General features: G+C 71.3%; 801 protein-coding genes, 13 tRNA genes, 3 rRNA genes, 20 pseudogenes and 5 riboswitches (2 of these 842 cut by a window edge). Of the genes and pseudogenes, 454 read left to right on the top strand and 383 right to left on the bottom strand.

Going from position 1 to position 922,746, the window contains the following annotated elements:
- From EV371_RS08435 to hemL, 4 genes are all read right to left on the bottom strand, one after another.
- A protein-coding gene (locus EV371_RS08435; protein WP_130461553.1) for a sulfite exporter TauE/SafE family protein crosses the window boundary here: on the bottom strand, window positions 1-659 show its 5' portion. Its footprint begins 199 nt before the window's first position; the window shows 659 of its 858 coding nt (coding positions 1-659); its start codon is at window positions 657-659; its stop codon lies off the left edge, out of view.
- A gap of 67 nt (window positions 660-726) precedes the next feature.
- Window positions 727-1,323: a redoxin domain-containing protein gene (locus EV371_RS08430; protein ID WP_130461552.1), complete on the bottom strand. Its 597-nt coding sequence runs from the start codon at window positions 1,321-1,323 to the stop codon at window positions 727-729.
- Window position 1,324: 1 nt separating this feature from the next.
- A complete protein-coding gene (locus tag EV371_RS08425) occupies window positions 1,325-1,975 on the bottom strand; it encodes a histidine phosphatase family protein (protein ID WP_130461551.1) in 651 nt (216 codons plus the stop codon).
- 5 nt (window positions 1,976-1,980) lie between these two features.
- Window positions 1,981-3,318 (bottom strand): glutamate-1-semialdehyde 2,1-aminomutase, encoded by a 1,338-nt coding sequence (gene hemL / locus EV371_RS08420; RefSeq protein ID WP_130461550.1) that lies wholly within the window; start codon window positions 3,316-3,318, stop codon window positions 1,981-1,983.
- 167 nt (window positions 3,319-3,485) lie between these two features.
- Between hemL and EV371_RS08415 the strand changes: the two genes are divergently transcribed.
- The gene (locus EV371_RS08415) at window positions 3,486-3,821 is read left to right on the top strand and encodes an anti-sigma factor antagonist (protein ID WP_130461549.1); all 336 of its coding nucleotides are present in this window, start codon (window positions 3,486-3,488) and stop codon (window positions 3,819-3,821) included.
- A 67-nt stretch (window positions 3,822-3,888) separates the two neighbouring features.
- Here the strand turns inward: EV371_RS08415 and EV371_RS08410 are convergent, their stop codons facing one another.
- Both EV371_RS08410 and EV371_RS08405 read right to left on the bottom strand, forming a co-directional pair.
- Window positions 3,889-4,443, bottom strand: a complete 555-nt coding sequence (locus EV371_RS08410) for a response regulator (protein WP_130461548.1) — start codon at window positions 4,441-4,443, stop codon at window positions 3,889-3,891.
- 43 nt (window positions 4,444-4,486) lie between these two features.
- Window positions 4,487-8,854, bottom strand: coding sequence for a HAMP domain-containing protein (locus tag EV371_RS08405; protein WP_130461547.1), 4,368 nt, complete (start codon window positions 8,852-8,854; stop codon window positions 4,487-4,489).
- Between the two features lie 330 nt (window positions 8,855-9,184).
- Between EV371_RS08405 and EV371_RS08400 the strand changes: the two genes are divergently transcribed.
- Window positions 9,185-11,299: a SpoIIE family protein phosphatase gene (locus EV371_RS08400; RefSeq protein ID WP_349340116.1), complete on the top strand. Its 2,115-nt coding sequence runs from the start codon at window positions 9,185-9,187 to the stop codon at window positions 11,297-11,299.
- Window positions 11,300-11,565: 266 nt separating this feature from the next.
- Here the strand turns inward: EV371_RS08400 and EV371_RS08390 are convergent, their stop codons facing one another.
- Window positions 11,566-12,741, bottom strand: a complete 1,176-nt coding sequence (locus EV371_RS08390) for an IS701 family transposase (RefSeq protein ID WP_130461034.1) — start codon at window positions 12,739-12,741, stop codon at window positions 11,566-11,568.
- A 145-nt stretch (window positions 12,742-12,886) separates the two neighbouring features.
- On the opposite strand from EV371_RS08390, the pseudogene EV371_RS08385 reads away from it, so the two are divergent.
- Window positions 12,887-13,390 (top strand): annotated as a pseudogene (locus tag EV371_RS08385) (M23 family metallopeptidase); the annotation flags it as partial.
- 278 nt (window positions 13,391-13,668) lie between these two features.
- Here EV371_RS08385 and EV371_RS34195 read toward each other — a convergent pair.
- Entirely contained in the window at window positions 13,669-15,198 is a 1,530-nt protein-coding gene (locus EV371_RS34195; protein ID WP_349340136.1) for an FAD-binding oxidoreductase, read from the bottom strand.
- 80 nt (window positions 15,199-15,278) lie between these two features.
- On the opposite strand from EV371_RS34195, the gene EV371_RS08375 reads away from it, so the two are divergent.
- The 4 genes from EV371_RS08375 to EV371_RS08360 all read left to right on the top strand — a co-directional run bounded on the left by EV371_RS08375 (window position 15,279) and on the right by EV371_RS08360 (window position 19,520).
- Window positions 15,279-17,390 carry a prolyl oligopeptidase family serine peptidase gene (locus EV371_RS08375; protein ID WP_130461544.1) on the top strand — a complete coding sequence of 704 codons (2,112 nt, stop codon included), beginning with the start codon at window positions 15,279-15,281 and terminating at the stop codon, window positions 17,388-17,390.
- Window positions 17,391-17,465: 75 nt separating this feature from the next.
- Complete coding sequence (locus EV371_RS08370) at window positions 17,466-18,683, top strand: family 16 glycosylhydrolase (RefSeq protein WP_130461543.1); 1,218 nt, start codon at window positions 17,466-17,468, stop codon at window positions 18,681-18,683.
- 205 nt (window positions 18,684-18,888) lie between these two features.
- On the top strand, window positions 18,889-19,113 hold the full coding sequence (gene vapB / locus EV371_RS08365) for a type II toxin-antitoxin system VapB family antitoxin (RefSeq protein ID WP_130461542.1): 225 nt from the start codon (window positions 18,889-18,891) through the stop codon (window positions 19,111-19,113).
- Window positions 19,104-19,520: a PIN domain-containing protein gene (locus EV371_RS08360; RefSeq protein WP_130461541.1), complete on the top strand. Its 417-nt coding sequence runs from the start codon at window positions 19,104-19,106 to the stop codon at window positions 19,518-19,520. The genes vapB and EV371_RS08360 overlap by 10 nt, the downstream gene beginning before the upstream one ends.
- 277 nt (window positions 19,521-19,797) lie before the next feature.
- On the opposite strand, the gene EV371_RS08355 is transcribed toward EV371_RS08360, so the two are convergent.
- The gene (locus tag EV371_RS08355) at window positions 19,798-20,754 is read right to left on the bottom strand and encodes a pyridoxal-phosphate dependent enzyme (RefSeq protein ID WP_130461540.1); all 957 of its coding nucleotides are present in this window, start codon (window positions 20,752-20,754) and stop codon (window positions 19,798-19,800) included.
- A gap of 156 nt (window positions 20,755-20,910) precedes the next feature.
- Between EV371_RS08355 and EV371_RS08350 the strand changes: the two genes are divergently transcribed.
- Window positions 20,911-21,933: a DUF4352 domain-containing protein gene (locus EV371_RS08350; RefSeq protein ID WP_165436635.1), complete on the top strand. Its 1,023-nt coding sequence runs from the start codon at window positions 20,911-20,913 to the stop codon at window positions 21,931-21,933.
- A 64-nt stretch (window positions 21,934-21,997) separates the two neighbouring features.
- On the opposite strand, the gene EV371_RS08345 is transcribed toward EV371_RS08350, so the two are convergent.
- On the bottom strand, window positions 21,998-22,990 hold the full coding sequence (locus EV371_RS08345; RefSeq protein ID WP_130461538.1) for an NAD-dependent epimerase/dehydratase family protein: 993 nt from the start codon (window positions 22,988-22,990) through the stop codon (window positions 21,998-22,000).
- Window positions 22,991-23,158: 168 nt separating this feature from the next.
- On the opposite strand from EV371_RS08345, the gene EV371_RS08340 reads away from it, so the two are divergent.
- The 3 genes from EV371_RS08340 (at window position 23,159) to EV371_RS08330 (ending at window position 24,446) form a co-directional block, all read left to right on the top strand.
- Entirely contained in the window at window positions 23,159-23,512 is a 354-nt protein-coding gene (locus EV371_RS08340; protein ID WP_130461537.1) for an anti-sigma factor antagonist, read from the top strand.
- Between the two features lie 157 nt (window positions 23,513-23,669).
- Complete coding sequence (gene mscL / locus EV371_RS08335; RefSeq protein ID WP_130461536.1) at window positions 23,670-24,131, top strand: large conductance mechanosensitive channel protein MscL; 462 nt, start codon at window positions 23,670-23,672, stop codon at window positions 24,129-24,131.
- A 78-nt stretch (window positions 24,132-24,209) separates the two neighbouring features.
- Window positions 24,210-24,446, top strand: a complete 237-nt coding sequence (locus EV371_RS08330) for a hypothetical protein (RefSeq protein ID WP_130461535.1) — start codon at window positions 24,210-24,212, stop codon at window positions 24,444-24,446.
- A 29-nt stretch (window positions 24,447-24,475) separates the two neighbouring features.
- Here the strand turns inward: EV371_RS08330 and EV371_RS08325 are convergent, their stop codons facing one another.
- On the bottom strand, window positions 24,476-25,408 hold the full coding sequence (locus EV371_RS08325) for an SCO2521 family protein (RefSeq protein ID WP_130461534.1): 933 nt from the start codon (window positions 25,406-25,408) through the stop codon (window positions 24,476-24,478).
- 239 nt (window positions 25,409-25,647) lie between these two features.
- On the opposite strand from EV371_RS08325, the gene EV371_RS08320 reads away from it, so the two are divergent.
- Window positions 25,648-30,006 (top strand): HEAT repeat domain-containing protein, encoded by a 4,359-nt coding sequence (locus EV371_RS08320; RefSeq protein WP_165436634.1) that lies wholly within the window; start codon window positions 25,648-25,650, stop codon window positions 30,004-30,006.
- A gap of 11 nt (window positions 30,007-30,017) precedes the next feature.
- Here the strand turns inward: EV371_RS08320 and EV371_RS08315 are convergent, their stop codons facing one another.
- From EV371_RS08315 to EV371_RS08300, 4 genes are all read right to left on the bottom strand, one after another.
- Complete coding sequence (locus EV371_RS08315; protein WP_130461532.1) at window positions 30,018-30,977, bottom strand: SCO2522 family protein; 960 nt, start codon at window positions 30,975-30,977, stop codon at window positions 30,018-30,020.
- The gene (locus EV371_RS08310) at window positions 30,977-31,894 is read right to left on the bottom strand and encodes an SCO2523 family variant P-loop protein (protein WP_130461531.1); all 918 of its coding nucleotides are present in this window, start codon (window positions 31,892-31,894) and stop codon (window positions 30,977-30,979) included. Before EV371_RS08310 ends, EV371_RS08315 begins: the two co-directional genes overlap by 1 nt.
- 1 nt (window position 31,895) lies before the next feature.
- On the bottom strand, window positions 31,896-33,728 hold the full coding sequence (locus EV371_RS08305) for an SCO2524 family protein (protein ID WP_130461530.1): 1,833 nt from the start codon (window positions 33,726-33,728) through the stop codon (window positions 31,896-31,898).
- 336 nt (window positions 33,729-34,064) lie between these two features.
- Window positions 34,065-35,084 carry a LuxR family transcriptional regulator gene (locus tag EV371_RS08300; RefSeq protein ID WP_130461529.1) on the bottom strand — a complete coding sequence of 340 codons (1,020 nt, stop codon included), beginning with the start codon at window positions 35,082-35,084 and terminating at the stop codon, window positions 34,065-34,067.
- A gap of 63 nt (window positions 35,085-35,147) precedes the next feature.
- Here EV371_RS08300 and EV371_RS08295 point away from each other — a divergent pair, with 63 nt between their 5' ends.
- The 3 genes from EV371_RS08295 to EV371_RS08285 all read left to right on the top strand — a co-directional run bounded on the left by EV371_RS08295 (window position 35,148) and on the right by EV371_RS08285 (window position 37,572).
- A complete protein-coding gene (locus tag EV371_RS08295; RefSeq protein WP_130461528.1) occupies window positions 35,148-35,906 on the top strand; it encodes a protein phosphatase 2C domain-containing protein in 759 nt (252 codons plus the stop codon).
- Window positions 35,907-36,024: 118 nt separating this feature from the next.
- On the top strand, window positions 36,025-37,395 hold the full coding sequence (locus tag EV371_RS08290) for an outer membrane protein assembly factor BamB family protein (RefSeq protein WP_165436633.1): 1,371 nt from the start codon (window positions 36,025-36,027) through the stop codon (window positions 37,393-37,395).
- A gap of 104 nt (window positions 37,396-37,499) precedes the next feature.
- Window positions 37,500-37,572 (top strand) — tRNA-Lys (locus tag EV371_RS08285).
- Here the strand turns inward: EV371_RS08285 and EV371_RS08280 are convergent.
- Entirely contained in the window at window positions 37,541-39,178 is a 1,638-nt protein-coding gene (locus tag EV371_RS08280; protein WP_130461526.1) for a recombinase family protein, read from the bottom strand. The two genes, EV371_RS08285 and EV371_RS08280, sit on opposite strands and share 32 nt — an antisense overlap.
- A 729-nt stretch (window positions 39,179-39,907) precedes the next feature.
- Window positions 39,908-40,783 carry a replication-relaxation family protein gene (locus EV371_RS08270; protein WP_130461524.1) on the bottom strand — a complete coding sequence of 292 codons (876 nt, stop codon included), beginning with the start codon at window positions 40,781-40,783 and terminating at the stop codon, window positions 39,908-39,910.
- Window positions 40,784-41,742: 959 nt separating this feature from the next.
- Between EV371_RS08270 and EV371_RS08265 the strand changes: the two genes are divergently transcribed.
- From EV371_RS08265 to EV371_RS08250, 4 genes are all read left to right on the top strand, one after another.
- Window positions 41,743-43,332 (top strand): hypothetical protein, encoded by a 1,590-nt coding sequence (locus EV371_RS08265; protein WP_130461523.1) that lies wholly within the window; start codon window positions 41,743-41,745, stop codon window positions 43,330-43,332.
- 134 nt (window positions 43,333-43,466) lie between these two features.
- The gene (gene gltX, locus EV371_RS08260) at window positions 43,467-44,870 is read left to right on the top strand and encodes a glutamate--tRNA ligase (RefSeq protein WP_130461522.1); all 1,404 of its coding nucleotides are present in this window, start codon (window positions 43,467-43,469) and stop codon (window positions 44,868-44,870) included.
- Window positions 44,871-45,177: 307 nt separating this feature from the next.
- Window positions 45,178-46,326, top strand: a complete 1,149-nt coding sequence (locus tag EV371_RS08255) for a TRAFAC clade GTPase domain-containing protein (protein ID WP_130461521.1) — start codon at window positions 45,178-45,180, stop codon at window positions 46,324-46,326.
- The gene (locus EV371_RS08250) at window positions 46,323-46,682 is read left to right on the top strand and encodes a hypothetical protein (RefSeq protein WP_130461520.1); all 360 of its coding nucleotides are present in this window, start codon (window positions 46,323-46,325) and stop codon (window positions 46,680-46,682) included. Before EV371_RS08255 ends, EV371_RS08250 begins: the two co-directional genes overlap by 4 nt.
- Window positions 46,683-46,795: 113 nt before the next feature.
- On the opposite strand, the pseudogene EV371_RS34190 reads toward EV371_RS08250, so the two are convergent.
- From EV371_RS34190 to EV371_RS08210, 8 genes and pseudogenes are all read right to left on the bottom strand, one after another.
- Window positions 46,796-46,879 (bottom strand): annotated as a pseudogene (locus EV371_RS34190) (helix-turn-helix domain-containing protein); the annotation flags it as partial.
- A 196-nt stretch (window positions 46,880-47,075) separates the two neighbouring features.
- The gene (locus tag EV371_RS08240) at window positions 47,076-48,425 is read right to left on the bottom strand and encodes a hypothetical protein (RefSeq protein WP_486484538.1); all 1,350 of its coding nucleotides are present in this window, start codon (window positions 48,423-48,425) and stop codon (window positions 47,076-47,078) included.
- Complete coding sequence (locus EV371_RS08235; RefSeq protein ID WP_130461519.1) at window positions 48,422-49,045, bottom strand: FkbM family methyltransferase; 624 nt, start codon at window positions 49,043-49,045, stop codon at window positions 48,422-48,424. Before EV371_RS08235 ends, EV371_RS08240 begins: the two co-directional genes overlap by 4 nt.
- Before the next feature lie 4 nt (window positions 49,046-49,049).
- Window positions 49,050-50,021, bottom strand: a complete 972-nt coding sequence (locus EV371_RS08230; protein WP_130465748.1) for an NAD-dependent epimerase/dehydratase family protein — start codon at window positions 50,019-50,021, stop codon at window positions 49,050-49,052.
- Window positions 50,022-50,029: 8 nt separating this feature from the next.
- The gene (locus tag EV371_RS08225; RefSeq protein ID WP_130461518.1) at window positions 50,030-50,788 is read right to left on the bottom strand and encodes a phytanoyl-CoA dioxygenase family protein; all 759 of its coding nucleotides are present in this window, start codon (window positions 50,786-50,788) and stop codon (window positions 50,030-50,032) included.
- The gene (locus tag EV371_RS08220; protein WP_130461517.1) at window positions 50,788-51,444 is read right to left on the bottom strand and encodes a class I SAM-dependent methyltransferase; all 657 of its coding nucleotides are present in this window, start codon (window positions 51,442-51,444) and stop codon (window positions 50,788-50,790) included. Before EV371_RS08220 ends, EV371_RS08225 begins: the two co-directional genes overlap by 1 nt.
- Window positions 51,441-52,691 (bottom strand): methionine adenosyltransferase, encoded by a 1,251-nt coding sequence (locus tag EV371_RS08215; protein ID WP_130461516.1) that lies wholly within the window; start codon window positions 52,689-52,691, stop codon window positions 51,441-51,443. Before EV371_RS08215 ends, EV371_RS08220 begins: the two co-directional genes overlap by 4 nt.
- A gap of 20 nt (window positions 52,692-52,711) precedes the next feature.
- Window positions 52,712-53,611: a radical SAM protein gene (locus tag EV371_RS08210; RefSeq protein ID WP_130465747.1), complete on the bottom strand. Its 900-nt coding sequence runs from the start codon at window positions 53,609-53,611 to the stop codon at window positions 52,712-52,714.
- Window positions 53,612-53,830: 219 nt separating this feature from the next.
- Between EV371_RS08210 and EV371_RS08205 the strand changes: the two genes are divergently transcribed.
- Window positions 53,831-55,255, top strand: coding sequence for an NsdA family TPR-like regulatory protein (locus EV371_RS08205; RefSeq protein WP_130461515.1), 1,425 nt, complete (start codon window positions 53,831-53,833; stop codon window positions 55,253-55,255).
- 15 nt (window positions 55,256-55,270) lie between these two features.
- Complete coding sequence (locus tag EV371_RS08200; RefSeq protein WP_130461514.1) at window positions 55,271-56,224, top strand: FAD-dependent oxidoreductase; 954 nt, start codon at window positions 55,271-55,273, stop codon at window positions 56,222-56,224.
- A gap of 111 nt (window positions 56,225-56,335) precedes the next feature.
- Here EV371_RS08200 and EV371_RS08195 read toward each other — a convergent pair whose 3' ends face one another.
- Genes EV371_RS08195 through EV371_RS08180 form a run of 4 tightly spaced genes read right to left on the bottom strand, consistent with a single transcriptional unit; the run spans window position 56,336 to window position 72,352 of the window.
- Window positions 56,336-58,471 (bottom strand): UvrD-helicase domain-containing protein, encoded by a 2,136-nt coding sequence (locus EV371_RS08195; RefSeq protein WP_130461513.1) that lies wholly within the window; start codon window positions 58,469-58,471, stop codon window positions 56,336-56,338.
- Entirely contained in the window at window positions 58,471-64,803 is a 6,333-nt protein-coding gene (locus tag EV371_RS08190) for a DEAD/DEAH box helicase (protein ID WP_130461512.1), read from the bottom strand. Before EV371_RS08190 ends, EV371_RS08195 begins: the two co-directional genes overlap by 1 nt.
- Window positions 64,800-69,509 (bottom strand): Eco57I restriction-modification methylase domain-containing protein, encoded by a 4,710-nt coding sequence (locus EV371_RS08185; protein ID WP_130461511.1) that lies wholly within the window; start codon window positions 69,507-69,509, stop codon window positions 64,800-64,802. Before EV371_RS08185 ends, EV371_RS08190 begins: the two co-directional genes overlap by 4 nt.
- Window positions 69,506-72,352, bottom strand: a complete 2,847-nt coding sequence (locus EV371_RS08180) for a DEAD/DEAH box helicase (protein ID WP_130465746.1) — start codon at window positions 72,350-72,352, stop codon at window positions 69,506-69,508. Before EV371_RS08180 ends, EV371_RS08185 begins: the two co-directional genes overlap by 4 nt.
- A 162-nt stretch (window positions 72,353-72,514) precedes the next feature.
- On the opposite strand from EV371_RS08180, the gene EV371_RS08175 reads away from it, so the two are divergent.
- Window positions 72,515-72,994: a very short patch repair endonuclease gene (locus tag EV371_RS08175; protein ID WP_130461510.1), complete on the top strand. Its 480-nt coding sequence runs from the start codon at window positions 72,515-72,517 to the stop codon at window positions 72,992-72,994.
- Here EV371_RS08175 and EV371_RS08170 read toward each other — a convergent pair.
- The 3 genes from EV371_RS08170 to EV371_RS08160 are packed head-to-tail and all read right to left on the bottom strand — an operon-like array spanning window position 72,930 to window position 79,356.
- A complete protein-coding gene (locus EV371_RS08170) occupies window positions 72,930-74,666 on the bottom strand; it encodes a hypothetical protein (RefSeq protein WP_130461509.1) in 1,737 nt (578 codons plus the stop codon). The genes EV371_RS08175 and EV371_RS08170 overlap by 65 nt on opposite strands.
- Before the next feature lie 11 nt (window positions 74,667-74,677).
- Window positions 74,678-77,737, bottom strand: coding sequence for a helicase C-terminal domain-containing protein (locus tag EV371_RS08165; protein ID WP_130461508.1), 3,060 nt, complete (start codon window positions 77,735-77,737; stop codon window positions 74,678-74,680).
- Window positions 77,734-79,356, bottom strand: coding sequence for a sigma-70 family RNA polymerase sigma factor (locus tag EV371_RS08160; RefSeq protein ID WP_130461507.1), 1,623 nt, complete (start codon window positions 79,354-79,356; stop codon window positions 77,734-77,736). Before EV371_RS08160 ends, EV371_RS08165 begins: the two co-directional genes overlap by 4 nt.
- A 303-nt stretch (window positions 79,357-79,659) precedes the next feature.
- Between EV371_RS08160 and EV371_RS08155 the strand changes: the two genes are divergently transcribed.
- A complete protein-coding gene (locus EV371_RS08155; RefSeq protein ID WP_130461506.1) occupies window positions 79,660-80,802 on the top strand; it encodes a DNA cytosine methyltransferase in 1,143 nt (380 codons plus the stop codon).
- A gap of 206 nt (window positions 80,803-81,008) precedes the next feature.
- On the opposite strand, the gene EV371_RS08150 is transcribed toward EV371_RS08155, so the two are convergent.
- The 5 genes from EV371_RS08150 to EV371_RS08130 are packed head-to-tail and all read right to left on the bottom strand — an operon-like array spanning window position 81,009 to window position 83,335.
- Entirely contained in the window at window positions 81,009-81,518 is a 510-nt protein-coding gene (locus EV371_RS08150) for a hypothetical protein (RefSeq protein ID WP_130461505.1), read from the bottom strand.
- A gap of 33 nt (window positions 81,519-81,551) precedes the next feature.
- Window positions 81,552-82,157: a transposase gene (locus EV371_RS08145; protein ID WP_486484501.1), complete on the bottom strand. Its 606-nt coding sequence runs from the start codon at window positions 82,155-82,157 to the stop codon at window positions 81,552-81,554.
- Window positions 82,136-82,600 carry a winged helix-turn-helix domain-containing protein gene (locus tag EV371_RS08140; protein WP_486484500.1) on the bottom strand — a complete coding sequence of 155 codons (465 nt, stop codon included), beginning with the start codon at window positions 82,598-82,600 and terminating at the stop codon, window positions 82,136-82,138. The genes EV371_RS08145 and EV371_RS08140 overlap by 22 nt, the downstream gene beginning before the upstream one ends.
- Before the next feature lie 55 nt (window positions 82,601-82,655).
- Window positions 82,656-82,946, bottom strand: coding sequence for a DUF2637 domain-containing protein (locus EV371_RS08135; RefSeq protein WP_486484537.1), 291 nt, complete (start codon window positions 82,944-82,946; stop codon window positions 82,656-82,658).
- The gene (locus EV371_RS08130; RefSeq protein WP_130461504.1) at window positions 82,943-83,335 is read right to left on the bottom strand and encodes a hypothetical protein; all 393 of its coding nucleotides are present in this window, start codon (window positions 83,333-83,335) and stop codon (window positions 82,943-82,945) included. The genes EV371_RS08135 and EV371_RS08130 overlap by 4 nt, the downstream gene beginning before the upstream one ends.
- Window positions 83,336-83,564: 229 nt before the next feature.
- Between EV371_RS08130 and EV371_RS08120 the strand changes: the two genes are divergently transcribed.
- Window positions 83,565-83,957 (top strand): type II toxin-antitoxin system RelE/ParE family toxin, encoded by a 393-nt coding sequence (locus EV371_RS08120; RefSeq protein ID WP_130461502.1) that lies wholly within the window; start codon window positions 83,565-83,567, stop codon window positions 83,955-83,957.
- Complete coding sequence (locus EV371_RS08115) at window positions 83,957-84,271, top strand: transcriptional regulator (RefSeq protein ID WP_088642010.1); 315 nt, start codon at window positions 83,957-83,959, stop codon at window positions 84,269-84,271. The genes EV371_RS08120 and EV371_RS08115 overlap by 1 nt, the downstream gene beginning before the upstream one ends.
- A gap of 345 nt (window positions 84,272-84,616) precedes the next feature.
- On the opposite strand, the gene EV371_RS08110 is transcribed toward EV371_RS08115, so the two are convergent.
- The 3 genes from EV371_RS08110 to EV371_RS08095 form a co-directional block, all read right to left on the bottom strand.
- Window positions 84,617-85,033, bottom strand: coding sequence for a PIN domain-containing protein (locus EV371_RS08110; protein WP_130461501.1), 417 nt, complete (start codon window positions 85,031-85,033; stop codon window positions 84,617-84,619).
- Window positions 85,015-85,269: a FitA-like ribbon-helix-helix domain-containing protein gene (locus tag EV371_RS08105; protein ID WP_130461500.1), complete on the bottom strand. Its 255-nt coding sequence runs from the start codon at window positions 85,267-85,269 to the stop codon at window positions 85,015-85,017. The genes EV371_RS08110 and EV371_RS08105 overlap by 19 nt, the downstream gene beginning before the upstream one ends.
- Before the next feature lie 478 nt (window positions 85,270-85,747).
- Entirely contained in the window at window positions 85,748-87,235 is a 1,488-nt protein-coding gene (locus EV371_RS08095) for a DUF1349 domain-containing protein (protein ID WP_130461499.1), read from the bottom strand.
- Window positions 87,236-87,322: 87 nt separating this feature from the next.
- Between EV371_RS08095 and EV371_RS08090 the strand changes: the two genes are divergently transcribed.
- Both EV371_RS08090 and EV371_RS08085 read left to right on the top strand, forming a co-directional pair.
- The gene (locus EV371_RS08090) at window positions 87,323-88,468 is read left to right on the top strand and encodes an ATP-binding protein (protein WP_130461498.1); all 1,146 of its coding nucleotides are present in this window, start codon (window positions 87,323-87,325) and stop codon (window positions 88,466-88,468) included.
- A complete protein-coding gene (locus tag EV371_RS08085) occupies window positions 88,465-89,121 on the top strand; it encodes a response regulator (RefSeq protein ID WP_130461497.1) in 657 nt (218 codons plus the stop codon). Before EV371_RS08090 ends, EV371_RS08085 begins: the two co-directional genes overlap by 4 nt.
- 89 nt (window positions 89,122-89,210) lie before the next feature.
- Here EV371_RS08085 and EV371_RS08080 read toward each other — a convergent pair whose 3' ends face one another.
- Entirely contained in the window at window positions 89,211-90,017 is an 807-nt protein-coding gene (locus EV371_RS08080; RefSeq protein WP_130461496.1) for an RNA polymerase sigma factor SigF, read from the bottom strand.
- A 201-nt stretch (window positions 90,018-90,218) separates the two neighbouring features.
- Here EV371_RS08080 and EV371_RS08075 point away from each other — a divergent pair, with 201 nt between their 5' ends.
- Complete coding sequence (locus EV371_RS08075; protein ID WP_130461495.1) at window positions 90,219-91,460, top strand: low temperature requirement protein A; 1,242 nt, start codon at window positions 90,219-90,221, stop codon at window positions 91,458-91,460.
- Window positions 91,461-91,505: 45 nt separating this feature from the next.
- Here the strand turns inward: EV371_RS08075 and EV371_RS08070 are convergent, their stop codons facing one another.
- The 7 genes from EV371_RS08070 to EV371_RS08040 all read right to left on the bottom strand — a co-directional run bounded on the left by EV371_RS08070 (window position 91,506) and on the right by EV371_RS08040 (window position 99,978).
- Window positions 91,506-91,901 (bottom strand): hypothetical protein, encoded by a 396-nt coding sequence (locus EV371_RS08070; protein WP_130461494.1) that lies wholly within the window; start codon window positions 91,899-91,901, stop codon window positions 91,506-91,508.
- Complete coding sequence (locus EV371_RS08065) at window positions 91,898-94,210, bottom strand: excinuclease ABC subunit UvrA (RefSeq protein ID WP_130461493.1); 2,313 nt, start codon at window positions 94,208-94,210, stop codon at window positions 91,898-91,900. The genes EV371_RS08070 and EV371_RS08065 overlap by 4 nt, the downstream gene beginning before the upstream one ends.
- Before the next feature lie 117 nt (window positions 94,211-94,327).
- Window positions 94,328-95,185 (bottom strand): SMP-30/gluconolactonase/LRE family protein, encoded by an 858-nt coding sequence (locus EV371_RS08060; protein ID WP_130461492.1) that lies wholly within the window; start codon window positions 95,183-95,185, stop codon window positions 94,328-94,330.
- 60 nt (window positions 95,186-95,245) lie between these two features.
- The gene (gene pdxR / locus EV371_RS08055; protein ID WP_130461491.1) at window positions 95,246-96,826 is read right to left on the bottom strand and encodes a MocR-like pyridoxine biosynthesis transcription factor PdxR; all 1,581 of its coding nucleotides are present in this window, start codon (window positions 96,824-96,826) and stop codon (window positions 95,246-95,248) included.
- Between the two features lie 176 nt (window positions 96,827-97,002).
- Window positions 97,003-97,707: a C39 family peptidase gene (locus EV371_RS08050; protein ID WP_130460946.1), complete on the bottom strand. Its 705-nt coding sequence runs from the start codon at window positions 97,705-97,707 to the stop codon at window positions 97,003-97,005.
- Window positions 97,708-98,227: 520 nt separating this feature from the next.
- Window positions 98,228-99,397, bottom strand: a complete 1,170-nt coding sequence (locus tag EV371_RS08045; protein WP_349337837.1) for a MalY/PatB family protein — start codon at window positions 99,395-99,397, stop codon at window positions 98,228-98,230.
- A 53-nt stretch (window positions 99,398-99,450) separates the two neighbouring features.
- On the bottom strand, window positions 99,451-99,978 hold the full coding sequence (locus tag EV371_RS08040; protein ID WP_130461489.1) for a hypothetical protein: 528 nt from the start codon (window positions 99,976-99,978) through the stop codon (window positions 99,451-99,453).
- A 62-nt stretch (window positions 99,979-100,040) separates the two neighbouring features.
- Between EV371_RS08040 and EV371_RS33330 the strand changes: the two genes are divergently transcribed.
- Window positions 100,041-100,190, top strand: a complete 150-nt coding sequence (locus EV371_RS33330) for a hypothetical protein (RefSeq protein WP_165436632.1) — start codon at window positions 100,041-100,043, stop codon at window positions 100,188-100,190.
- Here EV371_RS33330 and EV371_RS08035 read toward each other — a convergent pair.
- The 6 genes from EV371_RS08035 to EV371_RS08010 form a co-directional block, all read right to left on the bottom strand.
- Complete coding sequence (locus EV371_RS08035) at window positions 100,167-100,688, bottom strand: hypothetical protein (RefSeq protein WP_130461488.1); 522 nt, start codon at window positions 100,686-100,688, stop codon at window positions 100,167-100,169. The genes EV371_RS33330 and EV371_RS08035 overlap by 24 nt on opposite strands.
- 86 nt (window positions 100,689-100,774) lie before the next feature.
- Window positions 100,775-102,676 carry an ABC transporter transmembrane domain-containing protein gene (locus tag EV371_RS08030; RefSeq protein WP_130461487.1) on the bottom strand — a complete coding sequence of 634 codons (1,902 nt, stop codon included), beginning with the start codon at window positions 102,674-102,676 and terminating at the stop codon, window positions 100,775-100,777.
- Window positions 102,677-102,873: 197 nt separating this feature from the next.
- On the bottom strand, window positions 102,874-105,216 hold the full coding sequence (gene lon / locus EV371_RS08025) for an endopeptidase La (RefSeq protein ID WP_130461486.1): 2,343 nt from the start codon (window positions 105,214-105,216) through the stop codon (window positions 102,874-102,876).
- A gap of 154 nt (window positions 105,217-105,370) precedes the next feature.
- Window positions 105,371-106,411 carry a hypothetical protein gene (locus EV371_RS08020; RefSeq protein ID WP_130461485.1) on the bottom strand — a complete coding sequence of 347 codons (1,041 nt, stop codon included), beginning with the start codon at window positions 106,409-106,411 and terminating at the stop codon, window positions 105,371-105,373.
- A 47-nt stretch (window positions 106,412-106,458) separates the two neighbouring features.
- Window positions 106,459-107,490: a LuxR C-terminal-related transcriptional regulator gene (locus EV371_RS08015; protein WP_130461484.1), complete on the bottom strand. Its 1,032-nt coding sequence runs from the start codon at window positions 107,488-107,490 to the stop codon at window positions 106,459-106,461.
- 527 nt (window positions 107,491-108,017) lie between these two features.
- Window positions 108,018-109,025, bottom strand: a complete 1,008-nt coding sequence (locus tag EV371_RS08010; protein WP_165436631.1) for a cellulose binding domain-containing protein — start codon at window positions 109,023-109,025, stop codon at window positions 108,018-108,020.
- A 222-nt stretch (window positions 109,026-109,247) separates the two neighbouring features.
- Between EV371_RS08010 and EV371_RS08005 the strand changes: the two genes are divergently transcribed.
- From EV371_RS08005 to EV371_RS07995, 3 genes are all read left to right on the top strand, one after another.
- Window positions 109,248-110,510 carry an ABC transporter substrate-binding protein gene (locus EV371_RS08005; RefSeq protein ID WP_130461482.1) on the top strand — a complete coding sequence of 421 codons (1,263 nt, stop codon included), beginning with the start codon at window positions 109,248-109,250 and terminating at the stop codon, window positions 110,508-110,510.
- Window positions 110,511-110,572: 62 nt separating this feature from the next.
- Window positions 110,573-111,535, top strand: a complete 963-nt coding sequence (locus EV371_RS08000; protein WP_165436630.1) for a carbohydrate ABC transporter permease — start codon at window positions 110,573-110,575, stop codon at window positions 111,533-111,535.
- Window positions 111,532-112,425: a carbohydrate ABC transporter permease gene (locus tag EV371_RS07995; RefSeq protein ID WP_130461481.1), complete on the top strand. Its 894-nt coding sequence runs from the start codon at window positions 111,532-111,534 to the stop codon at window positions 112,423-112,425. Before EV371_RS08000 ends, EV371_RS07995 begins: the two co-directional genes overlap by 4 nt.
- Window positions 112,426-112,925: 500 nt before the next feature.
- On the opposite strand, the gene EV371_RS07990 is transcribed toward EV371_RS07995, so the two are convergent.
- The 3 genes from EV371_RS07990 to EV371_RS07980 form a co-directional block, all read right to left on the bottom strand.
- Window positions 112,926-113,528, bottom strand: a complete 603-nt coding sequence (locus tag EV371_RS07990) for a hypothetical protein (protein WP_130461480.1) — start codon at window positions 113,526-113,528, stop codon at window positions 112,926-112,928.
- Window positions 113,528-114,403: an ATP-binding cassette domain-containing protein gene (locus tag EV371_RS07985; protein WP_130461479.1), complete on the bottom strand. Its 876-nt coding sequence runs from the start codon at window positions 114,401-114,403 to the stop codon at window positions 113,528-113,530. Before EV371_RS07985 ends, EV371_RS07990 begins: the two co-directional genes overlap by 1 nt.
- An 82-nt stretch (window positions 114,404-114,485) precedes the next feature.
- Window positions 114,486-114,788, bottom strand: a complete 303-nt coding sequence (locus tag EV371_RS07980) for a hypothetical protein (RefSeq protein WP_130461478.1) — start codon at window positions 114,786-114,788, stop codon at window positions 114,486-114,488.
- A 250-nt stretch (window positions 114,789-115,038) separates the two neighbouring features.
- Between EV371_RS07980 and recD2 the strand changes: the two genes are divergently transcribed.
- Together recD2 and EV371_RS07970 are read left to right on the top strand one after the other, a co-directional pair.
- Window positions 115,039-117,237 carry an SF1B family DNA helicase RecD2 gene (gene recD2 / locus EV371_RS07975; RefSeq protein WP_130465744.1) on the top strand — a complete coding sequence of 733 codons (2,199 nt, stop codon included), beginning with the start codon at window positions 115,039-115,041 and terminating at the stop codon, window positions 117,235-117,237.
- A 59-nt stretch (window positions 117,238-117,296) separates the two neighbouring features.
- Window positions 117,297-117,869 (top strand): CGNR zinc finger domain-containing protein, encoded by a 573-nt coding sequence (locus EV371_RS07970; protein WP_130461477.1) that lies wholly within the window; start codon window positions 117,297-117,299, stop codon window positions 117,867-117,869.
- Window positions 117,870-117,920: 51 nt separating this feature from the next.
- Here the strand turns inward: EV371_RS07970 and EV371_RS07965 are convergent, their stop codons facing one another.
- Window positions 117,921-118,616 (bottom strand): prepilin peptidase, encoded by a 696-nt coding sequence (locus tag EV371_RS07965; RefSeq protein WP_349337858.1) that lies wholly within the window; start codon window positions 118,614-118,616, stop codon window positions 117,921-117,923.
- A gap of 735 nt (window positions 118,617-119,351) precedes the next feature.
- On the opposite strand from EV371_RS07965, the gene EV371_RS07960 reads away from it, so the two are divergent.
- The 10 genes from EV371_RS07960 to EV371_RS07915 all read left to right on the top strand — a co-directional run bounded on the left by EV371_RS07960 (window position 119,352) and on the right by EV371_RS07915 (window position 127,273).
- Complete coding sequence (locus EV371_RS07960) at window positions 119,352-119,912, top strand: hypothetical protein (RefSeq protein WP_130461475.1); 561 nt, start codon at window positions 119,352-119,354, stop codon at window positions 119,910-119,912.
- Window positions 119,913-119,983: 71 nt separating this feature from the next.
- Window positions 119,984-120,898, top strand: a complete 915-nt coding sequence (locus EV371_RS07955; RefSeq protein ID WP_486484536.1) for a hypothetical protein — start codon at window positions 119,984-119,986, stop codon at window positions 120,896-120,898.
- The gene (locus EV371_RS07950) at window positions 120,895-121,554 is read left to right on the top strand and encodes an SAF domain-containing protein (protein WP_130461474.1); all 660 of its coding nucleotides are present in this window, start codon (window positions 120,895-120,897) and stop codon (window positions 121,552-121,554) included. Before EV371_RS07955 ends, EV371_RS07950 begins: the two co-directional genes overlap by 4 nt.
- 2 nt (window positions 121,555-121,556) lie before the next feature.
- Window positions 121,557-122,360 carry a P-loop NTPase family protein gene (locus EV371_RS07945; RefSeq protein WP_130461473.1) on the top strand — a complete coding sequence of 268 codons (804 nt, stop codon included), beginning with the start codon at window positions 121,557-121,559 and terminating at the stop codon, window positions 122,358-122,360.
- Window positions 122,350-124,005: a CpaF/VirB11 family protein gene (locus tag EV371_RS07940; RefSeq protein ID WP_486484535.1), complete on the top strand. Its 1,656-nt coding sequence runs from the start codon at window positions 122,350-122,352 to the stop codon at window positions 124,003-124,005. Before EV371_RS07945 ends, EV371_RS07940 begins: the two co-directional genes overlap by 11 nt.
- 121 nt (window positions 124,006-124,126) lie before the next feature.
- A complete protein-coding gene (locus EV371_RS07935; RefSeq protein WP_486484534.1) occupies window positions 124,127-125,029 on the top strand; it encodes a type II secretion system F family protein in 903 nt (300 codons plus the stop codon).
- 121 nt (window positions 125,030-125,150) lie between these two features.
- Complete coding sequence (locus EV371_RS07930) at window positions 125,151-126,023, top strand: type II secretion system F family protein (protein WP_130465741.1); 873 nt, start codon at window positions 125,151-125,153, stop codon at window positions 126,021-126,023.
- A gap of 36 nt (window positions 126,024-126,059) precedes the next feature.
- On the top strand, window positions 126,060-126,308 hold the full coding sequence (locus EV371_RS07925) for a hypothetical protein (RefSeq protein ID WP_130461472.1): 249 nt from the start codon (window positions 126,060-126,062) through the stop codon (window positions 126,306-126,308).
- A gap of 3 nt (window positions 126,309-126,311) precedes the next feature.
- Complete coding sequence (locus EV371_RS07920) at window positions 126,312-126,728, top strand: TadE family protein (protein WP_349337822.1); 417 nt, start codon at window positions 126,312-126,314, stop codon at window positions 126,726-126,728.
- On the top strand, window positions 126,725-127,273 hold the full coding sequence (locus EV371_RS07915; protein WP_130461471.1) for a TadE/TadG family type IV pilus assembly protein: 549 nt from the start codon (window positions 126,725-126,727) through the stop codon (window positions 127,271-127,273). Before EV371_RS07920 ends, EV371_RS07915 begins: the two co-directional genes overlap by 4 nt.
- An 83-nt stretch (window positions 127,274-127,356) precedes the next feature.
- On the opposite strand, the gene EV371_RS07910 is transcribed toward EV371_RS07915, so the two are convergent.
- Complete coding sequence (locus EV371_RS07910) at window positions 127,357-128,148, bottom strand: methyltransferase domain-containing protein (RefSeq protein WP_130461470.1); 792 nt, start codon at window positions 128,146-128,148, stop codon at window positions 127,357-127,359.
- A 51-nt stretch (window positions 128,149-128,199) separates the two neighbouring features.
- Between EV371_RS07910 and EV371_RS07905 the strand changes: the two genes are divergently transcribed.
- Window positions 128,200-128,652 carry a hypothetical protein gene (locus EV371_RS07905; RefSeq protein WP_486484533.1) on the top strand — a complete coding sequence of 151 codons (453 nt, stop codon included), beginning with the start codon at window positions 128,200-128,202 and terminating at the stop codon, window positions 128,650-128,652.
- A 15-nt stretch (window positions 128,653-128,667) separates the two neighbouring features.
- On the top strand, window positions 128,668-129,867 hold the full coding sequence (locus EV371_RS07900; protein ID WP_130461468.1) for a LysM peptidoglycan-binding domain-containing protein: 1,200 nt from the start codon (window positions 128,668-128,670) through the stop codon (window positions 129,865-129,867).
- Between the two features lie 24 nt (window positions 129,868-129,891).
- On the opposite strand, the gene EV371_RS07895 is transcribed toward EV371_RS07900, so the two are convergent.
- Window positions 129,892-130,740 carry a Rieske (2Fe-2S) protein gene (locus EV371_RS07895; protein ID WP_130461467.1) on the bottom strand — a complete coding sequence of 283 codons (849 nt, stop codon included), beginning with the start codon at window positions 130,738-130,740 and terminating at the stop codon, window positions 129,892-129,894.
- Window positions 130,741-130,847: 107 nt separating this feature from the next.
- Between EV371_RS07895 and EV371_RS07890 the strand changes: the two genes are divergently transcribed.
- The 4 genes from EV371_RS07890 (at window position 130,848) to EV371_RS07875 (ending at window position 133,672) form a co-directional block, all read left to right on the top strand.
- Complete coding sequence (locus EV371_RS07890; protein WP_130461466.1) at window positions 130,848-131,816, top strand: NAD-dependent epimerase/dehydratase family protein; 969 nt, start codon at window positions 130,848-130,850, stop codon at window positions 131,814-131,816.
- A gap of 25 nt (window positions 131,817-131,841) precedes the next feature.
- Complete coding sequence (locus tag EV371_RS07885) at window positions 131,842-132,219, top strand: nuclear transport factor 2 family protein (RefSeq protein WP_349337816.1); 378 nt, start codon at window positions 131,842-131,844, stop codon at window positions 132,217-132,219.
- Between the two features lie 76 nt (window positions 132,220-132,295).
- Window positions 132,296-132,835: a DUF402 domain-containing protein gene (locus tag EV371_RS07880; RefSeq protein ID WP_130461465.1), complete on the top strand. Its 540-nt coding sequence runs from the start codon at window positions 132,296-132,298 to the stop codon at window positions 132,833-132,835.
- A 69-nt stretch (window positions 132,836-132,904) separates the two neighbouring features.
- Window positions 132,905-133,672 carry a crotonase/enoyl-CoA hydratase family protein gene (locus EV371_RS07875; RefSeq protein WP_130461464.1) on the top strand — a complete coding sequence of 256 codons (768 nt, stop codon included), beginning with the start codon at window positions 132,905-132,907 and terminating at the stop codon, window positions 133,670-133,672.
- 91 nt (window positions 133,673-133,763) lie between these two features.
- On the opposite strand, the gene EV371_RS07870 is transcribed toward EV371_RS07875, so the two are convergent.
- From EV371_RS07870 to tnpA (EV371_RS07850), 5 genes and pseudogenes are all read right to left on the bottom strand, one after another.
- Entirely contained in the window at window positions 133,764-134,348 is a 585-nt protein-coding gene (locus EV371_RS07870) for a pyridoxamine 5'-phosphate oxidase family protein (protein WP_130461463.1), read from the bottom strand.
- A gap of 97 nt (window positions 134,349-134,445) precedes the next feature.
- On the bottom strand, window positions 134,446-136,080 hold the full coding sequence (locus EV371_RS07865; RefSeq protein ID WP_130461462.1) for an alpha-amylase family glycosyl hydrolase: 1,635 nt from the start codon (window positions 136,078-136,080) through the stop codon (window positions 134,446-134,448).
- A gap of 130 nt (window positions 136,081-136,210) precedes the next feature.
- On the bottom strand, window positions 136,211-137,212 hold the full coding sequence (locus EV371_RS07860; RefSeq protein ID WP_130461461.1) for a substrate-binding domain-containing protein: 1,002 nt from the start codon (window positions 137,210-137,212) through the stop codon (window positions 136,211-136,213).
- Window positions 137,213-137,264: 52 nt separating this feature from the next.
- Window positions 137,265-138,707 carry a dihydrolipoyl dehydrogenase family protein gene (locus tag EV371_RS07855; RefSeq protein ID WP_486484532.1) on the bottom strand — a complete coding sequence of 481 codons (1,443 nt, stop codon included), beginning with the start codon at window positions 138,705-138,707 and terminating at the stop codon, window positions 137,265-137,267.
- Window positions 138,708-138,866: 159 nt separating this feature from the next.
- A pseudogene (tnpA, locus tag EV371_RS07850) lies at window positions 138,867-139,121 on the bottom strand (IS200/IS605 family transposase); the annotation flags it as partial.
- 23 nt (window positions 139,122-139,144) lie between these two features.
- Between tnpA (EV371_RS07850) and EV371_RS07845 the strand changes: the two are divergent.
- Window positions 139,145-139,408, top strand: coding sequence for a hypothetical protein (locus EV371_RS07845; protein ID WP_486484531.1), 264 nt, complete (start codon window positions 139,145-139,147; stop codon window positions 139,406-139,408).
- A gap of 13 nt (window positions 139,409-139,421) precedes the next feature.
- A complete protein-coding gene (locus EV371_RS07840; protein ID WP_130461460.1) occupies window positions 139,422-140,309 on the top strand; it encodes an ABC transporter permease subunit in 888 nt (295 codons plus the stop codon).
- Here EV371_RS07840 and EV371_RS07835 read toward each other — a convergent pair.
- Window positions 140,299-141,273 (bottom strand): phytoene/squalene synthase family protein, encoded by a 975-nt coding sequence (locus EV371_RS07835; protein ID WP_486484530.1) that lies wholly within the window; start codon window positions 141,271-141,273, stop codon window positions 140,299-140,301. The two genes, EV371_RS07840 and EV371_RS07835, sit on opposite strands and share 11 nt — an antisense overlap.
- A 167-nt stretch (window positions 141,274-141,440) precedes the next feature.
- On the opposite strand from EV371_RS07835, the gene crtI reads away from it, so the two are divergent.
- From crtI to EV371_RS07800, 7 genes are all read left to right on the top strand, one after another.
- Entirely contained in the window at window positions 141,441-142,928 is a 1,488-nt protein-coding gene (gene crtI / locus EV371_RS07830; protein WP_130461459.1) for a phytoene desaturase family protein, read from the top strand.
- Window positions 142,925-143,668 (top strand): isopentenyl-diphosphate Delta-isomerase, encoded by a 744-nt coding sequence (gene idi / locus EV371_RS07825; RefSeq protein ID WP_130461458.1) that lies wholly within the window; start codon window positions 142,925-142,927, stop codon window positions 143,666-143,668. The genes crtI and idi overlap by 4 nt, the downstream gene beginning before the upstream one ends.
- Window positions 143,658-144,581, top strand: coding sequence for a MerR family transcriptional regulator (locus EV371_RS07820; RefSeq protein ID WP_130461457.1), 924 nt, complete (start codon window positions 143,658-143,660; stop codon window positions 144,579-144,581). The genes idi and EV371_RS07820 overlap by 11 nt, the downstream gene beginning before the upstream one ends.
- A 90-nt stretch (window positions 144,582-144,671) precedes the next feature.
- Entirely contained in the window at window positions 144,672-145,475 is an 804-nt protein-coding gene (locus EV371_RS07815) for a polysaccharide deacetylase family protein (RefSeq protein ID WP_130461456.1), read from the top strand.
- A 138-nt stretch (window positions 145,476-145,613) separates the two neighbouring features.
- Window positions 145,614-145,686, top strand: a tRNA-Glu gene (locus tag EV371_RS07810).
- A 36-nt stretch (window positions 145,687-145,722) separates the two neighbouring features.
- Window positions 145,723-145,799, top strand: a tRNA-Asp gene (locus tag EV371_RS07805).
- Between the two features lie 106 nt (window positions 145,800-145,905).
- Window positions 145,906-145,979, top strand: a tRNA-Phe gene (locus tag EV371_RS07800).
- Window positions 145,980-146,130: 151 nt separating this feature from the next.
- Here EV371_RS07800 and EV371_RS07795 read toward each other — a convergent pair.
- Both EV371_RS07795 and EV371_RS07790 read right to left on the bottom strand, forming a co-directional pair.
- Window positions 146,131-146,547 carry a GNAT family N-acetyltransferase gene (locus tag EV371_RS07795; protein WP_207230438.1) on the bottom strand — a complete coding sequence of 139 codons (417 nt, stop codon included), beginning with the start codon at window positions 146,545-146,547 and terminating at the stop codon, window positions 146,131-146,133.
- Window positions 146,548-146,663: 116 nt separating this feature from the next.
- A complete protein-coding gene (locus EV371_RS07790) occupies window positions 146,664-147,158 on the bottom strand; it encodes a hypothetical protein (RefSeq protein WP_130461455.1) in 495 nt (164 codons plus the stop codon).
- A gap of 190 nt (window positions 147,159-147,348) precedes the next feature.
- Between EV371_RS07790 and EV371_RS07785 the strand changes: the two genes are divergently transcribed.
- Window positions 147,349-147,870 (top strand): SRPBCC domain-containing protein, encoded by a 522-nt coding sequence (locus EV371_RS07785; protein ID WP_130461454.1) that lies wholly within the window; start codon window positions 147,349-147,351, stop codon window positions 147,868-147,870.
- Window positions 147,871-147,934: 64 nt separating this feature from the next.
- Here EV371_RS07785 and EV371_RS07780 read toward each other — a convergent pair whose 3' ends face one another.
- Both EV371_RS07780 and EV371_RS07775 read right to left on the bottom strand, forming a co-directional pair.
- Complete coding sequence (locus EV371_RS07780) at window positions 147,935-148,645, bottom strand: DUF2786 domain-containing protein (RefSeq protein ID WP_130461453.1); 711 nt, start codon at window positions 148,643-148,645, stop codon at window positions 147,935-147,937.
- Window positions 148,646-148,730: 85 nt separating this feature from the next.
- Window positions 148,731-149,120, bottom strand: coding sequence for a hypothetical protein (locus EV371_RS07775; protein ID WP_130461452.1), 390 nt, complete (start codon window positions 149,118-149,120; stop codon window positions 148,731-148,733).
- Window positions 149,121-149,290: 170 nt separating this feature from the next.
- Between EV371_RS07775 and EV371_RS07770 the strand changes: the two genes are divergently transcribed.
- The 7 genes from EV371_RS07770 to EV371_RS07740 all read left to right on the top strand — a co-directional run bounded on the left by EV371_RS07770 (window position 149,291) and on the right by EV371_RS07740 (window position 159,996).
- Entirely contained in the window at window positions 149,291-150,667 is a 1,377-nt protein-coding gene (locus tag EV371_RS07770; RefSeq protein WP_130461451.1) for an ABC transporter substrate-binding protein, read from the top strand.
- 155 nt (window positions 150,668-150,822) lie between these two features.
- Window positions 150,823-151,458 carry a hypothetical protein gene (locus EV371_RS07765; protein ID WP_130461450.1) on the top strand — a complete coding sequence of 212 codons (636 nt, stop codon included), beginning with the start codon at window positions 150,823-150,825 and terminating at the stop codon, window positions 151,456-151,458.
- Window positions 151,459-151,629: 171 nt separating this feature from the next.
- Window positions 151,630-151,878: a hypothetical protein gene (locus EV371_RS07760; RefSeq protein WP_207230437.1), complete on the top strand. Its 249-nt coding sequence runs from the start codon at window positions 151,630-151,632 to the stop codon at window positions 151,876-151,878.
- 274 nt (window positions 151,879-152,152) lie between these two features.
- Window positions 152,153-155,362 (top strand): ABC transporter permease, encoded by a 3,210-nt coding sequence (locus tag EV371_RS07755; RefSeq protein ID WP_130461449.1) that lies wholly within the window; start codon window positions 152,153-152,155, stop codon window positions 155,360-155,362.
- 101 nt (window positions 155,363-155,463) lie between these two features.
- Window positions 155,464-158,223, top strand: coding sequence for an FtsX-like permease family protein (locus EV371_RS07750; RefSeq protein ID WP_130461448.1), 2,760 nt, complete (start codon window positions 155,464-155,466; stop codon window positions 158,221-158,223).
- A gap of 25 nt (window positions 158,224-158,248) precedes the next feature.
- Window positions 158,249-159,229 (top strand): ATP-binding cassette domain-containing protein, encoded by a 981-nt coding sequence (locus EV371_RS07745; RefSeq protein WP_130461447.1) that lies wholly within the window; start codon window positions 158,249-158,251, stop codon window positions 159,227-159,229.
- A gap of 53 nt (window positions 159,230-159,282) precedes the next feature.
- Window positions 159,283-159,996, top strand: a complete 714-nt coding sequence (locus tag EV371_RS07740) for an ABC transporter ATP-binding protein (RefSeq protein ID WP_130465735.1) — start codon at window positions 159,283-159,285, stop codon at window positions 159,994-159,996.
- Window positions 159,997-160,076: 80 nt separating this feature from the next.
- Here the strand turns inward: EV371_RS07740 and EV371_RS07735 are convergent, their stop codons facing one another.
- Window positions 160,077-160,286, bottom strand: a complete 210-nt coding sequence (locus EV371_RS07735) for a BldC family transcriptional regulator (protein WP_007073996.1) — start codon at window positions 160,284-160,286, stop codon at window positions 160,077-160,079.
- Between the two features lie 265 nt (window positions 160,287-160,551).
- Complete coding sequence (locus EV371_RS07730) at window positions 160,552-161,391, bottom strand: DUF8083 family protein (protein ID WP_130461446.1); 840 nt, start codon at window positions 161,389-161,391, stop codon at window positions 160,552-160,554.
- A gap of 197 nt (window positions 161,392-161,588) precedes the next feature.
- Here EV371_RS07730 and EV371_RS07725 point away from each other — a divergent pair, with 197 nt between their 5' ends.
- Together EV371_RS07725 and EV371_RS07720 are read left to right on the top strand one after the other, a co-directional pair.
- Window positions 161,589-162,671 carry a Glu/Leu/Phe/Val dehydrogenase dimerization domain-containing protein gene (locus tag EV371_RS07725; RefSeq protein ID WP_130461445.1) on the top strand — a complete coding sequence of 361 codons (1,083 nt, stop codon included), beginning with the start codon at window positions 161,589-161,591 and terminating at the stop codon, window positions 162,669-162,671.
- Between the two features lie 344 nt (window positions 162,672-163,015).
- On the top strand, window positions 163,016-163,231 hold the full coding sequence (locus EV371_RS07720; protein ID WP_130461444.1) for a DUF3073 family protein: 216 nt from the start codon (window positions 163,016-163,018) through the stop codon (window positions 163,229-163,231).
- A gap of 289 nt (window positions 163,232-163,520) precedes the next feature.
- Here the strand turns inward: EV371_RS07720 and amcA are convergent, their stop codons facing one another.
- The 5 genes from amcA to EV371_RS07695 all read right to left on the bottom strand — a co-directional run bounded on the left by amcA (window position 163,521) and on the right by EV371_RS07695 (window position 168,399).
- Complete coding sequence (amcA, locus tag EV371_RS07715) at window positions 163,521-163,760, bottom strand: multiple cyclophane-containing RiPP AmcA (RefSeq protein ID WP_130461443.1); 240 nt, start codon at window positions 163,758-163,760, stop codon at window positions 163,521-163,523.
- Window positions 163,729-164,832: a cyclophane-forming radical SAM peptide maturase AmcB gene (gene amcB / locus EV371_RS07710; protein WP_486484920.1), complete on the bottom strand. Its 1,104-nt coding sequence runs from the start codon at window positions 164,830-164,832 to the stop codon at window positions 163,729-163,731. The genes amcA and amcB overlap by 32 nt, the downstream gene beginning before the upstream one ends.
- 202 nt (window positions 164,833-165,034) lie before the next feature.
- The gene (purM, locus tag EV371_RS07705) at window positions 165,035-166,180 is read right to left on the bottom strand and encodes a phosphoribosylformylglycinamidine cyclo-ligase (RefSeq protein WP_130461441.1); all 1,146 of its coding nucleotides are present in this window, start codon (window positions 166,178-166,180) and stop codon (window positions 165,035-165,037) included.
- A 148-nt stretch (window positions 166,181-166,328) separates the two neighbouring features.
- Complete coding sequence (gene purF / locus EV371_RS07700) at window positions 166,329-167,894, bottom strand: amidophosphoribosyltransferase (protein ID WP_130461440.1); 1,566 nt, start codon at window positions 167,892-167,894, stop codon at window positions 166,329-166,331.
- Between the two features lie 151 nt (window positions 167,895-168,045).
- Complete coding sequence (locus EV371_RS07695; RefSeq protein ID WP_130461439.1) at window positions 168,046-168,399, bottom strand: sterol carrier family protein; 354 nt, start codon at window positions 168,397-168,399, stop codon at window positions 168,046-168,048.
- 246 nt (window positions 168,400-168,645) lie between these two features.
- Here EV371_RS07695 and EV371_RS07690 point away from each other — a divergent pair, with 246 nt between their 5' ends.
- Window positions 168,646-170,517: a carboxypeptidase regulatory-like domain-containing protein gene (locus EV371_RS07690; RefSeq protein WP_165436629.1), complete on the top strand. Its 1,872-nt coding sequence runs from the start codon at window positions 168,646-168,648 to the stop codon at window positions 170,515-170,517.
- A 207-nt stretch (window positions 170,518-170,724) separates the two neighbouring features.
- Here EV371_RS07690 and EV371_RS07685 read toward each other — a convergent pair whose 3' ends face one another.
- The 4 genes and pseudogenes from EV371_RS07685 to purS form a co-directional block, all read right to left on the bottom strand.
- Window positions 170,725-171,501 carry a 2-phosphosulfolactate phosphatase gene (locus tag EV371_RS07685; RefSeq protein ID WP_130465734.1) on the bottom strand — a complete coding sequence of 259 codons (777 nt, stop codon included), beginning with the start codon at window positions 171,499-171,501 and terminating at the stop codon, window positions 170,725-170,727.
- 482 nt (window positions 171,502-171,983) lie between these two features.
- Window positions 171,984-174,395, bottom strand: a pseudogene (gene purL, locus EV371_RS07680) (phosphoribosylformylglycinamidine synthase subunit PurL); the annotation flags it as partial.
- A gap of 143 nt (window positions 174,396-174,538) precedes the next feature.
- Window positions 174,539-175,222: a phosphoribosylformylglycinamidine synthase subunit PurQ gene (gene purQ / locus EV371_RS07675; protein WP_130461437.1), complete on the bottom strand. Its 684-nt coding sequence runs from the start codon at window positions 175,220-175,222 to the stop codon at window positions 174,539-174,541.
- On the bottom strand, window positions 175,219-175,482 hold the full coding sequence (gene purS / locus EV371_RS07670; protein ID WP_130461436.1) for a phosphoribosylformylglycinamidine synthase subunit PurS: 264 nt from the start codon (window positions 175,480-175,482) through the stop codon (window positions 175,219-175,221). The genes purQ and purS overlap by 4 nt, the downstream gene beginning before the upstream one ends.
- A gap of 378 nt (window positions 175,483-175,860) precedes the next feature.
- On the opposite strand from purS, the gene EV371_RS07665 reads away from it, so the two are divergent.
- Window positions 175,861-176,517: a S1 family peptidase gene (locus EV371_RS07665; RefSeq protein WP_486484919.1), complete on the top strand. Its 657-nt coding sequence runs from the start codon at window positions 175,861-175,863 to the stop codon at window positions 176,515-176,517.
- Window positions 176,518-176,733: 216 nt separating this feature from the next.
- On the top strand, window positions 176,734-177,192 hold the full coding sequence (locus tag EV371_RS07660) for a heavy metal-binding domain-containing protein (RefSeq protein WP_130461434.1): 459 nt from the start codon (window positions 176,734-176,736) through the stop codon (window positions 177,190-177,192).
- 109 nt (window positions 177,193-177,301) lie between these two features.
- Here the strand turns inward: EV371_RS07660 and purB are convergent, their stop codons facing one another.
- Complete coding sequence (gene purB, locus EV371_RS07655; RefSeq protein ID WP_130461433.1) at window positions 177,302-178,726, bottom strand: adenylosuccinate lyase; 1,425 nt, start codon at window positions 178,724-178,726, stop codon at window positions 177,302-177,304.
- Window positions 178,727-178,842: 116 nt separating this feature from the next.
- Here purB and EV371_RS07650 point away from each other — a divergent pair, with 116 nt between their 5' ends.
- The gene (locus EV371_RS07650) at window positions 178,843-179,274 is read left to right on the top strand and encodes a 50S ribosomal protein L11 (protein ID WP_130461432.1); all 432 of its coding nucleotides are present in this window, start codon (window positions 178,843-178,845) and stop codon (window positions 179,272-179,274) included.
- A 108-nt stretch (window positions 179,275-179,382) separates the two neighbouring features.
- On the opposite strand, the gene EV371_RS07645 is transcribed toward EV371_RS07650, so the two are convergent.
- The 7 genes from EV371_RS07645 to EV371_RS07615 all read right to left on the bottom strand — a co-directional run bounded on the left by EV371_RS07645 (window position 179,383) and on the right by EV371_RS07615 (window position 185,537).
- A complete protein-coding gene (locus tag EV371_RS07645) occupies window positions 179,383-181,086 on the bottom strand; it encodes an ABC transporter permease (RefSeq protein WP_130461431.1) in 1,704 nt (567 codons plus the stop codon).
- 128 nt (window positions 181,087-181,214) lie between these two features.
- Window positions 181,215-182,522: an MFS transporter gene (locus EV371_RS07640; RefSeq protein ID WP_349337797.1), complete on the bottom strand. Its 1,308-nt coding sequence runs from the start codon at window positions 182,520-182,522 to the stop codon at window positions 181,215-181,217.
- Window positions 182,523-182,524: 2 nt separating this feature from the next.
- Complete coding sequence (locus tag EV371_RS07635; protein WP_130461430.1) at window positions 182,525-183,133, bottom strand: winged helix-turn-helix domain-containing protein; 609 nt, start codon at window positions 183,131-183,133, stop codon at window positions 182,525-182,527.
- A gap of 116 nt (window positions 183,134-183,249) precedes the next feature.
- Window positions 183,250-183,606: a hypothetical protein gene (locus EV371_RS07630; RefSeq protein ID WP_130461429.1), complete on the bottom strand. Its 357-nt coding sequence runs from the start codon at window positions 183,604-183,606 to the stop codon at window positions 183,250-183,252.
- Window positions 183,603-184,079 carry a hypothetical protein gene (locus EV371_RS07625; RefSeq protein ID WP_130461428.1) on the bottom strand — a complete coding sequence of 159 codons (477 nt, stop codon included), beginning with the start codon at window positions 184,077-184,079 and terminating at the stop codon, window positions 183,603-183,605. The genes EV371_RS07630 and EV371_RS07625 overlap by 4 nt, the downstream gene beginning before the upstream one ends.
- Window positions 184,080-184,252: 173 nt before the next feature.
- A complete protein-coding gene (locus tag EV371_RS07620; protein ID WP_130461427.1) occupies window positions 184,253-184,975 on the bottom strand; it encodes a GntR family transcriptional regulator in 723 nt (240 codons plus the stop codon).
- Window positions 184,976-184,988: 13 nt separating this feature from the next.
- Window positions 184,989-185,537 carry a UTRA domain-containing protein gene (locus EV371_RS07615; RefSeq protein ID WP_130461426.1) on the bottom strand — a complete coding sequence of 183 codons (549 nt, stop codon included), beginning with the start codon at window positions 185,535-185,537 and terminating at the stop codon, window positions 184,989-184,991.
- A 321-nt stretch (window positions 185,538-185,858) separates the two neighbouring features.
- Here EV371_RS07615 and EV371_RS07610 point away from each other — a divergent pair, with 321 nt between their 5' ends.
- From EV371_RS07610 to EV371_RS07595, 4 genes are all read left to right on the top strand, one after another.
- Window positions 185,859-186,191, top strand: a complete 333-nt coding sequence (locus tag EV371_RS07610) for a hypothetical protein (protein WP_130461425.1) — start codon at window positions 185,859-185,861, stop codon at window positions 186,189-186,191.
- Window positions 186,188-186,730 (top strand): hypothetical protein, encoded by a 543-nt coding sequence (locus tag EV371_RS07605; protein WP_486484529.1) that lies wholly within the window; start codon window positions 186,188-186,190, stop codon window positions 186,728-186,730. The genes EV371_RS07610 and EV371_RS07605 overlap by 4 nt, the downstream gene beginning before the upstream one ends.
- Before the next feature lie 152 nt (window positions 186,731-186,882).
- Window positions 186,883-187,626, top strand: coding sequence for a DUF433 domain-containing protein (locus EV371_RS07600; RefSeq protein WP_165436628.1), 744 nt, complete (start codon window positions 186,883-186,885; stop codon window positions 187,624-187,626).
- Complete coding sequence (locus EV371_RS07595; protein WP_130461423.1) at window positions 187,623-188,039, top strand: PIN-like domain-containing protein; 417 nt, start codon at window positions 187,623-187,625, stop codon at window positions 188,037-188,039. Before EV371_RS07600 ends, EV371_RS07595 begins: the two co-directional genes overlap by 4 nt.
- 86 nt (window positions 188,040-188,125) lie before the next feature.
- Here the strand turns inward: EV371_RS07595 and EV371_RS07590 are convergent, their stop codons facing one another.
- The gene (locus tag EV371_RS07590; protein ID WP_130461422.1) at window positions 188,126-189,418 is read right to left on the bottom strand and encodes an acetyl-CoA C-acetyltransferase; all 1,293 of its coding nucleotides are present in this window, start codon (window positions 189,416-189,418) and stop codon (window positions 188,126-188,128) included.
- A 57-nt stretch (window positions 189,419-189,475) separates the two neighbouring features.
- On the opposite strand from EV371_RS07590, the gene EV371_RS07585 reads away from it, so the two are divergent.
- The 3 genes from EV371_RS07585 to EV371_RS07575 all read left to right on the top strand — a co-directional run bounded on the left by EV371_RS07585 (window position 189,476) and on the right by EV371_RS07575 (window position 193,032).
- Window positions 189,476-190,912, top strand: coding sequence for a 3-oxoacyl-ACP reductase (locus EV371_RS07585; RefSeq protein ID WP_130461421.1), 1,437 nt, complete (start codon window positions 189,476-189,478; stop codon window positions 190,910-190,912).
- Entirely contained in the window at window positions 190,912-191,808 is an 897-nt protein-coding gene (locus tag EV371_RS07580) for a MaoC/PaaZ C-terminal domain-containing protein (RefSeq protein WP_130461420.1), read from the top strand. The genes EV371_RS07585 and EV371_RS07580 overlap by 1 nt, the downstream gene beginning before the upstream one ends.
- Before the next feature lie 351 nt (window positions 191,809-192,159).
- Window positions 192,160-193,032 carry a pectate lyase family protein gene (locus tag EV371_RS07575; RefSeq protein ID WP_130465731.1) on the top strand — a complete coding sequence of 291 codons (873 nt, stop codon included), beginning with the start codon at window positions 192,160-192,162 and terminating at the stop codon, window positions 193,030-193,032.
- A gap of 181 nt (window positions 193,033-193,213) precedes the next feature.
- Here EV371_RS07575 and EV371_RS07570 read toward each other — a convergent pair whose 3' ends face one another.
- The 4 genes from EV371_RS07570 to EV371_RS07555 form a co-directional block, all read right to left on the bottom strand.
- Window positions 193,214-194,767: a serine hydrolase domain-containing protein gene (locus tag EV371_RS07570; RefSeq protein ID WP_130461419.1), complete on the bottom strand. Its 1,554-nt coding sequence runs from the start codon at window positions 194,765-194,767 to the stop codon at window positions 193,214-193,216.
- Between the two features lie 36 nt (window positions 194,768-194,803).
- Window positions 194,804-195,127 (bottom strand): hypothetical protein, encoded by a 324-nt coding sequence (locus EV371_RS07565; RefSeq protein ID WP_130461418.1) that lies wholly within the window; start codon window positions 195,125-195,127, stop codon window positions 194,804-194,806.
- On the bottom strand, window positions 195,124-195,507 hold the full coding sequence (locus tag EV371_RS07560; protein ID WP_130461417.1) for an ArsR family transcriptional regulator: 384 nt from the start codon (window positions 195,505-195,507) through the stop codon (window positions 195,124-195,126). The genes EV371_RS07565 and EV371_RS07560 overlap by 4 nt, the downstream gene beginning before the upstream one ends.
- 121 nt (window positions 195,508-195,628) lie before the next feature.
- Window positions 195,629-196,225, bottom strand: a complete 597-nt coding sequence (locus tag EV371_RS07555; RefSeq protein WP_130465730.1) for a TetR/AcrR family transcriptional regulator — start codon at window positions 196,223-196,225, stop codon at window positions 195,629-195,631.
- Window positions 196,226-196,376: 151 nt separating this feature from the next.
- Between EV371_RS07555 and EV371_RS07550 the strand changes: the two genes are divergently transcribed.
- The 3 genes from EV371_RS07550 to EV371_RS07540 all read left to right on the top strand — a co-directional run bounded on the left by EV371_RS07550 (window position 196,377) and on the right by EV371_RS07540 (window position 199,741).
- Window positions 196,377-196,829, top strand: coding sequence for an SCP2 sterol-binding domain-containing protein (locus EV371_RS07550; protein ID WP_130465729.1), 453 nt, complete (start codon window positions 196,377-196,379; stop codon window positions 196,827-196,829).
- A gap of 67 nt (window positions 196,830-196,896) precedes the next feature.
- Window positions 196,897-198,111 (top strand): acyl-CoA dehydrogenase family protein, encoded by a 1,215-nt coding sequence (locus tag EV371_RS07545; protein ID WP_130461416.1) that lies wholly within the window; start codon window positions 196,897-196,899, stop codon window positions 198,109-198,111.
- A 13-nt stretch (window positions 198,112-198,124) separates the two neighbouring features.
- Window positions 198,125-199,741, top strand: coding sequence for an AMP-binding protein (locus tag EV371_RS07540; RefSeq protein ID WP_130461415.1), 1,617 nt, complete (start codon window positions 198,125-198,127; stop codon window positions 199,739-199,741).
- Window positions 199,742-199,794: 53 nt separating this feature from the next.
- On the opposite strand, the gene EV371_RS07535 is transcribed toward EV371_RS07540, so the two are convergent.
- The 4 genes from EV371_RS07535 to EV371_RS07520 form a co-directional block, all read right to left on the bottom strand.
- Window positions 199,795-200,373 (bottom strand): endonuclease/exonuclease/phosphatase family protein, encoded by a 579-nt coding sequence (locus EV371_RS07535; protein WP_130461414.1) that lies wholly within the window; start codon window positions 200,371-200,373, stop codon window positions 199,795-199,797.
- A gap of 41 nt (window positions 200,374-200,414) precedes the next feature.
- Entirely contained in the window at window positions 200,415-201,026 is a 612-nt protein-coding gene (locus tag EV371_RS07530; protein WP_130461413.1) for a hypothetical protein, read from the bottom strand.
- A gap of 161 nt (window positions 201,027-201,187) precedes the next feature.
- Window positions 201,188-202,477, bottom strand: a complete 1,290-nt coding sequence (gene purD / locus EV371_RS07525; protein WP_130461412.1) for a phosphoribosylamine--glycine ligase — start codon at window positions 202,475-202,477, stop codon at window positions 201,188-201,190.
- Window positions 202,478-202,565: 88 nt separating this feature from the next.
- On the bottom strand, window positions 202,566-203,861 hold the full coding sequence (locus tag EV371_RS07520) for an adenylosuccinate synthase (protein WP_130461411.1): 1,296 nt from the start codon (window positions 203,859-203,861) through the stop codon (window positions 202,566-202,568).
- Between the two features lie 128 nt (window positions 203,862-203,989).
- Here EV371_RS07520 and EV371_RS07515 point away from each other — a divergent pair, with 128 nt between their 5' ends.
- Both EV371_RS07515 and EV371_RS34185 read left to right on the top strand, forming a co-directional pair.
- Window positions 203,990-204,985 (top strand): diacylglycerol kinase family protein, encoded by a 996-nt coding sequence (locus EV371_RS07515; RefSeq protein WP_130461410.1) that lies wholly within the window; start codon window positions 203,990-203,992, stop codon window positions 204,983-204,985.
- Between the two features lie 1,174 nt (window positions 204,986-206,159).
- A pseudogene (locus EV371_RS34185) lies at window positions 206,160-207,878 on the top strand (MinD/ParA family ATP-binding protein); the annotation flags it as partial.
- A gap of 27 nt (window positions 207,879-207,905) precedes the next feature.
- On the opposite strand, the gene EV371_RS07505 reads toward EV371_RS34185, so the two are convergent.
- Complete coding sequence (locus tag EV371_RS07505) at window positions 207,906-208,334, bottom strand: DUF3151 family protein (protein ID WP_130461408.1); 429 nt, start codon at window positions 208,332-208,334, stop codon at window positions 207,906-207,908.
- A gap of 283 nt (window positions 208,335-208,617) precedes the next feature.
- On the opposite strand from EV371_RS07505, the gene EV371_RS07500 reads away from it, so the two are divergent.
- Window positions 208,618-209,883, top strand: coding sequence for an SLOG cluster 4 domain-containing protein (locus EV371_RS07500; protein ID WP_165436627.1), 1,266 nt, complete (start codon window positions 208,618-208,620; stop codon window positions 209,881-209,883).
- A 125-nt stretch (window positions 209,884-210,008) separates the two neighbouring features.
- Here EV371_RS07500 and fbaA read toward each other — a convergent pair whose 3' ends face one another.
- Both fbaA and EV371_RS07490 read right to left on the bottom strand, forming a co-directional pair.
- Window positions 210,009-211,037, bottom strand: a complete 1,029-nt coding sequence (gene fbaA, locus EV371_RS07495) for a class II fructose-bisphosphate aldolase (protein WP_130461407.1) — start codon at window positions 211,035-211,037, stop codon at window positions 210,009-210,011.
- A 222-nt stretch (window positions 211,038-211,259) separates the two neighbouring features.
- On the bottom strand, window positions 211,260-211,640 hold the full coding sequence (locus EV371_RS07490) for a phage holin family protein (protein ID WP_130461406.1): 381 nt from the start codon (window positions 211,638-211,640) through the stop codon (window positions 211,260-211,262).
- A gap of 135 nt (window positions 211,641-211,775) precedes the next feature.
- Between EV371_RS07490 and EV371_RS07485 the strand changes: the two genes are divergently transcribed.
- Complete coding sequence (locus EV371_RS07485; RefSeq protein ID WP_130461405.1) at window positions 211,776-211,991, top strand: hypothetical protein; 216 nt, start codon at window positions 211,776-211,778, stop codon at window positions 211,989-211,991.
- Between the two features lie 21 nt (window positions 211,992-212,012).
- Here EV371_RS07485 and EV371_RS07480 read toward each other — a convergent pair whose 3' ends face one another.
- The gene (locus EV371_RS07480; protein ID WP_130461404.1) at window positions 212,013-213,164 is read right to left on the bottom strand and encodes an LCP family glycopolymer transferase; all 1,152 of its coding nucleotides are present in this window, start codon (window positions 213,162-213,164) and stop codon (window positions 212,013-212,015) included.
- On the bottom strand, window positions 213,161-213,646 hold the full coding sequence (locus tag EV371_RS07475; RefSeq protein WP_130461403.1) for a SigE family RNA polymerase sigma factor: 486 nt from the start codon (window positions 213,644-213,646) through the stop codon (window positions 213,161-213,163). The genes EV371_RS07480 and EV371_RS07475 overlap by 4 nt, the downstream gene beginning before the upstream one ends.
- A 123-nt stretch (window positions 213,647-213,769) precedes the next feature.
- Between EV371_RS07475 and EV371_RS07470 the strand changes: the two genes are divergently transcribed.
- The 3 genes from EV371_RS07470 (at window position 213,770) to EV371_RS07460 (ending at window position 218,918) form a co-directional block, all read left to right on the top strand.
- The gene (locus EV371_RS07470) at window positions 213,770-215,368 is read left to right on the top strand and encodes a 3' terminal RNA ribose 2'-O-methyltransferase Hen1 (protein WP_130465727.1); all 1,599 of its coding nucleotides are present in this window, start codon (window positions 213,770-213,772) and stop codon (window positions 215,366-215,368) included.
- The gene (locus EV371_RS07465) at window positions 215,365-217,956 is read left to right on the top strand and encodes a polynucleotide kinase-phosphatase (protein ID WP_130461402.1); all 2,592 of its coding nucleotides are present in this window, start codon (window positions 215,365-215,367) and stop codon (window positions 217,954-217,956) included. The genes EV371_RS07470 and EV371_RS07465 overlap by 4 nt, the downstream gene beginning before the upstream one ends.
- A gap of 248 nt (window positions 217,957-218,204) precedes the next feature.
- The gene (locus tag EV371_RS07460) at window positions 218,205-218,918 is read left to right on the top strand and encodes a VTT domain-containing protein (protein WP_130461401.1); all 714 of its coding nucleotides are present in this window, start codon (window positions 218,205-218,207) and stop codon (window positions 218,916-218,918) included.
- A gap of 177 nt (window positions 218,919-219,095) precedes the next feature.
- Here EV371_RS07460 and EV371_RS07455 read toward each other — a convergent pair whose 3' ends face one another.
- The 8 genes from EV371_RS07455 to EV371_RS07420 form a co-directional block, all read right to left on the bottom strand.
- Window positions 219,096-219,806, bottom strand: coding sequence for a class II aldolase/adducin family protein (locus EV371_RS07455; protein WP_130461400.1), 711 nt, complete (start codon window positions 219,804-219,806; stop codon window positions 219,096-219,098).
- A gap of 94 nt (window positions 219,807-219,900) precedes the next feature.
- A complete protein-coding gene (locus EV371_RS07450; protein ID WP_007073957.1) occupies window positions 219,901-220,278 on the bottom strand; it encodes an ArsR/SmtB family transcription factor in 378 nt (125 codons plus the stop codon).
- 57 nt (window positions 220,279-220,335) lie between these two features.
- A complete protein-coding gene (gene pyrE / locus EV371_RS07445) occupies window positions 220,336-220,875 on the bottom strand; it encodes an orotate phosphoribosyltransferase (protein WP_130461399.1) in 540 nt (179 codons plus the stop codon).
- Window positions 220,876-221,058: 183 nt separating this feature from the next.
- Window positions 221,059-221,862, bottom strand: coding sequence for an SDR family NAD(P)-dependent oxidoreductase (locus tag EV371_RS07440; RefSeq protein ID WP_130465726.1), 804 nt, complete (start codon window positions 221,860-221,862; stop codon window positions 221,059-221,061).
- A 404-nt stretch (window positions 221,863-222,266) separates the two neighbouring features.
- A complete protein-coding gene (locus tag EV371_RS07435; RefSeq protein ID WP_207230435.1) occupies window positions 222,267-222,989 on the bottom strand; it encodes a hypothetical protein in 723 nt (240 codons plus the stop codon).
- A gap of 189 nt (window positions 222,990-223,178) precedes the next feature.
- Window positions 223,179-223,556, bottom strand: a complete 378-nt coding sequence (locus EV371_RS07430; protein ID WP_130461398.1) for a hypothetical protein — start codon at window positions 223,554-223,556, stop codon at window positions 223,179-223,181.
- 74 nt (window positions 223,557-223,630) lie between these two features.
- The gene (gene clpB, locus EV371_RS07425) at window positions 223,631-226,222 is read right to left on the bottom strand and encodes an ATP-dependent chaperone ClpB (RefSeq protein ID WP_130461397.1); all 2,592 of its coding nucleotides are present in this window, start codon (window positions 226,220-226,222) and stop codon (window positions 223,631-223,633) included.
- 214 nt (window positions 226,223-226,436) lie between these two features.
- Window positions 226,437-227,564: a hypothetical protein gene (locus EV371_RS07420; protein ID WP_130461396.1), complete on the bottom strand. Its 1,128-nt coding sequence runs from the start codon at window positions 227,562-227,564 to the stop codon at window positions 226,437-226,439.
- 97 nt (window positions 227,565-227,661) lie between these two features.
- Here EV371_RS07420 and EV371_RS07415 point away from each other — a divergent pair, with 97 nt between their 5' ends.
- The 3 genes from EV371_RS07415 (at window position 227,662) to EV371_RS07405 (ending at window position 229,998) form a co-directional block, all read left to right on the top strand.
- Window positions 227,662-228,162: a cation:proton antiporter regulatory subunit gene (locus EV371_RS07415; protein WP_130461395.1), complete on the top strand. Its 501-nt coding sequence runs from the start codon at window positions 227,662-227,664 to the stop codon at window positions 228,160-228,162.
- Window positions 228,163-228,166: 4 nt separating this feature from the next.
- On the top strand, window positions 228,167-229,369 hold the full coding sequence (locus EV371_RS07410; RefSeq protein ID WP_130461394.1) for a cation:proton antiporter domain-containing protein: 1,203 nt from the start codon (window positions 228,167-228,169) through the stop codon (window positions 229,367-229,369).
- A gap of 197 nt (window positions 229,370-229,566) precedes the next feature.
- Entirely contained in the window at window positions 229,567-229,998 is a 432-nt protein-coding gene (locus EV371_RS07405; RefSeq protein ID WP_130461393.1) for a hypothetical protein, read from the top strand.
- Between the two features lie 430 nt (window positions 229,999-230,428).
- On the opposite strand, the gene EV371_RS07400 is transcribed toward EV371_RS07405, so the two are convergent.
- From EV371_RS07400 to dnaK, 7 genes are all read right to left on the bottom strand, one after another.
- Complete coding sequence (locus EV371_RS07400; RefSeq protein WP_130461392.1) at window positions 230,429-231,067, bottom strand: DUF4360 domain-containing protein; 639 nt, start codon at window positions 231,065-231,067, stop codon at window positions 230,429-230,431.
- 191 nt (window positions 231,068-231,258) lie between these two features.
- Window positions 231,259-231,906, bottom strand: a complete 648-nt coding sequence (locus tag EV371_RS07395) for a DUF4360 domain-containing protein (RefSeq protein ID WP_130461391.1) — start codon at window positions 231,904-231,906, stop codon at window positions 231,259-231,261.
- A 248-nt stretch (window positions 231,907-232,154) separates the two neighbouring features.
- Entirely contained in the window at window positions 232,155-232,772 is a 618-nt protein-coding gene (locus tag EV371_RS07390) for a DUF4360 domain-containing protein (RefSeq protein WP_130461390.1), read from the bottom strand.
- 534 nt (window positions 232,773-233,306) lie between these two features.
- Entirely contained in the window at window positions 233,307-233,699 is a 393-nt protein-coding gene (locus EV371_RS07385; RefSeq protein ID WP_207230714.1) for a heat shock protein transcriptional repressor HspR, read from the bottom strand.
- A gap of 84 nt (window positions 233,700-233,783) precedes the next feature.
- A complete protein-coding gene (gene dnaJ, locus EV371_RS07380; protein WP_130461388.1) occupies window positions 233,784-234,971 on the bottom strand; it encodes a molecular chaperone DnaJ in 1,188 nt (395 codons plus the stop codon).
- 140 nt (window positions 234,972-235,111) lie between these two features.
- Window positions 235,112-236,098 (bottom strand): nucleotide exchange factor GrpE, encoded by a 987-nt coding sequence (grpE, locus tag EV371_RS07375; RefSeq protein WP_130461387.1) that lies wholly within the window; start codon window positions 236,096-236,098, stop codon window positions 235,112-235,114.
- A gap of 57 nt (window positions 236,099-236,155) precedes the next feature.
- Window positions 236,156-238,033, bottom strand: a complete 1,878-nt coding sequence (gene dnaK / locus EV371_RS07370) for a molecular chaperone DnaK (protein ID WP_130461386.1) — start codon at window positions 238,031-238,033, stop codon at window positions 236,156-236,158.
- Between the two features lie 303 nt (window positions 238,034-238,336).
- Here dnaK and EV371_RS07365 point away from each other — a divergent pair, with 303 nt between their 5' ends.
- From EV371_RS07365 to EV371_RS07350, 4 genes are read left to right on the top strand one after another with little or no spacing between them, the layout of a single operon-like run.
- Window positions 238,337-240,217: an ABC transporter gene (locus EV371_RS07365; RefSeq protein WP_130461385.1), complete on the top strand. Its 1,881-nt coding sequence runs from the start codon at window positions 238,337-238,339 to the stop codon at window positions 240,215-240,217.
- Entirely contained in the window at window positions 240,214-241,929 is a 1,716-nt protein-coding gene (locus tag EV371_RS07360; RefSeq protein ID WP_130461384.1) for a GTPase, read from the top strand. Before EV371_RS07365 ends, EV371_RS07360 begins: the two co-directional genes overlap by 4 nt.
- Window positions 241,926-242,387, top strand: coding sequence for a hypothetical protein (locus tag EV371_RS07355; RefSeq protein WP_130461383.1), 462 nt, complete (start codon window positions 241,926-241,928; stop codon window positions 242,385-242,387). Before EV371_RS07360 ends, EV371_RS07355 begins: the two co-directional genes overlap by 4 nt.
- Window positions 242,388-242,396: 9 nt before the next feature.
- Window positions 242,397-243,626: a glycoside hydrolase family 12 protein gene (locus EV371_RS07350; protein ID WP_130461382.1), complete on the top strand. Its 1,230-nt coding sequence runs from the start codon at window positions 242,397-242,399 to the stop codon at window positions 243,624-243,626.
- A gap of 7 nt (window positions 243,627-243,633) precedes the next feature.
- Here EV371_RS07350 and EV371_RS07345 read toward each other — a convergent pair whose 3' ends face one another.
- Together EV371_RS07345 and EV371_RS07340 are read right to left on the bottom strand one after the other, a co-directional pair.
- Entirely contained in the window at window positions 243,634-244,248 is a 615-nt protein-coding gene (locus EV371_RS07345) for a Uma2 family endonuclease (RefSeq protein WP_130461381.1), read from the bottom strand.
- Between the two features lie 155 nt (window positions 244,249-244,403).
- A complete protein-coding gene (locus EV371_RS07340) occupies window positions 244,404-245,936 on the bottom strand; it encodes a M28 family metallopeptidase (protein WP_165436626.1) in 1,533 nt (510 codons plus the stop codon).
- A gap of 392 nt (window positions 245,937-246,328) precedes the next feature.
- Here EV371_RS07340 and EV371_RS07335 point away from each other — a divergent pair, with 392 nt between their 5' ends.
- From EV371_RS07335 to EV371_RS07310, 7 genes are all read left to right on the top strand, one after another.
- Window positions 246,329-247,024: an NUDIX domain-containing protein gene (locus EV371_RS07335; RefSeq protein ID WP_130461379.1), complete on the top strand. Its 696-nt coding sequence runs from the start codon at window positions 246,329-246,331 to the stop codon at window positions 247,022-247,024.
- 131 nt (window positions 247,025-247,155) lie between these two features.
- Window positions 247,156-247,743, top strand: coding sequence for a hypothetical protein (locus EV371_RS07330; protein WP_130461378.1), 588 nt, complete (start codon window positions 247,156-247,158; stop codon window positions 247,741-247,743).
- A 776-nt stretch (window positions 247,744-248,519) separates the two neighbouring features.
- Window positions 248,520-249,704, top strand: a complete 1,185-nt coding sequence (pdhA, locus tag EV371_RS07325; protein WP_130461377.1) for a pyruvate dehydrogenase (acetyl-transferring) E1 component subunit alpha — start codon at window positions 248,520-248,522, stop codon at window positions 249,702-249,704.
- Window positions 249,704-250,693: a transketolase C-terminal domain-containing protein gene (locus tag EV371_RS07320; protein WP_130461376.1), complete on the top strand. Its 990-nt coding sequence runs from the start codon at window positions 249,704-249,706 to the stop codon at window positions 250,691-250,693. The genes pdhA and EV371_RS07320 overlap by 1 nt, the downstream gene beginning before the upstream one ends.
- Window positions 250,694-250,698: 5 nt before the next feature.
- On the top strand, window positions 250,699-252,159 hold the full coding sequence (locus EV371_RS07315; protein WP_130461375.1) for a dihydrolipoamide acetyltransferase family protein: 1,461 nt from the start codon (window positions 250,699-250,701) through the stop codon (window positions 252,157-252,159).
- Between the two features lie 235 nt (window positions 252,160-252,394).
- Window positions 252,395-252,532 carry a hypothetical protein gene (locus EV371_RS33325; protein ID WP_165436625.1) on the top strand — a complete coding sequence of 46 codons (138 nt, stop codon included), beginning with the start codon at window positions 252,395-252,397 and terminating at the stop codon, window positions 252,530-252,532.
- A 381-nt stretch (window positions 252,533-252,913) separates the two neighbouring features.
- Window positions 252,914-255,667 carry a hypothetical protein gene (locus EV371_RS07310; RefSeq protein ID WP_130461374.1) on the top strand — a complete coding sequence of 918 codons (2,754 nt, stop codon included), beginning with the start codon at window positions 252,914-252,916 and terminating at the stop codon, window positions 255,665-255,667.
- A gap of 117 nt (window positions 255,668-255,784) precedes the next feature.
- On the opposite strand, the gene EV371_RS07305 is transcribed toward EV371_RS07310, so the two are convergent.
- Window positions 255,785-255,979, bottom strand: coding sequence for a winged helix-turn-helix domain-containing protein (locus EV371_RS07305; RefSeq protein WP_349337765.1), 195 nt, complete (start codon window positions 255,977-255,979; stop codon window positions 255,785-255,787).
- 354 nt (window positions 255,980-256,333) lie between these two features.
- On the opposite strand from EV371_RS07305, the gene EV371_RS07300 reads away from it, so the two are divergent.
- The 6 genes from EV371_RS07300 to trhA all read left to right on the top strand — a co-directional run bounded on the left by EV371_RS07300 (window position 256,334) and on the right by trhA (window position 262,246).
- Window positions 256,334-257,359: an ABC transporter substrate-binding protein gene (locus tag EV371_RS07300; RefSeq protein WP_130461372.1), complete on the top strand. Its 1,026-nt coding sequence runs from the start codon at window positions 256,334-256,336 to the stop codon at window positions 257,357-257,359.
- A gap of 11 nt (window positions 257,360-257,370) precedes the next feature.
- Window positions 257,371-258,162 carry an ABC transporter permease subunit gene (locus EV371_RS07295; RefSeq protein ID WP_130461371.1) on the top strand — a complete coding sequence of 264 codons (792 nt, stop codon included), beginning with the start codon at window positions 257,371-257,373 and terminating at the stop codon, window positions 258,160-258,162.
- A 20-nt stretch (window positions 258,163-258,182) separates the two neighbouring features.
- Window positions 258,183-258,968 (top strand): methyltransferase domain-containing protein, encoded by a 786-nt coding sequence (locus tag EV371_RS07290; protein ID WP_130461370.1) that lies wholly within the window; start codon window positions 258,183-258,185, stop codon window positions 258,966-258,968.
- Window positions 258,969-259,231: 263 nt separating this feature from the next.
- On the top strand, window positions 259,232-259,573 hold the full coding sequence (locus EV371_RS07285) for a hypothetical protein (protein WP_130461369.1): 342 nt from the start codon (window positions 259,232-259,234) through the stop codon (window positions 259,571-259,573).
- A gap of 76 nt (window positions 259,574-259,649) precedes the next feature.
- Window positions 259,650-261,488: an NHL domain-containing thioredoxin family protein gene (locus EV371_RS07280; protein ID WP_130461368.1), complete on the top strand. Its 1,839-nt coding sequence runs from the start codon at window positions 259,650-259,652 to the stop codon at window positions 261,486-261,488.
- An 80-nt stretch (window positions 261,489-261,568) separates the two neighbouring features.
- Window positions 261,569-262,246 (top strand): PAQR family membrane homeostasis protein TrhA, encoded by a 678-nt coding sequence (trhA, locus tag EV371_RS07275; RefSeq protein WP_130461367.1) that lies wholly within the window; start codon window positions 261,569-261,571, stop codon window positions 262,244-262,246.
- Between the two features lie 110 nt (window positions 262,247-262,356).
- On the opposite strand, the gene EV371_RS07270 is transcribed toward trhA, so the two are convergent.
- On the bottom strand, window positions 262,357-262,623 hold the full coding sequence (locus EV371_RS07270; RefSeq protein ID WP_130461366.1) for a DUF6458 family protein: 267 nt from the start codon (window positions 262,621-262,623) through the stop codon (window positions 262,357-262,359).
- A 298-nt stretch (window positions 262,624-262,921) separates the two neighbouring features.
- On the opposite strand from EV371_RS07270, the gene EV371_RS07265 reads away from it, so the two are divergent.
- Window positions 262,922-263,506: a histidine phosphatase family protein gene (locus tag EV371_RS07265; protein ID WP_130465725.1), complete on the top strand. Its 585-nt coding sequence runs from the start codon at window positions 262,922-262,924 to the stop codon at window positions 263,504-263,506.
- Between the two features lie 92 nt (window positions 263,507-263,598).
- On the opposite strand, the gene EV371_RS07260 is transcribed toward EV371_RS07265, so the two are convergent.
- From EV371_RS07260 to EV371_RS07245, 4 genes are all read right to left on the bottom strand, one after another.
- Window positions 263,599-263,868, bottom strand: a complete 270-nt coding sequence (locus tag EV371_RS07260) for a DUF6458 family protein (protein WP_130461365.1) — start codon at window positions 263,866-263,868, stop codon at window positions 263,599-263,601.
- 145 nt (window positions 263,869-264,013) lie between these two features.
- Entirely contained in the window at window positions 264,014-265,900 is a 1,887-nt protein-coding gene (locus EV371_RS07255) for an acyl-CoA dehydrogenase C-terminal domain-containing protein (protein ID WP_130461364.1), read from the bottom strand.
- Between the two features lie 167 nt (window positions 265,901-266,067).
- Complete coding sequence (locus EV371_RS07250) at window positions 266,068-267,195, bottom strand: SpoIIE family protein phosphatase (protein ID WP_130461363.1); 1,128 nt, start codon at window positions 267,193-267,195, stop codon at window positions 266,068-266,070.
- Between the two features lie 257 nt (window positions 267,196-267,452).
- Window positions 267,453-268,091, bottom strand: coding sequence for a septal ring lytic transglycosylase RlpA family protein (locus EV371_RS07245; RefSeq protein ID WP_130461362.1), 639 nt, complete (start codon window positions 268,089-268,091; stop codon window positions 267,453-267,455).
- A 187-nt stretch (window positions 268,092-268,278) separates the two neighbouring features.
- Here EV371_RS07245 and EV371_RS07240 point away from each other — a divergent pair, with 187 nt between their 5' ends.
- From EV371_RS07240 to EV371_RS07215, 6 genes are all read left to right on the top strand, one after another.
- Window positions 268,279-268,830, top strand: a complete 552-nt coding sequence (locus EV371_RS07240) for a phosphoribosyltransferase family protein (RefSeq protein WP_165436624.1) — start codon at window positions 268,279-268,281, stop codon at window positions 268,828-268,830.
- Between the two features lie 108 nt (window positions 268,831-268,938).
- A complete protein-coding gene (locus EV371_RS07235; RefSeq protein WP_130461360.1) occupies window positions 268,939-269,625 on the top strand; it encodes a response regulator in 687 nt (228 codons plus the stop codon).
- Window positions 269,622-270,743 carry an ATP-binding protein gene (locus EV371_RS07230; RefSeq protein ID WP_165436623.1) on the top strand — a complete coding sequence of 374 codons (1,122 nt, stop codon included), beginning with the start codon at window positions 269,622-269,624 and terminating at the stop codon, window positions 270,741-270,743. The genes EV371_RS07235 and EV371_RS07230 overlap by 4 nt, the downstream gene beginning before the upstream one ends.
- A gap of 227 nt (window positions 270,744-270,970) precedes the next feature.
- Window positions 270,971-272,584, top strand: a complete 1,614-nt coding sequence (locus tag EV371_RS07225) for a DUF4153 domain-containing protein (protein WP_486484528.1) — start codon at window positions 270,971-270,973, stop codon at window positions 272,582-272,584.
- A gap of 35 nt (window positions 272,585-272,619) precedes the next feature.
- Window positions 272,620-273,033 (top strand): hypothetical protein, encoded by a 414-nt coding sequence (locus EV371_RS07220; RefSeq protein ID WP_207230434.1) that lies wholly within the window; start codon window positions 272,620-272,622, stop codon window positions 273,031-273,033.
- A gap of 1 nt (window position 273,034) precedes the next feature.
- Window positions 273,035-274,678: a sodium:solute symporter family transporter gene (locus EV371_RS07215; RefSeq protein ID WP_130461359.1), complete on the top strand. Its 1,644-nt coding sequence runs from the start codon at window positions 273,035-273,037 to the stop codon at window positions 274,676-274,678.
- Here the strand turns inward: EV371_RS07215 and EV371_RS07210 are convergent.
- Window positions 274,575-274,919, bottom strand: a complete 345-nt coding sequence (locus EV371_RS07210) for a sigma factor (protein ID WP_130461358.1) — start codon at window positions 274,917-274,919, stop codon at window positions 274,575-274,577. The two genes, EV371_RS07215 and EV371_RS07210, sit on opposite strands and share 104 nt — an antisense overlap.
- 176 nt (window positions 274,920-275,095) lie before the next feature.
- On the opposite strand from EV371_RS07210, the pseudogene EV371_RS07205 reads away from it, so the two are divergent.
- From EV371_RS07205 to EV371_RS07150, 12 genes and pseudogenes are all read left to right on the top strand, one after another.
- Window positions 275,096-275,629: pseudogene (locus EV371_RS07205) on the top strand (flavin reductase family protein); the annotation flags it as partial.
- 261 nt (window positions 275,630-275,890) lie between these two features.
- Window positions 275,891-276,259 (top strand): DUF485 domain-containing protein, encoded by a 369-nt coding sequence (locus tag EV371_RS07200; RefSeq protein WP_130461356.1) that lies wholly within the window; start codon window positions 275,891-275,893, stop codon window positions 276,257-276,259.
- Window positions 276,256-277,947, top strand: a complete 1,692-nt coding sequence (locus EV371_RS07195) for a sodium:solute symporter family transporter (RefSeq protein WP_130461355.1) — start codon at window positions 276,256-276,258, stop codon at window positions 277,945-277,947. Before EV371_RS07200 ends, EV371_RS07195 begins: the two co-directional genes overlap by 4 nt.
- Window positions 277,948-278,127: 180 nt before the next feature.
- Window positions 278,128-279,108, top strand: coding sequence for a GDP-mannose 4,6-dehydratase (locus tag EV371_RS07190; protein ID WP_130461354.1), 981 nt, complete (start codon window positions 278,128-278,130; stop codon window positions 279,106-279,108).
- Between the two features lie 75 nt (window positions 279,109-279,183).
- Entirely contained in the window at window positions 279,184-280,443 is a 1,260-nt protein-coding gene (locus EV371_RS07185) for an LCP family glycopolymer transferase (RefSeq protein WP_130461353.1), read from the top strand.
- A gap of 122 nt (window positions 280,444-280,565) precedes the next feature.
- Entirely contained in the window at window positions 280,566-281,873 is a 1,308-nt protein-coding gene (locus EV371_RS07180) for an LCP family glycopolymer transferase (protein WP_130461352.1), read from the top strand.
- Window positions 281,874-282,199: 326 nt separating this feature from the next.
- Window positions 282,200-283,084 (top strand): LCP family protein, encoded by an 885-nt coding sequence (locus EV371_RS07175; RefSeq protein ID WP_130461351.1) that lies wholly within the window; start codon window positions 282,200-282,202, stop codon window positions 283,082-283,084.
- 40 nt (window positions 283,085-283,124) lie between these two features.
- The gene (locus tag EV371_RS07170) at window positions 283,125-283,460 is read left to right on the top strand and encodes a rhodanese-like domain-containing protein (RefSeq protein ID WP_130461350.1); all 336 of its coding nucleotides are present in this window, start codon (window positions 283,125-283,127) and stop codon (window positions 283,458-283,460) included.
- A gap of 137 nt (window positions 283,461-283,597) precedes the next feature.
- Window positions 283,598-284,398: a glycerophosphodiester phosphodiesterase gene (locus EV371_RS07165; protein ID WP_486484527.1), complete on the top strand. Its 801-nt coding sequence runs from the start codon at window positions 283,598-283,600 to the stop codon at window positions 284,396-284,398.
- Window positions 284,399-284,480: 82 nt separating this feature from the next.
- Window positions 284,481-285,941, top strand: coding sequence for a PAS domain-containing sensor histidine kinase (locus tag EV371_RS07160; RefSeq protein WP_130461349.1), 1,461 nt, complete (start codon window positions 284,481-284,483; stop codon window positions 285,939-285,941).
- Between the two features lie 94 nt (window positions 285,942-286,035).
- Window positions 286,036-286,437 (top strand): ATP-binding protein, encoded by a 402-nt coding sequence (locus tag EV371_RS07155; RefSeq protein ID WP_486484526.1) that lies wholly within the window; start codon window positions 286,036-286,038, stop codon window positions 286,435-286,437.
- A gap of 102 nt (window positions 286,438-286,539) precedes the next feature.
- Window positions 286,540-287,457, top strand: coding sequence for a DUF5926 family protein (locus EV371_RS07150; RefSeq protein ID WP_486484525.1), 918 nt, complete (start codon window positions 286,540-286,542; stop codon window positions 287,455-287,457).
- 48 nt (window positions 287,458-287,505) lie between these two features.
- Here the strand turns inward: EV371_RS07150 and EV371_RS07145 are convergent, their stop codons facing one another.
- Window positions 287,506-288,471, bottom strand: coding sequence for a GNAT family N-acetyltransferase (locus tag EV371_RS07145; RefSeq protein WP_130461346.1), 966 nt, complete (start codon window positions 288,469-288,471; stop codon window positions 287,506-287,508).
- 311 nt (window positions 288,472-288,782) lie between these two features.
- On the opposite strand from EV371_RS07145, the gene EV371_RS07140 reads away from it, so the two are divergent.
- Both EV371_RS07140 and EV371_RS07135 read left to right on the top strand, forming a co-directional pair.
- The gene (locus EV371_RS07140) at window positions 288,783-289,064 is read left to right on the top strand and encodes a hypothetical protein (protein WP_130461345.1); all 282 of its coding nucleotides are present in this window, start codon (window positions 288,783-288,785) and stop codon (window positions 289,062-289,064) included.
- Complete coding sequence (locus tag EV371_RS07135) at window positions 289,061-289,417, top strand: ribbon-helix-helix protein, CopG family (RefSeq protein WP_130461344.1); 357 nt, start codon at window positions 289,061-289,063, stop codon at window positions 289,415-289,417. The genes EV371_RS07140 and EV371_RS07135 overlap by 4 nt, the downstream gene beginning before the upstream one ends.
- A 182-nt stretch (window positions 289,418-289,599) precedes the next feature.
- Here EV371_RS07135 and EV371_RS07130 read toward each other — a convergent pair whose 3' ends face one another.
- Both EV371_RS07130 and EV371_RS07125 read right to left on the bottom strand, forming a co-directional pair.
- Entirely contained in the window at window positions 289,600-289,803 is a 204-nt protein-coding gene (locus EV371_RS07130; RefSeq protein WP_130461343.1) for a DUF397 domain-containing protein, read from the bottom strand.
- Window positions 289,793-290,569 (bottom strand): helix-turn-helix domain-containing protein, encoded by a 777-nt coding sequence (locus tag EV371_RS07125; protein ID WP_486484524.1) that lies wholly within the window; start codon window positions 290,567-290,569, stop codon window positions 289,793-289,795. The genes EV371_RS07130 and EV371_RS07125 overlap by 11 nt, the downstream gene beginning before the upstream one ends.
- 211 nt (window positions 290,570-290,780) lie before the next feature.
- Between EV371_RS07125 and EV371_RS07120 the strand changes: the two genes are divergently transcribed.
- Both EV371_RS07120 and EV371_RS07115 read left to right on the top strand, forming a co-directional pair.
- Window positions 290,781-291,113 (top strand): hypothetical protein, encoded by a 333-nt coding sequence (locus EV371_RS07120; RefSeq protein ID WP_130461341.1) that lies wholly within the window; start codon window positions 290,781-290,783, stop codon window positions 291,111-291,113.
- A gap of 3 nt (window positions 291,114-291,116) precedes the next feature.
- Window positions 291,117-291,404, top strand: a complete 288-nt coding sequence (locus EV371_RS07115) for a flavin reductase (RefSeq protein WP_130461340.1) — start codon at window positions 291,117-291,119, stop codon at window positions 291,402-291,404.
- A gap of 73 nt (window positions 291,405-291,477) precedes the next feature.
- Here EV371_RS07115 and EV371_RS07110 read toward each other — a convergent pair whose 3' ends face one another.
- On the bottom strand, window positions 291,478-292,701 hold the full coding sequence (locus EV371_RS07110) for an arginine deiminase (protein ID WP_130461339.1): 1,224 nt from the start codon (window positions 292,699-292,701) through the stop codon (window positions 291,478-291,480).
- Window positions 292,702-292,865: 164 nt separating this feature from the next.
- Here EV371_RS07110 and EV371_RS07105 point away from each other — a divergent pair, with 164 nt between their 5' ends.
- From EV371_RS07105 to pheA, 5 genes are all read left to right on the top strand, one after another.
- Window positions 292,866-293,603, top strand: coding sequence for a hypothetical protein (locus EV371_RS07105; protein ID WP_130461338.1), 738 nt, complete (start codon window positions 292,866-292,868; stop codon window positions 293,601-293,603).
- Between the two features lie 175 nt (window positions 293,604-293,778).
- On the top strand, window positions 293,779-294,276 hold the full coding sequence (locus EV371_RS07100) for a hypothetical protein (RefSeq protein WP_130461337.1): 498 nt from the start codon (window positions 293,779-293,781) through the stop codon (window positions 294,274-294,276).
- Window positions 294,277-294,448: 172 nt separating this feature from the next.
- Complete coding sequence (locus EV371_RS07095; protein ID WP_130461336.1) at window positions 294,449-294,838, top strand: ACT domain-containing protein; 390 nt, start codon at window positions 294,449-294,451, stop codon at window positions 294,836-294,838.
- Between the two features lie 88 nt (window positions 294,839-294,926).
- Complete coding sequence (locus EV371_RS07090; RefSeq protein WP_486484523.1) at window positions 294,927-295,475, top strand: hypothetical protein; 549 nt, start codon at window positions 294,927-294,929, stop codon at window positions 295,473-295,475.
- 10 nt (window positions 295,476-295,485) lie between these two features.
- Complete coding sequence (pheA, locus tag EV371_RS07085) at window positions 295,486-296,442, top strand: prephenate dehydratase (RefSeq protein WP_130461335.1); 957 nt, start codon at window positions 295,486-295,488, stop codon at window positions 296,440-296,442.
- A gap of 43 nt (window positions 296,443-296,485) precedes the next feature.
- Here the strand turns inward: pheA and EV371_RS07080 are convergent, their stop codons facing one another.
- The 3 genes from EV371_RS07080 to EV371_RS07070 all read right to left on the bottom strand — a co-directional run bounded on the left by EV371_RS07080 (window position 296,486) and on the right by EV371_RS07070 (window position 298,275).
- A complete protein-coding gene (locus tag EV371_RS07080; protein ID WP_130461334.1) occupies window positions 296,486-297,217 on the bottom strand; it encodes an AIM24 family protein in 732 nt (243 codons plus the stop codon).
- Between the two features lie 93 nt (window positions 297,218-297,310).
- Complete coding sequence (locus EV371_RS07075; RefSeq protein ID WP_130461333.1) at window positions 297,311-297,652, bottom strand: metallopeptidase family protein; 342 nt, start codon at window positions 297,650-297,652, stop codon at window positions 297,311-297,313.
- 191 nt (window positions 297,653-297,843) lie between these two features.
- On the bottom strand, window positions 297,844-298,275 hold the full coding sequence (locus tag EV371_RS07070; protein ID WP_130461332.1) for an OsmC family peroxiredoxin: 432 nt from the start codon (window positions 298,273-298,275) through the stop codon (window positions 297,844-297,846).
- A gap of 192 nt (window positions 298,276-298,467) precedes the next feature.
- Between EV371_RS07070 and EV371_RS07065 the strand changes: the two genes are divergently transcribed.
- The 4 genes from EV371_RS07065 (at window position 298,468) to EV371_RS07050 (ending at window position 302,539) form a co-directional block, all read left to right on the top strand.
- Window positions 298,468-299,271: a hypothetical protein gene (locus EV371_RS07065; protein WP_130461331.1), complete on the top strand. Its 804-nt coding sequence runs from the start codon at window positions 298,468-298,470 to the stop codon at window positions 299,269-299,271.
- Window positions 299,272-299,403: 132 nt separating this feature from the next.
- On the top strand, window positions 299,404-300,660 hold the full coding sequence (serS, locus tag EV371_RS07060; RefSeq protein ID WP_130461330.1) for a serine--tRNA ligase: 1,257 nt from the start codon (window positions 299,404-299,406) through the stop codon (window positions 300,658-300,660).
- A 152-nt stretch (window positions 300,661-300,812) separates the two neighbouring features.
- Window positions 300,813-301,634: a Cof-type HAD-IIB family hydrolase gene (locus EV371_RS07055; RefSeq protein WP_130461329.1), complete on the top strand. Its 822-nt coding sequence runs from the start codon at window positions 300,813-300,815 to the stop codon at window positions 301,632-301,634.
- On the top strand, window positions 301,634-302,539 hold the full coding sequence (locus EV371_RS07050; protein ID WP_130461328.1) for an HAD family hydrolase: 906 nt from the start codon (window positions 301,634-301,636) through the stop codon (window positions 302,537-302,539). Before EV371_RS07055 ends, EV371_RS07050 begins: the two co-directional genes overlap by 1 nt.
- An 88-nt stretch (window positions 302,540-302,627) precedes the next feature.
- Here EV371_RS07050 and EV371_RS07045 read toward each other — a convergent pair whose 3' ends face one another.
- Window positions 302,628-303,242, bottom strand: a complete 615-nt coding sequence (locus tag EV371_RS07045) for a bacterial proteasome activator family protein (protein WP_486484522.1) — start codon at window positions 303,240-303,242, stop codon at window positions 302,628-302,630.
- An 81-nt stretch (window positions 303,243-303,323) separates the two neighbouring features.
- Here EV371_RS07045 and EV371_RS07040 point away from each other — a divergent pair, with 81 nt between their 5' ends.
- Together EV371_RS07040 and EV371_RS07035 are read left to right on the top strand one after the other, a co-directional pair.
- A complete protein-coding gene (locus EV371_RS07040; protein WP_130461326.1) occupies window positions 303,324-304,172 on the top strand; it encodes an alpha/beta hydrolase in 849 nt (282 codons plus the stop codon).
- A 47-nt stretch (window positions 304,173-304,219) separates the two neighbouring features.
- The gene (locus tag EV371_RS07035; RefSeq protein WP_130461325.1) at window positions 304,220-305,431 is read left to right on the top strand and encodes an ABC transporter substrate-binding protein; all 1,212 of its coding nucleotides are present in this window, start codon (window positions 304,220-304,222) and stop codon (window positions 305,429-305,431) included.
- A 21-nt stretch (window positions 305,432-305,452) separates the two neighbouring features.
- On the opposite strand, the gene ddaH is transcribed toward EV371_RS07035, so the two are convergent.
- Complete coding sequence (gene ddaH / locus EV371_RS07030) at window positions 305,453-306,277, bottom strand: amidinotransferase domain-containing protein (protein ID WP_486484521.1); 825 nt, start codon at window positions 306,275-306,277, stop codon at window positions 305,453-305,455.
- Between the two features lie 67 nt (window positions 306,278-306,344).
- Here ddaH and EV371_RS07025 point away from each other — a divergent pair, with 67 nt between their 5' ends.
- Window positions 306,345-306,803: an Lrp/AsnC ligand binding domain-containing protein gene (locus tag EV371_RS07025; RefSeq protein WP_130461324.1), complete on the top strand. Its 459-nt coding sequence runs from the start codon at window positions 306,345-306,347 to the stop codon at window positions 306,801-306,803.
- Window positions 306,804-306,897: 94 nt separating this feature from the next.
- The gene (locus EV371_RS07020) at window positions 306,898-308,934 is read left to right on the top strand and encodes a beta-propeller domain-containing protein (RefSeq protein WP_130461323.1); all 2,037 of its coding nucleotides are present in this window, start codon (window positions 306,898-306,900) and stop codon (window positions 308,932-308,934) included.
- A 60-nt stretch (window positions 308,935-308,994) separates the two neighbouring features.
- Here EV371_RS07020 and EV371_RS07015 read toward each other — a convergent pair whose 3' ends face one another.
- Both EV371_RS07015 and EV371_RS07010 read right to left on the bottom strand, forming a co-directional pair.
- Window positions 308,995-310,107: a T3SS (YopN, CesT) and YbjN peptide-binding chaperone 1 gene (locus EV371_RS07015; protein WP_130461322.1), complete on the bottom strand. Its 1,113-nt coding sequence runs from the start codon at window positions 310,105-310,107 to the stop codon at window positions 308,995-308,997.
- An 88-nt stretch (window positions 310,108-310,195) separates the two neighbouring features.
- The gene (locus EV371_RS07010) at window positions 310,196-311,092 is read right to left on the bottom strand and encodes an extracellular catalytic domain type 1 short-chain-length polyhydroxyalkanoate depolymerase (protein ID WP_130461321.1); all 897 of its coding nucleotides are present in this window, start codon (window positions 311,090-311,092) and stop codon (window positions 310,196-310,198) included.
- A gap of 82 nt (window positions 311,093-311,174) precedes the next feature.
- On the opposite strand from EV371_RS07010, the gene EV371_RS07005 reads away from it, so the two are divergent.
- The 4 genes from EV371_RS07005 (at window position 311,175) to EV371_RS06990 (ending at window position 314,557) form a co-directional block, all read left to right on the top strand.
- Window positions 311,175-311,777, top strand: a complete 603-nt coding sequence (locus tag EV371_RS07005) for a PadR family transcriptional regulator (RefSeq protein ID WP_130461320.1) — start codon at window positions 311,175-311,177, stop codon at window positions 311,775-311,777.
- A 136-nt stretch (window positions 311,778-311,913) separates the two neighbouring features.
- A complete protein-coding gene (locus tag EV371_RS07000) occupies window positions 311,914-312,747 on the top strand; it encodes a CPBP family glutamic-type intramembrane protease (protein ID WP_130461319.1) in 834 nt (277 codons plus the stop codon).
- Window positions 312,747-313,901: a histidine kinase gene (locus EV371_RS06995; protein WP_130461318.1), complete on the top strand. Its 1,155-nt coding sequence runs from the start codon at window positions 312,747-312,749 to the stop codon at window positions 313,899-313,901. The genes EV371_RS07000 and EV371_RS06995 overlap by 1 nt, the downstream gene beginning before the upstream one ends.
- Window positions 313,898-314,557: a response regulator gene (locus tag EV371_RS06990; protein WP_130461317.1), complete on the top strand. Its 660-nt coding sequence runs from the start codon at window positions 313,898-313,900 to the stop codon at window positions 314,555-314,557. The genes EV371_RS06995 and EV371_RS06990 overlap by 4 nt, the downstream gene beginning before the upstream one ends.
- 64 nt (window positions 314,558-314,621) lie before the next feature.
- Here the strand turns inward: EV371_RS06990 and EV371_RS33750 are convergent, their stop codons facing one another.
- Both EV371_RS33750 and mobA read right to left on the bottom strand, forming a co-directional pair.
- A complete protein-coding gene (locus tag EV371_RS33750) occupies window positions 314,622-314,879 on the bottom strand; it encodes a DUF6457 domain-containing protein (RefSeq protein WP_486484918.1) in 258 nt (85 codons plus the stop codon).
- A gap of 5 nt (window positions 314,880-314,884) precedes the next feature.
- Window positions 314,885-315,586 carry an NTP transferase domain-containing protein gene (gene mobA, locus EV371_RS06985; RefSeq protein WP_207230432.1) on the bottom strand — a complete coding sequence of 234 codons (702 nt, stop codon included), beginning with the start codon at window positions 315,584-315,586 and terminating at the stop codon, window positions 314,885-314,887.
- A gap of 60 nt (window positions 315,587-315,646) precedes the next feature.
- Here mobA and fdhD point away from each other — a divergent pair, with 60 nt between their 5' ends.
- Complete coding sequence (fdhD, locus tag EV371_RS06980) at window positions 315,647-316,504, top strand: formate dehydrogenase accessory sulfurtransferase FdhD (protein ID WP_130461316.1); 858 nt, start codon at window positions 315,647-315,649, stop codon at window positions 316,502-316,504.
- Between the two features lie 209 nt (window positions 316,505-316,713).
- Here fdhD and EV371_RS06975 read toward each other — a convergent pair whose 3' ends face one another.
- From EV371_RS06975 to EV371_RS06960, 4 genes are all read right to left on the bottom strand, one after another.
- On the bottom strand, window positions 316,714-318,966 hold the full coding sequence (locus EV371_RS06975) for a GDSL-type esterase/lipase family protein (RefSeq protein WP_130461315.1): 2,253 nt from the start codon (window positions 318,964-318,966) through the stop codon (window positions 316,714-316,716).
- Between the two features lie 174 nt (window positions 318,967-319,140).
- Entirely contained in the window at window positions 319,141-320,214 is a 1,074-nt protein-coding gene (locus EV371_RS06970) for a DUF4192 domain-containing protein (RefSeq protein ID WP_130461314.1), read from the bottom strand.
- 272 nt (window positions 320,215-320,486) lie between these two features.
- Complete coding sequence (locus tag EV371_RS06965) at window positions 320,487-321,371, bottom strand: fructosamine kinase family protein (RefSeq protein ID WP_130461313.1); 885 nt, start codon at window positions 321,369-321,371, stop codon at window positions 320,487-320,489.
- 113 nt (window positions 321,372-321,484) lie between these two features.
- Window positions 321,485-321,994 (bottom strand): GNAT family N-acetyltransferase, encoded by a 510-nt coding sequence (locus EV371_RS06960; protein ID WP_349337732.1) that lies wholly within the window; start codon window positions 321,992-321,994, stop codon window positions 321,485-321,487.
- Between the two features lie 79 nt (window positions 321,995-322,073).
- Here EV371_RS06960 and EV371_RS06955 point away from each other — a divergent pair, with 79 nt between their 5' ends.
- From EV371_RS06955 to EV371_RS06920, 8 genes are all read left to right on the top strand, one after another.
- Window positions 322,074-322,964 carry a fructosamine kinase family protein gene (locus tag EV371_RS06955; protein ID WP_130461312.1) on the top strand — a complete coding sequence of 297 codons (891 nt, stop codon included), beginning with the start codon at window positions 322,074-322,076 and terminating at the stop codon, window positions 322,962-322,964.
- A gap of 17 nt (window positions 322,965-322,981) precedes the next feature.
- Window positions 322,982-324,067 carry a GTP 3',8-cyclase MoaA gene (moaA, locus tag EV371_RS06950; protein ID WP_130461311.1) on the top strand — a complete coding sequence of 362 codons (1,086 nt, stop codon included), beginning with the start codon at window positions 322,982-322,984 and terminating at the stop codon, window positions 324,065-324,067.
- 2 nt (window positions 324,068-324,069) lie between these two features.
- A complete protein-coding gene (locus EV371_RS06945) occupies window positions 324,070-324,327 on the top strand; it encodes a MoaD/ThiS family protein (RefSeq protein ID WP_130461310.1) in 258 nt (85 codons plus the stop codon).
- A 9-nt stretch (window positions 324,328-324,336) separates the two neighbouring features.
- Complete coding sequence (locus EV371_RS06940) at window positions 324,337-325,704, top strand: metallophosphoesterase (protein WP_130461309.1); 1,368 nt, start codon at window positions 324,337-324,339, stop codon at window positions 325,702-325,704.
- Between the two features lie 100 nt (window positions 325,705-325,804).
- Window positions 325,805-327,670 (top strand): Hsp70 family protein, encoded by a 1,866-nt coding sequence (locus tag EV371_RS06935; RefSeq protein WP_165436622.1) that lies wholly within the window; start codon window positions 325,805-325,807, stop codon window positions 327,668-327,670.
- Between the two features lie 127 nt (window positions 327,671-327,797).
- Complete coding sequence (locus EV371_RS06930) at window positions 327,798-328,418, top strand: hypothetical protein (protein WP_130461307.1); 621 nt, start codon at window positions 327,798-327,800, stop codon at window positions 328,416-328,418.
- Between the two features lie 4 nt (window positions 328,419-328,422).
- The gene (locus EV371_RS06925; protein WP_130461306.1) at window positions 328,423-330,564 is read left to right on the top strand and encodes a peptidase M16 family protein; all 2,142 of its coding nucleotides are present in this window, start codon (window positions 328,423-328,425) and stop codon (window positions 330,562-330,564) included.
- A gap of 115 nt (window positions 330,565-330,679) precedes the next feature.
- Complete coding sequence (locus EV371_RS06920) at window positions 330,680-333,943, top strand: UvrD-helicase domain-containing protein (protein WP_207230431.1); 3,264 nt, start codon at window positions 330,680-330,682, stop codon at window positions 333,941-333,943.
- A 42-nt stretch (window positions 333,944-333,985) separates the two neighbouring features.
- Here the strand turns inward: EV371_RS06920 and EV371_RS06915 are convergent, their stop codons facing one another.
- Together EV371_RS06915 and EV371_RS33320 are read right to left on the bottom strand one after the other, a co-directional pair.
- Window positions 333,986-334,732, bottom strand: a complete 747-nt coding sequence (locus EV371_RS06915; RefSeq protein ID WP_165436621.1) for a prepilin peptidase — start codon at window positions 334,730-334,732, stop codon at window positions 333,986-333,988.
- Entirely contained in the window at window positions 334,729-334,905 is a 177-nt protein-coding gene (locus EV371_RS33320) for a hypothetical protein (protein ID WP_165436620.1), read from the bottom strand. Before EV371_RS33320 ends, EV371_RS06915 begins: the two co-directional genes overlap by 4 nt.
- 60 nt (window positions 334,906-334,965) lie before the next feature.
- Here EV371_RS33320 and EV371_RS06910 point away from each other — a divergent pair, with 60 nt between their 5' ends.
- The 3 genes from EV371_RS06910 (at window position 334,966) to EV371_RS06900 (ending at window position 338,418) form a co-directional block, all read left to right on the top strand.
- Complete coding sequence (locus tag EV371_RS06910; protein ID WP_130461303.1) at window positions 334,966-335,880, top strand: LppU/SCO3897 family protein; 915 nt, start codon at window positions 334,966-334,968, stop codon at window positions 335,878-335,880.
- Between the two features lie 148 nt (window positions 335,881-336,028).
- Window positions 336,029-336,928, top strand: a complete 900-nt coding sequence (locus EV371_RS34180; protein ID WP_486484520.1) for an LppU/SCO3897 family protein — start codon at window positions 336,029-336,031, stop codon at window positions 336,926-336,928.
- Between the two features lie 227 nt (window positions 336,929-337,155).
- Window positions 337,156-338,418 carry an AAA family ATPase gene (locus tag EV371_RS06900; protein WP_130461302.1) on the top strand — a complete coding sequence of 421 codons (1,263 nt, stop codon included), beginning with the start codon at window positions 337,156-337,158 and terminating at the stop codon, window positions 338,416-338,418.
- 176 nt (window positions 338,419-338,594) lie between these two features.
- Here EV371_RS06900 and EV371_RS06895 read toward each other — a convergent pair whose 3' ends face one another.
- Entirely contained in the window at window positions 338,595-339,134 is a 540-nt protein-coding gene (locus EV371_RS06895; RefSeq protein WP_130461301.1) for a GNAT family N-acetyltransferase, read from the bottom strand.
- 82 nt (window positions 339,135-339,216) lie between these two features.
- Between EV371_RS06895 and EV371_RS06890 the strand changes: the two genes are divergently transcribed.
- Together EV371_RS06890 and EV371_RS06885 are read left to right on the top strand one after the other, a co-directional pair.
- The gene (locus tag EV371_RS06890) at window positions 339,217-339,762 is read left to right on the top strand and encodes a DoxX family membrane protein (protein WP_130461300.1); all 546 of its coding nucleotides are present in this window, start codon (window positions 339,217-339,219) and stop codon (window positions 339,760-339,762) included.
- Window positions 339,763-340,104: 342 nt separating this feature from the next.
- Window positions 340,105-341,562 (top strand): glycosyltransferase 87 family protein, encoded by a 1,458-nt coding sequence (locus tag EV371_RS06885; RefSeq protein WP_130461299.1) that lies wholly within the window; start codon window positions 340,105-340,107, stop codon window positions 341,560-341,562.
- A gap of 13 nt (window positions 341,563-341,575) precedes the next feature.
- Here EV371_RS06885 and EV371_RS06880 read toward each other — a convergent pair whose 3' ends face one another.
- From EV371_RS06880 to EV371_RS06855, 6 genes are all read right to left on the bottom strand, one after another.
- Entirely contained in the window at window positions 341,576-342,043 is a 468-nt protein-coding gene (locus EV371_RS06880) for a molybdopterin synthase catalytic subunit (RefSeq protein WP_130461298.1), read from the bottom strand.
- 1 nt (window position 342,044) lies between these two features.
- Window positions 342,045-343,313 (bottom strand): molybdopterin molybdotransferase MoeA, encoded by a 1,269-nt coding sequence (locus EV371_RS06875; protein ID WP_130461297.1) that lies wholly within the window; start codon window positions 343,311-343,313, stop codon window positions 342,045-342,047.
- Window positions 343,314-343,408: 95 nt separating this feature from the next.
- The gene (locus EV371_RS06870; protein WP_130461296.1) at window positions 343,409-343,891 is read right to left on the bottom strand and encodes a molybdenum cofactor synthesis domain-containing protein; all 483 of its coding nucleotides are present in this window, start codon (window positions 343,889-343,891) and stop codon (window positions 343,409-343,411) included.
- Entirely contained in the window at window positions 343,888-344,379 is a 492-nt protein-coding gene (gene moaC / locus EV371_RS06865; RefSeq protein ID WP_130461295.1) for a cyclic pyranopterin monophosphate synthase MoaC, read from the bottom strand. The genes EV371_RS06870 and moaC overlap by 4 nt, the downstream gene beginning before the upstream one ends.
- A 93-nt stretch (window positions 344,380-344,472) precedes the next feature.
- A complete protein-coding gene (locus EV371_RS06860) occupies window positions 344,473-344,775 on the bottom strand; it encodes a winged helix-turn-helix domain-containing protein (RefSeq protein WP_349337723.1) in 303 nt (100 codons plus the stop codon).
- Window positions 344,772-345,248 (bottom strand): hypothetical protein, encoded by a 477-nt coding sequence (locus EV371_RS06855; RefSeq protein ID WP_130461294.1) that lies wholly within the window; start codon window positions 345,246-345,248, stop codon window positions 344,772-344,774. The genes EV371_RS06860 and EV371_RS06855 overlap by 4 nt, the downstream gene beginning before the upstream one ends.
- A gap of 900 nt (window positions 345,249-346,148) precedes the next feature.
- Between EV371_RS06855 and EV371_RS06850 the strand changes: the two genes are divergently transcribed.
- The 7 genes from EV371_RS06850 (at window position 346,149) to EV371_RS06820 (ending at window position 352,636) form a co-directional block, all read left to right on the top strand.
- On the top strand, window positions 346,149-348,671 hold the full coding sequence (locus tag EV371_RS06850) for a bifunctional diguanylate cyclase/phosphodiesterase (protein ID WP_130461293.1): 2,523 nt from the start codon (window positions 346,149-346,151) through the stop codon (window positions 348,669-348,671).
- Window positions 348,672-348,783: 112 nt separating this feature from the next.
- Window positions 348,784-350,205 (top strand): glycosyltransferase 87 family protein, encoded by a 1,422-nt coding sequence (locus tag EV371_RS06845; protein ID WP_130465715.1) that lies wholly within the window; start codon window positions 348,784-348,786, stop codon window positions 350,203-350,205.
- Entirely contained in the window at window positions 350,202-350,675 is a 474-nt protein-coding gene (crcB, locus tag EV371_RS06840) for a fluoride efflux transporter CrcB (protein ID WP_130461292.1), read from the top strand. The genes EV371_RS06845 and crcB overlap by 4 nt, the downstream gene beginning before the upstream one ends.
- A complete protein-coding gene (locus tag EV371_RS34175) occupies window positions 350,654-350,863 on the top strand; it encodes a hypothetical protein (protein WP_130461291.1) in 210 nt (69 codons plus the stop codon). The genes crcB and EV371_RS34175 overlap by 22 nt, the downstream gene beginning before the upstream one ends.
- Window positions 350,857-351,225: a fluoride efflux transporter FluC gene (locus EV371_RS06830; RefSeq protein ID WP_349337720.1), complete on the top strand. Its 369-nt coding sequence runs from the start codon at window positions 350,857-350,859 to the stop codon at window positions 351,223-351,225. The genes EV371_RS34175 and EV371_RS06830 overlap by 7 nt, the downstream gene beginning before the upstream one ends.
- A 360-nt stretch (window positions 351,226-351,585) precedes the next feature.
- A complete protein-coding gene (locus EV371_RS06825) occupies window positions 351,586-352,221 on the top strand; it encodes a phosphoribosyltransferase family protein (RefSeq protein WP_130461290.1) in 636 nt (211 codons plus the stop codon).
- A gap of 19 nt (window positions 352,222-352,240) precedes the next feature.
- On the top strand, window positions 352,241-352,636 hold the full coding sequence (locus EV371_RS06820; protein ID WP_130461289.1) for a zf-TFIIB domain-containing protein: 396 nt from the start codon (window positions 352,241-352,243) through the stop codon (window positions 352,634-352,636).
- Window positions 352,637-352,972: 336 nt separating this feature from the next.
- Here the strand turns inward: EV371_RS06820 and EV371_RS06815 are convergent, their stop codons facing one another.
- The gene (locus EV371_RS06815) at window positions 352,973-356,515 is read right to left on the bottom strand and encodes a replicative DNA helicase (protein ID WP_486484917.1); all 3,543 of its coding nucleotides are present in this window, start codon (window positions 356,513-356,515) and stop codon (window positions 352,973-352,975) included.
- A 620-nt stretch (window positions 356,516-357,135) separates the two neighbouring features.
- Between EV371_RS06815 and EV371_RS06810 the strand changes: the two genes are divergently transcribed.
- Entirely contained in the window at window positions 357,136-359,739 is a 2,604-nt protein-coding gene (locus EV371_RS06810) for a hypothetical protein (protein ID WP_130461287.1), read from the top strand.
- A gap of 214 nt (window positions 359,740-359,953) precedes the next feature.
- Here the strand turns inward: EV371_RS06810 and rplI are convergent, their stop codons facing one another.
- The 5 genes from rplI to EV371_RS06785 all read right to left on the bottom strand — a co-directional run bounded on the left by rplI (window position 359,954) and on the right by EV371_RS06785 (window position 362,420).
- Complete coding sequence (gene rplI, locus EV371_RS06805; protein WP_130461286.1) at window positions 359,954-360,403, bottom strand: 50S ribosomal protein L9; 450 nt, start codon at window positions 360,401-360,403, stop codon at window positions 359,954-359,956.
- 14 nt (window positions 360,404-360,417) lie between these two features.
- Window positions 360,418-360,657, bottom strand: coding sequence for a 30S ribosomal protein S18 (rpsR, locus tag EV371_RS06800; RefSeq protein WP_007073789.1), 240 nt, complete (start codon window positions 360,655-360,657; stop codon window positions 360,418-360,420).
- Window positions 360,658-360,701: 44 nt separating this feature from the next.
- Window positions 360,702-361,241 (bottom strand): single-stranded DNA-binding protein, encoded by a 540-nt coding sequence (locus tag EV371_RS06795; protein WP_130461285.1) that lies wholly within the window; start codon window positions 361,239-361,241, stop codon window positions 360,702-360,704.
- A gap of 74 nt (window positions 361,242-361,315) precedes the next feature.
- Window positions 361,316-361,606 (bottom strand): 30S ribosomal protein S6, encoded by a 291-nt coding sequence (gene rpsF, locus EV371_RS06790; protein ID WP_101368798.1) that lies wholly within the window; start codon window positions 361,604-361,606, stop codon window positions 361,316-361,318.
- Between the two features lie 382 nt (window positions 361,607-361,988).
- Window positions 361,989-362,420 (bottom strand): hypothetical protein, encoded by a 432-nt coding sequence (locus EV371_RS06785; RefSeq protein ID WP_130461284.1) that lies wholly within the window; start codon window positions 362,418-362,420, stop codon window positions 361,989-361,991.
- Window positions 362,421-362,614: 194 nt separating this feature from the next.
- Between EV371_RS06785 and EV371_RS06780 the strand changes: the two genes are divergently transcribed.
- Both EV371_RS06780 and EV371_RS06775 read left to right on the top strand, forming a co-directional pair.
- On the top strand, window positions 362,615-363,394 hold the full coding sequence (locus tag EV371_RS06780) for a deoxyribonuclease IV (protein ID WP_130461283.1): 780 nt from the start codon (window positions 362,615-362,617) through the stop codon (window positions 363,392-363,394).
- A gap of 13 nt (window positions 363,395-363,407) precedes the next feature.
- Window positions 363,408-365,702, top strand: coding sequence for a hypothetical protein (locus tag EV371_RS06775; protein ID WP_130461282.1), 2,295 nt, complete (start codon window positions 363,408-363,410; stop codon window positions 365,700-365,702).
- Window positions 365,703-365,764: 62 nt separating this feature from the next.
- Here EV371_RS06775 and EV371_RS06770 read toward each other — a convergent pair whose 3' ends face one another.
- From EV371_RS06770 to EV371_RS34170, 4 genes are all read right to left on the bottom strand, one after another.
- On the bottom strand, window positions 365,765-367,285 hold the full coding sequence (locus EV371_RS06770) for a glycosyltransferase 87 family protein (protein WP_130461281.1): 1,521 nt from the start codon (window positions 367,283-367,285) through the stop codon (window positions 365,765-365,767).
- An 81-nt stretch (window positions 367,286-367,366) separates the two neighbouring features.
- On the bottom strand, window positions 367,367-367,888 hold the full coding sequence (locus tag EV371_RS06765) for a hypothetical protein (RefSeq protein WP_130461280.1): 522 nt from the start codon (window positions 367,886-367,888) through the stop codon (window positions 367,367-367,369).
- A gap of 76 nt (window positions 367,889-367,964) precedes the next feature.
- Window positions 367,965-371,813, bottom strand: coding sequence for an SGNH/GDSL hydrolase family protein (locus EV371_RS06760; protein ID WP_130461279.1), 3,849 nt, complete (start codon window positions 371,811-371,813; stop codon window positions 367,965-367,967).
- A gap of 484 nt (window positions 371,814-372,297) precedes the next feature.
- The gene (locus EV371_RS34170) at window positions 372,298-372,789 is read right to left on the bottom strand and encodes a transposase (RefSeq protein WP_486484519.1); all 492 of its coding nucleotides are present in this window, start codon (window positions 372,787-372,789) and stop codon (window positions 372,298-372,300) included.
- 84 nt (window positions 372,790-372,873) lie between these two features.
- Here EV371_RS34170 and EV371_RS34165 point away from each other — a divergent pair, with 84 nt between their 5' ends.
- Window positions 372,874-373,038, top strand: a complete 165-nt coding sequence (locus EV371_RS34165; protein ID WP_486484518.1) for a hypothetical protein — start codon at window positions 372,874-372,876, stop codon at window positions 373,036-373,038.
- 258 nt (window positions 373,039-373,296) lie between these two features.
- On the opposite strand, the gene EV371_RS33310 is transcribed toward EV371_RS34165, so the two are convergent.
- On the bottom strand, window positions 373,297-373,641 hold the full coding sequence (locus tag EV371_RS33310; protein ID WP_165436557.1) for a hypothetical protein: 345 nt from the start codon (window positions 373,639-373,641) through the stop codon (window positions 373,297-373,299).
- Window positions 373,642-373,796: 155 nt separating this feature from the next.
- Here EV371_RS33310 and EV371_RS34160 point away from each other — a divergent pair, with 155 nt between their 5' ends.
- On the top strand, window positions 373,797-373,925 hold the full coding sequence (locus tag EV371_RS34160) for a hypothetical protein (RefSeq protein ID WP_486484517.1): 129 nt from the start codon (window positions 373,797-373,799) through the stop codon (window positions 373,923-373,925).
- Between the two features lie 150 nt (window positions 373,926-374,075).
- Here EV371_RS34160 and EV371_RS06745 read toward each other — a convergent pair whose 3' ends face one another.
- A complete protein-coding gene (locus tag EV371_RS06745) occupies window positions 374,076-374,600 on the bottom strand; it encodes a DUF2690 domain-containing protein (protein WP_207230430.1) in 525 nt (174 codons plus the stop codon).
- A 271-nt stretch (window positions 374,601-374,871) separates the two neighbouring features.
- On the opposite strand from EV371_RS06745, the gene EV371_RS06740 reads away from it, so the two are divergent.
- The 6 genes and pseudogenes from EV371_RS06740 (at window position 374,872) to EV371_RS06725 (ending at window position 379,315) form a co-directional block, all read left to right on the top strand.
- Window positions 374,872-375,309 carry a transposase gene (locus EV371_RS06740; RefSeq protein ID WP_486484516.1) on the top strand — a complete coding sequence of 146 codons (438 nt, stop codon included), beginning with the start codon at window positions 374,872-374,874 and terminating at the stop codon, window positions 375,307-375,309.
- Window positions 375,240-375,455 (top strand): transposase, encoded by a 216-nt coding sequence (locus EV371_RS34155; protein WP_486484515.1) that lies wholly within the window; start codon window positions 375,240-375,242, stop codon window positions 375,453-375,455. Before EV371_RS06740 ends, EV371_RS34155 begins: the two co-directional genes overlap by 70 nt.
- A 216-nt stretch (window positions 375,456-375,671) precedes the next feature.
- Entirely contained in the window at window positions 375,672-375,977 is a 306-nt protein-coding gene (locus EV371_RS33745) for a transposase domain-containing protein (protein WP_486484514.1), read from the top strand.
- Window positions 375,978-375,990: 13 nt separating this feature from the next.
- A complete protein-coding gene (locus EV371_RS33740; protein WP_486484513.1) occupies window positions 375,991-376,314 on the top strand; it encodes a hypothetical protein in 324 nt (107 codons plus the stop codon).
- A 349-nt stretch (window positions 376,315-376,663) separates the two neighbouring features.
- A pseudogene (locus EV371_RS06730) lies at window positions 376,664-377,979 on the top strand (IS1380 family transposase).
- A gap of 376 nt (window positions 377,980-378,355) precedes the next feature.
- Window positions 378,356-379,315, top strand: coding sequence for an AfsR/SARP family transcriptional regulator (locus EV371_RS06725; protein WP_165436618.1), 960 nt, complete (start codon window positions 378,356-378,358; stop codon window positions 379,313-379,315).
- A gap of 106 nt (window positions 379,316-379,421) precedes the next feature.
- Here the strand turns inward: EV371_RS06725 and EV371_RS06715 are convergent, their stop codons facing one another.
- The 4 genes from EV371_RS06715 to EV371_RS06700 form a co-directional block, all read right to left on the bottom strand.
- Entirely contained in the window at window positions 379,422-379,643 is a 222-nt protein-coding gene (locus EV371_RS06715; RefSeq protein WP_207230862.1) for a hypothetical protein, read from the bottom strand.
- A gap of 45 nt (window positions 379,644-379,688) precedes the next feature.
- A complete protein-coding gene (locus EV371_RS33735; protein WP_486484916.1) occupies window positions 379,689-380,174 on the bottom strand; it encodes a transposase domain-containing protein in 486 nt (161 codons plus the stop codon).
- A gap of 372 nt (window positions 380,175-380,546) precedes the next feature.
- Complete coding sequence (locus EV371_RS06705) at window positions 380,547-383,426, bottom strand: transglycosylase domain-containing protein (RefSeq protein ID WP_130461277.1); 2,880 nt, start codon at window positions 383,424-383,426, stop codon at window positions 380,547-380,549.
- Between the two features lie 200 nt (window positions 383,427-383,626).
- Window positions 383,627-384,094 (bottom strand): DUF5318 family protein, encoded by a 468-nt coding sequence (locus EV371_RS06700; protein ID WP_130461276.1) that lies wholly within the window; start codon window positions 384,092-384,094, stop codon window positions 383,627-383,629.
- Between the two features lie 190 nt (window positions 384,095-384,284).
- Here EV371_RS06700 and EV371_RS06695 point away from each other — a divergent pair, with 190 nt between their 5' ends.
- From EV371_RS06695 to EV371_RS06685, 3 genes are all read left to right on the top strand, one after another.
- Window positions 384,285-384,902 (top strand): helix-turn-helix transcriptional regulator, encoded by a 618-nt coding sequence (locus EV371_RS06695; protein WP_130465712.1) that lies wholly within the window; start codon window positions 384,285-384,287, stop codon window positions 384,900-384,902.
- 50 nt (window positions 384,903-384,952) lie between these two features.
- Window positions 384,953-386,032 carry an inositol-3-phosphate synthase gene (locus EV371_RS06690; RefSeq protein WP_130461275.1) on the top strand — a complete coding sequence of 360 codons (1,080 nt, stop codon included), beginning with the start codon at window positions 384,953-384,955 and terminating at the stop codon, window positions 386,030-386,032.
- A gap of 92 nt (window positions 386,033-386,124) precedes the next feature.
- Entirely contained in the window at window positions 386,125-388,269 is a 2,145-nt protein-coding gene (locus EV371_RS06685; protein WP_130461274.1) for a heavy metal translocating P-type ATPase, read from the top strand.
- 1 nt (window position 388,270) lies between these two features.
- Here EV371_RS06685 and EV371_RS06680 read toward each other — a convergent pair whose 3' ends face one another.
- Complete coding sequence (locus EV371_RS06680; RefSeq protein WP_130461273.1) at window positions 388,271-388,774, bottom strand: methylated-DNA--[protein]-cysteine S-methyltransferase; 504 nt, start codon at window positions 388,772-388,774, stop codon at window positions 388,271-388,273.
- A 288-nt stretch (window positions 388,775-389,062) separates the two neighbouring features.
- On the opposite strand from EV371_RS06680, the gene EV371_RS06675 reads away from it, so the two are divergent.
- Both EV371_RS06675 and EV371_RS06670 read left to right on the top strand, forming a co-directional pair.
- Complete coding sequence (locus EV371_RS06675; RefSeq protein ID WP_130461272.1) at window positions 389,063-389,626, top strand: TetR/AcrR family transcriptional regulator; 564 nt, start codon at window positions 389,063-389,065, stop codon at window positions 389,624-389,626.
- 83 nt (window positions 389,627-389,709) lie between these two features.
- The gene (locus tag EV371_RS06670) at window positions 389,710-391,995 is read left to right on the top strand and encodes an MMPL family transporter (RefSeq protein WP_130461271.1); all 2,286 of its coding nucleotides are present in this window, start codon (window positions 389,710-389,712) and stop codon (window positions 391,993-391,995) included.
- 77 nt (window positions 391,996-392,072) lie between these two features.
- Here EV371_RS06670 and EV371_RS06665 read toward each other — a convergent pair whose 3' ends face one another.
- Entirely contained in the window at window positions 392,073-393,077 is a 1,005-nt protein-coding gene (locus EV371_RS06665; RefSeq protein WP_130461270.1) for an aminoglycoside phosphotransferase family protein, read from the bottom strand.
- 243 nt (window positions 393,078-393,320) lie between these two features.
- On the opposite strand from EV371_RS06665, the gene EV371_RS06660 reads away from it, so the two are divergent.
- The 5 genes from EV371_RS06660 (at window position 393,321) to EV371_RS06640 (ending at window position 398,594) form a co-directional block, all read left to right on the top strand.
- On the top strand, window positions 393,321-393,845 hold the full coding sequence (locus EV371_RS06660; RefSeq protein ID WP_130461269.1) for a SigE family RNA polymerase sigma factor: 525 nt from the start codon (window positions 393,321-393,323) through the stop codon (window positions 393,843-393,845).
- A gap of 22 nt (window positions 393,846-393,867) precedes the next feature.
- Complete coding sequence (locus EV371_RS06655) at window positions 393,868-395,112, top strand: hypothetical protein (RefSeq protein WP_130461268.1); 1,245 nt, start codon at window positions 393,868-393,870, stop codon at window positions 395,110-395,112.
- Between the two features lie 254 nt (window positions 395,113-395,366).
- A complete protein-coding gene (locus tag EV371_RS06650) occupies window positions 395,367-396,359 on the top strand; it encodes a DUF6528 family protein (RefSeq protein ID WP_130461267.1) in 993 nt (330 codons plus the stop codon).
- Between the two features lie 57 nt (window positions 396,360-396,416).
- Window positions 396,417-396,929 carry a hypothetical protein gene (locus EV371_RS06645; RefSeq protein WP_349337706.1) on the top strand — a complete coding sequence of 171 codons (513 nt, stop codon included), beginning with the start codon at window positions 396,417-396,419 and terminating at the stop codon, window positions 396,927-396,929.
- Window positions 396,930-397,064: 135 nt separating this feature from the next.
- The gene (locus EV371_RS06640; protein WP_130461265.1) at window positions 397,065-398,594 is read left to right on the top strand and encodes an SPFH domain-containing protein; all 1,530 of its coding nucleotides are present in this window, start codon (window positions 397,065-397,067) and stop codon (window positions 398,592-398,594) included.
- 95 nt (window positions 398,595-398,689) lie between these two features.
- Here the strand turns inward: EV371_RS06640 and EV371_RS06635 are convergent, their stop codons facing one another.
- Together EV371_RS06635 and EV371_RS06630 are read right to left on the bottom strand one after the other, a co-directional pair.
- On the bottom strand, window positions 398,690-398,986 hold the full coding sequence (locus EV371_RS06635) for a hypothetical protein (RefSeq protein WP_130461264.1): 297 nt from the start codon (window positions 398,984-398,986) through the stop codon (window positions 398,690-398,692).
- Between the two features lie 55 nt (window positions 398,987-399,041).
- Window positions 399,042-399,668 (bottom strand): hypothetical protein, encoded by a 627-nt coding sequence (locus EV371_RS06630; protein WP_130461263.1) that lies wholly within the window; start codon window positions 399,666-399,668, stop codon window positions 399,042-399,044.
- A gap of 136 nt (window positions 399,669-399,804) precedes the next feature.
- Between EV371_RS06630 and EV371_RS06625 the strand changes: the two genes are divergently transcribed.
- Window positions 399,805-400,266, top strand: coding sequence for an Rrf2 family transcriptional regulator (locus EV371_RS06625; protein WP_130461262.1), 462 nt, complete (start codon window positions 399,805-399,807; stop codon window positions 400,264-400,266).
- On the top strand, window positions 400,263-400,814 hold the full coding sequence (locus EV371_RS06620) for an NIPSNAP family protein (protein WP_130461261.1): 552 nt from the start codon (window positions 400,263-400,265) through the stop codon (window positions 400,812-400,814). The genes EV371_RS06625 and EV371_RS06620 overlap by 4 nt, the downstream gene beginning before the upstream one ends.
- Before the next feature lie 20 nt (window positions 400,815-400,834).
- Here the strand turns inward: EV371_RS06620 and EV371_RS06615 are convergent, their stop codons facing one another.
- Window positions 400,835-402,313, bottom strand: a complete 1,479-nt coding sequence (locus EV371_RS06615; protein WP_130461260.1) for a CCA tRNA nucleotidyltransferase — start codon at window positions 402,311-402,313, stop codon at window positions 400,835-400,837.
- A gap of 153 nt (window positions 402,314-402,466) precedes the next feature.
- On the opposite strand from EV371_RS06615, the gene murJ reads away from it, so the two are divergent.
- The 7 genes from murJ to EV371_RS06580 all read left to right on the top strand — a co-directional run bounded on the left by murJ (window position 402,467) and on the right by EV371_RS06580 (window position 411,598).
- On the top strand, window positions 402,467-404,185 hold the full coding sequence (gene murJ / locus EV371_RS06610; protein WP_130461259.1) for a murein biosynthesis integral membrane protein MurJ: 1,719 nt from the start codon (window positions 402,467-402,469) through the stop codon (window positions 404,183-404,185).
- 502 nt (window positions 404,186-404,687) lie between these two features.
- Window positions 404,688-406,313, top strand: coding sequence for a protein kinase domain-containing protein (locus tag EV371_RS06605; RefSeq protein WP_130461258.1), 1,626 nt, complete (start codon window positions 404,688-404,690; stop codon window positions 406,311-406,313).
- Window positions 406,314-406,359: 46 nt separating this feature from the next.
- The gene (gene sigM / locus EV371_RS06600; protein ID WP_349337702.1) at window positions 406,360-407,277 is read left to right on the top strand and encodes an RNA polymerase sigma factor SigM; all 918 of its coding nucleotides are present in this window, start codon (window positions 406,360-406,362) and stop codon (window positions 407,275-407,277) included.
- Entirely contained in the window at window positions 407,274-408,422 is a 1,149-nt protein-coding gene (locus EV371_RS06595; RefSeq protein ID WP_130461257.1) for a hypothetical protein, read from the top strand. The genes sigM and EV371_RS06595 overlap by 4 nt, the downstream gene beginning before the upstream one ends.
- Before the next feature lie 183 nt (window positions 408,423-408,605).
- Window positions 408,606-409,562 carry a thioredoxin-disulfide reductase gene (gene trxB / locus EV371_RS06590; protein ID WP_130465710.1) on the top strand — a complete coding sequence of 319 codons (957 nt, stop codon included), beginning with the start codon at window positions 408,606-408,608 and terminating at the stop codon, window positions 409,560-409,562.
- 35 nt (window positions 409,563-409,597) lie between these two features.
- Window positions 409,598-409,921 carry a thioredoxin gene (gene trxA, locus EV371_RS06585; protein WP_130461256.1) on the top strand — a complete coding sequence of 108 codons (324 nt, stop codon included), beginning with the start codon at window positions 409,598-409,600 and terminating at the stop codon, window positions 409,919-409,921.
- Between the two features lie 507 nt (window positions 409,922-410,428).
- Window positions 410,429-411,598, top strand: coding sequence for an N-acetylmuramoyl-L-alanine amidase (locus tag EV371_RS06580; protein ID WP_130461255.1), 1,170 nt, complete (start codon window positions 410,429-410,431; stop codon window positions 411,596-411,598).
- An 80-nt stretch (window positions 411,599-411,678) separates the two neighbouring features.
- Here the strand turns inward: EV371_RS06580 and EV371_RS06575 are convergent, their stop codons facing one another.
- Window positions 411,679-412,338, bottom strand: coding sequence for a GNAT family N-acetyltransferase (locus tag EV371_RS06575; RefSeq protein WP_130461254.1), 660 nt, complete (start codon window positions 412,336-412,338; stop codon window positions 411,679-411,681).
- A gap of 489 nt (window positions 412,339-412,827) precedes the next feature.
- Between EV371_RS06575 and EV371_RS06570 the strand changes: the two genes are divergently transcribed.
- Complete coding sequence (locus EV371_RS06570; protein WP_130461253.1) at window positions 412,828-414,144, top strand: aminotransferase class I/II-fold pyridoxal phosphate-dependent enzyme; 1,317 nt, start codon at window positions 412,828-412,830, stop codon at window positions 414,142-414,144.
- A gap of 8 nt (window positions 414,145-414,152) precedes the next feature.
- Window positions 414,153-415,184: a D-alanine--D-alanine ligase gene (locus EV371_RS06565; protein WP_130461252.1), complete on the top strand. Its 1,032-nt coding sequence runs from the start codon at window positions 414,153-414,155 to the stop codon at window positions 415,182-415,184.
- Between the two features lie 140 nt (window positions 415,185-415,324).
- Here EV371_RS06565 and EV371_RS34150 read toward each other — a convergent pair whose 3' ends face one another.
- The 10 genes from EV371_RS34150 to rpmH all read right to left on the bottom strand — a co-directional run bounded on the left by EV371_RS34150 (window position 415,325) and on the right by rpmH (window position 425,164).
- A complete protein-coding gene (locus tag EV371_RS34150; RefSeq protein ID WP_486484512.1) occupies window positions 415,325-416,290 on the bottom strand; it encodes a hypothetical protein in 966 nt (321 codons plus the stop codon).
- Between the two features lie 849 nt (window positions 416,291-417,139).
- Window positions 417,140-418,171, bottom strand: a complete 1,032-nt coding sequence (locus EV371_RS06555; RefSeq protein ID WP_130461251.1) for a ParB/RepB/Spo0J family partition protein — start codon at window positions 418,169-418,171, stop codon at window positions 417,140-417,142.
- 27 nt (window positions 418,172-418,198) lie between these two features.
- On the bottom strand, window positions 418,199-419,215 hold the full coding sequence (locus tag EV371_RS06550) for a ParA family protein (RefSeq protein WP_486484915.1): 1,017 nt from the start codon (window positions 419,213-419,215) through the stop codon (window positions 418,199-418,201).
- 1,001 nt (window positions 419,216-420,216) lie between these two features.
- Entirely contained in the window at window positions 420,217-421,170 is a 954-nt protein-coding gene (locus EV371_RS06545; RefSeq protein ID WP_207230426.1) for a glycoside hydrolase family 5 protein, read from the bottom strand.
- A 178-nt stretch (window positions 421,171-421,348) separates the two neighbouring features.
- Window positions 421,349-422,305, bottom strand: a complete 957-nt coding sequence (locus EV371_RS06540) for a 16S rRNA (guanine(527)-N(7))-methyltransferase RsmG (RefSeq protein WP_130461250.1) — start codon at window positions 422,303-422,305, stop codon at window positions 421,349-421,351.
- Window positions 422,306-422,312: 7 nt separating this feature from the next.
- Window positions 422,313-422,999, bottom strand: coding sequence for a R3H domain-containing nucleic acid-binding protein (locus EV371_RS06535; RefSeq protein ID WP_130461249.1), 687 nt, complete (start codon window positions 422,997-422,999; stop codon window positions 422,313-422,315).
- Between the two features lie 218 nt (window positions 423,000-423,217).
- Window positions 423,218-424,270, bottom strand: a complete 1,053-nt coding sequence (yidC, locus tag EV371_RS06530) for a membrane protein insertase YidC (protein WP_130461248.1) — start codon at window positions 424,268-424,270, stop codon at window positions 423,218-423,220.
- The gene (gene yidD / locus EV371_RS06525; protein ID WP_486484511.1) at window positions 424,267-424,560 is read right to left on the bottom strand and encodes a membrane protein insertion efficiency factor YidD; all 294 of its coding nucleotides are present in this window, start codon (window positions 424,558-424,560) and stop codon (window positions 424,267-424,269) included. Before yidD ends, yidC begins: the two co-directional genes overlap by 4 nt.
- Window positions 424,557-424,991, bottom strand: coding sequence for a ribonuclease P protein component (gene rnpA / locus EV371_RS06520; protein WP_130461247.1), 435 nt, complete (start codon window positions 424,989-424,991; stop codon window positions 424,557-424,559). Before rnpA ends, yidD begins: the two co-directional genes overlap by 4 nt.
- Window positions 424,992-425,026: 35 nt before the next feature.
- Window positions 425,027-425,164 (bottom strand): 50S ribosomal protein L34, encoded by a 138-nt coding sequence (gene rpmH / locus EV371_RS06515; protein WP_101368834.1) that lies wholly within the window; start codon window positions 425,162-425,164, stop codon window positions 425,027-425,029.
- Between the two features lie 622 nt (window positions 425,165-425,786).
- On the opposite strand from rpmH, the gene dnaA reads away from it, so the two are divergent.
- The 5 genes from dnaA (at window position 425,787) to EV371_RS06490 (ending at window position 432,597) form a co-directional block, all read left to right on the top strand.
- On the top strand, window positions 425,787-427,829 hold the full coding sequence (dnaA, locus tag EV371_RS06510; RefSeq protein ID WP_130461246.1) for a chromosomal replication initiator protein DnaA: 2,043 nt from the start codon (window positions 425,787-425,789) through the stop codon (window positions 427,827-427,829).
- A gap of 829 nt (window positions 427,830-428,658) precedes the next feature.
- Window positions 428,659-429,792 carry a DNA polymerase III subunit beta gene (dnaN, locus tag EV371_RS06505; RefSeq protein WP_130461245.1) on the top strand — a complete coding sequence of 378 codons (1,134 nt, stop codon included), beginning with the start codon at window positions 428,659-428,661 and terminating at the stop codon, window positions 429,790-429,792.
- A gap of 26 nt (window positions 429,793-429,818) precedes the next feature.
- Window positions 429,819-430,691 carry a phosphogluconate dehydrogenase (NAD(+)-dependent, decarboxylating) gene (gene gnd / locus EV371_RS06500; RefSeq protein WP_130461244.1) on the top strand — a complete coding sequence of 291 codons (873 nt, stop codon included), beginning with the start codon at window positions 429,819-429,821 and terminating at the stop codon, window positions 430,689-430,691.
- Between the two features lie 3 nt (window positions 430,692-430,694).
- Window positions 430,695-431,870: a DNA replication/repair protein RecF gene (gene recF / locus EV371_RS06495; protein WP_130461243.1), complete on the top strand. Its 1,176-nt coding sequence runs from the start codon at window positions 430,695-430,697 to the stop codon at window positions 431,868-431,870.
- Window positions 431,871-431,889: 19 nt separating this feature from the next.
- Window positions 431,890-432,597, top strand: coding sequence for a DciA family protein (locus tag EV371_RS06490; protein ID WP_130465706.1), 708 nt, complete (start codon window positions 431,890-431,892; stop codon window positions 432,595-432,597).
- 22 nt (window positions 432,598-432,619) lie between these two features.
- On the opposite strand, the gene EV371_RS06485 is transcribed toward EV371_RS06490, so the two are convergent.
- Window positions 432,620-433,174, bottom strand: coding sequence for a hypothetical protein (locus tag EV371_RS06485; RefSeq protein WP_130461242.1), 555 nt, complete (start codon window positions 433,172-433,174; stop codon window positions 432,620-432,622).
- Window positions 433,175-433,753: 579 nt separating this feature from the next.
- On the opposite strand from EV371_RS06485, the gene gyrB reads away from it, so the two are divergent.
- From gyrB to EV371_RS06460, 6 genes are all read left to right on the top strand, one after another.
- Window positions 433,754-435,697 carry a DNA topoisomerase (ATP-hydrolyzing) subunit B gene (gene gyrB, locus EV371_RS06480; RefSeq protein WP_130461241.1) on the top strand — a complete coding sequence of 648 codons (1,944 nt, stop codon included), beginning with the start codon at window positions 433,754-433,756 and terminating at the stop codon, window positions 435,695-435,697.
- A gap of 136 nt (window positions 435,698-435,833) precedes the next feature.
- Window positions 435,834-439,616, top strand: a complete 3,783-nt coding sequence (gene gyrA, locus EV371_RS06475) for an intein-containing DNA gyrase subunit A (protein WP_130461240.1) — start codon at window positions 435,834-435,836, stop codon at window positions 439,614-439,616.
- A gap of 3 nt (window positions 439,617-439,619) precedes the next feature.
- The gene (locus EV371_RS06470) at window positions 439,620-440,684 is read left to right on the top strand and encodes a DUF3566 domain-containing protein (RefSeq protein WP_130461239.1); all 1,065 of its coding nucleotides are present in this window, start codon (window positions 439,620-439,622) and stop codon (window positions 440,682-440,684) included.
- A 171-nt stretch (window positions 440,685-440,855) separates the two neighbouring features.
- Window positions 440,856-440,929: transfer RNA gene (locus EV371_RS06465), tRNA-Ile, on the top strand.
- A 43-nt stretch (window positions 440,930-440,972) separates the two neighbouring features.
- Window positions 440,973-441,101, top strand: a complete 129-nt coding sequence (locus tag EV371_RS34145) for a DLW-39 family protein (protein WP_225945452.1) — start codon at window positions 440,973-440,975, stop codon at window positions 441,099-441,101.
- Window positions 441,102-441,149: 48 nt separating this feature from the next.
- Window positions 441,150-441,225, top strand: a tRNA-Ala gene (locus tag EV371_RS06460).
- A gap of 326 nt (window positions 441,226-441,551) precedes the next feature.
- On the opposite strand, the gene EV371_RS06455 is transcribed toward EV371_RS06460, so the two are convergent.
- The 12 genes and pseudogenes from EV371_RS06455 to soxR (EV371_RS06400) all read right to left on the bottom strand — a co-directional run.
- Complete coding sequence (locus tag EV371_RS06455) at window positions 441,552-442,061, bottom strand: RDD family protein (protein ID WP_130461238.1); 510 nt, start codon at window positions 442,059-442,061, stop codon at window positions 441,552-441,554.
- A gap of 593 nt (window positions 442,062-442,654) precedes the next feature.
- Window positions 442,655-443,095, bottom strand: coding sequence for a pyridoxamine 5'-phosphate oxidase family protein (locus EV371_RS06450; protein WP_130461237.1), 441 nt, complete (start codon window positions 443,093-443,095; stop codon window positions 442,655-442,657).
- Window positions 443,096-443,211: 116 nt separating this feature from the next.
- Window positions 443,212-443,787, bottom strand: coding sequence for a DoxX family protein (locus EV371_RS06445; RefSeq protein WP_130461236.1), 576 nt, complete (start codon window positions 443,785-443,787; stop codon window positions 443,212-443,214).
- A 334-nt stretch (window positions 443,788-444,121) separates the two neighbouring features.
- Window positions 444,122-446,896 carry an FtsX-like permease family protein gene (locus EV371_RS06440; RefSeq protein ID WP_130461235.1) on the bottom strand — a complete coding sequence of 925 codons (2,775 nt, stop codon included), beginning with the start codon at window positions 446,894-446,896 and terminating at the stop codon, window positions 444,122-444,124.
- Window positions 446,896-447,609: an ABC transporter ATP-binding protein gene (locus EV371_RS06435; protein WP_130461234.1), complete on the bottom strand. Its 714-nt coding sequence runs from the start codon at window positions 447,607-447,609 to the stop codon at window positions 446,896-446,898. The genes EV371_RS06440 and EV371_RS06435 overlap by 1 nt, the downstream gene beginning before the upstream one ends.
- Complete coding sequence (locus EV371_RS06430) at window positions 447,606-448,196, bottom strand: PadR family transcriptional regulator (protein WP_130461233.1); 591 nt, start codon at window positions 448,194-448,196, stop codon at window positions 447,606-447,608. Before EV371_RS06430 ends, EV371_RS06435 begins: the two co-directional genes overlap by 4 nt.
- A 110-nt stretch (window positions 448,197-448,306) precedes the next feature.
- Entirely contained in the window at window positions 448,307-449,284 is a 978-nt protein-coding gene (locus EV371_RS06425) for an aldo/keto reductase (RefSeq protein WP_130461232.1), read from the bottom strand.
- A gap of 2 nt (window positions 449,285-449,286) precedes the next feature.
- Complete coding sequence (locus EV371_RS06420; RefSeq protein WP_130461231.1) at window positions 449,287-450,387, bottom strand: DJ-1/PfpI family protein; 1,101 nt, start codon at window positions 450,385-450,387, stop codon at window positions 449,287-449,289.
- Window positions 450,384-451,022: an isochorismatase family protein gene (locus tag EV371_RS06415; protein ID WP_130461230.1), complete on the bottom strand. Its 639-nt coding sequence runs from the start codon at window positions 451,020-451,022 to the stop codon at window positions 450,384-450,386. The genes EV371_RS06420 and EV371_RS06415 overlap by 4 nt, the downstream gene beginning before the upstream one ends.
- Before the next feature lie 180 nt (window positions 451,023-451,202).
- A complete protein-coding gene (locus EV371_RS06410) occupies window positions 451,203-453,116 on the bottom strand; it encodes a PPC domain-containing protein (RefSeq protein WP_130461229.1) in 1,914 nt (637 codons plus the stop codon).
- Between the two features lie 235 nt (window positions 453,117-453,351).
- Complete coding sequence (locus EV371_RS06405; protein ID WP_486484914.1) at window positions 453,352-457,941, bottom strand: HAD-IC family P-type ATPase; 4,590 nt, start codon at window positions 457,939-457,941, stop codon at window positions 453,352-453,354.
- A gap of 408 nt (window positions 457,942-458,349) precedes the next feature.
- Window positions 458,350-458,781: pseudogene (gene soxR, locus EV371_RS06400) on the bottom strand (redox-sensitive transcriptional activator SoxR); the annotation flags it as partial.
- A 131-nt stretch (window positions 458,782-458,912) separates the two neighbouring features.
- On the opposite strand from soxR (EV371_RS06400), the gene EV371_RS06395 reads away from it, so the two are divergent.
- From EV371_RS06395 to EV371_RS06380, 4 genes are all read left to right on the top strand, one after another.
- Window positions 458,913-459,488 carry a 3'-5' exonuclease family protein gene (locus tag EV371_RS06395; RefSeq protein WP_130461227.1) on the top strand — a complete coding sequence of 192 codons (576 nt, stop codon included), beginning with the start codon at window positions 458,913-458,915 and terminating at the stop codon, window positions 459,486-459,488.
- A gap of 76 nt (window positions 459,489-459,564) precedes the next feature.
- Entirely contained in the window at window positions 459,565-459,759 is a 195-nt protein-coding gene (locus EV371_RS06390) for a hypothetical protein (protein WP_130461226.1), read from the top strand.
- A gap of 182 nt (window positions 459,760-459,941) precedes the next feature.
- Window positions 459,942-460,493: a YbaK/EbsC family protein gene (locus tag EV371_RS06385; RefSeq protein WP_130465704.1), complete on the top strand. Its 552-nt coding sequence runs from the start codon at window positions 459,942-459,944 to the stop codon at window positions 460,491-460,493.
- Between the two features lie 932 nt (window positions 460,494-461,425).
- Window positions 461,426-462,508, top strand: a complete 1,083-nt coding sequence (locus tag EV371_RS06380; RefSeq protein ID WP_130461225.1) for a helix-turn-helix domain-containing protein — start codon at window positions 461,426-461,428, stop codon at window positions 462,506-462,508.
- A 119-nt stretch (window positions 462,509-462,627) separates the two neighbouring features.
- Here the strand turns inward: EV371_RS06380 and EV371_RS06375 are convergent, their stop codons facing one another.
- Window positions 462,628-463,059, bottom strand: a complete 432-nt coding sequence (locus tag EV371_RS06375; RefSeq protein WP_130461224.1) for a SufE family protein — start codon at window positions 463,057-463,059, stop codon at window positions 462,628-462,630.
- A 23-nt stretch (window positions 463,060-463,082) separates the two neighbouring features.
- Entirely contained in the window at window positions 463,083-463,508 is a 426-nt protein-coding gene (locus EV371_RS06370; protein ID WP_130461223.1) for a CBS domain-containing protein, read from the bottom strand.
- Between the two features lie 161 nt (window positions 463,509-463,669).
- On the opposite strand from EV371_RS06370, the gene EV371_RS06365 reads away from it, so the two are divergent.
- Entirely contained in the window at window positions 463,670-464,293 is a 624-nt protein-coding gene (locus EV371_RS06365; protein WP_130461222.1) for a dTDP-4-dehydrorhamnose 3,5-epimerase, read from the top strand.
- 21 nt (window positions 464,294-464,314) lie between these two features.
- On the opposite strand, the gene sigJ is transcribed toward EV371_RS06365, so the two are convergent.
- The 3 genes from sigJ to EV371_RS06350 form a co-directional block, all read right to left on the bottom strand.
- Window positions 464,315-465,256, bottom strand: coding sequence for an RNA polymerase sigma factor SigJ (gene sigJ, locus EV371_RS06360; RefSeq protein WP_130461221.1), 942 nt, complete (start codon window positions 465,254-465,256; stop codon window positions 464,315-464,317).
- A gap of 3 nt (window positions 465,257-465,259) precedes the next feature.
- On the bottom strand, window positions 465,260-466,204 hold the full coding sequence (locus tag EV371_RS06355; RefSeq protein ID WP_130461220.1) for an NAD-dependent epimerase/dehydratase family protein: 945 nt from the start codon (window positions 466,202-466,204) through the stop codon (window positions 465,260-465,262).
- Between the two features lie 174 nt (window positions 466,205-466,378).
- Complete coding sequence (locus tag EV371_RS06350; RefSeq protein WP_130461219.1) at window positions 466,379-468,151, bottom strand: proline--tRNA ligase; 1,773 nt, start codon at window positions 468,149-468,151, stop codon at window positions 466,379-466,381.
- 181 nt (window positions 468,152-468,332) lie between these two features.
- Between EV371_RS06350 and EV371_RS06345 the strand changes: the two genes are divergently transcribed.
- Window positions 468,333-469,118 (top strand): SGNH/GDSL hydrolase family protein, encoded by a 786-nt coding sequence (locus tag EV371_RS06345; protein ID WP_130465703.1) that lies wholly within the window; start codon window positions 468,333-468,335, stop codon window positions 469,116-469,118.
- 18 nt (window positions 469,119-469,136) lie between these two features.
- Here the strand turns inward: EV371_RS06345 and EV371_RS06340 are convergent, their stop codons facing one another.
- Complete coding sequence (locus EV371_RS06340; protein ID WP_130461218.1) at window positions 469,137-469,748, bottom strand: pentapeptide repeat-containing protein; 612 nt, start codon at window positions 469,746-469,748, stop codon at window positions 469,137-469,139.
- Between the two features lie 63 nt (window positions 469,749-469,811).
- On the opposite strand from EV371_RS06340, the gene EV371_RS06335 reads away from it, so the two are divergent.
- Together EV371_RS06335 and EV371_RS06330 are read left to right on the top strand one after the other, a co-directional pair.
- Window positions 469,812-470,714, top strand: coding sequence for a sulfurtransferase (locus tag EV371_RS06335; protein WP_130461217.1), 903 nt, complete (start codon window positions 469,812-469,814; stop codon window positions 470,712-470,714).
- Window positions 470,715-470,843: 129 nt separating this feature from the next.
- The gene (locus EV371_RS06330) at window positions 470,844-471,260 is read left to right on the top strand and encodes an NUDIX hydrolase (protein WP_130461216.1); all 417 of its coding nucleotides are present in this window, start codon (window positions 470,844-470,846) and stop codon (window positions 471,258-471,260) included.
- Here the strand turns inward: EV371_RS06330 and EV371_RS06325 are convergent.
- Both EV371_RS06325 and EV371_RS06320 read right to left on the bottom strand, forming a co-directional pair.
- Entirely contained in the window at window positions 471,257-472,630 is a 1,374-nt protein-coding gene (locus EV371_RS06325; protein WP_130461215.1) for a hypothetical protein, read from the bottom strand. The genes EV371_RS06330 and EV371_RS06325 overlap by 4 nt on opposite strands.
- 133 nt (window positions 472,631-472,763) lie before the next feature.
- On the bottom strand, window positions 472,764-473,945 hold the full coding sequence (locus EV371_RS06320; RefSeq protein WP_130461214.1) for an aminotransferase class I/II-fold pyridoxal phosphate-dependent enzyme: 1,182 nt from the start codon (window positions 473,943-473,945) through the stop codon (window positions 472,764-472,766).
- Window positions 473,946-474,015: 70 nt separating this feature from the next.
- On the opposite strand from EV371_RS06320, the gene EV371_RS06315 reads away from it, so the two are divergent.
- Window positions 474,016-474,483, top strand: a complete 468-nt coding sequence (locus EV371_RS06315) for an AsnC family transcriptional regulator (protein WP_207230424.1) — start codon at window positions 474,016-474,018, stop codon at window positions 474,481-474,483.
- Here EV371_RS06315 and EV371_RS06310 read toward each other — a convergent pair.
- Window positions 474,450-475,715, bottom strand: coding sequence for an MFS transporter (locus EV371_RS06310; protein WP_486484510.1), 1,266 nt, complete (start codon window positions 475,713-475,715; stop codon window positions 474,450-474,452). The genes EV371_RS06315 and EV371_RS06310 overlap by 34 nt on opposite strands.
- 177 nt (window positions 475,716-475,892) lie before the next feature.
- Here EV371_RS06310 and EV371_RS06305 point away from each other — a divergent pair, with 177 nt between their 5' ends.
- From EV371_RS06305 to EV371_RS06280, 6 genes are all read left to right on the top strand, one after another.
- Window positions 475,893-477,716 carry an HSP90 family protein gene (locus EV371_RS06305; protein ID WP_130465700.1) on the top strand — a complete coding sequence of 608 codons (1,824 nt, stop codon included), beginning with the start codon at window positions 475,893-475,895 and terminating at the stop codon, window positions 477,714-477,716.
- 2 nt (window positions 477,717-477,718) lie between these two features.
- Window positions 477,719-480,691 (top strand): hypothetical protein, encoded by a 2,973-nt coding sequence (locus EV371_RS06300; RefSeq protein ID WP_130461213.1) that lies wholly within the window; start codon window positions 477,719-477,721, stop codon window positions 480,689-480,691.
- 110 nt (window positions 480,692-480,801) lie between these two features.
- Window positions 480,802-481,410, top strand: coding sequence for a TetR/AcrR family transcriptional regulator (locus EV371_RS06295; protein ID WP_130465699.1), 609 nt, complete (start codon window positions 480,802-480,804; stop codon window positions 481,408-481,410).
- Window positions 481,411-481,491: 81 nt separating this feature from the next.
- Window positions 481,492-482,868, top strand: a complete 1,377-nt coding sequence (locus EV371_RS06290; RefSeq protein ID WP_130461212.1) for an ATP-binding protein — start codon at window positions 481,492-481,494, stop codon at window positions 482,866-482,868.
- Window positions 482,869-482,980: 112 nt separating this feature from the next.
- Window positions 482,981-483,886, top strand: a complete 906-nt coding sequence (locus EV371_RS06285) for a hydroxymethylglutaryl-CoA lyase (RefSeq protein ID WP_207230709.1) — start codon at window positions 482,981-482,983, stop codon at window positions 483,884-483,886.
- A 38-nt stretch (window positions 483,887-483,924) separates the two neighbouring features.
- Window positions 483,925-484,572 carry an MBL fold metallo-hydrolase gene (locus EV371_RS06280; RefSeq protein WP_130461210.1) on the top strand — a complete coding sequence of 216 codons (648 nt, stop codon included), beginning with the start codon at window positions 483,925-483,927 and terminating at the stop codon, window positions 484,570-484,572.
- Window positions 484,573-484,648: 76 nt separating this feature from the next.
- On the opposite strand, the gene EV371_RS06275 is transcribed toward EV371_RS06280, so the two are convergent.
- Window positions 484,649-485,224, bottom strand: a complete 576-nt coding sequence (locus EV371_RS06275; protein ID WP_130461209.1) for a snapalysin family zinc-dependent metalloprotease — start codon at window positions 485,222-485,224, stop codon at window positions 484,649-484,651.
- A gap of 245 nt (window positions 485,225-485,469) precedes the next feature.
- Here EV371_RS06275 and EV371_RS06270 point away from each other — a divergent pair, with 245 nt between their 5' ends.
- Both EV371_RS06270 and EV371_RS06265 read left to right on the top strand, forming a co-directional pair.
- Entirely contained in the window at window positions 485,470-487,002 is a 1,533-nt protein-coding gene (locus tag EV371_RS06270) for an acyl-CoA carboxylase subunit beta (RefSeq protein WP_130461208.1), read from the top strand.
- Between the two features lie 78 nt (window positions 487,003-487,080).
- Window positions 487,081-488,229 carry an acyl-CoA dehydrogenase family protein gene (locus EV371_RS06265; protein WP_130465698.1) on the top strand — a complete coding sequence of 383 codons (1,149 nt, stop codon included), beginning with the start codon at window positions 487,081-487,083 and terminating at the stop codon, window positions 488,227-488,229.
- A gap of 25 nt (window positions 488,230-488,254) precedes the next feature.
- Here EV371_RS06265 and EV371_RS06260 read toward each other — a convergent pair whose 3' ends face one another.
- Window positions 488,255-488,803, bottom strand: coding sequence for a DUF1697 domain-containing protein (locus EV371_RS06260; RefSeq protein WP_130461207.1), 549 nt, complete (start codon window positions 488,801-488,803; stop codon window positions 488,255-488,257).
- A gap of 119 nt (window positions 488,804-488,922) precedes the next feature.
- On the opposite strand from EV371_RS06260, the gene EV371_RS06255 reads away from it, so the two are divergent.
- Window positions 488,923-489,297 carry a hypothetical protein gene (locus EV371_RS06255; protein ID WP_207230423.1) on the top strand — a complete coding sequence of 125 codons (375 nt, stop codon included), beginning with the start codon at window positions 488,923-488,925 and terminating at the stop codon, window positions 489,295-489,297.
- A gap of 11 nt (window positions 489,298-489,308) precedes the next feature.
- Here EV371_RS06255 and EV371_RS06250 read toward each other — a convergent pair whose 3' ends face one another.
- Entirely contained in the window at window positions 489,309-490,553 is a 1,245-nt protein-coding gene (locus EV371_RS06250; protein WP_130461206.1) for a serine hydrolase, read from the bottom strand.
- A 212-nt stretch (window positions 490,554-490,765) separates the two neighbouring features.
- Between EV371_RS06250 and EV371_RS06245 the strand changes: the two genes are divergently transcribed.
- Window positions 490,766-491,755: a DUF4331 family protein gene (locus EV371_RS06245; RefSeq protein WP_130461205.1), complete on the top strand. Its 990-nt coding sequence runs from the start codon at window positions 490,766-490,768 to the stop codon at window positions 491,753-491,755.
- Window positions 491,756-491,768: 13 nt separating this feature from the next.
- Here EV371_RS06245 and EV371_RS06240 read toward each other — a convergent pair whose 3' ends face one another.
- The gene (locus EV371_RS06240; protein ID WP_207230422.1) at window positions 491,769-493,106 is read right to left on the bottom strand and encodes a Bcr/CflA family efflux MFS transporter; all 1,338 of its coding nucleotides are present in this window, start codon (window positions 493,104-493,106) and stop codon (window positions 491,769-491,771) included.
- A gap of 51 nt (window positions 493,107-493,157) precedes the next feature.
- Between EV371_RS06240 and EV371_RS06235 the strand changes: the two genes are divergently transcribed.
- From EV371_RS06235 to EV371_RS34140, 3 genes and pseudogenes are all read left to right on the top strand, one after another.
- Window positions 493,158-493,643: a MarR family transcriptional regulator gene (locus tag EV371_RS06235; RefSeq protein ID WP_207230421.1), complete on the top strand. Its 486-nt coding sequence runs from the start codon at window positions 493,158-493,160 to the stop codon at window positions 493,641-493,643.
- A gap of 178 nt (window positions 493,644-493,821) precedes the next feature.
- Complete coding sequence (locus EV371_RS06230) at window positions 493,822-496,155, top strand: MMPL family transporter (RefSeq protein ID WP_130461204.1); 2,334 nt, start codon at window positions 493,822-493,824, stop codon at window positions 496,153-496,155.
- A 119-nt stretch (window positions 496,156-496,274) separates the two neighbouring features.
- Window positions 496,275-499,019: pseudogene (locus EV371_RS34140) on the top strand (ATP-binding protein); the annotation flags it as partial.
- A 397-nt stretch (window positions 499,020-499,416) separates the two neighbouring features.
- Here the strand turns inward: EV371_RS34140 and EV371_RS06220 are convergent.
- Complete coding sequence (locus EV371_RS06220; protein ID WP_130461203.1) at window positions 499,417-499,917, bottom strand: MarR family transcriptional regulator; 501 nt, start codon at window positions 499,915-499,917, stop codon at window positions 499,417-499,419.
- Window positions 499,918-500,017: 100 nt separating this feature from the next.
- Here EV371_RS06220 and EV371_RS06215 point away from each other — a divergent pair, with 100 nt between their 5' ends.
- Together EV371_RS06215 and EV371_RS06210 are read left to right on the top strand one after the other, a co-directional pair.
- The gene (locus EV371_RS06215) at window positions 500,018-500,602 is read left to right on the top strand and encodes a YceI family protein (RefSeq protein ID WP_130461202.1); all 585 of its coding nucleotides are present in this window, start codon (window positions 500,018-500,020) and stop codon (window positions 500,600-500,602) included.
- A 182-nt stretch (window positions 500,603-500,784) separates the two neighbouring features.
- Window positions 500,785-502,263: a glutamate-cysteine ligase family protein gene (locus EV371_RS06210; protein ID WP_130461201.1), complete on the top strand. Its 1,479-nt coding sequence runs from the start codon at window positions 500,785-500,787 to the stop codon at window positions 502,261-502,263.
- A 6-nt stretch (window positions 502,264-502,269) separates the two neighbouring features.
- Here the strand turns inward: EV371_RS06210 and EV371_RS06205 are convergent, their stop codons facing one another.
- On the bottom strand, window positions 502,270-503,628 hold the full coding sequence (locus tag EV371_RS06205) for a hypothetical protein (RefSeq protein WP_207230420.1): 1,359 nt from the start codon (window positions 503,626-503,628) through the stop codon (window positions 502,270-502,272).
- Between the two features lie 262 nt (window positions 503,629-503,890).
- Here EV371_RS06205 and EV371_RS06200 point away from each other — a divergent pair, with 262 nt between their 5' ends.
- Both EV371_RS06200 and EV371_RS06195 read left to right on the top strand, forming a co-directional pair.
- Window positions 503,891-504,562 (top strand): PASTA domain-containing protein, encoded by a 672-nt coding sequence (locus tag EV371_RS06200; protein WP_165436617.1) that lies wholly within the window; start codon window positions 503,891-503,893, stop codon window positions 504,560-504,562.
- A 118-nt stretch (window positions 504,563-504,680) separates the two neighbouring features.
- Complete coding sequence (locus EV371_RS06195) at window positions 504,681-505,556, top strand: PASTA domain-containing protein (RefSeq protein ID WP_130461199.1); 876 nt, start codon at window positions 504,681-504,683, stop codon at window positions 505,554-505,556.
- A gap of 15 nt (window positions 505,557-505,571) precedes the next feature.
- Here EV371_RS06195 and EV371_RS06190 read toward each other — a convergent pair whose 3' ends face one another.
- Window positions 505,572-506,141 (bottom strand): hypothetical protein, encoded by a 570-nt coding sequence (locus EV371_RS06190; protein ID WP_130461198.1) that lies wholly within the window; start codon window positions 506,139-506,141, stop codon window positions 505,572-505,574.
- 116 nt (window positions 506,142-506,257) lie between these two features.
- Window positions 506,258-506,560: a hypothetical protein gene (locus EV371_RS06185; RefSeq protein ID WP_349337635.1), complete on the bottom strand. Its 303-nt coding sequence runs from the start codon at window positions 506,558-506,560 to the stop codon at window positions 506,258-506,260.
- A gap of 587 nt (window positions 506,561-507,147) precedes the next feature.
- On the opposite strand from EV371_RS06185, the gene EV371_RS06180 reads away from it, so the two are divergent.
- From EV371_RS06180 to EV371_RS06170, 3 genes are all read left to right on the top strand, one after another.
- Window positions 507,148-508,029, top strand: coding sequence for a Scr1 family TA system antitoxin-like transcriptional regulator (locus tag EV371_RS06180; protein WP_130461197.1), 882 nt, complete (start codon window positions 507,148-507,150; stop codon window positions 508,027-508,029).
- Entirely contained in the window at window positions 507,999-508,220 is a 222-nt protein-coding gene (locus EV371_RS06175) for a DUF397 domain-containing protein (RefSeq protein WP_130465694.1), read from the top strand. The genes EV371_RS06180 and EV371_RS06175 overlap by 31 nt, the downstream gene beginning before the upstream one ends.
- A gap of 242 nt (window positions 508,221-508,462) precedes the next feature.
- On the top strand, window positions 508,463-508,906 hold the full coding sequence (locus tag EV371_RS06170) for a hypothetical protein (RefSeq protein WP_130461196.1): 444 nt from the start codon (window positions 508,463-508,465) through the stop codon (window positions 508,904-508,906).
- On the opposite strand, the gene EV371_RS06165 is transcribed toward EV371_RS06170, so the two are convergent.
- A complete protein-coding gene (locus EV371_RS06165) occupies window positions 508,874-509,473 on the bottom strand; it encodes a hypothetical protein (RefSeq protein ID WP_130461195.1) in 600 nt (199 codons plus the stop codon). The two genes, EV371_RS06170 and EV371_RS06165, sit on opposite strands and share 33 nt — an antisense overlap.
- 249 nt (window positions 509,474-509,722) lie before the next feature.
- Here EV371_RS06165 and EV371_RS06160 point away from each other — a divergent pair, with 249 nt between their 5' ends.
- Window positions 509,723-511,591, top strand: coding sequence for a S8 family serine peptidase (locus tag EV371_RS06160; RefSeq protein WP_130461194.1), 1,869 nt, complete (start codon window positions 509,723-509,725; stop codon window positions 511,589-511,591).
- Between the two features lie 84 nt (window positions 511,592-511,675).
- On the opposite strand, the gene EV371_RS06155 is transcribed toward EV371_RS06160, so the two are convergent.
- The 8 genes from EV371_RS06155 to EV371_RS06120 all read right to left on the bottom strand — a co-directional run bounded on the left by EV371_RS06155 (window position 511,676) and on the right by EV371_RS06120 (window position 520,495).
- Window positions 511,676-512,455 (bottom strand): 3-ketoacyl-ACP reductase, encoded by a 780-nt coding sequence (locus EV371_RS06155; protein ID WP_130461193.1) that lies wholly within the window; start codon window positions 512,453-512,455, stop codon window positions 511,676-511,678.
- On the bottom strand, window positions 512,452-513,846 hold the full coding sequence (locus tag EV371_RS06150; protein ID WP_207230419.1) for a hypothetical protein: 1,395 nt from the start codon (window positions 513,844-513,846) through the stop codon (window positions 512,452-512,454). Before EV371_RS06150 ends, EV371_RS06155 begins: the two co-directional genes overlap by 4 nt.
- A gap of 125 nt (window positions 513,847-513,971) precedes the next feature.
- The gene (locus EV371_RS06145) at window positions 513,972-514,856 is read right to left on the bottom strand and encodes a sulfotransferase domain-containing protein (RefSeq protein ID WP_130461192.1); all 885 of its coding nucleotides are present in this window, start codon (window positions 514,854-514,856) and stop codon (window positions 513,972-513,974) included.
- 135 nt (window positions 514,857-514,991) lie between these two features.
- Complete coding sequence (locus EV371_RS06140) at window positions 514,992-517,469, bottom strand: FtsX family ABC transporter permease (protein ID WP_130461191.1); 2,478 nt, start codon at window positions 517,467-517,469, stop codon at window positions 514,992-514,994.
- Complete coding sequence (locus tag EV371_RS06135) at window positions 517,463-518,296, bottom strand: ATP-binding cassette domain-containing protein (RefSeq protein ID WP_130461190.1); 834 nt, start codon at window positions 518,294-518,296, stop codon at window positions 517,463-517,465. The genes EV371_RS06140 and EV371_RS06135 overlap by 7 nt, the downstream gene beginning before the upstream one ends.
- 94 nt (window positions 518,297-518,390) lie before the next feature.
- On the bottom strand, window positions 518,391-519,197 hold the full coding sequence (locus EV371_RS06130) for a WecB/TagA/CpsF family glycosyltransferase (RefSeq protein ID WP_130461189.1): 807 nt from the start codon (window positions 519,195-519,197) through the stop codon (window positions 518,391-518,393).
- A gap of 31 nt (window positions 519,198-519,228) precedes the next feature.
- Window positions 519,229-520,302, bottom strand: coding sequence for an NAD-dependent epimerase/dehydratase family protein (locus EV371_RS06125; protein WP_130461188.1), 1,074 nt, complete (start codon window positions 520,300-520,302; stop codon window positions 519,229-519,231).
- 107 nt (window positions 520,303-520,409) lie between these two features.
- A tRNA-Leu gene (locus EV371_RS06120) sits at window positions 520,410-520,495 on the bottom strand.
- 277 nt (window positions 520,496-520,772) lie between these two features.
- On the opposite strand from EV371_RS06120, the gene EV371_RS06115 reads away from it, so the two are divergent.
- From EV371_RS06115 to pknB, 7 genes are all read left to right on the top strand, one after another.
- A complete protein-coding gene (locus EV371_RS06115; protein WP_130461187.1) occupies window positions 520,773-521,564 on the top strand; it encodes an FhaA domain-containing protein in 792 nt (263 codons plus the stop codon).
- 5 nt (window positions 521,565-521,569) lie between these two features.
- The gene (locus tag EV371_RS06110) at window positions 521,570-522,052 is read left to right on the top strand and encodes an FHA domain-containing protein FhaB/FipA (RefSeq protein ID WP_130461186.1); all 483 of its coding nucleotides are present in this window, start codon (window positions 521,570-521,572) and stop codon (window positions 522,050-522,052) included.
- Entirely contained in the window at window positions 522,049-523,461 is a 1,413-nt protein-coding gene (locus EV371_RS06105; protein WP_130461185.1) for a BofC C-terminal domain-containing protein, read from the top strand. Before EV371_RS06110 ends, EV371_RS06105 begins: the two co-directional genes overlap by 4 nt.
- A gap of 145 nt (window positions 523,462-523,606) precedes the next feature.
- Window positions 523,607-524,998 carry an FtsW/RodA/SpoVE family cell cycle protein gene (locus tag EV371_RS06100; RefSeq protein WP_130465692.1) on the top strand — a complete coding sequence of 464 codons (1,392 nt, stop codon included), beginning with the start codon at window positions 523,607-523,609 and terminating at the stop codon, window positions 524,996-524,998.
- Window positions 524,995-526,500 carry a peptidoglycan D,D-transpeptidase FtsI family protein gene (locus tag EV371_RS06095; protein ID WP_130461184.1) on the top strand — a complete coding sequence of 502 codons (1,506 nt, stop codon included), beginning with the start codon at window positions 524,995-524,997 and terminating at the stop codon, window positions 526,498-526,500. The genes EV371_RS06100 and EV371_RS06095 overlap by 4 nt, the downstream gene beginning before the upstream one ends.
- 1 nt (window position 526,501) lies before the next feature.
- On the top strand, window positions 526,502-527,875 hold the full coding sequence (locus EV371_RS06090) for a protein kinase domain-containing protein (protein ID WP_130461183.1): 1,374 nt from the start codon (window positions 526,502-526,504) through the stop codon (window positions 527,873-527,875).
- A gap of 19 nt (window positions 527,876-527,894) precedes the next feature.
- Complete coding sequence (gene pknB, locus EV371_RS06085; RefSeq protein WP_130461182.1) at window positions 527,895-529,700, top strand: Stk1 family PASTA domain-containing Ser/Thr kinase; 1,806 nt, start codon at window positions 527,895-527,897, stop codon at window positions 529,698-529,700.
- A 93-nt stretch (window positions 529,701-529,793) separates the two neighbouring features.
- Here the strand turns inward: pknB and EV371_RS06080 are convergent, their stop codons facing one another.
- From EV371_RS06080 to EV371_RS06065, 4 genes are read right to left on the bottom strand one after another with little or no spacing between them, the layout of a single operon-like run.
- Window positions 529,794-530,444, bottom strand: coding sequence for an aminodeoxychorismate/anthranilate synthase component II (locus EV371_RS06080; protein ID WP_130461181.1), 651 nt, complete (start codon window positions 530,442-530,444; stop codon window positions 529,794-529,796).
- A gap of 5 nt (window positions 530,445-530,449) precedes the next feature.
- Window positions 530,450-530,752 (bottom strand): hypothetical protein, encoded by a 303-nt coding sequence (locus EV371_RS06075; RefSeq protein WP_130461180.1) that lies wholly within the window; start codon window positions 530,750-530,752, stop codon window positions 530,450-530,452.
- 6 nt (window positions 530,753-530,758) lie between these two features.
- Complete coding sequence (locus tag EV371_RS34135) at window positions 530,759-533,053, bottom strand: class E sortase (RefSeq protein WP_486484509.1); 2,295 nt, start codon at window positions 533,051-533,053, stop codon at window positions 530,759-530,761.
- Complete coding sequence (locus tag EV371_RS06065; RefSeq protein ID WP_130461179.1) at window positions 533,050-533,859, bottom strand: DUF881 domain-containing protein; 810 nt, start codon at window positions 533,857-533,859, stop codon at window positions 533,050-533,052. Before EV371_RS06065 ends, EV371_RS34135 begins: the two co-directional genes overlap by 4 nt.
- A 225-nt stretch (window positions 533,860-534,084) precedes the next feature.
- Between EV371_RS06065 and EV371_RS06060 the strand changes: the two genes are divergently transcribed.
- The 4 genes from EV371_RS06060 to EV371_RS06045 all read left to right on the top strand — a co-directional run bounded on the left by EV371_RS06060 (window position 534,085) and on the right by EV371_RS06045 (window position 538,736).
- On the top strand, window positions 534,085-534,348 hold the full coding sequence (locus tag EV371_RS06060) for a cell division protein CrgA (RefSeq protein ID WP_130461178.1): 264 nt from the start codon (window positions 534,085-534,087) through the stop codon (window positions 534,346-534,348).
- A gap of 233 nt (window positions 534,349-534,581) precedes the next feature.
- On the top strand, window positions 534,582-536,774 hold the full coding sequence (locus EV371_RS06055) for a heterodisulfide reductase-related iron-sulfur binding cluster (protein ID WP_130461177.1): 2,193 nt from the start codon (window positions 534,582-534,584) through the stop codon (window positions 536,772-536,774).
- 109 nt (window positions 536,775-536,883) lie between these two features.
- Entirely contained in the window at window positions 536,884-538,101 is a 1,218-nt protein-coding gene (locus tag EV371_RS06050; RefSeq protein WP_486484508.1) for a sensor histidine kinase, read from the top strand.
- The gene (locus tag EV371_RS06045) at window positions 538,092-538,736 is read left to right on the top strand and encodes a response regulator (protein ID WP_130461176.1); all 645 of its coding nucleotides are present in this window, start codon (window positions 538,092-538,094) and stop codon (window positions 538,734-538,736) included. The genes EV371_RS06050 and EV371_RS06045 overlap by 10 nt, the downstream gene beginning before the upstream one ends.
- Before the next feature lie 62 nt (window positions 538,737-538,798).
- On the opposite strand, the gene EV371_RS06040 is transcribed toward EV371_RS06045, so the two are convergent.
- Window positions 538,799-539,467, bottom strand: a complete 669-nt coding sequence (locus EV371_RS06040) for a DedA family protein (RefSeq protein WP_130461175.1) — start codon at window positions 539,465-539,467, stop codon at window positions 538,799-538,801.
- 249 nt (window positions 539,468-539,716) lie between these two features.
- Here EV371_RS06040 and EV371_RS06035 point away from each other — a divergent pair, with 249 nt between their 5' ends.
- The 3 genes from EV371_RS06035 to EV371_RS06020 all read left to right on the top strand — a co-directional run bounded on the left by EV371_RS06035 (window position 539,717) and on the right by EV371_RS06020 (window position 543,112).
- A complete protein-coding gene (locus EV371_RS06035) occupies window positions 539,717-540,454 on the top strand; it encodes a hypothetical protein (RefSeq protein WP_130461174.1) in 738 nt (245 codons plus the stop codon).
- A 181-nt stretch (window positions 540,455-540,635) separates the two neighbouring features.
- Window positions 540,636-542,066 carry a hemolysin family protein gene (locus tag EV371_RS06030; RefSeq protein ID WP_486484507.1) on the top strand — a complete coding sequence of 477 codons (1,431 nt, stop codon included), beginning with the start codon at window positions 540,636-540,638 and terminating at the stop codon, window positions 542,064-542,066.
- Window positions 542,063-543,112, top strand: coding sequence for a hemolysin family protein (locus tag EV371_RS06020; RefSeq protein ID WP_130461173.1), 1,050 nt, complete (start codon window positions 542,063-542,065; stop codon window positions 543,110-543,112). The genes EV371_RS06030 and EV371_RS06020 overlap by 4 nt, the downstream gene beginning before the upstream one ends.
- A 22-nt stretch (window positions 543,113-543,134) precedes the next feature.
- On the opposite strand, the gene EV371_RS06015 is transcribed toward EV371_RS06020, so the two are convergent.
- Window positions 543,135-545,126 carry an N-acetylmuramoyl-L-alanine amidase gene (locus EV371_RS06015; RefSeq protein WP_130461172.1) on the bottom strand — a complete coding sequence of 664 codons (1,992 nt, stop codon included), beginning with the start codon at window positions 545,124-545,126 and terminating at the stop codon, window positions 543,135-543,137.
- Between the two features lie 290 nt (window positions 545,127-545,416).
- Window positions 545,417-545,557, top strand: a riboswitch (cyclic di-AMP (ydaO/yuaA leader).
- A gap of 12 nt (window positions 545,558-545,569) precedes the next feature.
- On the opposite strand from EV371_RS06015, the gene EV371_RS06010 reads away from it, so the two are divergent.
- Window positions 545,570-546,607 carry an NlpC/P60 family protein gene (locus EV371_RS06010; RefSeq protein ID WP_130461171.1) on the top strand — a complete coding sequence of 346 codons (1,038 nt, stop codon included), beginning with the start codon at window positions 545,570-545,572 and terminating at the stop codon, window positions 546,605-546,607.
- 101 nt (window positions 546,608-546,708) lie between these two features.
- Here EV371_RS06010 and dcd read toward each other — a convergent pair whose 3' ends face one another.
- Complete coding sequence (gene dcd / locus EV371_RS06005) at window positions 546,709-547,287, bottom strand: dCTP deaminase (RefSeq protein ID WP_130461170.1); 579 nt, start codon at window positions 547,285-547,287, stop codon at window positions 546,709-546,711.
- 110 nt (window positions 547,288-547,397) lie between these two features.
- Here dcd and EV371_RS06000 point away from each other — a divergent pair, with 110 nt between their 5' ends.
- The gene (locus EV371_RS06000) at window positions 547,398-547,967 is read left to right on the top strand and encodes a pyridoxamine 5'-phosphate oxidase family protein (protein WP_130461169.1); all 570 of its coding nucleotides are present in this window, start codon (window positions 547,398-547,400) and stop codon (window positions 547,965-547,967) included.
- Window position 547,968: 1 nt separating this feature from the next.
- Here the strand turns inward: EV371_RS06000 and EV371_RS05995 are convergent, their stop codons facing one another.
- Window positions 547,969-548,967, bottom strand: a complete 999-nt coding sequence (locus EV371_RS05995) for a zinc metalloprotease (protein ID WP_130461168.1) — start codon at window positions 548,965-548,967, stop codon at window positions 547,969-547,971.
- A gap of 212 nt (window positions 548,968-549,179) precedes the next feature.
- Here EV371_RS05995 and EV371_RS05990 point away from each other — a divergent pair.
- Window positions 549,180-549,253: transfer RNA gene (locus tag EV371_RS05990), tRNA-Gly, on the top strand.
- Between the two features lie 142 nt (window positions 549,254-549,395).
- On the opposite strand, the gene EV371_RS05985 is transcribed toward EV371_RS05990, so the two are convergent.
- From EV371_RS05985 to EV371_RS05970, 4 genes are all read right to left on the bottom strand, one after another.
- Window positions 549,396-550,445 (bottom strand): hypothetical protein, encoded by a 1,050-nt coding sequence (locus EV371_RS05985; RefSeq protein ID WP_130461167.1) that lies wholly within the window; start codon window positions 550,443-550,445, stop codon window positions 549,396-549,398.
- Window positions 550,446-551,030: 585 nt separating this feature from the next.
- Window positions 551,031-551,822: a glycosyltransferase family 2 protein gene (locus tag EV371_RS05980; protein ID WP_486484506.1), complete on the bottom strand. Its 792-nt coding sequence runs from the start codon at window positions 551,820-551,822 to the stop codon at window positions 551,031-551,033.
- Window positions 551,810-552,622 (bottom strand): GntR family transcriptional regulator, encoded by an 813-nt coding sequence (locus tag EV371_RS05975; RefSeq protein ID WP_486484505.1) that lies wholly within the window; start codon window positions 552,620-552,622, stop codon window positions 551,810-551,812. Before EV371_RS05975 ends, EV371_RS05980 begins: the two co-directional genes overlap by 13 nt.
- A 166-nt stretch (window positions 552,623-552,788) precedes the next feature.
- Window positions 552,789-552,995: a helix-turn-helix transcriptional regulator gene (locus tag EV371_RS05970; RefSeq protein WP_486484504.1), complete on the bottom strand. Its 207-nt coding sequence runs from the start codon at window positions 552,993-552,995 to the stop codon at window positions 552,789-552,791.
- A gap of 453 nt (window positions 552,996-553,448) precedes the next feature.
- On the opposite strand from EV371_RS05970, the gene EV371_RS05965 reads away from it, so the two are divergent.
- The gene (locus EV371_RS05965) at window positions 553,449-553,709 is read left to right on the top strand and encodes a hypothetical protein (RefSeq protein WP_130461165.1); all 261 of its coding nucleotides are present in this window, start codon (window positions 553,449-553,451) and stop codon (window positions 553,707-553,709) included.
- A 39-nt stretch (window positions 553,710-553,748) separates the two neighbouring features.
- On the opposite strand, the gene EV371_RS05960 is transcribed toward EV371_RS05965, so the two are convergent.
- Window positions 553,749-554,267, bottom strand: coding sequence for an AAA family ATPase (locus EV371_RS05960; RefSeq protein WP_130461164.1), 519 nt, complete (start codon window positions 554,265-554,267; stop codon window positions 553,749-553,751).
- A gap of 88 nt (window positions 554,268-554,355) precedes the next feature.
- Between EV371_RS05960 and EV371_RS05955 the strand changes: the two genes are divergently transcribed.
- Together EV371_RS05955 and EV371_RS05950 are read left to right on the top strand one after the other, a co-directional pair.
- The gene (locus tag EV371_RS05955) at window positions 554,356-554,748 is read left to right on the top strand and encodes a helix-turn-helix domain-containing protein (protein ID WP_207230418.1); all 393 of its coding nucleotides are present in this window, start codon (window positions 554,356-554,358) and stop codon (window positions 554,746-554,748) included.
- Between the two features lie 82 nt (window positions 554,749-554,830).
- Window positions 554,831-555,238, top strand: coding sequence for a VOC family protein (locus EV371_RS05950; RefSeq protein ID WP_130461163.1), 408 nt, complete (start codon window positions 554,831-554,833; stop codon window positions 555,236-555,238).
- Window positions 555,239-555,259: 21 nt separating this feature from the next.
- Here EV371_RS05950 and EV371_RS05945 read toward each other — a convergent pair whose 3' ends face one another.
- The 4 genes from EV371_RS05945 to EV371_RS05930 all read right to left on the bottom strand — a co-directional run bounded on the left by EV371_RS05945 (window position 555,260) and on the right by EV371_RS05930 (window position 560,151).
- A complete protein-coding gene (locus EV371_RS05945; protein WP_130461162.1) occupies window positions 555,260-556,015 on the bottom strand; it encodes a response regulator in 756 nt (251 codons plus the stop codon).
- 52 nt (window positions 556,016-556,067) lie between these two features.
- The gene (locus EV371_RS05940) at window positions 556,068-557,237 is read right to left on the bottom strand and encodes a sensor histidine kinase (protein ID WP_486484913.1); all 1,170 of its coding nucleotides are present in this window, start codon (window positions 557,235-557,237) and stop codon (window positions 556,068-556,070) included.
- 123 nt (window positions 557,238-557,360) lie between these two features.
- A complete protein-coding gene (locus tag EV371_RS05935) occupies window positions 557,361-558,929 on the bottom strand; it encodes a sugar transferase (RefSeq protein WP_486484912.1) in 1,569 nt (522 codons plus the stop codon).
- A gap of 349 nt (window positions 558,930-559,278) precedes the next feature.
- On the bottom strand, window positions 559,279-560,151 hold the full coding sequence (locus tag EV371_RS05930) for a DNA-formamidopyrimidine glycosylase family protein (RefSeq protein WP_130461159.1): 873 nt from the start codon (window positions 560,149-560,151) through the stop codon (window positions 559,279-559,281).
- Window positions 560,152-560,235: 84 nt separating this feature from the next.
- Between EV371_RS05930 and EV371_RS05925 the strand changes: the two genes are divergently transcribed.
- Window positions 560,236-561,399: a glycosyltransferase family 4 protein gene (locus EV371_RS05925; RefSeq protein ID WP_130461158.1), complete on the top strand. Its 1,164-nt coding sequence runs from the start codon at window positions 560,236-560,238 to the stop codon at window positions 561,397-561,399.
- Window positions 561,400-561,441: 42 nt separating this feature from the next.
- Here the strand turns inward: EV371_RS05925 and EV371_RS05920 are convergent, their stop codons facing one another.
- The 5 genes from EV371_RS05920 to EV371_RS05900 all read right to left on the bottom strand — a co-directional run bounded on the left by EV371_RS05920 (window position 561,442) and on the right by EV371_RS05900 (window position 565,318).
- Entirely contained in the window at window positions 561,442-562,170 is a 729-nt protein-coding gene (locus EV371_RS05920) for a CDP-alcohol phosphatidyltransferase family protein (protein ID WP_130461157.1), read from the bottom strand.
- Window positions 562,145-563,212, bottom strand: a complete 1,068-nt coding sequence (locus EV371_RS05915; RefSeq protein WP_130461156.1) for an iron-containing alcohol dehydrogenase — start codon at window positions 563,210-563,212, stop codon at window positions 562,145-562,147. Before EV371_RS05915 ends, EV371_RS05920 begins: the two co-directional genes overlap by 26 nt.
- On the bottom strand, window positions 563,200-563,931 hold the full coding sequence (locus EV371_RS05910; protein WP_130461155.1) for a sugar phosphate nucleotidyltransferase: 732 nt from the start codon (window positions 563,929-563,931) through the stop codon (window positions 563,200-563,202). The genes EV371_RS05915 and EV371_RS05910 overlap by 13 nt, the downstream gene beginning before the upstream one ends.
- A 101-nt stretch (window positions 563,932-564,032) precedes the next feature.
- On the bottom strand, window positions 564,033-564,872 hold the full coding sequence (locus tag EV371_RS05905) for a hypothetical protein (RefSeq protein WP_130461154.1): 840 nt from the start codon (window positions 564,870-564,872) through the stop codon (window positions 564,033-564,035).
- Entirely contained in the window at window positions 564,869-565,318 is a 450-nt protein-coding gene (locus EV371_RS05900; protein WP_130461153.1) for an NUDIX domain-containing protein, read from the bottom strand. Before EV371_RS05900 ends, EV371_RS05905 begins: the two co-directional genes overlap by 4 nt.
- A 113-nt stretch (window positions 565,319-565,431) precedes the next feature.
- On the opposite strand from EV371_RS05900, the gene EV371_RS05895 reads away from it, so the two are divergent.
- The 3 genes from EV371_RS05895 to corA all read left to right on the top strand — a co-directional run bounded on the left by EV371_RS05895 (window position 565,432) and on the right by corA (window position 568,780).
- Window positions 565,432-565,824 (top strand): CBS domain-containing protein, encoded by a 393-nt coding sequence (locus EV371_RS05895; RefSeq protein WP_130461152.1) that lies wholly within the window; start codon window positions 565,432-565,434, stop codon window positions 565,822-565,824.
- A gap of 139 nt (window positions 565,825-565,963) precedes the next feature.
- Entirely contained in the window at window positions 565,964-567,058 is a 1,095-nt protein-coding gene (locus EV371_RS05890; RefSeq protein WP_130461151.1) for an aminotransferase class I/II-fold pyridoxal phosphate-dependent enzyme, read from the top strand.
- Window positions 567,059-567,718: 660 nt separating this feature from the next.
- On the top strand, window positions 567,719-568,780 hold the full coding sequence (gene corA / locus EV371_RS05885) for a magnesium/cobalt transporter CorA (protein WP_207230417.1): 1,062 nt from the start codon (window positions 567,719-567,721) through the stop codon (window positions 568,778-568,780).
- A 164-nt stretch (window positions 568,781-568,944) separates the two neighbouring features.
- Here the strand turns inward: corA and EV371_RS05880 are convergent, their stop codons facing one another.
- Complete coding sequence (locus EV371_RS05880; protein ID WP_130461149.1) at window positions 568,945-569,628, bottom strand: hypothetical protein; 684 nt, start codon at window positions 569,626-569,628, stop codon at window positions 568,945-568,947.
- Window positions 569,629-569,817: 189 nt separating this feature from the next.
- Here EV371_RS05880 and EV371_RS05875 point away from each other — a divergent pair, with 189 nt between their 5' ends.
- Complete coding sequence (locus EV371_RS05875; protein WP_130461148.1) at window positions 569,818-570,348, top strand: peptidylprolyl isomerase; 531 nt, start codon at window positions 569,818-569,820, stop codon at window positions 570,346-570,348.
- Window positions 570,349-570,418: 70 nt separating this feature from the next.
- Complete coding sequence (locus tag EV371_RS05870; RefSeq protein ID WP_130461147.1) at window positions 570,419-571,330, top strand: rhomboid family intramembrane serine protease; 912 nt, start codon at window positions 570,419-570,421, stop codon at window positions 571,328-571,330.
- 138 nt (window positions 571,331-571,468) lie between these two features.
- On the opposite strand, the gene EV371_RS05865 is transcribed toward EV371_RS05870, so the two are convergent.
- Entirely contained in the window at window positions 571,469-571,912 is a 444-nt protein-coding gene (locus tag EV371_RS05865) for a PH domain-containing protein (RefSeq protein WP_130461146.1), read from the bottom strand.
- Between the two features lie 137 nt (window positions 571,913-572,049).
- On the opposite strand from EV371_RS05865, the gene EV371_RS05860 reads away from it, so the two are divergent.
- From EV371_RS05860 to EV371_RS05850, 3 genes are all read left to right on the top strand, one after another.
- Complete coding sequence (locus tag EV371_RS05860; protein ID WP_130461145.1) at window positions 572,050-573,243, top strand: acetyl-CoA C-acyltransferase; 1,194 nt, start codon at window positions 572,050-572,052, stop codon at window positions 573,241-573,243.
- A gap of 59 nt (window positions 573,244-573,302) precedes the next feature.
- Entirely contained in the window at window positions 573,303-573,878 is a 576-nt protein-coding gene (locus EV371_RS05855; RefSeq protein WP_486484503.1) for a hypothetical protein, read from the top strand.
- A gap of 206 nt (window positions 573,879-574,084) precedes the next feature.
- Window positions 574,085-574,789, top strand: coding sequence for a glycosyltransferase (locus tag EV371_RS05850; protein WP_130461144.1), 705 nt, complete (start codon window positions 574,085-574,087; stop codon window positions 574,787-574,789).
- 35 nt (window positions 574,790-574,824) lie between these two features.
- Here EV371_RS05850 and EV371_RS05845 read toward each other — a convergent pair whose 3' ends face one another.
- The 3 genes from EV371_RS05845 to EV371_RS05835 form a co-directional block, all read right to left on the bottom strand.
- Window positions 574,825-576,441, bottom strand: a complete 1,617-nt coding sequence (locus EV371_RS05845; protein ID WP_130461143.1) for a hypothetical protein — start codon at window positions 576,439-576,441, stop codon at window positions 574,825-574,827.
- A 344-nt stretch (window positions 576,442-576,785) separates the two neighbouring features.
- Window positions 576,786-577,688: a transketolase family protein gene (locus tag EV371_RS05840; protein WP_130461142.1), complete on the bottom strand. Its 903-nt coding sequence runs from the start codon at window positions 577,686-577,688 to the stop codon at window positions 576,786-576,788.
- Window positions 577,689-577,694: 6 nt separating this feature from the next.
- Entirely contained in the window at window positions 577,695-578,435 is a 741-nt protein-coding gene (locus tag EV371_RS05835; protein ID WP_130461141.1) for a transketolase, read from the bottom strand.
- Between the two features lie 74 nt (window positions 578,436-578,509).
- Here EV371_RS05835 and soxR (EV371_RS05830) point away from each other — a divergent pair, with 74 nt between their 5' ends.
- A complete protein-coding gene (gene soxR / locus EV371_RS05830) occupies window positions 578,510-578,986 on the top strand; it encodes a redox-sensitive transcriptional activator SoxR (RefSeq protein WP_130461140.1) in 477 nt (158 codons plus the stop codon).
- Here the strand turns inward: soxR (EV371_RS05830) and EV371_RS05825 are convergent.
- The gene (locus tag EV371_RS05825) at window positions 578,969-579,946 is read right to left on the bottom strand and encodes a zinc-binding dehydrogenase (RefSeq protein ID WP_130461139.1); all 978 of its coding nucleotides are present in this window, start codon (window positions 579,944-579,946) and stop codon (window positions 578,969-578,971) included. The genes soxR (EV371_RS05830) and EV371_RS05825 overlap by 18 nt on opposite strands.
- 208 nt (window positions 579,947-580,154) lie before the next feature.
- Between EV371_RS05825 and EV371_RS05820 the strand changes: the two genes are divergently transcribed.
- The 3 genes from EV371_RS05820 (at window position 580,155) to EV371_RS05810 (ending at window position 581,476) form a co-directional block, all read left to right on the top strand.
- A tRNA-Ser gene (locus EV371_RS05820) sits at window positions 580,155-580,241 on the top strand.
- Window positions 580,242-580,510: 269 nt separating this feature from the next.
- Complete coding sequence (locus tag EV371_RS05815) at window positions 580,511-580,876, top strand: hypothetical protein (protein ID WP_130461138.1); 366 nt, start codon at window positions 580,511-580,513, stop codon at window positions 580,874-580,876.
- A 57-nt stretch (window positions 580,877-580,933) separates the two neighbouring features.
- Window positions 580,934-581,476 carry a YbhB/YbcL family Raf kinase inhibitor-like protein gene (locus tag EV371_RS05810; protein WP_130461137.1) on the top strand — a complete coding sequence of 181 codons (543 nt, stop codon included), beginning with the start codon at window positions 580,934-580,936 and terminating at the stop codon, window positions 581,474-581,476.
- 62 nt (window positions 581,477-581,538) lie between these two features.
- Here EV371_RS05810 and EV371_RS05805 read toward each other — a convergent pair whose 3' ends face one another.
- Complete coding sequence (locus EV371_RS05805; protein WP_130461136.1) at window positions 581,539-582,249, bottom strand: class I SAM-dependent methyltransferase; 711 nt, start codon at window positions 582,247-582,249, stop codon at window positions 581,539-581,541.
- A gap of 293 nt (window positions 582,250-582,542) precedes the next feature.
- Window positions 582,543-583,322: an IucA/IucC family C-terminal-domain containing protein gene (locus EV371_RS05800; protein ID WP_130465686.1), complete on the bottom strand. Its 780-nt coding sequence runs from the start codon at window positions 583,320-583,322 to the stop codon at window positions 582,543-582,545.
- Between the two features lie 351 nt (window positions 583,323-583,673).
- Here EV371_RS05800 and EV371_RS05795 point away from each other — a divergent pair, with 351 nt between their 5' ends.
- Window positions 583,674-585,200 carry a peptide deformylase gene (locus tag EV371_RS05795; RefSeq protein ID WP_130465685.1) on the top strand — a complete coding sequence of 509 codons (1,527 nt, stop codon included), beginning with the start codon at window positions 583,674-583,676 and terminating at the stop codon, window positions 585,198-585,200.
- A gap of 163 nt (window positions 585,201-585,363) precedes the next feature.
- Here the strand turns inward: EV371_RS05795 and EV371_RS05790 are convergent, their stop codons facing one another.
- The gene (locus EV371_RS05790; protein WP_130461135.1) at window positions 585,364-586,479 is read right to left on the bottom strand and encodes a globin domain-containing protein; all 1,116 of its coding nucleotides are present in this window, start codon (window positions 586,477-586,479) and stop codon (window positions 585,364-585,366) included.
- Between the two features lie 288 nt (window positions 586,480-586,767).
- Between EV371_RS05790 and EV371_RS05785 the strand changes: the two genes are divergently transcribed.
- Window positions 586,768-587,601 (top strand): CPBP family glutamic-type intramembrane protease, encoded by an 834-nt coding sequence (locus EV371_RS05785; RefSeq protein ID WP_130461134.1) that lies wholly within the window; start codon window positions 586,768-586,770, stop codon window positions 587,599-587,601.
- A 22-nt stretch (window positions 587,602-587,623) separates the two neighbouring features.
- On the opposite strand, the gene EV371_RS05780 is transcribed toward EV371_RS05785, so the two are convergent.
- Entirely contained in the window at window positions 587,624-588,631 is a 1,008-nt protein-coding gene (locus EV371_RS05780) for a hypothetical protein (RefSeq protein ID WP_130461133.1), read from the bottom strand.
- A gap of 19 nt (window positions 588,632-588,650) precedes the next feature.
- Between EV371_RS05780 and EV371_RS33300 the strand changes: the two genes are divergently transcribed.
- The 3 genes from EV371_RS33300 (at window position 588,651) to EV371_RS05765 (ending at window position 589,877) form a co-directional block, all read left to right on the top strand.
- The gene (locus tag EV371_RS33300) at window positions 588,651-589,256 is read left to right on the top strand and encodes a hypothetical protein (protein WP_165436616.1); all 606 of its coding nucleotides are present in this window, start codon (window positions 588,651-588,653) and stop codon (window positions 589,254-589,256) included.
- A gap of 420 nt (window positions 589,257-589,676) precedes the next feature.
- A tRNA-Ser gene (locus tag EV371_RS05770) sits at window positions 589,677-589,767 on the top strand.
- 34 nt (window positions 589,768-589,801) lie between these two features.
- Window positions 589,802-589,877: transfer RNA gene (locus EV371_RS05765), tRNA-Arg, on the top strand.
- A gap of 255 nt (window positions 589,878-590,132) precedes the next feature.
- Here the strand turns inward: EV371_RS05765 and EV371_RS05760 are convergent.
- Together EV371_RS05760 and EV371_RS05755 are read right to left on the bottom strand one after the other, a co-directional pair.
- Window positions 590,133-591,962, bottom strand: a complete 1,830-nt coding sequence (locus EV371_RS05760) for a site-specific integrase (RefSeq protein ID WP_486484502.1) — start codon at window positions 591,960-591,962, stop codon at window positions 590,133-590,135.
- Window positions 591,963-592,445: 483 nt separating this feature from the next.
- Window positions 592,446-592,766 (bottom strand): hypothetical protein, encoded by a 321-nt coding sequence (locus EV371_RS05755; protein ID WP_130461132.1) that lies wholly within the window; start codon window positions 592,764-592,766, stop codon window positions 592,446-592,448.
- A gap of 418 nt (window positions 592,767-593,184) precedes the next feature.
- On the opposite strand from EV371_RS05755, the gene EV371_RS05750 reads away from it, so the two are divergent.
- Window positions 593,185-593,481: a hypothetical protein gene (locus EV371_RS05750; protein WP_130461131.1), complete on the top strand. Its 297-nt coding sequence runs from the start codon at window positions 593,185-593,187 to the stop codon at window positions 593,479-593,481.
- On the opposite strand, the gene EV371_RS05745 is transcribed toward EV371_RS05750, so the two are convergent.
- The 4 genes and pseudogenes from EV371_RS05745 to EV371_RS05730 form a co-directional block, all read right to left on the bottom strand.
- Entirely contained in the window at window positions 593,473-594,078 is a 606-nt protein-coding gene (locus EV371_RS05745) for a transposase (protein WP_486484501.1), read from the bottom strand. The genes EV371_RS05750 and EV371_RS05745 overlap by 9 nt on opposite strands.
- Complete coding sequence (locus EV371_RS05740; protein WP_486484500.1) at window positions 594,057-594,521, bottom strand: winged helix-turn-helix domain-containing protein; 465 nt, start codon at window positions 594,519-594,521, stop codon at window positions 594,057-594,059. Before EV371_RS05740 ends, EV371_RS05745 begins: the two co-directional genes overlap by 22 nt.
- 282 nt (window positions 594,522-594,803) lie before the next feature.
- Window positions 594,804-595,643 (bottom strand): phosphoadenosine phosphosulfate reductase family protein, encoded by an 840-nt coding sequence (locus tag EV371_RS05735; RefSeq protein WP_130461129.1) that lies wholly within the window; start codon window positions 595,641-595,643, stop codon window positions 594,804-594,806.
- Window positions 595,644-596,524: 881 nt separating this feature from the next.
- Window positions 596,525-597,702: pseudogene (locus EV371_RS05730) on the bottom strand (IS3 family transposase); the annotation flags it as partial.
- A 485-nt stretch (window positions 597,703-598,187) separates the two neighbouring features.
- On the opposite strand from EV371_RS05730, the gene EV371_RS05725 reads away from it, so the two are divergent.
- From EV371_RS05725 to EV371_RS34130, 3 genes are all read left to right on the top strand, one after another.
- Window positions 598,188-598,646, top strand: coding sequence for a hypothetical protein (locus EV371_RS05725; protein WP_130461128.1), 459 nt, complete (start codon window positions 598,188-598,190; stop codon window positions 598,644-598,646).
- A 685-nt stretch (window positions 598,647-599,331) separates the two neighbouring features.
- Window positions 599,332-599,661: a hypothetical protein gene (locus EV371_RS05720; RefSeq protein WP_207230415.1), complete on the top strand. Its 330-nt coding sequence runs from the start codon at window positions 599,332-599,334 to the stop codon at window positions 599,659-599,661.
- Window positions 599,662-600,011: 350 nt separating this feature from the next.
- Window positions 600,012-600,659, top strand: a complete 648-nt coding sequence (locus EV371_RS34130; protein ID WP_486484499.1) for a polymorphic toxin-type HINT domain-containing protein — start codon at window positions 600,012-600,014, stop codon at window positions 600,657-600,659.
- 662 nt (window positions 600,660-601,321) lie between these two features.
- On the opposite strand, the gene EV371_RS05710 is transcribed toward EV371_RS34130, so the two are convergent.
- On the bottom strand, window positions 601,322-601,804 hold the full coding sequence (locus EV371_RS05710; RefSeq protein WP_130461126.1) for a hypothetical protein: 483 nt from the start codon (window positions 601,802-601,804) through the stop codon (window positions 601,322-601,324).
- Window positions 601,752-603,155, bottom strand: a complete 1,404-nt coding sequence (locus tag EV371_RS05705; protein WP_130461125.1) for an FtsX-like permease family protein — start codon at window positions 603,153-603,155, stop codon at window positions 601,752-601,754. The genes EV371_RS05710 and EV371_RS05705 overlap by 53 nt, the downstream gene beginning before the upstream one ends.
- A gap of 384 nt (window positions 603,156-603,539) precedes the next feature.
- Here EV371_RS05705 and EV371_RS05700 point away from each other — a divergent pair, with 384 nt between their 5' ends.
- On the top strand, window positions 603,540-604,172 hold the full coding sequence (locus EV371_RS05700; RefSeq protein ID WP_130461124.1) for a TetR/AcrR family transcriptional regulator C-terminal domain-containing protein: 633 nt from the start codon (window positions 603,540-603,542) through the stop codon (window positions 604,170-604,172).
- A gap of 129 nt (window positions 604,173-604,301) precedes the next feature.
- Here EV371_RS05700 and EV371_RS05695 read toward each other — a convergent pair.
- A pseudogene (locus EV371_RS05695) lies at window positions 604,302-605,856 on the bottom strand (ISL3 family transposase).
- Between the two features lie 75 nt (window positions 605,857-605,931).
- The gene (locus EV371_RS05690) at window positions 605,932-606,270 is read right to left on the bottom strand and encodes an ArsR/SmtB family transcription factor (RefSeq protein WP_207230414.1); all 339 of its coding nucleotides are present in this window, start codon (window positions 606,268-606,270) and stop codon (window positions 605,932-605,934) included.
- A 60-nt stretch (window positions 606,271-606,330) separates the two neighbouring features.
- Here EV371_RS05690 and EV371_RS05685 point away from each other — a divergent pair, with 60 nt between their 5' ends.
- Window positions 606,331-607,368 (top strand): flavin-containing monooxygenase, encoded by a 1,038-nt coding sequence (locus EV371_RS05685; RefSeq protein WP_130461123.1) that lies wholly within the window; start codon window positions 606,331-606,333, stop codon window positions 607,366-607,368.
- Window positions 607,369-607,517: 149 nt separating this feature from the next.
- Here EV371_RS05685 and EV371_RS05680 read toward each other — a convergent pair whose 3' ends face one another.
- The 8 genes and pseudogenes from EV371_RS05680 to EV371_RS34120 all read right to left on the bottom strand — a co-directional run bounded on the left by EV371_RS05680 (window position 607,518) and on the right by EV371_RS34120 (window position 612,497).
- A complete protein-coding gene (locus EV371_RS05680; RefSeq protein WP_130461122.1) occupies window positions 607,518-607,946 on the bottom strand; it encodes a hypothetical protein in 429 nt (142 codons plus the stop codon).
- 447 nt (window positions 607,947-608,393) lie between these two features.
- Complete coding sequence (locus tag EV371_RS33730) at window positions 608,394-608,849, bottom strand: hypothetical protein (protein WP_486484498.1); 456 nt, start codon at window positions 608,847-608,849, stop codon at window positions 608,394-608,396.
- The gene (locus EV371_RS33725) at window positions 608,774-609,331 is read right to left on the bottom strand and encodes an MFS transporter (protein WP_207230412.1); all 558 of its coding nucleotides are present in this window, start codon (window positions 609,329-609,331) and stop codon (window positions 608,774-608,776) included. The genes EV371_RS33730 and EV371_RS33725 overlap by 76 nt, the downstream gene beginning before the upstream one ends.
- A 55-nt stretch (window positions 609,332-609,386) precedes the next feature.
- Window positions 609,387-610,820: an FAD-dependent oxidoreductase gene (locus EV371_RS05670; protein ID WP_130461121.1), complete on the bottom strand. Its 1,434-nt coding sequence runs from the start codon at window positions 610,818-610,820 to the stop codon at window positions 609,387-609,389.
- 79 nt (window positions 610,821-610,899) lie between these two features.
- Window positions 610,900-611,339, bottom strand: a pseudogene (locus EV371_RS05665) (GNAT family N-acetyltransferase).
- A gap of 33 nt (window positions 611,340-611,372) precedes the next feature.
- The gene (locus EV371_RS05660; protein ID WP_130461120.1) at window positions 611,373-611,699 is read right to left on the bottom strand and encodes a metalloregulator ArsR/SmtB family transcription factor; all 327 of its coding nucleotides are present in this window, start codon (window positions 611,697-611,699) and stop codon (window positions 611,373-611,375) included.
- A gap of 31 nt (window positions 611,700-611,730) precedes the next feature.
- The gene (locus tag EV371_RS34125) at window positions 611,731-612,189 is read right to left on the bottom strand and encodes a M28 family peptidase (protein WP_486484911.1); all 459 of its coding nucleotides are present in this window, start codon (window positions 612,187-612,189) and stop codon (window positions 611,731-611,733) included.
- Between the two features lie 161 nt (window positions 612,190-612,350).
- Window positions 612,351-612,497 carry a hypothetical protein gene (locus EV371_RS34120; RefSeq protein WP_486484497.1) on the bottom strand — a complete coding sequence of 49 codons (147 nt, stop codon included), beginning with the start codon at window positions 612,495-612,497 and terminating at the stop codon, window positions 612,351-612,353.
- 84 nt (window positions 612,498-612,581) lie between these two features.
- Between EV371_RS34120 and EV371_RS05650 the strand changes: the two genes are divergently transcribed.
- The gene (locus EV371_RS05650; RefSeq protein ID WP_130461119.1) at window positions 612,582-612,959 is read left to right on the top strand and encodes a metalloregulator ArsR/SmtB family transcription factor; all 378 of its coding nucleotides are present in this window, start codon (window positions 612,582-612,584) and stop codon (window positions 612,957-612,959) included.
- Window positions 612,960-613,206: 247 nt separating this feature from the next.
- Complete coding sequence (locus EV371_RS33295; protein ID WP_207230411.1) at window positions 613,207-613,356, top strand: cation transporter; 150 nt, start codon at window positions 613,207-613,209, stop codon at window positions 613,354-613,356.
- Between the two features lie 87 nt (window positions 613,357-613,443).
- Here the strand turns inward: EV371_RS33295 and EV371_RS05640 are convergent, their stop codons facing one another.
- A complete protein-coding gene (locus EV371_RS05640; RefSeq protein WP_130461117.1) occupies window positions 613,444-614,412 on the bottom strand; it encodes a fibronectin type III domain-containing protein in 969 nt (322 codons plus the stop codon).
- A gap of 127 nt (window positions 614,413-614,539) precedes the next feature.
- Here EV371_RS05640 and EV371_RS05635 point away from each other — a divergent pair, with 127 nt between their 5' ends.
- Window positions 614,540-614,986: an AAA family ATPase gene (locus EV371_RS05635; protein ID WP_130461116.1), complete on the top strand. Its 447-nt coding sequence runs from the start codon at window positions 614,540-614,542 to the stop codon at window positions 614,984-614,986.
- Between the two features lie 101 nt (window positions 614,987-615,087).
- On the opposite strand, the gene EV371_RS05630 is transcribed toward EV371_RS05635, so the two are convergent.
- Entirely contained in the window at window positions 615,088-615,576 is a 489-nt protein-coding gene (locus EV371_RS05630; RefSeq protein WP_486484496.1) for a MarR family winged helix-turn-helix transcriptional regulator, read from the bottom strand.
- An 8-nt stretch (window positions 615,577-615,584) separates the two neighbouring features.
- The gene (locus EV371_RS05625; RefSeq protein WP_130461114.1) at window positions 615,585-616,835 is read right to left on the bottom strand and encodes an FAD-dependent monooxygenase; all 1,251 of its coding nucleotides are present in this window, start codon (window positions 616,833-616,835) and stop codon (window positions 615,585-615,587) included.
- A 235-nt stretch (window positions 616,836-617,070) separates the two neighbouring features.
- Between EV371_RS05625 and EV371_RS05620 the strand changes: the two genes are divergently transcribed.
- The 4 genes from EV371_RS05620 to EV371_RS05605 all read left to right on the top strand — a co-directional run bounded on the left by EV371_RS05620 (window position 617,071) and on the right by EV371_RS05605 (window position 619,864).
- Window positions 617,071-617,676, top strand: a complete 606-nt coding sequence (locus EV371_RS05620) for a YdeI/OmpD-associated family protein (RefSeq protein WP_130461113.1) — start codon at window positions 617,071-617,073, stop codon at window positions 617,674-617,676.
- A gap of 265 nt (window positions 617,677-617,941) precedes the next feature.
- Entirely contained in the window at window positions 617,942-618,247 is a 306-nt protein-coding gene (locus EV371_RS34115; protein ID WP_486484495.1) for an ArsR/SmtB family transcription factor, read from the top strand.
- Window positions 618,247-619,344 carry an ACR3 family arsenite efflux transporter gene (gene arsB / locus EV371_RS05610; RefSeq protein WP_130461111.1) on the top strand — a complete coding sequence of 366 codons (1,098 nt, stop codon included), beginning with the start codon at window positions 618,247-618,249 and terminating at the stop codon, window positions 619,342-619,344. Before EV371_RS34115 ends, arsB begins: the two co-directional genes overlap by 1 nt.
- A 103-nt stretch (window positions 619,345-619,447) precedes the next feature.
- Window positions 619,448-619,864: an arsenate reductase ArsC gene (locus EV371_RS05605; RefSeq protein WP_130461110.1), complete on the top strand. Its 417-nt coding sequence runs from the start codon at window positions 619,448-619,450 to the stop codon at window positions 619,862-619,864.
- A gap of 103 nt (window positions 619,865-619,967) precedes the next feature.
- Here the strand turns inward: EV371_RS05605 and EV371_RS34110 are convergent, their stop codons facing one another.
- The 4 genes from EV371_RS34110 to EV371_RS05580 form a co-directional block, all read right to left on the bottom strand.
- Window positions 619,968-620,483: an aromatic-ring hydroxylase C-terminal domain-containing protein gene (locus tag EV371_RS34110; RefSeq protein WP_486484494.1), complete on the bottom strand. Its 516-nt coding sequence runs from the start codon at window positions 620,481-620,483 to the stop codon at window positions 619,968-619,970.
- Between the two features lie 21 nt (window positions 620,484-620,504).
- Window positions 620,505-621,928, bottom strand: a protein-coding gene (locus EV371_RS05595; protein ID WP_486484910.1) for an IS3 family transposase whose coding sequence is annotated in 2 segments (ribosomal slippage) — window positions 620,505-621,577 and window positions 621,577-621,928 — 1,425 coding nt in all. Because the reading frame shifts where the segments join, the coding sequence is not laid out codon by codon here.
- A gap of 75 nt (window positions 621,929-622,003) precedes the next feature.
- Window positions 622,004-623,170 (bottom strand): FAD-dependent monooxygenase, encoded by a 1,167-nt coding sequence (locus tag EV371_RS05585; RefSeq protein WP_207230409.1) that lies wholly within the window; start codon window positions 623,168-623,170, stop codon window positions 622,004-622,006.
- 248 nt (window positions 623,171-623,418) lie between these two features.
- Window positions 623,419-624,096 carry a CBS domain-containing protein gene (locus EV371_RS05580; RefSeq protein ID WP_130461107.1) on the bottom strand — a complete coding sequence of 226 codons (678 nt, stop codon included), beginning with the start codon at window positions 624,094-624,096 and terminating at the stop codon, window positions 623,419-623,421.
- 222 nt (window positions 624,097-624,318) lie between these two features.
- On the opposite strand from EV371_RS05580, the gene EV371_RS05575 reads away from it, so the two are divergent.
- The 3 genes from EV371_RS05575 (at window position 624,319) to EV371_RS05565 (ending at window position 626,454) form a co-directional block, all read left to right on the top strand.
- Window positions 624,319-624,810: a universal stress protein gene (locus EV371_RS05575; protein WP_165436615.1), complete on the top strand. Its 492-nt coding sequence runs from the start codon at window positions 624,319-624,321 to the stop codon at window positions 624,808-624,810.
- Window positions 624,811-624,870: 60 nt separating this feature from the next.
- Window positions 624,871-625,872 carry an RNA polymerase subunit sigma-70 gene (locus EV371_RS05570; RefSeq protein WP_486484493.1) on the top strand — a complete coding sequence of 334 codons (1,002 nt, stop codon included), beginning with the start codon at window positions 624,871-624,873 and terminating at the stop codon, window positions 625,870-625,872.
- Window positions 625,873-625,998: 126 nt separating this feature from the next.
- Window positions 625,999-626,454, top strand: coding sequence for a DUF6069 family protein (locus EV371_RS05565; RefSeq protein WP_130461104.1), 456 nt, complete (start codon window positions 625,999-626,001; stop codon window positions 626,452-626,454).
- A gap of 113 nt (window positions 626,455-626,567) precedes the next feature.
- Here EV371_RS05565 and EV371_RS05560 read toward each other — a convergent pair whose 3' ends face one another.
- The 4 genes from EV371_RS05560 to EV371_RS05545 all read right to left on the bottom strand — a co-directional run bounded on the left by EV371_RS05560 (window position 626,568) and on the right by EV371_RS05545 (window position 629,177).
- Window positions 626,568-627,758: a sigma-70 family RNA polymerase sigma factor gene (locus EV371_RS05560; protein ID WP_130461103.1), complete on the bottom strand. Its 1,191-nt coding sequence runs from the start codon at window positions 627,756-627,758 to the stop codon at window positions 626,568-626,570.
- The gene (locus EV371_RS05555) at window positions 627,758-628,096 is read right to left on the bottom strand and encodes a YciI family protein (protein WP_130461102.1); all 339 of its coding nucleotides are present in this window, start codon (window positions 628,094-628,096) and stop codon (window positions 627,758-627,760) included. Before EV371_RS05555 ends, EV371_RS05560 begins: the two co-directional genes overlap by 1 nt.
- A 15-nt stretch (window positions 628,097-628,111) precedes the next feature.
- A complete protein-coding gene (locus EV371_RS05550; RefSeq protein ID WP_130461101.1) occupies window positions 628,112-628,588 on the bottom strand; it encodes a VOC family protein in 477 nt (158 codons plus the stop codon).
- A gap of 94 nt (window positions 628,589-628,682) precedes the next feature.
- Window positions 628,683-629,177, bottom strand: coding sequence for a MarR family transcriptional regulator (locus EV371_RS05545; RefSeq protein ID WP_130461100.1), 495 nt, complete (start codon window positions 629,175-629,177; stop codon window positions 628,683-628,685).
- Between the two features lie 77 nt (window positions 629,178-629,254).
- Here EV371_RS05545 and EV371_RS05540 point away from each other — a divergent pair, with 77 nt between their 5' ends.
- The gene (locus EV371_RS05540; RefSeq protein ID WP_130461099.1) at window positions 629,255-629,908 is read left to right on the top strand and encodes a class I SAM-dependent methyltransferase; all 654 of its coding nucleotides are present in this window, start codon (window positions 629,255-629,257) and stop codon (window positions 629,906-629,908) included.
- Between the two features lie 150 nt (window positions 629,909-630,058).
- On the opposite strand, the gene metE is transcribed toward EV371_RS05540, so the two are convergent.
- Complete coding sequence (gene metE / locus EV371_RS05535; RefSeq protein ID WP_130461098.1) at window positions 630,059-632,296, bottom strand: 5-methyltetrahydropteroyltriglutamate--homocysteine S-methyltransferase; 2,238 nt, start codon at window positions 632,294-632,296, stop codon at window positions 630,059-630,061.
- Window positions 632,297-632,409: 113 nt separating this feature from the next.
- Window positions 632,410-632,625: riboswitch (cobalamin riboswitch) on the bottom strand.
- Window positions 632,626-632,937: 312 nt separating this feature from the next.
- Here metE and rph point away from each other — a divergent pair.
- Window positions 632,938-635,574, top strand: coding sequence for a rifamycin-inactivating phosphotransferase (rph, locus tag EV371_RS05530; RefSeq protein ID WP_130461097.1), 2,637 nt, complete (start codon window positions 632,938-632,940; stop codon window positions 635,572-635,574).
- 24 nt (window positions 635,575-635,598) lie between these two features.
- On the opposite strand, the gene EV371_RS05525 is transcribed toward rph, so the two are convergent.
- From EV371_RS05525 to EV371_RS05510, 4 genes are read right to left on the bottom strand one after another with little or no spacing between them, the layout of a single operon-like run.
- Window positions 635,599-636,192 (bottom strand): DUF6346 domain-containing protein, encoded by a 594-nt coding sequence (locus EV371_RS05525; protein ID WP_130461096.1) that lies wholly within the window; start codon window positions 636,190-636,192, stop codon window positions 635,599-635,601.
- 12 nt (window positions 636,193-636,204) lie between these two features.
- Entirely contained in the window at window positions 636,205-637,209 is a 1,005-nt protein-coding gene (locus EV371_RS05520) for a hypothetical protein (RefSeq protein WP_130461095.1), read from the bottom strand.
- Window positions 637,206-637,517, bottom strand: a complete 312-nt coding sequence (locus EV371_RS05515; protein ID WP_130461094.1) for a hypothetical protein — start codon at window positions 637,515-637,517, stop codon at window positions 637,206-637,208. The genes EV371_RS05520 and EV371_RS05515 overlap by 4 nt, the downstream gene beginning before the upstream one ends.
- Window positions 637,514-637,900 carry a YbaB/EbfC family nucleoid-associated protein gene (locus EV371_RS05510; RefSeq protein WP_165436614.1) on the bottom strand — a complete coding sequence of 129 codons (387 nt, stop codon included), beginning with the start codon at window positions 637,898-637,900 and terminating at the stop codon, window positions 637,514-637,516. Before EV371_RS05510 ends, EV371_RS05515 begins: the two co-directional genes overlap by 4 nt.
- Before the next feature lie 241 nt (window positions 637,901-638,141).
- Between EV371_RS05510 and EV371_RS05505 the strand changes: the two genes are divergently transcribed.
- Window positions 638,142-639,374 carry a cytochrome P450 gene (locus EV371_RS05505; RefSeq protein WP_130461092.1) on the top strand — a complete coding sequence of 411 codons (1,233 nt, stop codon included), beginning with the start codon at window positions 638,142-638,144 and terminating at the stop codon, window positions 639,372-639,374.
- A 386-nt stretch (window positions 639,375-639,760) separates the two neighbouring features.
- Here the strand turns inward: EV371_RS05505 and EV371_RS05500 are convergent, their stop codons facing one another.
- On the bottom strand, window positions 639,761-640,996 hold the full coding sequence (locus EV371_RS05500; protein WP_486484492.1) for a sodium:proton exchanger: 1,236 nt from the start codon (window positions 640,994-640,996) through the stop codon (window positions 639,761-639,763).
- A gap of 350 nt (window positions 640,997-641,346) precedes the next feature.
- Here EV371_RS05500 and EV371_RS05495 point away from each other — a divergent pair, with 350 nt between their 5' ends.
- Window positions 641,347-642,132 carry a putative protein N(5)-glutamine methyltransferase gene (locus EV371_RS05495; protein WP_130461090.1) on the top strand — a complete coding sequence of 262 codons (786 nt, stop codon included), beginning with the start codon at window positions 641,347-641,349 and terminating at the stop codon, window positions 642,130-642,132.
- Window positions 642,133-642,163: 31 nt separating this feature from the next.
- Here EV371_RS05495 and ligA read toward each other — a convergent pair whose 3' ends face one another.
- Entirely contained in the window at window positions 642,164-644,626 is a 2,463-nt protein-coding gene (gene ligA, locus EV371_RS05490; RefSeq protein ID WP_486484491.1) for an NAD-dependent DNA ligase LigA, read from the bottom strand.
- A 268-nt stretch (window positions 644,627-644,894) separates the two neighbouring features.
- Between ligA and EV371_RS05485 the strand changes: the two genes are divergently transcribed.
- From EV371_RS05485 to rrf, 7 genes are all read left to right on the top strand, one after another.
- Window positions 644,895-645,782 (top strand): DUF1996 domain-containing protein, encoded by an 888-nt coding sequence (locus EV371_RS05485; protein WP_130461089.1) that lies wholly within the window; start codon window positions 644,895-644,897, stop codon window positions 645,780-645,782.
- A 76-nt stretch (window positions 645,783-645,858) separates the two neighbouring features.
- Window positions 645,859-646,497, top strand: a complete 639-nt coding sequence (locus tag EV371_RS05480; protein WP_130461088.1) for a DUF305 domain-containing protein — start codon at window positions 645,859-645,861, stop codon at window positions 646,495-646,497.
- A 199-nt stretch (window positions 646,498-646,696) separates the two neighbouring features.
- Window positions 646,697-647,182 carry a hypothetical protein gene (locus EV371_RS05475; RefSeq protein WP_130461087.1) on the top strand — a complete coding sequence of 162 codons (486 nt, stop codon included), beginning with the start codon at window positions 646,697-646,699 and terminating at the stop codon, window positions 647,180-647,182.
- The gene (locus EV371_RS05470) at window positions 647,125-647,739 is read left to right on the top strand and encodes a TetR/AcrR family transcriptional regulator C-terminal domain-containing protein (RefSeq protein ID WP_130461086.1); all 615 of its coding nucleotides are present in this window, start codon (window positions 647,125-647,127) and stop codon (window positions 647,737-647,739) included. The genes EV371_RS05475 and EV371_RS05470 overlap by 58 nt, the downstream gene beginning before the upstream one ends.
- 564 nt (window positions 647,740-648,303) lie before the next feature.
- Window positions 648,304-649,819: ribosomal RNA gene (locus EV371_RS05465) — 16S ribosomal RNA — on the top strand.
- Window positions 649,820-650,176: 357 nt separating this feature from the next.
- Window positions 650,177-653,292, top strand: a 23S ribosomal RNA gene (locus tag EV371_RS05460).
- 104 nt (window positions 653,293-653,396) lie between these two features.
- Window positions 653,397-653,513: ribosomal RNA gene (rrf, locus tag EV371_RS05455) — 5S ribosomal RNA — on the top strand.
- Together the 16S, 23S and 5S rRNA genes form the textbook arrangement of a ribosomal RNA operon.
- A 134-nt stretch (window positions 653,514-653,647) precedes the next feature.
- On the opposite strand, the gene EV371_RS05450 is transcribed toward rrf, so the two are convergent.
- Window positions 653,648-654,520, bottom strand: a complete 873-nt coding sequence (locus EV371_RS05450) for a hypothetical protein (protein WP_130461085.1) — start codon at window positions 654,518-654,520, stop codon at window positions 653,648-653,650.
- Window positions 654,521-654,589: 69 nt separating this feature from the next.
- Here EV371_RS05450 and EV371_RS05445 point away from each other — a divergent pair, with 69 nt between their 5' ends.
- The 3 genes from EV371_RS05445 (at window position 654,590) to EV371_RS05435 (ending at window position 659,071) form a co-directional block, all read left to right on the top strand.
- Window positions 654,590-657,232: a valine--tRNA ligase gene (locus EV371_RS05445; RefSeq protein ID WP_130461084.1), complete on the top strand. Its 2,643-nt coding sequence runs from the start codon at window positions 654,590-654,592 to the stop codon at window positions 657,230-657,232.
- Window positions 657,233-657,350: 118 nt separating this feature from the next.
- Window positions 657,351-658,622, top strand: coding sequence for a glutamate ligase domain-containing protein (locus EV371_RS05440; RefSeq protein ID WP_130465681.1), 1,272 nt, complete (start codon window positions 657,351-657,353; stop codon window positions 658,620-658,622).
- Window positions 658,619-659,071, top strand: coding sequence for a DUF4233 domain-containing protein (locus tag EV371_RS05435; protein ID WP_130461083.1), 453 nt, complete (start codon window positions 658,619-658,621; stop codon window positions 659,069-659,071). The genes EV371_RS05440 and EV371_RS05435 overlap by 4 nt, the downstream gene beginning before the upstream one ends.
- Before the next feature lie 28 nt (window positions 659,072-659,099).
- Here the strand turns inward: EV371_RS05435 and EV371_RS05430 are convergent, their stop codons facing one another.
- Entirely contained in the window at window positions 659,100-660,806 is a 1,707-nt protein-coding gene (locus EV371_RS05430; protein ID WP_486484490.1) for a VOC family protein, read from the bottom strand.
- A 192-nt stretch (window positions 660,807-660,998) separates the two neighbouring features.
- Here EV371_RS05430 and ndk point away from each other — a divergent pair, with 192 nt between their 5' ends.
- The 3 genes from ndk (at window position 660,999) to EV371_RS05415 (ending at window position 665,824) form a co-directional block, all read left to right on the top strand.
- Window positions 660,999-661,424 (top strand): nucleoside-diphosphate kinase, encoded by a 426-nt coding sequence (gene ndk / locus EV371_RS05425; protein WP_130461082.1) that lies wholly within the window; start codon window positions 660,999-661,001, stop codon window positions 661,422-661,424.
- A 300-nt stretch (window positions 661,425-661,724) separates the two neighbouring features.
- On the top strand, window positions 661,725-664,970 hold the full coding sequence (ileS, locus tag EV371_RS05420; protein ID WP_130461081.1) for an isoleucine--tRNA ligase: 3,246 nt from the start codon (window positions 661,725-661,727) through the stop codon (window positions 664,968-664,970).
- A gap of 167 nt (window positions 664,971-665,137) precedes the next feature.
- Complete coding sequence (locus tag EV371_RS05415; RefSeq protein WP_130461080.1) at window positions 665,138-665,824, top strand: lysophospholipid acyltransferase family protein; 687 nt, start codon at window positions 665,138-665,140, stop codon at window positions 665,822-665,824.
- A gap of 63 nt (window positions 665,825-665,887) precedes the next feature.
- On the opposite strand, the gene EV371_RS34105 is transcribed toward EV371_RS05415, so the two are convergent.
- On the bottom strand, window positions 665,888-667,690 hold the full coding sequence (locus EV371_RS34105) for a hypothetical protein (protein WP_486484489.1): 1,803 nt from the start codon (window positions 667,688-667,690) through the stop codon (window positions 665,888-665,890).
- A 233-nt stretch (window positions 667,691-667,923) separates the two neighbouring features.
- Between EV371_RS34105 and EV371_RS05405 the strand changes: the two genes are divergently transcribed.
- The 8 genes and pseudogenes from EV371_RS05405 to EV371_RS05370 all read left to right on the top strand — a co-directional run.
- Window positions 667,924-669,912, top strand: coding sequence for a TIGR03960 family B12-binding radical SAM protein (locus tag EV371_RS05405; RefSeq protein ID WP_130461079.1), 1,989 nt, complete (start codon window positions 667,924-667,926; stop codon window positions 669,910-669,912).
- A 131-nt stretch (window positions 669,913-670,043) separates the two neighbouring features.
- Window positions 670,044-670,790, top strand: a complete 747-nt coding sequence (locus tag EV371_RS05400) for a TIGR03936 family radical SAM-associated protein (protein WP_130465678.1) — start codon at window positions 670,044-670,046, stop codon at window positions 670,788-670,790.
- A 109-nt stretch (window positions 670,791-670,899) separates the two neighbouring features.
- Window positions 670,900-673,965 carry an Rne/Rng family ribonuclease gene (locus EV371_RS05395; protein ID WP_130461078.1) on the top strand — a complete coding sequence of 1,022 codons (3,066 nt, stop codon included), beginning with the start codon at window positions 670,900-670,902 and terminating at the stop codon, window positions 673,963-673,965.
- A 199-nt stretch (window positions 673,966-674,164) separates the two neighbouring features.
- Window positions 674,165-674,695, top strand: coding sequence for a hypothetical protein (locus tag EV371_RS05390; protein ID WP_130461077.1), 531 nt, complete (start codon window positions 674,165-674,167; stop codon window positions 674,693-674,695).
- Window positions 674,696-674,988: 293 nt separating this feature from the next.
- A complete protein-coding gene (gene rplU, locus EV371_RS05385; RefSeq protein WP_130461076.1) occupies window positions 674,989-675,303 on the top strand; it encodes a 50S ribosomal protein L21 in 315 nt (104 codons plus the stop codon).
- A 29-nt stretch (window positions 675,304-675,332) separates the two neighbouring features.
- Window positions 675,333-675,590: a 50S ribosomal protein L27 gene (rpmA, locus tag EV371_RS05380; protein WP_130461075.1), complete on the top strand. Its 258-nt coding sequence runs from the start codon at window positions 675,333-675,335 to the stop codon at window positions 675,588-675,590.
- A 177-nt stretch (window positions 675,591-675,767) separates the two neighbouring features.
- On the top strand, window positions 675,768-677,252 hold the full coding sequence (gene obgE / locus EV371_RS05375) for a GTPase ObgE (protein ID WP_130461074.1): 1,485 nt from the start codon (window positions 675,768-675,770) through the stop codon (window positions 677,250-677,252).
- 160 nt (window positions 677,253-677,412) lie between these two features.
- A pseudogene (locus EV371_RS05370) lies at window positions 677,413-677,856 on the top strand (GNAT family N-acetyltransferase); the annotation flags it as partial.
- Between the two features lie 73 nt (window positions 677,857-677,929).
- Here the strand turns inward: EV371_RS05370 and trpS are convergent.
- The 3 genes from trpS to EV371_RS05355 all read right to left on the bottom strand — a co-directional run bounded on the left by trpS (window position 677,930) and on the right by EV371_RS05355 (window position 682,563).
- Entirely contained in the window at window positions 677,930-678,964 is a 1,035-nt protein-coding gene (trpS, locus tag EV371_RS05365; protein WP_130461072.1) for a tryptophan--tRNA ligase, read from the bottom strand.
- Window positions 678,965-679,322: 358 nt separating this feature from the next.
- Complete coding sequence (locus EV371_RS05360; protein WP_486484488.1) at window positions 679,323-681,992, bottom strand: PQQ-dependent sugar dehydrogenase; 2,670 nt, start codon at window positions 681,990-681,992, stop codon at window positions 679,323-679,325.
- Window positions 681,993-682,344: 352 nt separating this feature from the next.
- Window positions 682,345-682,563 carry a DUF397 domain-containing protein gene (locus EV371_RS05355; protein ID WP_101371446.1) on the bottom strand — a complete coding sequence of 73 codons (219 nt, stop codon included), beginning with the start codon at window positions 682,561-682,563 and terminating at the stop codon, window positions 682,345-682,347.
- 72 nt (window positions 682,564-682,635) lie between these two features.
- Between EV371_RS05355 and pepN the strand changes: the two genes are divergently transcribed.
- The 9 genes and pseudogenes from pepN to EV371_RS05310 form a co-directional block, all read left to right on the top strand.
- Complete coding sequence (gene pepN / locus EV371_RS05350; RefSeq protein ID WP_130461070.1) at window positions 682,636-685,158, top strand: aminopeptidase N; 2,523 nt, start codon at window positions 682,636-682,638, stop codon at window positions 685,156-685,158.
- Window positions 685,159-685,292: 134 nt separating this feature from the next.
- Window positions 685,293-685,889, top strand: coding sequence for a nicotinate-nucleotide adenylyltransferase (gene nadD, locus EV371_RS05345; RefSeq protein ID WP_130461069.1), 597 nt, complete (start codon window positions 685,293-685,295; stop codon window positions 685,887-685,889).
- A gap of 99 nt (window positions 685,890-685,988) precedes the next feature.
- On the top strand, window positions 685,989-686,387 hold the full coding sequence (gene rsfS / locus EV371_RS05340) for a ribosome silencing factor (protein WP_130461068.1): 399 nt from the start codon (window positions 685,989-685,991) through the stop codon (window positions 686,385-686,387).
- Window positions 686,384-687,013 (top strand): histidine phosphatase family protein, encoded by a 630-nt coding sequence (locus EV371_RS05335; protein ID WP_130461067.1) that lies wholly within the window; start codon window positions 686,384-686,386, stop codon window positions 687,011-687,013. Before rsfS ends, EV371_RS05335 begins: the two co-directional genes overlap by 4 nt.
- Before the next feature lie 79 nt (window positions 687,014-687,092).
- Entirely contained in the window at window positions 687,093-687,938 is an 846-nt protein-coding gene (locus EV371_RS05330) for a DegV family protein (RefSeq protein WP_130461066.1), read from the top strand.
- 217 nt (window positions 687,939-688,155) lie between these two features.
- Window positions 688,156-689,088, top strand: coding sequence for a ComEA family DNA-binding protein (locus EV371_RS05325; protein WP_486484487.1), 933 nt, complete (start codon window positions 688,156-688,158; stop codon window positions 689,086-689,088).
- Window positions 689,089-689,369: 281 nt separating this feature from the next.
- A complete protein-coding gene (locus EV371_RS05320; protein WP_130461065.1) occupies window positions 689,370-691,901 on the top strand; it encodes a ComEC/Rec2 family competence protein in 2,532 nt (843 codons plus the stop codon).
- Window positions 691,902-692,233: 332 nt separating this feature from the next.
- Window positions 692,234-693,208 (top strand): DNA polymerase III subunit delta, encoded by a 975-nt coding sequence (gene holA, locus EV371_RS05315; protein ID WP_130461064.1) that lies wholly within the window; start codon window positions 692,234-692,236, stop codon window positions 693,206-693,208.
- Window positions 693,205-693,528 (top strand): annotated as a pseudogene (locus EV371_RS05310) (hypothetical protein); the annotation flags it as partial. The gene holA and the pseudogene EV371_RS05310, both read left to right, overlap by 4 nt.
- Before the next feature lie 819 nt (window positions 693,529-694,347).
- On the opposite strand, the gene rpsT reads toward EV371_RS05310, so the two are convergent.
- Entirely contained in the window at window positions 694,348-694,614 is a 267-nt protein-coding gene (gene rpsT / locus EV371_RS05305) for a 30S ribosomal protein S20 (protein ID WP_107269985.1), read from the bottom strand.
- A 182-nt stretch (window positions 694,615-694,796) separates the two neighbouring features.
- On the bottom strand, window positions 694,797-695,777 hold the full coding sequence (locus EV371_RS05300) for a phosphotransferase (protein ID WP_130461063.1): 981 nt from the start codon (window positions 695,775-695,777) through the stop codon (window positions 694,797-694,799).
- 330 nt (window positions 695,778-696,107) lie between these two features.
- Between EV371_RS05300 and lepA the strand changes: the two genes are divergently transcribed.
- The 4 genes from lepA to EV371_RS05280 all read left to right on the top strand — a co-directional run bounded on the left by lepA (window position 696,108) and on the right by EV371_RS05280 (window position 700,066).
- Complete coding sequence (gene lepA / locus EV371_RS05295) at window positions 696,108-697,985, top strand: translation elongation factor 4 (protein WP_130461062.1); 1,878 nt, start codon at window positions 696,108-696,110, stop codon at window positions 697,983-697,985.
- The gene (locus tag EV371_RS05290) at window positions 697,982-698,611 is read left to right on the top strand and encodes an NUDIX domain-containing protein (protein WP_130461061.1); all 630 of its coding nucleotides are present in this window, start codon (window positions 697,982-697,984) and stop codon (window positions 698,609-698,611) included. Before lepA ends, EV371_RS05290 begins: the two co-directional genes overlap by 4 nt.
- Window positions 698,612-698,688: 77 nt before the next feature.
- On the top strand, window positions 698,689-698,976 hold the full coding sequence (locus EV371_RS05285) for a GlsB/YeaQ/YmgE family stress response membrane protein (protein ID WP_130461060.1): 288 nt from the start codon (window positions 698,689-698,691) through the stop codon (window positions 698,974-698,976).
- Between the two features lie 286 nt (window positions 698,977-699,262).
- The gene (locus EV371_RS05280; RefSeq protein WP_130461059.1) at window positions 699,263-700,066 is read left to right on the top strand and encodes a hypothetical protein; all 804 of its coding nucleotides are present in this window, start codon (window positions 699,263-699,265) and stop codon (window positions 700,064-700,066) included.
- 423 nt (window positions 700,067-700,489) lie between these two features.
- On the opposite strand, the gene EV371_RS05275 is transcribed toward EV371_RS05280, so the two are convergent.
- The 3 genes from EV371_RS05275 to EV371_RS05265 all read right to left on the bottom strand — a co-directional run bounded on the left by EV371_RS05275 (window position 700,490) and on the right by EV371_RS05265 (window position 703,479).
- Window positions 700,490-701,392, bottom strand: coding sequence for a phytanoyl-CoA dioxygenase family protein (locus tag EV371_RS05275; protein ID WP_130461058.1), 903 nt, complete (start codon window positions 701,390-701,392; stop codon window positions 700,490-700,492).
- Window positions 701,393-701,678: 286 nt separating this feature from the next.
- Window positions 701,679-702,539, bottom strand: coding sequence for a hypothetical protein (locus EV371_RS05270; RefSeq protein WP_165436613.1), 861 nt, complete (start codon window positions 702,537-702,539; stop codon window positions 701,679-701,681).
- A gap of 154 nt (window positions 702,540-702,693) precedes the next feature.
- On the bottom strand, window positions 702,694-703,479 hold the full coding sequence (locus tag EV371_RS05265; protein ID WP_130461057.1) for an enoyl-CoA hydratase family protein: 786 nt from the start codon (window positions 703,477-703,479) through the stop codon (window positions 702,694-702,696).
- A gap of 18 nt (window positions 703,480-703,497) precedes the next feature.
- On the opposite strand from EV371_RS05265, the gene hemW reads away from it, so the two are divergent.
- The gene (gene hemW, locus EV371_RS05260) at window positions 703,498-704,721 is read left to right on the top strand and encodes a radical SAM family heme chaperone HemW (protein WP_130461056.1); all 1,224 of its coding nucleotides are present in this window, start codon (window positions 703,498-703,500) and stop codon (window positions 704,719-704,721) included.
- Between the two features lie 103 nt (window positions 704,722-704,824).
- Here the strand turns inward: hemW and EV371_RS05255 are convergent, their stop codons facing one another.
- Entirely contained in the window at window positions 704,825-705,541 is a 717-nt protein-coding gene (locus EV371_RS05255) for a DUF4870 domain-containing protein (protein WP_486484486.1), read from the bottom strand.
- Between the two features lie 281 nt (window positions 705,542-705,822).
- Here EV371_RS05255 and hrcA point away from each other — a divergent pair, with 281 nt between their 5' ends.
- The 3 genes from hrcA to EV371_RS05240 all read left to right on the top strand — a co-directional run bounded on the left by hrcA (window position 705,823) and on the right by EV371_RS05240 (window position 708,843).
- Complete coding sequence (gene hrcA / locus EV371_RS05250) at window positions 705,823-706,845, top strand: heat-inducible transcriptional repressor HrcA (RefSeq protein ID WP_130461055.1); 1,023 nt, start codon at window positions 705,823-705,825, stop codon at window positions 706,843-706,845.
- Window positions 706,846-706,911: 66 nt separating this feature from the next.
- Window positions 706,912-708,048, top strand: coding sequence for a molecular chaperone DnaJ (gene dnaJ / locus EV371_RS05245; protein WP_207230702.1), 1,137 nt, complete (start codon window positions 706,912-706,914; stop codon window positions 708,046-708,048).
- Between the two features lie 51 nt (window positions 708,049-708,099).
- Entirely contained in the window at window positions 708,100-708,843 is a 744-nt protein-coding gene (locus EV371_RS05240; RefSeq protein WP_130461053.1) for a 16S rRNA (uracil(1498)-N(3))-methyltransferase, read from the top strand.
- Window positions 708,844-708,877: 34 nt separating this feature from the next.
- Here the strand turns inward: EV371_RS05240 and EV371_RS05235 are convergent, their stop codons facing one another.
- A complete protein-coding gene (locus EV371_RS05235; RefSeq protein WP_130461052.1) occupies window positions 708,878-711,355 on the bottom strand; it encodes a glycoside hydrolase family 3 C-terminal domain-containing protein in 2,478 nt (825 codons plus the stop codon).
- A gap of 160 nt (window positions 711,356-711,515) precedes the next feature.
- Window positions 711,516-712,277, bottom strand: a complete 762-nt coding sequence (locus EV371_RS05230) for an SDR family oxidoreductase (protein ID WP_130461051.1) — start codon at window positions 712,275-712,277, stop codon at window positions 711,516-711,518.
- Between the two features lie 75 nt (window positions 712,278-712,352).
- Between EV371_RS05230 and EV371_RS05225 the strand changes: the two genes are divergently transcribed.
- The 11 genes and pseudogenes from EV371_RS05225 to EV371_RS05185 all read left to right on the top strand — a co-directional run bounded on the left by EV371_RS05225 (window position 712,353) and on the right by EV371_RS05185 (window position 722,022).
- Complete coding sequence (locus tag EV371_RS05225) at window positions 712,353-712,706, top strand: HIT domain-containing protein (protein ID WP_130461050.1); 354 nt, start codon at window positions 712,353-712,355, stop codon at window positions 712,704-712,706.
- Between the two features lie 60 nt (window positions 712,707-712,766).
- Window positions 712,767-714,158, top strand: coding sequence for a serine hydrolase (locus EV371_RS05220; protein ID WP_130461049.1), 1,392 nt, complete (start codon window positions 712,767-712,769; stop codon window positions 714,156-714,158).
- Window positions 714,159-714,383: 225 nt separating this feature from the next.
- Window positions 714,384-715,130, top strand: a pseudogene (locus EV371_RS34100) (PhoH family protein); the annotation flags it as partial.
- Window positions 715,131-715,337: 207 nt separating this feature from the next.
- Window positions 715,338-715,883: pseudogene (locus tag EV371_RS34095) on the top strand (LAGLIDADG family homing endonuclease); the annotation flags it as partial.
- A gap of 90 nt (window positions 715,884-715,973) precedes the next feature.
- Window positions 715,974-716,516, top strand: a pseudogene (locus tag EV371_RS34090) (PhoH family protein); the annotation flags it as partial.
- Window positions 716,517-716,569: 53 nt separating this feature from the next.
- Window positions 716,570-717,037: an rRNA maturation RNase YbeY gene (ybeY, locus tag EV371_RS05210; protein ID WP_130461047.1), complete on the top strand. Its 468-nt coding sequence runs from the start codon at window positions 716,570-716,572 to the stop codon at window positions 717,035-717,037.
- Window positions 717,037-718,470 carry a CNNM domain-containing protein gene (locus EV371_RS05205; protein WP_130461046.1) on the top strand — a complete coding sequence of 478 codons (1,434 nt, stop codon included), beginning with the start codon at window positions 717,037-717,039 and terminating at the stop codon, window positions 718,468-718,470. The genes ybeY and EV371_RS05205 overlap by 1 nt, the downstream gene beginning before the upstream one ends.
- Entirely contained in the window at window positions 718,463-718,858 is a 396-nt protein-coding gene (locus EV371_RS05200) for a cytidine deaminase (RefSeq protein WP_130461045.1), read from the top strand. The genes EV371_RS05205 and EV371_RS05200 overlap by 8 nt, the downstream gene beginning before the upstream one ends.
- Window positions 718,855-719,910 carry a GTPase Era gene (gene era, locus EV371_RS05195; RefSeq protein WP_486484485.1) on the top strand — a complete coding sequence of 352 codons (1,056 nt, stop codon included), beginning with the start codon at window positions 718,855-718,857 and terminating at the stop codon, window positions 719,908-719,910. Before EV371_RS05200 ends, era begins: the two co-directional genes overlap by 4 nt.
- A 34-nt stretch (window positions 719,911-719,944) precedes the next feature.
- Entirely contained in the window at window positions 719,945-720,784 is an 840-nt protein-coding gene (locus EV371_RS05190) for an NAD-dependent epimerase/dehydratase family protein (protein WP_130461044.1), read from the top strand.
- A 95-nt stretch (window positions 720,785-720,879) separates the two neighbouring features.
- Entirely contained in the window at window positions 720,880-722,022 is a 1,143-nt protein-coding gene (locus tag EV371_RS05185; protein WP_130461043.1) for an acyltransferase family protein, read from the top strand.
- Here EV371_RS05185 and EV371_RS05180 read toward each other — a convergent pair.
- Window positions 722,003-722,788 carry a DUF4097 family beta strand repeat-containing protein gene (locus EV371_RS05180; RefSeq protein ID WP_130461042.1) on the bottom strand — a complete coding sequence of 262 codons (786 nt, stop codon included), beginning with the start codon at window positions 722,786-722,788 and terminating at the stop codon, window positions 722,003-722,005. The genes EV371_RS05185 and EV371_RS05180 overlap by 20 nt on opposite strands.
- Window positions 722,789-722,975: 187 nt before the next feature.
- Here EV371_RS05180 and recO point away from each other — a divergent pair, with 187 nt between their 5' ends.
- The 3 genes from recO to EV371_RS05165 all read left to right on the top strand — a co-directional run bounded on the left by recO (window position 722,976) and on the right by EV371_RS05165 (window position 725,284).
- A complete protein-coding gene (recO, locus tag EV371_RS05175; RefSeq protein ID WP_130461041.1) occupies window positions 722,976-723,815 on the top strand; it encodes a DNA repair protein RecO in 840 nt (279 codons plus the stop codon).
- Between the two features lie 8 nt (window positions 723,816-723,823).
- Complete coding sequence (locus EV371_RS05170) at window positions 723,824-724,636, top strand: isoprenyl transferase (protein WP_207230701.1); 813 nt, start codon at window positions 723,824-723,826, stop codon at window positions 724,634-724,636.
- Window positions 724,637-724,981: 345 nt separating this feature from the next.
- Window positions 724,982-725,284: a hypothetical protein gene (locus tag EV371_RS05165; protein WP_130461039.1), complete on the top strand. Its 303-nt coding sequence runs from the start codon at window positions 724,982-724,984 to the stop codon at window positions 725,282-725,284.
- A 44-nt stretch (window positions 725,285-725,328) separates the two neighbouring features.
- Here the strand turns inward: EV371_RS05165 and EV371_RS05160 are convergent, their stop codons facing one another.
- Window positions 725,329-726,177 (bottom strand): hypothetical protein, encoded by an 849-nt coding sequence (locus EV371_RS05160; RefSeq protein ID WP_130461038.1) that lies wholly within the window; start codon window positions 726,175-726,177, stop codon window positions 725,329-725,331.
- Window positions 726,178-726,451: 274 nt separating this feature from the next.
- Window positions 726,452-726,712, bottom strand: a complete 261-nt coding sequence (locus EV371_RS05155; protein WP_130461037.1) for a GntR family transcriptional regulator — start codon at window positions 726,710-726,712, stop codon at window positions 726,452-726,454.
- Between the two features lie 173 nt (window positions 726,713-726,885).
- Between EV371_RS05155 and EV371_RS05150 the strand changes: the two genes are divergently transcribed.
- Together EV371_RS05150 and EV371_RS05145 are read left to right on the top strand one after the other, a co-directional pair.
- Window positions 726,886-727,134, top strand: coding sequence for a hypothetical protein (locus tag EV371_RS05150; RefSeq protein WP_130461036.1), 249 nt, complete (start codon window positions 726,886-726,888; stop codon window positions 727,132-727,134).
- Entirely contained in the window at window positions 727,131-727,322 is a 192-nt protein-coding gene (locus EV371_RS05145; protein ID WP_130461035.1) for a hypothetical protein, read from the top strand. Before EV371_RS05150 ends, EV371_RS05145 begins: the two co-directional genes overlap by 4 nt.
- A gap of 246 nt (window positions 727,323-727,568) precedes the next feature.
- Here EV371_RS05145 and EV371_RS05135 read toward each other — a convergent pair whose 3' ends face one another.
- The 4 genes from EV371_RS05135 to EV371_RS05120 form a co-directional block, all read right to left on the bottom strand.
- Window positions 727,569-728,744, bottom strand: a complete 1,176-nt coding sequence (locus EV371_RS05135; RefSeq protein ID WP_130461034.1) for an IS701 family transposase — start codon at window positions 728,742-728,744, stop codon at window positions 727,569-727,571.
- A 135-nt stretch (window positions 728,745-728,879) separates the two neighbouring features.
- Complete coding sequence (locus tag EV371_RS05130) at window positions 728,880-729,680, bottom strand: CbiQ family ECF transporter T component (protein ID WP_130461033.1); 801 nt, start codon at window positions 729,678-729,680, stop codon at window positions 728,880-728,882.
- Entirely contained in the window at window positions 729,677-731,212 is a 1,536-nt protein-coding gene (locus EV371_RS05125; protein ID WP_130461032.1) for an ABC transporter ATP-binding protein, read from the bottom strand. The genes EV371_RS05130 and EV371_RS05125 overlap by 4 nt, the downstream gene beginning before the upstream one ends.
- A gap of 25 nt (window positions 731,213-731,237) precedes the next feature.
- Window positions 731,238-731,828 carry an ECF transporter S component gene (locus tag EV371_RS05120; protein WP_130461031.1) on the bottom strand — a complete coding sequence of 197 codons (591 nt, stop codon included), beginning with the start codon at window positions 731,826-731,828 and terminating at the stop codon, window positions 731,238-731,240.
- A gap of 76 nt (window positions 731,829-731,904) precedes the next feature.
- A riboswitch (TPP riboswitch) is annotated at window positions 731,905-732,012 on the bottom strand.
- Window positions 732,013-732,143: 131 nt separating this feature from the next.
- On the opposite strand from EV371_RS05120, the gene EV371_RS05115 reads away from it, so the two are divergent.
- The 7 genes from EV371_RS05115 (at window position 732,144) to EV371_RS05090 (ending at window position 738,108) form a co-directional block, all read left to right on the top strand.
- Complete coding sequence (locus tag EV371_RS05115) at window positions 732,144-732,893, top strand: SIS domain-containing protein (protein ID WP_130461030.1); 750 nt, start codon at window positions 732,144-732,146, stop codon at window positions 732,891-732,893.
- A 139-nt stretch (window positions 732,894-733,032) separates the two neighbouring features.
- Complete coding sequence (locus tag EV371_RS05110; protein ID WP_130461029.1) at window positions 733,033-733,539, top strand: DUF6328 family protein; 507 nt, start codon at window positions 733,033-733,035, stop codon at window positions 733,537-733,539.
- A 224-nt stretch (window positions 733,540-733,763) separates the two neighbouring features.
- Window positions 733,764-733,940 (top strand): hypothetical protein, encoded by a 177-nt coding sequence (locus tag EV371_RS33290; protein WP_165436612.1) that lies wholly within the window; start codon window positions 733,764-733,766, stop codon window positions 733,938-733,940.
- Entirely contained in the window at window positions 733,937-734,518 is a 582-nt protein-coding gene (locus tag EV371_RS05105) for a sigma-70 family RNA polymerase sigma factor (RefSeq protein ID WP_165436611.1), read from the top strand. Before EV371_RS33290 ends, EV371_RS05105 begins: the two co-directional genes overlap by 4 nt.
- The gene (locus EV371_RS05100; protein ID WP_130461027.1) at window positions 734,515-736,473 is read left to right on the top strand and encodes a bifunctional diguanylate cyclase/phosphodiesterase; all 1,959 of its coding nucleotides are present in this window, start codon (window positions 734,515-734,517) and stop codon (window positions 736,471-736,473) included. Before EV371_RS05105 ends, EV371_RS05100 begins: the two co-directional genes overlap by 4 nt.
- A gap of 44 nt (window positions 736,474-736,517) precedes the next feature.
- Window positions 736,518-737,186, top strand: coding sequence for a hypothetical protein (locus tag EV371_RS05095; protein ID WP_130461026.1), 669 nt, complete (start codon window positions 736,518-736,520; stop codon window positions 737,184-737,186).
- Window positions 737,179-738,108: a serine hydrolase gene (locus EV371_RS05090; protein ID WP_130461025.1), complete on the top strand. Its 930-nt coding sequence runs from the start codon at window positions 737,179-737,181 to the stop codon at window positions 738,106-738,108. Before EV371_RS05095 ends, EV371_RS05090 begins: the two co-directional genes overlap by 8 nt.
- Here the strand turns inward: EV371_RS05090 and EV371_RS05085 are convergent.
- Window positions 738,105-738,638 (bottom strand): COG4315 family predicted lipoprotein, encoded by a 534-nt coding sequence (locus EV371_RS05085; RefSeq protein ID WP_130461024.1) that lies wholly within the window; start codon window positions 738,636-738,638, stop codon window positions 738,105-738,107. The two genes, EV371_RS05090 and EV371_RS05085, sit on opposite strands and share 4 nt — an antisense overlap.
- Before the next feature lie 323 nt (window positions 738,639-738,961).
- Between EV371_RS05085 and EV371_RS05080 the strand changes: the two genes are divergently transcribed.
- The 3 genes from EV371_RS05080 (at window position 738,962) to EV371_RS05070 (ending at window position 741,768) form a co-directional block, all read left to right on the top strand.
- The gene (locus EV371_RS05080; RefSeq protein WP_130461023.1) at window positions 738,962-740,947 is read left to right on the top strand and encodes an acyl-CoA dehydrogenase family protein; all 1,986 of its coding nucleotides are present in this window, start codon (window positions 738,962-738,964) and stop codon (window positions 740,945-740,947) included.
- A gap of 92 nt (window positions 740,948-741,039) precedes the next feature.
- Window positions 741,040-741,219: a hypothetical protein gene (locus EV371_RS33285; RefSeq protein ID WP_165436610.1), complete on the top strand. Its 180-nt coding sequence runs from the start codon at window positions 741,040-741,042 to the stop codon at window positions 741,217-741,219.
- A gap of 162 nt (window positions 741,220-741,381) precedes the next feature.
- Window positions 741,382-741,768, top strand: a complete 387-nt coding sequence (locus EV371_RS05070) for a DoxX family protein (protein ID WP_130461022.1) — start codon at window positions 741,382-741,384, stop codon at window positions 741,766-741,768.
- Window positions 741,769-741,849: 81 nt separating this feature from the next.
- On the opposite strand, the gene EV371_RS05065 is transcribed toward EV371_RS05070, so the two are convergent.
- The 5 genes from EV371_RS05065 to EV371_RS05045 form a co-directional block, all read right to left on the bottom strand.
- A complete protein-coding gene (locus tag EV371_RS05065; RefSeq protein WP_130461021.1) occupies window positions 741,850-742,464 on the bottom strand; it encodes a hypothetical protein in 615 nt (204 codons plus the stop codon).
- A gap of 98 nt (window positions 742,465-742,562) precedes the next feature.
- On the bottom strand, window positions 742,563-743,600 hold the full coding sequence (locus EV371_RS05060) for a hypothetical protein (RefSeq protein ID WP_130461020.1): 1,038 nt from the start codon (window positions 743,598-743,600) through the stop codon (window positions 742,563-742,565).
- A 353-nt stretch (window positions 743,601-743,953) separates the two neighbouring features.
- Entirely contained in the window at window positions 743,954-744,418 is a 465-nt protein-coding gene (locus EV371_RS05055; protein WP_130461019.1) for a hypothetical protein, read from the bottom strand.
- Window positions 744,393-745,088 carry an RNA polymerase sigma factor gene (locus tag EV371_RS05050; protein ID WP_349339397.1) on the bottom strand — a complete coding sequence of 232 codons (696 nt, stop codon included), beginning with the start codon at window positions 745,086-745,088 and terminating at the stop codon, window positions 744,393-744,395. Before EV371_RS05050 ends, EV371_RS05055 begins: the two co-directional genes overlap by 26 nt.
- Window positions 745,081-746,328 (bottom strand): S8 family serine peptidase, encoded by a 1,248-nt coding sequence (locus EV371_RS05045; RefSeq protein ID WP_130461018.1) that lies wholly within the window; start codon window positions 746,326-746,328, stop codon window positions 745,081-745,083. The genes EV371_RS05050 and EV371_RS05045 overlap by 8 nt, the downstream gene beginning before the upstream one ends.
- Before the next feature lie 252 nt (window positions 746,329-746,580).
- On the opposite strand from EV371_RS05045, the gene EV371_RS05040 reads away from it, so the two are divergent.
- The gene (locus tag EV371_RS05040; protein WP_130461017.1) at window positions 746,581-749,193 is read left to right on the top strand and encodes a CHAT domain-containing protein; all 2,613 of its coding nucleotides are present in this window, start codon (window positions 746,581-746,583) and stop codon (window positions 749,191-749,193) included.
- Window positions 749,194-749,293: 100 nt separating this feature from the next.
- Here the strand turns inward: EV371_RS05040 and EV371_RS05035 are convergent, their stop codons facing one another.
- From EV371_RS05035 to EV371_RS05010, 6 genes and pseudogenes are all read right to left on the bottom strand, one after another.
- A complete protein-coding gene (locus tag EV371_RS05035; RefSeq protein WP_130461016.1) occupies window positions 749,294-749,701 on the bottom strand; it encodes a transcriptional repressor in 408 nt (135 codons plus the stop codon).
- A gap of 47 nt (window positions 749,702-749,748) precedes the next feature.
- Complete coding sequence (locus tag EV371_RS05030) at window positions 749,749-750,048, bottom strand: metalloregulator ArsR/SmtB family transcription factor (protein ID WP_130461015.1); 300 nt, start codon at window positions 750,046-750,048, stop codon at window positions 749,749-749,751.
- A 115-nt stretch (window positions 750,049-750,163) separates the two neighbouring features.
- Window positions 750,164-751,030, bottom strand: a pseudogene (locus EV371_RS05025) (metal ABC transporter permease); the annotation flags it as partial.
- A gap of 76 nt (window positions 751,031-751,106) precedes the next feature.
- Complete coding sequence (locus EV371_RS05020; RefSeq protein WP_130461013.1) at window positions 751,107-751,874, bottom strand: metal ABC transporter ATP-binding protein; 768 nt, start codon at window positions 751,872-751,874, stop codon at window positions 751,107-751,109.
- Window positions 751,871-752,845 carry a metal ABC transporter substrate-binding protein gene (locus tag EV371_RS05015; protein WP_130461012.1) on the bottom strand — a complete coding sequence of 325 codons (975 nt, stop codon included), beginning with the start codon at window positions 752,843-752,845 and terminating at the stop codon, window positions 751,871-751,873. The genes EV371_RS05020 and EV371_RS05015 overlap by 4 nt, the downstream gene beginning before the upstream one ends.
- A gap of 110 nt (window positions 752,846-752,955) precedes the next feature.
- Window positions 752,956-753,213 (bottom strand): hypothetical protein, encoded by a 258-nt coding sequence (locus EV371_RS05010; protein WP_130461011.1) that lies wholly within the window; start codon window positions 753,211-753,213, stop codon window positions 752,956-752,958.
- A 97-nt stretch (window positions 753,214-753,310) separates the two neighbouring features.
- Here EV371_RS05010 and EV371_RS05005 point away from each other — a divergent pair, with 97 nt between their 5' ends.
- The 5 genes from EV371_RS05005 to dusB all read left to right on the top strand — a co-directional run bounded on the left by EV371_RS05005 (window position 753,311) and on the right by dusB (window position 758,041).
- Window positions 753,311-753,652 carry an antibiotic biosynthesis monooxygenase gene (locus tag EV371_RS05005; protein ID WP_130461010.1) on the top strand — a complete coding sequence of 114 codons (342 nt, stop codon included), beginning with the start codon at window positions 753,311-753,313 and terminating at the stop codon, window positions 753,650-753,652.
- A gap of 271 nt (window positions 753,653-753,923) precedes the next feature.
- Window positions 753,924-754,400, top strand: a complete 477-nt coding sequence (locus EV371_RS05000) for an Rv0361 family membrane protein (protein WP_130465672.1) — start codon at window positions 753,924-753,926, stop codon at window positions 754,398-754,400.
- A gap of 191 nt (window positions 754,401-754,591) precedes the next feature.
- Entirely contained in the window at window positions 754,592-755,971 is a 1,380-nt protein-coding gene (locus tag EV371_RS04995) for a glycine--tRNA ligase (protein ID WP_130461009.1), read from the top strand.
- An 85-nt stretch (window positions 755,972-756,056) separates the two neighbouring features.
- Window positions 756,057-756,170: riboswitch (SAM riboswitch) on the top strand.
- Between the two features lie 15 nt (window positions 756,171-756,185).
- Window positions 756,186-756,791 carry a GNAT family N-acetyltransferase gene (locus EV371_RS04990; protein WP_207230408.1) on the top strand — a complete coding sequence of 202 codons (606 nt, stop codon included), beginning with the start codon at window positions 756,186-756,188 and terminating at the stop codon, window positions 756,789-756,791.
- Window positions 756,792-756,829: 38 nt separating this feature from the next.
- Window positions 756,830-758,041 (top strand): tRNA dihydrouridine synthase DusB, encoded by a 1,212-nt coding sequence (dusB, locus tag EV371_RS04985; protein ID WP_130461008.1) that lies wholly within the window; start codon window positions 756,830-756,832, stop codon window positions 758,039-758,041.
- Window positions 758,042-758,137: 96 nt separating this feature from the next.
- Here dusB and EV371_RS04980 read toward each other — a convergent pair whose 3' ends face one another.
- Window positions 758,138-759,838, bottom strand: coding sequence for a beta-N-acetylhexosaminidase (locus tag EV371_RS04980; protein ID WP_349339403.1), 1,701 nt, complete (start codon window positions 759,836-759,838; stop codon window positions 758,138-758,140).
- 384 nt (window positions 759,839-760,222) lie between these two features.
- Here EV371_RS04980 and ppdK point away from each other — a divergent pair, with 384 nt between their 5' ends.
- Window positions 760,223-762,931, top strand: coding sequence for a pyruvate, phosphate dikinase (gene ppdK, locus EV371_RS04975; protein WP_130461006.1), 2,709 nt, complete (start codon window positions 760,223-760,225; stop codon window positions 762,929-762,931).
- Between the two features lie 43 nt (window positions 762,932-762,974).
- Here the strand turns inward: ppdK and EV371_RS04970 are convergent, their stop codons facing one another.
- Window positions 762,975-763,481 carry a roadblock/LC7 domain-containing protein gene (locus tag EV371_RS04970; protein WP_130461005.1) on the bottom strand — a complete coding sequence of 169 codons (507 nt, stop codon included), beginning with the start codon at window positions 763,479-763,481 and terminating at the stop codon, window positions 762,975-762,977.
- Window positions 763,482-763,806: 325 nt separating this feature from the next.
- On the opposite strand from EV371_RS04970, the gene EV371_RS04965 reads away from it, so the two are divergent.
- Both EV371_RS04965 and EV371_RS04960 read left to right on the top strand, forming a co-directional pair.
- Window positions 763,807-764,160: a VOC family protein gene (locus EV371_RS04965; RefSeq protein WP_130461004.1), complete on the top strand. Its 354-nt coding sequence runs from the start codon at window positions 763,807-763,809 to the stop codon at window positions 764,158-764,160.
- Between the two features lie 34 nt (window positions 764,161-764,194).
- Window positions 764,195-765,433: a deoxyguanosinetriphosphate triphosphohydrolase gene (locus EV371_RS04960; RefSeq protein WP_130461003.1), complete on the top strand. Its 1,239-nt coding sequence runs from the start codon at window positions 764,195-764,197 to the stop codon at window positions 765,431-765,433.
- 45 nt (window positions 765,434-765,478) lie between these two features.
- On the opposite strand, the gene EV371_RS04955 is transcribed toward EV371_RS04960, so the two are convergent.
- From EV371_RS04955 to EV371_RS33280, 3 genes are all read right to left on the bottom strand, one after another.
- A complete protein-coding gene (locus EV371_RS04955; RefSeq protein WP_130461002.1) occupies window positions 765,479-766,675 on the bottom strand; it encodes a hypothetical protein in 1,197 nt (398 codons plus the stop codon).
- Window positions 766,672-767,850, bottom strand: a complete 1,179-nt coding sequence (locus tag EV371_RS04950) for a VWA domain-containing protein (RefSeq protein ID WP_165436609.1) — start codon at window positions 767,848-767,850, stop codon at window positions 766,672-766,674. Before EV371_RS04950 ends, EV371_RS04955 begins: the two co-directional genes overlap by 4 nt.
- A 106-nt stretch (window positions 767,851-767,956) precedes the next feature.
- Window positions 767,957-768,349: a hypothetical protein gene (locus EV371_RS33280; protein WP_165436608.1), complete on the bottom strand. Its 393-nt coding sequence runs from the start codon at window positions 768,347-768,349 to the stop codon at window positions 767,957-767,959.
- 714 nt (window positions 768,350-769,063) lie between these two features.
- On the opposite strand from EV371_RS33280, the gene EV371_RS33275 reads away from it, so the two are divergent.
- The 23 genes from EV371_RS33275 to EV371_RS04825 all read left to right on the top strand — a co-directional run bounded on the left by EV371_RS33275 (window position 769,064) and on the right by EV371_RS04825 (window position 797,100).
- Window positions 769,064-769,759, top strand: coding sequence for an SDR family NAD(P)-dependent oxidoreductase (locus tag EV371_RS33275; protein WP_165436607.1), 696 nt, complete (start codon window positions 769,064-769,066; stop codon window positions 769,757-769,759).
- Between the two features lie 9 nt (window positions 769,760-769,768).
- A complete protein-coding gene (locus tag EV371_RS04930) occupies window positions 769,769-771,376 on the top strand; it encodes an MFS transporter (RefSeq protein ID WP_130460997.1) in 1,608 nt (535 codons plus the stop codon).
- Window positions 771,377-771,465: 89 nt separating this feature from the next.
- Window positions 771,466-772,305 (top strand): siderophore-interacting protein, encoded by an 840-nt coding sequence (locus tag EV371_RS04925; RefSeq protein ID WP_130460996.1) that lies wholly within the window; start codon window positions 771,466-771,468, stop codon window positions 772,303-772,305.
- Window positions 772,306-772,384: 79 nt separating this feature from the next.
- Complete coding sequence (gene dnaG, locus EV371_RS34085) at window positions 772,385-775,246, top strand: DNA primase (protein ID WP_130460995.1); 2,862 nt, start codon at window positions 772,385-772,387, stop codon at window positions 775,244-775,246.
- Window positions 775,247-775,249: 3 nt separating this feature from the next.
- On the top strand, window positions 775,250-775,786 hold the full coding sequence (locus EV371_RS04915; protein WP_130460994.1) for a hypothetical protein: 537 nt from the start codon (window positions 775,250-775,252) through the stop codon (window positions 775,784-775,786).
- A 120-nt stretch (window positions 775,787-775,906) separates the two neighbouring features.
- Entirely contained in the window at window positions 775,907-776,839 is a 933-nt protein-coding gene (locus EV371_RS04910) for an ABC transporter ATP-binding protein (RefSeq protein WP_130460993.1), read from the top strand.
- A gap of 10 nt (window positions 776,840-776,849) precedes the next feature.
- Window positions 776,850-777,653 carry an ABC transporter permease gene (locus EV371_RS04905; protein ID WP_486484909.1) on the top strand — a complete coding sequence of 268 codons (804 nt, stop codon included), beginning with the start codon at window positions 776,850-776,852 and terminating at the stop codon, window positions 777,651-777,653.
- Window positions 777,654-777,714: 61 nt separating this feature from the next.
- On the top strand, window positions 777,715-778,524 hold the full coding sequence (locus EV371_RS04900; RefSeq protein ID WP_130460991.1) for an ABC transporter permease: 810 nt from the start codon (window positions 777,715-777,717) through the stop codon (window positions 778,522-778,524).
- A gap of 148 nt (window positions 778,525-778,672) precedes the next feature.
- Window positions 778,673-779,623, top strand: coding sequence for a YihY/virulence factor BrkB family protein (locus tag EV371_RS04895; RefSeq protein WP_130460990.1), 951 nt, complete (start codon window positions 778,673-778,675; stop codon window positions 779,621-779,623).
- A gap of 191 nt (window positions 779,624-779,814) precedes the next feature.
- Entirely contained in the window at window positions 779,815-780,993 is a 1,179-nt protein-coding gene (locus tag EV371_RS04890; protein WP_130460989.1) for an ROK family protein, read from the top strand.
- Window positions 780,990-782,537, top strand: coding sequence for a sugar ABC transporter ATP-binding protein (locus EV371_RS04885; protein ID WP_130460988.1), 1,548 nt, complete (start codon window positions 780,990-780,992; stop codon window positions 782,535-782,537). Before EV371_RS04890 ends, EV371_RS04885 begins: the two co-directional genes overlap by 4 nt.
- Window positions 782,534-783,664 (top strand): ABC transporter permease subunit, encoded by a 1,131-nt coding sequence (locus EV371_RS04880; protein ID WP_130460987.1) that lies wholly within the window; start codon window positions 782,534-782,536, stop codon window positions 783,662-783,664. Before EV371_RS04885 ends, EV371_RS04880 begins: the two co-directional genes overlap by 4 nt.
- A gap of 100 nt (window positions 783,665-783,764) precedes the next feature.
- The gene (locus EV371_RS04875) at window positions 783,765-784,847 is read left to right on the top strand and encodes a substrate-binding domain-containing protein (protein WP_130460986.1); all 1,083 of its coding nucleotides are present in this window, start codon (window positions 783,765-783,767) and stop codon (window positions 784,845-784,847) included.
- A 54-nt stretch (window positions 784,848-784,901) separates the two neighbouring features.
- Window positions 784,902-786,077, top strand: a complete 1,176-nt coding sequence (locus tag EV371_RS04870) for a Gfo/Idh/MocA family protein (RefSeq protein ID WP_207230700.1) — start codon at window positions 784,902-784,904, stop codon at window positions 786,075-786,077.
- 634 nt (window positions 786,078-786,711) lie between these two features.
- Complete coding sequence (locus tag EV371_RS04865) at window positions 786,712-787,881, top strand: inositol-3-phosphate synthase (protein ID WP_130460984.1); 1,170 nt, start codon at window positions 786,712-786,714, stop codon at window positions 787,879-787,881.
- Window positions 787,865-788,752: an SCO3242 family prenyltransferase gene (locus EV371_RS04860; protein WP_130460983.1), complete on the top strand. Its 888-nt coding sequence runs from the start codon at window positions 787,865-787,867 to the stop codon at window positions 788,750-788,752. The genes EV371_RS04865 and EV371_RS04860 overlap by 17 nt, the downstream gene beginning before the upstream one ends.
- Window positions 788,749-789,789, top strand: a complete 1,041-nt coding sequence (locus tag EV371_RS04855) for a sugar phosphate isomerase/epimerase family protein (RefSeq protein WP_486484484.1) — start codon at window positions 788,749-788,751, stop codon at window positions 789,787-789,789. The genes EV371_RS04860 and EV371_RS04855 overlap by 4 nt, the downstream gene beginning before the upstream one ends.
- A 53-nt stretch (window positions 789,790-789,842) precedes the next feature.
- On the top strand, window positions 789,843-790,508 hold the full coding sequence (locus EV371_RS04850; protein WP_130460982.1) for an EboA domain-containing protein: 666 nt from the start codon (window positions 789,843-789,845) through the stop codon (window positions 790,506-790,508).
- Window positions 790,508-791,434 (top strand): TatD family hydrolase, encoded by a 927-nt coding sequence (locus EV371_RS04845; RefSeq protein ID WP_130460981.1) that lies wholly within the window; start codon window positions 790,508-790,510, stop codon window positions 791,432-791,434. Before EV371_RS04850 ends, EV371_RS04845 begins: the two co-directional genes overlap by 1 nt.
- On the top strand, window positions 791,434-792,699 hold the full coding sequence (gene eboE / locus EV371_RS04840) for a metabolite traffic protein EboE (RefSeq protein ID WP_130460980.1): 1,266 nt from the start codon (window positions 791,434-791,436) through the stop codon (window positions 792,697-792,699). Before EV371_RS04845 ends, eboE begins: the two co-directional genes overlap by 1 nt.
- Window positions 792,692-794,152 (top strand): alkaline phosphatase family protein, encoded by a 1,461-nt coding sequence (locus EV371_RS04835; protein WP_130460979.1) that lies wholly within the window; start codon window positions 792,692-792,694, stop codon window positions 794,150-794,152. The genes eboE and EV371_RS04835 overlap by 8 nt, the downstream gene beginning before the upstream one ends.
- Window positions 794,149-795,216, top strand: a complete 1,068-nt coding sequence (locus EV371_RS04830; protein ID WP_130460978.1) for a polyprenyl synthetase family protein — start codon at window positions 794,149-794,151, stop codon at window positions 795,214-795,216. Before EV371_RS04835 ends, EV371_RS04830 begins: the two co-directional genes overlap by 4 nt.
- Window positions 795,217-795,501: 285 nt before the next feature.
- A complete protein-coding gene (locus EV371_RS04825) occupies window positions 795,502-797,100 on the top strand; it encodes an ISL3 family transposase (RefSeq protein WP_486484483.1) in 1,599 nt (532 codons plus the stop codon).
- A gap of 99 nt (window positions 797,101-797,199) precedes the next feature.
- On the opposite strand, the gene EV371_RS04820 is transcribed toward EV371_RS04825, so the two are convergent.
- A complete protein-coding gene (locus tag EV371_RS04820) occupies window positions 797,200-797,697 on the bottom strand; it encodes a hypothetical protein (protein ID WP_130460977.1) in 498 nt (165 codons plus the stop codon).
- 334 nt (window positions 797,698-798,031) lie between these two features.
- Between EV371_RS04820 and EV371_RS04815 the strand changes: the two genes are divergently transcribed.
- The 4 genes from EV371_RS04815 (at window position 798,032) to EV371_RS04800 (ending at window position 804,250) form a co-directional block, all read left to right on the top strand.
- A complete protein-coding gene (locus EV371_RS04815; protein ID WP_130460976.1) occupies window positions 798,032-802,312 on the top strand; it encodes a golvesin C-terminal-like domain-containing protein in 4,281 nt (1,426 codons plus the stop codon).
- Between the two features lie 373 nt (window positions 802,313-802,685).
- Window positions 802,686-802,985 (top strand): winged helix-turn-helix domain-containing protein, encoded by a 300-nt coding sequence (locus tag EV371_RS04810; RefSeq protein ID WP_130460975.1) that lies wholly within the window; start codon window positions 802,686-802,688, stop codon window positions 802,983-802,985.
- A complete protein-coding gene (locus EV371_RS04805) occupies window positions 802,985-803,569 on the top strand; it encodes an AfsR/SARP family transcriptional regulator (RefSeq protein ID WP_486484908.1) in 585 nt (194 codons plus the stop codon). The genes EV371_RS04810 and EV371_RS04805 overlap by 1 nt, the downstream gene beginning before the upstream one ends.
- A gap of 219 nt (window positions 803,570-803,788) precedes the next feature.
- Window positions 803,789-804,250 (top strand): polyprenyl synthetase family protein, encoded by a 462-nt coding sequence (locus tag EV371_RS04800; RefSeq protein WP_486484482.1) that lies wholly within the window; start codon window positions 803,789-803,791, stop codon window positions 804,248-804,250.
- On the opposite strand, the gene EV371_RS04795 is transcribed toward EV371_RS04800, so the two are convergent.
- Window positions 804,146-804,928 (bottom strand): transposase family protein, encoded by a 783-nt coding sequence (locus tag EV371_RS04795; protein ID WP_130460973.1) that lies wholly within the window; start codon window positions 804,926-804,928, stop codon window positions 804,146-804,148. The genes EV371_RS04800 and EV371_RS04795 overlap by 105 nt on opposite strands.
- 123 nt (window positions 804,929-805,051) lie before the next feature.
- On the opposite strand from EV371_RS04795, the pseudogene EV371_RS04790 reads away from it, so the two are divergent.
- The 4 genes and pseudogenes from EV371_RS04790 to EV371_RS04775 all read left to right on the top strand — a co-directional run.
- A pseudogene (locus EV371_RS04790) lies at window positions 805,052-805,567 on the top strand (transposase family protein); the annotation flags it as partial.
- 425 nt (window positions 805,568-805,992) lie between these two features.
- On the top strand, window positions 805,993-808,893 hold the full coding sequence (locus EV371_RS04785; RefSeq protein WP_130460972.1) for a PQQ-dependent sugar dehydrogenase: 2,901 nt from the start codon (window positions 805,993-805,995) through the stop codon (window positions 808,891-808,893).
- 79 nt (window positions 808,894-808,972) lie between these two features.
- The gene (locus tag EV371_RS04780; RefSeq protein ID WP_130460971.1) at window positions 808,973-811,120 is read left to right on the top strand and encodes a ThuA domain-containing protein; all 2,148 of its coding nucleotides are present in this window, start codon (window positions 808,973-808,975) and stop codon (window positions 811,118-811,120) included.
- 315 nt (window positions 811,121-811,435) lie between these two features.
- Window positions 811,436-812,443 carry a sugar phosphate isomerase/epimerase family protein gene (locus EV371_RS04775; protein WP_130460970.1) on the top strand — a complete coding sequence of 336 codons (1,008 nt, stop codon included), beginning with the start codon at window positions 811,436-811,438 and terminating at the stop codon, window positions 812,441-812,443.
- 140 nt (window positions 812,444-812,583) lie between these two features.
- Here the strand turns inward: EV371_RS04775 and EV371_RS04770 are convergent, their stop codons facing one another.
- The gene (locus EV371_RS04770) at window positions 812,584-813,066 is read right to left on the bottom strand and encodes a hypothetical protein (protein WP_130460969.1); all 483 of its coding nucleotides are present in this window, start codon (window positions 813,064-813,066) and stop codon (window positions 812,584-812,586) included.
- Between the two features lie 261 nt (window positions 813,067-813,327).
- Between EV371_RS04770 and EV371_RS04765 the strand changes: the two genes are divergently transcribed.
- The 10 genes from EV371_RS04765 to EV371_RS04720 all read left to right on the top strand — a co-directional run bounded on the left by EV371_RS04765 (window position 813,328) and on the right by EV371_RS04720 (window position 821,867).
- Window positions 813,328-813,400 (top strand) — tRNA-Asn (locus tag EV371_RS04765).
- Between the two features lie 166 nt (window positions 813,401-813,566).
- The gene (locus tag EV371_RS04760; RefSeq protein WP_130460968.1) at window positions 813,567-815,696 is read left to right on the top strand and encodes an MMPL family transporter; all 2,130 of its coding nucleotides are present in this window, start codon (window positions 813,567-813,569) and stop codon (window positions 815,694-815,696) included.
- Window positions 815,693-817,036 (top strand): FAD-dependent oxidoreductase, encoded by a 1,344-nt coding sequence (locus tag EV371_RS04755; protein WP_130460967.1) that lies wholly within the window; start codon window positions 815,693-815,695, stop codon window positions 817,034-817,036. The genes EV371_RS04760 and EV371_RS04755 overlap by 4 nt, the downstream gene beginning before the upstream one ends.
- A gap of 214 nt (window positions 817,037-817,250) precedes the next feature.
- Window positions 817,251-817,327: transfer RNA gene (locus tag EV371_RS04750), tRNA-Ile, on the top strand.
- A gap of 364 nt (window positions 817,328-817,691) precedes the next feature.
- Entirely contained in the window at window positions 817,692-818,039 is a 348-nt protein-coding gene (locus EV371_RS04745) for a helix-turn-helix transcriptional regulator (protein ID WP_130460966.1), read from the top strand.
- A 2-nt stretch (window positions 818,040-818,041) separates the two neighbouring features.
- Window positions 818,042-818,422: a DUF1048 domain-containing protein gene (locus EV371_RS04740; RefSeq protein ID WP_130460965.1), complete on the top strand. Its 381-nt coding sequence runs from the start codon at window positions 818,042-818,044 to the stop codon at window positions 818,420-818,422.
- Window positions 818,419-819,231, top strand: coding sequence for an ATP-binding cassette domain-containing protein (locus EV371_RS04735; protein ID WP_130460964.1), 813 nt, complete (start codon window positions 818,419-818,421; stop codon window positions 819,229-819,231). Before EV371_RS04740 ends, EV371_RS04735 begins: the two co-directional genes overlap by 4 nt.
- Complete coding sequence (locus EV371_RS04730) at window positions 819,228-819,992, top strand: ABC transporter permease (RefSeq protein WP_130460963.1); 765 nt, start codon at window positions 819,228-819,230, stop codon at window positions 819,990-819,992. Before EV371_RS04735 ends, EV371_RS04730 begins: the two co-directional genes overlap by 4 nt.
- A gap of 133 nt (window positions 819,993-820,125) precedes the next feature.
- The gene (locus EV371_RS04725; protein WP_130460962.1) at window positions 820,126-820,503 is read left to right on the top strand and encodes a metalloregulator ArsR/SmtB family transcription factor; all 378 of its coding nucleotides are present in this window, start codon (window positions 820,126-820,128) and stop codon (window positions 820,501-820,503) included.
- Window positions 820,500-821,867 (top strand): carboxylesterase family protein, encoded by a 1,368-nt coding sequence (locus EV371_RS04720; protein ID WP_207230407.1) that lies wholly within the window; start codon window positions 820,500-820,502, stop codon window positions 821,865-821,867. Before EV371_RS04725 ends, EV371_RS04720 begins: the two co-directional genes overlap by 4 nt.
- Window positions 821,868-821,890: 23 nt before the next feature.
- Here the strand turns inward: EV371_RS04720 and EV371_RS04715 are convergent, their stop codons facing one another.
- Together EV371_RS04715 and EV371_RS04710 are read right to left on the bottom strand one after the other, a co-directional pair.
- The gene (locus EV371_RS04715; RefSeq protein WP_130460961.1) at window positions 821,891-825,949 is read right to left on the bottom strand and encodes an AAA family ATPase; all 4,059 of its coding nucleotides are present in this window, start codon (window positions 825,947-825,949) and stop codon (window positions 821,891-821,893) included.
- A gap of 15 nt (window positions 825,950-825,964) precedes the next feature.
- Complete coding sequence (locus tag EV371_RS04710) at window positions 825,965-826,294, bottom strand: CU044_2847 family protein (protein ID WP_130460960.1); 330 nt, start codon at window positions 826,292-826,294, stop codon at window positions 825,965-825,967.
- Window positions 826,295-826,677: 383 nt separating this feature from the next.
- On the opposite strand from EV371_RS04710, the gene EV371_RS04705 reads away from it, so the two are divergent.
- Genes EV371_RS04705 through katG form a run of 4 tightly spaced genes read left to right on the top strand, consistent with a single transcriptional unit; the run spans window position 826,678 to window position 833,575 of the window.
- Complete coding sequence (locus tag EV371_RS04705) at window positions 826,678-827,355, top strand: hypothetical protein (RefSeq protein WP_130460959.1); 678 nt, start codon at window positions 826,678-826,680, stop codon at window positions 827,353-827,355.
- On the top strand, window positions 827,352-830,825 hold the full coding sequence (locus EV371_RS34080; protein ID WP_130460958.1) for a helicase HerA domain-containing protein: 3,474 nt from the start codon (window positions 827,352-827,354) through the stop codon (window positions 830,823-830,825). The genes EV371_RS04705 and EV371_RS34080 overlap by 4 nt, the downstream gene beginning before the upstream one ends.
- Window positions 830,826-830,880: 55 nt before the next feature.
- Window positions 830,881-831,318 carry a Fur family transcriptional regulator gene (locus EV371_RS04695; protein ID WP_130465667.1) on the top strand — a complete coding sequence of 146 codons (438 nt, stop codon included), beginning with the start codon at window positions 830,881-830,883 and terminating at the stop codon, window positions 831,316-831,318.
- Between the two features lie 25 nt (window positions 831,319-831,343).
- Entirely contained in the window at window positions 831,344-833,575 is a 2,232-nt protein-coding gene (gene katG, locus EV371_RS04690) for a catalase/peroxidase HPI (protein WP_130460957.1), read from the top strand.
- Between the two features lie 112 nt (window positions 833,576-833,687).
- Here the strand turns inward: katG and EV371_RS04685 are convergent, their stop codons facing one another.
- On the bottom strand, window positions 833,688-835,121 hold the full coding sequence (locus EV371_RS04685; RefSeq protein ID WP_130460956.1) for an LPXTG cell wall anchor domain-containing protein: 1,434 nt from the start codon (window positions 835,119-835,121) through the stop codon (window positions 833,688-833,690).
- A 255-nt stretch (window positions 835,122-835,376) separates the two neighbouring features.
- On the opposite strand from EV371_RS04685, the gene EV371_RS04680 reads away from it, so the two are divergent.
- The gene (locus EV371_RS04680; protein WP_165436606.1) at window positions 835,377-836,060 is read left to right on the top strand and encodes a DUF305 domain-containing protein; all 684 of its coding nucleotides are present in this window, start codon (window positions 835,377-835,379) and stop codon (window positions 836,058-836,060) included.
- A 100-nt stretch (window positions 836,061-836,160) separates the two neighbouring features.
- On the opposite strand, the gene EV371_RS04675 is transcribed toward EV371_RS04680, so the two are convergent.
- The 4 genes from EV371_RS04675 to EV371_RS04660 all read right to left on the bottom strand — a co-directional run bounded on the left by EV371_RS04675 (window position 836,161) and on the right by EV371_RS04660 (window position 840,189).
- The gene (locus EV371_RS04675) at window positions 836,161-838,176 is read right to left on the bottom strand and encodes an LVIVD repeat-containing protein (RefSeq protein WP_165436605.1); all 2,016 of its coding nucleotides are present in this window, start codon (window positions 838,174-838,176) and stop codon (window positions 836,161-836,163) included.
- A 144-nt stretch (window positions 838,177-838,320) separates the two neighbouring features.
- Window positions 838,321-839,250: a hypothetical protein gene (locus tag EV371_RS04670; RefSeq protein WP_130460953.1), complete on the bottom strand. Its 930-nt coding sequence runs from the start codon at window positions 839,248-839,250 to the stop codon at window positions 838,321-838,323.
- Between the two features lie 169 nt (window positions 839,251-839,419).
- Complete coding sequence (locus tag EV371_RS04665) at window positions 839,420-839,821, bottom strand: VOC family protein (protein ID WP_130465666.1); 402 nt, start codon at window positions 839,819-839,821, stop codon at window positions 839,420-839,422.
- Between the two features lie 5 nt (window positions 839,822-839,826).
- Entirely contained in the window at window positions 839,827-840,189 is a 363-nt protein-coding gene (locus EV371_RS04660) for a DUF1801 domain-containing protein (protein ID WP_130460952.1), read from the bottom strand.
- 159 nt (window positions 840,190-840,348) lie between these two features.
- Between EV371_RS04660 and EV371_RS04655 the strand changes: the two genes are divergently transcribed.
- Window positions 840,349-841,314: a LysR family transcriptional regulator gene (locus EV371_RS04655; protein WP_130465665.1), complete on the top strand. Its 966-nt coding sequence runs from the start codon at window positions 840,349-840,351 to the stop codon at window positions 841,312-841,314.
- 64 nt (window positions 841,315-841,378) lie between these two features.
- Here EV371_RS04655 and EV371_RS04650 read toward each other — a convergent pair whose 3' ends face one another.
- Window positions 841,379-842,761 (bottom strand): YibE/F family protein, encoded by a 1,383-nt coding sequence (locus EV371_RS04650; RefSeq protein ID WP_130460951.1) that lies wholly within the window; start codon window positions 842,759-842,761, stop codon window positions 841,379-841,381.
- A 281-nt stretch (window positions 842,762-843,042) separates the two neighbouring features.
- Window positions 843,043-843,474, bottom strand: coding sequence for an IS200/IS605 family transposase (gene tnpA / locus EV371_RS04645; RefSeq protein ID WP_130460950.1), 432 nt, complete (start codon window positions 843,472-843,474; stop codon window positions 843,043-843,045).
- Window positions 843,475-843,497: 23 nt separating this feature from the next.
- Here tnpA (EV371_RS04645) and EV371_RS04640 point away from each other — a divergent pair, with 23 nt between their 5' ends.
- A complete protein-coding gene (locus tag EV371_RS04640) occupies window positions 843,498-844,649 on the top strand; it encodes an RNA-guided endonuclease InsQ/TnpB family protein (RefSeq protein WP_130460949.1) in 1,152 nt (383 codons plus the stop codon).
- Window positions 844,650-844,866: 217 nt separating this feature from the next.
- Here EV371_RS04640 and EV371_RS34075 read toward each other — a convergent pair.
- Window positions 844,867-845,013, bottom strand: a pseudogene (locus tag EV371_RS34075) (TetR/AcrR family transcriptional regulator C-terminal ligand-binding domain-containing protein); the annotation flags it as partial.
- A gap of 74 nt (window positions 845,014-845,087) precedes the next feature.
- Between EV371_RS34075 and EV371_RS04630 the strand changes: the two are divergent.
- From EV371_RS04630 to EV371_RS04620, 3 genes are all read left to right on the top strand, one after another.
- Window positions 845,088-846,017, top strand: a complete 930-nt coding sequence (locus EV371_RS04630) for a DUF72 domain-containing protein (RefSeq protein ID WP_130460948.1) — start codon at window positions 845,088-845,090, stop codon at window positions 846,015-846,017.
- On the top strand, window positions 846,014-846,829 hold the full coding sequence (locus EV371_RS04625; RefSeq protein WP_486484481.1) for an MBL fold metallo-hydrolase: 816 nt from the start codon (window positions 846,014-846,016) through the stop codon (window positions 846,827-846,829). The genes EV371_RS04630 and EV371_RS04625 overlap by 4 nt, the downstream gene beginning before the upstream one ends.
- A gap of 194 nt (window positions 846,830-847,023) precedes the next feature.
- Window positions 847,024-847,503 (top strand): tetratricopeptide repeat protein, encoded by a 480-nt coding sequence (locus tag EV371_RS04620; RefSeq protein ID WP_130460947.1) that lies wholly within the window; start codon window positions 847,024-847,026, stop codon window positions 847,501-847,503.
- A 78-nt stretch (window positions 847,504-847,581) separates the two neighbouring features.
- On the opposite strand, the gene EV371_RS04615 is transcribed toward EV371_RS04620, so the two are convergent.
- Window positions 847,582-848,286, bottom strand: a complete 705-nt coding sequence (locus EV371_RS04615) for a C39 family peptidase (protein ID WP_130460946.1) — start codon at window positions 848,284-848,286, stop codon at window positions 847,582-847,584.
- Window positions 848,287-848,707: 421 nt separating this feature from the next.
- Here EV371_RS04615 and EV371_RS04610 point away from each other — a divergent pair, with 421 nt between their 5' ends.
- Both EV371_RS04610 and EV371_RS04605 read left to right on the top strand, forming a co-directional pair.
- On the top strand, window positions 848,708-849,796 hold the full coding sequence (locus EV371_RS04610) for an S-(hydroxymethyl)mycothiol dehydrogenase (protein WP_130460945.1): 1,089 nt from the start codon (window positions 848,708-848,710) through the stop codon (window positions 849,794-849,796).
- A complete protein-coding gene (locus EV371_RS04605; RefSeq protein ID WP_130460944.1) occupies window positions 849,796-850,425 on the top strand; it encodes an MBL fold metallo-hydrolase in 630 nt (209 codons plus the stop codon). The genes EV371_RS04610 and EV371_RS04605 overlap by 1 nt, the downstream gene beginning before the upstream one ends.
- Before the next feature lie 51 nt (window positions 850,426-850,476).
- Here EV371_RS04605 and EV371_RS04600 read toward each other — a convergent pair whose 3' ends face one another.
- The 3 genes from EV371_RS04600 to EV371_RS04590 all read right to left on the bottom strand — a co-directional run bounded on the left by EV371_RS04600 (window position 850,477) and on the right by EV371_RS04590 (window position 852,760).
- On the bottom strand, window positions 850,477-851,763 hold the full coding sequence (locus EV371_RS04600; RefSeq protein ID WP_130460943.1) for an ArsB/NhaD family transporter: 1,287 nt from the start codon (window positions 851,761-851,763) through the stop codon (window positions 850,477-850,479).
- 91 nt (window positions 851,764-851,854) lie between these two features.
- Window positions 851,855-852,313: a CBS domain-containing protein gene (locus EV371_RS04595; protein ID WP_130460942.1), complete on the bottom strand. Its 459-nt coding sequence runs from the start codon at window positions 852,311-852,313 to the stop codon at window positions 851,855-851,857.
- 174 nt (window positions 852,314-852,487) lie between these two features.
- Window positions 852,488-852,760, bottom strand: coding sequence for a cation:proton antiporter regulatory subunit (locus EV371_RS04590; protein WP_130460941.1), 273 nt, complete (start codon window positions 852,758-852,760; stop codon window positions 852,488-852,490).
- A gap of 291 nt (window positions 852,761-853,051) precedes the next feature.
- On the opposite strand from EV371_RS04590, the gene EV371_RS04585 reads away from it, so the two are divergent.
- A complete protein-coding gene (locus EV371_RS04585; RefSeq protein WP_130460940.1) occupies window positions 853,052-854,095 on the top strand; it encodes a sensor histidine kinase in 1,044 nt (347 codons plus the stop codon).
- Window positions 854,092-854,754: a response regulator gene (locus EV371_RS04580; RefSeq protein WP_207230406.1), complete on the top strand. Its 663-nt coding sequence runs from the start codon at window positions 854,092-854,094 to the stop codon at window positions 854,752-854,754. Before EV371_RS04585 ends, EV371_RS04580 begins: the two co-directional genes overlap by 4 nt.
- 76 nt (window positions 854,755-854,830) lie before the next feature.
- Here EV371_RS04580 and EV371_RS04575 read toward each other — a convergent pair whose 3' ends face one another.
- Window positions 854,831-856,504: a copper resistance CopC/CopD family protein gene (locus tag EV371_RS04575; RefSeq protein ID WP_486484480.1), complete on the bottom strand. Its 1,674-nt coding sequence runs from the start codon at window positions 856,502-856,504 to the stop codon at window positions 854,831-854,833.
- 90 nt (window positions 856,505-856,594) lie between these two features.
- Here EV371_RS04575 and EV371_RS04570 point away from each other — a divergent pair, with 90 nt between their 5' ends.
- On the top strand, window positions 856,595-858,691 hold the full coding sequence (locus tag EV371_RS04570; RefSeq protein WP_130460939.1) for a prolyl oligopeptidase family serine peptidase: 2,097 nt from the start codon (window positions 856,595-856,597) through the stop codon (window positions 858,689-858,691).
- On the opposite strand, the gene EV371_RS33690 is transcribed toward EV371_RS04570, so the two are convergent.
- From EV371_RS33690 to EV371_RS04550, 4 genes are all read right to left on the bottom strand, one after another.
- Window positions 858,644-861,037 carry a hypothetical protein gene (locus EV371_RS33690; protein WP_207230405.1) on the bottom strand — a complete coding sequence of 798 codons (2,394 nt, stop codon included), beginning with the start codon at window positions 861,035-861,037 and terminating at the stop codon, window positions 858,644-858,646. The two genes, EV371_RS04570 and EV371_RS33690, sit on opposite strands and share 48 nt — an antisense overlap.
- Window positions 861,038-861,161: 124 nt before the next feature.
- Window positions 861,162-861,494: a helix-turn-helix transcriptional regulator gene (locus tag EV371_RS04560; RefSeq protein ID WP_207230404.1), complete on the bottom strand. Its 333-nt coding sequence runs from the start codon at window positions 861,492-861,494 to the stop codon at window positions 861,162-861,164.
- Between the two features lie 67 nt (window positions 861,495-861,561).
- A complete protein-coding gene (locus tag EV371_RS04555) occupies window positions 861,562-862,278 on the bottom strand; it encodes a LysE family translocator (protein ID WP_130460938.1) in 717 nt (238 codons plus the stop codon).
- Window positions 862,279-862,281: 3 nt separating this feature from the next.
- Window positions 862,282-863,028, bottom strand: a complete 747-nt coding sequence (locus EV371_RS04550) for a metallophosphoesterase (protein ID WP_130460937.1) — start codon at window positions 863,026-863,028, stop codon at window positions 862,282-862,284.
- A 93-nt stretch (window positions 863,029-863,121) separates the two neighbouring features.
- Between EV371_RS04550 and EV371_RS04545 the strand changes: the two genes are divergently transcribed.
- On the top strand, window positions 863,122-863,733 hold the full coding sequence (locus EV371_RS04545; RefSeq protein WP_130460936.1) for an ABATE domain-containing protein: 612 nt from the start codon (window positions 863,122-863,124) through the stop codon (window positions 863,731-863,733).
- A 118-nt stretch (window positions 863,734-863,851) separates the two neighbouring features.
- On the opposite strand, the gene EV371_RS04540 is transcribed toward EV371_RS04545, so the two are convergent.
- On the bottom strand, window positions 863,852-864,271 hold the full coding sequence (locus tag EV371_RS04540) for a PIN domain-containing protein (protein WP_130460935.1): 420 nt from the start codon (window positions 864,269-864,271) through the stop codon (window positions 863,852-863,854).
- The gene (locus EV371_RS04535) at window positions 864,268-864,507 is read right to left on the bottom strand and encodes a type II toxin-antitoxin system VapB family antitoxin (protein WP_486484479.1); all 240 of its coding nucleotides are present in this window, start codon (window positions 864,505-864,507) and stop codon (window positions 864,268-864,270) included. Before EV371_RS04535 ends, EV371_RS04540 begins: the two co-directional genes overlap by 4 nt.
- Between EV371_RS04535 and EV371_RS34070 the strand changes: the two genes are divergently transcribed.
- Together EV371_RS34070 and EV371_RS04525 are read left to right on the top strand one after the other, a co-directional pair.
- Window positions 864,481-864,789, top strand: a complete 309-nt coding sequence (locus EV371_RS34070; RefSeq protein WP_349338677.1) for an isochorismatase family protein — start codon at window positions 864,481-864,483, stop codon at window positions 864,787-864,789. The genes EV371_RS04535 and EV371_RS34070 overlap by 27 nt on opposite strands.
- 470 nt (window positions 864,790-865,259) lie before the next feature.
- Entirely contained in the window at window positions 865,260-866,495 is a 1,236-nt protein-coding gene (locus EV371_RS04525; protein WP_130460934.1) for an MFS transporter, read from the top strand.
- Between the two features lie 172 nt (window positions 866,496-866,667).
- On the opposite strand, the gene EV371_RS04520 is transcribed toward EV371_RS04525, so the two are convergent.
- Together EV371_RS04520 and EV371_RS04515 are read right to left on the bottom strand one after the other, a co-directional pair.
- Window positions 866,668-866,892: a DUF397 domain-containing protein gene (locus EV371_RS04520; protein ID WP_130460933.1), complete on the bottom strand. Its 225-nt coding sequence runs from the start codon at window positions 866,890-866,892 to the stop codon at window positions 866,668-866,670.
- Entirely contained in the window at window positions 866,889-867,761 is an 873-nt protein-coding gene (locus EV371_RS04515; RefSeq protein WP_130460932.1) for a Scr1 family TA system antitoxin-like transcriptional regulator, read from the bottom strand. The genes EV371_RS04520 and EV371_RS04515 overlap by 4 nt, the downstream gene beginning before the upstream one ends.
- A gap of 459 nt (window positions 867,762-868,220) precedes the next feature.
- Here EV371_RS04515 and EV371_RS04510 point away from each other — a divergent pair, with 459 nt between their 5' ends.
- The 4 genes from EV371_RS04510 (at window position 868,221) to EV371_RS04495 (ending at window position 870,722) form a co-directional block, all read left to right on the top strand.
- Window positions 868,221-868,469 carry a hypothetical protein gene (locus tag EV371_RS04510; RefSeq protein ID WP_130460931.1) on the top strand — a complete coding sequence of 83 codons (249 nt, stop codon included), beginning with the start codon at window positions 868,221-868,223 and terminating at the stop codon, window positions 868,467-868,469.
- 3 nt (window positions 868,470-868,472) lie between these two features.
- Complete coding sequence (locus EV371_RS04505) at window positions 868,473-869,339, top strand: hypothetical protein (RefSeq protein WP_165436603.1); 867 nt, start codon at window positions 868,473-868,475, stop codon at window positions 869,337-869,339.
- A 79-nt stretch (window positions 869,340-869,418) separates the two neighbouring features.
- Window positions 869,419-870,216 carry a hypothetical protein gene (locus EV371_RS04500; RefSeq protein ID WP_130460929.1) on the top strand — a complete coding sequence of 266 codons (798 nt, stop codon included), beginning with the start codon at window positions 869,419-869,421 and terminating at the stop codon, window positions 870,214-870,216.
- A complete protein-coding gene (locus tag EV371_RS04495) occupies window positions 870,216-870,722 on the top strand; it encodes a GNAT family N-acetyltransferase (RefSeq protein ID WP_130460928.1) in 507 nt (168 codons plus the stop codon). Before EV371_RS04500 ends, EV371_RS04495 begins: the two co-directional genes overlap by 1 nt.
- A 131-nt stretch (window positions 870,723-870,853) precedes the next feature.
- On the opposite strand, the gene EV371_RS04490 is transcribed toward EV371_RS04495, so the two are convergent.
- A complete protein-coding gene (locus EV371_RS04490; protein WP_130460927.1) occupies window positions 870,854-871,660 on the bottom strand; it encodes a hypothetical protein in 807 nt (268 codons plus the stop codon).
- A gap of 118 nt (window positions 871,661-871,778) precedes the next feature.
- Window positions 871,779-872,732: a L,D-transpeptidase gene (locus EV371_RS04485; RefSeq protein WP_486484478.1), complete on the bottom strand. Its 954-nt coding sequence runs from the start codon at window positions 872,730-872,732 to the stop codon at window positions 871,779-871,781.
- A 90-nt stretch (window positions 872,733-872,822) separates the two neighbouring features.
- Between EV371_RS04485 and EV371_RS04480 the strand changes: the two genes are divergently transcribed.
- Window positions 872,823-873,251 (top strand): VOC family protein, encoded by a 429-nt coding sequence (locus EV371_RS04480; protein ID WP_130460926.1) that lies wholly within the window; start codon window positions 872,823-872,825, stop codon window positions 873,249-873,251.
- Between the two features lie 78 nt (window positions 873,252-873,329).
- Here the strand turns inward: EV371_RS04480 and EV371_RS04475 are convergent, their stop codons facing one another.
- The gene (locus EV371_RS04475) at window positions 873,330-874,424 is read right to left on the bottom strand and encodes a DNA polymerase III subunit beta family protein (protein WP_130465657.1); all 1,095 of its coding nucleotides are present in this window, start codon (window positions 874,422-874,424) and stop codon (window positions 873,330-873,332) included.
- A gap of 590 nt (window positions 874,425-875,014) precedes the next feature.
- Here EV371_RS04475 and EV371_RS33270 point away from each other — a divergent pair.
- Window positions 875,015-875,326: a peptidase inhibitor family I36 protein gene (locus EV371_RS33270; protein WP_165436602.1), complete on the top strand. Its 312-nt coding sequence runs from the start codon at window positions 875,015-875,017 to the stop codon at window positions 875,324-875,326.
- Between the two features lie 157 nt (window positions 875,327-875,483).
- Here EV371_RS33270 and EV371_RS04465 read toward each other — a convergent pair whose 3' ends face one another.
- Window positions 875,484-875,798, bottom strand: a complete 315-nt coding sequence (locus tag EV371_RS04465; RefSeq protein WP_349338670.1) for a hypothetical protein — start codon at window positions 875,796-875,798, stop codon at window positions 875,484-875,486.
- A 369-nt stretch (window positions 875,799-876,167) separates the two neighbouring features.
- Between EV371_RS04465 and EV371_RS04460 the strand changes: the two genes are divergently transcribed.
- Window positions 876,168-879,398 (top strand): winged helix-turn-helix domain-containing protein, encoded by a 3,231-nt coding sequence (locus tag EV371_RS04460; RefSeq protein WP_130460924.1) that lies wholly within the window; start codon window positions 876,168-876,170, stop codon window positions 879,396-879,398.
- 12 nt (window positions 879,399-879,410) lie between these two features.
- On the opposite strand, the gene EV371_RS04455 is transcribed toward EV371_RS04460, so the two are convergent.
- Window positions 879,411-880,091, bottom strand: coding sequence for a BON domain-containing protein (locus EV371_RS04455; protein ID WP_130460923.1), 681 nt, complete (start codon window positions 880,089-880,091; stop codon window positions 879,411-879,413).
- A 238-nt stretch (window positions 880,092-880,329) separates the two neighbouring features.
- Here EV371_RS04455 and EV371_RS33685 point away from each other — a divergent pair, with 238 nt between their 5' ends.
- The gene (locus tag EV371_RS33685) at window positions 880,330-882,567 is read left to right on the top strand and encodes a hypothetical protein (RefSeq protein ID WP_207230403.1); all 2,238 of its coding nucleotides are present in this window, start codon (window positions 880,330-880,332) and stop codon (window positions 882,565-882,567) included.
- Window positions 882,568-882,862: 295 nt separating this feature from the next.
- The gene (locus tag EV371_RS04445) at window positions 882,863-885,604 is read left to right on the top strand and encodes a cellulose binding domain-containing protein (RefSeq protein ID WP_130460922.1); all 2,742 of its coding nucleotides are present in this window, start codon (window positions 882,863-882,865) and stop codon (window positions 885,602-885,604) included.
- A 97-nt stretch (window positions 885,605-885,701) separates the two neighbouring features.
- On the opposite strand, the gene EV371_RS04440 is transcribed toward EV371_RS04445, so the two are convergent.
- Window positions 885,702-886,124 carry a hypothetical protein gene (locus tag EV371_RS04440; protein ID WP_130460921.1) on the bottom strand — a complete coding sequence of 141 codons (423 nt, stop codon included), beginning with the start codon at window positions 886,122-886,124 and terminating at the stop codon, window positions 885,702-885,704.
- A 184-nt stretch (window positions 886,125-886,308) separates the two neighbouring features.
- Complete coding sequence (locus EV371_RS33265; RefSeq protein WP_165436601.1) at window positions 886,309-886,452, bottom strand: hypothetical protein; 144 nt, start codon at window positions 886,450-886,452, stop codon at window positions 886,309-886,311.
- Between the two features lie 498 nt (window positions 886,453-886,950).
- Between EV371_RS33265 and EV371_RS04435 the strand changes: the two genes are divergently transcribed.
- A complete protein-coding gene (locus EV371_RS04435; RefSeq protein ID WP_130460920.1) occupies window positions 886,951-887,322 on the top strand; it encodes an anti-sigma factor antagonist in 372 nt (123 codons plus the stop codon).
- A gap of 48 nt (window positions 887,323-887,370) precedes the next feature.
- Here EV371_RS04435 and surE read toward each other — a convergent pair whose 3' ends face one another.
- The 5 genes from surE to EV371_RS04410 form a co-directional block, all read right to left on the bottom strand.
- Window positions 887,371-888,198, bottom strand: coding sequence for a 5'/3'-nucleotidase SurE (gene surE, locus EV371_RS04430; protein ID WP_130460919.1), 828 nt, complete (start codon window positions 888,196-888,198; stop codon window positions 887,371-887,373).
- Window positions 888,199-888,220: 22 nt separating this feature from the next.
- A complete protein-coding gene (locus tag EV371_RS04425; protein ID WP_486484477.1) occupies window positions 888,221-889,198 on the bottom strand; it encodes a 1-phosphofructokinase family hexose kinase in 978 nt (325 codons plus the stop codon).
- 28 nt (window positions 889,199-889,226) lie between these two features.
- Window positions 889,227-889,820, bottom strand: a complete 594-nt coding sequence (locus EV371_RS04420) for a DUF2269 domain-containing protein (RefSeq protein ID WP_130460918.1) — start codon at window positions 889,818-889,820, stop codon at window positions 889,227-889,229.
- Window positions 889,821-889,888: 68 nt separating this feature from the next.
- The gene (locus EV371_RS04415; RefSeq protein WP_130460917.1) at window positions 889,889-891,715 is read right to left on the bottom strand and encodes a carbohydrate-binding module family 20 domain-containing protein; all 1,827 of its coding nucleotides are present in this window, start codon (window positions 891,713-891,715) and stop codon (window positions 889,889-889,891) included.
- Between the two features lie 419 nt (window positions 891,716-892,134).
- Window positions 892,135-892,467, bottom strand: coding sequence for a YnfA family protein (locus tag EV371_RS04410; protein ID WP_130460916.1), 333 nt, complete (start codon window positions 892,465-892,467; stop codon window positions 892,135-892,137).
- A gap of 289 nt (window positions 892,468-892,756) precedes the next feature.
- Here EV371_RS04410 and EV371_RS04405 point away from each other — a divergent pair, with 289 nt between their 5' ends.
- A complete protein-coding gene (locus EV371_RS04405) occupies window positions 892,757-894,007 on the top strand; it encodes a cellulose binding domain-containing protein (RefSeq protein WP_130460915.1) in 1,251 nt (416 codons plus the stop codon).
- A gap of 135 nt (window positions 894,008-894,142) precedes the next feature.
- Here the strand turns inward: EV371_RS04405 and EV371_RS04400 are convergent, their stop codons facing one another.
- On the bottom strand, window positions 894,143-895,147 hold the full coding sequence (locus EV371_RS04400) for a coiled-coil domain-containing protein (protein ID WP_486484476.1): 1,005 nt from the start codon (window positions 895,145-895,147) through the stop codon (window positions 894,143-894,145).
- Window positions 895,148-895,252: 105 nt separating this feature from the next.
- Window positions 895,253-895,380, bottom strand: a riboswitch (cyclic di-AMP (ydaO/yuaA leader).
- A 250-nt stretch (window positions 895,381-895,630) separates the two neighbouring features.
- Window positions 895,631-896,545, bottom strand: coding sequence for a cation diffusion facilitator family transporter (locus EV371_RS04395; protein ID WP_130460913.1), 915 nt, complete (start codon window positions 896,543-896,545; stop codon window positions 895,631-895,633).
- 249 nt (window positions 896,546-896,794) lie between these two features.
- Between EV371_RS04395 and EV371_RS04390 the strand changes: the two genes are divergently transcribed.
- From EV371_RS04390 to EV371_RS04380, 3 genes are read left to right on the top strand one after another with little or no spacing between them, the layout of a single operon-like run.
- Window positions 896,795-897,136 carry a metalloregulator ArsR/SmtB family transcription factor gene (locus tag EV371_RS04390; protein WP_130460912.1) on the top strand — a complete coding sequence of 114 codons (342 nt, stop codon included), beginning with the start codon at window positions 896,795-896,797 and terminating at the stop codon, window positions 897,134-897,136.
- A 3-nt stretch (window positions 897,137-897,139) separates the two neighbouring features.
- Window positions 897,140-897,646: an SRPBCC family protein gene (locus EV371_RS04385; RefSeq protein WP_130460911.1), complete on the top strand. Its 507-nt coding sequence runs from the start codon at window positions 897,140-897,142 to the stop codon at window positions 897,644-897,646.
- Window positions 897,646-898,272, top strand: coding sequence for a dihydrofolate reductase family protein (locus EV371_RS04380; RefSeq protein WP_130460910.1), 627 nt, complete (start codon window positions 897,646-897,648; stop codon window positions 898,270-898,272). Before EV371_RS04385 ends, EV371_RS04380 begins: the two co-directional genes overlap by 1 nt.
- Window positions 898,273-898,332: 60 nt before the next feature.
- Here the strand turns inward: EV371_RS04380 and EV371_RS04375 are convergent, their stop codons facing one another.
- Window positions 898,333-898,962 carry a hypothetical protein gene (locus EV371_RS04375; RefSeq protein WP_130460909.1) on the bottom strand — a complete coding sequence of 210 codons (630 nt, stop codon included), beginning with the start codon at window positions 898,960-898,962 and terminating at the stop codon, window positions 898,333-898,335.
- Between the two features lie 89 nt (window positions 898,963-899,051).
- Here EV371_RS04375 and EV371_RS04370 point away from each other — a divergent pair, with 89 nt between their 5' ends.
- Window positions 899,052-902,348 (top strand): CHAT domain-containing protein, encoded by a 3,297-nt coding sequence (locus EV371_RS04370; protein WP_165436600.1) that lies wholly within the window; start codon window positions 899,052-899,054, stop codon window positions 902,346-902,348.
- Between the two features lie 4 nt (window positions 902,349-902,352).
- Here EV371_RS04370 and EV371_RS04365 read toward each other — a convergent pair whose 3' ends face one another.
- From EV371_RS04365 to EV371_RS04345, 4 genes are all read right to left on the bottom strand, one after another.
- Window positions 902,353-903,414, bottom strand: coding sequence for a tetratricopeptide repeat protein (locus EV371_RS04365; protein WP_130460907.1), 1,062 nt, complete (start codon window positions 903,412-903,414; stop codon window positions 902,353-902,355).
- 177 nt (window positions 903,415-903,591) lie between these two features.
- A complete protein-coding gene (locus tag EV371_RS04360) occupies window positions 903,592-905,715 on the bottom strand; it encodes an AAA family ATPase (RefSeq protein WP_130460906.1) in 2,124 nt (707 codons plus the stop codon).
- A 360-nt stretch (window positions 905,716-906,075) separates the two neighbouring features.
- Entirely contained in the window at window positions 906,076-907,080 is a 1,005-nt protein-coding gene (locus EV371_RS04350; RefSeq protein ID WP_130460905.1) for an alpha/beta fold hydrolase, read from the bottom strand.
- A gap of 227 nt (window positions 907,081-907,307) precedes the next feature.
- Window positions 907,308-907,637 carry a hypothetical protein gene (locus EV371_RS04345; RefSeq protein WP_130460904.1) on the bottom strand — a complete coding sequence of 110 codons (330 nt, stop codon included), beginning with the start codon at window positions 907,635-907,637 and terminating at the stop codon, window positions 907,308-907,310.
- Window positions 907,638-908,019: 382 nt separating this feature from the next.
- Here EV371_RS04345 and EV371_RS04340 point away from each other — a divergent pair, with 382 nt between their 5' ends.
- The 4 genes from EV371_RS04340 (at window position 908,020) to EV371_RS04325 (ending at window position 913,745) form a co-directional block, all read left to right on the top strand.
- Entirely contained in the window at window positions 908,020-908,511 is a 492-nt protein-coding gene (locus EV371_RS04340; RefSeq protein ID WP_107261790.1) for a DUF3145 domain-containing protein, read from the top strand.
- A 58-nt stretch (window positions 908,512-908,569) separates the two neighbouring features.
- Complete coding sequence (locus tag EV371_RS04335; protein WP_130460903.1) at window positions 908,570-910,285, top strand: glycoside hydrolase family 3 protein; 1,716 nt, start codon at window positions 908,570-908,572, stop codon at window positions 910,283-910,285.
- A 122-nt stretch (window positions 910,286-910,407) separates the two neighbouring features.
- Window positions 910,408-911,469, top strand: coding sequence for a glycosyltransferase family 2 protein (locus tag EV371_RS04330; RefSeq protein ID WP_349338652.1), 1,062 nt, complete (start codon window positions 910,408-910,410; stop codon window positions 911,467-911,469).
- On the top strand, window positions 911,466-913,745 hold the full coding sequence (locus EV371_RS04325) for a hypothetical protein (protein WP_130460902.1): 2,280 nt from the start codon (window positions 911,466-911,468) through the stop codon (window positions 913,743-913,745). The genes EV371_RS04330 and EV371_RS04325 overlap by 4 nt, the downstream gene beginning before the upstream one ends.
- A gap of 41 nt (window positions 913,746-913,786) precedes the next feature.
- Here the strand turns inward: EV371_RS04325 and EV371_RS04320 are convergent, their stop codons facing one another.
- From EV371_RS04320 to EV371_RS04300, 5 genes are all read right to left on the bottom strand, one after another.
- The gene (locus EV371_RS04320) at window positions 913,787-913,981 is read right to left on the bottom strand and encodes a DUF397 domain-containing protein (protein ID WP_130460901.1); all 195 of its coding nucleotides are present in this window, start codon (window positions 913,979-913,981) and stop codon (window positions 913,787-913,789) included.
- A gap of 553 nt (window positions 913,982-914,534) precedes the next feature.
- Window positions 914,535-914,924, bottom strand: coding sequence for a hypothetical protein (locus EV371_RS04315; protein WP_130460900.1), 390 nt, complete (start codon window positions 914,922-914,924; stop codon window positions 914,535-914,537).
- Between the two features lie 161 nt (window positions 914,925-915,085).
- Complete coding sequence (locus tag EV371_RS04310; protein ID WP_165436599.1) at window positions 915,086-915,940, bottom strand: Scr1 family TA system antitoxin-like transcriptional regulator; 855 nt, start codon at window positions 915,938-915,940, stop codon at window positions 915,086-915,088.
- A 527-nt stretch (window positions 915,941-916,467) separates the two neighbouring features.
- Window positions 916,468-917,523 carry a tetratricopeptide repeat protein gene (locus EV371_RS04305; protein WP_130460898.1) on the bottom strand — a complete coding sequence of 352 codons (1,056 nt, stop codon included), beginning with the start codon at window positions 917,521-917,523 and terminating at the stop codon, window positions 916,468-916,470.
- A gap of 2 nt (window positions 917,524-917,525) precedes the next feature.
- Complete coding sequence (locus tag EV371_RS04300; RefSeq protein WP_130460897.1) at window positions 917,526-919,055, bottom strand: hypothetical protein; 1,530 nt, start codon at window positions 919,053-919,055, stop codon at window positions 917,526-917,528.
- 362 nt (window positions 919,056-919,417) lie between these two features.
- Between EV371_RS04300 and EV371_RS04295 the strand changes: the two genes are divergently transcribed.
- Window positions 919,418-920,125: a hypothetical protein gene (locus EV371_RS04295; RefSeq protein ID WP_130460896.1), complete on the top strand. Its 708-nt coding sequence runs from the start codon at window positions 919,418-919,420 to the stop codon at window positions 920,123-920,125.
- A 14-nt stretch (window positions 920,126-920,139) separates the two neighbouring features.
- On the opposite strand, the gene EV371_RS04290 is transcribed toward EV371_RS04295, so the two are convergent.
- From EV371_RS04290 to fabF, 3 genes are all read right to left on the bottom strand, one after another.
- The gene (locus EV371_RS04290) at window positions 920,140-921,417 is read right to left on the bottom strand and encodes a D-arabinono-1,4-lactone oxidase (RefSeq protein ID WP_130460895.1); all 1,278 of its coding nucleotides are present in this window, start codon (window positions 921,415-921,417) and stop codon (window positions 920,140-920,142) included.
- Between the two features lie 9 nt (window positions 921,418-921,426).
- Window positions 921,427-922,059, bottom strand: a complete 633-nt coding sequence (locus EV371_RS04285; RefSeq protein ID WP_130460894.1) for a methyltransferase domain-containing protein — start codon at window positions 922,057-922,059, stop codon at window positions 921,427-921,429.
- 220 nt (window positions 922,060-922,279) lie between these two features.
- Window positions 922,280-922,746: the final stretch of a beta-ketoacyl-ACP synthase II gene (gene fabF / locus EV371_RS04280; protein WP_130460893.1), read on the bottom strand. The gene runs 760 nt beyond the window's last position; the window shows 467 of its 1,227 coding nt (coding positions 761-1,227); its start codon lies off the right edge, out of view — the gene reads right to left on this strand; it ends in the stop codon at window positions 922,280-922,282.

Genomic DNA, 922,746 nt, shown 5'->3' with positions numbered 1-922,746 from the left:
CCCAACCCCAGGCAGTACGCGACGGCGAGCAGCGCGGCCCGGTCGGCCTGACCGCTCGCCGTGCCCATTCCGATCACCGCGCCGAGGGTCGGGCCGACGCAGGGTACCCAGGAGAGCGCGAAGACCGCGCCGAAGACCGGGGCGCCGAGCAGGCCGGCGGCGGGGAGCCGGCGGATCCGGAACTCCCGCTGCATCCCGGGTACCAGCCCGAGGTAGGAGACCCCCAACACGATGATCACGATGCCGATGCCGATCTCCAGGGGGCGCTTCTGCGCGAAGAGCGCCTGCCCGGCGGCGGTGACCAGCACGGCGGTCAGGGTGAAGACGACGGTGAAGCCGGCGACGAACAGCAGCGTGCCGGCGAGCACCCGACCCCGGACAGCCCGGGGCGTCCGGACCGCCACCGCCACCGCGGCACCTGCCGGCTCGTCCGCCGGCGTCGGCGAGCCGGGGACCGCCGGCTCGCCGGTGGCGCCGTCGGTCCCGGCGCGGCGCTGCTCCAGGTCGCTGCCGGCGAGCCCGGTGACGTACGACAGGTAGCCCGGCACCAGCGGCAGCACGCACGGCGAGAGAAAGCTGACCAGGCCGGCCAGCGCGGCCGCGCCGAAGGCCAGCAGCACCGGTCCGCTCACGGCCAGTTCGGCGAAGGTCTCGCCCATCAGCCCAGCCCGCCCGTCAGCGTCGAGCCCTCGCCCGTCCGCAGGCCGCCCATCCGCAGGCCGCCCATCAGTTCGGCCCGCTCGGTGGCTGCTCGTCGGCGACCCGGGCGACGATCGGCTCCAGCCGGTCCCGGGTCACCCCGGCCCGGATCACCACCGCGATCCGGTTCTCGCGGTCGAGGACGACGGTGGCCGGGATCGAGTTGGGCGGGATGTCGAAGGCCAGCGCCAGCCGGCTCGGCGGGTCGAAGAGGCTCGGATAGCTCACCTGGTAGGCGGCCTCGAAGGCCTTCGCCTTGTCCCGCCCGTCCTGGATGTTGATGCCGAGGAAGTGCACCCCCCGGTCCCTGGTCGCCCGGTAGGTCGCTTCCAGGTCGTCGGCCTCGGCCCGGCACGGCGCGCACCAGGAACCCCAGAAGTTGACCACCACCACCCGGCCGCGTCCCTGCGCCGGGTCGTACGCCCCACCGGCCAGCAGTTCACCGGCGAGCGCCGGAGCCGCCGGGCGGTGCTCCGGCGCGCACTCGACGATGCCGTCCGTGGTCGCGCATTCGCCCTTCCAGTCACTTCCGCCCCCGCCGCCGCCCGAGCAGCCAGCCAGGGCCAGCGTCACGGCGACGGCGATCAGCGCGCCGAGGCCGGCGGCTCGCCGGGGGCGGTTCACGTCAAGCCCCCTTGGCCGTCCGCGCGGTCGGCGACATGGCGACCAGGTGCGCGGCCGGCTCGGTGTAGCCGATACCCACGATCTTGGCGCCGTCGAAGTGGAACGAGGTCAGGCTCGCCAACCCGCACTGCCGCCTGCGCGGGTCGTGCCAGAGCCGCTTGTGCTCGACGTACCGGCGCAGGGTCCAGATCGGAAGCTGGTGGGAGACGCAGACCGCCTCCCGCCCCTCGGCGGCGATCCGGGCCGCATGCAGGGCCGCGAACATCCGCTCGGCGATCAGCCTGTACGCCTCGCCCCAGGACGGCGTGACCGGGTCGCGCAGCACCCACCAGTTGCGCGGGTCGCGGAACGAGCCGTCGCCGGGCGAGACCCGCTTTCCCTCGAACCAGTTGGCGCTCTCGATCAGCCGCTCGTCCACCCCGACCGGCAGCCCGAACTGCGCCGCGATCGGCTCCGCCGTCTGCTGGGCCCGCTCCAGCGGGCTCGCCACCACGTGCGTGATGTCCCGCTCGGCGAGCGCCTGGGCGGCCGCCTTCGCCATCTGCACGCCCAGCTCGGATAGGCGGAAGCCGGGCAGCCGGCCGTAGAGGATCTTCTCCGGGTTGTACACCTCACCGTGCCGGAGTACGTGCACGACCGTTGTGCTGCCCACGTTCCCTACCCCCCGTGACCGGCCGCCGCCGCAGCCTCCGCCGCGACCGGCAACGCCGCCGCGATCTGCCCCAGCGCGGCGTCGTCCAGCGCCGTCGAGACGAACCACGATTCGAAGGAGCTGGGCGGCAGGTAGACCCCGCCGGCCAGCATCGCGTGGAAGAACGCCCGGAACGCCGCGACGTCCTGGGTCCGGGCGGTGTCGTAGTCGTGGACGTCCGCGCCGGTGAAGAAGATCGAGAACATGTTCCCGGCGTACGACAGCCGGTGCGGCACCCCGGCGGCGGCCAGCGCGTCGCTCGCCAGCTTGCCGACGGTGCCGGCCAGCTCGTCGAGCCGCTGGTACGTCGCGCGGTCGGCCAGCCGCAGCGAGGCCAGCCCGGCCGCGGTGGCCAGCGGGTTACCGGAGAGCGTGCCGGCCTGGTAGACCGGACCGGCCGGGGCGAGTCTTCCCATCACCTCGGCCCGGCCGCCGAACGCCGCCGCCGGCAGCCCGCCGCCCATCACCTTGCCGAAGGTGTAGAGGTCGGCGTCGACCGGTTCGAGGCCGGCCCAGCCGCCCGCCGAGACCCGGAACCCGGTCATCACCTCGTCGAGGATCAGCAGCGCGCCGTGCGCGTGGGCGATCCGGGCCAGCGCCTGGTTGAAGCCGTCCCGGGGCGCCAGCACACCCATGTTGCCCGGCGCCGCCTCCGTGATGATCGCGGCGATCTCGGACCCCTGGGCGGCGAAGGCCGCCTCGACCGCCGCCACGTCGTTGTACGGCAGCACGACCGTCTCGCTCGCCGCCGCACCGGTGACCCCGGGCGAGTCGGGCAGCCCGAGGGTGGCGACCCCCGAGCCGGCCGAGGCGAGCAGGGCGTCGACGTGCCCGTGGTAGCAGCCGGCGAACTTGACGATCCGGCCCCGTCCGGTGAAGCCCCGGGCAAGCCGGATCGCCGACATCGTCGCCTCGGTCCCCGAGTTGACCAGCCGGACCTGCTCGACCGGGGTGCGCGCGACGATCTCGGCGGCCAGCTCGACCTCTGCCTCGGTCGGGGCGCCGAAGCTGGTCCCGTTGGCGGCGGCGGCCTGCACCGCGGCGACCACCTCGGGATGGGCGTGGCCGTGGATCAGCGGCCCCCACGAGCAGACGAGATCGACGTAGCGTCGGCCGTCCGCGTCGAAGAGCCACGGCCCGGTACCGCGGGCCATGAACCGGGGCGTGCCGCCGACGGCCTGGAACGCGCGCACGGGAGAATTCACCCCGCCCGGCACGAGGGCGCGGGCGCGGTCGAACAGGGCCTGGGAGGCCGGTGCCGCGGCCGGATAGCGACCGGGGCCGGCGGGGTACGTCTCAGTCACGGTGTCGCCATTCTGTCAGCGCTGTCTGTGCGCCCGGCACCCACCCCTCGGGCCGTCGCCCACGTCACGCCCGGGGCGGGCCGTCCGGCGCGCCCGGTGCGGTGCGCTGCCGGCGGGGCGAAGCGCCAGCAGAGGCCGGTTGGGGTAGGTCGCGATAGGCTAATCGGGTGAACCGGGCGGACCTGACCATCGGCGTGCGGCGCGGCACCGACGAGGTGACACTCATCCTCGCCGGCGAGATCGACATGCTCACCGCCGCCAGGCTGTCCAGCGTCGTCAACGAGGTGCTCGCCGATGCACCGTCCCGGATCGTGTTGGATCTGACCGATGTCACCTTCTGCGACTCGCAGGGCCTAGGCACCCTGGTCGTCCTCAGCCGCAAGGCCAGCCACTCGCAGAGCCTGCTGATGTTGACCAACGTCGGCGACTTCCTGCTCCGGGTGCTGGACATCACCGGCCTGCGTTCCGCCCTGATGATCCGGAACGGGCAGTCCACCGGCTGACCCGGCGGAGGTCAGACCACACCGCAGGACGTCGGACCAACACAGAGCGTCAGGCCACTGCGGAACGTCAGGCCGCCGCACCCCACCGCGCCTGTTCCAACACCTCCACGGCCCGGTCCCGGCTCTCCGGGGTGTCCGACCGGAGCAGCGCCACCGCGTCGTCCACCGCCTCGGTCATGGTCCGCCACTGGTTGTCCCGCTCCCGGACCAGCTCGGACTGTGCGGCGAGTTGTCGCGACTTCACCCACAGTTCGACGAAGACCGAGACCTTGGCCCGGAGGACCCACGGGTCGAACGGCTTGGTCAGGTAGTCGACCGCACCGACGGCGTACCCGCGCAGGGCGAGCTGGGCGTCCCGGTCAGCGGCGGTGAGGAAGATGATCGGCACGTGCCGGGTACGCTCCCGCCGCTTGATGTGGCTGGCCGTCTCGAAACCGTCCATCTCCGGCATCTGGGCGTCCAGCAGGATCACCGCGAAGTCCTCCACCAGGAGCTGCTTCAGCGCCGCCTCGCCGCTCTCCACCGCGACCGACTGGACGGGCAGGCCCTGGAGGATCGCCTCGAGCGCCATCAGGTTCTCCCGCCGGTCGTCGACCAGCAGGGCTTTGGCCAGCTCGCTCACTCGATCGTCCCCTCGCCCCGGATCGTGCCCGTGTCATCCGCGCTCACCCCTCGACCTCCCGTCCGCCGGTGACCCAGGAGGCCATCAGCTCGATCAACTCGTCCAGGTCCACCGGCTTGGTGATGTAGTCGCTCGCACCGGCGCCGAGCGCCGACTCGCGGTCCCCCGGCATCGCCTTGGCGGTCAGGAACACCACCGGCAGGTCGGTGAAGCGGTGGTTGCGGCGGATCGCCCGGGTGGTCTCGTAACCGTCCTGGTCCGGCATCATCGCGTCCATCAGGACGATGTCCACCTCCGGATGCTCGGCGAGCAGGCGTACCCCGTCCACCCCGTTGTCCGAGTAGAGCACGGTCATGCCGTGCAGCTCCAACGCGCTGGTCAGGGCGAAGACGTTGCGGACGTCGTCGTCGATGATCAGCACCGTGGCGCCGTCGAGCTGCCGGGCAGCCGGGGTGATCGGCCGGTCCGGCTCGCTCTGGGTACGCAGCATGGCGGGCAGCCCGCCCCGAGGCGTCTGCATCGGCGGTACCGGCACCGGGGCGACCACCGCGTCCGGCGCCAGTACGTCCGGCACGAAGAGGGTGAAGGTCGAGCCCTGCCCCGGTGCCGACGAGACCGTGATGGTGCCGCCGATCAGCCGGGCCAGGTCCCGGCTGATCGACAGCCCGAGCCCGGTGCCGCCGTACCGCCGGCTGGTGGTCCCGTCGGCCTGCTGGAACGCCTCGAAGATCAGCCCGAGCTTGTCGTCCGAGATGCCGATGCCGGTGTCGATGACGGTGAACGCCACCACCTGGTGCGCGGTCGCCAGCGCCGGTACGTCGAAGAACGCCCCCTCCGGCGCCGGCCCGATCCGCAACGTCACCGCCCCGTTGTCGGTGAACTTGACCGCGTTGGAGAGCAGGTTGCGGAGGATCTGCTGCAACCGCTGGGCGTCGGTGACCAGCATCGGCGGCAGCTCCTTGGAGATGCGTACCTGGAAGTCCAGGCCCTGCTCCTCGGCCTGTGGCGCGAACGCCTGCTCGACGTAGCTGCGGATCTCGGAGAACCGCACCTCGGTCGGCTCCACGTCCATCCGACCCGCCTCGATCTTGGACAGGTCGAGGATGTCGTCGATCAGCGAGAGCAGGTCGGAACCGGCACTGTGGATGGTCCGGGCGAACTCGATCTGCTTCTCGGTCAGGTTGTTCTCGGAGTTGTCCGCCAGCAGCCGGGCCAGCAGCAGCAACGAGTTGAGCGGCGTACGAAGCTCGTGGCTCATGTTCGCCAGGAACTCCGACTTGTACGCCGAGGCCCGGGCCAACTGCTGCGCCTTGTCCTCCAGACCGATCCGGGCCAGCTCGATCTCCCGGTTCTTGGTCTCGATGTTCCCCTTCTGCTCGGAGAGCAGCTGCGCCTTGTCCTCCAGCTCGGCGTTGGTGCGCTGGAGTTCGGCGGACTGTTCCTGAAGTTCGTGGGCGAGCCGCTGGGACTGCGAGAGCAGTTCCTCGGTACGCCGGTTGGCCTGAATGGTGTTCACCGCGATGCCGATGGTGAGCACCAGCCGCTCCAGGAACGCCAGGTGCAGGTCGGAGAAGGGCGAGACGCCGGCGAACTCGATGACGCCGAGCAGTTCGCCCTCGAAGAGCACCGGCAGCACCACCAGGTCGGCCGGGGGCGTGGCGGCGAGTCCGGAGCGGACCGTGAGGCTGCCGTTCGGCGGTGCACCGACCCGGATCGTCCGCCGGGAGAGCGCGGCCTGCCCGACCAGCCCCTCGCCGGGGCCGAACGTGACGTCGTGGTGCCGGGCCACGTAGCCGTACGAGGCGGTGAGTCGCAGCCGCATCACCGCCTCGTCGGTGTCGGCCAGGAAGAACGCGCCGAGCTGCGCGTCGACCAGCGGCGTCACCTCGGTCATGATCATGCGGCAGACCTCGCCGAGGTCGCGCTGCCCCTGGAGCAGGCCACCGATCCGGGCCAGGTTGGAGTCGAGCCAGCCCTGCTCGGCGTTCTTCTTGGTGGTCTCCCGGAGCGTGACGATCATCTGGTTGATGTTGTCCTTCAGCTCGGCGACCTCGCCCTGGGCCTGTACGGCGATCCGCTGGGTCAGGTCGCCGGTGGTGACCGCCGTGGAGACCTGGGCGATCGCCCGGAGCTGGGTGGTCAGCGTGGAGGCGAGCTGGTTGACGTTCTCGGTGATGTCCCGCCAGGTGCCGGAGACCCCCTTCACCTGGGCCTGACCGCCGAGCTTGCCCTCGACGCCGACCTCCCGGCCGACCCGGGTCAGCTCCTGGGCGAACGAGGAGAGCTGGTCCACCATCGTGTTGACGGTGTCCTTCAGCTCCAGGATCTCGCCCTGCGCGTCCACGGTGATCTTCTGCGACAGGTCGCCCCGGGCCACCGCCGTGGTGACCGAGGCGATGTTCCGGACCTGGGCGGTCAGGTTCGAGCCCATCGAGTTCACGTTGTCGGTCAGGTCCCGCCAGGTGCCGGAGACCCCCTTCACCTGGGCCTGACCGCCGAGCTTGCCCTCGGTGCCGACCTCCCGGGCCACCCGGGTCACCTCGTCGGCGAAGGACGAGAGCTGGTCGACCATCGTGTTCACCGTCTGCTTGAGCTCCAGGATCTCGCCCTGCGCGTCGACGGTGATCTTCTGGCTGAGGTCACCCCGGGCCACCGCCGTCGACACCTGGGCGATGTTCCGCACCTGCGCGGTCAGGTTCGACGCCATCGAGTTCACGTTGTCGGTCAGGTCCCGCCAGGTGCCGGCCACGCCGCGTACCTGGGCCTGACCGCCGAGCTTGCCCTCGGTGCCCACCTCCCGGGCCACCCGGGTCACCTCGTCGGCGAACGACGAGAGCTGGTCCACCATCGTGTTCACCGTCGACTTCAACTCCAGGATCTCGCCCCGGGCGTCGACGGTGATCTTCTGCGACAGGTCACCCTTGGCCACCGCCGTGGTGACCGAGGCGATGTTCCGGACCTGGGCGGTCAGGTTCGACGCCATCGAGTTCACGTTGTCGGTGAGATCGCGCCAGGTGCCGGAGACCCCCTTCACCTCGGCCTGACCGCCGAGCTTGCCCTCGGTGCCCACCTCCCGGGCCACCCGGGTCACCTCGTCGGCAAACGACGAGAGCTGGTCCACCATCGTGTTCACCGTCGACTTCAGCTCCAGGATCTCGCCCTGCGCGGCAACGGTGATCTTCTGCGACAGGTCACCCTTGGCCACCGCGGTGGAGACCTGGGAGATGTTCCGGACCTGCGAGGTGAGGTTGCCGGCGAGCTGGTTGACGTTCTCCGTCAGTGCCCGCCAGGTGCCGGAGACGCCGCGTACCTGGGCCTGGCCGCCGAGCTTGCCCTCGATGCCGACCTCCCGGGCCACCCGGGTCACCTCGTCGGCGAACGACGAGAGCTGGTCCACCATCGTGTTGACGGTGTCCTTCAGCTCCAGGATCTCGCCCTGCGCGGCCACCGTGATCTTCTGGCTGAGGTCACCCCGGGCCACCGCCGTCGACACCTGGGCGATGTTCCGCACCTGCGCGGTCAGGTTCGACGCCATCGAGTTGACGCTGTCGGTGAGGTCCTTCCAGGTGCCGGCCACGTTCGGCACGTCCGCCTGGCCGCCGAGCTTGCCCTCGGTGCCGACCTCCCGGGCGACCCGGGTCACCTGCTCGGCGAAGAGCCGCAGTGTGTCGGTCAGCCCGTTGATGGTGTGCGCCAGCTCGGCGACCTCGCCCTTGGCCGAGACGGTGATCTTCTGCGACAGGTCTCCCCGGGCCATCGCCGTGGTCACCTGCGAGATCGACCGCACCTGGTACGTCAGGTTCGACGCCATGGTGTTCACCGAGTCGGTGAGGTCCTTCCAGGTGCCGGCGGCCCCGCGTACGTCGGCCTGGCCGCCGAGCTCACCCTCCGTGCCGACCTCCCGGGCCACCCGGGTCACCTCGTTGGAGAAGGACGAGAGCTGGTCGACCATCGTGTTGACCGTGCGGCCGATCCGCAGGTACTCGCCGCGCAGCGGCCGGCCGTCGATCTCCAGCGCCATGTGCTGGGAGAGATCGCCGTCGGCGACCGCCGCGATGACCCGGGCTATCTCGGTGGTCGGCCGGCCGAGATCGTCGATGAGCTGGTTGATCGCCCGCTGTCCCTCGGCCCAGGAGCCGTCCAGCCCCTCCTCGTCCAGCCGCTCGGTGAGCCGGCCGTCCCGACCGACGGTCCGGCTGATCCGGCGCAGGTCGAGGTGCTGCCGCTCCTGGACCGAAACCACCTCGTTGAAGGCGTCCGCCACCTCGCCCGCGACACCGGCCCGGCGCGGTAGCCGGGCCTTCAGATCGCCGCGACGGACCCGCCGCAGCGCGTCGACGAGCTCGCTGAGCAGCACCGCGTCCTCGGCGGCGGACCGCTCCTCGGCAGAGATCTGTTTCGCCGTGGTCATCGTTCCTCGCTCAGGTTTCGAAGGAGGTGGGCCAGCCCGGCCGGCCCGCGCCGCCAGGTGGTCGGCGAATCCGCTCCGCCGGTCCGGATGGTTCCGCTCGGGCGGCGGCCACACCCATCATTGTGCCTTTCGTCCATCCGATGCCACCCTCGACGCACACCAGCGGCCGCCGGTGGGACAGGCCACGAGGTAAAGCGGGCAGAACGGTCAACTTGGGCAGGGCCCAGCCTAGCGCGGCCCCGCTCGGACCGCCCTGAGCCGCGACCGGGCACGGGCGTGACCGGCCCGGATAGGGTGGCCTGGATCTCGGATCGGCGGAGGATACGAAGGGTGTCAGCGGAGGCGGGCGGCACGGGCACCGGCGGAGCGTCCACCGGGGGCACGGGCGATCAGCTGCGCCGGGTTCGGCTACCCGCCGACCGGCGTACCCCGGCGGCTGCCCGCGCCCTGGTCCGGTCGGTGCTGGACGAGGCCGGCCTTGAGGAACTGCTCAACGAGGCGCTGCTGCTCACCACCGAACTCTCCACCAACGCGGTGGAACACGCCCGCACCGAACTGGACATCGAGGTCGTGGCGGACGCCTCGGGCCTGACGGTGACGGTCTCCGACTTCGCGGCCGGACCGATCGAGGACGTGACGGCCCGGCCCAGAAACGACCTGACGGACATCTCGCAGGTGTCCGAGCGGGGCCGCGGACTGCTCCTGGTCGACCACTTCGCCAGCCGGTGGGGCACCACACACCAGGCCACCGGCAAGGGTGTCTGGTTCCGGCTCGACCGCAAGGGCCGGGCCGGCCCGGTGCAGTACCCGCTGGAGGCGGCGCAGGCCGTCGCCATCAGCGGCGTCACCGGCGCCATCAGCGGCATCACCGGCCCACCCGGCCCGTCCGCGCCGAGCGCCGGGGCGATGAGCGCGTTGATGCAGACCGTCCCGGACCCGTACGCCGACGACCCGCTGCCCAACTTCGCCGCCGACCTGCTGGTCCGGCTCGGCGACATGGTCGGCGCGGCCGGCGGGGCGGTACGTCTGGACCGGGGCGACGGCGCGGGCTGGCAACTGCTGGCCCGGTACGGCCGGCAGCCCCGCGCCGGCGACGAGCTGATCCGGGTGCCGTTGACCGTGCACCGGCCGTACGCCGGGGAGCTGGAGCTCGACGCGGCCCCCTCCGGGTACGCCCGCCCACTCGCCGCGCTGGTCGCCGAGCGGCTCTCCCTGCACCTGGAGAACGACCGGCTGCGTCGGGCCGACGTGCGCCGGCAGACCTGGCTGACCTTCCTCGCCGAGGCGAGCGAACTGCTCGCCCAGTCGCTCGACGTCGAGCTGACGATGGCGCTGATTCCGCAGCTCGTGGTGCCCCGGCTGGGGCAGTGGTGCGCGGTGCACGTCACCGACGAGTGGGGACGGTTGAAACTGGCCTCGGCCACCCACGCCGACGAGGCGGTGCTGCCACAGCTGCACAAGATGCTCTCCGAGGAGGGCCCGGAGTCGGTGCAGTCCCGGCTGCGCGAGGCGTCCCGCAGCCAGGGACAGGTGCCGATCGGCGCCCCGATGGACGGCTTCGCCATCCCGCTGGTCGCCCGGGGACAGCGGCTCGGCACCCTCGCGGTCGGTCGGCACCAGCGGCACCGGCACGATCCGGACGAGATCGCCGTACTGGAGGACGTGGCCCGGCGGGCGGGGCTGGCCATCGAGAACGCCCGGATCCACGACGAGCGGCGGAAGGTGGCACACACCCTCCAGCAGTCGCTGCTGCCGCCGGTGCTGCCGGTGGTGGACGGCATCGGGTTCGCCGCCGAGTACGTGCCGACCGGGGACGCGGCGGAGGTCGGCGGTGACTTCTACGACGTCGTACCGCTGGCCGAGGATCGCTGGCTGGTGGTGGTCGGGGACGTCTCCGGCAAGGGCGTTCAGGCGGCGACGGTGACCGGCCTGGTCCGGGACGTGATCCGGGTCCTGGTCGGCGACGGCAAGCCCCTGCCGGAGGCGCTGGCCCGACTCAACGGCACGCTGGTGGAACGGGGTGGCGGCCGGTACTGCACGCTGGCGCTGGCCGCCGTGGACCGGGACCCGACCGGCCGGCTCACCGTCTCGCTCTATCTGGCCGGCCACGACCGGCCGGTGCTGGTCCGAGCCGACGGGCGGACGTCGTTCGTGGGTTCCGGAGGTACCGCGCTCGGCCTGCTCGACTCGATCACCTCGCCGGTCACGGAGGTGCGGCTCGGCCCCGGTGACGCACTGGTCTTCTACACCGACGGGGTGACCGAACGGCGGCGCGGCCGGGAACTCTTCGGCGTCGAGCGGTTGCGGGACGCGGCGGCGCCGCTGGCCGGTTACTCGGCGGAGGTGCTGGCCGCCCGGTTGCGCGCCGCGGCGATCAACTTCTCGGTCGAGTCGCCCCGGGACGACATCGCCATCCTGGTGCTGCGCAACGACGCGACCGGCTGACCACACCCGCCCCGCACCAGAGTGCTTGGAGAAAACCTTCACGACTGAACATTCGTTAAGTTAAGTATTTACATGCGTCGAGTGCGTGGATAGCATTCCCTTGCGTACGCGAAGGCCGGCCGTTCCCTAATACTGCAACGGCACTTATGGGGGCTGTCGTCGCCGGTAGTGGCTTTGTTGGGCTTGCCATTGTCGGCGACGGCGTAGTCGTGACCAGGCGACGGTGTGGTCGTTGTTGGGGTAGCGGGTGTGAAGCAGTTTGGTGATCAGCTTGCGGGCTTCGGGAACGGTGATGGGGATGAGCTGCTCATCATAGAGCGATTTGCCCCCTTTAGTTCCTCGGCGCGGATGACCGCCAACCAGGCCAGGGCCAGCATCGACAAGGTGATGTGGGCGTACCAGCCCCGCCAGGTACGCACCTGGTAGTGGTCCAGGCCCGCCTCCTGCTTGGCCTGCTTGAAGCACTCCTCGACCGGCCACCGTCGCCCCGCGACCCAGACCAGCGTCGCGAGGGTGGTACGCCTCGGCGCGTAGCAGATGTAGTAGGCGATCTCGGTCGGGTCGCTGACGCTGCGTCGGGCCAGGAGCCAGTGTCCACGCCCGGGCGCCCACCACGACCGGATCGGCACCCTGGCCCAGTCGTAGACCCGCGGCCCGTGCGCGCCGTCTCCACAGGACAGACGACGCCAGGCCCTGTCCGGTAGCTGCGCGACGATGCTGTCGACCCGGCCGTGCCCGATCCCTCGCGCTGACACGTCGTCGTTGCATCGGGTCGCCACCACATGGAACACGTCCCGCTCCTCCAGCCACACCCGCAGGTACTTGGCCTGCCCGAACGCCTCGTCGGCGGTAAACCAGGTGAACGGCACCTCCGCCTCGATCGCACGTTGCAGCATGTCGATGGCGACGCGTGGCTTGGTCTGCAACTCGACATCGCCGGGCACCCCCGCAGCACGGCACCGGTCCCGATCGGTGGTCCACGACTCCGGCAGGTACAGATGCCGGTCGATCAACGCGTGCCCGGTCGGAGCGACGTAGGCCAGGAACGTGCCGATCTGGCAGTTGTCCTTCTTCCCACTCGTCCCGGTGTACTGCCGCTGCACCCCCGCCGACCGGGTCCCCTTCTTGACGAACCCCGTGTCGTCAGCGACCAGCACCGCCCCGGTATGACCCAACCGCTCGACCACGTAGTCGCGGATGTCGTCGCGTACCCCGTCGACGTCCCAGTCCGCGCGACGCAGCAGACGCTGCATGCCGTCCGGGCTGCTCTCGCCGGCATGCTCGGCCAACGTCCAGCCGTTCTTACGTTCCAGGCCGGCGACGAGCCCGCCAACGTACCGGCCAACCCGCTCACGCGGCTCCGACCTGGAAAAACGCCTGCCTACCTGATCCAGCAACCCATCAAGCTCGTCCTGCCACGACACGACATCAACGTACGTCACACAAAATCAACGCGCGGGCAGCGGAAACGCAACTGCAAGTGCCGTTGCAGTACTAACCCCCGCCCAGGGAAGGACGGAACCCTTGCGATCGATCCGATTACTCCTCGCCCTCACGGCAACCGTCTGCACCACGCTCGCCGCGACGCTGGTGGCGGCCACCCCGGCGCACGCCGCCCCGGTCTTCAAGGCGCCGTTCCCCTGTGGACAGCGCTGGACCTACAGCCACCACAGCGCCGAGGTACGCCTCGCGCTCGACTTCGTCCGCTCCGACGGCGGCGCCACCGCCGGCACCCCGGTGCTCGCCTCCGCGGCCGGCACCGCCCGGCGCTACTACCAGGCGGGCGGCGCCGGCAACTACATCGTGATCAACCATGGTGGCGGCTGGACGACGTACTACTTCCACCTCGCCGCGTTCTCGGTGCCCGACGGCGCCACCGTCGGCCAGGGCCAGCAGATCGGCACCACCGGCAGCACCGGTAACTCGACCGGGGCGCACATCCACTACGAGCAGCTCTACAACGGGGTCGGGCAGACCATCGTGATCAACGGCGGATCGCTGGCACCCTATCCCGGTTCGTACCACCAACGGCACCTGACCAGTGACAACGGCTGTGGCGGCGGCGCCGCCTTCTGGACCTGGGGCAGCGGAGTACGGGTACGCGCCGACGCCCGGCTCAGCGCGCCCACGGTGACCGCCCTGGCCGGCCCCACGCTGGTCTACGTGCTCTGCCAGAAGCAGGGCGACACGGTGGTCGCCGAGGGCTACACCAACAACTGGTGGTCCCGGTTGCGGGACCAGAACGGCTTCATCACCAACATCTACATCGACCATCCCGCCGCACAGTTGCCCGGGGTGCCGAACTGCTGAGCCCAGGCCCGGCCCGGTCGGTACCCACCGACCGGGCCGGGCGCACCCCCGCCCAGGGGTCAGATGCCGCCCGGGTAGCGTCCGGGGGCGAGTCGTCGGGCCGGATCGAACCGCTCCTTGACCCGGCGCAGCATCGGCAGGTCGGGCAGTTCGCCCCAGAGGTCCACCGCCTCGCGGATCCGGGCCGGAGCGGCGACCACCACGCAGCGGCCGGAGCGGGCCCGCAGCACCGCACGTACGCCGTCCAGGATGGCGCCGACCCGCTCCGGTGCCGAGTCGGCCGGCAGCGCGGCGTGCACGACACCGAGCCCGGCCGAGCCGCGAACCGGCACGGGTGCCCCGGCGGCGTCCCGCAGCGCGTAGACGGCGGCGTGCAGGTCGCCGATCGGCACCTCGATGCGCAGCGCCACCTGGTCGGGCCGGAACGGGTAGCGGCGCCACCAGCCAGGCGCCGTGCCGACCGCCCGGGCGTCACCGCCGAGCAGCGTGGTCAACCGGGCCGTCCGCTCGGCCACCTCCGCCGGTCCGCCCTCGATCAGCACGCCGAGGGTGCCGGCGCCGGGCTCACCGCTCCCGCCGCGCCCCCCGGTGCCGCGACCGGGCCCGGCCCGGCCCCGCTCACCGGACCAGCCCGTGCCGGACCCGCCGGCGCCGGAGGGACGGCCGGGCACGCCGGACCGGCCGGGAGTCTCGAACCAGCCTCGCGGACCGGGTGCCCCCGTGACACCCGGCCCGTCCGGCGGAAGGTGCCCGGCGGAGCCGAGGCTCCGGACGGCCCGGCCGGCCGCCGGTGCCCGACCGCCGGGCAGGTCCACCTCGATCGCGGTCGGCCGCAGGTCCGCGCCGAGGACGGCCCGGACCAGGTCGTGCACCTCCAGCGGGGTCCAGACCGACCGGAGCACCCACGCCCGGCTCGCCGGGATCGGCTGCACCCGCAGGGTCGCCGAGACCAGCACGCCGAGCGCGCCCTGCGACCCGCAGAGCAGCCGGGTGACGTCCGGATCCGCCGGCACGGCCCGCTCACCGGGACGGCCGGACGACCCGGCCCGGGCGTGCGCGAGCACCCCGAAGGCGTCGACGTAGCTCACCCCGACGAGCTGGTCGCAGGGCCGGCCGTGCAGGTGCCGGAGCGGGCCGCTCTCGTCGGTCGCGACCACGCCACCGACGGTGGCGCCGACCGAGGGCACGTCGATCGGCAGCCGACGCCCGGTCCGCTCCAGGATCGCCTCGGCGGCCCGGAGCGGTGTGCCGGCCCCGATCTCGGCCACCAGTTCGTCCTCCGGCTGCTGCCAGACCCCGGCGAGCCGCCCGGTATCCAGCACGATGTCGACCTGCGACGGAGGCATGCCCCAGTCCAGTTTGGTGCCGGCACCCCGGGCGACCACCGAGAGGTCGTGCGCGGCGGCCAGCCGGACCACCTCGGTCACCGCCTCCGGATTGCCCGGGGCCGCGACCCAGCGGGCCGCCGCGCCGGCCACTCCGTCGGCCGCCCCCGCCGGCCGCGCGAAGTGGGCACCGCAGATGTCGGCCAGTCGCCGCGCGATGTCAGCGCCCCTGCGTTCTATTGAGATCTCCCCCACCTTTGTCATCGTACACATGTGCTAATTTTCGGCAACGCCGGGTCGCACCGGGCCGCCCTCCGGCAGGTGCTGCCGGGTAACGTGACCGGGTGACCTCTGAGACGACCGCCCCCGTCGCCAAGCGGCTGCCGACCGAGCGCACCCACCACGGCGACACGGTGATCGACGAGTACGCCTGGCTCGCCGACAGGGACGACCCGGACACGATCGGTTACCTCACCGCGGAGAACGCCCACACCGAGCGGACCACAGCCCGACTCGGTCTGTTGCGGGAGGCGCTGTTCAACGAGACGAAGCGGCGGACCAAAGAAACCGATCTATCGGTACCGACCCGCAAGAACGGCCACTGGTACTACACCCGGACGGTCGAAGGCGAGCAGTACGGCATCCACTGCCGCCGGGCGGTCCGGGACGGCGAGACGGCACCGCCGATGCCGTCCGACGGCGCACCGCTGCCCGGCGAGGAGATCCTGCTCGACGGCAACGCGCTGGCGCGGGGGCACGACTTCTTCGCGCTCGGCACCTTCGACATCAGCCCGGACGGGCGCTGGCTCGCCTACTCCACCGACTTCGCCGGCGACGAGCGGTTCACCCTGCGGGTCAAGGACCTGGCCACCGGTGAGGTGCTCGCCGACGAGGTGCCGAACACGTTCTACGGCAGCGCCTGGTCGGCCGACGGCTCCACACTGTTCTATCTGACCGTGGACGAGGTCTGGCGGCCCTACCGGGTGTGGCGGCACACCGTCGGCACGGCGGCGGACGCCGACGAGATCGTCTACCAGGAGGACGACGAGCGGTTCTGGGTCGGTGTCGGGCTGACCCGCTCGGAGAACTTCATCGTCATCGACTCGCACAGCAAGATCACCAGCGAGGTACGGGTCATCCCGGCCGGCAACCCGACCGGCGAGCCGGCGGTGATCGCGCCCCGCCGGCAGGGTGTCGAATACTCGATCGAGCACCACGGTCACCGCGCCGGCTCCGCCGGCCAGGGGCGTTTTCTGATCCTGCACAACGACGGCGCGGAGGACTTCGCGCTGGCGTACACCTCGGCGGACGCGCCCGGGGACTGGGTGCCGATGATCGAACACGAACCGGGCACCCGGCTGGAGGCGGTCGACGCCTTCGCCAACCACATCGTGGTGTCGCTGCGCACGGCCGGGCTGACCGGGATCCGGGTGCTGCCGGTGGGCAGCACCGAGTCGTACGACATCGACTTCCCGGAGCCGCTCTACAACGTCGGGCTGGACAGCAACCCCGAGTACCAGACCACCACCGTCCGGCTGCACTACGCCTCGCTGACCACTCCCGACTCGGTCTACGACTACGACCTGGTCACCAGGGAGATGGTGCTGCGCAAGCGGAAGCCGGTGCTCGGCGACTTCGACCCGGCCGACTACGAGCAGCACCGGGACTGGGCGCTCGCCGACGACGGGACCCGGGTGCCGATCTCGCTGGTCTGCCGGGTCGGCACGCCCCGGGACGGCTCGGCACCGTGCGTCCTCTACGGCTACGGCTCCTACGAGGCCAGCATGGACCCCTGGTTCTCCATCCCCCGGCTCTCCCTGCTGGACCGGGGCGTCGTCTTCGCCATCGCGCACGTGCGTGGCGGCGGCGAGCTGGGTCGTCGCTGGTACGAGACCGGCAAACTGCTGGCCAAGAAGAACACCTTCACCGACTTCGTGGCCAGCGCCCGGCACCTGGTCAAGGCCGGTTGGACCTCGGCGGACCGGCTGGTCGCCCGGGGCGGCTCGGCCGGCGGGCTGCTGATGGGCGCGGTGGCCAACATCGCCCCCGACGCCTTCGCCGGGATCGTCGCGCAGGTGCCGTTCGTCGACCCGCTCACCTCGATCCTCGACCCGTCGCTGCCGCTGACCGTCACCGAGTGGGAGGAGTGGGGCAACCCGCTGGCCGACCCCGAGGTGTACGCGTACATGAGGTCGTACTCGCCGTACGAGAACGTCACCGCGCAGGACTACCCGCCGATCCTCGCCGTCACCAGCCTGAACGACACCCGGGTGCTCTACCACGAGCCGGCGAAGTGGATCGCCCGGCTCCGGGCCGTCGCGCCACAGGGGTCGTACCTGCTCAAGACGGAGATGGGTGCCGGGCACGGCGGCCCGAGCGGGCGCTACGACTCCTGGCGGGAGGAGGCGTTCGTCGCGGCCTGGATCCTCGACCGGCTGGGCGTCGCCGGCCGGTAGCGCGGAGTCTGCCAATCACTCCCGATTTAGTTAACAACCTTGCAAGAAAGCGCTCTCTGGCGTAGAAACATTGACATGCGTACACGCCGAGCCACCCTCGTCCTGGCCCTGCTCGCCGCGACGCTGGTGGTCACCCCGCCCAGCCCGGCCGTCGCGGAGCCGGGCGCGCTCACCTGGAGCGACGAGTTCAACGCCGCAGCCGGCACCCCGCCCGACGGCAACAAGTGGAAGTACGACATCGGCGGTGGCGGCTGGGGCAACAACGAGCAGCAGTACTACACCAACAGCACCAGCAACGCCGCGCACGACGGCAACGGCAACCTGGTGATCACCGCCCGCCGGGAGAATCCGGCGAACTACCAGTGCCACTACGGCCGCTGCCAGTACACCTCGGCGCGGCTGCTCACCGCGGACCGCTTCACCCAGACGTACGGCCGGTTCGAGGCCCGGATGAAGCTGCCGCGCGGCCAGGGCATCTGGCCGGCGTTCTGGATGCTCGGCGGCATGCCCTGGCCGGACCAGGGTGAGATCGACATCATGGAGAACATCGGGCGCGAGCCCGGCAACGTGTACGGCACGCTGCACGGCCCCGGCTACGCCGGCGGCAGCGCGATCAGCTCCCGCTACACGCTCCCCGGCGGCCAGGCGTTCGCCGACGCCTTCCACACCTTCACGGTGGACTGGGCGCCGGACTCGATCACCTGGTACGTCGACGGCATCCAGTACGGCCGCAAGACCCCGGCCGACCTGAACGGCAACCGCTGGGTCTACGACCACCCGTTCTTCATGATCATGAACGTGGCGGTCGGCGGCCACTGGCCGGGCTACCCCGACGCCAGCACCACCTTCCCGCAGCAGATGCTGGTCGACTACGTCCGGGTCTGGGCCTGGAACACCGGCGGCGGCAATCCCGGCACCGGCAGCCAGATCGTCGGGCTCGCCGACAAGTGCATCGACATCCCCGGCGCCAACCCGGCCGACGGCACCCAGTTGCAGATCTGGGACTGCAACGGCACCGTCGCGCAGCGCTGGACGTTCACCGGCGGGACGGTCCGGGCGATGGGCAAGTGCATGGACGTGGCGAACGGCTCGACGGCGAACGGCGCCAACATCCAGATCGTCGGCTGCAACGGCAATCCGGCCCAGCAGTTCGTGCTGAGTTCGGCCGGTGACCTGGTGAACCCGCAGGCGAACAAGTGCGTCGACGTACGCGACTGGAGCACCGCCAACGGCGCCAAGCTCCAGCTCTGGGAGTGCACCGGCGGCGCCAACCAGAAGTGGCGACGCGCCTGAGGAACCAGACGCGCGGCGGTACGCCGACCCGCCGCGACGACCGGCCCCGCACCGGGCTCGGTGCGGGGCCGGTCGTCACTCCTCGGCCGCTGTATCGCCACCTTGCCGGAGCCCTGCTCGATAGGATGGACCTGGCATATCTGGGTCGATCCGGTCGGCGCGTGATATCGTGATATCATCGTCCGATCCTGGATCGGAGGTGCACATGCCCAACATCCTCATCCGTGACCTCAGCCAAGAAGCCGTCGACCGCATCGACGCTGCGGCCGCCAACCTCGGGCTGTCCCGCAACGAGTACCTGCGCCGGAAGTTCGAGGAGAACATCAGCCCTGCCGGCGAACGGACGGTCACCGTTGAAGACTGGCAACGGTCCGCGGAGGCTTTCGCGGACCTGGCCGATCCCGCGGTGATGGAGGCCGCGTGGCGGTGACGAGCTGGCTGATCGACAAGTCCGCGTACATTCGGCTCCAGCTCGGCCAGACGGCGAACCGCGACGAGTGGAGCGCACGCATCAGCCGCGGACTCGTCCGGCTCTCCTCAATCACGCGACTCGAACTCGGCTACTCAGTGCGTTCCGGAGAAACGGGACGTCGACAGTTCGCCGCCCCACCGCTGTCCCTGATGCCGGTCGAACACCTCACACCTGCTATCGAGGACCGGGCCCTGGAGGTCCAGATGCTGCTCGCCGACCGTGGTCAGCACCGCGCCCCGTCAATTCCCGACCTGCTGATCGCGGCGACCGCTGAGAAGACCGGGCTGACCGTCCTCGCCGTCGACAAGGACTTCGACCTCATCGCCGCAGTCACGGGCCAGCCGATTGAATCCCTGGCTGGCTAAGGATCGCCGTACGATCGGAAACTCCGGCCGTACATGCGCACTCGGTGGTCCCCGTCGCAGTCAGCGCGCGGGCAGCTCACGGAGGAACGCCCGCCCGCACTCCACCCCGAGGCAGCAACACCAGGTCGGCGATCTGGACGGCGCCGGCCGGACCGGCTCCGGGCGGCGGTGCCGGGTAGGTAACACCGCTGGTCGGCCCGGTCGGGCCGGCTCGTCACGCCGTCAACCGGCTGCCGGTTGGCGCTGATCGCGTTCGCCGCCGGCATCTGGCGCGCCGTCAGCCCGCGTCGGGACGGCCGGCGGCGGCCGCCAGTACCGCCGGGTCGACGTTGCCGCCGCTCACCACCGCCACCGTACGCCCAGCGGGCAGCTCGGCGGCGTGGAACATCCGGGCGGCGGTGGCCACCGCACCGCTCGGCTCCACCACCAGCCGGGCGGCCCGGACCAGCCGGGTCGTCGCGGCGGCGATCTCCTCCTCGCTGACCGTCACGATGCCGTCCAACCGGGCGCGCAGGTGTGCGAAGGTCAGCGCGGAGAGGTTGGTCCGCAGCCCGTCCGCGCTGGTGCGGTAGGTGCGGGCCGGTTCCCACTGCCGCAGCTCCCCGCCGCGCAACGACTCGGCGGCGTCGGCGGCGAGTTCCGGTTCGACCCCGATGACCCGGGTCTCCGGGCGCAACGCCTTGACCGCCGTGGCGACCCCGGAGGCGAGCCCGCCCCCGCCGACCGGCACCAGCACCACGTCCAGGTCCGGCATGTCCGTCAGCACCTCCAGCCCGATGGTGCCCTGACCGGCGATGACCCGCCGGTCGTCGAAGGGCGGGACCAGGGTCCGGCCCTGCTCGACGGCGATCGCCTCGGCGACCGGTAGCCGGTCGGCCGGGTCGACCACGCGTACCTCGGCGCCCAGGGCGCGCACCTGGTCGATCTTTGTCGCCGGAGCGCCCTCGGGGATCACCACCGTGCACGGCACGCGCCGGGCCCGGGCGGCGTAGGCGAGCGCCTGTCCGTGGTTGCCGGAGGAGTGCGTGACCACGCCCCGGGCCCGCTGGCCGGCGTCGAGCCGGGCCACCGCGTGCGTCGCGCCGCGCAGCTTGAACGAGCCGACCGGTTGCAGGCTCTCCGGCTTCAGCCAGAGCTGGTCGTCCCAACGGCAGGGCAGCAGCGGCGTACGCAGCACCAACCCGAAGAGGTGACCTGCCGCGGCCCGTACGTCATCGACGGTAAGGAGATCCACCCGATCATCCTGCCACCCCGGCTCAGCAGCCGGTCCGGAGCGGTTCGGCCGGCCGCTCCCGCCGGCCGCCGGGTACGAAGATGGCGATCCTGACCGGGATGAATGCGACTAAAGCCTACTATTTGGCCAGAGAACACGGATGATACGAGGATCACGATGACCAGCCCCGACCAGACCGGCGGGCAGCCGTACCGGCCCGGCGGCGGTTCCGGCGAGCCGCCAGTGGACGGTTCCGGCGAGCCGCCGACGGGCGATGCCGGTGAGCCGCCGACGGGCGGGGATCGGCCGGTCGAGCCGGTCCCCCAGGCGTGGGACTGGGCGATCGATCCACCGCCGCCGGAGGGGCCGAGCCGGGAGCCGAGCCCGGATCCGGCGGCCGGACCGAACATCGACGAGGTCCCGGATCCGATACCGCTGACCGGCCGCTTTCCGGACACGATCGCGCCCGGCGCGGGCCCGCCCTCCCCGCCGGACTGGTCCACGCCGCAGACCCGGGTCAGCACGCCGCCGCTGGGCGGTTACCCGCCGCCAGCGCCTCCGCCGCCGACCTGGGCCTCTGGACCGACCGGCCCGGAGGGCGGGGCAGGACCGGAGGCGGGACACGCACCGCCCGGCGGCACCGTCAAGGTTCCCGAGTTCGTACGGCCGACCGACCGGCGGTGGTGGTTCGTACTCGGCCTCGTCGCAGCGGTCCTCTCCTGCTGCTGCGTGGCCGCCGCCGTGGTCGCGCTGGTCTGGGGACCGGGCTTCTACAACGGGCTGCGCGACCGGGCTCCCCGAGTCGTCGGCCTCAACCAGCCGGCCCGGGACGGCGACCTCGAGTTCCAGGTGCAGCGGGTGCGCTGCGGTGTCACCGAGGTCGGCGACCCCCTGGTCAGCCAACTCGCGGTCGGGCAGTTCTGCCTGGTCGACCTGGCGGTACGGAACCTGGGCCGCCGACCGGTGACGTTCCAGGACGGCCTCCAGATCGCGTACGGGCCGGCGGGACAGCGGTTCGGGGTGGACAGCTCGGCCGGACTGCTGGCCAACGCCGACCAGCTCGGCTTCCTCGACGAGATCAACCCCGGCAACCGGGTCACCGGCGCGGTCGTCTACGACATCCCGCCCGACACCCGGATCGTCCGGCTCCGGCTACGCGCCTCCGCGACCTCGCCCGGAATCCAGGTCCGCACCGGATAGCCGGGCCGACCGGACCGACGGGACGGCAGAACCGGAGGGGACGGCAGAACCGGACGGGCGGCGGTCAGCGGGCGTGCCAGGCGGCGAGAAGTTCGGCCTCCTCGACCTCGGTGAGCCCGATCCGCTGGCCCGCCTCCGGGCCGGCCGTCGCCAACCAGCCCGCGGTGTCCCGGGCCGTCTCGGCAAGCGGCCGGGTCCGCAGCCCGGCCGCCAGGCTCGGGGTCACATCCCGGCTCAGGATGCCGGCGTACTCGGGCACCGGCAACCACAGCGGCAACGACCGGGGGCCGGCCCAGGGCTGAACCCCCCGCTCCGCCAGGAACTCCTGGGTCACCCAGCTCAGGGCGGCGCCGTCGGGGAGTACGTCGGCCAGGAATCGGGCCCGGGTCATCGGCGCACCGGCGCCGTCGTACGTCCCGATAAGTCCGCGCTCACCGGCGGCGACGATCCAGGCGGCCAGATCGCGTACGTCCACCAACTGCACCGCGTCGTCCGGTGAGCCGGGCGCGAGGACCTCGCCACCCCGGGCCGCCCGCCGGACCCAGTACTCGAAGCGCCCGCTCGGATCCTCCGGGCCGACGATCAGGCCGGCCCGGCAGACGAAGACCCGGTCGGCACCGAACGCCTCCGTCACGAGCTGCTCACAGCTCACCTTGCAGGCGCCGTACGACTCCGCGGAGAGCGCCGGGTCCTCCGCGTCCGGCGGCGCGGGGGCCAGCACCGGCGCGGTGTCGACCCGCTGGCCGACCGTGGTGGTGTCCGCGTACACCGAGACGGTCGAGACGAAGGTGAAGTGTCCCACTCGACCGGCGAGCGCGGCGGCCGCGTGCCGGACCTGGTCGGGGTGCCGGGTCACGTCGACGACCAGGTCGAACTCGCCGGTGAGCCCGGCCAGGCCGGCCGGGTCGGTGCGGTCCACCCGGACGAAGCGGACGCCGTCCACCGGGTCCCCGGACGAGCCCCGGGCGGCGCAGGTGACATCGTGGCCGGCGGTGAGGGCCTGCCGGGCGACGGCCCGGCCGAGGAACACGGTGCCGCCGAGGATGAGGGTTCGCATCCGGCGATGGTGCCCGGTGGGACGGCCTTCGGTAACCCCTGTTCGCGCAGGGCGGATCAGGTCCACCGGCGCCGGGGCACCGCCGGCCGAGGGCCGAGTTCCGCCGCCCGTCATGCGTACCGGCCCGGATGTAAAGTACGGTTCGACCGATATCCCAGGAGGTCGCGAATGTCCCTGACGGTGCACACCGAGGAACGGGCCGACGTCGTCGTCGTGTCGGTCGCGGGCGAACTCGACATGGCCACCGCGCCGCAACTGCAGGACCAGATCACGGACCTGCTGGAGAAGGGACACCACCGACTGGTCTTCGACCTGGCCGATCTCACGTTCTGCGACTCCACCGGGCTCTCCGTCTTCGTCCGTGCCCGCAACAGCGCCGACGAGGCCGGCGGCATCGTCCGGCTGGCGGCGCCGCGCCGGGGGGTGCTGCGCATCCTGGAGGTCAGCGGTCTGGTGGAGGTGCTCCAGACACACGCCACGGTGGACGAGGCGGTGGCCGGCGGCCGCACCGTCACCGACTGACGGATCCGGCCCACCACCGACCGGCGGCCGGGCAGGCCGCCACCGACCGGCGGCCCGGCCCGGCCGATCCGCCACCGGGCACCCTGCCGCTTTTCGTCCGCCACGCGCCAGGCACTAGGTTGTCGACCGACACGGATCCGGCAACCTGGAGACGCCAATGCTCAAGGGCTTCAAAGACTTCATCATGCGGGGCCACGTCGTCGACCTCGCCGTCGGCGTGGTCATCGGCGCGGCCTTCACCGGCCTGGTCACCCAGTTCACCAACTCGTTCCTGAAGCCGCTGATCACCATGTTCGGCGGCGAGAAGGACCTCGCGGCGGGCACCTGGACGCTGCCGAACGGGGCCGTGGCCGACTGGGCCGCCTTCGTCAACGCCACCATCACCTTCCTGATGACCGCCGCCGTGCTCTACTTCCTGGTGGTCCTTCCGCTGAACAAGCTCGCCGAGCGGCGCCGGCGGGGCGAGGAGCCGGCGCCGGCCGCGCCGAGCGAGGAGATCAAGCTGCTCACCGAGATCCGGGACGCGCTGGTTGCCGCCGGCCGGGCACCGAACCGGCAGCCCGAGGGGCCGGACGAGCACTTCGGCCAGCAGTACCCGCCGGCGCAACGCCACCCCTGAACCCCGAGCGTCACCTGCCCGGGTAACGGCCCGAGACCCGGCGATCTTCTCGAACGTACGTTCGATAAGGTCCCGGGCATGGAACAGCGAAAGCACTGGTGGAACGGCAAGTGGGGGCGCCTGGCACGGCGCGATGTCTACCTACGGGCGGATGCCGACCAGTGGCACGTGGAACAGCGGGCGGGCGGGGCCGAGGGGATCTCCCGGTTCTACGAGTTCGACAGCGAGGACGCGGCGTACGACGTGGTCCGGACCCTGCTGGCCGGGCCGGACAGCTGGCGGGAGCTCTCCGCCCGTCCGCCCGGGGTCGACTGACCGCGCGCGGACGACGGGGCGGGCGGCGGTCAGCGGGACGGCGCTTCCAGCAACGCGATGGTGCTGAGCGTGACCTGGTCGCGGATCCGGGTCACCGAGGTCTGCCACTGCCGGGTGAACCCGGGCCGGTGTTCGAGGTCCCGCCAGACCGGCAGCACCGACTCGTCGAGCCGGGCGGCCGGCATCCAGAGGTGCAGCAGGCAGTCTATTGCCGGACGGAGCCGGTCGATCTTCTGCGTCCGGGTGCCCGGCCCGGTGAGGCTGAACTCGATCAGCGACAGCAGCGTGGTGAGCAACCAGTCGTGCAGGGCGAGGTCCTCGCAGAACTCCACCAGCGCCGGTACGGTCTCCTGCGGCGCGGTCAACTCCAGGGTGCGCAGCGTGTCCGACTCGATCCGGAACTTCCCGTGCGCCTCGGTTGCCGGATCGGCGGCCGGCAGCACCGCCCAGCGCAGCCGGGTGCGCTTGGTCCGGAACGGCGGGCGGCGGTCCAGCCGGGGCGACCGCTGCACCGCGTCGATCAGCCGGGCGCTGATCGCACCGAGGTTCAGCGTCTGCGGCTGGTGGGTGGGCCCGAGGAAGCCCCGGGCCACGTCCCGGAGGTCGACCTTGCCGATCGTCTCCACCCAACCGGGCCGGGACAGGTAGTGCGACCAGATCAGCCGGCGGTTGCTGGCGGCCCGGTCCAGCCGGGTGTAGGTGGAGCCCTGCAACACGTGCCCCCCGGTCATCGCCGCGTGTGACACCACCGTCCCCACGCCCCGGATACGGCTGCCGGAGCGGGTCGGCAGCCGGCAGTCGACCCCGGTGAGCTGGTCCGGTGAGACCGCGTACGCGATCGGACGCTCGGACCGGCGGACCCGCTGGCCGACCAGGAGGTCGAGGAGTTGGGCGGTGTTCTCCAGCGAGAGCGAGCTGGAGTTCTGCAGAAGTCCGGTGTGGACCTCGCCCAGCGTCAGCATGCGCTCCTCCGCAACCTCGTGGCACCGTGACCGGGCGGCCGGAGCCGGGTCGCCGTGACAGCGTCACCGTAACCGATGTTCGCGGCGGGCACGGTGATCGGCCGGCGGCAATTCGCCGGCGCCGTCCCGCGCCCGTCCCAGCGGGGACGGACACCGGCTTCCACCTGCGAAAACGATGTTGTTGCGTCCTATTGGTACGGTTGCGTTACGTGCCGCTCACGCCGCCCCTAGGAGCCGCCGTGACCAAGGTCTACGTCTCGGCCACTTTCCGGGATCTACAGGAGTGCCGCGCCGCCGTGCAACTGGCGCTGCGCCGGCTGCGGGTCGAGGACATGGCCATGGAGTCGTACGTCGCCGAGGACCGGCGCCCCCTCGAACGCTGCCTGGCCGACGTCGCCGAGTGTGACGTCTACGTCGGCATCTTCGCCTGGCGGTACGGCTTCGTCCCGGCCGGCTACGACCGCTCGATCACCGAACTCGAATATCGGGAGGCGCTCACCGGCGGCAAACCGTGCCTGATCTTCCTGCTGGACGAGGAGGCGCCCTGGCCGCGCAGCTTCGTGGACCGGGGTCGGGACGCGGACAAGATCGAGGCGCTCCGGGCGGAGCTGGCCGACCGGCACATGTGCAGCACCTTCCGGGACCCGGCCGACCTGGCCGCGATGGTCACCGCGGCGGTGGCGAACTGCCTGACCGACGCCGGGGTGCCGACCGGCGGCATGCACACGCTGAGCCGGGACACGCTGAAGCAGTACCTGCTGCGGCTGCGGCAGCACTACGGGGTGCTGGACCTGGACGCGCTGACGCCGGAACAGACCGAGGACTACCTCCGGATCCAGTTGATGTCGGTCTTCGTCGAGCAGTGGGTACGCGAGGACCCGCCCCCGGCCGAGCTGCCCCGGGAGTGGCTGCGCCGGATGCAGTCGGAGGGGCGGATCGGCACCGAGGACGTGCCGGAGGAGGTCGATCCCCGGGAGCTGGTGCAGTTGCACGAGTCGTACCGGGCGAAGCCGTTGCAGCGGCTCTTCGACGTACTCGGCGCGCCGGACCAGCGGGCGATCGTGCTGCTCGGCGATCCCGGCTCGGGCAAGTCGACCGCGGCCCGGTACGTCGCGCTCAGCCTCACCGGCGGTCCGGTCGACGACCGGCTGGCCCCGCTCGCCGACCACCTGCCGCTGCTGATCGAGCTGCGCTCGTTCATCACCCTGGCCGCCGAGGGCAGGTGCGAGAACTTCGTCGACTACCTCGACCACCGGGCCGGCACCGACGGGCTCGGCATCGAGCGGGCCGCCCTGCTGCGGCATCTCGGGGTCGGCGGCCGGGCGGTGATGATCCTGGACGGGCTGGACGAGGTCTTCGACCGGCACCGCCGGGAGGAGGTGGCCCGGCAGATCGCCGGGTTCGCCGCCAACCACCCCCAGGTACGCATGATCGTCACCTCCCGGATCATCGGCTACTCCCGCCGGATCCTGACCAGTGTCGGGTTCGTGCACTACACCCTGCAGGACCTGGACGAGGAACAGACCGGCGACTTCCTGTCGAGCTGGTACCGGCTGGCGATCCGGGACCGACCGGAGGACGCGCAGGCCCAACGGGCCCGGCTGCTGGACGCGATGCGGCACTCGCACGCGATCCGGGAACTCGCCGGCAACCCGCTGCTGCTGACCATCCTGGCGATCATCGGCAAGCACCAGCCGCTGCCCCGGGAGCGCTGGAAGCTCTACGACCACGCCGCCACCGTGCTGGTGGCGCAGTGGGACACCGACCGGCACCTGCGCGAGGAGTCCCCGGTCGCCGGCTTCCTCGACCCGGAGGACAAGAAGGAGCTGCTGCGCCGGCTGGCGTACCGGATGCAGTCGGCCGACCGTGGGCTGACGGTCAACTACATCGACCGGGCGGAACTCAGCGACGTCTTCGAGCGGTACCTGGTCGAGCGCTACCGCCGGGACGCCGCCACCGCCCGGAGCATCGCGCTGGCGATGATCGAGCAGTTCCGGGAGCGGAACTTCATCCTCAGCCGGTACGGCCCGCAGGTCTACGGCTTCGTGCACCGCACCTTCCTGGAGTTCTTCTGCGCCGACGCCATCCTTGCCAAGTTCCAGCACGACCAGGTGCTCTCCTTCGAGCAGCTCAAGGAGCTCTTCCGGCGGCACTGGGCCGACCTGTCCTGGCGGGAGGTGCTCCGGCTGCTCGCCGGCGCGCTGCACCAGAACCACACCGCGCAGCTCATCCAACTGCTGACCACCGAGGTCAACCAGCCCTGGCCACCGGCCGACTTCGCCCCGCCGCCGTGGAACCTGGCCCTGGCCGTGCAGTGCCTGGCCGAGGTGCGCAACCTGCACAGTGCCGCCGCCAAACCGGCGGAGACGCTGCTGCGGCAGCTCATCCTGCTGCTGGAGCACTGCGTCTCGATCGACGACCGGGAGACCGCCCGGCTGATCGACGAGGAGATCCTGCCCGCCGCCAAGGTGATCGGCCCGAACTGGCCGGGCCGCAAGATCTACCTCTCCTGGTACCGCCGTCGGGGCGTCCGGGTGGTCTGGAACCCGGTCTCCACCCACGCCGCCCGGCTGGCCGCGATGCTCTCCACCCCGGCCGAGCGGATCGACGACCTCTTCGACGACGTGCTCGCCAGCATGGACGAGAGCCCCGCCTCGTACGCCTCGGTCGCCGGGCTGGCCGAGTTGGCCCAGCTCGCCACCACCGCCGTGGACAGCCCGGCCCACCAGGCCGCCGCCGCGCGCGCCCGGACCCGGCTGATCAAGCGCGCCCGGGCCGACAACCACGCCGGGGTACGGCTGGCCGCCGTGCAGGCCCTCGGGGAGCGGTTCGGTACCGACCCCGAGGCCCGCGACCTGCTCATCGAGCGGGTCCGGGCCGACGGGTACGCCGGGGTCCGGCTCGCCGCCGTGCAGGCGCTCGGGGAACGGTTCCGGGACGAGCCGAACGTCCGCAACCTGCTCCGGGAACGTGCGCACGCCGACGAGCACGCCAGCGTACGGCGGACCGCGATCCAGGCCCTCGGCGAGCGGTACGGCGGCGACGACGAACTCCGGGACGTGCTCGTCGAATGCCTGCGCACCGACACCGACGCCGAGGTGACCAGGACGGCCGCGCACGTCCTGGTCGAACGGTTCGCCGCCACCCGGCACGTCCGGAAGTTGCTGATCGAACGCGCCCGGGACGACACCGACCCGGTGACCCGGCGGACCAGCGTGCGGGTCCTCGGCGAGCGCCTGGCCGGCGACGCCAGGGTCCGGGCGCTGCTCGTCGACCGAGTCCGGGCCGACCGTGACCCGGGGGTGCTCCGGGTCGCCGCCCGCGCCCTGATCGACCAGTACGGCCCGGACACCGCCACCCGGGACCTGCTGTTCAGCCGCGCCGGTGGGGACACCGACGAGATGGTCCGGCTGGTCGCGCTGCGGTTGCTGGTCGAGCACTTCGAGCGGGACACCGCGCTGATCGAGCTGCTGGTCACCACCGCCCGACAGGACCGGGACGCCGACGTACGCCTGCTCGCCGCCCGGGCGCTGACCGACGAGATCGGCGCCGAGGCGTCGGTCGGGGCCGCGCTCGGCGAGCTGGCGCTGCGGGACCGGGACGCCCGGATCCGGCTGGTCGCGGCCCGGGCCCTGATCGAGCGGGTCGGAATGGACTCCGCCGTCTCCGAGGTGCTCGCCGGGCTCGCCCGGGACGACTCCGACGCGGCCGTACGCCTGGCCGCCGTCAATGCCCTCGCCGACACCGTACGCCGGGATCCGACGATCCGGGAGGTGGTGCTGGACCGGGCCCGCGCCGACTCTGACGCGGAGGTGCGGCTCGCCGCGCTCCGGGCGCTGACCCGGGAGCCGCACCACTCCGACCAGGTGCACCAGGTGCTGGTCGACCGGGCACACCACGACCCGGACGCCGCCGTATTCGCGCTCGCCGCCACCGCGGTGGTGGAGCGGGGCGGTCCCGGGGACGACGTGCACGGCCTGCTCGCCGGCCGGGTGCACGGGGACGGCAACGCCCGGGTCCGGCTCGCCGCCGTACGCCTGCTGGTGCAGCGGGTCGGCGTCGACGCCGACGTCCGGGAGACACTGCTGGAACGGATCCGGCACGACCCGGACGCCGAACTCGTGCACGAGGCCGCCGTCGAACTCGCCACCCGACTCGGCACCGACGTGGAGCAGTGCGAGGTGCTGATGGCCCGGGCCACCGGCGAGGACCCGCAGATCCGCACCGTGGCGGTACACATCCTCGGCGAGTACTACGGCACCGACCGGGCGGTACGCGAACTGCTCATCGAACGGGCCGGCAACGACAGCGACGTCCAGGTACGCCGGACGGTGCTCCGGGTCCTCGGTGAACGCCTCGCCGAGCACCCCGAGGTGCGTACCCTCTTCGTGGAGCGCCTGCGCGACCAGGACTGGTCGGTGCGGGCCGCCACCGTGCAGGCCCTCGGCACCCACTTCGGCGACGACCGCCAGACCCGGGAACTCCTCACCGAACTGGCCCGGGACGACCCGGATCCCGGCTTCCGGCGCCGGGCCGGTCAGGTGCTCACCTGGCTACCCGACGCGGACCCCGACCACCTGCCTGACGTACGGCGGTGAGCGGTGTGCGGTCAGTCGCCGGCGAAGACGTACTCGGTCCGCTCGACCAGGTCCTTGGGCAGGTCGATGTGCTCGTTGCGGCTGCGGGTCTGTATCTGGTCGAGCACCGCCGGGCTGATCGAGACCTGGCTCAGGATCGTCCGGACGGCGTGCTCGATCGGCAGGAAGCGCGAGCCGAGCACCGAGAAGGTCCGGTACGCGCTGAACGGCGGGGCGTGCGGGTTCAGCTTGACCACCGCCGGCATCTCGTCCCAGTCGTCCGGCCAGTCGTCGAGCTGGTAGGGGTTGGTCACGCCCTCCCCCTCGTGCCGGAGCAGCCCCAGCCGCATGAGCTGCCAGACGGCCGCCAGGAACGGGCAGGACCAACGCCGCTCGCCGTTCTCCTCGTAATCCCACAGCTCGACGTCCATGAAGATGGAGTGCCGGTTCGCCGCGTTCTGCATCGGCGGCTGCCAGGCCCGGCCGGCACTCATCGCCTGGCCGGGAACGGAGACCGGCGACCGCCTGCCGTTGCAGAGCCAGCCGGTCTCGGAGGTGGGCGGGCGGTCCCCGGTGGTCTCCGGGACCGGATCGGAGACGAGTTGGGTGAGCACCAGTTCGGCGAGCGGGATGTCGTCGGCCTGGGCGCAGCCGGCCTCCCGGGCGAAGTAGTCGATCACCAGACCGCTGTCCCGCGCCGCCTCGCGTACCTGCTCCATCACCACCCGGGGGGTGCTGAACCGCTGGAAGTAGTCGTCGATCAGGAAGCAGGTGCTGATTCGGGGCCGGCCGTTCGGCAACCGCTCCGCGCAGGCCTGCCGGGCCGCCGCCGCCCAGGGTGCGACCCGGGCGAAGTGCCGGCGGAGCTGGTCGATCCCACCGGCGAACTCCTCGATGTAGAGGTGTCCCAGCTCGATGGAGAGGTGCGAGAGCGGAACGGACTCGACGCTGCGTCTGGCCGCCGTCTCCTCGAAGGTCACATCCGGTCTCATCACAGCATCTCCCAGGCCGTGTCGTCCACGATGAGCTTTGCCAGCGCCGAGAAGGCCTCCACGGTCTCCAGGTTCGCAATCTTGCGCGCGTACACGTCGTTGTCGGAGATGAGCTGCTCGCGCCATTGCAGCACCGGGTCGAGCGGTACGGAGCCGAGCAGCATCGTCCGGCCCACCCGGTTGTTGCTGGCCAGCTCCAGCAGGTCCTGGTTGCACTCCCGGAGCCAGGCCACCTGTGCCGGCCGCAGCCCCTCCAGCTCCGGCGAGTCGGGGTCGACCACGGCGGTACGCACGAACCGCAGTCGGTTCACCAGGTCCTCGTGGTCGTGCCCGGCGAGGGTGCCGGCGTCCAGGATGCCCCGGGTGCCGTAGACCAGCCCCGAGGCGGCGAGGACGTGCTGCCGGGTCCAGCGGTGGAAGACCAGCCAGCGCGACCGTACCGACTTCAGCGCCGGCATGGCGGTGGCTGCCAGCACCATCTGGGTGGCGTACGACCGGCCGGCGCTCAGGTCGACGAGGCTGAGGTCGAACTCCTCCTCCAGCCGCAGGAAGAGCCGGGCACAGCGTTCGATCCGCTCCCGGGTGGCCGGGAACTCCCCGCCGCCACTGTCGCCGGGCAGCAGCACCAGCCGGCCGGCACCGGGCGGCCGGTTGCGCAGGCTGGGCCGGTCGGACTCGGTCCACACCTCGATCCGTTGCGGCTCGGCCAGGGCACCGTCCAGGTAGTCGTGCAGACCGCCCCGGGTGGTGCCGTGCACGGCGGAGTCGATGTGGAAGATCGCGCCAGCCGTCGGCGACCCGAAGTCGAAGTCCAGATAGCAGACGTCGCTGCCCTGCAGCGCGCTCCGGTAGAGCATGTTGCTGCTGGTGACCGAGCGCCCGGTGCCGCCCTTGTCGGAAGCCGCGAAGATCAACATTTCAGCCTGCCTCCGCGACGTCGCGGCGGGCCGCGTTCAACTCGTCCAGCCGGCGCAGCACCGAACTGGTCAGCGCGGCCGCCGTGCCGGGCCGCTCGTGCACGATGTCCCGGGCCCGCCGCAGATTGACCCGCACCACCTGGAGCGTCTGCTGCATCTTCGGGCCCGCCTCCGCCGCGCCGTCCAGCAGCTCCATGTCGTAGAGGTGCTCGGCCTCGTTGAGCAGGTCCAGCGCGTGCATGGTGAGCCGGTCGCTGCGCAACGGCGGACGGCGCAGGACGCGTACGGTGGTGACCAGCGACTGGACCACCCGCTCGGTGTAGTACCACGAGGGTGCGTCGTGGTAGTCGACGAACTGCCGGAACACCCGGGCCGGCTGGTCCCACAGGCTCCGGCCGGCGCCGCGTTCGAGCCGGCGGAGCACCAGATGGTCCCAGACCTGGTCGGCCAGGTCCAGCATCCTGGCCCGCTGCTCGGCGTCGCTCAGTAGCCCGGCGATGTACGCGGTGCGCTGCAACAGCAGGGCGGAGAACTCGGTCACCGCCCAGCGCAACGTCGGCCCGCCCAGCTTGTCGCTGTTCTGCAGGGTCAGCCGTACGCCGGGCGAGTGCAGCGTGAGCGCCTGGTCCTGGTCGAACGGCCGTCGGGTGATCCGCGCCCGGTTGGCCAGCTCCTCCAGCACCGCACCCACCCGGCCGAGTTCGGTGTCGGCGCCCCGCTCGACCACCAGGCCCTTGACCGCCAGCGAGGTCACCAGCAGGGTGTAGTAGTCGGTGGCGTCCCGGTCGGTGGTCCGCCAGGGGATGTCCTCCAGCGGCCAGCGGTGGCCGTCGCCGAAGGTGGCGACGGTGGCCCAGTAGCCCCGGGTCAGGTCCCACCGCAGTTGCAGCGCCCGGGAGAGCCGCTGCTGCTCCTCGTTGAGCAGACCGAGGATCCGGGTCCGCTCGGTGAAGAGTTCCTCGATCGCGTCGATCGCGATGACCGTGAAGTAGAGGTACGGCTCCTCGGGCGCCACGCCCGGCCGCTGCTGGCCGACCGCCTCGGTCGTCTCGATCTCCGGCGCCTCCCCGACGATGCCCCAGGACCAGCCGCACTCGAAGAGCCGGTTCGGACTGTCCAGGTCGGCCACCTGGCCAGAACCGATCATGACCTCACGGAAGCTGGCGATGGTCTGCCGCAGCCGACGGCGCAGCTGCGCGACGACCTGCCGCTGCGGCAGGTTGCTCTGGTTGAGGGTACGGACCAGCGCCTGGCCCTCCTCGGAGTCGACGTCGAAGACGTTCACCGCGAAACTGCGCAGCAGCCCGACCATCGCGGCGGTCAACCGCACGCTCGCCATGCTCTCCAGCTCGTCGACTTCCCGAATGATCTCCTCACGGCGTACCGCGGTGCGGAAGACCCGGGCGAAACCGATGGCGGCCAGGGAGAGTGTGATCGACATGGCGAACGAGTCGACGATGTCGAGTTCGAGCTGCTGCTCGGACGGCTCGCCGTCGTCGGTCTGGAAATATGTCCGGCCGGAGAAGACCGGCGTCCCGGATTTGTCGGTGTAGCGCTGGTAATACTCGGTGAGCACCTGGATCAGCACCCGGGGAATCTGGGTGGCGGTGCCGAGCGGGCGCAGCGCCCTGATCATTTCCTCGGCGGTCTCGTCCGGACGGTCCAGTGAGAAGTCCGCCTGGGTGGCCGGGAGCAGGATGCAGAGCAACTGCTCGGCGTCACTGATCGAATTCGGCCCGTCCCGCCCGCCCCACTGCCACTTCCCGTCCTGCCAGCTCGACCGGACGGTGGCCGCCCAGATCTCCAGTAGCTCCTGACGGGGCTGAATCCTCATCTATCGTGCACCACCATCCGCGAAAAACACCGGCTAGGTCGAGCGGCACTCACATTGTCCGTCGGGAAGACCTGGCGGCTCCCGTACGTGTCTCGATGATAGAGACGGATTCGACCGGCTGCGGTAGCCCGGCTCGGCGACCGGCGCGAATCAAAGGAAGACGCAGGTCATCGCCGCAGTACTCGGCCTCTCCACAGTGGTGCCACGTTTCATCGCGGCCACCCCCTTCGCATCTCGGGCCTATCCATCAATGATGGCGTACGCGTCAAGGCGCGGGAACACCTCGCCGGGGCGCCCACCAGGAACATCGCCCCGAACGGGGGACGCGGGACCGGCTCAGCCGTGTCGGGCCGGATCGGTGAGCTGCTGGCGTACCGCCCAGAGCGCCGCCTCGGTACGCGACGCCGAGCCGGTCTTGCGGAGCAGGTTGGACACGTGCACGGTGACCGTCCGTACCGAGATCCCGAGCGACCGGGCCACCTGCTTGTTGGACATCCCGGCGGCCAGACAGGACAGCACCTCGATCTCCCGGCCGGTCAGCTCGGCGGTGGGCGCCGGCGGCGGCTCGACGAGCAGCCGCAGGTCCACCGGCTCGGCCACGAGCTCCTCGGGCCGCCGGCCGCGCCCCGCGACCAGCAGCTCCACCAACCGGTAAGGGTTGCCGCCGGTACGCCGCCACACCGCATCGGCCACCGCCGACGGCACCGGCGGTCCGGGATAGACCTGGCCGAGCACGGCGGCCACGTCCGGCCGGCCCAGCGGGCCGAGATGCTGCCGGACCGCGCCCGGGGCACCGGTGAGCCGGGTCAGGGTGGCCGCGACCAGCCGGGGTGACACCGCCTCCTCCGGTGGCCGGCTGCCCACCAGCAGCAGGGCCGGCAGACCCGGTGCGGTGGCCAGCTCGCCGACCAGGTTGAGGCTGGCCGGGTCGAGTGCGTGCAGGTCCTCCACCACCAGGACCGCCGGCCCGGCACCGACCAGGGCCCGTACGGTGCGTACCGCCAGGCGCAGCAGCGCGTCCGGGGCGTACCGTTCCCGGGGTGCGTTCGGGTGCTGGGCGAGCCAGGCCAGCGCGTCGGGCGGCAGCGGCAGGTCGGCGGTGTCCCGACCGCTGAGTACGGCGGCGAGCCAGTCGTACGGGGCCGGGGTGTGCACCCGGGCGGTACCGCTGAGGATCGTCACCGGCCGGGGCGAGAGTCCGTCGAGCGCGGCGCTGATCAGCAGGCTCTTGCCCACCCCGGCGGCGCCGGTGACCACCACGCAGCCGGTCCGGGGGCACCCGCCGGCGACCCTGGCCCAGGCTGCGGCGAACTCGGCCAGCTCTCCGGCGCGCCCGACCATGGAGACCGGCATCATGGGTCAACCCTACGCAGTACTGCGTAGTGACTTCGCCGTGGATCTCGGGGCAAGCTGCACGGTATGACCTATGTCCTGCGCAGCCTGGCCGTCAGCGACCCTGGACTGGTCCGCCCCAACAACGAGGACGTGGCGTTCGCCGGCAACCGGCTGATCGCCGTCGCCGACGGCATGGGTGGCGCGCCGGCCGGCGAGGTGGCCAGCGAGATCGCGATCAGCAGTCTGGCCCCGGTGGAGCGGTCGGCGCCCGGCGCGGAGCCGGTGACCGCCCTGTTGGACGCGATCGGTGCGGCCAACACCCGGATCCGCGCGGTCACCGACGCGGACCAGGCCACCGAGGGGATGGGCACCACGGTCACCGCGATGCTGCTCGCCGGCCGCCGGCTCGCGGTGGCGCACGTCGGCGACTCCCGGGGCTACCTGCTGCGGTCCGGCAGCCTGTCGCAGCTCACCCGGGACGACACCTTTGTGCAGGCCCTCGTCGACCAGGGCGGGCTGACTCCGGAGGAGGCTCGACGGCATCCGCAGCGGTCGCTGGTCACCCGCGTACTGCAGGGCGGCCCGCTCGCCCCGGCCACGGTCGCGCTGATCGCCCAGCCCGGCGACCGGCTGCTGCTCTGCAGCGACGGCCTCTCCGACGTGGTGGACGACGACAGTATCGCGGCGACGCTGGTCGGCTTCCCCGACCGGGAGGAGTGCGCGCGACAGTTGGTCAAACTCGCCCACCAGGCGGGCGCCCCGGACAACGTGACGCTGGTGCTGGCGGACGTGGTGCCGGCCGTCGACCCGGAGACGTCGACCGCCGGCATCGAGCCGGCCTGACGGCGCCCCGGCGCGGCGGATCCGGGTCGGCGTACCGCATCATGGATGGCGTACCGGCCCCGGCCGATGGCTCGGATCACATGGCCGGCGCACCAACCCGGTGGGCGGGAGGGCCAGCGTGATCGTGATCGACCTCGGCGAGGAGCGGTACGACCCGCCGGTCGATCCCGACCCACCCCGCCGGCTCGTTCGGCGGCGACTGCGGACCACGGCCCTGGTGCTGACCGGGGCGCTGGTGCTCGGCGTGGGTGGCGGGGCCCCGCCCGCACCGGCGCAGCTGACCGAGGTCTACCGGGGACCGCTGGAGGCCCGTCCGACCTTCGCGCTGACCGGGGACCGGTTGTTCGTGACCGGACCGCTCGACCACGGTGGCGGACGTCGGGTCACCGCATACGAGTTGGACCACGGGCGGCGGCTCTGGGCCAGCCCGTACCGGATCGAGCGCCAGCCGGTGGGGCTCTACCACGTGGGCGGCCTGCTGATGGTGGTGGAGGAGTGGGGCGGATCCCAGCACCGTTGGTTCCGCACCACCGCACTGGACGCCGACACCGGTCAGCGGCGCTGGTCGGTGCCGAACCACCTGACCGTGCTGCCGGCCGAGCGGGTGGCGCTGACCGTCACGGAGGTGTTCCCGGAGGGTTCGCGGGTCGATCCGGGCGATCCACGGCCGTCGGGCAGCCGGGTCTACGTTTCGGGCGCCGGCGTGTACGACGCGCCGCCGATCGGAGAGGTCGTCCGGACGATCGACCTCGACACCGGCCGGGAGCTCTGGACCTCGGCGCTGGTGTCGGGCGTCCTGGCGATGACGCGCACCGCCGAGCGTCCCGCGGCGCTGCTGACCGGGCACCGCGACGGCGTACTCGAACTGCGCGACCCGCGGACCGGGGTGGTCCGGCAGCGGCTCGACCCGGCGGCCGGCCGACCGGAGTACGCGACGGTGGTCGGCGACTCGCTGGTGGTCAGGCACGAGCGGAAACTCGCCGCCTACTCGGCGGATCTCCGACAGCTCCGGTGGACGCGTCCGCTGCCCAGAGACGTCCCGTACGCCAGTGAGTGCGGGCCGATGGTGTGCCTGGACAACCCGAACGACGTCGAGGTGATCGATCCCGCGACCGGCTCGACCGCCTGGCGGGTGGCGGAGCCGTTACGGCTGAGACCGTACGGCGCGCACCTCGTCGAGGTCGATGGTCAGCCCGCGCTCCGCCGGGTGGTGGACCCGCACACCGGGCGTACCGTGGTGGACCTGGCCGGGTGGACCGAGGCGGTGCCGCCCGCGGAGGACGGTCCGCTGCTGCTGCTCCGCCGGGCCGCTGGTCCCCGGACCTGGGTGGGCCTGCTCCCACCGGGGGGTACGGCGGTCCGCCCGCTGGACTACCTGCCCTTCGTCGTCTCGGCCTGTCGGTCGACCGCCGGGGTGATCGCCTGCCTGGCGCAGCCCGACGAGCTCCGGGTCTGGCGGTACCGGCCGGCGGCGCTCCCGGCGGGTTGAGCGGGCGCGGAAGCACCTCGCGCGGCGTTGCCCGGCCGGGTCGACCAGACGGCCGTAGCCCTCGAGATCGGCGATCGCCTCTTCCGGTACGCTGGTCACCCATCGGGTCGCTAGCTCAATTGGCAGAGCTGAGGACTTTTAATCCTTAGGTTCGGGGTTCGAGTCCCCGGCGGCCCACCGACCGCACCATTGTGCGAACCGGTGGTTGTTCCTCGTGTGTGCCCCCGTCCGGGTCGGGCGGGGGCATCGTCGTGTCGGTGGGGATCTTGAACACGGGTACGACTCCCTGGTCGGTGAGTTGGACTTCGGCGATGAGGGTCTCTATGGCGGCTTTGCGCTCGGTGTCGCTGCCGCTGGCCATGATCGTGCTGAGATAGTCGCGGATCATGGTGATGGTGCCGGGTGCCGGTGGCGCGGGTTGGGCGGCGAGGCCGGCTTCGAGGTCGGCGTGCCGGGTGTGCAGTTGGGCCAGTCGTTGGCGGAGTTCGCGGATGCGCGGTCCGGCGGCGGCGTCGTCCATGGTGCCGTTCTCGAAGGCGGTGTGGTACCTGGAGATGCTGGCTTCAGCGGTAGCAATCTGGTTGGCGAGGGCGGTGAGTTCGGCGCCGCGGTCGTCGGCGGTGCTGTGGCGCTGGGCGTGGGCGCGTTCGATCATGGCGACCAGGAGGGGTTCGGCGGTGGTGTAGAAGTCGTATAGCGCTTGTAGGACGGCGTTGTCGAGTTCGTCGGCGGGTAGCCGGGGTGCGGTGCAGGTGGCGTGTTTGCCGTAGCGGGTGCGGGTGAAGCAGGTGTAGTAGCGGTAGCGGCGGGTCCGTCCCTTGGCGGACGTGCCGATGTACCGCTGTCCGCAGCGGGGACATGTCAGCAGGCCGGTGAGGTAGTAGTCCGAGTCGGACATCGCCCGCTGGGTCTGGACGTCACCGCGTGCTGCGGCGATGTCCTGGGCGCGTTGGAAGGTGTCCCGGTCGATGAGTGGGTCGTGGGCGTCGGGGACGTAGACGTCGCGGTAGGCGATGTCCCCGACGTAGGCGGGGTTGTCCAGAATCCGGTTGACGGTGTGTCCGGACCACTTCTTGCCAGTCCGGTTGGGGACTCCGCGTTCGTTGAGTTCGGTGGCGATGGCGCGGGTACCGACGCGGTCGCGGGTGTAGAGGCGGAAGATGTCGCGGAGGACGGGTGCCTCGTCGGGGTGCGGGACGAGGCGGTGGTCGGGGTTGACGAGGTAGCCGTAGGGGCGGGTGCCGCCGGCCCATTTTCCTTTGCTGGCTTTCGCGGTCATGCCACTTTTCACTCGGTCGATGATGATGTTGCGTTCGAATTCGGCGAATACGGCGAGGAGTTGGAGCATCATGCGGCCGAATGGGCCGCCGGTGTCGATGGGTTCGGTGGCGGAGGAGAAGCGGACGTTTGATGCTCCGAGGATGGTGACAAGGTCGAGGAGGTCGGTGACGCTGCGGCTGAATCGGTCGAGTCGGTAGACGAGTAGGACGTCGTAGAGGCCGGCTTTGGCGGCGTGGAGTGCTTTTTTGAGTCCGGGGCGTTCGGTGGTGGCGCCGGAGGCGTCGTCTTCGTATTCGGCGACGATGGTCCAGCCGGGCTGGGAGGCGACGTATTTTTCGAGGGCGGCGCGTTGGGCGTCGAGGGAGAAGGGTTGGTGTTCGTCGTCGGTGGAGCGGCGGATGTAGATGCTGACCCGGCTCGGGCCGGCGGGCCGCTCGGTTGAGTCGGCGTGGTGGGCGCGTCGGCCGCGCCGCTTGGGCGGGGCGAGGGGTGGGGCTGTCATCCGGTGGTGTCCTTCGAGGTCGCGGGGTGGTACCGGTGGCGGCCGAGGTGTCCGCCACCGGTCAAGTTGGCTACTGGAAGAGATCGGGGTGGTCGTCGATGAAGTGGTTGAGTAGGACGGCGAGTGCTTCGGCGGCGTTGTCGAGGTCGGCGGCGGTCATCGATACGGTGTCGATCCGCGCGATCCGCAGGGGAATGTTGGGTTCCTTTCTGCGAGTGCGGGATGTTTTCGCACCGCCATTGTTGACGGCGGTACCGGGATGCGGTTCGTCAGGATAGCTCCGGACGTCGTTTTCGTGGTGGGGCGCGTGGGCCACGGTCCTCCGAAAAGCGTGTGACGCTGCTGGGGTCGGAGTCCTTCGTTCATGGGTTTTCCTTTCTTGCGCGGATTTGTGCGATCGATTCGATTGATGCGGTAGAGCCGGTTGATGGCGGCTGGCTGGTTTCTGATTGCTGGGTCGCGGACGATACCTCCGTGATCTGTCAACGGAGGGTTTGGATCTGTCAGCGGTTCTGGGAAACTCACGGTGGGATGCCGAGAGGCTGACAGATCCGGGGGGCTTGCTGTCACCGTGATAGCGGAGGTACGGTCCGCGATTTCCAGCCGTCAAGGGCTGGTGCTGCCGCTGTTGGGGCTCCGGCGGGGATGTGGGGACGCAGCCTGGGTACGCGTCCGTGCACTGCGTACAGGGGGCGTGCCCGGTCTGCGGTTGGGCGGGGCTTTGCCGGTTCAGTTCGCCTCTCCCGAGCCGCTGTCGAGCGGTGCGAGGTCGGCCAGGCGCAGCGGGGGCACAGCGGCGCGGTGCAGCCACCACACCGCCTCCGCTGGGTTTTTGCCGGTGGCTTCGCGGTGCACTGCTGTGGCTACCGGGTAGCGGACCCCGGCGGCGGCGAGTTCCTGATGCAGGTGCCGCTCGCGCAGCGGCGACGGTAGCCAGAACAGCACCGGCCAGAACCGTCCGGTGATGTGGGCGAGGTCGTGGTAGCCGTGAATTTTGTCGACGAGGCGGGACAGGGGCCGTTCGGTGCCGAGATCGAACTCGAGGAAGAACGGAACTCGCTGGCCGTCTTCGGCCCATACGCCGTGCCCGTCGGGCCGCGACCTAGGGGTGTAGGCGAAGGCGGTGACGTCATCGCCAGGTTCGGCGAAGGCGCCGGTCTGCTGGCAGCGGGCGGCCGGCCACCACCGAACCAGTGCGTTACCGGGGTGGGTGCGGGCGTGTCCGGCGAGATCGGTGAAGAAGCCGTTCACGCCGAGCAGATGGGGCAGGTTCGCCCGCTGGGTGAGATGCCAGCGGCGTTTACGGGCCCGGTCCTTGCGGGGCAGTTCCTCGCCGCGTTGCGCAGCGACGACTTCCACGCCGAGCTGGGCCAGGACGTAGTGGTAGGGGTAGGAACCGCCGTCGGGTCTCTGCGGCCGGAACCGGTCCACCACCTCCAACTGTTGGGTGAGGGCGCGGAGGCGTTCCTGGGCGTAGTCGACCGACGGGAACAGGGCGTGGGCGATCTGGAAGGAGGTGAGGACCCCGTGGTCGGCGAGCCAGCCGAGCAGGACGAGGTCACGGGTGGTGAGTTGGGACTGAACCCGCAGCACCGGATCAGCCATCCGTCACCGCCTTCCCCTGGGGGAGAGACCCGTGGAGAGGGTCAGTCGCAGCAGGCCAGCGAGTCTGGACCGAGGCGCTGACCTGCGGTGTGAGATGACGATCGGGGTCCGTTGGGGGGTCCAGGTGAAGCGGGACGTCAAGCGGGAGACCCGGCGGGACCGGCAACAGGAGGTCAAGGCTGGGTCTGTCAGCCTGGGATGTCGAGGATGCGGTAGCCGCGAGCGGCGACGAGAGTGGATGCGTGGACAGGGTGTACTCCAAGGTGAGGATGGCTTCGTCTACGGAGTGGACGGGACAGCGTGGTAGGCGTCGTGACGGTGGGCAGGCGTATCCGCGCCGAGTGACGCCCGGCCGGGCGGATCTCGAGATGCGGAGGTCAGGTGTCACTGTGGAGGTGTCAACGAACAAGCCCGCCCCGCACGGGGCCGACCGGAATTCGGGCAGCAGAAGTCGCGCCGACCTGACAGGCAGGTCGTCGTCGATGCGAACAGGGGCGGCGGCGGAGTCGGGCACGACCTGAGCGGTGCCGACGGTCCTCACGGCAGTGTCAGCGCCGCGGTGCGCGTCGGCGGAACTCGCCACGACAGTCGCGAACAGCTCCTGCCGCGGGCGGGCGGCTAACTCGCCGGCGTAAAGTCCTTCATCAGCGGTCCTCCCATCGCTCCGCGCCCCTGAGCCGGCGGCAGCAGCATTGTCTGTGCCGCGAACGACGACAGGCGCCACCACATGGGGTGTCGCCCGCGACGTGACGCGACCGAGACAACCGGCCGCGCAGGGAACGCCTAATCAGTACGCCCCGGCAACCCACTCCAGGTCAATCCCTTGATAATAACAATACGGTAACGGCTCTTGACTGGAATCCTTTCATGTGCCAATGCATCCTCCCCGGTGTGCCTGAGTCCGCCTCCGTCCATATGAAGGCGGGTGTCGTTCCTTGCGGATCGGGTCGGAGCCGTCGATGGTCGATAGCGTGCAGAGATGGGATCCGCTGAAGGAACATCAACTGCTGTTGCTGCGGCGCATCGGCGACGGGGACGACCTCAGCAGCCCCGACGGGGTCGATCAGCGTCACTCGGCTCGGGCCTTGCAGACTCGTCGACTCGTCGACATCACACGCCGAGGTGGCGTGTGGCGGGCTCAAATCACCGACGTCGGCCGTTTCTACCTCGACAACGGCATCCACCCCGACCACCCCGACCGCCTCGTGGGCGGCACGACGGCGCCCCGACAGCGCGTCCGGACCACCGTCACCGCTAAGCAAGGCAAGTCGGCCCCGGCCCGGTCGCGAGCAGGCGAAGACACCACGGCGGCCGACTCGACGCGGTCCCCAACCACCGCGACGGTTGAGCGGGCCCGACAACTTGTCGAACGCCTGCAAGCCGAAGGAACCGTGCGAGTCGAGAGCCCCGACTCCGAGGAGCGCGCTCTCTATCGGCGGGTCATCCACGCGGCCAAGCAGCATGGCCTCGTACCCGCCGGGTTCCATCTCAAGCACACCGGCCGCGCCGCCGGGGATATGATCATCCGCCTGTCCAACGACGAAGCCCCGGACGAGACGGACTGGAACCGGATCCGACTCGACACCCGCCGCGTCACCACCGACCCCAACCTCGTGTTCGCCGCCTTGGAGAAGAACCCGGCTGGGCTGGAAGTCACGACGGCATCCGTTCCGAGGGCGCTGGACCTGATCCGTGGCCTCGCCGCCGAGGCCCGACGACGAGGGCATTGGCTCGGAATAAACACCAAGACCAAGAACCCTTCCGTCTACCTCCAAGTCGACAAGACCCGTCGAAGGGTCAGGCTGATTGAGGAGTACGACGAAGTCCCCCACGTCCCTACCGACGAGGAGGCCCGGAAACTGCGGCGCAACCGATGGCTGGTGCTTCCGAAGACCGACAGGGTCGCCTCCGGTCGCCTGCGGATGGAGATCGCCCGCGCCGGCTGGGACAAGAAGGACACCTGGACCGACGACAAGCGCACAACCCTGGAGAAACGCCTTCCCCGCATCATCCGGGACGTCGAGTCCGGCATCGCCGCCGACGAGGAAGCCAAGCTGGCTGCCCAGCGAGCCCACGACGAATACGTCGCTGAGATGAAGCGGCAGGAGGCCGAAGAGCGTCGCCGCTGGCAGGAGGCCCTCGACGAGGCCCGCCCCCAGGCCGCTGAACTCCTGCGCAAAAAAGCATTCCGGCGGGCCTACGACTCATGGGTCTCCGCCAACGAGATCCGCGCCTTCTGCGACGCCCTCGAACAAGCTGCGCCCGATGAACCAGTCGACGCGGAGAATCGCACCCGATGGATCGAGTGGGCGCGAGCTACCGCCGACCGCCTCGATCCCACCCGAGGAGACCGGGCACTCGCCGACATCGGCTTCGACATCGAGCCCAAGCCCGACGACCTACGGCCCTTCATCGGCGACTGGAACCCGCGCCAGCCACGCCGCGAGTACCGTTCCGAACGCGACCAACAGGCCATCGACAACACCCGACTCCAGGCCGATGCCTGGCACCACGGCATGCGCGGGCGGGCTACCTGGTGGCGCAAGTAGCCGCAACCGGGAGCGGCAGGTCGATCAGTTCAGCGCCGGACTTTTCACCGCGACGAGGGCGCCCGTCGCATCCTGGAAGCGACGAGCGGCATATCAGGCAGGCTGTACGCCGACGGTTCGGTAACCTGCTATCCGTGACCAGTTCCGATCTCCGCGTGCGCTTCGCGCCCTCCCCGACAGGCATGTTCCACGTCGGCAATGCCCGGTCCGTCCTGTTCAACTGGGTGCTGGCCCGACAGTCGGGCGGAACGATGGTGCTGCGGATCGAGGACACGGACGCGGCGCGTAACCGCCCGGAGTGGGTCCAGGGCATTCTCGACGCGATGGAGTGGCTCGGCATCGGCCCGAGTGAGTACGAGGGTCCGCTGTTCCAGTCCGACTACGCCCAGCACCACCGCGAGGCCATCGATCGGCTCCTCGCCGCCGGACTGGCCTACTACTGCGACTGCGCCCGGGATCAGGTCATCGCGCGTACGGGCAGCGAGCACAAGGGCTACGACGGCTTCTGCCGGGACCGTGGCCTGACCGCTGGGGAAGGCCGCGCGTTGCGGTTCCGTACGCCGGACAGCGGCTCGACCGTGATAGTTGACCTGGTGCGCGGCAAGCCGACCTTCGACAACGCGCTGATCGAGGACTTCGTCATCGCCCGCGGCGACGGGTCGCCGGTGTTCCTCCTGGCGAACGTGGTCGACGACATGGCTATGGGCATCACCCACGTAATCCGGGCTGAGGAGCACCTCCCGAACGCGCCGAAGCAGCAGTTGCTGTGGGAGGCGCTGGGTGCGGAGCCGCCGGTGTGGGTGCACGCGCCGATCCTGGTCAACGAGAAGCGGCAGAAGTTGTCCAAGCGCCGGGACCGGGTGGCCCTGGAGGACTTCCGCGCCGAGGGCTACCTCGCGGAGGCGATGCGCAACTACCTGATGCTGCTCGGCTGGGCGCCATCCGGTGATCGGGAGATTCTGCCCTGGGATGACATCGTGGCAGAGTTCCGGCTGGAGGACGTCAACCCCTCGCCGGCGTTCTTCGACGTGAAGAAGCTCCGCGCCTTCAACGGGGACTACATCCGGGCGTTGTCGGTAGAGGCGTTCGTCGAGGCGTGTCAGCCGTGGCTGCGCGGTGAGACCGTGCCGTGGCGGCCGGAGGCATACGACGCCGAGGCGTTCGCCGCGGTCGCCGAGCTGGCGCAGACCCGGATCGCGCTGCTCTCCGAGATCGTGCCAATGGTCGATTTTCTGTTCCTCGATGAGCCGATCGCCGATGAGGCGGCGTGGGCGAAGGCCATGAAGGCCGACGCACCGTTGTTGCTGGCTGCGGTGGTCGAGGCGTATGAGACGTGCGAGTGGCGGGCCGAGGTGCTCAAGTCGACGCTGGAGGCGATCGGTGCCGAGCGAGGCCTCAAGCTCGGCAAGGCCCAGGCGCCGGTACGGGTCGCGGTGACCGGCCGCACCGTCGGACTCCCACTGTTCGAGTCGATCGAGATCCTCGGACGTGACCGGACCCTGGTTCGCCTGCGAGCAGCACTCGACCGGCTGACCTGACTGCGTCTGGCGGATCGAGCTGCCGGTCAGTCCCGGTCGTCGATCGATCCGATCCCCGGATTTCTCCGGAAATCCACCCTTGGCTGTGACGGCGTCAGTCGGCCCCACACTGACGGGGCGGATTCTGGCGGTCGTCGCAACACTCCAGGTGAGCAACTACGGGGCTGAGCTTAGCGAGGCCGCCACAGCGCCTTCAGCGACGGACCACCCGCCGGCTCGCCCGACGCACGGATTGCGGCCAGAAGAGGAACCAAGCGGGGGTGGTGGCGGCACACTACGGAGGAACCTCCTTCCGTAAGATCCGTACATGCAACTGAGCAGAGTGCTAGAGCAGCACATTGCGGTGTTCGGCGAGAGCGGCAGCGGCAAGACTGTTCTTCTCTCCTCGTTCTATGGTGCCACGCATGAGCCTCAATTCCTGAACAAGAGCCTGTTCGACGTCATGGCGGACGACCGCAGCCAGCACACCCGGTTGCACAAGAACTACCTCGGCATGAGGGACTCGGCCCGGCTGCCCGGACAAAACCGATTCTCCGCCACGTCCTATGCTTTTTCCGTCAAGCTGCGAGATTCCTCCGACGCCGCAGTCAAAGCTGGGCCATTCGACGCGCTACGGCTGGTCTGGCATGACTATCCGGGCGAATGGTTCGAGCAGGACGTAGACGGGCCCGAAGAAGCTCAGCGCCGAATTGACACGTTTCGGTCCCTGCTGACCTCAGATGTCGCCCTTCTCCTGATCGACGCTCAGCGGTTGCTGGACAACGCCGGCGAGGAGGAGCGGTACCTCAAATCGCTGCTGACCAACTTCCGCACCGGGCTCTTGTCGGTCAAAGAAGAGCTACTCAAAGACGGCAAGCCGCTCGTCGAGTTCCCGCGGATATGGATGATGGCGCTGTCCAAGGCCGATCTCATGCCGAACATGGATGTGTACAAGTTCCGGGATCTGCTCACCGAAAAGGTCGGTGACGACGTCGACCAACTGCGCAAGGTGATCGCAGGTTTGGTAGAGGGGAGTGACGCGCTGTCCGTGGGCGAGGACTACGTACTGCTTTCCTCGGCGAAGTTCGAACCCGGCAGGATCAAGGTGGCCGAGCGCGTCGGTCTCGACCTGATCCTGCCGATGGCTGCTATCCTCCCGTTCGTACGACACGTACGGTGGTCTCAGACCCTGCAGCTCCCCGGAAAGGTGGCCGAGAATCTTCTAGCCAGTGCGGGAGTCTTTGCCTCCGTTTTGCTAGCCCGCAAGAGCTGGTTGCCGTCCCCGGTCGGCAAGGTGTTGAAATTCGTCAGTCCGGGCCTCGTTCACGAGGCGGCCAAATTGGCTGGAGATAAACTACGGAAGATCAACTCAGAGGCGCTGGCCCGACATGATCATCTCGCCGCCACGTTGTCCGGCTTCCGGATGGACCTCGACCGAGGTGAACGGGAGCAGATTCTCCTACGGAGCCGTCGATGAGCATCATCTGGGCTACTCGCGGCCGGAATTGGGGCTTCCGGTTCATCCTGAAGGGCGGGTTGAAGGATCCGCTTCTGGCGTACGAGGAGGCCTTCTCGGCTGCGGGAGATGATGCAGAGGTCTGCCACCGGACTGGTGAGAAGGTCGCGCTGCGTTTCCCAGACCCACTGGAGCGCAAAGACGGGGCTGGCCGCGTGATCCCTCACGAATTCGTCGTCTCTGGCCCTTTGGCTGCGGAGATCCAATCGGTCGAGGACGGCCTCCGAGTCCTCTGGAGCCGTCCCGGCGTGGCCGACGAGTTTGAACGGATCTGGGATACGCCCAGGCCGCCCACCTCACACACGAGCCGTGATTGATACCAACAAGCCGATCTTGCCCGCGCTCGCCGGCAGTTGAGCGCGATGCACTCCGCCCTGGCACCGATCATCGAGCCGATCGCCACGGCAAACAGGAAGCCGGTGGCGAGTGCCCGCTCCAGCAGTGCGGCGATTGCCCGGATCGATCTGCCGGCCCGGTGCGTATCGGCGATGGTGATGCGCTCCTTCTCGGACAGGTAGCGGGCCGAGACGGCCTGCTACGGCGCAGCGAGCGGCCGGTAGACCTGCTGGCTTACCCGGACGACGTGGTTTGGGCACGGCAACTCCTGAACAGGTCAGGTGTTGCGACGACCGTTAGAACTAAGCCGTCAGGGTGGGGCCAGAGAAAGCCGCTAGAACCACGCCTTCCTCACGAGGCGGACAGTGGAGTGGTCACGGAGCTGAACCGGGGTCAGACAGGGGCTTCGTTTCGAATGGTGGGGCGAGGTTGCCGAAGTTGGTGCCGAGTACCTCGTCGCTGAGCCGGAAGACCTCGGGCGCCCAGGGTCCGAGTCCACCACCACCAGGTAGGCGGTCGGTGATGAGGGTCGCGGTCAGCAGCCAACCCCGTGGCGACGGGGTGATGGTGAGGCTTCCGTCCGCGGCGCTACTCGGGGCAAGGGTCAGTGTGTCGCCGCTCCAGCGCACTGCTGCCTGTCGGGGACTCGTCTCGTCGGCGTGCGTGGCGGCGCCGAAGATCGTGCAGGTGGCGCCGATGGCAAAGGTTGCCTCCACCAGGGGGTCGACAGTGCTGGTCTCGGGCTCGATTCCGTCCCGCGCGAGCAGGTTGACCGCGTGCAGTAGGACTCGATGTTCAGGGGGCGACGCCTCCATGGCGGAGGTGAGCCGGGCGTTGAGATCGGTGGGCAGGAACCCGGTGGCGGTGAGGATGCCGTCAACGGAGAAGCCGCCGCGGTAGCCGAGGCGATCTCGCAGTCGAGCGCCGACGCGCTCGGTCTGGGTAATGAGGTTGGTGGCGTCGTCGCGGATGGGAACAGCCCCAGCGCAGAGGAAAGTACCTTGTTCGGGCCGGGAAAGCGTCACGAGTTCCATGGGCGGAAACGAAATGATCCTGGTGGCGAGGGCCAGCCCGTGCAGGCGTACCGGGACTCCTTCGAGGAGCGGCATCAGCCGAACTCGCCAGGTTCCGGGCTCGGCGGTGGGAATGGTTGTCGGTGGTGGACCGTTGTGCCACCACCAGATGCCATCGCCACCAGCAGACGGTCCGGCACCGACAAGCTGGCAGGAGCAGACGACGCCGGTGCCCTGGTCGACGGTCGCTCCCAGCATGGCGAGGTCGGCGGTGCCGTCGCTGACGATGGACCGTGCTCGGGGCACACCAGCGGCGTCCCAGAGCGTGTCGACCACGGTCTTGTCCTCGAAGAGCCGCCACGCGGGCTTTCTGACACCGATCCGTCTCCGGACGCCGGCATGCGGCGGATCGAGCGGGTCGGGCAGAACGAGCGTCGCGGTGTTGTCGGGGTCGAAGGCGTCCGCCTGCCCGGCGAGCCAGCCGGAGCCGTCGAGCCCGGCGATGGCGTGGTGTTGCCACGCGAGGTGGTCGGACGCGCCGTGCAGCGTCCGGCGCCGGGTCTCGGGCGGTGCGTCGTCCAAGGCGAGGGCAAGGCAACGGGCCGGGCCGAGCAGGTCTTGCCAGGCTGCCGCGTCGGCGGCGCGACCACAGACAACGATCACCTTGCCGTCGGGTAGTAGCTGCTCGATCGGCAGACCGGGCCTGTTCATCGGTGTCGCCGCCATGGCCGGTCTGTTCGGAGCAGGATGAGGTTCGCTGGTGTCTCGTGAACCAGCTCGTAGGTGTCCGGGCCGAGGTGGCGCTGGATGGTGCGGCGCTGCCGGTCGGGGTGGTCGTCGTCGAATTCGACGATGACGACGGCGGGTCGGTGCTGGGTGTGGTCGAAGGAGTCCCAGACGTCGAGTTCGGTGCCTTCGACGTCGATGCTGAGCAGGTCGATCTGGTCGATGCACCACTGGCCGAGGAGGTCTTCCAGGGGGCGGCAGGCCACGAGGATCTCTTGGTAGTCCGTACCGCGACGCTGTAGGCCGGACCAGGAGGGCTTGTGGGCATACATGCCGAATGGCCAGAGCCCGGGGGTGGCGGATACGGCGCAGGTGTCAACGGCGCAGCAGCGGTCCCGGAGTCGTTGGTGGTTGCGGGGGTCGGCGTCCACGCAGAGTCCCCGCCAGCTGCGGTTTTCGAAGTACAGGCTGTTGCTGCCACGTACGCCGTCGCCCGCGCCGATGTCGACGAAGACTCCGTGCGCCGGGAGGTGGTAGTGCTCGGCGAGCCAGCGGTCCTCGCCCCATTGTGAGTGGTACGGCGCGGGTTGGGTGTAGGGCAGCACGCCGTCACCCCCTCCACCGCTGGATCAGGTTCCGCTCACGGGCGTGATCGAGCCAGCGCTGTGACCAGCCGCGTCGTAGCGCCTGCCAGCCGAGCGCATCGATGATGCTGTCGGGCAGGGGTCGGAGGGTGAGGCCGGCGCTGGTGGCGCGGCTGCTGTCGACCGACATGAGCGCCAGTTCGGGGCTGCTGGCGGGCAACCACAGCGGGATCTCGGTCCATGGGCGTACGCGGTGGGTGAGGGCGAAGGCTTCGCCCACCCGGCAAGCCGTGACAGCTCGGCCAGCACGGGTCAGGACCGTGTCCACCAGGGTTCGGGCATTGGTTCGGACACCGGCGACGTTGACGACGCCGGTGAGTTGCTGGGTCGCGGCGTTGCGCAGGAAGTGGGCGACGTCGGCGGCGTCGATGAGTTGGATGGCCTGGCGGTCGTCCATCGGGACCAGCACGTCACCGCCGCGCAGCGCGCGTTCCAGCCAGTAGGCGAGGCGTTCGCTGTCGTCGTATCGGCCGATGACCAGGCCGAGGCGGGCAATGAGTAGAGGTACGTTGATTCGGTCGAGGCGACGTCGGAGGTATCGCTCACAGCGAAGCTTGCGGGTCGCGGAGGCGCGTACCGGATGGGAGACGTCAGCCTCGATCGTGGGAGCCCGTTCGGTCAGGCCGTGTCGGCTGAGCGTTCTGCGGTACACCCCGCAGGTGGAGACCAGAATGTATTGTCCGACGTCGCCGATCAGGGGCAGGACTTGGCGCAGGTCATCGACGTCGCGGGCGCTGGTGTCGATGACCGCGTCCCACGGTTCGGCGAGGACGGCGGCGGCCTCGAGGGTTGGTGCGCGTCGGTCGGTCAGGACGTGGTGGGCGATTCCGGCGAAGGGCGATGGTGAGCGGCCCCGGTAGAGCACGGTGACGTCGTCTCCGCGTCGGAGGCATTCCTCCACGATGTGCCGGCCTACGAATCGGGTGCCGCCGAGCATGAGGATCTTCATCGCGGTTTCCCGTCGTCCGGGCGGGCGGGGCTGTAGCCGAGCACGAGCAGCCGACGCGGGTGGCCCGAGGTGTTCGGTCCGCTGGCGTGGACCAGGGCGGCGTCCCAGACCAGGACCGCACCGGGCTCGGCTATCAGGGTCACGGCCGCGGTGTCGGGCGCGGCGGTGTCGGGTACGACGGGTCCCTGGTTGTCGGTCGGGATCATCTCGATGGTGTGGCGGTGGCTGCCGGGCCAGACTCGCAGCGCGCCGGCCGTTTCGGTGCAGGGGTCGAGGCAGACGGCGACGGTGAGCACCCGGGGGTAGCCGCGTGTCGCGTAGTAGGCGGCGTCGGTGTGTTTGCGGACCTCTTCGCCGAGCACCGGTAGCGCCGCCCATCCGGCGGTGATGTCGACGCTCTGCTTGTACATGAGCTTGTTGTCCATCAGTGTCGGGGGGGCGCCGAGCAGGTCGGCGACGACGGCGCGCAGTTCGGGGCTGTCGGCAACCGCCGTGGCGGCCGGGGACAGGTCGACCACAGGTTTGACCTTGAGAACGTACGGGTCGCCGCTGGCGAGGCGCCACCAGGTGACGCGTGGGTCGAGCGTTCTGGTGGCGACCATCCGGGCGAGCCGGTGGCCGAGGAGTGTGTCGGCCTCGACCCGGAGGTCCTGGATGGTGGCGGGTGGAATCAGATCCGGCAGGACGAGGTACCCGTGTGCGGCGAACCGGTCGATCTGCTGCGCGGAGACCGCCGGCGCGATCGGTGAGGTCATCAGGCGCCGCCTTTCGTGGCGATCGGGATCAGGAAGTCGCGGCTGGGTTTGGTCCAGTGCGGTGGGGTCTGCTCGGCCGGCATGGTGTGCGGGCTGGCGGTCCATGCCGCGAAGTGCCGGTCGAGGACCGCGCGGCGGGCCGGGCCGATCGAGGTGCCGCTGTGGAAGAAGCTGAACCGGCCACCCGGACGGAGGCAGCGCAACGCGACGTCGGCGACGAACTCGGCGAAGTCGGAGTCAGCGTGTCCGTCCGGCGGCCAGGTGTCGTACATGATCGCGTCGAAGACGCCGGTCGGCAGCGTCACGAGCTGCCACGGGTCGGCGTAGACCCGTGCCGGTGCGTCGAGGGTTTCGAGCACCCGCGTGCGAGCCATCAGCGCCACGCCGGGGTGCGGTTCGATCGCCGTGTACGAGCCGATTACACGCTTCGATAGCTGGGCGGCGAACACACCGAGACCCAGCCCGACCTCCAACACATTGGGGCGGGTGAAACCCTCGGTGAGGCGGCTGGCGTGCTCGCGCATCAGGTCGGCCTCGGCGAAGAACATCACGTACTGCGAGCCGATGCGTAGACCTTCCGCGTCGATGACCGCGGGTTGGTCGCGGAGGGCGGCGATGTGTCGTTGGTGCACCTCGGACAGGGTCTTCGTTGTCATAGCGGGACTCCGTCCCGGAATCGTGCCAGCGGTTCGGCTGCGAGGAAGCGTGCGGCGAAGGTCGAGGCCCCGGCGACGACGCGCCGCACCACCTCTTCGATCTCGGCCAGGGCGATGGCGTCGACCTCACGGTCCACCGAGACCAGGACGTGTGCCGGAGCGTCGAGCTGGCCACCGTTGCGGGCGGCGATCGTGACCTCGGCGTACACCGAGGTTTCGGCCAGCACCCGCTCGGCCGCTTCGGCGGCGATGGCGGTGTAGATCTTGCCGGCGTGGTGGACCGGGTTCTTGCCGGCGGGCGCCTCGCCGCTCGCTGGGCGCAGCGGCTCGATGACGCCGCTGTACCGGTTGCCGCGCCCGACCGCGCCGCAGTCGCCCTTGCCGAGCGAGGTGCCGAACGGTGCCAGGTAGCCGCGACCCGGCACATCTTTCGTGTTGAGGTGCAGCGACAGGCCGGTCACGTCCCGGGATCGGGGATCCTGGTCGAGCAGTGACTTCAGCTCGGCGGAGACGATGCTCTGCACCTCGCCGAGTGCTTCTCGGTACGCCTGCCACGAGGCGACCAGTTCGGGATGGAACGGCACGGCGGCCGTAACCTCCAGCGCGGAGCCGATTCGAACCACCATGACCTTCACGTCGGTCCCGGCAGTAGCCATGACCTGCCGGAACCCTTTGCTGGTGAGGCGCCGTTCGAGCCGTATCGCGAGATCGGCGGCGAGGCCGCGCCGGCTGGTGCCGACGCAGACGACGGTGTCGTTGGCGACGGACTCCGTTGCGAGCACGGCGTTGATGTCCAGCGCCGCTTCGGGGCGGTAGAACCTCGGGTCGTGGTCGACGGCGGTGCCGCGAGTGTTGTTGATGTGCAGGCGCAGGTGTTCGAGGATGCGGCGGTCACCGAGCGCGGCCGGCAGGACGTCGAGGACGACGGCCCGGAAGATCTCCTCGATCGGCACCTGCGTGTCACCGACCTGGTCGGTGATCTTCCCGAAGAGGTAGCAGTCGGCCGGCTTGAGGATGTCGAAGCCACCGAAGCGGACGTCGGCGGCGGCGCCGACGAGGTTCACCTTGTCGACCCAGTGGTTGGGGATGGCACCGAACTCGCTCAGGCACCAGGACGAGTAGCGCTGGGAGAAGGCGTCGGCGACCAGGTCGGCGAGGCTGTCCGGATGGCCGATGCCCTTGCGTTCGGCGACATCGAACGGCTGGTCGTCCGGGTCGACGCAGGCATGACGGATCGAGATCTGCATGGGGGAATGCCCTTCGAAAGTCAGAGGTCTTCCGGGTCGACGCCCGGTTCAGGGCGGACTGGAGGGTCGACGAGGTAGGACAGGCACTGTGACAGGACCAGCACCCGCTTGGCGGGGCACGGCTCGTTGACGTCGGCGGGCCGGAAGGTGCCGTCGTAGAGGTTTCCGTAGCCGGCGGGCACGGAAGCGCATCGGCGTACGTCACCGGTGACGGTGACCTTGAACGAGGTGACACCGGCGGTGCACGCCTGGCCCCGGAAGGAGAGCATCCCGTCGAGGTAGGGCCGGTTGAAGACGTACTCGCCGGAGTTGGCCAACACGAGTGCCTTCTGCTCGTCGGTGTAGCCCTCCGGGTAGCGGACACCCTCGTACACGCCCTTGAACACCTTGGCCCGTACATGGTCCACACCCAGCTCGCGCAGCCGGTCCAGGTCGGCGGCGAACCGGCCGAGCAGCGGCGGGTACAGCACGTACAGGGCGGTCACGTCGAACCCGCGACGCCGCAGAATCAGGTAGTTGCTGGCGTAGGCGTCGAGTTCCAGCCCGCGCAGCTCGCGCTCGGGCTGGTGGATCGCGGCGACGATCTTCGCCACCCGGCCGGCCGGGACACGCTCGGCGAACTCCGCCACCTCGTCGCAGGCGAGGTTGGTGTTGATGCTGATGAAGTGGTTACCGGCCAGACCCCGGCACAGCTCGACGAAGCCGGGGAACATGAACGGCTCGCCACCGGACATGTGCACCAGGCAGACCTTGCCCAGCTCGTCGAAGCGCCGGACCACCAGCTCCGGGGCCGGCTCGTCGAGGTGCTTACGGTTGAGCACGTAGCGGATCTGTGGGTGGCAGTACTCGCAGAAGAAGTTGCAGCGGTTCGTGAGGTGCCAGTCGAACTCCCAGTCCCATGGCGGCTTGGTCTGGGTCATCGCCGAAGTACGCATCAGGTCCTCCGCTCGCCCGTCGAGGATTCACCCGCCGGCGCAGCCCTGATGGCGGTGCGCCGGCGGGGACGCATTCAGCAGACCCCGAACCGGCACCGCTCGGGCAGGGGATAGAACCGTCAAGAGCGTCAATTCCATGGGCCGCAGCGGCCAACACGATCCGGTACCTTCGCGGTACTGTCGGTTGACCCTGCGGAGGAGTCGATGGGATCACCACCCGACCGCACCAACCAGACCCTCGCCGCGCACATGGCCGAAGCTGGCCTCACCCCACGCACCCTCGCGCGAGAAATCAACCGACTCTTCGGACCCGGCACACTCGCCGAAACCGCGCCCTACCACTGGCGCGACGCCGGCGGCATCCCCCGCCCGCCACTGCCAGCCCTCACCGCGTACGTCATCTCCCGCCGCCTCGGCCGCATCGTGACCGCAGGGGACCTATGGCACGGGCAACCGGATACCGCGGATGGCACGCTGGTAATGGCGGCCAGCGCCGGCATGGACGGGCCGTGGACACTCGCGAGCACCATGCTGGTCGCCGAGGACTGGCTGTTGGGAGGACTGGTGGACAGGAGGATGTTCCTCTCCGTCTCCGGGGCAGCCCTCACCCAGGCCGTCAACATCTACCTCGGCTCGCACCTTCCGGCGAACGGGACCGCCCTCCCGACCGCGACACCGGACGACCCGCTTGTCGACCAGATCGAAGCTAGCGTGCCGCGCCTGCAACTGCTCGACGACGAGCGCGGCGGCGCGGCCGGCCTCGGCTACGTCGGAGCCCAGGTCCGCGCGGTCCTGCTCGTACTCCGCGACGGCGGCCACACGGACGCCACGACCCGCCGGCTCCTGGTCGCCCTCGCCGACCTCGCCCAACTCGCCGGCTGGAAGGCATTCGACGCCGGACAACAAGGACTGGCCCAGCGGTACTTCTTCACCGGCCTCCGGGCCGCGCATGACGCTGCCTACCGGTCGATGGAGGCACACATCCTCGCCGACCTGTCCTTCCAGGCTGCTTCGGTCGGCGACGCCGACGACGGCCTACGCCTCGGCGACGCCGCCCGCCGGGTCGTCGACCGGTCGCCCGCGAGCGTTCAAGCCTCCGTGCTGTCCCGCCTCGCGTTCGCCCACGCTGCCGCCGGCCAGGTCGACCAGTGCGAGTATGCCTGGACGGAAGCCCGTGACCAGCTCGCGAAACGGCATCCCGACCGCGACCCGGAGTGGATGTACTACCTGACTCCCAACCACCTGGACTGCCAGGCCGGCTACGCGATGATCCTCGCCGGACGGCAGGTCGTGGCGAACGGGCGAGCAAGCGACGGGAAAGCCCTGCTCCGCAAGGGCGAGGCACTGCTGCGGACCGGCGCGTACGCCCGTCGATCGGACGTGCCCTACCAGCGGCGAGCCCTCTACGAAGGCGCCTGGCTCGCTCTCGGCTACACCGCCCACGGCAAACTCGACGATGCCTGTGCCGTAACCCGGATGGCCCTGCCCCGGCTCGAGCAGGTCCGCTCACCCCGTAGCACCGCCCTGCTCGGCACGCTCGCGCAGGAACTCCGCCGACGGAAGCGGAACCAGGGCGTCTCTGACCTGCTACCCGAACTTGAGAACGCGCTCGCGCGCCAACCGGCCTGACACTACGGTCAATCGATGAGCCGCACCGATCTCGACGCCCTGGTCATCGGCGCCGGCGTATCCGGCCTCACCACCGCCATCTGCCTCGCCGAAGCCGGGATGCGAGTCAGGATCTGGGCAGCCGAGCCACCCGAGAAGACCACCTCGTACGCCGCCGGCGCGATGTGGGGCCCGTACCTCGTCGAGCCCGTTGACAGGGTTCGGGTGTGGAGCGCCCAGACGCTCGACGTGCTGTGGCAACTCGCCATCGACCCGGCGACCGGGGTCCGGCTCGTCTCCGGAATCGAGGCGTCCCGCAAGCCCGTCGAGCCGCCGGAGTGGGGCGACCAGCTTGACGGGTTCCGGATGTGCGAGCCGAGCGAACTGCCGGACGGCTTTGCCACCGGGTGGCGGTACACCGCTCCGCTGGTCGACATGCTGATCTACCTCGGATACCTGCGCGGGCGGCTGGAGACAGCCGGCGGTGAGATCGTGATCCGCCGGATCGACTCATTCGACGAGACCATTGGTGTTGCGCCCCTCATCGTCAACTGCGCCGGGATGGGCGCCCGGGACCTCGTGCCCGACGCCGACCTGACCTCGATCCGCGGACAGCTCGTCGTGGTCGAGAACCCCGGCATCACCGAATTCTTCTCCGAAGACACCGGGCTATCCCCGGACCTGCTGCACTTCTACCCCCAGGGCGAGACGCTGGTCCTCGGCGGCACCGCCCAACCCTGTCAGTGGAGCCGAGAACCAGATCCGGACATCGCTGCCGCGATCATCGCTCGTTGCGCCGAGATCGAGCCGAACCTCCGCGATGTCCAGGTCATCGAGCACCGAGTCGGTTTACGCCCCACTCGCCCCTATCTGCGGGTCGACAAGCAGCAGTTCAACGGGGCTCAGGTGATTCACAATTATGGTCACGGCGGGGCCGGGGTGACCTTGTCTTGGGGCTGCGCCCTTGAAATTGCCCAGGACACCTACTGATGATCAGTTGACTGGTTGACGCGGGCTGGTCGACCTATAACGGACAGATGTCAGATGAAGACCGAGGTTAGCTCGGGGCGGGATGCGGTCGCGGGGGTCGCAGCGAGGCCGTCAGTTGCGTTGCACCACGACAAGCTGGTCGCGTGCTCGGGTGGCTGCGACGTATCTCAGTGAACGGCCCCGAAGCTCGGCGTCTGCTCGTTCGGCGGGATCCAGCCCGGCGAGGCGTTCGAGTTCGGCCAGTGCCGGCTTGCCGGCGGCCAGTACGACCTTGGAGAACTCGGTGCCCTTGGCCCGGTGCATCGTCAGGACCGGCACCCGGCCGATCGGTGGGCGGTCGCGGTCGACGGCGCGGGCGTCCACTCCCTGCTCGGTGAGGGCGGTGACGACGCGGTCGCGGTGGAACCGGTCCTGTACCAGGACCGCCACGGTCTCCGGGGCGTCTCCGGCGTCGAGCCACGAGCGGACGTGGCGAACGATGGCGTGGAGTTCGTCCGTAAGCGAGTTGACGACCACTTCGATGGGTGCGGGACCGCTTCGGGCGGATCGATAGCCCGTGCTTTCAGGCTCGTCCTGCAGGTCGACGTACTGGCCGCCGTCCAGGATGGCCATGGCGTAGCGCAGGTTCTGTGCGGTGGTGCGGTAGTTGAGCGTCAACCGCTGGGAGCGGCCGACGATGGCGATGCCGTAGCGCCCGAGGACGACGCGGCTGCTGTAGATGCGCTGGTGTGAGTCCTCGGCGATGAACAGGTCGTCGGGGCGTTCCTCGACGGCGGCCCGCAGCAGGAGCCAGTGGGTGGGGGAGAGGTCTTGCCCTTCGTCGACCAGCACGTGATCGGCCGGGCGGTCCCCGCCTGCCCTGAGGTGTGCCGCGGCGACCGCGGCGGCCTCGGTGAAGTCGAGGCTGCCGTCGATCCGGCAGCGTTCCCGGTAGGAGTCGACCAGTGCCCAAACGGCTCGGCGTCTGGCGCGGTCCAGGGCGACGCCTCGTCCTGGCCGGCGCACCCGCAGGTAGCCGGTCTCGTCGTACACCTTGTTAGGGAGGACGACATGCGCGTACTCGGTGGCCAGGAACGTCTCGTTGGCGATCTCTGGCGGGAGCGACGTGCCGGTCGATTCGACAACCTCGCGCCACAGGTTCGGTGCGGTGCGCGACATCGGTGCCGCGCGCTCCTCGCCGAGGACGTCGCGCATGGCCGGCGAGAGACCGTTTCCTGCGGTCCGCAACACGGCCGCGGCGAGCGCGTCCACACCGATCACGTACACGCCCGGTTGTCCGAGCGTCTTGGTCTGGGGCACTCGTGGGTCGAGCTGAGTGAGGCTGTCGCCGAGTGCGTCGGCGAGGTTGGTGGTGAAGGTGGTGAGGACGATGCGGGCCTCTGGGTCGCGTTGGGCGAGGGCGCGCGCTCGGTGGACGAGGACGACGGTCTTGCCGGTGCCGGCGCCGCCAGCGAGACGGAACGGCCCGTTGTACGGCCGGTCGATGTACCGGCGCTGCTCGGGGTGCAGGAAGATGCGCCAGGCGCCGAAGTCTCCGCCTTCGATGACGCGGCGGAGTTCTTCCTGGCCGTCGATGAACGCGAATTGCAGCGCAGCCGCCGGTCGTTTGAGGGACTGCAGCACGTCGGCGTCGTCGTCGGACGAGGAGGTCTTCTCCAGCTGCATCCGCTGGACGATCGCGTCGATGTCGTCGCCGGCTGCCAAGTCGACCAGGATGGTGCCGATCCAACCGTCGTGACGTTCGGCGAGCGTGAGGATGGCATCCTCGTCTGCGGCTGCCGCTGCCTGAGTGGCGACGTCCTCGGGAAGTCCGAGCTTGTCGACGAGGTCGGCGGGTTCGTGGCCGAGGCGAGCGAACAACGCCTTCGCCGAGTCCGGGTCGGTGGTTGCGGGGGGCGGCGTCATGGGGACGAACGCCGGCTCGATCTCCTCCACCTGGGGCAGACCGTTGATCGGATTGACCTTCAGGCGTACGCGTTGCGCTGTGGTGATTGCGTCGTCGTGTGGCCAGATGCCGTGAATGACGTAGTGGGTGTCGCCGTCCCCGTCGAGGCGGAACATGACGGCCCGCCAGAACTCGTCGACCCGTCCGGTGCGAACCCGCGGGTCGGCGCTGTGCTGAATGGGTTCGATGTGCAGGCCGGGGGTGGTGTCGTCGGCCCCGAGTTTCTGCAGGAAGCTCATCGCCTTGCCGCGGACCGATCCATCGATCTTGCTGGCGAGTTTTCCCATTATGATGGTCGGCATCAGTCTCCTTCGTCCGTCTCGGTGGCAGCGCGAGTCAGAGCGGTGACGACCTTGGCAGGGTCGGGTTCCACCAGGTGCCATCCGTGCTGGGCCAGGTCGCTTCGGTCCTGTTGCGACATGTGCGCGAAGGCGACCGCCACCCGAAGAGCGGGCCAGCAGACGTCGAGCGGAATGCCATCGGGCCCTTCCGCACCGATGGTGGGCGGTGCGACGTTCTCGCCGGCGAGCGCGCCGATCAGTTCCTTCTCGTTTTCGGTCAACGCCGCGTCGTAGGCGTCGGCCCAGGCTCCGACCGGTCGGCCTGGTCCGGCCTGGTCCGGCTGCGCGGTCACCGGCTCGACCAGACTGGTCGTCGTCACAGTCGTCGGCCAGTCGCGCAGGCCGAGCGCGTTGGCGAGCCGCAGCCAGGCCCGCCAGGAGTCGGCGTGGTTGTCGCCGAGCATCTCGCTGCGATCGTCGAGCACGACGGCGACCTCGACACCGCTGCCCGTCATCTCGATGACCGCCGCGAGGGATCCGAAGCGGCGCAGGTGGACCCGCCGTTCACCAGCGGGTAGGTCCTCCCCGAGCAGCGCTGCTCGACCAATCTGGGGAAGGGCGACCGTGGTGGAGGTCTGGATCGGCTGGGCGCCGGCCGACAGGAACATGGGCACGGCTCGGGCGGCGGCCTGAACCGCTGCTGGGTTGGGATCGCGAACCCAGCCGACGAGCCAGTCGACCATGCCGTGTCCCAGGGCCTTGTAGGTCTCCGGCGGGGCCTGGAAGCCGGGGACGTTCATCAGGCTGCCGGCCAGGGCCGGATTCCACCATGGTGGTGCGACGTTCGTGGCGGTCTCGGCGGCAGCGATGTCGGCGCTGGTCAAAGCGATGACCAGGATGCCCAGCTCGCGTAGATGGGCCCGCTTGACGGCGTCATCGGCGAGGCGGTTGACTGCGGCGGTCGCGTGGTAGGCCCGCCCGTCCGTGAAGATCGCGATGTCGGGCACGTTCATGTCGCCGGTCTTCAACAGGTAGTCCGGCCGGGAGTCCGCGACGTTGACCTGCGGGCTGAGGGTCCAGTGGCGGTGCGTGCCGGGCAGGGTGAACCGGGCTGTGTTGCCGACCGGCGACGGGGTCTCGGTGACGGCGGCGCCGATGCGGCGTAGCCGACCGAGGAACACCCGATGGAAGGAGCGTTCCAGATGTGACTCGGGTTCTTCGCGCGGAGCCAGCTTGGTCACCGTCCAGGTCGTGTCCTCGGCCGTCTGAACGTCGGCAGGCAACCCGAGCAGGGTACGGAGGTGACGCTCGGCCGATGTCCGCGAAACTCGCCGGGTCACTCCCGGTGCGGTGAAAGGTAGCAGGCAGCGATGGCAGGCGAGACGCTCCTCATGGCGGCAGGGGCAGTCCCGTACCCGGTCCCAGGCAAGGATCAGCAGCTCGCGCAGGTGGTCCGGCTCGGCGATGCCGGCCAGGTAACCGGTGCCACCCGGCACGGTGTCGTGCAACAGGATCGCTTCGTGATTGTCGTTGCCGTCGGACAGCGTCGGGTCAACGACCTGCTCGACCCGGATGTGGTCGGGATGACCGCCCATCTGCTCCCGCAGTCCGAGCAGCAGCGCCGCGGACAGGCTCGGCACCGCGAAGTCGTCGCCGAGGCTGACCGTGTGCGGCAGCCGGATCAACAACCCTTGGGTACGCAGTGTCCGGGACAACGCGACGGTGCTGGTCACCTCGTTCGGAGCGGTCCGGTGCGGACACCAGGGACGGTGCTCGTGGGCACGATTGCGGCCGCTCTCGGTGTCGCGCTTTCCACAGCCGGAACAAACGCGGAACAGTGTTCCCTGTCGCTCGGCACCGGCGATGGTTCGGGTCGTGCCGTGACCGGCCGGCCCGAGGTTGAGCCATCGAATGTCGACCGACCGCAGATGGACCCAGCCCAGCCCGGTTCCTTCGACGAACCTCCGGTCGTCCATGTGTTCTGGGGAGACATCCGCAGCGGTCACGATCTGAAACGCGACGCGACCACGTTCGTCGTGCCGGTCGGAGATGGCGACCTCGTCCCGGCGTACCTCCGCCGAGACTCGGGTGAGTTCGACGACATCGAGGCGCTGCCCGGTGTCGTGAATGCCCCGGCTGCCGCAGCGCGGGCAGGCGACGGGAACACTCTCGCGGCCGGTCGCGGCGATGTCGCACGCGTGACCGCAGGCCGGACAGAGCGCCCAGGTGCGGATCGACGCACCGTCCAGGCCGAGATCCACCGCATCGATCTCGATTTCCCAACCACGGGCGTAGAAGGTTGCCCCGGGGGCGAACTCACGCAGTGCTTGGGCCGAACCTCGTTGGAACTGTGCGCTGTCGTAGCGGTACTTGCCGTCGTCGGGGTCGATCCAGGACAGGCCGACGTCCAGGGTGACGCTGTCGTCGAGCAGGGTGTAGTTGGGCAGCAGCCCGTACTCTTCCAGGACTCCGATCCAGTAGCTGCTCCGCAGATGAGCGAGCTGTCCTCTGGTCAACTGTCGGGTCGCCTGTGCCGACCGCAGTGCCTGCTTGTCGTCGTCGGTCACCGCCGGCGACTGCACCCGGGCCTCCAACTCGGGTAGCAGCTCGGTGATCGCCGCTTGCCGCTCTTCGAGCAGTGCCACGGTCTGCCGCCAGCGGTCACTGGCGTCGCGAACGCGGTGGGCGAAGCCACTGCTGCGTGGACCCGCGACCTGTTTCAGCCAGTCGCGAAGCCCGTCCACCACCTCGACGGGTAGCTCGTCGAACATGGCGGCGAACCGGTCCAGATCCGTTTCCCACGACTGCTCGGCGTGCGACACCAGGTCGCCGAGGAAGGTTCCCGGCGCGTACGAACCGATGGCCCCGCTGGCCTTGCGTGGACGACGACGCCCGGGTTCCCGCGCGAACGCGTCGATTAGGTACGCCGTGTACTGCCGGCGCAGGATCTCCTCGGCGGCGAGGTAGGTGGCCGGCGGCCGCACCTCGCCGTCGATCACCGACAACGGGTCGCCGATCTTCGGCAGGTGTTCGCCACGACCGGTGACGAAGGCCAGATCGAAGGCGTTGCCGGTGAGCCGGCCCGCCCGTCCGACCCGCTGCAGGTAGGAGGCGACCGTACGGGGCAGCGAGGCGAGGATGACCGCCGACAGGTCGCCGATGTCGATGCCCATCTCCAGGGTGGGCGTGGCGACCAGGACGTTCGGCGACTGAGGGCTCGTCGCCGCGTCCCGGAAACCGTCCTCGTACGCCAGTCGGGTCGCGTCGTCGAGCAGGCTGGTGTGTTCCCGAGCGACGACCCGGCGCATGTCCGGCGAGGCGTACAGACGTCGGTAGAAGTTGTCCGGTAGCGGTTGCGGGCGCAGCCGTCCGCGACAGCGCACGTTCAGGCAGGGCGCGTCCGTCAGCTGGTCGACGGTGGCGAGGCTGCCCGGGGTGCTGCCGCGGCAGGTGTCGCAGACCAGCAGGTGCCGGCCAGCGGCGAGGTCGCTCTCCTGGGTGGGGGCCACCACCACCGCGGAGACCGGCAGGGCGTAGACGGTCGCGCCGGACTGGCTGGTCGTCGTGGTCAGCACACCGTCGCGGGCGAGCCGGTCGAACAACACCCGGGCGAGCCGGCCACCGTCGAGCGGGGAGACGTCGAGCACCCGCGAGGTCCAGCGGGCATACCAGGATTGTGCCGAGGTGACCGGGTCGAGGTGGGAGTAGTTGGTCGGCCCCGGCGAGCCACCCACCTTCGGGTACGCCGGGCGCGGCCGGTCCCGAGGGAACGCCGGCATCCCGCCGCTGCGGGGCCGGCCACCCCAGATCGACCAGTCACGGCCGTCCTCCGCTCGATAGTGCTCGAACCATGGGTGGTCGATCGCACCCTGGGCCCGCATCCGGTCCAGGACACCCCGTACCCACTGCACGAGCACGGCGTCGTCAACGCTTGCCTCGCCCAGACGTTCCTGCCAGGACGTGCCGTTCAGCGCGGCCCGGGCCAGGCCGGCGACGCGTGCCGGTAGCCCGGCCTCGACCTCGACGGTGACGGATCCGGTCAGTTCCAGGGTGCGGCCGGTACGCGAGTTCAAGCCGAACTCGAGAGCCGCGTCGAGGGCCAACCGTTTACGCACTCGCGACTGCACCGACGGCTTGACGGCCCGCTGCCTCGGCTCCTGCCAGAACGGGGTGAAGGACTCCCGGTCGGCGCACTCCGGCGCCAGCAGCCGGTAGCGTCGAATCGGATCGTCGCCGGCCTGGGCCAGCACCTCCTCGACCAGCCGGTCGAGAGTCAGCGCACCGTCCACGACCGCTTCGCGCAGCACCGAACGCAGCGTCAAGATGTGCGACCGAGCCTGCACGAACCCGGCCCGGTGTGCCGCGTCCTGCACCGAGTCGGTGAAGACCAGGGCCTTCTTCTCCTCGGACGCCAGCTTCGGCGCGCCGAACAGGGTCGACAGCGACACCGACAGCAGCGTGGCGATGGCGCTGCCGAGGAAGCGGATGCCGTCCTCCTGCCCGCACGACGGGCAGGTGTCCTTGCGGCTGAGCTCGTCGGCGGCGGCACCCACGTTGGTGAGCACCGGCAGAACCCAGCCGTCGCGAAGATCGGGATCGTCCTCGGCGACCCGGTGCAGCAACTCCCGGCTGCGGATCGCGAACCACACCAGTCCGTCAGGCGGCTTCTCGCCGTCGGACCGGACGATCGCCTCGGCGGGCGCGTACAGCAGGGGCCGGAACCGTCCCTCCCGGGTGGCGTGCTGCCGGCGAATGCCTTCGTCGTCCGGGGCGAGGCTGTCGCCCACCGGTGCGAGACCAACCCCCCAGCCGGAGCGCCCGCAATGCCGACAGTAGATCGCCGGGAAGGACGGCCGGGTCTCCTCGGCCTCGTCCGCGGCGACCGGCGGACCGTCGTCGCTCCACCGGAACGCAGCCGTCGCGGCCGCGGACCGGTCGATGCGGGTCAGCTCCCGCACCCACAGGTGCGCCTCGACCGAGAGCGCATCCCGGCCGACGACCTTGCGTACGTGCCCCAGCATCGCCAACACCTGCGACAGCAGCGCCTCGGCCGGCTCCGGCTCGTCCTGCGGTCCGAACACCCGCAGGGCCAGGTCGCTGAGGGCGACGGCCTGACCGGCCGTGCGGGCCAGTTCGACCACGAGCGGATGTGCCCGGCACAATGCCGACAGCAGCTCCGGCGTCGCACCGGCCAGCTTGTCGGCGGTCACCCCATAGAGCAGCCCGAGTACGGCGTACGCGGCCTCTTCGCCGGAGGAGTCCGGGCTCACCTCCGGCAGCGGGCGGAGCCCGGCCGCGCGTAGTTCACCCACGGCGACCGGGGCGAACCCGGCTGCTGCCGCCGCCTGGGCTGCGCCTTCGGTCCACTCCGTCAGGCTGAGTCGGGTCTCGGTGACCACCGACGTCGAGTCGAACCGTTCGCCGAAGACGGTGGCGGCGAACCCACGCATCACCGACGGGTCGCCCTTGTCGCCGAGCGTCGCGGACGTGGCGACCGGCGTCATCAAACCCAGCGGACGGCTACGGGCAGCCTCGTCGATCAACGGGTCGTCGTCGCGCCAGTGGCTCCGCAGGGCTAGGCCGAGCCGGCGCAGCAGCATCGCCACGTCGGTGCCCTGCGCACCGTCGTAGGTGTGGAACTCGTCCAGCACCAGGTAACGCAGACTGGTCGCGGACTGCCGCCACAACTCCTGATCCTCAGCACGCAACAACAACTGGTCGAGCATCTTGTAGTTGGTGAGCAGCAAGTCCGGAGCGGTCTCCCGGATGACCGCACGATCGTTGATGAGCCCGTCGGGGGTAACCGCCATGCGGGTGGCGGTCACCTGCCCGGTGTAGAGCGCCGCCGTCACCCCGGCCAGCGCCGGCTCGGTGGTGAGCAGCTTGGTCAGCCGCGCCGCCTGGTCGTTGGCGAGCGCGTTCATCGGATACAGGATCAGTGCCTTGGTGCCGGCCACCCCGGCACGCCGGGCCCGCAGCACATGGTCGAGGATCGGATGCAGGAACGCCTCGGTCTTACCGGACCCAGTGCCGGTGGTCACCAGAGTCGGCAACGGCCGGCGCGGCTGACCGTCCACCGCCGACGCCGACCGGGCGAACGCCGCAGCCTGATGCCCGTACGGCGGAAACCCCTCGTACCACTCCAGGCTGGCCCGCCACCCCTCGTCGGCCGGGCGGAACGGCAGCCGCAACCGCACGTAAGGGCCCTTGAACATCCCGGTGTCCGGGTCGGAGAGGAAACGGTCCAGCCCGTCCCGCGCATCCCCGTCGGTCAGCCCGAACGTCGTCGTCAGATAGTCGACCAGCGCATGCTGAATCCGAGTCGCCTGGAAGGTGGGTAGTAGCTCGCTCACTGCCGCTCCCGCAGCCGCTGCTCGAAGACCGCGTACGCCTGCCGCATGTCCGCATCCCGATCCAGGGTGACGAACGGCAGTTCATAGGTGTAGGTGTAGCCGGCCTGGTTCGTCGCGGTCCGCTCCTCCGCCGTGATCCGATCGCCCTTCTTCCGCCACACGGTGAGCACCGAGTTCGGCACCAGCCGCCCGTTGACGTCGTAGTAGTAGACGTTGCGGTCGTAGCCGCGCAGCACGGCGAACTGGGTGCGGTAGATCGAACAGAGCTCGTCGGCGGTCAACCCGAGCATCAACGCCACCAACGCGTCGATCTCGACCAGTGCCTGCCGCCGGTCGGTCGCAATCCGCAACGGTGTCTCCGGTGTCCACTCCGGCCCCACGCTCCCAAGCGGGCTTCGCCGTTGATGCTTAAACCCATCCGCCCATCCGTCCCCGGCGAACTCACTCAGGTGACAGTCCTTCCAAAGTTTGGCATAGGCTGCAGTCACCGCGTTGAGGCGCAGGCACCGTAGGAGCAAGAATGGGTCGAGTGGGTGCGACTTTCCACCAGCGAGCCGGGAGACAGCACCGGCGCGAATTGTGGACTTGGGGGCCACTCGAATAGAGAAATCGGTGATCAAAGACGAAAGATAGCCACTCACGATCACCAGATGTCGTAGGCCACTGGCCGGCATTCCCATCGAGAAGACGCCATCAACGTGACTGGCTCCAGGCGGGATCATCCCCGGCATGAAGGTACGTTCGCCCTGGTTGGCAGCCATCGTTCGCCAGGCGATGCGGTAATGGTCGCGGGCAGGGTCGGGGTGCTCGTCGTCGCCCCAGTCCGTGTACGCGCAGTCGTAGTCATAGCGGTCGCCGATGGGCTGGTATGCGGTGGCCGGAATGGCATCGGCCGGCAACTGCTCGAAGTCCGTCGTTGACCAGTCCTGATTGTTGCGCATCGTCGGGTTCGGGGTCTTGTAGAGCGGGGTAGCGACAAAGAGGTGTGGCCCTTGGAGGATCACGTCGTCCCAGGACGCCGGCACCGCCCACTCCGATTCGAAGTAGCCCTTTGTGCGATCGTTCTTCTCGTGCCATCCGGCGGAGAATCGAAGTCCGAGGCCCCCGATACGCGATGCCCGAGAGAGTTTCTCGAGCACTGCCGCGCTGGACCGGTTCACCGCGTACACCATCCGGGTTTGCCGGAGCGGTACGTCGTCGGTCTCCATGGTGGTGTGCCAAGCGCGCAGAGTTTGATCGGTGACCCTCGTAATCCGTGAAGCGTGTGGGCGGACGTCCCACCGACCGTCGTCATCCTTGAGCCCAGGCTCGGGGCCCGAGCCGTCGTGAACGAGCGAGCGCACGGCTGTGTCTGGGTGGTAAAGCCAACTCGCCTGCGTGAACGCCGGTTCCGCTTGCCGAGATCCGTGAACGGTCACCCCGAAGAACTTGCTGTCCTTGATTTCGAAGAGAATTAGGGCGTTGACGAAATGCCAGTGGCGGCGCAGGCGGAGGTACAGCTCAGACCGGAGCGGACCTGCTCCTTCATCGGTGAAGTGCGAGTTCAGGTGGATCATGCCGATAGTGCCGCGTGTCGATCCGTGCCGCCACATCACCTCCATGAAGCAGCGGTACAGGTCAGGTTGTAGGCCCACGAGGTGTGGGTACTGCGCGGGAGCGCCTACAAAGGCGGCCGTCGACAACACGTCCGTGGTGCCGTCGACCACGAGTTCCGTCATGCCGGGCAGGGCGAGGGTCGTAGCTCGTTTGGCGGCGACCTGCGCCTGTGTGGGCTTATTGGTTAGCTGCCACCACGGGTCGCCCTCGGCGAGCAACGCGTCGACGTCGGAGCGAGGCCGGACCCAGGGCGGGTTACCGACTTGTAGGTCGAAGCCGCCTCGGGCGAAGACCGTGACGAAGTCCAGGTTCCAGTGGAAGAAGCCCTGCTGCGCGGCCACTCGCTCACAGACCGCCATCCACGGGTGGTTACGTAGCACATCGGAGACGAGCCCTGCGTGGGCGAATCCCAGGTCGATCTGTTCCGCCTGGTTCAGCTCTTCCCAGTCGGTCGTGGAACTGAGTTGCGCTGTTGACGCCTTGACTCTCGTCTTCTCCGGGCGAAGGTCATGGGCACGCCCGAGAAGAGCCTGGAGTCCGGCGATCCAGTCGGAGAGAGAGGGCGGTTGGACGCGCACCCCGTCGACTGTGGTGAGTTCGGCAGTGAGCGGCCAGAACCAGAGTGCGGTCCAGGCGTCCATGACTCGGCGCAGCCGCCGGTAGGCACCATTGGGATCGGCGAGTGCCTGCTCGATTTGCTCCCGTTGCACAGCGCCGCCGGCGGAAATGTCTTTCGTGCCCCACACGGGGATAGCGCGGCGGATTTCTCGCTCGGCGATGGTGAGGCGGCGGTGGGCGATCTGCCACAGCGTCTCGACCCGATGAGCCAGCTCGACTAGGGCGTCGACCTGCTGCTTGGTTGGTTTGGCCTTCACCGCGCGGCGCCAGTCCTTGAGGCGCTTTCCTGCCTCGGGTGCCAGGGCGGCGGCCTCTTTCGCGTCGGCGGCCGAACCCCAGCCGTCGGCGGGCAGCAGGAAGTGGTGGACGCCGCCGGTGGCGACCCGCCCGGCCTCGATGTCCTCCACCAGCCGGGTCAGGGGCACTTCTTGCGGCACCGCGCCCAGCCACGACTTGTCTACGACCTGGCTGCGGCGGTAGACGGCGTGGCGGGCGCCGATCAGTGAGTTGCCGCGCCGCAGATGCAGGCCGAACCATGGCGCGGACAGGCCCTCGACCATGGTGTCCAGCCAGAGAGAGATTTCGGCGAGTTCGACGGCGGTTTCGTTGAGGTCGACGCCGTAGACGTTGTGCAGGGCCAGGTACGCCTTGACCTCCTGCAACCGCTTCGGGTATTCGTCCGGGTCAATGCGTCGGCTAAGCTCCTTCTGGCGGCGCTTGAGGTATTCGTCGGCGAGTTGTCGGACCGCTTCGATGGCGAATGCTCCCGATCCGAGTGCCGGCTCGCAGATCGTCATCGTGAGGATCTGTTCGGCGGAGGTGTCGTCGGTGAGCAGTTCCTCCAGGGCTTGTCCGACGGTGAAGCGGGTCAGCATCTCGGGGGTGTAGTAGGAGGCCGACTGCTGGCGTTCCCGGCCGGCCAGGCGGAACACGAACGAACCCTGCTCGTGCACCACGGGACGGGACTCGCCGGTCACCGGGTCGATGCTTTTGACGAAGTCGGTGGCGGCGATGCCATCGGCTCGATCGACCGGCACCACCCAGGAGCCCTTCGACCCATCCCCGTTTTTCGCGACCTCGTAGAGGTCGGTCTCGGCGAAGAAGCCGGTGTAGGACATCAGCCCCTCGTAGACCGCGCCGAGCTGGTTGATGCCCAGTTCGGCGTACGAGATGAAGCCTCGATCCTTGCCGCGTTGTTCCTTGGTGAGCAGCAGGTGCGCCAGCACCTGCTGGACGGCGACGTTGCCCAGGCCCACCTCGTCGATGTGAGCGGTGGCCTCGGGTCGGAACAGGTCGGCGCGCAACGGGTTGAAGACCAGCCCGGCAGCGGACGTGTCGCTTTCCTCGGCGAGGGCCGGGGAGTGGCCCTTGTCGACCAGGCGGAACAGTACGCCGAGCGATTCGTAGAGGTGGGTGCCGGCGCGGGCCCGGGGGGTGGCCAGCTCGACCTGCACCAGCTCACGCAGCCGGTCGAGGCTGTATCCCTGGTCGTATTCGGGTGCGCCGACCGGGAGGACGCCCAGCTCCGGCGATGCTTCGGCGTAGAGCAGGAACAGGATCCGGTAGAGGAAGCGCAGCGACTGCCGGGCCAGTGGTTGTGCCTCGGATTTCGGCAGCGGTGGCAACCCTTGGGCGCGGCGACGGGCGACGACCTCGTTGGCGACGATCTCGATGGAGAGGCGTACGCCGTCGCGCAGGTCCTGGGAGACGCCGACGGTGTGCTTGACCGACGCCTCCAGTACGCCGTGCCACCACAGCTTGCCGTCCGCGTCCGGGGCGATCGACTCGGCGCAGAGGCAGGCCAGCGCCCGGTCGATCTCACCGCCCTTTCTGGTGTCGTTGCGTTCGCAGACGGACTGCAGGTCGACGGCGAGGTAGCGGCCTTCGGCCCAGCGTTCGCGTTCGGCGAGCAGCGCCCACCGGCCGGCCAGCACCAGCGCCAGCTCGGGTGCGTCGTCGGCGACGAAGAGCGCGGAGAGCAGCCGGGCAGCGCTTTTGATCTCCTCGCCGTCTTCGGTGAGCTGAACCGCCTCCCCGAGCGTGACCGCGTCCCGGGCGAGCAGTTCCTCGATCGCGGCAACCGGACGGGCGGCGAGCACGACCAGTGGTGCCGGGCCCGACGCGCCGGCTGAGGAAACCCGGCTGAGCGGCCCGGATTCGGAGACGATCAGGCCCGGCGCGTCGAGACCGAGGATGTCGCGTACCGCGCGGAGCACCTGTCCCGGCACCTCGTGTGCGGTTCGGCTTCCGGCCTGCTCGGTGGCCGACGCCGGGTCGAACAGTTCGGAGAGGGTGGCCAGGTCGATTTCCAACTTTCGGCGGGCCGCCAGGAATCGGGATCGCGGTGTCGACCGTCCGGCGTTCTCCTCGGCATCCCATCCGGCGCGGCGTTCCAGGATCTTCGCCCGGAACGACTCCTTGGTGGCGTCGGTGGTGAAGTAGTGCTCGGAGATCCAGCCTTCGCCGACGAGGATCGCGTCCGACCTGCTCACTGGAGTTCCCCCTCGGTGTCGGGCACGACCACCAGTAGCGGGCGCACCAGTTGCCGGGCCGGTGCCATCGACTCGGTCAGTTTCCGTTCCTCGGCGATGCGTTCCCGACTTGCTGCGGCGTCGCTGCGCCGGATCAGGACCGCCGTCTCTCCGTCCCATGCGTCGAGCTTGCGGCGCCACGCGTCGACGCGTTGCTGGGCATCCCGGCTGGCCGCCTCGAAGACGGTCTTCTCCAGGTAGGCGGCAGCCTCATGGACCGCCGGCCGGATCAGGGGCTGAAGGTGATCGGTCGTGGCGAGGGCACCCGGGTTGGCCCGGGGCGTGGTCCAGCCGAGCACCTGCAGCGCGTCGCGGATGGAGTCGTGCGGGGTCACCAGCGCGAACGACGGGTCGTCGGGAATGGGGAACTGAGCGGTCAGCCATGCGGTGGAGACCACCTGCCCGCGCTTGTTGGTCAGGGTGCCGAGCAGCAGCACCGTCGGCGCGTCCACCTCGCCGCGGACCGCGAACACCTCGTTGCGGCCGAGCGCCGCCAACGCCCGGTCGGCGGCCCAGTCGAGCACCGGGTGAAGCGGGCTCAGGTAGTGCGCGTCTGGCCAGCTCGTGCCCTTGTCGTCGCGCAGCGCGGCGGCCAACCTGTCCTTGCCCCGGGCGGTGGTGGTGGCGAGCACCAGACGCTCGGTCACCTTGCGGTCGGCGAGATAGCTCTGCGGCAGCACCTCCAACCGTTGCACCAGATCGGGCGGCGGGGTCAGCTCGACGGTGCCGAACGCCTCGTCCCGGCGCCACCCGACTCCGCCGCGAGCCGGTGTCGCCGTCGGGTCGATGAGCGCTTCCCGCAGCGCCTCCTCGAGGTAGGAGGCTTCGTCGTCGTAAAGGCCGGCTCCGTCGTCCGGTACGACGTCCGGGGCCGCAGCCGGCTCGTCGACCTGCCCTGGCGTGTCGAAGAGTTGTGCGAAGATCGCGGCGACGTCGTTGCCGGCGGCGACCTCGGTGACCGGCCGCAAGACGTCGTCGAGCTGTTTGGCGCCGGCGAGCACCGCCCGGATCTCCTCCTCTTCGCCCTTGACGTCGTAGCGGCCCATCAGCGACGCGACGTCGCCGAGGGCGGCATGGGCCTCGTCCTCTTTCTCGATCAGCTTGGCCAGCACCCGGACGTCGCCGGCGAATCGTTCGCTGGCCGGGTCGAGCAGCAGGGCGGTGATCTGCGGCGGGTGTTTCTGGCCGTACCGGTCGATGCGGCCGTTGCGTTGTTCGATGCGGATCAGGCTCCACGGGATGTCGTAGTGGATCAGCTCGTGGCACTGGGCGTGCAGGTTGACGCCCTCGGAGGCCACGTCACCGGTGACCAGCACGCGCACCGCCGACTGCTCCTGCTTGAAGCGCTCGACGAGTTCCTGCTGTTCCGGGTCGGTGAGGCCGCCGTGCATCAGCTCGACCGCGTCGTTCGGCAGGCCGAGGTCGCCCGGCAGGTTGCGGTGCAGCCAGTACAGCGTTTCCAGGCGCTCGGCGAAGATCACTGCCCGGGTGGCGGAGCCCGCCACGACGCCAATCTCCTTCAGGTACGCCACCAGCCGGGTGTACTTGGCCGACGGCGTACGCATGGAGCGCTCGTTGAGGTCGGCGAGGTGGCGCAGTGCCCTCAGCTCCGCCTCGGCCCGATCGGAGGGAAGCTTGGTGTCCTTGGTGACGCGCTCGATGCGTCCGTCGATCGTCTCCTGCAACGCCGCCGGTGACGACAGGAACGCCTTCGCCAAGGTCCAGGGGAAGAACGTCCCGCGTGCGCCCGAGTACGGGCTGCCGCCGGTGCCTGGCCACAGCCAGGTGTGTTCCAGTTCGCTGGCGACCGCGTTCTCTTCTGGGGTGGCCGGTATCAGGATGTTGTTCGGTTCGCGTCGTTCGGCCCAGTCGGCGCCGACGGCGCTCGCGACTTCCGGGCTGTGCCGGTGGCGTCGTACGACGAGCCGCCGGATCTCGTCCCGGTCCAGTTCACCGCTTGGCGGGACGGCGACCGGGTCGAGCATGCGGATCAGCTCGGCGAAGGAGTCGGCCTTGCCGTTGTGCGGGGTGGCGGAGGCCAGGATCAGCGCTTCCGTGGTGCGGGCCAGCAGCCGGGCGAGGCGGTTGTTGAGCGTCTCGGCGTTCGACAGGTTGTGCGACTCGTCGATGACAACCGCGTCCCAGCGCTGTTTGCGCAGGCTGGCCACGTAGCGATCCGATTTCAGGGTGTCGATCGAGATGATCGCCCGGCGGTAGTAGGTGAACGGGTTGCGGGTGGCAGGCAGTTTTTGCCGGACCCGCTGGATACCGGCGGTGTCCAGGCGTACGAACGGCAGGGCGAACCGCGTCCACAGCTCTTGCTGCATCTGCTCCAGTACGTGGCGTGGGGTCACCACGAGGATGCGGTCGCCTCGCCCGCGGCGAACCAGCTCGGACAGGATCATGCCGATTTCCAGGGTCTTACCGAGGCCGACCGCGTCGGCGAGCAGGATGCGCGGTCGCAGGCTCGCCGGATCCAAGGCCTTGCGGACCGCCGACTGCTGGTAGCCGAGCGCATCGGCGAGGCCGCGAGTGGCCACCGACAGCGACTGATCGGCGAGCGGAACGGCGGTCTTGCGCAGGGTGGACTCCAGCCAGAGCCGGGCGGTGCGGTATCGGGGACTGTCGTCCGCGACGACCCTGGCCTCGGCCGGGTCCAGCGGAGTGATGACATCGAGGGTGTCGTAGAACGTCGCAGTGGTGTCACGTACCAGCTCACCGAGACCTTGCACATGCACCGCGACACCATCGGTGGTGTCCTCGGTCGATCGGACCAGCCACTCCTCGTCGCGGATCACCACCATTGCACCGGGGGCGAGCCAACGGCGGACGTCAGGCTTGGATGTCGTCACAGACCTGATCTCCAATATTTCGACAAAAAGAACACCAAGCAATAAGTCGGTTGTTCTGTCCGGGCAGCCTAACCTCTGGACCGCGTCGCCCATCTCCCCGGATAGGTTGGAGAGATGGGCCGAAAGTCCACCCCACCGACACCGCTGGACACTGCCACCTCGGCCCGCCTCAGTCGACAGGCACGCGCCTCGACCAAACCGGAGCTGGCGTTGCGGCGAGAGTTGCATCGACGCGGGTTACGGTATCGGATCAACGATCCAGGGCTTCCTGGACGCCCGGACATCACGCTGACCAGGGCAAAGGTGGCGGTGTTCGTGGACGGCTGCTTCTGGCACCGCTGTCCTGAGCACGGCACGACGCCCCGCAACAACCGCGACTGGTGGGACGCCAAGCTCGATCGCAACGTCGTACGGGACCGCGCCAAGGACGCCGCGCTGGCCGAACTGGGGTGGATCGCCGTCCATGTGTGGGAACACGAGACGGTGACCGACGCTGCGGAACGCGTGGAGTCGATCTGGCGACAGCGGATCATGTCGAGATCCGCAGGTAGCCGTTCCGCCCGAACAACACGCCACGATCCAGGAACCGATTGAAGAATCGGCACGACGGCTCACCCAGGTGCACGCAGGCCGCACAAGCCCCACTGCCGATCCCGCAACCCGGATCCAAGGGACAACGGTGCTCCGCGTCGACGAACGCGGTCAACAGGTCGTCGAGGTTCGACTCGAAGACCGCCTGCATTCCGCCGAGCACGAAGTCACCCCGAGCGGCTGCGTACAGGAAGAAGCCGAGATGGTGGGGTACGAGGTACTCGCTGAGCGCGTCGCGTTCGATGCCGGAGAAGACGGCGGTCTGCCGGATCAGCCGGTGCGCGTAGGTGTGAATCAGCTTGAGCACGTCGGCGCCGACCGACTCCACCTGTGGGTCGTCGCGTTTGCCGGGAACCGGGGCCGACTCCAGGATGGCGACCCGCGCCACGACCGGGTCCGTGCACTCCGGCGTCCATCCCGGCAGCCGGTGACCACGACCGGCCAGCCACGTCGCGACGCGGATCGGGTCGAGCCGGATCAGGAACGCCTCGGTCTCGGCGAGGTTGCCGTAGAGCCGGTAGCCGCCCCGCTTGCGCCGGAACGGCACCAGCCGGCACTTCGACGGATCGTCCTCGCCCCGCGTGTAGCCGTACATGGCGTTGAGGATCGGAAACCTGTCGACCAGATCGAGCCCGTCGATGCCAGCGCGCCGCAGGGCCGGTGGGTACTTCTCCCGGTAGCGCTTCTCAAGCGGGTCGTCGGGATCCGGCAGGCGTAGCGCCGTCGTCGGTGTCCGACTCTCCGCCAGGGCCATCGCGATGTCGGCGGCCTCCCGTTCGGCCACCTCACGCCGGGCCGCAGGGAGCCGGTCGGCCGGATGATCGCCGGCCTTGGCCAATTGGCCGGCCTGCTCGGCGAGCGTCGCCATCTGCTCCGCAATGTCCGGCGCCATCTTGCTGGCGACCAGTTGATCGACCAGTTCCTTGCGGGTCTGCTTCGCCGTCACATCGGCGGGCCTGGCCACCGTCAAACCCTCGATCACCCAGATCAGTGCTTTGCGCGGGCCCCCGGCGAGTTTCAGATTCTCTCGATGCTCGGGCCGCGGCGGGTTGATCAGCACCATGCCGCGTGGCACATAGACCATGCGGGCCTTGTGAACGTTCCACCGCACGGCACCGTCACCGCACACGCACTTCTTGTTGAAACCCAGCCCCTGCATGGTCGGCGTGTCACAGATCGGGCAAATGAAGCTGATATCCGCGGCCTTGGCGCTCTTCGGCACGACCACCCGCACGTCGTCGTGCTGCGGGCAGCGCCGAATCCACGGCTCGGTGATCGCACCGCACTCGTGCACGCCGACGAAATGGAGCTGGCCCCAGGCACGTTTGCCACACTTGCAGCGTGCCTCCTCGGACTTGCCGATGCGCTTGCAGACCCGGCACAGCCAGACTCGGGGGTATCGCTCCACCGTCACCCCACGGCGGTCGTCGAGCTCGACGACCTCCACCGGCACCTTGCGCAGCAGATCGCCGGCCATCCCGCCATCCTTGTCGTTGGCGGTCCACGCACCGATCTCGGTCAACAGACTCCACCGCACCACGTCGGAGTCGATCTCGATCGGGCTCGGGGCCGACCACTCGTCGACCCGGTAGATGTCACCGCGCAGGTCGACCGTCTGCTCCGGCAGGAAGGTACGCAGGATCTGGCTGCCGCTGCGAGAACCCAACTTCGTCATCTCGTCTGCCTTCAGTCATGAATCGGAGCTTGGGCCTCGACATCGCGGAGGCTTCTCATGGGGGAGGGGTGGCCAATCTGGCTGATGAACTCGGCCTTGGTGGCCGGGTCTTCAAGGTCGGCGAACCAGTCGCGGACCCACTCGACGATCTGCTGCCGGTGCAGGGTGTCCTCCGGTCCGACGAGGCCGAGAATCTCAGCCACGGCCGACGCCTCGTCATCGGGCGTCAGTTTCGCGTCGCGGACATACTGGCGCAGCTTCGCCGGTGTGCTCAATCGCTGCTTGCTGGCCGGTTCGTGCACCATCAGAGTGCGGGCCGCGACCATCCCGGGCAGCGTGAGGGCCAGCACCCGCCGGCTGCGGCGCGTGATTGGGATGGCGTCAACGAACCGGTCGCCCTGGCTCACGTATTTGTCGAAGTGCCGGAAAGTCTGGGCGTCGCGTTCCCGGCCGATCTTGTGTAGGACGTACACCAGTCCCGGGTGCCGGCGGCCGACGCGGGCGGTGGTCTGGATGAACTCGGCCGTGGTCAACGGCAGACCCAGCATGACCATCGTGTTGAGCCGGTCGATGTCCACCCCGTGCGACAACATCGAGCTGGCCGCGATCACGTGGATGCGATCCTCGAACTTCGCCTCGGGCTTCTCCAGCCGTTCCAGGATGTCGCGCACCTCGTCGAAGTCGGTCTGCCCGGTGAGCTGCTCGACGTTGATGCCGTCGACGGTGTTGTTGCTGCCGAGGCTTCGACCGGCGGCCTCGACGTCGTACAGGGTGGAGCCGTACACCACGTTCGTGCCGTAGAGGCTGAGCAGCTCGTCGGCATGTTTCGGATCGATGCCGGCTTCCGTGCAGACGGCCGACGGCTCGTCGATCAGCCTGCGGACGCAGCGCTGCAAGGCATCCAGGGTCCGGTCGCTGACGTGCTCCAGCGTCACCCCGCGCGGCGCGACCGCGACGAAGCGCCGCAGCTTCTCTGCCTTCCGCACCGTCCAGAAGGACTCGCCGGAGCGGGGGCCTTGCTGTGGGAAGACCCGGCCTTCGCGCTGGTAGAGAACCTTGACCTGGTGGGAGTAGCCGGTGAGGGTCGCGCTGCTGGCGACAATCTTGGCGTGGCTACCGGTCAGCTCGTTCTGCAGGTAGTCGAGCAGGCTTTCATAGTGCGAGTCGACGGCACCCAGACTGTCGCGGAGCAGGTGCAACTCGTCCTGCAGCCGCAGCGACGGTGCGAACCGCTTCGCCGGCATCGGCAGAGGGTTGAGGGTGCCCTGGCAGTCGGGCACCAGGCAGCCGTTGGGCGTCTTCGACCTGGTCGCGTAGGTGAAACCGTGCCACTCGACCGAGCACAGCTTCTGCGGCGGCCCGACGAGACCGCGCATCGCTTGCTGCAGGCCGATCGACGCGGCCTTGTCCAGCGTCCCCACTACGACGGTCGGGAGGAAGCGGAAGATCTCCTGGTCGACGATGTACACCGGCAACGCACCCCGCTTCCAGGGGCATTGCTTGTTGGTGCAGCGATGCTCCAGCTTCCACCGCTGCCGGTCGAACTTCATCCGCAGGTTCTCGTCGCGGCAGAACGGGCAATGCAGCAGCACCCGGTACTTGTCAGGCATGCCCGGGCTGTCCGGGTCGATCTCGTTCTCTTCCGGCTTGGGCACGATCTTGTTGGGCGTACCAGCCTTGCCGACCAGGAAACCGAGGCTGAACGGAGCGCCCTTGACGTTCGCCTCCTGACGGACCAGCTCAGCGCCGGCGAGCGCATCGGCGAAACGCTGCGTCTGCTGCAAGCTCAGCAGCCGGAGGGGAAACCGGGACCAGGCCGTCACGCCGGTACGCTTGCCGGTCAGCCGATCGAAGAAGGCCGCCGTCAGCAACAGCCCCAGGTAGGTCTCGGTCTTGCCGCCACCGGTGGCGAACCAGACGGTGTCGACGGTCTTCGCGTCATCGGCGGGTTCGGCGAGGAAGCGGATGGCGGACAGCAGGAACCCGACCTGGAACGGCCGCCAGGAGTCGTAGCCGCGTCCCTTCGCGCTCAGCCCGATCGCCCGGTTCATCAGCTGGAACGACAGACGGATGTCCCGATTGGTCTTGAGAAGCTCCAGCCCGGTCCGCAGCCGGTCGAGTTCGGCGAACACCTCGGCTGCCGCCTTGTCCGCCTCGGCACGCATCCCCGATGTCCAGCCCTCGGCCACCTCCCTGGCCGCCAACGCCGGCTCCGACCAGTGGGTGTGGTCGTACTCTTCGAGCGCCTTGACCAGCGCGGTGAGTTCCGGAATCGGGTCGGCGGCGAGCCGCTCGAACGACAGCGTCGGCTCCGGCCGGCTGCTGTTCCAATATCCGGGGCGGACGGTCTGCACCGTGATGGTGTCGGAGCTGCGGAACACCCCGGGTGCTGGCACCTCGACACCGACGTTGATGCCGTACGCCGGCACGTCGCGGTCGTAGCGGAAGCTGTCCGGCAGCGCCTCCAACTGGAACGGGTCGGTGGCGAGCCCCGAGACCTCCAGCTGCGTTTCGTAGAGGTGCGAGTCGGTCAGTCCGCCGCGCGACTTCTCCGGGCTGGTGTTGACCAGCTGTACGACAAGCTCGGTGTCCCGGTGCCAATCCTCCACGTCGACCCGAACCTCAGCGGTCAGGCCCGGCGCACCTACCGCGGCGAAGGCATCTCGTAGCTGCTTCGCGCCGAAGATTCCACCATCGGCGCCGACCACGACGGAGATCTTCTCCTCGACGAGACCGGTACGCCACCAGCGCCGGTCCGGGTCCGGACCATCCTTGGGGTCCTTGACCCAGGCGCGGGCCCGCACCGTCACCGTCATCGACCACGGCGGGGCCTCGGCCGGACGGAACCGGATGCCGATCGCGCACGGGTCGAGCCGCTCCGCGCGGTCGTCGCTGGTGCCCTTCCGCACCTCGTCCTCGCAGGCGAGCCGCCCCAGCCAGAAGGTCCCCGACGGATCCACTTCCAGTCGATCCAGGCCATCGCCTCGACCTGCTGCGACCACCCGCCCATCGAGCCAGGTGACGAAGGCATCGCACGCCTCCTCCAGCGACTGGACCGCTTTGCCGCTCATCGAGTCTTCCCTTCCGCTGGACCGCCGCACCCCGGCTCGTTGATCAAGTACACGCGCAACGCCGACGTCTCGGGTGACAATTGAAGCTTGCTCATGGCTTTCCCCTGGATCTGGCGGATCCGTTCGCGGGTGATGCCGTAGTCCGCACCGATGTCGTCCAGAGTCTCCTGCTCACCGGTACCGAGACCGAATCTGCGTCGGATCACGTCGGCAGCTCGGTCCGGGAGCACCTCGCGAAGAACGTGATCGATGTCGTCGTGCAGCATCGCGTGTTCGACAATCGACGCCGGGTCGGTACGGCCATCGCGCTCCTCGTCATGGACTAGAACGTCCGAGAGGCGAAGGTCACCCTCCTCACCGAGAAGCATGTCGATGCTGCGCACCGGTTGGCCGAGTTCCAGCAGCGCCTGCACCTTGCCGGGCTCCATGCCGGTAGCGTCGGCCAGTTCGTCGAGCGTCGGCTCTCGGTCGAAACGGTCGGCGAGCTTCCGGGCCGTTTTCCGAATCTTCTGAACCTGCTCGTGCACATGGACCGGTATGCGGATCGTCCGGCCGCGATCGGCGATGCCCCGTTCGATGTGCTGCCTGATCCACCAGGTTGCGTAGGTGGAGAACTTGTAGCCCTTGGACCCGTCGAAGAGATGGGCAGCGTGCATGAGGCCCATGTTGCCGTCCTGGATGCGGTCGGCGAACTCGACGCCGGTCTGGTTGTAACGCCCGGCTTTGGCGATCGACACGACGAGCCGTAGATTCGCACAGACCAACGCGGCGTGCGCCTTGCGACCCTCCTCGACGCGGTCACGCAACGACCGTCGGTCCTTGCGTGAGAGTTCGCCCCACCCAGCGTCGAGAGCGCGCCTTGCCGCATCGCCCTCCCTCATCAGCGACCAGAGTTCCACCTCACGACCGGCACTGATCAGCGGGTGCCGGCTGATCTCCCGCAAGTACTGGCGGACCGTGTCCCCGTGCAGCTCATAGCCCTTGACGGCAGACCGCGACGGACGCGTGTCAACGGATGAGGGCAGGTCTACGCCAGCTTCCTCCAGCAGGCTCAGCAGCTCACCATGCTGCATGGCGGAAAGGCCCCGCCGCGTGACGAGAAGGGCGACCTCGGCGCGCGTCAGCCTCCCGCCCGTACGGGTCCAGTCACCGAGCAGATCCTCGAACGACTTCTCCACAGCTTCGTCTGACGCCAATGAGACGGGCTGCTCGGGGGCCTCGCCGAACATCCAGTCGGGGCCGTCGTCCGTGGTCTCCTCGTCCCGAGTTCCACCGGTGTCCATCCCGCCAGCGGTCGAGGCTTCGAGTGGATTGCTCTCCGCTACGCGACCTTCGGCTACCGCTGAACTGGCTGAACTGTCGGTCTCGAGCAGGGCTCGTGTCTGACTTGCGGAACGTTTGGGCGGAACCACCGGGCGGTTCGGGGCCCGCTGGCGAGTCAGCATCACCAGCAGGGCGTCGACGTCGTTGTGGGTAAGCTGGTGACGGAGAACGAAGTCTGCCACCAAGGACTGTGCCCGGCCCTGCTCGTGGCGATCGAGAATCGTCCGCAATTCGTTGACCAGAGCTGCAGAAACGCTTGCGGCTGGTAGTGCCGAAGACCTTGTGGCTGCGGTCATTGGTCCCTCCCCCTCCATGGCGATCCGAGCGTAGAGCTGGGGTACGACAAGAAGGGACATTTAGAACAAATGTTCTGGCCGTGGTGGTGGTGCGCCAACCTCCCCCGAAGTGGCACGCAACGCTCGAGCGCCAGGCCGAGAGTCACTGTGGGCACGCTAGCCTTCCTGCCGGCCATTGATCGAGCCGAGGCTGCGTCGCATAGCGGTCAAAGTTTCCGACCGTACGTCGCTGGCGCGGGGGCCGAAGGTGCGAGCGTCGACGCCGGTCGGCGTCGACGCCCGTCGACCAACTACAGTCCCAACATGGCCCCGCGAACCATCAAGATCTCGGCAGTCGACCTCTTCTGCGGGGTTGGGGGTCTCTCATACGGCCTGCAAGCGGCGGGTGTCGACGTCGTCGCAGGTGTCGACATCGATCCCGCGTGCGCATACCCCTACCAGGCCAATGTCCACGCCCCCTTCCGCAAGAAGGACGTATGCGAGCTGGACGCTGAGGAACTTGCCGCCATGTGGCCGAGGGGGTCAGTTCGCGTGCTGGCAGGCTGTGCCCCGTGTCAGCCGTTCTCCTCGTACCGCCGTGGCGCCGACACCTCCCAGGAAGCCCAGTGGCCACTGCTCGACGAGGTCAGTCGTCTGGTTGAGGGCACCATGCCCGAAATCGTCACCATGGAGAACGTTCCTCGCATCGGAAGCACTCCGATCTTCAAGACATTCGTCGCCAAGCTCAAAGCACTCGGCTACAGAGTGCAGCACGAATCCTGTCACTGCCCGGCGTACGGGGTCCCCCAACGTCGGCGGCGCTTGGTCCTCGTCGCCTCACTCCTCGGCGAGATCCGCGTCCCCAAAGGAACGGTTGCACCGACCGACTACGTCACCGTAGAGCAAGCCATTCGCGGGCTACCTGCACTCGGCCACGGAGAAGCCGACCCTGCCGATCGCCTCCACAAAAGCCGCACACTGACGCCAGTCAACCTGGCGAGGATCAGAAGCTCGAAACCGGGCGGTACCTGGGAGGACTGGCGTGAAGACCTTCGTGCTCCGTGCCACCGCAAGTCCTCCGGCTCCACCTTTCGCAACGTCTACGCCCGAATGGTCTGGGACGAACCATCACCCACCATCACGACGTTGGCCTACAACTACGGTGCCGGTCGTTTCGGCCATCCGGAACAGGACCGGGCAATCTCTCTGCGCGAAGCTGCGGTCCTCCAAAGCTTCCCGCGTGACTACGAGTTCGTCGCGCCCGAGGAACCGGTGCAGTTCGCGCCTCTCGGACGACTCATCGGCAACGCCGTGCCGCCGAAGCTCGCTCAAGCGGTGGGCGAAGCGATCGTTGAGCATGTAGCGACCGTCAAAGTACCAGTCAGTCGAGTCCGTCGGCGTGTGACGATCCCACCTTCATCTGCGAAGACGTCATACCCAGTTCCGTCGCCCACAGCGGTCGCATGAATTGTTGCCGGCCGGGCCACGCGAGGCACCTTCAGATCGTCAGTCCGGGTGGAAACCGGGACGGCGATCCTCCTGGGATCGAGCGCCACACCTCGTCCCCGTTAGCTGGTCCACGGCGCACCAATATGGCGTCCCTCGGGACTCCGTCCGCTGTCACGGCCTTCGGTTTGGCTGCAGTCGGCGTGCTGCTGACGCGGTTGCAACGCCTACTCCGTCGTGGGCGTTGACGCGAAGCTGTCGGATTCGGCGGCGAGGAGGCGCCGGACATGACGTTGTGAGACGCCAGCGGCTGCGGCCAACTCGGCCAGGCTGGCCTTCGGACGCTCGGCGCGCAGCTGGGCCACCACGTCGGCCGTTTGCTGCGCCCGCCCAGCAGTCTGCGGCCGAACCGTCGCTGGTCGTGCGCCATGCCGCGGCGGCGTTACTGGAATCCGTCTCGCCGTCGAGTCTTCAGCAACCATACTCAGCCTGGCTTCTACGGTCGGCTGAGACATCGGTGGGTCCGATTGCCGCGGTTCCACGGGCTCAGGTTCGGCGTCGGAGGCCACCGATTCGTGTTGCAGCCCAGGGGTTTCGCTGGTCAGGGCTTGGTTGCGGTATGGCACCGGGTGAGATCTGGTCAGCATCTCCACAACCAGCAGCAACGCCACCGCCGGCCACGCCGCTACGATCCGTGCCCCGAGGCTCGGCTGGGCGGCGGCGATGTTTGCGGCCACGCTACAGAGGTTGAAAGGCTGAAGTTCGGGTCGTCACGGTAGTTCGGGGTCGAGGGTCATGCCGGTGTTGGCGAAGAAGCCGGCGAGGAGGTCGGTCTGTTGCTGGCAGGCGCGTAGCCGTTGTCTGACCAGGTCGGCGAGGTGGTCGACGCCGTGGGCGGCGATGTTGGTGAGGCCGCGTTTCATCCACCGCCAGACGCCCTCGGTGGGATTGAGGTCGGGGGCGTAGGACGGCAGGCGGATCACGGTCAGCCACGAGCGGGCGGCGATCAGAGCGTGCATGCGGCGGCTGACGTGCACGTTGAGGTTGTCCCAGATCAGCACGATCGGCGTTCGCAGGCGCTGGTGGGCCTGATCGAGGAAGGCGATGTAGTCGTCCTCGCTGAAACTGCCGCGTTCGCCCGCACGGCCGCGGTGTAGCCGGGTCCGCCACATCAACCGGCCTCGTTGTCCGGGCTTGAGGCAGACCAGGCCGGCGATCGAGACCCGGGCGGAGCCCTTGCCCGAGACCTCGACCAAGGGCGTGTGTCCGCGCCGGGCCCAGGTCTTGCTCACCGGCGGCCGCAGGACCTGACCTGCCTCGTCCTGGAAGCAGATCCAGGCGTCCCGCGCCGCCGCTAACCTCTTACCGACGGCCACCGCCCGCGGTGCCAACTCGCGATCGCCTCGGGGTCACGCTCGACCGCCCGCCGGGTCGGGACCTGCTGGCTGTAGCCCAGGCGGTGCAGCAGATAGGACACCCCACGCAGCGTGTAGTTGACCGCGAAACGGCGTTCGATGACCTCGGCGACACGGGCCAGGGTCCAGCGGGCGTCCTCCCAGCCGTGGGCAAGAGGACCTTCATCGAGCATCTCCGCGAGTTCCTTCCGCTGGTCAGCGGAGAGCTTGCAGTCCGAGCCACCCGGCCCGGTCGACGCCAGGGCGTTCGTTCCGCCGGCTACCCATCTACGTCGCCACTCACGGACGGACTTCTCGGAAACCCGCAGCTCAGAAGCGATCTGAGCAGTCGGTTTGGACTCTTCGAACATGGTCGCGGCCAGGATCCGGACCTTCTCACGCCGGACCCGGGCTGCCGCGTTCATGCCACCACCAGCCGGATACCTCATCACCCCGACCTACCCAAACCATCGACGCAGATCACGCGGGCACGTCGAACGACGTCAGCCTTTCAACCTCTGTAGCGGCCACCCCCGCCCCGAAGGCGATCCGGGCGGACCAGCGCACCTTTCGTCCGGCGTGTTTGTCCTCCATCATCGCTGCCGAGGCGACGACAAGCATTCCGTCGACCGACAACGGCAATACGTAGGCAACTGCGGGACGCTCGCCGAACTCCAAGGCCACGGCGACCATGTGGCTCCAGGACGACCACGCCGCGATCCCAGCCACAGCCACCGTGCTCACGTCACGGGCAATCTGGGTTGGCGTCATCTGACCACGCCCAGACCGAGCCGATGTTCGATGGTTCGGACCTCGGCGGGGTCCACCGACGGACATCCACTGATGTCCAGCCGCGTCTCGACATCGGTCCACCGCCGCCACCGGCGGACGACCTCGTCGGCCTCCAAGCAAGTCGCATCGGCGATGTCCGCCGGGTCCGCCCCGGCCCGCAGAGCGGCGTGGATCATCAAGGGTTGCCAGCGTGTCCACCAGGACACCACCGCAGCGGACAACGCCAGCTCCGCCAAGAAGTCGTCACGGCCGGATCCCGCCGTCCGTGCGACATCATGGTCATGAAGATCGAGAAGGAGCTTGAACGGGTTGATCTCTTCGGCATCGACGAACCGTGTTGGTTGTTCGGCTGGGTGGGTCGGGTTCATCGGGCGCCGCCCGGTGCCCGTGAGCTGGGCAAAGTCAGCGGTAGCGGGTCACCGGCGATCGTGGCGGCGTGGTTCGCATGGTGGTACCTCCGCCCCACCTCATAACGTGATCTCGTTTTGACCTGCGCTCTCGCGGTTCGCACGTCCACGTGCGGCCTGGCAGGTAAGGGTTTCGCTGGCTCGGCCACAACCGGGATCGGCTGTGTATAGGTTGAGCTATAGTTGTTCCGTGACCAACGGGCCGGCCCACCGCTGGGCAGTCAGGACCACAGGCGAGGTCCGCAACTGGCTACGGGCCCTACGTCAGTCCGACCCGGCGGCGTACCGATCCGTCAACGTGGCCATCGACATGCTCGCCGAAACCGGTCCGGGCCTGGGGCGTCCGCTGGTCGACACTCTCCGGGGTTCGAGTATCAGCAACCTCAAGGAGCTACGGCCGAGGTCTGGGCGGAACGTCGCCATTCGGGTTCTGTTCGCCTTTGATCCCTGGTCGCAGGCGGTGCTGTTGGTCGCGGGCAACAAGGCGGGAGACTGGACGCGGTGGTACGAGAACGCGATCCCGATCGCCGAGGTCGCTTATGAGGGTTGGCTTGCCTTCGAGAGGAAACGAAGGGAGGGCTGATGGTCGACTTCCATGACTGGGACGACATCCGCGCCGAGTTGCACGATGGGGACGACGACGCGCTCGATGCGGAACGCGCCCGCACCGAGGCGTGGGTCGGCGCGTTCCACCTCGCCGAGGAGCGCAAGCGTCTCGGCCTTACCCAGCGGCAGGTGGCCGAGCTGATGGGGGTTACGCCCGGCCGGGTGAGTCAGATCGAGAACGGCGATCTGGACGCCAACGAGGTGGCGACCCTCAGCCGGTACGCACGAGCACTGGGTGCCCGGATGCGGATCATCTTCGACTACGGCAGCGACCTCCGGCAGATCGCCTGATCTCGTGTTCTGAGGTCGCCCATGGCCCGCTTCAGGTCAGCGATGTTGCCGACGTCGGCGAGTGGGTGATGTTCGCGCCACCTCGACGATCCCACCAAAGACAGCCTGGACTGCCGCGGTGTCGCCGGCCGCCAGAGCCTGCGGACCCAGTGCGGACTGAGAGCGTCGGCCCAGACCTTGACGCGGTCCGTCCGGGTCGTCGGCAGCATGCTTGAACAGGGACAACGGTCGGTGGGGCGGAGGTACCCCCATGCGAACCACCCCCGCGACGATCGCCGGTGATCCGCTTCCAGTCAGGTTGTCCGGCCCGAGGGCGTCAGGCCGATGATCCTCGGGCGGCCACCGTCAGGACACCGCGAGTAGTCGGAACTCGCAGCGGACGCCGCTGGCCTTGGCGAGCCGACCATCACCGGTCACGAGCGGGCAGGCCAACAACTCCGCCGCCGCGACGTAAGCCGCGTCGTACGCCGTGACATTGCCCCGCAACTGCCACATCCGGTCGAGCAGCATAGCGATGGCAACCTCATCGATGACCAACGAGGGCAGGGTGCCGATCGCCTCCTGAGCCCGGGCAAGGCCCAGCTTCCTACCGAGGACTTTGCCTCTGATCACCGAAATGACCTCGACCAGAAGATGGCTCGGTGCGGCCCAGTGCGGATCTCCGGTCAGCTCCGCCCGCGCCGCGTCGCCGACCGGCCCGTCGTCGACCAGGGCGTCGGCCAGAACCGACGCATCCACGACGATCATTCGGCGCTGTCCCACGGTCCGCGCTGCTCCCGCTGGTCATTCAACTCGGCCACGCTCTCCCCCGGCAGGGAGCGAGCACCGTCCGATCGGCCGGCGAAGCGATCAAGGGCCGCGGTGTTGCGCAGCCGCCGAGCCTGGGTCTCCACCAGATCCAACAGGTACGCCTGGAGTGACTGCCCGCGCGCCTTAGCCTGCGCTGCCAGGGCGTCTCGTACTTCTTCCGGCACGTCCCGAATCTGGAGAGCAACCATGCATTCATTATGCATGCAGCATCACTCGCTCGCCAGAAAGACTTGAGGCTTCGATCAATCGGTTCCGCATGACGACTGCGACACGGCCAAGAACCGCAGTTCAGAGAAGTCGGTGGGCCGGAGGTACCACCATGCGAACCACACCGCCACGATCGCCGGTGATCCGCTACCCGTAGGTTGCCCCGCTCGCGGGCTTCGGGCGGTGCTCGGTGATCTCGACTCGCCCTACCGGCACGGTTCGCCGGAACGACTGGCCTCGCCGTACGCGATGTCGCCTGGGGTTTGCGGAAAGGATCGCGCGCGTCGTCGCTATTGCTCTGACCTGCGACGCGATCGTCTTCACCAGCGATCCGGAAGGCATCGCCCAACTGTCTGCCGCCGCGGACGTCACGCGTAGTACTCCGTCTCTGTACGGTCACCGCTCTAGAACGGACGGACCCGAACCCGGAACGGCGCGGGGTCGTTCCGGCACGGCCTGCTATCGCCAGTCGGTGTCCACCGCCGGCTGCCGGCCGACGGCCATCCGCAGCACGATCAGGGTGTACGCGCAGAGCACCGCGAGCCCCGCCCACCAGGGCAGCGGGAAGTACCCGGCCGACGGTGCGTAGTGGGCGACGACCTGCGGATATTCCTGCGTCGTCTGCTTGACGGCGAAGCCGGCGGCCGGGGTGAGCCGCAGCAGCCACTCGGAGACCGGGTCGGGCAGTAGCGGGAGCGCGGTGACGGCGTAGGGCACCGCGACCAGCGACAGCCCGACGAGGATCGCCACCGGGCCGCGACGCAGCCACACACCGAGCCCGTGCCCGAGGACAGCGCAGAGGGCGAGCACCACCGAAATCCCGATGATCACCCGGGCGCCGGTCGGTACCGACATCGACTGCACCGGGTTTCCGTTGCTCTTCAGGATCGCCGCACCCACCGGAAGGACGACGCCGACGGCGACCAGACCGGTGACGAAGGTGGCCGCGCCGACGACCGCCGCCCGGGCGACGATCGCCCGCCGACCGATCGCCTGCCGAGTTGCGCGGGTGCCGTGACGGACCGCGACGACGAGCATGACGATCAGGGCAACCACCAGGCCGATCAGGGTGTTCTCGACGGTACGCGCGCCCTCCTCGTTGAGCGGCCCGATGTCGCCGGTACCGCTGACCGTGATGACACCGTCCCGCTCGGTGGCGCCCGACGGGTTGTGGTACCTCTCCCAGTCGGTGTGGTTCATCTCGCCGACCGGGTCGCTGTCCCATGCCTCGGCGGTGCCGCCGACGACGGCGACGTTGTCGAAGACACCGACGGCCTGGGTGAACCGGGACTCCTCGACGGCGCCGCCGAGGGCGACCTTCCGGAGGGTGAGGTCGCCGGGCGAGGTGGCGAAGAGGCCGACCTGCACGGTGTCCGGCAGCCCGTCGAGCCTCGCCGTCCCGACGGTGCGCCACTGCTCGCCGTCGACCGACTCGGAGCCGGTGATGGTGTCGCCCGAGCGGGTCAGCCGCAACCAGCGCGGGGACTGCTCGGAAACGTCGCCCGCGCTCCCGGCGACGTCGTGGGCGTAGTCGTGCTGGAAGCGTACGCCGTGGCCGCCGGTCATCATGAGTGCCGCGTACCGCGAGCCCGGCCGCACGCCGTCCTTGACGATGATCCCCGCCTTCGCCCATGGCACCAGCCCGGACACGATCTCGTCATGGTCCGGCGGAGGATAGGTGATCGTCCCGGACATCGAGGTCATCCGCACCGTGATGCTGCCCTCGCGGCCCAGGTCGCGGTGCAGGAACCAGAACCTGTCGCTGACGGTGGCGCCGTCGCTGGCCACGGGAACGCCCGGGCACGGCCCGGAGCAGGACGAGTGGCTGCCGAAGGCGTAGAGCAGACCCAGCGCGATGACGGTGACGGCGGCGGCGGCCAGGGCGGCCAGCCGGCCGGGGCGACGGAACGCGGTCCATTCCCGCCGGAGGAGGTCGGTGGTCGACATGCCTTCGGTTCTACGCATCGGCGGGTAACGGGGCCCGAACCGGCGCTGTCACGCCGTTGTTAGGTGGCCCCGGGCATCCTGGAAGGCATGCTCAGGCTGCTCAGCGGGACCGTGCGGGCGAGGTTCACCGCCCTCTACGCCCTGGTGTTCCTCGTCTCCGGTGTCGGGCTGTCGGCCCTGACCTTTCTGCTCTCCGGCGGCAGCATCAGCAGCGTCGTACCCGCCGGAGGTCCGCCGCCCGGCCAGGGCGGCCCGGCGCAGCAGCGGATCCGGCAGTTGGAGGAGCAACTGGCCGCCGTGCAGGCGGAGCAGGCCCGCCAACTGCTGGCCGGCTCGCTGATGGCGCTGATCGTGATGGCGGTCGTGTCACTGCTGCTCGGTCGGGTGCTGGCCGGGCGGGTACTCCGACCGCTGCGGCTCATCACCCGCGCCACCCGGCGCATCTCCGCCGACAGCCTGGACCGGCGGCTGGCGGTGGACGGCCCGGCCGACGAGGTGAAGGACCTCGCCGACACCATCGACGAACTGCTCGAACGGCTCGAAGCCTCGTTCACCGCACAGCGCCGCTTCGTCGCCAACGCGTCCCACGAGTTGCGTACGCCGCTGGCGACGATGCGGGCGTCGCTGGATGTCGCGGTCGCCAAGCCCGACCCGCCCCCCTCGACGGTGGCGCTGGCGGATCGGCTGCGCCGCCAGTTGGACCGGGTCGACCACCTGCTCGACGGGTTCCTCGTGCTGGCCCGGGCCCAGCACGGGGCACTGGCCGACGCCACCACCGTCGACCTCGGCGACCTCGTCGGCGCGGCCCTGCACGAGCGGACTGCCGACGTACGGGCGAAGCGGCTGAACGTGACGGTGGACGTACCACCGGGCACGGCGACCCACGGCAGCCCGGCGCTGCTGGCGCGGCTGGTGGACAACGTCGTCGACAACGCTGTGACCCACAACGAGCAGGGCGGATGGATCGGGATCACCGGATCGGCGGGCGAGGAGGAGACGGTACTCGTCGTCGAGACCGGTGGTCGCCTTCTCGACCAGCGGGAGGTCGACCGGCTGGCGCGGCCCTTCGAGCGGCTCGGCGGTGAGCGTCACGGCTCCTCAGGGCTCGGACTCTCCATCGTGGCCGCCGTCGCCGCCGCCCACGGCGGCCGGCTCGTCCTGCGCGCCCGGCCGGAGGGCGGTCTGGGAGTGTCGATCACGCTTCCGGCGGGGAAGGTGCCGGTGACAGCGTGAGAATCCTCGTCGTCGAAGACGATCACGCTCTCGCCGAGGTCGTCGCGGAAGGGCTGCGCGACCAGGGGATGGCCGTCGACATCGCGTACGACGGGCTGACCGCCGGCGCGAAGCTCGACCTCGGCACGCACGACGTGGTGGTCCTGGACCGGGACCTGCCCGGCCTGCACGGCGACACACTGTGTCAGATGATCAGCGAGCGGACCGGCCGGCCGATGGTGCTGATGCTGACCGCGGCGAGCGCGCCCGGTGACCGGGTCAGTGGGCTGACCCTCGGTGCGGACGACTATCTCGGCAAGCCCTTCCACTTCCCGGAGCTGATCCTGCGGATCCAGGCGCTGGCCCGGCGCAGGCCGGACGCGCGGCCCCGGACGCTGCACGCGGGCGGGATCACGTTGGATCCGGTACGCCGGACCGCCGTCCGGGACGGACGGCACCTCAACCTCTCGGTGAAGGAGTTCGCGGTGCTGGAGGCGCTGCTGCGGGCCAGTCCGGGCTTCCTGAGTACCGAGGCGCTGCTGGAGCAGGTCTGGGACGAGAACGCCGATCCGTTCACCAACACCGTCACGGTGACCGTTGGCCGGTTACGACGGAAGCTCGGCGACCCACCGGCCATCGCGACGACGCCGGGGGTCGGCTACCGGATCGCCTGATCCGACGCCCGCGGCGGCATCCGGGCGAACGATTCACGGTGCCGCCCCGCTTCCTGCGGTTCGGGTCCTGCGGGCTGCCCGCCGCGCCGTCAGTAGGTGTCGGCGAGTTGGGTGCGGAGTTTGGTGAGGGCGCGGGTGAGGAGGCGGCTGATGTGCATTTGGGAGACGCCGATGTGTTCGGCGATTTGGGATTGGGTGAGGTTGCCGTAGAAGCGGAGGGTGAGGATTTTTTGTTCGCGTTCGTCGAGGGTGGCGAGGGCGGGGCCGAGGGCGACGCGGAGTTCGGCGAGTTCGTATTGGTTGTCTTCGGTGCCGAGGAGGTCGCCGAGTTCGGTGGTGCGTTCGCCGTCGCCGGTGGGGGTGGAGAGGGAGACGGCGTTGTAGGCGCGGGCGCCTTCGAGGCCTTCGAGGATGTCTTCTTCGGTGAGGTTGAGGTGGGTGGCGATGTCGGTGATGGTGGGGGAGCGGCCGAGGGTTTGTAGGAGGGTGCTGTTGGCTTCGCTGATGGCGAGGCGGAGTTCTTGGAGGCGGCGGGGGACGCGGATGTCCCAGGTGCGGTCGCGGAAGTGTCGTTTGAGTTCGCCGATGATGGTGGGGATGGCGTAGCCGGCGAAGTCGACGCCGCGGGTGGGGTCCCATTTGTTGATGGCTTTGATGAGGCCGATGGCGGCGGTTTGGGTGAGGTCGTCGGTGGGTTCGCCGCGTCCGCTGTAGCGGTGGGCGAGGTGGTGGGCGAGGGGGAGCCAGGCTTCGATGGCTTTGTCGCGGAGGGTGGGTCGGGAGGGGTGGTGGGTGGGTAGGGCGGTCATGGCGTGGAGGAGGTCGGTGGCGGTGTCGGTGAGGGTGGGGTTGGTGGTGTGGGTGGTGGTGGTGGTTCTGGTGGTTGTGGTGCTCATGTGGTTCCTCCCTGCGCTGGCTGTTCAGGCATCACCTTAGCCCGTTGGTATTGGCTGAGGCTAGCCGAACGGCTGATATATAAAACGGGCATATGCGACTGAAAGCTGGCAGAACCGCCCTTGATCTAACCCCTACCCGACCCCGGATTCGCCCCCGAACGGGATTCGCCGATCCCGCCCGACCCGCCCGACCCAGACGGAATGATTACCGTCTGTGAGCTGGAGGCGGCACCGCGTACCGTGCCGGGGCGGCCGGACCGGCGACCGGAGCACGGGGTGATCCGGCCACGCCGGCTCGTCGAGCGCTGGGGCCTGGACCCGGATTCCCTGCCCGGCGAGGAGGAGCGGCACGCGTCCTGGCTCGAACTCTTCTTCGACCTGGTCTTCGTACTGGCCCTCGCGGCCGTGCAGAGCCGGCTCGCCGAGGTGGTCCCCGACACCGGCGAGATCCTCTGGACCGCCGGCCTCTTCGTGATCGTCTACTGGGCCTGGGTCGGGCAGGCCTTCTACGACACCCGTTTCGACCCCGACGACCTCGGCCACCGGCTGGTCGTCCTCGCCGGCATGATCGGCGCGGGCATCATGGCGATCGGCGCCGAGGATGCTCCGGAGACCCGGCTGCTACCCGTCGGCTACCTCGTGGTCCGCGGCACCCTGTTGGTGCTCTACCTCCGGGTACGCGGCGTCGGTACCACCGCACGCCGGCTGACCACCGTCTACCTCGTCGGGTTCGGCGCGGGCCTGCTCTTCTGGGTCGCCTCGCTCGCCGTACCGGCACACAACCGTCCGCTGCTCTGGCTGATCGGACTGGTCGTCGAGGTACTGACCCCGTGGCTCGGCCGCCGTTGGCTGGTGCAGCATCCGGTCCACCCGTCACACCTGCCGGAACGGATCGGGCAGTTCACCATCATCCTGCTCGGGATCAGCCTGACCGACCTGATCGACGCGGTGCCGACCCGCCCGTCGCCGGCCGCCGTCGTGGTGGCGCTCACCGGCTTCCTCATCCCCGCCTCGATATGGTGGGTCTACACCACCTTCGTGACCGTGGGGCTGACCACGTCGCGGTTGAGCGCCGGCATCGGCTACGCGACCGCGCACGGGGTGGTCGGCTCCGCGCTGCTGCTGCTCGGCTGGTGCCTGGGCCAGGCCGTCCGGGAGGCCGGGGCCGGCCGGGAGCACCTGCCGCAGATGCTGCGCCTGCTGCTGGCGGTCTCGCTCGCCAGTTGGATGGTCGGTGGCCTGGCGCTGCAACGGATCGCGCTGGGCAGGGTACCGGCGCTGCGGATCGGGATCGCGGCGGTCGGCGTCGGGCTGCTCGGCGCCGCCGCCCTGATACCGCCGCCGATCGTCCTGGTGCCCCTGCTCGCCCTGCTGATGATCTGCTACGCCGCCGTGGCCAGCCGGCTGATCGTCCGGGTCGGCGAGGAGCGGGTCGAGACGTAGCGCCGCCCGACGGGCGGGCTGACCTGCCGGCCCGTCGGGCGGCGGTCAGCCGGCCAGGCGGCGGGCCCGGTCGCGTACCCGTCGGGCGGCGAGGTGCGCGGCCGCGAAGCTCCGACCGGCGGTGATCCGCATCGACTCGGGGATGTCGTCCAGCCCGCGATAGAGCACCCCCAGCAGTTGCAGCCAGCTCATCAGGCCGGCGAGCTCCCCGCCCAGCGGGTCGGGTCGGCCGGCCGGGTCCACGGCCAGCGGGCCGGGATAGCCGTCGACCGCCTCCTGGAGGGCGCGGTGCCGCGCGGCCAGCGGCGGCAACAGTTCGGCGACCGGGACCGGCGTGCCGGCCCGCACCGGGTACGCGCCGAGCAGCTCGACCACCGCCCCGGCCGCCTCGGCGACGGCGGCCGCGAGGCGGCGGCGGTCGCCCTCGGTCACCGGCGTCATGCCGGCACCGCCGCGGCACCCAGGGCCCGGCGCAGGTGTACGCCGGTGGGCGAGGTGGCCAGCTCGACCAGGCCACCCGGCTCGCCCTGGTAGAGCACCCGGCCACCCCGGCTGCCGCCCTCCGGCCCGAGCTCCACCACCCAGTCGGCGTACGCGACGACGTCCAGGTTGTGCTCGATCACGAGTACGGTCGCCCCGTACTCGTCGACCAGCCGGTCCAGTACGCCCAGCAGCCGACCCACGTCCGCCATGTGCAGCCCGGTGGTCGGCTCGTCGAGCACGTACGCCGGGGCGCCGCCGCGCAGGTGCGTGGCGAGCTTGATCCGCTGGCACTCGCCACCGGAGAGGCTGGTCAGCGCCTGGCCGAGCCGCAGGTAGTCGAGCCCGACGTCGGCGATCGCCGCCAGCACCGGGGCGATCCGGCGGCTGCCGGCGAAGAACTCCCGCCCCTGCGCGACCGTCATCTCCAGCACGTCGCTGATGGTCCGTCCGCGCAGCCGGTAGCCCAGCACCTCGTCGGAGAAGCGGCGGCCGTCGCAGGTCTGGCAGACCAGCGAGATGCCCTCCAGCGCGCCGAAGTCCGTCTGCACCACGCCCAGGCCCGCACAGGTGGCGCAGGCCCCCGAGGAGTTCGCGCTGAACAGGGCCGGACTGACCCGGTTGGCCCGGGCGAACTCGGTCCGGATCTGGTCGGCGACCCCGGTGTAGGTGACGACGGTGGACCGGCGGTTGGCGTGCGGCATCGACTGGTCCACGATCACCGCCTCGGGATGCTGGGCCCGGAACGCGCCGTCCACCAGGCTCGACTTGCCCGCGCCGGCCACCCCGGCGATCACGGTGAGCACCCCGGACGGGATGTCGAGGCTGAGGTCGCGCAGGTTGTGCGTGCGGGCCTCGACGATCGGCAGGACGCCGGTCGGGGTGCGTACCGTCGCCTTCAGCCGGGTGCCCCGGGTCATCGCCCGGCCGGTCGCGGTGTCGGCGTCGACGAGCCCGTCGACCCCGCCGGCGTAGACCACCCGGCCGCCCGCCGTACCGGCGCCGGGGCCCAGGTCGAGCACGTGGTCGGCGGCCGCGATCACGTCACGGTCGTGCTCGACGACCAGCACGGTGTTGCCCTTGTCCCGCAACGTGCGCAGCAGGTTGGTGAGCCGGTGCACGTCCCGGGGATGCAGCCCGACGCTCGGCTCGTCGAAGATGTAGAGCAGGTCGTTCAGGCTGCTGGAGAGGTGTCGTACGATCTTGACCCGCTGGGCTTCGCCCCCGGAGAGCGTACTGGTGCGCCGGTCCAGGCTCAGGTAGCCGAGCCCGATCTCCACCAGGTGCCCGACCTGGCCGACCAGGGTGTCCAGCACCGGCTTGGCCGCCGGCACCTCCAGCCCGGCCAGTACGCCGAGCAGTTCCTCGGCCTCCATCGCGCAGAGTTCGGCGATGTCATGCCCGCCGATCCGGCTGGAGCGCGCCAGCGGCGACAGCCGGCTGCCGCCGCACCCCCGGCACCGCACCGAGGTGGTGTGCTCCCGCACCATCCGCCGGGTCCGCTCCCCCGGCTCCGTCTGCTGGTCGAGGTAGCGTCGGCGGAACTTCACCACCGCGCCCTCGTAGCTCAGGTGGATCGTCGACCCACCGACCTCCAGCGGCACCGTGCCGTCGGTCGCGTACAGCAGGTCGTCGAGTTCCCGGTCCGAGTACGCCGACACCGGCTTGTCCGGGTCGAGCCGGCCCGAGGTGGCGAGCAGGTGCCAGTCCCGGCTGCCCACCTTGAACGTCGGGGCGAGCAGGGCCCCCTCGTTGAGCGACCGGGTGGGGTCGAGGAAGGTGGCCAGGTCGACGTCGGTGACCTCGCCGAGCCCTTCGCACTCCGGGCACATCCCGGCGGGCATGTTGAACGAGAACGCGTCGGGGTAGCCGACGAACGGCTCGCCGACCCGGGCGAAGAGCAGCCGCAGCAGCGGGGCGATGTCGGTGATGGTGCCGACGGTCGACCTCGGCCCGCCGGTGAGCGGTCGCTGGTCGATCGCGACCGTCGCCGGCAAATGCTCGATCAGGTCGACGGCCGGTCTGGCGGTACTCGGCAGGAAGTTGCGGACGAACATCGGCAGCATCTCGGTCATCTGCCGCTGGCCCTCGACCGCGATCGTCTCGAAGACCAGCGACGACTTCCCCGATCCGGAGACGCCGGTGACGACGGTCAGCCTGCGCTTGGGGATCTCGACTTCGACGTCCGCGAGGTTGTGTTCGCGGGCGCCGGTGACCCGGATCCACTCGGTGACCGGCCCGTCCGGCCCGGAAAGTTCAACGACACTCATTCCCTCAACAATATCGTTGAACCGCCATGTTAAGAGTTCGGCAAGGTTGTCCGGGCGTCTCCGGCCAAAAGTCTCAACTCGCGTGTTGAGACGCCGGCACCGGGGCAGGTGACCGGTTCAGGCCCGGAACGGGGTGACCGGCAGCCCGGCGACCCCGGGCTCGGCCCGGAACAGCGCACCGGCGGCCGGCTCCGGGTCGTCCAGGCCGAGCCGGGAGGTGGTGATGTAGAGATCGCGCAGCTCCGGTCCGCCGAAGGTGCAGGCGGTGACCTGACGGGCCGGCACCGCCAGCCGTACGTCCAGCCGGCCGTCCGGTGCGTAGCGGCGTACCTCGCCACCGCCCCAGAGCGCGACCCACACCCCGCCCTCGGCGTCCACCGTCAGCCCGTCCGGCGAGCCGTCGGCGGGTTCGATCCGGGCGAACGGCCGCCGGCCGGTCAGCGCCGCCTCGTCAGCGGCGTAGTCGAAGACGTCGACGCGCTGGGTCGGGGTGTCGACGTAGTACGCCAGGGTGCCGTCGGGCGACCAGCCGATGCCGTTGGAGATGGTGACATCCGTGAGTACCCGCCGGGCCACCAGGTCGGCGTCCAGCCGGTAGAGCGCGGCCGCCCCCGGCCTGGTGTCGTACGCCATCGAGCCGCAGTAGAACCGGCCGGCCGGGTCGCAGCCGCCCTCGTTCATCCGCAGGTCCGGATCGGCCCAGACGTTGGGCAGCCGGCGTACCGGCCGGAGCTGCGCGTCGGTGAACAGGAACCCGCGCTCCACCGCGACCAGGTAGCCGTCCCCGGCCCGGGGTCGCACCACCGCCGCGACGCTGTCGACGTGGTGCCGATCCACCCGCCCGGCCCCCGGCGTCATCGTCAGTACGTCGCCGGCCAGCATGTCCACCCACAACAGCCGACCGGTCCGGGGGTCCCAGACCGGTCCCTCGGCATGCTGGCAGCACGGATCCGTCACCTGCGTCGCGTCCACCACGTCGCGCTCCTTTCGACAACCTCGATCATGTCAGCGGGCTGCGGCAGAACCCCGATAATGTCAGCGGGCTGCGGCACCGACGGCGGCGATGCCGTCGGAGATCTCGGCGGTGGTGCTGGCGGCGTAGCCGAGCACCAGGCCCGGCGGGCCGGGACGTTGCCGGTGCCAGGAGAGCGGCTGCACCTTGACACCCCGGGCGAGCGCCGCGGTAGCCAGCTCGACGTCGTCGACGCGATCGCCTCGGCCACCGACAAAGGTGATCATGAGGTGAAGGCCCGCCGCCGCGCCGTGCACGACCGCGTCCGGCAGGTGGGCCCGGATCGCGGCGATCATCGCGTCCCGGCGCCGGACGTGGCGACGGCGGAGGAGCCGCAGGTGGCGTTCCAGCCCTCCCGACTCCATCAACTCGGCCAGCACCAGTTGCGGCAGGGCGGCGTTGCCGAGATCCGCGGTCCGCTTCGCGTCGACCAGGGCGGCGCGGTACCGGCTCGGTGCGAGCAGCCAGCCGACCCGCAGGGCGGGGGCGAGCAGCTTGGAGACACTGCCGGCGTAGCAGACCTGTTCGGGCAGCATCGCCCGGAGCGCCGGTACGGGTGGTCGGTCGTACCGGTGTTCGGCGTCGTAGTCGTCCTCGATGATCAGCCCTCCGCCGGTCGCCCAACGCATCAGCTCGCGCCGCCGGGCACCGTCCAGCACCACCCCGGTCGGGAACTGGTGCGCCGGGGTCAGCATCACCGCCGGGGCATCGCTGGCCACGAGTTCGTCGACACACAGCCCGGCGGCGTCGACCGGGATCGGCGGCGTCGCCAGCCCCCAGTTGGACAGTTGCTGCCGGACCCCGAGGGAGCCCGGGTCCTCGACCGCCACCGTCCGCAGCCCGTCGCGGGGCAGCACCTGCCCGAGCAGGGTCAGCGCCTGCGCGACGCCGGCCACCACCAGCACCTCGTCCGGGTCCACGCCGATCCCCCGGTTGCGGGCCAGCCAGCGCGCGACCGCCTCCCGCAGCCTCGGGGCGCCCCTCGGGTCGCCGTAGCCGAAGTCGCCGGGCGTCAGAGCGTGCAGCACGGCGCGTTCGGCCCGCAGCCAGGCCGCGCGGGGAAAGGCGGCGAGATCGGGTACCCCCGGGGTCAGGTCGATCCGGGCCGGCGCGGCGCGGAGCGAGTCGAAGATGTCGGTGCGGGGGCCGGCGGCGAAGGGCCCGGCGGCCGGTGCCGGGATGCCGGTGGACCGGGCGGTCACGGCCGGGATGCCGGTGGACCGGGCGGTCACGGCCGGGATGCCGGTGGACCGGGACGGCGCGGCCGAGGTGCCGGTCGACCGGGCGGGGACGGCGGGTGCGCCGATCGGGGCGGAGACGACGATCGTCCCGCCCCGGCCCCGCCCGGCGACGTGACCGTCCTCGACCAGCCGCTGGTACGCCTCGGTGACCACCCCCCGGGAGACGCCCAGCTCGGCGGCGAGTACCCGGGTCGCCGGCAACCGCCCGCCCACCGGCACCCGGCCGTCGGAGATCGCCGACCGCAGTCGGCTGGCGAGCCAGTCGGCCCGGCCCCCGGCCGGCGCGTCACCGATGTCGAGCTGGAGGAAGTCGGAGCCGGAGGATATGGACCGGTCGGCTGCCTCCTGTTTGGCTCTGCTCATCAGGCCATTGTGCCGGGCAGAGTGGGCGGGCCGACACCGCTCGCGCTGGCGGACGAGTTGGCCGCGCTCTGGTCGGCACGGGGGCCGGCGGACTCCGGCTACGCCGGTGTTCCGCCGGACGGCGAAAGGGCCAGCCCCGGTCGGGGCTGGCCCTTTCGTGTGGTGTCCGGTTCTGGTTATGCGGAGTAGCCGCGTTCGGCGGCCCAGTTGGCCAGGGTGATGGTGCTCATCCAGTACTCGGCCTGGTTCGGGTTGGCCGGGTCGGCGATCCTGACCTTACGGCCGTGGTCGTCGTAGCCGACCACCGTCAGGTAGTGCCCACCCGGGTACGAGTGCGACACACCATCGACATCGGTGGCGGTGCCCTTGATGTTCATCACCACCGGACGGTTACCGTCGATCGCGTTGACCACGTCGACCTGGAGCCGGTCCATCTGCTCCGGCTTCGCCGTGGCGTCCGGGATCGCGACCGTGTGGTAGTCCTTACCACCGGCGGAGTTGAGCACCCGGGTGGTGTCCTCGGCCGAGTCCGTTCCCGCCTCGGTCGTGTGCAACTGCCGTGCCATCTCGTCCTGGCTCGGCGTCTGTCCCTGCGCGGTCAGGGCGATCCTGGTCGCGGCCGGCGCGCAGTAGTAGAAGTTCTCCTGCGCCTTGTACTGGTAGTCGAGGACCTTCGACGGTGCCCGCTTGTCGATCTGCCTGATGTCGGCGGTCACCGCCGCCGCGGTCGGCGAGCCGCCCGGGGTCGGGTTGTTGTCCATCGCGATCACGGGGCCGGCGAACGCGCCACCGACGACGGCGAGTCCGGCGACACCCAGCGCGGTCTTACGGATCGGAGTCTTCTCGGTGATGGCCGGGAGCCATCGGTTGACGAAAGTCATGATGGTCGCCTTCCATTCCGGGGGTACGACACCACCCGACAGACGGGCAGGTCGAAAGGAAAGAAACCCGAAGAAACTCGGGGGGAAAGAACACCTCAGGGCGCACGGGCGGCGGCGTGCCGACCGCTCGCTGCTCCGGGGTGCCGAGGGATGTAACCGGGGCCGGCGGCCCGTCATTCCCGGGGCCCGGCACCGACCCATCCACCCGCACAGCCGACCCGGCAGACCGGGGGCTGCTGCTGCGGACGTACGCCGGGTATAACCATGGCCGCCGGCCCGGTGTTCCGCGATCCGGGCCGACCCGCCAGACGATCATGCCAAAAAATCGGACATTCGGCTGACGACCGGACAGTCGTCATCCCGTCGAGCAGTGCCGGTACCTCGGCCGGGTCCTCGACCTGGGCGCCGTGCCCAGACCGGACAGGCTGGCCCTCTGAACGCCCGACCGGGCCAACTTCTGAGACCGGGCGGATCAGCGCAATCGAGGGTGGGCGGATCAGCGCAGCCGAGGGCGGGCGGATCAGCGCAGCGCGGCGGCCATCCGCCGGACCGCCTCGGTGATCAGTTCCGGAGAGGTCGCCAGGTTGAACCGGGCGTGTCCGGCACCGTTGGTCCCGAAGAGCGGCCCGGAGACCAGCGCGACCCGACCACGCTCCAGGAACACCTCGGCGGGATCGGCGGGTGCGCCCGAACTGTCAGCCGGCAGGGGCAGGTCCCGGCAGTCCAGCCAGGTGAGGTAGGTGCCCTCCGGCGGCCGGTACCGCACCTGCGGCAGGTGCTCGGCGAGCAGGTCGCCGAGGAGCCGGCGGTTCTGGTCGAGCCCGGCCAGCAGTTCGTCGAGCCACGGGCCGCCGTAGCGGAACGCGGCGGTGTGCGCGATCGCTCCGAGGTGGCTGGCGCCGTCGCCGGCCACCTTCGGCATCCGGGCCAGGTCGTCGACGGCCGCCGGGCCGGCAACCGCCAGCGCCGCCTTCAGCCCGGCCAGGTTCCACGCCTTCGACGCGGAATGCAGCGCGAGGCCGCGTTCACCGCCGGGCATCGAGAGGTACGGCCGGAATGTCACGCCCGGATAGACCAGCGGCGCGTGGATCTCGTCCACCACGACGCGTACGCCGTACCGGTCGGCGAGTTCGATCACCATCGCGAGTTCGTCGGCGGTGTGCACCGTGCCGGTCGGGTTGTGCGGGCTGCACAGCAGGTACGCGGCGGGACGGCCGCCCGAGACGGCCTCGGCGAAGGCCGCTGCCAGGGCGTCCGGGTCGAGCCGGTACTCCGCGTTCAGCGGTGCCTCGACGACCCGACGGTCCGCGCTCCGGAGGAAGTCGTAGAACGGCGGATAGACCGGCGGGTTGATCACTACGGCGTCGCCGTACCCGGTGACCAGCTTGACCATCTCGACGACGCCGAGCATCACGTCGGGGACCAGCCGGGTCTGCTCGACCTCCGGGGCCCAGCCCCAGCGTTCCCGGGCGAAACCGGCGAGCGCCGAGGCGTAGTCCGCGCCGCCCGGCGCGTAGCCGGTGTCGCCGAGCGCGACCGCGTCGGTCAGCGCCCGCGCGACCGGCTCGGCGAGCGGCACGTCCATCTCCGCGACCCAGAGCGGGAGTACGTCCGGCGGGTAGTGCCGCCACTTCTCGCTGGTACGACGTCGAAGGTCGGCCAGGGTCAGCGTCTGCAAGGGGTTGCCCACCAGGCCACGGTACTTGCTTCTCCCGCCGGTGCGACTCCGCTGCGGCGGCCCGGTTAGCCTGCGGCGGACGGGCCGAACACCCGGTGGTGGTCGAACGGGCAGGCCGTGACCTCGTCCCCGAACAGTTCGGCGACGAGGTCACGGGCGCTCGGCAGCACCGGGGGCGGCAGTTGCCTCCCGTGCCGCCACTCAGCCTCCCAACCGCCGTCGCTGTGGATCGCGAAGCCGTCCGGCAGCAGCCGGTGGCACCGGAGCAGGATGGTGGTGACGGCAAGGTCGTAGGGCTCGCGTCCGGTCTTGCAGAACCCGGTCAGCCGGCCATCGGCGCTCTGCTGCCGGTAGCCGGGCCAGCGGGGCGCCAGCACCAGCGGCTCACCGTACTCGTCGCGCTCCCCGTCACCGTTGACGGCGATGACCTCGTACTCCGCCGGCAGGTTCCCGTCGAACGGATCCCGGCACAGCCGCACGCCGGCCGCCTCCACCCGGTCGAGGATCAGCTGGGCATCCGCCCACATCCGCGGCCAGACCGCCCGGAACTCGGCACTCTGCGGAAAGTACGAGAAGTAGTGGGTGTAGCCCATCCGAGGATTGTCGGCGAATCGGGTCGATCACGCCATCCCGGACGGCGGAGTGGTATGCGGAAGTGCTTCAGGCGGCCATCGAGGACCTGCACCGGCTCAACCCGGACACGGCGCCGGACCCGGCCCGGACGTACGCTCGCTTCCTCGGCTGGGTCCGGCCGCGCCGGCTGATCGCCCGAGCCCGTCGGCTACGGCATCTGGACCGGGTATGACCCGGGCCCGTACGGCATCGAACTCGGCTGGACCGGATGGGTCTCCCGGCGTTCGGCCTGGGCGAAGCCGGCGGATCGGCTGTTCACCTGCGGCCAGCCGCCGGCCTCGTGGAAGAGCCGCAGCGCGGTCGCCACGACCTCGGCCAGCGACTCGTTCGCCTCGATCTCGATGGTGGCGCCGGGGGTGTCGATCCGGACCTTGGTCGGGCTGGCCGAACTCTCCCCCGACGACCTCGCACCCGGTTCGGCGGGTGCGGGGTCCGTCGAGGCCGGCGCCGGTGCCGACGACGCCGGGCTGGCCTGCGCCTCCGGCGAGGGATCGGGAACCGGTGACGGATCGGGCACCGGCGCGCTGTCGGGGGCCGGTGAGGTATCGGGGACCGGCGCGGTCTCCGGTACGACCGGCGGGGTGATCTCCGGTGGTGCCGGCTGGGCAGGTACCGAGCCGGTGGACGACGCGGGTCGGGGTGGCTCGGCGCGGGATGGTTCGGTTGTCACCCCGTCATTGTCGGGCCGCGCCGCACCGCCCTGCCATGCCGTCCCAGGCGGCGTCCGCCTCCCCGGCGATGAGGCCGCCACAGGCATCAGCCGGCGACCAGCTCCGCCTCCTCGGTCCGGGGCCGCTCGTCCTGCTCGAACTGGGTCCGGTACAGCTCCTCGTAGCGGCCACCGGCGGCGAGCAGCTCGTCGTGGGTACCGCGCTCCACGATCCGGCCCTCCTCGACCACCAGGATCTGGTCGGCGGCCCGTACGGTGGAGAGCCGGTGCGCGATCACCAGCGCCGTACGGTCGGCCAGTGCCTCGCCGAGCGCCGCCTGCACCGCCGCCTCGGAGGTGGAGTCGAGGTGCGCGGTCGCCTCGTCCAGGATCACCACCCGGGGCCGGGCCAGCAGCAGTCGGGCGATGGTCAACCGCTGCCGCTCACCGCCGGAGAGCCGGTAGCCGCGCTCGCCGACCACGGTGTCGAGCCCGTCGGGTAGTCCCTCGATCAGGTCGGCGAGCCGGGCCCGGCGCAACGCGTCCCACAGCTCCTCCTCGGCCGCGTCGGGTCGGGCCAGCAGCAGGTTGGCCCGAATGGTGTCGTGGAACAGGTGCCCGTCCTGGGTGACCAGGCCGAGGGTGTCCCGGATCGAGTCGGCGGTGAGGTCCCGGACGTCCTGGCCCGCCAGGCGTACGGCACCGGAGTCGGCGTCGTACAGCCGGGGTACGAGCTGGGCGATGGTGGACTTTCCGGCTCCCGAGGAGCCGACCAGGGCGACGAGCTGACCCGGCTCGACCCGGAACGACACGTCGTGCAGCACGTCGACCCCGCCCCGGGTGTCCAGGGTGGCCACCTCCTCCAGCGAGGCCAGCGAGACCTTCTCCGCCGACGGGTAGCCGAATGTCACCCCGTCCAGCTCGACCGAGACCGGTCCGTCCGGCACCCGGCGCGCGTCGGGCTTCTCGGTGATCAGCGGCTTGAGGTCGAGGATCTCGAAGACCCGCTCGAAGCTGACCAGCGCGCTCATCACCTCGACCCGGGCGCTGGCCAGCGCGGTCAGCGGGGCGTAGAGCCGGGTCAGCAGCAGGGCGAGCGCGACCACCGCGCCCGGCTCCAGTTGGCCGCGCAGCGCGTAGAGGCCGCCGAGGCCGTACACCAGGGAGAGTGCCAGCGCCGAGACCAGGGTGAGCGCGGTGATGAAGACCGACTGGACCATCGCGGTGCGTACCCCGATGTCGCGGACCCGGCGGGCCCGGAGCGCGAACTCGGCCGACTCCTGCGCGGGCCGGCCGAAGAGCTTGACCAGGGTGGCCCCGGGCGCGGAGAACCGCTCGGTCATCTGGGTGCCCATCGTGGCGTTGTGGTTGGCGGCCTCGCGTTCCAGCCGGGCCAGCCGGGTGCCCATCCGGCGGGCGGGCAGCACGAAGACCGGCAGCAGGACGAGCGCGAGCAGGGTGATCCGCCAGGAGATCCCGACCATCACGACCAGGGTGAGCAGCAGCGTGACGAGATTGCCGACCACCCCGGAGAGGGTGTCGGAGAACGCCCGCTGCGCGCCGATCACGTCGTTGTTGAGCCGGCTCACCAGGGCGCCGGTGCGGGTCCGGGTGAAGAAGGCGACCGGCATCTTCTGCACGTGGTCGAAGACCGCGGTACGCAGGTCGAGGATCAGCCCTTCGCCGATGCTCGCCGAGAGATAGCGGGTCAGCAGCGCGAGACCGGCCTCGGCCAGCGCGACGACCCCGATCAGTACGGCGAGCCCGACCACCAGGTCGGTGCTCTTCCCGCCGACGATGCCGTCGACCACCCGGCCCGCCAGCACCGGCGTGGCCACCGCGAGCACCGCCATCACCACGCTGAGCAGCAGATAGAGGGTCAGTCGCCGGCGGTGTGGCCGGGCGAAGCCGGTGATGCGGCGGAGTGTGGCCCTGGAGAACGGCCGCTTGTCCTGCTGGGCGTGCATCGCGTGATACAGCGAGTTCCACGCCGTGACTTCCATGTCCATCGCTGGTGACCCCCGTGAAGATTGAATCGCCGGGACCCTACCGGCGCCCACCGACAGTACGACCTCAAGCAATGTCGAGGTCAACGCCCGGCGGGCCGCCCGCGCGTCGCGGACGGCCCGCCGTCGGTCGGGTCGGTCGGTGGTCGGATCAATCGATGGTCGGGTCGGTCAGTGGTCGGGTCGGTCGGCGGTCGGGGTCAGGCGGCGGCGAGCGCCGGCCCCTCGGCGCCGTCGAGCAGGCCCGGCTCGTCCGCCGGCCGCAGGGCCAGCGCCAGTACGTCCGCCACGTCGGCCAGGGTGTGCACGGTCAGTGCCTCCCGCACCTCGGTGGGCAGGTCGTCCAGGTCCGGTTCGTTCCGGGCCGGGATGACCACCTCGGTCAGTCCCGCCCGGTGCGCGGCGAGCAGCTTCTGCTTCACCCCGCCGATCGGCAACACCCGACCGGAGAGGGTGACCTCACCGGTCATGCCGAACTCCGGGCGTACCGGCCGACCGCTGGCCAGCGAGGCCAGCGCGGTGACCATGGTGATGCCGGCACTCGGACCGTCCTTCGGCACCGCGCCCGCCGGTACGTGCAGGTGGATCCGCCGCCCGGCCAGCGTGTTCGGGTCCAGCCCCAACGCCCGGCCGTTCGACCGGAGGTACGAGAGCGCGATGTGCGCCGACTCCTTCATCACGTCGCCGAGTTGCCCGGTCAGGGTCAGCCCCGGCTCGCCCTCCATGCTGGTCGCCTCGATGAACAGCACGTCACCACCGGCACCGGTCACCGCCAGCCCGGTCGCCACCCCGGGCACCGCCGTCCGCTCCGCCGACTCCGGCGTGAACTTCGGCCGCCCCAGGTAACTGGTCAGGTTGTCGGTGTCGACCCGTACCGGGGCGTCGGTCGAGGCCAGCCCGACCGCGACCTTGCGGAGGATCTTCGCCAGCGCGCGTTCGAGCTGGCGGACTCCCGCCTCGCGGGTGTGCTCGGCGGCGATCCGGCCCAGCGCGGCGTCGGAGACGCTCACCTCGTCGGTGGTCAGCCCGGCCCGCTCGATCTGCCGGGGCAGCAGGTGGTCCCGGGCGATCGCGACCTTCTCGTCCTCGGTGTAGCCGTCCAGGCTCACCAGCTCCATCCGGTCCAGCAGCGGACCGGGGATCGCCTCCACCACGTTGGCGGTGGCCAGGAAGAGCACGTCAGACAGGTCGAGGTCGACCTCCAGGTAGTGGTCCCGGAAGGTGTGGTTCTGCGCCGGGTCCAACACCTCCAGCAGGGCGGCGGCCGGGTCACCGGCGTACCCCGCCGAGATCTTGTCGACCTCGTCGAGCAGTACGACCGGGTTCATCGAGCCCGCCTCGCGCAGCGCCCGGACGATCCGGCCGGGCAGCGCGCCGACGTACGTCCGGCGGTGGCCCCGGATCTCGGCCTCGTCCCGGATGCCGCCGAGGGAGACCCGGACGAACTTCCGGCCCAGGGCCCGGGCGACCGACTCGCCGAGGCTGGTCTTGCCGACTCCGGGCGGGCCGCCGAGCGCGAGCACCGCGCCCGAACCACGGCCGCCGACCACCTGGAGGTTGCGGGCCGCGCGCCGGTTGCGCACCGCCAGGTACTCCAGGATCCGGTCCTTCACGTCGGCCAGGCCGGCGTGGTCGGCGTCGAGTACCGCCCGGGCCTGCACAAGGTCGGTGTTGTCCTCGGTACGCGTGGACCACGGCATCTCCAGCACGGTGTCCAGCCAGGTGCGGATCCAGCCCGCCTCCGGGGAGGCGTCGCTGGCCCGCTCCAGCTTGCCGACCTCGCGCAGTGCCGCCTCGCGTACCTTCTCGGGCAGGTCGGCGCCCTCGACCCGGGAGCGGTAGTCGGCGGAGCCGTCCGGCTCGTCCTCGCCCAACTCCTTGCGGATCGCGGCGAGCTGCTGGCGGAGCAGGAACTCCCGCTGGGACTTCTCCAGCCCTTCCCGCACGTCGGTGTTGATCCGCTCGGCGACCTCCTGCTCGGCCAGGTACGCCTTCACCCAGCCGACCAGCAGTTCGAGCCGGGCCGTCACGTCCGGCGCGGCGAGCAGTTCGATCTTCTGTTCCAGAGTGAGCCACGGCGCGTAGCCGGCGGAGTCGGCCAGCTCTGCCAGGTCGGTCATCCGCTCGACCGCGTCGATCACCTGCCAGGCGCCGCGCTCCTGCAGCAGCGACGTCACCAGTGCCCGGTACTCCCGGGCGAGTTCCTTGGCCCGGCCGGCCGGCGCCGGCTCGGTGATTCCGACGGTCTCGACCCAGAGGGCCGCGCCGGGTCCGGGAACGCCGGAGCCGATCCGGGCCCGGGACTCACCGCGCACCACGGCGGCGGGTTCGCCGCTGGGCAGCCGGCCGACCTTCTCGATCGTGGCGATGACGCCGATGGATCCATACTCCCCGTCGACCCGGGGCACAGCCAGGAGCTTCTTGTCGCCCGTGGCCCGGGCCGCGTCCACCGCCGCCTGGGTGGTCGCGTCCAGGGTCACCGGGATGACCATGCCGGGCAGCAGGACAGCGTCGGTCAGAGGAAGAACCGGAAGAGTTGCCATCACACACCTGCCATCGTTAGTTGAGCTAATACGACTCAAGTAACAAACGGTGCTCCATGTTCCGGCTTGTGACCCAGACCACTGCGACGGGCCGGTCTCCTCGGCCGAACGACCCGGCCGGCCCGGGCGTGCCGGGCCACGTTGGTCCGACTGCTCAGCCCTGCGGAGGACGGCCGGGACGAGGCGGGATGAACCAGCCCTGACGGGCCGCCCGCAGCAGCGCGGTGTGCCGGTCCGGGGCGTCGAGCCCGACCACGACCCGCGCGATGGTCTCGGCGACGCTACCCAGCGGCAGGTCCAGGCCGACCGCGATGTGTTCGTCGGACCAGCCCTCCAACAACAGGCCGACCGTCACCAACTCGCGGCGGGTGAGCACCGACCGGCCGCCGGGCAGCGGAGACAGCACCAGGATCCCGACCACCGACGGCGGCGCGGTGGGGCAGCCCAGCACGGTGACCTGGAGCAACCCCGACCGGTCGTCGTGGTCCGGCCCGAGGTCCGTCGGCCAGAGGAACGAGGCGGAGCCACCGCAGTGGCTCGCCTGGTGCAGGGCGATCCCGGGCAGCGCCGAGTCCGGGGCCAGCAACCGGTGCCCGGGCAGGCCGGGCAGTGGGCGCGCCTCACCGGCACGGGTCAGCACCGCCGCCGCCCCGGCGTCCCGGACGACCTGGGCCAGTACCGCCAGCGACCGGATCGGGTCGACGGCGGCGGCGACCGGGCGGGAGATTGCCGCGACCAGGTCCCGTTCGGCCTCGGTCGGATGCTCGGGGTCGTCGGTACAGAGGACGAGCACCCCGACGTGCCGGCGGTCCGGGGTGAACAGCCCGACCGCCATCCCCGCCCGGAACCCGGCCGGAAAGTAGTAGTCGGCCCAGACCGGCAGCTCGTTCAGCGGTACCGGCGATTCCTGGGCCCGCTGCGGCAGGGCTGAGTTGGTCAGCCCGACCAGCTCGACCTGGTCCAGCATCGGGGTGGTACCGAAGTAGTCGAGGATCCGGCCGTCGTAGCCGAAACTGGCGAGCTCGGTGTAACGGCGGTGCCGGTCGTCGAGCAGGGCGAGCCAGGCGGCCTGGACCGGGACCACCCGGCGAACCCGGGCGAGCACCTCCGCCATCTGGCCGTGATGACCAGGAGTCTCGGCGATCTCGGCAACGTCCCGCAGGACGTTCGACGGGGGCGGTGGCGGAGCGGTCATCACGAAACCTTCGTCGACAGACAGGCGGGTATGACGATGCCGACGGGTCAGCGTCGGATCCGGGTGAGGGGCAGCGGAACGTACAGGCCCAGGCGCAGCGCGCGGACGGCGGCCAGGGTACGGGTCGGAGCATCCATCTTGTCCAGGATGTGTTCTATGTGCGCGGCAACGGTCCGTTGGGTGATCACCAACTGGCTGGCTATCCGCTGGTTGGACCAGCCGTCGACGAGCAGGCCGAGGATCTCCAACTCCCGTCGTGTCAACCTGCGCAGGTCCCCGGCAGGAGAGATCAGCACCACCGCGAGCAGGTGTGCCGGTGCCGAGACCGGGCAGGGCAGCACGGTCAGCCGGACGTGGCGGCCCTGATCGTCCGGTACCGGGTACGGGCACAGGAACGAGTTGTGCACGCGGCCCTCGCGCAGACCTGCCGCCGCCACCTCCAACACCGGCGCCTCGGCCCGGAGCAGCGGGTGGTCCGGCAGCCCGGGCAGCGGCAGCACGTTGCCGCCCCGGGTCAGTACCACGCCGTATTCGGCGTCGGCGACGATCGTCGACAGCGTGGCGATCGACCGCATCGGGTCGACGGCGTCGGCCATGACTGGGGTGAGCAGCCCGATGAAGTCCCTGGTCTCGTCGCTCGGCTGTGCCGGGTCGTCGGTGTGCAGGGTGATCAGTCCGAGGTGCCGTCCGTCCGGGCTGAACAGGGTGAGGCCGATCCCCTCCCGGTATCCCGCCGGCTCCAGGTGCTCCGCCCAGGACCGCAGCTCCCCCGGTGGCACGGGCGCGTCGCGTACGCGCATCGGTGGCCGATCCCGGTCCATGCCGAGCAACTCCATCTCCCGGTAATGCTCGGAACTGCCCATATAGGCCACGATCACCTCGCTGTAGCCGGACCCGCCCAGCCCCTGGAACTCCCGAAGCTCCGGGTTGAGCAGGTGCACCATCGATGCGCCGCTCGGCATCAGCCGGTGCAGCACCCGCAGCAGTTCCGGCACCCTGTCCCGCACATCTCCCGGCAGCGCCGCGATCCGCTCCACGTCGGCCACGATCTCGGCGGCACCGGGTGGCAGCTCAACCATCCCCCGTACCGGTAAACCGAGCCGTCGCCCGCATGATGATCCACTCCTCGCCGTCTCCGCAGCCCTGTCGATCCCCCACCCGCAATGCTGCGGTTTACCTGTGCGGTTACCTAGAAGAACGGCGAACGTCGCCGCCGGAAACGGCGACGTTCCGAGCAATGCTCAGCACGGCCCGGTCCGGCCGGCCGACCGGATCATCGCCGGCCGCAGCGCGGCAGCGTGCCGCCCGGTTGGGTCAGGTATCCGGATGCCGGGGCTGGCGGTCGAGGGGATCCTTCATACATCGGCAGTCCTGTCAATCGACAGCACCGGCACGGGTGCGATTACCTTGATAAAAGCTGGTAGACGCCACAGGACGCACGGCAGTCGGATCCGGGAGTCTGCCCGGAGCGGCGGCGGGCCCGCCGGCGAAGTGGTCGTGGAGGGCGCGCACGCTCCGGCGCGCCCTCCACCCGGCCGGCAGCCGGCAGCCGGGCACCTGCGGCCCGGGACGGCTTTCTTCGATCTCCTCGTCGCCGAGCAGCCTGCTATCCGGGTTGGCAGAGCTGGCCGTTCAGAGTGACATCGGCCGGCTGGAAGCTCCCGCTGGCGAGGTACCCGATGGTCACCGTGCCGCCCGGCGCGATCACCGCGTTCCAGCCGAGGTTCCGGGCGGTGACGACGCCTCCGGTGTGGCTGACCAGTGCGGCGTTCCAGATCGCGGCGATCCGCTGCGAGTCCGGCAGGGCCCAGGTCAGCGTCCACCCGTCGACCGGGGTCGGTCCGACGTTCCGGACCGAGATCCAGACCTCCGGCCCCCGGCGCGAGGACCGGGCCGTACAGGTGGGCGCCGGCCCGGTGGTCACCGTCACCACGTTGGACAGCGCCGAGTAGTTACCGGCCTCGTCCTCGGCCCGCACCGCAAACCGGTAGGTGGTCCTGGGCGTCAGCCTGGAGATCGTCGTGCCGGTGCTGGGATAGATGGGCGGCATCAGGTAGACCCGTCCGACCACGGTGTTGCCGGTCGGGGTGAGCGACAGCACCTCGTACTGGGCGAGCAGCACGTTGTCGGTAGACGGACCCCAGCTCAGCCCGACGGTGGTCTCCCCGATCGCCCCCACGGCGAGTCCGGTGGGTGCGGTCGGCGGCTGGCCGTCCCCGGGCGGCATGGTGTAGCGCAGCGACGGCGGCGCCGCCGAGCGGTTGCCTGCCGCGTCCACCGCCCAGACCGCGAAGGTGTACGTCCGGGACGGCAGCATCCCGGTGAGCACAATGCTGTTGGTGGTGGTCCGGTGCAGCATCGCGACGTCGGTGAAGATCTGTGAGACGTGGTATTCCAGCACCCCTACGTTGTCACTGGACGGCGTCCAGGTCAGCTCGACGGAGGTGCCGGTGGCGCTTACCACCGTGATCGCGCCGGGTGCGCTGGGCGGCTCGGTGTCCTCGGCCGCCGCCTGCGCGGCGGTGCCGCCGCCGGCCACCAGGGCGGCGACGAGGACGGGCAGGATCAGGGTACGGGCCAAGCGGCGGATCGGTCGGTACGGGCGACTGCGCACGGGAATCCTCGCTCTCGACTGATGGTGCCCGGGGCGTACCGGCACCGATACATTCATCGTGAACGATGGATGTCCACCGGCGGATCCACCGCCCGGCCAGTACCGCGTCGGAGGGGTCGTTGACGGGCTTCGTGACCATGAGTACCCTCACACGTCATACGAAAGACATTTACGTATGTCAACTCATAGATTCGAGCCGGACCGCGCACGACTGGAGGCCGCGTGAAGCGCGTCATCACCACCACCACCGCCGTCTTCGCCGCGGCCACGCTCCTGCTGTCCGGCGGCTGTTCGGAAGGGTCCGGAGGCGACGACAAGTCGTTCGAGTTCTGGTCGTTCACCGGGATCAACCAGAAGCTCGACGTCGAGAACTACAAGAAGAAGCAGCCGGACATCAACGTCAAGCTCACCGAGGTGGGCTCCACCACCGAGACGGCCCAGGCCCTCACCGCGGCACTGGCCGGCGGCAAGGTGCCCGACCTCGTGCTGATCCAGGGTGACGACCTGCCGAAGTTCATGCAGTCCCCGGAGAACTTCGTGGACCTGAGCACGCTCGGCGCCGACAAGATCAAGGGCGACTACCTCGACTGGGTGATGAAGCAGTCGACCACCGAGGACGGCAAGATCGTAGGAATACCGACCGATGTCGGCGGGATGGCGATCGCGTACCGTACGGACCTTTTCAAGGCCGCCGGTCTGCCCACCGACCGGGAGCAGGTCTCCAAGCTGTGGCCGACCTGGGACGCGTTCACGGAGGTCGGCAAGCAGTACGTCCGGGCCACCGGTAAGGTGTTCCTGGACAACACGCCGACGAGCATCTTCTTCCAGGCGGTCAACCAGGGCACGGAGCGCTACTACGACGCGAACCGCCAACTGTCGTACGACAAGAACCCACAGGTCAAGGCGGCGTTCGACCTGACGCTCAAGGTCTCCGCGGCGGGCATCTCCGCCAAGCAGTCCTCGTTCTCGACCGGCTGGACCGCGGGCATGGGCAAGGGTGACTTCGCGGTCGTGTCCGCGCCGGCCTGGATGCTCAACGCCATCCGTACCAACGCCCCCGACACCGCCGGCAAGTGGGACATCGCCACCGTCCCCGGCGGGTCGGGAAACTGGGGCGGAAGCTACCTGGCCATCCCCAAGCGGGCGAAGAACCCGAAGGCGGCCTGGAACTACATAGCCGAGATGCAGTCGCCGGCCGGTCAACTGGAGAACTTCCTGACGAAGGGGAACCTGCCGACGACACCGTCGGTCTACACGGATCCGCAGCTCGTCGGCCGGGCTGAGCCGTTCTTCTCCAACGCACCGATCGGCAAGATCTACACCCAGTCCGTCGTGAACATCAAGCCGTTCTACATCGGCCCCGACGACGCCACCATCGGTACCGAACTGCTGAACACCCTGACCAGCGTCGAGCAGGGCAAGGTCGCCCCCGCCGAGGCGTGGAACACCGCGCTGAACAACGTCAGGAACGCCCTGCGCGGCTGAACGGACGACTGATGTGCGGCGGCCGGCGCCGACCCGGCCGCCGCACGTCGGGAAGGTGACCTGTGACCACCACGCTCAGCCCGGCCCCGGTCCCGAAGACCACCGCCCGACCCAGCCGGTACCGGCACATCCAGCAGGGCCTACGCGAGCGGCTCGCGCCGTACGCCTTCGTGGCGCCGTTCTTCCTGCTCTTCCTCGTCTTCGGCCTCTTCCCGCTGCTGTTCACCTTCTATGTCGCGCTGTTCGACTGGGACCCGATCGGCGAGCGGCACTTCGTGGGGCTGACCAACTTCTCCCAGCTCGTGCAGGACCCGAGGTTCTGGGGCGCGCTGCGCAACACGTTCAGCATCTGGGTGCTGTCGACCGTCCCGCAGTTGCTGATCGCGCTCGGCCTGGCCCACCTGCTCAACCACGTACGGCTGCGCGCGGCGACGTTCTTCCGGATGGCGGTGCTCGTCCCGTACGTCACCTCGGTCGCGGCGACGACGATCGTCTTCGCCCAGCTCTTCGACCGCGACTACGGCATGCTCAACTGGTTCCTGGAGCTGCTGGGCTTCGCGCACGTCGACTTCACCGCCTCGGTGTGGGGCAGCCACTTCATGATCGCGGTCATGGTCGCCTGGCGGTGGACCGGCTACAACACGCTGCTCTACCTGGCCTCGCTCCAGGCGGTCCCCCGCGAGCTGTTCGAGGCCGCCGCCGCGGACGGCGCCACCGGCTGGCAGCAGTTCCGGCACATCACCATCCCGTCGCTGCGGCCGATCATCGTGTTCACCGTCGTCACGTCGACGATCGGCGGCTTGCAGATCTTCACCGAGCCGCTGCTTGTCAACCCGGTGGGTGGGCTCACCTGCGGGGCGGCCCGACAGTGCCAGACACTCACCCTGTTCCTCTACGAGCAGGCCTTCGGCCGGTTCCACTTCGGCTACGGCGCCGCCATCGCCGTGGCGCTCTTCGTGATGGTCGTGCTCTTCTCCACGATCAACTATCTGCTGGTCACCCGCGTCCGCCCGGAGCGCCCATGAACCCCACCTCTCCGACCAGCATCGGCTCCGCCCCGACCGGCACCAGGCCGGCACCCCGGCGGCAACGGGGTGCCACCCGGATCTCGTTCGGGGTGTACGCGCTGCTCGGCGCCATGGTGTTCGTCAGCCTCTTCCCGCTGTACTGGATGTTCGTGGTGGCCACGACGGACTCGGCCACCGCATACAGCCTGCCGCCACACGTCGTGCCCGGCGGGAACTTCTTCTATCTGGCGGACCTGGTCTTCGAGATCGTGCCGTTCGTGCAGGCGCTGGTGAACAGCGTCGTCGTCTCCACCTCGATCGGCGTGGGCCAGGCGGTGCTCTGCGCGCTCGCCGGCTTCGCCTTCGCCAAGCTGCGCTTCCGGGGCCGCGACACGCTGTTCCTGATAGTCGTGCTGACCATGACCGTGCCGGCCCAATTGTCCGTCATCCCGCAGTACCTGATCATGTCGAAGCTCAACTGGGTGGACACCCTGCAAGCCCTGATCGTCCCCGGGCTGGTGAGCGCGTTCGGCATCTTCTGGATGCGTCAGCACATGGTCGGCACCCTGGACGACGACTTGCTGCACGCCGCCCGGGTGGATGGCGCGACGACCTGGCAGATCTTCTGGCGGATCGCCTTCCCGCTGGTCCGCCCGGCAGCGCTGGTGCTCGGACTGTTCGGCTTCGTCTACTCCTGGAACGACTTCCTCTGGCCGTTCATCGTGCTGAAGTCGCCGGAGAACTACACCGTGCAGATCGCCATCAAGGCGCTACAGAGCAGCCGGGACATCGACCTCGGCCTGGCCATGTCGGGCTCGTTCCTGGCCACGCTGCCGCTGCTGGTGCTCTTCTTCTTCGTCGGGCGACGCCTCGTCCAGGGCATCATGGAAGGCGCTTTCAAGGGCTGAGCCACGACGGCGGCGTCCACAGTAGGCGCAGCGGGCGCCGAGGCGGGTTCAGCCGGCAGCCGCGATGGCGCCGCTCCAGCCGGACCCAGTCGATGACGGACGAGGCGACGTTCGCGGTGAAGCCGTCCCACCAGCCTGTCCGATGCCGACCCTGCGGCGGATCGCGTACGCCCTGCGCCAACGCCATCCCGCCGACGTCGACCGCTGCCCCTGCGGTGCCCGATCACCCTGGCCCACCGGCGGGCCGCCCTGCGCGCCCTCCTCGAAGCCTGCGGCGTACGCCTGCCGGTGCCGCGCGCCGACGTCTTCGACCGCTGGCACGGCATCCTGCTCGCCACCACCCCGGTCACGCAGCCAGCGCCGCGCACCGCACTCGCAGACCCGAGCGCCCCCGGCGCCCCCGGCATCCGGTCCCACTCACCTGGACACCAGAGGCGTCAACAGCACCGGATAACGCCTCTGGTGTCCAGGTCGACGGAACGAGAGCTGGGGAGCGGCGGTCAGTCGGTGGTTATGTCGCGGTGGACGGTGATGGCGGCGGCGAGCAGGGCGAGCAGGGTCCAGGCGGCGGCGATGAGCAGACCGGTGCGGTCGCCGCCGCCGGCGGCCAGGAAGGACGAGAACGGCAGCGGGGCGGTCAGCCGGCCGAGCAGCCCCTCGACGAAGACGAACCAGCCGGCGTACCCGAGCAAGAGCCAGGTGGGGCGGCGTACCACCACCGCGTTGGCGGCGCCGAAGACCGCCATCACCGGCACCAGGGTGAGGGTGTCGCGGTACTGCGTCAGGTCGCCCTTGGCCAGCACGGTCACCCCGCTGACGGCGGCGAAACCGACCGCCACGACCACACTGGCCACCAGTTGCCCGAGCAGGGTCAGCAGCCGGTTCGGGCGGGCCAGATAGAGCAGTACGGCGGTACGGTGCTGGAAGTGCTGGGTCACCCCCAGTACGGCGAGCCCGAACGCGCCCATCCCGGCCAGCAACGCCCAGGCGTCGACGTTCACCGTGCCGAAGAACACGCCCAGCCCGCTGAACACGGCGATCGAGATCCAGCTCGACCGGATGGTGGCCGTCCGGTACAGCTCGCTGCGGAGCAGTGCGATCATCAGGCGGCCGCCAGGTCGAGGAAGATCTGTTCGAGGTTCGGGGCGTCGCTGCTCAGCTCGTAGATCGGTACCCGCGCCTCGAAGGCGAGCTCCCCCACCTCCTCCGGGGAGAGGCCCACCACCTCCAGCGCGTACCCGTTCGAGCTGACCCGGCCGCCGGCCCGCTCGAACGCCCGCCACAGCCGGTGGGGATCACGGCCCCGGACCCGCAGCCGGTGGGTGCCGTCGCCGTACAGCTCGGCGAGCGGGGCCACACGCCTGACCCGGCCCTTGGCGATGATCACCACGTCGTCGATGAGCTGGGCCAGCTCGGCGAGCAGGTGACTGGAGATCAGCACCGTGCCGCCCGCCCGGGCGTGGTCGCGCAGCAGCCCGCGCAGCCAGGCGATCCCCTCCGGGTCGAGCCCGTTCGCCGGCTCGTCCAGGATCAGCACCGGCGGGCCGCCCAGCAACGCGGTCGCCACCGCGAGCCGCTGCCGCATCCCGAGCGAGTAGTCGCCGGTGCGCTGGTCGGCGGCGCGCGCCAGGCCGACGTACTCAAGCAGGTCGTCGACCCGGGACCGGCCGGCGCCGGCCAGGACGGCCTGGGTGACCAGGTGCGCCCGGCCGGTCTGGCCGGGATGACTGACGCCCTGTTCGAGGACGGCACCGACCTGCCGCGCCGGGTGGGCCAGGTCGCGGAACCGCCGCTTGTTGATCAGTGCTCGGCCGGCGGTCGGCCGGCTCAGTCCGAGCAGCATCCGCAGGGTGGTGGTCTTGCCCGAGCCGTTCAGCCCGAGGAATCCGGTCACCCGGCCCGGTACGGCGCGGAACGTCACATCGTCCACGGCCCGGACCCGCCCGTACTGCTTCGTCAGTTCGATGGCCTCGATCATCGCGGCCATTCTTACCCGGCCCGCCGCGACAACGGGAGCATCACCCGCCCCGCTACCCGGCGGTCGAGTTCACCGGAGGGCGCTAGATGCGGTGCAGTTCGCCGGTTTCGTCGAGTTCGCGCAGCCCGGCTGCGCCACCGAACTCACGGTCGACCATCTGCTGGAAGGCCGGTGGCACCGGCCGACCGGTTGCCGCGTAGAGACGTTTGATCGCCGCGCCGGGTCGGCGGATGTCGTCCAGCATCCCCGGGTTGATCCGGTCGAACTCCGCCTCGATCAGTCGGGCCGCCGTCTCGCCGACCGTCTCGTTGCGGCTGTTGGCGAGCATGACCAGCAGGTCGTGCAGTTCGCCGTCGATCACCAGCGCCCGCTCCCCGTCGTCCATGGCCTCACGCTAAGCCCGGCCGCCCCGCGAGGGGCACGGATCGACCGAGGCGGCGACCGTCGGGACCAGCGGGTCAGGGGTGGCGGTCGAGCACTGAGTACCCAGTGACGCAGGTGTGCGTCATGATGCTCGGGTGACCGGACAGCAGGTGACGACCGCCGAGCGGCAGGCGACCGCCACCGGACGGCAGGCGACGGCCGGACGGCAGGGGGCGACGGCCGGACGGCAGGCCGAGCAGCAGCCGGGCGGGGTGGTGCTGGAGGCGGTGCTGGAACGGATCACCTACGCCAACGAGGAGACCGGCTACACCATCGCCCGGTTCGCCACCGAGCGGACCGGACCAGACCTGCTCACCGTGGTCGGCTCGCTGCTCGGGGTGCAGCCCGGCGAGAGCGTACGGCTGGTCGGGCGGTGGAGCACCCACCCGAAGTACGGGCGGCAGTTCGAGGTGCGGTCGTACACCACCGTGCTGCCGGCCACGGTCCAGGGCATCGAGCGGTACCTCGGCTCCGGCCTGATCAAGGGGATCGGCCCGAAGATGGCCGAGCGGATCGTCGCGCACTTCGGCGTGGACACGCTGCGGGTCATCGAGGAGGAGGTCGGGCGGCTGGTCGAGGTCCCCGGGCTCGGCCCGAAGCGGACGAAGCTGATCGCCGCCGCCTGGGTGGAGCAGCAGTCCATCAAGGAGGTGATGGTCTTCCTCCAGGGCGTCGGCGTCTCCACCTCGCTGGCCGTGCGCATCTACAAGAAGTACGGCGACGGGTCCATCTCGGTCGTCCGCAACGAGCCGTACCGGCTGGCCGCCGACGTCTGGGGGATCGGCTTCAAGACCGCCGACACCATCGCCCAGGGTCTCGGGATCCCGCACGACAGTCCGCAGCGGGTCCGGGCCGGCATCCAGTACACCCTCTCCGAGGCGGCCGACGCCGGGCACTGCTACCTGCCCGAGCCGAACCTGGTGGCGGACGCGGCCGAGATCCTCGGCGTACCGGTGGAGCTGGTCCGGGACTGCCTGACCGACCTCGCCGCCGAGGAGGGCGTGATCCGGGAGGCGGTGCCCAATCCGAGCACCGGGGGCGGCACGATCCCGGCGGTCTACCTGGTGCCGTTCCACCGGGCCGAGTCGGCGCTCGCCGCAAGCCTGCTGCGGCTGCTGCGGCACCGGACCGACCGGATGCCGGCATTCGCCACTGTGGACTGGGCGAAGGCGCTGGCCTGGCTGCGTACCCGGACCGGTGCCGACCTTGCCCCGGAGCAGGAGGCCGCGGTCCGGCTCGCACTGACCTCCAGGGTCGCGGTGCTGACCGGCGGGCCCGGCTGCGGGAAGTCGTTCACCGTCTCCTCGGTGATCGCGCTCGCCGCGGCCAAGGGGGCGAAGATCGTGCTGGCCGCGCCGACCGGCCGGGCCGCGAAGCGGATGACGGAGCTGACCGGGCATCCGGCCGCGACCGTGCACCGGCTGCTGCAACTGCGCCCCGGCGGCGACCCGACGCACGACCGGGACAACCCGATCGACGCCGACCTGGTGGTGGTGGACGAGGCGTCGATGCTCGACCTGATCCTGGCGAACAAGCTCGTCAAGGCCGTCGCGCCCGGCGCGCACCTGCTGCTGGTCGGCGATGTCGATCAGCTGCCCTCGGTCGGGGCCGGGGAGGTGCTCCGGGACGTGCTCGGCGCCGAGCCGATCCCCCGGGTCCGGTTGACGAAGATCTTCCGGCAGGCGCAGAAGTCCGGGGTGGTGGTCAACGCGCACCGGATCAACGCCGGCCGGTTGCCGCTGCTCGGCGAGTACCCCGACTTCTTCCTCTTCCCGGTGGACGAGCCGGACGCCACCGCCGAGCTGGTGGTGGACATCGTCGCCCGCCGGGTGCCGCGCAGGTTCGGCCTGCGCCCCCGGGACATCCAGGTGCTCACCCCGATGCACCGGGGTCCGGCCGGTGCCGGCAGCCTGAACACCGCGCTGCAACAGGCGATCTCGCCGTATCGGGAGGGGCAGCCGGAGCGCCGGCACGGGGCCCGGGTCTTCCGGGTCGGCGACAAGGTCATCCAGATCAGGAACAACTACGACAAGGGCGCCGCCGGGGTCTTCAACGGCACCGTCGGGGTGGTCACCGAGCTGTCGGTGGAGGACCGCCGGCTCACCGTCCGCACCGACGAGGCCGAGGACATCGGGTACGACTTCGACGAACTCGACGAACTGCAACACGCGTACGCCATCACGGTGCACCGGTCGCAGGGCAGCGAGTATCCGGCGGTGGTGGTACCGGTGACAATGAGCTCGTACACGATGCTGCAACGGAACCTGCTCTACACGGCGGTGACCCGGGCCCGGAAGCTGGTGGTGCTGACCGGGTCGCGCAAGGCGCTGGCCATCGCGGTCCGCACCGCCGGCACCGGCCGCCGGCACACCGCACTCACCCACCGGCTGACCGGCCCGGCCTCGTCGTAATAGTCGAAACATATCGACAGACGTTTCCGTATCCGGCGCCGGTTGCGTACGGTGACGTCATGAGGCAGCCCGGTGACCGTGCCCCCGCACCCGGACCGCTGGCGCTGGTGCAGGATCTGTTGAACACCGTCGACATCGAGGCGGGCCGCGACCGGCTGCGCACGATCGCCGAACTCACCGCCTTCGCCGCCACGCACGACGCGGCCGGACTCAGTTTCACCGACTCCGACGTGACCGAGACGAGGCGGTTCCGGGAGGCGTTACGGGACGCCTGCCGGGGGCACGCCGGCAGCGAGGTGCCGGCGGCGTCCGCGGCCGCGCTGCGCTACACCCTCGCGACGTCCCCGCTGCTGCTCACCATCGACGCCACCGGTGCGGCCCGGGCGGTGCCGGCGACCGGGCTCGGCGGGTCGGCGGCGTTGATCGCCGAGGTGGCGGCGGCGATCCTGAACGCCGCCACCGCCGGAACCTGGCCCCGGCTGAAGGCCTGTGCGGCACACCGGTGCCAGTGGGTCTACTACGACCACAGCCCGGCCGGACGCGGTCGGTGGTGCACGATGAGCGTCTGCGGCAGCCGGGCGAAGATGCGCGTCTACCGGGCCGGCCGTTCGGTGGGCCCGTCGGCCGGCTGACCGCGCCGGCCAGCCGCACGGGTCGGCATCGCCGTCGTCCAGCCGCACGGGTCAGCTCAGTGCCAGGGTGCCCAGCGTGCCGAGGACGAGGAACGGGCCGAACGGCAGGTGGCCGCCCCAGCCGATCCGGCGGGTGGCGAGCAGGGCCAGCCCGCACAACGCCGAGGAGCCGAAGGTCAGCAGCGTGCCGAGGAGCACCGCCGGCCAGCCGAGCCAGCCGAGGACGGCGGCCGCGCTCAGCGCCAGCTTGGCGTCGCCGAGTCCGAAGCCCCGGCGGCCGAGCAGCAGGGTGGTGCCGGCGAGGAACAGGGCCGCACCGAGCCCGGCCAGTACGGCCCGCCACCAGGCCGTGGGGTCGCCGGCCACCAGCGCGGCCAGGCCGAGCAGGGCCAGGGTGCCGCCGGCCGCGGCATAGCTGAGCCGGTCAGGCAGCCGGTGTACGGCCAGATCGACGAAGAGCAACGGCACCGCGCACGCGGCCCACCAGCCGAATGCGATCGACTCGACCGGCGACCGTCCGGCCACGACCACCGCCGCCACCGCGAGGAGCAGGGCGAACTCGACGGCCAGCGGCGGGGCGCCGATCCGGCCGCCGCAGCCGGGGCAACGGGCCGACGGGGCGAGCGCGCGCAGTGAGCCTGCGGGGCCGATCGGGATGCCACAGTGGTCACAGCCAGAGCGGCGCGGCCGGCCGTACGGGACCGACTCGGCGGCGACGAGCCAGCGCAGTACCGGGGCGACGGTCATCAACGCGAGCCACCGGAGCGGCCGCCGCCCCGCCGCGCCGGCGGGCTTCACCGGGGTACGCGGTGTCGCGGTTCGCCACATCTCGACCTCCCGTTCGGCGGCGGGCCCGGTCCGCCCGGATCCGGAGCAACCCAGAACACGCAGAGTAACTTCATGATCGCTGTTTCCGGTTCTCCGCTGGCTCGGCGAGCCGACACCCATCCGCCAGACGACGACGGGGCGGCGCCGCGGCGAGGACCGCTCAACCCCGACCGGCACTGCGGGGAGCACCGGTACGGAAGCTGTCAGATCATCGTCATCCATGGCATTTCGCTCCCCAGAGCCGGCACAATCAGAGCGGAAGGGGCGGCAGATCTCCACCGTCCAACTGCTATTGATCATATAAGCACCATCGATCGACATCATATGATCACGGCGCTGATCGACAACAGAGATCGTAACCGTACGTATTCTCTTGAATAGCCCCTGTTGCATCGTCGGCGGTCAGCCTATGCTCGCCATCTGGACGACGCACAACCGCCGACCATCAGGAAACAAAAAGATCGATTGGTAATACCGGACCAAGAATCCAGATCGACTTACCCGAATGTGGATGCAGCGGCGCCGGGCCCGGTCAGGGGCCTTCGGGCCGGAGCGACCGTGCCCACGTTCTGGCCGACGGATCGGATCTGCGGGAAGAACCGGTCAACTCCGCCCAGGTGCGGGCGGGCGGCGACGGAGCAGGAGGAGGCACCGTTGCGAACGCGGCAGCCGGCGTACCTCGGTAGCGCCCTGCTCGCGGTGGCGCTGCTCCTGGGCGGCACCGGCTGCGGAAACCGGCCGGGCAGCGCGGCACCGCGCGACACGGGGCCCGGGCCGGCCGCCAGCGCCGACGCCCGGGTCGCCGAGGCGGAGAAATCCGCACTCGCCGCCTATGCCGGCTACCTGGCCGCCGTCCGGAAAGCGGAGCAGGCCGGCGATCCGCTCGACCCGCAACTGCGGAAATATCTCGCCGATCCACTACTGACCCGGGTCCGGCTCACCATTCGGGACGCGAAGGAGCATGGCGCGATGCGAACCGGGAAGCTCGTCTCCAATCCGACGGTCACCGCGATCGATCTTGACTCCGACCCGGCCACCGTCTCGATCCAGGACTGCATCGACGCCACCGGCTACCGGCTGGTCTACAAGAAGGACCGGAAGGTGGTCCCGGGCTCGGCCAGCGGCCGGCACCTCGCCACCGCGACCGCCACCCGCTATCCCGACGGCCGCTGGCTGATCAACATCGGCGCCTCGTACCAGGACCAGCCGTGCTGACCCGGCAGGGGCCGGCCTGGCGAACGTCGGCCGTGCGGGCCTGGCGAGGGCCGGCTGGGGAGGCCGTGGCCGTGTCGAGCCGGCGGGCACTCGCGGCCGGCGCCGTGGCCGTGCTGGCCCTGGCTGCCGCGCTGACGGTGTCCGGTACTCCGGCCGCCGCCGCGCCGGGTGCGGAGTGCCCGCCCGGGCAGGCCAACTGCGACGTCTGGGAGCACCTGCCCGGCGAGCCGGGCGGGGACGACGACGGCGGCGGCTCCGGTGACGGCGGCGGCTCCGGCCGCGGCAACCGGGTGTGCGAAAGGGACGACGGCACCAGGGTGCCCTGCTACGACGACGTGCTGGGCTGGTTCAACAGCGCCGACGACTGCTACTACAAGCGGGCCGAGCCGCAGCCGCCGGACGCCGAGCCGGGCACGACCGCGTACCTGAGGACGTGCAGCGCGGCGGGAAGTTCCGAGCTGGTCTACCTGACCGACCCGCCGGCTGGTTTCGCGCCGCCGGACCCCGAGCAGATGGCCCTGGACCTCTTCGCCAGGCTGACCCTGGACCCGCCGCGGATCCGTACCGCGCCGAGTGATGCGCCCGGCCTGGTCGGTGTGCCGGTCTGGCTGCACGACGCGTCGAGTTGGGAGACCGAGCGGGAGACCGCGACCGAGGGCGGCGTGACGGTCTGGATCGAGGCGATCCCGACGAAGATCGTCTGGCGGATGGGCAACGGCGAGTCGCTGGAGTGCAGCACGGCGGGCATCCCGTTCAAGGCCGGTGTCCACGACCCGCGCCGGCCACCCCGCCAGGCGTGCGCGTACGCCGGTTATCCGCGGGCGAGCAGCACCAGGCCGGGCGGGCGGTACGAGATCACGGCGGTCAAGCACTGGACCGTGCCCTGGGGCAGCAGCACCGGCGAGGGCGACGAGGACGCGCTCTCCACCGAACGCACCGACACGACTTCGATCCGAATCGACGAACTCCAGGTGGTGACGAGGTGACCGTGGCGACCAGTCCGAGCACAGGTGCGCCGATCGACGCGCCGATCACCCCGCCCCGGATCGTCCGGCAGCGCCGGATGCGACCCGGGCTGCTCGGCCTCGCCGTACTCCTGATCGCGCTCGGCGGTCTCGGGTCCGCGTTCGCGATCACCTCCGTACGCGCCACCGGCAGCTACCTCGCGGTCGCCCGGGCCGTACCCGTCGGCGCCGCACTCGCCGCCGACGACCTGGTGGCGGTGCAGGTTGCCGGCGGGCAGGGCCTCGAACCGGTCGCCGCCGACCGGCTCGGCGAGGTGGTCGGCAAGCGGGCCACCGTGACGCTGACCCCGGGCACCCTGCTGACCATGGCGCAGCTCACCGACAAGCCGCTGCTCGGCCCCGGCCAGCAGCAGATCTCGATCGGGCTGCGCCCCAGCGAGGTACCCGCGAAACGGCTCCGCCCCGGCGACCGGGTGCTGCTGTTCAGCACCGCCGGTGACGACGCGCGGGGCGCCGCCGCCCCGGCCACCCGGTTCCAGGCCACCGTCATCGACATGGCCGTCCCGGCCAGCAACTCGGTGGTCATCTACCTCGCGCTCGCCGCCAAGGACGTACCGGCCGTGGTGGCGCTGGCCACCAGCGACCGGATCGCGGTCGTACTGAACGCGGCAGCCTGACCGTGGCCATCGTCGCCCTCGTCTCGGCCAAGGGATCGCCCGGGGTCACCACGACCGCGCTCGCCTGCACGCTCAGCTGGCACCACCGGGTGGTGCTGGCCGAGTGCGACCCGTCCGGCGGCTCGGTACTGGCCGGCTACCTCGGCGGGGCGCTGCCCGGACCCCGCGGCATCGGCGAACTGGCCGTCGGCGAGCTGCGGGACGGCAACCTCGAAGAGGCGTTCTGGTCACAGCTCGTCGACCTCGACGCGCCCAGGCGGGAACGGCTGCTGCTGCCCGGCGTGGTCGACCCGGCGCAGGCCGGCAGCGTCGTACCGCTCTGGCAGCGGTTCGCCGACTTCTTCACCGGGCTGGCCAATGGCCGCCCGGCGTACGACGTGCTGGTCGACTGCGGCCGGCTCCAGGTGGTCGGTCCACCGTGGCCGCTGCTCCGGGCCGCCGACCTCGTACTGGTCGTCACCGCAGCCCGGCTGCCCCACCTGTCCAGCACCCAGGCCACCATCCGGGCGATCGAGCGGGACTTCGCCGAACACCGGGTACCGGCCGACACGCTCCGACTGCTGCTGATCGGCGGGGAGCACGGCCGCGGCGAGGTGGGCAAGGCGCTCCGGCTGCCGGTGATCGCGCAGTTGCCGGACGACCCGCGTACCGCCGAGGTGCTCAGCCACGGCGGGACCGTACGCGCCAGCCGACCGCTGATGCGTGCGGCCAGCGCCCTGGAGGTGCCGGTCCGGGCGGTCCTGGACCGGCGCCGGGCCCGGCTCGGCTGGCCGGCCGCGATCGAGGGGGTGCCTGGTGCGCTTTGAGCCGGTCTACTCGGATCCGCGCCCGCACGACCCCGACGCCGCCACCACCGCCCCGGTCTGGCAGGTCGTCCCGCACAACGGGCACCGGCCGGTACCGCTGCCGAGCGGCGACCCGATCCCCTCGTACAGCGACGGTGCGACCGCGTCGTACCACGGTGCGACGCCCTCGTACAACGGCGTGACGCCCTCGTACAACGGTGCGACGGCGTCGTACGCCCTGGTGCCGCAGCCGGTGACCCCGCCCTCCCCGCCGCCCCGGCCCCGGGTCGACTTCGCGGTGGTCCGGGAACTCCGGCGCGAACTCAGTGAACGGCTGACCCTCTGGCAGCGCGGCCGGGAGTTCAGCACCGCGGAGGAGGACGTCGGGCGGGCCCGGCTCGCCGTGGCGGTCGTCGCCGAGTACGCCGACTCCACCCGCCGGGCCGGTACCCCGATGTCGGCGACCGAGGAGCGGATGCTGCTCGACCAGGTCAACGCGGAACTGGTCGGGTTGGGTCGGTTGCAGACCCTGCTCGTCGACACCTCGATCGAAGAGGTGCACATCCTCGGCTGCGACTCGGTGCGGATCACCCGGCGCGGCGGCGGCGTGGACTGGGCCGAACCGATCGCGGACAGCGACGAGGAGATGGTGGAGATCCTCCAGGCGGCGGCGCGGCGGGCCGGCGCCACCGAACGCTCCCTCTCCACCTCGAAGCCGACCCTGGACCTGCAACTGCCGGACGGCAGCCGGCTCGCCGCCGTCTTCCTGGTCAGCCACCGCCCGTACGCGGTGATCCGGAAGCACAACACCATCGAGGTGACCCTCGACGAGATCTCCGGCGGCCGGGCCGACCTGGACGAGATGATCGACGTGCTGATCCGGGACTTCCTCCGGGCGGCGATGCGGGCCGGGCTGAACATCATGGTCGCCGGCCTGGCCGGAGCGGGCAAGACCACGGTGATCCGGGCACTGATGGACGAGATCCCGGCCGACGAGCCGTACGTGCTGCTGGAGGAGAGCCGCGAACTGCTGCCCGCCCGGCGGGGCCGCAAGCACCGGGCGGTGATGAGCTTCGAGTCCCGGGAGGGGCACGGCGACCGAGGGCCGGACGGACGGCCGGCCGGTGAGGTGACCATCGCCGACCTGATCCCGGTGGCGCTGCGGATGGGAGTACTCCGGATCATCGTCGGGGAGGTCCGGTCCCGGGAGATCGTGCCGATGCTCCAGGCGATGACCACCAGCCGGGGTTCGATGTGCACCATCCACGCCCGTACCCCGGCCGGGGTCAGCGAGCGGATCATCGAGTTGGCACTGTCGCACGGCCGGGAGATGACCGTCGAGCAGGCCCGGCGGATGGCCGGTAACGCGCTCGACCTGATCGTCTACGTAACCATCGAGGACGAGACCGCGATCGGTGGCCGCAAGCACCGGTTCGTCTCGCACGTCGAGGAGGTCGTCGGGGTCGGCGAGGGCAACCGGATCACCACGACCACCGTCTTCGGGCCGGGGCCGGACGGCCGGGCTGTCCCCCGCCATCTGCCGGAACGGGTCCGCGACCAGTTGCTCCGGGTCGGGTACGACGCGCGGCTGCTGACCCGCTACATCGAGGCGGGCACCGGTGCGTGGCGGCGGCCCCGGCACACTCGACTGGGGCGGCCGGCATGAGCCCCCTGGACCGTCCCGGCGTAGGTCCCGTCGGCTGTTCCGGCATGGGTTCCCCCGGCTGGCTCGGGCTGGGCCACCTCGGCTGGGTCGGCGTGGGTGCGCGGGGCGCGGGGGTGGCGTCGTGACGCTGCCGTCGAACGTCGAGCTGATCGCCGTACTCTCCGGGATCGCCTGCGCGACCGGGCTGGTGCTGGTGGTCGTCGCGCTGGTGGGTACGAAGCGGCCGGCGGGACCGCGCCGCGACCCGGTGCTGCGCAGGCTCTGGCTCGGCACCGGGACGAGTGCCCGGGAGCGGCGGACGCACCAGACGCTGCTGGTCGGGGCGACCGTGGCCGGGGCGTTGGCGTTCCTGCTCACCGGGTTGCCGGTGGTCGGGCTGCTGGTCGCCGTCGCGGTGCCGGGCGTGCCGTGGCTGCTCGGCACCGGTCGGGCCGAGCGGCGGGCGATCAACCGGATCGAGGCGATCGGGGAGTGGGCCCGCCGGCTGAAGGACGTCTCCGGCACCGGCCAGGGTCTCCAGCAGGCGATCATCGGTACGGTCTCGACCGCACCGGACCAGATCGACGAGGAGGTCCGCCTGCTCGCCGCCAGGCTGGCCGCCGGCTGGCAGGGCCGGGCCGCCCTGCTGGCGTTCGCCGAGGAGATCGGCGATCCGGTCTGCGACCAGGTGGTGGCGGCGCTGATCCTGCACCTGACCGACCGGGGCGAGCGGCTCGGTGACGTGCTCGGGGCGATCGCCTCGGCGGCGGCGGCCGAGGTGGTGACCCGGCGGGAGGTGGAGGCGAAGCGGGCGCAGCCCCGGTTCGCGGTGCGTTTCCTGACCGGGATGACCCTGCTGGTCCTGGCGTACGGGCTGCTGAACCGGGACTACATGGAGCCGTACGGCACGCCGGACGGGCAGTTGGTGATGGTGCTGCTCGGTGCCGCCTTCATCGCCCTGCTGGCCTGGGTGCGGGCAATGAGCCTGCCGCCCCGGCCGGCCCGGTTCCTCGCCCCGCCTGACCGGGAGGAGGCGCTCCGGTGAGCGCGAGGAGTGAGCCGGGGTTGCGAGCCCCGCAGTCGCGAACGGGCAGGGGGACAGTGAGCGCGAGGAGTGAGCCGGGGTTGCGAGCCCCGCAGTCGCGAACGGGCAGGGGGACAGCGTGATTCTGAACTGGCCCCTGACGTTCGGGGTGGTCGGCGGCGCCGCCGTCGGGCTGGGACTGTTCCTGCTGGTCCGGGAGGCGTTGCCGGCGACTCCGGCGCTCGGTCCGGCGCTGCGTCGGCTGCACCAGCCGGCCGGGCTGAGCCGGCCGGCCCGTCCTTCTTCCCGCCGCGACCTCGACTGGCTGGCCGGAGCGGCCCGCTGGCTGCGTCCACCGCACCGGCAGCTCGCGCTGATCGGGCAGTCGCCGGAGCAGTACACGCTCTCGCTGCTGCTCTCCGGGCTGATCGGGCTGGCCACCCCGGCGGTGTCGACCGCGATCCTCCTCCTCGCCGGGATCCGGCTGCCGTTCGTGGTGCCGACCGTCGGCGCGCTCGGCTTCGCGCTGCTCTGTGTGCTGATGGCGCACCGCAGCGTACTGGTGAAGGCAGAGCGGGCCCGGTGCGAGTTCCGGCAGGCCGTCTGCGCCTACCTGGACCTGGTCGCCCTGCAACTGTCTGCCGCGCACGGTCCGGTGCAGGCGCTGGAGCGGGCGGCCGAGGTCTGTGACGGCTGGGTCTTCGAGCGGATCCGGGAGGCGCTGCGGCTGGCCCAGCTCCAGATGCACTCGCCGTGGGACGAGTTGCGTGAACTGGCCGAGAAGATCGGCATCCCTGAACTCGGCGACGTGGGGGCGATCATGCAGTCCTCCGGCACCGAGGGCGCCCAGGTGCACGACTCGCTGCGGGGCCGGGCGGACTCGCTGCGCGACCAGATCCGGACCGACAACCTGGCGCGGGCCGAGGCGGTGACCAGCCGGCTGGACGTGCCGGGCGCGCTGCTGGTCTTCGTACTCGTCGGCTTCGTCCTCTATCCGTTCGTGGCGCGGATCTGACCGCTGCCCCACCGATGCACCGAAGGGAGACCCGCAATGTCGATCATCAACTACCTGCACATCGCGTTCGTCGTACGGATCGCCGAGCTGCGCCGTACCGGTGAAGGAGACCGGGGTGACAGCCCGGTCCCGACCGCGGTCATCATCTTCGGTCTGGTGGCCGCGGCCCTGGCGGTCACCGTCGCCGTGTCGCGCAGCGTCACCGACTGGATGGACGCGATTCCGGAGCCGGGCGGCGGTGGCGCGGACACCGGCCTCGATCCCGGCGGACTGCCGCAGGACTGATCCGTGCCACGCCCGCGCGCCCGCGTCGACCTGTGGCAGGACCGGGGCGCCAGCCCGGTCGAGCTGGCCGTGCTGATGCCGGCCATCCTGATCCTGCTGCTCGCCTCGATCCAGGCCGCCGCCTGGTTCATCGCCCGGGCCACCGCGCTGAACGCCGCCCAGTCGGCGGTGAGCGCACAACGCGCCTACCAGGCCGAGCCGGGCGTGGGGCAGCAGCGCGCCGAGGACTTCCTGGCGCGGGCCGGCGACTGGCTGGTCGACTGGGAGGTCACGGTCACCGTCCCGGAGCCCGGCGACACGCAGGTGAACGCCACCGTCACCGGCGAACCGCTCCGGGTGATGCCGCTGATCTCGCTGCCGCCGATCCGCGAGACGGCCTTCGGCACCGTGGAGCGGTTCACCGACGAGGACGCGCCGTGACCGGCCCGGGCGCGGGGCGGGGGGCACGCCGCCGGGACCGGGGTTCGGTGTCGGTGGAGACCGCGATCCTCACCCCGGCCTTCCTCGCCCTGGTCGCGCTGGCCGGGGTCGCCGGCCGGACCGCCGTCGCACACGAGGCGATCGAGGCCGCCGCGCACGACGCCGCCCGGGCCGCCTCGATCTCGCGTACGGCGGGTGACGGGCGGGACGCGGCCCGGGCGGCGGTGCGGAGCCGGCTCGACGCGGAAGGGCTCGCCTGCTCCGACGAGCCCGAGCTGGACTTCGCCGGCACGGTCGACGGCCAGCGGGCCGGCTTCGACGAGGTGTACGCCACCGGCCTCGGCACCGACGCCTCGGTGGTCGTCAGGGTCAGCTGCGACGTCTCGGTCCGGGACCTGCGGATGCCGCTGCTGTCGGGGGTACGGACCTACAGCACCGTCGAGGCGACGTTCGCGTCCCCGCTGGACCGCTACCGTGGCAGAGCTCTCGGGTTCGGGATTACTGAAGCTACTCCGATCACCAACCCGAGAGTGGGTGATCTCTGATGTGCGTCTGGGTGTGCTTCAGTCCCGGAACAGGCGATGGTGCAGACGTAAGCCAGGCTGGCTGGAACGGCGAATCCCGCCGTCTAGCCGCTTGTGGTGGGAACGCGGCCGATAGCGGTGAAGAATGTGAACGCAGCCAGGAACGGACCGTTGGTCAAGCTGGTGAGCCAGGTCCGGGCGGCGTTCTCGTCGAGGCCGCCGGACTGCCACGCGCGCTGGGCGACGGCGGGCATCCGCAGGATGGCGTCCGCAGCTTGATAATCGTGGAACATCGCGACGGTGGCCTCAATGGCGGTGACTTCGAACCCGACATCGTTGAGGAGCCGGCCGAGTTGCCGCCCAATGGCGGCGTTGCGAACCACCTTGCTGGTGACGTAGCGGGTGTAGGCCCGGCTCGTTGCGGTGTCGGTAGCGTCGATGGCGAGGGTGTCCCAGTCCGGTTCTGCCAGCGCGATCAGGCCGCCGGGACGTACGACTCGTCGCAGCTCGGCCACTGCCTGGCGGGGGTCGGCGAGGTGTTGCAGCACCCGATCGGTGCGTGCACGGTCGATGCTGGCGTCGTCGAGTGGCAGGGCGTGGGCATCGCCGGCTCGAACCGTGATGTGTGGGTGCGCTGCGGTTCGTTGCTGGGCTTGCGCCAGCATCGCTGGGTGGTGGTCGATACCGATGACGGCTCCCCTCTCTCCGACCGCCTTGGCCAGCGCGGGAAGGTCTGTTCCAGGTCCGCACCCGACATCGAGCACCACGTGGCCTGGGCGCAGGTCCAGCGCCGTGAGGAGTTGCTGCTTGTATCGGCGTCCAGGATCGCTGGCGGCGGCTTGGTCGAGGTAGGCGATCTGGTCGGCGGCGTGCAGGGTGCTGCTGGGCGGGGGCATGGCAGCAGGAAACCACAGTCGCCACCCGACGTGGGGGTGATGCTGTGGTGGTTGCGTGAAGATCACCCCGGTGCCGACCGGGTCGGCCCGGACGCGGGGCGGGTCAGCCTCTTCCTCGCGGTCGCGCTGATCGGCGTACTCGCGATCATCGGGCTGGCGTACGACGGTGCCGGTCAGCTCCGCACGATGCAGCGCGCCGACAACCTGGCGGCCGAGGCGGCCCGGGCCGGCGGGCAAGCGGTCGACCTGGGGCAACTGCTTCTGGACGGCACCACGCTGCTGGACCAGACCGCCGCCCGCACCGCGGTCGGCAACTACCTGGCGAGCGTGGACGGCGTCGAGCGCTGGGACGTCGACTTCGCCGTCGCCGGGGACAACTCGACGCTGACGGTCAACCTCGACCTCGACTACGACACCGTCTTCCTCGACCTGTTCGGTTTCGCCGACAACATCACGGTGCCCGGTACGGCCACCGCGACACTCCTCACCACGACGAACCGCTGAATAGGGGGCATAGCCATGCCTGCATCCCGGGCCACCCGCCGGGCCGGCCAGTTCTGCACCGGGCTCGGGGCGCTGGCCGTCCTGATCGGACTGCTCGTCGGCGCGCCCCTGGCGCTGCTGACCCTGGCCGGCAACCCGCTGCCGGACCACGTACCGGGGCTGGACGAGATCGGCACCGCGCTGACCAGCCGGGACGACGGTCAACTTTTCCTCCGGACACTCGCGGTGGTCGGTTGGGCCGGCTGGGCCACCTTCGCCATCTCGGTACTGGTCGAGGTACCGGCCCGGATCCTGCGCCGGCCGGCGATCCGGCTGCCCGGACTCGGCCGCCAGCAACGCTGGGCCGCCACCCTGGTCGGCTCGGTGGCGCTGGTCCTGGCGGTCAGCCCGGCCGCCACCGCCGCCGCGACGGTGCTGGGGTCCACCGCGGCGGTGGCGGCCCAGCCGGGCATGGTGGCAGGTCAGCCGGGCATGGCAGCGGCCAAGCCGGGTGTGGCGGGAGAGCCCCCCGTCGTGGGGCAGCCGGGGACGGCCGGCATCGGGCAGGCGGTGAACGGTGGGCGGCCGGTCAGTGGGGACGGCGGACCGGCGTCCGGGCCGGCGCCGCACTGGCTGGCCGGCGAGCCTGCCTCCGGGCCCGCGCCGCACTGGCTGGCCGGCGAGCCGGAGAAGCAGCCGGAGCCGGTGTACCGGGTGGAGCGCGGCGACTACCTGGGCCACATCGCCGGCCGCTACCTCGGCGACTTCGACCGCTATCCGGAACTGGCCCGGCTCAACGAGATCCGCGACCCGGACCGGATCCGGCCGGGCCAACTACTGCACCTGCCCCCGTCCGCCGAGGACCGGGGTGCCCGCCCGCATGCCACCGGGCTGGTCGCGATCCCGCCGCCGCCCGGCGGTTGGCAGCCGACCGTACCCGTCGATCCAACGTCGAAGTCCGGACAGCCGGACGTGCCGCAACCACCGGTCGGTCCGCAAGCACCGGCAGACCCGCCGTCGGCGCAGCCGTCCGGTGGTGATGGCGGCGGCACCGCCTACCGGGTCACCGCCTCGCGGGCCGGCGCGGCGGAGGAACTGAACCGGCCGCTCGCGGTCTCGGCGGTGATCGCGGTGGCCAGCATCGTCGGCGCGCAGGTGGGTGCGGTCTTCGGGCTGCGGAACCGCTCGGGCCGCCGGCCCAGCTTCGGCAACGGCCGGCACCGGTTACGTGGCTGAGCGAGCCGGGACAGGCACCGATCCTCAGGGCAGGCGGGTCTGTAGGACGCCGCCGACCACCCGGGTGGGCAGGATCTGCTGGTCGGTGCTGGCCGGGCCGTGCACCACCTCGCCGCCGTCCAGCTCGAACATGCTGCCGTGCCAGGGACACTTCACGCAGGTGCGCCCGTTCTCCCGGACGACCTCGCCGGCACCGAGCGGGCCGCTCTGGTGGGCGCACCGCTCCAGCATCACCGTGACGTCGTCGCCGTCCCGGTAGACGATGACCGCGACGTCGTCGATCCGGCGGGTCAGCAGCTCCTTCTGCGGCAGCGCGGACATGTCGGCCAGCGCGTGCCAGCCGTCCTCGATCCGGCGCAGGTCCGGCACCCCCTGGTTGACGTTGGCCGCCTGCTTGTAGGCGAGGTGCCCACCGATGAACCCGCCGCTGCCTGCGGCGGCCAGGCCCAGGTAGCCGAGGGCACGGCCGAGACCGTGCCGTCCGGAGAGTCGGGCGCCCAGCGAGCCGGCGTACATCGCGATGGCCACGCCGTTGGCGAGCGCGTGCACCAGACCCACCCGCTGCTGCTCCCGGGAGAGCGCCCCCCAGTCGTTCCAGCCCGAGATCGCGGTCGGCACCGCGACGGCCGTACCGACCGCCACCAGGGTGGTGGCGGCCCGCCGCTGGTCGGGCATCAGGTCCAGGACGGCCGTACTGATCCAGGCGCCGAGCGGCACCTGGACCAGCGCCGGGTGCAACGGGTGCCCGATCGGCACCCCGTGCAGGAGGTCGCGCAGCCACTGCGGGCGGATCGCCGCAGCGACCACCCGCTGCATGCGTTCCGCCGTCCGGTCCAGGCCGGTCGCCTGCTCAAGTTTCAGGATCGCTCGCACCGACCCGGACTACCCGGCGCGGCGGCGGACAAACCTCGCGTCCCCGTGGATCGGCCCGATACCACCCGGACGGGTTACCCCGACCCGCTCCGGGTAGACCGCCCGACATGCGGGTCGCGATCACCGGAGCCACCGGGAACGTCGGTACGGCGTTGCTGCGTCGGCTGGCCCGCGAGCCGGACGTCGAGGTGGTCGGCATCGCCCGGCGCTGCCCGCCGGCGGAGGCCGGGGCGCCGTACGACCGCGTGCGGTGGCACGCCGCCGACCTCGGGGACCCGGGCTGCCTGCACTCCCTGGCCGAACGCCTGGCCGGGGTGGATGCGGTGGTGCACCTGGCCTGGCAGGTCCAGCCCAGTGACCAGCGGGGACGGCTGCGCCAGACCAATATCAACGGCAGCCGACACGTCGTCAACGCGATGCTGGCGGCCGGGGTGCCGAAACTGGTGTACGCCTCCTCGATCGGGACGTACGCGCCCGGGCCGAAGGACCGGCGGGTCGACGAGAACTGGCCGGTCACCGGCGTCGGGCGCTCCGGCTACAGCGTCGACAAGGCGGCCGTGGAGGCGATGCTCGTCGACGCCGAACGCGACTATCCGGTACTCCGGGTCACCCGGCTGCGCACCGCGCTGGTACTCCAGCACAACGCCGGGGCCGAGGTCACCCGGTACGTTCTCGGCCGGTTCGCGCCGGTCGCGCTGCTCCGTCCGGGCCGGCTGGCGGTGGTACCGAGGCACCGCCGGCTACGGGTCCAGGTAGTGCACGCCGACGACGCCGCCGAGGCGTACCTGCGGGCGCTGCGCAGTGACCGGACCGGCGCGTTCAACATCGCCGCCGAGCCGGTGCTGGACGGACCGCTGGTCGCGGCGGTACTGGGCGGCTGGGCGGCCCCACTGCCGCTGGCCCTACTCCGGCTGCTGGCCCGGGCCGCCTGGTGGACCCGGATGGCGCCGGTGGACGAGGGCTGGCTGGAGCTGGGTGCGGCGGTCCCGCTGCTGGACTGCTCCCGGGCGGAGCGTGAGCTGGGCTGGCGACCTCGGCGGGACGCCCGGGACACGCTGCGGGAGCTGCTCGGGTGAATGGCCGGGTCAGCGGTGGTTTCAGGTGGCACAGTGGGACACCATGGACCGGACCCGGGTGCAGGACTGGATCGTCGACTACGAGCGTGCCTGGCGTACCCCGGGCACCGAACCACTCGCCGCGATCTTCACCTCCGACGCGAGCTATCTGCAGGGGCCGTACCGGGAGCCGGTGGTCGGGCTGCGGAACATCGCCGAGATGTGGGAGGCCGAGCGGGAGGGCCCGGCCGAGGAGTTCGAGATGACCAGCGAGATCGTCGCGGTCGACGGTGCCGTCGGGGTGGCCCGGATCGAGGTCCGGTACGGCAGGGGCGAGGAGTTCCGGGACCTCTGGATCATGACCTTCGCCGGGGACGGCCGGTGCGCGGCGTTCGAGGAGTGGCCCGTCTCGCCACCCTCCTGACCGGCCCCGGAGCCACCATCCAGGGGTCCGGTACCGTCGGCCGCGACGACACCAGCGGCGGGGGGGGTAGCACGGCATGACGGTCCGGGACGGCGACACCGGCGGCGGAGGCTCGACCGGGGACGAGATCCTCGCGGTCGGCCAGCCGGTGACGATCCACCTGGTCAAGGCCCCACGGCCCGACCTGCGCTATCCCGCGTCGGTGCTCTTCGACGACGGCGTCCACCTCGCGGTCCGGGCGCCCTGGGCCGGCGACCTGGTCCGGGACATGGGCTTCGTCCGGTTCGAGCCGGGTGACGTCTGGACCGAGCACTACTGGCGCGACCGGTGGTACTCGGTCAAGGAGGTCCGCGACGCCGCCGACACGCGCAAGGGCTGGTACTGCGACGTGACCCGGCCGGCGACCGTGCGGGACGGCGTGATCGTGGTGTCGGACCTGGACCTCGACCTGTGGGCGTCCGCCGACCTGAGCCAGGTGCTCCGGCTCGACGAGGACGAGTTCCTCGCCAGCGGACTGCCCGAGCGGGATCCGGCCACGGCGGCCCGGGCCCGGCAGGCCCTCGACGAGCTGGCCGAACTGGCTGTCGGCGGCTTCGACGCGCTCACCGGGCGGTAACCGGCCGGGCGGCCCGGATCGACGACCTAGGGGGTGTGGATTCGGGGGCCGGGGCGGCATCCTTGTCCGGTGGGCGTACGAGTCGAGGAGAACGGTCCGGTTCGGACGGTGGTGCTGTCCCGGCCGCAGACCAGGAACGCGGTGGACGGTCCGACCGCGCGGGAGCTGGCCGCAGCGTTCCGGAGTTTCGACGCCGACGAGCGGGCCTCGGTGGCGGTGCTCTGGGGTGAGGGCGGCACGTTCTGCTCCGGCGCCGACCTGAAGGCGATCACCACCTCCAGCGGCAACCGGGTCGAGCCGGAGGGCGACGGCCCGATGGGGCCGACCCGGATGCGCCTGGGCAAGCCGGTCATCGCCGCCGTCTCCGGGTACGCCGTCGCGGGCGGGCTGGAGCTGGCGCTCTGGTGCGACCTGCGGGTCGCCGAGTCCGACGCGGTCTTCGGGGTGTTCAGCCGCCGCTGGGGCGTACCGCTGATCGACGGCGGGACGGTGCGGCTGGCCCGGCTGATCGGGCAGAGCCGGGCGATGGATCTGATCCTGACCGGCCGGCCCGTGCCGGCTCCGGAGGCGTACCAGATGGGTCTGGTCAACCGGCTCGTCGAGCCGGGCGAGGCGCGGGCCGCCGCCGAGGCGCTGGCGGTCGAGATCGCCGGTTTCCCACAGACCTGCCTACGCAACGACCGACTCTCCACGCTGGCCGCCGCCGGCCGGCCGGAGGAGGAGGCGATGCGCACCGAGCTGGCGTACGGGATGAACTCGCTCGCCACCGACGCCACCGACGGGGTGGCCCGGTTCACCTCGGGTGAGGGCCGGCACGGGTCGTTCGGCCGGGCGTGAGCCCGGACGACGGGCGCGCACCGGCGCTACCGCCCGGACCCACCGGCGCTACGGCCTGGGCGGGCTCCGGCGCTCCGGCAGCCGGCGCGGGTCAGGCCGGCAGCGGCGGCAGCGGGAGCGGCAGCGCGGGCAGGCCGTCGAGGCTGCTGCCGACGTGCTCCTTCCGCTCGCAGTACGCGGCGAACTCGTCGTCGGTCTTCCGGCCGAAGTAGTCGGCGTGCAGCGTCCGCTCCGCCCGGTAGTCCATGAACGGGACCGCATAGCCGCAGGTGTCGCTGATCCGGCGCGCCTCGACCAGCACGATCGCCCGCAGTCCGGCCGCGTCGGCCTGTCCCGGGAAGTGGCGGACCAGCTCCGTCCACCGGGGATCGTCCCGGAACACCGCCTCGCCCCGGCCGTGCACCCGGACGACGTTCGGCGGGCCGTCGAAGGCGCACCACATCAGGGTTATCCGCCCGTTCTCCCGCAGGTGCGCGATGGTCTCCGCCCCGCTGCCGCCGAAGTCCAGGTATGCCACGGTCTGCTCGTCGAGCACCGCGAGCGTCCCGGCGCGGCCCTTGGGCGAGAGGTTGACGTGCCCGTCGGCGGCGAGCGGCGCGGTCGCCACGAAGAAGACCTTCTGCTCCTCGATGAAGCTCCGGAGCCTGCCGTCGATCCGGTCGTACGTCTTCCCCATCCGACATCCCCCTCGTCAGCTCGGGAACACCCTAGTAGCGGCGCGCAACCTACCGGTGGTGGTGGCGCGGTGGCGGGCACGACCGGCCGGCGCGCCGTCAACTCGGCTCGGCGGTACGCAGCCAGACGGCGGTGTCGGAGGGCAGCAGGTCCCCGTCCACCGGGCGGCTGGCCAGCAGGCGGCTCTGGTGCGGCGGAAGCGGTACGGCAGCCGGGGAGAGGTTCACCACGCAGGCGAACCCCGGATCGCGGGCGAAGGCCAGTACGCCGTCCGGCGCCGACAGCCAGCGCAGCGTGCCGTCGCCGAGCGCGGGCAGGCGGCGGCGAATTTGGATCGCCGCGCGGTACAGCTCCAGCATCGAGTGCGGGTCGTCGGTCTGGGCCTGCACGGTCTGGTCCTTCCAGGCGGCAGGCTGCGGCAGCCAGGGCGGGGTCGAGGCGCCCTCCGGGCTGAACCCGAACGGCGCCGTGTCACCGGACCACGGCAGTGGCACCCGGCAGCCGTCCCGACCCGGGTCGACGAATCCGGAGCGCGGATACATCGGGTCCTGACGCAGCGCGGGTGGGATGTCCTCGACCTCCCAGAGCCCCAGCTCCTCGCCCTGGTAGACGTAGGCGGCACCGGGCAGGGAGAGCGAGAGCAGCGCGGCGGCCCGGGCCCGCACCGTACCCAGTTCCAGATCGGTGTACGTCCCCTCGCGCTTGCTCGCGAAGCTGAACGTGGTGTCGGCCCGGCCGTACCGGGTGACCACCCGGGTCACGTCGTGGTTGGAGAGCACCCAGGTGGCCGGGGCACCGATCGGGGCGTGCTCGGCGAGCGTGCCGTCGATGCTCTCCCGCAGCTTCGCCGCGTCCCAGGCGCAGCTGAGGAAGTCGAAGTTGAACGCGGTGTGCAGCTCGTCCGGGCGCAGGTAGTTGGTGAACCGCTGCCGGTCCGGCAGCCACACCTCGCCGATCAGTGCGCGCGGCTCGGGGTAGCTGTCGGCGATCCGCCGCCAGCTCCGGTAGATGTCGTGCACTCCGTCCAGGTCGTGGAACGGATGCGGTGAGCCCGCCACCACCTCGGGCAGGGTGGCGTCCTTGAGCAGCAGCGCCGCCGAGTCGATCCGGATGCCGTCCACGCCACGGTCGAACCAGAACCGCAGGATCTCCTCGAACTCGGCGCGTACCCGCGGGTGGTCCCAGTTGAGGTCGGGCTGCTCGGCGGCGAACAGGTGCAGGTACCAGTCGCCCGGGGTGCCGTCCGGATTGGTGGTCCGGGTCCAGGTCTGGCCACCGAACTCGCCGACCCAGTCGGTCGGCGGCCGGTCGCCGTCCGGGCCGCGACCGGGGCGGAACCAGAACAGCTCCCGTTCCGGCGCTCCCGGGCCGCCGGCCAGCGCGGCCTGGAACCAGGGGTGCCGGTCCGAGCAGTGGTTCGGCACCAGGTCCGCGATGATCCGCAGGCCCTGACCGTGTGCCTCGGCGATCAACTCCTCCACCTCGCCGAGTGTCCCGAAGACCGGATCGACGGCCCGGAAGTCGGAGACGTCGTAGCCGGCGTCGGCCATCGGCGACGGATACCAGGGGCCGAACCAGATGGCGTCGACGCCCAACCCGGACAGGTAGCCCAGCCGTTTCCGGATGCCGGCGATGTCGCCGATGCCGTCACCGTTGTCGTCGGCGAAGCTGCGCGGGTAGACCTGGTAGATCACCGCGTCTCGCCACCACCGGCGGCGCTTCGATGTGGACACGAGTACCTGCTCCCTGCTCGGTGGCGGCGAGGCGTGCCGTCTTTCGTACCGATGACGATACAAACTCGATTCCCGCACCGCAATAACGCGACAGAACCCTGAAAGACGGCGACTGAAGTCCAGCTGCCGGTCAGTGCCGGGGAGCGGGCGCGGTCGATCCGCGTACCACCAGCTCGGGTTCGAAGAGCAGCTCGTCGGTGAGTACCCCGACCCCCTCGATCTGGTTCACCAGCAGGTCCACCGCGGCCTGCCCCATCGTCTCGATCGGCTGCCGGACCGTGGTCAGCGGCGGGTCGGTGCAGGTCATCAGAGCCGAGTCGTCGAAGCCGACCACCGAGATGTCGGCCGGGACCGACCGCCCCAGCCGGCGGGCGGCCCGGATGGTGCCGAGCGCCATCACGTCGCTGGCACAGATGATCCCGGTCACGCCCCGCTCGATCAGCTTGCTCGCCGCGACCCGGGCGCCCTCCATGGAGAAGCTGGACCGCTCCAGGCACTCCTCGCCGTCGGCCCAGCCGGCGACGTTCGCCATCGCCGCGAGCTTCCGGCGGGACGGCACGTGGTCGGCGGGCCCCAGGACCAGGCCGATCCGCTCGTGACCGAGCGACCGCAGGTGCCCGTACGCCTGCTCGACCGCCACCGCGTCGTCGGTCGACACACACGGAAAGCCCAACTCGTCGACACCGGCGTTGACCAGCACCACCGGCAGGCCCCGGTCGGTGAGCCGCCGGTAGTGGTCGTGTGGGGCGTCGGCCAGGGCGTACGAGCCACCGGCGAAGATCACCCCGGAGACCTGGTGGTCCAGCAGCATCTCCACGTAGTCCATCTCGGAGATCCCGCCGATGGTCCGGGCGCAGAGCGCCGGGGTCAGTCCGCGCTGGGCGAGCGATCCGGTGACCACCTCGGCCAGGGCCGGGAAGATCGGGTTCTGCAACTCCGGCAGAACGAGCCCGACCAGCCGGGCCCGTTCGCCGCGCAGCTTGCTGGGACGCTCGTAACCGAGCACGTCCAGCGCGGTGAGCACGGCGACCCGGGTGCTCTCGGAGACGCCTTCCCGTCCGTTGAGCACCCGGCTCACCGTGGCCTCGCTGACCCCGGCCTTTCGGGCCACCTCGGTGAGTCTTCTGGTCACGGCCGCGATGGTACGACAGGCGCTTGCAAAAACCGAACCGCAGTTCGTCGCGCTACGGCAGCAACTCGCGCACCGCTGTCTCGATCGCCCGGTGGAAGGTCGGGTAGGCGTAGATCATTCCAGCCAGGGTGCTCACCGGGACCTCGGCGTGCACCGCCACCGCCAGAGCGCTCAGCACCTCGCCACCGGCGGGACCGACCGAGGTCGCCCCGACCAGTACGCCCCGGTCGGCGTCGGCGACCAGCTTGAGGAAGCCCTCGTCGCCCACCTGGTGGATCCAGCCCCGACTCGACTCGGAGAGTGGGGTGAAGCCGATCCGGACGTTGCACCCCTGCTCCCGGGCCTGCTGCTCGGTCAGCCCGACCGCACCCACCTCCGGATCGGTGAAGGTCACCCGGGGCAGCGCCCGGTAGTCCGCCCGGCACCCGTCGCCGGCCGTGCCGTCGACCGCGCCGGCCCGGCGCAGGATGTCGTCGATCGCGATCCCGGCCTGGTACATCGCCACGTGGGTGAAGGCGCCGTGCCCGGTCAGGTCGCCGACCGCCCAGATCCCGTCGCCGGCCCGCATCCGGTCGTCCGTGGTCACGAACCGCTGCGTCGGGTCCAGCCCGACCGTCTCCAGGCCGAGCGTGTCGAGTACGGCCCGCCGGCCGGTGGCCACCAGCAGCCGTTCGCCCCGGAGCCGGTCCCCGTCGGCCAGGTGCACGGTGAAGCCGCTGTCGTCGTGCCCGACCCGCTCCGCCCGGGCCCCGGTGTGCACCGCCACCCCGTCGGCGCGCAGCGCCGCGGCGACCCGCTCGGACGACTCCGGTTCCTCCCGCGCGAGCACCCGCTCGCCGGCCTCCACCATGGCGACCCGGACACCGAACCGGGCGAGGACCTGGGCGACCTCGGCGCCGATCGCCCCACCGCCGAGGATCACCACCGACCCGGGCAGCTCGGCCAGCTCCATCGCCTCCCGGTTGGTCCAGTACGGCGTGCCGGCCAGCCCCGGCACCGGCGGGACGGCCGGGGTGGTGCCGGTACCCAGCACGACGCCGACCCGGGCCCGGAACGTCCGGTCGCCGACCCGGACCAGGCCGGGGCCGACCAGCCGGCCGGAGCCCCGGACGAACCGGCCGCCCGCCGAGGTGAACCGCTCGACCGCGGCGTCGTCGGTCCAGCCGGCGGTTGCCTCCTCGCGGATCCGCTTGGCCACGACGCTCCAGTCCGGCTCGACCCGGGCCCGCCCGGCAAGGTGGTCGACCCGGCGTGCCTCGGCGAGCGCGTTGGCGGCCCGAATCATGATCTTGCTCGGCACGCACCCCCAGTACGGGCACTCACCGCCGACGAGATCGCGCTCGATGCCGACGACCGAGAGGCCGGCGGCGGCGAGCCGGTTCGCCGTCTCCGCACCGCCCACGCCCAGCCCGACCACCACCACGTCGACCTCCGCCGGCGCCCCGCTGGGCGCGATCGCACCGGTCTCCATCTGGGTCCGCTCCTGTTCAGCCATACCGCCACCTTTCCCGATCCGCCGGCCCGTTGCTCGTCGGAGCCGCTCCGGCAACCGGCGCTCGGCAACGGTATCGCCGGCTACCGGAATGCGGGCCAGGGCTCCGGCCTTCAGGCCGGGGGTGAAGGCCCGCGCTGGGAGGGCCGCTAGGCCCGTGTCTTAACCGGGACGGTTCTGCTGCTCGATGTACTGCTTTACGACGGTTAGCGGTGCGCCGCCGACGGAGCCCGCGAAGTACGAGCCCGACCAGAGCTTGTTGACCCGGTAGTAATGACGTACGAGGTCCGGGAACTCCTGCCTCAGTCGCCGTGAGGAGACGCCCTTGAGGGAGTTGACCAGCCGGGCGACGGCCACCTTGGGTGGGAAGTTGACCAGGAGGTGTACGTGGTTGTTCTCGCCGTTGAACTCGACTAAGGATCTGGCGGCGGATCGTCAACGTGACCATCCCGCAGACCCGGCTGATCCTGCTGCTGCTGGCGATGCTCCAGGTCGTCGCGACGATGCAGCTCTTCGTCGAGCCGCTGATCCTCGCCAACGGTGCGGGCGCGAAGGACTCGGCGACCACGGTGGCGTACCTGATCTACCAGCACGGGTTCTTCCAGAACGACCTCAACGGTGCGGCGGCGCTCGGTGTGATCATGCTCATGGCGCTGGCCGGCTTCTCCGCCGGCTACGCGCGGCTGACCGCGAAACAGGACTAGGACGGGCGGGGACATGGCACAGGACTCCGGCACCCGGACCCTCATCTCCGCCGCCCAGCTTCGCCGGGGACCCGGCAGGGTCCTCTACTGGGCGCTGCTCACCGCCGTCGTCGTGGTGTTCACCCTGGTCTTTCTCGGTCCGCTCTACTGGATGGTGACCGGCGCGCTCAAGTCCGGCCAGGAGATCGCGCAGACCCCGCCGACGCTCTTTCCGCAGGATCCGCGGCTGCGCAACTACGTCGACGCGTGGCACCACCTGGACCTGGCGAAGTTGCTCTTCAACACGTTCTACTACGCGATCGGGGCGCTGCTGTTCCAGCTCGTCCTGGACACCGCGGCGGCGTACTCGCTGTCGAAGCTGCGGCCGGTCTTCGGCAACGCGATTCTCGGTCTGATGCTGGCGACGCTGATGATCCCGGCGATGGTCCTGATCGTGCCGCAGTACGTGACCGTGATCGACCTGCCGATCCTGCACGTCAACCTGCTCGACTCGCCGTTCGCGATCTGGCTGCCCCTGGTCGCGAACGCCTTCAACATCTTCCTGCTGAAGCGGTTCTTCGACTCGATCCCGGAGGATCTGATGGCGGCCGCCCAGATGGACGGGGCGACACCGCTGCGCACGCTCTGGTCGATCATCCTGCCGATGTCACGCCCCATCCTCGGGGTGGTCTCCATCTTCGCCGTCACGGCGGTCTGGAAGGACTTCCTCTGGCCGAAGCTGGTGATGCCGTCGCCGGAGACCCGCACGGTCAGCGTCGGCATCTACGCCTTCTCCGGCGGTACGCCGATGAACGTCGTGATCGCCGCGTCGGTGATCGCCGCGATCCCGACCGTGGTGATCTTCCTGATCTTCCAGCGAAACATCATGTCCGGCCTGACCACCGGCAGCATCAAGGGATAGCCACCGGCTCCGCGATCCCCCGCCCGGCCCGCAGCGGCGCGCCGGGCGCGACCACCGGGCTGCCGGCCGGGGTCAGCAGGGCCCGGGCGGCGACCGCCAGTCGACGACGGCCCGGCACGACGGCCCGGCCGGCGAAGACGTCGTACCCGGCGGCGACCACCTCGTCGAGGATGCCGCCGTACAGCAGGTAGGCGGTGCGGATGCAGGACTGCGAGGCGGGAGCGAGCAGCGGCACCCCGGGGGCCGCGGCGACGTAGTGCGCCCGGGCCCGGCCCACCTCGTACTCGATCAGTTGCCGGATCGGCGGCGTGGCCCGCCGCTCCCGCGCCGCGGTGACCAGGTCGGCCGGGCTGACCCCGAACCTCGCCAGGTCCTCGGCCGGCAGGTAGATCCGGCCCCGGTCGAGGTCCTCGGCGACGTCCCGGACGAAGTTGGTGAGCTGGAAGGCGAAGCCGAGCTGCCGGGCCGGCTCGCGGGCGGCGACCGGGTCGGTGCTGCCCAGGATCGGCAGCATCATGGTGCCGATCGCCGCCGCCGAGCCCGCCATGTAGTCGAGCAGGTCGTCGTAACGGGGATAACCGGTGACCGTCAGGTCCATCGCCATGCTGCGCAGGAACGCCGCGAAGTCGGCCCGGTCGAGATCGAAGACGGCGATGGTGTGCAACACCGCCGGCAGCAGCGGGTCGGTCACCGGCTCGCCGGCCAGCCCGGCCAGGAACCGCTCGGACCAGTCGGCGAGCCGGGCGGACCGGACCGGGGCCGAAAGTTCTTCGGTCCGGTCCACAATCTCGTCGGCGTACCGGGTGAAGCCGTAGAGCGCGTGCACGTGACGCCGTTTCCAGGCGGGCAGCAGCCGGGTCGCGAGATAGTAGGTCCGACCATGCCGTCTGTGCAGCTCACGACAGCGTTCGTAGGACTGGCCGAGACTGGTCTCCACCCGACCCTCCAGGGTTAATCGACGCATCAATCAACGCAACTTGTCGGCTCCAGGGTACGCTCGACCGGCTCTCTCGCGCGCGGTTCGCGGATTGCCCAGGTGTCAACAAGGGATCTTTCAGGTGCCAAATCGAGCGGAAAGCCGCCTTCGGCGAGCGTGGACACAGGATGATGGTCGGTTCAGGAGGTGATCGGGTGCGTACCGTGGATGGCCGAACCGACCGGGTGGTGGTGGTCGGCGCCGGCCTGGGTGGCCTCGCCTGCGCCCTGCACCTGGCCGGCGCCGGGCGCCAGGTCACGGTGCTGGAGCGGGAGTCCCTGCCGGGTGGGCGGGCCGGCCGGCTCACCCTCGACGGGTACGAGTTCGACACCGGACCGACCGTGCTCACCATGCCCGACCTGATCGCGGAGGCGCTCGGGGCGGTCGGCGAGGAACTGGACGACTGGCTCGACCTCGTCCCGCTCCACCCCGCGTACCGGGCGCACTACCCGGACGGATCCACCCTGGACGTCGTCACCGACACCGCGCGGATGGCCGGGGAGGTCGCCCGGGTCTGCGGCCCGCGCGAGGCCGACGGCTACCTGCGGTTCGTCGACTACGCCCGCCGGCTCTGGCAGCTCGAACGCGCCGACTTCATCGACCGCAACCTGGACCGCCCGAGCGACCTGCTCACGGCCAACCTGGTCCGGCTGGTCGCCGCCGGTGCCTTCCGGCGGCTGCAGACCAAGGTCGACCAGTTCTTCGCCGACCCCCGTACCCGCCGGATCTTCTCCTTCCAGGCCATGTACGCCGGCCTCGCCCCGCACGACGCGCTCGCCATCTACACGGTGATCTCCTACCTCGACTCGGTCGCCGGGGTCTACTTCCCGCGCGGCGGCATCCACGCGGTCTCCCGGGCACTGGCCGGTGCCGCCGAGAAGCACGGGGTACGGATCCGGTACGGCAGCACGGTCAGCCGGGTCGAGACCGCCGGCGGCCGGGCCACCGGAGTACGCACCGCCGACGGCTCCTTCGTCCCCGCCGACGTGGTGGTGCTGAACCCGGACCTTCCGGTGGCGTACCGTGACCTGCTCCCCGACGGGGCTCCGCCGCGCCGGCTGCGCTACTCCCCGTCCTGCGTCGTACTGCACGTCGGTGCCCGGCAGGGCTACCGGGACATCGCCCACCACAACATCCACTTCGGCCGGGCCTGGCGGCGCACCTTCGACGAGGTGATTCGGCGCGGCGAGCTGATGTCCGACCCGTCGCTGCTGGTCACCAACCCGAGCCGGACTGATCCGTCGGTGGCGCCGGCCGGCCGGCACGGCTACTACGTGCTCGCCCCGGTGCCGAACCTCGACCGTGGCGCCGGCCTGGACTGGCGCGGCGACCTGCCCCGGCGATACGCGGACGACCTGCTGGCCACCCTGGAACGCCGGGGTTACGTCGGGCTGGCCGACAGCGTCGAGGTACTCCGGGTGGTCACCCCGGCCGACTGGGCCGACGCGGGGATGGCCGCCGGTACGCCGTTCGCGGCCGCGCACAACCTGTGGCAGACCGGTCCGTTCCGCCCCGGCAACCTGCACCGCGGCCTGTCCAACGTCGTGTTCGTGGGTTCCGGCACGCAACCCGGGGTGGGCGTGCCTATGGTGATGATCTCCGGGAAGCTCGCCGCCGCCCGGGTGACTGGAGGTGGCCGATGACAGCCGACCGCGACACGCCGGACCGTCCGACCGACCGGGAGCGGCACCTGGTGGAGCTGGTCGACGATGCCGGCGTCCCGCTCGGTGCCCGTACCGTCGACGAGGCGCACCGGCCGCCCGGCCAGCTGCACCGGGCCTTCTCGGTCCTGCTGGTCGACCCGGCCGGGCGGATCCTGCTGCAGCGGCGGGCCGCCGCCAAGACCAGGTTTCCGCTGCGCTGGGCCAACACCTGCTGCGGGCATCCCGAGCCCGGCCAGTCGCCCGCCAGCGCCGCCGGTCGGCGGCTGCACGAGGAACTCGGCATCGAGGCGGTACCGCTGACCGAGGTCGGGGTCTATCTCTACCGGGCCGAGGACCCCGGCACCGGCCGGGTGGAGTACGAGTACGACCACGTGCTCCGGGGCGACTTCGACGCTGGCCAGGCAGTGCTGCCGGACCCGGACGAGGTGGCCGACCTGCGGTGGGTGCACCCCGACGAGCTGCGGGCCGGGCTCGACGCCGACCCGGAGGCGTACGCGCCGTGGCTGGGTGGGGTGCTCAGTCGGCTGACCGGACCGGCACGGTCGGCGCCCGCCGGTGCGCCTGCGGCGTCGGCACCGCACACGCCGGCAGCGCCGTCCGGATCACGGCGCCGGTCGGGCAACGGCGGCCGGTGGGGGCAGTCCCCGGCCGCTACCGGCCAGGAGGGCAAGCCGGCGGATCAGGAGGAGAACCCGGCGGAGCGGTCGGGTGGTCGGTGACGGGCTGAGCGCCGGGGCCGCCGCGCGGCGGCTCGGCATCGCCGTCACGACCCTGCGGAGCTGGCACCAGCGGTACGGGCTCGGTCCGAGCCGGCACGTGCCGGGTCGGCACCGGCGGTACAGCGTCGAGGACCTCGACCGGCTGGACGTGATGCGCCGGCTGACCGCCGAGGGAATCGCCCCGGCCGAGGCGGCACACTGGGCACGCCGGGGCACCGTACCCGGACAGGGGCCGGACCGGGACGGAGCGGTGGCGGCGCGGGCCGGCGGCGGCACGGTGATCGCGGTCGGCCGGGCCGGGGCGGAGGCCCGGGGCCTGGCCCGGGCGGCGATGCGGCTCGATCCGCTGGCCATGCGCGCCGGCATCGGGGCGGCGATCGACGCCCACGGGGTGGTCGCCACCTGGGAGCGGATGCTCCGGCCGGTACTGGTCGGCATCGGCGAGCGGCACGCCGCCAGCGCGGCGTTCATCGAGGTGGAGCATCTGCTGTCCCGGTGCGTGTCGGAGGCGCTGGCGGCGGTGCCCCGACCGCCGGTCGGCGGTTCGCCACCCCGGATCCTGCTCGCATGTGCCGACGAGGAGCAGCACAGCCTGCCGCTGGAGGCGCTCGCCGCCGCGCTCGCCGAGGTCGGCGTGCACTGCCGGCTGTTCGGCGCCCGGGTGCCGGTCAGGGCCCTGGTCGACGCGGTGGCCCGGACCGCCCCGCGGGCGGTGGTGATCTGGTCGCACCAGCCGGCGACCGGCGACCCGGCCCAGCTGGCCGCGGTACGGGGCGTCCAGTGGCCGCCGCCGCTGCTGGTCGCCGCGGGTCCGGGCTGGCCGGACCGGCTGCCGTCCGGGGTACGCACCCCGGCGACGCTGGCCGAGGCGCTGACCACGCTGCGGGACGTACCCGGATCTTCCGGGCGCTGACCCGACTACCGAGCATTCGAGACATCGCTTCCGAACCGACTGGGCTAACGTGGGGCAGCCGTAACCCGAAACCCCCTCGGGAGCCGCCTGATGACCCGACGTACGGCGCTCGCCGCCGGCCTCGTCCTGTTGGTGCTGCTCTCCGCCGCGTGCGCGAACGAGAAGCCCCAGTCGGCCAGGTCACCGCTACCCTATCCGCCGATTCCCGTGGTGACCGAGACAGCCGCACCCACCCCGACGCCGAGCCCGACGCCGACGCCGAAGGCCAAGCCGAGCCGGAAGCCGGCTCCCCGGGGCACCGTCGGCCCGCTGAACACCCAGCGGCTGACCGGGACCCGCGCGGTGGCGCTGACCTTCGACGACGGCCCGCATCCACAGTGGACGCCGAAGCTGCTCGACCAGCTCCGCGAGGCCGAGGTCCGGGCCACCTTCTGCGTGGTGGGGGTGAAGGTCCGCAAGTATCCGTCGCTGGTACGCCGGATCGTCCGCGAGGGCCACACGCTCTGCAATCACAGTTGGTCGCACGATCTCAAGCTCGGTACCCGGAAGGCGGCCCAGATCCGGGCCGACCTGAGCCGGACCGACCAGGCGATCCAGCAGGCGGTACCCGGCGCCAGCGTGCGCTACTACCGGCAGCCCGGCGGTAAGTGGACCCCGGCGGTCGTCGCGGTCGCCAAGTCTCTCGGCATGAAGCCGCTGCACTGGGACGTCGACCCGGCCGACTGGGACGACACCAGCACCCCGGAGATCAGCCGGCGGGTCGCCAAGCAGGCCCGACCCGGTTCGATCGTGCTGCTGCACGACGGTGGCGGTGACCGAAGTCGCACCCTCGGGGCCTGCCCGACGGTGATCAGCTCGCTGAAGCGGAAGTACGGAATAACCAGGCTCCGGTAAGATGGTTTAGGGTAGTTTGTCCGCTCGGCGATACCGGTTTGGTCGGGCGGCTGGCCATCACGTATGCTTTCGGAGCCTCCGGCGGGGCCGGATGGGAGCACAGCCGCTGAAGTTGTCATGTGCAATGATGGCGGGGCCGCCCTCATCGTCTAGCGGCCCAGGACGCCGCCCTTTCAAGGCGGTAGCACGGGTTCGAATCCCGTTGGGGGCACGACCCGGTCTGGCGACCGGGCAGCAGCAAGAGCAAGGTCCTGTGGAGCAGTTGGAGTGCTCGCCGCCCTGTCAAGGCGGAGGTCGCGGGTTCAAGTCCCGTCAGGACCGCCAGCGCCGCTCGCCGCGCGTCTGCAACGCGCGGCGTTCTGCGTTTCGGAGCAGGTTACCCAGGTCGGCAGCGCTGCCGCCGTCCGGGTAACATGAGCCGAGCAACCCGGGCCAGGTAGCTCAGTTGGTACGAGCGTCCGACTGAAAATCGGAAGGTCGGCGGTTCGACCCCGCCCCTGGCCACATAGCCTTTCGCCGGGCTACAGCAGTCCCCACCAGCGGAAACGCCGGTGGGGATCTTGCTTTCTGCGCGCTTGCCGGATGGGCGAGCGTTTTTCTCGACATCTCGCACACTCCCCTACTGTCGGTCGACCTCTTGCGGACATGCGGACCGCTAAGTCCGTGAGGTAGCTGAGTCGACACCGAACTGGGATAGGCAGGGCTCCAAGCCGCTGATCGTCACCTTGGGGCGTTCCCTCGACTCCCAGTCCTGCCGGGTGAGGCGAAGACGCTCGGACACGACGGCCTGGCCGTGCAGGACGTCGCGGGTGATGCCGTCGGGCTGATAGCCCAGCTTGCGGGAGATCGCCAGCGGGGCAGGATGGTTCACGAACGAAGCCGTCCTCGCTTGTTCGGCACCCAGACCGGCGAAGGCCAGGTGAAGCACGGCAGAGCGCATCTCGGTTCCGATGCCCTGCCCATGATGCTTCAGGCCCAGCCAGGATCCAGTCGCTACCTCGCGCAACGTTGGGAAGTTGTCAGCCCAAAGGTCCTGTACGCCGACGGGCTGGCCCTCCATGAATCGGTCCACGGCCTCAGGAAGGGGCTGGTGCCCGGCTCGTGAATTCCCTGCGCGGCCACGTCAGCCAACTCGGCCAGCTCGTCCTCGTTCGGAAGGCCAGGGTTCGGGGCGGAGCCCCGAGATCCTCACCTGACACCCCGGTCGGCCGCCGGGGTGACGTCGCGTCGGAGCCGGGTGAGGTCGTTGGCGAGTACCGCGAAGAGGGCGAGCAGCGCGGCTAGGCCGGTACTGGCCAGGACGGCGAAGCCGCGCTCGGCCCCGTCCGGCGCCAGCACCACTCCGAGCACCGCCGCGACGGCCGCGACCAGCACCATCCCGATCCGGCTGGCCCGGGCCAGCAGTACCGCCCGGGCCAGCCGGAAGGGGTCGGCGGGGCCGGCGCCGAGGCCAGGGCGGACGTACCAGGCAGCGGCGGCGAGGGTGCCCGCGCCCAGCACGCCGGCCAGGCCGACAACCGCCCAGGGCAGCCCGATCCGGTCGGCACCGGACCGGCCCGCAGCCAGGCCCGCACGGGCGACCAGGGCCGACACCAGCACCACCAACAGGTACGACAACACGATCACCAGCAGTCGGCGCCGGAGTCGACGCCCGTCGAGGTACGCGGCGAGATCGTCGGGCACGGTGGATCTCCTTCCCGCCCCCTCTCGCCCCGACCCAGGCCGGTCGACCCGCTCGGAGAGCATCTCGGTCGATGCTAGCCGCCGACTCCGGTCTGACCGTCCACTGATGATCTACCGCTCGGCGCAGGGATCGACCGTCCGCCGATGCAGAAGATGCACAGCTCACCAGCAGCCGGTATGGTCCCGGCGTATGGGACAGGAGACTACGAACGCCTCCGACATCCAGCAGGACACCGGCGCCTACTCCGTGCGCAGCAGTTTCCGTGTCCCGGGCCCGGCGGACCGGGCCTTCGCTGTTTTCACGGAGGGGCTCGGCGACTGGTGGGTCAAGGAATACACCTGGTCCGGCCCGCAGAAGCTCGCCAAGCTCGGCATCGAGCCTGGTAGCGGCGGGATGCTCTACGAGATCGGCCCGCACGGGTTCCGTGCCGACTGGGGCCGGGTACTGGACTGGCAGCCGCCCCGGCGCCTGGTCTTCAACTGGCAGATCGGCCCGGACCGGGCCCCGGTGCCGGACCCGGACCGGGCGAGTGCGGTGGAGGTGCGGTTCGCGCCGCAGGCCGACGGGTCCACGCTGGTAGAGGTGGAGCACCGGGACTTCGACCGGCACGGCGAGGCCGCCGAGGGCTACCGCGACGCCCTCACCGCCGGCTGGCACGAACTGCTCTCCCGCTACGCGACCGCCGTCGAGAACGCCAACCGCCGGGGCTGAGCTCCGGGCAGCCCGACCGGCCGGCATCCGGTCGGTCAGGCGGGGTCGGCCGGCATCCGGTCGGTCACGCCGGGGACAGCGGGGTGGACCGGCCGGGGCGCAGTTCGGTGCCGCCGAGATCCGCTCGCCGGCCCGCCGCCGCGCCCTGCTCCAGGCCCCCGCCGAGCAGCCGGCGGGGTGCGGCCGTACGCAGTCGTGGGTAGGCCTCGGCGAGGCGCCGGTCGACCCGGTCCGACCGGTCCGCGAGGACCAGGGCCATCGAGGGGGCACCGGGCGGAGCCGTCGCGGACGCCGCCGCCTCGGCCCGGCGCAGTCGCCCGGCGACCGCCGCGGCGAATCCGGCCAGCCAGGACCGGCGGAACGCGGCCGGATGGTCGCCCGCAGGCACCGGCGCGACCGAGATGCCGTGCGCGGCCTGGACCAGCAGCGAGGTGAAGAGCACCTCCACCCGTTCCAGGTCGCTGGCGAAGCCGAACAGGTGCATGACGAAGCCGCTTCCGCCGCGTCGGCGTACCGACCGGCACCGCAACGCGTCGGCGACCCCGGCCAGCAGGCCCGCCTTGTCCAGGGCGTACGGGGCGGGGATGTCGACGATCCGGTCACCGACCGGATCGGTGCCCGGGTCGCGGGCGGCGAGGAGGGCGCGGTCGACCCCGTACCGCGCGATCAGCTCGGTCGCCTTGGCGGTGAACGCCTCGGCCTCGGCCGGCGTACAGGCCGGATCCTCCGCCTTGGCCAGCAGTTTGCGGACCTTGCTGAGCATCGCGTCGGACATGCACCAGAGCTATCACACCGCCCCGGCGGGTGCCCCCGGGACAGCCGGCACGAGGAACATGCAAAGATGGACGTCGATGACAGAGTTATCCGGCGCGGTGCCGCAGCGTCGCGATGGCGGAGCCGGCGAGGGTGAGCAGGCATTCCGGCAACTGCCCGTCGGCGAGTGCGGCACCGAAGAGCGCCGCACCCGTGTCACCGTCGGCGTTCGCGTACGCGCTGACGAACCGGGCGACCCAGCGCGCGTCGTAACCCGCCTCTTCGATCCCGGGAAAGTCGAGGGTCCAGGTGCCCAGGGGCACACCGTCGCCGACCATCGTGGCGGCGAGGCACCAGGCCACCTCGTACGCCCCGGCGACGCCGGACCGGTCGACCACCGCGTCGAACGTGCCGACCACGCCGTCGCTGTCCCCGGCCAGCGCGGAATTCAACACCGCGGTGGCGTCATCCAGCGTCTCCTGCGGAACGTCCGTCACGTGCGGAAGGGTATGCCGCCAGGTCAAGCAGCGTCCGACAAACGGCATGAACGCCACCTATCCAGGATGATAGAGCCCTTCGGCCGGCAGTTCCCGGTCGACCGCGGACGCGCGCCGGAAGCAGGCGCGCTAATCTGCGCAACGGATCTCCGGGGAGGAAGGACGACCCCATGCTCGTATTCCGCGGCACCCGCCGCGCCGCTCTGTCCGCCGCGGCCTGTGCGGCGCTGCTGTTGGCTGGCGGCTGCGGTTCGGATGGCGACGGCGAGTCCGGGCGGGCCGAGCCGACCCGGCCCAGCCAGGTACGCCTGTACGGCACGGACGGCAACATGCAGAACTCCTTCAAAGCGGAGTTCGACCAGCAGACCGGCCTACTCAAGGGCATGAAGGGAACCACGCCACTCACCCCGCTCTCCGAGGATTTCAAGAACCGGCTGCTCAAGAATGATCCCAAGCTCTCCGACTTCCTCTACGCCGCCGAGTCGTACGACGCCGTCGCGATCAGCGCGATCGCGGCGCAGCTCGCCGGCTCGACCGAGCCGGCCCGGATCGCCGAGCAGATCGTCGGGGTCACCACCGGCGGGGAGCGCTGCGACTCGATCGAGGCCTGCCTGGGGCTCGCGCGGGACGGCACCGACGTCGCCTACCGGGGCGTCTCGCTGAGCCGGGGCGGCTTCACCGACATCGGCGAGCCCTCCACCGCCACCTACGCCACCCTGCACTTCGGCAGTGACGACCAGCTGGACAACGGCAAGACCGAGTTCCTGGGCGCCGGTGACGAGTCCAAGGCCAGCGTCAAGAAGCCGCCGGCCGGCAAGAAGCAGACGAAGGCCGTCGAGGAGCGCAGCGGCGCGCCGCTGAAGCTCGGTGGCCTGCTGCCGCGCACCGGTGACCTGGCGCTGGCCTACCCGCCGATGGCGGCGGCCGCGGCGCTGGCGGTCGACGAGATCAACGCCGCCGACGGGGTACTCGGCAAGCCGGTGGTCTGGGTCGACGGTGACGACGGCACCGACCCGAAGGTCGCGAAGGCGACGGTGGCGAAGCACGTCGAGGCCGGGGTGCACGTCATCATCGGGGCGGGTGGCTCGGGCATCTCCCGGGCGGTGCTGCCGGACGTCGTCGCCGCCGGGCTGGTGCTGTTCTCGCCGAGCAACACCGACGCCGGGCTGAGCACCGTGGACGACAAGGGGCTCTACTTCCGTACCGCCCCGTCGGACATCCTGCAGGGCCGGGCGCTCGCCGACGTGATCCTGCGGGACGGACCGAACCGGATCGCCCTGGTCGCCCGGCAGGACTCCTACGGTGAGGGCCTGCAGGGCAACGTGAAGGCCGAGCTGGAGCGGGCCGGGCACGGCTCGGGCCAGGTGCGGCTGTTCAACTACGAGGTGAAGCCCGGGCCGGACGCGCCGCCGGTGGATTTCAGCAAAGGCGCCCAGGAGATCAAACAGTTCGGCGCCGACGCCATCCTGGTGATCGGGTACGGCGAGTCGGCGAGGGTCATCGAGGCGCTCGCCGCCGCCGGGGTGAACATCCAGCCACAGCAGTAGCCGCCGGTGGGCGCGGCGGCGGGGTCGCCGTACCGCGCCGGTACACCGCCACCGGAGTGGCACACTTCCGGGAGTCGCCGGAAGACTCCTCGGCCTAGCGTTACCCCTGTGTCCGGCGGTCCCGCCGGACACAGGGCAGACCGGGAAGGTACGACATGAGCTACGACGGTGACCCCAGCATGCTGGACGACACCCTTCCGGAGCACGAACTGCCCGGCGAGGACGACCAGGGCTTCGGGCCGGCGGTGGACCTCACCTCGGACCCGCTCTCGTCGGACCCACTCGCGCTGGCGGTCGGCGACGAGTCTTCGCCGGTCACGTCCGTCGTGACGCACTACGCGAACGGCGTCACCGCGGTCGCCACCGACCTCGACGGCGACGGCTACGCGGAGCTGCTCGAGTTCGACGTGAACGGCGACCGGGTGGCCGACGTCCGCTACCAGGACACCGACTGGGACGGTCGGCTGGACACCGTCGAGCGGGACTCCGACCTGGACGGCCGGGTCGACCAGGTGCTGGAGGACAACAACGGGGACGGTCGGATCGACTCGGTGGTCACCGACACGAACCGGGACGGCGTGGTCGACCGGGTGGTCGCGGACGCCGACTTCGACGGCCAACCGGACACCTGGATGACCGACAGCGACTTCGACGGGCGGCCGGACGAGATCCGGATCGACTCCGACGAGGACGGCCAGGCCGACCGGCTGATGCTGGACACCGACCACGACGGCATCGTGGACCAGGTCAACTACCAGGACCGGCAGACCAACCCGTACGTCGCGAACTGATCGCGCGGCACGGCGGAGGCGTGCCCTGCCGGCATGGTCCGGGCCCCGCCGGGGTAGTGCGAGGTGACAGAGTGCGGTAGTCGTGTCGGGGAGTTCTCGTGGGTGTCCGGGCGGCACGCGGATCGAGGGTTCCGGCGTGGCCAGAACTTCAAGCTGACGGAAGGGCAACAGATGAGCGAGTCGCAGGAGACCGTCGACACCCGCGGTGACGAACGGATCGAACTGCTCCGGGCGGACGCCAACCAGGACGGCAAGACCGACGTCTGGGTGGTGGACACCGACGGCGACGGCAAGGCCGACCTCTTCCAGTTCGACACCGACGGCGACGGCAAGGTGGACATCACCATGGTGGACACCGACGAGGACGGAAAGCCGGACGAGGTGGTGGACGGGGACGGTGGCCTTCCCCCGCCCGCCTGAACGGCGGCGCCGGGGCGCCGAGCGCACCGAGGCCGTGGCGGCGGCTCGCCGGGTACGACGGATCCGGAGAGCCGTCGCCACGGTTGTGCGTACCGTCCGGACAAGTAGCGGGGCACAACGACTCGATCTCAGTTCCGTCATGATCGGATCACAAAGTCGCCTGTCGGCCAAATCACCGCCTTCATAGCCAACCTTTCACTCGTCCTCGGGCGCTTCGCTGCCATGAGGGGCGACGAGTCACGCCGCCCGCCTCGCCCATGGGAGAAGCAGAACGATGAGGCTGGTGTTTCGGCGTGCCAGGACGGCGAAGAGTCTGCTCCTCGCGGCGACCGGAGCGACCCTGATCGCCACCGCCATGCTCACCGCCCTCGCCGGCTACAGCCGGGAGGTGATCGACTCCGGTACCGAGCGCGCGGTCGCGTCGGCCACCCCGGAGGAGCGGTCGATCCTGGTACGTGGCACCGCCGGCAGCAGCCCGGCGAGCCTCGCCGAACGGGACGAGGCGGTACGGGCCCGGTTCGCCGACGGTGTCGCCGGAGTACCGGCCGAGATCGCCGGAGCGGGTTACGCCGCCGGGCGGCAGTTCGCCGGCCCTACCGGCAACGCCGTGCCGGACGCCAAGGGCCTGGTCTTCGCCCGGGTCGTCTTCCTCGACGACCTCCCCGGGCACGCCCGGCTGACCGAGGGCGCCTGGCCCAGCCCCGGCCGGCAACCGGTACAGACCGCGCTCGCCGAGCCGGTCGCGAAGATCCTCGGAGCCCGGGTCGGCGACCGGATCCCGATCACCGACCGGGTCACCGACCGGGTCACCGAGGTGACCGTCACCGGCGTCTGGCAGCCGCACGACGTCCGGGACCCGTACTGGCGGCTCGTGCCCGAGGTCACGGACGGGGTCGCGGCGGGGTCCGCCACCTACGGGCCGCTGGTCGTCGACCGGGCCGACTTCCTCGACCACTTCATCGCCAACGCCTCCGCCGGCTGGCTGGTCGAGCCCGACCTGGCCGGGGCCACCACGCACTCGCTGGGCCGGCTCGGCGAGGCCGCCGTGCAGACCGCCGCCAACCTGCCCGCGGAAACCGGGCTCGGCAGTTCGGGACTGGTCACCACGCAGCTCGACCAGCTCGCGCAGCGGCTGGAGCGGGCCGGACTGGTCGGCCGGTCGGCCCTGGTCACCCCGATGCTGCTGGTGGTGGTCCTCGGCGGGTACGCGCTGCTGCTGGTCGCACTCCTCCTCACCGAGCAGCGCCGGGGCGAGGCGGCACTGCTCCGGGCCCGGGGTGCCGGGCGGGGGCAGTTGGCCGGACTCGCCGCCCGGGAGGCGTTACTGGTCGTCCTGCCGGCCGCGGTGATCTCGCCGGTACTCGCCACCGAGCTGGTCCGGCTGGCCGACCGTACCCCGATGCTGGCCGCCGCCGCGCTGCGGCTGAGTCCCCGGCTCGACACCCGGGCCTGGCTGATCGCCGGGCTGGCCGCGCTCGGCTGCGCGCTGGCGATGCTCGGCCCGGCGCTGCGCCGCGCCGGCAGCTACGTCGGCGAGATGGCCAGCCGCTCCCGGCCGAGCCGGCGGACGATCGCGCAGCGGGCCGGGCTGGACGTCGCGCTGATCGCCCTGGCGGTGCTCGGCTGGCTGCAACTGCGGCAGTACTCCTCGCCGCTGGCCGGCGCCCGCCCGGACGGCACCCTCGGAATCGACCCGCTGCTGGCCGCGACCCCCACGATCGGGGTGCTGGCCGGCGCGGTACTCGCGCTGCGCGGCCTGCCACCGATGGCCAACCTCGCGCAGCGATGGGTCGACCGCGGGTCCTGGACCGGCACCATGCTCGGGATGTGGCAGGCCGGTCGGCGGCCGCACGCCGGCCCGGTGCTGCTGCTCGCCCTGGCGGTGGCGGTCGGCACCCTCGCCTGGTGCCTGGCCGCCACCTCGGAACGGTCCCTGACCGACCAGGCCGACCACCTGGTCGGCGCCGACCTGCGGCTCGTCGAGTCCAGCGGGGTCGCGCCACCGGCCCGTGCCGGGCAGCTCGCCGAGCTGCCCGGCACCGAACAGATCCTGCCGGCCTGGCGGGACAACCCCCGGCTCGGCGGCGACGCCGTACCGGCCGGGATGGTCGCGCTGGACGTCGCCAGCGCCGAACGGGTCGTCCGGGTCCGGGACGACCAGGTGGACGGCGACACCGCCGGACTCTTCGCCCGGATGGCCGACGCCCGGGTGACCGCCCCGGTCGTGCCGCTTCCGCCGGGCACCACCGCGCTGACCGGCCGGATCACCACCACCGGCACCGGCGGTTCGGCCCGCGTCCCGGTCCGCACCTCGGCGATCCTCACCGAGCCGCACGGCGGGCACCTGCGGATCCCGCTCGGCGCGAGTTACGACGACACCCCGCTGCGGTTCAGCGTGCCTCTGCCGGCGGGCGGCGACACGCCGCCGAAACTGGCCGGCTTCGTCGTGGACACCCTCGGACCTCCCGGGTACCTCGTCGACTGGCAACTCACCGACCTGCGTGCCGTCCCGGCCGGCGGAGCCGGGACCGGCGTACCGCTCACCGACGGCCGACAGTGGCAGGCGGTACACCGCTCCGGCAGTACCGGACCCGCGACGGCGGGACCAGCCGGGCTGACCGCCCAGTACCAGGCCTCCCGGTTCGGCGGCTGGGCGGGACTCAACTCGCTGGTCTCCTTCGCCGTGACCGTCGCGCCCGACCCGGGGCAGGTGCCCGTGGTGGCCACCCCGGAGGCGTTGGCGGCGCTGCGACTCGGGGTCGGCGAGCAGACGGCGCTGGTGCTGAACGGCGGAACCGTCGACGTCCGGATCACCGGTACGGTGACCGCGCTGCCCGGCGTACCGGAGTCGGCGGCGCTCCTGGTCGACCTGCCGTCGCTGAGTACCGCGCTCTACCACCGGCTGGGTGTGCTCTCGGCGACCGAGGAGTGGTGGCTGGCCACCCGCCCCGACCAGCACGCCGAGGCGGCTCGGACGGCGGCCGGACTCGGCGGGCTGCAGGTCGCCGACCGGGTGGAGGTGGCCAGCCGCTCGGCCGACGACCCGTACGGTGTCGGCGCCCGGGCCGCCCTGTTCGCCGCCGCGCTCGGCGCCATCCTGCTCGCGGCGGTCGGCATCACCGTGGACGTCCGGGCCACCGCCCGGCGCCGGGTCACCGAGCTGGCCGTGCTGCACACCCTGGGCGCCGGTCCCCGGCTGCTGGCCCGGTCGCTCCTGGTCGAGCAGGCGTTCCTCTCCGGCATCGGCGTGCTGGTCGGGCTCGGGGTGGGCATCGCCGTGGCGGCCACCATGGCCCCGCTGGTCATCCTCACCCCATCGGCGCAACGGCCGGTGCCGGCACCGCTGCTGGACGTCGCCTGGCTGCCGGTCGCCGGGACCGCCGCCCTGCTGCTGCTGCTCGCGCTCGGGCTGAGTGGGCTGACCGCCGCCACCATGCGGCAACGGCTGGCCGCGGCCCAACTGCGGATCGGGGAGGACCGGTGAACGCTCCGGATCGGGGAGGATCGGTGAACGCTCCGGATCATGGAGGACCGGTGAACGCGGGACCGGTGCAGGGACAGCACGCCGTGCGGGGTGGAGGAGCGGTGACGAGGCGGGTCGGGCCCCGACTGCCGGGGCCGTTGCGCCGGGCCCGGATCTTCGCCGGTTATCTGGGGCTGCTCGGCGTACTCGGGCTGGTGGCGGCGCTGCTGGTGACCGGTGCACCCCGGCTGGCGAACGAGTTCGCCGACGACGGGATGCGGCACGACGTACGCGAGCTGCCGTACCAGGTCCGGGACCTGACGTTCACGGCCTCGATGCGCGCCGTCCAGGGTCCGGACGCCGCCGTGGCGGCCGGGTGGCTCGACCGGCTCCGGGAGCAGCTACCCGGGCCGCTGCCGGGACTGGTCGGCCAGCAGTGGTTCGCCGGCCGGATCGGCCCGAAGGACCTGGCCGTGGCCGGTGACGCGCCGTCGCTGCGCGGAAGCTGCCGGCCGGAACTGCAACTGCGCGGCCAGGCAGGCATCGAACGGGAGCTCCGGGTCGTGCAGGGGCGCTGGCCGGCGTCCGGAGGCGGCGTCGAGGCGGCACTGTCCCGGGAGGCCGCCGGCATCCTCGGACTGGGGGTCGGCACCACCGTCGTGCTCGGCGACGCGGGTGTCGGCAAGGGCTCCGTCCGGGTCCGGATCGTCGGCCTGTACGACCCGATCGATCCGACCGCGCCGACCTGGGACGCGATCCGGATCGCCGAGGTGGCCTGCCCGAACCCGACCGAGGGCACCACGCACCGGGCGGCGCTGCTGACCGACCTGGCCGGGGTCACCACCGCCGCAGGGGTGTTGGGGATCGGATTCGAGTGGCGCTACCGGGTCGACGAGGAGCGGATGACCACCGCCGACATCCCGCAGGTGCTGACCGCGGTCGCGGCGACCCGGCGGACACCGCCGGGCGACCGCCTGGCGAGGTCGACCGGCCTGGACAGCGGCCTGGTACTGACAACCGGCCTGGACGGCGGCCTGACCAGGTTCGACGGTCAACTCCGCGCGGTGCAGGCGCTGCTCGCCGTGGTGCAGGCCGGCATCCTGGCCACCCTGCTCGGGCTGGTCGCCCTGGCCGCCGGCCTGGCGGTGCAGCGTCGCCGGGAGGAGTTCACCCTGCTCCGGGCCAGAGGAGCGACGGCCCTGGAGATCGGTGCCCGTACGCTGCGGGAGACCGTCGCGGTGCTGCCCGTCGCGGTACTCGCCGGCTGGCTGCTCGGCCGGCTCGCGCCGGGTCGCCCGGCCGGGGCCGAACCGCTCGGGGTCGCGCTGATCGCCGTCGGCACCACCCTGGCCATTCCCCTGCTGGCGGCGCTCGGCCAGCGCCGGGCGAGCTTCGTGGGCCGGCGACGGGACCTGGTGCGCCACCGCCCGTCGGTCCGCCGGCTGACCGCCGAACTCTTCGTCCTGCTGCTCGCGGTGCTCGGCGTGGTACTGCTGCAACGGCGCGGGCTGAGCCAGGAAAGGGTCGACCCGTACCTGGTGTCGGTGCCGGTACTGCTGGCCGTGGCCGCCGCCCTGCTGGCGCTGCGCCTGGTGCCGTGGCCGCTGCGCCAGGTGGGCCGGATCGCCGCCCGGGCCCGTACGGTGGTGCCGTTCGTCGGCCTGGCCCGGGCCGGAAGGGGTGCGCCGGTGACCGTCGGGCCGCTGGCGGTGCTCGTCGTCGCGATCGCCACCGGGGTCTTCACCAGCGTCGTGACGAGCACGGTCGCGCAGGCCCGGGACCGGGTGACCGACCAGGAGGTCGGCGCCGACGCCCGGATACTCGGCTCCTACTCCGACCAGGCCACCGCCGAGCGGCTCGACGCGCTGTCCGGAGTGGACGCGGTCAGCCCGGTGGCCGTCGAGGTGGGCCAGCCGCTGCGCTCACCCACCCCGGACCGGCTCGGCGGGCGTGACCTCGGCCAGACCCAGGTACTGGTGGTGGACGGTCCGTCGCTGGCCCGGGTACTGGCGGCCAGCGGTGTCGACGTCACCGTGCCGGCCGGGCTGGCCGCACCGGGGCGGATCGACGGCCCGGTGCCGGCGCTGGTCTCGCCGGAGGTGGCCGAGGCGGTCGGCGCCGGTGCGGTCACCGAGGTGCAGGGCCGGCGGTACGAGTTCCGGGTCGACCAGGTGGCGTCCGGCTTCCCGGGGCTGGCGGCCGAGGTCCGCCGGTTCGTCGTACTTCCCTGGCAGGCGATGCCGGTGCCGGAGTTCCAGCCGATCCGGCCCAACCAGTTCCTGGTGGCCGGGGACGACTTCGCCAGCGCCGAACTGATCGCGACGGTCGACGCCGCCCAGCGGGAGTACCTGGCGAAGGTGCTGGGCCAGCCGGTCGAGCAGGTACGACCGCAGACGTCGGTCAGCATCACCACCTGGCAGCAGCACCGGCAGGCGCTGGAGCGCAGCGGCGTGAACCGGCTGCTCAGCTTCACCTTCGGCACCGGGGTGGCCGGGGCGACCGCGTTGGCACTGCTGGCGGTCGGTTTCGCCGTACTCGCCGAGGCGCCCGGCCGGGGCCGGATGCTGTCCCGGCTGCGCACGATGGGGCTCTCCGGGCGGCAGGGCCGAGGGCTGCTCGTATACGAACTGGTGCCGCTGGTCGGCGTCGGGGTGCTGGCCGGGGGACTGGTCGGGGTGGCCCTGCCCCGGCTGCTCGGGCCGGCGCTGGGGCTGTCCGGGTTCACCGGCGGCCTGCCGGCTCGGATCCACCTGGATCCGCTGCTGATGGTCGGCGTACTGCTGCTGGTGGCGGTAGCGCTGGTCGTCGCCCTCGGCCTCGAAAATCTGATCAACCGGCGGATGCGCCTCGGCGAGGTGCTCCGGCTCGGAGAGGAGAACTGATGGCTCGGAGAGGGGACGAAAACTGATGGCGAGTCCGACGACTACCGCCGCGGTGCCCGATCTCGCCGTACTCCAGCGCAGGGCCGCGGAGCGGGCGGCGGCCCGGGCCGGCGGCGAGGACCGGCTGCGTGGGCACATCGTCTGCGACGGATTGGTCCGGATCTTCAAGACCGAGGGCGTGGAGGTGGTCGCGCTACAGGGGTTGGACCTGGTGGTCGACCGGGGTGAGTTGCTCGCCATCGTCGGCGCCTCCGGCTCGGGCAAGTCGACGGTGCTGAACATCCTCTCCGGACTGGACGTGCCGACCGCCGGGATCGCCCGGGTGGCCGACTTCGACCTGCTGGCGATGTCGCCGAAGCGCCGGCTGCGGTACCGCAGGCACACCGTCGGCTTCGTCTGGCAGCAGACCGCCCGCAACCTGCTGCCGTACCTGACCGCCCGGGAGAACGTGGAGCTGCCGATGCGGCTGGCCCGGGGCCTGCGCGGCCGGGCGGCCCGCAGGCGGGCGACCGAGCTGCTGGAGATGGTCGGGGTCGGCTACTGCGCCGACCGCCGCCCGGACCAGATGAGCGGCGGCGAGCAGCAGCGCTGTGCGGTGGCGGTCGCGGTGGCCAACGATCCGGAGGTGCTCTTCGCCGACGAGCCGACCGGCGAGCTGGACGAGGCGACCGCGGCCGAGGTCTTCGGCGCGCTGCGCACCATCAACGCCGAGCTGGGCGTCACCATCGTGGTGGTGACGCACGACCACGCGGTCTCGTCCCAGGTCCGCCGGACGGTCGCGATCCGCGACGGGCGGACCGCCTCCGAGGTACGCCGCTCCACGCGGCTGCGCGCGGACGGCGTCGAGGAGCTGGTCACCGAGGAGTACGCGCTGCTGGACCGGTCTGGCCGGATGCAGTTGCCGGCGGGCTTCGTCGACGCGTTGAGCCTGCGCGACCGGGTCCGGCTCAACCTGGAGCCGGATCACGTGCAGGTCCGGCCCGGCAACGACGGGGAGCGGCCATGACCGGCGGGGCGGGGCGACCGGAGACGGGCGGGTACGGCGAGAGAGGGCCGCTGATGGGCGAGGAACTGGTCCGGGTCGAGGGGGTCGGGCGGGACTACGCCGCCGGCGACCGGGTGGTGCACGCGGTCCGGGAGGTCTCGTTCACCGCCGCCCGGGGCGAGCTGGTGGCGATCCGGGGCCGGTCCGGTGCGGGCAAGACCACCCTGCTGAACCTGATCGGCGGTCTGGACCGGCCGAGCTACGGACGAATCCACGTCGCCGGGCACGAGATCACCGCTGCCGGCGGTGACGAGCTGCTGGAGCTGCGCCGCTCCACCATCGGCTTCGTCTTCCAGTCGTTCGGGCTGATCCCGATCCTCTCGGCGGCGGAGAACGTCGGGGTGCCGCTGCGGCTGGTGAAGCGGCGCCGGGTCGAGCGGGAGGAGCGGGTGACGATGCTGCTCGAACTTGTCGGGTTGGGTGCTCAGGCGGCGCAGCGCCCGTACGAGCTCTCCGGCGGCCAGCAGCAGCGGGTGGCGGTGGCCCGGGCGCTGGCGAACGATCCGGCGCTGCTGATCGCCGACGAGCCGACCGGGCAGCTCGACTCGGAGACCGGGCGTTCGATCATGGATCTGCTCCGCGCGCTGGTACACGCCCGGGGGATGACCGCGCTGGTGGCCACACACGACCCGACCCTGATCGACCTGGCGGACCGGGTCCTGACGCTGCGCGACGGCCGGCTGGTGGACGGGGCGGCTCTGGAAGACGTGGCACTGGCCGGGAGTTGACTCTCCGGACACGATTCAGGGACGGGGATTCGTACGCCCGTACGAGCCCTCGCCCCTGATCCGAGGTGCGGTTTCGAGTCTCAGTCGCCCTGCCGCTGCTGGGGGATCTGGCCCTGCAGCAGGGCACGAACCTCCGACTCGCGGTAACGGCGGTGCCCGCCCAGCGTTCTGATCGCGCTGAGCTTCCCCGCCTTGGCCCACCGGGTCACGGTCTTCGGGTCGACACGGAACATCGACGCGACCTCTGCCGGCGTGAGTAGCGGCTCAGGTTCATGCGTACGCGATGCCATCGGTCACTCCTCCACAGGTGCCTATAGACATCGGCCGGGGTCCCGCCGGCCGACGCGTCTCCCATGGTCCGGCTAGTCCCCGATGTCCGACATGGGCCGAACGGCCGAAGGTCCCTGGATGGACGGATGAACAATGACCGATATATGGTCCTTTTTTATGCCAGAAAAAGACTTAACCGGACGGCCGATTGCCCCTGGTGACGTCGATGTTACGAGGGGCATTCACCTGTGCGCGCTCCCATTCAGCCCTGACCCGCATCATTCGCTAATTGCAACGCTCCAGTAACTGGACTGCCCGCCAGCGTGCCACGAGCTTCTCGTACGCCTCGGTGGCCGCCTCCGCGTCCCCCTTCGACAGCCCGGCCAATCCGGCCGCGACCAGCTCCGGCGAGTCGTCTGCGGCCAGCGCCTCGTCCGGAAGCAGGTCGACCAGCCCACCGTAGTCCAGCTCCACGACCGACCGGGGATGGAACTCCTCCAGCCACCGGGCCCCCTCCTCGACGGCCTCGGTGATCGGCGCGTCCCCGACCGACTTGCGCAGCACCGACAGGCCCCGCGAGGCCCGCCGCCGGGCCTTGGAGATCTCGGTGCGGTAGCGCAGCACCCGCCGATCCGGCCGGGTGGTCAGCTCGCGCTCCTCCGGGTCGACGAAGACGAACCAGCGCAGCGGCACCCCCCAGGTGGCGATCTGCTCGTGCAGCCTCGGCACGCCGTGCTCCAGCACCCGGGCCCCGCTGCGCCAGTCCTCCACCACGGCCTTCGCCTGGCCGGCGAGCACCGGCGGGACGAACGCGTCGGCCAGCACCGGAGGTACGCCGTCCCGGGCGCTGAGCGCCGCCTCGGCCACCCGTACGCGCAGGTTCCAGGGGCAGACCAGCAGCGTGTCGTCGGCCTCCAGGACGTACGCCTCCTCGGGCAGGTCGGGCAGCCGGGTCCAGCCGGCACCGAGCGCCTCGATCACCGCCGTCCGCTGCCGTACCGGTCCCTCCAGCGGGGCCACCGCCCTGCCCTCCTTGACGTAGCGACGCCAGAAGATCTGCCGGTCCCGGTCGAAGGCGGTCAACGGCTCGTACACCCGCAGGTAGGAAGCGAAGAGCGACGGCACGGCGCGATCCTCCCACGAAACGGGAGCCGACTGTCCCCGGCGTCTCCAATCAATGTCGCGCGCGCCGGCCACGATCCACACCCGGGCCGATCACGATTAGGCTCGGAGCAGGCCGGCAACATCCCCCGCCGGCACATCGGGAACCCCCCTTCCCGCCGCATCCCACGAGGATGCCCATCGGAGATCAGGAGCGCGACATGGACGTATTCGCCAGTACCGACGGGCCGGATTCCGACGGCCACGAGCAGGTCGTGTTCTGCCAGGACAAGCAGACCGGGCTCAGGGCGATCATCGCCATCTACTCCACCGCACTCGGACCGGCGCTCGGCGGCACCCGGTTCTACCCGTACGCGACCGAGGCCGAGGCGCTGCACGACGTACTCGACCTGTCCCGGGGCATGGCGTACAAGAACGCACTCGCCGGGCTGGACCTCGGCGGCGGCAAGGCGGTCATCTGGGGCGACCCGGAGCGGATCAAGACCGAGCCGCTGCTGCGGGCGTACGGGCGCTTCGTCGAGTCGCTGGGCGGTCGCTACTACACCGCCTGCGACGTCGGCACCTACGTCACCGACATGGACGTGGTGGCCCGGGAGACCCGCTTCGTGACCGGCCGCAGCGTCGAGCACGGCGGCGCCGGGGACTCGTCGGTGCTGACCGCCTGGGGCGTCTTCCAGGGAATGCGGGCCGCTGCCGAGCACACCTGGGGGTCACCGACCCTGGCCGGGCGCCGGGTCGGGATCTCCGGGCTGGGCAAGGTCGGCAAGCACCTGACCGGCCACCTGGTCGACGACGGCGCCGCGGTGGTGGCGACGGACGTCAACCCCAGGGCGCTCTCCTGGGTCCGGCAGACCCACCCGCAGGTCGAGGTGGTCGCCGACACCCAGGCCCTGATCACCTCCGACATCGACGTGTACGCCCCCTGCGCCCTCGGTGGCGCTCTGGACGACACCACCGTGCCGGCGCTGCGCGCCTCGGTGGTGGTCGGCGCGGCCAACAACCAACTCGCGCACTCGGGCATCGAGAAACTGCTCGCCGACCGGGGCGTGCTGTACGCCCCCGACTACGTGGTGAACGCGGGCGGCGTGATCCAGGTCGCCGACGAGATCGAGGGCTTCAACTTCGAGCGCGCGAAGCTGCGGGCCACCCGGATCTACGACACCACCCGGGAGATCCTGCGGCTGGCCGACGCCGAGGGCGTGCCACCGGCGGTCGCCGCCGACCGGCTCGCCGAGCGCCGGATGGCCGACGTGGGTCGGCTGCGCACGATCCACCTGGGCTGAGCGTCGGCTCCGACGGCTTCGGGGCCGGAGTCGATGGGTACCGGCTTCGTGCCCCGGGCCGGACGGACGTCCAGTCGATTGCCGGGTAATCAGGTAGAAAGTACGTTGTACTGGACTGATGGGTCTGGAGACGACAAACGCGTCATGACTGGGCCGGGTCGGCGCTCCTTACTGAGTAGGATGGGACCGCCCGTCGATGTCGGTGCGACGCGCGGGCATGGGCGGTGGTAACCCGAGGTGCCGAACCGGGGCATCCCCATGTACCGTAAGAGCCACGAGAGATGCCTGACGTCATCGGGGCCCGCCTTCGGGCTGCCCCGAATTCTGTGCGAGGGGGTCGAGCCATGGGGCGCGGCCGTGCTAAGGCCAAGCAGACTAAGGTCGCCCGGGAGTTGAAGTACCACTCCCCGAACACCGACCTCGCCGCCTTGCAGCGAGAACTCGGCGGCAGCCGCAAGTCGGACCACGACTTCGACGACGACTACAAAGAGTATGTCGACGACGATGACGAGGATCACGACGCGGACGACGACCCGGGTAACTGGGTCTCAGCCCGCTGATCTCTGGTCACATCTGAGCACGCGGTAACACCGCGTGCTCACGCGTGTCCGAGTGCCTGCGGGCCGTACCGCCGGTCGGGGTGCCAATCGGTAAGGACCTGCCGGGCCGGAGTCTGTCTCCAGCCCACCAGCAGGTCCTTACCGCTGGCTGTGGCCCGTCGTCGCTCCGGCGTCGGGTAAGGCCCGCCCGTCCATCAGCGACACGGCGGGACGTCCGAGCACCAGGCGGACGGACGGGACGGCCCGCCCATCAGGTCGGTTTCCGCCCACCCGCCCGCCCGGGCGAGACTCATCGAGGGCGATTGTTCCAGTTGTAGAACGTCGGAATGTTTTCGAAGTGGTTCCAGGCGCAGACCGCGCTCGCCCCGTCCCCGCCGGCCGGCACCTCGGCCCGGAGCCGTCGCGCCTCCGCCGCCTCCCGCAGCAGGGTGGTGAGCCCGGCCCGAGCACCCAGGACCCGGGTGGCCACCGGATCGTGCACTCCGGCCTCGACCGGCTCAGGCGGCGGTTGGCTCGTGGTCTCGGGCATGATCCAACACTCCCTCTAGTAGACGGATCTTGCTGTTGCGGCAGTGGTCGGTCTCCGTACCATCGAAGCGCCCATGCTCGAAGTAGCGGTTGGCGGCGTGTCCGCCCCCGCAGAATCCGAAGTATGGGCAGCGGGCGCGGCAACTCTCCACGCCGGTCAGGAACTCCGTCACCCACGGCGTCTGTGCGGCGCTGCCGAGAATGTCCCCCAACGGGGTCTCCAGGACGTTCCCGCTGGTGAAGTCGCCGTAGTGCGGGTCGGAGAAGCCGGCCAGCTCCGGGGAGAGCAGGACCACCGAGCCGTCGTACCCGATGGTCGGGATGGGGTCGAGCTGGCGGGGCAGGACGTCGTCCTCGGCGCCGTCGAGGACCGCCGCGGCGTACCGAAGCGACCACTCGATCTCCCGGAGGTGGATCCGGGGATCCCGGCGCCAGGCGGTGACGAGCTCGGCCCAGAAGCCGCCGACCAGCTCCGCCGGATGGGCGTTGCGCCGGGTGTTGACCCCCTCCGTCTCCTCGATGTTGATTCCGAGCACGTCGCAGCCGAGCCCGAGGAAGTAGTCGTACAGCTCGGTGGCGAGACCGGGCTCCGGCCGGCTCACCACGCAGAGCGCCGAGTACCCGATCCCGTGCCGGCGTAGCGCCTCGACGCCGGCCATGATCCGGTCGTACGACGGCTGGCCGCCCCGGCCGACCCGCTCCCGGTTGCGGTCCCGGGGTCCGTCGACGCTGACGCTGACCCGGATCCGGTGTGCGGCGAAGAACTCGCACCAGGCGTCGTCGATCAACGTCGCGTTGGTTTGCACGTGGTGCTCGACCGCGGGGTCGAAGGGCGCCAGCAGCGCCGCGAGGTGCTCCCGTCCGGCGGCGAGTGGCTCGCCCCCGTGCCAGACCACCGAGAACCGCCCGTGTCGCGCCCAGCCGTTGACCGGGCCGGCTACCGCGGCCGCCACCGGTACCGTCATCCGACGGTCCGTCGCCCGCAGCGGAAGGTAGCAGTACGCGCAGTCGAGGTTGCACAGCGTGGTCGGCTGCATAACCACGTAGCTGGGGACCGCGGCGATCCCCCGCATGCCGGAAAACTCCTGTCCACGGACAGCCATGGCCCTCCTCCCCCGCCTGTGAGGTGCCCCTCAGGCTAGGTGGCGGTAGCCACCCCGGTGAAGTCCTGACCAGGTATGCCGAGAATCACGGGCAATATCGCGGATACGGGTTTTGACGCCTTTTCGTACTCGGCCCAGCGTCGCATGCCCGGCTTGCCGGGCCGCGTCCGGGTCAGCCCCGGGTGTGCTGGCCGATCATGTGCACCTCGCCGGTGCCCTCGATGATCTCACCCGCCTGCCAGGCCTCGACACCCCGGCCGGTCAGGCAGGCCAGCGCCCGGTCGGCGTCCTCGGCCGACACGATGGCGAACATGCCCACGCCCATGTTGAAGGTGGACTCCATGTCCTGGTCCTCGATCCGGCCCTTGGCCTGCACCAGGTCGAAGATCGGCTGCGGTCGCCAGGTGGCCCGGTTGACCACCGCGTCGACGTGGTCGGGGAGCACCCGGACCAGGTTGCCGGGAATTCCGCCGCCGGTGACGTGCGCCAGGGCGCGAACCTCGGCCTCGGTGATCAGCTTCAGGCAGTCCTGCGCGTAGATCTTGGTCGGGGTCAGCAGCTCCTCACCCAGGGTCCGCTGCCTGCCGAAGTCCTCGATCACGGTGTCCAGCCGCATCCGGCCGGCGCCGAGCAGTACGTGCCGGACCAGGGAGTAGCCGTTGGAGTGCAGGCCGGAGGAGCCCATCGCGATCACGACGTCGCCGACCTCGACCCGCTCCGGGCGGAGAATCTCGCTCTCCTCCACCACACCCACGCCGGTGGCCGAGACGTCGTACTCGTCCGGGCGGAGCACGCCGGGGTGCTCGGCGGTCTCGCCGCCGAGCAGCGCGCAGCCGGCGTACCGGCAGCCGTCGGCGATGCCGGCGCCGATCTCGGCGACCTTGTCCGGGACGACCTCGCCGCAGGCGATGTAGTCGAGCAGGAAGAGCGGCTCGGCGCCGCAGGCGACCAGGTCGTCCACGACCATCGCCACCAGGTCGATGCCGACGGTGTCGTGGATGTCCATCTGCTGCGCGATGACCAGCTTGGTGCCCACCCCGTCGGTCGACGAGGCGAGGATCGGGTTGCGGTACTTCTGGGTGTCCAGCCGGAACAGGCCGGCAAAGCCGCCGAGGTCGCCCATCACCTCGGGGCGCCGGGTGCCCTGTACCTTCGGCCGGAGCAGTTCGACCGCGCGCTCGCCGGCGTGGATCGAGACGCCGGCGTCCGCGTACGACACGGTGCGCTTGCGGCCGGACCGGCCCATCCCCGCCGTCCAGGGCTGATGGGTGCCGCTCGGGCCGCTTCCTGCACCACTGCGCTCGGTCACGTGCGTCACGGTTCTCCCCTTAGTGGTTCTCGCGGCTGGCCGCGTCGGTAGCGGTCGAGGATCGCTCGACTCCGTGCTGCCCGACCGGATGTAGCCACCCGGTCGGGCCGGTCCTGCCGCCGGGCGCCGTGCCCATCAGCCGTGCCCGGCGTGGTGCCTACGCGTGCGACGACACCTCGCCGCCGCTGGAATTGCTGACGAACGGTTGACCGCCCGGACCGCGGGTGGCCCCGGTCGAGACCACCTCCTCCGCCCCGGCGCCGGCGACCCGGCGGTCAACCCCTTCGAGTAGGTGCTTGCCAATCAGGTTCCCTGCCGGCAGCTCGATCGGGTACTCCCCGTCGAAACAGGCTCGGCAGAGCCGGGTCTTCGGCTGCTCGGTGGCGGCGATGAGTCCGGCGAGGGAGACGTAGCCGAGGCTGTCGGCCCCGATCGACCGCCGGATGCCCTCGTTGTCCAGCCCGTTGGCGAGCAGCTCCGCCCGGGTGGCGAAGTCGATTCCGTAGAAACAGGGCCAGCTGACCGGCGGTGAGGAGATCCTGACGTGCACCTCCAGGGCGCCGGCCTCGCGCAGCATCCGGACGATCGCCCGCTGGGTGTTGCCGCGCACGATCGAGTCGTCCACCACGATCACCCGCTTGCCCCGGACGTTCTCCCGCAGCGGGTTGAGCTTGAGTCGGATGCCGAGCTGGCGGAGCGTCTGCGACGGCTGGATGAAGGTGCGCCCGACGTACGGGTTCTTCATCAGGCCGGCGCCGTACGTGATGCCGGACTCCTCGGCGTAGCCGATCGCGGCCGGGGTGCCGGATTCCGGAACCGGGATCACCAGGTCGGCCTCGACCGGGTGCTCCCGGGCGAGCCTCCGGCCGATGCCGACCCGGGCCGCGTGGATGTTGCGCCCGGCGATCGTGGTGTCCGGCCGGGCGATGTAGACGTACTCGAAGAGGCAGCCCTTCGGCTCCGGCGCCGCGAACCGGGCGGACCGCAGGCCGTGCTCGTCGATGGCGATCAGCTCGCCGGGCTCGATCTCGCGGACCACGCTCGCCCCGACGATGTCCAGTGCGGCGGTCTCGCTCGCCACCACCCAGCCACGCTCCAGCCGGCCGAGCACCAGTGGACGGACCCCGTAGGCGTCGCGGGCGGCGTAGAGGGTGGTCTCGTCCATGAAGACGAGGCTGAACGCGCCGCGCAGTGTCGGCAGCACCTCCAGCGCGGCCGCCTCGACGGACAGGTCGGGGCGGCTGGCCAGCAGCGTCGTCACCAGGGCGGTGTCGGAGGTCGACCCGTCGGAGTCCATGCCGCGCTCGACGGCGTCCCGGGCCAGCTCGGCGGTGTTCACCAGGTTGCCGTTGTGTGCCAGCGCGATCGTGGTGCCCGCAGTGTTGGCCCGGATGGTCGGTTGGGCGTTCTCCCAGGTCGAGCCGCCGGTTGTGGAATATCGGGTGTGTCCGATCGCCAGGTGGCCGCGCAGGCTCGCCAACGTCGGCTCGTCGAAGACCTGGGCGACCAGGCCGAGATCCTTGTAGACCACCACGCCCGACCCGTCGCTCACCGCGATGCCGGCAGCCTCCTGACCACGGTGCTGCAGTGCGTAGAGACCGAAGTAGGTGAGCTTTGCCACCTCTTCGCCCGGGGCCCAGACTCCGAAAACGCCGCACGCGTCCTGCGGACCGGGTCGTTGGGGGTCGAGGTCATGGCTCAACCGGCCGTCGCCTCGGGGCACCTGCCGCTCCCTCTTGCTGATCTGCTCGGACTCGCCTGTCGCCCGGGTGATTTCGGGTTCCGTCGACTCAGACAGTGTACGCGAACCGGAGCCGATACAGAGAGCCACGTTATGGCCCCCATAAGTGACGGATGGTGATGGAAAAGTTCAGCTAAATCGGGAGATAAAGGGAGATATCAGAACGATTGCCGCTGGTGTGCACCAGCCCTTCGGCAACCGCCTCCGACCAGGACATCCGCCCGGTCGCCAGCCGGACCCAGGTCGCCGGCGCCATCTCCACCACGTTCGGCGGTGTACCACGGGTGTGTCGCGGGCCGGCACAACACTGCACCGCACCATAAGGTGGTACCCGGACCTCCACCGCCCGGCCGGGGGCAGCACGAGCCAGGTCACCCAGCAGGGCCCGAACGGCGTCCCGTAGGGTCGCCCGGTCAGGCGTACGGCCGGCGTCGAGATCGGCCAGCGCTGCAGCGACCGGTGCGGACTTATTGTGCGGAGAGGACACGTCGGGACGATACGACCTGGCTTCGTGGCATTTTTCGCCGCCCCTGGGTCGCGCTCATCCGGTCAGACAAGGCATAGTTGCCGACGGTGTAGTCGTATGGGTTGATCCCCGGCCGACGAGGGGTCGGCGGTGGAGCCCCGGAAGGCGGTGGACGTGACAGCACACCGACGAGCCTGGATCTACCGGGCCGGTGTGGTCGTGGCGCTGGCAGCCAGCGCTGTATTCGCTCTCCCCACCACACCAGCCTTGGCTGACGACCCAACCGTCACCATCACCGGGGTGAACGCCAGCCTCAACGCCGGGCAGACGACCCAGCTCACCTTCAGCATCAAGAACAACAACGGCGGTGTGCTGGGCGGCGACACCGCGTTCAACATCAACGTCCGGGGCTTCAACGAGGTGCGGTGCCAGGGTGAGCGGTGCGACTTCACCGACACCATCGACCTCGGCGCGACCAAGCCGTACACCGTCACGCTCCGTGCTGGGAACGTCCCGGCCGGGCAGAGCCGGTCCGGCAGCATCCAGATTACTGCCGAGGTCGGCGGCGACCGCGACACGGCTTCGCGGAACATCACCGTGCGCGGGCCCGAGCCGCCGCCGGAGGTGCAGACGGTCGCCGAGGTGTCGGGACGGGTCACCGACGAGAACACCGGCGACGGGATACCCGGCGTCAGCATGCGGCTCACCGACGGGCAGGGGCGTACCCACAGCGCCAGCACGAACAACAGCGGCAGCTACCGGTTCACCGGTTCGCAGGAGCGGCCGATCGCGCCGGGGCGGCTACAGATCCGGGCCACCAAGGACGGCATCACCGACACCAGGAACGTGAACGGTTCGGCCGGTGCCCGTCTGAACAACCAGGGCATCCAACTCGCCCTCGCCGCCCCGCCGACCGCGACCGCGGAGGCCACGGTGGAGCCGACCGAGGAGGCCGTCGAGGGGGAACCCACCGAGGAGGCCGGTGTCGAGGAGAGCCAGGATGCGGGCGCGCAGGACCAGAGCGCCAACGAATCCGGCGGCGGGCTCGGCTCGTGGGTGCTGATCCTGGCCGGCGGTCTGCTGGTCGCGCTCGGTGTCGGCGCCATCGTGCTGCTGCTGATGCGTCGTAAGGAAGACGACGAGGACGACGAGGACGGTCCCGGTGGACCGGGTGGACCGGGGCCGCGCTCCGGCATGGGCGCCGGTCGGGGTCGCTACCCGGACGACGACGCCACCCGGGTCACCACCCGGCCCGGCGTCGGAGCCGACCCGACGATGGTCAACCGGGGCGGCAACCTGGCCGACGCACCGACCATGATGCACAGTGCGCCACTGGTCGACGACGAGTTCCCCGACCCGTACGGTGCGCCGCTGCCCGGGCCGCAGACGCCGGGTTACGGCGGCGGGCAGCCGGGCTGGGGCGGCAACGCCAACGGCTACGGTGACCGCCCCGGCTCGGGTGCCGGTGCGTACGGCAACGCACCTGGCTCGGGCGCCGGCTACGGCGCACCCGCCTCCGGCGCCGGCTACGGCAACGCGCCCGGCTCGGGCGCGGGCTACGGTGCGCCCGTCTCCGGCGGCGGATACCCCGTGAACGGGGCTGGCGGTTACGACGAGGGATACGACGAGCCGACGGGGCGCTACACCGGCGCCCGGGACGCTGCCGACGAGTACGGCCCGGCGGCCGACCCGTACGACACCAACGCCTACCGCCCGTCCTCCGGCGCCGGCCAGGGTGGCTACGAGCCCACCCAGCAGTACGGTCGGGGCGACGACTACGACGCCGCGGGTTACGGCGCGGCCCGGGGCGGCTACGGTGACGAGCCGCGTACCGGTGCCGGATACGACCGCGTCGACGACGGGTACGACCAGCCGGGTTACGACAACCGGGCCGGCTACGACCCGCAGGGTTACGACGCCGACCGGAGCGGCTACGACCAGCCGACCACCGGCGGCGGCTACGACCATCCCCGTAGCGGCTACGACGACCAGAGCGGCTACGACGACCGCGGTGCTGGCTACGGCCAGCAGGGCGGCGGCTACTACGACGACGCGCCGCGGGCCGGGCACAGCCGGTCCGGTGCGCCGCCACAGCCGAGCCGCTCCGAGCGCCGGTCGCTCGACTGGTTGGACGACTGACGGCGGCCTGCAGGACGTAACGCCGGGGCCCGGTTCGCGACGGCGAGCCGGGCCCCGGCCGTTTCCCGCACACGATCTGGTTTCCCGCACCACGGCCCGCCCCGGCACCACGCACTGCTTTCCCGTTTCCGGGACCGGGGGCCCCGTTCCTCAACCGTGGGACGGCCCGCGAGGACCCGTTCAGGCTGGCGAGTAGACCCCGTTGGATCAGGCCGGCGAGTAGACCCCGTTGCGGAGTACCGGCACCACATCCGAGACACCGATCTGGGCCGCGATCTCGACGTCCCGATCGAACCCCCGGGTGACGAGTTCCCGCCCCGAGACGCTGCCCCGGACCGCCGCAGGTACGTCGGGGAGGCTGTTCAGCGCGGCCAGGGCCAGCGCCGCCTCGACGGAGAGCCCACCGGAAACCGTGGAGAGGGCGTCCAGCACGGCCGCCGCACCGAGCTGGTCCTCGACCGCGGGCCGGAGACTGTCGTCCGGCCAGCGTTCCCCGGCCGCCACGACACCGATCGGTGCCGTGGTCGAGCCGTACCCATGGGCGAGGAGCCAGCGCCCGACGGCGCTGGCGTTACGCAGGCAGGCTGCGACCACAGGCAGTCCGGTGGCGCTGGCGGCGGCGCTGATCGCCGAGCCGTTCGGGGACGGGAGCACCAGGTCCGGCACGACCGGAGCGGCGTGCAGGGCCGCCGGGGAGAGCGACCAGGGATGGTCCGGCGTCACCGCACGGCGGCCGACCGCGGCCACCGCGCCGACCCGGGTGGCGTACTCCGCCGCCTGGGCGCCCCACGGAAACGGGTGCACCCGCATCCCCCGCGCGACCGCCACCTCGACCGACGTGGTGAAGGAGAGCACGTCCACGACCACCAGCACCGCGCAGACCCGGCTCAGCTCGGTCGCGCCGGCCGACCCCCAGTCCAGTCTGGCGCCGGTGCCGGGTTGGGCGTGGACCGATTCCGTCGAGCCGTCCGATGGTCGGGTCAGTTCCGTCACACTGCGGTTCCTTCGCCACGGGAGAGCCCGACCGCCATGCGGCCGGGTCAGTCCGTCGGGCGCTCTCCGGCATCACTCGGGGCCGCGCCCTCCGCCTGTGCGGCGGGATCGGCCCCAGCGGCGGGCCCGGCGACGGCGTCGCCGGCCACGGTGCCGTTCGCGGCGGCGTCGCCAGGCACGGCATCGTCCGTCGCGCCGGCGTCGCCAGGTACGGCATCGCCCGTCGCACCGGCGTCGCCAGGAGCGACATCGCCCGTCGCAGCTACAGCATCACCAGAAACCGCATCGCCGGTCGCAGCGGAATCGTCGGCCGGAGTCGCCTCGGCCACCGTGGGCTCGGGCACCGTGGGCTCGGACACCGTGGGCTCGGGCAGGCTCGGCTCGGCCACCGTGGGCTCGGGCAGGGTGCTGGGCTCGGCCCGGTCGGTGTCGATGACCTGCGCGGTGCCACCGGGACCGGCCGCATCCCGATCCGGGCCGGCCGGCTCGACCTCCGGCGTGCCGGTCCCGGTCGCGATGGATTCGGCCAGCGTCGCCGCGCCCTCGCCGAACAGGCTCGGCAGGGTGGCGCTGTACGCCGCACGCAGTTCCGGCAGGCCGATCGTGAACTGGTCCCTGATCTCCAGCTCGTGCCCGGCGGTGTCGGTGACCCCGATCAGCGTCCACGGCACGCCCCGCTCGACGCAGAGGGCGGTGAACGCCTTCTCGTGCCCGCGCGGCACCGCCACCATCGCCCGGCCGGCCGACTCGCTGAACAGGAAGACGAACGGCATCGAGCCGGTGGTGAAGCCCTCCGGCAGGGCGACCCGGGCGCCGACGTCGTGCCGGAGGCATGACTCGACAAGCGCCTGGCCGAGACCGCCGTCGGAGAGGTCGTGGGCGGAGCGCAGATGACCGACCCGCGCCGCCTCGGCGATCAGCTCGGCGAGGGCGCGCTCGGCCGCCAGGTCGACCTTCGGCGGTACCCCGCCGAGATGCTCGTGGGTGACCCAGGCCCACTCGGAGCCGGAGAGCTCCACCCGGGTCTCGCCGAGCACGAAGATCAGGTCGTGGTCCGCCCCGGTGGTCCGGGCGAAGCCCATCGGCACCCGCTGCGCGACGTCGTCCAGCACGCCGAGCACCCCGACGACCGGGGTGGGGTGGATCGCCGCCGCACCCGTCTGGTTGTAGAAGCTGACGTTGCCACCGGTGACCGGAATGCCCAGCTCCGCACAGCCGTCGGCGAGCCCGCGTACGGCCTCGGCGAACTGCCACATCACGCCCGGGTCCTCCGGCGAGCCGAAGTTCAGGCAGTCGGTCACCGCGACCGGCTTGGCACCGGTCACCGCCACGTTCCGGTACGCCTCGGCGAGCGCCAGCTTCGCCCCGTGGTAGGGGTCGAGCCGGGCGTACCGGCCGTTGCCGTCGACCGAGATCGCCACGCCCAGCCCGGACCGCTCGTCGATCCGGATGACCCCGGCGTCCTCCGGCTGCGCCAGCACGGTGTTGCCGAGCACGTACCGGTCGTACTGCTCGGTGACCCAGGTCTTGTCGCAGAGGTTCGGCGAGGCGATCATCCGGAGCAGGGTCTCCCGGAGCGCGTCGGCGGTGGCCGGCCTGGGCAGCGTCTCGGCCCGGTCCGCCTGGAGCAGGATCAGGTCGGCCGGCTCGCGCATCGGGCGGGCGTAGACCGGCCCGTCGTCCACCAGCGAACCCGGCGGTACGTCGACGACGGTCTGCCCCTGCCAGGTAACCAGTAGCCGGCCCGGCCCGGAACCCGCCTGGGCGCCGGTCACCTCACCGATCGCGCTGGCCGGTACGCCCCACTTCTCGGCGATCTGGAGCACCGCGTTCAGCTTCTCCGGGGCGACGATCAGCAGCATCCGCTCCTGTGACTCGCTGGCCAGGATCTCGTGCGGCTGCATGGACGCCTCGCGCAGCGGTACCCGCTCCAGCCAGACCCGCATGCCGGTGCCGGCCGCGGCGGCGGTCTCGGTGAGCGCGCAGGTCAGCCCGGCGCCGCCGAGGTCCTGGATGCCGACGACGAGCCCGGCGTCGTACAGCTCCAGGCACGCCTCGATCAGCAGCTTCTCCATGAACGGGTCGCCGACCTGCACCGACGGGCGGCGCTGCGCGCTGCCCTCGTCGAAGGTGGCGCTGGCCAGCACGGAGACCCCGCCGATGCCGTCCCGCCCGGTCTTGGCGCCGAGCAGCACCACGACGTTGCCGGGGCCGGCGGCGGCCTTGTTCTGCAACCGGTGCACCGGAAGCACCCCGAGGCAGAGGGCGTTGACCAGCGGATTGCCCTGGTAGCAGGCGTCGAAGACGACCTCGCCGCCGATGTTGGGCAGGCCGAGGGAGTTGCCGTAGGTGCCGATTCCGGCGACTACGCCGGGCAGTACCCGGGCGGTGTCCGGGTGGTCGGCGGCGCCGAACCGCAGCGGGTCCATCACCGCGACCGGCCGGGCGCCCATCGCCAGAATGTCCCGGACGATGCCGCCGACGCCGGTCGCGGCGCCCTGGTGCGGCTCGACGAAGCTCGGGTGGTTGTGCGACTCGACCTTGAAGGTGACCGCGAGCTGGTCGGAGATCTGGATCACACCGGCGTTCTCGCCGATGCCGGCGAGCAGCCGGTCGCTCGGCGGGGCCTTCTCGGCGAACTGCCGCAGGTGCACCTTGCTCGACTTGTAGGAGCAGTGCTCGCTCCACATGATCGAGTACATCGCCAGCTCGGACTGGGTGGGGCGACGGCCGAGGATCTGCCGGATCCGGTCGTACTCGTCGTCGCGCAGGCCCAGCTCGGCGTAGGGCTGGAGGTCGTCGGGGGTGGCCGCGGCGTTCGCCACGGTGTCCAGGCCGCCCGGGTAGCCGTTCACCGGCAGTTCCGCGGCGACGTGCGCCGGCACCGGCTGGCCGGGTACGGGTGACTCCGCCGCAGCCGCCCTGCCCAACGCGTCGACGGCCGAGACGGGTACCGGGGAGGAGTCGGATGCCGAGGGGTGGTCGGCGAGGGCGGGCTCTGGCTGGCCCATGACCTCACTCCGTTCGATCATGCGGGTACTCCCGCGAGGTGCTTGAGGATCGACGTGAAGAAGCCGAGCCCGTCGAGGGATGGGCCGGTCAGCGCTTCCACGGCGTGCTCGGGATGCGGCATCAGCCCGACCACGTTGCCGGCCTCGTTGGTGATGCCGGCGATGTCCCGCAGCGAGCCGTTCGGGTTGCCGCCCAGGTAGCGGGCGACGACCCGGCCGTTCGCCTCCAACTCGTCGAGGGTGCGCTCGTCGGCGACGTAGCAGCCCTCGCCGTTCTTCACCGGGATCAGGATCTCCTGGCCGGGCTGGAACGCGTTGGTCCAGGCGGTACCGGTCGACTCGATCCGCAGCACCTGGTCGCGGTTGCGGAAGTGCAGGTGCTGGTTGCGGGTCAGCGCGCCCGGAAGCAGGTGTGCCTCGCAGAGGATCTGGAACCCGTTGCAGATGCCGAGCACCGGCAGGCCGTCCCGGGCCCCGGCCGCGATGGTCTCCATCACCGGGGCGAACCGGGCGATGGCCCCGCAGCGCAGGTAGTCGCCGTAGGAGAAGCCGCCGGGCAGCACCACGGCGTCGACGCCGTGCAGGTTGGGGTCGTCGTGCCAGAGCGACACCGCCTCGGCGCCGGCGATCCGGGCGGCCCGGGCCGCGTCGCGGTCGTCCAGCGAGCCGGGGAAGGTCACCACGCCGATCCGGGCGGTCATGGATTGCTCTCCTCAGCGTGACCGGCATCGGCCACCCGGACCGAGAAGTCCTCGATCACCGGGTTGGCCAGCAGCTTGTCCGCGATCTCCCGAGCCCGGTCCAGGTCCGGCTGGCCGGTGAACTCGATCTCGATGCGCCGACCGATGCGCACGGAGGACACGTCCGTGACTCCGAGCCTCGGCAGCGCATTCGCGACGGCCTGGCCCTGGGGATCGAGAATCTCCGGCTTGAGCATGACGTCGACGACGACGCGAGGCACTGGGCACTCCTGACTGTGTACGCAGTTGGGTGCCGGCCCACGAAAGGGGCGAGCGGAGCCAGCGTACCCGGCCGACCAGCGTGTTGACGCACGGGCCGGCGCGTCGATGCCTCGATGGACCCGGTCACCCGCCGACCACCTCCGGCGGACCGGTCACCCGCCGGAGACGGTCGGAAACCGACCGCAGAGGTTCACTCTTGTGAATAGGTGACGAACAGCCTAGCCTGTGGCGTCAAACGTCCGGTTGTCTCCACCGAACGTTGACTGTCCAGATCCGTATGGCGGACATCCTCCCGTCTACGGCGGCTCACCCGACCCGGTGACCCCGGGTAAACCCCCCGGAAGGAGCCCCCCGTGCGTCTTCGCCGAACCATGGTGATGCTCGCCACCACCCTCGCCGGTGCGCTCGTCGCGCCGTCCGTCGCCTCTGCCGCCCCGGTCACCCCGTTCATCATCGGTGGCGGCACCGTCTCCTCGGCCCCGTGGGCCGCGGCCGTGTTCAGCAACGGCTCGTTCACCTGCTCCGGCACCATCATCGCGGCCCGCTGGGTGCTCACCGCCCGGCACTGCGTCAGCGGCACGATGTCGGTGCGGGTCGGCAGCGTCAACCGGTCCTCCGGCGGCGTCACCAGCGGCGTGACCGCCGCCTACGGCCGGTACGACCTCGCGCTGCTCAACCTGTCCACGTCGATCAACACCAGCTACATGCCCCTGTCCAGCGCCTACCCGCCGGTCAACTCCACCAACTCGATCTACGGGTGGGGGATGACCTGCTACAGCGGCTGCTCGGCGTCCAGCACGCTGAAGACCGCCACGGTGCAGGTGACCAGCACCAACGTCACCGACGCGTACGGCGGGCGGGCGATCCGCAGCAGCCGGATCAACGGCAACGCCTGGCGGGGTGACTCGGGCGGCCCGCAGGTCTACAACGGCGCCCAGGTGGGCGTCGCCTCCACCGCCGACGGGCGGAGCATCCAGAACTACGGCAGTGTCGCCTACAACCGTTCCTGGATCACCTCCGTCTCCGGCGTCTAGGCACCACCCATACCCTCCTCAGGGGTAGGGCGCGGACGTTCCAACTGCGTTGGGACGTCCGCGCCGCGCCGTTTCCGGGCTCGCGCGCGGTTTGGCGCGGCGGGGCCGGTGTCGGGGTCCCGCTGCCCTTTCGCGGCAGCCGCGCCGTTTCGCAAACTGAAGCGATGTGAACAGCCTTCGCAAAGCGGCCGGCCCCAGCTCTGCCAGCATCAGGTTGTGCTGGTCGTGACGACGGATCACCTACCGGGGTACGAGATCCGCGCAGTACTCGGCGAGGTCGTATCTTCCCAGGCCCGAACCCGGAACCCGTACCGGGAAGGCGTGAAGAACCTCCGTGGCGGCGCCTACGACCCCAAGGCGCCCGAGAACCTGACCCGCTGGCGTACCGACGCCGTGCAGAAGTTGGGTGAGGAGGCGACCCGGCTCGGCGCGAACGCCGTGATCGGGATGCGGTTCGACCACCGTGAGGTCGGCGAGATGTGGATGGAGCTGTGCGCGTACGGCACGGCGGTGGTCGCGGTCCGCCAGCCACCGGAGAATCCCCCCGCCGACCAGCCGACGGTGGCGGCCGAGACGGCACACCTGGCGGAGCCGCTGGACTCCGGGGCGATCGCCGAGGCGCCCAGCGCCCCGGATCTCGGCAGCGCCGCCGGCACCCCGACCCCCCGCAGCTGACCCGCGGGGAAGGGCCCCTGCTTATCGTTTCCGGTAGATAAAGGGGCCCCTTCCCAACGCCCGACTGCACGGGTCGGGCGAGTCGAAGCAGTGGCGGAGCGGGTGCCGGTCAGAGGATCGGCGCCGGGTCGTACGCGGCGGCCTCGGGGTGTGCCTCCACCACCGCGGCGATCCGGTCGGCCACGGCACGGACCTGCGCGGACGCCGCTCCGGTGAAGCCGGCGCGGTCGGCGACCAGCTCGGCTATCTCGGTGCGGGTCAGCCCGAGCCGGTCGTCGGCGGCGAGCCGGTCGAAGAGGTCGTTCTCGGCGGCGCCCTTCTCCCGCATCGCCAGGGCCACCGCCACCGCGTGTTCCTTGATCACCTCGTGCGCGGTCTCCCGGCCGACCCCGCGCCGCACCGCCGCCACGAGGATCCTGGTGGTGGCCAGGAACGGCAGGTAGCGGTCGAGTTCCCGGGCGATCACCGCCGGGTACGCGCCGAACTCGTCCAGCACGGTCAGGAAGGTCTGGAACAGCCCGTCGGCGGCGAAGAAGGCGTCCGGCAGCGCGACCCGGCGCACCACCGAGCAGGAGACGTCACCCTCGTTCCACTGGTCACCGGCCAACTCGCCGACCATCGACAGGTAACCCCGGATGATCACCGCGAAGCCGTTGACCCGCTCGCTGGACCGGGTGTTCATCTTGTGCGGCATCGCGCTGGAGCCGACCTGGCCGGGGCGGAAGCCCTCGGTGGCCAACTCCTGGCCGACCATCAGCCGGATCGTGGTGGCCAGGCTGCTCGGGGCGGCGGCGGTCTGGGCCAGCGCGGAGATCACGTCGAAGTCCAGTGAGCGCGGATAGACCTGGCCGACGCTGTCCAGTACGCGGCGGAACCCGAGGTGCTCGGCGACCCGGCGTTCCAGCTCGGCCACCTTCGCCGCGTCCCCGTCGAAGAGGTCGAGCTGGTCGGCGGCGGTACCGACCGGCCCCTTCACGCCCCGCAACGGATAGCGCTCGATCAGGTCGGTCAGCCGCTCGTACCCGATCAGCAGCTCCTCGGCGGCGCTGGCGAACCGCTTGCCCAGGGTGGTCGCCTGGGCGGCGACGTTGTGCGAGCGGCCGGTCATCACCAGGTCGCCGTGCTCGACGGCGAGCCGGGCCAGCCGGGCCAGGGCGGCGACCACCCGGTCCCGGACAAGCTCCAGCGAGGCGCGGACCTGGAGCTGCTCGACGTTCTCGGTCAGGTCCCGGGAGGTCATCCCCTTGTGCACCTGCTCGTGCCCGGCCAGCGCGCTGAACTCCTCGATCCGCGCCTTCACGTCGTGCCGGGTCACCCGCTCCCGGGCCGCGATCGAGGCCAGGTCGACCCGGTCCAGCACCCGCTCGTACGCCTCGACCACCCCGTCCGGCACCGGCACGCCGAGATCACGCTGCGCCCGGAGTACGGCCAGCCAGAGTCGGCGCTCCATCCGGATCTTCTCCTCCGGGGACCAGAGGGCGGCCAGCTCGGCCGAGGCGTAGCGGTTGGCGAGCACGTTGGGGATGCTGGTCACCCCGCCATTCTCGACCATCCCGCCCCGCCGGCCCGCCCCGGGCCGGAGCCCTTACCGGGCCGGACCGGGATAATCGCGTTGACCCTCCAGCTGCTGGAATCTCTAGCTTCGCCGGCATGGCAGCGCAGAAGAAGGTATCCCGCCAGCTCACCCTGGAACTCGACGCCGGCAACGCGGCGATGGTCGACATCGGCAAGATGCTCGGCCCGACCGGTGTCAACACCCGGCAGCTGAAGCTCGACTACGACGCCGCCACCGCCGGCCAGCGCGGCGAGATCGTGCCCGTGGTGGTCACGGTCTTCGAGGATCGCTCGTACGCGCTGCGCTACAAGACGCCGCCGACGGCGTACCTGATCCGGAAGGTGCTCGGCCTGAGTGGCGGGTCGGCACGGCCCGGCAGCCAGACGGTGGCCAAGATCTCCCGCCAGCAGCTCCGGGAGATCGCCGAGCGTAAGTTGCCGGACCTCAACACCGACGACGTGGCGGCGGCGATGCGGCAGGTCGCCGGCACCGCCCGCTCGATGGGTGTGCTCGTCGCCGAGGAATGACGATCACGGATCCGGCGACGGGTCCGGGGCGAGGTGTCCGGCGATGGATCCGGGGCGAGTGGCGATGTCGGCTCGGTGCCGGTCGAGCCGTCCCCGGCGGCCGGAGGGCTACTCGCCCCGGTCCGGCTCTCCGGGTGGGCGACCGGTCCGGATGGCCAGCCGATCCAGGTAGCCGATCTGGAGCGCGACGAAGGCCAGCAGGAACACGACGAGTAGCGGAAGCGGGAGTACCAGACTGAGGATCTCCCCGCCGGAGGATCTGAACTGCTGCGTCCACATGTTCGCGAGCAGCGGGGCCGGCGCGTTCTCCACACGGTGCACGACCAGCAGGGGCCAGAGCAGTTGCTGGGCGTGGACCAACCAGGTCAGCAGCACGGCGGCGGCCAGCATCGGCAGTGCCGGCAACAGCAGGGTACGAGCGGGATCACCACCAGAGCGCCACTTCGGCGCTAACCCCCGGAACAGCAGGGTGAAGACGAAGAGCGCTGGCACGCTGAGCCAGACCGGCGGGATCAGGCCGAGGAACGTGTCGATCTGGTCGTTCTCGCTGGCCCTCTTGAAGCCCACGATGGCCAGCGGACCGATGCCGACGAAGAGCCACGGCGCGAACGGCAGCAGCAGTAGTTCGCTCCACCGGCCCAGCGGGCGCAGCGCGCCGATGCCGAAGCCGGCCACCGCGGCCAGGCCGACCGACACCACTGCCGACACGAGCGGCGGCAGCCAGGTATCGACGAGGACCTCGGGCAGGTTGGGACCGCTGGGCGTGTCCGGGCTGCTGAAGGCGTACCGCAGCCAGGGCGCGGAGGCCCAGGCGAAGACGGCGAGCAGGACGACCAGCGCCGCGACGACGATCCCGACGAGCAGGCCGGACGGGCCACCGGCCGCACCGGGTGATGCGGCGGGCCGGTCCCGCCAGCCGTCGAAATCGATCCGGGCGCGGCTGGCCAGCAGTAATCCGGTCGCGACGAGCCCGAGTACGCCGAGTATGACCAGTAGCAGCGTGGCACTGGCGGCCCCGACTCCCAGCCGGAAGGTGACGAAGCTGACCTGTACCAAGCCCAACACCGGCGTCGTGGTGGAGCGGGTCGGTCCACCGCCGGTGAGCAGCGCCGGGGCGGTGTAGATCTGCAGCGCTCCGGCGAGGACGGCCAGGCCGACCACGCCGCCGACCGTGAGCATGGCCTGGTACGGCCAACGCCCTGGTTCCCGCCGACGCAGTGCGCTCAGGTACGCCGTCGCGGCGACCGCGACCACCAACCCGAACGAGGTCGCCGCGACCGCCCAGGCCAGCTCCCACCGTGCGCCGTCGGTGGAGAACTCGGGATCGCGGCGGTGCAGCCGCCAGCCGAGGTACACCGCGACCGGGGCGTAGGCGGCGACAGGCAGGGCGAGTACGGCCCGGGCCAGCAGCCGGGCCAGCCGGCCGGCCCGGTCGGCGACGAAGGACAACAGCGGCGCGAGCACCAACGCGAGGGCGAGAGGCAGCAGGGCGAGGAGCAGGACCAGGCCGAATTGGCTGAGAAAGCCGTCCTCGAAAAGCGTCCGGTAGTTCTCGACCCCGGCCGGTCGCGGCGCCCGGAACAGATCCTCCTCGCGGAAACTGGTCAACACCGTGGAGAAGGTCGGTACGACGTACGACCAGATCAGCGCGATCAGGGCCGGCAGCAGCAGCGCCACGCCGAGCAGCGCCGGACCCGCCGAGCCGGCTCTGGCCTGGCCCGGTGGAGGTTGCCGGGGTGGGTACTGCTGGTGCGGATGCCCGCCGGTGGATGGAAAATGCCCTGTTCCGGTCGGCTGCTCTGGATAACCCACCCCCGTGCGCCCCCTCGCCTCGCCTCGCCGGTTCCGGTTCCGGTTCCGGTGACCGTATCGATCCCCGGTCCGACGCGCGAGGAGGCCCGCGCGAACGCTCAGCGGTTGCCGATTCCGGCAATCCCGGATCAGCCAGCGGGCACTTCCGACCCCACCGGCACCGAGGACCCATCGAACGACGACGATCCGGCGGACGACGGCTCGGGGGCGGCCGGGAACTGGGCGGAGAGCCGGCGTACGCCGGGATCGGCCAGCATGCCGAGCACCGCGACCAGCACGATTCCGGCGGCGACCAGCAGCGTCGGCTTGCTGCCGATCGCCTCCGCCACCGGCCCGATGGCCATCTGGCCGAGCGGGATCGCCAGGAACGAGCCGAGCGCGTCGTACGAGTAGACCCGGGCGAGCCTGTCGGCGGGGATGTTCTGCTGCATCGAGGTCTCCCAGGCGACCGAGAACTGCTCGATCGCCAGCCCGGCCACGAACGCGGCGGCGACCAGCACGGCGACGGAGGGCATCCAGGCCAGCCCGAGCAGCAGCAGTACCCCGGCGAACATGCAGAGCACGCCGAGCAGGAGTAGCCGGCGTACCCGGATGCGCAGCGCGATCATCGCCCCGGCCACCATCCCGGTGGTCTGGGCGGCGAGCACCACGCCCCAGGCGGGTCGGCCGATCGTCTCGTCCGCCACGGCGGGGCCGAGGACGTTGACGGAGCTGGCGTAGGCGAAGTTGATCAGCAGAAAGCCGAGTACCACCACCCAGACCCAGGAGCGGGCGACGAACTCGGTCCAGCCCTCCCGCAGGTCGCGGAGCGGGTTGACCCGCTCGGTGCGGGCGGCGGCGACCGTGTGGACGCGTACCCGGGAGAAGGCCAGCCCGGCCAGCGCGAAGGTCGCGGCGTCCACCAGCAGGCCCCAGCCCGGTCCGACGACGGCCACCAGCACGCCGCCGAGCGACGCACCGCCGATCATGGCCGCGTTGATGCCGAGCCGGTTGAGCGCGTTGGCCGGCTGGAGGAGTTCGGCCGGCACGGTCTGCGGGACCAGCGCGGCGGCGGCCGGCCAGGCGAAGGCGGCCACCACGCCGTTCACGGCGGCGAGCGCGACCAGGCCCGGGATCGTCGCGGTATCGGTCAGCACCAGCGCCGCGACCGCGCCCTGGGTGAGCGCGGCGAGCGCGCAGGAGACCACCATCACCGCTTGCCGGGGCAGCCGGTCGGCCAGCACGCCGCCGAAGAGCAGGAACAACACGTGGGTCAGCGACCGCGCGCCGACCACCAGGCCGAGGTCGCGCACGCTGCCGGTGAGATCGAGTACGGCGAACGCCAGCGCGATCGGCGCGACCGCGTTGCCGAGCATGGTGGCGGCGCGGCCGAGGGCCAGATAGCGGAACGGCCGGTGCCGCAGCGGCGCGAGGACCCTGTCCCGGGTATCCACCACGATCAGTCCTCCATCCGGAACAGCGCGACGGTGGTGCTCACCCGGTTGGTGCCGGGGGTGCGCGGAGGCTTGGCGGCGGCGTGTAGTCGGGCCGATGCCTCGGCGATGGTGGTCCGGATCTCGTTCCAGGTCTCACCGTCGACCCAGAACTCCGCGTCGGTGAGGAAGTTGCCCGGGCCGCGCCGGAGCTGGGTGGCGCGGCGGCGCAGTTCGGCGGCGAGCGCCGCGTAGACGAGTTGGTGGTCGGGCGTGGACTCGGCGTCGACGGTTTCGGCGCTGCCGGCCTCCCGCCCCGGCCTCCAGTCGAAGTCGCGGGCCGCGTCGTAGCGGTAGCGCTTGGCGGCGCCGCCTCGGATGCGCTCCTCGCCAGCCACCTCGATCATCTCGGCGGCGAGCAGGTGCCGGAGGTGGTAGCTGGCGTTGGCGTGGGTGAGGTCCAGCTCGCGGGCGATCTCGGCGGCGGTCAACGCCGCTGCGGTGAGCAGGGAGAGGATACGCAGCCGTACCGGATGGGCCAGCGCCCGGAGCCGGGCGGTCGGATCCGGTGCGCCCTCGGCGCTGGCTGCGCTGTCGCCCGGAGGTCCGTCCGGGCCACTAACTCCCAAAGACATGTTTGGGAGTTTACGAGACACCGTCCCGACCATCAAACATTTGTTTGATGGCCACCGAACCGAACCGGTTATCCCGCCTGCGGAGATCGCCGGCGCGGGGCAGTTCGCCGAGCGGGTCAGCCGTCAGTGATCTTCGGATGCGCCGTCCCGGCATGGACCAGCCACACCGTCCGAGCTGGGTCGTGGACCAGGTACCAGATCCGTCCGGCGCTGGTCACCTCGTACTGCCACTGTTCGAGGCGTTGCCCGTTGTGGCTGCCCCAGGCTAGGGCGTGCTTGAGCCGGTGCTGCCGGGATGTCGACGGATGCGGCCGAGGGACGCGACGAATCGCCTCGAAGGCGGTACGGACGTTGCCCGGCGCCTGGCGACACAGTTCGTCCCAGCCCTTGGCGGCATCGCTGTTGGCGAAACGTACGTCGAACTCGTCCTCGCGCGGCGGCGGTGCCGCCCGATCCCCCCGCTTGGGGCTCATGCCACCGTCCCGGGCGCCGGCACCTCACCATGGTCCCCGTGGTGCGCCTGGGTGAGCGCCGCGGACAACTCGGGATCGGCGTAGACCTCGGCGGTGTGCTGCCATTCGACGAGCATCTGCACGACCGGGGTCATGTTGTTGACGGCGGCAGCGGCCCCGACGGTCTCGACGAACTCGGCGGCCAGTTCGTCGACCGCGTCGGCCGGGAGAAACCGGACCCAGGGAAGCACCGACGGCAGCACCCGGCGGATGAACTCGGCACCGCCGTGCTCCTTCAGCATCCCCGCCAGCAATCGGGCCGCGAGGTCGACAACCTCGCCCTCCTGCTGGGCGCGTCGGGCGGACATCAGAACCAGGTCTTCGGCGTCCCGGCGTCGCAACCGCAGCGCCCGCCCGCCGACGAGCCGGCCGGTGGTCCTGGTGGGTTGCTGGATCAGCTCGGTGAACGGCACCTCGTCCGCTGGAATGGCCACACCTCAAAGGTACCCCAGAGGTAGTCGTGCCGGCAGCGTGAGTGCCGAGTCGGGTATAACGCCGATCCGGTTAACACCCGCCACTCAACAAGGCCGATGACCGCGACCTGGACGCCAGATGCGTTACGGCACCTCGGTAACGCCTCTGGCGTCCAGGTCACCGATCCAGGCGGTCAGTCTTCGGGCGGGATGTCCTGGCGGTACTGGAGTTCGTGCAGGTGACTGCCCTTGATCAGGATCGACACCTCGACCGGACGGCCGGACCCGTCACGGATAACGCGGAACTGACGGAGGACCGGCACGTACGGCGGCAGTGCCAGCGCTTCGACCTCTTCGGTGGTGGGCATCCTCGCCGAGATCCGGTCGTGCAGATTCCGCTGCCGGTGCCCGTTGTCCGCCAGCACCCGAGCGGCGCCACCAGCGATCTTCCGACGCCCGGCCAGCTCCGTGCCCGTGGCGATCGCAGTCGGGTAGTACGACCAGGAAAGCTCCACCGGCTCGTTGCCTTGCAAAAGCAGCCGGTGCCGCATGACGGCCACATCGTCGCCCGAGTCGAGTGCCTGCGCAACCTCGGCGGATGGCACAACCTCGGCAACGTCGATCAGCCGGTACTCGTAGCCAGCCTGGGTGGGCGTGATGTAGGCGGCGGCCGCAACCACGAGCGGCTGCCGATCCCGCACGTACACGCCCCTGCCCGTTTCGCTGTAGACGGAGCCCTCTGCCTTCAATGCTCCGAGAGCGCGCTGAACGGTCGCGGTCGCCGCCTGATATGTCACCACCAGCGTCGGGATGGACGGCAACTGCGTGCCGGGCGGAAACTCACCCGCCATGATCTGGGCACGGATGTCAGCCGCAATCTGCTCGTGACGAGGCCGTCCGTCACCCACGCTGGCCACGACGGCCCTCCGTTCATCTTCGGTCGATCGACAGCTCATAACGTAGCCTGCGGCCCCACGGAACCATCGTCATCACACTTACCTCGACTGGCCGCCCATCACCGGTTTTGGACACCCGGCTCAGTCCCAGCACCCACTCGTGCTCACTCAACCCGAGCGTCGCGCGTTCCGCCTCGCTCGGCTGCCGTGCGTACACGTCCTCGCGCACCTTCGCGGGAAGGTAGCCCAACTGGCCGAGGAGCGTGATCGCACCACCCTTGATCTTCCGAGGCTCGGCAAGCGCGGTTCCCTGGGCGACCCACAACGGGTAGTAGGAATCCGTCAGTTCGACCGGCTGGTCGTCGAACAACATCAAACGACGACGCACGACGGCCCGAGTTCCAAGATCGATCTCCAGGGCCTCCGCCACCTCTAGCCCAGGCACGATCTCACTCACTCCCAGAAGGTGCTGACTGCCGACGCCGCCCTTCGCTATGGCCTCCGCACTCCAGGCGTCCGAGTCCCCGCTCGATCGCGGCGTCAGGTACGGGGTCGAGACGCTGACCCACTCCGAACTTTCCATGATCGACTCCTGTGGTGGATTCCGCCGGGGCGACGAAAGCGGCCGACACCCGTCACAGCCTAGGCCCACCCCCAGCCTTCCCGATCAACAAGAAGAGTGATCCTTGCTACCTTATTCAAAAGGCAGTAAGGTTGCCGAAGTAGGTCGGCTCATGAACTGACCCGACAGCCAGGCCGGGCCTACCGAGTGGGCGTACGGCGCCCCCAACGGTGGGTCACCGCCGTACGGGGCCGTACGGCAATACGGTTCTTCGCGCCGTGAGTTCGGTCCGGCGCGGGTGGGTCGCCGTACGTCCACATCGAGGCGACGAGAGGCGAGCCGATGACCACCTACCTGTCCAGCAGCCTTGCCGAGCGGGACGCGGCCGATGCGCAGGCCGCGTACGACATGCTCGACGCGCACGTACTCGACCGGGAGACCGGGCTCTGCCTGGTCTGTCTGACGTCCGGACCGTGCCGACCCGCCAATGCGGCGGCAAACCGCCTCGTGGAGTTGGGCCGGCAGGTCCTCACCCCCGAACCCGCGAAATACCGATCGGGCGGCTGGCTCGGCTGGCTCGGCACACTCCGGCGATCCCTGCCGCGCACCGCGCCACTGCTGACCGCCGGCTGGCGGCGCCGCCTCGGTGCGACGGCTACCGCTGCGAAGACGTGAATGCCCGGCTGCCCGACATCCGGGTCGGCGACATCCTGGAGGTCGCCGAAGGCTACTACTGCTTCGGCCTCGGCAGACTGCGCCTGGAGGTCATCGAGGTGGGCCGCCGGGAACGGCACACCGACGGACTCTGGCTCCAGCTGCGCGGGATCGAACTACAGCATCCCGGCGGGACGCGACTGCGCCAGCGGCGCGTACTGGTCCGGCTGGACGCCGTGGCGATCCGGCCGGGTCCACTGTCGCGCCGACACCAACCCGAACCACGGGCCGGCCAGCGACACCCAGAGACCTTCGACGGGACGACCGGTCCTCGTCGGGCGCACCTACCGAGACGTCCCGACTGGACCTGCGCCGGCTGCGGCGAGGACTGGCCGTGCCCCCACCAACAGGCACGATTCCTGGTCCGCTACCAGCACAACCGGCTGGCACTGCTCAGCCACCTCGGCCGGTACGCGGCACTCGCGGCCACGAACCTGCCCGACCTGTCGCCTGAGGAGTTGAGTACCCGCTTCCTGGGCTGGCCCGGCGGATCGGCTTGACCTCGGCACCGGGGCCTCGCCAAAACGCTAAAACGCTCAACATTCCAGGATCGCCACCACGCCCGAGCGGTTCGGCCCCTGCCGGGGCCGGCCGCCGACCGGGCACGGGTGAGAGGATGACTCTGCCGAGATGCCGGAGGAGGTGCTGCGCGGTGAACGATGTCCGCTTCGACGTACCGCTGTACACCCAGGCCGAGACCGCGCGCTATGTGGACATGCCTGCCTCCACGCTGCGCACGTGGACACGGGGCTATTCTCGCCGCCCGGGGCAGCGTCGGCGCAGTGCGGAAGTGGCTACCCCCGAGGCGGGTACGGTCGTCAGGGCTCGGCCCGTCGTCACCTACCTCCCCCCACCCCGTCCATCGGATCCGTCGGTTCCCTTCATCGGACTCGCCGAGGCGATGTTCCTGTCCGCGCTGCGCAAAGCGGGAGTTCCACTGCAACAGATCAGACCTGCGCTGAGCCTCGTGCAGGAGCGTCTCGGGGTCGCGCACGCCCTGGCCTCACGACGCCTCTACGCCGCAGGCGCACAGCTGCTGTGGGAGGTGTCCGAGGAAGGGGAACTCGGGTCGGGAGCACGTCGGGCCCTGATCGTCCTCCGTGACGGTCAGTACGTCTTTCGAGAGGTTATCGAGCGGTACCTCAAACGCATCGAGTACGCCGACGACGGATACGCACACAGGGTCAGACTGCCAGCCTACGAGGTGGCGCAGATTGCCGCCGACCCGCAGATCAACTTTGGCCGTCCCTTCTTCGCCGTGACGGGAGCCCCCGTCACGGCCGTGCTGGGGCGAATCCGCGCGGGTGAGTCGTTGGCCGAGGTGGCAGACGACTTCGACCTTCCCGCCGACCAGGTAGCTGAGGTAGCGGATCGAGCGGACCTGCTCGCGGCATGAGCAAACTGCGTCTCTTCCTGGATCGCAGCATCGGCACCAAGAAGATCGCCCGAGCCCTTCGCGAGCTGGGCTTGGACGTCGAGACGATTCAGGACCGGTACGGTGAGGCGGCGAGCACGGTATCCGACGAGCACTGGATCCACGATGCCAGTCGCGACCAGCGAATTCTGGTAGGGGCAGATCAACGAATCAGGTACAACCGTCTCGAACGCCGCGCCTTGTGCCTCTCCTCGGCCCGCTGCTTCACCTTTCCGCGCGGGGACCTGAGCGCCGTGGAGATGATCGATCGCCTCACCCGGCACCTATCCGAGATCGAACGCATCTGGGCTGAGATCGAAGGTCCCTTCGTCTACCACCTGACCGCGGGCGGTGTCGTCAGCATGCGCCTCGACTGCGCGGACTGCCTACCGTAGATCTCCGTCACGATCCCGCTATATCGGCTGTTTGGTTCGCCTCGATGGACGGGACCTTCCGTGCCGGCCCGAACAACCCCGCCAATTCAGCGTTCCAGGATCGCCACCACGCCCTGACCGCCGGCCGCGCAGATCGAGATCAGCCCGCGTCCCGAACCGCGCTCGGCGAGCAGCTTGGCCAGGGTCGCCACGATCCGGCCGCCGGTCGCCGCGAACGGATGGCCGGCGGCCAGCGACGAGCCGTTGACATTCAGCTTCCCGGGGTCGATCGACCCCAGCGGGGCCTCCAGGCCCAGTCCGTCCCGGCAGAACTCCGGCGACTCCCAGGCGGCCAGGGTGGCCAGCACCTGCGAGGCGAACGCCTCGTGGATCTCGAAGTAGTCGAAGTCGGCCAGGGTCAGTCCGGTCCGGGCGAGCAGCCGGGGCACGGCGTACGCGGGGGCCATCAGCAGCCCTTCGTCGCCGTGCACGAAGTCGACGGCGGCGGTCGCCGACGCACCGAGCCAGGCCAGTACCGGCAGGTTGTGCGCCCTGGCCCACTCCTCGGAGGCGAGCAGCACCGTCGACGCCCCATCAGTGAGCGGTGACGAGTTGCCGGCGGTCATGCTGGCGTGCTCGGCGTCCGGCCCCCGGGTGCCGAAGACCGGCCTGAGTTTGCCGAGCTTCTCCACGCTGGTGTCGGGGCGGAGGTTCGCATCCCGGGTCAGCCCGAGGTACGGCGTGACCAGGTCGTCGAAGAACCCCCGGTCGTACGCGGCGGCGAGCCGCTGGTGCGACCGGACCGCGAGTTCGTCCTGGGCCTGCCGGTCGACGTTCCAGCGCCGGGCGGTGATCGCCGCGTGCTCACCCATCGACAGTCCGGTACGCGGCTCGGCGTTGCGCGGAACCTCCGGCCGGAACGGCTGGGCCGGGCGCAGCCGGGCGGCGGCACGCAGCCGCCCGCCGAGCGTCCGGGCGGCGTTGATCTCCAGCAGGGTGCGTCGCAGCTCCTCGTTGACCGCCAGCGGCGCGTCCGAGGTGGTGTCCACGCCACCGGCGATCCCGACCTCGATCTGGCCGAGCGCGATCTTGTTGGCGACCAGGATCGCCGCCTCCAGGCCGGTGCCGCAGGCCTGCTGGATGTCGTACGCGGGGGTGCGCGGGTCGAGCCGGGAGCCGAGTACCACCTCCCGGGTGAGGTTGAAGTCCTTCGAGTGCTTAAGCACCGCACCGGCGGCCACCTCGCCGAGCCGCTCGCCGGCCAGGCCGAACCGGGCGATCAACCCGTCCAGGGCGGCGGCCAACATGTCCTGGTTCGACGCCTTGGCGTACCGCCCGTTGGAGCGGGCGAAGGGGATCCGGTTGCCTCCGAGGACCGCGACGCGACGTACGGCTTCCATGGTGACGCCTCCAGAACGCAGGGTTGTCCCTACCTTACCCGCGAGTAGGCTACGGGCATGAGTGACAGGTACGCGAGCTTCGCCCACACCGGTCCCGGCCGGGCGCTGGTCAAGCGCCTCGGCCTGCCCGATCCGCCCAGGCTGCGCCGTCACCGCCCCGGCGACCCGCTCGTCCACGGCCCGGTCCGCCTGGACGCCGCCCCCGGTGGTCGCCTGGTCGAGCCGCTGGCCACGCTGCTCCGCTCGGCCGGCGTGGAGATCTCCGATCCGTCGGGGGCTCGAACCGCCTCGCCGAACGGCCGGGACGACTCGGCCAACGACCGGGACCACTCGTCGAACGGCCGGAGCACCGGGCCGGCCGACGGGAACGGGGACGGGCGAGTGCCCCGGCAGGCCGCCCTGCTCTACGACGCCACCGGCATCACCGACTCGGCCGGGCTGCGCGCACTCTTCGACTTCTTCCACCCGCTGGCCCGGGCGCTGCACCCGTCCGGCCGGGTGGTCGTCTTCGGCACCCCGCCGGAGTCCTGCGGCACGCCCCGGGAGGCGACCGCGCAACGCGCCCTGGAAGGGCTGACCCGGAGCATCGGCAAGGAGTTCGGCCGGGGTACGACCGCACAGCTCGTCTACGTCGCGCCGGGTGCCGAGCGGGCCGTCGAGTCGACCCTGCGCTTCCTGCTCTCCGGCCGCTCGGCGTACGTCTCCGGGCAGGTGATCCGGATCGGCCCCGCAGAGGTGCCGGAGGTCGACTGGGCCCGCCCGCTGGACGGCCGGATCGCGCTGGTCACCGGGGCCGCCCGGGGAATCGGGGCGAAGGTGGCCGAGGTGCTGGCGGCCGACGGCGCCCGGGTGGTGGCGCTGGACGTGCCGGCCGCCGGTGACGCGCTCGCCGAGGTCGCCAACGCCGTCGGCGGTACGGCGGTACAGCTCGACCTGACCGCGCCGGACGCGCCGCTGCGGCTCGCCGACCATCTGGCCGACCGGTACGGCCGGGTCGACGTGGTGGTGCACAACGCGGGGATCACCCGGGACAAGACGCTCGGCCGGATGACCCCGGACCGGTGGGACTCGGTGCTGGAGGTCAACCTCACCAGCCAGGAGCGGATCAACGACGTACTGCTGGACCGCGAGCTGATCCCGCGCGGCGGGCGGCTGGTCGGCGTCTCCTCGATTGCCGGGATCGCCGGCAACCGTGGTCAGACCAACTACGCCACCTCGAAGGCCGGGGTGATCGGCCTGGTGCACTCGATGGCTCCGCTGCTCGCCGAGCGCGGCATCACCGTCAACGCGGTCGCGCCGGGCTTCATCGAGACCCGGTTGACGGCCAGGATCCCGCTGGTGCTGCGCGAGGCCGGTCGGCGGATGAACAGCATGGCGCAGGGCGGCCTGCCGGTCGACGTCGCCCAGACGATCGCCTGGTTCGCCTCGCCCGGCTCGGCCGGCGTCACCGGCAACGTGGTCCGGGTCTGCGGCCAGAGCCTGCTGGGGGCCTGATGTCCGACCTGCCGAACCACACCGAAGGACCGTCCGGGGTCGAGTTGGCGGTGCTGCCGGCCGCCGGGCCGCTCTACCGTCGGGCGGTGATCGGGCTGGCCCCGAGGTTCGGGGCGGCCCGGCGTGCCGAGCGGCTTCCCGAGACCGAACTGCTGGTCCGGTCGGTGGCGGTGGACCGGGACCACCTGGCGGCGTACGACCGGGTGTGCGGGTTCCGGCTCACCGACACGCTGCCGCCGACCTATCCGCACGTGCTCGCCTTTCCGCTGGCCCTGCGTCTGATGAGCGCGCCGGAGTTCCCGCTCCCGCTGGTCGGGCTGGTGCACGTGGCGAACCGGATCACCACCTACCGTCCGGTGGACGCGGCGGAGCGGCTGGATCTCGCGGTACGCGCCGTCGACCTGCGCCCGCACGACCGGGGCCGACAGTTCGACATCGTCTGCACCGCCTCGGTCGCCGGGGAGGTGGTGTGGCGCGGCGTCTCGACGTACCTGCGACGGGAGCGTACGGCGGCCGACCGTGACCGGCGCGGCTCCGGGGATCGGGCGGCTCCCCCGGCACCGACCGCGCTGTGGCGGGTGGACACCCGGGTGGGCCGGGACTACGCCCGGGTCTCCGGCGATCACAACCCGATCCACACGTCGCGGATCGCCGCCCGGCTGTTCGGCTTCGCCAGGCCGATCGCACACGGCATGTGGAGCAAGGCCCGGTGCCTGGCCGCGCTGGAGGGGCGGCTGCCCGACGCGTACACGGCGGACGTCGTGTTCAAGCTGCCGGTGCCGCTGCCCGGCACGGTCGCGTTCTCCGCCGCCCGGGCCTGGAGTTTCGGGCTGCACGACCCGTCTCGCGGCCGCCCGTACCTGCTCGGCGAGGTGGCGGCCGCGAACGAGCGCTGATCCGGGTGATCCGGACTGATCACGCTCTCGGGCCAAGCCCGACAGGTCGCGACAAACATCGAGATTTGTCGTTGACACGACAGTAGGGCATCGATAGTCTTCGCTCTAAGCTGGAAAGCGCTTTCCAGCATCCCGTCCCCTGGTGCGGTCCGGACCCGCCGGCCGCACCGTCCACCCACCGCTGGCGGCGTCCGCGTCCCACCCGCGACCCGGCCGTCGGGGTGGACCACTTCCGCTCGGAGGTTCCCTGTGTCCAGCACCGAAACCACCACCCGTCCCTGGCGACTCGGCCGGGTCCCGCTGCTCGCCGCGGTCACCGCCGCCACGCTCGTGGCCAGCTCCCTGGTCGCCATGCCGAGTGCCTCGGCGGCCTCGTTCAACCTGGAGGGCTGGGCCACCCAGGGCGGCGGCACCACCGGCGGCGGCAACGCCTCGGCGGTGACCGTCACCGACTCCGCCGGCCTGATCAGCAACATGCAGGCCAGCGGTGCCCGGGTCATCCGCGTCTCCGGCACCATCTCGATCAGCGGCATGCAGAAGGTCGCCGCCAACAAGACCATCATCGGGGTCGGCGGCAACGCCACCATCACCGGCGGCGGACTCAACGTCGCCAGCGTCAGCAACGTCATCATCCGGAACATCAACTTCCGGAACTGGGGCGACGACGCGATCAACGTGCAGTACTCGACCCGGGTCTGGATCGACCACAACAGCTTCAGCAACGGCTCCGACGGCGCCGTCGACATCAAGCGCAGCTCGGACTACATCACCGTCTCCTGGAACCGGGTCTTCAGCCACGACAAGTCGTTCCTGCTCGGCCACTCCGACAACAACGCCGGCGAGGACGTCGGGCGGCTGCGGGTGTCGTACCACCACAACTGGTTCGACGGCTCGAACCAGCGACACCCCCGGGTCCGGTTCGGCAACCCGGTGCACGTATACAACAACTTCTACCGGGGCAACGGCGGCTACGGCGTCGCCTCCACCTGCAACGCGGGCGTACTCGTCGAGGGCAACTACTTCGAGAACGTCGACGACCCGTACCACCGGGGTGAGGGCAGCTCGCCGGTCGGCGGCCTGGTCGCCCGGAACAACCACTTCGTCAACTCCGGCTCCGGCCAGGCCGGCGGCAGCGTCAACGGCATCCCGTACGGGTACAGCCTCGACCCGGCCGCCAACGTAAAGTCCATCGTCACCGGCGGCGCCGGCACCGGCCGGATCTGACCCGCCGGCACGGCGTCGACCGACCCGGCCCCGCGCGCCACCGGCGGTGTCACGGGTGCTCCGGTCCCACCGGACCGGAGCACCCGTACCCCCGCTCCACGGGAGGATCCCGCTCCCGTCCCGACGCCCCTTGTCCCGATCTCCCGTCCCGACGCCCCCCGTCCCGACGGCGCTCGGACGGTCAGCGAACCACCTCGTAGCGCGGCTGTTCATCCGGCACCCCTCGCCGACCGGCCAGGGCAACCACCGCCACGCCGACCCGAGTCAGCGCCAGCAGGCCGGCCAGCACGGCCACCGCCACGATCGCGTCGCCGATGTCGGGCGCGAAGAGCCGCACCTGGGCCAGGCCGGCACCGTCCCAGGCCGCCGGAAGCAGCCACGTCGTCCCGGCGGCCAGGGCCGCGCAGCCGGCGACCCAGCCGGCGGCCCCGGCGACGGTCCGGCGGCGTGACCGCGCCGGCCCGGCCGGGCGGCGAACCACCCGGACCACCGACCAGACCAGCAGGGCGAGCAGGAGTACGGCGACCGCCAGCAGCCCGCCCAGCAGCCGGCCGAAGATGGGATTCTCCGCCGCACCGGCCTCCGCCTCGGCGCCGTGCAGGATCCGGGCCACGTTGAAGGCCGCCGAGACCAGTGGAGCGTCCATCGCCAGGCTGTAGATGTTGGCCAGGACCACCACGGCCAGGTCCGATCCGGGCGCCAGCACGACGTGGCCGAAGGAGTTCGCGGTCGCCCCGGCGTGCCAGACGATCCGCTCGGCCGGCTCGCCCAGGGTGCCGTCCCGCCACCCCATCGCGTACCGGCCACCGCCGCCGGTGGAGACCTGGCCGGCGTGCAGTAGGGCGATGCCCTGCGCCGACAGTACGGCGCGACCGGCGTACCGGCCGTCGTCCAGCTGGGCGACGGCGTAGTGGGTCATGTCGGTCAGGCTCGCCGCCAGGAAGCCGTACGACACGCCGGAGGTGTCGAAGGGCGGGGCGAAGCGCTGCGGCCGGCCGAAGTAGTAGCGGTGTCCGGGCGGCACACCAACCGCCTCCGCCTCCGCCTCGGTGGCGGCGGAGTCGACCATCCCGAGTGGGTCGAGCACCTGCCGGCGCAGGTATCCGCCGTAGGTGTCACCGGTCACCTCCTCCACCAGTGCGCCCAGGACCAGGTAGTTGGCGTCGCTGTACTGGTGCACGGTGCCCGGCTCGGCGGTCGGCTCGACCGCCGACAGGTCCCGTACCGCACGAGCCAGTGCGCCGGGCCTGTTGTCGTACCGGTCGGTCAGCCCCATCGCCGCCACCTGCGGCAACCCGGTGGTCTGGACCAGCAGTTGCCGTACGGTGATCCGGGCCGCGACCGACTCGTCGGCCAGCCGCAGCCATGGCACGTACCGGCGGACCGGTGCGTCCAGCTCGACCCGCCCGGCCTCGACGAGCTGCATCACCGCCAGCGCGGTGAACGACTTCGTCACCGAGCCGAGCACGAACGGCGTGCGCGGGGTGAGTGGCTTCCCGTTCCCGTCGACCCCCCAGGCGCCCTGCCCGACGACCCGGTCGCCGCGCACCACCGCGTACGCCAGCCCGGGAGTGCGGACCTCGGACATGTACCCCCGCAGGTAGCTCTCCACCCGGCTCAGGTCGTCCGGCGGTGGTGCTCCGGCGGTCGGGCCGATCCCGGCGGCGACCGCCACCGGCACGGCGACCACCGCCGCCAGAACCGTCCGGACGGCGTGCCGCAGACTGCGTCTCATTGCGTTCCTCCCCGTGGAAGTGCCGTCGACGTCGACTCAGCCGATCTGGCTGAGCAACCGCTCCAACTCGGCCAGCCGCTGCTTGACCTCGGCCATCTCGTCGCGGGTGCCGCGCAGTTCGGTGCGCAGCCCGCCGAGTTCCTCGGCGGTCGCGGCGGTCGCCTCCGCCGTGCGGCTCTCCGCCTCGACGACCCGTTCGACCAGGTCGCGGTATGCCGCCTCGCCGGCCGTGCTCCGCCGGGCCCGGTAGAAGCCCAGGCCGACGAATCCGACGACGGCGACGACCATGACCGCCAGTACGGCCGTCGCGATCGTGGCGGTGTGTGCGATGTCCAAATCGGCTGCCAACAGTGTGCTCACGTGCTCGTGTCCTCTCCCGATCCGCCCGCTGCCGGGCCGTTCTCTCCTGTTGCGGTCCCGGCCGGCTGCGCCGCCTCCAGCGTCGCCACGGCCTCGGCGACCAGCTCCGGGGTGAGGGCCAGTGCGAACGGCACCACCTCGAAGTACTTGACCGAGCTGCCGTCCCGGGCGGTCTCCAGCTCGCCGACGACCAGGCCGGCCGCCTCCAACCGCTGGAGGTGCATGTAGAGCAGCGGCCGGTTCATCCCCAGCTGGCGGGCCAGTTGGCTGACGTAGCTGCGGCCCTCGGCGAGCGCCGCGACGATCCGCAGCCGGTGCGGGCTGGCCAGCGCGGTGAGCGTGCGCAGCAACTGCTCGCCAGCGGGTGCGGCCTGGTCCATGCGTCCGGTTCCCTCCCGGGTGTCAGACTGATCTGACACCCCCTGTCAGGAAAGACTGACACCCCGAGCCGCACGCGTCAAGTCGCAGCTGCGTCAGGCCGGGTGGGCTGGGGAGGCGGAGTCAGACCGGGTCGGCGCCGGGCGGGGGACGCCAGAGGCGGCCGGCGAGGAGGTCGCCGGCACCGGTCCAGGCGAAATCCATCATCCGGCCGGCCATCGCGTCCGGGTCGGCCCCGGGGTGGTCGGCCAGCCAGTCGGCGACCGACTCCGCGGCACCGACCAGGGCGTACGCCATGACCTCCAGTTCGGCCGGGCGGACCTCGCGGCCCTCGGCGGCCAGGCCCCGGGCGAGCATCCCGGCGACCACCTCGATGATCCGGCTCCGCATCGCCGCCACCTCGCCGGCGAACGGCCGCTCACCCCGGGCCTGCCGGTAGAGGACCGCCCAGCCGTCCCGGTGCGCGCCGACGAACCGGAAGAACGCCCGCAGGCCCCGCCAGAGCCGCTCCTCGAACGGCAGGTCCGGTACGACCGCACCGACGATCGCCTCCACCAGCCGCACCCCCTCCCGGTGCAGGCAGGCGGTGAAAAGCTCCTCCTTTGACCCGAGATAGGCGTAAACCATGGGTTTGGAGATGCCCGCCTCGTCGGCGATCTCGTCCATGCTCGCCGCGTGGAAGCCGCGCCGGGAGAAGACCCGGACCGCGGCATCGAGCATCTGCTGCTCCCGTACGGCCCGGGGCAGCCGCCGGAAGGCGCGCGGAGTCGACACCTTGCGAGCTTACCTACTCGTGCGTAAGGTTACGCACGAGTAACCAATAACGTTGACCGGAACAGCGACCACCGACATCAGCCCGGAGGGCCTTGGCATGACCGACTTCGACCCGGCGAACTTCGCCTCGCTCGAGCCCAAGCAGTTCGCCCAGATCGTCAAGTCCACCCCGGACGACAAACTGGCCGAGGTGATGAGCGGCGACCTGCGCGGCAACGTCCTCGACGCGGTGTTCGGCCGGATGCCGACACTGTTCCGGGCCGACCGGGCCGGCAACACCAACACGGTCATCCACTGGACCATCACCGGCCGGCAGGACGGCGGCTCCGACACCTACGAGATCGTGATCGAGAACGCGACCTGCCAGATCTCGGAGACCCCGCAGCGGGATCCGAAGCTCACCCTCACGATGGGGCCGGTCGAGTTTCTCAAGATCGTCTCCGGTGGCGCCAACCCGGTGACGATGTTCATGACCGGCAAGCTCAAGGCAAAGGGCGACCTCGCGCTGGCGGCCAACATCGCCAACCTGTTCGACATCCCGAAGGCCTGAACCGACACCGGGCGCCGGCCCGGCCGGCGCCCGGGCCCGACCCGACGACCGACGACGAGGGGGCGGCGTGACCGAGTTCTCGCTCGACCTGAACGAGGAGCAACGGGACCTGCGCGACTGGGTGCACGGCTTCGCCGCCGAGATCGTGCGCCCGGCCGCCGCCGAGTGGGACGCCCGCGAGGAGACCCCCTGGCCGGTGCTCCAGGAGGCGGCGAAGGTCGGACTGTACGGCTTCGAGTTCATCGCGAACTGCTGGGCCGACCCGACCGGCCTGTCCCTGCCGCTCGCCAACGAGGAGCTCTTCTGGGGCGACGCCGGCATCGGCATGGCCCTCTTCGGCACCACCCTGGCGGTGGCCGCGATCTACGGCTCCGGCACCCCCGAGCAACTGGTCGAATGGGTGCCGCAGTGCTACGGCGACACCGACCGGCCGGCGGTGGCGGCGTTCTGCAGCACCGAGCCGGAGGCCGGCTCCGACGTGGCCGCCATGCGTACCCGGGCCCGCTACGACTCCGCGGCCGACGAGTGGGTACTGACCGGGCAGAAGGCGTACGCCACCAACGGCGGAATCGCCGCCGTGCACGTGGTGACCGCCTCGGTGGAGCCCGAACTCGGCTCCCGGGGCCAGGCCGCGTTCGTGGTGCCGACCGGCACCGAGGGGCTGACCGCGACGAAGAAGCTGAAGAAGCTGGGACTGCGCGCCTCGCACACCGCCGACGTCTTCCTGGACGAGGTACGGGTGCCCGGCCGCTGCCTGCTCGGCGGGCACGAGGCACTGCGCGAACGGCTCGACCGGGCCCGCTCCGGCCAGCGCGGCAAGAGCCAGGCGGCGATGCGTACCTTCGAACTCTCCCGACCCACCGTCGGCGCACAGGCGATCGGGGTGGCCCGGGCGGCGTACGAGTACGCCCTGGCGTACGCCGGGGAGCGGGTCCAGTTCGGTCGGCCGATCATCGAGAACCAGGCGGTCGCGTTCGCGCTCGCGGACATGCGTACGGAGATCGACGCCGCCCGGCTGCTGGTCTGGCGGGCCGCCTGGATGGGCCGCAACAACCGCCCGTTCAGCGCGGGCGAGGGTTCGATGTCCAAGCTCAAGGCCGGCGAGGTGGCGGTCTCGGTGACCGAGAAGGCGGTGCAGATCCTCGGCGGCGCCGGCTTCCTGCGCGAGCACCCGGTCGAGCGCTGGTACCGGGACGCGAAGATCTACACCATCTTCGAGGGGACCTCGGAGATCCAGCGGCTGGTCATCTCCCGGGCCATCTCCGGACGCCAGATCCGCTGACCGGAGCCCCTCCTTGCCTTCCGACCTCGCGTTTCTCGTCGCCACGCTGACCCGGCGCGGGCTGCTGCGGCCCGGCTCGCCCCGGCGGGTCGCCGCGCAGCTCGGCGCGCTGCGGAACTGGGGGTTCAGCCTGGCCGGCGAGCTACGCCAGGCGGCGGCCCGGGACCCGGACCGGGTCGCGCTGATCGACGAGGAGCACGGCGACATCAGCTACCGGGAACTGCTGGACCGGGCCGAACGGCTGGCTCGGTCGCTGCGGATCCGGTACGGCGTCACCGAGGGCTACCGGATCGGGCTGCTCTGCCGCAACCACTCCGGGCTGGTCGAGACCGCCCTGGCCGGCGGGCTGCTCGGCGCCGACATCGTGCTGGTCAACACCGGGCTCTCCGGGGCACAGCTCGCGGCCGTCGCCGCAGAGCAGCGGATCCGGCTGCTGGTGCACGACGCCGAGTTCCTCGACCGGGTGGTCGGGCTGCCCACGGAGGTGGAGCGGCTCGACGAGCGGGAGTACCCGGGACTGGTCGCCGGGGCGCCCCCGGGCGAACTGCGCCCACCAGCCCGGGACGGCCGGACCATCGTGCTCACCTCCGGCACCACAGGTACGCCGAAGGGTGCCCGCCGGCCCACCCCGAGCGGCCTCGGCCCGCTGGTCGCGATCATCGACCGGATCCCGCTGCACGCCGGAGTCCGGATGATGGTCGCCGCCCCGCTCTTCCATACCTGGGGGTACGCGGCGCTCCAGATGGCATTCGCCCTGCGCGGCACCGTCGTACTGCACCGCAGGTTCGAGCCGCTGGCCGCGCTGGAGGCGATGCGACGGCACTCCTGCACCGCACTGTTCGCCGTACCGGTGATGGTGCAGCGGCTGCTGGAGGTGCCGACCGCGACGCCCCGGCCGCCGCTGGAGGTGGTCGCGGTGAGCGGTTCGGCGCTCCCCGGCGGCCTGGCCACCCGGTTCATGGGCCGCTACGGCGACGTGCTCTACAACCTGTACGGCTCCACCGAGGTCTCCTGGGCCGCCATCGCCACCCCTGCCGAGCTGCGCCGGGCGCCGGCCACCGCCGGCCGGCCGCCGCACGGCACCCGGCTGGCGATCGTCGACCCGCACGGCGAGCCGACCCCGGCCGGCCGGGTCGGCCGGATCCTCGTCGGCAACGAGCTGCTCTTCGAGGGGTACACGGCGGGCGGCCGGGAGCCGGACAGTCGGGGCGGTCCGGAGCCGGACGCTCGGGGCGGTCCCGTCGGCGGGCGGCTGCTGGACACCGGCGACCTCGGCCACCTGGACGCCGACGGGCTGCTCTTCGTCGACGGCCGCGCCGACGACATGATCGTCTCCGGTGGCGAGAACGTCCATCCGTCCGAGGTGGAGAACGTCCTCGCCGAGCTGCCCCAGGTGCGCGAGGTGGCGGTGATCGGGGTGCCGGACCGGACGTACGGGCAGCGGCTGGCCGCGTACCTGGTGCTGCACCCGGGCGAGACGCTCGACCCGGACGCGGTACGCGAGTACGTCCGCCGCTACCGCGCCCGGTTCTCGGTGCCCCGGGACGTGATCTTCGTACCGGCCCTGCCGCGCAACGCGACCGGCAAGGTGCTGACCCGGGAACTGCGCCGCTACCACCGGGCGGCCTGACCCCGGGCCGCCCCTGCGCGGTCGACGGTCAGGCCCCGGGGCATGTCGACGGCTCAGGTGGTGACCCGGACGGTGACCGTGCCGATCAGGATCCGGTGGTCGGAGCAGGCGCCGCCGCAGGCGGTGGAGATGGAGAGCGAGTCGCCGGTGTACGTGCCGACGATCCGGTTCTCGCGTACGAAGATCATGTCGATCTTCTTGCCCTGGCCGCCCGGACCGCTGGTGTCGCCGGCGGCGACGGTCGTCTCGCCGTAACCGGGGCTGTCTGCGTGGGTGTCGTCCAACTCCCGGTAGTCCCCTCGGTTACCGCCGTTGAGCGGAACGTTCAGGTTCCTGGAGTACCAGGGGTTCATCCGGCCGTAGTCGGGCTGGGCGTTGAAGTCACCGGCGATGATCACGGTGTCCCCGGCGGCGTGGTAGTTCTCCAGCACCGTCAGCACCTCGCCGAGCTGCCGTTCGTTGATCTTGACGCCGCCGATCACATCGTTCGACGGTGTTATGTGGGTGGTGCAGAACCGCAGGTGCGGACGGGCCTCCAGCGGTGCGCAGAGCAGCTGGCGTCGCTCGGAACTGCCATCCGGCGCCAGCGGGAAACGGGGGTCGTCGCGGCTTGCGTCCGCAGCCGTGCACAAGGGACGTCCGAAGAGGACGGGACGGGCTGGCAGCCCTCGTTTCAGACCTGGGGGATCTCGTGTACCAGGGCCGAGGCGGTCAGCGTCTTGGAGCGCACCTCGCCACCGCCGACGGTACGCAGCTGGTAGGTGTGCTTGACGTACTCACCCGGACTGCCGCCGCACGCGAAGTTGATGGTCGCGGTGCCGACCGCCGGATAGGTGTCGTAGATTCCGGGGCCGTCGACGGAGAGGGTGACCTGGTCGGTGCCGGTCACCTTCCACTCCAGGATCACCGGAACCCCGGGGATGGGGTTCACGCTCGTGCCCTGTGCGCACTGCGGCTTCTGCTTGATCCGGTAGAAGACGATCGTCGGTCCGCTCGGCTTCTGCTGCGTCGTACCGTTCCCCGACGTACCGCCGTGGTCGCCGCCGCCGGTGTTGCCGCTCTGACCGCCGCCGGGCTGCCCGCCCTGGCCCGCCGGGCTGCCGGTCGGCGCCGGCGCGGCGGCCGTCTCGTCCGACGGGGCGCTGCCCAGGCCGGCGTCACCGGCGACCGGCGCCGAGCTGGCCGGCGCGGACCCGCCGCGCTCGATCGTCACGCAACCGGTCGCCACGACCGCGACCGCGCCGCCGAGGGCGACCAGGGCCGCCCGAGTCAGGTACCTGTGCATGGTCGCTCCTCCGCTGAGTTCTCCCCGAGGCCGACGGCCGGGGGTGAACTCACGGTAGGGACCGGGTGAGATCGGCGAATCACGGTTTCGTGCCAGCCGGGACGGCAACGCCCGGGCGATCGCGGTGACCCGGCGGTGCGGGCGTGCGGGCCGGCGGGGCTTCAGCAGGCCGGTGACGGCACGCGGTCGGGTGCGGCGAGCCGGCCCGCCGCGGCCAGCGCCGCGATGTCGGTCCGGTGGTGCGCTCCCGGCAGGCCGATCCCGGCGACCAGCGCGTAGGCGGCGGCCCGGGCCGCGTCGAGGTCGGCACCGAGCCCGGTGCCGGAGAGGACCCGGCCACCGGCGGAGACCAGCGCGCCGTCCGAGGCGCGGCGGGCCGTGCCGGCGTGCACTATCCCGGCCCGCTCCGCGCCGGTGATCACGTCACCGGTCCTCGGCGTACCCGGATAGCCCGCCGAGGCGAGCACGACGGTGACCGCCGCACCGGGCCGCCAGCGCAGCGGTGGATGCGCGGCCAGCGTGCCGGTCGCCGCCGCGTGCAGCAGGCCGGCCAGCGGCGTCTCCAGCAGCGGGAGCACGACCTGGGTCTCCGGATCGCCGAACCGCGCGTTGAACTCGATCACCCGGGGGCCGTGCCGGGTGATCGCCAGCCCCACGTAGAGCAGCCCGCTGAACGGGGTGCCCCGGCGCCGCATCTCGGCCAGGGTCGGCTCGACCACCGTGGTCAGCACCTCGTCCACGGTGTCCGCGGGCAACCACGGCAGCGGCGCGTACGCCCCCATGCCGCCGGTGTTCGGTCCGGTGTCGCCGTCGCCGACCCGTTTGAAGTCCTGGGCCGGCAGCAGCGGCAGCGCGGTCTCGCCGTCGGTGACCACGAAGATCGAGACCTCGGGCCCGGCCAGGTACTCCTCGACGACGACCCGGCCACACCCGGTGGCGTGGTCCAGCGCGGCCGACCGGTCCTCGGTGACCACCACGCCCTTGCCGGCGGCGAGTCCGTCGTTCTTGACCACGTACGGCGGGCCGAACTCGTCGAGCGCCTGCGCCACCAGCGCGGATCCGACCCCGCCACCGGCCCTGTCCACCGTCCGGCACCGGGCCGTCGGCACCCCGGCCGCCGCCATCAGCTCCTTGGCGAACGCCTTGGAGCCCTCGATCCGGGCCGCCGCGCCGGACGGGCCGAAGCAGGGGATGCCCTTGGCGCGTACCGCGTCGGCGACCCCGGCGACCAGCGGCGCCTCCGGACCGACGACGACCAGGTCGGCCTGGACCTCGACGGCGAGCGCCGCGACCGACGCCGGATCGGTGGCCTCCACCGGGCGCAGCTGCGCGACCGAGGCGATGCCCGGGTTGCCCGGTGCGGCGATCAACTGGTCGACGGCCGGGTCGGCGGCCAGGCCGAGCGCCAGAGCATGCTCCCGCCCGCCGCCACCGATGAGTAGTACGCGCACGACGCCCGATCCTACGGCCAGGCGGGTAAGGAAGGACTCCCGCCTATCGTTTTTTGTCGTACAGGGGGCCCTTCCTCACCGCATTTCCTCACCGCATCGGGATCAGTTCGTGCCGGACGATGTTCTCGTCCCGGCCGGGGCCGACACCGACCACGCTGACCCGGGCCCGGCACAGCTGTTCGATCCTGGCCACGTAGCGGCGGGCGTTCTCGGGCAGCTCCGCCTCGGACCGCGCCTTGGAGATGTCCTCCCACCAGCCGTCCAGCTCCTCGTAGATCGGCTTGGCGTGGTGGATCGCGGTCTGCGTCATCGGCATGTCGTCGTACCGCTTGCCGTCGATCTCGTAGCCGACGCAGATCGGCACCTTCTCCAGCCCGGAGAGGACGTCGAGCTTGGTGACGACCAGGTCGGTGATGCCGTTGAGCCGGACGGCGTACCGGCCGATCACCGCGTCGAACCAGCCGCACCGGCGCTCCCGACCGGTGGTGGTGCCGTACTCGGCGCCGACCTTGCGCAGGTGCGCGCCGTGGTCGTCGAAGAGCTCGGTCGGGAACGGCCCCGACCCGACCCGGGTGGTGTACGCCTTCGTCACCCCGATCACCTGGTTCACCGCCATCGGCGGGATGCCGGACCCGACGCAGGCACCGCCGACGGTCGGGTTGGACGAGGTGACGAAGGGGTACGTGCCGTGGTCCATGTCGAGCATGGTGGCCTGGGCGCCCTCCAGCAGCACCGTCTCGCCCCGGTCCAGCGCGTCCCAGAGGATCACCCGGGTCTCCGCGATGTACGGCCGCAGCCGCTCCGCGTAGCCGAGGTACTCCTCGGTCACCGCGTCGACGTCCAGCGCCTTGCGGTTGTAGACCTTGAACAGGATCTGGTTCTTCTCCCGCAGCGCGAGTTCCAGCTTCTTGCGCAGGATGCCCGGGTCGAGCAGGTCCTGCACCCGGATGCCCATCCGGGCCACCTTGTCGCCGTACGCCGGGCCGATGCCCCGTCCGGTGGTGCCGATCCGGGACGAACCCAGGTAACGCTCGACGACCCGGTCCAGCGCCCGGTGGTGCGGCATGATCAGGTGCGCGTCACCGGAGATCCGCAGCCGGGAGACGTCGACGCCCCGCTCGGCCAGCCCGTCGATCTCCGAGATCAGCACCTTCGGGTCGACCACCACGCCGTTGCCGATCACGATCACCGCGCTCGGCGAGAGCGCGCCCGACGGCATCAGGTGCAGCGCGTACTTCTGCCCGTCCGGGGTCACCACCGTGTGCCCGGCGTTGTTGCCGCCGGAGTAACGGACGACGTAGTCGACCCGGTCACCCAGCAGGTCGGTAACCTTGCCCTTGCCCTCGTCGCCCCACTGCGCCCCGATGAGCACGATCGCCGGCATCTCTAAACCCGCCTCCAGGGGGCTCGGGTGCCAGGTGGCGACCGCGTGGCGAGCCCGGGGTGTCAGGCTAACAAAAAGTGACGACCCGGCCGGCAGAGGCCGGGGCTGGCGGCAGGAGGCGACTCCCGGTGTACGACGTGGTACTGCTCACCCTCGCCCCGGGTGAAGTCGACCCGGCGGGCTGTGACGCGGGCGGCGGCTGCTGCTCGTCCGGCTCGGCACCCGACCGGGCAGGCTGCGCGGACAGCCCACGGGTACCGGTGCTGACCTGCGCGGACGCGCTCACCGAACGGGGCGCCCGGGTCGAGACGGTGACTGCCCGATCGGATCGGGAGATCGACGCGGCGCTGACTCGGCTGGACGGTCCGCCCCGGCCGGACGGGCTCGACTGGCCCGATCCGGACGGCAAGACCCGACTGGTCGTCGCTACGGCGAGTGACGCACAGTTACGCGCCGTCATACGCCGGTTGGTCCGCCGGTACGCCCCGCCGCCGAGCCGCCGTCCGGCCGATCTCGCCGGCAACCGGACCGTGCCCGACCTGCCGGCGATCGGCGTACTCCCGCTGGACCCGAGCCGGTCGACCGCGTCCGGGCCGCCCCGGGACCTCGCCGGGCAGCTCGGCCTGCCCCGCGAGCCGGCGGCGGTCGCCTCGGCCGTACTCGACGGTCGGGTGCGCCGGCTCGACCTGCTCCGCAACGACGGTGGTTCGGTCACCCTGGACGGCGCACTGCTCGGTGCCGCCAACGACGCCGGGACGCCGTTGGCCTGGCGTGGCCGGGTCGAGGTCGACGACAGCGTGCTGTCGGCCGGTGACGATCCGCTGGTCGCCTGCGCGATCGGCAACGGGGGCGGCTACGCCGAACTCGGCGAGGTACGCCTGTTGTCCACCGCCGACCCGGCCGACGGCACGCTCGAGGTCGCGGTGGCCGTACCGGTGGCGGCCCGGTCCCGCTGGGGCCGCCGGACGGTACGCCTCGAGGTGCGGCGGGCCCGTGGCCGGGCGGTCGCGGTCACGCCCCGGGACCCGGAGGTGCCGTTCCTGGACGACGGGGTGACGGGGACGCTCAACCGCAAGCGATCGTGGTGGATCGAGCCGGGGGCATGGGCGGTGTACGACCATTGATCTCTTGTGGAAGGCTGTGGGTGGGGACCTCTGTGCCCGGCCCGAGGCCGATCGGCGGGCATATCCTCGGGTGTGGGAGGGAGGTAGGTAGGCCGTGGTGAACAATCATGGAGACCGGGTGTACGTGCCGGGCCAGGTGCCGACAGCGCCACAGGAGGCCGAGCCGCTGTGGCCGCCGGACGAGATCGTCGCCGAGCCGCGCGACGAGTCCAACCCGATCAGTTGGGCGCCGACTCCACCACCGCCGCCGGACGCGACCCCGCCCGGCCCGATCGCCGGCGTTCCGCAGCCCGTCGCGCACCAGCCCTACCAGGGCACTCCGCCGCCCGGTGCGGCAACACCGCCCGCGATCCCGGTCCCGCCGGTCCCGTCCATCCCGTCCACGTTCAGCCCGGTGCCGGTTCAGCCCGGGCCGCAGCCGCCCGCCCCACAGCCGCCCGTTCCGCAGCGGCCGCCGGTCCCGCCGATGACCGCCGTGCCGGTGCCGCCGCCAGGACCGCCGAGCCACCCGGCAGCGGCACCGCCGACGCCGCCACCGGGACCGCCGACGCACCCGGCGGCACCGCTGTCGCAGCCGCCGCAGGCAGCGCCGCCCCCGCCGTCCGGTCCGGGTCCGGAGACCGGTGCGGCGGAGACCCCGCTGCACTCGCCGACCCGGGTCTGGCCCACGGTCGCTCCGAGCAACCAGGGCCGGGCCTCGGTGGGTGGCCGGGCCTCGGTGGGCGCCGGTGACGTCCACCGTCCCGACGCCCCCGGCCGGCCGCAGAGCACCGGTGGACCGGACGCGGTCGGCCGGGCCCGGCCGGGTTCCCCGGACCGGCCGGCGACCGGCGAGGAAGGCTCCGGCGGCGCAGGTACGGCCGGACCCCGGGCCGCCGGCAAGGCGAGCGTCAGCCCCGCCGCCGGCAAGGCGACGGTGAGCCCGGGCGCTGGCAAGGCGACCGTGGATCCGGCGGCCGGGGTGACCCCGTCCGCGCCGACCAGCGGCGCCGCTCCGCACGGCGGGGCGCCCCCCACGGGCGGCACAGCCCCCACGAGTGGCGGGGGTCCGACCACCGGCGTAGGGCTTACCGGTGGCGCGGCCCCCACCAGCGGGGCTGGCCCGGTCAGCGGGGCTGGCCCGGTCAGCGGGGCGGCGGGCGGGGGCGCCGGGCAGGGGCCCGAGACCGGGACCGCGCCCGGAGCGGCAGAGTCCTCGTCCGGTGCCGAGCAGAGCCGGCCGGCTGCCGCCGAGGACACGCCGGGCGGGACGGCCGAGGTCGGGGCGGCGAAGCCGAAGGCCGAGCCGGCCGAGCAGCGAGAATCCGCCCGACCCGCCGAACCGGCCCGTGGCCGGGCGACGCTGCCCGCCACCAGCCGGCCCCAGCCGGGCGGCGGACCGGCACGGCCGTCCGCCGAGTCACCCTGGGCACAGCCGCCGCAGCGGCCGGTCGGCCCGCAGCAGGTCGCCACGGCGCCGATGGCGGCGCAGCCGCTGCCGCCACCGCCGATGACTCCGCCGCCGGGCCCCCCGTCGCCGCCGGTCACCCCACAACCGGTCCCGCCGGAGCCCGTCTCCGGTCCAGGTGCCGATCCGGCGAGCGGATCTGCCCCGCCGGCCGGCCCGTACCCGCCCACGATCACCCCGGGCCCGTACTCGGCGGCGGCGCGCCCGGTGTCGGGCTACCCGCCGGTGCCACCGCCCCATCAGCCAGGCCCGCCGCCACCGCCGCCGGTCTCGGCGTACCCGCCGCCGGACCAGGCCGGCGCCCCGGGTTATCCGGGCCAGCCCGGCTATCCGAGCTATCCGCCGCCACCCCCGCCGGTGCCCGGCCAGCCCGGCTGGGCAGCACCGCCGGTCCCGCCGCATCCCGGCGTCACCGAGGTGCCGCCGCAGCCGTACGCCGAGTCGGCCGGCGTGCAGCAGATGCCGCCGCAATCCGGGAACGCCTATCCCGACCCGCTCTGGACGCCGGACGCCGGTACGCCCACCGCCGAGGACTTCGCCCGGCGTCGGGCGGTACGCCCCGCCGACCCGGTCGCCCAGATGGGGGTACGCGCAGCGGTCAACAAGACCACGCTGGGGCTGGTGAAGCTCGCTCCCGGGCGGCACGAGCAGGAGATCAAGCAGGACATCGAGATGATCCGCCGGAACTTCGGCGGGCTCCGGCAGGTGACCGTCGTCAACCCCAAGGGCGGTGCCGGCAAGACGGTGGCGATCCTGCTGCTGGCGATGACCTTCGGGCAGAAGCGCGGCGGATACGTGCTGGCCTGGGACAACAACGAGACCCAGGGCACCCTGGGGATGCGGGCCCAGCAGGACTTCCACTCCCGGACCGTGCGGGACATGCTGCGCGACCTCTACCAGTTCAAGGGCGCACACGGCCGGGTCGGCGACCTGTCCCAGTACGTACGCTCGCAGAGCGAGGGCATGTTCGACGTCCTCGCCTCGGACGAGTCGGCGACCGGTGGCGAGATGCTCACCGCCGCCGCCTTCGCGGAGATCCGCGAGGTGGTCAGCCGGTTCTACAAGTTGATCTTCGTGGACACCGGCAACAACGTCCGGGCACAGAACTGGCAGGCGGCGATCGACGCCACCGACCAGCTCGTGGTGACCATGTCGGCCCGGAACGACTCCGCCGAGACGGCCGCCCGGATGCTCGACCACCTGGAGCAGAGCGGCCGGCAGCGGCTGGTCCGGCAGGCGGTGACGGTGGTCTCCATGCCGCCGTCCCGCAAGGAGATCGACCTGCCGGCGATCGAGCGGCACTTCGCCGCCCGCACCCGTGCGGTGCTGCTGGCGCCTTACGAGCGGTTGATCGACACCGGTGAGCCGATCCGGTACGCCCAGCTCTCCTCCGCGACCCGGGACGCCTGGCTCAAGATCGCGGCGTCGGTGGCCGAAGGCCTCTGATCGCCGCGCCTCGACCCGGCGTCCGGGTCAGGTGCCGGAGAGGGCGTCGCCGGCCGCCGGGTCACAGTCGCGGAGGAACTGCGCGCAGCGGGCCGCCTCGTCGGACTCGCCGATTTCGCCGGCCGCCCGGGACAGCACGTGCAGGCAGCGCAGAAAGCCCCGGTTCGGCACGTGGCTCCACGGCACCGGCCCGTGCCCCTTCCAGCCGCTGCGGCGGAGCTGGTCCAGACCCCGGTGGTAGCCGGTGCGCGCGTACGCGTAGGCGGCCACGACCTGGCCGGAGCCGAGCGCCCGGGCTGCCAGGGCCGCCCAGGCCGCGCTGAACGTCGGATGCTGCGCGGCTGCCGAGGCGTACGCCTCGTCGGTGTCCGCCGACCGCGCGGCGGCGAGAGCCGCCTCGGCGTCGTCGTCGCGGGGCAGCAGGGTGGCCGGTGGTTCGGGCAAGAGGTTCTGCATCGAACCATTCAACCCGGCCGCAACGGGCTGTCGCGAGCGGGGTACGCCAGGTTCACTGACTGAAAGGCTGAGGGATCTGTCACGCGTGCGGCCGGTGCGGTCGGGGCGGCACTGGACTACAAATAGAGATCCGGAGCCTCCCCAGGACCCGGTAACTGAGAGCCCGGTGGCCTGGTGCCGCCGGGCTCTCGCCGGTCCGGCCCGGGCAGCCCCGCTCACCTGCTCCGTTCGGTCCGCCGCAGGGCTGGGCGGGCCGCTTGCCCGGCCGGGGCAGGATGGCGGGGTGCCTACCCCGCCCCCCGCCGACGTACTCGAACCGCATGACGACACCGCCGACGAGATCGAGTCACGCGCCGAACTGAATCTCCACCTCCGGACCGGCAGCCTCGCCGGGCTGACCGTGCAGGGACTCCGGCTGGATCTCGATCCGGTGCCGGACCTGACCACGGTCGACCTGACCGGCACCCTCTTCGTCGGGTGTCGATTCGCCTCCCGGGAGGTGGAGGCGGAGCTGGTCCGGCGCGGCGCGACCGTGGTACCCGACTTCGCGGCGCTGCCCTACCCGACGCATCCGTCCCGGCTCTACACCGCCGACGAGCTGGCTGCCGGCTTCGACACCGGCGGCTTCGCCGGGATGTACGACACGGTGGTCTACGAACACTTCCGGGTCCACGGTGGTGCGCTGCCGGAGCTGCGGGAGGCGCTGGCCCAGCGGCTGCACGACCACGCGATCGACAACGCACTGGCCGACGCCACCCGCTCCTGGCTGCGCCGGCACGGGCCGGGTTCCGTCGTCGGGGTGATGGGCGGGCACGCGGTACCGCGCGGGACCTCGGCGTACCGGCTGGCCGCGACGCTGGGCTGGGAACTCGCCCGGGCCGGCCGGCTGGTGGTGACCGGCGGCGGCCCGGGGGTGATGGAGGCGGCGAACCTGGGTGCCTACCTGTCCGATCGGTCGGCGGCCGACCTCGGCGCGGCGATCGACCTGCTGGCCGCCGCCCCGGATTTCACCGACCACGAGCCGTACACGGCGGCCGCGCTCCGGGTCCGGGCCCGGTTCGCACCGGCGGTACCGCAGCCGCGCGACGGCAACGGCAACCACAACGGCGGCGGCAACGGCAATGGCGGCGGTGGCCGCCGGGACACCGCCGATCCGGACGAGTGGGCCCGGCGCGGTGGGCTCGCCATCCCCACCTGGCTGTACGGGCACGAGCCGGCGAACCTCTTCGCCGGCCGGATCGCCAAGTACTTCTCCAACGCGATCCGGGAGGACACCATCCTCCGGCTGGCCCGGGGTGGGATCGTCTTCGCCGCCGGTCGCGCCGGCACGGTGCAGGAGGTGTTCCAGGCGGCCACCAAGACGTTCTACGGCACCGACGGTGACAGCGGGCCGTACGTCTTCCTGGACAGCGCGTTCTGGACCCAGACCCTGCCGATCGAGGCGCTGCTGCGCCCGCTGCTGGCCCTCGCGCCCACCGGTGACCTGGCCCGCTCGGTGCACGTCACCGACGACGTGCACGAGGCCGTCCGGCTGCTCACCAGGGGATGACCGGAGGCCCCGGTCCGGGTCGGGTGGGCCGGGGCGGGTGGGCCGGGTCGGGTGGGCCGGGTCGGGTTCCGGGCTCTCCCGGACCGGGACCGTGGCCCACCCTCCGCCGGAGTGGAGCGCCGGAGCTACTTGGCCAGCGTCGTACCGGTCGAGCGCAGGTGCTCGCACGCCTCGACGACCCGCTGCGCCATGCCCGCCTCGGCCTGCTTGCCCCAGACCCGGGGGTCGTACATCTTCTTGTTGCCGACCTCACCGTCGACCTTGAGTACGCCGTCGTAGTTGCGGAACATGTGGTCCGCCACCGGCCGGGTGAAGGTGTACTGCGTGTCGGTGTCGATGTTCATCTTCACCACGCCGTAGTCGAGCGCCTCGCGGATCTCGGACAGCAGCGAGCCGGAGCCACCGTGGAAGACCAGGCTGAGCGGCTTGTCGCCCTTGTTGTACTTCGCGCCGACCGCCTGCTGGATCTCGTTGAGGATCTCCGGGCGGAGCTTGACGTTGCCCGGCTTGTAGACGCCGTGCACGTTGCCGAAGGTCAGCGCCGCCATGTAGCGGCCCTTCTCGCCGAGGCCGAGCGCGTCGACCATGGCGATGCCGTCCTCGACGGTGGTGTAGAGCTTCTCGTTGATCGCGTTCTCGACGCCGTCCTCCTCGCCGCCGACCACGCCGACCTCGATCTCCAGCACGATGTGCCCGGCCGCCGCCTCGTCGAGCAGCTGCGCCGCGATCTCCAGGTTCTCCGCGACCGGCACGGCGGAGCCGTCCCACATGTGCGACTGGAACAGCGGCTCCTCGCCCCGGGCCACCCGCTCCTTCGAGATGGCCATCAGCGGGCGGACGAACTTGTCGAGCTTGTCCTTGGGGCAGTGGTCGGTGTGCAGCGCGATGTTCACCGGGTAGTTCTTGGCGACCTCGCGGGCGTACGCGGCGAACGCCACCGCGCCGGTCACCATGTCCTTGACCGTCGGGCCGGAGAGGTACTCCGCGCCGCCGGTCGAGACCTGGATGATGCCGTCGCTCTCCGCGTCGGCGAAGCCACGCAGCGCCGCGTTCAGGGTCTGCGAGGACGTCACGTTGATCGCCGGGTACGCGTACCGGCCCGCCTTGGCGCGGTCCAGCATCTCGGCGTAGACCTCGGGGGAAGCGATGGGCATGTGAAACGCTCCTTACTAACCGCTCTCGGCCTGCTCGGCCGCTGTCTGGATGACCTCTTCCCACCTCCCCTCACGGTCCGTGCTCCGCGGGTGAGGGTCGATGCGCGGGCGTCGCGCGGTTCAGGTGGGAAAAGACTCGGTGGGTACGCCTGGACCGCGCTGTCCTCCCGCCCCGAAGTATCCCGTAGTCCGCTCGCGCCAATTCACCCACCCGGCCCTGGCTCAGCGTTCGGACCGGCCCGGCCACACGACACCGAGCAACCAGCTCACCACCGCCATCACGATCGCACCGTAGAAGGCCGGCCAGAAGCCGTCGATGTCGAACGGCAGGTCGAACACCTGCGCGATCCAGTCCGTGAGCAGGAAGAGCAGCGCGTTCACGACCAGCGCGAACAACCCCAGGGTCAGCACGTAGAAGACGCAGCCGACGACGCGGATGATCGGCTTGAGCACCGCGTTGACCACACCGAAGATGAACGCCACGACGAGTACGGTCAGCGCGTTGTGCAGCGCCGACCGCCCGGTCAGCTCGATGCCGGGCACCACCAGGCTGGTGACCCAGAGCGCCAGCGCACCGATCACCAGCCTGACCAGGAAGCCCACCGACTCATCGTGGCACGTGATCCGGGACTGGACCGGCGGTTTAGCCCGCTCCGGGACCGGGCACGGTGCTCCGGGTACGGGGCACCCGATCAACCCGTACGGTGGAAGCAGCGGCACGACCGGCAGGAGTAGGACATGGGCCAGCCCGACGAGGACTTCGCTCCCGGCGACCACCTCGCCCCCGAGGAGCGCGACCCGGAGGCGCCGGCCGCGGACGCCGTGGAGCAGGCGACCGTCGCGGACCCGAACGTCGAGGACCAGCCGGACGTCCAGCGCGGGCTGGAGGTCGACGAGTGGGACGCCCTGGAGCAGGCCCGGGTCGTCGGCTCCCAGGACGACGACTACCGCTGAACCCCGGCGCCGGCTTCCGGTTCAGGGGGTGACCCGTTCCGGGTATCTGTCGACCCACTCGGCCAGGGCGTCCCGGTCGAACGCCTCGAAGAGGCTGCGGCTCTGGGCCGGGTCCAGGCTCTCGATTCCGCCGCCCGGCCCGCGCTCCGGGTGGTAGGTCCAGCCGATCCCCACCGCGTCCGCCGCGGCCACCGTCCGCAGCGTGTCGAGCAGCTCCAGCGGGGTCGTGCCGTGAAGGTTGAGGACGACGTTCCGGCCGACCGCCCGGAGGATCTCCGCGACCCGGACCGGGTTGAGCCCGTCGGCCGGGTCGGTGACCTCGTGCAGCAGCGCCTCGACGAACCGCTGCCCGTTGCGGTCCCGGTCGTGCGCCCCCTGCGTCAGGCTGTAACGCTGGCGGAGCAGGTCCTGCGCGGCGGCGCCGTCGATCCGCTGGCAGCCGGCCGGGAAGACCCGGGCGGTGTGGTACGACCGCACCTGCTGTGGCAGGCACACCCGGACCCCGCCGACGGCGTCGGTCAGCTGGCGCAGCCCGGTGTAGGTCAGGGTCGCGGTCCCGTCGAACCGGATGCCGGTCAACGCGGTGACGGTCCGCTCGGTCAGCACGGCGCCGGCCGCCAGGTCGGGCCGGCTCCCGGGACGGTGGCTGCCGAGGTAGAACGCGGCACTGAGCTTGCCGAAGCCGTGCCCGGGCACCTCGACCCCGAGATCACGGGGGAGCGAGACGAGATAGAGCCGGCTCCGGTCCGCCGGCACGTGCACCATCAGCACGGTGTCCGCGCGGTGGCCGTTGCTCCGGCCGCTCCCGCCGTCGACGCCGAGGACGAGGAAGTCCAGCGGCGCGGCCGGGGCGGCCGGCCGGGCCGCGAGCGGCGGCGCGGCGACCTCCGACCCCGGCGACGGCGGCGCCACGGTACGGCTGAACGTCGGCACCGCGAGCACGCCGAGCATGGCGAGGGCGGCCCCGGCGACCTGGGCGGCGCGCCGCCGTCGGCGTCGGCGTACCACCCGCTGGTCGATCGCCGCACGCACCGGTCCGGACTCCGGGGTCAGCGACTCGTACCGGGCGAACGCCGCCCGCAACTCGTCCTCGACCAGCCGCCGATCCCGGCCACCACCCGGCTCGCGGCACCCCGGCGAGTCGTCGAACACCCGAATGTCGTCGTCGCTCATGCTTCTGCCTCCACGAATTCGGCCCGTAGGGTGGCGAGGGCGCGCGAGATGGACGACCGCACGGTTCCGACCGCGCAGCCGAGCACCTCGGCGATCTCGGCGTCCGGCAGGTCCTCGTAGTACCGGAGCACCAGTGCGGCCCGCTGCCGGCGCGGCAGCCGGGACAGCCAGCTCCACACCTGGTCCCGGTCCACCGTGGTCTCGGCGTGGTCGGCGCGTACGGCCACCGCCTCGTCGGGCTCCGCGCGCAGCAGCACCCGCCGTACCCAGGAGCCGCGCTGCCAGTCGAGGTACTGGTTGGTCAGCATCCGGCGTACGTACCGGTCGGGCACGTCGGCCCGAGCCACCCGCCGCCAGTTGAGCTGGACCCGCACCATCGTCTCCTGCACGAGATCCTGGGCGAGATGGGGATCGCCGGTCAGCATCACCGCGTAGCGCAACAGCGCGGTGAGCCTGGAGTCGGCGAACTCCTCGTACGTCACGGGCACCTCCGGCCTCTTCCCTAGGAGGACGGTTCGGCCGGGCCGAAACGTTGCGGGCCGGACGGTCCCGACGACGGTTAACCGACGCGACGGGACGGTCGGCGAGCTGGCACCATGAGCGACGTGTTGATCACCGTGACCACCACCCACCGGCCCGCCACCGACCTGGGCTACCTGCTCGTGAAGCATCCCGACCGGGTGCACAGCTTCGAGATGCCCACCGGTACGGCGTACGTGGTGTATCCGGAGGCCGGCACCGACCGCTGCACCGCCGCCCTGCTGCTCGACATCGATCCGCTGGCACTTGCCGGCGGCCGGGGCCGGCGGGGCGGATCCAGGAAGGGCGGATCCGGGCGCGGCGGCAACCCGACGCCGGACGGCTTCACCCTCGGCCAGTACGTCAACGACCGCGCGTACGCCGCCTCCAGTCTGCTCTCGTCGGCGCTGTCCACGGTCTTCCGCTCGGCACTGCGCGGCAGCTCGAAGGACCGGCCCGAGCTGGCGGCCACCCCGATCCCGCTGGAGCTGCGGGTCCCGGCGCTGCGTTGCCGGGGCGGGGCCGAGCTGGCCGGCAGGCTCTTCGCTCCGCTGGGCTGGACGGTGACCGCCACCCCGATCCCGCTGGACCCCACCCACCCCGACTGGGGCGACAGCCGGTACGTGGACCTCACCCTCACCGGCACGCTCCGGCTCGCCGACGCGCTCAACCACCTGTACGTGCTGCTGCCGGTGCTGGACGACGCCAAGCACTACTGGGTCGCACCGGACGAGATCGACAAGCTCCTCCGGGCCGGCGCCGGCTGGCTGGCGGAGCATCCGGAACGAGGGCTGATCATCCGCCGCTACCTGGCCCACCGGCGGGCCCTGGCCGGCGCCGCGCTGGCCCGGCTCGCCGAGGAGCGGCTCGTCGACGAGCCCGGTGACCTGGACACCGTCGTGGAGAAGCCCGACGGCGGGGCCGACGAGGAGGCCGGGCTGCCGGCCACCGTCGACCGGCAGCCGCTCGCGGCGCTGCGCCGGGCCGCCGTACTGGATGCGCTGGACCGCTCCGGCGCCACCCGGGTGCTCGACCTCGGTTGCGGCGGCGGCGCGCTCCTGACCGAACTGGTCCGCAACCGCCGGTACACCGAGATCGTCGGCACCGACGTCTCGTCCCGGACGCTGGCGATCGCGGAACGCCGGCTGCGGCTGGACCGTCTGCCGCCCCGGCAGCGCGAGCGGATCAAGCTGTGGCAGTCCGCGCTGACCTATCGGGACGATCGGCTGCGCGGGTACGACGCCGCCGTGCTGATGGAGGTGGTCGAGCACCTCGACCCGCCGCGGCTGCCGGCACTGGAGGCGGCCGTCTTCGGCCACGCCCGGCCGGAGACGGTGGTCGTGACGACCCCGAACGTCGAGTACAACGTGCGGTATCCGGGGCTGGCCGCCGGTGCCCTCCGGCACTCCGACCACCGGTTCGAGTGGACCCGGGCCGAGTTCGCGGACTGGGCGGGTGCGGTCGGCGCGAGCTACGGCTACGCGGTCACGATCAGCGGCGTCGGCGCGGACGACCCCGAGGTCGGCAGCCCGACCCAGCTCGCGCTCTTCACCCGGACCGCGCCCGGCACGACACAGCAGCCGACCGGCGCCGGCCACACCCTTCCAGGGGCGGACACGGCAGCCCGCCGGGACGACACAACCGACGGCAGCGGCGCCGACGGCGACGAAGGAGGTACCCGATGAGCACGCTGGACATTCCCGAGCTGGCCCTGGTGGCCCTGGTCGGGGTCTCCGGTTCGGGCAAGTCGACCTTCGCCCGCCGGCACTTCGCGCCGACCCAGGTGCTCTCCTCGGACACCTTCCGGGCGATGGTGGCCGACGACGAGAACGACCAGTCCGCCTCCGCCGACGCCTTCGAGGTGCTGCACCACGTCGCCGGAAAGCGGCTGCGCGCCGGCCGGCTGACCGTGGTGGACGCCACCAACCTCCAGCAGCACGCCCGGGCCGGACTGGTCACCGTCGCCCGGGAACACGACGTACTCCCGGTGGCGATCGTGTTGGACGTGCCCGAACCGCTCTGCTGGGAGCGTACGCAGGCCCGGCCGGACCGGACGTTCGGCCGGCAGGTACTCGGCCGGATGCAGCGGGACCTGCGGCGCAGTGTCGGGCGGCTGGAGCGGGAGGGCTTCCGCAAGGTGCACGTACTGCGCGGCGTCGAGGAGATCGAGGCCGCCGAGATCCGCTACGAGAAGCTGTTCAACGACCGGAAGGACCTGACCGGGCCGTTCGACATCATCGGCGACGTGCACGGTTGCCGGGCCGAGCTGGAGGAGTTGCTGCGCCGGCTCGGCTGGACGCTGCACCGCGACGGAAACGGGCGGCCGGTGAACGCCACCCACCCGGCGGGACGTACCGCGATCTTCGTGGGCGACCTGGTCGACCGCGGGCCGGACTCGCCGGGCGTACTCCGGCTGGTGATGGGGATGGTCGGCGCCGGCACCGCGCTCTGCGTGCCCGGCAACCACGAACAGAAGCTGCTGCGCAAGCTGCGCGGCCGCAACGTCAGGGTGTCGCACGGCCTGGCCGAGACGCTGGCCCAGCTCGACGCCGAGGAGCCCGGCTTCGTCGCCGAGATCTCGGCGTTCGTCGACAGCCTGGTCAGCCACTACGTGTTGGACGGCGGCCGGCTGGTGGTCGCGCACGCCGGGCTCAAGGCCGAGTACCACGGTCGGGCGTCCGGCCGGGTCCGGGCGTTCGCGCTCTTCGGCGAGACCACCGGCGAGACCGACGAGTACGGCCTGCCGGTGCGCTACCCGTGGGCCCGGGACTACCGCGGCGCGGCGATGGTCGTCTACGGCCACACCCCCACCCCGGCTCCGGAGTGGGTCAACAACACCATCTGCATCGACACCGGCTGCGTCTTCGGCGGCACGCTGACCGCGCTGCGCTACCCGAGCCGGGAACTCGTCTCGGTGCCGGCGGCGAAGGAGTACTACCCGCCGGCCCGGCCGCTGGCCGTCGACCCGGCCGCGTCGGCACCGACCGGGGCGGCCGGCCGACCGGCCGCCGGTGTGCGGGACGACCTCGGGCTGGACCTGCGGGACGTCACCGGGCGCCGGCACCTCGACTACGGCTACGGCACGGTGACCGTACCGGCCGAGAACGCCGCCGCGGCGCTGGAGGTGATGAGCCGGTTCGCCGTCGACCCGCGCTGGCTGCCCTGGCTGCCGCCGACCATGGCGCCCTGCTCCACCTCCACCGTCGAGGGCTTCCTGGAGCATCCCGCGCAGGCGTTCGAGGACTACCGGCGGGCCGGGGTCGAGCGGGTGGTCTGCGAGGAGAAGCACATGGGCTCCCGGGCGGTGGTACTCGTCTGCCGTGACGAGGCCGACCCGGCGGCACCGGCCGCCACCGGCCGGTTCGGCCCGGGTGACGGGGTGGTCTACACCCGGACCGGCCGGCCGTTCTTCGGCGGCGGGCTGGACCGGGCGCTGCTGGCCCGGGTACGCACCGCCGTCGGCAGTGCCGGGCTGTGGGCCGAACTCGACACCGACTGGCTGCTGCTCGACTGCGAACTGCTGCCCTGGTCGGCCAAGGCCGGCGCGCTGATCCGGGAGCAGTACGCCCCGGTCGGTGCGGCGGGCCGGGCCGCGCTGCCGGCCGTGCGGGAGGTACTGGACCGGGCGGCCGGGCGGGACCTGCCGGTCGCCGACCTGCGGGCCCGGATGGCTCGCCGGGCGGCCGACCTGCACCACTACACCGAGGCGTACCGCAGCTACGTACGGCCGACCGACGGGCTGGTCGGGGTGACCCTGGCGCCGTTCGCGGTGCTCGCCACCGAGGGCGCCTCGCACGCCGGCCGGGACCACGGCTGGCACCTGGCAATGGCCGACCGGCTGCACGAGGCCGATCCGGAGCTGTTCACCCCGACCCGGCGCCAGGTGGTGGATCTCGCCGACGAGGCGGCGGTGTCGGCGGCGACGGACTGGTGGCTGGAGCTGACCGGGGCCGGCGGCGAGGGCATGGTGGTGAAGTCGTACGCCGGGCTCGCTGCCCGGGACGCCGACGGCCGGCTGCTCCAGCCGGGTGTGAAGTGCCGGGGCCGGGAGTACCTTCGGATCATCTACGGCCCGGAGTACGCCGAACCGGACCAGTTGGCCGTACTCCGGCACCGGTCGCTGGGGCGCAAGCGAGGGCTGGCCCTGCGCGAGCACGGGCTCGGCCTGGCCGCGCTGGACCGGCTGGCCGAGGGCGCCCCGCTGTGGCGGCGGCACGAGCTGGTCTTCGCGATCCTCGCCTGCGAGTCGGAACCGGTCGATCCCCGACTCTGAGCCCTCCGCCCTGGTCGAGGTCCGGTCGATCCCGACTCTGAGCCGCCTTGCCCCCTGGTCGGCGACCGGTCGATTCCGGCGTCGACCGGGGCGGTCGGGGGCGAAGCGGCCGGACGGACGGTGTCGGTTCCGGCGGCGGTGGCATCGCGCGGCGACTGACGGGAAGGTCCGCCTAGACTGCTGTGGTACCCGCCACCATGCTGGCGGACCCTTCACCGCGCCATGCCGAGAGTTCCGGAGGTCGCCTCGTGCCGACGCCCATCACCACGCTGGCCCTGGGTCCGGATTGGCTGGATCCGGAGTGGTTGATCTCCACCTTCGGGCTGCTCGGCATCCTGGCCATCGTCTTCGCCGAGTCCGGGCTGCTGATCGGCTTCTTCCTGCCCGGCGACTCGTTGCTGTTCACCGCTGGCCTGCTCACCGCCGACGGCCAGTACATCACCTACCCGTTGTGGCTGGTCTGCCTGCTGATCACGATCGCGGCGATCGCCGGTGACCAGGTCGGGTACGCGTTCGGCAAGAAGGTCGGTCCCGCGCTGTTCCGCCGCCCCAACTCGCGGCTGTTCAAGCAGGAGAACCTGCTCAAGGCGCACGACTTCTTCGAGAAGTACGGTGCCCGGTCGGTGGTTCTGGCCCGGTTCGTGCCGATCGTCCGTACTTTCACCCCGATCGTCGCCGGGGTCAGCGGGATGCGCTACCGCACCTTCGTGGTCTACAACGTGGTCGGTGGCATCCTCTGGGGCACCGGGGTCACCGTGCTCGGCTTCTTCCTCGGCCAGATCCCGTTCGTCAAGGCGAACATCGAGTTCATCCTGATCGCCATCGTCTTCGTCTCGGTGATCCCGATCATCATCGAGCTGCTCCGGGCCCGGATGGCCGCCCGTCGTGGCACCACCCCGGCCGAGCGGGCCGAGCTGGAGCACGCGGCCCAGGAGGTGCAGCGACACCGCCGCGGCTACTAGGTCGGCGACGGCGCGGCCACCGGATCGGCGCGGCCGGAGCGTGGCTGGCCCGCGCCGCGGCGTGGTTGGCCCGCTGGTCGCGTCGGAGGCAGCGTCGTTGGCCCGCTGGTCGCGTCGGACGCAGCGTGGTTGGCCCGCTGGTCTCGCCGCCATCGGCCCGAGCCGAGACGACCGGGCTCACACGTTGGTCGCGCCGTCGTCGATCCGGGCCAGGAACTCGGCGGGCAGCTCCGGCAGCTCGGACAGCCGGCCGGCGACGAGCGCCCGGTAGGTCAGCCGGGCCGCCTCCTCAAGGTTCGCGGCCCGCCTGTGCGCCAGCTCCACGCTGTCGGCCAGCACCGAGCAGCCGTGCCGGCTCAACACCAGGCAGTTGGTGCCGTCCCGGGTCGCGTCGGCCGCCAACTCGGCAAGTTCGGCGGTGCCGGGCAGCCGAAACGGCACCCGGGTGACCCGGCGCAGATAGAAGCCGTGGTCGGTGGTGACGAGCCGGATCCGCTCGCCGAGCGCGTCGAGCAACAGCACGGTCTGCGGGTGCAGGTGCACGATCGCGTTCACGTCCGGCCGGGCCCGGTAGGTGGCAAGGTGCAGTTCGACCTCGCTGGTCGGCAGGGCCCGCCGCCTCGACGAGACGTCCGGGCGCACCTCGCCGGCCACCGTGGGCACGGCGGGACGGTCCGTCGGGACGGAGCCGTCCGGTATGCGCACCCGGACGAACGAAGAACGGTCAAGCCGGTCCAGCCAGGTGCCGCCAGCGGTCACCCAGCAGGAATCGCCGTCGGGCGACCGGGCGGACAGATTGCCGCCGGAACCGACCACCAGGCCGGTCCGGACGACGTCCTGCCCCACGTACGCGAGCTGATCCCGCAGGTCTCCCCGGAGATAGTTCACGCCGGAAGCCCACCCCGCCCCACCACGTCAGCAGCGGTCGGACCGTCTGGCGCCGTCCTGGACAGGACGGACACCAGACGGACCAGGCGCTGATTCAGCGAGCCTTCTTCGTGGCTCGCTTACGCGGCGGGGTCAGCAGGTCGGCGATCGTGGCGATCGCCGTCGGCACCAGGCGGTAGTAAGCCCACACGCCCCGCTTCTCCCGCTCCAGCAAGCCGGCTTCGGTGAGGATACGGAGGTGGTGGCTGACCGTCGGCTGGGAGAGACCAAGCGGCGCGGTGAGGTCACACACGCACGCTTCGCCCTCCGGTGCCGACTGGATCAGGCTGAGCAGTCGAAGCCGAGCGGGGTCGGCAAGGGCCTTGAGGACCCCCGCCAGCCGCTCAGCATCGGCGCGCTCGATCGGCTCGCCGGCAAGCGGCGAGATCTGAGGCATAGTCATTTCGGCCAACGCAGTTCCCACGTATTCCATCCTTCCACCAGCAGCATCGACCCGCCTGCATATCAGCAGATCCGAATCGGCAAACTTTTAGGCCACTAGGCCGAGGTCAGCCAACGTATAGGCTGCCCGGTATGGCAATCCGGCGGCTCGTACGGCCTCGCCCGCCCCACGATCAACAATAACCGCCACGCCCACGACCTCGGCTCCGGCCTCCCGTAACGCCTCCACTGCGGTCAGCACGCTGCTTCCCGTGGTGGAGGTGTCCTCCACCGCCAACACCCGGCGACCACTCACCTCCGGCCCCTCGATCCTGCGCTGCAACCCGTGCGTCTTGCCGGCCTTGCGCACCACGAAAGCGTCGAGTCGACGTGACGTCGCCGAGGCGGCGTGCAGCATCGAGACGGCGATCGGGTCCGCACCCAACGTCAGGCCGCCAACCGCGTCGTAGTCCCAGCCCGCCGTGAGGTCGAGCATGGTCCGGCCGACCAACGGTGCCGCCGCGTGATGCAGGGTCACGCGCCGCAGATCGACGTACCAGTCCGCCTCACGACCAGAGGACAGCACCACCCGACCGTGCACGACGGCAAGGTCAGTGATGAATTTACGCAGGTCGTCGTGGTCCCCCATGGCCGGTAAGGGTACTGCGCCAAGGTGAGAGCCGGATGGTCGCCCCGGTGACAGGGCGGTGCGCGCCGCTACTGCGGTGGCCGACGGGACCGAAAATCGGCTACTCTCCGCACTGAATCTTGCCTGCGGTCGGGTGTCCTCACCGCCGCGTCCGGAGCGCCGGAACCACGTCGTACGGCCGGATCACAACTCCCCGCGGCCGGTCCGACCCCGGGCGTCCTTGGCTACCGCCCGCCAGATCCTGCCCGGCGCGTGCCGCAGGCCGAAGACCGCCACCTTGTACTTCCAGTCCGGGACGCTGACCATACGGTCCCGATCCAGGTCACGAAGGGCATCCCGCACCACGTCGTCGGCGCGCAGCCACATCCAGTCCGGGGTCTTCGACATGTTGATGCCGGCCCGGTCGTGGAACTCCGTACGGGTGTAGCCGGGGCAGAGCGCCATCACCCGTACGCCCATCGGCCGGACCGACTGGGCCACCGACTCACTGAAGTTGGTCACCCACGCCTTGCTGGCCGGGTACGTCGACCCGGGCATGACCGGCCCAAAGCCCGCGACGGAAGAGACATTTATCACTGCGCCGTGGCGCCGCCCGGTCATCCCGGGCAGGGCGGCGAGGGTCAGCCGGAGCACGGCGTGCACGTTCAGCCGGAGCAGCCGGGATTCGTCGGAGACGGTCGAGTGCAGGAAGGACCGGTTGAGACTGATCCCCGCGCTGTTGACGAGCATGTCGACCGGCGCCGACGCATCGGAGAGCCGCTCCTCGACCGAGCCGCACCCCTGATCGGTGGCGAGGTCGGCCGGGAGGACGTCGACCGTGTTGCCGTGCCGGGCGGTCAGCTCGGCGGCGGACTCCGCGAGCCGGTCGGCGTCGCGGGCCACCAGCAGCAGGTCGTAGCCGTCGGCGGCGAGCCGCCGGGCGAACGCGGCGCCGATCCCGGCCGTGGCGCCGGTGACCAGGGCGCGCCGGGCACCGCTCCGACCCATCCCCGGGCGCGCGCCGGCATCGGAGCCGGCGTCCGGCGGGGGAAGGGCTGCTGGCACTGGCTTCCTCACCTTGACGACTTCGCGGGCGTACGGGACGACTTCGCGGGCGTACCGCAGAATTCGTTCCGGCGCGGCATCGACGGAGGCGGAGCGCGACGCGAGCCGCACCCGGCGGTCGTACCTGCCGGGCCCACCGGTACCGCTCCCACAAGGTAGCGGAGGGTCCGGAATCGGAAAAGACCGGCACCGGGCGGAGCCCGACTCCGCCGGCACGCCCGGACATCGGCCTCGCCCGGCCGCCACCCGCCGGCCTCGCCCCCGCCGCCACCCGGCTGGTCGCCGGCCGCCGAACGTGCCGGATCCCCCGGCGGCCGGAGCCGACCGGGGGATCCGGGTGCGCAGGCTCAGCTGGACGGCGGGTTGGACGGCGGGTTGCCGGGCGGGTTGGACGGCGGCCCGGCCGGCGGGTACTGCGGGTACCCGGGATCGGCGCCGGGGGTCGACGGCTGGCCCGGGTAGGGCGGCTGCTCCGGGTACGCCGCACCTGGCACCGGCGGCTCCCAGCCGGGCGGCTGCTTGCGGAAGAACTCGTTCGAGGCGGGCAGTGCGAGCAGGACGATCGCACCGAGCAGCGCCAGCAGCGCGATGATCGAGAGAACCGTCGTGACCGGCTCGCTCCAGGACGGCACTTCCGCCTCGAGCCGGCGCTGGATCTCGGCCGTGTCCGGCAGGTCCTCCGCGCCCCCGGTGCTCATCCCCGAGGTCGCCGTGCCGGCGAGGCCGAGCCCGGTGCAGCAGACGCCGATGCCGCCCACCACCCAGGTGGCGATCCGGGCGGCGTTGCGGCCCTGGTTGTTCAGCACGCCGAGCACCACCAGGCCGATGGCGATCAGCAGTTGCAGTACGGCGCCGAATGCGGTGACGGCGACGGCGAACCCCTCGGCACCCTCGGCGGCGGTACCGGCGTACGCATCCCGGAAGGCCGTCGAGATGGCGCCGAGCGTGGCGAAGCCTACTGCCGCGGTGACGGCGAGCATGGCGGCCGTCAGGTAGAGCAGGTAGGTGGCGATGGTGACGGTGCCCGGGCGCGGCCTAGCGGTCGACGCGGGATTGGCTGGTTCCGACACGGCTCTCCTTTCCTGGCGCGGGTCCCCCGACTCGGGGGCCCCGGGATCGGCTTGGGCGGATCGGGTGTTCCCGGATCGGTTCTCCCAGATTCCGGACCACCGTATCGGTACCGGCGCGGTCGTTTCCTGGTAAACCGCCGCTGGGTGGTGCGGCGTGCACCGGTGCGGACCGCGGTCGGCGAACCTGCCTCAGCCTGGGGTGACCCGGGCGGCGGCGTACTCGCCCAGGGTGGTCCGGTCCATCAGGCAGCCGCTGAAGGTGGTCAGCTCGGCCGGATCTCCGAGCAGTCCCCGCCAGGCTTCCCGGCCGGCCGCCGGGTCCAGCCGGTCGAGCAGCGTCGCCGCGTACGCCCTGCCGGCGGCCGAGCCGTTCGCCAGCAACCACGACAGCCGGGGACGGACCTCCCCGGCCCGACCCGGCAGTGCCGCCTCGACGGCCCGGTACGCCTCGGTCGGCGGCAACACCTGGCCGGCGAGGCCCACCCCGCCGAACGCGACGACATCGGCGCCGGCCAGTTCGCGTACCGCCGCGGTCAGGTCGTCGACCTGTCCCGGAAACTCGGTCATGGCACCAATGGTGACCCACCCCGGCCCGGAGCGCTCGCCGAGCGGGCCGGGGCGGGGCGGGTCCGTCAGGTCCGTCAGATCCGGTCGACGGTCAGCGACTCCTTGGTCTCCGCCAGGTCGACCCGGACGGTGTCGCCGTCCCGCACCTCGCCGGCCAGCAACGCCTTCGCCAGCCGGTCGCCGATGGCCGACTGCACGAGCCGACGCAGCGGCCGGGCACCGTAGATCGGGTCGTACCCGTGATCGGCCAGCCAGGTCCGGGCCGCGTCGGTGACGTCCAGGCCGAGCCGCCGGTCGGCGAGCCGCCGCCGCAGCCGGTCGAGCTGGATGTCGACGATCCCACGCAGTTCCTGCCCGGTCAGCGAGGCGAAGACCACTATGTCGTCGAGCCGGTTGAGGAACTCCGGGCTGAAGTGCGAGCGGACCACCGCGAGCACCGCCTCCCGACGCTCCTCCTCGCTCAGCGTCAGGTCGGAGACGACCGCCGAGCCGAGGTTCGAGGTGAGGATCAGGATGGCGTTGCGGAAGTCGACCGTACGCCCCTGGCCGTCGGTGAGCCGGCCGTCGTCGAGCACCTGGAGCAGTACGTCGAAGACGTCCGGGTGGGCCTTCTCCACCTCGTCGAGCAGGATCACCGAGTACGGCCGGCGCCGCACCGCCTCGGTGAGCTGTCCACCCTCCTCGTACCCGACGTAGCCGGGCGGGGCACCGACGAGCCGGGCCACCGAGTGCTTCTCGGCGTACTCGCTCATGTCGATCCGGACCATGGCCCGCTCGTCGTCGAAGAGGAACTCGGCGAGCGCCTTGCCCAGCTCGGTCTTGCCGACGCCGGTGGGGCCGAGGAAGAGGAAGCTGCCGGTGGGCCGGTCCGGGTCGGCGACTCCGGCCCGGGCCCGACGCACCGCGTCGGAGACCGCGGCGACCGCCTCGGCCTGGCCGACCACGCGGGCGCCGAGCGAGGACTCCATCCGGAGCAGCTTGGCGGTCTCGCCCTCCATCAGCCGGCCGGCCGGGATGCCGGTCCAGGAGGCGACCACCGCGGCGATGTCGTCGGCGCCGACCTCCTCCTTGAGCATCGCCCCGTCGGCCTGCAGGCCGGCGAGTTCGCCCTCGGCCCGGGTCAGCGCGGCCTTCAGCTCGGGGATCCGGCCGTAGCGCAGCTCGGCGGCGCGTTCCAGCTCGCCGTCCCGCTCGGCCCGCTCCGCCTCGCCGCCGAGCCGCTCCAGCTCCTCCTTGGCGGTGGAGATCCGGGTGATGTGCTCCTTCTCCAGCTTCCACCGCTCGCTGAGCGCGGTGAGCTGCTCGCGCTTGTCGGCCAGTTCCTTGCGGAGCCGCGTCAGGCGCTCGGCCGAGGCCGGGTCGGGCTCCTTGGCCAGCGCCATCTCCTCGATCTCCAGCCGGCGTACCGCCCGCTCGATTTCGTCCACCTCGGTCGGCCGGGAGTCGATCTCCATCCGGAGCCGGGAGGCGGACTCGTCGACCAGGTCGATCGCCTTGTCCGGCAGGAACCGGTCGGTGATGTACCGGTCGGAGAGGCCGGCGGCGGCGACCAGGGCGGCGTCGGTGATGCGCACCCCGTGGTGCACCTCGTAGCGCTCCTTGAGCCCGCGCAGGATGCCGATGGTGTCCTCGATGGTGGGCTCGCCGACCAGCACCGGCTGGAAGCGCCGCTCCAGCGCCGGGTCCTTCTCGATGTGCTCCCGGTACTCGTCCAGGGTGGTGGCCCCGACCATCCGCAGCTCGCCCCGGGCCAGCATCGGCTTGAGCATGTTGCCGGCGTCCATCGAGCCCTCGCCCCGGCCGGCGCCGACCACGGTGTGCAGTTCGTCGAGGAAGGTGATGACCTGGCCGTCGGAGTTCTTGATCTCCTCCAGTACCGACTTCAGCCGCTCCTCGAACTGCCCCCGGTACTGCGCACCGGCGACCATCGCGCCGAGGTCGAGCGAGACCAGCAACTTGTCCCGCAGCGACTCGGGGACGTCACCGGCGACGATCCGCTGCGCCAGCCCCTCGACGATCGCGGTCTTGCCGACGCCGGGCTCGCCGATCAGCACCGGGTTGTTCTTGGTACGCCGGGAGAGCACCTGGATCACCCGGCGGATCTCGGCGTCCCGGCCGATCACCGGGTCGATCTTGCCCTCCCGGGCGCTCGCGGTCAGGTCGACGCCGTACTTCTCCAGCGCCCGGTAGGTCTGCTCGGGGTCGGCGGTGGTGACCCGGCGGTCGCCGCCGCGTACCGCCGGGAAGGCCGCCACCAGGTCCTCCTCGGTCGCACCGGCCTGCTTGAGGGTGCTGGCGACCGCGCCGCCGACCCGGGCCAGCCCGGCCAGCAGGTGCTCGGTCGAGGTGTACTCGTCGCCGAGCGGTCGGGCGATCTGCTCGGCCGCGCCGATCGCGTTGACGAACTCGCGGGAGAGGCTCGGCTCGGCGACACTGGATCCCCGGGCGGCCGGCTGGTTCTCCACGGCCCGGATGGCGGCCCGCCGGATGTCGGCCGGATTCGCCCCGACCGCGCGCAGCAGCCCGGCCGCGGTGGACCCGCCGGTGTCGAGCAGGGAGAGCAGCAGGTGCCACGGCTCGACGGTGGCGTGGCCGCGCTGGTTCGCCGTCGCGACGGCGCCGGTGATGACTTCGCGGCTCTTCGTGGTGAGACGTTCGGCGTTCATGGGCTCCCAATACGGTCCGCCGGCCGTGGCACGGTCCGGCATCGGCAGCGTGGCGGGCGGTGACGCCGCCACCCGGCGACACCACCTCCAATACGAACGACACAACCAGAGTTGAGTCTATTCCACTCAAGTCTGCCCGCGTGACATCAGTCACATTCGTCGCCCGGCGCCGCTCCCCGCGGCGGCCCGACCCGCCGCACCCGGCCCGCCCTCCTCAACCGGTCAACCGCAGGGCGACCCACCGCCGGTCCGTACCGGAGCCCAGACCGAGCCACACCTCGCCGCTGGGCGGGTGCGCGGCGAACAACGTACCGTCGTCCAGTACCCGCAGGTAGTGGCCCCCGACCGGCCAGGGCAGCTGCGCGTACCGGCCCCGTTCGATCAGTCCAACCCCCCGGGGCGAGGTCACCGCCAGCCGCCCGGCGCCGAGCGGCACCGCCGAGACAAAGCGCTCCGGCGGATTCACCGGGTCGGCCGGCACCCAGCCCGGCGGCTCTCCGGCACCGGCCTGGCGCCACAGTCGTGGGAAGCGGGTCCGGTCGTCGGCATGCCCCACCAGCCAGGCGTCGCCGTCGGCCGCCATCATCGGCAGCACGCCCGACAGGCCGCCGCCGAGCGCCGGCAACCCGGCGATCGGCCAGCTCCGACCGCCGTCCGGCGAGACGGCCGGGTACGCACGACCGTCCGCCAAGCCGGCGGCGAGCAGCCGGTCACCGGCGTACGCCACGCCGCGCAGACCCGGCACCGGCGGCTGGGCCGGCACGCTCCGGCGGCCCTCACCGGTCCACCGCACCACCGTCGGCGACTCGTCATCGTCACAGCAGACCTGGTAGACGCCCTGCGTCCGGTGGTACCCGGCCGGGGCCCGCTCACCCAGGTGCCGCTGGAAGGTCCGACCGGCATCGCTGGAGACGTACCACCGCGCCGGCTCGACCCAGAGCACCAGGTGGTCGTTGCCGGCGTACAACTGCTGGAAGCCGGCCGGGTGCGGGTGCCGCAGGCGCTGCCACGAGCGCCCGCCGTCGGCGGTACCGAAGAGCAGGTTGGTCGGGTTCGGCCCGGACGGGTCCGGTGCAGGCTCGTCGAGGGCCGTCCGCCCGCCGTTGTCGGCGACGAGCACGTAGCCGCGCGCCGCGTCCAGGAACTCGATCTGGTGCGGCACGGCGGCCGGCGGGAGGGGCAGCCGCGCGGGTCGCGACTCCACCGACGGGTCCGGCTCGACCGGCCGGCCGGGTGCGGTCCGCCGGACCTGGCCGACCGGGCCGCCGGTGCAGCCGGCGACGAGCGCGACGGCCAGGACCGGCGCGAGTACCCGTCGGGTGCGCTCCTCACGCAGACGCATCGGTCACCTCCACCGGACACGAGCCGTCACCCGATGGCGGGGTTCCGCCCCCGACGCCGTTATCGGCTCTCGATCGACAACGGGTACGGTAATTCGCGTGCGAGTACGTGTGGAGCAGACGGCGTTGCCCGGGATCGGCGTACGTCACGACGTAGTCACCGCCTCCGGACGCCGGCTAGGTGTAGTCACACACCGCAACGGTCGGCGGGATCTGGTGTTGTACGACCCGGACGATCCTGATTCCTGCACCGCCGACGTTCCGCTCACCGACGACGAGGCCGAGGCGCTGGCAGACATCCTCGGCGCCTCGCTGATGCTGGGACAGCTCTCCGGGCTGCGCCAGCAGGCCGCCGGGCTGCTCACCGAGCAGATCGCCATCCCGGCCGGTTCCCGGTACGTCGGCCGGCCGCTGGGCGACACCCAGACTCGCACCCGTACCGGCGCATCCATCGTCGCGGTCCTCCGGGAGCGCGAGGTGATCGCCTCACCCGACCCAACCTTCCGGTTCGAAGCCGGCGATGTGGTGGTCGTGGTCGGCACCCGTCAGGGACTCGACGGTGTCACCGCGATCCTCGCCGAGACCGACCCGGACGGCTGAGCGTATGCATCACACCACAATCCTGCTAATCGAAACAGGCGCGCTACTACTCGCTCTCGGACTGCTCAGCCGGCTCAGCCGGCGGATCGGGCTCTCGCCGATCCCGCTCTATCTGCTCGCCGGGCTCGCCTTCGGGCACGGCGGCCTGGTGCCGCTCTCGGCCAGCGAGGAGTTCTTCGAGATCGGCGCCGAGATCGGTGTGATCCTGCTGCTGGTCATGCTGGGCCTGGAGTACTCCGCCGACGAGTTGGTCGGCAACCTGCGCGCCGCGGCCCCGGCCGGGCTGGTCGACGGCCTGCTCAACGCGCTGCCCGGTGCGGCCTTCGGGTTGCTGCTCGGCTGGGGCTGGATCGGCGCGGTCGTACTGGCCGGGGTCACCTGGGTCTCCTCGTCCGGAGTCATCGCCAAGGTGCTGGCCGACCTCGGCCGGGTCGGTAACCGGGAGACTCCGGTCATCCTGTCGGTGCTGGTGATCGAGGACCTCGCGATGGCGCTCTACCTGCCGCTGGTCACCGCGATCCTCAGTGGGCAGAGCCTGCTCGGTGGCGGCATCGCACTGACCATCGCGGTCTTCACCGTGGTCCTGGTGCTGGTGGTGGCGATCCGGTACGGCAACCTCATCTCCCGGCTGCTCTCCGCCCGGGACCCGGAGGCACTGCTGCTCGGCGTGCTCGGCCTGACCCTCCTGGTCGCCGGCATCGCGGCCGGGCTCCAGGTGTCGGCGGCGGTCGGCGCGTTCCTGGTCGGCATCGCGCTCTCCGGGCCGGTGGCACACAACGCGACGGAGTTGCTCTCGCCGCTGCGCGACCTCTTCGCCGCCGTCTTCTTCGTGTTCTTCGGCCTGAACACCGATCCCCGGGCGATACCTCCGGTGCTGTTGCCGGCGCTGGCACTGGCCGTGGTCACCATGGCCACCAAGGTGTTGACCGGTTACCTGGCGGCGAAGCGGGTCGGCATCGGGCTGCCGGGTCGGTGGCGGGCCGGTGTGGCGCTGGCGCCGCGCGGCGAATTCTCCATCGTCATCGCCGGGCTGGCCGTCGCCACCAGCGTGGTCAATCCGCAACTCGGCCCGCTGGCCACCGCGTACGTGCTGATCACCGTGGTGACCGGGCCGATGTTGGCCCGGCTGCCCGATCTCGCCTGGTTCAAGCGGTGGCTACGCCGGGCCGCCGCCGGTGGCCCGGCACCGGCACCGGCTCCGGAGTGAACCGGGGCGCGGTGGGGTCCGCGACCCACATGGCGGGATCACCGATGCGCCGGTTCCACCACGGCGTAACGGGTTGATGAAATAGCACGTGACGGCCCTTTCGCAGGCTGGCAACAGCGCGTTACCGTGTCGCCGCAGTAGCCAAGGTCTTGCGGGGGCCGGGTGCCCGGCAGCCGCGCGAGCGGAAAGGCGGCCCGTTGAGCGTGCAGGACTCCGCGTTCCGGGGCTTTGCCAACCCGGTGGACCCGTCTCCCGCCGAGCTTCGAGCCTGGGCCTACGAGCCGGACTCGGTCCCGCTGCACACCATGCCGAAGGACTGGGACCTGCTGGTCTCCGGCGACCGACTGATCGGCACACTCTTCGATCTGGCGATGGACCAGTCGTGTCCGGCCCGCCGGTTCGCGCTGCACTGCCTCTACATCTATGCGGCGGACGGCATCCGGACCAAGTTCCGGGCCCATCCGAAGCGGCGGCTGCGGAAGCTGGTCGAGCAGGCGGAGCGGCTCGGCGACGAGCCGATGGCCATCTGGGCGCACAACACCCGGATGCTCCAGGCGAGGCCGCAGCTGTTCGACTACCGCGACTGGTGCGAGGGCGGCCTGGTCCGGCAGGCTCGCCGGCTGAGCTGACCCGGGCATCCGACCGTTGACGCTGCCCCGGGCACCCGACCGGTCGACGGCGATCGGTGGGCCGGGACCCCCCGTGGACCCCGGACCACCGGCCACCTGCGGTGCCGGCGCGGTGCACGGGACCTGACCTGCGTACCGGAGGACCGCGTCCGCGGGACTCGCACCATCAGTCAGGTTACTGATCTCACCGGCCCCGCGGGCCGGAAACCGGTGGTGGGCCGGGCGGACTCCCGCAGCGGTGATCCTCGGGCGGGCCAGGCGGGGCCGTCGACCGGGATCGACCAGGAAGAGCTGGCGCTCGAAGTACCTCTCCACGAGCGCCAGCCGGGTTCTTCGCTTGAATCGTCGCTACCCCGGACGACGGTCGTCGTACCGGTGTGCGTGGATGCCGACCTGTTTCGGGCGCGCCGGGACCCGGTCCCGGCGAGGCCTACTCGCACCGCATCCAGTTGAAGTGGTAGGTGGTACTGACACTGCCGTCGGTGGAGTCCATCATCATGAAGCTGGTCGTCTTCGGGTCCGACGTGCCCCGCATCACCCGCAGCTCCGTGTTGATGTTGAACAGCCGCACCTCACCACAGGGGGCGTAGACCAGCTCGGCCACGTCCGTGACGTCGGTCGTCTGCCAGCTGTCACTGATCGGACCGGCGATGTTGTGCGTCGCGCTCGCCGTCGCCGACGTGCCCTGGATGTAGTAGCTCGCCCGTTGCATGCCGCTGGCGCCGCGTTCGAGATGGGCGAAGCCGCGGTAGTCGGCCTGTCCGATCGCGTACGTGAAGCCACCCGGGACGTTCACCTGGAGGACCAGCTGGCAGTTCTTCCGGAAGTCGGTCGGCAGCGTGCCCGCGCCGGCCTGGGCGAGGTAGTCGCTGTACGTCACCGTGAACGCGGTGTTGTCCGGCGCCGTGGCGACCGCCGCCGTGCCGAGCCGGCAGCCCGACCCGTTGACCGTCTGGATCTCGACGGTGATGCGCTCGGCGGGTGGGTTGGTGGTCGGTACGGGGTCGTCGAGTACCGGCAAGCCCATTAACGACGCCGCCAGACTGCCGATGACTAACGTGTGCAACATTTTCCGGGGCTCCCTTCGGTCATCGTCGCGCGAGCCGTTGCCCGCGCGATGTATCGAACTTCATCCATTAACTTGGATGACCCTCTTCACCGGTTCCCGCACCGGCCCGACAGGCCGACCGGGCGGGCCCCCGCCCTCCAGGGCCGGGGTGCCGGAACAGGAATCCGGCACCCCAACCCGGAGGGCCCACGTCAGGCCTCTTCGCACTTCTTCCATGCAAAGTGGTAGATGGTGTTGATAGCGCCGTCCGTCGAGTCCATCGCCATGAAGCTGGTGGTGGTCGCCGGGTTGGACGTGCCGACGTTCACCCGCAGCTCGGTGTTGATGTTGAGGAAGCGCATCTCACCGCAGGGCGCGTAGCTCACCGAGGTCAGTTCCTCGGTGTCCGTCGTCTGCCAGCTGTCGTTCAGCGGGCCGCTGAACGAGTGGCTCCGGTACGTCGTCGGCGAGGAGCCCTGGAAGTAGTAGTTCGCCCGAGCCACCGCGGTCGCACCGTTCTCCAGGTAGGCGTAGCCGCGGTAGTCCGCCTGGAGGATTGCGTAGGTGAAGCCCTCCGGGACGTGCACCTGCAGGGCCAGCTGGCAGTTCTTCCGCGAGTCGGTCGGCCGCGCCCCCACGCCGACCTGGGCGAGATAGTCGCTGTAGGTCACCGTGAAGGCGGTGTTGTCGGGGGCGACCGCGACGGCCGCGGTCCCGGCCGGACAACCCGAACCATTGATGGTAATGACCTCGATGACAATCTTCTCTGCCGGAGGCTCCACGGGCGGATCCGTCGGGATGACAATCGCGCCGCCGAGCATCGAAGCAACGAGACTGCCAATGGCCAGCACACTGATCATGGGTTCCCTCCCGATCGTGCCGATAATGTCGCGCGCGTACTTGTACCCTAACTCTATTTATTGATGTTCGTCAATGTCTTATACCTGAATGCACAACGGCGGGAAGAGTGCTAGGACGAGGAGCGACACCGAAAAGCACAAGGGCCCCCGAATCAGCTCGATGGACATTCACCATTCCATCGGCCGACTCGGGGGCCCTTCGCGCTAACTTAGCGGACCGCCCCGGGGGACGCTGCTACGGCAGTGCGTCAGCACTCTCTCCAACTGAGGTGGTAGACGCTGCGCACACTGCCGCGGGTCGAGTCCATCGCCATGAAGCTCGTACCACTCTCCGAGTCCCCGACATCCACCCGCAGTTCGGTGTTCACGTTGAGATTGCGTTCCTGGCCGCAGGGCGCGTAGATCAGTGTCGAGGCCCGCTCGGACGTCCGCCACACGCCACTGTACGGCCCGGTGAATTCGTGGCTCTGCTGCGCGTTGGACGAACTTCCCATGAAGTAGTAGTTGGAGTGCTGCGAACCGCTGGCCCCGCGCTGGAGGTACGCGAAGCCCTGCAGGTCCACCTGGGACACCGCGAAGGTGAAGCCCTGTGGGATCTTCACTCGCAGGTTGAGCTGGCAGTTCTTCCTGAACTCGGTCGGCTTCGCCCCGGCGCCGGCCAGGACGAAGTAGTCGCTGTAGCTGACCGTGAAGGCCGTGTTGTCCGCGGCGGTGCTGACCTGGGCGGTCCCCGCCGGGCACCCCGAGCCGTTGACGGTCTCCACGCTGATGGTGATCCCCTCGGCGGGGGTCACCAAGGGCTCGGTAGCTACCGTCGAGGCAAACAATGCCGCGAGTACGCCGCCGACAGCCATCACGTTGGGCATGGTAGTTCCTTCCGGTCGTCGCGATGCGGTCGCGCCCGCAGCCCACCATAGCCAGGACATTGATGGTCGTCAATTAAACAATCTTGTAACCATACACATTTTAAGAAACGCTGATCAATTCTCATCGATCAAGCCGCAGGTATCCACGGGCCACGCCGTAGCATGGCACCCGGACACGACCCGGCGACCCGCCGCCCCTTACCCATGCCGGGCGGGAGCGACATGACGCTTCATGACCTTCACCAAGGCGTCCGACGGAAGATCCGAAGATCGGCGGATCCGCTGACTCCGACGTCACCCGCTTCGTACGGTGAAGCCTCCGGAGCCGGCCGGGGGTAATGGTTTCAGAGCCTGCGACTAACGGATTCCGAGATTCGGGCGTAATGTTCGCGAAACACCCGGGGTATTGGTTTCGGAGCGCCATCGGGTCGCCCGTGTCCCGACATGCGAGAACCGTCGGTCTCCGAAAGACCCGCCGCCGTCCCGGACCTCGCAGGAGATCCGGGACGGCCGGGGAGTATCAGGCGGGCGGCGTCAGGCCGACGGATCGGTGCCGCGGCGGGGACGCCAGACGACCAGCGCGGTCGAGGGCCGGCTGGTGGGCACCAGGTCCCGGCGGGGCAGCCCGCCCACCGCCTCCAGCTCCGCCACCCGGCGGTAGGCGGCCTCCAGCTCGGCCTGTAGACCGGCGACCCGCTGCTGGAGCTCGTCAACCATCTGCTCCAGCACGATGATCCGCTTGATGCCGGCCAGGTTGACACCGTCGTCCTGGCTGAGCCGCTGCACCTCACGCAGCAGCGCCACGTCGCGGGCGCTGTACCGGCGCCCACCCCCCGGGGCGCGACCGGGCTGCACCAGCCCCATCCGGTCGTACTGCCGCAGGGTCTGCGGGTGCATGCCGGCCATCCGGGCCGCGACCGAGATCATCAGGACCTTGGCGTCGGACGCCTGCTCGACCGAGACGACGACGTAATCCTCGGCCACCTTGATCACCTCCGCGTTGCCAACAGCTCAGTTGAAACGACGCACCCGGGCGTCGAGATGTTCCCGTGCCGCCGCCGGAGTTTGCGCGGCGAACTCCTCCAGCGCCTTCCTGGCCTCCGGCGAGAGCTGCTCGGGAACCATGATCTCCACGGTCACCAGCAGATCGCCGGCCTGGCCGTCCCGCCTCGACACACCCCTGCCCCGAGCCCGGAGCGTACGGCCGCTCGGCGTGCCCGGCGGCACCCGCAGGGTCACCGACGAGTCCAACGTCGGCACCCGCAGATCCGTCCCGAGCACCGCCTCGGCGATGGTGATCGGCACGGTCAGGGTCAGGTCGTCGCCGCTGCGCCCGAAGATGTCGTCGGAGCGGACCTTGACCAGGACGAACAGGTCGCCGGGCGGGCCGCCCCGATCGCCCGGCTCACCCCGGCCGGCAAGCCGGATCCGCTGACCGTCCGCCACCCCGGCCGGAAACCGCACGTTGAGCGTGCGGGACTTGGTGACCCCGCCGGTACCCCGGCACTCCGGGCACTTCTCGTCCACGATCGTGCCGACGCCCTGGCACTCGCGGCACGGCTCGGAGAAGCTGAACGAGCCCTGGTTGCGGGTGACGACCCCGGCACCCCGGCACTGCGGGCAGGTCCGGGGCAGCGTCCCCGGCTTGGCGCCGTCACCGTGGCAGGTGTCGCAGACGCCGGGAGCGCGCAGCGTCAGCGGCACCGTGACCCCGCGTACCGCGTCGCCGAAGTCGAGCATGACCTCGGCCTCGACGTCCCGGCCCCGGGCCGGGCCGCGGGTCCGGGTCGGACCACCGCCGGAAAAGATCGAACTGAACAGGTCGGAGAAACCCGCACCGCCGAACCGGCGGTCCTCGCCGGCCGCGCCGCCCGGCTGGCCGACCCCGCCGAAGAGGTCCGAGACGTCGAACGGGTAGCCGCCAGGACCGCCCGCCCGGGCGTTGCGCCGAAACGCGCCCGACCCGAAGAGCGAGCGCATCTCGTCGTACTCCTTGCGCTTGCGCGCGTCGGCGAGCACGTCGTACGCCTCGGAGACGGCCTTGAATCGCTCCTCGGCCTGGGTGTCACCCGGGTTGTGGTCCGGGTGGGATTCCCTGGCCAGCTTCCGGTAGGCCTTCTTGATCTCGTCAGGAGAGGCGGACCTGGCCACCCCCAGCACGGCGTAGAAGTCCTTCTCCAGCCAGTCTTTGGAACTCATCGGTCGTCCACCCCCTTCCCCTGTGGCGCGGTCGAGGTGCCGCCCGCACCCCATCCGACGGACGGCGTACGGGTGACACCTCGACCGCGACGCACCGGCTCAACCTCGCTTCGACCCGGTCTCCTCCGGCACCGGAGCACTCACTCCGGCTCCGGATCGGCCACCCCGACCAGCGCGGCCCGCAGCAGCGAATCGTTGACCTGGTAGCCCCGGCGCAGCACCTCGACGCAGGTGGACTCGGTGACGTCGGCTGAGGTCTGGTGCGCGACCGCCTCGTGCAGGTTCGGGTCGAACGGGTCGCCCTTCTCGCCGAACGGGGTCAGGCCGAACTTGCCCAGTGTCGTGATCAACTGTTCTGCCACCGTGCCGAACGGCCCGACCAGGTCGCCGTGCTCGCGGGCCCGGTCGAGGTCGTCGAGTACGGGCAGCAGCGCGGCCAGTACGACCCGGGTGGCCCGGTCCGCGTCCCTGGACCGCTCCCGGTCCATCCGCTTGCGGTAGTTGGCGAACTCCGCGGTCACCCGCTGGAGATCCTTGACCCGCTCGTCCAGCTCGGCCCGGAGCGCGGCCAGCTCGGCGCCGAGCGGGGCGGACCCGTCGGCGTCGGCGGCGGCCTCGGCGACCGGATTGACCGGTGCGTCCACCACCGGTCCGTCCGTGCCGGACGGTCGCTCCGCCGCCAGCACCTCGGCGAGTTCGGTGTCGTCGACCACCGGGGGGCCCGGCTCGGTGGTCTCGGCGCCGGAGTCGTCGGTGGTGGGGTCACCCGGATCGGTGGTCGAGTCGTCCACCTCCGGTCCGCTCTCGGCCGACTTCGCGTCGTCGACAGAGGCTGCGGCACCGGTCGACGCGGTGTCGTCGACCTCTCCGGCGGCCACGACCGGCTCGGCGTCGCCCGGCGGCTCGGGGTCCGGGTTCGGATCCTTCGCCGCCAGGGTGGAGCCGTCGGTCGTACCGTCCGGGTCGGCTGCTGCCGAACCCGGCTGGTCGTCGGTCAGGTTGATCTTCCGGTTGTTCCGGATGACGACGCCCTCGCCGGCCGTGTCCGTGACGGGGTCGGCGGGTGCGGAGCCACCCGGCACCGATCCGGTGGACTCCGGATCAGCGGCTCGTGGCTTGTCCGTCATTCGACTACCTCAATCCGTTGTGCTTGCGGCCAGGCCGGGTACGCAGGGAGCGGAACGTCACTTCTTGTCGTCCTCGTCGACGATCTCCGCGTCCACCACGTCGTCGGCGCCACCCTTGGCACCGGTCGGTCCGGCCTCGGGGCCGGCGCCGGCGGCACCCGGCTGCCCCTGCTCGGCCTGCTGCTGCGCGTAGAGCAGCGAGCCGGCCTCCTGGGAGATCTTGAGCAGCTTCTCGTGGGCCGACTTGACGCTCTCCAGGTCGGTCCCGCCGAGCGCGGAGCGCAGGTCGCCGAGGGCCTCGTTGATCTTGTCGCGCGGCTCGGCCGGCAGCTTGTCCCCGCTCTCGGCGAGGAACTTCTCGGTCTGCCACTGGAGCTGCTCGGCCTGGTTGCGGGTCTCCGCCTCGTCCCGGCGCCGCTTGTCCTCGTCGGCGTGGTCCTGGGCGTCCCGCATCATCCGCTCGATGTCGTCCTTCGGCAGCGCCGAGCCGCCGGTGATCGTCATCGACTGCTCCTTGCCGGTGCCGAGGTCCTTCGCGTTGACGTGCACGATGCCGTTCGCGTCGATGTCGAAGGTGACCTCGACCTGCGGCACACCGCGCGGCGCCGGCGGCAGGCCGGTCAGCTCGAAGGTGCCGAGCTTCTTGTTGTAGGCCGCGATGTCCCGCTCGCCCTGGAAGACCTGGATCAGCACCGACGGCTGGTTGTCGTCGGCCGTGGTGAAGACCTCGGAGCGCTTCGTCGGGATGGTCGTGTTGCGCTCGATGAGCTTGGTGAAGATGCCGCCCTTGGTCTCGATGCCCAGCGACAGCGGGGTGACGTCGAGCAGCAGGACGTCCTTGACCTCGCCCTTGAGCACGCCGGCCTGGAGCGCGGCACCGACCGCGACGACCTCGTCCGGGTTGACGCCCTTGTTGGGCTCCCGGCCGGTGAGCTGCTTGACCAGCTCGGAGACGGCCGGCATCCGGGTCGAGCCGCCGACCAGGATCACGTGGTCGACGTCGGAGACCTTCACCCCGGCGTCCTTGATGGCCTGGTCGAACGGGCCCTTGCAGCGGTCGAGCAGGTCCTGCGTCATCCGCTGGAACTCCGCCCGGGTCAGCGTCACGTCGAGGTGCAGCGGTGCCGACGGGGCACCGTCGCCGCCCGCCGGGCCGGCCGTGATGTACGGCAGGTTGATGCTGGTGGTGGTGGCGGCGGAAAGCTCGATCTTGGCCTTCTCGGCCGCCTCGCGCAGCCGCTGCATCGCCATCTTGTCCTGGGACAGGTCGACACCGTGCTGGCCACGGAAGGTCTTCACCAGGTGGTCGATGACCCGCTCGTCCCAGTCGTCGCCACCGAGGAGGTTGTCACCGCTGGTCGACTTGACCTCGATGACCCCCTCGGCCAGCTCCAGCAGCGACACGTCGAAGGTGCCGCCACCGAGGTCGAAGACCAGGACCGTCTGCTCCTTGGAGCCCTTGTCCAGCCCGTACGCCAGCGCCGCCGCGGTCGGCTCGTTCACGATCCGCAGGACGTTGAAGCCGGCGATCTCCCCGGCCTCCTTGGTGGCGGTCCGCTGCGCGTCGCTGAAGTACGCCGGAACGGTGATCACGGCGTCGGTGATCCGCTCGCCCAGGTACGCCTCGGCGTCCCGCTTGAGCTTCATCAGCGTCCGGGCGGAGATCTCCTGTGAGGTGTACTTCTTGCCGTCGATGTCGACGGACCAGTTGGTGCCCATCTCCCGCTTGACCGACCGGATGGTCCGGTCCGGGTTGGTCACCGCCTGACGCTTCGCGACCTCACCGACGAGCACCTCGCCGTTGCGGGCGAACGCGACGATCGAAGGAGTCGTCCGCGAGCCCTCGGCGTTCGCGATGACGGTGGGCTCACCGCCTTCGAGAACGCTGACGCAGGAATTCGTCGTGCCGAGGTCGATTCCGACCGCACGTGCCATCTTCGCTTCCTCGCTTCGTTACAAGGCAGGTGACGGGCACCGCCCGCAGCGCACCCACCACAAGTTGAGTGGACCGGACTCAATAGTGCCACGATCCGCCGTACGCGCAAAGTCGGACTTGAGTCACATCGACGCAACCCACCGCGCGGCTTCCACCACCGCGAATCCGTCCGCGCGGGAGGCCATCGACGGTGGTCGTGGGTATCCGGACAGCCGGCCAGGAAACCGGCGGCGCACCGCGCACCGATCCGTGGGCGAGCACGCCTGTTGTCTGTCTTGCAGGGATCGGGCAGTCTTTACCCCGTGACGACCCACGGCGAACCGGCCACCGGCCTCGGCACGCCCCTGGTCGGCCCGGAAACCCCCATCGCCGACGCGGATCGCGAGCAGGCCGAAAGCCCCCTCCGGCGCCCGCCGGCCGACGACCCCGCCGTCACCGCAGGGCCGGTGCCACCGGCCGGTGACGCGGGGACGGACCTGCGCTGGGCGCTGACCCGGCTGCGGGGCGCGATCGACGTCACCGCCTATCCACTGGCGCTGCCCGGGGCGGACGAAGCCCGTCAGCTCGGCTCCGCGCTGCGGGCCCAGCTCGCCGACTATCTACTGCCCCGACTCGCCCGGCTCGACGCGCCGCTGCTGGTGGTCGTCGGCGGCTCGACCGGTGCCGGCAAGTCGACCCTGGTCAACAGCCTGGTCCAGGCCCGAGTCAGCAGCGTCGGCGTCCTTCGGCCGACCACCCGCTCGCCGGTGCTGGTCTGCAGCCCACTCGACTCGGCGTGGTTCCGGCAGGGCGACCTGCTGCCCGGGCTGACCCGGACCACCAGCCCCGGAGATCAGCCGGACACCCTGCACCTGGTCACCGCACCGGCGCTCCCCGCCGGGCTGGCCTTCCTGGACGCGCCGGACATCGACTCGGTGGTGGACGCCAACCGGGCGCTCGCCGCCCAACTGCTCGCCGCCGCCGACCTGTGGCTCTTCGTCACCACCGCCGCCCGGTACGCCGACGCGGTGCCCTGGGAACTGCTGCGCACCGCCCGGCTTCGCGGCACGGCGATCGCGCTCGTCCTCGACCGGGTGCCGCCGGCAGCCGCCGACGAGGTGACCGCGCACCTGGCCGAGATGCTCGCCGAGCACCAACTCGACGCCGCGCCGCTGTTCGTACTCCCGGAGACGGTGGTCGACGGGCAGGGGCTGCTGCCCGGACGGCTGACCGAACCGCTGCGCTCCTGGTTCGGCCGGCTCGCCGCCGACTCGGAGGCCCGGGCGGCGGTGATCCGGCAGACCCTCGACGGCGCCGTCGCCGCGCTCGGCCCGGCCGTCGAGAGCCTGGCCACCGCCGCCGACCAGCAGGCGAACGCCGCACAGGCGCTGGACGAACGGGTCCGCAGCGCCTACCGGGGCGCCCGCCGCTGTGTCGAGGAGGCGCTGCGGGACGGCCGGCTGCTCCGGGGCGAGGTGCTGGCCCGATGGCAGGAGTTCGTCGGCACCGGCGAACTCTTCCGCACCCTGGAGGCCCGGGTCGGCCAGCTCCGTGACCGGCTCGTCGCGGCGGTGACCGGCCGTCCCGCCCCGAACGCCCAGCTCCGCAGCGCGATCGAGTCGCAGCTCGTCACCCTGCTGCGGGAGTCCGCCGCCACCGCCGCCGAGCAGACCGCCGCGGCCTGGCAGACCCATCCGGCCGGCGCCGCGCTGCTCACCAGCGAGCTGTCCCGGCCGGGCGAGGACCTGCCGGAGCGGGCCGAGCGGCTGGTCCGGGACTGGCAGCGCGGCGTACTCGAGCTGGTCCGCACCTCCGGCGGCGACAAGCGGTTCGTGGCCCGCAGCGCGGCGTACGCGGTGAACGCCACGGGCCTGGCGGTGATGATCGCCGTCTTCGCCTCCACCGCGTTCATCCCGACCGGGCTGGAGGTGGCGGCGGCCGGCGGCACCACCGTCGCCGCCCAGAAGGTACTGGAAGCAATCTTCGGCGACCAGGCCACCCGCAGCCTGGCCACCCGGGCCCGGGCGGAGCTGCTCGGTATGGTCGACCGACTCTTCGAGGAGGAGGCGGCCCGCTACCTGGCCCGCACCGCGACCGCCGGGGTCGACGCCGGCCACGGCGACCAGCTCCGCGAGGCCGCCCGGCTGGTCGACGCCGCGCGGGACGGGGCGGACCAGACAGCCGGAGCGGAGGCGGCCCGATGACGGACATCCTGGGCAGGGTCCGGGACACGTTCCGTTCCGACCAGCGGGCCGACCCGGACCGGCTGGTCGAGCGCCTGCACGCGATCAACCGGTTCCTCGGGGTCGTCGACGGCCACCTGCCCGACGAACGGCTGGTCGCGGCGCACACCCTGATCGAGCGCGCCGGCACCCGGCTGGCGCTCTCCCGCGACCACACGGTGGTGGCGCTGGCCGGTGCCACCGGCAGCGGCAAGTCCAGCCTGTTCAACTCGCTGGCCCGGTTCGAGATGTCACCGGTCGGGGTACGCCGGCCGACCACCGGGGTCACCCACGCCTGCGTCTGGGGGCCGCTGCACGACGCCACCCGGCTGCTCGACTGGGTCGGCGTACTGCCCCGGCACCGGTTCGTCCGGGAGAGCGCGCTGGACGGGGCGGACGAGGCGGCCCTGCACGGCCTGGTCCTGCTCGACCTGCCCGACTTCGACTCGGTCGAGTGGTCGCACCGCTCCGAGGTGGACCGGCTGCTCGGCCTGGTCGACCTCGTCGTCTGGGTGGTCGACCCGCAGAAGTACGCCGACAGGGTGCTGCACCGCAGCTACCTGCGCGAGTTCCACCGGCACCGGGACGTCACCGTGGTGGTGCTCAACCAGGCCGACCGGCTGGCACCGGACGACCTGCCCCGGGTCCTCACCGACCTGCGCCGGCTGGTCGACGCCGACCAGCTCAGCGGGGTGCCGGTACTCACCACCTCGGCGCTGACCGACGCCGGTACGGCACCGCTGCGGGCCCAGCTGGAGCAGGCGGTGGCACAGCGGCAGGCGGCACTGCGCCGGCTCTCCGGAGACGCGGACGCGGTCGTCGACGGGCTCGCCGGGCTGGTCGCCCCGGGGCGGGCCGACGACGACGTGGACCGGCCGACGATCCGCCGGCTGATCGACGCGCTGGCCGCCGCGGCCGGCGTACCGGCCGTGGCGGAGGCGACCGAGCAGGCGTACCGGCACCGGGCGGTGGCGGCGACCGGCTGGCCGCTGGCCCGGGGCCTGCGACGCCTACGCCCCGACCCGCTCCGCCGGCTGCACCTCGGCGAGGCGCCCGTCGCGCCGGAACGCGCACCGGAGCCGGGTGGGCTGCTCGGCATCGAGCGCGCGCCGGTGGCGGCGACCTCGGTGCCCGAGCCGACCGCGGCGCAGCGCTCCGCGGTCGGGCTGGCCGTCCGGGCGGTCGCCGACCGGGCCGGCGCGACGCTGCCGGATCCCTGGCCGGCGGCGGTGACGGCGGCGGCCCGCTCCCGGCTGGCCGACCTGCCCGACGCACTCGACCGGGCCGTCGCCACCACCGACCTCGGGGTGCAGCGCCGGCCGGTCTGGTGGCGGCTGGTCAACGCGGTGCAGTGGCTGGTCACCGTCGCCGCCGCGATCGGCCTGGGCTGGTTGGTCCTCGGCTACGCGGTACGCGCCCTCGGGCTGCCGGAACTGGAGTATCCGATGGTCGGGGTGGCGCCGCTGCCCACCGCCCTGCTGCTCGGCGGCCTGCTCTGCGGCGCACTACTCTCGCTGCTGGTCAAGCCGGTGATCAGGTGGGCGGCCCGCCGGGCCCGGTGGCGCGCCGAGGGCCGGATGCACGACGCCGTGGCCGAAGCCGCCCGGGGCTTGGTGGTGACCCCGGTCCGCGAGGTGCTGCGGGCCTACGCCGAGGCACGGTCCGCCCTGGGTGTGGCCTCGGCCCGCCGATGACCGGCCGCGCCCCGACGGCCGGCGGCGGGTCGTCGCCGATCGGCGGGTGGCGGCCGGTCCTGGTCCGGGGCGGGCTGGTGCTGCTCGGCGTACTGCACGTCTGCTGGGGGGTGCCGGCCGTTCTGGCGCCACGCTGGTTCTTCGACAACTTCCCCGGCTTCGGGCTCTCCTGGACGGCCGGCTACCCGCCGTACAACCCCCATTTGATGACCGACGTCGGGGCGGCGTTCCTGACCCTGGGCGTGATGTTGCTGGCGGCCGCCTGGTTCGACGACCGTCGGGTCACCGCCGTGGTGCTGACCGGGCTGCTGATCTTCGGCACCGTGCACCTGGTCTTCCACCTGGCGCACACCGGCACGCTGAGCAGTGCCGATCTGCTCGCCAGTCGGGGGGCGCTGCTGCTCGGCGTGCTCGGTCCCGGCGCGCTGCTCGTGCTGGACCGGCGCCAGCGGGCGTAGGGTCGGTGCATGGCCTCGCCTCGGACCCCTTTTGAAGCCGTGTTGCATGCCGCCCGCGACGTGACCAAGCTCGACTGCGCCCTGGACGCCGAGATGCTCGGCACCGCACTGCTGGGCAGCGTCTACGCGATCGCGGAGGAGGATCGCAACAATGCCGTTCGGGACTTCGTGGGCGACTTCCTCTCCGCGACGTCCCGTCGGCGTACCGCCGCCGCGACCACGATCCGGACCGTCTTCGCGGCCCTGGTGCCGGACGCCGCCGGCGCCGCCTCGGTCCGGCCGGGCGCGCAGGCGCCGTCCTGGTCCGACCAGCTCGGCAAGGTACGCCTGACCGGCAGCTACGCCTACGGCGACGTGTACGGCGACCAAACCTCCTACCTCGCCACCTTCGCCTATGACGACAGTGCGGCGGGTGGCCCGGAGCACGCGGTGGTGGCCCTGGTCGACCACAACATCGGCATCACCAAGGACGTCTTCGTCGGCGGTCCCGCCGAGCGGATCCTCGGCGAGATCCGGCAGATGTGTGCCGGTGACGCGCTGACCTGGTTCCGGGAGGAGGATCCGGCGCGGCTGCGCGGCGAGGTCGCCCGGCACCTGGACATCACCGACGAGTTGGGGGACCTGCCCGACCAGGGTTCGCTCGCCACCGACCGGACCCTGGTCGGTGCCCGGCTGGCGCTGCTGCCCCCGCCCGCGCCGACCGCCGTCATCGGCGACGCGGCCGAGCCGCTCTCCACGACCGAGCGGGACCGGTTGGTCCGGTCCTTCCTCGCCTCGCCCGAGGCCGCCCGGTTCGGCCTGTCCGAGGTACCCGAGGCCGATCTCGCCTCGCTGCACTTCTGCCTCAGCCTGGTACTCGACCACGCGGCGACCTTCGCCGAGCCGGACCCGCTGCGGTGGAGTCCGGCGGTGGCCGGCCTGTTGCTGCTCGACTGGGTGCACCGGCGGGCGGTACTCGACATGGACGACGCCGCGATGCTGCCGAGGGTGGTCCGGAGCTGGGCGGCGTACGCCGGCCGGTTGCGCGGGCTGCCGGCCGAGGCGGCGGCCCAGACCGACAGCTCGATCGAGGAGATGGTGCCGGAGTTCGTCCGGCTCTACACCACCGGGGAGCGACGCAGTCCGGCGACGGCGGCGGTGGCCCAGCTCATCGCCGACGGCGTCGACCCGAACGACCCGGCGGCGCTGGACGCCTGGATCGAGGCGAACCGGCAGCGCCTGGACGAGGACCCGGCATAGCCCCCGGTCAGCCTTCCTCGACCGGCTGGCCCATCAGCTTCGCCCGGCGGGCGGTCAGCGCGGGCAGGTCCACCCGGACCGGCCACGGCTGCCCGGTCGCGAACGGCTCGGTGGTGTAGTGGGTGACGTACCGGTATTTCCGGCTTCCCGGGTCGAGCACCAGTTCGGCGAGGGAGATGCTCGGCTTCTCCTCCTCGGGCACCACGATCCAGTACGCCGGAACCCCGGCCCGGGCGTAGAGCGCCCGTTTGGTCTCGGTGTCCCGCAGCGCCGAGGTCGGCGACACCACCTCGACCACCAGCAGCGCGTCGACGATCGGGAACGGCGTACGCCGCAGGTGCTCCGCCCGGGTCACCACCACGTCCGGCCGCGGCTCGTTGTACGCGTCGACCGTGGTCGACTGGTCGGTGCCGACAGCGTAATCATCAGAAGGACAGGAATCCTCCAGGATGTTTGCTATCCACCGGGCGATGGTGTTGTGGTCGATCGTGGCCGAGGGGGACACGATGATGCTCCCGTCAATCAGCTCGTAGCGCCGGCCGTCATCGGGCAGGGCGTGCAGGTCTGCCGTGGTGTAGCCGTGCGGGCCGGGCCGGTCGAGGGCGATCGGGGCGGCGCTCATCGGAGAACCTCCGGGATCGGTCGGGGAAGCCACGAGGTCAAGGCTACGGGTGGAACGTTCACGGGCGCCACGCTAACGGAGAGCACCGACAGTTTCACGTAACGACGCCGGGGCGGCGCGAGTGCGCCGCCCCGGCGTCTGGGTACTCCGGAGAATCAGATCGCGACCTCGTGGTCGTCGTGCAGGCCGCCACCGCCGCCGGCCGGCGCGGTGCTGCCGCTCGTCGGGCCGGTCAGCGCGGTGCCGAGGCTGCGGGTGTCGTAGGCGTACGTGATGATCGCGTGCGCGATCGCGTCGGACATCTCGTCGATCGCCTTCAGGCTGACGTTGTCGATGTCGTCGCAGGCCTGGTGGTAGCAGGGGTCGTAGGAGACACCGGCGGTGCCGCCGTAGACCCGGGCCTCCTCGGCCGTCTTGACCTGCTCTGCCCCGGTGAAGAGACCACCGGAGGGGATGTCCACCCCGGCCGCGATGAACGGACCGTAGTCACTGCGCCCGGAGAACGGCGTCTCGGCCGAGGCCAGCCGCTGTGACCGGAAGTAGTCGTGGAAGAGCTTCTCGATCGCGCCCGAGCCGGGCGGCCCGGCCGCCGACCCGGTGCCGGGCGGGAAGGCCGAGTTGTCGCCGTCGTAGACGAACCGGACGTAGTTCGGCGAGCCGACCATGTCGAAGTTCAGGTAGAGGGCGATCCTGTCCCGCTCCGCCTGCGGCAGGTTGGCGATGTAGTACGTCGAGCCGACCAGGTTGGCCTCCTCGGCGCCCCAGAGCGCGAACCGCACCTTGTTCCTGGTGGGGAACCAGCGCATCTGCTCGGCGATCTCCAGCAGCGCGGCACTGCCGCTGCCGTTGTCGTTGATGCCCGGGCCCTCCGCCACCGAGTCGAGGTGCGCACCGGCCATCACCACGTTGCCCGGGTCGCCCCAGCGGGACTCGGCGAAGATGTTCTCGGTGGTGGCCTGCCCCCGGAAGGTGTCGGTGAAGACCCGCAGGGTCAGGCCGCCGGCGACCTGGCCGACGAGTTCCTGGCCGAGCGCCTGCGAGATGCCGACGGCGGCGAAGTCCAGGGTGTACGCGTTGCCCAGCGTCCCGGAGAGGTCACCCGGGATGTTGTTGTAGATGACCACCGCCGCCGCGCCGGACGCCGCCGCCGTGCTGGCCTTCTGCCCGAACGGGCAGGTGCCCCGGCTGACCACGACGATCGTGCCGACGTTCGCCGGGCCGTAGTCGCCCGGTTCGCAGCCCTGGGAGTCGCCGGCCGGCACACTGGCCGGAGCGGTCACGTCGGCGCTGCCCGAGTAGCTCATGATCCGGTGTGGCAGGTCGCCGGCGGGCGCCGACACCCGCTCCAGTTCGGACGGAGTGTTGATCAGGAAGGTCTGGAAGTCGAACGCCTGCCGGGTGACCCGGTATCCCGCCTTACGGAACACCTTCTCCGCGTAGTCGACGGACCTGTCGTATCCGGGTGCGCCGGAAGCGCGGTTGCCGTTGTTGCGGTCCGCGATCTTCTGCAGCTCTTTGAGGTGTTTCTGGACGCCCTTGGCCGTGACTGCCTTCCGCAGCACCCAGGAGCCGAGGCTCCCGAGGCCGGAACTGGCCTGTGCCGGTGCCGGCGCGGCCACCACCGCGAGCGCTGTCACGAGCGTGGTGGCCAGTAGGCCACGGCTCCACCGATTGCTGGTCCGACCCACGCTGCCTCCCTGTCGGTCACCGGGGTTACCGGTCTTATCGAGGGAGGTCAGCATAGCCACGGGTAACTGGCCGGTGAATAGTCCAGCCGAGTCGGCTTACCGGCCGGTAGTGCGGGAGGGGCGGGAACGATCGGTCACGGAGGGCCGGCGGGCCACGCCCTGGGAGAGCAGGTCGGGCCCGCCGGCACCGCCGGTGACCGAACTGGCCCCCCGCCAGCCGATCGGGCCGGCGGCGCCGGCCCGGGGGCCGGCGCCGCCGAAGGCCGTCGTTGCCGGTCGACGACCTTGTCCCGGTAGGTCGGTCCGCCTCGGGCGGGAAGGGACCGAATCCTTTCTCGTCTCGCTGACGATAACCACTGTGGTAGCTTCTCGTCAAGGTGGTGATAATTCAGATGGCCGAATACCCGCCGTTCGCCGTCACCGTCGACCTGGTGGTCCTCACCGTGCGGGCGGACGAACTCTGCATTCTGCTGGTACGCCGGGGGGTGCCGCCGTACCAGGACCGCTGGGCGCTGCCCGGCGGGTTCGTCGGCTTCGACGAGGACCTGCCGGACGCGGCCGCCCGGGAGCTGACCGAGGAAACCGGAGTTCCCGAGCCGATCGGCCACCTCGAACAGTTGGGCACGTACGGGTCACCGAAACGGGACCCGCGGGGGCGGGTGGTCACCGTGGCGTACCTGGCGCTGCTGCCGGACCTGCCGACGCCGGTGGCCGGTACGGACGCGGCCGCGGCGGACTGGCTCCCGGTGTCCCGGGTCGCCGACGCCCAACTCGCCTTCGACCACGACGTCATCCTGGCCGACGGGCTCGAACGGGCCCGGGCCAAGCTCGAGTACACCCCGCTGGCCACCGCGTTCTGTCCCCCGGAGTTCACCATCGCCCGACTGCGGACGATCTACGAGACCGTCTGGAACAGCCGGTTGGACCCGCGCAACTTCCACCGCAAGGTCACCAGCACCCCGGGGTTCGTGGAGCCCGCCGGCCGGGTCACCGAGGGCGACCGGGGCCGGCCAGCCCAGCTCTTCCGGCGCGGCCCGGCCGAACTGCTGCACCCGCCGATGCTCCGCCCGTCGGTCACCCGAGGCTGAAGCCGAACCGGCCCCGAACCGCCCCGAGCGGCCCGAGCGGCCCGGAGCCGAACCGGCCCGAGCGGGCCGGCCCGAGCGAACCGGCCCGAGCGCGACCGGGAACCGATCGGCACGAAGCCGCGTCACGTCACGTGGCGCTGGTCGGGCTTCAGGCCGCCGTCGCGGCCGGCGGAGTGCCGCCGGGCGGAGTGCTGGGTACCGGTGCGGGAGTCGGCGCGGGAGTCGGCGCGGGGGCCGTCGGTCCGGGGGTGGCGGTCGGTGCCGCCGAGGCCGTCGCGCCCGGTGTCGGTGCGGGACCGGTCGGTGCCGGCGAGGAGGTCGGCTCGGCCGGGACGGACGGTGTGCCCGTCGGCGCGGGTGAACCGGTCGGCGCCGTGGACGGCGAGCCGGTCGGCGGCTCGGGCGCCGGCGACGGCGGCGGGGACGGCAACGGGGACGGCGACGGCAGCGGTGACGGCGGCGGGGACGACGGCGACGGGACCGGCGACGGCGGCGCGGGCGACTGGGTCGGCGGCCCGAGAACCGGCGGTACCGGCGCGCCCGGCTCGTTCCCGACGGGCGGGGCGATCGGCGGCAGCCGGCCGGGTTCGCTTCCGGAGGGGCCGGGTCGGACCGGCACGGCGCCGGGCGGGACGAGGAACGGCAGCCAGCCGGACCGCTCGGACCTGGCACCCGTACCGGCCGGTCCCGGTTCCGCCACCGGTGGCACGGTCGGATAGCTCGGCCGCACCTGCGGGAGCGCACCAGGCGGGGGCGGGACGAACGGAGTGGCGTCGGCCGGGCGCATCCCGTCGGAGACGGTCGCCGAGCCGCTGCCGATGGTCGCCATGATCGGCAACGAGGAGGTGCCGGCCAGGAGCGCGACCGTGAACAGGTACCGGCGGGCCGGGCGACCGAGCCCTTCCGCCCGGTGCACCCCGGTCACCCTCCGATATCCGACGTGTGCGCCGCCGGACCGGCGGTGCCGGGCCAGCAGCACCGGAGGCGGGGGCTGGAAACCGTGGTTGGGCACGGAAAACTCCTCGTCGTCGGCGGCGCGGGCCAGGCGGCGGCCGGGTGGTACACATCTGATCAGCAGTGACGCTGCCATTACCTACAGTGGCTGAGTAACCCTGTGTTGGCTAGCGTCGTACAGCGTGTCAGCGTCCGAGTTTTGATCGGCTCGACTTCCGTACCCGATCAAATCGGTTTATGTGGTGCGAAGCAGGCGGCGGCTTGGATCTGGCCGAGGCCGACCTGTGGCGGTACCGCGTTGCTCTGCGAATATGGAGCCGACGGCAACGCGGCCGCGACCTTCGCGCACCCCCGCGGCAGGCAGGACGCGGTGCCGGCGCTCGACGGACCAGGCTCGGCCAGAATCTGGTCCAGCCGCGTGGCTACCCCTACCGGGGAAAGGCGCGGCAGCCACCCCCGGTCCGGCACCAGCCGGACGGGCGCACCAGCTGCGCGGTCGGGACACCCCCGGTGCCGACGCACGAACGACAGGGAGATAGGGATGGCGAAGGGCGATCCCGCGGGTACGGCCCGCGGCAGACGAGCCACACCCCGGTCCGGACGATCTGGCGGGAAGTCCCCCGGCACCAGTGACCTGGTGCAACTACTCACGCCCGAGGGCGACCGGATCGACAAGGTGACCTGGTCCGACGGTACGGAGTACCGGGTCGACTTCACCGACGAGGAATATCGCGGTCTCTACCGGGACCTGGTGCTGGTTCGCCGGCTGGACGCCGAGGCGACCGCGTTGCAGCGGCAGGGTGAGCTGGGCATCTGGGCCAGCCTGCTCGGCCAGGAGGCGGCGCAGGTCGGCTCGGGTCGGGCGCTGCGGCCGCAGGACATGGCCTTCCCGACCTACCGGGAACACGGCGTGCTCTACTGCCGGGGCATCGACCCGATCATGCCGCTGGGCCTGTTCCGCGGCGTGGACCTGGGCGGCTGGGACCCGAACGAGTTCAAGTTCAACATGTACACGATCGTCATCGGTGCGCAGACCCTGCACGCCACCGGCTACGCCATGGGTGTGAACATGGACGGCCGGACCGGCACCGACGACGGCGAGGCGGTGATCGCCTACTTCGGCGACGGCGCCTCCGCCCAGGGCGACGTGAACGAGGCCTTCATCTGGTCGGCCGTCTTCAACGCCCCGATCGTCTTCTTCTGCCAGAACAACCAGTACGCCATCTCCGAGCCGTTGGAGCGGCAGACCCGGATCCCGCTCTACCAGCGGGCCGCCGGTTTCGGCTTCCCCGGGGTACGGGTGGACGGCAACGACGTGCTCGCGACGTACGCGGTGACCCGGGCGGCGCTGGACAACGCGCGTCACGGTCAGGGCCCCACCCTGATCGAGGCGTACACGTACCGGATGGGCGCGCACACCACCACGGACGACCCGACGCGCTACCGGATCGCCAGCGAGGTCGAGGCGTGGCAGGCGAAGGACCCGATCGCCCGGGTCAAGGCATTCCTCACCAGGCAGGGCATCGCGGACGACACGTTCCTGGCCGAGGTGGAGGAGCAGGCCAAGCAGGAGGCGCTGCGGCTGCGGGAGCGGGTGCTGGAGATGCCCGACCCCGAACCGCTGACCCTCTTCGACCACGTGTTCCCGAACGGTTCACCCGAGCTGGACGCGCAGCGTGAGTTCACCGCCCGTTACCTGGACTCGTTCGAGGGGAGCGTGCACTGATGGCCACCGAGACCCTCACCCTGGGCAAGGCGATCAACCGCGGCCTGCGCCGCGCACTGGAACACGACCCCAAGGTCGTGATCATGGGAGAGGACGTCGGCAAGCTCGGCGGCGTCTTCCGGATCACCGACGGGCTGCAGAAGGACTTCGGCGAGAACCGGGTGATCGACACCCCGCTCGCCGAGTCCGGCATCATCGGCACCGCGGTCGGGCTCTCCATCCGGGGGTACCGGCCGATCTGCGAGATCCAGTTCGACGGCTTCGTCTACCCGGCGTACGACCAGATCGTGTCGCAGGTGGCGAAGATGCACTACCGCTCGCAGGGCAAGGTCAGGGTGCCGATGGTCATCCGGATCCCGTTCGGGGGCGGCATCGGCGCGGTCGAGCACCACTCGGAGTCCCCGGAGGCGTACTTCGCGCACACCGCCGGGCTCAAGGTGGTCGCCTGCTCGTCGCCGCAGGACGCCTACACGATGATCCAGCAGGCGGTCGCCTCGGACGACCCGATCGTCTTCTTCGAGCCGAAGCGGCGCTACCACGAGAAGGGGCAGGTGGAGCTGGACGCCCCGCTCGGTGACGCCTACCCGCTGCACGCCTCCCGGGTGGTCCGGCCGGGCCGGGACGCCACGCTGCTGGCGTACGGCCCGATGGTGCGTACCGCGCTGGACGCGGCCACCGCGGCCGAGGAGGACGGCCGGGATCTGGAGGTCATCGACCTGCGCACCCTCTCCCCGCTGGACCTGGCTCCGGTGTACGAGTCGGTGAAGCGCACCGGGCGGTGCGTGGTGGTGCACGAGGCGCCCAGCAACCTCGGCCTCGGCGCCGAGATCGCGGCCCGGGTCACCGAGGAGTGCTTCTACTCCCTGGAGGCCCCCGTGCTGCGGGTGGCCGGCTTCGACACGCCCTATCCGGCCGCCCGGCTGGAGGAGGACTACCTGCCCAACCTCGACCGGGTGCTCGACGGTGTCGACCGCACCTTCGGGTGGTGAGCGGGATGTCGCGCGTGCGGGAGTTCCCCCTGCCCGATCTCGGCGAGGGGCTGACCGAGGGCGAGATCCTCAAGTGGCTGGTCGCGGTCGGCGACACCGTCGAGTTGAACCAGCCGGTCGTCGAGGTCGAGACGGCGAAGGCGGCCGTCGAGATCCCGGCGAAGTGGGGCGGCAGGATCACCGCGATCTTCCACGACGAGGGCACGGTGGTCGACGTCGGTACGCCGATCTTCGCCGTAGACACCGACCCGGGCGCCGGCGACCTGCCGGAGCCGTCGGCGGCGTCGCTGGCCGCCGTCGAGATCGCGCCCGCCGAGGGCGCCGTCGAGCCCGGCCTGATCGGTGGGCCCGCTCCGGGTGGCCGGACGGCGGTGCTGGTCGGGTACGGCCCGCGTACCGGTGCCGCGAAGCGCCGCCCGCGCAAGGGTGCCGGCGCACCCGCTCCGAACGGTATTCCAGCCCCGGTCGCCGCACCGGCTCCGGAACCGGTACGCGCGGCGGTCGAGCCGGTACGTCCGGCGGCTGTGACACCGGCACCGGCACCCCGGGCCGGCGGGGACGCCGCCGAGCCGGGTGCACTGGTGCTGGCGAAGCCGCCGGTGCGCAAACTCGCCAAGGATCTCGGGGTCGACCTGCGTACCCTGACCGGGTCGGGGCCGCTCGGCTCGATCACCCGGGACGACGTACACCGGGCGGCGGCGGGCACGGCGACGGCGGCCGAGCCGGCGCTGACCGGCGCGGGCACGGCGGCGCCGGCCTTCGGGCCGGACCGGGAGCAGCGGATCCCGGTCCGGGGCGTGCGCAAGCTGACCGCGCAGAACATGGCGGCGTCGGCGTTCACCGCGCCGCACGTCACCGAGTTCCTGACGGTCGACGTGACGCGCTCGATGAAGGCGCTCGACCGGTTGCGCAAGCGCCGGGAGTGGCAGGACGTCCGGATCTCACCGCTGTTGCTGGTCGCCAAGGCCGTGCTGCTGGCGGTCGGTCGGCACCCAATGGTCAACTCGACCTGGGCCGGCGACGAGATCGTCGTCAAGGAGTACGTCAACCTGGGCATCGCGGCAGCGACCGAGCGCGGCCTGATCGTGCCGAACATCAAGGACGCCGGCCGGCTCAGTCTACGCGAGCTGGCGGACGCGATGACGGCGCTGGTGCAGACCGCCAAGGCGGGGAAGACGGCTCCGGCGGACATGTCCGGCGGCACCCTGACCATCACCAACGTCGGCGTCTTCGGCGTCGACACCGGTACGCCGATCCTGCCGCCGGGCGAGTCGGCGATCCTGGCCTTCGGTGCGGTCCGGGAGATGCCCTGGGTGCACAAGGGCAAGGTCAAGGTCCGCCAGGTGACGACGCTCGGGCTCTCCTTCGACCACCGCATCATCGACGGTGAGCTGGGCTCGAAGTTCCTGCGTGACGTGGGTGACTTCCTGGCCGATCCGGAGGCGGCGCTGCTCGGCTGGACCTGACTCTCCGACACACGGCATCACCTGTGACGGCAGCCGGTGTGTCCCGGGTTACTCCCGGGCACACCGGCTGTGTCCGTTCGGTGACGAGGAATCATCGTTGTTTTGGCCGTCACACCTTTGATTCTTCGGCTCGTGGCTCAGCTCACCTAATAATCGGTGGCAGTCAAGGCGTCGGCGAGGTTCAATAGAGAGGACAAACGCGGTACACAACCGAATAGCCAGGGGGCGCAACACCATGAGCATGCTCAACCGAATTCGTCACCGCCGGGAGAGCGCGCGCCGCGCGCGGGCGATCCAGCGGGCACTGCGGGCGACGAGTTCGCCGGCTGTCCGCGACGAGATCCTCATCGCCGCGCAGCGTTACTACGGCTGACGCGGCGTTACTACGGCTGACCTCGCGACAGACTCCTCACCTCCTCCGCACCACATCGACGGCCCGTCCGGAGCGCTCCGGACGGGCCGTCGGTGTTTCCCAACCGCCCACGACCGGAGTACCGTCCCCGCGACGCCGCCCGGTACGGTGAAGCTCGGTCGCCGCCCCGACCAACCGGTAGGAAGTGCGCCGAGCAGATGCCAGTTCGGCTCGCCTGGACGACCGGCCCGGCGACCCGCGCTGCCCGGGCGGTGCCGGCCTGGACCGGTTACCGTGCGGGGAGCTTGCCCAGCCCGGTGTCACGCCGGAGTCGCCGGCAACCTGGCTGGTGACCGTCGCGTGAGACCGGCGCGGCCGACATGTGATGGAGGAGGCGCGCGCATGACGTCCGAGGATCCGCAGCACCCCGGCCGGTGGCCGGACGAGGCTGCGCCGGGCGCCGCAGGCCCAACCCCGTACGACAATTCCACACCACACCCCGACGACCGGTTCCCGTCCCAGGGTTCCCAAGGTTCCGCAGGTACACCACCGGCCGACTTCGGCTGGGCTCCGCCACCGCCCGCCGGGCGGGCCAGCGCGCCGGTGGCCTGGAACGAATCAGCGGGGGCCGCCCCGGCTCACCCCGGCCCGGCCGGCTGGGCAGCTCCCGGCGAAGCCCCGGGCGCGCCCGCCGCCCGCCCGGACGGCCCCTGGGGCCCACCCCCGGAGTCCGTCGGCACACCGCAGGCGCCGCCGGACGGCTCGGGCTTCCCACCGGAGTGGGGAAGCCCGCCGAACCAGTCCGGCCCGCCGCGCTGGACCGGTGCCGGTCAGCCCGGCGAGCCGCCCAGCTACCCGCCGATCAACCGTCCGGTGATCCCGGAGGGTGAGCCGTGGCCGGCGGCCGAGGTCTGGGGAAAGGCATCGTCCGGTTCGGACTCCGGGTCCCACCCGGACTCCGGCGGCCCGCCGGGCGGCTATGCACAGCGGTCCGCCGAGCCACAGCGGTCCGCCGAGCCGGACGCGCCGCACGGCGGCACACCGCAGCCGTCCGCCTGGGCCCCCCAGCCGCCGACCTGGTCGGCCGGACCGGGCGACAACAGGCCGGGGCCGTTCGAGCCGTCCCGACCGGAGTTCGACCGGCACGAAGCCGCCTTCGAGCAGCGCGAAGCCGCCTTTGACCGACCGGGGCCGCCCAACCTCGACCGACGCGAACCCGACCTGGCCCGGCGCGAGCCGGAGTTCGACGCGCGTGAGCCGGACGGGCCGGCGTACCAGCCGCGTCCGGCACCGGGGATCTCGCCCGGAAACGCCGTACCGCTGCCGCCGCAGGAGACCCGGATCCCCGGAGCCAGCCTGGCGGCGGCACCACCGGCCGACTATTCCCCGCCCGCCGGCCGCCAGACGCCGGACGAGTACGGCTCGGCCGCCCGGGACCAGGGTGGCTGGGCGCCCGGCGTGCCCGAGGCGGCACCACAGTCCCCGGCACCACAGTCCCCGGCGCCACAGTCCGCAGCACCACAGTTCCCGGCACCACAGTCCCCGGCGCCCACGCCCGGGGCCGCATCGGTCGCCGTACCGCAACCGCGGGTTCCGACCGACGCGGCGGTCGCCGGCCGGGTCTCGGTACCCGGGGTGACGGGACAGCCGGAGTCGGCCGGCGCACCCGACCGGCCAACCGGCCGGGCCGTCGCGGGCAGTGCCGCCGTACCGGCGGCGAGCCGGGTACTGCCGCCCGCCGACCTCGGCGCCGCAGCCTCGGTACCGGCACCCAAACCCCGGGTGTACGGCCGCCCGGCCGGCACCGAGGAACCGGACCAGCAGTCGGGTCCGGCGGGCGGGCCGGCCGGCTGGGACGCCGGTCAACCAGGGCCACCGGCCCGCCCCGCCGGCTGGGACAGCGACCGGTCGGGCAGCGCACCCGGTTGGGACAGCGACCGGTCGGCCCGCGCGCCGGGCGACGGCTGGGACGGCGGCCGGTCGGATGGTGTCGATGCGCGCCGGGCCGGCCCGGCTGTCTATGGTGCCCCGCCCGGCCAGCCGGGGCCGGGCGAGCACGGCGACGGCTTCCCCGGCGACCCGCCGGCCACCCGGGTAGCCGTTCCTGGCGCCCGGGCACCGCAGCCCGACGCCCCGAACCGGCCGTCGAGCGGGTCGCCCTTCGCCGACCTGACCGGTCCCGGTGGTGGCATGCCCGGGCAAAGTGGAGTCGCGGTGGACGGGCCCGGCACGAACGGGCCGGCCCCATTCGACGGAAACCGTTTCGGCGGACCCGGACAGGCCGAACAGGACCGCCTCGGCGGACCCGGACAGGCCGAACAGGACCGCTTCGGCGGGCCAGCGCCGTTCGATGGGGACCGCTTCGGCGGGCCCGGAGCGGGCGAGTCGGACCGGTTCGACGGCTCCGGGCCGGCCGGTGGTGGCCAGTTCGGCGCACCCGCCGGTAGCGGGCCCGCGCCCTTCGACGGGGACCGCTTCGGTGGTCCCGGCCCGGGCGGCCCGGGCCAGTTCGGCACGTCCGCCCCGCCCGGCACCGACCGGTTCGGCGTACCGCCCGGCCAGCCGGACTTCGGGCCACCGCCCGGGGCCCCGGGCTTCGGCCCGCCGGACGGGGACGGCCCCGGGTTTGGCCGGCCCGGTTCCGCAGGCGCGTACGGAGCGCCCGGGGCCGGACCCGGGACGTACGGGACGCCGCCTGGCGGCGCGCCTCCGTCCGGGGCACCCGCATCCGCCGGCCCGGGCTGGGGTGCCCCCGACGACAAGCCGGGCAGGTTCGACTCGTTCAAGCCCGAGGTGGCGGAGTCGGAGACGAAGACCGAGCCGCCGACGCCGCAGGTACGCAACGGCAAGGTGCTGGCCCTGGTGCTGATCGCGGCGGTACTGCTGCTGGCGATCCCGCTGGGCACGCTCTGGCTGCTTGGCAAGATAAACAGCGACGACCCGGCACCCCCGTTCAACCCGGCGGTGGGCGCCTGCGTGAAGGACTCCGGCGGTACCCCGGTGATCGCGGACTGCGCCGAGCAGGGCGTCTTCAAGGTGGGCTCGAAGGTGACCGACAAGAACGAGTGCCCACCGGACACTCCGCAGACGATCGTCATACCGGACCGCCAGGAGGTGCTCTGCCTGCAACCGGCGGCGGCACCGGCCGGCGGGTAGCGGTCCGCTACGGCCGAACCGGCTCGGCGCCCCGCCTGGGGTCCAACGTTCCGTCAGGCGGGGCGTCTGTCGTTTCCACGGGCGGGCCCCACTCCGGGCCCGCCCCAGCGCCGGGAGTCAGTCGGGAGCGGGCGTAACGTACACGCCCCTGCCCTGATGCCCCTGGAGCACGCCACGCTCCTGTAGTCGTGCCAGCGCCTGCTTGATGGTCGGCGCCGAGCACCTGTACTGCTCCCGGAGCTGGCTGATCGAGGGTAGCTGGTCGCCCGGTCGAAGCTCGCCACTCGCGATCTTGGCTTCCACGTCTCGCATGACGCGGCGGTACACCGGCTCGGCCGGCGAGGCAGGTGCAGGCATATGAGGTCCCCCTGTTTAGTCCTCCAAGATCGGACCATGCCGCCCCTGGCAATACAAGCAACCCAAGGCATCGACGTTGACTTGGCTTACCTGGCAATCTAAGTTGGCTGGGCAGGTCCGGGTGATCTCCGTGGCAGGCGGCTCCTCCGAGCCCGTCCGCACCCGCTCCTTCGTCGTGCCACGACAACGGCCCGACCACGACCCGCATCACATGACATCCGCGCCCAGCCCGTAGCGGGGGCGCCCCTCGGCCGGAGGATCCCGACCATCAACTTGGCTTACCAAGCTTTCCAAGTGTGAGGAGATCAGATGACGCTCGTACTGACCCGCCGCCGCCTACTGGCCGGTGCGGCGGCTACCGCCACCGCGACGCTAGCGGCCTGCGGTGACGGCGACGGCGAGAAGAGCGGCCAACAGCCGGTGGAGAAGGTTTCGATTCTGAGCGGGGCGGGCTTCCAGGGCCGCGAGGCTCCGATCTTCGTGGCCCGGGCCAAGGGTTGGTTCACCGAGGTCGGGCTGGAGGTGCAGGTCCTTCCGGGCAAGGGCACCACGAGCAACCTGAAGACCCTGGCCGGGGGTCAGGCCACCTTCGCGACGGTGGACGTGAACGGCGCGATGATCGAATTCACCCGTAACGGTGGCTTCAAGGACTTCAGGCTCACGTCCGTACTGCACCAGCGGAACCTGGCCTGCTTCGTCGCGCTCAAGTCGAGCGGGATCGCCACGCCACGCGACCTTGCCGGCCGGACTCTCTCCTACCTTCCCGGCGGCATCAACTACCTGCTCTTCAGCACCTATGCGCGACTGGCTGGCTTCGACCCTTCCAAGGTCAAGTGGGTGAGCAACCCGATCGCGACCCAGCACGCGGCGATGCTCGCCCAGAAGAAGGTGGACGCGATCAGCCAGTTCGTCCCGGCGGTCGAGTCGGTTCGTACGGTCGCCAAGCAGGATGTGGTGACGCTGCCCTTCACGGACTACATCGGCGACCTGCACGGTTCCGCCATCGGTGTCACCACTGAGACCGCGCGGAACAAGCCGGACCTGGTCCGCCGCTTCAACCGGGCGCTGCTTCGGGGACTGGAGTACGCGATCAACCACCCTGAGGAGGCGGGCCAGATCTACTCGTCGATGAAGGAGACGCAGGGACAGCCGCCGGCGGCGGCGGTCGCCGAGGTCAAGGCCCTGCGGGCGTACGTCGAGGGCATGTCGGACGGCCCGCTCGGCCAGTTCAACGAGTCGCGGATGGCCAAGAACATCGCGATCCTCCAGGCTGCCGGTACGATCCCGATGGGCCTCACCCCGAGCGCCATCCTCGCGCCCGACCTGGTCGGGTAGGCCACGTCGGCATGCCGCACCGCGCAGGCCCCGCACCTATCCCGCGTTGGCGGACCGCGCTGTCCACCGTCGGAACGCCGCTGCTGGGCATCGCCGGATTCGTCGCCACCTGGTGGCTGACGGTCGTCGCCCTGGACATCGCGCCCTACATCGTGCCGGGGCCACCGGCGGTGGCCGCGGCGATCTGGGACGAGCCGGGTTATCTGCTGCGGAACGCAGCCGTCACCCTCGGCGAGGCGATCGCGGGATTTGCTCTCGCGATCGCCTCCGCCGTGCTGCTCGGGACCGTCCTCGCAGCGTCCCACCGGCTCGAACGAGCCCTGTACCCGATGCTGTTGACCATCAGCAGCACACCCAAGCCGGTCTTCGCGCCGCTACTCGTCACCATCGGCGGGTTCGGAGCAGGGCCGAAGGTGGTCCTGGTCTGGCTGATGTGCTTCTTTCCGATCGCCCTGGCCACCAGTACCGGGCTCACCGCCACACCCGCCGAGCTCGTGGAGCTGGCCAGGTCCCTCAACGCTCCGCGCTGGGCCACCTTCCTGAAGTTCCGCGTGCCCGCCGCGCTCCCGCACGTCTTCGGCGGCCTCCGGATCGCCCTACCACTCGCGCTCATCGGCGCGACGGTCGCCGAGCTGTTCGGTGCGACCGACGGGCTCGGCGTCGTCATCCAGAACGCCGGGACCAACGCGGCCCTGGCCTGGGCGGCGATCGTCGTGCTCGCCGCGATGAGCATCAACCTCTTCTACGCCCTCACCGCCACCCTGCGGGCGCTCACCCCCTGGATCCACCACACCACCGCCTGACGCCTCACGAGGAGAAACCCGTGCCGAGCACGTACATCTTCCAGAACGCCGAAACCGACAACGACGTCATGCTCCGGGCACTGGCCGGCGTGTACGACCCGTTCAGCGAGCAGCGGCTCCGCGACGCGGGGATACCCCAGGACGCCCGGTGTCTGGTGGTCGCGGTGGGCGCGAGCGGCATCGCCGGCACGATCGCCGGGCTGGCCCCGCGCGGCGAGGTGATCGCCACCGATGTCGACCTGCGCCCCTGTCGGCGGGATCCCCGGGTGGACCTACGCGAGCACGACATCGTCACCGAGCCGCTGCCCGGCAGCTTCGACCTCATCCACGTCCGGCTCCTCCTCGGACACCTGCCGCAGCGGATCGATGTCCTCACGAAACTCGTCGACGCCCTCAACCCGGGCGGCGTCCTGGCGGTCGAGGAGTTCGAGCCGACCTGGCGTACCAGCGTGCTGGCAGCACCGGATCCCGACGAGGCCGACCGGTTGTTCGAGGCCTATCACGACGCGTTCCAGACCGCGTTGCAGGACGCCGGGAACCGCTCGAAGTGGGGCCGCCGGGTGCACGGGGCAATGCTCGACCTGGGGCTGACGGAGTGCGACACCGTCGGGCACACCGGGACCTGGGTCGGCGGCAGCCACGGATGCATGCTCCCGTGGGGAACCGCTGGTGCGATCCGGCAGAAGCTGATCGAGGCGGGTATGTCCCCGACCGACCTGGACGCCTTCCGACAACTGCTCCTCGTCCCCGAGTTGCGGGTCAAGAGCAATCTGGCGTTGTCCACCATCGGGCGCCGGCCGCGTTGACCACGGTCCGGTGACCGGCATGACGCGCGGCGCACTGACTACGGCCGACAATCTGCCAGACACCTGACCGAGTGGGACAACCACACATTGTGTAGGGTCTACCCGGCACTGCTGACCGAGGCCGTCAAGTCACGCAGCGTAACATTCATCCGGCGGCGGACCGCGATTACCGCGTCGCGGCCTCCGCCGCCTCCACGGGCGACCCAGCACCCCAGCCACGCACGTCCCAACCCGAGATCCTGACAGTTCGCAAGGAGCCGCCGATGGCCACCGATCCTCATCCGGGCTGGTGTGACCCGGGCGAATGTACCGCGACCTTTCGCGGCGTCCACCCGGATTCCTCACCGCCGACCCACGCCAGTCGGTGGTACGACTGCAACCCCCGCGACGAGCGGCAGGCGGTCGAGGTCATGGCTCAACTCGTGCAGTACGTCGACGACCCCGAGCCGCGCCCCTTCATCCGCCTCGCCCGGACGGACTTCGAGGATCGGCAGGTCTTTCACATCACCATCGAGCAGGGCGGCGCCCTGATGGAGGCGCTGGCCGACATGCGCCGCCGCACCGGCGCCACCGTGCCACGGCCACGGGTCAACTCCTCGCCGTAGGCCATCGGCCGGTTCGCCGCAGCACAATGACCGGGGCCCGGGGGCCTTCCCGGCATCGGCATGGCAGGGTGGCGGTATGGCTACTTCGCCCCGCGTCCGTGCACCCGAGCTGAAGGGCCGCCGGTGGCTCAACACCGGCGGAGCGGAGCTGACGTTGCGGGACCTCCGGGGTCGCTGCGTCCTGTTGGACTTCTGGACCTTCTGCTGCATCAACTGCCTGCACGTGCTGGACGAACTGCGTCCGCTGGAGGAGAAGTACGGCGACGCCCTGGTGGTGATCGGGGTGCACTCGCCGAAGTTCGAGCACGAGCGCGACCCCGACGCCCTGGCCGCCGCCGTCGAGCGGTACGGCGTCGCCCACCCGGTACTCGACGACGCGGACATGACGGTCTGGCAGCAGTACGCCGCGAAGGCCTGGCCGACTCTCAACGTGATCGATCCGGAGGGTTACGTCGTCGCCTCGATGGCCGGCGAGGGCCACGCCGAAGGCCTCTCCCGACTACTCGACGAGTTGATCGCCACGCACGAGGCGAAGGGCACGCTGCACCGGGGCGACGGCCCGTACGTGCCACCGGCCGAGCCGGAGACCGTGTTGCGGTTCCCCGGCAAGGCGATCGAGCTCGACGGTGGAAACCTGCTGGTCTCGGACTCGGCCCGGCACTCCCTGGTGGAGCTGGCACCGGACGGCGAGACGGTGCTGCGCCGGATCGGCTCCGCCGAGCGGGGGCGGTCGGACGGCCCGGCCGAGGTGGCCAGGTTCGCCGAGCCGCAGGGGGTGTGCCGGCTGCCCGAGCACACCGCCGAGATCGCCGGCTACGACATCGTGGTGGCGGACACCGTCAACCACCTGCTTCGGGGCGTACGGCTGGGGACCGGCGAGGTGACCACCGTGGCCGGTACCGGCCGGCAGTGGCGTTCGACGGTGGACGGTCACCCGCACGACGCGCTCGCCGCCGACCTCTCCTCCCCGTGGGACCTCGCCTGGTACGACGACCGCCTGATCGTGGCGATGGCCGGCATCCACCAGCTCTGGTGGTTCGACCCGGTCAAGCGGACCGTCGGCGTCTACGCCGGCACCACCGTGGAGGCGTTGCGGGACGGGCCGCTGCCGGACGTCTGGATGGCGCAGCCCTCCGGTCTTTCGACCTCCGCCGACGGCCGTCGGCTGTGGATCGCCGACAGTGAGACCAGCGCGCTGCGGTTCGTCTCCGACGGGGTACTGAGCACCGCCGTCGGGCAGGGGCTCTTCGACTTCGGCCACGTCGACGGCCCGGCCGAGCAGGCGCTGTTCCAGCATCCGCTGGGCGTCGGCGCGCTGCCGGACGGTTCGGTGCTGGTGGCCGACACCTACAACGGCGCGGTCCGGCGGTTCGACCCGGAGACCGCGACGGTCTCGACGGTCGCCTCCGGGCTCGCGGAGCCGAGCGACGTGGTGCTGACCGGGGACGGCGAGGTGCTGGTGGTCGAGTCGGCCGGGCACCGGCTGAGCCGGCTGGCGCCGGGCGCCCTCTCCGCGGCCGGGGCAAGCACGATCGCCGGGAGCCGGCACCGTGCGGAGCGTCCGCCGACGGATCTCGCCGCCGGTGAGCTGACCCTGGACGTCATCTTCGAGCCGCCGCCGGGGCAGAAGCTGGACTCCTCGCTCGGCCCCTCGACCCGGCTGGAGGTCTCCGCCTCCCCGCCCGAACTGCTGCTCGACGGTGCCGGGGCGGGGACCGAGCTGTCCCGCCGGCTGGTGCTGAACGACCGGGTCGACTCCGGGGTGCTGCAGGTCGTCGCGCAGGCCGCCACCTGCGACGCCGAGGCCGAGCACGCCGCCTGCCACCTGAGCCGCCAGGACTGGGGCGTGCCGGTGCGGGTCACCCCGGACGGGGCACGCCGGCTGCCGCTCGTGCTGCGTGGTCTGGACAGCTGACCGGTCGGGGGAGCGGCAGTGACCGGAAGCACTGCCGGGTCACTACCCCCGAGTAACCTACGGTGCCGTAACCTGTTCTGGTGAGTACCTCCGCCCCGCTCCGGCTGCGCCCCGTCGACCTGGGCAAACCGCGGATGCGAGGCTGGCTGCACGCGTACGCCTTCTTCGTGGCGGTGCTAGCCGGCGTCGTACTCTGCGCGATCGCCGCCACCCGTCCCGGTTGGACGCCCCTGATCAGCTGCGTCGTCTACAGCGTCACGGTCTGCGGCCTCTTCGGCACCAGCGCGCTCTACCACCGGCGGGTCTGGTCCGAGCGCGGCTACCGGGTGATGCGCCGGATGGACCATTCGATGATCTTCGTGTTCATCGCCGGAACGTACACCCCGTTCTGCCTGCTGGTCCTCTCGGCGACGAGCGCGGCCGTCCTGCTGTTGATCGTCTGGGGCGGCGCCGTGGCCGGGGTGGCGCTGAAGCTGGTCTGGCCGCACGCGCCCCGCTGGGTTTCCGCGCCGCTGTATCTCGCGCTGGGTTGGGTGGCCGTCGCGGTGCTGCCGGACATCCTGGACCGGGGCGGGGTCACCGTGCTCGCGCTGCTGGTGGCCGGAGGCGCGGCCTACAGCATCGGTGCCGTCTGCTACGCGCTACGCCGGCCGAACCCGTGGCCCACGGTCTTCGGGCACCACGAACTGTTCCACGCCTGCACCCTGGTCGCGGCGATCTGCCATCACGTCGCGATCTACTTCGCCCTGTTCGCCTGACCGCCCGCGGGCTGCCCGCGGAACGCCCCGGTGACCTGTCCGGCCGAACGCCGCGATGCCGTCTGCGGCGGAACACCCGGTGAGCCGGGTGGTCAGCCGCTACCTCGGGGTCAGAGCGGGGGGCCGGGACGTCGCACGTCGTGGTACTCCTCGACGATCTGCTCCTCCCGGCCCGGCACGCGCGGGTCGGCCACCGGCGTGACGACCGTGCGGCGACGGTTGCGCCACAGGTAACTGGTCATCACCAGTCCGACCAGACCGGCGAGCATCAGCACCCAGCCGACGACGTTCAGGTTGAGCCATCCCGTCTCGACGTCGACCGCGAAGGCGAGGATCGCGCCGAGCGCAATGAGAAAAATGCTGCCACCGATGCCCACTGTGTCGCCCTCCTAGGCTGTCGACTGGTGCCGCCGGGTCGATCGCCCGCCCGATGGGCCGCCGGCCGTGCCGTTTCCGGCTGTGGTCGCGGCATCCATCGACATACCCCGGCGTTTCACATCCGAATCCGGCAAGCTGGGTAGAGCGTCGTTGTCGGTGCCGAACCGGCAGGAGGGCGGCCGGACCGGACGGGCGGCACCAGCCGGACCGGGCGGACCGGACGTGCACGCCGGGCTATCCAGGGAGACCAACGTGACGGAGACCAGCGCGGCCGGTGGGACCGGCGGAAACGGTGACCTGGGTGGGGGGCGGCCGGACGTACCCGGGCGGACCCTGGTGCTGCTCCGGCACGCGAAGGCCGAACGGCCGACGACCGCACCGGACGCCGATCGCCCGCTCACCGCACGGGGGCACGCCGACGCCGCCGCCGCGGGTGCCTGGCTGGGGCACGGCGGCTACCTGCCGACGGTGGTCGTCTGCTCACCCGCCAAGCGCACCCGGCAGACCTGGCACGACGTCGCGTTGGGCATGGCCGCGCCGCCGATCCGTCCGCTCGGCGTCCCGGCCGGACAGACCGCTCCGGCGCCGGCCGGCCCGTCCGGTGGCGGAGTGCCGTCGGTCCGGTACGACCCGCGGATCTACCACGGGCACGCGGCGGACCTGCTCGAACTCGTCCGCGCCACGGATCCGGAGGCCGGCACCCTGCTGCTGATCGGGCACAACCCGGCTATTTCGGAACTGTCCACTCTGCTCGATCCGGTGCACGCCGACCCCGAAGGGCTGCGTACCGGCGGAATCGTGATCCACCGCATCGATGGTGAGTGGGCGGACGTGGCCGCCCAGGCGGGACCGATCGTGAAGTGGCACACCGCCCGGGGCTGACCGCGCGGCCGGCCACGTGCTGGACGGACCGGTGCCCGGACGGACCGGTGCCCGGACGGTGGCATATCCCACCGGGCCGGGCACCGGGGATGTCAGGTGGGTGGCGCGCTCGGCGGCGGCGGATCCGGCGGCGGCGGCATCATCGCCGTCGGATGCGACAGCCTGTTCTCCTCGACGATCAGGGTCCGCGCCCGCTTCTTGCGGTCCTGCCAGTACCACATCGTGGTGGCCAGCACCGCGACCCCGGCCAGGATGAGGACCCAGCCGACCGCCCGAAGGTCGAGCCACCATACGTTCGCCCTCACCGCGAACGTCAGGATGGCTCCCAGGGTGATGAGGAAAATTCCCGTACCGATGCCCATGTCCGCTGCACTCCCCCGTGCGATGGGTCGTGGGCTTTCATGACAAATCAGGTCAAACTGCTCCTAGCACCGCCTCAAGAATAGCGCGGCGGCCGGGGAGCAACAGCTCCACCGGCCGCCGAAAATCGCTCTCGGTCGCGTCCGACTAGAAGGCTTCCTCGGGCAGGTCCATCAGCTCCAGGTCGGCGCCCTGGACGATTCGCCGGTCCGCGCCGATCCGGGGCAGCACCTCCCGGGCGAAGAACCGAGCGGCGGCCAGCTTGCCGGTGTAGAACGCCTTGTCCGCCGGGCTCACATCGCCGCTCAGTGCCCGCAGCGCGACCTCGGCCTGCCGTTGCAGCAGCCAGCCGACCACCAGGTCACCGACGGCGAGCAGGAAGCGCCGGCTGCTGAGCCCGACCTTGTAGAGTGCCCGGGCCTCGCCACCCTGCGCGTCCCCGAGCCACCCGGTCATGGTGGCGACCATCGCCTGCACCTCGCCGAGCGCCCGGCCCAGCGCCGCCCGCTCCTCCTTCAGCCGCCCGTCGCCCGGCTCGGCCGAATCCTGGGTCGGCTCCCCGCCGCCGGACTCCACGAACGCCGTGATCTCGTCGGCCACCGCCATCAGGCTGGTACCGCGGTCCCGGACGATCTTCCGGAAGAACAGGTCGAGACTCTGGATCGCCGTCGTACCCTCGTAAAGGGTGTCGATCTTCGCATCCCGGATGTACTGCTCCAGCGGGTAGTCCTGGAGGAAACCGGAGCCGCCGAACGTCTGCAACGACTCGTGGCCGAGCAGCTCGTAGGCCCGTTCCGAGCCGACACCCTTGACCACCGGCAGCAACAGGTCGTTGACGCCCTTCGCCAGCTTCGCGGCCGCCTCGTCGCCGTTCGCCTCGGCGATGTTGATCCGGTCCTGCCAGGTCGCGGTGTAGCAGACCAGCGCCCGGAGGCCCTCGGCGTACGCCTTCTGGAGCATCAGCGAACGGCGCACGTCCGGATGGTGGGTGATGGTCACCCGCGGCGCGTTCCTGTCCGTCGACCGGACCAGGTCGGCGCCCTGTACCCGGCTCTTCGCGTACTCCAGGGCGTTGAGGTAGCCGGTGGAGAGCGTGCCGATCGCCTTGGTGCCGACCATCATCCGGGCGTACTCGATGATCAGGAACATCTGCCGGATGCCGTCGTGTACGTCGCCCAGCAGCCAGCCCTTGGCCGGTACGCCGTGCTCGCCGAAGGTCATCTCACAGGTGTTCGAGACCCGCAGCCCCATCTTGTGTTCGAGGTTGGTCGCGTAGACGCCGTTGCGCTCGCCCAGCTCGCCGGTTTCGGAGTCGAAGTGGAACTTGGGGACGATGAACAGCGAGAGCCCCTTGGTGCCCGGGCCGCCGGCCCCCTCCACCCCGACCGGCCGAGCCAGGACATAGTGGACGATGTTCTCGGTCAGGTCGTGCTCACCGCTGGTGATGAACCGCTTGACGCCCTCGATGTGCCACGAACCGTCCGGCTGCGGGATCGCCCGGGTCCGGCCGGCGCCCACGTCCGAACCGGCGTCCGGCTCGGTGAGCACCATGGTCGCGCCCCACTGCTTCTCGACGAAGAGCTTGGCCCACTTCTTCTGCTGCTCGGTGCCCTCCCGATAGAGGGTGTGCGCGAAGGAGGGCCCACCGGCGTACATCCACAGTGGTGCGTTCGCGCCGAGGATCAGCTCGGCGGCCGACCACCAGAGTGCGCGGGGCGCCATCGTGCCGTCCAGCTCGGTCGGCAGGTCCATCCGCCAGAACTCGGAGGCCATCAACGCCCGGTAGGACTTCTTGAACGGCTCGGGCAGCGGCGCGCTGTGCGTGGCCGGGTCGAAGACCGGCGGGTTGCGGTCGCTGGAGGCGTAGCTGGCGGCCAGATCCTCCCGGGCCAGCCGCTCCACCTCGACGAGCACGCTCCGCGCGGTGTCGGCGTCGAGTTCGGCGTACGGGCCGACGCCGAACGCCTGGTCCGCGCCGAAGACCTCGAAGAGGTTGAACTCGAGGTCTCGCCGATTGCTCCTGTAGTGGCTCATACGTCTCTGCCCCCCGGACTCACGAACACAGGTTACCCGGCAGTAACAGGAACTATATTACTCATGGGTAAGTGTCGGGTGGAGCACCAGCGCGAGTGACCCGCACCACAGCGACACCCCCGGAGCGGGGTTGATCTCATCCGCATGCGGTCGCACCGGCCCGGCGGTCAGCCGTCGGCGGCGCCGACCTCCCAGCTCGGCACCGTCGACGCGGTTGCCGAGTGCGGACCCGGGTACTCCATCAGCACCAGCGCGATGTCGTCGTCGAGTCGGCCGCGTACCCACTCGACCAGGGCCGTCTCCAGCGAGGCGAGCCCGTCGGCGACCGTACCGTGCCCGAGCAGCCGCCAGGCCCGGTCCACGGTCGGGAAGAACTCGCCGTCCCGGCGTGCCTCGCCGAGCCCATCGGTGAAGAGCAGCAGCCGGTCGCCCGGTTCGAGCCGTTCGACCCGGGGCCGGACCACCGGCATGAACCCGAGCGGCGGGGCTGGCGCCGGCGGCTCCATCGGGATCACCTCACCGCGACGGAGCAGCAGGGGAGCCGGATGACCGCAGTTGACGATGGTGAGCGTGCCGCCGCGCTCCTCGACCAGGGCGGCGGTGACGAAGTCCTCGTCGCCGACGTTGCGGGCCACCGCCCGGTCCAGGTCGGCCACGATGGCCCGCAGGTCGGCCCGCTCGTACGCCACGTGCCGGTACGAGCCGAGCACGATGCTGGCCAGCCGGACCGCGTCCAATCCCTTGCCCCGGACGTCGCCGATGATGATCCGCACCCCGTACGGGGTGTCGATCGCCTCGTAGAGGTCACCGCCGATGTCGGCGGCGGCGGTCGACGAGATGTAGTGCCCGGCCACCGCCAGACTGCCGACCTGCGGGCCGACCGGGCGCAGCACCGCCTGCTGTGCCACGGAGGCGAGCTTGGACAACTCGGCGATCCGCTCCGCCTGCCGCTGCCGGATCACCGCGAACAGTGCCGCGATCGCCGTCGCCAGTACCACGCCGACCAGGTTCACCGTGCTGGCCAGCGGCACGACCCGGCCACCCCAGGCCAGCGAGCCGGCCAGCACGGTGGCGATCACGCCGACCGCGAGTACCACCCGCCAGGAGGCGAACGCGGCGGCCAGGAACGGGGCAGCCGCGACCAGCCCGACATAGTTGACCTTGGAATCGTCCGCGAACTCGACCACCGAGACGAGCGCGAGCAGCCCGAGGGCCGCGCCGAGACCGGCGCGGGAACCTTGGCTCAGCGGGCGACGGCCCGGTGGCATCAGTCGCATGGGTACGCGGAACAGCATGCCTGATCGACGACCGCGATTGTACGAAGTTGGCTCCTCGTCCGATCGGGTTCTGGCCACCTGGCGCATTCCACCGCTCCGGATCCGCTGGATCTTGTCGGCGGGTCAGCCAGCCGTTGCACGTCGAACGAACATTCTCCGAACACCTTCCTCAGGTCACGCGCCGGCCCCGGTCGCCCGGCCGTCGCACCGCTGGTGCCGGCGGGACATCCGCCCCTCGCCCGGTCGGCTGGCCGCGCAGGTGAGGAGCCCCGGAATCAGCCGAGGACCTCGTACCGCACGTCCATGGCGCCGACGCTCAGCGAGGCGATCGCGGCGAACGCGGCCCGGGACAGGTCGATGCAACGCCCCTCGATGAACGGTCCCCGGTCGTTGATCCGGACCACCACCGATTTGTCGTTGCCCGGGTTCGTCACCCGGACCCGGGTGTTGAACGGCAGGGTCTTGTGCGCGGCGGTCAGCGCGTCCGGGTTGAAGGCCTCGCCGTTCGCGGTCACCTGCCCCTGGTCGTAGTAGGAGGCGCCGCACGAGCCGCTGCGCACCACCCGGCTCGTCGGGCTGGTCGCCGGCCGCTTGGTGGCGGGCTTCTCCGCGGCACCGGTCCGGGTCTGCCTCGGCGACGGGCGGGAGCTGGCCCGCGAGGCGCGCCCAGGCGACCGGGTCGGCGTGGGCGTGACCGCTTCCGGGGTGGGCGACGCCGTCACCGGCCCGCTCGGGGCGGCCGGGGTGGTCGACTCGACCAGCGCCGGCACCGAGCCGGAGTTGGCGGCGGGCTCCGCACCGAGCCTCACCACGCCGGCCGCGCCCGCGCCGACCAGCGCCACCGCGACCGCGCCGGCCGCGACCGCGCCGGTCCGCCAGCGCAGGATCCGAACTCTGGCATGCTTCCCCGCCACCGCCACGTCCTCTCCCAGGAACAACAGAGATCGGGTCGGACCGTAACGAGGGTGGTACTTCGGAAGTCAACGTGATCATCTGCTTTCGCCCGGTTATGTGGTGGAACGTGTAGCCGATCATCCGATCCCGACTGGGTCGGACGTGCCCGTACCCGGACGGGACGGGGCATGCCGCAAGATGGTCCACGTGCGGTCGGAGCTGAGCAGGCGGCTGGTCGAGGCGTTCCGGTGGACCGACCCGGGACCGGAGAGCACGCACCTGGTCAGCGACGTCTCCGGCTGGTGGCGGGACCCGGTCGTCCTCGCCGGGCTCGGCCCGGCCCTCGCCGAGCCGTACCGGGCGGACCAACCCACCGTCGTGGTCGCGCCCGAGGTCACCGGCCTGCTGCTCGGGCCGCTGGTCGCGACCGCGCTCGGCGCCGGCTTCGTCCCGGCGTACAAGAGCACCGGCGAGCGGCGGATCGCCGAGCCGACCACCTGGGCCTGGACCGCCACCGACTACCGGGGCCGCAGGTTCGCCCTCGGGGTACGGGACCGGCACCTGGGACCCGGCGACCGGGTGCTGGTGGTCGACGACTGGGTGGCCAGCGGCGCCCAGGCACGCGCCCTGCACGAGATCGCCGCCCTGCGCGGCGCCGCCGTCCTCGGTACGGCGTGCCTGGTCGCCTCGGTGGCACCGGAGGTGGCGGCGCTACTCCGGTTGAACAGCCTGCTGACCAGCGCCGATCTGGACCGCTGACACCCGACCCCCGCCGGTCCAACGGCCGCACCCCGAACGGCGCGGTTCTGCACAGGTTGTTCACAACGTGAACCAGGTTCGCGCACCCCGACTTCCTACAGTCATGGGATGACGCAACGCCGGATCCTGGTCGTGGAGGACGAGCGCACCATCGCCGAGTCGGTGGGCGCCCGACTGCGTGCCGAGGGCTTCGAGGTGGAGATCGCCCGGGACGGACCCGGTGCCGTCGACGCGTTCCGAAGCGGCCGACCCGAACTGGTCGTCCTCGACGTGATGCTGCCCGGCTTCGACGGCCTGGAGGTGTGCCGGCGGATCCAGGCCGACCGGCCGGTCCCGGTACTGATGCTGACGGCCCGGGACGACGAGACGGACCTGCTGGTCGGGCTCGCCGTCGGGGCCGACGACTACCTCACCAAGCCCTTCTCGCTACGCGAACTCGCCGCCCGGGTGCACGCCCTGCTGCGCCGGGTCGACCGGGCCGCGGCCGCGGCCCGCAACGGCGCCGGGATCCTCCGGATCGGGGACCTCGAAATCAACCAGGCCGAGCGGCGGGTGCGCCGCGACGGGGTCGAGGCGCACCTGACCCCGACCGAGTTCGACCTGCTGACGCACTTCGCCAGCCGGCCCCGGATGGTACTGCCCCGGGAACGGCTTCTCGCCGACGTCTGGGGCTGGGCCGACAGCTCGGGTACCCGCACCGTCGACAGCCACGTCAAGGCGCTGCGCCGGAAGCTCGGCGCCGATCTGATCCGCACCGTGCACGGAGTCGGCTACGCGTTGGAGGTGCGGCCATGACCAGGTTCTGGGCCACCGTGAACCGGACGATGGACGTACTGCCGCGACCGCTCGACCCGATCTGGTCGATCAAGTTGAAGCTCGGCATCCTGATCGTCGGTTCGGGTGCCGCCGGGATGACCGTCTTCATCATCGGCATCGGCTGGCTGCCGCCCTGGACCACCGGGACCGCCATCGGGCTGGCCCTGCTCACCTCACAGGTGCTGGCCCACGGCATGACCTCCCCGCTGCGGGAGATGACGGCGGCGGCCCGGGCAATGGCCCGGGGCGACTACACCCGGCAGGTCCGGGCCAGTTCCCGGGACGAGGTCGGCACGCTGGCCGCCGCCTTCAACCAGATGGCCGGAGACCTGGCCGAGGCCGACCGGCGCCGTCGGGAGCTGATCGCGAACGTGTCGCACGAGTTGCGTACCCCGATCACCGCACTACAGGGCGTACTGGAGAACATCGTGGACGGGGTGGCGGAGCCGGACCTGCCGACGCTGCGGGTCGCGCTGGCCCAGACCGAGCGGCTCGGTCACCTCGTCGCCGACCTGCTCGACCTGTCCCGGCTGGACGCCGGGGTGCTGCCGCTGCGCCGGGAGAACGTCGACGTGGCCGAGTTCCTGGACGAGGTGATCCAACAGGCCACCATCACCGCGGCCGGAGCCGGGCGCGACGTCCGGTTCGAGGTACGCCCGCAGTCCGGGGCGCTCACCGTGCAGGCGGATCCCCGACGGCTGCACCAGGTCTTCGCCAACCTGCTGGACAACGCCGCCCGACACAGTCCACCCGGCGGCACCGTGCTGGTCGCCGCGCAGCGGATCGGTGACGAACTGCGGTTCGAGGTGACCGACGAGGGCGAGGGCATTCCGGCTCGGCTCCGGCCGGAGGTGTTCGAACGCTTCACCCGGGGTGAACGGGCCAGCGACGGCGGCACCGGGCTCGGCCTCGCGATCGCGCACTGGGTGGTGGAGTTGCACGGCGGCACCATCGCCGTCGCCGACCGTCCCCTGGTCGGGCCCGGTCCCACCGGCCGGGCGAGCCACCCGGTCGGCTGTCGGATCGAGGTGAGTCTGCCGGTGGTGCCGCCGTCGTCCGCCGGGGACCACTCCGCCGTACTGGTGGAGCAGCGGTGAGCGAGGCGGCGGAACCGAGGAACGAGGCCGAACCGACGAACGAGGCGGAACCGACGATGGACGACCGGCCGAGCAAACCCGTTGACGCACCGGCACCACGGCACCCGAACGCCCCGGCACCAGGGCAGCGGTCGACAACCGGCGCCGGTACCCCACCCACACCGGCACCTACCCCAGCCCCGCCGTCGGGCGTATCCGCGCCCGCTGCCCCGGCAGCGCCACCCTGGGTGCCACCACCGCCCCCGCCGTCCTGGATCGCGACCCGCTGGCCCGGACCGGCCGGTGGTCCGACCCAGCCGGTACTGGTCGGGATCGGCACGGCGGCAGCGGTCGCCGCGGTGAGCCTTCCGCTGACCCGGCCCGGTCTCGGCTGGCTGCTCGCCGGAGTCGCCGGAGCGGCGGCGCTGGTCACCGCCGCCTGGCCCACCGCGCGTCCGGCGGGCACCTCCGGCAACGCACGCCCGACAACGACGGCGGACCGGCCAGCAACGCCAGCGGACCGGCCGACGACAACGGCGAGCCAGCCGGCAACGACGGCGGCGAGCCAGCCGGTCGGTGGATGGCGGCGGATCGGCGGGGTACGGCCGTTCTGGGCCGCCACGACCGTCGCGCTGCTCGGCGTCGGCACCATCCGGGCGGCGGGCTGGCTGTTCGTACTCTGCCTGCTCACCTCGGCGGTCACCGCGACGCTGACCCTCGCGGACGGCCGGTCGGTACGCGCGATGCTGCTCTCCGCCCTGGTGCCACCGGCGGCCGTGATCCGGTCGGTGCCGTGGCTGGTCAAGGGGACGGCCCGGTCCTCGCGGGCGGGCCGCAGACTCGCGGTCGGCCGTACGCTGGTCAGCGTCCTGGTCTCGGTCGGCCTGCTGGTCGTCTTCGGCCTGCTGTTCTCCTCCGCCGACGCGGCCTTCGCCAGTCTGCTGGACCAACTGCTTCCGGAATTGTCGGGTACCACCGTCCTCCGTTGGGTGTTCCTGTTCGCGGCGGTCGGTACGGCATTGCTCGGTGCGGCGTACGTGCTCGCGGCCCCGCCGGACCTGACCGGAATGGCGTCCGGCCCGAGCCGACGGCTGCGCCGGGTCGACTGGATACTCCCGGTCGGGCTGCTCGACGCACTCTTCGCCGGGTTCGTGGCGGTCCAGCTCACCACCCTCTTCGGCGGCTCGGACCACGTCCTGCGCACCGCCGGCCTCAGCTACGCCGAGTACGCCCGGCGCGGCTTCTGGCAACTCCTCGCCGTCTCCGTGCTCACCCTGCTGGTGATCGGTGCCGCCGCCCGCTGGGCGCCCCGGGAGAGCCGGCTCGACCGGGCCCTGGTCCGGATCCTGCTCGGCGGGCTGACCATGCTCAGCCTGGTGGTGGTGGCCTCGGCGCTGTTCCGGATGGACGTCTACGCCGACGCGTACGGCGCGACCCGGCTCCGACTGCTGGTCGCCGTCTGCGAGGCGTGGCTGGGACTGGTCTTCGTACTGGTCGCGGTAGCCGGGGTGCGGCTGGCCGCCCGCTGGCTCCCCACAGTGGCGATCGGTACCGCGGTGCTCGCGCTGCTCGCGCTGGCGGTGGCGAACCCGGACCGGTTGATCGCCGAGCACAACGTCGAGCGGTACCAGCGGACCGGCCGGATCGACGTGCTGTACCTCTCCGAGCTCTCCGCCGACGCCGTGCCGGCGCTCGACCGGCTGCCGGACCACCTGCGCGACTGCGCACTCCGCGAGTACGACGACGGCCTGCCGGCGGACGACTGGCGAGAGACGAACCTCGCCCGGATCGAGGCCCGGCGGATCATCGCCGAGCACCCGCCGGCCAAGCGGCCGATCTGTCCGCAGCGACCGCGATGGTGACTTGACATTCCCGGTCAGGCGGTGAGACTGCCGGGGTGGCCGTCCCCATCGATCGCCAGCCGGAGCCGGGGCCGCCCGGACCGCCGCGCCGGACCCGGGTGGTACTGGCCGAGGTGGTCCGCAGCGGCACCGGCGCCGAGCGCACCCGGGCCGAGCTGACCGAGCAGACCCAGGTCGGCGAGGCCCTGCTCCGGGGGTTGATCCGCGCCCAGCTCGCCCTCGCGCTGCGGCTGTCGCTGGTGGTCGGGATCGGGCTCGGCGGGCTGCCACTGCTCTTCGCGATCGCCCCGGAGGTCGGCGCGGCCAAGCTGTTCGGGGTCAACCTGCCCTGGCTGCTGCTCGGGGTGGCCGCCTTCCCGTTCCTGGTCGGGATCGGCTGGGCGTACGTGCAGCTGGCCGAGCGCAACGAGCAGGACTTCACCGACGTGGTGCAGCGACCGGAGCGGTGAGGTGGGCAACCCGTACACGGTGCCGGCGATCATCGGGGTCACCCTGCTCACGGTCGCGATCGGCTTCTACGGGCTGACCCTGGCCCGGACCACCTCGGACTTCCTGGTGGCGTCCCGGATGGTCAGCCCGACCTGGAACGCGGCGGCGATCGGCGGCGAGTACCTCTCCGCCGCCTCGTTCCTCGGCATCGCCGGCCTGATCCTCAAGTACGGCGTGGACGTGCTCTGGTATCCGGTCGGGTTCGCCGCCGGCTATCTGGCGCTGCTGCTCTTCGTGGCCGCGCCGCTGCGCCGCTCCGGCGCGTTCACCCTGCCCGACTTCTGCGAGCTCCGGCTCGGCTCGCAACGGCTGCGCAAACTGGCCACCGTCTTCGTGGTCTTCATCGGCTGGCTCTACCTCGTACCGCAGTTGCAGGGCGCCGGGCTGACCCTGACCACGGTCGCCGGTGGCCCGTACGAGTTGGGCGCTCTGCTGGTCGGCACGGTGGTCACCGCCAACGTCGCGCTGGGCGGGATGCGGGCGGTCACCTTCGTGCAGGCCTTCCAGTACTGGCTGAAGCTCACCGCGCTGGCCGTACCCGCGATCTTCCTGGTGTTGCAGTGGCAGGCGGACGCCCGACCGCCGGTGACCCCGGTCGGTGGTCCGGTCTTCCCGGCCGCGACCACCGTGGTGGTGGAGGAGCCGGCGAAGCTCACCCTGCCGGACGGCTCCTTCCGGGAGGTACGCCCCGGCGACGAGTTGTCGTTCGCCGCCGGTGACCCGGTGCCGGACGTCTCCAGCGTGAACGCCGCCCGAGGGGCGGACTGGCTGCTGCCGAGCACGGCCGGCAACGACGACCGGGGACTCTTCGCCACCTATTCGCTGATCCTGGCGACCTTCCTCGGCACGATGGGGCTGCCACACGTACTCGTGCGGTTCTACACCAATCCGGACGGCGCCGCGGCCCGGCGTACCACCCTGGTGGTGCTGGCCCTGGTCGGCGCCTTCTACCTGTTCCCCACCCTGTACGGCGTGCTCGGGCGGATCTACACCCCGCACCTGCTGCTGATCGGGCGGACCGACGCGGTGGTGGTGCTGCTGCCCGGCGCGGCGCTCGGCGACGGCCTGACCGGGCAGTTGCTGGCCGCGCTGGTCGCCGCCGGGGCGTTCGCCGCCTTTCTCTCCACCTCCTCCGGCCTGCTCACCAGCGTGGCCGGGGTGCTCTCCACGGACGTGCTCGGCCGCGGCTCGGTACGCGACTTCCGGCTGGCCACGATCGTCGGCGGGCTGGTGCCGATGGTGCTGGCGTTGAACGTCTCCGGGCTGGACGTCTCCCAGGTCGTCGGGCTGGCCTTCGCGGTCGCCGCGTCGAGCTTCTGCCCGCTGCTGGTGCTCGGCATCTGGTGGCGTGGCCTGACCGACGCCGGGGCGGCGGCCGGGATCCTGGCCGGCGGAGGCGCGGCGGTCGGCGCGGTGCTGTTCACCGTGGTCGGTCCGGAGTTGACCGGCTGGCCGGCCGTGCTGATCGCCCAGCCGGCCGCCTGGACCGTCCCGCTGGCCTTCACCGTGATGGCCACCGTCTCCTGGGCCACCCGGTGGCGGGCGCCGGCCGATGTCGCCGCGACGATGCTGCGGCTGCACGCCCCGGAGTCGCTGCGGCTCTGAGCCGGCGCGGCCCGGCGGCGCGGCGAGCGCGCCCTCGGCCCGTCAACAGCGCGACCGTGCGGACCCACGCCTCCGGGTCCTGGTACCCACCCACCCTGGACCACCGCTGCCAGGCCCGGACGTACGCCTCCTGGGTGGCGTCCTGGGCATCCGCCAGGTTGCCGCCGAGGGCGTAGAGCACTGTCACCACCCGTTGCCGGGTGCTCCGGTAGAACTCCTCGAAGTCGTTCTCCTGGGCCATTCGCCCCTCCCGTCGAGATCCCTACCGCTAACACCCTCCGGTCGCGGTCCGGGTTTCCCGGATGGCCGCCGACTTCGAGCGCACCGGGGCCGACGGAGCGGAGTGTCGACTGCGCCGGTGTGCCCACCGCCCCCCGGACCGGTCGGCACAATGGTGCGGTGAACCGAGCCGAGTCGCCGGGTGGGCAGATCCACCACACCGACCCGTTCGCCACCCCGGAGCGGGACCGCTCCCCGGTGCGCCGGCTGCGCGGCCGGCTGCCGGCGCCGGTGACGCTCTGGACGGCGTACGAATCGCCGGACGGTGACCCGGCCGGGCTGACCGTCTCGTCCACCCTGGTCGCCGACGGTGAGCCGGGGCGACTGCTCGGGCTGGTCGACGAGGAGTCGGAGCTGTGGGCGGCGGCGTCCGGCAGCGGTCGGTTCGCGGTGACGCTGCTCGGCCCGGCACATCGGCAGCTCGCCGACCGGTTCGCCGGGCTGTTCCCGGCCCCGGGCGGGCTCTTCGCCACCGGCGAGTGGACGCGGACCGGGTACGGGCCGGTGCCGGGCGGGCCTGGGATCGGCGGCTGGGCCGGTTGCCGGCTGGACGGTGCCCGGGAGTACGGCTGGGCGTTGCTGGTCGAGGCCACCATCGAGACGGTCGAGCTGGAGGGTGCGGCGGCACCGCTGCTGCACCACCGGGGCCGCTACCGCGAGCTGGCCGAGTAGCGACGCTCGGGGGTGGGCGTACCTGTCCGGCCGCTGGCTGACCGGGCCGGTCGTCCGGCCGCTGGTTGACCGGGCGGTCCTCCGGCCGCTGGCGGCTGACCGGGTCTGTCGCCGAGCGGCGTGACCCGGGTCACTCGGCGCAGCCACCGGCCCGTTCGGCGCAGCCGCTGACCAGGCTTCGGATCACTGCTTTCCGATCTCCGGGCGGCTCCATACGGTGCGCGGAAACTCCCCTGCCCCTGCGAAGGTGGTGAGACCAGCATGTCTACGGACACTCCCGCACCGGCCAGCGCACCCGCCGACCGGTACGTCGCTGTACAGCAGTCGGACGAGTTCGTCGGGTTGCGCAAGGCGCTGCGCGGCTTCGTCTTTCCGATGACCGTGGCGTTCTTCCTCTGGTACGCGCTCTACGTGATCCTCTCCGCGTACGCGCGCGGTTTCATGCGCCACGAGCTCGCCGACAACATCAACGTGGCTCTCGTCTTCGGCCTGTTGCAGTTCGTCTCCACCTTCCTGATCGCCTGGTTCTACTCCCGGTACGCCGGGCGGAAGCTGGATCCGATCGCGGACCGGATCCGTGCGGAACTCAACGGCGTCACGGACGAGCGAAAGGAGGAGGAGGCGTCATGAGTCGAGATGTCCTCGCCGGTTTCACCCTGGCCGCGGAGGCGGGCGACAACACCGCCCGCAACCTGACCATCACGCTCTTCCTGGTCTTCGTCGCGGTGACCCTGGCCATCACCGTCTGGGCCAGCCGACAGACCAGGACGGCGACCGACTACTACGCCGGCGGCCGCTCGTTCTCCGGCTTCCAGAACGGCATGGCGATCGGCGGCGACTACATGTCCGCCGCGTCGTTCCTCGGCATCGCCGGCATCATCGCGCTGTACGGCTACGACGGCTTCCTCTACTCGATCGGCTTCCTGGTCGCCTGGCTGGTCGCCCTGCTGCTGGTGGCGGAGCTGCTGCGGAACTCGGGCCGCTACACGATGGCGGACGTGCTGGCGTTCCGGATGCGGCAGCGGCCGGTCCGGACGGCGGCGGCGGTCTCCACGATCACCGTGTCGATCTTCTACCTGCTGGCCCAGATGGTCGGCGCGGGCGCGCTGGTGGCGCTGCTGCTGGGCATCCGGCCGGGCACCACGTTCCTCGGCATGGACGCGGACGCGGCGAAGATCGCCACCATCATCATGGTCGGCGCCCTCATGATCATCTACGTCACGGTGGGCGGCATGAAGGGCACCACCTACGTGCAGATCGTCAAGGCGTTCCTGCTGATGAGCGGCGCCCTGGTGATGACGATCCTGGTGCTGGCGCACTACAAGTTCAACCTCTCCGCTCTGCTCGGCGACGCCGCGAACGCCTCCGGCGAGGGTCCCAAGTTCCTCGAACCAGGACTGCGCTACGGCGTCGAGGTCGCCGGAAACGCGACACAGACCTTCTACAACAAGGTCGACCTGCTCTCCCTCGGCATAGCCCTGGTGCTCGGCACCGCCGGCCTGCCGCACATCCTGATCCGCTTCTACACCGTGCCGAGCGCGAAGGCGGCCCGGAAGAGCGTGCTCTGGGCGATCGGCATCATCGGCACCTTCTACCTGTTCACCCTGGCCCTCGGCTTCGGCGCGGCGGCCCTGGTGGGCCAGGAGGCGATCAGGGCACAGGACGGGGCCGGCAACACCGCGGCACCACAGCTCGCCCAGGCGCTCGGGGTCGACTTCCTCGGCGGCGAGGTCGGCGGGGCGGCCCTGCTGGCTGTCATCGCGGCGGTGGCCTTCGCCACCATCCTCGCGGTGGTCGCCGGGCTCACCCTCGCCTCCTCGTCCAGCCTGGCGCACGACTTCTACGCGAACGTGGTCAAGCGCGGCCAGGCGTCGGAGCGGCAGGAGGTCAACGTCGCCCGGATCGCGGCGCTGGTCATCGGCGCGATATCCATCGTGCTGTCGATCTTCGCGCAGAACCTGAACGTGGCGTTCCTGGTGGCCCTGGCCTTCGCGGTGGCGGCCTCCGGCAACCTGCCGGCGATCCTCTACAGCCTGTTCTGGAGGAGGTTCAACACCTCCGGCGCGGTCTGGGCGATCTACGGCGGTCTGATCAGCGCGGTCGGGTTGGTGTTCTTCTCTCCGGTCGTCTCCGGGGCGCCGACCGCGATGTTCCCGGACTACGACTGGCACTGGTTCCCGCTGTCGAACCCGGGCATCATCTCCATCCCGGTCGGCTTCCTCTGCGGCTGGATCGGCACGATCATCTCTAAGGAGTCCGACGAGGAGAAGTACGCCGAACTGGAGGTACGTTCCCTCACCGGCGCCGGCGCACACTGACCGGCAGTACCCCGGACGCACCGTCGACGCCGTCGGCGGACGCCGGTGGACAGGTGGGCAGGACGGGGTGGTGTCGGGCACGAAGTGGCCGGCACCACCCCGTCCACTCTTCCCGGCCGGCACGAGCCGACCGGTCCCTCGGGTCAGCCGGTGATCAGCTTTCTGGGTAGGCTGGGACTCATGGTGGTAGCCCAGCGTTTCGGAGCGGAACACCGGATCCTCGTCACCGGCGGCGCCGGATTCGTCCCATCCCACCTGGTCGATGCGCTCATCGCGCGCGGTTGCACGGTCGTCGCGGTGGACAACTTCGTCACCGGGTCGAAGGAGAACGTCGCCCATCTCGCCGACCATCCCCGGTTCACCCTGGTCGAGGCCGACGTCTCGGAGGGACTTCCCGGGCACCACCCGGCGATGACCGAGCGGTTCGACGCGATCATGCACCTGGCCTCACCGGCCAGCCCCACCGACTTCGCGACGCTGCCGATCGAGATCCTCCGGGTCGGCTCCCTGGCCACCCTGCACCTGCTCGACCGCGCCGTCGCCGACCGGGCCCGGTTCATCCTGGCCTCCACCTCCGAGGCGTACGGCGACCCGCAGGTGCACCCGCAGGTCGAGACCTACTGGGGCAACGTCAACCCGATCGGCGTACGCAGCGTCTACGACGAGGCCAAGCGGTTCGCCGAGGCCAGCACGATGGCCTACCACCGCTACCACGGGCTCGACGTCGGCATCGTCCGCATCTTCAACACGTACGGGCCGAGGATGAGGCCGGACGACGGGCGGGCCATCCCCACCTTCATCACCCAGGCGCTGCGCGGCGAACCGCTGACCGTGCACGGAACCGGCGCGCAGACCCGCTCCATCTGCTATGTCAGCGATCTGGTCCGTGGCATCCTGCTGCTGCTCGACTCCACCGAGACCGGCCCGATCAACTGTGGCACCGAGCACGAGGTCTCGATGCGCGAGCTGGCCGAGACGATCGCCGAGCTGACCGGAAGCCGATCCAAGGTGACCTATATCACTCGTACCGCCGACGACCCGGAGATGCGCCGGCCGGATCTCACGCTCGCCCGGGAGCGGCTCGGCTACGAGCCGGAGGTCACTCCCACCGAGGGGCTGCGCCGGACGATCGACCACTTCAGCCAGCGGTTGGCGGGGTAGCGGAGGATACCGGGTTCGTGCCAGCCGGGCCGTGGCACACAGCGATTTCTTGGTTTTGCTACGTACTCTGAGGGCATGTTCGAGAGCCCTCCCCCGAACGCGACCGGCGGTTCGTACCGGATGACGGCCGGCGGATCCGCCGGTCGGGCCCCGGTGCCAGGCGGCCCAGGTCAAGCGGCCGATCCGAGCCGGATCTCCGGCCGGGCGCAGGTTTCCGGCGTACCAGGTCAGGGCCGTTACTACGGTTCACCGACCGGTCCCGGCGGCGGTGGTCCCGGCGGGCCCGGTGGTCCGGCCCTGCCCGGCTCCCCCGGCCGGCGCGGCCCACGGCCCCGCTGGGGTCGGATCGCCCTGGTCGTCGGCGTCGCGGTGCTGATACTGGGCCTGCTCACCAGCGGTGGCCTCTGGCTCTACCTACGAGGGCTCGACAACGACCTGGCCCGGACCGACCCGTTCGCCGAGCTGGCCGGCGGCCGGCCGCAGTCGGTCAGCGGTGCGTTGAACATCCTGCTGGTCGGCAGCGACTCCCGGGATCCGGATGCCCCGATCGACCAGGCCAGCAAGTGGCGGGCCGACACCATCATCGTGATGCACATCCCGGCCAGCCACGACAAGGCGTACCTGGTCTCGATACCCCGTGACCTCTACGTGCCGATCCCGGAGAACGCCAAGGCGGAGTGCGGCAGCGGTGACCGGCGGAAGATCAACGCGGCGTTCGCGTTCGGCGGCCTGCCCCTGGCGGTACGCACCGTGGAGTGCTTCACCGACGTCCGGATCGACCATGTGATGGCGATCGACTTCGCCGGCTTCAAGGAGGTCACCGACGCGCTGGGCGGGGTCGACCTGAAGGTGGAGCGCGACATCACCTCGATCCACAAGCCGTACCGGAAGTTCAAGAAGGGCGTCAACCACATGAACGGGGCCGAGGCGCTGGACTGGATCCGGCAGCGCAAGCAGTTCCCGGACGGCGACTTCGCCCGGATGCGCCACCAGCAGGAGTTCCTACGGGCGTTGATGGATAAGGCGGTCAGTACCGGCACATTGACCAACCCACCCAAACTGAACGCCTTCCTCAAGTCGGTCACCAGCGCGGTCACCGTCGACAAGGGCTTCTCCCTGGTCGACATGGCGATCCAGTTCCGCAACCTGCGCGGCGAGAACCTCCGGTTCATCACCAGCCCGCACAACGGCAGCGAGACCATCAACGGCGAGTCGGTGGTGGTGTCGAACCGGGAGAAGGCGCTGGCCATGTACCGCGCGATGGCGGCGGACACAATGGACGAATGGGTCGCGGCGAACGTCGCCCCGACGCCCACACCGGCCGACGGCGGTTGAACCGATCCGCGCGCTCACCCGTAGATGAACAGGAGCAGGTAACGTAGTTGACTCGGGACGGCTGGCCGGTGTCCGCACCATGTCACAGCGTCCCGCCCCTCACCCCTGAACCTGGAGCAGGCATGCCGGTGCAATCCCGCCGACGTCCCCCACGGCCCGCCTCGGCGGTCGCGCCCTCCCGCGCGACCGCGTCGGTCGGGGCCGGTGCGCCGCTCGACGACTGGCCGGATCTGCCGACCGGCACCGCCGGCAGGGCCAGCAGCGGCACGGCCAGCAGTGGCAGGGCCAGCAGTGGCAGGGCCAGAAGCGGCACGGGCAAGGGTAAGGGTGGCAAGAGCGCCCGCCGGCGCAGGACACCGCTCTGGGCCCGCCTCACACTGGTCTTCGGCGCCGTGCTGATGCTCTCCAGCGGGGTCGCCATCGTCGGCATGCAGGTCGCGATCGACCAGGCCACCAGCAGCATCCAGCAGGACAACCTGCTCGGTGCCGCGAGCAAGTCCGACGCCGAGGGCGGCGAGGACCTCGAGGGCCCGATCGACCTGCTGCTGCTCGGCATCGACGCGCGGGCCCGGCTGGACGCCGACAACGTCCGGGCCGACACCATCATCGTGCTGCACATCCCGGCCACCCACGACCAGGCGTACCTGCTCTCCATCCCGCGCGACACCGAGGTGCAGGTGCCGGCGTTCAAGAAGAGCAGGTACGGCGGCGGCACCGCCAAGGCGACCGAGGCGTTCTACCACGGTGCGCAGAACGGCGCCGGACTCGCCGGCGGCGCCCAGCTGATGGCACTCACCGTGAACAAGCTGACCGGGATCAGCTTCGACGGCGCGGCGATCATCAACTTCAGCGGCTTCAAGAAGATCATCGACGCCCTCGGCACCATCCCGATGTGCGTTCGGCAGGAGGTCAAGTCGCACCACATGAAGCTGGTCGACGGCAAGCCGATGTGGAACCACGAGGCCGACAAGGCCAGCGGCGTGAAGAAGCCGGTGGTGCACAAGAAGGGCTGCCGGCAGATGGAGGGCTGGGAGGCGCTGGACTACTCGCGCCAGCGCTACGGCCTCACCCACGGCGACTACGACCGCCAGCAGAACCAGCAGCAACTGATCAAGGCGATGGCCAAGAAGGCCATGAGCAACGGCGTGATGACCGACATCGGCAAGCTCAACCGGTTGATGAAGGCGGCCGGCGAGGCGCTGATCCTGGACACCGGCGGTGTCCCGGTCGCCAACTTCATCTTCACGCTGCGCGGGGTGGCCGCCAACGACCTGGTGCTGCTGCGTACCAACGGGGGAAACTTCGCCGGCAACGGCAACGGTCGGGAGACCCTCAAGCCGATCAGCCGGGAGATGTTCACGGCGGTCAAGAACGACAGGCTGGACGAGTTCATCATCAACAATCCGAGCGTGCTGGCACCGAGCAAGTAGGCCGCGCGGGCAGGTAGCGCCAGCGAAAATCCCAAAAGCCACTAGACGCTCAAACCGGGCCCCTAGCCTGAGCTGAGGAAGCTTCACTCAGCCGGGTCCGGGGAGGGGTCACGTTCACACCCAAGCGGGCGGCTCCGGGTCAACCCGGGCAGCCAGGACGCGTCTACGGCTCCGGTCGTACCGGCGAGCCGGAGGGGTCGGCACGGCACCGGCGCAGCGCGCCGGTCTGGGCGAAGGTCGCGCTCGGGCTCGGCCTGGTCCTGCTGCTGATCTCCGGTGTCGGTGGTGCCGGCCTGCACCTCCTGACCAACCGCTACGACAACAGCGTGGTCAAGCAACTGCTCCTCGACCCGGCGGCCCGGGGCGAACGGGGCGACGTCGCCGGCCCGCTCAACTTCCTGCTGGTCGGCTCCGACGAGCGCCCCACCGCCAGCCCCGGCACCGGCCAGCGGTCGGACACCATCATGATCGCCCACCTGCCGGCCGGACTGGACCGGGCCTACCTGATCTCGGTACCTCGGGACCTGCTCGTCGAGATCCCGCCCGCGCCGGCCAGCGGCTGGCCGGGCGGCTCCGACAAAATCAACTCGGCGTTCCACTACGGCGGCGGTGGCCAGGGCGGCACCCGGCTGCTCTCCGCGACCCTGAGCCGGCTCACCGGAATCCGCTTCGACGGCGCCGCCCTGGTGAACTTCGCCGGCTTCCAGAGCGCCATCGACCTGCTGGGCGGGGTTCGGATGTGCGTCGACACCCCGGTCCGGTCGATACACACCCGGCACGTCTTCGAGGCCGGCTGCCACCAGATGAGCGGAGCGCGGGCACTCGACTACGCCCGCCAGCGGTACGACCTGCCGAACGGCGACTTCGACCGGCAGCGCCACCAGCAGCAACTGCTACGGGCGATGATGGACAAAGTCACCACCACGGACATGCTCCGCAACCCGCTCCGGCTGGACCAGGTGATCCGGGCCGTCGGCTCCTCGTTCACCGTCGACACCAACGGGATACCGCTGGAAGACCTGATCTTCGGCCTGCGCCGGATCCGTTCCAACGCGCTGCGCGGCATCCAGCTCCCGTCCCACGCCGAGACGATCGACGAGGTCTCGTACGTCCTGCTCGACGAGCCGGCGAACACCCTGTTCGACTCGATGCACGGCGAGGACCTGGACAACTGGGCACGGCAGCACCCGAAGTGGGTCAACCGGCTGTAGATTCCGGCGATGGCCCGGACAGGCTCTACCCTTGGTAACCGTGTTCGCAGCCAACGTTCCCTCCGTGACCGCCGCCGAGGTACCCGCCGACGCCTACCTGCTCGACGTACGGGAGCCGGACGAGTGGACGGCCGGCCACGCGCCCGGCGCCCACCATCTGCCGATGATGGAGGTGCCCGCGCGGTTGTCCGAGATCCCGACCGACGGCGACGTGGTGGTCGTCTGCCGCTCCGGCGGCCGCTCCGGCCAGGTGGTCGGCTATCTGATGAGCAACGGCTGGGACAACGTCCGCAACCTCGACGGCGGGATGCGGGAGTGGGCCGCCTCCGGCCGCCCGCTGGCCAGCGAGGACGGGCAACCGGCCCGGATCATCTGACCGCAAAGGCCACCAGCACCGTGAGCGCGAGGAGTGAGCCGGGCCTGCGAGCCCCGCAGCGCGAACAACCAACCAGCACCCCGAGCGCGAGGAGTGAGCCGGGCCTGCCAGCCCCGCAGCGGCCGGGAGGCGATGGGGTGCCGGAGCAGCGGACGCGTCCGCTGGTCTTCGCACACCGGGGCTCCTCGGCGATGATGCCGGAGCACACCCTGGCGGCGTACCTTCAGGCGTTGACCGAGGGCGCGGACGGGCTGGAGTGCGACGTACGGCTGAGCCGGGACGGGCACCTGGTCTGCGTACACGACCGGCGACTGGAACGGACCAGCAACGGTCGGGGGCCGGTCGGGGCGTACACGCTGGCCGAGCTGGAACGGCTCGACTACGGTTCGTGGCACAGCGGCGCCGCGCCCGACGGCGACCTGCCGCCGGCTCCGGAGCGGACCCGCCTGCTCACCCTCGACGCCCTGCTCCGGGCGGTCCGGGCCGCCGACCGCGAGGTCGAGCTGCTGATCGAGACGAAACACCCGACCCGGTACGGTTCCGGGGTCGAGCGCCGCCTGACCGCGCTGCTGGAACGGCACGGGCTGGCCGATCCCCGGCCGGACGATCCGGTCCGGGCGACCGTGATGTCCTTCTCCCCGCTGGCCGTCCGCCAGATCCGCCGGCTGGCGCCCCGACTGTCGACGGTACTGCTGCTGGATCTCGCGCCTCCCGGGCTGCGCCGGGGGCGGCTGCCGTTCGGCGCCCAGATCGCCGGCCCGAGCGTCAAGCTGCTCCGTACCCGTCCGCAGCTCGTCCCGGCCCTGCACCGGGCGGGCAACCGGGTCTACGTCTGGACCGTCAACGACGCCCCCGAACTGGACCTGGCCCTGGCCTGCGGCGTGGACGGGATCATCACCGACCGGCCCGCCATGGTCCTCGACCGGTTGGGCCGCTGAGCCGGACCGGACCGCTGCGCCGGACCGGGCTGGCCGGATGACGGTACTGCCGAAAGACCCGCCGAACGGGCAGACTCGGGGAATGCCGGAACGCCCCGATTACCCCTGCCTCATCGCCGGCCATGCCGAGGTGATGGAGATGCTGAACGCGGGCGAGGTGGGGCTTCCCGTGCTCAACCGGCTGTTGCAGGTCGCCGCGCGGGCGCTCCGCGCGCCCGGCGTCGCCTTCGTCGAGTTCGGCCCGAACGGCGGGCGGGTGGTCTCCGGCAACGGTGAGCTGGGTTGGGCGGTAGGCCGACCGGTCCCGACCATCGAGCAGCCGGCCGACGATCTGGTCTGCGGTCCGGGGGTACGCGCGGTGAGCGTGGATGTCCTTCCGGCGGACCTGGCCGAGGAGCTGGACGAGCGCGGCCTGCGCCACCTGCTCGCCGCCCGGGTCGAGATCGGCGGATTGACGATCGGCAACCTGTACGCGCTCTACCCGGAGGCCGAGCGCCCCGACGACCCCGAACACCGTTCCGTGCTCGGCTACCTGGCCGCCACGGTCGCGCACATGTACGGCGACCAGGCCGGCCTGCCGGTGCACGGCGACGGCGCGGTGGTGGCGGCCCTCGCCGACGGCCTGGCGATCGTCACCCGGGACGCCACCGTACAGCTCTGGAACCCGGCCGCCGAGAAGGTCACCGGGCTGTGCGCCGCCGAACTGCTCGGCCGGCCGCTGCCGTTTCCGGTGCCGCCGCCGGGGCAGGTACTCGACCATCGACTGCCAGACGGCCGCTGGCTGAAGATCACTTCTGGGGACCTGCCGGGCACCGCCGCCTCCCGGGTGGTCACCTTCCGGGACAGCAGCGACCAGCACATCCGGGACCACGACCGGGACCTCTTCGTGGCGGTGACCAGCCACGAGCTTCGTACCCCGGTCACGGTCATCAAGGGCTACGCCGACACGCTCGGCACGCACTGGGAGTCGCTCTCCGACTCTGACCGGCGGCAGGCGGCCGGGGTGATCGGCCAACGCGCCGGTGAGCTGGCCCGACTGGTGGATCGACTGCTCGCCACCACCAACGAGGCGAACCCGGTCGGCAGCTCCCCGCCGGTCCCGTTCGACCTGCTCGACACGCTCCGGACCGCCGCCGCCGACCTTCCCGCCGAGCTGCGTCACCGGCTGGTGATCCAGCTTCCGGAGAACCTGCCGAAGGCACTCGGCGACCGGGCCATCCTGGCGACGGTACTCACCGAACTCGTCACCAACGCCGGCAAGTACTCGCCGGACAGCGCGCCGGTGCTGCTGACCGCGGAGGCCGACCGGCGGACGGTGGCGTTCAGGGTGAGCGACCGGGGAATCGGGGTACGTCCGGAGCATGTCGAACGCGCATTCGAACGTTTTTGGCAGGGGGAGTCCGGCGACCGCCGCCGCTATCCCGGCGCCGGCCTGGGCCTCTACCTCGTGCGCCGGATCGTCGAGCGGCAGAATGGCTGGGTTTCCCTCCGCCCGCGCGACGGTGGCGGTACGGTCGCAGAGGTGCGGCTGCCCCGCGGCTGAACCAAGGTCGCCCGGTGGCGCCGTGCCCCGGTGGTCCGTCGAGGAGGCACCTACAGTGTCGAGCGTCTCGACCGAACGGTCGTGGTGCCTTTTGGTGCCGCAGCACGCCCAGGGCGCCCGTACCGCCCGGCACCGGCTCGGTGCGGAACTCGACGGCGCGGTGCCGGCGGACCTGCTCGGCGACGCCGAGATGGTGGCGGCCGAACTGCTCGGCAACGCCGTACGGCACGCCGCGCCGCTGCCCGGCGGGATGATCCGGCTGACCTGGCTGCTGCGTACCAGCCCGACCGCGAACACCCTGGAGATCCGGGTGACCGACGGCGGCTCCACCGGCCCGCCCCGGGTCCGCCAGGTCGGGCCGGAGGCAACGGACGGCCGAGGACTCCTCCTGGTCGCCACGCTCGCCGCCGACTGGGGAGTCGAGCGGGACGGGCTGGGGCAGAGCGTCTGGGCCCGGCTTGTACAACCGGTCCGGCATTCGGTCGCCGTCGGCTGAACGGCCGTCGCCGACGCCAGGGTGCCGCCGGGTGTCCGCGCCCGGCCGGTTGCGCCTAGCCGGGTGCCCGCGCCCGGCCGGTTGCGCCTAGGCTGTCTCGCCGTGGGCAAGCGTCGAAAGAGTTCCCGGTCCGCCGCAGCGGACGGCAGCAACTCCACCAGCGGGGAAAACCAGAACGGAAAGCGACAGAAGGTACGGGACGTCTTCGTGCCCCGTCCCTTCGAGGAGCTGACCGACGAGGTGGAGTGGATCGCGCTGCGTGAGCTGGTGCCGGCGGCCTCCGCTCCGCTGACCCTCGCGCCGCACCTGGTGGAGGAGTTCGGGGACCGGCCGGTCACCCTGGCCACCGTGCTGCCGATGGCCACGCCCGCGATCACCAAGCCGGACGGCCGGATCATGATCGGTCTCCAGCGGCACGTGCAGTCCGGCGACGTCTCCCGGGACCTTGCCGAGGCGCTGCTCTGCGCGCTGCGTACCGAGCCGGGTGGCACGGTCTCGGTGCCGGCGCTGCCCGGCGAGGGTCCCCGGCTGCCGGACGTGCTGGTCGACGGGCCGCTCGACATCACCATGCACGACGGGTTCGATTTCTGGCTCGACCCGGGGGCGGGCGACGACCCCAACGTCAAGGCGTCGCTGGAGCGGGCCAACGCCTCGATCTACCCGACGGTCCGGCTGGCCGCCGCGCCGGCCGCGTACTGGTGCCAGGTCACCGGCAAGAGCCATGTCCGCTGGGTGCTGCCCGACGACGAGGACGCGGCGCTGGACGCGCTCTCCCGGCTCTCCGCCGCCGGTGAGCTGCCGCTCGGCCCGCAGACCCGGTTCGCCGGCATGTTCCGGGCGCACGGCCGGCTGGTACCGGTCTGGGACATTCCCCGGGACGCCGCGCCGGAGTCCTGGGAAGGTCCGCTGGCGGACGTCGCGAAGCGGTACGCCGCCGCCCTGGCCGACCCGGGCCCGCTGGACGCCGCCGGCCGCCGCGCCAAGCAGGGCCTGCTCGGCCGCCAACTCACGCTGCGCTGACAGCGGCAAATCAAGATCCTCGGAGAGCTATCGTCGTTCCAGTAAGCGTTAGCTTCCTGCTGAACCGGCCACCATGACGAGAGACCTCGAAAAGGTAACGAACTGGGACACCGCGACGAACCCCGCCCGCTCGTAGATCCTGATCGCCCCGGTCGGGTTGGTCGCATCGACGTTCAACCGGGCCGTTGTCTTACCCGCCTTCGCGGCGGCGGCCAGTACCTCAGCGAGTAGGAGAGAGGCCATGCCTCGGCCGCGCCAAGCGGGCCGGGTGCCGACAACGCCGACATACACGTTCTCGGGCAGGGTCTCGTCGTCGAAGGACAGGACGTAGGCAACGATCTCGTCGCCGTACACGATCCGGGACAGGTCTGGCCGGAAGCCGATCGACGCTATGGTTTGGGCTGTCCACTCCTGCATGCCGCTGGGCTCGAACCCGAAGTGCCCGGCGAAGGCTTCCAGATGCGCCGCGTAGAGTGCCGCCGGGTCGACATCCGCAGCGCTCTGAACCCGCAGCCCGTCTGGCAGGGCGCCGTCAGCCGCCGCTGCAGGGGTCTGCGCCTCCATGCCGAACCAGTACCGAACCGGAGCGAAGCCCGCGTGCTCAAGCAGACGCTGCGCGGCGGCGTCTTGACGGTGCGCGCCTGCGCGAACGGTCCAGTCGGCTGCCGGAGCGATCTGATGATGAAGATCATCGAGGCGCCCGAGTTGCCAGGCCAGGAGGTCCCGACCGATGCCTCGACCACGCCATGCCGGATGAACGGCGCCCTTCAGGCTGGCCTGCTGACCTCCATCCGCTGGCACTGAGACCAGTCCGTACGCGACAGCCGTGCCATCCGGTGTGACCGCCAGCCGAGTATCCAGATCCACATCCCGTATCGCCCGCATCCAGCCGCCCACATCGTGAGGACCAAACAACGGCGGTCCACCAAAGTGAACCTCGACCTCGACCTCGTTCAGGAGCGCTGCGACTGCCGGAGCATCCAAATCGACATACGGCCGAACGATTACCGCCACGACCAGACTCTACGGTCCGTCCCCACCCGCGTCGGGCTCGCCCTGCAGGTCCGGGCCCCAACACCAGGCCGCGCCGCTGGGTGCCGGTGCCGCGCCGACCGCGTCACCCTGGCGCCGCTCGGCATCGACGTGGACGAGATCCTGTCCCGGCTGAGTCCGGCCGTACTCGACCGGGGGAACCGCAGCCGAGCCGCTGCTGCCGTTCGGAGCGGCCAAGGCACGACGGCAGTGCACTCGACGGAGCCCACCGCCTGAAGTCGCACGCTCGGGATAGCCAGGATAAACGTATTACGTCGTGTTACGCTCGGCGCGTGCCGGAGCGGGAGTACGTCTGGACTGATGGGGGCTTGTCCGACGCTCGACGCAACGGCGTGGACGTAAACGAGGCGACCCAGGCGCTGTACGCCCCGCCGGGACTGCGCCACGAGCGTCCCATCGGCGATCTGCTGCTCATCGTCATCGGCATGGCGGGCAGTGGTCGGGTCGTCGCCGTGCTCTGCGACCGCATCGGGGGCACCCAGACCTACAAGATCATGGGAGTTCGTGCCTTGCATGGCGCGGACCTCGACGAGTGGAGGAGGCGGGTCCTGTGACCGAGCCGGACTTCGACCGGATGACCAAGGACGAGGTCATCGCGTGGTTCCGCAGCAGCGACAGCCTGGCCCCGGTGATCCGATCCATGGAGGCGGCACCGGCGTCCGGCCCAGCGCCCGACGTGCCGATGACGTTGGTCAGCATCCGGCTGCCCGTCACACTCGTCGAACGACTCGATCATTTCGCCGAGGAAACCGCAGCCCGTCGGTCGGACGTGATCCGTAGTGCTCTGACCGGATATGTTGACGCCCGCACCGCACCCGTCAGCCGGGACGAGGCCGAACACGCCCTCGACGTGCTCCGTCGCATCGTCATGGCGCGCACGACCGAAGGACGCGCCGACGCGGCGTGAGCTGCGCCCCGACTGTGGATCAGTGGTGATCCAGGAGACTCGGCCAGCCCAACTCCGTCCAGCCTGGCCAGGAGCATCGCCTGGAACCGCACGCACGCCTGGTAGTCCCCGACCGGCGGGGCAGGAGACGAAGACGACCCCCGGGGCTGTGCCGACGGGGGTCGTCTGTCGTGAAGGGACGGTCAGCCGACCGGGCCGATCCGCTTCGCCAGGTCGACGAAGGCCTGCCAGCCCGCCGGCCCGAAGGCCAGCGTGCCACCGTCGCGGTCCTTGGTGTCCCGGACCAGCACCCGGCCGGGCAGGTTGTCGGCCACCTCGACGCAGGCACCCTGGTTGGAGCTGCTGCGGGTGCTCTTGCGCCACCGGGGCGCCACGTCACTCGTCATCGTCAACCGCTCTCTTGAGGAGGTCCCTTGACGGCTGCACCGGTAGGGCAAGCCCGCTGACAATCTCCCACGATACTTCCAACTGGTCGAGATCTCCGCCGTCGGTGATCACCCGACCCTGGAGCTGGTCATCCACGTAGCCGGCCCGCCGGTTCGCGGGAAGCGTCGCCAGCACGAACGCACCGGCCAGGCCGGCATGCAGGCCGGCGGTGCGCGGTACCACCAGAACCTGCACCTTCGGTCGCTGGCTGAGGTCGAGTAGGTGTTGCAGTTGCGCGCGGCGCAGTTCGGGCGGCCCGAAGGTCAGCGCGAACTCACTGATGATCGCCGACAGCGTCGGCGGCTTGGGGCGGTCGACGGTGGCGGCCAGCCGGTCCCGCCGGACGTCGATGGCTCGGTCGACCACCTCCTCCGACAACCATCCACCGTGCAGCACGGCACGGGCGTACTCCTCGATCTGGAGCAGGCCCGGCAGGAGCAGCGGCTCCCACCAGCGGAGCAGGGTGGCTCGTTCCTCGTGTTCGGTCCAGGGGCGCAGCCACGACGGCCGGGCATCCTGCCGGGCCAGGACTGCGGCCTGCTGGATCTCGTCCTCGCAGTCGAAGAACCGGTCCAACCGGGCGGCGGTCTCGGGTTGGGGAATGAGCCGGCCCTGTTCGATCGCGGCGATCAGTGACGCGCTCACCTTGACCGCCCGGCCGAGTTGCGCCTGTGTCATGCGGCGCCCGACTCGATGTCTTCTGAGGACTTCCCGGAGTTCGTTCACGTACTACTCCCGCATGCGGAGGGGAATGTTATAGATATCTATATTGCTGACTGCACATCTTCCACTACTACGTGTCAAGAGTCCAGGGTGGAGGGCAAGCGCTTTTGCCCGGCCCCCGTGACCTTCCATCCGGGCGAAGCGCCCACGGGGGCGGTGCCGGTGTCCGGGCCGGTGCCGCCCCTGTCCGCATCTCGCCGACGGGAGCAATCAGATGAGACACGCCCGCAGGGTCGAGCCCCGACACCGCCGCGCATGGTGGCGCCTCTGGCGGTACTGCCGATGCGGCCAGCGATGGCGCTGCCCGGAGCCGGCCGGGGTGCTGCCGGCACCCTACCGGCCACCGGCCCCACCTGTCCGGGCCCTGACCCTGGATGCGCCGCCCGCACCGACCCGGCCCCGGGCGACCAACCGTCGACCCGGCTGGGACACGCCCACCCATCGACCCGGCTGGGACGCGCCCACCCGCGCACACCTGGGCAACGGCCGCCCCGGAGCCCTCACCCCCGGGCAGGGGCACCGCGCCCGGCACGGTGTACGGGCGTGACCGGTGATCGGGCCACCGGCACGCTGGGAGCGGTTCGCCGCCCGACGCCGCAGACGCGAGCGGCAGGTCGACGGGCACTTCCCGACCGAGACCTACGACTGCCCCGAGTGTGAGCACCCCTGGCCGTGTCCGCAGGCACGCCTGTCCCTGCTGGTCGGCTTCGCGGGCGACCGGGTCGGGCTGCTGATGTACCTCGGCGCCCACCTCGCCCGCGCACTTGAGGTACTGCCCGACCGGCACCCCGCGCTGATCGTCTCCCAGATCCTCCACTGGGTACCGCGCCGCCGCTGACCCGCCTCATCACCCGAGGCGACTCGCCCCGGTCCGCCGCCCTCCCCTCGGCGACCGGGGCGAGTCCGCGTCCTCAACTGGGCGGCGCTCCCGGGCGCAGCGGCTCCCGGACCAGCGGGCAGGACATGCAGCGCGGGCCGCCCCGGCCCGAGCCGAGTTCGGAACTGGCGATCCGGATCACCTCGATGCCGGCCCGTTCCAGTTGGGCGTTGGTCTCCACGTTCCGCTCGTACGCGACGCAGAGCCGGGGGGCGAGCGCCAGGGTGTTGTTGCCGTCGTCCCACTGCTCGCGTTCCGCTGTCACCGGGTCCAGGCCGGTGTCGATCACCCGGAGCCTGTCCAGGTCCATCGCGTCGGCCGCCGCCCGCAGGAACGGCGCCGGCCCGTCGAGCTGGATGTCGCCGTCGGCGCCGGCCACCACCGTGTACGCCGAGAGCGTGTCCGCGATGTTCGGATACATGAGTACCGCGTCGACGTCGACCATCGTGCAGATGGTGTCCAGGTGCATGGTGGCGCGCTCCTGGGCGATCGGCACCACCAGGATGGTGTGCGCCAGGCGCGCCTCGAAGACCCGGCGGGCCAGCCGCTCCGCCCCGGCCGGGGTGGTGCGCTCGCCGACCCCGACCGCCAGCACCCCGGGGGCGAGCAGCAGGACGTCACCGCCCTCCAGGTGCTCCAGGCCGGGGTCGTACACGAATCGGGTACCGGCGAACCGGGGGTGGTGCCGGTAGATCGCGTCGGTCAGGCTGGTCTCCCGGCGCCGGGCCGGCATGGCCAGGCTGGTCACCGCGACGTGGTCGCCGATCCACGTGGACGAGTCCCGGGCGAAGAGCAGGTTCGGCAGCGGGTCGATCACGAAGTCCAGCCGGTCCATCAGCCGGTAGACCAGGCCGCCGCCCCGGTCGCCACCGAGTCGCAGCTCCTGGTGGGCGAGACCGGCGATCAGGACCCCGGCCAGCCCGGCCGGATCGAGGTACGAGAGATGCTCCGCCACCCGTCGGCGCAGCGTGTCACCCAGTCGGGCGTCGGCGAGCACCCGCTCGGTCAGCTCGGACCGCGCGTCCGGCAGGGCCAGTGTCTCGGCGAGTAGGGTTCCGATGTAGAGCACCTCGACGCCGCGCTCGCGCAGCGCGGCGGCGAAGGCGTCGTGCTCCTCCTGGGCCCGGCCGACCCAGGGGATCGCGTCGAAGAGCAGCGAGTCGTTGTTCCGGGGCGTGAGTCGGGCGAGTTCAGGTCCCGGACGGTGCAGAAGTACAGTGCCGAGACGCCCGCACTCGCTGTCCACGAAGTGGGTCATCCTCGCAGCGTAGGGCAGCGATTGGCACCATCTGGGAAAAAGGGCTTCGGATGAATGGGGCATTCATCCACACTCACTCCGGCGCTTCGACTTGCCGCTCCCTAGGTCTGGCCACGTACCGTAGTGAGGAGATAACTTCGAGGGACCTTTTGCCGGAGGTCACGATGACTGTCTTTTCTGCACGCTCAGCGGTTCCCGCCGCGCGGGCCCTCCCTCCCGCACCCGTCAACCAACTTCCCCCGCTGGAGGCCGTCCGGCCGACGCCGCTGGACTGGGCCCGTCGGCGCCGCGCGGAGCGGGACGCCCGCCGGATCGAGGCGGCCGGGGCCCGAGCACTGAGCCGGCTCGACCACCTCGGTCCATCGTGGCACGTGGTCGACTGGCCGCGGACCGAGTTGACCGAGACGAGCATGCTCGACCTGGACTACCGGTCCCGGGACGAGCGTGCGGGCTTCCTGGCGATCGGCCCCAGCGGGCTCTTCGCGGTCACCGTGGCCGACCACGGCCGGTCCCGAGTCCTGATCGCCGGGGACGTCGTGCAGATCAACGGCAAGCGGCCGGCGTACGTGTCGGAGGCGCGGCGGGACGCGAAGCGGGCCGCCAAGGCGCTCTCCAACGCGGTCGGCCTGACCATTCCGGTCACCCCGGTGCTGACCTTCGTCGGCTCCGGCGTGATCAGCGTGTACGGACTGCCCAACGAGTGCCTGGTGGCGACCCATCGGGAACTCGACCGGCTGCTCGTCGCGGGCGGCAACCGGATCAGCGCCGCCACCGCGGAGAAGTTGTCCCGGGTCGCCCAGTCCCCCTCCACCTGGTTGAACGCCCCGTACCGTTCGGCGGCCGACTACCGGTGGTACGAGGACGGCCGAACGGCGGCTGACAAGCACGCCGGTCGCCGGTAGCGTCACCGCCGACGCCACCCGCCGGGCGGCGCCCCGTCGCCGCCCCAGCGACGCGGGGCGTGTGCCGTACCGGGCGGGGGCTGCGGGATGGCCCAACCGGCCGGCGCATCGCGGGGGTCGCGGCCCCACTGGGCACCGGCTAGCGTGGGGCGTGGTGCGGCAAATAGGAGGCGCGGTGGCCCACGTCGAACTCTCGATCTCGGAGGCGTTCCCGACGCCGACGACCTCGTCGCTCGGACACGGGTCCACCGGCTTCGACGATGCCGACCGGGCAGGTCACCGCGACGGGCTCGCCCGGTGGTCCGAGTCGGTCTCGACGGCCGCCGAGCCCTGCCTGCTGATCGACCGGGAAACCACCATCGCCGCCGTCTCACCGTCCTGCTGTCACCTGCTCGGCCTCGGCACCCCGCTCGACGCGCTCGGCCTCCCACTGCTCGGCAGCGACCTGCGGCTGCTCGACTTCACCGCCGCCCGGGGCGAGCTGATCGAGCAGGAGGTCGAGAAGATCCCCCCGCTGCTCGCCCTGCACTCGGGCCGACTCGCCCGAGGGCTGCTCCGGGTCCGCACCCCCCAGGTCGAGGGGCCGGACGCCACCACCGTGGACGCGATCGCCACTCCGATCCTCACCGACGGCCGGGTCGCCGGCTCGCTCACCTTCTTCTCCGAGGTCTGAACACTCCTCCTCCGCCGAGGTCTGCACACGGCTCCGAGGTCTGGGCGCGTTCCCCAGGGTCGGGGGCGTACCGGAGATGCGAGCGCTTCGCGCACGTGACGTGCGTCGCGATCGGGCCATCCCGACGGACGGCGGTGTTGGGCCGCTGCCGTACCCCCCGTAAGGTCTCCTCATGCTGGACATCGCGCTGCTGCCGGAGGAGTACGCCGTGTGTCGGCTGCCCGCCGGCTCACCGGTGCCGGCCGGCCTGCTGAGCCCTCCGGCGGACTCCGGCGTGCTGTCGGTGACCCGCAGCGGCGCCGAACTGTCGATCATCTGTCGGGTCGACCGGGTCCCGGACGGCGCCACCGCCGAGACCCCGTGGCGCTGCCTCCAGGTGGCCGGTCCGCTCGACCTGGCCCTGACCGGGATCCTCGCCTCCCTGGTCGTCCCGCTGGCCGATGCCCGGGTCAATATAGTGGCGTTCTCGACGTTCGACACCGACTATCTGCTGGTCCCCTCGGTACGCCTCGTCGAGGCGCTCGCGGCGCTGCGGCAGTTCGGGCACCGGATCGCCACCTGACGGGTGGTCGATCATGACGACGCCCTACCATGGGCGGAACCATCCGCCACACCACCCACGGCAGCCACCTATGCCCGAGGACCCGGCCGTGCTCCGTCTCCCGTCGCCCGACCCCGCCGCGGGCCGGCTCCGCGCCGTCGGCGCCCTGCTCGGCTGCCTGACCCTGGCCGGTTGCCTCCTCGGCCTGGCCGGTTGTGGCGTGCCACCCGAACTCCAGGAGCCCGGGGCCACCCCCACCCGCGCGACCCCCACCCCGACGGTCGGTCCCACCGGTACCCCGACGTCCGGCCCGGGCCTGTCGCCGACGCCGACGCCCCGTCCCACCGCGCTGGTCGCCTGCCCGCCCGGGGCGCCGAGCCGCGACCAGGTGACCGCGCTACTGCGCCGCGCCGCGAACCTGCCCCGGTCCGGCCGGGTCACCTACCGGACGGGGCCGCTCTGCCTGGAGGACTGGCAGTACAGCATCGTGACCGTGGCCGACCGGGAGCCGTTGCAGGCGGTGACCCGGGGCCGCCCCGGGAAGTTGCGGCTGGTCACCGCCGGCACCGACGTCTGCACGATCACGGTCCGGGCCGAGGCGCCGCCGGCACTGCGGACGGCGGTGTGTGACGCACCCCCGCCGTTCGGTGGTTTGTAGGCTGGACGGCATGCCCGGAACACCGCCGACCCACTTCGTCTACCTGGGGCCCGAGGGGACCTTCGCCGAGCAGGCGCTGCGGACCATCCCGGCTGCCGAGCGCGGCACGCGTACGCCGGCGCGCAGCGTCCCGGAGGCGCTGGACGCGGTACGGGCCGGTGACGCCGACGCCGCGCTGGTGCCGCTGGAGAACTCCATCGGCGGCGCGGTGGCGGTGACCCTGGACGAGATGGTCGAGGGCGAACCGCTGGTGATCACCCGTGAGGTGGTGTTGCCGGTCGAGTTCGTGCTCGCCGCGCCGACGGGCCGGAGCCTCGCCGAGGTGCGCACCGTGGCAGCCCACCCGCAGGCGTCCACCCAGTGCCGCCGCTGGCTCCGGGAGCACCTGCCCGACGCGGTCGTGGTGGACGTGCTCTCCAACGCCGCCGCGGCGCTCGCCGCCACCGACGGCCAGCAGGACGCCGCGATCTGCGCGCCGATCGGCGCCGCCCGGCAGCGGCTCGCCGTACTCGCGGACAAGATCGCCGACCATGACGACGCGGTGACCCGGTTCGTGCTGCTCAGCCGGCCGGGACCGCCGCCGCCCCGGACCGGTGACGACCTGACCTCGCTCGCCGTCTACATCGCGCACGACCGGGTCGGCGCGCTGCTCGCCGTGCTGATGGAGCTGGCGGTGCGCGGGGTCAACCTGACCCGGATCGAGTCCCGGCCCACCGGCGAGGCGCTCGGGCGCTACGCGTTCTTCCTCGACTGCGCCGGGCACGTCGCCGACGACCGGGTCGGCGAGGCGCTCCAGGGGCTGCGCCGGATCTGCGCCGAGGTGCGCTTCCTGGGGTCGTACCCGAGGCATCGCGGGACCACGGCGGTGGCCGATCGGCCCGTCCCGGCGCCGGCCGGGCTCTCCGACGTCGACTATGCCGACGCGGCGGCCTGGCTCGCCCGGCTGCGTGCCGGCGAACTCTCCTGACCGGCGTCCCGGGGCGCCCGGCCCGGACGCCCCGGGACGCCGGTCAGTCCAGCAGTTGGTTGAGCAGCCCGCCGCCGCCACCGCCCTGTTCCTGGCGGCCCATGCCCTGGATCGGCGGTTCCTCGGAGGGTTGGACGATCACGAAGCCCTGGCCGGCGAAGCTCATCGTGAACGCCTCACCGGTACGCCGGCCGAGCAGCGTGCCGAGGCCGAGCTGCTCGGCCCGGTGGTAGCCGGTCTGCAGGCTCGCCGACCAGGCCACCGCGGCCTGCGGGTCGACGTACGTCGGCGCGTCGACGTTGAGCACCACCGGGGCGCCCTTGGTGGTGATCGCGATCCGGCCGTAGCCGCTGAAGACGCAGTTGAACAGCCCGGACGACGACATCATCCCGGCGCCGCCGACCATCTTGATGTCGTACTGGAGGGTGGAGTCGAAGGCGAGCACGCTGGAGCCGTTGATCGACAGCGAGTCGCCCGGCTCCAGGTCGATGATGTGCACGTCCGCCGCGTAATCGGCGAGGAAGACGTCGCCCCGACCGCTGATCTTCATCAGCGGTACGCCCTCGCCGGTCAGCTTCTGCTTGAGAAACTTGCCGAGCCCGCCCGAGCCCAGCGCCTGGAACTGCACCTGCCCCTGGTACGCGACCATGGAGCCGACCCGGGCCATCGCCTCACCGTTGAGCTCGATCTTCAGCATCTTGGCGTTCTGCAGCCGCATGCCGGGCTGGTGTGACTCCTTCTCCAGGTTCTCTGCCGAAAACAGGGCGCTGCGCATCACGTTCCTCCTGAGGGGTGGAGGACCGAGGGTAGGCAACCGCCGCAAGCAGGTAGGTCCCAAGGGCGGTCGGAATGGACGGCTCGCCGTCGGTCAGCCCCAGCCGAGGTCGTGCAGCCGGTCGTCGTCGATGCCGAAGTGGTGGGCGATCTCGTGCACGACGGTGATAGCGACCTCGTCGACGACGTCGTCCTCGCTGTCAGAGATCCGCAGGATCGGCCGCCGGTAGATGAGGATCCGGTCGGGCAGTACCCCGGCGTAGTCCCAGCCCCGGCTGGTCAGCGCGTGCCCCTCGTAGAGACCGAGGAGTTCGGGTCCGTCCTCCGGTGAGTCGTCCTCCACCAGGATGACGACGTTGCTCATCAGGTTGAGCAGCTCCTCCGGCACCTCGTCGAGGGCCTCGGCGACCAGTTCCTCGAAACGCTCGCGGCTCATCTCGACCGGCACCGCTCAATTGTGCCGCACCCGGCGGGTGGACCGGCGCCCGACGGGAGGTGCGGCGGGCGCCCGGACGCGGCGCCGACGTCGGCGATCGCGATGATCAGAGCGTACGGTGCTGCGCTCGGCGGGTACCGGGAGCTGCCCTGACCACCGCGATCGGTACGGATGGAGGGGTGCCGCCAGGATCAGGCGGTGAGGCGGGCCTTCAGCGAGATCTCGGCCCCGGGCGAGAGCAGCCGGGAGATCGGGCAACCTGCCTTGGCCGCCTCGGCGAGCTTGTTGAACTCAGTCTCGTCGATCCCCGGCACCTCACCGACGGTGTCGAGGTCGATCCGGGTGACGGTCATGCCCGCGTCGGTCTTGTCCAGGTGCACCTGCGCGGTGGTGTCGACCGAGGTCGGCGTGAACCCGGCGTCGGCGAGGGCCTTGGAGAACGCCATCGAGTAGCAGCCGGCGTGCGCCGCACCGATCAGCTCCTCCGGGTTGGTGCCCTCGCCCTCCTCGAAGCGGGACTTGAACGAGTAGTTCCCCTGGAACCCGCCCTTTCCGGTGCGGATCGTGCCGGAACCATCGGTGAGATTTCCCTGCCAGCGGGCGGATGCGGTACGGATAGGCATAATGCCGACGCTAGCCCATGGCGCCCGGCCGCGCGACGATCCGGGTCACAGTGTGCGTTGCGGCGATCCGAGCCAACGAGCACCCGCGACGGTCCGGGTCGGCAGACGGACCACCCCCGGCCCGCGTACGGCGCCGGCGGGCCACCGCTGTGCCATCATCGATCCAGGAGCCCGCCGTGGAAGGGATCGACCATGCCCGACGACGTCTCCATCCCCCGCCAGGACGGACCGGCCGGCTCCCGGGACTCCGTACGCCCGGGTGACGCGACGGATACCACGCGGGAGGGTGCCAGCGTCGTGTCGTGGGGCGACCCTCCGGCTACCGGTGGGCGGGCCGGGCTGGCCCTGCACCGGCTCGGCCGGGACAGTCGACTGGTGCCGGTGATCGGTGCCGCCGGGGCGGCTGCCGTCTTCGCCTCACTGATCGGCGACTGGGCGGTCACCAGCATGCCGGTCGAGGCCGCCGAGAACGCGATCACCCTCGGCAGCGGGGTGGCGGACATGAAGGCGTTCGGCACGGCGTACCTGGTCGGAGTGGTCGGGGTAAACGGTTGCCTGGCGCTGGTCCTCTTCGGCTCACCCGGGATACGCCACAACGCCCGGGTCGCCGGGCTGGCCGGGGTAGTGGCGCTGCTCGGGATACTGCTCGCCACCACCGGATCGCTGGAGACCGTCAGCTCCCGCTGGGAGCTGTACGGCCAGCTCGACGGGTTGGTCGTCGAGTACGGCCAGGGCCTCGTGCTGGCGTACGTCGGCACCTGCGGGCTCGGGCTGGCCCTGCTGCTCGCCGGGCGTTTCGTCAGGCGAGGCGCGGTCGATGCGGCACTCGCCGCCGATCCGGCCGCACCCGCCGGGCCCGTCCCGGCGGAGGAGTCCGACTGGCCGTGGCGCCGGCCCCGGGCGGCCGGCGCGGCGGAGGTCTCCGACGAGGACGACGACGACCGGCAGCCGCCGATCGACCTGACGGTCGCCCCGACCAAGCCGTTCGCGCACTGAGCCGCCGTTCACGCATCGACCCGCAGGTCGCGCATCGACCGGCAGGTCGCGCACTGAGCCGCCGGACCGCCCGGATTCGGCGGGCGTATCTCGATACACCGGCAACGCCGCGCACCGGTAGGCTCGGTTCCCGTGATTGACCTGCGTCTGCTCCGCGACGATCCGGATACCGTACGTGCCAGCCAGCGTGCCCGTGGCGAGTCCGAGTCCGCGGTGGACGACCTGCTCCGGGCCGACGAGCAGCGGCGGGCGGCGGTCGGGCGTTTCGAGGCGCTCCGGGCCGAGCAGAAGCAGCTCGGCAAGCGGATGCCGAAGGCCGACCCGGCGGAGAGGGCCGGGCTGCTCGCCCGGACCAAGGCACTCTCCACCGAGGTGAAGGCGGCCGAGGCGGCGGTCGGCGAGGCCGAGGCGGCGTTGCGCCAGGCGCAGTACGCGATCCCGAACGTGGTCGAGGAGGGGACCCCGGCCGGCGGCGAGGACGACTTCGTGGTACTCCGCGAGGTCGGCACCCGGCCCGAGATCGAGAACCCGCGCGACCATCTGGAGCTGGGGGAGGCGCTGCGGGCGATCGACGTCGAGCGCGGCGCGAAGACCTCGGGCAGCCGGTTCTACTACCTGACCGGGGTGGGCGCGCTGCTCCAGCTCGGCCTGCTGCAGCTCGCCGTCGCCCAGGCCGTGGAACACGGCTTCGTCCCGACCATCACTCCGTCGCTGGTCAAGCCGGAGGCGATGGAGGGGACCGGTTTCCTCGGCTCGCACGCCAGCGAGGTCTACCGGCTGGAGGCCGACGACCTGTTCCTGGTCGGCACCAGCGAGGTGCCGCTGGCGGCGTACCACTCGGGGGAGATCCTGGATCTCGCCGAGCCGCTCCGGTACGCCGGCTGGTCGTCCTGCTACCGCCGGGAGGCCGGCTCGTACGGCCGGGACACCCGGGGCATCATTCGGGTGCACCAGTTCGACAAGGTCGAGATGTTCTCCTACTGCCGCCCGGAGGAGGCGCACGCCGAGCACCTCCGGCTGCTGGCCTGGGAGGAGGAGATGCTGGCCAAGGTCGAGCTGCCGTACCGGGTGATCGACGTGGCAGCGGGCGACCTGGGCAGCAGTGCGGCCCGCAAGTACGACTGCGAGGCGTGGGTACCGTCACAGGGCCGCTACCGGGAGGTCACCTCGACCTCGAACTGCACCACCTTCCAGGCCCGCCGGCTGAACGTGCGGTACCGCGACGAACAGGGCCGGCCGCAGACGGCGGCGACCCTGAACGGCACCCTGGCCACCACCCGCTGGCTGGTGCCGATCCTGGAGAACCACCAGCAACCGGACGGCTCGGTACGGGTCCCCAAGGCTCTCCAGCCCTACCTCGGCGGCCGGGACGTACTCGAACCGAAGTGAACCCTCCAGTGAAGCGCACTTCACACAAATGTCATGGAGCCACCCCGGAAGGTGAGATACGGTTGCTGCCCCGTCACCGCCGGCTGATCCGGTAGCAGCAGGTCCGGCGAGTCCTCCCAGCCTGGCGCGTCGGCGGGGGTGGAGGAGGAGTTATGCCCCGACCCGGGTTGCCGAAGCTGATCGCCACCGACCTCGACGGCACGCTGGTACGCACCGACGAGACCGTCTCGGCGTACACCCACGAGGTGTTGGACCGGGTCCGGGCCGCCGGGATTCCGGTGGTGGGCGCCACCGGGCGCGGGCCCAGGCTGGCGGAACTCACCCGCAACGACATCCGGGCCGCCGACTTTCTGGTGATGGCCGGCGGCGGTCGGGTCGTCGACCAGACCGACCCGGCCGGGCCGGTGATCCTCCGCGACGAGCGGCTGCCCGGTCCGGCCCTGGCGGAGTTGCTCCGGGTGCTGGAGGCCGAGGTGGGTCCGCTGACCGTGATGGTCGAGGCGTTGGACGTCCCGGATGCTCCCCTCTGGGGGGATTTCGACGCGACCTGGCCGTACCAGGACCGGTTCGAGGCGCGGACCCGGGTCGACTGCCTGGCCAGGGACGTGATCAAGGCGTTCGCCCGGACGCCCGACCACGACGTCGACGCCCTGCTCGAAACGGCCCGCCGGCTCATCCCCGCGGAGCAGGCCTCGATCACCCAGGCAGGGCTCGGCTTCATCGAGATCTGCCCGCCCGGGGTGGACAAGGCGACCGGGCTGTCGGTGGTCGCCCAGACCCTCGGCGTCGACCCGGCCGAGGTGCTGGTCTTCGGGGACATGCCGAACGACCTGCCGATGTTCGAGTGGGCCGGCTGGGGCCGGGTGGCGGTCTCCAACGCCCACCCGACGGTACGCCGGGCCGCCGACGAGGTGACGCTGCGCAACGACGACGACGGGGTAGCGGTCTACCTCGATCGACTACTCTCGCGTTGATGGGACGACTACCCCGGCTGGTGGCCACGGATCTCGACGGCACGCTGCTGCGGGCGGACCACACGGTCAGCCCCCGTACCGTCGAGGCGATCTCGCGGATCTCCGCCGAGGGCACCGGAGTGGTGCTGGTGACCGGCCGCCCGATCCGCTGGCTCCCACACGTCTACGACCAGCTGGGGCAGCCGCTGCCGACGGTCTGCGCCAACGGCGCCGTGGTGTACGACCCGGTCGCCGACCGGGTGCTCCGGGCCGATCCGCTCGCTCCCGACCTGCTCGCCGAGGTGGTCCAGCGGCTCCGCGCCGAGGTGCCCGGGGTGAGCTTCGCGGTGGAGGTGACCGACGGCCGCGAGTTCCGGCACGAGATGGACTATCCGCCGAGATGGGAGCGGGGCCGCCCGAACATCCGGGCGATCGAGAATCCGGCCGACCTGCACGCCGTACCGGCGGTGAAGCTGCTGGCCCGGGCCGAGGCGCAGGACCCGGACGTCTTCGTGAAGGTGGTCGCCGGGGCGCTGGCCGGGCTCGCCGAGGCGACCCACTCGTCGTACAGCGGGCTGATCGAGATCTCGGCGGCCGGGGTGACCAAGGCGGCCGGGCTGGCCTGGTACTGCACCGGGCGGGGGGTGGACGCCGCCGACGTGGTCGCCTTCGGGGACATGCCGAACGACGTACCGATGCTCACCTGGGTCGGTCGGGCGGTGGCGGTGGCCAACGCGCATCCGGCCGTACTGGAGATCGCCGACGACGTGACGGCGCGCAACGAGGAGGACGGGGTGGCGGCGTACCTGGAGGCGCTGCTCGACTCCGACCCGACGGACGCCTCCGGCGACTCCGATCCGACTCACGTCCCCGACGCCGCCGAGCCGGGCCGCGACGCCACGGGCCGGAGCGGCGGCCCGGCCTGACCGACCACGCCCGACCCGACCGGGCTGGGGTTTCCCGCCCGGTCGGGAGCGGGTCGGTGGGTCCGAGGCCGCCCGAGCGGCTCCGGAGTTACAGGTACTGGCCGGGGCTGTGGCCCTCGCCGGGCTGCCCCGGGTGACCGCCCGGCATCCCCGGAAGCGAGCCGCCGGGACCGACCGGCAGCGCCGGGCGCCCACCGGAACGCATCTGCTCCAACTGCATCCGGGCCGCCATCTGCTGGGCGACCAGCGCCGCCTGGATGCCGTGGAACAGCCCCTCCAGCCAGCCGACCAGTTGGGCCTGGGCGATCCGCAGCTCCGCCTCGCTCGGCGCGGCCTCCTCGCCGAACGGCAGGGACAGCCGCTCCAGCTCCTCGCGCAGCTCCGGGGCGAGCCCGTCCTCCAGCTCGACGATCGACCGCTGGTGGATCTCGCGCAGCCGGTGCCGGCTGGCGTCGTCGAGCGGTGCGGCCTTGACCTCCTCCAGCAACTGCTTGATCATGCTGCCGATCCGCATCACCTTCGCCGGCTGCTCGATCAACCGCGACGGGTCCTCGCCGGGAGCGTCGCCGTCGGTCGGCACCGTGCCGACCGGGCGCCCGTCCGGGCCGACCACCAGTACGGCGCCGCCGCCGGGGCGCGAGCCCGCCGGAGCCGAGTCGTCGTTGTCTTCCTGGGAATGTGGCACGTCGGTCATGCCCCCCATCTTCCCGCAACGACCTTCCCCGACACGCGCCGGCCACCGGCCGGGGACGGTGTGCGGTGCCCGCACCGTACGGTCGGCACCATGGTCGAAGACGGTTCCGCCGAGTTACCCGCCGATCCGCGGGAGGTGCTCACCCGGCCGGCACCCCCGCCCGACCGCTGCCTGCGGTACGGCACCGGGCCGGAACAGGTCGCCGACCTGCGGCTGCCCGCCACCGGTCCGGCCCTGCCGTTGGTGGTGGTCGTGCACGGCGGCTTCTGGCGGGCCGAGTACGACCGCCGGCACACCGACCCGCTCGCGGCGGACCTGGCCGGCCGGGGCTACCCGGTGGCCCAGTTGGAATACCGCCGGACGGGGCAGCCGGGTGGGGGCTGGCCGGGCACCTTCGACGACGTCGCGGCCGGGATCATCGCGCTGACCGGACTGGTCGAGGCCGTGCTGCCGGCCGGGCGGATGGCCCCGGGCCCGCCGGTGCTGCTCGGGCACTCCGCCGGTGGGCATCTCGCGCTCTGGGCCGCACTGCGCGCCCCGGACCGGGTACGCGGGGTACTCGCCCTGGCGCCGGTCTCGGACCTGGCCGAGGCGTACCGGCTGGATCTGGACGGTGGGGCGGTGGCCGCGCTCCTCGGCGGCGGTCCCGAGGACGTGCCGGACCGGTACGCGGCGGCCGATCCCGCCCGCTCGGCGGCGCCCCCGGTCCGGACCTCGATCGTGCACGGCACCCTGGACCGGCAGGTGCCGGTGGCGGCCAGCCGCCGGTACGCCGCCGGGGCCGACGACACCGCTCTGCGCTTCGTTGAGCTGCCGGAATGCGAGCACTTCGGGGTGATCGACCCGCTGTCCCGCTGGTGGACAACCGTGCTGGCCGAGTTACATTGGCTGACTGGAGGATCGGACGACGGCATTGACGTAGCATCGCGTTCCCGGTAGAACCCCCGGGAGGGCTGCGTCCCACGGCGCCGCTCCGGGAGGGATCCGTGTCGGAGATGGACCGCAGACGAGCTCTCAAGCTGCTGGGCTCGCTCGGCGCGCTCGGTGCCACCGGGCTGGCCGCCGCGTGCGGTCGGGCGGACGGCCCGGAGACCGAGGAGCCGCTCAGCGACGAGCCGGTGCGGATCGGCATGATCGTCGCCCAGTCCGGCGTCTACAAGCCGATCGGCGACGAGATGCTGCGGGGCTTCCAGCTCTATCTCGACCTGAACGACCAGCGGCTGGGCGGGCATCCGGTCGACCTGATCGTCGCAGACGAGGGCGAGACCCCCGAATCCGGGCAGGCCGCCCTGAAGCAGCTCGTCGATCAGCGGGTGCTGGCGCTCGCCGGAGTGGTCAACTCGGCGGTCCTGCTCGGCCTGCGGGACGCCGTGGAAGAGGCCAAGATCCCGATGATCGCCTCCAACGCGTCCCCGTCGACGTTGCAGAGCGTCGTCTACATCTGGCGTACCTCGTACATCAACGACGAGCCGGGACGGGCGCTGGCACCGTACGTCAAGGAGCAGGTCGTGGCGGACGGCCGGGTGGCGATCATCGGCCCGAAGTACGACGTCGGCCTCGACGCGGTGCAGGGCTTCCGGCAGAGCTTCGGCGAGTCCGACGACCGGATCGCCGACCCGGTGATCTGGACCGACCACTTCCCCGGCAAGCCGGCCCGGAACGCGTTCGCCCCGCACATCGCCACGCTGGTCAACCGTGATCCAGACGCCATCTACTGCTTCTTCTCCGGCGACTCGGCGGTCGAGTTCCTCAAGAAGCTGCATCTGGCCGGCTACCGCAAGCCGATCTACGCGCCGGGCTTCCTCACCGAGGGGACGGTGCTCGACCAGCTCCGGCCGCGCGAGTCGGAGGGCATCGTCACCTCGCTCAACTACTCCGCCGACCTCAACAACGCGGCCAATCGCCGGTTCGCCTCCGCCTTCCGCAAGGCGCACGGCTCGACCCCGACCACGTACGCGATGGCCTCCTACGACGCCGCGCAGGTGCTCGGCAAGGCGATCCGGATCGCCCGGGAGGAGCTCACCCCGCTGCAGCTGAACCTGGCGCTCGGCCGGATCGGGCAGATCGACAGCCCGCGCGGCCCATGGCAGTTCAACCAGCCGCGTACCCCGCAACAGAAGTGGTATCTCCGCAAGGTGCAGCTGGACGGGCAGGTGCTGTCCAACGTCATGATCAGCGAACTGGCGACGCTCGGCTGACGGTGACCGCGCGGTGCCGGCTCAGTCGCGCAGTTCGGCGACGCAGCACTTGACGCTGCCGCCGCCCTTCTTGAGCTCGGAGAGGTCCACCGGGACCGGCAGGTAGCCGCCGGCGGCGACCTTGGCCGCCATGTCGCCGGCCTCGCTGTTGAGCACCACGTGCCGGCCGTCGCTGACCAGGTTCAGCCCGAACGCGAACGCGTCGACCTGGTCGGCCACGACCGCGCTCGGGAAGAGCTGGGCCAGTACCCGCTGGGCGGCGACCGAGAACGCCCCCGGGAAGTACGCGATGTTGCCGTCGTCGAGCGGGGCCAGGGCGGTGTCCAGGTGGTAGAAGCGCGGGTCCACCAGGCGGAGCGAGACGACGGGTCGGCCGAGCGCCTCCTGCGCCTCGGCGTGCGCGGCCGGCTCGGTCCGGAAGCCGTACCCGGCCAGGATGAGCCCGCCGTGTGCCTCCGGCACGTAGGTGAAATCGCCCTCACCTTCGTTGATCTCGGCGGGTGCGACGAACCGCGCACCCCGCGCCTCGTGGAAGGAGCGGTGCGCCGCCGCCTCGGGCACCCGCTGCGGGTGCCGGAACCGGGCGCCGTAGACGGTGCCGTCGACCACGAAGGCGCCGTTGGCCGCGTAGACCATGTCCGGCAGCCCGGGCTCCGGGTCGAGTTCGTGCACCGTGTGACCGAGGCCCAGCAGCGTCTCCCGCAACCCGTGCCACTGCTTGACCGCCAACTCCCGGTCGACCGGGGTGGTGGTGTCCATCCACGGGTTGATGGCGTACTCCACGGTGAAGTACTCCGGCGGACACAGGAGATATGTCCGCTTTCTTGGGATCCTCGGCTGGTTCACGGATCCAAGGGTAGGTACGGTACAGATTTACCAACAGCCAGAACTGTTGCCTGGGAGAGGCGGAACGTTGCAGATCGACGGCGTGGACCAGCGAATCATTGCGTCACTCGTTGCCGACGCCCGGGCCTCGTACGCGGAGATCGGCGCCCGGGTCTCGCTCTCCGCACCGGCGGTGAAGCGGCGGGTCGACCGGTTGCGGGCGGCCGGGGTGATCCGGGGATTCACCACCGTCATCGACCCGGCGGCGGTGGGCTGGAGCACCGAGGCCTTCGTGGAGCTCTACTGCACCGGGCGGACCACTCCGACCCAGATCACCGTGGCGGCCCGGCGGCACCCCGAGGTGGTCGCCGCGTACACCGTCTCCGGCGAGGCCGACGCGCTGGTCCACCTCCGGGCGGCGGACATCGCGCACCTGGAACAGGCCCTCGAACGGCTCCGCGCCGAGCCCTTCGTCACCTCGACCCGGAGCATGATCGTGCTGTCCCGGCTGGTCGACTCCCCAACCGTCGCGCCCGCCCCGTCGTGACCGGCCCCACCGCCAGACAGCCGGCGCCCGGGGCAACCGGGTCGCGGACTCGGGGCGGGGAACCGTGGGGGCGGGTCGGCGCGTCGAACGACGTATGACACGCGAACGGGGAACGCGATCCGGTGCCGCCGTCGGCACGGCGCTCGTCGCCGGCCTGGCGCTGGTCGGCACGCTGCTCAGCGGCTGCACCTCCGAACCCGAGCCCACCGTCCCGCCGCCGCCGCGCGACTCCGGGGTACCGGCCGACGGGCTGCGGCTGGTCGCCTTCGACTCCTGCGCGAGCGCGCTGGCCGGGCTCCGGTCCGCGGCCAAGGCGCACGTCGGGCCGTACGGTCTCCCCGGCGGCGCCCTCACCCCCGCATTTCAGGCCAACAGTGGAGCCGAGCGCGCCGCCGACGCCGACGCGGGGGTGGCGAAGCGGGACAACGCCGCCGCGCCGGGAGCCGGATCCGACTACTCGGGTACCAACACCCACGAGGCCGGGGTCGACGAGCCGGACCTGGTAAAGACCGACGGCCGGCGCATCGTCACGGTCGACAGGGGCATCCTGCGGGTGATCGATCCGGCGAGCCGGCGGCTGACCGGCACCCTGAAGGTCAGCTCCATCCCGGACTTCGGCTGGGCCGACAGCGATCTGCTGCTGCACGGCGACCGGGCGCTGGTACTCGTCCGGGAGCACGGCGTGGCCCGCCCCGGCGGGATCCGGCGGGGCGAGCCCGACGTGCCACCCGCCGACGACCAGCCGCAGGCCATCGTCGGTCCCCGGCTGATCCTGGTCGACCTGACCGGCGCCCCGAAGGTCATCGGCGACTACCGGATCGACGGCGGCCTGATCGACGCACGGCAGGTCGGCCCGACCGTCCGGGTGGTGGTCCGCTCCTGGCCACGGCTCGACTTTCCGCTGGAGAAGGGAGCGGGGCCGGTCAACGAGAAAAAGCGGCTCGCGGCCAACCGGAAGATCGTGGAGCAGGCACCGATCGACGCCTGGCTGCCCCGCTACCAGACCAGCACCGGCGGGCAGACCAGCACCGGGCGGGTCGGCTGCGACCGGCTGAGCCGACCGGCGGTCTACTCCGGCGCCTCACTGATCACCCTGCTCAGCTTCGACCTCGGCGCCGCCAGCCTCGGCGACGGTGACCCGGTGTCGGTCGCCGCGGACGGCGACACCGTCTACAGCAACGGGTCGCGGCTCTACCTCGCCAGCGACCAGCGCTGGCGGGTGCTGCCGGCGCTGACCGCCAGCGACCGGGCACCCGACCCGAAGGACGAGCAGACCCACATCTACCAGTTCGACATCTCCGGCCCGGACCGGCCCCGCTACGTCACCGCCGCCACCGTGCCCGGCTGGCTGATCAACCAGTACGCGATGTCGGAGTGGGACGGGCACCTGCGGGTGGCCACCACCAGCGGACGTACCTGGGGACCGAACCCCAGGTCCAGTTCGGCGGTGTACGTGCTGCGCGCCGACGGGCGGACCTTGACCGAGACCGGGCGGGTCACCGGGCTGGGCAAGGGTGAGCGCATCTACAGCGTGCGGTTCGCCCAGGGGATCGGCTACGTGGTGACCTTCCGGCAGACCGATCCGCTCTACACCGTGGACCTGCGCGACCCCCGCGCGCCGAAGGTCACCGGCGAGTTGAAGATCACCGGGTACTCGTCGTACCTGCACCCGCTCGGGGACGGGCGGCTGATCGGGATCGGCCAGGAGGCGGACCAACAGGGGCGGACCAAGGGGAGCCAGATCTCCCTCTTCGACGTCTCCGACCCGACCAGGCCGACCCGGATCGCCCAACACCACGTCCGGTACGGCCACTCCGAGGCCGAGTTCGACCCGCACGCCTTCCTCTACTGGCCGGCCACCAACACCCTGGTGGTGCCGGTGACCACGTACGAGCAGACCGGCCGCGGCGGCGGGCAGCTGCCCATCGGCCGCGCGCTTGTGCTGCGGGTGGCCGACGGCGGCTTCACCGAGACGGGAGTGGTGGAGCACCCCGCGGCCCGGTCCGTCGACTCCAGCGCGACGATCCGCCGCTCGCTGATGGTCGACGGGGTGCTCTGGACCGTGTCCGACGGCGCGATCAAGGCGACCGACCCGGGCACCCTCGGCACGCTGGCGGTGATCCGGATCTGACCTGGAGGGCGCTCCTCCTCCGGTCACCAAGTCGGGGACGGGCGAGCACCGCACCGAGGGTCAGAGGTACATCCCGGTGCGGTGCTCGCCCGCGTCCCGTTGCTGCGCCTTGTCGCCCTCGCCGAAGAACCGGCGGCCGCCGAACTCGCCGTGCAGCCGGTCGTCCAGCTCGTCGGCGAGCCCGGTCATCACCTGGATGGCGAGCATCAGGTGGGTCGCCTGGAAGTTGCGGCCGAAGACCGGGATCGACGCCCAGACGGTGTCGTTGGTGCAGTAGAGCCGACCGATCGGCATCCTGTTGGTCAACTCGGAGAGCTTGACGTAGAGCTGCTCGGTCGGCTCGACCTCGGTGAGCACCGGGGAGAAGACATCGACCAGTGGAGGGTTGTCCCGGACCCGGACGAAGACCATCGCCGAACCGGCCCGGATGCCGATGTCGCCGTCGGAGTCGACCTGGAGCTGGTCCGCCGACGACTTCAGCATCGCCGAGACCACGGTCCGGACCCGTTCCTGAAGCGGCATCGCGTCGCTGCCGCTCTGCGCGGTCCGGGCCGCCGCCAGCGCCTCGTCGAGATCGAGGTCGAGGTCGGCGGTCGGATCGGCCGCGATCTCGGGCCGGGCGGTGCCGAGCGGTTCGACCGCGAGTGGCTCGTCGGACTCGTCGTGCACCAGGAAGACGAGGAAGGCCGGGTGTGGTGCGCCGTACACGTCGCGCAGGGTCCGCGACACCGTGCTGGCGAGCCGGATCGCCTCGCTGGTGTCGGCCCGCATCCCGAAGTGTCCACCGGAGCCCTCGACCACGCCGGGCGGCGACCAGCCGAGCGCGATCATGTCCGCGACCGCGGCCCGGTCCAGCCGGTACCCCTGGGGGAGGGCGGCGTTGCCCACCGCCCGCAGGTCGACCTGGCCGTCCCCGCCGACCTCGATGCTCACCGAGTAGACCGCGTCCCCGGTGCCGGAGGCGGTGGGGTCGAGGGTGAGCGCGATCTGCGTACCGGTCGGCAGGCCGCGCAGTTGGCCGGCGAGCGCGCGGGCGAACTCCTGCCACGCCTCGGTCACCTTCACCCGGAGGTCTGCGGTGGTCGGCTCGTCGAGAAGGATCGATTCGTGATGCTCGGCCGGGTTCCCCTCGATCACTTGGTCCCTGGGCGCCTCAGGGTTGTCAGCCGCCATAACCGCCTCCGTCCGTCAGGGCACCGCACACCCTACCCAGCCGATTGGTTTGCCGGGACAGTGCGGACCCCGATCGGACAGAACCGCGCTACCGGCGGGGATTCGCGGCGAAGAACTCCCACATCGCGGCGGTGGCGTCGACAGCGGCCCGGTAGCCGCTCGCCGACGGCCAGGCGTGACCCATCCCGTTCACCGTGTAGTCGACGACCTGGCTGCCGTCCGGACAGCTGCTGACCGTACGGTTCACCGTTCTGGCCGTGTCGACCCAGACCGGCTCCCCGACGGTGCAGCCCAGGTTCTTCTGCCATCGGGACAGCCCGCTGTAGATCCGGGAGGAGATCCGGTCGTCGCGGCCGACGAAGGTGATCAGCGAAACCGGCCTGCTCGGCTTGTAGGTCGGGTCACTGGCGGCCGGACCACTGGCGAAGGCTCCGCTGACCGGCGCGATCGCCGCGAACACCTCGGCCGCCTCGACCCCGAGCGCGTACGTCAGTTCGGCGCCGGAGGAGAACCCGGTGGCGTAGACCCGGGCCGGGTCGATCGACCACTCCCTGACCATCCTGTCGACCAGCGCCCGGACGAAGTTGATGTCGTCACCCTGCTCGACCACCCGGCTGAACTGCCTGTTCAACGACTTCGGGTAGGCGACCAGGAAGCCTTCGGCGTCGGCGAGGGCGTCGAGCCCGCTGTTGTCCCGCAGTTGGTCGGGGCCCTGGTCGGTGCCGTGCAGGGCGACCACCAGCGGGGTCGGCGTGCCGGGACGGTAGCCGGGCGGGGCGTGCACCGCCCAGGTCCGTTCCTGACCGGCCCGGTCGATCGCCAGGGTGTGGTCGCCGGGTGCCGGGGAGACCGCCGGCCGGGCGGCCCGGGACGCGCTCGGGTCGGTCTCCGGTCCGGTGTCGTCCCGCGCACCACAGGCCGTGGTCGTGCCGATCACCGCCGTCAGCGCGATCGCTGCCAGGATGGATCGTCCAACGCTGCGCATCAGTCCCCCGTTCGATGTGCGGTTGCCAGTCGGGAGACTATGTCAAAGTTGACATAGTGATGTCGCTCCGGGAGATAACAGTTTGGCTACCGTCAGTGCGCTGGGTTACGCCCTGCTCTGCGTCCTCCACCGTGGCCCGCTCACCGGCTACGAGATGGTGCAGCGGATGCGCAAGCCGATCGGCTACTACTGGACCGCCCAGCAGAGCCAGATCTACCCCGAGCTGGCACGGCTGTCGGCGAGTGGGCTGATCGAGCACGACGCCGAGACCGGTCCGGGTCCACGGCAGCGCAAGACCCACCGACTCACCGCCGCCGGCCGGGAGGCGCTGGCCGCCTGGCTGGTCGAGCCGCCCGCACCCCGGGCCCCCCGGGACGAGGCGATCCTCAAGACGTACGCACTGGCCGCCGCCGATCCGGACCGGATGCGCGAGTTCTATCTCGCCGAGGCCGAGGCGTACCAGCGCCGGCTGGACGACTTCCGGGCACAGCACGCCGAGATGCTGTCCCGGCACGCGGACGATCCCCTCCACCCGCAGTTCGGTGCCTTCGCGACCCTGGAGCTGGCGCTGGCCGGCACACCGCCCCGGATCCACTGGTGCCGCTGGATGGCCGAGCGGATGACCGAACTCGCCCGGCGGCGACGCGAATCGCCCGGACCCCCACCCGGGGAGCCGTCCCAGTAGGCGTCGGCACCGGGCTTGTCCCCCGAGAGAGCTACCCGCAAGTGTCCACCGCACGGTGACGATTCCCGGCCGGCGAATCCATAGCGTTCGAGGTGACCGCGGCGCTCCGGCCGCCACACCTCTCGAAGGAACCATCATGCGTGCGTTGAAGCAGATCCTGGCCGTGGTGGCGGTAAGCCTCGTCGGCAACCGGGCCGTCATGGCGGTGCCGGGCAACCCCTGGCTCTCCCTTGCCCTCGGGGTGGCGACCGCCGTGGCCGCGCTCCTCGTGTACGGGTGGGTGGTGCGCCGTACCGAACGACGTGCGGTCACGGAGCTGGCCCGGGCCGGGGCCGGCGCCCGGATCGCCCGGGGGGCGCTGATCGGGTTCGCCATGTTCGCCGCCGTCATCGTCAACATCGCCATGCTCGGCGGCTACCACGTGCACGGAATGGGCTCGGTGTCCGGCCTGGTGGGGCTGTTCGGGTTCATGGCCGCCGCGGCCACGACCGAGGAGTTGATCTTCCGGGGCCTGCTGCTCCGCCTCGTCGAGGAACGCCTCGGGACCTGGCTCTCGCTGTTGCTGACCGGCGTGCTGTTCGGCCTGATCCACCTGGTCAACCCGGACGCCAGCCTCTGGGGCGCGACTGCCATCGCGATCGAGGCGGGCTTCATGCTCGCCGCCTGCTACGTCGCCACCCGCAACCTGTGGGTGCCGATCGGGCTGCACTTCGGCTGGAACTTCGCCGCCGGGGGCATCTTCAGCGTCGTGGTCTCCGGAAATGGCGAGTCGAAGGGGCTGCTGGACGCCACCACGTCGGGTCCGACGCTGCTCAGTGGCGGCGACTTCGGGCCGGAGGGCAGCCTGTACACGGTGATGGCGGGGCTGGTGCTGACCGTGGTGTTCATGTGGCTGGCCCACCGCCGCGGTCGCATCGTCCCGCGTCGCCGCGCGGTCGACGCCCCGGCGGCGAGCGTTACTGTCTCCTGATGGTCGACCTGCGGAGGCTCCCGGACTCGTGGCGGCGCTGGCCCGTCACGGTCCGGGATCTCCCGCTGGCGCTGCTGATCGCCCTCGCCTCCGCTGTCCCGGTGCTGCACGACCGCGGTACGCAGCTCGGCAACCTGCCCGGCCGTCCGTTCGACGAGCTGACCGTGGTGGCGATCGCCCTGGAGTGCCTCCCACTCGCGATCCGCCGGCGCTGGCCCGGGATCTCCCTCGCCCTGGTGTCGCTCGGCTTCACCATCGACCAGTTGCGCGCCTACCACACGGTCGCGGGCGCCGCGCTGGCCATCGCGTTGCTGAGCGCGGGGGCCCACCTGGAACGTCGTCGCCGCACCACCCTGGTTCTGGGCTCCGCAGCGTACGTCGCACTGGCCGTCGCCCTCCACCGGCAGGGATCGACCGAGGGCGTGAGCGGCTTCCTCACCTTCTACCTGGCCTTGGCCCTCGCCTGGGGTACCGGGGCCTGGCTGCGGCAGAGCCGGGCCGCCGAGGCCGAGCGCCGCCGTCACGTCGCCGCGACCGCCCGCGCCGCCGAACGCGCCCGCATCGCCGGTGAACTGCACGACGTCGTGACCCACCACGTGACGGCGATGGTCGTGCAGGCCGAGGCGGCGCGTTACCTGACGGCCGCCCCCGACAGCCTCGACACCACCCTCACCGCCATCACCGACACCGGCCGGCGGGCCATCGCCGACCTGCGGATCCTGCTCGACCTACTCAACCCCGACCACGGCGCCGACCCGCGCGTGCCGTCCGTCGGCGAGCTGCGCGCTCTGGTCGAGCAGACCCGGCAGGCCGGGCAGCCGGTGGAGTTCACCGAGGAGGGCAGCCCGGCGGCGACGACCGGCGGCGCGGAGGTCGCCGCCTACCGGGTCGTGCAGGAGGCGCTGACGAACGCCCTGAAGTACGCCCACGGCAGCCGCACCGCCGTGCACGTTCGGCACGGGGAAGGGGAGATCACGGTGGAGATCAGCACCGACGGCTCGGGCACGCACCCCGGAGACCCGGGTGGGAGCGGACGCGGCCTGGCCGGGCTGCGCGAACGCGTCACCGTGCTCGGCGGCGAGTTCAGCGCGGGAAGCCGGGAGGATGACGGCTTCGTCGTCCGGGCCCGCATCCCTATCGGTAGCACGTCGTGACCGCGCCGATCCGGGTGCTGGTCTGCGACGACCAGGCGCTGATCCGTACCGGCTTCGCGACGATCATCGACGCCCAGCCCGACCTGGAGGTGGTGGGCGAGTGCGGGGACGGGCGCGCGGCGGTCGACCTCGCCGGCCGGCTGCACCCGGACGTGGTGGTGATGGACGTACGGATGCCGGTACTCGACGGCATCGAGGCGACCCGCCTGCTGGCTGGCGTCGGAGTGGCCCACCCGGTCAAGGTGCTCGTCGTGACGACGTTCAACCTCGACGAGTACGTCTACCAGGCGCTGCGCGCCGGAGCGAGCGGCTTCCTGCTCAAGGACGCCCCACCGGCACAGCTGCTGCACGGCATCCGCACCGTCGCCAGCGGCGCCGCGCTGCTGGCGCCCGAGGTGACCCGGCAGCTCGTCGGCAGGTACGCGGCGCGCATCCGCCCCGCCGACGGCACGCCGGACGATGTGGGACTGACCCCGCGCGAGTTGGAGGTGCTGCGCCTGATCGCCGACGGCCTGTCCAACGGCGAGATCGCGGCCCGCCTGGTGATCAGTCAGGAGACCGTCAAGACGTACGTGTCGCGCATCCTCACCAAGCTCGACCTACGCGACCGCGTGCAGGCGGTGGTGTACGCGTACCGGTCCGGGCTGGTGACGTGAACGCCGGGGCGCGGACGATCCCCAGACGGCGATCGACTGTGGGCGACGTGCCGGAGCCGCTGAGCTACTCGGAATCGCCGTCGGGTGCGGCGGTCGCCCGGTCGGCCGGCCAGCCGGTCGCCAGGGCGGTGAGGGCGGTCGCCGCGACCGCCGGGTCCGCGCCGCGACCGACCGCGACCCCGAGCAGGTACGCGGTGACCGGTGCACCGGGCCGAAGTACGTTGTGCGCCACGTCGCGGGCCAGGTCGAGGACCCGGGGTACGTCGACCTGCGCGGGATCGAGGTCGAGTTCGGCACAGGCTGCCGCCACCCAGCGCTCCATCGCGTTCAACTGGTCCACTCCTCTGCCCGGCGTACGTCCTCCTCAGTGTCGCAGTCGAACCACGGTGGCGGTCCCGTGCCCCGCCACGCCGTCTCGGCCACGCTCAGCTCGGCGATCAGGGCGCGCATCGACGTACCGGTGAGGACGCTGTCGCGGGCGGCGGCGACTCGACCCAACGCGGCCCGCAGCGGGGTGACCCGCCAGACCCCGCAGAGAAACTGCGCCCGTCCGGCGTCGTCGACGTAGACCACGCCGTCGGCATCGGCAGCCCGGCACAGCGCGGTACGGAGTTGGCGTACCGCCTCGGTGGTCAGCAGCGGGAGGTCGGCGGCGAGCAGCGCGACGATTCCGGTGCCGGACGGTGCGGCACTCGAACTGCCCGTGTCGCAGGTGTGTGCCGGGACCGTGTCGGGAAACAGGGCCAGGCCGGCGGCGACCGCCGCGACCGGTCCGCCGCCGGGCGGCTGCTCCCGAGTCGCCCGCACCCCGGCCGGTAGGGCGCTGGCCGGGCCGACCACGACCCGGAGATCGGCGTCGGCGACCGCCGCGAGTACCCGGTCCAGCATCGAGCGACCGCCCACCGGCAGCGCCGGCTTGTCCGCACCACCCATCCGGCGGGCCGCCCCGCCGGCCAGCACCACAGCCGCGAACCCGGCCAGCTCCGGCTCGATCGGCGAGGGCTCGGTCGACGGTTCCGTTCCGGTCATCCGGTAACGGTAACCAAGGCTTCCGGTGGTGTACGGCCGGCAGCGAGGCAGGATTACGGCATGGGACGAGCCAGTGGCCGGCGCAGCGTACTGCGGATAGACCTGGACTCCGCCGAGGCGGGTGGCCGGGTCTCGGTGCGCCGCCGGGACAACCTCGCCGCCGAGGAGCCGTTGGAGATCCGGGTGGGTCCGGCCGGGACGAACCGGCGCGCCCCGCTGGCGGTCACCATGCGTACCCCCGGCGACGACATCGACCTGGCGATCGGGTTCCTGCTCACCGAGGGAATCATCCGGACCGCCGACGACGTACGCACCGCGCAGCTCTGCGCCGGCACCGACACCCCGAACACCTACAACGTGCTGGACATCGTGCTGGCCGACGGCGTACCGGCACCGGCCACCGATCCGACCCGGAACTTCCACACCACCAGTTCGTGCGGGGTGTGCGGGAAGGCAAGCATCGACGCCGTCCGGACCCGGTCCCGACACGACGTGTCGACGGACCCGGTCACCGTGCCGGCGCGTACCCTCGCCGGCCTGCCGGAGCAGCTCCGGGCCGCCCAGCGCGGCTTCGACCGTACCGGTGGACTGCACGCCGCCGGACTCTTCACCGCCGACGGGAAACTCGTCGTGCTGCGCGAGGACGTGGGCCGGCACAACGCGGTCGACAAGGTGATCGGCTGGGCGGTCCGGGAGCGGCGCCTGCCGTTGCGCGGACACCTGCTGCTGGTCTCCGGCCGGGCCAGCTTCGAACTCACCCAGAAGGCGTGGATGGCCGGCATCCCGCTGCTCGCCGCCGTCTCCGCGCCGAGCAGCCTCGCCGCCGAACTGGCGACCGAGGCCGGGATGACCCTGGTCGGCTTCCTCCGGGGCGGCACCATGAACGTGTACGCCGGAGATCCCCGGATCGCGACCTGACCGCGCACGGCCCTGCGTCCGCCCGCTTCACCGCCGGTCCGGTACCCGGCGTTGCCCGGCCCGGGTGGAACATGCCGCGGCTTCGCAGCGCCCGTCGCGCCCGGAGCGTGGATCTGGACATGGATGGACACCACTGGACACCCGAACGCATCGGGGAACTCCGCCCGCGACCCGACCTCCGGCAGGAGCAGGGCCGGCCAGTGCCGGAACTAGCCGACGGTGAGGGTTGGGCCGGGCGCGGGAAGTCCTTCCCCGGCCGCGTTCACCGAGCACACGGCCAGGACATAAGAATGACCGCTGACCAGGCCGGACAACCGGATGGAGCGGCCGGTGGTGGACTTCGTCGAGACAATGGCGCCCGGCTCGGAGTTGTCCAGGTAGTAGACGGTGTACCGGTGCACGGTGTCGCTGTACGGCCCGGTCGCGGCGTCCCAGCGCACGTCGATGTAGCCCGGCCCGGACGTCGCGGTGATGTTCGGTGGGCCGGCCGCGGTCTCCTGGTTGGCAACCGTGACGGAGGCGATCGGCGATGGCCCGTTGGCCTGCCAGTTCCCGCGGGTGGCCACCACGTAGAACTCGTAGCGGTGGCCGGGTATCACCCAGTTGACGCTCCACGAGTCGGCCGGGATCTGCAACGGCAGCCGCTGGAACCCCTCGCCGGCGGTTGCGTCGCGTTGGTAGAGCCAGTAGCCACCGGCGCCGAAGGAGTGCTGCCATTCCAGCTTGATCCCGGCGACGGTGGACGTGGCCCGCATCCACGCGGGCGACACGGACACCAGATGCGGGATGCTTCCGGACGGGTCGCTGTAGGGCGCGCCGACCTGGAACTGGCTCCACAGGACGTTGGCGAACGCCTTCGCGATCTTGTGTTCGCCGAACGGGTTCGGATGCAGGCCGTCGTAGGCGTCGGCGTACGGGTCGTAACCGGTGGTGATGTCCACCAGCCGTACCGGTGATGTCGTCGTGTTCAGCGCCTGCACGGCGGGCCCCAGTTTGGCGTTGTACGCGCTGATCCGGGCGCCCAGGTCCGGCTGCACGTCCAGTGGTGTGCGTTGGGGGACGGTGGCGACCAGAATTCGGATGTTGGACTTGGCGGACCGGGCGTTGGCGATGAGGGTGCGCATGTCGGCGACCAGCCCGTCCGGGTCGGACACGCCCCAGCCCAGGTCGTTGAAGCCGAGCTCGACCAGGAGGTAGGTCGGCTGGTACTGGCCCACGCGAGCGCGGATGTCGTCCTTCACCTGGTGCGCCTGGCGGCCCCATTGCGCGAAGTGGTCGCTGTCGAATGTGAGACCGTCGCGGTAGACACCGTTGAAGTAGGGCGGCGCCGACTCGTCGGGGAAGTTCGCCGGCAGGCTTCTCGGCAGCCGGGTGGTGCCGCGGTAGGGGCCGACGAAGGTGACGTCACGCCCGGCCGCCTTCAGGTGCTGGGCGAGCCGATAGCGCCAGGTGTAGTCGCCCTCGAGACCCTGGCTGATCGAGTCTCCGACCACCATGATCGAGTCCACCAGCGGCCCGATGCTCACCGGCACCGTCAGCTCGGCCCACAGTTGCTTGTGGTCGGAGTGCGGTGACGAGACGACGCTGGACGAGTGGACGACCGCCTCCGGCGGCTCGAACAGGTAGTCGAACTTGTTGATGCCGTGGGTGTCCGGTCCGCTCCGGCACCAGTTCTCCTCACCGCCGGGTCCCAGGTACCGAACCTTGATCTCGTTGCGGCAGGGGCTGAACGCCTCCTTGAAGACGCCGTGCGCCTCCTGGCCCGGAATGCCCTCGTAGCCGCTGTGGTAGAGATTGCTGGTCGCCTGGGAGATCGGGTCGTCGTTGAGGTCGCCACCGAGGATCACGGTGTAGCCGGCATAGTCGGTCGCGAGCACCCGCTTGACCTCTGCCGCCTCCCGCCGACGCTGCTCGACGTTCTCGCCCGAGGCGACGAGGTGCGCGGTGCAGATCACCAGCATCCTGGCGACGGATCGCAGGCACAGCATTTCGGGCTTCTCGGCGCCCTCCAGCGCACGCAGGTCATGCGCCACGGGCTGCGGGTCGGGTAGGACATCCTCGTTGTAGATGATGGCGTTGCCGAACGGCGACTCGTGCTTGCAGTTCGCCACCTGGCCGCTGCCGCCCCGGATCGGGTCGAAGCGCACCGTGTAGGGGTCCGGCAGTTGCGCCTCCACCCGCTCCAGCCAGTCCAGACAGCCCTCGTTGATGGTCAGGAACGCGAGCTGGGGAACCCGCCGGTTGATGTCCTGGGCCAGCGCGTCGGCGACCTCGTTGCCCTTGACGCCGTGCGTCGGGTGGCCACCGGCCATGTTGAACTGTCCGACGACCATGGCGAGCGTGTCGGCGGCGCTGGCGGACGGCTGCGGACCGGCGGGTGGTGCCGCGGCTGCCGCCGGCGTGCCGACCAGGCCGCCAGCCGCGGTGAGCAGTAGCGCGATAATCAACGGCTTGAGTCTCACCGGTCCCCCAACCTCGGCCCGGGACCCAAACCCGACGAGTGAGCCCCCGCACACCTCGTATCGTCGGTCATCTTTTCCTATGTCTCCCGCCCCGAGCAAGGGGCTGGTTGCGAGCGACCTCCGGTTTCGAGGTGCCGAGGCACCCGGCGGTGACGCCGGTGCCGCGAAGCCGCGTCACCCGTCCTCGTCTCCGGGCCGGGACGACGGCCGGGGCGACGGCCGGTCGGGGTCGGGGTCGGAGTCGAGCCAGTCGTCGAGGACGGAGGGTCCGATGCCGGCCTGCAACGCCTCGGCCAGGAGCTGGGCGAACGAGTACTCGGGCCGCGCCTGCAGCGCACGCTCCACCGCCACGCTGGCCAGGGCACCCTGCCCGGCCCGCCAGGCGGCGAAGCCGAGCAGGCTGGCGGGAGCGGGCACCAGATCGGGCTCGGCCCGACGGAGTACGTCCGTCCAGAGCGCCAGGTGCCACTCCTCGCCGCCGGTCCGCCGCCAGGCGTCGTCCCGGACCGGCAGGTGCACCAGGAGCAGGCTGAGCCAGGCCACCTCGTCGTCGGTGAGCTGACCGCCGGTCCGGTACCGGTGCATCGCCCGGCGTACCGCCGTACGTCCGGCCCGGCGCAGCGCCCGGCGACCCTGCGGATCCCCGGGCCGGGCCCGGTCCAGCAGTGTGTCGAGGCGGACCTCCGCCCTCCTGGCCGCCTCCCGCAGCGCGTCCCGAGCCGGCCCGTCGAGCGGGGTGATCCGCCGGACCAGGGCGTCCCGGTCGGGTAGCGCGACCTGGCCGGCGAAGGTGGCCGCCGCGGCGAGTTGGCTGGTCGAGGAGTCGAACCGCCGCCCGTCGGCCGGACAGCAGTCGACGTCTGCGCACTTGTACGACCAGTAGCGGTCCCCGGTCACCCGGAGCGCTTCGAGCACCGGCAGCCCGACCCGACCGAGGGCGGCGGTCACCGCGTCGACCGCCGGGGTGACCCGGGCCGGCTCGCCGTACCCGATGACGGTCGTGGTCTCGACCTGTTGCCGGGCGACGACCGCCGCGACCTGCGCGGCGGCCTCGCCGACCTCTCCGCCGGCCGCCGGCCCGGCCGGGACGCCGGGCAGGTCGCCACGGGCGACGAAGACGATCCGGTTGCCGCGCAGCGCCATCACCACCACGCTGTCGGCCGGGTGGAAGCCGAGCAGGTACGGCACGGCGGCGAGCAGGTCGGCGGTCGAACGGACGGCGAGGACGGCTCGGTCGATCGGGGTCATGGCGGGGAGCGTGCCGAAGCGACGAACATGATCGAGTACCCGGTCCACTGCCTGTGGACGACACGCCCGGGGCTATCCACAGCTACTCTTCGTAGTTCCGCTGCTCAGCCACCAACCGCGACCCGTAGTCATTCGCATCGGATTCTTCGACGCCTTCGGAAGCCAGCCCAGGACCGCGACGGCCACACTCTCGCCTTCACTCCCGCCGCCTGGTACGCCCTCGTCACCGAGATCGCCCGCCAGCCGTAGCGCCGCTGTGCCGCTGCCGCTGCTCAGGTGCGCTTCCGGAACGGGGCGAGGGTGGCCCGGACCTGGTCGCCCGCACCCCAGTCGTCGTCGAACTGGGCCAGCACGGCGAGGTGCTGCCGCAACTGGAGGATCGGCATGCGGGCCTGCCAGTCGGCGTCCAGGGAGGTCAGCTCCGCGTACACCTCGAAGAACCGGTGCGCCTCGGGCGGCGGGGAGGTGGACCACACGTGCGCGAGGTCGACCTCGGCCCACATGTAGGACACCGCCGGATCGATCAGCGCGGGCTGGCCGTCCGGGGTGGCCAGCACGTTCTGCGCCCACAGGTCCCCGTGCGTCAGGCATGCCGGCCGGTCCGGCAGCAGGTCGGGCAGTCGGTGACACAGCCGCTCCAGCGCCGTCCGGTCTCCCGGGTCGAGTGCCGCCTCGACCCGGGGCTGCCCCAGCCACCGGAGCAGCCGATGCTGTGCGAAGAACGCGAAGCCGTCGTCGTGCCAGGTGTTGATCTGCCGGCGGCGGCCCAGCCAGTTGTCGCGGTGCCATCCGAAGCGAGGATGGGCCGTGCCCGTGTGCAGGCGGGCGAGCGCGTGCGCGAACCGCTCCCAGAAGGCCTCGCTGCGCGGCCTCGGCCGCAGCACCGACAACACAAGCAGTTCCCGGTCCGCCAGGATCACCTCGGGCGTCGTCACGCCGCCGAGGTCGCGCAGTGCGGCCAGCCCCTCGGCCTCCGCGCCGAAGACGTCGTCGGCCGGCGCGTCGGCGAAGGCCTTGACGAACACCGACGGCGCATCCCGGCGAGTCGCTATGCCCGCGAGTGCCGCGAGCCCACCCGTCACCGGCTCCACCGCGACGACGTCGCGCACCCCGGCCCGGCGCAGGCACTCTGCCAGGAACGTCGCCGAGGGCGTCACGACGGGCTCCTCCCGTCCGGGGACCTGAACGCCACATCTTAGGTGAGCGGCAGTGGACCGGCTCCGGATGATCGACCTCCGGCCTCGGGTCGGAGACCGGACGACACGCGGGCTCAGGTGTGGAAGCTCTGCCCGTGCAACTCCACGGCGCTGCCCCGGGCCCCGGAGCGGGGGCGCAGCTCGACGGTCAGCTCGATCGCGGAGAGCAGGTCGTAGCCGGCGCCGCGCAGGCAGCGCAGCGCCGCCGCGTTGCGGGACTCCGGCTTCACCGTGAGCCGGGCCAGCCCGCGCCGCCGGGCCTCCTCGGCGACCTGGTCGAGCAGTGCCCGGCCGATCCCCTGGCCCCGCAGCCGGGCGGTCACCACCACCGGTTCGACCCGGCCGTCCCGGCCATCCATGATCAGACCGACCAGCCCGACGACCCCGGCATCGCCCCGCTCCGCCACCCACACCCCGGAGAGGTCCAGCCGGGTCAGGTACTCCTCGAACGCCGCGCCCGGGTCGGTCCCGCCGAAGGTCGGATCGTCGTACAGCTCGCGGTGCTGCTCGGCCAGCTCGACCCAGAGCCGCCGACCGGCCCGATGGTCGGCCGGCCGGTACGGTCGGATCGCGGTAGCGGCCACGTTCTCATATCTACTCCCGATCGCCGCGTCGCGACACCTGGTTGGCCAAGAGCGTCCGGCGAAGGGCTACCTTGCCCAGATGGACCTGGCGTACCTGCGGGAGCATCCCGGGCAGCTTCCGCTCTTCCTCACCCACCAGCGGATCCGGGAGACGCCGGTGCCCGGGGGCGACATCTGCGCCGCCACCCGGCTCACCCTGGACGACGGCAACTCCGTCTTCGCCAAGTCCTGGCCCGAGGGGGCCACTCAGCGCGTACCCGAGAACTTCTTCGCCACCGAGGCGGCCGGGCTGCGCTGGCTGCGCGCGGCCGGCGCGGTCCCGGTGCCGGAGGTGATCGCGGCGCTGCCGGAGTTGCTGGCGTTGGAGTGGGTGGAGCCGGGTGAGCCCAGCCCGGCGGCCGCCGGGCGGTTCGGCGCCGAGCTGGCCGCGCTGCACCGGGCCGGCGCGGACACCTTCGGCGCGGACCGGCCCGGCTTCGTCGGGGCACTGCCACAGGACAACACCCCGTCCGCCGGCCCGTGGCCGGTCTGGTTCGGCGAGCACCGGCTCGCGCCCTACCTGCGGCAGTCGGTCGACAACGGCGCGCTCGCCGCGGCCGAGATCACCCTGGTGGAGCGGGTGATCTCCCGGATCGAGGAGTACGGCGGCGCCGAGCCGCCCGCCCGGATCCACGGTGACCTGTGGCCGGGCAACCTGCTCTGGGGTGCCGACGGGCGGGTCTGGCTGGTCGACCCGGCGGCGCACGGCGGGCACCGGGAGACCGACCTGGCCCAGCTCGCCCTCTTCGGCGGCGCCCCGCACCTCGACACGATCATGGACGCCTACCGGGAGGTGTGGCCGCTGGCCGACGGCTGGCGGGAGCGGGTGCCGGTGCACCAGCTCCACCTGCTGCTGGTGCACACCGCGCTCTTCGGCGCGGCCTACCGGGATGCGGTAGGTAGGACGGCCCGCGCCGCGCTGTCGGTGTGACGCGCTACCGTCAAGCGATGACCATTCCCGTTCGATCCGGCTCCGGTCGATCCGGGGGAGCGCCGGACCGCACGTCGGCGGAGCGGCCGGACGTCGGGGGCCTCGTCGACCGGTACGGCCGGGCCGCGACCGACCTGCGGGTCTCGCTCACCGACCGGTGCAACCTGCGGTGCACGTACTGCATGCCGGCCGAGGGGTTGCCCTGGCTGCCGAAGTCGGAGGTGCTGACCGACGACGAGATCATCCGCCTGGTCGGCATCGCGGTACGCCTGCTCGGGGTGACCGAGGTCCGGTTCACCGGCGGCGAGCCGCTGATCCGCCCCGGCCTGCCGGAGGTCGTCGCCGCCGTCGCCGCGCTCTCCCCCCGGCCGGTGCTCTCGCTGACCACCAACGGGATCGGGCTCGACCGGCTCGCCGGGCCGCTGCGCGAGGCCGGACTCGACCGGGTCAACGTCTCGCTGGACAGCCTCGACCCGACCCGCTTCACCGAGCTGACCCGGCGGCCCCGGCTGGACGCCGTACTGGCCGGGCTGGCCGGGGCGGTCGCCGCCGGGCTGGCCCCGGTGAAAATCAACTCCGTGCTGATGCGCGGGGTCAACGACGAGGATGCGCCGGAGCTGCTCCGCTTCGCCCTCACCCACGGCTACCAGCTCCGCTTCATCGAGCAGATGCCGCTGGATGCCCAGCACGGCTGGGACCGGTCGACGATGGTCACCGCCGAGGAGATCCTCGCCGCGCTGCGGGCCGAGTTCACCCTGCTGCCCGATCCGGCCGAGCGCGGCGGGGCGCCGGCCGAGACCTGGCTGGTGCGGGGCTGGACGGACGCCGCCGGCCGACCGGCCCGGGTGGGGGTGATCGGCAGCGTCACCCGGCCGTTCTGCGGAGACTGCGACCGCACCCGGCTCACCGCCGACGGGCAGGTGCGGAACTGCCTCTTCGCCACCGAGGAGTCCGACCTGCGGGCCGCGCTGCGCGGCGGCGCCACCGACGACGAACTCGCCGACCGGTGGCGGGTGGCGATGTGGGGCAAGCGGGCCGGGCACGGGATCGACGATCCGTCTTTCCTTCAGCCGGCCCGCCCGATGTCGGCGATCGGAGGCTGACGATGACGTCCACATCCACCCTGGTCGTACGCTACTTCGCCGCCGCCCGGGCCGCTGCCGGCGTACCCGAGGAGACCGTTCCCGGCTGCGGCAGCCTCGACCAGCTCGCCGGTGAGCTGGTCGACCGGCACGGCGACCGGCTGGCGACCGTACTGGCGATGGCGAGCTTCCTGGTCGACGGCGTGACCTGGCACGACCGGCAGGCACCGCTGCCGCCCGGTGCGACGATCGACGTGCTGCCGCCGTTCGCGGGCGGCTGAGGAGCCACCTTGCTCGGAGTTCTGGGTTTCGTCGGCACGTTGGTGCTGGTCACCGGCCTGATCCACCTCTACCTGTGGAAGCGACTGGTCCGGGACACCACCCGGCCGGGGCGATGGCGCCGGGCCGGCGGGGTGACGGTACTGGTGCTGGCCCTGCTCACCCCGGCGACGCTGGTCGGCACCCAGCGGGGCCTCTACTGGCTGGCCTGGCCGGGCTACCTCTGGCTGGCCGTGATGTTCTACCTGCTGGTCCTGCTGGCCGTGCTGGAGATCCCGATGCTGGTGGCCCGGCTGGCCCTGCGCCGCCGCCGCGTCCGGGCGGCCGTACCGGCGGTCGCCCCGGTCGAGGCCGGGTCCGGCGCCGTCACCACGCTCGGTGCCGGCGACGCGGACGCCGCGGGCAGCGCCACCCCGGAGCCGTCGCTTGTCGATACGGACGGCACCACCAGCGGAGGACCGTCGCTCGGCGCGACGGACGCCGGAGGCACCGCCGTGCCACCGCCCGCACCGGCCGCACCCCCGGCACCCGATCACGACCCGGGCCGCCGGTTGCTGCTCGCCCGGGGTGCCGCCATCTTCGCCGGGCTCACCGCGACCGGGGTCGTCGGGTACGGCGTCCGCACCGCGCTCGGTCCGCCGCAGCTCGACCGGGTCGAGATCCCGCTGGCCAAGCTCCCCCGGAGCATGGACGGGCTGCGGATCGCCACCGTCTCCGACATCCACATCGGGCCGCTGTCGGGTCGGGCGCACACCGAGCGGATCGTGTCGATGATCAACCGGCTCGACGCCGACCTGGTGGCGGTGGTCGGTGACCTCGTCGACGGCACGGTCGGCGAGCTCGGCCCCGCCGCCGCGCCCCTGCGCGACCTACGGTCCCGGTACGGCAGCTTCTTCGTCACCGGCAACCACGAATACTATTCCGGGGTCGAGGAGTGGGTGGTCGAGCTGGACCGGATCGGGCTTCGGGTGCTGCAGAACCGGCGCGAGGAGATCCTGGCCCGGGGCGGCGCCCTCGACCTGGCCGGGGTCAACGACCCGACCGGCGAAGGACTGGGGCTCGGCCAGGGCCCCGACTTCGACGCGGCACTCGGCGGCCGGGACCCGAACCGACCGGTGGTGCTGCTCGCGCACCAGCCGATCAACGTGCACGAGGCGGCGAGGCACGGCGTCGACCTGCAACTGTCCGGGCACACCCACGGCGGCCAGATCGTGCCGTTCAACCTGCTGGTCCGGTCGCAGCAGCCGGTCGTCTCCGGGCACGCCACCATCGACGGCACCCAGCTCTATGTCACCAACGGCGCTGGCTTCTGGGGGCCGCCGGTCCGGGTCGGCGCGCCGCCGCAGGTGACCCTGGTCGAGCTGCGCTCGACGGCCTAGCCAGTACGCGCCCCGCAGCCCGGCCGCCTGAACGGCAGACCCGGTGAACGTCCGTGCCCAGCGCAGCCAGCTCGCCGCGACCCCGGGGCATAATGCGGCTGTGTTCAATGGCGGGCTGGGCGTTCCGAACGTCGACGGGTTCACGCTGGCGATCGACTTCGGTACGGCGCACACGGTCGCGGCCGTACGGTTGCCGGACGGTCAGGCGAGCCCGTTGCTGTTCGACGCCACGCCGCTGTTGCGTTCTGCGGTCCATGCCGGGCAGGGGCGGCGACTGCTGACGGGGCAGGACGCGGTGCGCGCCGCGCGGATCGACCCGGCCGGGTTCGAACCGTACCCGAAACGGCACGTGGACGAGCCGGCGGTTCTGCTGGGGACGGAGGAATACCCCGCGGCGGAGTTGATCGCCGCGGTGCTGCGTCGGGTCGCGGACGAGGCCCGCCGGGTGTCCGCGGCCTCGGTCGCGCGTACCCTGCTGACCCACCCCGCCAGTTGGGGCCCGCAGCGCCGGCGGGTGCTCCTTGATGCCGCCGACCGCGCCGGGCTCGGCACGGTGGCTCTCATGCCGGAACCGTTCGCCGCCGCGCGGTTCTTCGCCCGCTCCGTCGGCCGCCAGGTCCCGGCCGGCTCGGCGCTGGTGGTGTACGACCTGGGGGCCGGCACGTTCGACATCAGCGTGATCCGGCATCGTGGCGACGGGACCTGGGATCTGGTGGCCACCGACGGGCTGGACGACCTGGGCGGGCTGGACCTCGACGCCGTCGTCCTCGACCAGGTCGGCGGGGTGGCCGGCGGGCGGGATCCAGCGCGGTGGCAGCGGCTGCGTCACCCGACGACCGTCGAGGAGCGGCAGCAGCACCAACTGCTGTGGGACGAGGCGCGGGCCGCCAAGGAGCAGCTGTCCCGGGCGTCCGTGGCGACGCTCCGGTTGCCGTGGGACGGCGTGGAGGTGCACCAGACCCGGGAGGAGTTCGAGCAGGCGGCTCGGCCGCTGCTGGATCGGACGGTGGCGCTCACCGCCGCGACGCTGTTCCGCAGCGGGATCGCCGCGGATCGCGTCGCCGGGGTGCTCCTGGTCGGCGGCGCTACCCGGGTGCCACTGGTCGGCACGCTGCTGCACCAGCAGCTGGGCATCCCGCCTTCGGTCATGGATCAGCCCGAACAGGTCGTCGCGCTCGGCGGACTCGGCAGCGCGATCGGACGGGCCGAACCAACGGACCTGGTGCGCGGGGGCGCCGCCGTGCACGGTCGCCAGCCGTCGCCGCCGCCCGGCGGCGGTGCGCCGGCGCCGTCCGGACCGGGTGGAGCGGTGCCGCCCCGGCCGGGCGCACTGCCCCCGGTGGCGCGGCCGCGACGCCGCCGGCCCGGGTGGCGCGCCTGGACGTCGATGTCCGCCGTCGTGGTCGTGGCGGTCGCGGCGGTCCTCCTGGTCGACAACACACCGTGGTCCGGCCGGAATCCGACGGACGGCCGCAGCCCCACGACCGGCGTGACCGGAACCGACGCGGTGGCGGCGACGTTGGGCGAGCCGGTGCGGGTTACCGGGGCGACCTCCGGCGGCACCGGGTCCGCCACGGTCGAGGTGACCCTGTCCGGTCCGACGGTGAGCACCATGGTGGAGCTTCCCGGCGGCAAGGTGGGGGTGCCGAAACAGGGCAGATACCTGACGTTCGAGGTCATCATCGAGGTCATCGACGGCGTCTACCACTTCAACACCCTGCATTTCCACCTCGTACCGAGGGCCGAGGTGGCCGGCTGGCGGGAAGGCGGCGGCGGGTTCGAACCCGAGGTTGTCGCCGGTGGGTTCGAACCGATCGTGAAGAGCAGGAGGATGTCGGCGGGCGATCGGAACAGCGGCAACCTCGTCTTCGACGTGCCCCGGTCCGCGGTCGACGACGCGGCGGTCGTCATCGAGTCATGGCTGCTGACCGACGGTCCGGCCGCGGCGTTCTGGCCGGTGATCTGAGCCCGGCGCGGGTGGTCGCGGTGGTATACGTTTCCTGGCTATGGCATCACAGGTCGCTCAACCGACAGAATGCGTGAACCGTACCGGTAGGCGGCTGTTCCGCGTGGTCGTCGCCTCGGGTGCTCTGATGATCACCGTGTCGGTCGGCGGATGCGGCGCGGACGAGCCGCCGGTCGTTGCGGACCGGACCCAAACCCCCACCCCCAGCGCTCCTGCCGTCCGGACGAGTGCGCCCGGTCTGCCGGAGGTGGCGTCCAAGGCGCCGCAGCCCGATCCCGTGGCGGGCACACCGGGCAACACGGTGACGGTGAGCGGCAAGAACCTGTTCGGCAACAAGTCCGCCACCATCGAGGTGACGCTCTCCAGGCCGAAGGTGCACACCGAGGTGAAGAGCGCCAACGGGGTCCGGATCAAGCCCAAGCGGGGAGCCTTCGTGGTGTTCGACGTCGTCCTCGAAGGCGTCGAAGGCACCTACGAGTTCAACCCGCTGCATTTCCATCTCATCCGGGGCAGCGAGGTGCCGGCCTGGAGAAGCAAGGCGGACTTCAGTCTGAAGAAGACCCCGGACACCCCTACGCCGATAGACGAGTTCAACTCGATAAGTTTTGGCTCGATATCGGCGGGGGATCGGATCAGCGGCAGTCTCGTGTTCGACCAGCCGAGGACGGCGGTCGACGGCGGGGCGGTCGTGCTCAGGGCGCTGCTGCTGACCGACGGCCCGGCCTCCGCGTACTGGCTGCTGGACTGACGCGATGGTGGATGTGTCCTGGAAACGGGACGGTGGCACGCCATGGCTGTTGGCGCCGCGTGTCGACGGCCCGACCTTCGTGGGCGTCACGTTCGCCGTCGGCCTGGCGCACCAGCCGACCGAGCAACTCGGCGTCCTCGCGCTGCTCGGGGCGTGGCTGACGGGAACGCTGACCCGCCCGGCCGAGGCGGTCGACCGGGCCGGCCACGAGCCGCTCGATCAGGTGGAGTTCGTCGCCGGGCAGGCAGACAGCTCGCTGCTGCTGGTCGGTTCGGCGGCGGCCGTGGTCGACGGGCTGCACCGGGTCGAGCGACTCCTTGCCGCGCCACCGGAGATCCTGCTCGACGACGGGCTGCGGGAGCGGGCGTCGCTGTCACTGCCCGCCCTGGCGCCGTGGACTTCACATCTGGTCGCCCGGTGGCCCGGCTACCTGCCGCAGCTCGCCGCGCTCGGTCCGCTGGCGGTCGGCACCCTTGACGGAGCGGCGGTTGCCGACTTCGCGCGCACCCGGCTCGGCGTCGCGAACCGGGTGTACTGGACGAACGGCACCGATGTGCCGACGCTGGCCGGCAACGATCGGCCGGCGGCACCAGGGGCGCCGGCTCTGCCGCCGTTGCCCGTCGACGCGTTCGGGGCGCCGCGCTGCGTGCTACAGCGCAGCGGTGAGCTGTTCAGCATCGCGCCGCCCGCAACGCCCGCCGTCGAGGTGGCGCTCTCCATGCTGGCAGACCGGCTGCACCGCCGGCTGGTCGTGTTCGAGCCGCTCGCGACCGAGGCCAACCTCTCGACGTACCCGGTCGGTGACGACCGCGTGCTGGTCTGCGGCGCCGCCGCCCCGGTGACCGGCAAGGAGGTCGCGGCCGGCGAAGCCGCCCTGCAAACGGTGCTGGACCTGACCGAGGCCACCGTGAGCGACGCGGAGGTCGAACGGTTCCGCCGGGCGCTCGCCGACGCACCGCTGCCCGCCGCACCACATGAGCCGGCCGCGTTGCGTTGGCTCGCGCGGCGGCACCTGCACCGCGGTGACCACCCGACACCGCAACACGTCGCCGACGAGTACCGGAACCTTTCTGACGATGCCGTCCGGGACGCGCTGCGCGGGCTGCGGAACAGCCTGATCTACTCGGTGCCGGGCGCCGCGGTCGGCGAGCCGCCGTTCCCGCTGGCGGAGCGCACGGCCCCCGAGCCGGCGACCGGGCGCCGGTTCCGCGACCGGGTGGTGCCTCGGCGGGCGGTTGTCTGCTCTCCCACCCGGATCGGCGTGCTCGACACCGTCGTCGAGAAGCACTGGGCCGGTCCGCGCAGGCTGGTGGTCACCACGTCGAGCGTGGCGTTCGACCAGATCGTGCTGCTCGTCCACACGGGCGACCAGGCCACCTCCCTGGTCGACCGGCAGCTCTCCTCCGTGTCGTTGACCTGGGGCGCCTACCGGGCAGGGCAGCACCTCCGGCGGATGGTCGACGCGCGCACGGTCGGTGTGCCGGCGATCCGGCGACCACCGAACCCGGCCTGGGCGGCCCAGGTGGCCGGGGCGATACGCAAGCGGCGCCGCGACCTGGCCATCACGGCGACCTGCGGCGGCGTGATCGCGAGTGTGCTCGTGGGTGCGCTGGTCGCCTCCGGCGCCAACCGGCCGGAGCCGGCGCCGCGGGTGTCTCGGACCGTCGACCCGGGCACCGTCGTCTCGCTGCCCAACGGCACAATGGTGGCCGCCGACCAGCCGGAACTGATCGTCAACCTCAACCCGGAGACGCCGTACGCCTACGCGGTGCGGGTTCGCATGTGCGGCGGCTCCACCCAGGAACCCGCCGGCGGCGAGCACCTGCAACGCAACTACTTCGGCTTCGACCGTTTCGGATTGACGGTTGGCGAGGCGGCAGGAACCGGCTTCATCGGTCTGCCCGGTCGTCCCATCCCACACGCGACGAGCCTGGATCACCACCAGTGCGGCACCGCGTGGCTCGCCTACCGGGTGGGCCCCCCGGATCCGGCCCGGGAAACGACACTTCGCTACACCAACCTCGCCGGCGACCGAGTCACCTGGCGGATGCCCGCGACACCGCCCCGATCGACGCTGAGCCGGCCCTGCCCCACACCGGGCGGTCCGGCCGCCGGCCCGGCCACGCCGGTCCCCTGCCCGAGCTGAGCACCGCAGCGGCGCCCACGGGGCTCTACCGCCCACTCAGGACGCCTGATCGGCGAGAAATCACACTCGCGCGTGGCGACACGCGCTCGCGTACGGGTCCGTGACAGGATGCGGCGTGTCTCCGTTGCGCGCCGCACCCGCTGACGGCTCTCCCTCCGCCGCTACGCCCTTCGTCGCTGACCTGCACATCCACTCGAAATACTCGCGCGCGTGCAGCCGTGACCTGACCATGCCGAACCTGGCCTGGTGGGCCCGGCGCAAGGGAATCAGCCTGCTCGGCACCGGTGACTTCACCCACCCCGCCTGGTACGAGCACCTGCGCGAGACGCTGCACCCGGCCGAGCCGGGGCTCTACCGGCTCAGCCCGGAGGCGGAGCGGGATATCGCCCGCCGGCTCCCGCCCCGGCTGGCCAGCGCCGCCGAGTCGAGCCCGATGCGCTACATGCTCAGCGTCGAGATCTCCACCATCTACAAGCGGGACGACCGCACCCGCAAGGTGCACCACCTGATCTACCTGCCCGACCTGGACGCGGTGGCCCGGTTCAACACCACGCTCGGCCGGATCGGCAACATCGGCTCCGACGGGCGGCCGATTCTGGGCCTGGACTCCCGGGACCTGCTGGAGATCACCCTGGAGGCCAGCCCGGACGGCTACCTGGTGCCGGCGCACATCTGGACTCCGTGGTTCTCGGCGCTCGGCTCGAAGTCGGGCTTCGACGCGATCGCGGACTGCTACGCCGACCTCGCCGAGCACATCTTCGCGGTCGAGACCGGGCTCTCCTCCGATCCCGGGATGAACTGGCGGGTCTCCAGCCTGGACCGGTACCGGCTGGTCTCCAACTCGGACGCGCACTCCCCGCCGGCCCTGGCCCGGGAGGCCACCGTCTTCGCCACCGACCTCGACTACCACGCGGTGCGGGATGCGCTGCGTACCGGGAACGGGCTGCGGGGGACCATCGAGTTCTTCCCGGAGGAGGGGAAGTACCACGCGGACGGGCACCGGCTCTGCGGGATCAACTGGGAGCCGGAACGGACCAGAGCGGCGGGCGGGCGCTGCCCGGAGTGCGGCAAGCCGCTCACGGTCGGCGTACTGAGCCGGGTCGAGGACCTGGCCGACCGGCCGGATGGGTACCGGCCGGCGGCCGGACCGCAGGTCACCCATCTGATCCAGCTCGCCGAGATCCTCGGCGAGATCAACGGTGTCGGCCCGAAGTCGAAGACGGTGGAGGGGCAGCTCAACAACCTGGTCGCCGGCCTCGGTGCCGAGCTGGACATCCTCACCGTCACGCCGGTGGACGAGATCCGCCGGGTCGGCGGCGAACTCCTCGCCGAGGCGATCACCCGACTCCGGCGCGGCCAGGTACGCCGGATTCCCGGCTACGACGGCGAGTACGGCGTCATCACCCTCTTCGAACCCGGTGAACTCTCCGCAGGCTCCGGCGGCGGCCGGGGCGGGGCCGGGCAGACGGAGACGCTCTTCGCGGACGCGCTCTTCGACGTACCCGTGCCCCGGCAGCGACCGCCCACGGAGCCGAAGCCGCCGGCCCGGACCGGCCGATCGGCGTCTCCGGCGCCGGCCGACCCGCCGGAACCGCGCCGCCGGGTCCGGGCCGCCGCCCCACCGGCCGAACCCGCGCCACCGCTGGCCCCGTCGCCGTCGCCGCACGAGCCGTTCGAGCCGATGCTCGCCGGCATGGAGGAGGTCGGCACCGGGCTGCTGGACCGGCTCGACGCGATGCAGCGGGTCGCCGCCTCCGCACCGGGCGGGCCGCTGTTGATCGTCGCCGGCCCCGGCACCGGAAAGACCCGCACTCTCACCCACCGGATCGCGTACCTCTGCGCCGAGCTGCACGTCTATCCGGAGCACTGCCTGGCGATCACCTTCACCCGGCGGGCCGCCGAGGAGCTGCGGCACCGGCTCGACGGGCTGCTCGGGCCGGTCGCCGAGGACGTCACGGTCGGCACCTTCCACTCGCTCGGCCTGACCATCCTGCGGGAGAACGCCCGGGCCGCCGGGCTGCCGGACGACTTCCGGATCGCCGACGACACCGAGCGGGCGACCGCCCGGGCCGAGGCCGGCGACGACGACGCGACGTACCTGAAACTGCTGCGCGGCCAGGACCTGGTCGACCTGGACGAGCTGGTCGGCCTGCCGGTGACGCTGCTGCGGGAGAATCCGGAACTGGTGCGGCGGTACCGGGACCGGTGGCGGTGGATCTTCGTCGACGAGTACCAGGACGTCGACGCCACGCAGTACGAACTGCTCCGGCTGCTCAGCCCGGCCGACGGCAACCTCTGCGCGATCGGCGACCCGGACCAGGCGATCTACGCGTTCCGGGGCGCCGACGTGACGTACTTCCTGCGGTTCTCGCAGGACTTCGTGGACGCCCGGCTGGTGCGGCTGACCCGCAACTACCGCTCGTCGGCGCCGATCCTGGCCGCCGCCGTGCAGGCGATCGCGCCGTCCGCCCTGGTCCGGGGGCGCCGGCTGGACCCGGCCCGGCTCGACCCGGAGGCACCGCTGGTCGGCCGCTATCCGGCGGCCTCCGTCGCGGACGAGGCCGATTTCGTGGTACGCACCGTCGACGAACTCGTCGGCGGGCTGTCGCACCGCTCCCTCGACTCGGGCCGGATCGACGGGCGCACCTCGAACGTGTCGTTCTCCGACATCGCGGTGCTGTACCGGACCGACGCCCAGGCGGCACCGATCCTGGACGCGCTGGCCCGGGCCAACATCCCGGTGCAGAAGCGCTCGCACAACCGGCTGCGGGACCGACCCGGCGTCTCGGTGATCGCCCGTGAGCTGCGGCATGCCGACGGCCTCGGCGGCTCCGTCGCCGCCCGGGTACGCCTGGCCGGGCAGGTACTCGCCGAGCGGCACGCCACCCCCACCCTGGACGCCACCGGCGGGATCGGCCCGGACGACATCTGGACCGCCGCCGACCTGCTCATCCCGTTGGCCCGGCGCTGCGGCGACGACCTGGAGCTGTTCCTGGCCCAGCTGGGCACCGGCGCCGAGGTGGACGCGCTCGACCCGCGCGCCGAGGCGGTCACCCTGCTCACCCTGCACGCCGCCAAGGGGCTGGAGTTCCCGGTGGTCTTCCTGCCCGGGTGCGAGGACGGGCTGCTGCCGCTGCGCTTCCCGGGCTCCACTCCGTCGGAGGAGGAGGTGGCGGAGGAGCGGCGGCTCTTCTTCGTCGGGTTGACCAGGGCGCAGGACCGGCTCTACCTGAGCCACGTGGCCCGGCGACTGCGGCACGGTAAGGAGTGGGACTGCGTACCGTCGCCGTTCCTCGACGCGATCGACGCCGGGCTCTTCGAACGGCTCGGCGACAGCGCACCCCGCCGCCCGAGGGACCGCCAACTGCGGCTGCTCTGAGCCGTCGCCCGTCACCGCCGCTCGCGCCATGCGGCTCCTGGTTCAGGCGGCGAGGAGTACCGCGCCGAGCGCGCCGGTGAGCATCGCCGGGCCGTGTGGCAGGTGGTCGCGGCGGCCGATCCGGCGCAGCCGGAGCAGCACGGCGGCGTACCCGCTGGCCAGCAGCAGGCCGGCGAGCGCGCCGTAGAGTGTGCTGCTCCAGCCGTACCAGCCGGTGGCGAGCCCGAGCCCGATCGCGAGCTTGACGTCCCCCGGCCCCAGCCCGCCGGGCGAGAGCAGGACCAGCCCGAGGTACGCACCGGCCAGCGCCAGCGCAGAGGCCGCCGCCACCGCGTACCGGCCGACCTGGCCGGAGGTGAGCGCGGCGGCGCCGAGCAGTCCGGCGAGACCGGCCGCCGCCGGCAGGGTCAGCCGGTCGGGAAGCCGCCGTACCGCGACGTCGACGAAGCCGAGCACGATGCCGAAGCCGGCGATCCAGGCGTACGCCAGCAGCGGGAGTACGCCGTCGGTCCGGGCGGCGAGCGCGGCGAAGACGGCCGCGGCGACGACCTCGACCAGACCGGTGCGCGGACCGACGGCTTCCCGGCAGCGCGGACAACGCCCGGTCGGCGACGGCACGCCCAGCGGGTTCCACCGGGTCGGCACGCCGAGCAACGCCGCGCAGTGCGGACAGCTCCGTCCCCCGGGTAGGACGTACCGGAAGATCTGCCGGCGCAGCAGCGGTCCGAGCAGGATGCCGAGAAGTCCGGCCGCCGCCACCACGCCCGGTGTCACGACCCGCCCCGTCACGGGGTCACGCCCCGCCCCGCCACCGGGTCGAGGCGCGGGCAGGGCACCCGTCGGCCGAGCCGGCGCCGGGCCACGAGGTCGGCCCGCTTCGCCGCGAGGTTGACACGCTTCGCGGCGAGGTTGGCGCACTTCCGGGAGGTGGGCTCATTGGGGGGCCACGCTACGGTGACCACAGCAGGCTCGTCCCAGGCGGGTGGCGAGCCTCTCACCGATCCGTACCAGGAGGACAGTCGATGGCCAACTACGGACCGCCCGGCGGACCGTACCCCGGTCCGGCGCAATCGTGGAACGACCCGGACCGGCAGACCACCGACGAGTACGGCCAGCCGGTCGACCCCTGGGGCGATCAGGACCACGCGAGCGGTCCGGGGCACTGGGGTGGTGGACAGCCGTCCGCGCCACCGGGCGGTTTCGGTTCCCCGGTCAGCCATCCCGGATATCCGGCCGGATATCCGGAGCCGGCTGGTCCGGGCACGCCCCCGGGTTCGGGGACGCCCGGCGCCGACTATCCACCGACCCAGCGACACGACGTCGGGTACGCTCCGTCGCCGCACCACTCCGGCGGATCCGCGCCGTACGCTCCGGCGCCGGGCGGGTGGACCACGTCCGACGCCGATCCGGTGTGGGCGACGCCGGTCCCGGACCCGTCGTGGTCCACCTCGACAGCCGACCCGATGCCGAGGGGTGGCGGCAGCCGGGCGTTCGCCGCCGTCCTGGTCGGGCTGGCGGTGCTGGTTCTCGGCGGTGCGGCGATCGGCGTCTACCTGCTCGGCCGCGACGACACGCCGTCGGACGCCCTGCCACCGGCCAACGAGCAGACCGAGGAGCCGGCCGACCAGGCCAGCTATCCGGTCGAGCAGCCGGCACCCACGACCGCGCCGGCGGCACCGGATCCGCCCTCCACGGACGCGCGGTTCGTCAAGGCCGGACAGTGCGTCCGGAACGAGGGTACGGAGGCTGCGCCGAAGCTGGCGATCACGAAGTGCGCGCCACAGACCTACGAGGTGCTCGCCCGCTACAACGGCGTCACCACCGGCGCCTCGGACGCCAAGACCAAATGCTCCCAGGTGCAGAACTACACGAACTTCTACTTCTTCAACAGCGAGCTGGACGAACTGGACTTCGTGCTCTGCCTTCGGAAACGATAGTTTCCCGGTGTGCCGGCATCCGGCACGCCGACGCGACGAGCGGGGGTCCGAGCGACCTGCCGCGTATCCCTGCGCCCACCCCGACCCCCGCGCCTGCCACCCCGGTTTCCGTGACACGGTCGGGGCGTGCGCCCTATCCAGGAGAAGCATGTCGATTTACGGAACACCCGCCGGTGGGCAGCCCGACGATCCCAACCCGTATCCCTCGTCGGACCCGCCAGCCGGTGGCGGCCCGCCGCCACCAGCGGGGCCCTCGTCGCCCGGCCCTGGCTATCCGCCGGCTCCGGACGCCGGCTATCCGCCGCAACCACCATCGCCCGGCTACCCATCGCCCGGCTATCCGCCGCAACCACCGTCTCCGGGCTACCCGTCGCCCGGCTACCCATCGACTGGCCACCCGTCTCCCGGCAACCCGCAGCCGGTCGGCACCGGGCACGGGCAGCCGAGCGATGCCCCGAGCCCGGCCTGGGGGCAGCCGCCGACCATCGGTGGGGCGTACCCGTCCGGGTACCCAGGGGCGGCCGCCCAGCCGCAGCCCGGTCCGCCCGGGGCGCCGTACGGCGGCGCTCCCGGTGCGCCGGGTGTGCCGGGCGGTCCGCCCGGCGCCGGGCCGAAGTCCGGTGGCGGGCTGAAGATCGCCCTCATCGTCGGTGGCATCGTGTTGGTGCTGCTCTGTGCCTGTCTCGGCGGCGGCACCTGGTGGCTGGTCAATCAGTCCGGCGAGGATTCGGGCCCGGGCACCGGGGCTCCCGCTCCGAGCAGTTCGGGGTCGACTCCGAGCCGTCCCGCCAGCACCCCGTCAAATTCGTCCTACCGGTACGCGGTGGGCGACTGCCTGGTCAACGACGGTACCGACGACGAGCCGAAGCTCCGCAAGGTGCCGTGTGGACCGGACACCTACGAGGTGCTGTCCCGGATCCCGTTCACCACCGACCCGAAGCAGTGCAAGGACGACCCGATCTTCGGCTCGCCGGAGTCGGACGCGAACTACGTCTGGGACGATTCGCTGGACCTGGGCGACTTCGTGCTCTGCCTGAAGCGACGCTGAGCAGCACCCGATCCGATTCGGTAAGCAAAACTAGGGCTGTCTAGCGTCCACGCTAGACAGCCCTAGTTTCCGCTCGACGCCCGTACCGTCCGGCCGCGCCGGCCTTCGGGTCCGGGTCCTCCGGCTCCGAGGCCGTCGCCGCGACGTCCGATTCCCGGGCGCGACACGGGTACACCGATCTACGGATGTCTAGCGTCCCAGCTAGATGACCCGATAGCGTGCGATACGTGGATCCGGTCCGCAACCCGTACGCGCCGGGCGCCGGCCAGCGCCCGCCCGAACTCGCCGGGCGGGGGCGCGAGCTCGAGGTCTTCGACATCGTGCTGGAGCGGATCGCCCGGGGCCGCCCCGAGCGCAGCCTGGTCCTCACCGGCCTACGCGGAGTCGGCAAGACCGTGCTGCTCAACACGCTCCGCTCCCAGGCCATCAACCGACTGTGGGGAACCGGGAAGATCGAGGCCCGCCCGGACCAGTCGATCCGGCGTCCGGTGGCCGCCGCCCTGCACATGGCGATCCGGGAGCTGGCGCCCCGGCATCGGGCACCCGACCGGATCGACGACTTCCTCGGCGTACTCAAGGCGTTCGCGCTGCGCTCGGCTCCGGCCGCAGCGGGGCGGGGAGCCGGGGCGACCCGGCTGCGGGACCGTTGGCAACCCGGCATCGACGTACCGGCGGCGAGCGGCCGGGCCGACTCCGGCGACATCGAGATCGACCTGGTCGAACTCTTCACCGACGCGGCCGAGGTCGCCGCCGACGTGGGCACCGGGGTCGCGGTCTTCCTCGACGAGATGCAGGACCTCGGCCCGGAGGACGTCTCCGGGCTCTGCGCGGCGTGTCACGAGTTGTCCCAGCTCGGCGGGCCGCTGATCGTGGTCGGTGCCGGGCTGCCGCACCTACCGGCCGTACTCTCCGCCGCCAAGTCCTACTCGGAACGGCTCTTCCGCTACCAGCGCATCGACCGGCTGGACCGGATCGCCGCCGACCAGGCACTCTGCGCACCCGCCGCCCGAGAGCAGGTCGAGTACGAGCCGAAGGCCCTCGACCTGCTCTACGAGAAGTCCGGCGGCTATCCGTACTTCGTCCAGGCGTACGGGAAGGCCACCTGGGACTCCGCACCCCGGTCACCGGTGACCGCCGCCGACGTACGGGTCGCGGCGCCCGAGGCCGAGGCCGAGCTGGCGGTCGGGTTCTTCGGTTCCCGCTTCGAGCGGGCGACCCCGGCGGAGCGGGAGTACATGCGGGCAATGGCCGCGCTCTCGCTGGTGGCGGCGCCGGATGGTGACGACGGCACCGGCGGCGGTCACCGGGACGACATGGACGCCGCCGTCTCCACCGCCGAGATCGCCCGCTCGCTGGGACGCAAGCCAGCCAGCCTCTCGCCGGCCCGGGACGCACTGATCAAGAAGGGGCTGATCTACTCGGGTGAGCGCGGCACGGTGGCCTTCACGGTCCCGCACTTCGGCCGGTACCTGCGCACCCAGCCGGCCTGACCGGCGCGCCGCCCGGCGCGTCCCGCGACCGCCGCCACCCCGGCGGACCTGCCGGTCGACACCCGGGGCAGCGGGGCGGCCGGCGCCGCCGCGACCAGCCACCACCCCCGCGACCAGCCCCCCGCGAACCGGCGGCACCCGCGACCGACCACCACCTTCGCCGACCGGGCGGAGACTCACACCTGGGACCAGGGTGGCGGAAAGGTCACCTCGCCACTCGGCACCGGGTCGTCGGAGCCGTCCACTGACGGCAGCACCAGCGCCTGCCACGGATCACCAAGGCCCGACCAGGGGCTGGTCAGGCCGAACCGGGCGGCCGGGGAGAACCCGAACCGGCGGTAGTAGGCGGGGGTACCGAGCACCACGACCAGGCGCTCGTCGAGCTCGGCGGCGGCGTCGAGCGCGGCCCGGACGACATCCTGGCCGTACCCTCGGCGCTGCCGGGCCGGCCGCACCGCCACCGGGCCGAGCGCCAGCGCCGGCACGGCGCCCGGCCACACCTCGACCCGGCTCAGCAGGGCGTAACCGACCAGCTCACCGTCGACTTCGGCCACCATGGACAGCTCGGGCAGCCAGGCGCCGCTGCCCCGCAACGCCTCGACGAGCCGCGCCTCCGGGGGCAGCCGGACGTCCGGGCCGGCGAACGCCTCGGCGAGCAGTTGACGGATCGCCAGGGCGTCGGCTGGGCCCTCTGCGCGAAGCCGCACAATCGTCACAGTTCGCGACGGTACCGCGACCGCGCCGTCCAGTCTCCCACTTCGAGGGGTGAAGAACGGTGCGATCGGGTAAGACTTGGGCATGAAACCCGTACGCACGGTGGCTCGTACCCTGTTGAGCACGATCTTCGTGGTCAGCGGCGCCCGCGCCGTGGCCAATCCCGAACTGCACGTGGACCGGGCGAAGCGGGTGACGGGCAAGGTCGCCCCGCTGTTGCAGGGCATCCACGAGGGAATGCCGACCGACCCGGTCAGTCTGGTCCGGGCGAACGGTGTCGCCCAGCTCCTCGGTGGGCTGATGCTGGCCACCGGACACTTCACCCGGCCGGCCGCCGCACTGCTGGCCGGTACGCTGGTGCCGACCACCCTCGCCGGCCATCCGTTCTGGGAACATGACGACCCGGCGCAGCGGCAGACCCACCAGATCCACTTCATGAAGAATCTCGGACTGATGGGCGGGCTGCTGCTGGCGGCGGCGGACACCGAGGGCCGGCCCGGGCTGGGCTGGCGGGCCAGCCACGCGGTGGGCAGCGGTCGTCGACGGGTACGCCGGGTGGTACGCGGCGCCCGCCGTGACGCGCGAATCGCCGTACGCTCCGCAGCGGCTGGCCGGCGGCTGCCGGGCTGATCGCCGCACGTCCGGGGCCGGGCTGACCGCCGCAGGCCTGGTGGCGAGGGCCGGTTCCGGGGTTGCCGGATGGTTTCCCGGGCTGCCGATGTTCCCGGGGCGCCGGGGGTCGGGATCGCCGATCGGCGCATGGTCCATGCCGGACATATGCTAGTTTCACCTGACTGAGCGGCTGTGAAACACCTGAACCGCACTCCCTGCGTTAACGCGGTGGAAATGTCGCGAACCAGTGTGGGATCGGACACGGTCGCATAACGCGGGAGGCATTCCAGTGACCCACCGTTCTAGGCTCCCTGGAGGACCTGGGCGGAAGACCGACATCGGTACGGGGGTGGCCACGCCATGCCGGCGACCGTCGAAAGACGGCTAGGCCGCCTCGCCTCAGTCCGCCGCTTTGCTCGTGGAATCGACCGTCGAGCAGTCGTACGAATCGGCGTCGTCGCCGTCGTCTGCTACGCCGCGTGGCTCGCCATCGCCACGTTCGGACGGCCGTACAACTTCTTCGACATGAAGATCTACCACGGCGCGGTGGTCTGGTGGGCGGGCGGACACGAGCTCTACGACTTCATCGCACCCAGGACCACCCTCGGCTTCACCTACCCGCCCTTCGCCGGCCTGGTCATGCTGCCGATGGCGAGCATTCCGCTCGGCCTCGCCGGGTGGATCAACATCATCGCCAGTGTCGCGACCCTGGCGGTCGTGCTCGCCGCGCTACTCAAGCCGATCACCGACCGGCTCGGCTGGTCGCTCTGGTTCACTCTGGGCCTCGCCGTGCCGATGGCGGTCGCCATCGAACCGGCCCGGGAGACGCTCGGCTACGGCCAGGTCAACCTGCTGCTCTTCGGGCTGGTCATGGCCGACCTGGTGGCGCTGCGCTGGCGGGCCCGGCGTGGCAGCCGGATCACCGCCGGTGACGGACCGCTGCGCCGACTCTTCTTCAGCGGCGCCTGGGCGGGGATCGGGATCGGCCTGGCCACCTCGATCAAGCTCACTCCGGCGCTCTTCATCGTCTACCTGCTGATCACCCGGCAGTGGCGGGCCGCGATGACCGCGGTCGGCACCGCGGTCGCCGTCACCGTCGGCACCTTCGCGATCGCCGGCCGCGAGTCGACCGCCTACTTCACGTCGGTGCTCTGGCAGACCGAGCGGGTCGGCGCGGCGGACATGACGCCGAACCAGTCGCTGGCCGGGGTGCTCGCCCGGCTCTACGACTCGATCGAGACCCCGACCCTGCTCTGGCTCGCGTTCGCGATGCTGCTGCTGGCGCTCGGGCTGTCCCGCGCCTCGCACTCGCACGCCGACGGCGACGAACTGACCGCGTTCACCCTGGTCGGGCTCACCACCAACGTGATCAGCCCGATCTCCTGGTCGCACCACCTGGTCTGGGTCATCCCGGCGATCCTGATCCTCGCCGACGCCGCGAGCCGACGCCGGGCCGCCAGCCGGGGCCCCTGGCCGCGTCCTGCACTGCCGAACGCCGCCAACGGCCCGACCACGATGACCGGGCTGCGCACACCGATCTGGTTCCCCACCCTGACCGGCCTGCGGCACGGTGCGGCCGCGCTCGGGCTCTACCTGCTCTTCCTGATCTCACCGATCTGGCCGTACGAGCACCAACTGCCGGAGGTGTCGCACTATCAGGACGGCTTCTTCGGCGCCCTGATGGAGAACTCGCTCGCCCTGGCGATCATCCTGCTGGTCGCCGCGCTGCCGTGGCGGCCCGGCGCGGAGCCGGCGTTCTACGCCGAGCACGCCCGGTTCGACCGCCGGTTCGACCGCCGGTTCGCCAGCCAGCGATAGCTCCGGACGCCGGTCAGGGGCAGTTCACCCACTCCTCGGTGCCGTCGGCGAAGAGCTGCCGCTTCCACACCGGCAGCCGGGCCTTGACCTCGTCGACCAGTCGCGCGCAGGCCGCGAACGCCGCCGCCCGGTGCGCGGTGCTCACCGCCGCCACCAGGGCGACGTCGCCGATCTCCAGCGGGCCGAGCCGGTGCGAGACCGCCACCGCGTGTACGTCCGGATCGGCCGCGATCTCGGCGGCCACCTCCCGCAGCACGTCCGCCGCGCTCGGGTGGCCCTCGTATTCGAGCCGGAGCACCGAGCGGCCGTGGTCGTGGTCGCGTACCACTCCCTGGAAGGAGACCACCGCACCGGCGGACGCGTCGGCGACCACGGACTCGTGGAAGGCGACGTCCAGCGGGGCGGTGCCGACGGCGGCATGCGACCGGCCGGTCGACGGCACAGCTCCGGTGTCGACGGCCGGCTCGCTCCGTACGCTCATCTCACACTCCTTGCTGGGGGCGCTCTCCGGGCAGCAGCGGCAGGGGGACGACCGGCACCCGATCACCCGGTTCACCCTTGGCGCCCGGGGCGATCACGGCAAATCCGGCCGCCCCGGCGAGCCCGCGCAGCATCGCCGAACCGACGTGCCGGACCGGGGTGGCGGTGTTGTCGGCGGGGTCCACCCGGACCAGCGCCAGATGGGTGTAGTCACCCCGCCCGGCCACCGGCTCGGCCAGCGTCACCCGGGGCAGCTCCGGCATCGCGCGGCCGCAGAGCCCGGCCAGCAGCGGGGCGACCAGCGAGACGACCGCGACGATCGCCGACTGTGGGTTGCCCGGCAGCCCGGCGACGAACCGGGCCCGACCGTCCGGCCCGGTCACCCGGGCGAGCAGCATCGGGAAGCCCGGGCGTACGGCCACGGTGTTGACGACGTACTCCGCACCCAGGTCGCGTAGGGCCGGGTGCAGGTGATCGACCGGCCCGTGCATGGTGCCGCCGGTGGTGCAGACCAGGTCGGCGGTGGCGAGCCGCTGGCGGAGCGCCTCGACGTGCGCCTCCAGGGTGTCGGCCACCGGACCGACCACGTCGGCGGAGGTGACGGTGCAGCCGTACCGGCGCAGCCAGGCGGGGACGGCCGGGCCGAGCGAGTCGCGTACCCGGCCCGCACCGGGACGGCCGACGGTGAGCAGCTCGTCACCGAAGATGATCAGAGCGGCCCGGGGCGCCCGCCGGACCCGGAGGGTGTCGTAGCCGCACGAGGCCGCCAGCCCGATCACACCGGGGTCGACCGGGGTACCGGCCGGCAGCAGCTCCTCACCGGCATGCGCCTCCTCGCCGGGGGACCGCCACTCCGGCGCCGGCCGCAGCGCGCCGGCGACCAACCCGCCGGCGGTACGGGTCGACTCCTCGACCCGGAGCACTCCGGCCGCACCGTCCGGCAGCATCGCACCGGTGGCGATCTCGACGGCGGTGCCCTCCTCGACCAGCGGTGCCGGCGCACTGCCGGCGAGCACCCGGCCGACGACCCGCCACGGCCCGGTACCGCGTACGGCCCAACCGTCCACGCTCGACGTCGGAAAGGCGGGCAGGTCGGTGAGGGTGGTCAGCGGCTCGGCCAGGGTCTGGCCGTCGGCCTCGGCGACCGGCAACCCGACCGGTTCCGGTGCGGCGGCGCGGCCGGCGTCGTACACCCGGGACCGTGCCTCGGCCCAGTCCAGGGTCGGCGGATTGGCCGACGGGTCGGCGGCGACGGCCGCCTCGGTGCTCACGCCGCCCCACCCGCTCCGGGTAGGGCCCCCTGCCGCGTGCTTCTCACGTTCACCGTCCGAGCCTATCCTCGCGGTGCGACCGCCCGCCGACGAGTTCAGTCGGTACGCGGGTGGTCGCCGCCCCGGAGCTGGTCGACGGCGTGCTCCAGGATCGGCCCGAGTACGGCAAGCCCGTCCCGGGCGCCACCGGTGGAGCCGGGCAGGTTCACCACCAGCATCCGGCCGAGTACCCCGGCCAGGCCACGGGAGAGCGCGGCCGTCGGCACCCTGTCCCGGCTGTGCGCCCGGATCGCCTCGGCGATGCCCGGGATCTCGTAGTCGAGCAGTGCCCGGGTGACCTCGGGGGTCCGGTCGGTCGGGTTGATGCCGGTGCCGCCGCTGGTCAGCACCACGTCGACGCCCTCGGCCGCCGCGCGGCGCAACTCGACGCCGACCGGATCGCCGTCGCGCACCACCACCGGCTCGTCGACCAGGCAGCCGAGCTTCGTCAGGCCCTCGACCAGCAGCGGGCCGCTGGTGTCGGCGTAGACGCCGGTCGCCGCGCGGTTGGAGGCGACCACCACCCTCGCCCGGATCACGGCCGGTCCGCCGGTCGGATCCAGTCGCCGGTCTTGCCGCCCTCCTTGCGCAGCACCCGTACCCCCTCGATCGAGGCCGCCGGGTCGACGGCCTTGACCATGTCGACCAGCGCCAGCCCGGCGGTGGCCACCGCGGTCAGCGCCTCCATCTCGACGCCGGTCCGGTCGGCGGTCCGGACCGTCGCGATGATCTCGACCGTGTCGACGCCGGGCTCCAGGTCGACGGTCACCCCGTGCAGGGCGATCGGGTGGCAGAGCGGGATCAGGTCCGGGGTGCGTTTCGCGCCCATGATGCCGGCGAGCCGACCGACGGCCAGGGCATCGCCCTTGGGCAACCCGTCCCGGCGCAGCAACTCGACCACCTCGGCGGTGGTACGCAGCCGGCCGGCGGCGACGGCCCGGCGCACCGAGACCGGTTTGGCGGAGACGTCGACCATCCGGGCCGATCCGCTGGCGTCGACGTGGGTGAGGTGCGCGGACTCGGTCACGTCCGCGAGCCTACCGGCCAGGTCGTCGCAGCACGCCTGTGGCGGGCGGTGACCGCCGCGACGTCGGCCCGGGCTTCGATGCCTCGATACAGCTCAACCGCCCGCGAGGTCCACGATCCGACGCAGCGCCGCGATGTGCCTGCGTAGTGCCGTCCGTCCAGCAGGGGTGAGCGAGAGCCAGGTGCGGGGCCTGCGTCCCACATGTCCCTTGCGAATCGTCAGATAGCCAACGGCTTCGAGCGCGGCCGCCTGCTTCGAGACCACCGAGTCACTCAAGCCGGTGGCGTCGCGGACCGCGCCGAACTCGACTGCCTGCACCCCGGCGAGCACAGCCATCAACGACAGCCGGGTCGTGGTGCTGATGACCGGATCGGGCCTGATCGGATCGCCGCTCACCACTGGCCCCGGCTGACCCGTTGAAGATAGCTACCTCCCCAGCGTTGACCACTCCACTTCATCAGCATGAGTGCGCTAACCACCACGATGCTGCTCACCGTGATGGGCAGCGGAACCGCAAGACTCCGTAGCGTCAGGCCGCTGCCGAGTACGACGCCGCAGGACGTGATCGCGACGATCCAGATCAACACCCATGTACGCCAGCCGCTCTTCATCCGCAGCGGTCGGGCGCGCGCGTTCCGCCGCAGTCGCACCATGCCCACCACGAGTCCGGCGATAACTACGAGAAGTAGCAGCGCATACCAACGCCGAGCTGGCTCCGGGACATCCCACCTCGCCCACAGCAGCACGAAAAACAAGCCGCCTGCCGGCTGCCACCAGCGCGGGAGCAGCACTAGCGCCGCGCCTCGACGTAGCTGCTGGTCAGCCTTGGCAAGTTCTCGTGCAGCCCGCTCCGGGTCCATGCCAACCATCGACCAACTCCCCCTACGGATAATACTTTCCATATGGAAAGCTAGAACGACGGTACGCTTCGCGGACCATCAGAACAAGGCCGTACGGGCCGCTGCTTCGGCGCGCCGAGTGGCAGGACTTCCGGTCGGTCACGACCTGGAACGGTCCAAGCAGCCGGACTTCAATCATCTACTGCCCCAGAACGCCCAAAAGCGACGAGTTGTGCGTGACCCCATGCAGTCTATCGACCCACACACGGCCACATTCATCAGCGTCATTTTGGCCATTGTGCGCGAGACGGAGCAACTCGCCCCCGATGAGGCGAACATCAAGGATGGTAGATGCGCCATCATGAGGGGAAACCCAGGGTCAGCAGATGGACACGAAGCGAGTTCTACCAGGTCAGCCGATGGAGACTGCTGCTTGGTTCGCCGAGACTCGACGCCAATCACATAAGTGCGGTCGCACCAATCAACGACACCGCCAACTGGCGGCGCTGCGTGATCGTATCTTTGCGGTCAGCGAATCAGGCCTTCCCCCAGACCCCTCGGGAGCGGGCATCCGAAGGGAAGCCTGGCAGCCCCGCTTCCTAACGTTGGTACGCACCTGACCTAGCGCTCTCAGTCTCCAGATACGGACAGAGCGTAGCGAATGCTGAGCTAGTTGGCTAATACTGATTATACCGACATTTATTGTCGCTAACCAGCTGTTACTCGTCCTAAGCTTCGCTCATCGATCGGACGCGGCACCCGATAAGGGGCAATCCCCGAATTCCGGGCGTTACGTAGGTCCCGTACGGCGAAGGGAGTGGCGACGATGCGCGGCAGCGAGTGGTACTGAGAGAGATTCGACCAACACACTGACAGCGTTCGGTTGCTACGGTTACCAAGCAGTTCGTCTCGGTGACGTCAGGAACCGATGTGAGTCAGGTGCAGCGACGCGACAACGAGACTGATCAGCGGCTCCTGCCGCTCATCGGTCTCGTCGCTGTTTGCGCAGGCACCGCCACAGCCCTCGCCATCGTGGATGTCATCGCCGACCCGCCCCGGTCGGTCGCTGATCTCGCGACGGTGGCAACGCTGGTCTTCACGGTCGTGATCAGCGCCACCGTGAAGGCTCCCATCCGGATCCGCTCGGCCACCCAAGCCATCACCTGGAACGAGACCGCCATCGTCATCGGTATCGCTGTGGCACCTACCTCATGGATGGTGCTGTGCACCGGGATCGGCCTCGCCGTCGTGGTCCGTCTCCTGCACCTGCCGTTGATCAAGGCAGTCTTCACGATCAGCAAGAACACGCTGATGGCGACCGCCGCCGGCAGCACCTTGACGGTCCTCGGATGGGTCTGGCCACCCGGTGAAGTACAGCGCATGGTCCTACCACTCGCGGCGGCGTTCGCCATCTTGGTCGTTCTCGACGAAGCCATCGCCATTCCGGTTATCGCGCTTGCGAGCCGGACGAAGATCCGCAAACAGTTCAGCGCCAACTGGGACCTCAGACTCATCGGCTTCCTGATGCGATTCGTCGTCGCCGTCTCGACGCTGGTTCTCCTGACGATCGAGACCCGGCTGCTGATCGCCGTGCCGCCGCTGGCGCTCAGCCTGCACCTGGCGTACTCGACTCGGGTGCGTGCCCGGGCCGAGCGGCAGGCCTGGCAGGACCTGGCGCACACCACGGACGCGCTCAACGTGGTGGACATCAACGCTGTGCTGCACACGGCTGTCGCCCAAGCCGCCGTCCTCTTCTCCGCCGACGAGGTCGAGGTGGGGTTGCAGGCCAACGGACGCACCGTGCGGGGCAACAGCGAGGCCGTCACGTACGACGGGCTCACTGCGGCTCCCTCCACTATCAACGGGTCGGTCATCCCGATCGAGATGAAGGGGTACGACGGCAGCGACATCGGGATGCTGCGGTTGCGTTTCCGGGGGCCGGTCAAACTCTCCGAGCGGGAGCAGTACACCCTGCGTACCTTCGCCTCGGCGCTCTGCACGGCGGTCCGCAACGCCACCGCGTACGCCGAGTTGAACCGGGTGGCCGAGGAGCACGCGCACGCCGCCGCGCACGACGCGCTGACCGGCCTGGCCAACCGGCGCCACCTGCTCGACCGGGGTGCCGAGCGGCTCGGCCAGCGCCGTGCCGAGGGGGTCGTCGCGCTGCTGCTGATCGATCTCAACCACTTCAAGGAGGTCAACGACACCCTCGGGCACGCCGCCGGTGACCGGGTGCTGATCCAGGTGGCCGAGCGGCTGCGCGGCGCTGTCCAGGGCGAGGACCTGGTCGCCCGGCTCGGCGGCGACGAGTTCGCGGTGCTCTTCCACGGCCTGCCGGCGCCGGCGGTCGCCGCGCACCGGGCCGAGGCACTGCTCAGCGCGCTGCACGAGCCGATCGAGCTGGACGGGATGCGGATCAGTGTCGAGGCCAGCGGCGGCATCGCGGTCGCACCGAGCAGCGGCGGGATGACCGAACTGCTGCGCCGCGCAGACGTGGCGATGTACCAGGCCAAGCGGTCCGGACGGCGGATCGCCACGTACGCACCGGCCCGGGACACCGCCGACCTCGGCCGGCTCTCGCTCGGCGGCGACCTGCCCCGGGCCGTGGCCGACCACGAGTTCACCGTCAACTTCCAGCCGATCGTCGACCTCGGCAGCGGCGAGGTGGTGGCCGCCGAGGCGCTGGCCCGGTGGCGGCATCCGGCCCGGGGCACCATCGACCCCCTCCGGTTCCTGGAGACGGTGGAACGGTCCGGGCTGCTGCCGGCGTTCGCCGAGGCCGTACTCGACCAGTCGCTGATCGCCGTCAACTCCTGGCGGGAGGCCGGCTTCGACCTGCCGGTGGCGGTCAACGTCTCACCACGCAGCCTGCTGGACGCCCGGTTCCCCGGCGCCGTACTGGCCCGGTTGCGGGCGCACGACCTGCCGCCCGACCGGCTGGTGCTGGAGCTGACCGAGACGCTGACACTCAGCCAGCTCGAGGTGGTCGACCAGGTGCTCGGGCAGCTCCGGGACGCGGGCATCCGGCTCGCCCTGGACGACTTCGGCACCGGCTACTCGTCGCTGTCGGTGCTGTCCCGGATTCCCGTACACGAATTGAAGATCGACCGGGGCTTCGTGACCGCGATGGAAACCTCGGCGGAAGCCGCCGCGGTGATCCGGTCCACCGTCGACCTCGGCCGCAGCCTCGACCTGACCGTGGTGGCCGAGGGTGTGGAGAGCGAACCGCAGCGTCGCGCGCTCTGGGAGCTGGGTTGCGCCGCCGGGCAGGGCCATCTCTTCGCCCGACCGATGCCGGCGCCCCGGCTGCTCGCCGCCCTGCACCAGGGGGCGGGCGGTCGCCCCGGCACGCTCGCCCCGGCACTGCACGACGAAGGCGCCGTGGTCCGACTCTCCCCCGGCCGCCGCCCCGGCCCGCGCCGCCCTGAACGCCTGCCGCACCTGGGGGCCTAGCTGGCCCAGCGCCTGCCGCAGCCACCGGCGTCACCGCCACGGGTGCCGGCGTCACCGCCACGGGTGCCACCGGACGTCTGCCACACTTGCCCGCGTGAGTGCCACGGACGAACTGGACATCTCAGCGGATGATGGCCGCGGCTACTGGCGCCGGGCCGACCGGGCCGCCGGTGGTCTCGCCGCCGACCTGGTGCTCTACCTCCTCTCCACCGGCTTCGCCGCAATCACCGCGGCCACCTCCACCCTGCTGCCGCACCGGGCCTGGGGCAGCATCGCCGCCGCCGGCTACCTGCTCGGCACGCTGGCGGTACTCGGTCAGCTCCTGGTCCGGCGCCACCGGCCCGAGTCCAGGCTGGCCGGCACCGCCGCCCGGGGCGGGCTGACCGTCGCCGTCTGGGCCGCCACCGCACTGCTGCCGCTGGTCTGGCAGGCGGTCGAACGGGTCGGCGGCCGGCTGGACCGGGCCCAGGAGGAGGTGGTGGTGGTCGAGAACTCCGGCACCCGGCTGCTCGACCACGGAACGCCGTACCTGACCCGGGACGCCATCGCCGCACTGCCAGGCGGCGAGCAACTTCTCGGCTACACCCCGTACCAGCCGGGGATGGCGCTCTTCGGACTGCCCCGCGCCGTCGCCGGCACCGCGTGGTGGACGGACGCCCGGATCTGGTTCGCCCTCGCCACCGCCGTCGCGCTCGGCCTGGCCGTGCTGCTGCTCCGCCGCCCGGCGGCGACGATCGCCGACCGTACCCGGTCATCATCGCCGGGGTCCGTCCCACCGCCGGCGGGCACGATCGCCGGCGAACCCGCCACGCTGCCGGCGGAGCGGGCCGGTGCCCGGGACGCCGCGCTGGTCCGGGCGGTGCAGCTCGGGACGGTACTGCCGGTCTGCGCGCTGACCCTGGCGACCGGCGGTGACGACCTGCCGGTCCTCGCCCTCTGCCTGCTCGCCCTCGCCTACGCCGCCCGGGAGCGCTACCTCGGCGCCGGGCTCGCGGTCGGGCTGGCCGCGGCCCTGAAACTCTTCGCCTGGCCGGTCGCGCTGGTCCTGCTGGTGCACGCCGTCGTCCGGGGCGGCCCGCGGACCGGGCTGCGGCTGGCCGTCGGGGCGGTCGGCCTGCCAGTCGTCGCGCTCGTCCCGGCCCAGCTCGTCGACTCGGCCGCGCTGGTCGAGAACGTGCTGCGCTTTCCGCTCGGCCACGGCCTGGTCAGCAGCCCCGCCGCGTCGCCGTTCCCCGGGTACCTGATCGCGCAGGCGCTGCCGGCCGGCCGGGTGGTCGCCGCCGCGCTGCTGGTCGCGGCCGGACTGCTGATCGCCGTCCTGCTGCTGCGCCGCCCGCCCCGCACGGCCGCCTCGGCCGCGCTCTTCTGCGGGTACGGGCTGCTCGCCGCGAGCCTGCTGATGCCGTCGACCCGGTTCGGGTACCTGCTCTATCCGGTCGCCCTGCTCGGCTGGGTCCCCGCGCTCAGACTCGCCCGCACCCCGCAGGCCAGCCCGGACTCCGGCCGCACACCGGTGCCGACGGCCAACCCGTGAACCCGTCCCACCCCAACGAGCCCCACGAGCCGGACGAACCCGACCGGCCTGCGGCGTCGCCGTACCGGCCCGGCTGGGACGTCGTCGCCGTGGTCGCCCTCGGCGGGGCGCTCGGCTCGGCCGGCCGGTACGGGCTGGCGGTGCTCTGGCCGCACGCCGCGACCGGCGTACCCTGGGCGACCCTGGTCACCAACCTCTCCGGGTGTGCCCTGATCGGCCTGCTGATGCGACTGGTCACCACGGCCGCCACCCCGCACCGGCTGGTCCGGCCGTTCCTCGGTACCGGAATCCTGGGCGGCTTCACCACCTTCTCGACGTACGCGGTGGAGAGCCGGGGGCTTCTCGCCGCCGGCCGTCCCGGGGTCGCCGTCGGCTACCTGCTCGGCACGCTCGCCGGAGCGCTGGCCGCGGTCCGCCTCGGCATCTGGGCGGCGGACCGGGTGCGGTCGTGGCCGGGCAGGCCATCGTGACCGGGCAGGCCGTCACGACCGGGCCGGGCATCGTGACCGGGCCGGGCATCGTGACCGGGCCGGGCATCGTGACCGGGCAGGCCGTCGCGACCGGGCAGGCCGTCGCGACCGGGCAGGCCGTCGCGACCGGGCAGGCCGTCGCGACCGGGCCGGGCATCGTGACCGGGCGGGCGGGACCGCGATGCTGAGCTGGGCGGTGGTACTGCTCGGCGGTGCCCTCGGGGCGGTCTGCCGGTTCGCGGTCAACTGGCTGGTCGAGCGCGGCTCGCGGCCCGCGCCATGGGCCACGTTCACGGTCAACGTCGCCGGCTCGCTGGTGCTTGGCCTGGTCGCCGGGGCGGGCGGCGCCCTGCCGGGCTGGGTCGGCGCGCTGCTCGGCACCGGGTTCTGTGGTGCCCTGACCACGTACTCGACCTTTGGCTACGAGACCGTGCACCTGCTCGGGGCCGGGCCCGGGGGACGGGGCCGCGCGATACTGAACGTGCTGGGGACCCTCACCGTCGGACTCGGCGCCGCCGCCCTCGGCTGGCAGCTCGGCAACCTGCGGTGACCCGCCACCGGCTTCGACGGGTGGGGCCGGCAACGCGGCTTCGGCGCCGAGCCGGGAACTGCCCGAAGGCGGGCCACGCGCTCTCCCGACGGCTTTTCTGGGTGTCTGCCGAGCAGGGTCGGCCAACGGGGCGTAAACCTGAGGCTTGACGCTTCCCGTGGTGGGAAGCCGGGCCGTCTCCGACACTTGCGCCAACACAGCAGGCACAGCAGGCACAGCAGGACACTGCCGCATACAGCCGACACAGACCGACAGTCCCCGCCGACGCAGAGGAGTCGACGCGATGCCGAAAACCCACACCACACCTGACCGCTCCTTCCTCCCCATGGCGAAGGCCAGGGATTTCTCCGGCGGCTCCTGATGAACGCGACCTATCGGGACCGGGCGGAGGCCGGGGCGACACTCGCCGACCTGCTCCGGTCGATCGGCGGCGACCCCGACGTGGTCGTCCTGGGGCTGGTCCGGGGCGGCGTGCCTGTGGCGGCGGCGGTGGCGGATCGACTCGGTGTTCCGCTGGACGTACTGGTGGTCCGGAAACTGGGCCTGCCGGAGGCGCCCGAGGTGGCCTTCGGGGCCGTCGGACCGGGCGGCCTGCGGGTACTCAACGCGGAGATCGCCGACCGGCTGGCCCCGGAGGAGGTGGACGCGGTGGTCCGGGCCGAGACCGCCGAGTTGGAACGGCGGGAGCGGCTCTACCGCAGGGACCGGCCGCCGCTGCGGCTGGACGGCCGGACCGCGGTGATCGTCGACGACGGGTTGGCCACCGGCGCCACCGCGCGGGCGGCCGTGGGGGTGGCCCGGCAACTCGGGGCCCGACGGGTGGTGCTCGCCGTCCCGGTCGGCGCGCCGCAGGCGTACGAGATACTGCTTCGCGCCGCCGACGAGGTGGTCTGCCCGGAGCGCCCGGCCGACTTCAGCGCCGTCAGCCGCTACTACGACGACTTCCACGAGGTACCGGACTCGGAAGTGGTGGCCGCGCTGACGGGAAGTAGGTGATTCGACCGGGTACCGTCGGGTGATGCAGATGACCTGTCCCAAGTGTCGTGGCGACATGCGCCAGTACGAGCGCAGCGGCGTCACGGTTGACCAGTGCACCGAATGCCGTGGCATCTTCCTCGACCGGGGCGAGTTGGAGAAGCTGTTCGAGGCCGAGGCGAACTGGAGTCAGCAGCACTCGCCGACGCCGCAGCAGGCACCCGCCCCGGGGGGCGGATACCCGCCGCCTCCGCCGCCGGCCCCGCACCAGCCCGCCTACGGAGGCCCGAGCCACGTACCGCCGCCGCCACCGCCGCCGCCCGGCCACGGGTACCCGCCGGCACCGGCCCCGGCGTACGGACAGCCGCACTACGGCTATCACGGGCACTACCGGCACAAGAAGCGGAAGGGCTTCCTGAACGACTTCTTCGACTGACCGGCCCCGCCGGCAGGGCGGTTTCGGGCCCCAGCCGCTGGGCGGGTATGGGCCGCAGCCGCTGGGCGGCTCACCGGCTCGGCCGGCTGGTCGGGGTCTTCGCGGATCCCCGCACCGGCAACGAACCTCGCGCGTCGCCTCGACGGGCAGGCCCGCGTTGCCGGTGCGGGGATCTCGCCATTTCGCGGAGCTGGTTGGGGCTGGACGGCGTGACACGTCCCTCGCCACCCTGGTCACCGAGGCGGTGGGCACCATCCCACCCGCGACGGCGGCGGGCCGGTGAGGTGTGCTGCCCACAGAGCACCCTCGGGCCGGGCACCTTTGGGCCGGGCGGGCTCAGACGATGGCCATGTCGACGAACCGGGACAGGTGGAGTTGGGCGGCGACGGTGACGGTGTCCGTCGGTCCGTTGCGGTGCTTGGCGACGATGAAGTCCGCCTCGCCGGCCCGGGGCGATTCCTTGTCGTAGTAGTCGTCGCGGTGCAACAGGATGACGACGTCGGCATCCTGCTCGATCGAGTTGTGTACGGCGATCCCGTTCGCGATGAAGTTGTGTACGCCGAGCACCGTCGCGTCGTACACGTCGCGTTCGCCCAACGGCTCGATGGAACGCACCTCGTCCCAGCAGACGTCGTTGGTGGCGTGCAGCTCAAGGTCCGCAGAATCCAGCACCTGTGCGACCTTGGCAAGCCGGGCACGGCCCGGCGCCCGCTTCCGCCGCGCGCTCCCGCTGGCCTGGATCTCCAGGGAGGCGGCGAACTCGCGGTGCGACGTGCCGCGCTCGGTCAGCGCGAACTCGTGATGCGTCCCGCCGCGCTCGGTCAGCACCTCCCGCACCCGACCCCACACCTCGCGGGGCACGGTGTCGACATTGGCATTGTTGACCGTGGACTGGATGGCCGAGATCAGTCGAGCGCAGTCCCTGCCCCGTTCGCCGTACACCCCGATCTCCCGCAGGAACCGGAGCTGATCGTCCCGCCCGGAGATCTCCAGCGTGTACCGGGTCGGGTGCGTCCCGGTCGGAACCGCGCTCAGCCGCGTCGTGATGCCGTACCGGAGCAGCAGGCGGGAGATGTCTTCGAGCAGCCGGCGGCTGGTCGACCCGTAGTGGATCCGCCCGCCCCTGCCCGCCCGGTGCACGGTGACCGAACCGTCCGTCGCCCAGAGGTGCCGCAGGAAGAGTGTGATCTGTTCCTTGGGTAGCGAGAAAACGTCGGATGGTACGACCTTCTCGTGCGCGCGCAGCCCGTACAGCCCCAGGCCGTCCAGCCACTCGGCGATCGGGTTCCGCCGCCCCGGAGCCGGACGGTGGGGGGAGGGAAGACGGAGGGTGCTGACCCGGGCCGCCGTGCAGTCGTCGCGAATCGCGGTGATGCCGAAGTCTTCCGCCGCTGCCGTTACGGCGGCAAGATTCTCCTCGTCCTGGCTGGCGTACCGGACGGGCCGCCGCCGTTCGAAGGATCCGTCACCCAGCAGGTGCGCAAGCATGATCACGCGCGCATCTCGCCACGGTCGGATGGCCAGCGGCGGGGGAATGTGCCGAGGCGTCGCGACGGGGGCGCCGACCGTGAGTTCCCGCAGGGGAACCCAACCGCCGAACGTCAGGAACGGGTGATTGCCGGTGGCGTCGATCTGCTTGCCCGAGGCGAGAGTCAGCCGGAAGACCTGACGCGTCCCGCTGGGGAACGCGTGCGTGAGAGTCCGGGCGGTATACCTCAACTTCTCGTCCAGGGCCCAGACAGGAATCTCCCGCGCGCCGTGCGCCATCAGCTCGCCGAGCGTGACCTCGGCGTTCGTGTCGGCACGGATGAGCCGGGTCTCGGCCGTCAGACAACCAGATTCGCGCAGGTCGGACAATTGCGGGCGTTTGTCGGTACGCTGCTCCGGGCCACGGTTCAGCTGACTGACCGCGATCACCGGGCACTCGACCTCCTTGGCCAGCAGCTTCAACCCTCGGGACAGCTCGGCGACCTCCTGCTGGCGGCTCTCGGTGCGCTTCGGCGAACTCATCAGCTGGAGATAGTCCACCACGATCATCTTGAGGTCGTGCCGCTGCTTGAGCCGGCGGGCCTTGGCCCGGATCTCCATCAGGTTCATGTTGGGGGTGTCGTCGACGAAGAGCGGCGCTTCGCTGATCTCGCCCATCCGGCGGGCCAGCTTGGTCCAGTCGTCGTCGGAGAGTTGCCCGCTACGCAGCACGTGCAACGGCACCCGGGCCTCGGCCGACAGGAGTCGCATCACGATCTCGACCTTGCTCATTTCGAGCGAGAAGATGGCGCTCGCGCAGTTGTGGCGAATCGCGGCGTTCCTGGCGAAGTCCATCGAGGCCGTCGAGTTGTGTGTCGGGATCATCGACCGGCCGGCCAGGTAGAGGTGGTCGGCGTTGTCGACGGTCACGCAGCGCACCGGGACGCTCGGTACCGGGCGTACCGCGACGATGTGCCGCACCCGGGACCCCGTCGTGGTTGCCCGGCGACGGTCGCGGTGCACCTCCCGCTTCCGTTCGAGTCGGAAGATCTCATCCGGCGTGCGGAAGGTCAAGGTGTACGCCGTAGCCGGCCCCGCGCCCCGCACGCGCTCCTCGGTGATGCTGCACCGGTATCCGAGGCTGACCACGAGTTCGCGCACGTCGAGCGCCAGCCGGCGCGACGTCGAGGTGTATTGGAGATTGCCGGCCGGCGCGACGGTGCCGTCGGTGTCCATCAGCCCGGCGAGCAGAGCACGTCGCTGGGCCTCGGAGGCCCTCAGGTACTCGCCGGGAATGTGCGTGTTACCCAGAGCTTGGAGATCTCGCAACCGGCCGACCGGGGATCCGACTCTCCGGTGACCCGCCTCGCCCAGCCAGACCCCGAGAACGTACGGCGGGATCATCAGTTCGCGCTCGGGCAACTCCAGCGGGGCGCAGTTCTCGACGGCGTGGTTCGGCCGGCGGTCGGCGGTCTGCGTACGGAGTGTGTGCATTATCTGTCTGGTTGTCACCACGTCCGGCAGGGTTCGGACAGCCTGCGGAACGATCTGCGCGAACTCGCGACCGACCCGCTCCTGTAGCGTGGCGGAACTCCTACGGCTGGCGCGCGTCGTCGTCTTCCAGAGGTGCTCCGCGTCGGCGACGATCACCGACCCGTCGGAGAACTCCACCTCGTAGCACGGCCGGCCGTGCATCACCTCGAACGCGTGGGTCACCCGGGTGGGCCGACCGTCCGCGCCGAGCAGATAGTCGCCCTCTCGCACCCTGCCCATGGTGGTCCAACCATTGGGCGTGGGTAGGGGGGTGTCCAGGGAGAGCGCCTTTCCCAGACCGGGCCTGCCGGCCACGATCACCAGCTGCCCCGGGTGCAGCCCGTTGAGCAGCCGATCCAGGTCGGTGAAGCCGGTAGGCACGCCGGTCATCACCCCACCCTGCGCACCGACCGCCTCGATCTCGTCGAGCGTCGGCTGGAGCATGTCGGCGAGCACCGCGAAGTCCTCGCTGACCCGCCTCTCGGTGACGTCGTAGACCGCCTGCTGGGCCAGGTCCACCACGTCGTCGACATCCCGCCCGCCGCCGCCGGCCGAGCCGTAGCCGAGCTGCACGATCCGGGTGCCGGCCTCGACCAGGCGGCGCAGCACCGCGCGCTCGCCGACGATCCGCGCGTAGTAGGCGGCGTTGGCGGCCGTCGGCACGCTGGCGATCAGCGTGTGCAGGTAGGGCGCACCGCCGATCCGGGCCAGGTCGCCGGAGTCGGCAAGCGCGGCGGCGACGGTGATGGCGTCGGCCGGCTCGCCGCGACCGTAGAGGTCCAGGATCGCGTCGAAGACGGTCGAGTGCACCGGCCGGTAGAAATCGGTGGTCCGGAGGATCTCCACGACGTCCGCGATGGCGTCCTTGGAGAGCAGCATCCCGCCGAGCACGCACTGCTCGGCCGCGATGTCCTGCGGTGGGGTCTTGTCGAACTGGCCGTCGCGCGGCGCCGGGACGTCCGACGGCGGCGTCGGCGGTCGCGACTCTCCGCGTGACGGGCGCGACTCCCCTCGTACGTCGTCGGTGATCGACACGGCATCCCCCTCCGCCACACCGGCTGGCTCCCAGCGAACCGCCGAGGTACGACATTTCTCGACTGCCCCGCGACCCGGTCGGCGACGGACCGGACCCGGACCGGCCAGCCGCGTTGACCGGGGGAGATGTCGGCACGGTGGCAGGGTCAGGGGGCAACGATACGGACGTCGAGGTCAGGGACTCAAGCACGACGGTGGACGGAGTTCGGGACAACCTGTGGATGGTTGCCGGCGAGGTGTGCGCGGCCCTGTGCACAGGCTGTGGATACCGACTGGGGAAGGTAGCCTGTAACGGGCCTGACCTGCGCCGACTCGATCCCCACCATGTGGAGGAAAGAAACAGGTCAAATTCGGGCTACCGGGACGGCGTATCATCGGGCGACGGCAATCTTGCGTACGGCTACTCGCGAACGACCTAGCAGACTCCTCTCGATCGACTAAACCAGAAAGGTCACGCCTCGGCTGTGGACCATCGGGATCGGGGGCGGGGTGAGCTCGCCCGACATGAGTGGCAGGACGGCGGCGGCCGGAGCGACCCGGCGACGGCCTGGCCGGAGGACCCCTACTCGCGTCCCGACGTCGCCTATCGCACGCCGAGCCGGCGGCGAGCCCGGTACCGTGGCGCGCCGGACCCGGTCGACAGCTACACACCGTCCTGGGCCCGGGAGTCCATTGAGCCGCCCCAGCCCCGCTCCTCCCGGGCGTACGCCGACACCCCTGAGTGGACCTCGGAGTCCGAGCCGGATCGCGGCGACGCGGGCCGACACCATCACACCGGCCCGGCGGCCGAGCCGGCGACGGAGGGCGGCCGACGGTCCGGGCGTCGACGGGTCGCCCCGGAGGTGAGCTGGGACAGCAGCGGCGAATACTGGCGGGGTCCGAGCGGTCCGGCTGCGGAGACACCTGGCGGCGAAAGCACCGGAGACCGCTGGCACGATGGTGCCGGTCTGCGCGATGGAACGGGTTGGCGCGACGGTGCCGGTCGGCGCGACGGTGCGGAATGGCGCGACGGTGCCGGTCGGCGCGGTGCCTCGACCGAGCACACGCGGAGCGAGATCACCGACACCGGGGTGCCCGGCCGGCGCGGCAGGCGTCGCGCCGGGGCCGGCTGGCCCGGGGGCGAGGTCGACGACCTGGCCGCCGCCGCGCCAACCAGCGGTTGGGTCGAGGCTGCCCCCACCAGCGGGTGGGTCGGCGGACCCCCAGCCAGCGGCGCGGCACCGACCAGCGGCGCGGCACCGACCAGCGGCGGATGGATCGCCGACGCGCCCACCTCCGGCGGATGGGCCGCCGCGGCGCCCACCACCGGTGCCGGCGCGCACAGCGGACCGCTCGGCGACCGCCCCACGACATCCGGCCGGGGCCGACGACGCCGGGCCGAACCGGACGACGACCCGACCGGCGTACCCACCTCCGGCTGGGGTACCGGAGCCGCCGATCCGCCGTCGAGCGGTCGCCGCGGCCGGGCCGACACCCCACCCGGCTGGCGGGAGCCGGCCGACGATCCCACGCCCGGCCAGCGGAGCCGGGCCGACGATCCCACGCTGAGCCGATGGGGTCCGGCCGACGAGCGGGAGCCCGACCCGGCGTACGGCTCGGCGCAGCCCCCGCCTGGGCGTCGACGCCGTGCCGCGCCGGCCGCCGGATGGGAGCCCGACGATCCGAGCCGACCGCCACCCGCCGGACGGCGTTCCCGGCACCGCGCCGAGGAGCCGACCGAGGTGGCGGAGCGGCCGGACACCGCCACCGATGTCGAGCCGGGCTCGGAGGCCGAACAGGCGAGAGCGACCGCTCGCTGGGTGCGGTCACCCGGCGAAGGCGATTCGGGCGCCGGGACCGGCCGCCGGACGCGGAGCGGCGATCCGCCGCGGGGTCCGGCCGGTCCCGTTGCCCGCGAACGGCGACGCGCCCCGGACGCCGAGCCCGTCCGCCGGCACCGGGACGATGCCGGACCGGTACACCGGGGCGCTGACGAGCGGGGTGCCCCGGGCCGACACGCCGGTGCCCGGCCCGAATGGCGCGGGGAGGCCGTCGGCGAGGGCCGGCGTACCGACGCCGGAGCCGGCACGGGCTGGCGTACCGACGCCGGAGCCGGCACGGGCTGGCGTACCGACGCCGGACCGTGGGACCGGCTCACCGACACCGGAATGTTGGACCCGGTCACCGACTCCGAGTCGCCGAGGGCTGCCGTCGCCGGCCGCCGCCGGGACCGGAGCGCCGATGCAGGCCGGTGGGACGGGTTCACCGACACCGGCCAGTGGGACCGGTTCACCGACACCAGCGAGTGGCGGCACGGAGAACTCGCCGGGCTGGCCAGGGATGCCGGTGGTGGACGCGACATCCCTACCGACGGCGATTCCCGGCACGCGGCCGGTACCGAGCCGACCGGCGGTGACGGGTTCTGGTCCGGCACCCGGCTGGCCGGCGACGACCCACGCTGGATGGGCATCCCGGACTCGGCTCCGCGCTCTCCGGCGGTGGCGTACCCGCCCTCGGCCCGGCCGGTGTCGCCGGCGCGTCGGGCGAGCGAGCCCACCACGCCGGTCCGGCGACCGGCGCCGGGTCGTGGCCGTGCCGGTACGGTGGGTTCGGCCCGGGGTGTCGGCGGAACGGGTACGAGTCGTCGGCGCGCGCCGAGCGGCAGCCTGGTCCCCTCGGCGACCCGGACCGGCCGCCCCAGCCCACTGAGTCGACGCCTCGAAGACGATCTGCTCGATCCGCGCCCCAGCGGTCCACTGACCGCCGTTCTCTACACCGTCGCGTGGTACGCGGTCGCCGTACTGGCCGTCTTCGTCTGGGTACTCACGCTCGACGGGAGTGTGCCGGTGGACTGCGTACCCGGAGCCTCCGGCGCCTGCGAGTCGGAGCGCGGCCAGGCCATCGCCGCCCTGCTGGCCGGGGTGCCCCGGTTCCTCGCCGCGCTGGCCACCGGTCTGGTGGTCGCGGCCCTGATGCGCTGGTTCAACCGCACCTGGCGGGCGGTGACCGTCGGGCTCGCGGCCGCGGTCGTCGGCGGAGGGCTATCGACCGTCTTCTTCAGCGCCATCAGCGGTGAACCGATCGGCTGACGCGGTCCGCCGACCGCCACTGCAAGCCGGGACCGCCGGGCGTGCCCGGGATCCCGGCTGCCCGCCCACCGCCCCCGGACGCTGGCCCGGCTGACGGAGGGACTGCCCTACCCGTCGCCGAAGACCGGAAAGACGACTCGAAGACCGGAAAGACGACTCCGGGGTGCCGCCCGATCGGACGGCACCCCGGAACTGCTGTCTGTCGCCGGGCCGGCTACTTGCCCGGTACGACCTTCAGGTCGAACCGAGCGGTGACCTCCGGGTGCAGCTTGACCCGCACCTGGTGGCTGCCGACCGACTTGATGGCGCCGGGCAACTCCAGCCGACGCCGGTCGAGGGACGGCCCGCCGGCCGCCTTCACCGCGTCCACCACGTCGCCCGGGGTCACCGAGCCGAAGAGCCGCCCGCCGTTGCCGGCGCGCGCGGTCAGGTTGACCTTGAGACCCTCAAGTTGGGCCTTCACCTCGTTGGCGTGACCGAGGTCCCGGATCTCCCGGGCCGCGCGGGCCCGCTGGATGACCGTGACCTGCTTCTCCGCGCCCTTCGTCCAGGCGATCGCGAAGCCCTGCGGCAGCAGGTAGTTGCGGCCGTAACCGTCCTTGACCTCGACGATGTCGCCGGGGCCACCGAGGCCCGACACCTCCTGGGTCAGGATGATCTTCATGTCGGTGCCTCCCCTCAGCGCGCCGTGGCCGTGTACGGCAGAAGCGCCATCTCACGCGCGTTCTTGACCGCACGGGCAATCTGCCGCTGCTGCTGGGAGGTGACCCCGGTCACCCGCCGAGCGCGGATCTTGCCGCGGTCGGAGATGAATTTGCGCAGCAGCGCGGTGTCCTTGTAGTCGATGTAGGTGATCCCGTCCTTGTCGAGCGGGTTCACCTTCTTCTTCGGCTTGCGCAGTGCCGCAGCCTTTGCCATTGCTCTTGCTCCTGGTTTGCGATCCCGAGTGCTCCGCACGCGGGTCAGAACGGGGGCTCGTCGTCGAAGTTTCCGCCGCCCGAACCGGACGAACGCGAGGAGGCCGGAGCCGCCGTGGCCCACGGGTCGTCGAAGTTGCCTCCGCCGCCCTGGCCACCGCCCCCACCACCGCCGGAGGCGCCGAACCCGCCGCCGCCGGAGCGCGACATCTTCTGCACCTTCGCCGTGGCGTACCGCAGCGACGGGCCGATCTCGTCGACCTCCAGCTCGATGACGGTGCGCTTCTCACCCTCACGAGTCTCGTAGGACCGCTGCCGCAGCCGGCCCGACACGATCACGCGGGTGCCGCGCTGCAACGACTCGGCGACGTGCTCGGCGGCCTGCCGCCAGACGGTGCACGAGAGGAAGAGCGGCTCGCCGTCCTTCCACTCGTTCGTCGTCCGGTCCATGAACCGGGGCGTCGAGGCGACCCGGAACTTGGCGACCGCGGCGCCGGACGGGGTGAAACGCAACTCGGGGTCGTCGGTCAGGTTGCCGATGACCGTGATGGTGGTATCTCCTGCCATGACCATCTCCTCGCGCACTCATCAGTCCCTGAAAGGCTGCCAGAGCAGTACGACAGGACGGATGAGGCTGATCCGGGCGTGCCGGAAACGCGTCAGCGCGTCTCCGGCCGGATGACCTTGGTGCGCAGCACGGACTCGTTGAGTCGGAGCTGCCGGTCCAGCTCGGCCACCGCCGCAGGCGTCGCCTGCAGGTCGATGACGGCGTAGATTCCCTCGGCCTTCTTGTCGATCTCGAACGCGAGGCGCCGGCGGCCCCACACGTCGAGCTTCTCCACCGAGCCACCCGCGGTCCGGATCACGTTGAGGTACGTGTCGAGCGACGGGGCGACGGTGCGCTCCTCGAGGCTTGGATCGAGGATGACCATGATCTCGTAATGACGCAAGACGTGCTCACCTCCTCTGGGCTAGCGGCCACGGTCCTTCCGTGGCAGGAGGTCATGCGTCGTTGCCCGTACGGTCTCGGGAGGGATCCCGGCACGCCACGGACAACCTGAGCAGGATACCCGGTGCACCGGCAGAGGACGTCGGCGGACCCGGCGAGCCGGGCTGCCCCGGCGAGCCTGGCCGGTCCGGCGATGACCGGCGACGCCGCCGGACGCCGACCGACGACAGGAGCCTCCTCCGGTCGCGGTGACCGGAGGAGGCTGCTGAACGCAGAGCCGCGGGGCGCATCCCGTCCGCATTCTTTGGGTGGGACCTGGGGAGGAACGACCACACCGATGAGTTGGATGGAAGGCGCCCCGCGGAGCCTATTGTATTGTCAGCTTACGCGATAACCATCTGTCTTGTGCGTTGAGCGAGAATTGCCCGAATCGCTCCTGCCGAGACTCCGACCACACAAACGGCGGCCACCAGCGCCAGCAGCGTGACCTGTCCGGCGGGCCGGGCCGGATCGGCCGGATCCACCGGGACGGCGGCAGCCCCGCCGGGTCGGTCGAGCGGCGGAGGGTAGCTGCCCGGCGCCGCATCCTGCGGCGCCCCGGCGCTCCGGGGGTCGGCCACGTCGGGACCACGCGGCACCGACCCCACCTCGACTCGCCCGACCGACCCGGCGGGGAAGACCCCGGCCGGCACCATCCCGGCTCTGGACGGCGGCTCCGGCACGCCGGCCGCGAAGCCGAACAGCAGCGGTGGCGCGCCCGCGAAGAGCGCGGCGACCACCGCGGTGGCTCGGCGGCGTCGGAGTGACAGGACCACGTCTTCCTCTTCCGGCACAGTTCGTGGATCGACCCGGCCCGGCCCGTACGCCGGGCGAACGGATCTCACCTGGAGAAACGATCCACTCCCCGGGCGGTGACGCGTACCGCCCCGGGGCCGCGCCGCCGAGCTGCCGGGCCGGAGAGGTGCGCCCGTCCCCGCCCGGCCGGCCGGCGCGACGTAGGCTCGCCTCCATGCGTATCGGAGCCCATGTCGACGCCACGGATCCGTTGGACGAGGCTGCCCTCCGGAAGGCGGACGCGGTCCAGTTCTTCCTCGCCGATCCGCAGAAGGACTGGAAGACACCGCGGCCACGGGCCGACGCGGCCCGGCTGCGTGATTCCGAGGTGGACCTCTATGTCCACGCGCCGTACGTCGTCAACCTCGCCACCACCAACAACCGGATCCGCATCCCCAGCCGGAAGCTGCTGCTCGGCCATGCCACCGCCGCCGCGGCGATCGGCGCCAAGGGTCTGGTCGTGCACGGTGGGCACGTGAACGCGGGCGACGACCTCGCCAAGGGATTCGACAACTGGCGCAAGGCGTTCGCCCAGGCCGCCGAGTCCGGTGGGCACGACGTTCCGGTGCTCATCGAGAACACGGCCGGCGGCGACAACGCCTGTGCCCGCCGGTTCGACAACCTGGCCCGGCTCTGGGACGCGGTGGGCGAGTACGACGTGGGCTTCTGCCTGGACACCTGTCATGCGCACGCGGGCGGTGAGGAGCTACTGAACGTCGTCGACCGGGTGCTGGCGATCACCGGCCGGATCGACCTGATCCACGCCAACGGCTCCAAGGACGCCTTCGGCTCCGGCCGGGACCGCCACGAGAACCTGACCGGCGGCACCATCGATCCGGAGCTGGTGGTGGCGGTGGTCCGGGCGGCCGGTGCGCCGGTCATCGTCGAGACCCCCGGCGGGGTCGACGGCCAGGCCGCGGACATCGCCTATCTTCGTGACCGCGTGGGCCGATAGGGGCGGGGACCCGATGTCGACGGACCAGTCCAACGCCAACGAGACAACCGGATCCGGCACGCCGACCGGCACCGATCCGGCCCCGCCCCCGGACGAGGCGGCCACGACCGGGCCGGCGGAGACCCCGGCAGCATCCGATGCGCCCACCGCCCCGGACTCCGGGGTCAGCGGCGCGCGGGCGGCAGACGGCGGCACGCGGGCGGCGTCGACCGAACCCGGAACCACCGCGATCCTGCGGTCGGCCGTACCGGACGCGGGCGACGGCTCGCCCCCCACCGGCACCCCGCCCGGGGACCCGGCGCAGCCCGACAGCGGCGGGGACCAGACCAGCAAGGACGCCGTCGCCGGGGACGGCAACGGCAAGGACGCCGAGAACGGGAACAGCAAGAACGGCAACGGCAAGGACGCCGAGAACGGGAACAGCAAGAACGGCAAGGGCAAGGACGCCGAGGACGGGAAAAGCAAGGACGGGAAGGACGCCGGGGACGGGAAGGGCGAGGCGGCCGGCGAAGCCGAGCCGGCGAAGCCCGCCGATCCGTTCGCCGCGTTCGCGCCAGCTCCCGAGGTGGTACCCGGACGGGTCCGGCGGATCGGTCGGGCGGTCGGTCGTCGACTGGTACACGAGTGGACCCTGGCCGGGCTCGGCGCGCTGGCCCTGGCGGTCCTGATGACCTGGCCGACACTGCGCTATCCCCGGCACACCCTGCCGCAGGACTACTGGGACCCGGCGCTACAGGCCTGGCAGGTGGCCTGGTCCGGGCACATCCTGCTGACCAAGCCGGCCCAGCTCTGGCAGAGCAATGCCTTCTTCCCGGAGACCTGGACTTTCGCCTTCTCCGACACCCTGCTCGGGTACGCCCCGGCGGGCATGATCGGGCAGGGTCCGGAGGCGGCGATCCTCCGCTACAACATCCTCTTCGTACTGGCCCACGCGCTCGCCGTGCTCGGGGCGTACGCGCTGGTGCGGCAACTCGGGGCGGGGCGGATCGGCGCCGTCGTGGCGGGGATCAGCTTCGCGTACGCGCCGTGGCTGCTCGGTCAGGCCGGTCACCTGCACGTGCTCTCCAACGGCGGCATCCCGCTCGCCCTGGCCATGCTGGCCCGGGGACACGGCTGGTCGCTGCGGCACGGCTACCGGCCCGAACGTCGACGCTCCGGCTGGGCGTTCGCCGGCTGGCTGGTCGCTGCCTGGCAGCTCAGCCTCGGATTCGGCATCGGCCTCGCCTTCGCGTACGTGATGGGTCTGATCGTGGTCGTGGTGCTGCTGAGCTGGCTGGTCCGGCGGATCCTGCGTCGGCCACGGCGGCGGTGGTTCGGGTTCCGGCTGCTGCTGGCCGACTTCTGGGGCGGCGCGATCTTCGCGGCGACGGGCGGCCTGCTGGCGATCCCGTACTTCAAGGTCGCCGAGTTGCACCCCCACGCCCGGCGTACCGCCGAGGAGCTGCACAACTACTCCCCGCCGCCGGGTGGTTTCCTCACCGCCCCGCCGGAGTCGCTGATCTGGGGCGACCTGCACGAGCCGGTCCGGGCCGGGCTGCCCGGGCTACCGGAGACCACCCTGCTGCCGGGGTACGTCCTCTTCGCGCTCGCCCTCGCCGGCCTCTTCTTCTCGATCTGGACGGTACGCCAACGCCTGCTGCTGCTGGCGGCCGTACTCGCCGGCGGGGTGCTGGCGATGGGCACCCGGTTCTTCGGCGGCACCTACACCTACCAGCCGCTCTTCGAGCATCTGCCCGGCTGGGACGGTCTGCGTACCCCGGGGCGGCTGATGATCTGGGTCACCCTGCTGCTCGGCGTCCTCGCCGCCGGCTCGGTCGGCGCGTACGCGGCGCGGGCCCGGCAGATCTCGGCCGCCGAACGGGTGCCGCCCCGGCCGGGACCGTTCCTCCGGCTGGTCACGCTGCTGCCGATCGTGCTGGTGCTGGCCGAGGGGCTCAACACCACGCCGCACCCGGTGGTACCGGTACAGCCCGCGTCGATGCGGGTCGCCAACGGCCCGATCCTGGTGCTCCCCTCGGATCAGAAGACCGACCAGCACGTGATGCTCTGGTCGACCAGCCGGTTCCAGGACATCGTCAACGGGGGCAGCGGGTTCACCCCGGAGCGGCTCGCCGAGGTACGCCAGGTCACCGCGAACTTCCCCGACCAGCCGAGCATCGACTTCCTGCGCGGCATGGGCGTGCGTACGGTGATCGTGCTCCGGGAGCGGGTGGCCGGCACTCCGTTGCAGGCCACCGTCGACCTGCCGGTCGACAGCCTGGGGATCAGCCGGGAGGACGTCGGGGAGACGGTCGTCTACCGGCTCTGATCCCGGCCGTACCCGTCGATCCCGCCCCGATGGGGTCCTGCCCGGCTCCGCCCGGGCGGGACTCAGGTGGTGGCCGGTGCCGGTTCGGCCGGCGTCGGCCGGCCAGCTCGGAGTCGGGCCAGCCACGATGCGTCCGGTGCGCCGTCGTAGACCCCGCCGTCGGGGTCGTCGAGGTAGGTGTCGCGGACGGGGTCGCCCTCGGGCCGCAGGATGTCCCGGACGACCAGTACGCAGAGCACCACCACGGTGGTCAGCCGAAGGGTGGCGGCGAGTACGAAGACCCCCTCCGGGAAGACCTGCTTGCCGCCGGCCCCGAGCAACTCGCCGTAGAACGCGACGAAGTAGCCGATCTCGGCGAACTGCCAGGCGAGGAAGGCTCCCCAGCGCGGCCGGGCCAGCACCAGCAGGGGCAACAGCCAGAGGTTGAACTGCTGCGACCACACCTTGCTGAAGATCAGGAACGCCGCGACCATCAGGAAGACCAGCGCGGCCAGCCGGGGTCGACGCTTCGCGAAGAGCGCCAGCGCGCCGATGGCGAGGAAGGCGACGGTGATCAGGGCGTACGACAGGGTGTTCAGGGTTGGGATGTTGTTGCTGAGCCACTGGAACGGCCCCTGGTCGCCGGGGCTGCCGCTGTTCCACTTGCTGTCCAGGTAGCGGCCGATGTACCAGAGGGTGCCCCAGTCGACCGCCCGCTCGCTGTTCAGGTCGAAGAACCGTCGCCAGTTGTCGAAGTAGAGGAGTGCGATCGGCAGGTTCACCGCCACGATGGTGGCGACGGCCGAACCGATCGTCACCACCATCTCCTTCACCCGCGCGGTACGCAGCCCGAGCAGGAGAAGTGGCCAGAGCACGAAGAGCGGCCAGAGTTTCGCGGAGGCGGCCAGCCCGAGCAGGATGCCGGCGGCCAGGGGTTGTCGTTTCGCCCAGGCGTACATGCCGATCGCGGCCAACCCGATGGCGAGCAGGTCCCAGTTGACGGTGGCGGTGACCAGCAGCGCCGGGGAGAGCGCGAACATCGCGGCGTCCCACGGCCGGCGGCGGCGCAACGCGAGGATCATCGCCACGGTGGCCACCGCGAGCGCGCCGAGGACCAGCGCGTTGAGGTTGTAGAACCACTGTGCCTGGTTGATATCCGGCCGGTCGACCCCGACGCTGTGCACCGGAAGGCCGAGCGCCCCCATGAAGTAGCCGGTGACCACCGGGTACTCCACCGGATGGTCCCGGTAGGGGACCTTGCCCTCGTTGAGCCCTTCGGCGTAGTAGAGGGCGAGCACGTCGGTGTAGCAGAACCGGGTGTACTGGACGTTGTTCTGCCAGGCGCCGTCCTGGCAGGGCGACTTCTGCACCCAGTGCAGAGCCAGGGTGAGGCAGGTCAGCGCGAGCACGATCCGGGCGGCGGTCCAGAACCGGCCGCTGGCCTGGGTGCCCCGGCGTTCGCTGCCGCTTGCGTGTGCGCCGACCGGGCCGCCGATGGCCTCGGAGAGCCCGCGAACGAAGCCGTCGGACCGGGACGGATGGTCGGCCTTCGGGGGGTCGACATTCTCAGGCTCGTCGATGCCAGCCGGCGACTGCGCGCTCATGACTACGCATCCTGCCGTATCCGAGCGGCCGCCACGAGCATCAGGACCAGTCATAACCGACAAGGACTATTGAGCCCGTACTCAAAGAACGAGAAACAGCACCGCCGGGGCGACCAGCAGGGCGACCACGGCGCCCCGGACCGGCCGCGGCACCCTGGGCAGGCAGGCCAGCGCGACAGTGGCGTAGCTGGCCCCCCAGGACAGCGCGCAGAGCGCGACCGACGGTGCCGCCGATGTGCCGGTGATCGTCCGGTGCAGGCCCACAGTGTAGGTCCCGGCGGCCAGCCCCGCGATGGTCACCACAGACCCCACCCAGGCCGGGCCGGCCAGCACCAGCGCTGCCCAGCTCACCGCCACCAGCACCGGCAGCCCGAGCACCGCGGCCAGGAAGAGCAGACCGAGGGTGTCCTCGGCTGGCCGCCCCGGCTCCGTCAGCGCCCGCCATACCACACCGATCAGGGTGCCGAATGCCGCGCCGAGCAGCGCCGGGATCCCGACGGACCGGACCGGGGACCTGTGCCGGCCGGTACTGGCGGACGACGGATCCTGCCCCTCAAACGAGACGGGCGGCGTATCGGGTGGTCCCGAGGACGGCTCAGACATGGTGTTGTCCTTCCGGGCGGGCCCCGGCGTCCCCGCTCATGCGGATGGGACGCCGGGGTGGCGCCGAGCGGTGTCATCAGTTCCATCGGTAGCCGAGCGCGTCGAGTCGGTCGGAGACCGCCCCACCGTACGCCCGAAAACCGCTAACGTTCGGATGGAAGGAACCGGCGCCGAAGTACGAGTCGTTCGGTTCCCCGTCATCGTCGCCGATGCGGAACGCGTCGCCCAGTATGTAGCCGTTGAGCCAGTTCTCGGTGTTGTCTGCCGTGCCGAGTTCGTGCCCGGCGAAGTCGGCCCGCACGTCGACGCCATTGATCTTGTTGTCAATGTCCGTGTAGAGCAGTTCAGTGGTGGCCACCCGGGCCATGTCGTTGAGCCAGTCGACCTCCTCGCCGGTGATCCCAATGTCCACCCCGGGCAGCGGGTTGAGATCGTACGTGGTGCCCGACTTGAAGATCTGCGGATAGCCGGCTAGGACGATCCACGTGTTCGGTGACCGTTCCCGGATCTCGGCGACCACCCGGCGGACGTCCAGCTTGATCTTGTCGCGGAACCGGGCCGGGACCGCCACCGTCATCGGCTGACTGTCGCCGGGCAGTGTGAAGCCCGGCTCCATGCAGTTCTTCAGCGCGCACTCCTTGAACACGTCGGTCCAACCGGCGTCGTTGCCGCCGATGGTGAGCACCACCAGCGTGGTGTTCTCGTCCAGGAAGCCCTGATCGATCTGGGTCAGTTCCCCATTGCTGGTGTCCCCGGGGACCCGGCCCATGGCGTTGGCCGGCGCGGGCTGCCCCGTCGCCGTCCTAGTCGCCATCACGTGGTGCGTCTGCGCCCCGGCGCAGGCGATGTGGTGGAAGTCCACATTCGCGTCCAGGCTCTCGGAGAGGCTGCCCAGCGACCGCCCGCCCGGCGCCCCGCCCAGCACGATCTGCCGTGCCCAGCCGTGGGCATTGCGCCGGCAGGAGTTCTTGAAGCCAGGCTCGTCGCCGTACTGGTCGGATACGCGGGTGTACTCCCCGGCTCCCTCACCGGAGGAGAACGAGTCACCCATGCCGACCACGAAATGTCGGGGCTTGGCCGCCAGCGGCTGCACCGCGAGTGCGTCCCAAACAATCTTGTGGACGCCGGTGCCGTCTTGGGAGACCGTGGAGAGCTCCACCTTCGGGGTGCCGCTGCCCCGGAAGTCGAAGACCCCGAGGTCGAGCCACTTGTGCTCCTGCCACCGAGTGGGCACCGACCGGTGCCGGGTCGAGGTGGTCTGGCCGGGCAGGTAAATCTTGTAGTCCGCCTGACGGGTGTACGCCGCATGGTCCGGGATGTGTACCAGAACCCGAGTCCACGCGTTCGTGGGATTGATCGTCCAGGTACCGGTGACCTTCATCTCGTCGTTCTGGCCGCCCTCCTTTCGGGTGTAGCCCATGTAGAAGTGCCCACCGAACCCCCCGCCGAGCTGATGGAAGTCCACCTTGGACGGATAGTGGCCGGTGGAGTCGCTGGCGAAACGGAGCCCAAAACTGCCCGCGTTGCTCCAGGGCCGGCCGCAGCCGGAGCGGACCGCCGGCACCCCGTCCGGCACGTTGTCGATGACCCCGGCGCCGGCGGGTAGTCCGGACAGGTCACACCGGGGCGGGAAGCTCGTCCCGTCCGCCTGGTAGGCGTACCCCGGATCGAAACGCAGCACCTCGTTGCCGCAGTCACAGGCCAGACCCGGACCGCCCTTCCAGGCCACCGGCTGGTTGTACCAGCAACGCAGGTCGTAGTAGCCGGCCGCGTTGCGGTGCTTGCACGGCCCGGCCGGCTCGCCGATCACGTCCGGGTCGTCCGGCAGGTAGCTGCCGGCGGGGTCGCAATCGTTCGAGTCGTCACAGAAGAGCGTCCTCGGCGGCTTCACCGCAGCCCGCGAGGCCGCACTGGACCACCATGCGGCCCGGTAGCCGGCGACCAGGTCCGTCGGCGACTCGCTGATCTCCACCGGGTGCCCGGCCCAACCCATGATCTTCTCCGGATAGGGCCACTTCTGCGGTGTCCGCGCGTCGGCGTAGGTTTCCTCCAGGAACGGTGTGCGCACCGGGTCGTACCGGGGATTGATCGGATTGTTCAGCCAACCCACGCCCCACGGCGACCCGTCGCCCTTGTCTGGATAGAAGCCCGAGTTGTACGCCCAGACGGCGAAGAACCAGTTCTCCATGTACTCCGGAAAGCCGTTGTTGACGATCAGCCCCGCGGCCCGGGTCTGATTCCACTTCTCCTGCAGGATCTGCAGTCCGGCCGCGACATTGGTGGCGAAGTCCAGCGCGACCGCGCGCTGCGTCTGGTAGGAGAGCGCCACCTCGCCCGGCTTCTCCCGCCCAGCCAGCCGCATCCTGTCGGTCACCTGCGCCACGCCGTACCCGCAGTCCGCCTCCTCCCAGCGGATATCCCAGTCGTCGGCCTCGCTGGAGTTGTAGATGTCGCGGCCGTAGAAGTTTCCGATCAACGGGTTCCCGGTGACACCCGGCAGGGCGTACCGCGACGCCTGCCACATGTTCGACTCCTGGGCGATGATGCCGAGCATGATCTGGGCAGGCACCCGACCGCCGCCGAGCAGGTCCCGGCGCGGGAACAGACCCTGCGGGGTGTAAGCGGGCATCCCCAGGTTCTTCCAGTTCGCCTCTCGGGTCACGTGCAGGGAGTCTGTGATTGCCTGGTCGACCGCCCATTCGACCTGCCGAGGCTTCGGCTGCAGCACCTGGTTGCGGGGATCGTTGCGGGGTACCGAGCAGTACCGCTCGCTCTCCACCGGGTCGGTCGGCGAGCCGGCGACGGCAGCCCGGGCACCGGCGGCCGGTCCGTCCCCGGCCGACGAGCCGAGCTTCGGGTGGGCGGCCCGGCCGCTGGAGGCGGCGATCCCGCTCGCCACCGGCCGCACCTCGAACGCGACGTCGCCGCCGGTGCCGAGCGCCGTCGCGCTGATCCGGACCCGATCCGGCACCCCGGGCGTCCGGGCCGCCGCGCGCGGGTCGCCGCTGCCCAGGCCGGCGACCCGGGTCAGGGCGAGCTGCCCCAGCGAGGAGATCTCGCTGTCCGGCGGGGCATCGACCACGCGGATCCCCGCCGGCAGCGCGCCGACCAGGTCAGGCTGACCGGTGAGGAAGACCCGGCCACCGGCGCCGCGGGCGATGCTCAACTCACCCTCCGCCCCCTCGGCCAGGGTGCGCACGGTGGCGCCGACGCGCGGTTGGGTCCATTTGACGCGTACCCGCCGCTTCGCAAGATCCAGGAAGACCAGACCGTCGGCGCCGTCCGGGACCAGGCGGAACGGTACCCCGGAGGCAGCGGCCATCCGCCGCGTCGTACCGTCCGGCGCGACCTCGACCAGCGCGCCGTTCGTTGCCGCCACCACCATGCCGCCGACCGGCACCGCCGAAGTAACCTCGGTGGCCAACTTCACCGGCGCCGAGACGGTACCCGCAGCCGCGTTCACGGTGAGCAATCGGCTCTCTACCCGGGTTACCGACGGATCGTCCACGAGCTTGCCGCCGAACTGCGTCACCACGGCGGTCTCGCCGGCGCCGCAGCCCGGGTTGAAATACGCTAGCGAACTCTGCACCGGCAGCTTGCGGATCGCGCCGGTGCCCAGATCGACCACTGCGGTAAAGCCGCCCCGGTCGAACAGGTCCGCGTCGTTGGTGAAGGTGCGCGGCGCATAGACCACCACCAGCCGGCGACCGGAGCCGGTCAGGCAGGCGTTGCCAATCCACTGGTCGACATCGAGGCCCGGCTCGGCCAGGCTGATCACGGTTCGCCAGGTATAACCGGTGTGGGCGTCGGCGGCAAGCACGTGGAAGCCCTCGGCGTCGCCAAAGGTGGTCCATGCGAGGTCCTTTGACGAACGCCAACCCTCAGCCAGCAAGGTGTCGCGATGGTCGGGGTCGACCTTGTCCATCCGAGCCGGGGGTACCCCGGTATCCACTCCAGTCCTCGACGCGACACCGCCGCCGGTGTCCGGCGCGGCGCCCGCCGGACCGGCCGCAGCGCCGACGGTCAGCAGTGCAAGCGCGCAGGTCACCGCCGCTCGAATCCTGGGAACTCTCACAACCTGCCTCCCTGGGTCCACCCGGCACGAATGTCGTCTGGGCGCCGCCGGGGTCAGCGCGAGCCTCCCGGCGACTCCCACCGCCGCCCCACCATGGCGCCATCGCCGCCGCTCCGGCGCCGTTCGCCGTCCCGGGCGCGCGCCATCGGCTGCCAGGCCTGGCGCTGACTGGACGCCGAATACCGGGCAGCCCACCTGATCGACATCTCCCGCGCTCCGCCGCACGTCAACGACGCAGGCACCGCCGTCCACCTCGCGCCCGTCGAGGTCCGCTACCATCCCGCACTAGCATCAATGCCCGGGCATTGGCACTAGCATCGCGGTAGTTGTCAAGTCAAACTGAGACGGTCTGTTCCTGCTGGGTTGGCTGGTTGATCCAGGCTTGGGCGGGCAGTTTCGGTGCGCGCGGCCGGTGGTTGAACCGGTCTGGGTGGGCGGCGTGGGCGGCGTCGAGGGTCTTCTGGCGTTGCTCACGGATCTGCTCGGCGGTGCCGTAGTGCACGGACGCCGGGGTGTGCCAGCCGATCTCGGAATGTCGATGCTCGTGGTTGTAGGCGGTGAAGAAGCCGTCGCAGAAGGCTCTCGCGTCGGCGAGGGATCCGAACCGTTCCGGGAAGTCCGGCACGTATTTCATGGTCTTGAACTGGGCTTCGGAGTACGGGTTGTCATTCGAGGTCCGGGGGCGGGAATGTGAGCGGGTGACGCCGAGGTCGACGAGCATCTCCGATACCGGTTTCGACACCATGGCGCCACCGCGGTCGGCGTGGATGGTGTGCGGCTCGATTCCGTTACGGTTGATCGCAGCGGCGAGGAAGTCGCGGGCCACGACCGCGTCCTCGGCGGCGGCGGCGAGCCAGCCGGTGACCGCGAGTAGATGTCGATGACGACGTAACACCGATACCAGACGCCTTTGACGGGTCCTTTCAACGCGGTGATGTCCCAGGACCACACCTGCCCCGGCCCGGTCGCGACCAGCTCCGGCCGCACCCGGGGTGGGTGGGTCGCCAGCCGGCGTCGTTCCCGGCTCTGCCCGGCCGCGCGGGCGATGCGGTACATCGTGGACATCGAGCAGTGATAGTGGCCCGCGTCGAGTTCCCTCGCCAGACCTGCGGGATCGCCAGGTCGGCGTAGGCCGGCGAGTTCAACACCGCCAGCACCCGGTCGCGTTCGGCCGTGCTGAGCGCCTGCGGCGGCGGGGTCCGGGGCAGCCACGGCCCGTGCCGCGGTCCGACCGGCTTCGCCCGCCGGTAGTAGGTCGCCCGCGAGGTCCCGGTCAGTGCGCACGCCGCCTGCACCGAGATGTCCACGTCGCGTAACTCGCCGAACACGGCGGTCAGGATCTCCTCGGCGGGTTGTCGTTGTCCGCGCTCTCGGAGAGTTCTTCCAAGAGCGCGTGCGCTTTTCCCATGATGTCCAACGCCATACGGGTCTTCTTCAGATCCGCCTGCAGCTTCTCGTTCTGCCGACGCAGCCTCTCCAACTCGATCTGCTCCGCGGACTTCTTCACCCGCGCCCCAGCCGCCGCAGTACCGGAATCCGTGACCGGAGTCCCTACCTGGCCGAGCTGCCCGGCGTCGCGAGCCCGTGTCCACTCGATGATGTGCGACGAGTACAAGCCTTCCCGACGCAGGATCGCGCCCTTCTCCCCGTTCGGTGCGTTCTCGTACTCGGCGACCATCGCGAGTTTGTACTCAGGGCTGAAAACCCGCCGCGACGGCTTCGGCGCCGGATCAGCCCCGCCGCCAGAGGCCGACTGCTTGCTAGATGAAGTGGACACGTACACAAGGATCTCCGATCCCCGCCCTCAACAGGTCAGCACCCCACTCGCACGGGGTGTCTCACACCATCCTGACCAAGAGGGTCGCGCTCACCGCCGCACCGGTCTTGACCACGATGCGGCGGTTGCTGGTCCGCGCCGACGCCGAGACGTTGGCAGCGGTGCTGGCTGACCGACTGTGTTGAGATCACTTCAATGGCTCTGGATGACCCAGACCATCGCGTCCCGCCCTCAATCTGGAGGTATGGTCGGCGACTCGCTGGTTGGATGTGACGGCCAGTCCCTGTGGCGCCGGTCCACAGGCACCAGCCGTCATGTCGATCGCCACTTTCCACTCAGTACAGGTCCGTGGACCAGGTAGTCGGACCCGCCGTCGCCACCGCCCGAGCGAGCAGATTTGCGTCGTTCACCATAAGACTGTAGTAGGAACCAGCGAAACCACTGTACGAGGTGCGGGGGTTGCCGTTGAGGTAATAGCTCCGGATACCAGGGTAGTAGAAGTCCCAACCGACACGGGCCCAGGCCGTCCGACACCGGGGGCTGTACCTCAGTTCGAGGCCGACATCATCGTTCGACCTGGGGGTTGTCGCGTCATCCGCGCAAATGCGGTAACAGCCCGCGCAGTCATCAGTGTAGACACGGAACGTCGCGGGGTTCTTCCCGTCGCAAGCCGATCCGCAACCGTTGGCTAGCAACTCGGCCTCGCTGATCATCGTCGCCTCGGCCGGGTCGAGGTCGACCGTGCTTATCTCGTCTACCGAGGAGGGTGGCGCGGCGGTTGCCGGCTGCGGGAGGATCAGACCGGCGGCGAGGCAGAGAGTCAGCAGGCTGCCGATCCGGGCGAATCTACTTCCGAGCAAGGTGATACCTCCAAGCTTGCTTCAGAAAATCGGATGCCGCGAGGCTGCCAAACGTCACCATCGCCATGTCATCATCGAGCCATCGGCTGTACTAGTGGTGCTTTGTCATGATCTGATTGGGTAACGGGGTTTCCGTGTGGGGAACCGTGTTTTGCAGGTGGGGCAGGCGCCGGCCAGGCGGACGAGTAGGTGTTGCAGGTGCCGGAGTACGGCGTAGATGCTCAGGGCCGGGGGACTGCGTAGATTCCGTGTTTGACCTGGGTGTGGTCCGTTGGACAGGACGTTGATCCTGTCCGGGAAGGACCACGTCATGACAGACAAGAAGAACCCTGTTCAGCTTCCTGAGCGGACGGCGGCTGAGGTGGAGTTCGCGCAGGAGTTGGTCGAGCGGGCCAAGGCCGACGGAGTCTCGTTAATCGGGCCGGGTGGGCTGTTGGCGGGGATCACTCGTACGGTCCTTGAATCAGCGCTTGAGGCGGAGCTGGATGCGCATCTCGACGAGGTCGGTGTCGACGAGGTGACCGGTCGGCGGGCCAACATCCGGAACGGGCACGGGGCGAAGACGGTGCAGACCGAGGTCGGGTCGGTGCGGATTCAGGTTCCTCGGGACCGGGCGGGTTCGTTCGCTCCGCGAGGATTGTGCCGAAGCACGTCCGCCGGTTGGACGGGTTCAACGAGGCGATCCTGTCGCTGTATGCCAAAGGGCTGACGACCGGGGAGATCCCCGCGCATCTGGCGGATGTGTATGACGCTGACGTGTCTCGGGAGTTGATCAGCCGGGTCACCGACAGCGTCGTGGCCGACATGGAGGCCCAATGCCGCTTAGTGCCTCGTCATGCAGCCTCGAACGGGTAATCGGGGTGGCGGATCTTGGATCGGGTGGCGAATGCGGTTTTCGGTCGGGCGTGTTGGTTGCGCCAGCGGATGTAGGCGCCGATCGCGGCGTCCTGCTCGGCGTGGCTGCGGTCAATGCCGCTTAGCGTAAGTTGATCTTGGGGGCGGTTTCGGGTTTGTGACCCGCGCGGTGTGGCGACGTGGCCGCGTTGTCTCGATCTGGTGTGATCGCTGTTCGTGTCTGGTGTGGATGTTCGACCGGCTCAGGTGTCGGTCGGGGTGTTGGTGAGTTCGGTGCCGCGAGACGCGATTGATCACGCGGTGGCGCGGTGTGGGGTGGGCGCGAAACGCTCGGACGGCAAGCTGCCGCCGCATGTGACGGCCTACCTGACGATGGGGCTGTGGCTGTTTCCCGACGATGACTACACCGAGGTGGCGGCCAAGGTGACCGGGTCGTTGGACCCGGTTTGGCTGTTGGGACGCCTCGTGGAGCGTGCCGACCTCGGGCGGCATCAGTCAGGCTCGGCAACGGTTGGGGCGTGAGACGCTGGCCGAGGTGTTCGAACAGGTTGTCGAGCCGGTCGGGTCGATGCTCACGCGCGGGGCGATGCTGCGGTCGTGGCGGGTCCTGGCGATCGACGGGTTCGACGTGGACGTGCCCGACACCCCCGCCAACGCCGCGGAGTTCGGTTACGCCGGATCCGGCGACAACTGGTCGGCGTATCCGAAGGCGCGGGTGGTGGCGTTGAGCGAGTGCGGCACGCACGCGTTCCTCGCCGCCGAGGTCGGCGCGTGGGCCACCGGGGAGAAGCCCGCCAGCATCCGCCACACCGCCCCAGCCACGATCAGGTTCTATCCCGTCAAGCCCCGACCTACATGATCAACTTAAGCTAAGCGGCATTGCATGGAGGCCTGGCGGCAGCGGCCCCTGGACCGGGTGTATCCGGTGTACCGGGCAGCAAGATCCCCAACCCCTGGGCACCCAACCACACCTGACGGCAGGAATTGTGGAGGGCCCGCTGCCGGGAGACCGGCACGGCGGGTTCGGCGAGCGGCCTGGGGAAACGGACCGGGAGCATTCCCGACACCGCGCCCTAGCCCGGGTGATTCACGGTGGTCATCATGATGGGCGGTTCGTCGGCGTGTAGATAAGCGGAAGTGCCTCTCCAGCAAGGGAAACTGACGGTGTCGAATCGATCAGGATCTCTCGCGGAAGGGGCACTTCGCAGGTGCAGTCTACGGCGTGGGCGAAGGATCTGCGGGTCACCGCGGGCGGTACTGGTGTGGTGTCGCACGTCGGTACGGCGTTGCTGCGGATGCTGGCCGATCGGGCCGGACTGACCACGGCGCTGTCGGGCGCGGCGGCACAGCGTGGCCGGTGGCCGGTGCATGATCGGGGTCGGGTGCTGGTCGATCTGGCCGTGTTGATCGCCGACCGTGGGGAAGCGATCTGCGACATCGACGTGCTGCGTCACCAGCAGGAGGTGTTCGGACCGGTGGCATCGGACACCACGGTGTGGCGGGCCCTGGACGAGATCGACACCGCCCGGCTGCGGCGCATCGCGGCGGCGAGGGCGAAGGTCCGGGCCCGGATGTGGCGGCTGTTCGGCGGCCCGCCGCCGGCGCGGGCGGCCGGCCGGGACATCGGCGACGGCGTGGTCGTAAACGCAGCTTCGGTTTCCATCCCATGCTGGTGACCTGCGACAACACCGGCGAGCTCCTCGCGGTCAAGCTGCGGCCGGGTAACGCCGGGGCGAACACCGCCGCCGACCACCTCGACGTGCTGACCGAGGCGGTCGCGCAGGTGCCGGTGCCGCATCGCCGACAACTGCTCATCCGCGGCGATTCCGCGGCCGCGACGCATGCGGTGCTCGACTGGCTCACGCAGCAGAACACCGCCCGGCGGCGGGTGCAGTACTCGATCGGCTGGTCGATCGGCGAGCCGGAACGCGCCGCGATCAGCGCCCTGCCCGGTTCGGCCTGGACGCAGGCGTTGGCTGCCGACGGCGGCATACGCGACGGCGCCCAGGTCGCCGAACTCACCGGACTGCTCACCCTGACCGGCTGGCCGGCCGGGATGCGGGTCATCGTCCGCCGGGAACGCCCGCACCCCGGCGCCCAACTGAGCCTGTTCGAAGAACGCGACGGGTGGCGCTACACCGCCTTCGTCACCAACACCCAGGTTGGGGCTTTGCAGTGGCTGGAGGTCCGCCACCGCGCCCACGCCCGGGTCGAGGACCGGATCCGCTGCGCCAAGGACACCGGCCTGCGCCGGCTGCCGTCGCGCGAGTTCGCCATCAACCAAGCGTGGTGCACCGCCGTCGCTATCGCCGTCGACCTGCTCGTCTGGCTCCAACTGCTCGCCCTCGACGGCGACCTCGCCCGCGCCGAGCCGAAACGGCTGCGCTACCGCCTGCTGCACACCGCCGCCCGCCTGATCCGCGGACAACGCCGCCGCCGGCTACGCATCCCCGCCACGTGGCCCTGGGCCACCCAGCTCACCACCGCGTTCACCCGCATCGCGGCCATCCCCGCCCCCGGCTGACCCAGCCCAGCCGCCGACCCGACAACCGGAGGACCCAGGAGACCACGCCCACCGCCGCGACAGACGGCCCACCACCATGCCCGGAACCACGCCACATCGATCTACAGCGATCAACGACGCCGGGCCGGACGCACCGCCGTCAGGCGCGAATTATCGAGGCTAGGCCGACTCAACCAACCGAAGCCGCCCGCTGGGCCCGCCGCAACATGACCAAACCTTCAGCACCCTCGGCTCGCCCCATGATCTTGAAACGCCCGTGGGTCGTCCTCGCCAGGAGCAATCATCAAGCACATCTCCGATCATCTGTCAATCAGATGACTGCATTGAATTTGGGCTATGTTCGTGAAAGGCTAAGATGGAGAGCGGGGGAGGTTCCGTGGACTTTCGCATACTCGGCCCTCTGAGAGTTCGTTCGGGAAACAACTATCAGGCCATAAGCAGCCATCGCCAGCGGAAGATCTTGGCGGCCCTTCTGGTCGACGTCAACGAACCTGTTTCCATCGCTCGACTCATTGACGTGCTCTGGGGGGTCCATCCCCCGACCACAGCACGTCAGCAGGTGCAGAACTGCGTCGGATCGCTCAGGGCGACGTTACGGAGGGCGGGCCACGAGGTGGTCCTCGACCGGCGAGCTGAAAGCTACGTCCTGGAGATGGCTGACGACCTCGTTGACGGACTCAGGTTCCGTAGCATGCATCGCAGAGCTGGGGGCCACATCGCCCGACGTGAACTGATAGAGGCGTGCGGGCTGTTGCGCTCCGCGCTCAGCCTCTGGCGCGGCCAGGCCCTTGAGGACGTCGGGTCGGATACGCTCGTCGCGGATGCGACTCGGTTGGAGGAACTCCGGATCCGGGCGATAGAAGCACTGGTCGAACTTGAATTCTCCCGGGGAAGGCATGCCGAAATCATCGCCGATCTGTCTGTCTGGGTCTACCTCTATCCCTACCATGAAGGATTGCACTGCCGACTTGCGGAGGCACTGCATGAAGTGTCCCGCACAGCTGACGCACTGAACGTCCTTCGGTCGCTGAAGACCCGACTCAATGTCGAGTTGGGCATTCAGGCCGGACCATCGATCCGGCGTGTAGAACGGAAGTTGCTAGGATCGGTCGGTACTCCGTCCGGCAAGGCCGTTACCTCACTCGCGCCGATCGGCACCGGTAACAGCGCGGCCCGCGGATCGGACCGTACGCCCATTGGCGTAGGCCGGCTCGACGCAGAACTGTTCAGCACCATCACTTCTGCTTTGGAAGACCTGTCCACGGCAGTGCACCTTCTATTGCGCGACGGGCGGGTCGATCCCATCGCCGGCTCGGACCCTCCAAACGCCCGCTAGTGTCGCGTAATTGAGAACGGGCTGACCTGCTGCCGGCCCGAACAGCGGTCCCGGCTGATCTGCCGCACGCTGGTGCACCGGGGCCGCAAGAACGAGCGCCGCAGCTTCAGCGAACGCGACTACATCGCCCCAACAACTCGGCGGCCCGATCGTGCTGATCTGGGACAACCTGAACGTGCTTGGTCAGCTGCTGCAGCAGACCGCCCTCACCGGTCAGCTTCAACCCGTCACCACGAGCCCGATCGACCAGCATCGCGATCAACTGCTCGTCCGTGACCGCACCCACCGGCTCCACGGCCGGCTGTCCCACGGTGGTCTCGGTCGTCATCTGGCGTCTCTCCCTTGATCGGTCGATCAGCCGTTATTTCCAGTGTCACTCTTGATCAGTCCGACGGGCTCGCTCTGCCGTTAAATGCCTACGTGGCTGGTGTAAATATTGCGGCCCGCCGGACATCAAGGACCGGCCGGCATGGCTTGAGAGGAGCGTGCCAGCGCCCGACTGGGATATGCCCACCGACCGGTCCCGCGCCCCCTCGGTCAAGGAGACACGACTCTCATGGCGGTCATCGGCATCGACGCGCACAAGCGTACCCACACCGCCGTCATCATCGACGGCAACGGACGGAAACTCGCCACGAAGACGTGCGAAACGCTGCCGGGCCTGACTGATCCCGCCCGAGGTTGGCGCGCTCCACGAGGCATCCCAGCAGCCGAACCGGTCCAACGACCCGGTCACCTTCGCCGCGACCTCGGTGTAGTCATCATCGGGGAACAGCCACAACCCCATCGTCAGATACGCCGTCACATGCGGCGGCAACGTGCCACCCGAGCGTTTCGCGCCTACCCCGCACCGCGCCACCGCGTGATCGATCGCGTCTCGTGACACCGAGCTCAACAGCACCCCGACCGACACCTGATCCGGTCGAACATCCACACCAGACACAAGCAGCGATCACACCAGACCAATAGCGGCGGAGCCAACACCACCACACCGCCCGGGCAACAAACCCGACCCCACCAAGATCAACTTAAGCTAAGCGGCAGTGCCGCTAGGACTTTCGTCGGTTTGGCCAGCACAGCACGCCCGGCAAGGTTGTGCGGCGGGTCGAGGCGCGGCGATCCCGTTCCGGACTGGGTGACAGTATTGACACCCGGTCCTCCCGAGAGAATGAGCGGCGCCCCCGCACCAGAGCCGGTCGGGGGCGCCGCCACGTAGCACGCTTTCAGGATCTCAGTCCCGGGTGCCCGTTGTCGTGTTGGGCAGGGTCGCGTTTCCACCGCCACGACCGCCCCCACCGCCGTCCGGGTCGCCGCCCGGGTTGTCGGGGCCGCCCGGGCCACCGGGGAGGTCCGGGAAGCCGGGGAGATCGGGGTTGCCGGGACCACCGGGTCCGGGACCACCGGGGGTGTTCGGCGGACAAAGGCCGTTGACCGGGAACGGGCACTGCGGCGGGTCCGGCGGCTTCACGCCGTTGCCGGCGTCGCGGTCTCCGATGCCCCTGGAGTCCGGAAGCGCACTCTTCTTGACGCCGGAATGCGCGTCGTCCATGTACTGCTTCCAGATCTCGGCGGGCAGGCCGCCACCGCCGACGTTGTTGCCTCTCTTGTCCAGGATCTTCGGCTTCTTCCGGTCATCGCTGCCTATCCAGACCGCGGTGGCCAGCTCCGGGGTGTATCCGACCATCCAGGCGTCGGCGTTCTTGTCGGTGTTGCCGTACTGCCAGGTGCCGGTCTTACCGGCCGCCTGCCGCCCACCCGCCAGGTTGGCCCCGTTGGCGCCCGGGATCTTCTTCAGTACCGAGGTGACCTCGTCGGCCACCTCGGTGCTGATCCGCTGGGCCGGCTTGAGCTGCGCGCCGCCGATCTTCCGCCAGGCGCCGGTCTCCTTGTCCTGCTGCTCGATCGTCTTGATGAAGTGGGCCCTGTTGTACTTGCCCCGGTTGGCCAGCGTGGCGAGCCCGTTGGCGTGGTCGAGCACCGTGATCGGGTACTGCCCGTACGCCACGACGTGGAAGAACGGCGCCGGCGCGACCTCCTCGGGCTTCTTCTTGGTCAGGTCGACCGGCTGTGATCCCTTGGGCTCGGGGTCGGTGGTCCACATCGTCCTGATCCCGGCCTGCCGCGCCATGTTGACGACCTTGTCGGCGCCGATCTTCTCGCTGATGTGGTAGAAGGGCACGTTGTACGACTTGATAGTGGACTCGGTCAACTCGCAGTACTTCTTGCAGGCGGGTTTCCGGCCGGCGTTCACGATGTCACTATCAAAGCCTTCGGGCCTGAACGGCGTGGAATCCCAGTGCGACTCGATCGAGATGCCCTCCGCGATCGCGGCCGCCAGGGTGTAGACCTTGAACGAGGAGCCCGCCGGATGCCCGCCGGTCAGCTTGCCCTCGATGATGTTCTCCCCGGCGAAGTCGATCGTCACGCCGCTGTTGCCGCCGTAGTAGGCGCGAACCTCGCCGTTCTTCGGGTCGATCGAGACCAGCGCCGCCTGCAGGTTCTTCGGCTGGTCGTGCAGCGGGGAGGTCTTCTTCTCCTGCTGGGCCGCCTTCTCCGCGGCGGCCTGCAGCTTCGGGTCGATGGTGGTCGTGATCTTGTAACCGTCGGTGGCGAGCGTGACCTCACAGTTCGGCTTGGTGCTGCCTTCCGGCACCGCCCCGTTGTGGCACAGCCCCATCTCGTCCATCTCGGCCTTGACGTAGTTGACCACGTTACCGACCGGCGTCTTCACCCCGACCGAAGCGCTGGCGTCCTTCGGCTTCAACACCTTGGGGTACTCGGTGGGACGCTTGGCAGGGTCCAACCACTTCTTCTCGACCATGCCGTCGAGCACGTAGTTCCACCGGGCTTCGGCCGCCTCCCGGTTCTGCGCCGGGTCGAAGCCCTTCACCCCGGTCTGCGGGTCGTTGACCGGCTGCTTGATCATCCCGGCCAGCACCGCCGCCTCGCCGACGTCGAGCTTCTCGGCGGACTTGCCGAAGAACGTCACCGCCGCCATCTCGATGCCGTACGCGCCCCGGCCGAAGTAGATGGTGTTGAGGTAGTGCTGCATGATCTCGTCCTTGTCGAACTCGTCGTTCAACCGGGAGGCGAGGATCGCTTCCTTCAGCTTGCGCTGGTAGCTGTCGTCGGCCAGGTTCTGGTAGGCGTTCCGGGCGTACTGCTGGGTGATGGTGGACGCACCCTGCTTGGTGCCGCCGGTGAAGTTGTTCCACGCGGCACGGGCGATGCCGACGTAGTCCACCCCGTCGTGCTCGTAGAACTTCCGGTCCTCGGCCGCCGCCACCGCCCACTGCACGTGTTGCGGGATCTTCGCCAGCGGCACGATGGTCCTGGCCTGCTGCCCGAGGGTGACCAGCTTCTTACCGTCCTTGGAGAGGATCGTGGTGCCGACCGGCAGCGGGATCTGGTCCGGCATCACCACGTTTGTCGAGTAGTAGGTGATCCCCACCACCCCACCGCCGGTCAGCATGATGAACACGGCGAACGCCGCGATGACCAGGTTCATCCGCTTGCGCCTCTTGGCCCGCTTCAGCGCCGCCTCGTCGAGCTGGCCGCGCCGGCCGCGCCGGCCACCGGACCGACCGGAGTCGCTCGGCTCGTCGGGCCCGCCCGGACCGGCCGGAGAAACGGGCACGACGGCCCGACCGACCCTCGCCCGGCCGCCCACGGCCCCGGCACCGCCGCCGCTCACCGAGGCGGTGCCCACGCTCGCGCGGCCGGTGGAGGCGCGGCCGGCGCCATAGTCCCCGCCGGCGCCGTAGTCCCCGCCCGAGCCGGGGACCGACGCGCTGCCACCAACCCGCGCCCGGCCCGCCGAACCCGAGCCGACCGAGGCCGAACCCGAGGCAGGCGAGACCGGAGCTGCCCAGCCGCCGCCGACCGAGGCGCGCCCCGGCGGGGTCGCGCGGCCGGACGAGGCACGGCCGCCACCACTCGCCGCGCCCGACGCGCCGTTGGCCGGCCAGCCCCCCCGGTCGCCGCCCGCCGGGCGGTGATCAGCGCCGTCTCGTGTGCGCCGGGATGGATCGTCCGCTGCTCCGTGGTCGCCGTTCGCGCCGGGGAACTGGGCCCGACCGCGCGCGGAACTAGGATCGCCGTACGAGTTCATTCGTCACACCCTGCCGGTCGCGGTGATGGCCATACGCGCCACCACCGGGTTGCCGTGAGTTGGAACACGCCTCACCCGGACGCGGACATGCCTGTCTACGGATGACGCGATAACGGAAAAAACCGGACTTATCCGGTTTACGAGATAAGACTCGTCCCGCCGGCGGGGAGAAATCCCTGGGGCCGGGGTACGAGTCGCGGTCACCGGCGTGCCTCGCGCCTTCGTCTGACCGAGTGGCCCGTCGACACGGCCGCGGCCCCACCCGCGGCCGACTCGGCAGCGCCCAGGCTGTCGTCACCGGAGACACCGTCCCGGCCGAGCAGGAACTGCTCGACGAGATGGTTCCAGTCGCAGCCGCGACACACCTCCACCACGTACACCTGGAACTCACGCAGGGTCATCGCCAGCACCGACAACTCCGCTCGGGTGCGGGCCTGGCCGGCCGACTGCTTGAGTTCATCGCCATAAATGTAGTGGACGTGGGTCAGATTTTCCCGGCGGCAGACCGGACAGAGTGTCTCGGTCGGTTCGCCGTGGAACCGGGCAGCGTTCTTGAGGTACGGCGAGGCGTCGCACACGTCGTACGTCGCCACCCGGCCCGAATGCACCTCACGCAGCACCGCTCGCTTCTGCAGCGAGTAGTCGACGACCTGGCGCTGGGAACGCATGGGCAGAAGAGTACTGCGTCCGGCCGGACGAGGCGACCACCGTCACTGACTGTAATTGGACCCGTGCCGTACGGGGGGTTTGCCTCGCCGCCCCCGAGGGTCTACGGTGCGATGTATCGGGCCGATACATCGGGCCGGTGAACGGCTCCCAACGGCGGGAAGCCATCGGGTCCGACGGAGAGGGGTGCTCGTGTTCGAGCTCGCCATCCTCGGTCTCCTACAGGAGTCCCCGATGCACGGCTACGAGCTCCGCAAGGAACTCACCGCCAAGCTCGGGGCGATCCGGGCGGCGATCAGCTACGGCTCGCTCTATCCGACCCTGCGTCGGTTGCAGGCGGCCGGCTGGATCACCGAGGCGGCCGAGACACCGGCCAGCGCGGAGGAGATCCCGGCGCTGACCAGCCGTCGAGGACGGGTCGTCTACAAAATCACCGCGGAGGGCAAGGAACGGTTCGCCGAGCTGATCGCCCAGACCGGTCCAGAGAGTTACGAGGACACCGGGTTCGGAGTGCACTTCGCATTCTTCGCCCGTACCGACCGAGCGACCCGACTCCGGATCCTGGAGGGCCGGCGCCGCAAGGTGGAGGAGCGTCGCGAGGGCCTGCGCGACGTGTTGAGCCGAGCGGCCGAACGGCTCGACGCGTACACGCTCGAACTTCAGCGACACGGCCTCGACGCCTGTGAGCGCGAGGTCCGCTGGTTGGAGGAGCTCATCGCCAACGAGCGCTCCGGCCGGACCCCGGATGGGTCCACCCCGGGCACCGCCCCGGGTTCGTCAACAGAGAACATCCCGCCTCCGCCTGGGTAGTCCAGGAATGAGTCGGAGCGGCCGTGATGAACACAAAGGAGGCAAACGCGATGGGCTCCGTCCGCGTCGCCATCGTCGGTGTGGGTAACTGCGCCTCGTCCCTGGTCCAGGGCGTCGAGTACTACCGCAATGCCGACCCGGGCGACCGCGTCCCGGGTCTCATGCACGTAACCTTCGGCGACTACCACGTCTCGGACGTGGAGTTCGTCGCGGCGTTCGACGTCGACGCCAAGAAGGTGGGCATGGACCTCGCGGAAGCGATCGTCGCCAGCGAGAACAACACCATCAAGCTCTGCGACGTACCGCCGACCGGCGTGCTCGTACAGCGCGGCCCGACCCTGGACGGGCTGGGCCAGTACTACCGGGAGATCGTCGAGGAGTCCGACCGCGAGCCGGCCGACGTCGTCGCGGCGCTGCGCGAGGCCCGGGTCGACGTGGTGGTCTGCTACCTGCCGGTGGGCTCCGAGGAGGCCGCGAAGTTCTACGCCACCGCGGCGATCGAGGCGGGCTGCGCCTTCGTGAACGCGCTGCCGGTCTTCATCGCCTCCGACCCGGCCTGGGCGCAGAAGTTCACCGACGCCGGGCTGCCGATCGTCGGCGACGACATCAAGAGCCAGGTCGGCGCGACCATCGTGCACCGGGCGCTGGCCAAGCTCTTCGAGGACCGGGGTGTCGAGCTGCTCCGCACGTACCAGCTCAACTTCGGCGGCAACATGGACTTCATGAACATGCTGGAGCGCAGCCGCCTGGTCTCGAAGAAGATCTCCAAGACCCAGTCGGTGACCTCCCAGATCCCGCACGAGATCAACAAGGGCGACGTGCACATCGGGCCGTCGGACCACGTGCCGTGGCTGGACGACCGCAAGTGGGCGTACATCCGGCTGGAGGGGCGCTCCTTCGGCGACGTCCCGCTGAACGCCGAACTCAAGCTCGAGGTCTGGGACTCGCCCAACTCGGCCGGCGTCATCATCGACGCGGTCCGGGCCGCGAAGATCGCCCTCGACCGGGGCGTCGGCGGTCCGATCCTCTCGGCGTCGAGCTACTTCATGAAGTCGCCGCCGGAGCAGTACGCCGACCACGAGGCCCACCAGGCCGTCGAGGACTTCATCGCCGGCACGATCGAACGCTGACAGCGGAACGCGGCGAGCGGGGACGGATCGGAAACGGTCCGTCCCCGCTGCTGCTCTCCGGTACGCTTTCCTCCCCGAGGGGGTGACCGGTCGTGCACCACGACCACCAGTCCGGGCACGACGAGCACGCCGAGGACGATGGACAGGCCGGGCACGGCGGGCACGGCGGGCACGACAAACATGCCGGGCACGATCCGGAGGCGTTCCGCCGGAAGTTCTGGCTGAGCCTGGCGCTGACCGTACCGATCGTGCTGACCAGCCACATGGTGATGGACTGGTTCGGCTACTCGCTCGACTTTCCCGGCATGTCCCTGGTCGGGCCGGTACTCGGCTCGGTGGTCCTCATCTACGGCGGCTGGCCGTTCCTGGTCGGCGGGCTCCACGAGCTGCGCGACCGTACGCCGGGGATGATGCTGCTGATCGCGATGGCGATCACCGTCGCGTACGTCGCCTCGCTCGCCACCAGCCTGGGTGCGTTCGATCTCGACTTCTGGTGGGAGCTGGCCGCACTTGTCACCATCATGCTGCTCGGGCACTGGCAGGAGATGAAGGCGATCGGCCAGGCCCGGGGTGCGCTGGCCGCACTCGCCGCGCTGCTGCCGGACGAGGCCGAACGGGTCGAGGCCGGCGGCGGCGTACGCCCGGTGCCGCTGGCCGAGCTGCGCGTCGGCGACGTGGTGCTGGTCCGCCCCGGCGCCCGGGTACCGGCCGACGGCCGGGTCGCCGACGGCACCGCCGAGGTGGACGAGTCGATGATCACCGGCGAGTCCCGCCCGGTCTCCCGTACCGTCGACGACCGGGTGGTGGCCGGCACCGTGGCGACCGACTCCGCGATCCGGGTCCGGGTCGACGCCGTGGGCGAGGACACCGCGCTTGCCGGCATCCAGCGGCTGGTGGCCCAGGCGCAGCAGTCCAGCGGTCGCGCCCAGGTGCTCGCCGACCGCTTCGCCGCCTGGCTTTTCTACATCGCCGCCGCCACGGCCGCGGTCACCTTCGTGGTGTGGTCCGCGCTGGGCGACGTCGACGAGGCGGTGGTGCGTACCGTCACGGTGCTGGTGATCGCCTGCCCGCACGCGCTCGGGCTGGCCATCCCGCTGGTGATCGCGCTCTCCACCGCCGTGGCAGCCAAGGCCGGCATCCTGGTCAAGGATCGCTTGGCGCTGGAACGGATGCGCACCGTCGACACCGTGCTGTTCGACAAGACCGGCACCCTGACCCGGGGCGCCCACGCCGTCACCGCCGTCGCCGCCGACCCGGCCCTCGCCGCCGACCCCCGCCTCGCCGCGAAGACAGCCGGCGACGGGGCAGCTGGCGCGGCAACAGCCGGCGCTGACGACGAGGTGCTGCGGCTCTCCGCCGCGGTCGAGGCGGACAGCGAACATCCGCTCGCCCGGGCCATCGTCGCCGCCGCCGAGCGGGGCGGCGTGCCGACCGCCACCGGCTTCCGGTCGCTGGCCGGCCGGGGCGTGCTGGCCACCGTCGACGGGCAGGACTTCGCGGTCGGCGGTCCGGCGCTGCTGCGCGAGCTGGCCGCCCGGCCCGGCGCCGAACTCGGCGGGGTGACCGCGGACTGGTCGGCGCGCGGCGCCTCGGTGCTCTACCTGGTACGCCTCGACGACGCCGGCCCACGCGTGCTCGGTGCGCTGGCGCTGGAGGACGAGGTACGCCCGGAGGCCGCCGAGGCGCTCGCCGAACTACGGGCCGAGGGGGTACGCCGGATCGCCATGATCACTGGTGACGCTCGGCCGGTCGCCGAGTCGGTCGCCGGAAAGCTCGGTTTCCGACCGGGGGTGGACGAGGTCTTCGCCGAGGTGCTCCCGGCGGACAAGGACGACAAGGTGACCGACCTCCAGCGCCGGGGCGCGACGGTGGCGATGGTCGGTGACGGGGTCAACGACGCCCCGGCACTGGCTCGGGCCAACGTCGGCATCGCGATCGGCGCCGGTACCGACGTGGCGATCGAGTCGGCCGGGGTGGTGCTCGCCTCGTCCGACCCGCGCGGGGTCACCGGGGTCATCCGGCTGTCCCGGGCCTCGTACCGGAAGATGATCCAGAACCTGGCCTGGGCCGCCGGCTACAACGTGGTGGCGCTGCCGCTCGCCGCCGGGGTCTTCGCCTGGGCCGGGATCGCGCTGAGTCCCGCGGTCGCCGCCGTACTGATGTCCGGCTCCACCATCGTGGTGGCGTTGAACGCCCAACTCCTCCGCCGGGTCCGGCTGGCCCCGCCGGCAGGGTGAGTCAGCCCCAGGCGCGCTCGAAGGCGACCCGGGCCTCCAGTTCGAGCAACCGGCGTTTCCGGGGCAGGCCGCCGCCGAAGCCGACCAACTTGCCCCCGGCGCCGACGATCCGGTGACAGGGAACGATCACCGGGATCGGGTTGCGGTTGCAGGCCACCCCCACCGCTCGGGCGGCGCCGGAGTCGCCGACCGCCGCCGCCACCTCACCGTAGGTGCGCGTCTCGCCGTAAGGGATCTTCGACATCTCGGTCCAGACCGCCCGCTCGAACTCCGAGCCCCGGGGTACCGAGAGCGGCACCGCGAACTCCGTCAACTCCCCGGCGAAGTACGCCCGCAGTTCCCCGACCGCCACCGCCAGCCTCGGGTGATCGGGGTCGGAGTCCACGTCGAGGGCCGCGGCCGGAGCCGCCGTCTCCACCGGGCCGAAGCGCACGCCGCACACCCCGACGTCGTCGATCCCGACCGAGAGTTCGCCGATCGGGGAGTCGAGCACGGTCCAGCGCATCCCGCCATTCTGCCCAGCCCACCGACCGGCCGCACGCGCCGCTGCCTTGGCGGCGCCGTGCACGACCCGGCCACCGGCGCGCGGTAGGTAACCAGCGCCACCCCTCGGGGCACACGCCCTCGCTCACCTGGACAGCAGAGGCGTTACCGACGGTCGGTAACGCCTCAGCTGTCCAGCCCCGGTCGGCCCGCAGCCAAGTCCTTCCCGTAATGCGGCTCACATTCTGACCGATCGGTTAGTTACTGACCGATCGGTCAAGGCACGCTGAAGCGCGGAGGTGAGAGCGCGATGACACGCGGCAGGACCCGCACCGAGATCCTGGCTGTGGCGGCCAAGCGGTTCGCGCAGGCCGGGTTCAAGGGCACGTCCCTGCACGACATCGCGGTCGAGGTCGGCTGCTCGAAGGCCACCCTGCTCTACCACTTCGACAGCAAGGAGGCGATCCTCCTCGCCCTGGTCGCCCCGGCAGCCCGCGAGCTGGTCGAGCTCGACGCGCAACTCGACGGGCTGGATGCCGACGCCGCGCGGGAAGCCGCCATCGACGGCTTCGTCGACCTGGTGGTGACATACCGGCGGGAGGTCGCGCTCATCTACCACGACCTGCCGTACCTGCTCGAGCATCCGGCCTTCGCCGGCCTGCAACCGGCGACCGCCCGGCTGATCGCGGCCTTCGCCGGCCGATCGGCCGATCCGGCCGACGAGATCGCCGCACAGGTGCTGCTCGCCGGGATCTCCGCGATCGTCATCGACCGACCCGACGACGACGCCGTCGAACTCCGCTCCGCGCTGGTCCGGGTCGCCCGCCGCGCACTCCATCCGGCACCCGTGGCAAGCCCCGCCAACCGCAGCTGATCGCCGTTGCCGGCCACATCGCACGGGCACCGACCGCCACACCGGCAAGACACCCCGATCCGACGACCAAGGAAGCGACCAACATGGCGACATTGCTCTACCGACTCGGCCGGGCCTCGTTCCGGCGCCGCCGGCTCGTGGTGGTCCTCTGGCTCGTCCTGCTGGCCGCGCTCGGCGGGGCAGCGCTGGCGTTCATGGGCCCGACATCGGCCAACTTCTCCATCCCCGGCACCGAGTCGCAGCGGGCGATCGACGCGCTGAAGCGGGAGTTCCCGGAGGCGAGCGGCGCGACCGGCACCATCGTGGTCGCCGCACCCGAGGGCCAGCAGCTCGGTACGCCGGACCGCCAGGCGGCAGTGGCCGAGCTGGTGCGCGAGGCCGGCACCCTGCCCGGCGTGGTCGGCGCGCTCGACCCCTTCACCACCGGGGCGCTCTCGCAGGACGGCCGGCACGCTCTCGTACAGGTGCAGTTCGCCGAGCAGGCCGACAAGGTCACCGATGCGCAGCGCGAGGCGTACGAGCAGACCGGCTCGGCGGCGACGGCCGCCGGGTTACGGGTCGAACACGGCGGTGAGGTGATGTCCAGCGTGCCCGAGGTGGGCAGCACCGAGGGAATCGGCGTACTCATCGCGCTGGTCGTACTGGTCGTGACGCTGGGTTCACTGGTCGCCGCCGGGATGACGATGCTCAACGCGCTGATCGGGGTCGCGGCCGGAATGGCCGGCCTGTACGCGCTCAGCAGCATCGTCGAGCTGACCAGTACCGCCCCGATCCTCGCCCTGATGCTCGGCCTCGCGGTCGGGATCGACTACTCGCTCTTCATCACCTCGCGATACCGGCAGAACCTGCTGGAAGGGCTGGAGCCGGAGGAGGCGGCCGGACGGGCGATCGGCACCGCCGGCTCGGCGGTGCTCTTCGCGGGGATCACCGTCGTGATCGCGCTCGCCGGGCTGGCCGTGGTCAACATCCCGTTCCTGACGATCATGGGACTTGCCGCCGCCGGAACCGTCGCCGTCGCCGTACTCGTGGCGTTGACGTTGCTGCCCGCGCTGCTCGGCTTCGCCGGCCGGCGCATCCTGCCGCGCCGGCTGCGGCACACCGCCACCGGCACGGCACCGGCCGCCGATGCCGGCTCGGCAGCCGGTAGCGAGGCGGCGACCCGTAGCGGGTCGGCAGCCGGCAGCGGGTCGGCATCCGGGCGCGAGGCGGCAGCCGGCAGCGAGGCGTTCGGATTCCGCTGGGCGCGGCTGGTCATCCGGCTGCGGGTACCGCTGATCCTGGTGGCCGTGCTCGGGCTCGGCGCGCTCGCGTTGCCGGCCGCCGACATGCGGGTCGCGCTGCCGGACCACGGCACCAGCCCGCACGGTACGCCGGAGCGCGAGGCCGCGGACCTGATCACCGAGGGTTTCGGTCCCGGGTTCAACAACCGGCTGGCCCTGGTGGTCTCCAGCGACTCACCGGAACGGACCGGCACGGTCGCCCAGCAGGTCACCGCCATGTTGCAGGGCACCGAGAACCTGCTCGCGGTCAGCCCGCCCAACCTGAGCCGGGACCGGCTGACCGCCCTGCTGGCGGTGATCCCGACGACCGGCCCGACCGATCCGGCGACCGAGACGCTGGTGCAGCAGATCCGGGAGAAGGTCGGCCCGATCGATCGGCTCGCCGGCACCGACGTGGCGCTGACCGGCCAGACGGCGGTCGGGATCGACGTCTCGAAGAAGCTCGCCGACGCGATGCCGTGGTACCTGCTGCTCGTGGTGGGCCTGTCGGTACTGCTGCTGATGCTGGTGTTCCGGTCGCTGCTGGTACCGCTGAAGGCGGCGTTGGGTTTCCTGCTCACCGTCGGAGCCACGTTCGGGCTCACCGTGCTGGTCTTCCAGCAGGGTCACCTCAGTGAGCTGGTCGGGCTGGACACCCCGGGTCCGCTGGTCAGCTTCCTGCCGATCCTGCTGATCGGCATCCTGTTCGGCCTGGCCATGGACTACGAGGTGTTCCTGGTATCCCGGATGCGGGAGGACTTCGTGCACGGCGACACCCCGACCCAGGCCACCATCAACGGCATGGGACACGGTGCCCGGGTGGTCACCGCCGCCGCACTGATCATGACATCGGTCTTCGCCGGCTTCGTACTGCTCGACGACCCGGTGATCAAGTCGATGGGCTTCGCCCTCGCCGTCGGGGTCGCGATCGACGCGTTCGTGGTCCGGATGACGATCGTGCCGGCGGTGATCTCACTGCTCGGCCGGGGCGCCTGGTGGCTGCCGGGCTGGCTGGCGAAGCTGCTGCCGAACGTCGACATCGAGGGTGAACGCCTGCGTCGGCACCTGACCACCGACACCGAGCCCGAGCGACTCCCCGCCGGAGTCTGAGCACCGCCCGAGCGTGGGCTGTCACTGCCCCTGGAGGGGCAGTGACAGCCCACGCTCTCGTGCTGCCCGTTCCCGCGCTACGCGGTGAAGGACAGTGCGCGGTCGGTGTGGTACGCGGCGATATCCAGCATGAAGGTCCGGTCGGGAAAGTCACCGTCGAGCAGCCGCAGCGGGCCGGCGACCAGCGACAGGTGCTGGGCGAGTTGGTAGAACCGCATCCGCCGCTCGTCGAGGCCCTCGGTGGCCAGCGCATCGTAGTGCGCGCCGAAGCGCAGCCGCAGGAAGACGTGTTCCCACTCGACGTCGAAGAACATCAGCCCCTCGATGTCGATCAGCACCGGCTCACCGTCGGCGTTGACCAGTACGTGGTCCGGGCCGAGTTCTCCGTGCACCAGCCGGTACGTCGTCCGGGGTCGTGTCTCGTCGGCCAGGCCGTGCAGCAGCTCGGCCAGCCGTACCCGATCCCGGGCGATCCGGTCGTCCCGACCGGCGGCCTCGGCGAGGTCCGCCAGCGCCCGGTTCCGAACCGTCTCCACCGGCGAGGCTCCCCCCGCTGGCGACGACCCCGCCGACCGGGCCAGGGTGGCCAGCCTGCCGATCCGGGTGTCCTGACGGGCGTGCATCGCCGTCAGCGCCTCGGCCAGCCGGGCCATCGTGTCGGCCGTCGCCGCCGGCTCGGCCGCCAACCGCTGCTCCAGGTTCGGCCCCGGCACGTCCTGCACCAGCGCGACGTCGGCCGGACAACGGCTCCGGCTCCGGTCGAGTAGGAGGATCTCCGGCGTACGGACGCCGGCCGCCCCGAGTGCCGCGTTGGCCGCCTCGAACAGTTCACTGTCGGATGCGTCCGCCAGCACGTCGCCCGATGGAGCGTCGGCGGGGACGGCGGGCCGGTCGGGCCAGTAGTTCTCCCCCGGACTCCAGACGTACGCCACCACCGTGCAGCGGTCATCGAGGGTGAGCCGGTATACGCCCTTCTTCGTACCGCCGCGCAGCCGGGTCAGCTCTTCAATCCGGCGGTCGGCGCCGAGACCGGCCCGGACCACGGCAGCCAACTGCTCCCGGTCGGCGGATCGCCGAGCCATCGCTCCCCCTGTCCCGTCCCACCGGGCGGGCCGGTCTGCCTCGGCAGCCTCCGCCGGTCGGATCGGGACGGAACGATACCCCGGTGTGACGGCTCCGCCCATGACGGCTCCGACGGACCGCCCGGCGCCGGCCCTGTCCGCCGCCGCTGACCAGGCTCCCGGCGAACCTCCAGATGAACCTCCCGACGAACCTCCGGGCAAACTTTTCCCGGTCCCCGGCGTCTGAGGGGTGGGAGGTGTGTCGTGGGTCGGGCGTCGGAGCGGGAGTTCACCGCGTTCGTGCACGAGCGGGGCGATGTGCTGCTCCGTGTCGCCCAGGCGCTCGCCGGTGATCGCTATGCGGCCGAGGACCTGTTGCAGAACGCGCTGGCGAAGGCGTACGCCCGGTGGCCCCGGATTCGGGGCGACGCGGAGCCGTACGTACGACAGATCCTGTACCACGACCAGGTCTCGGCCTGGCGGCGGCGGGGCCGGCGGGCCGAGGTGCCGCACGCCGAGGTGCCCGAACCGGCGGCCACCGCGACCCGGCACGACCACGACACGGCGGTCCGGATGATGCTCCGAGACGCGCTGATGATGCTGCCGCCCCGGCAGCGGGCGGTACTCGTGCTGCGTTACCTGGAGGACCAGACCGTGGAGCAGACCGCCGCCGCGCTCGGCTGCCGCCCCGGCACGGTGGCCAGCCAGGCGTCCCGGGCGCTGAGCAAGCTCCGGGAACTGGTGCCGGAGTTCGCCGAGCTGACCGAACGGACGGAGGCACTGCGATGAACGAGGGCGCGGAGGCACTGCGATGAGCGAGCGTGCGGATCGGCTGCTGCGGGAGGCCGTACGCGAGTTGGCCGGCAGCCCACACCAGCCGCCGGACCTCGCGGCCACCGCCATGGTGGCGGGGCGGCGGATGCGCCGACGCCGGCAGGCGGTCGCGATGGCAGCGGCGGCCGTCGCGATCGGCGCCATCGCGGCACCGTACGTCTGGCTCCGGCCCGACCCGCGGCCACCGGCCCTGTCGGTCGGCGGGCCACCGGCGGCGACCACGCCGGCGAGTCCGCCGACGCGGATGCCGCCGACGCCAACGCCGACGGCGTCGGGGGACTGGCGCGACGGGCCGGTGGAGTTGCCCGGCGGGGCTCTGCTGCTGACTGCCGACTCGCCCCGGCAGCCAGGCCCGACCTGGGTCTACGACTCCGAGCGGCGCCGCTACGTCAGCGTCCCGGCCAGCTACACGTCGGTACGGGCGTCCACGCGGTTGCCGGTGGCCGCGGTACGCCGTACCGACCGCCCCACCGAGATCGGGCTGTACGACCTGACGACCGGCAAGCCGCAGTGGTTTCGGACCGGCAGCATGGTCATGGCCGTGGAGTGGTCGCCGGACGGGCGACGACTGCTGGCTACGCTCCGGGACGAGGAAACCGGGATCTACTCGATCGGGCTGCTCGCCGCCGACGGGGCAGCCGTGGAGTACTACCCGCTCAAGACGCGTCCGACGGGCTGCCTCGGTCTCTGCCGATTCACCTGGCTGCCGAACGGCCGGGAGGTGGCGCTGCCGCTGACCGAGCGGGTCTTCGATTCCCGGGAGGGCAACCGGCCCAGACAATCCGGTATACAGCTCTTCGCCGCCGACGACGGCATGCCGACCCGCTTCCTGCCGGTCGAGGGTGCCGTCGCCAGTTCGGCGGCGTGGTCGCCGGACGGCTCGCTGGTGGTGGTCTCCAGGTCCTCGATGTGGGAGGACCGCGGCGGACCGGCGGCACGGGCCGGCGGAAAGCCGGCGGCACAGGGTGGTGGAAAGCCGGCGGCGTCGGGTGGCGGGGAACTGGCGGCGCAGGTTGTCTCGACGAGCACCGGGAAGGTGGTGCGGCAACTGCCGAGCGCCGACGTGACGTGGGTCGGGACCGACCTCCTGCTCTATCTGGACACGTCTCGGCCCGGCACGCTCACCGCGGTACTCGTCGATCCGGCCGGTGTCGAGCGCAAGCGGGTCGAGCTACCGGCGGAACTGGCCGCGAGCGACGAGATCACGATCGCCGCGAGGTGATCGTCGGGTAACGATCCGGTACAGACGCCCCGGATCCGGGAGGTTCTCCGCCCCGATCTCGATCGCGAACGGCTACTGTCGCACGGACGTCCGGCCCGGGTGGCCGCGGTGAACCAGGCCCCGATCCGCTGCCACCCGCCGGCGTCCAAGCCATGAAGAATTTTTTCTTCCACGGGAGCATCGACAGAGGTTATTGTCGAGCCGATGTCCGGCCGGTCAGACCGGCGACACCGGCAACCCCTCGGAGGACCCCCATGCGCAGGGCCATCCTGGCAGCTCTTGTCACGGTCGCGGTCAGCACCACCGTCGGCGTCGGCACCGGCGGGCCGGCCGCCGCAGCCGACGACTACTACCTGGCCACGACCGAGCAGGTCAGCAACCGGGTGCTGGTCTGGAACCGCAACGTCGCCTGGACCGACGCCAACCTGTACTGGCAGTTCGACCCGGGAACCACCAGCGGCGCCTGGCAGAACCTCTCCGGGGTGCGGATCCGGGCCACCTCCGCCTTCGGCACCGTCGCGCTGGTGACCGCGTCCGGCGGCCGGGCGGCGATCATCGACGTGAAGAGCGGCCAGCCCCGGGCCACCACCGCCGACATCCTGTGGCAGGCCACCCCGGGCGGCAACCCGCACGCGATCGAACGAATCCCGGACAACGGCTCGATCATCGTCGCCAGCTCCGGCGGCACGCTCAAGCTGTACGCGCCGACCGCGATCAGCAAGCCCAGCACACTCGCCCTGGTCCAGACCATCTCGCTGCCCGGGGCGCACGGGGTGCTCTACGACCCGACGTACAAGTACGTCTGGGCGATCGGCCAGGGAAAGCTGGTGTCCTACAAGGTCAACGGGACGTACCGGAACACCCGGCTGGCGGCGACCGGGACCGCGATCAACCTGGGTACGTACACCAACTCGGACGGGGTGACGAAGCCGAACCTCGGGCATGACCTGCAACCGTCGTACACCGATCCGAACACGCTCTTCATCACGCACACCACCGGCGTCTACTCGGTCGACACCAGCAGCCGCACCCTGACCAGCATCTCCGCTACGACCCGGGTGAAGGCGTACGTCAACCAGGCTCCCGGCGGCGAGCGTGCCTGGGTACGCGCCGACAACACCGGCTCGAAGACCTGGGGCAGCCCGTCCGTGCAGTTCTTCGACTCCACCGGTACCGCGACCGAGACGAAGACCCGGTCGGGCGCGGAGTTCTACAAGGTCCGTAACTGGACGACCGCCTTCGAGTGACGGCGTGACCGCCACGGCACTCCGGAGGGCTTGCTTCTGACAGCTACCTTTCAGGTCGTGGCAGCGGGGACTCTGGTATTCCTCATCATCGGCGGGTCCGGTGTCGCGGTGCTCGCGCTGGCACTGCTCGGCACCGAACTCGTCCACATCGGAAATCCTGACGTCGACGGTCCGATCAGCCTGGAGGCGATCGCCGGGTTCGCCGGCGTACTCGGCTTCGGCGGAGCCGTCGCCAACGAACTGCTCGGTGGCCGTACTCTCGGCCAGGTCGCCGGCGCGGCCGGTCTGGGCGCGCTGGCCGCGGTCCCGGCCGCCTGGCTGGCGGCCCGGATGTCCCGGGCGGCCCGCAACATGCGGACGGACGCCACCCCGACCCGCAACGACCTCGTCGGGGCCTTCGGGGTGGTGGTCACCCCGATCCCCAGTGCCGGCTACGGCGAGGTGCGGGTCCGGGTGGGCGGCCAGCCGGTGAAACTCAACGCCAGGGCCGAGCGGCCGATAGCGCTCGGCGCGCAGATCTTCGTCGTCGAGGCGCTGACCGAGACCAGCGTCCTGGTCGAGACCTACTGACTCCGGGCCGGGTCCCCGACGACGATCGCCGCCGCCGGGACATCGGCGCCAGACCCCGGCACGCCACATCCACCACCCCCGAACCCCGGCGGTCGACCACGCACGCCAACCCCCAATCCGAAATGGACGGTACCCATGCTGATCCTCGTCGCCATCGGCGGAGCGGTGCTCCTGGTCCTCATCCTGGTCATGTTCGTGCTCTCCCGGATCAAGGTCGCCGGGCCGAACGAGGCGTTCATCGTCACCGGCCGCAAGGGCCGTACGACGCAGGGCGCCGACGGCAGCCGCTCCACCGACATGTCCGGGCAGAAGGTCGTACTCGGCGCCTCGGTCTTCGTCCTGCCGGTGGTGCAGAAGCTCCAGTCGCTCGACCTGTCCAGCCGGCGGATCGACGTCAGCATCAAGGGTGCGGTCAGCAAGCAGGGAATCCGGGCCGAGCTGCACGGGGTCGCGATCGTCAAGGTCGGCGGCACCGAGGACGCGATCCGCGCGGCCGCGCAGCGGTTCCTGCACCAGCAGGACGAGATCGAGAGCTTCACCCGCGAGGTGCTGGCCGGAGCGCTCCGCTCGATCGTCGGGCGGCTCACCATCGAGGAGATCATCCGGGACCGGGCGGCCTTCGCCAGCGCGGTCGCCGAGGAGGCCGAGCACTCGATGACCAACCAGGGTCTGGTGCTCGACACCTTCCAGCTGCAGGACATCCTGGCCGAGGGCTCCTACCTCCAGGACCTGGGCCGGCCGGAAGCCGCTCGGGTGCTCAAGGACGCGGCCATCGCCGAGGCCCGGGCCCGGCAGGTCGCCGAGCAGGAGCGGCTGCTCGCCGAGGAGGCGATCGCCGAGGCGAACCGGAACCTGGCGCTGAAGCAGGCCGGCATCCAGGCCGAGATCGACGCCGCCAAGGCCAAGTCCGCGGCCGCCGGCCCGCTGGCCCAGGCAGAGCGGGACCAGGCGATCCTCACCGAGCAGCAGAAGGTCGCCGAGCGCAACGCCGAGCTGAAGCAGCGCCAGCTCGACACCGAGGTCCGCAAGCCGGCCGACGCGGCCCGGTACAAGGTCGAGCAGGAGGCGGAGGCCGCCCGCAACGCGGCGGTGCTGGCCGCCGACGCCGAGCGGCAGGCCACCATCGCCGCCGCGCAGGCGGTAGCCGAGCAGGCCCGGCTGACCGGTGAGGGCGAGCGGGCCCGCCGGGCGGCGCTGGCCGAGGCGAACGCGATCGAGGGTGCCAAGGAGGGCGAGGCCGAGCAGCGGCGGCGTACCGCCATCGCCGACGCGGTCGAGCGGGAGGGTCAGGCGGAGGCGGCGGCGATCCTCGCCCGGGGCCAGGCCGAGGCCGAGGCGATGTCCCGCAAGGCGGAGGCATTCTCGGCGTACGGCGAGGCGGCCGTGCTCGACCTGCTGGTCAAGGTACTTCCCCAGGTGGTCGAGGCGGCCAGCGCCCCGGTCAGCGCGATCGACAAGATCACGGTGATCTCCACCGACGGCGCCTCCTCGCTGACCAAGTCGGTGGCGGCGAACGTGGCCCAGGGGCTCCAACTCGGCAGCGACCTGACCGGGGTCGACCTGGCCGGGCTGCTCGCCCGGCTCGGTGCGGCCCGTGGCGGTGCCGACCAGGTCGTCGACGGCACGCTGACCAACGGCGGCAAGGCGGTCGAGTCGAAGAGCTGACCTGACGACGTTCCACCCCGGCCCGGCTCCGGAGTTGCCGCTCCGGTGCCGGGCCGCCTGCTGTGCCGGGCCGCCTGCTGTCCCGGGCCGGGTTGCTACTGGAGGTCGAGCAGGAACGGCGCGCCGGGGCAGGTGAGGCAGACGAAGATCCGCAGCGAGCCCCAGCGTCCGACGGTCACGCCTGTCGGCCCCGAAGCGAACCGGTCCGCCGGCTCGTCGTCCGGACGGGGCCGCTCGACCGGACGCCACCGGTCCCGGGTCCCGCCGTCGTACTCGCCGGAGGCGACGACCAGGGCCAGCAGCGTCGGGCCGGCGCACTCCGGGCACGGGGTCGGGATCGGGTCGGTGAGGCTCCAGTTGGCGCACCCGCCGACCTTCCAGCCCGGTGCCACGAAGGTGTCGACGTAGTCTCCGCCGGCCTCCTCCTCCCAGTCGTCTCTGGGCTCCCTATTCCGAGCGGGCGTACAGGGTGGTGAAGACCAGGGACTTCTGGGTCAGCCGGTCGTCGGTACAGGTGTAGTTCGACGGGGCGGTCGAGGCGGTGAACGCGCGCCACGGTCCGGGCGTACCGGCGCCGACCCGGAGCCGCACCTCGGCGGCGGAGCGTACGTCCCGCAGTTCGATCCGGTCACCGGCGAGCGCGTAGCGGTAGTCGACCCTGCCCCGCAGTTCGAGCACGACCTCCTGGCCCGCGTGACTGCTGGTGAAGGCGGTGCCGCTGCCGTAGTCGGCGATCCCGGCGCCACCGGCGCTGAGCGAGAGCGTCGACCCGGCGCCGCCGGTGAAGCGCAGCCGGCCCACCTCGGGCACGTCCACCTGCTCGTCGTGCAGGGTCACCCGCCAGGTGCCGACCAGGCAGCCATCGGTGATCGGTGCGCCGCTCGGCGTACTCCGAGCCGGCGGGGTGCCGCCGGTGCCGGTGGCCGTCGGGCCGGTGCCGGCCGGATCCCCCGACCCGCCGTTCTGGATGACCAGCACGAGCACGATCGCGACGACGAGGGCCACCAGCGTCGACGCCAGCGCCACCATCGGTACCAGGAAGGAGCGGTCGCCCGGTCTACCCGAGACGGCCACGATCACCTCCCCGCCTGTCGTACGCCGGATAGGACGGTATCGGAGTGGGCGCGGCAGGCGAACCATCCGTTCCGGCATTGACAATCCACCCGGTGTAACAGAACCTGTTACACCTATCGGGAGGCGGTGCGGCAGGGTGGCGGCGAACAGTCGACTGACGATCGCGGTGCACGCGCTGACCTGGATGGCGCTCTCCGAGCGGCGCGGCCGGCAGGTGCTCACCTCCGACCAGGTCGCCGCGAGCGTGCGGACCAACCCGGTGGTCATCCGGCGGAGTCTCGGTGACCTCCGGCGGGCCGGGCTGGTCACCGTGCGGCACGGCGTCGGGGCGGGCTGGCGTCTGGCCCGACCGCCGCACGAGATCACCCTGCTCGACGTGTACGCCGCGGTCGAGCGGGAGCCGCTGTTCGCCCTGCACCACGGCGAGCCGAACCTGGAGTGCCCGGTCGGCAGGGGCATCCGGCCGGCCCTCGGACGGTTCTACGGCGACGTCGACCAGGCGCTGCGCCGGCAACTCTCGGGTACGTCGATCGCCGACGTGCTGGACGAGACCCTGAAGACGGAACCGGACGGCACTCTGGAGACGGGGCGGGAATGAACGAGGTACGCCACCCGGTCGTGGAACTCCGGCAGTACACCCTGCACCGCGGCGGGCGCGACGTGCTGGTCGACCTCTTCGACCGCGAGTTCGTCGAGTCGCAGGAGGCGGCCGGGATGGCGGTCGTCGGGCAGTTCCACGACCTGGCGGACCCGGACCGCTTCGTCTGGCTCCGGGGATTCCCCGACATGCCCCGCCGGGCCGCAGCACTGCACGAGTTCTACGGCGGCCCGGTCGACCCGGCGTTCACCGACCTCTTCCACCAGCGGATCCGGCCGCTGCTCGCCGAGACCGGCGCCGCACCCGTCGCCTGCCTGTCGACCGAGTACGCCGAGAACACCTTCCCGGACCTGCCGGTACGCATCGGGGAACACGTCGTCTGCTGGCTCACCCGGTTCACCGACGCCGGGCAGTTCGACGACCACCTCCGGCGCCTGGACGGGTCTGCCCGCTGGCGGGACGAGGTGCTGCCCGCGCTGTCCGCCGCGCTCAGCTCGCCACCGCGACAGTTGCGGCTGGCCCCGACGGCCCGCTCGGCGCTGCGCTGACCGTGCGGAAACAGCGGCGGTCACTCGGTGACGCCCTGCTCCCGGGCCCAGCGCAGCAACTCGGCCTCGGCCTCGTCCCGGTCCAGCGGGCCACGCTCCAGGCGCAGTTCCTTCAGGAACCGCCAGGCCCGACCCACGACCGGCCCCGGCCCCACGCCGAGCAACTCCATGATGGCGTTGCCGTCGAGGTCGGGGCGGACCCGGGCGAGGTCCTCCTCGGCCTGGAGGCGCGCGATCCGCTCCTCCAGCGCGTCGTAGTCGGCGGCCAGCGCGGCGGCCTTGCGGCGGTTCCGGGTGGTGCAGTCGGAGCGGGTCAGCTTGTGCAGCCGGGGCAACAGGTCACCGGCGTCGGTGACGTACCGGCGAACCGCCGAGTCGGTCCACTCGCCGCGCCCGTACCCGTAGAACCGCAGGTGCAGCCCGACCAGCGCGACGACCTGGCCGATCACGTCCTTCGGATAGCGCAGCGCCTTCATCCGCTGCTTGGTCAGCCGGGCGCCGACCACCTCGTGGTGGTGGAAGCTGACCCGGCCGTCCGGCCCGACCGCCTTGGTGGCCGGCTTGCCGACGTCGTGCATCAGCGCGGCCATCCGCAGGACGAAGTCGCAGCCCTCCTCCTCCAGCCGGACCGCGTTGCCCACCACGATCAGGGTGTGCTCGTAGACGTCCTTGTGCTGGGCGTGCTCGTCGATCTCCAGCTTCAGCCCGGACAGCTCCGGCAGGAACCGGTCGGCGAGGCCGGTGTCGACCAGCAGCCGCAGCCCGGTGATCGGATCGGCCCCGCAGAGCAGCTTGGTGAACTCGTCCCGGATCCGCTCGGCGGTGATCCGGTCGAGGTCGGCCGCCATCGCCCGCATCGCCGTTCGGACCTCCGGCGAGACGGCGAAGCGCAGTTGCGCGGCGAACCGGGCCGCCCGGAGCATCCGCAGCGGATCGTCCCCGAACGACTCGGCGGGGGTACCGGGGGTCCGGATCACCCGGTCGGCGAGGTCGGCCAGGCCGCCGTGCGGGTCGGTGAACTCGTGCCCGGGCAGGCTGACCGCCATCGCGTTGACGGTGAAGTCGCGGCGCCGCAGGTCGTCGGCGAGGTCGGTGCCGTACCGGACGACCGGGTTGCGGCTGCGCTGGTCGTACGACTCGGCCCGGAAGGTGGTGATCTCCAGCCGCAGCCCGTTCCGCTGGGCGCCGATCGTGCCGAACTCGCGCCCGGTCTCCCAGGTCGCCTCGGCCCAGCCCTTGAGCAGCCGCAGCGTCTCGTCCGGGTGGGCGTCGGTGGCGAAGTCGAGGTCCTCGCCGAGCCGGCCCAGCAGGGCGTCCCGGACCGAGCCGCCGACCAGGTGCAGCTCGTGACCGGCCCGGCCGAACCGGCGGCCCAACTCGTCGGCGACCGGCGAGACGCGGAGCAGTTCGGCGACGGCGTTGCGCTGGGCAGCACTCAGGGCCGACCGGCTGGTGGACGGCGGCGCGGCGGCGCTGTTCGGGGCGGATGTTTCGGACATGGGATCGCCAGCGTACTGAACCGTCCGGCACCGGCTGGCGCCGGGCACGCCGGCCGGACCGGTGACTCGGTCGGGCGGGCGGAAGACCGGATTGACTAAGGTTCCAACAGTGCCGGTGGGTGTCCTGCCCGCCGTACCCCTTGGGAGGCTGACATGGCTGGCGGGCTGTACCGCAGCGCGAACGCCATGCCCGACGGCGTCCCGCCGCCGCAGGACGGCGCCACGCTGATCTCCGCGCAGCCGGTCCTGGAGAGCACCGCGCCGCCGCCGGAGACCGCCGGCAGCGCCGCCGGGAACAGCGCGATCATGGCGATCGGCAGCCTGGTGAGCCGGGGTACCGGCTTCCTGCGCACCCTGATGGTGACGGCCGCGCTCGGCGCCTTCGCGGTCAACGACGCGTACGCCACCGCCCTGATCATCCCGCAGATGGTCTACGAGTTCCTGCTCGGCGGCATCCTGACCAGCGTGCTGGTGCCGGTGCTGGTACGCCGGCGCCGGGTCGACCCCGACGGCGGCCAGGCGTACGCCCAGCGTCTGCTGACCCTGGCGGTGCTCGCCCTCGGCGTGGCCGCGGTGCTGGCCATCCTGGCCGCCCCGATCCTGACCGAGATCGTCGCCGGTGGCCGGGGCGACGACTACCAGGGCCTGGTCACCGCACTCTCCCGGCTGCTGCTGCCGATCATCTTCTTCTCCGGGCTGAGCGCGCTGGTCGCCGCGGTGCTCAACACCCGCGGGCACTTCGCGGCGCCGATGTGGACACCGATCCTCAACAACCTCGTCATCATCGCCGCCTGCGCGCTCTACATCGCCATCTACGGCGCCCGGGTCCTGGAGCCGGCCGAGCTGGGTCCGGGTCGGATCCTGCTGCTCGGCGGCGGCACCCTGCTCGGCATCGTGGTCCAGGCCGGCGGCCTGCTGCCGGCACTGCGCCGGGTCGGCTTCCGCTGGCGGTGGCGGTTCGACTTCCGGGAGCTGGGCCTGCGCGAGCTGGGCCGGCTCGGCGGCTGGATGTTCTGCTACGTGGGGGTCAACTCGCTCGGCCTGGTCGTGCTCTTCAACCTGCTCAACCGGGTCAAGGGCGAGACCGCCGGCCCGGCCATCTACAACAACGTCTTCCTGCTGCTGATGATGGCGCACGGCATCATCGCGGTCTCGATCATCACCGCCCTGATGCCCCGGATGAGCGCCGCCGCCGCGGACGGCCGCTTCGAGGACATGGCGGCCGACGTGTCCCGCGCGGTCCGCACCGTCACCGCGGTACTCGCGCCGATCGCGGTCTGCTACGCCGTACTCGCCGAACCGATCGCGGTCAGCCTCTTCGACTACGGCGCGGCCCGGGGGGACGCGGGCGCGATCTCGCCGGTACTGCTGGTCGCCGCGCTGGCGCTGATCCCGTTCGCGGTCAGCCAGGTCTTCACCTTCGCGTTCTGGGCGCTGCCGGACACCCGGATGCCGGCCCTGATCAACGTCCCGGTCGTCCTGCTCCGGATCCTGGTGCAGGTGCTCGTCTTCGCCGCGTTCTCCATCTCGGTACTCGCCTCCGGGATGATGTTCGGCAACGCGGTCTCGTACGTCGCCGCGGCGGTGATCTCCGCCTGGTTGCTGCGCCCCCGGATCGGCCGGATCGGCCTGGCCGGAATGGTCAACACCTTCGGCCGGGTGCTGGTGGCGGCCCTCGGCGCGGCCCTGGTCGGCCTGCTGGTGGTGATCCTGCTGCCGGGTTCGGCGCTGGAGAACCGGTGGCTGGGCTTCCTGGAGGTGGCGATCGGTGGAGCGGCGATCGGGGCCACCTACCTCGGTCTGGCGCTGCTACTGCGGATCCAGGAGATAACCACGGTGGTCGGCATGGTCCGGCGCCGGCTTGGTCGGTGAACCGCCGATCGGTCGGGGTACGGGCTGGGGACGTACCTGTGGAAAACCCGACGAGGCATGCTCGGGATCGCTATGCACAGGCTGTGGACAACTCTGCCGGGATCGGCTGCCGGTGCCACTGCGCGGGTTGGCGACCACCCGGATGCTGTCGGCGCAGGGCATCCGGCATACTTCCGGCGCACGGGGGAAGGTGCCGGGTGTACGCCGACGCCCCGGACGACGAAGGTGCCGGGTGGAGGCGGCGGGCCGGCACACCGACCCGGTAGCAAATTGGTGAAATCAACCTATAACTTGCCAAAGCACGGCCGAAAAGCTGGCTGACAGCGGGCGATCCAACAAGCTTCCCGACACATCGGCCCAGCAGGTCGGCGCACGGCCGCAAGATGACGTGTCGGGGATCAGTCAGACCCGGGTAAGGTCGCTCTCGACGGGTGCGGCGAGCGCCTAGGCTAGGAGTGCCGGTGGCCGTCCGATTTCCTTCGAAGGCGGAGCGGGAAGCCAGATGCCTAGCAGCACGGGTCCATCGATCGACACGATCACCGAGGGAGGACGGGTGACCCAGGTCGGCGAAGGTCAGGAGGCGGACGAAGCGGCTCCGTCCGTGATGACCTTCGGTGCCCCCGCCGTCGGTGAGATCCTGGCCGAGCGGTACGAACTTGCCGAACACATCAACGACGACAGCGCGGGCCGGCAGGTCTGGCGCGGTGTCGACGTCGTGCTGCGCCGACCGGTCGCCGTGGTGCTGCGCTACCCCGGCGGCGACTCGGCGAAGGAGATGCTCCAGGCGGCGGTGGCGGCCAGCCGGGTGATCCACCCCAACCTGGTCGGTGTCTACGACGCGATCGACGAGGAGGACCGGGCGTACGTCGTCCGCGAGTGGGTGGACGGACACTCCCTGCGCGAACTCGTCGCCGACGGGGTACTCGACCCGGCCCGGGCCACCAGCATCGCGCATGCCGTCTCCGGGGCCATCGCCGCCATCCACGCCACCGGCATGGTGCACGGCAACCTGCACCCCGGCACCGTGATGGTCGGCGACGACGGCCGGGTGGTGCTCGCCGACGCGCGTACCGACGGCGCGGACACCCCGGAAACCGACGTACGGGCGGTCGGCGGCGTCCTCTACTACGCGTTGACCGGCCACTGGCCGCACGCCGAGGCGTCCCTCACCGCCGGTTCGACCCGGCGGTCCCGCTCGCCGCTGCCGGACGCCGTCCGCGACGCGAGCGGCACCATCGCGGCCCCCCGGCAGGTCCGGGCCGGTGTACCCGCCTACCTCGACGACCTCACGATGGACCTGCTCGACCCGCAGCTCGCGGTGCCGTCCTCGGACGTCCTCGCCGCCGAGTTGGGCCGGCTCGACGCCGCCGCCGAGGAGCACTACCTCGACAGCGGACCGCTCCGCTTCACCTCCGGCGACGACGGTGGCCCCGACCTGCCGACTCCCAGCAACCGCCGGATGCTGATCGGGATCGCGGCCCTGCTGGTGGTCGCGCTGGTCGGGCTCTCGCTCGGCATCAACGCACTGGTCGGCGGCTCGGACCCGAGCGGCGGCCAGGCCGCGCCGACCCCGAGCGCCGGGGCCAGCACCGAGCCGGCGGTCGCCGGTGACCCGGAGCCACCGGCCGCTCCTCCACGCAAGCTCGACATCAGGGCCGACCAGGTCCGGGTGATCGACCCGGACGGCGACCGGACCGAGCTGAAGGGCGTGGAGAAGGTCGTCGACGGCGACGCCAACGAGGGCTGGAAGACCGACACCTACCGGAACAAGTCGAACTTCGGTAACACGAAGGCCGGGATGGGCATCCTGATCAATCTGGGCGAGCCCCGCGAGGTCACCAGCGTGCAGGTGGACTTCTCCGAGAGCGGTGTCTCCGCCGAGCTGCGCTCGGGCAGCAGGGACTTCCCGGCGACCTCCAGCGGCGACCGGGACCTGGTCGAGGCGTTCAGCAACCGGATCGGCCACGCGTACGAGAAGACCGACAGCACCAGAGTCTTGTTCAGCCAGTTCGTACCCGGGCAGAAGTACCAGTACCTGATGCTGTGGATCACCGACCTGCCGGAGACCGAGCCGGGTGCCACCCGGTGGAAGGTCGGTGTCCAGGAGATCACGGTCCAGAGTCGGTGACCTGCCGTTCATCCCAGCGCGTGCGTGATTCGGTTATCGTGCGGCCATGACCGGCGGGTTGGGCCCCGACGCTGCCGGCCGCGCCGGGTCACCCGCCGCCCGTCCATGGGCGCCGACCGACCCCGCCCGGCCGACGGGTCCGACCGTGGGTGACGCCGGGGCGACCGGGCCGCAGTTCGAGGGCCGGAGCCGCCGTACGCCCCGGCCGGTCGGCTCAGCCCAGCCCGACCCGACCGGCCACTCCGACGACGCGGCACTGCTCCGGGCGCACGTCGACGGTGACCCGGACGCCTTCGCGACCCTCTTCCACCGGCACCGGGACCGGCTCTGGGCGGTGGCGCTGCGTACGGTGAACGACCGGGAGGAGGCGGCGGACGCCCTCCAGGACGCCCTGCTGTCGGCGCACCGCTCCGCGGCCCGGTTCCGGGGCGAGGCCGCCGTCACCACCTGGCTGCACCGCATCGTGGTGAACGCGTGCCTCGACCGCATCCGCCGTCGGCAGGCCCACCCGACCGTGCCGCTGCCGGACAGCACCCGCCCGTCCGACTCCGCGCGCTGGCAGGGCGGCGTCGAGCCTGCCGCCCCGGTCACCGACCACGACACCACGCTCGTGGTGCGGCAGGCGCTCGCGGAACTTCCGGTCGAGCAACGGGCCGCGCTGGTGCTGGTGGACCTGCAGGGCTATCCGGTCGCCGAGGTGGCCGAGATCCTCGGTGTCGCCGAGGGCACCGTGAAGAGCCGGTGCGCCCGGGGCCGAGCCCGGCTCGCCGTCCTGCTCGGGCACCTCCGGCCGGCGGGAAGCGGCCGTGATCCCGCGCCGAGCCCCAGGGTGCCCTCCGTCACCGGTGGGAACCTCGGCTCCGGCGGCGGCGTCCGATCGGAATCGATCCGGCGCGGAGCGAGCAAGCAGGTGACATCGGACCGGCGCGCCGGCCGGGTCGACCAGGACCAGGAGGAATCGTGACCGGGGGCCAGTTCGGGGAGGTCGATCTCGACCTGCTGGCCGACTATGTCGGTGGCGCGCTGGACGGTACCCCGGAGCAGGTCGAGGTCGCCCGGCTGATCGAGCAGGACCCGGCCTGGGCCGAGGCTCACACCAACCTCACCGCCGGGCTCGACGCGGTACGCCTCGACCTGGCGGGCTGGGCCGCCGACCCGACCCCGATGCCGGCCGCGGTGCTCGACCGGCTCACCTCGGCGCTGGCCGGCGCGACCGTGCCCCGCACCGACGACCCGACCGCCGGGAGCAGTCCGGTCACCGACCGCACGGACCAACCGCTCGCCGGCACCGAGCCGGGTGCCGTCACCCGGTCCGGTGCCGGCCCGGACGCCGGGCTCGGATCGACGGGCGGCGCCGGCACGGGCGGGCCGACGCGTCCGGCCGGGCGGCCCCGTCGACAGCTGTCGACCCGGCCGGCCCGGTCGGGTGGTGGCCCCGGTCGACCGGGTCGGCGGCGGCGCTGGGCGCGACGGCTGGCCGGTCCGGTCCTGCTCGCTACCGTGGTCGTCGGATTCGCCGGGTTCGCCGTCCGGGGTCTCGTCGACGGCGGCGTCGGCGCCCGTGACGACTCCGCGAGTACGGCGTTGAACTCCGGCGAGGACGCCGCCGCACCGCAGATCCTCGGCTCCGGCCCGCCCCGGACGGTGGTCGAGCCCTCCGCCGAGCGGGTCCTCTTCACCGGCACCGACTACACCCCCGACTCGCTCCCGGACACCGTCTCCGAGCTGACCGAGCAGGCCGCCTCGACCGGGGCGCCCACCCGGTCCACGCCGCCGGCCCGCAGTCCCGATCCGGCCCGGCAGGACGCCGACCGGAGCCCGGCGACCGCCGCTTCGTCGTGTTGCCAGCCGATGGGCACCCCCGGCGGCCCGCTGCAGCGGTTGGCCGACCGGTCGGTCCTCGCCGCCTGCCTCGACGCGATCGCGGTGGCCCACGCCCAGGGCCCGGTCGCGGTCGACCTGGTGGACTACGCCACCTTCCAGGGCCGGGCCGCGCTCGTCGTCGTCTTCACCGACGGGTCCGGGACGCGCTGGGCCTGGGTGACCGGTCCGGCCTGCGGTTCACCCGGCGCCGGTGCCGACCTCACCTACCAGAGCCGGGTAGGGTGAATCAACACCTCATCGGCTGTTTCGTCGACGCAGTGACATGACCCACCGGATGACCGGCTCGGGAATCCCCGGTTCGTACGATGACGTTCTGGCTTGCAGGTGCCGGTGCCGTACGTGGCCGGCGCTCGGACCGCCGTCGGCGCCTGGCGCTGGTGGCGCAGAGAGACACATCGGGAGACGGCAGTGGACGAGGTCCGCAACCTGATCATCATCGGCTCTGGGCCGGCCGGTTACACCGCGGCGATCTATGCCGCGCGCGCCAACCTGAAACCGCTGGTCATCGAGGGTGTGCAGTCCGGTGGTGCCCTGATGACCACGACCGAGGTGGAAAACTTCCCCGGCTTCGCGGACGGCATCATGGGCCCGGAGCTGATGGACGCGATGCGCAAGCAGGCAGAGCGGTTCGGGGCCGAGTTCGTCACCGACGACGTGACCCGGGTCGAGCTGGTCGACACCGGTGTACCGGCCTCCGGGGCGGCGAGCACGGCGTACGTGGGTGAGACGGCGTACCGGGCGAAGGCGGTCATCCTGAGCACCGGTTCGGCCTGGCGGCCGCTGGGTGTGCCGGGCGAGCAGGAGTACCTCGGCCACGGCGTGTCGTCCTGTGCCACCTGTGACGGCTTCTTCTTCCGGGGCCAGGAGATCGTGGTGGTCGGCGGTGGTGACTCGGCGATGGAGGAGGCGACCTTCCTCACCAAGTTCGCCAGCAAGGTGACGATCGTGCACCGCCGCGACGAGTTCCGGGCCAGCAAGATCATGGCGGACCGGGCGCTGGCCAACGACAAGATCCACGTCGAGTGGAACAGCGTGGTCGAGGAGGTGCTCGGCTCCGACGGCAAGGTCTCCGGGGTGCGCCTGCGCAACGCGCACACCGGCGAGGCCAAGACGCTCGACGTCAACGGAGTCTTCGTGGCGATCGGCCACGACCCGCGCAGCGAGCTCTTCCGGGGCCAGATCGAGCTGGACGACAACGGCTACGTCAAGGTCGACTCACCGAGTACCCGGACCAACATCCCCGGGGTGTTCGCCGCCGGTGACCTGGTCGACCACACCTACCGCCAGGCGATCACCGCGGCCGGTACCGGTTGCGCCGCCGCGCTCGACGCCGAGCGGTTCCTCGCAACGCTCGCGGAAGACTGAATCCCAAAGCACGAAGCAACCCCCGAGGAGGACTAGTGGGAGCAACAAGCGCCGTCACGGATGCCAACTTCGCCAGTGACGTGCTGCAGTCCGATACGCCGGTACTTGTGGACTTCTGGGCCGAGTGGTGCGGGCCGTGCCGCAAGGTCGACACCCTGCTGGAAGAGATCGCCGGCGAACTGGGGGACAAGGTCCGGATCGTCAAGCTCAACATCGACGACAACCCGGAGACCGCCCGTGCCTACCGGGTGCTGTCGGTGCCGACCCTGACGATGTTCAAGGGCGGCGAACCCGTTCAGTCCATCGCAGGCGCCCGCCCGAAGAGCGACCTGATCAAGCTCATCGAGACTGCTCTGTAACGCAGGTCATCGCCACGCCGATGCGCCCGCCCCCGGATCCCCCGGAGGAGGGCGCATCGGCGTCTTCGGCCGCCGCGCCGACCCCGGCGACAAGCTCGGCATGCTCGACGAGATCCACCCGCCCCGGTTGAACCGAGACCCGAGACCCGGGCGCCGGTCGCCGGCCACCGGTCGCTAGCCGGTCGCCGCGTGTCACGGATCAGGCGGCAATCGGCTCCGGCATGCGTCCGGGCCCGGCGGAACGGGTATATCCGCAGCTCGACGGCGAGTTTGCCGGATGCCGTACGGTCAAGGACGGGCGTGCTCCGGAGCGCCACGGTACGCTCCGGAAGCGTTCCTCCGCGCGTCGGCGGGCCGGCGCGACCGGGCCGGACCCGTCGAGGCGGTTCCGCCTGGGCCGCCCGGAGGAGCGACGAGCCGTCCGCCGCCGGACCGGCCGCAGGGGCCGATCCGGCACACCGCCCGGCAGCCGGGCAGTCAGCCGCAGGTACGCAGAGGAGGTTGTCCGTGCGTCCGATCCGACGCGGTGACCGGGGACGTGCGGTCACCGAGATCCGAGCCGTTCTCGTCGGGCTGAGCCTGCTGCCCGCCGGTGGGCCACCCGGCGCCGACGAGTTCGAGGCGGAGACCGAACGCGCGGTACGCGCCTTTCAGCAGGACCGTGGGCTCAGCGTCGACGGCCAGGTCGGCCCGGAGACCTGGCGGGCGCTGGACGCGGCCCGGTGGCGCCTCGGCGCCCGTACCCTCTACCAGGCGATTCCCGACCCGCTGATCGGCGAGGACGTTCGGACGCTGCAGGAGCGCCTGCTCGAGATGGGCTACGACGTCGGCCGCGCCGACGGCGTGTACGGCGCCCGGACGGCCCGCGCGGTCGCCCAGTTCCAGCGTGAGGTCGGGCTGCCCCCCGACGGTGCCTGTGGCCCGCAGACGATGAACGCGCTGCGCCGGCTCGGCCGCAAGGTGGTCGGCGGCCGGCCGACCCTGCTCCGGGAGGCCGACGCGTTCCGCCAGTCCGGTCCGAACCTGGTCGGCAAGGTCATCGTGATCGACCCCGGTCACGACCCCTTCGATCCCGGATTCGTGGTCCAGGACGGCGCGTTGCGGTGGACCGAGGCGGACCTCGCCTACGACCTCGCCGCCCGGCTGGAGGGCCGGCTCGCCGCCGCCGGCATGCGGGTGCACCTCACCCGGGGCCCGGCGCCGGCCGCGCCGCTGGCCGATCTCACCCGCGCCGACCTGGCCAACGAACTCGGCGGCGACCTGCTCATCTCGCTGCACATCGACGGGCACGTCAACCCGGAGGCGGACGGGGTCGCCACCTACCACTACGGCACCGCCAACGGCGTGACCTCAAGCGTCGGTGAGCGGCTGGCCGGGCTCGTCCAGCGGGAGATCGTGGCCCGGACCGGGCTGCGCGACTGCCACACCCACGCGAAGACGTGGGAGCTGCTCAGGCTGACCCGGATGCCGGCGGTACGCGTCGACGTCGGCTACCTCACCTCGCCGGCCGACCGGGCGCGGCTGGTCGATCCCCGCTTCCGGGACCGGGTCGTGGACGCCATCGTCGCGGCGGTGCAGCGGATGTACTTCCCGGTCGAGGAGGACGTGCCGACCGGTTCGATCGACGTCAGCGAGCTGCGGGCGATGGTCGCCGCCGGGTCCGCCGCCCCCGACTGACGCCGCAGGCCCCGGTCGGTGCGTCCGTGAACCGGGTTCGCCTTCATCGTGGTTGGTGCGGGCTGTGAACCGGAGGCCCGTCAGCCGGCGGCCGAGCGGGTGGCGGGGCGTACCGGCCGGAGCAGCCCTTCGGGGCTCATCGAGCCCAGCAGCTTCTCCAACGCGTACTCGACGTCGGACTTCCAGGACAGCGCGGTACGCAGCTCCAGCCGGAGGCGGGGAAAGCGCGGATGCGGGCGTACCGTCTTGAAGCCGACGGAGAGGAAGTAGTCGGCAGGGGCGACACAGCCGCCAGCGCCCTCGCCGGCGTCGCCGAACTTGGCGTCGCCGAACGCCTCGATCGCCTTGATGCCCCGCTTGGTCAGGTCCCGTGCGACCCCCTGCACGAGCATCCGGCCCAGCCCGCCACCGGCGAAGGCGGTGATGATGTGTGCCGTGGTCAGCAGTGCGGCGTCGGCCGAGACCGGAGAGGTGGGGAAGGCCATCGACCGGGGAACGTAGGCCGGCGGGGCGTACATCACGAATCCGGCGGGCATACCGTCGACGTATGCCAGCTTTCCGCAGGAGCCCCATTCGAGCAGCGTCTGCGAGACCCAGGCCTCCTTCTCCAGGCCGGGATCGCCTGCCTCGCGGGCCCGCTCGGCCGCCACCGGATCCAGCTCCCAGTAGACGCACCGGCGACACGGCGTGGGCAGGTCTTCGAGAGTGTCGAGGGTCAGACTGACCAGACGTCGCGACATCGGCGCATCCCCACAAATCATCCTGGAGGCCCAAAGACGCAAAATATCGCCATCTCCGGCCCCTACCCCCAACGAGCGATCGTACGCCGGAACCGCCCGGCTCGGGAGGGTACAGGTCGACTACCCACCGTTCCACCCGGTCAGCCGGTGAACCCGGCAGGTCAACCGGTCCGACATGTGGACGGGCCACTGGGCCGAGGGGCTTGATGGGGTGATCCGGATTACCATCGAACGACGAGCGCCAGCCGGCGGTGTTGCCGGCCAGCCCTCCGCCCCCGCCCGCAGGGCGGAGTCCGGCGGACCAGACGGCGAGCGGGCGCGGCGTTCGAGGTGCCGAGGGCACCGGGGCAGGACCTGACGACCAGGTTCGCCGAATGCGGTTGACCTGGTTCGCTGAATGCGGTTCGGTGGCCGTCCCGGCGGGAACGGCCGTCATGGGCAGGCACAGCGAGTGGGCAGGCACGACGAGCGCAGCGAGGAGGCACCGGCATGACCGGTACGACGCTGGACGACTACACGGACCGCTATGCCCGACGGGTACGCGGGATGACGGCATCGGAGATCCGAGCCCTGTTCGCCGTCGCCAGCCGTCCGGAGGTCGTCTCGTTGGCCGGCGGCGCTCCGTACATCGCCGCGTTGCCGCTGGACGCGGTCGGCGAGATGCTCAACAAGCTCGCCGCCGACCAGGGGGCGAGCACCCTGCAGTACGGCATCGGCCAGGGCGCGCCGGAACTGCGGGAGCGGATCTGCGAGGTGATGGCGCTCTCCGGCATCGACGCCGGCTGCGGCGCCTCCCCGGAGGACGTGGTGGTGACGGTCGGCGGGCAGCAGGCGCTGGACCTGATCGCCCGGCTCTTCCTCGATCCCGGCGACGTCGTACTCGCCGAGGGGCCCACCTACGTCGGCGCGCTCGGCGTCTTCCAGAGCGCCCAGGCCCAGGTGGTGCACGTACCGATGGACGCCGACGGCCTGATCCCGGAGGCGCTGGAGCTGGCTATCGCCGACGTCGCCCGCTCGGGCCGGCGCGCGAAGTTCCTCTACACGATCCCGACGTTCCAGAACCCGACCGGGGTGACGCTCACCGAGGAACGCCGGGAGCGGGTGCTCGACATCTGCGAACGGGCCGGCCTGCTGGTGGTCGAGGACGACCCGTACGGCCAGCTCGGCTTCGACCGCGAGGCGCCGGCACCGCTGCGGGCGCGCCGTCGGGACGGCGTCTTCTATCTGAGCACCTTCTCCAAGACCTTCGCGCCCGGGCTGCGGGTGGGCTGGATTCTCGCTCCACACGCCGTGCGCGACAAGCTGGTCATCGCCAGCGAGGCGCAGATCCTCTGCCCCAGCGCGTTCGCCCAGGCGGCCGTTACCACCTATCTGTCGACGATGCCGTGGCGGGAGCAGCTCAAGACCTACCGTGAGGTCTACCGGGAACGCCGGGACGCTCTGCTCGACGCGCTGGCCGACTACATGCCGGCCGGCACGAGCTGGACCGAGCCGGGTGGCGGGCTGTTCGTCTGGGCGACGCTGCCGGACGGCCTGGACGCCAAGGCGATGATGCCGCGGGCCATCGCCGCCCGGGTCGCCTACGTCCCCGGCACCGGCTTCTACGCCGACGGTACGGGGGCGGGCCACATGCGGCTCAACTTCTCCTTCCCGCCCCCGGAGCGGATCCGCGAGGGTGTGCGCCGGCTGGCGACCGTGATGGAGCAGGAGACCGCGATGCGCGAGGTCTTCGGCGCCGTCGGCGCCCCGTCCCGGCGCCGTCGTGGGCAGGCCGGCGCGGATGTGCCGGGTCCCGACTTGGCATGATCTCCGGCATGAGTACGCACTCTGCCGACGATCCACTCCAGGCCGCCGAATGGCCGGACCCCGTACCTCACGATCCTGCGCCGGAACTACGCGTCCTGGTACTCGCTGGCGGACTCTCGTACGAACGGGACGTGTCGCTGAAGTCCGGTCGGCGGGTGCTCGACGCGCTCCGCTCGGCCGGTGTGGAGGCGGAGCTCCGGGATGCCGACGTCTCGCTGCTGCCGTTGCTCCGGGACGATCCCCCGGACGCGGTGGTGATCGCCCTGCACGGGTCGACCGGGGAGGACGGCTCGCTGCGCGGCGTACTCGACATCTGCGACGTGCCGTACGTCGGCTGTGACGCCCGGTCGTCCCGGCTGGCCTGGGACAAGCCGTCGGCGAAGGCGGTGCTCCGCGAGGGCGGCATCCCCACCCCGGACTGGGTGGCGCTGCCGCACGACCGGTTCTCCGAACTCGGCGCGGTGGCGGTGCTGGACCGGATCGTCGACCGGCTCGGGCTACCACTGATGATAAAGCCTGCCCAGGGCGGCTCGGGGCTCGGCGCCGCCGTGGTCCGGGATCCGGCCGCGCTGCCTGCGGCGATGGTCGGCTGTTTCGCGTACGACTCGACGGCGCTCGTCGAGCGCTACGTGCCCGGAATGGATGTGGCGGTCTCGGTGGTCGACCTGGGCGACGGCCCGCGTGCGCTGCCCGCCGTCGAGATCGTCCCCCGGAACGGGGTCTACGACTACGCCGCCCGCTACACGGCCGGGCTCACCACGTGGCACGCACCGGCCCGGCTGTCGGCAACCGCGGCGGCCCGGGTCGCGGAGACCGCTCTCGCGGCCCACTCCGCCCTCGGACTACGCGACCTGTCCCGGGTGGACCTGATCGTCGACGAGGACGACCGACCGCACGTACTGGAGGTCAACGTCTCGCCGGGCATGACCGAGACCTCGTTGCTTCCGCTCGCCGTCGGCGCCGCCGGACTCGACTTCGGTGGGCTGCTCCGCACACTGGTCGTCCGCGCCTCTCAGCGCCGTACCCTCGGCCGTCCCTGAGCTGAGCCGCTCGCCCGGCCGGCCTTCTCGGCGGCCTTCACCATCGCCGCGGGTCGCCGGCCGCGCCCGCTGGGGTACGGGGCGGGCGCGTGTGCGCGGCGACGATTCGGCGGCCTGGTTTGGCCAACTGATGGCGTGTCTCAGGTCGATGGCCGGATGGCAGGGCCCGGCAAGGGTCCGCCGCCACCCGTTAGGCGTTCGGAGACGAGCCCCGGTACGCCCGGCTGGCCGGACCCGCCCTGGGGTTCGCGGCGGGTGGCCGGACCGGGATCCCCGGTCGAGGCCGTGGCCTCGGTTCCTCCCGGCTCTGCCTCCGGCTCCGGCCCTGCCTCCGGGGCCGGCCCTGCCTCCGGGGCCGGCTCTGCCTCCGGGGCCGGGTCGGGCTTCGGGTCCGGCATTGTCGGGGTAGTCGGGGCCGGGGTAGCCGAGCTGGACTCGGCTGCTGCTGCTGGTTCTTCCGCGGCTGCTCCGCTGGCCGGGGTGGTGGCTCGCTGCACGGCCCCCTGCTGAGCCAGGCTCGACGGCGCCTGCCACTGGATGCGGGGCGGCTCGGCCAGCGGACGTCCACCGAACTCGGCGAGCCAGGCGGCCACCAGCGCCAGGTTCTCCCGCCACTGTGCCTCGGGGATCGGGGGCAGGATGTGGTCCCACAGGGACAGGAAGGTGCCGCGCAACTGGAGCCGCCCGTACGGCCGCGCCAGGAACCAGAGGTGCAGGTGTGCGGCACCGTCTCCCCAGCGATTCACGTGAACCCGGGCGACCCCGTCCAGGGACCGCACGGCCCGCTCAAGCCGTACCGTCATCACCCCGAGTTCGGCAGCGAGCAGGTTGGGCAGGTCGCCGAGGTCCAGATGCGAGCGTGATTCGAGGATCAGCACCATCGGCAGGCCGGTCGGCCGGTCCATGGCGCGTACTCGCCAGCGTTCACTGACCCAGATATAGGCCTCGTCGGGAGCATTGCAGGAATGGCATTCGCCGGAACCCTCGCCCTTGCGCGGCGGCTCGACCGCTACGGGCTCGTCGAGGTGCTTGACCCGGAACTCGCCTTCGAAGGGGAACGAAGGCCACCTGGTGAAGTCTGGTACAGCGGGAGGGGTGTGGGGCACGACGCTGACCCTAACCGAGTTCGGGACCGGTGTCCCTACCCTGTTTTGGCTGCCGATCACCGGCCGGTCGGCGCCGGATTCGAGCGCCGTCAGCCGCTCTTCGTCCGGCGGGCGGCGGGATCGGACCGCTCGACTACGTCAACATCGGAACGGTTCCCGAGGTGTGGCTCCGGCGCCTGGATCCGCCGCCTGGATCCGGGATCGTCCGGCGGTCGAGGTGGACGCACGGACACGGCGCGGAGAGAGCCGTACGTCTCCCGAGACGCGCCGATTCCTGAGGCATCCGCCACCCGGCTGGGGGCAATCTCAGCGAATTTCACCGCCGTCATCCACAGGCCAATACCGCGTTCCACGCGCTGTTTCACGTGAAACGAGGGGTGCCTGTGGACAACGCCTGTGGATTACCAGGCGCCGTCTCGGGCGCAGTACCCACCATGGATTGGATCGATGTCCCACGCCGAGAACGGAGTAGGCGATGCCGGTCTGCGTGGGCACAGATCCGCCAGCCTTTCGGTCCCCCGGGTAGCGCCCTTTCTTGTCGGCGTGCCCCTGTCAGGCAGCGGCGGGTGCGACTCGCAGACCTGTCTGGCCCGACGGCCCGACAGCCCGACGACAGCGCCCTCGGCCGTGCGGTGCGGTTGCCGTTCCGGCGGCCAAGGCGACCGTGCCGGGTGCCCTGGTTTCACGTGAAACCAGCGACCGCCCGCCTCGGCTCCCGCCCCGGCAGGGCGCACCCCGGCAGATCAATGGGAATGGCCGCGACCCCCGACTATCGAGGGCGCGGCCATCACCACGCTGTCGGACCGGGTCGGCCCACCTCCCAGCGGCCGTGAGGTGGGGACCCGGCGGTCAGACCGACTCGTCGGGCTCGGCGTCCGAGCCCGACATCCCAATGAGGCCGACGATCCGCTCAAGGTCGTCGACGGTGGCGAACTCGATGGTGATCTTCCCCTTGTTCCGCCCGATGTCCACCTTGACCCGGGTGTCGAATCGATCCGAGAGCCGGTCCGCGAGATCCGTCAGCCCTGGGGCGTGGACCTTCGCGCGCCGCTTGGCCGGGCTGGGGCGGCTGGGCGATATCTCGGCCAGCTTCACGACCTCCTCCGTGGCCCGCACCGACAGCCCTTCGGCCACGATCCGCCGGGCGAGTTCCTCCTGCGCCGTCGGATCCTCCAAGCCGAGCAGCGCTCGGGCATGCCCGGCGGAGAGTACACCGGCGGCCACCCGCTTCTGCACCTCCGCCGGGAGGTTCAGCAGCCGGATGGTGTTCGAGATCTGCGGGCGACTGCGGCCGATCCGCCGAGCCAACTCCTCGTGCGTGGCGCCGAACTCCTCCAGCAGTTGCTGGTAGGCCGCCGCCTCTTCCAGGGGGTTGAGGTTGGCCCGGTGAATGTTCTCCAGCAGAGCGTCCCGGAGCATCGCATCGTCCCGGGTGTCCCGGACGATCGCCGGGATCGACTCCCGGCCGACCGCCTGGGCCGCGCGCCAGCGCCGTTCACCCATCACGAGCTCGAACCGCTCACCGGCAAGCTGGCGTACCACGATCGGTTGGAGGAACCCGACCTCCTGGATCGAGAGCTTGAGCTCCTCCAGGGCCTCCTCGTCGAAGACCTGCCGCGGCTGCTTCGGGTTGGGCACGATCGCGTCGAGCGGAATCTCGGCGAACCGGGCCCCGGGAACGGGCGCCAGATCCGGGACGGCCGGCTGGACCGGAGCGGCCGGTACGGACGCGGACCAGGTGGATTCACCCGGCAGCGATCGCGTTCCCTCCGGTCGGTCGACTGGAGGCTCCGCCGTCACCACCCCGGCCGCTGGTTCCGGTGCGGTGGGAATCAGCGCGCCCAGTCCTCGACCCAGCCCGCCCCGCGGACGGTTCTTCATGCCACGCCTCCCGACGCATCCACCGAGCTATGCATTGCGGCCAACAGACTCTTTGACCCCGCGCATCGCGATCTCCTGGGCCGCCTCGAAGTAGCTCGTGGCGCCCCGCGAACCGGGATCGTAGGTCATCACCGACTGGCCGTAGCTCGGAGCCTCCGACACCCGCACGTTGCGCGGGATCACCGCCTGCAGCACCTTGTCACCAAAATGGTTCCGGACGTCCTGCTCGACCGCGTCCGCGAGCCGGGTCCGCCGGTCGTACATGGTGAGCAGGATCGTCGAGACCTCCAGGGTGGGGTTCAGGTGCTGCCGTACCAGGTTGATGTTGTTGATCAGCTGGTTGAGGCCTTCCAGTGCGTAGTACTCGCACTGGATCGGGATCAGCACCTCCTGGGCGGCGACCAGGGCGTTGACCGTGAGCAGGCCGAGCGAGGGCGGACAGTCGATGAAGACGTAGTCGAACTCGGCCGGGTGGGCGGCGATGGCGCGGGCGAGGCGGGACTCCCGGGCTACCACCGAGACCAGCTCGATCTCGGCACCGGCCAGGTCGATGGTGGCCGGTACGCACCAGAGGTCGGGGATACCCTCGACCCCCTGGGCCACCTCGGCCAGCGGCACGTTGTCGATCAGGCAGTCGTAGACGTCCGGTACGCCGGCATGGTGCGGCACGTTCAGGCCGGTCGAGGCGTTCCCCTGCGGGTCGAGATCCACGACGAGGACACGGTTGCCGTGCAGCGCCAGGGCCACCGCCAGGTTGACCGTGGTGGTGGTCTTGCCGACGCCTCCCTTCTGGTTCGCCACACACATGATCCGTGGCCGGTCCGGACGCGGCATCGTCACCTCACCGCTCGGGTTCAGGATTTGCACAGCGCGCATTGCCTCCATTGCCAACGGGGGATCGTCCTGTTCGCGAGACGAGGTTTCACGTGAAACGTACGCGTCGGACTCGGCGTCCTCAGGGAAGGTCTCCGGTACGGCCGGCGGCGTGTCGGCCGGCGACTCGGACCGGGCTGTCCGGCGGGCGTCCGGCCTCACCCCGTGCACCCCCGGCGCTGCCGACGGCTCGACCGGGACCACCGGAGCCTGAGCCTCGACGGGCGGGGGCATCTGCGCCTGCGCGGCGGGCTGCGGTGCCACCGGCCGTTGCGTTTCCTCCGGCCGTTGCGTTACCTCGGGTGGCGCCGAGAAGGTCGGTGCCGTCGCCCGCCCCGCCGGCCGTCGCCGATCCGGTCCCTTCCCGAACTGCTCCGGCTCCGGTCCGGGTGCCGGTTGCCGGGGCAGATCGGGTGCCGCCCGCTGGTCGACCGCATCCGCTGTGAACGGTGAGCCCACCGAGGGATACCCCGGCCCGGCGGGCTCGGGTATGCCGGGCGGCGGCGTGACCCGGGCGGTGCCACGAGTCGGACCTGGCGGCGGTATGGCCTCGTACCCGGTCGGCTGGCCGTCGGAGCCGTCACTCCGGACCGGCGGCCGGGTTCGACCGCTGGCAGACCAACCTTCGTAGTCGGTTTCACGTGAAACATCGGCGCCGCCGGAGTGGTACCCCCCGGAGTCCGTCATCTCTGGATCGTCATACCTACCGTTGTCATGCACCGTGTCATCCCTGCCAGCTTCGGATGGTGTCGGCCCGGTCAGCGCCCATGCCCGCGCCTCGGGCGTTAGCGTGCGGCCCGGCGAAGAAGCAGCGAAGGGCCTGAGGCGCCACCCGCCGCCCGGTCTACACTATCGACGCGCGGTCAGCCTACGGCCGTCGGGCGACCGGGGCCACGGCTGTCCGTAGGATGAAAACCGGCCGTGGCGCAGATCTTGCCCTCAGGGATCGGGTCTGATCAGCGGATTCGACGCCTCGGCCCGACTGCCGACAATTGTGACTTTGATTGCTCCGGCCGATCGACCGTTTCCCGGCGGGTGTCGTCCGGGCGAACTCGATGTGGCAGAGAACCCCGGAAATCTGGCTCGTCGAAGTTGAGCGGGGTTGAGGTGTCCGCGGTGGCGTCGGGTGGTCGCGGTGCGGGTGCGTAGTTTCAGGATTGCCGTAGGGAGGCTCAGCTGGGCGTGGCCGTGCCGCGGTCGGGCCCGAGCAGCGCCTCCTTCAGCGGCTCCCGCCAGGCGTCAGCGGCCGGGTCGTACGCGCCGAAGTCGGTGCCGAACTCCCAGTAGATCCAGCCGATGCCGAGCCTCTCGGCTGTCTGGCGCACGGCGCGGGTCCATCGGGCGCGGGCCGCCGGGTCGGCTCGCTCGTACGCGCCGAACTCCCCGATGAAGAGCCGCTGCCCGGCATCGCCGGCCCAATCGGCTGCGCGGCGCAGGTCCGCCTCGACGGCCGCCAGGTCTGCCGCGCTGCCCCAGCTCGTGCCGAGCCACCTGTCGGCGCCGGCAACCCAGTGCGCGCCCTGGTGGGTGAAGGCGAACGGTGCGTAGTAGTGGATGGTCACTGCCAGGTGTGGGTCGTCGGGCAGGCGCAGCGCCGGCAGCGCGGCAAGGTCGTTCATCGCCGTGGGTCCGACGACCACCGTCCGGGTCGGGTTGGACTCGCGTACGACCGCCAGCGCGGGCTCAACCAGCGCGTTCCACTGCTCGTCTGTCATCGGCGGGCGTGGCTCGTTCAGCAACTCGAACCACAACCGCGACGGCCGGTCGGCATACCGGGTGGCGATCTGCCGCCACAACGCGAGGAACAGGTCGGTGTTGCCCGCCGGGTCGTCCTGCATCTCGTGGAAGTGGTGCAGGTCGAGGACCACGGCGAGTTCATGGGCGAGCGCCAGACCGACGGCCCGGTCGACGCGGGCGAAGAACACAGGATCGATCGGGTACGGCGCAGTGCGCGCGGCGTGCCCGGCCCACCGGGCTGGCAGCCGCACGGTGTCGAAGCCGGCCTGGCGCACCGCCTCGAAGTAGCGCTCGGACAGTTCGAGCCCTTCGCCCGGCGGCGCGTCGAGGGCGTTGCCGAAGTTCATCCCGAGCACGATGCCCACCCTACGGACGCCCGGCGGCGCCACCGGTGCGACATCCTTGCCGAGTACATGGGCCCGGACGTAGCTGGGGCAGGCGCAGCCCGGCCGGACCGTGCGCCCAACGTGTCGGCATACGAACCCTCAACCGAAGAGCCGGTAATCTTTCGACATACATCGAAACAGTCCCGGCCGCCTGCCGCTGCCGGCGGCGACGACGCCTCCGTCAGAGCGTCGACGCCTCACCGGGACGGTCCTGTCGGCCGCGGCCCGGGGTCGGACGACCGCGCCGGCCGACCGACGCACCCGGTGCCGGCATTCGGCCGGCACGCTCCCGGACCACCTCCACAACTGTCGTCGGCGGGTCGACCACCCCGCGGCCGGCCTGCCGGACGATCGGCGGCGCTCCGCCGAGCCGGCGTACCGCGTCGGCGTGCTCGGCCACCTCCTCGGCGGCGCTGGCTCCCTTGAGCGCCAGCAGGCGTCCACCGGGCACGGCGAGCGGAAGGCACCAGCCGGCGAGCCGGTCGAGCGGAGCGACGGCGCGAGCCGTCACGACATCGGCGGGCACCCGCAACCCGGCCGGGAGGTTCGCCAGGTCGAGCGGGCCGCCGGCCTCGACGGAGAGCGGCCCGTCGGCCTCCACCACCGACGGACGGTTGGCGCGACCACCCCGCCGTCGCCGAGCGCCGGTACCCTCGCGCCGGCTCGCGGCAAGTTCCTCCGCCCTGGCCCGGACCACTGTGACGGTCTCCGCGAGGTCGAGCGCGGCGACCACCTCGGCCAGGAACACCGCTCGCCGGGCCAGCGGCTCGACCAGTGTGACGGCCAGGTCCCGCCGGGCGATCGCGAGGACGATTCCCGGGAGCCCGGCGCCGGAGCCGACGTCCACGACGGAGGCGTCGACCGGCAGCAGTTCCACCACCGCCGCGCAGTTGAGCAGGTGCCGATCCCAGATCCGGGGCGTCTCACGGGGGCCGATCAAGCCACGCAGTACGCCCGGGCCGGCCAGCAGTTCCGCGTACGCGACGGCGAGCGGAAGCCGATCCCCGAAGAGGGTACGGGCCGGCTCGACGAGTTCCGCCGGAAGCGGCACGGCAGGGGACCCGTCGTCTCCGCCCGGAACAGGCGACGGCCCGGGCGGCGGTTCGCCACCCGGGCCGGAAACCGATCGGTGGGTCATCGACCGCTCAGTCGACCGGTCGTACGACGATCCGGCGGTTCGGCTCGACGCCCTCGGACTCGCTCTCCACCCCGGCGATGGCGTTCACCACGTCGTGCACGCACTTGCGCTCGAAGGCGGACATCGGCTCCAGCCGGACGGCCTCGCCGTGCTGCTTGACCTTCTCGACCGCGTTCTTGGCGACGGCGGAAAGCTCCTTGCGGCGGGCCGCCCGGTAGCCACCGACGTCCAGCAGCAGCCGGCTGGGCGTTCCGGTCTGCCGGAACACGGCGAGCCGGGTCAGCTCCTGGAGTGCCTCCAGGGTGGCGCCGCGCTGCCCGACCAGCGCCTGCAGGCGCCCGCCGACCACCTCGACCACCGGCCGGCCGGCGGAGACCAACTCGTCGATGTCGCCGTCGTAGTCGAGGATGTCGAGCAGCCCTTCGACGTAGTCGGCGGCTATCTCGCTCTGCCGGAACAGGTCGGCGTCGCTGGTCGCCGCTGCCGGCTTTCCGCCGTTGTTGCCGCCCTGCTCGACCTCGTCGCCCTCCACGTCGTCGCCCACGTCGTCGTCCTGCTCCGGGCCGGCGTCCGCGTTGTCCTCGGCGACCGCAGCGGCCGAGGTGGTTTCGGCGTCCTCGGGCGAGCCCGCCGGCAGGACCGGGTCAGCGTCGCCGGTGGGCTGCTCGGCGCGCGGAATACTGGTGTCGGTCACCGTCTCATCTCCGTACTCTCTCTGCCGGACCGTACGGTCCCGCTGGTTTCCCGGGCCCGACGGGAGATCGCCGAGTGCCACGGGCACGTCTGCACGGGCAACGATGCCCGACGTCACGGGGCGCGGCGGATTCCGGCCGGCGCCAGCGCTGGTGTGGCAGCACGGCCCGAAGTCCTACCCGGCCACCGATCGACAGTCGCGGTCGGTGGCCGGTCGCGTCAACCCTGACGCTTCGCCGGACGCCCCTTCTTGGGGTTGACCGGCTTGGCGCCCGGCTTGGGAGCCAGCGCCTTCGTGTCGACGGCCGGCTTCTCCGGCTGCGCGCCGTTGGCCTTGGACCGCCCGAACCGTCCGGCGGGCTTCGCCGGCTTGCCGGGCTGCACCGGCTTGCGGGCGTCGGTGCCCCGGCGGGTGCCGCCTGCGGTTCCGGTGGTACGCCGGGCAGCCGACTCGCCCGGCTTCGGCAGCCGGCCGGGGGTCGGCGGCGGCGGGTACTTGCGCAGCACCCACTGCTGCTGGCCGAGGGTGAAGAGGTTGTTGGTGACCCAGTAGATGACCACACCGATCGGGAAGATCGCGCCGGAGACCAGCAGCGAGGCGGGGATGCCGTAGAGCATCAGTCGCTGGATCATGCGCTGCTGCGGGTCCTCTGCCCACCCGGTCTTCAGGATCATCTGCCGGCTGGTCAGGTAGGTGGTGGCGATCATGATGGCGACCAGGACGCCGGCCAGGATCTTCACCGAGGTGCCGCTGGCGTTCAGCTGGGCCAGTTCCGCCGCGGTGGAGCCGAACTTGGCGGCGATCGGCACGTCGAAGAGCCGGGCGTGGGTCGCGCTCTCGAACTGCGTCTCGGTCCAGCCGTACAGGGTCTTCTGCTCGTTCGTCGGGCTGAGCCGGCGCAGCACGTGGAAGAGGCCGATGAAGACCGGAGCCTGCAGGAAGATCGGAAGGCAGCCCATCAGCGGGTTGGCCTTCTCCCTCCGGTAGAGCTCCATCATCTCCTTCTGGAGCGTCTCCCGGTCACCCTTGTGCTTCTCCTGGAGGGCCTTGAGCTGGGGCTGGAGCGCCTGCATCGCCCGCTGCGACTTGATCTGCTTGACGAAGATCGGGAAGAGGACCACCCGCAGGGTGACCACCAGGAAGATGATCGCCAGGATCCAGGACCAGTTGGTGCCCAGGACCGCGTTCTCCGACACTCCGATGGCGTCCCAGGCGGAGTGCCAGCTCAGCAGGACCCACGAGATCGCCCAGTAGATCCAGTCGAGACTCAATTCGGGGCTCCAGTCACATCGGCATGGCGGCGTGCGCCCGGCTCCGGTACCGGGTCAAATCCACCGGGGTGGAAGGGGTGGCAGCGCAACAGCCGCCGAACCGCCAGGACGGCTCCCCTGAGCGCACCGTGCCGCGCGACCCCCTCCAGGGCGTACGCGCTGCACGACGGGTAGAACCGACAGCGGGCCGGCAGCGCCGGGCTTATCCAACGACGGTACGCGACGATGGCTCCGGCCAGCACTCGGGCACCGAGTGTCATTCCCGGCGTACCGTCGGGCGGCGCCGTCATCGGGACCGCCGGGGGGACTTCCGGGGCGCGAGCGCCGCCGCGATCGCGGCGTCCAGGTCGGCGCCGAGCCGGGCGTAGGAGACCTCGGCGGCGCCGGGAAGTGCGCGTACCACCAGGGTCGTGCCGGCCGGCAGGCCCGGCAGCCGATCGCGGACCAGGTGTCGCAGCCGACGCCGGACCCTGTTCCGGACCACCGCGCCACCCACCGCCTTGGAGACGACGAAGCCGGCCCGGGCCGGCGCGGGCTGATCTCCCGCGCCGGCGCTGCGAGCCGGCTGCGATGTCGTCGTGGTCATCGGGAAAGAAGGTGGACCGGGGTCACCGGCCGGATCGAGATGGACCACCACGGATCCTCGACCGGCACGACGCCCACCCCGGATCGCCGCGGCGAAGTCACTGCTGCGCCGCAGTCGCTGTGCGGCCGCCAGCACGACTGCCTACATCCCCGGATCGGCCCTGCCAGCCGTCAGGCCGACAGGCGGGTGCGACCCTTGCCACGGCGGGCCGCGATGATGGCGCGACCAGCCCGGGTGCGCATGCGCAGCCGGAAGCCGTGGGTCTTCGCGCGCCGGCGGTTGTTCGGCTGGAAGGTGCGCTTGCTCACGTCAGGCTCTCCGTCGTCGTACGCCCCGGTCGTGCGACAGCGGGGTCGTGTGATTGTCAGGCGTCGACCGCCGGAACGGCCGGGTGCCGATGCCGTCCAGGCATCAGCGACGGCCTGTGTCGGGCCGCGGTCAACAGTCTCCCGTCACCCTAGCAGAGGGGTGGGAGAGCAACCGTTGGAGCCTACGCAGCCCAACAACCGCCGTCAAACGACCATGATCGGTGACCGTCGCCGGGCCGAGGACGGTCGGCGGGGTTTTCGCTGATGTCGACAGGTCTCCTCGGGACTGACGGTTGAAGGGTTGTGGACAACGCTGTTAGCGTGCCCGATTGCACGTCAGCGTCAAGGGGTGGGGATGCCGCTGGCGGGCAAAACCGGACAAGCTCGTCGATCGTTCGACAGATGAACCCGCGTCAACGCCGGTCGAGCCGGGGGCCGACGACACGGCCGCCCGGCCGGGCGACACAATCGGTCGATACACAGGCTGTGGATAACCTGTGGACGGCGCCGGCAACCGCCGAGCGCCGCGTCGTGCCTGTTCGAGCACGTCAGCAAGCCTGGAACGGTCGACTGGAACGACAACGGCGGCCGGAGACGCAGAGGCGATGGGGGTGGCGCGACGGTGGCCGACACGATCGACCTTGGCGCGGTGTGGGCGGCGACGACCGAGGAGCTGGCAGACGAGATCATCTCGGCCCAGCAGCGCGCCTATCTCCGGCTCACCCGGTTGCACACCATCATCGAGGACACCGCGCTGCTCTCCGTACCGGACGCCTTCACCCGGGACGTGATCGAGTCGCGACTCCGCCCGGCGATCACCGAGGCGCTCTCCCGCCGGCTGGGCCGGGCCGTCCAGGTGGCGGTCACCGTACGACCACCGGAGGACGGTCAGGCCCGCCCGGCCGGCTCCGGCTACCCGGCCGGCACCGAACCGGCGGGGACGGCCGTACCCGCGGGGTATCCCGTCCCCGGCGGTGCGCCCGGCTATTCGAGCGGCGCCGACCAGCCCGGTGGATACGACGGTGCCGACGCGTCGGCCGGCTACGACCCGGATCCCGCCGGGTACGCCGACCCCGACCCGCCCGGCGGATACCGGGCCGAGCCGCTCCACTTTCCCGGCGGGTTCCCCGGTGAGTCCGAGCGGGAGTACCCGGTCCGACCCGAGCAGGAGTTTCCGGCCGGTGCCGGCCCTGAGGCGCCCGAGCGCCGGAACCCGGTGCCGGACCAGGCCGACGGCCGTAAGCCGCCGCCGTTCACCGGCTCGGCGCAGGTGCCTCCCGGTGGTGCCGGACGCCCCGACACCGGCCGGGGCAACCTGATCCCGGCCAGCCGGGACGGACAGGAGCCGCTGTTCAGCGCGCCGTACCCGGAGCCGTACCGGCCGAGCGCCCCGCACCAGGACCGGCGGGGCTTCGACGAGCGGGGGGTCGAGACCGGCGACCTCGGCCAGTTCGGTGACCACCGGCCGGCCGACCGCCGGTACCACGACACCCGGGACGGCGCCGGACGGCTCGGACCGGGTCGGGACGGCGGGCCGGACAACGGTCCGGGTCGGGGCGGCGGCAACGCCCTACACCGGCCGGGTGGCCGGGACGACCGCCGGCCGGGCGGGGTGGGCGGGGCCGGGGACGTCGGCGGCAACCGGCTCAACCCGAAGTACATGTTCGAGACTTTCGTGATCGGCTCGTCCAACCGGTTCGCCCACGCGGCGTCGGTCGCGGTCGCCGAGTCACCGGCCAAGGCGTACAACCCGCTGTTCATCTACGGCAGTTCCGGCCTGGGCAAGACCCACCTGCTGCACGCCATCGGGCACTACGCGACGACGTTGGGCAACGCCCGCTCGGTCCGGTACGTCTCGACCGAGGAGTTCACCAACGACTTCATCAACTCGCTGCGGGACGACAAGACGAGTGCGTTCCAGCGCCGCTACCGGGACGTCGACATCCTGCTGATCGACGACATCCAGTTCCTGGAGAACCGCGAGCGGACCCAGGAGGAGTTCTTCCACACCTTCAACACCCTGCACAACGCCAACAAGCAGATCGTGATCACCTCGGACCGGAAGCCGAAGGACCTGGCGACGCTGGAGGACCGGCTGCGTACCCGGTTCGAGTGGGGGCTGCTCGCCGACATCCAGCCGCCCGACCTGGAGACCCGGATCGCGATCCTGCAGAAGAAGGCGGCCCAGGAGCGGCTCTTCGCCCCGCCGGACGTGCTGGAGTTCATCGCCTCCCGGATCGCCAACTCGATCCGGGAACTCGAGGGGGCGCTGATCCGGGTCACCGCGTTCGCGTCGCTGACCCGGTCACCGGTCGAGCTCGCACTGGCCGAGGAGGTGCTCCGGGACTTCATCCCGGACGGCTCCGGGCCGGAGATCACCGCCGACCAGATCATGATCTCCACCGCAGACTACTTCGGGGTGAGCCTGGAGGACCTGCGCGGGCAGTCCCGGTCCCGGGTACTCGTCAACGCCCGACAGGTGGCGATGTACCTGTGCCGGGAGCTGACCGACCTGTCGCTGCCCCGGATCGGCCAGGCGTTCGGCGGGCGTGACCACACCACCGTGATGCACGCCGACCGGAAGATCCGGCAGCAGATGGCGGAACGCCGCTCGCTCTACAACCAGATCGCCGAGCTGACCAACCGGATCAAGCAGAACACCTGACCCGACCAACCGGACCCGCGAGGGCCGGGTACGGGCCGCACCGGTCCGTACCCGGCCCTCGGTCGTACCCGGCCCTCGGTCCGGTCCCCGGCCGGTCGTACCGGCCGATCGGGTGGCACCGGACCGGAGCTGCCGCCGGAGGTGGCGTCGCGGCAGGGCCGGGAGGCGTCCCGTCGTGCACGGGCGGTCCGTTGTACCCAGGCTGTCCACAGCCGGTTGTCCACCGTCGGTGGATAACCTCGGTTCGGCCTCCGACGGAGAACCCACAACCTGTGGACAAGGGTTGGGGAAACGTGTGTGGACAGTTACCGACGGTTACGGAGTTGTCCACCGGTCGCGGCGGCCTGTGTACGGGCTGTTGAAGGTTCTGGGGACAGTGCCTATCGATCTTTGTCCGGCTGTACCCACAGATGGGGAAAAGCCGGTGGGTAACCCGGTGGATGACCGGTGGACAAGCGTGGACAACTTCGCGGACGGCGGTGCCTGTGGATCGCGACCCCGGTTCCGACCCCGGTTGTCCACACCTCGTACACCGGTGGACAAAGCGCTGACCTGCGCAGAGGTCGCCTCTCCACAGTTTGCACAGCACCGATGAAGACGATTGAGTTATCTCTTCAAGAGAACAAAAACCAATCATCGGCGTTGGGCATCCTGTGGACTCTTTTGATCCGTCGTACCCACGGGTCAGGATCTGCCGAAGTACCGGGGCCGGACGCACAGCCGATGCGACCGGGTCCTAAGGTGCGAGGAAGACCCGCACGGTTGGCGGGGCCGGAAGGCGGCCGCCGGCATGAGACAGTTGTCGCTGACGTCGACCCGGAGGCATGGCATGAAGTTCCGCGTGGAGCGTGACGCGCTCGCCGACGCCGTGGCGTGGACCGCGAAGAGTCTGCCCAACCGTCCCTCGGTCCCGGTGCTGGCCGGCGTACTGCTCCGGGTCGGTGAGGGCGGGTTGCACGTCTCGGGCTTCGACTACGAGGTGTCCAGCCAGGTGACCGTCGACGTGCAGAGCGAGGCGGAGGGGGCGGCCCTGGTCTCCGGCCGGCTGCTGGCCGAGATCACCAAGGCGCTGCCCGCGAAGCCGGTGGACATCGCCGCCGCCGGGGCGCACCTGGAGCTGGTCTGCGGCAGTGCCCGGTTCACCCTGCCGACGATGCCGGTCGAGGACTACCCGACCCTGCCGGAGATGCCGGGCAGCGCCGGCACCATCGACGCGGCCACCTTCGCCGCCGCGGTCGGCCAGGTCGCGATCGCCGCCGGCCGGGACGAGACGCTGCCGATGATGACCGGGGTACGCATCGAGCTGAACGGCTCGACCCTGGCGATGCTCGCCACCGACCGCTACCGGCTGGCGCTGCGCGAGATCGAGTGGCGGCCGGACGACCCGGATGTCAGCATCAACGCGCTGGTGCCGGCCCGGACCCTGCACGACACCGCCAAGGCCCTCGGGCCGCTCGGCGGCGACGTCACGATGGCGCTCGCCCAGGGCGCCGCCGGTGAGGGGCTGATCGGGTTCGCCGGCGGTACCCGTCGGACCACCAGCCGGCTGCTGGACGGCGCCAACTACCCGCCGGTGCGGTCGCTCTTCCCCGCCAGCTCCAACGCGGAGGCCCGGGTCGCGGTTTCCGCACTCGTCGAGGTCGTCAAGCGGGTGTCGTTGGTCGGCGGCCGGACCACGCCGGTGCTGCTCAACTTCAGCTCGGACGGCCTCGTCGTCGAGGCCGGCAGCACCGAGGAGGCCCGGGCGAGCGAGGCGATGGACGCCACCTTCACCGGGGAGCCGCTGACCATCGGCTTCAACCCGCAGTACCTGATCGACGGACTCCAGAACCTCGGCTCGGCGCTCGCGGTCTTCACCTTCGTCGACGCCTTCAAACCCGCGGTGATCTCCCCCTCCGGGGAGGACGGGGAAATCATCCCCGGCTATCGCTATCTGATCATGCCGATCAGGGTCACCCGCTGATCGCACCGGTTCTGGAAGGAAAGTTCATGCAACTCGGCCTGGTGGGCCTCGGCCGAATGGGCGGCAACATGCGCGAGCGACTGCGCGCCGCCGGGCACGAGGTGATCGGCTACGACCAGAACCCGGCGCTGTCCGACGTGGCGAGCCTGGCGGAGTTGGCCGAGAAGCTGGCCGCACCCCGGGCGGTCTGGGTGATGGTGCCGGTGGCCTACACCGAGTCGACCGTCGACGGGCTGATCGAGGTTCTCTCGGCCGGAGACATCGTCATCGACGGTGGCAACTCCAAGTTCAGTGACGACCTGCCCCGGGCGGAGAAGCTCGACCGGCACGGCCTCGGCTACATCGACGTCGGGGTCTCCGGCGGCATCTGGGGGCGGGAGAGCGGCTACGGCCTGATGGTCGGCGGCGACGAGCAGCACGTCGGACGGCTGATGCCGATCTTCGACGCGCTCAAGCCGGAGGGCGAGTTCGGCTTCGTGCACGCCGGACCGGTCGGCGCCGGGCACTACGCCAAGATGGTGCACAACGGCATCGAGTACGGCCTGATGCAGGCCTACGCCGAGGGCTACGAGCTGCTCACCGCCTCCGAACTGGTGACCAACGTGCCGGGTGTCTTCAAGTCCTGGCGGGACGGCACCGTGGTCCGGTCCTGGCTGCTCGACCTGCTCGACCGGGCTCTCGACGAGGACCCGGAGCTGGCCCAGCTCAGCGACTACACCGAGGACACCGGCGAGGGACGCTGGACGGTGGACGAGGCGGTCCGGCTCGCCGTACCGCTGAACGTCATCACCGCCGCGCTCTTCGCCCGGTTCGCCTCCCGCCAGGAGGACTCGCCGGCGCTGAAGGCCGTCTCCGCACTGCGTCAGCAGTTCGGCGGGCACGCCGTCCGCAAGTACTGACCCGTGTACGTCCGCCGGCTCGAACTGGTCGACTTCCGCTCGTACGAGCGGGTCGGGGTCGACCTGGAGCCGGGTGGGAACGTGTTCGTCGGCCCGAACGGGGTGGGCAAGACCAACCTCGTCGAGGCGCTCGGCTACGTCGCGACCCTGGCCAGCCACCGGGTCGCCACCGACGCCCCGCTGGTCCGGGCCGGTGCCGCGACGGCGGTGCTCCGGTGCGCGATCGTGCACGACGGCCGGGAGCTGCTGGTCGAGCTGGAGATCGCGCCGGGTCGGGCCAACCGGGCCCGGTTGAACCGTTCGCCCGCTCGCCGGGCCCGAGACGTGCTCGGTGCGCTGCGGCTGGTGCTCTTCGCCCCGGAAGACCTGGAACTGGTCCGGGGCGACCCGGCCGAGCGACGGCGCTACCTCGATGACCTGCTGGTCACCCGGATGCCGCGGTACGCCGCCGTCCGCACCGACTACGAGCGGGTGGTGAAGCAGCGCAACGCGCTGCTGCGTACCGCCTATCTGGCCCGGAAGACCGCCGGTGGGCGGGGACGGGCCGCCCGCGCCGACCCCGAGCGAGCTGCCGAGGGCGGCGGCGACCTGTCGACCCTGGCGGTCTGGGACACCCACCTGGCCCGGCACGGGGCGGAGTTGCTGGCCGGCCGGCTGGAGCTGGTTGCCGCGCTCGGCCCGCACGTGACGAAGGCGTACGACGCGGTGGCGGCGGGGCGCGGCGCGGCGTCGATCGCGTACCGGCCGTCGGTGGAGTTGACCGACCCGGTGCCGGACCGGTCGACGCTGGAGGCGGCACTGTCGACCGCGCTGGCCGAGGCCCGGTCGGCGGAGATCGACCGTGGCATGACACTGGTCGGGCCACACCGCGACGAGCTGACCCTCACCCTCGGCGCCCTGCCCGCCCGGGGGTACGCCAGCCACGGCGAGTCCTGGTCGTACGCGCTGGCGCTCCGGCTCGCCGGCTACGACCTGCTCCGCGCCGACGGCGTCGAACCGGTGCTGGTGCTCGACGACGTCTTCGCCGAGCTGGACAGTGGCCGCCGGGATCGTCTTGCCGAACTGGTCGCGGGGGCCAGCCAGCTCCTGGTGACCTGCGCGGTCGCCGACGACGTACCGCAGGCGCTGCGGGGCGCCCGGTACGAGGTCTCGGACGGGCGGGTGTCCCGTGACGACTGACCCGGGGGCGTCCCGTCCGGTGCGGGCGCCGGCCGATCGGGACCGGCCGCGTGCTACGACGCCCGGCCCGGCCCGGCCCGACCCGACCGAGTCGGCGGGTGCCCCCGACCCGACCGAGTCGGCGGGTGCCCAGGCCGACCCGACGGCGGCCGGAGACGGCGAGCTGGCCGGCCCGGCGCTGGCCCGGGCGGTCCTCGATGCCGCACTCGCCAAGCGGAGGGCGTCCGGCCCGCGTCGGCGTACCCCGGAGGGAGGCGACCTGGACGCGGACCCGGCGGCCGACGGCGCGGCGGGCGGTGCCGGCTCGGCCGGTGGCCGGGCGGGCGGGCAGCGGCGCCGGCCGCGCGGCTACTCCGGACCCGGGCCAGATCCCCGGGATCCGCAGTTGCTGGGTACGGTGCTGGCCCGGCTGGTGAAGGCCCGGGGCTGGCAGCAGCCGGCCGCCGAGGCGACCGTCTTCGGCGCCTGGGAGCGGGTGGTCGGCCCGGACGTGGCCGAGCACAGCCGCCCGGTGAAGCTGGAGAACGGCGAACTCACGGTCGAGGCCGAGTCGACGGCGTGGGCGACGCAGCTCCGGCTGCTCGCCGGTTCGCTGCTGCGGCGGATCGCCGCCGAGGTCGGGCACGGCGTGGTCCGTCGGCTGCACGTGCACGGCCCGACGGCGCCGTCCTGGTCCCGGGGTCCGCGACGGGTGCGCGGCCGTGGCCCCCGGGACACCTACGGCTGAGTCGCCGGTGGCGGGGGAACGGTCAGGAGTCGGCGTAGACGGCGAAGCCGCGTTCGGCGCACCTGCGGTAGAAACCGGCCAGTACGGCCAGCTCGGAGCGGGGGAAGCTCCACTGCGGCGGCGCCCCGGACTCGTCGCGCAGTGCGTCGAGCCGGCTGTCCAGCCAGCGCAGTTGCTGCTCGGCCAGGCGGCCGTCGGCCAGCGCGGCCCGCAGTACGGCGCTGACCGTGTCGAAGGTCACGGACTCGCCGTGTTCGCGGTGCCCGTCCACGAAGCGTTCCAGACCGCCGGCTATCCAGGCGCAGCCGTCCGGGTCGATCACCGGGTCCTCGTCCTCGGCCGCGGCCTCGGTGGCGTAGAGCACCCCGTCCAGACCGAGTAGCAGGTCGACCAGCTCGGTGTAGGCGGTTGCCCGGACCGAACCGTTCTTCGCGATGTAACCGGCGAGGGCCGCGGTCGGCGCGGCCACCTCGGGCGCGTCGGCCAGCTCGCCGAAGTCGACGAACTCGGCCGGAGCGACCGGATCGTAGAAGCGGCCGGTCCGCGGCCAGCGCACCGCGACGTTGTCCAGCCCCATCGGGCGTCACCTCTCCATGCACCTGACGAAACCGGTCGGTTGAACCGCCCGATGCGCTTACCGGGCATCCTGGCCACGGAGCTTACTTCCGGCGTCGCCAAGTTACGGCACCGCTCACCCTCCGCGCGACCCCCGGGTGGGTACGCCCATCCTGACCTCTACCGGGCGCCGACGGCCGGGCTGGGGGGTCTCGGCCGGTGAGGGCGGGACGGTCCCCCGGATCCGGCCCCGATTCGATCTCAGGCGTGTGGGGGGAGTCGTGGGCGAGGGGGTACGGCCGCCTACGAGGTTCTCAGGGCGCCGCGCAGGGGTGCCGCATACCCAATATGTCATCTGGGCACAGTAGGATTGACGGCGAGACGACGACACGGTGTGGAGCGGGATCCGGATCCCGGAATCGGTCCGGCCGGCACCGCACCGGGTCCGAGCCGATCGCGATCCGTGGGCAGCCGCGGCGACCGGCGCGTTCGACCGTACCCGGAACTCCTCGTGGTGCCGGTCCGCGCGCCCGTCGCGGGCCGCCCACCGAACCCGCGCAGCCACGCCCGCAGGGTGTGGACGCGCGAGAAAGTGGCCAAGGTGGCAGCGCAGAAGAAGCAGGAGTACGGCGCCGAGTCGATCACCGTTCTGGAGGGCCTGGAGGCCGTCCGCAAGCGGCCCGGTATGTACATCGGATCGACCGGTGAGCGGGGTCTGCACCACCTGGTCTGGGAGGTCGTCGACAACGCGGTGGACGAGGCGCTCGCCGGCTACTGCGACACCATCGAGGTGGTGCTGCTCGCCGACGGCGGGGTCCGGGTCACCGACAACGGGCGGGGTTTCCCCGTCGACCTGCACCCGAAGCTGAAGAAGCCGGGCGTCGAGGTGGCGCTGACCGTGCTGCACGCGGGCGGCAAGTTCGACGGCAAGGCGTACGCGGTCTCCGGCGGTCTGCACGGCGTCGGTGTCTCGGTGGTGAACGCGCTCTCCACCCGAATGTTCGTGGAGATCCACAAGGACGGCTACGTCTGGCGTCAGAGCTACCACAACTCCAAGCCCTCACCGCTGGAGAAGGGTGAGACCACCAACATCACCGGATCGTCGGTTTCCTTCTGGCCGGACCCGTCTGTCTTCGAGAGCGTCGACTTCGTCTTCGAAACCATCTACCGCCGGATCCAGGAGTACGCCTTCCTCAACCGAGGGCTGACCATCCAGCTCCGGGACGAGCGGGTGCAGGAGGAGGACGGCAAGCCGCGCGAGGTGACCTTCTGCTACAAGAACGGCATCTCCGACTTCGTGCGCCACCTCAACGCCTCCAAGAGCCCGATCCACAAGACCGTGGTCGAGTTCGGGGCCGAGGAGGAGGGGATGTCGGTCGAGATCGCCATGCAGTGGAACGAGTCGTACGGCGAGTCGGTCTACACCTTCGCCAACACCATCAACACGCACGAGGGCGGTACCCATGAGGAGGGCTTCCGGGCGGCGTTGACCAGCGTGGTCAACCGGTACGGCGCGGACAAGAAGCTGCTCAAGAACGACGAGAAGCTCTCCGGCGAAGACATCCGGGAGGGGCTGGCGGCGATCATCTCGGTCAAGCTGACCAACCCGCAGTTCGAGGGGCAGACCAAGACCAAGCTCGGCAACACCCCGGTGAAGAGCTTCGTGCAGCGGGTCTGCAACGAGTGGCTGATCGACTGGTTCGACCGGAACCCGGGCGAGGCCAAGCTGATCATCACCAAGGCGACCCAGGCGGCCCGGGCCCGGATCGCGGCACAGCAGGCCCGCAAGCTGGCCCGGCGCAAGTCGCTGCTGGAGTCCGGCTCGATGCCGGGCAAGCTGGCTGACTGCCAGTCCACCGATCCGCGCGAGTCCGAGGTGTTCATCGTCGAGGGTGACTCGGCGGGCGGCTCGGCGAAGCAGGGCCGGGACCCGCGTACCCAGGCGATCCTGCCGATCCGGGGCAAGATCCTCAACGTGGAGAAGGCCCGCATCGACCGGGTGCTGAAAAACAACGAGGTCCAGGCGCTGATCACCGCGCTCGGTACCGGCATCCACGACGACTTCGACATCGAGAAGCTGCGCTACCACAAGATCGTTCTGATGGCCGATGCCGACGTCGACGGGCAGCACATCCAGACCCTGCTGCTGACCCTGCTGTTCCGGTTCATGCGGCCGCTGGTCGAGCTGGGGCACGTCTACCTGGCCGCACCGCCGCTCTACAAGATCAAGTGGAACCGCAAGGGCGACGACGCCCAGTACGCCTACTCCGACCGGGAGCGGGACGGGCTGATCGCGCTGCGCCAGCAGAAGAAGCCGAACGCCAAGCCGGACGACATCCAGCGGTTCAAGGGTCTGGGCGAGATGAACTACCCGGAGCTGTGGGAGACCACGATGAACCCGGCGACGCGCACCCTCCGCCAGGTCACCCTGGACGACGCGGCCACCGCCGACGAGCTGTTCAGCGTCCTGATGGGCGAGGACGTGGAGGCACGCCGCTCGTTCATCCAGCGCAACGCCAAGGACGTCCGGTTCCTCGACATCTAGTGGCGGTACGGCGGTCCCCGGGTCGGCCGAACGGTTGACCGGGACCGCCGTTTCCACACAGTTATCCACAGCTTCCACGGTTTCCACAGCCGTTATCCACAGCGAAACACGGCTTTGAGTCTGATAAGGGTTGACAGTGACGGATATTCCCGAGTCCTCCGCTAACGAGCCGGAGCAGGAAGCGGCCGCGAGCGCGGTAGCCCAGCACGACCGGATCGAGCCGGTCGGGCTCGAGGTGGAGATGCAGCGCTCCTACCTCGACTACGCGATGAGCGTGATCGTCGGGCGGGCGCTGCCGGACGTACGGGACGGGTTGAAGCCCGTACACCGGAAGATCCTCTACGCCATGTTCGACTCGGGCTACCGCCCGGACCGGGGGTACGTGAAGTGCTCCCGGGTGGTCGGCGACGTGATGGGTCAGTTCCACCCGCACGGCGACTCGGCGATCTACGACGCGCTGGTCCGGATGGCCCAGACCTGGTCGCTGCGCTACCCGCTGGTCGACGGCAACGGCAACTTCGGTTCGCCCGGAAATGATCCAGCTGCGGCGATGCGTTACTGCATCAGCGGAAATGCCCGAATTCGTGCCGCCGAGGGGTCGGTTCGGATCGACCAGATCGTTCCCGGTGCCGCGCCCAGCTCCGAGACCGACATCGACCTCAAGGTCCGGGACCGCAACGGCGACCTGGTCCGGGCCTCGAAGTTCTTCCACTCCGGCGAGCATCCGACGCTGCGGCTGCGCACCCGCGAGGGCTACGAGCTGACCGGTACGCACAACCATCCGGTGCTCTGCCTGGTGCAGGTGGCCGGGGTGCCGACCCTCCTCTGGAAGCTGCTCGCCGAGGTCCGCCCCGGTGACCGGGTGGTGCTTCAGCGGACGGTGCCGGACGAGATCGGCTACCCGATGCTGGAGCACGTCGAGGCGGCGGTCCTGGCCGGCGCACTCGTCAGTGAAGGGTGGACGTCCCAGGAGCGCGTCGGGTTCGACAACTGTGACCGAGAGTTCTTTGTCCGGATACTTGCCGCCTACGACCTCGCAGTGGGAGGTCGACGGCACGTCGGTACCGAGACGACGGTGACGGGGAAGACGCTGCACAAACTGCGCGGCTGGCGGGACGACGTGGCTCGTTCCATCGTCGGCGAGTTGGTCGGGGCGCGGAGCGCGGCGAAGTTCGTGCCGGAGTTCGTCTGGCAGGGGCCGGCGGCGGTCAAGCGGGCCTTCCTGCAGGCACTGTTCGAGGGCGACGGCTCGTCCTCGCTGCTGCCCCGCAACACGATGCAGATCTCGTACTCGACCCGGAGCGAGCGGCTGGCCCGTGAGGTCCAGCAACTGCTGCTGGAGTTCGGCGTGATCAGCAGGCAGTGCCGGTACGACAACGGCGAGATCAAGGTCGTGGTGACCAACCGGCGCGACGCCCGGCTCTTCGCGCAGCACGTCGGTTTCCTCGGCCGCAAGCAGGCGAAGCTGGAGTCCGAGCTGGCCGGCTTGCCGGGCAGCAGCACCGCGTTGTCGAGCGATCACGTGCCGTACGTCGGCGATTTCATCCGCGAGCACGGCGCGCAGCGTTGGACCGAGCGGGACTGGCTGCGCCGGCACAACGTCGACCGGATCGAGCGCTGGGAGCGGGACCGGGACGAGATCCTGGCCCGGATCACCGACCGGGAGGTGCGCGACGTCGTCGAGCCGCTGGTGGACGGCCGGTTCTACTACGCCAAAGTCGCCGAGGTTGCCGATGCGGGCGTGCAGCCGGTCTACAGCCTGCGGGTCGACACCGACGACCACTCCTTCGTCAGCAACGGATTCGTCAGCCACAACACCGAGTGCAAGCTCGACCCGCTCGCCATGGAGATGCTCCGGGACATCGACGAGGACACCGTCGACTTCCAGGACAACTACGACGGCCGGGCCAAGGAGCCGACGATCCTGCCGTCCCGGATTCCGAACCTGCTGGTGAACGGCTCCGAGGGCATCGCGGTCGGCATGGCCACCAAGATTCCGCCGCACAACCTGCGGGAGATCGCCGACGCGGTGCAGTGGTGCCTGGAGAACCCGGACGCCGACGAGGCCACCACGCTCGACGCGCTGATCGGGATCGTCAAGGGGCCGGACTTCCCGACCCACGGGCTGATCGTGGGGACCACCCCGATCCAGGACGCCTACCGGACCGGGCGGGGCTCGATCCGGATGCGCGCGGTGGTGGAGGTGGAGGAGGACAAGAAGGGCCGGACCAGCCTCGTCGTCACCGAGCTGCCGTACCAGGTCAACCCCGACAACCTGGCCGAGCGGATCGCCGAGCTGATCAAGGAGGGCAAGCTCGCCGGGATCGCCGACATCCGGGACGAGTCCTCCGGGCGTACCGGCATGCGGATCGTGCTGGTGCTCAAGCGCGACGCGGTCGCCAAGGTGGTGCTGAACAACCTCTACAAGCACACCCAGCTCCAGGAGACCTTCGGCGCCAACATGCTGGCCCTGGTCGACGGGGTGCCGCGCACGCTCAACCTGGCCCAGTTCATCCGGCACTACGTCGACCACCAGATCGACGTGATCCGGCGGCGTACGGCGTACCGGTTGCGCAAGGCCGAGGAGCGGGCGCACATCCTGCGGGGTCTGGTCAAGGCGCTGGACGCGCTGGACGAGGTGATCGCGCTGATTCGGCGGTCACCGACGGTGGAGGAGGCCCGGCAGGGCCTGATCCAGCTCCTCGACATCGACGAGGTGCAGGCCACCGCGATCCTGGACATGCAGCTCCGCCGGCTCGCCGCGCTGGAGCGTCAGAAGATCATCGACGAGTTGGCCAAGATCGAGCTGGAGATCGCCGATCTCAAGGACATCCTGGCCAAGCCCGAGCGGCAGCGGAGGATCGTCTCCGAGGAGCTCGGCGAGATCGTGGCCAAGTGGGGCGACGAACGCCGGACCAAGATCGTGCCCTTCGAGGGCGAGGTCTCGATGGAGGACCTGATCGCCCGCGAGGACGTGGTGGTCACCATCACCCGGACCGGGTACGCCAAGCGGACCAAGGTCGACCTCTATCGCTCCCAGCGTCGGGGCGGCAAGGGGGTCAGTGGCGCGACGCTGCGTCAGGACGATATCGTCAGCAACTTCTTCGTCTGCTCCACGCACGACTGGATGCTCTTCTTCACCAATAAGGGGAGGGTCTACCGGGCCAAGGCCTACGAGTTGCCGGAGGCCAGTAGGGTGGCGAGAGGCCAGCACGTGGCGAATCTGCTCGCCTTCCAGCCCGACGAGCAGATCGCCCAGGTGATCGAGATCCCGGACTACCAGGTCGCGCCGTATCTGGTACTGGCCACCAGGAACGGTCTGGTGAAGAAGACGAGGTTGGAGGAGTTCGATTCCAACCGCTCCGGCGGCATCATCGCGATCAACCTCCGCGACGAGGACGAGCTGGTCGGAGCGGCGCTGGCGGGACCCGGGGACGACCTCCTACTGGTGTCCAAGAAGGCGCAGGCGATCCGGTTCAACGCCACCGACGAGGCGCTCCGGCCGATGGGCCGGGCCACCTCCGGAGTGATCGGGATGCGGTTCACCGACGACGACGTGCTGTTGGCGATGGAGGTGGTCCGCGAGGGCATGGACCTGGATGTCCTCGTGGCGACGAACGGGGGTTACGCGAAACGTACCCCGATCGAGGTGTACCCCGTGCAGGGTAGGGGAGGTAAAGGGGTGCTGACCGCGAAGATCACAGAGCGCCGCGGCGGTCTGGTCGGCGCGGTCGTCATCAGCCCGGACGACGAGCTGTTTGCCATCACCAGCAACGGCGGTGTGATCCGGACTCCGGTGAAGCCTGTACGCCGAACGCGTGATCGGAACACAATGGGGGTCAAACTGATGGACCTACCAGACGGCGTGACTATTGTGGCGATTGCTCGCAATGCCGACGAGCCTGACGAACAGGACTAGTTGATGACGGAGACACAGGCGAAGTCGGGGGCTGCGGGGACCTCGGCCAACCCGGTCGACGAGGAGACCGCCGCCAGCGGTGCCCCGGCGACCGGCCGCGCGGCCGTCGGCCGTGCGATGGTCAGTGCCGACACGCCGTCCCCCAAGTTCACCCGGGCGCCGGGCATGCCGCCGCCACCCGACCAGCTGCCCGAGGAGTCGACCACGCCGTCGGCCGGGGCAGCCGAGGACGGAAACCCGGCGGCTGCGACGACGGAAGCCGCGGCTGCCGCGACGTCTCCGGCGGCAACCGCCGCGGCTTCCCGGGGCAGCTCCGGAGTGGACCGGTCCGATCAGGCGGGCAAGAGCGACTCCACCGTCACCAGCCGGCTGGAGCGGCCCGCCGAGGCGAACCGTACCGAGCGGATCCCCGGCCGTACCGACCGACCGGGCTCTGCCGGTGCCACCAGCGCCGCCGAGGCGACCCAGCCGATCTCCGGGGGCGCGCCGCAGGGCGCGTTCCGGCCGGGGCGGGCCGGTGGGGGTGCCCCGGCGGCGGGCAGCAGCCGGTTCGGCCCCGGCGGCACGGCGACGCGTACCGCGACGGGTGCTCCCGGAGCCGCGGGCGTCGGCACGGCAGCCCCGGGCGCGGTCGGCGCGGCCCGGGTGACCGAGGCGGTCCGCGCGGCCCGCAGTACGGTCAGCTCCGCCGCCTCCCGCGGTCCCCGCCGGGCCCGGCTGAACCTCAAGCGGATCGACCCCTGGTCTGTGATGAAGTTTTCGTTCGCCGTCTCGCTGGTGCTGTTCATCGTGGTCATCGTCGCGACCTCCGTGCTCTACCTGGCGCTCGACGCGATGGGCGTCTTCGACAGTGTGAACGGCACGCTGGCCGACATGATCAATGCGAGCGGCGGTCAGAGCGGCAACACCTTCCAGATCACCGCCAAGGGCGTCATCCTCACCTCCGGCCTGATCGGGCTGGTGAACGTGGTGCTGTTCACCGCGCTGGCCACCCTCGGCGCGTTCATCTACAACGTCTGCGCCGACCTGGTCGGCGGTGTCGAGCTGACCCTCGCCGAGCGCGACTGAGCGGCAGGACAGCGGCTACCGACGCCGGGGCTCCGCAAAGCGGTGGCCCCGGCGCTCGTCGTTCCGGTACGGTACGGTCTGCGTCGTACCTGGTCGACGGGTCGGGTTCCGAACCGTCGCCCCGAGTTGGGGTCGGCGCCGGAGGTACGGTAACCTTGCTCGTCGCAGCGGGGGGCTATAGCTCAGTCGGTTAGAGCGCAGAGCTGATAACTCTGAGGTCGATGGTTCGATTCCATCTAGCCCCACTTCATACCGTCCGACGGCCTGTCGAGCGTGAGGGATGCGTCCATGTTGAAGAAGATCCTGCTCGTTGTCGGCGTGGTGGGTGTCGCGGCTCTCGTCTACAAGAAGGTCAAGGAATCCAACGACGAGCGCGCCCTCTGGCACGAGGCCACCACCGCACCCGACCTGCGGTAGGTCGTCGACCGGACCGCCTGTCATCCTCGGGGCGGCATCGTCCCGCCCGGGGCCGTAGCTCAACTGGCAGAGCACTGCCTTTGCAAGGCAGGGGTTAGGGGTTCGAGTCCCCTCGGCTCCACCACTCGCACCATTGTGCGAACCGCGCGAGTTCGCCGACCTGGTGGGCGCGTCTCCCCTAGATTCGGCGCTCAAGGCCCGCTACGGCGAGACCCTTCCAGAGGAGCACACGATCGCGTGGCCGCCACCGCGCAACTCTCCATGCTGGTGCGGATCAACAGCCAAGTACAACCGCCGGTGCGGCCGGACCCCCGGTGCCCGAGACTGTGGCTAACTCGCCGGCGGTGAGGAGCGATCCACGGTGGGGACGGGCCAACAATGAGTAGCCCATACACCAGCCTCGCCGGACGGTCCGAGACTGCCCGACGTGGAGATCGCTTCAGACGTTTGCTAAGCCCTATCCCGCACGATGGTGCCGACGAGACGGTCGTACGGGGTGAGCGCAGGGCCGACGAAAAGCGACGCCACGTAGCCGACGGCGATGACGCAGGCGGCGATACCGCTCACCATGGCGAGGGTCGCCCCGAGCCCGGCGGCGGAAGGCGAGGCCAGGGTGAACGCGGCAGTGTGACCCAGTTCCCAGGGAAGGGCGACCTTGAGCACGTTGCGCAGCAGCGCACGGATCAATGGTGGAGGAGACCCGTCCGCGATCTCCACCCGCAACCGCATGAACCGCTTGCCTGGTGAGGCACCGCGCCGCCCGGCTTCCCACACCGCGAGCCACCCGGTCACCGGAGCGATGAGCAGAAGGAACGACAGGAGGTTCCAGGCAAAGATCGGCAGGTGGACGGAGTTGTGGCGAAGCAGAAGACCGACCGGAACCAGCGCAGTGGCGTAACCGATGATGATCAGCCAGTCGACGCACCAGGCCACGATCCGCCGCACCGCCAGGCCTGTCATCGTCCTGTTGTACCAGGCAACTTGCGGACGGAGTTCGGACGTCCGTCTGTCTCCCGGCGGCCTGCCGAAGCGGGCCGTGCGGAGTGCGGTCCCGCCCCGGCGCACACGGCGCGACCGGGGGAAGCCACAGACCCGGCGGCCGGCAGCAGGCCGGGGCTCTCGCGTCCGGTTTCAATGGTTGCGGATCAGGGTCGGCCCGGGGTGTGGAGGGCTCGGAGGCCGCGTCGGCCGAGGTACACCGTGGCGACGCCGCTGATCACGCTGAGCACAAGAGCGTTCCGACGGCAGCCAAGGCGACTGCAACGATGGCATCTGCCCTCGCCGGTCGTGCGGCAATGGAGGATTTCGATGTCATGCGGACAGAGTAGGTTAAGCCCCGGAGCCGGTCCTACCAGTCCGTCGAGCAGTCCGGGCCGCACGACGACGACCTCGCTGCCGGCCTGGCGCTGCGCATCGGCTTCGTGCGTCGCGATCTCGGCGAACTCGAACTCGACGCGGGGCAGGCGCGCTTCCGGTACGCCCGCGTTCCTCCGGCAGGGGCGCGCCCTTGCCGGAGGAACGATTCAACGGTCGCTGTCGCAGTACCGTAAGTGCTAGACCTGCCACTGGCCGTCGACCATCAGGTCCCGGCCCGCGATCTCGTTGACCTCGCGCCAGGCCTGGATCAGGGTCGGTCGGATGCGGAAGTACGGGTAGTTCGACGCGCGCGGGTCGAACCCGGTCTTGACCGAGAACAGGTCACCGAGGTCGTCGGTGACCTCGTCGACGATGACAGCGGTTCCCTCGATGAGCACGACGTCGCGGGTCGGCCCGATCGTGAGGCGGACCCGTCCACTGGCGCGCAGGTTACGAGCCGTGGGGTTGGTGGCAGCCGTGGAGATCAGCAGCGTCTGATCGTCCCAGAGGAACGACAGCGGCACCAGATACGGCGTGCCCGCCAGGTCGGCGGTGGCCACCCAGGCGTCGACGTCGTGTTCGAGCCGGTGCAGGGTGTCTTTCTTACGCTGCTCCAGCGGGCGGGGCGCAGGTGTCATGGCGTCGAGGCTCCTTCTGGTGTTCCAGCGGTTCTGACTGCAGCGCAGCGAAAGGATGATCATTGAGTTGCGGCCTTCAGCTCACGCTTCGTGTCGCCGTCAACACGCGAAAGTGATCAGAACTGGACGTTTGTCATCGTGTACCACGTCGGGGCAAACACCAACAGGACCAGCACGCCAAGGACCGCGAACGACCTGACAACGCGTGAGCGTGTGATGGGCGCGGTTGCGACAGGCCTCAGCTTCCACCGTCCGACCGCGATGAACGCCGCAACGCCACCCAGCACGAGATTGGCGGGCACCAACGCGTACTCGCCGCGCATGATGTGAAAGCCAGCTGCGAGGATCATCGTCAGCGTCAGCCCGGCGGCGGCGAGCGGCGTCAGCTTTGGCTTGACCCGCGTCATCGCTGGCAGGAACAGGCCGATGCCTCCCAGTACCTCGCAGAGCCCGATGAAGACGATCAAGGGTTGCGGTACGGCCGCGTACCACGCCACGGCTCGGGGTGCTGCCGCATACAACGCTCCGTCGTACATCAATACCTTGCCGAAACCGCTGCCGGCGAAGAAGAAACCCGCCAGCATCTGGAGTATCCAGAGCGTGCTGTTCAGGGTGAGTCTCATTCCACGCTTCTGGGGCCGCTGCTCCTCGTGCTTGGCCTCGAGCAGGTTCGTATCGATGGGAGAGGTCATTTCCGGTCACTACCTTTTCTCGTCGGTTCGGCTGGCAACCCTGGCGGTGACGGCCCTGTGGGCATCCTCCGTAGGGACCTGGTGACGGGAGTCAGCTGACCATGGGGATGTCGGGACGGGCGCCCTCCGTGGGACACCGCGGGACAGGCGAAACGCGGTCTAGCTGCTGAAACAGCGTTCCGTACCGTGGCTCCGAGCTGGGACATGCTCTGGAGCGCGCCGAACCGCGTCGAGCGTCGAACCGCGTCGAGCGTCGAACCGCTGGAGCTGCCGCAGTGGTGCGCGGCCGGGCTCGCGGACGACCGGGTGCGCCGCACCGGCGCGGCGCCGGGGGTCAGCCGAGGCGACGGCGTTCGATGGGGAGCCGGGAGCGGGTCAGCAGGCCGGTGCCGAGCATGGCCACCAGCGGTACCACGAGCACCACCGCCAGGGTGGCCCACGGCACGGTGATCGGGTACGCCGGGTCGCGCGGCCACTGGTACATCAGCGCCTGGTTGTAGGCGACGAGCACCGCGGTGGACGCCCCGAGCCCGGCGAGCAGCCCCAGCACCGTACCCAGACCGGCGATCACCCCGGACTGGCTCAGTGACAGCCAGCGGCGTACGCCCGGACTGGCGCCGACGGCGGAGAGGATGGCCAGGTCGCCACGGCCATCGGCGGCGGCGAGGCCGGTGGCGACGGCGGCCGCTCCGAGCGTGACGAGGCCGGCGACCGCGGCCAGGATCAGCAGGGTCGGGTCGTGCGGGGTCACCGGTCGACGTTCGATCGTCGCGCCCAGCCCGCCCTGGTCGGTCAGGTCGCGCAGCCCGGCGGTCAGCCGATCCTGCTCGGCCTGGCTGGGCATCCGGTCGGTGGCCACGACGAGCCCGTACGGTCGCTCAGCGAGCTTCGCGGCCTTGACCGCGGCCGACGAGTAGATCGGACCGGGCAGCCGGGTACCGGTTATGGGCGCGTACCCGGGTACGGTCACGGTCGGCGCCTGCGCCAGCTTCTCCGGCGTTATCGGGCCCTGGACCGTCTCGTCGTACGCCTGAATGGTCACCTTGCCGTCGACCACGAGGCGTGGGTCGCCGACGAGTACACCGCCCGCCGCCAGTGTCTCGCGGGCCCGGGACAGATCCTCGCCGGTGGCCCTGGTCAGTGCGGTCACCGCCGCCGGCCCGGCGACCAGCTCACCGTAGCTGGCTCTGCTCGGCATCGTGGCGATCTCACACCGCGGATCGGCGTTGGCCGCCCGCTGCTGGGTCCGGCTCAGCACCGCACCGCTGTTCGGGTCGTAGGGGCACCGGCGGTCCTGCGGTACCCGGGGGTGCAGCGCACAGTGCGGGAGCACCGGCCGACCCGCCTTGATCGAGGTGGGCGCCGTGTCGCTGGCCGGGCAGACCACCTGACCGACCGGGATGACCTCGGTCGCCGGCAACGTGCTCCGTACGACGGCCGCCACCTCCTTCATCGAGGCCCCGGGCTGCTGCTCGCGGTCGAGCGGTCCGGGCATCGGGTTGTTGATCACGAGCGCGTGCCCGATGGGGAGGCCAGCCCGGTACTGCGCGTCCGCCCGGGCGTTCTGGGCGGTGAGTACGACGCCGATCGCGACGCTGCCGGCCACCGCCGCCATCACCGCCGCCACGGCTGGTACGGCTGCGGCCCGGTTTCGGGCGGTGTCGCGCAGTGCGATCCGCGGGGCGAGTGGCAGCGCCTGACCGAGCCGGGCGACCAGCCCCACCAGTGCCGGCGTACACAGCACCAGGCCCAACTCGGCGAGGACCAGGCCGGTGAGGATGACGTTCGTGGATACCTGCCAGGCGCCGTACCCGGCGGCGGCTGCCCCGGTACCGACGAGCGCCAGGCCGAGCAGCAACCACCCCTTGCGCGACTGGCGGATGCCACGACGCCCGGTCAGCGCGGCGACGACGTCGCCACGGGCGACGGTGAACGCGGGCACCAGGGCCGCGAGCAACCCGGTGCCGACGGCGAGAACGGCGATGGCGGCCAGCGCGAGGGGAAAGACCCGGTACCCGCCGGCCCGCTGCTGCGCCAGGTGCACCTCGACCAGCGGGCGGAACGCGAAAGCGGCGACCATGCCGAGCAGCAGTCCCGGGACGGCGGCGAGCACGCCGAGCACGATGCCGTCGGCCAGCACGATACGGCGCAGGTGTGCCGGAGTCCCCCCGTTGGCGGCAACCAGCCCGAGGTCGCGCTGGCGGCGGCGGGCACCGACCGCGAATACCGGCCCGGCGAGCAGCATCACCTCGAGCACGCCCAGCCCGACGACGAGCCCACCGGCGGCGACGGTTCGCAGGCTGACGTCGTCGTCGCTGCTGTCCTGGTAGTACGGGTCCGACGGGTCGAGGGCGGGCGGGTTCAGCAGCACCGCCCGCGAGACGACGACCATGCCGCGCTCGTTGAGCTGTCTGACCCCGGCCCAGTCCACCGGCGCGGGCGCGTCCCACAACCACCCGTGGGAGTCGTAGCTGGCCCCGCCGTCGGGCGCCGCGTCCGGCGCGAACACCACCTGCTCGGCCAGCTCGGCGGGGAACTCGACGATTCCGGTGACTGTCCACGAGGCGTCCCGGTCGGCGCTGCGTACGGTGCCGCCGATCCGGGCGGCCAGCCGTGCCGCCGCCTGCTCGGTGAGCGCGACCTCGTCGGCGGTCGCCGGGGCGTGACCTTCGCGCAGCGTGACGAGGCCCGCCACCATCGGGTCTGCCACGTCCATGGCGTACACCGCGAGGTCTCCCACCCCGCTTCGGGTCCGGAGCGGGACGATTCCCCTCCGGATCGGAGTCACCCGGCTGCCGTCCGGGAGCGCGGCGAGCAGGTCTTCGGCCGATACGGTGGCGGCGCGCGAGGAGGTGTCCGAGGAGTGGCCGTCCCCGGTGGGATCCTGCCGGACCGGCCCGGTGTCGACCCACTCGATCTTCGCGTCGGCGGCACCGAGCAGGCGGGTGGCCTTCTCCTCGGGGGTGAGCCGGAACATGTCGTAGCTGACGGCGGCGGCGCTCAGCGCCAGGACCGGCAACGCGAGCATCGCGATCGCCAGTGCCGAGCGTCCCTTCGCGCGGCGCGCCTCCCGGCGGGCGATCCGCAGCGCGGTCAGCCAGCTCCTCATCACGCCCGCCCCAGGAGTTGCTCGGCCGCCGCCAGCGGGCCCGAGGTGTCGGCGATGACGCCGTCACGCAGGAACACCACCCGGTCGGCCCAGGCGGCGTGCCGGGCCTCGTGGGTCACCAGCACGCCGGCCGCGCCCGCGTCGACCCGGGTGCGCAGCAGCCGCAGCACGGACTCGCCGGTCTGCGAGTCGAGCGCCCCGGTCGGCTCGTCGGCCAGGACGAGCCGACGGTCGCCGGCGAGGGCCCGGGCGATCGCGACCCGCTGCTGCTGACCGCCGGACATCTCGTCGGGGAATCGCGGCCCGAGGTCGGTCAGACCCACCTCGTGCAGGGCGGCCACGGCGAGCCGGCGGGCCCGCCGCACCCCGGCGCCGTCCAGTTCGAGGGGGAGCGCGACGTTCTCCGCGGCGGTGAGGCTCGGCAGCAGGTTGAGGTCCTGGAAGACGTACCCGATCGAGCGTCGTCGCAGCGCGGCGAGCTGGCGACTGGAGAGCTTTCGTAGCTGCTGGTTCTCGACGTACACCTCACCCCGGGTGGGTCGGTCCAGTCCGCCGGCGAGGTTCAACAGGGTCGACTTGCCGGAGCCGGACGGCCCCATCACGGCCACCAGTTCACCCGGCCGGACCGTCAGAGTGACGCCGCGCAGCGCGTGCACCGCGGCCTCGCCCGCGCCGTGGGTCCGGTAGGCGTCGCGGATCTCCAGCACGCTCATGCCGTCACCTCGGTGTGCTCGGCCGCCGGGCTCGGCGTGCCGGTGGCCGATGGCACCGGGCGGGTGAGGTCGTGTCGGACCAGGCTGGTCTCGCAGTGGTCGAGCCACCGCAGTTCGGCCTCGGCCTGGAAGATCATGGCGTCGAGCACCAGTCGCCACGCCAGGTCGGCGGGTCTGGGTTCGGGGTCGCGGGCCTTGAGTCGGGTGTACTCCTGCAGCGCCCGCATCGTCGCGGTGCGCTGGGTCTGCAGCACCGCCGCGACGTCGACCCCGGGGGTGGTGATGGCCAGCGCCAGCTTGATGGAGAGTTCGTCGCGGGGCCGGTCGGCCCGGCTGATCGGGGTGGCGAACCAACTGCCCAACTGCGTCCGGCCGGCATCCGTGATCTCGTACGGCTGCTGCCCCCCGTCGTTCTCCGGCAGCGGGCGCACGAGGCCGTCCCGCTCCAGCCTGGACAGTGTCGTGTAGACCTGCCCGATGTTCAGCGGCCAGGTGGCCCCGGTGGACTCCTCGAAGGCGGCGCGCAACTGGTAGCCGTGCATGGGGCCGCGTTCCAGTAACGCGAGCAGGCTGTGGCGGACTGACATAGCTACTGAGTATGCATACTCGGTATGGCGATGGCAATCTCGCTCCGCGGCCCGGCCCCCGCACGAGACCGCCAAGGCGGTCCCGGTGGCCCGGCCCGACGGCGACCGGGTCAGAAGCCTTCCGGAGCGTGCGGTACGTAGTGCTCGGCGAGCCGCCGCAGCGCCTCCTCGCCGAGGGTCAGCTCGACCGCGGCGACCGCGTCGGTGAGATGTCCCGGCTTCGTCGCGCCGACGATCGGGGCGGTCACCGCCGGCTGGTGCAGCAGCCAGGCGAGCGCGACCTGCGCCCGGGGGACCCCGAGCTCGCCCGCCACCTCGGCGACCGCGCCGACCACCCGCCGGTCGGCCTCTTCGGCCTGCCGGTAGAGGGTGCCGCCGAAGTCGTCCGTCTCGCTGCGCGCGGTGCTGACGTCCCAGTCCCGGACCAGCCGGCCCCGGGCCAGCGGGCTCCACGGCAGCACCCCGACGCCCTGGTCGAGGCAGAACGGGAGCATCTCCCGCTCCTCCTCGCGCATGATCAGGTTGTACTGGTCCTGCATGGAGACGAACCGGGTCCAGCCGTGCAGGTCGGCGGTGTACTGCGCCTGCGCGAACTGCCAGGTCCACATCGAGGAGGCGCCGAGGTAGCGCACCTTGCCGGCCCGTACCAGGTCGTGCAGCGCCTCCATCGTCTCCTCGATCGGCACGTTCGGGTCGTACCGGTGGATCTGGTAGAGGTCGATGTAGTCGGTGCCGAGCCGACGCAGGCTCTCGTCGACCTGGGTGAGAATCGCCGCCCGGGACAGCCCGCCGCCCTTCGGCCCGGGACCCATCCGGCCGTGCACCTTGGTGGCAATGACCACCTCGTCCCGGCGAGCGAACTCGCCGAGCAGCCTGCCGGTGATCTCCTCGCTGCTGCCGAGAGAATAGACGTTGGCGGTGTCGAAGGTGGTGATCCCGGCCTCGATGGCCTGCCGGAAGAACGGCCGCGCCTCGTCCAGCTCCGTCGTCCAGGAGTGGGTGCCGCGCTGCGGGTCCCCGAAGCTCATGCAACCGAGGACGATCCTGGACACTTCCAGTCCCGAGCCGCCCAGCCGTACGTACCGCATCTCTACTCCTCGCCTCGTCCCTCGCCGTGCCCGGTGCGCGTGGCCGGCGTGGCCCGACCGCCGAGCCGTCGATCACCGGCTTCACGCAACGTACCCGCGCGGGCGGGACGGCTGGGAACGCGGCGACCCGGCTGACCCGGCTCGGCGACCGGGGCCCGGGCGCGTAGCCGACGCAGCATCCGGGCGTCGCCGAAGCCGACCGCCCGGGCGGCGGCCTCGACGGTCGCACCGTGCCCGATCAGGTGTTCGGCGCGTTCGACCCGGAGCATCTGCTGGTAGCGCAGCGGCGTCACCCCGACGGCCCGGACGAAGACCCGGGTGAGGGTCCGCTCGCTGACCCCGACCGCCGAGGCCAGGTCGGCCAGGGCCAGCCGCTGCGCGAAGCGGGCGTCGAGGATGTCCTGCACCCGGTGCACCACGTCGCTGATGTGGCCCCGATGCCGCAGCATCGCGCTGGCCTGCTGCTCGTCGCCGTTGCGCCGGGCGTAGACGACCATCTCCCGGGCCACCCGGGCGGCGAACCCGGGTCCGTGCCGGACGGCGAGCAGGTGCAGGGCCAGGTCGATCCCGCTGGCGATACCGGCCGAGGTGACCACGCGGTCGTCCACGACGTAGAGCACGTCCCGGACCACGACGGCCCGGGGATGCCGGCGGGCCAGTTCGTCGGAGAGGTCGTGGTGGGTGGTGCACCGCCGGCCGTCCAGCAGCCCGGCGCCGGCCAGCGCGAACGCCCCGGCGCAGACGCTGGCGACGGTGCCGCCCCGACGGTGGTGCCGGACGAGCCGGTCCAGGGTCGAGGCGGCGAAACCGGCGTAGCCGACCGGGCCGGCGTCGCGCCGGCCGGCCTGCTCAGGCCGGCCGGCACGAGGCGGTGGTCCGGGACGCCAGCCGGGGACCACGATCAGGTCGTCCGGACCCAGCTCGGGCCAGTCGGTCCGGGCCCGCAGTGGTACGCCCTGGGTGGTGCCCACCTCTTCCCGCTCGCCGACGTAGTGCAGGGCGTAGCCGCCGCCGAGGTCGGCGGCGGTGGAGAACGCCTGCGCCGGCCCGGCCAGGTCGAGCAGGTGCAGCCGGGCGGCGAGCAGGAAGACGATGTTGGTCACCCGACGGCCGGCTCCGGCACGGCGGTCCGGTCGTCGGGAGCCGGGCTCGGATCCCCGGTCAGCTCCGCCACGGTACGGATGGTGGCGAAGCGGCCGGCCAGCGCGTACTCGGTGCGCGCGACGATCTCGTCGACGCCGAGCGTGCGCGGGTCGGCGAGGATCTCGGCCACGGTACGGCCGGGCGGGGCGTCGGGGTGCTCGATCGGGTTCGTCGCCGTCGCATCGGTCACGAACGTCACCAGGTAGCCGAGATCGCTGGCGAGCCGGGCGGTGGTCTCCACACACTGCTCGGTACGGATTCCGCAGACCGCCACCTCCGCCACGCCCGCTCCGGTCAGCAACTGCTGCAGGTTGGTGGTGGTGAACGCGTTGTGCGAGGTCTTGTGCAGCACCGGCTCGCCGGGTTCGGGCTCCAGGCCGTCCATCAACCGGACGAAGCCGAGCGCCGGGTCGAAGACATCACCGGTGCCGGGCTCGGTGTGCAGTACCCAGACCACGAGATCACCGGAGGACCGGAACGCTTCGGTCAGCCGGCGTACCCGGTCGACGAGGTCCGGGTTGGAGGTGGCCGCCCAGATCGGCCGTTGCCGGAACGACTCCTGTACGTCGATGACGACGAGTGCACGCGATGACATGTCACCGATCCTGTCCGGTCTTGGCCGACGGCGGCAGACACCATCATGCCTGGCTCCGGAACGATCCGGTCAGCAGGCGGGGCCACCGGGCAGGTGCACCGCACCGGAGCGCCGACGGCCCCTTCCGGTCGGGGTTCGACCGGAAGGGGCCGCGGGAACGCGCGCGGTGCTAGTCGGCGGTCACCGGGTGACGCCGAAGGCGATCCGGCCGAGGGTGTTCTCGACGCCGGTGAAGCCCTCGCCCGGGTTGAAGGTGTCCTCGCCGAAGTCGACGTCCGGGTCGTCGGCGGTGCCGCCGACGCCGTCCGGGCCGACGCCGAACAGGAGCGGGAAGTTGCCGCCCTGGTCCATCAGGTTGGCCTGGTCGTTGAACTGGTCGACGTGCCAGTTGCCGAAGAAGTGTCCGGCCTCGTGCGCGGTCACGTTGCCCACCGCCCGGCCGACGAAGCCGATCCGGTCACTGTCCGGGGTGAGGTACGTGTTCAGCGAGGCCTCGTCACCGGCCGGGTCGCTCAGCACGTCGAGCAGTACCAGGGCGGAGTCCTGGGTGCCGAAGTTGCCCGGGTCGATGAACTGGGCGACCCCGATGGTGGGTACGCCCGACTCCTGAATGCTGCCGCCGACGATGATCCGGCTGACGTTCGCCTGCCCGAACGGGTCGGCGTGGTCACGGCTGTTCAGGATCCGGATGTCGAAGCGCTGGTTGAGTCCACTTTCGATCATGTCCCGACGGAGGTTCTCCCGGACCTCGGCGACGATCGCGTCGATCACCGCGTCCTCGTCGTCGGCGGTCAGTCCCCAGCGGCCGAGGAAGGCCCGCATCGGGCTGAGGGTGCGTACGCCGGGGCCGCCGAAGATGGCGGTGTTGATCCGTGCGCCGTCGAAGTCGAGGAAGAGGGTCTGCCGCGGCTGCTGCCCCGGCCGGTACGCCTCGACGGTGATGTCGTACATGCCGTCGCCGAGGGTCACCCCGACGTAGTGCCAGCCGGCCCTGTCGGCCACGTGTTCGGTGACCGCGTTTCCGCCGCCCGGCAGCGGGCTGTTCGGCGGGTAGAGGGCGGAGGCGTCCTGGTCGGAGCCGTGCACCTCGCGGCGGTCGGGGTCGTAGACCGTGATCTGGGCGGCCGAGCCCTCGACCGAGGCACCGAGTACGTCACCCGGCCGCAGCCGTACGGCGAAGAAGTCGCTGTCCTGCTCCGCCGTCGAGATGGTTACCCGGTACGGCCCCTCGCTGCCGGCACCCCCGCCGCTGGCCGAGTCGAACGGATCCCCCGGAGCCGCCGGGAAACCGATCACCGCCACGTAGTAGGTACCGTCGGCGTCGAACCGGTGCACCAGCAGGCTGTCCAGTCCCTCCGGGGTGTCGTCGTTGAGCGCGACCAACGAGCCCTCGGCGTCGTAGAGCAGGACGACCGGGTCGAGGTCGCCGGTCGGGGCGTCGATGTCGACCGTCAGGGTTCGGCCGGCGGTGCCGGTCAGCTGGTAGAAGTCGAAGTCACCGCTGCCGCTGCCGGCGCTGCCGTGCGGGCCGTCCCCGATCGTCGCCGAGGTCGTGACGGCCTGCTCGGTGGCACCGACCCCGGTCTCGCCGGCCAGCGGGATGGCACCGTCGTCCTCCGGGTTCGGCGCGATCTCCGTCGCGTCCACCCTCTCCGGGGAGAGGGTGCCGAGGATCCGCAGCCGCGGATTGTCCCGGGCGCCCGTACCGAATCCGGTGATCCGCTGTGCGGTCGCCGGGGTGTCGTTGCCGCCCCGGACGCCGGTCGGTTCCTCCTCGTCGGCCACCACCGGTGCGGCGGCAGCGGCCCGCTGCTGCGCCCGCAGCCCGGCTCGCTGGTTGCCCTGTTTCGCCAGCCAGTTCTTCCATCCGACGTAGTCCGCCTTGGCCGGATCCGGCAGCAGCGCCAGGAACGGGTTCGGCCCGGCCGGCTGTTTCGCCGCGTTCGGCTTCACCCCGGCCAGGCCGACGGACGGCGCGGTGGTGGCGGCACCGGTACTCCGCTCGTCGTCGTTCGGCCGGGCCTGGACGGCGCTGGGTGTCAACCCCGCGACCACCAGCGTTCCGGCGGCCAGGATGGCGATTGTTCGACGCATAGGTCCCCCTCCGAGATGCCATCGCCCGGTGGCCCCGCCACCGAGGGCTACCGTGACGCTACTGATCTCGAAGGGAAATTAATAGAAGTAGCGAGATATTTAAGTACATCGCGGTGTACTTCTTTCTCGCCGGCCGAACCGGGATCGGCGACGGCCTCCGGACGTGGCGGAGGCCGCCGCCCTCCACGACTCGCGGAGACGGTCCGTTGTGGAAGTGGTGACCCGGTGCGCCCGTTCAGCGGGTTGCGGTGGAGTCGCCGGCCTGTCCGGCCTCGTCGACGTGGTCGTCGGTGTGGTCGTCGACGTGGTTGTCGGTGTGGTCGTTGACGTCGTCGTCGGTGTGGTCGTCGACGTGGTCGTCGGCGGACGGCCGGGCGATCAGCCGGTCGACGGCGGTGGTGCTGAGGGTGGCGCCCAGGGCGCTACCGGCGGCGATCCCCCAGCCGACCGGCCCGAGCGGGGTGCAGCCGAAGAAGTGGCTCAGTCCCGGGGTCTGGATCACCCCGGCCAGGACCGCCACCGAGAGGGCGGTCGAGGCCAGCACGGCCGGGCTGGTCCCACCGTCCAGCAGCGTCTGGCCGAGCTGGGTACCGACCAGCGAGGCCAGCGCGACCGTGCCGGCCCGGCGTCGGGTGCCGGTGTAGCGGGCCAGGGTCCAACCGGTGGTCGCACCGAGGGTCGTGGTGCCGGCCCGGAGCGCGATCTCCCGACTGAGGGTGGCGCCGAGGGAGGTCTCCGGTCCCTCGGTGAGCAGGGCGTCCATGCTCTCCGCCCGGGGTGCCCGGACCGCGATCGCCATCGCCGGTGCCAGGTCGGTGAGCAGGTTGACCAGCAGCATCTGCCGGCCGCTCAGCGCGGACCGGCCGGTCAGCGCGGCGGTGAGCACGCTGAACGCGATCTCGCCGAGGTTGCCGCCGACCAGGATGCTCAGCGCGTGCCGTACCGACGACCACATCGCCCGCCCCTCGACCAGGGTGGCGATGATCGTTTCGAGTCGGTCGTCGGTGACCACCAGGTCGGCGGCGGCCCGGGCCGCCGGGGTGCCCCGCTGGCCGAGCGCGATGCCGACGTCGGCGAGCCGGATCGCGGGCGCGTCGTTGGCACCGTCCCCGGTCATCGCCACGGTACGCCCGCACTTCTGCAACGCCCGGATGATCCGTACCTTGTGTGTCGGCGTGCACCGGGCGACCACGTCGGTCCGGACCAGTCGCTCGGCGAGGGCGTCGTCGTCGAGCCGGTCGAGTTCGGTCGCGGTGACCACCCGCTGGTCGGTGTCGTCGGTACTGATGATCGCGGCGATCGCCTCGGCGGTGGCCGGATGGTCACCAGTGATCATGATGGTGTGCACCCCGGCCTGCCGGATCCGGCGCACCGCCGGAGCGGCACTCTCGCGTACCCCGTCGGCGAGGGCCAGGAAGCCGAGGAAGGTCAGGTCCCGAACGTCCTCCTCGGTGACCGCGTCGCCGGGCAGTTCCCGCTCGGCCACCGCGAGCACCCGTTGCCCGGCCCCGGCGTGCCGGTCCAGCGTTTCCTGCAGGGTTCGCCGGCCGGCCTCGTCCAGGGGCCGGTCGCCCTGCCGGGTGCAGCGGGGCAGGATCGTCTCCGGCGCGCCCTTGACGCTGAGCAGGTGGTGGCCCCGATGCCGGCCGACCGTGGCGTGGTAGCCCCGGGACGGCTCGAACGGCAGCGCGTGCTCCGGCTGCCAGGGATGCGTCCGGGTGCCGGTGCCGACCCCGGCCCGCCGGGCGCCGGTCAGCACCGCCCGGTCGGTCTGCTGGCTGACCTCCTCCGGCCGCTCGGCCGCCGGAGTGGCCCGCAGCGCCGCCGCGAGTACGGTACGCAGCGGCCCGTCCAGCGTGTCGAGGTCGGCGTACCGGTCGCCGTGACCGTTGCCGACTCCGGCCAGCATCAGCTCGCCCTCGGTCAGGGTGCCGGTCTTGTCGAAGCAGAGCACGTCGACCCGGCCGAGTGTCTCGATCGTGCGCGGATTCCGGACCAGCGCGCCGTGCTCGGCCAGCCGACGCGCCGCCGCCAGCTGCGCGGCGCTGACCAGGAACGGCAACCCCTCCGGTACGGAGGCGACCGCGAGGTTGGCGGCGGTGCTGGCCGACTCCGCCAGCGGTACGCCCCGGAGCAGCCCGGCCCCGGCGACCGCCACCGCCGAACTGGCGGCGAGCGGGATGGAGAGCTTGGCCAGCCGGCCGAGTCGAGCCTCGACCCCGCTGGTCGGGGCCGCCTCACCGGCCAGCGCCATGCCCCGGCCGACCTCGGTGTCCGCCCCGGTCGCCACCACCACGGCGAGGCCTCGCCCGGCGGCGACCGTGGTCCCCTCGTAGAGCATCGACCGGCGGTCCGCCACCGCGGCGGCCACCACCGGCTGGCTGGTCTTCGTCACCGGCAGCGACTCCCCGGTCAGCGACGACTCGTCGGCCTCCAGGCCGACCGCCTCGACCACCCGGCAGTCCGCCGGCACGGCGTCGCCCGGGTCCAGCGCCACCACGTCGCCGGGGACCAACTCGTCGGCGGCGACCACCCGCTCGGTGCCGTCCCGCCGGACCCGGGCGGTCACCGCCGACCGGGACAGCAGGTCGGCCAGCGACCGTTCGGTGGAGACCCGGTGCGCGGCGCCGATCAGCGCGGTCATCCAGATCACCCCGCCGACGAGGGCCGCGTCCGCGATCGAGCCGACCGCGGCGGAGAGTCCGGCGCCGCCGGCCAGTACCGGGGTGAGCGGGTTCGCCAACTCCTCGACGAACGCCCGGGGCAGGTCGGGGCCTTCGGTAGGGCCGATCGACGCCGTCCGGCCGCGTCGCCCGACCTCCTCGGTGGAGAGTCCCGCCTCGTCGGTGCCGAGCCGGTTCAGTACGGTCCGTACCGGCATCAGGTGCCAGGGCGTCTGCGGGGCGGCGATCGAGGTACGGCGCTCGGGCAGCCGGCCCGCCCGCCAGACGCCGTGCCCGATGGCAAGTCCGGCGGCGGCGTTCACCGCCGCCATCGCCCGGCCCGGCAGTTGCCCGGGTGCCGCGGTGAACGCCGCCACCGCGCCGAGCCCGCTGCCGCCGACGGCCAGCGCGATGCTCTGCCGGGCCACCGTACGGGCCAGTCCGACGGCCTCGACCACCAGCGCCGCCACCCCGAGGTCGGAGCCGACCAGCAGGTGGGCGCCCCACGGGGGCGGCTCATCGGCGTGCCATATCCCGAGCCCGCAGTCGGCGGCGGCCAGCGCACGCGGATCGCTGGAGACCAGGGCGACCATCGCTCCCTCGGACTGCAACGACCGGATCGATCCGGCGAGCCGTGGCCCGCCGGGCAGGTGCCCGGCCACGAACTCGTGGTCGCCGTCGCTGCTGCCGTCGTGGTCGTGGTTGCCGTCGTGGTCGTGGTCGTTGGGGTGGTGTTCGTGGAGGTGGTGGTGTTCGTGGAGGTGGTGGTGTTCGTGGAGGTGGTGGTCCTCGTCGGCGATCAGGAGGCGTAGGCCGGCTCGGCGGGCCGCCGCCGGCAGGGCGTCGATTCCGGGGGCGGGTTCGGCGGCCACCCGGACCACGGCGGCGAGCCGATCGCCGGCGGTCAGGCCGAGCAGGGTGCCGCCGTCCGGGCGGAGCCGGTCGATCTGCTCGGCACCCGCCCCGTCGGGCAGGCGCAGTGCGTCGAGCGGACCGAGAGCCCAGCCGTCGTCGTCGCGTACCCGGTCCGGGGTCTCCGGGTCGAAGAGGTCGAAGGCGCGGGTCGCCACCTCCTCGGCGTCGGCGCCGGGCAGTGGCAGCAGGTCGGTGAGGACGCCCCGGGCGGAACGCAGTACGGCGGCGTCCAGTACCAGCACGTCGAGGCGCTCCAGTTCGCGCAGCACCGTACGGTCCATGGCGATCACGCCCCGCCGGGCGAGCAGCCAGCCGAGCCGCGCCGCGTACGCCTCCCGGCCGGCGACGGCGGCGCTCGGGATGCTGGCCAGGGTCAGGGCGGCGGCTCGCTTGCGGCTGGCCGGGGCCAGCGCGGCGACGCCGGCGAGGGTGCCGGACTCCAGTATCCGGGCCAGGTAGCGCTCGATCGGACCGTCCGGCTTGGGGTGCGGTCGCTCGTCCGGCGGCGGTGCCGCCGCGGCCCGCTCCGGGGTACCGGCGAGCCTCGGCTCGGCCTGTTCCCAGGCGGCCAACTGCGCCCGGGCCTCGCCCCACTGCAGCACCCGCTGTGCGCCGTCGAGCAGGATTCCGGCCCAGCCGCCGGTCAGACCCTGGGCCAGGACGGTGGCGAGCGGCAGCCAGGAGTCGGCCCGGTGGTCGCCGCGTAGCCCCCGCCCGGCCAGCGCGTGCAGCCTCGGGTGCAGGTCGACGGCGCGCAACAGGCCGGCGAGTTCGCCCGGTGCCCGGGTGAACGGCATGATCCGGACCGCCGCCGACAGCCCGAGCCCGAACGCGTCCATCGCGATCCGGGCCATCGCCCGCCGGGTCCGTGGGCCCTCCTCCGGGGGATGCGGTTCCGCGCAGTCCGGGTCGGGCGCCCGATCGTCGGTACTTTCCATCGCGGCGATCACCGCGATCAGCTCCCGCAGTCGCGGCGCGGGCGTGCCGACCGTCACCACCACCCGCCCGGAGGGAGCGTTGACCCGGGCCCATTCGACCCCGGACAGCCCTTCCAGCGCGTGTTCGATCCGGGCGGCCAGCCATTCACCGCCGGGCTGGGCGATCCCGTGCACCTCGATGTGGTGCCGTCCCGGGCGGGACCAGACCGCACGGCGCCTGAGGCCGGCGGCCCGGGTGGCCCGGGTCGCCATGGACTCGGCGCGGTGCGCGACTCCGGCGACGAGTTGCGGCACGCCGCGCGGCGACATCGCCTCGGGCAGGGTGGGCAGGTGGATGCGGCGCAGGTCCACGCCGGGGATCCGCAGCCCGAGGGGCGTCATCGACCGGAGCCGCCGGCTGGGCGGCCGCTCCGCCCGGCGGCTGGGCGGCTGTCGCTGGCCGCACTCGGGTACCGCATCTCACCCTCCCAGAGCCGTGGGTCGGCCCTGGGTTCCCGGTCAGCGCGGCCTTATGCCCTCTTCCGGCATGAAGTCTCCCTTCCGTCAGACCCGGGCCCCGACGGGATCGGCCGGGCCGTAGGAGGCGCAGACGTCCGGTCCACCGCAGGTCACGTCCGTGCTGTCGACCGCCGAGGCTGCCGCCGCCTCTGGCCCGGGCGCGGCCTCTGGCCCGGGCGCCGCCGCCCCTGGCGTGGACGCTGTTTCGGTGAGGCCGGCGAGCAGGTGGCGTGGCCCCGGTCCGGTACCGGCCATCACGTCGCCGGGGTTGGAGAGGGCGCACCGGTCCAGTGACAGGCAGCCACAGCCGATGCAGTCGGAGAGGTCGTCGCGGAGCCGTTGCAGGGCGGCGATCCGTTCGTCGAGCTGGCCGCGCCAGTTCGCCGAGAGCCGGGCCCAGTCCGCGCGGGTCGGTGTGCGCTGCTCGGGCAGGCTGGCCAGAGCCTCCCGGATCTGGGCCAGCGGCACACCGACCCGCTGGGCGAACCGGATGAAGGCGACCCGGCGCAGGACGTCGCGGCTGTAGCGGCGCTGGTTGCCACTGGTCCGGGTACTGGTGATCAGGCCCTTGGCCTCGTAGAAGTGCAGGGCCGAGACGGCGACGCCACTGCGCGCGGCGAGCTGTCCGACGGTGAGGGCAGGTGCGGTCACGGGTCGAGGGTATCCCGAATACCTCAACTAATGTTTAGCTGTGCCGGGAACCTCACGCCGGAACCGTCCGAACCGTCTTCGGGGGCGGAATTCGGGTGGACCGGGTCGGCGCGGCACCGCAAGCTGATCTCGTGGCTGAGCTTCCGGAGTTGTACGTCGCGGTCGACGTCGAGGCGGACGGGCCGATCCCCGGGCCGTACAGCATGATCTCGCTGGGCATGGCGGTCGCCGGCCGGCCCGAGCTGACCTTCTACACCGAGTTGCGCCCGATCTCCGACGAGTTCGTGCCCCAGGCTCTCGCCGTCTCCGGGCTGGACCGGGAACGCCTGCTCCGGGAGGCGCCGCCGGCCGAGGAGGCGATGACCGCCGCGGCGAGGTGGGTGAACGGGCTGCGCAAGCAGGGAAGGCCGGTCTTCCTGGCCGCTCCCGCCGTCTGGGACGGGATGTTCGTGCACTGGTACTTCGTCCGGTTCACCGGCCGGAGTCCGTTCGGGGCGACCGGTTCCGGGGTGGACCTGCGCAGCTACTGGATGGGGCGGACCGGCGCCGAGTGGGCCGGTACGCACAAGGGGAAGATCAAGTATGCGCTGGGTCTGACCGGGATCCCGCACACCCACCACGCGGGCGAGGACGCGGCGGAGCTGGCCCAGGTCTTCGACGCCGTACTGCGACGGCCGGCAGCGGGGTCGACCGACGGAGGCGACTGACGACGTACCGCACCCGACCGGGCGAGCCTGTCCGGAACACGAAAAATCTCCGGATTCAGGGCCTACTCTCGAACGCATGATCTACATGGCTCTGGCCGCGCTGATGTACGTCTGCGGCTTCGTCTTCCTCTACGGCGTGGTCCGGATCGCCGTCCGGCACGGCATCGAGGACGTCGACCTGCGGCGGGAACGGGCCGCCCAGGCGCCCGAACGGGACCGGCTCCGGGAACGCAGCCTGGTGCCGGACGACGCCTTCCTCGCCGGCAGCTGACCCGCCCGCGGTTCGACCGTCGGTTGCTGACGGCCGACCCACGCCACGTCGTCGTCCTGCGCGTCGCCCCGTCGTACTGCGGCGTCGCACCCTCGTTCGGCGGCGCCTCGCCCCTGGGCCGGTGTGCCCGGTCGGAGCCGGTGTGTCTGGTCGCAGTGGTCGGTGCGAGGATCGCGGGCGTGATGGGAACTCTGAAGACGGAGCCGGCCCGGACCCGCCAGGATCTGCTCGCGCCGCCGGTGACCGAGGCCCTGCACCGCTGGCCCGCCGACTCACCGGTCGGCGTGGACGACATCCTGGTCGCGCCGATCGACGCCACCCTGGCCGACACCGTCGCCTTCTGCGCCGCGTACGACGTCGGACTCGACGTGTCGGCGAACTGCGTGGTGGTGGCCGGCAAGCGGGAGGGGACGGTCCGGTACGCGGCCTGCGTGGTACTGGCGACCACCCGGGCCGACGTGAACGGTGTGGTGCGCCGCCACCTCGACGTACGCAAGGCGAGCTTCGCTCCGATGGCCGAGGCCGTCGAGCTGACCGGCATGGAGTACGGCGGCATCACCCCGATCGGGCTGCCCGAGTCGTGGCCGATCCTGGTCGACTCGCGGGTGGCCGGCACGCCGTACGTGATCGTCGGGTCCGGCGTCCGGCACAGCAAGATCGCACTGCCCGGTGCGGCTCTCGGGCTCCTGCCGACCGCCGAGGTCGTCGAGGGGCTCGCCCGCGAGGTCGGCTGACGATTCGCCCGCCAGCTCGGCTGAAGGCTGTCCCGACCGGCCGGTCGCCCTCTGCCCGGACGGGTCGGTCGAGCGGTCCGGCCAGCAGATCGGGCATCGGCAGAGGACGATCCGGACCTGGCCGGTGCCGGAGACCAGGCGTACCTGCCCGGGGCAGTGGTGGGGCGGCGTGGTCACCGGCGGACGCAGGGCGAGCGCGCACGGCAGGCACAGCGTCGTCTCGCTCATCCGGGATTCCCTTCGCCCCCGTCCACCGGCTCGCCGCCGGTCACCCCCGGCGAGGGGGTGGCATGGCTGTCGATGTCTACCACATCGGCAACCGGAGGTGCGGGTACGAATGGGTCGTTCACCATTTCTAAATACGCACGTGCCGTCGCCAGTGCCCGGCAGCCCGGCAGTTTGCAGATAGCGCAACGACCGTCGTCGCGTGGCCAGTGTTCGATCACGATGAGCCGGGCCGACAGCACCAACCGATTACGTATTCGGCGCGCGGCCGGGCCGGTCATCTCCGCCCGCCGCGCCGCCGGCGCACGCCCGGGGGGCGCACCGGCCCAGTCGCACCCACGAGTCGCCTCCTGAGCTGCCCGGGAGGTGCGGCGGCCGCCGGCACGACCGCCGCACCCGGTGGGGCGCCGCCCGCTGGTCAGGGGGAAGACAGCGGGTACGCGCCCCCGTCCCGCGCGGACCGATCACGAGCCGACCTGGAGGCCGACGAGATCGACTCGGGTCATACCCGCGGGTCGTGGAACTCCTGTCCCGGCACCGATCCCGAGGTCACTCCAGGCTTACGTTCTGTGCCCGGAAGCGGTAAAACATTGATCGATGCCACATCGAACTGAAGCGATCCACATCCCTACATTCCCGTAATCAGAGAACTACCGATAGTAGGCGCGGTTTTCAGGTGTTTTCCGGAGCGCACAGGCGGTAGACGGATGGATCACGTCGGCGCAAGGCTGAGGGTGGCGCGTACGGACGCCAAGGTCACCCTGACCCAGATGGCGGCCCGCACCAACTACAGCAAGAGTCATCTGTGCAACGTGGAGCTCGGCAAGCGGCCGGCCACCCCGGATCTGGTCCTCGCCTACGAGCGGGTGTTGGGAGACAGCGTGAACCGCAGAGGTGCCCTCGCGCTCGCCGCGACCGTCGTCGTCTCCTCCGCCGTGGCCGAGCTGGTCCAGCACGGTTTCGCCGCCGCCATCGGGCCGCGTCGGGACGTCGACGAGTGGGTTGCCCGGGCCGAGGCGTACGGGCAGGACTACATGTCGCTCGGCGCCGCCGAACTCCGGGGCCGGCTCGCCGCCGATCTGGTGGTGCTGCAACAGGAGCTGGGCAGCCCACACCTGTGGGGGGTCGCCGCCCGGTTGATGACGGTGCACGGCAAGACCCTGCCCGGCAACGACGGTGGCCGGGGAGCGATCCGGTCGTACGAGATGGCGGCGATCGCGGCGGATCGTTCCGGCGACCTGGCGACCCGGGTCTGGGTACGCGGCCGGGCCGCCCTCGCGCTGGCGTACGAGGGGGCGCACCTGCCGGTCGCCGCCCGCTTCGCCGAACACGCCGTCGCGCTCTCCGACCGGCCTACCCTGGGCCGGTTGAACGCGCTGACCGCGCAGGCGCACGTCGCCGCCTGTCGGGGTGACACCGTCACCGGCCTGGCCCGGCTGGACGATGCCCGCCGGGTCTTCGACACGGCCGGCAGCTCGGAGCAGATCTCCGACTTCGCGGTGCCGCAGTGGCGGTTCCACACCTTCGAATCGATGCTGCTGTCCCGGCTCGGCCATCCCGCGGCGGTGGCCGCACAGGACGCGGCGGACCGGACCCGGCCGGAGAGTCTGCCCCGGTTCGCCACCCACATCGAACTGCACCGGGGTCTGCTGATGGCGAGCGCCGGGGACGCGTCCGGCGGACTCGGCCACGCCCGGCGGGCGCTGGACCGGTTGCCGCCCGAGCGGCACAGCCTGTCGCTGCGGCTGATGCTGGCCGAGGTCGAACGGGCGGCCGGAGTCGCGCGGTGACGGACCGCCGCCGCCGGACGGCCGCGCGACGGCACTCCTGTCACAGCGATGTTCGCCGATGTTGTTGCACGTGAAACCTTGCCGCGCCATGGGTGTCGACCGGCCGCGCACCGGCGCCGTCAGGCGAGCTGGTCCCGGACCTGTCGCTTGAGCCGGGCCAGGATGGCGTTGCCGCCGCGTACCCGCAGCGGACTGATCGCCTGAGCCAGCCCCATCTGCTGGTAGAGGTCGTCCGGCACGGCCAGCACCTCGTCGGCGCTCGCCCCGGCCAGTCCCTCGGCCAGGATTCCGGCGAAGGCCCTGGTGGTGGGCGCCTCCGGCGGGCAGTCGAACCAGGTGGTCACCGTACGGTCGGCGGCCACCTCGGCGCGCAGGAAGAAGGCGGTCTGGCACTCCGGGACCTGCTCCATCCCGGCGTGGCCGGTCAACTCCGCCGGCAGCGGCGGCACCGCGTCGGAGAACTCCAGCAGCATCTCCAGGACCACGTCCCGGGGAGCGGCGGCGAACTCCGCCACGATCTCGGCGAGCTTCGGTGGCATCGACTGCGGCATGGGCCCCAGGCTACCGAGGTGGCTCAGGGGCGGATGCCGGCCTCGCCGATCTCGCTGAGCACCGGCGACGGCTCCGGACGAACCGCCAGGTCGCCCAGGGAGACGATGCCGACGAGTTGCCGGTCGCCGTCGCAGACCAGGATCCGGCGTACGGCCCGGTCCCGCATCAGGGCCGCGGCCTCGGCTGCGGTGGAGTTCTGTTCGATCATCACAATGTCCCGGGAGGTCACCGAGCCGATCGTGGTCTGCCGGGCGTCCCTGCCCTCGGCGACGGCCCGGATCACGATGTCCCGGTCGGTCACCATGCCGAACAGGCTCGACCCGTCCGTCACCACCACGTCGCCGATGTCGGCGTCCCGCATGGCGCGGGCCGCCTCGTCCAGGGCGGTGGCCGCGGGTAGATAGACGATCGTTCTGGTCATGACGTCACGGACTCTGACCGCAGTCACTGTGTACCTCCGAACCCCCGAATTCCGATACCACCTGCTACCCCTTGGCCGGCACGCTAACACCATGTCGGGTTTCCGATCGGTCACCTGGGTCGTTGCACGTTATGGTGCGGTTGGCCCCGACAGGCCGGAGAGATCCGGAGTGACGCTGTGAGGTGCGAGTGAAGGCCACGGAGCTGTCCATCGCCGGTGCCTGGGAGTTCCTCCCGCAGCAGTTCTCCGACGACCGCGGCCGGCTCCTCGTCTGGTACGACGCGGCGGTCTTCGCCGACGCGCTCGGCTTCGAGTTGTCCGTGGCGCAGGCCAACCAGAGCGTCTCGCGGCGGGGCGTGATCCGGGGCGTGCACTGGGCCGACGTACCGGTCGGCCAGGCCAAGTACGTCTACTGCCCGCGTGGCGCCGTACTCGACGTGGTGGTCGACCTGCGGGTCGGTTCGCCGACCTTCGGCCGGCACGAGATGACCCGGCTGGACACCATCGACAACCGTGCCGTCTATCTGTCCGAGGGGCTCGGCCACGCCTTCGTCGCGCTGGAGGAGGAGAGCGTCGTCAGCTATCTCTGCTCCGCCCGGTACGCCCCGGCGCGGGAACGCATCGTGCACCTGCGGGATCCCGAGTTGGCGCTGCCCTGGCCGGCCGAGCTCGACCCGATCCTCTCCGAACGCGACGCCGACGCGCCCAGCCTGGCCGAGCTGCGCGCCGCCGACATCCTGCCCCGGTACGCCGACTGCCAGCGGCTCTACCAGGCACAACGGTCCGGCAGGACCGGCCGGCCGACGGACTAGGCGTCGCGGCTGTCCGCCCGGTTACCTGCCGACCCCGGTTGCGCCGTCGTGGCGTCGGCGGGCAGCGCGGACCCGTGCACCGAGGTCGCTGACCGGTTCGAGGTGGCGCAGCTTGTCGGGGTTGACGATCGAGTGGATCGCCTGGATCTCGCCGTCGGCGATGTCGAGCCCCAGCACACCGAAGAGCCGGTCCCGCGAGTCCAACACCATCGCGCCGGGCCGGCCGTTGACCTCGGCGATGCGGATGCGCACGCCACCGTGCGGTGCCACCAGCGACAACGCGGCCAGCAGGTGCCGGGCCACCGTGGCCCGGCCGTTGATCGCCCGCGCCAGCGCGGGGACCTTCCCGCCGCCGTCGCCGCGCAGCACCACGTCCTGGGCGAGCAGCGCCTCCAACGCCCGCAGGTCGCCGTGCTCGGCGGCCGCGAAGAACCGCCGGGCCAGCTCTTCGCCCTGCCGGCGAGTGGCGTGGTAGCGCGGCCGGCGCTCCCGGACGTGGGCCCGAGCCTTCGCCACCAGGTGCCGGGTGCTGTCGAGGTCGGAGCCGATGATGTCGGCGACCTCGGCGTACGGGTAGTCGAACACCTCACGCAGCAGGAAGGCGGCCCGCTGCCGGGGCGACAGGGTTTCCAGGAGCACGAGGAACGCCAGCGACATCTCGTCGGCGGTCTCCGCGCGGTCCGCCGGTGACGGGTCGGTGACCAGCGGCTCCGGCAGCCAGTCGCCGACATACCGTTCGCGCCGAGCCCGCGCCGAGCGCAACTGGTCGATCGCCAGCCGGGTGACCAGGGTCGCGATGTACGCGCGCGGCGAGGCGATCCGCTCGTCCCGTCCCAGGGTCTGGTGCATCCGCAGGAACGCCTCCTGCACCACGTCCTCGGCCTCGCCCACGCTGCCGAGCATCCGGTACGCGATGGCGAACGCCCGGGGGCGCAGCTCGGCGTACAGATCGTCGGCGGACACCGGTCAGCCCAGCCCTTCGACGAAACCCCTGCGCCAGCTCGGGTACCGCAACGTCCAGCCCAGCTCGCGCTTGGCCTTCTCGCTGGAGATGCCCCGGGCCCGGGTCATCATGTCCACCGGCATCTCGCCGGCCAGCATGCGCACGAGCCAGGCCGGGAGGCGGCGCGGCGGCTTGGCGCCGAGAACCCGGGCCAGTTCCGGCAGCCACTCGCCCACCGGCGCCGGGTCGTCGTCGGCGACGTGGTAGATGCCACTCCTGCCGCGTTCGACGGCCGCGACCGTCGCCGAGGCGGCATCTACGACATGCACCAGCGACCACACCCCCGAGCCACCGCCGACGATCGGGAACTTCCGTCGGCGGACCTGCGCGGCCATACCCGCGCCCGGCGCCAACTCTACGCCGGTACCGGGGCCGTAGAAGCCGCCGTAGCGAAGCGCGATGCCCTCGGCCCACGCGATACCGGTCACCGCGGTCTCCAGATGGCGCAGCGCCGCCACGGCTTCCTCGGCATCGGCCGGCGGATTCGGCTCGATCCGGCCGCTCTCGTCGACGACCGGCCCGCCGACCCGTTCCATCCACATCGCGTTGCTCTGCGCCACGAACGTGCGTACCCCGACGGCGCGCGCAGCCGCCAGCAGGTGGTCGGTGCCCACGGTGCGCAACCGGTTGGTGGCCGCCGCCATGAGCTTCGCGTGCCGGAAGTCGGTCGGACCGCTCAACGCCGTCAACTGATGCACGACCACCTCCGGCTCGGCCTTCGCCACGGCGTCAGCCACCGACTCGGCGTCGAGCGCGTCGACGATGACCGGTTCGGCACCCAGGGACCGCAGGACGCCGGCCTTCTCGGCCGAGCGAGTCGTACCGACGACCTCGTGGTTGCGGGCCACAAGCTGGCTGACCAGATGCCTGCCGATCGCACCGGTTGCGCCGGCGAGGAAGACCTTCATGACGTCTCCGATCGTTCGTGTGCCTGCCTGCCAACAGGCGGGCGGTCAATGCCTGCCTGCCAACACAGACGAGACGACCGGGTGCCCCATGAACGACAGTTGCCCAGGTCACAGTTGTCCGGGCCAGGGCGGCTGGCCCACGACCGAACCAACCGGACACCAACGGGCGGGACGCTAGCCGGCCGGACCCTCCGGGCCTGGGCGTGCCGGACCGGCCAGCCGGGCCAGGAGTTCCGCCGCCGAGAGTTCGGCGCGGTCTCCGGTGACGCGGTCGCGTAGTTCGACGTACCCGTCGGCCCAGCGGCGGCCGACCACGACGGTGCGTGGGATACCGATCAGCTCGGCGTCGGCGAACTTGACCCCGGCCGAGACGTGCGTCCGGTCATCGACCAGCACCCGCAGGCCGCGCCCGGCGAGCTGCCCGCCGAGGTCCAGCGCCGCCGCCAGCTGCGGCCCCTTTCCGGCCGCCACCAGGTGTACGTCGCAGGGCGCCACCGCCGCCGGCCAGACCAGCCCCCGCTCGTCGTGGTGCTGTTCGGCGATCGCCGCCACCGCCCGGGACACCCCGATGCCGTAGCAGCCCATGGTCGGCCGGACCGGCTTGCCGTCCTGACCCAGCACGTCGACCCGGAACGCGTCGGTGTAGCGCCGGCCGAGCTGGAACACGTGCCCGATCTCGACGCCCCTGCGGATCGTCAGCACCCCCGGCCGGCAGGCCGGACAGGGGTCACCGGCCCGGACCTCGGCCGCCTCGATCGTCCCGTCCGGGGTGAAGTCCCGCCCGCAGACGACGTCGGTGGCGTGCCGGCCCGGCTCGTTGGCGCCGGTCAGCCAGGCGGTGCCGGCTGCCACCCGGGGGTCGACGAGATAGCGGATGCCGAGCTTGGCCATCACGTGCGGACCGATGTAGCCCCGGACCAACTCGGGCCGGTCGGCGAAGCCGTCGAACATCGACACGGTGGCCGGGCTCAGCACCGCCGCGAGCCGCCCGAGATCGACCTCGCGGTCCCCGGGTACCCCGATGACCAGCAACTCCGGCTCGTCCGAGCCGGGCCGGCGCAGCTCGATGACGACGTTCTTCAGGGTGTCGCCGGCGGCCCAGTCGGTCCGGCCGCCGAGTCGTCGGGCGTTGGCGAGCGCGACCAGACTCTCGATGGTCGGCGTCTCCGGGGTGTCGTGCACCTGCGCCGCAGGGTGCGCGTGCACGTCCCCGGCCGGGGCCGGCGGGGTGGTCACCGCCTCGGTGTTGGCCGCGTAGTCGCAGGCGGTGCAGCCGACGAAGGTGTCGTCGCCGACCGGCGTCACGGCGAGGAACTCCTCCGACGCCGAGCCGCCCATCGCGCCCGAGGTCGCCGCGACGATCGTGTACGTCAACCCGAGCCGGTCGAAGATCCGCTGGTACGCCGCCCGGTGCCGGTCGTACGCCGCCGCCAACCCGGCCCGGTCGAGGTCGAAGGAGTAGGAGTCCTTCATCAGGAACTCCCGCCCGCGCAGCAGCCCGGCCCGGGGCCGCGCCTCGTCGCGGTACTTCGTCTGCACCTGGAAGATCGAGACCGGGAAGTCCCGGTACGAAGTGAAGGTGTCCCGGACCAGCAGTGCGGCCATCTCCTCGTGGGTGGGACCGAGCAGGTACTCGGCGCCACGCCGGTCCTTGAGAGTGAAGATGTCGTCGCCGTACTCGGTCCACCGGCCGGTCGTCTCGTACGGCTCCCGGGGCAGCAGGGCCGGGAAGAGCACCTCCTGGCCGCCGATCGCGACCATCTCCTCCCGGACCACCTGGGCGATCCGGTCCAGCACCAGCCGGCCGAGCGGAAGCCAGGTGTAGCCGCCCGGGGCGGCGCGACGGACGTAACCGGCCCGGACCAGCAGCCGATGGCTCGACACCTCCGCGTCGGCCGGATCCTCGCGCAGCGTACGCAGAAACAGCGTGGACATCCGTAGCAGCACCCGGGCAGCGTAGACCCAGGGGCGGGAGCGAGGCACGAAATTGTCGGCCGGCTGTCGGGCGCGCTGGGCCGGCGGGGTGCGGCGCCGGTCACCTCCCGGCGCCGGGTCTGCCCGCGACGGGGGCAGGCTGACAGACTGGCCACCGATCAAGGGAGTGGGAGAAGTGCAGGGGAGGCCCGGCGTGCGCTGGCGCAACTTCGTGGCGGTCGGAGACAGTTTCACCGAGGGACTGGACGACCCCTATCCCGACGGCAGCTTCCGGGGCTGGGCCGACCTGGTGGCCGCGACGCTGGCCGCCGAGGCCGGGCCGGATTTCGGGTACGCCAACCTGGCGATCCGGGGCCGGCTGTTCGGAAACATCGTGGCCGAGCAGGTGCCCGCCGCGTTGGAGATGCGCCCCGATCTGGTCAGTTTCGCCGCCGGCGGCAACGACGTACTGCGTCGCAGCTTCGACCCGGACGCCCTGGTCGCGCGCTTCGACCAGGTGGTTGCCGAGTTCCGGGCCACCGGGGCGGACGTACTGCTGTTCCGGTTCGCCGACGTGATGGCCCGGCTGCCGGGGCAACGGCTCATCGCCCCCCGGGTGGCGGTACTGAACAGGGCGGTGGGCGAGACGGCCCAGCGGCACGGGGCGACGCTGGTGGACCTCTTCGCCGACGACGTCTTCCACAACCCGCTGCTGTGGAGCCCGGACCGGCTGCACCTGTCGGCGGCCGGTCACCGCCGGGTCGCCGCTCGGGTGCTGACCGCGCTCGGCGTGGTGCCGGACGACGGCTGGCTGGTGGTGCCGCCCCGGCCCGCTCCGACGCCCTGGCTGGCGGCCCGGAGCGCGGACCTGCGCTGGATGGGGCAGCACTTCGCACCCTGGATCCGGCGCCGGCTCACCGGCCGGTCGTCCGGCGACACGATCACGGCCAAGCGGCCGATGCTGGCGCCGTACCCGCAACGCCGGCCCTTCGTGGACTGACCCGTCGGGCAGAGGCTCTCAGCCGACCTGGAAGCCGAGGGCCTGGGCGAGCACGATGGCCTGGGTCGGGTCGACGATCGCGCCGGAGCGCTCGACGGTGGTCGGGTCGAGGGTGCTGAGATCACTGCCGCGCAGGTCGCACCGGACGAACCGGGCCGCCCGCAGTTGCGCGCCGGAGAGATCGACGTTGGTCAGGATCGCGTCGGTGCAGTTCGCGCCGGCCAGGTCCGCCTCGCGCATCCGTACGCCCTGGATCGTGACGCCGCGCAGGTCGGCGCCGGGCAGGCCGACGAAGGACCAGTCTCCGCCGAGCACGGTGAGCGGCCGGACCGCCGACTCGACGAACGTGCTGCCGACCAGCTTGCAGCCGGAGAACTCGGCCTCGAAGAAGTTGCACCGGGTGAAGGTGCAGCGCAGGAACGCCGAGTCGGTGTGCCGGGAGGCGTTGAACCGGACGTTGCCGAAGACGCAGTTGGTGAAGCTGGTTCGTTCCAGGGTCGCCTCGGTCAGGTCGACGTCGAAGAACTCGCAGTCGACGTACTCGTGCTCGACGAACTCGTCGCCGTACCAGTCCTCGCGTCGGAAGGTCCGACCCTCGTGTCGTACGCCTGTCCGGGTCGGCTCCACCATGTGACGACGGTAACCGAGCGGAGCCGGCCCCCTGCGGCGACCGCCCGGCGTACGGTGGGGATCATGCCGATGCCGAGCGATCCCGCACCGAGCCTGCAGGGCTACGCCGACCCACAGCGCCTGGTAACCACCGAGTGGCTGGCCGAACACCTGGGCCAGCCGGGCCTGGTGGTGATCGAGTCGGACGAGGACGTGCTGCTCTACGAGACCGGTCACATCCCGAGCGCGATCAAGGTCGACTGGCACCTGGAGTTGAACGACCAGGTGACCCGGGACTATCTCGACGCGGAGGCGTTCGCCAAGCTCTGCTCGGCCAAGGGAATCGGCCGGGACGACACGATCGTCTTCTACGGCGACAACTTCAACTGGTGGGCGGCGTACGCGCTCTGGGTCTTCACCCTCTTCGGGCACCCCGACGTGCGGCTGCTCGACGGCGGCCGGCAGAAGTGGGTCGCCGAGGGGCGGGAGCTGACCCGGGAGAAGACCGAGCGGCCCCCGGCGGAGTACCCGACGCCGCAGCGGGACGACGCGCCGATCCGGGCGTACCGGGACCAGGTGCTGGCGCACATCGCGGCGGCCCGGCCATTGGTCGACGTCCGCTCCGCGAAGGAGTACACCGGCGAGCTGACCCACATGCCGGAGTACCCGCAGGAGGGCGCGCTGCGTGGCGGGCACATCCCGGGCGCGCTGAGCAAGCCGTGGAAGGCGGCCGCGAACGACGACGGCACGTTCAAGGGCCCCGACGAGCTGCGGGCGATCTACGCCGACCAGCTCGGGCTGTCGCCGGACGACGACGTGATCGCGTACTGCCGGATCGGCGAGCGGTCCAGCCACACCTGGTTCGTGCTGCGGCACCTGCTCGGCTATCCCCGGGTGCGCAACTACGACGGCTCGTGGACCGAGTGGGGCAACCTGGTCCGGGCACCCGTGGTCCAGGGCGACCAGCCGGGCGGCCTCCCCCGCTGAGCGGGGTCCGCTGGCCCTCGTGCAACCTCTGGCACCAGCCCGGCACGGACCGAGCGGGCGGGTCAACACGACCGGGCGGCGCCGAACACGCGCGGTCGACGGCAGATCCGGGTGGGTCAGAATGTGCCGATGACGATCTCCGCTGACGGCTCCGGTCCGGCCCGGATCGTGACGGGCGTTCTCCGCGACGGCGATCGGGTGTTGCTGTGTCATCGAAGCGCCGGACGCCGGTGGTATCCAGACGTGTGGGACCTGCCGGGCGGTCATGTGGAGGAGGGGGAGGATCCGAAAGAGAGCCTTGTCCGCGAGCTTCGGGAGGAGTTGGGAATCACGGTGTCGGAGCCGTCCAGCCCGCCGATGCATGAGATCCGGACCGCGACGTTCGACATGCAGATCTGGTTGATCGACAGGTGGACCGGAACACGCGTCAACGCCGCGCCGGACGAGCACGACGCTGTGGCGTGGTTCGAGACGTCCGACCTTGACAGCCTGCTTCACCGCATGGAGTCGTGCCATGGCGCAGGTACCCGCTCCGCCAGCAGCTAGCTGGCGGGGACCACCTGCCGCAGGGCCACCAGCCCGGGTACGTCGATACGCTGCCGTACCGCCCCGGTGCCGGGGTCGACCCGGAGTACGGCGTCGGGCTGGCCGACGTACAGCAGGGAGCCGTCGGGTGGGCCGGCGAGGCCGCGTATCTCGGCCGGGGTGGACCAGCGCGGAAGCGGGTCCCCGGCCGTGGTGACCGCCGTCCCGGCTACCTCGCGGCCGGCCCCGACCAGCAGCGTCCCGACGCCGTCGAAGGTCGCGGCGGCCGGTGCCGCACCCCCCGAGCCGGTGGTACCGGTCAGCGCGTCGAACCGGACGCTCTGCACCACGGTCAGCCCGTCGGGGTCGATCGTGGCCAGTGCGCCGGTACCGGTGTCCGCCACGTGGAGCCGGCTGCCGTCCCGGCTCAGGGCGATCGTGTGCCCGGTCGCCGCGTGCTCGCCGAACGGTGCCGGCAGGTCGACGCAGAACGCCCAGCGTTCGGTCAGGTCGAGGGTGTGTACGAAGGCGTGCACGTGCGGGGCGTCGTCCCGGGCCCCGGTGTCGCGCTGCTCCGCCCCGGCGTCGTTCGCCGCTGCGATCCGGTCCCGGGTGTGCACGTGGTCCGGCTGGTGGGTGTAGAGCGTGAACAGCCGGTTGCGCGCTCGGTCGTACACGGCCTGCCTACCCTCGCCGCGCATCTCCTCCTCGGCGCCCGCCGGCACCACCGCCTTGACCCGGGTCAGCAGCGGCTCCACCCGTCCGGAGGCGAGGTCGACGACCCGGACCCGGTACCGGTCCGGCGCGGTCGGCGGCAGATAGTCGAGGACGAAGAGTGCCTGTCGGGACACGTCGAACGCCTCCGGTTCGAGGTTGCCGGGCAGCTCCAGCCGGCGGCGCTGGCCGGCACCGTCGGCGACCACGATCGTGGTGCGCTCCCGGGGCCCCGGCCGGTACGGCGTGTGCCCCGGCCCGGCGTCGTCGGCGAGCGCCACCAGGGCGCCGTCCGCCGAGGTGGCGCGGACCGTGAGCGCCCCGGTCAGGGTGCCGGCGCTGACCGCCGCGCCGTCCGGCAGCCGGTGACTGGTCAACCGGGTACCCCCGTCCGAGCGCTCGACCCGGACCAGCCGGCGGCCGTCGCCGCTGACCACCGCGGGGGCGGGCTGGACCAGCATCCGGCCGGTCGCCGCGTCGACCACCGCCAGCTTGCCGTCGGCCAGCTCCACGACCAGCGCTCCGGCCGGAATCAGCTTGCGGCGGGCGGCCGCCTCGTCAACCCGGTCACCGGACCGGAACTGGCAGCCCGCGCTGGCCGTAACCGCCCCGACCCCGGCGGTACCGGCCAGCAGCGCGCCGGTCAGCCGCAACACGTCACGCCTCGTCGTCGTCATGCCGGGTAGAGCCCCCGCATCCCCGACCGGTTCCGGCGCACCCGGGTAGGGATCGTCAAGATTCTTTCGGATCGGTGGTTACAGGGCGCCTCAACTCAACAAGAATCTCGGCGGGTCGGCGCTGTGGCGCTGGTCAGCGCTTGTTCGGTGGGCTTTCGAGCGGGTCGAGGCAACTCGCGCGAAGCCGGCGGAGGATGTCGTCGAGGATCGGGCGGCCGGTGGCGAAGTTGAGCCGGGCGAACCCTTCGGCACCGGGCCCGAACGGCGGGCCGTGGCTGAGCATGACCCCGGCTCGGTCGAGGAGGTCTGCGGCCGGATCGGGCCCGAGACCGAGTGGGCGGAAGTCCAGCCACGCCAGGTAGGTCGCCTCCGGAAGGTGGTAGCCGACCGCGTCCGGCAGCCCGTCGGCGACCAACCGGCGGTTGCGGTCCAGCACCGCCCGTACGTCGGCGAGCCAGGCGTCGCCGTGCTGCCAGGCGGCCTGGGTACCGAGTACGCCGAGGTTGCCCGGCTGACCCAGCAGGAGAGGCGGGAGCGCATCCAGGGCTGCCCGTACCCGGGCATCGCCGACGTGCGCGACGCAGCAGCGCAGTCCGGCCAGGTTGAATGCCTTGCTGGCCGAATGCAGGGTGACCGTCCGCGCGGCCAGCTCCGGTGCCAGCGCGGCGAACGAGGTGTGCCGGTGCGGTTCGTAGGTGAGATCGGCGTGGATCTCGTCGGTGACGACCAGCAGGTCGTGCCGCATCGCGATCTCCGCTACAGCGGAGAGTTCCGCCCGGGTGAAGACCCGGCCGGTGGGGCCGTGCGGGTTGACCAGGATCAGTGCCACGCATCGGTTCCGGGCGACGTCGGCGGCCAGCCGGTCCGGATCGAAGGTCCAGCCGTGACCGCTGTCCACCACGGGGATGGGTACCAGCCGTCGGCGCATGTCCCCGAGCGTCTCCAGGAACGGTGGATAGGCGGGCGTGTGCATCGCGACCGCGTCACCCGGGGCGGTGCCGACATGCAGTACCGCCTGCACCGCCTGGATCAGTTCGGTGAACACCCGGACGTGCGCCGGTACCGGCGCGAACCCGTACCGGTCGGACATCCGCGCGGCGAACACCTCGGCGAGCGGGTTCCGCTCGGGACGGTCGTCCCAGGCCGGATAGCCGAGATCGGTCTCGACGGCCTGCACCAACGCCGCCCTGACCGGCTCGGCCACCGGAAAGTCCATGTCGGCGATCCACGCTGGCACGGCACCGGCTGCGGTGGCCCGCGCCCACTTCACCCCGGGACGGCGGCGCAGCGACTCCAGATCAAGGTTGTCCAGCATGATGACGAGGCTAGGGAACGGGCAGGTGATGACGATTGACGATTCTGCCCCCGGTACGCAAGGTTCTTGCGTGCCTCCCACCTTCCCGACGCTGGACCGGACCGACCGTCGACTGCTGGACCTGCTCCGGGTCGACGCCGCCAAACCGCTGTACGAACTCGGCGAGCTGGTCGGCCTGTCACCGAGCGCGGTGCAGCGCCGGCTGACCCGGTTACGGGTCTCCGGCGTGATCCGGGGACAGGTCGCGGTGCTCGACCCGCGGGCGCTCGGACTCGCGATGACCACACTGGTGCTCGTGGAACTGGAGGCCGACACCGGTCCGCACTACACCGCCTTCCGGGAATGCCTCCGGGACGAGCCCGCGGTGCGGCAGTGCTACCACGTCGCCGGTCAGTGGGACTTCGTGGTGGTGCTGATGACCGCCGATTTCGACACCTACCGGCAGGTGGCCGAGCGGCTCTTCCTCGCCAACCCGGCCGTACGCAGGTATGAGACCCTGCCCGCCTACGGCACGGAGGCCGCGCCGGAGGCGGTGTGACGCGTCAGCCACGAGGCGGCCGTGGCCAGGGCGAAGACGGCAGTGGCCGCGTACAGCACCGGGGGTAGGCCGGCGGCGGAACCGAGCGCTCCGGCCAGGATCGCGCCGACCGGGGCGGCCAGCATCCCGACCGTACGCTGGGCGCTGCCGACCCGGCCGAGCAGTTCGGCGGGTACGTTCCGCTGCCCGTACGCCGACCAGAGCGCGTTCCAGGTCGCGGTGCCGGCGGAGAAGACGGCGAGTGCGATCGCTCCCGGCACCGGGTGCCGGGCGGCGGACAGCGCGGCGACCGCGATCGTCTCGGCGACCAGCACCCAGCGCAGCCCGGGCAGGGTACCGAGCCGGGTGGCGATCCGGCCGGCGCAGAGTCCACCGGCCAGCGCGCCGAGCATCGCCGCCGCCATGAAGAGTCCGTATCCGGCGGCGGGCACAGTCAGCACCTCCAGCGCGTAGAGCACGATGATCGCGACAAGTCCGCTGGTGGCGAGGTTGGTGACCACGGTCAACCCGGTGATCCGGCGCAGGGTGGCGTCCCGCCAGATCCAGCGCAGCCCGTCCCCGGCCGCCCGCCAGGCGGCACCCGGCCCGACCGGGTGGAGCGCGGACGGGGCCGGCACCGGGGTCGGTCGGAGGGTCAGCGCCAGCAGGGCAGCGAGCGCGAACGTGACCGCGTCGACCACGAACGGCAATGCCGCCGAGAGGGCGAAGAGCACCCCGGACAGCGGTGCGCCGACGAAGCCGCCGGCCACCGCCGTACCCGCCTGGAGCCGGCCGTTGGCCACCGCCAGCCGGTCGGCGGGCATGATGCCGGGCAGTACGGCGAAGGCCGCCGAGTCGAAGAGGACGCCGAGGGTGGCGAGCAGAAGGGCACAGCCGACGAGCGCGACGATCCCGGCCTCACCGGTGGCGACCAGCAGCGCGAAGCCGGCGACCAGGACGGCACGTAGGCCGTCCACTGTGGCCATTGTCCGGCGCCGGTCCCAGCGGTCGGCATAGACGCCGCCGAGCAGACCGAGGAACAGCGGCGGAAGCTGCCCGGCGGCCACCACTGCGGCGACGACCCGGGGATCGCGGCTGACCGAGGCGGCGAGCAGCGCCAGGGCCGGGGTACGCAGCGTGTCGCCGAGCCGGGACACCACCGTCGCGGTCCAGAGTGCCCGGTAGCCGCCGCCGGTTCGAACCCGGCCGTCGGACCGCGCCGCAGACCTCGTCACCGTCGTCATATCGGACATTCGGTATCACCCGTTCCCCACTTCCGGTCGACCGGGGCGAGCCTCCGGCCTCGATCGGGTCGAGGGTCAAGCCACCCGCCCGCCGTTCCGGAAAGTCGGCGGAAAAGCAGGACGCGGTGCGTCGCCCCCGACCGGTACCGTGAGCGCCGTCACCGGACGGGAGTGAGTGGGCAGATCGTGGACCGGACCTTCCAGGTCGACCTCCGTGGCGTGGTCGACCTGCTCAGCCATCACCTTTACGGCAGTCCCCGGGTCTACGTCCGGGAGCTGTTGCAGAACGCCGTGGACGCCATCACCGCCCGCCGGGCCACCGAGCCGCACGCGCCGGCCGTGGTCCGGATCGAGCCGCCGGAGCTGACCGGGGACGGCACGCTGCGGGTGCACGACACCGGGATCGGCCTGACCGAGGCACAGGTGCACGAGCTGCTCGCCACCATCGGCCGCAGCTCCAAGCGGGACGAGCTCGGTTTCGCCCGCCACGAGTTCCTCGGCCAGTTCGGCATCGGCCTGCTCTCCTGCTTCCTGGTCGCCGACGAGGTCCGGGTGTGCACCCGGCACGGCGACGAGCCGACCGTGCTCTGGACCGGCTACGCCGACGGCCGCTACCGGGTCGAGCTGGCCGCCGACGCCGCCGCAGCCGCCGCGGCCCACACCGTCGACGCGCAGCGTGCCGAGCCGGGGACCACCGTCACGCTGATCCCGCGCCGGGACGCCGAGCAGTGGCTGACCCGGCCGACGGTCACCGAGCTGGCCCGGCTGTTCGGCTCGCTGCTGCCGGTCCGGGTGCTGGTCGGCGACGTCGAGATCACCGCCGGGCCGCCGCCGTGGTCGGCCCCCGCCGGAACCTCACCCTCCGCCCGCCGGGACAACCTCGTCCGGTACGCCCGCGAGGTGCTCGGCTTCACCCCGTTCGACGTCGTGCCGCTGTCGGTGCCGGAGGCGGGGCTGACCGGCGCGGCGTTCGTCCTGCCCACCCCGGTCAACCCGGCGGCCCGGGCCGGTCACCGGGTCTACCTGAAGCGGATGCTGCTCACCGAGGGCGCCGAGGGGCTGCTGCCGGACTGGGCGTTCTTCGCCCGCTGCGTGGTCGACTCCACCGAGCTGCGCCCGACCGCCAGCCGGGAGGCGCTCTACGAGGACAGCCTGCTTGAGGCGACCCGGGAGGCGCTCGGCGACCAGCTCCGGGGCTGGCTGGTCCGGCTGGCCGGCGGCGCGCCGCGCCGGCTCGCCGAGTTCCTCCAGGTCCACCACCTCGGGGTGAAGGCGCTGGCCCTGCACGACGACGAGATGCTCCGGTTGGTCGAACGCTGGTGGCCGATGGAGACCAACACCGGGCAGACCACGCTGGCCGAGTTCCGCGCACGGCACGGGCTGATCCGCTACGCGGCCAGCATCGACGAGTTTCGGCAGCTCGCCGGGGTGGCGGCGGCACAGGACCTGGCGCTGGTCAACGCCGGTTACACGTACGACACCGAGATCATCGAGCGGTTGCCGACGGTGGACCGCTCGGTACTGGTCGAACGGCTGGAGCCGACCGACCTGACCACCCGGTTCGACGCCCTCGACCCGGTGGCGGAGCTGGCGTTGCGGCCGTTCGTCATCGCCGCGCAGCGCGCCCTGGACCGGCTCGGTGTCGAGGTGGTGCTCCGCTCATACGCCCCGGCGTCGCTACCGGCGCTCTACCTGGTGAGCCGGTCGGCGGCGTTCGAGGAACAGCTGCGGGCGACCCGGGAGCGGGCCGACGAGACCTGGGCCGGGGTACTCGACGCGCTCGCCGCCTCCGGCCCGGCCGAGCGCCCGCAGTTGGTGCTCAACCACCGTAACCCGCTGGTCCGCCGGGTCAGCGCGCTCGGCGACCCGGCGCTGGTCGGGATCGCCGTCGAAGCCCTGTACGGCCAGGCGCTGCTGCTCGGCTACCACCCGATCCGGCCCGCCGACGCCGCCCTGCTGAACAGCTCGTTCCTCGGCCTGCTCGACCGGGCCGTACCAGGAAAGGAGTGACGATGGCCCGGGACCACGACGATCTCTGGCGGACGATCGACCGGGTCGGCGAGATGCCGTACGGCAGCGGCCAGATCGCCGCCGTCGAAGCGTTGCTCCGGGAGGTGGACGCCTCCGGCGACGAGCAGCTCGGGTTCGCGGCCCGGATGCTCGCCACCGCCGCCTACTACTACGGCGGCGAGCCGGCCCGGTCGTTCGTCACCTTCTCCTGGTGCCTGGCCGAGTTCGACCAGAACCCGAAGCCCTACCACCAGCGGCACCTGCACACCCTGCTCTGGTACTTCAAGCACATGGTCTGCGGCCTGCTCGACTTTCCCGAGGTGCCGCTGGATCGCACCATGGCCGTACTCGACGACATGGAACGGCGCTACCGGGACGGCGGCCACAGCCTCCAGATGGTCTACAAGTACCGGCATCACGTGGCGGTGCACGTCGGCGCGGCGGAGGAGGCCAAGCAGTGGTACCGCCGGTGGACCACCGCACCCCGGGACGAACTCTCCGACTGTGCCGGCTGCGACCCGACCGACCAGATCGGGTATCTCGCCTCGCTCGGCCGGCACGAGGAGGCGGTGGCGCTGGCCGAACCGGTGCTCGCGGGCCGGCTCGGCTGTTTCGAGCAGCCGCAGTCCGTACTCACCGCGTTGCTGTTGCCGTACCTGCACACCGGCCGGCGGGAGCAGGCCCGGGACGCGCACCTGCGGGCGTACCGCCGACACCGGACGAACATCGCGTACATGTCCCGGGTCGGTGAGCACCTGGCGTTCTGCGCGCTGACCGGCAACGAGGCGCGCGGGCTCGAACTGCTGGAACGGCACCTGGGATGGCTGGACGAGGTGCCCTCGCCGGCCCACGCGATGGCCTTCACCGCCAGCGCGGCGCTGCTGCTGCACCGGCTGGTCGCCGACGGCCACGGGAAGCTGCCGGTGCGGCGCCCCGCGCATCTGGACCGGCCGGCGGCCGAGGTGTCGGCGACGGCGCTGGCGGACGAACTGGCCGGTACGGCCCGGGAGCTGGCCGCCAGGTTCGACGCCCGGAACGGCACCTCGACCCAGTCGGCGTTCGTCGCCGAGCTGCTCGGCCGGCAACCGGTCGGCGAGTACCTGCCGCTCTCGCCGACCGCCCGCCGCCGCCCGCCCCTCGCCGGGGCGTCCAACGCCGCCGTGTCAGGCCCGGCCGGCGACAGCAGCGGCGCGTCGGCCGGCGACACCAGCGGCGCGTCGGCCGGCGACGGCAGCGGCGCGTCGGCCGGAGGTGCGGACCCGCTCCACGTACCGGCGGATGCCGGCCCGGAGCAGGTGCTCGACCTGGCCGAGGCGGCCTGGCGCAGCGAGCGTGACGACGACCTCCTCGCGCTACTGGCGGCCTTCGACGAACGGTTCGCCGGGCGGTCGCTGGAGCGGTCCGTCACGGCTCGCCGGACCGAGTTCCGGGCGGTCGAGTGCCGGGTGGCCGGGGACATGGCCGCGGCGGTGGCGGCGAACCGGGAGGCGTTGCAGCTGCACCGGCAGATCCCTGACCCGCTCCGCGCGCAGGTGGTCGCCGGCCGGCTCGGTGTACTGCTGGTGATCTCCGGCGAGCCGGACGAGGGGCTGCCGCTGGTCCAGGAGTCCGCCGACTATCTGATGGCGCACGGTGACGCCTGGCATCGTGCCGCCGCCCAGGACCGGTTGGCGATCGCGCTCGTCGAGCGGGGGCGGGGTGACGAGGCGCTGGCGGCGGTCGACCGGGCGTCGACCGAGGCGGCCGGTGCCGACGACCGGCACCTGGTGGCGCGGATCGCGCTGACCAGGGTCCGGGCCCTGGAGCTGTTGGGGCGGGGGGCCGAGGCCGGCGAGGCGGCGCTGCGGGCCCGGGACCTCTACGACGAACTCGGCCTGCCCGAGCACCGGGCCGTGGCCAGCCTCGGCTATGCCAACTCGCTGGACGACCCCGAGCGGGCGGTTTCGGCGTACGACGAGGCGGTTCGGCTCGCCACCGGCAAGCTGGCGCTGCCGGCCCGGACCGGGCGGGCCCGGGCGCTGGTCACCGCCGGCCGTCCGGGCGAGGCCGTCGACGATCTGGTGGAGGCGGTCGCGATCTGCGTCGAGCGCGGCATCGTGGACGGCGCTGCCTACCTGCGCTGGGAGCTGGCGGACGCCTACCGGCGGGCCGACCGGACGCTGGAGGCGGCCGAGGCGGCGGAGGAGGCGGTCGGGGAACTGGACCGGCTCGGCCGACAGGCCGACGCGGACCAGTGCCGGCACCTGCTGGCCACCGTCTACCGGTTGCTCGGCGAGGACGGCCCGGCGCTGGCCCTGCTGGACGAACTCGCGGACAACCTCGACGGCCCGGACAACCTGCCCGCCCGGGCCGGGGTGCTGGAGGAGGCCGGCGAGCTGCTCTACGCCCAGGACCGGGACAGTCTCGCGGCGCAGCGGTTCGCCGCCGCCGCGACCGCGTTCCGGCTCGCCGGGCTGCCCCTCGACGAGGTGCGTGCCCGGCGTCGGGAGGTGGCCGCCCAGCACTGGGCCGGTGACCCGGCGGCGGCGCTGGTCGCACTGGAGGTGGCCGACCGGGTGGCGGCGGCCCTGCCGGGCGGGTCCGGTACGTCGGATCCGACCGGTCGGGAGGTCGAGCCGGCGGTGCACTGGGAGCGGGCGATGCTGGCCGACACCGCTGCTCGGGCGCTGCTCGGCGCGGACCGGCCGGAGGAGGCGCTGGCCCGGCTGGACGGTGCCGCCGAAAGGCTACGGTCGATCCAGGCCTTCGGTGAGGCGCTGCTGGTGGACCTGCTGACCGGGGAGGTACTGCTCGGACTGGACCGGGCGGCCGAGGCCGAACCGCTGCTCCGGGCGACCCTGAACAGCCTGCCCGAGCACGCCGAGCCGGTACGCCGGGCGGCCTGGCTGCTCGCCGCCGCGCTCGCCGCGCTCGACCGTACGGCGGAGGCCGACGCGCTGCGGGCCCGCTACGGCCTCGACTCCGACGACGAGTAGTGCGGGTGCGGATCGGCCAGGGCTGTCCGTCCAGTGGCGGCCGACACTCGGCACGGGGTCGGCGATTGACATCTGACTAGGCTGGTCGGGTGACGGTGAAGGAGCAGGTGATGGCGACGGAGGCCGGCGCGTCCGCCGGCGGCGTGCGGCGACGGCGGTCCCGGCGCGACGAGATTCTGGAGATCGCGGTCGGCCTCTTCGCGGCCCGTGGCTATCACGGAGTCTCGATGGACGACATCGGATCGGCCGCCGGGGTGACCGGTCCGGCCCTTTACCACCACTTTGCCGGCAAGGAGGCGATGCTCGTCGCCGCGCTGATGCCGGTGAGTGACGGGCTGCTGGCCGGCGGCCGGCAGCGGGTCGCGGAGCACCCCGACAACTCCCGGGCGGCGCTCGAATCCCTGATCGACTTTCACGTCGAGTTCGCCCTGGCCAACCCGGCGGTCATCGCGCTGCACCTGCACGAGCTGGACCGGCTGCCGGAGGAGCCCCGGCGGCAGATCCGGCGGCTCCAGCGGCTCTACGTCGAGGAGTGGGTGGGGGTGCTGACCGGGCTGCACCCGAAACTGTCGGCGGGAGAGGCACGGGTGCTCGCCCACGCCGCCTTCGGCCTGATGAACTCCACACCGTTCCTCGGCGGCGAGGTGGACCGCCAACGCCGGGCCGCGCTGCTCCGGGCGGCTACCCTGGCTGCGCTGCTCGCCGACCCGGACAACTGAACCAAAAGTTCACCGAGCCGGGTCGCGGACGGCCGCACAACCAGGTGCGGCCGGTCGAGTACTGAGAGGGTGAACACCAGCATGTTTGAGTCCCTGCTCGTCGCGAACCGTGGCGAGATCGCCCGTCGGATCATCCGGACGGCCCGGCGACTCGGCGTACGGACGATCGTGGTCCACTCCGAGGCGGACGCCGACCTGCCGTTCGTGCAGGAGGCCGACGAGGCGGTCTGCGTGGGGCCGGCGAACCCGGTCCAGAGCTACCGCAATCCCGAGGCGATTCTCGCCGCCGCCAAGTCGACCGGTGCCCGGGCGATCCACCCCGGCTACGGCTTCCTGTCGGAGAACGCGGACTTTGCCCGTACGGTCGAGGCGAACGGTCTGGTCTGGGTCGGCCCCGGCGCCGACGCGATCGCCGCGATGGGCGACAAGATTAACGCTCGGAACCTGATGGCCGCCGCGGGCGTGCCGGTGGCGCCCGGCACCACCGACCCGGCGGAAACGGTCGAGGCGGCGCTCGCCGCCGCCGAGGTGATCGGCTACCCGGTGATGGTCAAGGCCGCCGCCGGGGGTGGCGGGATGGGCATGGCGGTCGCCAGCGACCCCGCCGGCCTGCGCACCGAGTACGACCGGGTGCGCGCCTTCGCCGAGCGGATGTTCGGGGACGGTTCGGTGCTGATCGAGCGCTACTTCCCCCGGGTCCGGCACGTCGAGGTGCAGATCCTCGGCCTGCCCGACGGCCGGGTGGTGGCGCTCGGCGAGCGGGAGTGCTCGGTGCAGCGGCGCAACCAGAAGCTGGTCGAGGAGTCGCCGTCGCCGGCCGTCTCGGCCCGACTGCGGGAGCGGCTGCTGGCGGCGGCGGTCCGGGCCGGTGAGGCGGTCGGCTACCGGAACGCGGGCACCGTGGAGTGCCTGCTGGTCCCGGGCCAGCGGGACGCCCAGGGTGACTCCGCCGACTCCGCCGAGTTCTTCTTCCTGGAGATGAACACCCGGCTCCAGGTCGAGCACCCGGTGACCGAGCTGGTCTACGGCGTCGACCTGGTTGAGGAGCAGCTCCGGGTGGCCGCCGGGCTCGCCCCGACCTTCGACCCGGACGCGCTCGCCCCGCGCGGGCACGCCATCGAGCTGCGGGTCAATGCCGAGGACCCGGTGCGGTTCCTGCCCGGTCCGGGCGCGGTGACCGCGTGGACGGAACCGACCGGTGAGGGGATCCGGGTCGACTCCGGGTATGCCCTCGGCACCACCGTCACCCCGTTCTACGACTCGCTGATGGCGAAGCTGATCGCGTACGGCGCCGATCGGGCCGAGGCGATCGACCGGGCCCGTACGGCGGTCGCCGGATTCGAGGTCGCCGGGCCGAGGTGCAACCTGCCGTTCTTCGCCGAGCTGCTCGACAACGCCGAGTTCGTCGGCGGCGACTACGACACCGGCATCGTCGGCCGGATGCGGGCGCCGAAGTGAGGGGGCCGGATGCGGGCGCCGAAATGGAGCGGCCGGATGCGGGTGCCGGAGTGTGCGGCCGGACGGCGAGAGATGTGCGCGGGCGGAACGAGGTGACGGTATGACGGGCGATCTGCCGGGCGCGGTCTCGATCCGGGAGGTCGGGCCGCGCGACGGACTGCAGAACGAGGACCCGGTCCCGACCGACGGCAAGGTACGGCTGCTGGAACTGCTCGGCGGCACCGGTGTACGCCGGATCGAGGCGGTCTCGTTCGTGCATCCGAGGGCGATTCCGCAGATGGCGGACGCCGACCAGGTGTGGGCGCGGGCGGCCAGGGCGGCGCGGGTGCGCTACTCGGCGCTGGTGCCGAACTCGAAGGGCGCACGGCGGGCGCTGGCGGCCGGCTTCACCGAGATCGAGGTGGTGGTCTCGGCCAGCGACACCCACAACCGGCGCAACGTCAACCGTTCGACCGCCGAGTCGCTGGACGACATCGCCGGGCTGATCGCGCTGCTGCACGAGGCGGGGGCGAGTGCCGAGGTGATCGTGGCGACCAGCTTCGGCTGCCCGTACGAGGGGGACGTCGACCCGGCCCGGGTGGCCGGCATCGTCGACCGGGTGGTGGCCGACGGGGCGGATCGGGTCGCCTTCGGGGACACCACGGGGATGGCCACCCCGCGTCGGGTCCGGGAACTCGTCACCGCGGTCCGGAACCGGCAGCCCGACATCCCGGTGCTGCTGCACTTCCACAACACCCGGGGTACCGCGCTGGCGAACCTGCTGACCGCGCTGGAGCTCGGCGTCACCGAGTACGACGCCAGCGTCGGCGGGCTCGGCGGCTGCCCGTACGCCCCGGGGGCGAGCGGAAACGTGGCCACCGAGGAGGTGGTGCACATGCTGCACGACATGGGCATCGAGACCGGTGTCGACCTGGACGCCCTGCTGGAGGTGGCGGCCTACGCGGAGCAGCTCGTCGGTCGGGAGCTGCCGTCCGGGGTGCTCCGGGCCGGCCCGCGCAGCAGGCTGGCGGCGGCGTAACGGGAGTGGACAATGGGAAACAGGGATAGGCTCGGCGAATGCGATTGATCAAGTACACCCACGCCTGCGTACGCCTGGAGGCGGACGGACGGTCGCTGGTGATCGATCCGGGCATGTGGACCGAGGCCGAGGCGCTGGACTCGGTCGACCACGTGCTGATCACGCACGAGCACCCCGACCACCTGGACACCGAGCGGATCAGCGCGGCGGTGGCCACGAACCCGGCGCTGCGGATCTACGCCCACGCCGACGTGACGAGACAACTGGCCGACCTCGGTCCGGCGGTGGTTCCGGTCGCCGCCGGTGACGAGTTCGACGCGGGCGGGTTCCGGGTGCGGGCGGTCGGTGGCGACCATGCCGAGATCTACCAGGGGCTGCCCGGGATTCCGAACCTCGGGTTCGTGGTCGACGTCGGGACCAGCGGCGGCGGGGTCTACCATCCGGGCGACGCGTTCTTCGTACCGGACCTGCCGGTGGCGACGCTGCTGGTGCCGACCAGCGCACCGTGGTTGAAGGTCTCCGAGTCGCTCAACTTCACCCGGGCAATCGAGCCCCGGCGGGCGTACTCGATCCACGACGGGCTGCTCAGCGAGCGTGGGGCGCCGGTCGTGGATCGCTGGTTCGAGCAGAAGGCCGAGACCGAGTACGGCCGGATCGCCCCGGGCCAGTCGGTGACCCTGGACTGACCGGGCGTGGAGTAGCGCCCGGGAGGGGCCGGCGAATCGCCGGCCCCTCCGTCGCGGGTCGCCGCTCGGGCGGTGGTCAGCCGATCGGGGCGAGCGTCGTCGCCGGCCAGCTGTCCTGGAAGATCTGACCGCCGACGTCGTCGGCCCGCTCCGGCCCGACCCGGGTACCGGCGAAGAGCTGGGTGACCCGGTTGGCCTCGGTGCTGCTCGGGTACGGGTTGGTGCAGCTCGTACCGGCACTGCCACCCGACATCAGCAGCGCGCAGTTGCCGTTGTAGTTGTCCGGCAGCCCGAGGATGTGCCCGATCTCGTGGCTCATGATCCGCAGCGGGCTGTACTGCTGCGCCTGCCGGGTGTCGATGTAGACCCGGCCGTTGCCGAGGCTGGTTCGCACGGCGTACGAGCCGCCGCCGGTGATCTGGTAGATCCGCAGGTTGGAGCCGCAGTTGGCCGAGAGCGTCAGGTTCGACGTGGCGTTGTTCCAGATCGAGGCGGCCTGGTTCGCGATGCTGACGTAGCTCGGCGCCTGGCTGGTGTTGTAGCAGATGGTCATGGCGGCGGACGCGGGCGAGGGGTTGGCCAGCGTGACGCCGAGGGTGGCACCCGTCGTCGCGACGAACGCGACCAGTAGCCGGCTGATGCGTGAGGTCATGACGCACTCTCCGATCCGGTGCTCTGCTCGGTTGGGGGTGCCAGCAGCGTAGTTATAGACAAACGTCAATTACAACATCCTGTCCGGATACGTGGTCGTTCGCTATGACGGTGGTCGAGTGTGGCCCGGGGCGGCCCGGATGCGTGGTCGAGTGGCCCGGACCGGCCCGGATGCAGTAGCCTAACGATCGTTCAGGTCGGTTGGGGCGGGGCGACGACAGTCCCGGTGCGGACGAGGGGGTCGGCGTGACACTCGACGGTGCGGCGCTGGAACAACTCGGCAAGCGGGTCCGGGCCGGCGGAGCGGAGAAATACCACGCCGCCAACGCGGCCAAGGGCAAGCTCTTCGCCCGGGAGCGGATCGCGCTGCTGGTCGACGAGGGATCGTTCGTCGAGGACGGGCTCTACGCGAACGCGCACGCCGACGGGCTCCCCGCCGACGGCGTGGTCACCGGCCAGGCCAGCATCGACGGCCGCCCCGTCTGCCTGATGGCCAACGACTCGACGGTCAAGGCCGGCAGCTGGGGCGCCCGTACGGTCGAGAAGATCATCCGGATCATCGAGCGGGCGTACGCCAACGGCCTGCCGATGGTCTACCTGGTCGACTCGGCCGGTGCCCGGATCACCGACCAGGTCGACCTCTTCCCCGGGCGGCGCGGCGCCGGAAAGATCTTCTGGAACCAGGTCCGCGCATCCGGATCCATCCCGCAGGTCTGCGCGCTGTTCGGGCCGAGCGCGGCCGGCGGGGCGTACATCCCGGCGTTCTGCGACGTGGTCGCGATGGTGGACGGCAATGCCAGCATGTACCTCGGCTCCGACCGGATGGTCGAGATGGTGACCGGGGAGAAGACCACCCTGGAGGAGATGGGCGGGGCCCGGGTGCACTGCGCCGAGTCCGGCGTCGGGCACTTCCTCTGCAAGACCGAGGCGGACGCGCTCGACGTGGTCCGCCGCTACCTGTCGTACCTGCCGGCGAACTGGACCCAGCCCCCGCCGGCCGCGCCCGCCGTCGCCGCCCCGGACAGGATCGACCTGGCCGCGCTGGTGCCGGCGAGCGAGCGGCAGGCGTTCGACATGCGTCGGTACGTCAAGGGCCTGCTCGACGCCGACTCCTTCCTGGAGATCCAGGCGCTCTGGGCCAGGGAGCTGACGATCGGCTTGGGTCGGCTCGACGGCCAGGTCGTCGGCGTGGTGGCCAACAACTCGATGTTCAAGGGCGGGGTGCTCTTCGTCGACTCCGCCGACAAGGCGACCCGGTTCGTCCAGCTCTGCGACGCGTTCAACGTGCCGCTGCTCTTCCTCTCCGACGTCCCCGGGTTCATGGTCGGCACGGCGGTGGAGAAGCAGGGCATCATCCGGCACGGCGCCAAGATGATCACGGCGATCAGCGAGGCGACCGTACCGAAGATCTGCGTGGTGGTCCGCAAGGCGTACGGTGCCGGGCTCTACGCCATGGCCGGCCCCGGCTTCGAGCCGGACGCGACGATCGCGCTGCCCACCGCGAAGATCGCGGTGATGGGCGCCGAGGCGGCGGTGAACGCCGTCTACGCCAACAAGATCGCCGCGATCGAGGACCCGGACGAGCGGGCTGCCTTCGTCGCGGAGCGGCGCGCCGCGTACGAGCAGGACATCGACATCGTCCGGCTGGCCAGCGAACTGGTCGTGGACGCGATCGTCGAGCCGGGCGACCTGCGGGCCGAACTGGTCCGGCGGTTCGCCGCCGCCCGGGGCAAGGACCGCAGCTTCTCCCGCCGCCGACACGGCGTCACGCCCGTCTAGCGAATCCCGGCCACGAGCGTTCCCGGCGGACCTGCCCACACGGCGGCGGGACGGGGCGCCGACCAGATGGAGGAACCCATGGACTTCCGGCTCAGCGAGGAGTACGAGGCGCTGCGATCGAGCGTGCGGTCCTTCGCCCGTGAGGTCGTCGCGCCCGCCATCGCCGAACACTACGAGCGGCACACCTTCCCGTACGAGATCGTCGCGCAGATGGGCAAGATGGGGCTGTTCGGCCTGCCGTTCCCGGAGGAGCACGGCGGGATGGGCGGCGACTACTTCGCGCTCTGCCTCGCCCTGGAGGAGATCGCCCGGGTCGACTCCAGTGTGGCGATCACCCTGGAGGCGGGGGTCTCGCTCGGCGCGATGCCGATCTACCGGTTCGGCACCGCCGAGCAGCGCGCCCGGTGGCTGCCGAAGCTGGTCAGCGGCGAGGCACTGGCCGGGTTCGGGCTGACCGAGCCGGGCTTCGGCTCCGACGCGGGTGGCACGGCGACCCGGGCGGTGCTTGACGGCGACGAGTGGGTGATCAACGGCTCGAAGGCGTTCATCACCAACTCCGGTACCGAGATCACCAGCCTGGTCACGGTCACCGCGGTCACCGGCACCAACCCGGACGGCTCCAAGGAACTCTCCACCATCATCGTGCCGTCCGGTACGCCGGGCTTCACCGTCGCGCCCGGCTACTCCAAGGTCGGCTGGTGCGCCTCGGACACCCACGAGCTGACCTTCGACGACTGCCGCGTCCCGGCGGAGAACCTGCTCGGCCAGCGCGGTCGGGGCTTCGCCCAGTTCCTGCGGATCCTCGACGAGGGACGGATCGCCATCGCGGCGCTGGCGGTCGGTCTCGCCCAGGGCTGCGTCGACGAGTCCATCCGGTACGCCAGGGACCGGCACGCCTTCGGCCAGCCGATCGGCAACTTCCAGGCCATCCAGTTCAAGATTGCCGACATGGAGCGCCGGGCGCACACCTCCCGGCTGGCCTACTACGACGCGGCGGCCCGGATGCTGGCCGGTGAGGACTTCAAGCGGCACGCGGCGATCGCCAAGCTGCACGCCAGCGAGTCCGCGGTCGACAACGCCCGGGAGGCGACCCAGATCCACGGCGGCTACGGCTTCATGAACGAGTTCCCGGTGGCCCGGTTCTGGCGGGACTCGAAGATCCTGGAGATCGGCGAGGGCACCTCGGAGGTACAGCGGATGATCATTGCCCGTGACCTGGGGCTGTAGCCGTCGAGGTCAGCCGGCTCTGAGGTCAGCCGGTGGTGAGGTCGGTCAGGGCCCGGACGGTCTTCCAGTTCCGGGTCGTCGACGCCACGGCCAACCGCTTCTCCAGGTAGGCGTTGTCGAACCTGGTCCGGCCGTACCCGTCCGGGTAGTGCAGGTAGATCTCCCGGCCGGTGCCGGCGAAGGTGAACTCGGCGGTGTCCGTACCGGGCACGGCCAGTTCGGCTGCCAGACCCGGGTCGGGCAGCTCGGCCAGGAACGCCACCAGCAGCTTGACCTCGTCCGGGTTCGCCTTCGTGTACGGGTTGGCGCCGGCCAGTGCCGTCAGCTCCGGGCCGGACCGGACCAGCACCGGTACGTCCAGGCCCAGCTCCTCGGCGATGGCCTTCCGGACGCGGCTGCCCAGCCGCTGCGGATCCGCCTTGTCCGCCACCCCGAAGACCACGTTCCCGCTCTGTAGGTAGGTCCGCACGTCGTCGTGGCCGAGGTCGGTGACGATCCGGCGCAGGTCGGCCATGCCGATCCGGTTGCCCGAGCCGACGTTGACGCCCCGCAGCAGTGCGACGTAGCGGGTCATCCGCTCTCCTTCGACTCGACCGACCCGGCCGGCCCCCTGGCGCCAAGGGGCCTCGGCCCTGCTGGCGAGGCCGTTCAGCCCCGGTGTCGAGGTTATCCTGATCCGGCATACTCCGTCGGATGACGAACGACGACCAGCTGTCCCACCGTCCCCCGGTGCCGAACACGCGGCTGAACGACTCGACCCCGCACCGCCGGCTCCGGATGGTCGCGGTGCTCGACGTGCCGGCGGAGCATCTGACCGCCTTCCGGCGCTACGAGGACCTGGTGCTTCCGCTGCTGACCGAGCACGGCGGACGGCTGGAGCAGCGGCTGCGCACCGGGGACGGGTGTACCGAGGTGCACCTGCTGTCGTTCGCCGGGCGGGATGGGTACGAGTCCTATCTGGCCGATCCGCGCCGGGCGGTCCACCGGCAGGAGGAGTTGCGCGGCGTCGAGCTGACCAGCCGGTTCCTGGAGGTCTCCGAGGTCGACCCGGTACGCCCGGCGGAGTAGCGGGACCCTGGTCAGCGGCCGATCCGGCGGCGTGCGGCCCGGCGCCGCCGGTGGAGCAGCAGCCCGAGCAGGGCGCCGACCAGCACGACCGGGGCGACCGCGCCGAACAGTTGGTCGGTGCGGAATCCCCGGTCGTCGAGGCGTACCCGGGTAGCGCCGGCGGCCGGCGAGGAGACCTGGTTGCCGGAGTCGGTCGGGATCGGTGCGACGAGCTGGCCGACGGTGGCGGCGGCGGGCAGCCCGAACCCCCAGTCGAGCAGCGCCGCCCCCTGCTCCCAGCCACGCTGCGGCTGCGACTCCGCGCCGAGCAGGGTGACCAGCAGGGTACGCCCGTTCCGCTCGGCCGCCCCGACGAAGCTGTGCCGGGCCAGGTCGGTGTAGCCGGTCTTGCCGCCCAGCGCGCCGGGATAGCGGTGCAGGAGCTGGTTGTCGTTCCAGATCGGATAGCCCTTGGTGTTGTTGACCGCCTGTGCCGGCACCTGCGCGATCTTCGTGGCGGCGTACCGCCGGAAGTCGGCGTGCGCGAAGCAGGCGCGGGCGATCAGCGCCAGATCGTAGGCGCTGGTGTACTGCCCGGGGCCGTCCAGCCCGGACGGTGTGGCGGCGTGCGTCTGGTGTGCCCCGAGCCGGGCCGCCTCGGCGTTCATCGCCGCGACCCCGCCGGCCTGGCCGCCGGCACCGCCGCCGAGCCGGGCCAGGACGTTCGCCGCGTCGTTGCCGGAGTTGAGCATCAGGCCGAGCCAGAGCGTCTCCACGGTGTACCGGCCGCCGCGTACCAGCCCCATCGCCGAGCTGCCCGGTTCGAAGTCGAGATCCGACTCGGTCACCTCGACGACCTGCCGCGGGTCCAGGTGTGGCAGTACCGCCGCCGCCAGCAGCAGCTTCTGCACGCTCGCCGGTACGCCGTACTCGTGCGGACCGCAGCCGCCGAGCACCGCGCCGCTGGTCAGGTCGGCGACCAGCCACGAGGTGGCGGTGACCTTCGGCGGTTCGGCGACGCCGGACGGGGTGACCAGGCCGGCCGTCGCCAGTGCGGGGCCACCGACCGCCGCCTTCGCCGGGTCGAGCGGCGGCGGGGCGGGGCGGGTCGGCCGGGCCACCGGTGGGCTCGGCGCCGGGCAGGGCCGGGCCGGAGTACCCGCCCTGGCCTGGGCCGCAGTTCCCGCCATCGCGGCTCCGGGCGCGCCGGCCATGGTCACCGACGGCAGCACCAGTGCTGCGGCGGCTACCCTGAGTGCGAGCAACCCTCGGGTCATACTCCGGAGAGTAATCTTCGTCATCCGTACGGGTGGCAGTTTCGGAATTCGGGCGTTCACCCGGTAGGGCACGAGTCCGCGAATCGCCCGTGCGGCGTCCTGGATCTCGCTAGCGTCCGGTCCTGAACAGGCCGGGCAGCCGTGCCAGCGGCACACGGCGCTGCCGACTCCCTGCGCAACGACACCCCGCCCCGGATGGTCGAGGAGCCGCCATGTCCAACCACTTCAGCGCTGACAACCTCGGGTTCCCCGGCGACGACCGCCGGCTCGAACTCACCGACGTGTTCGCCTTCACCTCGATGGAGGACGTCGACCGGACGATACTAATCATCAATGCGAACCCGACCGTCGCCCCGCCCCCGATCCCGCCGGCCACCACCGGCCCGGAGTTCTGTCCCGGCGCGGTCTACCGGATCAACATCGACACCGACGGCGACGCGCTCGCCGACATCGCGTTCACCTTCACGTTCTCCGAGTACGACAACGGCGGTCAGACCGGGACCGCCTGGTACGCCACCGGAGCCGACGCCCGCCAGTCCGAGCCCGCCGGCCGGGTGATCGCCGAGTCCTTCCCGGTCAGCTTCGACGGCACCGTCCAGCCCGTCCTGGTCGAGGACCCGGGACCGATCCGGCTCTTCGTCGGATTGCGCAGCGATCCGTTCTTCGCCGACGTCGAGGGCGCCCTGCACGGGATGGAATGGACCGGGAACGACGACTTCGCCGGCAACAACGTCGACACGATCGTCCTCGACGTACCCGCCGACCTGCTCGGTGGGCCGGCGATCGGCGTGTGGGCCTCGATCAGCCGGCGCCGTGACGGTGTGCTGGAGCAGATCGACCGGGGTGGGAACCCGACCATCAACCCGTTCGTCAACCCGGACGGCGAGAAGGACCGGTACAACTCGCGGCAGCCCGTCGACGACGTGGCGAACTACCTCGGCCCGTGGTCGCAACTTCTGGAGCAGGGTGGCTACTCGCCGGAGGCGGCCAAGCAGGCCGCCCTGGAATGCCTGCCCGACATCCTCCGCTACGACCGCAGCAAGCCGGCCGCCTACCCGAACGGTCGGGCACTCGTCGACGACGTCTTCAGCTACCGCTTCGGCTGGCTGAGCAACGGCAAGGTCCCGCCGAGCGGGCTCCGGCCGCACGACGACATGTTGCCGGGCTTCCCCTACCTCGGCCCGCCCAATCCCATGCCGTGACCTGTCGCTTCCGCTAATCGGGCGGAGCGCCGGCAACCGGCCCGGCGGGCACCTGGTCGCCCCGGGGCCGCTTCGCGGATCGGGTGAGCAGCAGGGCGAGGCAGGCGACCGTGACACAGCCGGTCATGCCGAGGAACAGCACCACGGCGTTGTCCCGCCCGCCGAGCCCCATCAGCGGGGCCGCCACCGCGGCGAGTACGCCCTGGAGGGTGCCGAGCACCGCCGACCCGCTGCCGGCGGCCCTCGGTACGCGTTGGATCGCCAGCGCGGTCGCGTTCCCCATGATCATGCCGAGCCCGACGAAGAAGAGCAGCAGTGCGACCGCCACCGCCCGGTCGAGTGCCCCGGCCAGGGTGACGGCGAGCAGCCCTCCGGTGGTGACCAGCATGATGGCCAGGCCGATCCGGAGCAGGACCGCCGGGGATGCGCCCCGACCGACGACCCGGGCGTTGACCGCGCTGCTCAGGGTGGCGATCAGCGCACCGGCGGCGAAGGCGACGGCGGCCTGCCGGACGGAGAGCTCCAGGACGTACTGGAGGAAGAAGGGCGACGCGGCGATGTAGCAGAACAGGGCCGCGAACCCGAACCCGAACGCGCAGATGTAGCCGAGATAGACCCGGTCGGTCAGCAACGACCGCGCGGTGCCCAGGGTGGCGCGGAGCCCGCCGGCGTGCCGGCGGTCCGGCGGCAGACTCTCGGGTACGCCGACGAGCGCGACCAGCAGCGTGAGCAGCAGCCCGACCGCGAGGGTGACCCAGACCGCCCGCCAGCCGGCGGCGCTGGTGACCACGCCGCCGATCAGCGGTGCGGTGATCGGGGCGATGCCGGTGAGCGCCATCAGGATGCCGAACATCCGCGCGGCGGCCGGCCCCTGGGCGGTGTCGGAGATGACGGCCCGGCCGACCACCACCCCGGCCGCCGCGCTGAAGCCCATCACGGACCGCAGCGCGGTCAGCGTCGTCAGGGTGGGCGCGAACGCGCAGGCGGCGGCGGAGGCCGCGCAGACCGACGTGCCGGCGAGGATGAGCGGCCGGCGGCCGTACCGGTCGGAGAGCGGACCGAGCACGAGCTGTCCCAGGGCAAGCCCGATCACGAACGCGGTGAGGGTGAGCTGGATCCCGGCGGGGTCGGTGCGGAACTCGTCGGCCATCCGGGGGAAGGACGGCAGATACATGTCGATGCCCATCGGCGGCACGAAGGCCAGTAGCACCAGGGCGGGAAGCAGCAGTCGGGGTGACCTGCCGGGTGACCTGGCGGGCGGTTCGCCGGGTGGCCCGGCGGGTGGATCGCCGGACGTCTCGGGCGGTGACGGTGGGTTGGACTCTTCGCTTCGCGAGGGGGCGGAAGTCACGACGGCAAATTACTATACCTATATAACTATGTCTAGCGTTATCCTCGTGAGGTGAAACGAGTGACCATGGCGGACGAGACGGTCCTCCGGCAGGCGAGGACACTCGTACCGGTTCTGTACCAACTGAGCCGGGTGCTGCGGCAGCACGGCGTCGACGCGGCCGGGCTGGGCCAGTTGCCACCGTCCGAACTGGAGGTGCTGCGGTACGTCGCCGACGCCCCCGGCGTCTCGGTGAGCACGCTCGCCCGTGACCTCGGGCTGCACGCCAGCAACGTCAGCGCGACCGTCCGCGCCCTGGTGGCCCGCAACCTGATCCGCCGCGAACCGGACCCGAACGACCGGCGAGCCGTACGGCTGCACGCGACGGTCGAGGCGGCGCACGGCTCGGCCCGGATCGAGGACGCCTGGGCCCGGATCTTCGCCGCCGCCATGGCCGAGATCGACGACGAGCAGCGGGTCGAGCTGTCCAACGCCGCCGCGGCACTCGGCGCGCTCGCCGAACGCCTCCGGGCCCGCCGTGCCCTCGAACGCGACTGACCGGGCCCGTCCGCACCCTGACGGCAGCGGCCCGCCCGGGACCCGACACACCGGACAGTCAGTTCTGACCGGATAGCGGCTGACGTACCACTGCTCTGGGTGTTTGCATGTGCGCCGAGGGCGACGAGCGGGCGGCGACCCCCGCGTCGATGCGTGTCGCGTCAGGGGAGGTTCGGGCATGTTCGCTGCGTTCGGGCGATCGCTGTGGCGGTGGCGCTGGCCGGTCCTGGTCGGCTGGCTGGGATTGGTGCTGGCCGGGGCCACCCTGGGCGGACAGGTCTTCGACCGGCTGGTCGACACCGACAACCTCCGCCCGGACGCCGAGTCACAGCGGGCCGACCGCCGGGTCGCCGAGCTGCTGCCGGAGGGCCCGATCGTGGTCGCCGTCGTCCGCGACCGGGACCCGTACGACCCGGCGCTGGTGTCCAGCGTCAACCGGGTACGCGCCGAGGTGCTGGCCGTGCCGGGGGTCAGCGAGGTTGAGGACCTCTACAACGCGGCGGGCGGCCGGATCGGCGCCGACAACCGCAGCAGCCTGGTCCGGGTGGAGTTGGCAGCCGGGCTGCACACCGCCGACCGGGAGGCGGCCGAGGACCGGGTGGCCGCCCTGCTGCGCGGCATCGACGCACCGCAGGTGCTGGTGGGCGGCGAGGATCTGGCCGAGCGGGCCTTCGCCGAGCAGGCCATCGACGACGCGGCCGTCGGGGAGTCGATCGCGCTCGGCGTACTCCTGGTGGCGCTGGTGGTGATCCTCGGCGGTCTGCTGGCCGGGGTCCTTCCGCTGCTCGCCGCGCTCGCCGCCGTCGTGGTGACCCTGCTCGGCCTCTATGGCCTGACCGCCGTCACCGGGGTCGGCGAGTTCACCGTCAACGTGGTGACGCTGCTCGGCATCGGCCTGACCGTCGACTACGCGCTGCTGCTGATCGCCCGGTTCCGCGAGGAGCGCGGTGCCGGGTCGGGGCGTGGCGCCGGGTCGCGGCCCGGCGCCGGACCGGAGCGCGGTGCGGGGCGTGGGAGCGGTGCGGGGGCGGAGCCCGGCGATCCGGTCGAGGCGCTGGCCCGGACGATGGCGACCGCCGGCCGTACCGTGCTCATCTCCGGCCTGGCGGTCGCCGCCGCGATGGCCGGCCTCTACGTCTTCGCCTCGCCGCTGCTCGCGGCGATGGCGCTCGGCGGCGCCCTGGCGGTGGCCCTGGCCACGCTGGCCGGCCTGACCCTGCTGCCGGCGCTGGTCGCCGTCGCGCACCGGCGCATCCCGCCCCCTGGCGCCCGGACCTGGCTGCGCCGGGCCCTGACCGTCGCCGCCCGCCCGGCCCGCCGGATCGTCCCGGCCAGCCCACGATCGGGTACGCCCGGTGCCGATCCCGGCCTGCTCGGCCGACTGGCGGGATACGCACAGCGCAAACCCGGGCCGGTCGCGTTCGGCGTCGCCGCCGGCCTGCTGCTGCTGGCCCTGCCCTTCCTGGCCGGCGCCAACCTGGCCAACTCGGACGCCCGGGCGCTGCCCCGGTCGATGGAGGCCCGGCAGGTGCACGACGTGCTGCTGCGCGACTTCGAGGCGGGCCGGGCCGCCCCGGTCACCGTCGTCGTCGAGGCGGATCCGGCCAGCACCGAGGTGCGGGACCTGATGAACCAGCTCAACACCCTGCCCCAGGTGATCCGGATGCAGCCCCGGCCGGACGTGCCCGGTGCGGCGGTGGTGATCGACCTGACCCCGCGCGGCGCGACCGGCGGCCCGGAGTCCCGTGACCTGGTCCGCGCCGTCCGCGCCCTCGACCAGCCACTGCCGCTGCTGGTCGGTGGGCCCGCCGCCGAGCTGGTCGACTACCGGGCGTCGGTCACCCGACGACTGCCGTACGCCGCCGGAGTGCTGCTGCTGGTCACCACCGTGCTGCTCTTCGTACTCACCGGCTCGCTGGTCATCCCGGTCAAGGCGCTGGTGCTGAACGTGCTGACCCTGCTCGCCACCCTCGGCGTGCTGGTCGTGGTCTTCCAGTGGGGGGTGGGGGCGGCCCTGCTCGGGGTGGAGTCCTGGGGGGCGATCGACCTCACCACCCCGATCCTGCTCTTCGTCTTCGTCTTCGGACTGTCGATGGACTACGAGGTGTTCCTGCTGGCCCGGATCCGCGAGGAGTGGCGCCGATGGTCGCATCTGCGTACCCCGGCGGCCCGCACCCGCGCCGGACAGCGGGCGGTACTGGCCGGGATCACCCGGACCGGTCCGGTGGTGACCTCGGCGGGGATCTGCATCACCATCGTCTTCCTGGGTTTCCTGCTCGGCGACCTGACGGCGGTAAAGGAGATCGGCTTCGGCATGGCGGTGGCCGTACTCCTCGACGTGACCGTGGTCCGCGGGCTGTTGTTGCCGGCGGTGATGAGCCTGCTCGGCGAGTGGAACTGGTGGGCACCGGACCCACTACGTCGGCTGCACCTGCGGTTCTCCGGCGACCCGGAACGACCGGCGGGCTCGCCGGCTCCACCTGCTCCGGTCCCGGTCTCCGCCGAACCGTGAGGGTTCGGTTACCCGCCGGAACCGGTCATCAGTGATCTGTCGGATATCTATGTCCTCTTCCGTCGGTAGCGCGACGTATCTATGCCGGGGCCCAGCCGGGCTGCGTAGTCTTCCTGGCCATGACTCCGGATCATGGTGCTGACCGGGTTCCGGGTGGCTTCGCCGAGTTGCTCCGCCGGTGCCGGCTGGCGGCCGGGCTGACCCAGGCCGAACTCGCCGAACGGGCCGCCGTCGGGATCCGTACGGTCCGTGACCTCGAACGGGGCCGGGCGTCCCGCCCGCAGCGGACGACGGTCGAGCTGCTCGCGACCGCACTCGGACTGGCCGGTCAGGACCGGGCCGACTTCGTCGCACTGGCCCGGGGCCAGGCCGGGCCGGTGGCGGAGGTGGGCGGCCTGGCCGCACCAGGGGCCCGGGGCCTGCCGCCGCGCGGCCTGGGACTGCCGGAGCCGGGTGAGCTGATCGGTCGGGACCGGGACGTGGCCGACCTGGCCGCGATGCTCACCGAGCAGCCCCGGGCGCCGCGCGGGGTGGTCAGCCTGGTCGGCCTCGCCGGAGTCGGCAAGACCGGGCTGGCGCTCAAGGTGGCCCGGGAGGTGGCCGAGGAGTTTCCCGGCGGCACCAGCGGGCTCGTGATGATCGAGGGTGCCACCGAGGAGGACGTCCTGTCGGTCGTCGCCACGGTCTTCGGCGTCGGCCGGGCCAGTGACCTTGCCGGCCGGTTCTCGGACGCACCGTCACTGCTGCTGGTGGACGCCGTCGAGCGGGCTCCCGGCGCGGCCGCCGAGGCGCTCGACCGGCTCGCCGAGATCGCGCCGACGCTGCGGGTGCTGACCACCGGACGGCACCCGGTGGGGCTCGCCGGGGAACGGGTCCGGCCGGTCGCCCCGCTGGAGGTGCCACCCGCCGACGTCCCGGCCGACCTCGCGGCGGTGGCGGAATATCCGGCCGTCGCGCTGCTGCTCGCCCGGCTGCGCCAGATCGGCCGGGAGCCGCCGCAGCCGGACGAGGTGGTCGCGCTCGTCGAGCTGGTACGCCGGCTGGGCGGGCTGCCCCTCGCCATCGAACTGGCCGCGGCGCACGGCCGGGTGCTCAACCTGAACGAGCTGCTCGACCGGTACGGCAACCGCCTGCTCGACCTCGGCACCTCGCCGGTGGGCCGGGAGGCGGCGGTGACCCTACGGGACGCGGTGGCCGCGAGTTACCGGCTGCTCGACGCCGACGAGCGTGCGGCGCTGCGCCGCCTTTCGGTGATGCGCAACCGCTGGTCGGTGGAGCTGGCCGAGGCGATGCTCGCCCCCGACCCGCTCCCGGTGGCCGGCACCCCGCCCCGGGATCCGCCGACCCGGCCGGCGGGTACCCCGCCGAGCCGGTCCGCCGACGCCGATGTCCCATCCGTCGGCGATCCGCAGCCGTCCCGGGTCGCCGGGGATCCGCAGCCGTCCCGGGTCGCCGGGGATCCGCAGCCGTCCCGGGTCGTCGAGACGGAGGGTTCCGGCGACGGGCCCGGCGGTCCGGTCGATCCGGTCCGGTTGCTGGACCGCCTGCTGGCGCACGGGTTGATCGGCGCCCGGGGCAGCGGACCGCTCCGGTTCCGGGTACTCGACGTGGTGCGGGATTTCGCGGCCGAACGTGCCGCCGTCAACGGCGAACTCGCCGCGATCCGCCGACGGCACGCGTCGGTCTTCGCCGGGCTGGCCGCCCGGGTCGCGCCGGAGTTGGCCGGTGCCCGGTTCGTCGAGGCGGTCGGCCGGCTGGACGAGGTGGCCGGTGACCTGTGGACGGCGCTGGCGTACTCGGCGAACGACGATCCACACACCGCGCTGCGGCTGGCCGGTCACCTTGCCCGTTGGTGGCGTTACCGGGGACGGGACGTGGCCGGTCGGCAGTGGCTGCGCCGGCTGCTGGACGATCCGCGCACCGGTGACGCCGATCCGACCGCCCGAGCCTGGGCCCAGGTCGGTGTCGCGCAACTGGCCCAGGAGCACGGCGCCGGGCCGCAGGAGCTGCCGGCTGCCGAGGCGGCGGTGACGGCGTTCCAACGGTTGTCGGACGTACCCGGTGAGCTGGCGGCCCGGAACGTACTCTGTGGACTGTGGACCGCGGTCGGCGGCCACGACGAGGCGCGGCGGCACGGCGAGGCGGCTCTGGAACTGGCCACCGGGATCGGCCGGATCCGGGACATGGCGGTGGCGCAGAACAATCTGACCTGGCACGAGATCCGGATCGGTGACCTCGCTGCCGCCCGGCGTCGGCTGGCGGCGGTGGACCGGCTCGCCGGAGAGTGCGGTGAGGAGCGCCTCCGGGTGTTGGCCCGGGCCAACCTGGCCGAGGTGGCCCGCCTGGAGGGCCGGTACGCGGACGCGGTCCGGCACGGTCGCCGGGCGGTGTCGGCCCTGGCCGATCTCGGCGATCCCGGGCACCGTCGACGGGCGCTCGGCACGGTCGGTCTGGCGCTCGCCCAGGACGGGCGGATCGACGAGGCGACCGCGGTACTCTCCGAGCTGCGTGCCCGGAAGGCGGTCGACGGATTCGGCCCGGTCGAACCGGAGCCCGGGCGTGCCCGGGTGGACGAGATCGCGCCCCGGGACGACGGGCTCTGCGCGTTGATCGAGGCGAGCCTGGCGATGCAGCGGGGCGACCGGGACTGGGCGGCCGAGTGGTACGCGGCGGCGGTGCGGGCCTGTGAAGGGTCTCGTGACCTGCGGGACGTCGCTGAGGCGCTGGTCGGCCTGGTGGCGAGTACCGACGATCCGGTGGCCCGGACGGCGGCGGTCGAACGCCTCGATCAGGTGTGCCGGGAGGGCGGGATCGTCCTGCTGGCCCGGGAGCGGGCGCTGATCGAGGCGGCGCATCCGGACCCGGCCGAGGCGGCGCATCCGGACCGGGCCGGGGCGGCGCATCCGGACCCGGCCGAGGCGGCGCATCCGGACGGGGCCGGGGCGGACGTGGCACAGCCGGAGAGCTGACCCCGCGGTGGCTCGGCGCTCACCTTGGGGCCGTGGCGCGAGCGGGACAGCCCCCCGACAGAGCCTCACTGACACCCGCCCGCGCCACGTCCCCAGAGCCCCCCGGCTGCCTGAAGGTTAACCAGAATCTGTCGCCCGTTTTTTCTGGTTAGTTGGTGACGTGGCGATTTGTGCGTGAGTTCTGCCGGTCTTTCTGCCGGTGAGGCCGGGAGGTGAGGCCGGGAGGTGTTCGTGCTCTCCGAGAGTGGTAATAGGAATCCGTGAGGATTGATCGACAGTCCGTGGACGCAGGTCAACGGGCGGTCGTCGCCTCGGCGCTGGTGCCGGCGCTGCCGGCGGTGGCGCCGGGATGGACCGCGTCCCGGACGATCCGCAACGAATCGAGCAGGCCTTCCAGTTGGGCCGGTTCGAGTTGGCCGACGAACCAGTCCTGGATCAGCTGAATGTGGCCGGGCAGCGTCTCTTCGAGTCGCGCCATGCCGGACTCCGTCACCACGGCGTACGCGCTGCGCCGGTCGGAGGGGCAGGCGCGGCGGCGGAGCAGGCCGTCCCGTTCCATCCGGTCGACGACCCGGGTCACGCCGCTGGTGGAGAGCGAGGTCTGCGCGGCGAGGTCGGTCATCCGGAGTTGGTGCTCGGGTGAGCGGGCCAGCCGCATCAGGACTTCGAACTCGACCGTCGACAGCCCGTGCTCCTCGAACTGGGCGGCAAATCTGGCGGAGAGCCCGGCATGCACCTCCATGACCAGGCCCATGGCGGTGATCCGGGCGTCGTCGTGCAGGTTCTTGGTCACCCTGCCATCGTAGCAGTAGTTGACACCGGGAATATTGCTATGTCTATAGTTGCTGTGTCAGTCATCGAGCACACAACCTAATCTCCTGGGAAGGCACATCATGACCAGCAGCGCCGAGACCGCCGCCACCCGCACGTGGGAAGGGCTGACGATCCCCACCGCCGGCACCTACCTGCTTGACAAGGCACACAAGCGCGTCGGCTTCGTGGCCCGGCACATGATGGTGAGCAAGGTCCGCGGCCAGTTCCGTGAGGCGGAGGCAACGATCACCGTCGCGGAGAACCCGCTGGACTCCGCGGTGACCGCGACCATCCAGGCCGGCACCATCGACACCGGAGCCGAGGACCGCGACAACCACCTGCGCAGTGGCGACTTCCTCGAGGTGGAGAAGTACCCGGCCCTGGAGTTCCGCAGCACCGGGGTCAAGTCGCACAGTGGCAACGAGTTCGTGCTCACCGGCGACCTCACGGTCAGGGACATCACCAAGCAGGTCGACCTGACGGTCGAGTTCGAGGGCGTCGGTCGCAGCCCGTACGGCCAGGACATCTTCGGCTTCACCGCCACCACCGAGATCGACCGCGAGGAGTTCGGGCTGACCTGGAACGTCGCCCTGGAGACCGGTGGCGTACTGGTCGGCAAGAAGATCAAGATTGAGATCGAGGGCGAGGCCATCCGCCAGGCCTGAGTCCGCCGCCCGGCCACACCGGTCCGGGATCGACCCAAAAGTGCCCCGGTCACCGATCATGAACCTACTGGTGACCGGGGCGCATCTCTGGGTAATGCGCCCGGTGGAAAATGCGGCCCGATCGTATGCGATCGTGGACGAGGTGCCGTTTCCGCAGACAGCGCCTCGCGGTGGGAGGGTTGATGGGCCAGGACGTGTCGGAGGTCCCCTTCACCCGGGAGGACCGCATCCGGTACCGGCAGAAGGTACGCCGGTGTCTGGACGTCTTCGCGCTCATGCTCGACGACTTCGGCTTCGACGCCGACCGGCCGACCACCGGCCTGGAGATCGAACTCAACCTGGTCGACGCGAACGCCGAACCGGCGATGCGCAACGCGGAGGTGCTGGACAACCTCGCCGACCCGAGCTTCCAGACCGAGCTGGGCCAGTTCAACCTGGAACTCAACGCCCGGCCCCGCCTGATCGAGGGGGACGGCTTCGCCGACTACGAGCAGGACCTGCGGGCCAGCCTCGGCCGGGCGGAGGAACTGGCGGTCAAGTCCGACGCCAACATCATCCTGATCGGCATACTGCCCACGCTCACCCCCCGGCACCTGGTCCGCGACAACCTCTCCAGCAACGAGCGCTACCAGGTGCTCAACGACCAGATCGTCGCCGCCCGGGGCGAGGACATCGAGCTGGACATCCGGGGCGTCGAGCGGTTGCAGACCCACACCGACTCGATCGTCTCCGAAGCCGCCTGCACCAGCCTGCAGTTCCACCTCCAGGTGGCGCCGGACAGCTTCGCCGACTACTGGAACGCCGCGCAGGCGATCGCCGGGGTGCAGGTGGCGCTCGGCGCGAACTCGCCGTTCCTGCACGGCCGGCAACTCTGGGCCGAGACCCGGGTCGCCCTCTTCGAGCAGGCCACCGACACCCGGCCCGACGAGCTCAAGGCCCAGGGCGTACGCCCCCGGGTCTGGTTTGGCGAGCGGTGGATCACCTCGATCTTCGACCTCTTCGAGGAGAACGTCCGGTACTTCCCGCCGCTGCTGCCGATCTGCGACGACGAGGACCCGGTCGAGGTGCTGCACAACGGCGGCATCCCCCGCCTTCCCGAGTTGCGGCTGCACAACGGCACCGTCTACCGGTGGAACCGGCCCGTCTACGACGTCATGAACGGCCGCCCCCACCTGCGGGTGGAGAACCGGGTGCTCCCGGCCGGACCGACGGTGGTCGACATGCTGGCCAACGCCGCCTTCTACTTCGGGCTGGCCCGCGACCTCGCCGAGGGCGACCGGCCGATCTGGAGCCAACTGACGTTCAGCGCGGCCGAGGAGAACTTCCACGCGGCCGCCCGTCGGGGCATCGACGCGACAGTCTCCTGGCCCCGGCTCGGCGAGGTGAAGGTCACCGAGCTGGTCCTCGACGTACTGCTGCCGAGGGCGGCGGCCGGGCTGGACCGGTTCGGCGTCGGCGCCGAGCACCGGGACCGGCTGCTCGGCATCATCGAGCAGCGCTGCCGCACCGGCCGCAACGGCGCTGTGTGGCAGGTCGAGGCGGTGCGGGCCGCCGAGCGCGGCCGGGGAATGGACCGGTCCGAGGCGCTGCACCACATGCTGCACCGGTACGGCGAACTCCAGCGGACCGACGAGCCCGTGCACACCTGGCCGGTCGACTGACCCGGGTCAGCGGGAGCGGCGCCCGAGCCTGCCCAGCCTGCCCTTCGTACCGCCCCCGGTGACCGGCTCGGCGGACTCCCCCGCCCCTGCGGCCCCGTCGTCCGCGGCACGGTCCGGCTCGGCGTCGGCACGGTCCGGTTCCGTGGCGGTACCGTTCGGTCCGGTGGTCGCCGGGGCGGGTGCACCGTCCGGCTCGGTGTCCCGGAGCCGGCCGGCGGTGCTGGTCGAAGGTGCATCGGTGTCGGCCCGGTCGGCGCCACGCCGTGCCCGGCGGCCGGGCTGATTGGGCAGCCGGGCCGGCCGGCCCGCACCGCCGGCCGGGCTGGTCGCGCGCACTTCTCCGGTCGGGTCGGCCGCGTGCTCTCCGGTCGGGCGGGTGCCGACGTCGTCGGTGTGACCGGTCTGCTGGAGCAGCTCCGTGCCGGCGGACGGGGCGGTGGAGTCGGCGTGTCGGGCCATCGTCTCCGAGTGCTGCGCCAGCGCCGCCACCAGCGCGGACCCGGCGAGCCCGGCGACCACCGCGTACGGCGCCATCAGATGTGCCGACACCTGCTCCGGCCGGATGCCCGCCAGGCGGGGAGCGGCGACGAAGTAGGCGACCGCCACCAGCAGCGGTCCGCTGATGCCGGAGACGGCGGCACCCACCCGCGTCGCCGGCCGTCGCGCCGCCGAGCGGGCGGCGAACGCGCCGATCAGCAGCGCGGAGCCGAGTGAGAGTGCCGCACCGGGCCAGTAGAAGTAGTCGCGGAACCAGAAGGCTTCGCCGCTCGAGGTCAGCTGCCACACCCCGAGCTGCGCGGCGGAGAGCCCGCGTCCGGAGAGTACGCCGTCGACGACCGAGATCACCGCGAGCGCCCAGAGCCAGCAGACCGTACCGAGCACGTTGCTGGCGACGGCCGGTGACGAGATGGCCCAGAGCGCCGTGACCACCCCGAGCACGATCCCCAGGATCGCGTAGCCGGCCGCGACGGACTGCGGAGCGGCAGTGTCGGCACGCACCACCGCCCGAGCGGGTACGGCGACCAGCACCACGGTGACCAGCGCGCCGATCGCACCGGAGACGGCGAGCACGACCCGCCACAGAAAGGTGGTCAGGGTCGGCGGCCGATCGCCGGCGGGGCCGGCCGGACGTCGGCCGGCTCCGCCCAGCCGGTGTGCGCAGACGGCACCGGCGACGGTCGAGGTGGCGGCTATCCAGGCGGCCCAGGTGAGGCTGGCGACCCAGGCCGCCTCGCTGGTGCCACCCTCCGACGGCAGCCAGGCGATGATGCCGAGCCCGTAGCCGAAGCCCAGTTGGGCGGCGCCGGCGCCGGCGGCAACGCCGACCGCCGTCGCGACGGATCCTCCCCAGCCTCGTGCGGCCATGCGGGGCAGCGTAGCGTCCACACGATGCCGGGGCGAGCCCACGAACCGGGAGCAGCCGTCCCGACACGATACGTGGCAGGTTGCGCTTCGAGGGCCGGGCCACCGATGCTGTCGGCACCGTCGCCACACCCGCAGGTATCGCAGCCGTACCCAGACAGTTCCGCCCGCATGGAGGAGCCGACGACATGCCGAGAACCACCACCACGCCGGGCCGCCCGTTCCGTCCCATGGCTGCAGCCAGGGGTTTCTCGGGCGGCGCTTGATGACGGACGAGGCTGTGGCGGGACCACCGGACCTGGGCGGCGGTTCCTCGGACCGGGCGGGATTGTTCGCCGGCGCGGCGGTCGGGCTGGTCATCTGTGCCGTCGTCGGTGCCCTCGGTGGGTACCTGCTGGCCGGTGACGGTGGGCCGGACCAGCCGGATGCCGGCGGCGCCACCCCGACGGCGGAGGCGACGAGTCGGACGCCACGCAGTACGCCGAGTCAGACCCCCAGCCGCCGGCCGAGCAGCGCCCCGCCGCCGGTCGGCCAGATGATCCTGCCCGACGTGGTCGGCGAGGACTTCCAGAAGGCCCGGGCCAAGCTGCTCGGGCTCGGCCTCGGCGTGCAGTTCGTCTTCGGCAGTGCGGGCGACGACCCCACGGTCGCCAGTACCCACCCGAGGGGTGGGACCGCGGTGAAGCGGGGCACCACGGTCCGGGTCACCGTGGTGGGTGCGGCACCGGAGGTGGTGGTGCCCGCGCTCGCCGGCGAGTCCTGCAAGCAGGCGGCGCGGCAACTGGTCGACGAAGGCCTCTATCCGAACTATCCGACCGGGAAGCGGGGCGAGGTACGCCACCAGGAGCCCTCCGGCGGGACGGTGCTGCGCTGGAACCAGCGGGTCCGCCTCTACTGTTCCGACGGCCCCCTCCAGAGCGGGCCGCCGACGCCCTAGCCCGTCGCCGGCGGAGCGCGGGCAGACACGCCGGGCCCGCGACGATGGGCGGCGGCACGTCTGGTCGGATAGGTTTGACGCGGTTCGCCCGGTCCATCCGATGGCGAGAGGACGTGGCATGGCCGAGGATCCGCGGCAGCCTCCGCAGGACCGGGGTGTGGACGGAGACCGGGGCGCACCCGACGACCGGCCGCAGGACGCCCGCCCGGAGGACCGGGCCGGAGGCGCCGGGCCCGCCGATGCCACCCGGACCGGCGGAGCCGACGATCCCACCCGGACCGGCGGGACCGCCGATGCCACCCGGGCGGGTGAGGCCGGCCGACCGCCGGGTAGGGCCGACGCCACCCGGGCCGACCCGACCACGCGGCCGCTCGACGCGACCGTCCGGCGGCCCGACACGACCGCGCCGATCCCGCCCCGCGAGCCGGCCTGGTCCGGCCGGGCCGGAGTGCCGCCCCGCGGCCCGACCCCGCCCCACCAGCCGCAGCCGGACTGGGGTTACGGCGCCGAGGAGGACGACCGGCGCTGGTGGATGCCGATCCTGGTCGGGACGGTGGCGGTGATCCTGCTCGGCGTCCTGGTGGTCGCCGGCTGGGCGATCTTCGACTCGGCCCGGCGCGACGCTCCGACGTCGCCGTCCCCGGTGGTCAGCACCCCGGCGGCGCCGACCGCCTCCACCACCGGTCCGCCGACCACCGCCGCCACCACGCCGAGCGCCACCCCGGGGGGCACCACCGAGGCACCGGTACCGCTGCCTCCGCTGGTCGGACTCTCTCAGCGGGAGGCCGTGGCGGAGCTGGAGCGGCTGGGACTGGTGCCTCGGATCCGGCCACAGACCTCCGGTCGATCACCGGGAACGGTCCTGGACACGGATCCGTCGACCGGCACGGAGGTCGAGCCGGGCGGCGAGGTCGTCCTCGTGGTCGCCGTGCCGCCGACCCCGCCGCCGACCACCGCGCCCGGTCCCACCGGTCCGACCCAACCCACCCCGTAGGCCGGGTCGGTCCGGTTACCAGTAGCGGCGCCTGGTGCCGACCATGACCAGCCCGACCGCCGAGATCACCAGGCCGAACAGGCCGGAGTACGCCAATGAGCGCTGATAGCCCGGCGGTGGTCCGCCGGTGGACGGCGGTGCCCCGGCCCGGGTTTCGGCGTCGTCGCCAGGTTGCCGGTCCGGACCGGTCGGAGCCCGGTGGGCATTGTTGTCGAAGGCGGTGGCCGGATCGGTCGCCGGTTCGACGGTGCTGACGGCGTCGTCCGGAGTCCCGTCGTCGTTCCCGGTCGGCATCCGGTGCCAGGGCCCGACGCGCCGCCCCGGCCAACCCCGGTCGGTACGGGTGGGGAATGCGGAGGCGGCCGCGCCGCCGCGCCCGGAGGGGTCGGTCAGTTCCGGTGCGGGTCTGGTACGCCCCGATTCGACCGGCGTCGGGTTGGCGGCCGTGGGGCGTACGGCCGGTGGGCGGCCGGTGCCGGTGCCGCTCGTGCAGCCGGGCAGGCCGACGGTGATCAGGATAAGCAGCAGGCTGACCGGCATGCTCCGACACGTCGTCCGGTGTCGGTCGGAGGTCTCAACTGCCATCGGCGGCTCCCAGGTTCGGGGCCCTCGACGACGTGCGGGTGGTGAACCCGTGGGGTGGGTACGCCAATTCTAGGGCGGTGACCGTGGAGGCCGCGCGACGTTGCCGCAGATGCCGCTCAGCCCACCCGGACTCGGGCGGTGACGGTGCTGGAGTTGGTCCGGGCGGGTGGCCTGGCCCGCGGGTAGTTGTGCCGGCCGGCGTTGGTCTGGAGTTGACGCAAGCCGTTGACCTGCACGAATATCGACCGTCGTGCGACCGCGTCGCCGCTCGGGTTGAGCTCGTAGCCGTCGAGCCAGACCCAGCCGTGGTAGGTCTGCCAGTCGTGCACCCGGATCACCCGGAAGTAGATGGGTTCGGCGAACTGGACGCTCGCCGCGCGGGTCACGTGGAGCACGTCACCGGAGCGGGGAAGGGACACATCAGCTCCTGTCCGACTGGCGCCGGGCAGGCCGGCGGAAGTGGCGGGGCGGGGGTCTGGTGGGTGGTTCTGACGCGGTCACTCGGCTGCGCCGCCAGGGAGTGGCCGAAGGAGTGGGGCGTCGGCCGGGGCGATGCGTCGTTGCCATCACATCGCCCCGGCCAACACCTGTCGACTCCGGGACGCGCCAGCCGCCGTAGCGGCCCTGGCATACAGCGGCGGGGGCTCTTACCCCGGAGCGGGGCTTCTCGCCGTACCGCCGGCACGGCCGTCCCCACGGTCAGGCGAGAATGGGGGAGCATTGCGTCGCCTGACCAGAGGGGAACGCTGCGTAGCCCGAGCCATACGGACAGGGTGCATCAAGAACATGATCAATGCAAGTTGCAGTTTGCCCTTTGCTCCGGGATGGCGATAGTGGGCTGTACGGCGCTTGATGCGCCGCGCGTGGAACCGGCAGACTGGATCCGGTTTCGGCCCCTGCGGCCGAGCGGATCATCGCTCCATCCGCCGCGAATGATCCCCGCCGGTCGGCGGTCGAAGGCGCGGCGGCAATCCGACTCCCCAATTGATCGTCCGGAGGTGTCCCGGTGACCGAGCGCCGGAGCCCGACCATCCGCCGTCGGCGGCTCGGAGCCGAGCTGCGCCAGCGCCGAGAGAAGGCCGGAGTCACGATCGAAGCCGTCGCCGAGTTGCTGGAGTGCTCCGCGTCCAAGGTGTCCCGGATCGAGACCGGTCACACCAGCGCCACCGTCCGGGACGTCCGGGACATGCTCGGGATCTACGGCGTGACGGGTGCGGAGTGCGACGAGTTGATCCAGATCGCCCGGGAGGCCCGGCAGAAGGGCTGGTGGCATCCGTACAGCCCGGTGCTCGCCGGGGCGTACGTGGGGCTGGAGGCGGCGGCCGCCTCGATCCGGGCGTACGAGCAGCAGACCGTGCCCGGACTGTTGCAGACCCAGGAGTACGCCCAGGCGATGATCCGGTCCGCCCGGCCGGACTGGGTCGCCGAGGAAGTCGACCAGCGGGTCCGTGTCCGGTTGGGTCGTCAGTCGTTACTTGACCCGGACGATCCGATCGATCTGTGGGTGGTGCTCGATGAGGCGGTGATCAGCCGGCCGGTGGGCGGCGACGCGGTCATGCGAGCCCAGTTGGAGCGGCTGGTGGAGGCCGCTGACCTACCGAACGTCACGCTCCAGGTCCTGCCGTTCGACGCCGGTGCGCACGCCGGCATGGACGGCACTTTCACCATCCTCGGCTTCCCGGAACCGGGTGACCCGGACGTGGTCTACGCCGAAAACGCTACGGGCGGGCTATTTCTGGAGAAGCGGGATGAACTACAGAAATACATATTTATCTTCGATCATATCCGCGCGGCAGCCCTACGCCCGGAGGAGTCCGTCGCGCTGATTTCGAAGTTGGCAGAGGAGCCATTGTGGAAGTGGAGACAAAGGGGTACCGCGTCGACCTGAGCGGGGCAGCCTGGCACAAGAGTTCGCGCAGCGGACCGAACTGTGACAACTGCGTCGAGGTGGCCTTCGCGGGCGGCGCGATCGCGGTACGCGACTCGAAGAACCCGAGCGGGCCCGCCCTGATCTTCACGCCCGACGAGTGGGACGCGTTCGTCGGCGGTGCCAAGGACGGCGAGTTCGACCTGCTCTGAACCACCGACACCCCAGCGCGGTCATCCGCTCGGCATCGAAGCCGCCCGGATGGCCGCGCTGGTCCGCGTCGATGTACCCGACGACATCCCCCGGACGTTCCGACTCCCGGGCGCCTCGACGTCGCCCGGCGGGTCCGGCCGGCCGTCGCCAGTGACCGGTCGGGTCGTTGTACCAAGTGGCACGAGTCGGGATGACCGGCCGCCGCAGGGGGTTCGCACACCGAGCGAGGCAGGCGAGACACATGACGATCGGGTCGGAGAATCTGGGCAACGGTTCCGCCAAGCCGGAACGGTTCGGCGGCAAGTACCGGGGCGCCCGTCGGGACACCAGCACCACCGTGGAGGAAGCGCCGGCCGAAGGCGACCTCGGGGCGTCGGAGGGCGCACCGGCGGAGCGGGTCTCCGAACTGGGCGCCGGTCTGGCGGCGGCGAGCCCGCCGGAGCGTACGCCGACGCTCCCGTCGCTGGACATGGGCGGGCTGACCGAGCCGGTCTTCCCGCCGGCCGGCTGGCCGGACGTGCCGCCGAGCGAGCCGCTCGTCGACCATCCGCTGCTGCGCGGGCTGCTGCTGGAACTGCCGCCGAAGGGCACCGTCCCCGGTTCGCTCTGGCTCGACCGCTGGTTCGAGGCCGCCCGGGCGATCCTCGAACTGCTATACGTGCAGGACACCAGCCGTACGCGATGAGCGCGACCGTACGGTGACCGCCCGCTCCACCAGCCGGCTGTGCCGCAGCGCGTGCCGTACCCCGATGGTGCCGACCGCGAGCACCGCCGCGGTGAGCACCACCCCGATCATGCCCGGACTGGTCAGCGGCACCAGACCGGTCGCGGTGACCAGCGCCGGCAGCATGACCAGGCCGGTCACCTGCACCGGCAACGCGATCATCGGGTGGGCGGCGGCGGCGCGCAGCGCGGGTGGGGCCGGGGTCTCCGGCGCCGAGGCGAAGGCGCCCGCGCCGACCCAGAGCTGCCGCAGGCGGCGTACCGTCACCGCCGCGACGGCCGCCGCGGACACCGCCGGCAGCGCCAGCCCGGCCGCGGTCCGGTCGGCGAGCGTCGGCTCCGCCTCGACCAGACCGCCCAGCAGTATCCCGGCCAGGCCGGCCAGCCCGGACCCGACCAGCGCGAGGAGCAGCCCGGTACGTCGGCGCAGCGGCCGCGCGGCCCGTTGCTGCGGCAGCCCCTCGACGACGAGACCGGCCGCGAGCCAGACGGCGGCGATCGCGAGCAGGATGACGAGATCGGTGTCCATGCCAACAGCCTTGCCCGGTTTCCGGCTGGGCGAATCCGGGCCCGCCCCCACCGATCCCCCGAGAAGGCACCCGTAGGGGGTGCGGCCGCCCGCCGACGAGGGCAGAGATGACCATCTCTTCGTCAATATAGAACGTTCGGGATCTACTGTTCCGCAAGGGTTCTGACTACTGTCAGCTCGATCGGTCGTGCTGACCCGTCACTCAAACGGGGCGGGCGGTCGTGCACCGATCGGAGGGGAGGAGGGGAGATGAGTCTCCCTCGTAGGTCCGTGATAGTCGGAGTGTCCACTCTGGCCATGATCGCCGCTGCCGCCGTACCGGCCGCCGCGGCTCCACCGGAAGCACCTGTCCGGGGCGTCGGCAGCCCGAACGCCGTCGCCGACAGCTACATCGTGGTGTTCAAGGACACCGCGGTCGCCCGGGCCAACGTGTCGACGACGGCGCGGGGCCTGATCGGCAAGCACGGCGGCAAGGTGGGCCGCACCTACAGCGCCGCGCTGCGGGGCTTCGAGATCAGCGGCTCGGCGCAGACCGCGCGGCGGATCGCCGCCGACCCGGACGTGGCGTACGTCGAGCAGAACAAGATGTTCCAGGTCAGCGGTACCCAGCCGAACCCCCCGTCCTGGGGCCTCGACCGGATCGACCAGCGGAGCCTGCCGCTGAACAGCTCGTACACCTATCCGAACACGGCGTCGAACGTGAACGCGTACGTCATCGACACCGGTATCCGGTTCAGCCACGGTGAGTTCGGCGGCCGGGCGGTGAGCGGGTACGACGCGATCGACGGCGGTACCGCCGACGACTGCCACGGGCACGGCACGCACGTCGCCGGTACGGTCGGCGGCACCGCGTACGGGGTGGCCAAGGCGGCCCGGATCTACGGCGTACGGGTGCTGAACTGCTCGGGTCAGGGCAGCACCGCCCAGGTGGTCGCCGGGATGGACTGGGTCACCGCGAACGCGGTACGCCCGGCGGTGGCCAACATGAGCCTCGGCGGCTCGGCGGACAGCGCGATCGACACCGCCGTCAACAACTCCATCAACGCCGGCATCACCTACGTGGTGGCGGCCGGCAACGGCAACACGCTCGGGGTGCGGCAGAACGCCTGCAACTACTCCCCGGCCCGGGTGCCGAACGCCATCACGGTCGGTGCCACCCAGAACAACGACGCGGCGGCGAGCTTCTCCAACTACGGCACCTGCGTCGACATCCTGGCGCCGGGCGTCGGCATCACCTCCGCCTGGCACAACAGCGACTCCGCCACCAACACCATCAGCGGCACCTCGATGGCGTCGCCGCACGTGGCCGGCGCGGCGGCGCTGGTGCTCTCCGCCAACCCGACCTGGTCGCCGCAGCAGGTCCGCGACCACCTGGTCGACAACGCCACGCCGAACGTGGTGACCAACCCCGGCACCGGCACCCCGAACCGGCTGCTCTACGTCTCCGAGGGCACTCCGGCGAACGACTTCTCGGTCTCGGTCTCCCCGGGCACCGGGTCGACGGCGCCGGGCGGCTCGGTGTCGGCCACCGTCGCCACCGCCACCACGGCCGGTTCCGCGCAGTCGGTGACGCTCTCGGCGAGCGGCCTGCCGAGCGGTGCCACCGCCACGTTCAGCCCGGCAACGGTCACCTCCGGTGGCTCGGCGACGCTGACCATCGCCACCACCGCCAGCACCGTGCCCGGGACGTACCCGCTGACCATCACCGGCACCGGGGCGTCGGCGACCCGGAGCGCTTCCTACACGCTGACGGTGACCGGCACCGGCACCGGCTGCACGGCCAGCAACCCGACCGACGTGGCCATCCCGGACACCAACGTCAACGTCACCAGCGGGATCACCATCGCCGGGTGCAACCGCAACGCCTCCAACACCTCGACGGTGGCGGTGAACATCGTGCACACCTACCGGGGTGACCTGATCATCGACCTGATCGCTCCGGACGGCAGCGGATACCGGCTGAAGAACAGCAGCATCTTCGACGGCGCCGACAACGTGAACACGACGTACACGGTCAACCTCTCCGCCGAGGCCGGCAACGGTCTCTGGCGGTTGCAGGTGCGGGACGTCTACTCCGGGGACACCGGCTACATCAACGCCTGGACCCTGACCCTGTAGTGCGCTGACCCGACAGCGGGCGGGCCCCTTCCCACGCCGGGAAGGGGCCCGTCGCGTCGTCCGGGCCCGCCGTGGGCAGGGCGATCAGAGGGTACGCAGGTGGAAGCCGCCGTCGACGTCGATCACCTGGCCGGTGCTGAACGGCAGCAGGTCGGTGGCGACGGCCACGACCGCCCGGCCCACGTCCTCGGGCTGCCCCCAGCGCCGGATCGGGGTCAGGCCCTGATTGAGGATCAGGTCGTCGTACCGGGCCCTGACCGGGCCGGTCATGTCGGTCTCGATGACGCCGGGCCGGATCTCGTAGACGTTGATCCCGTGCTCGGCCAGCCGGGCGGCGTAGAGCTGGGCGGTCATCGCCAGCCCGGCCTTGGTGACGCAGTAGTCGCCCCGGTTGACGCTGGCCGTGTAGGCGCTGATCGACGAGATCACCACGATCTTCGGCCGTTCGACCCGGCCGGCCGCCTGCTGCGCGATCATCGTGTTGGCGACGAGCTGGATCAGGAAGTACGGGCCCTTGAGGTTGATGTCGACCAGCCGGTCGAAGGACTCCTCCCCGGCCTGGAGCAGGTCCGCCCGCACGCTCGGCGCCACCCCGGCGTTGCTGACCAGCAGGTCGATCCGGCCGAACACGGCCGTCGTCTCGTCGACCAGGTGCCGCCGGTCCCCGGCCCGGGACACGTCGGCCCGGACCAGGTGGGCCCGGCCGCCCAGGGCCTCGACCTCCTTGCCGACCTCCGCCGCCGCGTCCGCGTTGCTGGCGTAGTTGACCACCACGTCGTGTCCGGCGCCGGCCAGCGCCAGCACCACGCCGCGGCCGATCCCGCGTGACCCGCCGGTCACCACCGCCACCGGTCGGCCGGTCACGCCCGCACCCCCGACGGGCCGAAGAAGGTGTAGTACGGCTCGTCCTGGGCCACCCGCTGCAGATAGAGGGCCAGCTCCCGGGCGTGGTAGTCGCCCCACATGCTCGACTCGCCGTTCGGCACCCGCTGCCCGGCGGGGACGTGGTCCCAGCCGTTCGGCCGGTGGTAGACCGAGTGCAGCAGCAGGCCCTGGTGCCGGGCGTCGGTGCTCAGGTACGGCTCGCCGAAGAGCGTGTCGGCGACGGTCAGCCCGGCCTGCCAGTACTTCCGGCCCTCCTCGGTCCGGCCGGCCCGGTCGAGGTGGCGGCCCAGCCGGAGCAGCCCCTGCGCGCCGATCGCCGCGGCCGAGGAGTCCACCGGCTCGTGCGCGTTGTAGGGGTCGGCCGGCCGGTCCAGGTAGTCGCCGAGATGGACCAGCCCGGGCGCCCCGGTGTCCCAGTACGGCACGCCGTCGGTGGGGGTGTGTGCCAGGTAGAAGTCGCAGGTGGCGGTGGCGGCGCGCAGCATCGTCGCCTCGACGGCGGCCCGGCCGCCGTACGGGGTCAGCTCCTCGTCGGGCAGGACGGCGAGGAACTCCAACTGCTCCGGGAAGCCGAGCATCGCCCAGGCCAGGCCCCGGGTCCAGGTGCTGAACGGAGAGTACCCCTGCTGGGTGCTGGGGCAGCGGTAGCTGCCGTCGTTCACGTTGAAGATCGATTCATGGGCGGTCCGTCCGGGGACGTCGTAGCTGTCCCGGCCCTCGCCGTAGTAGACGTTCCACCGGGCGGTGTTGCCGGCGTGCTCGACCAGCCGGCGCAGCAGCGAGATCCGCTCGTCCCGCTCGCCCATCAGCACGTGTCCGAGCAGGTGCGACACGGCGAGCGCCCGGCAGGACCGGATGGTGTCGACGAAGAGCGACTGCGGCCCGTTGAACGAGTAGACGTAGCCGGTGCCGTCCGCCGTGGTCTTCCAGCGGGCGGCCTGCACCGCGCCGGTCAGCTTGAGTGCCAGCTCGTAGAAGTCCCGCTCGGCCCGGTCGGCGGGGATCCGCCCCTCGTTCATCAGCCGCCACAGGTTGCCGTACGTGCTGACGTTGTTGAACCCGTGGTCGTGTACGCCGATGTGGCTGACGTGGCTGGCCATCACCGCGACGGTCTGCTCCCGGCCGGAGTCGAGGAACCGCCGCTCGTCGGTGGCGTCGAACTGGAGCAGCGCGGAGCCGTACTGGAAGCCCTGGGTCCACTCGGTCCAGCCCCGGGCGGTGTACTGCCCGTCGACCGTGAAGACCGGCGACGGGGCGCCGGGCGGGCAGCTCTTCCCGATCGAGTCGATCTTCTGAGCGGAGACCTCCCAGAGCCGGTCGATCTTCGGTAGCAGCGCGGACGGGGTCAGGCCCTGGTCGATCCTCATCATCGGCCCAGCATAGGAAAGCGCTATCCTGGCGCAACAGGGGGCGACCGGATGAATTCCGTCCCATGGCGGGCCCGGCCAGGGCCGGTCGGCCGCCACGGGGTACGGGGCGGCCGGCAGGTCGAAACTCAGGAGTCCCCGTCCCGCGTCGCGGGTGCCTCGTACCCGGGATAGCCGAGCACCTCGACGAGATCGCCCGTGGCGGCGGCGAAGGCCTCGTAGATGTCGTCGTCGAAGTGGTTGCGCCAGTCGCCGGGCTTCCCCTTGCGGTAGTGGGACAGCGCCGGGTCACTCGCCTGGGTGTTGCGCATCCGCGAGAAGCTGTACCGCGACAGCAAAGCCGCCAGCTCGGCCGGCGGAATGGGAATCCCGCAGTGCCGCATCAACTGCTCGACCTCGTCCGCCTGCCGCTCGCCGGTCAGGTCCTCGTACCGGCAGACGCGGACCGTCTCCGTGTTCGGGGCTTTCGCCCAGGCCCGGAGGGACCGGAAGGTGCCCTTGTTGGCGAGGTGCTCGATGACGTGCAGCATCCCCTCCTTGAAGGGCTTCTCCTGGAGCACCTTCCGGACCTGGAGGACATCCCCCATCGCCGTGTGTGAACTCCGATAGGAGAAGTAGCCGGAAACGACGAGGTCCCGGGGGTCCCGGAGGATGAAGAACGTCCGATACCGCCCGGACTTGGGGATGTTCATGAATCCGTTGTAGGAGACGAAGAGCGACGAGACGATGCGGCCGGGCGGGAGAGGCTGTGGATAACGCCAATTGTGCGGCCGCGGATCGTACGGGAGCAGCCCGCTGTAGCGGTAGATGACGGGATCGCTGAACAGGGCCTTGACCCATTGGCTTCCCGCCTTGCGTACCGTGCAGTGAAATATGTTCTCGAACTCGCTGCGGACCTCCACCGGGACCGTGAGTTGTAGTTTCGCGTTGTGGGCGTTGCCCATCACCCGTCGCGCCACCACACGCAGGGAATTAGGCGTGTAATGCTTGGTCAGCTTGATGGCCCGCTTCATTGTCTGAACCCTCTCCATGCCTGCGTGGTCGGGGGGAACCCGCAGGACAGTCGAGACACGTTTCGGCTGTCTCATCCCTCCGGTCTGGAAGGCTACCCTGGACCGCCTGCCGACAACCGGCTCGGTGTCGAGCGCCTACTCCCGCACCCCCGCGAGCTGGGCGGCCGGGGTGCGCAGCGCCAGCATCGCCGGCACCAGGCTGGCCAGCACGGCGGCGAGCAGGCACCCGGCCGCGATCAGCGTGATCGGCAACCACGGCACGGTGACCTGCGGCTGCGCCACCAGTTCGGCCAACCGGGCCCGTAGCCCGGCCAGCATCGCAGCGCCCACCAGCGCGGCGAGTGCCGTGCCGGAGAGTCCGACCAGCACCGCTTCCAAGCCGATCATCCGCAGCACCTGCCCGGGGGTCGCCCCGGACAGGCGCAGCACCGCCAGCTCCCGCCGCCGGTCGTTGGTCGCCATCACCAACGTGTTGGCGATCGCGATGCCGGTGTAGAGCAGCGCCATCCCGAGCACCGCCAGCAGCGCCACCCGGTTCTGCTCGTACTGCGCGGCGTCCCCCGCCACCAGGTGCTCGGGAGTCGGCAGCACCCTCCCGCCACCGGCGACGGCAGCCGCGTCGAGCGCCACCGGATCGCCGCCGTCCAGGTAGACGACGTCGGCGCCGCCGGGCTGGTGTGCCCGGCCCAGCTCCCAGGGCAGCAGCAGGGTCCGGTCCAGGTCGACCGAGTCGGCGAGTACGGCCACCACCCGCAGCCGCACCTCGGTCGTGTCGGCCAGCCACACCTGGACCCGCTCACCGACCCGCCAGCCCATCGACCGGCTGACCGCCACCGTGTCGGTACCGGTCAACCCGGCGACCGAACCCGCCACGGTCGGCAGCCGCAGCACCCGGTCCAGCCCCGCCCCGACGAATCGGGCGGAGTACTCCTCGGGATAGTCGTCGCTGCGCACGTACACCTCGGTCCGCCGGCTCGGGACGGCGGCGCGCACCCCGGCGACCCGGCCGAGCGCCGCGACCGTCGGCTCGGCCAGCCCGACCGGACCGCTCGCGGTCGCCACGGCGGTGGCGGCGACCCGGTCCCGGGCCGAACGCTGCTCGGCCTCCCACAGCGTCGCGGTCAGCGGCAGGGTGGTGGCCGCGATGCCGACGGTGACCAGGATCGGCGCGGCGGTGGCGGTGGTGCGGCGCAGCGCGCTCAACGCACTCGACCGGGCGATCGTGCCGGTCTGGCCCCGAAGTGCGGCGCCGAGCAGCGGCACGAGCACCCGGATCAGCACCGGTGCCAGCAGCCCGGCGGCGGCCAGCCCCAACTGGGCGACCAGCATGACCATCGCCAGGCCGTCCGAGACCCCGATGTCCGGCAGCGCGGTGAGCAGCAGCACCGCACCGGCGAGGAAGAGCAGCCCGAACGACCACCGCCCCCAGCCCATCACCCGGGTGTCGACCGACGCCTCGCGCAGCGCCTCGACCGGGCGTACCCGGGCCGCCCGCCGGGCGGCGATCCCGGCGCCGAGCAGGGCGACCAGCAGCCCCACCCCGGATGCGGCGAGCGGCGGCCAGAGGATGAACCGGGCGGTGAAGTCCTCCGGCGCGAAGCCGGACCGGGCCAGCCAGTGCGCGTACGGCGGCGCGGTGACCAGGCTGAGCGCGCTGCCGGCCAGCCCGGCCAGCACTCCGACGAGTACCGCCTCGCCGAGCACCAGCCGGCGGATCTGCCGTGGCGTGGCACCGGTCGTCCGCAACAGTGCGAACTCGCGTCGGCGTTGGGCGACCGCGAACGAGAACGTACCCGCGACCACGAAGATCGAGACGAAGGTGGCCACCCCGGCGGTGGTGCCCAGCAGCGAGGCCGCCAGGGCCAGCGCGTCGCCGTCCTGATCCGGCTCGGCGGCCGCCCGGTCGTCGCCGGTGAGCACCCGGAACCCGGGCGCGGCGGCGCGGACCCGCTCGGCCAGCGTGCCTGCGGAGACACCGTCGGCGGCCCGGAGCGCCACGGCGGTGATCCGGTCACCGGCAAGCGCGGCGGCGGCCCGGTCGGTGAGGAAGGCGACCGCCGGCCCGTCCTCGCCGGCCGGCGCCAGCACCCCGCTGACGGTGAACGTCCGTGGTCCGTCCGGGGTCTGCACCGGCACCCGGTCGCCCGGCCGGTGTCCGCCCGGCGAGGTCAGCACCACATCCCCGTCCACCGTGGGCGGTCGACCCACCAGTGGGCCGTACCCACCCAGCGCCGCGGCCGACCAGGGCCGGGCCACCCCGGCGGTACCGGCCAGGTCCACCGGCACCCGGCGGTCGGCTACCGCCTCGGTGACCCCCGGCACCCCGCCCAGCCGGTCCGCCAGCTCGGCCGGCACCGGCCGCGAGTACGGCGTATCCGTGGTTGTCGTGTACCGCTCGTCGCCGGTACCCGTGGTGACGCTGACCGACTTCGGTCCGGCCACCACCACGTCGGCGTTGCCGTACCACCGCGGTGGCCGGTCCGGACCGGTGACGCTGGACGCCAGCGCGAGCCCGGTGGTGGCCAGCAGGCAGACGCCGAGGCAGAGCGCGACGAAGGTGCCGACGAACGCCGTCCAGCGACTGCGGAACGTCTGGCCGGCCAGCGTCAGCACGGCGCCACCCGACCCGGGCCACCCGTTGCCGCGCCGTCCACCGGGAGCGGGGCCGCGCCGAGCGGGACCGGTGCGGGGCGGACCGGCGCCGGGGCGTCGGGCGCGGCCGGTTCCAGGGCGGTCATCCGCTCCGCCACCGCCGACGCGGTCGGCTGGCGCAGCTCGTCCACCACCCGCCCGTCGGCGAGGAAGACCACCCGGTCGGCGTACCCGGCAGCCACCGGATCGTGGGTGACCATCACGATCGTCTGTCCGGCCCGGTCCACCTGCCCGCGCAGTAGCCGCAGCACCTCGCGCCCGGCCGTGGAGTCCAGCGCACCGGTCGGCTCGTCGGCGAAGAGCACCCGGGGCCGGGTGATCAGCGCGCGGGCGATCGCCACCCGCTGCTGCTGACCGCCGGAGAGCTGGGCCGGCCGGTGCCCGGCCCGCCCGGCCAGTCCCACCGCGGCGAGCGCGGCCCGGACGTCGCCCCGGTGCGGTCGGTGCCCGGCCAGCCGCAGCGGCAGGGCGACGTTCTGTTCGGCGGTGAGCGCGGAGAGCAAATTGAAGGACTGGAAGACGAAGCCGATGGTGTCCCGGCGCAGCAGCGTCAGCTTCGTCTCGGAGAGCCCGCCGAGATCGACGTCGCCGACCGTGACGCTACCGGCGGTCGGCCGGTCCAGGCCGGCCGCACACTGCAACAGCGTGCTCTTGCCGGAACCCGACGGACCCATCACCGCCGTGAACGTGCCGTCGACGAAACCGAGGGTCACCCGGTCCAGCGCGATGACCGCGCTTTCGCCCGAGCCGTACCGTTTGCTGACCTCCGCCAGCCGCACCGCGTCCATGGCAGCGAGTCAACCGGACCCGGCACCCCCAAACACTCCCGGCGACCGGCCTCTCGCGGGTAGGGGCAGCCCTACCCGGCCAAGGAGGAGCTGGTCAGACCGCGAAGGTGGCCGGGCGGTCGGTCGCCGGGGCCGGCGGGGTCGCCTTCCAGATCCCGAGCCGCTGCGCGGTCAGCCGGGCCACGTAGGCCGGGTTGAGCACCATGTAGCGGTGGAAGAGACGCTTCGGCTCCAGGCCGAACCGCCACAGCCACTCCAGCCCGACCCGCTGCATCCACGGTGGAGGCTTGCGGAGCAGTCCGGCGTGGTAGTCGAAGGCCGCACCGACCGCCATCAGCGGCATGTCGAGCAGCGGTCGCATCGCGTACGCGAAGACCTCCTGCCGGGGGCAGCCGAGCCCGACCAGCACGAGCCGGGCCCCGGAGGACCGGATCCGGTCGGCGATCTCGGCGTCCTCGCCCGGGCGGGCCGGCCGGAACTTCGACGACTCCGTCCCGGCGATCTTCAGGGCCGGGAACATCCGCTCCAGCTCCGGGATCAGCCGGGCCAGGGTCTCGTCGGTGGAGCCGTAGAGGTAGACCGGCATGCCCTCGTCGGCGAACCTGGCCAGCACACTCAGGGTCAGGTCGGGTCCGTAGACCCGCTCGGCCAGGGCGGCGCGGTGCAGCAGGTTGAGTGCCCACCGTACCGGCTGCCCGTCCGGGGTGACCACGTCGAAGGCGTTGAGCCGGGCGTTGTGCGCCGGGTCGAGCACCCCGGTCATCACCCCGTGCACGGCCAGCGCGGTCAGCGCCATCGGCCGGCGCTCCCGCCCGGCCGCCACCACCTGCTCGGTCGCGGCCTCGTAGTCGACCGCGTCGACCAGTACGCCGAGCACGTTGCGCTTACCCCGCGAGATCACTGTCCTCCCCCTGCCTCGCTGGTCGGCGCCCTCACGGCCGCGGCACCCACTTGTCGACGTTGGCCGCGTGGATCTCCTGGAGGATCATCGGCACGTCGTAGATCTGCTTCCAGTGCGGGTAGTCGCGCTGGAAGGCGGCGTTGGAGCCGATCCACCACTGGTGGTCGCCGACCCGGTTGGCCTCGCGGTATTCGGTGACCATCTCCCGCCCGGTGATCTTCTCGGCCAGCGCGAACGCCTCCAGGTGCGAGCAGTTCGAGTGCCGCCCGCCGCCGAGGTTGTAGACCGCCGCCGAACGCGGCTCCCGGAAGAACGCCTCGAAGGCCGCGACCACGTCGTGGCTGTGGATCGCGTCCCGGACCATCTTGCCCTGGTAGCCGAATATCTTGTATGTCCGGCGTTCCATGTTGCAGCGCATGACGTAGCCGAGGAAGCCGTGCAACTCGGTGGCGGAGTGCGCCGGACCGGTCAGGGTGCCACCGCGGAAGCAGGCGGTCTTCATGCCGAAGTAGCGACCGTACTCCTGCACCATCACGTCCGCGGCGACCTTGGAAGCGCCGAAGATCGAGTGCAGCGACGCGTCGATCGACATGTCCTCCTTGACCCCGTCGAAGTACGGGTGGTCCGTGGCGAGCTCCCAGCGGGTCTCCTGCTCGACCAGGGGGAGGCTGTTGGGCCGGTCGCCGTAGACCTTGTTGGTGGAGCAGTGGATGACCGGCGCGTCGATGCAGTGCTCGCGGACGTTCTGCAGGACGTTCAGCGTGCCGCCCGCGTTCACGTCGAAGTCGGTGAAGGGGTCGCGCACGGCCCAGTCGTGCGAGGGCTGCGCGGCGGTGTGGATCACCACGCCGATGTCGCGGCCGTACCGCCGGAAGATCCCGGCCAGCGCGTCCCGGTCGCGGATGTCCACGTCGTGGTGCGTGTACGCGTCACCGAGGTCGCTGGTGAGCCGCAGCACGTTCCACGCGGTGGACGCCTCCGCGCCGAAGAACTGCCGGCGCATGTCGTTGTCGATCCCGACCACGTCCAGGCCGAGGCCGGCGAAGTGCCGGACCGCCTCGGATCCGATCAGGCCGCCGGATCCGGTCACCAACGCGACTGTCACACGTCACTCCTGGTTCGCCTCGGTCGGAAACCACCGGAGCATAGCGCGGTGGCGCCGTTGCCTCGACATGAACAAGGGGCCCCGTGTCGCCACGGAGCCCCTTGAGGTGGTGGGGAAGGGGGGAGTTGAACCCCCACGCCCTTTCGGGCACACGGACCTGAACCGTGCGCGTCTGCCATTCCGCCACTTCCCCTGGCGAGGCGTGACCCGCGTCGCCCCGTGCCCTCCCGACGAGAAGCCCGGGACAACCCGACTCATTCCCTGAGCGCGCCACAGGACAATAACGATCGTGTCCGGAGCCCACTCTTCGGCATGTGTCGGGACATACTACGCTGTCCCTACTGCCGCCGCGGGTGTTACCGCCCGCAGCGGATGGAAGAGTAGCACGACCAAACCCGGCCGCTGAGGAGAGGCCGGCTGCAGGCGGCCGAGCGGCGTGCGAGCCGCACGTGCGGCGGCCGGATACCATCATGTCCTCGGAACCCGAGGAGGAGCCGGTGAGCGTGCTGCAACGCTTTGAGAAGCGTCTGGAGGGCCTGGTCGAGGGGGCCTTCGCAAAGGTGTTCAAAGGGGTGGTGCACCCCGTCGAGATCCTCAACGCGATGCAGCGGGAGGCAGAGGCGCACAAGGCGATCCTCGCCGGTGGGCGCACTCTGGTACCCAACCGCTACGTGATCGATCTCTCGCCGTACGACCACAGTCGGCTGGCGCCGTACGCCGCCGCGCTGGCCCAGGAGCTGGCCCAGTCGCAGGCGGAGTTCATCGGTGAGCAGGCGTGGACGGTCTACGGCGACGTCATCGTCGAGATCGAGCGCGGGGATGGTCTCGACACGGGCATGTTCCGGGTCACCGCCGAGGTCTACACCGGCGGCGACGTCGCCCCGGTGCACCAGTCGCCCTACGACCAGCAACCCGGCGGCTATCCGCCGTACGACCAGGGCGGCGGCTACGGCCCACCGCCGGGCCACGGCGCCGGTGGTCGCAACATCCGGCTCGTCTCCGGCGACGGCCGCACCTATCCGTTGCAGATGGGGTCGACCGTGATCGGCCGGGGCGACCAGGCGAACCTGCGGCTGCCGGACGTCGGCATCTCCCGCCGACACGCCCGGCTCGACTTCGACGGCGGTCAGGTCGTGCTGACCGACCTCGGGTCGACCAACGGCACCATGGTCAACGGGCAGCGGGTCTCGGCCGTGGCGCTCAACCCCGGCGACATGATTCAACTCGGCACCACCACCCTGACCTTCCGCGTGGACGGTTAACCACCTTGCCCCCATTAGTCATCACCGTTGCCCGCATCGGCTTCATCGTCCTGCTGTGGATCTTCGTGTTCACGGTGGTCGGGGTGATCCGTCGGGACCTCTTCGCCGGCGCGAGGTCCAGCCGCCTCGTCGCCGCGCCGCGCGGGGTGGGGGTCGCGCTGGGGCAGAACAAGCCGGCGAAGGTCAAACGGGGCCGGGCGGCGCACCAGTTGGTCGTCACCGGGGGCCAGCTCGCCGGCACGCGGATCACGCTCGGCGAAGCGCAGATCACCATAGGTCGGGCGGAGGACTCGACCCTGGTGATCACCGACGACTACGCCTCGGCCCGGCACGCCCGACTCGTGCCCCGATCGGGGCAGTGGTTCGTCGAAGATCTCGGCTCGACTAACGGGACCTACCTCGATCGCGCTAAGGTCACCGGACCTACCCCCGTCCCCCTCGGCGTGCCGATCCGAATCGGCCGCACCTCTCTCGAATTACGGCCATGACTCTGACCCTGCGTTACGCGGCGCACAGCGACCGCGGGCTGATCCGAGACGGCAACCAGGATTCCGTCTACGCCGGGCCGCGGCTTCTCGCCGTGGCCGACGGCATGGGCGGGATGGCCGCCGGTGACGTCGCCAGCAACATCGTCATCGGTGCCATGGCCCCGCTCGACGAGGACGTCCCGGGTGACGCCCTCGTCGACGCGCTGCGGTCGGCCGTGGACACCGCCAACCAACAGTTGCGCGACACCGTGGACGCCAACCCGCATCTCGAAGGGATGGGCACCACCCTCACCGCACTGCTCTTCTCCGGCAGCAAGATCGGCATGGTGCACATCGGTGACTCGCGCGCCTACCTGCTCAGGGACGGCGAGTTCGCCCAGATCACCAAGGACGACACATACGTCCAGATGCTGGTCGACGAGGGGCGGATCAGCCTGGAGGAGGCGAGCAGCCACCCGCAGCGGTCGCTGCTCACCCGGGCGCTGGACGGCCGCGACATCGACCCCGAATACTCGGTACGCCAGGTGCGCAGCGGTGACCGCTACCTGATCTGCAGCGACGGGCTCTCCGGGGTGGTGAGCGCGGAGACCATCGCGGACACCCTGCGCGACCTCAAGGACCCCCAGGCGTGCGTGGAGCGGCTGGTGCAGCTCGCGCTCCGGGGCGGCGGTCCGGACAACATAACCGTGATCATCGCGGACGCCAGCGACCAGGACATCCTGGAGGCCGCCCCGATCGTCGGGGGTGCGGCCTCCCGGGACCGGGGCATGGCGACCTCGGCCGACGACTCGACGCCGGCCGCCCGGGCCTCGGCACTCTCCCCGCCGCGTCCGGCCAGCCCCGAGCCGGCCGAGACCGAGCCCTCCGCGGACGACGAGCCCGAGCGCCCCCGTCGGCGTCCGCTGCGCACCGCCGTACTCGTGGTGGCGCTGCTCGGGGTGGTCGGCGCGGGACTCTGGTTCGGCTGGGACTACACCCAGCGGCAGTACTACGTCGGCGCCACCGACGACGGTCAGCTCGCGGTCTTCCAGGGCATTCCGGGCCGGATCGCCGGGCTCGAACTGTCGAACGTGCACGCCACCAGCCCGACCAAGCTGGAGGACCTGACCGCCGCCGCCCAGGAACAGGTGAAGCAGGGCATCCAGGCCGACGACGAGCCCGACGCGGTACGCCGGCTCGCCGAGCTGACGAACGAGGACCCGGGCAACCCCAACCTGAAGCCGCTCTGCCAGCCGAGCGTCCTCCCGACCCCCACGCCCGGCGTCACCACGCCGCCCCCGTCCGTACCCACTCCTACCCCCGGCCAGACCGTGCGGGCGACCGCCACCCCGGCGGGTACGCCCGACGCGCCACCGTCCGACCCGATCCCGCCGGTCACCGACCCTGCGGGATGCCGGTCGATCGAGTGAGCGTCAGCTCCGACGATCCGAGGGAATTCACGTGACCGCCCCGCCTGGATCGGCATCGACGCCCGCACCAACGGGCGAGCTGCCACGTGTCCGAGTCGCCGCCAGATCCAGGCGGAATGCCGAGTTGGCGCTGCTGCTGCTGGCCATGGTCGTCGTGGCGGCGTACGCGGCGACGGCCGAGGCGAACCTGCTCGACACGGTGACCTTCGACTTCTGGGTACCGATCGCGTCGATCACCGCCGTCTTCCTGGCGATCCACGTGGTGGTCCGATTCCTGGCACCGTACGCCGACCCGGTGCTGGTGCCGGCGGTCGCCCTGGTCAACGGCCTCGGCGTGGCCTTCCTGCGCCGGCTCGACCTGGGCCGGGCCACCCCGGACGAGCGGGCCGATCTCACCATGTTCTCCGGCACCGGCGGGCGGCAGCTCGCCTGGACGCTGCTCTCGGTGGCGCTCGCCGCCGGCCTGCTGGTGCTGATCCGGGACCACCGGGCAATCAGCCGGTACGCCTACACCCTGGTGCTGGCCGGCATCGTGCTGGTGATCACCCCGACGCTGCTGCCCCCGAAATACTCGCAGGTCAACCCGCAGTCCGACGCCAAGCTGTGGATCAGCTTCGGCGGGTTCACGATCCAGCCCGGCGAGTTCGCCAAGCTGGCCCTGCTGGTCTTCTTCGCCTACTACCTGGTCCGCAAGCGCGAGGTGCTCTCGCTGGCCAGTCGGCGGGTGCTCGGCGTCGACTTCCCGCGGGGTCGGGATCTCGGCCCGGTCATCGTGGTCTGGCTGATCAGTCTCGGGGTGCTGGTCTTCCAGAAGGACCTCGGCACCTCGCTGCTCTACTTCGGCATGTTCGTGGTCACCCTCTACATCGCCACGGAACGGGTCAGCTGGCTGATCATCGGCCTGCTGCTCTTCTGCGGCGGTGCCGTGCTCGCCTGGTATCTCGGCAGTACGGTCGGCGGGCCGTTCGCCAGCTTCTACACCCGGGTGGACATCTGGCTCGACCCGTACGGCGACCCGTACAACACCGGTTGGCAGACCCTCCAGGGACTGCTCGGACTCGGCACCGGCGGGCTCTTCGGGACCGGCCCCGGTGCCGGGCAGCCGTTGGAGATCCCCGAGGTGCACACCGACTTCGTCTTCGCCGGGCTGGGCGAGGAGATCGGCTTGTTCGGGCTCTCCGCCCTGCTGGTGGTCTATCTGCTGATCATCGAGCGGGGGCTGCGGGCCGCGCTGGCCGTCCGGGACTCGTTCGGCAAGCTGCTCGCCGGTGGCCTCTCCTTCACGGTCTGCCTCCAGCTCTTCGTGATCATCGGGGGCGTCAGCGGACTGATCCCGCTCACCGGCCAGACCACGCCGTTCCTCTCCGCCGGTGGCTCGTCGCTGATGGCGAACTGGCTGCTGGTCGCGGCCCTGCTCCGGATCTCCGATGCTGCGCGCCGGCCGGTCGACTCCAGCTCACCGGCCCGGCCCAGCGGGGTGCCCGCCGGACCGCCGGCCCAGTTGCACGGCGCCACAACGGAGGTGATCAGGCCGTGAACGCACCGTTGCGCAAGGTGGGCATCGTCGCGATGATCCTGTTCGGCCTGCTCTTCGCCAACCTCAACTACGTGCAGGCGTACAAGGCCGACGAGTACCGCAACAGCGACTACAACGGCCGGGTCCAGGTCGCCGAGTACGAGCGCAAGCGCGGGATCATCGAGGCCGGCGGGACGCCCCTGGCGACCAGCAAGGAGACCGGCGGCAAGCTGAACTTCCTCCGCACCTACCCGAAGGGTGAGGTGTACGCGCACGTCCTCGGGTACAAGCCGGTCAACATGGCCGACACCGGGATCGAGAAGAGCGAGAACGAGTTTCTCGCCGGGACCAGCGACCAGCTCCTCGGAGACCGGGTGCGGGACCTCTTCACCGGCAACCAGACCGCCGGCGGGAACATCCTGCTCACCCTCTCGCCCCGGGCGCAGGAGACCGCGTACCGCGAGCTGGCCAACAACCGCAAGGACGCGACCAAGGGCGCTGCGGTGGCGCTGGATCCCACCACCGGGGCGATCCAGGCACTGGTCTCGATGCCGAGTTTCGACCCGAACCCGCTGGTCGCCCACGACACGGACAAGGCGCAGGCGGCGTACGACCGGCTCGACGCCGCCAAGGACGGCCCGCTGAAGAACCGGGCGCTCTCCGAGATCTTCCCGCCGGGCTCCACCTTCAAGGTCATCACCGCGGCCGCCGCCCTGGAGAACGGGTACGACCCCGGCACCCGGATCCCGGCCGGCGCGAGCTACCTGGCGCCGACCGCCGGTGAGGAGATCCGTAACGCGGCGCCGAGCATCTGCCCCGAGTCCCAGGTGACCCTGACCCAGGCGTTGACCGAGTCCTGCAACACCGGCTTCGCCCGGCTCGGGGTGACGCTCGGCGCCGACAAGCTCAAGGACGAGGCCCGCCAGTTCGGCTTCGAGGACGACGAGTTGGCCGTGGGCCGGCTCAACGGCTCGGGCCAGAAGGTGGTGGCGAGCCGTACCGGCGAGATGGCGACCCCGGACGGCAACGACGACCCGCCGCAGGTGGCGCAGTCCTCGATCGGGCAGAACAACGTCCGGATGACCCCGTTGCAGGGCGCGTTGATCGCGGCCACGGTGGCCAACGACGGACGGCAGATGCGGCCGTACCTGGTGCAGCAGCAGCTCGGCCCGGACCGCACCACCGACTACTACACGGCGGTGCCGAAGGAGCTGCGCGAGCCGGTCAGCGCCGAGGTCGCCGGCCAGCTCCAGGACATGATGGTCAGCGTGGTGCAGAACGGCACCGGCACCAACGCGAGGATCAACGGGTACCGGGTCGGTGGCAAGACCGGCACCGCCGAGACCGGCGGGACCAATCCCGACCACGGCTGGTTCATCGGGTTCGCGATCAACAGCGCGGGCAAGCCGATCTCGGCGGTCTGCGTCTTCCTGGAGAACGCCGGGTCGGGCGGCAGCGGCGAGGCGGCGCGGATCAGCCAGCAGATCATGCGGGCGGTCATCGCCGACCGGGGAGGCCGTTGACATGCTGAAGCCCGGAGTGCTGCTCGGCAACCGGTACCGCCTCGACGAGCGGATCGCCGGCGGCGGCATGGGCGACGTCTGGCGGGGCACCGACGAGGTGCTCGGCCGTACGGTGGCGGTCAAGATCCTGCTGCCGGCCCTGCTCGACGAGCCGGGCTTCGCCGAGCGGTTCCGGGGCGAGGCCCGGACCATGGCCACCATCAACCACCCCGGGGTGGTGGACGTCTACGACTACGGCAGCGACCAGCAGATCGCCTTCCTGGTCATGGAGTACGTCGAGGGCGACGCGCTGTCCCGGACGCTGAGCCGGGTCGGCCGGCTCACCCCGGCCCGCACCATGGCGCTGGTCGCGCAGGCCGCCGACGCGTTGCAGGCCGCGCACGACAAGGGCATCGTGCACCGGGACGTGAAGCCGGGCAACCTGCTGGTCCGGCCGAACGGCACGCTCGTGCTGACCGACTTCGGCATCGCCCGCTCGGCCCTGGTCGGGCAGCTCACCGCCGCCGGTTCGGTGCTCGGCACGGCGTCCTACATCTCCCCGGAGCAGGCGGCGGGCGAGGTGGCGACCCCCACCTCCGACGTCTACGCGCTCGGCGTGGTCGCGTACCAGTGTCTCGCCGGCCGGCGGCCCTTCGAGGGCAACAGTGCGATCGAGATCGCGATGAAGCACGTCCGGGACGCTCCCCGGCAGCTCCCCGGCGACATCCCACCGGCGATCCGGGCGATCGTCGAGCGGTCGATGGCGAAGGACCCCAAGGCCCGCTGGCAGAGCGCCGCGGAGTTGGCGGCGGTGTCCCGGCAGGCCGCGGCCACGATCGGGATGGCCGGCCAGCCCGGGCGCCCGGTAGGGTCGCTGCCGGTGCCGCCACAGCGCCCCGCACCGCAGCCGCCCGCGCCGGCAATGCCGCCCCGGCCGACCTCGGTTCCGCCCGCGCCCCGGGTGCCACCCGGCGCCGCGCGGGTCGCGCCGGCAGCGCCACACTCCCCGGCAGCCGTGCCGGTGGCCCGGCCGCCGGCCGGTACGGCGCCGGTCGGACCCGCCGGCTACAACCGGGGCGCGGCCCCGGTGCCGCAGCCGATCCGGCCCCGACCGGAGGTCGCATACTCGTATCCGGGACGTCCGGCCGTACCGCCGTCGTCGTCCGGGAACCGCTCGCTGCTGATCGCGCTCTTCGTCGTGTTGGGCATGTTGGTAATGATCTGCTCGGGCGTGATTGCCTTCAACTGGAGTAAGAACCAGAACCAGAACAGCAGCATGCCAGCGCCCCAGACGGCGACAACGGACATGCGGTCGGCAGCCGGACGCGACGCACCAACCGGTGCGCCGTACCGTCTGGTGGAGCGGACCGTGGACCCCGACGGGGTGACCAGATGAGCGAAGGACGACAGACGAGATGACGGCGCAGGCCCGCCTGCTGGGTGGCAGGTACCAGGTCGGCGAGCTGCTCGGTTACGGCGGCATGGCCGAGGTGCACCGCGGGCGCGACCTCCGGCTCGGCCGCGATGTCGCGATCAAGATGCTTCGTACCGATCTGGCTCGCGACGACACCTTCCAGATGCGCTTCCGCCGCGAGGCGCAGAACGCCGCGTCCCTGAACCACCCCGCGATCGTCGCCGTCTACGACACCGGCGAGGAGATCGCGCCGACCGGTGAGACGCTGCCGTTCATCGTGATGGAGTTCGTCAACGGCCGGACGCTCAAGGAGGTGCTGGCCGCCGAGGGGAGGCTGATGCCCCGGCGGGCCCTGGAGATCACCGCCGACGTCTGCGCCGCGCTGGAGTTCAGCCACCGGCACGGGATCATCCACCGGGACATCAAGCCCGGCAACGTGATGATGACCCAGACCGGCCAGGTCAAGGTGATGGACTTCGGTATCGCCCGGGCGCTGGCCAGCGGTGCCACCACGATGACGCAGACCAGCGCGGTGATCGGTACCGCCCAGTACCTCTCGCCGGAGCAGGCCCGGGGCGAGGCGGTGGACGCGCGATCGGACGTCTACGCCGCCGGTTGTGTCCTGTTCGAGCTACTCTGCGGCCATCCGCCCTTCGTCGGCGACAGTCCGGTCAGCGTCGCGTACCAGCATGTCCGGGAAGATCCGCCGTCGCCGAGCGACCTCAACCCGGACGTCACCCCGCCGATCGACGCGATCGTGCTCAAGGCACTGTCGAAGAACCCGCTCAACCGGTACCAGAGCGCGGCCGAGATGCGGGCCGACCTGCTCCGCGCGGCGGCCGGCCGGCCGGTGATGGCCACCCCGGTGCTGCGCGAGGACCAGACGATGGCGATGTCGCACACCGCCACGACCCGGCAAATCCCGGCCGGTGGGGGTCGGCCGATGCCGCCGGCCCGGGTCGGCGACGCCCGGCGCCGCAAGGCGTCCGCCTGGGTGATCGCCACGCTCAGCGGTCTCGGCGTGCTCGCGGTGATCGCCCTGGTCGCCGCACTGATGATCAATAAGAATGGCGGCGACACACCGGCCACGGTCGAGGTGCCGAACGTAGTCGGCAGCACCCGGGAGGTCGCCGAGAACAGCCTGCGCCAGGTCGACCTGACCCCCAAGCTCGGCGCGGCGGACACCAGCGACGACTGCGAGATCGGGAAGGTCACCGCGCAGAGCCAGCCGGCAAACACCTCCGTCGAGGCGGGAACCGAGGTCGAGATCCGGGTCTGCGAGGGCCCGAAGGCGGTGGAGATCCCGACGAACCTGGTCGGCGGCCGGTACGAGGCGGTGAAGGGCCAACTCGAGCGCCTCGGACTGACCGTGCAGCGCAAGGACGTCAACAGCGAGGAAAACGAGGGCATCGTCGTCAAGGTCGACCCCGCCGAGGGTAAGAAGGTCGCCCCGAACAGCACCGTGGTCGTCGAGGTCTCCCGGGGCAACCTCGTCGAGGTACCCCGAGTCACCGGGCTCCAGGAGGACGACGCGCGGGATGCCCTACGGCGCGCCGGATTCGACGTGAAGGTCGTCGACGGCGAGCCGGTCCCGCCGGCCGAGGCCGGCGAGGTGACCGGGCAGAACCCGCGCGGCGGGGAGAAGAGGCGGACCGGTACGACCGTGACGATCACCGTCAGCGTGCCGGAGGAGGACGACGAGCCGACTCCCCCCGGCCCCACCCCGACGGACAGCCCGGGGCCGGGCACCGGCGGTGGCTCCGGCGGCGAGCTGTTCCCGCCGTTTACCCGGCCGGACGAACGCTGATCGGAACCCGGCCGGCACAGAACGCTGGTCGCACCGAAGCGGAGGGCCGGCCATCCCCGACCGGATAGGTCGGGGATGGTCGGCGGCCCCGGGTCAGGCCGTGACGAAGGCCGACCGACGCCGGGCGTCGACCTCGGCGGCGAGCGCGGGAGCCCGGTCCAGCGCCGAGGGCAGGCCGCAGCCGTCGAGCCAGTTGGCGAGCATCAGGTGGCCACCCTCGGTCAGCACCGACTCGGGGTGGAACTGCACGCCCTCGATCGGCAGGTCACGGTGCCGCATCGCCATCACCACACCGGACCCGGTCCAGCCGGTGACCTCGATCTCCGGCGGCAGGGTCTCCGACGGTACGGCGAGTGAGTGGTACCGGGTCGCGGTGAAGGGTTCCGGCAGCCCGGCGAGGACACCCACCCCCCGGTGCCGCACCTCGGACGTCTTGCCGTGCAGCAGTTCGGGTGCCCGCTCGACGGTAGCCCCGAACGCGGCGCCGATGGCCTGGTGACCGAGGCAGACGCCGAGGATCGGCAGCTTCCCGGCGTACTCGCGGATCACGTCGAGGCAGACGCCGGCCCGGTCCGGGGTACCGGGGCCCGGGGAGAGCAGCACACCGGCCACGCCGAGCCGGCCCACCTCGGCGAGGTCGATCTCGTCGTTGCGGCGTACCTCGCAGTCGGCGCCGAGCTGGCCAAGGTACTGGACGAGGTTGAAGACGAACGAGTCGTAGTTGTCGATCACGAGGACGCGCATCGGGCCTACCTGGTCGGGCTCGGGGGTGGGGTGTTGTTCCGGGTGGTGTCGTACGGCAGGTCGTGCTCGTCGCCGGGCGGCTCGTCACCGGCCCCCGGGTTCTCGCCGTCCACGCCCGGCTCACCGCCCGGATTCCCGGGAACGCCGTTGTCCTGGGTCACCTGGACGTCGTCGAACGGCAGCAGCGGCTCGGCCCACGGAAAGACGACGTACCAGAGCAGGGCGAGCAGGCTCGCGGTGATCAACAGCGAGCCGATCAACTTTCCCGGAAGCCCGAACGGCAGCTTGCGCCAGATCCACCCGTACATGGCGGATCAGCCGTCCAACTCGGGCGGTCGGGGCGAGCCGACCGTCTTCGGATCGGTACGGATCAACTGAGCGTGCACGATCAACCGCTGATAGTTGTCGAATTTCGGGTTGCAGGTGGTCAGGGTCAGCATCGCCTTCGTCGGCTTCGCCCGTGGCCGGCCGGGAACGGGGGCGACCACCTCCACCTGGGTCGGTTTGACGATCCGGGTCTGCGACACGTGGTAGATGAACCAGGCGTCCTTGGACTCCACCACGATCGCGTCGCCGTCGTCGAGCTCGTCCAGCCGCCAGAAGGTGGCCCGGTTCCGGTGGCCGGCGACCGAGAAGTTGCCGACCTGTCCGGGCAGGGCACTGGTCGGGTAGTGGCCGGGGGCGTACCGGATGTCCTTCTGGGTGACGCCCTCCACCACGACCCACTGCTTGTCCAGCTTCGGGATGTAGAGGCCGGCGATGGGCTTGCCCCGCACCGGCTTGGCCGGTTTGGGGGTGGCGGTGGGCGTGGGACCGACGGTCGGGTCCGGCTCCTCCCACTGCTGGGCCAGCTGCTGGCCCAGGTCGTCCTGGTGCGCGTTGACGATGGTGGACTTGCCCCATACCTCGTACGCCGCGAAGAGGAGGATGACCAGGCCGAAGGTGATCAGTACCTCGCCGGTGGCCCGGATGCCGGTCCTGATCCGGGAGCCGATCGACGGCCGGGTCAGTTCGGAGTAGACGCTCTTGTACCCCTCGCCGATCTGCTCCGGCCGGAGCCGGACAACCCGCTCGCCGCGCTTGGCCTGCTGCTCGACCTCCGTCCCGCCGTCCCCGTCGTCCGCGTCGTCGGTCGCCGCTGGTCGGGGCGGGATCGCGCCGATCAGCGCGGTGGAGTCGATGTCCTCCCGGCGGGGCGTGACCGGGGGCCGGATGTGTGGCAGTGCCGTGGTGGCGTCGTCGGCTCGGCTACCCGAGCCGCGCTGCGGCATCGGCGGGATCGGGGCGGTGGCATCGGGGTCCGGCGGCGCGACGGTCGGGATGAGGGCGGTCGGGCTGTCGGTGCGGCCGGCCCCGTTCACCGGACCGGTTCCGCCGGTCCCGTGGCCGTGCCCGGTTCCGTGGCCCCCATCGCCGTGATCGGTTCCGCCGGTGCTGTTGGCCTGGGTGGTCTGGTTGGGTCGCGCGGGTGCGCCGCCGAGCCGGTCCGGCGTACCGCCGGGGGCCGGTCGGGCACCGCTGGCGGTAGCCCCCGGCGGCGCCGCGGTAGTCGCGGGCGGTGCCCAGGCATCCGGGGCGGCCGGCACCGGGGTACCCCGCCGGCCGGTGAGGCCGGCATCAGAGGTCGGCTCCCAGCGTCCGGGGTCGGCGGGCGGGACCGGCTCCCAGCGTCCGGGGTCGGCGGGCGGGACCGGCTCCCAGCGTCCGGGGTCGGCGGGCGGGACCGGCTCCCAGCGTCCGGGGTCGGCGGGCGGGACCGGCTCCCGCAACCCGTGGCCGGCGCCCGGACCCGGCTCCCAGGCGCCCGGCCGGACCGTCGGTGCCGGCTCCCAAGGGTCGGCGACGGTGTTCGGCCCCGGCGGCCGGCGCTCGGGATCGACGGCCGGGTCCCACCGGCCGGCGGGCGTCGCCGGCTCCCGGCGATTCGCCGGCGGGTGGGCGATCCGGAACTCGGGCTCGACCGGCGAGTACGGCTGCGGGCGGTTCTCCTCGGGCGTGCCTCGGCGCTGACCGGGGTGGCCGTGCTCGCCCGGACGTGGCCCAGGCGGCCCGGACGGGCCACGCCCGACCGGCTCGGCGGTCGGATAACGGCCGGGATCTCCGACGGATGGGCTGACGGTGCCGCGCACAGGAGGGCTGACAACGCCCGGCGGGCCGACGATGCCGTGCGGTGGCGGGCGGACAGCGCCGTGTGGTGGCGGGCTGACAGCGCCGGGGGTGGGCGGGCCGGGGGTGCCGCGTACCGGAGGCGGAACGGGAAGGGTGCCGTGGGCGGGCAGGTCGATGGTGTCGTGGGCGTCCGGCGGCGCCGGTACGGGCGCCTGCGCTGCCCGGCTCGGCGGCGGTGCCACGACGTGATCGACGGTGATTCGCGGGCGACGGCTTCCGGCGGGCTCTTCCGGCTGGGGGCGGGACGGCCGCGGCTCCCAGTCGGCGCCCGGCGGTTCGTCCGTCTCCGGTGGCCGGCGGGACGGCCGCGGTGCCTGGTCGGCTGCTGACGGCTCGTCGGCCCCGGGCAGCCGGGGGATGAACATGGTCGGGTCGTCGCCGTCCGGCGCGCGGTGCCGACCGTTGCGGGCGGGGTTCGGGTCGCCGGCCACCGGGCTCATCCGAGAACCTCGGCCGATCGGAGACCACCGGGACCGTCGTACGCGGGAACCGTCAGGTTGTGCTCCACCGCCTCGTGGTATCCGAGGTGGTAGTGGGTGACGGCGTCCTTGAACAACCGGACTCCCTCGGACGCGGCGAGTGCTCGCTGTAGTGCGGCGGGATCGCCGATGGCCGTGATCTTGAATGGTGGTGAGTACACCCGACCGTGCAGGAGCAGGGTGTTCCCCACGCAGCGTACCGCGCTGGTGGAGAGGACACGGACACCCATGATTGTCATCGCCTCGGCGCCCCCGGCCCAGAGCGCGTTGACCACGGCCTGTACGTCTCCCTGGTGCACCACGAGATCGTCGTTGCTGGCGTCGGCGGGCAGGCTGCCATCGCCCTGCTGCGGTGCGTCGTCGAGTTCGACGGAGATCCCCGGTCCGGCCAGCGCGGTGAACCCGGCCGCCTCCCGGCTGGCCGCGGCCCGGGCCCGCTGGGCCGCGACCCGGCCGTCGGAGCCGCCGAGAGCCTCGGTCTGGCTCTCCACCTCGTCGCGGAGCGCGGCTGCCCGCTCCTGCCCCGCGGCGACCTGGTCGCGGCGGTTCTCGATGAGCTGGGCGAGCTCCGGGCGCCGGTCCTCGCGCAGCGAGGTGCCGCCGGCGGTGGTGGCCGTGGTGGTGAAGAGCAGCCCGGCGGCGAGGGCGATCAGGGGTACGCCCACCGACCATCCGGGGCGGCGCTCGGCCGACCTCCTGGGCAGTAGCCCCACGGCGACGCGGCGGAGTACCTTCCGCCAGGAGGCGACGCCGGAGGTGTACTCCATCGAGCCTTCCCCCTCACGATCATGGCAATCTGGTAATTATGTCTCAATCGCGGGAATTACCGAGGCGATCCGGGCGTTCCACCGTCTGTACCCGGATGGCTGGGTCCGTGGCCTGATCGGGTTCTCGCGACTACGCTAGCTGTCGAACATTATTGGCCATGGACCGTCGCCCTTGCGTCCGGTTGTCAGGCCGGACGAGGATCACCACCCCCTCAGGAGAGCGCCGTGCCCAAGTCTCAGGTACGTAAGAAGAAGGTGTACACCCCGCCGACGGACGTCCGTCCCACGTCCACGGCGGCGACCCGCAAGCCTAGCCCGGTCTGGCTGCCGGCCACGGCGGTGGCATTGATCGTCTTCGGCATCGGCTGGCTGGTGGTCTTCTACCTGTCCGAGATGGAGTACCCGGTCGCCACCTGGCGGTACTGGAACCTGGCCATCGGCTTCGGCGCGATGGTCGGTTCGCTGGGTCTGCTCTCCCGCTGGCGCTGACCCCGGTCCCACCTCCGCACTCCGGCGCCTCAGGTCGTTCGGCGTACCCTGGCCCCGGGCTCGGCGGGTGTCGAGCGCCTGTTTCGGCGTGGTGACCACGGGTGCGACGATAGTCACGTTACCAATGAGTAACCTCGCCGCGTAGGCTGCGTACATCGTCGTCGCCGTCGGTCGACGGACCGTCGGCCGACGGCTGACGAGGGGTAGGCAGCAGGACGGGGAGGCCAACACGCATGGGCAGCGTCCAGATCGTCACCACGATCCTCGCGGCCGGCATCACCGCGGTCGCGGTATGGCTGGCGACACGCGCGGTGCTGCGGATGACCGCGGTGGTCCGACTCGGGCAGCCCGACCCGGGACGCTTCACCGACCGGGGCACCCGGGCCCGCACCATGCTGGTCGAGACGCTCGGCCACACCCGGATGCTCCGCTGGAGCGTGGTCGGTGCCGCGCACTGGTTCGTGATGGTTGCCTTCCTCGTCCTCTCGCTGCTGGTGCTGGAGGCGTACTTCGAGGTGGTCAGCCCGACCGGTGGGCTGCCGCTGATCGGGCACTGGGTCGGCTACGGGCTGGTCACCGAGCTGATCGGAGTATTCGGGCTGCTCGGGATCCTCGTCCTGATCGGCATCCGGCTGGCCAACCGGCCGAGCAACCCGGCCCGGCTGTCCCGGTTCACCGGCTCGACCATGTGGCAGGGCTACTTCGTCGAGGCCGTGGTGCTGGCCGTACTGATCTGCGGGTTCCTGATCCGGGGCTTCAAGGTCGCCACCGACCACTTCGAGTTCCCGGCCTGGGCCACCCCGGTCAGCCACGCCGTCGGCGCGCTCCTGCCGGCCTGGGAGGCGGGCACCAGCGTCACCGCCCTGGTGAAGATCGCGATCTCCATGACCTGGGTCATCGTCATCGCGCTGAACGTCACCATGGGCGTCGCCTGGCACCGGTTCGCCGCCTTCCCCAACATCTTCTTCAAGCGCGACCCCGGCCGGCCCGGTTCCGGTCTCGGTGCGCTGCGCCCGATGACCAGCAACGGCAAGCCGCTCGACTTCGAGGAGGCCGACCCGGAGTCCGATCAGTTCGGGGTGGCCCAGGTCGAGCAGTTCACCTGGAAGGGGCTGCTGGACTTCACCACCTGCACCGAGTGCGGGCGGTGCCAGTCGCAGTGCCCGGCCTGGAACACCGGCAAGCCGCTCTCGCCGAAACTGCTGGTGCTGTCGCTGCGCGACCACGCGTACGCCAAGGCGCCGTACCTGCTCGCCGGTGGTGGCAAGGACCTGACCGGCGAGGAGAAGGGTACCGAGGCCCAGCTGGCGCAGGTGGACGCGCTGGCGCTGGCCGAGGCGGGCCGGCCGCTGGTCGGCGGCGCCGAGGAACTCGGGGTGATCGACCCGGACGTGCTCTGGTCCTGCACCACCTGCGGCGCCTGCGTCGAGCAGTGCCCGGTCGACATCGAGCACGTCGACCACATCGTGGACATGCGCCGCTACCAGGTGCTGATCGAGTCGAGCTTCCCGTCGGAGGCCGGCGTGATGCTGCGCAACCTGGAGAACAAGGGCAACCCGTGGGGTGCCCCGCCGAACACCCGGGAGGACTGGACCAAGGGGCTCGACTTCGAGGTGCCCCGGGTCGGCGAGGTCGAGGACTTCGAGTACCTCTTCTGGGTCGGCTGCGCCGGGGCGTTCGAGGACCGGGCCAAGAAGACCACCCGGGCGGTGGCCACCCTGCTGCACTCCGCCGGTGTCGACTTCGCCATCCTCGGCGAGGGCGAGACCTGCAGCGGCGACCCGGCCCGGCGGATCGGCAACGAGTTCGTCTACCAGATGCTCGCCCAGCAGAACGTCGAGACCCTCAACGAGGCGTTCGGCGACCGCGAGCCGGCGAAGCGCAAGATCGTGGCCACCTGCCCGCACTGCTTCAACACCCTCGGCAACGAGTACGGCGAACTCGGTGGCGAGTTCGAGGTCGTGCACCACACGCAGTTGCTGGCCCACCTGGTCGCCGAGGGCCGGCTCACCCCGGTCCAGCCGGTGGACGGCGGCCTGACCTACCACGACCCGTGCTACCTGGGCCGGCACAACCGGGTCTTCACCCCGCCCCGCGAGGTGCTCGGCGCGGCGGCGGCCGACGGGATCACCGAGATGCCGCGTAACCAGGAGCGCTCCTTCTGCTGCGGCGCCGGTGGTGCCCGGATGTGGATGGAGGAGCGGATCGGTAAGCGGATCAACGTCGACCGGGTCGAGGAGGCGATGTCGACCGGCGCGAAGACGATCGCCGTCGGCTGCCCGTTCTGCTCCACGATGCTCAACGACGGAGTCAACGGCAAGGAGGCCGGCGAGCAGGTCGAGGTGGTCGACGTCGCCACCGTACTGCTCCGCTCGGTGACGCCGGCCGCCCCCGGCGACCCCGAACCGGCCGACACCGCCGGCTGAGCATGGGCTGGCCGGCTCCGAGGGCCGGCTGAGCCCGGGCTGGCCGGCCCTGCGGTGCGGGACTCCCCAGCCCGTTACCTGCGGAAAACCGCACCGGTAACCTCCAGAGGTGTCAGCAGGGCCGGAGATCGCGAGCCGGGGTGCCGAACCGGCGCCCCGGCCGGACGCCGGACGTACGCTGCCGGGTCTGCTCCGCCGCTCGTTCCGGCTCGGCGTCGGACTCCTGATCGGCGCGGTGACCGCGACGGTGGAGCTGACGTACCTGCTCGGGCTGGGCGCGATCCTGCTGGTGCTCCGGGTACGCGCCGACTCCGACCGGGCGACGGCGGACCGGATCGTCCAGCGGATCGAGACCGGTGCCCGGCAGTTGGCCGAGGTCGAACGGTGGCGGCTGGAGACGTTCCTGGGCAGCGAGAACGCGGCCGACTACACCGGCCGGCGGGCCGTACGCTACCTCGCCCTGCGCTGGGCGGTCGGCATGCTCGGCGGCTTCGTACTGCTGCTCTTCGGCTGGGGCGTGCTCTCCGGCGGGCTCTGGATCTGGGAGGCGGTACGCGGCGAGAGCAGCCCGCTGACCTTCCTGGCCCAGCTCGTCCTCGGGCTGGTCGGCCTCTTCCTGGTGGTGCAGGGCAGCATCGGAGTGGTCGCACTGGATCGCCGACTGGCCCGGCGGTTCCTCGGACCGAGCGGCCGGGAGGTGCTCGAACGGCGGATCACCGAGCTGGCCACCAGCCGAGCCGGGGTGGTGGCGGCGGTCGACGCGGAGCGGCGGCGGATCGAGCGGGACCTGCACGACGGCGTACAGCAGCGGCTGGTCGCGCTCGGCATGCTGGTCGGCCGGGCCCGCCGCACCGCCGACCCGACCAGGGCGGCGGAGCTGCTGCGCCAGGCGCACGAGGAGTCCGGCCGGGTCCTCGACGACCTCCGCGAGGTGGCGTGGCGGGTCTATCCGACCGCGCTGGACAACCTGGGGCTGGCCGACGCGCTGGCCCGGGTCGCCGAACACGCCGGGCTGCCGGTCCGGATCGACCACCGGCTGACCGGCCGGCCGGGACGGGCGGTCGAGACCGCCGCGTACTTCGTGGTCTCGGAGGCGGTGACCAACGCCGCCAAGCACGCCCGGGCCAGCCGGGTCGACGTCGAGATCGCGGCCCGGGACGGCCGGCTGGTCGTGACGGTCGTCGACGACGGCGTCGGCGGTGCCGACCCGACCGGCGTCGGCCTGTCCGGACTGGCCCGCCGGATCGCCGCGCTGGACGGCCACCTCGGGGTGGCGAGCCCGGCCGGCGGCCCCACCACCGTCGTCGCGGAGCTGCCGTGCGAGTGATGTTGGCCGAGGACTCGATCCTGCTCCGGGAGGGGCTGGTCCGGCTGCTGGCCGAGGAGGGACATCGGGTCACCGCCGCCGTCGGCGACGCGAACGCGCTGGTCACGGCCGTCGCCGCGGATCCGCCGGAGGCGGTGGTGGTCGACGTGCGGATGCCGCCGACCCACACCGACGAGGGGCTGCGCGCCGCGCTGGAGATCCGCCGCCGCTGGCCCGCCGTCGGGGTGCTGGTGCTCTCCCAGTACGTCGAGAAGCGGTACGCCGTGGAGCTGCTGACCAGTCAGAGTGGCGGTGTCGGGTACCTGCTCAAGGACCGGGTGGCCCAGGTCGGGGAGTTCCTCGACGCGCTCGCCCGGGTGGGTGACGGCGGCGCCGCCTTCGACCCGGAGGTGGTACGCCAACTGCTGGCCCGGACCAGCCACACCGACCCGCTGAGCCGGTTGACCGTACGGGAGCGGGCGGTGCTCGACCTGATGGCGCAGGGGCACACCAACGCCGCCATCGCCGGGCAGCTGCACGTCTCGCAGAGCGCGGTCGAGAAGCACGTGAACGCCATCTTCGACAAGCTGGACCTGGCACACGTCACCGGGTACAGCCGGCGGGTGCTCGCCGTACTCCGCTACCTCGGGGGCTGACGTAAGGAAGGGCCCCTTCTTATCGTTTTCTGGTGTAGAAGGGGCCCTTTCCGTACAACTCGTCATGCTCGGTGGCGGCTGCGTGGGCGGTCGCGCCGGGCCAGCCGGGCGAGCACGAACCAGCCGACGGCGAGCGCCACCGTCACGATCACCAGCTTCTGGAACAGGCTGGCGTACTCCTCGACCAGGTGCCAGTTCTCGCCGAGCAGGTAGCCGGCCAGCACGAAGACGGTGTTCCAGATCAGGCTGCCGAGGGCGGTGCAGAGCAGGAAGGCGTCGAGCCGCATCCTTTCGATGCCGGCCGGGATCGAGATCAGGCTGCGGAAGATCGGGATCATCCGGCCGAGGAGGACCGTCTTGACCCCGTGCCGCACGAACCACGCCTCGGTACGGTCCACGTCGGCGAGCCTGACCAGCGGCAGCCGGGCGGCGATCGCCCGGGTACGGTCCCGGCCGAGCAACGCGCCCAGGTAGTAGAGCGCCAGCGCGCCGAGCACCGACCCGAGGGTGGTCCAGAAGATCGCCGACCAGAGACTCATCTCGCCCCGGCTGGCGGCGAAACCGGCGAGCGGCAGGATGATCTCGCTGGGCAGCGGCGGGAAGAGATTCTCCAGCGCCACCGCCAGGCCCGCTCCGGGGGCACCGAGCCTGTCCATCAGGTCGGTCGCCCACTCGGCGATCCCGCTCAGCGGGGTGGGTTCGGCGGCCACCGGGGCCGTATTATCGATCATGAATCCGACGCTAGTATGCGTGGCCCGTCCGTACACTGTGGATCGGCACCCGGTCCACTGCCGGGCGCCACAGTCACGGACTGCGGTGAACCACACACGGCGCTCGTTCGTACCTGTCGATGTCGGACCGCCGTCGGCGGCCCCGACCAGACGACGGTGGGCCGACGGCCCAGGCGATTGGTGGGCCGACGGCCCAGACGACGGTGGGCCGACGGCGGCCCCCTTCGACCGCGAGGAGGCGGGCGCCGCGTGGCGGAAAGCGCACCACACCGGATGGTGGCGGAGTCCAGCGGGCGACACCGGAGGGTCGGGCCGGTCGTCCGGCCCGACCGGGCCGGACGCCGGCTCCGGCTGATCTCCACGGTGGGGCTTGGAGCAGGGTTGCTGCTTCTTGCGATCCCGTTCGGGGCGGAGACGCTCCGGACGACGGTCTGGGGTGGCGGAACCGAGCCGCGGGGCGGGATACCGGCAGCGGTGGCCAGCCCGCCGGCACCGGAGTCGACCCCGGCTGCCGGGCCGACCCCGGCGGACGCCCCGCCGACCGGTCCGGCCGCCCCGACCCCGACCGCGACCTCGACGGCGAACCCGACCTCGACACCCCGGGCGACCGGTGCTCCGGCACCGACCCCGCCGGTACCGTCGAGGCCACCGCTGGCGGATGCGGCGGCGCCGACGCCACCCGCGACCACCGGTCCGTCGCCTCCCGCGACCACTAGCCCTCCGCCCCCACCGCCGCAGCCCGTGCTGCTCGGCCCGAACGGCCGGGACGAGCTGGCCAGGATGATGGACCGCTACTGCGACGCGCACGTCGGCGGGCTGAGCTGGGCGGACACCCGTGACGACGGCGGTTGGGAGTGCGGTCGGCTGCTGTTGCCGGCCCGGACCGTCGACATCGACCGGGCCTGCCGGGACAGCTACGGCGATGCGGCGTTCGCGGAGAACCGAGCGGGCCGCGACCCGTTCGGCTGGCGCTGCTTCCGGCACTGAGCCACCGGGGTACGACGTCCGGCCCGGTGGCCGGTTCCCTGCTGCTCGGCCGGCACGACGCCGCCGCGCGCACCGGGCAGCCGACGCCTGGTCGGGGCGGTACTGTGCTCGATTATCGCGGGCGGGACGCAACCACGGTCGAGGTGAACGCATCATCGACGCCCTACTCCTCAGCACCCTGTTGCCGCTGCTCGGCTTCGTCCTGTTGACCGGCGGGAACGCGCTCTTCGTCGCGGCCGAGTTCGCACTGGTCACCGTGGACCGGGCGGAACTCGACCGGCGGGTGGCCGGCGGCGACCGGCGGGCCGGTAGGGTCCGCAAGGCGCTGCGTGAACTCTCCTTCCAACTCTCCGGCGCGCAGCTCGGGATCACCATCACCGCTCTGCTCACCGGCTATCTCGCCGAGCCGGCGCTGGCCAAGCTCTTCGCCCCGCTGCTCCGGCCGGTCGCCGGGGACGCCACCGGGCGGGCCACCCCGCTGCTGGCGCTGGCCCTGGCGACGCTCCTGTCGATGCTCTTCGGCGAGCTGGTGCCGAAGAACGCCGCGCTGGCCCGGCCGATGCGGGCCGCGCTGGCCACCGCGGGGCCGATGCGGGCCTTCTCCCGGATCTTCGGCTGGTTGATCCGGGCCCTGAACAACTCGGCGAACTGGCTGGTCCGTCGCCTCGGCGTCGAACCGCAGGAGGAGCTGGCCAGCGCCCGCTCCGCCGAGGAACTCGGCCTGCTGGCGGCGATCTCGGCCCGGGCCGGGGCCCTGCCCCGGGAGACCGCGATGCTACTGCAACGGACGATCCGGTTCGGCGACAAGCGGGCCGCCGAGGCGATGACACCCCGGGTCGACGTGGTCGCGCTGCGGGCCACCGCCTCCGTCGCCGAGCTGCTGGCGCTGGCCCAGCAGACCGGCCGGACCCGGTTCCCCGTCTACGAGGAGACCGTGGACCTGGTGACCGGGGTGGCCGGGGTGGTCGACGCGCTGGGCGTACCACCGAACCGCCGGGCCGTGACCACGGTGGCCACGGTGGCCCGGGAGCCGGTGTACGTGCCGGAGAGCCTGGACCTGGACGGCGTACTCGCGGCGCTCCGCTCGGCCGGCGCGGACCTGGCGATCGTGGTCGACGAGTACGGCGGTACCGACGGCGTGGTGACCGTCGAGGACCTGGTCGAGGAGCTGGTCGGGGAGATCGCGGACGAGTTCGACCCGGTCGCCGAGGGGCTCGGCCGGCAGGCGGCCGGGTTCAACCCGCGGGCGGCCGGGTTCGACCCGCGGGCGGCCGGGTTCGACCCGCAGCGGGCCGGGCGCGACCCGCGGGCGGCCCGGTCCGGCGCGGCCGCCGCCGAGGAGAGCCCGGTCGCGTCGAGGGTGCCGGGCGGGGAACGCACGGTGCTGGTCGACGGGATGCTGCGCGGGGACGAGGTGATCGAACAGGTCGGCTTCCGGCTGCCCGAGGGCCCGTACGAGACACTCGCCGGGTTTCTGCTGGCCCGGCTGGGCCACATCCCGGTGGCCGGCGAGACCGTCGAGGAGCAGGGCTTCGAGTTCACCGTGGTCGAGGTGGTCCGGCATCGGATCGAGCGGGTCCGGGTGGTCCGGCCGGAGGAGGTCGCGGGGTGAATCTGCTGATCACCCTGGGCCTGCTGCTCGGCAACGCCTTCTTCGTAGGCAGCGAGTTCGCGCTGATCGCGTCCCGGCGTACCGTGATCGAGCCGCTGGCGGCCGGTTCGCAGCGCGCCCGGTGGGCGCTCTCGGCGATGAACCAGATCCCGCTGATGATCGCCGGTGCCCAGCTCGGCATCACGATCTGCTCGCTCGGCCTCGGCGCCATCGCCGAGCCGGCGCTGGCGCACCTGCTGGAGGGGCCGTTCCACGCCGCCGGGTTGCCGGACCGTGCCGTGCATCCGGTCGCCTTCGTGTGCGCGCTCGGCGTGGTGGTCTTCCTGCACACCGTGATCGGCGAGATGGTGCCGAAGAACATCACCCTGGCCGGGCCGGAGCTGTCCGCGCTCTGGCTCGGGCCGGCGATGCTGTCGTTCTGCGTGGCGACCAAGCCGCTGCTGCTGGCGATGAAGTGGGCGTCGGCGCGGATCCTGAGTCTGTGGCGGATCGAGGCCACCGACGCGGTGAAGACGGTCTTCACCGCCGAGGAGTTCGCCGGGCTGGTCTCGCAGGCGCGTACCGAGGGGTTGCTCGGCTCCGAGGAGCATGCCCGGATCACCGGCGCGCTGGCCCTGAACCGACGTACCGCCGCGGACGCGATGCGGCCCTGGGCGACCGTCACCACCGTGGCCGAGGACGTCTCCGCGGCCTCCCTGGAGGTGTTGGCGACCCGCACCGGCCGGTCCCGGTTTCCGGTGGTGCAGCGCTCCACCCGCCGGGTGCTGGGCTTCGTGCACGTCAAGGACATCATCGGGTACTCCGGTGCCGCCCGCCGGGCGCCGGTGCCGGCGGCGCTGCTCCGGCCGCTGGCCGTGGTGCCGCCGGACCGGAGCCTCGCCGACCTGCTGCTGGCGATGCGCCGGGAGCGCCGGCACATGGTGCTGGTCGGCGACGGGCGGGTGCCGATGGGGGTGGTCACGCTGGACGACGTGCTCACCGCCGTCGTCGGGACGGCCACGGACCCCACCGGCACCGCACAACAACCCGCACCGACGGCCGGTTAGCCCTGTCGCGGTGCGCTGCCGGTCAGCCCTGTCGCGGTGCGCCGACCGGCGACGGCAGCAGGCGTACGTCGTCCGCGTTCACGAACATGATCCGGTGACCGAACTGGATCTGCACGTACCGCAGGTCGCCCCGGATCACCGTCCAGTCACCCGGTGACGAGCCGTCGAAGGTGCTGGCCCGGTAGTACTCGCTGGGCAGTACGTTGCCGACGGCGTACCGCTGCCCGGCGGCGAGGGTGTACTGCAACGGCGTGACCGCCTGCACCGGCACGCCCGCCGGGTAGGCGTCCGCCTCCGGGTACGCCCTGCCGTACACCGGAATCGTCGCCCGGCCCGGCTTCGGGGTCGCGACCAGCCCGAGCGTCCACTTCGCGGTCGGGTTCGACCTCGGGTTGTGGAACCACGCCTTCTGCCCGAGGTACCAGATCGCGGTCCAGTCGCCCTGCCGGCCGGCGAGCGCGTACGTCTGCCCGGCCGACGCCCGGGCGCCGTGGTCGGAGATGTGCATCGTGTTCGGGGTGCCGTCCGGCCGCAGGGCGATGTCGTTGACCAGCGGCGCGTCGGCGGCCGGCGCGGTACGCAGGATCACCGCCGACGATCCCCGGGCCGGGCAGGGCACCCCGGCCGTCTCGCAGCCGGTGAAGGCCGGCCGGTTGGTGGCGAAGTCCGGGGCGATGGTGACCAGGCCGGCGGCCGGGATGCCGATGCCCCGCAGCGGTGCCCTCAGCAGGTCGAAGTAGTGCGACCAGTCCCAGTACGGGCCCGGGTCCCAGTGCATGCCGCGCACGTTCGCCGGCAGGATGCCGGGGACGTTGTCGTGCCCGATGATGTGGTGGCGGTCCAGCGGGATGTCGTACCGGTCGGCGAGGTAGCGGACCAGCTTGGCCGAGGTCCGGTACATCGCCTCGGTGTACCAGGTGCCCTGGGCGGCGAAGCCCTCGTGTTCGAGGCCGATCGCCTTGGCGTTGACGTACCAGTTGCCGGCGTGCCAGGCCACGTCCTTGCCCTTGACATGCTGCGCGATGTGCCCGTCCGCCGAGCGGAGCGTGTACTGCCAGCTCACGTAGGTGGGATCCTGCACCAGCCGCAGCGTGGTGTCGTAGCTGCCCTCGGTGTCGTGGATGACGATGTACTCGATCTTCTGCCGGGCCGGCCGGTCGGAGAGGTCGTGGTTGCCGTAGTCGCCGTCCCCGAACGCCTGGTAGGGGGCGGGGATCCACTCGCAGGAGATGTCGCGGGGGCACTCCAGCCCGTCCGGGCGGGGCCGGCCGGGCAGGCCGAGCCGATCCAGCCAGGAGCGCTGCGGGACGATCCCGGGTCGGCCGGGCAGGGTGATCCGGTGGCCGTCGTCGGTGGTCCGGCTGGCGCCCTCGGCGATGGTCCGGTACACCTCGTCGGCGAAGGCCGCGGCGGCGTCCGCGCGGTCGCTGCCGGCGTACCGGGCCACCGCGCCGTACCAGGCCGCCGGGTCGCTGGCCGGGCCCGTCGGTCCGGCCAGCGCCCGCTGGTACGACGCCAGCAGCGCCGCCCCGCCCCGGATGTTCGCCGCCGGTTCGGCGCGGAGCAGGTGCTCGTCGGCTCCGGTCAGTGCGGCGGCGGCGTCCAGGGTCTGCCCGCCGGGGGGTGGGGCGCCGGTCCGGTCGGCGTGCGGGCCGGCGGGTCCGGTCGCGGGGCGGGCGGGTCGGGCCGGGTCGCCGCGCCGGTCCTCGCCGTGTTCGGGATGCCCCGGCTCGGCGGCGAGTCCGGCGACGTCGGTGAGGTGCATCGGGCCGTACCCGCCGCTGGTGCTCGGCGTGCCGGCGTTGGTGTCCCAGCGGGATTCCAGATAGGAGACGCCGAGCAGCACGCTCTCGGGTACGCCGAACTCGGCCGCCGCCGCGGCGTACTCCTGTTGCCGGGTGTCGGGGGCCGCGACGGCGGCTGGCGCGGGGCTGGCCGGCAGCAGCGCGGCGGCGCCGGCGATCGCGACCCCGATCGCGAATTTCCTGCTCAGCGGGTGTGTCGTGGGAAGCATCGAACCTCCATGAGCCGGGAGTGGCCTTGATGATCACCCTCCACCCGGGACCGTTGTCGGTCAATACCTGCCGAGCATGCTGCTCACCATGTAGAAATCTTTCACTCACTCCACCACGGATACCGAGCGTGTCCGGCGGACCCGGCGGGGTCCGAACGGCTTTCCCACCGTCAGCGACGGCCCCAATACCTAACGAATCGACTCCAATCACGGGGTTGCGTTTGGATAACACCCTTCTCTAGTGTTGGGGACCGTCGAGCCGACGGCAGGCCGCCTAGCCGGGCGGCGACGTCTCGACACCGCCGAATCGTCACACTCAGCGAACCGGGGACCCGAGCTTCATGGGGTGAATCCGCGTCGAACGCGGTAGGGCGACAATCTTCCCGCCCGAACCCGTCAGCTAACCCGGTAGGCGGGCTACGGAAGAAGGAGTACGGACCCCGGTGGCTCCCCCTGCCCCGCTGCGGTCGTCATCCCTCCGGTCGGCATCCACCGACTCCGGGGACACGAAACCGCGCTCTCGAAGGTCCATTCTCGCCATCGCGATCACCGCACTCGCCAGCGCCGCCGTGCTCTTCACCGGCACGACGCCGGCGCTCGCCGAGCCGACGGTGGCCGAGATCGAGCAGCAGATCGACACCGCCTGGCGCAAGCTGGAGCCGGTCGTCGAGAAGCACAACGCCACCCGGCAGGACCTGGCGGCGAAGAAGAAGCAGGCCGCCGCCCTGCAGAAGAAGATCGCCCCGCTCCAGTCGCAGATCGACGCCGCGATGAACCGGGTGAGCGACTTCGCCGTGCAGGCGTACAAGGGTGACAAGGCCTCGGCGGTCAACGCCCTGCTCACCTCGAAGTCGCCGACCGCGCTGGTCGGCCAGCTCTCGGTGCTCGACCAGTTCGCGCGGCAGCAGCAGCGCGAGGTGCAGGCGGTCGTCGCGCTCAAGGAGAAGTACGCCGCCCAGAAGGCCCCGCTGGACCGGCTGGTCAGCCAGCTGACCAAGACCGAGGCGGAACTGGCGGCGAAGAAGAAGGAGATCGACGCCGAGGTCGACCGGCTTCAGAAGCTGCGGATCCAGGCGTACGGGAACGGCTCGGCCGGCCCGCTGCGGCCCGCGCCCTGCCCGGCCACCTACCCCGGAGGCGCGGCCGGCAAGGCGGTCAAGTTCGCCTGCGCCCAGATCGGCAAGCCCTACAAGTGGGGTGCCGACGGCCCCGGCTCGTACGACTGCTCCGGCCTGACCCTGGCCGCGTGGGCCAAGGGCGGCGTCTCGCTGCCGCACAACGCCCGCGCCCAGCGCGGCGCGGTGAAGTCGGTCAGCCGTTCCGCGCTACGCCCCGGTGACCTCGTCTTCTACTACGCCAACCTGAGCCACGTCGGCATGTACGTCGGTGACGGCTGGATCGTGCACGCCTCCCGGGCCGGCGAACCGATCAAGATGAAGCGGCTGGGCACCGACATCCACAGCTTCGGTCGACCGGGCTGACGCCTCCCGGACCAGGCCAACGGCAGAACCCCCGTCGCGCGACTGCGGCGGGGGTTCTGCCGTTCGATCCGGGGTTGGCCGGCGCGTGGCGTGGCGTGGCGTCAGCCGGTGGGCCAGGTGCGCCAGTTCTGCCAGGAGCGGCTCGGGGTGGGACCGCGCTGCCCCTGGTAGCGCGAGCCGTAGACGGCCGACCCGTACGGGTGCGCGGACGGCGACGAGAGCCGGAAGATGCAGAGCTGACCGATCTTCATCCCCGGCCAGAGCCGGATCGGCAGGTTGGCCACGTTCGACAGCTCCAGCGTGACGTGTCCGGAGAATCCGGGATCGATGAAGCCCGCGGTCGAGTGGGTGAGCAGGCCGAGCCGGCCCAGACTCGATTTGCCCTCCAGCCGGCCGGCGAGCTGGTCGCCGAGGGAGATCACCTCCAGCGTCGAGGCGAGCACGAACTCGCCTGGGTGCAGCACGAACGGCTCGCCGTCCGGCACGTCGACCAGCGAGGTCAGGTCGTCCTGCTGCACGGCCGGGTCGATGTGCGTGTAGAGGTGGTTGTTGAAGACCCGGAAGAGCCGGTCCAGGCGTACGTCGATGCTCGACGGCTGCACCAGCGCGGGATCGAACGGCTCCAGCGCGAGCGTGCCCGACTTCATCTCGATCACTAGGTCGTGGTCGGAGAGCAGCACCGGATCACCTTAGCGAGTCGAGGGCGGCGACCGGCCGCGACCTCGCCGATGGGTGGGACGCGGGTGGGATCGGGGTAGGTGATCGAACATGTGTTCGATAGAATGTACGCATGGCATCCTGGTCCGAATTCGCCTCTGACGAGCCCCGACTCGCCGACGCGATCCGCGTCCTCATCCAGCAGTACGGCCCGGGTCTCGGCTACCTGGCGACCGTGCGCGCCGACGGTGGGCCGCGGGTGCACCCGGTGTCCCCGGTCATCACCGACGAGGGACTCTTCTGTTTCGTCGTCGACTCCCCGAAGCGGCGCGACCTCGAACGGGACGGGCGCTACGCGCTGCACTCGTTTCCGCCCGAGGAGAGCGACGACGAGGCGTACGTCGCCGGCCGGGCCCGGCCGGTGACCGACCAGGCCCGGGTGGACCGGCTCGCCGGCAACCTGCGGGCCGCGCCGCAGGTCGACTGGCGGCTCTTCGAGTTCACCGTCGACGTGGCGATGGTGGCCCGGCACGGCAGCAACGGCGCCACCCCGCTCGCCGGCGGAGAGCGGTCCGAGCGACCCGCCGTGCAGGTCTGGCTCGACCCGGCCGGTGCCGTCACCGCACCCGAGGGCAGCGTCGCCGGCCCAAGGCGACGCGGCCGGCGCCGGGCCGTCGAAGAGCAGCCGGTTCCGGCGTCCTGACCTACGGCTCCCGGAACGCCTTCCACGCCTTCAGCATCCGGAACACCTGGCCGTACGTGAACTCGTACATGCAGTCGTCGACGGAGTAGTCCATGAAATTGTGGACCGGGTCGAGGCCCGGCCCCGTCGGGCAGGAGTCCCGTCCCTCCGGGCAGCCGAAGGCCGGTTCCGCCTCGGCGGGCGTGTCGAAGACGTGGTCACCCTGGCCCGCACAGCCCTGCTGAAAGGTGTGGTAGAGATTCAGCCAGTGCCCGATCTCGTGGATGGCCGTGTCACCGGCGTCGTACGGCGCCGCCGTGCCGCCCGGCAGCGACTCGGCGAGCACCACCACCCCGTCGTACGGGTCGAGGTCGCCCTTCGGGAAGGTGGCCCAGCCGAGTAGCTGGTCCTCCAGCAACCCGGTGTAGATGTTCAGGGTGTGCTTGCCGCCGACCCGCAGCCCACGCTTCATCTGCGCCTCCGCCGGGCTCTCCGACACGATCGGATACCAGGCCGGGTTGACCACCCGGTTCACCTTCTTCAACCTGAAGCGGAACGGCGTCCAGGCCCCACCGGTACGCCCACCGAAGGCGTCGTTGAGCACCCTCAACTGGGCGCGGATCATCGACATCGGGATGTTCCCGCCGGCCCTGCTCCGGTTCTCGCTGACCACGTGGAACACCACGTCAACGGTGATCCCGAACCCCCTCCCCGGTACGCCGAGCGGCGCGACCCCGACCCGTTGCGCGTACGCCGAGTCGACCGCACGCTCCAGTTCGGCGGCCTCGGCCGGGGTCAGCTCGTTCGGCTCGGTGATGTGCGGCGCACCGGGCCTCGCCCTGGCGCCTCGGACCACGGTGTGGCCTCCAATCGGCGCGACACAGCCCGATTCGTCCGACCGCCGGGCCGAGTCCGGAGGTGCCGCCATCGCCGGACCGGGTACGAGCAGCAGGACGAGAAACATGCTCGCCATGCCGGTCACGCCGGAACGCGACGACCACCGCAGCCCACGAAACGCCATTGCTACACCCTTTGCATTCAGAGAGTCGTCCTGCGATGACGCAGAGACATAGTTGCAGGTGCGGCGGACGTTACTAGCCGTGGCCCGAGTTGCAAACGAGGCAGTACGGCGTGGTTCACGACCGATCCGAGCCGACGGAAGGTGCTCGGGGTCGTACGGCCGGGGAGGGTGAGTGCATGATCGGACCCGACCGGGTACAGTGGGGTCCGCTCGCGGGTGTAGTTCAATGGCAGAACATCAGCTTCCCAAGCTGACAGTGCGGGTTCGATTCCCGTCACCCGCTCCAGAAAGAGCCCTGGTCAGGCGGAAGCCGACCAGGGCTTTTCCTTATCGCTATCGTGCGTATGAGGCCGCTAAGGGACTCAACAGCGGCTCCTCGACGGTGATGGCTGGGGCGCGCCGCCGGGTGGTGGCGCGCCCCAAGCAGGTCAGGCGAGCGGCTTGGCCCGGGTGGCGGTCACCGCCGGGGTGCCGGTGGACAGGCCGGAGATCAGGTACGCCCGGTAGGTGCCGTTTGGTAGCACGGTCCACAGGTCCGGCGTGCCGTCGGTGTTGATGTCGGCGGCCCACAGCGTGCTGATGGGAACGCCGGTGTTCCAGTTCGCCGCCACCCGGTGCTGAATGTAGGTCAGCGTGCCGGTGCCGTCGCCGTTGTCGACCATGGTGACCCTAGTCCACAGGTACAGGTCGCCGGTGGTGGCGTTGCGTAGGAAGAGTGCGAGGCCGGAGGCGGTCTCGGTGCTGGCGATGCTCCAGTTTTGCCAGTCGGAGCCGCCCGTCGGGGTGGCGTTGGTCAGCGCGGTGGTGACGAAGTAAGCGCCCGGCGCGCCCAAGTTGGGGTGGTAGTCGAGGCGGTAACCGTTGGTGGCGTCACCGGAGATGCCGATCAGGTCCGGAAGGCCGTTGTCGAGTCCATCAGCGACGTATCCGTTGACCAGGGTCAGCGGCGAGTTGCCGTTGGCGTCGAGGAGCTGATCCCGGCCGATGACCGCCATGCCGCTGCCGTATGGGTTGGGCATCGTGCCGTCGCCGGCGCCCCTGATGACCAGGCCGACGCCGGCGTGGACCCCGCCCGGGTAGTAGACGAGGAAGTCCTCTTCGGTCTCACCGCGGAAGAGGCCGGTGATGATCTGCGCGCCGTCGAACTCGGCTGGGGATGCGGTGCCGCCGGCGCCGTTGCCGTGTAGGCCGATGTTGACGGCCGTCTGAACGTGGCCGGTGCCGACGCCGGTCTTGCGGGACTTCAGGCCGAGCGCGGACCAGACGCCGGACCCGAGTCCGGTGTCCGGGCCGCCGACAGTGACCAGGTCAGCGATGCCATCGCCGTTCAGGTCCTTGTCGACCTGGCCGGCGGTGATGGTGGGTGGAGTGGGCTTGGCAGCGGCCTGGGCGGGCAGGGCCGGGGCGAGCGCGGTCAGCGCGAGCGCCACGGGCGCGGTCCAGGCGAGCATGCGACGGGAGTTGACGGAAGCTGTCATGGGTTCCCTCGTGCTTTGAGGAGTTTGGCGATCGGACAGTACTGGACGACGGCAATCGCCGCCCCTGCCTTGTCGCCGACAAGTCCGAGAAGCCCATCAACACTCAAACCCGTGGCACCGAGCCCAAACCGCCGTCACGACGACGGCAACAGGAGCAGGGGAGAGCGATCAGCCAGTCCCAGCGGTGAACCATCCCGAGGCCATGCCCGTACGGCTGCCACAACACCCGCAACGACCCCGCGAACCGGCAGCACCCTGGAAAAGCTATCAAGTGCGCTTAACACGGTGGCCGCCGCGCGTGCCCCCTACGTGCCCGTAGCGCCGGGAAGCCACGGGGAACCGGGGTCAACCACGGGCACCGTGACCAGGAGTGCAGCCCGTTGACCTTGGCCCGAGTCGGCGCCCCAGCGAGTTCCCAAGCTGACAGTGCGGGTTCGATTCCCGTCACCCGCTCCAACAACGAAGGCCCAGGTCGGAGAATACTTTCTGACGCTGGGCCTTTGACGTATCTGATCTGTCCGGGCGTCGTGCCCCTGTGCGCCCCTCCGGTTCCGCGCGCCCTTCCGTGCGGCAGACGTGGGAGCGTCAGGAAGTCGGCGAGGCCGACGAGGCGAACGACGCCAGCGAGGCCGACAGCAGCGAGCGCAGGGCTTCGGCCCGTGCTTCGATGATCCGCATTCGTGCGGTGTGCTCGGCCGGGTCGCGGTGTGCGGCTTGGCCGGTCATCTGGCCGGGCCACTTGCGGTAGTGCAGTCCAGGTTCGGCGATGAAGTAGCCGTCGCTGACGACGTTGGCCGCGATGAGTAGACCGGTGTCCTCGGAGGCGGGTAGGGCCATCCAGCCGCCGAGGGCCAGGAGGAGATCCCGGCGCATGCACAGGGTCGCCGGGTGTACGGGCGCCCGGTAGTCGTTGGCCTTCCAGAAGGCGAGGACCGCACCGCAGTTGATCGGTCCGTCGGGTGGGTCCTTGTCCCATCGGTGCGTTGACCCGTCGGGGTGCAGGTCCAGGACCCGTGACGTGACCCAGCCGAGGTGCGGATTATCGGTGAGCGTGGCGATGTCTCGGGCGAGTGCGCCCGGGGTGAGTTGGTCGTCGGCGTCGAGGACCTTGACGAATTCGCCTTCCGCCCGTGCCAGCGCGAGGGTTCGGGCGACGCCTGGGCCGCCGGGCCGGCCGCTGCCGGGCAGGATTCGGGGATCGTCGGGGAGTTGGTCGAGCAGTAGCCCGTCCTGCCCGTCTTCCTGGACGAGCCACTGCCAGTCCCACCCGTCAGGCATCTTCTGCCCGGCCAACGACCCGTAGGCGTCGGCGAGGTAGCCGACGCTGGGCCAGTGAACCGGCGTGACGACCGAGACGAGTCGGCTCAAGCGTTCCACCGCTTCAGCTTCGTCGTGAAGCAGAGTTCTGTCCGGTCACCGGGGAAAACGACGTCCGCGATCTCCACCACGCGGTCCCGGATGTCGTACGACGTCTTGCGCACGTCCAGGACCGCGACGCCGGCCTCGATGTCGAGTAGTTCCGCCTCGTCCGGCAGTGGCGGTCGGGCCTGTACGACCTCTTCGATCCGGTCCAGCTCGATACCGACGGTGGAGAGCTGATGTTGGGTGCCGCCCGGCCAGGGTTCGTAGTCGGCGGAGAGCAGTTGTTTGTTGCCCTTCACCAGGTCATACGGCAGGTAGGAGTACGACGCCGACAGCGGCGCGGTTTCGTGCCGGGAACTGGTCCAGTAGACCCGCCGCAGCAGTGGCGCACCGACCGGCAGGCCGAACGCCGCCGCCATCTCCTCGTCTGCCTTCACCTGCGAGTACTCGGCGTGGAACTTGAGGTCATCGACCGTCAGGCCGGTGTCATGCTCGGTCCCGCCGGTCCGCCGCCGTTCGGCCTCGTCGAGCAGTACCCGGTCCTTCTCCCACTGGTACCGCTCGGTGTTGCACCGGCGGACCCGCTGCCGAGGCGCCCGGACGTAGGTGCCCCGACCCTGCTCGGCCCGTACCAGGCCCCAATCCCGAAGCTGCCGGATGGCGTTGCGCACGCTGGTCCGGGACAGTCCGGACGAGTCGGCCAACTCCGTCTCGCTCGGCATGGCCGTGCCCCGGGCAAGCTCGCCACTCTCGATCCGGGCGCGCAGATCCTCGGCAAGCTGGAGGTAGCGCGGACGCCAGTCACGAGAGTTCACGACACTTACGCTATCGCCCAGGCGTTGGTACGTCTGCCGGGCCGTCGACCTGTCGCGCCGGTCAGTCACCGCCCTCGTCCCCAAGCAGCGGATCATCTCGAAGCTGCCAAGCTCCGACCGGATGCGGAAGATGGATGATCTCAGCGAGATGCGGTCGGTCTGCTCGCTAGCTCCCTTCCGCGTTGTCTGGACGACGGCTGGCCGCCCACTCCTCGATGTCCTCGGTGCGCCAGATCCGCCCTGCCTTGAGCACTACGGCGGGCTCCGGGAAGTCGCGCCGCTTGCTGAGCACCTCGACCCACTGGCGGGACACGCCAAGGTAGTCGGCTATCTCTGCCGCGCCCATGATCCGCAGCGGTCGACGTCTTGGCACGTCGAGACATTCCCACGATCGACATGGGCAATCCTACTACTAGGTATATAGATAGTATGATTGACTACTGACTGATGGTCACGTACAAGTGGTGGCATGGCCGTATCGCTCGTAGCGCGGGGCGCGCGGGCGGTACGTGTGGATCACCCTGCCCGGCCGGATCACCCCGTCCTCCGGGACGCCGGTCGGGCAGGACGCCTACGGCTGAAGGGGCACAATGTCCTCGGGCGATCACGAACCAGTCCCCGATCCCTTCCCGCTGCGCAACCCCGGGCCTGTGCCGATCCCAGAAGAGGTTGAGCGGGCCGAGATGCGCTCGGTTCTGCTTCGGCACCAGGTCGTCGGAAGCGTCTGCCGGTCGTGCCGTCACCCTCCAGATCACACGGGGTACTGCTTCGCGGGCAGGGTGGCGTACGAGCGGCTCGCCTCGTACTGGGGACGAGGTCGGACTTCGTGAATCGTCCGCCAGTACCCGGCGAGGTGATCGGGATCGGTACGGCGGCGAGCGTTCAGTTCAGCGGCGACCGGAAGCTGGTGCTGCGGGTAGTGGCGGTTGACTCTCGCCCGACCTACCACGGCTGGTGCTGGGTCGCGGGGTACGTACTGGACCGGAAGGGCCAAGCCATCGAGAAGCGGGAGATCTTCACCCAGGTTGCCGGGCTGGTGTTGCTGCAGGCGACGCCAGTCGTGCCCGGCGTATCACCGACCGTATGACCGGCCATAACGCGACGAAGGCGGCGGGTCGGGCGCGCCTCAGTTCTCGAGAGCCCTTGCGATCTGCCGGGCCGCCTGGGCCGGCGTGAGGTGTGTGGTGTCGACGACCTCGGCCTCGTCGTGGAGCCACGTGCGAGCCGCCTCCGCGTAGGGCTCGAGATATTTGAGGCGGAATGGGGAGGGGATGGGGTGTTCCCCCGCGATACGCCGGCGGAGGGTGTCCTGGTCGGCGTGGAGGACGAAGTGCCTTACCGGGATGGCATGGCGGGCGAGGCCCGTGCTGATCTCGCGCCAGTACTGCTCGACCAGGACGGTCATGGGCATCACCAGAGTGCCGCCGGTGTAGTCGAGTACGCGGCGGGCGGTCTCGACGACGAGTTGCCGCCACGGCGGCCAGTGCTGGAAGTTGTCCGTCGCAGGCAGCCCCGGCGTGATGTCCATAAGTGTCTCGCCGACCTTCTCGGCGTCGAACACCCGTGAGTCCGGGATCAGTTGCTGCACGAGTGCACTGGTCGTCGTCTTGCCTGCGCCGTGGGTGCCGTTGAGCCACACGATCATGGAACGACGCTACATGTAGCGCGTCGCTCAGGAGATCGACGTGCCGGGCTGCCGGCCGCACCCGGGACGACCATGGTGTGATGGAGCCGTGAGCCGGGCAGTGGAGGAGCGTAACCGCCGGATGCTCCGGGCCCGGGATGCGATGGACCGGGCGTACGCGCAGCCGCTGGACGTACCGACGCTGGCCCGGATCGCGCACGTCTCGGAGGCGCACTTCACGCGTACCTTCCGGGCCACCTTCGGCGAGACGCCGCACCGCTATCTCCAGCGGCGCCGGGTCGAGCGGGCGATGTTCCTGCTCCGGGAGACCGGGCGAAGCGTGACCGACATCTGCTTCGATGTCGGCTTCGGCAGCCTCGGCACCTTCAGCCGAACGTTCCGGGACATCGTCGGCTGCTCCCCGCGGGCGTACCGGAAGGGGACGGCGGCGTTGAACGTGCCGACCTGCTTCACGATGGCCTGGATGCGACCGACCGCCTGATGCCGCTGAGCTGCGGGAACAGCCCGCCGACTGAGCGGTTTTGGATAAGTTTCCGGCCGGCTCTGGCCGTAGCGTGAGGGACATGTTCAACGCCATCACGCACTCGCAGATCTACGTACTCGACCAGGACGAGGCCCTCGACTTCTACGTCGGCACGCTCGGCCTGGAGGTCCACACGGATGCCGACCTCGGCTTCATGCGCTGGCTGACCGTCAACGTCCCCGGTGACCCGGAGCGGCAGATCCTGTTGACGACGCCGGGGCCGCCGGCACTCTCCGAGGAGACGGCCAAGCAGGTCCGGGAGTTGGTGACGAAGGGTGCGATGGGCGGCTCGCTCATCTTCAGCACCGACGACTGCCGCAAGGCGTACGAGACGCTGCTGGGCCGGGGCGTCGAGTTCACCGAGGAACCGACCGAGCGCCCGTACGGCATCGACTGCGGCCTGCGGGACCCCTTCGGCAACAGCATCCGCTTCACCCAGCCGAAGTAGTAGCGGTCTACGGGCGGCGGGTCAGCGGTTCCAGTCCTGCTTCGCCGCCCGGACCAGCTTGTCCTTCAGCTCCCGGGTGTGCCGGCGGCTGACCGGCAGCTCGGTGTCGTCGACCACCACGACGTACCCGGAGTTGGCGAGCCGGAGTTCGGCGATCAACCGGAGCTGCACGAGGTAGGAGCGGTGGATCCGGACGAAGCCCGCGTCGGCCCACCGCTCGGCGAGGGTGGCCAGCGGCACCCGCACCAGGTGTGAGCCGTCGGCGGTGTGCAGCCGGGCGTAGTCGCCCTGCGCCTCGACCCAGCGTACGGCCGAGCGGGGCAGCATCCGGGTGGTGCCGGCCAGCTCCACCGGGATCGTCGGGTCGGGTTCGGCCCGGGCCAGTGCCGCCGGATGGGTGGGTACCACCCGGGAGCCGACCACCCGACGCAGCGACTCGGCGAGCCGCTCGGCCCGGACCGGCTTGCGTACGTAGTCGGTGGCGCCGAGGTCGAAGGCGTCGACCGCCCCGTCGTCGTACGCGGTGACGAAGACGATCGCCGGTGGCCGGGCGAACCGGCGGAGTACCCGGGCCAGCTCCACGCCGTCGAGGCCGGGCATCCGGATATCGAGGAAGACCACGTCGACGTCGGCGTCCCGGAGCACCCGCAGTGCCTCGGTGGCGTCGCCGGCGGTGTGCAGCCGGGACACCCGTGGATCGGCCCGCAGGTGGTACGCCAGCTCGTCGAGCGCCGGTGGTTCGTCGTCGACGGCCAACACGCGCAGGAAACCGGTCACGGGTCAGCCCTCCACAACCCCTGCCGGTCCCGGTGCACCGGCCCGGCCCCGGTCACGTGCTCGCCCGGACATGACGGTGGAACTTCGGTATCCGCATGCTCACCTTCGTACCCGATCCGAGGTCGGTCTCGACGACCAGGCCGAACTGGTCCCCGAAGACCGACCGGAGCCGTTCGTCCACGTTGGAGAGGCCGACGTGCTGGCCGGAGTCGTCGGCCGGGTCGTCGGCGATGCCGGCGGCCAGCGCGGCCGGGTCCATCCCGACGCCGTCGTCCTCGACGGTTATGTGGCATTCCGCCCCGGCGTCCCGGGCCTCGATGCTGATCATCCCCACCCCGGGCTTGCGGGACAGCCCGTGCCGGACAGCGTTCTCGACCAGTGGTTGCAGGCAGAGGAACGGCAGGCTGACCGGCAGCACCTCCGGGGCGATCTGCAACTTCACCTGGAGCCGGTCGCCGAACCGGGCCCGCTCGATGGTCAGGTAGCGGTCGATCGAGCGCAGCTCCTCGGCGAGCGTGGTGAACTCGCCGTGCGCCCGGAAGGAGTAGCGGGTGAACTCGGCGAACTCCAGGATCAGTTCCCGGGCCCGCTCCGGGTCGGTCCGGACGAACGAGCCGATCGCGGTCAGGGCGTTGTAGATGAAGTGTGGGCTGATCTGGGCCCGCAGTGCGCGTACCTCGGCCCGGGCCAGCCGCTCCCGGGACGAGTCGAGTTCGGCGAGCGCGAGTTGGGCGCCGGCCCAGTGCGCCGTCTCCAGCGCGGCCTGCACCAGACCGGGTGCCGGCTGGTCGTCGGCGATCGCCACCAGCGCGGCGCAGGCCCGGCCGTCGGGACCGGTCAGCGGGGCGATCACCGCCCCCCGGACCGGGCAGTCGACCCGGTCGCAGCGCAGCTCGGACTCGCCGAGCACCGTCGACCGGCGGGTCGTGATGGTGTTGGCGGCGGCGGCGAGGAGTTGCTCGCCGTGGTGGCCGCCGCGCCCGTCGATGGCGAGCAGCCGGTCCCGGTCGGCCAGCGCGAGCCCGGCGGAGCCGACCAGGGTACGCAGGTGGCGGACCGCCTTGGCCGCGCCGGCCGGGGTGAGCCCGGCGCGCAGCGGCTCGGCGGCCAGCCCGGCGGTGTGCAGTACCTCGTAGGTGGCTCGCTGGGTGGCGGTGGCGATGCCCTGCCGGGCGCGCAGCCGGACGACGGCGAAGAGGGCAGCCGCCAGTGCACTGATCATCGCCACCACGGCCACCGCGGTGGACAGGTTGGGCCACCCCACCCAGAGATCCTGACGGTTGGTCGGCCGGTTCGCCAAGCCACCGGTCCGGCCGGATCCCCGCAGGCCGTCCCGAGCGGGTCGCTAGTACGCGCCCTTGCGGGCCAGTACCACCCCGACGGTCCGCCACAGGATGCTCAGGTCGTACGCCAGCGACCAGTTGTCGACGTAGTAGAGGTCCAGCCGGACGGCCTCGTCCCAGGAGAGGTCGGAGCGGCCGGAGACCTGCCACAGCCCGGTGATGCCGGGCCGGACCAGCAGCCGGCGCCGTACGTCGCCGAGGAAGTCGCCGTCGTCGGCGGGGAGCGGGCGGGGACCGACCAGTGACATCTCGCCCCGGAGTACGTTGATCAACTGGGGCAGCTCGTCGAGCGAGCTGGCCCGGAGGAACCGCCCGGCCGGGAAGACCCGGGGATCCTGCTTGATCTTGAACAGCATGCCGTCGGTCTCGTTCTGGTCGACCAGGCTGGCCAGGCGCTGCTCGGCGTCGACGTACATGGTCCGGAACTTCCAGACCCGGAACGTCCGCCCCTCGTGCCCCACCCGGGGCTGCCGGAAGAAGACCGGCCCGGGATCGGAGATCCGGATCGCGATCGCGATCGCGACGAAGAGCGGGACCAGCAGCAGCAGCCCCAGCCCGGCGGCGAAGCGGTCGAGCAGGTTCTTCGCCAGCAGCGCGGGGCCGGAGAGTGTCGGTTCCTCGACGTGCAGCAGCGGCAGACCCTCGATTGGCCGGATGTGCACCCGGGGGCCGGCGATGTCGGTGAGCTGCGGTGCCACGATCAGGTCGACGCCGGAGCCCTCCAACTGCCAGGCCAGCCGGCGCAGCTCGCCGGGCTCGGTGCTGGCCGAGCCGCAGACCGCGATGGTGTCGCCACCGACCTCGCGGACCAGCGAGAGGATGTCCCGGCCGGCGTAGACCGGGATCGGCGTTTCGAGGCCCCGGGCCGCGGCGTAACCGTCGGTGAGGTGGATCGCCACCGGTTTGAGCCCGGCGGCGGGTACCCGGTTGATCGCCGTGTAGACCTCCAGCGCCTCCGGCAGGGTGCCGACCAGCACGATCCGCTGCGCGGCCTGGCTGCTGCGGCGGCGCACGGTGTGCAGGATCAGCCGGGCGGTGGAGCGGGCGAGCAGGATCAGCAGCAGGGCACCGAGCAGCACGGTGCCGACGGTGAGCCGGGACAGGTCGGTCTTGGTGGCGAAGGCGAGGAAGGAGACAGTGGCCGCCACCGCCACCCCGGCCCGGGTGACCCGCTTGAACTCGTCGGTGCCGAGCCCCAGGTAGCGGCGGTCGTACGCGCCGTTACCCCAGAGCACGATCAGCCAGCCGAGCGGCAGCAGCAGGTACGACACGGTGTGGAACCAGGTGGCGTCATTGTCGTTTATCTGGAAGCCGGACGCCGCCTTGTCGAACTGCGAGATGGCGAGCCAACTCGCCAGTACCGCCGCCCCGAAGTCCAGCAGCAGGAGGATCGCGATGTACGGCCGGTGCCAGCGGGACACCCGCCGCCGCGCCCGCGCCCACGCCGACCGGGGTACCCCGTTCGGCTGCCGAGTCGTCGGTGGCTGGATCTCGAAGCTGTCGACGTGACGCAGAGTACTCGGTCGGCCGTTGCCTACCGGGCGCTGGAGGCTTGTCGTCACCTCACCCACGTCCTCCCGCGTGACACGTGCCGCCCCTTTGCCGTAAGGGCTCGGGTCGCCCACCGTCTCAGTCTCTCCCATGCAGGCCCCGATCCTCATCCGGTCCGGAGCGCCGCTCGCGGCGCGGAGGCCCAATAACGATCGTCGGGGACGCCGGCCCGAGGGACGGCCCCCGCCCGCCCCGCGAAACACGAGTAGCGGGCTGCCCATAGCGGAGTCGCAGACCGGGGTCACTATACCGACGGACAGCGGCGGCGGTAGAGCCGGCGGGTGCCGATTTCTTGCCCGCTGGGCGATTTCGACCCGGTGTGTGGGCCGGGATCACACAACGTACAAGCGCGATCGCTGAATCTACGGGCTAGCGCACCAACCGGGAGAGCCGACGGTCCGCGAGGGGTTTCCCGCCGGTCTGACATTTCGGGCAGTACTGGAGGCTGGAGTCGGCGAACGACACCTCACGGATCGTGTCGGCACAGACCGGACAGGGCAGCCCGGTCCGGGCATGCACCCGCAACCCGGCCCGCTTCTCCCCCTTCAGCTCCGCCGCCCGCTGCCCCAGCGACCGCTCGACGGCGTCGCCGAGAATCTGCCGGGCCGCCGCGTGCAGCGCCGCCATCTGCTCGTCGGTGAGCCGGTTGGTCAGCGCGAACGGCGACAGCTTCGCCGCGTGCAGGATCTCGTCCGAGTACGCGTTGCCGACCCCGGCCAGCACCTCCTGGTCGGTCAGCACCCCCTTGACCTGCCCCCGCCGGCCGCGCAGCCGCTCGGCGAAGGTGGGCAGGTCGGCGGCGAGCGCGTCCGGCCCGAGCCGGGCCACCCCGGGCACCTGGCTCGGATCGGTCACCAGGTACACGGCGAGCTTCTTCTGGGTACCGGCCTCGGTCAGGTCGAAACCGGACCCGTCGTCCAGGCGTACCCGCAGCGCGATCGGGCCCTTGCCGGGCTTGAGCGGCATCGCCGAGTTGAACGCCTCCCGGTAGTGCAGCCAGCCGGCCCGGGCCAGGTGCGTCACCAGGTGCAGCTCCGGCTCGCCGTTCCCGGCCAGCGTCACGTCGAGGAACTTGCCGTGCCGGCCGGCGTCCACGACCTCCCGGCCGGCAGCCGCCGACGGCGCCGGGTCGTACGTCTTCAGGGCGCTGATCGCCGCGACCTCGATCCGGTCGACCCGCCGGCCGACCGCCCGCTCGCGCAGGTAGCCGGCGAGCGCCTCCACCTCAGGTAACTCGGGCACGAAACTAACGGTAGCGTTCATCCCCGGCCAGGCGCGGAACGCGCGGACGGGGCTGAACGCGATCATGGAGGAGGGGCGACCGGCGTGCAGGTGATCGTGGCGCACAACCGGTACCGCGAGGCGCAGCCCTCCGGCGAGAACACCATCGTCGACCAGGAGATCACCCAGCTCAGGGCCGCCGGGGTGACCGTCCATCCCTTCCTGCGCAGTTCCGACGAGATCGCGGAGTTCTCCCCGGCCGCCAAGGCGCTGCTGCCGATCTCGCCGATCTACGCGCCAAAGGCGCAGCAGGAGCTGAGCCGGCTGATCATCGAGCACCGGCCGGACGTACTGCACCTGCACAACCCGTACCCGCTGCTCTCGCCCTGGGTGGTCCGGACCGCGCACAAACACGGGGTGCCGGTGGTGCAGACCGTGCACAACTACCGGCAGGTCTGCTCCTCCGGGCTCTACTTCCGGGACGGAAAGATCTGCCAGGACTGCCGGGGCCGGGCGCTCGGCGTGCCGGCGATCGTGCACCGCTGCTACCGGGGCTCCCGGGCACAGAGCGCACTGATGGCGACCACCCTGGCCGTACACCGGCCGACCTGGCGCTCCGTGGACCGCTACATCGCGCTCACCTCCGGGATCGCCGCACACCTGCGCGACTACGGCATCCCGGACGACCGGATCGTGGTGAAGCCGAACGGCATCCCGGACCCGGGCGCACCGGCGCCGCTCGGCGAGGGCTTCCTCTTCTTCGGCCGGCTCTCCCCGGAGAAGGGTGTCGGGCTGCTGCTCGACGCCTGGCGCCGGCATCCCGACGGCGCGCTCGGGCCGCTGCGCATCGCCGGGGACGGCGAACTGCGACCGCAGGCCGAGGCGGCGGCCGCCGAACGGGCCGACGTCGAGTTCCTCGGCCCGCTGGACCGGGCCGGGGTGGCCGCCGCGCTCCGGGCCACCGCCGTGGTGCTGGCCGTACCGACCTGGCACGACGTACTGCCCACGGTGGTGATCGAGGCGCTGGCCGCCGGGCGTCCGGTGCTGGGTACCGCGCTCGGTGGCATCCCGTACCTGGTCGGCGCGGACGACCCGGCCGGTGCGTCGGGCTGGCTGGTACCGGCAGACCCGGCGGCGTTGGCCGGGGCGCTGCCCGCCGCCCGGGACGCGGCCGCCGCCGTCGCCCCACGGGCCCGCTCCCGCTACGAGCGCACCTTCCACCCCGACGTGGTCACCAAGCAACTCCTCGACGTCTACACCGGCATGTGACGTCTACACCGGCATGTAAGGAAGGGGCCCTTCCTTTACACCTCAGCGGAGTGAGGCGCGGGCGGAGAAGGCGATGCTGGCCAGCAGGAAGCCGCCGTTGACGAGGGTGAACGCGGCGATCAGCCAGGTCGTCCATTCCGGCACGACGGCGAGGATCAGAGCGGCCACGAAGATCACCGCACCGTAGTCCCGGATCAGCTTCACCAGCCGTACCGGCAGCGAGGTCGAGGTGACCATGCTGGCCGCGTTCGGGCCGGCCGCCATCACCGAGGTCACCAGGTTGACCATCCAGGTACCGGCGAACGCCGCGACCAGCCAGACCGGCGTCGCGGGTCGCTGCGCGACGGCCGTCGCCGACAGCGCGGTCACCAGCGCGATCTGGGCCGCCACGTCACAGAGCACGTCCACCCGGGCGCCGGCCGGGCTGCCCTGGCCGGTGACCCGGGCGAGCTGCCCGTCCGCGCAGTCCAGGGCGTACGCCAGTTGCCAGCCGAGCAGTGCGGCCAGCCCGACCGCCCAGGCTGGCACCTCTCCGGCGGCGACCGGCCCGGCCAGGGCCACCACGGTCACCGAGACCGCCAGCCCGAGCACCAGGTTGGCCATGGTCAGCGCGGTGGGCGGCAACCCCGTCCGGTGCGCGGCCAGGGCCAGGGCGGCGCCGATGCGCTGGCTGATCGCCTCGCTGAACAGGCCCCCGCCGCGGTTGACCCGGTAGAAGTCGGTGGCGGTGGGCGGGGACACCGGGTCAGCCGAGATGTTCGCGGAGTGCATCGAGGTAGTTTGCCAGCCGCTCACCGATCGCGGCAGGAGGCAGGTCGAGGTGCTCCAGCACCGTGTACCGATCCGGGCGGGTGTTCGGGGCATAGTGGACGGCGGCCACGAACTCCTCGGCGGCTAGCCCCAGCTCGGCCGGGGTGGTGGGTAGCCCGTGTCGGTGCAGGCAGGAGGCGAGCTGGCCGAACCGCTCCAGGTCGCCCCGGAGGTACGTGCAGAAGAGCGCGCCGAGCCCGACCTGCTCGCCATGCGACGCGGTGCCCGGGTTGAGCCGGTCCAGCGCGTGCGAGATCTCGTGGCAGCCGCCGCTGACCGGCCGGGTCGAGCCGCAGATCGAGGAGGCGATCCCGCCCAGGATCAGCGCCTCGGCCAGGGTGGTCAGGAAGGCGTCGTCGGTGATCTTTCCGGGGTGGTTGATCAGGGCCTCGGCCCCGGCGCGGGCCAGCGTGACGGCGAGCCCGTCGATCGGCTCGGCGCGTACCCGATGGGCCAGCTCCCAGTCCGCGACCGCACTGAGGTTGCTCAGCGCGTCCCCGATCCCGGCCTGGGTCTGCCGGTCCGGGCCGTTCTCCACGAAATCCAGGTCGACCACGATGGCGATCGGGATGTGTACCCCGTAGGAGCCCTTGCCGCCGTCGTGGTCGAGCGAGGCGGTCGGCGAGGCGATCCCGTCGTGCGCCAGGCTGGTCGCCACGCTCACCATCGGGATGCCGTAGCGCGAGGCGGCCCACTTCGCGGTGTCGATGGTCTTGCCGCCGCCGATCCCCACCACCGCGTCGTAGGAGCGGCGGCGCAGGTTCTCGCCGAGTTCCTGGGCGGCGTCCAGGGTGCCGCCGGTCACCGTGAAGACGTCGGCGTTGCCGAGGCCGGGCCGGCACAGCTCGGCGATCCGCTCGCCCTGCCCGGGGCCGACCACCACCGCCACCTCGCCACCGGCCGAAATCCGCCGGTCGGCCAGCAGCGTGCCGAGGTCCGCGATGGCGCCGCGACGCACGTCGATCACGAGCGGAGTGTTGACGGTACGGGCTAGTAGTGGCATGCGATCTCCTGGGCTCGGGTCAGGTCCTCGTGGTTGTCGACCTCGACCCAGGGCAGGTCGCCGATGGGTGCCGCCCGCACCTCGCCGCCGCGCTGCGCGAACTCCTGGTAGCCGTCCTCGTAGTAGAGGTTCGGATCGCGCCGCCAGGTCGCTTCCAGCGCGTCCGCCAGCTCACCGGCGACCCGGGATTCGATCAGGGTCGCCCCGATGTACTCCCCGTACGCCTGCGCCGGGTCGATCAGCTTGCTGATCCGGACGAGTTGGCCGGAGTCGTCGAGGACGGTCTTCATCTCCTCGTCGGCGAGCTTCTTGACGGTGTCGACCGCGAGCAGGATGCCGGGGCCGCGCTGGGCGAGCAGGGTCCGCTCCACGTCGACCGGGTGCACGGTGTCGCCGTTGACGAGCAGTGCGCCCTGGGCGAAGTGTTCCCGGGCCAGCCAGAGCGAGTACGCGTTGTTCCACTCCTCGGCCCGGTCGTTGTGCACCAGGGTGAGCTTGACCCCGTACCGGTCGGCCAGGGCGGCCTGCCGGGCCCGTACCGCCTCGGCCGCGTACCCGACCACCACGGTCACGTCGGTCAGCCCGACCTCGGCCAGGTTGCGCAGCGCGATGTCGAGGATCGTGGTGTCGCCGTCGACCGGAATGAGTGCCTTGGGCAGGGTGTCGGTGTACGGCCGCAGCCGGCGACCCGCTCCAGCGGCCAGTACCACACCGATCATTCCGGGTCCTCTCTCGCGACACGTCCGACGCACGGAGGATAGCGCCGCGGGCCAGCGGTACGAATTCCCGGCGAACGGCCCGGCAATCCAGGTCCGGGTGTTCAGCCGGGCAGCGCGGCCAGGTCTGCGAGGAGGCGCAGCCGTTCGGCCGGGGTCAGCGCGGCGTACGGGCCGGCCGCCCGGCGGTCCGTCTCCAGCTCGATGGCGAGCCGTTCCGGTCCCGCCGCGAGTTCAACGATGCTCCGGGCGGTGTGCCCGGCGGCCTGCCACGCGGCGGCGTGCGCGTCGGCGCGGTGGTACCGCAGCGTGCCGAGCCGATTGAGCAGCAGTACGCCCGGCGGGGTGCCGTCCGGCTCGTACGGCGGTGCCATCGCCGCGAACGCCCGCCCGTCGGTCGGCCCCTCGACCGGGACGGTCTCGACGGGCGCGGGAGGCAGGTGCCCGTGCCCGGGGCCCGGGGTGCCGACCTCGGCGGGCCACAGTTCGTCGAGCGCGGCCGAGAGCAGCCGGCCGAGGGCGCCGACGAGCCCGCGTATCCGTTCGGGGTGCGCCGCCCAGAGCTCCCCGGTCACCTCGGCGTGCAGCGCGGCGAGTTCGGCCAGAAAGGCCCGGCCGCGCTCGGTGGCCAGGACGCCGCCGTCCGGCCGCCGGTACAGCATCCCATGCGCGACCTGCTTGTCCAGCGCGCGTTGGCACTCGGCCGGGTCGCCGTAGCGGAGCAGGGCGGCCAGCCCGGTGTCGTCGACGATGCCGCCGGGTGCGGCGAGCCTGGTCCGGAAGTCGATCAGGAAGCCGGTCGCGGCCGGACCGCCGTAGCTCTGGACCAGCTCGGCTCCACCCCGGATCCGGGTGGTGGCCATGACGGACCGGAAGACGCGGTCGACGGCCGGCCCGACCAGCGCGGCGGCCTGGTGCGGGGCGAGCGGGACGAGGTCGTTCACAGGCCGATCAGGTGCAGGGCGCGGAAGCCGTCCTCCGCGATCCGCCGGATCAGTCCGTCGTTGACGTCGCGGTGCTCGTCGAGCAGCCCGATCTCGTCCTCGGCGAGCCACCGGAACTCGGTGTGCTTGCCCACCTCCAGCCGGGGGCGGCCGAGGTCGCCGTCGACCCGGACGAGGAACTCGGTCTCGATCCGCTCGATGCCGTCGTCGGGGATGTACCGGTACTCGCCGACGGTGCCCAGCACCAGCGAGACGGTCCAGCCGGTCTCCTCGGTGACCTCGCGGAACAGTGCCTCCTCGACCGTCTCGCCCGGTTCGAGGTGACCACCGACGATGTCCCAGGTGTTGGGAAAGAGCTTCCGATGGGGGGACCGTCGCTGGAAGAAGATCCGGCCCTCGTCGTCGACGATCAGGGCTCCGGCGCAGCGTAGGGGCTCCGTGGACACGGGTCGAGACTAGCCACCCCGGTCCCGCCGGCCACACCGCCGCTTGTGGTTGTCCGGGTGAGCGTCCAGTCTGTCCCTGACCGGTGTCCCCGTCCGCGAGGTTGTGATGAGTGATGCGGGTACGTGAAGCGATGTCCGGAAATGTTCTGATGGTCGGTCCGGAGCACACCCTCCGGCAGGCCGCCGAGATGATGGCCGCCCGGGGCGTCGGCTCGGCGGTCGTCGTCGACCCCGACTCCGAGGGCGTCGGCATCATGACCGAACGCGACGTGCTCAAGGCCGTCGGGGCCGGCCTCGACGTCGACGTCGAACGGACCGGCGCGCACCTGACCTGGGACGTGGTCTACGCCGGGCCGGACTGGACCGTGCACGAGGCGGCCGAGGCGATGTCCCGGGGCGGCTTCCGGCACCTGGTGGTGTTGGACGGCGACGAGGTGGTCGGGATGATCTCGGTCCGGGACATCGTCCGGGTCTGGGTCGGCGCCCCGGCGGTCGCCTCGATCTGACCGTCTTCGCCGCTCGTCGACGGGGACGATCGGCACCAGCCGGGGCGAATCGCCCGCCGGCAGGGTTCCGGTCGCCCAAGATACGGACATTGTCGTGCCTCTGCCCGGGACGCTGGCGGCGCCCGTACGCTGGGTAGTCATGACTGTCGAGCAGCTGATCTCCTTCGCCCGTGGGGCGCCGTCGCTGGACATCGTCGACATCGCGGGGTTGAAGGCCGCGGCGGGCCGCGCCTTCGACGCCGATCCGGCCGGCATCACCGGGTACGGGACATCCGTCGGATACCCACCCCTGCGGAAGTGGATCGCCGACAAGCACGGCGTCGAGGTCGACCAGGTTCTCGTCACCAACGGGTCGCTCCAGGCCGACGCGTTCCTCTTCCAACACCTGGTACGCCCCGGTGACGCCGTGGTGGTGGAGCGGCCGACCTACGACCGGACCCTGCTCAACCTGCAACGCCAGGGCGGCGAACTGCACCCGGTCACCATCCAGCCGGACGGGATCGACACCGACGAGCTGGGCAAACTGCTCGAATCCGGGGTGCGCCCGAAGCTGGCGCACATCATCCCCAACTTCCAGAACCCGGCCGGGGTGACCCTGTCGGAGGAGAAGCGGCAGACCCTGCTCGACCTGGCCGTCGAGTACGACTTCACGATCTTCGAGGACGACCCGTACGCGGATGTCCGGTTCCGGGGTGAGCCGCTGCCCTCGATGCTCTCGCTCGACCGGCAGGGCCGGGTGGTGCACGCGTCCAGCTTCACCAAGACGGTCTGCCCGGGGGTCCGGGTCGGCTACCTGGTCGGTCCGGCCCCGCTGATCGCGGAGATCGCCAAGGAGGCGACGAACCTCTACATCTCGCCCGGGATGGTGGCCCAGGCGATCGTGCACCAGTTCTGTGTCAACGGTGACCTGGAGCGGTCGATCCGCACCGTCAGCACCGCTCTCGGCGAGCGGGCCGCAGCCCTGGCCGCCGCGCTGCGCGAGCACATTCCGGACGCGCGGTTCACCGAGCCGAACGGCGGCTACTTCCTCTGGGTGGAGCTGCCGCAGAACGTGCGGGCGGACCGGCTCGCGCCGGCCGCGGCCGAGCGCGGCGTCACGGTGGTCAAGGGCAGCGACTTCCTGGTGGAGGGCGGCCAGCACGCGCTGCGGCTGGCGTACTCCGGGGTGACCGTGGACCAGATCGACGAGGGGGTCCGCCGGCTCGCCGACGCGGTAGGGGCGGTACGCGAGTAGCGGCGTCCCCGGCCGACCGGTTGTGCCGGATGCCGGGGTGCGAACATCGGGCGGACGCCGCCGGTGGTTCGTGCCCCGGGGACCGCTCGCATCGATGGGCGGCTTTCTGGCCATTCGGTCGGTTCTGGGGAGTGTCCTGTCAGATATCTGACAATAGTGGCCGCCGGCGAATTCAGGTCTTCCTACGCGCCGGTAGCAGGCTCACAATGCTGCGAGCGCCACTCGTGTGGAGGCCGTCGTTCCGCCCCCCGGAACGACGGCGGGTCTCCGGCTGCGGCTGGCGCGCCCGGAGCAGAACCCCCGCCCCCCAGGTGCCGGGTGGGCCGTCCGCACCTTTACCCCCCGACGTGGACGGTCCACCCGGCGCCACTTTTCGGCAGCCACCCCGGAGCCGGGCCCGCCATCGTCAGCCATCGACAGCCCTTGACCGGGCGAAGCCGTCCGGACGAAGGCATCCGGCGGTGCGGCCGTCGAGGGGTGGGCTGGGGTGATCCGCGACATGTCCGCCGTCGAGCGGCGACGGCGTACGCTGCAACCCGCACCCGAACAGGCCGAAAGGGGGCGGTGACGATGCCGGATCAGACCGATTCCGATCGAGTGGCGGTCAGTGGGAACAGTCGGCAGAGACCCCGGGCCTGGACGGCGCCGGTACGCGCGGCGATGACCCGGATGCTGAGCACCGAGGCCGGCCAGCAACGAAACCCGGCGAGCCGCCGGCCGGACGGGCTCGGTGTGGTCGACTGCGGACTCTACGTCGACGGCGTACGCCAGCCGGGGCAGATCGGTTACGCCGAGGCGCTGGACGCCGCGCGGAAGCGGCCCGGCGCCTTCGTGTGGCTCGGCCTGCACGAGCCGAGCCAGGCAGAGATGGCCGGCATCGCGGCGGCGTACGGGCTGCACGAACTTGCCGTCGAGGATGCCGTCAAGGCGGAGCAGCGCCCCAAGCTGGAACACTTCGGCGACGTCCACTTCCTGGTGCTGCGTACCGTTCGGTATGTCCGGAAAGGCGAACTGACCGAGAACTCCGACGTGATCGAGACCGGCCAGGTGATGCTCTTCATCGGGCCGAACTTCGTGCTCACCGTGCGGCACGGCGACGCCTGCCGGCTGGCGCCGGTCCGCTCCGAACTGGAGGCGCGGCAGGAGATCCTGCGCCAGGGGCCGTGGGCGGTGGCGTACGCGGTCACGGACCGGGTGGTGGACGTCTACCTGGAGGTGACCGACCGGGTCGGCGACGACCTGGACGTGCTGGAGGGCGAGGTCTTCGCCCGGCAGGCACACGGCCGGATCCAGCGCATCTACCAGATGAAACGGGAACTCGTCGAGTTCAAGCGGGCGGTCGGCCCGCTGCAACGCCCGATGATGACGCTGACCGCGCAGGTCAACCGGGACGTGCCGAAGGAGATCCGGCGGTACTTCCGGGACGTGCAGGACCACCTGACCCGCACGGTCGAGCAGGTCAACTCCTACGACGACCTGCTCAACTCGATACTCCAGGCCCGGCTGGCCCAGGTGACGGTCGACCAGAACAACGACATGCGCAAGATTGCCGCCTGGGCCGCCATCGCCGCGGTCTGGACCGCGATCGCCGGCATCTACGGGATGAACTTCGACTTCATGCCGGAGACCGGGTGGAAGTACGGCTATCCGGTGGTACTCGCGCTGATGCTGCTGATCTCGCTCGGCCTCTACCGCTGGTTCCGTCGCAACCGCTGGCTCTGATCCAGCTCCGCCGCAACCGCTGGCTCTGATCCAGCTCCGTCGACGGCCGCGGCGTGGGGCGTGATCTGCCCCACGCCGCCGTGACCGTCGTCCGGACGCCGCACCGCGGCTTCGTCCAGACGCCCCTGCGCACTTCGCCCGGACGCCGGCATCCGCCGATTCGTTCAGTTACCGCTGTTGCGCGATGCGGCCGTGCCGAGGAGTCCGTCGGACTTGTCGCCGCTCTTCGGCGCCGCCTTCTTGGCCCCGTCAGTGATCGGCCCGGTCGAGATCTTCTCGCCGGCCGTCACCGCACGGTCCTTCGCCGTCGGCACCGACTTGGGCCCGGTGGGTTCCCGGGTCATGCCGGCCGCCGAGCCGCCCATGATCGTGGCCGCGTCGTCGCGTACGGCGTCCAGCGTGGCCGCCGGGTCGTACTCGTCCCACGGGCGCTGCCCGCGCCGCCGCATCGCGACCGCGCCCATGGCACCGGCCACCGCCCCCGCGACCAACAGCCCGGTCAGGACCGGCCAGCGTCGACGCATCATCGAGTTCTTCTTCCGCATCGCTCTCATCTTCTTCGACCTCGCCTTGCGGGCGACCGAGCCGGCCTGGCGGGCGCCGTCCGTGGCGGCCGTGGCCAACGGCGCGAACCTGGTCATCGCCGATTCCCAACCGTCCGAAGCCGTCGCCCGCACCCTGGTCGCCGTCGGTGCGAGATAGGCCCGGGCGGCGTACGCCTGTGGCCCCACCGTTGCCCCGACCCCGGACGCCGCGTGGGTGGCCGCGCGCATCAGGTGATCGAAACTCTCGCCCAGTTCGGCCTTGACGAGCTGCCTGCGGGATCTGCGCCCCCCGAATCCAAACACCGGTCCCCACCTCCTTGGGTGTTGTTCCTCCGTCATCCTGCACCCTCGGATGCGCTCGCACTGCCAGAACGGGCACATGGGAGGATCCGCATAGAAACACCTACCAGCGCCGGCCCGTGCCTCCTGGCCGGCGGACCGTCCCGTCGGTCGGCACCACGCGGCCGGCGGCAACTCGATCGAGGAGTACTCGTGGCCGAGGCCGCCTACGCAACCCTGCACACCAACGCCGGCCCGATCCGGCTGGAACTGTTTCCGAACCACGCCCCGAAGACCGTGCGGAACTTCGTGGAACTGGCCGAGGGGACCCGGCAGTACACCGACCCGCGTACCGGCCAGCCGGGCAGCGGACCGTACTACGACGGCACCGTCTCGCACCGGGTGATCAGCGGATTCATGATCCAGATGGGTGACCCGACCGGCACCGGCCGGGGTGGCCCGGGCTACAACTTCGCCGACGAGTTCCACCCGGACCTGCGGTTCGACCGGCCGTACCTGCTCGCCATGGCGAACGCCGGCCCGGGCACCAACGGCTCGCAGTTCTTCATCACCGTCGCGCCGACCCCGCACCTGAACAACCGGCACACCATCTTCGGTCAGGTCGCCGACGAGGCGTCGGCAAAGGTCGTCGACTCGATCGCCAACACCCCGACAGGTGCCCAGGACCGGCCGATCCAGGACGTGGTCATCGAGCGCGTCGAGATCGAGCGTAAAGACGGCTGACGTCGATCCCGGGTACCTTTGCCGGCATGAGTCGTAGCGGGCGGAGGTCGGGCATGAGCGGAGGAGCGGCATGAGCGAGTCGCCGCCGACCACACCGGTCTGTTACCGCCATCCCTCCCGGGAGACCTACGTCCGGTGCACCCGGTGTAACCGCCCGATCTGCCCCGACTGCATGCGGGAGGCCTCGGTCGGACACCAGTGCCCGGAGTGCGTGGCGGAGGGCCGCCGCGGGCAACGGCCGGCGCGCACCGCCTTCGGCGGCGGTGCCGCCGGCCGCCAGGGCTACGTCACCAAGACGCTGATCGCGATCAACGTCGCGCTGATCCTGATCTCCATCTACAGCGCCCGGGGCGGCGACGCGGTGGCCGGGGCCGGCTTCGGCGGCCTGCTCGGCGGGCCGACCCCGCTGACCTCCTGGGGAGCCGTGCTCGGCCTGGACCGGTTCGGCCCGTTCGGCGCCGAGGAGGGCATCGCCGCCGGTGAGTACTACCGGCTCTTCACCGCGATGTTCCTGCACTACGGGCTGCTGCACCTGTTGATGAACATGTGGGCGCTCTGGGTGCTCGGCCGGTCCCTGGAGGCCGTCCTCGGTCCGCTGCGGTTCCTGGCGCTCTATCTGGTCGCCGGGGTGGGTGGAAACGTCGCGGCGTACCTGTTCAGCCCGGTGAACGCCCGCACGGTCGGCGCGTCGACGGCGATCTTCGGGCTCTTCGCCGCGCTCTTCGTGATCATGCGTCGACTGGGTCGGGACACCTCGTCGGTGATCCCGATTCTCGTGATCAACCTGGTCTTCACCTTCGCCGTACCCGGGATCTCCATCGCCGGTCACCTGGGCGGGCTGACCGCGGGGGCGGCGATGGCCCTGGTGCTGGCCTACGCGCCCCGGTCCCGCCGCACACTCTTCCAGGTCGGTGGCGGTGCGGTCATCGGCCTGGTACTGGCCGGGCTGACCCTGATGCAGTCCGCCACCCTGCTCGCCTGAGCCAGCCCGCATCCTCGCCCGGACTCGCATCATTGCCCCGGCCCGCATCCACCGGCAGCCGGGCTCGCACCGTGGTCGCCGCGCCGGGGTGGCGTCGGTGTCCGCCGACCCGGAGGCCGGCTCCGGCGGTGCGACGACTCAGTACGCCGGGCCGCCCTCGCGTACCGCGTGCAGCACCTCGGCGACCTCGCGCGGTGCGACCCCGAGGTCGTACCGGCTGAACAGGTGCAGCGAGGCGCCTCGGTCGATCTCCAGCATCTCGGTCGCCAGCCCGAGGCGGGGCCGGGTGTCGACGGTGATCCGTTCGATCTCCGCCCACGGGATGCGCCGCCGCCCGGCGAAGCCCTGGATCACGGTGACCCCGCCGGGGTCGACCGCGAGCCGGACCGGCGCCACCAGGTCCCGTACGCCCCAGCCGAGCAGGACGGCTCCGACCAGCAGACCGGCGCCGAGGCGTACCGGGTCGCCGTCGGAGAAGAGGGCGCCGAGCGCGACGAAGAGGGCCGCGCCACCCAGCTTGCACACCGGCAGCGCGATCTCGACGCGCCAGCGCCGTGCGGGAGTGTCCGGTTCGGAGTGCACGGATCCAGGATGCCATCGCCATCCGCGGCGGTCCGGGCCGCCTGTCTCCGGTCCGGGCCGCCTGTCTCCGGTCCGGGTTCGATCGCCACCCGGCGACGACGTAGTATCGGGGTTAGCCAAGTTACTGGGGAGTAGACATGGCGGACGCGGTCATCGTCGGTGCGGTACGGACCCCGGTCGGACGGCGCGGCGGAGCACTCGCCACCGTGCATCCGGTCGACCTCTCGGCGCGGGTGCTCACGGCGCTCGCCGAACGTACCGGGCTGGACCCGGCCGAGGTGGACGACGTGATCTGGGGCTGTGTCTCCCAGGTCGGTGAGCAGGCCTGGAACGTCGGCCGGAACGCCGTACTCGCCGCCGGCTGGCCGGAGTCGGTGCCCGGCACCACCCTCGACCGGCAGTGCGGGTCGAGCCAGCAGGCGCTGCACTTCGCGGCGGCGGCGGTCGCCTCCGGCCAGGCCGACCTGGTGGTCGCCGGTGGCGTGGAGTCGATGACCCGGGTGCCGATGGGCAGCAGCATCGCGCCGGGCGGCGGCTCGACCGGCACCGGTCTGCCCTACGGCGACCGGGTCCGCGACCGCTACCGGGGTACGCCCGGCTTCGCCGCCGACGATCCGGTGCCGTTCAACCAGGGCGTCGGCGCGGAGTTGATCGCCGCCCGGTGGGAACTGACCCGGCGGCAACTCGACGAGTACGCGCTGGCCAGTCACGAGAAGGCGGCCGCCGCGCAGGACGCCGGTGCCTTCACCTCGGAGATCGTCCCGGTGGTCGTACCGGACGGAACCAAGGTCGTCGCCGACGAGGGGATCCGCCGGGACACCAGCCTGGAGCGGCTGGGTGGGCTGAAGACGCCGTTCCGGGCCGACGGGGTGGTCACCGCCGGCTCCGCCTCGCAGATCTCCGACGGTGCGGCCGCGCTCGCGGTGACCACTTCCGACTGGGCCCGCCGGCACGGACTGCGCCCGCTGGCCCGGATCCACACCGCCGTGGTCACCGCCGACGATCCGGTACTGATGCTCACCGCGCCCATCCCGGCCACCGCCAGGGCGCTGCGTCGGGCCGGGCTCGCCATCGAGGAGATCGGGGTGTACGAGGTCAACGAGGCCTTCGCCCCGGTGCCGCTCGCCTGGCTGGCCGAGACCGGGGCGGACCCGGCCCGGCTCAACCCCCGGGGTGGCGCGATCGCCCTCGGCCATCCGCTCGGCGGCTCCGGCGCCCGGATCATGACCACGATGCTCCAGTACATGCGCGACCACGACGTCCGGTACGGCCTCCAGACCATGTGCGAGGGCGGCGGGATGGCCAACGCAACCATCGTGGAACTTCTATAAGTTCATTCTCATCCATGCCTTGACCGCGTCATCCCCGGCCGGTTCTCGTTGGAGGAGGTGTGGATGTGTTCTGTCGAACGTTCCTACCGGCCGCCGCCGAGACCGGGGTGGCCAGCCCGACCGTGAGCCGGCACCTGTCGTTGCTGCGCAACTGCGTACCGGCCGGCGAGATCACGGTACTGGTGACCCGGTGCACCCGCCCGGAACAGCCCGCGCACGGCTGCCTGCTGCTGCTCACCAGCCGCCGGCTGGTGGTCACCGAGCAGACCCGCCTGCTGCACCGGATGCGCCTGCACCTCAATACCGAGCTGCGGCACCTCAACAACGTCGCGTGGAACCCCGACTCGCGGGCTTCGATGGTCGAGCTGGCCGCGACCGCCGTCGACGGCGTACGCGAGCGCTTTCTGATCCGGGCCGACCGGCCCAGCCAGATGTGGCAGCTCGACGCCCTGTTCAGCCAGGTGTTCCGGCCGAAGATGGCGGCCCGGTCCGGGGTGGCGAACTCCGCCGCGCCGATGGACCGGCCAGCCGTCCGTGCCCAGCACCGACCGGTCCCGACCGTGGCGGTGACCCCGCCGGCCCGACTGGCCACCCCGGCCCGCGCGCCGCGGCTGAGCCCCGTCGTGGCGATCTGAGACACCGACCGGATCGCCCGGACCGGATTGGTACCCGATTCCGCACCGATTCCGGCCGGCATGGTCCGCCGGGCGCAGGGGAGAGTCCTCGTCGATCCTCGCCGGTCGGGGGAGGTCCAGGAAATGGGGACGGACGCCGGGCATGGCGCAGGGCCGTGTTCGAGCTAGGCTAGGCCCGTTTCGTCGTCGGCGCCGTGGAGATCCCCGTGAAGCTCTCGATCCTAATGCCGGTCTACAACGAGGAAGAACGCATCGCGGACGCCCTCAAGCAGGCCCTTGCGGTCGATTATCCATGCGAGATCGAGCTTGTCGTGGTCAACGACGGCAGCCGTGATGCTACTGCGGAGATCCTCGAACGGGCCGACGACACCCGGCTACGGGTGATCACCCATCCGCGTAACGCCGGCAAGGGCGCGGCGATCAAGACCGCCGTCGACAGCGCCGAGGGCGAGTACATGGTGATCCTCGACGCCGACCTCGAGTACGACCCGCAGGACATTCCCAAGCTGCTGGCGCCGGTGCTGGACGGCCGGGCGACGGTGGTTTACGGAAACAGGACGTTCGGTAGTCACAGCGCATACAGCTTCTGGTACGTGATGGGCAACAAGGCCGTCACCACCGCCGCGAACGTGCTGTTCAACTCCTACATCGGCGACCTGGAGACCTGCTTCAAACTGATGCCGGTCGCGCTGTACCGCTCGCTCGACGTCCGTTCCCGGGGCTTCGGGATGGAGGCGGAGGTGACTGGCAAGCTGCTGCGTCGGCGCATCCGCCCGTACGAGGTGCCGATCAGTTACCGGGCACGGGGTCGGGACGAGGGCAAGAAGATCACCTGGAAGGACGGCGTCGAGGCGCTGCTCATCCTCGGTCGCGAACGTACCCGGCGCCGGATCCCGTCGGACGGGCGCTGACCGAACCGTTCGTGCCTCCGGTACCCTTCGCAACGCTAGACCGGCGGCAGGTAGACGAACCAGGGTGCCCGCTGGCCGGGAACGTCGCCGGTCACCAGTCGCCACCCGTCCATGAAGGTGCCGGCGGGCGGGGCTTCCCGCAGCGCGATCACGACCGTCTCCCCGCGGCCCCGCGCCGAGGCGACACGCGCCGGTTCCTCGGCACCGGGACGGTTGAGCCTGCCGATGTGGTCGCACCCGACCTGGTACGCCACGTTGAACGAGCCGTCCCCGGCCATCGCGCACGGCTGCGACACCTCGGCCTGCCGGATCAGCCGGATGAGTGCCGAGAAGGCGGCGTCCGCGTTCGCCACCGAGGCGCGGTACGGCCGGGTCGCGACCGCCTGGACGCCGACGAGCGCGAGCGCGAGTACCACGGCCAGGCCGGGGGCGAACACCCGCCGCGAGGGGCCGGGTAACCTGCCGAGCTGGATCAGGCCCGCCGCGACGGGCAGCGCGAGCAGCCCGATCGCCGGCAACAGGAACCGGAGTTGGCCGTACCTCATCATGAAGAGGTAGGGAAAGACGACGCTCAAGCCGACGAGCAGGGGCATCAGCACGACCGGAAGCCCGCCCTGATGGCGACGGCGAGTGAGAATCGCGCCGAGGACGCCCGCGAGGATCGCGCAGACCACGGCGATCCACCAGATCATCGCGAGGGTACCGGCCGGCGCCAGGTGCACGGTCGCGAGCGTGGGCGAGCCGCCACGGAACTCCACCGGCACGTTCAGGCTGACGGGTCGGGGGTCACCGGTGTTCCACAGCCGTACGTACAGCCGGACCATGCCGAGATTGGGATAGAGGTGGGTGCCGCCGAGCGAGGCGGACGAGAGGTTCAACCGGTTGAGCGGCCCCTCGAACCGGAAGATCGACTCGATGATCCACGGTGCCCAGCCCACCACCTGGCCCAGCACGAGTGCCCCGAAGACCGCCCGTCGCCGCCAGGCGGCCAGCCCGAGCCAGGCCAGGAAGAGCGGCATCACGAGCCACACGCTGTCGCTCGGCCGTACCAGGGCCGCGATGGCGATCGCCGCGACCAGTCCCACCAGCGAGCGTCGGTAGTTGTCGGCACCGCGCCGGCAGGTCATGAAGTACCCCGTCGCGGCGATCGCCGCGAGCGCGGAGTAGAGGTTCGGCAGGGCCAACGGGCCGTTGTAGGCGGCCGCAGAGGTGGCGCCGAAGAGCGCGGCGGCGATCGGCGCCAGTGGTTGGCGGGAAACTGCCAACCACGGCCGGAAGGCCAGGAAGAGCCCGACGCTCGACAGGGCCACGAGGTAGACCCGCACGCCGGTCAACGGGGCATCGATCAGCGCGACCGGACCGGCGAGGATGGGCATCCCCCACGCCCGCCAGGCGACCCACCCGTAGTCCGGTACCCGCGGGTTCAGTTGGCTGAGATAGATCGCCTCGTCCGTCGTGAGCGGGTAGCGCAGACCCACGACCACCAGTACGTAGACGGCGAAGCACATCGCGACGCCGACGAGCAGCCAGTGGTTACGCCGCTCGGGTGTCCACGAGGCGCCCCGGGTGACCCGGTCGACGCGGCCCCGTACCTCCGGCAACCACCGGGACCGTGCCCGCGGCTGCTGCTCGACCGCCGGCGGGGTGCTCATCAGCGGGGGAGGGTGGAGCGGGGTCCGCGGGGCCGGACTGCCCGGCGATACCGGTCACCACCGCTGAGGGTGCCGTCGACCACAGTGCTCGGCCCCCGTCGCCCGTGCCGGTCGCCCCCGTACATCCTCGGCTCAGCAACGGATCCGTTCACGTCAGCCTCGTTCCCCTCGGCTCCGACTCGGCGAGCGACGACCCCTTGCTCCGGCGCAGAGACGCCTTGCTCCGGGCGCAGAGTAGAGCAGGGCGTCGCCCCGTCGCAAAGGCACCCCCGCCGCTGTCCACCCGCCGGTGCCGGTGCCGGAGCCGACGGCGGTGGCCTGGCGGTCCCGGCACCGGGTCGGGTTCACCCGAGGAAAGCGCTGATCGAGCGGCGCAGGCCGGCCGGGTCGAGGCCGTGCCATCGGGCGTGGTCGGCCGGCTCACCGTAGCGCCGCAGATCGGTGCGACCCACCCCCAGCGACAGCGACCGGTGCGGTACCCCGCCCAGCGCGGTGCCGAGCAGTGCACTGGAGGTACCGGCCAGGTACGGCTCGACCAGTACCACCGCCGCGGGGGTGCCGGCCGAGCTGGCCGCCCCGACCAGTTCCCGGAGTCCGACGACGTCGAACGGGCGCGGCGTGTGGGTGTATCCGACCGTCACGTCCAGCCCGGCGACCGCCGCCAGTACCGGGCGGAGCATCGGGCCGACCGCCACCACCACGGCGGCGCCGGCCGAGCCTCGCCGGACCACCGCCAGCCGTCCGGCCCCGGGCAGCGGTCCCTCGTTGACCTGAGTGGAGAGCCGTACGTAGACCCGGTCGTCGTGCCGGGCGGCGGCCCGGAGCAGCTCGGGTACCTCGGCCGGATGCCCGGGCACGTGCACCGTCCAGTCGGTGAGGGTGTCGAGCAGGGCCACGTCGCCCGGGGACATGTGGGTGCGGCCCATGCTCGCCCCGTCGTACGACGCGCCGACGGTGACCACGACGGCCCCGACCCCCTGATGGTCGAGATCGAGCTTGAGCTGCTCGTACGCCCGGTCGACGGCGAACGTGGCGTACGAGTGCACGATCGGGCGCAGCCCGGTCAGGGCGAGCCCGCCGGCCACCCCGACCATCAACTGCTCCCGGATGCCGACGTTGAGCACCCGGTCCGGGTGTCGCCGGGCGGTGGGCGCGAAGGCCGAGGCCGAGATGTCGGCGAGCACGACCGCAGTACGCGGGTCGTCGTCCAGCAGCGCGCTGGCGGTGTTGACGAAGGTGTCGCGCATCGTCGGTCACTCCTTGGGGTCGACGACCGCGACGACCACGTGTGGCCGGTCCGGTCGGGTGGCGGTGAGGGCGTTCTCGATCGCGGTGTGGTCCCTGCCGTCGACCGTGGCGGCGGACCAGCCGTGCACGGTGAACCGGCTGGCGATCCCGCCCGGCCAGCCGTGAGTGGCGGACCGGTTGTCGATCACGATCGCGGTGAGCCTGTCGAGCCCGGTCGCGCCGGCGTACGCCATCGCCTCGTGGTTCGATCCTTCGTCGAGTTCGGCGTCGCCGAGCAGTACGTACACCCGGGGTTGGGTCAGGCCCTGGGCGCGGAGCCCGAGCGCGGTGCCGATGCCCAGCCCGAGGCCGTGGCCGAGCGAGCCGGTGCCGATCTCGACCCCCGGGACCAGCATCCGGTCCGGGTGGTGGCCGAGCCGGCTCTCCGGACCGGCAAGGTCGTCGAGCCAGTGTTCCGGGATGAACTCCTTGGCGGCGAGCACCGCGTAGTACGCGGCCGGTCCGTGCCCCTTGGAGAGCAGGAATCGGTCCCGGTCCGGGTCGTCGACGGTCGCCGGGGAGACCCGGAGCAGCCGGTCGTAGAGCACCCAGAGCACGTCGAGGGTCGAGTGTGCGCTGGCGGCGTGTTTCTCGTCACCGGTGAGCCGGCGTAGCAGCGGCCCGAGTTCGACCGGCGGGCCGGTGCGCCGGACCTGCGGTGCGGATCGCCGGGTGGGGCTACGCCCCGGTGCGGTTGTCGTCGTCATTCCCCTACCCTGCAAGTTGAAGTGCGCTTCAACTCAAGAGCAGAGGATCGCGAAGGCATGACGAGGGGGATGACGTGCGGCAGGAGGCCCTGACCATCGGAGAGCTGGCCGCCCGTTCCGGCGTGGCGACCTCGGCGCTGCGCTACTACGAGCGGCTCGGGCTGATCCAGGCCGGGCGTACCGGGGGCAACCAGCGGCGCTTCGAGCGGGCCGCGCTGCGCCGGGTGTCGTTCATCCGGATCTCCCAGCAGCTCGGGGTGTCACTGGAGGACATCCGGGCGGCGCTCGCCGAGCTGCCGGACGGGCGTACCCCGACCAAGGCCGACTGGGCGCGGCTCTCGGCGAAATGGCGCCATCGGCTGGACGAGAAGATCGACCTGATGGTCCGGCTCCGCGACAACCTGAGCAACTGCATCGGCTGTGGCTGCCTGTCGCTGCGCAGCTGCAACCTCTACAACCCGGGCGACGAACTGGCCGCCCAGGGCGCCGGCCCGCGCCGGATGCTGCCCGCCCCGGTCTCTGAGCGAGGTGACTCAGTCGACGGTGAGTAGCACCTTGCCGACATGGTCGCTGGAATCGACGATCCGGTGCGCCTCGGCCGCCTCCGACATCGGCAACCGCCGGTAGATAACCGGGCGGACCATGCCCGCCTCGACCAGCGGCCAGACCTCCTCGCGTACGCCCCGGACGATCGCGGCCTTCTCCACGGCGGGTCGGGAGCGCAGCGCGGTGGCGGCCACCGACCCCCGCTTGGCCAACAGCGCGGCCAGGTCCAGCTCGCCCCGGCGGCCGCCCTGAAGGCCGATCACCACGAGCCGGCCGCCGGTGGCCAGTGCCCGGACGTTACGTCCCAGATAGGACGCACCCATGATGTCCAGGATCACGTCGGCGCCCCGGCCGTCGGTGAGCCGTTCCGTCGCCTCGACGAAGTCCTCCTCGGCATAGTCGATGACGCCGCTGGCGCCCAGCTCACGGAGTCGGTCGTGCTTGCTGCCCCGTGCGGTGGCCAGCACGGTGGCGCCGAGGGCCGCGCCGAGTTGGACCGCGAAGGTGCCGATGCCGCTGCCGCCGCCGTGCACCAGCAGCGTCTCCCCGCTGCCGAGCCGGGCCAGCTGGACCACGTTGGACCAGACCGTGCAGGCGACCTCGGGCAGCGCCGCCGCGTCGGCCAGGTCGACCCCCGCCGGTACCGGCAGGAGCTGCCCGGCCGGCACCGCCACCCGTTCGGCGTAGCCGCCGCCGCTGAGCAGCGCACAGGCCGGATCGCCGACGCTCCAGCCGGTCACCTCGGCGCCGACCGCGCTGACCACCCCCGCGCACTCCAGTCCCGGGTACGGCGGGGCACCCGGCGGAGGCGGATAGTGTCCCTGGCGTTGCAGCAGGTCGGCCCGGTTGACCGCGCTCGCCCGGATCTCGAGCATCACCTCGTCCGGCGCCGGAGTCGGGTCTGGCACGTCGGCCCAGACCAACGCGTCGGGCCCACCCGGCTGCGGGATCGTGATCGCCTTCATCGCTCCAGTCTTACCCGATCCGGCATGCGTTCGAAGCCTCGGCCCGGAATCGGTGGTCCCGTGCCGGGTACGCCGGTCGATCCGGCCGGGACCCGTCGAGGGCCGCCGGGGTCGGTCGGCGGCTCCCCGGCCGGGTACGCCCGGTCGGCGACCGGCCATGGCACACTAGGCACGGCCGTGGACCGTCGGATCGACCACCGCGGCACCGGGAGGGCTCGCCTAGTGGCCGATGGCGCTGGTCTTGAAAACCGGTAGGGCGGCAACGTCCTCGTGGGTTCGAATCCCACGCCCTCCGCGCTTTGTTGGTTTCCCTCCTCTGCGGGTCAGGCTCCCTGCTCACTGCTCCCGCCTCCCCGCTTGCGGTCGTTTCGGCTGTCCGGGGGCTGTTCCGGTACCTGGGAGATGTTCCACACTCGGTTGACTGCCACGCGGTAGGTACCCCTACGCTCTACGCGTAGTAATCGCACAGTGATTCTGTGTGCACAACTTCTGTGGAAATCGGCGGTACGGGGCCGCTGGCGACGGTCACGCCCGGGTGGGCGTACGGAGTGAAGCGAGGGCGCCATGGAGCTGCGGCTCACCCCGGTGCAGGTGCGGAACCGACTGATCCTGGTGGCCCGGCGGATCGTCGCCGACCACGCCCCGGACGCGGAGGGGATCTGCCGCACCTGCGGCGTACTGCACTGCGAGGCGCTGGCGGCGGCCCGCGGCTATCTGGCCCGAGTCGAGCAGCCACGCCGCCCGTTGGTGGTCGAGATCCACCGTCGCGCCGCCGTACCCCCGCCCGGCGTCACCCCCGGCCAGCTACGTACCGCCGCCCGGCTGCGTGCCGGGGCGGACGAGTCCCGACCGGACGGACGGGGTGGGCGACAGTGGGCGCAGGTGGCCGGCGGCGAGGTGCGCGCGGGTGGTTACCCGTCGAACGGGTAGAAAGGGCACGAGGCCGGTTTTCGGCCCGAGCCACCCGCCACGCGGAAAGGACTCGCGATGACTCTCGACCGACCCGTTCCACCCGACCCGTACGAGCTGCTGCCGACCGTTCCGGCGTTCACGCTGACCAGCGACGACGTGCAGAACGGCGAGCCGATGGCCGCCGAGTTCAGCCACCCGAGCGTCGGTGGCGCGAACCTGTCGCCGCAGCTTGCCTGGACCAACTTCCCGGCCGAGACCAGGAGCTTCACGGTCACCTGCTACGACCCCGACGCGCCCACCGGAAGCGGATTCTGGCACTGGGTGCTGGTCAACGTACCCGTCGAGGTGACCGAGCTGCCCAGGGGAGCCGGGCAGACGTCGTCGGCCGGTGTCCCGGGTGCGTTCAGTGTGCGCAACGACTACGGCGAGCAGACGTACGGCGGCTCAGCCCCGCCGGCCGGGGATCGCCCGCACCGGTACGTCTTCGCCGTGCATGCCCTTGATGTGGAGAAGCTCGACCTCACCCCGGAGGCGAGCCCGGCGTACGTCGGTTTCAACCTGGCCTTCCACACCCTGGCCCGGGCGGTGATCCGGCCGACGTACCAGGTCAAGGGCTGAGGCTGGCGGCGGGGCCGGCATCCGGGAGATGTGCCGATGCCGGCCCGTGGCCCGTGGTGGCTTCAGGCGGGCACTCGGGCGACCGCGAAGACGGACTGGCCGAACGGGGGGCGGACCACCCGCTCGGCGGCCTTGGTCACCGGCAGGACGAGAGTGTCGTACACCTTGACCATCGGCCCTTCCTTGGGCATCAGCCGGAAGACACTGGTCGCCATGTAGTAGCCGAGCAGACCCAGCGCGTTGGCGTAGTGCAGCGTCTCGACCTCCAGGCCCGCCTCTTCGAGGGCGGCCCGCATGGTCCTCTTGGTGTAGCGCCGGACGTGCCCGGTGGCGATGTCGGCGGGACTCATGGCGAACTCGAAGGCCGGCACGATCAGCACGACCGCCCCGCCGGGCCGGACCAGGTTGCGCATGCTGCGCAGCGCCCCGACGTGGTCCTCGATGTGCTCCAGCACGTTGTAGGAGACGGCGGCGCTGTAGTCGCCGTCCTCGGTGGTGGGCAGCAGCATCTGACGTACCTCGATGCTCGGCTCGCCGGCGAGGCGTTCCTTCAGAGCGATCAGCCGGTCCGGGTCGGCCTCGGTCGCGGTGAACCGCTCCAGGAACGGCGCCCACTCGATGGCGTAGTCACCCAGGCCACTGCCGATCTCGATCGGGTTGTCCCCGAGGTAGGGGAGGGCCAGCTCGACGAACCAGCGTCGGTGGTTGACGGCGGTGGCCAAGCCTTCAAGCACCTCTTCCTGAATACGCTGATCTCCAGTTATTTCTGCCATGCGTAGATCCCTCACGCTCTGACTCGACCTGCACTGGACCGACAGAGTGAACCATCTACGACGACCGTAGGAAAATTGGGGCACTCGTGCGAGCCGAACTCGTGACTTCAGGCATCGGTTGTGACCAGTTGAGGGTTGTTTTGGTACAGACCATCCGAACATAACCCGAAGAGGTGTGACCGGCATGTCAGGGCGGTAACAGTCCAGCGTCGATCTCCCGCGGCGGTTCACCACGCCCGGCGACGTCCGGGAACGCGGCGCCGGTGTGGCCCGCTGCGGCCGCGGCCCGGCGGTCAGGGGGTACGGATGCAGCAGCCGGCGCAGACCTTGGGCTGCGGCAGGGTGAAGGCCAGGCAGCAGGTCTTGCGCTGGACGGTCAGCTCGCCGGTCGGGCCGGGCACCAGCTCGATCAGGTCCGCCACACCGAGGGTGTCGAGCAGCGCCCCGATCGTCTCGGCGGAGCCGCCGGGCAGCGCGTCGGCGGCCCGCAGCACGCCGTACGCCACACTCGACGCGACCGAGCCGAGCAGCGTACGGGCACCCACCCGCACCTGCTGGTGCAGTGAGTCGAGCATCGGGGTCAGGTGCGTGTCGAGCAGGGACGAGCGCAGCGCCGCGAGCAGCTCGGCCTCACCCAGCACCACCCGCACCTCGGGCAGGCCGTGCAGGGCCAGCGGGTCCGACGGAAGCACCGCGATCTCGGTGGAGCGGCGCAGGCCGAGGGTGAGCAGCGGCCGCTGGTCCTCGAACCGGATCAGTACGTCCGACGGGCGCAGCAGCGGCACCCGGCGCGCGGAGGCCCAGCCGAGCACCACGGGCAGGAGCAGCCAGTATGTGTAGGACTTCCAGGCCAGCGCGGCGGCGGCGTGCGAGCTGGCGCCCAAGCGGTGCCGGCTGACGGCCAGCAACTCGGGCAGCCGGGTGCCGTCCACCAGCTCGGTCGCCGGGGTCCAGCCGGTCTCGTCGGAGATCAGCAGGCCGGTCGCGAGGCCGGGCAGATCGTCGGTGCCGAAGGCGGCCCGCAGCGTGGCGGTCACCGGAGCCAGTGGTGTGGCGGCCCGATCGCCGATCAGGATCGTCACGCTTGGTCGCCGTTTCGCAGCGGTCCGAAGGGCGGACAGGTGCCCGGCACGACGTCCGCAAGCGGACTGGTCTGCCTCGATGCCACCTGGATCAACCCCCTACGTCTGACGACTGAACGTCACCCTAGCCTACTAAGGCAAGGCTAACCAGAGTCGGGAGGTTTCGGGTGCCCGACCGAGATGTTTTCCCGACACGTCGCGGATCCGACCGGGACGCGAGGTTGCTACGGGGCGCGGATGGTGATCTACGAGGCCCGGAATGTCAAGCCATTGTCGTTAACGCGCCAGTTCTGTCAGACTGGCCGGCTCGGCCAGCAAACTGAGATTCCCGGCCAGAGGAACCTGATGACCACGCCAATCGAGCGGGCTGCCGACTCGTTCGCGGCCGAGCTTTCCCGCCGGCGGGTCGAGCGGGGCATGACCAAGAAGCAGCTCGCGGCCCGGATGGGGTTCGACCCCTCCTACGTCAGCCATGTCGAGGGTCGGCGGCACCGGCCGACCGAGGACTTCGCCCGGCGCGCGGAGGCCGTACTCGGCGCTGCCGGAGCGATCTGGCAGCGCTTCCAGGAGTACGACGAGCTGCGGCAGGCCCGCTCCAGCGCCGTCGCGCACCGCGACCCACCCGTGCCCGAACAGTGGATGCCGCCCGGCACCGGCCTGATCGTGGAACAGGAGACCGCCACCCTCGCCTACCACGAGGGCGCGTACCGCTGCGTGATCCGGCGGGCGCTCTACAACGCCGGGACGGAGCCGGTGACCCGCTACCTGGTACGGATCGCCGTGGATCGCTACCCCAACGACCCGGCCCGGTCCAACCGGCACCACCGGCAGAATCCGCTGACCTTCGGCGAACTGGACCTCCAGGCGTTCTGCGACGACCAGGGCAGCCGCGAGCCGATGGAGTGGCGCAAGAAGCACGACCGGGACGCGTTCAAGGAGGTGTGGCTGCTCTTCGAGAACGGCGACGGCCGGTTTCCGCTCTATCCGGGCGAGCGAATCACCACCGAGTACTCGTACCGCGTCAACCAGGACAAGTGGGGGCAGTGGTTCCAGCGCGCCGTACGGCTGCCCACTCGCCGGCTCGCGCTCCGGCTCGACCTGCCGATCGACCTCGACCCGCAGGTCTGGGGCGTGGAGACGTCGCTGTCGGCCGAGGAGGGGCCGCTGCGTACGCCACTGGTCCGGCACGACGAGGACGGCCGGGCGCTGTTCGAGTGGTCGACCGACGACCCGCCGCTGAACGCCCGATACCGGCTGGAGTGGCGTTACCGGGCCCAGCCGACCGCACCCGCCAGCACGCCGGCCGAATCGGAGGGCCGGGCCAGCGACCGGATGCGGGCCGCCGGCATCGTGCAGCTCGGCGCCGACCTGCTCCGCCAGCCGGCCCGGCAGTTCGACCTGCCCCGGGACGACGCCCACGCCCGGGAGGTGGTGACCCGGCTCCGGGCCGCCCTGGAACGCCTCGACGAACTGCACCCGTTCAGCAAGGGGGTCGGGCTCGCCGCGCCGCAGATCGGGCTCCCCTGGGCAGCCACCGTGGTACGCCCACCGGAGCGGGACGCCGAGCCGGTCGTACTGCTCAACCCCCGGGTGGTCGACGCCGCGCTGGAGACCGACGAGCAGTACGAGGGCTGCCTCTCCCTCTTCGACCTCCGTGGCCTGGTCGCCCGGCCGCTCCGGCTCGACGTCGAACACGCCCGCTGGGACGGCAAGCGCATGATCACGTCGTTCGAACTCGCCATGGCCCGACTGGTCGCCCACGAGATCGACCACCTGGAGGGCCGGCTCTACGTCGACCGGATGGATCCGGAGGTCCCACTGGTACCGATCGAGGAGTACCGGGACACCGGCAACCCCTGGCGCTACTGAGCCGGCTCGGCGCGGGCCGCTCGGCGCGGGCCGCTCGGCGCGGGCCGCTCGGCGCGGGCTGCTCGGCGCGGGCTGCTCAGCGCGGGCCATTGAAACGGGAGCCGGGTCTCCGTGCCCTGCGGGTAGGGCACGGAGACCCGGCTTTGGGGGAGAGGGAGGGTGTCTAGAGGTCGCCGAAGGCGTCGTACCGGATGTTCTCCGGGGGCACGTTGTCGGCGGCGAGGGCGCGCAGTGCGGAGCGGACCAGGGTGGCCGATCCGGAGACGTAGCAGTCGTGGGTGGTCCACGGGCCGTACCGGGCGAAGACGTCGGTGATCTCGCCCCGTTCGCCGTCGAAGCCCGGATCCGCGCTGCACACGGGAATGACCGACAGCCACGGGTGTGGGGCGGCGAGATCCTGGAGCTCGGTCAGCCCGTACAGGTCGTCGCGGCCGGCCGCGCCGACGAAGACGTGCATCCACCGGCTGCGGTTGTAGGAGGCCAGTTCCTCGGCGAGCGCCTTGATCGGAGCCAGCCCGACCCCACCGGCCACGCAGAGCACGTCCCTGGTGGAGGACCGGTCCAGCGTCATCGCCCCCATCGGGGCGGCCACCCGCAACAGGTCACCGACCCTGACCCGGCGGACCAGGGCACTGGAAACCCAGCCGGCACCGACCGCCCGGACGTGGAACTCGAGCGTGTTGTCCGCGCGCGGGGCGTTGGCGATCGAGTACGTCCGCCAGAGGCGCGGCTGGTAGCGCGGCACCTCGACGCTGACGTACTGGCCGGCGCGGTAGGGCAGGTGGTGCTGGAGTGGACGGCAGGTCAGTACGGCGACGTCGCTGCCCCGGCGTTCGTGGCCGATCACCTCCGCGTGCCAGAACGGCGGGTTCGGGTCGTCGGCCGCGCCCGCCTGCATGCGCTCGGCGATCACCCGGTACGCGTCCCGCCACGCCTGGTCGTACTCCACGGTCCACTGCTCGCCCGCGGTCTCGCGCAACGCGGCCAGCAGCGCGCTGCCCATCGTGTCGTAGTGCGCCGGCCTGACGTGGTACTTGCGGTGGTCGCGGCCGAGCGAGCGGAGGTACTCGTCGAAGCTCTCAGGGTCGTCGATGGTCTGGACGGCGGTCACGATCGCCTCCAACAGGCGGTCCCGCTGGCCGTCCATCTGCACCGGAAAAAGTGTGCGCAGGGCGGGATCGGACAGGAACATCCGGGCGTAGAAGTATCCCGCGATCTTGTCCCGTCGATCTTCGACGAGGGTCCAGCTCTCCTTCAACAGCTGCGCGAGGTTGTCCATGACACCTTCTCGGTCGGGGCCACTGCGCGGATAAGAATGAATACCGTGAGTCAGGGTTGGTCGCACAGAATGTGCGATCGAAGGCCAATCGCCCGTTGTCGGAGAACCGACTCCGGGCGGGAGCCGAAATGCCTGCGGACCGGCCGGGAAGTGTGCGATGCCAAATCCGACGTACCCGGTTCGCCGTCGGTTCGGTAGCGGAGGCCGGCGCGGACACCGGCGCGGAGGCCGGCGCGGAGACCGTTGCGGACGCCCCCGGCGGACGCTCCGATCGGGCACAGTTGTCGGGTGACGGTTGATCTCGCCCGCCCGCTCTCCCGACGCGTGCTGGGCCCCGAGGTGCTCCTGGTACTCGGGCTGTCCCTGGGGCAGTCCGCCGTCTACTCGGCGGTGACGATCATCGCCCGGCTCACCGCCGACCGGCCGCTGTCCCAGCAGACCGCCACGCTGAACGCCTCCCAGTCGACGCGGCCCTGGCTCGACCTCACGTACCAGCTCCTCGGGATCTTCTTCGCCCTCGTGCCGGTGCTGCTCGCCGTACACCTGCTGAACCGGGACCGGACCGACCCGACCCTGGGCCGCGACGGGTTGCTCGCCCGGGACGCGCTGCCCGACCAGGTTCGGGGCGGTGCCCGGGAGCTGCTCGGCCTCGACGGCCGGCGACCCGGCCGCGACCTGGCCTGGGGGGCGGCGCTGGCCGCAACGATCGGCCTGCCCGGACTCGGACTCTTCTGGGTCGCCGCGCACCTCGGCATCAACGCCAGCGTCGTCCCGGCCAAGCTGCCGGACCTGTGGTGGGCGGTCCCGGTCCTCGTCCTGTCGGCCGCGCAGAACGCGATCCTCGAAGAGATCGTCGTGGTCGGCTACCTGATGACCCGGCTGCGCGAGATGGGATGGCGGATCGGCGCCGTCATCGCCGCCAGCGCACTGCTGCGCGGCTCGTACCACCTGTACCAGGGCTTCGGCGCGTTCGTCGGAAACGTGGTCATGGGAGTGGTGTTCGCGCTGTTCTTCCTGCGCGGCAGGCGGGTGCTGCCGCTGGTGGTGGCGCACACCCTGCTGGACGTGGTCGCCTTCGTCGGTTACGCGCTGCTGCCCGAGGAGTGGTTCGACTGGTTGTAGGCGGTGGGCTCGCCCCCGACCGTCACCCCGGACGCTCGGCGGGGTTCGACCAGCCCGGTCCCGAGCGGTAGTACCCGACGGCCCGGGCGGCGAGCCGTTCGGTATCGCTCGAACTCAGCATCGCGGCGGCCAGCGTCATCGCCCCGGGCAGTCGCCGTACAGCCAGCCGCAGCGCCAGCCAGTTCACGGTCCGGGCGGCCACCGGCGCGGCCAGCCGCCAGCCCGCCTCGGCCAGCCGGCTCGGTTCCGCGTCGACGCCCTCCGTCGAGTCGTCGTCGGCGGCGGCGGCCGACCCGGGACGTTCCCGCCGGCCGGCGAGCGCCTCCTCGGCGGCGTCCAGGGCCGCCCGCGCACTCGCCACATCCGGGTGGACCCGGGTCAGCACCAACAGGTCGACGGCCCGCTCCGGCCGGGTCGGATCATGGTCGTACGCGGCCGCCAGGTGCAGCACCAGACCGGCCTGAGCCCAGGTGACGGCGACCAGCTCGGCGAGCGGGGCGAGTATCCCGGTCGCCGTGGACAGGGCCCCGCCGGTCGCGGCGAGCCGCACGTACCGTCGGGTGGCCAGCCGGACCAGGCCGTCGGCGGTGGCGCCCGGGTAGGCGGCCCGGACCGCTGTCGCCCAGGCTCGGGCCTCCGGGCCCAGTCCGCGTACCGCGGCCAGGGCGAGCAGTTCGGGAGCGTACCCGGGGTGGTCGAGGATCCGCCGGGCCGTCGAGGTCCGCGCCTCCGATCCAGGCGTACGCCCCGAGGCTGCCCGACCCGCCCGATCCATCCGATCCGCCCGGACGATCACGTCGGGTGCGCCGACCGGGTACGACGTACCGACACCGGTCGGCCCGCTCGGCGTGCCGGACTTCTCGTCGGGAGGATCGGTCCGTACCGCCATGCCGGTCTGTTCCGCCATGCCGGTCTGTTCCGCCATGCCGGTCTGTTCCGCCGTGCTGGTCGGCCCGTCGGTGTCGGTCGGCCCGGCGGTGCTGGTCGGCCCGGCGGTGTCGGCATCGGCGGAGGTCGTGGTTTCGCTCACGGGGCTATCCGCGGGGTCGGTGGTCTCGGGCGCCTTCTTCGGGGCGGTCTTCTTGGCGAGGTTAGCCTTCTTGGCGGGGCCTGCCTTCTTGGCGGCGGCCTTCGTCACGGTGCCGGCCTTCTTAGGGGCTGCCTTGGTCGTGGCGGTCGCTTCCGTGGCGGCGGTCTTCCGGGCGGTGGTCTTCTTCGTGGGGGTCGCCCTCGTGGCGGCGGTCTTCTTGGCGACGGTCTTCCTGGTGGTGGTCTTCCTGGTGGTGGTCTTCTTCGCCGGACCGGCCTCGCTGGCGGTGGCTTCGGATCCGGCCGCCTTCGTGAGGGCGTTCTCTGCGGCGGTGTCGCTGGCGGTCGCTCCACCGGCCGGGCCGGCAGGCCCGACCGGCGGAGAGGGCGCTCCGCCGGCGGTCCCCTCGTCGGGCTTCGCTGCCGCTTCCCTAGCGGCTCCCCCGGCCGCCTTTCTGGCCGCTTTCTTGGCCGGAGCCGGAGCCGGAGCCGGGTCGGTTGTCGGGGCTGTGCCGGCGGTCGGCGCACCGGTCGGTGTCGCCATGGCCGGCGGAACGCGATCGGCCCGGCCTAGGGCCGACGACGGCGTGGCAGGAGTCGGCTGCGCGACTGCTTCGGGTGATTGAGTAGGTCGTGCGGGAGGCCGCTTGGGCGGCAGCGGCTCGGGCTCGGCTGGTGGCTGGAAGAGCACAGTCGGTGGCGTCTTGCGGGCGCGTGGCAGCCGGGGCGGCACCACGGACTGGTCGGGCGTCTCCGTCGAGGGTTCCGGGCCGGAGGTGAAGGCGGCCCTGGCCGGGCCGGAGCGGCGCGTCGACTTCGGCTCCGGGCGGCGGCGTGGCGGTTCGGTGGGCGGCTGCTCCTCCATATCATGTGAGCCTAGTCTCGGTGGCGGATCGGCACCGAACAGGAATCGGTGGAGGTCTCGGCGGTGACCGCCGGGCGTGATGGGGCTGGCCACGGTGGTGCACGGGCTGTCCGGGAAGTCGCTTTGCCCCGCCGGGTCGCTGCCCTGTATCCTCGACCGACGTGGTCTGGTGGGACCACGGGGAGACTTCGCCTAGTCTGGTCTATGGCGCCGCACTGCTAATGCGGTTGGGGTCTTAAAGCCCCTCCCGGGTTCGAATCCCGGAGTCTCCGCGCTTAGGTCGGTGTGTAGACTGACCCGGCAGTTGCGCCCGTAGCTCAACGGATAGAGCATCTGACTACGGATCAGAAGGTTAGGGGTTCGAATCCCTTCGGGCGCGCCACTTGAGCAGGGAATATAGCCAGTCAGCTATGTTCCCTGCTTTCGTATGAGTCGCGTGTGGGTCACGGTTGTGACCCACGTTTGCGCAGCTCAGGGGCGCTTTTTCCCGCTCGAGCGACCTCTCGACGGCCGAGCACCCTCGGAGCACCCACGGTCCCGTGAACCGGGGACGCCAAGAAGGCTTGTGCTTGTTTCCGCAGGTAGCGGCCCTACCCTGTGGCGCACCGGCAACACCGCTGCGGCCTGGCACATCTGATTACCTGTCAGATGCTCCACGCAAGATCGACAGTTTCGACCGAGTCGACCTGGGCTGGACACCGGTCTGACGCCGATGCCGGGCATCGAGGCCAGGACCTCGGCGAGAGGGTGCGTGTCGGGCATCCTGTCCACCTCGCAGTGACCCGGTCGTCGGTAAGGCGGGGAAGACCGTTTCAGCGGTCTGGCTGCACCACGATGGGTTTCCTGCCGGCAGGTTAGGGCCGGATCGGTGACGCCGTGTCAGCACGCCAGTAGTCCCAGCCGCAGGAGCTCCTGCGGCTGGGACTACGTACGACCACTGGACCTGATGACTTCTGGGAGGGAGTTGTCCGGCAAGCTCCTGGTGGTTGGTAAGCCGCCGGCTGGTGAGCACTCGTTGCGCCTTCGCGCTCCGAGAGGTTCGGCACCGTGACACCCTCAGCCGGGGTGTGTGCTTCGGCGGCCTTCGAGCTCCTGCCCCGGGAATGTCCGGTTCCGGACGCGGCCCGGTCTTCGCCATCGCGGTTCCATCGTCGGTGTCTCGGGTGCGATCGATCTGTCGCTTGACCTCCGCACCGGGCTTGCCGGCCTCGATGAGGTATGAGGCGGTGACTTCGGCTGCCTTGTGCGCGGCTGGCGGCAGGACGGTGGTGTAGATGTTGGCGGTGACGCCGATATTGGCGTGTCCGAGCTGGTGCTGGACGGTCTTCATGTCCGCGCCGGCGGAGTGCGCGAGTGAGGCGGCGCCGTGTCGGAGGTCGTGCAGCCGGATCGGTGGGAGTCCGGCGCGGTTGACCAGGAGCCGCAGGCGTTGGGTGAGATAGCCGGGGTGCAGTGGTAGCCCGTCGGGACTGGTGAACACGTAGCCGCTGTCGTGGCACACCTTGCCCGCGCCGACGCGTCTAACCCTGCGTTCCTGCTGCCGTTCACGCTGTTGCCTCAGTGCCCGCACGGTGTGCTTGTCGAGCGCGACCAGGCGGCGGCTCGCCGCGGACTTCGGCGGGCCTTCGTGCACGTCGTACCCGGCCGTGGTCCGCTGCCGGACCACCGACAGCTGCCCCTCGTGCAGGTCGACGTCGGCCCATCGGAGCCCTGCGGCCTCCCCGCGTCGCAGTCCGCGCAGCGCGATCAGCCACCACAGGGCGTAGAGGGTGTCGTCGCGGACGTAGTCGAGGAAGCTGGCGAGCTGCGCGGCCGTCCACACCGCGATCACGGGGCGCTCGCCGGTGGCCTTCCACTCGGCGACGCGGGCCTCGGTCCACACCAGGGGCTGGGGGCGTTCCCGAGGGGGTAGTTCCATGCCCCGGGCCGGGTTGTCGGTGATCAGGCGGTCGCGCTGCGCGCGGCTGAGAGCGGCCCGCAGGGTGGCGTGAATGTGCTGCAACGTGCAGACAGTATGCGGCTGGTCGGCCCGGTTGCGGGTGGCGGCGATCTGCGTGAAAGCGGCGTCGAGTTGTCGTGCGTCCAGTTCGCCGAGAATCAAATGTCCTATGTGGGGGATCAGGAAGTTCTCGATGTCGCGCGTGTAGTGCATTTTCGTCGTGGGTCGGATCCGTTTCCGGGTCGACAGCCAATACCGTAGCCATCGGGCGACGGTCCACGACTGGCCGGCCTGCTTCTCTCGTGAGAGCGCCAGCAGTTCGTCGCAGGCCCGCCGGGCCGCCTCCTCGGAACGGTAGCCGCCCCGCCGGATGCGCTCGACCTTGCCCAACACGTTCCTCGTCGAGCACTGGAAGTACCAGCTCCCGTGATCGGGTTCCGGTAGCTTCGGGCACGCGTTGCCCAGCGGGCGGCTGGTTCCGGGGCGGAGACAACCACACCGTTTCACGGTCACGCCGTTGCTGTTCATGGCTTTTGTCCTTTCGGTCCGGTGTCACACCTACTGACGAACGAGCAGCCCGATGAGCATCTGATTCCGGCCGATGAATAGATTCGGTATTGGAAACGGCCATGCCAGACAAGCGCTGAGGTCCCGGGGACTGAGGCGCGACGGGTCAGGGTTTTGGGGTGCGGCGAGCGCATCGCTCGTCCGCACGGGTGCCTACGTCGGCAGGGGTTCGCGACGGGCCGGCTGTGGACGAAGGCACGCCGGTCTGGCCGGAGGGCGCCCCTCGGGTATCAGAGGCCCGGCCCGGGCGCACGCAGTCAGCGAGACCGCAAGATCAACCCGTTTTCGTGCCCGAGGCCGCCATTGGCCTATTCGAGGAAGAACTCGGCGAGCAGATCAGCGGCCTTCTTGCCCAGATCCCCACCGACGTCGAGCTGAGCACCGATCGCTCGGGCCTGGTGGCTGACGGGCAGGCCGCCGACGGGCATGGCGTATAGGAATCGACTACCGGGGTGACCGAAGGCTCTCTGTAGCGACGCGCATGCAGGTCCGCCACTGCCCTGCCAGATCAGGATCTTCGTCCATGTGGCTGTAGGCACCGAGCACGCCGAGTCCACCGATCGGCACGTCCGCGAAGGCATCGAGGAAGGTGTGCACAAAGGGGTGTTCGCCGTCCCAGTCGGATACGAACATCCGCTCAGGCTGCTCACGCAGTACCTCGCCGAGGCGGTCATGTGCCGCAAGCTCGGAGTACAGCAGCTCGCGGTCGTTGGGGGCCGCAACGCCGATGGCAGCAACGACAACGGTCCGGCCTCCGAACATCACGTCGGGCCGATGCGCCTGGTACCGCAGCGGAGCGTGTACGAACGCGGCACTCGGCGATCGGACCATAGGGGCCCGTCCCGACGGCAGCAAGCCCACGAGTTCCGGACGCGCCACGAACGCTTGACTACGAGCAGGACGACCCGGACTTCTGATGTCCTGAGTCCGTAGTTACCCGTTAGTCCTGGTATGGGTGATGGTCGTGGGCCTGGTTGGCCCTGCAGGAGTTGACGGACGCCGAGCGGGAGGCGTTGAAGGCGTTGACGCGCGTCGGTCTTGATGGTGCCGAAATCAAGCCGGTTACGCCGCGCGGGGCGTGACTTGACCAAATTGGGGGAGTCGAGCGGCGATCGGACGTAGCCAGCGCGACCGAGCCCTGGGTGTGCGTGGCAGTCCGAATCGACTTGCTCGGAGGGTAGACGTGCGTGCTTATCTTCTCATCGGAAACCAGGCCATCATTGTCACTGAGGCTGCAGCCGCCCCGACCCTGAATGAAGACGTGTTTCGGGTGCCGATAAAACTGCTCGATCCGGTCGCGGTTGATCGGACCACGGGGGCGGTGAGAGACGTGGCGGCGTTTGTTGACCTCGAGTCGGATGCCTCGAGCAAGCTCCTCGCGGCGGTGCAGTCGGGGATTGGCGAGGCGCGTCCGGTGGCGGCGGTGCTTGCTCATCGGGCTACAGAGGTTGAAAGGCTGAAGTTCGGGTCGTCACGGTAGTTCGGGGTCGAGGGTCATGCCGGTGTTGGCGAAGAAGCCGGCGAGGAGGTCGGTCTGTTGCTGGCAGGCGCGTAGCCGTTGTCTGACCAGGTCGGCGAGGTGGTCGACGCCGTGGGCGGCGATGTTGGTGAGGCCGCGTTTCATCCACCGCCAGACGCCCTCGGTGGGATTGAGGTCGGGGGCGTAGGACGGCAGGCGGATCACGGTCAGCCACGAGCGGGCGGCGATCAGAGCGTGCATGCGGCGGCTGACGTGCACGTTGAGGTTGTCCCAGATCAGCACGATCGGCGTTCGCAGGCGCTGGTGGGCCTGATCGAGGAAGGCGATGTAGTCGTCCTCGCTGAAACTGCCGCGTTCGCCCGCACGGCCGCGGTGTAGCCGGGTCCGCCACATCAACCGGCCTCGTTGTCCGGGCTTGAGGCAGACCAGGCCGGCGATCGAGACCCGGGCGGAGCCCTTGCCCGAGACCTCGACCAAGGGCGTGTGTCCGCGCCGGGCCCAGGTCTTGCTCACCGGCGGCCGCAGGACCTGACCTGCCTCGTCCTGGAAGCAGATCCAGGCGTCCCGCGCCGCCGCTAACCTCTTACCGACGGCCACCGCCCGCGGTGCCAACTCGCGATCGCCTCGGGGTCACGCTCGACCGCCCGCCGGGTCGGGACCTGCTGGCTGTAGCCCAGGCGGTGCAGCAGATAGGACACCCCACGCAGCGTGTAGTTGACCGCGAAACGGCGTTCGATGACCTCGGCGACACGGGCCAGGGTCCAGCGGGCGTCCTCCCAGCCGTGGGCAAGAGGACCTTCATCGAGCATCTCCGCGAGTTCCTTCCGCTGGTCAGCGGAGAGCTTGCAGTCCGAGCCACCCGGCCCGGTCGACGCCAGGGCGTTCGTTCCGCCGGCTACCCATCTACGTCGCCACTCACGGACGGACTTCTCGGAAACCCGCAGCTCAGAAGCGATCTGAGCAGTCGGTTTGGACTCTTCGAACATGGTCGCGGCCAGGATCCGGACCTTCTCACGCCGGACCCGGGCTGCCGCGTTCATGCCACCACCAGCCGGATACCTCATCACCCCGACCTACCCAAACCATCGACGCAGATCACGCGGGCACGTCGAACGACGTCAGCCTTTCAACCTCTGTAGCCGCCGTGCGGTGGCAGTCGGTCCGTTCGTTGATGCGACTGCCGCCCGCCGATGGTGGAGGGCGCCGCGCAATCGCCTGTCTGGAAACGCGGCGATGTCGATGGTGGTCGTCCCCCTCCTCGGCGTCGTGCCGAACGCCGAGGAGGGCGGACCGTTGGGTTTCTTGGAAGGCTAGTTGCCTGGTCAGAGGTGGCAAACGACGCAGCCGGCCTCGTCGTTCTCGTCGTCGTGGGCATCAGCAAGGACTTCGATGAGGGGCAGGTTGCGGCGGGGTCGGCTGGCGGCACGAGCGAGTGCCGTCTGGTGCCGTTGCTCGATTTCTTCACGTCTGGCGAGCAGTTCGCGAAGCGACTCACCCTGCGACCAGGTGTACTGTCGGCCCTGCATGGCGGTGTCGGCGTACTTGACCTTGTCCTCGTACTCGACCGCTCGTTCGAACAGGTCGGGGTGCCGGTCGGCGAGACCGACCCATTCGTGCTTGCGCTGGAAGAAGCAGAAGTAGCAGCCCGAGCGGGTGCGCCATTCGTAATAGGCGGGCAGGCCGATGCCGGACTCCTCGAGGATGGCGTTGACACCGTCGCGGTCGATGCCGTCCTCGCGGAAGGGGAATACCGCCTTGATGTTGGGCTTGGTGCTGACGTAGCCGAGGCGGTTCTCGTCGGCACGAATGGCGACGTAGGAGATTGCCTGGTCGTTGCCGAGCCAGTCCTCCAACGGTTTGATCTTGAGGTTCTTGGTGCACCAGCGCATGCTCGCGCTCGGCAACGTACCCTGATACACCTGCAGCCAGTGGTCGAAGTCGCGGGAGGCATTGAGCCGCACGATCGGCTTGCCGAGGGCGGCTTCGAGCCGGTTGAGGTAGTCGTACGTCTCGGGCAACTCTGCGCCTGTGTCGCAGAAGAAGTACTCCATGCCGGGCACCTTGCCCCGCATGTAGACCGCAAGTGCGGAGGAGTCCTTGCCGCCAGAGATGCCGAGTACGTGGCGAATCTTTGTTGGAGTGCGCTGCCGCACGATGGTCATGAGACGGCATCCTTCCTGCTGTCAGGGGTGGCTGCGACGCCGGAGTCTCCGATGAGGGCTTCCGCAAGCATCGCGAGCAAGATCCGTTCTCCCTGGGCGCCACCAAGGCTATCCCGGGCTCCCGACAAAACGGTGCGGGCGAGCTCGTGGGCTTTGTCTCGAAGAGCATCAGGGATGTGGATTTGTACATGTTCCTCGCGCCCGTCCAGGCCAGTTAGGGTGAGCAGCCGGACGCTGTAGGAGTGCGAATCCTCCTGGAGGTGTTCGGTGGGGTAGAGGTGGTTGACACGACTGAGGTTCCTGGCCATCGCCGCAGCCTGTTGCGGGAAGGCGCCGGCGTCGCTGTCGCGCCAGTCGGCCATCCCGCGCCCGGCTATACGCACGATGGCCATGTCCAGCCACTGACCATTGCTAATTTCGTCGTCATGAGTGATGGCGATGAGCCCTCGTAGACGCGCCTCTGCCAGCGGTGCATCTACGAGGGTGCGGGTGTGATCGGCCAGGCCCTGCCGGAGGCCCGCCAGCGTCGCCGGTTGGGCGAAAGCGTCGGCGAGGTCGGCAATGACGCGCTGCCTCAGGCTGCTCTCGATGCCGGCGATCTCCGCTAGGACCTTGGCGAGCGAAGCGACGTATTGATTCGCCTGCTGCTTATCCGTTGCACCGCGTCGTGGGATCGGTGCGAGCCCGAGTTCCCTCGGCAGGGTCTCGAAGATAAGAACGTCCGGTTGTCGTGCGTCTTGGAGCGCGGCTCGGACGGCGCGAGCTTCGGGGCTTACGATGCCGGTGTTCTTGGCGTACGGAGTCAGCACGCGCACCCGATCGAGCAACTCCCGCGCGACGGCGAGTAACGCAGCGTTCCGGGCGCCGCGACGAGGCTTGTGTTCGGCTGGCGGGACGTGTCCGAGCTCGCCGTGCAGCCTCCGGTTGTTGTACCAGCCGATGTACTCGACGCTGGCCATTTCCAGGTCGTCGAGGCCGCGCCAGGGCCCCTTGTTGCGGACGAGTTCGGCTTTGTACAGGGAGTTGAACGCCTCGGCCATGACGTTGTCGTAGGAGTCGCCCTTGGAGCCGACCGAGGCGACGGCGCCGGCCTCGGCCAGCCGCTGGGTGTAGCGAATCGCTCGATACTGGACTCCACGGTCGGAATGGTGGACGAGTCCGCCCAGGTCAGCGCCTTGATTCTCGCGGCGCCAGATCGCCATCTTCAACGCGTCGAGGGCCAGACCGGTGTAGAGACTCGTGGACACCTGCCAGCCGACGATCATGCGGGAGTGCACGTCGAGGACGAACGCGGCGTACACCCAGCCCACGCTGGTGCGCACGTAGGTCAGGTCCGCGACCCACAGCTGGTTCGGCCCGGCTGCGGTGAAGTCCCGTCTGACCAGGTCAGCAGGGCGGCTGGTCTCGGCTGCCGGGCGGGTCGTGCGTGGCGACTTGTCGCGCAGCAGCCCACGCAACCCGGACTGGCGCATCAGCCGCTCGACCGTGCACCGGGCCACCCGCACCCCTTGGCGGTGCAGCTCGTGCCAGATCTTGCGGGCGCCGTAGACGCCGTAGTTGGCCGTGTGGACCTGCTCGATCATCGCGGTCAGCTCCTCGTCGCGCCGACAGCGGGTGCTGGCGGGGCGGGTCTTGGCGGCGTAGTAGGTCGACGGTGCGATCTGCGCCGGCGTGTCTTCGAGCGCCCGCAGGACCGGCTGGACACCGTGTTCGGCCTTCTGGGAGTCGACGAAGTCGACCTTCACCGCGACGGACGGTCCAGCTCCGCCGCGAAGAAATTCGCCGCGGACTTCAGGATCTGGTTCGCCCGCCGCAGCTCACGCACTTCCCGTTCCAGGGCGGCGATGCGTTCGGCGTCGCCGCTGGCGGTCCCCGGCCGCTGCCCGGCATCGGTCTCGGCCTGCTTCACCCACGTGCGCAACGCCTCCGGATGAACCCCGAGCTGACCGGCGATCCGCCGGATCGCCCCGACCGCGGACGCCGGATCCCGGCGGGCCTCGACAGCCAATCGAGTCCCACGCTCACGCAGCTCATCGCTGTACTTCTTTGGTGCCGGCATCGCTAGTGTTCCTCCCAGGTTTCGATGTCTCCATCAAACCCGGTGCGGAACAGTGTGTTCAGCGCCGCGACCGGGGGCGGTAGTCCGGCCATGCGTATCACGCCTGGCAAAAACTTCAAGTCGCATTTTCTGAACCACAAGACGCTGCTGCAGGGAGTAACTGGGAATAGATATTCGACTGTTGCTCAAGGTGGACCCAAGTTTTTGGATGATCTCTCAATGATGGTTGAAAATGGTGATTTAGCCTTCGTTAGCTGGGGTACACTCAAACAGGGTCAGCCTGCCGGGAAGATTTATCGTGGACAGGGGCTTACGTTGGTTACCACGGCTGACAACCAATTTTGGACACTCCTTAGGACCGGGGAGGGTCTAGATAAAGCCATCGTGATGGTGCCGGGACCAACTGGGTAGATTGGAACAGTTTGATCAAGCGAGATGGATCTGATCTAAATTGGGTTGCTGACCTGGTTAGACGCCATTCGGTAATGGAGGCTGTGCTGGTTCCCGCTTTTGTGGACCTCGATACCTCGCCTAGGCAGGTGAAGTTGTTTCCGAGGAGCGTGTTTGTTGAATCTAAGTCCGGCTATCTGATCCTAAATATCGATGATGATTCCGGCCAGGTGCAACTTGCGGAGGGTCAGACTCTGGAAATCCCTCCAACTTTGCAGGCGGAGCCATCGATTGAACCTGTGTTCGTAGACTTATCGCCCAACTACCTGAGTGGGCCGCACTCGCTGCGGTGCTCGAGCGTACTGCTGTATTTCGATGACGATTCGAGCGTGTCTGAGAATCGATTCAGGGCAGTCGGACTTCGGTCCGACAGCAATCGGATTTTGTTGTTTGATCCACTGTGGCCTGCGGGAATCAGGATTGGAAGTGAATCTGAAGCGATCCGGCTTCATGATGAAATTTCTAACGGTAGCTCTGCTGAACTGACGATATGACGATTTGAGCTGCAGGAGTTGGATGAACAGCGGGTGCCTAGCCTCGATAATTCGTGCGCCCAGCGGACCTGGAGGTGAGTGTGTAGCTCAGCTGCAGTCGTAAGCTCGTCGTCGCCTGCCGGTGTGAGTCCGGTCCGGGTAGCTGCCAGGAGGCCCGGTAGCAGGCTAGCGGCTCGGTCCGGAAACGGGTCGGGTCGAAGCCCAGCGTCGAAAGCCCTGTGGGGGAGCGACTGAGCGGTCCGTAGCATCAAGCGAAGCCTGCGGCGTCGTTAGAGGTCTCGCCTTCGGGTGGGGCAGAGGGAGTGCCGAGCCCCCGAATTCAGGGTGAAGGCCATGGAAGCGGTGTAGTGCCTGGATTGCAGCCGCGAAGGACTCCCCGGCGTATGGGACGCGGAACGTTCAGATGGTGGCGGCGGGAACTGGGGAGACCCTCCCCAGCCCGGTGACCTGCGGAGTGTTGCCGGAGCGTGGCGTCCTATAACCGATGATCTCGGGAAGTGGATCGCTGGCTGGGAGGGAGTCGGAGGCGGTCGTAGTACCGATCGAGCCGGGCGGACAACATAACCGTCGGTGAGGGGAAGGGCCGCTGCTTCGTCGATGCGTAGTGCTGGTGAAGGGGTGCCCGGTGAGTGCCGTTTCGGCTAGTCCCGCCGCGTTGGGGTCCGTGTTGGACCCGGTTCGAGCTTTGCAGCATGCGCTGTACCGGGCGGCCAAGGCCGATCCCGGGCGTCGGTTCCATGCGCTGCGAGACAAGGTCTTCCGCAGGGACGTCTTGTGGCGGGCGTGGGTCGCGGTGCGCCGTAACAACGGCGCGCCGGGCATCGACAAGACCACCTTGGATCAGGTCGAGGAGTACGGGGTGGCCCGGCTTCTCGACGAACTGGCCGCGGAACTGCGGGACGGCGGTCATCGGCCGTTACCGGCCCGCCGGGTGTTCATCCCGAAGCCGGGAACGACCCCTTCTGCCAGGCCCCCAGCATGGCGGCACGCTGCGCAACCGCACGCAACGCCGTAAAGGGCGGATACGACCCGTACCACGAGTGGGTCAGGTTGATGTGCGGTGACGGCTACGGCAACACCATCTGCATGAACGAGCTCGGCTACCGATGGAACTGCGGCATGGCCCCGTGTCCAACGCTACTCACCGAAGGTGGCGAGATTCTGGCCGCCGTAGCCGGTGGGGTTGAGGTCATGGGAGGCCGCGGCCTTGTCGGAGGACTGAGATCCGTGCCTCGAGGACCCGCCCTCCTCGCTCGACTGAAAGCCCTCGCAGGGCAGGGCAAGGGCGCAGTCGGAGACGTAAACGCCTTCGGCTACAAGGCCGCCAGCGCCTTCTGCAGCTTCAGCGGCGATACCCGAGTACTAATGGCAGACGGCAGCACCAAACCGATCAGTGAAATCAGACCAGGCGACAAGGTCATCGCGACCGACCCAGAAACTGGCGAGCAAGGTGCCCGGGAGGTCACCCGGGTCTGGGTACACGAAGATGTCACCGTACGCCTTGACGTTGAAGGCGGCAGCTTAACCACCACCGAAGACCATCCCTTCTGGAACCACACGGACCAGAGCTGGCAACGAGTGGATGCCCTAGACCCCGGTGACCAGCTGCTGGCGGCGGACGGAGCTTCCGCCGTGGTCGGCCCCATGACCAACCGCAACACGACCGAGACCGTCTACAACCTCGCCGTCGCTGCCATCCACACGTACTATGTGCTGGCAGGCGATACGCGGGTCCTGGTTCACAACGCCGGTTGTGACGACTGGGCGGCCGCATTCGCAAAGAAAAACGGTGGCGAAGTCAAGACGTTCACCGGTCCTGATGGAACTAGATTTCCTTTGGGTGAGTATAGGCCTAAAGGTCCGGGAACCCCGGCGCTCGATGAGACTTGGTTCCATCACACGGTCGTCGTCAGAGATGGGAAAGTATACGATCAATGGCATCCCAATGGCATCGGAATCGACGATAACAAGACGCGGTTCGATTACGGTGACGACATCGACTTTGGATTCTGATATGAGTGGTCCCCTTCCTGAGTTCTTCCCAAAATTCAAGAAGCTTCATGGCGTCTATGTGATGCGACGGACCTACGAGGGAACCTGTGCGTTCCTGGATGGGTACGAGGTGTGCTGCGGTAACCGGGTTCTCAAGGAGTTTCATGGCTGGCTTGTTCCTCGCAGGAAAGGACGTCCGGAGCTATACTGGCCACTGCTTGTCCTTTGTGAGATATACGAGGACGGTACGCTGCCAGACATCCGATATTTCACCCCTGAGCAGGACGAACAGGCGGTGAGTGTCCTGTTCGACCTCCTTGAAGAGTTTCTTCGATCAACGCAAGATAGGGAGATTTCCGGTGTCGGATAGTCGCTTGCAAGCTGAGGACGATTCACAAACTTAGTCGACATCCATGGATGTCGCATTGAGTTGGACTCCAGGGTGCCTGTCCAGAGCCAAAGCAAAGCTAGTTGATCTTCGTTTGGGCCTGGTAAGGCGAGTGCATGATACGGATCTCGCAGACTCCCACGACGGATCGCTGGCCCGTCGCACCCGATTGGCGATCAACACCACCTAGAGCGCGGCGCCGGCCCGCGCAACGGGTTACCGGGCCCACACGTTCCGCACACCACGAAGGCCGTCCGGGCAATGCCGGTCTGGCCGTGCCGGACGCGCGGCACCGTCACCGGCGGTCGAGATTCTGGAGGAAGGCACCTACCCACCTGCCGCTCCACCTGCCGCTCCACCTGCCGCTCCACCTGCGGCGTCCAGCGACTATCAGCACGACCAGATGCGACACAGCGAAAGCGGCCCACCCCGTCCCGGTGTCGGCCCCCGGCTCGAGATCGAGGTAGACGAGGTCGGCGAGCGGCGCGCCGGTGTGCCCGGTGAGCAGGGCGGCCGGCAGCAGCAGCATCCGGGTCAGGTCGATCTGGTCGTCGACGACGGCTACCACGCGCAGCGACACCTCAGTGGAGTCGGCCAGCGCGATACGTAGCGTGTCGCCGAGTCGCCAGCGGCCGGCGGGCACCGCGACCGTGTTGGTGCCGGTGAGGTCGTCGAGGCTGCCGGCGACGACCGGCAGGTGCACGACGCGGGACAGGGTCGGGCCGTCAACGTAGCGGCCGGTCCAGTCGTACGGCGGGTTGGGTGAGTACACGTACACCGGCCGGTCGGTGACGGCGACGCCGGCCCGGACCCCCGGCGCCCTGCGCTACCGCGGCCACGGTTCGCTCGGAGACCGGCCCGGAGATGAGGGCCGACGCGACGATGCGGTGTTCTGCGGCGGCCCGCCCGGTCTCGGTGATGGTGGACTCGCCGGCCAGCGCCCCGGCCGCCAGGCCGATGGTGATGACGATTGGTGCGACGGTGGCCGCCGTGCGGCGCATTGCGGTCAGAGCGCTGTGCCGTACCAGGGTCCCGGTCGCGCCGCCGGTGGCCGTGGCGGGCGTCGTCAGTAGCCAGACGAGCGGCCGCAGCAGCACCGGGGAGAGGACAGCGCAGCCGGTGATGAGTAGCAGTACCACGAGGAAGAAGTATCCCGTGAGGGTGGCGGTGTCCAATGCGGAGAAGGCGACGGTCAGCGGCACGGCGCCACCGACGGCGAGCAGGCCGGCGATCCACCGGCCGACCGTCATCGCGCGCTGGTCGACGGCGGCCTCCCGCAGCGCCTCGGTCGGCCTGATCCGCCCCGCCCGCCGGGCCGACAGCCACGCGGCGACGAGCGCGACGAGCAGGCCCACGCCGATCGCCGCGGCCACCGCCCACCAGATGAACCGGGCGGTGTACTCGGGCGGGGCGAGCCAGCGGGCGAACGGCGCGGCGACGGCGCAGCCGAGGGCGGCGCCGGCCAGGCAGGCCACGACGGCCACGGTCATAGCCTCGCCGAGCACGAGCCGGCCGACCTGGCGGGGCGTTGCCCCGGCCGAGCGCAGCAGCCCAAACTCGCGCCGCCGGGTGGCGACGGCGTAAGCGAACGTTGACGCGACGATAAACGCGGCGACGACCAGGCCGATGCCGGCGCTGTTGCCCAGCACGATGAGCGCGGCCGCGCGCAGCTGATAGTCGGGGTCCGGGACCGCGTCGACCCGGGCCGGACCGCTGAGCACGCGCACGGCCCCGCCGACGCCCTGGTCGCCGGCGACGGCGCGTACCTGCCCGGCCAGCGCTGCCGCGGTGGTGCCTGGGTGGGCGGTGAGCGCGATCGCGGCGATCCGGTCGCCGGCGAGCTCGGCGGCGACGGCGTCGGTGGTGTAGAACGCGGCCGGCGCGGTCGTGCCGAGCACGCCGCTGACCACGAACTCGCGGGGTCCGGCGGCGGTCTGCGCGGTGATCCGATCGCCGACCCGGTGGGCGGCGGGCGAGGTGAGCACGATGCCGTTCGGCCCGGCCGGCGGCCCGCCGGCGGCCCAGGTGGAGCGGTGCAGGGCCGCGATCGACCAGGGGTGGATCCGGTCGCCGGTCTCGCCCTCGACGGTGGCGTAGCCGGCGTGGTCGACGACGAGGTCACCATCCACGGCGGACAATCGCCGGGGCGGGTCGGCCGGCAGCGCCCATCGATCTCGTGCAACACCGCCGCCTTCATCACACCTCCCGGCCGAAAAACGCCGCGATCCGACGTTGCCAAGCCGGCATGAACCGGGGAGGGCGGGCGGGCGAGTGGTTCCACCTGTCGTTCGGCGAAGGGTGAGAGGCGGCGCCGGGGCGCCGCGCGCGGCCGTGGAACGCCGTGCCCTGGTGCCCGGCCGGCCGCTGGGCGTGCGTGGGGACTCCGGGAACGCGATGTGTCGCCCGGTGCAGCAGGCCGCGCAACGAGTGCCTGTTTGTCATCTTCTTCTCCCCGCCTCTATCAGTGATAGAGGGACTATAGCACTGATAGAGTGTCGATGGGAGGTACCGAGTTGGCGTTAGACCGACAGCGGATCGTCGCCGAGGCCGTCGCCCTGCTGGATGCCGAGGGTCTCGACGGCCTAACGACGCGCAAGCTCGCCGCGCGGCTAGGGGTGCAATCGCCGACCCTCTACTGGCATCTGCCCAACAAGGCGGCCCTGGTCACCGCGATTGCCGACGCGATCCTCGACGAGCAGTTCGGCGACATGTCACCGCCCGAGCCGGATCAACACTGGCAGGACTGGTTGAGCGAACTCGCCGAGCGGCTGCGCCGAGCGCTGCTCGCCCATCCGGACGGCGCCCGGGTCGTCTCCGCCTCCCAGCTCTCCCGCACCATGACAGCGATCTCCGAACTGGCCATCAGCACCCTGGCGGCGCGCGGCATCCCGCTGCGACAGGCCCGCGTGATCGTCCTGACCATCGAGCGCTTCACCGTCGGCCACGTCCTCGAAGAACAAGCCCCCCGCCCGGACACGGAGGCGCTCAAAGGCTTCGACATGGCCACATTCGCCGAACGGCACCCGACCGTAGTGGCCGCGATCGCCGAATACTTCCGCCCCGGCCGCACCGTCGACGACCTGTTCCGCGACTGTCTAGAGGTGGTCATCGCGGGCGCCGCGGCCAAAGCCGCGGCAACCTCCTGACCGACCATCCACTCTGCAGCAATTGGAACCGATGCGAGTGGGCTCATCGATCTGCTGGGGTCTGTGGATCGAACGGCTCTGTCTCACATTCGGCTCTGTCTCACATCCGGTGGTGACGGTGGGTGTTGGTTAGCCGAGCAGGATGCGGTGTCGTAGGAGGGCGAAGCCGGCGCGTCCGTACATTTGCCGCTTGATCAGTTTGGTTTTGGTGTTCACGCCTTCGGTCCCGCCGTTGTGGAAGGGGTGGGTTAGGGCGGCGTTGACGGCGTCGCGGTCGAGGCCGGGGCCGCGGGTGAAGGTGTGCAAGTGGGGTAGGTCCGTGGCCTTGACCTCGGTGATCCACGAGTCGAGGCGGACGTCGTTGCCGCTCGCGGGCGTGAGTAGCGCGGCGAACGAGCCGATGACGCCGGCCAGCGCGGTCATCTGTGGGCAGGCGCCGGTAAGGGCGTCGACGAGCGTGCGCTGGTGTTCTCTGAGTTGGTCGGGCGCGGTCAGGAGATAGCGGGTCAGACGTCTGGGCGACAGAGCCGGGCGGTCGGCTTCGACCCGGCCTTGTGTGATGTAGCGGTAGAGCAGGTTCATGCTGCCGGTGTAGCCCTGCTCTTTGATCTCGGCGAGGAGTTGGGTGGCGCCGACGGCGGGATCTTGCTTCCGGCGGCGGCGCAGGTGCTCACGGTAGGGGTCAACGAGGGTGGGCCGGTACTGCGGCGCGCGAATCAGGCGTTCAGGTTCAGTGATCCGGGCGTAGCGTTTGACGGTGTTGAGGCCGAGGTTGAGACGACGGGCGCATTCGAGCAGGCCGACGCCCTTGTCGAGCAGGTCGTGGATCTGCTGCCACCGCTGCCGGGTGGTCACGGCCCGTTTGCCTTCCTGCGGTGGCGGGCCGGCGGTGGCCCAGCACGTGCTGTGGGCGGTGACCTCCTTGCGAACGGCTTCGGCGAGGTTGTGCCACAGGTGCCAGCGGTCCGCGACCTGCATCGCCTCAGGCAGGGCGCGGCGGACCGCTTCGGCGTAGGCGCCGGAGGAGTCCCGGCACACCACATCGACGCCTGGGTGCTTACGCAGCCACGTTTCTAACGTGGCGGCCCTGCGGTCGGGAAGCACATCGATGCGCTCACGGGTGACCGCGTCGATCAGGACGGTGGCGTAACGCTGACGTCGCCGCATCGCGAAGTCGTCGACCCCGAGCACGCGGGGCACCTGCCGCTCCGGCAGCGGTATGCGCCGCAACGTCCGCAGTGCGGTGTGCCGGGACACGGCCACCGCCAGGGCTGACAACACCCGGGTGCCGGCGCGGCCGGCCCATTGCCGCACCACTGCACCGACCTGGGAGATCAGCCGAGGTGTGCGGCGCTGGTAGCGGTTCAGGACCCCGGGCAGTTGTTCCCGGAACGTCTGACGGCAGCCCGGGGTTGGGCACACCAACCGACGTACACGCACCCGGAGCACCACCGGCCGGGCATCGACCGGCACGTCCGCGAGGGTCCGCTGGTGATACCCGTGCACCCGGCTCGTCACGGCGGCGCAGCCCGGACAGGCCACCGGCCCCTCGGGAGTCCGAGCCAGCACCACAATCCCTTTGGCCCTCGTCAGTAACGTCATCGATCGCCAGCGGCAACAGCCCCGCTCCGCTCCCCGGACCTGCTGGCGTGAGGTTGAGCGAGTGCGGTGACGGCGGGCTCATCCGTCGTTCTCGTGGCCGTGGACTCGTCGAAAGGGCTATTGGGCCCAGGGTCGCCTGAGGTGGCGTGGACTGCGGCTACTGGTTCGGCGGCTCGTTCGCGCCCGTGTCGGGTGTCGGGCAGCAGTGTCCGAGGTAGTTCCGCAGGTCGGTGAGTCGGGCGGTGATGCTGGGAGTGTCGGCGCGGTAACGGACGAGTTTGCCGTGTCGGGTGGAGGTGAGCAGCCCGCCGCGGCGGAGCAGGGCGAGCTGTTCGGACGCGGTGGACTGGCCTAGTCCGCAGCGGTCGGCGACTTCGCCGACGGTGAGCTGTTGCCCGCCGGCGAACAGCATCATGATCTGTTGGCGGGTTTCGCTGGCGAGGGCCTTGAGGAAGTCCTGCGTCGGCCCGTCGAGGGCTGCCGTTGTGTTCATCATGTTCCAGTGTCGGTCACCATATCATTTCGTGTTCTCGCGATATGACGATACCTTGAGGTCATGGATGTTGTCGACGTGCTGGTGGTCGGGGGTGGCCAGGCGGGTCTGGCGACCGCGCAGGTGGCGGTGAGCCGGGGCCTGTCGCCGGTGGTGTTGGACGCGTCGCCGGGCCCGGGTGGGTCATGGCCCCGGTATTACGACAGTCTGACGTTGTTCTCCCCGGCCCGGTCCTCTTCGCTGCCGGGACTGCCGTTCCCGGGAGAGCCCGGGCGGTATCCGGTGCGTGACGAGGTGGTCACCTATCTGACCTCGTACGTCGCGCGGCTGGATGCTGATCTGCGGTGGGGGCAGCGGGTGGATCGTGTCGCCAGGGCCGGGGACGGGTTCGAGGTGGTCACGGCGGACGGTGGTGTGCTGCGGACGCCGTTGGTGGTGGCGGCCAGCGGCGGTTTCGGCCGTCCGTACCGGCCGCGGTTGCCGGGCTTGGAGACGTTCGGGGGTCGGGTGCTGCATTCGGCGGAGTATCGGGAGCCGTCGCTGTTTTCGGGGGCTCGGGTGGTGGTGGTCGGGGGTGGGAACTCGGCGGTGCAGATCGGGGTGGAACTCGCGGCGGTGGCGCGGGTGAGTCTGGCGACGCGGGGGCCGTTGCGATGGCAGTCGCAACGGATCCTGGGCCGGGATTTCCACTGGTGGTTGACCCGTACCGGGTTGGATTCCTCCCGGTGGGGGCCGCGTCTGGTGAAGGGCACGGTGCCAGTGATTGACGACGGCCGGTACCGGGCGGCGGTACGGGCCGGTCAGCCGGATCACGGGCCGGTGTTCACCCGTATCGACGGCGACAGTGTGGTCTGGGCCGACGGGGCACGGGAGCGGGTTGATGTGCTGATTCTGGCGACCGGGTTCCGGCCCGACCTGGCGTACCTGGCGGACACGGCGGCGGTGGACGGGCGGGGCCGGCCGCTGCACGAGCGGGGTGTGTCGACGACGGTGCCCGGGTTGGGGTATGTCGGCCTGGAGCATCAGCGCAGTTTCGCCTCCGCGACGATCCGTGGTGTGGGTGCCGATGCCGGCTACGTTCTGCGGCGGCTGGCCGGTTGAGGGCCTACGTCGCGGAGTCGGGCATGCGGGCCTCGCGGTCGGTGTCGGCTGCGGCGGTTTGGGGGATGGGTACGGCGACGATCACGGCTTGGTCGGTGGAGCCGGGCAGCAGTCGAACGGTGGCGCCGGGTTGGGCTGGGATCCACTGATCATGAAGTTCTGCGAGTTCTGACGGCAGCGATCTCGGCAGGGGTGGCGACCCGGGCCGCCCGGTAATGCCCACCTGGACCAGACCGCTGCCGCCCTGCCGCAGCACGCGACGCTTCGCCGCGACGGGTGATCTCCCGGGCGCCGAGCCGCACGGTGATCGGCCGGTCGGAGACGAGGCTGAACTCGGCGTCGGTGCGGGGGAGCCTGTCCGGCGTGACGACGGTCGGTGTCACCTCCGTCCAGGGGGCCTCGATCCGCTCGCCGCGCAGGAGACGGCCGGTCTGCAGGATGGTCTCGATGTCGTCGGCAGCCATCGTCTGGACGTCGGGGATCGTCACCCGCTGGTAGGTGTGGCGTTGGATGGCCGTCAGGGCTTCGGGGAGGGTGCCGTGCCACCCGGCGTTGGCGCGCAGCGCGGAGACGGCCACGTCCCAGGCGGAGGTCAGCGGCCTGCCGCCGCGTACGGCGGCAGGATCGCGTTGCCGTCGACGAAGTCCGCGGCCATCCGTATCGCCGGCAGCACGTCGGCAGGGTCTTGCCGGTCAGGGAGTCTGCCTGGATGCGGAGCTCGTCGCCGCCGGGTCCGTCCAGGTAGAACTGGAACCGTAGGGCTCCGCTTCGGTCCTGGCCGGAGTGCCACATTCCCGGCCCGGCGGTGCCGCGGGACACTGCCACGTCGCCGGGCTCGCGTTCCCAGTTCACGGTGGCCATGGCGGCCAGTCGACCAGGCGGCGCCGACGTCTCTCATCCGCCCGTCACCGGCGGGGCGCTCGTGGCCTCGCCGCGGATGCCGACGGCGGCCACGGCGCAGGTGGCGCTGATGGCGACCAGGACGGGTGTGTAGTCGCCGAGGGTGGTCAGCAGGGCGGCGGCGGTCAGGGGCGCGCCGGCTTTGGCGAGGGTGACGGGGGTGGCGAGGACGCCGCGATGGTGGCGTAGCCGACGGTGCCGTAGCGGTCGGCGAGCATCGCGGGTGCGGCGAGGCTGGCCACACCGAACCCGATCCCGAACGCGGTCACTCCGGCGACCGCGCCGACCCGGGTGGCCGCGATGAACGGCGGGCAGATGGCGGCGGCGGCCTGGACGCCGAAGATGCCGGCGACGAGGGTGGTCAGTCGGATCCGGCGTCGCGCGCCGGTGAGGAGCAGGCGGCCGGTGACGGACAGGACGCCGAGCAGGCCGGCGATGGTGGCGGCGAAGGTGGCCGGGTGGCCGGCGTGGGTGAGGAAGCCGACGAGGTGGAGGGTCATGGCGCTCATCGCGGCGCTGTGGGCGACGAACGCGGCGGCGAGGAACCAACACCTGCTGTCCCGCAGGGCCGCCCGCACCACGAGGCCACGTCCGGCGGCGGTGGACTGCCGTGTGGTGGCGTGATGGGGCGGCTGGCGAAGCCGGCAACGACGATCATGGCGAGTAGTGCGCGGGGTCGGCGTTCGGGGTCGAACCAGGAGACGATGACAGCCGTCGCCGCCTCGTACAATGCCATCGCCATACACCCGCCGAGTCCGATGAGGACGGCGTAGAGCTGGGTGATGGTGCGGACCTGGGACCAGGCGATGAGCAGGCCGGTGCCGAGCAGCGAGCCGCAGGTCATGACGGCCCGGCCGCCGTGCCGGTCGAGCCACCGGCCGACCGGTACCGCTACGACCGCCCAGGCGAGGATCGCGGCGGTGAACGCGCCGGTGACCTGGGTGGGCGAGGCATGCAGGTCGACCGTCATCGGGTGGAGCAGGACGGCGAAGGAGTAGTAGAGGGCGCCGTAGCCGACGGTCTGGGTGACCGCGAAAGCGGCGACGGCGCGCCAGCCGTACAACCGCCCGGTGGCCGCCCTTCGGTCGGGTGGCCACCGGTTCCGTGGTCGGCATGGGTCAGCTGGCGCAGCAGCCGTTGGCGGACTCGCTGCCGGGTGAGGTGGAGGCGCCGACGAGGGGCAGGGACGCGGCGAGGACGCCGCCGGAGATTCCGGTGGCGAGCCCGCGTCCGCCGCGGCTGGTCGGGGTGGTGTCGGCGGTCGGGGTGCCGCAGCAGCCACCGTCGCTGGTGGTGGTGTTGTCGTTGAGGATCGGGTTGCTGTTGCAGACGCCGGTTTCGGGCAGGTCGAGTTGGACGTCGCGGGCCACGGTCCAGTCGCCGGCGAGGGCGGCGACGACGGAGCGGGCCTGTTCGTAGCCGGTGGCCATCAGGAATGTCGGGGCGCGGCCGTAGCTCTTGACGCCGATGGCGTAGAAGCCGGGCTCGGGGTGGCTGAGTTCGTCGACCCCGTGCGGGGGCACGGTGCCACAGGAATGCTGGTTGGGGTCGATCAGCGGGGCGAGGGCCCGGGTGGAGCCCATGATCGGGTCCAGGTCGAGCCGCAGTTCGGAGGCGATGGAGTGGTCCGGCCGGAAACCCGTCGCCGACACGATCCGGTCCACCACGATGGTCCGGGTCCCGTCGGACACCGCCACCGCGCCCTCCGGTGTCGGCGCGAGCTGCTGCACGGGGAAGCCGGTGATCAGTTCGATGCGGCCGGCTTCGACATGTTCGCGCAGCCGGGTGCCGAGGGCGCCGCGGGCGGGTAGGGCGTCGGCGGTCTCGCCGCCGTAGGCGCGGGCCGGGCTGGCCGCCCGGATCGCCCAGCTGACCGTCGTGCCAGGTGCCTGCTCGGCGAGTTCGGCCAGGGCGAGGAGGGTGTTCGCGGCGGAGTGGCCGGCGCCGACGACCAGGGCCCGCTTGCCGGCGAACTGGTCGCGGTGCGCGCCGAGCACGTCGGGCAGCGCGTGCGAGATGACGTCGGTGACGGTGGTTTCTCCGTGGGCGGGGATACCGGCGGCGCCGAGAACGTTGGGGGTCTGCCAGGTGCCGGAGGCGTCGATGACCGCGCGGGCGAGCACGTCCTTACCGGAGGCGAGCCGGATCAGGAACGGGGTGGTGTCCCGTCCGGTGGTGCGGAGCCGGTCCAGGCCAAGCCGGGTCACCGCGACGACTCGTGCCCGGTACCGGATGTTCGGCTCGAGCGCGGGCAGGTCGGCCAGCGGGCGCAGGTAGTCCGCGACGAGGTCACCGCCGGTGGGCAGTACTTCGGGGTCGGGTCCGACCCAGCCGGCGTCGCGTAGTAGTGCGGCGGCGGTCTGGTCGACGTTGTACCGCCACGGCGAGAACAGCCGCACGTGCCCCCACTGGGCGACGGCCGCGGCGGGGCTGTCGGCGGCCTCCAGGACGGTGAACGGCAGCCCGCGCTGGTGGAGGTGAGCGGCGGCGGCCAGGCCCACCGGCCCGGCGCCGATCACGACCACGGGGAGGTCTTCCAGACGGTCGTTCATGACATCTCCTCTATCTTGAAGGTACTCGAAATAGCAGGTCGGGCGGGGTCATAGCTCAGAGGTAGAGGGCTGGCAGCGGTCAGGTGACGGTGGGGCTGCGGCGTTGGATCGCGATGACGTCGCGCCAGGTGTCCCGGTGTCGGTCGATCCGCTCCCGAACGCCGACGATCCGGAAGCCGGCCCACCGGTGCAGGGCCAGACTGGCGACGTTCTCCGGGAAGATCCGGGACTGGATGGTCCAGATTCCGGCGGCCTCGGTCGAGGCGATCAACGCGTCGAGCAGGGCCGCGTCGACCCCGGCGCCTTGTGCGGTGGGATGGACGTAGACGGAGTGTTCCACGACCCCGGCGTAGACGGCACGACTGGACACCGGCGAGACGGCCACCCAACCGAGCACTGTGCCGTCGTCGTCGACGGCGACCAGGTGGTGGTCGGGCCGTTGCCGGCCTCGAACGCCGCCCAGGTCGGCGCCGTGGTCTCGAAGCTCGCGTGGCCGCCGTCCAGACCAGCCTGGTAGATCGGCGTCGGCGGGCCGCATCGGGCGGATCCGCATCAGCAGCCGCCGATCGGCGCCGGTGCGGGTCTGCCCATCACCACGTCGGCGGCGGAGGGGAAGCAGCTGACGCAGGCGTCGTTGATCCGGTAGTGGCGGGCGTTGCCGACCTGGTCGACGAGGACGAACCGGACGTCGGCGAGGATCTTCAGGTGCTGCGACACGGTCGACTGCGCCAGCCCGACGGCCCCAACGATCTCTCCAACGCTCATCGGTCGGGCCGCCCGGGCCAGGTACTCCACGATCTGCACCCGGCTCGGGTCCGCGAGGGCCCGGAACCAGGACGCGTACTGCGCCGCGACCGTCCGCTCCAGCAACTCCGCCATCACGAAGCACCCCCATCAGCAACTCTATCGTTCATCGCCGATAGACGATCGAAGGGTGGTCGGTGTGGTGGAGGCGAGCCACGCGGTCGCGACGACGGGCTGGGTGATCGCGGCCAGGGTGGCGGGCTCGACGCGGTCGGCTGTGTCGGCCGGGCTGTGGTAGCCGGCCATGCCGCCCCGTTGCCGAGCGCCGCGAGGCCGGCAGCGGCGTAGCGGCGGTTGTCCGAGGCGACCGCCCCGCGACCAGGGGTACGCCGGTGTGCCGGCCAGCCTGGCCGAGGACGGAGAGCAGGCCGTGCGCGGGTCCGCCGGCCTCGACGGCGGCGGCCTGGTGAAGGTGCCCGGCTCCGTCGACGTTGACCACCAGCGGGGTCGCGCCGGTCTCGGCCAGGCGGGCGGCGTGGTGGGCGGAGCCGAGCGCGCCGACCTCCTCGCCGTCGAGTAGCGCCACGGACAGACCGACGCCCTCGGGCAGGGCGGCGGCGAGGATCCGGGCGGCTTCAAGGACGACGGCGACACCACTGCCGTTGTCGGCCGCTGGGCAGGGTTGCCACAGCAGCCGGTGGACCCGGCGACATTCAGCGCGGCGGCCGGGTCTCCGGCGAGACCACCGGTGCTTCCGTTTCCGGTCATGGCGGGACTCCTCAACTGTCAGCGGGGCAGGGTCAACGGATAGGTGTCGGTGTGGCCGCGGTCGTAGCGGCGCCGGGCGCGCTGTTCGGCGGTGGTCACCTCGGCGCAGCCGTCGCAGAAGGGGACCCCTGCGAGAGGGGAACGGCGGCGGAACAGGCGGAACATGACGTCCTCCTCACGTCGAGGCTGTCTCGACGTTTTTCGAATCAGAGATTTGCACGCTGATTCGAGATCTGTCAACCTAGACCCATGTCGAAGCAAGCGCCGGCGCTCACCCTGGCGGACCTCAACGCCGGGAAGCCCTGCTGCGCACCGATCAGCGAACAGCGCATCCCCGCGGAGACCGCCGCCGTGCTCGCTCCGGCCTTCAAGGCCCTCGGCGACCCGGTACGCCTCCAGTTGATGTCGATGATCGCGTCGGCGCCCGCCGGGGAGATCTGCGTCTGCGATCTCACCCCGGCGTTCGACCTGTCCGGGCCGACGATCTCCCACCACCTCAAGACCCTGCGCGAGGCTGGCCTCGTCGACGCCGAGCGCCGAGGCACCTGGGTCTACTACCGGGCGCGTTCCGGGATCATGCGGCATCTCGCGAGCCTGCTCCACATCGGGATCCCGGCAAGCGTGTGACCATTGCGTCGCCGGCTTGTCGCCGTCGCCTTTCAGCAGCCCGTACACCTGCTGTTCATCCCGGCCGACTGGACGGCCGCCCAGCACGAGTAATTACATCAGGCAGTGCTGATATCAGATGCGCCTGGATCTGACCGCCTCCGTTTCAGCGCTGATCACCGTCATCGGCCCCCGAACAAGCGCTGCCCGACCCACCCCAGGTCTGCGGCGCATCGCGGCTTGGACCACCTGCTGCCAGGTGCCGGTGGTGGGCCGGCTGCCCGGTGTCGAGTCGGTCAAGGTGCACTTCGCCTCCGCCCGGAACGTGATCGTCCACGACCCGGCGCAGGTCGACACCGACGCGCTGGTCGCCGCGGTGCGGGAGGCCGGCTACCTGGCCCGCCCCGCCGCGTTCTGACGGGTATGGTTCGGGCCCGATCGCGGGCCCCTCGGGCGCGCAAGATCAGAAAGCGTCTGACGTCCGCTTCCTGAAGGCTGCTGTGACCTACCGACTGGGGGTGGTGAAAGTCACCGTCTCGGAGGGGGTGGAGTAGATGCCCGCTTGGTCGACCGCGCGTACGTAGACCTCGTACGTGTTGCCGGGGGCGACCGCGAACGTGACGGTCCGTACGTCCGTGGCGGGGTTCGAGACGCCGAGGGCACCGCCGTTGACGTACGTGAAGTACCGGGAGATCGGGAAGTCGCCTGGTGTCGAGGCCGTCCACGACAGTGTCGCGGAGGTCGGGGTGAGCGTGGTGACGGTCAGGTCGGACGGCGGGGACGGCGGCACCGACGGGACGGTGGTGACGGTGCCGCGGGCGGACGGGGCCGAGCGCGGTGTGCCGTCGGTGTAGCGGACGACGACGATGAACGTGTAGCTCGTGCCTGGCCTGAACCCGGTGAGTGGGACGCTGGTCGTCGACGGGCCCGTGCTCGCCCGGATCTGGATCGGCTGGGTCGGGGTTGCGGGCGGGACGATCAGGTCGTAGCCGGCGATCCGTTCGATGTCGACCGCCGGTGGTCGCCAGGAGACCGTGGCGGTGGTGGCGGTGATGTCGGTCGCCACCGGCGGGCCGGGCACAACTTCGCCCCGCAGGGTCGTGATGGTCACGGGGGCCGAGGCCGGCCCGCGAAGGCCGCTGGTGTCGCGTGCCCGCACGTACAGCTCGTAGGTCGTGGCCGGGCGCAACCCGCCGATCGGCACGAAGACCCACGCGCCGGTCGCGGTGGTGACGAGCTGGTCCGGGTAGATCCAGCCCGGCCGGCGGGCGTAGACCTCGTACGCCGCGATCGGGTTGCTGCCCGTGGTGGCCGGCATCCAGGCCAGGTCGACGGTGGTGGCGGAGAGGAACTGCGTGCCGGCGGCCCGCGGGGCGCCGGGCGGGGTCACCGGCACGCTCGCCTGTGCCGGCGCCGGTCCGGAAATCACCAGTGCGAAGGCGAGCGCGGCGCCGAGCAGATGCCTGTGGCCCATTCCGACATGCTGCACCCGGCAGTGATGACTGTCAATGTATGCGCCGTTCGGCCCGCTTGGTCCCGCGACCCACGCGGCTCGGGGTCATCGGTCGACTCGTGCCTCGTCGGTCGCTACCGTACGGGACGTGGCGCGGGTACTGGTGACCGGCATGTCGGGCGCAGGGAAGACCACGGTCCTCGAAGAGCTTCACCGACGCGGTTTCCTTACTGTCGATACGGATTACGGCGACTGGGAACTGCCCGATGGGACCTGGGATGAGCCTCGTATGAGCGGGTTGCTTGCCCGACATCGCGATCTGATCGTGTCAGGGACCGTGGACAACCAGGTCCGCTTCTACGACCGCTTCCACCATGTCGTCCTCCTCAGCGCACCGTTGGAGGTTCTTCTCCAACGAGTCACCCACCGGACGAACCCCTATGGAAGAACCCCCGAACAGCAGGCGGAGATCGCCCGGTACATCCGTACCGTTGAGCCGCTTCTCAGACGTGGGGCCACCATCGAGCTTGACGGACGTCGGGAGATCTCCGAACTGGCCGACGTGGTCGAAGATCTGGTCAGGGAAATGCCCTGATCTTGCGGTGGCAGCCACCCGCGGGCTGGCTGTGGGTCGGCTCGCGCCACGGTCTGCGTCCGGTGGCGACCGGCAGCGCGGTCGGTCACGCGGCGTCCGCCTCAGGCAGGCCGCGGCGCGGTGTCGCCGCTGTGGAGGCGGTCCAGCTCGGCGAGGTACATCGCCTGCATGCGGTCATAGTGCCGGACCAGCAGCATGACCTCCTCGACGCTGTAGCCTCCGATGAGCCGCTCCGCCCGCTCGGCGAACCGCTCGTACGGTTGCTCCAACTCGGCGATCCGCTCCGGCCGCAGGGCGACGATCACCCGCCGCCGGTCCGCCGGATCGCGCCCGGCCGTCACCCATCCTGCCTGCTGGAGCCGGCGGAGCATGCTGGTCACCGCCCCGGTGGTGAGGTTGGTCCGCTCGGCGACCTGTCCCGCGGTGGCGGATCCGACGTCCGCCAGGTAGTCCAGGCACTCCAGGTCGCTCACGGTGAGGCCCAGCCGCTCCGCGATGGCGTACCGGAACACCATGGACAGCCGCGACATCTCCCGCCCGGCGCGCATGAGGTCGGCGATCGCGGACGCACGGGCCGGCTCGTGGGACATGCCCGCAATCATGCCTCCGGTACGGTGACCCGGTGCAGCCGAGGTAACACGCGGGTCAGCACCCAGTGCGGTGCGGCCGCGTCTCCGGTGAGGCGGCGCATCAGCCCGGCGGCGGTGTCGACGGCGCGGAAGGCGTAGGACACCATCTCGTCCTGGTAGCCGGCGATCGCCTCCTCCACCGGCGCGCCGCTCGCCCGTGCGGCCTCGACCAGCCGGTGGCCGAGCAGGGCGGCGTCCCGGAGCGCGGTGTTGCCGCCGTGAGCGCCGAACGGCGGCATGGCGTGCACGGCGTCGCCCATCATCGTCGCCCGGGGCACCGCCCAGCGACGCGGGCGCCGGCCGATCGCGAAGGGGTTGAATACCGTGGCGTCCAACTCGGCCGTGTCGACCAGCCGCCGGACGAGCGGGTGGAAGTCCGCACTCATCCGGGCGGCCAGCGTCCACAGCGCCAGCAGGTCCCCGCGGGCGCTGATGGGCACCTCCTCCTGCCGGAGCAGCAGCCCCCACATGACGTAGTCGTCGCCCGTGGGCGCATAGCTGCCCGGGGCCAGGCGGGCGAACGCCTCCCGCGGGCGCTCGCCGAACCGCATGGCGGTGAAGAAGAAGGCCCGGCCCGGCCGGTCGGCGATGGCCAGAACCCCACTGGTACGCAGCGCGTCCGGGATGACGCTCTCGCCGTTGCGCCGCAGAGGCGATCGTCCGTAGATGCCCGCCATCGGGGTGTTCTCCGGTTCCGCGTCGGGCATGAGCTTCGCGCGCAGCGCCGAGCCGACACCGTCCGCGCCCACGACGACGGTCGCCGCGGCGGTCCCGCCGTCGGAGAACCGCAGCCGCAGCTTTGCCGGGCCGTCGCTGTCCACCGCGACGGCGGCCTTGCCGTAGTGGATGCGCCTGTCCAGCCCGGACTGCAGGATCGACCGCAGGGTCAGTCGGTCGACCTGGCGGGTCGCGTGCGGCTCGTCCTTGAAAGTGATGGTGAATGCGTCGCGCAGTCGGCTGTCGGTGAAGCGCAGCTGCCCGCCGGGCTGGTCGCCGGTGGTCAGCGCCAGGCGGTACAGCGGGCGGGGCAGGCTCTCGCGCAGCGCCTTCAGCCCGTACCGGTCGAGAATGATCCGGTAGCCCTGCCGCCGGACGAAGGGGCCCGGGTCCCGTTCGTAGACGTGCACGTCGATGCCGGCGCGCATCAGGTGCTGGGCGAGGCAGAGGCCGGAGAGGCCGGCACCGGCGATTGCCACCGAGAAGTCAGTCGATATGCCCATGTGATTATCTTAATGACTAAGACGATTTTCGCAAGTCCGCCGGCAGCGGCTCGGTCACCCGACGCCGAACCGACGGCCACTGCCCCCACGACGTCGTCGGACTGTCACGATCTGCGGTCATGGACAGCGGCCGTTGAAGGGTGGGGTGTCCGGATTGGACGAGTGACGTCAGTCGGACGAGCCTCTGGTCGGCGGGCAGAGGCGGTGGCCACGGCGCAGCGGTTACCCTGCCGTCATGGCGAGCGCCGAACTGGATGAGTTGATCGTCGTGGACGCCGATGCGCTGCGCGTGTGGTTGTCGGCCAACCACGCCACCTCGCCCGGTGTCTGGCTCGCCCTGACCAGACAGGGCGGCACCGTCACCACGCTGACCTGGCAGCAGGCGGTCGACGAGGCCCTGTGCTTCGGCTGGATCGACGGGCAGGCCCGTAAACGGGATCAGGAGTCCTCCTGGATCCGGTTCACCCCTCGCCGGCCCCGCAGCTCCTGGTCACAACGCAACGTCGCCCACGTCGCCCGCCTGGAGGCGCAGGGGCGGATGCTGCCCCCGGGCCGCGCCGCGGTGGAAGCCGCAAAGGCGGACGGGCGGTGGGCGGCGGCCTACGCCCCGCCGTCGGAAGCCGAGGTGCCGGCCGACCTCCTCGCCGCCATCGCCGCCAACCCCGCCGCCCAGGCCATGTTCGACGTACTCACCAAGACCAACCGGTTCGCTCTCATCCACCGCGTCAACGCCGTCAAACGGGCGCAGACCCGCGAACGCAAGATCGGTGAGTTCGTCGCCATGCTGGCCCGGCACGAGACGATCTACCCACAGAAGGCCAAGCCTCCAGAGTCGCCGTAATCGACGGCTGCGGAACTGAGCGTGCCGGCTGGCGCGTTCGCGCAGGAGATCGGCAGCGTGGTCCAGGTGGCCGATGCTTCGGGGCTTCGTGGGACTTCCTCCTCGACGGGGTGCCACTGCAGCGGACGCAGGTGACAGGAACAGCTTCGCCCTCTGCTCGGGAGGGTGTGATGCGGTTGCCCTGCGGGTGGGGTGCGCGGCAGCAGGCCCGCCAGTCGACCTGCCCGGCTGGACGGGCGACTACCACGAATGGTTACATCATGTCGTGCTGATATCAGACGCGCCTGATGTGATCAGGTTGTTGGCCGACCCGCTCCGGGCGCAGATCGTCGACCTTCTCGCCCGGGGTCCGGCGTGCACCTGTCATCTGGTCGCCGACACCGGCGCGAAGCAGCCCAACGTCTCCGGGCACCTTCGGCAACTGCGCGACGCCGGCCTCGTCGTCGCGGAACCACACGGCCGGTTCACCTACTACCGGCTCCTGCCCGAAGCCCTGGAAGCAGCCGCCGCCGAGCTCACCGAACTCGCCGCCCGCGCGCGGACCAACGCCGGATCCCGCCGGGAGTGCTGATGACCACCACCCCAACCACCGACGCGGCACCCGCCGTCGTCGGCCGACTGCCCCGCCTCGACCGGTTCCTGCCGCTGTGGATCGGTCTGGCGATGGTCGCCGGACTGCTCCTCGGCCGTGTCATCCCCGGGCTGAACACCGCCCTGGAGGCGGTGAGGATCGGTGGGATCTCGTTGCCGATCGCCGTCGGGCTGCTGGTCATGATGTATCCGGTACTGGCCAGGGTCCGCTACGACCGGCTCGACACCGTCACCGGCGACCGCCGCCTGCTGATCTCCTCCCTCGTCCTGAACTGGCTGATCGGGCCGGCGATCATGTTCACCCTCGCCTGGATCTTCCTGGCCGACCACGCCGAGTACCGCACCGGCCTGATCATCGTCGGACTCGCCCGCTGCATCGCCATGGTGATCATCTGGAACGACCTCGCCGGCGGCGACCGCGAGGCCGCCGCCGTCCTCGTTGCCCTCAACTCCGTCTTCCAGGTCATCGCGCTCGGTGTGCTCGGCTGGTTCTACCTGTCGGTGCTGCCCGGCTGGCTCGGCCTGTCCGGTGCGGAGCTGGCTGTCTCCGGCTGGGACATCGCCCGCAACGTGCTGATCTTCCTCGGCGTCCCGCTGCTCGCCGGATACCTCACCCGCCGCTTCGGCGAAGGCGCGAAGGGCCGCACCTGGTACGAGGACCGCTTCCTCCCGAAGATCGGCCCGGTCGCCCTGTACGGGCTGCTGTTCACCATCGTCATCCTGTTCGCCCTGCAAGGCGACGCCATTACCAGCCGACCGTGGGACGTCGTCCTGATCGCGGTCCCACTCCTGGCGTACTTCGCGATCATGTGGGCCGGCTCCTACGGCCTCGGCCGTGCAACGGGACTCAACTACGAGCGGGCCACCACCCTGGCCTTCACCGCCGCCGGCAACAACTTCGAGCTGGCCATCGCGGTGGCGATCGGTACCTTCGGGGTCACCAGCGGCCAGGCCCTCGCCGGTGTCGTCGGACCGCTGATCGAGGTACCCGTCCTCGTCGCACTGGTCTACGTCAGCCTCGCCCTGCGCCGACGTCTGTTCCCGGCCTCACCCGTCGAAGCGGGAAGCCCGTCATGACGGTGCTCCCGCGCCCGGCGTGCAACGACGCCACACTGGCCTGCCGGGCGTCCGGGTGAAGGACGACGGCACCGTCCCTCCGCTGCGACGCAAGGAACCGATCATGTCCGACAAGCCCAGCGTCCTGTTCGTCTGCGTACACAACGCCGGTCGTTCCCAGATGGCCGCCGGCTGGCTCCGGTACCTCGCCGGGGACACCATCGAGGTCCGCTCCGCCGGCTCCGCACCCGCGACCCAGATCAATCCCGCCGCCGTCGAGGCGATGCGCGAGGTCGGCATCGACATCACCGACCAGACCCCGAAGAAGCTCGAATGGGAGACTGCCGAATCCTCCGACGTGATCGTCACCATGGGCTGCGGCGACGCCTGCCCCGTCTTCCCCGGCAAGCGGTACGAGGACTGGCAGCTCGACGATCCGGCCGGCCAGGGCGTCGAGGCGGTCCGCCCGATCCGCGACGAGATCCGTACCAGGGTCGAGCAGCTGGTGACTGAACTGGCGGCGGGGCGGGCAGCAGGCTGAGCCCGCTACTGGTCGTTCAGCACGTGAGCGGAGGTAGGGGTCCGGTGGTTACCCATCCGCGGAGACGGTGGCAATAGTCCGGTTGTCCGACACACTTCGGCCGTCACGGTGTTGGGGATTGCGTGCCGAGCCACTGGGCGAGGTAGCGGTGCAGGCGGGTGAGGTCTGTTCCGCTGGAGCGGTAGGCGATGTGTCCGTCTGGCCGGACCAGGTACTGAGCGTTGTCGCCGTTGTCGAGGCCCAGGTTGCGCAGGGCTTGGCCGGTGTGATCGTGCAGGGCTGCGGGATCGCTGTTGTCGTGGGTGAGGAAATGGGTGGTGACGAGTCCGCGGTAACGGTTGATCAGGTCGGTGACGCCGGTCATAGGCCATGCGTCGGGTCCGCACAGCAGCAGGTGGAATGTGGGCGTGGCAAGGGCGCGGTGGAGTGTGTTGGCCCTGGTGTTGCCGGTGACGGGGGCATCCGGGAGCCGGTCCCCGGCCCGGGGGCCGCGCCGGGGTGCGCCGGGCTGGTCCGTCGAGGCTGCGCTGCGCCGGTAGTGGATGGCCAGTTGGGAGATGGCTCGGAATCCGTACGCCCGGGCCGGCTTGATGCGCAGCGCGAGCGCGGAACCTGTCAAGATCAATGAGACAGGGATTGGTCACATTGTTTGTGTGGCGGCTGGTGGTTGGTTGATCCAGGCAGCGCCGGGGATGGGTGGCGGCGTGGGCTGCCGTGGGAAGCGGTTGGGGTTGGCCGCGTAGGCGGCGTTGAGGACCTCGGCTCGCTGGAGGCGGACCTGGTCGGCAGTGCCGAAGTGCACTGATGCCGGGGTGTGCAGGCCGATGCCGGAGTGCCGGTGTTCGTGGTTGTAGTAGGTGAAGAACTCCTGGCAGAACGCGCGGGCGTCGTGGATGGAGCCGAACCGGTCCGGGAACGCCGGGCAGTGTTTGAGGGTCTTGAACGCCGATTCGGAGTAGGGGTTGTCGTTCGATACTCGTGGGCGGGAGTGGCTGCGGGCGATGCCGAGGTCGGCCAGTAGCACGGCGACGGGCTTGGAGGTCATCGAGGTGCCGCGGTCGGCGTGGACCGCCTTCGGGGCGGCGCCGATACGGGCGATCGCGTCGGCGATGAACTCCTCGGCCAACTCGCCGGACTCTCGTGGCGCGACCTGCCAGCCGACGACGTACCGGCTGTAGATGTCGAGCATCACGTACAGGTCGTAGTAGACGCCCCGGTACGGGCCGTGCAGTTTGGTGATGTCCCAGGTCCACACCTCGTTTGGGGCGTGGGCGACCAGTTCGGGACGCACCCTGGGCGGATGCGCCGCTTGGCGGCGGCGCTCGCGCACCTCACCGTGGGCGCGCAGCAGCCGGTACATGGTCGCCTCGCTGCACAGGTAGGTGCCCTCGTCGAGCAGGGTCGCCCAGATCTGGGCCGGGGCCTTGTCGGCGAAACGGGGTGAGCGCAACACCGCCAGGACCTGCGCCTGTTCCGCCTCCGACAGTGCGTTGGCCGGTCTGCGCCGCGGCGCCGGCGGCGCCTTCACCGCCGCGGGCTTGGCCTGCCGGTAGTGGGTGGCCCGCGACTTGCCCAGCAGGTCGCAGGCTCGCTTGGTCGAGGTCAACGGCGCCAGTTCGGCGAACGCGTCGTCGATCACCCGCGCCGCCGCCGTTCGGGTGTCGGCTCCGCGCTCTCGGAGAGCAACCCCAAGAGCGCGTGTGCTTTTCCCACCACGTCCAGCGCCGCTTTCGTCCGCGCCAGCTCCGCCTGCAGGCGTTCGTTGTCCCGCCGCAGCCGCTCGTTCTCCGCCTGCTCCGGGCTCTTGCCCGGCCGCCGGCCCGGCCTGGACGCCGGCCCCGCCAAGGCTCCCGCGTCGCGGGCGCGGCGCCACTCGATGATGTGCGAGTGATACAGCCCCTCCCGGCGCAGCAGCGCACCCCGCGCGCCGGCCTCGGACAGGCCGTCGTACTCGGCCACGATCGCCAGCTTGTACTCAGCGGTGAACGTCCGACGCTTCGGCCGATCCGAGCGGGGTGAAGAGGCTGAACTCATCCGCCCATCCTCGCCCAGGCCGATGCCCATGTCAGCGATGCTCAAGGTCACGATCGTTGATGATCCCGTCTCGCCCTACTTCAGAAAATCCGGTTCTCCGGTGTCTCACAAGATCCTGGCAGAGAGGGGCGGGGCGATGCGAGGAACCAGCCGGGCACGCAGCTGTCGCAGGATCGGGTTGGTGGAGGTGGCGACCGTGAAGGCCCGGTCGGTGAAGCGCAGCACAGCACGCCCCACGGGGGCACGCTCAGTCTCGTAGGTGTCCAGCAACCCGGGTGTGGCCACGCCGCGGACTACGAAGGCGAGTTTCCAACCGAGATTGACCGCGTCCTGGATGCCGGTGTTCATGCCCTGCGCGCCGGCAGGGCTGTGGATGTGGGCGGCGTCGCCGGCCAGGAACAGGCGTCCGGAGCGGTACCTGGCGGCGCCCCGGTTGTGCAGCCGGAAATTGGTCATCCAGAGCGGATCATAAAGTCTGAGCCGGCCGGCGGTGTAGGTGTCGCTGAGGGCCTGCACCTGGTCGAGGGTGACCTGCTGATCGGGTGGACTGGAGTCCGTACGGGGCCGCATCGCCAGCATCCGCCAGCTTGCCGGGGCGGCGAGGGGGAAGAAGAACAGCATTCCGCGCGGGGAGACGAACACGTGCGCCGCGCCGGGCTCTATGCCGTCGACTTCGAGGTCGGCCAGGACGAACGTCTGCGGGTAGACGGCGCCGCGAAAGGCGATGTCGGCCAGTCGACGCACCGTACTGTGGGCACCATCGCAGCCGACCACGTAACTGGCCCGGACCTGCTCGTCCTGCCCGTCCGCGTGCCGGACAGTGCAGACGACGGTGTCCTCGGCCTCATCCAGGGCGGTGAGGGCGGCGCCTCGTTGCACGGGGATCCCGGCGGCGTCGAGATGCTCACCGAGGACGCGCTCCGTTTCGGCCTGGGACAGGAACAACAGGTACGGGTATGCGGTGTCGGTGGTCCCGATGTCGAACAGTGGTACCGGCAGAATCCGGTCATTGAAGTGCATCTGCAGCCGGACCGTCTGGTTGCCACGCCTGATGAGTTCGGGGGTGACGCCGAGGCCGTCGAGGACCTCCAGGGTTCGGGGTTGGATCGCCAGCGCGCGGGACTCATGCACGCGGTCGACCTGGCGATCGATGATCCGCACCCGGGCGCCGAAGGCACGCAACTGCGCCGCCAGGGCCAGACCGGTTGGACCGGCCCCCACGACCAGCACGTCGATATCTGACCCGACGTGACCCAGATCCTCGTTGCTCACGTCCACAACGCTATCCGCCCCAGGACTTTCGGCCCGGCCCGTCGTACACCAGGAGGTGCCGACGAGCGTCGACGCGAAGAGGACCGCAGCCCAGGAGGAGATCCGCTTGATCTGGTCGTTCTGGGCGTAGCTGGCCCCGGTGAGTCGTTCGGACCCGATGTACCGCTTCGCGCGCAGGGATGTGGGTGCGCGTCAGAGTGTTGCGGCCGGGCCCGGGGAAGGTCGGGTCCGGCCGCGTCGTGCCGGGATCACGCGATCATGCTCGTCGCGAGTTGGGTGTCGTCGAAGGTGTACACCAGCCGGTCCGTGACCTGCACGACGCCCGGCACCCCGTAGGCGAGACGCACCGCGATCTGGGCGGTGCTGCGGCGATCCACCCCGCCATCGAGCGTCACCACACCGTCCCGCACCGCGACCTGGATCAGCCCCTCTTCGGTGGTCAATACCCGACGGAGCACCTCGTCGATGACGTCCGCCCGGATGTCGGCGTCCGGGCGTAGGTACACCTTCAACAGGTCCCGGCGGGAGACGATGCCCTTCAGCCGGCCGAGTTCGTCGACCACCGGCAGCCGCTTGACGTGCTCCTCGTCCAGGAGTTTGGCGGCGGTGGCCAGCGGCGTCGTGGGGGTCACGGTGATGGCCGGCGTGGACATCAGCTGCTCCGCCTCGGACGCGGCAGCGTGCGATCGGGCCGTCCGGTGTCGGCGGCTGACGAAGACCCTCGGCTCTGGTCGACCGGTCAGCTCGACCTTGGCCAGTAGATCGGATTCGGAGACCACGCCCTGCACCCGGTCAAAGTCATCGATGACCGGCACGGCGCTGATACCGCGTGCCGTGAGCAGGTCGACGATCACCCGGTAGGGCGTCTCCGAACGGACCGTGACGACGTCCGTGGTCATGACGTCGCCCACCTGCCACTGTCTCATCACCATCTACCTCCTTGGCGGAGACCCGGACGTCTGCGGTAGACCTTCCGGTATCACCTCACGCTAGGACCGCCACAGCGTGCCGGGGCAGGGCCGATGGACCCACCCGGAGAGGCGTACCGGCCCTGCCCGGACGGGCCACGGTCGGCTGTGCTGGACGCAGACCAGCAGAGAGCGTGGTGCGTCACACCACAGATTGCCGATGACGGATTGGAGACCCCGATGGCGACACACCGGATCGCCGTCGGTCTCAACGGCTCGGCAGGCGCGCGGGACGCGCTGGCCTGGGCCATCCGGCTGGCAGCGCGACGGTCGGCGGCGGTACTGGTCGTGACGGCGTGGCCGGACGCGGCACGCGACGTCAGCCGGCGACGGAACGCCCTCCGGCCGGACCGACTCGCGCTGATCCGCACTCAACAGGGTCAGATCGCCGCGGCGGCAGCCGCTGTCGGACATCATCCACCGATACTGCGCGAGTTGGTTCTCTCCGACCCGGTCACCGCGCTGTGTCACGCGGCGGCCCGGGCCGACCTGGTGGTCGTCGGTGCCAGCCGTCCCGGCCGCCCGAGCCGGGCCAGCGTCGGCGCACGCGTCGAGGCCCGGCTGGCCGCTGGCCGAACCCGCGGCCGGCCGGTGCCGCCGGTGGTCGCTGTCGGCAGCGCCGGGATTCTGCGGCTCCTTGCGGTCGCCGGAGGTCCAGTCGTCCGGGAGTGATGAGTTCTCCCGCCCGTACCCGTCACACCTACGACGGACACGACGAGGCGGAAGGATGACGTGATGACTGTTGACACCCGACTGGAGGAACTGGGCGTGGGCGGGCTGGGCGAGGTCGACGAGCCGGCGTTCTCGGGGCTGGTGGAGCGGCACCGCCGGGAGTTGCACGTGCACTGCTACCGGATGCTCGGATCATTCGAGGACGCCGAGGACACCGTGCAGGAAACGTTCCTCCGTGCCTGGCGCCGCCGGGAAACCTTCGAGGGGCGGTCGACGTTTCGGGCCTGGCTGTACCGGATCGCCACCAACGCCTGCCTGGACCTGCTCGCCAAGTGCCGCCCGGCGCCGGCGACCGGTGGCGAGGTGCTGTGGCTGCAGCCCTACCCGGACCGGCTTCTCGACGAGCTGCCCGCCGGCGACGCGGACGAGCCGGAAACCGTCACCGTCGCTCGGGAGACGATCGAGCTGGCGTACCTGGTCGCGGTCCAGCACCTCGCGCCGCGCCCGCGGGCCGTGCTGATCCTGCGGGACGTGCTCGGCTGGCCGGCCAAGGACGTCGCGGAACTCCTCGGAGACTCCGTCAACTCCGTGAACAGCGCGCTGCAACGGGCCCGTGCCGGCATGCGGGAGCACCTGCCCGCCGAGCGGCAGGACTGGACCGGCAGCGAACAGGACACCGGGACGCGCGAGCTGGTGCGCCGGTACACCGACGCCAGTGTGGCCACGGACATCGACGGGCTCGCCGCACTGCTGCGGCACGACGTCCGCTGCTCGATGCCGCCGACCCCGGGGCTGTACGTCGGCCGTGACGCGGTGGTGAACGACTGGATCGAAAGCGGCTTCGGGGAGATGAAGCAGCTGCGTGCCGTCCTCACCTCCGTGAACCGGCAGCCTGCCGTCGCCTTCTACCTCTGGCGGAATCGAGAGGGCGGGTACCTGCCGTTGACGATCGACGTCCTCCGCGTCACCGGCGGGGCGATCACCGAGATCGTCACGTTCCACGACGACCAGTTCCCGCGGCTCGGGCTGCCGGAGCGGCTGCCGGCGGACGGCACGGAGTAGCCCCGGTGTGGACCCGCGCGTCGCGGCGGTGGCGTGTGGAGGGTGTGCATCGGCACTCTCCGGCCACGATCGTCACCTGCCAGTCGACAGACCCGTACGCCAGGTACCGAATGGGGGAGGAACGACATGAACAGCAGAGATGACATCGTGGTCGTCGCTGGCCCGGCATCGGGCCAGCCGCGCTACGCCCACCGGCTCCGTAGGCTCGCCGTCACCGGCTTCGTCGCCACGCTCGCCGCGACGGTGGCCACCACCCTCGCCGCAGCGCTTGCCCGGGCTGTCGGCGTCGATTTCGAGGTCCCCGATGGCGGCGAGACGATCCCGTTGGCCGGGATCGCCGTGCTGACCTGCTTCTTCGCGGTCGTGGGCATCGTCATCGCCGCCGTTCTCCTACGTTGGAGCGCTCGTCCCGTTGGTCGATTCGGGTGGATCGCTGTGTCGCTGACCGCGATCTCGATGGCTCCGCCCCTCCTCTCCGGGGCCAACTTCGGCACCACCACCGCGCTGGTCGGGCTACATCTCGTCCCGGCGGCGGTGATGATCCCCACCCTGGCGTGGAGCCGTGAGCCTGGATGGCGTTGAGCACCTCGGGCGATGTCGGTTCATCCCGTTCTCCGGTGAACCGACCACGCCCTTTTCCTGCCCCATCAGGCACTCGAAACCCGGTAGCCAGCTGCCAACTGCCGAGGTCCGGGCTATTCGAGGCGCTGGCGCAGCAGGTGTTGTTCGGCTGGGTTGGCGGTGAGTTGCAGGGCCCGTTCGTCGGCGGCTCGCGCCAGGTCGTGCTGGCCGAGGTCGCGGAGCAGCTCGGCGCGGGTGGCGTGGAAGAGGTGGTAGTCGTCGAGTTCCGCGGCGAGGTTGTCGAGTTCGGCGAGGGCGGCGGCCGGACCGGTGATGTGGTGTACGGCGATGGCGCGGTGGAGCGCGGTGACCGGTGACGGGGCGAGGTGCAGCAGCATGTCGTAGAGGACGACGATCTGGGACCAGTCGGTTTCGGCCCAGTGTGTGGCTTCGGCGTGGCAGGCGACGATCGCCGCCTGCAACTGGTACGGGCCGGGCCTTCTGAGGGCGGCGGCGCGGGCGATCAGGCGCGCTGCCTCGTCGATCGCGTCGTGGTCCCACAGGGTGCGGTCCTGGTCGGGTAGCTGGACGATCTCGCCGGTCGGGGTGAACCGGGCCGCGGCTCGGGCCCGGTGCAGGCGGATGAGGGCAAGTAGTCCGAGAACCTCGGGTTCGGTCGGCATCAGTTGGTGCAGCAGGGTGGCGAGGAACTCGGCGTCGTCGGTGAGGTCGTGGAAGCGGCTGTGGTTCGCGTCGCTGGGTAGGTACCCCTCGTTGAAGAGCAGGTAGATCACCGCCAGGACCTCGTTGAGGCGGCCGGCGAGTTCGTCGGGGTCGGGGATCCGGTAGGGGATACCGGCGTCACCTATTTTCCTTTTCGCCCGGGTGATCCGCTGGGCGACGGTGGTCTCGGGCACGAGGAACGCCTTGGCGATCTGGGCGGTGGTGAGTCCGCACACCACCCGCAGGGTCAGTGCGACCTGCGCGGCGCGGGGTAGCGCCGGGTGGCAGCAGGTGAACATCAGCCGTAACCGGTCGTCCGGCTCCGGTTCGGCCGGCCAGGCGACCAGCGCGAGTTTGGTCTGCTCGCGGCGGTCCCGGCGCAGGCGGTCAAGGCCACGCCGACGGGCGACGGTGTAGAGCCAGGCGTCGGGCCGGTCCGGGATGCCGTCGTGGGGCCAGTGGGCCAGTGCCGCTTCGACGGCGTCCTGGACCAGGTCTTCGGCGGCGGAGAAGTCGCCGACCAGTGACACGAGGGCGGCGGCGAGCCGGCCCGCGTGGTCGCGCACCACGCGGGCCAGCTCGGCATGCGACGGTTCGGTCATTAGGCGATCGGGCGGATCTCCACGAGCGGGCAGGCGGGCCACGACTTCGCCATTCGCAGGGCCTCGTCGAGGTCGGCGACCTCGATCTCGGCGTAGCCGGAGACGACCTCCTTGCCTTCGACGAACGGTCCGTCGGTGATCATCGGATCGCCACTGCCGAGGCGTACGGTGGTCGCGGTCTCGGCCGGCAGCAGGTGCCGATGGTGGGTGATCTTGTCGCTGTGGTCGGCGAACCACTGCTGGACGCGGCCGTAGGCGCGATCCCGCTCCGGTTCGTCCATGGCGGCGAGGTCGGCGGCGAACTGTTCGGTCTCGACGAACATCAGCACGTACTTCATGGTTGCCCTCGTCTCCTACTGGAACAGCTCGGTCATCCGCCGGGCCATCTCCTCCGGGCTGACGTCCTCGACGTGGCTGGCGACGGTCCAGGCGTGCCCGAACGGGTCGACGATGAAGGCGTCCCGGTCGCCGTAGAACTGGTTCGTCGGTGCCCGGTGCAGCGTCGCACCGCGCTCGACGGCGTTGGCAACGACGGCGTCGACATCCTCGACGTAGATGAACTGGAACACCGGGGTGCCGGCCAGCCCGCCGGCGGGCGGTGCGGTGGTGCCGCGCTGCGGGTCCTCGTCCTCGACGATGACGACGGCGTCGCCGATCTCGATCTCGGCGTGCGCGACGCTGCCGTCCGGGCCGGGGAAACGCATCCGTTCGGTGGCACCGAAGACGGCCGCGTAGAAGTCCAGCGCCTTGGCGGCGCCCTGGACGACCAGGCAAGGGGTGATCCGGCGGTACGTGTCGGGAATCGGGTTGGGTCCGGGTGGTGTCGACATGTCGCTCCTCGGTTGCGTATAGCCTGCGCGGTGTTGGCGGCTCGGGTCGTTCATTAGGCAGACGACCTGCGTGGCGCCCGATACGACAGACCGGTCAACATATTTTCGACGTGGTCGCCGCCCCCGTGGGTTGGTTCGCCGACAGTCGGGTGGCAACCGTCTCCATCATCGCGAGGAACTGCCGGACCTGCTCGGGCGGCAGACCGGTGAACAACCGCGCCGAGCCGGCCTGGTAATCGGCGGTGAGCTGCGCCGTGACGGCCTCGCCGGCGTCGGTGAGTCGGACGAGGACGGCGCGACGGTCGTCGGGGTGCGGGTCGCGGCGGACAAAGCCCGCTTCGGCGAGCCCGTCGACGAGTGCGGTGATGTTGCGGGCCGTCACCCCGATCGTGCGGGCCAGTTGCTGCTGGGTGGCGGGGCCCTGCCGGTGCAGGTGCCAGATGACGGTCGCCCGGGCCCGGGTCAGACCACGGGCGGCCAGACCGGCCTGCATGTAGTGCTCGACGGTCACGGCGAAGGCGAAGACCCGTTCGAGAGCGCCGGTGAACGTGCCGCAGTCCGGCACCGAAACATTGTGTATGCCATTCACTATGTATATCCTCCCCCATGAAGATAGCGGATCGCTGGCAGGTTGTCGCTTGCCGGCCCGGGGCCAGGAGGTCGGCAATGCCAGCGGTATCCCATCCGGTGTTCGCACGGGTCTACGAACGGCTCAGCGTGGTCATGGACCGTGCAGGTGGCGCCGACCACCGCCGGGACCTGGTCACCGGACTGTCCGGGCGGGTCATCGAGGTCGGCGCCGGCAACGGACGGATGTTCGCCCACTACCCGCCCGAGGTGACCGAGGTCGTCGCCGTCGAACCCGAACCCCACCTGCGCAGGAGCGCGACCACGACGGCGCGGACAGCACCGGTTCGGGTCACCGTGGTCGACGGCCTGGCGGCGGCGCTGCCGGGCGGCGACGGCGAGTTCGACGCCGCCGTCGTCGCGCTCGTGCTCTGCACGGTGCCCGACCAGGCGGCGGCCCTCCTGGAGCTTCGTCGGGTGCTGCGTCCAGGAGGTGAGGTGCGCTTCTTCGAGCACGTCGCCGCCGAGCATCCGGGTGGCATGCGTCGGATGCAGCGGCTGGCCGACGCGACGCTGTGGCCGCTGCTGTTCGCCGGCTGTCGCACCGGCCGGGACACCGCCGCCGCGATCACCGCCGCCGGGTTCGCCATCCAGGACCTACACCGGTTCCGGTTCCCGTCGACCGGCCCGAGCAGCCCCGCCGCACCCCACATCCGGGGCCGCGCCGTCAAGCCGATCGGCGACCCACGGTGAGCGTCGGCACCCCGACGCAGCCGCCGGTCACCGAGGGAGAACCGGCCCGGGTACGCATCCTGCGCCCTCCCACGCCGCCGGACCTGGCGCAGCGTCACTGCGCGGCACGCCGGGCGGACCCCGACCGGGAGTCCGCCCGGCGTGGTGCCGTCAGTCTCCGCGGACCTCGGCGGCGGCCGCGACGAGGTGGCGCAGTGACGCCTCGACCTCGGGGTAGCCACGGGTCTTCAGCCCGCAGTCCGGGTTGACCCAGAGCCGGTGCGCGGGCACGGCCGCGACGGCCCTGCGCAGCGCCTCGACCACCTCGTCCCGGGGCGGCACCCGCGGTGAGTGGATGTCCCACACCCCCGGGCCGACACCCCGGCGGTAGCCGATCGCGGCGAGGTCGTCGAGGACCTCCATCTTGGAACGGGACGCCTCGATGCTCGTCACGTCGGCGTCGAGAGCGTCGATCGCGGTGATCACCTCGCCGAACTCGGAGTAGCAGAGGTGGGTGTGCATCTGGGTGTCGTCGGCGACGCCGCTGGTCGCCAGCCGGAACGCGCCGACAGCCCAGTCCAGGTACGCCTGCTGGTCGGCCCGGCGCAGCGGCAGGGTTTCCCGCAGGGCCGGCTCGTCGACCTGGATCACCCTGATCCCGGCGACCTCCAGGTCGTGGCACTCGTCGCGCAGCGCGAGCGCGACCTGGTCGGCCGTGTCGGCGAGAGGTTGGTCGGTGCGGACGAACGACCAGGCCAGGATCGTGACCGGACCGGTGAGCATTCCCTTGACCGGCTTGCTCGTCAGCGACTGGGCGTAGGTCGACCAACCGACGGTCATCGGTGCCCGACGGGCGACGTCGCCGTAGATGATCGGGGGCCGGACGCAGCGGGAGCCGTACGACTGGACCCAGCCGTGTTCGGTGGCGGCGAACCCGTCGAGCTGCTCGCCGAAGTACTGCACCATGTCGTTGCGCTCCGGTTCACCGTGCACCAGCACGTCCAGCTCGAGATCCTCCTGGAGCCGGATGACCCGCTCGACCTCGGCACGCATCCGCCCGGTGTAACCGGCCTGGTCGAGAGTGCCGGCGCGTAGCTCCGCGCGGGCCTTGCGCAGCTCGGCGGTCTGCGGAAACGAGCCGATGGTGGTGGTCGGCAACTCCGGCAGGTTCAGCCGCCGCTGCTGGCGGTCGGCCCGGGAGGCGTAGTCGCCCCGCTGCCGGTCCTGTGGGCGCAGCCCGGCAAGCCGGGCCCGAACGCCGTCGTGGCGCCACGTCGCCGGGACGGGCGGCAGCGGTGCGGGCAGGTGCGCGGAGCCGTCGCGCAGGGCCCGGCCGAGCAGCACCACCTCGTCGACCTTCTGCCGGGCGAACGCGAGCCGGGCGTGCAGCTCCGGGTCGAGGCCGGTCTCGACGGAGAGGTCGACCGGCACGTGCAGCAGCGAGCAGGACGAGGATACGGCGACATGGTCGGCCAGCCCGGCGACGGTCGCCCCGGTGACCACCGCCGAGCGCAGGTCAGTACGCCAGATGTTGTGCCCGTCGACCAGCCCGGCCACGATGGTCTTGCCGCGCAGCGGACCGGCGGCGGCGAGCCGTTCCAGGTTGCCCGGCCCGGCGACCAGGTCCAGCCCGATCGCCTCGACCGGGGTTTCCAGCAGCGCGGGCAGTGCGTCGCCGAGTTCACCGAAGTAGCTGGCGACGAAGATCGCCGGCCGGTGTGCGAGCTCACCGAGCCGGGTGTACGCGCGCCGCAGCGCGTCGATCTCCACCGGGCTGCGGTCGGCGACGTATGCGGGCTCGTCCAGTTGCACCCAGCCGACGCCGGCTCCGGCCAGCGCGCCGAGGATCTCGGCGTACGCCTCGACCAGGTCGTCGAGCCGGGCGAACGGGTCGACACCCTTGGCCAGCAGCAGGAACGTGGCCGGTCCGACCAGTACCGGACGGGTGCGCAGGCCCAGGGCGGCGGCTTCGGCGTACTCGCGCAGCGCCTTGCCGGGATCGGCGGTGAAGACCGTGTCGGGGTCGATCTCCGGCACCAGGTAGTGGTAATTGGTGCCGAACCACTTCGTCAGCTCCAGCGCGGGCTCGGCGTCGACACCGCGCGCCATCGCGAAGTAGGTGTCCAGTTCGGAGAGTCCGAGCCGGCGGAACCGGTCCGGGACCGCGCCGACGGCGACGGCGGTGTCGAGCACGTGGTCGTAGTAGGAGAAGGTGTTTGACGGGACGGCGTCCAGCCGGGCGTTACGCAGCGTCTGCCACACCTCGGCCCGCAGGCCCGCCGCCGTCTCCTCCAGCGCGGCGGCGTCGATCCCTCCGGCCCAGTAGGCCTCGACGGCCCTCTTCAACTCCCGGTCCGCGCCGATACGCGGATAGCCGAGTACTGTGCTCTGCCCGAATGCGGTACTCACCTGACAGGCTCCTTCCCTCGAAGCGTCCGACGGACACCCGGTGGCGGGGAGGGCACGGTGGGGCACCGGCTTCCGCCCCGGCCCTCCCGGGGGGCCGCCGACGGCGCACACCGGCGGTGTGCGCGGTGCGGGCAGGTCTTCGGACTCGCGGGCGTGACCACGGATGGTCGCCTACTGGCCGTCGCTTCCCAGACCGAGGTCGGTCCAGTGCTCCGATGACGGCGGTCGTTCCCACTCACCGCTGCGGGGCAGTCCCGGTCTCACACCGGGTTCCCTCTTACGACGCCCCGACCTCGCGAGCGGGGCGAACCAGCACCACCGGCCATCGTACGGGCTCGACGACGAGATCCGCTCGACGCCGGAAGCGCCGGTGGTGGTGACACGTCGGTGGTGGTAGCACGTCGGAACCGTCGCAGACGGTGATTGGAGGGACTCCGAGCCGAGGGACTCCGAGCCGAGGAACCCCGAACCGATCCAATCTCGGATCGAGCGGGTGCGGATGCCGCTCCCCGCCACTCTCAACATATAGCGGAGTGGGGGCCTTGCGGCAAGACCCCGGTCATGGCGCAGAATCGTCGGCCGAGGTCGTAACCTGCGGAAATGTGCAGTGCGACCACCCACGGCTGCCCCGGAGGTGTCGCATGATCGAGCAGTACGTGTTGGACCTGAAAGAGGTTGACCAGACACGGGTGGCCGCCGTCGGCGGCAAGGGCGCGCACCTGGGCGAGCTGTCCCGGATCGACGGTGTCCGCGTGCCGGCGGGCTTCTGCGTGACGACGGCGGCCTTCCGGCGGATCGCGGCGGAAGCGCCGTCGATGAACGATCAGCTGGACCGGCTGTCGCAGCTCGACCCGGACGACCGGGAGGCGGTCCGCACCCTCAGCGCGGAGCTCCGCCGGACCATCGAAGGGATCGCCATCCCCGGCGATCTCGCGACGGCGATCACTCGCGCCCTGGACAGGGTCGGCGAGCAGGCCGGGTACGCCGTCCGATCCAGCGCGACGGCGGAGGACCTGCCGACGGCCTCCTTCGCCGGCCAGCAGGACAGCTACCTGAACGTCGTAGGCCGGACCGAGGTCCTCCGGCACGTCACCCGGTGCTGGGCCTCGCTGTTCACCGAGCGGGCCGCGACCTACCGCCAGCGCAACGGCATCGACCACCGTGGGGTCGAGATGGCCGTGGTCGTACAGCAGATGGTCTTCCCCCGGGCGGCGGGCATCCTCTTCACCGCCGACCCGGTCACGTCCAGCCGCCGGGTCGCCTCCGTGGAGGCCGGGTTCGGTCTCGGCGAGGCCCTGGTCTCCGGCCTGGTGAACCCGGACGTGTTCAAGGTGCGCGATGGCGAGATCGTCGCCAGGGCGGTCGCCGGCAAGCAGCGTGCCGTGCACGCCTCGCCGGACGGCGGCACCCGGGTGATGGCGGTCGACCCGCAACGGCAGGAGCAGCCGGCACTGACAGACACGCAGGTCCTGCGGCTCGTACGGCTGGGCCGGCGGATCGAGGCGCACTTCGGCCACCCACAGGACATCGAGTGGTGCCTGGTCGACGACGAGTTCCAGATCGTCCAGAGTCGGCCGATCACCACGCTGTTTCCGATCCCGGCGGTCGGGGACGACGACAGGCACGTCTACGTCTCCGTCGGCCATCAGCAGATGATGACCGACGCCATGAAGCCGCTGGGGCTCTCCGTCTTTCAGCTGGTGGCGGGCAGGCCGATGTACGAGGCCGGCGGGCGGCTGTTCGTCGACGTCACCCGCGAGCTGGCGTCGCCGGGGACCCGCCCCGGGTTCCTGGAGGGCATGGGACGGGCCGAGCCGTTGATCGGTGACGCGCTGCGGAGCGTCGTCGAGCGCGGCGACCTCATCCCTCCGCCGCCGGACCAGGGGCCCGGTATCTCTCCGCTGCCGGACCAGGGGTCCGGTGCGCCGCCGGTTGGTGACCGGCCACCCCCGGTCGAGTCCGATCCGGCCGTCGTCGTTGCGCTGATCACGCGTACCAAGAACTCCCTCGCCGCCCTGAGCCGCGACATACGGACGAGGTCCGGGCCGGCGCTACTCGATTTCATCCTGGCGGACATCCAGGAGCTGAAGCGGGTCCTCTTCGATCCGCGGAGCAACCAGGCCATCATGGCGGGGATGACGGCCGTCTGGTGGCTCAACGATCAACTTGCGGCGTGGCTGGGTGAGAAGAACGTCGCCGACACGCTCACCCAGTCCGTCCCGCACAACATCACCTCGGAGATGGGGCTGGCGCTGCTGGACGTCGCGGACGCGATCCGCCCACATCCGGACCTGGTGGCGTTCCTGCAACGGGTGGCCGAGGAGAACGACGACGGCTTCCTGGCCGGGATGGCGGAGTTCGCGGGCGGCCGGGAAGCGCGGAAGGCCATCGAGAACTGGCTCGACAGGTACGGCATGCGCTGCGTCGGCGAGATCGACATCACCCGGCCGCGGTGGAGCGAACGCCCCGCCACACTCGTGCCGATGATCCTCGGCAACGTCAGGAACTTCGAGCCGGGAGCCGGCGAACGGCGCTTCGAGCAGGGCAGGCAGGAGGCGGCGAAGAAGGAGCGGGAGGTGCTGGAGCGCCTGCGTGCCCTGCCGGACGGCGAACGGAAGGCCGAGGAGACCAGGCGCATGATCGAGCGGGCCCGGGTTTTCACCGGGTACCGGGAGTATCCGAAGTACGGCATGGTCTGCCGGATCTCCGCGTACAAGCGGGCGCTGCTGGAGGAGGCCGAGCGCCTGGTGCACGCCCGGGTGATCCGCGACAGGGAGGACATCTTCTACCTGACGATCCAGGAACTCCACGAGGTGCTGCGTACCCGGGCGGTTGATGAGCAGCTCATCCGCCGCCGCAAGGAGGCCTTCAGGTCATATCAGGCGTTGACGCCGCCCCGGGTACTCACCTCGGATGGCGAGATCGTCACCGGGGCGTACCGCCGGGGCGACGCGCCGGCCGGCGCGCTGGTCGGCCTGCCGGTCTCCGCCGGGACCGTCGAAGGGCGGGCCCGCGTCGTCCTGGACATGGCGCAGGCCGATCTCGAACCCGGCGACATCCTCGTCACGACCTACACCGACCCGAGCTGGACACCCCTGTTCGTCGCCATCACCGGCCTGGTGACGGAGGTCGGCGGACTGATGACGCACGGCGCGGTGATCGCCCGGGAGTACGGCCTGCCGGCCGTCGTCGGCGTACTGGACGCCACCCGGCTGATCCCCGACGGCCGTCGCATCCGCGTGCACGGAACCGACGGGTACGTCGAGATTCTCCCGTGACGGTGGTGGGCGCGGTCGCGACGACTACCTGCTCCGGCGGAACCGCAGCACCTCGCGCAGCAGCAGCACACCCACGAAGGTGGGCAGCAACGCGAGGAACCCGACCGCGTAACCGATCCACCGCAGCCACGGGCGGGCCTCGACGTCGGCTCGGGCCAGTAGCCGGGTGGTGCGATCCCGGCCCAGGTCCCCGACCCGAACCGTGGTGCCGGTGTCGGCGGAGTCGAAGACGACCCCGGCGGTGACCTCCTCGCGCTGACCGTCGTCCCAGGTGATGTCGACCTCGCAGGCCTGCCAGTAGCCGAAGCCGCGGGTGCTGAGCGGGCCGTGCTCGACGCAGCGGCCGACGGTCGCCTGACCCTCGCGCCGGGCGTCGGAGAAGTCCTTGCCGGCCAGCCTGCTCAGGGTCACCGCGGTGCCGAGCAGGCCGGCCGCCAGGACGAGTATTCCGGTGAGGAAGAGGAACGACCGGAGACCGCTGCCCTTGCGCCGTTGCACCACCGCCGCCCCGGGGTCCGCCTTCTCGGCGGCCCGCGCGGCCTCCTCGCGGTCGAGTCCGCGCTCCTGTTCCTTGATCTCGGCGAGGCGCCTGGCGACCCGGTCGTCCAGCGGTTCCATGGGAGTCCTCCGTCAGAGCGGAAGTTCGATCGGCCTGGGGCTCGGGTTGTCGCCCCGTAGCGTATCGCCGGCCTGCCCAGCGTTCTGCGAGCCGTTCGTCTGGCTCGCGCTGCGTCCCGTGTTCTCGATGACCTGGCCGACGGTGCCGTGCACGGCGGTATGGCCCTGCCCGATCGTGTTGAACGCTCCCCGGAAGCCGCTGAGGCCACTTCCCCCGGCCTCACCGACCGCCTGGAGACGGAACGCCTCGAGACGCAGCGTGTTGCGGCTGGCCTGGCCGATCTGCTGGAGGATGCCGTCACACTTGCTGGTCAGCGCACCAATCTGCTTGATCGCCTGGAACAGGCGCTGCAGCAGGCTGAGGATCTTGCTGCTGGTCTTGCCCACGAGGATGGCGACCTCGGCGGCGACCTTGGGGATCAGCACCACGGTGAGCGCCTGCAGGGCCTTGGAGATGCACGCGCCGACGACCTCGGCCACGATGTCCCGGATCGTGTTCCGGATGACGCCGACCATCGCGCCGACGACCGTGGTCGCCTTGGCCATGGCGTCGGCGATCTTGCCGAGCGCCTGCACCGACTCGGCATGCCCCCGGGCGCGTTGCCGGTACGCCGCCGCTGCCTGCGAGGTCCACTCGGCGGTGCTGCTGTTGACCTGCGCGACGAAGAAGTCGGTGGCCTCGTAGATGCGGCGCTCGATGTTGTACCAGGTCTGGGCGTGACCCTCGATCGCCTTCGGGTCTCCGGCGAGCTTGTCCAGCGGTTCCCGCAGGAAGCTGACGTGCTCCATGAGCCAACCGACACCGGCGGCGAAGACCGCCTGCAGCGGGTCCATGATCGCGCCGATCGCGGAGAGGCCGACGGCCACACCGTTGCCGGCGACGCCGAGCCAGTTCCCGTTCGAGATGCTGTCCGTCACGCCGCAGGCCGACTCGAAGATGCCGGCGCCCTCCCACGCCTTCGTCTCGCCCTCGGGCGCGATGAGGGAGGCCCGGCCGGCAATCGCAGCGGTGGTCATCGGTTACCCGCCTCCTTGATTCGGGTCGCCGCCGCGCCGTCGGTGATGTCGACGTTGTCGGCCAGGGCCTGGAGCAGTTCCGCCAGGTGCGTGGTGGCGTCGGCCCCGTTGCGGATCTCCGTCAGCGCGAAGCTCTGCAGCGGATTGATGTACGGCAGGAACAGCGGGCTGCAGAGGATGCCGTACGCCTCGTCGTGCAGGTCGACGTACTCGGCACCGGCGGCGGCCTCCCCGTACATCCGGCCGGCCTCCTCCACCATCCGGGCATGTTTGCGGACCTCGCCGGTTGACAGCCTGATGTCGCTCATCGCTGGTCGCGCTCCTCGTCCTCGGGGGGTTCCGGGAACTGACTGGTGTATGCGCCACCGATGAAGGCAGCGGTCTCGGATCCGGCGCCGTAGAGGCTGCTCACCACGGACACCATCTGCTGCGCCATCTTCGCCTGGGCGCGCCGGCTGGTGTCGAGGATGACCGACGCGAGTTCGTCCGGGGAGAGGCGCATCGCCCGGTCGTTGAGACGAAGCTCCGCCATGCCTCCCGACGAGTCGACGGTCACGACGGCCTCGCCACCCCGGGACTCCACCGTGGCCCTGTTCTGCTCCATGCGCTGGCTCAGCTCGGTGGTGAGCGCAGTCTGCTGTTCCACCCGTCGCTGCCAGTCGACGAGCATGCCTTCCGGATCCCCCGGCACAAGTCCTCCCTCGGTGGCTGTCGCGGGTAGTTTAGACAATTCTCGCGAGTACGAGATCCCATCGAGATCCGTAGATCATCGGCCGGCCCGGTGGGGCCGTGCGGCCATGGAATCGACCGACCCGAGCCCACGGAGGCGGCATGTCCCTCCGTCCCGGCCAGCGGCGCCGCCTGCGGTATTCGGGGCATCGCCGGGAAGCCGCGCGGAGTTTAGTCGCGGTGTGCCGGGGCATGAACGGCAAATGCCTCCGCGTCCCGATTTCCTCGTCGACAACACGCTGCGGCTGGCCGTCGAGGGCTACGGCTGGCTGCCCAACCTCCGCCGCCGGCAGCGGGCGGAGACCGTCCAGACCCGGCTGCTCGGGCACCGGGCGGTGGGGTTGTGCGGCCCGGAGGCCGCCCGGTTCTTCTACGACGAGGCGCACGTCCGACGGCACGGGGCGATCCCGGGGCCGGTGCTGGACACCCTCATCGGTCGGCGTGCGGTGCACACCCTGGACGGCGCCGCCCACCGGCACCGCAAGACGATCTTCACATCGCTGCTCACCGCCGAGGCGATCGACACCCTCCAGCGGTACGCCGGCACCGCCTGGGACGAGACGGTCGCCCGCTGGCCATCCTGGCAGCCGGTCGTACTCTTCGACGAGGCCAGCCGGGTCCTCGTCCGGGCCGTCTGCCGGTGGGTCGGTGTGCCGCTGGCCGAGCCGGACGTCGCCGGGGCGGCCGCCGACATGGTGGCGATGGTGGACGGCTTCGGCACCCTCGGGCCCCGGCACTGGCGCGCCCGGCAGGCGCGGACCCGGCGGGAGCGCTGGCTGGCCGAGCTGGTCGACCAGGCCCGGCAGGGGCGGCGGAACGTCGACGCCGGGTCGGCCTTCGACGTGATCGTCCGCCACCGGGACGCCGACGGTCAGCCGCTCGACTCGCGGCTCGCGGCGGTGGAGATCCTCAACCTGGTCCGGCCGACGGTGGCGGTCTGCTGGTTCGTCACGTTCGCGGCGCACGCCCTGAACCGCTGGCCGGAGATTCGGGCCCGGCTCCGCATCGGCAGCCCGGACCACATCGCGGCGTTCGGGCACGAGGTACGCCGCTTCTACCCGTTTGCGCCCTTCGTCGCCGGTCACGCGGTGCGGGACCTCGCCTGGCAGGACGTACCCGTACCGGCCGGCACGCTGGTGCTGCTCGACCTGTACGGCCAGGACCATGACCCGCAACTGTGGCCGGACCCGTACGTCTTCGACCCGGAGCGGTTCCTCGGTCGGGAGATCGGCGCGTTCGAGTTGGTGCCGCAGGGCGGTGGCGATCCCGGTACCGGCCACCGCTGTCCCGGTGAGACGACCACGGTGGCGCTGCTGGCCACCCTCAGTGGTCGGCTGGCCAACCTCGACTACCAGGTACCGGAGCAGGATCTGGGGATTCCGCTGGGCCGGGTACCGACCCGGCCGCGCAGCGGCTTCGTCCTCCTCCGGGGCTGACCGTCCGGTCACCGCCGGTCCCGGAACGGAACGCCGCAGGTTCGGCGGGCCGGGCCGGGGCACCGCCCGGGGCCGTCGGACGGTTTGGCGGCGACGACCGGGGGAAGCCAGCGTGCAGGATGGGGCCGGCTGCGGCGCCCTCGTCGGCGAAACTGGGAGGCTTGAGATGGCTGGTCGGGACGAACTTCATGACCTGCGCCAACGCGCTCACGAGGCGGGCATCCAGGGCAGCTCGAAGATGAGCGAGCAGCAGCTGCGGGAGGCATTGAAGAAGATGGGCAAGGGAGCCGAACCGATGGTCGCCAAGCAGGAGGCCAAGGGCTACCTGTAGCCGAACTCGGGGTACGGCCCGGGCGGATCCCTGCCCGGGCCGTACCCGGGTGTTTTCAGGCTTTCCGGCGGACGCCGCCGGTCGGCAGGCTGGCCCGGGCCAGCGCGGGCAGCTCCCGGCGGTGTCGGGCCAGCAGGATTCCGGCCAGCACCGCATACGCGACCGCGACGCCGTACCGGACCGCCTGGGTGGGCAGGGCGAACTGCACCGCGAAGAGCAGGAAGAGCAGCGCCGCCTCGACCCGGGAGATCCGCAGATCGGCCAGGACGGCGACGCCGAGCAGGGTCTGCGCGGCGGTCAGGTAGAGCTCCTCGGTCTGCCGCGCGTCGATCTCCAGCCCGGCGAACTCGCCACCGCCGAGGTAGAAGGCGATCGGCAGGCAGGCGATCAGCAGGGTCCACTGGTTGAGCTTCGCCGCCAGCAGCGCGCCCAGCCCGTCGTCGGCCCGGCCGCGCAGCGCGAAGGTGATCGCCACTATCACCTCGGGAGCCTCGGAAGCGACCGGGGCGAGCCACTGGACGAGCAGGAACCGGTCGATGCCGAGCGCCGAACCGGCCTCGACGAGGGATTTGCCGAACGGCTCGGCGGCACTGAGGATCACCACCGCCGCCGTACCGAAGAGTGCGGCGGCGGTCAGCCGGCGGCGCCTCGCCGGCTGGCGGGCCAGGGCGGCGGCCACCCCGACCAGCGCCTCCTCGCGATGCGGGGTACGCCCGATCCGGGCGAGGTAGAGCGCGAACAGGGCGCCGAGGACGATGCTGTCGTACCAGGCCAGCCGGCCGGTCAACGGGATCACCAGGGCGTAGACGGTGGCCATCAGCAGGTAGATCGTCTCGATACGGCGGTGCGGGGCGAGACTCACGCCGTTCCGGTCGCCGCGTTGCCCGCGCCGACGTACCGCCCAGATGGCGGCGAGGACCAGCAGCGGCCAGGCGACCCCGATCAGCAGCCGGTTGGCTCCGGTCATGTTCGCCAGGGCGAAGGCCGCGAACTCCGGATCGGAGCCGGCGGCAAAGGCGAAGTAGATGTCGATCGCGTACTCCGGAAGCACCGCGACCAGGGCGAGCAGCGCGAGCGCCAGGCTGCCCGGCAGGTCGACCCGGGTCACCTCGGAGGCCCACATCAGCAGGGCGACCGCCGACAGGACCGCCACCCCGAAGACCGCCATCCCGGCCAGTGCCGGCAGGTGGACGCCGGCCAGTCGCATGGCGACGGCCGGGGCCGCCGCCAGCACGGCGAGACCGACCCGGGTCGCCACGCCCCGGGCGGACACCGTGACATCGAGTCCCACCCGCACGTCGCCACCCCCGCCTGGGATCGAGCCTGCCGGACGAGCGGGGACGGCAGGGGCAGAACTGCCAATATCGGGTTGGCGGGCGCTGGTCCGGCCAGGCCGGCCGGCGCCATGCCCGCGAGCGGGACGGCGGGGACCCGCCGAGACCGCCGTCGCCGTTCGGCCCGGCCCGCACGGAGCCGCTTCGGAACGGGTACGTTGAGCCTCAGCCGTCACGACCCGAGGAGGTGGGACCGATTCCCGTGTCGATCGGCCGGGTGCTCCCATCCGGCGGCCCGGTGACCTCGTCGGGGCAGGTCGGGCAGCGTTAGCCGGGAGGCGCCGGCAGGCGTTCCGAAGGGTCGTACGTGTCATCTCCCGCCTCCACACCGGACCACACGGACGTCGTCCGTCGGCTCCGGGCCGTCGGCTGCGTCTTCGCGGAGGACGAGGCCGAACTCCTGAGTACCGCCGCGCGGAGTCCGGCCGAACTGCTCGCCATGGTCGAGCGGCGGGTCTCCGGCCTACCGCTGGAACACGTCCTCGGCTGGGTCGACTTCTGCGGACTGCGGGTCGCCGTCGACCCGGGGGTCTTCGTGCCGCGCCGCCGAACCGAACTGCTGGTCCGCCGGGCCGCCGCCCTGGCCCGGTCGGGGGCGACGGTGCTGGATCTGGCCTGCGGCTGCGGTGCGCTCGGGCTGGCGGTCGCGGCGTCGGTCGGCGACATCGCGCTGTACGCGGTCGACATCGAGCCGGCCGCCGTCCGCTGTGCCCGGCGCAATCTCGGCACGCTCGGCGGCCGGGTGTACGCCGGAGACCTGTACCGGCCGCTGCCGTTACGGCTGCGTGGCCGGATCGACGTCCTGGTGGCGAACGTGCCGTACGTGCCGAGCGAGGCGGTCGGCCTGTTGCCGCCGGAGGCACGGCTGCACGAGCCGCTGGTGGCGCTGGACGGGGGGCCAGACGGCCTTGACGTACTGCGCCGGGTGGCGTCCGGAGCCCCGGACTGGCTCGCCCCCGGCGGCCACCTGCTCGTGGAGACCAGCCTGGAGCAGGCGGAGGTCGCCGCGGTCGTGTTCGACCGGGCTGGTCTCGTCCCGACGGTGGTCAGCGACGAGGAACTCTCGGCGACCGTGGTGATCGGCCGCCACTGACCCCCACCGGAGATGGTGGCGCCGCCCGGGTTCAGCCGACCGGAGACGCCGGTTCCGCCTCGCTCTCCGCCTCCGGCTCCCGCCCCACCGCGCGGTCGTGCCCCACCTCGGGGTCGTGCCCCACCGCGCGGTCCGTCGACGGTGCGCGGTCCGCCTCGCGGTCCTGCCCCACTTCGCGGTCCGGCTGGGCCAGGATCTCGGCGATCGTGGTCGCGTCCCCGGCGGTGTGCGCGGCGAGCAACTCGGCGAACCGCTCCGCCGGCATCACCCGGACACCGAGGTCGACGGCCTTGTCGGCCTTGCTGCCGGCGCCCTCGCCAACCACCACCAGATCGGTCCGCTTGGAGACCGAGCCCGACGACTTGCCGCCGAGCCGTTCGACCGCCTCGTTGCCCTCGTTGCGGGTCAGGCCCGGAACGGAACCGGTGACCACGACGGTCATCGGGCTGCCGTCCGGCCGGCGCAGCGGCAGCGCCGACGCCGCCGGCACGTCCGGGTCGTCGCCGGTGGCGGTGGCGGTTTGGCCGGGGACGCCCGGCTCGGTCATGTTGACCCTGCGTGCGGCGAGCCTCTCGACGACCGGGGCCAGTTCGACCAGCTCGGCCGCGATCGTGACGGCCCGCTCCGGTCCGACGCCCTCGACCTCCTGCAGGTCGGTCACGGAGGCGGCGAGCAGCGCATCCATGCTGCCGAAGTGCCGGGCGAGCCGGCGGGACATCGACCGGCCGGTCATCCGTACGCCGAGGCCGGTGAGGACTCGGGAGAGCGGCTGCCGCTTCGACGCCTCGATGTTGGCGACGAGTTTGCGGGCGGAGGTCTCGCCGAGCCGCTCCAGCGTGGCCAGCGCGGCGGGTTCGAGGTCGTAGAGGTCGGCCGGATCGGTGACCATGCCGGCGCCGACCAGCAGGTCGATGATCTTGCTGCCCAGTCCCTCGATGTCCATCGAGTCCCGGGCCGCATAGTAGGAGAGCGACTCGCGGGCACCGCAGGCCCGGCCCTGTGTGCAGCGCCAGCGTTTCTGCGAGCGGTCGATCTCGCCGTCGCAGCGCGGGCACCGGGTCGGCGGCTCGTACGCGGTGGAATCCGCCGGCCGCTCGTCGAGTTTGGCGCCGGTGATCTCGGGGATCACGTCACCGGCCCGCCGGACGAATACGGTGTCGCCGGCCCGGACGTTGCGCCGGACCAGGTCGTCGAAGTTGTGCAGGGTGGCCGAGGTGACGGTCACCCCACCGACCTGCACCGGTGCGAGTACGGCGACCGGGGTGATCACTCCGGTCCGGCCGACCTGCACCTCGATCGAGAGCAACGTGGTGGTGCGGGTGTCGGCGGGGAACTTGTAGGCGACCCCCCAGCGGGGGGCCCGGGTGCCCGACCCGGCCAGCTCACGGTCGGCCGGGTGGTCAGCCTTGATCACCGCACCGTCGATGCCGAAGCCCAGCTCGCCCCGGCGGTTGTAGAGCGACTCCACCACCGCCAGCACCTCCTCGATGGTGGTGCAGAGCGGCATCCCGACCGGCGAACCGGCGGTGGTGGCGACACCGAGGCTCTCGACGTACGCCATGGTGGCCGAGTGCGGGCGGGGCTCGGCCGTGCCGTCGGTGCCGTGCACCGCGTAGGCGAGGAAGGAGAGCGGCGCGTCGTACGCCCGGTCCTGGGCCCGGAGCGTTCCCGCGGCGGCGCTGCGCGGATGCGCGAAGGCGGGCTCGCCGTGCCCGGTACGCATCTCCTGGGCCTTGGCGAAGTCGTCGTCTGTCATGTAGACCTCGCCGCGGACTTCCACGGTCAGCGGCTCGGCGAGCTGCTCCGGCAGGCCGGCCGCCCGCCGTGCCTGCGGCGTGACGTCTTCGCCGGCCAGCCCGTCGCCCCGGGTGGCGACCTGGGTGAGCCGACCGTCCACGTAGCGGGCGGCGATGGCCAGCCCGTCGATCTTGGGTTCCACGGTGTAGCCGGCGGCGGGACGGCCGAGCAGCTTGTCGAGTCGGGCCGCCCAGCGGGCCAACTCCGCCTCGCCGAAGACGTTGTCGAGGCTCAGCATCGGGACGCTGTGCACGACGTCGCCGACCAGCCCGGCGCCGGCCGCCACCAGGTCGCTCGGTGAGTCGTCGGTCTTCCAGGCCGGTCGGGCGGCCTCGGTCGCGACGACCCGGGCCATCAGCGCGTCGTAGGTCGCGTCGTCCATCGCCAGGTCCGCGCCGTTGTAGTAGGCGGCCGCTGCCGCCCGGATCTCGGCGATCGCCGCCTGGTAGGCCGGACGGTCCGGGAAGGGCTCGGCGAGCGCGGCGTCCACCACCGGTGCGACGGGATCGATCGCCGACGCGACGGCCGGCACGCCCGCCGGCTCGATCGACTCGCCCGCCGGCTCGATCGGCTCGACCGTCGGCTCGATTGGCTCGACCGTCGGCTCGACCGTCGGCTCGATTGGCTCGATCGCGGACCCGCCCGGCTGCTCGGGCCGCCGGTCGTCGGTCGCCGTCACCACTGCCTCGTACGCCACGAAGTCCCCCTCCCGTCAGGCCCGCACGCTCGGCGTTCAGCCTAGAGACCGGGTACGACGAACCGCCCTCCCCGGGCTCGCGGCTCCGGCGAGAAGCGGTTTCCGCAAGGTATTGACAACCTTCGACGGCGGTCTCAAGCTGGGGAGAGAGAGCGCTCTCTCGCGCTTCGAACAAGGACAGACCACCACCAGTCTGGCCAGTGGCTCCGACGCCTTCGGCGGCGGTGCCGGAGCCCTCGCTGGCCGCTCACCAGCAAGGAGTGCCCACATGGATAGGGCCGCACCCCTGCACCCGCCGCGCCGCCGGCTGAGGATCGTGACGCTCTTCGGCGCCCTGCTCGTACTGCTCGGCGGCTACGCCGTGATCGAGCGGGCGGAACCGGCCGAGGCCCGGATCGTCCGGGTGGCCGAGTTCCTCGCCGACTGTCCGTACAGCCACCGGCTGCCGGACGATCCGATCATCTACCCGGGCCTGCCCGGCGCCTCGCACATGCACAGCTTCTTCGGCGCGACGAGCACCAACGCCTACACCAACCTCGCCGACCTGCTGAACTCCAACACCACCTGCAACCCCCGGGTCGACGTCTCCTCCTACTGGGTGCCCACCCTGTACGCCGACAACGTCCCGGTGGAGCCGGCCATCGTCACGTTCTACTACCTCGGCGAGGGCGTCCGCAGCGACATCGTCGCCAACACCCAGCCGCTGCCGCTCGGCCTGCGGATCGTGGCCGGCAACGCCCGCGCCACCGGCCCGGACTCGACCACGATCTCCCGGTGGTCCTGCCTGCACGCCGGGCACGTCGGGGCGTCCAAGGACTTCGTCACCTGTCCGGCCGGGACGATGCTGGAGTCGTACCTCGACTTTCCGCAGTGCTGGAACGGCCGCGACCTCGACTCGCCCGACCACAAGAGCCACATGGCGTACCCGGTCAACCAGGCCTGCCCGTCCAGCCACCCGGTCGCGGTACCGAAGCTGCGCCAGGTGCTGCGCTACCCGGTGAACGGCAACCCGGCCCGGTTCCGGCTCGCCTCCGGTGGTGGGTTCACCATGCACGGTGACTTCTTCAACGCCTGGCCGGAGGCCGAGATGCTGCGCCGGGTCCGGGACTGCATCCGTCCCGTGATCAAGTGCGGTGCGGACGGCCGTCCGAGCTGACCGTCGGGTTCCGCGGGTGGGCCCGCCCGAGGCCGGGCCCACCCGCGCGACAGCGACCGGAGAAGGAGTCCAGGGGATGATCTGGCGCGGTACCGTCGGGTCGGCGGCGCTGCTCGTCGCGGTCCTGCTGGCCGGCGGCTGCGCCGGCTCGGCCCCCGCACCGGCGTCCGTTCCGGGTACGCCCACCGGTGTGCCACCAGCCGTCGCCGGTCGGCCCAGCGGCCCCGCGGGTACGCCCGGCCCGTCCGGCGCACCCAGCGTGTCCGGCCTTTCCGGCCCGTTCAACGGCACCGACATCGCCTGGCTGCAACTCGCGGTCGCCCTGCACGAACGGGTGCTGCCAGTGCTGGAGTTGGTGCCGACCCGGAGCACCGACCCGGCGGTACGCCGACTGGCCGCCGAGATCCGGGAGGGTCACCGCGCCGACATCGACCGGTTCCGGGCGCTCCTGGACCGTTCCGGTGCGCCGAGGACCAACCCGCACGCGGGACACGACATGCCTGGGATGGTGACCGACGCCGATCTGGCGGCGCTGGGCGCGGCGACCGGGGTCGAGTTCCACCGGCTCTTCGGGCGGCATCTGCGCGCGCACCTCGAACAGTCGGTTCGGGTCGCGGATGCCGAGCAGCGGTCGGGCGCCGAGCCGACCACCACCGTCCTGGCCGGCGCCGTGGTCCGGACCGGCAGGGCGTACCTGGCGCGACTCGACCAGTAGGCGCCCCGTGCCGACAGCCGCTCGTAGCCGTCGCCCACTCCGTACCGTCGCCCACTCCGTACCGTCGTCCACTCGTGGCCGCCGTCGCCGCGAATCATCGTGATTGAGCCGCGAATCATCGTGATTGACAGGTGGAGCCTGCCGGAGCTACTTTGCTTACGGCGTAAGCTTACGGCGTAAGCAAAGTGAGGTGGTCATCATGCGGAAGTTCGCCGTCATCGCTCCGCTGGTCTGGCTCGGCTGGCTCGTACTCATCGACTGGGTTCCGATGTACCCGTTGAACGATCTCCCCGCGATCAGCGCCGGGGACCGGGCGCTCGCGGCCGCCGCCAACTACCCGGTACCGCTGCTGATCGCCGGGGCCGTCGCCGTCGGCCGGCGCTGGTCGCACCTTGTCGCGGTCGTGCTGAGCCTGCTCTGCCTCGGGGGGCACCTGGCCTCCTGGTGGCTGCCCTACCTCGCCGGCGCCACACCGGCACAGCGGGCGGAGTTCCAGGAGTACTACGCCGACACCCTCAGGTTCCTGCCGACCGCCGGGCACGACGTGGTCATCGACCTCCAGCACACCGTCGTCGGACTGCTCACCCTGGTGATGCTCGCCGCCTGCGTGGTCGTCACCATGAGGGCATGGCCACGACACCCGAGCGCCGACGTGCCGGCCGCGGCGGTCGCCCGCCCCAGTTGACCCGCGAGGACATCGTCGCCGCGGCTCTGCGGGTTATCGACACCGACGGACTCGACGCGCTCACCATGCGCCGGCTCGGTGCCGAGCTGGGAGTCGCGGCGATGTCGCTCTATCGGCACCTGGCCAACCGGGACGCCGTACTCGCCGCCGTGGTCGACCACCTGGCGGCCGAGGCGTTCACCGAACTGGACCCCGGGGACTCCTGGTCCGAGGCACTCACCCGGTTCGGTACGGCCTATCGCCGCACGCTGCTGGCCCACCCACGCGCGGTACCCCTGCTGGCCACCCATCCGATGGACATCGACGTGGGCCTGCGGCTGATGGGTGGCGTACTCGACCGGTTCGCCGCGGCCGCGCTGTCCCGGACCGACGCGCTGACCGCCGTGCAGTCGGTGGCGGTGTTCGTACTCGGGCATGCGCTGGCCCAGGTCGGCGCCCCGCCCGGCAGCCCGGCAGCGCGGCCCGAGACCTCGGAGGCCGCCGACTACTACCAGAGCTGGTTCGTTGCCGGACTGACCGCGATGGTCGCCGGGTTCGCCGCTCGCTTCGGCCGCTGACCGGGATGTCGGCGGACGCCGGGAGCCGGAGGTGTGGTTCGGCGAGGCACGGCCCGGCCCCGGCCCCGGCCCGCGTACTCCAGCAGCAGCTCAACTCGCCATCGAGCCAGTCGGTCGGCATTCGGATATTCCGGAATTCGGTCGACAATCCTGCGGGCGCCGCACCCCGATTTGGCGTTACCGGCCCGGCCGTGTAACTTTCTCTCCCGGCAGGGCACCGGGCAAGACTGCGGAGCAACACCACAGCGGCCGGCCTGCCAAACCCGGACGATTGCGGCGGTAGCCCGTCGCGCCCGTGCGGGTGCACGACGGCTGGATGAAGCATGACAAACCGGGAGACACCGGTTTGACGAGGCGGAAACAGTCGGGTAAGGTACAACAAGCGCCCGGCGGTAACGGCGGGTGTGAGTGGTTGCCCCGAAGGGCGGGCCTCTGGTGTGGGGTTCGTGTTTTGGTGTGTGGTTGTTCTTTGAGAACTCAACAGGGTGCTTGATAAGCCAGTGCCAAGTTTTGTTTGGCAGCAAGTGTTTTTTGTTGCCGGGGTTTGGATTTTCCGTTTGGTTTTTGTTGGAGAGTTTGATCCTGGCTCAGGACGAACGCTGGCGGCGTGCTTAACACATGCAAGTCGAGCGGAAAGGCCCTTCGGGGTACTCGAGCGGCGAACGGGTGAGTAACACGTGAGTAACCTGCCTCAGGCTTTGGGATAACCCTCGGAAACGGGGGCTAATACCGGATATGACCTGTCTCCGCATGGGGGTGGGTGGAAAGTTTTTCGGCTTGGGATGGGCTCGCGGCCTATCAGCTTGTTGGTGGGGTGATGGCCTACCAAGGCGATGACGGGTAGCCGGCCTGAGAGGGCGACCGGCCACACTGGGACTGAGACACGGCCCAGACTCCTACGGGAGGCAGCAGTGGGGAATATTGCACAATGGGCGGAAGCCTGATGCAGCGACGCCGCGTGAGGGATGACGGCCTTCGGGTTGTAAACCTCTTTCAGCAGGGACGAAGCGTTTGTGACGGTACCTGCAGAAGAAGCGCCGGCCAACTACGTGCCAGCAGCCGCGGTAAGACGTAGGGCGCGAGCGTTGTCCGGATTTATTGGGCGTAAAGAGCTCGTAGGCGGCTTGTCGCGTCGACTGTGAAAACCCACGGCTCAACTGTGGGCTTGCAGCCGATACGGGCAGGCTAGAGTTCGGTAGGGGAGACTGGAATTCCTGGTGTAGCGGTGAAATGCGCAGATATCAGGAGGAACACCGGTGGCGAAGGCGGGTCTCTGGGCCGATACTGACGCTGAGGAGCGAAAGCGTGGGGAGCGAACAGGATTAGATACCCTGGTAGTCCACGCTGTAAACGTTGGGCGCTAGGTGTGGGGGGCCTCTCCGGTTCTCTGTGCCGCAGCTAACGCATTAAGCGCCCCGCCTGGGGAGTACGGCCGCAAGGCTAAAACTCAAAGGAATTGACGGGGGCCCGCACAAGCGGCGGAGCATGCGGATTAATTCGATGCAACGCGAAGAACCTTACCTGGGTTTGACATGGCCGCAAAACCTGCAGAGATGTGGGGTCCTTCGGGGGCGGTCACAGGTGGTGCATGGCTGTCGTCAGCTCGTGTCGTGAGATGTTGGGTTAAGTCCCGCAACGAGCGCAACCCTTGTTCGATGTTGCCAGCACGTTATGGTGGGGACTCATCGAAGACTGCCGGGGTCAACTCGGAGGAAGGTGGGGATGACGTCAAGTCATCATGCCCCTTATGTCCAGGGCTTCACGCATGCTACAATGGCCGGTACAATGGGCTGCGATACCGTGAGGTGGAGCGAATCCCAAAAAGCCGGTCTCAGTTCGGATCGGGGTCTGCAACTCGACCCCGTGAAGTCGGAGTCGCTAGTAATCGCAGATCAGCAACGCTGCGGTGAATACGTTCCCGGGCCTTGTACACACCGCCCGTCACGTCACGAAAGTCGGCAACACCCGAAGCCCATGGCCTAACCCGTGAGGGGGGGAGTGGTCGAAGGTGGGGCTGGCGATTGGGACGAAGTCGTAACAAGGTAGCCGTACCGGAAGGTGCGGCTGGATCACCTCCTTTCTAAGGAGCGCCTCCTGGCGAAGGTCGGGTAGGAGCCCGTGTCATCCGTTTGTGTGGTGGCGGGGTGCTCGATTGGCGGAGACACTGGTGAGTTCACGGCTGGCAGCGGCCAATTTTCGGCGAGTACGGTCCCCTGTGTGGGGGTGTGGAAGGTCGGGTTGGTGCGGCTGGTGGTGGGTGTAGAGCATCCTGTTGGGTCCTGAGGGAACAACCTGTGGGTTGTTGTCTCTGCCAGGCACGCTTGGCCTCGCATACCGGGTTCTGCCTCTTTTGTGGGGGGTGGGGTTGCTGGTGTGGGGTGTGGGTGGTGGGTTGGTCGTTTGTTGAGAATTGCACAGTGGACGCGAGCATCTTTGTGGTCAAGTTGTCAAGGGCGGACGGTGGATGCCTTGGCACCAGGAGCCGATGAAGGACGTGGGAGGCCGCGATAGGCCTGGGGGAGCTGTCAACCGAGCTGTGATCCCAGGGTGTCCGAATGGGGTAACCTGGCACCAGTCATGTGGTGTCACCTGCACCTGAATTCATAGGGTGTGTGGAGGGAACGCGGGGAAGTGAAACATCTCAGTACCCGTAGGAAGAGAAAACAATAGTGATTCCGTGAGTAGTGGCGAGCGAAAGCGGATTGAGGCTAAACCGGTTGCGTGTGATACCTGTCAGGGGTTGCGTGGTCGGGGTTGTGGGACCTCATGACACGAGCTGACACTCGTGTGGGGAGTGATAAAGCCAGGTGTTAGCTGAATGGTGTGGAAAAGCCAACCGTAGGCGGTGATAGTCCGGTAGGTGAAAGCATCTGGTCTTCCTTGTGGGTGTTCCCGAGTAGCGGCGGACTCCTGAAATCTGCCGTGAATCTGCCAGGACCACCTGGTAAGCCTAAATACTTCCTGGTGACCGATAGCGGACGAGTACCGTGAGGGAATGGTGAAAAGTACCCCGGGAGGGGAGTGAAATAGTACCTGAAACCGTTCGCCTACAATCCGTCGGAGCCTCTTTTTGGGGTGACGGCGTGCCTTTTGAAGAATGAGCCTGCGAGTTAGTGGCATGTGGCGAGGTTAACCTGTGTGGGGTAGCCGTAGCGAAAGCGAGTCTGAATAGGGCGTGTAGTCGCGTGTTCTAGACCCGAAGCGGGGTGATCTAGCCATGGGCAGGCTGAAGCGTGGGTAAGACCGCGTGGAGGGCCGAACCCACCAACGTTGAAAAGTTGGGGGATGACCTGTGGTTAGGGGTGAAAGGCCAATCAAACTCCGTGATAGCTGGTTCTCCCCGAAATGCATTTAGGTGCAGCGTCGTGTGTTTCTTGCCGGAGGTAGAGCACTGGATGGTCTAGGGGCCCTACAAGGTTACTGAAATCAGCTAAACTCCGAATGCCGGTAAGTGAGAGCGCGGCAGTGAGACTGCGGGGGATAAGCTTCGTAGTCGAGAGGGAAACAGCCCAGATCGCCAGCTAAGGCCCCTAAGCGTGTGCTAAGTGGAAAAGGATGTGGGGTCGCATAGACAACCAGGAGGTTGGCTTAGAAGCAGCCATCCTTTAAAGAGTGCGTAATAGCTCACTGGTCAAGTGGTTCCGCGCCGACAATGTAGCGGGGCTCAAGTACACCGCCGAAGCTGTGGCATTCACACATTGACTTCGCGATGGTCTTTGGATTGTCGTGCAGGTGTGTGGGTGGGTAGGGGAGCGTCGTGCCGGGGGTGAAGCAGCCGAGTGATCGAGTTGTGGACGCGGCACGAGTGAGAATGCAGGCATGAGTAGCGAAAGAAGGGTGAGAAACCCTTCCGCCGGATGACCAAGGGTTCCAGGGCCAGGTTAATCCGCCCTGGGTGAGTCGGGGCCTAAGGCGAGGCCGAGAGGCGTAGTCGATGGATAACGGGTTGATATTCCCGTACCCGTGTAGGAGCGCCCGTGATGAACCTCGTTGTGCTAACCACCCGAACCTGCCAAGACCTTCGGGTTGAGGTGGGGGAGCGTGGGAACCTGGCGGGTAGTAGTCAAGCGATGGGGTGACGCAGGAAGGTAGCTGAGCCCGGCCGGTGGTTGTGCCGGGGTAAGCGTGTAGCCCGTGCCATAGGTAAATCCGTGGTGCGTGTGGGTGAGACGTGATGCCGAGCCGATTCAGGTGAAGTCAGTGATCCTATGCTGCCGAGAAAAGCCTCTAGCGAGTTCCGAGCGGCCCGTACCCTAAACCGACACAGGTGGTCAGGTAGAGAATACCGAGGCGATCGGGTGAACTGTGGTTAAGGAACTCGGCAAATTGCCCCCGTAACTTAGGGAGAAGGGGGGCCGGACACGTGAAGCAACACGCTTGTGGAGCGTGGTATGGCCGCAGAGAGCAGGGGGAAGCGACTGTTTACTAAAAACACAGGTCCATGCGAAGAAGTAATTCGATGTATATGGACTGACGCCTGCCCGGTGCTGGAACGTTAAGGGGACCGGTTAGCTCCTTTCGGGGGGCGAAGCTGAGAACTTAAGCGCCAGTAAACGGCGGTGGTAACTATAACCATCCTAAGGTAGCGAAATTCCTTGTCGGGTAAGTTCCGACCTGCACGAATGGCGTAACGACTTCCCCACTGTCTCAACCACAGGCCCGGCGAAATTGCAGTACGAGTAAAGATGCTCGTTACGCGCGGCAGGACGGAAAGACCCCGGGACCTTTACTATAGCTTGACATTGGTGCTTGAATTAGCTTGTGTAGGATAGGTGGGAGCCGGTGAAGCCTATACGCCAGTATGGGTGGAGGCAATCTTGAAATACCACTCTGGTTGGTTCGGGTATCTAACTTCGGGCCCTTATCGGGTTCAGGGACAGTGTCTGGTGGGTAGTTTAACTGGGGCGGTTGCCTCCTAAATGGTAACGGAGGCGCCCAAAGGTTCCCTCAGCCTGGTTGGCAATCAGGTGTTGAGTGTAAGTGTATAAGGGAGCTTGACTGTGAGACTGACGGGTCGAGCAGGGACGAAAGTCGGGACTAGTGATCCGGCACTTGCGTGTGGAAGCGGTGTCGCTCAACGGATAAAAGGTACCCCGGGGATAACAGGCTGATCTTCCCCAAGAGTCCATATCGACGGGATGGTTTGGCACCTCGATGTCGGCTCGTCGCATCCTGGGGCTGTAGCAGGTCCCAAGGGTTGGGCTGTTCGCCCATTAAAGCGGTACGCGAGCTGGGTTTAGAACGTCGTGAGACAGTTCGGTCCCTATCCGCCGTGCGCGTAGGATACTTGAGAAGGGCTGTCCCTAGTACGAGAGGACCGGGACGGACGAACCTCTGGTGTGCCAGTTGTCCCGCCAGGGGCACGGCTGGTTGGCTACGTTCGGGAGGGATAACCGCTGAAAGCATCTAAGCGGGAAGCCTGCTTCAAGATGAGGTATCCCACCCCTATTAGGGGGTAAGGCTCCCAGTGAGACGACTGGGTTGATAGGCCGGAGATGTAAGCCAGGTAACTGGTTCAGTTGACCGGTACTAATAAGCCGAGGACTTGACTACAAAGCTGCTACGCGTCCACTGTGTGATTCACAGCAAACGAACAACAAGAGTTGGTTCCCCCGCGTGTGTGGGTCGGGGGTTGTTGTTTGTGTTGTTGATAGGGTTACGGCGGTTATGGCGGAAGGGAAACGCCCGGTTACATTCCGAACCCGGAAGCTAAGCCTTCCAGCGCTGATGGTACTGCACTCGGGAGGGTGTGGGAGAGTAAGACACCGCCGGACATCATCCACGAAGTGGCGCCACCCGATGCGGGTGGCGCCACTCGTGTTTCTCGGGACAAGCAACGGACCGGGTAAAAGGGGGTTGGCCGGTTCCCACGGCCCCGACCACCCCCCAACCAATCCGCAGCGGCGGGTCAGTCCCGGCTCTGTACGGCGTTCCGGATCTGGCGGAGCAGCCGGGCGGACTCGTCGATCGAACGGCCCGCGAACATGCCCATCGCGATACTGCCGTGGTCGGCCCAGCCGCAGAAGACGAGCTCGCCGCCGTCGATCGGGGCGGTCCCGCACTTCATGATCCCGCCGAGCGAACCCGCGTCGACCTCGCGGATGTCGGCGACCGGACTGTTCTCCTCCGACGCCAGCTCGAACAGCCGGTCCAGATCCCGCTCGGGTTGCCAGACGAGGGTCGTACCGCCGAAGAGCAGGACGCTGCGGTCCGGGCCGGCCGGGTCGGCGTACGCGACGCCGTAGCTTTCGGCGAAGTTGATCTCAGCGTTGACGGCGGTCCGCAGGTACTCGATGGTCGCCTGGGCGCCCTGGCTCTCGTCCCGGGTGAGACCGGCCACCTCGACCGGCGTGGCGAGCGTGGCATCCTTCTGCTGCACGATCCGCAGGCTGACGCTGCCCAGCGCGGCAACCCCGGCGACAGCGACGGCGAGCACCGCCCCGAGGACGACCTTGCGGCGCCGGGACGAGCGCCTGCCGGCCGGGCCAGGAGAAGCCGACCGCACGGCTTCGCCGCCGCCTGCGGCACCGGGCTCCCCGGCTGCGCTGTTGGGCTCGGCGCCCCCGGCATTGTGCTCGGCGTTGAGCGCCGGGGTGATGTCGACCGCGTCGGCGTCCCGGCCCGCTCGCTGGTGCAGCACGATCGGCTCCGACGTGATCTGGATAGCGCCGGACTCGGCCGTGGCCTGCCGGGACTGGGCCGGCACGGTCGGTTCCGGCGTGGTCTTTCCGGCCTCGGTGTCGGCCGTGTCATGCCGATCGGAGCGGCGGGCATCGGACATAGCCGCCACCGTACGCGACCGGGAGGTGGCGCACGACGGGCCCGGCGCCGAGGCTCGTAGACTTCGAGGGTGACCGAGACTCTGGATGCGAACCGCGCCCCGGCCCCGACCCTTTCCGCCCAGTACCAGCCGGGCGAGGTAGAAGGTCGGCGGTACGAGGAGTGGGTAGCGGCCGGGCATTTCCGGGCCTCGGCCGACAGCGACAAGCCCCCGTTCACCATTGTCATCCCACCACCGAACGTCACCGGCTCGCTGCACATGGGCCACGCCTTCGAGCACACCCTGATGGACGCGCTCGTCCGACGTCGCCGGATGCAGGGCTACGAGGCGCTCTGGCTGCCCGGCATGGACCACGCCGGCATCGCCACCCAGAACCTCGTCGAGCGCCAGCTCGCCGAGGAGGGGCTGTCCCGGCACGACCTGGGCCGGGAGAAGTTCGTCGAACGGGTCTGGCAGTGGAAGGCCGAATCGGGCGGCAAGATCCTCGGCCAGATGCGCCGGCTCGGCGATTCCGTGGACTGGGATCGCGAGCGCTTCACCATGGACGACGGGCTGTCCCGGGCGGTACAGACGATCTTCAAGAAGCTCTACGACGACGGCCTGATCTACCGCGCGGAGCGGATCATCAACTGGTGCCCGCGCTGCCTCACCGCCCTGTCCGACATCGAGGTGGAGCACACCGACGACGACGGCGAACTCGTCTCGATCCGGTACAGCGACGACGTGGTGGTCGCGACCACCCGGGCCGAGACCATGCTCGGGGACACCGGGGTCGCGGTGCACCCGGACGACGAGCGGTACCGGCACCTGATCGGCACCGAGGTCGAGCTGCCGTTGACCGGGCGTCGGATACCGATCGTCGGTGACGAGCACGTCGACCCGAGCTTCGGCACCGGCATGGTCAAGGTGACCCCGGCGCACGACCCGAACGACTTCGAGATCGGCCAGCGGCACGACCTGCCGACCCTGACGGTGATGGACGAGCGGGGCGTCATCACCGCGCCCGGTCCGTTCGAGGGGCTGGACCGGTTCGAGGCCCGGCCGGCGATCGTCGCCGCACTGCGCGAGCAGGGTCGGATCGTCGCGGAGAAGCGGCCGTACACGCACGCGGTGGGACACTGCTCGCGGTGTCGTACGACGGTGGAACCGCGGCTGTCGTTGCAGTGGTTCGTCAACACCGGACCGCTGGCCCGGGCGGCCGGCGACGCGGTGCGGGACGGCCGGGTCCGGATCGAACCCGCCGACATGGCCAAGCGGTACTTCGGCTGGGTCGACAACATGCACGACTGGTGCATCTCCCGGCAGCTCTGGTGGGGGCACCGGATCCCGGTCTGGTACGGCCCGGACGGCGAGGTGCGCTGCGTCGGCCCGGACGAGGAGCCGCCGGTCGGGGAGGGCTGGCACCAGGACGTCGACGTGCTGGACACCTGGTTCTCCAGCGCGCTCTGGCCCTTCTCCACGCTCGGCTGGCCGGAGTCCACCCCCGACCTGGCGAAGTTCTATCCGACCAGCGTCCTGGTCACCGGCTACGACATCCTCTTCTTCTGGGTCGCCCGGATGATGATGTTCGGCCTGTACGCGATGGAGGGCCGGCAGCCGTTCGACGTGATCGCGCTGCACGGCATGGTGCGCGACCAGTTCGGCAAGAAGATGTCGAAGTCCTTCGGCAACGTGGTCGACCCGCTGGACTGGATCGAGCGGTACGGCGCCGACGCCACCCGGTTCACCCTGGCCCGGGGCGCCAACCCCGGTCAGGACGTGCCGGTCAGCGACGAGTGGTGCCAGGGTTCCCGCAACTTCTGCAACAAGCTCTGGAACGCCACCCGATTCGCCCTGATGAACGGCGCCCACGTGGCAGGGGACCTGCCGGAGCCGGCCCGGCTCTCGACCGTGGACCGCTGGATCCTGTCCCGGTTGCAGCAGGTCACCGCCGAGGTGGACGAGCAGTTCGAGGCGTACGAGTTCGCCAAGGTCTGCGACGTGCTCTACCACTTCGCCTGGGACGACGTCTGCGACTGGTACGTCGAGCTGGCCAAGCCGGTGCTGGCCGCCGGTGGCGAGCCGGCCGAGGTCACCCGCCGGGTACTCGGACACGTGCTCGACCGGTTGCTGCGGCTGCTGCACCCGGTGGTGCCGTTCGTCACCGACGAACTCTGGATCGCGCTGGCCGGCGCCGGGAACACCGGAGCCGACCGGGCCGGCGCGTCGGTGATGACCGCCGCCTGGCCGGCCGCCGCACCCGAGCTGCGCGACGAGGCGGCGGAGCGGGAGGTGACCGAACTCCAGCGGGTGGTCACCGAGATCCGCCGCTTCCGCTCCGACCAGGGACTGCGGCCGGCCCAGCGGGTGGCGGCCCGGCTCGACGGGCTCGACCGGGCCGACATCGCCGCGCACGAGCCGTTGATCCGCTCCCTGGTCCGGCTGGACGATGTGACGCCGGACTTCCGGGCCAGTGCCACCCTCGCGGTCTCCGGCGCGGTGACGGTGGCCCTGGATACCCGGGGGTCGATCGACGTCGCCGCCGAGCGGGCCCGGCTGACCAAGGACCGGGCCGCGGCGGAGAAGGAGATCGGCCAGGCCCGAGCGAAGCTCGACAACCAGGCCTTCCTCGACAAGGCGCCGGCGCCGGTGGTCGACAAGATCAGGCATCGGCTGGCGGCGGCCGAGGCGGACCTGGAGCGGATCGCCAGCGCCCTGGCAGCGTTGGGCTGACCGTGAGACAGGGCGGGGCGTGGGTGCGGGAACGAGGGACGCGGTGAGTGAGCGCGCGGAGCGGGCGGCCGAGTTTGCCAAGGTCGAGGCGGAACTGGCCGGCCGTGGCTATACCCGGATGGTCTTCGACCTGGGGCGAATCGAGGGGCTCCTCGACGTGCTCGGCAGCCCGCAGCGGGCGTACCCGGCGATCCACCTGACCGGCACCAACGGCAAGACGTCGACGGCGCGGATGATCGACTCGCTGCTCCGGGCCTTCGGGCTGCACACCGGCCGGTACACCAGCCCGCACCTGGAGACCGTGCGGGAGCGGATCAGCCTGGACGGCGAGCCGATCAGCGAGGAACGCTTCGTCTCGGTCTACCGCGAGGTGGCGCCGCTGGCCCGGCTGGTCGACGAGCGTGCCGACGAGCCGCTGACGTACTTCGACATGACGACGGCACTCGCCTTCGCCGCCTTCGCCGACGCCCCGGTCGACGTGGCGGTGGTCGAGGTCGGGCTCGGCGGGGCGGAGGACTCCACGAACGTACTGAGCGCCGGGATCGCCGTGCTCACCCCGATCGGGCTCGACCACACGGAGTGGCTCGGCGACACCATCGCAGACATCGCGCTGGCCAAGTCGGGCATCATCCACAAGGGCGCGACAGTGATCTCGGCGGTGCAGCCGGAGGAGGCCGCCGAGCCGATCCTGGAACGCTGTGCCGAGGTCGGCGCCACCATCGCCCGGGAGGGCGGCGAGTTCGGCGTACTGCGCCGGACCATGGCGGTCGGCGGCCAGGTGCTGTCGTTGCAGGGTCTCGGCGGCGTCTACGACAACGTCTTCGTACCCCTGCACGGGGCGCACCAGGCGCAGAACGCCGGGCTCGCCCTCGCCGCCGTCGAGGCGTTCCTCGGCGCGGGCGCGTCCCGCCAGCTCGACGTCGAGACCGTCCGGCAGGGCTTCGCCACCGCCGACTCACCCGGCCGGCTGGAGCGGGTCAGGTCCGCCCCGACGATCCTGCTGGACGGGGCGCACAACCCGCAGGGCATGGCCGCCACCGTCACCGCACTCCAGGAGGAGTTCGCGTTCAGCCGGCTGATCGCGCTGGTCGGCGTACTGGAGGACAAGGACGCGCCAAGCCTGCTTGAACTGCTCGAACCCGTGGTCGACGCGGTCGTGGTCACCCGGAACAGCTCGCCCCGGGCGATGCCCGCCGCCGAACTCGGCGACCTCGCCGTCGAGGTCTTCGGCCCGGACCGGGTCGAGGTGGCGCCGGAACTGCCGGACGCGATCGAGGCCGCCGTGGCGCTGGCCGAGTCCGACGTGCAGGGGGAGCTGAGCGGGGTGGGTGTGCTGGTCACCGGTTCGGTGGTCACGGTGGCCGACGCGCGACGGCTGTTGAAGCGATGAGTGCCCCGGACGAGGCGGCGGAGCCGGCCGGGCGGATCGGACCGGCAGCCCGGCCCGCGGAGCCGTCCGGCCCGGTCGGGGAACCGACGGGTACGCCCGGCGGCCGGCCCTCCGGCCTGCGCGACCCGGACCGGGCGGTACGTGGTCTGGGCGCCCTGACGCTGAGCGTCGAGGCGCTCGTGCTGCTGCTGGCGATCCAGCCGATCCGGCTGCTCGGCGGCGGACTCGGCGGCACCGCGATCGGGGTGGTCGTCGGGCTCGCCGTAGGGGCGGTCGTCCTGGCCGGCCTCCTGCGCCGGCCGTGGGCCTGGCACGCCGGCACCGTCCTGCAGGGCCTGTTGCTGCTCTCCGGACTCCTGCACTGGTCACTCGGCGCACTGGGGTTGATCTTCGCAGCGGTCTGGGCGTACGTGTTGCACGTCCGGCGGGTCATCCTCGGCAGCGGCTGACAGCCACCCCGGCACCCGGTGCGGCGACTCAGCCGGTTGCCCGGTGCCGCCACTGGGTGAGCGCGATCCCGTGCCCGTCCGGATCCCGGAACGCGGCGGCCCAGAGTTCGAGTTTGGCGCCCCGGTTGACCGCCCGGGGGGCGTAGGTGAACTTGACGCCCTTGCCGAGGAGTTCCTCGTAGAACGCGGTCACGTCGTTCACTTCCAGGTTGAGGTGGACCAGCCGTCGGTTGATCGGTGCCACCTCCCGGATCGCCCGCAGGACCAGCCGGGTCGCGCCGGAGGCGAGGACGGCGCTGCCCTCGCCGCCGTCGATCTCGAAGAAGCCGAGTAGGTCCCGGTAGAACGCGATCGACCGTTCGAGGTCGGCGACCAGCAGGGTGATCCCGACCCCGGCGATCGGCCCGGACTCGCCGAGCCGGGCGGGTGGTTGGGTGGCGGTCAGGTCGGCCAGGATCGCCTCGTCGTCCGAGGTGGCCGCGACATCCTCGGGCGAGGCCGCGCCAGCTCGTGGGTCGAGGCCCGTCGCGAGCTCCGGGGCCGGGTCGTCGAGCGGGATGTCGATCTCGTCGTGCCAGGTGTCGGCCGGGTCGGTGCCGCCGGCGGTGGTGGCCGACCGGCCGGGGCCCGCCGGCGCAGCGTCGGCCTCGCCTCCGGCGCCGGCCTGTTCCGGGGTCCCCGGTGCCGGTTCGGGTGTCTCCCGTTCCGGCTCGTCCGGCTCCGGTGGGCGTGGCGCCGGTGGTGGGTCCGAGACCGGCGCCGTGGCCGCCGTCGGACCCGGCCGGGGCCGGCGGTTCCGGCCGCCCGGACCGGAGGTGGGGCGGGAACGGCGGGGTAGCGGCGCGGTGGACGGTGGGTCGACCAGGGTCCCCTCCAGCACGATGGTTCCGCCGGGGGTCTGCCGCATCACCACCGGCTCCTCCCGGGCCGTACCGCGGTCGTCCCGAAGCCGTTCGGGCTCGTCATGGAGCCGTTCCGGGTCGTTCCGGAGCCGTTCCGGGTTGTCATGGAGCCGTTCCGGGTCGTTCCGGAGCCGTTCCGGGTTGTCATGGAGCCGTTCCGGGTCGTTCCGGAGCCGTTCCGGGTTGTCATGGAGCCGCTCCGGGTCGTCCCGGAGCGTGGCGAGGTCGTCCTCGGTCAGCTCGTCGCCGACCGGCGCGCCGCCGGACGGATCGGTGCCGTACGGGTCGTCCCGCCCACCCCGAGCCCACGGCGGCGCCTCCTGCTCGATCAGGATGTCGTCGTCGACCGGGTCGAGGTGGAACTCCGGTGGCAGGTCGCCGCTCGCCGCCGCCTCGGCGTGGGTCAGCACCTCGTCCCAGAGGATCCGGACGTGCCGCTGGTCGTCGACGGCCACCATGATCGGCAGGGTGGCGCCGGGGTCCGGCCACTTCGACACCGGCACCCGGGGGTCGCGGATCCGCACCGAACGGCCCGGCACCCCCGGCGCGTCGATCACGATCTGGAGTTCACACCGGCCGAAGGTCGACGAGGCGGGTGGTTCGGTGACGCTGTGCACGTGCCCGATGCCGGTCACCCAGGCCCGGGGGCCGCTGCGTACGGCGGTGACCGCCACGAGCGCGATCGCCAGGGCGAGCAGGGCCACCCCGAGTACGGCGATCGCCCAACTGCGCATCCCGAAGCCGAACAGGACGACGAAGGTGGCGAAGGTGCCCAGCACAGCGGCGACCAGCTTGCGCACCGGCGCGACCTGGCGGCGACGACCATCTGCCACAGTGGACCTCCCTGGTTAAGGCCAGGCTAGGCCCGATCCGGCGGGAATGGAACGACCTCGCGGCGGGTGTGCGGTCTTCGTCGCCGGATCGTCGGCGCTGACCTGGCCGAACGTGCCGACCTTCACACCGCGGCCGGGTGCGGGCCGCCATACGCTGACGGTGCCAGTTTCCGGACGTACCGAGGGGTGTTCGTGGCCAGCAGCGGTTCCGCCGAGCGTACCCTCGTGTTGATCAAGCCGGACGCGGTGCGGCGCCGGCTGGTCAGCGAGATCCTCGGCCGGTTCGAGCGCAAGGGCCTCGGCATCGACGCGATGGTGCTGCGCCGGATGGACGACCGGCTCGCCGAGCTGCACTACGCCGAGCACGTGGCGGAGCCGTACTATCCGGCGCTGCGGGCGTTCATGACCTCCGGACCGCTGGTCGCGCTGGTGCTCTCCGGCTCCGGAGTCGTCGAGATGGTCCGCGGCCTGGTCGGTGCGACCGACGGGCGCCGGGCGGTCCCGGGCACGATCCGGGGCGACCTGGCCCGCTCGTCCCGGGAGAACCTGGTGCACGCGGCCGACTCGGCCGAAACCGCCCGCCGGGAGATCGCGCTCTGGTTCCCCGAGCTGGCCTGACGGTCGGCGGGGACGTCGCGGCTGGGATATCGAGTGGGGCCGCCGGATGGGTTCGAGTATCGTTGACCGGTACAGGCGTCGACCCGGCCATCACCGGCGAGCCTCCGGAAGAACAGGTGGAAACACCCCAGTAGAACCGGACGGGACCGGCCCGTCACAGCCGGCCAACGAGCGGGTGGTCGATCCCGACCGCCAAGCGGGGTGGTACCGCGGGCCCACGGCCGCGCCGGTCTCCGGCGTACCAGGGGCTCGTCCTCGCAGACCACGGTCAGTGAGCTGCGACGAGGAGAGCGACCCGCGATGGCCTACCCGAAGAACGCCCCCGCCGGCACGGGCGTGCCGGCCAGCCCCGAGCTGCCGGCGGTCGAGCAGCGCGTGCTCGACCACTGGGCGGCCGACAAGACCTTCGAGGCCAGCGTCGAGGCCCGCGACCCCGGCCCGAACGGCGCCAACGAGTACGTCTTCTACGACGGTCCGCCGTTCGCCAACGGCCTGCCGCACTACGGCCACCTGCTGACCGGCTACGTCAAGGACCTGGTGCCGAGGTACCAGACGATGCGCGGCCGGCGGGTCGAGCGGCGCTTCGGCTGGGACTGCCACGGCCTGCCGGCCGAGGTGGAGGCGGAGAAACAGCTCGGGATCACCACCAAGGCGGAGATCCTCGACCTCGGCGTGGGGCGGTTCAACGACGCCTGCCGGACCTCGGTGCTGGCCTACACCCGGGACTGGGAGCGGTACGTCAACCGGCAGGCCCGGTGGGTCGACTTCGGCAACGACTACAAGACGCTCGACCTCAGCTACATGGAGAGCGTCATGTGGGCGTTCCGCCAGCTCCACGACAAGGGGCTGGTCTACGAGGGGTTCAGCGTGCTGGCGTACTGCTGGCGCTGCGAGACCCCGCTGTCGAACACCGAGACCCGGATGGACGACGTCTACCGGGACCGGCACGACCCGACCCTGACGGTCTGGTTCGAGCTGACCCCGGACGAGTCCGCGCCGGAGCCGCTGCGCGGGCCGGTCCGGGTCGGGGTCTGGACCACCACGCCGTGGACCCTGCCGTCCAACCTGGCGCTCGCGGTCGGCCCGGACATCGAGTACGCGGTACTGGAGCGGGACGGCCAGCGGCACGTCGTCGGCGCCGCCCGGCTCGGGGCGTACGCGAAGGAGCTGGACGGCTACACCCAGGTCGGCACCGTCTACGGCCGGGACCTGGTCGGGCGCCGCTACACCCCGCTCTACGACTTCCTGGTCAGCCAGGGCGGGCCGAACGCGTACCAGGTGCTCGGTGCGGAGTTCGTCACCACCGAGGACGGTACCGGGGTGGTGCACCTGGCCCCGGCCTTCGGCGAGGACGACCAGAAGGCCTGCAACGCGGCCGGCATCCCGACCGTGGTGACGGTGGACGACCACACCCGGTTCACCGCGCTGGTGCCGCCCTACCAGGGCGAACAGGTCTTCGACGTGAACAAGTCGGTGATCCGGGAGCTGAAGGAGCGCGGGGTGGTGCTCCGGCAGGACACCTACACCCACCCGTACCCGCACTGCTGGCGCTGCGACACGCCGCTGGTCTACAAGGCGGTCTCCTCCTGGTTCGTGGCCGTCACCAAGGTCAAGGACCGGATGCTGGAGCTGAACCAGCAGATCAACTGGACGCCGGGACATGTCCGGGACGGCTCGTTCGGCAAGTGGCTGGCGAACGCCCGGGACTGGTCGATCAGCCGTAACCGGTTCTGGGGCTCGCCGATCCCGGTCTGGAAGTCCGACGACCCGCAGTACCCGCGGGTCGACGTCTACGGCTCGCTCGCCGAGCTGGAGGCCGACTTCGGGGAGCTTGCGACCCGAAGCGGTGAGAACGGCGGGGTGAAGGTCACCGACCTGCACCGGCCGATGATCGACGAGCTGACCCGGCCCAATCCGGACGATCCCACCGGACGCTCCATGATGCGCCGGGTGCCGGAGGTGTTGGACTGCTGGTTCGAGTCCGGGTCGATGCCGTTCGCCCAGGTGCACTACCCGTTCGAGAACCGGGAGTGGTTCGAGCACCACTACCCGGGGGACTTCATCGTGGAGTACGTCCCGCAGGTGCGGGGCTGGTTCTACACCATGCACGTCCTGGCGACCGCGCTCTTCGACCGGCCGGCGTTCCGCAACGCCGTGGTGCACGGCATCGTGCTCGGCTCGGACGGGCGCAAGATGTCCAAGAGCCTGCGCAACTATCCGGACGTCTACGAGATGTTCGACAGCTACGGCTCGGACGCGATGCGCTGGACGCTGATGGCCTCGCCGGTGCTGCGCGGCGGCGACGTGGTGGTCAGCGAGACGACGATCCGGGACTCGGTACGCCAGGTGCTGCTGCCGTACTGGAACGTCTGGTACTTCTTCTCGCTCTACGCGAACGCGGAGGGCTACGAGGCCAGGCGGCGGACCGACACCGGGCCGGCCGGCGACGGCGGAGCCGCGGCGAACCTGCTCGACCGGTACGTGCTGGCCAAGACCCGGGAGCTGGTCGAGACGGTGCAGGCACAGCTCGACGTCTACGACATTTCCGGCGCCTGCGGCACGGTCCGGTCCTTCCTGGACGCGCTGACCAACTGGTACGTCCGGCGCTCCCGGGACCGGTTCTGGCTCGGCGACCGGGACGCCTTCGACACCCTCTACACGGTGCTGGAGACGGTGAGCCGGGTGCTGGCGCCGCTGGCACCGCTGACCGCCGAGGAGGTCTGGCGCGGGCTGACCGGAGAGCGGTCGGTGCACCTGACCGACTGGCCGGAGGCCGCCGAGCTCCCGGCCGACCCCGGGCTGGTCGCCGCGATGGACGCCACCCGGGCGGTCGCCTCGGCGGCGCTGTCGCTGCGCAAGGCGAAGGGCCTGCGGGTCCGGCTGCCGCTGCCGTCGCTGACCGTGGCCAGCCCGGTGGCGGAGACCCTGCGGCCCTTCGCCGACCTGCTCGCCGACGAGGTGAACGTCAAGGCGGTCACCGTCACCGACGAGCTGGCCAGCCACTGCGACCAGGTGCTGACCGTGGTGCCCCGGGCGCTCGGCCCCCGGGTCGGCAAGCAGGTGCAGGCCGTGATCAAGGCGGTCAAGTCCGGCGACTGGACGCTGGTGGACGGGGTACCGGAGGCGGCCGGGGTGCGGCTGGAGCCGGGCGAGTACGAGCTGAAGCTGGTTCCCGCCGACCCCGAGCACTCCGCGCCGCTGCCCGGCGGGGAGGGCGTGGTGGTGCTGGACACCACCGTCACCCCGGAACTCGCCGCCGAGGGCCTGGCCCGGGACGTCGTACGGGTGGTGCAGCAGGCCCGCCGGAACGCCGGCCTCGACGTGTCGGACCGGATCGAGGTGCTGCTCGCCGCTCCGGCCGAGGTCACCTCGGCGGTCGAGGCGTACCGGGACTTCGTGGCCCGGGAGGTGCTGGCCGACTCGATCGGCTTCGCCGACCAGGCCGACTCCCAGGGTGGCTCCGTCGACCTCGCGGAGCAGGTCGACGGCTTCGCCGGGGAGGTTGGCGACGGCGAGCGGGTGACGGTGACGGTACGGCGCCGCTGAGCAGTCCCGGGACGTCCGGCGGGTCAGCGACAAGTGGACCAGCAGGGGCATCTACCAGAAGTTCCGCCCGACCGGTCCGGGCAGGTGATCGAGACGGGCACCTACGCGGACCGGTCGGCCGTCGGTTAACGTGACAGCGCCCCACTACCCTGACCGCCGGAGGTCCCGTGCCGCTGCTCTACACCATCGGTCAGTACACCGTCGGCACCGCGATGCGGGTCGCCTGGCGTCCGACCGTCGAGGGCCTGGAGAACGTGCCCGCGACCGGCGGTGCGATCTTCGCCGGCAACCACCTCTCGGTCGCGGACGAGTTGTTCCTCGGCTCGGTGGTGCCCCGGCACCTCGCCTTCTGGGCCAAGGCCGAGTACTTCACCGGTACCGGGCTGCGCGGCTGGTTCACCCGGTCGGTGATCAGCGGGCTCGGCGCGATCCGGGTCGAACGGTCCGGCGGCCGGGCCGCACTGTCGGCGTTCGACGGGGCGATCCCGGTGTTGCGCGCCGGTGACCTGGTCGCGATCTACCCGGAGGGCACCCGGTCACCGGACGGCCGGCTCTACCGGGGACGTACCGGGGTGGCCCGGCTGGCGCTCGCCGCCGAGGTGCCGGTGATCCCGGTCGGGATGATCGGCACCGAACGCGTCCAGCCGATCGGCGCCCGGCTGCCCCGGCTCGGCACCGGCAAGGTGATCGTCCGGTTCGGCAAGCCGATGGACTTCGTCGGCCGCCCGGCGGACCGGACCTCGCTGCGGCAGATCACCGACGAGATCATGGCGGAGATCCAGAAGCTGACCGGACAGGAGTACGTGCCCCGGTACGCGCCGGCCCGCAACGCGGCCGAGAACGGCGGCTCGTAGACGCCCGTCCGCTCCCGTCCGTGCGCGGCGCGCCCGACCGGCCTCCGGCGGCCGGTCGCCCGCTCAGCCGGTACTGCTGGCGCTGCCGCTGTTCGAGCCGACCGGCTCCCGCACGACGATGCTGTCCCGCAGCGTGCTGAGCAGTTCGGAGCTGTCCGCTATCGACAGGCGGGTGAACAGCGCCGTGCCGGAGCTTCCGTAATCCGCCCAGGTGCAGACCACCACCTCGTCACCGTCGGCCCTGCCCGTGCCGCAGCTGCGGTACTCGCCGCGTACGCCGGTCGGCACCGACTCGACCGAGGTGGCCGCGTACTCGTCCTTGAGCCGGGTGACCTCGTCCTGCACCACCGACTCCGGACTGAACTGGAAGCCGGTGCTGCCGAAGATGGTCACCACCTTGCCGTTCGAGGCGCGGTAGACCCCGGCGAACGCCTCGCCGGTGAACCAGTTGCGGGCCCGGACCTCCTGCTTCAACCGTTCGGCGGTCTTTCGGCCGGACGCGTTGTCGAGCAGCCGCAGGTCGAGTACCTCGCTCGGCAGGGGATCCGCCGGTGATGCCGGGTACTGGTCCCAGATCGGCTTGACGTAGTACGCCGGGATTCCGCAGCAGCAGGCGATGCTCAGCAGGGTCATCATGAACATCACCCGGGGCCAGCGCCGTCGGCGGCGTACCGGACGGAGCGGGGGCGGGGCGGGCGGCGCCTCCGGCTGGCGCCGCTGTTTCACCGGTCGGGGCGGGCCGAGGGGCTGCTTCCGGGGCGCGGGCGCGGCCGGCGGTCGAGGGCCCCAGGTCGCCGGCGGTGCCGGTACCGGCGGTGGTGGTGCCGCCGGTGGTGGTGCCGCCGCGTGCGGGGGCGACGCCTGGTGCGGGGGCGACGCCTGGTGCGGGGGCGACGCCTGGTGCGGGGGCGACCCTGGATGTGCTGACGGCGGACCGGTCGGCGCGGGAAAGCGCCGGGTCACCGGCAACTGCCGGGCCGGCGGCGGGCTGACCGGCGCGTCGGAGCCGAACGGTGGATGCGGCGCCGCGCCCGGATGGTCATCGATCGGTGGATGCGGCGCCGCGCCCGGATGGCCACCGAACGGTGGGTACGTGTCCCACGGGTCGTCGGCGGCACCGGCCCACGGGTCGACCGGGGTCGGGATCTCGTCCTCGTCCGCCTCGACGTCCGGCATCCGCAGGGTCGGATCGGCCGGGTGGGTGTGAGCCGTCGGCGCCGCCGGAAGCCCGCCGTCCTCGGCATCGCCCCGGAACCAGCGACGCTTGCGCGGCCGGGGCGGTGGTACGGCCGCCGAGCCGGTCCAGCGCGGCGCGGCCACCCGGGTCGGGGCCGGCTCCTCGTCGTCGAGTGGCGGCGTACCGGCTTCGGCCGGACCCGAGTCGGTGGCGGCCTCGGCGGGCTGGTCGATCCGGGTGGCGTCGACCGGCTGCCCCGACCGGCGCTCATCGGGGCGCTCGCCCCGAGTCGCGTCCGGCGTCGGGGTACGGCGGGTCGGCGCATCCTCCTCGATCACGTGCCGTTCGTCCGCTCCGTCCCGTTCGGTGGCGGCCGCCGGTGGCTCTTCCGCCGCAGGCGTCTCACCTCCGACGGCGGCCTGGGGCGCGCCTCCGTCGGCTCGATGGTCCTGCTCGTCGTCGGCCTGGCGGTTCTGCTCGTGGTCGGCTGGACCGTTCTGTTGGTCGGCGTGGCGGTTCTGCTCGTCGTCGGCTCGACCCTTCTGTTGGTCGGCTCGACTGTCCTGCCGGGCGCCGGTCCTGGCGTGCCGGTCGCCGGTCGCCACCGTCGCCGAGTCCTCGGCCGGGGGTGGCCCGGGCGGCGTGGCTCGGCCCGCCGGTGCGGTCTCCTCCGGCTGAGGCTGCGGCATTGTGCGGGTCTCCTCTCGCGCCGGTTCGAGGTTAGTACCGCCCGACCAACCGGTCCTTCCGCGCCGGATCGTACGAGGATGTCTCGGCGGCGGGGAAATCCGGCCGAGCGAGCACTGGGGGACGTTCCGGCGAAAACCTCCCCGGCAGCGGTGCGGGGTCCATCGAACCGGGGTGCGGGCGTGACGCGTACTCTGGATGATTGGTGTCCCAACGGAGTGTCCCGGGAGGTTCCATGAGCGCCGCGTCGTCCGCCGCGGAAAGGTCAGCGGCGCTGACGGTCTGGCCGCAGCTCGAGCAGTTGCTGCCCCAGGTCAGCAAGCCGATCCAGTACGTCGGCGGCGAGCTCGGCGCGGTGGTGAAGGACTGGGAGTCGGCGGTCGTCCGTTGGGCGCTGATGTATCCGGACGCGTACGAGGTGGGTCTGCCGAACCAGGGGGTGCAGATCCTCTACGAGGTACTCAACGAGCTGCCGGACGTGCTGGCCGAGCGGACCTACGCGGTCTGGCCGGACCTGGAGCGGCTGATGCGGGCCGAGGGGGTGCCCCAGTTCACCGTCGAGGCGCACCGGCCGGTCGGCGCGTTCGACCTGTTCGGGATCTCGTTCGCCACCGAACTCGGCTACACCAACCTGCTCACCGCGATCGACCTGGCCGGCATCCCGCTACTCTCCGCCGACCGCACCGACGCGCACCCGGTGGTGGTGGCCGGCGGGCACGCCGCGTTCAACCCGGAGCCGATCGCCGACTTCATCGACGCGGCGGTGCTCGGCGACGGCGAGGAAGCCGTCCTGGAGATCACCGAGATCGTCCGGGAGTGGAAGGCGGAGGGCAGCCCCGGCGGGCGGGACGAACTGCTGCTCCGGCTGGCCCGGACCGAGAGCGTCTACGTGCCGCGCTTCTACGACGTCGACTACCTGCCCGACGGTCGGATCCAGCGGGTCGTGCCGAACCGGGCGGACGTGCCGTTCCGGGTACACAAGCGCACGACGATGGACCTGGACGCCTGGCCGTACCCGAAGAAGCCGATCGTGCCGCTCGCCGAGACCGTGCACGAGCGGTACGCGGTGGAGATCTTCCGGGGTTGCACCCGGGGCTGCCGGTTCTGCCAGGCAGGCATGATCACCCGACCGGTCCGGGAACGCTCCATCACCACGGTCGGCCAGATGGTGCAGGACGGTCTGGAATACTCCGGCTTCTCCGAGGTCGGGCTGCTGTCGCTGTCGTCGGCCGACCACTCGGAGATCGGCGACATGTGCTCCGGCCTGGCCCAGCAGTACGAGGGCACCAACGTCTCGCTGTCGCTGCCGTCCACCCGGGTCGACGCCTTCAACATCGAGCTGGCCCAGGAGCTGTCCCGCAACGGCCGGCGTACCGGGCTGACCTTCGCCCCGGAGGGCGGCTCGGAGCGGATCCGCAAGGTGATCAACAAGATGGTGTCGGAGGAGGACCTCATCCGCACCGTGGTCACCGCGTACACCAACGGCTGGCGGCAGGTGAAGCTCTACTTCATGTGCGGGTTGCCGACCGAGGAGGACGCCGACGTCCTCCAGATCGCCCGGCTCGCACATGAGGTGATCAAGGCTGGTCGGGCGGCCACCGGCTCCAAGGACATCCGCTGCACCGTGTCGATCGGGGGGTTCGTGCCCAAGCCGCACACCCCGTTCCAGTGGGCCCCGATGGAGCGGCCCGAGGTGATCGACAACCGGCTCAAGCTGCTCAAGCAGGCGATCAACTCCGACCGGTCGCTCGGCCGGGCGATCGGTTACCGCTACCACGACGGCGAGCCGTCGCTGATCGAGGGCCTGCTCAGCCGGGGTGACCGCCGGGTCAGCGCGGTGATCAGGCGGGTCTGGGAGAACGGCGGCCGGTTCGACGGCTGGAGCGAGCACTTCTCCTACCAGCGCTGGGTCGACGCCGCCGCCGAGGTGCTGCCGGCCTTCGGGGTGGACCTCGACTGGTACACGGTTCGGGAGCGGGAGCAGACCGAGGTGCTGCCCTGGGACCACCTCGACTCCGGGCTGGACAAGGACTGGCTCTGGCAGGACTGGCAGGACGCTCTCACCGAGTACGAGCAGGACGACTGCCGCTGGACCCCGTGCTTCGACTGCGGCGTCTGCCCGTCCATGGACACCGAGATCCAGATCGGCCCGACCGGCCAGAAGCTGCTGCCGCTGACGCCGGTCAACACCGGCCTGCGGATGCCGGCCGGCGCCGGGCACTGACCTCGCCCGTTGTCCCGGCGCGTCCCGACCGGGGGAACGGCCCAACCGACCATCCGTACCCGAGGAGCGGCACGATCAGCAGGAAACCACAGCCGGAGGGCGGCCAGGCACCGGTCGTACAGCGGATCCGGATCAGGTACGCCAAGCGTGGGCCGCTGCGGTTCACCTCACACCGGGACTTCGCCCGGGCCTTCGAGCGCGGGTTGCGCCGGGCCGGCGTCCCGGTGGCGTTCTCGCAGGGCTTCACCCCGCACCCGAAGATCTCCTACGCCAGCGCGGCCCCGACCGGAGTGGCCAGCGAGGCGGAGTACCTGGAGATCGGGCTCCAGCGGTCGGTGGATCCGGCCGAGTTGCGTACCGCCCTGGACGCGGTGCTCTCGCCCGGACTCGACGTACTCGACGCGGTGGTGGCCGCCGGCGGCAGCCTGGCCGACCGGATCGAGGCCTCCCGGTGGCGGATCGAACTGCCCGGTGTCGAGCCGGATGTCGCCCGCGCCGCCGTGTCGAATTTTCTGGCCGCCTCCGAGGTGCTCGTCGAGCGGATGACCAAGCAGGGACGGCGGGTTTTCGACACCCGGGCGGCCGTGACAGCCATCGATATGATCGAGAGGACCGAGGCACCTTCCGGGGTCGCGGGCGTACCGTGTGCGATACTCGAAGTGGTCGTGCGGCAGGTCACCCCGTCCGTACGACCCGATGACGTCCTTTCCGGCCTCCGCGTGGTGGCCGACCTGGAGCCGCCGGTGCCGCCGAGGGCGACCCGGCTGGCGCAGGGCACGCTGACCGCGCAGGGGGAGATCGTGGATCCGTTGGAGGCGGATCGCGACGGGATGGCCATCGGCGAACGCCAGCCGGAAGTCCGGCCGGCGGTCAGGTAGGCAGACTTCGGCGACCCGGTCACCTTGACGCGTCACCGGAAATACTTTGCGGCAACCCTGCGTGGCAGCGCTCACCCGCGCCCGGGGAAGCCAGAACTGGAGAACGTCCATGCTCGAGAACGAGCCAGAGGGCGGAGAACGGCCCGGCGCTGAGTCGGCCTTCGACGCCACCACCGCAAGCGGCAGCACCGAGAGCGCGAGCGCGCAGGGCGGCAGTGCCGAGAGCGCGAGCGCGCAGGGCGGCAGTGCCGAGAGCGCGAGCGCGCAGGGCGGCAGTGCGGAGATGCCCGCGCGGCGGCGCACCACGCGGCGCCGTACGTCCAGCACGTCGAGCGAGTCGGCGCCGACCGACGTACCGGCCGAGGCGCCCAGCACGGCCAGGACGACCAGCGCGGAAGCCGCCGACCCCGAGGTGCTCGCCCCGGTGGCCGCCGACATCGAACCCGCGCCGAAAGCGACCCGCCGGCGCCGCAAGGCCACCACGGCGGACAGACGGGACGATGCCGGACCTCCGGCCGGCGAGGCGGCTGCCGCCGGTGGGGCGGCTGACCCGGGCGCTCCCGCGGCCGGCCCCGACGACGCGGCGATCGAGCCCGTACCGCCGGTGAAGGTGACCCGTACCCGCCGGAAGAAGGCGGCAGCACCCCCCGTCGAGCCGGGTGAGGCCGCGGTCGAGCCGGCCGGGGCCGTCGGGAGTGACCCGTCGGCCAGCGAGGTCCCACTGGCCGGCTCCGATGTCGGCGCTCCGGCCGCACCTGAGCCGACCGGCGGTGCCGACCTGCCGGTGGCCGGTGGTCCGGTCGAGGCCGAGCCGGCGGCCGAGGAGGCGCCCCGCGGGCGGCGCCGCCGCGCCGCGCTCTCCGCGCCCACCGTGCTGTTCATGGCCCCGGAACCGGAGACTCCGCCGGCCCGGGCCGGCGCGGTCGAGACCGCTCCGCCGGCCCCGTCGACCGAGGTCGACGCCGAAGGCGAACCGGCCGAGGGCACCCGGCGGCGCCGCCGGGGCCGGCGCGGTGCCGAGCCGGCCGTGCTGGACTCCGAGGTCGAGGTCGAGGTCGTCGCCGACCAGGAGGGCCTGGACGTCACCGATACCGAAGCGGACGAGGACGAGGACGAGGAGACCGCGGCAGCCCGGCGTCGACGGCGGCGCGGCCGTCGGGGTCGGGGCCGGGGCAAAGGCACCGCTGACGACGCCGACGAGGGCGACGAGCCGGCGGCCGAAGCCGAGGCCGGCGTCGAGGCCGGGGCCGACGAGGACGAGGACGACGACGGCGAGGTCGGTGACGGGGTGACCCGGCGTCGCCGCCGGCGCCGCCGCAAGGGCGCCGGGGACACCGACGGTGCGGTCGACGACGGCGTACCCACGGTTGTCAAGATCCGCGAGCCGCGCAAGACCGTGGACGAGGTGCAGGGCGTCTCCGGCTCGACCCGGCTAGAGGCCAAGCGTCAGCGCCGCCGGGACGGCCGCGAGCAGCGGCGTACCCGGCCGCCGATCCTGAGCGAGTCGGAGTTCCTGGCCCGCCGGGAGGCGGTCGACCGGGTGATGGCGGTACGCCAGCGCGGCGACCGCACCCAGATCGCCGTACTGGAAGACGGGGTGCTCGTCGAGCACTACGTCACCCGGGCGTCGGCCGGCACCATGGCCGGCAACGTCTACCTGGGCAAGGTGCAGAACGTGCTGCCCAGCATGGAGGCGGCCTTCGTCGACGTCGGCCGGGGCCGCAACGCGGTGCTCTACGCCGGTGAGGTCAACTGGGACACCACCGGTCTGGAGGGGCGGGCCCGCTCGATCGAGCAGGCACTGCGCTCCGGCGACTCGGTGCTGGTGCAGGTCACCAAGGACCCGATCGGACACAAAGGCGCCCGGCTGACCAGCCACATCGCGCTCTCCGGGCGGCATCTGGTCTATGTGCCGCACGGCAACGCCTCGGGGATCAGTCGCAAGCTGCCGGACACCGAGCGAAAGCGGTTGCGCGACATCCTGAAGAAGCTGGTCCCGGACGGTGCCGGCGTGATCGTCCGGACCGCCGCCGAGGGAGCGAGCGAGGACGAGCTGGCCCGGGACGTGAAGCGGCTCCAGGCGCAGTGGGAGGACATCCAGGCCAAGGCGGCCGAGGGCGGCGCGCCGGTGCTGCTCTACGAGGAGCCCGACCTGGTGATCCGGGTGGTGCGGGACCTGTTCAACGAGGACTTCCGCGAGCTGATTGTGCAGGGCGACGAGGCGTACGAGATGGTCGAGTCGTACCTCTCGCACGTCTCGCCCGACCTGGTGCCCCGGCTGCGCCGGCACACCGGAACCGCGGACGTCTTCGCCGAGCGACGGATCGACGAGCAGATCCTCAAGGGGCTGGACCGGAAGGTCTTCCTGCCCTCCGGCGGTCACCTGGTGATCGACCGCACCGAGGCGATGACGGTGATCGACGTCAACACCGGCAAGTACACGGGTGCCGGAGGCAACCTGGAGGAGACGGTCACCCGGAACAACCTGGAGGCGGCCGAGGAGATCGTCCGGCAGCTCCGGCTCCGCGACCTGGGCGGCATCGTCGTGATCGACTTCATCGACATGGTGCTGGAGTCGAACCGGGAACTCGTACTGCGCCGGCTCACCGAGTGCCTCGGCCGAGACCGGACCAAGCACCAGGTGACCGAGATCACCTCGCTCGGTCTGGTCCAGATGACCCGAAAGCGGATCGGCGCGGGGCTGCTGGAGGCGTTCAGCGAGACCTGCGACTGCTGCAAGGGCCGTGGCCTGATCATCCACACCGAGCCGGTGCCGGAAAAGTCCCGCGCGGGTGCGGGGGACAAGGTCAAGGTGGTCGCCTCGGCCGCCGGTACCCCGGCAACGGCAACGGCCTCGCCGCCGGCCTCGGATGCGTCGGCCGCCGGTGGTCGGCGCAGGGGTCGCAAGGCGGCCGCACCGGAGCGGGTCGTCGTCGAGGTCTCGGAGTACGAGGACACCATGGGGTACGACCTGTCCCGCTACGAGATGGAGGGCAGCGGGTCCGCCGAGGTCGCCGAGGCGGCCCCGGCCGAGTCGATGCGGCTGGCCGGTGCCGGCGACCCAGACGCCATCGAGGAGACCGGGGACCTGGACGGGGAGGCCGACGGTGCGGAGGTCGGCGGCGGTCGTCGCCGGGCCCGCCGCGGCGGTACCCGTCGCCGCACCCGGCCCTGAGCCCGTCGCCGCACCCGGTCCTGAGCGCGCGCACCCGGTCCTGAGCGCGTCGCCGCAGCCGGCCCTGGCCGGAGGACGGGTTTGTTCCGTCGGTGCCGGAGGTGGTTACGCTGGTCACTCCCTCGCGATCCTCGACCGGTCGTCGGCCACCGCCGGCACCGCCTCGCGGGGGACCAGCCGCACCCCGGAGGAGAAGACGATGCGACGCCTGCTGGTGACCGCCGCTATCGCCGCCGCGCTGTTCGCGGCGGCCGGCTGCTCGGGTGAGCGGGACGGTGCCGCCGCACCCGGACCGGCGGGCGTCCCGCCGGCCGGCGCCCCGTCGTCGGGTGCCGCGACGCCGGGAACCAGCCCGGGCGCTCCGGCCGGGTCACCGGCCGTGGACACCAGGCCGGCAGGGGGTAACGGCAAGGAGGTCTGCGCGGCCGCCACCGAGGCCGCCACCTCGTCCGTGCAGACCTTCGTCTCCGAGCTGGGCAAGTCGCTCCAGGCGGCGGGTGCCGGTGACACCGACGGTGCGCAGGCGGCGCAGCGCAAGGCGGAGGCGGCGTTGCGGACCTGGGGCAACGCGATGCGGGAGCAGTCCGCCCGAGCCACCGACGACCGGCTCAAGAAGGTACTGGCCGAGATCGGGACCGAGGTCGGGACGATGAAGGCCAGCGTCGAGTCGGTCGACGAGAACAAGCTCCAGGAGCTGCAGCAGCGGCTGGACGCCCTCTGCGCGAGCTGACCGGTCCAGCCCGGCCGGGTGCGGACATGGACCCGGCCGGGTGCGGACGTGGGCTGGCCGGGTGCGGACGTGGGCTGGCCGGGTGCGGACGTGGGGACGGTGGGTCTGGGTACCGGCGCGTCGACCGGTACCGGGGAGCGGGCCCGGTTTGGGCCAGCGGCCCGTCATGGCGTACGCTGGCCTGCGGCGCTGATTACGCGCCACGTTCTCGCGTGCCCGCCCCGCACCCTGTGCGGTCGAGCTGGCCGTCGCGAACACCACCCGCAGCCTCAACGACAGGGAGTCCGCGTCCGATGTACGCGATCGTCAAGACCGGCGGCAAGCAGTACAAGGTCGCCGAGGGCGACGTGATCGAGGTCGAGAAGCTGGTTGGCCAGCCTGGCGACGCGGTCAAGCTCGCCGCCGTCCTCCTCGTCGACGGGGACAACCTGGTGACCGATGCCGCGCAGCTGGCCAAGGTCGCGGTGTCCGGCGAGATCGCCGCGCACACGAAGGGTCCGAAGATCCGGATCCACAAGTTCAAGAACAAGACCGGCTACCACAAGCGCATGGGTCACCGCCAGCCGCTGACCCAGGTCAAGGTGACCGGCATCACCAACGGCAAGTAAGCCCCGGCGGAAAGACAGGTCGTCCTCAGATGGCTCACAAAAAGGGTGCGTCCAGCTCGCGGAACGGTCGCGACTCCGCGGCACAGCGACTCGGCGTCAAGCGGTTCGGTGGGCAGGTCGTCAGCGCCGGTGAGATCCTGATCCGGCAGCGGGGCACCAAGTTCCACCCCGGTGACCTGGTCGGTCGCGGTAGCGACGACACGCTGTTCGCGCTGGCCGCTGGTGCGGTTCAGTTCGGCACGAAGCGTGGCCGCAAGGTCGTCAGCATCGTGCCGTCCGAACGGTAACGTCAGTTTTCCGGCGGAGCGGGCCGCGGACCTGGTGTCCGGGCCCGCTCCGCCGTTTCTCGGACACAATTCGACAGCGTTTCTCGGGCACAGTTCGACAGCCCGGCAGACCGGCCGGGCGTACCACCTGTGCCGTATCCGGCGTCGGCGGGCGGCGCTGATGAAAGGATTGGCAGCGTGACCACGTTCGTTGACCGGGTCGTACTGCACCTGCAGGCCGGTGACGGCGGGCACGGCTGCGTCTCGATCCATCGGGAGAAGTTCAAGCCGTTCGGTGGCCCGGACGGCGGCAACGGCGGACACGGCGGCAGCGTCTCCCTGGTGGTCGACCCCCAGGTGCACACCCTGCTCGACTTTCACTTCCGGCCACACGTCAAGGCCGAGAACGGCAAGGGCGGCGCGGGCTCCAACCGGGACGGCGCCAACGGGCGGGACCTGGTGCTCAAGGTCCCGGACGGGACGGTCGTGCACGCCATGGACGGTACGGTGCTGGCCGACCTGGTAGGTGCCGGCACCACCTTCCAGGTGGCCCGGGGCGGTCGGGGCGGTCGGGGCAACGCCTCGCTGGCCAACGCCCGGCGCAAGGCGCCCGGCTTCGCCGAGCTGGGCGAGCCGGGGGACCGGCTCGACGTCGTACTCGAACTCAAGAGCGTCGCCGACGTCGGGCTGGTGGGCTTCCCGTCTGCCGGCAAGTCCTCACTGATCTCGGTGCTGTCGGCGGCGAAGCCGAAGATCGCGGACTATCCGTTCACCACGCTGGTGCCGAACCTCGGCGTGGTCTGGATCGACGAGCACACCTTCACCGTCGCCGACGTGCCGGGCCTGATCCCCGGCGCGGCCACCGGCAAGGGGCTGGGGCTGGAGTTCCTGCGGCACATCGAGCGCTGCGCAGTGCTGGTGCACGTGGTGGACGCGGCCACCCTGGAGCCGGGCCGCGACCCGCTGGCCGACATCGACGCCATCGAGGCCGAACTCTCCGAGTACGGCGGGTTGGCCGACCGGCCCCGGCTGGTCGTACTCAACAAGATCGACGTACCGGACGGGCGAGATCTCGCCGAGATCGTCCGGCCCGACATCGAGGCACGCGGCCTGCGGGTCTTCGAGGTCTCGGCGGTGACCCGGGAAGGGCTGCGCGAGCTGACCTTCGCGCTGGCGGAGCTGGTCGAGCAGTCCCGGGCGGCCGCGCCCGATCTGGAGCCGACCCGGATCGTGATCCGGCCGGTCGCGATCGACGACGCCGGCTTCACGGTCGAGTCGGCGCCGGACGGCGCGTACGTGGTGCGCGGGCAGCGGCCGGAGCGCTGGGTCAAGCAGACCAACTTCGACAACGACGAGGCGGTCGGCTATCTGGCGGACCGGCTGGCGCGGCTGGGTGTCGAGGATCAGCTCGCCAAGGCCGGTGCCGAGCCGGGCAGCCTGGTCCGGATCGGCGAGCGGGAGTTCGACTGGCAGCCGACGCTGTACGCCGGGGCGGAGTACGTGCCGAGCGCACGGGGCACCGACAGCCGGCTGGCCGAGAAGGTGACCCGGCCGACCGCGGCCGAGCGGCTCGCCGCCCGCAAGGCCCGTCGGCAGCGACAGCCGGAGGAGGCGGCCGACGGGTCGACGCCGGACGGCCCCGTGGACCCGCCCCACGCCGGTCCGCCGGAGGACGCGGACTGATACGCCGGAGCACGCGATGCGCCGGTGCACGCGGTAGTGCATCCCGTGGGGGCGCGGGATCGCTGCGGGTGAGGGTGGGTGGGATTGCTTCGCCACCGTGGCGTAGCGGGGCCACCTGCCCGAAACCTCGCTGAAATGCCTGGTGGCTAGCGTCGGCGGTGTGCTGATCGAGTCGCGTGCGTCGTCGGATCCCGAGCTGGCTGCCCTGCTGACGGCCCAGCAACGTGAGCTTCGCCAGGCCGACGGCGGCCTGGACGGACAGGTGTTCATGCCGCACGACGACGCGCGGTACCTGGTGGGCGTGATCGCCGGCCGGGCGGTCGCCTGCGGTGCGATCCAGGCGCTGGACCGGGAGACGGCCGAGGTCAAGCGGATGTACGTCCGCCCGGCCCACCGGGGCCAGGGCCTGGCCCGGCAGTTGCTCGGCGCGCTGGAGGAACTCGCCCTGCGTGCCGGGCACACCGTGCTCCGGCTGGAGACCGGCACTTACCTGCCCGGTGCGATCCGGTTCTACCTCTCGTCGGGCTACACCGAGATCCCGACCTACGGCGAGTACGTCGACAACCCCTACAGCGTCTGCTTCCAGAAACGCCTACCGGCAGCGGATCCGCTACTTCCGGGAAAGAGTGGCTACTCGGACGGACCGAGGCCACTCGTTCCCCGAAAGAGCGCGATCTTCAATGACTGAGCAGGCCGATCGCACGTTTTGCCCGGTGGAGGGTGTCGGCGGCGTGGTCCTGGGCACGTTCGGCGCCGTCCGCGAGGATCCGCCGGACGTAGCCCGGATCGCGGGCCAGTTCCGTGTGGCGGAGCCGGATCGGCCGGAGCATCGCCTCGACCGCTTCGGCGACCGCGTTCTTCAACTGCGCGTACGACCCGTAGTCGGCGGCCAGAGCCGCGGGTGAGCCGCCGAGGCAGGAGGCCAGGATCTCCAGCAGGTTCGCCACGCCGGGACGGCGTTGCGGGTCGTACCCGACGGTCCGGCCCGGATCGGTCACCGCGCGGAGCACCTTGCGGCGGATCACCTCGGGCGGATCGAGTAGGAGGATCGTCCCCGCCCCACTGGCGTTGGTCTTACCCATCTTCGCGGTCGGATCGGCCAGGTCCATCACCCGGGACGACACCGCCGGATGGACCGCCCGGGGGACGGTGAAGGTGTCGCCGTACCGGGCGTTGAACCGGGTCGCCACGGTGCGGGTGAGTTCGAGATGCTGGCTCTGGTCGTCGCCGACCGGCACCTCGTGTACGTCGTGCAGCAGGATGTCGGCGGCCATCAGCACCGGATAGCTGAGCAGGCTCAGCCGAACCTGCCCGTGCCGTGCCGCCTTTTCCCGAAACTGGATCATCCGGTGCGCCTCGCCGTAGCCGGTGGCGCACTCGAGCAGGTAGTGAAGTTCGGTGTGCTGTGGGACCTGAGACTGCACATAGAGCAGCGCCCGGTCCGGGTCCAGGCCGGCGGCGAGCAGCACGGTAGCCTGCTCCAGGGTGAGCGCCCGGATCTGCGCCGGCTGGTGGGTGACGGTGAGCGCGTGCAGATCGGCGAGGAAGACGATCGTCTCCGCCCGGTACTGGCCGGCGACGACCGGCCGGATCGCACCGATCAGGTTGCCCAGGTGCAGGTGGCCGGTTGGTTTGAGGCCGGTGATCCGGCGTACCGCCGGGGTGTTCGGGGCGAGCGCGGTGGCTGCCGGAAGTGGTGCGGTCGGGGCCATTAGGGTGCTCCTTACCGGTTTGGGGCGTCGCCCCCCGGTGAGCACATGCGAAACGGCCGCCCGGAGGGCGGCCGATGAGCTGTGTTTCGGGTACGCGGATGCGTGGGCCGCCCGTCAGGGCAGCCACCAACCGTTCGATGCCATCCGCACGCGTCCACGGTAGCAGGCCCGCCCGTCCGGCGGACCCGCCTAGACGGTGCCCGAGCCGCCCGATGAACCGGCGGTGTGGTGATCCGGCGGTGTGGTCGGCGGGTGTGGTGACCGGGCGATGGCGACGGCAGGAGCCGTTCCATCGCCCGGTCACCGAGAGCTGGCCGGTTGGCTGGTCAGCTGGTCCGCCGGGCGGCCGGTCAGCCGGTCAGCCGGTCGGCACGACGCCGACGTTGAGTTCGGCCACCGAGGTCCAGCGGTTGCCGTCGACCTCACCGAGGGCCTGGAGCCGGATGTACCGGCCGCTGGTCGGCGGGATCGTCACCGTCTGTTCCGCCGCACTGTCCGGGAACGTGCCGGCGGCCACCGCCGTGCCCCAACTGCTCCGGCTGTTCGAGACGTACACCTCGTAGCCGGTGATCCGGCCGCCGGTGTTGGAGCCCTGCCGGGGCAGGTAGTAGAGCCGGTTGACCGTACGGGCGCTGCCCAGGTCGAGGTCGATCCAGTGCGGGTGCGACGAATTGGACAGTAGCCGCCGAGTGTGCCAGATCGACGACGTGTTGCCGTCCCGCACATTGGTCGCCCGGCCATTGACCAGTAGTGTCTCCTGGCTGTCCGCACCGGCCACCGACCAGGCTGACTGGGGCAGCCGAACGCTGCCGGACTGCGGTTGGTAGGTAGCGATGTAGCTGGTAGGGCTGGTCGGGGCGGTGATCACGTGGGTCTGGGACCCGCCGTCGGACCAGGAGCCGAAGACGTACGGTACGCCGCCGAGGGTCTGCGGGGTGACCGCGCTGACGGTGTTGCTCGACCCCTGGATGACGGTACGGGTGAACGGCGTCGCCTGCGCGGTCGCGCCGAACACCAGTTGCAGGCCCGACGGGCTGGAGTCGACGGTCAGGTCGACGGTCTTCGGGTCGAGTCGCACGCTGGTGCTGTGCGACAACCCGCCGCTGTCCGTGGCGGTCAGCACCAGCTCCAGATAGGACGGATACTCGTGGTCCGGTCCGAGCATGCTGCCGCTGGTGCCGGTGAAGTCCTGCAACGTGTGGATGTGGCAGTTGTCCAGCGTGTAGCAGTGGTGCAGCAGCATCCGCCAGTGCAGCGCGCTCGCCGGCAGGGTGCCCTGGTCGGGGTCGGTCGCGTGCCCGGTGAAGCTGATCGGGTCGTTGACCGCCCAGGTGAAGTCGCTGCCCGGGGTGTCGATCACCGCGGTCGGCATGCTGTTGCCGGTCTGGATCGGCACCGTCTGAGTGCCGGAGGCGTCCAGCGTGTCGTAGACGGTGAGCCGGGCGGTGTACGGGCCGCCGGCCGGGTAGGTGTACGAGGCCGTCGCCGTGGTGGCGTCAACGGTGCCGTCGTCGGTGAAGTCCCACTCGTAGCGCAGCCGGCCCGCGTCGGCCGGGTCGGCGTCCGTGGAGCCGGTGCCGTCGAAGGTGACCGTCAACGGTGCCGTCCCGGAGGTGGGGGAGGCGGCGATCGACGCGACCGGCGGCTGGTTGCCGGGGAAGTAGCGGATCCGGCGTACCGAACCGGCGTGGTCGACGTAGTAGAGGTCGCCGCCCGGCCCGATGGCCAGGTCTACCGGGTTCGCCGCGGCGCTGCCGAAGGTACGTCGGTCGGACGCCACCGGCAGCCCACCGGGCGCGGCGGGCAGCATCGCCCAGATACAGTCCCGGGAGTAGTCGGAGAAGAAGAGCGCGCCCGCGTACTCGGCCGGGTAGCTGCCGCCGGCGGCCGGGTAGAAGGCGGCACCGGAGATCGAGGAGCTGCCGGTCGGGCAGGCTTCCCCGGCCACCACCCTTGCCGCGTGGTCGTACGTGTAGAACGGCGCCGTCTGCCCGGCACCGCTGTAGAGGCTCTCGCACAGGTCGAGGTTGGCGCTGTCGTAGCCGCTCTGCCGTCCGGCGCCCTCGTAGCAGGGCCAGCCGAAGTTGGTCACCCCGGCGGTGGGGTCGACCACCCGGTTGACCTCCTCCCAGCGGGTCCAGCCCACGTCACCGGCCCACACCTCGTTGGTACCGGGCCGGATGGTGAACCGGAACGGGTTGCGCAGGCCCTGCGCGACGATCCGCCGGGTGTTCGGGTCGGGGCTGGCCGCCGACGGGTTGCCGGGGGCGGCGGCACCGGTCAGCGGGTCGAGTCGCAGCACCGTACCGTCCAGGCTGGTCGGGTCGGCGGTGGTCCGGGAGTCCTGGGCGCGCAGCGCGCCGCCCTCGGCGGTCGGCGGGGTCATCGTGCCACCGGGCGGGTCGGCACAGGGGTTTGGCGGGTTGCCGAGCTGGCCGTAGTCGACCAGGTCGTAGCTGGCCCCGTCCCCGGCGGTGGCGTACAGCATCCCGTCGGCACCGAACCGCAGGTCACCGGTGGCGTGGCTGGCGTACTGCTGACACCAGTCCTCGATGAACACCTGCTCGGTGCCGGTCATCGTGTTGCCGGCGGCGGTCAGCCGGGAGAGCCGGCCGGTGACGATGCACCGCCCGCCGTTGGTACCGCCGACCGAGGCGCAGTTGTCGTTCCAGTACGGCGCGGTCTGCCCCGGTGGCGCGTCGTACGCGTAGAGCACGTAGACGTACGGCTGGGTGGGGAAGTCCGGGTGCAGGGCCAACCCGAGCAGCCCCCGGTCGTGTTGGTTGTGCACATTCGCCGACAGGTCGGCGAAGACGGTCGCGGTGGTGTCGGCGAGGTCGTCGTACACCTTGATCCGGCCGCCCTTCTCGGCGACGAAGATCCGCCCGTCCGGGGCGAACTCGATGTTGGTCGGTTGGTTCAGGCCGGTGAGGACGACCTGTTCCTGGAAGCCGGTCGGCAGCACCACCGCGGCGGCGGGTGCCGTACCCGAGATCGGCGCGGCCAGCGCGGCGACCAGTGCGACCACGACTCCTGTCCGCAGCAGACGGGTGACCGGGGACGGTCGTGCGGAAGATGGCATTCGTTTCCCCCAACTTGGCGCAGCTCCAAGCAGTGCGTGCACGGTGCGACCTTCGCGGTCCCGAACCGGGTGCACAAAGGACCTGTCACGCTAGGGGGAGGGGCGGAGGCCGGCAGCCCGGCCACGCCCGGAGTGAGCATCTCGTGACTACGGGCTAACCGTACGTCGCCTGATGTTTGGGGTGATGCCGCCCGATCACGACGCGCCGCCTCGGCGGATCATCGGAGAGGACCCGGCCGGTCAGGCGAGGCGGTTCCGCCCGGCCGGCCCACCTCGGTTCGGCCGGCCGGAGAACTCCCTAGTCGAGGTCGAACTCGCCGTCCTGGGCGCCGGCCACGAAGGCGTCCCACTCGGCCTGGGTGAAGACCAGCACCGGACCGTCCGGTTCGGCGGAGTTGCGCATGCCGATCAGATCGTCGACGAACGCGATCTCGACCGCGCCCTCCGAGTCGTCGCCCTCGGCGCGTTGCCACACGGCGCGCGACAGGTCGAAATCGCCCTTGGGGTGCTGCGCCATCAGTCGGTTCCTCCATCGGTGAATCTGCCCGGGACCGGGCCGTCCAACGGGCCCATCGTGCAGGATAAGCGGATGCCGAGCCTCACCCGGGTAGCGGCGGCGGAACGCGCCGCCCTGCTCACCGTCGAGTCGTATGACATCGCGCTGGATCTCACCGGAGGAACGGAGCGGTTCCGGTCGACGACCACGCTCCGGTTCCGCTCCAGCACGCCGGGGGCGGCGACGTTCGTCGAGGTCAGGCCGGCCCGACTGCTCGGAGTACGACTCAACGGCGTCGAACTGGACCCGGCCGCGCTGGACGACAACCGGTTTCCGCTGACCGGGCTGGCCGCCGAGAACACGCTGGCGGTCGAGGCGGAGATGGCGTACTCGAACAGCGGGGAGGGACTGCACCGGTTCGTCGACCCGGTCGACGGCGAGACCTACCTCTACGCGATGTCGGGGGTGGACAACGCCCAGCGGATCTTCCCCTGCTTCGACCAGCCGGACCTGAAGGCGCCGGTGACCCTGACGGTCCTCGCGCCGCCGAACTGGACCGTGGCCGGGAACGGGCGGCTCGCCAGCGAGCCGGTCGCCGGACGATCGGTGTTCGCCCCGACCCCGCCACTGGCCAGCTACTTCGTGACGCTGGTCGCCGGCCCGTACGAGGTGCGCCGGGCCGAGCACGACGGCATCCCGCTGGCCCTCTACTGCCGGCGATCGCTGGCCGAGCACCTCGACCGGGACGCCGAGGAGATCCTCACCGTCACCCGGCAGTGCCTGGACCGGCTGCACCGACTCTTCGGGGTGCGCTACCCGTTCGACAAGTACGACCAGGCGTTCGTGCCGGAGTTCAACATGGGTGCGATGGAGAATCCGGGCCTGGTCACCCTCCGGGACGAGTTCCTCCCCCGCTCGGCGGTGACCGAGGCCGAGCGGGAGCACCGGGCGAATGTCATCGCGCACGAGATGTCGCACATGTGGTTCGGCGACCTGGTCACCCTGCGCTGGTGGGATGACCTGTGGCTGAACGAGTCGTTCGCCGAGTACTTCGGCACCCGGCTGACCGCCGAGGCGACCCGGTTCGACGGGGCGTGGACCACCTTCGCGCTGCGCCGCAAGGCCTGGGGGTACGCCGCCGACCAGCGTCCCTCCAGCCATCCGGTCGCGCCGACCGAGGTACTCGACGCCAGCGAGGCGCTCTCCAACCTCGACGGCATCTCGTACGCCAAGGGTGCCGCGGTCATCCGCCAGCTGGTCGCCTGGCTCGGCGACGACGCCTTCCTGGCCGGGCTGCGGGAGTACTTCGTCGCGCACCGGTTCGGCAACGCCACCCTCGTCGACCTGCTCGCGGCACTCGCCGCCAGCAGCGGTCGCGACCTGACCGGCTGGGCGGCGGTGTGGCTGCGCCAGCCGCAGCTCAACACCCTCCGTGCCGAGGTGCGGCTGGGCGAGGACGGGCACTACGCGGAGGTCGCCCTGGTGCAGAGTGCCCCGCCGGATCATCCGGTGCTGCGCCCGCACCGGATAGGCGTCGGGCTCTACGATTCCGATCCGGCCGGCGGGGGGAGCGGGCTGCGGTTGCGGGACCGGATCGAGGTGGACCTCGACCCGGCGATGGACCACGGTCGTACGGTGCTCGGCGGGCTGACCGGCCAGCCGGCGGCCCGGCTGCTGCTGCCCAACGACGGCGACCTGACCTTCGCCAAGGTACGCCTGGACGCCGGTTCGGCCGCCGCCGTGCCGGCGGCCCTGCCCGAACTGGCTGATCCGCTGGCCCGGGCACTGCTCTGGGCGGAGATGCTGGACGCGGTGACCGACGCGGAACGGCCGGTGGCCGAGCTGGTGGCGTTGGTGGTGGCGGCCCTGCCGACCGAGACCGAGGTGGTCGTGGTGCAGGACGTGCTGGGTCGGACCCGCGACCTGCTCGACCGCCACCTGGAGCCGGAGGTCCGGCCGGCCGCGCTGGAGCAGCTCGCCGGGGCCTGTGTCCGGCTGCTCGCGGTGGCGCCACCCGGCGGCTCGGGCCAGCTCGCCGCGGCGCGCGGGTGGATCTCCTCGACCGGCGACGCGGCCCGGCTGACCGGCTGGCTGGCGGGCAAGGAGGTTCCCGACGGGCTTACGGTCGACGCCGAGCTGCGCTGGGCGGTACTGCGCCGGCTGGTCGTGCTCGGCGTGGCGGGTGAGCCGGAAATCGCCGCCGAGCAGGCCGAGGACGCCAGCGCCAGCGGAGCGGAGTGGGCCGCGACCTGTCGGGCGGCCCTGCCGGAGCCAGCGGCCAAGGAGCACGCCTGGCGGTTGATCGTCGGGGAGACGAGCCTGTCGAACCGGCTGTTGGAGGCGACCGCCCGCGGATTCTGGCAGCCGGAGCAGGGGGAGCTGACGAGCTCCTATGTGGAGCGGTACTTTGCCGAGATGCCGGCGGCGGCGCGGCGCCGTACCCCCTGGGTGGCCGACCGGGTCGCCGGGCTGGCCTATCCGCGGTACGCCGTCTCGGCGCGGACCCGGGAACTGGCGGCGGCGCTGCTGCACCGGGACGACCTGCCGCCCGGCCTGCGCCGAGTGGTGGTCGACGAGGACGACGACCTGCACCGGGCGCTCGCCGCGCGGCGGTGAGCCGCCCACGGTTTCGTCTGCCGCCCACGGTTTCGTCTGCCGCCCACGGTTTCGTCTGCCGGGCGATCGGCCGGAAAGTGCGATCTGGCTCATGATCGCCGGAACGGGCGGCGGGTCCGGCTTACGATCAAGCCGTGGAGGCAGACATCCGGCGGATAGGGATCATGGGGGGCACCTTCGACCCGATCCACCACGGGCACCTCGTCGCGGCGAGCGAGGTGGCCGACCGGTTCGAGTTGGACGAGGTTGTCTTCGTGCCCACGGGGCAGCCGTGGCAGAAGGCGGACGAGCCGGTCAGTTCGGCCGAGGACCGCTACCTGATGACGGTGATCGCGACGGCCTCGAATCCGCGATTCCAGGTGAGCCGGGCCGACATCGACCGGGGTGGTCCGACCTACACCGTCGACACCCTTCGTGACCTGCACGCGGAGTGCGGCCCGAAGGTGCAGCTCTTCTTCATCACCGGTGCCGACGCGCTGGAGAAGATCCTCTCCTGGAAGGATCTCGACCAGATGTTCGAATTGGCCCATTTCATCGGGGTGACCCGGCCCGGGTTCGTCCTCTCCGACGCGCACCTGCCGGCCGACACCGTCAGCCTGGTCGAGGTGCCCGCGATGGCGATTTCCTCCACCGACTGCCGTGCCAGGGTGGCTGCCGGTGGGCCGCTCTGGTACCTCGTCCCCGACGGTGTGGTGCAGTACATCGCCAAACGAGGGCTCTATCTCGGGTGATTTCGCCGGGTTTCATGCTCATCGTTCGTTAACCGCCGAGCCGTACCGCGCCCCCGTGTGAGAGGCTAGGAGGGTCCAACGGTTGATCGAAGGAGAATGGTGACAGCTTCCGACCGCGCCCGTGAGCTGGCAACGGTCGCCGCGCAGGCCGCAGTCGACAAGAAGGCGCAGGACGTCGTCATCATCGACGTTGCGGACCAGCTGGTGATCACCGATGCGTTCCTGCTCGCCTCCGCGCCGAACGAGCGACAGGTGACCGCGATCGTGGACGCGATCGAGGAGGCGCTGGTCGGTCTGCCGGAGAAGGCCAAGCCGGTCCGTCGCGAGGGCGAGCGCGCCGGCCGCTGGGTGTTGCTCGACTACGTCGACCTGGTGGTGCACGTCCAGCACAGCGAAGAGCGCGAGTTCTACGCACTCGACCGGCTGTGGAAGGACTGCCCGACGATCCCGTTCGTCGATCGGGACCTGGTGGAGGCCGAGGCGGGCATCGCCGAATGACCCGGCTGATCGTCTGGCGACACGGCAACACGGACTGGAACGCCGCCAACCGGGTGCAGGGACAACTCGACGTACCGCTGAACGACCTCGGTCGCGAGCAGGCTGCCCAGGCGGCACCGCTGCTCTCCGCGCTGCGTCCGGACGCGATCGTCGCCAGTGACCTTCGTCGGGCGGCCGACACCGCTGCCGCGTTGGTGGCCCTGACCGGGCTGCCGGTCCGCACCGATGTCCGGCTCCGGGAACGGTTCTACGGGCAGTGGCAAGGGCTGCTGATGACCGAGGTGGCGCAGCGGTTCCCCGCCGAGTACGCCCGCTGGCGGGCCGGCGACCCGGATCCCGGCGCCGAGGTGGAGAGCCTGGACGACCTCGGCAAGCGGGTCGGCACCGCGTTGCAGGAGGCGGCCGACGCCGCACCGGGCGGCACCATCGTGATCGCCACGCATGGCGGCGGCGCCCGGCAGGGCTGCGGCTACCTGCTCGGCTGGGACTCGACCGTGCTGCGGTCGGTCGGGCCGCTGAACAACTGCCACTGGACCGAGTTGCGGTACGACGAGGTGCGCGGCTGGCAGTTGCGCGGGCACAACGTCGGTTTGATCACCCCGGGGCCGGCGCCGACCCCCGTCTGAGCCGTTCACGCTCTGCGCTCGGTTCTCTGCTGGCTGGCTGGCCGGTCGTCTCGCCGCCGGGATCGGCTACCGTGCCGGAATGCCTGTCGCGGTCGTCACCGACTCCACCGCCTACCTGCCAACCGAACTGCTCGACCGGTACTCGCTCACCGTCATACCGCTGATCGTCGTGGTCGACGGGACTCCCGGACGGGAGGGCGTCGACGTCGGGCCGGCGGACGCGGCCCAGGCGCTGAGCGCCCGGCGGTTCTCGATGAGCACGTCCCGGGCGGCGCCGGAGGAGTTCGTCGAGACGTACCGCCGGGTGCTGGCCGGGGGTGCCGACGGCGTCGTCTCGGTACACCTGTCGGCTGAACTCTCCGGCACGGTGGAGGCGGCCCGGCTGGCCGCCGCCGAGTTGGGTCCCCGGGTCACCGTGGTCGACGCCCGGTCGACCGGGATGGGTCTCGGCTTCCCGGCGCTCGCCGCCGCCGAGGCCGCCGCCCGGGGTGCGGGCCTGACCGAGGTACGCCGGGCGGCGCTGGACGCCATCGCCCGGACCAACACCTTCTTCTACGTCGACACCCTGGAGTTCCTTCGGCGCGGTGGCCGGATCAACGCCGCCGAGGCGCTGCTCGGCACCGCTCTGTCGGTGAAGCCGATCCTGCACGTGGCCGACGGCGGAATCGTGCTGCGGGACCGGGTCCGCACCGCCGGACGCGGGCTGACCCGGCTGGTCGACCTCGCCGTGGAGGCGGCCGGTACGGGCGAGGTCGAGGTGGCGCTGCACCATCTCGCCGTACCGGACCGGGTGGCGGACCTGGCGGAGAGGCTGAGCAGCCGCCTCGGCGACCGGCTCCGGGCCACGTACGTCACGGAGGCCGGCGCGGTGATCGCCACACACACCGGGCCGGGACTGGTCTGCGTGGTGGTGCGCCGCCGGTAGCTGAGGTCCGCCGGTAGCTGAGGTCCGGTCCCCGGCTCGTCGCTTCGGCCGGCGGAACCGGCTTCTCTCCGGCAGGCACGCCGGTGACCTCGGGTTCCCGGTGCAGCCCGTAGCACACTTTCGCTTGATCAGGGCGTTGTCCACAGTGGCGTCGGTTGTCCACAGACTGGCCCTGGGCGGCCGATGCGACGTCGTGCCGGTCGCCTACCTTCGCCGGGTGTCCGACGACGAAACCCTGGTGCGGCAACGCCTCGCCCGGCTACGCGGTGACCGCGCCACCTCGGCGGAGCGGTTGGCCGACAGCTCCCTCTTCGACGGTCCCCTTTCCACCGGCCCTGTTCCTGCCGGTTTCCCTGCCGTCGGTCCCGTTTCCGCTGGTCCTGTTTCCGCTGGCGCCGTTGCGGGCGGCCTTGCTTCTCCCGAGGCCGTTGCGGCCGGCCAGGATTCCTCCGGCGGCATTCCGGGCGGCACCGGGTCGGACCCTTCGACGGAGCCGGGCCGGCTGGCCGGTCCGGGCGCCTTCGACCCCGGACGCCGTGGCGTCAGGGCCCTCGCCGTGGTAGCGGTGGTCGTGGTGCTCGGAGCGGCCGGCTGGGCCTGGCTGTCCCGTCCCCGCACCGAGCCGGTCGCGGCCCTGCCGTCCCCGGCGTCCGCGTTCGGACCGACTCCGTCGACGTCGGGGTCCGCAGTCGGCGCCGCCGAGGTGGTGGTCGCGGTCGCCGGCAAGGTTCGCCGCCCCGGTCTGGTGCGCCTGCCCGCCGGTGCCCGGGTCGCCGACGCTCTGCAATCCGCCGGCGGGGCACTGCCCGGTGTCGACGTGGCGCTGCTCAATCTCGCCCGCAAGGTGACCGACGGCGAGTTGATCCTGGTCGGAGTGACCCCGCCACCCGGAGCCGGCCCGGGCGGCGGCGCACCGCCCGGTGCGGCTGCGGGCGGTGCTGGCGCCCAGCCGGGCGGTGGGAGAGTCAACCTCAACACCGCTACCGTGGCGCAACTCGATGCCCTGCCCGGAGTCGGGCCGGTGCTCGCGCAGCGCATCGTGGCGCACCGCGAAGAACACGGTGGATTCCGCTCGGTGGCCGACCTTCGGCAGGTCAGCGGCATCGGAGACGCCCGCTACGAGGACCTCAAGGACCTGGTGACGGTGTGACGGCCCACCACCGGCGCATCGCCCCGGCCAACCCGGCCCATCCGGCCGATAAGGGCCAGCGGGCCAACCGACCACTTCGGGCCAACCAGTCTCAGCCGGCCAACCAGTCTCAGCCGGCCAACCAGTCTCAGCCGGCCAATCAAGATCAGCCGGCTAATCAAGCTCAGCGGGCCGGCCGAGATCAGCCGGCCAACTCAGGCAACTCCGCCCGCCGGGCCCACCCAGCACCCCGGGCCCACCCGGCCGGCGAGGCCGGCAACCAGATCGAGGCCGCTCCCGGCATGGCGTCCAGCGGTGCGGACCAGGGCGTGGGGGACGTGCCCGAGCATCGCCAACCGCCGGATCTTCGGCTGGCCGGGCTGGCGCTCGGGTCCTGGCTGTCGGCGCTGGCCGGGCTCCTGCTCGGCACGGGCCCGACCGTGCTGGTCGCGGCGCTGGCCGGCGGCGCCGCGCTGGCCCTTTCGGGGCGGCTGGCCCTGTCGCGTCGGTCGGTTCGGTCGGATTGGGCAACCCTGTCGCGTCGGTCGGTTTGGTCGGGGTGGGCAACCCTGTCGCGTCGGTCGCCCCTGTCGGGGTGGGTGGTGACCTCGGGGCAGCTCGGCCGCCAGGGCCGTGCCCTTTGCGAGCGGCACGGTTGGGTGCTGGTCACCGTCCTGCTCGGCGTGGTCTGCGGCAGCGTGGCAACGGCCGCCCGGCTGGGAGTGCGGGACGCGCCACCGATCAGCCGGCTGGCTGAGGACCGGGCCAGGGTCCGCGCCGAACTGGTGGTCCGGGACGATCCACGGCCGATCGGCGGCGTCGCCGGGCGGCCGGCGACCTATCTCTTGTCGACCCGGCTGGTCTGGCTCGCCGAGGAGGAGACGAGCCGGATCAGGATGCCGGCTCGGATTCTGGTGCTGGCCACCGATCCGGGCTGGCGTGGGCTGCTGCCCGGTCAACGGGTGACCGCCACCGGGCGACTGGCGGCGCCGCGCGGCGGCGACCTCACCGCCGCCGTACTGACGGTGAGCACCCCACCCGTGCCACAGGGGACACCGTCCTGGGCACAGCGGGCGGCCGGCTCGTTGCGGGCCGGGCTGCAACGGGCCGCCGCGCCGCTGCCCACCGAACCGGGCGGGTTGCTGCCAGGCCTGGTGGTCGGCGACACCAGCCGGCTGGAGCCGGCGGTCGAGGAGGACTTCCTGATCACGGGTATGACCCACCTGACGGCGGTCTCCGGATCCAACGTGGCGATCGTGGTCGGGCTGGTGCTGTTGCTGGCCAGGTGGGCCCGGGCCGGGCCCTGGCTCGCCGCCGTGCTCTCGGGTGCCGCACTGGTCGGTTTTGTCGTTCTGGCCCGACCCTCGCCGAGCGTGGTCCGGGCCGCCACGATGGGGGCGATCGGTCTGCTGGCGCTGGCGGTCGGACGACCACGGGCCGCCCTGCCGGCGCTGGCCAGCGCGGTCACCGTACTGGTGGTCGTCGACCCGGAGCTGGCCGGCGACGCGGGATTCGCGCTCTCGGTACTGGCCACCGGCGGGCTTCTGCTGCTCGCTCCCCGATGGCGGGATGCGCTGCGGCGTCGGGGTGTGCCGGCAGGTGCGGCGGAGGCGCTGGCCATCCCGGCAGCGGCGCAGCTGGCCTGCGCGCCGGTGGTGGCGGGGCTCTCCGGCACGATCAGTCTGGTGGCCGTACCGGCCAACCTTCTGGCGGTGCCGGCGGTGGCACCCGCCACGGTGCTCGGGGTGACGGCGGCGGTACTCTCGCCGATCTGGCCCACCGGCGCGGAGGGCGTGGCGTGGCTCGGCAACTGGCCGGCGTGGTGGCTCGTCCTGGTGGCCCGGTACGGCGCACGACTGCCCGCCGGGACGTTGCCCTGGCTGGACGGGGTGGCTGGCGGGTTGCTGCTCGGGGTGCTGACCGTGGCGCTGCTGATCGCCGTCCGTCGGCCGCTGGTGCGCCGGCTCGTCGCGGTGGTCGCGGCTGCCGTGGTGGTCGGCGCGTTGCCGGTGCGGTTGGTCGCCACCGGGTGGCCACCGGCCGGCTGGGTGGTCGTGGCCTGCGCGGTGGGTCAGGGCGACAGCCTGGTGCTGCCGGTCGGCGTCGGCCGGGCGGTGGTGGTGGACGCTGGCCCGGACCCCGGGGCGGTGGACCGCTGTCTGCGCCGGCTCGGCGTACGGGCGGTGTCCCTGCTGGTGGTGAGCCACTTCCACGCCGACCACGTGAACGGGGTGGACGGAGTCTTCCGGGGACGGCGGGTGGACGCGGTGGTCGTCCCGCAGTGGCTGGAGCCGGCCGAGGGACGCGCCACTGTCGAGCGCGCCGGCAGCGCGAACGGCGTACCGGTCGGCACGGTCGGTGCCGGTTGGACCTACGCGGCCGGCTCGGTGGCGCTGGCCCTGCTGGGTCCGCCGTATCCGATCCGGGGCACCCGCTCGGACCCGAACAACAATTCCCTGGTCCTGCGGGCACAGGTGGGCGGAGTCAGCATCCTGCTCTCCGGGGATGCCGAGACCGAGGAGCAGCGGTCACTCCTGGAGTCCGTGCCGGTCGCCCGGCTCCGCGTGGACGTGTTGAAACTTGCTCACCACGGCTCGGCGTACCAGGAGCCGGCGTTCCTCGACGCCGTACGTCCGGCGGTGGCGTTGGTGCCGGTCGGCGTCGACAACGGATACGGGCATCCCAACGCCGGAGTACTGGACCGGTTGGCCCGGTCGGGTGTCCGGGTGCTGCGCACCGACCGGGACGGGGATCTGGCGGTGGTCGGGGCGGGCAGCGGACAGCTCTCGGTGGCGGTCCGGGGACTGGGCGTCGGCGATGGGTCCACCCGGTGATCTCGGCTTCGTCGCCCGGCAGGTGGGCGGCCCGCTCCATACCGGGCAAACCAGGAGTCTCGTACCGGCCGTCCGGGTCTGGGGGCTGGGTGGCGATGCGGACGATGCCGGTCGCGCCGCCCGGCACCCGTTCGAGTGTGGCGACTATCCGGCCCCGCGTGGTGACGCTGTGCCGACCGGCTCGGGCGGTAGGCTCCGACCGGTCACCACAACCACTGGCGTGGAATGCCAGGGTTAAGATAAATGTCTGGATTTGCACTAAGTGCGGGGTCAGCCGCAGCGAGCCGGGTGACCAGGCCCGATGAACGCACGCCACGTGCGACGATGACCTCGTGACCCCCGCTAGTCTCGCCCCCGTCGTACTCGTGCTCGGTGACGAAGAACTGCTCGCCACCAGAGCGGTCGCCGGAGTGGTCGACGCGGCCAGAGCCGCCGACCCGGACGTCGACGTACACGACCATGAGGCGGGTGCGTTGGGAGCGGGAGAGATCGCCGAACTGCTCGGACCGTCCCTCTTTGGCGGTCGGCGGGTACTGGTGGTCCGGGCTGGACAGGACGCCAAGAAGGACCTGGCCGCGACGCTGCTGGCGTACGCGAAGAATCCCGACCCCGAGGTGCAGTTGGTGGTCACCCACCTCGGCGGGGCCAAGGGCAAGGCCTTCGCCGACGGCCTCCGGGCAGCCGGTGCGGAGGTCCTGCCGGCGGCGAAGCTGAAGGGCCACCGGGACCGGGTCGCGTTCGTCCGGGACGAGATCCGGCGCGGCGGCGGCCGATGCACGGACGACGCGGCCGAGGCGCTCATCGCGGCGGTCGGCAACGACCTTCGCGAACTCGCCTCCGCCTGTTCGCAGTTGTTGGCCGACACCGACGGACGGATCGGCGTCGACACCGTCGCCCGGTACTACCGGGGGCGGGCCGAGGTGAGCGGGTTCACGGTCGCCGACGCGGCGATGGCCGGTGACGTGCCGGGCGCGCTGGAGGCACTGCGCTGGGCGTTGCATGTCGGGGTCGACCCGGTGCCGATAGCCGACGCGATCGCTGACGGAGTGCGCACGGTCGCCCGGGTCAGCTCGGCGGGCCGGGGCAGCGCCTACCAGTTGGCGAGCAGCCTGGGCATGCCACCGTGGAAGATCGAGAAGGCGCAGCGGGTCGGCCGGGGCTGGACACCGGAGGGGCTGGCCGACGCCATGTACGCCGCCGCCGAGTGCAACGCCGCCGTCAAGGGCGGTTCCGATGACCGGGGCTATGCCCTGGAGCGTGCCGTGGTCGCGGTCGCGACCGCCCGCAGGGCGAGCGCATCACGATGACCGCGGTGACGGCGATGCCGGCGGACGAGGAGCGGTTACGACCGCTGTACGCCCGCGTGCTGCGGCTCCGGCACGTCGACCCGGGCGGGATGCTCTGCTTCGTCTTCTTCGAGGGCACCGTGGCCCTCGGCCTGCTGCTCGCGCTCGCCGAGTTGGTGAACTGGTGGGGCGTACTCGTTCTGCCCGCGACCGTCGCGGTCATGGTGAAGATCAACGACGTGGTGGCCGCGGCGGTGCTCCGCTCAGCGGCCCGGGTACCCGCCCAGGAGCGGGAACGGTTCCGTCGGCAGATCCAGCCGGCGGTCGGCCGGGCCAGTGTGCCCAAGCGGTCACTGGTCGCGTCCGGACAGACCCACCGGCTGACCGCCCCCGGATCCGGCACCGCCGGTGACCACAGTGCCGGGACCAGCCAGGGCTCCCGGACTGTCCACGACGGCCGGTCCGGCCAGGGCGCCCGGTCCGGTAACGGCGCAGCGTCTGGTGACGGCGCCCGGTCCGGCCAGGGCCTGACTGGCGATGCCGCCCGGTCCGGTAACGGCGCAGCGTCTGGCCACGGCAGCCAGACGGGCCACGGCAGCCAGACGGGCCACGGCAGCCAGACGGGCCACGGCAGCCAGACGGGCCACGGCAGCCAGACTGGCCACGACGCACCGACGCACCGGACCGCCTCGGCCAACCGGCTGCCGGCCCGGTTGCTGGTTGCCCGCTCGTTCGGCATGACGGCGCTGCTCCGGGCCCGGCTGGAGCTCGGCGGACGGCGTCGGCCCCATGTCGACCCGACCACGCCGGACCGGGCCGACGGCGGGGAGGGTGGCGACGCCGGGCGGCGCGAGCACGGCCGACCGTACTCCGGGTTGCCGCAGAGCCGGCAGGAGCAGCCGGCACGACCCGCCGCAACCGCTCGGGCCCGCAACAGCGGCCTGGTCGAACGCCTGGACCAACGACCGGACGGGGGCTGGCTCTCCCGGCATGATCCGATCGACATCGGCCGCCAGTCGGCGAGACGCCGCTACCGGTAGCCGCCGGGCCCGGCCCGCATCCGTGTGCCGCGTCGAAACGAACACGTGTGGCCCCCCGAGCCGGCCGGCTCGGGGGGCCACACGTCAGGTGTGGGGCTCCGCCGTCAGGCGGAGGGACCGTCAGGCAGAGAGCGACTGCAGCCGCTTGGCGATCGCAGACTTGCGGTTCGCCGCCTGGTTCTGGTGGATCACGCCCTTGCTGACAGCCTTGTCGAGCTTGCGCGAGGCGTCCCGCATCAGCTCGGTCGCCTTGGCGCTGTCTCCGCTCTCGGTCGCCTCGTGGAACTTGCGGATGGCGGTCTTCAGCGACGACTTGACCGACTTGTTACGCAGCCGGCGCTTCTCGTTCTGCCGGTTGCGCTTGATCTGGGACTTGATGTTCGCCACGCGACAGCCTCGTCCTGGTAGCTAGGGTTACGTTTGCCTTGGATGCGCGGGCGACGACGCACGTCGGAGTACGGCCGTGTCGGCACGCGCGAAGAGCCACGTTACCAGGTACGCCGCGCCGGAGCCAAAACAGCCCACTACCATCCCCGGCGCCACAGCTCTACCGTCCTGGCGCCACAGCTCTACCATCCCTGGCGCTCGGCCAGCCAGCCGAGCGCGGTCTCCGCACTCCACCGCTGGTGGGCCCGGATGTGCGGTGAGCCTGGGTCGGAATCGGCCGCCGCGTTGACCAGCCAGTACCCGGAGAGGGCGGCGAGCGCGGCGTCCAGCGCGTCGACCGGGGCGTCCCGTGCCGCCGGGTGGGTGGCGAACAGGGCGTCGGCGTCCAGCCCGCTGGCGTACCCGGTGACCAGCAGGCTGGCCAGGTCGAACCAGGGTGGGCCGTAGCAGAGCCACGTCCAGTCACAGAGCCAGGCGGCTCCGCTCCGGTCCAGCAGTACGTTGTCCACCCGCAGGTCGCCATGGATCATCGACGGCAGGTCGGCGTACCCGGGAAACCTGGCCTCCAGCGCGGCCAGTTGCGGCAGCCGGTGCCGGGCGACGGCGGGTAGCTCCGGCACGGTCTCCCGGCCGGCCGCCAACTCGGCCCACCAGGCCAGGTCGGCCCGGGCGAGGTCGGCGAGCCGCGGTACGCCCAGTACTGCCAGCTCGGCCGGAGGCTCCCGGAGCGCTGCCGCGACGGTCGCGTACGTGTCGAGGGTCGCCGCCAACTCGGCCGGCAGCCAGGGCAGCTCCGGCATCCGACCGTCGATGGCGTCCAGGCAGATCACGTGGTATCCGGCGGCGGTCAGCGTCCAGCGGGGGCGGGCGACGGCGAGCCCGGCTGGCAGCGCGGCGGTGATCGCCGCCTCCCGGGCGTACCAGTCGCTGAGGTGTCGCTGGTCGACCAGGGACGCCGCCTTGACGAAGACCCGGTCTCCGGCCACGGTCCGCAGCACCCCGGCGAACCCGCCGGTGAACCCGCCGCCTGCGGTGCCGGCCGAGTCGACCCGGGCGCCCAGGCGGGCGCTGATCCCCGCCCGTAGCTCGGCGGGGAGATCGGCCCAGCCCGGGCGTACGGCGGTCGCGTCGTACGGTCTGGGCGGTACCGAGATGGCTGCCATGTCACAAGTCTGCCCTGCTTCGCTCGGGCCGGCCCGGAGTGGCCCGGGCCGGGCGGGGCCACCGGAGGCGGGGTCGAGCCGGACCCCCGGAGGCGACGCCGTGTGGGCTGCCGGAGGCTAGGTCACCTGGGCAGCCGGAGGCGGGGTCGCCGGGGACGGCGCGGCGGGAGACGGCGCGGCCGGCGGCGCCTCCGGGACGCCGGTCCGGGTGTGACGCCCGGGCGGGGTGACGGAACTCGCGGCGGTGATCCGGCGGCCTCGGCCGGGTGCTCCCGGGCGGCATGGGAACATAGAAAGCTCATTGTCGTCAGCCAAGCAGAACGGATCGCCGTGCCACCGACGCCCGACTCCGGCGCGAACTCCCCTGGTGCCACCGACCCCGGCCGCATCAGGAACTTCTGCATCATCGCCCACATCGACCACGGCAAGTCGACGCTGGCCGACCGGATGTTGCAGCTCACCGGCGTGGTCGACCCCCGGCAGATGCGCGCCCAGTACCTCGACCGGATGGACATCGAGCGGGAGCGTGGCATCACGATCAAGAGCCAGGCGGTCCGCATGCCGTGGACCGTGCGAGAGGGGGAGCAGCAGGGCGAAGAGGCCGTGCTGAACATGATCGACACGCCTGGCCACGTGGACTTCACCTACGAGGTGTCCCGGTCGCTCGCCGCCTGCGAGGGGGCGATCCTGCTCGTCGACGCCGCCCAGGGGATCGAGGCGCAGACCCTGGCGAACCTCTACCTGGCGCTCGAGAACGACCTGCACATCATCCCCGTACTCAACAAGATCGATCTGCCGGCCGCCCAGCCGGACAAGTACGCCGAGGAGTTGGCGCACCTGATCGGCGGGGATCCGAGCGACTGCATCCGGGTCTCCGGCAAGACCGGCGAGGGGGTGCCGTACCTGCTCGACGAGATCGTCCGGCAGTTCACCCCGCCGGTCGGCGAGGCGGACAACCCGGCCCGGGCCATGATCTTCGACTCCGTCTACGACGTGTACCGGGGCGTGGTGACGTACGTCCGGGTGATCGACGGGCGGATCGAGGCGCGCGACAAGATCAAGATGATGTCCACCGGTGCCGTGCACGAACTGCTGGAACTCGGTGTGATCTCCCCGGAGATGCAGAAGGCCGGCGCGCTCGGGGTCGGCGAGGTGGGCTACCTGATCACCGGCGTGAAGGACGTCCGGCAGTCCCGGGTCGGTGACACCGTCACCATCAACGCCCGGCCGGCGGGCGAGCCGCTCGGCGGCTACAAGGACCCGAAGCCGATGGTCTACTCGGGTCTGTACCCGATCGACGGGTCGGACTATCCGGCGCTGCGGGACGCGCTCGACAAGCTGAAGCTCAACGACGCGGCACTCAACTACGAGCCGGAGACCTCGGCCGCGCTCGGCTTCGGCTTCCGCTGCGGCTTCCTCGGCCTGCTGCACCTGGAGATCATCGGCGAGCGGCTGGAACGCGAGTTCAACCTCGACCTGATCTCGACGGCACCCAACGTGGTCTACCGGGTTGTCATGGAAGACGACAGCGAGGTCACGGTCACCAACCCGAGCGAGTACCCCACTGGCAAGATCGCCGAGGTTTACGAGCCGGTGGTCCGGGCCACCGTACTGACCCCCAACGACTACGTCGGCGCGGTTATGGAGCTCTGCCAGGGGCGGCGCGGCTCGTTGCAGGGGATGGACTATCTCTCCGCCGACCGGGTCGAGCTGCGCTACACGCTGCCGCTCGCCGAGATCATCTTCGACTTCTTCGACCAGCTCAAGAGCCGTACCAAGGGCTACGCCTCGCTGGACTACGAGCCCACCGACGAGCAGCGCTCCGACCTGGTCAAGGTCGACATCCTGCTCAACGGCGAGCCGGTGGACGCCTTCAGCGCGATCGTGCACAAGGACAAGGCGTACAACTACGGCGTCTCGATCGCGTCGAAGCTGCAGAAGTTGATTCCCCGGCAGCAGTTCGAGGTGCCGATCCAGGCGGCGATCGGCAACCGGGTGATCGCCCGGGAGACGATCCGGGCGATCCGCAAGGACGTGCTGGCCAAGTGCTACGGCGGTGACATCAGCCGGAAGCGCAAGCTGCTGGAGAAGCAGAAGGAGGGGAAGAAGCGGATGAAGATGGTGGGCCGGGTCGAGGTGCCGCAGGAGGCCTTCATCGCCGCACTCTCCACCGACTCCGGCGACGGCAAGGGCAGCGGCAAGAAGTGATCCCCCGGGGGTACGGCCCCGGCGCGTCCTTCTGCCCCCGGTGCGCGGCGGCCCTGCCCGGCCCTGCCCCGACCACCTGCACCCGGTGCCGTTACCAGCTCTTCGTCAACGCCCGCCCGACCGTCGGCCTCGTCATCCTCGACCGCGGTCCGTCCGTCGGTCCGTCCGCCTCCGCCCCGGCTGGTGTCGTGCCGGGGGTTCCGGCGGGTCAGGCCGGTACCGTGCGGGCAGCTGCCGTGCCGGGGCCGGACCTTGCCGACCTGCGCTTCCTGGCCCTGCGTCGGGCGGCGGAACCGATGATCGGCCGGTGGGAGACGCCGGGCGGGTTCTGCGACGGCTGGGAGCACCCGGCCGAGGCAGCGGTACGGGAGGCACGTGAGGAACTCGGGATCTCGATCACTCTTGGTGACCATCTCGGCATGTACATCGGCAGCTACGAGTTCCAGGACGAGGTTCTTCCGGTCCTCGACAACTTCTTTCTGGCCACCCTGGACGACCCGCGGATCGTGCTCGACCCGGCCGAGTCTGCCGAGCTGAGCTGGTTTTCCCTGGTGAATCCACCCCCGCTGGCCTTCGCCACGATGGACGCGGCGATTCGGGACGCGGCGCGACGTCTGGGCGGCTAGGTCGGTTTGAGTTTTTCAGCCTTCGGGAATCTAGCTGTCACCACAACAACGTGTGACGCATCCGAAGGAGGACGGCCGTGGAACTCACCGTCTGGGGTATTATCACCGCGCTCATCGTCGGTCTTGTCATCGGCGCCCTCGGTCGTCTGGTCGTGCCAGGCCGCCAGGACATGCCGATCTGGCTGACCATGCTGATCGGTGTCGGCGCCGCGCTGCTGGGCACGGTCATCGCTCGGGCCGCGGGCATCGCGACCGCGACGCCCGGCATCGACTGGACGGAGTTGCTGATCCAGGTCGTACTGGCCGCCGTGGCGGTGGCCCTGGTGGCCGGGGTCGGTCGCCGTCGGCGAGTCAGCCGGTACTGAGCAACCCGCTCCCGTCAGAACCAAGGGGCGCCGGCCGACTCGGCTGGCGCCCCTGCTGGCGTTCGGGGTCGCGAACACCTTCCCCAGCTATCGGGGAACCCGGGGCGGTACCGGTCTGGCGCCGACTGCCGAAGACCGCTAAATTCACCACGGCCGTACGATCGACTGCGGTGATCTACTAGCCGGCACCACCTATAGTTCCGAGCATTCATTCACATTTGCTCAAATGATCTCTCCATGTTACGCTCTGTAAGTGTCTACGGACTCTCTCCCAGAAAGCGTCAGGGTGTCACCTCTACAGCTTTCGGATCGGCATCCCAAGGTCACGCTGTACCTTGAGGCGTACACCCCCCTGGTCGAAGAGTGGTTCCAGGCGTTGCGTGATTCCGATGCGCTGACGGAATTGCGCCGTACCTCGCCGGGCCGCGATCTCGTCGACAATCTGCAAAGGCTCGACCAGCTTTTTCGCGACCTGGTCGACGGCATGTTCGCGCGGCCGACCCCGGTCCTGGAGCGCGCCCTGGCGGTGGTGGCCGCGAACCGCGAGGCGGTCGTCTGGGAGGACCAACTGGTGCCCGGCCCCGGTGCCGGCAGCGACGAGTTGGCGGCTTCGCTGCGACACAAGTTCAAGCGCAACATCAGCCTCGCCATGCTGGAGGCGTTGATCTGTCTGGAGTCCGCCCTGACCTACGGCCGGGAGGTTCTGGGGCTGTCCGGTGCGGAGTTGGAGCGCACGCTGCGGAGCAGCACCTCCATGCTGGCCAGCCTCTCCGTCCTGCACGACCAGCAGGAGATGGCCCGGATGCGGCAGTTGACGGGCGACCCGACCGAGATCCAGCACCCGAAGTTCACGGTCGCGGACATCGTCCGGGGCGCCTTCCGGATCGGGCCGGACAAGTTCCGGGCCGTCGGTCCGGAGGGGCAGCGCAAGATCCGGTTCGGCAGCGTCCCGCCGCGCGGCGTCGAGCTGGACAGCCCGACCATGAAGTGTCCGGCGCACCGGCTGACCGACGGCGAGGGCCAGCCGCTGAACAACGAGTTCTGGGCGCTACTGGTGGACGTCTACCGGATGTCCGGTCGGCTGTTCTAACTCCACCGAACGCGGCTGTTCCAGCTCCACCGAACGGTGGACCGGTGCGGGGCCGAGCATGAATGAACCTTTTTCAACCTCCCCTTGCGGTCCGTCGGAGCGCAAGGTCGGACGCGGTGTGTGAGCGCCGCGCGGTTCAGGTGGAAAAAGGTTCAATGGTGTGACGGTTCCGTCGCCTTCGACGGTTGGACCGTCCGGCGTCGCCCCCCGCTGTTCCGGGCCACTTCCGCAGGGCATTGGTAAAACTGCCATCACACCGAGGAATTACCCACGGTTATTGGCGTCCGTCGACGCGACCCGTCCCGTGGACAGGACGGCGGAAGGCCGTCCGTCGCGGATGTCCGGCACCTTCGACCGGCCCGAAGGAAAGCGGCCCCGCCGATCCGACGGGACCGGCGGGGCCGCACTCTCGGGTCGAGAGGGTCAGCGCAGCCAGGGGATGCTGCGGTCGAGCAGACCGCGCTCCTTCAGCTCCTTGCGCAGCGGAATCTCGTCGTCGACGTACCCGTTCCAGTTGATGCCCCAGTAGTTTGCGGTGTGCGTCCCCTCGCCGAGCAGCTGGCGCTGCACGGGGGTCCGGTTCTTGTACCACTCGCCGTTCTTGTCCGGGTGCAGCTCGTCCAGCGGCCGGATCCAGCGGTAGGTGTACCCCACGAACAGCATCTTCCGGGTGATGGTGGAGAGGTTCGTGGACCGGGAGTGCCACTGGCGGCGGTCGAAGATGAAGGCGTCGCCGGGGTTGGCAGTGATCTCGACGGTGCCCTCGGGGTCCGGGTTGTGCACCGTCAGGTCGGCCGGGCGCGGCAGCGAGTTCCACAGGTGGCTGCCCGGGATGACCTTGGTGGCTCCGCGGCCCTTCTCCGACAGGTCGGAGAGTACATAGGCGACCTTGAGCGAGAACATCGGCCGGGGCAGGTTCGGATCCATCGTCTCCGGGTCCGAGTTCTGCCGGTAGCCGTCCTGGTGCCAGCCCCAGTACGGCTTCTCCGGCTCCAGGGCCGGCGGCGTGACGTCCAGGTGGTTGTGGTGGGTGTAGATGTTCCACCCGGCGAGGCCCCACATGTAGGGGAACGCGATCGGGTGGGTGAGCAGCTCTCCGAAGAGCTCGTCCCGCTCCAGGAAGCCCAGCAGGTGCAGGGTGCCGTCCTTGGTGGTGTTGCCCTTCGCCTTCTCCTCGGCGTAGACCCGGTCGACCGCCGCCTCCAAGGCCGCGCGGTGGTCCTCGGTCAGGACGTTGCGGAGCAACAGGAAGCCCTGCTCGTGGAACTCCTTGCGATCCGTGTCACTGATCGGCTCGTAGCCAGTGCGGCCGCCGTAGTCGAACACCGCGTCCCCTCCCCATAGGGTGAAACTCTTTCTGAGCACACAGGCTGCCGATCGTAGCTCCCCCTGCAAGGTCCGCATTCGGGCGCTCGGCCGGGCGCGCGGCGCCGGGCATCTGGGGGTACGCAGGGCAGCCAGACCTTGACGGAACGCAATAAAAGTGCCGAATAGTGGGGATATTTGAACCTGTCTGCCCGTTTGTGCAATCACTGCCAGTTATCGACGTCCGAATGGAGCAACGAAATCGCCGGCCGGTCGGCGACGTCCGAACCACCGGAGCCGGGCGGAATCAGTCGGCGAAGACCTCGGCGAGCACCTGGTGCGGGGTCGGCTGCGCACCCCTGACCGGAGCCCAGGTGCCGCCGGCCGCCGTCCACTGCAGGTCGCCGAAGCGCACCATCTTCACTCCGTGGTCGTCGGCGTGCGACACCAGCCAGTGCGCGTAGCGCCAGCCCACCTGCTGATCCGTCGTCGGTACGGCCAGACCGGTCACCTCGGCCGGCACCGACGTCTCCAGTCGGCCCCAATCCAGCTTCAGCCCGGCGGTCAGCGCAGCCGCCGCCGCGCTCCCGCGCATCGCCGGCTCCCGGCCGACCGTGCAGGCGACCGCGCCGGTGGCGTTGCCCAGCAGAGCCCGGGTCAGCACCTCGGACTCGTCGGCCCACTGCTGGTAGGCCCGGGGGAAGGCCGACCGCTGCACCCGCTGCGCCGCGACCGTGACCTCCATCTGTTCCCAGCCGCGGACCCTCTTGAGCGCCTTGTAGAACCTGGTCGCGGCGTAGCGCGGATCCCGGATCTGCTCCGGCGTGCCCCAGCCCTGACTCGGCCGCTGCTGGAAGAGTCCGACCGAGTCCCGGTCACCGCCGGCCAGGTTGCGCAGCCGGGACTCCTGGAACGCCGTTGCCAGCGCCACCACCACGGCCCGCTCCGGCATCCTGTGCCGGACACCCACCGCGGCGATGGTCGCGGCGTTCGCCATCTGCTCGGCGTTCAACGTGACCCGGCCGTCCGCCTCGACCACGCAGCCCGGCGCGGCGCTGGGGATTGGCAGGGTGTGCCCCATCTCGCGGGCTCCCAGGTAGACGCCGAAACTGGCAACCGCCGCGAGCGCCACGCCCGCCGCCACCGCTGCCCGAGTCTGCACCGCCACCCCCTGTCTGATAGCCGGACACAGCCTACTTCGACAGCCCAAAATCCTGAGTCGATCACGGCCGGTGCCGGTGCCGGTGCTGGTGCCGAACCGGGTTCGTCCGCCGGATCGACCGGCCGAGGGTGGCCGCGTCCTTGCTGCCGGCCGCCCGGAGTCAGCTTCCGGGTACCCATCGGGCGGGCCGTTTCTCGCCGAACGCCGTCACGCCCTCCCGCCCCTCCTCGGAGTGGAAGTACCGCACCGACAGGTCGCGCAGTTCCGCCAGGTCGGCCCGGAAGCTCTCCGCCGGGCCGCGCCGGAGCAGCTCCTTCGCCCCGGCCAGCGCGCCGGGCGCGCCCCGGACCAGCGCCAGGCAGTACGAGGCGACGGTCTCGTCCAGCGCCTCGGCCGAGGTAACCGTGGTGACCAGGCCGATCTCGGCCGCCCGACGACCGTCGAAGGTGTCCCCGGTCAGATAGAGCTCTGCGGCGGCCCGAGGTTGCAGCCGGGGCAGCACGGTCGCCGAGATCACCGCCGGGATCACCCCGAGCCGTACCTCGGTGAACGCGAAGGTCGCCTCCTGGGTGCAGATCGCGACGTCGGCCGCGGCGATCAGGCCGAGTCCACCGGCCCGGGCCGGGCCGCCGATCCGGGCCACCACCGGCTTCGGGCACTCCCAGATCGCCGCGAGCACGTCACCTAGCATCGCCACCGGCACGGTGCCCTCGCGGTACGCCGCCGCGGTCTCCTTCAGGTCGGCGCCGGAGCTGAAGACCGGCCCGGTGTGCGAGAGCACCACCACCCGGACCTCGTCGTCCGCCGCCGCCGCGCCCAGCGCGTCGAGCAGTTGCCGGAGCAGGGCGGTGGAGAGCGCGTTGCGGTTCTGCGGGCTGTCCAGGGTGAGAGTCGTCACTCCGTGCGTGGTAGAGACCCGGACGAGCGGATCGGAAGCTGAGGTCATGGGCGGCACACTAGTCGCATGCCTGGAGTGCTCCCAGCGGGCGAGCCCGTACCCGTCGACGGGGCGCTGCCCGACGCCGCCCTGGCCACGGTGGGTGGCCGTGGCTTCGGTGTCTACGTACACGTGCCGTTCTGTGCCAGCCGCTGCGGCTACTGCGACTTCAACACGTACACCGCGACGGAACTCGGCGGGACGGCGGGCCGGGACGGCTACGCCGACCAGGTGCTCGCCGAGCTGCGCCTGGCCGCCCGGGTGCTGGCCGACCGGCCGCCGGCCCGGGTCGACACCGTCTTCGTCGGTGGTGGTACGCCCACCCTGCTCCCTCCGGACGATTTGGCCCGGATCCTGGACGGCATCGACCGGACCTGGGGGCTGGCCGCCGACGCCGAGGTCAGCACCGAGGCCAACCCGGAGTCGGTGACCCCGCAGTCGCTGGCGGCGCTGCGGGTCGCCGGCTACACCCGGATCTCCCTGGGCATGCAGTCGGCCGCCCCGCCGGTGCTGGCGATCCTCGACCGCCGGCACACCGCCGGCCGGGCGACCGAGGCCGCGCGGGAGGCTCGGGAGGCAGGATTCGCGCACGTCAACCTGGACCTGATCTACGGGACGCCGGGGGAGCGGGCGGAGGACTTCGCGGCGTCGCTTCAGGCGGTGCTGGCCGCCGGGGTCGACCACGTCAGCGCGTACGCCCTGATAGTGGAGGACGGCACCCGGCTGGCCGGCCGGATGCGGCGCGGGGAGTTGGCGTACCCCGACGACGACGTGGCCGCGGACCGCTACCTGGCCGCCGAGGCCGCGCTGCACGAGGCCGGCTTTTCCTGGTACGAGGTCTCGAACTGGGCCCGGACGCCGGCCGCTGCCTGCCGGCACAACCTGCTCTACTGGACCGGCGGCGACTGGTGGGGCCTCGGCCCCGGCGCGCACAGCCACGTCGGCGGGGTCCGCTGGTGGAACGTCAAGCACCCGTCGAGTTACGCGGCCCGGCTGGCCGCCGGGCAGTCACCGGGGCAGGCCCGGGAGGTGCTGTCGGCGCGGGAGCGGCAGGCGGAGGAGGTGCTGCTCCGGCTCCGCCTCGCCGCCGGGCTGCCGTTGGCGACGCTCGACGACGCCGGGCGGTCGGGTGCGGCCCGGGCCCGCGAGACGGGACTGCTGGACGGTGCGGCGTACGACGCGGGCCGGGCGGTGCTCACCCTGCGGGGGCGGCTGCTGGCCGACGCGGTGGTCCGGGACCTGCTGCCCTGACCCGGTACGCCGCGTCGCGGCACCGTGGCGTGCAAGGAGCGGTCCCGACAGCACGATGGCCCGCGCCGGATCCGGCGCGGGCCATCGGGGGTTTCGGTCGGTGCTACTTGATCATGCGGATGGACATCGGGTACTGGTACAGCACGCCCTCGTTGGCCTTCATGCCGGCGATGATCGAGAAGATCACCACCACCAGCCAGGCAATCAGCGGCAGGAAGATCAGCACCAGGGTGCAGGTCCCGACGATGATCGAGACGATCGAGATGATGCCCCAGGTGATCTGGAAGTTGAGCGCCTCGACCGCGTGCGCGCGCACGGTCGGCGACTCGTTCCCCTTGGCCAGCAGCGCGACGAGCGAGGCGACGAAGCCCACCGCGATCCCGCCGAAGTGGGCGATCAGGGCCCAGGTCTTCTCGTCGCTGTTGGCGTAGCCCGAGGGCGCCGGGGCGCCGTAGGGGTTGCCCGGCGGGTAGCCGCCCGGGGGCTGGCCGCCGGGGGGCGGGTAGCCACCGGGGGGTGGATAACCACCCGGCGGGGGATAGCCGCCGGGCGGGGGATAGCCGCCACCGGAGGTCGGGTATGTCCCGCCACCGGAGGTCGGGTACGTCCCGCCACCCGACGTCGGGTATGTCCCGCCGCCGGAGGTCGGGTAGGTGCCGCCGCCGGAGGTCGGCGGGGGCGTGCCGGGCGCGCCGTACTGGGGCGCCGCCGGCGGGGGGTATCCCTCGCCTGGCGTCGGGTATTGACCCGGGTTCATCGGGGCGGTCGGGTCCTGGGGCGGACCGCCGTATTCTCCGGGAGGGCGAGGCGGTTCAGTCATGGAGGTCACGGTAGGACTCCGGCTCAACCGGCGCCAGCCGCCCCCCGAATTGAATCTGGACAATGGCCGACCGTACCTGCTAGGCCCACCGGGGTAGGGTGTGCTGGCAAGCCGGTTGTCCGGCTTCGGATAGCCCTTCCAAACGATCATCGCGCCGGGTAGGCCTTGGTCGTAGACTGGCACTCGCTACAGTCGAGTGCCAGGGCGACCTGGCGCCCGACCGTCGTGGTCGCTCCGGTCGTTCCGCGCGGCCGGGGCCGGGACGTCGCAGGGAGGTGAGGATGGGTCTCGACGACCGCAAGCTCGACGTGCTGCGCGCGATCGTGGAGGACTACGTCGCCACCCAGGAACCGGTCGGCAGCAAGGCCCTGGTCGAGCGGCACCAGTTGGGGGTCTCCCCGGCGACCGTCCGCAACGACATGGCCGTGCTGGAGGAGGAGGGCTACATCCGGCAGCCGCACACCAGCGCCGGCCGGGTGCCCACCGACCGGGGTTACCGGCTCTTCGTGGACCGGCTCTCCCGGGTCAAGCCACTCACCCCGGCCGAGCGCCGGGCGATCGAACGCTTCCTGGTCGGCGCGGTCGACCTCGACGACGTGGTGCACCGTACGGTTCGGCTGCTCGCGCAGCTCACCCGGCAGGTGGCCGTGGTGCAGTACCCGAGCCTGGCCCGCTCCTCCGTCCGGCACCTGGAGCTGGTGCCGATCTCCACCACCCGGCTGATGCTGGTCATGATCGCCGACACCGGTCGGGTGGAGCAGCGCCTGGTCGAACTTCCCACCCCGATCACCGCCGACGACGTGACCGACCTGCGCCGGCTGATCAACGAGCGGCTCGGCGGCAAGAAGCTGGCCGAGACCCCGCCCCTGGTCCAGGCGCTGGTCGACGAGGTGTCTCCCGGGCTCGGCCCGGCGATGACCACGCTCGCCACCGTGCTGCTGGAGACCCTGGTGGAGCGGCACGAGGAGCGGATCGCGCTGGCCGGCACCGCCAACCTTACCCGTGGCGGGCTGCTCGACTTCCAGGGTTCGCTGCGACCGATCCTCGAGGCGCTCGAGGAGGAGGTCATCCTGCTCAAGCTGATCGGCGAGGTGGAGCCGAACACCCTCCAGGTGCGCATCGGCGACGAGAACGAGATCGACAATCTGCGGGCCACCTCGGTGGTCAGCACCGGATACGGTCCGGGGACGACCATCGTCGGCGGACTCGGCGTGTTGGGCCCCACCCGGATGGATTACCCGGGCACCATCGCCACGGTGCGGGCCGTGGCACGCTACGTCGGCGACGTGCTGGCGCAGAACTGACCACCAAACCCATCCCTGACGACCGGCGGACGGTAACGCGAGACAGACATGAGGACACGGAACGCAGTGGCCAAGGACTACTACGGGATTCTCGGCGTCAGCCGGGACGCCTCCGACGACGACATCAAGCGTGCCTACCGAAGGTTGGCGCGCCAGTACCACCCGGACGTGAATTCGGATCCGGAGGCACACGAGAAGTTCAAGGACATCAACGCCGCGTACGAGGTCCTCTCGGACGACCAGAAGCGGCAGATCGTCGACCTCGGTGGCGATCCGCTGGCTCCCGGCGGCGCCCCCGGAGGCGGCCCGGGTGGTGCGGGCGGTCCCTTCGTCGGCTTCCAGGACATCATGGACGCGTTCTTCGGTGCCGCGGGCGGCTCCCGAGGACCGCGTCCGCGTACCCGGCCCGGTGCCGACGCCATCCTGCGGCTCGAGCTCGACCTGCCCGAGACGGCCTTCGGGGTGGAGGCGCCGATCGCGGTGGACACCGCCGTGCTCTGCACCACCTGCACGGGGGCCGGCACGGCGCCCGGCACCCATCTCACCACCTGCGAGGCGTGCGGCGGGCGGGGCGAGGTGCAGTCGGTGCAGCGCACCTTCCTCGGCCAGGTCGTCTCGTCCCGGCCGTGCACCGTCTGCCAGGGGTACGGCACGGTCATCCCGCACCCCTGCCCGACCTGCGCCGGGGACGGCCGGGTGCGTACCCGCCGCTCGCTGACCGTCAAGATCCCGGCCGGGGTCGAGGACGGCATGCGGATCCGCCTGGCCCAGCAGGGCGAGGTCGGCCCCGGCGGCGGTACGGCCGGCGACCTCTACGTCGAGATCCACGAGCGGCCGCACGACGTCTACTCCCGCAAAGGAGACGACCTGCACTGCCGGGTCACCGTGCCGATGACCGCCGCCGCGCTCGGCACCCGGCTGACCATCAAGACGCTGGACAGCGAGGAGCCGGTCGACGTCAAGCCGGGCACCCAGCCGGGCTCGACGCTGCGGTTGCGGGCTCGGGGCGTGCCACACCTGCGCGGCACCGGCCGGGGTGACCTCTACGTGCACCTCGACGTGCGTACCCCGACCAAGCTCGACGCCGAGCAGGAGCGGATGCTGCGCGAGTTCGCCAAGACCCGGGGCGAGGAGGTCGCCGAGTTGACCAAGCAGGGCGGCTTCTTCTCCCGGATGCGGGACGCCTTCAACGGCCACGCCTGACGGGCGCGCCACCCGCCGGCCTCGACACCGCGACCCGCTAACCTGCACGCCGTGAGCGCGCCGCTGTTCCTGGTCGAGTCGCTGCCGTCGGACGACTCCGTCACGCTGGACGGTCCGGAGGGGCACCACGCCGCGACCGTGCAGCGGCTGCGTACCGGTGCGGAGCTGCTGCTCGCGGACGGGCGCGGCGGCACCCTCACCGCCGTGGTCACCGCCGTCGGCCGGGGCACCCTGACCGCCTCGGTCACCTCCCGGTGGTACGTCGACCCGCCCGACCCGCGCCTGGTCGTGGTGCAGGGCATCGCCAAGGGCGACCGGGGCGAGCTGGCGGTGCAGGCGATGACCGAGGTCGGGGTGGACGAGATCGTGCCCTGGGCGGCCGAGCGCTCGGTGGCGCAGTGGCGCGGTGACCGGGGCGCCCGCGCCCGCGACCGCTGGGTGGCGACCGCCCGCGAGGCGGCCAAGCAGGCCCGCCGGCCCTGGCTGCCGACAATCGCCGGGTCGGCGCGGGCGCCGGACGAGTCGCTCCGGGCGGTGGCCCGGCGGGTCGCCGACGCGGCGGCCGGTTTCGTGCTGCACGAGGCGGCGGCGGCCCGGCTCGGCACCGCCGAACTGCCCGCGACCGGTGACATCGTGCTGGTGGTCGGTCCCGAGGGCGGCGTGTCGCCGAACGAGCTGGCGGCGTTGACCTCGGCCGGCGCCGTGCCGGTCCGGCTCGGACCCGAGGTGTTGCGTACCTCCACCGCCGGCGTCGCGGCCCTCGCCGTCCTCTCCACCCGGCTCGGCCGCTGGTGACCGACGGCCGGCACCGGGTTCTGGGCGCCGGGTGTCAGAGGTCGAGGGTGGTGCTCCGGCGGATGTCGGCGATGCTGTGTGCCGCCTCCAGCCGGTACCGGCCCGGTCGGGTCCGCCAGCCGCCGTCCGGCTCCCAGACCTGAAAGGTGCGGCCCGGCAGCGGTACCCGGACGGTCACCGCCTCCCCGGGAGCCGCCTCGGCAGCGGCGAAGCCGGCCAGCCAGCGGACCGGACGGTCCGACTCGGTCGCCGCCGGGCCGGCGTACACCTGCACCACCTCGCGGCCGGGACGGCGACCGGCGTTGCGGACGGTGACCACCGCGACCGGCCCGCCCGGTCCGGCCTCGACGGTCAGCGACTCGTACGCCCAGTCGGTGTAGCCGAGCCCGTGCCCGAACGGGAAGAGCGGCTCGGCCCGCCAGCCCCGGTAACCGACGAAAACCTCGTCGGGGTAGTCGAGGACCCCGTCGGTCGGGGTGGTGGAGAGCGCCGGGCAGTCCTCCGGCCGGCGTGGCCAGGTGGTGGGGAGCCGCCCGCCCGGCTCCGCCCGGCCGAGCAGCACGTCGGCGAGCGCCGCCCCGGCCTCCTGGCCGGGAAACCAGGTGAGCAGGATCGCCGCCACCTCGTCGGCCCAGGGCATCAGCACCGGTGAGCCGGCGTTGACCACCACGACCGTCCGGGGATTGGCCGCCGCGACCCGGGAGACCAGTTCGTCCTGCCGGCCGGGCAGCGCCAGCGTGCCCCGGTCGAACCCCTCCGACTCCACCTCCTCGGTGGTGCCGACCACCACCACCGCGACGTCGGCCCCGGTCGCCGTCCGAATCGCCTCGTCGAGAAGCTCGTCCGCCGAGGCGACCGCGGGCTCGGCGTGCCCGAGGGTGAACGACACGAAGCCCGGGTGGTCGCCGTCGACCATCCGCTGGGTGAGCCGTACCTCGACCGGTTCACCGGCCCGGACGGGAAGCTCGAACCGGCGCTCGACGGTGGCCCGGAAGACCGTGCCGGGCTCCTCGGCCGGGTCGTAGAGCGGGCCGTCGAAGAGTTCCACGCCATCCACGACCAGGGTGAAGACGCCGAAGCCCTCGACCGCGAGCCGGGCGGTGCCGGTGCGCAGCGGCGTGTGCGTGGCGGTGAGGTCGACCGCGGCGAGATCGTCCGGGGGCAGCCCGTCCGGCGGGTCGCCCATCCAGCGCACCGTCGCCCGGTCCAGTTCGGTCCGGTAGCGCTCCCGGCCGTCGGCGTCGCGCAGCGTCGCGACGATCGGGGTCCACGCCACCCCGCCGGCGGCCGGCAGCCGGAGCCGGGGGTCGGCGCCGACCGCGTACCCGAGGTCGGCGTCGGGGAGCGCGGCGGTCAGCCCGGCGAGCGGGGAGATCACGTGTGGCGGCGCGACCAGGGCGCTGCCGCCGCCCTGGATCCGCGCGTCGTCGGCGAGCGCGCCGAGCACCGCGACCCGGCGCAGCCGGCCCGGATCGAGCGGCAGCAGGTCGCCGTCGTTGCGGGCCAGCACGAAGGAGCGGACCGCCACCACGTGCGCCAGGGTGGCACCGTCCGGTGCGCGCGGCAGATCGGCCGGGTCCACCGCCGGGGGTACGCCGTCGAGCAGTCCGACCCGACCGGCGAGCCGGAGCACCCGACGTACCTTGTCGTCCACCTCCGCCTCGGCGACGGAGCCGGCGCGGACGGCGGCGACCAGCGCGGCACCCCAGGGGTCGCCGACGGCCGGCATCACCACGTCGAGTCCGGCGTTCGCGGACGCCTCGGTGGTCCTCGCCGCCGTCCAGTCGGAGACCACGATCCCGTCGAAGCCCCACTCCCGCTTGAGCAGCTCCCGGAGCAGTCCGGCGTGCTCGGTCATGGTGTGCCCGTTGACCCCGTTGTAGGCGGCCATCACCGCCCAGACCCCGGCGGCGACGATCCGCTCGAACGGGGCGAGGTAGAGCTCCCGGAGCGCCCGTTCGGAGACCCGGACGTCCACGGTCATCCGTTCCGTCTCCGAGTCGTTGGCGACGAAGTGCTTGACCGTGGCGCCCACACCGAGGTCCTGTACGCCGGTGACGTAGCCGACGCCGATCTCGGCGCTGAGCAGCGGATCCTCCGAGTAGCACTCGAAGTGCCGGCCGCCGAGCGGGCTGCGGTGCAGGTTGACGGTGGGGGCGAGGAGCAGGTGGATGCCCCTGCGCCGGCACTCGGCGGCGAGCACCCGACCCGCCTGCCGGGCCAGCCCGGGGTCCCAGGTGGCGGCCAGCGCGGTCGGGCTGGGCAGGGCGATCGACGGGTCGTCCGGGGCCCAGCGGACGTCGCGTACCCCGATCGGGCCGTCCGACATCACCAGCGAGTCGAGCCCGATCGCGGGTACGGCCGGCAGGGTCCAGAAGTCCTGGCCGGAGAGGAGTCGGACCTTGGTCTCCAGGTCCAGCGCGGCGAGCGCCCGTTCGAGCACCGCGTCGGCTCCGCTCCTGGCCGTGGCGTCCGCGTCGACCGTCGCCCCGTCCTGCCGATCCACCGTCATCCTCGCGCCCCCTCCACCGGCCGGATATCGATCATCCTGCCAGCCGGAGGCCGCCCAGGACACCGCAGAGCCGCGGTCGTCGGCACGTCGCGCCGCCCGACGGCCGCTGTCCCGACACCGCAGGGTGCCCCCGGCGCCGGCCGGTGGCTGGGCGGCGGGGTCAGGTGCGCAGGTAGGAGGCGCCGTTGAGGTCCACTATGGTGCCGGAGGCCCACTCCGCCTCGGGTGAGGCCAGCCAGTGCACGGCGGCGGCGATCTCCTCCGGCCGGGCGACCCGGTGGAACGGGCTCTGCGCCCGGATCGCGTCGCCGCGCGGCGCCTTGAGGTGCTCGTTGGTCATGTCGGTCTCGACGAAGCCGGGCGCGACGGTGGCGACCGCGATGCCGTACGGGGCCAGGGCCACCGCGAGGGACTGGCCGAGCGCGTTCAGCCCGGCCTTGCTCGCGCCGTACGCCGGCTGGGTCGGCTCGCCGCGGAACGCGCCCCGGGAGGAGACGTTGACGATCCGGCCGCCCCGGTTCCGCAGGTGCCGGGCGGCGCACCAGATGGTGTTGGCCGCACCGAGCAGGTTGACGTCGAGCGTGCGGCGCCACTGCTGCTGCCACTGCTCGTAGGAGGAGTCGAAGACCGGATGCCCGGCCTCCGCGCTGCCGAACACCCCGGCGTTGTTCACCAGTACGTCGAGTCCGCCGAGCCGGTCGGCCGCGTCGTCGACCATCGCGCGCACCTCGTCCGGGTCGGCCAGGTCGGCCCGGACCACCACGTGCCCCTCGCCGGGCAGGGCCGCGACGAGTTGTCCGGCCAGCGGGGCCGAGTCGCGGTGATGCACCGCCACCCGATCGCCACCGGCGGCGAAGGCCATCGCCACCGCTCGCCCGATTCCCCGGGACGCGCCCGTCACCAGTACCGCTCGTCCGCTCATCGGATCATGATGCCGGTCGCCGGACGGACCGGGCTGGCCGGGCCGCGTCGCCGAACGGCAGCCCCTACGATTCCGGTGATGGAGACCAACTGCCTGTTCTGCCGGATCGTCGCGGGCGAGATCCCGGCCACCGTCGTCCGGGAGACCGAAACCACCCTCGCCTTCCGGGACATCGACCCGAAGGCGCCGGTGCACGTGCTGGTGATCCCGAAGGAGCACTACGCCGACGTGGTGACCCTGACCGGGGCCGATCCGGGGTTGGCCGGCGAGGTGCTCGGCACCGCGGCGGTGGTGGCCGAGACCGAGGGACTGGTCGCCGACGGCTTCCGGCTGATCTTCAACACCGGTCCGTACGGCGGCCAGGAGGTCTTCCACGCCCACGCCCACGTGCTCGGCGGCGCGCCGTTGGGGCCGATGGTCGCCCGCTGAGCAGGGGCCGGGCGTAAGATCCGTGATCTTGGACGAGCGGATCGCGGGCGAGGAGGGATCATGACGGAGGTTGCCCGGCGGTTGGCCCGGCTGGTCCGGCAGGCGCAGGCGGAGTCCCGGATCCCGGCGGTCTCGGCCGCGCTGCACCGGGCCGACCGGCCGCTCTGGACCTGCACGGTCGGCAGCACCGGCAACGACGCCCCGCTCGGGCCGGACACGGCGTTCCGGATCGGCTCGGTGACGAAGACCCTCACCGCCGTACTCGTGTTGCAGTGCCGGGACGACGGGCTGCTCGACCTGGACGACCCGATCGGGGCGCACCTGGACGTACCGGCACACGGCGAGCTGACCGTACGCCGGCTGCTGTCGCACACCTCCGGGGTGCAGCGCGAGCCGTACGGCGACGTGTGGGACACCCTGCACACCCCGGAACTCGACGAGTTCCTCGCCGACCTGGACCGGGCCGAGCGGGTGCTGCCGCCGGCCCGCCGCTACCACTACTCCAATCTCGGCGCCGCGCTGCTCGGCCAGGCGGTCGCCCGGCTGCGCGGCGGCACCTGGGCGGAGGTGCTCGCCGACCGGGTGCTCGGCCCGCTCGGGCTGGCGCACACCGTCACGCACCCGCCGGCGGGTGCGGCGACAGGCTTCCTGGTCGACGCCTACTCCGACCACGCCCGGCCGGAGCCGAACACCGACCTCGGCGCGGTCGGGCCGGCGGCGCAGCTCTGGAGCACCGCTCCGGACATGGCCCGCTGGGCGGCGTTCCTGGCCGACCCGGCGGCGCTGGACCCGACCGGCGCGGTACTCCGGCCGGACACCCTCGACGAGATGCGCTGGCCGCTGACGGTGACCGACGAGTCGCTCTGGACCGCCGGGTTCGGGCTGGGCCTGATCCTGGTGCCCCAGCGGGACGCTCCGGGTGCCGCCGAGCGGGTCGTGCACGTGGGCCACGACGGCGCGATGCCCGGCTTCCTGGCCTGTGTCTACGGCCGGCGTGGCGGCGCCGGCACCCCCGGGGCGATGGGCTGCGCGGTGCTCGGCTCCTCCGGCACCGGCGTCGTGGTCAACGAGCTGGCGCACCAGATCATGGCCGCCTCGGCCCGGGACGATCCCGCCGACATCGTGCCGTGGAGCCCGGGCGGGCCGGCCCCGGAGCCATACCGTGGGCTGCTCGGTCGCTGGTGGGGCGAGGGCTTCGAGTACGTCTTCTCGTGGCGGGACGGCGCCCTGCGGGCCCGGGGGGCGGCGGACCCGGCCGGCAGGCCGCCGGCCGTCTTCGCGCCGCTGCCGGACCGGCCGGACGTGTTGCGTACGGTCTCCGGCCGGGAGGTCGGCGAGCTGCTCCGGCTGACCCGGGACGACCGGGGCGAGGTGATTCGGATGCACTGGGCCACCTACCGGTTCACCCGGCGGCAGGAGACCTTCGACCGGTTCGACTTCCGCGCCGGTTGACGGTTGCCGTCACGGCTGTCCGGTTGTGCCAACGATGTCCGGATCGGCGGGTGATCCGGGCCGCTGCCCAGGTCGGTGGTCGGTGGCGGAAATGGGCAGCGTGCCATCGGCGTTGAACGGATACGATGACTGCAACGTCCGTACGCCGCGACCAGCCGGGAAGTTCCCGCTGGCACCGCGACACCGAGATCGGAAGCAGGTGGCACAGGGCTTCGGGCCCGACCCATGACCGGTACCCCACCCCCGGGGCAGGCCCGGGTGCAGACCAGGATCACGGTTCCTGACCCCAAGATCATGGTTAACCTGCTCGGCGCGGGCGACGAGATCCTGCGGCTGATCGAGCGGTCGATCCCCAGCGACGTGCACGTCCGGGGAAACGAGATCACCCTCACCGGTGCTCCCGGTGACAACGCCTTCGCCTCGCGGCTCTTCACCGAGCTGCTTGAGTTGATCGAGAAGGGCGAGACGCTGACCACCGACGCCGTGCGGCGTACCCTCGGCATGATCGAACAGGGCGGCACCGAGCGCCCCGCCGAGGTGCTGACGCTCAACATCCTGTCCCGGCGCGGCCGGACCATCCGGCCCAAGACGCTGGGCCAGAAGCGGTACGTCGACGCGATCGACGGTAAGACGATCGTCTTCGGCATCGGCCCGGCCGGCACCGGCAAGACCTACCTGGCGATGGCCAAGGCCGTGCAGGCGCTCCAGGCCAAGCAGGTGAACCGGATCATCCTGACCCGCCCGGCGGTCGAGGCCGGCGAGCGGCTCGGCTTCCTGCCCGGCACCCTGCACGAGAAGATCGACCCCTACCTGCGTCCGCTCTACGACGCGCTGCACGACATGCTCGACCCGGACTCCATCCCGAAGCTGATGGCCGCCGGGACGATCGAGGTCGCGCCGCTGGCATATATGCGGGGCCGTGCACAGCCGTACGATGCGCGGGTTCTGACTCCAGAGGGATTCAAGCCGTTCGGTTCACTTCAGATCGGTGATCTGGTCATCGGCTCGAACGGCACGCCCACGCCGGTGATCGGCATCTACCCGCAGGGGCCCAAGCAGGTCTACCGGGTTACCACTCAGGACGGCGCGTCCACCCTGTGCTGCGGTGAGCACCTCTGGACGGTCGCGACACCCGAGGATAAGCGACGCGGCCGCCAGCGCACCCTCGAAACGCAGGAGATGATCGGCAAGGAGCGGCGTGGCTACATCCACCGCTACGAACTCCCGGTCGTGGCACCCGTGCAGATGGAGCCGCAGGAGGTTCCGCTCGACCCGTACGCCCTCGGTCTGCTGCTCGGCGACGGCTCCATCTCGTGCCGGGCGACGCCGGGATTCACCACGGCGGACCCGGAGCTGGCGGTCGCGCTCGAGGCGGCGCTTCCCGGCATCGAACTCGTCCGCAAGGGTGACATCGACTACGTCCTCCGGCACGTCAACGGTGGCCGTGGTGGCGTGATCGTCGCCAATCCGGTGACCGTCGCGCTCCGCGAACTGGAGCTGGCCGGGACCACCTCCGGCACCAAGTTCGTGCCGGAGGTGTACAAGCGCAACGGCGTCGACATCCGCCTGGCCGTGCTCCAGGGGTTGCTGGACACGGACGGCGGGCCGGTCGTCCAGCCGGGGCGCACCTGCCGGGTGCAGTACTCGACGACATCCGCCCGGCTGCGCGACGACGTCATCTATCTGGTCCAGTCGCTCGGTGGGGTGGCTTCCTGGCGGGTTCGGGCGGCGGAGGGGCGCAAGCCCGGCCTCGCGAACGGTCGCGCGGTTCCGTACCGGGCGGACGCCTACGTCGTGGAGATCCGGCTGCCGGAGGGGATCGCCCCGTTCCGGTTGGACCGCAAGCGCCGGCTCTACGATGCGCACGGGGGCGGCCGGCCGATGCGTTTCATCGATTCGATCCTCCCCGCCGGGGTGCAGGAGACGATGTGCATCCAGGTCGCGGCGGAGGACTCGCTGTACGTCACCGACCACTTCCTGGTCACCCACAACACGCTCAATGACGCCTTCATCATCCTCGACGAGGCGCAGAACACCACGCCCGAGCAGATGAAGATGTTCCTCACCCGGCTCGGCTTCGGCTCCAAGATCGTGGTGACCGGTGACGTGACCCAGGTCGACCTCCCGGGCGGCACGACCAGCGGGCTGCGCGCCGTGCGCGAGATCCTGGAGGGCGTGGAGGACGTGCACTTCTCCCAGCTCTCCAGTTCCGACGTCGTGCGGCACCGGCTGGTCAGTGACATCGTGGACGCGTACGCCCGCTGGGACGCCGAGCGGGAGTCCCAGCAGCAGGGCCAGGGCGTGCACGCCGTACCGGGGCGGACCGCGCACGGCGGCCGGGCCGGCCGGCGCCGCTAGTCCGGCCGACAGTGCAGTCACCACAGCTTCTGACAGTCCAACAGGGGAACCAGGTGTCCATCGAGATCGCCAACGAGTCGGGGAGCGCCGTCGACACCGACGCCGTGCTCGCCGTGGCCCGGCACGCCCTCGACGAGATGGGAGTGAACTCCCTCGCCGAGCTGTCGGTGTTGCTCGTCGACGTCGACTACATGACCGAGCTGAACCACCGCTGGATGGGTGGGGACGGCCCCACCGACGTGCTCGCCTTCCCGATGGACGAGGGCAGCGTCGACCACGGGCCCGGCGAGGTCAACGGCGGTGAGCCGGCACTCCTCGGCGACATCGTGCTCTGTCCGGAGGTCGCCGCCAAGCAGGCCGCCGCCGCCGGGCACTCGGCCGCCGACGAGCTGCACCTGCTCACCGTGCACGGCGTACTGCACCTGCTCGGCTACGACCATGCCGAACCGGAGGAGGAACGGGAGATGTTCGCGCTACAGGCGCGGCTCCTGGACAGTTGGCGCGCGGCGCGGGTCCAGTGATGCCTGGTCATTTAGCCGCGCTGCCCGCGTCGCTGGCGTCGTCCGTCAGCGGTCCGGGTGGCCTGCCCGACATCCAGTTGCTCTTCCTCGCCGCCGGGCTGGTGGTGCTCGCCGGGATCTTCGCGATGGCCGACGCCGCGCTCGCCGCCGTCTCCCCGGCCCAGGCCGGCGAGCTGGCCCGGGACGGCGTACGCGGCGCGCGTACCCTCCAGGTCGTCGCCGCCGACGCGGTCCGGCACATCAACCTGCTGCTGTTGCTGCGGCTGCTCTGTGAACTGACCGCGACCGTCCTGGTCGCGCTGGTCGCGGTGGACACCTTCGGCGCCGGCTGGACCGCCGCCCTGGTCACCGCCGGGGCGATGACCCTGGTCAGCTTCGTGGTGGTCGGCGTGGCGCCGCGCACCATCGGCCGGCAGCACGCCTACACGGTCGGCCGGGCCACCGCGCCGCTGGTCCGCTGGCTGGGCCGGGTGCTCAACCCGCTCGCCTCGCTGCTGATCCTGATCGGCAACGCGGTGACCCCGGGGCGCGGCTTCCGGGAGGGCCCGTTCGCCACCCAGGTCGAGCTGCGCGAGCTGGTCGACCTCGCCGAGCAGCGCGGCGTCGTGGAGCACGGCGAACGGCAGATGATCCACTCCGTCTTCGCGCTCGGCGACACCATCGTCCGCGAGGTGATGGTGCCGCGTACCGAGATGGTCTGGATCGAGGCGCACAAGAAGCTGCCGCAGGCGCTGGTGCTCTTCCTCCGATCCGGCTTCTCCCGGATTCCGGTGATCGGCGACAGCGTCGACGACGTGCTCGGGGTGCTCTACCTCAAGGACGTGATCCGGCAGACCCAGGGCGGCGACCCCGACGCCGGCGGGCGGCCGGTCTCCGACGTGATGCGTGCCGCCACCTTCGTGCCCGAGTCGAAGCCCGTCGACGATCTGCTCTCCGAGATGCAGGCGGCCCGCACCCACATGGTGATCGTCGTCGACGAGTACGGCGGCACCGGCGGGCTGGTCACCATCGAGGACATCCTGGAGGAGATCGTCGGCGAGATCACCGACGAGTACGACGTCGAGCGGCCGCCCATCGAGCACCTCGACGACGAGCAGGTGCGGGTCACCGCCCGGCTGCCGGTGGAGGATCTCGGCGAGCTCTTCGACGTCGAGCTGCCGACCGACGAGGTGGAGACGGTCGGCGGGCTGCTCGCCCAGGCCCTCGGCCGGGTGCCGCTGCCCGGCGCCTCGGCCGACGTGGGCGGGCTGCGGCTGGTCGCCGAGGGCACCACCGGCCGGCGCAACCACATCGACTCCGTACTGGTCCGCCGGCTCACCGAGGCCGACGAGCCGGAGCAGCCGCAGACCCGCACCGACCCCGAACTCCGGGGCGCACAGAGCACCCGGGAGCAGCACTCCCGGGCCGAGGAGAGGCAACCCGCAGATGCCTGAACCGTCCGCCGTGCCGACCACGCAGGTCGGCGGACACACCCCGTCGGCAACGGTCGAGCTGACCGCCGAGGACGCCAAGCTGGTGGTGCTGGCCCGGGGCGCCCGGGCCCGGATCGGCGCGGTCGAGGGCGCGGCAGTACGCGACCAGGACGGCCGGACGTACGCCGCCGCCAGCGTCTCACTGCCGTCGCTGACCATCACCGCGCTGCAGCTCGCGGTCGCCTCGGCGGTCGCCGCCGGAGCCATCCGGCTGGAGGCCGGTGCGGTGGTGACCGAGGCGTCGACGCTGGACGGCGCCGGGCACGCCGCCGTCCGGGACCTCGCCGCGGACGCGCCGATCCACGTGGCCGCCCCCGACGGCACCCTGCTCGGCACGGTGCTGCAGTGACCGCACCCCACTCCGGGCAGCGGCCGACCGCACCCCACTCCGGCCAGCGATCGACCCGCCAGGCGCCCGGCAACCGGTCGGGCGGCGGCGCGGCCGGCAACCGGTCGGGTGGCCAGGCGGCTGGCAACCGGTCGGGTGGCCAGGCGCCCGGCAACCGGCCGGACGGCGGCGCGTCCGGTTACCGGGCGGGGTTCGCCTGCTTCGTCGGGCGGCCGAACGCCGGCAAGTCGACACTGACCAACGCGATCGTCGGGCAGAAGATCGCGATCACCTCCAACAAGCCGCAGACCACCCGGCACGTGATCCGCGCCGTACTGCACCGGCCCGACTCGCAGCTCGTCCTGGTCGACACCCCGGGGCTGCACCGGCCGCGTACGCTGCTCGGCGAGCGCCTCAACGACCTGGTCCGGCAGACCTGGAGCGAGGTCGACGTGATCGGGCTCTGCATCCCGGCGGACGAGCCGGTCGGCCGGGGCGACCGGTTCATCACCGGCGAGCTGGCCGAGCTGAAGGCCACGGTGCTGGCGGTGGTGACCAAGACCGACCTGGTGGACCGGAAGCGGCTGGCCGAGCAGTTGCTCGCGGTCGCCGAACTCGGCGACTTCGCCGAGGTGGTACCGGTCAGCGCCGTCTCCGGGCACCAGGTGGACACCCTGGTCGACGTGATGACCGGCTACCTGCCGTCGTCGCCGCAGCTCTATCCGGACGACATGCTCACCGACGAGCCGGAGCAGATCCTGATCGCCGAGCTGATCCGGGAGGCGGCTCTGGAGGGGGTCCGGGACGAGCTGCCGCACTCGATCGCCGTGGTGGTCGAGGAGATGATTCCCGAGGACCGGCTGATTAAGATCTACGCCGACGTCTATGTGGAACGGTCGAGCCAGAAGGCGATCGTGATCGGGGCCCGGGCCAGCCGGCTCAAGGAGGTTGGCATCCGGGCCCGGCAGCAGATCGAGGAACTGCTCGACACCAGGGTCTATCTCGACCTGCACGTCCGGGTGGCCAAGGACTGGCAGCGGGACCCGAAGCAGCTGCGCAAGCTCGGCTTCTGAATCCGCCTGCGGCCGGTCGGGGGAGGGAGCACGGATGCCGGCACGGGTACTGGTGACCGGCTCGGCCGGCCGGGTCGGGCGGCTGCTCCGGCCTCGGCTGGCCGGCCCCGAGCGGATTCTGCGGCTGCTCGATGTCGCCGAGCAGCCTCCGGCGGCACCCGGCGAACCGGTGGAGATCGTCCGTGCCGACCTCTTCGACCCGGCGGCTCTGGCCACGGCCTGTGCCGGAGTCGACGCCGTACTGCACCTGGCGGCGATTCCCGGTGAGGATGGTTTCGCGGAACTGCTCCGGACGAACGTGGCGGGTACCCAGTGCCTGCTGGAGGCGGCCCGGGCGGCTGGGGTACCCCGGGTGGTGCTCGCCTCGTCGATCCACGCCGCCGGCTGGTACCGCCGGGCCGGCAGCAGCCCGGAGCCGGCCGGGGTACCGGCACCGACCGGGCCGGACGGGGTGCCGGCGGCGGCTCCGGCCCGCCCGAACACCTACTACGGCTGGTCCAAGGCGGCGGTCGAATCGCTCGGCAGCCTCTACGCCGACCGCTTCGGCATGACCGTCTTCGCGGTGCGGTTCGGCGCCTGCTTCCCGGAACCGCCCGGCATCAGCGCGCTGGAGAACTGGATCTCCCCGGACGACTGCGCCCGGCTGGTGGACGCCTGCCTGCGGGCAGACGCCAGCGGCTTCCGACTGCTCTGGGGAATCAGCCGGAACAGCCGCCGCTGGTGGTCGCTGGCGGAGGGGCGGGAGATCGGGTACGAGCCGGAGGACGACGCCGAGCGTTACGCCGACCGAGTGCGCCCGCTCGACGGCGAGGCCGCCACCGCCGGTCTGGTCGGCGCGCAGTTCTGTGGCTATCCGCTCGGCGAGCGGCGCTGACCCGCGGGGCATCCTGCCCGGGGTCGAGTTGCGGTGGCGGCGATCCGGGGTAGAAAGGGACCGGTGTCCCCTCCACCCGGCGACCAGTCAGGCTGATGCGAAACCGGTACTACGACCTGCTCCGCTGCCTTGCCATCGTCCGTGTCGTCGTCTACCACGTCACCGGCTGGGCCTTCCTGACCCTGGCGTTCCCCGCCATGTCGGTGATGTTCGCGCTCGCCGGGTCGTTGATGGCCAGTTCCCTCGACCGCTGGGGCACGGCCGCCGTCGGCCGTCGGCTGCGTCGGCTGCTGCCGTCGTTCTGGCTGGTGGCACTGATCTTCGTACCCGCCATGCTGCTCACCGGGCTGGCGCCGTCGTGGCGGCTGGTGTTCTGGGTACTGCCGCTGGCCGATCCACCGGCCAACCCCTGGGGCGCGCTGGTGCTGAGCGTGATCTGGTATCTGCGCGACTACCTGTGGTTCGTCCTCCTCTCACCACTGGCCCTTCGGCTGTTCCGGCGCTGGCCGGTACCGACGCTGCTCGCGCCGTACCTGCTGCTCGGGGTCGTCGAGTTCGGCTATCCGGACGCGCCGGGGGTGCTCCGCGACGTGGGGCTCTACTACGGCGCCTGGCTGCTCGGTTTCGCCCAGCACGACGGGCTGCTGCGGCGGATGTCCCGCCGGCTGCTCTTCGCGGTGGCGGTGCCGGTCGGTGCGGCCGGCCTCGGCTGGATCCTCACCCACCAGGGGCCGCGCGGCTACGACCTGAACGACGTACCGCTGGGCAACGCGCTCTGGTCGGTCGCCTTCGTACTGCTGGTCTTCGGGCTGGCCCCGTCGGCCGCCGCCTGGGTCGACCGATGGGCGCCGTTCGGCCGGACGGTGACCGTGCTGAACAGCCGGGCGCTGACGGTCTATCTCTGGCACATGCCCTTCGTGATCGTTCTGGGTGAGCTCCTCTCCGGGTGGGGGCTGGCCCATTCCTCCGCGCTCGGCCTGGCGGCCCGGCTGGCCGCCGTCGCGGTGCTGGTAGCGGTCGCGGTCGTGCTCTTCGGCTGGGTCGAGGATCTGGCGGCGCGGCGACCGCCGTGCCTGCTGCCCGGCGGTACTGCCGGGGCACCGTCCGGTGGCACCGCCCGGGCGTCGACCGGTGGCCCGGTCGGGGCGTCGACCGACGCCGCGCAGCCGGGTGCGGAGGACCTCGTGCCGAGTACGCCGACCAGCGGGCCCGCCGGCCTCAGTTCGACCGGACGGTGATGTCGCCGCTACCGGTCCGTACGTCGAGTACCGACTCCGCGGCCGGGTCGTCCGGCACCGTCACGTCGACGTCGCCCGAGTCGGCGTGCGCCCGTACCCGGTAGTCGCCGGCCGGGACGGTCAGCTCGATCGAGCCGCTCGACGCGCTGGCCTGGACCGAGCCGGCGGTGCCGAGGGTCAGCCTGATGTCGCCGGACCCCGTCTGCGCGTTCACCTTGCCGGCACCCAGCGAGCGGCCCTCGATCGACCCCGAGCCGGCCCGTGCCGTGACGGTGCCGGGCAGCCGGTCGAGCGTGATGTCCCCGGAACCGGTCTCGACGCGTACCGCACCGCTGGCATCGGTCACCGCGATGTCGCCCGAGCCGACCTTGATGTCCACCTCGGTCAGCGCGGTCAGGGCGATGTCACCGGAGCCGTTCTCGCCGTGCAACGCGATGCCGGCCGGGGCGAGGATGTCGTAGGACACCCCGCAGTGCCTGCCGCAGTCGGTGTCCAGGACGAGCGTCGTACCGTCGATCCGGTAGGTGGCGTCGCTCGGCTCGGGGCCACGGTACTGCACCACCCGCTTGATCCGGACGTTCTGCACCGCTCCGGTGCGTACCGTCACGTCCCCGGAGCCGGGGAGCACCTCGACCTCGGTGATCTTCACGTCCTCGGTGCGGTCGTAGGTGAGGCGCTGTTCGGCGAGGCCGTCGCAGCCGGCCAGGGCGACCATGGCGACCAGGGCGAGCCCGCCGGTCAGGGCGGTGGTCCGGGAAACCAGCATTGTCGAAGGGTATGGCGCCGGCCGTCCGCCGGGCATCCGGGTCCGCCACCTACCCACCCCGATCCGGACCCTGAGAACCGTCTCAGGGTCGCACCCGGAAACCGCGGCCCGGGACCGGGCGTCCAGGACCGGACGTGCCCCGGGACCGGGCCGCCGGCCGGATGTGCCGGCAGGGAACAATGGGTGGATGCCCGGGTACCGCCGACAGCTGTACCGCGACGACGCGGTGGTGCTGCGCGTCCAGAAGCTCGGCGAGTCCGACCGGATCATCACCCTGCTGACCCGCCGGCACGGCCGGCTGCGGGCGGTGGCCCGGGGGGTCCGCCGGACCACCTCGCGGTTCGGCGCCCGGCTGGAGCCGTTCGGCCACGTCGACCTCCAGATCGCCGGTGACCCCAAGGGCGAGCAGGGCAGTTCGCTGCACTCGATCAGCCAGGTCGAGGGGATCCGGCTCTACGGCAAGGCGTTCGTCGCCGACTATCCCCGCTACACGGCGGCGAGCGCGATCGCCGAGACGGCGGAGCGGCTCACCCCGGTCGAGCGGGAGCCGTCGCTGCGGCTGTTCCAGCTCACCCTGGGCGGGCTGCGCGCACTCGCCGACGGGGAGCACGCCAGCACCCTGGTGCTGGACGCCTACCTGTTGCGCGGGATGGGGCTGGCCGGTTGGGCGCCGGCGCTGGTCGCCTGCGCCGTCTGCGGTACGCCGGGCCGGCACGGCGCGTTCTCCGTACCCGCCGGGGGCTGTGTCTGCCCGGACTGCCGCCCACCCGGCGCCGCCCACCCGGCGCCGGCCACCCTCGACCTGATGACCGCGCTCGTCTCCGGCGACTGGCGGACGGCGGACGCCGCCGAGCCGCCGCACCGCCGGGAGTGCAGCGGGCTGGTGGCGGCACACCTGCAATGGCATCTGGAGCGGGGGTTACGCTCGTTGCCGCTGGTCGACAGGGGAGCGATCGGCGAGCGTACGGAACGGGTGCGGCCCGCCCCGCGACCCGGCCCGGCGGACGTAGCGAAGGAAGCGCAGTGATCCGAGCGATGACCAACCGGGCCCGCCGGGCGCCGGTCCCACCGACCCCGCACCCGTCCGGGGCCCGGCCTCCGGCGCTGCCGGCCGAGGCGCTGCCGAAGCACGTGGCGGTGGTGATGGACGGCAACGGGCGGTGGGCCAAGCAGCGCGGACTGCCCCGCACCAAGGGTCACGAGCAGGGCGAGTACTCCCTCTTCGACACGATCGAGGGCGCGATCGAACTCGGCATCCCCTACCTTTCGGCGTACGCCTTCTCCACGGAGAACTGGCGGCGGTCGCCGGAGGAGGTCCGCTTCCTGATGGGCTTCAACCGGGAGGTCATCCGGCGCCGCCGTGACCAGTTGGTGGAGCTCGGGGTCCGGGTGGTCTGGTCCGGGCGGGCCGGCCGGCTCTGGAAGAGCGTGATCTCGGAGTTGCAGACGGCCGAGGAGATGTCCCGAGGGAACTCGACGCTGACCCTGCAGTTCTGTGTCAACTACGGCGGGCAGGCCGAGATCGCCGACGCCGCCGCCGCGATCGCCCGGGACGTCGCCGCCGGCAGGGTGGACCCGGCAAAGGTCAACGAGAAGATGATCTCCCGGTACCTCTACCACCCCGAGGTGCCGCCGGTCGACATGTTCCTCCGTCCCTCCGGCGAACAGCGCATCTCGAACTTCCTGCTCTGGCAGAGCGCGTACGCCGAGCTGGTCTACCTGGACACCCTCTGGCCGGACTTCGACCGCCGCCACCTCTGGTACGCCTGTGAGCTGTACGCCCAGCGGGACCGCCGGTTCGGTGGTGCCCTGCCCAACCCGGTCGCACCCGGGCCGGCGCTGGGCTGACCGACCGACCGACCGACCGACCGACCGGACGCCGCCGGCCGTCGATGCGGTGACCAGCGCAACTCCGAGCCGGAAACAGGTGCGTCCGGGCAACGGCCCGGGTTATGGTCTCGGCATGCGGTACTGATGCCCCCTTCAACCGAGCCGACCCGCCCGCCTGTTCTGCGCGGCGCGGGTGCGAGCGCCCGGGCGTCCGTACCGTTCCGCCTTCTCAGGCGGCCCGTCACCTTCTCAGGCGACCCCCGTCACCGATCGGTGGCACCTCCGCGAACGGACCCCGGGACCCATCCCCGCGCCGCTGCCGCCGTGCAGCCGGGCGGTCCCGACCAGGAGGAGAACAACCGTATGCCTGCCAAGCGAAAGTCCAGGAAGACCACCGGCTCGACCGGAGCCGGCTCCCCGTCCACCCGACCGGAAGTCGACGTCACCTTCGGATCGTCGTCGGCCCCGGCCCGGCCCGGCCGGCCGCAGGGCGACTCGACCGAACCCGCCACCCCGATCGCGCTGCCGGATCGCGACACGCCGGCGCCCTGGCGACCGGTGGCACCGAAGGGTGGCCCGGCGATCCGCAACGGCGGTGGCCCGGCCGGGGCCGGGCGGGGCCGGGGCGCCGCCCCGGCCCGCCGGTACGCCTTCCGGCGCAGCTGAGTAGCCGTACGCCCCGGCCCGATCCCAGGCCGGGGCGTACGCTACTACGGCGCCTGGCAGCGTTTCCGGAGTAGGTCGAAAGCATGAGCGGTCATGCCACAGGCAATGCCAGTGACAAAGACCAGCAGCTTCACGTGGGACGACGTCTGGACTAGGTTGACGCCGGGCTCGGTCTGCCGGATCACTTGGGTGTCGAGTAGACCTATTGTCGCGTTTACGTCGCCGTGGGCCAGAGCACTGCACATGCTCCAAGCGGCTTCGGTCGTGTCAGCACCCGCCTTCGACAGCTCACCGGCACGACGCACGATGTCCACGTACTGGAGCCCCTTAAGTTCCTTGGTCGCGGCAGCCACATTGGTGATCGCGGGACTCTGGCCGGCTCCCGCACTGGCCGCATGAGCGGCTATCAGGCGATTGGCCAACTGCTGTTTGCGCTCCTCGATCGTGCGACGTGGCGGACTGTTGGCCAGCGTCCGGAGCCTGTAGGCGGGGGTGAGCTCCTTCCACTCCAGCGCCAGCCGGTTCGTAACGCGCTCCATCCTCGGCGGGCCGAGCAGCCACACCGCGCAACAGGCGTTCTCCAGCGCGCCACGGATGAGTCCCGCCTGTGCGTACGCGTGTAGCCGCACACTCAGGCGGTCTTCCTCCTGGGCGCCAATAACGCTACTGCGCAAACAGGCCAGAAAGTCCACGGCGGGGGTGATCGCCATCCAAGCCCGGTGGCTGACACGGTAGGGATGAGTTCGCGCGTCGTCCGTGGACAACGGGCTACCCGGCTGGACCTTCCAGGCAGCGGCCGGCCCGTCCGTTGTCACCGTTCTCACCCACGGATCGATCTTCTCCAGAATCTGGAGTAAGACTCGTAGGTCTTGCTGTTCCTCCGCCTCGTGCACCGAGCGACCGTAGGCCAACGGCGCTCATCTCGACAATCGAATAGGTGCTCCCGAGGCTCTACCTCGGCCCCGGTTCGGAACCTCCCAGGATGTCACCGGGGACCTCCCCGGGTTCGTCGCTGGCCCGGTCCCGGGTGGGGGAGCGCGGCGGTCGGCGCTCCGGTGTTCAACATCGAGATCAACATCACCGGCCAGGGCCGGGAGGCCGGTCAGGAGGCCGCCGAGGCCGTGTTGGAACGGCCGCGATCGTTCGTTGACGGCGGGGTCTTGGCGCTTAAGCGTCAGGGCTCCGGGCACTCTCGGTTGGGACGTGCCAGCCCACGCCGGGGACCATCACGGCCAGGCCCTCGGCCGCCAGTGCGTCCATCGCCTTGGAGGCGGTCTCTCGGGCTACGCCGTGCGTCTGGGTCAGCGTCTTCTCGGACGGAAGCCGGCTCCCCGGCGGGTACTGGCCGGCCTCGATCGCGGCACGCAGGATCGCCGCGAGTTGCCGGTATCGCGGTACCGGTGACATCGGGTCGATCTCTGTAGCCATGCCTTCATCATCAGGGGCAGCCCGAGCACCCACGGCATTAACGGCACCCAGGGCACCCTAGGCAACCTAGGCGAGGTGGCGGTAAAGTCCCAGTCAGTACCCAGACAAGGCGGCCCCGAGCGGCGCGGACACGCCAACCCGGGGCCTTGATCGGACACGGGAGGTCCGACCCGATGAACAGTTTCCCCGCCTCGCCAGACGAACCCCCACCCGCCCGCCTGATGGCGCTCTACCCACCAGGCAAGAGCCCTGTCATCGACCGGGCGGAGAACGCGCTCCGGGCGTTCGAGGCCACCGACCGGCCCAGCGCCGGACGTCTGCTCTCCATGTGGGCACACACTCCGGCGCTGTCCCGCCGGGAACGGGCCGCCGTGCTGGCGCGGTTCGATCCCACCGGTTCGAGCGGAAGGCCGGTCTCGTGACGATCCTGGCGATCGGCCCGCGTGAGCTGCCGAAGGCGGACACGGTGGAGGTGTGGTTTGACGCGGGTTCCGGCACGACGGGGCAGCACGTCATGGTCCCCGTGACACGGCTGACCCTCTCCGAGCGCGACCGGGGGGAGGGTCGGACGGCACTGTATGAGTACGAGCCGTACTACTGCCGGGGCTGACCCGAACAGGTCCCGACACGCGGAACCCCCGGCCAGAGAGTCGGTCGGGGGTTCCGTCGTTTCCACAGTTCAGGACGCCGATCGATTCCCGATCGTTAGGTAACTCTTAGTACTGCAACGGCACTTATGGGGGCTGTCGTCGCCGGTAGTGGCTTTGTTGGGCTTGCCATTGTCGGCGACGGCGTAGTCGTGACCAGGCGACGGTGTGGTCGTTGTTGGGGTAGCGGGTGTGAAGCAGTTTGGTGATCAGCTTGCGGGCTTCGGGAACGGTGATGGGGATGAGCTGCTCATCATAGAGCGATTTGCCCCCTTTAGTTCCTCGGCGCGGATGACCGCCAACCAGGCCAGGGCCAGCATCGACAAGGTGATGTGGGCGTACCAGCCCCGCCAGGTACGCACCTGGTAGTGGTCCAGGCCCGCCTCCTGCTTGGCCTGCTTGAAGCACTCCTCGACCGGCCACCGTCGCCCCGCGACCCAGACCAGCGTCGCGAGGGTGGTACGCCTCGGCGCGTAGCAGATGTAGTAGGCGATCTCGGTCGGGTCGCTGACGCTGCGTCGGGCCAGGAGCCAGTGTCCACGCCCGGGCGCCCACCACGACCGGATCGGCACCCTGGCCCAGTCGTAGACCCGCGGCCCGTGCGCGCCGTCTCCACAGGACAGACGACGCCAGGCCCTGTCCGGTAGCTGCGCGACGATGCTGTCGACCCGGCCGTGCCCGATCCCTCGCGCTGACACGTCGTCGTTGCATCGGGTCGCCACCACATGGAACACGTCCCGCTCCTCCAGCCACACCCGCAGGTACTTGGCCTGCCCGAACGCCTCGTCGGCGGTAAACCAGGTGAACGGCACCTCCGCCTCGATCGCACGTTGCAGCATGTCGATGGCGACGCGTGGCTTGGTCTGCAACTCGACATCGCCGGGCACCCCCGCAGCACGGCACCGGTCCCGATCGGTGGTCCACGACTCCGGCAGGTACAGATGCCGGTCGATCAACGCGTGCCCGGTCGGAGCGACGTAGGCCAGGAACGTGCCGATCTGGCAGTTGTCCTTCTTCCCACTCGTCCCGGTGTACTGCCGCTGCACCCCCGCCGACCGGGTCCCCTTCTTGACGAACCCCGTGTCGTCAGCGACCAGCACCGCCCCGGTATGACCCAACCGCTCGACCACGTAGTCGCGGATGTCGTCGCGTACCCCGTCGACGTCCCAGTCCGCGCGACGCAGCAGACGCTGCATGCCGTCCGGGCTGCTCTCGCCGGCATGCTCGGCCAACGTCCAGCCGTTCTTACGTTCCAGGCCGGCGACGAGCCCGCCAACGTACCGGCCAACCCGCTCACGCGGCTCCGACCTGGAAAAACGCCTGCCTACCTGATCCAGCAACCCATCAAGCTCGTCCTGCCACGACACGACATCAACGTACGTCACACAAAATCAACGCGCGGGCAGCGGAAACGCAACTGCAAGTGCCGTTGCAGTATTAGGACTTGTAGTGGCCCGACCGGGCTGGCTGGTACCGCGCCGCCCGGCCCCACCGACTCGACCGCCACGGAACTCGGGCTGTCAGCCGACCAGTGGCCGGAAGGTACCGAGCGCGACGCTGACCGCGAGCGCCCCGCCGGCCAGCGCCACCGCCCCGAGGATGAGTGCGGCATCGGCCGCGGTGAACCGCTGTCGGCGCGCCGACGTACGCGGCGTGCCCGAGTCGAAGCCCCGCGCGTCCATCGCGGTGGCCAACCGGGTACCCCGGCGGATCGCCCCGACCAGCAGGGCGAACCCGGTCGAGCCGAACAGCCGCAGCCGGGCCAGCGGGTTCCGTCCGGCGTCGACGCCCCGGGCCCGCCGGGCCAGGGTCAACATCCGCCACTCCAGGCCGAGCAGTGGCACCAGCCTGAACGCCGCCAGCGCCCCGATCGCGAACCGGGGCGAGGCCTTGACGTTCTGGATGAGCGCGTCCGTCAGGTCGGTGGGATCGGTGGTGGCGAAGACGAGTACGCCGGGTAGCGCCACCGCGATCACCCGCAGTGCCATCCCCAGCGCGGTGGCCAGTACCCCGGTGGTGATCTCCACCGGCCCGACCAGCCACAGCAGGCTGCCGGTCCGCTCGGCGGCGAAGAGCACCAGGGTGCAGAGGATGCCGAGGGCGCTGAGCAGCAGCGGCCAGGCCCGGCGGGCCAGTTCGGTGTACCGGACGCCGAAGAGTGGCACCACGGCCAGCTCGAACCCGATCGCCACCGCCGGGGCCACCGGATCGACCGTGGCGATCAGCGCCACCGAGACGACCAGCGCAGCGGCGACCTTGGCCACCGGATTGCGCCGGGCCAGCGCCGCGTGCGGGGCGGCGATCGGCTGGTACGGGATCATCGGTCCCGCCCGGCCGATCCGGTGCCGGCCCGCTCCACCGGCCGCTCCGACGCGTCGTCGCCGGGCCGTCGGGGTCGCTCCGACGCGTCGTCGCTGGGCTGCCGGGGTCGCTCCGACGCGTCGTCGCGGAGCCGGAGCGTCCGGTCGGCGAGCGCGGCGACGAAGTCGGCGTCGTGGGTGACGGTGACGATGCCGTGCCCGTCGTCGCGCAGCTCGGCGAGCAGCTCGACCAGTTCGAGCCAGGTACGTCGGTCCTGGCCGAAGGTCGGCTCGTCCAGGATGAGCAGCCGGGGTGCGGTGGCCAGCGCCGTCGCCACGCTCAGCCGCCGCGCCTGGCCGCCGGAGAGGGTGTACGGGTTGGCCGCCGCCAGCCGGTCCAGCCGGAGCCGGGCCAGCAGCTCGTCCACCACCGACCGGACCACCGCCTCCGGCCGACCGGCCCGACGCGGCCCGAGCGCCAGCTCCTCGAAGACGGTGGTGCGGACGAACTGGTGCTCCGGGTCCTGGAAGACCGAGCCGATCCGGTCGGCCAGCACCGGTGCCCGCCACCGGTGCGGTGCGGTGCCGGCGTGCCGGCCGGCCAGTATCTCGGTGGCCGAGAGCCGGCCGGCGCCGGGCCGGAGCAGCCCGCCGAGCAGCAGCGCCAGGGTGGACTTGCCGGCACCGTTCGGGCCGAGCACCGCGAGCGCCTCGCCGGCACGTACCCGCAGATCGGTGCTTGCCAGCCGGGGTGGCAGGCCGAGCCGGTCGGCGGCGAGCAACACCGCACCGGGACCGCTCGTGGACCGGCGCGGTGCCGGCGGCGGCCCGGGCACCCAGACCCCGGCGGCGGCCAGCTCCGCGCCGTGTGCCGCGAAGACCTCACCCGGAGCGCCGTCGGCACACACCCCGGCACCCGGTTCGAGTACCACCACCCGGTCGACCAGCGGCAGCGCCTCCGACACCCGGTGCTCGACCAGGATCAGCGTGGTGTCGTCGTCGACCGCCGACCGGACCGCCTCCCGGACCAGCGCGGCGCCGGCCGGGTCCAGGTTGGCGGTCGGCTCGTCCAGCAGCAGCAGCCCGGGCCGCAGCGCCAGCACCCCGGCCAGGGCGAGCCGCTGCTGCTCGCCGCCGGAGAGCGCGGCGGTGGACCGGTCCGGGCCGTACGGGAAGCCGACCCGGTCCAGCGCCTCGGTGACCCGGTGCCAGATCTCCTCCGCCGGTACCCCCCGGTTCTCCAGGCCGAACGCCACGTCGTCGCCGGAGCGGGCCATCACCAGCTGGGTCTGCGGGTCCTGGAAGACGATGCCGACCCGCTCCCGGGCCTTGCGCGGATCGAGCCCGTCGATCTCGACGCTGCCGGACTGCTCGCCGGAGTCCTCGGCGAGCAGTCCGGCCAGCGCCGCGAGCAGGGTGCTCTTGCCGGAACCGGAGGCGCCGAGCAGGAGTACCCGCTCGCCGTGCCCGATCCGCAGGTCGACGTCGCGGACCGCCCAGGCCCGACGGCCGGCGTGCCGCCAGCCGAAGCCGCGTAGCCGCACCTCGCTCACGACGTCACCACCGGGTTCGCGCCGCTCACACGGCGGTGCGGTCGCGGCCGGCCGGGAACCGGTCCAGCACCCCGGTCTGGGCCAGCGCCCGGGTCAATGCCCAGCCACCGGCACCGGCCACGATCGCCGAGCTGAGCACGGTGAGGAGGAAGACCGGCAGCCGGAAAGAGTCGAAGTCGTGCTCCGAGTAGTAGCGGATCTGGTCGAAGATGGCGGCGGCGAGACCGGCCAACAGACCGGAGCCGACCGCGACCGGCAGCCGGAACGAGCGGTAGCGGACGGCGAGGAAGGCCGCCTCGGCGCCGACGCCCTGGGCCAGTCCCTGGATGATCGCGACGGTGCCCCACTGGCTGCCGAGCAGCACCGAGACGAAGGCGGCGAGAAACTCGCAGTACAGCGCCGCACCCGGCTTGCGGATCACCAGGCCGCCGAGTACTCCGGGCACCAGCCAGATGCCGTAGATGAGCGCCTGGGCCGGCGGAAAGAAGGTGAAGGCACCCTCGGTGGCGCTCCAGACCAGGCTCCAGGCCCAGAAGATGACCCCGAACGCGACCGCGATGACCGAGGCGACGATGATGTCGACGGTGCGCCATCTGGCGGTGGTGGACGAACTCATGAGCATGCCTCCCAGTCACGTGGTGGACCAGGAAAGACGCACGCCGCAACCCGGGACTGCCCGGACTGCGGCGCGGCTGGAGACTCGACCGAACTCCCTGCGCTGGCATTACCCAGATCAGGTTCGAGGGTCTGCGGGTGTGTCACCCGCACTCTCAGCGCTGTGCGCTCCCCTGTCGGATGTGCTGTTGTTCCGCAGACGGTACACCGGATACCGCCGCGCCGACAGCGTGCGACCGGCGGATGTGGCGGCGCGCACGATCCCACGGGATAGGCTGGATGGCCCAGATCAACATCTCGAAGGGACGCGTGCGGCGTGACACTGAGCCCCGAGGGCTATCTCGACCTGGTCACCGAGACGATCGGGCGGGTCGCGGCCGCTGCCCGCGACGGCGTACTCCGGGCGGCCGACCTGGTCGGCGACGCGCTGCGGGCCGGTGGAGTGGTGCAGGCGTTCGGCACCGGCCACTCGGAGGCGCTGGCCATGGAGATCGCCGGACGGGCCGGCGGGCTGGTCCCGACCAACCGGATCGCGCTGCGGGACCTGGTGTTGCGCGGCGGCGAGCCGGTCGACATCCTCGGCCCCACCCTGGAGCGGGACCCGAGCGTGGCCGGCCGGCTCTACGAGCTGACCCCGATCGACCCTCGGGACGTCTTCGTGATCGCCTCGAACTCGGGGGTGAACGGCACGATCGTCGAGTTCGCGTCGCTGGTCAAGGAGCGCGGCCACGGGCTGATCGCGATCACGTCGCAGCAGCACTCCGCACGGGTGCCGTCCCGGCATCCGTCCGGACGCAAGCTGAGCGACCTCGCCGACGTGGTACTCGACAACGGCGCCCCGTACGGCGACGCGGCGTTGCCGCTGCCCGGCGGCGGTGCGGTCGGTGCGGTGTCGTCGATCACCGCCGCGCTCCTCGCCCAGCAGGTCGTGGTGGAGGTGGTCCGCCGGCTGGTCGAGGCGGGGGAGAAGCCTCCGGTCTACCTCTCGGCGAACATCCCGGACAGCGACGAGCACAACGACACCCTGGAGGCCCGGTACGCCGGCCGGATCCGCCGGGGCGGCTGACCCCGGCACCCCGACTCCGGCGCCGCCCGGATTGTCTCCCTTACCGCTTCCGGGTCACCGTCGAGGCTTCCTCGCGTTTCGGGTACGGCCGGTCAGGGCACACTGCTGCCACATTCGACCGGAAGCGGAGGTGGCCCGGGTGGCCGTCGAGACGGAGAAACAGCGTTGGCAGCGCAACTTCGCCGACCTGTTGCAGGAACTGCGGGTGGCGCAGACCGGCGTGCAGATCCTGTTCGCGTTCCTGCTCACCCTCCCCTTCAGCAGCGGGTTTCCGCGAGCCACCACGTTCCAGAAGGACATCTACATCGTCGCGTTGCTGTCGGCGGCGGCCGCCACCGCACTGATCATCTCGCCGGTCGCCTTTCACCGGGCGCTCTTCCGGCAGGGGCGCAAGCCGGAACTGGTCCGGTTCGCGCACGGCATGGCCAGCGGCGGGCTGGCCTTCATGCTGATCGCGATGGTCAGCTCGGTGCTGCTGATCACCGACTTCCTGCTGCCCCGGCCGCTGGCGTTCGTGCTCACCGGGCTGGCCGGGGTCTGGTTCCTGACCTTCTGGGCCGCGCTGCCGTTCCTGCGCCGCAACTGGGGCGAGGCCGACGAGGACGACGACGAGCCGCCGGAGGCCCGCCCCGACGCGATCGACTGAGGATGCCGGCCGATCGCCACCTCATCACCGCGCGTAATCCATACTCGACAGTACATGTGCTCGCCCGATCGGCCTGTCTACTGTGGCCGATCGGAGGAAATGCCGCACGTGGTCGCCGCTTTTTTGATCATTGACATCTTCACCCTGGCGGGTCGCCCCCTACGCCAAGGCGCTTGACGGAGAGTTATACCCGGAACGACAACTACGGACCGCGAGAGGCGAGGATGAGCGACGTTCTGGGGGGACTGTCGACCGGTGGCTCGGTGGCAGTACCGGTGGGTCTGATCCGGTCGACCGGCGGCGGCTCGACCGACCTACGGGTCCACGCGCGGGACCGCGACGGGCACCGGGTCGGGGAACTGCGCAGCCTCCGTCGAACAGACGGGGGCGAGGCGGCGTGAGTGGGGACAACGCGGTGGTGCGTGCCGATCCGGCCACCCGGTTGGGGGACCGGGCGGGCCAGACCGAGTCAGAGGTGAGCTTCGAGGCGTTCTGCCAGCAGAACTTCGTACAGGTCGAGCGCTTCCTGCTCGCCCGCTGCCCGGACCGGGGTCTGGTCGAGGACGCCGTACAGGAGGCGTTCATCACCGCCCGGGACAAGTGGGAGCAGATCCGCGACTACGAGAAGCCGCTGGCCTGGATGTACAAGACCGCCCGCTACAAGCTGCTGGTGCTGCACCGGCGCCGGCGGCAGGACGTGACGGTGAGCCTGGACGAGGTACCGCCGGAGCGGCTCGCCGAACCGGCCGACCCGGCTGAGGCCCGGGAACTGCTGCGTGGCTGGTTGCCGAGGTTGCCGCCCCGCCAGGCCGAGGTCTTCGTACTGGCCCTCGACGGCTGGTCCGACCACGAGATCGCGGCCATCCTCGGCATCGCGTACAACACCGTGCGGACGTACCGGCAGGAGGCCCGGCACCGGTTGAAGGAACTCGCCCAGCAGGCGGGCTTCGACACGCCCTCCGGGAGGGAGCGGGGATGAACCTGGACGACATCCTGGCGTTGGCCTCGGACCGGACCTGCACGCAGCTGGAACGGGCCCGGGCCCGCCGGGCCACCCGCCGGGTGCAGCAGGAATACCGGCGGGCGGTCTCCGAGGGCCGCGACCTGACCGGCGACATCGAGGTACGCGATCCGCTCACCGCCGACACCGACGAGGTCGCCCGGATCACCCGGGAGGCCCAGTTGGCCAAGCTCGGCACCGTCACCTGGATCCAGGCCAGCGCGGAGCTGACCTGGTCGGACGAGATGGCCCTGATCCTCGGTCATCCGCCCGGCACCGTCCGGCACTCGGTCGCGGCGCTGACCCGGCTGATCCACCCCGAGGACGTCGACGGGGTACGCCGGGTGGTCGAGTCGGCGTGGCGGGACCGGACCGTCCGGGAGACGACCTGCCGGGTGGTCCGCCCGGACCGGGTCACCCGGTACGTGCACTGCCGCCTGGAATACGTCGTCGACGGGGAGAACCGGCCGTACGGCATCGTCGCCACCGCCCGGGACGTCACCGAGATCGAACTCGCCCGCCAGGAGCAGGCGCGACTGGCCCGCCGCCGCGAGACGGTGCAGGCGGAACCGGCCGGCCGGGACCCGGTCACCGGGCTCTTCCACCGGGCCAGGTTCGCCGACGAGATCGACACCGCCCAGCGGGGCGGGCCGGGAGTACTGCTGGTGGTGGCCGTCGAACCGGTCGCCCCGGCGGTCGGTCCGGCGGTCGGCCCGGCGGTCGGCCAGGACAACGGCGGCGACGGTGTACCTGGCGGCGACGGCGGGCCCGGGAGCGGCGACGAGCAGGAGCGGCTGGCGGCGGCGGTGGCCCAGGTCGTCCGCCGGGTCGCCCGCCGCTCCGACGTCTGCGGCCGGACCGGTCCGAACGAGTTCGGGGTACTGATGCAGCGGACAACGCTCAGTTCCGCCACCGCGCTCGCCGAGCGGATCATCGACGGCATCCGCTCCCAGTCCTTCGTGCTGGAGCGGGCCCGGCTGGTCGACGCCTGGGGTGGCCTGGTCCGCTACCAGGGGCGGGACGGCAGCCGCGGCGTCGACCTGATCGTGGACGCGGAGACGGCCTGGCGCCGGGCCCGGGGCACCGGCGTCGCCCGGGTCGCCCTGGACCGGCCGGCGGCCGAGGACGAACGCCGGGAACTGTGCCGCAGCCGGGTACGGGCCACGGTGGCGGAGAACCGGTTCACCCTCTACACCCAGCCCATCCTCGACCTGCGGCTCAACCAGATCACCCGGCAGGAGATCCTGCTCCGGTTGGTCGACGACGGCGGGCAGGCGCACTCCGCGTCGACCCTGCTCGGCGACGCGGAGCGGCTGGACGAGATCCTGCCGATCGACCGGTGGGTGATCGACCGCACCATCGAGCTGATCGCCCGGGGCTCGGGTACCTCGCACTACCAGGTGAACCTCTCCGGGCGGTCACTCGGCGACCCGCACCTGCTGGATCGGGTGCAGGAGCGGCTCCAGCGGTACGACGTCGATCCCGGCCAGCTCACCTTCGAGATCACCGAGACGGCGCGGATCGGCAACCTGACCGAGGCGCACAACTTCGCGTACGGGATCCGCCAGCTCGGCTGCCAACTCGCGCTCGACGACTTCGGCTCCGGACACGTGCCGTTCGCCTTCCTCACCTACTTTCCGGTGGACCTGGTGAAGCTGGGCGGCGAGTTCATCGCCGGGATCGAGCACTCGGTGGCGAACCGGGGGATCGTGCGGTCGATCGTCGAGATGTGCCGCGGGTTGGGCATCCGGACCGCGGCCGAGCACGTCGAGGACGAGGCAACCAGGGATCTGCTCCGTGACTACGGTGTGGACTTCGTCCAGGGGTACCTCATCGGCAAGCCGAAGCCGGTCACCGGCCCGGCGCGTACGTCGCCGGTGTCGGCCGAGGTCGAGGCCGACCCGGAACGGGAGCTGCGGGCCGCCACCGGATAGCCGACCCATGCAAAGTCCTGGCTGCCCCGGTCGTCATTAGGGTCGTGGAAGCCCCAGCAAGACAGTTTCCGGCGGCCGGGACCGCCCTCCTGCTGCTCGTCGTGCTGGTCGTCGTCGGTTGCGGTGCGGATCCGGCCCCCCGATCGCCGGTCGACCAGCAGGCCCGGTTGACGGCGAGCGGTCCGGCGGACCGGCCCGCCGGACTCGATCCGGCCCTGCTCCAGCCGAGCGGGTTGGGCACGGGATGGCGGCAGAGTCCACATCCGCCGGAGCCGCCGCCGTGGCCGTGGCTCCAGGCCGACTGCCCGGCGTACCGGGAGGGGGACTATCCGGCCCAGCGGCACCGGACCGACGCGGTGCAGCGCCGGTACCGGCACGAGCCGTCCGAACTGGTCGCGACGCAGGTCGTCGAGGCGTACGAGCCGGGCTGGGCGGTGCGGGCTCTCGACGACGTACGCCGGGTGGTCCGGACCTGCTCCCGGTACGACGCCTACGGCGCCAGCATCTCGTTCACCCTGGTGGAGACCGGGCTTCCGGCCGCCGACGCGGTGGTGGTGCAGGGGCGGATCGAGTCACCGGGGACGCCCGCCCGGTCCTCCCTGCTGGTGGCGGTTCGACACGACGACCGGCTCTCGACGCTGAACGTTCCCGGGCCGGTGGACCGGAGCGCCGCGTACGCGGTGGCGAAGAAGTTGGCGGACCTCCTTGGCTAGCCGACGCGGGCCGAGGCGCCGGGAGCTGCTGGTCGGCACCGCCGCCGCACTGCTCGGCGCGGGCGTTGCCGGCACCGGACTGGCGTACCGGTGGGCGGGTTCGGTGGAGGCCGGCCCGCAGCCGGCGGCGGCGCCCAGCCCGGCCCGGCCGACGCCGAGCCCGACCCCGGACCACGCCGCGCTGGCGCGTACCCGGATCGAGCGGTACCTGCGCGGGGTCGGCGGCCGGGTCACGCTCGCGGCGCGGGACCGGGCCAGCGGCCTGGTGGTGGTCGCCGGCACCCGGCGGTACCAGACGGCCAGCATCGTCAAGGTCGACATCCTGGCGGCGTTGCTGCTGCGCCGGCAGGACCAGGGGCGCAGGCTCAGCGGATCCGAGCGGCAGCTGTCCCGAGCGATGATCGTGGTCAGCGACAACGACGCGGCGAGCAGTCTCTACGCCACGATCGGTCGCCGGCGCGGGCTGGCCGCCGCGAACAAGGCTCTCGGGTTGCGCCAGACCACCCCGAGCCCGAGTTGGGGGATGACCACGACGACCGCGGCGGACCAGCTCCGGCTGCTGACCGCGATAGCCGACCCGGCCGGTCCGCTCGGCGACGCCGGTCGGAAGTTCCTGCTCGGGCTGATGGGGCAGGTCGACCGGGAGCAGGACTGGGGGATCACCGCCGCCGCCGGCCCGGCCAGTACCGCCAGCTACGTCAAGAACGGCTGGACCACTGTGGACGCCGACGACGGCCTGTGGCTGGCGAACAGCATCGGCCGGATCGTCGAGCCGGGCCGGGACTGGCTGGTCGCCGTACTCTCCGACCACCACCCGACCCGGCAACAGGGCATCGCGGCGGTGGAGAAGGCCGCGAGGTACGCCCTGACCGAGCTGCGCGCGATCCCGCCGGGCAATCCGTCGGCAGCCCGGTTCCGCTAACCGATCCGGTTGCCGTTGCGCAGGATGATCGTGAACCTGCCACCGAAGGACTCCTTGCCGAGGCCGTTCGCCTGTCCCGGCGCGGTGTCACCGGAGTAGTAGTAGAGCGGCCAGGAGGAGTACGTCGCCTGCCAGAGACCGTTGCCGAGTCCCTGCGTACCGCCCGCCGCGGTGGGGTCGTCGGCGAAGGTGGGGTCGCCCACGGTCAGGACCGGTGGCCACTCCTGCGCGCAGGCGTCCAGGCAGGTGACGTTGCCGTGGCGGTCACCGCTGAAGGTGTACACCGTCCTGCCCTCCGCGTCGACCAGCGCCTCCGGATATTTCGGGAGTCCGAATTTCAGCGCCGCCGCCTTTCCCTCCGGCGTGGCCGCCGTGCTCGCGGCCGGCGCCGAGGTCCCGGAGCCCGCCGACGTGGTCGCGGGTGCGGGGGTGTCGTCGGCGTCACCGCCGGAGCATCCCGTCGCCACCAGAAGTACGCCGACCGTGGCCAGCACTGCCGACCGGAGCCGGATCCCAGTTTGGTGCGTCACGCCGCCCTCACCACCATCGCTCGACGGGATCGGTGCCGGCCTATTCATAGCACGGCGCGGCAATGTGGACGGTGACGGCGGCTCGACAGTCTCGCCAATGCACCGTCATTCCTCCGGCGGCGTGTCTGCCCGGCGCCTGGCCCGGCGCCTCGGGGGGTCAGGGATGACGGCATGCGCATATTTTGTGCTACCGGCGGGTAACAAAACCGGGTAGCGTTGGTGGTGTATTCGACCGCTGCACGTCAAGGGGGTTGCCCGCTCCGCCGCACGGAGTGATGAGCGCGGGTGGCCCCTCACCGCCGTACTCGATCGAGGGGGTTGCCGTGACCACGACAGAGCGGAACAGGCCGGCGTCGAGCGGGTCGGACGGAGCCGGGCCGCTGCCGAAGGAGGCGGGACAGGTCTCCGAGCGGGAGGCCCGACAGGTGGCCGAGGCCGCCCGGGAGACCGAGTGGGGCAAGCCGAGTTTCGGCAAGGAACTCTTCCTCGGCCGGCTCCGGCTCGACCTGATCGACCCGTGGCCGCAGCCCGACCCCGAGCGCGCCGCCGAAGCACAGGAGTTCCTCGACCGGCTCGACAGCTACGTCCGGTCCGACGTGGACGGCGCGGCGATCGAGCGGGACGCCATGATCCCGGACGAGGTGTTCTCCGGACTCGCCCGGCTCGGCACCTTCGGGATGAAGATCGACAAGAAGTACGGCGGCCTCGGCCTGAGCAACCTGCACTACTGCCGGGCGCTGACCCTGGCCGGCTCGGCCAGCCCGGCGATCGGCGCGCTGCTCTCGGCGCACCAGTCGATCGGGGTGCCGCAGCCGCTGAAGATGTTCGGCACCGACGAGCAGAAGCAGCGCTTCCTGCCCCGGCTGGCCGCCGGTGAGGTGTCGGCGTTCCTGCTGACCGAGCCGGACGTCGGCTCCGACCCGGCCCGGCTGGGCACCACCGCCGAGCCGACCCCCGACGGCACCGGCTACCGGATCAACGGCGTCAAGCTCTGGGCCACCAACGGCACCGTGGCGGGCCTGCTGGTGGTGATGGCCCGGGTGCCCGCCGCGGAGGGGCGGCGCGGCGGCATCACCGCGTTCGTCGTCGAGGCGGACTCGCCCGGGATCACCGTCGAACGGCGCAACGCCTTCCTCGGGCTGCGCGGCCTGGAGAACAGCCTGACCCGCTTCTCCGACGTCTTCGTCCCGGCCGAGAACGTCATCGGCGGCGAGGGACGCGGCCTGAAGATCGCGCTGACCACCCTGAACACCGGTCGGCTCTCGCTGCCGGCGATGTGCGTCGGCGCCGGCAAGTGGTCGCTGAACGTGGCCCGGGAGTGGGCCGCCGAGCGGGTGCAGTGGGGCCGGCCGGTCGGCGGGCACCAGGCGGTGGCCGGCAAGCTCGCCTTCATCGCCGCCACCACCTACGGCATGGAGACGATGCTCGACCTCTGCTGCCTGCTCGCCGACGACGACCGCTTCGACATCCGGATCGAGGCCGCCCTGGTCAAGCTCTACGCCAGCGAGATGGCCTGGAAGATCGCCGACGAACTGGTGCAGATCCGGGGTGGGCGCGGCTACGAAACCGCCGACTCGCTGACCGCCCGGGGTGAGCGGCCGGCCGCCGTCGAGCAGATCCTCCGCGACCTGCGGATCAACCGGATCTTCGAGGGCTCGACCGAGATCATGCACCTGCTGATCGCCCGGGAGGCGGTCGACGCGCACCTCTCGGTGGCCGGCGACATCATCGACCCCGACGCCGAACTGGGCCAGAAGGTCCGGGCGGGCGCCAAGGCGGGTGCGTTCTACGCCAGGTGGCTGCCGACCCTCGCGGTCGGTCGCGGCCAGAACCCCGGCGGGTACGCCGAGTACGGCCACCTCGCCGGACACCTGCGTCACGTCGAGCGGTCGTCCCGGAAACTGGCCCGGTCCACGTTCCTGGCGATGTCCCGCTGGCAGGGCAAACTGGAGCACAAGCAGGGCTTCCTCGGCCGGATCGTGGACATCGGCGCCGAACTCTTCGCGATGTCGGCGGTCTGTGTGCGGGCGAACGCGGAACGGGAGACCCGGCCGGAGGGCGTGGAACTGGCCGACCTCTTCTGCCGACAGGCCAGGGTGCGGATCGCGGCGCTGTTCCGGGCACTGTGGGAGAACACCGACTCGGTCGACACGGCGGCGGCGAAGCGGATCCTCGCCGGCCGCTACGCCTTCCTGGAAGAGGGTGTGATCACCCCGCCCGCCGACCTGCCCTGGGTCGCGCCGTGGCAGCCCGGCCCGTCGTCCGTCGAGGACGTACGCCGGCGGATCCCGAAGCCGGAGAGCGAGTGAGTGAGACGGGGGGGGTGGTCCGGGATTCGCGCAGCGAGAACTGGAGTGCCGCCGCCCGCCGCTCGCTCTCCCCGTCGCTGTAGCCGGCGGCGGTGTCCAGGAAGTTGAACGGGCCGGTCAGCGCGGCGAGCGTGGTCTCGGTGCCGCGTTCGGCGCTGACGTCGTACCCGAAGAGGCCCGGCATGCTGCCCCAGCGGGCCGCCGCCGACGCAGACCGGGGTGACGTGCAGGCCGGTGCCGCCCAGCGGGCGGCGGGGGAAGTCGTCCGGTGATCGCTGTTCGCCGTGCATCGCGGCACCCCACTGTGACCTCGGTAACCACCGGTCATGGGGTGTCCGGCTGTCTCGTCTGTTGTTGGTGAGCACAACGAGCGGAGACGTCATGTTCTCGGAACCTGACGGCGAAGACAGTCACCGGTTCGAAAGGAAACACCTGTGAACCTCGCGCTATGGATCGTCACCGGGGTGTTGGCCACCGTCCTCCTGATCAGCACCTCGAAGATGTTCGTACCCAGGGAGAAGATGGCCGCCGCGGGCGGGCGCGCCGGCCAGTGGGTCCTCGACTTCAGTCCCGGCGCCCTGCGGGTCATCGGCGCCCTTGAACTCCTGGCTGCGGTGGGCCTGATCCTGCCCGCCCTCCTGGACATCGCGCCGGTTCTGGTGCCGATCACCGCAACCTGCGTGGCGCTGCTCTTCACCGGGGCGGCCATCATGCGCCTCCGCCGCGGCGAGCGGGTGACGATCATCCCCGACCTGGTCTATCTCGGCATGGCCGTCTTCGTGGCCTGGGGCCGGTTCGGTCCCGAGTCCTTCACCGGCTGAGTCGAGCCCCGCGAGGAGGTAGCCCCGCAGTGCTGGGCCGAGCCCTGCGAGGTGGGCGGTGGCGGTGGGCGGTGGGCGACGTCAGCGGCGTACCGGGGTGGCCCGCAGCCCGAGGGCGCGCAGTTCCAGCGCGGCCAGCGCGTCCACCGTATCGGCGTCACCCCGCCGCCACGCCTGCGCGACATCCGGGTCGATCCGGGTCAGCTTCCGGATCGGCTGCGTCGCCAACGCCCGCAGCGCCAACAGGTCCCGGCCGGCCGGCGCCGAGCGCAACGCCCGAGCCGCGCCCGCCCGGCGCATCCAGCGCACCCGCAACGGCAGCCAGCCGACCAGCACCACCCCGAGCGGAAACACCAGCAGGGCCAGGGACAGTGCCAACGCCAGTTCCCCGACCAGCGCCTGCTGGTCCCGCCCCGCCTCGGCCATCGCCCGGGCCGCTTCGGCGGCGTTCTCGAACGGCGCGGTCAGTTCGTCGCCCACCACCGGCACCCGGCCGACCTTGCCACCCGCGTCGGCCAGGTTGTCGGCGAGTCCACCGCCGGCCCCTTCCAGCTTCTGTCCGGGTACGGCGAGCTTCTGCACCAGGTCGTGCAACCACATCGCCGCCCGGATCCAGAGGTAGATCCAGGCGACGACGAGCAGATCGGTGAGGAGTTGACGGGCGGCGGTCGGAAAGCGATCGGCATAGACCCTCATGCCGGTCAGCGTGCCACGGGCCGGTCGGCGGCGCCGGGCGCCGCCGACGCACCGGTGGGCCGGGGAACGCATCCCCGGCCCACCGTCCCGCCTCGGGGTCAGCCCCGGCCCGGCACGATGGTGTAGTCCACCCCGCCCAGCACGAACTTCTCGCCGACCTCACGGGCCGGTCCGACCTGCAACACCTGGAGCACGTACGGCTTCTGCACGACCTCGGCGGCCGCGAAGCTCAACTTGACGACGGGACGCTCGTCCGGATAGATCAGCAGGTCCCTGATCTGTGCCCTGGCCGGGTTCACCTCCAGCTGGCTCCGACCGACCACCCGGACGCCGTCGCCTGCCCCACCGTTGCGCGCCCAGCGCTCGAACAGCTCCGGGCCGAGGTCGACCACGATCTTCAGGTCCGGGGCGACCTGGTCCGCCGGCCGGAACACGAGATCGAAGTTCGCCGGTACGGCCAGCGCGTTCGCCAGCGCGTACGGCCGGTCCACCGCCGGCCCGCCCGGAGTGGCCGGGACGGTGTTGGCGTTCTTCCAGACGATGTTGTTGTTGTACTGCGTGTTGATGGACGTCGCCGTGCCCTCGAAGTTCATCGGATCGGTCGCGGACTCCCAGCGCAGCAGGAGGCAGAAGTGGCCGATGGAGGGCACGTTGGGCCACGCGATGGAGGTGACGGTCTCACCGGGCGCGACCGGCAGGGTCTTCGAGCCGATCGGGGTCCAGTGTGCCGGCCAGTTCGCGGCGCCACCCGAGGTGGTGTAGTACGCGCGCAGCGTGCCGGAGCTGATCCCCGACCCGTACGGGCCCGGGTTCCGGAGCTTGACGAAGATGTAGCTGGTCGAGCCGACGACCGGGTTCGTGTGGGAGGGACACTCGACCCCGCTGGGGCAGATCTTGACGTCCGGGCTGTTGAAGAAGGACGAGTAGATCGCCCCGTGCGGCTCGTTCCCGACGTCCGACGCGGTGTCCTTCATGAACGCGTCGGTACGCGCGGACACCGCCGCGCCGGTCGTCGACCCGTTGTCGGCGCCGCCACCCAGGGCGGCGCCGCTCGTCGAGAAGGTCAGCAGGGTGGCCAGTACCGCGCCGAACAACACTATGGGGGTTCGGAGCAGGCGTGGACTCGCAGAGGTCATGGGGGTTCCTTCTCCTCGGTACTGGGGCGGTGTGTAGTGCGGAGCGCGCTCGTACCGTGCCGGCGAAATGACTCTAATCCAGCGAGCGAAGGCAATGGAATAGGCGATAAATTCGATTGCCGCGCGTGCCCGCTTTTGCCGGGGAGGGAGTAATTCTCGGATAAGGCGGAATGCGAGTGAAAGAATTACCCGTCAATTTGTATCAACGGAGTCCGACCGTCCTCCTGTACGCCGGCACCCCTCCGGGCGCACGCGGTGGCAGCGGTTTGCCGGTGGTCGGCCGGTGGTGACGCCGGTGGTCCGGCACGACGTGCCGCAGCGCAGGTGGCAGCTGGCAGGTGGCGCGGGGCGGCTCAGCGCAGCGAGACCCAACTGGTCGCCACCGCGTAGTCGGAGGTCCGGGCGTGTAGCTGGACCGGACCGGACGGCGGCGGACCCAGCGAGAAGAAGCCGACGGTGTCGACCGGCACCTCCTCGTACGGGCCGTGCGGGGTGCGGGCGACGACCCGGCCGCCGCGGGCCGGCGAGAGCTGACCGACGATGCCGGTCCCGGTCACCTCGATCGCGACGACGACCGGACCGGCGTGGAACGCCAGCGCGCGGGCGGAGCCGGCGGACCGGGTCAGCCCGGCGGGCTCGGGATCGCAGGCCGAGTCGAAGGTCAGCTCGGCGACGGCCAGCTCGGCGTCCACGGTTCGCCAGCTCCACGCCGCGTAGCCTGCGGCCAGGAACTCCTCCGGCGGCGGTCCCGCGTCGCGCAGCGCCTCACCCAGCTCGCTCAGCAGGGCGTCGTCATCGGCCGGCGGCCACTGCCCCATTGCGGTCACCTCCGCTCCCCTCGGCGTCCGAGGACGCCCCGACGAACGCGGCCAGCGCGGGGGAGTCGCGCAGCTTGCGCAGGCATCGCGCCTGCGACGGGCCGATGCTGCCGATCGGCATGCCCAACCGCGCAGCGATCTCCCGGTAGCTGGTCGGGGGATCGGCCACCAGCAGGGACAGCAGGTCCCGGCAGCGTGCCGGAAGCTGGCCGAGGCCGTCCCGCAGCGCCTGCCGGCGTTCCGCCCGGAGCAGGTTCTCGTCCGGTGCCCTCAGGTCCGGGGGCAGCAGGGCGCCGATGGTCCCCTGGACGGCGTCGTCGAGCGGGTCGAACGGCTGGGTACGCCGACCGACCCGGACTAGCCGGTAGCACTCCCGCCGGGCGGTGGTGGCCAGCCAGGTCGCCAGGGCGGCCGGCTCGCGTACCCGGCCGAGATGCTCCACCAGGCGCAGCCAGACGGTCTGGTTCACGTCCGCCGCGTCGGTCCGGTTCAGCCGGTGTGCCCGGATCACCGAGAGCACCAGCGGGGCGTAGCGGCGGACCAGCTCGGTCCAGGCGAACTCGTCGCCGTTCGCGGCGGCGGACACCAGGCCGGCGAGGGCCCCGTCGGTCGCCGGGGCGTCCGGTACCGAACCGGCATCGGGACGGGTGGGATCCGGATGCTCAGTCAACGAGTACGCCGTAGTCGGGGTGCCAGGCGGGATCTCCGAGCAGGACCGAGCGGGCCTGCGCGGCGTCGAGCCCGGTGGCGCTCATCACGGCGGCCAGCCGGCCCGAGACGTGTGCCGCCGCGAAGGACGTGCCGGCCCAGGCCGCATACCCGAGAAACTGCCTGGCGGGCAGTCCGGGCAGCAGCAGCCGGCCGTCGACAAAGGTGCTGGTCCGCTCGCCGACCGCGCACGCGTCGACCCAGGACCCGAAGTTGCTGTACGGGGCCGGCGTAAGCCCGTTCACCCCCCGGCTGACCGCGGCCACCGCCAGTACCTCGGGCAGCGCGGCCGGCCAGCTCGGCCGGTTGATGCCGGCGTTTCCGGTGGCCGCCACGACCACGCTGCCCGTCGGCAGGCCGCCGAGGACGTTCACCAACGGCAGCGGCGGCAGGTCGTCCTGGGTGAGACAGCCCAGCGACAGGTTGACGATCGACACGTCCGGGCTGAGCCCGGCCAGGGCCGCCGCCAGCATCGCCTCGTCACCGACGCCGGTCGGGTTCAGCGCCGCCTCGGGGTCGAACCACACGCCCGGCGCGGCCTGCCGGACCACCCCGGCGACGAAGGTGCCGTGCCCGCCCTGCGGGCCGAGTACGTCGCTGTGCAGGTAGAGCGGGTCCTCGTCGTCGACCTGCGGCAGGTAGCCGCCGCCGAGCCACTCCGGATGGCGGGCGCCGGCCAGCCGCCAGACTCCGGTGTCGCAGATGCCCACCATCACCCCGGCGCCGTCCCCGGCGTGCGCCGGGTCGGGCGCGGGTAACGCGGCGGCGACCTGCGGTGGACCGCCCGGGTTGCCCATGATGTTGCCGTAGCCCAGCAGCACGTGGTGCGGTTGCACCCGGGGGACCGGCTGGTCGGGCCACTGCCGGGGATCGCGCAGCTTCGCCACCACCGAGGGCACGTCGGTCTCCCGGTCGAAACGCAGCCGGGTGACGCCGGCGAACTCACCGCTGCGGCTGACCTGGTGCCCGTCCCTGCGCAACACGGCCGCCACCCGATCGGTGTCCGGGTTGGCGACCAGCAACTGCCGGGGGCGGTAGAGGAACTCCCGGCCGGCCTCGCCGTGGTGGCGCACCTCGGGATCGGCCGCCAGCAGTTCCTGGAATGCCCGCTGGTACGCGTCGTCGTCGCGGTTCGCGGCCGCCGGCCCCGGTCGCAGCCCGGCGGCCAACGGTGTGGCCGCGACCAGCCCGGCCAACGTCATGAGACGACGGCGGGACAACCGATGGATCGGGCGCGGCGCGACGGGACGGTCAGGCGACACCGGTCCTCCCAAGGGGACGGAAATAGCGCGGTTGGCGGGCCGACTTCCTGAACATTTCCAGGTGTCGTCAATTCTTTTCCAGTGATAGTCAGTTGTCAATAATCATGGATCCGATGAGGGTGGCCGGGAATCACCTCTTTTCGGATAACCGCGCAGATTGACCCAAGGTCATCGATCGGGGATTCTGTCCGCATGGGTGACAGCGCCGGCTCCGTCGCTCCCACGGCCCGGGCCGCGCTCGACGCCGTTCAGCGCTATCCCCGCGAAGCGATCATGCTCGGGCGGCGGGTGCTGGCGACCGGCGGTGCCGACGCCGACGAACGCTCCACCGCGGAACGGGCGATCGGGCTGGCCCTGCGGGAACTCAACGACCTGCCCGGTGCCCTGCGACACCTGCGCCGCGCGCTGCGGGCCGCCGGATCACCCCGGGTGGCGGCACTGGCCAGGATGAGCCTCGGCTACGTGCTCGCCAACGCCGGCCGTACCTCCGCCGCACTGGCCGCGGTCACCTCGGCGCTGCCCGAGCTGACCGGCGCCGACGCCGGGCGGGCCCGGATGCAGCGGGGCGTGGTGCTGCACTTCCGGGGCCAGTTCGAGGAGGCGGTCCGGGAGTACGGGATCGCGGTCGAGATCGCCCAACGCGAGGGCGACCTGCTGCTGGAGGCGCGCGCCCGGAACAACCGAGGGCTGCTCAACGCGCACCGGGGCGCGACGCTGGGCGCCGACGACGACCTCGGCCGCGCCGCCGCCATCTTCCAGCGGCTCGGACTGGACCTGGCCGCCGCCGACGTCCGGTGGAACATCGGCATCGCCGCCAGCCACGGCGGCGACATCCCCGGTGCGCTGCGCCGCTTCGCCGCCGTCGAGGAGGAGTACGCCCAGCTCAAGGTGCCCCGGCCGGCGCTGCTGCTGGACCGGTTCGAGCTGCTGCTCTCGGTGCCGCTGGTGGACGAGGCGGTCGAGGTCGCCAGCCTCGCCGTACGGGAGCTGCGGCGGCGCAGGATGGGCTCGGACCTCGCCGAGGCGCTGCTTGCCCAGGCCCGGGCCGCGCTGCTCGCCGGTGACCTGGAGACCGCCACCACGGCCGCGGCCTCGGCACGGGTCCGGTTCCGCCGCCAGGGGCGCCGCACCTGGGCCGCCTTCGCCCGGCACGTGGAACTGCGCGCGGAACTGCGCCGGGGTACCCGCTCGGCGGCGCTGCTGGCCACGATGGCGCGTACCGCCGACCAGCTCGACGCCACCGGTTGGCCGGGTCCGGCGCTGACCACCCGGATCGAGGCGGCCCGGCTGGCCACCGAACTGGGCCGTACCGGCCGGGCGGTGGAACTGCTGGAGGTCGCCGCGCGGGCGCGCCGCCGGGGCACGGCGTCGCGGCGGGCGCAGGGCTGGTTCGCGCTGGCGCTGTCCCGGCGGATCGGCGGAGACCACCGGGGTGGCGCCCGTGCGTTGCAGCGCGGGCTGGCGGTGCTCGACGGGTACCGGGCCGCGCTGGGCGCCACCGAACTTCGCGCACACAGCGGCGCGCACGGCCAGGATCTGGCGGCCGAGGGAGTCGACCTCGCCATCAGCGCCGGCACGCCCGCCCAGGTGCTGGCCTGGACGGAGCGGTGGCGGGCCGGTGCGCTGCGGATGCGGGCGGTGCTCCCGCCGCAGGACGTCGGCCTGGCCGCCGCCCTCGCCGAACTGCGGATGGTCAGCGGCGCGCTGGAGGAGGCACTGCTCGCCGGCCGGCCGGTGACCGCGCTGCGCCGTCGCCAGGCCCGGCTCGAACGACACATCCGGGAGCTGGCCCGGGGGGTCGACGGCGGTGGCGGGCTGCTGGCCCCACCGGGTGTGCGCACCCTCGGGGAGTGGCTCGGCGAAGCCGTACTCGTGGAACTGGTGGCCCACCGGGAGCGGCTGCGGGCGGTACTGCTCCGGGACGGCCGGGCGACCCTGCACGACCTCGGCCCGCTCGACGCGGCCCTGCACGCGGCCCGGCTGCACCGGTTCGGCCTGCGCAGATTGGTCGTCACCGGGGACACCCCCGACGCCCGGGCCGGGGTCGAACACGCCGCGGTCGCCCTGGACCGGCAGCTCTTCGGGCCGCTGCGGGCCCGCCTGGCCGACCGGCCACTGGTGATGGTGCCGATCGGGGCGCTGCACGCCGTCGCCTGGGCGGGGCTGCCGACCTGTGCCGGCCGGCCGGTGACGGTGGCCCCGTCGGCGACGGCGTGGCTTGCCGCCGCCCGCCGTACGCTGCCGGACGGCGCACCGCTGCTGGCCGCCGGCCCACGCCTGCCCGCCGCCGAGACCGAGGTACGCCTGCTGAGCCGGGTACTGCCCGGGGCGCGTCTGCTGGCCGGCGCGGAGGCGACCGCCGAGGCGGTCACCACGGCACTGGACGGGGCCCGGCTGGCACACGTCGCGGCACACGGGACGTTCCGGGCCGACAACCCGCTCTTCTCCACACTGGAACTCGCCGACGGCCCGCTGACCGCGTACGAGTTGGAGCGGCTGCCCCGACCGCCCGGCTGCGTCGTCCTCTCCGCCTGCGACTCGGGGCTGTCCGGGGTACGTCCCGGCGACGAGGTGATGGGATTCACCTCGGTGTTGCTGGCCCTCGGCGCCAGCAGCCTGGTCGCCACCGTGCTGCCGGTGCCGGCGGACCTGACCACCACGCTGATGCTGGACCTGCACCGCCGGATGGGGGGCGGCGCCCGACCGGCCTCGGCGCTCGCCGCCGCCCAGCGGGAGTTCGCCGCCGCCGGCGACGGCTCCGCGCAGGCCACGGCGGCGGCCTTCGTCTGCTTCGGCGCCGGCTGACCGCCGGCTCACCCGCCGCCGCCGGCTGCCCGCCGGCTCACCGGCACCCGGCTGACCGCCGGCTCACCGGCAACGCCGCGGCCGGTCGCCGGGCCTCGGGTTATCGGTCCGCGCAGGCCGGACAGGTGCCGAAGATCTCCAGCGTGTGGCTGACGTCCCGGAACCCGTGCTTGTTGGCGACCCGGTCGGCCCAGCTCTCCACGGCCGGGCCCTCCACCTCGACCGTGCGCCCGCAGGCCCGGCAGACCAGGTGGTGGTGGTGCCCCTCGCTGCACCGCCGGTAGAGGTGCTCACCGCCCGGCGGGCGCATCACGTCGATCTCGCCCGCGTCGGCGAGTCCCTGCAGCGTGCGGTAGACGGTGGTCAGGCCCACCCGCTCGCCGCGACTGCGCAGCATCGCGTGCAGGTCCTGGGCGCTGTGGAAGCCCTCGACCTCGCCGAGCAGTGCGCTGACCGCGCTGCGTTGTCGGGTGTTACGTACCGCCGCGCCGTTCCCCGCCGCCGCCATCTCGCCCTCCTCGCGTCATGTCAGGTGCCTCCCCGGACGTCCCCCCGTCAGGTGGCTTCCCCCGAATGGCTCACCGCGTCCGCCACGATATGCGCGATGTGTTCGTCGACCAAGGTATAGGCGATTTCCCGACCGCGCCGCGCACCGCGTACCACCCCCGCACCCCGGAGCACCCGCAGGTGCTGGGAGACGAGCGGCTGCGGGGCGCCGAGGGTCTCCACCAGCTCGTGCACGCACCGCTCGCCCTGCGCGAGTTCGCTGACGATGGCGAGCCGGATCGGCGCGGCAAGCGCTCGTAGCAGCTCGCCGGCGCCGGCGTAGGCCTCGTAGGCGTTTGTGCTCGTCACGCTGTAACGGTAACCGTTGTTAACGGCCGACCGTCGTTCGGTGCGCGGTTCCAAGGTCAACCGGTACCGGCCCGGCGGGTGGGGTCGGGGCCGGTGGGGTGCGCCGGCCGGCGTCGAGTACCACGTCACAGGGTTCTACCTGCGGCGCCGGCCCGGGTACGGCACGGCGCCGGGCCAGCGCCCGGCGTACCGCCACGGCCACCGACGCCACCAGGAAGAGGCCGATCGCCAGGATCACGATGGTGGCCCCGAGCGCGGTGTTGGCGGTGCCGGCCAGCCACACCCCGGAGCCCGAGGCGAGCAGCCCCAGCCCCATCGCGGCGAGCATGGTGCCGAGGAAGCCGCGGGTGAACAGCTGCGCGGTGGCCACCGGTACCACCATCAGGGCGCTGATCAGCAGCAGGCCGACCGCCCGCATCGCGATGGTCACGGTCACCGCCGTGGTCACCGCGAGCAGCAGGTTCAGCGCCCGGACCGGCAGCCCGGAGACCCGGGCGTACTCCTCGTCGTGGCAGATCGCGAAGAGCGCCGGGTGCAGCGCGATCATGGCCGCCAGGACCACCACCGCGAGGACCACGATCACCACCAGATCCTGCGGCGACGTCGTGGTCAGCGAGCCGAAGAGGTACGCCATCAGGTTGGCGTTGCTCCGGCTGCCGGAGAGCCCGACCAGCATCACGCCACCGGCGATGCCGCCGTAGAAGAGCATCGCCAGGGCGACGTCGCCGGAGGTGCGGCCGCGTTCCCGGATCAGTTCGATGGCGACCGCCGCGACCGCCGCGACGATCACCGCCGTGAGCACCGGGGACCGGTCGAGCAGCAGGCCGACCCCGACCCCGGTCAGCGCGACGTGCCCGACCCCGTCACCGATCAGCGACATCCGGCGCTGCACCAGGTAGATGCCGAGCGCCGGGGCGGTCACCCCGATCACCAGCGCCCCGACCAGGGCTCTGATCATGAAGTCGTACTGGAAGAGGCTCATGCCGGCCCTCCGCTCCGCCCCGTGCCGACATGAGGCACATCGACGCTGAGCTGGCTGGTTCGCTCGCTTCGCTCGCTCATGGACGAGTGCCCCACATCCCTGTCGACTCCTCGGGCGCGTGCGGGTGGACGTGCTCGTGTCCGGGCGCCGCGTGGTGCCCGGCCGGTTCCGGTACCGGGCCGTCGTGCGCGATCGTCCCGTCGTGTACCACCACCGCCCGGGTCACCACCCCGGCCAGTGGCCCGAGTTCGTGCGCGACCAGCAGCACGGTCCCGCCACCGGCGACGAACCCGCGCAGCGCCTCGGCGAAGGCGTCCTGGCTGGCCGAGTCGACCCCGGCGGTCGGCTCGTCGAGGACCAGCAGCTCGGGCCGGCCGGCCAGCGCCCGGGCGATCAGGGTGCGCTGCTGCTGCCCGCCGGAGAGGGTGGCCACCGGGTCACCGGCCCGGTCGGCGAGCCCGACCGCCGCCAGCGCATCGGCCACCGCCGCCCGGTCGGCCCGCCCCGGCGGCCGGAACGGGCCCCGCCGGGCCAGCCGCCCGGAGGCGACCACCTCGGCCACGGTGGCCGGTACGCCGCTGCCGGCGCCCATCCGCTGCGGCACGTACCCGATCCGGGCCCACTGCCGGAACCGGCGCTGCGGGGTGCCGAACAGCGAGACCGTACCGGCGGCCAGCGGCACCAGACCGAGGATCGCCCGGATCAGGGTGGACTTGCCGGAGCCGTTGGCGCCGAGCACGGCGACCACCTCGCCGGGGTCCACCCGCAGGGAGACGCCCCGGAGCACGGGGCGGTCGTCGTAGGCGACCACCCCCTGCTGGACGGTGACGACAGGTGCGGTCATGCGCACTCCAGTGCGGTCCTCAGGGCGTCGAGATTGCCGCGCATCACCGAAAGGTAGTCCCCGGTACTGCCGGGCCGCAGGCCCTCGATCGGATCCAGTACCGCGGTCTTCGCCCCGACCTCCCGGGCGATCGTCTCGGCGACCTTCGGGCTGACCAGGGTCTCGAAGAAGATCGTGCTGGCCTGGTGCTTGCGGGCCTCGGCGGCCACCTCGGCCAGCCGCTGCGGGGCCGGCTCGTCCTCGGGGGTCAGCCCGGAGATGCCGATCTGCTCCAGTTGGTAGCGCTCCGCCAGGTACCCGAACGCGGTGTGGCTGGTCACCAGTTCACGTCGCTGGCAGGTCTTCAGTCCCCGGGCGTACTCGGAATCGAGGGTCTCCAGCTCGGTGCGGAGCGCCTTCGCCCGGGCGGTGTAGTCGGCGGCCCGGTCCGGGTCGACGGCGCCGAGCCGCCCGGCCAGCGCGTCGGCGATCTCGGCCAGCCGGGTCGGGTCCAGCCAGACGTGCGGGTCCCTGCCCTCCGTCCCCTCCGCGTGCCCCTCCTCGGCACCCGGTTCCTCGGGCGCGTGGTCGGCGCCGTCGTGCTCGTGCCCGCCGGCCGTCGCCGGTAGCAGCGGTCGCACGGTGGCCACGTCGAAGGCCCGGTCGCTGGCCTGCTGCCGCACCGCGTCGTCCACGCTCGGCTGGAAGCCGGCGAGGTAGACGACCAGTTCCGCGTCGCTGACCTGCCCGACCTGGCCGGGGTTGAGTTCCAGATCGTGCGGCTCGGCGCCGGGCTTGGCGAGGTTGACCACCCGGACGGCGTCCCCGCCGACCCGCTCGGTGACGAACTGGAGGGGATAGAACGCGGTGACGACGTCGACCCGGTCGGGGTCGGCGCCGCTGCCGGCATTGCCGCACGCGGCAGCGCCGGCCAGCGCGAGCAGGCCGGTGGCGGCGAGGGCGACGGTACGCGGCGCGAAGCGGATCACCATGTCATCCACTCTCCGCGACAATGAGAATGATTGTCAAAAACGCATGCTTGCATGGAACCGCTTGATCGCGTTCGGTTCTGGTCGAGCGATCGTCCGGGGGCGGACGGCCATCAGAGGATCTTCATCAGCGCGGTAGCGACCAGCAGGGTGAGGATGACCAGCCGGAGGATCCGGGTCGCCGGCCGCTGCACCGGCCAGGTGGTCGCCAACAGCGCGGCCAGCCCGGCGGCGAGCGCCAGCAGCAGGGCTCCGCCGACGATCCCCGGCGCGAAGAGGGCGACCAGCACCAGCGCCAGCACGGCGAGGAACACACCCGTGGGGTTGACCCGAGCCAGCCGGGTCAGCAGAACGCTCTGCGTACGCTGCATTCCACAGACTCTACGAGATCACGGTGCCCCGGCCGGCGAGCTGTCGCCAGCGACACCCTCCGCGCACGCCGGTGGCGGCACCGGACAGGAGGCGTACGTGCTCGTCACCAACCGGTTCGTCGTGCCGGAGGAGGCCGCCGCAACCTTCACCGAACGGGCCCACACCGCGCTGGCCGCCCTCGCCGCCCGGCCGGGGTACCGTCGGGGGCGGCTGCTGCGGGCCCTCGACGATCCCCGGCACTGGTGCCTGATCACCGAGTGGGAGTCGGTCGGCACGTACCGGCGGGCCCTCGGCGCCTTCGAGGTCAAGGTCGACGCCACCCCGCTGCTCGCCGAGTCGCTCGACGAGCCGTCCGCGTTCGAGACGCTGGCCAGCGCCGAACCGGACGGTCAGGTCGAAGTCACTCCCAGTGACCGGGCCGCTGACCCCGGCCGGTGATGAACCGGGCACTACCCTGTGCCTCATGAGCGTTCCCGGACCGCCCGGCGGCCCGTCGTCCCCACCCGATTCCGTCCGGACCGACGAACCGGCCGCACCCGGTGGACCCGTGCCGCCGTCGGGCGGATACGGCCCGCCGCCACCAAGCCCGGTCGGGTACGGTCCGCCGCCGGCCGGACACGGTCCGCCGCCACCTGCGCCGGTCGGGTACGGTCCGCCGCCGGTCGGCTACGGGCCGCCTCCGGCCGGATGGGGACCGATGCCGCCGGCCGTGCCGGCGCCGCCGCCCGGCCCCGGCGTCGAGCCGCTGTTCGCCGCGCCGCCCAGCGAGGGGCGCGGTGCGCGGCTGTGGCTCGGGCTCGGGGTGGCCGCCCTGGCCGTCGTACTCTTCTGCGGCGGTGGCGGAGCGGCCCTGGTCGGCCTGCTGATCTCCGGTTCACAGGCGTTGAACGAGCAGGCCAAGGCGGTGGTGACCGACTACCTCGACGCGCTCGACGACGACGACTTCCGCAAGGCGTACGACCTGCTCTGCGAGTCCGCCCAGCAGCGGGAGTCGCCGGCCGAGTTCGAGCGCCGGGTCAGCTCCGAGCCGGAGATCGCCTCGTTCCGGATCGGCGACGTGTCGCTGACCAGTGAGCTGAGCGTGCCGGTCGACGTGACCTACGCCAGCGGCGGGCAGGACAACCTCCAGGCCCGACTGGCCCAGGATCAGAGCACCGGCGAACTGCGGGTCTGCGACATCACCTGACACCGGGGCCGGCCCGCCGGGCGGCGGCGGTACGGCCGCCGAGGTGGAGTAATCTGCTGGGCTCGGGCCGCAGGTGACCGTACCGTTGTGCGGAGCACCGCCCGAGCCAGGTCCGAGTGCCGAACCTGTCCGCCTTTCCCAGCCGTCCCGAAGATGTCCCCGCCGGCCGCCAGCCGGTGTAGGAGGTAACCATGCCAGCCGACCGTATCGACGCCGTCGTCAGTCTCGCGAAGCGCCGAGGCTTCGTCTTCCCGTCCAGCGAGATCTACGGGGGCACCCGGTCGGCCTGGGACTACGGCCCCCTCGGCGTCGAGCTGAAGGAGAACGTCCGGCGCCAGTGGTGGCGGACCATGGTGCAGCAGCGGGACGACATCGTCGGCCTCGACTCGGCCGTGATCCTCGCCCGGGACGTCTGGGCCGCCTCCGGCCACCTGGACGCCTTCGTCGACCCGCTGACCGAGTGCCAGTCGTGCCACCGGAGGTTCCGGGCGGACCACCTCGAGGAGGCGTACGCGGAGAGGCACGGCCACCCGCCGGCCTCGTTGACCGAGATGAACTGCCCGAACTGCGGCAACAAGGGCACCTTCACCGAGCCGCGGATGTTCAACGGCCTGATGAAGACCTACCTCGGCCCGGTGGAGAGCGAGGAGGGCCTGCACTACCTCCGGCCGGAGACCGCGCAGGGCATCTTCGTCAACTACAACAACGTGGCCGCCTCGGCCCGCAAGAGGCCGCCGTTCGGCATCGCCCAGGTCGGCAAGTCGTTCCGCAACGAGATCACCCCGGGCAACTTCATCTTCCGGACCAGGGAGTTCGAGCAGATGGAGATGGAGTTCTTCGTCGAGCCGGGCACCGACGAGGAATGGCACGAGTACTGGCTGCGCGAGCGCTGGAACTGGTATCTCGACCTTGGCATCTCCGAGGAGAACCTGCGGTTCTACGAGCACCCGCAGGAGAAGCTGTCGCACTATTCGAAGCGGACCGTCGACATCGAGTACCGGTTCCGGTTCGGCGGCACCGAGTTCTCCGAGCTGGAGGGCATCGCGAACCGCACCGACTTCGACCTTTCCACGCACAGCAAGCACTCCGGTGTCGATCTGTCCTACTTCGACCAGGAGAAGCAGCAGCGCTGGGTGCCGTACGTGATCGAGCCGGCCGCCGGGCTGACTCGCGCGGTGCTCGCCTTCCTGCTGGAGGCGTACGACGAGGACGAGGCTCCGAACACCAAGGGCGGGGTCGACAAGCGCACCGTCCTCCGCTTCGACCCCCGGCTCTCGCCGGTGAAGGTGGCCGTGCTGCCGCTCTCCCGCAACCCCTCCCTCTCGCCGAAGGCGAAGGACCTGGCCGCAGCGCTCCGCCGCCGCTGGGTGGTCGAGTTCGACGACTCGCAGGCGATCGGCCGCCGCTACCGCCGGCAGGACGAGATCGGCACCCCGTTCTGCGTCACGGTCGACTTCGACACCCTGGACGACAACGCCGTCACCGTCCGGGACCGGGACAGCATGACCCAGGAACGGGTCGGCCTGGACCAGGTCGAGCGCTACCTCCTGGAACGCCTCCCCGGCTGCTGAGGCTCCACCGGGCGAGCCCGTACCGCAGGCTGAGTTCGGGCAGCGGCTGCCGACGAGCAACACCGGTGCTAACTTCTGCGGTGAAGGTCATGAGTGCCAGCGCACAGCCCCGGCTTGCTGGCCGGCAACCCTCCGCTCGCGGGCGGGGTGCTCCGGGTGACGACCTGGCCGACGCAATTTGCCCGGTAAGCCGCCAGTCGAGGAGCTTGTCGCAGTGTCCCGTTCCGCCGTGCCCCGGTCCGTCGCCCCGACCGGCCCCGCAATCTTCAGCCCTGCCGGAGCCGGCGATGCCGGTCGCATCGCCGCGCTGCATGCCGACAGCTGGCGGCGGCACTATCGGGGCGCCTACGCCGACACGTATCTCGACGGCGATCTGCTCGGTGAACGCAGCAGGGTGTGGTCGGCGCGACTCGCTTCCCCCGCCGGCACCACCACGATCATCGCCGAACGTGACGGTTGTCTCGCGGGCTTCGTCCATGTGGTCTTCGACGCGGATCCGCGCTGGGGCAGCCTCATCGACAACCTCCACGTCGACCATTCGGAGCATCGCGCTGGCATCGGTACCGCGCTGATGGCCTACGCCGCCCGGGCGGTCCTCGCCGATGCCGGCTCTCCAGCGCTCTACCTGTGGGTGCTTGAGCAGAACGCTCGCGCACAGATGTTCTATCTGGCCTGCGGCGGCATCCGGGTCGAAACGGGCATCGTCGCTCCCCCCTGCGGCGACCCCTCCTTCCTCATCGGGACTCCTGGCAAGTACCGCATGGCCTGGCCGGACGCCCGACGCCTCGTCAGGGCTCTCCCCGGGGACGACCGTGGATAACGTGGGGGCTGTGTACCGGGACGGCGGGGGAGTGTGCCATGGCTGAGCTGTTGGCAGGGGGCGGTTCTCCCGGTGAAGGCGACAGGAACGGGCCCTTCCGCGCATCCCGCCCGCTGCACCTGGGCGGGCACGTGGTGTGGCCGCCGGTGGTACTTGCGCCGATGGCCGGGATCACGAATGTCGCCTTCCGGCGTCTCTGCCGGGAACAGGGCGGCGGCCTCTACGTCTGCGAGATGGTCACCACCCGGGCGCTGGTCGAGCGGAATCCGAAGACGCTCCGGATGATCGCCTTCGGCGGGGACGAGCGGCCGCGCAGCCTCCAGCTGTACGGGATCGACCCGGAGGTGACCGCGGCGGCGGTCCGGATGGTGGTCGAGGAGGACCTGGCCGACCACGTCGACCTGAACTTCGGCTGCCCGGTGCCGAAGGTCACCCGCAAGGGCGGTGGGGCGGCGCTGCCGTGGCGCCACCGGCTCTTCGCCCGGATCGTCCGGGCGGCGGTCGAGGCGGCCGCCCCGGCCGGGGTACCGGTGACGGTCAAGATGCGCAAGGGCATCGACGACGACCACCTGACGTACGTGGCCGCGGGGCTCGCCGCCCAGGAGGCCGGGGTGGCGGCGGTCGCCCTGCACGGGCGTACGGCCGCGCAGCGGTATTCGGGTACGGCGGACTGGGACGCGATCGGCACCCTGAAACAGGCGCTGGACGTGCCGGTGCTGGGCAACGGGGACATCTGGGAGGCCGACGACGCGCTGCGGATGCTGGCGCACACCGGGGCGGACGGTGTGGTCGTCGGCCGGGGCTGCCTCGGCCGGCCCTGGCTCTTCGCCGATCTGGCGGCGGCCTTCGACGGCCGCCCGGTGCGCCGGCTGCCCACCCTCGGCGAGGTCGCGGCGACCATGCGCCGGCACGCCGAACTGCTGGTCGAGTGGTTCGCCGGTGGCGACCGCCCGGACACCGCCGAGCGGGACGGCTGCGTCGACTTCCGCAAGCACGTCGCCTGGTATCTGAAGGGCTTCCCGGTCGGCGGCGAGCTGCGCCGGGCCCTGGCCATGGTGAACGGCCTGGCCGAGCTGGACGACCTGCTCGGCAAGCTCGACCCGGCCGAGCCGTTCCCGCCGGAGACGCTCGGCCAGCCCCGGGGTCGGACGAACTCGCCGGGCAAGGTTTTCCTGCCGGACGGCTGGCTGGCCGATCGGGACAGCGCCGAGGTGCCGGCCGGCGCCGAACTGGCCGACTCCGGCGGCTGAGCCGCGCCCGGTCGTGCCGGGCTGGTCGCGCTGGCGGGGCCGTGAGTGCCCGGGCCGGCGATCGGTAGCGGAAGCGGTGGACCGGGCCCGGGGCGGTCAGGCGATCGGTAGCGGCCGGTCGTCGGCGGGCGGCGGGCCGCTCCCCGGCGTCGACGTCGTCGACGCACCGGTGGCCTCCGCCGTCGATCCGGCGGACCGGGGCTCGGGTACGACCGGAGTACTGCCCGCCCACGGCACCTCCGGCGAGCGGTGGAAGGCGATCCCGGCCGTGCTCCAGCGCAGGCCGTGGCCGGCCAGCCGCCGCCGGAAGTCCGCCCAGTCCCGGGACCGCGCCGGCGACCAGCCCAGCTCGGCGATGGCCGGCAGTCGGGGGAAGGTCATGAACTCGATGTCGCCGACCGTGCGGACCGTCTCCGTCCAGAGTGGCGCCTCCACCCCGAGCACCGCCTCGGCCGGTACTCCGGCGAGATAGTCGCCGGGATCCCAGTCGTACGCGTCGCGGACCTCGACCAGCCCGGCCCAGTCCTTGCCCAGCGGGGTCGCCGCCGAGTACTTCATGTCGAGGTAGCTGCGGTTGCCGGGCGAGAGCAACACCTTGGCGCCGTTGCGCACCGCTTCGGCCACCACCGGGTCCTCGGTCGAGGTGCCCCAGTACTGGACGACCCGTCCGGTGCTGTGCTCGGCGACCGCGAGCTGGTGCCAGCCGAGCACCCGCTTGCCGTGTCCGGTGACGATCCGCTGGACCCGGTTCATGAACCGGGTGTAGGCGGCCCGGTCGAGGGTGAACGCCTCGTCGCCGCCGATGTGCAGGTAGCGGCCGGGGGTGAGCGCGGCGACCTCGCCGAGTACGTCGTCGATGAACCGGTACGTCCGCTCGTTGTCGACGGCGACCGCGCTGAACCCGACGTCGGTGCCGGTGTACTCCGGCGGCGCGACGCCGTCCGGGGCGAGTTCCCCGTACGCGTTCAACGCCGCGTTGGTGTGCCCGGGCAGGTCGATCTCGGGTACGACGGTGATGTGCCGGGCGGCCGCGTACGCGACGATCTCGGCGTACTGCTCCTTCGTGTAGTAGCCGCCGGGGCCGCCGTCCACCTCGGTGGAGCCGCCGACGCTGGCCAGTCGGGGCCAGGAGTCGATGGCGATCCGCCAGCCCTGGTCGTCGGTGAGGTGCAGGTGCAGGTGGTTGACCTTGTATCGGGCGAGGTGGTCGACGAAGCGCAGCACGTCCGGTACGGCGAAGAAGTGCCGGGCCACGTCGAGCATCGCGCCCCGGTAGCCGAACCGGGGGTGGTCGTCGATCGTTCCGCCGGGGATCGCCCACGGGCCGGGCTGCCGCCGGGCGGACTCGACCTTCGGTGGCAGCAACTGCCACAGCGTCTGCACCGCGTAGAAGAGGCCGGTGGCCGTGCGGGCCCGGGCCACCACGCCGGAGGGGCTGATCTCCAGGTGGTAGCCCTCGGCCGAGCCGGCGCCGCCGGGCTGTGGCGTGCGGGAACGGCCGGTTGCCCCGTCGTCGCCGGTCAGCAGCAGGGAGATCCCGCCGGGCCCGTCGGCCTGACCGGCGGTGACCACCGGTAGTGGGTAGCCGGTCGGGCGGCGCAGCAGCTCCGCCAGGTGTCGGCCGACCGCACTCGCCTCGGGGCCGGGGGTGGTCCGGATCGTCGTGCCGGGGGTCAGGATGAACTCCACCCCGGCGGCTGGCTCGACCCGGGCGGGGGCGGGAAGCACGTCGGTCAGCCGGGGCGGGGTGTCGGCGGGGGTGCGGGTGGACCGGGGCGGGAAGGTGGTAGGTCGCACGGCAGATCTCTCCGGGGGGGAGCCGCAGGTGATTTCCGGGCAAATCTCATGAAACGTACGTACGAAATGGCGTCCTGTCAAGGGTTGGTCACCCTGTGGTACGAGTCCTTGGTCGTACCCGTCGACTGACCAAACGCCGGGCCGGGTCGGGATCCTTCCGTGACCGATCTTGCTCGTGGAATCGTTCCCACACAACCTCGCGAACACGTACAGCCTTCGCGACTGTGCGGATTGTCACCGAACGGTCCCAAGATGCCCACCGGTCGCTTAGCCTTCGCCCACCAGCAGCCGGCGGTTCCCGCTGGTACGGGCAACCGTCCCCTGGGTACGTAGAGAGCGGCTAAACCTTCGTTCAGTGTCGAACGGCGCACGTGGGAGGGTCCGTTGACAGCGCAGCAGACGGCGGGACAGAAGTACGTTTACGACTTCACCGAGGGCAACAAGGACCTGAAGGACCTGCTCGGTGGCAAGGGCGCGAACCTGGCCGAGATGACCAACCTCGGGCTGCCGGTTCCGCCGGGCTTCACCATCAGCACCGAAGCCTGCCAGGCGTACCTGAACAGCGGGACCCAACCCGCCGGGCTGGCCGACGAGATTGACGCGCACCTGGCCGCGCTGGAGAAGGGGATGGCCAGGCGGCTGGGCGACCCGGCCGACCCGCTGCTGGTCTCGGTCCGGTCCGGAGCCAAGTTCTCCATGCCCGGCATGATGGAGACGGTGCTGAACGTCGGGCTCAACGACGCGAGCGTGACCGGACTGGCCGCGCAGGCCGGCGGTAACGAGCGGTTCGCCTGGGACTCCTACCGCCGGCTCATTCAGATGTTCGGCAAGACCGTCTGCGACGTACCGGGTGAGCACTTCGCGCACGCCCTCGACGACGCCAAGCGGGCCAAGGGTAGCGAGAGTGACCTGGACCTCGACGCGGACGACCTCCGGGCGCTGGTCGACACGTACAAGACGATCTTCCGTAAGCACACCGGCCGGGAGTTCCCGCAACAGCCCAGGGAGCAGCTCCAGCTCGCCATCAACGCGGTCTTCGAGTCCTGGAACGCCGAGCGGGCCGTGCTCTACCGGCGGCAGGAGCGGATCCCCGCCGACCTCGGCACCGCGGTCAACGTCGTGGCGATGGTCTTCGGCAACCTCGGCCCGGACTCCGGCACCGGGGTGGCGTTCACCCGCGACCCGGCCAGCGGCGCGCAGGGCATCTACGGCGACTACCTGGCCAACGCCCAGGGCGAGGACGTGGTGGCCGGGATCCGCAACACCGTCCCGCTGCAACAGCTCGAAGAACTGAACAAGCCGGCGTACGACGAGCTGCTGGCCATCATGGCCAAACTGGAGGGGCACTACCGCGACCTCTGCGACATCGAGTTCACCATCGAGCGCGGCAAGCTGTGGATGTTGCAGACCCGGGTCGGCAAGCGCACCGCCGCCGCCGCGTTCGTGATCGCCGCCCAACTCGTCGACGAGGGCCTGATCGACCTGGACGAGGCGCTGCACCGGGTCAACGGCGCCCAACTCGCCCAGCTGATGTTCCCCCGGTTCCGGCTCGACGGCGACCGGACCCCACTGGCCCGGGGTATCGGCGCATCCCCGGGCGCCGCCGTCGGAAAGGTGGTCTTCGAGGGGCGGCGGGCGGTCGAGCTGGCCGAGGCCGGCGAGGACGTCATCCTGGTCCGCCGGGAGACCAACCCGGACGACCTGCCCGGCATGATTGCCTCGCGCGGCATCCTCACCTCGCGCGGCGGCAAGACCAGCCACGCCGCCGTCGTCGCCCGGGGCATGGGCAAGACCTGCGTCTGCGGCGCCGACTCGCTCGACGTGGACGTCCGGCAGCGGCGGTTCACCGTGGACGGCCGGACGGTCTCCGAGGGGGACGTCGTCTCGATCGACGGCACCACCGGCAACGTCTACCTGGGCGAGGTGCCGGTCTGGCCCTCCGAGGTGGTGCGCTACTTCGAGGGGAGCGTGGACGGCGAGACCACGGACGATCCGCTGGTGGCCGCCGTACACCGGATCATGACGCACGCCGACGCCAAGCGGCGGCTGGGCGTCCGGGCGAACGCCGACACCGGCGAGGACGCGGCCCGGGCCCGGCGGTTCGGGGCCGAGGGGATCGGCCTGTGCCGCACCGAGCACATGTTCCTCGGTGACCGGCGAGAACTGGTCGAGCGGCTGATCCTGGCCCGGACCGACGGCGACCGGCAGGCGGCGCTGGCCGAGCTGCTTCCGTTGCAGCGTGCCGACTTCCTGGAGGTCTTCCGGGCGATGGACGGGCAGCCGGTGACCGTCCGGCTGATCGACCCGCCGCTGCACGAGTTCCTCCCCTCGCTGGAGGAGCTGGCCGTGCACGTCGCTGTCGCGCACGAGCGCGGCGAGGACGCCGCCCGGGACGAGGCGCTGCTCACCGCGGTACGTCGGATGCACGAGCAGAACCCGATGCTGGGTCTGCGCGGGGTCCGGCTCGGCCTGGTCATCCCGGGCCTGTTCGCCATGCAGGTGCGGGCGATCGTCGAGGCGGCCGTGGAGTGTGCCAGGGCCGGTGGCAACCCGAAGCCGGAGATCATGGTGCCGCTGGTCGGCGCGGTCCAGGAACTGGAGACGGTACGCACCGAGGCCGAAAAGATCATCGCGGATGTGACCCGGGAGCAGCCCGTCGAGGTGCTGATCGGCACGATGATCGAGGTGCCCCGGGCGGCGCTGACCGCCGGGCAGATCGCCGAGGCCGCCGAGTTCTTCTCCTTCGGCACCAACGACCTGACCCAGATGGGCTGGGGCTTCTCCCGGGACGACGTCGAGGGCGCCTTCTTCTGGCGCTATCTGGAGCTGGGCATCTTCGGCATCTCACCGTTCGAGTCGATCGACGCCGACGGGGTCGGCCGGCTGGTCCGGATCGCCACCGACGAGGGGCGGGCGGCTCGCCCCGGGCTCAAACTCGGGGTCTGCGGCGAACACGGCGGCGACCCCGACTCGGTGCACTTCTTCCACGACGTCGGCCTGGACTACGTCTCCTGCTCGCCGTTCCGGGTGCCGGTGGCCCGGCTGGAGGCCGGTCGGGCGGTGGTCGAGTCCACCGGCTCCGACAGCCGCTGACCCCCGGCACTCCCGCGCATCCTCCCGCGCTGGGCGCGGCTCCTCAGGACCGGCCGGGGGAGCGCCGGCCGCCGGGGTCGGACCAGAGGCCGGCCGGGAGGGAGGCCATCGGGGTACGGGTCGCCAGCGGCGCGTCCGGGTTGGTGACCGGCGGGATCGCGGTGGCCACCGCCGGCTGCCGGACGGCGTCCCAGAGCGCGCCGAGCCGCTGGGCGGCCGGCCGAGCCTCGGCGTGCAGCCGGGCGAACTCGGTCTCCGGGCGGACCACGGTGGTCAGGATCGCGTCCTCACCGGCCGGGTAGACGACCACGCACCCCTGCGCGCTCCGGACCACGGACTCCCGCAACGGCCCGTGCCCGGCCAGCTGCGCGAAGCGGCCACCGATCCCGAGCCCCGCCGCGGAGAGCGCGGCGACGTGGTGCGGATCGATCCCGGACAGGTCGCTGGCGACCAGCAGGCCGTCCACGGCGGCCAGCACGGCACCCGATATCTCCGGCACCGCGCGCCGCAGCCGGTGCAGTTCGGCCAGCAGGGCGGCATCAGTGTTCACCGGTGACTGCTCCCTACTCGTTGCCCATCCCTCGGCGTTCGGACGTTTCGCTCCGGCCTGTGGCGTCCTGCCGCGCAACGTCGCCGGCACCTCGCGACCCGAGCGGTTACCTTCCGACTCCGGCACGCTACACCGAGCAAGCTCCCGGCGCCGTCCCGTGACCACCGGCGATCGTCCGGCAACTCTCGGCTGTTCGGCGGTTGCGTTCGGCAAGGCAGGTCAACCGGCTGGGGTGTCGGGCGTACGTTGCTGCGCCCGGGTCGGGGCCCCGGCGTAACCTGAGCGACACGCGAACGTCGCTTCCCTCGTACCGGAGGTGTGGCCCATGGGCAGCGTGTGGGAGAACCTGGTGGTGGATGCCGCCGATCCGGCCCGGCTCGCACGCTGGTGGGCCGAGGCGCTCGGCTACCGGATCGTCGCCGAACTACCGGACGAGGTGGAGATCCGCCGGGCCCCGGACGTACTGCCCGGCCTGGTCTTCGTGCCGGTTCCCGACGGCAAGGAGACGAAGAACCGGCTGCACATCGACCTCCGCCCGGCCGACCATGAGGCCGAGGTGGAGCGGCTGGTCAACATGGGAGCCCGGCACGTCGACGTCGGGCAGTCCTCGGAGCACACCTGGACCGTGCTGGCCGACCCCGAGGGCAACGAGTTCTGCGTGCTCGCCCAGCGGGGTTGACGGTGCCGGAGGCGGCCGGGTGAGGATCGGTGGCGTGACCAGCCAGCCTGACGCGGAGCGCCGGGTGGCCGAACCGGCGAAGGACAGCGGCCACGGGCGCAGCCCCTACCAGCGGGACCGGGCCCGGGTGCTGCACTCGGCGGCGTTCCGGCGGCTGGCCGCGAAGACCCAGGTGCACACCGCCGGCACCGACGACTTCCTCCGGACCCGGCTCACCCACTCGCTGGAGGTCGCCCAGATCGCCCGCGAGATGGGTGCCCGGCTCGGCTGTGACCCGGACATCGTGGACGTGGCCGGGCTCGCGCACGACCTCGGGCACCCGCCGTTCGGGCACAACGGCGAGGCCGTGCTCGACGTCCTCGCCGCCGACTGCGGCGGCTTCGAGGGCAACGCGCAGACGCTGCGGGTGCTGACCCGGCTGGAAGCCAAGGTGTACGGCCCGGACGGCACCTCCGCCGGGCTCAACCTGACCCGGGCCGCCCTCGACGCCACCTGCAAGTACCCCTGGCCGCGCCGACCGGGGCAGCGCAAGTTCGGGGTGTACCCCGACGACGCCGACACCTTCGACTGGCTGCGCCAGGGTGCCCCGGACGGCGACGTACGCTGCCTTGAGGCGCAGGTGATGGACTGGGCCGACGACGTCGCGTACTCGGTGCACGACGTCGAGGACGGCATCCACGGCGGCTACCTGCGACTGCGGTTGACGCAGTTGCGGGACGACGCCGACGAGCGGGCCGCGCTCTGTGCCGACGTCGCCGGGCGGTACTCGACCGAGTCGGCCGACGACCTGGCCGAGGTGCTGGCCGGGCTGCTCGCCGACCCGGTACTCGCGCCGCTTCGCGACTACGACGGCAGTCACCGGGCGCTGGCCGCGCTGAAGGCGAGCACCAGCGTGCTGACCGGCCGGTTCGTCGCGGCGGCGGTCGAGGCCACCGAGCGGCGCCACGGCACCGGCCCGCTGCGCCGGTACGCCGCCGGACTGGTCGTGCCCCGGCGGATCCGTGCCGAGTGCGCGCTGCTCAAGGGCATGGCGCTGCGCTACGTGATGCGCCGCCCCGGCGCGCGGGACCGGTACGAGCGCCAGCGGGAGATCCTGACCGGGTTGGTGGCGGCGCTGCTGACCCGGGCACCGGAGGCGCTCGACCCGGTCTTCGCACCACTGTGGAAGGCGGCGCCGGACGACGCCGCCCGACTGCGGGTGGTGGTCGACCAGGTCGCCTCGCTCACCGATCCGGCGGCGGTCGCCTGGCATGAGCGGCTCACCACCGGTTAGTCGACCGCCGCCCGGTGCGGACGGCTGCCGGGCGCTTGGTGCCGACTAGGCGGTGAAGGTGAACGACTTCGTCACCATGAGGTCGAACTTCTCCAGCAGGTCTGCCGCGCCGGGTGCGTCCCTGTGGTTCTCGAAGGCGATCGTGTAGACCCGACCGTTCGCCTGCAGGACGTACCGGACGACCATGGTGCCGACGGCGCTCCGTCCGATCAGATCGTCCTCCTTGACGACGACGGCGGAGTGGCGCTTGCCGGCGACGCCGTCGACGGTGACGTCCCGGACCTCGATGTCGCCGTGGGTCTCCGCGTTGTACGGTCCCGTGTAGGCCTGGTCCGCCGCCTCGCTGCGCACCCAGACGAGGTAGAAGAAGTAGTCGGTGCCGAGGCAGCCGGGCAGCAGGTCGCGGGTGTGTGCCAGCCAGAGACTCGTCTCGCACTCCTCGACCAGCCAGTCCGGTGGGTGGCGCAGGGCGTACCCGTGCCGGGTACTGCGGTAGGGGGTCCAGTCGGCGGTGGGGTCGGGAGTGGGTATCGCCACCGGGGCGGCGTCGGGCGAGGCGGGGATGGTGAGCTGCTCGAGGACGGCGGTGAGAACGTCGGCGGTCTCCGGGAACACCGGCTCGGGCGCGCCGGCCGCCGAGGCCAGCTGGGTCAGCGCCGGTCGCTGCTCGGCCGGCACCCGGTAGCCGACGAACCTGAAGTCGAGAGCGAGCCCGGCCTTCTCGACGCGCTCCTGGATCGTCCGGGCCACGGCGGCGGGGTCGGGGTCACAGCCGTCGACGCCGTGCCGGGAGATCACGACGATCCGGTTGCCCTTGCGGCCCCGGAAGGGATAGCGGCCGGCGAAGTCGTCGATCGCCGCGAGGACGCCGGCGCGCAGCGTCGACTCGCCGGCGGGGGTGAGTGTGCGTACCTTCTCGACGATCTCCGGTGCCCGGCCGGTGCCGGCGCCGACCACCTGTGCGGTGTTGCCGACGTCGTCGCAGCGACCGCCGAACCGGCGCAGTGACAGCGCGTCGTCGTCGGCGGCGTTCTGGGCCGCGGCGCCCACGGCGGCGGCGACCTCGGCGAAGTCGCCGCCCTCCGGGGCCGTCGAGGTGTCGACCAGCAGGGCGGTGCGGTAGTCCGGGATGGCGCGCACCACCAGGACGGTGCCGACGGCGAGCGCGGCGACGACGACCACCGCGACGATCAGCAGAAAGCGCCGCCGACGGCTGCCCGGACGGCCGGTCGTGATGCTCATCGTATGCTCCTCGGGGCCTTGGCGCGGAGCGCGGCGAGCGCCTCGTTCATCGCGTTCACCTCGTCGTTGTACCGGGTGGCCACCCGCTCGAAGGCGGCGTGTTTCGGCCCCAACGGTGTGCCCGAGCGGGCGGTCTCCAGCAGGTCCTCGGCGCTACGCACGACCCGTTGCTGCTGGGCGCGCAGCCGGGACGCCCGGTCGTGGATGTCCCGGGCGGTGGCCGTCTTGGCACGGCCCTGCAGGTCCTCGAATTCGGTGTCGGTGCTCGCGAGGACGTTACGGGCCCGGTCGAGGGTGCGCTCGGCCGTGTCGAGCCGACCGGTGCCGACCGCCTTGACGGCGGCGTTGACCTGCTCGACGGCGGGATTGAGGATGTCGATGATCTCCTTGGCGTTGCGCAGCACCGGTTCGATGTTGGTGAACCAGTCCAGGGCCGCGTCCAGCTCCCCCGGGGTGTCGACGAACATCGGATCGGGGGCGCCGGCGCCGGTCGCGAGCTGGGTGAGCTGCTCCTGCTGGTCGTCGCGTACCTGGTAGCCGATCATCCGGAACTCGATGGCGAGGCCGGCGGCCCTGATCCGGTCGCTGATCTGCCGCTGCACGAACGCCGTGTCCTCGTCGCAGGCGTCGGTGCCGTTGCGTGTCACCACGATGATCCGGTTGACCTGCTTGGCCCGCCGCGCGAACGGCTTGGAGAAGTCGGCGACGGCCTCGACGATGCCGCGTTGCAGGGTCGCCTTGGTGCCCTGGCCGATGCCGCCGACCGCGTCGGCGATCTCCTGGCGGTTGTCGGTGCCGAAGCCGACGAGCTGGCTGGTGTTGTCCTGCGCGCCGCACTCGCCTCCGAAGCGGCGCAGCGCCAGCGCGTCGCTGTCCCCGGAGTTGTCGATCACCTTCCGGAGCGAGTCGGCGATCGTGGCGACCCCCTCGGTGGTGCCGGCGGCGGTGGTGTCGATCAGGAACTCCGTCTTGTAGGTCGGCGCGAACTGTGGCAGCACCCAGGTGACGGTCAGCACGCCGGCACCGGCGAGTACGACCAGCGCGAGGGTGCTCAGCAGCGCGATCCGGACGCTGCGCGGCAGGTTCAGCCGGAACACGTTGCGTTGCCGGCCGTGGTCGCCGACCAGCACGCCCTGGGCGTGCCGCAGGTCGACCGGGCCGGGCTGCCCGGGCACCGAGGCACCTCGGGTCGGTGCTGCGCGCGCCGGCTCCGCCCCGGTCCGCGCCGGCTCCGCACCGGTCGGCCCGGGCCGGGCGGGTTCCTTCGACTGAGCGGTCATCTCAGGAGAACGTGTTGGTCTGGGTGCCGTGGTCGCCCAGGTAGACACCCTGGGCGCCGCGAAGATCGGTGGTGTATCGCGCGGCGGACTCCCCGCTGCCCGGGAAGGTCAGGGCGAGCACCCGCAGCGCCGCCTCGGCCAGGTCACGATCGTGCTTGGCGCCAGCGTTGGTCAGCTCTGCCACCAGCCGGCCGTACTGGCCGACCGGATCCGCGCGGTACGCGTCCACGATCTCCGCGCCGGCGTCGCGGTCACGTTGTCCGCCCGTGAGTCGGCGTCGTACCAGGGCGACCAGGCCGGCGTAGGCGTCCTGGACGGCTGTCGAGGCGGCGCCGGAGACCCCGGCTGCCGCACCGGCCACCAACGCGGTCACCACGACGGTGATGGGATCCATCAGACTCTGCTCCTGTCGCGCTGGCGGGTGGGACTGCGCTGGCGGGTGGGACTGCGCTGGCGGGTGGGACTGCGCTGGCGGGTGGGACTGCGCTGGCGGTGGGACGAGGCCGGGAGCCGTGCCGCCTCGGGCCACGGTTGACGAGGCAGCGTCCGGGCCATGTGTCTATCAATCCACTGTGGGCACTACAAGCCCCCTGACACCAACCTGACAAGGGCTGCCCGAAGGTGGCGAGCGCCCGGTGGATGGTCCGGGTCCGGGTCGGCCGAACGGCGGTCCGATTCGCTACGCGCCGCCCGGCCGTCTCCTGACCGGCGGAGGGCGCGGCGGAGATCGCACGGAACCGGCGAGTGCCGCCGATGGCGAGAGATTCGAGTTCGAGCCCGGCGGCTACCACGAGCGGCGGTACAAGTCCTGCGGCGAGGACACCAGCAAGGGCAACAACAGCGGGCGCGAGACCGGCGACCTGTGCTGGCGGAGCGGCTCCGGGGCACCGCGCCAGACCTGAGGGTCCGGGTACGGCACGACACCGGCAGCGGCCCGTCGGCGCCCGGAATCCGCCCCCGACCGCCTCGCTGCCCGGAATCCGTCCCCCAGGGCCCCGCTGTCTCCCGCAGTGCCCGTCGGTCATTACCCGATCATGGCCGCACGCCCGCGCCGCAGGTGGAACCCTCCTTGGTAGGACCGCGTGGTCGACGAGGGGTGGGAGTGGGCATGCAGGCCAGGACGTTCGTGGTGGACGGCGGCACGAGTGGGCTCGGGATGGAGGTGGCCCGGATCCTCGCCGCCGACCATCGGGTCGTGATCCTGGGCGACGTCCCCGGCGAGGTGTCCCGGGCCCGCGACGAACTGGGTTGCGACGGCATCGTCTGCGACATGTCCCGCAGCGAGCAGGTCCGGGACGCCCTGGCGGAGGTCGTCACCCGGTACGGTCCGATCGACGGGCTGGCCCACTGCGCGGCGATGTGGGCCGGCGGAAGGCTGGAGGAACTCTCCCCGGAGGCGATCCGCCGGGCGGTCGAGGTGAACGTGCTGGGTACGGCGTACCTGATGCACGAGGCGCTGCTGCGGATGCGGGAGCAGGGGTACGGCAACATCGTCTACATCAGCGCGCTCGCCACCGACGTGCCCCGGCCGGGCATCCCGCTCTACCGGGCGACGAAGAGCTTCGGCACCAGCCTGGTCGAGTCGCTGGCCGAGGCGCAGGGCAGCAACAGCATCAAGGTGATGGAGATCCACCCCGGCCCGATGCCGACCAGGCTCCAGGAGCGGGTCGGCGCCGACTTCCTCGACACGACCTTCGCGCCGCCCGAGCAGGTGGCGTCCGAGGTGGTCCGGCTGATGCTGCTCGGCGCCGACGACCTGTACGTCTCGGGCCAGAGAGTGCTCCGCGCCGACGGACGTTGGTAGCCCGGGGCGATGGTCAGCGCCGGGCCGGCTTCCGCCGAGCCACCACCCTCGGCATGGGCGCCACTGCGGGTGGCGGCCTATCGCAGCCTCTGGGTGGCGATGCTGGTCGCCAACATCGGCACCTGGATGCAGACCGTCGGCGCCCAGTGGCTGCTGATCGACGAGCGGAACGCCTCGACCCTGGTCTCCCTGGTACAGACCGCGAGCAGCCTGCCGATCCTGCTGCTCGCGCTCCCCGCCGGTGCCCTGGCCGACACCCTCGACCGGCGTCGGCTGCTGATCGCCGTGCAGTTCTTCATCGTCGGGGTGGGGGTGGCGCTGACCCTGCTCACCGCGGCCGGTCGGATGCCGCCGGCACTGCTGCTCACCCTCACCTTCGCCTTCGGGGTCGGGCAGGCGCTCACCCTGCCGGCCTGGGCCGCGATCATCCCCGACCTGGTGCCGCGCAACCTGCTGCAGCCCGCGTCCGGGCTCGGCTCGATCAGCGTGAACGTGGCCCGCTCGGTCGGCCCGGCGGTGGCCGGCGTGCTGATCGCCCGGATCGGCGTACCGCTGGTCTTCGCCCTGAACACCGTGGCCTTCCTCTTCTTCGCGCTCACCCTGATCCGGTGGCGGGCCGGCAACTCCCGCTCGGTCGAGGTGCCGGAGCGGTTCACCGCGGCGCTCCGGGCCGGTGGCCGGTACGTCCGGCACTCGCCGATGGTGCAGCGGCTGCTGTTGCGGGCGCTGCTCTTCCTGATTCCCGGTAGCGCGCTCTGGGCACTGCTGCCGCTGATCGCCAACCAGCGGCTCGGGCTCGGCGCCGGCGGGTACGGCGTGCTGCTGGCCGCGCTCGGCGTCGGTGCGGTGGCCGGCGGGCTGGCGCTGCCCTGGGTCCGGGCCAAGCTCTCGCCGAACCTCTTCCTGCTGGTCGCCGGGCTGGCCTACGGGGCGGCGACGCTCGTGGTGGCGCTGGTCCCGATCGAGGCGGTGGTGCTGGTCGCGCTGGTACCGGCCGGGCTGGCCTGGGTGACGGTGCTCTCCAACCTCACCGCGGAGATGCAGCTCTTCCTCCCCGGCTGGGTACGCGCCCGCGGCCTCGCCGTCTACCAGGTGGTGTTCGCCGGTGCGCAGGCGATCGGCGCGCTGGCCTGGGGCATCGTCGCCGACGCGGCGAGCCTGATCCTCGCGCACGTCGCCGCCGGGTTGCTGATGATCATTGGTGCGCTGACGGTGAGGATGTGGCCGCTGCCGGACCTGCGTGCCGTGCGGCAGGACCCGGCGACGCACTGGCCCGACCTCGAACTGGTGCACGAGCCGGACCCGAGTGTCGGGCCGGTGATCGTGGTGGTGACGTACACGGTCCGGGAGGATCGGCGGGAGCGGTTCGTCGCCGCCATGCAGGAGGTCCGGGCGGCCCGACGGCGTACCGGCGCGTCGCGCTGGGGCCTGTACCGGGAGGGCGAGTCGGGGGACCTCTTCGTGGAGATCTACGAGCTTTCCTCCTGGGACGAGCACCTGCGCCAGCACGGCGGCCGGCTGACCAAGGCGGACCAGGTGGCCGAGCTGCGGGCGCTGGAACACGCCGAGGGGCTGCCACAGGTCAGCCACCTGCTGCCGGCCGAGGCAGCCCCGTGAGGTGTCCCCGCCCCGTGAGGTGTCCCCGGGGCCGGGCGGGCCGGTGGCCCAGGCTGGGCGGGCCCGGCGACTTAGGCTAGCCTAAGCTCATGGCGGAAAGTTCGAAGGAAACCGGGATCAGGTACGCCGAGGTGCTGCGGACGGCGTGGCTCACGCCACACATGATCCGGGTGGTGCTCGGCGGAGAGGGGCTGGCCGGGTTCGCCGCGGACACCTACACCGACCACTACGTGAAGTTGATCTTTCCGCCGGCCGGTGTCGACTATCCGGTGCCGCTCGACCTCGACCTGGTCAAGCGCGAACTACCCCGTGACCAGTGGCCCCGGCTGCGCACGTACACCGTGCGGGCCTGGGACGCGGCGGCCCGGGAGCTGACCCTGGACTTCGTCTACCACGGCGACCGAGGGCTGGCCGGCCCGTGGGCCGCCGGAGCCCGGCCGGGAGACCGGGTGATGTTCCGGGGGCCCGGCGGCGGGTACGCCCCGGACCCGACGGCCGACTGGCACCTGCTGGTCGGCGACGAGAGCGCCCTGCCGGCGATCGGTGCCGCGCTGGAGCGGCTGCCGCACGGCGCCCCGGCCCGGGTCTTCGTCGAGGTCGCCGGCCCGGACGAGGAGCAGCACCTGGCCACCAAGGCGTCCGCCGAGATCGTCTGGGTGCACCGCGCCGGACGGGTCGTCGGCGAGGCCCTCGTCGAGGCGGTGCGCGCGGCCACCTTCCCGCTCGGTGACGTGCACGCCTTCGTGCACGGTGAGGCGTACTTCGTCCGCGAGCTACGCCGGATGCTCCGCGGCGAACTCCGGGTGCCGAAGGAGCGGCTCTCCATCTCCGGTTACTGGCGTCGCGGTGACGACGACGAGAGCTGGCGGGCCGCCAAGCCCGACTGGAACCGGCAGGTCGAGGCCGAGGAGTCGGTGACCGCCCGCTGAACCGCCTCGCGCACCGGCCACCCCTTCGCCGCCCACGTCCGCCCGACAGGGCAGGATGTAGCCCGGAGGGGGTGAGGCGGTGGCCGGGCGGATCCGTGACGAGGACATCGCGCTGGTGCGGGAGCGCACCTCGATCGCGGACATCATCTCCGAGACCGTCACGCTCCGGTCGGCCGGCGGCGGCAACCTCAAGGGACTCTGCCCGTTCCACGACGAGAAGACCCCGTCGTTCACCGTGGCCCCTGCTCGAAATGTCTATTTTTGTTTTGCCGGTGACACCAGGGTGCTCACCAGGTCCGGCGTACGGGAGATCCGGGACATGGCCGGAGGCAGCCACTCGGTGCTGACCACCGGGGGGCGGTGGGTCGAGGCTCCCTTCTACTCGTTCGGTGAGCAGCCCGTCCTGCGGGTGCACCTGAGCCGGAACGGGCAGAAAAAGGTGATCCGGGCGACGGTGAACCACCGCTGGTTCGTCCGGGCGGGGCGGGACCGCAAGCGGCACCTGGAGCGGGTGACGGAACAGTTGCGGACAGGTGACCGGCTGGCTTACGCCTATCCGCGGTCGCTGACCACGCGCGACGGTGGCCACGAACTGCGCCCGTCCCCGTACGGGATCGCCCGGGGCATCGTCTTCGGCGACGGCACCCTGCTCAGTGGCGGCAGCGTGGCCCTTCTCTACGGCGGCAAGGACGCCGAACTGCTCAAGTGGTTCCCGCTGAGCCACACCTACCAGCGAGACAACGGGCTGACCGTGACCGGCCTGCCGGCGTACTTCAAGACGGAGCTGCCACCGCTCGACGAGTCGCTGTCCTACCTTTTCGGTTGGCTGGCCGGCTACTTCGCGGCGGACGGGGACGTCGCCGCCGACGGTTGCATCTCGCTCAACTCGACCTCACGCACCCACCTGGAGTTCGTCCGCGACCTCTGCACCCGGATCGGCGTCGGCAGCTACGGCATCCGGGAGTACATCCGTACCGGCTTCAAGGACTACCTCCGGCCAAATGGCGAGCTGGGGTACACCGGCCCGGTGTACCGGCTGACCCTGATGGGTTCGGACCTGCCGGAGGACTTCTTCCTGATCTCCGCCCACCGGGAGCGATTCCTCGCCCACCGCAAGGCGTACGAGCGCCGGGGTTGGACCGTCGAGCGGGTCGAGGACGACGGCGAGGTGGAGGAGGTCTTCTGCCCGGTGGTCGAGGGCACCCACGCGTTCGTGCTGGAGGACAACATCCTCACCGGCAACTGTCACGGCTGTGGGGCCGGCGGGGACGCCATCAAGTTCCTGATGGACGCCGAGCACCTGACCTTCGTCGAGTCGGTCGAACGCCTCGCCGACCGGGCCAACATCCAACTGCGTTACATCGAGGCCGGCCCCGCCCCGGTCCGGCCGCAGCAGGGCCAGAAGCAGCGGCTGGTCGCCGCGCACGCCGCCGCCGCCGAGTTCTACGCCGGCCAGCTCGGCACCGCCGGGGCCCGGGCGGCGCGGGAGTTCCTGGCCCAGCGCGGCTTCGACCGTACGGCGGCGCAGACGTACGGCTGCGGTTTCGCCCCGGACGCCTGGGACCTGCTCACCAAGCACCTACGGCAGAAGGGCTTCACCGGCCAGGAACTCGTCACCGCCGGGCTGGCCCGCGAGGCGCGATCCGGCTCGCTGATCGACCGGTTCCGGCGCCGGCTGCTCTGGCCGATCAAGGACCTGACCGGCGACGTGATCGGCTTCGGCGCCCGCAAGCTGTTCTCCGACGACGACGGCCCGAAATACCTGAACACCCCCGAGACGCCGATCTACAAGAAGTCGCACGTGCTCTACGGCATCTCCCAGGCGAAGCGGGAGATCGCCCGGCAGGGGCGGGCGGTGATCGTCGAGGGGTACACCGACGTGATGGCCTGCCACCTGGCCGGCGTACCGACGGCGGTGGCGACCTGCGGCACCGCCTTCGGCGCGGACCACATCTCGGTGCTGCGCCGGCTGCTGATGGACACCGACGCGGTGGCGGGCGAGATCATCTTCACCTTCGACGGTGACGCCGCCGGGCAGAAGGCGGCGCTGCGGGCATTCGAGGACGACCAGCGGTTCGTCGGGCGTACCTTCATCGCGATCAGCCCGGACAACATGGATCCGTGCGAGCTTCGGCTGGCAAAGGGCGACCTCGCGGTCCGGGACCTGGTCGCCCGCCGCGAGCCGCTGGTCGACTTCGCGCTGCGCCAGGTGCTGCGCCGGTACGACCTGGACACCGTCGACGGTCGGGTGGAGGCGATGCGCCGGGCGGCGCCGCTGGTGGCCAAGCTCAAGGACCGGGAGAAGCGCCCGGAGTACGTCCGCAAGCTCGCCGGCGACCTCGGCATGGAGATCGAGCCGGTGCAGCGGGCGGTGCTCGATGCCGCCGCGCAGGGGACCGGGCAGTCGCGCCGGGGCAACGGTGCCGGGCCGACCCCGCCGCAGCGGCGGACAATCGAGCCGGTGGTGGACAACCCGCAGTCGCTGGTGGAGCGGGAGGCGCTCAAGCTCGCCCTCCAGGTGCCGGTGCTGGCCGGCCCGATGTTCGACGCGCTCGCGGCGGAGGTGTACCTGCACCCCGTACACCGGGTGGTCCGGGCCGCGATCGAGGCGGCCGGCGGCGCGACGGCGGCGACCACCGGGGCGGTCTGGATCGAGCGGGTCCGGGACGCCTGCGGCGACCTGGCCGCCGCGGCGCTCGTCGGCGAGCTGGCCGTGGAGCCGCTGCGGCTCGACACCGAGCCCGACCCGCGGTACGTCTCGATCACCCTGGCCCGGCTGGAGTGGGGTTCGGTGACCACCCGGATCCGGGACCTGAAGTCGAAGGTGCAGCGGGTCAACCCGACGGCGAACAAGGACGAGTACTTCGCGCTCTTCGGTGAGCTGCTCTCTCTGGAGCAGCACGCACGAGCCCTGCGCGAGCAGGCGATGGGAGGGCTGTAGCCGATGGAGGCGTTCAACCTGTTCCGTCGTGGCCGGAAGCTGCCGGCCGATCGGCGTCCGGCGCTGGAGCGCGGCGAGCGGGTGCTGGACTGGGCCAGGGTGGGTGACGGCGACGAGATCGTGGTGGTCACGGACCGGGGGCTCTGGCTGCCGGGGGAGGCCGCGCGGCTGGGCTGGCACGAGGTGCACAAGGCGATCTGGTCGGGTCGGGACCTGGCGATCACCCCGGCCGAGCCGGTCGGGGAGCGGGCCGGCTACCGGGTGGTGGCCGACGGGCCGGTCCGGACGTACCTGCTGGTCGATCCGGGTGACGTGCCGCACCAGGTACGGGCCCGGGTGACCCGGTCGGTGGCGTACACGGCACACCACGGGTTGCCCGACGGCGGTCTGCGGATCGCGGCCCGCCAGGTGCGCGGCGTCGACGGCCTGACCTGGACGGTCCGCTACGACCCCGGTACGCCGGTCGACGACCCGGCGGTGGTGGCCGAGACCGACCGGCTGGTGGCGGAGGCCCTGTCCGGCGTCGACCCGGACCTCTGAGTCTCCGCCCGCCGTCGGTGATCCGACCCGGAGCCGGCCCGGTTGCTGTCGGGCCGACCCGGGAGCCGGCCCGGCAGAAACTCGGTGGACGTGTCGGACCCGGCGGCTAGGGTCGAGCCCGTGGCAAAGGACGAGATCCTCATCCGGGCGCGAGGGCTGGTCAAGCGGTTCGGAGAATTCACTGCGGTCGATGGGATCGACGTCGACGTGCGGGCGGGGGAGGCGTTCGGCTTCCTCGGGCCCAACGGCGCCGGCAAGAGTTCGACGATGCGCATGGTCGGCTGTGTCTCGCCACCGACCGACGGCGAGTTGCAGATCATGGGGATGGATCCCCGGCGGGACGGTCCGGCGATCCGGGCCCGGCTCGGCGTCTGTCCGCAGTCGGACAACCTCGACCCGGAGCTGACCGTCCGGGAGAACCTCACCACCTATGCGCGCTACTTCGGCATCCCGCGCCGGGTGGCCCGGGAGCGCGCCGCCGAGCTGCTCGACTTCGTGCAGCTCGCGGAGCGGGCGGGCAGCAAGGTGGAGCCACTCTCCGGCGGGATGAAACGCCGGCTCACCATCGCCCGCGCGCTGGTCAACGAGCCCGACATCGTGCTGCTCGACGAGCCGACCACCGGGCTGGACCCGCAGGCCCGGCACCTGGTCTGGGAGCGGCTCTTCCGGCTCAAGCAGCAGGGCGTCACGCTGGTGCTGACCACTCACTACATGGACGAGGCCGAGCAGCTCTGCGACCGGCTGGTGGTGATGGACGGGGGCCGGATCGCCGCCGAGGGCTCGCCGCGCTCGCTGATCGACCGTTACTCCACCCGCGAGGTGGTCGAGCTGCGCTTCGCCGCCGAGAGCCAGGAGGCGTTCGCCGGCAAGCTGGACGGGCTCGCCGAGCGGATCGAGGTGTTACCCGACCGGATCCTGCTCTACGTCACCGACGGCGACGCCGCGGTGGCCGAGGTGCACGCCCGGGCGCTGACCCCGAGCAGCGTGCTGGTCCGGCGCAGCAGCCTGGAGGACGTCTTCCTGCATCTCACCGGCCGGACGCTGGTGGACTGAGATGGCGCTTCTGGAGGCCGCGGCGGCCACCCGACCGCGGACCGGACTAGTCGGGCGGTTCCCCGCGCTCGCCGTGCTCGAATATCACCTTGTCGCCTACCGCCGCACCTGGCGGGCCGGTGTCTTCTCGTCGTTCCTGTTGCCGCTGCTCACCGTCCTCGGCTTCGGGGTGGGCGTCGGGGCGTACGTCGACGCTCCGGTGGCCGGGGTGTCGTACCTCGACTTCCTCGTGCCGGGTCTGATCGCCTCGACCGCGCTCCAGGTGGCGATCGGCGAGTCGACCTGGCCGGTGCTCGGCAACTTCGAGTGGGTCAAGATCTACTTTGCGCAGGCCGCGACGCCGCTGCGGGTCGTCGACATCCTCGGCGGTCAGCTCGGATTCGTGCTGTTCCGGGTGCTCACCAGCAGCCTCGCCTTCCTGCTCGTGGCGGCGGCCTTCGGCACGCTGCACTCGCCGTGGGCGCTGGCCACGCTCCCGCTGGTGGCGCTGATCGCGGCGGCGGTGGCCGCGCCGGTCTTCGCCTACAGCTCCTCGGTGCGCAGCGACAGTTACCTCGCGCTGCTGTTCCGGTTCGGGGTGATCCCGATGACCCTCTTCGCCGGGGTGTTCTTCCCGGTCGAGTCGCTGCCGGCGGTGCTGCGCTGGCTGGCGTACGCGTCCCCGCTCTGGCACGGCGTGGACCTGTGCCGGGCCGCCACCCTCGGCGTCGCGCCGACCTGGTCGGTCGCTGGCCACCTGCTCTACCTCGCCGCCTGGGTGGCCGTCGGGTGGTTGCTGGCGCGCGCGGCGTTCCGTCGCCGACTGGTGGTCTGAGCCGCCGCCGGCCAGTCTCCACCAGCACCCCTGTCCGACCCGAACCAGAGGAGAGGCTTCCGTGGTCAGCATCGTCCTGCCTCGGCTGATCAGTTTCGAGGGCGCACCCCGCCGCGCCACCTCGGTGGCCGAGCGCAACGTCGCGGCGCTGAAGTCCGCGTACTGGGTGGTGCTGATCTCGGGCTTCTTCGAGCCGTTGCTCTACCTGCTCTCCATCGGCGTCGGGGTGGGAAAGCTGGTCGGCGACATGACGCTGCCGACCGGCACCGTGGTGTCGTACGCGGCGTTCGTGGCACCGGCGATGCTGGCCGCCTCGGCGATGAGCGGGGCGCTGGCCGAAACGACATTCAACTTTTTCGGCAAGATGAAGTACATGAAGCTGTACGAGGGGATCCTGGCCACCCCGGTGCAGCCGTTCGAGATCGCCCTCGGTGAGCTGGGCTGGGCGATGCTCCGGGGCAGCCTCTACTCGGCGGCGTTCCTGGCCGTGATGGTGGGATTGGACCTGACCAGCGCGGTCCGGGCGCTGATCGCCTTTCCGGCCGCCGTGCTGGTCGGCTTCGCGTTCGGGGCGCTGGGCATGGCGCTCTCCACCTTCATGCGCAGTTGGCAGGACTTCGACCTGATGGGTTCGGCCCAGTTCACCCTCTTCCTCTTCTCCGGGACCTTCGTGCCGGCCGAGGCGTACCCGTTGGTGCTGCACTGGCTGATCGAGGCGACACCGCTCTACCGCGCGGTGCATCTGGTCCGGGGCATCTCGGTGGAGGGCGGCGGCTGGGGTCAACTCGTCGACGTGCTCTATCTGGTCGCGCTGACCGCGCTCGGCCTGGTCGTCGCCGGCCGCCGGATGGGCCGGCTGCTCTGCAAGTGAGGCCACGGGTCTGCCGCGAGATTGCCGGTCGGCTGCGGCCGTTGCGCCCGACGCGACCGCCTCGGATGACTACTTTAAGTAGTTGACCGACAGCGCCGGTCCGGCGGTGGTTCGCATCGTCCGGCGGCGCCGTGGCGAGGAGGGCCGGATGACTGGCAAACGGACGGCGGGGTCACCGGGCCGGCTGCCCCGGAGCGCCTGGGCCGGGGTGCTGCGCCGGACCCTGCGGGAGGCGCAGGCGGACAACGTCACGGACTGGGCGGCGGCGCTGACCTACTACGCGGTGCTGTCGCTCTTTCCGGCCCTGCTGGTCCTGGTGGCGGTGCTGGGTCTGCTCGGCGACGCCGCGGTGCGCGGGGTCCGGAACGTGGCCCGGGACGTCGTACCCGCGCCGGCCGCCCGGGACATCCTGCTCGCCGGGATCGACCAGGTCCAGGGCGGCTCCGGGACGGCGAGCCTGGTCGCGGTCCTCGGCATCCTCGGCGCGTTCTGGACGGCCTCCGGCTACCTCGGCGCCTTCACCCGGGCCGCCAACGCCATCTACGACGTGCCGGAGGGACGACCGTTCAGCCGGACCCTGCTGCTCCGGATCGGCCTGACCGCCCTGGTCGGGCTGCTGGCGTTGGTCAGCCTGGTGCTCCTGGTGTTCAGTGGGCGGCTCTCCGCCGAGGTGGGCCGGCGACTGGGGGTGGGCGAGGCCGGAGTGACGGCGTGGGACATCGGCAAGTGGCCGGTACTGGTGCTGCTGGTCAGTCTGATCTTCGCCGTCCTCTACTGGGGGGCACCCAACGCGCGTCAGCGGTTCCGGTGGATCAGTCCCGGTGGCGCCTTCGCCGTACTGGCCTGGGCGGTGGTTTCCGCCGGCTTCGCGCTCTACGTCAGCTACTTCGCCTCGTACAACCGGACGTACGGCTCGCTGGCCGGAGTGATCGTCTTCCTGGTCTGGCTCTGGCTCTCCAACGTGGCCGTCCTGCTCGGCGCCGAGTTGAGCGCTGAGCTGGAGCGGGAGCGGACGATCCGGATGGGTGGGCCGGCGGACCGGGAGCCGTACCTCCCGCTCCGGGACGACCGCAAGCTCAGGAAACGGGACCGGGACTGAGGACCGGGAGACCGCACCGGGCGAGGTGCGGTCTTTCCTTGATCAACAACTAACTTTCGTCCGATAGGACAAAAGTTAGCGTCATCTTGGATGAAGCTCTAGACATGTGCTCCGGAAGGCTCCTACTGTGACGGGCACAGCGCGCTGGCGTTGCGTCGACGTGCACGAGTGCCTGACGGAGGTGAGTCCCTGTGCGCACCCCGGGAGCGCTGCATCTGCGGCTGCTGAGGCTGTTGCGCGACGAGGGTGCGGTGTCCCGGGCCGAACTGGCGGACCGGTTGCAGATACCTCGGCCGCGCCTGCTCGCCGAGCTGGAGCGCCTGGTCAGCCTCGGCTACGTCGCGGAGGCCGGACTCGCCGCATCCCGGGGCGGGCGCCGCTCCACACTTGTCGAACTCAGCCCCGACCTGCGGTTCGCCGCCGTCGACCTGGGCGCCAGCTCGATCGACGTCGAGGTGGTCAACGGCCGGCTCGAACCCGTCACCGCGTACGCCGAGACCAGCGACATCCGCTCCGGCCCCAAGGTCATCCTGCAGCGGGTGCACGAACTGCTGCACAAGGCGAAGGTCGACGGGGCGTACGAGCGGCTGCACGCCGTCGGCATCGGCGTACCGGGGCCGGTGAGCTTCCGGGACGGCGTACCGGTCTCGCCGCCGATCATGCCCGGCTGGGACCGCTTCCCCGTCCGCGAACTGCTGACCCGGGAGCACGGCTGCCCGGCGGTGGTGGACAACGACGTCAACATCATGGCCATCGGTGAGCGGCACGGCGGAGTGGCGCACTCGGTCGACGACTTCCTGTTCGTCAAGATCGGTACCGGCATCGGCTGCGGCATCTACCTCTCCGGCGAGGTCTACCGGGGCACCGACGGCTGTGCCGGGGACATCGGGCACATCCAGGTCGAGTCGCACGGTCCGATGTGCTCCTGCGGCAACCTCGGCTGCCTGGAGGCGCTGTTCAGCGGCGCCGCGCTGGCCAAGGAGGCCACCGTGGCGGCCCGCAGCGGCACCTCGCCGGCGCTCGCCGAGCGACTCGCCGCCTCCGGCGCGGTCACCGCGCTCGACGTCGCCGAGGGCGCCATCGAGGGGGACGTGACCTGCATCCGGCTGATCCGCGACGGTGGTCGGCGGGTCGGCGGCGTACTGGCCGGCCTGGTCAGCTTCGCCAACCCGTCGATGATCGTCATCGGCGGTGGGCTGGCCCAGCTCGGCCACATCCTGCTGGCGGAGATCCGCAGTGTGGTCTACCGGCGCTCGCTGCCGCTGGCCACCGGCAACCTGCCGGTGGTGCTCTCCGAACTCGGCCCCCGGGCGGGGGTCGCCGGCGCCGCCGTGCTCGCCACCGATGTCGCGTTCGCGGAGGCGTCATGACGGCAGCGCGGGACAGTCTGGACAGCGGCGAGGTCGTCCTCCGGCTCACCGACGTGGTGAAGACCTTTCCCGGGGTACGCGCGCTGGACGGGGTGCAGTTGGAGGTACGGGCCGGCGAGGTGCACTGCCTGCTCGGTCAGAACGGCGCGGGCAAGTCGACGCTGATCAAGGTGCTCTCCGGCGCCCACCAGCCCGACTCCGGGCAGGTGGAGTGGCTCGGCCAGCCGGTGTCGCATCGCAACCCGCAGGCCGCGATGCGGGCCGGCATCGCCACCATCTACCAGGAACTCGACCTGGTCGAGGACCTGTCGGTGGCGGAGAACGCCTTCCTCGGGCATGAGCCGCGCCGGCTCGGCTTCGTCCGGCGCGGACACATGGCCCGGCAGACCCGCCAGATCCTGGCCCGGCTCGGGCACCCGGACATCCCGCCCCGCCGGATGGTCCGCTCGCTGCCGTCGGCCGGCAAGCAGATCGTCAGCATGGCTCGGGCGCTCTCGCACGAGGCACGGCTGATCATCATGGACGAACCGAGCGCGGTGCTGGCGCACGACGAGGTCGGCAACCTGTTCCGGATCATCCGGGAGCTGACCGCGCAGGGCATCGCGGTCATCTACATCTCGCACCGGCTGGAGGAGATCCGCGAGATCGGCGACCGGGTCACCGTACTCAAGGACGGCCGGACCACCGCGGCGAACCTGCCGGCCCGGACCACCCCGACCCGCGACCTGGTCAGCCGGATGACCGGCCGGACCATCGAGTACGTCTTCCCGGACCGCCCCGCCGAGACGCCCGCGGCCGAGGAACTGCTCCAGGTGCGCGACCTCGGCCGGGAGGGCGAGTTCACCGACGTGTCGCTGACCGTGCGGGCCGGTGAGATCGTCGGCATCGCCGGCCTGGTCGGCTCGGGCCGCTCCGAACTGCTGGAGACCATCTTCGGCGCCCGGCAGGCCAGCTCCGGCACCGTGACGATGGCCGGCCGGCAGGTCCGGCCGGGCAGCGTCGGCGCCGCCGTCCGGGCCGGCATGGGGATGGCGCCGGAAGAGCGCAAGAGCCAGGCGCTGCTGCTCGGCGACCCGGTCTACCGCAACATCACGCTGGCCACCTTCACCCGCTGGGCCCGGCTGGGCTTCACCGACGCGGGCCGGGAGCGGGCCGAGGCGAGCGAGGTCGCCGACCGGCTGGAGTTGCGGCCCCGGGACGTCCGGCGACCGGTCCGGACGCTCTCCGGCGGCAACCAGCAGAAGGTCGTGGTCGGCCGCTGGCTGCTCGGCGACACGAAACTGCTGCTGCTCGACGAGCCGACCCGGGGCGTCGACGTCGGCGCCCGGGCCGAGCTGTACCAGGTGATCCGGGGGCTGGCCGCCCGGGGCGTGGGCGTACTGCTGGTCTCCAGCGAGGTGCCGGAGGTGCTCGGCCTGGCCGACCGCGTGCTGGTGATGCGGGAGGGCCGGGTGGTGCACGAGGCCCCGGCCGGAGAACTCGACGAAGACACCGTGCTCGACCTCGTGATGGCGGGGTCGCTGATGGAGGGGGCGCCAGCGTGACCGAACGTACCGAGACCGCCGCGCCGGCGGGCACGGCGCCGCCCGTGGACCGGCCGTCGTCGGTGTCGCCGGCACCGGCCGGAGCGGCGGCCCATCAGGGTGCCGGGGCGGCCGCGAACTCCACCGGCCGGTGGAGCGGCGACGCGGGTGAGGCCTTCCGGCGCAACCTGGGACTGGTCGGGGTACTGGTGGTGCTGGTCGTGATCGGCATCGTCACCCGCCCCGACCTGTACGGCGACTCGGCCTGGGTGCGGTCGAACATCTTCTCGATCCTCACCCTGGCCTCGGTGGTCGGCGTGGTGACGGTGGGCATCACCTTCGTGATCATCGGTGGCGGGATCGACCTCTCGGTGGGCGCGATCGTGGCGCTGGCCGGGGTCTGGAGCACCACGGTCGCGACCCAGAGCTTCGGCGCCGGAGGGATGATCTTCACCGCGATCGTGGTGGCGACCTGCGTCGGGCTGGTCAACGGCCTGCTGATCTCGTACGGCCGGCTGGTGCCGTTCATCGCCACCCTGGCCATGCTGGTCGCCGCCCGGGGCCTGGCCGCGGAGATCTCCGACAAGCAGACCCAGGTCTCGAACAACGCGACAATCAACGGCATCGCCAGCACGGATGTGCTGGGCATCCCGGTGCTGGTCTTCATCCTCGCCGGGGTGGTCGCGGCCGGCTGGGTGCTGCTCAACCGCACCACCTTCGGCCGGCGTACGGTCGCGGTCGGTGGCAACCCGGAGGCGGCCCGGCTGGCCGGCATCAACGTACGCCGGCACACCATGCTGCTCTACGCGCTCTCCGGCCTCTGCTGCGGAATCGCCGCGATCATGCTCACCGCGCAGGCCAACTCCGCGCAGGCGGCGATGGCGAACCTCTACGAACTGGACGCGATCGCCGCGGCGATCATCGGTGGCACGCTGCTCAGCGGCGGCCGGGGCACCATCATCGGCTCCCTGCTCGGCGTGATCATCTTCGCCACCATCACCAACCTGTTCGCGATCAACGGCCTCTCCACCGAGGCACAGAACATGGTCAAGGGCGGCATCATCGTCGCCGCCGTACTGCTCCAGCAGTTCCGGTTCAAGTCGGTCACCCAACTCCTCGCCCGCAACAGGCTCACCTCGACGAACTGACCCACCCGCAACCCCTCTCCCGGTGGCTCCCGCCGCCGGTGGCCGGCCCGGTCACCGGCCGGTGCACCCCACCCACCCCTCGAATAACCAGGAGGTCGTCATGACCCAGCACGATCCGCTCCGGCCGGTGCGCGACCTGTCCCGCCGCCGGCTGCTGCTCGGCGGGGCGGCGGTGGGCGCCGGTGCCCTGCTCACCGCCTGCACCAGCAACGAGACCGGTTCCGGTGCCGGCGGGAACGAGCAGGTCAAGGAGGCCGACAGCTCGGCCAACCCGAACAGTGCCCCGGGGCAGAAGGTCGTGATCGGCTTCTCCGCACCGGCCGCCGACCACGGCTGGCTCGCCGCGATCACCAAGAACGCCGAGGCGCAGGCGAAGGTCTACTCCGACGTGGAGTTCAAGATGGTGGCCGCCGGAGCGGACGCCGCCGCCCAGCGGGCCGCGCTGCAGACCCTGATCGCGCAGAAGCCGAACGTGATCGTCATGCTCCCGCACGACGGCAAGGAGCTGAACGCCTCCGGGCTGGCGGCGATGAAGGCCGGCATCCCGGTGGTCAACCTGGACCGGGCCTTCCCGGACGCGCTGGCGTACCGGCTCCAGATCAAGGGCGACAACTACGGCATGGGGGTCGCCGCCGGTCGCTACATCGGCGAGCAGATGAAGACCAAGGGGATCGCCAACCCGATCATCGGCGAGATCGCCGGCATCGACGCGTTGGAGCTGACCCAGGAACGATCCGCCGGCTTCGCCGCCGAACTGGCCGTCTACGGCTTCAAGGTGGCCAACCGGCGGGCCGCCCAGTTCACCGCCGACACCGGCCAGAGCGAGGCCTCGCAACTGCTCCAGGCGCTGCCCAAGATGGACGCGCTGTGGAACCACGACGACGACCAGGGCATCGGGGTACTGGCCGCGATCAAGCAGGCCAACCGCTCCGAGTTCATCATGGTCGGCGGCGCCGGCTCCAAGGCCGCCATCGACGCGATCGCGGCCGACAACAGCGTCCTGAAGGCAACCGTCACCTACAGCCCCTCGATGGCCTCGTCGGCGGTCTCGCTGGCCCGGCTCATCGCCCAGGGCAGGGGCATGTCCGACCTGGTCGAGCTGCAGGTGCCGAAGGAGATCACCTTGGCCTCCGAGACGATCACGAAGGAGAACGCGAGCGCGTACGCCAAGCTCGGGTTCTGACACACCGGGGGGAGACCCACCTTGTCCACGAACGAGAAAGAACTGCGGGTCGGCATGGTCGGCTACGCGTTCATGGGCGCCGCGCACTCGCAGGCGTGGCGGACCGTGAACCGCGTCTTCGACCTGCCGGTACGCGCCCGGATGGCCCTGATCTGCGGCCGGGACGAGTCCAAGGTCGCCGACGCGGCCGACCGGCTCGGCTGGGAGGGCCACACCACCGACTGGCGGGAACTGATCGCCCGGGACGACATCGACATCGTCGACGTCTGTACGCCCGGCGACAGCCACGCCGAGATCACCATCGCGGCCCTGGCGGCGGGCAAGCACGTCCTGTGCGAGAAGCCGCTGGCCAACACGGTCGAGGAGGCGCGGGCCATGGTCGCCGCGGCGGCCAAGGCCCAGGCGGTGGGCGTACGGGCGATGTGCGGGTTCAACTACCGCCGGGTACCCGCGGTCAGCCTGATGCGGGAGCTGGTCGCCTCCGGCCGGCTCGGCGTGATCCGGCACGTCCGCGCGGTCTACCTGCAGGACTGGATCACCGATCCGCAGTTCCCGCTGGTCTGGCGGCTCCAGAAGGACAAGGCCGGGTCCGGTGCGCTCGGCGACATCGGGGCGCACATCATCGACCTGACCCAGTTCGTGACCGGTCAGCGGATCGCCGGGGTCAGCGCGATCACCGAGACCTTCGTCAGGGAGCGGCCGCTGCCGGCCTCCTCGAGCGGACTGGCCGCCTCGGCCGACGGTGCCGGGGCCGCGACGGGTCAGGTCACCGTCGACGACGCGGCGATCTTCGTGGCCCGGCTCGACGGCGGCGGACTCGCCACCTACGAGGCGACCCGGTTCGCCACCGGCCGGCGCAACGGGCTGCGGGTCGAGATCAACGGTTCGCTCGGCTCGGTGGCGTTCGACCTGGAACGCCTCAACGAGCTGGAGTTCTACGACGCCACCGAACCCGGCGCCGAGCAGGGCTTCCGGCGGATCCTGGTGACCGAGGGCGACCACCCGTACATGGCGGCGTGGTGGCCGCCGGGGCACATCATCGGGTACGAGCACTCGTTCACGCACGAGCTGCGCGACTTCCTCGCGGCGATCGCCACCGGCTCGGACCCCACCCCGTCCTTCGCCGAGGCGCTGCAGGTTCAGCTCGTGCTGGACGCCGTGGCCCGCTCGGCGGAGCGGGGTTCGTCCTGGACGCCGGTGGAGCCGGTGCCCGCCCCGATCGTCGCGTAACCCGGTAGGTACCACCCAACCGCGTAGCCCAAACTGTCCACCCGTCGGGTGGCCCGGCCCGGGACCCGGGCCGGCGAACCCGACCCGAGCTTTCCGGAACGACCGGCGAGGGTCCGATCGCGGTTTGCGCCCCGCGACCGGAGGGAGGTCGGACCGGAAGGAACCGCACGCGCCCGACGGAGCCCGCTCCGGCCGGGTCGTGCGACAGGTGACACGGCCGTCCGGTGTGGCCGGACCGGGATTCCCCGGTCGCACCGGACGCCGTGCACACCCGCGGTGGCACAACCGCCCGGTACGCCACCGGTGGCACAACTACACAGTGGACCGCGACCGGAGCCGGCAACGCCGCCGCCCGGTCGCCTCGGATCGGGGGAGGCAGGACCGCGACGCCGACCGGCCCTGCCTACCAAGCCCCGTCCGCCCGCACGGTCACGGGCCCGGGCAGTGCCGTTGCCGCCGACTCCGGCGCTGCCGCACGGGATGTTCCACCGCGACGGTCGGGCGGGCGGGGCGCTTTGCTCGACTGCGAGGCAAGATGTCTCGATAGGCGGATTCGACGGGTCGCTCCGAGCCCGGTTCCGTCGGACAACCTCCGGCCGGCTCAGGCCGTCCGGCACGGGAGGGAGGAGCACTGATGCGTACGGGTCTATGGCTGGTTGGCGGACGTGGTTCAGTCGCGGTGACCAGCACCGTCGGGGCGTTGGCCCTGCGGGCCGGGCTCGCCGGGCCGACGGGCTGCGTGACCGAGTTGCCGGCGCTGCGTACCGCCGCCCTGCCGGCCATGGCCGACCTGGTCTTCGGCGGGCACGACATCGCCACCACCCCGCTGGTGAAGAAGGCGGAGTCGCTGGCCGCGACGGGCGTACTGCCGGCCCGGCTGGTGGCGGCGCTGGCCGAGGAACTCGGCACGGTCGAGGCCGAGCTGCGCCCGGCGCCGACCGGTGGCCCGCAGGCCGCCGTCGTCGAGGCGATCGTCGCCGACCTGACCGGTTTCCGCGTACGGCACCGGCTGGACCAGGTGGTGGTGATCAACGTCTCCTCGACCGAGCCGACCCCGGACCCGCACCCGGCGCACGCCCGACTCTCCGAACTGGACACCGCCCTCGCCGACGGGAGCCCGCTGCCGGCCAGCTCGACCTACGCCTACGCCGCCTTCACCGCCGGCTGCTCCTACGTGGACTTCACCCCGTCCACCGGCGCCAGGCTGCCCGCGCTCGACGAACTCGCCCAGCGGGCCGGCCTGCCGTACGCCGGGCACGACGGCAAGACCGGGGAGACCCTGGTGAAGTCGGTCCTCGCCCCGATGTTCGCGATGCGGCACCTGCGGGTACGGAGCTGGTCCGGCACCAACCTGCTCGGCGGCGGCGACGGGGCCAACCTGGCCGAACCGGCGGCGAACGCGGCCAAGTCCGCCAGCAAGCAGCGAGTACTCGGGGAGACCCTGGGCTACGTCCCGCAGGGCAACACCCGGATCGAGTACGTCGACGACATCGGCGACTTCAAGACCGCCTGGGACCTGGTCACCTTCGCCGGCTTCCTCGGTACTCCGATGCGGATGGAGTTCACCTGGCACGGCTGCGACTCCTCGCTCGCCGCGCCGCTGGTGCTCGACCTGGCCCGGCTGACCGCCGCCGCGCACCGGGCCGGCCGGAGCGGGCCCCTGACCGAGCTGGCGTTCTTCTTCAAGGACCCGCTCGGCGACGTGCCGCACGCCCTCGCCGAACAGTGGGGGATGCTGCGTGGCTTCGTCCGCGAGCTGGACCGCGAACTCGGTTCGGGAGGCTCGGATGCCGTCGCTGCGTGACCTGGCCGAGCTGGTCCGGGCGCCGGCCGCGCTCTCGGTACCCGGTGACGTGGTGGCCGGGGCCGCCGCCGCCGACGCGCTGGACCGCCGGGTGCCGGGGTTGGCCGGGGCGTCGGTGCTGCTCTACTGGGCCGGGATGGCCGCCAACGACCTCGCGGACCGCGAACTCGACGCGCGGGAGCGGCCGGAGCGGCCGATCCCGAGTGGACGGGTGTCGCCGGGACTCGCCCTCGGCGTCTCCGCCGGGCTCACCGCCGCCGGGATCGGGCTCGCCGGGCTGGCCGGTGGCCGTCGGGCGCTCGCCGTGGCGGTGCCGCTGGCCGGCGCGGTCTGGGCGTACGACCTGTGGGCCAAGAACACCGCGGCCGGGCCGGCGGTGATGGCCGGCTGCCGGGGGCTGGACGTGCTGCTCGGCGCGAGCGGCGGCCGGATGGTCCGGGCGGTGCCGGCGGCGCTGACGGTGGCCGCGCACACGTACACGGTCACCGAACTCTCCCGGCGGGAGGTCTCCGGCGCGACCCGGGCGCTGCCGGCGGCGACCCTGGCCGGTACCGCCGCGGTGGCCGCCGCCGCGGTGACCCGGTGCCGGGCCGGCAACCCGGACCGGCAGGCCGGCCGGTCCCGCTGGCGGGCCCTGGTCCCGGCCGCCCTCGCCGGCTGGTACGGCCTGCAGTACGGCACCGCGCAGGCCCGGGTGGCGGCGGACCCGCAGGCGTCCCGGGTCCGGGCCGCGGTCGGTGCCGGCATCACCGGCCTACCCGCACTACAGGGCGCGCTGGTCGCCCGGGCCGGCGCCGCGCTCCTCGGCGTCGCGGTGGCCGCCGCCGCTCCGCTCGGCCGCCACCTCGCCCGGAAGGTCCCGCCGACATGAGCGCCGGAGGTCCCGCCGAGATGAGCGCCGGAGGTCCCGCCGAGATGAGCGCCGGAGGTCCCGCCGAGATGAGCGCCGGAGGTCTCGCCGAGGTGACCGTCGCCGGCTCCGCCGCGTCCGGGCTGCGGTTCGGGTACGGGACCAACGGCTTCGCCAACCACCGGCTGGACGACGCGCTACGGGTGATCGCCGATCTCGGCTACCGCGGCGTGGCGCTGACCCTCGATCACGACCACCTGGACCCGTTCGGCCCGGACCTCGCGGCCCGGGTGGCGGCGGTCGGCCGGAGCCTCGCCGTGCACGGTCTCGGGGTGGTGATCGAGACCGGGGCCCGCTACCTGCTGGACCCCTGGCACAAGCACGCCCCGACGCTGTTGCACGACGACAACGCGCTGCGGGTCGAGTTCCTCCGCCGGGCCGTCGCGATCGGGGCCGATCTGGGCGCCGAGGCGGTCTCCTTCTGGTCCGGTGTACGCCCGGCCGGTGTCGACCCGGCGACCGCCTGGGACCGGCTCGTGGCCGGCTGTGCCGAACTGGTCGGGGTCGCCGACGCCGCCGGGATTCCGCTCGGCTTCGAGCCGGAGCCGGGGATGCTGGTGGCCGAGATCGCCGATTGGTGGCGGCTGCGGGACGCCCTGGGCGCCCCGCCGGGCTTCGGCATCACCCTCGACATCGGACACTGCCGGTGCCTGGAGCCATCCCCGGTGCCCGACTGCGTCACGCGGGTGGCTCCGCACCTGGTCAACGTGCAGATCGACGACATGCGCCGGGGCGTGCACGAGCACCTGGAGTTCGGCACCGGCGAGATCGACTTCCCGCCCGTACTGCGGGCGCTGGCCGAGGCCGGGTACGCCGGGCTGGTCGCCGTCGAGCTGCCCCGGCACTCACACGCCGCCCCCACCGTGGCGGCACAGTCGATCGAATTCCTCCGCGCCGCCGCCGACGCCGCCGGGTTCACCGAGGCGCGGACCGGGTTCACCGACGCGCGGACCAGCACCGCGCCGGATCGAGGGAGGGCGACCGGCACACCGGACTAGGGGGCACCGGGGGACCGCGACCACCATCCACACCGGAAACTGGGGAGGACCGGATGGAACCGGAACCGGAACTGGAACGACTGCGGGCGGCGCTGCTGGCCGTACCCGACGGGCGGCCGCCCGACCGGGACTGGCTGGCCGAGGCGTTACGCCGGGTCGGCGCCGAACCCGCCGCGCTCGGCCGGCTCTTCGCGGCGGCGGGCCGCAGGTGCGGCCGGGCACCCCTGCCCGACCTGCCGCAGTGGTCCGCCGACGACGCGGCCCGGGTGCTGCTGCTCGGCGCGCTACCCCCGACCGAGCTGCCCAAACAGGTCGAGATTTGCTACCGGTACGGCGACGCGGCCGAGAAGCGGGCGGTGCTCCGGGCGCTGCCGCTGCTGCCGGTCGGTGACGCCGGAGTCCCGCTGCTGCACGACGCGATCCGCACCAACGACACCCGGCTGGTCGCCGCCGCCCTGGGCCGGTACGCCGACCGGCTCGACCAGGCCGCATGGCGGCAGGCGGTGCTCAAGTGCGTATTCACCGGGATCCCGCTGGCCGCCGTGCACGGCCTCGACCGGCGGGCCGACGCCGAGCTGGCCGGGATGCTGGCAGGTTTTGCCGAGGAGCGCCGGGCGGCCGGCCGGGACATGCCGGCGGACGCGACCGCGTTGCTGGCGCGACTGAGCACGCTCGACCGGTCGGGGACCCCGACCGGGCCGGGCGCGGAGGAGGCGTGATGCGAATCTTCGACCCGCACATCCACATGACCTCGCGGACCACCGACGACTACGAACGGATGGCCGCGGCCGGGGTACGCGCCCTGGTGGAGCCGGCGTTCTGGCTCGGTCAGCCCCGTACCAGCGCCGCCTCCTTCGTCGACTACTTCGACTCGCTGGTCGGTTGGGAGCCGTTCCGGGCCAGCCAGTTCGGCATCCGGCACCACGCCACCATCGCGCTGAACCCGAAGGAGGCCAACGACCCGCGTTGCCGGGAGGTGCTCGACCTGCTGCCCCGCTACCTGGACAAGGACGGCGTGGTGGCGGTCGGCGAGGTCGGCTACGACTCGATGACGCCGGAGGAGGACGAGGTCTTCGCCGCCCAGCTCGCCCTTGCGGTCGAACACCAGCTGCCGGCGCTGGTGCACACCCCGCACCGGGACAAGGCCCGGGGCACCGAACGCAGCCTGGCGGTGGTCGCCGAGTCCGGGCTCGACCCCGGCCGGGTGGTGATCGACCACCTCAACGAGGTGACCGTGCCGCTGGTCCGGGAGACCGGCTGCTGGCTCGGCTTCTCGATCTATCCGGAGACCAAGATGTCGCCGCCGCGAATGGTCGAGCTGCTCCGGAGGTACGGCACCGAGCGGATGCTGGTCAACTCGGCCGCCGACTGGGGCCGGTCGGATCCGCTGCTGACCAGGGCCACCGGGGAGGCGATGCTGGCCGCCGGATTCGACGCCGACGACGTCGACCGGGTGCTCTGGCGCAACCCGGTCGAGTTCTACGGCCAGTCCGGCCGGCTGGAACTCGACGCTGACGGGCCGGCCGGAGCCGGTGGTGCCGCTGACGGGCCGGCCGGAGCCGGTGGTGCCGCCGGCCCGGCGTCCGGTACCGCGCCGCCGCCCGGCACCTTCCAGGGGAACTCGATCCTGCGGGGCGGTAGCTGATGCGGCTGCGGCACGCCGACGGGCAGACGGTGCACCTGAGCTACTGCACCAACGTGCATCCGGCCGAGGACCTGGCCGGGGTGCTGGGGCAGCTCGACACGTACGCGGTGCCGATCCGGGAGCGGCTCGGCACCGACGTACTCGGATTGGGGTTGTGGCTGGCCGCGCCGGTGGCGGCCGGGCTCGCCGCCGACCCGCAGACCCGGCGGCGGCTGCGCGCCGAGCTGGTCGCGCGCGGGCTGGAGGTGGTGACCCTGAACGGGTTCCCCTACCGGTCCTTCCACGCGCCGGTGGTGAAGCAGGCCGTCTACCACCCGGACTGGACCACCCGGGAACGGCTGGTCTACACGCTGAACCTGGCGACGGTACTGGTCGACCTGCTTCCCGACGACGCCCTCCGGGGTTCGGTCTCCACCCTGCCGCTGGCCTGGCGCGAGCCCTGGGAGCGGCGACAGGCCGACCGGGCGGCCCGGACGCTGGACGAACTGGCCGCCGGGCTGACCCAGATCGCCTGGCGTACCGGCCGGGCGGTCCGGGTCGGCTTCGAACCGGAGCCGGGCTGTGTGATCGAGTCGACGGGCCAGGCGGTCGCCGCACTGTCCCGGGTGGACACCGACAGACTCGGCATCTGCCTCGACCTGGCCCATCTCGCCTGCGCCTGGGAGGACCCGGCGCAGGCGCTGGGCCGGCTGCGCGCCGCGGGGCTGCCGGTGGTGAAGGTGCAGGTCTCGGCCGCGCTGGCCGCCGCCGACCCGGTCGCGGCCGCCAAGGACCTGCGCGGGTACGTCGAACCGCGCTTCCTGCACCAGACCCGCGCGGAACCCTGCGGAGGGGCCGCCGATCCCGCCGACCCGGCGCACGCCGCCGACGACCTGGACGCGGCGCTGGACGCCAACCTGCCCGGCGCCTGGCGGGTGCACTTCCACGTACCGCTGCACGCCGTACCCGCCGCACCGCTGGAGTCCACCGTCGCGGTGCTCCGGGAGGCGCTGCGGGAGCTGTTCGCCGGGCCGGTCGCCGGCTGCGACCACCTGGACGTCGAGACGTACACCTGGGGGGTGCTGCCGGTTGGACAGCGTCCGGGGTCGGACGCGGAGCTGGCCGGCGGGATCGCTGCCGAGCTGGCCTTCGCCCGCGACGAACTGCTCGCGCTCGGGCTGACCGGGGTCTCTGCCGACCCGACCGTAATCCCTGGCGGCCCGGCAGCCGGGATTTCTGGCGGCCCGGCCGCCTCCGCATCCGGGCCGAGGAGGCACGATGGCTGATCCACTGGTGGTTGTCGACGTGGTCGGGCTGACCCCCCGGTTGCTGGCCCAGATGCCCCGGCTGCGCGCCCTGGCCGACGCCGGCTGCCGGGCCGAACTCGGCACCGTACTGCCGGCGGTGACCTGCTCGGTGCAGGCGACCCTGCTCACCGGGGCGCTGCCGGCCGAGCACGGCATCGTCGGCAACGGCTGGTACTTCCGGGACCTCGGCGAGGTCCTCCTCTGGCGCCAGCACCACGCGCTGATGGGCGGGGAGAAGGTCTGGCAGGCGGCCCGCCGTGAGCGCCCGGACTACACCGTGGCGAACGTCTGCTGGTGGTACGCGATGGGCGCCGACGTGAACTGGACCGTGACGCCCCGGCCGATCTACTACGCCGACGGGCGCAAGGAGCCGGACTGTTACACCGACCCGCCCGAGCTGCACGACGAGCTGACCGGGAGGCTGGGCGGGTTTCCGCTCTTCACGTACTGGGGGCCGGGGGCGGGACTGCCGTCGTCGAGGTGGATCTGCCGGGCCGCCGAGCAGATCATGGTCGAGAAGAATCCCGACCTGACCCTGGTCTACCTCCCGCACCTCGACTACGACCTGCAACGCTTCGGCCCGTCCTCGCCGCAGGCGGCGGCCGCCGCGGTCGAACTGGACGTGATACTCGGCCCGCTGCTGGACGCGGCCGCCGCCCGGAACGCGACAGTGGTGGTGCTGTCGGAGTACGGCATCACCGAGGCGAGCCGGCCGGTGGACGTGAACCGGCTGCTCCGGGCCGAGGGGCTGCTCCGGGTCTACACCCAGGACGGGATGGAGTACCTCGACCCGTGGACGTCCCGGGCGTTCGCGGTCGCCGACCACCAGGTGGCGCACGTCTACGTCAGGGATCCGGCCGACGTGCCGGCGGTGGCGAAGCTCTGCGCGGGGCTGCCCGGGGTCGCCGAGGTGCTGGACGCCGCCGGTAGGGCCGCGCACGGGCTGGACCACGAGCGGGCCGGCGAGCTGGTGCTGGTCGCCGAGCCGAACGCCTGGTTCAGCTACTACTACTGGCTGGACGACGCCCGCGCCCCGGACTTCGCCCGGCTGGTGGAGATCCACCGCAAACCCGGGTACGACCCGGCGGAGCTCTTCTTCGACCCGGCCGCGCCGGGCGCGGCGAAGCGCCGGGCGGCGGTGGCGCTGCTCCGCAAGAAGCTCGGGATGCGCTACCTGATGAGCGTGGTGGGGCTGGACGCGGGCGCGCGGGCGGTACGTGGCTCGCACGGGCGGCTGCCCGCCGACCCGGCGGACGGTCCCGTCCTGCTCTGCTCCGATCCCTCCGTGGCGCGGGACCGGTACGCGGCCACCGAGGTCAAGGGCCTGCTGCTGCGCCTCGCGGGCCTGTCCGGCCGGTCCGATGCCGGCTCGGTCACCGACGGCTCGGTCACCGACGGCTCGGCTGAGCTGTCGAGTGGAGAGCGACCGTGACGGCCACCGTGCCGGAGGTGGATCTGGGTTCGCTGCGGAAGCGCTTCGACGCCCAGCTCGCGGCCTTCCTCGACCGGCAGGATCCGGACTGGCCGGACGGTGCGCCCCGAGGCGTCTTCACCACACTGCACCGGTTCGTGCTGGCCGGTGGCAAGCGGCTGCGTCCACTCTTCTGCTACTGGGGCTGGCGCGGTGCCGGTGGCGCGGACGGTACGCCGATCGTGGCCGCCGCCGCCGCGCTGGAGCTGTTCCACGCCTTCGCACTGATCCACGACGACATCATGGACGGCAGCGACCGGCGCCGGGGCGAGCCCTCGGTGCACCGGCTCTTCGCCGACCTGCACGCCCGGTCGGCCTGGCGCGGCGACCCGGCCTCGTACGGCCGCAACACCGCGCTGCTCTGCGGTGACCTCTGCGCCGCCTGGGCGGACCAGATGTTCCACGAGTGCGGAATGTCCCCGGAGCAGGTGCACCGGGGTTACCGGCACTTCGCCACCATGCGTACCGAGGTGATCGCCGGACAGTACCTGGACCTGGTGTCCGGGGTCGGGGACGGTTCGGTGGCCAGCGCGCTGACCGTGATCCGGATGAAGGCGGCCCGCTACACGGTGACCCGGCCGTTGCAGATCGGTGCCGCCCTGGCGGCCGGATCCGCCGAGCTGCTGACCGCGCTGGCCGCGTTCGGCGATCCGCTGGGCGACGCGTTCCAGCTCCGCGACGACGTACTCGGGGTCTTCGGCGATCCGACGGTCACCGGGAAGTCCATTCTGGACGACCTCCGGGAGGGGAAGCCGACCGTGATGATGGCGCTGGCCCGGGGGAGTGCCGACCGGGCCCAGGCGCAGCGGTTGCGAGCGCTCTTCGGCAACCCTGAGCTCGACCCGGAGGGTGCCGCCGAGCTGCGGGCCATCATCGTCGACACCGGTGCACTGGACCGGATCGAGCAGATGATCAAGGTACGCGTCGACGCGGCGCTGACCGCGCTGGCCGACGCCCCGCTGCTCGGCGAGGCCAGCGAGATGCTGGCCACCCTGGCGGCGGAGACGGTCAACCGACAGGTGTAGCCGTTTGCGACGACGACCGGCTTGCCAAACGTCGTCACCGACACGCGGCCAGGCTGGACGGCGAAGTGGTGACAGGAGTCGTTGTTCCTCGTGGTCCGGTGCATGTTCCTCGTGTCCCGGCACAGGATGGGCCGGCGCCGGAGCTGCCCCATGCCAAGGGAACTCGTTGCGGCCGGGTGGCCCGAGTCCGCTCAACATGACGAACTCGGGATCTGGATCTGGCCCAAATTTCGTGATCGGTCCTGACCCCTGTGGTGCTTGGTCCACTGTGTAAGGTCGGCGGCCGTGCGATTGGCTGACCTCGCGGTGCTGCTGCCGCACCTGGCTGGCGTGGGCGTTGACCGGATCGAGCGTCGCGCTGGTGGTCGGCGGTTATGGGCCCGATCGCGGGCCCGTCGGGCAGTCTGTGGAAGATGCGGCCGCAACGGCAGCCGGGTTCACAGTCGTTATGAGCGCCGGTTGACCGACGCCGCGTTGGCCGGCGAGCCGGTGGAGATCCGGCTGCGGGTGCGACGGTTCTTCTGCGAGACTCCGGCGTGCCCCGCGCGCACGTTTGTTGAGCAGATCCCTGGCCTGACCCGCAGATATGCCAGGCACAGTCCGCCGTCGCAGCGGTCGCTGGAGAGGATCGGGTTGGCGCTGGCCGGCCGGGCCGGCGCCCGGCTGGCCAGCCGGTTGGGCTGGACCGTCAGCCGCAGCAGCATCCTGCGGGGACTACGCGCCTTGCCCGAGCCGGAAACACCACGCCCCACCGTGCTTGGCGTGGACGACTTCGCCCTGCGCCGAGGCCGCCACTACGCCACCGTGCTCATCGACCTCACCACCCGTCGTCCGATCGACCTGCTACCCGACCGAGAAGCGGCCACCCTCGCCGGCTGGCTGGCCAACCACCCGCAGATCCAGGTCGTCTGCCGAGACCGGGCCAACGCCTACGCCGACGGCGCCCGCACCGGAGCACCCCAGGCCATCCAGGTCGCCGACCGCTGGCATCTATGGCACAACCTGGCCGAACACGTCGAAAAGACGGTAGCCCGGCACCACCGCTGCCTCACCGAAGCGCTACGTCCACCACCGTCACCATCAGGACCGGACCTGGGCCAGGTCACGACCCAAGCCCAGGTCGACCGGGCCGAGCAGGGACTCCTGGTCCCGCGTCTGCGACGCGACTACGCGCAGGTCCAGGCCCTACGCGGGCAAGGCGTCACGATCAAGGCGATCAGCCGCCAGCTCGGGATGGGCCGGAACACGGTGCGCCGGTTCGCCCGCGCCAGCAGCGTCGAAGAACTCCTCGCCAAGGCCCACGCCGGGCGCCCCAGCATCCTCGACGAGCATGTCGCCTACCTGCAACAACGATGGAACGACGGGACCACCAACGCCGCGCTGCTGTTCGCCGAGATCCGCGCCCGCGGCTACCGCGGCACGATCGCTACCCTGCGCACCTACCTCCAACCCCTGCGAACGGCCACCACCCCGGCCCCGGCTCCATGGCGGCCACCCAAAGTCCGCGCCATCACCACCTGGCTGCTCCGCCACCCCAACAACCTCGACGCCGACGAGCGGGACCACCTGGCCCAGGTACGCGCCGCCTGCCCACACCTGGACGCCCTGGCCAGGCACGTCACCGCATTCGCGGAAATCCTCACCGGCCGCCACGGCCACCGACTCGACGCGTGGATCACCGCCGTGGACGCCGATGACCAGCCCGACCTACGTTCCTTCACCACCGGCCTGCGCCGAGACCACCACGCCGTCGTCAACGGCCTGACCCTGCCCTACAACTCCGGACCCGTCGAAGGGCACGTCAACCGCATAAAGATGATCAAGAGGCAGATGTACGGCAGAGCCAACCTCGACCTGCTCCGCAAACGCGTCCTGCTGGCCTGACAGGGGTCCACCCCCATCACGGAATTTGGGCCAGATCCCGAACTCGGGCCACCACATCTTCAACGGGTCGAACCCTTTCGACGACCGAAGAGGTTCGGGTCAGTTCACCCAGGGACCGCATTGCCAGTTGAGGGGCTCGGTGGGGCCGGCGCCCCAGCACGCGTGAAATCGCTGGTCGCTGTACTGGAACCAGGGCACAGTCGCGGTATTGTGGATGCCGAAGGCCTGCGAGTTGACCTTCTTGACCCGGGTGTGGCTGGTGAGCCATCCGTAGGTGGTGTACTCCTGCCGGTCGATCTTCACCCAGTACGGAACGCAGCAGCTGCTGCTGTTGTCGTAGACGAGCCGGGCCCACCGGGTGGTGCAGGCGGAGCCGTACACGTGCGTGCTGATGGGCGCGTCGTACCTGCTACTGCCCGGGATCAGCCCCTCGTAGCAGGCCATCGGTTGATCATTCGTCGGGGCGTGGTCACTCACGCTCGTCGCCGGTGCGGACTGTACGGCTTGGGGAAGCAGCGCTGCGCTGCCCGCAACTGCGAGCGCCACCGCGACCAGCAGTCGGGCGAGCAGTCCACATCTTCCGGTCCTGGAGATCATCCGTTTCCGCTCCCTCGTTCCCTGGTGCTTGGGCATTACGAACGGACGGTAGGTGCGGAGATCACCAGATTCCCACCGTCGCGCCATCGCCGGCCTCCGACCCCGTCGGTCAGCGTCGACCGAGCGACGAGATGTACCGGCACACCGCCCATCCAGCCGGGTTTACGTCGGGCCAGTGCCGCAGCGATGGGCCTTTGAGGATGACGGAATGGTCGGCCGCTCGATACTGTCCCGATCCGACGACGGGGAGGCAACCGTTGAGTATCAGGGACGACCGCGTACGCAGGACCACACACCGTTCTTCGGCTAGGAGTTTCGCGGCAAGGAACGTCTCATGAGCGCCGGTCGCTCCGGACGCCGCATTGTCTGCGCCGTTGCTGTGACCCTCGCCGTGGTATCGGCGCCCACCGCAGCAGCTCAGGCACAGCCGAAGCCGGACACCGATCTGCTTGAGCAGCGGCCCGTGCCGACGGGCCCAGACGGAATCCCCTCGGAGAGGCGGGCGGAGCTCCTCGGCCCGGGCTGGGAGCAGTCAGGAGACCTGGCCTGGGCAACCGCCGGAGACGCTGACGGTTTCCACGTCTTGACCGCCAATGAATCCGACGGTTACCGGTGGCGGACGTTGGCAACGCTGTCCGAACCCGGGCTGGAAGCCGATTCCTGGATCGGGAATGCCTGTGTGACGGGGTCAGGCCGCAAAATGGTCGTGGTGTACGCCCCCCGGACGTTCACCAATGAGACCGATTTGTTCGACCGGGGGGGCTTCACAGCAGTCATCGACATGCGCAATGGCGAGATCATCAAGCTTCCTGTGCAGTCCAGCATCGCCTACTTCAACCCAGGGTGCGGTCCAACGGAGGAGGCCATCCTGACCCAGGGCGGCGACGAAGACCTGGGACGTACCCGACTGATCCGGGTCGAGACCGGCTCGGCCGTAGTGCGAGCCAAGATTGTCGTTCCCGGCCAATTGACCTCGCCGGTTCCCACCGCACAGGGCATCGTCGCTGCGGACAACGGCGCAGTAGTGCGCGTCGACGGCAAGGGCGTACGCCGAGTGCTCGCGGCGGCCAGCGGCGTGCCGTTCAAACTCGCCGCAGACCGGGACGGCGGCGTGGTCTTCATGGAACGCACTGCTACCAATCAGGTCAGTGTCCGGCGCGCCGCACTGCCCGGCGCGGGCAGGGGACGCGCGGCGTCGGTCCGCACGCTCGCGGCCGGTTCGCTCAACGACCTGGATGTCACGTCCGGCCAGGGCGGCCGGGTGTTCGTGACCGGTGCGGCACCTGCGGCCCGACTCAGCCCCGTGCCTGCGAGCGTGTCGCTGCTGGACGTGCCCAAGGGGAGCCAGGTTTCCACGAAGGGCCGCCTGGCCATCACTTCGGTGCTCCGGGCACGGCCCGACCCACGCACCGCGTCGCCGGACACCATCGTCGCCGAGCCGGTCATGATCGCCGCCACCGTGCTGGCCACCAGCCGGTCAATCAAGTTCTCGACCACCCCCGACGGGGGCTCCTACGGCGCACAGGGCGCGAACGCCGGCCGGCAGCTCAGTCCGGCAGTACGGACCCGGATACGGCCGGGCGCCCGCACTCTGGCCGGAGATCCGCATAGCCCGGCCGACCTCAGCGACCGCTACTGCTCCGTGCCACGCAACGATCCGGCCAACCAGGCGATGCAGCCCAAGCCACGCCAGGTGGAGTGGGCCGTCGACCAGGCCGTACGGGACGTGCTACATGTACAGCGTCCCGCGAACTGGAAGAACCTGAACATGCCGGCGTATACCCCGCAAGGGCTGTTTCCCTGGCAGGGCTTGACCGGCGGAGGCTGGGTGCCCGCACAGGTGCTGTTGGGGATCGCGGCCCAGGAGTCGAACCTGTGGCAGGCCGCCCGCTTCGCCGTGCCTGGCGTCACGGCCAATCCGCTGATCGGCAACTACTTCGGAGTCGACATCTACAACGACACCGAGGCGGACGACTGGACGATCAACTGGGCTGACGCGGACTGCGGATACGGGGTTATGCAGGTGACCGACGGAATGCGCCTGGCTGGCCGGGAAAAGCCCGGCGAGCAGGCACGGCCTTACCACATACAACGCGCGATAGCATTGGACTTTGCCGTCAACATTGCGGCCGGACTGGATATCCTCGTCAGTAAGTGGAACCAGACCCGCTCTGCCGAAATGATCATCAACAACGGCGACCCTTCCAAAATTGAAAACTGGTTCTACGCGGTCTGGGCGTACAACTCGGGCTTCTACCCTGACGCCGGCAACAGCTTGCCATGGGGCGTGGGTTGGGCGAACAACCCCGTCAACCCCAGATACCCGGCCAACCGGAACCCTTTCCTCGAGACCACCTACCAGGATGCGGCACATCCGCAGGACTGGCCGTACCCGGAGAAGGTGATGGGCTGGGCCGGGCATCCGGTGGAGGTGCTGGAAGCTCCCGATACTCTGGTGGCGGGATACCGCGCCGCATGGTGGAACGGCGGCGACACCATCGGCCGGATGAACAGGGCGCAGGCGAAGCCGCCCGTGGAGCAGTTCTGCGATTCGACGAACCAGTGCGACCCGGACGCGCGGCACCTCCCGAACGCGCCGGACGTCATCGGTGAACCAGCCGGGCCGTGCGGGCACAAGGACTCCGCCGGACGGTTCGATCTGCGCTGCTGGTACCACGAACCGAGCACCTGGAAAGCCGACTGTTCTTACTCCTGTGGCAATGAACTGCTCCGCTTCGACCCGGGCTACGCCTACCAAGAGGATGGCACCGCGTACTCGCCACGATGCGGCCTCGACGGACTGCCGGGCAACGCCCAGATTGTGGACGACGTACCGGACGGCACGCCATCTGTCCGGCCGAACTGTGGCCGGTTGTGGGCCAACGCGGGCACCTTCCAGTTCACCTTCAAGGCCGACGGCAGCGGACAGTACCCCGGAAAAATCGACACCCACCAAATCGGCGGTGGCTTCGGCGGCCACTTCTGGTTTACTCACACCAGAACCGCCGCCGACCTGGGTGGCCGGCTGGAGGTCAACGCGACGTGGAAGCTGAACAGCTCGCGGAATGGACCGATGCGAATCCTGGTCGCACTCCCCGACCACGGCGCACATACCAAGTTCGCCCGCTACGTGGTCAAGACCGCCAACGGCGACCGGGTCAGGGTGATCAAACAGCCCGGCAACGGCAACCGGTGGATCTCCCTCGGTGCGTTCATGTTCAACGGTGTACCCCAGGTGACCCTGACCTCGGTTACCCCCGACGGCGACGGCAGTCAGGACGTGGCGTTCGACGCAATGGCGTTCGTACCGATCAACGGCACGTACCGGGAAGACGCGGTGGAGGCCGTCGCGGTTTTCGACGAGGATCAGGACATCACCACGAATTGGCCAGGGAGCTGGATGGCTGGCCCGCTCAAGGACCCGAGGTCACTGTACGACTGGGGAATGGAGCGCACGGACGACCTGCTGGGTCTGCCCGCCTGCACCGCACCGGGCACCGGCAACTGTCTTGAGCCCGCGATCAGGACCTTCGCCCAGAACTGGAGGCATCAGGTCGTCACCGCCGGTTGGGACCCTGTGAACCATCCGGACGGTGCGAGCATCGGTCGGTGGATCGGGTTCGCTCAGCCGCACACCGATCGGCCCACCAGCGCCAACCGGCCGAGCCACTTTGACGACGACGACCATTACAAGATCAAGACCAAGGCGACCATTGGATTCGTCGCCGACAGCAGCGGGCGGGTGATCCCGGGCAGTGAGTGGGCAGAATACGAGCATCGAACCGGTAACACACATCTGCCACAGTTCGTCCGGAATCTATTCGGTGCTGTGCAAGCCAGCTACGGCATCGCGCCGCCCGACCTGCGCTACCGAATTCGTGACCTGAACGCCCACAACCGCGCCTATACCAGCGTCGATCCGGTGTCCACGGGTATCCTGCCTGGCCGCGCTTACGCGTACGCCGGCATCGCGCCAAAGTTGCGCAACACCGCTGGTGTCGAGACCGAGGTCGATGCGGTCTGTGTGCTGGCAAGGGTCGTCACTGGCGGGTCCATCGGCTATCGGCCGATGCTGGGAGTCGATGGTCCGTCCGACGCGTTCCAAGCCTGGGTCGACCGGTTGGAGGACAGCATCCTGGTGGCCCGGCCGGTCGTGGACCTGGCGGAGAACCTACGGGAGATGTTCTTCGACCGGGGGGCTGTGCCCGGTCTCAACGCCAGCATGTTTGGCCAGGCCCCACCAATCTGGCAAGAACTCGGTTTCGAGAGCTGTGCGAACGGGATGGTCCGGCAGGTCAATAGCCGTCACATCCTGCACAGTAGCTGGATGCCCGATCAGTACCTCTACCGCAACGGCCGAGCAATGACGCAGACTGGAGCCGTGAAGAACGACGCGAGCACTGCGGCGACCGGGTTCTTCGACCGCTTCAGCAACGTGCCCGGCACAGCCGACGAGCATCCGTTCGGCGACTGCGACACCGACACCGACCGGTCGGGGAACCCATGGGGGATGAGTCCGATGAGCGTCCCGCCGCAGGATGCTGGATACAACCCGGCAAGCGCGCATCTCTGCATCGGCAAGAACTATCCCACCGATCCATCCCACAGCAGTTGACCTGAACGATGACTGCTCTTGCGGTATACCTGGTCATCCTGCTGCCAGTGGCGGCGACATCGGCCGCAGTGGCGCTCCTGCCGCTGCGGCCGGCTCGCCTCCGGCTCGGTGTGATGACAGCTCACCTGCTGGTGACACTCGGACTGATCGCGTGGTTGCCCGGCACCCCTCGGCTGTGGATCGTCATCTTCAGTGTAGGGCTCGCGATCGCGATCGTCCGGCTTATCATGGCCGTCGCCGAGCTCTGCCGTAGCCGTGGACGCCGGCCGACGGGATAATATATAGATCTATCGATATAGCTGTAGGTATTGACAGATGTGAACGGAAGCGAGGATCATGCGTTAGGTCACGAAACGATGACCGGGGGTCGTTTGTGGAATTTCGGATCCTGGGCCCGCTCTCGGTGGCGTCTACCGCGTCCAACCGCCTCGGCGGTCCCCGCGAGCGGAAGATTCTCGCAGCTCTGGTGTTGATGGCGAACCAGTCAGTATCGACTCAGCACCTGATCGACGCGGTGTGGCACGCTGATCCGCCCAGCACCGCACGTCAACAGGTGCAGAATTGCCTGGGTGTGATCCGGGGCAGACTACGCCGGTCCGAAGTACCGGCCGAGATCGTTCGTCGGGCCACAGTTACAGTCTCCTGCTCTCAGAGGAACAGTCCGATGTGCTGATGTTTCGCCGTCTGTGCGCGGACGCCGACAAGCTAGCGGCGAGTGGCGATGTCGATGGTAGTTGTCTATGTCTGAGGAAGGCGCTGAGCCTCTGGCGCGGCCAAGCGTTGGAGGACGTCGAGTCCGAGGTGCTCGCCGGGCAGGTTGCCGCTCTCGAGGAGGCTCGGGTTCGTTCGATCGAACAGTATGTCCGACTGAAAGTAGGGCAGGGTCGAGAGGATGAGGTGCTCGTCGACCTGTTTGGATGGGTGCGGCAGTACCCGTATCACGAGGCACTGCACGGCTTTCTCGCCGAGGGATTGAAGAAGGCGGGCCGTTCTGCCGAGGCGATTCAAGTGGTGCGGCAGTTGCGCAACCGCCTCCGTGACGACCTCGACGTTGAGGTGGGAGTGCCGGTGCTAGAAATCGAACGTCACCTCAAGGTGCGATCGGAGGCGCCTCGAACGGCAGGCCGTCTGCGACACCGAGATGCCACGGATCTCACCCGGACCATCGAGCACGCCATCTCCAGCCTCTCGGCTGTCCTGGATGTGCTTGGGGCGGACCGGCCGGCTTCGCCCAGGAGGATTCGGGGTGGGCTGTAGGCCGTTTCCGGACTATCTCGTGGACGACTGCGAAGAAAAACGATCGGAACCGTCTACGCGGCCTCGTTATAGTGAGGGTGATGTGGGCGGTGGAGTTGCTGATGAGCCGGTCGCATTGTCAATCGAGAGCTTGCGGCGGGTAGAGCAGTTGCTGCCGGGGTCGGCGTAGTCGTGGTCGCGGGTGAGTAGACGCCAGCAGATTGGGCTGCCCGTTACACGGTGACCCGGCCGTTGCAGATCGGTGCCGCCCTGGCGGCCGGATCCGCCGAGCTGCTGACCGCGCTGGCCGCGTTCGGCGATCCGCTGGGCGACGCGTTCCAGCTCCGCGACGACGTACTCGGGGTCTTCGGCGATCCGACGGTCACCGGGAAGTCCATTCTGGACGACCTCCGGGAGGGGAAGCCGACGGTGATGATGGCGCTGGCCCGGGGGAGTGCCGACCGGGCCCAGGCGCAGCGGTTGCGAGCGCTCTTCGGCAACCCTGAGCTCGACCCGGAGGGTGCCGCCGAGCTGCGGGCCATCATCGTCGACGCCGGTGCGCTGGACCGGATCGAGCAGATGATCAAGGAGCCATTTTCATCCTGCGTAGCGGTTGGCTTCGACGTGGTGCAGCACGAGGATGGCCTGCGCGATTGCGGTCGCGCGGTGTGGGCAGCAGCGCAGCTTGGTCAGGATCTTTAAGGTCTTGAGTGTGGCGATTGCGCGTTCACCGCGAGCACGGATTTTCGCGTGTGCCCGGTTCACGGATTTCTGCCGGCGTGACAGCTTCGGCCGGAAGCGGCGCTGCTTGAACGGCGTGCGCACGCTACCGCGCGTACCCTGATACCCCTTGTCTGTGATGGTCATCACCGCCGCGCTGGTCAGGGTGTCGATGATGCCGTGATCGCGGGCGGCGGTCAGATCGTGGGTCGAGCCCGGCAGGGTTGGTGAGGCCCACACGAGTCGACTGACTGCATCGGCGATGACCTGGACGTTCACGCCGTGACGCTTGTGCTTGCCGGAGTAGTACGGCTTCTGGTCGGCGACGCGGTCGATCGGGATCAGGGTGCCGTCCAGGATCGCGTAGGCCAGCAGCCGGATGCGCCGTATGGCGGTGTCGAGGTCTTCGGCGGCTGCGCTGAGCAGGGCGATCGCTTCTTGGACGTAGCGCCAAGCGGTAGCCACGCCGATCTCGAAGCCGGCGGCGAGGCGGGTGTAGGTGTCGCCGTTGCGCAGATGGGCCAGGGCGAGTAAGGCCTGCCGGCCTGGGTTCAGTCGTCGCCAGCGGGATCGGCGCTGCTGGCGGTGGGCGCGGATGCGGTCGGCGAGGTGGTTCAGGGTCCGGTTGGACAACGGGATCGTGGCTGGGTAGGACAGCATGGCGAGGCTCCCGGTCGGAGCATCGGGTTTTGGTCGATTTGCTGTCCTACCTGGAGCCTCGCGCCCATCGATCACCGGGTCCGCCGCACCCACCCTGAGCTGCAAGATCAGCTTGGAAACGGCTCGATGAACAGGATCCGGCTGCTGGCCTACGCCATCCTCGACGGCACCCTGATCCCGACCGACCGCGTACACGACCAGAAGCCGTACTACTCCGGGAAGCACCGGCGGCATGGGATGAACGTGCAAGTCATCGCCGATCCGGCCGGACGCCTCGTCTGGGCGTCGGCGGCGCTGCCCGGCTCGGCACACGACCTGACCGCCGCCCGCACCCATGGCATCGTCGCGGCGTTGACCAACGCGAACGTGATGACCTTCGCGGACACGGCGTACCAAGGGGCCGGCGGTTGTGTCCGCACCCCGTTCAAGCGTCATCGCTACCGGCCCAAGCTGTCACACCGACAGAAGGCCGTGAACAAGGCCCACGCCTGTATCCGCGCCCTTGGTGAACGCGCCGTCGCCACCTTGAAGACCTGGAAAGTCCTGACCAAGCTGCGCTGCAGCCCGTCCCGGACAACCACGATCGTGCACGCCATCCTGGCCCTGCACCACGTCGAGAACCCGACCTACCGAGGATGAAAAACGCTCAAGGTACGCGTCGACGCGGCGCTCACCACACTTGCCGACATGCCACTCTGCGACGGAACCGCGGAGGTGCTGGCCGGTCTGGCCGCCGAGACGGTCAACCGGCGGTTGTAGCCGCCGGCAACGAGGAACGACGACTTTTCACCGTGTCGACAAAAGTTCATGTTGATGTGTCAGAAGGTATGGACACATCGACACATCGAAATTACTGTGTCGAGCACAGCTCAGAATTGCTACGTCGAGGTAACCGACGGCGCGGTTAGCCCACGACAGCGGTCGCGTACCGGTGTGCCCATGCCGGTGCACGGTCGCGGCTTGGCGGGACGGCGGCCCCCGGGCGGAGTTCCACCCCGACGGCATCTGGCGCGACGGCGAGCGCCCTGCCTGTACGCATCTGTCCAGGACGGGAGTGCACGACCATGTCCCTCACCGACCATCCCCGCCCGCCCGGCCGATCCGGTCGGTCCCATCCACCCGGCCGATCCCGACCGGCACGCCGACGTCGCTGGGCGGCGGGTGCCGCGCTGCTGCTGGTCGCGGCCACCCTTCCGGCGGTACTCGCCCCGGCAGCCCCGGCCGGGGCACACCCGATCACCGCGTCGGACTTCCAGCAGGTGACCCTGGCCCGCGGCGTCGCCGAGGTCGGCGAGCCGATGACCATCGCGGTGCTGCCGGACCGTTCGGTGCTGCACACCGCCCGCAACGGCACGCTGCGCCGCACCGACGCGGCCGGCAACACGGCGGTGCTCGGCACGCTGCCGGTCTACACCCACGACGAGGAGGGGTTGCAGGGCGTCGGCGTCGACCCCGGCTTCGCCACCAACCGGCAGATCTACCTCTACTACGCCCCGCCGCTGAGCACGCCGGCCGGTGACGCCCCGGCGAACGGCACCCCCGCGCAGTTCGCGCCGTTCGCCGGGGTCAACCGGCTCGCCCGGTTCACCCTGAACGCCGACTTCACCCTCAACATGGCAAGCCAGGTGACCGTGCTGGACGTGCCGGCGGACCGGGGGATGTGCTGTCACGTCGGCGGCGACATCGACTTCGACGCCGCCGGCAACCTCTACCTCTCCACCGGGGACGACAGCAACCCGTTCGAGTCCGCCGGCTACGCGCCGATCGACGAGCGGACCAACCGCTACCCGGCGTACGACGCGCAGCGCTCGGCCGGCAACACCAACGACCTGCGCGGCAAGATCCTGCGGATCAAGGTGAACGCCAACGGGACGTACTCGATCCCCAGCGGGAACCTCTTCGCGCCCGGCACCGCGAACACCCGGCCCGAGATCTACGCGATGGGCTTCCGCAACCCGTTCCGGATGAGCGTGGACAGGGCGACCGGGCACGTCTACGTCGGCGACTACGGCCCGGACGCCGGCTCCACCAACGCCAGCCGGGGGCCGAGCGGGCAGGTCGAGTTCAACCGGATCACCTCGCCCGGCAACTACGGCTGGCCGTACTGCACCGGGACGAACACCAGCACCGAGACGTACAACGAGTGGACCTTCCCGGACGGGCCGAGCGGGGCGAAGTACAACTGCACCGGCGGGCCGACCAACAACTCGTTCCGGAACACCGGCCAGTCCACCCTGCCGCCCGCCCGGCCGGCCTGGATCCGGTACGCCGGTGACGCCGGCAGCCCGCCGGAGTTCGGCGGCGGCTCGGAGTCGCCGATGGGCGGCCCCGTCTACCGGTACAGCGCGTCGAATCCGTCGACCACCAAGTTCCCGCAGTCCTTCGACGGCCAGTTCTTCGCCACCGAGTTCGGTCGGGGCTGGATCAAGCCGATCCACGTCGACGCCGACGGCTCGCCCGGCACCATCGACACCTTCGGATGGGTCGGCAAGCAGGTGATGGACTCCGCGTTCGGGCCGGACGGCTCCTACTACGTGCTCGACTACGGCACCGGCTACTTCAACGGGGACGCCAACTCGGCGCTCTACCGCTTCGACTACGTCGGCGGAGGCAACCGGGCCCCGGTCGCGGTGGCCAGTGCCAACCCGACCTCCGGGATCGCACCGCTGACCGTCAGCTTCTCCTCGGCCGGCTCCGCCGACCCCGAGGGCGGGGCGCTGAGCTACTCCTGGGCGTTCGGCGACGGCGGCACGTCGACGGCGGCGAACCCGACGAAGACGTACACCGTGAACGGCACGTACACGGCGACGCTGACCGTACGCGATCCGGCCGGCGCCACCGGGACCGCCAGCGTCACCATCCGGGTCGGCAACACCGCGCCGACGGTGACCATCAACGCCCCGGCCAGCGGTCAGCTCGTCGCCTTCGGTGACGCGGTGCCGTTCTCGATCACCGTCACCGACCCGGAGGACGGCACCATCGACTGCTCCCGGGCCAAGATGAACTACGTCCTCGGGCACGACAGCCACGGCCACCTGATCACCTCGGCCACCGGCTGCTCCGGCACCCTCACCATGCCGGTCGACGGCGAGCACGACGACGCGGCGAACATCTTCCCGATCTTCGACGCCGAGTACACCGACCGGGGTGGGCTGACCACGCACACCCAGCACGTCCTGGCGCCGAAGCACCGGCAGGCCGAGCACTACGGCAGCTCGTCCGGGGTGAACAGGTTCACCAAGGCCGCGGCCGAGGGTGGCCAGACCGTCGGCGACATCCACAACGGGGACTGGATCGCCTTCCAGCCGTACCGGCTGGCCGGCGTCACCTCGTTCAGCGCCCGGGTCTCGTCGGCCGGTGCCGGCGGCACCCTCCAGATCCGGGCCGGCTCGGCCACCGGGACCGTACTCGGCAGCGCCGCCGTGCCGGTCACCGGCGGCTGGGCCACCTTCACCACCGTGACCGGCACGATCGGGAACCCGCCGGCCGGCACCACCACGCTCTACCTGACCTTCGCCGGCTCCGGCACCGGCGCCCTCTACGACGTGGACGCCTTCACCCTGCAGACCGGCGGCTCCGGTGGCGGCACCGGCCCGATCGTCGGGCTCGCCGGTAAGTGCCTGGAGATCGAGGCCGGCGGCACCGCCGACGGCAGCCAGGCGCAGATCTGGACCTGTACCGGGTCAGCGCACCAGACCTGGACGAGGAACGGCCAGACCCTGCGTACCCTGGGCAAGTGCCTGGACGTCTCCGGTGCCGGCACCGCGAACGGCACCAAGATCCAGCTCTGGACCTGCAACTCCACCGGTGCGCAGAACTGGGCGCCGCAGGCTGACGGCTCGCTGCGCAATCCCGGCTCGGGCAAGTGCCTGGACGTCTCCGACAACAGCTCCGCCGACGGCCAGAACGTCCACCTCTGGGACTGCATCTCCGGCGCCGCCAACCAAAAGTGGACCCTGCCCTGACGTGGGAGGAAGGGCCCCCTGTTATCGGGTTCCGTAGATGCGGGGGCCCTTCCCAACCGCCCTCACGAGGAGAGCGACGATGCGACTGTTCCGCAGCAGAGACCGGAAGAACATCCGCCCCAGCCTCGCCATCGCCACCACCGCGCTCACGGTGCTGGCCTGCACCACCGTGCCGGCGGGCCCGGCCAGCGCCGCCGACGCCCCCTACGACGTGCTGGTCTTCTCCAAGACCGCCGGGTTCCGGCACGACTCGATCGCCGCCGGCACCCAGGCGATCCGCGAACTCGGCGCCGCGAACAACTTCACCGTGACCGCCACCGAGGACGCCACCCAGTTCACCACCGCCAACCTCGGCCAGTACGAGGCGGTGGTCTTCCTGAACACCACCGGCGACACCCTGAACGCCGCCCAGCAGAGCGCGTTCGAGTCGTACATCCGCAGCGGCAAGGGGTACGTCGGGGTGCACGCCGCCGCCGACACCGAGTACGACTGGCCGTTCTACGGCAACCTGGTCGGGGCGTACTTCGCCTCGCACCCGGCGATCCAGCAGGCCAACGTGAAGGCGGTGGACCGGGGGCACGCGGCAACGGCCCACCTGCCGCGGACCTGGACCCGCACCGACGAGTGGTACAACTACCGCACCAACGCCCGGTCCAGCGCCCGGGTGCTGGCCACCCTCGACGAGTCGTCGTACTCCGGCGGCGGGATGGGGGCCGACCACCCGCACGCCTGGTGCAAGACGTACGAGGGCGGCCGCTCCTTCTACACCGGCGGCGGCCACACCCAGGCGTCGTACGCCGAGCCGGCGTTCCGGGCGCACCTGCTCGGCGGCATCCGGTACGCGGCCGGCCGGACCAGGGCGGACTGCCGGCCCGAGTCCGGCTACACCACCCTCTACGACGGCTCCACCACCGGCTGGTCCCAGGCCGGACCGGGCAGCTTCAGCAACTCCGACGCCACGCTCACCTCGGTCGGCGGGATGGGCCTGTACTGGTACAGCGCCAGGCAGTTCACCTCGTACTCGCTGAAGCTGGACTGGCGGATGGCCGGCGACGACAATTCCGGGGTCTTCATCGGCTTCCCGCCCTCGTCCGACCCGTGGTCGGCGGTGGACAACGGCTACGAGATCCAGATCGACGCCACCGACGCGGCCGACCGGACCACCGGCGCGGTCTACACCTTCAAGTCCGCCGACATCGCGGCCCGGGACGCCGCGCTCAACCCGCCGGGCGAGTGGAACGGCTACGAACTGCTGGTCGAGGGGGAGCGGCTGCGGATCTACCTCAACGGTGTACTGATCAACGACTTCACCAACACCGACCCGGTCCGGTCGCTGGCCGGGCACGTCGGCATCCAGAACCACGGCACCGGCGACGACGTCGCGTTCCGGAACATCCGGATCAGGGAACTCGACGGCGGCCCCGGCCCGGAACCCGGCCCGAACACCACGGTGCAGGCCGAGGCGTTCAGCGCACAGAGCGGGGTCCAGGTGGTCGGCAAGGCCGGCGCCATCGGCGGATCGACGATCGGGTACCTGGACCCGGGTGACTGGGCGGCGTACCACGGGCAGAACCTGACCGGGGTCACCTCGCTGCGGGCCCGGGTCGTCTCCGGCGGTGCCGGCGGCACCCTCCAGGTCCGGACCGGCTCGCAGACCGGGCCGGTGCACGGCACCGCGACGATCTCCAACACCGGCGGCTGGGAGAGCTACGCCGAGGTGAGCACCGCGCTGACCGGGCTGCCGGGCGGGACCCAGAACCTCTACCTCACCGTCGCGGGCTCCGGCAGCGGACTCTACGACGTCGACGAGTTCACCCTGGTGCGCTCGGGTGATGGCGGCACCGGGACCGGGCCGATCGTCGGGCTGGCCGGCAAGTGCCTGGAGATCGACGGCGGCGGCACCGCCGACGGTACGCAGGCACAGATCAACACCTGCGTCGCCGGCTCGGCCCGGCAGACCTGGACGAGGAACGGCCAGACCCTCCGGGCCCTGGGCAAGTGCCTCGACGTCTCCGGCGCGGGTACGGCGAACGGCACCAGGATCCAGCTCTGGACCTGCAACTCCACCGGGGCCCAGAACTGGGCGCCGCAGGCCGACGGCACATTGCGCCATCCCGGCTCGGGCAAGTGCCTGGACGTCTCCAACAACAGTTCGGCGGACGGCCAGGACGTACACCTGTGGCAGTGCATCGCCGGTGCCGCCAACCAGCGGTGGACGTTGCCCTGAGGCGAGCGGCCCCGGCCCGGGGACGGCACCGGTTGCCGGGTCGGGGCTTCCTCGGGCGCCGGGGACGCCCCGGGTTGCCGGGTCGGGGCTTTCTCGGGCCGGTCGGCAGGGCCTAGAGTGGTCGTGGCGATCCCCGGCGCTGGCCGGCGACCGGGCGGGAGGCGCAACCCGTCCGGCTCAGGTGCGGTTGCGCACGTGCCGACCACACCGCCGGGGGAGTTTCCGCCACCGTTCCGGACGGTCACCCTCGCCCCGGTCCACCGGCGCCGAGCCGGCGCAGTCGCGAATCCCGCGTGACCGACAGGGAGAAAGACCATGGCGCGACCCATCACGCTCTTCACCGGCCAGTGGGCCGACCTACCGTTCGAGGAGGTGTGCCGGCTGGCCTCGGAGTGGGGCTACGACGGGCTGGAGATCGCCTGTTGGGGTGATCACTTCGAGGTCGACAAGGCGCTCGCCGACGACTCGTACGTCGACCGCAAGCGCCAGACGCTGGCCAAGTACAACCTCAAGGTCTGGACGATCTCCAACCACCTGGTCGGGCAGGCGGTCTGCGACCACCCGATCGACGAGCGCCACCGGGACATCCTGCCGGCCCGGATCTGGGGTGACGGGGAGCCGGAGGGGGTCCGGCAGCGGGCCGCCGAGGAGATCAAGGACACCGCCCGGGCGGCGGCGAAGCTCGGCGTCAAGACCGTCGTCGGGTTCACCGGCTCGTCGATCTGGCACACCCTGGCGATGTTCCCGCCGGTTCCGCCGTCGATGATCGAGAAGGGCTACCAGGACTTCGCCGACCGGTGGAACCCGATCCTCGACGTCTTCGACTCCGTCGGGGTGCGCTTCGCGCACGAGGTGCACCCGAGCGAGATCGCGTACGACTACTGGACCACGAAGCGGACCCTGGAGGCGATCGGGCACCGGCCGGCGTTCGGGCTGAACTGGGACCCGTCGCACTTCGTTTGGCAGGAACTCGACCCGGTGAACTTCATCTTCGACTTCGCCGACCGGATCTACCACGTCGACTGCAAGGACGCGAAGGTGCGTACCGGAGACGGGCGGCGGGGCCGGCTCTCGTCCCACCTGCCCTGGGCCGACCTGCGCCGGGGTTGGGACTTCGTCTCCACCGGGCACGGCGACGTGCCGTGGGAGGACTCGTTCCGGGCGCTGAACGCGATCGGCTACGACGGCCCGATCTCGATCGAGTGGGAGGACGCCGGGATGGACCGGCTGGTCGGTGCGCCCGAGGCGTTGCAGTTCGTCCGCCGGCTCGCCTTCGACGCCCCGAGCGCCGCCTTCGACGCCGCGTTCAGCAGCAAGGAGTGAGACGCTCCCGCCGCGAACGGTGCGGGCCGACCCGGGATCGGGTCGGCCCGCACCGTCACGCGGGTTGGTACACCTGCCCACAGGGGCGTGCCCCGGTGCTCAGAGCATCGTTCCCCTGCGCTCGGAGCGTTGTTTCCGGCTCAGAACGTGGTGCCGTTCGTTCCCGACGCCGCCCGGGAGGCGGGGGCGGTCGTCGACGACTTGGTGGTCGAGCCGGCCTTCGCACCCGACCCGGACGTCGTGCCCGATCCGGACGTCGTAGTCGACCCGGACGGGGTGGTCGAGCCGGACTTCGCGCTCGATCCCGTTGAGGTCGACCCGGAGGTCGAACCCGATCCGGCGGCCGCGTCCGGGCGACCGCTGTCGTCGTTGCCCGACTCTGCCGGACTGCCGTTGCCAACGGCGAGCTTCTCGCCGAGCCGGGTGTGACCGAGCCGGTCCTTGCCCTCGGTGTACAGGCGGGAAGCCTGGGCCTGAGCCACCCCGGCCGCCTCCTGCACCGTCGGGTGGTCGAGGACCTTGCGACCCTTGAGAACCAGCTCCTCGTACCTCTCCCGGCCCGCGCGGGCGCCCAGGACGAAGCCCACAGCCAGCCCGCCGACGAACCACAGCTTTCCGCGCATGACGGCTCCTCTCCGTATTCTGACGCGGTCAGCGCCCTCGGTTGTCCCGGTGGGCGACCGTGTCGCGCCTGCGTCATCTGTCCCCAGGCCGGTACCCATCCTCCACCGATGTCATGCCTGCTCGTGGCCCGCCGTGCCGTTTTGTCCAGATATCAGGCATCGGGCGCCGTGCTGACAAACCCGGTAGCCCAGCAGCCCCGGCTGTCCTGTACTCTTGTCCCGTCGCCCGGCGCTGGAGAGATCCGGCGCCGGTCAAAGCGATCCCCCGTAGCTCAATTGGCAGAGCAGCCGGCTGTTAACCGGCAGGTTTTTGGTTCGAGTCCAAACGGGGGAGCTTTTCCAACATCCCGCCCGTCGGCCCCGCCGACGGGCATCGTCGTATCTGGGGCCCGTCCGGCACCGGTCAGCCACGGCGGTCACCTCTTTGGCGTGATGCACCGCGCCCGTACCGGCACGCGCTGGCCGGACGGCGCGCCGGGCACGGAACGGATGGGTGGGAGATGGCTGGATCGCGGCGTCGCGGCGCCATCCTGATCGCCGCCCTGGTCGCCGTCGGCTGGTTGGCGGTCGGTGCGCTGTCGGCGCCGTACCCGGGCAGGCTCAGCGGGGTCGCCACCAACGACAACGCGGTGTTCCTGCCGGCCGACGCCGAGGCCACCCGGGCAGAGCGGCTCGCCGCCGGATTCGTCGAGCGCCAGACCATCCCGGCGCTGGTCGTCTACGTCCGGGACAGTGGCGTCACCGACGCCGACCGGCAGCGGGCCAGCGCGGACGCGACCCGGTTCGCCACCGTACCGGGGGTGGTCGCGCCGCTGCCGCCGCCGGTACCCAGCGCCGACGGCAAGGCGCTCCAGGTGATCGTGCCGGTGGACAACGCCGAGGACGACCGGGCCCGGGCGGCGGTCGACGAACTGCGCCGGATCGCCGGAAAGGGCGACGCCGGCCAGGTCATCGTGGTCGGCGGTCCGGCCGGACTGCTCGGCGACCTGATCGAGGTCTTCTCGTCGCTGCACGGGCCGCTGCTGTTGGTCACCCTCGCCGTGGTACTCGTCATCCTGCTGGTGGTCTACCGCAGCCCGGTGCTCTGGGCCATCCCGCTGCTGGCTGCCGGTCTGTCGTACGCGCTCGCCGCCGTGGCCGTCTACTTCCTGGCCAGGAGCGGCGTGATCACGTTGAACGGACAGGCCCAGGGCATCCTCACCGTGCTGGTCTTCGGGGCCGGCACCGACTACGCCCTGCTGCTGATCGCCCGCTACCGGGAGGAGCTGTCCCGGCACCACGACACCTGGACGGCGATGCTCGCCGCCTGGCGGGGCGCCGCCCCGGCCATCCTCGCCTCCGGCGGCACCGTCATCGCCGGGCTGCTCTGCCTGCTGCTCTCCAGCCTCAGCTCCAACCAGGCCATGGGGCCGGTCGCGGCGCTCGGCATCGGCGCCACCCTGGTGGTGATGTTGACCTTCCTGCCGGCGATGCTGCTGCTCGGTGGGCGGTGGGCGTTCTGGCCCCGGTCGCCGTACGTCGAGCAGACCGCCTCGGTCGGCCGGCTGTGGGAACCGGTCGCGCGCTTCATCGCCCGCCGGGCCCGGCTCGTCTGGGTACTGACCACCCTGGCCCTGATCGTGCTCGGCTTCGGCCTGACCCAGCTCGGCGCCACCCGGCTCGGCCAGTCCGAGCAGTTCACCAACCGGACCGACTCGGTGATCGCCCAGGACGTGATCGACGAGCACTATCCCGGCGGACTGGGCAGCCCGGTCACCATCTTCCCGCTGGCCGGTGCGGCCGACCGGGTGCGGGCGGCGGCCCGCTCCGTACCGGGGGTGGCCGAGGTGCGTACCGTCCCGGCGGACGACGCCAACGCGCCCGGCCCGGCATCCGGGCCGGGCGCGTCCGGCGGCCCACCGAAGGTGGTGGACGGCCGGATCCAGCTCCAGGCCACCCTGACGGCGCCGGCCGACAGCGCCGAGGCGGAGCAGACGGTACGCGAGCTGCGCGTCGCCGTGCACGGGGTGCCGGACGCGGACGCGGTGGTCGGCGGCCCCACCGCGGTCGGCGTGGACATCAACGACGCCACCACCCGGGACCGGAACGTGATCATCCCGGCGGTGCTCGGCGTGATCGCGGTGATCCTGGCCCTACTGCTCCGGGCCCTGCTCGTGCCGATCCTGCTCATCCTGACGGTGGTGCTGTCGTTCCTGGCCACCCTCGGGCTCTGCGCCTTCCTCTTCCGGTACGGCTTCGGCTTCCCCGGCGTCGACGCGTCGTTTCCGCTGTTCGCGTTCGTCTTCCTGGTGGCGCTCGGCATCGACTACAACATCTTCCTGATGAGCCGGGTACGGGAGGAGTCCGTGCGTCAGGGCACCCGGCCCGGAGTGCTGCGCGGGTTGGTGGTCACCGGCGGGGTGATCACCTCCGCCGGATTCGTGCTGGCCGCGACCTTCTCGGCGCTGGCCGTACTGCCGCTGGTGGTCCTGGTCGAGCTGGGGTTGGCGGTCGCCCTCGGCGTGCTGCTGGACACCATCGTCGTACGGTCGCTGCTGGTGCCGGCGTTGACCTACGACATCGGGCCGGCGGTCTGGTGGCCGTCCCGGCTGTCCCGGATCCCCGACCGTCCCGGTCGGGAGGGGACGTGACTGCCGAGCTACCGGCGCAGACCGATGTGGTGATCGTCGGCGGTGGGCTGGCCGGGCTCGCCGCCGCCCGCCGGCTGCACCGCGCCGGCACGCCCTGGCTGCTGGTCGAGGCCGCCGAGCGGCTCGGCGGCCGGGTCGGCACCGACAGCGTGGACGGGTACCTGATCGATCGCGGCTTCCAGGTGGTGAACACCGGCTATCCCCGGCTGTCCGCCCTGGTGGACCTGACCCCGCTCAGGCTCGGCCTCTTCACGCAGGGCGTGATGGTGCGCCGGGGCGAGACCCTGCACCGGATGGCGCACCCGCTGCGGGACCCGTTCGGCGCTGCTCGTACGGTGCTGACCGGCCTCGCCGACGCGGCCGGGGTGGGCCGGCTGGCCAACACCGGGAACGTCGGTCGGGTGGCCGGTGGCGCGCTTGCCGACGTACCCCGGATCAGCAGCGTGGGTCGGGCCGGCGACCGGCTCCGGCTGGCCGCGCTGGCGGCCCGGTGTGCGAGCTACCCGGCGGGCCGGCTGCTCGCGGCCCCGGAGACCAGCACCGAGGCGGCGCTGCGCCGGGCCGGGCTCTCCGACCGGATCGTCGAGGAACTCCTCCGGCCGTTCCTCTCCGGAGTCTTCGGCGAGCGGGAGCTGAGCACCTCCAGCCACGTCTTCGCGATGATCGTCCGGTCCTTCGCCCGGGGCCGGATCGGGCTGCCGGCGGCCGGGATCGCGGCCCTGCCGGAGGCGGTCGCCGCCCCGCTGCCGGAGTCGCTGATCGTCCTCGGCGTCGGCGCCACCTCGCTGCGCCCCGGGCTGGTCCGCACCTCGGCGGGCGCGGTCCGCTGCCGGGCCGTACTCGTCGCCACCGACCCGGCCACCGCGAGCGTCCTGCTGCCATCCCTCGGCCGGGTACGCATGAACGCCCTGACCACCTACTACCACTCGACGGTCGAACCCCCGCTGGAGGAACCGATCCTGCTGCTCGACGGGGACCGACGGGAACTCGTCGCGAACACGGTCGTGGTCAGTCGCGCCGCGCCGTCGTACGCCCCGGCCGGGCGGCACCTGGTGGCGACCTCGGTGGCCGGTCCGACGGCGCCGCCGGAGCCGCTGGTCCGGGCCGAACTCGCCCGACTGTACGGCCGCCCGGTCGACGACTGGGAGCACCTGACCACCGTCCCGGTGCCGGAGGCGCTGCCGGCCGCGTTGCCGCCGCAGGGACGGCTGCGCAAGCCGGTGGCGCTGGGGGAGGGACTCTTCGTGGCCGGGGACCACCGGGGGAGCCCGTCCGCGCAGGGAGCGCTGGCCAGCGGCTGGCGGGCGGCCGGGGCGATCAACCGGTACCTGGAGGGCTGATCCCGCCCGCACCGGTCGCGGACCCGACCGGCCGCTCGCCGGTCACCCGATGTCGATGCCGGTTGGTATTCTCGCCGTGCCGGAACCGCCGAGGCGGTGTCGAACCGGTGAGATCCGGTGTGCCGGAGACGGCTGATTCGATCTTCACTGGTGGACGCCACACGTCGATGTCGGCCGACGCTGTGCCGGAGTTACTATTTTCGGCGCCAGTTGGGGGGCGGTAGCTCAGCAGGTTAGAGCAGGGGACTCATAATCCCTCGGTCGCGGGTTCGAGTCCCGCTCGCCCCACCAAGACCGTGACCTGCTGTTGTGCCGCTGCGGCTTTGCCATTACGCGAACCAGTGCCGTGGTCGGCGCTCGGCTTGGTGGGCGTTGTGCTGTCTTCCGGCGGACTGCGATTTGGCAAGCGCAACCGACCGAGTCGGGTGTTGCCGGCTCATCCCCGGTGGCGGTGCATCACCGGAATCCCGTCCTCGGCCAGCTCGACCCGATCCGCCACCAGGCCGTCCAAGCCCAGCGGCAGGGTCAGCACGCGGTGGGCTCCGGTCCGAGTGCCCGGTTCTGAGACCCCTCGGTATTCAGCGTTGCTATCTACCGGTACCTAGTGTTACTGTATACCGGTAGTCAGCGCTGCTTAGTAGCGAAGGGTGGCGGCATGGGCAACCAGATGACCGAGATGCTGAAGGGCACTCTCGAAGGCATCGTCCTGGCGATCCTGGCCCGCAGATCCGCGTACGGCTACGAGATCACCGCGTGGCTGCGCGACCGCGGATTCTCGGACATCGCGGAAGGCACCATCTACGCGCTGCTCGTCCGGGTCGAGCAGCGCGGGTTCGTGGACGTGGAGAAGGTTCCCTCCGAGAAAGGCCCCCCGCGGAAGGTGTACTCGCTCAACGCGAAGGGGCGGGAGCAACTCGCCGAGTTCTGGAGGACGTGGAGCGTCCTCGCGGAACGCATCGAGCAACTCCACCACAACGACCATCGACAGGACGAAGGAGCATGAGCATGGCTGCGAAGTGGATCGAGACGCTTGTCGGGTCGCTTGAGCAGAAGAAGCAGTACAAGTACCACATGGCCCGCATGGAGGCCCTGCCGGAGCCCTATCGCAGCGCGGCCAAGGCCCTTCAGCGGTACTTCATGTACCACGGAGGGATTCTCGACGGGGACACGCTCGTCACGATGCTCGGCGACTTCGTCGACCTCTGGGAGCGTGCGGTCGCCGACGGAACGCCGGTCCGGGCGGTCGTCGGCGACGACCCGGTCGAGTTCGCCGAGACGTTCCTGCAGGCGTACTCCGGCAAGCAGTGGATAGACAGGGAACGCGAGCGCCTCCGGAAGGCGATCGACGCCGCCGCCGGCGGAAACGGCGAGGAGAAGGGTGCATGACGACCAGGACGCGCGAACCCGCGATCAGGGTGCGGGCCATCACAAAGTCCTACCAGGACCTACCCGTGCTGCGGGGCGTCGACCTCGACGTGGCATCCGGGAGTATCCTCGCTCTGCTCGGCTCGAACGGCGCCGGAAAGACCACGCTGGTACGGATCCTGTCGACGCTGCTCAAGGCGAACGCCGGCACCGCGACCGTGCACGGCTTCGACGTCGCCTCGGCCCCGGGCGACGTACGCAAGTCGATCAGTCTGACCGGCCAGTTCGCCGCAGTCGACGAAGTGCTCACCGGCCGGGAGAATCTGGTCCTGGTCGCGAAGCTCCGCCATCTGAGGAACCCGGGTGTGATCGCCGACGACATGCTCGCCCGCTTCTCCCTCACTGATGCCGGGAGTCGCCGGGCGGCGACGTACTCGGGCGGCATGCGCCGGCGGCTGGACATCGCGATGAGCCTTGTCGGCAACCCGCCGGTCGTATTCCTCGACGAGCCGACCACCGGCCTCGACCCGCAGGCCCGCATCGAGGTCTGGCAGACGGTGAAGCAGCTCGCCAGGGATGGTGTGACCATCCTGCTGACCACCCAGTACCTCGACGAGGCCGAGCAACTCGCCGACCGGATCGCGATCCTGCACAAGGGCAAGATCATCCAGAACGGCACTCTCGCCGAGCTGAAGCAGCTCCTTCCGCCCGCCACGATCGAGTACGTCGAGAAGCAGCCGACCCTCGAGGACATCTTCCTGGCCCTCGTCGGCGACACCGGTGACGCCGCCGGCAAGGCAGCCGGGTCGGGAGGAGAGGAATCACGATGACCGCCCACGCCCTGAGTGACACCGGAACCCTCACCGGCCGCTCTCTGCGGCACATCCTCCGCAGCCCGGACACCATCATCACCACAGCGGTCACCCCGGTCGCGCTGATGCTGCTTTTCGTGTACGTGCTGGGCGGAGCCATCAACACCGGATCCGACGAGTCGTACATCGACTACATGCTTCCGGGCATCCTGCTCATCACGATCGCATCCGGCATCGCCTACACGGCGTACCGCCTCTTCCTCGACATGCGGGGCGGCATCTTCGAGCGCTTCCAGTCGATGCCGATCCCGCGACCTTCCGTGCTCTGGGCGCATGTCCTGACCTCGCTCGTCGCCAACCTGGCCTCGATCGTGATCGTCACAGGCGTCGCGCTGATCATGGGGTTCCGCACCGGCGCCTCCGTAGCGGACTGGCTCGCTGTCGCCGGCGTCCTGATCCTGTTCACCCTCGCCCTCACCTGGATCGCCGTGATAGCGGGGCTGTCCGCCAAGACCGTCGACGGCGCGAGCGCCTTCAGCTACCCGCTGATCTTTCTGCCCTTCATCAGCTCGGCGTTCGTTCCCACCGACTCGATGCCTGGCCCCGTCGCCTGGTTCGCCGAGAACCAGCCGGTGACGTCCATCGTCGATACTCTCCGCGCGCTGTTTGCGCAGCAACCCGTCGGCGCCGACATCTGGATCGCCCTCGCCTGGTGTGCCGGCACGCTCGTGGCCGCCTACGCCGCCGCGACAGCGATCTACCGCAAGAAGATCAGCTAGCCGATCGCACGAAGGCAGCGCCGCATCCACAGGAATGCGCCGCTGTCTTCGTGCGTAGTTCCGTCTTGTGCGGGATTGGCTTGGATCGGCGGCCTCCTAACGTACCATCGCGCTCAGGGGCTATCATCGCCAGATGGCGATGACAGATGGGGAGTGCGTGACCGCGAACATCGCGGCCGGGATGACTCCGGCGGTGGCCCTGTTCCGGTCGTTGGCCGACGAGACGCGGCTCCGGATCGTGCGGCGGCTCACCGCGGGTGAGGCGCGGGTCGTGGACCTGACCACCGAACTCGGGATGGCCCAGTCGACCGTCTCCAAGCACCTGGCCTGCCTTCGCGACTGTGGCCTGGTGGACTACCGCACCGAGGGCCGGCAGTCGTTCTACACGCTGACCCGTCCGGAGTTGATGGATCTGCTCCAGGCCGCCGAGGGTGTGCTCGCGGCGACCGGTTCGGCGGTCGAGCTGTGCCCCAGCTATGGTGCTGCTGGCTTCGAGACGGTGACCGGATGAGTCCGCGAGACCGGATGAGCGCGAACGACGGTGCCGGTTCAGTGGGTGACCCGGCCGAGCGACGCTTCGGGCTCAAGACCGGAGTCGTCGTGGGGCTGGCCGACGACGATGTGGTGCGGGCGCTCGGCATCCCGTACGCGGAGGCGGCGCGGTTCGCTCCTCCCGTCCAGGTCACCCGATACGACGCACCGGTCAACGCGTTCCGGCGGGCCCCGGCCGCGCCGCAACTGCCGCCGAAGCTCTTCGCCCGGTTGATCGGCGACGACGACCTGGGCACGGACGAGAACTGCCAGCGGCTCTCGGTCACCGCTCCGGCCGATCTCGGCGCCGACGAGCGGCTGCCGGTGTTGGTCTGGATCCATGGCGGCGGCAACGTCGCCGGTGCCGGTGATTTCGCACACTACGATCCGCGTGCGTTGGTGGTCGAACAGCGCGTGATCGTCGTCACCGTCACCTATCGCCTCGGGATGCTCGGCTTCCTCGGCGACGGCGCCGAGGTGCCGGCAAACCTCGGCCTGCTCGACCAGTTGACGGCCCTGCGGTGGATCCGGGACAACATCAGCGCGTTCGGCGGCGACCCCGATCTGGTCACGGTCTTCGGCCAATCCTCGGGCGCCGCCGCCATCGCGTACCTGATGATCAGCGACGGCGCCGAGGGTCTGTTCCGGCGGGCGATCATGCAGAGCGCCCCACTGGCCGTCGCGGCGGGCCGGGCCGCCATGACCGAGGCGATGCTCGCGGCGGTCGGTGTGCTGTCGCGGGACGCCCCGGTCGAGGAGATCCTCGCGCTGCAGCCGGTGGCCGAGCGGGCGGCGCGGGGACATGGGATGGCGAGCAGAATGCCGTTCGACGTGCAGCCGGGTCTTCCGCCGGTGCCGGATGGGGCCGAGCGGGACGCGGCATCGCGGGAGGCGGCCGGGCGGGTCGATGTCCTGATCGGCTGCACGCTGGAGGAGACCGGGGTGATCGGGGCACTGGTGCCAGCCCTGAACGGAGTGTTCCGGTTGCCGGTGCTCGGTCACGTCGTGCGGCGACTGATCGTCACGCCGTCCACCCGCAGCATGTACGAAACGCCCGCCCGACAGTTCGTCGCCCGGCACCGGGCCGCTGGCGGTCGCGCGTACCGGTACCGCATGACCTGGCGGCCGGACGACAACGGGTACGGCGCCGCACACCTCACCGACCTGCCACTCCTGCTTGGCACCCGCCAGGCGTGGGAAGGAGCGGCACTGCTCGGGTCGGCCGACTGGGCCGATGTGGACCGCCGCGGTCGCGTCGTTCGCCGCATCTGGGCCGAGTTTGCCCGTACCGGCACGGTGCCGGACGTCGGGGAGAGCGACACGATCAGCCTTTTGCCGGACTGACCGCCGGTGGGCGGGCGCGCCGATCACCGGAATGCCAGCGCGAGCAACCCCTGATCCAGACCCACCAGCAGGGTGTCGCCCACCGTGCAGCAGGCGAGGGCCGGATGGTAGACCGGGATCTTCCGCAGCATCCGGCCGGTCATCGGATCCCAGATTCGCACCGTACGGTCCCGGCTGGTCGATGCGACCAGGTCCCGGCCGCCGACCCGCACCAGGCTCAGCCCGGTCACCGCGGCGGTGTGCCCGATGAACCACCGGACCGGTTGACCCTGTTCGGCGTCCCACATCCGGATGGTGTGGTCCGCGCTGCCCGACACCAGCGCTGGCCGGCCGGCCACGGTGACACCGCAGAGCGCGTTCACGGCATCCTGGTGGCCCTGCTGGGTCCAGAGCGGTGCGTCGCCACCGCCCCACAGCATCACGGTGCCGCTCTTGTCCGCCGAGGCGAGCGCCTCGACGCCCCGCCAGTCGACCGTGGCCAACGCCGTCACCCAGGCGCGGGTGACGTGGCCGAGCAGGACCTTGCGTACGCCGCCGGTGTGCGGGTGCCACAACCGGATGGCCTGGTCGTCCCCGGCGGAGGCGACCAGGCACTCGCCCCGCACCACGATCGGGCAGATCGCCGCGACCCGGTCGTGGTGTTCGGTCATCTCCCGCACCGGCGAGCCGTCCCGGACGTCCCAGGACTCGACCACGTTGTCGTCGTGGGCGGTGAGGACCAGCGGCTCCTCGTCGTCGGCCACCGCGCAGATCGCGTTGACCGCCCCGCCTGACGTGCTGAACTCCCGTACCCGCTCGCCGGTGTCGACGTCCCAGAAGCGCACCTGGCCGTCGCCGTCACCGGAGGCGACCAGCGTCGACCCCTCGCCCGGGACTCGGCAGAGCGCGCGTACCGATCCGAACCTGTCCTGGTCGGCGACCGTGTCGGGCGGTTGACCTCCGGCCGGATCCCACAGCCGGACCGTGCCGTCGTCTCCGGCGGTGGCCAGCATCCGGTCCTTCGCCGTCCGCAGTTCGCAGACCGCGCGGATCCAGTTCGCGTGCCCGCGCAGGCTCGGCCGCTGCGTCCAGGTCGGTACCTCCCACAGCCGGATGAGCCCGTCCTCACCGGTGGTGACCAGCAGACAACCGCCGTCGACGTCGACCGTGCAGAGGTCGGTCACCGGCCCGCCGGTGTCGAGGACCCGGACGCACCGGCCGGTCAACGGATCCCACAGCCGTACGGTGCCGTCGTAGCCCGCCGAGGCGAGCAGGGTGCCGCCGGGGGCGCGGACCGCGTACAGCGTGGTGACCCATCCGGTGTGGCCGGCGAGCACCCGTGTCGGCTCGGCATCGGCGGTCGGCTCCCAGATCCGGACCAGGCCGTCGTAGCCGGCGGACGCCAGCAGGTGGCGGTCACCGGCCGGCAGGTAGGTCACCGCCGTCGCCCAACCGGCGTGCCCGGCCAGCACGTACCGGGCGGAGCCGGTTGCCGGGTCCCAGACCCGTACCGTCCGGTCGTCCCCGGCCGAGGCGAGCAGGTCGCCGCCGGGGAGCGGAATGGCGCAGATGTTGCGTACCCAGTCGCCGTGCCCGAGCAGCTCGTGCCGGCGGTGGCCGGTCCGCGGCTCCCAGAGGCCGATCGTGCCGTCGTGGCTGGCGGTGGCGATCAACACCTCGTCGTCACCGGTCCGGACCGCGCACACCCCGCGGATCGTGTCGTCGTGGCAGGTGAAGACCTGCTCGGCCTGGTTGGTCAACGGATCCCAGAGCCGGACGGTGCCGTCGTCACCGACGGAGGCGAGCAACCGTCGACTGTCGACCTCGACGGCGGCGACGTCGTAGACGGCTTGGGAGTGCCCGTCCAGCACACTGCGTTCCTGTCGAGGTGGGGTGTGTGCCCACCGGGCACGGTACGGCGCGGCGTTGGCCACGATCCCGCTGCCGAGCCGGTCGAGGCGGTCGACGACCGAGAAGAGTGCGGCCCGCTCGGCCGGCCCCGCCGCCACCGCCAGCGGGGTGCGCTGCAACAGCTTCGCCCGGGCGGCCGGCAGCGGCGCCATCGGGGCCCGCTCCGCGTCGGCGACCGTGAGCAACCGGTCCAGGTGGGCGTGCAGCAGGTAGTCCTCGTCGGCGAGCAGCCGCTCGACGAGCCCGGCCCGGACGGCGTGCTGGGGCAGCGACCGCAGCAGGTAGTCCGGTGCGTCCGCCCAACCGGCGGCGCCGGCCAGATCCGTCCAGGCGGAGACCAGCCGCTGCTGGTCGCCGCGGCGGGAAGCGCGGGCGTCGCGGTCGGCGAGCAGCGCGTCGTTGAGGGCCTGGTGGAAAAGCCGGTACGCGGGCTGCGCCCCGCTGCCCGTCTCGACCAGGAAGTTCGCCGCCGAGGTACAGGCGAAGGTGCCGAGTTCCGCCTCGGTGACCGTTCCGCCGAGGGCCGCTGTCGCGGTCTGCCACAGGGACAGCGGCAGCCCGGGCGTCTCGGCGTACGCCAGGGCGGTCAGCGCCAGCCGGGCGGGTGTCGAGCCGGCCGCCGGCAGGCCCGATAGGTAGGCGTCCAGCGCGTGTGCCACGGTGGCGGTGAACGACACCGAGGCCGGATCGACGGGTGCGGTGTCACGCAGCGCGTGTGCCCGGGCGACGAGGCCGGCGACCAGGAAGTTTCCCTTCGCCAGGGCGGCTATCCGGCGGGCGAGCGGCGCCGCCACGGTGGCGGCGGCGTACGGGTTGGCCGGCCGCTCGGCGCCGAGCAGTTGCAGGGTCGCCTGGGCGTAGTCGGCGAGGTCGGCTTCGGCGAAGTACTCCGGGGTGTCCAGATCGACCAGTTCGGCGTCGTCGCCGAAGCAGGCGATCAGATCGCCCCGGTCGTCACAGCGACGGGTGCCGACCACCACCCGAATCCCGTACCGGCCGCAGTTGCGGACCAACGCCAGCAGGATGTCGTCGACGACCACCCGCGCATCGCCTGGGTCCGCCGTCTCGTCGAGCGCATCGATGATCAGGGTGAACCGGCTACGCCGGCCGTGCAGCCGCTCGCGTACCGCCGGCATCAGGTCGGCGGGTGCGCCGGGCAGGTCGACGGCGACCGCCCGGGCGATCTCCCGCGCCACCTCGACGGCGGTCTTGCCCTTGGCGTGCACGGCGCAGGAGACCGAGCCGATCGAGGCTTGGATGGCGGCGTCAGCGCCGGACAGGGATGCCCGGATCTGTCGGTCGGCGGTGGTGACGATCCGGCCGAGGACGGCGGACTTTCCCACGCCGGGCGATCCGGTGACGATCAGTGCCCGGGTTACCGGTGCCGGGCGATCGATCCAGTCGACGATCCGGCGCAGGGCCGCGGTGCGGCCGCGGAACCGGGCGCCACCCTCGGTGTCGACCGCCACGCCCCTGGCCCGAGGCAGCCAGTGCCGACCGGCTTCCCCGTCCCTGCGCAGCGTCCAGCCCCAGGCAGAGAGCGCGGCGTCATCGGCGTCCTCGGCCCGCCAGGCGGAGAGCGTCCGCAGCTTCATCTCGGGTAGCTGTTCGTCGGCGTAGTAGAGCGTCACGGCCTGGCCCTTGCCCTGGGCGTCCGCGGAGACCACGACCCCGATCACCGCCTGGTACTCCGGGGACCAGACGGCACCGCCGCTGAACCCCTTGCCGAGCACGCCCCCGGCGTCGCCGTTGACCATCACGTGTCCCCAGCCACCGACCTCGGTCAGGGTCCCGGTGACCGGGCTGCCGCCGGTGATTCCCCGCGGGAACCCGTACGTCCAGAAGGGGCGCCCGACGAGCGGTTTCGGTCGCAGACAGCGGAGTCGTGCCGGTACGACGGTGGCCGGGACGGGCTCGACCAGTTCGAGGACGACCAGGTCGACGTGCGCCGCCCGCTTGCCGTCGTGCAGGCACTGCCGGACCCTGCGCCGGTCGAAGTAGTTGACCCTCGACGCGAGGGGAAAGCTGACCCAGAGATCGTCGTAAAGGCCGCCGTTGGCCGCGAACGCCACGTGGTGACAGGTGAGGACGAGGTTCGTGTCGATGACGATGCCGGCGCCGACCGGCGTGTCCTGGTTCTCTCCCCGATGGAGGGCGACTGCCCACGGGCTGTCCTCAGGGACTGCTGCCACCGGCCACTCCGTCCGTCAGTGCCCCGGCCCGGTGTCGCTCTGCACGGATCCGCGCGGATGCCAGTGCAGAGTGACTTCGAAGTTTCCTTCCGTGGTCGCCCGGGCGACCACCCAGTTCGCCGTCCCGGTCGCCTTGACTCCGAACTTCACCTCGACCGCGTCGGGGGAGACCGCCTTCACCTGCTCCAGCAACTCCTTGGCGGCGGCCAGCGCCGGTGCGGCGGCCTCCCGTACCCAGCCGGCGACATCGCCGACCCCGGCGGGCTGGAAACCCGCGGGCGGTTCTACCTCGATCAGCGCGACCGTCTTGTCGTCCACCTGGTAGCGGACCACCTCAGACTGCACCGGTAACCTCCGTGGCTGGTCCGGCGGAAAGGGACGAACGAGGGTTTCGGCGCGCCGCGATCGCCGATTCGGCCCCCTCGCCGATCAGCCATGCTCCCCCCTGTCTCCGATATTTGGCAACGGGCGAATACATGATCACGAACCATCGCTCCGAACAGGTGTTTCAGGCACCCCCTTCGGGCTGCATTACTGAAGATCCACTCAATCGGCGGTGTCAGTTATCTGCGTCCCTGCACGTGACCTTGCGCTTGCCCGGTGGCGTCGGCAGAATCGGCGCGGGCACGGGTCACCCCGTTGCCAGACCCGGATCACCGGCCACCCCCTGAGTCTTCGCTCAACCCCGTGTGCCTGGTCGAAGACTCGTGCCACAGAGGAGCATCCGCATGTCGGAAAAGGAACTGACGCTCGTTGACCGGTGCATTCTCGTCACATTAATGATCAAGGCCACCCCGCTGCCGCAGACCTATTTCACCAACATCGCGGGGATCGGCCTGAAAGCGGAGCATCGCCGCAGACTGCTCTCCCGCGAACTGATCGAGGTCACCGAGAAACCGATCACGTTGGCCCTGACTGACGAGGGATGGCGCCGGGCAGCCGAGGAACTGGGCGCGGAGGCGCCGAGGGGCGCGGGCAGCACCGGTGGAGCCCTCTACGTCGCACTCGACTTCCTGCGCCGGCTCATCGACCATTCGGGCACCCGGGCCGACGACCTGTTCCGGTTGCAGATCAGCGGCGGTGACGTCGTCTCGGCGCTGGCCGCCGCCCCGCCGCCGGCCCCCGGCCCGGCACCGGACCGGGACGCCGACGTGGCGACGATGGTGCGGCGGACCTACCAGGAACTGGCGGGCAGGCCCGGCGACTACGTGATGCTCTCCGAGCTGCGCTCCGCGCTCGGCGACCTGCCCCGTGCGGAGGTGGACGCCGCCCTGGTCCGGCTGAACCGGGAGCGGAACGTCCACCTTGTCCCCGAGTCCAACCAGAAGGTACTCCGGCCGGAGGAGCGGGCCGCCGCAGTGAACATCGGCAACCAGGACAAGCACCTCATCGCCATCTCGTCATGATCACGGAGGAGGAGCAGAGGGCACTGGCCGCGCTGCGGTTCAACTGGGCTCCGACCCCGGACGACGTCTGGAAACCGACGCCGTTCCACGTCGAGGGCCTGCACCGCGACATCACCGGGATGGTGCTGGACAGCGTCGCGGAGGCGGACGACAGCGCCGACTCCAGCCCGGTGGGCGTGGCCATCCTCGGCCAGCGGGGCACCGGCAAGACCCACCTGCTCGGCGTGGTGCGCCAGCAGGTGCAGCGGCGGGGTGGCTTCTTCTTCCTGGTCAGCCTGCTGGAGGCGAGCGCGTTCTGGCGCAGCACCGCGATGTCGATGCTGGCGGACTTCGCCAGGCCGATGCCGGACGGTACGACGCAGCTGCGCACGTTCCTGCGCGGCCTGGCGGATCTGGTCGGCGCCCAGCGGGCGGTACGCCGGGCGGTCACCGGGGACACCGAACTCAGCCGACCCGCGCTCGACGCCTTCGTCGACCTGATCCGTAAGACGAACCGGCAGATCGGCACCGAATGCCAGGACACCGCCCGCGCGCTGGTGCTCTACGCCGCAGAGTCCCCCGCCCTGCAGGACATCGGCTACGACTTCCTCTGCTCCAGCGACGAGGAGGAGCCGGGCTCGCGCGCGACCTGGGGCGTACGGCGGAACAAACGGGCACCCCAGGAGGTGGTCCGGGACGCGTCCCGGTTGCTGGCCATGGTCGGCCCGACGGTGATCGCCATCGACCAGATCGACCTGATGGTCGCGCAGTCCGTCAAGACGACGCACGCCGACGCCAGGGGTGAGACCGACTGGCAGACGTCGCTGCTCTTGGAGCAGATCGCCAGCGGTCTGATGTCGTTGCGGGAAACCACCCGGCGATCGCTCTCGGTCGTCTCCTGCCTGCCGCAGACCTGGCAGAACGTGAAGGAGCAGGCCACCGACACGGTGCAGGACCGGTTCCGGGAAGCCGTCTGGCTCAAGGAGATCCCCTCCACCGAGGTCGGGCGGGAGTTGGTCGAGAAGCGGTTCGCGATGGCCTTCGGTGAGCTGGGTTTCCGGCCGGCGTACCCGACCTGGCCGGTCCACCCCGCCGCGTTCGACGAGGTGGTCGACTTCACCCCACGCGAGTTGCTGCGCCGGATCGACACGCACGTCCGGGCCTGCCTCGCGGCCGGCGAGGTACGGGAACTCACCCACCTGCTGCACTCCGCCGACGACCGGGCGAACGTCGACGCCACACCGGCCCCGGCGGTCCGTACGCCACCGGCCGGCAGCCGACCGGACGAGTTCGGCAAGATCGACACCAGGTACGCGGAGTTGATCGCCGCTGCCGATCCCGAGCCCGCCGTAGTCCAGCAGTCCGAGGACTCCCGGGTCCCGGTGCTCCTCCAGGCCGGGCTGACCGCGTGGATAGCCGAGCAGGGCGCCGCTGCGGAGGAGTTCAGCCTCGACCCGCTCCCCGCCGGTGGGAAACCGGCCCTGCACGCACGGTTGCGCCACAGCCTCGACGAGGCGAGCGAGGACGAGGAACACTGGTCCTTCCGGGCGATCTCCGCGCCGCACCACATCGCCGCGCTCAACCGGATCCGCAACGCGATCACCACCGCCGGGCTCACCGAGGGGGTCGCCAAGCGCAGGCTCTTCCTGCTGCGCAGCGCGCCGTGGTCGGCTGGCGCCCGTACCCGGGAGGTGCTGGACGCCTTCGAACGGGCCGGCGGCCGGACGATCGCCTTTCCCGCCGCGGACGTCAGCCGACTTGCGGCCCTGGAGCAGCTCATCCAGCACTTCGGGCTGGAGAGCCTGCGGCCGTGGTTCGCGGACCGGCGACCCGCCGCGGAGATCACCTGTCTGCGGGAGGCGTTGGCCAGCGGGCGCGACGCGGTCGGGGAGCCAGGGCAACCGCTCGTCGCGGGGCCGGATCCAGGGCCCGAGCCGCGGCCATCGGTCGATCTCGGTGAGCGGCTCCCGTCGGTGTCGGCGCCGCAGCCCGAATCCGGATCGGGCCCGCCTTCGCCGGCCCGGGCGGTCGGTCGGGCGTCGGTTCCGGCGGCGCCGCGATCCTCCGCGATCGTGCCCCAGCCTGCCGAGCCGGCCGCGGCTGGGACCGTGCCCCAGCCTGCCGAGCCGGCCTCGGCTGGGACCGTGCCCCAGCCTGCCGAGCCGGCCTCGGCTGGGACCGTGCCCCGGTCGACCGAGACGGAGTCCGAGCCGATCGACCTGGCTCGTGGATCCCGGCTGGTCGCCTGGATCGATCCGCACCAGCTGGCACTCGGCACGGTCGCCGGGCGATCCGATCCGGTGCGGATCGGCCTGGAGTCACTGCGCCGCCACATGGTCGTCTTCGCCGGCTCCGGCTCCGGAAAGACCGTCCTGCTCCGCCGGTTGATCGAGGAGTGCGCCCTGCGCGGCGTCTCCGCCATCGTCCTCGACCCGAACAACGATCTGGCCCGGCTCGGCGAGGCGTGGCCAGTGCAGCCGACCGGGTGGGGGCCGGACGACGCGGACCGGGCGGCGGCGTACCTGTCCGGGACGGATGTCGTGATTTGGACACCGGGCCGGCAGAGCGGCCGGCCGCTGACCTTCCAACCGCTGCCCAGGTTCGCGGACGTGCTCGACGACCCGGACGGGTTCACCGGGGCGGTAAACGCCGCCGTCGCCACGCTCGCCCCGCACGCCCGGGTCGACGGCGGCACGGACAAGGCGCGGCTCGGCCGGGCCGTGCTGCGCGAGGCCCTAGTCAGCTACGCCCGGACCGGCGCCAACGACGTGCGCGAGTTCACCGAGGTACTCAACGAGCTGCCGGACGGGGTGAGCCAGCTCGACGGCGCACCGAAACTGGCGGCGAGCATGGCGCAGCTGCTCAAGGCCGCACAGATAAACGACCCGCTGTTCGGCGGTGCCGGCGCGCCCGTGGATCCTGGTGAGCTACTCACCCCGGCGCCGGGCCGGCGCGCCCGGGTGTCGGTGATCAGTTTTGTCGGGTTGCCCGACGATCAACAGCGGCAGAGCTTCGTCAACCAGCTCCAGCTGGCGCTCTTCACCTGGATCAAGCGCCACCCGGCCGGTGACCGGCCGCTCGGCGGGCTCTTCGTGATGGACGAGGCACAGACTTTCGCCCCGTCCGGGGCCGTCACCGCCTGCACCCAGAGCACCCTGGCGCTGACCTCACAGGCCCGCAAGTACGGACTCGGCCTGGTCTTCGCCACGCAGGCGCCGAAGGCACTGCACAACCAGATTCCCGGCAACGCCGCCACCCAGTTCTTCGGGCTGCTGACCGCACCGGTCCAGATCGAGGCGGCCCGGGACGTGGCCAGAGCGAAGGGCGTCGACATCGCCGACGTCGGCAAGCTGCGGACCGGCCAGTTCTACTCCGGGGTCGAGGGCGGCCGTTTCGTCAAGATGCAGGCGCCGCTGTGCTTGACCCATCATCCGCGCAGCCCGCTGACGACCGAGGAGGTCGTCCGCCGCGCGGCCGTGCCGGCAAGGTGATGTCGAGCCCATATTCTTGACTGATTCCAGATCAGCGGCCAGACTTCCGGGCGTGATGACGACCGTGGACTACCGGCAGATGCTGCGCGGTGCCGCGTTGCGGGTGACCCGTCCTCGGGTCGCCGTGCTCGACGCGGTCTACGCGCACCCGCATGCCGACACCGATTCGATCATCGGTGCCGTGCGTACGGATCTTCCCGACGTGTCCCACCAGGCCGTCTACGACTCGCTGCACGCGCTCACCGCGGCGGGCCTGATCCGCCGCATCCAGCCGTCCGGCTCGGTGGCCCGCTACGAGTCGCGGGTCGGGGACAACCACCACCACGCCGTCTGCCGGTCGTGCGGTCGCATCTCCGACGTCGACTGCGCCGTCGGAGAGGCGCCCTGCCTGATTGCATCCAACGACGGCGGCTTCTCGATCGACGAGGCCGAGATCATTTACTGGGGGCGCTGCCCCGACTGCTCCACCGCAGGCCAGCCCCGAACCCTCTGATCCGCGAAGTCACGGAAGGAACCAGATGTCCGAGAACCACGAAGCCGTCGTCCACGACGCGGAGGCGGGCAGCGAGTCCCGCTGCCCCGTCGCGCACGGGCGTACCCCCCACCCGACCCAGGGTGGCGGCAACCGCGGTTGGTGGCCGAACCAGCTCAACCTGAAGATCCTCGCCAAGAACCCCGCGGTGGCCAACCCGCTCGGTGAGGAGTTCGACTACGCCGAGGCGTTCAAGTCCCTCGACCTGGCCGCGGTGAAGCAGGACATCGCGGAGGTGCTGACCACCTCGCAGGACTGGTGGCCGGCCGACTACGGGCACTACGGCCCGTTCATGGTCCGGATGGCGTGGCACAGCGCGGGCACCTACCGGATCAGCGACGGCCGCGGCGGCGCCGGCGCCGGCCAGCAGCGCTTCGCGCCGCTGAACAGCTGGCCGGACAACGGGAACCTCGACAAGGCCCGCCGGCTGCTCTGGCCGGTCAAGAAGAAGTACGGGCAGAGCATCTCCTGGGCCGACCTCCTGATCCTCGCCGGCAACGTCGCGCTGGAGTCGATGGGTTTCCAGACCTTCGGCTTCGCCGGTGGCCGCGTCGACGTGTGGGAGCCGGACGAGGACGTCTACTGGGGTCCCGAGAGCACCTGGCTCGGTGACGACCGCTACACCGGCGACCGTGAGCTGGAGGACCCCCTCGCAGCGGTCCAGATGGGCCTGATCTACGTCAACCCGGAGGGCCCGAACGGCAACCCGGACCCGATCGCCTCGGCCCGGGACATCCGGGAGACGTTCCGCCGGATGGCGATGAACGACGAGGAGACGGTGGCACTGATCGCCGGCGGTCACACCTTCGGCAAGACCCACGGTGCGGGCCCCACCGACCACGTCGGGCCGGAGCCCGAGGGCGCCCCGATCGAGGAGCAGGGTCTGGGCTGGAAGAGCAGCTTCGGCACCGGCAAGGGCGCGGACACGATCACCAGCGGTCTCGAGGTCACCTGGACCTACCACCCGACCCGGTGGGACAACGAGTTCTTCCACATCCTGTTCGCGTACGAGTGGGAACTGATGAAGTCGCCGGCCGGCGCGTACCAGTGGCGGCCCAAGCACGGCGCGGGCAGCGACATGGTGCCCGAGGCGCATGACCCGTCGAAGTACCGCGAGCCGCGGATGCTGACGACCGACCTCGCGCTCCGGTTCGACCCCGTCTACGAGCAGATCTCGCGGCGCTTCCGGGACAACCCGGACCAGTTCGCGGACGCGTTCGCCCGGGCGTGGTTCAAGCTGACCCACCGCGACATGGGCCCGGCCGTGCGCTACCTCGGCCCGGAGGTGCCGGCCGAGACGCTGGTCTGGCAGGACCCGATCCCGGCGGTGGACCACGAGCTGGTCGACGCCGCGGACGTCGCGGCGCTCAAGGCCCAGATCCTGGCCTCCGGACTGTCGGTGTCCCAGCTGGTCACCACCGCCTGGGCGTCGGCGTCGACCTTCCGGGGTGGTGACAAGCGCGGCGGCGCCAACGGGGCGCGCATCCGCCTGGAGCCGCAGAACGGCTGGGAGGTCAACGACCCCCACGAGCTGGCCCGGGTGCTGCACACCCTGGAGGGAATCCAGCAGGCGTTCAACGCCGCTCAGACCGGCGGGAAGAGGATCTCGATCGCCGACCTGATCGTGCTGGGCGGTTCCGCCGCCGTCGAGGAGGCGGCCAGGGCCGCCGGCCAGCCGGTGGAGGTGCCCTTCACACCGGGGCGTATGGACGCGTCGCAGGAGCAGACCGACGTGGAGTCGTTCGCGCCGCTGGAGCCGACGGCGGACGGGTTCCGCAACTACCTCGGCAAGGGCCACCGGCTTCCGGCCGAGTTCCTGCTGGTGGACCGGGCGAACCTGCTGACCCTGAGCGCGCCCGAGATGACCGTCCTGGTCGGCGGTCTGCGGGTGCTGGGTGCCAACTACCAGCAGTCGCCGCTGGGCGTCTTCACCACGACGCCCGGATCGCTGACCAACGACTTCTTCGTCAACCTGCTCGACCTGGGCACGACGTGGAAGCCGACGGCCGAGGACGCGAACACCTTCGAGGGCCGTGACTCCGCCACCGGCGAGGTCAGGTGGACGGGTACCCGGGTCGACCTCGTCTTCGGCTCCAACTCGGAACTGCGGGCGCTCGCCGAGGTCTACGCCAGCGACGACGCGCGGGAGAAGTTCGTCCGCGACTTCGTCGCGGCGTGGGTCAAGGTGATGAACCTGGACCGGTTCGACCTCGCCTGATTCCAGATCGGTCCCGGGCCGGCCCGTGCCGGTCCGGGACAGCCGCGAACCGCAGACGGCAGGTGCGCCCGCGAGGGCCGCACCTGCCGTCTGCGCTTGATACCGCTCGGCGTCAGCGACGTACCGGCCGGCGTCGCCGGCTCAGGTAGAGGAAGGCCGCACCGGCGATCAGCAGCAGCACACCGACCACGATGAAACTGATGGTCTTCGTGCCGGTGAGCGCCAGCCCACCACCGGCACCGGAGGTCGCCGTCTCGGCGTTCTCCTGGGCGGGCGGGCCCTGGGCGACGTTCGCCGCACCCGCCGGTGACTCCTCGGACGCCGGCTCGGTGGCCTGAGCGGTCGGCTTGGCAGCGCCACCTGCGGGCTTCTGCGGACTGGGCTTCTGACCGGCCGGTTGCTGCTTGTTGTCCGGCTTCTGCTCGGAATCGTCGCCGGCCGGCGGCTGCTGACCGCCGCTCGGGTTGCCGGCGGAGGGCTGCTCGTTCCCCGGCTCCTCGGCGGGCGGCTGCTCGCCGCCGGGGTTGCCGGCGGGCGGCTCCTCGCCGCCCGGGGTTTGCCCGTTGCCGGGCTCCTCGGCCGGGGGTTCCTCGTCATCCGGGTTCTCGGCCGGGGGCTGCTCGTTGCCCGGTTCCTCGGCCGGCGGCTGCTCGTTGCCGGGCTCCTCCGCCGGAGGCTGCTCTGGGGCCGGCTGGACCCGGATGCGGACCGAGTCGAGCGCGGGGATCTGGTTGGCCCGCACCATCATCGGGATGCGGTGCGAACCGTCACCGGCCCACGACGAGCACTGCGCGAGGCCGGCGGGCAGGCCGGGAACCTCGATGATCACCGAGTCCGGCTCGTCGCTGCCCTTGCCGTCCTCGGTCGCGACGAAGAACGCCGGTACCGGGGCCGGGTCGGCCGCCTCACTGGTGCTGGTCAGCATCCGGCAGGCGGTGTGGAAGTGACCCCGGACCAGGCCCTCGCCGTCGAGCAGGGAGGTCTCCAGGTAGTAGCCGCCCCGCCCGGCCGGCAGGAACCGGTCGCGGACGAGGTTGCGGGTGCTCACCACGAGCCGGAACGGCTCTCCCTCCCGTACGGTCCGTGGCGCCTGGGTGATCAGCAGGCTCGGGTTCTGCTCCGCGGCGCCGACCTCACCGAAGGCGGTCGCCACGCACCGGCCGCCCTCCTGGAAACCGGTGTGCGCGGGAAGGTTGCTCGCCTCGCAGTCGTCGCCGAGGGCGTCCAGGCCGCTGCCGCCCGGGGCGGCTCCGCCAGGGGTACCGGACGGGCTGGCCGGGCCGGTCGACGGCGGGCACTTCTCGTCGGACGTCGGCGGCGACGCCTCGGCGGTCGCGTCGTCCCCGGCGGCGCCGGGACTCTCGGACGCGGCGGCGGAGGGCGGCGAGCCAGGCTCGCAACCGGGGGCGGCTTGCTGGCTCTCCGCGTTGGAAATCTGTGTGACACCGACCAGGCCACCGAACACGGCGAGAGCGGCGGCCGCGGCAAGGAGGCGGCGGCGCTGGCCGGTACCGGTGGAGGCGCGACCGCGGTGCGACCGTCGCATGTGTGTGAACCTCCCAAGATCATGCGCGGCGGCGCGGACCGGTGGGGGTTCCGGCTGCCCCGTGACGGAGGACCGTCTTCCGGTGGCTGGCGACCCGACAACGCCCGGAGGTCGAGATCGGTGCCGCACGGGCCGTTCCGTACGCCGCACGCACACCGTAGGGACCGGTCGGTAGGTGGATCAAACGCAGCAGGCGGAAATGCGGGTTTCTTGAAGCGGAGATAATAGAAACTTATGGTGCCGGATACTCGGATAGTGTTCTCGTCGCGTCGCCGTCTCCTGATCGCCGTGCCGGTCGCCGTCATCGCCCTCGGCGCGGGGCTGTTCGCCGTGCTCCGGTCCACCGGGGACCGACCCGACGAACCGGCCGCCGCCGCCAGGGTCGTCCAACCCGGAGCGCCGGGGCAGGCCGGTCGTACCCTCTCCCCGGCCGAGCAGTCCCAACTGCCGCCGCCACCGTCGCACACCGAGGCCGACGTCCGGTTCATGCAGCGGATGATCGCGCATCACGCGCAGGCGCTGGAGATGACCGCGCTGGTCGCCGACCGTGCGGAGAGCCCCGAGGTGTTGCTGCTCGCCGGCCGGATCCAGACGTCGCAGCGGGACGAGACAACGCAGATGCAGCGCTGGCTGGCCGAACGCGGTGCGGAGGTGCCGGGCCCGCACAGTCGGCACGCCGGGCACGACGCGGCGATGCCCGGGATGCTCACCCCGGAGCAGATGGGCCGGCTGCGGCAGGCCCGGGGCAGGGAGTTCGACCGACTCTTCCTCGACTTCATGATCCGCCACCACAACGGCGCGTTGACGATGGTGCAGCAGCTCTACGCGGCCGGCGGCGGGCTGGAGCCGGCGGCCGACCGGTTCGCCCGCGAGGTCGACGCCGACCAGACGATCGAGATCAGGAGCCTGCGGGAACTGCTGACCAAGCTGCCCGACTGAGCGACAGTATGCCGACGGGCGGGTCCGGCCGGTACTCCGGCCGGACCCGCCCGGCACCGCCAGCGGTGCCTACCGTGCGTCGGCGAACCTCTGTGGAACTTCAGTCAAGGCTGGCGCACTGGCCGGCGGCAGGTCCCCGCACCGTGTTGGCCGCACCGAGGTTGATCGGCGCCGGCGAGTTGCCGGTGCAGCCCAGCGGGCCGCGCACGGTGCTGTCCGCGACGATCGGCTCGACCGTCCCGGTACGGTTCGAGGTCAGTACGGCCGGTCCGGAGATCTCGGTCTGCACGATCGCGACGCTGCCCCGCGTACCGGTGATGCTCACGGGCCCGCGCACCGCGCTCCGGTGCAGGTGCACCGCGACCGCGTTCGAGGCCGAGACCGGACCCGAGATCGACGAGTCGAGCGCGAGCAGGGCGGCACCCGGGCGAACGCTGACCGGACCGTCGACGGTCGCCCCGGTCAGACAGGTGACACCGGTGACCGTCAGCGGTCCCGTGTGCCGACCCGAGACGGTCGAGGTGCAGGTCCGGGCCAACTGGTCGAAGCGGGCCCGGGCCACCGCGAAGCTCGGCGCCCAGGTGATCCTGGTCTGGTGCTGGGCGTTGAACTCCGGCAGTCGTACCTCGCTGGCAGCCGCGATCTCGGCCGCGCTCAGGTGCTGGCTCGGCTTCAGCCCGAAGACGTCGAAGCCACGGGCGATCTCGCTGCCGAAGACTTGACCGTTGTACCAGTACGCCGACCAGAAGCCGCCGAGCACGAGGCTGGTGGGGCTGATCGGTCCCCGGTCGAAGTAGCCGATCTCGCGTGGGTTGGCCGAGTCGGTGAAGTCCAGCAGCGAGATGCCGCCCTGGTACCACGCCTGGGCCAGGATGTCCCGTCCCGGCACCGGGACGAGCGAGCCGTTGTGTGCGACGCAGTTCTCCTGGAGCGTCTGCGGTACCGGCAGCTTGTGGTAGCTGGCGAACCGCAGCTTCCGGTCCACGATGTCGAAGATCGCGTTGGCGCCCCACTGCGGTTGGTCGGTGCTCCGGCACCGTGCCGCCGTGCCGCCGCCCCACTCGTCGGTGAAGACGACCTTCGTGCCGTCGTTGTTGAACGTCGCGGAGTGCCAGTACGCGAAGTTCGGGTCGGAAACCTCGTCGATGCGTACCGGGTTGGCGGGGTCGGAGATGTCGATCAGGATGCCGTTGCCCTCGCAGGCGCCCGCCGCCAGGCCGAGGTCCGGATAGGCGGTGATGTCGTGGCATGCGTCGGTGACCGGTGACGGGCTCCACGAGCCGCCCGAGGGGTGCCTCGGGGCCGGCGGGGTGTTCTGCAACCCGTCGACCGCACCGGTCTCCGGGTCCGTGAACAGTCGGGGGCCGCTGACGACCGCAGCCTGCTCGGGGGCGGCCACCGGGACCTTGATGACGTCGATCCGCCACCGGGCCGGGTCCTCGCCGGCCGCCGAGGTGTTGTTGCAGCCGGCCATCGTGCTGACCGGGCGGACGCCGGAGGTGCCGGAGACGTACACGTAGACGTTCGCGCCGTCGTCCGGGTCGGTCACCAGGGTGTGCGTGTGCGAGCCCCGGCAGGTCTGCACGGCGGCGACCTGCGCCGGGTTCGTCACGTCGCTGATGTCGAAGACGCGGACGCCCTGGAAGCGGGTGCCGACCGAGGCATCGGTACCGCAGTCGAGACGGCCGCGACTCTCCTCCACCGACATGAAGAGCAGGTTGCCGTGGACGCTGAGGTCGCCCTGCCCGCCCGGGCACACCACGCTGGTGACCAGCGTCGGGTTGGCCGGCTGGGAGATGTCGTAGATGGTGAAGCCGTTGAAGTTGCCGATGAAGGCATGGTCGCCGCCGAAGGCGAGATCCGTTCCCGCGTAGCCGAAGTCACCCGGGTTGGCCGGGTTGACGAAGCCCGCCGGCCTGTCCCGGTGGGCCAGCAGTTCGAGGTTGCTGCTCGCGCTCTGCGCGTCCAGCCACCCCGGGCCGAGATCGATGCGCGGGTCCGGCTCGGGCTCCTGGCCCGACGCCGTCCCCGGTAACAAGGCGGCGAGGAGTATGGCTGCCGCCGCCACGCCGACCGTCCGGCGTCTCCCGCCCGATGTGCGATCCGACCGAGTCATGGATGTGTCCTCCGTGCACGATGCCCCAGCGGGTGGCGACGACGTGCGTCGGGGCGCGTGCACGCCGCGTTAGTAAGGACCGTACCGCGTGTAGTCTCGGGAAGATCATGAATATTTTGCGAGGGACGCGAAAACCACCGGCCGCTATCCGGCCGCACCGCGTTCCTCGGAAGGCTGTGGGAGGGCGGTTGCCGGCTCCCCGGTCCCGGTCCCGGGCTGGGACCGGGGAATCTGGTCGAGCACGAAGGACTCGAGTCGGTCCCATGCGGACTGAAGCAGCTCCGCCGGATCCTCGGCGGCCAGCATCTCGCGCCCCGGCACGAAGGCGCTGCGGGTGAAGTACTCGCCGTTGGCGAAGTAGCTCAGCTTCAGTACGGTGTGCCGGCCGTGGGACTGCAGCATCGGGATCAGCACCGGCCCGGGGAACGGGGACCGACAGTACGGGCAGACCTGGCAGGGTTCGCCGTCGCGCCGGCCGTCCAGGGGAACGCCGTGCCGGTCGCAGCGCCGGCACCGCCGCTGCCACGCCTGGCCCGGCGCGCTGCGCAGTCGGGGCGGTCCGACGTCACCGGCGAACGGCGACGACCCGGCGCCGGTGGGAGTGGCGGCCTGCCAGGGTCCGGCGTACGGCACCGTGCGGCGGGGATCGGTCAGCTCACGTTCCAGCCGCCGCCAGAGCCCTCGAATCCGTCCGACCAGGTGCTCGGGCACCGAACCCGGTCGTGTCTCGTCGGGGTCGCCGAGGTCGCAGCCGACGTACCGGTGCCCGTCGTCGAGCCGCAGGTGCCAGCTCCCGGGCTGGCTGGCCCGCTCGAAGACCCGCGCCCGGTAGGGGCCCTCGTACCAGGTCTGGCCGCCGAGGTCGACCAGGTCGTCGTCGGCGGCCGCGGTGACCAGGTCGGGACGCCACCGCATGGGCGTGGCCAGGTGACCCGTCTCCCGGGTGTCGGTGTCACCCCCGACGTGGCTGGGCCGACAGTCGTCCGAGCAGTACGCCGAGCCGTCGGCGGGGGCGGCGCCGCAGGGGCAGAGCCCGGACGTGGCCCGGTCGATCCGGTCGAGCAGGTTGGCCATGGTATCGCCGCCTCGGTGCAGGTGGACCCGTCCGGCGCGTCGCCGGGCGGAGACTCAACGCATTCAAGGGTATCGCTCGATGCCGATCGGTGGACCGGTGGTGCGGCGGACGCCGCCGGTGGCGCGGCGGACGGCTGAGCCCTCCGTCCGCCGCACCCCTCGGCCGGAGCTATCCCGGCCGGTCCTCCGGATACCAGCGCAGTTCGACGGTGTTGCCGTCCGGGTCGGCGACGTAGATCGAGATCGCCTCGCCGCGCGCACCGAACCGGCCGACCGGCCCCTGCAGGACGGTGAAGACCCCGGACTCGATCACCTCGGTCCAGTCCAGTGGCTCCACCACCAGGCAGATGTGGTCGACGTTCGATTCGCCCCGCTGGCCGCGTACCAGGTCGATGATGGTCTCCGGGCTGATCCGGGCGGACGGGAACGGGACCTTGCCGGCCCGCCACTCGTCGACCCGGACCGGTGCCAGTCCGAGAGTCCCGCAGTAGAACGCCAGGGAGCGTTCCACGTCCTGCACGGTGAGCACGAGATGGTCGAACGCCTTGACCTGGATCGGCTTCGCCTGCATCGTCGTCACCTCGACTCCAGGTCGGCGGCCCGGCGCAGCCAGTCGGTGAAGAGCGTCGGGTCGATCTCGTCGACGCCGTGCAGTCGCACCGACGCCATCCGGCGGGCGCCCGGGACGAGCCGCCCGGACGGGTCGGCGAGGTCCTGCCCCCGCCACAGCCCGAAGGTCAGGTACGACCGGTACCCCTTGACCAGGCAGACCGGCCGCTGCCCGGGTCTGCCCCCCAGACCCCAGGTCGGGTGACCGTGCCACATCCCGCCGGTCGCCTCCGGCAATGCCGTGTCGATGATCGGCCGGAGCTTCTCGCCGATTTCCCGCAGCGGTGCGTCGAGACCGCTCAGGTAGTCGGTGATCTCGGTGTTGCCCATTTTCTCCTCCTGTGGTCGCGCCGGTCGGCTCTGCTGCTCGGCGTCCTGGCCGGAACCCCGGTCCGCTGGTGACGCCTCTTACGATCCGCGCAACGGCGACCGGGACCAAGCCGTGATCGGGCTACGATCGTTGAACCAGATTCAACGATGGGCGTCGACGTGCTGGAACGACACGAGATCGAGACCTTCCTGACCCTCGCCGAGGAGCTGCACTTCGGCCGTACCGCGCAGCGGCTGCGGGTCACCACCGGGCGGATCAGCCACGTGGTGAAGAAGCTCGAACGCCGGGTCGGGGCGCCGCTGTTCGAGCGCACCAGCCGGGTCGTCCGGCTCACCCCGATCGGGCGGCAGCTGGCGGCCGACCTGACCCCGCTGGTGGCCGGGATCGACGAGGCCGTACGCCGGGCCGTCGACGCCGGGCGCAACGTCACCGGGCGGCTCCGGGTGGCGTTCCTGGGGGAGGGGACCGCACCGCTACTGCTCAGCGCGGTCAACCTCTTCACCAGACGGCATCCCGAGTGCGAGGTCGAGGTGCACGAGGCGCAGCTCGCGAACACCCGGTCGAGCCTGCTGGACGGCTCGGTGGACGTGCTGATCGCCTCGTTCCCGTTCGACGGGATGGCGAACGGGCCGGCGCTGCTCTCCGAGGGGCGGGTGCTCGCGGTCGCCGCCGACCATCCGCTGGCCGGCGCCGCCTCGGTCACCCTGGAGGTCCTCGCCGACCACCCGGTGGTGCAGTATCCGGCGGTCACCTCGGCCGGGTTCAAGCGCGACCGCACGCCCGAGCACACCCCGTCCGGACGGCCGGTGCCGAAGGGGCCGGTCGGGAACACCTTCTCCGAGATGCTCTCGCTGGTCGCCCTCGGTCGGGGCGTACTGCCGGTCGGCGAGCAGAGCAGGCGGTACTATCCCCGCCCCGACCTCGCGTACGTGCCGATCTCCGACGCGCCGCCGATCGAACGCGGCCCGATCTGGCTGGCCACCAACAGCACCGCCCGGGTCCGGGAGTTCGTTCGGGCCGCCGTCGACGCCAACCGGCCGGCCCCGCCCGCGCCGGCCCCGCCCGCGCCGGCCCCGCCCGCGCCGGCCCCGCCCGCGCCGGCCGCAGCGGACGGAGGCGGCTGAGCACGACGGTGACAGGCGGGTTCTCCGGCCGCCATCGTCCTGCCGTGCATTACCGCCGCTCCGGTTACGGCCTCCCCTCCGGATGACGGTCGACGAAGGCCATCCACGGATCGGTCTCCGGGGCCTCGCCACCCGCACCCACCGCTGGTCGGGCCAGGTCGGACGTCGGCCGCGCGGGCGGCTCGCCGGCCTCGACGGCACCGCGCCGGGCAGCCGGCGCGGGCCCGGCCGGGACCGGCGGCACCGGACCCGCCTGCGCGGTGTCGCGGCTGGCGGCGAGCAGTGCCGCCAGGGCGGTGGTGATCGGTACGGCGGCGATCAGCCCGATCGTGCCGACCGCGCTGCGTACCAGTTCCTGGGCGATCAGTTGACTGGTGAGCAACTCGCCGACCGGGGTGGCGGTGTCGGCGGCGAAGAGCAGCATCAACGGCAGGGAGGCGCCGGCGTACGCCAGCACGATCGTGTTGATCACCGATGCGATGTGTGCCCGACCGATCCGGGTGGCGGCGGAGTAGAGCCGCCGGAAGCCGTACCCGGGGTTGGCCAGGGCGAGTTCGCCGACCGTGGCCGACTGGGTGACCGTGACGTCGTCGAGTACCCCGAGGGAGCCGATCACGATGCCGGCGAGCAGCAGCCCACGCATGTTGACCTCGCCCTGGGTGATGGAGAGGTAGTTCGAGGTCTCGTCGGCGATCCCGGAGAGGTGGGTCGCGGCGGTGGCGATCGCGGAGAGGGCAGCGGTGATGGTCAGGCTGACCAGGGTGCCGGCCACCGCGATCGTGGTGGTCATGTTGAACCCGTGCGTCAGGTACAGCACGGTGAGCATGATCGCCGCGGCGCCGACGATGGCGACCAGCAGCGGTGAGCGCCCGTCGAGGATGGCCGGCACGATGAACATCAGCAGCACCGCGAAGGTGACGCCGAGCCCGGCCAGGGCGCTCAGGCCGCGCCACCGGCCGAAGGCGAGGACGGCGAGCGCGAACACCGCGCCGAGCACCCACAGCTGGGTGGACCGCTGGTGGTCGATGATCGAGTACTGCCGCTCCGGGCTCTCCTCCAGGTAGAGCAGCACCACGTCGTCCCCGGCGGCCACCCGGACGGCGCCCGGACCGGACGGTACGTCGGTGCTGACCCGCTGGCCGGCTCCGACACCCTCGGTCAGTTCCACGGTGACCGTGCCGCAGTCGGTCGGTGCGCCGGCCGGCAGTTCCTCCCCGGCGGGCGGGGCGGCGCAGGGGGCCGACTGGACGGCGGTGACCGTGCCGAGCACCTGGATCGGCCCGTCGGCCGGAGCGGGCGCGGGGGTGTCCCGGGGCCAGAGCAGCGCCATCGACACGAGGGTGAGGACCGCCGCCGGGATCAGCAGGGCCAGACTCAGCCGGCGCGCGGCCCGGCTGGCTGGCCGGCCGGGGCGGTGCGGGTGGCTGTGTGTGTGTTCGGAACTCATCGGCTCGACCGCTGGCCTTCCTCGTAGGCTCGTTCTGCTCCCCGGCGAACTGGAACCAGAGCGGGTACGGGTCGCGTCGGCGAGGGCTCCGGCCCCGAGCATCGCAGCCGGAGGCTCCCGACGGGCCAGCATGACACGCCGGTGACCTGCCGGACACGACCAGGACGGCCTCCGGCCCCGGCGGTCAGCGGATGAGGATGTCGGTCAGTCGGGCGGCGGTTTCCTGGTTCAGTGGTGAACAAGGTGGGAACCCCGGCCGTTCACGGCTGGGAGGAGCGCCGTCACGGATCGGGACGCTTCTGGTTCTCGATGTACTCCGTGATGACGGCCAGCGGCGCCCCGCCGCACGAGCCGGCGAAGTACGAGGGCGACCACAGGTGTCCGCCCCATAAGTAGCGGGACAGGTGGCCGCTGAACTCCTTGCGCAAGTAGCGGGCCGACACACCCTTGAGGCTGTTGACCAACTTTGACAAGGCAACCGTTGGCGGGTAGTGAATGAGCAGGTGCACGTGGTCATCCTCGCCGTTGAACTGGCGCAGTTCGGCGCCGAAGTCGGTGCACACGTCGGCCATGACCTGCTGGCACCGGTCGAGGATCGGGCCGGTGAGCGCCCCGCGCCGATACTTCGTGGTGAAGACCAAATGCGTGTGCAGGTGGTAGACGACGCTCCGGCCGCGTCTGACGTAGGGGTCTGGCGTCCATCGTGGTGACATAGACCAAATGATACGATGGTCGAGTGAAGCTGGTTGTGCAGGTGAAGCTGCTGCCGACGCCGGAGCAGGCGTCGGCACTCGCGGCGACCCTGGCCGCCTGCAACACCGCGGCGACCGAGGTCGCCGCGCTCGCCCGCCAGCTGGGCTGCTACCGCAACTACGACCTGCGACAGCACACCTACCACCGGATCAAGATTGACCACCGGCTCGGCGCCCAGGCCGCCCAGCACGTGATCAAGAAGGTCGCCGACGCTTACGCCACCCTGAAGGCGAACATCAGGGCTGGCAACCTCGGCCGGCCCGGTAGCCGTCGACGACGTCGGGCCGAAACTGGTCCGGTCCGCTTCCGGTCCGACGCCGCCCAGCCGTACGACGCCCGGATGCTGTCCTGGCAGGCCGACGCCCGAACCCTCTCCATCTGGACCGTCGCCGGCCGGCTCAAGGGCGTCGCCTACACCGGATCCGCCGACCAGCTCAGGGCGGTCGCGACCCACCCGGTCGGCGAGTCCGACCTCGTGCACCGCGACGGAAAGTGGTACCTGTACGCGACGATCGACCTGCCCGAGCCCGATACCTACGAACCGGACGGGTTCCTTGGTGTCGACATGGGCATCGTCAACATCGCCCACGACTCCGACGGCACCCGGCATGCCGGGGCCGCCCTCAACGGCTACCGCCGCCGTCAACAGCGCCTGCGTCGCCGGTTGCAGGCCAAGGGCACCACCTCCGCCCGCCGGCTGCTGGCCCGCCGCCGGAAGAAGGAAGCACGGCACGCCGCGAACGTCAACCACGCCATCGCCAAGACCATCGTGACCGAGGCTGCACGCACCGGACGCGGAATCGCCGTCGAACAGCTGACCGGCATCCGCGACCGGGTACGGCTGAGAAAGCCCCAACGGGTCACGCTGTCGTCCTGGTCGTTCCACCAACTCGGCGCCTACCTCGCCTACAAGGCGCAGCGGGCAGGTGTACCGCTGGTCGAGGTCGACCCCCGATACACCTCCCAGACCTGCCACGCCTGCGGGCACCGAGACAAGCGGAACCGACCGGCCCAGGAAACCTTCCACTGTCGGTCGTGCGGGGTCGTTGCCCACGCCGACCACAACGCGGCCCGCAACATCGCAGCACGCGGTGTCGCGGGCTGGGCAGCAGTCAACCTGCCGCACGCGGCCTAACCTCGTAGCCAGCGAGGGCGGCGACCCGCAAGCCCGACCATTCATGGCCGGGTAGTTGACTGGCCCGTGCCCGAGCAGGAAGCGGTACCAGAACAACCCGTACGCCTGGTCGACCAGGAGTTCGAGATCCAGTTCCGGGCAGATCTCGTCGCGCTCCCGACCCCCGCCGCATGATGGCGTGCAGCGCGTCCCGACGGGTCTGGGTGAACCGCCGGAAGAGGTCGGCGGTGCCGGGGTCGCAGGCCGCCTCGGCGGCCAGGGTACGCAGCATCGCCGCTGTCGCCGGCTCGTCCGCCCGGCGGAACGTGTGCCCGAGGTAGCTGCTGAAGTCCTCCCGGACCGATCCGGTGTCCGGGACCGGCACCAGCGAGTCGCTCCAGTCGGTCAGCGCCTCCGTTAGGTTTCGACCACCATGGTCGATGGGGAGAGACTGTGGACATGGGCGAGATAAAGGTGGGCACCTCCTCCTGGGCCGACCGGTCGCTGCTGACGTCCGGCTGGTACCCCCGATCGGCCAACACCCCGGCCGGGCGGCTGGCCTACTACGCCGAGCGCTTCGGCCTGGTCGAAGTGGACACCACCTACTACGCCGTACCGGCACCGGAGACGACCTCGGCCTGGGTGGACCGCACGCCACCGGACTTCACCTTCAACGTCAAGGCGTTCGGCCTGTTCACCGGGCACGGAGCGGAGCTGGCGGCGCTGCCCCGGGACCTGCGACCGGACGGCCGGGACACCGGTCGGGTACGCCGCCGCGACCTGCCGGAGCCGACCTACGACGAGCTGTGGCAGCGGTTCCGGGAGGCGGTCGCGCCGATCGCCGGGGCCGGCAAGCTCGGCGTACTGCTCTTCCAGTTCCCGCCCTGGCTGGCGCACGGCGAGCGGGCGAAGCGGCGGATCCTCGACGCCGCCGAGCGGTGCCGCCCGTGGCGGGTCGCGGTCGAGCTGCGCAACGCGTCCTGGTTCGACGGCGACAACGCGCCGGACAGCGTCGGCTTCCTCGCCCGGCACGACATCTCGATGGTCAGCGTCGACATGCCGCAGGGGCACGAGTCGTCGATCCCACCGCTGCTGCTGGCCACCGCCGAGCCGGCGGTGATGCGGTTCCACGGCCACAGTGCGGAGTGGAGCACCGGGGGAAAGGAGGACCGGTTCCGGTACGCGTACGGCGACGACGAACTCGCCGACTGGGCGAAGCGGCTGCGCGGCCTGGCCGGGGAGACCGACGAGCTGCACGTGCTGCTGAACAACTGCTGCGCGGGCCAGGCACAGCGGGACGCGGCCACCCTCGCCGGCATGCTCGGCCCCGAGGCGGACTGGCCGGGCCGGCACGCCCGGCGCCGTGCCGCCCTGCGGGTGGTGCGGTGACCGCCGGCCGTACCCTCGACTGTCGCACCGCGCGGATAGGGTGTGGGGCAAGCCACCCGGTCCGCCCCGGACCTCGCCCCCCCGGAGGTCACGCGATCATCGACGGCATCACGATCCGACAGCTCACCGGCCGGGTCTGGATCTCGCCCGGCGACCCCGACCCGGCGAACGTCCAGGCCGGGGTGGCGGTAGTCGCCGACGAGCGGGGCAGCGTCGTCATCGACGCCGGGCACAGCCCCGCACACGGCCGGGCGATCCAGGCTGCCATGCGGACCGCCGGGCTCCCCCCGGCCGGCTGGCTGGTCTACACCCACCACCACTGGGACCACGTCTGGGGCGCCTGCGCCTGGCCGGATGTGGAGATCGTCGGGCACGTCGCCGGACAGGACCTGCTCCGGCGGGAGGCGGTCCGGCCGTGGAGCCACCGCTACCTGCGCGACCAGGTGCGGGAGAACCCTCGACTCGGTCCGAGCTTCCGGGCCCGGGCGCTGGCCATGGAGACCTGGACCGATTTCAGCGTGCTGCCCCCGACCCGCACCTTCACCGACGAGCTGACCCTGCCGACCGGCGTACGGCTGCGGCACGTCGGCGGCGCACACGCGCCCGACTCGACGGTGGCGTACGTCCCGGACGCCGGGGTCGTCCTGCTCGGCGACTGCTTCTATCCACCACCGGCGCACCTGCGCGGCCCCGACGACGGCCTCGATCTGGCGATGCTGCGCGGCCTGCTCGACGACGACTACGAGTGGTACGTCGACAGCCACGGCGAGCCGGCCACGCTGGCCCAGGCCCGGCAACTGATCTCGGCCTGACCAACCGGCACCCGCTTCGCACGGTCGGTCCGGCGCTGGCGCCGCCGCGCGGATCTCGCACACCACCTGGTCGAGGAGGGCCTGCTCCGCCGCGGCCGATCCGGCGGGGTGCCCGTGATCCCGCGGTTGACCCTCGACCTAGTCGAGGCCGCAGCATCGACGGCGGCGAACCGGCCGACGCAGGGGAGTGGACGATGGGGCGGGACACCGACGGGACGATGGCGGGCATCGCCGAGGCGGTCGGCTGGGGGCAGGCCGGGCGTACCGAGGCGGCACGCGAGCGGCTCACCGAGTTGTGGGAGCGGATCGGTCCGACCGGTGATCCCTTCCACCGCTGCACGCTGGCGCACTATCTGGCCGATCTCCAGGACGACCCGGCTGAGGAACTCCGCTGGGACCTGCGGGCGTTGGAGGCGGCCGACACGCTCACCGACGAGCGGGTCCAGCGGCACGACAGTAGCTTCCAGGTCGCGGCGTTCCGGCCGTCGTTGCAGCTCAACCTCGCCGAGGACTACCGCAAGCTGGGCCGGCCGGACCGGGCCCGGGAGCACCTGACCCTCGCCCGGGATGCGCTGCCGACCCTCGGCGACGACCCGTACGGCCAGATGATCAGGGACGGTGTCGAACGGCTCGCGGCACTGCTGGCCGGCACCGACCCGACGGTCGGTACCTGACGACCCGGAGAACCCGGTAGACGGCGAAAGGGCCAGCCCCGGTCGGGGCTGGCCCTTTCGTGTGGTGTCCGGTTCTGGTTATGCGGAGTAGCCGCGTTCGGCGGCCCAGTTGGCCAGGGTGATGGTGCTCATCCAGTACTCGGCCTGGTTCGGGTTGGCCGGGTCAGCGATCCTGACCTTACGGCCGTGGTCGTCGTAGCCGACCACCGTCAGGTAGTGCCCACCCGGGTACGAGTGCGACACACCATCGACATCGGTGGCGGTGCCCTTGATGTTCATCACCACCGGACGGTTACCGTCGATCGCGTTGACCACGTCGACCTGGAGCCGGTCCATCTGCTCCGGCTTCGCCGTGGCGTCCGGGATCGCGACCGTGTGGTAGTCCTTACCACCGGCGGAGTTGAGCACCCGGGTGGTGTCCTCGGCCGAGTCCGTTCCCGCCTCGGTCGTGTGCAACTGCCGTGCCATCTCGTCCTGGCTCGGCGTCTGTCCCTGCGCGGTCAGGGCGATCCTGGTCGCGGCCGGCGCGCAGTAGTAGAAGTTCTCCTGCGCCTTGTACTGGTAGTCGAGGACCTTCGACGGTGCCCGCTTGTCGATCTGCCTGATGTCGGCGGTCACCGCCGCCGCGGTCGGCGAGCCGCCCGGGGTCGGGTTGTTGTCCATCGCGATCACGGGGCCGGCGAACGCGCCACCGACGACGGCGAGTCCGGCGACACCCAGCGCGGTCTTACGGATCGGAGTCTTCTCGGTGATGGCCGGGAGCCATCGGTTGACGAAAGTCATGATGGTCGCCTTCCATTCCGGGGGTACGACACCACCCGACAGACGGGCAGGTCGAAAGGAAAGAAACCCGAAGAAACTCGGGGGGAAAACCAAAGCCCCACAGCACAACACCCCTGCGGGCGGCCCCGCCGGGGCGTGCTGCTGCGGACGTACGCCAGGTATAACCATGGCCGGCGGCCCGGTGTTCCGCGATCCGGCCCCACCACCGACGGCGATCATGACCAAAAATCGGACATCCGGCTTCGGACGGGACGCCGGGCCCCGGAGTCCGGTCCGGGAAGGCCGGAGGGCGGCGAACTCGCCGTCCCGGATCGGCCCGACCGCGACGGTCGTCCCGAATCCCGGTGGTTGCCGGCCGGTGCGAAGGAGGCCGTGGCCTGCCAGACTTCCTGGTGCGGGACCGAGATCTTGAGGAGGCAGCGTGAGCCAGGAAGTGCGCGGGGTCATTGCCAGGGCCAAGGGTGCGCCGGTCGAGGTCACCACCATCGTCGTACCGGATCCCGGCCCCGGCGAGGCCGTGGTGCGGGTGCAGGCCTGCGGCGTGTGCCACACCGACCTGCACTACCGCGAGGGTGGCATCAACGACGACTTCCCGTTCCTGCTCGGGCACGAGGCCGCCGGAATCGTCGAGCAGGTTGGTGCCGGGGTGACCGACGTCGAGCCGGGCGACTTCGTGGTGCTCAACTGGCGGGCGGTCTGCGGCACCTGCCGGGCGTGCCGGCGCGGCAGGCCGTGGTACTGCTTTGCCACCCACAACGCCGGGCAGAAGATGACCCTGACCGACGGCACCGAACTCTCCCCGGCGCTCGGGATCGGCGCCTTCGTGGAGAAGACCCTGGTACACGCCGGGCAGTGCACCAGGGTCGACCCGGCCGCCCGGCCAGCCGCCGTCGGGCTGCTCGGCTGCGGTGTGATGGCCGGCCTCGGCGCGGCGGTGAACACCGGCGGCGTGACCCGGGGCGACTCGGTCGCGGTCATCGGCTGCGGTGGAGTCGGCGACGGCGCCGTGGCCGGCGCGGCGCTGGCCGGCGCGACCACGATCATCGCGGTCGACACCGACCCGCGAAAGCTGGACTGGGCCAGGGGATTCGGCGCCACGCACACCGTCAACGCCAGCGAGACCGACCCGGTGGCGGCGATCCGGGAGCTGACCGGCGGATTCGGCGCGGACGTGGTGATCGAGGCGGTCGGGCGGCCGGAGACCTGGAAGCAGGCGTTCTACGCCCGCGACCTGGCCGGCACGGTCGTGCTGGTCGGGGTGCCCACCCCGGAGATGAAGGTTCCCGACCTGCCGTTGCTCGACGTCTTCGGCCGGGGCGGCGCGCTCAAGTCGAGCTGGTACGGCGACTGCCTGCCGGACCGGGACTTTCCGATGTTGACCTCGCTCTACCTTCAGGGCCGGCTCGACCTGGACGCGTTCGTCACCGAGGAGATCGCCCTCGACCAGGTGGAGGCCGCGTTCGACAAGATGGGCCAGGGCGACGTGCTGCGATCGGTGGTGATCCTCTGATGGCGGTCCGCATCGACCACGCGGTCACCTCGGGTACCTTCTCGCTCGACGGCCAGACCTTCGAGGTGGACAACAATCTCTGGGTGGTCGGCGACGACGCCGAGTGCGTGGTGATCGACGCGCCGCACGACGTGGGCGCGATCCTGGCCGCGGTCGGCGACCGGCGGGTACTCGCCATCCTGGCCACGCACGCCCACGACGACCACGTGCGGGTCGCGCCGGAGCTGGCCGAGGCGACCGGTGCGCGGGTACTGCTGCACCCGGCGGACCGGGTGCTCTGGGACATGGTGCACCCGGGGCTGCCGCCCGGCGGGGAACTGCGGGACGGGCAGTCGATCGAGGTGGCCGGGGTCACGCTGGAGGTCCGGCACACCCCCGGCCACAGCCCCGGGGCCTGTTCGCTGTACGCGCCCGGTCTCGGGGCGGTCTTCACCGGCGACACCCTGTTCCAGGGTGGCCCCGGGGCGACCGGTCGGTCGTTCAGCGACTTCGGCACGATCGTCGAGTCGATCCGGCAGCGGCTGTTGAGCCTGCCGCCGGAGACGGTGGTGCACACCGGGCACGGACCGAGTACCACCATCGGTGCCGAGGCACCGCATCTCGACGAGTGGCTGGCCCGGGGCCACTGATCCGGCAACCCGGCGCGGAGCGCACCGCTTCCGCGCCGGGCCGGACCGGTATCACATGAAGTACCGCAGCCAGACGTAGACCCAGGCGAGCACGGTACTCAGCAGCGTGACGATGATGCCGTACCGGGTGAACTGCCAGAACGAGATCCGGTGGCCGGTACGGGCGGCTATGCCGATCGCCACCACGTTGGCGCTGGCGGCGACCGCCGTGCCGTTGCCGCCGAAGTCCGCGCCGAGGGCGAAGGCCCACCACAGTGCCTGCCCGGTGGTCGGGTCGGGCGCCTCGGCCACCAGCCCCTCCACCACCGGAGCCATGGTGGCGACGTACGGGATGTTGTCGAAGAAGGCACCGAGCACCGCCGAGCCGAAGAGCAGCGCGGTCGCGGCGGCGAAGAAGTCGCCGTCGACCTGGTCGATCACCCACCCGCCGAACGTGGTGATCACGCCGGTGTGCACCAGGCCGGCGACCATCACGAACAGGCCCACGAAGAAGACCAGGGTCGGCCACTCGACCTCGTCGAGCACCTCGGACACGTCCATCTTGGACACCAGCAGCATCACGCCGGCGCCGACCATCGCCACCACCGACGGGTCGATGTGCAGGACCGAGTGCAGTCCGAAGGCGACCACCACCAGGCCGAGGACGACCAGGCAGCGGACCAGCAGCCGTACGTCGGTGATCGCCCGCCGCTCCTGCAGTGCCAGTACCGCCTCGACGTGTTCCGGGTTGTACTGGAACGACTTGCGGAACAGCACCCGGGTGAAGACGACGAAGACCGCGAAGATCACCACGACCACCGGGGCCATGTGCACCAGAAAGTCCGTGAAGGTCAACCCGGCGCGGCTGCCGATGATGATGTTGGGCGGGTCACCGATGAGGGTCGCGGCACCGCCGATGTTGGAGGCGAGGATCTCGGCGATCAGGTACGGCTGCGCCGGTATGTGCAGCCGGTTGCAGACCACCACCGTGACCGGGGCGACCAGCATGATCGTCGTGACGTTGTCCAGGAACGGCGAGGCGATGGCGGTGATCAGCATCAGCATCACCATCAGCCGGTACGGCCGGCCGGACGACTTCTTGGCGGCCCAGATCGCCAGGTAGTCGAAGAGACCCGTCTGTTTCAGCACGCCTACGATGATCATCATCCCGAGCAGCAGGAAGATGACTTTCCAGTCGATCCCCTCGTGCTCGGAGAAGTAGACGTCCGCCCCCGGCGCGAAGCCGAACACCAGCATCGCGGCGGCGGCGATCAGCACCACCTTGACCTTGTCCACCTTCTCGGTGGCGATGAAGAAGAACGCCACCACGAAGATGACGAGCGCCGCCAGGGCGCTCATCGCACGAACTCCGGTCGGGAGGTGCCCCCCGGCGGCGCGGTGCCGGGGCAACCGTCCGCCGCACGACGCGCGGCGGCCGGCCCGGCCGGGGTCAGGTGTCCGAGTCCACCACCGCGAACTCGGCGAGTACCCGGTCCAGGGTGATCGCCCCGACCAGTACCCCGGCGCCGTCGACCACGGCCACCAGCGGGCTGCGCTGGCGAGCCATCAGTGCGGCGACCTCCAGCAGCGTTCCGTCCAGGCCGACGGTCGTCACCCGGTCCGGTTCCCGGAACAGACAGTCGCCCACGGTCAGGTTGTCCAGTTCCTCCCAGAAGAGGTCGGCGCGGGCCTCGTCGATGGTCCGGGCCAGCACCGCATCCTCCCGGTACGCCCTCGGCACCGCCATCCGGAGCACCTGGGTGCCGGGGAGCACGGTCTTTGGTCTGCCGCGGTCGTCCACCACGATCATTCCGGGCAGCCGGCGCAGGGCCATCAGCCGGACCGCGCGGGCCACCGAATCGCGGACGGTCACCGTCGGCACCACCACGGCGATCTGCTGCGCCTGCATTCCACCATCTCCCCGGGCGCGGGCCGGCGTTGGCCGTCGCGCCGCAACGGTAGGGCTTGAGGGATTCTCCGACAATCCCGAAGGACTCTTCGACAACATAGCCCCCCTGCGACGACGGGTTCTCCGGGCGCCGGGGGGCCTGGCCGGCGATGCGGCCGCGGGTGCGTACCGCGATCACGCGGATCCGCCGTGCAGCTCGGCGAGGCGGCGCTCCAGGTTGGCGAGCCGGTCGGCGATCGGGGCGGTGTGCAGCACCTCCGCGATCTGGTCGGCCTCGTCCTGTTCCAGCGTGATCCGCTCCACCGGTACGTCCGGATCGTCCGGTCCGTAGATCAGCAGGGACCGTAGGCCGCTCTGGTCCAGCAGTACGCCGAATCGTTGCCCGCCCCGGGTCAGGAAGTGGTTCACGACGCCGACGCCGGGAACTGTGGTCCGGGTGATATCCACTTAGGGCCTCGCTCGGGGTAGGGGCGGCGTGGCGGCGCCGTCCCGTACGCCGGCCGTGCTCGTAGGCTCGGTCGCAGGGGCTCGGATGCCGGTTCCGGTCTCGGTCTCGGGTTGGCCGCCGGTTCCGGTATCAAGAATTCGCCGGAAGCGGCCCACCCGACCATCGGGTCGGACACCCATCTGTGGTGGGGTGGGACATGCAGGTCACCCACGGTGCTGACCCGTCGGCCCGACCGCGGTGGGTGCCCGACCAGATGGACAAACCGGTAGCTCACGGGCGAGGCTGGCAGGGTGACCGACACCACCGACCGGACAGGGGAGCCCGGACCGGACGCCCCGGGGCAGTCCGGCCGCCCCGGTCGCCGCGCCCCGGCCCAGGCGCTGTTCCGGCGGCTGTTCCTGCTCAACGGCCTGGTCTTCACGATCGGCACGCTGGTGCTGGCGCTCTCCCCGGCCACCGTATCCTCACCGGTGCTGCTGGCCGAGATCCCGGTGCTGACCGTCGGGCTGGCGCTGATCCTGGCGGTGAACGCCCTGCTGCTGCGGGCCAGCCTGGCCCCGCTGGACGCGCTGACCACGCTGATGCGCCGGGTCGACCTGCTGCGATCCGGGGATCGGCTGGTGGACGCCGGCAACGGTGACCTGACCAACCTGATCGAGACCTTCAACGCGATGCTCGACCGGCTGGAGGCCGAGCGCAGCGCCAGCAGCGCGCACGCGCTCGCCGCGCAGGAGGGGGAGCGGCAGCGGATCGCCCGGGAACTGCACGACGAGATCGGGCAGAGCCTCACGGTGGTGCTGCTGGGACTCAAACGGGCGGTCGACCGGGCCCCGGCCGAACTGCGCGAGGAGTTGCACGCGGTGCAGGAGACGCTGCGGGAGAGCCTCGACGACGTGGGACGGGTGGCCCGGCGGCTCCGGCCGGACGTCCTGACCGACCTCGGGCTGCTCAGCGCACTCAACGCGCTGGCGACCGAGTTTTCCCAGGTCAGTGGGGTGCCGGTGGTGCGGCGATCAACACCGGACCTGCCTGCGCTGAGTGCGGAAAAGGAGCTGGTGATCTACCGGATCGCCCAGGAGAGCCTGACCAACGTGGCCCGACACGCCCGGGCCGGCCGGGTCGAACTGTCGCTGCGGGCCGGGGCCGGCACGGTGGTGCTACGGGTCGCCGACGACGGCCTCGGCGAGGTACGCGAGGAAGGCGCCGGCATTCGGGGGATGCGGGAGCGGGCGCTGTTGATCGGGGCCCGGTTGACCATCACCGCCACAGCCGGCGCCGGCACCGAGGTCCGGCTCACCGTGCCGGCCTGCGGACCGGGGGAGAGGGGGGCGTGAGCGTGTCCACGACGAAGACCCGCATCCTGCTGGCGGACGACCACGCGCTGGTCCGGCGGGGCCTGCGGCTGATCCTCGACGCCGAGCCCGACCTGCGGGTGGTGGCCGAGGCCGCCGACGGGGCGGAGGCGGTGGAGGCGGTCCGGCGCACCGAGGTCGACCTGGTCATCCTGGACATCGCGATGCCGAGGTTGACCGGCCTCCAGGCGGCCCGGGAGATCTCCCGGCGAGCGCCCGGGGTACGGATCCTGATGCTGTCCATGCACGACAACGAGCAGTACTTCTTCGAGGCGCTTCGGGCCGGGGCCTCCGGCTACGTGCTCAAGTCGGTCGCCGACCGGGACCTGCTGGAGGCGTGCCGGGCGGCGATGCGCGGCGAGCCGTTTCTCTACCCGGGTGCGATCACCGCGCTGATCCGGGACTACCTGCACCGGGCCCGGCAGGGCGAGAAGCTGCCGGAGAGCATCCTGACGCCCCGCGAGGAGGAGATCATAAAGCTGATCGCCGAGGGCAATTCGGCCAAGGAGATCGCCGAGGCGCTGGTGATAAGCGTGAAGACGGTCGACCGGCACCGCGCCAACATCCTGGCCAAACTCGGCATGCGGGACCGGATAGACCTCACCCGGTACGCCATCCGGGCCGGCCTGGTCGAGCCCTGACCCGCGCCTGGTCGAGCCCTGACCCGCGCCTGGTCGAGCCCTGACCCGGGCCGCGTCGAGCCCTGACCCGCGCCGCTCAGCGCACCCGTACGACGGTGCGCACCGTGGCCTGGTCGAACTCCGAGGTGCGGACGGTGAACCGCAACTCCCAGTCGCCGGGGATCGGGAAGTTCACCGCCCCGACCGCGTGGTGCGGCTCGATGCCCAGCATCGGGGTGTCGGTCGGCTCGACACCCTGCGCCGGCAGCGCGGCGGTCAGCGTCCACTCCACCGCCGGCAGCGGCTTGCCGTCCGGGGTGTAGACGTAGGCGTGCACGGTGTTGTGCGGCCCGAGCTGCACCGGGTAGACGTCGAACTGGAGGGTGTAGAGCGGTGAGCTGAGGGTCTGGGCGAAGGTGTCCGAGGCGGCGATCTCGGCCTCGATCCCGGCGTTGCGTCCCGGAGTCGTCTGTACCAGCACCGAGCTGATCCCGAGCACGACCAGGCCGACCAGCACCTCCAGGCCGACCGCCCGGCGCAACCGCCGCCGCCCGGCGACCGCCGCCCCGGCGGCTGCGGTGGCGGTCACCCGGCGGCCGACCAGGCGGCGGGCGTACCCGGCGGCGCCGAGCAGCAGGGCCAGCAGCGCCACCTTCACCAGTACCAGCCGTCCGTAGCCGGTGCCGAAGAGCGCCCCCGGTGTGCCGACCTCGACCACCGCCTGCACCACACCACCGGCGACCAGCCAGAGCACGGCGATGCCCGCCCAGCGGGACCAGACGGGCAGGATGGCCGCCAGCACCCGGGGGTGGGCGGTCCGCAGCGGGAAGCCGACCAGGGTCACCAGCCCGCCGAGCCAGACCGACATCGCGGCCAGGTGTACGACACCGGCGATGCCGCTGGCCAGCGGGGTGGGGGAGGCGGCGGCGTGTCCGGCCAGCGGCCAGGTGGCCAGACCCGCCAGCCCGAGCGCGACCAGCAGTCCGACCCGGACCCGACCGGCCCGACCGGCCAGCACCGGCGGCAGCAGGGCGGCGACCAGCGCCAGGATGCCCAGCCTGGCGGCGAGCGCCAGCCCGAAGTCCGAGCCGAGCACCTGCCGCAGTTCGGTGGCGGAGACGTCCAGCAGCCCGGCACCGCTGGTGTAGGGCGCCTGCGCCCAGAACCCGGCCAGGGTGCCGGCCGCGACCAGCAGCAGCCCGATCCGGACCAGCCGCACGGCGCCCCGGCGGGACAGCCGGCGCGGCCAGAGCAGCCCGAGCAGCACCGCCGGACCGATCAGCAGGACGAGCCCGGCATACCCGAGGTACCTGGTCACCGGCACCGCGACCTGGACGTCGAGGCGTACCGCCTCGTCGGCCGGCTCGGGCGGGCTGGCCGACGCGGCGCCGACCGCGAAGGTGTAGCTGCCGGCGACCGGGTGGCTGTCGGCGGAGATCACCCGGTAGCTGACCAGGTACGTGCCGAGCGGCCGGTCGGCGACCCGGATCGGGATCCGCAGCGTGGCGTCCCGGACGCTCGGGTCCCCGTCGTTGATCCGCTTGCCGTCCGGGGCCAGCACCTGGGACCGGCCCGGCACCAGGGCCACCGGTTCGCTGAAGGTGATCGTGACCTCGGTGGGGGAGAAGCCGAGGACGGCCTGCTGCTGCGGCACCGTGTCGACCACCGCGGCGTGCGCCGCCGCCGGTGCCGGCGGCCCGGCCAGCACCACCACCGCACCGAGCAACAGCACCACCAGTACAGCGCGGCCGAGGTGTAAGGAACGTCCCACCTTAGTTAGATCGTTTTTCGGCGTCCGGAAGTTCAATCCGCCATCTGACTGAGCGGAAACATTGTTCACCTTCTGTGGTAGGAACCCTGCGTGTCCCCGGATCTCCACGACGAATTCCGCTGGCTGGAGGCGCTCTCCGGCCCCGAGGTGACCGCCTGGGTACGGGCCCGCAACGCGGAGATCCGAGCCGCGCTGGCCGACGACCCCGCGTTCGACACGCTGAACGCGCAGCTGCGTCAGGTGTTGGACGCCGCGGACCGGGTGCCGTTCGTGCATTGGGACGGAACCTACCTCTACAACCTCTGGAAGGACGAGGCCCACCCCCGGGGGCTGTGGCGGCGTACCACGCTCGACGAGTACCGCCGGACGGAGCCGAGCTGGGAGGTGCTGCTCGACGTCGACGCGCTTGCCGCCACCGAGGGCGAGCCGTGGACCTGGCAGGGCGCGATCGTGGCGCGGCCCGGGCACCGGCGTTGCCTGATCAGGCTGGCCCGGGGCGGCTCGGACGCCAGCGTGGTCCGCGAGTTCGACCTGACGACCCGGGCCTTCGTACCCGACGGCTTCGCCCTGCCGGAGGCGAAGAGCGACGTCAGCTGGATCGACGCCGACCACATCTACGTCGGCACCGACTTCGGCCCCGGATCGCTGACCGCCTCCGGCTATCCCCGGATCGTCAAGCGCTGGCGCCGGGGTACCCCGCTGGCCGAGGCCACCGTCGTCTACCAGGGCCGGGACGACGACGTCTCGGTCTACGCGGTGCACGACCCGACGTCGGGCTTCGTCCGTGACTTCCTCGGCCGCCGGCTGGACTTCTTCCGTCGGGAGGAGTTCCTGCGCACCGTCGACGGCGAACTGGTCCGGATCGACGTGCCGGAGGACGCCGAAACCGACGTACACCGGGAATGGCTGCTGATCGCGCTCCGCTCGGACTGGGCGGTCGGCGGCCGGACGTACGCCGCCGGCACGATCCTGGTCACCCGGCTGGACCGGTTCCTCGCCGGTGAGCGCGACCTGACCGTGGTCTTCGCGCCCGGCCCGGACAGCGCGCCCGGCCGGCACGCCTGGACCCGGTCCCACCTGATCCTGAGCAGCCTGGTCGACGTCCGCGGCCGGATCGAGGTCCTCACGCCCGGCGCGGACGGCTGGCACCGGCGACCGTTGCCGGCGGCGGTGCCGACGCAGGAGCGGCACGTGGTCATCGTCGACACCAATCCGGAGTACACCGACGAGTACCTGCTGGCCAGCACCGACTTCCTGGCGCCGACCGCACTGCACCACGGCACGGTCGGCGGGCCGGCCGAGACCTTGAAGCGGGACCCGGCGTTCTTCGACCCGGCCGGGATGGCGGTCCGGCAACTGCACGCCCGGTCCGCCGACGGGACCCGGGTGCCGTACTTCCTGGTCGGCCCGGCGGGGGAGCCGTCGACCGGACCCACCCTGCTGACCGGCTACGGCGGCTTCGAGATGGCCTGGACGCCGAGCTACAGCGGGATCATCGGGCGGGGCTGGCTGGCCAGGGGCGGCAGTTACGCGGTCGCCAACATCCGGGGCGGCGGCGAGTTCGGCCCGCGCTGGCACCGGGCGGCGCTGCGGGAGAACCGGCTCCGGGCGTACGAGGACTTCGCCGCCGTGGCGACCGACCTGGTGGACCGGGGCATCACCGTGCCGGCGCGGCTCGGCATCGAGGGCGGCAGCAACGGTGGTCTGCTGATGGGGGTGATGCTGACCCGGTTTCCGGAGTTGTTCGGCGCGGTGGTGGCCCGGGTGCCGCTCTTCGACATGCGCCGCTACCACCTGCTGCTGGCCGGCGCCTCCTGGATGGCCGAGTACGGCGACCCGGACGACGAGGCCGACTGGGCGTTCCTGCGCGAGTACTCGCCGTACCACAACATCCGGCCGGGGCGGTCCTATCCGCCGGTCCTGCTCGTCACGTCGTCCCGGGACGACCGGGTGCATCCGGGCCACGCCCGCAAGATGGCCGCCCGGATGCGCGGGTACGGCTACGACGTCTCCTACTACGAGAACATCGAGGGCGGGCACGGCGCCGCCGCCGACAACGCGCAGCTGGCCTTCAAGTGGGCGCTGATGCTGCGCTTCCTCTGGCGACGGCTCACCGGCGCCGGTCGTCCCGGACCCGGGTCAGCCGCCGGCCCAGCCGGTGGAGCTGGCGTCGCCCCGCCAGGGTGACGGTGACGACGTTGCGCCGCGGCCGGTGGGGTCGAGGCTGCCGGCCAAATCGGCAGGCGCATGCACCCTCCCAGGTCCCGTGCCGGTGCAGACCCCTGCATCGTCGTCGGGCGGGTTCGGGCCGGGGCCAGGAATCGTCGGGGTCGGTCGGCCCGGCGCCACCCGGATGGCGATCACCACGGCCAGCACGGCGGCGAGCAGTACCGCGCCGGTCAGGTAGGGCAGCCCGTCGACCGGCCGGCCGTAGTCCGCGGCGCGCTGCAACGGGTCGCCGAGCAGCGGGGCGAGGGCGAGTTGCGCGTACGCCGACGGCAGGCCGAGCAGCACCGCGCCGGCGCCGAGGGCGGCCCACCGCCAGGCGGCTCCGGGGCGCCGCCGGAGGACCATGGTGGCGAGCGCGACGGTCAGCAGGGCCGGTCCGAGCGCGGAGGCGAAGCTGACCTCGTCGACGGCGCCGCCGACGAGTGCGCCGAGGGCGGCCATCAGCAGCACCGGCACCCCGACCAGGGGAGCGGCGACCGCGACCGGCAGCCGATTCTCGCGTACGGCGAGCGCGGTCGTCCCGGCCAGCGCCGCGAACGCGGCGGCGGTGAGTGCGGTCCCGATCGGGTACCCGGGCGGGGTCAGCTCGCCCGACCAGTTCGCCCGGAACAGCAGCGCCGGAGCACACCACGCGGCCACCGCGGCCGCCCAGGCGAGCCGCCGCCGTACGACGTGTTCCGGAACAGCCGCCCGGTCACCCCGTTCGGTCCGGCGGGCGAGGGCGCCGCCGAGCCACCAGCCAAGCGACAGCACCGCCACACCGACGCCGAAGGCCGCGGGCAGCAGGCCCGGCCGGGCGAGGTCGGCGGCGTCGAGTACCGAGTCGACGGCGAGCAGCAGCGCGGCGGTGCCCAGCCCGGGCACCAGTACCGGGCCACGGGCGGCGGCCACCACCAGCAGCCCGAGTACGGCGAACACGATCCCGGCCTGGCGCAGCTCCTGGGCCCACAGGTGCAGTTCCCAGCTCTGCACCTCGTCGACCGCCGCCACCTCGGAGAGCCCCGGTGTGAGGACCGTCGCCGCGTACGCCCACAGGCCCAGCCCGACCGCCGCGACCGCCACGCCGAAGCGGCGGAGCCCGGCACCGGCCCGGCTCCAGCCCGACCGCCGGCCGATCGGCGTCCGGCCGCTGGGCGCGCCGACCGCGGTTGCCGGATCGGCGACGCCGGCTGCGCTGGCCGGGTCTGCGGCGCTTGCCGGGTCGGCTGCGCTTGCCGGGTCGGCTGCGCTTGCCGGGTCGGCTGCGCTTGCCGGGTCGGCTGCGCTGGCCGGGTCGGCTGCGTCGGCCGGATCTGCCGCGTCGGCCGTCGGAACGGTCCGGCGGGTCCGGGCCGCCGCCATGCCGTAGCAGAGCGCGAACGCGGTGCAGGCGAGCAGCGGGTGCAGGGTGTTCGCGACGATCATCACGACCATTTCCGACGCCACGTAGCCCTGCTCGCGGCCGAACCAGACCCCGTTGCCGTGCGGGTCCAGCAGGCTGAGCGGGAACCACCACGGTGCGGTACCGAAACTCAGCTTCTGCACCACCGCCGCGTGCCAGCCGGCGACCACCGCGACCAGTTCGAGCGCGAGCAGTCCGCCCCCGACGGCGAGCAGCGACGCCACCCGGCGACGCCCACGATGGACGAGCCGGGCGACCACCCCGCCGAGCGGTGCGACGAGGACGCCCCAGAGCAGCAGTGCCGGTATCGGCTCGGAGGCCAGCACGGTGACGCCCGGCTGCGGGTCCGGAGCGGAGTGTGCGACCAGGTGCAGGACCACCGCCCCGGCGGCGATCAGCAGCGGGGCCAGCACCGCCGGGACGGCCACGCCGAGCCGGGTGTGTCGGGCCTGGTCCACCGGCAGGCGCCGGCCCAGCCATCCGCCGAGCCAACCGGCGACTGCGGTCCCTGTCGCGAGACCGGCGACCGAGGCGATGTTGCCGGCCCAGTCGATGACGTTGAGCGGGCCGGCGCCGCCCGGGTATCCCCGGGTCAGCGTCAACACGGTCGTGCCCACCATCTGGAGTGCGCCGATCAGCACCTGGCAGAGCAGCATCGCGCCGAGCAGCGCCAGCACCGGTTGCAGGGCCCTGCCGGCACCGGGCAGCACCTCCCGCCAGCCGCGCGGTACGCCGTGCCCGTCCTCGGCCGGTGGCGAGCCGGCGAGGCTGACCGCGAACCGCAGTTGCCGGACGGCCCGGTTCACCGGGCCGGCGCCCGGCTCGGCGCGGATCGCCGCCAGTTCGGCGCGCCACTCCGGCAGCATCCGCAACTCGGCGGGCCAGCGCCGCGCGGCGATCCGGAGCAGGGCATCGGCGATCACCGGCACGCCCCTGCCGCCGGTCGCGGATCCACCCGGGGCGGCTGGCGGCTGTCCGGTCTCCGGTTCGCCCGCGCCGGTCGGCCGTTGTCCGTCGCTCTGCGGCTCGCCCTGGTCGACTGGCGGTTCATGCCGGCCTCGGTTTCGAGCTGGTCGGCTGGGCGGTGCCGCCGAGCTGTTGGTGCAGCAGGGCCAGTTCGGTGCGGGCCCGGGCCAGACCGTCCGGGGTGAGCCGGTAGTAGCGCCGCGCGGGCCGGCCCGCCTCGACCGGGTCGATCTCCTCCCAGGCCGAGTCGACCCAGCCGGCCCGTTGCAGCCGGACCAGGATCGGATAAAGGGTGCCGCTGGGCAGCCCGGTCGTGCCGATCAGGTCCAGTCCGTAGCGGTCTGTCGTCGCGTCTTCGAGGAACGCGGCGAGTACCCGCGCCACGGCGGTGGTCACTCGCACCTCACTACCCATGCGCGGAACTCTACATAGGGCGGCGCCCGGTGTCACGCTCGACCGCTAGAGCCGGTGCGGTGCGGTCTCAGCTCACCGCCGTACGGACACCGAGGCCGAGCAGGGTCACGCCGCTCGCCCGGTCGAGCGCCCGGCGGACCCGTACGGTGCGCAGCAGTCGGGCGGCCGCGCCCGAGATCGCGGTCCAGCCGGCGAGCCAGCAGCCGACGAGCAGCGCGTGCGCCGTGCCGAGTACCAGCATCGGGATGAGCACCGGACCGTCGACGTCGAGGAACTGAGGGGCGAGGGTCAGGTAGATGGCCGCGGCCTTCGGGTTGAGCACGTTGCCGAGAAGCCCCTGGAGGTAGGGATGGTGTCCCCGCCACGGCAACCGCCGGGCCCGGGCCGCCGACGGCCCGTCCACCGTGCTCGGTCCGTCCACCGTGCTCGGTCCGCTTGCCGCGCTCGGTCCGGCTGCGGTACGGGATCGAGGCGACCGCTCTGCCCGTGACCAGCGGCGGGTCGTCGACCAGAGCAGCCACGCCCCGAGGCCGACCAGATAGCCGGCCCCAAGCAGCTTGACCAGCAGAAACGCCTGGGACGAGCGGAGCACGAGCGCGGCCAGCCCGACGGCGGCGAGCATGGCGTGCACGTAGAGGCCGGTGAGGGTACCCAGGATCACCCACCAACCCTGCCGGCGCCCGCCGGCGGCGACCCGTGAGACGACCAGGGCCAGGCTGGTGCCCGGGGTCGCGGTGATCGGCGCGACGGCGGCCAGGAAGCCGAGTACGGCGATGCCGTGCACGGCTCAGACCACCACCCGGTAGTGCGTGGTCAGCAGCCCGGCGTCGTCGTAGACGTGGAACGCCACCCCGGGCGGCTGGGCCAGGTCGACCAGTGGCCCGTCGCCCTCCCACGGCAGCCGGAGCGTGGAGACGACCCCCGGGGCGATCCGGAGCGGTCGGCCGGCGAAGGTGCTCGCGGCGGAGGTGTGGAAGTGCCCGGTCAGCACCGCGACGACCTGCGGATGGGTGGCGAGCAGCGCGGCCAGCGGCTCGGCCGGCAGCAGCCGCATCGGGTCGATCACCGGATGGTGCAGGGCGACCGGTGGGTGGTGGAAGGCGACGAAGACCGGCGCTCCGGCCGGAGTGGCGTCCAACTCGTCGGCGAGCCAGCCCATGGTCTCCGCGTCGAGGTGCCCGTCGTCCCGGCCGGGCACCGACGAGTCGGCGAGCAGGAAGACGGCACCGGCCACGTCGTGCCGGCTGTTGATCGGGCCGGTCCCGCCGCGCGAGTCGCCGAGCAGACCCTTCCGGTACGCGTCCCGCACGTCGTGGTTGCCGGGGCAGGTCAGCACCGGCAGCGGCGAGTCGAGGAGCTTGGCGGCAGTCTCGTATTCGGCCACCTCACCGTGGTCGGCGATGTCTCCGGTGACCAGGATCGCGTCGACCGGTCGGGGCAGGGCGTGCAGGTAGTCCATCACCCGGGCGGTCCGCTCGGCCGACCGCGGATGGCTGTCCAGGTGTGTGTCGCTGAGGTGGGCGATGACGAGCACTCAGATCCCCCTAATGGTTGCTCGCGTTATAACCATTAGGGAAGCTACCCTGGGCTCAGCCGCCCGGACAAGCCGGGAGCGGAGGAGACGCCGATGACCCAGCAACTCGCGCTCGCCCTCGCTGGCACCATCCGGCACGACGGCAACGGCGGCGTCGCGGACGACCTCGCCGACATCGCCGGCCTGCACGCCTGGCTCCGGCAGCAGGCGGAGCCACTGCGCGAGTACGCCGGCAGTCCCGACCCGGCCGGGGATCAGGCTGACGAGCGGCTCCGGCTTGAGGTGGTCGGACTGCGTCGCGCCGTGCGTACCCTCTTCGCCCAGGCTGTCCGCCCCGGGCCGCCGAGCCGGGCGGACTCCTCCGCGCTGCTTCCACCGCAGGACGCCGTCGACCAGCTCAACCAGGCCGCCGGGCGATGGCCGGTCCGGCCGGTACTGAACTGGCCGGACCAGGCGGCTCCAACCCTCGCCTGGTCAGGGGAACCGGCCGATGCCCGGGTACGGCTGATCGCGGGGCTGGCCCGGGCCGCGATCGAGTTTCTCGCCGGCCCGGACCGGGACCGGCTGGCCGCCTGCCCGGCGCCCCGCTGCGTGCGCTACTTCGTCAAGGAGCATCCGCGTCAGGAGTGGTGCAAGGCGTCCTGTGGCAACCGCGCCCGCGTTTCCCGGCACTACCAGCGCCGGGCGGCGGACCGGACGAACTGACGACGAGTCGGTACCCGTGGCGGTCGCGGACGATGACCGGTGTGGCCGGACCGGCGTACCCCGCACCGACGAGGTCGGCACGGAGACGAAGGTCGGCTGACCGTGGAGGTGCAGATGATCAATCAGCCGTGCCAGGCTCGGTAACCCAGACCGTGGCCTGGCCGGTGATGGCGGCGATCATGTCGTAGTCACCGTCGTAGTGCAGGACGATGGCGCCGTGCCGTTCGGCCGTCGCGGCGATGAGGAGATCGGCCATTGACAGGGCGCGGTGGTTGCCCTTCCGGAGTGCCTGGATCTGCACCTCAATCGCCCGGTCCCACACCTCGTCTGGCGTCGCCAGCCAGTCGAAGCCGCGGAGCAGCCAACGGGCGCGCTGCGCATCTGTTGCCGTACGAGCGCTGTGAATCACTTCAATCTCCACCGCTCCGCAAACTGCCAACAGGCCCCGGTCCGAGAGTTCGTCCAGCACGGGCGCCACGGCTGGCTTGGGCCAGCGGGCTAGTGCGGACTTGTCCACCAGGTAGCGCTCGCGGCTCACGCCGCGTCGGGCCTGGCCGAGCCGGCTGGGCCGGTCAGGCCAGGCAACCCGCCATTTTTGAGCCAATCGGCGAACTCGCGGCGTTTCTCCCGGTTGACCGCCGCTTGCAGTGCGGCGTTGACAGTGGCTTTCTTTGTGGTCGTGCCGAAGATCTTCGCGGCCTCGGCGAGTAGTTCGTCATCGATGTCGAGGATGGTCCGGGACATGCTGTGCGCCTCCTCCGCGTGATCACTCACGTCTGGAAGTATATATCAAGTCTCGCTGATCTTGATATATCCAGGGTGCCTGCCCGCTGGTCGGGGTGGGTGGTGGACGTCCTCACCTGGGTCGCCCCGGATACCCGGCGCAGGCGCTTCCCAGTTCTTCACCGCCGACGACATCGCCGTGGTGAAGCCACCATTGGCGCGTCCTGTGGCACAGATTTGGCCGACCGGCTGCGGGCGCGCGGGGTGGACACAGTGGTCATGGCCGGTATTGCGACGACGATGGGGGTCGAGTCGACCGTGCGCTGCGTCTGATCACGGGTTCGAGGTCACCTTCGCCGCCGACGCAATGACCGGCATGACGGCGACCGAGCATGAGCACGCGTTGACGGTGGTCCTGCCGCGGTTCGGCCAGGTCGTCACCAATGACGAGGTGCTCGACTGGCTCTGTTGACGCCGAGAGGGCTGCCCAGAACACGCGGCAGTCCACCATAGTCAATGACACGAGTGTCGCTCCGGGTGACGGCGGCCGTCCGGGATAGATCACCTGGTGATGTGGACCGACCTCAGAGATCATCGAAGAGTGTCGGCCGCGCTACCAACCTGTACTCCGGCAAGCGCCACATCTGGGCGCCGACACGCGCCCCCGACGCTGGCATCCGAACACCGCCTGTAACCCAGCACGTCGAGCGCGGACGAGGATTGCCGAGACACCATCCGGGGCATTGGTTGACCGGCGACCGGGCAACGACGTGGGTTGCGGAGTACGGCGTGAGAGACGGAGCATGGCGAACGACGCACTGACCCGGTCGGAGGCGGCCTCACCCGCCCCGCCGTTACGACGCACCTTCGTGTCGTTGGCCACCGCGATCCTTCTGCTGGGCATCGCGAACTCGATGGTCGGCTCGTACCTCGTGCTGTTCGCATCGGACGAGGTCAAACTGAGCCCGGAGCAGGTCGGGGCCCTCGCCTCCGCACCGGCCGTTGGCGGCATTTCCGTCAGCTGGCTCCTCGGCCGGCGGTTCGACCGCAGACCGCGGCGCTCCTACGCCGTCGCCGTGACCGTCCTGGGCGGACTGGGGTTGGCCCTGTTCACGTGGACACGGTCGTTCGTACTCCTGATCATCGTCGCCGCGACGCTGGTGGGCTGCAAAGCAGCGGCCTTCCCACAACTGCTGAGTATGGCCCGAGTGATCCTCGGCGACGGCCGCGAGGGTCAGCGTTCCGCCCCCTTGCTGCGCTCGGTCTCGTCGCTCGCGTGGGCGATCGGGCCGCTGATTGGAGCGGCTCTTCTGGCGTGGACCGGATTCACGGCGATCCTGCGGGCGGCGGCCGTCATTCTGGCGGTGATCGCCTTGCTGGTCGCGACAGCCGTGCCGGCACCGCAGGACGCTCTCGAGCAGCAGAACGAGCAGAATCGTGCTCCTCGTCCCGACAATCCAACGCCACCTGCCGCACTGATTCTGCTGACCGCGAGTGTCACGTTGTTCTTCACAGCCATGTATGCGGGATCGGTGGCGCTTCCGCTTTTCGTCACGCGCGAGCTCCACGAGGCGGCGTCGACGGTCGGCGTGCTGTACAGCGCGTGCGCGATCGTGGAGGTCGTTGCCGCCCTCGCTCTCGCCGTGCTGCCGACCTGGATCAGTCAGCGGACGCTCATCCTGTCCGGCATGATGGCGTTCATCGTGTACTTCGGTCTCACCGTCGTGGCACATGACATGACGTTGCTGATGGTCGGCCAGGCGGCCCGCGGCATCGCAATCGCGGTGGTCGGCGCCGCCGGCATCCGGTACTTCCAGGACCTGCTGGCACCAGCTGCCGGCCGAGCGACGACGCTTTTCGCCAACGCGAGCACTGGCGGCGCCCTGCTGTCCGGAGTCCTCGCCGGCGGTGCGGTCAGCCGTTTCGGTTACACCGCCACGTTGCTGCTCTGTGCCGCAGTGGCGACGGCGGCGACCGCCACGTTCGCCGCCGGCGCCTTCGCTTTAGGGCACCACAAATGCGCGGTGGACGGCCGATAGCGCCGCTCCTGGCTCGGCAGCGTCCGCTCGGCTGCCAAGGCGGGCAAAGACCTGGCATCCGGTAGGCCGAGTCGAGCCCGGCCCGCACGGAGCGGTCGGCGGCCTGCGATTCGTCGAGCCGGTCGCTCGCGCGGCTCAGCCGATGAACCAGAACGTCGAAGTGTCAGAGTGATCAAGCAGGGGTGTGGAAGTCGAACTCGCCGTCCTTGACTCCGGCGACGAAGGCGTCCCACTCGGCTCGGGTGTAGACGATGGTCGCCGCGTCGGGTGCCTTGCTGTGCCGCAGCGCCACCCGTCCCGACCCGTCGAGCACTGGGCCTGCTTCGACGCAGCTACCACCCACGTCTGCGCTACGGGTGCTGATGTGCCAGGCCACTGCTGGCAGGGTGTCACTCATGCCAGATCCTCCGCGATCGTCCTGATCAACTGCGCCGACTCGCGTGGGCCGAGTGCGGCCTCCCGAAGACGATCGTACGCGCTGACGTACTTTGCTGCTTTGGGCAGCTCGAAGTACATCTGGCCCGCCAGGCTCTCCAGGTAGGCCACCTCTGGGTAGGGCTTGGGCATGCGAAACAGCCAAAACGAGCCATAGAGTCCGGGATGGAGCCAGACTCGAGTTGGCAACACCCGCACTTCCACTCGATGGTGCTGACTGATCTTGCCAAGATGATCAAGCTGAACTCGCAAGAGTGCGGCCCCCCCGATCTGTCGCCGTAGTGCGGCTTCATCGATGATCGCTTCAACTCGTGTCTGGCCGGGCTCATCAAGCACCCGTTGCCGCTCCATCCGAAGCTCGACGAAGCGATTGATGTTAACTTCAGACTCATTCGGTCCCTCCGAACACCGGATCAAGAGATCGGCGTACTCGCGTAGTTGGAAGAGCCCTGGGATGACCATGGCGTGGTACGAGCAGACGGTGTTGGCGCGGGACTCCAGCCAGGGGAAGTCGATGAACGAGGCGTCGACCAGGTCTCCGTAGTTGTCGGTCCAGCGGTCGGTGCGCCACACCTCGTCGGCGAGGTTGAGTAGTTCGGCGCGTTCGGTGGCGCGGTGGAAGCCGTACAGGTCGAGTAGGGCGAGCACGTCGTGGCGCTGGATCGGCCACTCGGCGCGCTCGTAGCGGCCGAGTGCCGACCGGTCCCGGTTCAGGTGCTCGGCGACCAGTTCCAGGCTCATGCCGCGCTGCTCGCGCAGGTCCCGGAGCCGCTGGCCGAGCCACTGCGCTCGGAGCGTACGGATGAAGGGCCGGTGTTGCGTCACCACCATGATCTTTCTCCTCTGCCTTATCGGGGCGGAATAGTCGTGGAAAAGGTCGGACGGGAAGGGTTACTCCCGCCCGGCGGCCCCTGACAACCTGTCTATAGAGGAGGTGATATTGAGTCGTCTGTTCAGGTTGGACCGCTGAGTCATCACGACTTACCGGAGTTGTCTATCACGGGCGCGCGCGGCTCCGCGACCCCGCACCATCACAAATTCGCTGTCGTCCCACCAACCGTGTGGGCGTGGTGAAGCGCGCGCTCACTCCAGCACGCCCTGCTGCCGTACTCGCCGAATGGCTGCGGCGGTAGGCGCGTCAGGGGCGGCCCGTTCCCGAAATCGGCCTCCCGGCGGGCCGCCCCTTCCAATTTCACGAAGCGCCCGCCGCAGGAACGGAGAAAGGAGAGCAACAGTGTCCAATGCCAATCATGATTCATTTTCCGCTCCCACTCGGCCAGGTGGCCGGTGATGGGAGAGCAGCCGAGGTTCGTCCTGCATCTGCCGTTCACCGCGACCAGCCTGGAGGCGGCGAAGCTCTTCGCCCGCACCGCCGGCCGGTCGCTGGCCTTCCTCACCCAGCTCGACGTGCCGGAGACCACCCTCTCCGAAGAGGACGACCAGGGGGTACGGCACCGGATCTACTGCGACCGGCTGCTCGACGGCGGCCGGCGCTGCGCACTGCGCGCCGACCATCCGAACGACTGCGCGGCGGTGTAGGGCGTGTCCGCGACACCCCTGGTAATGCCCTGTCCCGACTGCCGGACTGCCAGCCACCACACCTGCTCCACCTGCGGCGATCATGGAGCACGCCGTGCCCAACTCGTCCTCACCGTGGCGAACCTGGACACCGCAGCGGTCGCCTCGACGGAGGTCGTACCCGGAATGCTCGAACCCCGCCCGGCGCCCGGCGGCGGCTGGCACCTGGCGCTGACCCCGCTGCTGCATGACCTGGCCGTCTCGGTCGGCGTCGGCAGCCTTCAGCACGTCACCACCCCGACCGAGCCGGTCGGCGAACGGCTGGTGTCGCTACCCGCCGAGTGGCGGCCCGAGCTGCCGGCCGAGCAGCGGCACGACCTGGCGGCGGCGGCGATCGCCGGCTGGACGCGTACCCCGTGGCAGGTCTTCCTCGGCCGGACCGCCGCGCGGCCGGCGCCGGACCCGGCGCGGCAGCTCGCCCGGCTCTGCACGGTCGCCGGCCTGCTCTGCCTCGACCTGGTGGTGGAGGCCCGCCGGCTCCCCGCCGCCGACAACATCGGCTGGGAGGTCCGATACGAACTGCCCGGTTCCGCGTCTCCGGAGCAGCCGGACACCCACCCCGACCTACCTGCGGCGATCGTCGCCACCACCGTCGAGCGGGCGATCGCGCTGCTGGCCGCCCGCCAGGTCCCCGCGCCGGCACACTTCGTCCGCTGCGCCGGCCCGGACGGGGTCGCCCGGCCGGTCACCCTCGACCGCATCCCGGACCCCGACGTCGACCAGCTCGAACGCCGGATCACCGACGGCTGCGCCGCCCCGGCCACCGGAGCGGAGATCCCGGGCGCGCCGTCGCTACCTGGGCACCGTCATCACGCTCAGCAACCTGCGTGACCAGGTCCTCCACCTGAACTGGGAAGCCGGGCACCAACCACCGGCCCTCTTGGTCGGCAGTCAGCGCGACGGGCAGCCGGTGGTCCAGCTTCCCGGCCGCTACCGGCTGGCACGCTGGGCCGGCGCCTTTCGGGTACGCCCCGACGACCTCACCGACCTCGACGGTGCTTGCGGCCTTGACCAGTACCTCCGGGACGGCATAGTCCGCCTCCCCGACCCGGACGCCGACCCGCTCACCCGGTACGTCGATCACGCCAGCCGCGCCCACCCGGGCGCGCGGCGGTTCGTCCGGGCCAGCCGTCCCGACGTGCCGCCGCTGGCCGACCTGATCCGGCTCGCCCTCGGCCTCGGCCTGGTCGCCACCGTGACCGTGCAGAACCATCGGCTCGACGCCGGTGATCCGCTCCGGCTGCACGGTGAGGGCTGGTACGTCGAACTCAACGCGCCGACCCTGCCGGTGGGCGTCCCCGAACTGCCGACCCATTCCACCGTGGAGGCGGCGATCGCCGACTGTCTCGACTGCCTCGATCTGGCCCTGGCCGAGGCGGTACCGGCCGACCCGAGATATCCGATCCCGGTCCCGTCGTTACCGGAACCCGTTCCGTTGGACGACCCGTTGCCCCTGCTCACCCAGCTCGGCGACCGCTACGCCGGCCAGCCCGTCGCGGCCCGGTTCCACCCGGCCGGCTGCCAGCTCTACCTGGAACACCAGAACACCGCCCGGCAGCTGGCCACCGCCGACACGCTCGCCGCCGCTGTCGCCATCCTCGATTCGCTTGAGAGAATGCTGCCCACGGAGAAGCCGGGATGGCCCGCGACGGAACCAGGGGTCGAATATCGTTGGCCGCCCGGCGGCCGGGCCGGGAGGATGACCTGATGCGGATCCGACCGGCCCGAGAGCAGGACCTGCCGGGACTGCGGGACATCGAGCGGGCGGCCGGGCGGTCCTTCCGGGACGTCGGGATGCCCGAGGTCGCCGACGACGAACCACCCTCGGTCGAGGAGCTGGCTCGGTACCAGCGTGCCGGCCTGGCCTGGGTCGCGGTCGACGCCGACGACGTGCCGGTCGGCTATCTGGTCGCCGAGCCGGTCGACGGCAACCTGCACGTCGAACAGGTCTCGGTGCATCCCCGGGCCGCCCGCCGGGGCGTCGGCCGGCAACTGATCGAGCGGCTCGCCGCACACGCCACGGCGGACGGCGTACCGGCGCTGACCCTGACCACCTTCACCGAGGTGCCGTGGAACGCGCCGTACTACTCCCGGTGCGGCTTCGTCGTCGTCGACGAGGCTGAGCTGACCCCGGGACTGGCCGAAATCCGGGCCCGCGAGGCAGCGCACGGCCTGGACCGGTGGCCCCGGGTCTGCATGCGCCGGGACCTGTAGCCCGGCGGCCGGGACGCAGTGACGGGCCCGGACCGTGGAGGGTGATCCGGCGCCCCGGAGGGCGTCTCGGGGACGGCTCGGGAAGACCGTCCCGCCGCGCACTCCTCGCCGCTGCCCTGGAGCCGCCGGGCTCAGGGTTTCTCGACCTGGGCCGGAGCGGGCGCGGCGACCTCGACCGGAGCGCCGTAGCTGTCGAAGGTGACCTCGGTGTCGAAGATCATCAGCTGGGTGGAAGACCCGGCCTTCAGCCGTACCGGCCGGCCGCTCCCGTCCAGATATAGCGAGACGTCGAGGACGGCCGCGTCCCCGACCTGCTTCGCCCAGGCCGCCAGCTCCGGTCCGACGGTGTTCAGCGAGAAGTGCCAGTCCACGGTGTAGCCGGTGGTGCCCTCCGACTCGCCCGGCGCCGGCGTGGCCTTCACACCGGTCGCCTCGGGCAGGCCCTGGTCGAGCAGGAACCGTGGGTCGAGCAACCGCGAGGTCACCAGTACGAACCACTCGGGCGCGACCGGCTGGTCCAGCGTGGCCTGCCAGCCAGGGGAGACCGCGAACCACTTCTTTCCCGCCGGCAGCTTCCACTGCGAGGAGGTCAGGTACGCCGAGGCGTCGATCGCGACCAGCCGACCGTCGATCGTCTGGGTCTCGCCCGAGCCGGTTTCCGTACGGTAGCTCCAGGAGACCGCCATCCCGGTCCCGGTCTCCACCTGGGCCTGCCCGGTGACGGTTCCGCCGGCGATGGTGCCGCCGCTCTGCGTGGTCTTGAAGGTGGCGCGCAGTGTGCGGGCCTGTTTGATCGCCTCGGTCGCGTTCCGCATCGCCGTCGACTCCGGAGACGCTGCCTGGGACTCGCCGTCCCAGCCAAGCATCGTGCAGCCGCTCAGTACGACCAGGGTGAGGGCGGCAGCCAGCACGGCTCCGCCACGGTGCATCCGAGTCATCCCGCTCCCCGTTCCGGTGTCTCGGTAACCATCCGTAGGACGCCGGAGCCTAGCACCGGCCGATGGGCGGCGTGCCGAGTGGTTGGCGGGCGCAACCGGGCGGAACGGTCCGAAGTGGTCAGCGGGCAGCCATGGGCACCGGGCCGGCCCCGGAGAGCCGAACGGGTGCGGCGAAGCGGTCGAGCACCAGCAGTTCGGTGCCGGGGGGCAGCTCGGCGAGCAGCAGTTCCTGTGCCTCGCGGGCTATCCGGATGCAGCCGTTGCTGTTGTTCCGGCCGAGCTGGGCGGCGTCGTACCAGGCGTGCAGGCCGATGTGCGCGCCGCGCAGCCCGGACGGCACCGAGTCCGGTTCCTCGGGTACGGCGCCGAGCGCGAAGACCTCGGTGTCCGCGTACACCCGGCCGGGCAGGGTGGACCGGCCGAGGATGAAGGTCCGGCCCAGTGGTGTCGGCGTGGCCGAGGCGCCGACGCTGACCAGCCAGGACCGGACCAGCCGGTCGTCCCGGTACCAGTGCAGCCGGTGGGTCCGCCGGGCCACCACGACCAGGTCGCGCAGTTGCGCCGTGCTCCACGATCCGGCCGGCACCCAGCCGATGGTCCGGTTCGCCGACGGCAGCAGCACGGCGGTCCAACCCGCCCGGCGCGTCACGATCGGCATCGTCACCGGTACTCCACTGATGGTGGGCGTGAGGAAGGCCCGGGGTCGGCCGCCCGGCGCGTCGTACGCGGCGATCCGGCGGATCGGCCGGAGTCCCTCACCGAGCCGTACCGTCGACATCGGAGCCGGGTCCCGGGGAAAGCCGCGCGGTGCGGGGCCGTAGTCGACCACCGGCAGGTCCGCCGGGGGCGGCGCCGCGGGCAGCGTCGGCTCGGCGCTCGGTGACATCTCCGGGGTGGCCGGGGCCGGCCAGGGCAGGTCCGCCGGTGACCGGTCAGCGGTCCGCCGTGGCCCGGGCGCCGCGTCGACCACGACCACCGCCAGGACGAGCGCCCCACCGAGTACGGCCAGCGCGGCGACCGCCCGGCGGCGTGCCCGCCCCGAAGCCATCGGGTTGAACCGGACAAAAGCCATTCAAGTACTGTAAGTGATCACTCCTGTCCGGTTGGTTATCTTCGCTGGCCCGCGTGTCCGTCAGTCGGGATCGAGTGCCAGACTGGGGCGATGACTGAGCCCTGTCCGGTCCGGCAACTCCGGCTGGTGGTCACCGCCGACGACTACGACCAGGCCCTCCGGTTCTACCGCGACGTGCTGGGCCTGCCGGAGCGGGCCGCCTTCTCCTCGCCGGACGGCCGGGTCGCGATCCTGGAGGCCGGCCGGGCCACCCTGGAGATCACCGATCCCGGGCACGCTGAGTACATCGACGAGGTTGAGGTCGGCCGCCGGGTCGCCGGACACATCCGGGTCGCCCTCGAGGTCGACGACGCACCGGCGGTCACCGCGACCCTGGCCCGGTCGGGTGCGACGGTGATCGCGGAGCCGACCCGTACGCCGTGGAACTCGCTGAACTCGCGGCTGGCCGCGCCCGGGCACCTGCAACTGACCCTCTTCACGGAACTCGGCGAGCAACACCCTGACCGGGAGGGCGGTTGAGCCAGCCGGCCCCTCGAAGCTGGCGGACGCCTGACTGAGGGGCGGGGTCGGATCGGCGGACGCCTGGATGAGGCGGGCTCAGATCCGCACCGGCATCAGGATGGAGAAGGCACGGTCGTCGTCGAGTCGGCGTACCGCCAGCGGCCGGATCGGTCCGTCGAGTTCGAGGACCAGTTGGCCCGAGCCGACCGCGTCCAGGGCTTCGAGCAGGAACTCCCGGTCGACTCCGACCCGCACCACCGGGTCGGTCGGAGTGTCGCCACCGGAGACGGTGAGCCGGTTCGCGGCGTCGACCGCGAGGACGCTGACCGCGCACCGGGCGCCGTCGTCCGCCCGTACCACCGTCCGGGTCCCGGCGGCGGTCAGTCGCTCGCGAAGCCCAGCCACGTCGATCGTCACCCGGCGGCGGTCCGGCCCGCCGGTCGCGGTCCGCAACAGCCGGCGGTAGTCCGGGAAGTCGTGCGGCATCGGGGTACCGGTGACCCGGCGGTTCCGCACCCGCAGGCTGACGGTGGCGGGCCCGAGGGTGAGGGTCGCCGGCCAGCCGCCGGTCAGCAGAGTCCGGGCCGCGTCGACGAACGAGACCGGCGCGGTCACCCCGGACGTCGCCCCGGCGCCGCTGCCCGGATCCCGGTCGGCGCTGACCCCGGAGACGGCCATCCGGTACCGGTCGGTGGCGACCAGCCGGAGCACGTCCCCGTCGAGTGCGAAGTGCACGCCACCGAGCATCGGCAGTTCGGGATCCGCCCCGACGGCGAACCGGACGGCGTCGACCGCCGCCGCCAGCTCCCGCCCCGGTACGGTCAGCCGGAGTTCAGGCTCGGCGCCGGTGCAGAGCGCCCGGAGCCGGGCAGCCTCCCGGCGGGCGTCGGCGAGGCCCTCCTCCAGCCGGCCCAGGTGCGCGTCCAACAGCCGGGACACGGCGGCCGGATCCGAGCCACTCAGCTCCAGCGCCCGGGTGACCTCGGCCAGCGGCATCCCGATCCGGCGCAGGCCGGCCAGCAGGCGGGCGGACGGTAGCTGCCACCGCGCGTACCGGCGGTAGCCGGTGCCGGGGTCGACCGACGCGGGCGGCAGCACGCCGGCGCCGTCGTAGAAGCGCAGCGCGCTGATGCTCAGGCCGCTCGCCCGGGCCATCTCCCCGATGCCGAGAAGTCGACCGTTCCCCTCCATGAGCAGGCATTCTGCCCCCTCGACCAGGTCGAGGGTCAAGCCGCGACGCCCGGGCCGCCCGGCGCCGCGCGCCGTGGCCGTGCGTCGACCCTGGACGATTGTCGAACGGTTGCCATAAACGGCACCGAACCGGATCGCGGGTTGGTTGTGACCGTACGAAGGACGTGTTATGTTATCGGCGCCATTCGATGGCTTGGTAGGGCGATTCCTGCTTTCTCCACCGAGAACCGCGTACGGGGGCGTCGCGTGAGTGTGAGAATTTCGCTGTTCGGTGCCGCACAATGGCGTGCTGGGCAAGAACCCAAACGATGACTCGCTGACACCACGCGGGCCATGGCCACCGCCGGGTTGCCCGCGTCGCCGCTACCGGTCACGGCCTGGGTCTGAACGATCCGGCGACCGCTGGCAGCAAAGCGCCACAAGTGCTGGGCAACGCGGCGTCACCTGCGCCTTCCGCCATCGTTTCAGTGTGCGACGAAAAAGGGGGAAACACCGTGCACAAATCGCGTTCCAATAGCCGGAAAACTCTCCGAGTGCTGTTGTCTCTGACAACTGCAGCCATTATCGGTGCCGCGTACGCCGGACCGGCGGTGGCCGCACCGGCATCGGTCGACGCCTCGGTGACGAGCAGTGGGACCTGTGAGTTCCTCCGCGCACTGTGCCTGTTCGAGGGGACCTCCTACACCGGGGACCGGTTCACCGTTTCCGCGCTGGACCCGGCCGTCGGAGTCTGTGTCGACCTGGTCGAGCACGGCTGGGACGAGCGGGCCCACTCCTGGATCAACACGAACAGCCGGGCGGCCGAGCTCTACATGAACGACGACTGCATCGGGCGGCCGATTCTGCTCACTGGCAGCAACCCGTCCTTCAGCTTCCCGGCGAGGAGCGTTTTCGTCTACTGAACCTCCCCGGCTGGGGTGGAGCACCTCCTCCCGAGCCGGAGAGCGCGCCGGCGGGCGGCCGAGGAAAGGCCGCCCGCCGGGCCCACAACCGCCCCGCCCGCCCCTCAGCGCAGCCTTCCAACTCAGCCTTTCAGCTCACCCCCTCAGCTCAGCCCTCTCAGCGCAGCACCTCGCCGGTCTCGGCCAGCTGCTTCGCCTGGCGCAGCGCGGTGCGTACCGCCTCCCGGCGGTTCTCGCCGGTCAGCCGCGCCGACAGCCTGGCGAACAGGGACGACTCGTCCCTGCGGAGCACGGCGACGAGTTCCGTGCCGCGACCTCCGGGCGCCGGGCGCAGGGTCACCGTCACCCCGGGACCCAGGCTGGCCAGCGGCTCCGGGAGCCGCCCGTCGGGTGCCAGTTCGGCGGGTGGGCGGCCGACGGTGACCACGTACGGACGCGGGCCGGCGGCGGCCTGTCGCTCGGGTACGTCCATTGCCCCTCCTCCAGCCACGACCGCTCTCCGGCGTCGCCCGTGCGTCGGTGCCCGCTCGGAGGGTGGCGGCGGCCCGGTCCCGCGTGGGCGTGGCGGTGCGTTCCCGGCCGTCATCGTCCGGCGGTGACGGGTGAACCGGGTTCGTCCGCAAGGGGTGAACCGCGGCGGGCCGGGTATCCGCCTCAGGCCGTCGCGCTGACCGGCCGCCGACTTCGACGCGATCGCCCGGCTCTCGGTCCCGGTCGGCGTGCCCGGTCGCGGTGGCGCGGTTGGTCGCGGTGGCGGGCGCGCTCGGGCTCGGTCGCGGTGGCGCGGTTGGTCGCGGTCGGCGGCACTCGGTCGCCGTCGGCGGGCCGGAGGAGGTGGGGCTTGTTGGAACGGATCGAGGAACTGACCGGAACCGTTTCGTCGGTCGCCGGCGGGGCACCCCCCGGTCCAGGCGGCGGGGCGGGGCGTACCGGGGCGCCGCTGCTCACCGCGAAGCTGGCCGCCGCGCCGCGCTCCGGGGCGGTGCTGTTGCCCCGGCCCCGGCTGTTCGAACTTCTCGACCTCGGGACGGCCGGCCCGCTGACCCTGGTCTCGGCCTCGGCCGGCTGGGGCAAGACGGTGCTGCTCAGCTCCTGGTGCCGGGCCCGTAACGCGCCAGGCGGCCGGGTCGCGAGCGGCCCGGACCGGGGCCCGGTGGGCTGGCTCTCGCTGGAGCCGGGCGACGGTGGGGCACGGCTCTGGTCATACCTGTACGCCGCGCTGCGTCCGGCCGTCGACGGAGCGGAACCGGATACCGGGGGCGAACGGGGCGTCGGCGGCGAACCGGCCGTCGGCGGCGAACCGGATCCGGGGGGCGAACCGGATCCGGGGTACGGGCTGGAGTCCCTCGCCGAACAGTTGGCCCGGCGCAGCGGACCGGCGACCCTGATCCTGGACGATCTGCACCAGGTCGACGACCCCGAGGTCTCCAGCGGGCTGGAGTTCCTGCTCCGGCACACGGCGGGCCGGCTGCGGCTGGTGGTCGGCTGCCGTACCGATCCCGGGCTCGCCCTGCACCGCTGGCGGCTCAGCGGGGAGCTGACCGAGATCCGCGCCGCCGACCTGGCCTTCCGTCCCGACGAGGTCGCCGATCTGTTCTCCGCGTACGGGGAGCCGCTGCCGCCGGAGCAGATCCGCCGGCTGGTGAGCCACACCGAGGGCTGGCCCGCCGGTCTGCGGTTCGCCGCGCTCGCCCTGCCGGGCCACCCCGACCCGGCACGGTTCGTGGAAGAGTTCACCGGGGAACATCCGGACGTCGGTGACTATCTGAGCCAGGAACTGCTCGCCGGCCTGTCCGGGGACGCCCGGGAGGCGCTCTGCCGGGCGGCACTGGTCGAGGGCTTCTCCGCCGAGCTGCTGGACACGCTGACCGGGCGCACCGACGCGGGCCGGACACTGTCCGAACTTGACGGTCTCGGCGGGTTCGTGATCCCGCTCGGCGGTCGGCCGGCCGGCTACCGGTGCCATCCGATGCTCGGTGAGCTGCTCCGGTCCGAGCTGGCCCGCCGGCCGGCCGAGCAGGTGGCCGAGCTGCACCGCCGGGCCGCCACCTGGTTCGCCGCGAAGGACCTGCCGGCCGAGGCGCTCCGGCACGCGCTCGCCGCCCAGGACTGGCCGTACGCGATCGGGGTGCTGCTTGGACACTGGCCGGACCTCCTCCCCTACGGCCAGTACGCCCCGACCCGGCCGGCGCCGCCCGGACCGTCCCCCGAGGCGCTCCGCGCCGCCCCCGAACTCGGCCTGGCCTGTGCCGCGAATCGGCTGGACGGGCGCGAGCCGACCGCCGCCACCGGCTACCTCGCGTTGGCCACCGAGCACGGTGACCGGCTCGATGCCGTCCGCCGGTACCGGATCCGGCGGATCGCGGCGGCGCTGCGGCTCGCCGCCGCCCAGGCGGCCGGAGACGACCCGGCGGTACGCGCCGGGGTCGCCGACCTCCTTCGCCCGGATCCGCCCGACCCGGACGGCACGGCCGAGGGGGTGACCGTCGACCTGATCACGATGCTGGACCCCGACCCGGGCCGGAGGCGGGACGTCGACGGCGGTTCGGGCGCGGGCGTCGACGTCGACGCCTACCCGGACGCCGACCGGATCGATCTGGCCCAGCTCACCCGGCCCGAACCCGACCGTCCCGGCCATCCCGACCTGTCCGGCCCGGCCTGGCCCGGCCACCTCAGCGGTTCCGGCGGGGCTGACTTGGCCGGTGCGGCGGTCTGGGCCGGCCCGTTCGACGCCGGTCTCGGCGAGCCGCCCCAACCGGGGCGGCTCGGTCTCGGCCTGGCCGACGGCGGGGATTCCGTCCGGGACGGTCTCGGCCTGGCGGACGGCAGAGATTTTGTCCGGGACCACCTCGGCCTGGCGGACGGCGGAGGCGTTGTCCGCGACGACCTTGCCCTGCGGGCCAGAACGGTGGCTCGGATGGTGCCAGCGATGCTCCGGTTCGGAACGGGCGAGCTAACCGCCGCCGAGCCGGAGATCGCCGACGGACTCGCCGAGGCGACCCGGGCGGAACTGCCCCGGGCCCGCCGGCTCTGCCTGGGCCGGCTCGCGCTTGCCCGGGCGATCCGGGGCGAGCTGACCAGCGCTGACGAGGCAGCCCGCGCGGCACTCGGCACGGCACCCTTCGACGGGCTGGTCCGGCCGGCCGACGGCGTACACGGCCACCTCGCGCAGGCGCTCGTCGCGCTGCACCGGGACCGGCCGGACGACGCGGACGCCAGTCTGGCGCTCGGTGTCCGGGCCGCCGACCACGTCGACGAACCACTCGTGCACGGGCTGGTCGGCGTGGTCGGGGCTCGGCTGCTGCGCGACCGGGGCGACCTGACCGGTGCGCACCAGATGCTGGCGGGCAGCCGTCGCCGGCTCGGCGACCGGGCGACGGAGCAGCCACTGGCGCACTGGCTGCTCGCCGCCGAGGCGGAGCTGTGGATCGACCGGGGCGACGTCGAGCCGGCTCGGGAGATGCTCACCCCGGTCCTGGAAGGGGCAGCGGGGCCGGCCGGACCGGTGGCGGTGGCCCTGTCCCGGGCCCACCTGCGGGCGGGGGATCCGCAGGCCGCCCTGCGTACGCTGCCGGACTGGGCGGCGCCGTCCGGTACCGGTGCGCCACTTCCGCTGCGGTTGGCCGCCGGACTGCTCGACGCGGGCGCGGCACGGCTGACCGGCGACCACCGCCGTGCCGCCCGGGTCCTGGAGGGTGTGCTGCGGTTGGCCGAACCGGAGGGCTTCCGGCAGGTCTTCACCCGGGCCGATCCACCGGTACGGGACCTGCTCGCCGCCCACCTCGACTCGGGCACCGCGTACTGGCCGATGGTGAACGAGCTGCTCGACGTCGCCGACGGGACGGCCGACCCGGCGACTGCGGGGGCGCCGCCGCTGGCGGAACCCCTGACCGAACGCGAGCTGACGGTGCTCCGGTACCTCCAGAGCATCCTGTCCAACGTGGAGATCGCCGCCGAGCTCTCCCTCTCGGTCAACACCGTCAAGACACACGTCCGGAACATCTACCGCAAACTCGACGCCACCCGGCGGCGGGACGCCGTACGCCGGGCCCGGGACCTCAACCTGATCTGACTGCTCGCCGCCTCACAGCCGTACGGTGATGTGGTTGTCGACGTTCGTGACGCCCGGCGCCGACCACGCGACCCGTTCGGCCTCGTCGCGTTCGAGCCACGACCGGACGTTGCCGGTCAGTACCACCGAGTCGCCGCCCTCGATCCGGATGTCGATCCCGGCCGCGTCGGTCTCCACGCTGCGTACCAGCGCGCTGTGGATCCGTTCGGAGATCTCGGCCAGCTCCGGTCGCTCCCGCGGGTCGACCGAGATTCCGTTGGTGAGGCCGCGGACTCCGGCGAGCCGGCGTACGGCCTGCTCGGTGGCGCGTCGCTGGTACTCCCACTCCACCTCGCCGCGCAACACCACCCAGCCGTTGGAGACGGTCACGTCGATCCTCGCGGTGGGTACGAAGGCGTCCCAGTCCAGGGCCCGGGTCACCGCCGCCGCGATGTCGGGATCGGGTCGGCGGGCCGAGGACGGCAGGCGTACCTCAAGATCGTTCGCGACCGCCCGGACCCACTGCACCCGGTGCGCGGCCCGTTCCGCCGCCCACTTCTTGGCGTAGTTGTCCACCCAGCCGCGCAGCGTCACCACGCCCGCCTGCACCGTGACACCGATATCGTTCGGCTGGACCCGGGGCTCCCAGGCCAACTCCGCCAGGATGTCGCGCTGGATCTCATCGTCGCTTCGGCTCGTCGCCCGGCTGGCCATGTTCGCTCCTCCGACGGTCGGGTGCGGCGGTCCGGTGACCGGTAGGCTCCGCCCGCGGTCGCGTCCGCGCTTCGACTCTGGCCCGCTGCCGGGTGAGCGACCCTCACCCGGCGAGGGTGAGCCGGAGTCGGGGCGTGACAGCCCCGGTGCAGATCAGGGATCATCGATGCCGATGTGCCTTGGGGCAGACGCCGGTGTGGTGCGGGGCAGGTTCCCGGACCGGAAGGAATTAGGCAGCATGACGATCGAGCGGCAGACGATTCCGGCCGGACCGGAGGATCGGATCGGCGGCGGACCCGGCGAGCAGCCCGGCGACGGATCCGAGAACCGAGCCGACCACGGACCCGGCGAGCGGCCAGCTCCCTTCCTGGTGCGGCTGGCCAGGCACGAGTGGACGTTGGCCGTGCTCGGCGGGCTGCTGCTGGCCGTGGTGCTGACCTGGCCGACCCTGCGCGACATCACCAGCACGATTCCGCAGGACATCGGTGACCCGACCCTGCAGGCGTGGCAGATCGCCTGGGGCGGTCACGCGATACTGCACGACCCCACCCAGTTGTGGCACTCCAACACCTTCTACCCGGAGCCGTACACCTACGCCTACTCCGACACCCTGCTCGGCTACGCCCCGGCGGGCATGCTCGGCGAGGGTCCGGTGGCCGGCGTGGTCCGGTACAACATCCTCTACGTACTGGTGCACGCGCTCGCCTTCGTCGGGGCGTACGCGCTGGCCCGGCAACTCGGCGCGGGCCGGATCGGTGCCGCGGCGGCCGGGGTCGCCTTCGGGTACGCCCCCTGGAAGCTGGCCCAGGCCGGGCACCTGCACGTGCTCTCCATCGGCGGCATCGCGCTGGCCCTGGCAATGCTGGCCCGGGGGCACGGCTGGTCGCTGCGGCACGGCTATCGGCCGGACCGGCGTCGCCCCGGCTGGGCCCTCGCCGGCTGGCTGGTGGCGGCCTGGCAGATGACCCTCGGCTTCGGCATCGGGTTGCCGTTCGGCTACGTGCTGGCGCTGGTCTGCCTGGCCGCCGCCGCCGGTTACGCCTGGTCGTGGTGGCGGCGGCGGTCCCGCCCGCCGTTCGGTCGCCGGCTGCTCCTGGCCGACCTGGCCGGCGGGGCGGTGTTCAGCGTGGTCACCATCCTCATGGCGCTGCCCTACCTGGAGGTGGTGGCCCGGCACCCCGCCGGCCGGCGGACGCTGGCCCACGTGCAGATGTTCTCGCCGCCGTGGCGGGGTTTCCTGACCGCGCCGCCGGAGAACTGGCTCTGGGGCGAGCGGCACGCCGCCGCCCGGGCGAGTCTCAGCTTTGCCGGGGAGATGACCCTGCTGCCCGGGGTCGTGCTGATCGGGCTGGCCTTCGCCGGGCTGTTCTACTCGGTCTGGCGACCGCGGCACCGGGCGATGCTCGCGGCCGGCGTACTGGTCAGCGTGGGGCTGGCCAGCGGCACCACGCTCGGCGGCGACGGCAACCCCGGGTACGCGACCCTGGTGCTGCACGCACCTGGCTTCGACGCGATCCGGACCTCCGGTCGGCTGGTGCTCTGGACGACCCTGTTGCTCGGCATCCTGGCCGCCGGTGCGCTGACCGCGCTGACCCGTCTCGCCACGGAGCCGTCCGCCGACCGGTCACCGGAAGTCGCCGATCCCATGTCGCCGGCCGCCGACCCCGCCGATCCCGCCGATCCCATGTCGGCGGGCGCCGACCCCGCTGACCCCGCCGACCCCGTGTCGCCGGCCGCCGACCCCGGCGGGCCAGTCGCCGAGCCGGCTCCGCCGGCCATCGATCCCGCCCCGCCGGCCATCGATCCCGCCCCGCCGGCCATCGATCCCGCCCCGCCGGCCATCGATCCCGCTCCGGTGGCCATCGATCCCGCCCCGCCAGCGGCCGATCCCGCTCTGCCGGCCGTCGACGCCGTCGGACCGCGAGCGGGGGAGCGGTCCGGGGTTCCGGTACCGGTGCTGCGGGCGGCCGCCTACCAGTCGCCGCCGGGCGTCGAGGAGCCGGAGCGGAGGGCGCGCGGACGGCGTGCCGTCGGGGTTCCGAAGGCGCTGTTCCGGCTGGTCGCGTTGATCCCGCTCGCGCTGATCGTCGTCGAGGGGGTCAACACCACCCCGCACGCCCCGGTGATCCCGCAGCCGGCCGCGTTGCGCGGGGCCGAGGGCCCGTTGCTGGTACTGCCGAGTAGCGGCACCCTGGAGTTCAGCGTGATGCTCTGGTCCACCGACGGCTTCCCGAAGATCGTGAACGGACTGGCCGCCTTCACCCCCGACTCGCAGGCGCAGACACTCGGCATAACGGCGGGCTTCCCCGACCGGTTCAGCGTCGACCACCTGCGGCAGATCGGCGTCCGTACCGTCGTCGTGCTGCCGGAGTACCTGGCCGGGACGCCGTGGCAGGACGTGCTGAACCGGCCGGTGGACGGGCTCGGCATCACCCGCGAGGAGGTCTCCGGCTCGGTGGTGTTCCGGCTCGGCTGAGCCGGTTCGACCGGCGGGTTAGTTTAGGTCTCCAACTATTGACAGCGTGTACAGCGGTGTGTGAACGTCTGCACGACGCCGTTCCGGGAGCCAGGACCGACGCCACGGGAGCAGGGGCAGCTCCCGGCTCGACTTCTTCCGTCCATGCGCGCGCGACCGGCGGGATCCGCACCGGTGGCCGGCCGCTTCCCGGCGTCCACCTCGACGACGCTCGCCGCGCCGACGGTTCGTCCGCGCCCGGCGTGCCAACCCCCGGCCGTCGGCCAGCGCACGCTCTTCGAACAGGGAGCCGTACATGCGTAGAAGTCTCGCCCACCTGCTCGCGGCCGTCCTGGCCGCCGGCTCGGTGGCCGTGGTGGCCCAGGTCGCCGTCAGCCCGTCCGCGGCACCGGCCTCGGCCGCGGCGGCAGAGCCGTACTCCTGGCGGAACGTCCGGATCGACGGCGGTGGCTTCGTGCCCGGGATCGTCTTCAACCCGAGCGAGCGAAACCTGATCTATGCCCGTACCGACATCGGCGGCGCCTACCGGTGGGAGCAGTCCAGCCAGAGCTGGACCCCGCTGCTGGACTGGGTCGGCTGGGACCGCTGGGGCTGGAACGGCGTGCTCAGCATCGCCACCGACCCGGTGCAGACCAACCGGGTCTACGCGGCGGTGGGGATGTACACCAACGACTGGGACCCGAACAACGGCGCGATCCTGCGCTCCACGGACAAGGGCGACACCTGGCAGGCGTACGAGTTGCCGTTCAAGGTGGGCGGCAACATGCCGGGCCGGGGCCAGGGCGAGCGGCTCGCCGTCGACCCGAACCGGAACAGCATCGTCTACTACGGCGCGGAGGGCGGCAACGGGCTCTGGCGCAGCACCGACCACGGCGCCACCTGGGCCAAGGTCGGCAACTTCCCGAACCCCGGCAACTACGCCCAGGACCCGTTCGACCCGAACAACTACCTCAACGGCAACCAGGGTGTCACCTGGGTCAGCTTCGACAAGTCGACCGGCACCGCCGGCAACGCCACCCAGACCATCTACGTCGGGGTCGCGGACAAGGCCAATCCGGTCTACCGGAGCACCAACGGCGGTACGAGCTGGGAGCGGATCGCCGGGCAGCCGACCGGTTACCTGGCCCACAAGGGTGTCGTCGACCCGGTCGGTGGCTTCCTCTACATCGCCACCAGCGACACCGGCGGCCCGTACGACGGCGGCAAGGGCGACGTCTGGAAGTTCAACCGCGCCACCGGGGCGTGGACGCAGATCAGCCCGGTCCCGTCCAGCAGCGCCGACGCGTACTACGGCTACAGCGGGCTGACCATCGACCGGCAGGACCCGGACACCATCATGGTGGCGACGCAGATCTCCTGGTGGCCGGACGCGATCTTCTTCCGGAGTACCGACGGCGGTGCCACCTGGAGCCGGATCTGGGACTTCACCTCGTACCCGAACCGTTCCAAGCGCTACACCATGGACATCAGTTCGGTGCCGTGGCTGACCTTCGGCGCCAACCCGTCCCCGCCGGAGGAGACCCCGAAGCTCGGCTGGATGAACGAGTCCGTGGAGATCGACCCGTTCGACGGCAACCGCCTGATGTACGGCACCGGCGCCACCATCTACGGCACCACCAACCTGCGCAACTGGGACAGCGGCGGCACGGTCGCCATCCGGCCGATGGTCCGCGGCCTGGAGGAGACCGCGGTCCTGGACCTGGTCAGCCCGCCGTCGGGCGCCCCGTTGGTCAGCGGCCTCGGTGACGTCGGCGGCTTCCGGCACACCAGCCTGGACGCGGTACCGGCGACGATGTTCACCCAGCCGGTCTTCACCAGCACCACCAGCCTGGACTTCGCCGAGCTGAACCCGGGCGTCATGGTCCGGGCCGGCAACTTCACCGACGCCGACCGCCCGAACGACAGCCACGTCGCCTTCTCCACCGACGGCGGGGCGAACTGGTTCCAGGCGCAGGAGCCGGGCGGGATCAACAGCGGCGGCACGGTCGCGGCCGCCGCCGACGGCAGCCGGTTCGTCTGGTCGCCCGGCGACGCCGGGCAACAGGTGGTCTACTCCGTCGGGTACGGCAACTCGTGGAGCCAGTCCGGTGGCATCCCGGCGAACGCGACCGTCGAGGCCGACCGGGTCAACCCGAACAGGTTCTACGGCTACTCTGCCGGCCGGTTCTACCTGAGCACCAACGGCGGGCAGAGCTTCACCGCCACCGCCGCGACCGGGCTGCCGAGCAGCGGGGCGAAGTTCAAGGCGGTGGCCGGGGCCGAGGGGCACATCTGGCTGGCCGGCGACACCGGGATCTTCCGGTCCACCGACTCCGGGGCGAGCTTCACCAAGCTGTCGAACGTGAGCAGCGCGGTCAACGTCGGCTTCGGCCGGGCGGCACCCGGACAGACGTACCCGGCCGTCTTCGCGGTCGCCACCGTCGACGGCGTGCCCGGGGTGTACCGGTCGGACAACGCCGGCGGCAGCTGGGTGCGGATCAACGACGACCAGCACCAGTACGGCAACATGGGCGAGGCGCTGACCGGCGACCCGAGGGTCTACGGCCGGGTCTACCTCGGCACCAACGGCCGTGGCATCCAGGTCGCGGACCGGGTCGGCGGCCCCACCAGCCCGCCGACGGCGACCCCGACGCCCCGCCCGCCGACGGCCACCCCGACCACCCGCCCGCCGACGGGCAACCCGACCACCCGTCCGCCGACGGGCAATCCGACCAGCACGGCACCGCCGAGTGGGGCCTGTACCGCCGCCTACCGGGTGACCGGTTCGTGGCAGGGCGGCTTCCAGGCCGAGGTGACCGTCCGGAACACCGGCACGTCGGCGATGACCGGCTGGACGGTGAGCTGGACCTTCGGTAACGGGCAGACGATCAGCCAGATCTGGGGTGGTGCGCATACCCAGACCGGTTCGTCGGTTTCGGTGCGGAACGTGTCGTACAACGGCAACCTGGCGCCGGACGCCTCCACCACGTTCGGCTTCCTCGGCAGCTGGACCGGTGCGAACGCCGTACCGGCGCCGGTGAGCTGCGCGCGGAGCTGACCCGGGATCGGGGCCGGCACGGCCGGGGCCCGGCGCGGTTCCGCGCCGGGCCCCGGTGTCCGCGGACCCGTCCGACCGGCCGGACGGTCCGGCGGGATCAGGTGGTGTCGACCCGGACCGGTCGGTTGGCCCGGTCGACGTCCACGAACTCCACCGCGTCTCCGGCGGCGGGCAGTTCCCGGTCCGCCCGGGCCAGCGCGGCGCGGGAGGCCGCGGAGGCGGCCCAGGCCACGGCGGCGCCGACCAGACCGGCCCCGATCAGCCACCCCCAGGGCAGCCCCGGGCGGCGCCCGGCGAGCGCGTCGTACGCCCGACCGGCCCGCACCCGGGCCTCGTCGGTCACGGCTCCGACCCGGTCGCCGGCGTGGCTGGTGAGGTGGGAGCCGGTTCGCCGCGCCGAGCGGGCCGTGTACTTCACCGAGTCGCCGGCCGAGTTGACCGCGGTGGTCAGGTAATCCCACGCCTGGTCGGCGATCCGCTCGGGCTTGCTCTGATGTTTCAGCAGGTTCTTTCCGAGCATGTGCTACCTCCTCGGTTGCCGAACGAAGCGGCCACTTCGGACAGAGGCGTCTGTTCGGCGCGGTTGCGGGTTGCTACTGGAGGAGGTGCCCAGGTGTCTTCCCTGGCAAACCCGCGATCACGTCCTCCCGGATGGTGCAACCGAGACTCACCCTGAGGGTTCAGCCGAGACCCACCCTGAGGGTTCAGCCGAGCACGACGACCGACGCACGCCGGGCGAAATCGTCGTCGTCATCGTCGTCGTCATCGCCCCCGCCGCCGAACCCGCAGGCGAGTACCAGGGCCAGCAGCGCGCCGACCCCGGCCAATCCGATCAGCTTCCTCAGCATCAGACGTCCTCTCCCGAGCCCCGGTCGCCGCCCGCGACGGACGGGTCACCAAGTGAACCCTTCCAACCTCCCCTTGCGCTCCGTCCTGCGCAAGGTCGGACCGGGTGCGTAGGGCAGCGACCTCTCGCCCCGGCACGGCCCGCATCGGCCCTCGATGCCTGTACCAGCGTTCCCGGCGGCCGCGCCGGTGGTCCGCTGTCGCATAGGCGACAGGAATTCGGGTACCCGGCGCGGCGGGTCGGGCGAGGTGCGACACAGGACACCGGTGGCCTGCGCGGGCCTGCGGGACGGCTACGCTGAGGGTGTGGCAGCGAAGGTGTGGAAGCGGATGGCGCAGGAAAATTTAGCGTAGTTTGCCCCGTTACCGGGTAGGTTTGTCGGCTCGTTGAATAGATTGCCCGTCCGGAAGGGTGGCGATCGGGGCCGTGAGAGGAATACTCTCGGTCGCGGCCCGCGTACTGATTAGGCGCCCGGACATGGGCGAGTGGAGGTGCTCGCGTGAGCCTGTCGATCGTCAAGTCGGTCTTGCCTGGTGGAGTTGTGGAGATCGCCCCTCGCGGAGAAATCGACGTCGATACGGCGTACGAGGTCCGAGAGGCGATCGCCGGGGTTCTGACCAAGGGGCGACCGTCCAGGATCGAGCTCAACATGCGACTGGTCAGCTTCATCGACTCCGTCGGAATCAGCGCCATGGTCGCCGGCTTCCAGACCGCGGAGGTCAGCGGCGTCAAGCTCGTGGTCACCGAACCGAGCCGGTTCGTCCACCGGCAGCTCTGGGTCACCGGACTCCTCGGCCTGTTCGGTGCGCCGGAGCCCTACTTCGCGGGCGCATCAGCCGCCGCTGAGGAGGTCAGGGTCCCCGGCGCCTGATCGTCGTCCCCCCGGCGGGCGACCCGACCGTCGCAGACCGGGATCCCCCTATCGAGGATCGTCCAGTCTGGACAGATCCACGTCGTACGCCTCGGTGATCGCCCGGATCGCCGTCACCGAGGCGTAACCCTCCGTCAACCAGGCGACGTCCGTACCCGGCTCGACCCGCTGGCCGGACTCCTCCAGGGCGGTACGCACAAACCCCCGGCCAGCCTCGGCGACCGTCATCTGCACCTGCCCGAATCCCGCCAGGCTGCCCCGGCGTACCCCGCGCAGCCGCTCGTACGGCAGGTCGGGGGAGTTCACGTTCAGCACGCTCGCCACCGGTGCGTCGGTCAGCCGGGGCAGCAGGTCCAGCGCCACCCGGGCCGCGGTCGCCCAGTGCCGCCGCTCGTCCCGGTCCGGCCGGGGCACGGCCACCGCCGCGCCGCCACTGCCGGCGCTCGCCTCGTGCGCCGAGAGCACGTCGAGCGAGACCGCGATCCCGTGGCAGCCGTTCGCGGCGGCGGTGAACGCCGCCCCGACGGTGCCGGAGTGCAGCACCGCGCGGCCGGCGTTCGCGCCCCGGTTGATTCCGGAGAGCACCAGCGACGGCGCCGGCCCGAACGCCCCGTGCAGGGCGATCAGGGTGATCAGCGCGGGTGAGGCGGCAACCCCGTACGCCGGGACGCCGGGTAGTCGGTCGATCGGGTGTTCCTCGACGACCACCCGGCCGTCCCGCTCCACCGCGCTCATCGCGGCACTCGCGCCGCTGGCCTCCTCGCTCGGAGCGGCCACCACCACGTCCAGCCCGCGTTCCGCCGCCTCGGCGGCCAGCCAGCGCAGCCCGGGGGCCGCGATCCCGTCGTCGTTGGTGACCAGTACCCGGATCGTCATGACCTGCTCCGTACCCGGATCGTCACTGCTTCGTCGTCCGGTGGGCCAGTTCGTCGGGGGTGAGCCGATCCTGCCGGTCCACTCGCATCGGCGTCAGCCGCACCCGGTCGACCAGGCCGGCGATCGCATCCGGCCGGCCGGTGCCGAGCCCGTGCCGGGTGACGTTCAGCGCTCCCGCCGCCGCACCCGTGCGGACCGCGAGCCGCAGGTCGCCGCCCTGGGCCAGAATCGCGGCCACCCCGGCGGTCATGGAGTCGCCGGCACCGCGCGGATCCGCCACCTCCAGCCGGGGCAGGTCGAGCTGGGCCATCTCGCCGTCGATCAGCACCAGCGCCGGCTCCTCGGCCCGGCTGACCACCACCGACTCGGCTCCCTGGGCGTGCAGCGCCTGGATCACCCGGACCAGCTCCGCCTCGCCGTCGTCGGCGGCCAGCCCGTCCCGGAGCAGCTCCTCGTGGCTGACCTTGAGGACCGACACGCCGCCGTGCAGTACGGCGGCCAGGTGCGGACCGGAGAGGTCGGCGACCACCCGGCTGCCGTTGCGGCCGAGGTCGGCGGCGAGTCGACGGTAGATCTCCGGCGCGACCTGGGACGGGTGGCCCGGGCCGCTGAGGATGCTGACCTCGGCGCTCAACCCCTCGGTGAGCGCGAGGTTGTAGAGCTCGTCGAGTTCGTGCCGGGAGAGCGGATGGCCGGGGACCGAGGCGACCTCGTGCCGGTTGCCGTCCCGGCGATCGTGTACGTAGCCGCCGCTGCTGGACTCGCGGTGGATCACCCGCAGGTCGACTCCCTCGACGGCCAGTAGCGGTTCGAGCACCTGACCGATCTCGCCGCCGAGTCCGGCGCAGAGCACCACGGGCACGCCCAGACACTTGATCATGCGCGCCTGCCACACCCCCTGACCGCCGGGATGCAGGTGGATCTCGGTCTCGTCGGCGGGCTGGTCGATGGTGACCGTCAACTGCGGGTCGGGGGCAAACACCATAACATGTCCGCTCATGCCCGTTAGATACCCACTTAGTCGCTATCTAGGCGGCCTCGGCGCGATCTCGGCGCGGTCTCGGCGCGGCGCCGGCCCTGATCGCACCGGCCCGGCCGGCCCGGCGGATCCGCCCCCACGGCTTGTAGGTGGAGAGCACCGTGGCGACCACCAGCAGGCTGCTGGAGACGATCGGCGCCGCCAACAGGCCCTGCCGGGCGTCCGGCGGAGTCGCCGCGCCGAGTTCGGCGGCCCGCAGGCTCGGCAGCAGGGCGAAGAGCACCGCGCCGAGCATCACAGTGGTGATCACCAGCTTCACCAGTACCCACCGGTGCCGGACCAGACCCCAGGGCGTGAGCAGCGCGCTCGCGACCCCGACCAGCCAGGCGAGCACGCTCAGCGGCACGAAGACGGACTGCCCGACCAGTGCCAGCGCCGGGTAGACCAGGTCCGGGTCGGAGCCGCCCGCCCCGGCCACGCCGAGGGTGAGCAACACCAGGTCGACCCCCAACCAGCCGACCGCGGTCACCACGTGCAGGGTCAGCAGGGCCTTTCGCCAGGGCGGAGAGAGCTTCATGCCGGCCATGCTGCCGGCGACGGCGCGTGGCGGCGTCGTGCGGATGTCGACGATCCGGGTACGCACCTCGACGTACCGGTGGCGCGTCCCGGGCCGCGACCGGCCCGGGGAACGCGCCGCCGCCTCGCGGGTACTCAGCGCCAGGTGTCGGTCCAGTTCACGGTGCAGGGGGCGGTGGTCGGGGTGGTCCGGTACCGGTTCGGGTCGCTCTCCCAGACCACCCGGCCCCCCTCGCGCTTGACGTACTTGTACTGCACCGTCGTGCCGGCGGGCAGGTCGACGGTGCCCCGCCAGATCGGGTAGTCGGCCGAGGAGAGCGGCAGCCCGCTCGCCGGGTTCCAGTTGCCCAGCGCCGCGACGTTGCCGGTGACGTAGACGTTCTCGCCCCAGACCGTCGTCGCGGTCACCGCGAAGCTTGTCGCGACGGTGGGGCAGGAGCCGCCCGTCGGGGTCGGACCCGGACCGCCGCCCGAGGTCCGCGCGTTGACGTGCAGCGCCAGGGCGCCGGACGCCGGCACGGTCGCGGTGACCTGGCCGGCGGTGTCGACCTGGTACGTCGTACCCGTGCAGGAGCCGGCGGTGAAGTCCCCGCTCATCACGTCGCAGTAGCTGCCCGCCGGCAGGCTGGTCTGGAAGGTACGCGTCAACGAACCCCCGCCCCGGTTGAAGGCGACGTACGCGGCGCCGCCCCGGCCGAAGGCGATCTGGTTGCCGCCGTTGCTCCACCAGTTGGTGACCCCGGCCCCGGCGGCGGCGTTGCGCAGCCCGACCATGTTGGCGGTGGTCCGCCAGCGGTGCTCGCAGGCCCAGCCGCCGCCCGCGCAGTCGACCGGACTGGTGGCGCCGGAGCCGTCGCGCGGCGGCCCCGCCTCGGGGTCGGTGAAGGTGAAGCTCGACATCACCTTCGGGACGCCGTACGGCCAGGCGATCATGAATGCCTCGGCCAGTGCGTACGCCGAACCGTTCTTGTAGGTCAGCCGGGCCCGGCCGTTGCGCTGGGTGTCGTGGTTGTCGACGAACGCCACCGCGTCGGCGGAGCCGAGCCGCATCGACGAGGCGAGGTTGCCGAGGTTGGCCAGGTTGCCGTCCCGGAACGCGTTGCCGACCACGTCCCCGTACCGGAACTCGGTGACGTCGCCGATCCCGGCGTACTCCTCCGGGGTGGGCTCGCCGGAACCGCCCTCGATCACCTCGGCGAAGACGTACGGGTCGCCGGCGACCGGATCGACGATCGCGGCCAGGTCGGCGGCGGGCAGGTGCTTGGCCGCGTCCACCCGGAAGCCGTCGACGCCGAGCGAGACCAGATCGTTCAGGTACCCGGTCAGTTTGCCCCGCACGTAGGACGACTCGGTACGCAGGTCGGCCAGGTCGACCAGTTCGCAGTTCTGGATCTCCCAGCGGTCGCCCCAGTTGGCGATGTCGTCGTTGCCGTTGCGTCCGCAGTGGTGGAAGTCGCCGTTGCCGTACGGCACCGCCGGATAGCCGTAGTGGCTGTACGTCGAGCCGCCGCTGCCCGGCCCGGTCGAGGCGCCGCCGGCCATGTGGTTGACGATCGCGTCCACATAGATCTTCACTCCGGCGGCGTGGCAGGTCCGCACCATGGCGGCGAAGGCGGCCCGGTCACCGCGCCGGGTGCTCAACTGGTAGCTGACCGGCTGGTAGTCCTGCCACCACGGGTACCCCCGACCGGGAAGTACGACGTGCTCCTGCGGTGGCGACACCTGCACCCCGCCGAAGCCCTTCGGGCCGAGCACCGTGCGGCACTCGTTGCCGATCGAGGCCCACGGCCACTGGAACAGGTGCACGATCACGTCTTTGCCGCCCGGGCTGGCCGGGCTGGCGGCGGCCGGCTCGGCCCGCCGATCGGCGAAACCCACCGCCAGCGCGGCGGCGAGCACCCCGGTCAGGACGGCGGCGGCTGTTTTTTGAGTGACGGCGGTCGGACCTCGTCGGGTACGCATCGGAACCTCCCGTGCGCGAGAGTGCGGGGACGGCTGGCCTGCAAGTTCTTGCAAATATTGCCGGGAAGCTACCACCGGATGTCGGGGCGGTAAAGCATTGTCGAAGCTGGATGTCTGCGCGGGTTTGCCAAGGTTGATCCGGGTTCGGCTTGCAGAGATCGTCGATCCGGCCCCGAAATGGAGAGCCATCGCCGCAGGTACCGGGCGGGCGGCTCGCCGCCCGGTACTTGCAGAACTTTCATCCTCGACATGATTCCCCGTCACACCCCGCTGTGGCAGCGGTCATTTGTCGGGCGGGGTGCGCTTCTGAACGACAGCAGCGTCGTGATTGCGAAGGGTCGTCGGCCACCGGCCCGGCGGCCTGGCGCGACTTCCTCCACGCCCTGCCCTCCCGCTGACCGCCGCGCTGGTGGGAAGGATCAGCCGCGCGGGGCGTACATGATGATGGCGACCCCGACCAGGCAGATGACGGCGCCGGCCAGGTCGTAGCGGTCCGGCCGGAACCGGTCCACCAGTACGGCCCAGCCGAGCGAGCCGGCCACGAAGACACCCCCGTACGCGGCGAGCACCCGGCCGAAGTGCGGATCGGGTTGGAACGCCGCGACGAAGCCGTACCCGGCCAGCGCCAGCATCCCGGTGGCGACGAAGAGCAGGCCGCGATGCTCGCGCACGCCCTGCCAGACCAGCCAGGCACCGCCGATCTCGGCGACGGCGGCGAGCAGGAAGAGCAGCAGCGAGCGCACGATCGTCACGCCCGCCATTGTCGCCGGCCGGGGCGGACGTCGACCGTCGGCATGGCCGGACGGCGGGCCCACGGTTTGCCCTGCATCGATGACTGTCTCTAAGCTTGGTCGGCGCCGTCACGCGACCGGTACGGGCTGGCCAGGTCGTCGCGGTGGATTGGTGATCATGGGAGCTGGTCACGGGAGCCCAACGAGGGGCGGTACGCGTCGCGCGTGCCGGTCACTCGTCGTCGTAACAGCACTGCCGGCACGCGCCAGGGACGGCGACGGGGCCGGCGGTTGTCCGAGAGGAACTCCCATGAGGATCCCCGCACCGTACCGTCCGTACCGTCGCGTCTCCCTGGCCCTGGCCGCAGCGACCGCGATCGCCGCGAGCGGCGTCGCCGTGGTCGGCACCGGCCTGACACCGGTCGCCCAGGCTGCCACCGGCTGCCTGGTCGACTACACCGCCAACCAGTGGACCGGTGGCTTCACCGCCGCCATCCGGGTGACCGCCGGGAACACCCCGGTCAACGGCTGGACCGTGACCTGGACCTACGGCGGTGACCAGCGGATCACCAACAGCTGGAACGCCCAGGTCAGCCAGTCCGGCGCGACCGTCACCGCCCGGAACGTGGCCTGGAACGGGTCGCTGCCGGCCGGCGGCTCCACCGAGTTCGGCGTCCAGGGCAGCTACGCCGCGAGTTCGGCGGCACCGAGCGGCTTCACCCTGAACGGCGAGTTGTGCAACGGCGCCGAGCCGACCACACCGCCCAGCACCGTACCGCCGACGACCGCGCCGCCGACGACGCCGCCCACCAGCGCACCGCCCACGGTGACGCCGTCGCCGACCGTCCCGCCCAGCACGCCGCCGCCGAGCGGCTGCGGTACGGCGGCAATCTGCGACGGTTTCGAGAACCAGACCGGTACGTCGCCCTCCGGCGACTGGAGTGTCAGCTACCCGGACTGCTCGGGCAGCGGCACCGCCAGCATCGACACCTCGGTCGCGCACCAGGGCACCCGCTCGGTACGCATCAACGGCGCCGTCGGCTACTGCAACCACGTCTTCGTCGGCTCCACCCGGGATCTCGGCAGCGTCGGACCGGTGCGCTACGCCCGACTCTGGGTACGGCACACCACCGCGCTGCCGACCTCGCACGTGACCTTCCTGGCCATGCGGGACGCCGCCGACGGCAACCGTGACCTGCGGATGGGCGGGCAGAACGGCGCCCTGCAGTGGAACCGGGCCTCCGACGACGCCACCCTGCCGGAGCAGAGCCCGAACGGTGTCGCGCTCAGCGCGCCGCTGCCGGTCAACCAGTGGACCTGCCTGGAGTTCATGGTGGACGGCGCGCAGGGCCGGCTCTCCACCTGGGTAAACGGCACCGCGGTGACCGGGCTGACCGCCGACGGTACGCCCACGCACGACGTCGACGGGCAGTGGTACAACCGGGCCAACTGGCGGCCGAACCTCACCGACCTGCGGCTGGGCTGGGAGAGCTACGGCGAGGGTGCGAACACGCTCTGGTTCGACGACGTGGCGCTCGGCTCGTCCCGGATCGGCTGCTGAACTGAGAGCCGGCTGCTGAGCTGAGGACCGGCTGCTGAGCTGAGAACCGGCGGCCGCTGAACGGAGAACCGCCGGCACTGCCCAGGGGTGGCGGGCGGTGTCGGCGGTTCTCGTTCGGTGTGCGGGTGCGGCCGATCAGTGCATCGACAGGTGCACGTGGTTGGTGTGGTCGCTGGACGGGTCCCCGTTGCCCCCGTTGTACGTCTTCCAACCGCTGCTCGGCAGCCAGATCTGCTTGAACCAGATCACGTACAGCACACCGAGTCGATCGGCGTTGCGCACGAAGTACGCCGCCAGGTTGTTGCCGTACGTCCGGTCGCCGCCGGTGGCCACCCCGCCGAACCCGTTCTTCTGGGCGGCGAAGTCGCACGCCTGTCCCTTCGGATGCTCGCCGCTGCCTCCGTTGCGGAAGCAGGAGACGAACCGGGTGAAGCCGGCCGCCTGGGCCTGCTTCAGCGCGTGCAGGGTGCGCGGGGTGATGCAGCCGCTGGTGGTCGGGTCGTTCTGACTGCACGACTCGTCCGGGAAGGAGCCGTCGGCGTTGCGGGGTGCCGGCCGCGCCGACCCGCCGCCACTGCCGCTGATCCCCGCGCCGGCGCCGCCGCTGTTGTTTGCCGCCGCCAGCGCCCGCTCGGCCTGCTTCTTGCGGGTCTCCATCACCTCGACCTGCTTGCGCTGCTCGGCGATCTCCTTGTCGAGCGCCGCCTTGGCCTGGGTCTCCTTGTCCAGGCTCTCCCGCAGCCCGCGCAGCTCCCGGCTCTCGTTCGCCGAGATGGTGTCGAGTGCGGCGGCCCGGTCCACCAGGCTGGTCGGAGATCCGCTGTTGAGCAGGGCCGAGACCTGTCCGAGCCGGCCGGTCCGGTATGCCATGTCGGCCATCCGGGCGACCCGCTCACCCCGGGTCGCCACCTCGGTACGCAGCGCGGCGAGCTGCTGGTTCAGTTCCTTCTGCCGCTTGACGGAGTTGTTCAGCTTGTTCTTGGCGTTCAGGTAGCCCTTGCTGGCGACCTGGAGTTGCTCGCGCAGGCTGTCGCTGCCTCCGTCGATGTCGTCCCCGCCGGGTGCCGCGGCCAGCACAGCGGCGGTCGCGTACTCCGGTGCCGCGGCGGCGGGTGCGCCGCCGAGTGCCGCGAGGACCATGCCCAGGGCGATGGCCGCGGTCGTCGCGGCCTTCCGGGACGGTCTCGTGGCGCTCCGCGCGGACGCCGGAGCCTGTCGGGTGGGTGCCAGGAACGGCATATGACAATGTCCTTCCGTCAGCCGCCGACCGGGTTAGCTGACGGGTTCGGGACGGAAGATCCCTACCGCTGGCGCGGATACACCCCTGGTACGTGGTTCCCCGGCTCGCGCGTGCGATTAGGCGACGGCCTCCGCAGGCGCCGGAGGGCGCCGCCCGGCGGAGACCGGAGCCGAGCTTACCGGCAGTTGTCGTCCGGGGATACGTGGCGTCGCTGCCGTCGAATTCACGATTCTCCTGCTTCAGACGGATGTATCCGGACAAAAATAGCGAGCGTGCGGACGAAACTTAAGATGCCGCTAACTATCGGTGAACCTCTACGCCTGCCGGGGGCGGATTTCCGACAGTTTCCGGCCGGTCGCCCCGACACGCAGCGTCGCGGCCGGTTACCAGTCGGTGGGTCCGCAGCCGCCCGGCGCGGCGTCCGGCTCGACCTGAAGGGTGGCGTGCGAGATGTCGAACTCCTCGCGCAACGCCGACCGGGCCGCCGCGAGTACGGTACCGACCTCCGCGTCGCTGTCCAGCCTCAGGTGCGCCGAGGCCACCTCCATCCCGGAGGTGAGGGTCCAGACGTGCAGGTCGTGTACGTCACACACCCCCGGCACGGCCGCCAGCCGGGTGCCTACGGCCGCCACGTCGAGATGCTCCGGCGCGGCCTGCACCAGGATGCGTACGGCGGTCCGGCCGAGCCGCCAGGTGCGGGGCAGAATGAACAGCCCGACCGCCAGGGCGACGATCGGATCGGCCCAGCGCCAGCCGGTCAGGATGATCACCACGGCGGCGACGATCACGCCCACCGAGTTGAGCAGGTCCCCGAGCACCTCGAGATAGGCGCCGCGCAGGTTGATGCTCTCCTGCGCACCGGGTCGGAGCAGGCCGAACGCGGCGGCGTTGGCCAGCAGGCCGAGTACGGCCACCGCGAGCATCGGGCCGGCCTCCACCCGGGGCGGGTCGGCGAACCGGCGTACCGCCTCGACCAGTACGTAGAGCGCCACCCCGGACAGCAGTACCGCGTTGGCCAGCGCGGCCAGCACCTCCAGCCGGTACAGGCCGAAGGTCCGCTGCGGAGCACCGACCACCCGCCGGGCCGCCGTGATCGCGGCCAGTGCCATCCCGATCCCGAGCACGTCGGTGAACATGTGCCCGGCGTCGGAGAGCAGCGCGAGCGAGCCGGTGACCAGTGCGGCGACCGTCTCCACCACCATCAGGACGGCGAGCAGCACGAAGGCGGCAACCAGCCGTCCCCGGTGCCGCTGCGCCGCCCGGATCAGCGGCACCCCGTGGTCGTGCCCGCCTCCCAACGCGTTCTCCTTTCCCCGCTGTCGATACTGCCGGCCGACGCGGTGTCGGGGGAGCCGGTCCCATCGAAGAGGCGACGCCGAACGCCCACCCCTCGGCACCGAGGGTGCCGGCGCCCGGCGCCCGGCGCTCGCGGGGCCGGCGCTCGGGGGGCCGGCGCTCGGGGGGCCAGAGGCGCGGTCGGGGTCCCCCGGGGCCCGGCAGACCGCCAGTGACTTGACGCATTCCCTTATGGGTATATGATGACTGCCATGGCACGAGCAGCGACGACGTCGGACGTCTTCAACGCGATCGCCGAGCCGCAGCGCCGGGAGATCCTGGTGCTGCTGCGGTCGGGTGAGTGGCCGGTGACCGACCTGGCCCGGGAGCTGGGGATGACCCAGCCGGGGGCGTCCAAGCACCTGCGGGTGCTCCGGGAGGTCGGGTTGGTGCGGGACCGCAAAGCGGGTAAGCAGCGCCTCTACGGCCTGGACGCCCGAGGGCTGCGACCGGTCCACGAGTGGACCGGCGGGTTCGAGCGGTTCTGGAACGAGAGCTTCGACCGGTTGGACGCATACGTGCAGGAACTGAAGAAGGCAAGGCAAGGGGAGTAGCTGATGGGTACGACGGGACGGGAAACGCCGGCGCGATCCGCGACGGCCGACCGGGAGATCGTGGTCTCCCGGGTCATCGACGCCCCGCGGGAGCTGGTGTTCGAGGCGTTCACCGAGGTGCGGCACCTGTCGCGCTGGTGGGGGCCGGAGGGGTTCACCACCACCACGCGGTCCTTCGAGTTCCGCGTCGGCGGGGAGTGGGACTTCGTGATGCACGGACCGGACGGGACGGACTACCAGGAGTGGATCACCTGGACCGAGATCGTCCCGCCGGAGGGGATCACGCTGCTGCACGGTGAGTCCCGCGGCGACCCGAACGCCTTCGAGTCGGTCCTCACGTTCGCGCCCGACGGGGCGGCGACCCGGATCGAGATGCGCACGGTCTTCCCCACCAAGGAGCTGCGCGACGAGGCGGTCGAGAAGTACCACGCGGTCGAGGGCGGCCAGCAGACCCTGGACAACCTGGCTGCCTACGTCACCGAGATCGCTCGGAAGGGAGCGGAGGGCTGATGGCCGGGAAGGTCTTCTTCAGCGTGTCGATGTCGCTGGACGGGTTCATCGCACCCGAGTCCAGCGGGAAGCTGATGGGACGACAGTGGATGGAACTGCAGGCGTGGATCTTCCCGCAGCGGTTCTTCCGGGAGAACCTGAAGCTCGGCGAGGGCGGCGAGGAGGGGCGCGACAACGACATCGCGCGGGAGACGTTCGAGCGCACCGGCGCGAGCGTCATGGGCAAGCGCATGTTCGACGCCGGCGAGCAGATGTGGCCGGCCGAGGCGCCGTTCCACACGCCGGTCTTCGTGGTGACGCACGAGAAGCGTGACCCCTGGGAGCGGCCCGGCGGTACCACCTTCCACTTCGTCAACGACGGCATCGAGACCGCGCTCGACCGGGCCCGCGAGGCCGCCGGCGACCGCGACGTCCGCATCGCGGGCGGCGGCGCGACGATCCTGGAGTACGTGAACGCCGGCCTGATCGACGAGTTCTCGATCGCGCTCTCACCCGTGCTGTTCGGCTCCGGAATCCGCCTGTTCGAGGGCGTGGACGCCGCCAGGGTCGCACTGGAACAGGTCCGCTCCGAGTCATCGCCGCGGGTGACACACCTGACCTACGCCGTGCACCCACGGCAGCAATGACCTCGACACCTGGAGATCGTGCTACAGCCATTCGTCACCAGGCGTGGGCAGGGCCTACGACTAACCCCAGTCCTCGTCGAGTGGATCTCCGGGCAGCCATAGGTTCACTGGCCGGCGTACGGGCTCGGGCTCCCATGCCTTCGTCTCCGGGTTCCAGCGGAGTGTGGCCGCGCGCAGTGAGCCGCCGGAGAGGTCGATTTTCTGCAGGGCGGCGAGCGCGGTCTCGTCGACCCGGGCGTCGATGACGACGCGTACGTCGGTCTCGCGGTCGCCCAGCATGATGCGCTCTGGATCCGGTTGCTCCGCCGCGCCTGCCTCGGACTGCTTGCGTGCCCGGAACCGGCGGACGAGCTGGGTCAGCGCGCGGTACGCGTCGGTGCCCGCGTTTTCGATCAGGCTCTGCACGAAGGGTAGAAGGATGGTGGTGATGCCGACGGTCGAGACAACTGTCAGTGGATCCAACCCACGTGGGCCGGAGTCCTTGATCGCGTCGGCGTCAAGCACCGGATAAAGCGGCGCGAGTGCGTCGGCCGCCCGGCGCGCCCTGGACAACAGCTCATCCGCTTCCGCGATCAACTCGGGATCGAGGCCGTTTTCGCTGCCACGCAGCTCGTCTCGCAAGGAGGAAAGCTGGTCGAGGGAGGACATCAGCTCCGCACGCCAGTGTGACTCGCGCCGCCGGTCACTCATACATCGAACTCTAGTGTAAGTCTGGTGTGGTGCGGTGGAAGAGGAGAGCGCGGGGGCAGGGGGCCGCCGCCGCGCCCGACAGCATCGAGTTGCATGATCGGCTCAGCAAGGCGGCCAGCGCGGTCTACGCCGCGGCCGGCGACGTGTCAGGTCTCAGCGCGGCCATCGACGTGCTCGAGCGGGGGCTGCCGCACGTCGCGGCCGACCATCCCCATCGAGGGATCTACCTGGGTGTCCTCGGTGAGGCATTCGGGCTTCGGTTCAGTCTGACGAGCGTTCCCGCTGACATCGAGGCGGCTGTTGCTTTCGGTGCGCAAGCCGTGGTGGCTCTGCCTGCGGACGATCCGCAACGCGGTGTGGCGTACAGCCGGCTGGCGGAGCACTACATCGTGCGGTTCGAAGCCGTGGGCGATCCGTCCGACCTCGACGCCACCGTCCGGTGCTGCGAGCAGGCCCTGGCGGTGGCGCCGGCGACGCCGCTGGTGCTGGCCCGGCTTGCCTACGCGCACCAGTGTCGCGCCGACCTCAACCCGGCACCAGCCGATGCGGACGCGCAGATCCGGCATGCCGAACACGGTCTGGAAGTGGCCGACGCCGCAAACTCCCATCGGCCACTTCTGCACGAGCTGGCGGCTGCGGGGTACGAGCGACGGTACGAGCGGGTTGGTGACGTCGGTGACCTCGACGCGGCCATCACGTGCCGGGAGGCGGTCGTGGTCGATGGTCGGCGCGTCGACATGCTGGCCCGAAACCTGTCCAACCTCAGCTTCGACTATCTGGAGCGGTACGAGGCGACTGGCCGCTCGGCGGATGTGCACAGTGCCATCGACCGTGCGGGCAGGGCGCTGGAGATCGCTGGCGAGCACGACCGGGACTACGCGGAGCTGCTCTACAAGCGGGGTCTGGCGTTTCGAGCTCGGTTCAACCTGGCCGGCGACGCCGCCGACCTGCGTAGGTACGTCGAACTGGCGCAGGAGTCACGGCGACGCGCTCCTGCCCACTATCAAGGCACAGCGCTGGTCAATCTCGCCGTTTCCTACGTCCAACGCTACGAACACCTCGGTGACCACCGCGACCTGGACGCGAGTATCGAGATCGGTGAGGAAGCGCTGGCACATGGCGGTTTGACCAGCCAACAACGCGGCACCTGCGTTGCGAACCTCTCCAGGATGTACCTGAAACGGTTCGAGCGATTCGGCGCGCAGGGCGACCTGGACCACGCCGTCCAGCTCGGTCACCGTGCCGTCCGGGCGCTGCCCGACGGTCATCCCGAGCTTGTCTCACGACTGGAAGGTCTCGCCAACGCCTACTCCGAACGCTTCGCACGCTTCCGAGAGCTGGAAGACCTGAACACCGCCGTGGAACTGGGTGAACGTGCCCTCGCGATCGCCGGCATCAGGCACACCGAGCAACGGCAGATACAGTCCAACCTCAGCGGGTACCTGCTGCAGCGCTACCTGAGCGGTGGCGATCCCGCCGATCTGGACGCGAGTGCCGGATACAGCCGGCAGGCGCTCGACGGCACCGACGAGGCTGACCCACGGTGGGCTCACTTCGCCGACTCCCTTGCCGGAGCCCTGCTGCATCGGCACCGGCTAGCCGCTTGCACGGGCGAGGAGTCCGGTCACACCGACCTGGACAAGGCGATCGACCTCGTCGAGCGGGCGGCGGCGGCGACCAGGCCGGACTCGCCGGTCTTCCTGGGGCGTCTGCAGAACCTCGCGGTCGCCTACCAGGAAGAGGCAGTCGATCCGGAGCGTCGGGCAGGCGTGGTGCGGCGACTCGTTGAGGCGGTCGGCACCACCACAGATACGACACCGACGGCGCAGGCGAGTGCCCGGACGAATATCGGCCGCCTGGCTCTGCGGGCCGGCATGCTCACCGAGGCAGCGGCGATGTGGCGCGGAGCGGTCGAGCTGCTGCCCCTGTGCGCACCTCAGGGCCTGGCATGGTCCGACCAGGAACACCAGCTCAGCCACAGCTGGGGTCTGGTTGGCGAGGCCACGGCGACTCTCCTCGCGGTCGGTGACGTGGCGGGTGCTGTCGAGCTTGCCGAGCTTGGCCGCGGCATCCTGCTGTCCAACCAGCTGAGCGCCCGCATAGACGTAGCCGAACTCTCGCGCTCCGCTCCCGACCTCGCCGAGGAGTTCACGAAACTCGTGGCCGAGCTGGACACCCAGTCGCGGATCGACGGCCGCCTGCACGACCTCACCGGCGCGCCGGCGCTGCGGCGGCCGCCGCGCCACCTCGCCGACCGCTGGGACCAACTGCTGCACCGGATCCGCGAGCTTCCCGAGTTCGCCGACTTCCTGGTACCGCCCCGGATCGCCGAACTGCAGAGCGCAGCGGCCGGCGGTGCCGTGGTACTCGTCAACGTGGGAACGCTCGGCGGCGACGCGGTGGTGCTCAAGCCGGACGCCCTGGTGCGGGTGCGGCTGCCCGAGCTCACCGAGGCGGACGCGAGGGCCCACGCGAACGCCTTGGCGGGCGTGGAGCTCTGCACGGAAATGCCCGTCACGCAAGCCAGAACCACCCAGCCGGAGGGCGCAAGCCACGAACTGCTCGCCTGGCTGTGGGAGACGGTCACCGGGCCGGTGCTGACCGCACTCGGATATGACACGCCGCCGGATGCCGGGCAGCCGACACCACGGGTGTGGTGGGTGGCGACCGGGGTGCTGAGCCTCATGCCCCTGCACGCGGCCGGGTTGCCCGACGGGCCCTCGGCACTCGACCGCGTCGTGAGCTCGTACGCCCCGACCATCCGTGCCCTGATCCTCGCCAGGCAACGCACGAGTGCGGAGACCCGCACCCAGCTAACCGTCACCATGCGGCACACGGACGGACTGCCGGACCTGCCCGCTACCGCCGCCGAGACCGCCCACCTGCTGGCCAGGCACCCGGACGCGATCGCGCTCGCGGACGGCGAGGCCAGCGCGGCGGCCGTTCTCGACGCACTGTCCGGCGCCGGCTGGGTTCACTTCGCCTGCCACGCGATTAGTCATCCGGAGAAGGCGTCGAAGAGCGGGCTGCACCTGCACGACAGGACGCTGCGCGTGCCCGAGATCAGCAGGGCCGGTCCGCGGGGCGGTGAGTTCGCCTACCTGTCGGCTTGCTCCACGGGTCAGGGGAGCCTCTTCCAGGCAGACCAGGCGATCCACCTGGCGTCCGCGTTCCAGCTCGCTGGGTACCGGCATGTGGTGGCCACCCTGTGGCCGGTCAATGACCAGGTCGCGGCGATGGCCGCACGTCGCTTCTACCGGTTGCTCGGCGATTCGTCGACTGCGGACGGCGCCGCGGCGGCCTTGCACGACGTGACCCGGCGCCTGCGTGCGAGATTTCCCGCACATCCCGAACTGTGGGCACCGTTCGTCCACAGCGGCCCGTGACGTTTCACCTGCCTCGCAGCCAGACGATCAGCTTGCCCAGTCCTCGCGGCGGCTGCGGGTGCAGCCGCTGGTTTGCGAACCTGACCAGCAGGTTGGCCCGCCGGGTCATGCCGAGGCTCGTCAGCATCCCGGCGATGTCGGAAGCCAGCGCAGCCATCTCCGCGAGGCCTTCGGCGTCACGGACGCGCTTCAAGCATTCAAGGAATGCCCTGTCCGCGTACATCCTGGCATCCGACCGGTGCCCCAGATGCCACATGATCTTGCTTAGGTTGTTCAGTGCGCCCGCCTCGTTGAGGCTGTTGGGATGGTCGCCGCCACTGCGTGCTTGCTGGTAGCACCGCACGGCCTCCTCCGCTGCGGGAAGCGCCTCCTGCCATCGCTCACGATGTGCGAGTGCCGTCACCTGGAGGTCGAGGCCGTTGGCGAGTAGACGCGCGTTCGCCGCACCGGGGTCGCGGGCGTACAGACGTCGCGCGATCGTCACCGACTCCTCGGCGGGGGCCGACGTCTCGTCACCGCGCCCGGCGCTCTGCAGGGCGAAGCAGAGCGTGTGCAAGGTGGTTGCCAGGTAGTGGTCGTGCTGCCCCGGTTGCTCCTCGACGAGCTGCCGCCACATCGCCACGGATTCCCTGGCCGCGCTGACCGCGGCACGGTGGTCACCCACATCCCCGAGCGTGACGCTGGCGAGGCCAAGGGCAAGGGCGAGTTGGGTCTCGTACAGGTCGGACTGCGCATTCGCCATCCGCCTGATCAGCCCGACGCCCTCCTCCATCAGGTCCCGCGCCTCGGTTTTCCCACCGAGTCTGTGCTTGGCGAACCCGAGCCAGCAGAGCATTATTCCCAACTGCGGAAGTGAGCTTGGACTGCGCCGTAGCAGCCTGCGGTGCAGTGCGATGCCTTCCGCCAGGAGGTCCAGGTAGGAGTTGGTAACCGGGCCGGGAGCCCGGTGCAGCTCCATGCACAGGGCGTACAGCGCCAGACCGAGTTCTGGTTCGTACGTGGCGGGGTTGACCTTGGCCAATTCCCGGTACTGCGTCACCATCGCCTGCGCGGCGTCAACGCTCACGTCTCGCCTCCGAACGCCCGAATCGGATCGAAGCCCATCGTAATAGCTCAGCTCATGAGTCGTAAAACCGTCGCGGCGGAAAGTCAAGGTTTTATGCGGAGCCACTAGTTCCGGGAAATAGTGCCTTCCGGCGCCGGGTGAAGGCACTATTTCCCGGAAACTGTACGACCTTGCCGGTCAGGCCGGGTCGACGGTGGTGAGTCGCTGGGTGGCCCGGGAGAGGGCGACGTAGAGGGTGCGTAGTCCGGCGGCCGAGTCCGCCCGGATCTCGGTCGGGTTGACCAGCACGACGCCGTCGTACTCCAGGCCCTTGGCCTGCATGGTGTCGACGACCTGTAGGCGCGGGTCCGGTGTCGGGTCCAGCCAGCCGGCGACCTCGGCCCGGCGGGTGACCGCGCTGATCACCCCGACCGTCCCCTCGACCTCGGTGAGCAGCTTCGCCGCCGCCTCCCGGACCGCGTCCGCAAGTTCGGCCGGCGGCACCACCAGCTCGACCGGAGGTACCCCGGTGGTCCGGACCGCGACCGGCAGCGGCAGGTCGGGGGAGACCTCGCGGATCACCCGGGCCGCCGCGGCGAAGATCTCCGCCGAGTTGCGGTAGTTGGTGGTCAGGGTGAACTCGTGCCGGGGACGCCGGCCCAGCGCCTTGTCCCGGGCCCGGGACAGCTCGGCCGGGTCACCGGTCCAGGCGCTCTGGGCCGGATCGCCGACCACAGTCCAGGAGGCGAGCCGGCCCCGCCGGCCCAGCATCCGCCACTGCATCGGGGAGACGTCCTGGGACTCGTCGACCACCACGTGGGCGTACTCGCGGTAGTCGGCCGGGCGATCGCCGGCGGTGTCCCGGCCGGCCCGGGCCACGCGCTGCCGGTCCGCGTAGGTGGTCACCTCGCGGACCCCGCCGGGCAACCGGTACGGGTCCCGGTCGCGCCGCGCCGGTCGGGGTGGCCGGCCCAGCAGGTGGTCGAGTTCGTCCAGGAGTGCGACGTCGGCCACGGTCGGTCCCGCGCTGCCCAGCGTCCGGTACGCCTCGGCGAGCAGCCGGATCTCCGCCCGGGAGAGGACACCGGCGGCGTACCGGCGCAGCCGCTCCGGCTCGGCCAGCCAGGGCAGTACGTGCCGGGGGTGCAGCCGGGGCCACCAGGCGCGCAGGAAGTCCCGGAACTCCGGGCGCTCGGCGATCTCGTCCTCGAAGCTCCGCTGATCCGGCAGGCGGCCGACCCGCAGATCCTGTGCCTGTGCCCAGAGCGCGGCGAAGATGCCGTCGAAGCCGGCCCGGCGTACCTCGTTGCGTCGGGCGCCCGGCGGCAGGGCCCGGGTCCGGATCCGTTCCAGTTCGGCGGCGGAGAGCCGGAGCAGTTCGCCCCGGTAGAGCAGCCGCAGCTCGCCGGGGGCGTCCGGCACCTGGTCCCGGACCGCCCGCTCCAGCACCCGACGCATCCGCAGCGAGCCCTTGACCGCGGCGACCGCCGTCGGGTCGGTGCGGGTCGCCGCGACACCGTCGAAGAGCGAGCCGAGCGAGTGCAGGGTGGCGGCGTTCTCGCCCAGGGCCGGGAGCACCGAGGCGATGTAGTCGACGAAGACGGCGGACGGGCCGACCACCAGCACCCCGCCGCCGGCGAACCGGTTGCGGTCGGAGTAGAGCAGGTAGGCGGCCCGGTGCAGGGCCACCGCCGTCTTGCCGGTGCCCGGCCCGCCGGAGACCACGGTCACGCCGCCGGCCGGTGAGCGGATCGCCTCGTCCTGCTCCCGCTGGATGGTGGCGACGATGTCGCGCATTTCCCGGCCGGTGGTCCGGGACAGGTCGGCGAGCATCGCGCCGTCGCCGACCACCCGCATCCCGTCCGGCGCCGCCGCCGGGTCGAGCAGGTCGTCGGAGATCCGGGTCACCCGCTCACCGCTGGAGGTGATCACCCGACGGCGGACGACCCCGCGCGGGTCGACCGGGGTGGCCTGGTAGAACGCGGCGGCGGCCGGCGCCCGCCAGTCGATAACCAGCGGTTCGGCGTGCTCGCCGCGTACGCCGAGCCGGCCGACGTGCAGCACCTGCCCGGTACGCAGGTCCAGCCGACCGAAGACCAGCCCTTCGTGTTCGGCGTCCAGCGCGTGCCGGCGCCGGGCGGCGTGGAAGACCATCGCGTCCCGCTCCACCAGCGCGCCGAGGTTGCCGACCCGGGCCAGCTGGTAGCCCTCCCGCTCGGCCAGCACGGCGGAGTGCCGCAACTGCGCCAGCCGGGCGTAGACCCGGTCCAGGTGGCGCTGTTCGGCCTCGATCTCCTGCCGCAGCGTGGTGTGGTCGGTCAACGCGTCTGCTCCTGGAGATCGATCTGTGGCGAGGTCGCCATCCGACGCCCGAGGTCCGGACGGCCACGAGCCGAACTGCCAGGAAGCGAGGGTACGCGGTGCCGGCCGGGCCCGGCTCGGCCACGCCAGTTCCGCTGCGGGCCGATCTGGCTCAGGGCCATGATGCCGATCTGACGCAAGGGCAACCGCCGGCCCGGGTCAGGGGAACGGTGCCGGTCCGGGTCAGGGGCGTGCCGCCGGCCCGGGTCAGGGGAACGGTGCCGGTCCGGGTCAGGGGCGTGCCGCCGGCCCGGGTCAGGGGAACGGTGCCGGTCCGGGTCAGGGGCGTGCCGCCGGTCCGGGGCGGGGGCGTGCTGCTGGTCAGGGGCATGGTGCGCCGCGTCGGGCGCCGACCGGCCTGGGCTGTTCGAGGAGAGCCCCGGACCTCCGCGACCGGGCGGTGGCCGTCGACTTCCGGGTGATCCGCCTCGCCTGCCGCACCCGGTCGACGACCGTGCACAGGGCGGCGGTGACCTCCTCGGGGCGCTCCAGCATCAGCATGTGGCCGGCGCCGGGGCAGACGGTCAGCGCGGCCGAGGGCAGCGCCTCGCTGATCGACACCGTGCAGGGCGGCGGGGTGAGCCGGTCGCGGTCGCCGACCAGGGCCGCCACCGGCAGGTCGCCGAGGGTGGCGAGCGTCTCCAGCCGGCGCTGGGCTCCGATGGAGGGCCGGAACCCGCCGATCGAGACGAGCGAGGCCCGGGCCACCGCCGAGGTGGTGAGCCGGATGTCGGCCGAGTCACAGCCGTCACCGAAGAGCAGCCAGCGCAGAGTCGGCCGGATCGCGTGCAGCAGGGGCGCCGGGGTATGCCAGCCGCCGCACCGGGCCAGTAGCCCGGCGCAGGTGGTCTCGGCGATCCGGATCACCCGGGCCAACGGTGCCGGTACGCCGTACCCGGTGTGCGTGTGGCCCTCGGCGGTGGTGGCCACGAAGACGACTCCGGCGACCCGACGGGCGAAGTCGGCGGGGTGCCGGTGGGCGTACTCCATCACCGTCATGCCGCCCATCGAGTGCCCGGCCAACACCACCGGCCCGGTCGGCGCCACCTGGGCGAGCACCTCGGCCAGGTCGTCACCGAGCTGGGCGAGGGTGGCCGAGCGCAGCGTGGCCGGTCCGGACCGGCCGTGCCCGCGCGCGTCGTACCGGACCACCCGTACGGTGTCGCCGTACCGCTCGCGCAGCGCGGCCACCTGCCGATGCCAGGTACGCCCGTCCAGGGTCCAGCCGTGCAGCAGCAGCACGGTGAGCGGAGCGGTGTCCGGACCGGAGACGTCGACGTGCAGCCGCACGCCGTCGGTGAGCCGTACGGCGGCCGGTTCGGGCATGGTCACCTCCGCGTCGACGTCACCGCCGGAAAGCGTCGCCGCAGCGTGGATACCCGCCCGCCGTCCCGGTGAATCATCCGCGGGGACGGGCCGGACCGGCGCGGGCCGCCGAGGCAGACGTGAACGCCCCGACGGGGCCGCCGGGGGAGGGGGCCGTCAGGGCAGACGTGAACGCCCCGACGCGAGGCGACCCGGCCGGGGCGTTACGGGTTGTGGAGCTGGTGGGCTCAGGCCTGGAAGACGCCGGCCTCGACCAGCCGCTTCTCGGTGGTGTCCCAACCGTCGGCCGGGTGGGTGGCGGCCAGGCTGTTCAGCTCGGCGCGGATCTTGATGGCGTGGCCGGCGCTGGCCAGCGCCCGGATCTCCTCGACGAAGGCCTCGGAGTCGGTGCGCAGGTGCGAGGTCCTGCCATTGAGCAGGTTCCGCACGTAGGCGTACTTGCCGCCGTTGAGCGGGATGAGGTACTTGAACTCGCCGAGCACGCTCAGGGCACCACCCTGGCCTGCCTGTCCGGCGCGGACGGACGCGCGCGCGGTCTTGGAGGTGTTGCTCGCCACGGGGGCACTCCTTGGAGACGTACGGGAGGACTGGAAGTCCGAGGGGACAAGCCGGGCGACAGACGCCGCCGAGCGAATTGTACGGCAGACGCCGCCGAGTGAAGTTTACGGCAGACTGCCGGCTAGCAAACCTTACGGGCTAGCGAACCCGACGGGCCAGCGAATTTTACACGGCACCGGTGATGGCCGGACGGCCGTCGCCGCTGACGTCGGGGTCCAACCACCGTCACCGGTACGGCTATTCCCCCCGGGCAGTTTCGTGAATCCCTGGCGTACCATCCGTCACAAGCGTCATCATGTGTTCCAGCAATCGCACGGTGAGGCCAGCCCACCGAGGTCGAGGTCGTAGGGGAAGACGCACCTCGCTCTCCGGGAGGTCACCGTGCCAACGCGTGGCGTCGTATACGTCCACTCGACCCCACTCGCCGTGTGCCAGCACGTCGAGTGGGCGATCGCGCGCGTCCTTACCGCGCCGGTCACCCTGCACTGGACGGCCCAGCCGGTCGATCCGGGCGCCCGTCGGGCGGAGTGCGGGTGGTCCGGTCGGCCTGGGACCGGCGCGGAGCTGGCGGCTGCCCTCAGACAGTGGCCCATGATCCGATTCGAGGTCACCGAGGAGCCGAGTCCCGGCGTCGACGGGGAGCGGTTCATGTACGTGCCCGGTCGGGGGCTCTTCCGGGCCACCGCGGGAGCGGCCGGCGACATCCAGCTCGGTGAGGACCGGCTGCGGTCGATCATGGAGTCGGCCCGGGCGCCGGAGGCGCTCGCGCACGCGCTCGACAAGGCGATGGGCACCGCCTGGGACGCCGAACTCGAGCCGTACCGGTATGCCGGGGACGGCGCCCCGGTCACCCTGCTCACCCGGGTCGGGTGAGCGCTTCCGGTCCTCGGTCAAGTTGCCCGGCCGGTGGTGGGCTGGTGGGATAGCGGGCGTGTCGACTCCCCTCCGGCGCGCTCTGGTCGTGCTCCCCCTCGTCACCGCTTTGATCGTCTCCGGCTGCGCCGGATCGCGGACGCCGGCGGCGGCTCCCGCGTCGCCGGCACCGGCAACCACCAGCGCGAGCCCGACGGCGGCGCCGGACCCGGCCGCCCGGGCGGCCCAGCTGGTCGGCACCCTCGCCGACGAGGACCTGGTCGGCCAGGTGCTGATGCCGTACGCCTACGGCAACTCGGCGACCACGGTGTCGGCCGGTTCGGCGGCCGGCAACCGGAAGCTGGCCGGAGTCCGCACCCCGGCCGAGATGATCGCCAAGTACCGGCTGGGCGGTCTGATCCTTGTCGGCTTCTCCGCCGACGACCCGACCAGCGACACCCAGCCGACCACCAACGTCGAGAACCCGGCCCAGGTGCGCGAGCTGACCGCCGGGCTACAGGCCGCGGCCGGAAAACTGCCGGCCGGGGCCGCCGGCGCGCTGATCGGCATCGACCAGGAGTTCGGCGTGGTCACCCGGATCTCCGAAGGGGTGACCAACCTGCCCAGCCCGATGGCCTTCGGCGCGGCCGGCGACCCGGCGCTCACCGAGTCCGCCTGGCGGGCCGCCGGCACCGAACTCGCCGCGCTCGGGGTCAACGTCGACTTCGCGCCGAGCGCCGACGTACTCGAGGCGAACAGCAGGGTGATCGGCTCCCGCTCGTACGGTTCGGATCCGTTGGCGGCCGCGGCGCAGGTCGGCGCCGCCGTGCGAGGGCTGCAGGGCGCGGGCGTCGCGGCCACCCTGAAGCACTTCCCGGGGCACGGGCAGACCGCCGCGGACTCGCACAAGGGTCTGCCGGTGGTCACCGCCGACCGGAAGAAGCTGGAGTCCACCGCTCTGCCGCCGTTCTCGGCCGGGATCACCGCCGGGGCCTGGCTGGTGATGGCCGGGCACCTCGACGTGCGGGCGCTCGACCCGAAGGTGCCGGCCACCTTCTCCCGCAAGATCCTCACTGACCTGCTCCGCGGTGAGCTGGGCTTCACCGGGGTGCTGGTGACCGACGCGATGGACATGGCGGCGGTGGCGAAGCAGCCGGCCGGGACGACCGCGGTCCGGGCACTGAACGCCGGCAACGACCTAGTGCTGATGCCGCCGAACGTGACCGAGGCGTACGAGGGGGTGCTGGCCGCGCTGCGGGACGGCTCGCTGCCCCGGGCCCGGCTGCTGGAGGCGGTGACCCGGGTGCTGACGCTGAAGTTCCGGCTGGCCGGACAGCCGAGGCCGGAGATGGGCACGCTGAACAGCGCCGGCCACCGGGAGGCCGCCCGGCGGGCGGCGGAGTCGTCGATCACCATGCTCCGGGGTAGCTGCGGCAGGCCGCTGGTGACCGGGCCGGTGACGGTGACCGCGGCGAGCGGCCGGGAGCGGAGCCGGGACCGGCTCAGCCGGGCGCTCCGGGCCGCCGGGGTGGAGGTGACACCGTCCGGCGGGACCGTGGTGCACCTCGTCGGGTACGGCGACACCTCCGCCGACCTGCGCGCGGGTGCGGCCGTGACGGTGGCGATGGACACCCCGTACCTGCTCGGCCGGGCCAGCTCCGGGGTGCTGCTGGCGACGTACTCGTCGACCACGGCTTCGGTGACCGCGCTCGCCGAGGTGCTCGCCGGGCGGGCCCGGCCGACCGGGCGGTCCCCGGTGCCGGTGGGCGGCCTGCCCAGGACGAGCTGCCCTTGACCGTGCAGCTCAGCCGGGTGTTCTTGACCGGGGCAGCCCAGCCGGTCGCTGGTGAGTTCCGTCACTGGGCTGGCTGGTAGCGTTCGGCTGTCCGGTGAGCTGGAGACGGGGGTGTACTGACGGTGACGAGCCGGGAGCCCACCCTGTCCGTGGTCGTGCCGATCTACAACGAGGAGAGCGTCCTCCCGTTGCTGGTCGAACGGCTGCGGCCGGCGCTCGACGGGCTCGGCGAGCCGTACGAGGTGGTCGCCGTCGACGACGGCAGCACCGACGCCACCCCGGTGGTCCTGGTCGGGATGCGACGTGGCTGGCCGCAGCTGCGGGTGGTGCGGCTGCGCCGCAACAGCGGCCACCAGGCGGCGTTGACCGCCGGCCTGTTCCGGGCCCGGGGCGACTACGTCGCCAGCATCGACGCCGACCTCCAGGACCCGCCGGAGGTAATCGTCGAGATGCTGCGGCTGGCCCGGGCCGAGGGCCTGGACATCGTCTACGGGGTACGCGCCGACCGCTCCACCGACACCCGTTTCAAGCGCTCTACGGCAGGCCTGTACTACCGGCTGGTACGTCGGCTGGTCGGCAGCGCCGTACCGGCCCAGGCGGGTGACTTCCGGCTGCTCAGCCGGGCGACCGTCGAGGCACTGCGGGAGCTGCCCGAACGTCGTCCGGTGCTCCGGCTGGTGGTGCCCTGGCTGGGCTTTCCCAGCGGCGAGGTGAGCTACGTCCGCCAGGCACGTGCGGCGGGCAGCACCAAGTACTCGCTGTCCCGGATGATCCGGCTGGCCACCGACAGCATCATCAGCTTCTCGGAGGCGCCGCTGCGGGTGGCGACCTGGCTCGGTGCCGGCGGAATGCTGCTCTGCCTGGTCATGGTGGCCTTCGCGGTGGTGATGTATCTCCGCGACTCGACGGTCACCGGCTGGGCCTCGCTCTACGTCGCGGTGCTCTTCCTCGGCGCCGTCCAGTTGCTCTGCCTGGGGCTGCTCGGCGAGTACATCGCCCGGATCTACGCGGCGGTGCAGGGCCGGCCCGCCTACTTCGTCGGCTCGGACAGCGCGGAACCGGTCGAGGACCTGCCCCCGCTGGCCGAGGCGCCGCCCCGGGCCGGACGGCGGCCCGCGCCGCCGGCCGCCAGGGACTCCGCGGGCCCGGCCAGCCGCGACGGCGGCGTGCGGACGGTCCGGTGACCGCTACCGACGCGGCGGTGGCGGGCTCCTCCGCACCGGCCGCGCCCCGGCCCGCACCCGCGGTGCTGCGCTGGGCACCGCTGCTGGCCGGTGCGGGCCACCTCGCCGTGGTACTGCTGGCAGCCGACACCGATCCGGCCGACCTCGCCCGGTACGCGGGCTACCTGCTGCTGGCCCTGATCCTCCCCGGCACCCTGGTCTACCGGGCGCTGCGCCGCCGGCCGCACACCCTGGTCGAGGACGTGGCGATGGGTGCCGCCGTCGGGCTGGTGCTGGAACTGCCCGCCTGGGCGCTCTACGCCTGGCTCGGCCTCGTCGGCTGGCTCTGGACCTGGCCGGCGGCGGTGGTCGCGCTCTTCCTGGCCGTGCCCCGGCTGCGCCGGCACTGGCTGGTCCGGGGTTACCGGCCCACCCCGATCGGCTGGTCGTGGTCGGTGACCGGGGCGGTGGCCTTCTTCACCACCTACCTCTCCAGCACCTTCCTGGAGCGCAACCCGATCCTGCCCACCTCGGAGAAGACCCGGCAGTACCTGGACCTCGCCTACCAGCTCTCGCTGGCCGGCGAGGCGAAGCACCAGTTCCCGATCCACCTGCCCCAGGTCGCCGCCGAGCCGCTCGACTACCACTGGTTCGGCTACGTGCACATGGCCGCGACCAGCCTGATCGGCGGGATCGACCTGCCGGTGGTGGCGCTCCGGCTGACCATCCCGGCGCTCTGCGCGGCGGCGATCGTGCTCACCGCCGTGCTCGGCTGGCGGGTGAGCGGTCGGCCGGCGGTCGGCGTGATCGCCGCCGTGCTCTTCTTCGTGATCGGCGAGACGAACTTCACCGATCCGGTGACGATGCCGTTCGGCACCCAGGCGTCGTTCGTGATCTGGCACGGCATGTCGATGATCTACAGCTGGGTGCTGCTGATCGCGCTGGTCGCCGTACTCGCCGACGTGGTGGACCGGCGCCCGGGCCGGCCGGTGGCCGCGATCGGCCGGGGCGCGTTCGTGCTCGCCCCGCTGCTGATGCTCACCTCCAGCGGGGCGAAGGCCAGTTCGCTGCCGGTGGTCGGGCTGGCGCTGGCGTTCACCGCCGTCGCCCTGCTGGTCGCCACCCGGCGGATCCCGTGGGCGGTGGTCGGGGCGGGGCTGGCCACCGCCGCCGCGCAACTCTTCGCCACCGCCGTGCTCTACCGGTTCAAGGCGTACGGAATCGAGGTCGACCCGCTGGCCAGCAGCCTGGAGCCGTACTGGTCACCGCCGCCGGACGGCTGGCCGATCCCGCTGACGGCACTCGTCGTGCTCGCCGCCTTCGTGGTGAACATGCAGCTCCGGGTGGTGGGGATCGGCCCGCTGCTCTGGCTGCGCCGGGGCCGGCTCGAACCCGTGCAGTGGTTCCTGCTCGGCGGCGCGCTGGCCGGCCCGCTGCTCTACCTGCTGCTCCGGCAGCCGGGCGGGGCGAACCAGTACTTCACCCGGGCCGGCTTCACCTTCGCGGTGGTCCTCTCCGCCTGGGGGTACGTGATGGTCGCCGACCGCGCCCGGCTGACCCGGCGCTCCGGCACGGTACTCGGGCTCTGTGCGCTCGCCCTGGCCGCGGCCCTGGTCGCGGTCCAGTTCCGGTACGCCGAGCCGGCCGCCGGGGAGACCATGTTCGACTGGCTGCGGCCGCTGCTCTGGTGGTCGGCCGGTCTCGCCGTGCTGGCGGTGGTCGCCGCCGGAATCTGGCGGCCGGCCAGCCTCGGCATCGCCGCGCTGCACCGGCGGGGGGCGATCGTGCTGCTCACCGCGGTCCTGGTGGTCGGGGCGCCCGGCCTGCTGATGGACATGCGCAAGTCGGAGCGCTCCCCGAACGGCGGCGCGTACGCCAATGTCGCGCTGCCGAAGAGCCGGGTCGACGCCGCCCGGTGGGCCCGGGAGCACAGCGAACCCGGCGACGTGCTGGCGACCAACGTGCACTGCCTGGCGGTGGTGAAGGGCTGGTGCGACGCCCGCTCGTTCTGGCTCAGCGCGTACTCCGAGCGCCGGGTACTCGTCGAGGGCTGGGGGTTCGCGCCCCGGGTGGCGTCGTCGGGGGCGTACACCCCGTTCTGGGACCGGGAGCTGTTGCGGCGCAACGACGCGGCGTTCACCGAGCCGACCGAGGCCGGGCTGCGCGAGCTGCGGGACCGGCACGCCGTGCGGTGGCTGGTGGTGGACCGGTCCGTGGGGGTGGAGTCCCCGGAGCTGGGCCAGCTGGCCCAACTGCGCTACGACAACGGCCGGATGGCCGTCTACCGTCTCCGCTGAGACCGCCCGGCCCGGGCACCGGACCGCCCGTAACCGGCGGATCAGCCGAAGCCGTCCGACCGGATGTGATCGAGGAACGCGGACCATCGGGCCGTTGCGAAGCCCAGTTTGACCGACGGGTCCTTCGAGTCCCTGACCGCGACCGTCTCACGCGGAGTGAGCGCGGCCTCCACACAGTTGCTCTCGACGCTCCGTGAGCTCTTGTGCCAGGTGATCTCGGGCTCCTCTGACGCCACCAACGTGCCTCCTCGCCGTGGCGCGGCCCTCAACGCCGCTGTTCCGAGCCCCTCGCAACCGCCGCAGCGGACCGTTCAGACCGCCCTTGGAAATCGGGGCCGCTGGATGCGAGAGGATTCCAGATTCCGCAAGTGTAAGGAGGAAAGTGAGGCAGAATCCAGCGGCGATGTGTTGGCGTCTGTCGATCTGGGCAGGTCACGGATGCTGGCCGGTATCCGACATCGGCGAAAAAGTGATCTTGTCGTTCCGGGCAGACGTAACGAGCGGAGGACTCTATGCTTGGGCAAGGACGAGGAGGCGGCGTTGTACCTCAGGAAGCGATGAGCGTGAAGGCCGAAGGAGAGATCCGCAGGCGAACTGGTGTTCGACGGTATCCTCCGAATGGCCGAAGTTCATCGACGAATGACGACGAGCCCTCGGCTCTGCGGCTGGCGGTCTATGGCGTGGCGACCGGTGTGACGGCGTTGGTGACCGCGGAGATGCTGACCCGGGCGCTCGGAAACCTGGGCGCGACGGCGAAAGTCGTTACCTTCGCCGTAACGGTGGCGCTGATCAGTGCGGCCGGGGGAATTTATTCCACTCCGATCCTGAATCACGTTCGGGAAGTCGAGGCGCGGGTCCGGCGGATCTATCACTAGTGCGGAGCTGTTCGGCCCGGCTCTGACAGACCTTCGTGACGGTCCGGCACACCATCACGCCGATTCCGGCGCCGGCCACGATCGCAAGCTTCGTCCAGTCGAGCCAGCCGATCAGGATTCCCAGGAACCCCAGGCAGACGGTGATGACGATGATCATCGCTGTCACCCGGAACAGCTTCCAGTTGTCGCTGACCGCCTCGTGCAGGAGGCGGCCGGGCCACGAGTTCGGTGGCTCGGCGCGCGGTCGATCCTGCCGTGCCGGCGGCTCGGCGCCCGGCTGATCCTGGCGGGCCGGGGTGGTCACGGTCGTACTCCGGGCAGGTCGTACCGCCGAGCCGGCTTCCGCCGGCCCGGCCGTACCCGTCGCCGAGCGAGCGTCGAGGTGATGGTCACTGAGGCACTCCGAGGGCAGAGGGCGGAGGCGCGTCGACCGGCCCGGCAATCGGCGACCCGCCATGACATGTGTTAGTCCGCCGTTCGGATCAAGGGCAGATCCAGGTCCGCGAGGGTCACCGCGCGGGCACGGAGGTAATCGAATATCTTGACGAACTCGTCGACCTTGTCCGGCTGATCCCGGGTCGACAGGTCGCCCGCGGTGTTCTCGATGTACAGCAGGGAATCGCCGTACGGCTCGGGCAGTTCCAGCACCACGAAGCTGCCCCGTAGCCCCGGATGAGCCCCCGTGCTGGACGGCAGGACCCGTATGTCGACATTCGGCATCTCGGCGAGTTCGGCGAGATGCCGCAGCTGTCCGGTCATGATCTCGGGCTGGCCGCTCTCCGCGCCGACCGCCCGGCGGAGGATCCCTTCGTTGAGGATGAATTCAGCCTTGACGGCGTCGGACTCCTGGAGCAGCAGTTGCTTGCGTTCCATCCTGACCCGGACCTTGCGCTCGATGACGGCTTCGACCTCGCGACGGTCCCGTGCGGGCAGCAGATCGACCATGCGTACGGCTCGGAGTGTTGCCCGGGCATATTCCTTGGTCTGCAGCGGCCCCGGTACGACATTCGACTCGTAGTGCTTGATGTGATTAGCAAGACCTTCGAACTCAAGGAAGTGGAGGAATTCCTTGGCAAAGATGCTGCGGTATTCCCCGAAGTTCTGCTGGCGGGCCTTCTTTGCCATCTCCAGAAGCTCGGCGACAGTTTCGGGGTCGTCCATATGATAGAGCGGGAGCAGGGCCAGAAGATCTGTGCGGGTAATTGCGGACTCGCCGAGCTCGATCCGGTTGACCTTGGACTGGGACCAGTCGAGCTGGTTGGCCACGTCGGCCTGGGTCAGGCCGGCATCCGTGCGGAGGTGGCGGAGCCTCCGGGTCAACCTTCGACGCTCCGCAGCGGATCTTGGACGTTCAGTCATCGGGATGGGTCCTCGCGTAGAGTAGTTTGATCATCGGGTTACCCGCCATGCATTAATCGTACTGCAGTATGCGGAGTGGGTAATTCGCGAGGCTCCCGTTGAGCGCAGCCGTGACCTGCGTCACTTTGACTGGCTTACCTGGCCATCGACTGTGGAGCCGCCCTGGTCTGGACCTCCCACGGCTCGATGCTGATTACTCAGCGTCGTACCTTCGGCCGACTCCACGACGGAGGGTCGCTCCGGGACGGTGGTCGGCCGGACCTGATATACCCAGGCTACGCGTCGGTGTACCCGGGGTAACGCCGGGATGGCAGGGTGGATTCCCCGGGCACTCGGGAAAGCGCTTCCTGGCTACCTCAGCCCTTAATGCAAAGGCTTTGCAGTGACGTATCCATGGCGATGGGAAGGCCTCCCGTGCCCGCTGTCGCGTCCTTCGAACCCGGGTTTGCCCGACGATTCTTCGGCACCTGTCCGGATTGGACGACGGATCACAACCTGTCGAGATCCCCGGCGACCGCCCGGGTGGCCGGGTGGTCCTCGCCGAGTACCCGGGCGAGGGCGACACGAATAGCGGACAGATCGGTTACCGTGGCAGCAACTCCCCGCTCGACTCGCTGAAGCAGCGCCAGCCGGTACCGAATGGCCAGAGTGCTCGGATGGTCCGCACCGCAGCACTGCCGGCACACCTGGAGCGCCTGGCGGTATTCCGCCTCGGCCTCGCGCCGCCGTCCCCGCCGGGCCAGCAGATCGGCCAGGCCGTAGCGGGCCAGCGCGGTGTCCGGATGGGACTCGCCGAGCACGGCCGTCCGGTCGGCCAACACCGCGCGGTACTCGGCCTCGGCCTCCTGCCACCGGCCCCGGTCGGTGAGGACGCCGGCCAGGCTGTACCGGGTACGCAGGGTCTCCGGATCCCGCGCGCCGAGCGCCTCGGTACGCGCCTTCAGCGTCGTCCGGTACGCCGTCTCCGCCTGCTCCAGCATCCGCCGCTCCCACAGCAGCGCCGCCCGGTAGTAGTGCGCGGTCAGCCGCTCGGGGTCGTCCTCGAAGAGCCCGACCCGCCGGTGCAGTTCGTCCACCTGGTCCAGGAGCCGGGCGGCCTCCTCCTCCCGACCCAGGTGGAGCAGGAGCAGGATCCGGTCGCCGAGCACGCTCGCCGTGACCGCCTCCAGCCGGCGCAGCGCCTCGGGGTAACTGCCCTGCCGCTCCAGTTCGGCGGCGGCGTCGTACCCCTCGGTCAGCGCCCGGCCGGTCAGTCGCGGCCCGCCGGGCGGGGTCCGCGGCCCGGCCTCCGTCGCGGCCCGGTCCGGCAATCGTCCGGCCTCCAGGGTCTCGGCCAGATCCTCCCGTTTGATCGCGAGCAGAGCGTCCGGCAGCTCGTCAAGTCGCTTCCGCGCCTTCAGCCAGCGCCAGATCTGGCGCCCCTCCTCGCCGGTGGGAAACCGGTCCCGATCCTGCTCGTCGATCTCCAGCACGGTGCAGAGGTCCGGCCAGCTGCTGTGCAGGCGGCCGTAGAACTCCCGCTCGGCGGCGGCGGTGAACCCCACGGTCAGGCATCCTCGTCGAGCAGGTTCACCAGGTCCGGCCGGTCGAGAGCGAACAGCGCGTCACGCAGTTCCGGCAGCCGGCGGCGCACCTCCAGCCAGGACCAGATGTGACTCGCCTCCCGGCCCTGCGGGAGCCGGTCCACCTCGTCCGGACGCATGCCGAGCAGGTCGGCGAGCTCCGGCCAGCTGTCGCCGAGGCGGCGGCCGAAGTGCACCCTGGTCAGACCGGAGTAGCTGTCCCGGCCGGAGCCTCCCGGGCGTACCCCGGTCCTGGCCGGACCGGGTCCGCCGACACCGGCCGGGCCGCCCGGGCGATCGCGGCCCTCGGCGGCCGGTGGGGCCGGGCGTTCGTGGGTTTCGGCGGCCGGTGCGGCCGGACGTTCGCGGCCGTCAGTGGCCGGTGGCGGCGTCGGGTCGCGGTCCGACAGGCGCGGCGGGGCGACGCTGCCGGGCGGTACGGCGTCGACCCGGAGCGCGGGGCGTGGCGTGCTCGGCGGCGTGGTGTGGTCCACGGGCACGCTGCCGCCGTCGCTGCCGAGCGCCCGGACGGCCAGCGCAGCCAACTCGAAGTACCACCATCGTTCGGGTAACCCGGCGTCGCCGCGGCTGACGGTACGCAGCGCCGAGGCGGCGAGCACCAGCCGATGCTGTCGGGCCCACTCCTTGACCAGGCCGTACGGGATGGCCCAGCCGGCCGCCGCCACGTAGATCGCCTCGGCGACCTCCAGGTAACCGGCGATCGGCGGGGTACGCGGATAGCGGTCCGGGTCGACCACCAGTTCGGCCAGGCTCGACCGGAGCGCCGAGTACGGCGCGAGGCCGGGCAGCCAGCGGTCGGCGATCGCCAGTAGCAGCTTGACCGGGTCCCGGGAGACCGGGGTGGTGGGTGAGAACCGCCCCAGGTCGATCAGCCGGAAGTCGGCGGCCCGGATCTCCCGGTCCACCGGGACCAGGATGTTGCCGGGATGCAGGTCACCGTGCCCGTTGCCCCGGAACACCTCGATCTCGTCGGCCGGGCCGCCATCGCCGAACACCAGCGCGAACGGGTTCGGCAGCGGGTCTGCCCGGCCGGGCACCCGGACCAGCTCGGCCGGACTGCGCGGGTCGAGCCCGGCGAGCCGGGCGAAGTCGCGCAGTCCGGCCAGCTTGTCGGCGAGATCCGCCCGGAGGAACTCGCCGGGCGGGACGCTCTTGCTCTCCGAACGGGCGTCACCGGGCCAACCGTCCACGAGGGCCGTGACGATCGTGCCGCAGTACGCGGCGAGGTCGGCGTGGTCGACGAGGCTCTCCAGCGGCAGCATGGTGGAGACGTCGGCCTGGGCAACCTCCTGTAGGTGTAGCCACCAGGAACTTCCCGGCAGCGGGCCGACCCACTTGGTGGGAACCAGATGCCGGGTGTAGAAGTCGGCAGGGGTGCACTGCGCGGCCAAGTCGACGGCCCGCGATTCCGCGGTGGCCAGGTGTGGCGGCACCAGTTTGAGGATCGCCCCGTGCTGCGGGCCGCGATGCGGACGCAGCCGTACCGAGGCCACGTGGGACCCGCTCCGGCCGTCGGTGAACCAGCGGTGGAATGTGAGATCGAATGCCTGTCCTCTGATCCATTCCGAAAGGGCGGAAAACAGATCCTCGGGCAGAACCTCGGCCCAGGCGAGTGGGTTGGTAAGTCGACCGTGTGTCGTTTCGGCCATCGTCTGGACACCGTCCCGGCGGTTGGCGGCAAAGCGGCGGAGGGAGGAAGGCAGAGTGAGGAAGGTGGAGGGAACAGGGCAGCGGGAACAACGGCTCATCCCACCACACCCCCGACCACCTGGCAATCCATCCTGGACGCTCGATCGACGGCCAACCGCTTTCCCGGCCCGGCTACCCTTCAGCTATCTGATCAAGGAGCGTGAGATTGACCGGAATCGCCGCCCGCACCCCGGACGAACTGCCCGAGCCCACCACCACACCTCCCGAGCGCACCACCACACCTCCCGACGGCAGTGCCACACCTTCCGACGGCACTTCCCCGATCGGCAGCGACCCGGAGATGCCGGGTACGGCGAAACAGATCGATCTTCTTCGGTGGCATCTCGACCGGTACGACCGGTTGCGTGCCTCCACGGCGAGCCGCGCCTCGGTGGTGCTCAGCGCCAGCGCCATCCTGTCGGCCGGGAACGCCGTCGTGTTCGCCCAGTTGCTCAGCGGTTCCGTCGCCGACCGGCTCGGTCCCGCGTTGCTGGTGGTGTTCACCCTGGCCAGCATGGTGAGCGCCGGACTGGTCGTGCTGGCACTGCTGCGCGCGGCGAGCGTACTGGTGACCATCCGGCCGAGCCGGGCCCTGCTCGGCGGCTACGACGACCTTCCGGCCGCGCTGGTCTTCAACGGCAGCGACACCGTACGCCGGCTGCACTCCTTCGCCGAGTTCCGCTCGGCGCTGACCGGTCAACGCAGCGCGGAGATCCTCCAGGCGGCACAGGTCGAACTCTGGATCGGCATCCAGCAGCACCGGCAGCGGTACGTACGGCTCCGCGAGGCGGTACGGCTGCTGCGGTACGCCGCCGTGGCGTTTCTGGCCATTCTGGTCAGTGCCCTGGTCGGAAATCTCTTCCTACAGCTCTGACGCCTCCGGAGCCTTCAGCCGGCGGTCGGGAAGTAGCGGTCCAGCATCTCGTTGCGGAACTTGCCGGTCGGGTCGTACCGGTGGGTCAGCTTGGCGAAGTCGGCGTACCGGTCGTAGCGGTCGCGGAGCTGCCCCGGTGGGGTGACGAAGACCTTGCCCCAGTGCGGCCGGGGCGCGTACGGGGCGAGCCGATCCTCGATCGCCGCCAGCACCGGCAGCACCGCCTCGGTCTCCTTGACCCAGGTGAAGTGCAGCGCCACGCTGTCCCGCCGATGGCTCGGGCTCAGCCACAGCTCGTCGGCGGCGATGGTGCGGATCTCCGAGATCTGGAGTACGGCGGCGATCCGGTCGGCGATGCCGTCCAGCGCGGCCAGCGCCGCGACCAGGTGCTCAGCCGGCAGGAAGTATTCCGACTGGAGTTCCTCGCCACTGCTCGGAGTGAAGTCGAGCCGGAAGTGCGGCAGCCGGGCGTGCCACGGCCCCGGCACGCCGAGCTGCTCGGTGCAGTGCACCGCCGACATCCCCGGCACCGGGTGCCGGGGCTCGGCCGCCAGGGTGGCGCCGTGCCAGTACGGCTCGACGGCACCGGCACCGGCGCCGATCGCGTCGACCCGGCGCTTCACCCACACCTGGTTGATCCGGGGACCGGTGAAGTCGGTGAAGAGGCTGACGCTGTAGCCGGCGCCGAGGATCTCGGCGGCGTGCGTGTCGAGCCGGTCGCGGGGCAGGTCGTCGTAGACGTACTGGGCGATCTCGAAGGTCGGGACGAGATCGAGGGTGAGCCGGGTGACCACGCCGAGCGCGCCGAGCCCGACCACGGCGCCGAGGAAGTCCTCGCCGTCGGCGTCCCGGCGCAGCGTCACCAGGTCGCCGTCGGCGGTGACCAGCTCCAGCGCGGCGACCGAGGTGCCGAGGTTGCCGTTGGTCGGCCCGGAGCCGTGCGTGCCGGTGGCGCAGGCACCGGCCACCGAGATGTGCGGCAGCGAGCCGAGGTTGTGCAGCGCGAAGCCGGCCCGGTCCAGCTCGCCGACCAGGTCGCCGTAGCGCAGCGCCGCCGAGACGGTGACGGTGCCGGCCGCCCGGTCGACCTCCAGCACCGGCGGCAGGCCGGCGACCGAGACGAGGTCACCGGTGGTGTCGGCGATCCGGTTGAAGGAGTGTCCGGTGCCCAGGACGCGGATCCGGTCGCTGCCGGCGACCAGCGACCTCAGCTCGGCCAGCGAGCCCGGCCGGTGCAGCCGGCGGGCCCGGAAGTCGACGTTGCCGGCCCAGTTGCGCAGCGGGGTGGTCATCGCGGGCCGTCAGTCGTGGTCGGGAACGAGTGCCGGAGTCCGCATCCGCATCATCCAGTGGCTGGTCGGTATCCGGGTGGCGTCGTCCACGACCTCGCCGTCGACGTCCGCGAAGGTCTCCCGGCCGAGCGCCACGAACGCCTCCGGGGTGCGGACGTACTCGCCACGGTCGTTCTTGGACATCCACCGGGAGATCGGATGCTGTCCCGGCACCAACGTGGGGTCGACGGCGATCACCCGGCCGCCCGGGGCGAGCGCCCTGGCCGAGACCCGCAACAGCTGCCGGCATTCGTCGTCGGAGAGGTGATGCAGTAGGCCGAGCAGCAGGATCGCATCGGCCGGCGGGATCTGGGCCAGGTGCTGCTCGCCGAAGACCTCGCAGCGGAACTCGACCTGGTCGCCGCCCCAGCGCCGGCGGGCGTGCGCGATGTACTTCTCGCTGGTGTCGAAGCCGTAGTAGCGGACCTTCGGCAGCCGCCCGAAGTAGTAGGCCGGGCCGCAGCCGACGTCGATGATCGTGTCGCCGTCGACCAGGGCGAGCTCGTCCAGGCAGCGGTAGCGGAGCCGATCCGCGCCCAGACCCTTCTGCAGGGCCACGTACAGCGCCTCGTGGCCGAGCAACCCCTTCAACGCCGCCAGCATCCGCGCCTCTCCTCGGCTCGCCGTCCGGACAACCCGCCCGCGGCACCAGGTGGCCCCGCGGGCGCCGGAACGACCGCAATCTACCACCGGCCGCCGACCCGACGGTGCCGGCCGGGTACGCGCTCCGGGCGTCCCCGACCGGCACCGCCCGCCCAGATCAAGAGCGACGCGCCGCGTCCCGCCCCTGTGTGCGGACGCGGTCCGCGGTCTCCGGCGCCGGTCAGGCCCGGGCGAAGACGAGGACCGCGTTGTGACCGCCGAATCCGAATCCGTTGTTCAGCGCCGCCGGTACATCCATCTGCCGGGCCTTGTGCGCCGCGACGTCCAGGTCGAGGGCGTCGTCGGGGTCGTCGAGGTTGATCGTCGGCGGGATCACCCCGTCCCGGATGGCCAGGATGGTGGCGATCGACTCCAGCGCACCGGCGGCACCCAGCAGGTGCCCGGTCATCGACTTGGTCGCGGTCAGCACCGGATGGGTGCCGAGCGCGGACCGCAGCGCGACGATCTCGGCGATGTCGCCGACCGGGGTGGAGGTGGCGTGCGCGTTGACGTGCACGATGTCCGAGCGGTCGATGTCGGCGTCGGCGATCGCCATGTTGATCGCCCGGATCACACCGCGTCCCTCGGGGTGCGGCTGCACGATGTCGTACCCGTCGGAGGTGAGCGCGGCGCCGGCCAGCCGGGCGT

It is taken from the genome of Plantactinospora sp. CNZ321 (genome assembly GCF_004217235.1).
The sequence above is the reverse complement of the archived record's forward strand: the minus strand, read 5'-3'. Positions and strand labels throughout refer to the sequence as shown.

Coding starts and splice junctions, on each gene's coding strand:
- EV371_RS08405 (WP_130461547.1), bottom strand. CDS start 8,854: ATGACCACGGCGAAACAGATCTCTGCCGAGGAGCGGTCCGCCGCCGAG.
- EV371_RS34195 (WP_349340136.1), bottom strand. CDS start 15,198: ATGACAAAGGTGGGGGAGATCTCAATAGAACGCAGGGGCGCTGACATC.
- EV371_RS08370 (WP_130461543.1), top strand. CDS start 17,466: ATGCGTACACGCCGAGCCACCCTCGTCCTGGCCCTGCTCGCCGCGACG.
- vapB (WP_130461542.1), top strand. CDS start 18,889: ATGCCCAACATCCTCATCCGTGACCTCAGCCAAGAAGCCGTCGACCGC.
- EV371_RS08350 (WP_165436635.1), top strand. CDS start 20,911: ATGACCAGCCCCGACCAGACCGGCGGGCAGCCGTACCGGCCCGGCGGC.
- EV371_RS08345 (WP_130461538.1), bottom strand. CDS start 22,990: ATGCGAACCCTCATCCTCGGCGGCACCGTGTTCCTCGGCCGGGCCGTC.
- EV371_RS08340 (WP_130461537.1), top strand. CDS start 23,159: ATGTCCCTGACGGTGCACACCGAGGAACGGGCCGACGTCGTCGTCGTG.
- mscL (WP_130461536.1), top strand. CDS start 23,670: ATGCTCAAGGGCTTCAAAGACTTCATCATGCGGGGCCACGTCGTCGAC.
- EV371_RS08330 (WP_130461535.1), top strand. CDS start 24,210: ATGGAACAGCGAAAGCACTGGTGGAACGGCAAGTGGGGGCGCCTGGCA.
- EV371_RS08325 (WP_130461534.1), bottom strand. CDS start 25,408: ATGCTGACGCTGGGCGAGGTCCACACCGGACTTCTGCAGAACTCCAGC.
- EV371_RS08315 (WP_130461532.1), bottom strand. CDS start 30,977: ATGAGACCGGATGTGACCTTCGAGGAGACGGCGGCCAGACGCAGCGTC.
- EV371_RS08310 (WP_130461531.1), bottom strand. CDS start 31,894: ATGTTGATCTTCGCGGCTTCCGACAAGGGCGGCACCGGGCGCTCGGTC.
- EV371_RS08305 (WP_130461530.1), bottom strand. CDS start 33,728: ATGAGGATTCAGCCCCGTCAGGAGCTACTGGAGATCTGGGCGGCCACC.
- EV371_RS08300 (WP_130461529.1), bottom strand. CDS start 35,084: ATGATGCCGGTCTCCATGGTCGGGCGCGCCGGAGAGCTGGCCGAGTTC.
- EV371_RS08295 (WP_130461528.1), top strand. CDS start 35,148: ATGACCTATGTCCTGCGCAGCCTGGCCGTCAGCGACCCTGGACTGGTC.
- EV371_RS08280 (WP_130461526.1), bottom strand. CDS start 39,178: ATGACAGCCCCACCCCTCGCCCCGCCCAAGCGGCGCGGCCGACGCGCC.
- EV371_RS08270 (WP_130461524.1), bottom strand. CDS start 40,783: ATGGCTGATCCGGTGCTGCGGGTTCAGTCCCAACTCACCACCCGTGAC.
- EV371_RS08265 (WP_130461523.1), top strand. CDS start 41,743: ATGGTCGATAGCGTGCAGAGATGGGATCCGCTGAAGGAACATCAACTG.
- EV371_RS08255 (WP_130461521.1), top strand. CDS start 45,178: ATGCAACTGAGCAGAGTGCTAGAGCAGCACATTGCGGTGTTCGGCGAG.
- EV371_RS08250 (WP_130461520.1), top strand. CDS start 46,323: ATGAGCATCATCTGGGCTACTCGCGGCCGGAATTGGGGCTTCCGGTTC.
- EV371_RS08240 (WP_486484538.1), bottom strand. CDS start 48,425: ATGAACAGGCCCGGTCTGCCGATCGAGCAGCTACTACCCGACGGCAAG.
- EV371_RS08230 (WP_130465748.1), bottom strand. CDS start 50,021: ATGCTCGGCGGCACCCGATTCGTAGGCCGGCACATCGTGGAGGAATGC.
- EV371_RS08225 (WP_130461518.1), bottom strand. CDS start 50,788: ATGACCTCACCGATCGCGCCGGCGGTCTCCGCGCAGCAGATCGACCGG.
- EV371_RS08220 (WP_130461517.1), bottom strand. CDS start 51,444: ATGACAACGAAGACCCTGTCCGAGGTGCACCAACGACACATCGCCGCC.
- EV371_RS08215 (WP_130461516.1), bottom strand. CDS start 52,691: ATGCAGATCTCGATCCGTCATGCCTGCGTCGACCCGGACGACCAGCCG.
- EV371_RS08210 (WP_130465747.1), bottom strand. CDS start 53,611: ATGACCCAGACCAAGCCGCCATGGGACTGGGAGTTCGACTGGCACCTC.
- EV371_RS08205 (WP_130461515.1), top strand. CDS start 53,831: ATGGGATCACCACCCGACCGCACCAACCAGACCCTCGCCGCGCACATG.
- EV371_RS08200 (WP_130461514.1), top strand. CDS start 55,271: ATGAGCCGCACCGATCTCGACGCCCTGGTCATCGGCGCCGGCGTATCC.
- EV371_RS08195 (WP_130461513.1), bottom strand. CDS start 58,471: ATGCCGACCATCATAATGGGAAAACTCGCCAGCAAGATCGATGGATCG.
- EV371_RS08180 (WP_130465746.1), bottom strand. CDS start 72,352: ATGGTGGTGATCCGCGACGAGGAGTGGCTGGTCCGATCGACCGAGGAC.
- EV371_RS08175 (WP_130461510.1), top strand. CDS start 72,515: ATGGGCCGAAAGTCCACCCCACCGACACCGCTGGACACTGCCACCTCG.
- EV371_RS08170 (WP_130461509.1), bottom strand. CDS start 74,666: ATGACGAAGTTGGGTTCTCGCAGCGGCAGCCAGATCCTGCGTACCTTC.
- EV371_RS08165 (WP_130461508.1), bottom strand. CDS start 77,737: ATGAGCGGCAAAGCGGTCCAGTCGCTGGAGGAGGCGTGCGATGCCTTC.
- EV371_RS08160 (WP_130461507.1), bottom strand. CDS start 79,356: ATGACCGCAGCCACAAGGTCTTCGGCACTACCAGCCGCAAGCGTTTCT.
- EV371_RS08155 (WP_130461506.1), top strand. CDS start 79,660: ATGGCCCCGCGAACCATCAAGATCTCGGCAGTCGACCTCTTCTGCGGG.
- EV371_RS08140 (WP_486484500.1), bottom strand. CDS start 82,600: ATGAACGCGGCAGCCCGGGTCCGGCGTGAGAAGGTCCGGATCCTGGCC.
- EV371_RS08135 (WP_486484537.1), bottom strand. CDS start 82,946: ATGACGCCAACCCAGATTGCCCGTGACGTGAGCACGGTGGCTGTGGCT.
- EV371_RS08130 (WP_130461504.1), bottom strand. CDS start 83,335: ATGAACCCGACCCACCCAGCCGAACAACCAACACGGTTCGTCGATGCC.
- EV371_RS08115 (WP_088642010.1), top strand. CDS start 83,957: ATGGTCGACTTCCATGACTGGGACGACATCCGCGCCGAGTTGCACGAT.
- EV371_RS08105 (WP_130461500.1), bottom strand. CDS start 85,269: ATGGTTGCTCTCCAGATTCGGGACGTGCCGGAAGAAGTACGAGACGCC.
- EV371_RS08095 (WP_130461499.1), bottom strand. CDS start 87,235: ATGTCGACCACCGACCTCCTCCGGCGGGAATGGACCGCGTTCCGTCGC.
- EV371_RS08090 (WP_130461498.1), top strand. CDS start 87,323: ATGCTCAGGCTGCTCAGCGGGACCGTGCGGGCGAGGTTCACCGCCCTC.
- EV371_RS08080 (WP_130461496.1), bottom strand. CDS start 90,017: ATGAGCACCACAACCACCAGAACCACCACCACCACCCACACCACCAAC.
- EV371_RS08075 (WP_130461495.1), top strand. CDS start 90,219: ATGATTACCGTCTGTGAGCTGGAGGCGGCACCGCGTACCGTGCCGGGG.
- EV371_RS08070 (WP_130461494.1), bottom strand. CDS start 91,901: ATGACGCCGGTGACCGAGGGCGACCGCCGCCGCCTCGCGGCCGCCGTC.
- EV371_RS08065 (WP_130461493.1), bottom strand. CDS start 94,210: ATGAGTGTCGTTGAACTTTCCGGGCCGGACGGGCCGGTCACCGAGTGG.
- pdxR (WP_130461491.1), bottom strand. CDS start 96,826: ATGAGCAGAGCCAAACAGGAGGCAGCCGACCGGTCCATATCCTCCGGC.
- EV371_RS08050 (WP_130460946.1), bottom strand. CDS start 97,707: ATGACTTTCGTCAACCGATGGCTCCCGGCCATCACCGAGAAGACTCCG.
- EV371_RS08040 (WP_130461489.1), bottom strand. CDS start 99,978: ATGGGCTACACCCACTACTTCTCGTACTTTCCGCAGAGTGCCGAGTTC.
- EV371_RS08030 (WP_130461487.1), bottom strand. CDS start 102,676: ATGGACATGGAAGTCACGGCGTGGAACTCGCTGTATCACGCGATGCAC.
- lon (WP_130461486.1), bottom strand. CDS start 105,216: ATGGCAACTCTTCCGGTTCTTCCTCTGACCGACGCTGTCCTGCTGCCC.
- EV371_RS08020 (WP_130461485.1), bottom strand. CDS start 106,411: ATGACCGCTCCGCCACCGCCCCCGTCGAACGTCCTGCGGGACGTTGCC.
- EV371_RS08015 (WP_130461484.1), bottom strand. CDS start 107,490: ATGGTTGAGCTGCCACCCGGTGCCGCCGAGATCGTGGCCGACGTGGAG.
- EV371_RS07995 (WP_130461481.1), top strand. CDS start 111,532: ATGAACCCCACCTCTCCGACCAGCATCGGCTCCGCCCCGACCGGCACC.
- EV371_RS07990 (WP_130461480.1), bottom strand. CDS start 113,528: ATGATCGCACTGCTCCGCAGCGAGCTGTACCGGACGGCCACCATCCGG.
- EV371_RS07985 (WP_130461479.1), bottom strand. CDS start 114,403: ATGATCGAGGCCATCGAACTGACGAAGCAGTACGGGCGGGTCCGGGCC.
- EV371_RS07980 (WP_130461478.1), bottom strand. CDS start 114,788: ATGGACGACGGGGAGCGGGCGCTGGTGATCGACGGCGAACTGCACGAC.
- EV371_RS07970 (WP_130461477.1), top strand. CDS start 117,297: ATGAGGCAGCCCGGTGACCGTGCCCCCGCACCCGGACCGCTGGCGCTG.
- EV371_RS07965 (WP_349337858.1), bottom strand. CDS start 118,616: ATGACCGTCGCCCCGGTACTGCGCTGGCTCGTCGCCGCCGAGTCGGTC.
- EV371_RS07925 (WP_130461472.1), top strand. CDS start 126,060: ATGTCGATCATCAACTACCTGCACATCGCGTTCGTCGTACGGATCGCC.
- EV371_RS07910 (WP_130461470.1), bottom strand. CDS start 128,148: ATGCCCCCGCCCAGCAGCACCCTGCACGCCGCCGACCAGATCGCCTAC.
- EV371_RS07900 (WP_130461468.1), top strand. CDS start 128,668: ATGCCTGCATCCCGGGCCACCCGCCGGGCCGGCCAGTTCTGCACCGGG.
- EV371_RS07890 (WP_130461466.1), top strand. CDS start 130,848: ATGCGGGTCGCGATCACCGGAGCCACCGGGAACGTCGGTACGGCGTTG.
- EV371_RS07880 (WP_130461465.1), top strand. CDS start 132,296: ATGACGGTCCGGGACGGCGACACCGGCGGCGGAGGCTCGACCGGGGAC.
- EV371_RS07870 (WP_130461463.1), bottom strand. CDS start 134,348: ATGGGGAAGACGTACGACCGGATCGACGGCAGGCTCCGGAGCTTCATC.
- EV371_RS07855 (WP_486484532.1), bottom strand. CDS start 138,707: ATGGCTGAACAGGAGCGGACCCAGATGGAGACCGGTGCGATCGCGCCC.
- EV371_RS07840 (WP_130461460.1), top strand. CDS start 139,422: ATGGCACAGGACTCCGGCACCCGGACCCTCATCTCCGCCGCCCAGCTT.
- EV371_RS07835 (WP_486484530.1), bottom strand. CDS start 141,273: ATGCGTCGATTAACCCTGGAGGGTCGGGTGGAGACCAGTCTCGGCCAG.
- idi (WP_130461458.1), top strand. CDS start 142,925: ATGACAGCCGACCGCGACACGCCGGACCGTCCGACCGACCGGGAGCGG.
- EV371_RS07815 (WP_130461456.1), top strand. CDS start 144,672: ATGACCCGACGTACGGCGCTCGCCGCCGGCCTCGTCCTGTTGGTGCTG.
- EV371_RS07785 (WP_130461454.1), top strand. CDS start 147,349: ATGGGACAGGAGACTACGAACGCCTCCGACATCCAGCAGGACACCGGC.
- EV371_RS07780 (WP_130461453.1), bottom strand. CDS start 148,645: ATGTCCGACGCGATGCTCAGCAAGGTCCGCAAACTGCTGGCCAAGGCG.
- EV371_RS07770 (WP_130461451.1), top strand. CDS start 149,291: ATGCTCGTATTCCGCGGCACCCGCCGCGCCGCTCTGTCCGCCGCGGCC.
- EV371_RS07765 (WP_130461450.1), top strand. CDS start 150,823: ATGAGCTACGACGGTGACCCCAGCATGCTGGACGACACCCTTCCGGAG.
- EV371_RS07760 (WP_207230437.1), top strand. CDS start 151,630: ATGAGCGAGTCGCAGGAGACCGTCGACACCCGCGGTGACGAACGGATC.
- EV371_RS07755 (WP_130461449.1), top strand. CDS start 152,153: ATGAGGCTGGTGTTTCGGCGTGCCAGGACGGCGAAGAGTCTGCTCCTC.
- EV371_RS07745 (WP_130461447.1), top strand. CDS start 158,249: ATGGCGAGTCCGACGACTACCGCCGCGGTGCCCGATCTCGCCGTACTC.
- EV371_RS07740 (WP_130465735.1), top strand. CDS start 159,283: ATGGGCGAGGAACTGGTCCGGGTCGAGGGGGTCGGGCGGGACTACGCC.
- EV371_RS07735 (WP_007073996.1), bottom strand. CDS start 160,286: ATGGCATCGCGTACGCATGAACCTGAGCCGCTACTCACGCCGGCAGAG.
- EV371_RS07725 (WP_130461445.1), top strand. CDS start 161,589: ATGGACGTATTCGCCAGTACCGACGGGCCGGATTCCGACGGCCACGAG.
- EV371_RS07720 (WP_130461444.1), top strand. CDS start 163,016: ATGGGGCGCGGCCGTGCTAAGGCCAAGCAGACTAAGGTCGCCCGGGAG.
- amcA (WP_130461443.1), bottom strand. CDS start 163,760: ATGCCCGAGACCACGAGCCAACCGCCGCCTGAGCCGGTCGAGGCCGGA.
- amcB (WP_486484920.1), bottom strand. CDS start 164,832: ATGCGGGGGATCGCCGCGGTCCCCAGCTACGTGGTTATGCAGCCGACC.
- purQ (WP_130461437.1), bottom strand. CDS start 175,222: ATGACCGCCCGGATCGGCGTGGTGACCTTCCCCGGCTCGCTGGACGAC.
- EV371_RS07665 (WP_486484919.1), top strand. CDS start 175,861: ATGCTCGCCACCACCCTCGCCGGTGCGCTCGTCGCGCCGTCCGTCGCC.
- EV371_RS07650 (WP_130461432.1), top strand. CDS start 178,843: ATGGCAGCGCAGAAGAAGGTATCCCGCCAGCTCACCCTGGAACTCGAC.
- EV371_RS07635 (WP_130461430.1), bottom strand. CDS start 183,133: ATGTCTTTGGGAGTTAGTGGCCCGGACGGACCTCCGGGCGACAGCGCA.
- EV371_RS07630 (WP_130461429.1), bottom strand. CDS start 183,606: ATGAGCCCCAAGCGGGGGGATCGGGCGGCACCGCCGCCGCGCGAGGAC.
- EV371_RS07615 (WP_130461426.1), bottom strand. CDS start 185,537: ATGGAAAGTTCGGAGTGGGTCAGCGTCTCGACCCCGTACCTGACGCCG.
- EV371_RS07610 (WP_130461425.1), top strand. CDS start 185,859: ATGACCACCTACCTGTCCAGCAGCCTTGCCGAGCGGGACGCGGCCGAT.
- EV371_RS07595 (WP_130461423.1), top strand. CDS start 187,623: ATGAGCAAACTGCGTCTCTTCCTGGATCGCAGCATCGGCACCAAGAAG.
- EV371_RS07590 (WP_130461422.1), bottom strand. CDS start 189,418: ATGGAAGCCGTACGTCGCGTCGCGGTCCTCGGAGGCAACCGGATCCCC.
- EV371_RS07585 (WP_130461421.1), top strand. CDS start 189,476: ATGAGTGACAGGTACGCGAGCTTCGCCCACACCGGTCCCGGCCGGGCG.
- EV371_RS07580 (WP_130461420.1), top strand. CDS start 190,912: ATGTCCGACCTGCCGAACCACACCGAAGGACCGTCCGGGGTCGAGTTG.
- EV371_RS07575 (WP_130465731.1), top strand. CDS start 192,160: ATGCCGAGTGCCTCGGCGGCCTCGTTCAACCTGGAGGGCTGGGCCACC.
- EV371_RS07570 (WP_130461419.1), bottom strand. CDS start 194,767: ATGAGACGCAGTCTGCGGCACGCCGTCCGGACGGTTCTGGCGGCGGTG.
- EV371_RS07560 (WP_130461417.1), bottom strand. CDS start 195,507: ATGGACCAGGCCGCACCCGCTGGCGAGCAGTTGCTGCGCACGCTCACC.
- EV371_RS07555 (WP_130465730.1), bottom strand. CDS start 196,225: ATGCTCGATGCCGCGGTCCGGGTCTTCTCCCGGCGCGGCTTCCACGCG.
- EV371_RS07550 (WP_130465729.1), top strand. CDS start 196,377: ATGACCGACTTCGACCCGGCGAACTTCGCCTCGCTCGAGCCCAAGCAG.
- EV371_RS07530 (WP_130461413.1), bottom strand. CDS start 201,026: ATGCACAGGTACCTGACTCGGGCGGCCCTGGTCGCCCTCGGCGGCGCG.
- EV371_RS07520 (WP_130461411.1), bottom strand. CDS start 203,861: ATGCCGGCGATCGTGCTCATCGGGGCGCAGTGGGGCGACGAGGGCAAG.
- EV371_RS07505 (WP_130461408.1), bottom strand. CDS start 208,334: ATGCAGAACCTCTTGCCCGAACCACCGGCCACCCTGCTGCCCCGCGAC.
- fbaA (WP_130461407.1), bottom strand. CDS start 211,037: ATGCCCATCGCTTCCCCCGAGGTCTACGCCGAGATGCTGGACCGCGCC.
- EV371_RS07485 (WP_130461405.1), top strand. CDS start 211,776: ATGGGCCAGCCCGACGAGGACTTCGCTCCCGGCGACCACCTCGCCCCC.
- EV371_RS07480 (WP_130461404.1), bottom strand. CDS start 213,164: ATGAGCGACGACGACATTCGGGTGTTCGACGACTCGCCGGGGTGCCGC.
- EV371_RS07465 (WP_130461402.1), top strand. CDS start 215,365: ATGAGCACGCTGGACATTCCCGAGCTGGCCCTGGTGGCCCTGGTCGGG.
- EV371_RS07450 (WP_007073957.1), bottom strand. CDS start 220,278: ATGGAATACGTGGGAACTGCGTTGGCCGAAATGACTATGCCTCAGATC.
- pyrE (WP_130461399.1), bottom strand. CDS start 220,875: ATGGGGGACCACGACGACCTGCGTAAATTCATCACTGACCTTGCCGTC.
- EV371_RS07440 (WP_130465726.1), bottom strand. CDS start 221,862: ATGGGTCGGAGCGGTGCCCGGCGCGCCCTGGTCACCGGCGCCACGGCC.
- EV371_RS07430 (WP_130461398.1), bottom strand. CDS start 223,556: ATGACCGAGTTTCCGGGACAGGTCGACGACCTGACCGCGGCGGTACGC.
- clpB (WP_130461397.1), bottom strand. CDS start 226,222: ATGAACGCCGAACGTCTCACCACGAAGAGCCGCGAAGTCATCACCGGC.
- EV371_RS07420 (WP_130461396.1), bottom strand. CDS start 227,564: ATGCGTCTGCGTGAGGAGCGCACCCGACGGGTACTCGCGCCGGTCCTG.
- EV371_RS07410 (WP_130461394.1), top strand. CDS start 228,167: ATGCATCACACCACAATCCTGCTAATCGAAACAGGCGCGCTACTACTC.
- EV371_RS07400 (WP_130461392.1), bottom strand. CDS start 231,067: ATGTTGCACACGTTAGTCATCGGCAGTCTGGCGGCGTCGTTAATGGGC.
- EV371_RS07395 (WP_130461391.1), bottom strand. CDS start 231,906: ATGATCAGTGTGCTGGCCATTGGCAGTCTCGTTGCTTCGATGCTCGGC.
- EV371_RS07390 (WP_130461390.1), bottom strand. CDS start 232,772: ATGCCCAACGTGATGGCTGTCGGCGGCGTACTCGCGGCATTGTTTGCC.
- EV371_RS07385 (WP_207230714.1), bottom strand. CDS start 233,699: ATGATCTCGGTCGCGGCCCGGATGGCCGGCATGCACCCGCAGACCCTG.
- dnaJ (WP_130461388.1), bottom strand. CDS start 234,971: ATGAGTTCCAAAGACTGGCTGGAGAAGGACTTCTACGCCGTGCTGGGG.
- grpE (WP_130461387.1), bottom strand. CDS start 236,098: ATGACGGACAAGCCACGAGCCGCTGATCCGGAGTCCACCGGATCGGTG.
- dnaK (WP_130461386.1), bottom strand. CDS start 238,033: ATGGCACGTGCGGTCGGAATCGACCTCGGCACGACGAATTCCTGCGTC.
- EV371_RS07360 (WP_130461384.1), top strand. CDS start 240,214: ATGACGGACATCCTGGGCAGGGTCCGGGACACGTTCCGTTCCGACCAG.
- EV371_RS07355 (WP_130461383.1), top strand. CDS start 241,926: ATGACCGGCCGCGCCCCGACGGCCGGCGGCGGGTCGTCGCCGATCGGC.
- EV371_RS07350 (WP_130461382.1), top strand. CDS start 242,397: ATGGCCTCGCCTCGGACCCCTTTTGAAGCCGTGTTGCATGCCGCCCGC.
- EV371_RS07345 (WP_130461381.1), bottom strand. CDS start 244,248: ATGAGCGCCGCCCCGATCGCCCTCGACCGGCCCGGCCCGCACGGCTAC.
- EV371_RS07335 (WP_130461379.1), top strand. CDS start 246,329: ATGGCCGAATACCCGCCGTTCGCCGTCACCGTCGACCTGGTGGTCCTC.
- pdhA (WP_130461377.1), top strand. CDS start 248,520: ATGGCGAAGGGCGATCCCGCGGGTACGGCCCGCGGCAGACGAGCCACA.
- EV371_RS07320 (WP_130461376.1), top strand. CDS start 249,704: ATGGCCACCGAGACCCTCACCCTGGGCAAGGCGATCAACCGCGGCCTG.
- EV371_RS07315 (WP_130461375.1), top strand. CDS start 250,699: ATGTCGCGCGTGCGGGAGTTCCCCCTGCCCGATCTCGGCGAGGGGCTG.
- EV371_RS33325 (WP_165436625.1), top strand. CDS start 252,395: ATGAGCATGCTCAACCGAATTCGTCACCGCCGGGAGAGCGCGCGCCGC.
- EV371_RS07310 (WP_130461374.1), top strand. CDS start 252,914: ATGACGTCCGAGGATCCGCAGCACCCCGGCCGGTGGCCGGACGAGGCT.
- EV371_RS07305 (WP_349337765.1), bottom strand. CDS start 255,979: ATGCGAGACGTGGAAGCCAAGATCGCGAGTGGCGAGCTTCGACCGGGC.
- EV371_RS07300 (WP_130461372.1), top strand. CDS start 256,334: ATGACGCTCGTACTGACCCGCCGCCGCCTACTGGCCGGTGCGGCGGCT.
- EV371_RS07295 (WP_130461371.1), top strand. CDS start 257,371: ATGCCGCACCGCGCAGGCCCCGCACCTATCCCGCGTTGGCGGACCGCG.
- EV371_RS07285 (WP_130461369.1), top strand. CDS start 259,232: ATGGCCACCGATCCTCATCCGGGCTGGTGTGACCCGGGCGAATGTACC.
- EV371_RS07280 (WP_130461368.1), top strand. CDS start 259,650: ATGGCTACTTCGCCCCGCGTCCGTGCACCCGAGCTGAAGGGCCGCCGG.
- EV371_RS07260 (WP_130461365.1), bottom strand. CDS start 263,868: ATGGGCATCGGTACGGGAATTTTCCTCATCACCCTGGGAGCCATCCTG.
- EV371_RS07255 (WP_130461364.1), bottom strand. CDS start 265,900: ATGAGCCACTACAGGAGCAATCGGCGAGACCTCGAGTTCAACCTCTTC.
- EV371_RS07250 (WP_130461363.1), bottom strand. CDS start 267,195: ATGCTGTTCCGCGTACCCATGCGACTGATGCCACCGGGCCGTCGCCCG.
- EV371_RS07235 (WP_130461360.1), top strand. CDS start 268,939: ATGACGCAACGCCGGATCCTGGTCGTGGAGGACGAGCGCACCATCGCC.
- EV371_RS07230 (WP_165436623.1), top strand. CDS start 269,622: ATGACCAGGTTCTGGGCCACCGTGAACCGGACGATGGACGTACTGCCG.
- EV371_RS07210 (WP_130461358.1), bottom strand. CDS start 274,919: ATGGCCCAGGAGAACGACTTCGAGGAGTTCTACCGGAGCACCCGGCAA.
- EV371_RS07200 (WP_130461356.1), top strand. CDS start 275,891: ATGTCTACGGACACTCCCGCACCGGCCAGCGCACCCGCCGACCGGTAC.
- EV371_RS07195 (WP_130461355.1), top strand. CDS start 276,256: ATGAGTCGAGATGTCCTCGCCGGTTTCACCCTGGCCGCGGAGGCGGGC.
- EV371_RS07190 (WP_130461354.1), top strand. CDS start 278,128: ATGGTGGTAGCCCAGCGTTTCGGAGCGGAACACCGGATCCTCGTCACC.
- EV371_RS07185 (WP_130461353.1), top strand. CDS start 279,184: ATGTTCGAGAGCCCTCCCCCGAACGCGACCGGCGGTTCGTACCGGATG.
- EV371_RS07180 (WP_130461352.1), top strand. CDS start 280,566: ATGCCGGTGCAATCCCGCCGACGTCCCCCACGGCCCGCCTCGGCGGTC.
- EV371_RS07160 (WP_130461349.1), top strand. CDS start 284,481: ATGCCGGAACGCCCCGATTACCCCTGCCTCATCGCCGGCCATGCCGAG.
- EV371_RS07130 (WP_130461343.1), bottom strand. CDS start 289,803: ATGACGAGTGACGTGGCGCCCCGGTGGCGCAAGAGCACCCGCAGCAGC.
- EV371_RS07120 (WP_130461341.1), top strand. CDS start 290,781: ATGAGACACGCCCGCAGGGTCGAGCCCCGACACCGCCGCGCATGGTGG.
- EV371_RS07110 (WP_130461339.1), bottom strand. CDS start 292,701: ATGACCCACTTCGTGGACAGCGAGTGCGGGCGTCTCGGCACTGTACTT.
- EV371_RS07105 (WP_130461338.1), top strand. CDS start 292,866: ATGACTGTCTTTTCTGCACGCTCAGCGGTTCCCGCCGCGCGGGCCCTC.
- EV371_RS07095 (WP_130461336.1), top strand. CDS start 294,449: ATGCTGGACATCGCGCTGCTGCCGGAGGAGTACGCCGTGTGTCGGCTG.
- pheA (WP_130461335.1), top strand. CDS start 295,486: ATGCCCGGAACACCGCCGACCCACTTCGTCTACCTGGGGCCCGAGGGG.
- EV371_RS07080 (WP_130461334.1), bottom strand. CDS start 297,217: ATGCGCAGCGCCCTGTTTTCGGCAGAGAACCTGGAGAAGGAGTCACAC.
- EV371_RS07075 (WP_130461333.1), bottom strand. CDS start 297,652: ATGAGCCGCGAGCGTTTCGAGGAACTGGTCGCCGAGGCCCTCGACGAG.
- EV371_RS07070 (WP_130461332.1), bottom strand. CDS start 298,275: ATGCCTATCCGTACCGCATCCGCCCGCTGGCAGGGAAATCTCACCGAT.
- EV371_RS07065 (WP_130461331.1), top strand. CDS start 298,468: ATGCCCGACGACGTCTCCATCCCCCGCCAGGACGGACCGGCCGGCTCC.
- EV371_RS07055 (WP_130461329.1), top strand. CDS start 300,813: ATGCCCCGACCCGGGTTGCCGAAGCTGATCGCCACCGACCTCGACGGC.
- EV371_RS07050 (WP_130461328.1), top strand. CDS start 301,634: ATGGGACGACTACCCCGGCTGGTGGCCACGGATCTCGACGGCACGCTG.
- EV371_RS07045 (WP_486484522.1), bottom strand. CDS start 303,242: ATGGGGGGCATGACCGACGTGCCACATTCCCAGGAAGACAACGACGAC.
- EV371_RS07040 (WP_130461326.1), top strand. CDS start 303,324: ATGGTCGAAGACGGTTCCGCCGAGTTACCCGCCGATCCGCGGGAGGTG.
- EV371_RS07020 (WP_130461323.1), top strand. CDS start 306,898: ATGACACGCGAACGGGGAACGCGATCCGGTGCCGCCGTCGGCACGGCG.
- EV371_RS07015 (WP_130461322.1), bottom strand. CDS start 310,107: ATGGCGGCTGACAACCCTGAGGCGCCCAGGGACCAAGTGATCGAGGGG.
- EV371_RS07010 (WP_130461321.1), bottom strand. CDS start 311,092: ATGCGCAGCGTTGGACGATCCATCCTGGCAGCGATCGCGCTGACGGCG.
- EV371_RS07000 (WP_130461319.1), top strand. CDS start 311,914: ATGCGTGCGTTGAAGCAGATCCTGGCCGTGGTGGCGGTAAGCCTCGTC.
- EV371_RS06995 (WP_130461318.1), top strand. CDS start 312,747: ATGGTCGACCTGCGGAGGCTCCCGGACTCGTGGCGGCGCTGGCCCGTC.
- EV371_RS33750 (WP_486484918.1), bottom strand. CDS start 314,879: ATGGAGCGCTGGGTGGCGGCAGCCTGTGCCGAACTCGACCTCGATCCC.
- mobA (WP_207230432.1), bottom strand. CDS start 315,586: ATGACCGGAACGGAACCGTCGACCGAGCCCTCGCCGATCGAGCCGGAG.
- fdhD (WP_130461316.1), top strand. CDS start 315,647: ATGGGACGAGCCAGTGGCCGGCGCAGCGTACTGCGGATAGACCTGGAC.
- EV371_RS06970 (WP_130461314.1), bottom strand. CDS start 320,214: ATGACCCCGATCGACCGAGCCGTCCTCGCCGTCCGTTCGACCGCCGAC.
- EV371_RS06955 (WP_130461312.1), top strand. CDS start 322,074: ATGGACCTGGCGTACCTGCGGGAGCATCCCGGGCAGCTTCCGCTCTTC.
- moaA (WP_130461311.1), top strand. CDS start 322,982: ATGACCATTCCCGTTCGATCCGGCTCCGGTCGATCCGGGGGAGCGCCG.
- EV371_RS06945 (WP_130461310.1), top strand. CDS start 324,070: ATGACGTCCACATCCACCCTGGTCGTACGCTACTTCGCCGCCGCCCGG.
- EV371_RS06930 (WP_130461307.1), top strand. CDS start 327,798: ATGATCACCGTGTCGGTCGGCGGATGCGGCGCGGACGAGCCGCCGGTC.
- EV371_RS06925 (WP_130461306.1), top strand. CDS start 328,423: ATGGTGGATGTGTCCTGGAAACGGGACGGTGGCACGCCATGGCTGTTG.
- EV371_RS06910 (WP_130461303.1), top strand. CDS start 334,966: ATGGCCAACTACGGACCGCCCGGCGGACCGTACCCCGGTCCGGCGCAA.
- EV371_RS34180 (WP_486484520.1), top strand. CDS start 336,029: ATGTCGATTTACGGAACACCCGCCGGTGGGCAGCCCGACGATCCCAAC.
- EV371_RS06890 (WP_130461300.1), top strand. CDS start 339,217: ATGAAACCCGTACGCACGGTGGCTCGTACCCTGTTGAGCACGATCTTC.
- EV371_RS06885 (WP_130461299.1), top strand. CDS start 340,105: ATGCCGGCGACCGTCGAAAGACGGCTAGGCCGCCTCGCCTCAGTCCGC.
- EV371_RS06880 (WP_130461298.1), bottom strand. CDS start 342,043: ATGAGCGTACGGAGCGAGCCGGCCGTCGACACCGGAGCTGTGCCGTCG.
- EV371_RS06855 (WP_130461294.1), bottom strand. CDS start 345,248: ATGGTTGGCATGGACCCGGAGCGGGCTGCACGAGAACTTGCCAAGGCT.
- EV371_RS06830 (WP_349337720.1), top strand. CDS start 350,857: ATGCTGAGCTGGGCGGTGGTACTGCTCGGCGGTGCCCTCGGGGCGGTC.
- EV371_RS06825 (WP_130461290.1), top strand. CDS start 351,586: ATGAACGCGACCTATCGGGACCGGGCGGAGGCCGGGGCGACACTCGCC.
- EV371_RS06815 (WP_486484917.1), bottom strand. CDS start 356,515: ATGCTGCTCTCCAAGGACGCCATCGCGGACGTCGTGGAGATCCTCCGG.
- rplI (WP_130461286.1), bottom strand. CDS start 360,403: ATGAAGATCATCCTGACCCAGGAGGTGTCGGGCCTCGGTGGCCCCGGC.
- rpsR (WP_007073789.1), bottom strand. CDS start 360,657: ATGGCAAAGGCTGCGGCACTGCGCAAGCCGAAGAAGAAGGTGAACCCG.
- EV371_RS06780 (WP_130461283.1), top strand. CDS start 362,615: ATGCGTATCGGAGCCCATGTCGACGCCACGGATCCGTTGGACGAGGCT.
- EV371_RS06775 (WP_130461282.1), top strand. CDS start 363,408: ATGTCGACGGACCAGTCCAACGCCAACGAGACAACCGGATCCGGCACG.
- EV371_RS06770 (WP_130461281.1), bottom strand. CDS start 367,285: ATGAGCGCGCAGTCGCCGGCTGGCATCGACGAGCCTGAGAATGTCGAC.
- EV371_RS06765 (WP_130461280.1), bottom strand. CDS start 367,888: ATGTCTGAGCCGTCCTCGGGACCACCCGATACGCCGCCCGTCTCGTTT.
- EV371_RS06760 (WP_130461279.1), bottom strand. CDS start 371,813: ATGGACAAGGTCGACCCCGACCATCGCGACACCTTGCTGGCTGAGGGT.
- EV371_RS33310 (WP_165436557.1), bottom strand. CDS start 373,641: ATGGTCGCCGAGTACGAGAACGCACCGAACGGGGAGAAGGGCGCGATC.
- EV371_RS06715 (WP_207230862.1), bottom strand. CDS start 379,643: ATGACGACCGAGACCACCGTGGGACAGCCGGCCGTGGAGCCGGTGGGT.
- EV371_RS06705 (WP_130461277.1), bottom strand. CDS start 383,426: ATGAACTCGTACGGCGATCCTAGTTCCGCGCGCGGTCGGGCCCAGTTC.
- EV371_RS06700 (WP_130461276.1), bottom strand. CDS start 384,094: ATGCGTTCCCAGCGCCAGGTCGTCGACTACTCGCTGCAGAAGCGAGCG.
- EV371_RS06690 (WP_130461275.1), top strand. CDS start 384,953: ATGGGCTCCGTCCGCGTCGCCATCGTCGGTGTGGGTAACTGCGCCTCG.
- EV371_RS06680 (WP_130461273.1), bottom strand. CDS start 388,774: ATGCGCTGGACCGTGCTCGACTCCCCGATCGGCGAACTCTCGGTCGGG.
- EV371_RS06675 (WP_130461272.1), top strand. CDS start 389,063: ATGACACGCGGCAGGACCCGCACCGAGATCCTGGCTGTGGCGGCCAAG.
- EV371_RS06670 (WP_130461271.1), top strand. CDS start 389,710: ATGGCGACATTGCTCTACCGACTCGGCCGGGCCTCGTTCCGGCGCCGC.
- EV371_RS06665 (WP_130461270.1), bottom strand. CDS start 393,077: ATGGCTCGGCGATCCGCCGACCGGGAGCAGTTGGCTGCCGTGGTCCGG.
- EV371_RS06655 (WP_130461268.1), top strand. CDS start 393,868: ATGAGCGAGCGTGCGGATCGGCTGCTGCGGGAGGCCGTACGCGAGTTG.
- EV371_RS06650 (WP_130461267.1), top strand. CDS start 395,367: ATGCGCAGGGCCATCCTGGCAGCTCTTGTCACGGTCGCGGTCAGCACC.
- EV371_RS06640 (WP_130461265.1), top strand. CDS start 397,065: ATGCTGATCCTCGTCGCCATCGGCGGAGCGGTGCTCCTGGTCCTCATC.
- EV371_RS06620 (WP_130461261.1), top strand. CDS start 400,263: ATGAACGAGGTACGCCACCCGGTCGTGGAACTCCGGCAGTACACCCTG.
- EV371_RS06615 (WP_130461260.1), bottom strand. CDS start 402,313: ATGTCCGAAACATCCGCCCCGAACAGCGCCGCCGCGCCGCCGTCCACC.
- murJ (WP_130461259.1), top strand. CDS start 402,467: ATGGCTGGCGGGCTGTACCGCAGCGCGAACGCCATGCCCGACGGCGTC.
- EV371_RS06605 (WP_130461258.1), top strand. CDS start 404,688: ATGCCTAGCAGCACGGGTCCATCGATCGACACGATCACCGAGGGAGGA.
- sigM (WP_349337702.1), top strand. CDS start 406,360: ATGACCGGCGGGTTGGGCCCCGACGCTGCCGGCCGCGCCGGGTCACCC.
- EV371_RS06575 (WP_130461254.1), bottom strand. CDS start 412,338: ATGTCGCGACGTCTGGTCAGTCTGACCCTCGACACTCTCGAAGACCTG.
- EV371_RS06570 (WP_130461253.1), top strand. CDS start 412,828: ATGACCGGTACGACGCTGGACGACTACACGGACCGCTATGCCCGACGG.
- EV371_RS06565 (WP_130461252.1), top strand. CDS start 414,153: ATGAGTACGCACTCTGCCGACGATCCACTCCAGGCCGCCGAATGGCCG.
- EV371_RS06555 (WP_130461251.1), bottom strand. CDS start 418,171: ATGAAGAACCGTCCGCGGGGCGGGCTGGGTCGAGGACTGGGCGCGCTG.
- EV371_RS06540 (WP_130461250.1), bottom strand. CDS start 422,305: ATGACCCACCGATCGGTTTCCGGCCCGGGTGGCGAACCGCCGCCCGGG.
- yidD (WP_486484511.1), bottom strand. CDS start 424,560: ATGACGGCGCCGCCCGACGGTACGCCGGGAATGACACTCGGTGCCCGA.
- dnaN (WP_130461245.1), top strand. CDS start 428,659: ATGAAGTTCCGCGTGGAGCGTGACGCGCTCGCCGACGCCGTGGCGTGG.
- gnd (WP_130461244.1), top strand. CDS start 429,819: ATGCAACTCGGCCTGGTGGGCCTCGGCCGAATGGGCGGCAACATGCGC.
- EV371_RS06485 (WP_130461242.1), bottom strand. CDS start 433,174: ATGGGGCTGGACAACGTCGCGGTGCGCTGGCCGCGGACCGGCCGCTTC.
- EV371_RS06470 (WP_130461239.1), top strand. CDS start 439,620: ATGACGGAGACACAGGCGAAGTCGGGGGCTGCGGGGACCTCGGCCAAC.
- EV371_RS34145 (WP_225945452.1), top strand. CDS start 440,973: ATGTTGAAGAAGATCCTGCTCGTTGTCGGCGTGGTGGGTGTCGCGGCT.
- EV371_RS06455 (WP_130461238.1), bottom strand. CDS start 442,061: ATGACAGGCCTGGCGGTGCGGCGGATCGTGGCCTGGTGCGTCGACTGG.
- EV371_RS06450 (WP_130461237.1), bottom strand. CDS start 443,095: ATGACACCTGCGCCCCGCCCGCTGGAGCAGCGTAAGAAAGACACCCTG.
- EV371_RS06445 (WP_130461236.1), bottom strand. CDS start 443,787: ATGACCTCTCCCATCGATACGAACCTGCTCGAGGCCAAGCACGAGGAG.
- EV371_RS06440 (WP_130461235.1), bottom strand. CDS start 446,896: ATGAGGAGCTGGCTGACCGCGCTGCGGATCGCCCGCCGGGAGGCGCGC.
- EV371_RS06435 (WP_130461234.1), bottom strand. CDS start 447,609: ATGAGCGTGCTGGAGATCCGCGACGCCTACCGGACCCACGGCGCGGGC.
- EV371_RS06430 (WP_130461233.1), bottom strand. CDS start 448,196: ATGTCAGTCCGCCACAGCCTGCTCGCGTTACTGGAACGCGGCCCCATG.
- EV371_RS06425 (WP_130461232.1), bottom strand. CDS start 449,284: ATGCGGTACGTACGGCTGGGCGGCTCGGGACTGGAAGTGTCCAGGATC.
- EV371_RS06415 (WP_130461230.1), bottom strand. CDS start 451,022: ATGTCATCGCGTGCACTCGTCGTCATCGACGTACAGGAGTCGTTCCGG.
- EV371_RS06410 (WP_130461229.1), bottom strand. CDS start 453,116: ATGCGTCGAACAATCGCCATCCTGGCCGCCGGAACGCTGGTGGTCGCG.
- EV371_RS06405 (WP_486484914.1), bottom strand. CDS start 457,941: ATGTCGCCGCGCGGCGTGCCGCAACTCGTCGCCGGAGTCGCGCACCGC.
- EV371_RS06390 (WP_130461226.1), top strand. CDS start 459,565: ATGATCTACATGGCTCTGGCCGCGCTGATGTACGTCTGCGGCTTCGTC.
- EV371_RS06385 (WP_130465704.1), top strand. CDS start 459,942: ATGGGAACTCTGAAGACGGAGCCGGCCCGGACCCGCCAGGATCTGCTC.
- EV371_RS06380 (WP_130461225.1), top strand. CDS start 461,426: ATGGATCACGTCGGCGCAAGGCTGAGGGTGGCGCGTACGGACGCCAAG.
- EV371_RS06375 (WP_130461224.1), bottom strand. CDS start 463,059: ATGCCGCAGTCGATGCCACCGAAGCTCGCCGAGATCGTGGCGGAGTTC.
- EV371_RS06355 (WP_130461220.1), bottom strand. CDS start 466,204: ATGAAGGTCTTCCTCGCCGGCGCAACCGGTGCGATCGGCAGGCATCTG.
- EV371_RS06340 (WP_130461218.1), bottom strand. CDS start 469,748: ATGGTGGAGCCGACCCGGACAGGCGTACGACACGAGGGTCGGACCTTC.
- EV371_RS06335 (WP_130461217.1), top strand. CDS start 469,812: ATGCCGATGCCGAGCGATCCCGCACCGAGCCTGCAGGGCTACGCCGAC.
- EV371_RS06330 (WP_130461216.1), top strand. CDS start 470,844: ATGACGATCTCCGCTGACGGCTCCGGTCCGGCCCGGATCGTGACGGGC.
- EV371_RS06325 (WP_130461215.1), bottom strand. CDS start 472,630: ATGACGACGACGAGGCGTGACGTGTTGCGGCTGACCGGCGCGCTGCTG.
- EV371_RS06320 (WP_130461214.1), bottom strand. CDS start 473,945: ATGCTGGACAACCTTGATCTGGAGTCGCTGCGCCGCCGTCCCGGGGTG.
- EV371_RS06310 (WP_486484510.1), bottom strand. CDS start 475,715: ATGTCCGATATGACGACGGTGACGAGGTCTGCGGCGCGGTCCGACGGC.
- EV371_RS06300 (WP_130461213.1), top strand. CDS start 477,719: ATGGCCCGGGACCACGACGATCTCTGGCGGACGATCGACCGGGTCGGC.
- EV371_RS06295 (WP_130465699.1), top strand. CDS start 480,802: ATGGCGACGGAGGCCGGCGCGTCCGCCGGCGGCGTGCGGCGACGGCGG.
- EV371_RS06290 (WP_130461212.1), top strand. CDS start 481,492: ATGTTTGAGTCCCTGCTCGTCGCGAACCGTGGCGAGATCGCCCGTCGG.
- EV371_RS06280 (WP_130461210.1), top strand. CDS start 483,925: ATGCGATTGATCAAGTACACCCACGCCTGCGTACGCCTGGAGGCGGAC.
- EV371_RS06275 (WP_130461209.1), bottom strand. CDS start 485,224: ATGACCTCACGCATCAGCCGGCTACTGGTCGCGTTCGTCGCGACGACG.
- EV371_RS06265 (WP_130465698.1), top strand. CDS start 487,081: ATGGACTTCCGGCTCAGCGAGGAGTACGAGGCGCTGCGATCGAGCGTG.
- EV371_RS06260 (WP_130461207.1), bottom strand. CDS start 488,803: ATGACCCGCTACGTCGCACTGCTGCGGGGCGTCAACGTCGGCTCGGGC.
- EV371_RS06255 (WP_207230423.1), top strand. CDS start 488,923: ATGACGAACGACGACCAGCTGTCCCACCGTCCCCCGGTGCCGAACACG.
- EV371_RS06250 (WP_130461206.1), bottom strand. CDS start 490,553: ATGACCCGAGGGTTGCTCGCACTCAGGGTAGCCGCCGCAGCACTGGTG.
- EV371_RS06245 (WP_130461205.1), top strand. CDS start 490,766: ATGTCCAACCACTTCAGCGCTGACAACCTCGGGTTCCCCGGCGACGAC.
- EV371_RS06230 (WP_130461204.1), top strand. CDS start 493,822: ATGTTCGCTGCGTTCGGGCGATCGCTGTGGCGGTGGCGCTGGCCGGTC.
- EV371_RS06215 (WP_130461202.1), top strand. CDS start 500,018: ATGACCAGCAGCGCCGAGACCGCCGCCACCCGCACGTGGGAAGGGCTG.
- EV371_RS06210 (WP_130461201.1), top strand. CDS start 500,785: ATGGGCCAGGACGTGTCGGAGGTCCCCTTCACCCGGGAGGACCGCATC.
- EV371_RS06205 (WP_207230420.1), bottom strand. CDS start 503,628: ATGGCCGCACGAGGCTGGGGAGGATCCGTCGCGACGGCGGTCGGCGTT.
- EV371_RS06200 (WP_165436617.1), top strand. CDS start 503,891: ATGACGGACGAGGCTGTGGCGGGACCACCGGACCTGGGCGGCGGTTCC.
- EV371_RS06195 (WP_130461199.1), top strand. CDS start 504,681: ATGGCCGAGGATCCGCGGCAGCCTCCGCAGGACCGGGGTGTGGACGGA.
- EV371_RS06190 (WP_130461198.1), bottom strand. CDS start 506,141: ATGGCAGTTGAGACCTCCGACCGACACCGGACGACGTGTCGGAGCATG.
- EV371_RS06170 (WP_130461196.1), top strand. CDS start 508,463: ATGACGATCGGGTCGGAGAATCTGGGCAACGGTTCCGCCAAGCCGGAA.
- EV371_RS06165 (WP_130461195.1), bottom strand. CDS start 509,473: ATGGACACCGATCTCGTCATCCTGCTCGCGATCGCCGCCGTCTGGCTC.
- EV371_RS06160 (WP_130461194.1), top strand. CDS start 509,723: ATGAGTCTCCCTCGTAGGTCCGTGATAGTCGGAGTGTCCACTCTGGCC.
- EV371_RS06150 (WP_207230419.1), bottom strand. CDS start 513,846: ATGATGAGGATCGACCAGGGCCTGACCCCGTCCGCGCTGCTACCGAAG.
- EV371_RS06145 (WP_130461192.1), bottom strand. CDS start 514,856: ATGAAGCGGGCCATCAAGCTGACCAAGCATTACACGCCTAATTCCCTG.
- EV371_RS06135 (WP_130461190.1), bottom strand. CDS start 518,296: ATGGACGCGGTGCGGCTGGCGGAGGTCAGCAAACGGTACGGCTCGGGC.
- EV371_RS06115 (WP_130461187.1), top strand. CDS start 520,773: ATGTCCTCGGAACCCGAGGAGGAGCCGGTGAGCGTGCTGCAACGCTTT.
- EV371_RS06105 (WP_130461185.1), top strand. CDS start 522,049: ATGACTCTGACCCTGCGTTACGCGGCGCACAGCGACCGCGGGCTGATC.
- EV371_RS06100 (WP_130465692.1), top strand. CDS start 523,607: ATGGTCGTCGTGGCGGCGTACGCGGCGACGGCCGAGGCGAACCTGCTC.
- EV371_RS06090 (WP_130461183.1), top strand. CDS start 526,502: ATGCTGAAGCCCGGAGTGCTGCTCGGCAACCGGTACCGCCTCGACGAG.
- pknB (WP_130461182.1), top strand. CDS start 527,895: ATGACGGCGCAGGCCCGCCTGCTGGGTGGCAGGTACCAGGTCGGCGAG.
- EV371_RS06080 (WP_130461181.1), bottom strand. CDS start 530,444: ATGCGCGTCCTCGTGATCGACAACTACGACTCGTTCGTCTTCAACCTC.
- EV371_RS06075 (WP_130461180.1), bottom strand. CDS start 530,752: ATGTACGGGTGGATCTGGCGCAAGCTGCCGTTCGGGCTTCCGGGAAAG.
- EV371_RS34135 (WP_486484509.1), bottom strand. CDS start 533,053: ATGAGCCCGGTGGCCGGCGACCCGAACCCCGCCCGCAACGGTCGGCAC.
- EV371_RS06065 (WP_130461179.1), bottom strand. CDS start 533,859: ATGGAGTACACCTCCGGCGTCGCCTCCTGGCGGAAGGTACTCCGCCGC.
- EV371_RS06055 (WP_130461177.1), top strand. CDS start 534,582: ATGGGCAGCGTCCAGATCGTCACCACGATCCTCGCGGCCGGCATCACC.
- EV371_RS06040 (WP_130461175.1), bottom strand. CDS start 539,467: ATGATCGATAATACGGCCCCGGTGGCCGCCGAACCCACCCCGCTGAGC.
- EV371_RS06015 (WP_130461172.1), bottom strand. CDS start 545,126: ATGCTTCCCACGACACACCCGCTGAGCAGGAAATTCGCGATCGGGGTC.
- EV371_RS06000 (WP_130461169.1), top strand. CDS start 547,398: ATGGCATCCTGGTCCGAATTCGCCTCTGACGAGCCCCGACTCGCCGAC.
- EV371_RS05995 (WP_130461168.1), bottom strand. CDS start 548,967: ATGGCGTTTCGTGGGCTGCGGTGGTCGTCGCGTTCCGGCGTGACCGGC.
- EV371_RS05985 (WP_130461167.1), bottom strand. CDS start 550,445: ATGACAGCTTCCGTCAACTCCCGTCGCATGCTCGCCTGGACCGCGCCC.
- EV371_RS05960 (WP_130461164.1), bottom strand. CDS start 554,267: ATGATCGTGTGGCTCAACGGCACCCACGGCGCAGGCAAGACGACGACC.
- EV371_RS05950 (WP_130461163.1), top strand. CDS start 554,831: ATGTTCAACGCCATCACGCACTCGCAGATCTACGTACTCGACCAGGAC.
- EV371_RS05940 (WP_486484913.1), bottom strand. CDS start 557,237: ATGATCAGTGCACTGGCGGCTGCCCTCTTCGCCGTCGTCCGGCTGCGC.
- EV371_RS05920 (WP_130461157.1), bottom strand. CDS start 562,170: ATGCACTCCGCGAACATCTCGGCTGACCCGGTGTCCCCGCCCACCGCC.
- EV371_RS05915 (WP_130461156.1), bottom strand. CDS start 563,212: ATGCCACTACTAGCCCGTACCGTCAACACTCCGCTCGTGATCGACGTG.
- EV371_RS05910 (WP_130461155.1), bottom strand. CDS start 563,931: ATGATCGGTGTGGTACTGGCCGCTGGAGCGGGTCGCCGGCTGCGGCCG.
- EV371_RS05895 (WP_130461152.1), top strand. CDS start 565,432: ATGCGGGTACGTGAAGCGATGTCCGGAAATGTTCTGATGGTCGGTCCG.
- EV371_RS05890 (WP_130461151.1), top strand. CDS start 565,964: ATGACTGTCGAGCAGCTGATCTCCTTCGCCCGTGGGGCGCCGTCGCTG.
- corA (WP_207230417.1), top strand. CDS start 567,719: ATGACCCGGATGCTGAGCACCGAGGCCGGCCAGCAACGAAACCCGGCG.
- EV371_RS05870 (WP_130461147.1), top strand. CDS start 570,419: ATGAGCGAGTCGCCGCCGACCACACCGGTCTGTTACCGCCATCCCTCC.
- EV371_RS05860 (WP_130461145.1), top strand. CDS start 572,050: ATGGCGGACGCGGTCATCGTCGGTGCGGTACGGACCCCGGTCGGACGG.
- EV371_RS05845 (WP_130461143.1), bottom strand. CDS start 576,441: ATGAGCACCCCGCCGGCGGTCGAGCAGCAGCCGCGGGCACGGTCCCGG.
- EV371_RS05840 (WP_130461142.1), bottom strand. CDS start 577,688: ATGCGCGACACCTTCGTCAACACCGCCAGCGCGCTGCTGGACGACGAC.
- EV371_RS05835 (WP_130461141.1), bottom strand. CDS start 578,435: ATGACGACGACAACCGCACCGGGGCGTAGCCCCACCCGGCGATCCGCA.
- EV371_RS05825 (WP_130461139.1), bottom strand. CDS start 579,946: ATGAAGGCGATCACGATCCCGCAGCCGGGTGGGCCCGACGCGTTGGTC.
- EV371_RS05815 (WP_130461138.1), top strand. CDS start 580,511: ATGGAGCTGCGGCTCACCCCGGTGCAGGTGCGGAACCGACTGATCCTG.
- EV371_RS05810 (WP_130461137.1), top strand. CDS start 580,934: ATGACTCTCGACCGACCCGTTCCACCCGACCCGTACGAGCTGCTGCCG.
- EV371_RS05805 (WP_130461136.1), bottom strand. CDS start 582,249: ATGGCAGAAATAACTGGAGATCAGCGTATTCAGGAAGAGGTGCTTGAA.
- EV371_RS05790 (WP_130461135.1), bottom strand. CDS start 586,479: ATGGACAACCTCGCGCAGCTGTTGAAGGAGAGCTGGACCCTCGTCGAA.
- EV371_RS05760 (WP_486484502.1), bottom strand. CDS start 591,962: ATGAACAGCAACGGCGTGACCGTGAAACGGTGTGGTTGTCTCCGCCCC.
- EV371_RS05740 (WP_486484500.1), bottom strand. CDS start 594,521: ATGAACGCGGCAGCCCGGGTCCGGCGTGAGAAGGTCCGGATCCTGGCC.
- EV371_RS05735 (WP_130461129.1), bottom strand. CDS start 595,643: ATGACCATCGTGCGGCAGCGCACTCCAACAAAGATTCGCCACGTACTC.
- EV371_RS05725 (WP_130461128.1), top strand. CDS start 598,188: ATGGAGGCTGTGCTGGTTCCCGCTTTTGTGGACCTCGATACCTCGCCT.
- EV371_RS34130 (WP_486484499.1), top strand. CDS start 600,012: ATGGCAGACGGCAGCACCAAACCGATCAGTGAAATCAGACCAGGCGAC.
- EV371_RS05690 (WP_207230414.1), bottom strand. CDS start 606,270: ATGATGAACACAACGGCAGCCCTCGACGGGCCGACGCAGGACTTCCTC.
- EV371_RS05685 (WP_130461123.1), top strand. CDS start 606,331: ATGGATGTTGTCGACGTGCTGGTGGTCGGGGGTGGCCAGGCGGGTCTG.
- EV371_RS05670 (WP_130461121.1), bottom strand. CDS start 610,820: ATGAACGACCGTCTGGAAGACCTCCCCGTGGTCGTGATCGGCGCCGGG.
- EV371_RS05660 (WP_130461120.1), bottom strand. CDS start 611,699: ATGGCGGAGTTGCTGGAGCGGACGGTCGCGGCGCAGTACGCGTCCTGG.
- EV371_RS34120 (WP_486484497.1), bottom strand. CDS start 612,497: ATGTTCCGCCTGTTCCGCCGCCGTTCCCCTCTCGCAGGGGTCCCCTTC.
- EV371_RS05650 (WP_130461119.1), top strand. CDS start 612,582: ATGTCGAAGCAAGCGCCGGCGCTCACCCTGGCGGACCTCAACGCCGGG.
- EV371_RS05640 (WP_130461117.1), bottom strand. CDS start 614,412: ATGGGCCACAGGCATCTGCTCGGCGCCGCGCTCGCCTTCGCACTGGTG.
- EV371_RS05630 (WP_486484496.1), bottom strand. CDS start 615,576: ATGTCCCACGAGCCGGCCCGTGCGTCCGCGATCGCCGACCTCATGCGC.
- EV371_RS05625 (WP_130461114.1), bottom strand. CDS start 616,835: ATGGGCATATCGACTGACTTCTCGGTGGCAATCGCCGGTGCCGGCCTC.
- EV371_RS05620 (WP_130461113.1), top strand. CDS start 617,071: ATGGCGAGCGCCGAACTGGATGAGTTGATCGTCGTGGACGCCGATGCG.
- arsB (WP_130461111.1), top strand. CDS start 618,247: ATGACCACCACCCCAACCACCGACGCGGCACCCGCCGTCGTCGGCCGA.
- EV371_RS05605 (WP_130461110.1), top strand. CDS start 619,448: ATGTCCGACAAGCCCAGCGTCCTGTTCGTCTGCGTACACAACGCCGGT.
- EV371_RS05580 (WP_130461107.1), bottom strand. CDS start 624,096: ATGAGACAGTGGCAGGTGGGCGACGTCATGACCACGGACGTCGTCACG.
- EV371_RS05575 (WP_165436615.1), top strand. CDS start 624,319: ATGGCGACACACCGGATCGCCGTCGGTCTCAACGGCTCGGCAGGCGCG.
- EV371_RS05565 (WP_130461104.1), top strand. CDS start 625,999: ATGAACAGCAGAGATGACATCGTGGTCGTCGCTGGCCCGGCATCGGGC.
- EV371_RS05560 (WP_130461103.1), bottom strand. CDS start 627,758: ATGACCGAACCGTCGCATGCCGAGCTGGCCCGCGTGGTGCGCGACCAC.
- EV371_RS05555 (WP_130461102.1), bottom strand. CDS start 628,096: ATGAAGTACGTGCTGATGTTCGTCGAGACCGAACAGTTCGCCGCCGAC.
- EV371_RS05550 (WP_130461101.1), bottom strand. CDS start 628,588: ATGTCGACACCACCCGGACCCAACCCGATTCCCGACACGTACCGCCGG.
- EV371_RS05540 (WP_130461099.1), top strand. CDS start 629,255: ATGCCAGCGGTATCCCATCCGGTGTTCGCACGGGTCTACGAACGGCTC.
- rph (WP_130461097.1), top strand. CDS start 632,938: ATGATCGAGCAGTACGTGTTGGACCTGAAAGAGGTTGACCAGACACGG.
- EV371_RS05525 (WP_130461096.1), bottom strand. CDS start 636,192: ATGGAACCGCTGGACGACCGGGTCGCCAGGCGCCTCGCCGAGATCAAG.
- EV371_RS05520 (WP_130461095.1), bottom strand. CDS start 637,209: ATGACCACCGCTGCGATTGCCGGCCGGGCCTCCCTCATCGCGCCCGAG.
- EV371_RS05515 (WP_130461094.1), bottom strand. CDS start 637,517: ATGAGCGACATCAGGCTGTCAACCGGCGAGGTCCGCAAACATGCCCGG.
- EV371_RS05505 (WP_130461092.1), top strand. CDS start 638,142: ATGCCTCCGCGTCCCGATTTCCTCGTCGACAACACGCTGCGGCTGGCC.
- EV371_RS05485 (WP_130461089.1), top strand. CDS start 644,895: ATGGATAGGGCCGCACCCCTGCACCCGCCGCGCCGCCGGCTGAGGATC.
- EV371_RS05480 (WP_130461088.1), top strand. CDS start 645,859: ATGATCTGGCGCGGTACCGTCGGGTCGGCGGCGCTGCTCGTCGCGGTC.
- EV371_RS05475 (WP_130461087.1), top strand. CDS start 646,697: ATGCGGAAGTTCGCCGTCATCGCTCCGCTGGTCTGGCTCGGCTGGCTC.
- EV371_RS05470 (WP_130461086.1), top strand. CDS start 647,125: ATGGCCACGACACCCGAGCGCCGACGTGCCGGCCGCGGCGGTCGCCCG.
- EV371_RS05450 (WP_130461085.1), bottom strand. CDS start 654,520: ATGTCCGATGCCCGCCGCTCCGATCGGCATGACACGGCCGACACCGAG.
- EV371_RS05440 (WP_130465681.1), top strand. CDS start 657,351: ATGGTCTTCGACCTGGGGCGAATCGAGGGGCTCCTCGACGTGCTCGGC.
- EV371_RS05435 (WP_130461083.1), top strand. CDS start 658,619: ATGAGTGCCCCGGACGAGGCGGCGGAGCCGGCCGGGCGGATCGGACCG.
- ileS (WP_130461081.1), top strand. CDS start 661,725: ATGGCCTACCCGAAGAACGCCCCCGCCGGCACGGGCGTGCCGGCCAGC.
- EV371_RS34105 (WP_486484489.1), bottom strand. CDS start 667,690: ATGCCGCAGCCTCAGCCGGAGGAGACCGCACCGGCGGGCCGAGCCACG.
- EV371_RS05405 (WP_130461079.1), top strand. CDS start 667,924: ATGAGCGCCGCGTCGTCCGCCGCGGAAAGGTCAGCGGCGCTGACGGTC.
- EV371_RS05395 (WP_130461078.1), top strand. CDS start 670,900: ATGCTCGAGAACGAGCCAGAGGGCGGAGAACGGCCCGGCGCTGAGTCG.
- EV371_RS05390 (WP_130461077.1), top strand. CDS start 674,165: ATGCGACGCCTGCTGGTGACCGCCGCTATCGCCGCCGCGCTGTTCGCG.
- rplU (WP_130461076.1), top strand. CDS start 674,989: ATGTACGCGATCGTCAAGACCGGCGGCAAGCAGTACAAGGTCGCCGAG.
- rpmA (WP_130461075.1), top strand. CDS start 675,333: ATGGCTCACAAAAAGGGTGCGTCCAGCTCGCGGAACGGTCGCGACTCC.
- trpS (WP_130461072.1), bottom strand. CDS start 678,964: ATGGCCCCGACCGCACCACTTCCGGCAGCCACCGCGCTCGCCCCGAAC.
- EV371_RS05355 (WP_101371446.1), bottom strand. CDS start 682,563: ATGGCGCAGCACCCCAAGGGCGATTTCGACCTGTCGCGCGCCGTGTGG.
- pepN (WP_130461070.1), top strand. CDS start 682,636: ATGCCGAGCCTCACCCGGGTAGCGGCGGCGGAACGCGCCGCCCTGCTC.
- EV371_RS05335 (WP_130461067.1), top strand. CDS start 686,384: ATGACCCGGCTGATCGTCTGGCGACACGGCAACACGGACTGGAACGCC.
- EV371_RS05330 (WP_130461066.1), top strand. CDS start 687,093: ATGCCTGTCGCGGTCGTCACCGACTCCACCGCCTACCTGCCAACCGAA.
- EV371_RS05320 (WP_130461065.1), top strand. CDS start 689,370: ATGGCGTCCAGCGGTGCGGACCAGGGCGTGGGGGACGTGCCCGAGCAT.
- EV371_RS05300 (WP_130461063.1), bottom strand. CDS start 695,777: ATGGCAGCCATCTCGGTACCGCCCAGACCGTACGACGCGACCGCCGTA.
- EV371_RS05265 (WP_130461057.1), bottom strand. CDS start 703,479: ATGACCTCAGCTTCCGATCCGCTCGTCCGGGTCTCTACCACGCACGGA.
- hemW (WP_130461056.1), top strand. CDS start 703,498: ATGCCTGGAGTGCTCCCAGCGGGCGAGCCCGTACCCGTCGACGGGGCG.
- EV371_RS05255 (WP_486484486.1), bottom strand. CDS start 705,541: ATGACTGAACCGCCTCGCCCTCCCGGAGAATACGGCGGTCCGCCCCAG.
- hrcA (WP_130461055.1), top strand. CDS start 705,823: ATGGGTCTCGACGACCGCAAGCTCGACGTGCTGCGCGCGATCGTGGAG.
- EV371_RS05235 (WP_130461052.1), bottom strand. CDS start 711,355: ATGACGGTGGATCGGCAGGACGGGGCGACGGTCGACGCGGACGCCACG.
- EV371_RS05230 (WP_130461051.1), bottom strand. CDS start 712,277: ATGAGCGGACGAGCGGTACTGGTGACGGGCGCGTCCCGGGGAATCGGG.
- EV371_RS05220 (WP_130461049.1), top strand. CDS start 712,767: ATGACGGAGGTTGCCCGGCGGTTGGCCCGGCTGGTCCGGCAGGCGCAG.
- EV371_RS05205 (WP_130461046.1), top strand. CDS start 717,037: ATGCCTGGTCATTTAGCCGCGCTGCCCGCGTCGCTGGCGTCGTCCGTC.
- EV371_RS05200 (WP_130461045.1), top strand. CDS start 718,463: ATGCCTGAACCGTCCGCCGTGCCGACCACGCAGGTCGGCGGACACACC.
- EV371_RS05190 (WP_130461044.1), top strand. CDS start 719,945: ATGCCGGCACGGGTACTGGTGACCGGCTCGGCCGGCCGGGTCGGGCGG.
- EV371_RS05185 (WP_130461043.1), top strand. CDS start 720,880: ATGCGAAACCGGTACTACGACCTGCTCCGCTGCCTTGCCATCGTCCGT.
- EV371_RS05180 (WP_130461042.1), bottom strand. CDS start 722,788: ATGCTGGTTTCCCGGACCACCGCCCTGACCGGCGGGCTCGCCCTGGTC.
- recO (WP_130461041.1), top strand. CDS start 722,976: ATGCCCGGGTACCGCCGACAGCTGTACCGCGACGACGCGGTGGTGCTG.
- EV371_RS05170 (WP_207230701.1), top strand. CDS start 723,824: ATGACCAACCGGGCCCGCCGGGCGCCGGTCCCACCGACCCCGCACCCG.
- EV371_RS05165 (WP_130461039.1), top strand. CDS start 724,982: ATGCCTGCCAAGCGAAAGTCCAGGAAGACCACCGGCTCGACCGGAGCC.
- EV371_RS05155 (WP_130461037.1), bottom strand. CDS start 726,712: ATGGCTACAGAGATCGACCCGATGTCACCGGTACCGCGATACCGGCAA.
- EV371_RS05150 (WP_130461036.1), top strand. CDS start 726,886: ATGAACAGTTTCCCCGCCTCGCCAGACGAACCCCCACCCGCCCGCCTG.
- EV371_RS05130 (WP_130461033.1), bottom strand. CDS start 729,680: ATGATCCCGTACCAGCCGATCGCCGCCCCGCACGCGGCGCTGGCCCGG.
- EV371_RS05120 (WP_130461031.1), bottom strand. CDS start 731,828: ATGAGTTCGTCCACCACCGCCAGATGGCGCACCGTCGACATCATCGTC.
- EV371_RS33290 (WP_165436612.1), top strand. CDS start 733,764: ATGAGCGACGTTCTGGGGGGACTGTCGACCGGTGGCTCGGTGGCAGTA.
- EV371_RS05100 (WP_130461027.1), top strand. CDS start 734,515: ATGAACCTGGACGACATCCTGGCGTTGGCCTCGGACCGGACCTGCACG.
- EV371_RS05065 (WP_130461021.1), bottom strand. CDS start 742,464: ATGAGGGTCTATGCCGATCGCTTTCCGACCGCCGCCCGTCAACTCCTC.
- EV371_RS05060 (WP_130461020.1), bottom strand. CDS start 743,600: ATGACCTCTGCGAGTCCACGCCTGCTCCGAACCCCCATAGTGTTGTTC.
- EV371_RS05055 (WP_130461019.1), bottom strand. CDS start 744,418: ATGGGGCAGTGGCCGCCGGCCGATGACGACGCCCTGCTGAGCGAGCTG.
- EV371_RS05045 (WP_130461018.1), bottom strand. CDS start 746,328: ATGACGTTGGCCGGGCTGGTCGCGGCCACACCGTTGGCCGCCGGGCTG.
- EV371_RS05040 (WP_130461017.1), top strand. CDS start 746,581: ATGGGTGACAGCGCCGGCTCCGTCGCTCCCACGGCCCGGGCCGCGCTC.
- EV371_RS05035 (WP_130461016.1), bottom strand. CDS start 749,701: ATGGCGGCGGCGGGGAACGGCGCGGCGGTACGTAACACCCGACAACGC.
- EV371_RS05020 (WP_130461013.1), bottom strand. CDS start 751,874: ATGACCGCACCTGTCGTCACCGTCCAGCAGGGGGTGGTCGCCTACGAC.
- EV371_RS05015 (WP_130461012.1), bottom strand. CDS start 752,845: ATGGTGATCCGCTTCGCGCCGCGTACCGTCGCCCTCGCCGCCACCGGC.
- EV371_RS05010 (WP_130461011.1), bottom strand. CDS start 753,213: ATGCAGCGTACGCAGAGCGTTCTGCTGACCCGGCTGGCTCGGGTCAAC.
- EV371_RS04995 (WP_130461009.1), top strand. CDS start 754,592: ATGCCAGCCGACCGTATCGACGCCGTCGTCAGTCTCGCGAAGCGCCGA.
- dusB (WP_130461008.1), top strand. CDS start 756,830: ATGGCTGAGCTGTTGGCAGGGGGCGGTTCTCCCGGTGAAGGCGACAGG.
- EV371_RS04965 (WP_130461004.1), top strand. CDS start 763,807: ATGGGCAGCGTGTGGGAGAACCTGGTGGTGGATGCCGCCGATCCGGCC.
- EV371_RS04955 (WP_130461002.1), bottom strand. CDS start 766,675: ATGAGCATCACGACCGGCCGTCCGGGCAGCCGTCGGCGGCGCTTTCTG.
- EV371_RS33280 (WP_165436608.1), bottom strand. CDS start 768,349: ATGGATCCCATCACCGTCGTGGTGACCGCGTTGGTGGCCGGTGCGGCA.
- EV371_RS33275 (WP_165436607.1), top strand. CDS start 769,064: ATGCAGGCCAGGACGTTCGTGGTGGACGGCGGCACGAGTGGGCTCGGG.
- EV371_RS04930 (WP_130460997.1), top strand. CDS start 769,769: ATGGTCAGCGCCGGGCCGGCTTCCGCCGAGCCACCACCCTCGGCATGG.
- EV371_RS04925 (WP_130460996.1), top strand. CDS start 771,466: ATGGCGGAAAGTTCGAAGGAAACCGGGATCAGGTACGCCGAGGTGCTG.
- EV371_RS04915 (WP_130460994.1), top strand. CDS start 775,250: ATGGAGGCGTTCAACCTGTTCCGTCGTGGCCGGAAGCTGCCGGCCGAT.
- EV371_RS04895 (WP_130460990.1), top strand. CDS start 778,673: ATGACTGGCAAACGGACGGCGGGGTCACCGGGCCGGCTGCCCCGGAGC.
- EV371_RS04885 (WP_130460988.1), top strand. CDS start 780,990: ATGACGGCAGCGCGGGACAGTCTGGACAGCGGCGAGGTCGTCCTCCGG.
- EV371_RS04875 (WP_130460986.1), top strand. CDS start 783,765: ATGACCCAGCACGATCCGCTCCGGCCGGTGCGCGACCTGTCCCGCCGC.
- EV371_RS04870 (WP_207230700.1), top strand. CDS start 784,902: ATGGTCGGCTACGCGTTCATGGGCGCCGCGCACTCGCAGGCGTGGCGG.
- EV371_RS04865 (WP_130460984.1), top strand. CDS start 786,712: ATGCGTACGGGTCTATGGCTGGTTGGCGGACGTGGTTCAGTCGCGGTG.
- EV371_RS04860 (WP_130460983.1), top strand. CDS start 787,865: ATGCCGTCGCTGCGTGACCTGGCCGAGCTGGTCCGGGCGCCGGCCGCG.
- EV371_RS04855 (WP_486484484.1), top strand. CDS start 788,749: ATGAGCGCCGGAGGTCCCGCCGAGATGAGCGCCGGAGGTCCCGCCGAG.
- EV371_RS04850 (WP_130460982.1), top strand. CDS start 789,843: ATGGAACCGGAACCGGAACTGGAACGACTGCGGGCGGCGCTGCTGGCC.
- EV371_RS04845 (WP_130460981.1), top strand. CDS start 790,508: ATGCGAATCTTCGACCCGCACATCCACATGACCTCGCGGACCACCGAC.
- eboE (WP_130460980.1), top strand. CDS start 791,434: ATGCGGCTGCGGCACGCCGACGGGCAGACGGTGCACCTGAGCTACTGC.
- EV371_RS04835 (WP_130460979.1), top strand. CDS start 792,692: ATGGCTGATCCACTGGTGGTTGTCGACGTGGTCGGGCTGACCCCCCGG.
- EV371_RS04820 (WP_130460977.1), bottom strand. CDS start 797,697: ATGATCTCCAGGACCGGAAGATGTGGACTGCTCGCCCGACTGCTGGTC.
- EV371_RS04815 (WP_130460976.1), top strand. CDS start 798,032: ATGAGCGCCGGTCGCTCCGGACGCCGCATTGTCTGCGCCGTTGCTGTG.
- EV371_RS04805 (WP_486484908.1), top strand. CDS start 802,985: ATGTTTCGCCGTCTGTGCGCGGACGCCGACAAGCTAGCGGCGAGTGGC.
- EV371_RS04795 (WP_130460973.1), bottom strand. CDS start 804,928: ATGCTGTCCTACCCAGCCACGATCCCGTTGTCCAACCGGACCCTGAAC.
- EV371_RS04785 (WP_130460972.1), top strand. CDS start 805,993: ATGTCCCTCACCGACCATCCCCGCCCGCCCGGCCGATCCGGTCGGTCC.
- EV371_RS04780 (WP_130460971.1), top strand. CDS start 808,973: ATGCGACTGTTCCGCAGCAGAGACCGGAAGAACATCCGCCCCAGCCTC.
- EV371_RS04775 (WP_130460970.1), top strand. CDS start 811,436: ATGGCGCGACCCATCACGCTCTTCACCGGCCAGTGGGCCGACCTACCG.
- EV371_RS04770 (WP_130460969.1), bottom strand. CDS start 813,066: ATGCGCGGAAAGCTGTGGTTCGTCGGCGGGCTGGCTGTGGGCTTCGTC.
- EV371_RS04760 (WP_130460968.1), top strand. CDS start 813,567: ATGGCTGGATCGCGGCGTCGCGGCGCCATCCTGATCGCCGCCCTGGTC.
- EV371_RS04745 (WP_130460966.1), top strand. CDS start 817,692: ATGGGCAACCAGATGACCGAGATGCTGAAGGGCACTCTCGAAGGCATC.
- EV371_RS04740 (WP_130460965.1), top strand. CDS start 818,042: ATGGCTGCGAAGTGGATCGAGACGCTTGTCGGGTCGCTTGAGCAGAAG.
- EV371_RS04735 (WP_130460964.1), top strand. CDS start 818,419: ATGACGACCAGGACGCGCGAACCCGCGATCAGGGTGCGGGCCATCACA.
- EV371_RS04730 (WP_130460963.1), top strand. CDS start 819,228: ATGACCGCCCACGCCCTGAGTGACACCGGAACCCTCACCGGCCGCTCT.
- EV371_RS04725 (WP_130460962.1), top strand. CDS start 820,126: ATGGCGATGACAGATGGGGAGTGCGTGACCGCGAACATCGCGGCCGGG.
- EV371_RS04720 (WP_207230407.1), top strand. CDS start 820,500: ATGAGTCCGCGAGACCGGATGAGCGCGAACGACGGTGCCGGTTCAGTG.
- EV371_RS04705 (WP_130460959.1), top strand. CDS start 826,678: ATGTCGGAAAAGGAACTGACGCTCGTTGACCGGTGCATTCTCGTCACA.
- EV371_RS34080 (WP_130460958.1), top strand. CDS start 827,352: ATGATCACGGAGGAGGAGCAGAGGGCACTGGCCGCGCTGCGGTTCAAC.
- EV371_RS04695 (WP_130465667.1), top strand. CDS start 830,881: ATGACGACCGTGGACTACCGGCAGATGCTGCGCGGTGCCGCGTTGCGG.
- katG (WP_130460957.1), top strand. CDS start 831,344: ATGTCCGAGAACCACGAAGCCGTCGTCCACGACGCGGAGGCGGGCAGC.
- EV371_RS04685 (WP_130460956.1), bottom strand. CDS start 835,121: ATGCGACGGTCGCACCGCGGTCGCGCCTCCACCGGTACCGGCCAGCGC.
- EV371_RS04675 (WP_165436605.1), bottom strand. CDS start 838,176: ATGACTCGGTCGGATCGCACATCGGGCGGGAGACGCCGGACGGTCGGC.
- EV371_RS04670 (WP_130460953.1), bottom strand. CDS start 839,250: ATGGCCAACCTGCTCGACCGGATCGACCGGGCCACGTCCGGGCTCTGC.
- EV371_RS04665 (WP_130465666.1), bottom strand. CDS start 839,821: ATGCAGGCGAAGCCGATCCAGGTCAAGGCGTTCGACCATCTCGTGCTC.
- EV371_RS04660 (WP_130460952.1), bottom strand. CDS start 840,189: ATGGGCAACACCGAGATCACCGACTACCTGAGCGGTCTCGACGCACCG.
- EV371_RS04650 (WP_130460951.1), bottom strand. CDS start 842,761: ATGAGTTCCGAACACACACACAGCCACCCGCACCGCCCCGGCCGGCCA.
- tnpA (WP_130460950.1), bottom strand. CDS start 843,474: ATGTCACCACGATGGACGCCAGACCCCTACGTCAGACGCGGCCGGAGC.
- EV371_RS04630 (WP_130460948.1), top strand. CDS start 845,088: ATGGGCGAGATAAAGGTGGGCACCTCCTCCTGGGCCGACCGGTCGCTG.
- EV371_RS04620 (WP_130460947.1), top strand. CDS start 847,024: ATGGGGCGGGACACCGACGGGACGATGGCGGGCATCGCCGAGGCGGTC.
- EV371_RS04615 (WP_130460946.1), bottom strand. CDS start 848,286: ATGACTTTCGTCAACCGATGGCTCCCGGCCATCACCGAGAAGACTCCG.
- EV371_RS04605 (WP_130460944.1), top strand. CDS start 849,796: ATGGCGGTCCGCATCGACCACGCGGTCACCTCGGGTACCTTCTCGCTC.
- EV371_RS04600 (WP_130460943.1), bottom strand. CDS start 851,763: ATGAGCGCCCTGGCGGCGCTCGTCATCTTCGTGGTGGCGTTCTTCTTC.
- EV371_RS04595 (WP_130460942.1), bottom strand. CDS start 852,313: ATGCAGGCGCAGCAGATCGCCGTGGTGGTGCCGACGGTGACCGTCCGC.
- EV371_RS04560 (WP_207230404.1), bottom strand. CDS start 861,494: ATGGGTAGTGAGGTGCGAGTGACCACCGCCGTGGCGCGGGTACTCGCC.
- EV371_RS04545 (WP_130460936.1), top strand. CDS start 863,122: ATGACCCAGCAACTCGCGCTCGCCCTCGCTGGCACCATCCGGCACGAC.
- EV371_RS04525 (WP_130460934.1), top strand. CDS start 865,260: ATGGCGAACGACGCACTGACCCGGTCGGAGGCGGCCTCACCCGCCCCG.
- EV371_RS04520 (WP_130460933.1), bottom strand. CDS start 866,892: ATGAGTGACACCCTGCCAGCAGTGGCCTGGCACATCAGCACCCGTAGC.
- EV371_RS04515 (WP_130460932.1), bottom strand. CDS start 867,761: ATGGTGGTGACGCAACACCGGCCCTTCATCCGTACGCTCCGAGCGCAG.
- EV371_RS04510 (WP_130460931.1), top strand. CDS start 868,221: ATGGGAGAGCAGCCGAGGTTCGTCCTGCATCTGCCGTTCACCGCGACC.
- EV371_RS04495 (WP_130460928.1), top strand. CDS start 870,216: ATGCGGATCCGACCGGCCCGAGAGCAGGACCTGCCGGGACTGCGGGAC.
- EV371_RS04490 (WP_130460927.1), bottom strand. CDS start 871,660: ATGACTCGGATGCACCGTGGCGGAGCCGTGCTGGCTGCCGCCCTCACC.
- EV371_RS04485 (WP_486484478.1), bottom strand. CDS start 872,732: ATGGCTTTTGTCCGGTTCAACCCGATGGCTTCGGGGCGGGCACGCCGC.
- EV371_RS04480 (WP_130460926.1), top strand. CDS start 872,823: ATGACTGAGCCCTGTCCGGTCCGGCAACTCCGGCTGGTGGTCACCGCC.
- EV371_RS04475 (WP_130465657.1), bottom strand. CDS start 874,424: ATGGAGGGGAACGGTCGACTTCTCGGCATCGGGGAGATGGCCCGGGCG.
- EV371_RS04465 (WP_349338670.1), bottom strand. CDS start 875,798: ATGGACGTACCCGAGCGACAGGCCGCCGCCGGCCCGCGTCCGTACGTG.
- EV371_RS04455 (WP_130460923.1), bottom strand. CDS start 880,091: ATGGCCAGCCGGGCGACGAGCCGAAGCGACGATGAGATCCAGCGCGAC.
- EV371_RS33685 (WP_207230403.1), top strand. CDS start 880,330: ATGACGATCGAGCGGCAGACGATTCCGGCCGGACCGGAGGATCGGATC.
- EV371_RS04445 (WP_130460922.1), top strand. CDS start 882,863: ATGCGTAGAAGTCTCGCCCACCTGCTCGCGGCCGTCCTGGCCGCCGGC.
- EV371_RS04440 (WP_130460921.1), bottom strand. CDS start 886,124: ATGCTCGGAAAGAACCTGCTGAAACATCAGAGCAAGCCCGAGCGGATC.
- EV371_RS33265 (WP_165436601.1), bottom strand. CDS start 886,452: ATGCTGAGGAAGCTGATCGGATTGGCCGGGGTCGGCGCGCTGCTGGCC.
- surE (WP_130460919.1), bottom strand. CDS start 888,198: ATGACGATCCGGGTACTGGTCACCAACGACGACGGGATCGCGGCCCCC.
- EV371_RS04425 (WP_486484477.1), bottom strand. CDS start 889,198: ATGAGCGGACATGTTATGGTGTTTGCCCCCGACCCGCAGTTGACGGTC.
- EV371_RS04415 (WP_130460917.1), bottom strand. CDS start 891,715: ATGCGTACCCGACGAGGTCCGACCGCCGTCACTCAAAAAACAGCCGCC.
- EV371_RS04405 (WP_130460915.1), top strand. CDS start 892,757: ATGAGGATCCCCGCACCGTACCGTCCGTACCGTCGCGTCTCCCTGGCC.
- EV371_RS04400 (WP_486484476.1), bottom strand. CDS start 895,147: ATGGTCCTCGCGGCACTCGGCGGCGCACCCGCCGCCGCGGCACCGGAG.
- EV371_RS04390 (WP_130460912.1), top strand. CDS start 896,795: ATGGCACGAGCAGCGACGACGTCGGACGTCTTCAACGCGATCGCCGAG.
- EV371_RS04385 (WP_130460911.1), top strand. CDS start 897,140: ATGGGTACGACGGGACGGGAAACGCCGGCGCGATCCGCGACGGCCGAC.
- EV371_RS04380 (WP_130460910.1), top strand. CDS start 897,646: ATGGCCGGGAAGGTCTTCTTCAGCGTGTCGATGTCGCTGGACGGGTTC.
- EV371_RS04375 (WP_130460909.1), bottom strand. CDS start 898,962: ATGAGTGACCGGCGGCGCGAGTCACACTGGCGTGCGGAGCTGATGTCC.
- EV371_RS04350 (WP_130460905.1), bottom strand. CDS start 907,080: ATGCCCGAACCGGCCGCCGTACGGCTCACCGACGGCGTGCGGCTGCAC.
- EV371_RS04290 (WP_130460895.1), bottom strand. CDS start 921,417: ATGACCACCCCGCTGCGCAACTGGGCCGGCAACGTCGACTTCCGGGCC.
- EV371_RS04285 (WP_130460894.1), bottom strand. CDS start 922,059: ATGCTGGCGGCGTTGAAGGGGTTGCTCGGCCACGAGGCGCTGTACGTG.